790 protein-coding genes, 5 tRNA genes, 3 rRNA genes, 1 other RNA gene and 3 pseudogenes are annotated in these 922746 nt (G+C 38.0%); 420 read left to right on the forward strand and 382 right to left on the reverse strand.

The features are described from left to right. Nucleotides 1-695 precede the first annotated feature (695 nt). Nucleotides 696-1193: a hypothetical protein gene (locus ACZZZC_RS06200; protein ID WP_463485282.1), complete on the reverse strand. Its 498-nt coding sequence runs from the start codon at nucleotides 1191-1193 to the stop codon at nucleotides 696-698. Between the two features lie 5 nt (nucleotides 1194-1198). Further along, nucleotides 1199-4126, reverse strand: a complete 2928-nt coding sequence (locus ACZZZC_RS06205) for a hypothetical protein (protein ID WP_463486771.1) — start codon at nucleotides 4124-4126, stop codon at nucleotides 1199-1201. Between the two features lie 1318 nt (nucleotides 4127-5444). On the opposite strand from ACZZZC_RS06205, the gene ACZZZC_RS06210 reads away from it, so the two are divergent. Then, nucleotides 5445-5585, forward strand: a complete 141-nt coding sequence (locus ACZZZC_RS06210; protein WP_463485284.1) for a hypothetical protein — start codon at nucleotides 5445-5447, stop codon at nucleotides 5583-5585. Between the two features lie 129 nt (nucleotides 5586-5714). On the opposite strand, the gene ACZZZC_RS06215 is transcribed toward ACZZZC_RS06210, so the two are convergent. The 9 genes from ACZZZC_RS06215 to ACZZZC_RS06255 all read right to left on the reverse strand — a co-directional run bounded on the left by ACZZZC_RS06215 (nucleotide 5715) and on the right by ACZZZC_RS06255 (nucleotide 15007). Then, the gene (locus tag ACZZZC_RS06215; RefSeq protein ID WP_463485285.1) at nucleotides 5715-6611 is read right to left on the reverse strand and encodes a helix-turn-helix domain-containing protein; all 897 of its coding nucleotides are present in this window, start codon (nucleotides 6609-6611) and stop codon (nucleotides 5715-5717) included. Between the two features lie 214 nt (nucleotides 6612-6825). Beyond that, a complete protein-coding gene (locus ACZZZC_RS06220; protein WP_463485286.1) occupies nucleotides 6826-7710 on the reverse strand; it encodes an NmrA/HSCARG family protein in 885 nt (294 codons plus the stop codon). A gap of 497 nt (nucleotides 7711-8207) precedes the next feature. After that, nucleotides 8208-9458 (reverse strand): sensor histidine kinase, encoded by a 1251-nt coding sequence (locus ACZZZC_RS06225; protein WP_463485287.1) that lies wholly within the window; start codon nucleotides 9456-9458, stop codon nucleotides 8208-8210. Then, nucleotides 9455-10132 (reverse strand): response regulator transcription factor, encoded by a 678-nt coding sequence (locus ACZZZC_RS06230; RefSeq protein ID WP_463486772.1) that lies wholly within the window; start codon nucleotides 10130-10132, stop codon nucleotides 9455-9457. Before ACZZZC_RS06230 ends, ACZZZC_RS06225 begins: the two co-directional genes overlap by 4 nt. Nucleotides 10133-10168: 36 nt before the next feature. After that, nucleotides 10169-11359 (reverse strand): DUF3570 domain-containing protein, encoded by a 1191-nt coding sequence (locus tag ACZZZC_RS06235; RefSeq protein ID WP_463486773.1) that lies wholly within the window; start codon nucleotides 11357-11359, stop codon nucleotides 10169-10171. A gap of 12 nt (nucleotides 11360-11371) precedes the next feature. Next, nucleotides 11372-11605 carry a DUF4266 domain-containing protein gene (locus ACZZZC_RS06240; RefSeq protein ID WP_463486774.1) on the reverse strand — a complete coding sequence of 78 codons (234 nt, stop codon included), beginning with the start codon at nucleotides 11603-11605 and terminating at the stop codon, nucleotides 11372-11374. Further along, the gene (locus tag ACZZZC_RS06245; protein ID WP_463486775.1) at nucleotides 11602-12552 is read right to left on the reverse strand and encodes an FAD:protein FMN transferase; all 951 of its coding nucleotides are present in this window, start codon (nucleotides 12550-12552) and stop codon (nucleotides 11602-11604) included. The genes ACZZZC_RS06240 and ACZZZC_RS06245 overlap by 4 nt, the downstream gene beginning before the upstream one ends. After that, entirely contained in the window at nucleotides 12539-12976 is a 438-nt protein-coding gene (locus ACZZZC_RS06250) for a thioredoxin family protein (RefSeq protein WP_463486776.1), read from the reverse strand. Before ACZZZC_RS06250 ends, ACZZZC_RS06245 begins: the two co-directional genes overlap by 14 nt. Nucleotides 12977-13087: 111 nt before the next feature. Beyond that, nucleotides 13088-15007: an LTA synthase family protein gene (locus ACZZZC_RS06255; RefSeq protein ID WP_463486777.1), complete on the reverse strand. Its 1920-nt coding sequence runs from the start codon at nucleotides 15005-15007 to the stop codon at nucleotides 13088-13090. Nucleotides 15008-15458: 451 nt separating this feature from the next. On the opposite strand from ACZZZC_RS06255, the gene ACZZZC_RS06260 reads away from it, so the two are divergent. The 14 genes from ACZZZC_RS06260 to ACZZZC_RS06325 all read left to right on the forward strand — a co-directional run bounded on the left by ACZZZC_RS06260 (nucleotide 15459) and on the right by ACZZZC_RS06325 (nucleotide 36499). Next, the gene (locus tag ACZZZC_RS06260; RefSeq protein ID WP_463485294.1) at nucleotides 15459-16073 is read left to right on the forward strand and encodes an RNA polymerase sigma factor; all 615 of its coding nucleotides are present in this window, start codon (nucleotides 15459-15461) and stop codon (nucleotides 16071-16073) included. An 83-nt stretch (nucleotides 16074-16156) separates the two neighbouring features. Then, nucleotides 16157-17344, forward strand: coding sequence for a FecR family protein (locus ACZZZC_RS06265; protein ID WP_463486778.1), 1188 nt, complete (start codon nucleotides 16157-16159; stop codon nucleotides 17342-17344). 113 nt (nucleotides 17345-17457) lie between these two features. Continuing rightward, complete coding sequence (locus ACZZZC_RS06270; RefSeq protein ID WP_463486779.1) at nucleotides 17458-18489, forward strand: STN domain-containing protein; 1032 nt, start codon at nucleotides 17458-17460, stop codon at nucleotides 18487-18489. A gap of 2 nt (nucleotides 18490-18491) precedes the next feature. Next, nucleotides 18492-19688 (forward strand): TonB-dependent receptor, encoded by a 1197-nt coding sequence (locus ACZZZC_RS06275; protein ID WP_463486780.1) that lies wholly within the window; start codon nucleotides 18492-18494, stop codon nucleotides 19686-19688. Between the two features lie 46 nt (nucleotides 19689-19734). Beyond that, nucleotides 19735-20910, forward strand: a complete 1176-nt coding sequence (locus ACZZZC_RS06280; protein WP_463486781.1) for a SusC/RagA family TonB-linked outer membrane protein — start codon at nucleotides 19735-19737, stop codon at nucleotides 20908-20910. 17 nt (nucleotides 20911-20927) lie between these two features. Beyond that, nucleotides 20928-22367 (forward strand): SusD/RagB family nutrient-binding outer membrane lipoprotein, encoded by a 1440-nt coding sequence (locus ACZZZC_RS06285; protein WP_463486782.1) that lies wholly within the window; start codon nucleotides 20928-20930, stop codon nucleotides 22365-22367. A 153-nt stretch (nucleotides 22368-22520) separates the two neighbouring features. Next, nucleotides 22521-24029, forward strand: a complete 1509-nt coding sequence (locus tag ACZZZC_RS06290) for an endonuclease/exonuclease/phosphatase family protein (protein ID WP_463486783.1) — start codon at nucleotides 22521-22523, stop codon at nucleotides 24027-24029. A gap of 325 nt (nucleotides 24030-24354) precedes the next feature. Further along, nucleotides 24355-24930 (forward strand): hypothetical protein, encoded by a 576-nt coding sequence (locus ACZZZC_RS06295; RefSeq protein WP_463486784.1) that lies wholly within the window; start codon nucleotides 24355-24357, stop codon nucleotides 24928-24930. 320 nt (nucleotides 24931-25250) lie between these two features. Then, a complete protein-coding gene (locus tag ACZZZC_RS06300) occupies nucleotides 25251-25748 on the forward strand; it encodes a cupin domain-containing protein (protein ID WP_056848679.1) in 498 nt (165 codons plus the stop codon). 128 nt (nucleotides 25749-25876) lie between these two features. Then, nucleotides 25877-26605 (forward strand): acyl-CoA desaturase, encoded by a 729-nt coding sequence (locus ACZZZC_RS06305; RefSeq protein WP_463486785.1) that lies wholly within the window; start codon nucleotides 25877-25879, stop codon nucleotides 26603-26605. Nucleotides 26606-27017: 412 nt separating this feature from the next. Beyond that, entirely contained in the window at nucleotides 27018-29456 is a 2439-nt protein-coding gene (locus tag ACZZZC_RS06310) for a TonB-dependent receptor domain-containing protein (RefSeq protein ID WP_463486786.1), read from the forward strand. A 291-nt stretch (nucleotides 29457-29747) separates the two neighbouring features. Then, on the forward strand, nucleotides 29748-32879 hold the full coding sequence (locus tag ACZZZC_RS06315) for a SusC/RagA family TonB-linked outer membrane protein (protein ID WP_463486787.1): 3132 nt from the start codon (nucleotides 29748-29750) through the stop codon (nucleotides 32877-32879). Nucleotides 32880-32890: 11 nt separating this feature from the next. Further along, nucleotides 32891-34327 (forward strand): SusD/RagB family nutrient-binding outer membrane lipoprotein, encoded by a 1437-nt coding sequence (locus tag ACZZZC_RS06320; RefSeq protein WP_463486788.1) that lies wholly within the window; start codon nucleotides 32891-32893, stop codon nucleotides 34325-34327. A gap of 84 nt (nucleotides 34328-34411) precedes the next feature. Next, a complete protein-coding gene (locus tag ACZZZC_RS06325; protein WP_463486789.1) occupies nucleotides 34412-36499 on the forward strand; it encodes a S9 family peptidase in 2088 nt (695 codons plus the stop codon). Between the two features lie 5 nt (nucleotides 36500-36504). Here the strand turns inward: ACZZZC_RS06325 and ACZZZC_RS06330 are convergent, their stop codons facing one another. Further along, nucleotides 36505-38049: an ABC transporter substrate-binding protein gene (locus tag ACZZZC_RS06330; RefSeq protein WP_463486790.1), complete on the reverse strand. Its 1545-nt coding sequence runs from the start codon at nucleotides 38047-38049 to the stop codon at nucleotides 36505-36507. Between the two features lie 136 nt (nucleotides 38050-38185). On the opposite strand from ACZZZC_RS06330, the gene ACZZZC_RS06335 reads away from it, so the two are divergent. Then, nucleotides 38186-38638 carry a substrate-binding domain-containing protein gene (locus ACZZZC_RS06335; RefSeq protein WP_463485306.1) on the forward strand — a complete coding sequence of 151 codons (453 nt, stop codon included), beginning with the start codon at nucleotides 38186-38188 and terminating at the stop codon, nucleotides 38636-38638. An 80-nt stretch (nucleotides 38639-38718) separates the two neighbouring features. After that, nucleotides 38719-39792, forward strand: coding sequence for a DUF2891 domain-containing protein (locus ACZZZC_RS06340; protein WP_463485307.1), 1074 nt, complete (start codon nucleotides 38719-38721; stop codon nucleotides 39790-39792). 145 nt (nucleotides 39793-39937) lie between these two features. Here ACZZZC_RS06340 and ACZZZC_RS06345 read toward each other — a convergent pair whose 3' ends face one another. Further along, on the reverse strand, nucleotides 39938-40459 hold the full coding sequence (locus tag ACZZZC_RS06345; protein WP_463485308.1) for an NADPH-dependent FMN reductase: 522 nt from the start codon (nucleotides 40457-40459) through the stop codon (nucleotides 39938-39940). 181 nt (nucleotides 40460-40640) lie between these two features. Between ACZZZC_RS06345 and ACZZZC_RS06350 the strand changes: the two genes are divergently transcribed. The 12 genes from ACZZZC_RS06350 to ACZZZC_RS06405 all read left to right on the forward strand — a co-directional run bounded on the left by ACZZZC_RS06350 (nucleotide 40641) and on the right by ACZZZC_RS06405 (nucleotide 57866). After that, nucleotides 40641-41444 (forward strand): ParA family protein, encoded by an 804-nt coding sequence (locus ACZZZC_RS06350; RefSeq protein ID WP_056848688.1) that lies wholly within the window; start codon nucleotides 40641-40643, stop codon nucleotides 41442-41444. Between the two features lie 7 nt (nucleotides 41445-41451). Beyond that, entirely contained in the window at nucleotides 41452-42360 is a 909-nt protein-coding gene (locus ACZZZC_RS06355) for a ParB/RepB/Spo0J family partition protein (RefSeq protein ID WP_056848689.1), read from the forward strand. Beyond that, nucleotides 42360-43091: a DUF5683 domain-containing protein gene (locus ACZZZC_RS06360; RefSeq protein WP_463485309.1), complete on the forward strand. Its 732-nt coding sequence runs from the start codon at nucleotides 42360-42362 to the stop codon at nucleotides 43089-43091. The genes ACZZZC_RS06355 and ACZZZC_RS06360 overlap by 1 nt, the downstream gene beginning before the upstream one ends. A gap of 10 nt (nucleotides 43092-43101) precedes the next feature. Further along, nucleotides 43102-43836, forward strand: a complete 735-nt coding sequence (gene dapB / locus ACZZZC_RS06365; RefSeq protein WP_463485310.1) for a 4-hydroxy-tetrahydrodipicolinate reductase — start codon at nucleotides 43102-43104, stop codon at nucleotides 43834-43836. A 161-nt stretch (nucleotides 43837-43997) separates the two neighbouring features. Next, on the forward strand, nucleotides 43998-45191 hold the full coding sequence (gene lepB / locus ACZZZC_RS06370; protein WP_463485311.1) for a signal peptidase I: 1194 nt from the start codon (nucleotides 43998-44000) through the stop codon (nucleotides 45189-45191). A gap of 335 nt (nucleotides 45192-45526) precedes the next feature. Beyond that, the gene (locus ACZZZC_RS06375; protein ID WP_463486791.1) at nucleotides 45527-48808 is read left to right on the forward strand and encodes a SusC/RagA family TonB-linked outer membrane protein; all 3282 of its coding nucleotides are present in this window, start codon (nucleotides 45527-45529) and stop codon (nucleotides 48806-48808) included. Nucleotides 48809-48829: 21 nt separating this feature from the next. Continuing rightward, nucleotides 48830-50548 carry a SusD/RagB family nutrient-binding outer membrane lipoprotein gene (locus tag ACZZZC_RS06380; RefSeq protein ID WP_463485313.1) on the forward strand — a complete coding sequence of 573 codons (1719 nt, stop codon included), beginning with the start codon at nucleotides 48830-48832 and terminating at the stop codon, nucleotides 50546-50548. Between the two features lie 51 nt (nucleotides 50549-50599). After that, nucleotides 50600-51169 (forward strand): redoxin domain-containing protein, encoded by a 570-nt coding sequence (locus ACZZZC_RS06385; RefSeq protein ID WP_463485314.1) that lies wholly within the window; start codon nucleotides 50600-50602, stop codon nucleotides 51167-51169. Nucleotide 51170: 1 nt separating this feature from the next. Next, nucleotides 51171-52478: a monooxygenase gene (locus ACZZZC_RS06390; RefSeq protein WP_463485315.1), complete on the forward strand. Its 1308-nt coding sequence runs from the start codon at nucleotides 51171-51173 to the stop codon at nucleotides 52476-52478. A gap of 44 nt (nucleotides 52479-52522) precedes the next feature. After that, entirely contained in the window at nucleotides 52523-53713 is a 1191-nt protein-coding gene (locus ACZZZC_RS06395; protein WP_463485316.1) for an ROK family protein, read from the forward strand. 41 nt (nucleotides 53714-53754) lie between these two features. Continuing rightward, on the forward strand, nucleotides 53755-55179 hold the full coding sequence (locus tag ACZZZC_RS06400; RefSeq protein ID WP_463485317.1) for an alpha-L-fucosidase: 1425 nt from the start codon (nucleotides 53755-53757) through the stop codon (nucleotides 55177-55179). 11 nt (nucleotides 55180-55190) lie between these two features. Then, nucleotides 55191-57866: a glycoside hydrolase family 3 C-terminal domain-containing protein gene (locus ACZZZC_RS06405; RefSeq protein ID WP_463485318.1), complete on the forward strand. Its 2676-nt coding sequence runs from the start codon at nucleotides 55191-55193 to the stop codon at nucleotides 57864-57866. A gap of 107 nt (nucleotides 57867-57973) precedes the next feature. On the opposite strand, the gene ACZZZC_RS06410 is transcribed toward ACZZZC_RS06405, so the two are convergent. From ACZZZC_RS06410 to ACZZZC_RS06450, 9 genes are all read right to left on the reverse strand, one after another. Further along, entirely contained in the window at nucleotides 57974-59059 is a 1086-nt protein-coding gene (locus ACZZZC_RS06410) for an Ldh family oxidoreductase (protein WP_463485319.1), read from the reverse strand. Nucleotides 59060-59141: 82 nt separating this feature from the next. Beyond that, nucleotides 59142-60728 carry a bacillithiol biosynthesis cysteine-adding enzyme BshC gene (bshC, locus tag ACZZZC_RS06415; protein WP_463486792.1) on the reverse strand — a complete coding sequence of 529 codons (1587 nt, stop codon included), beginning with the start codon at nucleotides 60726-60728 and terminating at the stop codon, nucleotides 59142-59144. Between the two features lie 190 nt (nucleotides 60729-60918). Continuing rightward, nucleotides 60919-62433: a peroxidase family protein gene (locus ACZZZC_RS06420; RefSeq protein WP_463485321.1), complete on the reverse strand. Its 1515-nt coding sequence runs from the start codon at nucleotides 62431-62433 to the stop codon at nucleotides 60919-60921. A 128-nt stretch (nucleotides 62434-62561) separates the two neighbouring features. Then, nucleotides 62562-62759 carry a putative quinol monooxygenase gene (locus tag ACZZZC_RS06425; RefSeq protein WP_463485322.1) on the reverse strand — a complete coding sequence of 66 codons (198 nt, stop codon included), beginning with the start codon at nucleotides 62757-62759 and terminating at the stop codon, nucleotides 62562-62564. 12 nt (nucleotides 62760-62771) lie between these two features. Next, the gene (locus ACZZZC_RS06430; protein ID WP_463485323.1) at nucleotides 62772-63302 is read right to left on the reverse strand and encodes a GNAT family N-acetyltransferase; all 531 of its coding nucleotides are present in this window, start codon (nucleotides 63300-63302) and stop codon (nucleotides 62772-62774) included. Between the two features lie 141 nt (nucleotides 63303-63443). Further along, nucleotides 63444-64355 carry a helix-turn-helix domain-containing protein gene (locus tag ACZZZC_RS06435; protein ID WP_463485324.1) on the reverse strand — a complete coding sequence of 304 codons (912 nt, stop codon included), beginning with the start codon at nucleotides 64353-64355 and terminating at the stop codon, nucleotides 63444-63446. 346 nt (nucleotides 64356-64701) lie between these two features. Continuing rightward, nucleotides 64702-65616 (reverse strand): alpha/beta hydrolase, encoded by a 915-nt coding sequence (locus ACZZZC_RS06440; RefSeq protein WP_463485326.1) that lies wholly within the window; start codon nucleotides 65614-65616, stop codon nucleotides 64702-64704. 304 nt (nucleotides 65617-65920) lie between these two features. Further along, on the reverse strand, nucleotides 65921-67855 hold the full coding sequence (locus ACZZZC_RS06445; protein WP_056848702.1) for a DEAD/DEAH box helicase: 1935 nt from the start codon (nucleotides 67853-67855) through the stop codon (nucleotides 65921-65923). A 356-nt stretch (nucleotides 67856-68211) separates the two neighbouring features. After that, complete coding sequence (locus ACZZZC_RS06450) at nucleotides 68212-68679, reverse strand: DUF4293 domain-containing protein (protein ID WP_463485327.1); 468 nt, start codon at nucleotides 68677-68679, stop codon at nucleotides 68212-68214. Nucleotides 68680-68961: 282 nt separating this feature from the next. On the opposite strand from ACZZZC_RS06450, the gene ACZZZC_RS06455 reads away from it, so the two are divergent. The 12 genes from ACZZZC_RS06455 to rlmF all read left to right on the forward strand — a co-directional run bounded on the left by ACZZZC_RS06455 (nucleotide 68962) and on the right by rlmF (nucleotide 86886). Beyond that, nucleotides 68962-71454 (forward strand): alpha/beta hydrolase-fold protein, encoded by a 2493-nt coding sequence (locus ACZZZC_RS06455; RefSeq protein ID WP_463486793.1) that lies wholly within the window; start codon nucleotides 68962-68964, stop codon nucleotides 71452-71454. 27 nt (nucleotides 71455-71481) lie between these two features. After that, a complete protein-coding gene (truA, locus tag ACZZZC_RS06460) occupies nucleotides 71482-72276 on the forward strand; it encodes a tRNA pseudouridine(38-40) synthase TruA (protein ID WP_463486794.1) in 795 nt (264 codons plus the stop codon). A gap of 196 nt (nucleotides 72277-72472) precedes the next feature. Beyond that, nucleotides 72473-74245 (forward strand): ABC transporter ATP-binding protein, encoded by a 1773-nt coding sequence (locus tag ACZZZC_RS06465; RefSeq protein WP_463485329.1) that lies wholly within the window; start codon nucleotides 72473-72475, stop codon nucleotides 74243-74245. A gap of 36 nt (nucleotides 74246-74281) precedes the next feature. Further along, nucleotides 74282-74869, forward strand: coding sequence for an RNA polymerase sigma factor (locus ACZZZC_RS06470; protein WP_463485330.1), 588 nt, complete (start codon nucleotides 74282-74284; stop codon nucleotides 74867-74869). Nucleotides 74870-74959: 90 nt separating this feature from the next. Then, the gene (locus ACZZZC_RS06475) at nucleotides 74960-76135 is read left to right on the forward strand and encodes a FecR family protein (RefSeq protein WP_463485331.1); all 1176 of its coding nucleotides are present in this window, start codon (nucleotides 74960-74962) and stop codon (nucleotides 76133-76135) included. Nucleotides 76136-76298: 163 nt separating this feature from the next. Further along, on the forward strand, nucleotides 76299-79610 hold the full coding sequence (locus tag ACZZZC_RS06480) for a SusC/RagA family TonB-linked outer membrane protein (RefSeq protein WP_463486795.1): 3312 nt from the start codon (nucleotides 76299-76301) through the stop codon (nucleotides 79608-79610). 11 nt (nucleotides 79611-79621) lie between these two features. Then, nucleotides 79622-81016 (forward strand): RagB/SusD family nutrient uptake outer membrane protein, encoded by a 1395-nt coding sequence (locus ACZZZC_RS06485; protein ID WP_463486796.1) that lies wholly within the window; start codon nucleotides 79622-79624, stop codon nucleotides 81014-81016. Nucleotides 81017-81138: 122 nt separating this feature from the next. Further along, nucleotides 81139-82230, forward strand: coding sequence for a cyanophycinase (locus tag ACZZZC_RS06490; RefSeq protein WP_463485334.1), 1092 nt, complete (start codon nucleotides 81139-81141; stop codon nucleotides 82228-82230). Nucleotides 82231-82236: 6 nt separating this feature from the next. Then, on the forward strand, nucleotides 82237-83262 hold the full coding sequence (locus ACZZZC_RS06495) for an isoaspartyl peptidase/L-asparaginase family protein (RefSeq protein WP_463485335.1): 1026 nt from the start codon (nucleotides 82237-82239) through the stop codon (nucleotides 83260-83262). Then, nucleotides 83262-84104: a cyanophycinase gene (locus ACZZZC_RS06500; protein ID WP_463485336.1), complete on the forward strand. Its 843-nt coding sequence runs from the start codon at nucleotides 83262-83264 to the stop codon at nucleotides 84102-84104. The genes ACZZZC_RS06495 and ACZZZC_RS06500 overlap by 1 nt, the downstream gene beginning before the upstream one ends. 239 nt (nucleotides 84105-84343) lie before the next feature. Continuing rightward, nucleotides 84344-85612, forward strand: coding sequence for a C4-dicarboxylate transporter DctA (gene dctA / locus ACZZZC_RS06505; RefSeq protein WP_463485337.1), 1269 nt, complete (start codon nucleotides 84344-84346; stop codon nucleotides 85610-85612). Nucleotides 85613-85890: 278 nt separating this feature from the next. After that, nucleotides 85891-86886 carry a 23S rRNA (adenine(1618)-N(6))-methyltransferase RlmF gene (gene rlmF / locus ACZZZC_RS06510; RefSeq protein ID WP_463485338.1) on the forward strand — a complete coding sequence of 332 codons (996 nt, stop codon included), beginning with the start codon at nucleotides 85891-85893 and terminating at the stop codon, nucleotides 86884-86886. Between the two features lie 279 nt (nucleotides 86887-87165). Here rlmF and ACZZZC_RS06515 read toward each other — a convergent pair whose 3' ends face one another. Beyond that, nucleotides 87166-87588 carry a cupin domain-containing protein gene (locus ACZZZC_RS06515; RefSeq protein ID WP_463485339.1) on the reverse strand — a complete coding sequence of 141 codons (423 nt, stop codon included), beginning with the start codon at nucleotides 87586-87588 and terminating at the stop codon, nucleotides 87166-87168. Nucleotides 87589-87887: 299 nt separating this feature from the next. Between ACZZZC_RS06515 and sucD the strand changes: the two genes are divergently transcribed. The 13 genes from sucD to ACZZZC_RS06580 all read left to right on the forward strand — a co-directional run bounded on the left by sucD (nucleotide 87888) and on the right by ACZZZC_RS06580 (nucleotide 102533). Beyond that, complete coding sequence (gene sucD, locus ACZZZC_RS06520) at nucleotides 87888-88760, forward strand: succinate--CoA ligase subunit alpha (protein ID WP_056848721.1); 873 nt, start codon at nucleotides 87888-87890, stop codon at nucleotides 88758-88760. A gap of 334 nt (nucleotides 88761-89094) precedes the next feature. Then, a complete protein-coding gene (locus ACZZZC_RS06525) occupies nucleotides 89095-89487 on the forward strand; it encodes a GxxExxY protein (protein ID WP_463485340.1) in 393 nt (130 codons plus the stop codon). Between the two features lie 218 nt (nucleotides 89488-89705). Beyond that, a complete protein-coding gene (locus tag ACZZZC_RS06530) occupies nucleotides 89706-90206 on the forward strand; it encodes a methionine-R-sulfoxide reductase (protein WP_463485341.1) in 501 nt (166 codons plus the stop codon). A 144-nt stretch (nucleotides 90207-90350) separates the two neighbouring features. Continuing rightward, nucleotides 90351-90731 carry a septal ring lytic transglycosylase RlpA family protein gene (locus ACZZZC_RS06535; RefSeq protein WP_463485342.1) on the forward strand — a complete coding sequence of 127 codons (381 nt, stop codon included), beginning with the start codon at nucleotides 90351-90353 and terminating at the stop codon, nucleotides 90729-90731. 457 nt (nucleotides 90732-91188) lie between these two features. Beyond that, nucleotides 91189-92160 (forward strand): ribonucleoside-diphosphate reductase small subunit, encoded by a 972-nt coding sequence (locus ACZZZC_RS06540; protein ID WP_056848724.1) that lies wholly within the window; start codon nucleotides 91189-91191, stop codon nucleotides 92158-92160. Between the two features lie 147 nt (nucleotides 92161-92307). Then, nucleotides 92308-94692 carry a ribonucleoside-diphosphate reductase subunit alpha gene (locus ACZZZC_RS06545; protein ID WP_463485343.1) on the forward strand — a complete coding sequence of 795 codons (2385 nt, stop codon included), beginning with the start codon at nucleotides 92308-92310 and terminating at the stop codon, nucleotides 94690-94692. 242 nt (nucleotides 94693-94934) lie between these two features. Continuing rightward, nucleotides 94935-95153 (forward strand): cysteine-rich CWC family protein, encoded by a 219-nt coding sequence (locus tag ACZZZC_RS06550; RefSeq protein ID WP_463486305.1) that lies wholly within the window; start codon nucleotides 94935-94937, stop codon nucleotides 95151-95153. Between the two features lie 526 nt (nucleotides 95154-95679). Next, nucleotides 95680-97647: an SPFH domain-containing protein gene (locus ACZZZC_RS06555; protein WP_463485344.1), complete on the forward strand. Its 1968-nt coding sequence runs from the start codon at nucleotides 95680-95682 to the stop codon at nucleotides 97645-97647. A gap of 497 nt (nucleotides 97648-98144) precedes the next feature. Continuing rightward, complete coding sequence (locus ACZZZC_RS06560; RefSeq protein ID WP_463485345.1) at nucleotides 98145-99020, forward strand: carbon-nitrogen hydrolase; 876 nt, start codon at nucleotides 98145-98147, stop codon at nucleotides 99018-99020. A 120-nt stretch (nucleotides 99021-99140) separates the two neighbouring features. Beyond that, a complete protein-coding gene (locus ACZZZC_RS06565; RefSeq protein ID WP_463485346.1) occupies nucleotides 99141-100217 on the forward strand; it encodes an agmatine deiminase family protein in 1077 nt (358 codons plus the stop codon). Nucleotides 100218-100330: 113 nt separating this feature from the next. Continuing rightward, nucleotides 100331-101074 (forward strand): 3-oxoacyl-[acyl-carrier-protein] reductase, encoded by a 744-nt coding sequence (fabG, locus tag ACZZZC_RS06570; protein ID WP_265800122.1) that lies wholly within the window; start codon nucleotides 100331-100333, stop codon nucleotides 101072-101074. A 370-nt stretch (nucleotides 101075-101444) separates the two neighbouring features. Continuing rightward, the gene (locus tag ACZZZC_RS06575) at nucleotides 101445-101714 is read left to right on the forward strand and encodes a hypothetical protein (RefSeq protein WP_463486797.1); all 270 of its coding nucleotides are present in this window, start codon (nucleotides 101445-101447) and stop codon (nucleotides 101712-101714) included. 231 nt (nucleotides 101715-101945) lie between these two features. Beyond that, nucleotides 101946-102533, forward strand: coding sequence for a hypothetical protein (locus ACZZZC_RS06580; protein WP_463486798.1), 588 nt, complete (start codon nucleotides 101946-101948; stop codon nucleotides 102531-102533). On the opposite strand, the gene ACZZZC_RS06585 is transcribed toward ACZZZC_RS06580, so the two are convergent. After that, complete coding sequence (locus tag ACZZZC_RS06585; protein WP_463486799.1) at nucleotides 102520-103257, reverse strand: L,D-transpeptidase family protein; 738 nt, start codon at nucleotides 103255-103257, stop codon at nucleotides 102520-102522. The genes ACZZZC_RS06580 and ACZZZC_RS06585 overlap by 14 nt on opposite strands. A gap of 194 nt (nucleotides 103258-103451) precedes the next feature. Between ACZZZC_RS06585 and ACZZZC_RS06590 the strand changes: the two genes are divergently transcribed. Further along, nucleotides 103452-105536: a hypothetical protein gene (locus ACZZZC_RS06590; protein ID WP_463486800.1), complete on the forward strand. Its 2085-nt coding sequence runs from the start codon at nucleotides 103452-103454 to the stop codon at nucleotides 105534-105536. Nucleotides 105537-105707: 171 nt separating this feature from the next. On the opposite strand, the gene ACZZZC_RS06595 is transcribed toward ACZZZC_RS06590, so the two are convergent. From ACZZZC_RS06595 to ACZZZC_RS06620, 6 genes are all read right to left on the reverse strand, one after another. Continuing rightward, a complete protein-coding gene (locus tag ACZZZC_RS06595; RefSeq protein WP_463486801.1) occupies nucleotides 105708-106322 on the reverse strand; it encodes a trimeric intracellular cation channel family protein in 615 nt (204 codons plus the stop codon). A 48-nt stretch (nucleotides 106323-106370) separates the two neighbouring features. Beyond that, nucleotides 106371-106817, reverse strand: coding sequence for a hypothetical protein (locus ACZZZC_RS06600; RefSeq protein WP_463485351.1), 447 nt, complete (start codon nucleotides 106815-106817; stop codon nucleotides 106371-106373). Between the two features lie 15 nt (nucleotides 106818-106832). Then, nucleotides 106833-107132 carry an FtsB family cell division protein gene (locus tag ACZZZC_RS06605; protein WP_056870073.1) on the reverse strand — a complete coding sequence of 100 codons (300 nt, stop codon included), beginning with the start codon at nucleotides 107130-107132 and terminating at the stop codon, nucleotides 106833-106835. A 241-nt stretch (nucleotides 107133-107373) separates the two neighbouring features. Then, nucleotides 107374-108669, reverse strand: a complete 1296-nt coding sequence (eno, locus tag ACZZZC_RS06610; RefSeq protein WP_463485352.1) for a phosphopyruvate hydratase — start codon at nucleotides 108667-108669, stop codon at nucleotides 107374-107376. A 222-nt stretch (nucleotides 108670-108891) separates the two neighbouring features. Continuing rightward, entirely contained in the window at nucleotides 108892-111288 is a 2397-nt protein-coding gene (locus ACZZZC_RS06615; protein WP_463486802.1) for a TonB-dependent siderophore receptor, read from the reverse strand. 183 nt (nucleotides 111289-111471) lie between these two features. Continuing rightward, nucleotides 111472-112317: a hypothetical protein gene (locus ACZZZC_RS06620; protein ID WP_463485354.1), complete on the reverse strand. Its 846-nt coding sequence runs from the start codon at nucleotides 112315-112317 to the stop codon at nucleotides 111472-111474. 260 nt (nucleotides 112318-112577) lie between these two features. On the opposite strand from ACZZZC_RS06620, the gene ACZZZC_RS06625 reads away from it, so the two are divergent. Then, entirely contained in the window at nucleotides 112578-113822 is a 1245-nt protein-coding gene (locus ACZZZC_RS06625) for an NAD(P)/FAD-dependent oxidoreductase (protein ID WP_463485355.1), read from the forward strand. Nucleotides 113823-113824: 2 nt separating this feature from the next. After that, on the forward strand, nucleotides 113825-114097 hold the full coding sequence (locus ACZZZC_RS06630; protein ID WP_463485356.1) for a UBP-type zinc finger domain-containing protein: 273 nt from the start codon (nucleotides 113825-113827) through the stop codon (nucleotides 114095-114097). 147 nt (nucleotides 114098-114244) lie between these two features. Here the strand turns inward: ACZZZC_RS06630 and ACZZZC_RS06635 are convergent, their stop codons facing one another. Beyond that, nucleotides 114245-114379 carry a DUF2256 domain-containing protein gene (locus ACZZZC_RS06635; RefSeq protein ID WP_463485357.1) on the reverse strand — a complete coding sequence of 45 codons (135 nt, stop codon included), beginning with the start codon at nucleotides 114377-114379 and terminating at the stop codon, nucleotides 114245-114247. Between the two features lie 285 nt (nucleotides 114380-114664). Between ACZZZC_RS06635 and ACZZZC_RS06640 the strand changes: the two genes are divergently transcribed. The 6 genes from ACZZZC_RS06640 to ACZZZC_RS06665 all read left to right on the forward strand — a co-directional run bounded on the left by ACZZZC_RS06640 (nucleotide 114665) and on the right by ACZZZC_RS06665 (nucleotide 121186). After that, nucleotides 114665-114865, forward strand: coding sequence for a hypothetical protein (locus tag ACZZZC_RS06640; protein ID WP_463485358.1), 201 nt, complete (start codon nucleotides 114665-114667; stop codon nucleotides 114863-114865). 134 nt (nucleotides 114866-114999) lie between these two features. Beyond that, a complete protein-coding gene (locus ACZZZC_RS06645; RefSeq protein WP_463486803.1) occupies nucleotides 115000-115977 on the forward strand; it encodes a glycosyltransferase family 4 protein in 978 nt (325 codons plus the stop codon). A gap of 104 nt (nucleotides 115978-116081) precedes the next feature. Next, on the forward strand, nucleotides 116082-118013 hold the full coding sequence (locus ACZZZC_RS06650; RefSeq protein ID WP_463486804.1) for a glycosyltransferase: 1932 nt from the start codon (nucleotides 116082-116084) through the stop codon (nucleotides 118011-118013). Then, nucleotides 118003-118617 (forward strand): D-glycero-alpha-D-manno-heptose-1,7-bisphosphate 7-phosphatase, encoded by a 615-nt coding sequence (locus tag ACZZZC_RS06655; RefSeq protein WP_463486805.1) that lies wholly within the window; start codon nucleotides 118003-118005, stop codon nucleotides 118615-118617. Before ACZZZC_RS06650 ends, ACZZZC_RS06655 begins: the two co-directional genes overlap by 11 nt. A gap of 5 nt (nucleotides 118618-118622) precedes the next feature. Further along, a complete protein-coding gene (locus tag ACZZZC_RS06660; RefSeq protein WP_463486806.1) occupies nucleotides 118623-120116 on the forward strand; it encodes a PfkB family carbohydrate kinase in 1494 nt (497 codons plus the stop codon). Then, nucleotides 120116-121186 (forward strand): glycosyltransferase family 9 protein, encoded by a 1071-nt coding sequence (locus ACZZZC_RS06665; RefSeq protein ID WP_463486807.1) that lies wholly within the window; start codon nucleotides 120116-120118, stop codon nucleotides 121184-121186. The genes ACZZZC_RS06660 and ACZZZC_RS06665 overlap by 1 nt, the downstream gene beginning before the upstream one ends. Here the strand turns inward: ACZZZC_RS06665 and ACZZZC_RS06670 are convergent. The 11 genes from ACZZZC_RS06670 to ACZZZC_RS06720 form a co-directional block, all read right to left on the reverse strand. Beyond that, a complete protein-coding gene (locus tag ACZZZC_RS06670) occupies nucleotides 121113-122147 on the reverse strand; it encodes a glycosyltransferase family 9 protein (protein WP_463486808.1) in 1035 nt (344 codons plus the stop codon). The two genes, ACZZZC_RS06665 and ACZZZC_RS06670, sit on opposite strands and share 74 nt — an antisense overlap. Then, nucleotides 122147-123115 carry a glycosyltransferase family 2 protein gene (locus ACZZZC_RS06675; protein ID WP_463486809.1) on the reverse strand — a complete coding sequence of 323 codons (969 nt, stop codon included), beginning with the start codon at nucleotides 123113-123115 and terminating at the stop codon, nucleotides 122147-122149. The genes ACZZZC_RS06670 and ACZZZC_RS06675 overlap by 1 nt, the downstream gene beginning before the upstream one ends. Next, nucleotides 123054-124829 (reverse strand): carbamoyltransferase family protein, encoded by a 1776-nt coding sequence (locus ACZZZC_RS06680; RefSeq protein ID WP_463485366.1) that lies wholly within the window; start codon nucleotides 124827-124829, stop codon nucleotides 123054-123056. The genes ACZZZC_RS06675 and ACZZZC_RS06680 overlap by 62 nt, the downstream gene beginning before the upstream one ends. 344 nt (nucleotides 124830-125173) lie before the next feature. After that, a complete protein-coding gene (locus tag ACZZZC_RS06685; protein ID WP_463485367.1) occupies nucleotides 125174-125905 on the reverse strand; it encodes a DUF72 domain-containing protein in 732 nt (243 codons plus the stop codon). 180 nt (nucleotides 125906-126085) lie between these two features. Further along, entirely contained in the window at nucleotides 126086-126616 is a 531-nt protein-coding gene (locus tag ACZZZC_RS06690; protein WP_463485368.1) for an RNA polymerase sigma factor, read from the reverse strand. Nucleotides 126617-126867: 251 nt separating this feature from the next. After that, entirely contained in the window at nucleotides 126868-127518 is a 651-nt protein-coding gene (locus ACZZZC_RS06695) for a response regulator transcription factor (RefSeq protein WP_463485369.1), read from the reverse strand. Between the two features lie 8 nt (nucleotides 127519-127526). Continuing rightward, the gene (locus tag ACZZZC_RS06700; RefSeq protein ID WP_463485370.1) at nucleotides 127527-128525 is read right to left on the reverse strand and encodes a chemotaxis protein CheB; all 999 of its coding nucleotides are present in this window, start codon (nucleotides 128523-128525) and stop codon (nucleotides 127527-127529) included. A 12-nt stretch (nucleotides 128526-128537) separates the two neighbouring features. Then, nucleotides 128538-130136, reverse strand: a complete 1599-nt coding sequence (locus ACZZZC_RS06705) for a PAS domain-containing sensor histidine kinase (RefSeq protein WP_463486810.1) — start codon at nucleotides 130134-130136, stop codon at nucleotides 128538-128540. Nucleotide 130137: 1 nt separating this feature from the next. Then, complete coding sequence (locus ACZZZC_RS06710; protein ID WP_463485372.1) at nucleotides 130138-133092, reverse strand: CheR family methyltransferase; 2955 nt, start codon at nucleotides 133090-133092, stop codon at nucleotides 130138-130140. A gap of 438 nt (nucleotides 133093-133530) precedes the next feature. Continuing rightward, nucleotides 133531-133908 carry a response regulator gene (locus ACZZZC_RS06715; protein ID WP_463485373.1) on the reverse strand — a complete coding sequence of 126 codons (378 nt, stop codon included), beginning with the start codon at nucleotides 133906-133908 and terminating at the stop codon, nucleotides 133531-133533. Nucleotides 133909-134209: 301 nt separating this feature from the next. Beyond that, entirely contained in the window at nucleotides 134210-134476 is a 267-nt protein-coding gene (locus ACZZZC_RS06720) for a hypothetical protein (RefSeq protein ID WP_463485374.1), read from the reverse strand. Nucleotides 134477-134669: 193 nt separating this feature from the next. On the opposite strand from ACZZZC_RS06720, the gene ACZZZC_RS06725 reads away from it, so the two are divergent. Continuing rightward, entirely contained in the window at nucleotides 134670-135566 is an 897-nt protein-coding gene (locus tag ACZZZC_RS06725; RefSeq protein WP_463485375.1) for an SDR family oxidoreductase, read from the forward strand. Nucleotides 135567-135720: 154 nt separating this feature from the next. Here the strand turns inward: ACZZZC_RS06725 and ACZZZC_RS06730 are convergent, their stop codons facing one another. The 4 genes from ACZZZC_RS06730 to ACZZZC_RS06745 all read right to left on the reverse strand — a co-directional run bounded on the left by ACZZZC_RS06730 (nucleotide 135721) and on the right by ACZZZC_RS06745 (nucleotide 137985). Beyond that, nucleotides 135721-136425: a DUF421 domain-containing protein gene (locus tag ACZZZC_RS06730; RefSeq protein ID WP_463485376.1), complete on the reverse strand. Its 705-nt coding sequence runs from the start codon at nucleotides 136423-136425 to the stop codon at nucleotides 135721-135723. Nucleotide 136426: 1 nt separating this feature from the next. Further along, nucleotides 136427-137122, reverse strand: a complete 696-nt coding sequence (locus ACZZZC_RS06735) for a DUF421 domain-containing protein (protein WP_463485377.1) — start codon at nucleotides 137120-137122, stop codon at nucleotides 136427-136429. A gap of 17 nt (nucleotides 137123-137139) precedes the next feature. After that, entirely contained in the window at nucleotides 137140-137631 is a 492-nt protein-coding gene (locus ACZZZC_RS06740; protein WP_463485378.1) for a hypothetical protein, read from the reverse strand. A 150-nt stretch (nucleotides 137632-137781) separates the two neighbouring features. Continuing rightward, a complete protein-coding gene (locus tag ACZZZC_RS06745) occupies nucleotides 137782-137985 on the reverse strand; it encodes a hypothetical protein (protein ID WP_463485379.1) in 204 nt (67 codons plus the stop codon). A gap of 194 nt (nucleotides 137986-138179) precedes the next feature. Between ACZZZC_RS06745 and ACZZZC_RS06750 the strand changes: the two genes are divergently transcribed. Both ACZZZC_RS06750 and treZ read left to right on the forward strand, forming a co-directional pair. Beyond that, entirely contained in the window at nucleotides 138180-139781 is a 1602-nt protein-coding gene (locus ACZZZC_RS06750; RefSeq protein ID WP_463485380.1) for an alpha-amylase family glycosyl hydrolase, read from the forward strand. Between the two features lie 7 nt (nucleotides 139782-139788). After that, complete coding sequence (treZ, locus tag ACZZZC_RS06755) at nucleotides 139789-141633, forward strand: malto-oligosyltrehalose trehalohydrolase (protein WP_463486811.1); 1845 nt, start codon at nucleotides 139789-139791, stop codon at nucleotides 141631-141633. A gap of 24 nt (nucleotides 141634-141657) precedes the next feature. Here treZ and ACZZZC_RS06760 read toward each other — a convergent pair whose 3' ends face one another. From ACZZZC_RS06760 to ACZZZC_RS06780, 5 genes are all read right to left on the reverse strand, one after another. Further along, nucleotides 141658-141867, reverse strand: coding sequence for a hypothetical protein (locus ACZZZC_RS06760; protein WP_463486812.1), 210 nt, complete (start codon nucleotides 141865-141867; stop codon nucleotides 141658-141660). A 74-nt stretch (nucleotides 141868-141941) separates the two neighbouring features. Next, nucleotides 141942-142310: a response regulator gene (locus tag ACZZZC_RS06765; protein ID WP_463485383.1), complete on the reverse strand. Its 369-nt coding sequence runs from the start codon at nucleotides 142308-142310 to the stop codon at nucleotides 141942-141944. Between the two features lie 41 nt (nucleotides 142311-142351). Then, entirely contained in the window at nucleotides 142352-142786 is a 435-nt protein-coding gene (locus tag ACZZZC_RS06770; protein ID WP_463486813.1) for a hypothetical protein, read from the reverse strand. A 313-nt stretch (nucleotides 142787-143099) separates the two neighbouring features. After that, nucleotides 143100-143465 (reverse strand): SPW repeat domain-containing protein, encoded by a 366-nt coding sequence (locus ACZZZC_RS06775; RefSeq protein ID WP_463486814.1) that lies wholly within the window; start codon nucleotides 143463-143465, stop codon nucleotides 143100-143102. Nucleotides 143466-143591: 126 nt separating this feature from the next. Further along, nucleotides 143592-145112, reverse strand: coding sequence for an FAD-dependent oxidoreductase (locus ACZZZC_RS06780; protein ID WP_463486815.1), 1521 nt, complete (start codon nucleotides 145110-145112; stop codon nucleotides 143592-143594). 380 nt (nucleotides 145113-145492) lie between these two features. Here ACZZZC_RS06780 and ACZZZC_RS06785 point away from each other — a divergent pair, with 380 nt between their 5' ends. The 4 genes from ACZZZC_RS06785 (at nucleotide 145493) to ACZZZC_RS06800 (ending at nucleotide 148012) form a co-directional block, all read left to right on the forward strand. Then, nucleotides 145493-146371 (forward strand): manganese catalase family protein, encoded by an 879-nt coding sequence (locus ACZZZC_RS06785; RefSeq protein ID WP_463485387.1) that lies wholly within the window; start codon nucleotides 145493-145495, stop codon nucleotides 146369-146371. 62 nt (nucleotides 146372-146433) lie between these two features. Next, nucleotides 146434-146631, forward strand: coding sequence for a hypothetical protein (locus ACZZZC_RS06790; RefSeq protein WP_463486816.1), 198 nt, complete (start codon nucleotides 146434-146436; stop codon nucleotides 146629-146631). Next, the gene (locus ACZZZC_RS06795) at nucleotides 146609-147364 is read left to right on the forward strand and encodes a DUF2243 domain-containing protein (protein WP_463486817.1); all 756 of its coding nucleotides are present in this window, start codon (nucleotides 146609-146611) and stop codon (nucleotides 147362-147364) included. The genes ACZZZC_RS06790 and ACZZZC_RS06795 overlap by 23 nt, the downstream gene beginning before the upstream one ends. 117 nt (nucleotides 147365-147481) lie before the next feature. Continuing rightward, entirely contained in the window at nucleotides 147482-148012 is a 531-nt protein-coding gene (locus ACZZZC_RS06800) for a DUF4142 domain-containing protein (RefSeq protein ID WP_463486818.1), read from the forward strand. A 74-nt stretch (nucleotides 148013-148086) separates the two neighbouring features. Here the strand turns inward: ACZZZC_RS06800 and ACZZZC_RS06805 are convergent, their stop codons facing one another. Beyond that, nucleotides 148087-148305: a hypothetical protein gene (locus ACZZZC_RS06805; RefSeq protein ID WP_463486819.1), complete on the reverse strand. Its 219-nt coding sequence runs from the start codon at nucleotides 148303-148305 to the stop codon at nucleotides 148087-148089. 175 nt (nucleotides 148306-148480) lie between these two features. On the opposite strand from ACZZZC_RS06805, the gene ACZZZC_RS06810 reads away from it, so the two are divergent. Beyond that, nucleotides 148481-148702, forward strand: coding sequence for a hypothetical protein (locus tag ACZZZC_RS06810; protein WP_463486820.1), 222 nt, complete (start codon nucleotides 148481-148483; stop codon nucleotides 148700-148702). Nucleotides 148703-148829: 127 nt separating this feature from the next. Here the strand turns inward: ACZZZC_RS06810 and ACZZZC_RS06815 are convergent, their stop codons facing one another. From ACZZZC_RS06815 to ACZZZC_RS06830, 4 genes are all read right to left on the reverse strand, one after another. Beyond that, on the reverse strand, nucleotides 148830-149363 hold the full coding sequence (locus ACZZZC_RS06815) for a YciE/YciF ferroxidase family protein (RefSeq protein ID WP_463486821.1): 534 nt from the start codon (nucleotides 149361-149363) through the stop codon (nucleotides 148830-148832). 374 nt (nucleotides 149364-149737) lie between these two features. Continuing rightward, nucleotides 149738-150064, reverse strand: a complete 327-nt coding sequence (locus ACZZZC_RS06820) for a hypothetical protein (RefSeq protein ID WP_463486822.1) — start codon at nucleotides 150062-150064, stop codon at nucleotides 149738-149740. Between the two features lie 578 nt (nucleotides 150065-150642). Then, nucleotides 150643-152121, reverse strand: a complete 1479-nt coding sequence (locus ACZZZC_RS06825) for a sensor histidine kinase (RefSeq protein WP_463486823.1) — start codon at nucleotides 152119-152121, stop codon at nucleotides 150643-150645. A gap of 1 nt (nucleotide 152122) precedes the next feature. Next, entirely contained in the window at nucleotides 152123-152920 is a 798-nt protein-coding gene (locus ACZZZC_RS06830) for an alpha/beta fold hydrolase (RefSeq protein ID WP_463486824.1), read from the reverse strand. 570 nt (nucleotides 152921-153490) lie between these two features. On the opposite strand from ACZZZC_RS06830, the gene ACZZZC_RS06835 reads away from it, so the two are divergent. The 4 genes from ACZZZC_RS06835 to ACZZZC_RS06850 all read left to right on the forward strand — a co-directional run bounded on the left by ACZZZC_RS06835 (nucleotide 153491) and on the right by ACZZZC_RS06850 (nucleotide 160384). Further along, nucleotides 153491-156682 carry a SusC/RagA family TonB-linked outer membrane protein gene (locus ACZZZC_RS06835; protein ID WP_463486825.1) on the forward strand — a complete coding sequence of 1064 codons (3192 nt, stop codon included), beginning with the start codon at nucleotides 153491-153493 and terminating at the stop codon, nucleotides 156680-156682. A gap of 9 nt (nucleotides 156683-156691) precedes the next feature. Next, nucleotides 156692-158308: a RagB/SusD family nutrient uptake outer membrane protein gene (locus tag ACZZZC_RS06840; protein WP_463486826.1), complete on the forward strand. Its 1617-nt coding sequence runs from the start codon at nucleotides 156692-156694 to the stop codon at nucleotides 158306-158308. 14 nt (nucleotides 158309-158322) lie between these two features. After that, nucleotides 158323-159177 carry a hypothetical protein gene (locus ACZZZC_RS06845; RefSeq protein ID WP_463486827.1) on the forward strand — a complete coding sequence of 285 codons (855 nt, stop codon included), beginning with the start codon at nucleotides 158323-158325 and terminating at the stop codon, nucleotides 159175-159177. Between the two features lie 88 nt (nucleotides 159178-159265). Further along, on the forward strand, nucleotides 159266-160384 hold the full coding sequence (locus ACZZZC_RS06850) for an alginate lyase family protein (protein ID WP_463486828.1): 1119 nt from the start codon (nucleotides 159266-159268) through the stop codon (nucleotides 160382-160384). Nucleotides 160385-160387: 3 nt separating this feature from the next. Here ACZZZC_RS06850 and ACZZZC_RS06855 read toward each other — a convergent pair whose 3' ends face one another. Next, nucleotides 160388-161371 (reverse strand): LacI family DNA-binding transcriptional regulator, encoded by a 984-nt coding sequence (locus tag ACZZZC_RS06855; protein WP_463486829.1) that lies wholly within the window; start codon nucleotides 161369-161371, stop codon nucleotides 160388-160390. A 470-nt stretch (nucleotides 161372-161841) separates the two neighbouring features. Between ACZZZC_RS06855 and ACZZZC_RS06860 the strand changes: the two genes are divergently transcribed. From ACZZZC_RS06860 to ACZZZC_RS06930, 15 genes are all read left to right on the forward strand, one after another. Next, nucleotides 161842-165000 (forward strand): SusC/RagA family TonB-linked outer membrane protein, encoded by a 3159-nt coding sequence (locus tag ACZZZC_RS06860; RefSeq protein WP_463486830.1) that lies wholly within the window; start codon nucleotides 161842-161844, stop codon nucleotides 164998-165000. A 10-nt stretch (nucleotides 165001-165010) separates the two neighbouring features. Further along, complete coding sequence (locus ACZZZC_RS06865) at nucleotides 165011-166666, forward strand: RagB/SusD family nutrient uptake outer membrane protein (protein ID WP_463486831.1); 1656 nt, start codon at nucleotides 165011-165013, stop codon at nucleotides 166664-166666. 10 nt (nucleotides 166667-166676) lie between these two features. Then, complete coding sequence (locus ACZZZC_RS06870; RefSeq protein ID WP_463485406.1) at nucleotides 166677-167204, forward strand: hypothetical protein; 528 nt, start codon at nucleotides 166677-166679, stop codon at nucleotides 167202-167204. Nucleotides 167205-167330: 126 nt separating this feature from the next. After that, the gene (locus ACZZZC_RS06875; RefSeq protein ID WP_463485407.1) at nucleotides 167331-169970 is read left to right on the forward strand and encodes a glycoside hydrolase family 2 TIM barrel-domain containing protein; all 2640 of its coding nucleotides are present in this window, start codon (nucleotides 167331-167333) and stop codon (nucleotides 169968-169970) included. A gap of 7 nt (nucleotides 169971-169977) precedes the next feature. Further along, the gene (locus tag ACZZZC_RS06880) at nucleotides 169978-172440 is read left to right on the forward strand and encodes a glycoside hydrolase family 2 TIM barrel-domain containing protein (RefSeq protein ID WP_463486832.1); all 2463 of its coding nucleotides are present in this window, start codon (nucleotides 169978-169980) and stop codon (nucleotides 172438-172440) included. Then, nucleotides 172441-173637 carry an alginate lyase family protein gene (locus ACZZZC_RS06885; protein ID WP_463486833.1) on the forward strand — a complete coding sequence of 399 codons (1197 nt, stop codon included), beginning with the start codon at nucleotides 172441-172443 and terminating at the stop codon, nucleotides 173635-173637. Nucleotide 173638: 1 nt separating this feature from the next. Next, a complete protein-coding gene (locus tag ACZZZC_RS06890) occupies nucleotides 173639-174805 on the forward strand; it encodes a glycoside hydrolase family 88 protein (protein WP_463486834.1) in 1167 nt (388 codons plus the stop codon). An 84-nt stretch (nucleotides 174806-174889) separates the two neighbouring features. After that, the gene (locus tag ACZZZC_RS06895) at nucleotides 174890-175714 is read left to right on the forward strand and encodes an SDR family oxidoreductase (protein ID WP_463486835.1); all 825 of its coding nucleotides are present in this window, start codon (nucleotides 174890-174892) and stop codon (nucleotides 175712-175714) included. Between the two features lie 9 nt (nucleotides 175715-175723). After that, nucleotides 175724-176893 carry a mannonate dehydratase gene (gene uxuA / locus ACZZZC_RS06900; protein WP_463486836.1) on the forward strand — a complete coding sequence of 390 codons (1170 nt, stop codon included), beginning with the start codon at nucleotides 175724-175726 and terminating at the stop codon, nucleotides 176891-176893. A gap of 84 nt (nucleotides 176894-176977) precedes the next feature. Next, nucleotides 176978-177280, forward strand: a complete 303-nt coding sequence (locus ACZZZC_RS06905; RefSeq protein WP_463485412.1) for a GNAT family N-acetyltransferase — start codon at nucleotides 176978-176980, stop codon at nucleotides 177278-177280. A 485-nt stretch (nucleotides 177281-177765) separates the two neighbouring features. Next, nucleotides 177766-179085, forward strand: a complete 1320-nt coding sequence (locus ACZZZC_RS06910) for a hypothetical protein (RefSeq protein WP_463485413.1) — start codon at nucleotides 177766-177768, stop codon at nucleotides 179083-179085. A 239-nt stretch (nucleotides 179086-179324) separates the two neighbouring features. After that, nucleotides 179325-180677 (forward strand): Gfo/Idh/MocA family protein, encoded by a 1353-nt coding sequence (locus ACZZZC_RS06915; protein ID WP_463486837.1) that lies wholly within the window; start codon nucleotides 179325-179327, stop codon nucleotides 180675-180677. A gap of 50 nt (nucleotides 180678-180727) precedes the next feature. Next, complete coding sequence (locus ACZZZC_RS06920; protein WP_463486838.1) at nucleotides 180728-181831, forward strand: phosphotransferase enzyme family protein; 1104 nt, start codon at nucleotides 180728-180730, stop codon at nucleotides 181829-181831. A 55-nt stretch (nucleotides 181832-181886) separates the two neighbouring features. Then, nucleotides 181887-185039: a SusC/RagA family TonB-linked outer membrane protein gene (locus tag ACZZZC_RS06925; RefSeq protein ID WP_463486839.1), complete on the forward strand. Its 3153-nt coding sequence runs from the start codon at nucleotides 181887-181889 to the stop codon at nucleotides 185037-185039. A gap of 10 nt (nucleotides 185040-185049) precedes the next feature. Next, nucleotides 185050-186762, forward strand: a complete 1713-nt coding sequence (locus tag ACZZZC_RS06930; protein WP_463486840.1) for a RagB/SusD family nutrient uptake outer membrane protein — start codon at nucleotides 185050-185052, stop codon at nucleotides 186760-186762. 140 nt (nucleotides 186763-186902) lie between these two features. On the opposite strand, the gene ACZZZC_RS06935 is transcribed toward ACZZZC_RS06930, so the two are convergent. From ACZZZC_RS06935 to ACZZZC_RS07145, 43 genes are all read right to left on the reverse strand, one after another. Beyond that, a complete protein-coding gene (locus tag ACZZZC_RS06935; protein WP_056851915.1) occupies nucleotides 186903-187133 on the reverse strand; it encodes a response regulator transcription factor in 231 nt (76 codons plus the stop codon). Between the two features lie 285 nt (nucleotides 187134-187418). Continuing rightward, nucleotides 187419-188837: an MDR family MFS transporter gene (locus tag ACZZZC_RS06940; protein ID WP_463486841.1), complete on the reverse strand. Its 1419-nt coding sequence runs from the start codon at nucleotides 188835-188837 to the stop codon at nucleotides 187419-187421. 387 nt (nucleotides 188838-189224) lie between these two features. Beyond that, nucleotides 189225-189309: transfer RNA gene (locus tag ACZZZC_RS06945), tRNA-Ser, on the reverse strand. Nucleotides 189310-189436: 127 nt separating this feature from the next. Next, complete coding sequence (locus tag ACZZZC_RS06950; protein WP_463485419.1) at nucleotides 189437-189871, reverse strand: DoxX family protein; 435 nt, start codon at nucleotides 189869-189871, stop codon at nucleotides 189437-189439. A gap of 62 nt (nucleotides 189872-189933) precedes the next feature. Beyond that, the gene (gene pepE, locus ACZZZC_RS06955; protein WP_463486842.1) at nucleotides 189934-190626 is read right to left on the reverse strand and encodes a dipeptidase PepE; all 693 of its coding nucleotides are present in this window, start codon (nucleotides 190624-190626) and stop codon (nucleotides 189934-189936) included. Nucleotides 190627-190714: 88 nt separating this feature from the next. After that, nucleotides 190715-191335, reverse strand: coding sequence for a Crp/Fnr family transcriptional regulator (locus ACZZZC_RS06960; protein ID WP_463486843.1), 621 nt, complete (start codon nucleotides 191333-191335; stop codon nucleotides 190715-190717). 138 nt (nucleotides 191336-191473) lie between these two features. Next, on the reverse strand, nucleotides 191474-192568 hold the full coding sequence (locus tag ACZZZC_RS06965; protein WP_463486844.1) for a helix-turn-helix domain-containing protein: 1095 nt from the start codon (nucleotides 192566-192568) through the stop codon (nucleotides 191474-191476). A 316-nt stretch (nucleotides 192569-192884) separates the two neighbouring features. Further along, entirely contained in the window at nucleotides 192885-193436 is a 552-nt protein-coding gene (locus ACZZZC_RS06970) for a WcaF family extracellular polysaccharide biosynthesis acetyltransferase (protein WP_463486845.1), read from the reverse strand. 24 nt (nucleotides 193437-193460) lie between these two features. Further along, a complete protein-coding gene (gene xrtY / locus ACZZZC_RS06975; protein ID WP_463486846.1) occupies nucleotides 193461-194081 on the reverse strand; it encodes an exosortase Y in 621 nt (206 codons plus the stop codon). A gap of 74 nt (nucleotides 194082-194155) precedes the next feature. Beyond that, on the reverse strand, nucleotides 194156-195013 hold the full coding sequence (locus tag ACZZZC_RS06980; protein ID WP_463486847.1) for a glycosyltransferase family 2 protein: 858 nt from the start codon (nucleotides 195011-195013) through the stop codon (nucleotides 194156-194158). Then, nucleotides 195003-196196 carry an XrtY-associated glycosyltransferase XYAG1 gene (locus tag ACZZZC_RS06985; RefSeq protein ID WP_463486848.1) on the reverse strand — a complete coding sequence of 398 codons (1194 nt, stop codon included), beginning with the start codon at nucleotides 196194-196196 and terminating at the stop codon, nucleotides 195003-195005. Before ACZZZC_RS06985 ends, ACZZZC_RS06980 begins: the two co-directional genes overlap by 11 nt. A 15-nt stretch (nucleotides 196197-196211) precedes the next feature. Further along, nucleotides 196212-197624 carry an exosortase Y-associated Wzy-like protein gene (locus tag ACZZZC_RS06990; protein ID WP_463486849.1) on the reverse strand — a complete coding sequence of 471 codons (1413 nt, stop codon included), beginning with the start codon at nucleotides 197622-197624 and terminating at the stop codon, nucleotides 196212-196214. Further along, nucleotides 197611-198600 carry a glycosyltransferase family 4 protein gene (locus tag ACZZZC_RS06995; protein ID WP_463486850.1) on the reverse strand — a complete coding sequence of 330 codons (990 nt, stop codon included), beginning with the start codon at nucleotides 198598-198600 and terminating at the stop codon, nucleotides 197611-197613. Before ACZZZC_RS06995 ends, ACZZZC_RS06990 begins: the two co-directional genes overlap by 14 nt. Before the next feature lie 201 nt (nucleotides 198601-198801). Beyond that, nucleotides 198802-199635 (reverse strand): FkbM family methyltransferase, encoded by an 834-nt coding sequence (locus ACZZZC_RS07000; protein ID WP_463486851.1) that lies wholly within the window; start codon nucleotides 199633-199635, stop codon nucleotides 198802-198804. Further along, on the reverse strand, nucleotides 199632-200912 hold the full coding sequence (locus ACZZZC_RS07005; RefSeq protein ID WP_463485430.1) for a glycosyltransferase family protein: 1281 nt from the start codon (nucleotides 200910-200912) through the stop codon (nucleotides 199632-199634). The genes ACZZZC_RS07000 and ACZZZC_RS07005 overlap by 4 nt, the downstream gene beginning before the upstream one ends. Further along, nucleotides 200909-202144, reverse strand: a complete 1236-nt coding sequence (locus ACZZZC_RS07010) for a glycosyltransferase family protein (RefSeq protein ID WP_463485431.1) — start codon at nucleotides 202142-202144, stop codon at nucleotides 200909-200911. Before ACZZZC_RS07010 ends, ACZZZC_RS07005 begins: the two co-directional genes overlap by 4 nt. Nucleotides 202145-202165: 21 nt before the next feature. Next, nucleotides 202166-203164 (reverse strand): glycosyltransferase, encoded by a 999-nt coding sequence (locus ACZZZC_RS07015; protein WP_463485432.1) that lies wholly within the window; start codon nucleotides 203162-203164, stop codon nucleotides 202166-202168. A 19-nt stretch (nucleotides 203165-203183) separates the two neighbouring features. Beyond that, the gene (locus ACZZZC_RS07020) at nucleotides 203184-204203 is read right to left on the reverse strand and encodes a glycosyltransferase (RefSeq protein WP_463485433.1); all 1020 of its coding nucleotides are present in this window, start codon (nucleotides 204201-204203) and stop codon (nucleotides 203184-203186) included. Beyond that, entirely contained in the window at nucleotides 204181-205185 is a 1005-nt protein-coding gene (locus ACZZZC_RS07025; protein WP_463485434.1) for a glycosyltransferase, read from the reverse strand. Before ACZZZC_RS07025 ends, ACZZZC_RS07020 begins: the two co-directional genes overlap by 23 nt. Continuing rightward, complete coding sequence (locus ACZZZC_RS07030; RefSeq protein WP_463485435.1) at nucleotides 205178-206125, reverse strand: glycosyltransferase family 2 protein; 948 nt, start codon at nucleotides 206123-206125, stop codon at nucleotides 205178-205180. Before ACZZZC_RS07030 ends, ACZZZC_RS07025 begins: the two co-directional genes overlap by 8 nt. 17 nt (nucleotides 206126-206142) lie before the next feature. Next, nucleotides 206143-207108: a hypothetical protein gene (locus tag ACZZZC_RS07035; protein WP_463485436.1), complete on the reverse strand. Its 966-nt coding sequence runs from the start codon at nucleotides 207106-207108 to the stop codon at nucleotides 206143-206145. Nucleotides 207109-207326: 218 nt separating this feature from the next. Then, nucleotides 207327-207815: a class I SAM-dependent methyltransferase gene (locus ACZZZC_RS07040; RefSeq protein ID WP_463485437.1), complete on the reverse strand. Its 489-nt coding sequence runs from the start codon at nucleotides 207813-207815 to the stop codon at nucleotides 207327-207329. Between the two features lie 109 nt (nucleotides 207816-207924). Beyond that, the gene (locus tag ACZZZC_RS07045; protein WP_463485438.1) at nucleotides 207925-208884 is read right to left on the reverse strand and encodes a glycosyltransferase family 2 protein; all 960 of its coding nucleotides are present in this window, start codon (nucleotides 208882-208884) and stop codon (nucleotides 207925-207927) included. After that, on the reverse strand, nucleotides 208877-209815 hold the full coding sequence (locus ACZZZC_RS07050; protein ID WP_463485439.1) for a glycosyltransferase family 2 protein: 939 nt from the start codon (nucleotides 209813-209815) through the stop codon (nucleotides 208877-208879). The genes ACZZZC_RS07045 and ACZZZC_RS07050 overlap by 8 nt, the downstream gene beginning before the upstream one ends. Then, nucleotides 209812-211131: a glycosyltransferase family 4 protein gene (locus ACZZZC_RS07055; protein ID WP_463485440.1), complete on the reverse strand. Its 1320-nt coding sequence runs from the start codon at nucleotides 211129-211131 to the stop codon at nucleotides 209812-209814. The genes ACZZZC_RS07050 and ACZZZC_RS07055 overlap by 4 nt, the downstream gene beginning before the upstream one ends. A gap of 1 nt (nucleotide 211132) precedes the next feature. Beyond that, a complete protein-coding gene (locus tag ACZZZC_RS07060) occupies nucleotides 211133-212140 on the reverse strand; it encodes a class I SAM-dependent methyltransferase (protein WP_463485441.1) in 1008 nt (335 codons plus the stop codon). 2 nt (nucleotides 212141-212142) lie between these two features. After that, nucleotides 212143-212829: a glycosyltransferase family 25 protein gene (locus ACZZZC_RS07065; protein ID WP_463485442.1), complete on the reverse strand. Its 687-nt coding sequence runs from the start codon at nucleotides 212827-212829 to the stop codon at nucleotides 212143-212145. A gap of 5 nt (nucleotides 212830-212834) precedes the next feature. Further along, nucleotides 212835-213608: a glycosyltransferase gene (locus tag ACZZZC_RS07070; RefSeq protein WP_463485443.1), complete on the reverse strand. Its 774-nt coding sequence runs from the start codon at nucleotides 213606-213608 to the stop codon at nucleotides 212835-212837. After that, complete coding sequence (locus ACZZZC_RS07075; protein WP_463485444.1) at nucleotides 213586-214530, reverse strand: hypothetical protein; 945 nt, start codon at nucleotides 214528-214530, stop codon at nucleotides 213586-213588. The genes ACZZZC_RS07070 and ACZZZC_RS07075 overlap by 23 nt, the downstream gene beginning before the upstream one ends. Then, nucleotides 214523-215266, reverse strand: a complete 744-nt coding sequence (locus ACZZZC_RS07080) for a glycosyltransferase family 2 protein (RefSeq protein ID WP_463485445.1) — start codon at nucleotides 215264-215266, stop codon at nucleotides 214523-214525. Before ACZZZC_RS07080 ends, ACZZZC_RS07075 begins: the two co-directional genes overlap by 8 nt. Nucleotides 215267-215296: 30 nt before the next feature. Beyond that, complete coding sequence (locus ACZZZC_RS07085; protein WP_463485446.1) at nucleotides 215297-216283, reverse strand: glycosyltransferase; 987 nt, start codon at nucleotides 216281-216283, stop codon at nucleotides 215297-215299. Beyond that, a complete protein-coding gene (locus tag ACZZZC_RS07090) occupies nucleotides 216280-217005 on the reverse strand; it encodes a class I SAM-dependent methyltransferase (protein WP_463485447.1) in 726 nt (241 codons plus the stop codon). Before ACZZZC_RS07090 ends, ACZZZC_RS07085 begins: the two co-directional genes overlap by 4 nt. Further along, entirely contained in the window at nucleotides 216992-217714 is a 723-nt protein-coding gene (locus ACZZZC_RS07095) for a TylF/MycF/NovP-related O-methyltransferase (RefSeq protein WP_463485448.1), read from the reverse strand. The genes ACZZZC_RS07090 and ACZZZC_RS07095 overlap by 14 nt, the downstream gene beginning before the upstream one ends. A 4-nt stretch (nucleotides 217715-217718) precedes the next feature. Beyond that, a complete protein-coding gene (locus ACZZZC_RS07100; RefSeq protein WP_463485449.1) occupies nucleotides 217719-218963 on the reverse strand; it encodes an ABC transporter ATP-binding protein in 1245 nt (414 codons plus the stop codon). Nucleotides 218964-218991: 28 nt separating this feature from the next. Beyond that, the gene (locus ACZZZC_RS07105; RefSeq protein ID WP_463485450.1) at nucleotides 218992-219357 is read right to left on the reverse strand and encodes a four helix bundle protein; all 366 of its coding nucleotides are present in this window, start codon (nucleotides 219355-219357) and stop codon (nucleotides 218992-218994) included. Between the two features lie 146 nt (nucleotides 219358-219503). Continuing rightward, nucleotides 219504-220364 (reverse strand): ABC transporter permease, encoded by an 861-nt coding sequence (locus ACZZZC_RS07110; RefSeq protein ID WP_463485451.1) that lies wholly within the window; start codon nucleotides 220362-220364, stop codon nucleotides 219504-219506. Between the two features lie 137 nt (nucleotides 220365-220501). Beyond that, on the reverse strand, nucleotides 220502-221608 hold the full coding sequence (locus tag ACZZZC_RS07115) for a glycosyltransferase family 4 protein (protein ID WP_463485452.1): 1107 nt from the start codon (nucleotides 221606-221608) through the stop codon (nucleotides 220502-220504). Continuing rightward, on the reverse strand, nucleotides 221605-222060 hold the full coding sequence (locus ACZZZC_RS07120) for an asparagine synthase-related protein (RefSeq protein ID WP_463486852.1): 456 nt from the start codon (nucleotides 222058-222060) through the stop codon (nucleotides 221605-221607). Before ACZZZC_RS07120 ends, ACZZZC_RS07115 begins: the two co-directional genes overlap by 4 nt. A 65-nt stretch (nucleotides 222061-222125) precedes the next feature. Then, a complete protein-coding gene (gene asnB, locus ACZZZC_RS07125) occupies nucleotides 222126-223394 on the reverse strand; it encodes an asparagine synthase (glutamine-hydrolyzing) (RefSeq protein ID WP_463486853.1) in 1269 nt (422 codons plus the stop codon). A gap of 461 nt (nucleotides 223395-223855) precedes the next feature. Then, nucleotides 223856-224359: a UpxY family transcription antiterminator gene (locus ACZZZC_RS07130; protein WP_463485454.1), complete on the reverse strand. Its 504-nt coding sequence runs from the start codon at nucleotides 224357-224359 to the stop codon at nucleotides 223856-223858. 477 nt (nucleotides 224360-224836) lie between these two features. After that, nucleotides 224837-227236 carry a GumC family protein gene (locus ACZZZC_RS07135; RefSeq protein WP_463485455.1) on the reverse strand — a complete coding sequence of 800 codons (2400 nt, stop codon included), beginning with the start codon at nucleotides 227234-227236 and terminating at the stop codon, nucleotides 224837-224839. 325 nt (nucleotides 227237-227561) lie between these two features. Further along, entirely contained in the window at nucleotides 227562-228515 is a 954-nt protein-coding gene (gene trhO / locus ACZZZC_RS07140; protein WP_463485456.1) for an oxygen-dependent tRNA uridine(34) hydroxylase TrhO, read from the reverse strand. Nucleotides 228516-228640: 125 nt separating this feature from the next. Next, the gene (locus ACZZZC_RS07145) at nucleotides 228641-231088 is read right to left on the reverse strand and encodes a DUF5686 and carboxypeptidase regulatory-like domain-containing protein (RefSeq protein WP_463485457.1); all 2448 of its coding nucleotides are present in this window, start codon (nucleotides 231086-231088) and stop codon (nucleotides 228641-228643) included. 251 nt (nucleotides 231089-231339) lie between these two features. On the opposite strand from ACZZZC_RS07145, the gene kbl reads away from it, so the two are divergent. The 4 genes from kbl to ACZZZC_RS07165 all read left to right on the forward strand — a co-directional run bounded on the left by kbl (nucleotide 231340) and on the right by ACZZZC_RS07165 (nucleotide 234702). Beyond that, a complete protein-coding gene (kbl, locus tag ACZZZC_RS07150; protein WP_463485458.1) occupies nucleotides 231340-232527 on the forward strand; it encodes a glycine C-acetyltransferase in 1188 nt (395 codons plus the stop codon). A 149-nt stretch (nucleotides 232528-232676) separates the two neighbouring features. Continuing rightward, the gene (gene pheS, locus ACZZZC_RS07155) at nucleotides 232677-233717 is read left to right on the forward strand and encodes a phenylalanine--tRNA ligase subunit alpha (RefSeq protein WP_056851869.1); all 1041 of its coding nucleotides are present in this window, start codon (nucleotides 232677-232679) and stop codon (nucleotides 233715-233717) included. A 2-nt stretch (nucleotides 233718-233719) separates the two neighbouring features. Continuing rightward, nucleotides 233720-234127, forward strand: a complete 408-nt coding sequence (locus ACZZZC_RS07160) for a Rieske (2Fe-2S) protein (RefSeq protein WP_463485459.1) — start codon at nucleotides 233720-233722, stop codon at nucleotides 234125-234127. Next, nucleotides 234127-234702, forward strand: a complete 576-nt coding sequence (locus ACZZZC_RS07165) for a TetR/AcrR family transcriptional regulator (protein WP_056851867.1) — start codon at nucleotides 234127-234129, stop codon at nucleotides 234700-234702. Before ACZZZC_RS07160 ends, ACZZZC_RS07165 begins: the two co-directional genes overlap by 1 nt. Here the strand turns inward: ACZZZC_RS07165 and ACZZZC_RS07170 are convergent. Further along, complete coding sequence (locus tag ACZZZC_RS07170) at nucleotides 234699-235382, reverse strand: XAC2610-related protein (protein ID WP_463485460.1); 684 nt, start codon at nucleotides 235380-235382, stop codon at nucleotides 234699-234701. The genes ACZZZC_RS07165 and ACZZZC_RS07170 overlap by 4 nt on opposite strands. Before the next feature lie 55 nt (nucleotides 235383-235437). Beyond that, nucleotides 235438-236394 (reverse strand): Fic family protein, encoded by a 957-nt coding sequence (locus ACZZZC_RS07175; protein ID WP_463486854.1) that lies wholly within the window; start codon nucleotides 236392-236394, stop codon nucleotides 235438-235440. Between the two features lie 498 nt (nucleotides 236395-236892). On the opposite strand from ACZZZC_RS07175, the gene ACZZZC_RS07180 reads away from it, so the two are divergent. Next, nucleotides 236893-237723, forward strand: a complete 831-nt coding sequence (locus ACZZZC_RS07180) for a DUF3667 domain-containing protein (protein WP_463485462.1) — start codon at nucleotides 236893-236895, stop codon at nucleotides 237721-237723. Between the two features lie 3 nt (nucleotides 237724-237726). Here ACZZZC_RS07180 and ACZZZC_RS07185 read toward each other — a convergent pair whose 3' ends face one another. The 3 genes from ACZZZC_RS07185 to carA form a co-directional block, all read right to left on the reverse strand. Beyond that, nucleotides 237727-238803, reverse strand: coding sequence for an ABC transporter permease (locus ACZZZC_RS07185; protein ID WP_463485463.1), 1077 nt, complete (start codon nucleotides 238801-238803; stop codon nucleotides 237727-237729). Nucleotides 238804-238945: 142 nt separating this feature from the next. Next, on the reverse strand, nucleotides 238946-239710 hold the full coding sequence (locus ACZZZC_RS07190; RefSeq protein ID WP_056851864.1) for an ABC transporter ATP-binding protein: 765 nt from the start codon (nucleotides 239708-239710) through the stop codon (nucleotides 238946-238948). A gap of 201 nt (nucleotides 239711-239911) precedes the next feature. Beyond that, nucleotides 239912-241024, reverse strand: a complete 1113-nt coding sequence (carA, locus tag ACZZZC_RS07195; RefSeq protein WP_056851863.1) for a glutamine-hydrolyzing carbamoyl-phosphate synthase small subunit — start codon at nucleotides 241022-241024, stop codon at nucleotides 239912-239914. A 309-nt stretch (nucleotides 241025-241333) separates the two neighbouring features. Here carA and panB point away from each other — a divergent pair, with 309 nt between their 5' ends. From panB to ACZZZC_RS07210, 3 genes are all read left to right on the forward strand, one after another. After that, entirely contained in the window at nucleotides 241334-242149 is an 816-nt protein-coding gene (gene panB / locus ACZZZC_RS07200) for a 3-methyl-2-oxobutanoate hydroxymethyltransferase (protein WP_056851862.1), read from the forward strand. Nucleotides 242150-242219: 70 nt separating this feature from the next. Continuing rightward, a complete protein-coding gene (locus tag ACZZZC_RS07205) occupies nucleotides 242220-242906 on the forward strand; it encodes an RluA family pseudouridine synthase (RefSeq protein WP_463485464.1) in 687 nt (228 codons plus the stop codon). 152 nt (nucleotides 242907-243058) lie between these two features. Continuing rightward, nucleotides 243059-243475: a hypothetical protein gene (locus tag ACZZZC_RS07210; RefSeq protein WP_463485465.1), complete on the forward strand. Its 417-nt coding sequence runs from the start codon at nucleotides 243059-243061 to the stop codon at nucleotides 243473-243475. A 47-nt stretch (nucleotides 243476-243522) separates the two neighbouring features. On the opposite strand, the gene ACZZZC_RS07215 is transcribed toward ACZZZC_RS07210, so the two are convergent. The 17 genes from ACZZZC_RS07215 to ACZZZC_RS07295 all read right to left on the reverse strand — a co-directional run bounded on the left by ACZZZC_RS07215 (nucleotide 243523) and on the right by ACZZZC_RS07295 (nucleotide 263392). Beyond that, nucleotides 243523-243987: a hypothetical protein gene (locus tag ACZZZC_RS07215; RefSeq protein ID WP_463485466.1), complete on the reverse strand. Its 465-nt coding sequence runs from the start codon at nucleotides 243985-243987 to the stop codon at nucleotides 243523-243525. 120 nt (nucleotides 243988-244107) lie between these two features. Next, the gene (locus tag ACZZZC_RS07220) at nucleotides 244108-245550 is read right to left on the reverse strand and encodes a glycoside hydrolase family 30 protein (protein ID WP_463485467.1); all 1443 of its coding nucleotides are present in this window, start codon (nucleotides 245548-245550) and stop codon (nucleotides 244108-244110) included. 152 nt (nucleotides 245551-245702) lie between these two features. Further along, a complete protein-coding gene (locus tag ACZZZC_RS07225; RefSeq protein WP_463485468.1) occupies nucleotides 245703-247127 on the reverse strand; it encodes a RagB/SusD family nutrient uptake outer membrane protein in 1425 nt (474 codons plus the stop codon). Between the two features lie 11 nt (nucleotides 247128-247138). Continuing rightward, nucleotides 247139-250051 carry a SusC/RagA family TonB-linked outer membrane protein gene (locus ACZZZC_RS07230; RefSeq protein WP_463485469.1) on the reverse strand — a complete coding sequence of 971 codons (2913 nt, stop codon included), beginning with the start codon at nucleotides 250049-250051 and terminating at the stop codon, nucleotides 247139-247141. Between the two features lie 292 nt (nucleotides 250052-250343). Further along, nucleotides 250344-252245 carry a 7TM diverse intracellular signaling domain-containing protein gene (locus tag ACZZZC_RS07235; protein ID WP_463485470.1) on the reverse strand — a complete coding sequence of 634 codons (1902 nt, stop codon included), beginning with the start codon at nucleotides 252243-252245 and terminating at the stop codon, nucleotides 250344-250346. Nucleotides 252246-252306: 61 nt separating this feature from the next. Next, a complete protein-coding gene (locus ACZZZC_RS07240; RefSeq protein ID WP_463486855.1) occupies nucleotides 252307-253611 on the reverse strand; it encodes a sensor histidine kinase in 1305 nt (434 codons plus the stop codon). 110 nt (nucleotides 253612-253721) lie between these two features. Continuing rightward, nucleotides 253722-254399: a response regulator transcription factor gene (locus ACZZZC_RS07245; protein ID WP_265800950.1), complete on the reverse strand. Its 678-nt coding sequence runs from the start codon at nucleotides 254397-254399 to the stop codon at nucleotides 253722-253724. Nucleotides 254400-254515: 116 nt separating this feature from the next. Further along, entirely contained in the window at nucleotides 254516-255715 is a 1200-nt protein-coding gene (locus ACZZZC_RS07250; RefSeq protein ID WP_463485472.1) for an aspartate aminotransferase family protein, read from the reverse strand. Nucleotides 255716-255784: 69 nt separating this feature from the next. Then, entirely contained in the window at nucleotides 255785-256225 is a 441-nt protein-coding gene (locus tag ACZZZC_RS07255) for a hypothetical protein (protein ID WP_265800948.1), read from the reverse strand. A 6-nt stretch (nucleotides 256226-256231) separates the two neighbouring features. Continuing rightward, complete coding sequence (locus tag ACZZZC_RS07260) at nucleotides 256232-256882, reverse strand: hypothetical protein (protein ID WP_463486856.1); 651 nt, start codon at nucleotides 256880-256882, stop codon at nucleotides 256232-256234. A gap of 33 nt (nucleotides 256883-256915) precedes the next feature. Then, entirely contained in the window at nucleotides 256916-257476 is a 561-nt protein-coding gene (locus ACZZZC_RS07265) for an RNA polymerase sigma factor (protein ID WP_056851844.1), read from the reverse strand. A gap of 166 nt (nucleotides 257477-257642) precedes the next feature. Further along, nucleotides 257643-258602, reverse strand: a complete 960-nt coding sequence (locus ACZZZC_RS07270) for a transketolase family protein (RefSeq protein WP_463486857.1) — start codon at nucleotides 258600-258602, stop codon at nucleotides 257643-257645. Between the two features lie 130 nt (nucleotides 258603-258732). Then, nucleotides 258733-259578 (reverse strand): transketolase, encoded by an 846-nt coding sequence (locus ACZZZC_RS07275; protein WP_056851842.1) that lies wholly within the window; start codon nucleotides 259576-259578, stop codon nucleotides 258733-258735. 57 nt (nucleotides 259579-259635) lie between these two features. Next, a complete protein-coding gene (gene bcp / locus ACZZZC_RS07280; RefSeq protein ID WP_463485474.1) occupies nucleotides 259636-260100 on the reverse strand; it encodes a thioredoxin-dependent thiol peroxidase in 465 nt (154 codons plus the stop codon). Nucleotides 260101-260440: 340 nt separating this feature from the next. After that, a complete protein-coding gene (locus ACZZZC_RS07285; protein ID WP_463486858.1) occupies nucleotides 260441-262174 on the reverse strand; it encodes a M23 family metallopeptidase in 1734 nt (577 codons plus the stop codon). A 3-nt stretch (nucleotides 262175-262177) separates the two neighbouring features. Then, complete coding sequence (locus ACZZZC_RS07290) at nucleotides 262178-262789, reverse strand: fumarylacetoacetate hydrolase family protein (protein WP_463486859.1); 612 nt, start codon at nucleotides 262787-262789, stop codon at nucleotides 262178-262180. 72 nt (nucleotides 262790-262861) lie between these two features. Continuing rightward, nucleotides 262862-263392 (reverse strand): T9SS type A sorting domain-containing protein, encoded by a 531-nt coding sequence (locus ACZZZC_RS07295; RefSeq protein WP_463486860.1) that lies wholly within the window; start codon nucleotides 263390-263392, stop codon nucleotides 262862-262864. A 180-nt stretch (nucleotides 263393-263572) separates the two neighbouring features. Here ACZZZC_RS07295 and ACZZZC_RS07300 point away from each other — a divergent pair, with 180 nt between their 5' ends. Next, nucleotides 263573-265534: a KUP/HAK/KT family potassium transporter gene (locus ACZZZC_RS07300; RefSeq protein WP_265800939.1), complete on the forward strand. Its 1962-nt coding sequence runs from the start codon at nucleotides 263573-263575 to the stop codon at nucleotides 265532-265534. Nucleotides 265535-265537: 3 nt separating this feature from the next. Further along, nucleotides 265538-265696: a hypothetical protein gene (locus ACZZZC_RS07305; protein WP_157255801.1), complete on the forward strand. Its 159-nt coding sequence runs from the start codon at nucleotides 265538-265540 to the stop codon at nucleotides 265694-265696. Between the two features lie 62 nt (nucleotides 265697-265758). Here the strand turns inward: ACZZZC_RS07305 and ACZZZC_RS07310 are convergent, their stop codons facing one another. Next, a complete protein-coding gene (locus tag ACZZZC_RS07310) occupies nucleotides 265759-266307 on the reverse strand; it encodes a transposase (RefSeq protein ID WP_463486861.1) in 549 nt (182 codons plus the stop codon). Further along, nucleotides 266307-268253, reverse strand: coding sequence for an amino acid permease (locus tag ACZZZC_RS07315; protein ID WP_463486862.1), 1947 nt, complete (start codon nucleotides 268251-268253; stop codon nucleotides 266307-266309). The genes ACZZZC_RS07310 and ACZZZC_RS07315 overlap by 1 nt, the downstream gene beginning before the upstream one ends. 283 nt (nucleotides 268254-268536) lie before the next feature. Here ACZZZC_RS07315 and ACZZZC_RS07320 point away from each other — a divergent pair, with 283 nt between their 5' ends. After that, nucleotides 268537-269760, forward strand: a complete 1224-nt coding sequence (locus ACZZZC_RS07320) for an MFS transporter (RefSeq protein WP_463486863.1) — start codon at nucleotides 268537-268539, stop codon at nucleotides 269758-269760. 672 nt (nucleotides 269761-270432) lie between these two features. Here ACZZZC_RS07320 and ACZZZC_RS07325 read toward each other — a convergent pair. The 3 genes from ACZZZC_RS07325 to yihA all read right to left on the reverse strand — a co-directional run bounded on the left by ACZZZC_RS07325 (nucleotide 270433) and on the right by yihA (nucleotide 273773). Further along, on the reverse strand, nucleotides 270433-272139 hold the full coding sequence (locus ACZZZC_RS07325; protein WP_463486864.1) for a M3 family oligoendopeptidase: 1707 nt from the start codon (nucleotides 272137-272139) through the stop codon (nucleotides 270433-270435). A 91-nt stretch (nucleotides 272140-272230) separates the two neighbouring features. Further along, the gene (locus ACZZZC_RS07330; protein ID WP_463486865.1) at nucleotides 272231-273088 is read right to left on the reverse strand and encodes a UbiA-like polyprenyltransferase; all 858 of its coding nucleotides are present in this window, start codon (nucleotides 273086-273088) and stop codon (nucleotides 272231-272233) included. 61 nt (nucleotides 273089-273149) lie between these two features. After that, nucleotides 273150-273773: a ribosome biogenesis GTP-binding protein YihA/YsxC gene (gene yihA / locus ACZZZC_RS07335; RefSeq protein ID WP_056851831.1), complete on the reverse strand. Its 624-nt coding sequence runs from the start codon at nucleotides 273771-273773 to the stop codon at nucleotides 273150-273152. 250 nt (nucleotides 273774-274023) lie between these two features. On the opposite strand from yihA, the gene ubiE reads away from it, so the two are divergent. From ubiE to murI, 13 genes are all read left to right on the forward strand, one after another. After that, nucleotides 274024-274755 (forward strand): bifunctional demethylmenaquinone methyltransferase/2-methoxy-6-polyprenyl-1,4-benzoquinol methylase UbiE, encoded by a 732-nt coding sequence (gene ubiE, locus ACZZZC_RS07340; RefSeq protein WP_056851830.1) that lies wholly within the window; start codon nucleotides 274024-274026, stop codon nucleotides 274753-274755. Continuing rightward, entirely contained in the window at nucleotides 274752-275549 is a 798-nt protein-coding gene (gene porT / locus ACZZZC_RS07345; protein WP_463486866.1) for a type IX secretion/gliding motility protein PorT/SprT, read from the forward strand. Before ubiE ends, porT begins: the two co-directional genes overlap by 4 nt. 93 nt (nucleotides 275550-275642) lie before the next feature. Then, nucleotides 275643-276401 carry an SDR family oxidoreductase gene (locus ACZZZC_RS07350; protein ID WP_265800927.1) on the forward strand — a complete coding sequence of 253 codons (759 nt, stop codon included), beginning with the start codon at nucleotides 275643-275645 and terminating at the stop codon, nucleotides 276399-276401. A 120-nt stretch (nucleotides 276402-276521) separates the two neighbouring features. Then, a complete protein-coding gene (locus ACZZZC_RS07355; protein WP_463486867.1) occupies nucleotides 276522-276968 on the forward strand; it encodes a GatB/YqeY domain-containing protein in 447 nt (148 codons plus the stop codon). Nucleotides 276969-277163: 195 nt separating this feature from the next. Then, entirely contained in the window at nucleotides 277164-277928 is a 765-nt protein-coding gene (locus tag ACZZZC_RS07360; protein ID WP_463486868.1) for an alpha/beta fold hydrolase, read from the forward strand. Then, nucleotides 277928-278590: a CBS domain-containing protein gene (locus ACZZZC_RS07365; protein WP_463485489.1), complete on the forward strand. Its 663-nt coding sequence runs from the start codon at nucleotides 277928-277930 to the stop codon at nucleotides 278588-278590. Before ACZZZC_RS07360 ends, ACZZZC_RS07365 begins: the two co-directional genes overlap by 1 nt. A 7-nt stretch (nucleotides 278591-278597) precedes the next feature. Further along, on the forward strand, nucleotides 278598-279479 hold the full coding sequence (locus ACZZZC_RS07370) for an NAD kinase (RefSeq protein ID WP_463486869.1): 882 nt from the start codon (nucleotides 278598-278600) through the stop codon (nucleotides 279477-279479). A 2-nt stretch (nucleotides 279480-279481) separates the two neighbouring features. Continuing rightward, complete coding sequence (porG, locus tag ACZZZC_RS07375) at nucleotides 279482-280285, forward strand: type IX secretion system protein PorG (RefSeq protein WP_463486870.1); 804 nt, start codon at nucleotides 279482-279484, stop codon at nucleotides 280283-280285. 19 nt (nucleotides 280286-280304) lie between these two features. Continuing rightward, the gene (locus ACZZZC_RS07380) at nucleotides 280305-281045 is read left to right on the forward strand and encodes an isoprenyl transferase (protein WP_463486871.1); all 741 of its coding nucleotides are present in this window, start codon (nucleotides 280305-280307) and stop codon (nucleotides 281043-281045) included. A gap of 153 nt (nucleotides 281046-281198) precedes the next feature. Then, nucleotides 281199-283742, forward strand: a complete 2544-nt coding sequence (gene bamA, locus ACZZZC_RS07385; protein WP_463488229.1) for an outer membrane protein assembly factor BamA — start codon at nucleotides 281199-281201, stop codon at nucleotides 283740-283742. Nucleotides 283743-283841: 99 nt separating this feature from the next. Next, nucleotides 283842-284372, forward strand: a complete 531-nt coding sequence (locus tag ACZZZC_RS07390) for an OmpH/Skp family outer membrane protein (RefSeq protein WP_056851821.1) — start codon at nucleotides 283842-283844, stop codon at nucleotides 284370-284372. 61 nt (nucleotides 284373-284433) lie between these two features. After that, complete coding sequence (locus ACZZZC_RS07395) at nucleotides 284434-285012, forward strand: OmpH/Skp family outer membrane protein (RefSeq protein WP_056851820.1); 579 nt, start codon at nucleotides 284434-284436, stop codon at nucleotides 285010-285012. Between the two features lie 142 nt (nucleotides 285013-285154). Continuing rightward, nucleotides 285155-285973 carry a glutamate racemase gene (gene murI / locus ACZZZC_RS07400; protein WP_463486872.1) on the forward strand — a complete coding sequence of 273 codons (819 nt, stop codon included), beginning with the start codon at nucleotides 285155-285157 and terminating at the stop codon, nucleotides 285971-285973. A gap of 609 nt (nucleotides 285974-286582) precedes the next feature. On the opposite strand, the gene ACZZZC_RS07405 is transcribed toward murI, so the two are convergent. The 4 genes from ACZZZC_RS07405 to ACZZZC_RS07420 are packed head-to-tail and all read right to left on the reverse strand — an operon-like array spanning nucleotide 286583 to nucleotide 293416. Continuing rightward, nucleotides 286583-287722, reverse strand: a complete 1140-nt coding sequence (locus ACZZZC_RS07405; protein ID WP_463486873.1) for a cytochrome-c peroxidase — start codon at nucleotides 287720-287722, stop codon at nucleotides 286583-286585. Nucleotides 287723-287726: 4 nt separating this feature from the next. After that, a complete protein-coding gene (locus tag ACZZZC_RS07410) occupies nucleotides 287727-289283 on the reverse strand; it encodes a DUF6850 family outer membrane beta-barrel protein (protein WP_463486874.1) in 1557 nt (518 codons plus the stop codon). A gap of 20 nt (nucleotides 289284-289303) precedes the next feature. Further along, a complete protein-coding gene (locus ACZZZC_RS07415) occupies nucleotides 289304-290635 on the reverse strand; it encodes a DUF4876 domain-containing protein (RefSeq protein ID WP_463486875.1) in 1332 nt (443 codons plus the stop codon). 3 nt (nucleotides 290636-290638) lie between these two features. Continuing rightward, nucleotides 290639-293416 (reverse strand): TonB-dependent receptor domain-containing protein, encoded by a 2778-nt coding sequence (locus tag ACZZZC_RS07420; RefSeq protein WP_463486876.1) that lies wholly within the window; start codon nucleotides 293414-293416, stop codon nucleotides 290639-290641. A gap of 212 nt (nucleotides 293417-293628) precedes the next feature. Here ACZZZC_RS07420 and ACZZZC_RS07425 point away from each other — a divergent pair, with 212 nt between their 5' ends. Together ACZZZC_RS07425 and ACZZZC_RS07430 are read left to right on the forward strand one after the other, a co-directional pair. Then, nucleotides 293629-295530, forward strand: coding sequence for an amidophosphoribosyltransferase (locus tag ACZZZC_RS07425; protein ID WP_463485498.1), 1902 nt, complete (start codon nucleotides 293629-293631; stop codon nucleotides 295528-295530). 232 nt (nucleotides 295531-295762) lie between these two features. Then, nucleotides 295763-296326, forward strand: coding sequence for a hypothetical protein (locus ACZZZC_RS07430; protein ID WP_463485499.1), 564 nt, complete (start codon nucleotides 295763-295765; stop codon nucleotides 296324-296326). 8 nt (nucleotides 296327-296334) lie between these two features. Here ACZZZC_RS07430 and ACZZZC_RS07435 read toward each other — a convergent pair whose 3' ends face one another. Next, complete coding sequence (locus tag ACZZZC_RS07435) at nucleotides 296335-296961, reverse strand: LysE family translocator (protein ID WP_056849395.1); 627 nt, start codon at nucleotides 296959-296961, stop codon at nucleotides 296335-296337. A 144-nt stretch (nucleotides 296962-297105) separates the two neighbouring features. Between ACZZZC_RS07435 and ACZZZC_RS07440 the strand changes: the two genes are divergently transcribed. The 5 genes from ACZZZC_RS07440 (at nucleotide 297106) to ACZZZC_RS07460 (ending at nucleotide 303260) form a co-directional block, all read left to right on the forward strand. Beyond that, nucleotides 297106-298539, forward strand: a complete 1434-nt coding sequence (locus ACZZZC_RS07440) for an MFS transporter (protein WP_463485500.1) — start codon at nucleotides 297106-297108, stop codon at nucleotides 298537-298539. Between the two features lie 63 nt (nucleotides 298540-298602). Continuing rightward, nucleotides 298603-299061, forward strand: a complete 459-nt coding sequence (locus ACZZZC_RS07445; protein WP_463485501.1) for a deoxycytidylate deaminase — start codon at nucleotides 298603-298605, stop codon at nucleotides 299059-299061. Nucleotides 299062-299215: 154 nt separating this feature from the next. Beyond that, nucleotides 299216-300745, forward strand: a complete 1530-nt coding sequence (guaA, locus tag ACZZZC_RS07450) for a glutamine-hydrolyzing GMP synthase (protein ID WP_463485502.1) — start codon at nucleotides 299216-299218, stop codon at nucleotides 300743-300745. 111 nt (nucleotides 300746-300856) lie between these two features. After that, nucleotides 300857-302071, forward strand: coding sequence for an ABC transporter substrate-binding protein (locus tag ACZZZC_RS07455; RefSeq protein ID WP_463485503.1), 1215 nt, complete (start codon nucleotides 300857-300859; stop codon nucleotides 302069-302071). 22 nt (nucleotides 302072-302093) lie between these two features. After that, nucleotides 302094-303260 carry an RsmB/NOP family class I SAM-dependent RNA methyltransferase gene (locus ACZZZC_RS07460; RefSeq protein WP_463486877.1) on the forward strand — a complete coding sequence of 389 codons (1167 nt, stop codon included), beginning with the start codon at nucleotides 302094-302096 and terminating at the stop codon, nucleotides 303258-303260. A 422-nt stretch (nucleotides 303261-303682) separates the two neighbouring features. Here the strand turns inward: ACZZZC_RS07460 and ACZZZC_RS07465 are convergent, their stop codons facing one another. From ACZZZC_RS07465 to ACZZZC_RS07480, 4 genes are all read right to left on the reverse strand, one after another. Further along, nucleotides 303683-304264 carry a MarC family protein gene (locus ACZZZC_RS07465; protein WP_056849401.1) on the reverse strand — a complete coding sequence of 194 codons (582 nt, stop codon included), beginning with the start codon at nucleotides 304262-304264 and terminating at the stop codon, nucleotides 303683-303685. Nucleotides 304265-304322: 58 nt separating this feature from the next. Next, nucleotides 304323-305660 carry a porin gene (locus ACZZZC_RS07470; protein WP_463485505.1) on the reverse strand — a complete coding sequence of 446 codons (1338 nt, stop codon included), beginning with the start codon at nucleotides 305658-305660 and terminating at the stop codon, nucleotides 304323-304325. Between the two features lie 95 nt (nucleotides 305661-305755). Beyond that, nucleotides 305756-307213, reverse strand: coding sequence for an amino acid permease (locus ACZZZC_RS07475; protein ID WP_463485506.1), 1458 nt, complete (start codon nucleotides 307211-307213; stop codon nucleotides 305756-305758). 130 nt (nucleotides 307214-307343) lie between these two features. Next, complete coding sequence (locus tag ACZZZC_RS07480) at nucleotides 307344-309590, reverse strand: sodium-translocating pyrophosphatase (protein WP_463485507.1); 2247 nt, start codon at nucleotides 309588-309590, stop codon at nucleotides 307344-307346. Nucleotides 309591-309897: 307 nt separating this feature from the next. Here ACZZZC_RS07480 and ACZZZC_RS07485 point away from each other — a divergent pair, with 307 nt between their 5' ends. The 5 genes from ACZZZC_RS07485 to ACZZZC_RS07505 all read left to right on the forward strand — a co-directional run bounded on the left by ACZZZC_RS07485 (nucleotide 309898) and on the right by ACZZZC_RS07505 (nucleotide 316163). Continuing rightward, nucleotides 309898-311343, forward strand: coding sequence for an APC family permease (locus ACZZZC_RS07485; RefSeq protein WP_463486878.1), 1446 nt, complete (start codon nucleotides 309898-309900; stop codon nucleotides 311341-311343). A gap of 427 nt (nucleotides 311344-311770) precedes the next feature. Further along, entirely contained in the window at nucleotides 311771-312718 is a 948-nt protein-coding gene (gene mnmL, locus ACZZZC_RS07490) for a tRNA modification radical SAM protein MnmL/YtqA (protein WP_463485509.1), read from the forward strand. 344 nt (nucleotides 312719-313062) lie between these two features. Continuing rightward, nucleotides 313063-314451 (forward strand): ammonium transporter, encoded by a 1389-nt coding sequence (locus tag ACZZZC_RS07495; RefSeq protein ID WP_056849407.1) that lies wholly within the window; start codon nucleotides 313063-313065, stop codon nucleotides 314449-314451. A gap of 37 nt (nucleotides 314452-314488) precedes the next feature. After that, nucleotides 314489-315505, forward strand: a complete 1017-nt coding sequence (locus ACZZZC_RS07500) for a porin (protein ID WP_463485510.1) — start codon at nucleotides 314489-314491, stop codon at nucleotides 315503-315505. An 82-nt stretch (nucleotides 315506-315587) separates the two neighbouring features. After that, nucleotides 315588-316163, forward strand: a complete 576-nt coding sequence (locus tag ACZZZC_RS07505) for a DUF4468 domain-containing protein (protein ID WP_463485511.1) — start codon at nucleotides 315588-315590, stop codon at nucleotides 316161-316163. A gap of 1 nt (nucleotide 316164) precedes the next feature. On the opposite strand, the gene ACZZZC_RS07510 is transcribed toward ACZZZC_RS07505, so the two are convergent. From ACZZZC_RS07510 to ACZZZC_RS07520, 3 genes are read right to left on the reverse strand one after another with little or no spacing between them, the layout of a single operon-like run. Further along, nucleotides 316165-316632 (reverse strand): SRPBCC family protein, encoded by a 468-nt coding sequence (locus tag ACZZZC_RS07510; RefSeq protein ID WP_463485512.1) that lies wholly within the window; start codon nucleotides 316630-316632, stop codon nucleotides 316165-316167. Between the two features lie 31 nt (nucleotides 316633-316663). Further along, nucleotides 316664-317191 carry a TlpA family protein disulfide reductase gene (locus tag ACZZZC_RS07515; RefSeq protein ID WP_463485513.1) on the reverse strand — a complete coding sequence of 176 codons (528 nt, stop codon included), beginning with the start codon at nucleotides 317189-317191 and terminating at the stop codon, nucleotides 316664-316666. Between the two features lie 47 nt (nucleotides 317192-317238). Further along, on the reverse strand, nucleotides 317239-317712 hold the full coding sequence (locus tag ACZZZC_RS07520; protein ID WP_056849412.1) for a ribonuclease H-like YkuK family protein: 474 nt from the start codon (nucleotides 317710-317712) through the stop codon (nucleotides 317239-317241). Between the two features lie 242 nt (nucleotides 317713-317954). Between ACZZZC_RS07520 and ACZZZC_RS07525 the strand changes: the two genes are divergently transcribed. The 6 genes from ACZZZC_RS07525 to ACZZZC_RS07550 all read left to right on the forward strand — a co-directional run bounded on the left by ACZZZC_RS07525 (nucleotide 317955) and on the right by ACZZZC_RS07550 (nucleotide 321567). Then, nucleotides 317955-318173 (forward strand): hypothetical protein, encoded by a 219-nt coding sequence (locus ACZZZC_RS07525; protein WP_463485514.1) that lies wholly within the window; start codon nucleotides 317955-317957, stop codon nucleotides 318171-318173. Nucleotides 318174-318216: 43 nt separating this feature from the next. Then, entirely contained in the window at nucleotides 318217-319521 is a 1305-nt protein-coding gene (locus tag ACZZZC_RS07530; RefSeq protein WP_463485515.1) for a DEAD/DEAH box helicase, read from the forward strand. Nucleotides 319522-319655: 134 nt separating this feature from the next. Then, complete coding sequence (locus ACZZZC_RS07535) at nucleotides 319656-319886, forward strand: DUF1456 family protein (RefSeq protein ID WP_121948305.1); 231 nt, start codon at nucleotides 319656-319658, stop codon at nucleotides 319884-319886. A 24-nt stretch (nucleotides 319887-319910) separates the two neighbouring features. After that, nucleotides 319911-320633, forward strand: a complete 723-nt coding sequence (locus ACZZZC_RS07540; protein ID WP_463485516.1) for a GDSL-type esterase/lipase family protein — start codon at nucleotides 319911-319913, stop codon at nucleotides 320631-320633. Between the two features lie 175 nt (nucleotides 320634-320808). Continuing rightward, nucleotides 320809-321156 (forward strand): hypothetical protein, encoded by a 348-nt coding sequence (locus ACZZZC_RS07545; protein WP_463485517.1) that lies wholly within the window; start codon nucleotides 320809-320811, stop codon nucleotides 321154-321156. A gap of 18 nt (nucleotides 321157-321174) precedes the next feature. Beyond that, the gene (locus ACZZZC_RS07550) at nucleotides 321175-321567 is read left to right on the forward strand and encodes a hypothetical protein (protein ID WP_463485518.1); all 393 of its coding nucleotides are present in this window, start codon (nucleotides 321175-321177) and stop codon (nucleotides 321565-321567) included. 45 nt (nucleotides 321568-321612) lie between these two features. Here ACZZZC_RS07550 and ettA read toward each other — a convergent pair whose 3' ends face one another. From ettA to ACZZZC_RS07565, 3 genes are all read right to left on the reverse strand, one after another. After that, on the reverse strand, nucleotides 321613-323292 hold the full coding sequence (gene ettA / locus ACZZZC_RS07555) for an energy-dependent translational throttle protein EttA (protein WP_056849417.1): 1680 nt from the start codon (nucleotides 323290-323292) through the stop codon (nucleotides 321613-321615). A gap of 127 nt (nucleotides 323293-323419) precedes the next feature. Next, entirely contained in the window at nucleotides 323420-324943 is a 1524-nt protein-coding gene (locus ACZZZC_RS07560) for a DUF4394 domain-containing protein (RefSeq protein WP_463485519.1), read from the reverse strand. 52 nt (nucleotides 324944-324995) lie between these two features. Next, entirely contained in the window at nucleotides 324996-325313 is a 318-nt protein-coding gene (locus tag ACZZZC_RS07565) for a hypothetical protein (RefSeq protein WP_463485520.1), read from the reverse strand. A gap of 718 nt (nucleotides 325314-326031) precedes the next feature. Here ACZZZC_RS07565 and ACZZZC_RS07570 point away from each other — a divergent pair. Both ACZZZC_RS07570 and ACZZZC_RS07575 read left to right on the forward strand, forming a co-directional pair. After that, on the forward strand, nucleotides 326032-328584 hold the full coding sequence (locus tag ACZZZC_RS07570) for an ATP-dependent Clp protease ATP-binding subunit (RefSeq protein ID WP_463485521.1): 2553 nt from the start codon (nucleotides 326032-326034) through the stop codon (nucleotides 328582-328584). Between the two features lie 185 nt (nucleotides 328585-328769). Beyond that, entirely contained in the window at nucleotides 328770-329297 is a 528-nt protein-coding gene (locus ACZZZC_RS07575; protein WP_463485522.1) for a CAP domain-containing protein, read from the forward strand. A gap of 52 nt (nucleotides 329298-329349) precedes the next feature. On the opposite strand, the gene ACZZZC_RS07580 is transcribed toward ACZZZC_RS07575, so the two are convergent. Both ACZZZC_RS07580 and ACZZZC_RS07585 read right to left on the reverse strand, forming a co-directional pair. Continuing rightward, the gene (locus ACZZZC_RS07580; protein WP_463486879.1) at nucleotides 329350-330231 is read right to left on the reverse strand and encodes an ATP-grasp domain-containing protein; all 882 of its coding nucleotides are present in this window, start codon (nucleotides 330229-330231) and stop codon (nucleotides 329350-329352) included. A gap of 36 nt (nucleotides 330232-330267) precedes the next feature. After that, nucleotides 330268-331335: a PA0069 family radical SAM protein gene (locus tag ACZZZC_RS07585; RefSeq protein ID WP_463485524.1), complete on the reverse strand. Its 1068-nt coding sequence runs from the start codon at nucleotides 331333-331335 to the stop codon at nucleotides 330268-330270. Between the two features lie 121 nt (nucleotides 331336-331456). On the opposite strand from ACZZZC_RS07585, the gene ACZZZC_RS07590 reads away from it, so the two are divergent. The 7 genes from ACZZZC_RS07590 (at nucleotide 331457) to ACZZZC_RS07620 (ending at nucleotide 348105) form a co-directional block, all read left to right on the forward strand. After that, nucleotides 331457-332173 carry a LytR/AlgR family response regulator transcription factor gene (locus ACZZZC_RS07590; protein ID WP_463485525.1) on the forward strand — a complete coding sequence of 239 codons (717 nt, stop codon included), beginning with the start codon at nucleotides 331457-331459 and terminating at the stop codon, nucleotides 332171-332173. Nucleotides 332174-332195: 22 nt separating this feature from the next. Beyond that, a complete protein-coding gene (locus ACZZZC_RS07595; RefSeq protein WP_463485526.1) occupies nucleotides 332196-334346 on the forward strand; it encodes a tetratricopeptide repeat-containing sensor histidine kinase in 2151 nt (716 codons plus the stop codon). A gap of 88 nt (nucleotides 334347-334434) precedes the next feature. Beyond that, nucleotides 334435-335043, forward strand: coding sequence for a hypothetical protein (locus ACZZZC_RS07600; RefSeq protein ID WP_463485527.1), 609 nt, complete (start codon nucleotides 334435-334437; stop codon nucleotides 335041-335043). Between the two features lie 132 nt (nucleotides 335044-335175). Further along, a complete protein-coding gene (locus ACZZZC_RS07605; protein ID WP_463485528.1) occupies nucleotides 335176-336981 on the forward strand; it encodes a hypothetical protein in 1806 nt (601 codons plus the stop codon). Between the two features lie 66 nt (nucleotides 336982-337047). After that, entirely contained in the window at nucleotides 337048-338733 is a 1686-nt protein-coding gene (locus ACZZZC_RS07610; RefSeq protein ID WP_463486880.1) for a TonB-dependent receptor, read from the forward strand. 73 nt (nucleotides 338734-338806) lie between these two features. Further along, nucleotides 338807-346129, forward strand: a complete 7323-nt coding sequence (locus ACZZZC_RS07615; protein ID WP_463486881.1) for a hypothetical protein — start codon at nucleotides 338807-338809, stop codon at nucleotides 346127-346129. 17 nt (nucleotides 346130-346146) lie between these two features. Further along, nucleotides 346147-348105, forward strand: coding sequence for a fibronectin type III domain-containing protein (locus ACZZZC_RS07620; protein ID WP_463486882.1), 1959 nt, complete (start codon nucleotides 346147-346149; stop codon nucleotides 348103-348105). Nucleotides 348106-348109: 4 nt separating this feature from the next. Here ACZZZC_RS07620 and ACZZZC_RS07625 read toward each other — a convergent pair whose 3' ends face one another. From ACZZZC_RS07625 to ACZZZC_RS07665, 9 genes are all read right to left on the reverse strand, one after another. Beyond that, nucleotides 348110-349342 carry a carboxypeptidase-like regulatory domain-containing protein gene (locus ACZZZC_RS07625; RefSeq protein ID WP_463485532.1) on the reverse strand — a complete coding sequence of 411 codons (1233 nt, stop codon included), beginning with the start codon at nucleotides 349340-349342 and terminating at the stop codon, nucleotides 348110-348112. Between the two features lie 69 nt (nucleotides 349343-349411). Further along, nucleotides 349412-350644 (reverse strand): carboxypeptidase-like regulatory domain-containing protein, encoded by a 1233-nt coding sequence (locus ACZZZC_RS07630; RefSeq protein WP_463485533.1) that lies wholly within the window; start codon nucleotides 350642-350644, stop codon nucleotides 349412-349414. A 126-nt stretch (nucleotides 350645-350770) separates the two neighbouring features. Next, on the reverse strand, nucleotides 350771-352423 hold the full coding sequence (recN, locus tag ACZZZC_RS07635) for a DNA repair protein RecN (protein WP_463485534.1): 1653 nt from the start codon (nucleotides 352421-352423) through the stop codon (nucleotides 350771-350773). A 95-nt stretch (nucleotides 352424-352518) separates the two neighbouring features. After that, entirely contained in the window at nucleotides 352519-354300 is a 1782-nt protein-coding gene (locus tag ACZZZC_RS07640; protein ID WP_463485535.1) for a M56 family metallopeptidase, read from the reverse strand. Nucleotides 354301-354381: 81 nt separating this feature from the next. After that, nucleotides 354382-354753 (reverse strand): BlaI/MecI/CopY family transcriptional regulator, encoded by a 372-nt coding sequence (locus tag ACZZZC_RS07645; RefSeq protein ID WP_463485536.1) that lies wholly within the window; start codon nucleotides 354751-354753, stop codon nucleotides 354382-354384. Nucleotides 354754-355001: 248 nt separating this feature from the next. Then, on the reverse strand, nucleotides 355002-355895 hold the full coding sequence (porD, locus tag ACZZZC_RS07650) for a type IX secretion system protein PorD (RefSeq protein ID WP_463485537.1): 894 nt from the start codon (nucleotides 355893-355895) through the stop codon (nucleotides 355002-355004). Next, the gene (gene coaBC, locus ACZZZC_RS07655; protein WP_463486883.1) at nucleotides 355892-357088 is read right to left on the reverse strand and encodes a bifunctional phosphopantothenoylcysteine decarboxylase/phosphopantothenate--cysteine ligase CoaBC; all 1197 of its coding nucleotides are present in this window, start codon (nucleotides 357086-357088) and stop codon (nucleotides 355892-355894) included. Before coaBC ends, porD begins: the two co-directional genes overlap by 4 nt. Before the next feature lie 76 nt (nucleotides 357089-357164). Continuing rightward, entirely contained in the window at nucleotides 357165-357491 is a 327-nt protein-coding gene (locus ACZZZC_RS07660; RefSeq protein ID WP_025145617.1) for a DNA-directed RNA polymerase subunit omega, read from the reverse strand. Between the two features lie 7 nt (nucleotides 357492-357498). Then, entirely contained in the window at nucleotides 357499-358443 is a 945-nt protein-coding gene (locus tag ACZZZC_RS07665) for an outer membrane protein assembly factor BamD (protein ID WP_056849431.1), read from the reverse strand. Nucleotides 358444-359765: 1322 nt separating this feature from the next. Here ACZZZC_RS07665 and ACZZZC_RS07670 point away from each other — a divergent pair. The 6 genes from ACZZZC_RS07670 (at nucleotide 359766) to ACZZZC_RS07695 (ending at nucleotide 366805) form a co-directional block, all read left to right on the forward strand. After that, nucleotides 359766-361285: ribosomal RNA gene (locus ACZZZC_RS07670) — 16S ribosomal RNA — on the forward strand. Between the two features lie 185 nt (nucleotides 361286-361470). Further along, nucleotides 361471-361545, forward strand: a tRNA-Ile gene (locus tag ACZZZC_RS07675). A 13-nt stretch (nucleotides 361546-361558) separates the two neighbouring features. Next, nucleotides 361559-361632 (forward strand) — tRNA-Ala (locus tag ACZZZC_RS07680). Between the two features lie 390 nt (nucleotides 361633-362022). Continuing rightward, nucleotides 362023-364899, forward strand: a 23S ribosomal RNA gene (locus ACZZZC_RS07685). Nucleotides 364900-365035: 136 nt separating this feature from the next. After that, a 5S ribosomal RNA gene (gene rrf, locus ACZZZC_RS07690) occupies nucleotides 365036-365147 on the forward strand. The 16S, 23S and 5S rRNA genes sit together here with 2 tRNA genes alongside, the layout of an rRNA operon. Nucleotides 365148-365824: 677 nt before the next feature. Continuing rightward, complete coding sequence (locus ACZZZC_RS07695; protein WP_056851446.1) at nucleotides 365825-366805, forward strand: acyl-ACP desaturase; 981 nt, start codon at nucleotides 365825-365827, stop codon at nucleotides 366803-366805. Nucleotides 366806-366860: 55 nt separating this feature from the next. Here ACZZZC_RS07695 and ACZZZC_RS07700 read toward each other — a convergent pair whose 3' ends face one another. From ACZZZC_RS07700 to pyrR, 11 genes are all read right to left on the reverse strand, one after another. Next, nucleotides 366861-370232 carry a methylmalonyl-CoA mutase family protein gene (locus tag ACZZZC_RS07700; protein WP_463486884.1) on the reverse strand — a complete coding sequence of 1124 codons (3372 nt, stop codon included), beginning with the start codon at nucleotides 370230-370232 and terminating at the stop codon, nucleotides 366861-366863. 161 nt (nucleotides 370233-370393) lie between these two features. Beyond that, nucleotides 370394-372052, reverse strand: coding sequence for an alkaline phosphatase PafA (gene pafA, locus ACZZZC_RS07705; RefSeq protein WP_463485540.1), 1659 nt, complete (start codon nucleotides 372050-372052; stop codon nucleotides 370394-370396). A 69-nt stretch (nucleotides 372053-372121) separates the two neighbouring features. Further along, nucleotides 372122-373366: a bifunctional folylpolyglutamate synthase/dihydrofolate synthase gene (locus ACZZZC_RS07710; RefSeq protein WP_463485541.1), complete on the reverse strand. Its 1245-nt coding sequence runs from the start codon at nucleotides 373364-373366 to the stop codon at nucleotides 372122-372124. A gap of 75 nt (nucleotides 373367-373441) precedes the next feature. Then, complete coding sequence (locus ACZZZC_RS07715) at nucleotides 373442-374275, reverse strand: energy transducer TonB (protein WP_463485542.1); 834 nt, start codon at nucleotides 374273-374275, stop codon at nucleotides 373442-373444. Then, nucleotides 374275-374676, reverse strand: coding sequence for an ExbD/TolR family protein (locus ACZZZC_RS07720; protein ID WP_056851441.1), 402 nt, complete (start codon nucleotides 374674-374676; stop codon nucleotides 374275-374277). Before ACZZZC_RS07720 ends, ACZZZC_RS07715 begins: the two co-directional genes overlap by 1 nt. After that, entirely contained in the window at nucleotides 374676-375380 is a 705-nt protein-coding gene (locus ACZZZC_RS07725; protein WP_056851440.1) for a MotA/TolQ/ExbB proton channel family protein, read from the reverse strand. The genes ACZZZC_RS07720 and ACZZZC_RS07725 overlap by 1 nt, the downstream gene beginning before the upstream one ends. Next, nucleotides 375380-376852, reverse strand: a complete 1473-nt coding sequence (locus ACZZZC_RS07730) for an HU domain-containing protein (protein ID WP_463485543.1) — start codon at nucleotides 376850-376852, stop codon at nucleotides 375380-375382. Before ACZZZC_RS07730 ends, ACZZZC_RS07725 begins: the two co-directional genes overlap by 1 nt. A gap of 54 nt (nucleotides 376853-376906) precedes the next feature. Then, nucleotides 376907-378604 carry a hypothetical protein gene (locus tag ACZZZC_RS07735; protein WP_463485544.1) on the reverse strand — a complete coding sequence of 566 codons (1698 nt, stop codon included), beginning with the start codon at nucleotides 378602-378604 and terminating at the stop codon, nucleotides 376907-376909. 4 nt (nucleotides 378605-378608) lie between these two features. After that, nucleotides 378609-381632: a tetratricopeptide repeat protein gene (locus ACZZZC_RS07740; protein WP_463485545.1), complete on the reverse strand. Its 3024-nt coding sequence runs from the start codon at nucleotides 381630-381632 to the stop codon at nucleotides 378609-378611. 301 nt (nucleotides 381633-381933) lie between these two features. Continuing rightward, nucleotides 381934-382863, reverse strand: a complete 930-nt coding sequence (locus ACZZZC_RS07745) for an aspartate carbamoyltransferase catalytic subunit (protein ID WP_463485546.1) — start codon at nucleotides 382861-382863, stop codon at nucleotides 381934-381936. Between the two features lie 7 nt (nucleotides 382864-382870). Further along, on the reverse strand, nucleotides 382871-383416 hold the full coding sequence (gene pyrR, locus ACZZZC_RS07750; RefSeq protein WP_463485547.1) for a bifunctional pyr operon transcriptional regulator/uracil phosphoribosyltransferase PyrR: 546 nt from the start codon (nucleotides 383414-383416) through the stop codon (nucleotides 382871-382873). Between the two features lie 254 nt (nucleotides 383417-383670). Here pyrR and ACZZZC_RS07755 point away from each other — a divergent pair, with 254 nt between their 5' ends. After that, nucleotides 383671-384066 (forward strand): thiol-disulfide oxidoreductase DCC family protein, encoded by a 396-nt coding sequence (locus tag ACZZZC_RS07755; RefSeq protein ID WP_463485548.1) that lies wholly within the window; start codon nucleotides 383671-383673, stop codon nucleotides 384064-384066. On the opposite strand, the gene ACZZZC_RS07760 is transcribed toward ACZZZC_RS07755, so the two are convergent. From ACZZZC_RS07760 to ACZZZC_RS07805, 10 genes are all read right to left on the reverse strand, one after another. Next, nucleotides 384063-384263, reverse strand: coding sequence for a hypothetical protein (locus tag ACZZZC_RS07760; RefSeq protein WP_463485549.1), 201 nt, complete (start codon nucleotides 384261-384263; stop codon nucleotides 384063-384065). The genes ACZZZC_RS07755 and ACZZZC_RS07760 overlap by 4 nt on opposite strands. Nucleotides 384264-384353: 90 nt before the next feature. Further along, the gene (locus ACZZZC_RS07765) at nucleotides 384354-386021 is read right to left on the reverse strand and encodes a beta-N-acetylhexosaminidase (protein ID WP_463485550.1); all 1668 of its coding nucleotides are present in this window, start codon (nucleotides 386019-386021) and stop codon (nucleotides 384354-384356) included. Between the two features lie 656 nt (nucleotides 386022-386677). Next, a complete protein-coding gene (rpsA, locus tag ACZZZC_RS07770; protein WP_010600211.1) occupies nucleotides 386678-388612 on the reverse strand; it encodes a 30S ribosomal protein S1 in 1935 nt (644 codons plus the stop codon). A gap of 657 nt (nucleotides 388613-389269) precedes the next feature. Beyond that, a complete protein-coding gene (locus tag ACZZZC_RS07775; protein ID WP_463485551.1) occupies nucleotides 389270-389476 on the reverse strand; it encodes a hypothetical protein in 207 nt (68 codons plus the stop codon). 23 nt (nucleotides 389477-389499) lie between these two features. Further along, nucleotides 389500-390489, reverse strand: a complete 990-nt coding sequence (locus ACZZZC_RS07780) for an SH3 domain-containing protein (RefSeq protein WP_463485552.1) — start codon at nucleotides 390487-390489, stop codon at nucleotides 389500-389502. A 125-nt stretch (nucleotides 390490-390614) separates the two neighbouring features. Then, nucleotides 390615-392108 (reverse strand): TPM domain-containing protein, encoded by a 1494-nt coding sequence (locus ACZZZC_RS07785; protein WP_463485553.1) that lies wholly within the window; start codon nucleotides 392106-392108, stop codon nucleotides 390615-390617. Between the two features lie 65 nt (nucleotides 392109-392173). Then, nucleotides 392174-392635 carry a 3-keto-disaccharide hydrolase gene (locus ACZZZC_RS07790; RefSeq protein WP_463486885.1) on the reverse strand — a complete coding sequence of 154 codons (462 nt, stop codon included), beginning with the start codon at nucleotides 392633-392635 and terminating at the stop codon, nucleotides 392174-392176. Then, nucleotides 392580-393008, reverse strand: a complete 429-nt coding sequence (locus ACZZZC_RS07795; protein WP_463486886.1) for a 3-keto-alpha-glucoside-1,2-lyase-like domain-containing protein — start codon at nucleotides 393006-393008, stop codon at nucleotides 392580-392582. The genes ACZZZC_RS07790 and ACZZZC_RS07795 overlap by 56 nt, the downstream gene beginning before the upstream one ends. A gap of 157 nt (nucleotides 393009-393165) precedes the next feature. Beyond that, on the reverse strand, nucleotides 393166-393372 hold the full coding sequence (locus ACZZZC_RS07800) for a (d)CMP kinase (protein WP_463486887.1): 207 nt from the start codon (nucleotides 393370-393372) through the stop codon (nucleotides 393166-393168). Further along, nucleotides 393359-393640 carry a (d)CMP kinase gene (locus ACZZZC_RS07805; protein WP_463486888.1) on the reverse strand — a complete coding sequence of 94 codons (282 nt, stop codon included), beginning with the start codon at nucleotides 393638-393640 and terminating at the stop codon, nucleotides 393359-393361. Before ACZZZC_RS07805 ends, ACZZZC_RS07800 begins: the two co-directional genes overlap by 14 nt. 181 nt (nucleotides 393641-393821) lie before the next feature. Between ACZZZC_RS07805 and arfB the strand changes: the two genes are divergently transcribed. Then, a complete protein-coding gene (gene arfB / locus ACZZZC_RS07810; RefSeq protein WP_463485556.1) occupies nucleotides 393822-394235 on the forward strand; it encodes an alternative ribosome rescue aminoacyl-tRNA hydrolase ArfB in 414 nt (137 codons plus the stop codon). Here arfB and ACZZZC_RS07815 read toward each other — a convergent pair whose 3' ends face one another. From ACZZZC_RS07815 to lon, 3 genes are all read right to left on the reverse strand, one after another. Continuing rightward, the gene (locus ACZZZC_RS07815) at nucleotides 394236-394574 is read right to left on the reverse strand and encodes a lipid A-modifier LpxR family protein (protein ID WP_463488230.1); all 339 of its coding nucleotides are present in this window, start codon (nucleotides 394572-394574) and stop codon (nucleotides 394236-394238) included. It abuts the gene before it with no gap. Between the two features lie 152 nt (nucleotides 394575-394726). After that, complete coding sequence (locus ACZZZC_RS07820) at nucleotides 394727-395191, reverse strand: lipid A-modifier LpxR family protein (RefSeq protein WP_463486889.1); 465 nt, start codon at nucleotides 395189-395191, stop codon at nucleotides 394727-394729. Between the two features lie 82 nt (nucleotides 395192-395273). Then, the gene (gene lon / locus ACZZZC_RS07825; protein ID WP_463486890.1) at nucleotides 395274-397745 is read right to left on the reverse strand and encodes an endopeptidase La; all 2472 of its coding nucleotides are present in this window, start codon (nucleotides 397743-397745) and stop codon (nucleotides 395274-395276) included. A 394-nt stretch (nucleotides 397746-398139) separates the two neighbouring features. Here lon and ACZZZC_RS07830 point away from each other — a divergent pair, with 394 nt between their 5' ends. After that, nucleotides 398140-398676: a tetratricopeptide repeat protein gene (locus tag ACZZZC_RS07830; protein WP_463486891.1), complete on the forward strand. Its 537-nt coding sequence runs from the start codon at nucleotides 398140-398142 to the stop codon at nucleotides 398674-398676. 43 nt (nucleotides 398677-398719) lie between these two features. Here ACZZZC_RS07830 and ACZZZC_RS07835 read toward each other — a convergent pair whose 3' ends face one another. Then, a complete protein-coding gene (locus ACZZZC_RS07835) occupies nucleotides 398720-399250 on the reverse strand; it encodes a hypothetical protein (RefSeq protein ID WP_463485559.1) in 531 nt (176 codons plus the stop codon). Next, complete coding sequence (gpmI, locus tag ACZZZC_RS07840) at nucleotides 399250-400773, reverse strand: 2,3-bisphosphoglycerate-independent phosphoglycerate mutase (RefSeq protein ID WP_463485560.1); 1524 nt, start codon at nucleotides 400771-400773, stop codon at nucleotides 399250-399252. The genes ACZZZC_RS07835 and gpmI overlap by 1 nt, the downstream gene beginning before the upstream one ends. A gap of 185 nt (nucleotides 400774-400958) precedes the next feature. On the opposite strand from gpmI, the gene ACZZZC_RS07845 reads away from it, so the two are divergent. The 4 genes from ACZZZC_RS07845 (at nucleotide 400959) to ACZZZC_RS07860 (ending at nucleotide 403996) form a co-directional block, all read left to right on the forward strand. Continuing rightward, entirely contained in the window at nucleotides 400959-401345 is a 387-nt protein-coding gene (locus ACZZZC_RS07845) for a DUF4783 domain-containing protein (protein ID WP_463485561.1), read from the forward strand. A gap of 212 nt (nucleotides 401346-401557) precedes the next feature. After that, entirely contained in the window at nucleotides 401558-402400 is an 843-nt protein-coding gene (gene nadC / locus ACZZZC_RS07850; RefSeq protein ID WP_463485562.1) for a carboxylating nicotinate-nucleotide diphosphorylase, read from the forward strand. A gap of 48 nt (nucleotides 402401-402448) precedes the next feature. After that, a complete protein-coding gene (gene plsY, locus ACZZZC_RS07855) occupies nucleotides 402449-403096 on the forward strand; it encodes a glycerol-3-phosphate 1-O-acyltransferase PlsY (protein WP_463485563.1) in 648 nt (215 codons plus the stop codon). Between the two features lie 96 nt (nucleotides 403097-403192). Continuing rightward, the gene (locus ACZZZC_RS07860) at nucleotides 403193-403996 is read left to right on the forward strand and encodes a M48 family metallopeptidase (RefSeq protein WP_463485564.1); all 804 of its coding nucleotides are present in this window, start codon (nucleotides 403193-403195) and stop codon (nucleotides 403994-403996) included. 175 nt (nucleotides 403997-404171) lie between these two features. Here the strand turns inward: ACZZZC_RS07860 and ACZZZC_RS07865 are convergent, their stop codons facing one another. From ACZZZC_RS07865 to ACZZZC_RS07885, 5 genes are all read right to left on the reverse strand, one after another. Next, on the reverse strand, nucleotides 404172-405431 hold the full coding sequence (locus ACZZZC_RS07865) for an anthranilate synthase component I family protein (RefSeq protein WP_463485565.1): 1260 nt from the start codon (nucleotides 405429-405431) through the stop codon (nucleotides 404172-404174). Nucleotides 405432-405660: 229 nt separating this feature from the next. After that, complete coding sequence (locus ACZZZC_RS07870) at nucleotides 405661-406941, reverse strand: adenylosuccinate synthase (protein ID WP_463485566.1); 1281 nt, start codon at nucleotides 406939-406941, stop codon at nucleotides 405661-405663. Nucleotides 406942-406979: 38 nt separating this feature from the next. Continuing rightward, entirely contained in the window at nucleotides 406980-407474 is a 495-nt protein-coding gene (locus ACZZZC_RS07875) for a Fur family transcriptional regulator (protein WP_056851415.1), read from the reverse strand. A 147-nt stretch (nucleotides 407475-407621) separates the two neighbouring features. Next, nucleotides 407622-408308, reverse strand: coding sequence for a hypothetical protein (locus ACZZZC_RS07880; RefSeq protein ID WP_463485567.1), 687 nt, complete (start codon nucleotides 408306-408308; stop codon nucleotides 407622-407624). Between the two features lie 63 nt (nucleotides 408309-408371). Next, nucleotides 408372-410579, reverse strand: coding sequence for a RelA/SpoT family protein (locus ACZZZC_RS07885; protein WP_056851414.1), 2208 nt, complete (start codon nucleotides 410577-410579; stop codon nucleotides 408372-408374). Between the two features lie 110 nt (nucleotides 410580-410689). Between ACZZZC_RS07885 and ACZZZC_RS07890 the strand changes: the two genes are divergently transcribed. The 4 genes from ACZZZC_RS07890 (at nucleotide 410690) to ACZZZC_RS07905 (ending at nucleotide 414166) form a co-directional block, all read left to right on the forward strand. Further along, nucleotides 410690-411304, forward strand: coding sequence for a DUF4294 domain-containing protein (locus ACZZZC_RS07890; RefSeq protein ID WP_463485569.1), 615 nt, complete (start codon nucleotides 410690-410692; stop codon nucleotides 411302-411304). A gap of 4 nt (nucleotides 411305-411308) precedes the next feature. After that, nucleotides 411309-411827, forward strand: a complete 519-nt coding sequence (locus tag ACZZZC_RS07895; protein WP_463485570.1) for a glutathione peroxidase — start codon at nucleotides 411309-411311, stop codon at nucleotides 411825-411827. Continuing rightward, on the forward strand, nucleotides 411827-412543 hold the full coding sequence (gene bshB1 / locus ACZZZC_RS07900; RefSeq protein WP_463485571.1) for a bacillithiol biosynthesis deacetylase BshB1: 717 nt from the start codon (nucleotides 411827-411829) through the stop codon (nucleotides 412541-412543). Before ACZZZC_RS07895 ends, bshB1 begins: the two co-directional genes overlap by 1 nt. A 258-nt stretch (nucleotides 412544-412801) precedes the next feature. Continuing rightward, entirely contained in the window at nucleotides 412802-414166 is a 1365-nt protein-coding gene (locus ACZZZC_RS07905; protein WP_463486892.1) for an acyl-CoA dehydrogenase family protein, read from the forward strand. Between the two features lie 363 nt (nucleotides 414167-414529). On the opposite strand, the gene ACZZZC_RS07910 is transcribed toward ACZZZC_RS07905, so the two are convergent. The 3 genes from ACZZZC_RS07910 to ACZZZC_RS07920 form a co-directional block, all read right to left on the reverse strand. Then, a complete protein-coding gene (locus tag ACZZZC_RS07910) occupies nucleotides 414530-414931 on the reverse strand; it encodes a hypothetical protein (RefSeq protein WP_463486893.1) in 402 nt (133 codons plus the stop codon). 2 nt (nucleotides 414932-414933) lie between these two features. Next, complete coding sequence (lat, locus tag ACZZZC_RS07915; RefSeq protein WP_463486894.1) at nucleotides 414934-416265, reverse strand: L-lysine 6-transaminase; 1332 nt, start codon at nucleotides 416263-416265, stop codon at nucleotides 414934-414936. 247 nt (nucleotides 416266-416512) lie between these two features. Next, entirely contained in the window at nucleotides 416513-417382 is an 870-nt protein-coding gene (locus ACZZZC_RS07920) for a 1-aminocyclopropane-1-carboxylate deaminase/D-cysteine desulfhydrase (RefSeq protein ID WP_463486895.1), read from the reverse strand. Between the two features lie 365 nt (nucleotides 417383-417747). On the opposite strand from ACZZZC_RS07920, the gene ACZZZC_RS07925 reads away from it, so the two are divergent. Together ACZZZC_RS07925 and ACZZZC_RS07930 are read left to right on the forward strand one after the other, a co-directional pair. Next, nucleotides 417748-418776 carry an RluA family pseudouridine synthase gene (locus ACZZZC_RS07925; protein WP_463486896.1) on the forward strand — a complete coding sequence of 343 codons (1029 nt, stop codon included), beginning with the start codon at nucleotides 417748-417750 and terminating at the stop codon, nucleotides 418774-418776. Nucleotides 418777-418779: 3 nt separating this feature from the next. Beyond that, nucleotides 418780-419619, forward strand: coding sequence for an aminotransferase class IV (locus ACZZZC_RS07930; protein WP_463486897.1), 840 nt, complete (start codon nucleotides 418780-418782; stop codon nucleotides 419617-419619). Between the two features lie 23 nt (nucleotides 419620-419642). Here ACZZZC_RS07930 and fmt read toward each other — a convergent pair whose 3' ends face one another. After that, a complete protein-coding gene (gene fmt / locus ACZZZC_RS07935) occupies nucleotides 419643-420551 on the reverse strand; it encodes a methionyl-tRNA formyltransferase (protein WP_463485578.1) in 909 nt (302 codons plus the stop codon). Between the two features lie 89 nt (nucleotides 420552-420640). Here fmt and ACZZZC_RS07940 point away from each other — a divergent pair, with 89 nt between their 5' ends. After that, nucleotides 420641-421687 (forward strand): DNA topoisomerase IB, encoded by a 1047-nt coding sequence (locus ACZZZC_RS07940; RefSeq protein ID WP_463485579.1) that lies wholly within the window; start codon nucleotides 420641-420643, stop codon nucleotides 421685-421687. 23 nt (nucleotides 421688-421710) lie between these two features. Then, nucleotides 421711-423561, forward strand: a complete 1851-nt coding sequence (locus ACZZZC_RS07945; protein ID WP_463485580.1) for an ATP-binding protein — start codon at nucleotides 421711-421713, stop codon at nucleotides 423559-423561. 55 nt (nucleotides 423562-423616) lie between these two features. On the opposite strand, the gene ACZZZC_RS07950 is transcribed toward ACZZZC_RS07945, so the two are convergent. Both ACZZZC_RS07950 and ACZZZC_RS07955 read right to left on the reverse strand, forming a co-directional pair. After that, nucleotides 423617-423880: a hypothetical protein gene (locus ACZZZC_RS07950; RefSeq protein WP_463485581.1), complete on the reverse strand. Its 264-nt coding sequence runs from the start codon at nucleotides 423878-423880 to the stop codon at nucleotides 423617-423619. 87 nt (nucleotides 423881-423967) lie between these two features. After that, entirely contained in the window at nucleotides 423968-425239 is a 1272-nt protein-coding gene (locus tag ACZZZC_RS07955) for an exo-beta-N-acetylmuramidase NamZ family protein (protein ID WP_463485582.1), read from the reverse strand. A gap of 166 nt (nucleotides 425240-425405) precedes the next feature. On the opposite strand from ACZZZC_RS07955, the gene ACZZZC_RS07960 reads away from it, so the two are divergent. Then, entirely contained in the window at nucleotides 425406-426626 is a 1221-nt protein-coding gene (locus tag ACZZZC_RS07960; protein ID WP_463485583.1) for an ABC transporter permease, read from the forward strand. 185 nt (nucleotides 426627-426811) lie between these two features. Here ACZZZC_RS07960 and ACZZZC_RS07965 read toward each other — a convergent pair whose 3' ends face one another. The 8 genes from ACZZZC_RS07965 to mdh all read right to left on the reverse strand — a co-directional run bounded on the left by ACZZZC_RS07965 (nucleotide 426812) and on the right by mdh (nucleotide 433028). Further along, on the reverse strand, nucleotides 426812-427738 hold the full coding sequence (locus tag ACZZZC_RS07965; RefSeq protein WP_056851398.1) for a bestrophin family protein: 927 nt from the start codon (nucleotides 427736-427738) through the stop codon (nucleotides 426812-426814). Between the two features lie 25 nt (nucleotides 427739-427763). After that, the gene (locus ACZZZC_RS07970; protein ID WP_463485584.1) at nucleotides 427764-428261 is read right to left on the reverse strand and encodes a hypothetical protein; all 498 of its coding nucleotides are present in this window, start codon (nucleotides 428259-428261) and stop codon (nucleotides 427764-427766) included. A 196-nt stretch (nucleotides 428262-428457) separates the two neighbouring features. Further along, a complete protein-coding gene (locus ACZZZC_RS07975; RefSeq protein ID WP_463485585.1) occupies nucleotides 428458-429819 on the reverse strand; it encodes a sensor histidine kinase in 1362 nt (453 codons plus the stop codon). A 3-nt stretch (nucleotides 429820-429822) separates the two neighbouring features. Then, nucleotides 429823-430497, reverse strand: coding sequence for a response regulator transcription factor (locus ACZZZC_RS07980; RefSeq protein WP_463485586.1), 675 nt, complete (start codon nucleotides 430495-430497; stop codon nucleotides 429823-429825). Between the two features lie 170 nt (nucleotides 430498-430667). Continuing rightward, the gene (locus ACZZZC_RS07985; RefSeq protein WP_463485587.1) at nucleotides 430668-431207 is read right to left on the reverse strand and encodes an SRPBCC family protein; all 540 of its coding nucleotides are present in this window, start codon (nucleotides 431205-431207) and stop codon (nucleotides 430668-430670) included. A 56-nt stretch (nucleotides 431208-431263) separates the two neighbouring features. Continuing rightward, complete coding sequence (locus tag ACZZZC_RS07990; RefSeq protein ID WP_463485588.1) at nucleotides 431264-431659, reverse strand: group III truncated hemoglobin; 396 nt, start codon at nucleotides 431657-431659, stop codon at nucleotides 431264-431266. Continuing rightward, nucleotides 431640-432089 carry a retropepsin-like aspartic protease gene (locus ACZZZC_RS07995; protein WP_463485589.1) on the reverse strand — a complete coding sequence of 150 codons (450 nt, stop codon included), beginning with the start codon at nucleotides 432087-432089 and terminating at the stop codon, nucleotides 431640-431642. The genes ACZZZC_RS07990 and ACZZZC_RS07995 overlap by 20 nt, the downstream gene beginning before the upstream one ends. Beyond that, complete coding sequence (mdh, locus tag ACZZZC_RS08000) at nucleotides 432090-433028, reverse strand: malate dehydrogenase (RefSeq protein WP_463485590.1); 939 nt, start codon at nucleotides 433026-433028, stop codon at nucleotides 432090-432092. It lies immediately after the preceding gene. 355 nt (nucleotides 433029-433383) lie between these two features. Here mdh and dnaE point away from each other — a divergent pair, with 355 nt between their 5' ends. The 7 genes from dnaE (at nucleotide 433384) to ACZZZC_RS08035 (ending at nucleotide 444043) form a co-directional block, all read left to right on the forward strand. Further along, nucleotides 433384-437817: a DNA polymerase III subunit alpha gene (gene dnaE / locus ACZZZC_RS08005; protein WP_463485591.1), complete on the forward strand. Its 4434-nt coding sequence runs from the start codon at nucleotides 433384-433386 to the stop codon at nucleotides 437815-437817. A 157-nt stretch (nucleotides 437818-437974) separates the two neighbouring features. Further along, a complete protein-coding gene (trxA, locus tag ACZZZC_RS08010; protein WP_056851389.1) occupies nucleotides 437975-438295 on the forward strand; it encodes a thioredoxin in 321 nt (106 codons plus the stop codon). Nucleotides 438296-438446: 151 nt separating this feature from the next. Further along, nucleotides 438447-439655, forward strand: a complete 1209-nt coding sequence (locus ACZZZC_RS08015) for a PQQ-dependent sugar dehydrogenase (RefSeq protein ID WP_463486898.1) — start codon at nucleotides 438447-438449, stop codon at nucleotides 439653-439655. A gap of 384 nt (nucleotides 439656-440039) precedes the next feature. Then, nucleotides 440040-440957, forward strand: a complete 918-nt coding sequence (locus ACZZZC_RS08020; RefSeq protein WP_463485593.1) for a DUF58 domain-containing protein — start codon at nucleotides 440040-440042, stop codon at nucleotides 440955-440957. Nucleotides 440958-441029: 72 nt separating this feature from the next. Beyond that, a complete protein-coding gene (locus ACZZZC_RS08025; protein WP_463485594.1) occupies nucleotides 441030-441503 on the forward strand; it encodes a redoxin domain-containing protein in 474 nt (157 codons plus the stop codon). After that, nucleotides 441496-442014, forward strand: a complete 519-nt coding sequence (locus ACZZZC_RS08030; protein ID WP_463485595.1) for a DsbA family protein — start codon at nucleotides 441496-441498, stop codon at nucleotides 442012-442014. Before ACZZZC_RS08025 ends, ACZZZC_RS08030 begins: the two co-directional genes overlap by 8 nt. A gap of 292 nt (nucleotides 442015-442306) precedes the next feature. Next, nucleotides 442307-444043 (forward strand): thiamine pyrophosphate-dependent enzyme, encoded by a 1737-nt coding sequence (locus ACZZZC_RS08035; RefSeq protein ID WP_463485596.1) that lies wholly within the window; start codon nucleotides 442307-442309, stop codon nucleotides 444041-444043. Nucleotides 444044-444083: 40 nt separating this feature from the next. Here the strand turns inward: ACZZZC_RS08035 and ACZZZC_RS08040 are convergent, their stop codons facing one another. The 3 genes from ACZZZC_RS08040 to ACZZZC_RS08050 form a co-directional block, all read right to left on the reverse strand. Continuing rightward, nucleotides 444084-444545, reverse strand: coding sequence for a hypothetical protein (locus ACZZZC_RS08040; protein WP_463485597.1), 462 nt, complete (start codon nucleotides 444543-444545; stop codon nucleotides 444084-444086). Between the two features lie 141 nt (nucleotides 444546-444686). Further along, the gene (hppD, locus tag ACZZZC_RS08045) at nucleotides 444687-445817 is read right to left on the reverse strand and encodes a 4-hydroxyphenylpyruvate dioxygenase (protein ID WP_463485598.1); all 1131 of its coding nucleotides are present in this window, start codon (nucleotides 445815-445817) and stop codon (nucleotides 444687-444689) included. 169 nt (nucleotides 445818-445986) lie between these two features. Continuing rightward, a complete protein-coding gene (locus ACZZZC_RS08050; RefSeq protein ID WP_463486899.1) occupies nucleotides 445987-447153 on the reverse strand; it encodes a homogentisate 1,2-dioxygenase in 1167 nt (388 codons plus the stop codon). Between the two features lie 267 nt (nucleotides 447154-447420). Between ACZZZC_RS08050 and ACZZZC_RS08055 the strand changes: the two genes are divergently transcribed. The 4 genes from ACZZZC_RS08055 (at nucleotide 447421) to ACZZZC_RS08070 (ending at nucleotide 450965) form a co-directional block, all read left to right on the forward strand. Further along, nucleotides 447421-447876, forward strand: a complete 456-nt coding sequence (locus tag ACZZZC_RS08055) for a hypothetical protein (RefSeq protein ID WP_463485600.1) — start codon at nucleotides 447421-447423, stop codon at nucleotides 447874-447876. Nucleotides 447877-447940: 64 nt separating this feature from the next. Continuing rightward, complete coding sequence (locus tag ACZZZC_RS08060; protein ID WP_463485601.1) at nucleotides 447941-448936, forward strand: fumarylacetoacetate hydrolase family protein; 996 nt, start codon at nucleotides 447941-447943, stop codon at nucleotides 448934-448936. Between the two features lie 508 nt (nucleotides 448937-449444). Then, nucleotides 449445-450332 carry a flavin reductase family protein gene (locus ACZZZC_RS08065; protein WP_463485602.1) on the forward strand — a complete coding sequence of 296 codons (888 nt, stop codon included), beginning with the start codon at nucleotides 449445-449447 and terminating at the stop codon, nucleotides 450330-450332. 24 nt (nucleotides 450333-450356) lie between these two features. Further along, a complete protein-coding gene (locus ACZZZC_RS08070; RefSeq protein WP_463485603.1) occupies nucleotides 450357-450965 on the forward strand; it encodes a YdeI/OmpD-associated family protein in 609 nt (202 codons plus the stop codon). Between the two features lie 2 nt (nucleotides 450966-450967). Here ACZZZC_RS08070 and ACZZZC_RS08075 read toward each other — a convergent pair whose 3' ends face one another. From ACZZZC_RS08075 to ACZZZC_RS08110, 8 genes and pseudogenes are all read right to left on the reverse strand, one after another. Beyond that, nucleotides 450968-451513 (reverse strand): C40 family peptidase, encoded by a 546-nt coding sequence (locus tag ACZZZC_RS08075; protein WP_463485604.1) that lies wholly within the window; start codon nucleotides 451511-451513, stop codon nucleotides 450968-450970. 117 nt (nucleotides 451514-451630) lie between these two features. Next, nucleotides 451631-451993, reverse strand: coding sequence for a DUF4870 domain-containing protein (locus tag ACZZZC_RS08080; RefSeq protein ID WP_463485605.1), 363 nt, complete (start codon nucleotides 451991-451993; stop codon nucleotides 451631-451633). Nucleotides 451994-452108: 115 nt separating this feature from the next. Next, the gene (locus ACZZZC_RS08085) at nucleotides 452109-452810 is read right to left on the reverse strand and encodes an SDR family oxidoreductase (RefSeq protein ID WP_463486900.1); all 702 of its coding nucleotides are present in this window, start codon (nucleotides 452808-452810) and stop codon (nucleotides 452109-452111) included. A gap of 43 nt (nucleotides 452811-452853) precedes the next feature. After that, nucleotides 452854-453186: pseudogene (locus ACZZZC_RS08090) on the reverse strand (type II toxin-antitoxin system VapC family toxin); the annotation flags it as partial. Between the two features lie 16 nt (nucleotides 453187-453202). Then, nucleotides 453203-453370, reverse strand: a complete 168-nt coding sequence (locus ACZZZC_RS08095; RefSeq protein WP_157255777.1) for a hypothetical protein — start codon at nucleotides 453368-453370, stop codon at nucleotides 453203-453205. Between the two features lie 58 nt (nucleotides 453371-453428). Further along, nucleotides 453429-455207, reverse strand: coding sequence for an aromatic amino acid hydroxylase (locus ACZZZC_RS08100; RefSeq protein ID WP_463485608.1), 1779 nt, complete (start codon nucleotides 455205-455207; stop codon nucleotides 453429-453431). A gap of 440 nt (nucleotides 455208-455647) precedes the next feature. Further along, nucleotides 455648-456151, reverse strand: coding sequence for a GtrA family protein (locus ACZZZC_RS08105; RefSeq protein WP_056851371.1), 504 nt, complete (start codon nucleotides 456149-456151; stop codon nucleotides 455648-455650). Nucleotides 456152-456270: 119 nt separating this feature from the next. Next, nucleotides 456271-456960, reverse strand: a complete 690-nt coding sequence (locus ACZZZC_RS08110) for a CAP domain-containing protein (RefSeq protein WP_463486901.1) — start codon at nucleotides 456958-456960, stop codon at nucleotides 456271-456273. A 140-nt stretch (nucleotides 456961-457100) separates the two neighbouring features. On the opposite strand from ACZZZC_RS08110, the gene ACZZZC_RS08115 reads away from it, so the two are divergent. Then, a complete protein-coding gene (locus ACZZZC_RS08115) occupies nucleotides 457101-458297 on the forward strand; it encodes a C40 family peptidase (RefSeq protein WP_463486902.1) in 1197 nt (398 codons plus the stop codon). Between the two features lie 191 nt (nucleotides 458298-458488). On the opposite strand, the gene ACZZZC_RS08120 is transcribed toward ACZZZC_RS08115, so the two are convergent. Beyond that, nucleotides 458489-460132 carry a glycine--tRNA ligase gene (locus tag ACZZZC_RS08120; protein ID WP_463485611.1) on the reverse strand — a complete coding sequence of 548 codons (1644 nt, stop codon included), beginning with the start codon at nucleotides 460130-460132 and terminating at the stop codon, nucleotides 458489-458491. A gap of 412 nt (nucleotides 460133-460544) precedes the next feature. Here ACZZZC_RS08120 and ACZZZC_RS08125 point away from each other — a divergent pair, with 412 nt between their 5' ends. From ACZZZC_RS08125 to ACZZZC_RS08175, 11 genes are all read left to right on the forward strand, one after another. After that, on the forward strand, nucleotides 460545-461552 hold the full coding sequence (locus ACZZZC_RS08125; RefSeq protein WP_463485612.1) for an IS110 family RNA-guided transposase: 1008 nt from the start codon (nucleotides 460545-460547) through the stop codon (nucleotides 461550-461552). Between the two features lie 134 nt (nucleotides 461553-461686). Then, a complete protein-coding gene (locus tag ACZZZC_RS08130; protein WP_463485613.1) occupies nucleotides 461687-462607 on the forward strand; it encodes a glycerophosphodiester phosphodiesterase family protein in 921 nt (306 codons plus the stop codon). Between the two features lie 91 nt (nucleotides 462608-462698). Next, on the forward strand, nucleotides 462699-463406 hold the full coding sequence (locus tag ACZZZC_RS08135; RefSeq protein WP_463485614.1) for an ATP-binding cassette domain-containing protein: 708 nt from the start codon (nucleotides 462699-462701) through the stop codon (nucleotides 463404-463406). A 3-nt stretch (nucleotides 463407-463409) separates the two neighbouring features. Continuing rightward, nucleotides 463410-463946: a hypothetical protein gene (locus ACZZZC_RS08140; protein ID WP_463485615.1), complete on the forward strand. Its 537-nt coding sequence runs from the start codon at nucleotides 463410-463412 to the stop codon at nucleotides 463944-463946. 161 nt (nucleotides 463947-464107) lie between these two features. Further along, nucleotides 464108-464758, forward strand: coding sequence for a porin family protein (locus ACZZZC_RS08145; protein WP_463485616.1), 651 nt, complete (start codon nucleotides 464108-464110; stop codon nucleotides 464756-464758). Nucleotides 464759-465007: 249 nt separating this feature from the next. Further along, nucleotides 465008-465733, forward strand: a complete 726-nt coding sequence (gene gldF / locus ACZZZC_RS08150) for a gliding motility-associated ABC transporter permease subunit GldF (RefSeq protein ID WP_463486903.1) — start codon at nucleotides 465008-465010, stop codon at nucleotides 465731-465733. Beyond that, the gene (gldG, locus tag ACZZZC_RS08155) at nucleotides 465733-467418 is read left to right on the forward strand and encodes a gliding motility-associated ABC transporter substrate-binding protein GldG (RefSeq protein ID WP_463486904.1); all 1686 of its coding nucleotides are present in this window, start codon (nucleotides 465733-465735) and stop codon (nucleotides 467416-467418) included. Before gldF ends, gldG begins: the two co-directional genes overlap by 1 nt. A 33-nt stretch (nucleotides 467419-467451) precedes the next feature. Continuing rightward, a complete protein-coding gene (dnaN, locus tag ACZZZC_RS08160; RefSeq protein WP_056851361.1) occupies nucleotides 467452-468576 on the forward strand; it encodes a DNA polymerase III subunit beta in 1125 nt (374 codons plus the stop codon). Between the two features lie 83 nt (nucleotides 468577-468659). Continuing rightward, nucleotides 468660-469331 (forward strand): DUF4397 domain-containing protein, encoded by a 672-nt coding sequence (locus ACZZZC_RS08165; RefSeq protein ID WP_463486905.1) that lies wholly within the window; start codon nucleotides 468660-468662, stop codon nucleotides 469329-469331. A gap of 59 nt (nucleotides 469332-469390) precedes the next feature. Continuing rightward, a complete protein-coding gene (locus ACZZZC_RS08170; protein ID WP_463486906.1) occupies nucleotides 469391-470101 on the forward strand; it encodes a hypothetical protein in 711 nt (236 codons plus the stop codon). A 66-nt stretch (nucleotides 470102-470167) separates the two neighbouring features. After that, nucleotides 470168-470851 (forward strand): VTT domain-containing protein, encoded by a 684-nt coding sequence (locus tag ACZZZC_RS08175; RefSeq protein WP_463486907.1) that lies wholly within the window; start codon nucleotides 470168-470170, stop codon nucleotides 470849-470851. Between the two features lie 82 nt (nucleotides 470852-470933). Here the strand turns inward: ACZZZC_RS08175 and ACZZZC_RS08180 are convergent, their stop codons facing one another. The 4 genes from ACZZZC_RS08180 to ACZZZC_RS08195 form a co-directional block, all read right to left on the reverse strand. Continuing rightward, complete coding sequence (locus tag ACZZZC_RS08180) at nucleotides 470934-471890, reverse strand: zinc dependent phospholipase C family protein (protein WP_463486908.1); 957 nt, start codon at nucleotides 471888-471890, stop codon at nucleotides 470934-470936. 29 nt (nucleotides 471891-471919) lie between these two features. After that, nucleotides 471920-472372, reverse strand: coding sequence for a DUF1569 domain-containing protein (locus ACZZZC_RS08185; RefSeq protein WP_463485624.1), 453 nt, complete (start codon nucleotides 472370-472372; stop codon nucleotides 471920-471922). Between the two features lie 116 nt (nucleotides 472373-472488). Next, on the reverse strand, nucleotides 472489-473721 hold the full coding sequence (locus ACZZZC_RS08190; RefSeq protein WP_463485625.1) for a hypothetical protein: 1233 nt from the start codon (nucleotides 473719-473721) through the stop codon (nucleotides 472489-472491). Further along, nucleotides 473699-476047 carry a DUF2339 domain-containing protein gene (locus ACZZZC_RS08195; protein WP_463485626.1) on the reverse strand — a complete coding sequence of 783 codons (2349 nt, stop codon included), beginning with the start codon at nucleotides 476045-476047 and terminating at the stop codon, nucleotides 473699-473701. Before ACZZZC_RS08195 ends, ACZZZC_RS08190 begins: the two co-directional genes overlap by 23 nt. 142 nt (nucleotides 476048-476189) lie before the next feature. Here ACZZZC_RS08195 and ACZZZC_RS08200 point away from each other — a divergent pair, with 142 nt between their 5' ends. Further along, complete coding sequence (locus tag ACZZZC_RS08200) at nucleotides 476190-476633, forward strand: DUF4395 domain-containing protein (protein WP_463485627.1); 444 nt, start codon at nucleotides 476190-476192, stop codon at nucleotides 476631-476633. A 111-nt stretch (nucleotides 476634-476744) separates the two neighbouring features. Here the strand turns inward: ACZZZC_RS08200 and ACZZZC_RS08205 are convergent, their stop codons facing one another. The 4 genes from ACZZZC_RS08205 to ACZZZC_RS08220 form a co-directional block, all read right to left on the reverse strand. Continuing rightward, on the reverse strand, nucleotides 476745-477776 hold the full coding sequence (locus ACZZZC_RS08205) for an LLM class flavin-dependent oxidoreductase (RefSeq protein WP_463485628.1): 1032 nt from the start codon (nucleotides 477774-477776) through the stop codon (nucleotides 476745-476747). A gap of 79 nt (nucleotides 477777-477855) precedes the next feature. Then, a complete protein-coding gene (locus tag ACZZZC_RS08210) occupies nucleotides 477856-478542 on the reverse strand; it encodes a hypothetical protein (protein WP_463486909.1) in 687 nt (228 codons plus the stop codon). Between the two features lie 133 nt (nucleotides 478543-478675). Beyond that, nucleotides 478676-480532: a molecular chaperone DnaK gene (gene dnaK, locus ACZZZC_RS08215; protein ID WP_463485630.1), complete on the reverse strand. Its 1857-nt coding sequence runs from the start codon at nucleotides 480530-480532 to the stop codon at nucleotides 478676-478678. A gap of 437 nt (nucleotides 480533-480969) precedes the next feature. After that, nucleotides 480970-482199 carry a glycosyltransferase family 4 protein gene (locus ACZZZC_RS08220; RefSeq protein WP_463485631.1) on the reverse strand — a complete coding sequence of 410 codons (1230 nt, stop codon included), beginning with the start codon at nucleotides 482197-482199 and terminating at the stop codon, nucleotides 480970-480972. Between the two features lie 152 nt (nucleotides 482200-482351). On the opposite strand from ACZZZC_RS08220, the gene ACZZZC_RS08225 reads away from it, so the two are divergent. Further along, entirely contained in the window at nucleotides 482352-482933 is a 582-nt protein-coding gene (locus ACZZZC_RS08225) for a MiaE family protein (RefSeq protein WP_463485632.1), read from the forward strand. A 77-nt stretch (nucleotides 482934-483010) separates the two neighbouring features. Here ACZZZC_RS08225 and ACZZZC_RS08230 read toward each other — a convergent pair whose 3' ends face one another. Genes ACZZZC_RS08230 through ACZZZC_RS08245 form a run of 4 tightly spaced genes read right to left on the reverse strand, consistent with a single transcriptional unit; the run spans nucleotide 483011 to nucleotide 485909 of the window. After that, nucleotides 483011-484087 carry a DUF3810 domain-containing protein gene (locus ACZZZC_RS08230; protein ID WP_463485633.1) on the reverse strand — a complete coding sequence of 359 codons (1077 nt, stop codon included), beginning with the start codon at nucleotides 484085-484087 and terminating at the stop codon, nucleotides 483011-483013. Continuing rightward, the gene (locus tag ACZZZC_RS08235; protein ID WP_463485634.1) at nucleotides 484087-484353 is read right to left on the reverse strand and encodes a Txe/YoeB family addiction module toxin; all 267 of its coding nucleotides are present in this window, start codon (nucleotides 484351-484353) and stop codon (nucleotides 484087-484089) included. The genes ACZZZC_RS08230 and ACZZZC_RS08235 overlap by 1 nt, the downstream gene beginning before the upstream one ends. Next, nucleotides 484344-484541: a DUF2683 family protein gene (locus ACZZZC_RS08240; RefSeq protein WP_463485635.1), complete on the reverse strand. Its 198-nt coding sequence runs from the start codon at nucleotides 484539-484541 to the stop codon at nucleotides 484344-484346. Before ACZZZC_RS08240 ends, ACZZZC_RS08235 begins: the two co-directional genes overlap by 10 nt. A 33-nt stretch (nucleotides 484542-484574) precedes the next feature. Then, nucleotides 484575-485909 carry a dihydroorotase gene (locus tag ACZZZC_RS08245; RefSeq protein WP_463486910.1) on the reverse strand — a complete coding sequence of 445 codons (1335 nt, stop codon included), beginning with the start codon at nucleotides 485907-485909 and terminating at the stop codon, nucleotides 484575-484577. Between the two features lie 414 nt (nucleotides 485910-486323). On the opposite strand from ACZZZC_RS08245, the gene ACZZZC_RS08250 reads away from it, so the two are divergent. The 4 genes from ACZZZC_RS08250 to ACZZZC_RS08265 all read left to right on the forward strand — a co-directional run bounded on the left by ACZZZC_RS08250 (nucleotide 486324) and on the right by ACZZZC_RS08265 (nucleotide 489011). Next, nucleotides 486324-487670 (forward strand): DEAD/DEAH box helicase, encoded by a 1347-nt coding sequence (locus tag ACZZZC_RS08250; RefSeq protein WP_463486911.1) that lies wholly within the window; start codon nucleotides 486324-486326, stop codon nucleotides 487668-487670. A gap of 4 nt (nucleotides 487671-487674) precedes the next feature. Further along, on the forward strand, nucleotides 487675-487947 hold the full coding sequence (locus ACZZZC_RS08255; RefSeq protein ID WP_463486912.1) for a hypothetical protein: 273 nt from the start codon (nucleotides 487675-487677) through the stop codon (nucleotides 487945-487947). Nucleotides 487948-488073: 126 nt separating this feature from the next. Next, nucleotides 488074-488409 carry a gliding motility protein GldC gene (gldC, locus tag ACZZZC_RS08260; RefSeq protein WP_010602534.1) on the forward strand — a complete coding sequence of 112 codons (336 nt, stop codon included), beginning with the start codon at nucleotides 488074-488076 and terminating at the stop codon, nucleotides 488407-488409. A 188-nt stretch (nucleotides 488410-488597) separates the two neighbouring features. After that, a complete protein-coding gene (locus ACZZZC_RS08265; protein ID WP_463486913.1) occupies nucleotides 488598-489011 on the forward strand; it encodes a hypothetical protein in 414 nt (137 codons plus the stop codon). Between the two features lie 34 nt (nucleotides 489012-489045). On the opposite strand, the gene ACZZZC_RS08270 is transcribed toward ACZZZC_RS08265, so the two are convergent. Both ACZZZC_RS08270 and ACZZZC_RS08275 read right to left on the reverse strand, forming a co-directional pair. Further along, nucleotides 489046-489432 carry a cupin domain-containing protein gene (locus ACZZZC_RS08270; protein ID WP_463486914.1) on the reverse strand — a complete coding sequence of 129 codons (387 nt, stop codon included), beginning with the start codon at nucleotides 489430-489432 and terminating at the stop codon, nucleotides 489046-489048. A gap of 1 nt (nucleotide 489433) precedes the next feature. Continuing rightward, nucleotides 489434-489913, reverse strand: coding sequence for a methylated-DNA--[protein]-cysteine S-methyltransferase (locus ACZZZC_RS08275; protein WP_463486915.1), 480 nt, complete (start codon nucleotides 489911-489913; stop codon nucleotides 489434-489436). A 501-nt stretch (nucleotides 489914-490414) separates the two neighbouring features. Between ACZZZC_RS08275 and ACZZZC_RS08280 the strand changes: the two genes are divergently transcribed. The 4 genes from ACZZZC_RS08280 to ACZZZC_RS08295 all read left to right on the forward strand — a co-directional run bounded on the left by ACZZZC_RS08280 (nucleotide 490415) and on the right by ACZZZC_RS08295 (nucleotide 493710). Continuing rightward, entirely contained in the window at nucleotides 490415-491080 is a 666-nt protein-coding gene (locus ACZZZC_RS08280; RefSeq protein WP_463485641.1) for a heme exporter protein CcmB, read from the forward strand. A 121-nt stretch (nucleotides 491081-491201) separates the two neighbouring features. Beyond that, a complete protein-coding gene (gene ccsA, locus ACZZZC_RS08285; protein ID WP_265799829.1) occupies nucleotides 491202-491864 on the forward strand; it encodes a cytochrome c biogenesis protein CcsA in 663 nt (220 codons plus the stop codon). A 72-nt stretch (nucleotides 491865-491936) separates the two neighbouring features. Further along, nucleotides 491937-492155 carry a CcmD family protein gene (locus tag ACZZZC_RS08290; protein ID WP_463485643.1) on the forward strand — a complete coding sequence of 73 codons (219 nt, stop codon included), beginning with the start codon at nucleotides 491937-491939 and terminating at the stop codon, nucleotides 492153-492155. 133 nt (nucleotides 492156-492288) lie between these two features. After that, a complete protein-coding gene (locus ACZZZC_RS08295; protein ID WP_056851338.1) occupies nucleotides 492289-493710 on the forward strand; it encodes a Glu/Leu/Phe/Val family dehydrogenase in 1422 nt (473 codons plus the stop codon). A 278-nt stretch (nucleotides 493711-493988) separates the two neighbouring features. Here the strand turns inward: ACZZZC_RS08295 and ACZZZC_RS08300 are convergent, their stop codons facing one another. From ACZZZC_RS08300 to ACZZZC_RS08315, 4 genes are all read right to left on the reverse strand, one after another. Beyond that, on the reverse strand, nucleotides 493989-495599 hold the full coding sequence (locus ACZZZC_RS08300; RefSeq protein ID WP_463486916.1) for a Na+/H+ antiporter: 1611 nt from the start codon (nucleotides 495597-495599) through the stop codon (nucleotides 493989-493991). Nucleotides 495600-495654: 55 nt separating this feature from the next. Continuing rightward, the gene (locus ACZZZC_RS08305) at nucleotides 495655-497007 is read right to left on the reverse strand and encodes a hypothetical protein (protein WP_463486917.1); all 1353 of its coding nucleotides are present in this window, start codon (nucleotides 497005-497007) and stop codon (nucleotides 495655-495657) included. Between the two features lie 94 nt (nucleotides 497008-497101). Further along, a complete protein-coding gene (locus tag ACZZZC_RS08310) occupies nucleotides 497102-499195 on the reverse strand; it encodes a hypothetical protein (RefSeq protein WP_463486918.1) in 2094 nt (697 codons plus the stop codon). 2 nt (nucleotides 499196-499197) lie between these two features. Continuing rightward, nucleotides 499198-499878, reverse strand: coding sequence for a hypothetical protein (locus tag ACZZZC_RS08315; RefSeq protein ID WP_463486919.1), 681 nt, complete (start codon nucleotides 499876-499878; stop codon nucleotides 499198-499200). A 466-nt stretch (nucleotides 499879-500344) separates the two neighbouring features. Between ACZZZC_RS08315 and ACZZZC_RS08320 the strand changes: the two genes are divergently transcribed. The 9 genes from ACZZZC_RS08320 to ACZZZC_RS08360 all read left to right on the forward strand — a co-directional run bounded on the left by ACZZZC_RS08320 (nucleotide 500345) and on the right by ACZZZC_RS08360 (nucleotide 507391). Beyond that, the gene (locus tag ACZZZC_RS08320) at nucleotides 500345-500779 is read left to right on the forward strand and encodes a cytochrome c maturation protein CcmE domain-containing protein (protein ID WP_056851333.1); all 435 of its coding nucleotides are present in this window, start codon (nucleotides 500345-500347) and stop codon (nucleotides 500777-500779) included. A gap of 5 nt (nucleotides 500780-500784) precedes the next feature. Beyond that, nucleotides 500785-503250, forward strand: a complete 2466-nt coding sequence (locus ACZZZC_RS08325; RefSeq protein WP_463485648.1) for a heme lyase CcmF/NrfE family subunit — start codon at nucleotides 500785-500787, stop codon at nucleotides 503248-503250. Between the two features lie 4 nt (nucleotides 503251-503254). After that, complete coding sequence (locus ACZZZC_RS08330; RefSeq protein ID WP_463485649.1) at nucleotides 503255-504019, forward strand: Rossmann-like and DUF2520 domain-containing protein; 765 nt, start codon at nucleotides 503255-503257, stop codon at nucleotides 504017-504019. Between the two features lie 39 nt (nucleotides 504020-504058). Further along, nucleotides 504059-504391: a 2Fe-2S iron-sulfur cluster-binding protein gene (locus ACZZZC_RS08335; protein ID WP_056851330.1), complete on the forward strand. Its 333-nt coding sequence runs from the start codon at nucleotides 504059-504061 to the stop codon at nucleotides 504389-504391. A gap of 121 nt (nucleotides 504392-504512) precedes the next feature. Further along, complete coding sequence (gene iscX, locus ACZZZC_RS08340; protein ID WP_056851329.1) at nucleotides 504513-504758, forward strand: Fe-S cluster assembly protein IscX; 246 nt, start codon at nucleotides 504513-504515, stop codon at nucleotides 504756-504758. A 162-nt stretch (nucleotides 504759-504920) separates the two neighbouring features. Continuing rightward, a complete protein-coding gene (locus ACZZZC_RS08345) occupies nucleotides 504921-505448 on the forward strand; it encodes a KdsC family phosphatase (protein ID WP_463485650.1) in 528 nt (175 codons plus the stop codon). Between the two features lie 145 nt (nucleotides 505449-505593). Then, nucleotides 505594-505983: a hypothetical protein gene (locus tag ACZZZC_RS08350; protein WP_463485651.1), complete on the forward strand. Its 390-nt coding sequence runs from the start codon at nucleotides 505594-505596 to the stop codon at nucleotides 505981-505983. Nucleotides 505984-506056: 73 nt separating this feature from the next. Further along, entirely contained in the window at nucleotides 506057-506626 is a 570-nt protein-coding gene (locus ACZZZC_RS08355) for a Maf family protein (RefSeq protein WP_463485652.1), read from the forward strand. Between the two features lie 75 nt (nucleotides 506627-506701). Beyond that, entirely contained in the window at nucleotides 506702-507391 is a 690-nt protein-coding gene (locus tag ACZZZC_RS08360) for a carboxypeptidase-like regulatory domain-containing protein (RefSeq protein WP_463485653.1), read from the forward strand. Here the strand turns inward: ACZZZC_RS08360 and ACZZZC_RS08365 are convergent. From ACZZZC_RS08365 to ACZZZC_RS08390, 6 genes are all read right to left on the reverse strand, one after another. Then, entirely contained in the window at nucleotides 507386-508300 is a 915-nt protein-coding gene (locus ACZZZC_RS08365; protein ID WP_463486920.1) for a Ppx/GppA phosphatase family protein, read from the reverse strand. The two genes, ACZZZC_RS08360 and ACZZZC_RS08365, sit on opposite strands and share 6 nt — an antisense overlap. Nucleotides 508301-508485: 185 nt before the next feature. Then, nucleotides 508486-509016, reverse strand: coding sequence for a hypothetical protein (locus ACZZZC_RS08370; protein ID WP_056851322.1), 531 nt, complete (start codon nucleotides 509014-509016; stop codon nucleotides 508486-508488). Beyond that, nucleotides 509013-511304 carry a patatin-like phospholipase family protein gene (locus ACZZZC_RS08375; protein ID WP_463486921.1) on the reverse strand — a complete coding sequence of 764 codons (2292 nt, stop codon included), beginning with the start codon at nucleotides 511302-511304 and terminating at the stop codon, nucleotides 509013-509015. The genes ACZZZC_RS08370 and ACZZZC_RS08375 overlap by 4 nt, the downstream gene beginning before the upstream one ends. A 55-nt stretch (nucleotides 511305-511359) precedes the next feature. Then, complete coding sequence (locus tag ACZZZC_RS08380; RefSeq protein ID WP_463485656.1) at nucleotides 511360-511833, reverse strand: TspO/MBR family protein; 474 nt, start codon at nucleotides 511831-511833, stop codon at nucleotides 511360-511362. Between the two features lie 44 nt (nucleotides 511834-511877). After that, the gene (locus tag ACZZZC_RS08385) at nucleotides 511878-513227 is read right to left on the reverse strand and encodes a M28 family metallopeptidase (protein ID WP_463486922.1); all 1350 of its coding nucleotides are present in this window, start codon (nucleotides 513225-513227) and stop codon (nucleotides 511878-511880) included. 140 nt (nucleotides 513228-513367) lie between these two features. Beyond that, complete coding sequence (locus ACZZZC_RS08390; protein ID WP_463486923.1) at nucleotides 513368-513985, reverse strand: peptidase M16 family protein; 618 nt, start codon at nucleotides 513983-513985, stop codon at nucleotides 513368-513370. Nucleotides 513986-514222: 237 nt separating this feature from the next. Here ACZZZC_RS08390 and ACZZZC_RS08395 point away from each other — a divergent pair, with 237 nt between their 5' ends. Further along, complete coding sequence (locus ACZZZC_RS08395; protein WP_463486924.1) at nucleotides 514223-514918, forward strand: LytR/AlgR family response regulator transcription factor; 696 nt, start codon at nucleotides 514223-514225, stop codon at nucleotides 514916-514918. Nucleotides 514919-514935: 17 nt separating this feature from the next. Further along, the gene (locus ACZZZC_RS08400) at nucleotides 514936-515676 is read left to right on the forward strand and encodes a response regulator (protein WP_463486925.1); all 741 of its coding nucleotides are present in this window, start codon (nucleotides 514936-514938) and stop codon (nucleotides 515674-515676) included. A 1-nt stretch (nucleotide 515677) separates the two neighbouring features. Here ACZZZC_RS08400 and ACZZZC_RS08405 read toward each other — a convergent pair whose 3' ends face one another. Then, nucleotides 515678-516511, reverse strand: coding sequence for an alpha/beta fold hydrolase (locus ACZZZC_RS08405; protein ID WP_463486926.1), 834 nt, complete (start codon nucleotides 516509-516511; stop codon nucleotides 515678-515680). Nucleotides 516512-516708: 197 nt separating this feature from the next. Beyond that, on the reverse strand, nucleotides 516709-517239 hold the full coding sequence (locus tag ACZZZC_RS08410; RefSeq protein WP_463486927.1) for an OmpA family protein: 531 nt from the start codon (nucleotides 517237-517239) through the stop codon (nucleotides 516709-516711). Between the two features lie 203 nt (nucleotides 517240-517442). On the opposite strand from ACZZZC_RS08410, the gene ACZZZC_RS08415 reads away from it, so the two are divergent. The 3 genes from ACZZZC_RS08415 to ACZZZC_RS08425 all read left to right on the forward strand — a co-directional run bounded on the left by ACZZZC_RS08415 (nucleotide 517443) and on the right by ACZZZC_RS08425 (nucleotide 519748). Further along, a tRNA-Arg gene (locus ACZZZC_RS08415) sits at nucleotides 517443-517514 on the forward strand. Between the two features lie 236 nt (nucleotides 517515-517750). Beyond that, nucleotides 517751-519124, forward strand: coding sequence for a magnesium transporter (gene mgtE, locus ACZZZC_RS08420; protein WP_265799802.1), 1374 nt, complete (start codon nucleotides 517751-517753; stop codon nucleotides 519122-519124). 9 nt (nucleotides 519125-519133) lie between these two features. Beyond that, on the forward strand, nucleotides 519134-519748 hold the full coding sequence (locus ACZZZC_RS08425; RefSeq protein ID WP_463486928.1) for an HAD family hydrolase: 615 nt from the start codon (nucleotides 519134-519136) through the stop codon (nucleotides 519746-519748). Between the two features lie 313 nt (nucleotides 519749-520061). On the opposite strand, the gene ychF is transcribed toward ACZZZC_RS08425, so the two are convergent. Then, entirely contained in the window at nucleotides 520062-521162 is a 1101-nt protein-coding gene (ychF, locus tag ACZZZC_RS08430; RefSeq protein ID WP_463485664.1) for a redox-regulated ATPase YchF, read from the reverse strand. Nucleotides 521163-521351: 189 nt separating this feature from the next. Between ychF and ACZZZC_RS08435 the strand changes: the two genes are divergently transcribed. Then, the gene (locus ACZZZC_RS08435) at nucleotides 521352-521816 is read left to right on the forward strand and encodes a hypothetical protein (RefSeq protein ID WP_463485665.1); all 465 of its coding nucleotides are present in this window, start codon (nucleotides 521352-521354) and stop codon (nucleotides 521814-521816) included. Nucleotides 521817-521891: 75 nt separating this feature from the next. Here the strand turns inward: ACZZZC_RS08435 and ACZZZC_RS08440 are convergent, their stop codons facing one another. Both ACZZZC_RS08440 and ACZZZC_RS08445 read right to left on the reverse strand, forming a co-directional pair. Continuing rightward, nucleotides 521892-522215 (reverse strand): DUF3276 family protein, encoded by a 324-nt coding sequence (locus ACZZZC_RS08440; protein ID WP_231427662.1) that lies wholly within the window; start codon nucleotides 522213-522215, stop codon nucleotides 521892-521894. Nucleotides 522216-522294: 79 nt separating this feature from the next. Beyond that, the gene (locus tag ACZZZC_RS08445; protein WP_463486929.1) at nucleotides 522295-524085 is read right to left on the reverse strand and encodes an ABC transporter ATP-binding protein; all 1791 of its coding nucleotides are present in this window, start codon (nucleotides 524083-524085) and stop codon (nucleotides 522295-522297) included. A 418-nt stretch (nucleotides 524086-524503) separates the two neighbouring features. Between ACZZZC_RS08445 and ACZZZC_RS08450 the strand changes: the two genes are divergently transcribed. The 4 genes from ACZZZC_RS08450 (at nucleotide 524504) to yajC (ending at nucleotide 527422) form a co-directional block, all read left to right on the forward strand. Then, entirely contained in the window at nucleotides 524504-525592 is a 1089-nt protein-coding gene (locus ACZZZC_RS08450) for a Glu/Leu/Phe/Val family dehydrogenase (RefSeq protein WP_463485668.1), read from the forward strand. 46 nt (nucleotides 525593-525638) lie between these two features. After that, nucleotides 525639-526589 (forward strand): transcription antitermination factor NusB, encoded by a 951-nt coding sequence (gene nusB, locus ACZZZC_RS08455; protein ID WP_265799794.1) that lies wholly within the window; start codon nucleotides 525639-525641, stop codon nucleotides 526587-526589. Nucleotides 526590-526591: 2 nt separating this feature from the next. Next, nucleotides 526592-527035: a DUF1573 domain-containing protein gene (locus ACZZZC_RS08460; protein ID WP_463486930.1), complete on the forward strand. Its 444-nt coding sequence runs from the start codon at nucleotides 526592-526594 to the stop codon at nucleotides 527033-527035. Nucleotides 527036-527098: 63 nt separating this feature from the next. Next, complete coding sequence (gene yajC, locus ACZZZC_RS08465; protein WP_056851304.1) at nucleotides 527099-527422, forward strand: preprotein translocase subunit YajC; 324 nt, start codon at nucleotides 527099-527101, stop codon at nucleotides 527420-527422. A gap of 54 nt (nucleotides 527423-527476) precedes the next feature. Here yajC and ACZZZC_RS08470 read toward each other — a convergent pair whose 3' ends face one another. Beyond that, a complete protein-coding gene (locus ACZZZC_RS08470) occupies nucleotides 527477-528418 on the reverse strand; it encodes an energy transducer TonB (protein WP_463485670.1) in 942 nt (313 codons plus the stop codon). A 141-nt stretch (nucleotides 528419-528559) separates the two neighbouring features. Here ACZZZC_RS08470 and ACZZZC_RS08475 point away from each other — a divergent pair, with 141 nt between their 5' ends. The 4 genes from ACZZZC_RS08475 (at nucleotide 528560) to ACZZZC_RS08490 (ending at nucleotide 531384) form a co-directional block, all read left to right on the forward strand. Further along, nucleotides 528560-529507 carry a YbbR-like domain-containing protein gene (locus ACZZZC_RS08475; protein WP_265799791.1) on the forward strand — a complete coding sequence of 316 codons (948 nt, stop codon included), beginning with the start codon at nucleotides 528560-528562 and terminating at the stop codon, nucleotides 529505-529507. Further along, nucleotides 529507-530115, forward strand: coding sequence for a dephospho-CoA kinase (gene coaE, locus ACZZZC_RS08480; protein ID WP_463486931.1), 609 nt, complete (start codon nucleotides 529507-529509; stop codon nucleotides 530113-530115). The genes ACZZZC_RS08475 and coaE overlap by 1 nt, the downstream gene beginning before the upstream one ends. 93 nt (nucleotides 530116-530208) lie before the next feature. Next, nucleotides 530209-531150: an exonuclease gene (locus ACZZZC_RS08485; RefSeq protein ID WP_463486932.1), complete on the forward strand. Its 942-nt coding sequence runs from the start codon at nucleotides 530209-530211 to the stop codon at nucleotides 531148-531150. A gap of 90 nt (nucleotides 531151-531240) precedes the next feature. Beyond that, nucleotides 531241-531384 carry a DUF5522 domain-containing protein gene (locus ACZZZC_RS08490; RefSeq protein ID WP_162237770.1) on the forward strand — a complete coding sequence of 48 codons (144 nt, stop codon included), beginning with the start codon at nucleotides 531241-531243 and terminating at the stop codon, nucleotides 531382-531384. A gap of 35 nt (nucleotides 531385-531419) precedes the next feature. Here ACZZZC_RS08490 and ACZZZC_RS08495 read toward each other — a convergent pair whose 3' ends face one another. Genes ACZZZC_RS08495 through ACZZZC_RS08510 form a run of 4 tightly spaced genes read right to left on the reverse strand, consistent with a single transcriptional unit; the run spans nucleotide 531420 to nucleotide 534110 of the window. Continuing rightward, nucleotides 531420-532046 (reverse strand): Uma2 family endonuclease, encoded by a 627-nt coding sequence (locus ACZZZC_RS08495; RefSeq protein WP_463486933.1) that lies wholly within the window; start codon nucleotides 532044-532046, stop codon nucleotides 531420-531422. A gap of 50 nt (nucleotides 532047-532096) precedes the next feature. After that, nucleotides 532097-532819 (reverse strand): ZIP family metal transporter, encoded by a 723-nt coding sequence (locus ACZZZC_RS08500; RefSeq protein WP_056851298.1) that lies wholly within the window; start codon nucleotides 532817-532819, stop codon nucleotides 532097-532099. Further along, on the reverse strand, nucleotides 532819-533382 hold the full coding sequence (locus ACZZZC_RS08505; RefSeq protein WP_463485675.1) for a phosphatase PAP2 family protein: 564 nt from the start codon (nucleotides 533380-533382) through the stop codon (nucleotides 532819-532821). The genes ACZZZC_RS08500 and ACZZZC_RS08505 overlap by 1 nt, the downstream gene beginning before the upstream one ends. Continuing rightward, on the reverse strand, nucleotides 533379-534110 hold the full coding sequence (locus ACZZZC_RS08510; protein WP_463485676.1) for a class I SAM-dependent methyltransferase: 732 nt from the start codon (nucleotides 534108-534110) through the stop codon (nucleotides 533379-533381). Before ACZZZC_RS08510 ends, ACZZZC_RS08505 begins: the two co-directional genes overlap by 4 nt. Nucleotides 534111-534528: 418 nt before the next feature. Between ACZZZC_RS08510 and ACZZZC_RS08515 the strand changes: the two genes are divergently transcribed. The 7 genes from ACZZZC_RS08515 to ACZZZC_RS08545 all read left to right on the forward strand — a co-directional run bounded on the left by ACZZZC_RS08515 (nucleotide 534529) and on the right by ACZZZC_RS08545 (nucleotide 541951). Beyond that, nucleotides 534529-534687 (forward strand): hypothetical protein, encoded by a 159-nt coding sequence (locus tag ACZZZC_RS08515; RefSeq protein WP_463485677.1) that lies wholly within the window; start codon nucleotides 534529-534531, stop codon nucleotides 534685-534687. 159 nt (nucleotides 534688-534846) lie between these two features. Beyond that, nucleotides 534847-536235, forward strand: coding sequence for a phosphoglucosamine mutase (glmM, locus tag ACZZZC_RS08520; RefSeq protein WP_463485678.1), 1389 nt, complete (start codon nucleotides 534847-534849; stop codon nucleotides 536233-536235). 3 nt (nucleotides 536236-536238) lie between these two features. After that, a complete protein-coding gene (locus tag ACZZZC_RS08525; protein WP_463485679.1) occupies nucleotides 536239-537387 on the forward strand; it encodes a cysteine desulfurase family protein in 1149 nt (382 codons plus the stop codon). An 864-nt stretch (nucleotides 537388-538251) separates the two neighbouring features. Next, nucleotides 538252-538455, forward strand: coding sequence for a hypothetical protein (locus ACZZZC_RS08530; protein WP_056851293.1), 204 nt, complete (start codon nucleotides 538252-538254; stop codon nucleotides 538453-538455). Nucleotides 538456-538532: 77 nt separating this feature from the next. After that, nucleotides 538533-539432: an MBL fold metallo-hydrolase gene (locus tag ACZZZC_RS08535; protein ID WP_463485680.1), complete on the forward strand. Its 900-nt coding sequence runs from the start codon at nucleotides 538533-538535 to the stop codon at nucleotides 539430-539432. A 181-nt stretch (nucleotides 539433-539613) separates the two neighbouring features. Continuing rightward, entirely contained in the window at nucleotides 539614-540945 is a 1332-nt protein-coding gene (locus ACZZZC_RS08540; protein ID WP_463486934.1) for a cytochrome ubiquinol oxidase subunit I, read from the forward strand. A 1-nt stretch (nucleotide 540946) separates the two neighbouring features. Then, the gene (locus ACZZZC_RS08545) at nucleotides 540947-541951 is read left to right on the forward strand and encodes a cytochrome d ubiquinol oxidase subunit II (protein ID WP_463485682.1); all 1005 of its coding nucleotides are present in this window, start codon (nucleotides 540947-540949) and stop codon (nucleotides 541949-541951) included. A gap of 294 nt (nucleotides 541952-542245) precedes the next feature. Here the strand turns inward: ACZZZC_RS08545 and ACZZZC_RS08550 are convergent, their stop codons facing one another. The 5 genes from ACZZZC_RS08550 to accD all read right to left on the reverse strand — a co-directional run bounded on the left by ACZZZC_RS08550 (nucleotide 542246) and on the right by accD (nucleotide 548137). Next, the gene (locus tag ACZZZC_RS08550; protein WP_463485683.1) at nucleotides 542246-543793 is read right to left on the reverse strand and encodes a M20/M25/M40 family metallo-hydrolase; all 1548 of its coding nucleotides are present in this window, start codon (nucleotides 543791-543793) and stop codon (nucleotides 542246-542248) included. 193 nt (nucleotides 543794-543986) lie between these two features. Continuing rightward, nucleotides 543987-545147: an FAD-dependent oxidoreductase gene (locus ACZZZC_RS08555; RefSeq protein WP_463485684.1), complete on the reverse strand. Its 1161-nt coding sequence runs from the start codon at nucleotides 545145-545147 to the stop codon at nucleotides 543987-543989. Between the two features lie 23 nt (nucleotides 545148-545170). Continuing rightward, complete coding sequence (locus ACZZZC_RS08560) at nucleotides 545171-545923, reverse strand: helix-turn-helix domain-containing protein (RefSeq protein WP_463485685.1); 753 nt, start codon at nucleotides 545921-545923, stop codon at nucleotides 545171-545173. 18 nt (nucleotides 545924-545941) lie between these two features. Then, nucleotides 545942-546313: a YciI family protein gene (locus tag ACZZZC_RS08565; RefSeq protein WP_463485686.1), complete on the reverse strand. Its 372-nt coding sequence runs from the start codon at nucleotides 546311-546313 to the stop codon at nucleotides 545942-545944. A gap of 978 nt (nucleotides 546314-547291) precedes the next feature. Beyond that, the gene (gene accD, locus ACZZZC_RS08570; protein ID WP_056851287.1) at nucleotides 547292-548137 is read right to left on the reverse strand and encodes an acetyl-CoA carboxylase, carboxyltransferase subunit beta; all 846 of its coding nucleotides are present in this window, start codon (nucleotides 548135-548137) and stop codon (nucleotides 547292-547294) included. 347 nt (nucleotides 548138-548484) lie between these two features. Between accD and fbaA the strand changes: the two genes are divergently transcribed. The 3 genes from fbaA (at nucleotide 548485) to ACZZZC_RS08585 (ending at nucleotide 550611) form a co-directional block, all read left to right on the forward strand. After that, nucleotides 548485-549564 carry a class II fructose-bisphosphate aldolase gene (gene fbaA / locus ACZZZC_RS08575; protein WP_463485687.1) on the forward strand — a complete coding sequence of 360 codons (1080 nt, stop codon included), beginning with the start codon at nucleotides 548485-548487 and terminating at the stop codon, nucleotides 549562-549564. Nucleotides 549565-549706: 142 nt separating this feature from the next. After that, a complete protein-coding gene (locus ACZZZC_RS08580; protein WP_056851285.1) occupies nucleotides 549707-550189 on the forward strand; it encodes a low affinity iron permease family protein in 483 nt (160 codons plus the stop codon). Beyond that, the gene (locus tag ACZZZC_RS08585; protein ID WP_056851284.1) at nucleotides 550189-550611 is read left to right on the forward strand and encodes a GNAT family N-acetyltransferase; all 423 of its coding nucleotides are present in this window, start codon (nucleotides 550189-550191) and stop codon (nucleotides 550609-550611) included. The genes ACZZZC_RS08580 and ACZZZC_RS08585 overlap by 1 nt, the downstream gene beginning before the upstream one ends. A gap of 161 nt (nucleotides 550612-550772) precedes the next feature. On the opposite strand, the gene ACZZZC_RS08590 is transcribed toward ACZZZC_RS08585, so the two are convergent. The 5 genes from ACZZZC_RS08590 to ACZZZC_RS08610 all read right to left on the reverse strand — a co-directional run bounded on the left by ACZZZC_RS08590 (nucleotide 550773) and on the right by ACZZZC_RS08610 (nucleotide 558636). Continuing rightward, nucleotides 550773-551633 (reverse strand): hydroxymethylglutaryl-CoA lyase, encoded by an 861-nt coding sequence (locus tag ACZZZC_RS08590; RefSeq protein WP_463486935.1) that lies wholly within the window; start codon nucleotides 551631-551633, stop codon nucleotides 550773-550775. Between the two features lie 141 nt (nucleotides 551634-551774). Continuing rightward, nucleotides 551775-553100 (reverse strand): NAD(P)/FAD-dependent oxidoreductase, encoded by a 1326-nt coding sequence (locus ACZZZC_RS08595; protein WP_463485689.1) that lies wholly within the window; start codon nucleotides 553098-553100, stop codon nucleotides 551775-551777. Between the two features lie 652 nt (nucleotides 553101-553752). Further along, nucleotides 553753-556731, reverse strand: coding sequence for a protein translocase subunit SecDF (gene secDF / locus ACZZZC_RS08600; protein WP_463485690.1), 2979 nt, complete (start codon nucleotides 556729-556731; stop codon nucleotides 553753-553755). A 389-nt stretch (nucleotides 556732-557120) separates the two neighbouring features. Continuing rightward, nucleotides 557121-557630 carry a dihydrofolate reductase gene (locus ACZZZC_RS08605; protein WP_265799764.1) on the reverse strand — a complete coding sequence of 170 codons (510 nt, stop codon included), beginning with the start codon at nucleotides 557628-557630 and terminating at the stop codon, nucleotides 557121-557123. A 211-nt stretch (nucleotides 557631-557841) separates the two neighbouring features. Beyond that, on the reverse strand, nucleotides 557842-558636 hold the full coding sequence (locus ACZZZC_RS08610; protein ID WP_463486936.1) for a thymidylate synthase: 795 nt from the start codon (nucleotides 558634-558636) through the stop codon (nucleotides 557842-557844). Between the two features lie 198 nt (nucleotides 558637-558834). Here ACZZZC_RS08610 and ispE point away from each other — a divergent pair, with 198 nt between their 5' ends. The 5 genes from ispE to ACZZZC_RS08635 all read left to right on the forward strand — a co-directional run bounded on the left by ispE (nucleotide 558835) and on the right by ACZZZC_RS08635 (nucleotide 562722). Continuing rightward, the gene (gene ispE / locus ACZZZC_RS08615; protein WP_463486937.1) at nucleotides 558835-559638 is read left to right on the forward strand and encodes a 4-(cytidine 5'-diphospho)-2-C-methyl-D-erythritol kinase; all 804 of its coding nucleotides are present in this window, start codon (nucleotides 558835-558837) and stop codon (nucleotides 559636-559638) included. Nucleotides 559639-559716: 78 nt separating this feature from the next. Beyond that, nucleotides 559717-560136 (forward strand): OsmC family protein, encoded by a 420-nt coding sequence (locus ACZZZC_RS08620; protein ID WP_463486938.1) that lies wholly within the window; start codon nucleotides 559717-559719, stop codon nucleotides 560134-560136. A 70-nt stretch (nucleotides 560137-560206) separates the two neighbouring features. Next, on the forward strand, nucleotides 560207-561373 hold the full coding sequence (locus ACZZZC_RS08625; protein WP_463486939.1) for an O-succinylhomoserine sulfhydrylase: 1167 nt from the start codon (nucleotides 560207-560209) through the stop codon (nucleotides 561371-561373). A gap of 249 nt (nucleotides 561374-561622) precedes the next feature. Then, a complete protein-coding gene (locus ACZZZC_RS08630) occupies nucleotides 561623-562342 on the forward strand; it encodes a pirin family protein (protein WP_265799756.1) in 720 nt (239 codons plus the stop codon). A gap of 80 nt (nucleotides 562343-562422) precedes the next feature. Beyond that, nucleotides 562423-562722 (forward strand): response regulator, encoded by a 300-nt coding sequence (locus ACZZZC_RS08635; protein WP_463485695.1) that lies wholly within the window; start codon nucleotides 562423-562425, stop codon nucleotides 562720-562722. An 81-nt stretch (nucleotides 562723-562803) separates the two neighbouring features. Here the strand turns inward: ACZZZC_RS08635 and ACZZZC_RS08640 are convergent, their stop codons facing one another. The 7 genes from ACZZZC_RS08640 to tgt all read right to left on the reverse strand — a co-directional run bounded on the left by ACZZZC_RS08640 (nucleotide 562804) and on the right by tgt (nucleotide 571029). Continuing rightward, nucleotides 562804-563196, reverse strand: coding sequence for a GxxExxY protein (locus ACZZZC_RS08640; RefSeq protein WP_463485696.1), 393 nt, complete (start codon nucleotides 563194-563196; stop codon nucleotides 562804-562806). A 211-nt stretch (nucleotides 563197-563407) separates the two neighbouring features. Further along, nucleotides 563408-563689 carry a LapA family protein gene (locus tag ACZZZC_RS08645; protein WP_463485697.1) on the reverse strand — a complete coding sequence of 94 codons (282 nt, stop codon included), beginning with the start codon at nucleotides 563687-563689 and terminating at the stop codon, nucleotides 563408-563410. Nucleotides 563690-563828: 139 nt separating this feature from the next. Next, nucleotides 563829-564401, reverse strand: coding sequence for a hypothetical protein (locus ACZZZC_RS08650; RefSeq protein WP_463486940.1), 573 nt, complete (start codon nucleotides 564399-564401; stop codon nucleotides 563829-563831). An 8-nt stretch (nucleotides 564402-564409) separates the two neighbouring features. Then, the gene (locus tag ACZZZC_RS08655) at nucleotides 564410-566632 is read right to left on the reverse strand and encodes a TolB family protein (protein WP_463486941.1); all 2223 of its coding nucleotides are present in this window, start codon (nucleotides 566630-566632) and stop codon (nucleotides 564410-564412) included. 1280 nt (nucleotides 566633-567912) lie between these two features. Then, nucleotides 567913-568791 carry a DMT family transporter gene (locus ACZZZC_RS08660; protein ID WP_463486942.1) on the reverse strand — a complete coding sequence of 293 codons (879 nt, stop codon included), beginning with the start codon at nucleotides 568789-568791 and terminating at the stop codon, nucleotides 567913-567915. 2 nt (nucleotides 568792-568793) lie between these two features. Next, nucleotides 568794-569897, reverse strand: coding sequence for an LptF/LptG family permease (locus ACZZZC_RS08665; RefSeq protein ID WP_082455102.1), 1104 nt, complete (start codon nucleotides 569895-569897; stop codon nucleotides 568794-568796). 1 nt (nucleotide 569898) lies between these two features. Further along, nucleotides 569899-571029 (reverse strand): tRNA guanosine(34) transglycosylase Tgt, encoded by a 1131-nt coding sequence (tgt, locus tag ACZZZC_RS08670; protein ID WP_463485700.1) that lies wholly within the window; start codon nucleotides 571027-571029, stop codon nucleotides 569899-569901. 97 nt (nucleotides 571030-571126) lie between these two features. Between tgt and ACZZZC_RS08675 the strand changes: the two genes are divergently transcribed. Together ACZZZC_RS08675 and rsmG are read left to right on the forward strand one after the other, a co-directional pair. Beyond that, complete coding sequence (locus ACZZZC_RS08675) at nucleotides 571127-572338, forward strand: glycosyltransferase (protein WP_463485701.1); 1212 nt, start codon at nucleotides 571127-571129, stop codon at nucleotides 572336-572338. A 26-nt stretch (nucleotides 572339-572364) separates the two neighbouring features. After that, a complete protein-coding gene (gene rsmG / locus ACZZZC_RS08680; RefSeq protein WP_463485702.1) occupies nucleotides 572365-573000 on the forward strand; it encodes a 16S rRNA (guanine(527)-N(7))-methyltransferase RsmG in 636 nt (211 codons plus the stop codon). Here the strand turns inward: rsmG and ACZZZC_RS08685 are convergent, their stop codons facing one another. The 3 genes from ACZZZC_RS08685 to smc form a co-directional block, all read right to left on the reverse strand. Then, complete coding sequence (locus ACZZZC_RS08685) at nucleotides 573001-573975, reverse strand: M28 family peptidase (protein ID WP_463485703.1); 975 nt, start codon at nucleotides 573973-573975, stop codon at nucleotides 573001-573003. 48 nt (nucleotides 573976-574023) lie between these two features. After that, nucleotides 574024-574221, reverse strand: a complete 198-nt coding sequence (locus ACZZZC_RS08690) for a hypothetical protein (protein ID WP_463485704.1) — start codon at nucleotides 574219-574221, stop codon at nucleotides 574024-574026. A 99-nt stretch (nucleotides 574222-574320) separates the two neighbouring features. Next, complete coding sequence (gene smc / locus ACZZZC_RS08695; protein ID WP_463485705.1) at nucleotides 574321-577860, reverse strand: chromosome segregation protein SMC; 3540 nt, start codon at nucleotides 577858-577860, stop codon at nucleotides 574321-574323. Nucleotides 577861-578137: 277 nt separating this feature from the next. Here smc and ACZZZC_RS08700 point away from each other — a divergent pair, with 277 nt between their 5' ends. Continuing rightward, complete coding sequence (locus ACZZZC_RS08700; protein ID WP_463485706.1) at nucleotides 578138-579283, forward strand: LGFP repeat-containing protein; 1146 nt, start codon at nucleotides 578138-578140, stop codon at nucleotides 579281-579283. A 47-nt stretch (nucleotides 579284-579330) separates the two neighbouring features. On the opposite strand, the gene ACZZZC_RS08705 is transcribed toward ACZZZC_RS08700, so the two are convergent. Next, on the reverse strand, nucleotides 579331-581631 hold the full coding sequence (locus tag ACZZZC_RS08705; RefSeq protein WP_463486307.1) for an ATP-dependent helicase: 2301 nt from the start codon (nucleotides 581629-581631) through the stop codon (nucleotides 579331-579333). A 277-nt stretch (nucleotides 581632-581908) separates the two neighbouring features. On the opposite strand from ACZZZC_RS08705, the gene ACZZZC_RS08710 reads away from it, so the two are divergent. Then, a complete protein-coding gene (locus ACZZZC_RS08710) occupies nucleotides 581909-582232 on the forward strand; it encodes a DUF493 family protein (protein ID WP_463485707.1) in 324 nt (107 codons plus the stop codon). 181 nt (nucleotides 582233-582413) lie between these two features. Here ACZZZC_RS08710 and ACZZZC_RS08715 read toward each other — a convergent pair whose 3' ends face one another. The 3 genes from ACZZZC_RS08715 to ACZZZC_RS08725 are packed head-to-tail and all read right to left on the reverse strand — an operon-like array spanning nucleotide 582414 to nucleotide 585502. Then, nucleotides 582414-583922: a PH domain-containing protein gene (locus ACZZZC_RS08715; RefSeq protein WP_463485708.1), complete on the reverse strand. Its 1509-nt coding sequence runs from the start codon at nucleotides 583920-583922 to the stop codon at nucleotides 582414-582416. Then, entirely contained in the window at nucleotides 583915-584472 is a 558-nt protein-coding gene (locus tag ACZZZC_RS08720) for a PH domain-containing protein (protein ID WP_463485709.1), read from the reverse strand. The genes ACZZZC_RS08715 and ACZZZC_RS08720 overlap by 8 nt, the downstream gene beginning before the upstream one ends. Nucleotides 584473-584527: 55 nt before the next feature. Beyond that, a complete protein-coding gene (locus ACZZZC_RS08725; RefSeq protein WP_463485710.1) occupies nucleotides 584528-585502 on the reverse strand; it encodes a GDSL-type esterase/lipase family protein in 975 nt (324 codons plus the stop codon). Nucleotides 585503-585754: 252 nt separating this feature from the next. Between ACZZZC_RS08725 and ACZZZC_RS08730 the strand changes: the two genes are divergently transcribed. Further along, a complete protein-coding gene (locus tag ACZZZC_RS08730; protein ID WP_463485711.1) occupies nucleotides 585755-587125 on the forward strand; it encodes a dipeptidase in 1371 nt (456 codons plus the stop codon). A gap of 249 nt (nucleotides 587126-587374) precedes the next feature. On the opposite strand, the gene ACZZZC_RS08735 is transcribed toward ACZZZC_RS08730, so the two are convergent. Together ACZZZC_RS08735 and ACZZZC_RS08740 are read right to left on the reverse strand one after the other, a co-directional pair. After that, complete coding sequence (locus ACZZZC_RS08735; protein WP_463483753.1) at nucleotides 587375-588382, reverse strand: IS110 family RNA-guided transposase; 1008 nt, start codon at nucleotides 588380-588382, stop codon at nucleotides 587375-587377. 189 nt (nucleotides 588383-588571) lie between these two features. Then, a complete protein-coding gene (locus ACZZZC_RS08740; protein WP_463486943.1) occupies nucleotides 588572-588766 on the reverse strand; it encodes a hypothetical protein in 195 nt (64 codons plus the stop codon). Between the two features lie 21 nt (nucleotides 588767-588787). On the opposite strand from ACZZZC_RS08740, the gene ACZZZC_RS08745 reads away from it, so the two are divergent. Beyond that, nucleotides 588788-589768, forward strand: a complete 981-nt coding sequence (locus ACZZZC_RS08745; protein WP_463485713.1) for a glycoside hydrolase family 43 protein — start codon at nucleotides 588788-588790, stop codon at nucleotides 589766-589768. Between the two features lie 335 nt (nucleotides 589769-590103). Here ACZZZC_RS08745 and ACZZZC_RS08750 read toward each other — a convergent pair whose 3' ends face one another. After that, nucleotides 590104-591357 (reverse strand): MFS transporter, encoded by a 1254-nt coding sequence (locus tag ACZZZC_RS08750; RefSeq protein WP_463485714.1) that lies wholly within the window; start codon nucleotides 591355-591357, stop codon nucleotides 590104-590106. Nucleotides 591358-591506: 149 nt separating this feature from the next. Here ACZZZC_RS08750 and ACZZZC_RS08755 point away from each other — a divergent pair, with 149 nt between their 5' ends. Further along, nucleotides 591507-592373, forward strand: coding sequence for a glycoside hydrolase family 25 protein (locus ACZZZC_RS08755; RefSeq protein WP_463485715.1), 867 nt, complete (start codon nucleotides 591507-591509; stop codon nucleotides 592371-592373). 211 nt (nucleotides 592374-592584) lie between these two features. Here ACZZZC_RS08755 and ACZZZC_RS08760 read toward each other — a convergent pair whose 3' ends face one another. Then, nucleotides 592585-593682 (reverse strand): mandelate racemase/muconate lactonizing enzyme family protein, encoded by a 1098-nt coding sequence (locus ACZZZC_RS08760; protein WP_463485716.1) that lies wholly within the window; start codon nucleotides 593680-593682, stop codon nucleotides 592585-592587. A 107-nt stretch (nucleotides 593683-593789) separates the two neighbouring features. Between ACZZZC_RS08760 and ACZZZC_RS08765 the strand changes: the two genes are divergently transcribed. Both ACZZZC_RS08765 and ACZZZC_RS08770 read left to right on the forward strand, forming a co-directional pair. Then, on the forward strand, nucleotides 593790-595811 hold the full coding sequence (locus ACZZZC_RS08765) for a thioredoxin domain-containing protein (RefSeq protein ID WP_463486944.1): 2022 nt from the start codon (nucleotides 593790-593792) through the stop codon (nucleotides 595809-595811). A gap of 10 nt (nucleotides 595812-595821) precedes the next feature. Next, nucleotides 595822-596328 (forward strand): FKBP-type peptidyl-prolyl cis-trans isomerase, encoded by a 507-nt coding sequence (locus ACZZZC_RS08770; RefSeq protein WP_265801206.1) that lies wholly within the window; start codon nucleotides 595822-595824, stop codon nucleotides 596326-596328. A 51-nt stretch (nucleotides 596329-596379) separates the two neighbouring features. On the opposite strand, the gene ACZZZC_RS08775 is transcribed toward ACZZZC_RS08770, so the two are convergent. The 6 genes from ACZZZC_RS08775 to ACZZZC_RS08800 all read right to left on the reverse strand — a co-directional run bounded on the left by ACZZZC_RS08775 (nucleotide 596380) and on the right by ACZZZC_RS08800 (nucleotide 602012). Beyond that, nucleotides 596380-596829: a hypothetical protein gene (locus ACZZZC_RS08775; protein ID WP_056851450.1), complete on the reverse strand. Its 450-nt coding sequence runs from the start codon at nucleotides 596827-596829 to the stop codon at nucleotides 596380-596382. Nucleotides 596830-596892: 63 nt separating this feature from the next. Continuing rightward, on the reverse strand, nucleotides 596893-598158 hold the full coding sequence (locus ACZZZC_RS08780) for a hypothetical protein (protein ID WP_463485718.1): 1266 nt from the start codon (nucleotides 598156-598158) through the stop codon (nucleotides 596893-596895). Then, entirely contained in the window at nucleotides 598151-598735 is a 585-nt protein-coding gene (locus ACZZZC_RS08785) for an RNA polymerase sigma factor (RefSeq protein ID WP_082455101.1), read from the reverse strand. The genes ACZZZC_RS08780 and ACZZZC_RS08785 overlap by 8 nt, the downstream gene beginning before the upstream one ends. A 116-nt stretch (nucleotides 598736-598851) precedes the next feature. Further along, nucleotides 598852-599553 carry a DUF4397 domain-containing protein gene (locus ACZZZC_RS08790; protein ID WP_463485719.1) on the reverse strand — a complete coding sequence of 234 codons (702 nt, stop codon included), beginning with the start codon at nucleotides 599551-599553 and terminating at the stop codon, nucleotides 598852-598854. A gap of 102 nt (nucleotides 599554-599655) precedes the next feature. Beyond that, on the reverse strand, nucleotides 599656-600309 hold the full coding sequence (locus ACZZZC_RS08795; protein WP_463485720.1) for a hypothetical protein: 654 nt from the start codon (nucleotides 600307-600309) through the stop codon (nucleotides 599656-599658). Between the two features lie 80 nt (nucleotides 600310-600389). Continuing rightward, nucleotides 600390-602012, reverse strand: a complete 1623-nt coding sequence (locus ACZZZC_RS08800; protein WP_265801213.1) for an ABC-F family ATP-binding cassette domain-containing protein — start codon at nucleotides 602010-602012, stop codon at nucleotides 600390-600392. Between the two features lie 1136 nt (nucleotides 602013-603148). Between ACZZZC_RS08800 and ACZZZC_RS08805 the strand changes: the two genes are divergently transcribed. The 3 genes from ACZZZC_RS08805 to ACZZZC_RS08815 all read left to right on the forward strand — a co-directional run bounded on the left by ACZZZC_RS08805 (nucleotide 603149) and on the right by ACZZZC_RS08815 (nucleotide 604975). Beyond that, nucleotides 603149-603688: a hypothetical protein gene (locus tag ACZZZC_RS08805; protein WP_463485721.1), complete on the forward strand. Its 540-nt coding sequence runs from the start codon at nucleotides 603149-603151 to the stop codon at nucleotides 603686-603688. A 173-nt stretch (nucleotides 603689-603861) separates the two neighbouring features. Continuing rightward, entirely contained in the window at nucleotides 603862-604434 is a 573-nt protein-coding gene (locus ACZZZC_RS08810) for a nitroreductase family protein (RefSeq protein ID WP_463485722.1), read from the forward strand. 88 nt (nucleotides 604435-604522) lie between these two features. Next, nucleotides 604523-604975, forward strand: a complete 453-nt coding sequence (locus ACZZZC_RS08815) for a 3-oxoacyl-ACP synthase (protein WP_463485723.1) — start codon at nucleotides 604523-604525, stop codon at nucleotides 604973-604975. Between the two features lie 460 nt (nucleotides 604976-605435). Here the strand turns inward: ACZZZC_RS08815 and ACZZZC_RS08820 are convergent, their stop codons facing one another. From ACZZZC_RS08820 to ACZZZC_RS08830, 3 genes are all read right to left on the reverse strand, one after another. Continuing rightward, nucleotides 605436-606605 carry a DUF3298 and DUF4163 domain-containing protein gene (locus ACZZZC_RS08820; RefSeq protein ID WP_463485724.1) on the reverse strand — a complete coding sequence of 390 codons (1170 nt, stop codon included), beginning with the start codon at nucleotides 606603-606605 and terminating at the stop codon, nucleotides 605436-605438. A 67-nt stretch (nucleotides 606606-606672) separates the two neighbouring features. Beyond that, on the reverse strand, nucleotides 606673-607560 hold the full coding sequence (locus ACZZZC_RS08825) for a polysaccharide deacetylase family protein (RefSeq protein WP_463486945.1): 888 nt from the start codon (nucleotides 607558-607560) through the stop codon (nucleotides 606673-606675). A gap of 178 nt (nucleotides 607561-607738) precedes the next feature. Then, a complete protein-coding gene (locus tag ACZZZC_RS08830) occupies nucleotides 607739-608617 on the reverse strand; it encodes a polysaccharide deacetylase family protein (RefSeq protein WP_463485726.1) in 879 nt (292 codons plus the stop codon). A gap of 175 nt (nucleotides 608618-608792) precedes the next feature. On the opposite strand from ACZZZC_RS08830, the gene ACZZZC_RS08835 reads away from it, so the two are divergent. The 3 genes and pseudogenes from ACZZZC_RS08835 (at nucleotide 608793) to ACZZZC_RS08845 (ending at nucleotide 613803) form a co-directional block, all read left to right on the forward strand. Then, entirely contained in the window at nucleotides 608793-611300 is a 2508-nt protein-coding gene (locus ACZZZC_RS08835) for a S9 family peptidase (RefSeq protein ID WP_463486946.1), read from the forward strand. A gap of 122 nt (nucleotides 611301-611422) precedes the next feature. Further along, entirely contained in the window at nucleotides 611423-611866 is a 444-nt protein-coding gene (locus tag ACZZZC_RS08840) for a PepSY-like domain-containing protein (protein WP_463486947.1), read from the forward strand. 1019 nt (nucleotides 611867-612885) lie between these two features. Next, nucleotides 612886-613803: pseudogene (locus ACZZZC_RS08845) on the forward strand (IS3 family transposase). Nucleotides 613804-613845: 42 nt separating this feature from the next. Here ACZZZC_RS08845 and ACZZZC_RS08850 read toward each other — a convergent pair. The 5 genes from ACZZZC_RS08850 to ACZZZC_RS08870 all read right to left on the reverse strand — a co-directional run bounded on the left by ACZZZC_RS08850 (nucleotide 613846) and on the right by ACZZZC_RS08870 (nucleotide 617951). Then, nucleotides 613846-614586, reverse strand: coding sequence for a hypothetical protein (locus ACZZZC_RS08850; protein WP_463486948.1), 741 nt, complete (start codon nucleotides 614584-614586; stop codon nucleotides 613846-613848). A gap of 181 nt (nucleotides 614587-614767) precedes the next feature. After that, a complete protein-coding gene (locus ACZZZC_RS08855) occupies nucleotides 614768-615589 on the reverse strand; it encodes a hypothetical protein (protein ID WP_463485743.1) in 822 nt (273 codons plus the stop codon). A 198-nt stretch (nucleotides 615590-615787) separates the two neighbouring features. Next, the gene (locus ACZZZC_RS08860; RefSeq protein WP_463485744.1) at nucleotides 615788-616285 is read right to left on the reverse strand and encodes a hypothetical protein; all 498 of its coding nucleotides are present in this window, start codon (nucleotides 616283-616285) and stop codon (nucleotides 615788-615790) included. A 176-nt stretch (nucleotides 616286-616461) separates the two neighbouring features. After that, nucleotides 616462-617058 (reverse strand): hypothetical protein, encoded by a 597-nt coding sequence (locus tag ACZZZC_RS08865; RefSeq protein ID WP_463485745.1) that lies wholly within the window; start codon nucleotides 617056-617058, stop codon nucleotides 616462-616464. Between the two features lie 167 nt (nucleotides 617059-617225). Next, complete coding sequence (locus ACZZZC_RS08870; protein ID WP_463485746.1) at nucleotides 617226-617951, reverse strand: hypothetical protein; 726 nt, start codon at nucleotides 617949-617951, stop codon at nucleotides 617226-617228. Between the two features lie 447 nt (nucleotides 617952-618398). On the opposite strand from ACZZZC_RS08870, the gene ACZZZC_RS08875 reads away from it, so the two are divergent. After that, nucleotides 618399-620051: a M28 family metallopeptidase gene (locus ACZZZC_RS08875; protein WP_463486949.1), complete on the forward strand. Its 1653-nt coding sequence runs from the start codon at nucleotides 618399-618401 to the stop codon at nucleotides 620049-620051. A gap of 165 nt (nucleotides 620052-620216) precedes the next feature. Here ACZZZC_RS08875 and ACZZZC_RS08880 read toward each other — a convergent pair whose 3' ends face one another. Then, nucleotides 620217-620819 carry an outer membrane beta-barrel protein gene (locus tag ACZZZC_RS08880; protein WP_463486950.1) on the reverse strand — a complete coding sequence of 201 codons (603 nt, stop codon included), beginning with the start codon at nucleotides 620817-620819 and terminating at the stop codon, nucleotides 620217-620219. A 606-nt stretch (nucleotides 620820-621425) separates the two neighbouring features. Continuing rightward, entirely contained in the window at nucleotides 621426-621983 is a 558-nt protein-coding gene (locus ACZZZC_RS08885; RefSeq protein ID WP_463486951.1) for an NADPH-dependent FMN reductase, read from the reverse strand. Nucleotides 621984-622089: 106 nt separating this feature from the next. On the opposite strand from ACZZZC_RS08885, the gene ACZZZC_RS08890 reads away from it, so the two are divergent. Continuing rightward, on the forward strand, nucleotides 622090-623292 hold the full coding sequence (locus ACZZZC_RS08890) for an MFS transporter (protein WP_463485750.1): 1203 nt from the start codon (nucleotides 622090-622092) through the stop codon (nucleotides 623290-623292). 188 nt (nucleotides 623293-623480) lie between these two features. On the opposite strand, the gene ACZZZC_RS08895 is transcribed toward ACZZZC_RS08890, so the two are convergent. The 6 genes from ACZZZC_RS08895 to pyrE form a co-directional block, all read right to left on the reverse strand. After that, nucleotides 623481-623996, reverse strand: coding sequence for a DUF6646 family protein (locus tag ACZZZC_RS08895; RefSeq protein ID WP_463485751.1), 516 nt, complete (start codon nucleotides 623994-623996; stop codon nucleotides 623481-623483). Nucleotides 623997-624451: 455 nt separating this feature from the next. Further along, nucleotides 624452-624949, reverse strand: a complete 498-nt coding sequence (locus ACZZZC_RS08900; protein ID WP_463485752.1) for a hypothetical protein — start codon at nucleotides 624947-624949, stop codon at nucleotides 624452-624454. 10 nt (nucleotides 624950-624959) lie between these two features. After that, complete coding sequence (locus ACZZZC_RS08905; protein WP_463485753.1) at nucleotides 624960-625613, reverse strand: hypothetical protein; 654 nt, start codon at nucleotides 625611-625613, stop codon at nucleotides 624960-624962. Between the two features lie 277 nt (nucleotides 625614-625890). After that, the gene (gene clpB, locus ACZZZC_RS08910) at nucleotides 625891-628491 is read right to left on the reverse strand and encodes an ATP-dependent chaperone ClpB (protein WP_463486952.1); all 2601 of its coding nucleotides are present in this window, start codon (nucleotides 628489-628491) and stop codon (nucleotides 625891-625893) included. A 387-nt stretch (nucleotides 628492-628878) separates the two neighbouring features. Continuing rightward, on the reverse strand, nucleotides 628879-629277 hold the full coding sequence (locus tag ACZZZC_RS08915) for an SRPBCC family protein (protein WP_265801264.1): 399 nt from the start codon (nucleotides 629275-629277) through the stop codon (nucleotides 628879-628881). A gap of 45 nt (nucleotides 629278-629322) precedes the next feature. Next, nucleotides 629323-629982 carry an orotate phosphoribosyltransferase gene (pyrE, locus tag ACZZZC_RS08920; RefSeq protein ID WP_463485755.1) on the reverse strand — a complete coding sequence of 220 codons (660 nt, stop codon included), beginning with the start codon at nucleotides 629980-629982 and terminating at the stop codon, nucleotides 629323-629325. Between pyrE and ACZZZC_RS08925 the strand changes: the two genes are divergently transcribed. Further along, the gene (locus ACZZZC_RS08925; RefSeq protein ID WP_056851230.1) at nucleotides 629981-630592 is read left to right on the forward strand and encodes an NUDIX hydrolase; all 612 of its coding nucleotides are present in this window, start codon (nucleotides 629981-629983) and stop codon (nucleotides 630590-630592) included. The genes pyrE and ACZZZC_RS08925 overlap by 2 nt on opposite strands. Before the next feature lie 247 nt (nucleotides 630593-630839). Here the strand turns inward: ACZZZC_RS08925 and ACZZZC_RS08930 are convergent, their stop codons facing one another. From ACZZZC_RS08930 to ACZZZC_RS08950, 5 genes are all read right to left on the reverse strand, one after another. Beyond that, a complete protein-coding gene (locus ACZZZC_RS08930; protein ID WP_463485756.1) occupies nucleotides 630840-631445 on the reverse strand; it encodes a hypothetical protein in 606 nt (201 codons plus the stop codon). Then, the gene (locus ACZZZC_RS08935; RefSeq protein ID WP_463485757.1) at nucleotides 631435-631938 is read right to left on the reverse strand and encodes an RNA polymerase sigma factor; all 504 of its coding nucleotides are present in this window, start codon (nucleotides 631936-631938) and stop codon (nucleotides 631435-631437) included. Before ACZZZC_RS08935 ends, ACZZZC_RS08930 begins: the two co-directional genes overlap by 11 nt. 171 nt (nucleotides 631939-632109) lie before the next feature. After that, nucleotides 632110-632571: a pantetheine-phosphate adenylyltransferase gene (coaD, locus tag ACZZZC_RS08940; protein WP_056850396.1), complete on the reverse strand. Its 462-nt coding sequence runs from the start codon at nucleotides 632569-632571 to the stop codon at nucleotides 632110-632112. Between the two features lie 205 nt (nucleotides 632572-632776). Next, on the reverse strand, nucleotides 632777-633313 hold the full coding sequence (gene rsmD, locus ACZZZC_RS08945; protein ID WP_463485758.1) for a 16S rRNA (guanine(966)-N(2))-methyltransferase RsmD: 537 nt from the start codon (nucleotides 633311-633313) through the stop codon (nucleotides 632777-632779). Then, nucleotides 633304-634110, reverse strand: coding sequence for a DUF3822 family protein (locus ACZZZC_RS08950; RefSeq protein ID WP_463485759.1), 807 nt, complete (start codon nucleotides 634108-634110; stop codon nucleotides 633304-633306). The genes rsmD and ACZZZC_RS08950 overlap by 10 nt, the downstream gene beginning before the upstream one ends. Nucleotides 634111-634491: 381 nt before the next feature. Here ACZZZC_RS08950 and ACZZZC_RS08955 point away from each other — a divergent pair, with 381 nt between their 5' ends. Next, complete coding sequence (locus tag ACZZZC_RS08955) at nucleotides 634492-635631, forward strand: putative sensor domain DACNV-containing protein (RefSeq protein ID WP_463485760.1); 1140 nt, start codon at nucleotides 634492-634494, stop codon at nucleotides 635629-635631. Between the two features lie 70 nt (nucleotides 635632-635701). Here ACZZZC_RS08955 and ACZZZC_RS08960 read toward each other — a convergent pair whose 3' ends face one another. Then, on the reverse strand, nucleotides 635702-635899 hold the full coding sequence (locus ACZZZC_RS08960) for a hypothetical protein (protein WP_463485761.1): 198 nt from the start codon (nucleotides 635897-635899) through the stop codon (nucleotides 635702-635704). Nucleotides 635900-636047: 148 nt separating this feature from the next. Here ACZZZC_RS08960 and ACZZZC_RS08965 point away from each other — a divergent pair, with 148 nt between their 5' ends. Next, on the forward strand, nucleotides 636048-637481 hold the full coding sequence (locus ACZZZC_RS08965) for an ATP-dependent DNA helicase (RefSeq protein ID WP_463485762.1): 1434 nt from the start codon (nucleotides 636048-636050) through the stop codon (nucleotides 637479-637481). Nucleotides 637482-637694: 213 nt separating this feature from the next. Continuing rightward, nucleotides 637695-638363 (forward strand): MCP four helix bundle domain-containing protein, encoded by a 669-nt coding sequence (locus ACZZZC_RS08970; protein WP_463485763.1) that lies wholly within the window; start codon nucleotides 637695-637697, stop codon nucleotides 638361-638363. 75 nt (nucleotides 638364-638438) lie between these two features. On the opposite strand, the gene ACZZZC_RS08975 is transcribed toward ACZZZC_RS08970, so the two are convergent. Then, entirely contained in the window at nucleotides 638439-639284 is an 846-nt protein-coding gene (locus tag ACZZZC_RS08975) for a CvfB family protein (RefSeq protein WP_463485764.1), read from the reverse strand. A 391-nt stretch (nucleotides 639285-639675) separates the two neighbouring features. On the opposite strand from ACZZZC_RS08975, the gene ACZZZC_RS08980 reads away from it, so the two are divergent. The 6 genes from ACZZZC_RS08980 to ACZZZC_RS09005 all read left to right on the forward strand — a co-directional run bounded on the left by ACZZZC_RS08980 (nucleotide 639676) and on the right by ACZZZC_RS09005 (nucleotide 645674). Then, a complete protein-coding gene (locus ACZZZC_RS08980; RefSeq protein WP_463486953.1) occupies nucleotides 639676-641412 on the forward strand; it encodes an ABC transporter ATP-binding protein in 1737 nt (578 codons plus the stop codon). Next, the gene (locus ACZZZC_RS08985; protein WP_463486954.1) at nucleotides 641357-643156 is read left to right on the forward strand and encodes an ABC transporter ATP-binding protein; all 1800 of its coding nucleotides are present in this window, start codon (nucleotides 641357-641359) and stop codon (nucleotides 643154-643156) included. The genes ACZZZC_RS08980 and ACZZZC_RS08985 overlap by 56 nt, the downstream gene beginning before the upstream one ends. Nucleotides 643157-643333: 177 nt before the next feature. Then, a complete protein-coding gene (locus ACZZZC_RS08990) occupies nucleotides 643334-644221 on the forward strand; it encodes an SMP-30/gluconolactonase/LRE family protein (protein WP_463485767.1) in 888 nt (295 codons plus the stop codon). A gap of 109 nt (nucleotides 644222-644330) precedes the next feature. Next, nucleotides 644331-645233, forward strand: coding sequence for an SRPBCC family protein (locus ACZZZC_RS08995; RefSeq protein WP_463485768.1), 903 nt, complete (start codon nucleotides 644331-644333; stop codon nucleotides 645231-645233). Then, complete coding sequence (locus ACZZZC_RS09000; RefSeq protein WP_463488249.1) at nucleotides 645230-645481, forward strand: hypothetical protein; 252 nt, start codon at nucleotides 645230-645232, stop codon at nucleotides 645479-645481. The genes ACZZZC_RS08995 and ACZZZC_RS09000 overlap by 4 nt, the downstream gene beginning before the upstream one ends. After that, nucleotides 645417-645674 (forward strand): luciferase domain-containing protein, encoded by a 258-nt coding sequence (locus ACZZZC_RS09005; protein WP_463486955.1) that lies wholly within the window; start codon nucleotides 645417-645419, stop codon nucleotides 645672-645674. Before ACZZZC_RS09000 ends, ACZZZC_RS09005 begins: the two co-directional genes overlap by 65 nt. Before the next feature lie 134 nt (nucleotides 645675-645808). On the opposite strand, the gene ACZZZC_RS09010 is transcribed toward ACZZZC_RS09005, so the two are convergent. Both ACZZZC_RS09010 and ACZZZC_RS09015 read right to left on the reverse strand, forming a co-directional pair. Then, nucleotides 645809-646105: a hypothetical protein gene (locus ACZZZC_RS09010; RefSeq protein WP_463485770.1), complete on the reverse strand. Its 297-nt coding sequence runs from the start codon at nucleotides 646103-646105 to the stop codon at nucleotides 645809-645811. A 207-nt stretch (nucleotides 646106-646312) separates the two neighbouring features. Next, entirely contained in the window at nucleotides 646313-646522 is a 210-nt protein-coding gene (locus ACZZZC_RS09015; protein ID WP_463486956.1) for a hypothetical protein, read from the reverse strand. A gap of 236 nt (nucleotides 646523-646758) precedes the next feature. Here ACZZZC_RS09015 and ssrA point away from each other — a divergent pair. The 4 genes and pseudogenes from ssrA (at nucleotide 646759) to ACZZZC_RS09035 (ending at nucleotide 652942) form a co-directional block, all read left to right on the forward strand. Continuing rightward, nucleotides 646759-647125: a transfer-messenger RNA gene (gene ssrA / locus ACZZZC_RS09020) on the forward strand. 322 nt (nucleotides 647126-647447) lie between these two features. Beyond that, a pseudogene (locus ACZZZC_RS09025) lies at nucleotides 647448-648641 on the forward strand (phage integrase SAM-like domain-containing protein); the annotation flags it as partial. An 846-nt stretch (nucleotides 648642-649487) separates the two neighbouring features. Continuing rightward, nucleotides 649488-651692, forward strand: coding sequence for an nSTAND3 domain-containing NTPase (locus ACZZZC_RS09030; RefSeq protein WP_463486957.1), 2205 nt, complete (start codon nucleotides 649488-649490; stop codon nucleotides 651690-651692). A gap of 113 nt (nucleotides 651693-651805) precedes the next feature. After that, complete coding sequence (locus ACZZZC_RS09035; RefSeq protein WP_463486958.1) at nucleotides 651806-652942, forward strand: hypothetical protein; 1137 nt, start codon at nucleotides 651806-651808, stop codon at nucleotides 652940-652942. Nucleotides 652943-653595: 653 nt separating this feature from the next. Here the strand turns inward: ACZZZC_RS09035 and ACZZZC_RS09040 are convergent. Genes ACZZZC_RS09040 through ACZZZC_RS09050 form a run of 3 tightly spaced genes read right to left on the reverse strand, consistent with a single transcriptional unit; the run spans nucleotide 653596 to nucleotide 656689 of the window. After that, on the reverse strand, nucleotides 653596-655800 hold the full coding sequence (locus tag ACZZZC_RS09040) for a S8 family peptidase (RefSeq protein WP_463486959.1): 2205 nt from the start codon (nucleotides 655798-655800) through the stop codon (nucleotides 653596-653598). Between the two features lie 21 nt (nucleotides 655801-655821). Continuing rightward, nucleotides 655822-656376 carry an ImmA/IrrE family metallo-endopeptidase gene (locus tag ACZZZC_RS09045; RefSeq protein ID WP_231424675.1) on the reverse strand — a complete coding sequence of 185 codons (555 nt, stop codon included), beginning with the start codon at nucleotides 656374-656376 and terminating at the stop codon, nucleotides 655822-655824. 1 nt (nucleotide 656377) lies between these two features. Next, on the reverse strand, nucleotides 656378-656689 hold the full coding sequence (locus ACZZZC_RS09050) for a helix-turn-helix domain-containing protein (RefSeq protein WP_231424676.1): 312 nt from the start codon (nucleotides 656687-656689) through the stop codon (nucleotides 656378-656380). Nucleotides 656690-657154: 465 nt separating this feature from the next. On the opposite strand from ACZZZC_RS09050, the gene ACZZZC_RS09055 reads away from it, so the two are divergent. The 5 genes from ACZZZC_RS09055 (at nucleotide 657155) to ACZZZC_RS09075 (ending at nucleotide 660256) form a co-directional block, all read left to right on the forward strand. Beyond that, nucleotides 657155-657850 carry a multiubiquitin domain-containing protein gene (locus tag ACZZZC_RS09055; RefSeq protein WP_463486960.1) on the forward strand — a complete coding sequence of 232 codons (696 nt, stop codon included), beginning with the start codon at nucleotides 657155-657157 and terminating at the stop codon, nucleotides 657848-657850. Next, nucleotides 657825-659009, forward strand: a complete 1185-nt coding sequence (locus tag ACZZZC_RS09060) for a ThiF family adenylyltransferase (protein ID WP_463486961.1) — start codon at nucleotides 657825-657827, stop codon at nucleotides 659007-659009. The genes ACZZZC_RS09055 and ACZZZC_RS09060 overlap by 26 nt, the downstream gene beginning before the upstream one ends. Next, entirely contained in the window at nucleotides 658990-659460 is a 471-nt protein-coding gene (locus tag ACZZZC_RS09065) for a ubiquitination-like system serine protease family protein (RefSeq protein WP_463486962.1), read from the forward strand. The genes ACZZZC_RS09060 and ACZZZC_RS09065 overlap by 20 nt, the downstream gene beginning before the upstream one ends. A gap of 116 nt (nucleotides 659461-659576) precedes the next feature. Then, nucleotides 659577-659798 (forward strand): DUF2188 domain-containing protein, encoded by a 222-nt coding sequence (locus tag ACZZZC_RS09070; RefSeq protein WP_463486963.1) that lies wholly within the window; start codon nucleotides 659577-659579, stop codon nucleotides 659796-659798. 77 nt (nucleotides 659799-659875) lie between these two features. After that, the gene (locus tag ACZZZC_RS09075; RefSeq protein ID WP_463486964.1) at nucleotides 659876-660256 is read left to right on the forward strand and encodes a hypothetical protein; all 381 of its coding nucleotides are present in this window, start codon (nucleotides 659876-659878) and stop codon (nucleotides 660254-660256) included. Nucleotides 660257-660290: 34 nt separating this feature from the next. Here ACZZZC_RS09075 and ACZZZC_RS09080 read toward each other — a convergent pair whose 3' ends face one another. Next, nucleotides 660291-661112, reverse strand: coding sequence for a GNAT family N-acetyltransferase (locus tag ACZZZC_RS09080; RefSeq protein ID WP_463486965.1), 822 nt, complete (start codon nucleotides 661110-661112; stop codon nucleotides 660291-660293). A 363-nt stretch (nucleotides 661113-661475) separates the two neighbouring features. On the opposite strand from ACZZZC_RS09080, the gene ACZZZC_RS09085 reads away from it, so the two are divergent. From ACZZZC_RS09085 to mobC, 4 genes are all read left to right on the forward strand, one after another. After that, entirely contained in the window at nucleotides 661476-661985 is a 510-nt protein-coding gene (locus ACZZZC_RS09085; RefSeq protein ID WP_463486966.1) for a hypothetical protein, read from the forward strand. A gap of 552 nt (nucleotides 661986-662537) precedes the next feature. After that, nucleotides 662538-662948, forward strand: coding sequence for a mobilization protein (locus tag ACZZZC_RS09090; RefSeq protein ID WP_463486967.1), 411 nt, complete (start codon nucleotides 662538-662540; stop codon nucleotides 662946-662948). Continuing rightward, nucleotides 662930-664207, forward strand: a complete 1278-nt coding sequence (locus ACZZZC_RS09095) for a relaxase/mobilization nuclease domain-containing protein (protein ID WP_463486968.1) — start codon at nucleotides 662930-662932, stop codon at nucleotides 664205-664207. Before ACZZZC_RS09090 ends, ACZZZC_RS09095 begins: the two co-directional genes overlap by 19 nt. 4 nt (nucleotides 664208-664211) lie before the next feature. Continuing rightward, nucleotides 664212-666260, forward strand: coding sequence for a conjugal transfer protein MobC (gene mobC / locus ACZZZC_RS09100; protein WP_463486969.1), 2049 nt, complete (start codon nucleotides 664212-664214; stop codon nucleotides 666258-666260). 125 nt (nucleotides 666261-666385) lie between these two features. Here the strand turns inward: mobC and ACZZZC_RS09105 are convergent, their stop codons facing one another. From ACZZZC_RS09105 to ACZZZC_RS09115, 3 genes are all read right to left on the reverse strand, one after another. Next, on the reverse strand, nucleotides 666386-667093 hold the full coding sequence (locus ACZZZC_RS09105) for a hypothetical protein (protein ID WP_463486970.1): 708 nt from the start codon (nucleotides 667091-667093) through the stop codon (nucleotides 666386-666388). Continuing rightward, nucleotides 667090-668178: a sensor histidine kinase gene (locus ACZZZC_RS09110; protein WP_463486971.1), complete on the reverse strand. Its 1089-nt coding sequence runs from the start codon at nucleotides 668176-668178 to the stop codon at nucleotides 667090-667092. The genes ACZZZC_RS09105 and ACZZZC_RS09110 overlap by 4 nt, the downstream gene beginning before the upstream one ends. A gap of 212 nt (nucleotides 668179-668390) precedes the next feature. After that, on the reverse strand, nucleotides 668391-669107 hold the full coding sequence (locus ACZZZC_RS09115; RefSeq protein WP_047798032.1) for a LytR/AlgR family response regulator transcription factor: 717 nt from the start codon (nucleotides 669105-669107) through the stop codon (nucleotides 668391-668393). Nucleotides 669108-669427: 320 nt separating this feature from the next. On the opposite strand from ACZZZC_RS09115, the gene ACZZZC_RS09120 reads away from it, so the two are divergent. The 3 genes from ACZZZC_RS09120 to ACZZZC_RS09130 all read left to right on the forward strand — a co-directional run bounded on the left by ACZZZC_RS09120 (nucleotide 669428) and on the right by ACZZZC_RS09130 (nucleotide 671013). Beyond that, nucleotides 669428-670012: a Crp/Fnr family transcriptional regulator gene (locus tag ACZZZC_RS09120; protein WP_463486972.1), complete on the forward strand. Its 585-nt coding sequence runs from the start codon at nucleotides 669428-669430 to the stop codon at nucleotides 670010-670012. 186 nt (nucleotides 670013-670198) lie between these two features. Further along, nucleotides 670199-670690, forward strand: coding sequence for a MauE/DoxX family redox-associated membrane protein (locus ACZZZC_RS09125; RefSeq protein WP_463486973.1), 492 nt, complete (start codon nucleotides 670199-670201; stop codon nucleotides 670688-670690). A 35-nt stretch (nucleotides 670691-670725) separates the two neighbouring features. Next, complete coding sequence (locus ACZZZC_RS09130) at nucleotides 670726-671013, forward strand: hypothetical protein (protein ID WP_463486974.1); 288 nt, start codon at nucleotides 670726-670728, stop codon at nucleotides 671011-671013. A 29-nt stretch (nucleotides 671014-671042) separates the two neighbouring features. On the opposite strand, the gene ACZZZC_RS09135 is transcribed toward ACZZZC_RS09130, so the two are convergent. The 5 genes from ACZZZC_RS09135 to ACZZZC_RS09155 all read right to left on the reverse strand — a co-directional run bounded on the left by ACZZZC_RS09135 (nucleotide 671043) and on the right by ACZZZC_RS09155 (nucleotide 679320). Next, nucleotides 671043-672491: a TlpA family protein disulfide reductase gene (locus ACZZZC_RS09135; protein WP_463486975.1), complete on the reverse strand. Its 1449-nt coding sequence runs from the start codon at nucleotides 672489-672491 to the stop codon at nucleotides 671043-671045. Between the two features lie 8 nt (nucleotides 672492-672499). Beyond that, nucleotides 672500-673885: a RagB/SusD family nutrient uptake outer membrane protein gene (locus ACZZZC_RS09140; protein WP_463486976.1), complete on the reverse strand. Its 1386-nt coding sequence runs from the start codon at nucleotides 673883-673885 to the stop codon at nucleotides 672500-672502. Nucleotides 673886-673890: 5 nt separating this feature from the next. Further along, nucleotides 673891-677418 (reverse strand): SusC/RagA family TonB-linked outer membrane protein, encoded by a 3528-nt coding sequence (locus ACZZZC_RS09145; protein ID WP_463486977.1) that lies wholly within the window; start codon nucleotides 677416-677418, stop codon nucleotides 673891-673893. A 176-nt stretch (nucleotides 677419-677594) separates the two neighbouring features. After that, the gene (locus ACZZZC_RS09150) at nucleotides 677595-678686 is read right to left on the reverse strand and encodes a FecR family protein (RefSeq protein WP_463486978.1); all 1092 of its coding nucleotides are present in this window, start codon (nucleotides 678684-678686) and stop codon (nucleotides 677595-677597) included. Between the two features lie 67 nt (nucleotides 678687-678753). After that, nucleotides 678754-679320 (reverse strand): RNA polymerase sigma factor, encoded by a 567-nt coding sequence (locus tag ACZZZC_RS09155; RefSeq protein WP_463486979.1) that lies wholly within the window; start codon nucleotides 679318-679320, stop codon nucleotides 678754-678756. A gap of 498 nt (nucleotides 679321-679818) precedes the next feature. Here ACZZZC_RS09155 and ACZZZC_RS09160 point away from each other — a divergent pair, with 498 nt between their 5' ends. The 3 genes from ACZZZC_RS09160 to ACZZZC_RS09170 all read left to right on the forward strand — a co-directional run bounded on the left by ACZZZC_RS09160 (nucleotide 679819) and on the right by ACZZZC_RS09170 (nucleotide 680964). Further along, the gene (locus tag ACZZZC_RS09160) at nucleotides 679819-680238 is read left to right on the forward strand and encodes a hypothetical protein (protein WP_463486980.1); all 420 of its coding nucleotides are present in this window, start codon (nucleotides 679819-679821) and stop codon (nucleotides 680236-680238) included. 89 nt (nucleotides 680239-680327) lie between these two features. After that, nucleotides 680328-680489: a hypothetical protein gene (locus ACZZZC_RS09165; RefSeq protein ID WP_463486981.1), complete on the forward strand. Its 162-nt coding sequence runs from the start codon at nucleotides 680328-680330 to the stop codon at nucleotides 680487-680489. Then, nucleotides 680473-680964 (forward strand): DUF6169 family protein, encoded by a 492-nt coding sequence (locus ACZZZC_RS09170; RefSeq protein ID WP_463486982.1) that lies wholly within the window; start codon nucleotides 680473-680475, stop codon nucleotides 680962-680964. Before ACZZZC_RS09165 ends, ACZZZC_RS09170 begins: the two co-directional genes overlap by 17 nt. A gap of 61 nt (nucleotides 680965-681025) precedes the next feature. Here ACZZZC_RS09170 and ACZZZC_RS09175 read toward each other — a convergent pair whose 3' ends face one another. From ACZZZC_RS09175 to ACZZZC_RS09185, 3 genes are read right to left on the reverse strand one after another with little or no spacing between them, the layout of a single operon-like run. Further along, on the reverse strand, nucleotides 681026-681352 hold the full coding sequence (locus tag ACZZZC_RS09175) for a hypothetical protein (protein ID WP_463486983.1): 327 nt from the start codon (nucleotides 681350-681352) through the stop codon (nucleotides 681026-681028). 8 nt (nucleotides 681353-681360) lie between these two features. Then, nucleotides 681361-682773, reverse strand: coding sequence for a hypothetical protein (locus ACZZZC_RS09180; protein WP_463486984.1), 1413 nt, complete (start codon nucleotides 682771-682773; stop codon nucleotides 681361-681363). A 27-nt stretch (nucleotides 682774-682800) separates the two neighbouring features. Beyond that, nucleotides 682801-683427 carry a Crp/Fnr family transcriptional regulator gene (locus ACZZZC_RS09185; RefSeq protein ID WP_463486985.1) on the reverse strand — a complete coding sequence of 209 codons (627 nt, stop codon included), beginning with the start codon at nucleotides 683425-683427 and terminating at the stop codon, nucleotides 682801-682803. Nucleotides 683428-683609: 182 nt separating this feature from the next. Between ACZZZC_RS09185 and ACZZZC_RS09190 the strand changes: the two genes are divergently transcribed. From ACZZZC_RS09190 to arsB, 26 genes are all read left to right on the forward strand, one after another. Beyond that, on the forward strand, nucleotides 683610-684485 hold the full coding sequence (locus ACZZZC_RS09190; RefSeq protein ID WP_463486986.1) for an RteC domain-containing protein: 876 nt from the start codon (nucleotides 683610-683612) through the stop codon (nucleotides 684483-684485). Nucleotides 684486-684606: 121 nt separating this feature from the next. Beyond that, on the forward strand, nucleotides 684607-685140 hold the full coding sequence (locus ACZZZC_RS09195) for a hypothetical protein (protein ID WP_463486987.1): 534 nt from the start codon (nucleotides 684607-684609) through the stop codon (nucleotides 685138-685140). 85 nt (nucleotides 685141-685225) lie between these two features. Next, nucleotides 685226-685519: a DUF4134 domain-containing protein gene (locus ACZZZC_RS09200; RefSeq protein WP_047798098.1), complete on the forward strand. Its 294-nt coding sequence runs from the start codon at nucleotides 685226-685228 to the stop codon at nucleotides 685517-685519. Nucleotides 685520-685570: 51 nt separating this feature from the next. Beyond that, complete coding sequence (locus ACZZZC_RS09205; protein ID WP_463486988.1) at nucleotides 685571-685900, forward strand: DUF4133 domain-containing protein; 330 nt, start codon at nucleotides 685571-685573, stop codon at nucleotides 685898-685900. Nucleotides 685901-685908: 8 nt separating this feature from the next. Continuing rightward, nucleotides 685909-688380 (forward strand): TraG family conjugative transposon ATPase, encoded by a 2472-nt coding sequence (locus ACZZZC_RS09210; RefSeq protein WP_463486989.1) that lies wholly within the window; start codon nucleotides 685909-685911, stop codon nucleotides 688378-688380. 17 nt (nucleotides 688381-688397) lie between these two features. Continuing rightward, on the forward strand, nucleotides 688398-688766 hold the full coding sequence (locus ACZZZC_RS09215; protein ID WP_463486990.1) for a hypothetical protein: 369 nt from the start codon (nucleotides 688398-688400) through the stop codon (nucleotides 688764-688766). Nucleotides 688767-688777: 11 nt separating this feature from the next. Then, the gene (locus ACZZZC_RS09220) at nucleotides 688778-689563 is read left to right on the forward strand and encodes a conjugal transfer protein TraI (RefSeq protein ID WP_463486991.1); all 786 of its coding nucleotides are present in this window, start codon (nucleotides 688778-688780) and stop codon (nucleotides 689561-689563) included. Further along, the gene (locus ACZZZC_RS09225; protein WP_463486992.1) at nucleotides 689550-690194 is read left to right on the forward strand and encodes a hypothetical protein; all 645 of its coding nucleotides are present in this window, start codon (nucleotides 689550-689552) and stop codon (nucleotides 690192-690194) included. Before ACZZZC_RS09220 ends, ACZZZC_RS09225 begins: the two co-directional genes overlap by 14 nt. Further along, complete coding sequence (locus tag ACZZZC_RS09230) at nucleotides 690181-690822, forward strand: TerB family tellurite resistance protein (protein WP_463486993.1); 642 nt, start codon at nucleotides 690181-690183, stop codon at nucleotides 690820-690822. Before ACZZZC_RS09225 ends, ACZZZC_RS09230 begins: the two co-directional genes overlap by 14 nt. Nucleotides 690823-690833: 11 nt before the next feature. After that, nucleotides 690834-692045 (forward strand): conjugative transposon protein TraJ, encoded by a 1212-nt coding sequence (gene traJ / locus ACZZZC_RS09235; protein ID WP_463488231.1) that lies wholly within the window; start codon nucleotides 690834-690836, stop codon nucleotides 692043-692045. Between the two features lie 12 nt (nucleotides 692046-692057). After that, nucleotides 692058-692672 (forward strand): conjugative transposon protein TraK, encoded by a 615-nt coding sequence (gene traK / locus ACZZZC_RS09240; RefSeq protein ID WP_463486994.1) that lies wholly within the window; start codon nucleotides 692058-692060, stop codon nucleotides 692670-692672. 3 nt (nucleotides 692673-692675) lie between these two features. Continuing rightward, on the forward strand, nucleotides 692676-692885 hold the full coding sequence (locus ACZZZC_RS09245) for a hypothetical protein (RefSeq protein WP_463486995.1): 210 nt from the start codon (nucleotides 692676-692678) through the stop codon (nucleotides 692883-692885). 19 nt (nucleotides 692886-692904) lie between these two features. Then, a complete protein-coding gene (traM, locus tag ACZZZC_RS09250) occupies nucleotides 692905-693954 on the forward strand; it encodes a conjugative transposon protein TraM (protein WP_463486996.1) in 1050 nt (349 codons plus the stop codon). Between the two features lie 300 nt (nucleotides 693955-694254). Next, nucleotides 694255-695232 carry a hypothetical protein gene (locus tag ACZZZC_RS09255; protein WP_463486997.1) on the forward strand — a complete coding sequence of 326 codons (978 nt, stop codon included), beginning with the start codon at nucleotides 694255-694257 and terminating at the stop codon, nucleotides 695230-695232. 87 nt (nucleotides 695233-695319) lie between these two features. Next, the gene (locus ACZZZC_RS09260; RefSeq protein WP_463486998.1) at nucleotides 695320-695499 is read left to right on the forward strand and encodes a histone H1; all 180 of its coding nucleotides are present in this window, start codon (nucleotides 695320-695322) and stop codon (nucleotides 695497-695499) included. A gap of 149 nt (nucleotides 695500-695648) precedes the next feature. Continuing rightward, a complete protein-coding gene (locus ACZZZC_RS09265) occupies nucleotides 695649-695963 on the forward strand; it encodes a DUF6660 family protein (RefSeq protein ID WP_463486999.1) in 315 nt (104 codons plus the stop codon). Between the two features lie 66 nt (nucleotides 695964-696029). Then, on the forward strand, nucleotides 696030-700403 hold the full coding sequence (locus ACZZZC_RS09270) for a CusA/CzcA family heavy metal efflux RND transporter (RefSeq protein ID WP_463487000.1): 4374 nt from the start codon (nucleotides 696030-696032) through the stop codon (nucleotides 700401-700403). Between the two features lie 2 nt (nucleotides 700404-700405). After that, nucleotides 700406-701608, forward strand: coding sequence for an efflux RND transporter periplasmic adaptor subunit (locus ACZZZC_RS09275; RefSeq protein WP_463487001.1), 1203 nt, complete (start codon nucleotides 700406-700408; stop codon nucleotides 701606-701608). Between the two features lie 2 nt (nucleotides 701609-701610). Further along, nucleotides 701611-702024: a Fur family transcriptional regulator gene (locus tag ACZZZC_RS09280; RefSeq protein ID WP_463487002.1), complete on the forward strand. Its 414-nt coding sequence runs from the start codon at nucleotides 701611-701613 to the stop codon at nucleotides 702022-702024. A 51-nt stretch (nucleotides 702025-702075) separates the two neighbouring features. After that, complete coding sequence (locus tag ACZZZC_RS09285) at nucleotides 702076-702231, forward strand: hypothetical protein (RefSeq protein WP_463487003.1); 156 nt, start codon at nucleotides 702076-702078, stop codon at nucleotides 702229-702231. Between the two features lie 35 nt (nucleotides 702232-702266). Then, a complete protein-coding gene (locus ACZZZC_RS09290; RefSeq protein ID WP_463487004.1) occupies nucleotides 702267-704354 on the forward strand; it encodes a heavy metal translocating P-type ATPase in 2088 nt (695 codons plus the stop codon). 389 nt (nucleotides 704355-704743) lie between these two features. Then, complete coding sequence (locus ACZZZC_RS09295) at nucleotides 704744-705073, forward strand: ArsR/SmtB family transcription factor (protein WP_463487005.1); 330 nt, start codon at nucleotides 704744-704746, stop codon at nucleotides 705071-705073. A gap of 53 nt (nucleotides 705074-705126) precedes the next feature. Continuing rightward, nucleotides 705127-705594 carry a DUF6428 family protein gene (locus ACZZZC_RS09300; RefSeq protein WP_463487006.1) on the forward strand — a complete coding sequence of 156 codons (468 nt, stop codon included), beginning with the start codon at nucleotides 705127-705129 and terminating at the stop codon, nucleotides 705592-705594. Nucleotides 705595-705603: 9 nt separating this feature from the next. Next, nucleotides 705604-706089 (forward strand): N-acetyltransferase family protein, encoded by a 486-nt coding sequence (locus tag ACZZZC_RS09305; RefSeq protein WP_463487007.1) that lies wholly within the window; start codon nucleotides 705604-705606, stop codon nucleotides 706087-706089. An 11-nt stretch (nucleotides 706090-706100) separates the two neighbouring features. Further along, a complete protein-coding gene (locus ACZZZC_RS09310) occupies nucleotides 706101-706520 on the forward strand; it encodes an arsenate reductase ArsC (RefSeq protein WP_463487008.1) in 420 nt (139 codons plus the stop codon). Between the two features lies 1 nt (nucleotide 706521). Next, nucleotides 706522-707586, forward strand: coding sequence for an ACR3 family arsenite efflux transporter (arsB, locus tag ACZZZC_RS09315; RefSeq protein ID WP_463487009.1), 1065 nt, complete (start codon nucleotides 706522-706524; stop codon nucleotides 707584-707586). Between the two features lie 3 nt (nucleotides 707587-707589). Here arsB and ACZZZC_RS09320 read toward each other — a convergent pair whose 3' ends face one another. Then, nucleotides 707590-707922, reverse strand: coding sequence for a YnfA family protein (locus ACZZZC_RS09320; RefSeq protein WP_463487010.1), 333 nt, complete (start codon nucleotides 707920-707922; stop codon nucleotides 707590-707592). 633 nt (nucleotides 707923-708555) lie between these two features. Between ACZZZC_RS09320 and ACZZZC_RS09325 the strand changes: the two genes are divergently transcribed. The 5 genes from ACZZZC_RS09325 (at nucleotide 708556) to ACZZZC_RS09345 (ending at nucleotide 712804) form a co-directional block, all read left to right on the forward strand. Continuing rightward, nucleotides 708556-709158, forward strand: coding sequence for a hypothetical protein (locus ACZZZC_RS09325; RefSeq protein ID WP_463487011.1), 603 nt, complete (start codon nucleotides 708556-708558; stop codon nucleotides 709156-709158). Nucleotides 709159-709636: 478 nt separating this feature from the next. Then, nucleotides 709637-710092: a JAB domain-containing protein gene (locus ACZZZC_RS09330; RefSeq protein ID WP_463487012.1), complete on the forward strand. Its 456-nt coding sequence runs from the start codon at nucleotides 709637-709639 to the stop codon at nucleotides 710090-710092. A 685-nt stretch (nucleotides 710093-710777) separates the two neighbouring features. Then, the gene (locus tag ACZZZC_RS09335) at nucleotides 710778-711368 is read left to right on the forward strand and encodes a hypothetical protein (RefSeq protein ID WP_463487013.1); all 591 of its coding nucleotides are present in this window, start codon (nucleotides 710778-710780) and stop codon (nucleotides 711366-711368) included. A gap of 188 nt (nucleotides 711369-711556) precedes the next feature. Then, nucleotides 711557-711736 carry a hypothetical protein gene (locus tag ACZZZC_RS09340; protein WP_463487014.1) on the forward strand — a complete coding sequence of 60 codons (180 nt, stop codon included), beginning with the start codon at nucleotides 711557-711559 and terminating at the stop codon, nucleotides 711734-711736. A 3-nt stretch (nucleotides 711737-711739) separates the two neighbouring features. Beyond that, on the forward strand, nucleotides 711740-712804 hold the full coding sequence (locus ACZZZC_RS09345) for a DUF932 domain-containing protein (protein ID WP_463487015.1): 1065 nt from the start codon (nucleotides 711740-711742) through the stop codon (nucleotides 712802-712804). Between the two features lie 502 nt (nucleotides 712805-713306). On the opposite strand, the gene ACZZZC_RS09350 is transcribed toward ACZZZC_RS09345, so the two are convergent. Then, entirely contained in the window at nucleotides 713307-714041 is a 735-nt protein-coding gene (locus tag ACZZZC_RS09350) for a GntR family transcriptional regulator (RefSeq protein WP_463487016.1), read from the reverse strand. Between the two features lie 425 nt (nucleotides 714042-714466). Between ACZZZC_RS09350 and ACZZZC_RS09355 the strand changes: the two genes are divergently transcribed. The 10 genes from ACZZZC_RS09355 to ACZZZC_RS09400 all read left to right on the forward strand — a co-directional run bounded on the left by ACZZZC_RS09355 (nucleotide 714467) and on the right by ACZZZC_RS09400 (nucleotide 730698). Further along, complete coding sequence (locus ACZZZC_RS09355; RefSeq protein ID WP_463487017.1) at nucleotides 714467-716242, forward strand: class I mannose-6-phosphate isomerase; 1776 nt, start codon at nucleotides 714467-714469, stop codon at nucleotides 716240-716242. 5 nt (nucleotides 716243-716247) lie between these two features. Further along, nucleotides 716248-717666: a sugar porter family MFS transporter gene (locus ACZZZC_RS09360; RefSeq protein WP_463487018.1), complete on the forward strand. Its 1419-nt coding sequence runs from the start codon at nucleotides 716248-716250 to the stop codon at nucleotides 717664-717666. A 75-nt stretch (nucleotides 717667-717741) separates the two neighbouring features. Further along, on the forward strand, nucleotides 717742-720894 hold the full coding sequence (locus ACZZZC_RS09365) for a SusC/RagA family TonB-linked outer membrane protein (RefSeq protein WP_463487019.1): 3153 nt from the start codon (nucleotides 717742-717744) through the stop codon (nucleotides 720892-720894). Between the two features lie 24 nt (nucleotides 720895-720918). After that, nucleotides 720919-722541 carry a RagB/SusD family nutrient uptake outer membrane protein gene (locus ACZZZC_RS09370; RefSeq protein WP_463487020.1) on the forward strand — a complete coding sequence of 541 codons (1623 nt, stop codon included), beginning with the start codon at nucleotides 720919-720921 and terminating at the stop codon, nucleotides 722539-722541. A 13-nt stretch (nucleotides 722542-722554) separates the two neighbouring features. Continuing rightward, entirely contained in the window at nucleotides 722555-723682 is a 1128-nt protein-coding gene (locus ACZZZC_RS09375; protein ID WP_463487021.1) for a SusE domain-containing protein, read from the forward strand. A gap of 49 nt (nucleotides 723683-723731) precedes the next feature. After that, nucleotides 723732-724937, forward strand: a complete 1206-nt coding sequence (locus ACZZZC_RS09380; RefSeq protein WP_463487022.1) for a glycoside hydrolase family 76 protein — start codon at nucleotides 723732-723734, stop codon at nucleotides 724935-724937. A gap of 24 nt (nucleotides 724938-724961) precedes the next feature. Beyond that, entirely contained in the window at nucleotides 724962-727316 is a 2355-nt protein-coding gene (locus ACZZZC_RS09385) for a GH92 family glycosyl hydrolase (protein WP_463487023.1), read from the forward strand. A 27-nt stretch (nucleotides 727317-727343) separates the two neighbouring features. Further along, nucleotides 727344-728525: a glycoside hydrolase family 76 protein gene (locus tag ACZZZC_RS09390; RefSeq protein WP_463487024.1), complete on the forward strand. Its 1182-nt coding sequence runs from the start codon at nucleotides 727344-727346 to the stop codon at nucleotides 728523-728525. Between the two features lie 5 nt (nucleotides 728526-728530). Further along, nucleotides 728531-729400 (forward strand): ROK family protein, encoded by an 870-nt coding sequence (locus tag ACZZZC_RS09395; RefSeq protein ID WP_463487025.1) that lies wholly within the window; start codon nucleotides 728531-728533, stop codon nucleotides 729398-729400. 578 nt (nucleotides 729401-729978) lie between these two features. Then, nucleotides 729979-730698 carry a DJ-1/PfpI family protein gene (locus ACZZZC_RS09400; RefSeq protein WP_463487026.1) on the forward strand — a complete coding sequence of 240 codons (720 nt, stop codon included), beginning with the start codon at nucleotides 729979-729981 and terminating at the stop codon, nucleotides 730696-730698. Between the two features lie 5 nt (nucleotides 730699-730703). Here the strand turns inward: ACZZZC_RS09400 and ACZZZC_RS09405 are convergent, their stop codons facing one another. Beyond that, a complete protein-coding gene (locus ACZZZC_RS09405) occupies nucleotides 730704-731594 on the reverse strand; it encodes a helix-turn-helix domain-containing protein (RefSeq protein WP_463487027.1) in 891 nt (296 codons plus the stop codon). 203 nt (nucleotides 731595-731797) lie between these two features. Between ACZZZC_RS09405 and ACZZZC_RS09410 the strand changes: the two genes are divergently transcribed. Continuing rightward, complete coding sequence (locus ACZZZC_RS09410; protein ID WP_463487028.1) at nucleotides 731798-732007, forward strand: hypothetical protein; 210 nt, start codon at nucleotides 731798-731800, stop codon at nucleotides 732005-732007. Between the two features lie 155 nt (nucleotides 732008-732162). Here the strand turns inward: ACZZZC_RS09410 and ACZZZC_RS09415 are convergent, their stop codons facing one another. The 11 genes from ACZZZC_RS09415 to ACZZZC_RS09465 all read right to left on the reverse strand — a co-directional run bounded on the left by ACZZZC_RS09415 (nucleotide 732163) and on the right by ACZZZC_RS09465 (nucleotide 743308). Further along, complete coding sequence (locus tag ACZZZC_RS09415) at nucleotides 732163-732849, reverse strand: SCO family protein (protein ID WP_463487029.1); 687 nt, start codon at nucleotides 732847-732849, stop codon at nucleotides 732163-732165. After that, on the reverse strand, nucleotides 732836-733300 hold the full coding sequence (locus tag ACZZZC_RS09420; protein ID WP_463487030.1) for a hypothetical protein: 465 nt from the start codon (nucleotides 733298-733300) through the stop codon (nucleotides 732836-732838). Before ACZZZC_RS09420 ends, ACZZZC_RS09415 begins: the two co-directional genes overlap by 14 nt. Nucleotides 733301-733475: 175 nt before the next feature. Further along, a complete protein-coding gene (locus ACZZZC_RS09425) occupies nucleotides 733476-737849 on the reverse strand; it encodes an efflux RND transporter permease subunit (protein WP_463487031.1) in 4374 nt (1457 codons plus the stop codon). 1 nt (nucleotide 737850) lies between these two features. Continuing rightward, complete coding sequence (locus tag ACZZZC_RS09430) at nucleotides 737851-738888, reverse strand: efflux RND transporter periplasmic adaptor subunit (protein ID WP_463487032.1); 1038 nt, start codon at nucleotides 738886-738888, stop codon at nucleotides 737851-737853. 174 nt (nucleotides 738889-739062) lie between these two features. Beyond that, nucleotides 739063-739344, reverse strand: a complete 282-nt coding sequence (locus ACZZZC_RS09435; protein ID WP_463487033.1) for a PLC family EF-hand domain-containing protein — start codon at nucleotides 739342-739344, stop codon at nucleotides 739063-739065. After that, complete coding sequence (locus ACZZZC_RS09440) at nucleotides 739331-739705, reverse strand: rhodanese-like domain-containing protein (protein WP_463487034.1); 375 nt, start codon at nucleotides 739703-739705, stop codon at nucleotides 739331-739333. The genes ACZZZC_RS09435 and ACZZZC_RS09440 overlap by 14 nt, the downstream gene beginning before the upstream one ends. 108 nt (nucleotides 739706-739813) lie before the next feature. Further along, nucleotides 739814-740026: a hypothetical protein gene (locus ACZZZC_RS09445; protein WP_463487035.1), complete on the reverse strand. Its 213-nt coding sequence runs from the start codon at nucleotides 740024-740026 to the stop codon at nucleotides 739814-739816. Between the two features lie 300 nt (nucleotides 740027-740326). Further along, nucleotides 740327-741313 (reverse strand): hypothetical protein, encoded by a 987-nt coding sequence (locus ACZZZC_RS09450; protein WP_463487036.1) that lies wholly within the window; start codon nucleotides 741311-741313, stop codon nucleotides 740327-740329. Further along, nucleotides 741310-741651: a DUF3817 domain-containing protein gene (locus ACZZZC_RS09455; protein WP_463487037.1), complete on the reverse strand. Its 342-nt coding sequence runs from the start codon at nucleotides 741649-741651 to the stop codon at nucleotides 741310-741312. Before ACZZZC_RS09455 ends, ACZZZC_RS09450 begins: the two co-directional genes overlap by 4 nt. Nucleotides 741652-742162: 511 nt before the next feature. Continuing rightward, nucleotides 742163-742747, reverse strand: a complete 585-nt coding sequence (locus ACZZZC_RS09460) for a TetR family transcriptional regulator (RefSeq protein WP_463487038.1) — start codon at nucleotides 742745-742747, stop codon at nucleotides 742163-742165. A 108-nt stretch (nucleotides 742748-742855) separates the two neighbouring features. Beyond that, the gene (locus tag ACZZZC_RS09465; protein WP_463487039.1) at nucleotides 742856-743308 is read right to left on the reverse strand and encodes a DUF6010 family protein; all 453 of its coding nucleotides are present in this window, start codon (nucleotides 743306-743308) and stop codon (nucleotides 742856-742858) included. Nucleotides 743309-743592: 284 nt separating this feature from the next. Here ACZZZC_RS09465 and ACZZZC_RS09470 point away from each other — a divergent pair, with 284 nt between their 5' ends. The 7 genes from ACZZZC_RS09470 (at nucleotide 743593) to ACZZZC_RS09500 (ending at nucleotide 751223) form a co-directional block, all read left to right on the forward strand. After that, on the forward strand, nucleotides 743593-744438 hold the full coding sequence (locus ACZZZC_RS09470; RefSeq protein WP_463487040.1) for a helix-turn-helix domain-containing protein: 846 nt from the start codon (nucleotides 743593-743595) through the stop codon (nucleotides 744436-744438). 662 nt (nucleotides 744439-745100) lie between these two features. Continuing rightward, nucleotides 745101-747446 carry a TonB-dependent siderophore receptor gene (locus ACZZZC_RS09475; RefSeq protein WP_463487041.1) on the forward strand — a complete coding sequence of 782 codons (2346 nt, stop codon included), beginning with the start codon at nucleotides 745101-745103 and terminating at the stop codon, nucleotides 747444-747446. Between the two features lie 11 nt (nucleotides 747447-747457). Further along, nucleotides 747458-748102, forward strand: coding sequence for an SCO family protein (locus ACZZZC_RS09480; RefSeq protein ID WP_463487042.1), 645 nt, complete (start codon nucleotides 747458-747460; stop codon nucleotides 748100-748102). Between the two features lie 38 nt (nucleotides 748103-748140). Further along, nucleotides 748141-748938, forward strand: coding sequence for an MbnP family protein (locus tag ACZZZC_RS09485; RefSeq protein WP_463487043.1), 798 nt, complete (start codon nucleotides 748141-748143; stop codon nucleotides 748936-748938). A gap of 5 nt (nucleotides 748939-748943) precedes the next feature. Then, nucleotides 748944-749966 (forward strand): cytochrome-c peroxidase, encoded by a 1023-nt coding sequence (locus ACZZZC_RS09490; RefSeq protein WP_463487044.1) that lies wholly within the window; start codon nucleotides 748944-748946, stop codon nucleotides 749964-749966. A 7-nt stretch (nucleotides 749967-749973) separates the two neighbouring features. After that, the gene (locus tag ACZZZC_RS09495) at nucleotides 749974-750609 is read left to right on the forward strand and encodes a DUF2911 domain-containing protein (RefSeq protein ID WP_463487045.1); all 636 of its coding nucleotides are present in this window, start codon (nucleotides 749974-749976) and stop codon (nucleotides 750607-750609) included. 233 nt (nucleotides 750610-750842) lie between these two features. Further along, entirely contained in the window at nucleotides 750843-751223 is a 381-nt protein-coding gene (locus ACZZZC_RS09500) for a hypothetical protein (RefSeq protein ID WP_463487046.1), read from the forward strand. Nucleotides 751224-751312: 89 nt separating this feature from the next. On the opposite strand, the gene ACZZZC_RS09505 is transcribed toward ACZZZC_RS09500, so the two are convergent. Further along, nucleotides 751313-751780 carry an Lrp/AsnC family transcriptional regulator gene (locus tag ACZZZC_RS09505; protein ID WP_463487047.1) on the reverse strand — a complete coding sequence of 156 codons (468 nt, stop codon included), beginning with the start codon at nucleotides 751778-751780 and terminating at the stop codon, nucleotides 751313-751315. A 289-nt stretch (nucleotides 751781-752069) separates the two neighbouring features. Between ACZZZC_RS09505 and ACZZZC_RS09510 the strand changes: the two genes are divergently transcribed. The 4 genes from ACZZZC_RS09510 (at nucleotide 752070) to ACZZZC_RS09525 (ending at nucleotide 754132) form a co-directional block, all read left to right on the forward strand. Then, nucleotides 752070-753116 carry a PLP-dependent aminotransferase family protein gene (locus ACZZZC_RS09510; protein ID WP_463487048.1) on the forward strand — a complete coding sequence of 349 codons (1047 nt, stop codon included), beginning with the start codon at nucleotides 752070-752072 and terminating at the stop codon, nucleotides 753114-753116. Nucleotides 753117-753128: 12 nt separating this feature from the next. Continuing rightward, on the forward strand, nucleotides 753129-753257 hold the full coding sequence (locus tag ACZZZC_RS09515) for a hypothetical protein (RefSeq protein ID WP_463487049.1): 129 nt from the start codon (nucleotides 753129-753131) through the stop codon (nucleotides 753255-753257). A 210-nt stretch (nucleotides 753258-753467) separates the two neighbouring features. Continuing rightward, nucleotides 753468-753734 carry a helix-turn-helix domain-containing protein gene (locus ACZZZC_RS09520; RefSeq protein ID WP_463487050.1) on the forward strand — a complete coding sequence of 89 codons (267 nt, stop codon included), beginning with the start codon at nucleotides 753468-753470 and terminating at the stop codon, nucleotides 753732-753734. After that, entirely contained in the window at nucleotides 753731-754132 is a 402-nt protein-coding gene (locus ACZZZC_RS09525) for a hypothetical protein (RefSeq protein ID WP_463487051.1), read from the forward strand. Before ACZZZC_RS09520 ends, ACZZZC_RS09525 begins: the two co-directional genes overlap by 4 nt. A gap of 725 nt (nucleotides 754133-754857) precedes the next feature. Here the strand turns inward: ACZZZC_RS09525 and ACZZZC_RS09530 are convergent. After that, nucleotides 754858-755205 (reverse strand): winged helix-turn-helix transcriptional regulator, encoded by a 348-nt coding sequence (locus ACZZZC_RS09530; protein WP_463487052.1) that lies wholly within the window; start codon nucleotides 755203-755205, stop codon nucleotides 754858-754860. A gap of 101 nt (nucleotides 755206-755306) precedes the next feature. Here ACZZZC_RS09530 and ACZZZC_RS09535 point away from each other — a divergent pair, with 101 nt between their 5' ends. From ACZZZC_RS09535 to ACZZZC_RS09645, 23 genes are all read left to right on the forward strand, one after another. After that, nucleotides 755307-755651, forward strand: a complete 345-nt coding sequence (locus ACZZZC_RS09535; RefSeq protein WP_463487053.1) for an EthD domain-containing protein — start codon at nucleotides 755307-755309, stop codon at nucleotides 755649-755651. Nucleotides 755652-755737: 86 nt separating this feature from the next. Then, the gene (locus ACZZZC_RS09540) at nucleotides 755738-756847 is read left to right on the forward strand and encodes an NADH:flavin oxidoreductase/NADH oxidase (RefSeq protein WP_463487054.1); all 1110 of its coding nucleotides are present in this window, start codon (nucleotides 755738-755740) and stop codon (nucleotides 756845-756847) included. A 317-nt stretch (nucleotides 756848-757164) separates the two neighbouring features. Then, the gene (locus ACZZZC_RS09545) at nucleotides 757165-757614 is read left to right on the forward strand and encodes an AAA family ATPase (protein WP_463488232.1); all 450 of its coding nucleotides are present in this window, start codon (nucleotides 757165-757167) and stop codon (nucleotides 757612-757614) included. Then, on the forward strand, nucleotides 757611-758102 hold the full coding sequence (locus tag ACZZZC_RS09550) for a hypothetical protein (protein ID WP_463487055.1): 492 nt from the start codon (nucleotides 757611-757613) through the stop codon (nucleotides 758100-758102). Before ACZZZC_RS09545 ends, ACZZZC_RS09550 begins: the two co-directional genes overlap by 4 nt. Nucleotides 758103-758989: 887 nt before the next feature. Beyond that, the gene (locus ACZZZC_RS09555; RefSeq protein WP_463487056.1) at nucleotides 758990-761578 is read left to right on the forward strand and encodes a helix-turn-helix domain-containing protein; all 2589 of its coding nucleotides are present in this window, start codon (nucleotides 758990-758992) and stop codon (nucleotides 761576-761578) included. A 79-nt stretch (nucleotides 761579-761657) separates the two neighbouring features. Next, complete coding sequence (locus ACZZZC_RS09560) at nucleotides 761658-763997, forward strand: glycoside hydrolase family 31 protein (RefSeq protein ID WP_463487057.1); 2340 nt, start codon at nucleotides 761658-761660, stop codon at nucleotides 763995-763997. 398 nt (nucleotides 763998-764395) lie between these two features. Continuing rightward, nucleotides 764396-766060 (forward strand): alpha-L-fucosidase, encoded by a 1665-nt coding sequence (locus tag ACZZZC_RS09565; RefSeq protein WP_463487058.1) that lies wholly within the window; start codon nucleotides 764396-764398, stop codon nucleotides 766058-766060. 196 nt (nucleotides 766061-766256) lie between these two features. Continuing rightward, nucleotides 766257-766610 carry an L-rhamnose mutarotase gene (locus ACZZZC_RS09570; RefSeq protein ID WP_463487059.1) on the forward strand — a complete coding sequence of 118 codons (354 nt, stop codon included), beginning with the start codon at nucleotides 766257-766259 and terminating at the stop codon, nucleotides 766608-766610. Then, entirely contained in the window at nucleotides 766611-767654 is a 1044-nt protein-coding gene (locus ACZZZC_RS09575; RefSeq protein ID WP_463487060.1) for an aldo/keto reductase, read from the forward strand. It begins immediately after the preceding gene. A gap of 315 nt (nucleotides 767655-767969) precedes the next feature. After that, nucleotides 767970-772082: a hybrid sensor histidine kinase/response regulator gene (locus ACZZZC_RS09580; RefSeq protein WP_463487061.1), complete on the forward strand. Its 4113-nt coding sequence runs from the start codon at nucleotides 767970-767972 to the stop codon at nucleotides 772080-772082. A 551-nt stretch (nucleotides 772083-772633) separates the two neighbouring features. After that, nucleotides 772634-773218 (forward strand): helix-turn-helix domain-containing protein, encoded by a 585-nt coding sequence (locus tag ACZZZC_RS09585; RefSeq protein WP_463487062.1) that lies wholly within the window; start codon nucleotides 772634-772636, stop codon nucleotides 773216-773218. Between the two features lie 584 nt (nucleotides 773219-773802). After that, complete coding sequence (locus tag ACZZZC_RS09590; RefSeq protein ID WP_463487063.1) at nucleotides 773803-776808, forward strand: SusC/RagA family TonB-linked outer membrane protein; 3006 nt, start codon at nucleotides 773803-773805, stop codon at nucleotides 776806-776808. A gap of 98 nt (nucleotides 776809-776906) precedes the next feature. Beyond that, on the forward strand, nucleotides 776907-778562 hold the full coding sequence (locus ACZZZC_RS09595; RefSeq protein WP_463487064.1) for a RagB/SusD family nutrient uptake outer membrane protein: 1656 nt from the start codon (nucleotides 776907-776909) through the stop codon (nucleotides 778560-778562). A 688-nt stretch (nucleotides 778563-779250) separates the two neighbouring features. Then, entirely contained in the window at nucleotides 779251-782334 is a 3084-nt protein-coding gene (locus ACZZZC_RS09600) for a SusC/RagA family TonB-linked outer membrane protein (RefSeq protein ID WP_463487065.1), read from the forward strand. 33 nt (nucleotides 782335-782367) lie between these two features. Further along, complete coding sequence (locus ACZZZC_RS09605; RefSeq protein WP_463487066.1) at nucleotides 782368-783993, forward strand: RagB/SusD family nutrient uptake outer membrane protein; 1626 nt, start codon at nucleotides 782368-782370, stop codon at nucleotides 783991-783993. Between the two features lie 141 nt (nucleotides 783994-784134). Next, nucleotides 784135-784995, forward strand: a complete 861-nt coding sequence (locus ACZZZC_RS09610) for an AraC family transcriptional regulator (RefSeq protein ID WP_463487067.1) — start codon at nucleotides 784135-784137, stop codon at nucleotides 784993-784995. Nucleotides 784996-785145: 150 nt separating this feature from the next. Further along, the gene (gene fucP, locus ACZZZC_RS09615) at nucleotides 785146-786444 is read left to right on the forward strand and encodes an L-fucose:H+ symporter permease (protein WP_463487068.1); all 1299 of its coding nucleotides are present in this window, start codon (nucleotides 785146-785148) and stop codon (nucleotides 786442-786444) included. Nucleotides 786445-786446: 2 nt separating this feature from the next. Continuing rightward, nucleotides 786447-788087 carry a UxaA family hydrolase gene (locus ACZZZC_RS09620; RefSeq protein WP_463487069.1) on the forward strand — a complete coding sequence of 547 codons (1641 nt, stop codon included), beginning with the start codon at nucleotides 786447-786449 and terminating at the stop codon, nucleotides 788085-788087. Between the two features lie 127 nt (nucleotides 788088-788214). Continuing rightward, nucleotides 788215-790095, forward strand: coding sequence for a family 43 glycosylhydrolase (locus ACZZZC_RS09625; RefSeq protein ID WP_463487070.1), 1881 nt, complete (start codon nucleotides 788215-788217; stop codon nucleotides 790093-790095). Between the two features lie 10 nt (nucleotides 790096-790105). Then, a complete protein-coding gene (locus ACZZZC_RS09630) occupies nucleotides 790106-792592 on the forward strand; it encodes a sugar-binding domain-containing protein (protein WP_463487071.1) in 2487 nt (828 codons plus the stop codon). Between the two features lie 932 nt (nucleotides 792593-793524). Then, on the forward strand, nucleotides 793525-796476 hold the full coding sequence (locus ACZZZC_RS09635) for a SusC/RagA family TonB-linked outer membrane protein (protein ID WP_463487072.1): 2952 nt from the start codon (nucleotides 793525-793527) through the stop codon (nucleotides 796474-796476). A gap of 10 nt (nucleotides 796477-796486) precedes the next feature. Further along, nucleotides 796487-798016 carry a RagB/SusD family nutrient uptake outer membrane protein gene (locus ACZZZC_RS09640; protein ID WP_463487073.1) on the forward strand — a complete coding sequence of 510 codons (1530 nt, stop codon included), beginning with the start codon at nucleotides 796487-796489 and terminating at the stop codon, nucleotides 798014-798016. Nucleotides 798017-798104: 88 nt separating this feature from the next. Beyond that, a complete protein-coding gene (locus ACZZZC_RS09645; RefSeq protein ID WP_463487074.1) occupies nucleotides 798105-800627 on the forward strand; it encodes a glycoside hydrolase family 31 protein in 2523 nt (840 codons plus the stop codon). A 159-nt stretch (nucleotides 800628-800786) separates the two neighbouring features. Here the strand turns inward: ACZZZC_RS09645 and ACZZZC_RS09650 are convergent, their stop codons facing one another. Both ACZZZC_RS09650 and ACZZZC_RS09655 read right to left on the reverse strand, forming a co-directional pair. After that, complete coding sequence (locus ACZZZC_RS09650; protein ID WP_463487075.1) at nucleotides 800787-801047, reverse strand: sigma factor-like helix-turn-helix DNA-binding protein; 261 nt, start codon at nucleotides 801045-801047, stop codon at nucleotides 800787-800789. Then, a complete protein-coding gene (locus ACZZZC_RS09655; protein ID WP_463487076.1) occupies nucleotides 801044-801415 on the reverse strand; it encodes a sigma factor in 372 nt (123 codons plus the stop codon). The genes ACZZZC_RS09650 and ACZZZC_RS09655 overlap by 4 nt, the downstream gene beginning before the upstream one ends. A gap of 267 nt (nucleotides 801416-801682) precedes the next feature. On the opposite strand from ACZZZC_RS09655, the gene ACZZZC_RS09660 reads away from it, so the two are divergent. The 9 genes from ACZZZC_RS09660 (at nucleotide 801683) to ACZZZC_RS09700 (ending at nucleotide 817558) form a co-directional block, all read left to right on the forward strand. Next, nucleotides 801683-802708: a FecR family protein gene (locus tag ACZZZC_RS09660; protein ID WP_463487077.1), complete on the forward strand. Its 1026-nt coding sequence runs from the start codon at nucleotides 801683-801685 to the stop codon at nucleotides 802706-802708. 222 nt (nucleotides 802709-802930) lie between these two features. Continuing rightward, entirely contained in the window at nucleotides 802931-806137 is a 3207-nt protein-coding gene (locus ACZZZC_RS09665; protein ID WP_463487078.1) for a SusC/RagA family TonB-linked outer membrane protein, read from the forward strand. Nucleotides 806138-806153: 16 nt separating this feature from the next. Further along, nucleotides 806154-807848, forward strand: coding sequence for a RagB/SusD family nutrient uptake outer membrane protein (locus tag ACZZZC_RS09670; protein ID WP_463487079.1), 1695 nt, complete (start codon nucleotides 806154-806156; stop codon nucleotides 807846-807848). 179 nt (nucleotides 807849-808027) lie between these two features. Continuing rightward, the gene (locus ACZZZC_RS09675) at nucleotides 808028-809893 is read left to right on the forward strand and encodes a hypothetical protein (protein ID WP_463487080.1); all 1866 of its coding nucleotides are present in this window, start codon (nucleotides 808028-808030) and stop codon (nucleotides 809891-809893) included. Between the two features lie 32 nt (nucleotides 809894-809925). After that, entirely contained in the window at nucleotides 809926-810714 is a 789-nt protein-coding gene (locus ACZZZC_RS09680) for a family 43 glycosylhydrolase (protein WP_463487081.1), read from the forward strand. A 65-nt stretch (nucleotides 810715-810779) separates the two neighbouring features. Then, nucleotides 810780-811343 carry a hypothetical protein gene (locus tag ACZZZC_RS09685; RefSeq protein WP_463487082.1) on the forward strand — a complete coding sequence of 188 codons (564 nt, stop codon included), beginning with the start codon at nucleotides 810780-810782 and terminating at the stop codon, nucleotides 811341-811343. A 111-nt stretch (nucleotides 811344-811454) separates the two neighbouring features. Then, a complete protein-coding gene (locus ACZZZC_RS09690) occupies nucleotides 811455-814433 on the forward strand; it encodes a glycosyl hydrolase 115 family protein (RefSeq protein ID WP_463487083.1) in 2979 nt (992 codons plus the stop codon). A gap of 10 nt (nucleotides 814434-814443) precedes the next feature. After that, nucleotides 814444-816222 (forward strand): GH39 family glycosyl hydrolase, encoded by a 1779-nt coding sequence (locus ACZZZC_RS09695; RefSeq protein ID WP_463487084.1) that lies wholly within the window; start codon nucleotides 814444-814446, stop codon nucleotides 816220-816222. Between the two features lie 64 nt (nucleotides 816223-816286). Continuing rightward, nucleotides 816287-817558 carry a family 43 glycosylhydrolase gene (locus ACZZZC_RS09700; RefSeq protein ID WP_463487085.1) on the forward strand — a complete coding sequence of 424 codons (1272 nt, stop codon included), beginning with the start codon at nucleotides 816287-816289 and terminating at the stop codon, nucleotides 817556-817558. Nucleotides 817559-817834: 276 nt separating this feature from the next. Here ACZZZC_RS09700 and ACZZZC_RS09705 read toward each other — a convergent pair whose 3' ends face one another. The 3 genes from ACZZZC_RS09705 to ACZZZC_RS09715 form a co-directional block, all read right to left on the reverse strand. Further along, nucleotides 817835-818386 (reverse strand): cysteine hydrolase family protein, encoded by a 552-nt coding sequence (locus tag ACZZZC_RS09705; protein WP_463487086.1) that lies wholly within the window; start codon nucleotides 818384-818386, stop codon nucleotides 817835-817837. Nucleotides 818387-818464: 78 nt separating this feature from the next. Then, nucleotides 818465-819337 carry a helix-turn-helix domain-containing protein gene (locus ACZZZC_RS09710; RefSeq protein WP_463487087.1) on the reverse strand — a complete coding sequence of 291 codons (873 nt, stop codon included), beginning with the start codon at nucleotides 819335-819337 and terminating at the stop codon, nucleotides 818465-818467. Between the two features lie 39 nt (nucleotides 819338-819376). Beyond that, on the reverse strand, nucleotides 819377-819709 hold the full coding sequence (locus ACZZZC_RS09715; RefSeq protein WP_463487088.1) for a winged helix-turn-helix transcriptional regulator: 333 nt from the start codon (nucleotides 819707-819709) through the stop codon (nucleotides 819377-819379). A 115-nt stretch (nucleotides 819710-819824) separates the two neighbouring features. Here ACZZZC_RS09715 and ACZZZC_RS09720 point away from each other — a divergent pair, with 115 nt between their 5' ends. The 5 genes from ACZZZC_RS09720 to ACZZZC_RS09740 all read left to right on the forward strand — a co-directional run bounded on the left by ACZZZC_RS09720 (nucleotide 819825) and on the right by ACZZZC_RS09740 (nucleotide 824435). Then, complete coding sequence (locus ACZZZC_RS09720; protein WP_463487089.1) at nucleotides 819825-820721, forward strand: SDR family oxidoreductase; 897 nt, start codon at nucleotides 819825-819827, stop codon at nucleotides 820719-820721. Nucleotides 820722-820731: 10 nt separating this feature from the next. Then, nucleotides 820732-821121: a nuclear transport factor 2 family protein gene (locus ACZZZC_RS09725; RefSeq protein ID WP_463487090.1), complete on the forward strand. Its 390-nt coding sequence runs from the start codon at nucleotides 820732-820734 to the stop codon at nucleotides 821119-821121. Between the two features lie 115 nt (nucleotides 821122-821236). Continuing rightward, nucleotides 821237-821518, forward strand: coding sequence for a response regulator (locus ACZZZC_RS09730; RefSeq protein WP_463488233.1), 282 nt, complete (start codon nucleotides 821237-821239; stop codon nucleotides 821516-821518). 882 nt (nucleotides 821519-822400) lie between these two features. Continuing rightward, nucleotides 822401-823456 carry a nucleotidyltransferase family protein gene (locus ACZZZC_RS09735; protein WP_463487091.1) on the forward strand — a complete coding sequence of 352 codons (1056 nt, stop codon included), beginning with the start codon at nucleotides 822401-822403 and terminating at the stop codon, nucleotides 823454-823456. A gap of 1 nt (nucleotide 823457) precedes the next feature. After that, nucleotides 823458-824435: an STING domain-containing protein gene (locus ACZZZC_RS09740; RefSeq protein WP_463487092.1), complete on the forward strand. Its 978-nt coding sequence runs from the start codon at nucleotides 823458-823460 to the stop codon at nucleotides 824433-824435. 1006 nt (nucleotides 824436-825441) lie between these two features. On the opposite strand, the gene ACZZZC_RS09745 is transcribed toward ACZZZC_RS09740, so the two are convergent. Continuing rightward, entirely contained in the window at nucleotides 825442-825714 is a 273-nt protein-coding gene (locus ACZZZC_RS09745) for a helix-turn-helix domain-containing protein (RefSeq protein ID WP_463487093.1), read from the reverse strand. A gap of 880 nt (nucleotides 825715-826594) precedes the next feature. Between ACZZZC_RS09745 and ACZZZC_RS09750 the strand changes: the two genes are divergently transcribed. Next, complete coding sequence (locus ACZZZC_RS09750) at nucleotides 826595-827074, forward strand: SMI1/KNR4 family protein (protein ID WP_463487094.1); 480 nt, start codon at nucleotides 826595-826597, stop codon at nucleotides 827072-827074. 300 nt (nucleotides 827075-827374) lie between these two features. On the opposite strand, the gene ACZZZC_RS09755 is transcribed toward ACZZZC_RS09750, so the two are convergent. Then, a complete protein-coding gene (locus ACZZZC_RS09755; protein WP_056850382.1) occupies nucleotides 827375-828574 on the reverse strand; it encodes a pyridoxal phosphate-dependent aminotransferase in 1200 nt (399 codons plus the stop codon). Between the two features lie 60 nt (nucleotides 828575-828634). After that, on the reverse strand, nucleotides 828635-829027 hold the full coding sequence (locus ACZZZC_RS09760; RefSeq protein ID WP_056850381.1) for a DUF1573 domain-containing protein: 393 nt from the start codon (nucleotides 829025-829027) through the stop codon (nucleotides 828635-828637). Between the two features lie 166 nt (nucleotides 829028-829193). Between ACZZZC_RS09760 and ACZZZC_RS09765 the strand changes: the two genes are divergently transcribed. Next, entirely contained in the window at nucleotides 829194-831617 is a 2424-nt protein-coding gene (locus ACZZZC_RS09765) for an alpha-ketoacid dehydrogenase subunit alpha/beta (RefSeq protein ID WP_463487095.1), read from the forward strand. 230 nt (nucleotides 831618-831847) lie between these two features. Beyond that, nucleotides 831848-834169 (forward strand): tetratricopeptide repeat-containing sensor histidine kinase, encoded by a 2322-nt coding sequence (locus ACZZZC_RS09770; protein WP_463487096.1) that lies wholly within the window; start codon nucleotides 831848-831850, stop codon nucleotides 834167-834169. Between the two features lie 59 nt (nucleotides 834170-834228). On the opposite strand, the gene ACZZZC_RS09775 is transcribed toward ACZZZC_RS09770, so the two are convergent. The 9 genes from ACZZZC_RS09775 to ACZZZC_RS09815 form a co-directional block, all read right to left on the reverse strand. Then, nucleotides 834229-834981 carry a LytR/AlgR family response regulator transcription factor gene (locus ACZZZC_RS09775; protein ID WP_463485777.1) on the reverse strand — a complete coding sequence of 251 codons (753 nt, stop codon included), beginning with the start codon at nucleotides 834979-834981 and terminating at the stop codon, nucleotides 834229-834231. Between the two features lie 122 nt (nucleotides 834982-835103). Continuing rightward, nucleotides 835104-835715, reverse strand: a complete 612-nt coding sequence (locus ACZZZC_RS09780; RefSeq protein ID WP_463485778.1) for a DUF1684 domain-containing protein — start codon at nucleotides 835713-835715, stop codon at nucleotides 835104-835106. Between the two features lie 146 nt (nucleotides 835716-835861). Continuing rightward, nucleotides 835862-836959 carry a chorismate synthase gene (aroC, locus tag ACZZZC_RS09785; RefSeq protein ID WP_463485779.1) on the reverse strand — a complete coding sequence of 366 codons (1098 nt, stop codon included), beginning with the start codon at nucleotides 836957-836959 and terminating at the stop codon, nucleotides 835862-835864. 101 nt (nucleotides 836960-837060) lie between these two features. Next, on the reverse strand, nucleotides 837061-838329 hold the full coding sequence (aroA, locus tag ACZZZC_RS09790; RefSeq protein WP_463485780.1) for a 3-phosphoshikimate 1-carboxyvinyltransferase: 1269 nt from the start codon (nucleotides 838327-838329) through the stop codon (nucleotides 837061-837063). Between the two features lie 259 nt (nucleotides 838330-838588). After that, nucleotides 838589-839728, reverse strand: coding sequence for a chorismate mutase (locus ACZZZC_RS09795; protein WP_463485781.1), 1140 nt, complete (start codon nucleotides 839726-839728; stop codon nucleotides 838589-838591). A 107-nt stretch (nucleotides 839729-839835) separates the two neighbouring features. Beyond that, nucleotides 839836-840669, reverse strand: a complete 834-nt coding sequence (locus ACZZZC_RS09800; RefSeq protein WP_463485782.1) for a prephenate dehydratase — start codon at nucleotides 840667-840669, stop codon at nucleotides 839836-839838. A gap of 667 nt (nucleotides 840670-841336) precedes the next feature. Then, nucleotides 841337-842287, reverse strand: a complete 951-nt coding sequence (locus ACZZZC_RS09805) for a sterol desaturase family protein (protein WP_463487097.1) — start codon at nucleotides 842285-842287, stop codon at nucleotides 841337-841339. 1 nt (nucleotide 842288) lies between these two features. Next, the gene (gene aroB, locus ACZZZC_RS09810) at nucleotides 842289-843347 is read right to left on the reverse strand and encodes a 3-dehydroquinate synthase (protein ID WP_463487098.1); all 1059 of its coding nucleotides are present in this window, start codon (nucleotides 843345-843347) and stop codon (nucleotides 842289-842291) included. Next, nucleotides 843347-843553, reverse strand: a complete 207-nt coding sequence (locus ACZZZC_RS09815; RefSeq protein ID WP_056850370.1) for an RNA-binding S4 domain-containing protein — start codon at nucleotides 843551-843553, stop codon at nucleotides 843347-843349. The genes aroB and ACZZZC_RS09815 overlap by 1 nt, the downstream gene beginning before the upstream one ends. 92 nt (nucleotides 843554-843645) lie before the next feature. Here ACZZZC_RS09815 and ACZZZC_RS09820 point away from each other — a divergent pair, with 92 nt between their 5' ends. Beyond that, nucleotides 843646-844833: a proline dehydrogenase family protein gene (locus tag ACZZZC_RS09820; protein WP_463487099.1), complete on the forward strand. Its 1188-nt coding sequence runs from the start codon at nucleotides 843646-843648 to the stop codon at nucleotides 844831-844833. Nucleotides 844834-845105: 272 nt separating this feature from the next. On the opposite strand, the gene ACZZZC_RS09825 is transcribed toward ACZZZC_RS09820, so the two are convergent. The 4 genes from ACZZZC_RS09825 to ACZZZC_RS09840 all read right to left on the reverse strand — a co-directional run bounded on the left by ACZZZC_RS09825 (nucleotide 845106) and on the right by ACZZZC_RS09840 (nucleotide 846332). Next, nucleotides 845106-845426 carry an Mpo1-like protein gene (locus ACZZZC_RS09825; RefSeq protein WP_463487100.1) on the reverse strand — a complete coding sequence of 107 codons (321 nt, stop codon included), beginning with the start codon at nucleotides 845424-845426 and terminating at the stop codon, nucleotides 845106-845108. Nucleotides 845427-845433: 7 nt separating this feature from the next. Next, complete coding sequence (locus ACZZZC_RS09830; RefSeq protein WP_463488234.1) at nucleotides 845434-845811, reverse strand: HAD-IA family hydrolase; 378 nt, start codon at nucleotides 845809-845811, stop codon at nucleotides 845434-845436. Continuing rightward, nucleotides 845739-846068: an HAD family hydrolase gene (locus tag ACZZZC_RS09835; RefSeq protein WP_463487101.1), complete on the reverse strand. Its 330-nt coding sequence runs from the start codon at nucleotides 846066-846068 to the stop codon at nucleotides 845739-845741. Before ACZZZC_RS09835 ends, ACZZZC_RS09830 begins: the two co-directional genes overlap by 73 nt. An 81-nt stretch (nucleotides 846069-846149) precedes the next feature. Further along, nucleotides 846150-846332: a hypothetical protein gene (locus ACZZZC_RS09840; RefSeq protein ID WP_463485788.1), complete on the reverse strand. Its 183-nt coding sequence runs from the start codon at nucleotides 846330-846332 to the stop codon at nucleotides 846150-846152. A gap of 199 nt (nucleotides 846333-846531) precedes the next feature. On the opposite strand from ACZZZC_RS09840, the gene ACZZZC_RS09845 reads away from it, so the two are divergent. From ACZZZC_RS09845 to ACZZZC_RS09860, 4 genes are all read left to right on the forward strand, one after another. Continuing rightward, complete coding sequence (locus tag ACZZZC_RS09845) at nucleotides 846532-846741, forward strand: cold shock domain-containing protein (RefSeq protein ID WP_463485789.1); 210 nt, start codon at nucleotides 846532-846534, stop codon at nucleotides 846739-846741. A 409-nt stretch (nucleotides 846742-847150) separates the two neighbouring features. After that, entirely contained in the window at nucleotides 847151-847336 is a 186-nt protein-coding gene (locus ACZZZC_RS09850) for a cold-shock protein (protein WP_056850365.1), read from the forward strand. Nucleotides 847337-847339: 3 nt separating this feature from the next. Continuing rightward, nucleotides 847340-847537 carry a cold-shock protein gene (locus tag ACZZZC_RS09855; RefSeq protein ID WP_056850364.1) on the forward strand — a complete coding sequence of 66 codons (198 nt, stop codon included), beginning with the start codon at nucleotides 847340-847342 and terminating at the stop codon, nucleotides 847535-847537. Between the two features lie 300 nt (nucleotides 847538-847837). Beyond that, complete coding sequence (locus tag ACZZZC_RS09860; protein WP_463487102.1) at nucleotides 847838-848614, forward strand: helix-turn-helix domain-containing protein; 777 nt, start codon at nucleotides 847838-847840, stop codon at nucleotides 848612-848614. Nucleotides 848615-848842: 228 nt separating this feature from the next. On the opposite strand, the gene ACZZZC_RS09865 is transcribed toward ACZZZC_RS09860, so the two are convergent. Further along, nucleotides 848843-850111, reverse strand: coding sequence for an Hsp70 family protein (locus ACZZZC_RS09865; protein ID WP_463485792.1), 1269 nt, complete (start codon nucleotides 850109-850111; stop codon nucleotides 848843-848845). A gap of 318 nt (nucleotides 850112-850429) precedes the next feature. Between ACZZZC_RS09865 and ACZZZC_RS09870 the strand changes: the two genes are divergently transcribed. After that, nucleotides 850430-851512 carry a fatty acid desaturase family protein gene (locus ACZZZC_RS09870; RefSeq protein WP_463485793.1) on the forward strand — a complete coding sequence of 361 codons (1083 nt, stop codon included), beginning with the start codon at nucleotides 850430-850432 and terminating at the stop codon, nucleotides 851510-851512. Between the two features lie 105 nt (nucleotides 851513-851617). Continuing rightward, nucleotides 851618-852136, forward strand: a complete 519-nt coding sequence (locus tag ACZZZC_RS09875) for a DinB family protein (RefSeq protein ID WP_463485794.1) — start codon at nucleotides 851618-851620, stop codon at nucleotides 852134-852136. Here ACZZZC_RS09875 and ACZZZC_RS09880 read toward each other — a convergent pair. After that, on the reverse strand, nucleotides 852130-852849 hold the full coding sequence (locus tag ACZZZC_RS09880; protein WP_463485795.1) for a hypothetical protein: 720 nt from the start codon (nucleotides 852847-852849) through the stop codon (nucleotides 852130-852132). The two genes, ACZZZC_RS09875 and ACZZZC_RS09880, sit on opposite strands and share 7 nt — an antisense overlap. A gap of 546 nt (nucleotides 852850-853395) precedes the next feature. On the opposite strand from ACZZZC_RS09880, the gene ACZZZC_RS09885 reads away from it, so the two are divergent. The 6 genes from ACZZZC_RS09885 (at nucleotide 853396) to ACZZZC_RS09910 (ending at nucleotide 865487) form a co-directional block, all read left to right on the forward strand. Continuing rightward, nucleotides 853396-856563 (forward strand): SusC/RagA family TonB-linked outer membrane protein, encoded by a 3168-nt coding sequence (locus ACZZZC_RS09885; protein WP_463487103.1) that lies wholly within the window; start codon nucleotides 853396-853398, stop codon nucleotides 856561-856563. Nucleotides 856564-856579: 16 nt separating this feature from the next. Next, nucleotides 856580-858115 carry a RagB/SusD family nutrient uptake outer membrane protein gene (locus ACZZZC_RS09890; protein WP_463485797.1) on the forward strand — a complete coding sequence of 512 codons (1536 nt, stop codon included), beginning with the start codon at nucleotides 856580-856582 and terminating at the stop codon, nucleotides 858113-858115. A 49-nt stretch (nucleotides 858116-858164) separates the two neighbouring features. Further along, nucleotides 858165-859247, forward strand: a complete 1083-nt coding sequence (locus tag ACZZZC_RS09895) for a glycoside hydrolase family 43 protein (RefSeq protein WP_463485798.1) — start codon at nucleotides 858165-858167, stop codon at nucleotides 859245-859247. Between the two features lies 1 nt (nucleotide 859248). Beyond that, nucleotides 859249-860295, forward strand: coding sequence for a glycoside hydrolase family 43 protein (locus ACZZZC_RS09900; protein WP_463487104.1), 1047 nt, complete (start codon nucleotides 859249-859251; stop codon nucleotides 860293-860295). A 36-nt stretch (nucleotides 860296-860331) separates the two neighbouring features. Next, the gene (locus ACZZZC_RS09905) at nucleotides 860332-861408 is read left to right on the forward strand and encodes a glycoside hydrolase family 2 TIM barrel-domain containing protein (protein ID WP_463485800.1); all 1077 of its coding nucleotides are present in this window, start codon (nucleotides 860332-860334) and stop codon (nucleotides 861406-861408) included. 167 nt (nucleotides 861409-861575) lie between these two features. Further along, on the forward strand, nucleotides 861576-865487 hold the full coding sequence (locus tag ACZZZC_RS09910; RefSeq protein WP_463487105.1) for a hybrid sensor histidine kinase/response regulator: 3912 nt from the start codon (nucleotides 861576-861578) through the stop codon (nucleotides 865485-865487). A gap of 33 nt (nucleotides 865488-865520) precedes the next feature. Here ACZZZC_RS09910 and ACZZZC_RS09915 read toward each other — a convergent pair whose 3' ends face one another. The 4 genes from ACZZZC_RS09915 to ACZZZC_RS09930 form a co-directional block, all read right to left on the reverse strand. Continuing rightward, on the reverse strand, nucleotides 865521-866945 hold the full coding sequence (locus ACZZZC_RS09915) for a TolC family protein (RefSeq protein WP_463487106.1): 1425 nt from the start codon (nucleotides 866943-866945) through the stop codon (nucleotides 865521-865523). Nucleotides 866946-867003: 58 nt separating this feature from the next. Continuing rightward, on the reverse strand, nucleotides 867004-868368 hold the full coding sequence (locus ACZZZC_RS09920) for an HlyD family secretion protein (protein WP_463485803.1): 1365 nt from the start codon (nucleotides 868366-868368) through the stop codon (nucleotides 867004-867006). Further along, nucleotides 868361-869365 carry an ABC transporter transmembrane domain-containing protein gene (locus ACZZZC_RS09925; protein WP_056850351.1) on the reverse strand — a complete coding sequence of 335 codons (1005 nt, stop codon included), beginning with the start codon at nucleotides 869363-869365 and terminating at the stop codon, nucleotides 868361-868363. Before ACZZZC_RS09925 ends, ACZZZC_RS09920 begins: the two co-directional genes overlap by 8 nt. A gap of 115 nt (nucleotides 869366-869480) precedes the next feature. Further along, the gene (locus ACZZZC_RS09930; protein WP_463485804.1) at nucleotides 869481-869822 is read right to left on the reverse strand and encodes a hypothetical protein; all 342 of its coding nucleotides are present in this window, start codon (nucleotides 869820-869822) and stop codon (nucleotides 869481-869483) included. Nucleotides 869823-870108: 286 nt separating this feature from the next. On the opposite strand from ACZZZC_RS09930, the gene ACZZZC_RS09935 reads away from it, so the two are divergent. From ACZZZC_RS09935 to ACZZZC_RS09945, 3 genes are all read left to right on the forward strand, one after another. Continuing rightward, complete coding sequence (locus ACZZZC_RS09935; RefSeq protein WP_463485805.1) at nucleotides 870109-870711, forward strand: hypothetical protein; 603 nt, start codon at nucleotides 870109-870111, stop codon at nucleotides 870709-870711. A 38-nt stretch (nucleotides 870712-870749) separates the two neighbouring features. Continuing rightward, nucleotides 870750-871295: a 2'-5' RNA ligase family protein gene (locus tag ACZZZC_RS09940; protein WP_463485806.1), complete on the forward strand. Its 546-nt coding sequence runs from the start codon at nucleotides 870750-870752 to the stop codon at nucleotides 871293-871295. A 118-nt stretch (nucleotides 871296-871413) separates the two neighbouring features. Continuing rightward, nucleotides 871414-871487: transfer RNA gene (locus ACZZZC_RS09945), tRNA-Ile, on the forward strand. A gap of 76 nt (nucleotides 871488-871563) precedes the next feature. Here the strand turns inward: ACZZZC_RS09945 and ACZZZC_RS09950 are convergent. Beyond that, nucleotides 871564-871908: a hypothetical protein gene (locus tag ACZZZC_RS09950; protein WP_056850348.1), complete on the reverse strand. Its 345-nt coding sequence runs from the start codon at nucleotides 871906-871908 to the stop codon at nucleotides 871564-871566. A gap of 110 nt (nucleotides 871909-872018) precedes the next feature. Between ACZZZC_RS09950 and ACZZZC_RS09955 the strand changes: the two genes are divergently transcribed. From ACZZZC_RS09955 to ACZZZC_RS09965, 3 genes are all read left to right on the forward strand, one after another. Next, the gene (locus ACZZZC_RS09955) at nucleotides 872019-872795 is read left to right on the forward strand and encodes a DUF72 domain-containing protein (RefSeq protein WP_463485808.1); all 777 of its coding nucleotides are present in this window, start codon (nucleotides 872019-872021) and stop codon (nucleotides 872793-872795) included. Between the two features lie 12 nt (nucleotides 872796-872807). Then, on the forward strand, nucleotides 872808-873314 hold the full coding sequence (locus ACZZZC_RS09960) for a DUF4385 domain-containing protein (RefSeq protein ID WP_463485809.1): 507 nt from the start codon (nucleotides 872808-872810) through the stop codon (nucleotides 873312-873314). Between the two features lie 134 nt (nucleotides 873315-873448). Beyond that, nucleotides 873449-874066: a hypothetical protein gene (locus ACZZZC_RS09965; protein ID WP_463485810.1), complete on the forward strand. Its 618-nt coding sequence runs from the start codon at nucleotides 873449-873451 to the stop codon at nucleotides 874064-874066. A 59-nt stretch (nucleotides 874067-874125) separates the two neighbouring features. On the opposite strand, the gene ACZZZC_RS09970 is transcribed toward ACZZZC_RS09965, so the two are convergent. The 3 genes from ACZZZC_RS09970 to ACZZZC_RS09980 all read right to left on the reverse strand — a co-directional run bounded on the left by ACZZZC_RS09970 (nucleotide 874126) and on the right by ACZZZC_RS09980 (nucleotide 875052). Further along, nucleotides 874126-874470, reverse strand: a complete 345-nt coding sequence (locus tag ACZZZC_RS09970; protein WP_463485811.1) for a hypothetical protein — start codon at nucleotides 874468-874470, stop codon at nucleotides 874126-874128. A 68-nt stretch (nucleotides 874471-874538) separates the two neighbouring features. After that, the gene (locus ACZZZC_RS09975) at nucleotides 874539-874742 is read right to left on the reverse strand and encodes a hypothetical protein (protein WP_463485812.1); all 204 of its coding nucleotides are present in this window, start codon (nucleotides 874740-874742) and stop codon (nucleotides 874539-874541) included. Between the two features lie 25 nt (nucleotides 874743-874767). Next, entirely contained in the window at nucleotides 874768-875052 is a 285-nt protein-coding gene (locus ACZZZC_RS09980; protein ID WP_265800207.1) for a hypothetical protein, read from the reverse strand. Nucleotides 875053-875277: 225 nt separating this feature from the next. Here ACZZZC_RS09980 and ACZZZC_RS09985 point away from each other — a divergent pair, with 225 nt between their 5' ends. The 6 genes from ACZZZC_RS09985 to ACZZZC_RS10010 all read left to right on the forward strand — a co-directional run bounded on the left by ACZZZC_RS09985 (nucleotide 875278) and on the right by ACZZZC_RS10010 (nucleotide 887183). Continuing rightward, on the forward strand, nucleotides 875278-876606 hold the full coding sequence (locus tag ACZZZC_RS09985) for a putative sensor domain DACNV-containing protein (RefSeq protein ID WP_463485813.1): 1329 nt from the start codon (nucleotides 875278-875280) through the stop codon (nucleotides 876604-876606). 204 nt (nucleotides 876607-876810) lie between these two features. Next, a complete protein-coding gene (locus ACZZZC_RS09990) occupies nucleotides 876811-878028 on the forward strand; it encodes a Pycsar system effector family protein (protein ID WP_463487107.1) in 1218 nt (405 codons plus the stop codon). Next, entirely contained in the window at nucleotides 878028-880070 is a 2043-nt protein-coding gene (gene ppk1, locus ACZZZC_RS09995) for a polyphosphate kinase 1 (RefSeq protein WP_463487108.1), read from the forward strand. The genes ACZZZC_RS09990 and ppk1 overlap by 1 nt, the downstream gene beginning before the upstream one ends. Nucleotides 880071-880080: 10 nt before the next feature. Further along, complete coding sequence (locus ACZZZC_RS10000) at nucleotides 880081-880983, forward strand: SdiA-regulated domain-containing protein (RefSeq protein ID WP_463487109.1); 903 nt, start codon at nucleotides 880081-880083, stop codon at nucleotides 880981-880983. 39 nt (nucleotides 880984-881022) lie between these two features. Next, a complete protein-coding gene (locus ACZZZC_RS10005; RefSeq protein WP_463487110.1) occupies nucleotides 881023-884628 on the forward strand; it encodes a BamA/TamA family outer membrane protein in 3606 nt (1201 codons plus the stop codon). Between the two features lie 140 nt (nucleotides 884629-884768). Next, entirely contained in the window at nucleotides 884769-887183 is a 2415-nt protein-coding gene (locus ACZZZC_RS10010) for a GAF domain-containing protein (protein ID WP_463485818.1), read from the forward strand. Nucleotides 887184-887340: 157 nt separating this feature from the next. Here the strand turns inward: ACZZZC_RS10010 and ACZZZC_RS10015 are convergent, their stop codons facing one another. After that, the gene (locus tag ACZZZC_RS10015; protein WP_463485819.1) at nucleotides 887341-887943 is read right to left on the reverse strand and encodes a GIN domain-containing protein; all 603 of its coding nucleotides are present in this window, start codon (nucleotides 887941-887943) and stop codon (nucleotides 887341-887343) included. A gap of 315 nt (nucleotides 887944-888258) precedes the next feature. Here ACZZZC_RS10015 and ACZZZC_RS10020 point away from each other — a divergent pair, with 315 nt between their 5' ends. Both ACZZZC_RS10020 and ACZZZC_RS10025 read left to right on the forward strand, forming a co-directional pair. Further along, a complete protein-coding gene (locus ACZZZC_RS10020; protein WP_056850336.1) occupies nucleotides 888259-888615 on the forward strand; it encodes a response regulator in 357 nt (118 codons plus the stop codon). A 37-nt stretch (nucleotides 888616-888652) separates the two neighbouring features. Continuing rightward, on the forward strand, nucleotides 888653-888871 hold the full coding sequence (locus ACZZZC_RS10025; protein WP_463485820.1) for a hypothetical protein: 219 nt from the start codon (nucleotides 888653-888655) through the stop codon (nucleotides 888869-888871). 211 nt (nucleotides 888872-889082) lie between these two features. Here the strand turns inward: ACZZZC_RS10025 and ACZZZC_RS10030 are convergent, their stop codons facing one another. Together ACZZZC_RS10030 and ACZZZC_RS10035 are read right to left on the reverse strand one after the other, a co-directional pair. Next, entirely contained in the window at nucleotides 889083-890387 is a 1305-nt protein-coding gene (locus ACZZZC_RS10030) for an ABC1 kinase family protein (protein WP_463485821.1), read from the reverse strand. Between the two features lie 5 nt (nucleotides 890388-890392). After that, a complete protein-coding gene (locus ACZZZC_RS10035; RefSeq protein ID WP_463485822.1) occupies nucleotides 890393-891046 on the reverse strand; it encodes a TetR/AcrR family transcriptional regulator in 654 nt (217 codons plus the stop codon). A 215-nt stretch (nucleotides 891047-891261) separates the two neighbouring features. On the opposite strand from ACZZZC_RS10035, the gene ACZZZC_RS10040 reads away from it, so the two are divergent. From ACZZZC_RS10040 to ACZZZC_RS10050, 3 genes are all read left to right on the forward strand, one after another. Then, nucleotides 891262-892116: an HD domain-containing protein gene (locus ACZZZC_RS10040; RefSeq protein WP_463485823.1), complete on the forward strand. Its 855-nt coding sequence runs from the start codon at nucleotides 891262-891264 to the stop codon at nucleotides 892114-892116. 60 nt (nucleotides 892117-892176) lie between these two features. Continuing rightward, a complete protein-coding gene (tatA, locus tag ACZZZC_RS10045) occupies nucleotides 892177-892317 on the forward strand; it encodes a twin-arginine translocase TatA/TatE family subunit (protein ID WP_463485824.1) in 141 nt (46 codons plus the stop codon). An 89-nt stretch (nucleotides 892318-892406) separates the two neighbouring features. Beyond that, the gene (locus ACZZZC_RS10050; protein ID WP_463485825.1) at nucleotides 892407-892598 is read left to right on the forward strand and encodes a hypothetical protein; all 192 of its coding nucleotides are present in this window, start codon (nucleotides 892407-892409) and stop codon (nucleotides 892596-892598) included. 11 nt (nucleotides 892599-892609) lie between these two features. Here the strand turns inward: ACZZZC_RS10050 and ACZZZC_RS10055 are convergent, their stop codons facing one another. Further along, nucleotides 892610-893020, reverse strand: a complete 411-nt coding sequence (locus tag ACZZZC_RS10055) for a hypothetical protein (RefSeq protein WP_463485826.1) — start codon at nucleotides 893018-893020, stop codon at nucleotides 892610-892612. Between the two features lie 256 nt (nucleotides 893021-893276). Here ACZZZC_RS10055 and ACZZZC_RS10060 point away from each other — a divergent pair, with 256 nt between their 5' ends. Both ACZZZC_RS10060 and ACZZZC_RS10065 read left to right on the forward strand, forming a co-directional pair. Continuing rightward, complete coding sequence (locus ACZZZC_RS10060) at nucleotides 893277-896768, forward strand: PKD domain-containing protein (protein WP_463485827.1); 3492 nt, start codon at nucleotides 893277-893279, stop codon at nucleotides 896766-896768. A 3-nt stretch (nucleotides 896769-896771) separates the two neighbouring features. After that, nucleotides 896772-897782: a PorP/SprF family type IX secretion system membrane protein gene (locus tag ACZZZC_RS10065; protein ID WP_463485828.1), complete on the forward strand. Its 1011-nt coding sequence runs from the start codon at nucleotides 896772-896774 to the stop codon at nucleotides 897780-897782. A 95-nt stretch (nucleotides 897783-897877) separates the two neighbouring features. Here the strand turns inward: ACZZZC_RS10065 and rpoN are convergent, their stop codons facing one another. Then, nucleotides 897878-899350 (reverse strand): RNA polymerase factor sigma-54, encoded by a 1473-nt coding sequence (gene rpoN / locus ACZZZC_RS10070; RefSeq protein ID WP_056850328.1) that lies wholly within the window; start codon nucleotides 899348-899350, stop codon nucleotides 897878-897880. 161 nt (nucleotides 899351-899511) lie between these two features. Here rpoN and mscL point away from each other — a divergent pair, with 161 nt between their 5' ends. After that, on the forward strand, nucleotides 899512-899901 hold the full coding sequence (gene mscL / locus ACZZZC_RS10075) for a large-conductance mechanosensitive channel protein MscL (RefSeq protein WP_463485829.1): 390 nt from the start codon (nucleotides 899512-899514) through the stop codon (nucleotides 899899-899901). 35 nt (nucleotides 899902-899936) lie between these two features. Here mscL and ACZZZC_RS10080 read toward each other — a convergent pair whose 3' ends face one another. Then, nucleotides 899937-900809, reverse strand: a complete 873-nt coding sequence (locus ACZZZC_RS10080; protein WP_463485830.1) for a ChaN family lipoprotein — start codon at nucleotides 900807-900809, stop codon at nucleotides 899937-899939. A 131-nt stretch (nucleotides 900810-900940) separates the two neighbouring features. Between ACZZZC_RS10080 and ACZZZC_RS10085 the strand changes: the two genes are divergently transcribed. From ACZZZC_RS10085 to tsaB, 7 genes are all read left to right on the forward strand, one after another. Next, a complete protein-coding gene (locus tag ACZZZC_RS10085) occupies nucleotides 900941-901711 on the forward strand; it encodes a LiaF transmembrane domain-containing protein (protein ID WP_463485831.1) in 771 nt (256 codons plus the stop codon). A 76-nt stretch (nucleotides 901712-901787) separates the two neighbouring features. Continuing rightward, nucleotides 901788-902849, forward strand: coding sequence for a sensor histidine kinase (locus tag ACZZZC_RS10090; protein ID WP_463485832.1), 1062 nt, complete (start codon nucleotides 901788-901790; stop codon nucleotides 902847-902849). Beyond that, entirely contained in the window at nucleotides 902827-903561 is a 735-nt protein-coding gene (locus ACZZZC_RS10095) for a LytR/AlgR family response regulator transcription factor (RefSeq protein WP_463485833.1), read from the forward strand. The genes ACZZZC_RS10090 and ACZZZC_RS10095 overlap by 23 nt, the downstream gene beginning before the upstream one ends. Nucleotides 903562-904612: 1051 nt before the next feature. Beyond that, nucleotides 904613-904771, forward strand: coding sequence for a 50S ribosomal protein L34 (gene rpmH / locus ACZZZC_RS10100; protein ID WP_010601723.1), 159 nt, complete (start codon nucleotides 904613-904615; stop codon nucleotides 904769-904771). 65 nt (nucleotides 904772-904836) lie between these two features. Beyond that, nucleotides 904837-905232, forward strand: coding sequence for a ribonuclease P protein component (locus tag ACZZZC_RS10105; protein WP_463485834.1), 396 nt, complete (start codon nucleotides 904837-904839; stop codon nucleotides 905230-905232). Continuing rightward, nucleotides 905219-905449, forward strand: a complete 231-nt coding sequence (yidD, locus tag ACZZZC_RS10110; RefSeq protein ID WP_463485835.1) for a membrane protein insertion efficiency factor YidD — start codon at nucleotides 905219-905221, stop codon at nucleotides 905447-905449. The genes ACZZZC_RS10105 and yidD overlap by 14 nt, the downstream gene beginning before the upstream one ends. A 148-nt stretch (nucleotides 905450-905597) precedes the next feature. Beyond that, complete coding sequence (gene tsaB, locus ACZZZC_RS10115) at nucleotides 905598-906284, forward strand: tRNA (adenosine(37)-N6)-threonylcarbamoyltransferase complex dimerization subunit type 1 TsaB (protein WP_463485836.1); 687 nt, start codon at nucleotides 905598-905600, stop codon at nucleotides 906282-906284. A gap of 1 nt (nucleotide 906285) precedes the next feature. Here the strand turns inward: tsaB and ACZZZC_RS10120 are convergent, their stop codons facing one another. Both ACZZZC_RS10120 and ACZZZC_RS10125 read right to left on the reverse strand, forming a co-directional pair. Beyond that, nucleotides 906286-907698 (reverse strand): DUF5723 family protein, encoded by a 1413-nt coding sequence (locus ACZZZC_RS10120; protein ID WP_463485837.1) that lies wholly within the window; start codon nucleotides 907696-907698, stop codon nucleotides 906286-906288. Nucleotides 907699-907729: 31 nt separating this feature from the next. After that, nucleotides 907730-909298, reverse strand: a complete 1569-nt coding sequence (locus tag ACZZZC_RS10125; RefSeq protein WP_463485838.1) for a hypothetical protein — start codon at nucleotides 909296-909298, stop codon at nucleotides 907730-907732. 88 nt (nucleotides 909299-909386) lie between these two features. On the opposite strand from ACZZZC_RS10125, the gene ACZZZC_RS10130 reads away from it, so the two are divergent. Together ACZZZC_RS10130 and priA are read left to right on the forward strand one after the other, a co-directional pair. Beyond that, nucleotides 909387-909773 carry a DUF423 domain-containing protein gene (locus tag ACZZZC_RS10130; protein WP_463485839.1) on the forward strand — a complete coding sequence of 129 codons (387 nt, stop codon included), beginning with the start codon at nucleotides 909387-909389 and terminating at the stop codon, nucleotides 909771-909773. Next, nucleotides 909773-912253, forward strand: coding sequence for a replication restart helicase PriA (priA, locus tag ACZZZC_RS10135; RefSeq protein ID WP_463485840.1), 2481 nt, complete (start codon nucleotides 909773-909775; stop codon nucleotides 912251-912253). Before ACZZZC_RS10130 ends, priA begins: the two co-directional genes overlap by 1 nt. Here priA and ACZZZC_RS10140 read toward each other — a convergent pair. Then, nucleotides 912250-912936 carry a hypothetical protein gene (locus ACZZZC_RS10140; protein ID WP_463485841.1) on the reverse strand — a complete coding sequence of 229 codons (687 nt, stop codon included), beginning with the start codon at nucleotides 912934-912936 and terminating at the stop codon, nucleotides 912250-912252. The two genes, priA and ACZZZC_RS10140, sit on opposite strands and share 4 nt — an antisense overlap. A 179-nt stretch (nucleotides 912937-913115) precedes the next feature. Here ACZZZC_RS10140 and ACZZZC_RS10145 point away from each other — a divergent pair, with 179 nt between their 5' ends. Beyond that, a complete protein-coding gene (locus ACZZZC_RS10145) occupies nucleotides 913116-913772 on the forward strand; it encodes a protein-L-isoaspartate(D-aspartate) O-methyltransferase (protein WP_265800243.1) in 657 nt (218 codons plus the stop codon). A gap of 53 nt (nucleotides 913773-913825) precedes the next feature. On the opposite strand, the gene smpB is transcribed toward ACZZZC_RS10145, so the two are convergent. After that, nucleotides 913826-914275 (reverse strand): SsrA-binding protein, encoded by a 450-nt coding sequence (gene smpB, locus ACZZZC_RS10150; RefSeq protein ID WP_056850421.1) that lies wholly within the window; start codon nucleotides 914273-914275, stop codon nucleotides 913826-913828. 220 nt (nucleotides 914276-914495) lie between these two features. On the opposite strand from smpB, the gene ACZZZC_RS10155 reads away from it, so the two are divergent. Continuing rightward, nucleotides 914496-914975, forward strand: coding sequence for a TlpA family protein disulfide reductase (locus tag ACZZZC_RS10155; protein WP_463485842.1), 480 nt, complete (start codon nucleotides 914496-914498; stop codon nucleotides 914973-914975). Here ACZZZC_RS10155 and ACZZZC_RS10160 read toward each other — a convergent pair whose 3' ends face one another. Continuing rightward, a complete protein-coding gene (locus tag ACZZZC_RS10160) occupies nucleotides 914976-916838 on the reverse strand; it encodes an Nramp family divalent metal transporter (RefSeq protein ID WP_463485843.1) in 1863 nt (620 codons plus the stop codon). Continuing rightward, a complete protein-coding gene (locus ACZZZC_RS10165; protein WP_463487111.1) occupies nucleotides 916825-917487 on the reverse strand; it encodes a metal-dependent transcriptional regulator in 663 nt (220 codons plus the stop codon). Before ACZZZC_RS10165 ends, ACZZZC_RS10160 begins: the two co-directional genes overlap by 14 nt. A 126-nt stretch (nucleotides 917488-917613) precedes the next feature. On the opposite strand from ACZZZC_RS10165, the gene ACZZZC_RS10170 reads away from it, so the two are divergent. After that, nucleotides 917614-918084: an Lrp/AsnC family transcriptional regulator gene (locus ACZZZC_RS10170; protein WP_056850310.1), complete on the forward strand. Its 471-nt coding sequence runs from the start codon at nucleotides 917614-917616 to the stop codon at nucleotides 918082-918084. 71 nt (nucleotides 918085-918155) lie between these two features. Here the strand turns inward: ACZZZC_RS10170 and ACZZZC_RS10175 are convergent, their stop codons facing one another. The 3 genes from ACZZZC_RS10175 to ACZZZC_RS10185 form a co-directional block, all read right to left on the reverse strand. Continuing rightward, nucleotides 918156-918809, reverse strand: coding sequence for an alpha/beta hydrolase (locus ACZZZC_RS10175; protein ID WP_463487112.1), 654 nt, complete (start codon nucleotides 918807-918809; stop codon nucleotides 918156-918158). Then, nucleotides 918809-919489, reverse strand: a complete 681-nt coding sequence (gene ung / locus ACZZZC_RS10180; RefSeq protein WP_463485846.1) for a uracil-DNA glycosylase — start codon at nucleotides 919487-919489, stop codon at nucleotides 918809-918811. The genes ACZZZC_RS10175 and ung overlap by 1 nt, the downstream gene beginning before the upstream one ends. A 74-nt stretch (nucleotides 919490-919563) precedes the next feature. Then, complete coding sequence (locus ACZZZC_RS10185; RefSeq protein ID WP_463485847.1) at nucleotides 919564-920082, reverse strand: thioredoxin family protein; 519 nt, start codon at nucleotides 920080-920082, stop codon at nucleotides 919564-919566. A 115-nt stretch (nucleotides 920083-920197) separates the two neighbouring features. Here ACZZZC_RS10185 and ACZZZC_RS10190 point away from each other — a divergent pair, with 115 nt between their 5' ends. After that, the gene (locus ACZZZC_RS10190) at nucleotides 920198-920737 is read left to right on the forward strand and encodes a YgaP family membrane protein (protein ID WP_463486308.1); all 540 of its coding nucleotides are present in this window, start codon (nucleotides 920198-920200) and stop codon (nucleotides 920735-920737) included. A gap of 500 nt (nucleotides 920738-921237) precedes the next feature. Then, the gene (locus ACZZZC_RS10195; protein WP_056850306.1) at nucleotides 921238-921792 is read left to right on the forward strand and encodes a pyridoxamine 5'-phosphate oxidase family protein; all 555 of its coding nucleotides are present in this window, start codon (nucleotides 921238-921240) and stop codon (nucleotides 921790-921792) included. A gap of 88 nt (nucleotides 921793-921880) precedes the next feature. Here the strand turns inward: ACZZZC_RS10195 and ACZZZC_RS10200 are convergent, their stop codons facing one another. Both ACZZZC_RS10200 and ACZZZC_RS10205 read right to left on the reverse strand, forming a co-directional pair. Continuing rightward, nucleotides 921881-922093, reverse strand: a complete 213-nt coding sequence (locus tag ACZZZC_RS10200) for a hypothetical protein (protein ID WP_463485848.1) — start codon at nucleotides 922091-922093, stop codon at nucleotides 921881-921883. A gap of 165 nt (nucleotides 922094-922258) precedes the next feature. Beyond that, nucleotides 922259-922723 (reverse strand): hypothetical protein, encoded by a 465-nt coding sequence (locus tag ACZZZC_RS10205; RefSeq protein WP_463485849.1) that lies wholly within the window; start codon nucleotides 922721-922723, stop codon nucleotides 922259-922261. Between the last annotated feature and the right edge of the window lie 23 nt (nucleotides 922724-922746).

The raw sequence follows: 922746 nt of genomic DNA on the forward strand, positions 1-922746 counted from the left end.
TGTTAAAGGTGATAGCCAATTCTATACACAGTGGTCGGAATTTGATGATTTGCATTTCCAACTTCGATTCTGCCCTGTTCGTTTTTGTTGCTTGCGGAATCTGTTAGATTCCGCTTTTGTTGTTTAAAGAAATTTATCACGTATAGGTTGGTTTTGAGGTATTCACAAAATTAAATTCTTTTATATTCCTTATTTATCGGACATAAGTCTGAAGTAAAGGCTTTTCTGGTAGGGATAGAGTCAGGCTGTTAGTTTTGTATGTTTTATATTCACTCAATCCAGGTTCCCTTTCCTTAAATGGTTTATCAAATTGATATAGCGCCCTAAAGTGAAATTCCTAATGTCAATCAGGTGATTTTGGCAATCCAGCGGGATATTGAAAATAACATTCTGTTGCCTGGTTGGAGATTACGCCTTCGTTGATCAAGCGATTTCGTGTCGGATTGGCCAGTTTAAAAGACAATACGATCCATTTCTAACCTATTATTTATAAGTTTATTGGGGTGGTCAGTTTAGACAGAAACATACTGACCCTAAATTCCGAAACGATATGGTCAAAGCTACCAAAATCTCCACCTTGTAAAAAGATTAGAATACAAAGGAAGCGTCCAGGCAAAAAGGATAACGCCACTGAGCAGTCAGCGGCATTATCAAATTAATTACTGATAGGAGATGAGAATCTTGATTTCCTTAGATTATTTCCCGTAGGATACTCCGATTTCAATTTCTCCATTAGCCGTTAATTCTACAGCTTCCATAAAATTTGCTTTTAGAGAACCACCCAAGCCAATTTTTTGGTTGCAACTTAGACTTTGTATAGTGAAAGTATCTGTACCGATAACAATTGACTCAGGAACGGATTGAAATCCGGCAGTAATAAGGCTTTTCATGAACACCTGAAGAGAGGTTTTGAACCAGTTGTGAATCTCCCTCGCTTTTTGTTTGCCGTTATTTATGAACCCCTCAACCTTAGTGATGATCCGATCTATCTTTTCACGGGTGTATTCTTTTCCAAAAATGAAAGTTTCATGTATTGCTTTTGTGAAATTTTCCCATTCCTCTTCCATTTTACCGAAGATTTCTGCATCTAATATCCCATTTAACGTGTTTTCATTTTGTTTTTTATGAATGTCGTTTACTTTTTTGATAGCAATCTCAATTGCTTCATCATTTATAATTACTGTCGTATACATTTTGATTATATTGGTTTAAAAAAAGTTTGATTTTCAAATAATTCTACACTAACCTCTTCACTAGCTTTAGCACTTTCAAACAAGTACGTTACAATTTGTGTAACAGAGTTTTCATAGCTCGCTGCCACATCCAATCCCGAGTCAAACACCTTTTTCGCTAGCTGCATATCTGAGTAAACAAAATTCAACATTTCTAAACTAAGTCTATCGATAATTTCTGTATGATTTTCAAGATTAGCAGTACATAGCTCATTTACTTTTTCTGCCCATTCGGTAAGATCCATTTCTTGTCCACCTACATCAACAGCTGTCCAGACACTTCTTGTCAACCATTCCTGTGTTCTTATAGTGCAAGGTAGGCCTGAGCTGTTAATTAAATCCTTAAAATACAGGCCGTTATGCGAAGTAAATCTTGAGCGTATAATTGCCTCAACATCAGGCTCAATTGGATTGGAGTAGATTAATCCCGCACTTTGGATTTTAATCCAATCACCGAGTTTGTAAACCAGGTAATGATTGCTGCTGACTAATGATTTTTTTGCCCCTCCCAGAAATACAGCTCTGGTGACTTCAATATATGAGCTGCCATGTTTTTCTACATGCTCGGTTAAGTAGGTGAAATCTTCATTGCTGAGTGCGAATGAGGTTAGGTTATAGGAAGGATTGCCAGTTGTAGAATCCTTTTCCCGAGTTCTTATTAAACAGCAAAGCCGCTTACTCTCTGCCATCAACCAAAATGGCGTCTGTGTAAAGGCTAACGGCATGATTATATTGCGATTAACGAGATCCTCATTCGAAGCAGTTAGAACGAAAGATTTCGCGCTAGTTTTTTCCGCAAATTTTGCAATCTCTTTTGCCAGCTTCTGCGTTCTTTGATGCTTAAAGCGGTCAGAATTGTGGTTTTTACCAATGTAAGTAGATAGTAGTTCTCTGGATTTCTTTTTAATAAAATTTGCCTGTCTACTGCCCATTTTCGCAAGTTCATTCGGATCATGGATTAGTTTTCCATCCATCCAAGTAAATCCCTGCTGATTCGAGCTGTCTCCAGCTTCTATCAAAAATATCAAGTCCGCGGCATCAACATCTGAAATCATTTCCAACCATTTTAGGTGACTCTGGATCGCTACTTCTTTGAACTCATCAGCAGGTATAGAAAGATCCGGGATTAGCTCCTCTCCGGAATAGCGAGTCAGGTGAAGCAAAATCCGAAAAGCTTGGTCGCTCTTCATCAATCTCTTTCCAAGTTTCGAACGCCATTTTTTCACAACAGCTCTGACTGTGAAATATCCCGGAAGATATTGCTTATGGTAGCTGGTCAGGTAAGGTCGTAAAACATATCTCCCCGTCTCATTTAATGCCTTACTGTAACACCTCTCCAGCTTTTCTCGTTGAGCCTTGCCAGCATTCATAAAACTTGCCCGATCCTTAATAGCAGGATCAGGGATAAAATCTACAAGATTGCTCATTACCGAAGTCATTGGAGACTCGATTTCACTGTCTACCGTCGGGTCGTCAGTAAATTCACCATAAAGGGCAAGCCCCTCAAACCATGGGGTCCAGATCTGTTCATATGTCTTTATCTTACTTTCAATTACTGCTGAACGTTCAGTGAGTGCCAGAATATTCAAATCTGCACCCATCAATTCTGCTGGCCGTCCCTTAGCTATAAAAGCCTTGAAGAGTGAATCATTGTGTCCGGAATGCCCATAGGCAAGTAACAGTGACTCCAGGTCTACTAACGTCCATCTCATGATGTCAAGTGTTAATCCGACAGTTCCGAACAAACTGTAAACATGAACAAGCTCATGTTTTAGATTGAGCAGCATCGAGTCCAAATCTTCTTCTTTTAGGATCGATTGCCCGTGAGGTATTGAATTTAACATCTTAGAGTAATTGATTGCCCAAGAATTAAAGTTTACCATCAATTCTTTCCTTGTCGGTAACAAATTGAATCTAGCATCAGCCATCTCAGTGATGTATGGAATGGAAATTTCACTTATGTTCTTAAACCAGCTAGCTGACGCGCCTTCCCATATTGGAAAGATAAAGACCTGCAAATCTGGCAAATGTTTTGGTCTTTCGATACCAGGGATCCCAAAATATAAGTAGCCTAAACTTGACAGATATCCATATGTTTTTAGGAGGTAGAGTATATTATCCAAAAAGAATTCGCCTGCATTGTAGTCTTTATCTTTTTGATATTTTAATATGATATAACGCAATAAGCCCTCTAGGGAATCATAGGCAACAAGTTTTTGCTCTTCATCATCTTCTGCATATTCACACAATACATTAACAGTTTGGGCTAAAAGAACTGAAACATCTTCTTCGATATAACGATACGCCAGACCAATAGCATCTTCGCACAATTTTAGCGTAAATTTCTTATCATAATCTTTGCAAAATACTATCGCTGTAAGTAAGGTTCCTACCGCTTGCTCGCTTTCATAATCTTTATCGAGGTAACGAGCGATGTTCGCTAAAGTGGTACCAACTATCTTGGAGCATTTCTTGTTTAGCGTATTATTTGTATTCAGATCGAGCAGGGCGTTGAAACAATTGATTCCCTCAGTAAGTAAGTATGCATCTTTGCCGCTTCGATTTATCCAGAGTTCATCAATGAGAAATAACATGTCCTTCAACAATTTGACAAAACTGGCATTATCACTTGCCTTGTGAAAATGTGGCATCAGGTCCATAAGGACCTGATTGACAAGTTGTGTGTTTAGTGACTTGGTAACGGTAAATATATGGTAGACCACATTGGTATCGAGCAATGCAGCCTGAGCTATCCATTCATCGTAATTTTTCAATTCAGTCTCTGTTGGGCTAGCGATTAATGCAAGCGATTTATTTAACGTTTTGAGTGCATCTTTTTGAAGATAGTTAGCAAATTCCTCAATAGGAACACTGACAATTTGTGGTTTTTTCATATTTGGAGCGTTTATACCAGATAATTAGATTATAAGTAGAGTAAGTAATAGATATCGCTAATATAAAATATAATCAAATTAGTCCGAAACGGATCTTAAAAGCGACCATGTAAAATTTATTCAATTAAGCGGTTGCAAATTGTATTTGGGTGCACAAACCAATTCATTTGACCCCCTTTCGCCAATTCACTAAAATGCAGACAAACAAAATTTTACAACAATTTTATTTCAGGTGAGACGGGTCAATGTACTTAGGTTTATCCAGCCAATGACGCAAAATCTCAGTAGATAGCCCCATTTGTTGCTTAAACAGTACTTGCCACCAATGTATGCGCGAAGGAGTACCCCGGCTCCAATAATTGTCACTAGGGTCTTGATGAGAGGCCCCAATCGGTATTGCTCCCTTATAAAAACGAATTTACCCCTATGCTGAATAAACCAACTTATTTGACCCCTTTGCACCAATTGTTAATTATTTTTCAAATGCTCTAAAAATAGTGTGCTGTAATATACTTTTACTGGCGAGATGGGGGTCAGTCTACTACGATTTACCCAATGCGTGTCCGTTGAGTTTATTAGAGTTAGGTCGAATATACAGGTTATTCGCATTGATAAACTCATTGTCGCAAGTATAAGTTTAAAGGATCAGATATGACCTTTTACCTGCATTTGGGTTTTCTAATCTTAAGTTCCAAAATGACTTGATTAATCCTAGCGGAATCTCCAATAGAATTCATCGGTGCGTCCTTATCAATGAAAAAAGGCACAACTAATCTCATTCATATTTGCCAAATTTTTGTGTTTTATATTTTTAGTACAACGGTTGCCACTTTTCCGAAAAACTAGATTTTTATATAAATCCTTTGCTCTTTAAGTCATCGACAATTGGCCCAAGCACCTGTAAGAACGCACTTAAGTGTTCAAAGTATTCCTCCGAGAGGGCACAATCCCTAGACATTACAAAAGATTTTTGCAATTTTTATCTTGAAAGTTTAAAGTTATTGATGTAGATCAGAACCATTGGGAATTACAATCAGCTATTTCGTGAAGGGTATTAATTGTTTGATATGTAGACCTCGAATGCTGAAATTTTACTGTTGATTAATATATTCATTATCAGGTATTTATCTCATATATTTAACAGACGTTTAAAGTCTTTAGGTAAAAGTCTGACAGTTATGTCCTTTGGAACTCAAATCCTATGAGAATAAAAACCAGTTTCTCTTGCAATAAAGCTGGTTTTTTCTTAATTTTAAGATAGAAACCAAGGGTAAAAAGTCTGACAAAAGTCTGCCAAATACCTCTTAAAAGTAGCGAAATGAGAAAAGTAAAACCCCTCTCAGAGTATCAAAAAGGCATCTACGGAGAAATATTAGGCGAATTTTTCAATCCGATATTCTCCACTACATTAAATCAAACCCTTAAATTAAGTTTTAAGGGTTTTTCTTATTTAAATTAGTTTGTCAATACTTTCGCAAATTCAAAAACCCCGAATTATTATTTTTGAATAGGGAATAAATAGACGCTTTAATCAAACTCAGTTGGATCCAGTTGCCATGCTAACTGTCTGAGTATACTTTTTCCTCCGTTAATTCATAAACTGGTTCCGAAATTCGGATGGGGTAATCCCGACAGCTTTTTTAAATAGTCTAGAAAAATAGGGAGGGTTTTCAAAACCAAGTTGGAATGCAGTCTCTGATATGTTGATGTTTGTACTCATCAATATGTTTTTCGCTTCGAGGATTAACGCCAGGTGGATATGGTCTATGGCGGTCTTACCGGTTTCCTGTTTCAGTAAATCACTTAGATATCCTGCAGATAACGATAACCTGGAAGCCATATATTTTACAGTTGGCAGTCCATGGGCTTGCAGATTTCCGCTCTCAAAGTAAACTTTTAGTATATCTGTAAACTTAGAAATTATTGTGCCTGATAAAACAGTCCGATTCAAGAACTGCCGATTATAAAATCTCGATGAATATTTGAGAATCGACTCAACATAGCCTATCATTATTTCTCTACTGAGATTATCCTGGTTGTTGTAATATTCCTCACGTAATTTATTAAAGATAGCCCAAATGGTTTCTTCTTCTTTAGGAGACAGATGCAGTGCCTCATTGGCCTCATAATCGAAGTAGCCGTATTTTTTAATCGTAGCATAAAGCGGATGGTTGACCAGGTAATCTTCATCTATAAAGATGATGAATCCATTCTCTTCCAATTCAATGTTATTCATCTGTATGATTTGGTTGGGTTTCATAAAGAACATAGAACCGGTATCGCTATCATATTTTGTCTTTCCATACATTAGCGTACCAGACTTCACCTTTTTCAAAGCAATCTTATAAAAACCTAACGTGAATTCTGAGTAAACAAATGCGCAGTCTCTTATTTCTTTAAATGTTAATACCCCAAGCAATGGATTTTCTGGTGGAGGAAATCCATTTGTTTTGTATACTTCAGTTATAGTTTTGAAATGTTTCATGTATTGATGCAGAAGTTACGATTTATATCTAAATTAAGTTATCGGTCTTTGCTATTAAATAATATTTAAATAAATCCATGTGACTCCAATATTTGATAGCTCTAGACTAACCAGACAATGAGTTTTATTAGAACTATTGCCTGGATGTTTTAAGGCTTGCTTATTATTTGAGAAGCCTCTCAGTGTTATATGTTTTGGTATCTAACCTGTCTTCCTAACTATTTTGATTTATCCATTCCTCAAAACTTACATATTTACTAGTAGCTATTTCTTTGGCAAATTCTATTCGTGAAGCGGAACCCGGGCCCATATAGGTATATTTTTCACAAAACCCAAACATATCTGCTACCCCTTTTCCTCCTTCCATAAGAGTTGAAAATACTGCGCCTGAGAGCTGTGAATAGCTATACACTTTACCGTACTTTTTGTAAGTCGAGATAATATCGTTAAAACTGAACAATTCTGTTGCCAATGTAAGGTAATTGCCATTGCCTGCTTTTTCTGGCTGCGAAAATGCGCCTGCCACAATTTTCCCCATATCGTTGATGTCTGACCAATGTACTACTTCTTTTGTTGGATCTAGTGGTAGCGCCCAACCAATTGTGCCGTCTTGCTGCTGTTGTGGTGCAAGCCAAGATGCAAGATTTTGGAAATAGAATGGAGCTTCTACAAATGTTGAGTACCTAAATCCCGCATTTTTCACTGCATCATCTACCTTTGATTTGTTTGTAAAAAAAGGAACGTCGAATTCACCATTGCTAATTGATTCAACATCAGGAAGCGTGGACCAAACAAAATGCTCTATTCCCACTGCCTTTGCAGCTTCGACGGCATTTTTCCCCTGGCCAATTTCGTCTGCACCTCCCCAATAGTTGGTTACTACAAATACGCCGTAAGCATCATTTAAAGCTTCCTTTAATGACTGCAAATCGGTCAGGTCTGCATACACTGCTTCATGCGCCTTGCCAGAATAATTTTCTGGATTACGTGTTAGTGCTCTCACATTAAAAGAGCCTTCGTTTGCAAGAATTTTTACTACGCTTGAACCTTGTGAGCCTGTTGCTCCAATCACTGCTATTGTCTTTTTGCTATCTTTCATTATTCACACTTAAATTATGAAACAAAATTAGGATATGAGCTCTGCTTCAAATTATACAAATCAAGGAAGAAAGGATACATTTTAAGGATAAGTTATTGAATGCGAAATCAAAAATTTTCGGATTTTACTCTATCAGTAAAAAATAAATAGATTGGGCTGGAAACAAGGGACATCGTATAACGCAAAACAATAATCCCATATGAGGTGATTTTTTTAAAATTAAGATAAATCGTAAAGTGAGAAATAAGGGGGCATAGCCTTTAACCCTTTCAGATGGATTTGGTGGTTGAGAATTCAAAAAACTCAGCCGGACACTTAAATTGTGAATATAAAATCGCTTTTAGATATCGTTTGGAGACAACAATTTATGAGCTATCAAATGCCAATCTTATCAAATGTTAGCTACAATGTACCTACTTAGAGCCTGTTTATCATACTTTCCAAAAAAAGTAACAGTCAATAACTGGTGTCTTACCCTGATCTAGCTATAATTAGCTTTAAAAATCAAGACAGAAAGTATGTTTGCCATCCTGATGGCTGTACGAGATTTTAAATTTATGGAGCAAAGCAATCTGTTTCACAATGGCCAATCCAAGCCCCATTCCTTCAGACTGCATTCCCTTGTAAAAACGCTCAAATGCATGTTGCGGGTCAATAGCGGGAAGAGTGCTCGTGTTGGTAATCTTGAGCTTATCCTTAGTAAGCAATAGGTGGATATTACCGCCCACGTGGTTATGCCTGATTGCATTTCCAATAAGATTATCTATCAGCGTTTCGGCCAAAAATTTACTCATCAAAAGCGTTTTCTCATCCAGTTCAAGATTGAATGAAATCTTCTTGTTATGCAACAGTTCTTGAAAATAGCCTATCCTTTCCTCAATTACATTTTTTATATCAACTTCTTGCTGGTCTCTCAATAGGTTATTGTCAATTTTTACCAATAACAGCAACGATTGGTTCAGCTTAGTGAGCTTCGAAGTCGCCTTATAAAGTTCGTGTATATCTTTACCCTGCTGTTCGCTAAGCTCATCACTCTGGAGCATCATTTCAAGTTTAGAGTTGATTACCGCAATCGGTGTCATCATTTCATGTGAAGCATTTTCGGTAAAAAGCTTAATCTCTCTATATTCTGACCGGATGCGTTGAGAAATTTCTGCTATTGCATTATTTAGTTCTCTAAATTCTAAGATGGGAGTTTCAACTTGCCTAAAGTTATCCTGTTGATTGAGATTAAATGATTTTAGGTTAAGAAGGAGTTCATTAAATGGTTTCCAAAGTCTTGCTATCATCATGCGGTTTACCACTAAAAGAAGCACAAAAAGGGCAGCAACCGGAAGCATGATGCTTAAGAAAATGCCCTTTATTTGTTCGCTATGGGCAATTTTTGAAACAATAACCGTTACCCTAACTGGCTGCCCATTTAAAAGCAAATCTTCTTTGAGATACCTTGCTGATTCCCTGATTTGTTTTTTTGGGTTGAAAAAAGCAGTATCTGCAAAATGCTTTTTGATGGATATTCGTTGGATTTTTTGATAGTCTACTACCAGGTCTTTAAAAATTTCGTGTGCATTGTCGGAATTTATTGAACGGGCATTTTCCCTTACTTCCAACTGTTCCTCTTCAAGATAACGGTCTACCTGTTGATTAAGGTATCGACCCATTGTAAGGTAGAAGAGATAGCCAATCATGCAGAGACCAAAAAATGCCGTCGCTAAAAGAATTTGATTGTATCGGGAAAAAAGCTTCATTGATCGGTAAATTTATATCCTACGCCATAAACAGAATGAAAATAATCCTTTGCACCGGCATCTACTAGCTTTTTACGGATATTCTTGATGTGAGTGTAAATAAAGTCAAAACTGTCTGCCATATCTGCATGATCGCCCCATATGTGTTCCACTGCGGCAGACTTGGCGATTACTTTCGATCTGTTAGCTACAAAATATATCAATAAATCAAACTCTTTTCTGGTTAAACTGATGCCCTTACCGTTTACTTTAACTTCTTTGGCTTGAATATCAATGGTTAGCTCATTAAATACTACAAGATCACTTCCATTAAAGGTGCGCCTACGGATAACCGCCATGATCCTTGCGCTAAGTTCTGAAAGATGAAATGGCTTAATAAGATAATCATCCGCCCCCAGGCTAAGGCCTTCTATACGTTGATCAACCGAATTTCTTGCGGTAATAATGATGACGCCATCTTTCCGCTCCATCTTTTTAAAATCGGCCAGCAATTTTAGCCCATCACCATCTGGTAAGGTAAGATCCAACAAGATACAATCATAACTGTAAATGGCGGTTTTTTGCGCAGCCTCAGCAAAAGTTTTAGCTTGGTCGCATACGTTACCTTCTGCCATCAGGTATTCGATAATGTTTGTCCGTAACGTAGGCTCGTCCTCTATAACCAGTATTTTCATGTATGTTGAAATTGCTACAAGATAGCTAAAGTAGCCTTATTTGTATTTGATGTTCAATGAAATAATATCCGAACTCATGTTAATGTTTTTGGCATAATGCCCATATCTAATTTCGAGCATGCTGAAATGTTGCATACCCAATACGCCCTTCGGTGGAGCGAACCGAATACCTGCACCATAAAAATTACTGTTGAACTTAGATAAATCATAATTGCTGTTGTAATATTGATCTGCCGCAGTATGCGTTTGGAACGGAGCGAAATATTTGGCTGCCGTTTGAGTATAATATCTATAGAAAGGGCTAATGGAGAAGAAAGAATTGATTTTGATAGGCACTTCTATGTCCGCGGTGTGAGATTTAAGTCCCCAGTTATCGGTATAGTAACGGTAATATGTTTTAATGATCAGGTTATTGCCAATAAAGTAGTTTGCCCTAAAACCCAGCGGGATTTTAACCCTGCTGTCTGGAAGATTTTCCTGGTGCACAGTGTTATCTTTAAAATAAACCCTATGAAAAGGAAGACTAAGATAGCCATTCTGTTGCACCACATCGGCCAGCAACATCACCTGAAATCTTTCATTAATAATTTGTGAGTATGATAAAGAACCTGCAAATGTATTTCGTGCTGCCGATCCATACTGCTCATGGTCCATGGTATTTGTTCTCAGTTCAATCGGCTGAATTAAAGTAACCTGATCCAGGTAAGTTTGCAATTTAGCAGTAAACTCCCCACTTTTGTCCTTGGTTTTGGTAGAGAAACTCACGTTACCACCAAATGATTGGTAATCGAATTCTGTTGATGAAGAAAGACCGAATGCTAAAGTGGTTCCTTTCTTTTCATTTTCAATGTTCCAGCTTAACGAAGGATAAATTCTGGTATCGGCATGTGAGGCAGAAGAGTTTGCCTGAAGATCGATCATATCCGATGATGCGGAAGTATAATGATCGATCCCCACTTCAAGACCAAAAGTATGTTTGCGTGATTTAGCATCATATTTAACCATTTTCACATCAAATACGTTGGCAATATCAGTGAGTTTTTGTGAGCCGATACCGCCCGTAACAGCAGCATTGTTTCCATCTTGTGTATAATAACTCGAAACTAGATTTACCTCATCCAGTTTAAGTTTTCTGCTCTGAAAACCAGTACTGTCTTTTGGTGTTGTTTGGGCAAATGAATGCAACAATGCGAAAACAGCCGCTGCAGTTAAAAATATTTTTTTCATGTGTTTATCTTCTTAATTACATCCACAACCACCGCCGCTTTTTCCTGAGTTTGCGCCCGAAGCACCTTCCCGGTATCCTTGAAAGCTGAGCTCAGTCTTCTCAATCTTCCTATTCCCTAGAATCATTTCTGCATCGTTTAATCTGTTCTTTTGATATTCTTTAACTGTTGTGCAGGAAGGTACAAAGAGCAATACACCAAGTGCCATTGCTACCACGACCATTCGTTTGATCAATTTTGCTTTCATTTTAGGTTGATATTTTTACTGGTATAGATTTTATTATTGTCGTCTACAATGATGCAGCCCAGGTAATTAATTTGGTTGATCATATCCAAACCTGCTGAAATCCCCATTACGGTAACTGGAGTCGCCATGGCATCTGCTATTTCTGCATTTGGACTAATAATGGTTACGCTTTTTATGCCGGTAACTGGAAGGCCGGTTTTGGGATTAATGGTGTGCGAATACTTTTTGCCGCCAATGTTTACAAACTTTTCATAATTGCCAGATGTAGCAACTGCCATATCGGTTACGTTAAGATAAGAAAATGGGGTGTTTTTATGATCCGGATCAACAATACCAATTGTCCATGGCTCCCCATTGGGCTGTGTGCCCCAAGTGGTGAGGTCGCCAGAAGCATTTACAATTCCAGCGTCTACTCCTTCTTTTTTTAAAAGAGACTTTGCCATTTCGGCCGCATAACCTTTTCCTATTCCTCCAAATCCTATCCGCATTCCCTTTTCTTTAAGCATTACGGTATTATTTTTAGGATCAAGAATGATGTTTTTATAATTGATCAATCTCACCATTGATCTGGCCGTTTCGCTATCGGGAAGACGTGTCATAGTACTATCGAAGTTCCATAACTTCCTATCAATAGAGCCGTAAGTAAGATCGAATGCACCATCTGTAATTGCTGATATCCGTATGGAACGTTCTATCAGCTGATAAACTTCAGGATCAACTTTTACCCGCCCAATTCCAGCTTGACTATTAATTTGATTGGTTTGACTATTCTCATCAAACGTGGTGAATAGTTTTTCAATTCTTTTTATCTCATCAATTGCGAGCCTGATCTTTTGCATTGCCCAGTCTTCGCTGTTTGCAACAACGGTTAGCTCAAAAGTATTTCCCATCAAGCGCTCTGTAAGTTTGAAAGCTTTAGGGAGCTGTAATTCTCTATCTTTTTGCATCGCAGATTCTTTGAAGCTCGTTTGCAAATTCACCTGCAGTTTGATTTGGCAACCCATCATACGCTTTGAGTACTTTTCCATCCTGATCCAGAATTACTGTATAAGGAAATTTCCCCAGAGGGTTATATTTATCGGCCAACATTTCGTTCTGCTTCTTAATTGGTTCGGCAGGCTGTTTTTTCTTGTTTCTAGGAAAATCTGCATTAATCATCACCAGGTTTGCTGTTGCCATTTTTATAAATCCCTGATCAGCAAAAATTTCACTATGCATTCTAATACATGGACCGCACCAATCAGAGCCCGAAAAATTCAGGAGAATAAGCTTGTGCTGCTCCTTCGCATTTTTCTGGGCAGTTTCAAAGTTCTGTTCCCAAGGTATTGCCGATGAAATCGCAACGAGTGCAATAAATAGTAGATTTTTCATAATTGATTGTTAACGTAAGCTTTCTCCATAGGCTTTAACCAACATGTTTTGCAATGCCAAACGTAGTGACAAGTAGGGTTTTCTGTTGTTTTAAGGATATGTGAGATAGATTTATTGATGATATCCGCCACTTGAATACAAGTAAGACGCCAATTGGTAATTCGCAATGGCCTCATCTGTTAGCCAACTTTCAGAAGGGATTAATTTGGAAGCCCCGGTTTTGAAATCCGGCGTAAACGTGCTTACTTTCCTGTTTGGATCTAAAATGATAAGTTTGTTGTTCCTAATATATCCTAAGCTCTGATAGGTACTGATAAATGCCCTTTGCTGCTGGTCTTTCATTTTAAAAACATCCTGGCCAAAGAATTTACTTTGATAGCTAAAGTTGAGCAATCCTAATATTGAAGGACCAATATCGATCTGTGCCACAAGTTTTTCGAATTTGCCAGGCTTAATATGTGCTGGTGAATACATAATCATTGGAATATGGTATTTATCAACTGGAAGTTCAACCTTTCCGGCACTTGATGCGCAATGATCTGCAACGATGACGAAAAGCGTATTCTCAAACCAGGGTTTAAGTTTTGCTTCTCTGATAAATCTTCCAATCGCGTAATCGGTATATTTCACGGCGCCTTCTCGCCCGGTATGTGATGGAATATCAATGCGGCCTTCCGGATAAGTGTATGGCCTGTGGTTAGAAACCGTCATGATGTGCGCAAAGAAAGTTTTTTTGCTTTTGTAATCCTTGTCCAGTTCCCTGAGCGAAAGTGTAAAAAGGTCTTCATCGGCAACACCCCAGGTATTTTCATAATGGATTTCCTTTTCACTCAATGCATTTCGGTCAGTGACTTGATAACCATTTTGAGAAAAGAACTCGTTCATATTATCAAAGTAGCCATAACCGCCATAGATAAACCTGCTGCTGTAGCCTTTAGATTGAAATACACTGCCCAACGTAAAGAGATTTTTGTTGTTAGGGCGTTTAACGATAGATTGCCCTGGTGTTGGCGGAATGCAAAGTGATAATGCCTCCAGGCCACGAACCGTTCGAGTACCTGAAGCATATAAATTGGTGAACAGCAGACCCTCTTTTGCAAGTGAATCCAGATTGGGTGTGATGCCTTGCGTATTGCCATAACTCCCCAGGAATTCTGCACTCAAACTTTCTACGCTTATCAGGATGACGTTCATTCTCTTTTCAGCCGAATCAGCTTTGATATTCCTGATGGTGTTGCGGTCTCTTTCGTTAGCAGCCACAAAATCAAGATCTTTTCTGATGATAGACAATGCTTTTTCCAGTGGCATAGTCTTATAAAATGTATCGTAATCTAACTGGTTGTGCCAAAAGGCAAAGCCAAAATCGTACATGCCATTGCCCGAAAGTTCATTTACATATTGATTGCGACTGTGATTTTTCCAGTTATGGTTAACTAAAAAGTAGGTCGCAATCGGAGCGATAAGAAATAGCAATAGAAACTTTGAACGCTTTGCAAAACGCATTGGAATAAGGGTAGATTCCCACACTTTTTTCCTTAATAAGTAGGTGATAAATGCTGAAAGGACAAGAAGGATCGTTAAAATGGATGCAACAGGGTATGACTGCCTGATATTTCCGATAACTTCAGTAGTGTAAACCAGGTAATCGACCGCAATAAAGTTATAGCGCACCGAAAACTCTTCCCAGAAAATCCATTCGGAAATTGCATTAAAAATAAGCGTGAATATTACCACAAAAAAATAGGCAAGGATTAATATCTTACTTATTTTTTTGCTGTACCATCTCGATGGAAAAATCCACAGATAAAGAATAAGGGGGATTATTGCATAAGAAGCAGCTGCCAGATCATAGAATAGGCCAATCACAAATACCTTGATGAGATTTGTTGAACTCCACTCAAAAGATGCCGAGGAATAAACTAAGAGCGAAATCCTGGTCAGCAGCGAAGCGATGCATAGCAAAATCACAGCAAGTAATACAGGTCCAAATCTGTACTGAAATAAACTATTTAATTTTTTAAAGATGTTCATTGGTTTGATATTCATTCTGGCCGAAAGGCCAAAGCTATCATCGAATTCTGAAGAGATTCTGAAGTTTGTATGGTTTAGCACTGTTGCAGACTCCAGCGTACAACTTTAAACACCTTTATCTTGTGCGCCTAAAATTCCATATTGTAGTTTAAAGCAAGTTAATAGCCGAGCTTTTTTTTGTGGTAACAAACTAACGCCCTGTTAATCAAGTGTTAATTTTGTTGTTGGAAGAGTAACCTGGTGACGGAGGAGCTAGTCACTTATTCCTGTAGAGGATATTTCTTTAAATAGTTTTCATATAGTCTTAACACCCGCGATGTAACTTTGAATCTAAAATAATTTTTATAAATTTAATAATTGCCGCTAACTTGTAGAGTTAGATAGACTTATCTCATTTAATTTAATCTAGATGAAATAACGTCAAAAATTGTTGTCAGTATACTCTTTATTAATGGAAAAGTTGAACCAAAAGGTGCATGTTATTTCTGATTTTGATTTAGTGGAGAGGCTAAGGTTTGGCGATGAGGTGGCTTTTGAGATGTTGTATGATAGATACAAAACACAGATTGCCCAGAATTTATTGAGGTTATTGAAATCGGAGTCAATGGTGGAAGATCTCCTGCATGATCTTTTCCTCAAAATCTGGGAGAACCGTTCCCAGTTGGATCAGAATCTTTCATTCCGTGCCTATCTTTATCGTATAGCTCATAACATGGTAATCGATTTCTTTAGAAAGGCAGCGAAAATCAAATCTTTCGAGAAACATTTAGCGGTAAATCAGAATTTAAGTTACACCCATATCGAAGAAATATTCGACGATCACCAAAAAAGAGATTTTCTAAATAAGATACTGGAAAGTTTATCTCCACAAAGCCGGTTGGTTTTTAAGCTTTGTAAACTTGAAGGGAAATCATACGAAGAGATCAGTAACTTGTTAGGAATTTCTGTAAATACGATAAGTAATCATCTTGTAAAAGCAAATAAGCACATTCGGGCTCAACTTTCCGGCTCATCCTATTTCCAATGTTTGATCGCAATTTTGATTGCTTCAGCAGTTCGTTTTTAAGGCCAATAACAACCTTCTTAAAAAAAAATATTTTATACTAGTGACTTTTTTAGAGTTGTTCGTATTAGTATAAAATTAAGAAGTTGAAAAAAGATTCAAAAGTAATTCAGTTGTTTAATTCCTATTTGGAAGACCGTTATTCGGATAGCGATTTAAAAGAAATTTTAAGCTATTTTGAGAAAGACGTGGTTCCAGAGGATTTGACTATTCTGGTGAAGAATGAATTGGAAAAAACACTTGATTCTGGCGATAACGTAACTCTCATTGTCGATAACGTTAAAGAACGCTTGTTTTTAAGTATCAAAAGTAAAAGAGAAATCCCTTCAAAAAATGTCAGTTCAAGGCATCGGTTATTATGGATCGGTGGAATAGCGGCCACTATTTTGGTATGCCTGGCTTGTTGGAATTGGTTGAAACATACTGATACACAAATTATCCAAAGCAATGCTTATGGCTATGCTAATGATGTACTGCCCGTAGGTAAAAAAGCCACACTGATACTTTCTAATGGCCGTACTGTTGAATTGAATAATGATAAAACAGCACTGACTGAGTCTGACGGGACAACGATTGCCTATGAACACGGACAGTTAGTTTATCGCGACAGCGGAGAAGAGGAAAAAATTTTAACTAATACGTTAATTGTTCCAAAGGGAAGTAGTTACGAGCTTCTATTGCCAGATGGCTCGAAAGTCTGGCTAAATGCTTCCTCCTCACTGCGTTTTCCTACGCGATTCAACGGTGCAGAGCGTAGGGTTTATCTAACAGGTGAAGCCTATTTCCAGGTCGCTAAAAATCCAAAGATGCCCTTTATTGCCCAAACTGGTAATACTACTGTCAAAGCTTTGGGTACCGAATTTAACATAAATTCAGATCAGTTTTCTAATCTGAAGGCAACCTTGACTGAGGGTTCGGTAATGGTTTCAGCGCTTGGTCAATCTGTAAAGTTGATTCCAGGTAAACAGGCGATAGTTCGTAAAGCAGAGAAGAACATTCAAGTCCGAGATGCCGATCTAGAACAGACAACGGCTTGGAAAGACGGCTACTTTTATTTCAAAAATGACCGTTTGGAAAATATCATGAATGAGATTTCCAATTGGTATGATGTTGAGTTAAGCTATGAAGGAGTAGTGCCGAACGAACTTTACACTGGCAGCATAGATAGGAAAGCCAATCTTTCAGAGGTTTTAGAAATGCTAAAGCCCATTACATTAGCGAAATTTGAAATAAATAAGAAGAATTTAATAATCAAATTTAAACCAAATAAATAACTGTAACTATGAATGAAATAAACTACCAAACAAAATTTAAACGAGGGTGATTCCGGCACCCCCGTAAAAATGCAAAGCTGAACAACTGTAAACAACTCTAACTACTCAAAATTATGAATTATTTCCGCTACGGCAAAAAGCCGAATGGCAGTCCTGTGAACTATTCAAAATCGACTAAAATTATTATTGCCATGAAATTGACTGTGTTTCTGGTTCTTTTTTTCACAAGTGCTTTATTTGCTTCCGGTAATGCACAAGAGATTAATCTCTCAGTAAAAGATTACCCACTGGTTAAAGTGCTTTCAGAAATTGGAAAGCAAACAAAACTTAAGTTTTTTTATAATGATTTATTGCTAAAACAATCGCGACCAGTGACAATTGATGTTAAGCATGCTTCGCTCGATCAGGTATTAACTGAATTGCTGAGTTCGAGGAAAATGAGTTACAAGCAAATTGCCAGAACAATTATTATTAGCAGTATTGCTGATGATAAAAAGGCTGTCAATACCGGTCAACAAGATATTTCGATTTCCGGGACAGTCAGAGATTCAGTAGGAGTACTTTCAGGGGTATCGGTTGTGGTAAAAGATAGAACTAAAACCGCTACAGTAACAGATGCCAACGGGCAATTTGTTATTAAAGCACCTGAAAACGGAACCCTAATATTGAGCTATGTCGGATTTGAACAACAACAAATTGCAATAAACGGCAAAACCCGTATTGATGTAATTCTTAAATCATCTCAGATTTTAATGCAAGAGGTTGTTGTAACTGCGCTTGGTATTACTAAAGAGAAACGTCAGATTACCTATGCCGTTCAAGAAGTTAAAGGTGCAGCATTGCAGGTTGCTAGAGAAGCCAACGTAGCGACTAGTTTAGTAGGAAAAGTAGCTGGTTTGCAAGTTCAAACCAAAACTACCCTTTTTGAAAATCCTGGAATTACTTTAAGAGGAGCTGGTACAACAATCGTGATTGACGGAGTACCTGCGCCTGCAAATTTTGATATGTGGAGTCTTAATGCTGATGATATTGAAAATGTAACTGTACTCAAAGGAACGGCGTCCGCTGCGCTGTACGGCTCATTGGCTCAAAATGGCGCCATAATGATACCACCAAAAAAGGTAAGGGAGGTGCGCCAGGTTTAGAAATGGCCTATAACACAAGCACTCAATTCCAAGCTGGTTTTTTGCGTATCCCAGAAACCCAATCAGAGTATGGAATGGGATTTAATGGACAGTATTCTTTTGTAGATGGAAAGGGCGGGGGAATAAACGATGGTTATGGCTATGTATGGGGCCCAAAGCTTAATGTGCCAGATCCGACCACTAAAAGTGGTTTTGTCGAAATTGCGCAATACAATAGTCCGAGAGATCAGGCCACAGGAAAGCTTATTCCGTTACCTTGGATTACGAGAAGTGATGATAACCTAAAAAGTTTTTTAAATAACGGTTTGCTAACTACTCACAACATTAATTTTGCAGGCAGTACCGATCGTGCTGACTATAGAATATCGGCATCGCAGGTTTATCAACAAGGGCAGGTACCTGGAACAAAACTAAATTCTACTACTTTGAATTTAGCCGGTAGCCTTAAAATAAATGATAAATTAAGAGCAGAAGCAAGCCTATCCTACAACAAACAATATTCTCCAAACTATCCAACTTCGGGTTATTCCCCAGATAACTATTTATACAACATCGTGTTGTGGATGGGCCCAGAAGTAGATATCAATGACCTAAGAAATTATTGGAAACCAGGGCGTGAGGGTACAGAACAGTTTACTTATAATTACAGTTGGTACAATAATCCATGGTTTCTGGCAGGAGAGAAGGTTCGTAAGTACACAAATGATGTTGTGGTTGCACAGGCGAACATGACCTACGACTTTAATAAAGACCTGAAACTATTGGTTAGGGGAGGGATTACTAATAACCAGGCCAATAGCGATAGTAAAATTCCATACAGTTATATCAACTATGGAACAGATGCAGCGCCGTTTGGAAATTACAGTTTGAGTAAAAACAATACTTTACGTGTGGTTACTGATGTATTATTATCTTATAACAAAACGTTTTTAAAGGATTTTAATGTTTCTGCAAGAGCAGGAGCAAGTAGCCGCCTTGATCAGGCGAATGGGCTTGCCTCTAATACAGTTGGTGGTTTAGCAGTTCCGGAGTGGTATAACCTCGCAAACTCGAGAGATCCCCTTAAATCTTCCAATTCATTAACCGAAAAACTGGTATACAGCGCTTACGGTTCTGTCGATTTAAATTATAAAAGGATAGCAACCCTTAGCGTAACAGGTCGTAACGACTGGTCTTCAGCCTTACAATCTACCATATAATACCTATTTTTATCCCTCAGCTTCGTTGAGTTTAATCGTATCTGAAATGGTTAAACTACCAGAAGTAATATCAATGGTTAAATTAAGAGGGGCATTAGCAAATGCAAAAACTGATGTGAGTCCTTATAGTACCTTAACAAACTATACAGTTGGTTCACGTTGGGCTGGAAATCCATCATTAATTACGCCAGGCTCAATTCTTTTGCCAGGTTTAAAGCCAAATAAAACTGTTTCTCAGGAATATGGAGCTGAAGTACGGTTTTTAAGGAATAGAATTGGGTTAGACTTTACCTATTTTAATTATGACCTGGTAGATAATGTGGTATCCATCCCTTTATCTATTGCAACAGGTTTTACATCGGCCCAAACCAATGGAGATAAATATAGACGCCGTGGTATTGAACTTGTTCTAAGTGGTGAGCCTATAAGAACGAGAGATTTCAGCTGGAATATTACGGCCAATTATTCGAGATTACGCAGAACAGTTGAAGAATATTCTAACGGTGATTTAATACGAGGCGGTGTGGGAGTCGGAGACAGAACTGATGTTTTTCGTGGGTACGATTGGCAACGATCACCAGATGGTCAAATTGTTCACCAATCGGGAATTCCGCAATACATCAATCAAGTGATAAATCTTGGTTATACCGGCCCTGATTGGGAATTTGGAGTGATCAATGCATTTAGATACAAAAATTTCGGTTTGAGCTTCTCCATAGATGGACGTGTTGGTGGCGTAATGTTTAACGGCTTAGAGGCCAAAATGTATGAAGGCGGTATGCATCCTGCTACAGCAAATAGTTTCAGAGAAGATGCATATGCCAACAAAAAAACCTATAATAATGGTGGTGTAGTTCAAACCGGGGGAACAGTAACCTATGACCTAAAAGGAAATATAACCAGCGATACCCGTACGTTTGCCCCAAATACAACGTCAGTTAACTATGTAGATTTTGTATTTGCAAACTATGCAAACGGTGTAGAAGGTGCCAACTTATATGACCGGACTTTCGTAAAATTGAGAGAAATTATATTCAGCTATCAAATCCCTGCAGCGTTCCTGAAGAAAACACCTTTCAAAGGTTTAAGTGCATCAATTGTAGGGCGTAATCTTGCATTATGGTCTAAAGTTCCTTACATGGATCCTGATGGTTATACAGATTTTTCGTTAGCAGAACCAACCACCCGCAATATCGGGTTCAATTTAAATTTAAAGTTTTAGACACTAAAGATATTGTCATGAATATAAAGAAAATCACTGTTTTGTTTACAGTTTTACTATCGCTGGGCGCTTGTAAAAAATTCGATTATTATTTAGAAAACCCAAATTTACCTACTACAGCAACACCTGCACTGTTGCTAACAAATATTTGTAATTCGGTATTCAATGTTGATCCGATGGGTTCTGCTTATGCTGTACGGCACCTAACCTATTACGAACGCCCAAGCGAATATGTTAACTACAACTGGAGTCGCTCGTCTTTTGGTGCATATAATACTTTAAGGCAGGTAAAGAAAATGGAAGAACTTGCTCAGGGAAATACCAGTTATGCAGGTTTAGGCCATTTATTCAGAGCAATATTGTTTAGCCAATTAACGGATACCTTCGGCGATGTGCCTTATGCAGAAGCTTTAATGGTAGAAAGTGGAATTGAAAAACCAAAATATTCTACACAAGAAGATGTTTATGCAGGCATTTTAAACGAATTGGAATTGGCAAATTCGCAATTGGTAGAAGGTGGAACTGCCATTAGTGGCGATATTATTTACGGGGGAACTATTAAGCGATGGAAGCAATTGGCCAACGCTTACCGGTTGAGGATGTTAATCCATTTATCAAAACGCGAAGGCAATTCCAAGATTGATATCAAATCTCAGTTTAATTCCATTGTATCAAATCCATCCAAATATCCTTTGATGACAAGTATTGCCGATAATGCACAGATTGTTTATAACACTTCAGATATAAGCAATTATTACCCAACTGCAGGAAGCTTAAGTGTAGCTTCTTTAGTTTCTCCTGAATTATCGTTTGTGAATTTATTGAAAGCACGGAGAGATCCGAGAATATTTTCTTTTGCAGAACCCATAGCTGGGCAGACCGCAGGCATATTTTCAAGCTATAACGGAGTTGACGCTGGTTTAACGCCGGCCGCACAACAAAGTTCTGCCGCAAACGCTTCCTTACTCGCCAAACGGTATTCAAGTCTTGCCGCTCCTGCCAACGAGCCCATGATTTTACTTAGCTACGCAGAACAGGAATTTCTAATTGCAGAAGGTATTGTGAGAGGCTGGACGACTGGAAGTGCTGAAAGTCATTATAACAATGGTATACTCGCCTCACTTGCGTTCTATAAGATTACTGGCTCAACGGCCACTAATTATTTGAATGAAAATTTGGTTAAATATGATGCCAGCAATGGCTTAACCATGATACTTACGCAAAAATACATCTCATTCTTTATGAATTCTGGATGGGAACCATTTTATGATCAACGCAGAACGGGGATACCTTCTTTTAGTGTTGGCCCGGGAACGTTAAATGGTGGGAAAGTTCCAAAGCGATGGATTTATCCAACAGATGAATATCAAAATAATCCATCAAATGTTGCAGCTGCCGTTGCCAGTCAATATCCCGATGGAGATACGACTAACGGAGTGATGTGGACTGTAAAGTAGAGTAGTTAGAAACAAGATCATCGATTCACTATGCTTGACCATTTTCATAGAAAAGCTCAGGCATAGTAGATTGTTTTCAAAGCAATGCTTTTTAAAACTGAATGATCTCTAGAATTGTGGAACACTATCCATAGGTATTAAAAATAAGAATTAATGAAAGCGGTATTAGCAACAATACTTATCGTGACTACCTTTTTTGCTAAAGCACAGCATAAAATATTATTCGAAGAACATTTTAGTAAAACTGACTTAACTGGTTACCAAACTTCAAAAGGGATAAGCGGTGATTGTTTAGACCTTAGCGAAAGGGCTGCGTTTCGACAGCCGATTCAAAGGAAGTTGCCTCCGTCAATAGCTCACGGATCATATACCATTTCAGTTTGGGTGAAAGCTTCTATACAAGATGATGAAAGTTATGCTGTGCTAACAACCACTACGAAATTGCCTGATGGTTCGTCAAATGTTCTGGAATTGGGAAAGCAATCTAACGGGGCCTGGTATTGGAGCGGATTTAAAGGTAAGATCAGATACGATTACAAACCCACTTTTCAACGTCAGCCCATTACCGACGGGGATTGGCATCAGCTGGTCTATTCATTTGATCATCTAAAGAAAGAAGTTCGTTTATATTATGATGGTATTAATGTGGCTATTTATGCAACCCCACAATTGGCTGGATTAAATAAGGAATCTCAACTGAATATTGGAGGAGTAGCAAAAGGTGAGTTACTACAATGGGACACATTTAATGGAATGATTGATGAGGTTCTAGTTTTTGATGGAATATTAGATTCAAAACAAATACTCTCAGGTTATGAACCAGCGGCTGGCAAGCCAACCAAAAGTAAAACGAATTTTAATCCACAGAAAGTCAGCGTAATGAATTACAATATCTGGCATGGTGGAAATGAAACTGGTAAATATGTTGGTCCGATGCGAATTGTTGATGTGATTAGGTCATCAGGTGCTGATATCATTTCAATGCAGGAAACCTATGGGTCAGGGGCCCGAATTGCTGACGCGTTGGGTTATTATTTCTATTTGCGTAGCACTAATCTCTCCATCATGAGTCGATTTCCAATCGGGGATACGATAGAAGGTGAGGCGCCCTTCAATAATGGTGGTGCACATATCTACCTGGGTGATGGAAAGCAAATATGGTTTGTTACAAACTGGATTAACTACCCTTTCGATTATTGGGATGGTTTAGAGAAAAATGTAAAACTCGATAGCGCATCATGGATGAGTAAACAACAAAGGGTTAATGCAGCTAAGATGAATGATATTCTTAATGCAATGAAAAAAGAATTAAAACAAAATATACCTATTATCTTTTGCGGAGATTTTAATACTGGTTCTCACTTAGATTGGACAACTGCCACAAAACACTTAAATAAGGGACACGTTATGCCATTTCCAACTGGAATCTTATTAGAGAAGGCCGGCTTTAAAGATGCGTATCGAGTACTACATCCCGACCCATTAAAAGAAAGGGGCATCACATGGAGTCCTCAATTCCCGGAAGCATTTAGAGATAGAATTGATTATATTTATTTTAAAGGCGATGATATCATACCATTAATATCAAAGGTTCTGGAAAAGCATGATATAAAATATCCATCAGATCATGCAGCAGTACTCATTACATTTGAAGTGAAATAGTTTAACAACAAAGTTGAGGATAGTTAGATAAGACTAGAAAATCAACTCGGTTGACAAAATTGTACCAAGGCTGTGTAATTGCAATTAAAACTCAGGTATTACTTAAAAAATATTTTGGCCGTCTATTGCACACATTAGCCTAATATTCAATTCGACGTTTTCCGCAAGAAGCCGATTTATTAAGTTAAATCGGCTTTTTTTTGTGCTAAAAATTACTGCAAAATTAGCTATACAACTTTTAGTTGTTCAAGTGTAAAGTAAATTGTAAACTTTATTGTACATAATTTGAAAATTTTTGTGTTATTTTGAGAATCAAAAATTAAGCATGAAAAACATCTTCATTATCGCTATTCTCATCTTCAGTTTTATTTATCATGCTGATGCACAGAATATAAATCAGGCTATTGATGGTAACCAATATGTTAAGCAATTGGCTGATCAGCGATACCAATTCAATAAAAGCTTAATTAAACGGTTACGCATTTCGCTCCCAGTAGCCAAATCAATTTTTAACTCCAATTCATTAGTTGCCTTTGATGGCCATACCTATGTTTTAAAAAACAATGAAGTGGTAGAAATAAAAGGTTTTTTATTGTCGAAAAAAGCGTTAGAGGCTATTACAAACAAGTTGCTAATGTTGGATGCTTACCAGAAAAACTGTGCTGAAAATGTAAATAGGAGCTATAGTGAATCTGGTAGAGATTTACAATATGTAAAAAATAAGGATCGTCAATTCTTTGCCACACTTAAACAAATATTATCCGTTACAGCGTCTATCTCTGATCAATATCAAAAACCAAATGCCTCTGTTACTATTGAAATGGCCATGAATAAAATCAAAGCCCAAGAGCTTAGTGCAGAACAGGATTCACAAAATATAGCTTTCGCTAAAGTAAAATAACGTTGATATCGCTTCGTTTCCCCAAACTAAAAGTTGAAGCGCTTCCAAATGAATAACCTTCCAGTACCAAAGTTTTAACGACTATCCAATTTATACAGAAATATTTTTCTGATTCAACATCGAAGTTAATCTTTTCCTCTCGACAGCGGCAGATTAAACTTTTCGCTTTCTCCAGACTTTGAACGGCTCGAAAATATTACTAAAAAATGCAGCGGTAAAAAGGAGTTTTTAATTTATAAGCATTATTTTTGCCAAAACTGTAGATTGTGATCAACCAAAATTGTTTACAGTCTCTTTGCTTTAAAAAAACTTAATTAGTAATGACAAACGATAAAAAAGAAATATTTGACAGCGTTGCACAACGTTTAAAGATTGAAGGTTTTAATGTGGTAAACCGCGATGAAACACGTCCTTGGGGCGGTTTCTTTGTAATTGATGAGGCGCAGGCTCAACAATTCGCTGATACTTATTTTGATGGCTTAGATGTAGAGAGTTTAAAAATTGGCGGTAAGTTAAGTCCGAAAATATTGATCGTTGCTCCGAATACCCGTTTATCATGGCAATACCACCACCGCAGAGCTGAAATCTGGCAAGTGGTTACCGGCACAGTAGGCATTAAAACCAGCCAGACTGACGAAGAGGGTGAAGTAAAAACATACGCCCCAAAAGATCAAATTAAATTACAACAAGGTGAACGCCACCGTTTAATCGGTTTAGATGACTGGGGTGTTGTAGCTGAAATTTGGCAACATACGGATGCATCAAACCCATCTGATGAAAGTGATATCGTTCGCGTTCAGGATGATTTTGGCAGATAATATTTTTTTAGATCCTGCTCGTTTTAATCGGGCAGGATTATTATAACTCCTCCTTTCGATACCTTGGTTTTCTAACCGCCAAAAACTAAACGTAGATAAAATACGTTAATAAAGCATACACACAATACATGATTATCCTCCTTTTCTTTCTTTGCCATTGGTTCTTATCCTTATTTAGCCAAACCTTTTTCCTTCACCGTTATTCATCGCACAAAATGTTTAAGATGGAGCCTTTCTGGGAAAAATTCTTTTACTTAATTTTACTTATTTCTCAAGGTTCATCATTCTTAAATCCGAGGGCTTACGCTATTTTGCATCGTATGCACCATGCTTATAGTGATACGGAAAAGGATCCGCATTCCCCGCATTTTTTTAAAGATGTTTTCGGGATGATGATCGCTACAAAGAATATGTATATGAACTATTTACAGTTTAAGATACAGCCTGAGCCGGCTTTTCAGGGCAATTATCCTGAATGGCCAATTGTTGATAAGATTGGAAATTCTTGGTTATGGAGAATTGCTTGTGGTTTATTTTATATCGGTTTTTATATCATGTTTGCAAACCATTGGTGGTTGTTTATTTTATTGCCAATCCATTTTTTAATGGGGCCGTTACATGGCGCCATTGTTAACTGGTGCGGGCATAAATATGGTTATTCTAACCACGATAACGATGACCATAGCAAGAACTCTTTACCATGGGATTTCTTATTAATGGGCGAGTTGTTTCAGAATAATCACCATAAAAAACCTAATAGTCCAAACTTTGCTACTAAATGGTGGGAGTTTGATCCAACCTATCCGGTAATGAAGGTTTTACACTGGATGCGAATTATTAAAATAAGAAAAGTATAGTCAATTCTGTTGGCAGAATCCATTTTTCCCTGATAAAATCAATATGCGGTGGTTAGACAGTGCATATTGATTTTATCCTCTAATGTCTCTTACTTAAGCTACTTCGGTTCGTTCAATGCTTCAATGTTCTGGAAAAGATCTATTCTTTCTAAGGATATTTGCACTCCGTAGTCATATCGCTATCACTACCAAATGAAATTGAATGACGGATAAAAAGCATGTTTTTGTTGCTTCTTTGTAATCTGTTTTTCTTTCCTTTTACATTTCTAGTGGTCTATCATTTTTACGCTGTTATTGTCTGAAAAATTTGCACCTTTGCCGACTAAATTAACGAAGTCGCGAAAAAGTATTCTCCTGCATTGTAACAAATAGCCTCTTCCGCCGACTAATAACCAAAGATTAACTAACTAATATGAAAAGAATTTTACTCTTAATCCTATCGCTGGGAATATTTATCAACGCTCAGGCCCAATTTCCCGGTGGTTTAGGTGGAGGTGCAAAAAAACCAACCGTTTTTGGCCGCGTTACGGCAACCATTTTAGATTCTGTTACCAAACAGCCTATAGATTACGCAACAGTTTCGCTTATTAATACAAAGGATAATAGATCAGTAAACGGTGGGGTAACAGATCCGAAAGGAAAATTATCATTGCAAAATGTTGCGCCTGATTCTTATAAGTTGATGATCGGTTTTATGGGCTACAAAACCAAAACTATTTTGGTTAACACCACGCCGGCAAAACCCGATCAGAATTTAGGAACCATTTATATTTCTTCAACAGAAAATACGTTGGCTGATGTACAGGTTCAGGGAACAAAAGCAGTGATCGAAAATAAGATCGACAGAATGGTATATAATGCTGAAGCTGACGGAACTAATGCCGGTGGCGATGCTACAGATGTGATGCGTAAAGTGCCCATGTTATCGGTTGATGCGACGGGAAATGTACAGTTGCGTGGCGGGGCTGTTCGTGTGTTAATTAACGGTAAGCCTTCAGGAACAATGGCCAGCAGTGTAGCTGATGCCTTGAAAATGATTCCGGCAGAACAAATTAAAAGTGTTGAAGTGATTACCAGTCCCTCGGCAAAATACGATGCTGAAGGATCGGGAGGTATCATAAATATCATCACTAAAAAATCTACCGCACAAGGTGTTAGCGGAAGTGTTAATGCATCAGTTGGAACACGCCAGAACAATGGAGCGTTTAACTTAACTGCTAAAACTGGTCGCTTAAGTGTGAACACCAGTTTAGGTACTAACCTGGCTTATCCGCAAAAATCGCTTACAGAATTTATAACCAATACCACTTATTTGAACGGTACAACCAATAGCATTTCGCAAAATGGATTTTCTAAGTGGAGACGTGATGGCTACAACGGAAGCCTGGGTTTAGATTACGATTTTAATGCGTACAATAACATAAGTACAACAGCTAAAATCAATAGCTTTTCTAACGGAGGACCAAGTGAAACCAATTATATCATCAACAACATTGGTGCAGCAAATATTGGAGATATGGAAATGACCTTCAGGAATTTAGATTGGAACGTGGATTACCGTAAAACGAGTAAGAAGGAAGGAGAAGAATTTTCCATTTCTGCACAGCTTTCCGCAGGTAGAAATCCCACACGTTTCAGTAATACACTTACCTCTGCAGCTTTCCCGACAGGCTTAATTACCAATAGCAACAATACAGGTAAAAACAATGAGTATACTTTTCAAACGGATTACACCTATCCGTTTTCAAAAGCTACCGTTTTAGAGGTTGGTGCAAAAGCTATTTTGCGTGATATTAAAAGTCAGTTTGATATTGCTGCACAAGATTTCGATTATAACCAGAATGTAGGTGCCGCTTACGGTGTAATTGCTTTCGATTTATCAAAAAAATGGAAATTCAAAGGTGGTGTCAGAGCAGAATATACACAGATTGATTTTAATACTCAGAACAGCGGAATCCAGAAAAATGATTATTTGAACTTGTTTCCAAGTGCCATTCTTTCAAGAACTTTAAAAGGTGGGGCTACTTTGAAATTGAGCTATAATCGCCGTGTTCAAAGACCAACCCAGAATTATCTGAATCCTTTCCGTAACGAAAGCGACCAGTTTAATATCATGCAAGGTAACCCACAATTGGATCCTGAGTTAAGTCAGAATTTTGAATTGGGTTACAACACTTATATCAAAGGTTCAGTTATTACGGCTTCATTATTTTATCGTCGTACAGGTGGCGTAATAGAGCGTTCTATCTCACCTGTTACAGAAAATGGAATTAACAAAACCTTGAGTTCGTATATTAATGTGGGTACTGCAGAAACCTATGGCTTCAACTTGTTCGGTTCTTACAATCCTAAACCAAAATGGACATTGATGACCAATTTTGTTGGTAGTACTTACTCGGTAACGAATAACGAAACGAATGTTAATACTGGAACTTACTTCAATTTCAATTGGTTTGTACGTTCGGCTTACGGTTTCGGTAAAGGATATAATTTTGAACTATTCAATGTTATTACTTCGAGAGTGCGTACTTATCAAGGCGTTACAGATCCGTTTTATATTTACGGTGCTTCATTTAAAAAGGATTTATTTAAGAAAAAAGGAAGCATTGGTGTGAACGTGTTAAATCCATTTACAAAAGATCTTCATATTAAAACAGTAAATAATGCGATAAATGCTACAGGTACAATATATCAAAGCATGAATATCTACTATCCGCTTCGTTCTTTTGGAGTTAACTTCAGTTATAGTTTTGGTAAATTGAAATTCACAGAAAAGAAAAAAATTAAAAATGATGATGCTAAACAAGACCAACAACAAGGTGGTGGCGGAATGGGCGGCATTCAACAATAAAATTTAGAATCAAATATTAAAGCCTTCGATAAAAATCGAAGGCTTTTTTGTTAACGGTGTATAAAATACACTTAGTGCCTGAAAATTATCTTGTAACCCATTTGTTTAGCAAAGATTATGCATGTTTTTGCGGTATAATTTCAATATGTCTGATTCTTGTTGCAGGTTTTATGGCAATTTTCATTATTTATTTAAAGTTAACCAGTTTTTGCTCAGTTTTTATGCGGTTTTTTATTTATAAAAACTATATATTGCATCTAACTAACAAACCTTAACCTAAATAATAGAGATATGAGAAAAATCTTTACCTCACTATTTTTTTTGTGTGTTTTGCTAACGGGTCTTTCTTCTATGGCTCAGGTAAAAACAGTAACAGGAAAAATTACTTCTTCTGATGATTCTGGGCCATTACCTGGTGCCAGCGTTAAAATAAAAGGAAGCACTACCGGAACATCAACTGATAGTAATGGTAGTTTTACTATTCAGGTACCTTCTTCATCTGCAGTTTTAGTAGTCAGTTTAATCGGTTACAAAACACAGGAAGTTACCGTTGGTAACAGAACTACAATTGCTTTGGCATTGGCTTCAGATTCACAACAGCTTGAAGAAGTTACCGTTTCTACAGCTTTAGGGATTACCAGGCAGGCAAAGTCATTAGGTTATGCTGCACAAACGGTTAAATCGGAAGATTTAAACTATAACCATCAGCCCAATTTAGTTAATGCGTTACAGGGAAAAGTTGCTGGTGCTACTATTTCAAGTACTGGTGGCGGTCCTGGTCAGGGTGCAAGTATCAGGGTTAGGGGTGTAAACTCCATTGACCCAAACATTTCTGGCGATCCACTCTATGTTATAGATGGAGTACAGATTGATAACTCAACTTCAACTGTGGGTGCAAATCCAGGTGGTAATTCTTATGGCTCGAGAGGGGTAACCAATAGAGCTTCTGATGTAAATCCTGAAGATATTGAAACCATTAACATCTTGAAAGGTGGTGCAGCGACAGCTTTATATGGTTTAAGAGGGGCAAACGGCGTAGTGGTAATTACCACAAAAAGAGGTAAACAAAATGGAATTCAGGTAAATTTCAATAGTACTTATGGCTTCGAAAATGTGTTAATCAGTCCGAAAGTTCAAACAGAATATACACAAGGGGTTTTAGGTGTTTATACCAATCCTCCAGGTGGTATCGGACCAGCATGGGGGCCAACAATTGCTGAAGCAAAATTAATTGATCCAACCCATCCTGATAAGCTTTTTAATAATTATGATCAGGCTTTTGGCACTGGACAGCAGGTTAAAAATTCGGTTTCATTAACTGGTGGAAGTGATGCTATTAAATTTTTCTCCTCAATCTCGCAACTTTACCAAAAAGGGATGATGCCTAATACGGATAATAAAAACTTATCTGCAAGACTAAATACCGATCTCATTATCAGTCCTAAGTTTAAGGCTTCTGTTAACATGAACTTTACCAATTCTGGTGGTTATACTTATGCCGCCGATCGGTTTGGAGAAGGTTTAGCTTATTTTTCACCTCGATACGATGTTTCTGATTATGAAAATGCAGATGGTTCTCAAAAATATTTTGGAACAAATAATCCGATTTGGGGAACCGCTAATAATAAGCTTAAAGGCGATGTGAACCGCTTCATTGGTGGTGCAAGTTTAAGTTATGATCCAGCAAAATGGTTAAATCTATCGTACCGTTTTGGTATCGATACTTACAATGATAACAGGGTGAGAACAGCTCGTGGTCCAATGTATACCGGTGAAGCGATGTATGATAATGAGCAGGGCTTTTATGGTGAGTACAATACCAAATTTAGAACGTTGAACAGTACTTTAGTTGCTACTTTTACAACTAAATTAGGGGAAGACATCACAGGTACTTTAAGATTAGGGCAAGAACTTTACGACAGACGAATTAAAGAAATTGGAACCTTGGGCAGTATTTTAGGGATTTATAATTTCTTTAATCTTACTAATGCAGGGGTGGTAACGCTAAGCCAAAACCTCCGCGAAAAGCGTTTGGTGGGTTATTTTGGAGAGGCTACGTTTGATTATAAGAATTATCTGTTCTTAACCGTTACAGGAAGAAATGATATCACTTCAACTTTGCCAAAAGAAAACAGATCATTCTTTTATCCTTCTGCAAGTTTAAGCTATGTTTTCTCTGATCATTTAAAACTGCCATCAGTAATCAATCAGGCTAAATTAAGGTTATCTTATGCACGGATTGGTAAGGATGCTTCGGAATATTCTACTTTTACAGGCTATTCTCCTTACGGTAGTTTACCAACCGGTACAGGTGGTTTAACAATTGCTTCTAACCTGGGTAACCCTGATTTATTACCAGAGTTTACAAACACCTACGAGGCAGGTTTGGAAATGTCGTTTTTCAAAAACCGCTTGGGATTTGACTTCACTTACTATTATTCATTAAGTCAGGATCAAATTATTCAAACCCAGATTTCATCAGCTGTAGGCTATGTAACCAAATCAATTAATGCGGGCGATATTCGTAACCGAGGTGTAGAATTGGTAATTAATGGTAAACCAATTGTAGGTAAAGATTTCAACTGGAGCGTAAACCTTAACCTTTCGGCAAATAGAAACAAGGTGCTTAACATGCCTAATGGCATTAAAGAGATTGTGTATGGCGCTGCGAGAGGTTATGGAAATGCTGGGGTAACCATGAAACTGATAGAAGGCCAGCCTTACGGAAATATTTATGGAAGTTATTTCCAGAGATATTCTCCAAACCCTCAAGATCCAATCGTTTTAGATAAAAATCTTCCTTTGCTAATCGGAACAAATGGTTTTCCAATCATTTCTGGTGGCACACAAAGATTGTTAGGTAACTCTCAACCAGATTATATTATTGGTTTAGGAAACACGTTCAACTACAAAAACTTTAGCTTAAACGTGTTGTTTGATGCCCGTTTAGGTTTCGAGAAATATAACTGGTTAGAAGATTTTTATTCGGCATTTGGCTTGCCAGATTACACCACCGACAGAAGATCGTTTAAAACATTTGAAGGTGTACTTGCAAATGGAACGCCGAATACCAAACAGGTTTGGCTCGGTCAAACTACCGGACCCGATGGTGTGAATTACGGCGAGGGTTATTACCGGATTTATTACAGAAATGTATCAGAGCCATTTGTATCTGATGCTTCCTGGGTACGTTTACGTTCAGCGAGTTTGTCTTACCGTTTCCCAGCAAAATGGTTACCTGCAAAAGCAATTAAAAATGCTTCGCTGTCTGTTACTGGAAACAATTTGTGGTTATGGACAAAATATTACGGCGTAGATCCTGAATCAAGTTCTTATGATGCAGGAAGCAACAATGATGGCTCTGCAGGATTTACCTATCCATCTTCACGTCAGATTCTGTTCACGCTTAATGTTGGTTTTTAAAAAGAATTAAGATGCAAAAGATTATAAAATATACCTTGTTTTCGGCCATGATTGCAACATTAGGTTTGCAAGGCTGTAAGGATAGTTACTTTGATAAACTATCAGATAATCCAAACCAGGTTGCTAACCCAACCTTAAACGCCTTATTAGCAACATCTACTTATAAAGCGGGTTTAAATAACTATAATGTGGCGAGTATTATTTTGCCTTACGTGCAGTATACAGCCAATCCTGCTGCCAATGGCGCCGGCGATACTTACCAGGCCATAGATTTTAGCGGTACCTGGGATGCATTATATTTTGCTATGGCTGATGCTAATGAAATGAAAAAGCTAGCGATTGCTCAAAATTCAAGTGAATATAAGGGCGTTGCCGATGTGATCATTGCCTACAATTTGATCATGGTGAATGATTTATGGGGCGATGCTCCTTTTTCTGAAGCTTTCAATATTAATAATTTAGTTCCGAAGTATGATAAGCAACAAGATGTTTATGCATCTTCTATGGCTTTGATTGATGAGGCCATTGTGGAGTTGGCAAAAACAAACTCAGCGGTAAAATTAGCGGCAGCCAGCGATTTAATTTATGGCACTACTCCTGCAACTGAAAGAGCCAACTGGTTAAAGTTTGCTTACGCTTTGAAAGCCCGGCTATTGAATAAAGTAAGTAAAACTGCTAGCTACAATCCGGCTGCTGTTTTAGATGCTGTGAGCAAATCAATCGCTAATAACAATGAAGATGCAAGAATGCAGACTTTTAGAGAGCGTAATTTTTGGGCCGGAGTTGCGCTAAGCAATTCACAGCAATCTTTAGGTGGTTGGTTGTCTGAGCAATTGATAGACGCATTAAACGGAACATCATATCCTGGTCCGATTGATCCACGACTACCAAAAATTACTGACTTAACCGTTGATGGAAAATGGATTGGCACTGTAAACGGAGCAGGTAATCGACCTCCCGGAGCAAACACTTTGAAAAATGAAAACTATATTTCACAGAATTCTCCCTGGAGCGGAAACACTTCTCCAATTTTTCTGGTAACCTACGCAGAGCTAAAATTTATTGAAGCAGAAGCTGCTTTTGATACCGACAGAACGAGATCATATAACGCGTATTTGGCAGGAATTTCTGCGAACATGGATAAATTTCAGGTTGAAGCAACAGATAAGGCTGCTTATTTAGCAAGGCCTACGGTTTCTGTAGGTGCAGCTGCGCTTACTAAAGATTTAATCTTTAAAGAAAAATATATCGCCACCTACCTCAATCCAGAAGCCTGGAATGATGCTCGCCGTTTCGATTATAAATACAAAGATTTTACATTGCCAGTGAATAATGCATTGCCAACTTTCATTCGCCGTTTGGATTACACTCAGGGTGAAAGAAGTAAAAATGGAGCGAACGTTCCTGTTGATGTACCAAGAACCACAAGATTATGGTGGGATCAGTAACAATTTTATAAAAAACAATTTTCAAGCCCTTCCCATTTACTGGTTAGGGCTTTTTTTTGATAAATTATCCAGAAATTTCCTACAATGAAGAAAGCGCTTTTTACTTTACTGGTATTTGCTTCAATAGCCTCAGCTTTTGCGCAATCATTTTCCATTAAATCCGTACTTAGTTATCCTTTTCCATCGCAATTGGTAGCATCTCCAGTAGGTTCCAAAATTGCCTGGGCAGCTAATGAACAAGGTAAACGAAATATTTATACTGCCGAAGCTCCAGATTATAAAGCGGTAAAAATAACCAACTTCAATGAAGATGATGGACAGGAGCTGACCAGTCTTTCTATTTCTGCTGATGGCCAATGGATTGTTTTTGTAAAAGGTGGCGATCATGGTGGAAGAGACGGCGGTTCAGTAAATGCGGCTTCTTTACCAACCCCACCCAAGGTAGAAATTTTTACCGTTCCATTTTCGGGGGGTAAAATAAATTTAATTTCCGAAGGTGATTACCCTGTGTTTTCACCAAAAGGCAATCAGCTCCTCTTTGCAAAAGGAGGTCAGATTTATCTAAGCCCGGCAGATGGTGCTTCACCCGCAAAAAATATTATCAGCGTAAAAGGATCTAACACTTCCTATAAATGGTCGCCTGATGGGGAGAAGATCGCATTTGTAAGTAATCGTACCGATCATTCATTCATAGGGATTTATCAAGATCAAAAAACGCCAATTAAATGGTTGTTGCCATCATTTTCCAAAGATAATTCTCCTGTTTGGTCGCCCGATGGAGATGCTATTGCGTTTATCAGGACGCAAGGAGTTGGCGGAGAAACAGATTCTATATTAAAAGCCAAACACCAACCCTGGGCCATTTGGACAGTTGATCTTAAAACAGAAAAAGGCAAACAGATTTGGAAGGCCCAAGAAACATTACGTGGATCTTTTCCATCGATAGAAGGTGGGGCGAACTTAATGTGGGCCAATAACAGAATTGTTTTTGCTTCATATGAGGATGGTTGGCCACATTTGTATTCCATGAAAGCCGATGGCTCGCAAAAAATATTACTTACTCCTGGTAACTTCACCGTTGAAAACATCAAATTAAGTATCGATAAAAAAACTTTGGTGTTTGCATCCAACACCGGCAAGGACGTTCACGATTTAGACCGAAGACATATCTATACTGTTGATGTGGACAAAGCAAATATGAAACCTTTGAGTTTGGGTTTGGGTATCGAAGCTTATCCAGTATTTTCGGGTGATGCAAAACAGGTATTTTGTTTAAGTGCTACGGCACAGCGGCCCTTGTTGCCAGCGCTTTTGAAAGCAGGAGGGACCATAAATCTAATTGGTGAAGAATTGATTCCAAAAGATTTTCCGCTATCGGAAATGGTAACTCCAAAACATGTTAGTTTCAAAGCGGCTGATGGCAATACCGTTTATGGACAACTTTTTTCTCCTAGAAAAGCTGCTAAAAATCACCCGGCCATTGTTTATGTTCACGGCGGACCCCAACGCCAAATGTATTTAGGCTGGAGTCCGATGGATTATTACTCCATTGATTATGCTTTGAATCAGTACCTGGTGAGTATGGGTTTTACGGTGCTTTCTGTAAATTACCGTTTGGGTTTGGGTTATGGATATGATTTTCACAAGCCTAAAAATGCCGGAGCTCAAGGTGCTTCAGAATATCAGGATATAAAGGCTGCAGGGGAGTGGTTAGCGAATCAAGCCAATATCGATCCTAAACGGATAGGGATTTATGGCGGCTCTTATGGCGGTTACTTAACGGCTTTAGCCCTCGGGAAAGATTCTAAACTGTTTGCTGCAGGTGTAGATATCCATGGCGTAAACAGTCGATTTAGTAGTGTAGCGATCGAAGGGAAAACCCCTGCTCCCGATGCGGATTTGGCGGCGAAAATTGCAACCGAATCTTCACCAGTTACCTATGTTAAAACCTGGACTTCCCCGACCTTGATCATCCATGCTGATGATGATCGCAACGTAGCTTTTAATCAAAGTGTAGATTTAGCGAAACGCTTTGAAGATTTACAGATGGATTTTGAATTTCTGGCTATTCCTGATGACACCCACCATTGGATGAAGTTTTCTAATGGCGTAAAAGTGAGTGATGCCACGGCAGATTTTTTAAAACGCAAGCTGATGGATAGAGAAAAGTGAGGTTATTAATCCTTTTTAATGCCTTTCAAAATCATTAGGCTTAATGCGTTAAATGCATAGCCACTAATGTTATTTTGTAGCATCACTACAGATTGATCGTAAAATAATGGCACCACAGGTGAGTTGTCCATCACCAGCTGGTCCATTTTTCGGTACAGTGCAAAACGCTTTTCGTTATCGGTTTCGTAATAACTTTGTTCAAATAACCGATCAAATTCCTTATTGTAAAAGGCAAAGTAATTTGGGCCGAAGGGAACTTTGTTTTTGGAATAGAACATAGAAAGAAAATTTTCGCCATCTGCATAATCGGCTAGCCATGAACCACGGAAAAAATTCACACTGTTTTTGGACATTAAATCTCTCAAACTTGCGCTCGGACTCACATCGATTTTAACTTTGATGCCCACGTTTGTCAATTCTCCCTGGATAAACTCAATTAAGTCTTTATAAGTAGTGGTAGTATTCAAGGTGATTTCCGGCAAACCCTTTCCATCAGGGAAACCCGCTTCCTTTAACAGTTTGGCTGAAAGCTTTGGGTTGTAGGAGTAACCTCGAACGGCAACACTATCGAATCCAGGCATGCCTTTCGGTATGAACCCAGATGTTGCGGCGATGCCGATCCCATTGCGCAAATATCTAATCAACTTGTCGCGATCAATGGCGTAATTAATAGCTTGTCTGATTTTCCTAATTTTCAGTGGAGAGTTTTTTACCAGGGCTAAATTTGAATCAACCAAAATGCCGACGTATTCCGTACACAGATACGGGCTTTTGGTTAAGGTAAACTTACCTTTATATTTGGTGCTCATCTTACCACTTTTCGTCAGGATATCATCACGGTAGCTTCCATCAACGTTGTAATAAAAATCGAGGTCTTTCTTTAAAAAACTCATAAAACCACTTTGTTTGTCGGTGATAAAAGTAGCTTTAACAGCATCTAAATAAGGTAATTGTATTCCTGCCTTATCTTTTTCGAAATAATGTTCATTTTTTAATAGAACCAAAATTTCTCCCTCTTTCCAGTATTTAAATTTAAAAGGGCCTGTCCCCACCGGGTGACTTCGAAAATCTTTACCGTAATGCTCCACCACTTCTTTTGGCACCACCGAACAATATTGTGTAGTGAGTAAATTCATAAATGGTGGAAAAGGACGAACCAGCTGAATTTTAAAAGTACTGTCGTTTATTGCAATAAAACTCGATTGATCTTTGACTTTGTCACTAAAAATCCAACCGCCAGAGGAAGCTACTTTTGGATCGATTAACCTGTAGAATGAATAGGCAAAATCGCTGGCAACAACTTTTCTTCCCTTTCCGTTTTTAAAAATTTCATCATCCTGAAAGTAAACATCATTGCGTAAGTTGAACGTGTAGGTCATTGCGTCTGCAGAAACCGCCCAGCTTTTTGCAATACACGGAACAGTTTGCAACGATGAATCTATCTGCACCAGGCCGTTAAAAATTTGGTTGGTCATCCAAATTGCATTTTGGTTTCGGGCAAATGCTGGATCGAGAGAAGTCAGGCCTTGATCCAGATTGATATTGAACACTTTTTTGTCGCTGTTAATACTTTTTTGTTTGCAGGAAATGCAGATGATAAGACAAAAAATCCAAAATATATATCTAAATGAGCCTTGCATGCGGTAAGGAATGTTATTTTTGCACAAATTAATAAATTTAATGCAGATGTCTTTTTTAAACGATTTATTTATTGGCTTGGATGCTACAAAACGTGATGATTTACAGGAGCGTTTGGATATAGTTGAGCATAAAATTAAGTTTATGGATAAAATGCCGGTGGCTTTATTGGATGTAAACAATAATCCAAGTTATTTCCTTACAGAAGAGATTGCTTTAGCTGGAGGAATGATCGAGTCCGACGTGATGAGTGCTGCTTTTATTATTTATTACCAACCTGGAAAAACCCTTACCGATCTGATGAGAGAGGTTCCTTCTGTTTTAGATGCCGATTGGCAAGCAGTAAAAAACAACCGAATCATTTTGCTTAATGATGATGTTAACCGGGAAAGATCAGCGGAAAATGCTGTGTCGCTGATTGAAGATATGGCTGAAATGCTTCACCCTGGTTCTTTTATCTTCGGCCACGAAGGTGATAAATGGATCAGGTTTGGAGCTTAAAAACCGATGGTGTGAGAGATTTGAAATGGTTATGAGATCATTCCCTATGATAATTTAAATGGCTTATAATTAAATCAATCATGAAAAAAAGCTTTTCCTTTTGCATTCTTATATTCTCGTTCGTATTTGCTTCGGCACAGGTTGTACCCACTTTAACTGCTGATGTTGCAGAAAAGCTGGCTAAGATGCCGCTTGGATGCATTATTCAGGAATTTCCCAATAAAACTTCGCATGTGGCCAATACAGCAGTTGATGGAAGGCTGCTGCCAAGTGAACTGCATCCCGCTTTTTATGGTTGTTTAGATTGGCATAGTTCTGTCCACGGGCATTGGATGTTGCTGCGATTGCTAAAAACGGTTCCTGATCTTAAAAGCAAGACTGAAATTATTGCGGTTTTGGATAAAACCTTTTCACCTGATAAGATGAAAGCCGAGGCAGAGTATTTCACTAAATATCAGGTGGCCAGTACTTATGAGCGCACTTACGGCTGGGCCTGGTTATTAAAGCTTGATCAGGAATTGTACACCTGGGATAATCCGAATGCTAAAAAATGGCATGCCGCGTTGCAACCCTTAACGCAACAGATTTTAAAGCTATGGAAAGCCTATTTGCCAAAGCAGACTTACCCTAACAGAACAGGCGTACATCCTAATACGGCATTTGGTTTAGTGTTTGCCTTAGATTGGGCAAGAACTTTTAAAGATGTGGCATTCGAAAAACAGATTGAAGAAAAGGCAAAAGCTTTCTATTTAGATAACAAGGCAACTCCAGCTTACCTTGAGCCAGATGGATCTGATTTCTTTTCGCCAAGTTTAGAGATAGCCGATTTAATGAGGCGGGTTCTTCCAAAAAAAGACTTTGTAAACTGGCTAAATCAATTCTATGAAAAAAGAAGTATCGATAGGATTAGCGATCTGCCGATCATCAGCGATATAAACGATTATCAGGGCGTTCATTTAGTGGGTTTATCCTTCACACGGGCATGGTGCATGAAAGGAATTGCGAAAGAATTGCCAGAAAACCATAAATGGAAAAAACATTTTGAAAGCACAGCTAACAAATTTTTAGCTAATGCATTGCCTCTGGTTTTTGCCGGTAATTATGGTGGCGATCACTGGCTAGCTTCCTTTGCGGTTTACGCTTTAGAAAAATAGTGACTTGTGTTGTATCTATTGGAGACAAGTACAGGCACAGAATCGATTAAATCGATAAGCTATTTTGCACTCGTTAGAAACGAGCACAGGCATGCAACGAGTGAAGACATTGATCTTAAAATCTTTAAGTCCTTCAAGATCCTGGTTAAAAGTTGATGAATTTATCTATCTGTTCATTCGTAAATTTAACTGTGTCTTCTTGAAATAAACTCCCATTTGCATCCAGTTCTTGTTTGATGTTAGGGATATGTATCCTCAATGGAAGCACATTCAGATGAATATAATGGCACACCCCAGTGAAATGATCTACTCCACGAATGTTTCCATATTTGCCAGATGATAAACCAACCAGGGCTGCTTTTTTATCATAAAAACTTCCTGGGAAATCGGCGGCGTCAATCATTACCTTCAACACTCCGGGATAACTTCCATTGTATTCAGGCATCACAAAAATAAACTTGTCTGTCTCACTAATCAAATTCTGGATTTTTTGAAATGCTGGCGACCGCTTCCCGAACATATCCGTATTTAAAATATCTGCAGGCAAATCTTCTAAACTAAAAACGCCAGCCTCGTAGCCTTTTATTTTCAGTTGCGCCTGGTAATATTTAGCAATTTTTAGCGTGTTACTATTGGGTCGGTTGGTGGCAGCTATAATTGTGATCATGGATGAATTGTTAATAAGATGTTTAAAACCCGATAGACCTTCTTGCTAAAATTACCATATAGTTTGTATCTTAGCTGATTGATAAAAAGGGCGTAAATAACGCAAAAATAGAACTTTTTGCCGATTTAAAGGCATAAATAAACAGCGCCCAAATACGCATTATTAAATTTCGGATAGATAGATGAGCAAAATAATTGCATTAGCAAATCAAAAAGGTGGTGTTGGTAAAACAACTTCATCTATAAACCTTGCGGCGAGTTTAGCCGTTTTAGAATACAAAACTTTATTAGTAGATGCTGATCCTCAGGCGAATTCAACTTCAGGTATTGGTTTTGATCCCCGGAATATCAAGGACAGTATCTACGAGTGTATCATCAACGATATCGACCCTGCCCAGGCTATCCAAAAAACAGATACTCCGAATTTAGATTTGTTACCTGCGCATATTGATTTGGTTGGTGCCGAAATTGAAATGATCAATCTCAATAACCGTGAGTATAAAATGAAAGCGGTTTTAGAAAAAATTAAAGATCAGTACGATTTCATTATCATCGATTGTTCTCCTTCCTTAGGATTAATTACCATCAATGCTTTAACAGCGGCCGATTCGGTTATTATTCCGGTTCAATGCGAATATTTCGCGTTAGAGGGTTTGGGCAAATTGTTAAATACAATTAAAATTGTTCAAAACCGTTTAAACCCTGAATTGGAAATAGAAGGAATCTTATTAACCATGTACGATGTTCGTTTACGTTTATCAAACCAGGTGGTTGAAGAGGTTCGTACGCATTTCCATGAGTTGGTTTTTGATACCATTATTCAGCGAAATACCCGTTTAAGTGAGGCGCCAAGTTATGGCGTTTCGGTAATTATGCATGATGCCAATTGCAAAGGCGCAATTAATTACCTCAATCTTGCCCGAGAAATCGTGAAGAAAAACGGACTGTTAAAAGAAGAAGAAAATATAGATACAGCAACTTTATAAATTATAGATGACATCTTTTCAGCGAAAAACAGGTTTAGGAAGAGGGTTAAGTGCGCTTTTAGATGATAGCGAATCTTCTCATCCACCAAAACAGCAAGTAAATGCTGTAAGTGAAACCGAGCAGATTGGTAATATCAGTCATGTAAGTTTAACGGAAGTTGAAACCAATCCCTATCAACCACGTACCGAGTTTGATCAGGTAGCTTTAAATGAGCTAGCAGATTCCATCAAAGTGCAAGGGTTAATCCAGCCCATTACGGTAAGAAAAATCGGCGCAAACAAATACCAGTTAATTTCTGGTGAGCGTAGATTTAGGGCTTCAAAACTAGCAGGCTTAACACAAGTACCGGCATATATTCGCAGTGCTAACGACCAACAGATGTTGGAAATGGCATTGATCGAAAACATCCAAAGAGAAAACCTAAATGCCATTGAGGTGGCATTAAGTTTCCAGAGGATGATTGATGAAGTGGGTTTAAAACAAGAACAGTTGGGCGAAAGGGTTGGGAAAAACCGTACCACAGTGACCAACTATTTGCGTTTGTTGAAACTTCCACCAGCCATTCAAGCCTCCATCCGCGATCAAAGAATATCGATGGGGCATGCCCGTGCTTTGATTAATGTTGATGGTGTTGATAAACAATTATTTATCCATCAGGAGATTTTAGATAAAGGTTTGTCGGTGCGTAAAGTTGAAGAACTGGTTCGTAATTTACAGCATTCCCCACTTAAAATCGAAGAAAAGCCAGCAGTAAAGGGCGTTTCTTTTCAATATCAAAAACTGCAGGATGATCTGGCTTCTAAATTTGCTACCCGTGTAAAATTAAAGGTTTCGCAGAATGGCAAAGGCGCCATCGAGATTCCTTTTATGAGTGACGACGATTTGAACCGAATTTTAGAATTATTAGACTGGTAATGCATTTCAATAAGCTTTTAATACTGGTTGCTGCGGTTACGTTTTTTCTGGTAAACCAAGCTTCGGCTCAGGTAGAAGATACAGTATCAAAAGCAACTGATACGCTGAAAAGTCGTAACTATAGGCCTATGAAAGTAGATTCGCCTAAAGTAATGACGCAGCGTGATTCAGTTAAATCCAAATATGTAAACCCTGGTAAAGTTGCTGGGAGAAAAGCAGTTTTAAAATCATTAATATTGCCCGGACTTGGCCAGATTTACAATCTGCAATTATTGAATGATGGTTCCAGGGCGGGTAAAAATCTTACCTTTCAACGCATTTACACCATAGGTAAAATAGGTGCCATTTATGGTGGGTTCACCGTATTGACGCTGTCGTATATCGAGAGTAGTAAACAATATGATTTGTACCTGAAAGAATTACAGTATCGGAATAATAACGGCGGTAAGGCAGATCCTAATGGGCCATTTATCAAAGCGGATGGAAGTGAGTTTTCTACTTCGGGAATAACTACCGGTAAAGATACTTACAGGAGAAACAAGCAAATTGTACTTTTCTCATACGGTTTAGTTTACATCGCGAACGTGGTAGATGCTTACGTTGCGGCTCGTTTGCACTTCTTTAATATCGATGATAAATTATCCTTCAGAGCGGTTCCTACATTGATAAATTCAAACAGCATGTATAGCTTTAGAGCCATGCCAGCCTTAAAATTATCTCTAACTTTTTAAAAATAAATCCATGAAAATTGCGCTTTTAGGTTATGGCAAAATGGGACAGATTATAGAAAAATTTGCCCTTGAACGCGGTCATGAAATCGTGCTAAAAATATCCATTGATAACCAGGATGATTTAACCAGGCAGAACCTAAAATCGGCAGATGTGGCTATTGATTTTAGTACACCTGATTCGGTTTTAAATAACATTAGTGCGTGTTTCGATGCAAATGTTCCTGTCGTGGTAGGTACAACAGGTTGGTACGGCAAACTGCAGGAAGTTAAAAATGACTGTAATACGAGTAACAATACTTTGCTCTATGGGTCTAACTTCAGTATTGGCGTTAATTTGTTTTTTAAGTTAAATCAAACTTTAGCAAAGCTGATGAATAACTACCCGGCCTATGAGGTTCAAGTGGAAGAAATTCATCACACACAAAAATTAGATGCGCCAAGTGGTACAGCAATTACAATAGCGGAAGGTATCGTAGATAATTTAGAGAGAAAGACGGAGTGGTTAAATGAAGTTGTAGGAACAGATGTAGAAGCTTTCCCGAAAGCAGATCAACTGCTCATTGAATCGCATCGCATTGAAAACATACCAGGAACGCATACGGTGATTTACAGCAGCGAGGTAGACGACATAGAAATTAAACATACAGCACACAGCAGAGCAGGTTTTGCTTTAGGTGCTGTGGTTGCTGCAGAGTGGCTTAAAGACAAAAAAGGATTTTTCAGTATCACTGATATTTTTGAATAGGAGCGAGCAGGAAGAGTGAGGAGCAAGGATTAAGGAGCAAGGAATAAAGATTAAGGAGCAAATAACAAAGAGCAAGAAATAAAGAACAAAGATTTTAAGTCGCTTTGCGCTCCCTCCCTTTTGGGGAGGGTTGGTGTGGGGCTTTAATAGCATAAACTAATATGAATTATAAATTCTGGCAACGAAAAACAGATGCCACTAAAAAGAAAAAAACAAAAACAAGAGAATGGGTCGATGCCATTGTTTTTGCTGTAGTGGCAGCAACCATTATTCGTGTTTTCTTTATTGAGGCTTACACTATTCCATCTGGATCAATGGAGCGTTCTTTATTAATTGGCGACTTTCTTTTTGTGAGTAAAGTTAATTATGGAGCCCGCATCCCGATGACACCGGTTGCTTTCCCGTTTGCACACCACACGATGCCGTTAACAACATCAACAAAGGCCTATTGGGATGGCGTTCAATGGAAATATCACCGTTTGCCTGGCTTATCCGAAATAAAAAGAAATGACGTAGTGGTTTTCAATTTTCCGGAAGGTGATACCGTTGCCGTAGAAAATCAGTCAGATAGTTACTACAATATGGTTCGTAACATGGGTAGAGAGCAAGTTCGGAACAACTTTACGATTGTTGATCGGCCTGTTGATAAACGAGAAAACTTTATTAAGCGTTGCATCGCCATTTCTGGTGATGTAATTTCGATGGCTAACGGCGTTGCTGTTGTAAACGGAAAGCAAGAGCCATTGAAAAATACGGGCATGATGCCTTATAAAATCGTGTTTAAAACCATGGATTTTAATTACGCTGCGCTTGATGAATTTAAATTGGATTTGGGTAATAGTCCTGCAATTGCTGAAAATACCTATATCGTAAATGCTTCACCAGAAATAGCTGATAAATTAAAAGCTTTTGATTTTATCAGTTCGGTAACGCTAAGTCCTGATGCTGCCGGTCCCGAGCAGGGTGGAGTTTTCCCTCACGATCCAAATCGGGTTTGGAACCGGGATAACTTCGGGCCAATTAAAGTGCCCGCCAAAGGTTGGACTGTGAAAATAGATAGTGTGACAATGCCACTTTACTACAGAGCCATCAGAACTTATGAAGGAAATAAAGTAGAGAAAAAGGATGGCGTTTGGTACATCAATGATAAAGTGGCAACCACTTATACTTTTAAAATGAATTATTACTGGATGATGGGAGATAATCGCCATAATTCAGCAGATTCACGTTACTGGGGTTTCGTTCCCGAAGATCATATTGTAGGTAAAGCATTATTTATTTGGATGAGTTGGGATAGTGACGCATCTTTCTTTAGTAAAATAAGATGGAGCAGGTTATTTAGAGGAATTGACTAGTTTTTCCCGGAAAATCAAAACAAAAAAAGGCTTAGAGAGATCTAGGCCTTTTTTTGTTTTGCAACAAACTTTTAAAAAAAATTAATAAGTTTGTGATAAGTTTTAAATTTATTTATTAAGTTTGTTACAAACAACCAAGCTTTCACTTTTATCGCCTGATAACTACAGCGATAGAGTGCTTCAAATTTACGATTACATCGAGTACGTTAGCACAATACAGATTAACTATTAGTGGCAAGAATATTTTAAACCTAATCAAACTATTATTATTACAGAACAGAAACAATCTTCACAAAACCGACAACCAAACTATTTATTAACTAAATTCATTTGTAATGAAAAAAATCTACAAAGGGCTATTTACTGCATTCTTATTAACATTATTGTTTATAGGTGCGTATGCTCAAAAAACGGTTACTGGTACCGTTAAAGATGTAACCGGAAACCCCGTGCCTGGGGTTAGCGTTTCTGTAAAAGGAACGAAGCGGGCAACCCAAACTGATGCAAACGGAAAATATAGTCTTTCTCTAAATCCTGGAGAATCTATTGTTTTCTCAGCAATTGGATATTTAAGAACTGAAATACCAGTTGAAAATCGTTCATCAATAGACATCTCTCTGAAAGAAGATTCTAAAGCCCTCGATGAAGTAGTAGTAACAACAGGTTTTGGAGTGAAGCAACAAACCAGAAAGTTGAGTTATTCTATTCAAGATGTAAAAGGCGATGATTTGGTTCGTGCCAATGAACCAAACATTGTAAATGCTTTGCAGGGTAAAGTAGCTGGTGTTGTGATCAACCAGGGAACAGGCGGTCCGCAGTCATCATCAAGAATCAGAATCAGGGGGAACTCTTCATTAAGTCCGAATACTCAACCTTTAGTTGTGATTGATGGAGTTTTGATTCAGCCAGGTGTTTCAGGAGCTGACTCATATGGTAATGGTGCCCAGGATTTTGGTAACATCATGAAAAACTTAAATGCTGATGATTATGAAAGCATAACCGTATTGAAAGGTGCTGCTGCAAGTTCTTTATATGGTTCGAGAGCCCAGAATGGAGTGCTTTTGATCACCTCTAAAAAAGGTAAAGCTGGCCAGGGTTTAGGAATTTCATTTTCGCATACTCAAACAATCGAGGAGGCTTACCGGACTATGGATTTACAGAATGACTTCGGTGCAGGTATTAATCCAACATTTACGAAAGGTACCGATGGTATTCCACAGGTTGATGCCGCTAACTATTTTTGGAGCTTTGGTCCAAGATTCGACGGAAGTCAGGTTAAGGACATTGATGGTAGGATAATTACATGGGATGCAAAGCCAAATAATCTACTTGATGCCTATAAATTAGGAAACTACAGCAATTCAAATCTTGCATTCCAGGGTGCTAACGAAAACGGAACTTTCCGTCTTTCATATACTAAACTTTTCAGCACAGGTATTTTGCCAAATAATAAATTTGAGCGGGACGCTTTCGATTTTAGAGGTTCGCATAAATTTGCTAAACTATTCGAAATTAACGCCGGTGTAAATTATACCACTAGTAATAGTTTTAATCCGGTTAACCAGTCAAATAATAATAATCCTTTATTTGCCTTGGTTTACGCGAATCCAAGAAGCTATGATACCAACTATTGGAAAGACAAATATATTAGTCCAACAAATGGCGGTATCTTAACAGGTAGCGATGACCCATATGGTTTAGCCCCGCTTTGGTGGTCGATCTATAATACCAATGTTAGACAACGTGAAAACAATTTTAGAGGTAACCTTGATATTACAGCCAATATCAGACCATGGTTAAACGCAGTTTTACGTGGTACGTTAAACCAGATCAATACTTCACAGGAAACAAAAAATATTGGTACAGGTGTTGGCTTTACCGGAGGCGAATATGCTAAAAGCCAATCAGATCAAAGAAGTACAAGGTTCCAGTTTTTATTAAATGGAAACAAGCAAATTACAGATAATTTCAGCCTAAGCTTAAGTGTTGGTGCCGAAACCACTAAAGATTTTGGTAATAACTACACCCGTACTAGAACTGACGGAGGATTGAAAGATCCGGGTAAGTTCTTTATCGGAAACTCTGTAAATACAGCAGTTACTGACTTTTCGATAGATGGAAGCCAACGTACCGATGCAGTATATGCTTACGGAGATTTCTCTTATAAAAATATGCTTACGTTAAACTATAGTGTAAGAAACGATTGGTCTTCAACTTTAACTTATCCTGATGGTAGTGGCGATTATAGTTATCTATATCCTTCAGTAGGTTTATCTTACGTTTTTTCTGAATCTTTGAAAAATAACGATGATTTTGCATTTCTTTCATACGGTAAATTAAGAGCCAATTATGGTCACACCGGATTGGGAACGGCTCCGTACACAACGAGTAAAGGGAAATATTCGTTTTTAAGCACTTATATTGATGAAAATGGCGTTCAAATGCCTAGATATGGATATCCTGAATATACTTTAGGAAACTCACAATTGAAAAATGAGTTAACTAAGGAAATTGAATTGGGAGCAGAATTACGTTTCTTTAATGATCGATTTGGAATAGATTTCTCATTCTATAAAAAGAATACAACTAATCAGATTTTGTCATTGGCATTGCCGTCTGAGTCTGGAGTTCGTCAAAAACTATTTAATGCAGGAAACATTCAGAACAAGGGTATCGAAATACTATTGACTGGTACACCAATCAAGTCGAACAATCTTGAATGGAATACCACCTTGAACTTTGCTCGCAATCGCAATAAAATTATTGAATTAGCTCCAGGCGTGGATACTTACACTTTGGGCTATGCATTTGGAGCTGACATGAGTTCAGTTGCTGTTGCAGGGCAAGAATATGGAAGTATTTATACTGGTTATGGTTATGCTACTGATCCTAACAGCGGTCAAAAGCTTTTAAAAGCAAATGGAAGTTATTGGAGAAGTGGTGATTTAGGCCAGGGCAACAAAAATTTGGGTAGTATGATGGAAAAGTATAACGGAAGCTTAATCAATAATATCAGGTATAAAAACTTTAACGTTAATTTCCAAATTGATGCTAAAGTAGGTGGTTTAATAGCTTCTGGAACACATCAATATGGCACAAATTTCGGTGCATTTGAAAGCACGTTATTTGGCCGTTCTGCTGATTTAGGTGGTTTACCTAGAAAAGATGCACAAGGAAATATCATTGCAAATGATGGTATCATCCCTGAAGGTGTTTTTGCAGCAGGTACAACAATCAGTAATGTTAATGTTTCTGGTTTAACTTTCCAGGAAGCTGTTAACAGAGGGCTAATTCAGCCAGTAAGCGCCCGTGTTCATTATGCACGTTTAACACAATGGTCTACAGGTATTAGAGAATATTCTACATTCGAAAATAGCTGGGTTGCACTAAGAGAGGTTTCGGTAGGATATACTTTACCTAAAAAATTCACAGAAAAACTTAGTTTCAACCGAATTAACGTAAGTGTAATCGCAAGGAATTTAACTTACCTATACAACAGTTTACCAGATCATCTTAATCCTGAAGGTTTGTTCAATAATACTGCAGGAGCTTTTGCAGAATACGGAGGTATGCCTTACGTACGTACATTTGCATTCTCATTAAAAGGTTCTTTATAGTAATTTAAAAAAGAAATTGAAATGAAAACGATATATAAAATAGGTTTAACCTGTACAGCTTTAATTGGGCTGACCTTTACAGGCTGTAAAAAGGAGAAGTTTGTTGAACTTAACACCAATCCTCAGCTGATCGATGTAATTACTCCGGAACAACAATTTATGAATGCTGTTGCAAGTATTCAAGGAGACCGTTTCGAAGCTTATTATGATAACTTCAGAGGCATTATGCCTTGGATGCAAATGTTAACACCACTTGCTGGAAATAGTGTAACATTTATTTCAGAATCTGGCAGTTTAAGAAACGTTCGTTATGGCATTTTCTATCCTGCAGTAGGTGGTAACCTTACAGATGTAGAACAGCTGATTAGAAAAATGTCTGCAGAAGAACAGGCAAAAAGAGTACATGAAGTCGAAATTGCAAAAATAGTTAAGGCTTATTATGCCTTTTATGTTTCTGATATTAGTGGCAGCATTCCATACACAGATGCATTTATGGTGAGATATGGCGGTACTGAAACACCAAAATATAACACTCAGCCTGAATTATTTGATATTCTTGACGCTCAATTAAAAAGCGCAGTAACAACTTTAAGTGCAACGCAACCTGTTGCACAAACTTCTTTTGGTAAAAACGACCTGTTTTTTCAGGGTGACGTGGCCAAATGGATAAAAGTTGCGAACTCAACAAGATTGAGAATAGCGATGCGTTTAATGAAGAGAGATGCTGCTAAAATGAGAACTAAAGTATTGGATATTTTAGCCGCCCCAGGTGGTTTGATCGATAATGCGAATGAAAGTTGGATTTTTAGAGCCAATGCCAACTACGCAGATGGTGGAGACTGGTCGGCTGGGAACCTGCGTGCTCCTAGGCCAATTGTTGATTTCATGTATACCAATTCCGATCCTCGAATCAGGTTTTTCTATCAGGAGAATTTATTTAGTCAAACCAATTTCGATCTGGCTAAAGCACAAGGTAAAGTTCCAGCTTCTTCAACCTTCGATCCGAGAAGATATTATGGTGTTGCTACAAGTCCGGATGCTTCTGCTGCGCCAGACTTTGCTAAATTCCTTAATAACATCACTATCACGGTAAGGAATGCAAGTGGACAAAGTGTGCCTCAGGTGATGGATACCTTATCACTGATTCAACCACGCCTTTTTGCCGCTGGTGAAAATGGAGGTACAGGGATGAACGCATTTCCTTTGATTACTTATCCTGATGTTTGTTTTATGCGTGCTGAGTTAGCAGCAAGAGGCGTAACATCAGAAAGCGCTGAAAGCTGGTATAATAAAGGTGTAGAAGCATCTATCAGGTTATATGATGATCTTGCAAACAAAGCTAAAATTATTGATCGCACAGGTGCTGCTAATTATCAAGCCGTAACAGCGACGGAAATTAGCAACTATCTGGCTAAAACGCCAGTTAAGTATGATGCAGCCAAAGGTCTGGATCAAATTATTAGTCAGGCTTACCTTAACTTTTTTAAACAGCCTAACGAGGCCTGGGCAATTTTTAAAAGAACAGGTATGCCAAATACCACAACTGTTGTTGCGCTTGAAAGGATTATAGCCTCGGGTACCGAGCAATCTATTCCAAGAAGAGCTGCATTAAGCATCCCGTCAATTACAAATCTAAACTATCAGAATATTACAGATGCCTACAAAGCAATGCAGGCAGATCCTGATTTTGGTCAGGGACCAAGTGATATTACCGGAAGAGTTTGGTGGGATAAGAAATAAATTTTTTTCAAAAACTCCTGGTGAAAGCCGGGAGTTTTTTATATTAAGAGGATGTTTAGAATTTTCACCTATTTATTGCTAGTTAATTTAAGCATTTACGGAGCGAAGGCCCAAAGCAAAATTTCCGTTCAAAAGCTGCAAAAAATTCCGTTAAAGGCATTAAATGGAAAAACAGATCATATCATGGCTGGTAAGGCTACGGCTTTTGTTTTCCTGTCTCCAGAATGTCCGCTATGTCAAAATTATGTAGCGGAACTTAACGCATTAAAATTAAAATATCCAAACGTGGAAATACTGGGCTTAATTCCCGGAAATGCTTATAAACTGAAGGAAATATCTGCGTTCAAGGATGAATATAAGGTAGGTTTCCCTTTGTTAGTAGACGATTTGAAATTATTAACTTCAGCATTGAATGCCACCACTACTCCAGAAGTTATCTTAATCGATCAACAAGGCGCACTGAAATATCGTGGATTAATTGATAACTGGGCCGAGAGCCTTGGAGTTAAACGCAAAGTTATCACGTCGCATTACTTAAATGACGCCCTTGCAAACCTGACTACACCCAACTACCCTGTTAAAATTACTAAGCCAGTTGGCTGCTTAATTAACGACAAATAAAATGAAGAAAATTTTGTTATTACTTATTACCTTACTGGTGGTTAAATGGGGTTTTAGTCAGAAATTAACCTACTATGAGCATATTGCACCAATAATTAAAAATAAATGCACACCCTGCCACCGGCCAGGAGAAGCGGCACCTTTTGCATTATTAACCTATGAAGATGTTTCAAAAAGAGGAAGCTTTATAAAAAAAGTGACCCAATCTGGTTTTATGCCGCCCTGGAAGCCAGATAATCATTACCGAAGTTTTGAGAATGATCGGTCGTTAAGTGAAGCTGAAAAGAAAATGATTAGTGCCTGGGTTGACGATAAAATGCCTCAGGGTACAGTTAAGGCTAAAGGTAAATTGCAACAGGATTATATAGAAGGAACACAATACAGCCGTACGCCAGAACTGGTTTTAAAAACAATGAAGCCCTTCATCGTCAAATCAGATAGGGAAGAACGTTTCATCGTTTTCAAGATACCATTTGAGCTCGGCGAAGAAAAAAATGTAGAGGCGATTGAATTTTTCTCCTCAAATAAGAAACTTATTCATCATGCAAATTTCGCCATACATCCGGTAGCGGATGGTGTAGATATCAATAGTGCGGCCGACTATGTAAATTTAACAGATGGCGACCGATCTGCTTATGATCAATATATGCCCTTTAAAAAGGAAATGACCTACTATGGGGGTTGGATTCCGGGAACATCATTCGAATCCTATCCGGCTAATTTAGGTTGGGTAATGCCAAAAAGAGGCGTAATTCTACTTACCATTCATTATGGTCCATCAGCAAAGGAGGAAGAAAGCATTTCAGGGGTTAATTTTTTCTTTAAAAAGACACCAATAGAGAGGAAAATAGATGTAGTCAGTTTGGGTTCTGCTGGAGTTGGAGAAAATTCAATTGATCCTTACTTCATGATTCCTGCTGATTCTGTGAAGAAATTTAACTTAAAGATAGTTACACCGAAAGATCAGTCCTTATTATATATTTGGCCACATATGCATCTGTTGGGAAAAGATTTTAAAGCTTATGCAGTAACACCAGATGGAAAAACGATTAATTTAGTTTCTATTCCATCATGGGATTTTAGATGGCAAGAAATTTATCGTTTCAAGCAACTGATAAAAATTCCGAAGGGGTCCATTTTAACAATGGAGGCTACTTACGATAACTCGAAAAATAACCCTAACAACCCTAATAATCCTCCTAAAATGGTTTTTTCAGCTAATGATATGAAATCAAGTGATGAGATGATGACGATGTTAATGCTGTTTCTTCCATACAAAGAGGGCGATGAGAAGCTCTTATTAAAATAACCGAGCTTGCTTAGACTTATTATTATCATTAAAATTTAGTTCAGATGTCTGTTATCATCGAGAAAGGTCAGCGTTTAAAAGCTGATATTATCAAGCATCTCTATTATAAAATAGCGCTGTCATTAACCGATTTAAGTAAGCTCACCAAAAAGAGTTTACCATTGGTTACCTCTGTTGTCAACAATTTGATGGCTGAAGGTTATATTATAGAACAAGGATTAGCACCTTCTACTGGCGGTCGACGCCCTTCCATGTACCTGCTTAACCCAAATCATAATAAATTTATTGTGGCCATTGCCATGGATCAACTTATTACCAGACTTACCGTTTATGATATGTCTAGAAAGTTAATCGTACCCATGCAATATCTGGATTTCGACTTGTCTGATGACAAAAGCGATGTTTCTACACTGGTAAACTTTATTAATGAGAGTATTGATAGATCAAAAATAAAAAGAAAAGATATTTTAGGTATAGGGATTGGAATGCCAGGTTTTGTGAATGCAGAACTAGGTATAAACCTGTCCTATCTTCCAATTAATAATGGGTTAACATTACGCGAATTTATTTCTTCAGCAGTGAAACTTCCGGTTTTTATTGATAATGATTCAAGTTTAATCGCTTTGGCCGAACTCAATTTCGGTGAGGCAATGGATTTAAAAGAAGTAATGGTTGTAAATATTGGCTGGGGAACGGGGCTTGGTATGATTATCAACGGCCAACTTTACAGAGGAAGTACGGGCTATGCTGGTGAGTTTAGCCATATTCCCCTATCAGATAGTAACAATTTATGTTCTTGCGGAAAAAGGGGGTGTTTAGAGGTTGATACTTCATTGCTCGTGATGGCAGAAAAAGCTGAACAGGCTTTAGCAAATGGCGCCGAATCTAGTATGAAAGAGTTGTTTAAAGATAAAACTAAACATCAAAGAGATCATTTTTTGGATGCTGTAATCGCTCAAGATCCCTTAGCAGTTTCTATTTTATCTAAAGCCGGATTTCAGTTAGGAAAGGGGTTATCAACATTAATTCATATTCTTAACCCAGAATGCATCGTGTTAAGTGGAAGAGGAGCAAAGGCCGGAGAAATGTTGCTGCCCCCTATCCAACAAGCGATAAATGAATTCTGTATACCAAGAATTGCAGGCCAAACCAAAATCAAGATATCTACGCTAACTGATGAGGCAGAATTACTAGCAGCTGCCGGCCTAATAATCGAAAACAGTCAATTTGATTAATAGACTACAGATCAACGATAAAAAAAACTCACGACATTGATATGAAAAGATTAATATTTTCCTTTTATCTATTTTCACTTTCAATTGCTTTTTCCTCCGCTCAGGAACGCAATGATATCGTAAAACAATCTTCCACTTACGAGTGGCCAAAAGATCCTTTGGTTAAAGAGAAACTAGAGCAGTGGCAGGATAAAAAGTTTGGCATGATCATCCATTGGGGTTTGTATGCTGTTCCAGGAATTATCGAATCTTGGTCTATCTGCTCTGAAGATTGGATCGAAAGAGATTCTACCATTGCTTACGAAGACTATAAAAAATGGTATTGGGATTTTAGCAAGCAGTTCAATCCAACCAAATTCAACCCCGAGCAATGGTCGGCTGCGGGAAAAGCTGCAGGAATGAAATATCTCGTTTTTACTACCAAACACCATGATGGTTTTGCCATGTTTGATACCAAGCAAAGCGATTTCAGCATTGCCAAAGGACCTTTTGCCAATAACCCAAAGGCAGATGTTGCAAAATATGTTTTTGATGCTTTTAGAAAAGATGGCTTCATGATCGGTGCCTACTTTTCTAAACCTGATTGGCATTCGCAATATTATTGGTGGCAAAAGTATGCTACGGCAGATCGAAACAATAATTACGATATCAAAAAATATCCATGGCGTTGGAATAAATTCAAGGATTTTACCTACAAACAAATCGGAGAATTAATGAATAACTACGGCAGTGTAGATATTCTTTGGCTTGATGGGGGCTGGGTTCGTCCTTTGGAAACCGTGAATGAAGAGGTGCTGTCGTGGGGTGCAAATATCCCTAAATGGAGCCAGGATATTGATATGCCGAAAATTGCTGCAATGGCAAGGAAAGCACAGCCAGGGTTGTTAATGGTTGATAGAACTGTTCATGGTCCTTACGAAAACTACCAAACGCCTGAACAACGGATTCCGGAAAAACAATTGGATTATCCCTGGGAAAGTTGCATGACTTTAGGCGGTGCCTGGGGCTTTGTACCTAACGATCAATATAAATCTTCCACAGAAGTAGTTCATAAACTGGTAGAAATTGTCGCAAAAGGTGGCAGTTTATTACTTGGTGTTGGGCCCAAGCCAGATGGAACGCTCCCTGATGAGGTAACCAAACAGCTTAATGAAATTGGAAAGTGGACTTCTAAAAATGGAAAAGCAATTTATGGTACCCGCATCACAAAAGATTATCACGACAGACAAACCTGGTTTACTCAAAGTAAAGATTCCAAAAAGAGATTTGCAATTCATTGCTTAGCAGAGCAAACAATACCAGATATGGTGAAATGGAAAGGAAACGCACCCAAAAAAGGCACTGAAATCATTTTGCTTTCCACAGGTAACAAAGTAAAATGGAAAGGTGTTGATGGAGAAACCTGCGTTTCTATTCCTAAAGTTGATCGTACGGCAGCGCTTGCTTTTGAGTTTACAGCGCAATAAAATTAAACCCTATGAAGATAAAATGTTTTGTAGCCATTCTTGGGATAACTATTTTTTCTCTTGATGCAATAAATACATTTGCACAAAAGCAAACAACCCCTGTTTACAAAGATGCGAAGTCAAGCATCGATGATAGGGTAAAGGATTTGCTGGCGAGAATGACTCCGGAAGAAAAATTCTGGCAACTATTTATGATTCCCGGCGACCTTGATGGGGTTGATAAAAAGCGTTACCAGAATGGGATTTTTGGTTTACAGGTAAGTGCTGTATCTCAAGGTGGTGGTGGTGCCAATCAAATGATGACCTACAATACTTCAGAAAATGCGTTCACACTGGCTAAGAAAATTAACGCCATTCAGAAATTCTTTATGACTGAAACCCGGTTGGGCATTCCGATTATTCCTTTTGATGAAGCCCTTCATGGTTTGGTGCGCCAAGGTGCAACCGCTTTTCCTCAGGCAATCGGGCTGGCAGCGAGTTTTGATACCGAAAATATGGCTAATGTTGCTCGGGCAATAGCTGGAGAAACTAAAGTGAGAGGAATTAGAGATATTTTGACGCCGGTTGTAAACATCGCGTCAGATGTGCGTTGGGGCAGGACGGAAGAAACGTACGGTGAAGATCCCTTCCTTTCTTCGCAAATGGGTTTGGCTTTTGTCAGCGCATTCGAAAAGCAAAACATCATTACCACACCTAAACACTTTATTGCAAATGTGGGCGATGGCGGTCGCGACAGCTATCCTATCCATTTCAATGAGCGGATGATGAAGGAAATCTATTATCCACCTTTTGAAGTGGCGATAAAACAAGGCAAAAGCAGATCGCTGATGACGGCTTACAATTCTGTTGATGGAACTCCGGCAACGTCGAATTATCAATTGCTTACGCAAAAGTTAAAAAACGATTGGGCTTTCGGAGGTTTCGTAATCTCTGATGCAGGAGCCGTTGGTGGAGCCAGTGTATTGCATCATACCGCAACAGGCTATGCACAATCTACCATACAAGCCATTGAAGGCGGGTTAGATGTGATTTTTCAAACTGAATTTGATCACTATAAACTCTTCATCCCGCCTTTTTTGGATGGTTCAATTTCGAAAAGCCGAATCGATGATGCCGTTTCAAGGGTTTTGAAAGCAAAGTTTGAACTGGGTCTTTTCGAAAATCCATATGTATCAGAAAGGGATGCTGAAAAAGCTGTAAGCGATAAACGCAATAAATCTGTAGCAAAAGCAGCCGCCCAAAAGTCATTTGTGCTGTTAAAAAATGAGCAATCATTACTTCCTTTAAATGCTGACAAGAAGATTTTAGTACTGGGTGAAGATGCTACTGAAGCACGTCTAGGGGGGTATAGCGGTTCTGGAAACGGCAAAATCAGTATTCTGGAAGGAATCAGGAAAAGGGTGGGACAAGCAGCCAACGTGGTGTATGCAAAAGGAAGCAGTCGCGATCCTAAATTCTACCAAATTATCCCAGCTAATTTTTTACGTACCGATACAGCAAGGGGATTAAAGGCCGAATATTTTGATAATTTGAATTTCAGCGGCTTACCTGCGGTTACCAGAATCGACAAGAAAATCGATTTCATGTGGACCCTTTATGCTCCCGACCGCAAACTTGCAAAAGATCAATACTCGGTAAGGTGGACCGGAAATTTAGTCGCCCCACAAACCGGAGCATTCAAGATCGGCTTAGAAGGGAATGATGGTTTCAGGCTTTTTATCAACGATAAATTGTTGATCGATCAATGGGAGAAAACTTCTTATCATAGCCGCCTGATCTCTTTTAATTTTGAAAAAGATAAAAAATATGCCATCCGCATCGAATTTCAAGAAACGAAAGGCAATGCCTACATCAAATTCATTTCTGATTTTGAAGTGATTAATAATGTTGACAAGGAGCTTGCTGAAGCCGTTTCGCTTGCCAAACAAGCAGATGTTGTGGTGATTGCTGCCGGTATAAAAGAGGGTGAATTTCAAGATCGGGCCATGTTGAACTTGCCTGGAAATCAGGAACAGTTAATCAATGAAATGGTTAAAAGTGGTAAGCCCGTTGTGGTGCTATTGGTTGGTGGAAGTGCAATTACGATGAATAATTGGATCGATCATGTACCTGCGGTTTTAAATGTTTGGTATCCGGGGGAAGAAGGAGGAAACGCAATAGCGGAAACGCTTTTTGGCGATTATAATCCTGCAGGGCGATTGCCGATAACCTACCCGGTACATGAATCGCAATTGCCATTGGTGTATAATCATAAACCAACCGGGCGTGGCGATGATTACAATAACCTCAGTGGAGAACCGCTATTTCCATTTGGTTACGGCTTGAGTTATACAAAATTTGAATACAGTGAATTGGTTTTGAGTAAACGTGAAATTAATCAAAACGAGAAGGTTACAGCCACTTTTAAACTAAAAAATATCGGCAATCGGGCAGGTGAAGAAGTTGCTCAACTTTATATTCGGGATATGTTGGCTACCATTGTTAGGCCAGTATTGGAACTTAAAGGATTCAAGAGAATTGCATTGAAACCAGGAGAAAGTAAAGAGATTGTGTTTGAAATCGAGCCAGAAATGCTGAAAATGTTCAATGCAAAAATGAAATCTGTGATTGAACCAGGGGATTTTAGAATCATCATTGGCGCTTCGAGTAAAGCGTTATGGTTAAAGGAAACGCTTAAAGTATTATAACGCTGCCCCTCATTTTAGCCGAAAGATTTTGCCTTTTTATGGTAGGTTAACCATATGTACTTAGTTAGTTATCGCCGTGAGTGCTGGTTACACTCGCGGCTTTTTCTTTAATTTAAACCTCCAATTCCTAATTTTTCGGCTAACTCATTCAAATCTTTTACTACAACGTCGATCAAAGGTATTCCACTCAATTTTCTCTCTTGTTCAAACTCATGTTCCGGTTCGCCAGGTATAATTACTTTCTTATCAGGATCAATTGTTTTTGCAGTTTTAAAACGTTCCACCCAGTTATCCAGGTGATTTTTGAATTCTTCGGCAGGGCGGAAACCGTCGACACGCATTGCACCTAAGAAATGGCCTAAACCTTCACCAACCGGGTTTGCAGAGGGTTCTAAAAAAGCAACAAAAGGTGGTACCCATGGGCCATAGTTTGCACCTGAAAGCACAGCCGATAAAATATCAACTGTAGCACTCAATCCGTAACCTTTATGACTTCCATGATCCTTATCACTACCCAAAGGCAGGAGCGAACCCCCACTTTTCAATTCGTTAGGATCAATTGAATTTTTTCCGTTTTTATCCTGTACCCAACCTTCAGGGATAGGTTTGTTAGCCCTTTGTGCAATTTCTAATTTTCCATTTGCAGCAGCAGAGGTAGCCATATCTACAATTACCGGAGGATATTTCCCTGCCGGAAATGCGTAACACATTGGGTTGGTTCCAAGTAATCGCTCATTGGTGTATGTTGGCGCAACCAGCGGACTTGCATTGGTCATGCTGATGCCGATCATGTCTTTTTCTACCGCCATTAAAGCATGGTAGCCCGCAATCCCGAAATGGTTAGAGTTTTTTACTGAAACCCATCCGCTTCCGTATTTCTCTGCTTTTTCGATTGCTACTTTCATTGCGAAAGGTGCAACAACCAAACCCAAACCCGCATCGCCGTCAACGGTTGCAGTGGTCGGCGTTTCATGTACAATTCTAATGTTGGGTGTGGCATTGATTCTATTTTTCTCCCATAAACGAACATAGCCACTTAAACGGGCCACACCATGTGAATCAATTCCACGTAAATCAGAACGAATTAATACATCGGTAGCAAGCTCAGCGTGTTCATCAGAGCAGCCCATTTTTTTAAAAACGTTGTAGGTGAAGGCTCGGAGGTGTGATTCGGTAAAGGTTATAAAGTTCATTTTTGCATCAATTTGTCGTCATTGCGAGGTACGAAGCAATCTATTCAAAGGGATTGCTTCGTGCCTCGCAATGACGATTTGTTTAGGGTAAGAGTAGGGTAAAATCGCCGCCAAGTGGCTCGAAGTTTTCTATGCAGGATGAAAGAAAATCTTCCCCGTAGTTAACATACATTGGTGCGATATTCAAAGTTCTTTCTTGCATGGTACCATTAGGAAAAAGTCGCTTTTTAACATTTTCAATTTGTACCAACGCCATTTCATGCTTTCGTTTTTCAGCTCTAAAGAGTTTCTTTTCTAGGTTGGCTAGCAAGCGGTTTGTTTTCTGCTTTGCAGTATCGGTAGAAACGGAAAGGGTTTTATCAATTTTATAAGCATTTAACTTAATCTGGTCAAAAATACTATTGATAGCACGGGTTTCATCGGCTAGGCTAAGCTGGGCAGTCGAGTTTTTCTTTACCCACAGATTTTTCAACTCTTCAACCGGTAAAAAGATATCCTCCAGAGAAAAACCCAGACTGTATAAATTTTCGGCACTGCGTTTATCAATCAATAAAGCAGAATTACGGAGCAACAACACCGGAAAATCTACTTTATAAAAATCGAAATTGGCTTTTAGCTGCATCCAATAAGCTACTTCAGCGCCCCCGCCGATGTAAGCGATGTTTGGCAAAATTATTTCCTGGTACATTGGCCGCATCACCACATTCGGACTGAACCGTTCGGGGTTCGATGCGATTTCTGCCAACAGTTCATCCTCGGTAAAACTGATGTCAGTATGATTGACCAGGTATTTCCCATCTTCAAAAATTAAACGTTCCCGCAAATCATCTTTGAGATAAAAGAAATTGATATCCCTGCCGTTAACCTGGGTTTTGTAGCCTTTTTCCTCGAGCTGGTTAGAGGTAGAGTCGATATTTTTAGAACTGTTATGCTGCCTCACATCATCAGCTATTACGCTCGCGAAAATCTTTTTTAATGCCGCTTCATCTGCATTAACGATTACCAAACCGTATTTTTCAAATAATTTATTTACCAGATAACGTGTAGCATCAGCTAAATTATCATGTTCCAGGTAAGCTTTTTCTACCAGTTTAGCAATGTGCTTTCCATTTTTCGAAATACCCAAATAGCCTTTGTAAGCGGTTACTGCAGCAGCGACAGTTTTGGTACTTAACCTGCCGGTAGCACCATTGGTGGTTTGTATCCAACTGATGTTTTTTTCATCAACACTTACGTGATTAATTTCTTCAAAATCATGATCTTCTGTGGCCATCCAATAAACAGGCACAAAATTTTTATCAGGATGGGCCATCTTTAACTCGATCGCTAGATTTATTGCGGTAACGATCTTGTAAATAAAATATAAGGGGCCAGTAAAAAGATTAAGTTGATGGCCTGTAGTTACTGTAAAAGTATTTTCAGAAGCCAGAAGTTCGATGTTTTTTGTTACCGATTTATTGGTTTGAATGTGCTGGTATTGGCTTTTTAGAACATCAACCAAAATGTTTCGATCTCCGGAAAAATTCCTGTTTTCTATTGCCTGGGCTAAACCATCCATATCAGGACGATAACTGTAAAAAGGCCTTAACTGTTCTTCATCATTGATATAATCCAAAACCAGTTTTGAAAAAGAGCCAGTTTCCTGATAGGAAATATATTTTGCCTGCATAATTAGCGAAAGTAATGCAATTTAAGAATATTTGTAAAGCCGAACTACTATTTTACAATACTTAAATAAATTTTAACGATTGCATAGGTATTGAAAACAACGTAAAAAAAACCGCTCTAAAATTATAGAGCGGTTGAGAGAACCATGGATAGATAGCAATCGTTTGAACGAGATATTGATGCCTTCCTTTTTAAAATTCAATTGGCACTTTTCCTTCGGCAATTCTACATAGATCGGCCATGGTAAAATGCTTATTGCTACGATAAGCTTCCCAGCAAGGTAAGCTTGGTTTCCAGAATGGATTTTGGCTTATAAAGGAAGTATTATCACCTTCTAATAAACCTACAAATACTTCAGTTACAATTCTTCCTCCAACATCTCCGAGTTTTAAACCCATTTGTTGAACTTCTGCTTCTTTTAGTATATAAAACCACAATGGTGTGCTGTTTTCAAAATTGACTTTATAGTGCTTTAAGTCGTTGAATATTTCAGCTTCCATTGGCTTAAATCTCATTGCATGTGCAACACGTTGGCCCGATGGCATACTAAAGGTTAAACTTCTAAGTAAATTGCGAGATGCCAAAGAAATCACATCGCCAGATGCAAAACCTGGGAGTTGAAATAAGGGAGAAGATATTTTTGTATCTATCAGCTTATTCGGTCTCATACTTCCATCGCCCAAATTAAAGAAGGTATGCCAATCTATAAAGCGTCTATCAGCTCTCTTGCCGCCTCGTAAATCATTAGGGTCCGGACTATGATGGTCGGCAGCGAAATCGAAAATATCAGCAAAAAATGGCGTTGGGTTTGGCTTGTTTGCTGTTCCAAAATTCGCACGGTAGGACGGACGGATTTGGCTGTGTCCAAAACGATACGCTGCCACCGAAAATTCTACAGGAATGTAAGGCTGATTATGCCAGCCATAAAATTTTCGGCCGTTAGTGAGTACATCGTTTACTACATTTTCACCACATAGGAGCGGCAAAAACTCGTGAAGCAAAATCCATTGGTAATGCCAGCGAACAAGCTCTTGCGCCTCGTTAAAAACTACTGAAGGTGATTTTGTGGGCCATTTAACCCGAATCGCATCAACCAATTTATTATGAAATTGTAAAAAAAGTACTTGCAGCTGAGAAACTATTAAATTTTCATCGTTTCTCGGATCGCCTATTAATGCGGTATTTTGGGAATTTCGAGGTAAATCAAATTTATTTATTCCGTCTTTACCTTGGCTAGTTAGGGGATGAAGCAGCATTTTTATGCCCATGCCGTCAGATTGATCGTAAAGGTGCGGAGAAGCTCCAGGACCGCTGCCGTATACATTATCCAAAGCCAGGCTTGGTGTTCTGAAATTCTCTATAAATTCTGGATCCGATTGCCTTTCCAAACTGGAAGTTGGATCAAAAGTGATATCATGATCGATAAATTGGCCTAAGAAAGTCATACCCGCTCCCATAATCGGTGAGTTCGGATTGTTGACTTGTAGTGTAGGATCGGTAATTAAATTGATAGGATCTTGATTCATATCATCTTTAGCGTCCATGATGCCGCCTTTTTTGCCAATGTCTTTTAAAGCCTCCCTGACTTTAGTAGTGTCTGTTGCGAAAGGTGGCAGTGAGGGAAAAATTCTGCCGAATTTTCCTTTGTCGTAAAATCGAGATGTAAAAGGAACGATGTCCTGATAAAGTGCGCCATGTCTGCTCATAATTTTATATTTAGTTATTAGGTTATACTAAATATAATTACTAATGGTTTGATTATATGATGTTTGTCATCTATTTTGCATGCTTTGGGTGCGATATACGCTTTTTACGGTATGGTTTTGCTGTATTATTAATCAGGTTTCTTTCCACTACCAATGAGGTTAACATCAACAAGTTCTAACGATTTCACCATATCCTTAACCGTTTCTTTATACTTTTTAAAATGAGCGGTAGTGATGTGCGCTTCGTATGCAGCAGTATCAGCATAAATTTCGAGTATGGTAATGTCGGTCGGGCTGGATTTATCGGCAACCGCATCATAGGTCAATACATTCTGTTTTTAATTCAATCGAGCTAACTTGAAAATACTGATATCAGGGTTTTCAGTCAATAGATCTTCAGATTTAGAAAATTGAAGTGTCGTTAATAATTTGGTAGATTTCTGATTTCCTTTATGTGTAAATGCAATGATTTGGCAAAACTGCAAGGTTTCAAAAGTGTAATTTATAACTACCTCCAGTGCTTCTTTCATAATGCCCTGCCCTTGAAAGTTTGTTTTTAACTCGTAGCCGACTTCGCAACTATTATTTTTAGTGGAGAAATTGTAAAGGCAAATGGTGCCCACAAAAGTTTTAGTTTTTATTAGGGTAATTGCCCAGTAAATGGAGGTGTTATTTCTTATATTTTCATTAACGTTGTCTATAAATCGTAAGGCATCCTCAACTGTTGTGCTTGGTTTTCTATCGAGATATTTGTTTATTACTGCATCAGAACGCAAAGCGAAAATATTCAGCTGATCATCATGAGATAATTGTCTAAGTCTAAGCCTTTCGGTGGTTAAAATTGGGAATTTTTTGAATAGATCAATCATTAGGTATGTTTCTCTGTTTGTAGAGTGATTTTTATATTGATGGCAAGTAATTTGTTCACTAGCTTGGTTAAGAAATTACAAACGGCAAGAGTACTTTTGCTTTTTATTTTCTTGTTGTTAAAACAATTGGGAAGTGAAAATTTAATTAAACGATTGTCTGTACTTTAAGGGAGACATTTCAGTTTTCTTTTTGAAAAGTCGGTTGAAGGATTGCGATTGCTCAAAACCTAATTCATAAGCAATTTCGTTTACGGATAAGTTTGTCGTCAAAAGTTTTTCTTTTGCTTTTTCAATGAGTTTTTCGTGAATGTGCTGTTGGGCATTTTGTCCTGTTAGCAAACGCAACATATCGCTTAAATAATTTGCAGAAAAATGAAGTTGATTGGCTAAATATTCAACTGTCGGCAATCCATTTTTTAGCGTTTCCGTGTTATTAAAGTAATCGTTCAATAGATTTTCCATTTTAGAAAGTAAATCATTGTTTACAACTTTTCGGGTAATGAATTGACGTTCGTAAAAACGATTGCAATAGTTCAAAAGCAAATCAATTTGCGACAGAATAATATCTTGTGTATGCTTGTCAATATGCTGGTATTCTTTTTCTATTTTTTGAAATATCTCAATAACATTTTTTTCTTCTTGGTCAGAAAGATGCAGCGCTTCATTTATGGAATAGGAAAAGAAACCATAGTTTTTGATTGTGCTTTGCAATGGGTGTTTTTTCAAAAAATCAGAGTGAAAAAATAACACGTATCCTGTTCCAATCGTTTCGTTAAAAGCGTTGGTTTTCTCTAGTTTAACCGATTGGACTTGTTTAGGTGCAGTAAAAATCATTGTTCCCTTGTCAAAATCATAATATTGCTGTCCGTATTTTACTTTGGATTGGATATTGTTTTTTAGAGATATCGTATAAAAATCAGTAGAAAAATGTTTCCACAAATCAGAATCTACAGCGTGTATTTCAGAAACCAAAACCACACTAACCAACGGATGTGAAGGGGGAGGAATGGATAGTAAGCGATGAAATTCGGATAAAGAATTAATGGTCTGCATATCTAAATAAAATTCTAAAGATAATTAATGCAACAACTTCTATGGTTAGCCAAAGTAATTGTTTTGAAAAAAAACCGTCTAAAGCAAACCCCAACTAATCGGGCTATGATAATTCCTAAAGTTAGAAAAAACAATACTGCAAAAACGCTTAATTTCCAATTACTCCATTCATTGAAAAAAGTTAAGAAAATCCCTAATCCAATTAAAAATCCCCATTTAACCCGTATTTCAATCATTTGATATGGATTTTCGGGTAAGGGAATTTTGCTGATTATGTTTGGTTTGTATGTTAGAACGCAACCTGCAATGAGCAAGATTACTCCGGTTATTTTTAGAAAAAAAGTCATTATTTCTGCAAAAGGTTTTCCTGAAAGAATGGCACTAGTTCATCTAATGCTTCTGCTGTTGCTTCGGGTTTGTCGTATAAATCATAATGACCTGCACCATTTACGATATGGATTTTTTTGTTTTTAGAAACGGCTTTTTTGTATAAGTCAAAGCCATCTCTGTAAGAACCGAAAGAACCAACTTTGTCTCCAACGATAATCAATAAGGGTTGTGTCAATAAAAAATCAGCGAGGTGAAAAGCGTCAAACATGATTAAGTTCGCCGTACTTGCAAAAAGCAATTTATTGTTTGAAGTAGGGAATTCGCCTCTTGGCGTTCTGTAATAATCAATAGCCTCTAACATATCCAAATCGTTTATGCCTGCCTTTTTTGCTTCTTCGGAAGAATTGGGTGTCCAATTGGTAATCATCGGCTCTGCACCGTTGGCTTCCGCAGTTCGTTGCGTAGAAATAGATTCTAATGTTTCTAAAAAATTTGCTTCTCTGAATGCTCGGCCTATGTTTACTCCTGAAATTGTAGCCAAAGCTTTTATTCGCCTTTCTTTCAATGCTGCATTTGCAGCATAACCACCGCCTGCGCAAATACCCAATAAACCGATGTGGTTTTTATCTACAAAATATAATGTAGTAAGATAGTCTACGGCATAGCATAAGTCTTCTACACGACTGGTTGGGTCTTCAAAATATCTTGGCTCTCCACCGCTTTCGCCTTGAAAAGAAGCATCATAAGCCAAAGCAATAAACCCTTTTTGGGCAAGTTTTCCGGCATAAAAACCTGCGGTTTGTTCTTTTACGCTGCCTCCCGGATGAACGCAAACAATAGCGGGATAATTCTTTGTTTCATCAAAATTGTCGGGCAAATGAAGATTGGCTACTGTGTCCCAATTTCTGTTTTTAAATTTTACTTTTTGCATCGTTTTACATTTTAAGTTTTACAATGCAAAGTTCGTCTTCCTTTAAAGAGTAAATGTAACCAAATTGAGGTTGTTTGTACCCGAATCGGGGTTGAGATGTTATGTTGGTGTGGCATTTCCCATTACCGCTAACTAAAATAAAAACGAAAGCCTTTCATTTTTGGATATTTATAAGCGATCAAAACCTTTTAAATGAAAATTAATCACTTACAGCAATCAAATTTCATCTGTTCAAAAACCTTTATAATAAAAAAAGCCGTCCTGAATAGACAGGACGGCTTCTAAAATATTTGGTTTTAGTGATTTACCATTTTTTTCTGCGTTCGCCACTTCCGCCTTCTCTACTTCCACCTTCTCTGCGTCCGCTTCCACCTTCTCTACTTCCACCTTTTTCATCACGGCTACGTCCAGAGAAATCTCTGAAACCACCACCAGCGTTTCCACCTTCTCTGCTTCCGCCTTCTCTACGACCGCTACCGCCAGAACTTCTTCTGTCGCCACCGCCGCTGCCGCCACGGTAACCACCGCCACCGCCACTTCTGCGTTCACCGCCGAAACCACCGCTACGTCTTTCACCGCCACCGCGTCTTTCGCCAGCACCTTCGCCACGACCACCATCTCCGCTTTTCTCGATACGTACTGCACGACCGTTAAACTCAACAGATTTAAAGCCTTCGAAAACTTTATCAGCAACATCATCTTCCACCTCAAAGAAAGAGAAAACACCTTTCAAGTCGATTTTACCAACGCTTTTGCCAGCAATTTTTCCGTTGTTACAGATAAATGATAACATATCGCCACGGGTAAATTCATCTACCGAACCTAAGTTGATAAACAAACGGGTGTAACCTTCGCTACCACGTCCGCGTCTTTCCCCACGTTCACCTCTTTCGCCACGATCATCGCCAACAGCTGCATTTAAATCAGGTGCTTTAGAATAGTAGTCTAAGAAACGGTTAAATTCTAAAGAAGCAAAACGTTTGATTACATCCTCTTTAGATAAATCTTTAAATTCATCCATAATACGCGGAATGTATTGATCAATTTGCTCCACATTAACTTCTACATTATGTACTTTGTGTACCAATGAGAATAATTGTTTTTCACAAACATCAAATCCGGTAGGAAGCTCAGCTTTAGTAAATTGTTTACCAATAATGCGCTCCAACTGACGGATTTTACCAAGTTCTTTAGAGTTGATGATACAAATTGAAATACCAGTTTTACCAGCACGACCAGTACGGCCAGAACGGTGGGTATAACTCTCAATTTCATCAGGTAAAGAATAGTTAATTACGTGAGTTACATTGTTTACATCGATACCACGGGCAGCAACATCAGTAGCAATTAACAATTGCATGTTGCGCTCACGGAAACGTTGCATTACTTTATCACGTTGTTGTTGCGATAAATCGCCGTGTAAAGCATCAGCATTGTAACCATCTTTAATTAAGTGCTCAGCAACATCTTGTGTATCCAATTTGGTTTTACAAAATACTACGGCAAAAATTTCAGGGTTGAAATCTACAATACGTTTTAAGGCAGCGTATTTATCACGGGCACGAACAATATAATATTCGTGTTCGATGTTAACGTTACCAGTGTTTTTTGTGCCCATGGTTAACTCTACAGGCTCGTTCATGTATTTTTTAGCAATACGGCGAACTTCTGCCGGCATTGTAGCCGAGAATAACCAGGTTTTTTTGTCATCAGGAGTAGTTGATAAAATGTCGTTGATGTCATCCTGGAAACCCATGTTTAACATCTCGTCAGCTTCATCAAGCACAACATATTTAACGTTTGAAAAATCAATTGCCTTACGGCCAATGATATCCAACATACGGCCGGGCGTGGCCACTACGATTTGAACGCCTTGGCGTATTTCACGTAGTTGTTGCATAATGTTCGCGCCACCGTAAACGGCAACAACGTGGGCATTAGCAACGTTTTTAGAAAAGTTTTTAAGGTCGTTAGCGATCTGTAAGCATAACTCACGGGTAGGGCATAAAATTAATGCCTGTGGTTTATTAACTTTAAAATCGATTAGTTCTAACAGCGGCAAACCAAATGCGGCTGTTTTTCCTGTTCCTGTTTGGGCCAAACCAACAAAATCATTAGTGCCTTCTAACAGTACAGGAATACTTTGCTCCTGAATAGGCGTTGGAGTTTCAAATCCAAGGTCCTTTACGGCATTAACGACGTCATCACTTATCCCCAATAATTGAAATGGGTTTGTCATTCGTCTTTTATTTTTAATTGAGCCGCAAAGGTACGGTTAATATTCCGTATTTTATTGATAGTTAGTTAAATAGTTTTTTGAGCTAAATAATTGAAAATAAGCAAGAAAGAAATTAAGGGTAAGATGGTATTGGAAATAGAAAATAGACGAAGGTAAATTAGCAGCGAAATGTTTGTTAATAGCTGCAAAATTTGAAAATCAAATCCTGCTTTCTGTGGTTTAAATCAGTCCCGCTTTACACTGCAATCTTTTACCCCTAAATCCCCTGAAGGGGACTTTGCCTTAAGCCCCTTTAGGGGCTGGGGTAAAAAGTATTTTCGTTTCAATCGGGTTTAAAAGGCAAAAACAGCACAATATTAACGCAACCTTTCAGCAGAGCGAATTAACCTCTCATCTTTATTAATGCCAAAAATGGCTAAAATTATAAATAAGATTGCAAGAGCGGGTAGGTAGGCACCTACTCCAAAACTTGCGCCATCAATTCCTCCAGGAAGTTGTTTGGCGTAAACACTGCACCAAAAAGCAAAACCAATAATCAACACGATGTTTAGAATCGCTATTCTTTTTTGAACACTTCTTCGTTTGAAATTGAAGATGTTGGCAAAACTCATTAAAGCTACCGCGATATTGGTGATAAACAACGGAAGGAAGTCACTCACAGTTACTCCTGAACCGGACTTTCCTATAACCGCTTTATGTAAGCCATTCGTATAAATCTCAGCTACAGTTGGCCCTGTTTCTTTGAATGCAATTGGAAAGAAAATCATTAACGCCAATGTTAAAGCTGCTAGTAATAGCCAAATGGTTTGTATTCTTTGTATCATGTTAATTTAAAATAATAGGCAATTATAGGAATTCTATTTCATCCTTAAAAAAACATTTTCTTGCTCTGCTAATCAACTACTGTCAAATTTTTAAATTTATCACCGTAAGCTTATTTCATTAATGTAACAAATAGGTGAAAATGAGTGGTAGACCCTTTTTTTAATGATGATCTGAAATTTATAGCGGATATTAGTCAAAACCAATTGTTCAGATAAATTACGACGCCCTTCAGTTATAAAAACTAATTTAATTCAAACTCGCATCACTCAATAAAACGATTTATGTTAAAACACTTATTTACCTTAATTATTTTAATTGCGGCATCAAAAGCTTTTGCTCAAGATACCCTTAAATTTGAAAATGCACTTACGGTGGCCAGCGGAAGTCGCTATGGCCGTGAGGCAATATACACCGATCAGCTAGCCTATAAAATGGCAAACGGCACCTTACAAACGCCAAATGAAAGGGGCGAATTTACTAGCAGTGTGAACGGTGAAAAAATTCTTTGGAAAGCAATTAAAGCAGATGCAAATGGTCGTTTCAGTGTATTTACCAGAAGGTCGACGCAAACCACCAACAATCCTTTTTTAAATCCGGGAGGTATAGACAGAGGTTCCGATTACATCTACTTAAGCTATACTTCTCCAAAAGCGCAAACGGCCATTTTGAACGTAATTGGCGGTAATACACTGTTTTTTAATGGTACTCCACATATGGGCGATCCTTACGGGTCTGGTTATATGCACATCCCTGTGCAATTGAAAAAAGGAGTTAACGAACTTTTTGTTCGCGGTGCAAGCATTCTGCCAAGAATCATTGTAAATGTTAAACCGTTAATCATCCATACAGATGACCTCACGCTACCTCATATTGTAGTCAATGAAATAAACGGAATATTGAAAGGTGCCATAACCATTAGCAATTCTTCTTTAAATGATGAAGATTCTTTACAGATAAAAACAATTTTGAATGGCAGGCAGAAAGAAAAACGGATCGCGAAAATCTTAAAATTAAGTATGAGAAAGTCGATTTTCGAATTCGACGCCAGCGCAGTTAGAGCGGAAGGTAATTATAATCTGGAGATTCAGCTATTAAAAAATGGAAAAATTGCTGATCAGCAAACCTTGTCAGTTGAAGCCGTAAAGGGTTCATCAAGTTATAAGCAAACCTTTATCAGTAAAATAGATGGCAGTTTGCAATATTTTGCCGTAACTCCTCAACTAGGTGGTTGGAAGACTAATTCAGCCTTGTTTCTTTCTGTACACGGCGCTGGGGTAGAAGCAATAGGGCAGGCACGGGCTTACAAGTCAAAAGATTGGGGTACAGTTGCAGCTGCTACCAATCGCCGGCCACGCGGTTTTAACTGGGAAGATTGGGGGCGTCAGGATGCGCTTGAGGTTTTGGAACTGGTGAAAAAACAATTTAAACCGAATGAAAAGCAGATTTACCTTACTGGTCACTCTATGGGCGGACACGGTACCTGGTTTTTAGGTGCCACCTATCCCGATAAGTGGGCAGCCATTGCTCCGGCGGCTGGTTATGCTTCCTTAAAAGATTATGGCTCTGCGGATGGTAAAATTCCAGATAGCAGCAAAAATATGATCGAAAAGATGTTGCTGAGAGCGGGAAATCAAAGCGATGTGCCAAAATTAGCCACTAACTATAAACAGCTTGGGGTGTATATTTTGCATGGCGATGCAGATCGAGTTGTTCCTGTAAGTTACGCCCGACAAATGAAAAAAGTGCTGGCAGATTTTCATCCTGATTTTAGCTATTACGAATATCCAGGTGGCGAACATTGGTTTGGTGATCAAAGTGTAGATTGGCCGCCAATATTTAATTTTTTTAAATGGCATAACATCGAAGCTGATTCTGCTGTCAACCATATTGATTTCATTACCTCCAGTCCGGGTATTTCTGCAACTTATCGCTGGGCTACAATTCATCAGCAAATTCAGCCTTTACAATACAGCCGGATAATTTTGAACAGAGATAGGAAGTCTTCATCCATAACTGGTAGAACAGAAAATATTGAGATGTTGCGTTTAGCCTTAACAGAATTTGGCGTTAAAACTAGTGTTAAAATCACTTTGGATAGTTTAGCTGATATCAATTACATCACGCAAACCGATCACGATACACTAACACTGGAAAAGTATGATCAACAGTGGCAAATTGCAAAAGGAATTAATGTTCAAAATAAGAATCCGCTTAGATCTGGTAGGTTTAAAGAAGCCTTTAATTACAATATGATATTTGTTGTTGGCACCAAAGGCAATGCTTATGCCAATCAAGCTAACTTAAATAAAGCAAAATATGATGCGGAAAGCTGGTATTACTGTGGCAACGGAGCTGTGGATATCATTACGGACAAAGAATTTTTGGGTTCGAAATATGCAGGGAGAAATATCATTTTGTATGGTAATTCGGAAAATAACAGCGCATGGAAAGCACTCCTGAAAGATTGTCCGATTCAGGTAAGCAATACGCAAATAACGGCTGGAAAACATCAATGGAAAGGAGCTGACCTAGCTGCATATTATATTTGGCCTCAAAAAGATCCCAAGCTTTTAATTGGTGTTGTTGCTGGAACAGGTGCTGTAGGTACAAAAGTGGCTTATGCCAATCAATATTTTGCTGGTGGAAGTGGGTTTCCTGATTTTATGATTTTTTCATCCGATCTACCCAAACAAGGAAGCAAGGGTATAAAATTAACCGGATTCTACAACAATAAATGGCAACTTGATGAAAAGGGTGTCGCTAAATCTGAATAAGAATCATTTGAATGTAATTTGGAATGCTTGTCCTTTGAAGTAAAAGGAAAAAAGTATTTTTGCAGCGCTTTGAGTAAAAAAAGGTATTTCATACAAATTGCTTATGATGGCAGCTTATATCACGGTTGGCAAATTCAGCCCAATGCAATAACTGTGCAGGAGCTTTTGGATAAAGCAATGTCCACATTTTATCGTCAGCCAATAGAAACTTTGGGCTGCGGCCGGACGGATTCTGGGGTTCATGCTACGGAGTTCTTTGCGCATTTCGATGTGGAAGATCTGGAAGAATCGAAAGTGATACAGGCGGTAGCAGGAATAAATGCCATGCTGCCTTACCAAATTGCTGCGAAAAGAATTATTCCGGTTGAAGACAGCGCACATGCTCGTTTTGATGCCAGTGCGAGAGCCTATAAATATTATCTGCATTTCGAAAAAGATCCTTTTAAATTAAATCGATCTTGGTTGGTTAAAGATAGGCTTGATATAGCATTAATGAATCAGGCAGCTGCTATATTGATGGAGTACATCGATTTTTCTTGTTTCAGTAAATCAAATACCCAAACTTTTACTAATAATTGTAAAATTGTAGAAGCTAGCTTCGAAGCTCTAGAAGACGGTTTGGTTTTTACCATTCAAGCTGATCGCTTTTTAAGAAACATGGTTCGGGCAATAATGGGCACTTTGGTTAGAGTAGGAAAACATGAAATAACACTCGAAGAATTTAAAGGAATAATTGAAAGCAAAAATCGCAGCAAAGCTGGTCAGTCAGTTCCTGCATGCGGTTTATATTTAGTTAAAGTTGAATACCCGTATATAAAGTAAAATCAGTTAGCGGTTACCGGTTTTCAGTTAACAGTTACCGGTCGGGGTGCGAAAAAAAGGTTTTTAAAAAAAAATGTTAACAGTTACCGGTTATGGGTTACCGGTCGGGTGCAAAAAGAATTTTTAGGTTAATTAAACCTATAGCCGAAACAATTTCTAAACAGATAACAGATAACAGATAACAGACAACAGACAAATGGCAGTAACAGGCGAAGTATATAACACAGGATTGCTTAAACGTATTTTTCAATACGTGAAGCCTTATCGTGCTGTTTTTGTTTGGTCGGTTATTTTAACGGTTTTGCTGGCAGCCATTTCCCCAGTCCGGCCTTTTTTAATCAAATACACCCTCGATCATTATATCCTCTTGGGAAACTATTCTGGCCTGGTACAAATGACCATGCTGATGATTTTTATGTTGATCTTGCAAACGCTGATTCAATATAATCACACGCTGTTAACCAATACGCTGGGCCAATCTGTTATTCGCGATTTGCGGATAAAAGTTTTCAATCATATTACCAGTCTACGGTTGAAATATTTCGATAAAACGCCTATCGGACAGTTAATTACCAGGACAGTCTCTGATTTGGAAACCATCGCTGATATATTTTCGGAAGGTTTAATCTCGATGATTGGCGATTCGTTGCAAGTGGTGGTAATTGTTGGCGTAATGCTTTATACCGATTGGGAATTAAGTCTCGTGGTGCTATTGCCGATCCCTTTATTGATTGTAGCCACTAGAAAATTTCAGAAAGCCATTAAGGTGGCATTCCAGGAAATTAGAAATGAGGTTTCTAACCTGAACACTTTTTTGCAAGAACATATTACCGGGGTTTCTATCGTACAGTATTTTGCCCGTGAAAGGCAGGAATACAAAAAGTTTTATGCGATAAATAAACGCTATCGCGATGCCAATATCCGTTCCAACTGGTATTATTCTATCTTTTTTCCAGTTGTAGAACTGATTTCGGCAATGTCTTTAGGTTTGCTGGTTTGGTACGGCGCAAAAAGTATTTTAGCGAAACCGATTGACGTTACGCCAGGAACCATCACCCAATTTATTATGTATCTGGGGATGGTTTTTACGCCGATTCGCCAACTGGCGGATAAATTTAATACCCTACAGATGGGAATGGTTGGAGCAGAGCGGGTTTTTAAGGTTTTAGATACCAACGAAGTGACCGTTAACAATGGAACCGAAAAGCCAGCGAAACTGGATGGAAATATCGAGTTTAAAAACGTTTGGTTTGCTTATAACGACGAGCAGTACGTATTGAAAGATTTAACTTTCGAAGTGAAAGCTGGAGAAACTGTGGCCTTGGTGGGGGCTACTGGTGCGGGAAAATCATCTACCATTAACATCTTAAATCGCTTTTACGAAGTTAAAAAAGGCGAAATTACGGTCGACGGAATAAAAATTGAAGATTTTGAACTCGACTATCTGAGAAGAAATATTGCCACAGTTCTGCAGGACGTTTTCTTGTTTTCGGATACAATCCTAAATAACATCACCTTAAATAATGCTGAAATCACGATTGAGGAAGTGGTGAATGCAGCAAAAAAAGTAGGTGCTCATGAATTTATCGAGCGTTTGCCAGGCGGCTATCAATATAATGTGATGGAGAGAGGTGCTACACTTTCTGCAGGTCAGGCGCAATTAATTTCCTTCATCAGGGCTTTGGTGCACAATCCAGCCATTTTGGTTCTGGATGAGGCGACATCATCGGTAGATACAGAAACCGAATTATTGATTCAGAAGGCGATCGATAACCTGATGGAAGGAAGAACTTCCATCGTGATCGCACACCGTTTATCAACCATTCAGAAAGCCAATCAAATTATCGTACTTGATAAAGGCGAAATTAAAGAGAAGGGAACTCACCAACAATTGCTGAAGCTAAACGGTTATTACAAAAAGCTTTACGATTTGCAATTCTCGTCCGGAGGGATCGCCAAAAGTTCTTAAAAATGATTATGTTTGGGTTTCCTATAAACCTGATTATTGAACGCGTCGAGAAATAGTGAGCACGATAAGGTACTTTTTGACTTACTAAAGCAAGGAGACGAGGCAGCATTTGGAAAAATTTACAAACTTTATTGGGTAGAGCTTTATAACGCCGCTTATAAACGTTTGCCAGAAAAGGAAAAATGCCAGGATGTAATCCAAAATGTTTTCGCCGATCTTTGGAACAGACGAGAAATACTGGAATTGGAAAATCCACTGGCTTACCTGCATACCGCGGTAAAGTTTCAGGTGTTGAAACATATCTCCAGAACACCAAAAAATAGCTTTTTTACAGAATCTTTTGAAAACCAATTGATATCTCCATTGCAAGCAGATGGGGAATTGTTAGATCGGGAAGTAAAAGGTTTACTGGAATTATTTATCAAAGCACTCCCGGAAAAGCGTAGAAAAATCTTCTTGTTACACTATTTTGAAGGTTTATCTACTGCAAAAATTTCTGTCCAGCTAAATATATCGCAAAAAACGGTGCAAAATCAATTAACTACTGCCACCCATGCGCTAAAATTTCGATTAACACACCTATTTGTGTTTCTGGTCTCGTTTTATTTCGCTTTTTTCAATTAAAAAATTTTTTACCGACTTTTTTTGAAAAATATTTGAATTTATTTTGGGATATTTTTTCTTTTCTGGTACAGTATAAGAAAAGCCAGAAAAATGAGCGCCTTCAAACCCAAGAATGAGTTAAACGATATTATTAAACGCTATCTATCTGGCAAGGCAAGTGCTGAAGAGATTTCTTTTATTGACGAATATTATAATTTTCTTGGAAAAAGAGATATTTCCGGACAGGTGCCGAACGAAGAACTTCAATTCTTGGAAGATCAGAACTTCAAAGCTATTCAAAATAAAATCGCTGCTGATAAAAAATCTACTCTAATTTCATTTTATAAATACATTTCGATCGCCGCTTCATTGGTACTGGTTTGCGGAAGCATATTTTTCCTGAGAGATCAAAAAATAATATCCAGTTCAAGTACAACTAAAGCCAAGGTAGAAAATTTAGATGTACTTCCTGGTTTAGACAAGGCCATTTTAACATTAGCGAATGGGAAAAAAGTGGTTCTTGATGTCAATACAGCTGCAAACATCAGTAATACAAACGGAATTAGCATCTCGAAAACTGAAGATGGGAAATTGGTTTATACTGTTCTTAACCGTGAAAGTTTTGATAAATCAAGTGTTTCATTTAATACCATCGAAACCCCGAATGGTGGTCAATATCAAATTGTTTTGCCCGACGGGACGAAAGTTTGGCTAAACGCTGCTTCCTCATTAAGATACCCAGAAGTATTTGTTGGTAATGAGCGTTCGGTTCAATTAACAGGCGAAGCTTATTTTGAAGTGGCTAAAAATAAAACGAAACCATTCCACGTAAAAAGCAAAAACCAGGATGTGGAAGTATTGGGAACACATTTCAACATCAACAGTTATATGGATGACAAAACCATAAAAACCACACTGTTAGAGGGTAGTATCAAAATTAGTAATCAAAAATCTAATAAAATTTTAAAACCTGGCGAGCAGGCAATAGCGGGAATAGCAGAAAATGCTTTTATCCATGTATCAAATGATGTAGACCTTGATGACCAAGTGGCCTGGAAAAATGGACTATTCCGTTTTAACGATTCGGAGCTGCGGGATGTTTTGATTCAACTGGAGCGGTGGTACGATGTAAAAATCGACTATTCATCGCTTCCCAATAAAAGATACAATGGCATGGTGCCAAGAAAATCGAAGTTATCACAAGTTTTGGCCATGCTGGAGAAAACGGGTAACATCAAATTTCAACTCACCGAAGGGAAGCGACTAAAAGTGATCTCAAAAACATAATTAAGAATAACTACTGGCTTCAGAGCCGATCAAACAATAACTAATCAATTTAACCTTAAACCAAACTGAATGTATGAACTTTTACACTCGAAGTAGTAATCTCTTGTCAGAAAAAACAAAGGGCTTTACTGCAAACTATTTAAACCAAAAAATTATTAGAACTATGAAAATATTTGTTTTTCTAATGACTATTTTATGTGTTCAGGTAAGTGCGAATGCATTTTCTCAACGCATTAATATTAGCCAAAAGAATGTTCCATTGGTACGTGTTTTAAAAGAAATTAAACGCCAAACTGGTTATTTCTTTTTGTATGATACCGATTTAGTTCAGCAAAAATCAAAGCCTGTAACCATCGATCTAAAAAATGCAGAGCTAAGTGAAGTATTAACGCAAACGCTAAAATCACAACCATTTGGTTGGGAAATTAAAGACAATACCATTCTGATTTTTCCTAAATCATCCAATAACGAAAGCTTAAAAGCTATAGATGTAACCGGAAAAGTTGTTGATGAAAACGGAAACCCAATGCCAGGCGCTTCAGTACGGGTTAAAGGACAATCGGCTAGTACCGTAAGTGATAGCAACGGTAACTTTACCGTTAGAAATGTAGATGAAAACGCAGTTTTAGTGATTTCTTACATAGGATATACCGATAAAGAGATTGCTGCAAAATCGCAAATGGGTGCTGTTAAATTATCGCCATCTGCCGGAACATTGAGCGATGTAGTGGTAACCGGTTATACCAATTATACCAAAACACAATCTGCTGCGGCAAGTTCGTTGGTATCGGCCGATAAAATTAATACCGTTCCAGGATTAACTGTTGATCAAATTTTACAAGGCCGCGTTCCGGGAATGAGTGTAATTTCTACTTCCGGACAGCCAGGTCAGAGTGCATCAGTTGTCATTCGCGGTATTGGAAGTATAAATGGTTCATCTACGCCACTTTTTGTTTTAGATGGTGTACCAATTGAAGCAGGTTATTTTCAAACCATCAATCCAGAAGATATTGAATCTGCAACTGTGTTAAAAGATGCTTCTGCTAAAGCGCTTTATGGTTCAAGAGGATCGAATGGTGTTATTGTTTTGACCACTAAAAAAGGTAAGGCAGGCAGATTAGCGGTGAATTATACTTCCCAATATGGTTTTTCAAATTTGAGCAGACCAAATTTCGAAATGATGAACACCCAACAACGTTTGCAGTTTGAAGAGGAAATTGGGGCAAGTTTTGGCCGTAACATCGGTCCGGGTTGGACGTATTCGCCAAAAAATCCTACTTATGCTGCCGGAACACCTGCAACTCGTGCCCGTGCTGATTATATTATCGACAGTTTAAAACAAATCAATACCGATTGGCGGGATATTTTCTTTCAGCGAGGTAAATTTCAAGAACAACAGGTAAGTGTAAGCGGTGGTAATGACAAACTTCGTTTTTACAATTCCTTAAATTACTATAGCCAGGAAGGCGTTGCAAAACGTACAGGTCTTGACCGTTACTCGTTAAGAAGTAACCTTGATTTTAATGATGGCAAATTCAGCGGAAGCACAAATGTTGCCATTGGTTATTCTCAATCTAGCTTCACCGAAGGCGAGGGTGGTACAGGTGCTGGTACCGCAATGGCTTCTGTTTATTATGCCTTGCCTTACGAAAATCCATATGCATCTGATGGTACTCTGGTGCATCCGGGAAACAGATCTCAATATTTTATTTTAGATCAGCGTGAGGGTAGTCAGGCTTTAGAACGTTTATTGAATTCTTCAGATAAAACAGAACAATTTAAGTCTATTATCAGCACTAATTTCGCTTATCAGATTTTACCAGAGTTAAAAGTAACAACAAGAGCAGGTATTGATTATCGTCAGTCGACAGACCAACAGTTTATTAACCCAGATTCTTATTATGGATCGAGAAGTGTGGCCAATACATTGGGTGGGAGAGGAAGGTTAACTGACGCAAGCAGAAGAAACTTTAATATCATTTCTACCACTGGTTTAACTTACGCTAAGAAATTTAATGAAATACACGATTTTGAAGCTTCTGCATTCTACGAATATGTGTACAACAACTACAATTCGTTTGGCTTCAGTGCATACGGTATTGATGGCCGTTTGCCAGAAACGCCGGCAGGTGCAACAAATGGTAGTGCTACTTTTTTACCAAGTACCACTGGCGGAAAAACTAAAAATGCATTGGCATCTATCATGGGGGTAGCCAGGTATACGTATGATGATAAATATACCTTAACGGGAAGTTACCGTTATGATGGATCTACACGAGTTGCTCCACAAAACAAATGGCATGGCTTCTATTCATTTGGTGCAAATTGGAACGCTAAAGGAGAGGAATTTTTAAAAAATAACGAGCTCATCAATGATTTAAGAGTTAGAGGAAGCTACGGTATTACTGCAAGTCCTTTTGGAGGAGATTTCCTTTATTTACCAACTTATGCGGTTAACACTTCATACGGTGGCGCATCTGCAATTAGAGCCACAACTCCGGGTAACGATGCTTTCGATTGGGAGTATGTAAAAGAATTTAACACAGGTTTTGATTTGGCCATGTTTAAAAATAGGTTGCGTATTACGGTTGATTACTATAATCGTAAAACAACTAACATGTTTATTAATCAGCCGCTTTCTGCAACATCTGGTTTTAGCGAGTTAAATTTAAGTGCTGGTGTAATGAGAAACAGAGGTGTGGAATTTGATGTAAGTGGCGATGTAATCAAGAACCAGGAGTTTATCTGGACTGTGGGTGTAAATGCAGGTTACAATAAAAATAAAATCCTTCACGTTACCGATTTAGTAGATTCTTATCCTGATGGCGACTCAAGGATTTTGAAAGTAGGTTTGCCTTATGGAACGTATTATGCTCCAGATTGGGCCGGTGTAAATCCTCAAACCGGAGAGCCACAATACTACAATTTAGATGGATCAATTACGACAGCTTACAACGTTAATACACAAAGCACTACCAATTCTGGCAGTCTATACCCAACGTTTACTGGTGGTTTTAACACTTCACTAAGTTATAAAGGCATTACGGCATCGGCATTATTTTCTTTCGTGACTAACGTAATGCGTTGGAATAATGAAGATTTTTACAACGAGAATCAACGTTATGCAACCAGTAACCAAACGGTTAGGATGTTAGAAAACAGATGGCAGGTTCTTGGTGATGCCGGTGATGATGCGATTTTGCAGAAGTTCGATCTTCCAAGAAACTTTACTTCAAAAGATATTCAGGATGCATCTTTCTTAAGATTAAGAAACGTGAACATTGGTTACTCGCTGCCAAAAAGCTTATTAGAAAAAACCAAAATTATCAAAGGAGTTAAAATTTTTGTTCAAGGTCAGAACTTATTCACCTGGACCAAATGGAGAGGTTTAGATCCTGAAAATAATGCAGTATATGGTCGCTTCCAATATCCAAATACCAGAACTTATACAGCTGGTTTAAATGTTAACTTTTAAAATTTACAGCAATGATTAATAAAATATATCAAAAATACATCCTTATATTTTCTTTGTTGGTTCTTACGGCATCGTCATGCAAGAAATTAGATTTGGTTCCTACAGATACCATTTCTCCAGATAAGGCATACAGAAATATCAGTGATATTAATTTAGGTGTTTTAGGTGCCTATGCGCTTTTAGATGGAGGTACTATTGGTGTTACCTCAACCGTTTCTGATGAGGCTACTTTTCCAACGGAAAACACAGTTGGTAATAGTGATGCCTTTAGGTGGTTATATAACGCTGGGAGCGGTTCTGTTACTTCGCAATATTATACTTTTTACGTCGCTATTGATCGTGTAAACAGAACTTTAGCAGGACTGGATGCCCTTACGTTGACTGGAGCAGATGCAACAACTGCTGCTCGTTATCGTGGTGAGTTGTTGGCCTTAAGAGCTTATTTTCATTTCGAATTGCTTCGTAACTATGCTTCGGCATATCAAACAGGTGCGTTAGGTGTTCCTTATATGCAGTTCTCAACCATTAGTTATCCAGCGAGAGATAATTTCGAAGTAGTTGTTGCTAATGCAAAAGCAGATCTTATTGCAGCAAAACCGCTAATTCCAACAACATTTACGGATAAAACACGCATTACAAAAGCAGTTGTATCCGCTATTCAAGCAAGATTAGCTTTGTATGAGAAAAATTGGAGTGAAGCAATTGCCTATGCCAATGAAGCCATTGCTGCTTTTCCACTGGCCACTAAAGCGCAATTCCCAGGTATTTGGACTGATGCCAATGATAGTGAAGTGATTTGGAAGGCAAAACGTGTGGGAACAACCGATTCAAGACTAGGCGATTTTTATTTCCGCCAGGCTGGAGGAATTGTCTTGTATGCGCCAGCTCAGAAATTGATTAATACTTTTGATAAAGTGAATGATTTACGCTATTCAGCTTATATCAGATTTGATGCTACCAGAACCGGAACAAGATCACAGTACCTGGTTAATAAATATATTGGCGGTACATCAACAGCTCCGGGTTTAACAGATATTAAATTATTCCGTACAGGTGAGATGTATTTAATTAAAGCGGAAGCTGAAGCAGAATCTATTGGTGACGCCGCTGGAGATTTAAATGCTTTACGTAATGCCCGTATCAACGGATATGTAAATGCTACTTTCGCTGATAAGCCAACATTAATAGCGGCCATTATGGAAGAGCGTTACAAGGAATTAGCGTTTGAAGGTCATCGTTTTTTCGATTTAAAAAGAAGGAATTTGCCTGTCGTAAGACTGGCTGTTGATGCTGCAAATGCTTCAGGGGCAGTTACTTTGCCAACTACCCAGGCGCAATATTCGTTTCCAATTCCAGCAGCAGAAATTTCAGTAAACAAGCAAACGATTCAAAATCCTAATTATTAGGTAAATCATAAGTGAATATTGCATGAGTCTTGTCACGTTGAGCTTGTCGAAACGCAAATAGAGATATCTGTTAGCTTTCGACAAGCTTTGGGTGATCATCATTTAACCTAGTAAATTTTAAAATGAAACAATCTTTTCTTATCATTTTGGTGGCTTGCTGTTTTTCTGTAATGGGCTGCAGTAAAACAACTGAAAGTCCAAAACCTCAACCAACAGGTAGTGGTACGGCCACACCTGTGGCTAAACGCCGACCTGCCTCAATCGGTATTGTTGGCGATAGTTCCAACGTAGTAAAATCTACAAATGGTGGAATGGTTTTAATGGGGGGTGGGGCCGACGTTGATGCCGCTTTTAAATGGATGATAGAAAGAAGTGGAGGAGGAGATGTGGTAGTTTTACGTGCTACCGGAACTGATGCTTACAATCCATATATCAATGGTTTGGGTAGTGTAAATTCCGTTGAAACTTTGTTAATCAACACGAAAGAATTGGCTAATAATGATACCGTAGCTTACATCATCCGCAATGCTGAAATGGTTTTTATCGCCGGTGGCGATCAATCTGATTATATGAGAAACTGGAAAGGAACAAAAACCGAGCAGGCATTAAATTATCTGTTAAATAATAAAAAGGCACCAGTTGGTGGAACAAGTGCGGGTTGTGCCGTTTTGGGTGGCTTTTACTATAGCGGGGAAACGGGCGGCCTTACTTCTGCACAAGCTTTAGCAAATCCTTATGACGCCAACGCTACGCTTTACAACAACGACTTTTTGAAAGCGCCATATTTGCAGAATGTAATTACCGATCAGCATTATTTAACCCGCGATCGGGAGGGAAGATCGGTCGTGTTTTTAGGTAGGATAAATAAAGATTGGAAAACACCAGCCAAATGCATCGCTGCTGATGAGCGTACCGCGGTTTGCATTGATAAGGATGGAATGGCTAAAGTTTTTGGAGATTATTCGGTAACCAGACCTTACAGCTATGCTTATTTCATTTCTTCTGATGCTGGTAAACAACCCGAGCAATTGGAACCATTTAAAAAGGCAATCTGGAGCAATGGTGAAAAAGCGTTGGCAGTTTATGAAATTGCTGCCTCGGTTAATGGTGGTGGAAGCTTTAATGTTGCTAACTTTAAGGCAAGTGAAGCCACCGGTGGAAAATGGTATTGGTGGTGGATTGATAACGGAGTTTTAAATAAAAGAGATCAATAAAATAAAATGAAAACATTGAAATTACTTACGGTATTACTATTCTCTGTATTAGCATTGAATGTTTCTGCACAGCAGAAAAAATATGTAATGGTTATTCACGGCGGTGCCGGAACCATTTTAAAAAAGAATATGACACCTGAAAAGGAAGCTGCTTATATTGCCGTTTTAACGCAGGCTTTGCAGGCAGGTTATGAAAAAATTAAGTCGGGCAAAACCAGTTTAGATGCAGTGGAAGCAACCATTCATGTGTTAGAAAACGATCCGCATTTCAACGCTGGTAAAGGTGCGGTTTTTACCCACGATGGTAAAAACGAACTCGACGCCGCCATTATGGATGGAAAAACATTAATGGCCGGAGCCGTTGCCGGAGTAACCACAGTAAAAAACCCAATTTCTGCAGCAAGAGCGGTGATGGAAAAATCGGAGCATGTGATGATGGTTGGCGCCGGTGCGGATCTATTCGCAAAGGACGCTGGTTTAGAAATTGTTGATCCAAAATATTACTGGACTAAAGAGCGTTGGGATGGCTTGCAACAAGCGATTAAGGAAGATTCAACCAAAGCGGTTTTGGATCATGGAAGTAAAAAATCAGAATTATTAGGAAGTAAAAACCACGATTACAAATTCGGTACAGTAGGTTGCGTGGCCTTAGATAAAGCAGGTAATTTGGCTGCCGGTACTTCTACAGGTGGAATGACCAACAAAAAATATGGTCGCGTGGGCGATGCGCCAATTATTGGTTCTGGAACTTATTGTAATAATGAAACAGCTGGTGTTTCTTGCACTGGTTGGGGGGAGTTTTACATCCGTAATGTAGTAGCCAAAACCATTTCCGATTTAATGGAATACAAAGGTTTGTCTGTTGCCGTAGCATCTAAAATGGCACTAGACAAAGTTGGTAAAATGGGTGGCGATGGTGGCTTAATTGCTTTGGATAAAAAAGGAAATATTGCGATGCCTTTTAATACTGAAGGCATGTATCGCGGTGCAATTACTGCTGACGGAAAAATTGAAGTAAACATTTATAAATAATGAAAAAGTTATTTCTATTATTTGCTTTAGTTGGCTATTCCTTAATGCTGAATGCACAAAGTAAAGCTGCAAAAGGAAATCTCTTTATCATCGGCGGAGGCAATCGTTCTGATGAATTAATGAAGCAAATGCTTAATACTGCGGAATTAAAACCGAGTGATTACATTATTGTTTTGCCAATGGCCAGTGAAGTTCCAGATGTTGGTTTTGGCACACTTTCCACTCAGTTGCAAAAGCTTGATCCCAGGGTAGTTAAAAACTTCAATTTTGCAAAGCATGATGCAAATGATAAAAAATGGACTGATTCTTTAGCCGGAGCAAAGCTGATTTATATCCTGGGCGGCGATCAAAGCCGTTTTATGAACGTGGTTTTGAATACACCAGTTTACACCGCCATTCACAAAGCTTATCAAAACGGCGCTACCATTGCCGGAACAAGCGCTGGCGCTGCGGTAATGAGTAAATATATGATTACCGGAAAACAACTTTTAGATACCGTTTACAAAGAAACTTTTAACAAGCTTTGGGATAAAAACATTGAATTTTCGCCGGGAATGGGTTTGTTGGAAAATACCATTATTGATCAGCATTTTTTGAAAAGAAACCGCTATAACCGTTTAATTTCTGCCCTTGCGGCCCATCCTGATTTGGTTTGTGTCGGTATCGATGAAAGTACAGCAATTATTGTTCATGGCAATAAAGCTACGGTAGCTGGCGAAAGTCAGGTGATTAGATTGGCTAATCCAAAGGAGTCGAAAAAAACAGATAAAGGTTTACTAAAATTTAAGCAAGCCGAATTTGGAATTTTTACCGCGGGAGATGTAATTGATATTAAACCTTAAAGCGTTTCAAAAAGCTCAACGTGAGAAGGATATAGGAGGTATATCTCCACTTTGTCACCCTGAGCTTTTCTAAGGACTGGTTAAAACATATTTCACGCTTCTCGAAAAAAGCTCAACATAATAAGCCTATTTGAATTTTCTTCAAATAGGCTTACTTGTTTTAACGGTTGTAAGTTTTGAGTTTCAAACATTAACGGAAACAAAAAAATAAGTTATATTTCAATCCTCAAAACATAACAATGAAGGCAATCTTTTCTAATTTAACATTTCAGGTTATCGTCGCAATTATCATCGGGATTTTTGTTGGGACATACTTTCCTGAGTTCGCATCGACAGCCAAATTAATTAGTCAAGGTTTTATTAACCTGATTAGTATGCTCATTGCGCCTATTATTTTCTTCACCATTGTTTTGGGAATTGCCCACATGGGTGACATGAAAAAAGTGGGCCGAGTAGGAGGAAAGGCATTGTTGTATTTTGAAATCGTAAGTACCGTAGCCATAGCAGTCGGTTTGCTGGTTGCAAATGTGCTTAAACCCGGAGCAGGTGTAATTGCGAAAGCAGGCGACGCTTCAAAAATTTCGGGTTATGCGGAGCAGGCAAAAGACATGAATTGGGCTGAGTTTTTCTTGCATATTATTCCCCATAATGTGATCGCAGCTTTTGCTGAAGGAAATATTCTCCAAATTTTGCTTTTTGCCATTCTATTCGGATATGGTTTAAACAAACTAGGAGGCGAGGGTACTTCTGTGTTAAATGCCTTTGATAAGATTTCGAAAGTGCTATTTAAAATCATGAAAGTGATTATGCGTTTGGCGCCGATTGGTGCTTTCGGCGGCATGGCTTTTAGCATTGGTACACATGGTTTGCAGAGTATTTTTGGGATGGCTAAACTAATGGGTTCGGTTTATCTAACTTGTATTTTATTCATTTTTGTGGTGCTCAATGGCATCTGTAGGTATTATAAGTTCAGCTTGTGGGCTTATCTTAAATTTATCCGGCAGGAGATTTTGATTGTTTTGGGTACCTCTTCTTCTGAATCAGCTTTGCCTAGTATGATGCAAAAAATGGAAGCTATCGGTTGCGATAAATCTGTGGTGGGTTTAGTCATCCCAACAGGGTATTCTTTTAATTTAGATGGAACAGCAATTTACCTGGCCATGGCGGTTATTTTTCTTTGTCAGGTTTTTCATGTTGATTTATCTCTGGGTCAGCAGATTACTGTTTTAGGTGTATTGATGGTTACCTCAAAAGGTGCTGCGGGCGTTACAGGAAGCGGTTTTATCGTGTTGGTTTCTACGCTTACGGCTTTAAAAATAATGCCCATTGAGCATATTTCTATTTTAATTGGTGTCGATCGTTTTATGAGTGAAGCACGAGCCATTACCAACGTCATTGGAAACGGTGTGGCTACAATTGTAATTGCCAAAAGCGAAAATCAGTTTGATCAGGCAAAGTATTTAAAAGCAATCCAGCCAGCGGCGATTGAGAAAAATGAGGAAAGTTAGCTTGAAGTTGTGAGTTTGGAGTTAAGAATTCTGGGAGCAGGGTCTAGCAGTTTCAAACATTATGCGGAATGCTAAGAGTGAGCCTTTCTACTCCAGATTATAAACCCTCAACTCCAATCGATTTTCAACGCCTTGCTACCTCCAAAGTAAAAAAGTAAAACTTCGAGCTATGTTCAGGGCCTTGCTATCTTCAAACTCCAAACTCGCAACTCCGAACTATTTAACTTACCTTTGTGCCAGAAACATGCACACAGCATGTTTAGTTAAACCAGATCACATTGGCTCAAGAAGAACAAAATAACCGCAAAGAAAAAAGCGAGTTACATCCACGCAACAAACACCGTTCGCGTTACAATTTCAAACAACTTACTGCTGCATCAAAAGAATTGAAACGCTTCGTTTTTAAAAATGAGCATAACGATGATTCTATTGATTTTGCAGATCAAAATGCCGTTAAAGCACTTAACAGAGCATTACTAAAATATTTTTATAATATCTCTCAATGGGATATTCCTCAGGATTTTCTTTGTCCGCCGATACCAGGCAGGGCTGATTACATTCACTATGTTGCCGATCTTTTAGGGTCGAGCAACAAGGGTAAAAATCCCAAAGGAGCGAATATAAATGTACTTGATATCGGCGTGGGTGCAAATTGTATTTACCCAATTGTTGGTCATCAGGAATATGGTTGGAATTTCGTAGGTTCTGAAATTGATCCGCTTTCTGTCGATTCTGCTAAACGAATTATCGAAGCAAATAAGCCATTGCAGGGTGCGGTAGAAATCCGTCAGCAATCTTCTAAAATGGGTATTTTTAGAAATATTGTGGGTGCAAAAGAGCGTTTCGATGCTGTGGTTTGCAATCCGCCTTTTCATGCATCTTTAAAAGAAGCCGAGCAAGGCACCCGCCAGAAATGGCGTAACTTGGGTGGTAACGAAAAAGAAGTAAAACACGTTCTAAACTTCGGTGGAAACAAGGCTGAGCTTTGGTGCCCAGGAGGTGAACGAGCTTTCGTGGAGCAAATGATTATTCAAAGCGCACAGATTAAAAACCAGGTGTTATGGTTTACTTCATTGGTATCGAAAAGTGCTAACTTAAAAAGTATCTACAGCGCTTTGGTTAATGCAAATGCCTTCGAAGTGCGTACGGTGCAAATGAGCCAGGGACAAAAAATCAGCCGTTTTGTGGCTTGGACTTTTCAAGATGATGCTGCACAAGCAGAGTGGGCGAAAGGATGGAAATCTGAGACAAAGGCTGAGAAATCTAAAGCTTAGATCAAAATAATTAGAAAAGCAAAGCCGGATTAACCATTAAAGTTAGTCCGGCTTTTGGTTTCATCTCTTTTATAAATTTCTGTCATGCGGAGGAACGAAGTGTCGTTTCATAAGTTGCAGATGCTTCGTTCCTCAGCATGATAGCTCATTTAAGGTTATTGCAAAAAGAAAAGTATTTAAGCCGGTTTATTGCTGTTAGCTGTTTGGTATTTGTAATTGTGTTGGTCGGGATTTGTAATCCCGATTGGTGAATTGAGGGATTTTAATACTTTAACTAACCTATTTTTTCTCGTAAACAATCAGAATAGTTAAATCATTATCATCGTTTGGCTTAATGCCATGCGAACTCCCCGGACGCGTTAAAATCGCATCGCCAGGTTTAACGGGGAAAGTTTTGCCGTTCATTTGCATGGTTCCATTTCCACTGATAACATAATATATTTCATCTTCTTTTTGCAAATGATAGCCGATGGATGAACCGGGTTTCAAAATCCTTTTACGGAAAGCCGTTTTAAGATTTTTGGCATCACCAAAGAAATTGTATCCAATGGTTTCGCCACCACCCTTGTGTGTGCCGGGTTCTTTTTTAGCCACTTCGATATCGTTTTGTAATATGTATTTCGACGTGTCGTTACTTTGCGCTTTGGCGCCAAAAGCAATGGTTATCAATAATGTAAGAAGGATAAAAACCTTGTTTTTCATGTTACACTCTTTTTGGCTGTATTATTTTGCATCCTGCTTTTAGCTTTAGTCTTTCTACTTGCAGCTTTAGGCTTAAGTAAAATTAGGCGTTTTGCTTGGGGTTGCCAAAGGCGAAGAAATTTTGTTAAATAAACCTGATAGCAACGAACACGGAGTGCAACGGAGTAAAGTGAATAGCAGGACCACAGCTGCCATAGGCGAACTCCTTACATTTTCATGAAAAAATGGGCTAAATAATCTATTTTTAAGCTTGACTTTCCAGTCAATAATATTAGCTTTGCACAAAAAAATATTGATACATGAGCGTTTTAGTAAATAAAGATTCTAAGGTTATCGTTCAGGGTTTTACCGGAAACGAAGGAACATACCACGCAGAACAAATGTTGGCGTACGGTACAAACGTAGTTGGTGGTGTTACGCCTGGCAAAGGTGGGCAATTACATTTAGAAAAGCCTGTTTTTAATACTGTTAAAGATGCTGTTGATAAAACAGGAGCAAATGTATCTATCATTTTCGTTCCACCGGCTTTTGCTGCTGACGCGATTATGGAGGCTGCCGATGGTGGCATTAAAGTGATTGTTTGTATTACTGAAGGTATCCCAACTAAGGATATGATTCAGGTTAAAGAATATATTTCTGACCGTGATGTTACGCTTATTGGCCCTAACTGCCCAGGTGTAATTACTGCTGATGAAGCTAAAATTGGTATCATGCCAGGTTTTATCTTCAAAAAAGGTCATGTAGGTGTGGTTTCAAAATCAGGAACTTTAACTTACGAAGCGGTAGATCAGGTTGTTAAAGCTGGTTTAGGTATTACTACTGCTATTGGTATCGGTGGTGATCCGATTATTGGTACGCCAACAGTTGAAGCGGTAAAATTATTAATGAACGATCCTGAAACTCATGGTATCATCATGATTGGTGAAATTGGTGGTGGAATGGAAGCAGAGGCTGCTCGTTGGATTAAAGAAAACGGTACTAAGCCTGTTGTTGGTTTCATCGCTGGTCAAACTGCTCCTGCCGGACGTAGGATGGGTCACGCTGGCGCAATTGTAGGTGGTGCTGATGATACAGCTGCTGCTAAAATGAAAATCATGCGTGAGTGTGGTATTCGTGTAGTAGAAAGTCCTGCTGAAATTGGCGCTGCAATGGCGGAAGAATTAGCAAAGTAAGATTTTAAAATTTACATAAATGAAAGCGTTTCGATTAACTTCGGGACGCTTTTTTCGTATGCTTAGTTATTTGCCACGGAAACACGGAAGACACGGAAACTTAAAAAGGGAAAAAGAAAATGGAAGGGATTGGTGAAAAAATTTTTGTTGAAGGCGATCTTGATTGTTAAGGAATTAATAAAAGGGGTGAATATTATTTGCCACGGAAACACGGAAGACACGGAATTTAAAAAAGGTGAAAGAGAATGAAAAAATTTTTTTTTCAGAGTGTGGGAAAGCAAACGTTAAAAAAGAAAACAAAGAAATTTGATTAGATTAGTTAAAATTATCTTTTATGGATTATCAAATAAGGCAAGATAATCTTCCCTATAAAAATGAAACTAACTTAATTATTAATGCTGCAATCGAAGTTCATAAAGATTTAGGCTGCGGTTTTCTGGAGATCGTTTACAAAGATGCGCTTTGTATTGAATTGGAAAGTAGGGGCTACCATTACGAACGTGAAAAGCATTACCCGGTTTTTTATAAAGATATTTTGTTGCCACATAGTTTTTATGCTGATTTTATGGTTTTCGATTCGGTCATACTGGAAATAAAATCAAAAAGTGGAATTGCAAATGAAGATCTAGCGCAAACTATAAATTACTTGAAATGTGCTGATTGTAAAGTTGGTTTAGTATTGAATTTTGGCGGGCCAACGCTTGAAATACGACGAGTTGTTTTTTAAGCAATTTTAGTAGGTATCTACACTGATGTTTGTATCCAAGCAAATACTAATATGGGTTTTTGATATCAGTTCCGTGTATTCCGTGTTTCCGTGGCAATTCTTCTTTTATTTCCTGGTTAAGCAAGCTGTTAGGATGATGATTTATCATTCCTTTGTAAACACTAAGCCAAACCTTTAAACCCACAAACCAAAACAAAATTTGTAGCGTATATTGTAGTATGAAAACGATGTTAAATAAACTATTTTTGATCTCGGCTGTTGTTTTGATTGGAAGTCTTTCTGCTTGCGCACAAAAGCAAGAAAGGAAAGAAACAAAATCAGCGCAGTCATCAGAAAATATTATAAAAAAGAAAATGAACTGGAACACATTAACACCCGAAGAAGAAAGAGTAATTGTTAATAAAGGAACAGAATATCCTGGCACAGGGAAGTATGAGCATACCACAGATAAAGGAACATATACTTGTAAACGTTGCAATGCGGAGTTGTACCGTTCGGAAAGTAAGTTTGATGCCCGTTGTGGTTGGCCGGCTTTCGACGATGAAATTAAGGGTGCTGTAAAACGGATTCCTGACGCTGATGGATCGCGTACAGAAATAGTTTGTGCCAACTGTGGTGCACACTTAGGTCACGTTTTTACAGGAGAAGGATTTACTGCTAAAGACACTCGTCATTGCGTAAATTCTATCTCGATGAATTTTGTGCCAGATAAGAAATAAGGTGGATGTAGTGAGGTTAGGTAGAGGCGTACAGCGACAAGTTGTACGCCTTTTTTGTTGTTGAAAATCAGGCTGTTTTTCCACAAATTGTTGATTATAAACTAAATGCTTATATTTGCAGGCTCGATATAAAAATTTTAGCCTATGAAGTATCTTCTGTTATTAAGTTTTTGTTTCCTGTTTTTACAAGGTCAAGCAAAGCAATCCGGTCCCTCAAATGAACCAGACAGCGTTAGCAAAACAGTTCTTGCAACTTACTATCACAGAAAATTCGAAGGCCGCCGCACCACCAGCGGCGCCAAATACAGAGCCAAAAAATTCACCGCCGCTCACCGCACTTTGCCATTCGGCACAATGATCAAAGTAACCAATCCCGACAACGGAAAATCAGTAACGGTAAAGGTAAATGATCGCGGTCCTTTCTCTAAAAGATTGGCAATAGATCTATCAGAAAGCGCTGCTAAAGAGATTGGTATCTATCATAAAGGCATAGCTAAAGTAAATCTAAGTTACAGTCTGGAGTAATATTCCTTTTTGCTCTATTGTACACTTGCTATACACCTCAAATTTAAGTTATTAACACTTATTTTGGTTTGCTAAACCCTTGAAAAGAAACGATTAGCTTTTTTTTCGCTTGAAAATGATATTTAGCTGATCGTTTTCTCCACCAGATTCACCGTAGTGTTAACAACTTTGGTTCACAAAAAAGCCCCCCGGTGTATATATTTGTTATAACAAAGTTCTTTAACTTCTTGCGTTTGAAAACAAATATAAAAGCTTAGTTTTTAGTAATTTACAGGTGTATCACTCTGATAACAAATCTAAATTTTCCCGACTAAAGACTCTGTTGTTTGTCATTCGCCAAGGGTTAACACTTGCCTTAGAGTTTTAATACGAAACATTTCAATCACTATATAAAATTGGTGGATGCGTGGTTTTGTCGGCTCTAACTAAAATGGAATAAAATATTAAAGTATCAGATATGGAACAGGAATTATTACTACAAGAAAACAAAGATAGATTTGTGCTTTTGCCGATAAAATACCCGGCAATTTGGGAAATGTATAAAAAGACCGAAGCTAGTTTCTGGACAGCAGAAGAAATCGATCTTTCTGATGACCAAAAGCACTGGGATAGTTTAAATGATGGCGAAAGACATTTCATTTCTCACATCCTTGCTTTCTTTTCTGCTAGTGATGGTATTGTTAACGAAAACCTGGCGGTAAATTTCATGAGTGAAGTGCAGTTGCCAGAAGCTCGTTGTTTTTATGGTTTCCAGATTATGATGGAAAACATCCATGCCGAAACCTATGCTTTATTAATTGATACTTATATCAAAGATCCTGAAGAAAAAGATCGTTTATTCCACGCTATTGATACTGTTCCGGCAGTAAAAAGAAAGGCAGAATGGGCGCTTCGCTGGATTGAAAACGGAACTTTTGCTGAGCGTTTGGTAGCGTTTGCTGCTGTTGAAGGTATTTTCTTCAGCGGAAGTTTTTGTTCTATCTTCTGGTTGAAAAAACGTGGTTTAATGCCAGGATTAACTTTCAGTAACGAGTTAATTTCCAGAGATGAAGGTTCGCACTGCGAATTTGCTTGCTTGTTATATAGCATGTTAAGCAATAAATTGAGTGAAGAGCAAGTTCATTCTATCATCAGCGATGCGGTTGAGATTGAAAAAGAATTTATTACCGATGCATTACCGGTTGCTCTAATCGGAATGAACGCGAAGTTGATGAGCCAATACATCGAATTTGTGGCCGATAGATGGTTACAGGAATTGGGTTATAAGAAAATCTATAATGCAACCAATCCGTTCGATTTTATGGAAATGATTTCATTGCAGGGTAAAACTAATTTCTTTGAAAAACGCGTTGGCGATTACCAGAAAAGTGGTGTATTAACTTCTGCTGATAACAACAAACAAGCGTTTTCTTTAGACGAAGACTTCTAGTTAAAATTTTGAATTAATGAATGATAGAATGCTCTTTTATCATTCGGAAAAATAAATAAAACATTACGAGTTGGTTCGAAAGGTTGATAAGAAAATCACTCATTCAAAACTCACTCATTCAATCATTAAAGAAAAATCTCAAAAATTATGTTCGTACTAAAAAGAGATGGCCGCAAAGAGGCGGTGCAATTTGACAAAATCACAGCCAGAATTCAAAAACTGTGCTATGGTTTAAACGCAGAACTGGTAGACCCAATCGATGTTGCCAAAAAGGTAATCGAAGGTTTATATGATGGCGTAACCACTTCAGAGTTGGATAACCTTGCTGCAGAAACTGCTGCATCGTTAACTACGAAACATCCTGATTATGCTTTGTTAGCTTCGCGTATCGCGGTTTCTAACTTGCATAAGAACACTACCAAGTCATTCTCGGGTACGATGAAAATGTTGTACGAATATTTCGACCCGAAAGCGCAGAAAGCAGCACCGCTTATCGCTGATGATGTGTACGAAATCATCGAAAAAAACAAAGATATATTAGATAGTTCTATCATTTACGACCGTGATTTTGGTTTCGACTATTTCGGTTTCAAAACGTTAGAGAAATCTTACCTTTTAAAAGTGAACGGTAAAATTGTTGAGCGTCCGCAACACTTATTCATGCGTGTTTCTGTTGGTATCCACAAAGAGGATATCGAGAGTGCAATTAAAACGTATAACTTAATGAGCGAGCGTTGGTTTACCCATGCTACTCCGACTTTGTTCAACGCCGCTACACCTAAACCTCAAATGTCTTCATGTTTCTTATTAACTATGCAAGATGACAGCATTGAAGGGATTTATGATACATTAAAACAAACCGCTAAAATTTCTCAAAGTGCTGGTGGTATTGGTTTAAGCATCCACAACATCCGTGCAACGGGTTCGTATATTGGCGGTACAAACGGTACGAGTAACGGTATCATTCCAATGTTGCGTGTATTTAACGATACTGCCCGTTATGTAGATCAGGGCGGAGGCAAACGTAAAGGTGCTTTCGCTATTTATTTGGAACCATGGCATGCAGATGTTTTCGAATTCTTAGACTTACGTAAAAACCACGGTAAAGAAGAAATGCGTGCCCGTGATTTATTCTATGCGCTTTGGATTAACGATTTGTTTATGCAACGTGTTAAAGACAATGGCGATTGGACATTATTCTGCCCGCACGAAGCTCCAGGTTTAGCAGATTGTTTCGGTAAAGAATTTGAAGATCTTTATACGAAATATGAAGTTGAAGGCCGTGGACGTAAAACGATCAAAGCTCAAGAACTTTGGTTTGCTATTTTAGATTCTCAAATTGAGACAGGTACACCTTACATGTTATTTAAAGATGCAGCTAACAGCAAATCTAACCAACAAAACCTGGGTACAATCAAGTCTTCTAACTTATGTACGGAGATTATTGAGTACACTTCTAAAGATGAGGTTGCGGTTTGTAACCTGGCATCATTAGCTTTACCACGTTTTGTAATCAATGGCGCTTTCGATCACCAAAAATTATACGATGTAACTTATCAGGCTACTTTAAACCTGAATAAGATCATCGACCATAACTATTATCCGGTTCAGGAAGCTGAAAACTCAAACATGCGTCACCGTCCGGTTGGTTTAGGTGTTCAAGGTTTGGCCGATGCCTTTATTTTATTGCGCTTACCTTTCGAAAGTGATGAGGCAAAACGTTTAAACAAAGATATTTTCGAAACGATTTATTTCGCATCGATGACAGCTTCAAACGATTTAGCTGTGAAAAATGGTCCCTACCAAACGTTTAAAGGTTCGCCATTATCAAAAGGTAAATTCCAGTTTGATTTATGGAATGTAACACCAGATAGCGGAAGATGGGATTGGGATGCTTTACGTAAGAAAGTAGTTAAAGATGGTGTATACAACTCATTATTGGTTGCGCCAATGCCAACTGCATCTACCTCTCAAATTCTAGGTAACAACGAATGCTTCGAACCATATACCTCAAACATTTACACCCGTCGTGTATTAAGTGGAGAGTTCGTAGTAGTAAACAAACACTTATTAAAAGACTTAGTAGCATTAGGTTTGTGGAACAACGATATGAAAAACCAGATCATATTGGCTAACGGTTCAATCCAAGGTATTGCTGCAATTCCTGATTATATTAAAGAATTGTACAAAACTGTTTGGGAGATTAAGATGCGTAACATCATCGATATGGCTGCAGATCGTGGCGCATATATCTGTCAATCACAATCATTGAATTTGTTCGTAAATGCACCGAATACTTCAAAATTAACTTCAATGCACTTCTATGCATGGGAGAAAGGTTTGAAAACCGGTATGTATTACTTACGTACTCAAGCAGCATCTCAAGCGGTTAAATTTACTGTAGAAAACCAAGGTGGTAAGGCAATTGAAGCAGTTATTCCTGCTGAAATGACTCAAGACCAGGTTGCAGAAGAAATCGTTGACGGACCAGTTTGTTCAATGGAAGAAGGCTGCATTAGCTGTTCAGGTTAAACCCCTAAATTCCCTAAAGGGGACTTTTAAAACGATCGTCTTGCTGAATTTATTTCAGCATCTGTTCGAATAGTTCCTGAAACAAGTTCAGGATGACGAATCTAATAATATCGTAAGGTTTTGGGCAAACGCTCAAAACCTTATTTTTTGTCCTTACTTTTGGTTTTAGTTTAATAGTTCATCTGTCAATGGTTCATTACTGTAATGCGCCAAATACCAATGAACTACTGACCATTGAACCAATGAACACCCAAAAACATAGCAAACACGAAATCATTCCCTGCGAAAGATGCGGAACGGCTATTGAATGCAAGGCAAATTCATACACTAAATGTCAGTGTAGCGTGGTACAATTGAGCATTAACGAAGTTCAATACATTTCTGAGTTATACGATGGTTGTTTATGCGCTAAATGCCTTTTCGAGTTACAACAACAATACAGGGAAGAGATAGGAGTGTAATTAACTTGCAAAATCTTAAAAGCATCTCTATACTAAATTCAATCTGCTTCAATTTTTTTGAAAAGCAATGTTCTGCACTTTTGGGCTATATCAGCCCCGCTTTTCTTCCTGCCAATTAGAAAAAAATTGGCATCCATTCAATCGGGTTTATATTACTTAAGTAAGTGAATAAACACCAACAAAAACAAACCGTCTATTTTATTAGTCACATCTTAAGGTCCGAAATAGGACAGCTTAAAGTAAGAAAAATTTAAATTTTGCCAGGTTTTCGTTCGAACAAATCACTCCATATCTAAACCCTTAATTTTGACTCTTTTTCTTTTGTCTATTCGGTCATTCTCAGAAATGTCAAGTTCAGTTGGTATTTTATAAATGCGTTGTCTCAAATCAGATCTGAGCCCTTAAAATGGAAAGAAATATATATTCTTACCTTGAGTGTTTTTTGTAAATGGCGCATTCCTTTTGATAACAATATGCTAGCTGATAAATGGTTTATCAGCAGAAAAAATAGAAAATACATATTATTATGGAAGCGCTCATTTCTAATTACTGGTGGGTTTTAGTGGCACTGTTGTGCATGGTTTTATACAAATATATTTTACGCTTCTTATTTGGGATGGTCATTGTTCCCGAAGATAGAATCGGGTTAATTACCAAAAAATTCGTGCTCTTTGGTTCAGACAGAGAACTGCCCGACGGGCGTATCATTGCCGTAAAAGGCGAAGCGGGTTTCCAAGGTAAAACATTAGCGCCTGGATTATATTTTGGAATGTGGTTTTGGCAGTATAGCGTAACCATGGAACAATTTACCATCATTCCAGAAGGTAAAATTGGTTTAATCATGGCCAAAGATGGTTCGGAAATTCCCACCGGAAATATCCTCGGACAACGAGTAGAATCTGATAATTTTCAGGATGCTGTAAAGTTCCTGGAAAACGGAGGTCAGAGAGGCCGGCAGACCTCCTACATTACTTCAGGTTCGTATCGTATAAACACCATGCTTTTTCAAGTTTCCGTTACCGATATGATTCGTATTCAGGAAAGTATGGTGGGTATTGTAACAACCCTTGATGGTTTGCCGATTGAAGCCAACCAGATTGCTGGTAAATTGGTAGAAGGACATAACAATTTCCAGAACTTTGATAATTTTATCAAAGCTGGAGGAAATAGGGGATTACAGCCACAAGTAATTTTAGCAGGTTCTTACAACCTTAATCCTTGGGCTATTCAGTTGGAGGAAATTCCGATGACTGAAATCGCGATTGGCTATGTAGGCGTGGTGATCTCCTTTATTGGTACCGATGGAAACGATTTAACCGGTGCCGATTTTAAACATGGTAACATTGTTGGGAAAGGCTCGAAAGGGGTTTGGCTAGAACCACTTGGCCCCGGTAAATATCCAATTAACAAGTACATTATGAAAGTGGAATTAGTGCCTACAACAAACCTGGTTTTAAACTGGGCATCTGCAAGAAGTGAAGCACATAATTTGGATAAAAATTTATCTACCATTACAGTACGTTCCAAAGACGGTTTTCCTTTCAATTTGGATGTAGCTCAAATTATTCATGTTCCAACAACTGAAGCACCAAAAGTAATTGCCCGTTTTGGTAACATGGTAAACTTGGTTTCGCAGGTTTTGGAACCAACTATTGGTAACTATTTCCGTAACTCGGCACAGGGAAGCGATGTGATCGCTTTCTTAAGTACGCGTAAAGAACGTCAAGAATCTGCAAAAGAACATATCCGAAAAGTGCTTGATGAATATAATGTAAACGCAGTTGATACCTTGATTGGCGACATTGTTCCACCAGAATCGTTGATGAAAACCTTAACCGATCGTAAAATTGCAGAAGAGCAAAAAGTAACTTATGAAACCCAGAAACAAGCACAGGAAACACGTCAGGGAATGGAAAAAGAAACTGCTATTGCTGATATGCAAAAGGACATTGTTAAGGCACAACAAAGTGTGGAGATTGCCGAGCGTACCGCAAGTGCAACGGTAAAAAAATCGGAAGGTGATGCAGCCGGTGTGAAATTAGCTGTTGGTGCCGAAGCAGAAGCAACCAAAATGAGGGCACATGCAGAAGCCGAAGCAACAAAAGCAAGGGCACAAGCAGATTCTGAAGCGATTAAGTTAAGGGCTTCGGCAGAAGCTGAACAAATTTCTTTAACAGGTGGAGCCGAAGCTGGGAAAATTTTAGCTATCGGTAAATCTACGGCCGAAGCCTATGAATTAGCTGTTAAGGCTTTGGGTGGCGAAAACTTTACGCGTTATAAAATTACCGAAGAATTATCTAAAGGTAATGTTAAGCTAATTCCTGATGTGTTGATTGGTGGAAATGGGGGTAATAATGGCGGCACAGCAATGGATGGTTTATTAGGCTTGAAGTTAATGGAGCTAATGGACCCGCAACAACGAAAAGAGGTGATAGCGGTTGCCGAAATTGTAGAAACAAAACCAATACCTAAAAGGGATAACATTCATCCTTAATTTGATTTTAAATGTAAATGGCCTCGATGAAAATCGAGGCCTTTTTTAGTATCCGTTGGCTGAAGCCGAACGGCAATGAAATGCGATGTGTCTATTAGATTGGCTGTTCATTGCAGGCTGCTTTAGCTGCCTGAATAATGTAGAGTTTTTGAAGGCTTCAGCCAAATTTATACGCTTTGCAATCAAGAATAGTGGCAGAAGATTCGCCACCTAAACGGGATAGGAGTGATATCCTTTTTGTTGCACTTCGACAAGGTTAAAATGTAGCAATCACAAAAAGATTTAACGGATAGCCCGACTAACAATAATTTAAGTACTGCCATTGCTTTTCAAAAAACAATTACATAATTATGCCCTTCTACTTTTAAACAAAATAGTAACTTTGCAACCTAATTTAGAGTGAAAGAATTTTGTACCAAAGGCATCCCTTTGGGAAATGGTTGAATGCTTTACAAATTCATTCATTCTATCATTCTTTCATCCAATAATTTTAAGAAATGAAGAAAGTAAAAGTTGGCTTGGTACAAATGACTTGTACTAAAGATAAGCAGGAAAATTTAGATAAAGCAATTGTAAAAGTAAGAGAGGCAGCCGCGAAAGGTGCGCAAATCGTATGCTTGCAAGAGCTTTTTACTTCTTTATATTTCTGCGATGTAGAAGATTACGATAACTTCGATTTAGCTGAGAAAATTCCTGGGCCATCGACTGCTGCTTTACAGGAGGTAGCTAAGGAGCTTGGCGTTGTGGTAATCGCTTCTTTATTTGAGAAACGTGCTGAAGGCTTGTACCACAATACAACCGCTGTTTTGGATGCTGATGGTTCCTATTTAGGGAAATACCGTAAAATGCATATCCCTGATGATCCAGCTTACTATGAAAAATTCTATTTTACTCCGGGTGATTTAGGGTACAAGGTTTTCGAAACCAAGTTTGCCAAAATTGGTATCTTGATTTGTTGGGATCAGTGGTATCCGGAAGCATCACGGATTACCGCTTTGATGGGCGCTGATATTATGTTTTATCCAACTGCAATTGGTTGGGATACAACACAGGATGAAGAAACCAATAAAGACCAATATAATGCATGGCAAACCATTCAACGTTCGCATTCAGTAGCCAACGGCGTTCCGGTTGTAAGTGTAAATCGTGTGGGTTTTGAGCAGGAAGGAAGAATGAAATTCTGGGGAGGAAGTTTTGCAACCAACGCACAAGGTAAACTGCTTTATCTGGCTTCACACGATCAGGAAGAAACCGAAGTGGTAGAGCTGGATTTAGATCAAAGTGATTTCATGCGTAAGCACTGGCCGTTTTTGAGAGATAGAAGGATTGACTCTTACCAGCCGATTACGAAAAGATATATTGATAACGATTAAATCGAAAGGTTAAAGTAGAGAGTTTAAGCTATATTCCTAGGTGTCATCCTGAGCCTGTCGAAGAACTTAAAATTTCGCCAAGCTCAATGTGACACCTCTAAAATTATAAGACAAAATAAAATGTCAAATTTCCCACCCAAAGAACATTTAAATATCAATCAATTCGATTATTCTCCGAAAAAACAGGGCTATGTTTTCCCTGCTGAATGGGCGAAACATGAAGCCACTTGGTTAAGTTGGCCGCATAAAGAGGCGAGTTGGCCAGGAAAAATCGAAACGATTTACAAGCCATACTGTGAATTCATTAAAGCTGTTGCAGAAGGCGAAATAGTTCGTATAAATGTTAAGGACGAGGAAATGAAGGTTTTTGCTATCGCTGAATTAACAAAAGTTGGTGCTGATTTATCGCAGATTGAATTCTATTTCAATGAAACGAACGATGCCTGGTGCCGTGACCATGGCCCAGCGTTTGTGGTTAAGGGAAACGAAAAAGCGGTAGTAGATTGGGGTTACAATGCCTGGGGCGGAAAATATCCTCCTTTTGATTTGGATGATGTAGTGCCAACAAAAATTGCTCAACATTTTGATTTGCCTTTATTTATTCCTGATATCGTAATGGAAGGTGGTTCTGTAGAATTCAATGGTGCAGGAACCATTTTAACCACAACGGCTTGTTTGCTCAACGAAAATCGCAATCCGCATTTAACTAAAGAGCAGATAGAAAAATACCTGCTTGAGTATTATGGACAGGAGCAGGTTTTGTGGTTAGGTGATGGAATTGTAGGCGACGATACTGACGGTCATATTGATGATATCACACGTTTCGTGAATGAAGATACTGTTCTAACCGTTGTGGAAAGCAACCCGCTGGATGAAAACTATCTCCTGTTGCAGGAAAACCTGGAAGCTTTAAAGGCAATGAAACTGAAAGATGGTCGCTCGCTGAACATTGTGGAGCTGCCAATGCCATCGCCAGTAATTTTTGAAGATACTCGATTGCCTGCTTCTTATGCTAATTTTTATATTGCAAATGCAGCTGTAATTGTTCCCGTTTTCGATGATGTGAATGACCAAAAAGCATTGGATATTATTCAAGGTTGTTTCCCGGATAGAAGGGTAATTGGCATCAATTCAGTCGATATTATTTGGGGCTTAGGCAGTTTTCATTGCTTGAGCCAGCAGGAGCCAGCGGTTTAGGTCGTTAGTCTTAAGTCGAAAGTCATTAGTCAATTTCGTTTTAAGTATTAACTTTACAACAGTTTAAATTTTTATACATTATATAAAAGTCCCCTTTAGGGGATTTAGGGGTTATGAAATTACTAGAAGGAAAAACAGCATTAATTACAGGGGCATCTAAAGGTATTGGTCGTAAAATAGCTGAAAAATTTGCTGAGCAAGGCGCTAACGTTGCTTTTACATATTTATCATCAGTAGAAAAAGGCGAGGCTTTGGAGCAAGAATTGCAAAGCTTTGGCACAAAAGTTAAAGGTTACCGTTCTGACGCCTCAAAATTTGATCAGGCGGAACAATTAATCAATGATATTGTAGCCGAATTTGGAGCAATCGACATTGTTGTGAATAACGCCGGTATTACTAAAGATGGTTTGTTGATGCGCATGAGCGAAGAGAACTGGGATGATGTTATCAATATCAACTTAAAATCGATCTTCAATGTAACTAAAGCTGCTTCTAAAGTAATGATGAAAGCCCGTAAAGGTGTTTTTATCAATATGAGTTCTGTAGTTGGTATTACAGGCAACGCAGGTCAAGCGAACTATGCCGCATCAAAAGCCGGAATTATCGGTTTTACAAAATCAGTTGCTAAAGAATTAGGCTCAAGAAATATTCGTGCTAACGTCGTTGCTCCAGGTTTTATCCGTACAGAGATGACTGAGGTTTTAGACCCTGCGGTTGTTGCTGGCTGGGAAAAAGATATTCCATTAAAACGTGCTGGTGAAACGGAAGATATTGCAAATGTTTGTGTGTTCTTGGCATCGGATATGAGCGCTTACGTAACCGGGCAAACGCTTTCTGTTTGCGGCGGGATGCTGTAAAAGAAAGTCAAAAGGTTTAAATGTTTAAGGTGGGGGGGTTACTTCCACCTTTTACAGTTTATATGATGGCTATGAGAAAAAAAAATTTAATTAGTCTCGCTAGTCGGGATTATCGCTAGTCGGGATTTGCAATCCCGTCTTTTTAATCATTCAAAAATATGGATAACGAATCCATAATTCAATCGATCGAGATTACAAATCTCGACCAGCAAGCGTTTCTATGATGGCTATGAGAAAAAGAATTTTAACACGTATCGCTAGTCGGGATTTGCAATCCCTCTTTCTAATCATCTAAAAATATGGATTCCAAATCCACAATTCAATCGATCGAGCTTGTAAATTTCGACTAGCAAGCTTTTACATGATGGCTATGAGAAAAAGAATTTTAATTAGTGTTGGTGTTACGATACTCATATTTTTACTATCGTTTAGTTTTAATAGTGCATCTGATGGTAATAACTCGATGGGTTTCCCTTTCTCTTTTTATGAATATTCGGGAGGTAAAAGATATCCTGAACCAGAAACCAGACACAATTTTATTGTTTTAGCTTTTATAACTGATGTGTTAATAGTAGCTGGAACTACATTTGTCATAACCTATTTAATTCAACGAAGAAAAAAAGTTAAAGGAGGTTTCTAATTTTAAAACCTGGTTGTGAAAAGCGCAACACATTTTTTACTAAAAATTTCCCGTTCATTACTCACTAGTCGGAATTTGCAATCCCGTCTTTTTAATCGTCGAAGCATATGGATTACAAATCCATAAATCAATCGATCGAGATTATAAATCTCGACCAGCAATCAAGGTTTACTTTCTACCTTTTTTGTTCTAAGTAATTTTTATTTAGCTTAGTTCTATCAATTAAACTACATGAAACGCTTAATCTCAATATTGCTAATGTTATTTTTCTGTTCAATTGTTTTTGGCCAGCAAAATCAAAACGAGAGTCAAATAAAAATAACTATCATAGATTTCTTAAGGTGGTATAAAGAAAGTGAATCAAAATTGATGACATCTCCAATAGTCAATGGTTATAATGAAGATACTATTAAAAAAGACAGTGTATTAAGAGTTGATATGAAAAGTGTTGATGAGTATTTGTCTAATTTTAAGAAGTCTAATTATGTGTCTGATTCGTTCTTAGGTAATTTAAGAGCCTTATATAAAAGTATTTCAGATACATTAATAAAACACCCTATTGTCGATTATTTTGGGCCGGTTCCTGGATTGGAATGTGATTTGCTTTTTGGCTTTGAGCCGGAAGAAATTCTAGACCACATTGAAGAAGGCCACCTGTCAGAAATCTATTTGATTTACAATAAGGCACTGGTCAAATTCGATATTTCAAAATTTAATCAGCTGATTTTTTCTTTAACAAAGATTGATAATAAACGTTGGGTAATCGATAGTTTGGATTATGATGGGACTAATGCTGATAAAGCAATTAGTAAGAAATGACATACTTCCCCTTAACTTCCGTGATATTTACGGTAGTTTTATTTTTCTCAAAGGCCAAATAGCCTGGCTGTAAGGTTTTCCAAAAGCTAAGCTGTGCAGGAAATTGAGCTGAATACTTTTGCATATTGGCATTTGTCATTTTAAAGGGATAAATATTAACCGGAATTTTATCCTGTCCGTTATTTCTTGCCTCCACACCTAAAACATAAACTTCTTTAATTTTTTCATCCGTAAGGGGAATACAACCCACGGTTACGCAATTGCCATGGATGTAAATGTCGCCGCCAGTTTTTCTGTTTTTGCCTGTTCTGGCTAAGTCAACTGCATTTGGATAATTAACCCCGAGCGATAGATGAAAATTACTCATCGGATTAAAAACATTGATATAATAAAATCCTTCGGGTGTTTGCCCGTCGCCTTCTATAACTTTCGGACCAAGAGTACCAGAATGCGCACAGAAATCGTAAGTTCTGAATAAAGAATAGCTTTTGGCTGATTTAGATTTTAACCAGACTTCTAATTTTCCCTCGGCTTTATAGGCGTTAATGAGCATGGAAAAATCATTGCCAAAATCAGCAGCTTTCACGAATTTTTCTAAAGTTCCCCATTTCTCGTTGTAAGCTTTTTCTACTCGTTCGAATTTAATTTGGGTTGCTTTGAAATTGTTTTGGGCACTGGCCATTATACTGATGGATAAAAGAAACGTTAAAAAGATTAATTTCATGAAATTTGGTTTGGCTAAAGCTAAATATTTATATGTAAAGCATGGCACGGAAACACAGATTTACACGGAATGAAAACCATTTTTCCGTGCTTTCAGTGTTTCCGTTGCAAAATTTGCAAACATTAAAATCTCCATGGAAAAAGCTTCAATACCTTTCTTTGCGGTTAAATACAAAATTAGCATCTTTATAAAATATGAACAGTTTTTTTGCCGGTACTTCTATTTTGTATTTCATAGGTTGCCTCGCTTTGGGAATTTTATATGCCTGGCTGCTATATCGGAGCAATAAAAATCTTGATAAGAAACTGAAATATGGGTTAACTGCCATCAGAATTATTGCTGTTGCCGCTATTGCCTGGCTACTATTTGCGCCTTTAATCAAAACACTTAATTACCATTTAGATAAGCCTGTCATCATTATCGGCCAAGATAATTCACTGTCGGTCGGCCAGGCTAAAGCAGCTGGTTTCGACCAAAAATTATACGAACAAAACCTAAAGGCCCTCTACGATAGACTTTCAGACAAGTATGAGGTAAAAGCCTACAACTTTGGCGATTCTGTTGGCGACGGTTTCAATTTTAAGAACCAGGGGAAGCTAACCGATGCAAGTGCTTTTTTTCAAAAAATAAGAGATGAATATACCAACAGAAACGTTGGAGCAATCGTTCTGGCAACGGACGGGATCTTTAACCACGGCGGGAATCCTTTATACAGTATCAATCAGATCAATTCACCAGTATATACCATTGCTTTGGGCGATAGTGTTCCAAAGCGGGATATTTTAATTTCGAATGTAAACTATAACAATATCGTTTATTTAGACGATGATTTTACGATAGAAGTTCAGGTGCAGGCGTTCCAAAGCGACCGAGAAAATACGGCTTTAACGGTGAGTCAGAACGGTGCTAAAGTTGAGCAACAAAATATTGCAATTATTGGAAATTCATTTGTTAAAACGGTTTCTGTTAAATTACATGCTGGTAAAATTGGTGTGCAAAAGTATACCGTTCAGGTTGGTGCACTGTCTAATGAAATTACGACAAAAAATAATTCACAAACGTTCTATGTAGAAGTAATTGATGGCAGACAAAAGGTATTATTAGCTGCTGCAGCTCCGCATCCGGATCTGGGGGTTTTAAAAGAAGCGATTTCTCTCAACAAACATTACGAAGCTAAACTCGCATTGGCGGATGATTTGAATGCGATAGATCCATCGAAATTTGATTTGATTGTGTTGTACCAGTTGCCGGATGCGCAGAATATTTCTGCGTCATTTTTGCAAAAGGTGACGGCTTTAAAGAAGCCAATATGGTATATTTTAGGTGCACAAAGCAATGTGAATGCTTTCAACCAAATTCAGAATCAAGTTAATTTAAGTGCTGCTAACGGCTCTGTTCAAGAGGTTTATCCAGATTTTGCAAATGGATTTACCAGCTTCAATTTATCAGAGGAAGACAAAAAGCAGTTTTCGGGTCTCGATCCATTATTGATGCCTTTCGGTAGATTGACAGTAAATGCAAGTGCCAGCCCAGTTTTTAATCAGCGGATAGGCAAAGTGAGTACGCAACAACCCTTACTGTTTTTCACTAATGAAAATGGTTTAAAAGCCGGTTATTTAATGGGTGAGGGCCTGTGGCGATGGAAGTTATCAGCCGCTGAAAATGAGATTGAACAATCAAGTATAAATAACTTAATTTCTCAAACCGTTCAATATCTTTCGGTAAAGGATGATAAGAGAAGATTTAAAGTTTTTTCATCTAAATCTGCTTACGATGAAAATGAACCGGTTCAATTCAATGGAACGCTTTACAATGAAAGTTATCAGCCCGTAAACGAGCCTGAAGTGAACTTGCAAATAAAAAATGATGCCGGGAAACTTTTTAATTACGTTTTCTCGAAAACAGACAAAGGCTATCTACTCGATGCCGGAGAAATGCCTGCAGGGAATTATTCTTATGTAGCCAATACTTCTTTAGGTGGTCAAAAATTTACCGCTGCAGGAAGTTTTTATGTGAATGCGCTCATAGCAGAATATCAGCAAACAACCGCTAATCACCAATTGCTCAATACCATTTCTAAACAAAGCAATGGCAGGCTTTTTATGCCAGCAGATTTATTAAAAATAGCCGATGAAATCCTGAAAAACGAGAATATTAAAACTATCAGCTACGAAGACCGTAAGTATGACGAACTCATCAATCTTAAATGGTTATTTGGGTTGATCCTGATTTTGCTAAGCGTTGAGTGGTTTTTAAGGAAAAGAAATGGGGAACTATAAGGTTTGAATTAAGCGATTAAAGTTTTGGGTGCCTATTAACCGAAAAGAACACAAAGTAAAGGGCGCAGAGGGCACAAAGCTGGGTATCTAATTCATTCTTGTGCTGCTCTTGGTTTTGCCTAAAATTTAGGGGGGCTTGTTTTACATCAAAACTGACAACTACAAACTAAACTAGTGCCACTCCTCCTTATAAACAAATTTGGGCATGTGCCATTTATATTTTATCGAAAGTAGTCTGAGCGTTAAACCTATCACAGCAGCAAGGATGGTGGCTAGAATTTCACTTCCATGGAAATGTTCCACGCCGATATAAACTGCTCCAGTAACGATTGCCGCACTGGCATAAATTTCTTTCCTGAAAAGAAACGGAACTTCATTACAAAGCACATCTCTTAGCACACCGCCGGCACAGCCAGTGATCATTCCACTGAATAAAACGATTAGATAGGGCAAATGCATTTGCTGTGCAACCTGGCAACCGATAATTGTAAACACAACCAAGCCCATTGCATCGAGGTATAGAAATAGTTTTTTAAGTTTCGTCATTACAGAAGCGATGAATGCAGCGAGCAAAGCAGCGGCAGCGGTAATAACCAGGTATTCAGGATGTTCAACCCAACTCATCGGATAATGACCGAACAATACATTTCTAACTGTTCCACCGCCTAAGGCTGTAACCCAGGCAATAATACAAACACCAACCCAATCCATATCTCTTCTGCCAGCAGATAGCGCAGCGGTCATGGCTTCGGCAGTAATAGCGATGATGTATAAAATGTGGAGCATATCGGGAGAAATTTTAATTGCAATACCCCGTAGAAATTTTCTCGGAGATTATTGAAGAAAGGCGTCTGAATTAGTATTGAAGGCAATTATCTTAATCTGGTTCTTTTCCATTACCAACCTAAAAGATTCTTTGGCTTCGAATTTATCATATTTATTATCATATAACAAAGCATAATTTGACGAGGGATTGCTGCTCTCAATTCTTTTAGTTTCCCACTTAGCGAGTATTTTAGTATTAAGCTTGCCAAGTTTTTCTTTCTTCTTAATTAAGAGATTATGAAGTTTTTCTTTTGACGTAACTTTCCAAAATTCTGAGCTAAAGAGTGTATCCACAGCGTCATATTTGCCTTCGGCAACCCGATCGTAAAACTGATCTACAACCTTAACAGCCTCCTGTTTATCTTCCTCCCGATTCAAATAGGTTCGGCTAAAGTTACAACTGGCAGATAAAAAAATAAGGACAAGAGCGGAGGCAAGTAATTTAGAAGTGCGCATTGGTTGTTGTATAGGTTAATCCTTCTTTTCCTCATGAATAATAACAAAAACATCTTCGTTATCTTTTTTCATGAAATACTTTTCGCGAGCGAATTTTTCAGCGGTATTTAGATTGGTACTCAGTTCGTTTAGATCTTTTTTAACCTGAGCGGTTTCTTTTTCGAAATACTCCTTTTCTTCTTGTAATTTATTCGCCTGGCTCCGGTATTCGTATTGCGACATCATGTCATTTTTATCAAAAAACAGCATCCAAACCGCAAAAGCAGCCGTTGCAAGGAAATATTTATTACGGAAAAGGTCTATTAAACGTTTCATAATTCTCTCGAAAAAATCGTGATTGCGAGGTACGAAGCAATCTTAAAGCGATAGGTTTTTTAGCTTCGCTTTGGTAGTAAGATTGCTTCGTGCCTCGCAATAACGTAAATGTATAAAAAAACATCCGAAGATTTTAAATCTCCGGATGTTCTATAAATAAGTTTTTCAACTTGTTAACACCCCAAACCCCTAAAGGGGCTTTACGGCATTTCCTTAAGTCCCCTTTAGGGGATTTAGGGGTTTATTTCTTAGCGTATTTAAATTTAGAACCGATGAAACGAGCGTTTTCGCCTAACTCTTCTTCAATACGTAATAATTGATTGTATTTTGCAATCCTGTCTGAACGAGATGCAGAACCTGTTTTAATCTGTCCGCAGTTCAATGCAACAGCTAAATCAGCAATGGTAACATCTTCAGTTTCTCCAGAACGGTGACTCATTACTGAAGTATAACCGTTGTTTTGAGCCAAAGTTACTGCATTGATGGTTTCAGTTAGAGAACCAATTTGGTTAACTTTTACCAAGATTGAGTTTGCAGTGTCTTCATCGATACCACGTTGTAAACGCGTAACGTTTGTAACAAATAAATCATCACCAACCAATTGTACATGGTCGCCAATTTTATCTGTTAAGCTTTTCCAACCTGTCCAGTCATTTTCATCCATACCATCTTCAATAGAGATAATTGGATATTTTGCTGAAAGATCGGCTAAATATTGTGCTTGCTCTTCGCTTGAACGAATTACGCCGGTAGCGCCTTCAAATTTAGTGTAATCGTATTTACCATCTTTGTAAAACTCAGATGATGCACAATCTAATGCCAAACAAATTTGAGAACCTGGTTTGTAACCAGCCGTTTCAATCGCTTTTAAAACTGTTTCGATTGCATCTTCAGTACCATCAAAAGTAGGAGCGAAGCCACCTTCATCACCTACAGCAGTTGATAGACCTCTATCGTGAAGAATTTTCTTCAAGCTATGGAAAACTTCAGTTCCCCAACGTAAAGCTTCCGAGAAAGATGGTGCACCAACTGGCATAATCATAAACTCCTGGAATGCGATCGGGGCATCAGAGTGAGAACCACCATTAATGATATTCATCATCGGAATCGGTAAAGTATTTGCGTTAACGCCACCAATGTAGCGGTATAAAGGCTGACCAATTTCATCGGCAGCAGCTTTAGCAACAGCTAAAGAAACGCCTAAAATTGCATTAGCACCTAAATTACCTTTGTTTTCAGTACCATCAAGCTCCAACATTAATTTATCGATAGCGTTTTGCTCGAAAACATCAATACCTCGTAAAGCAGTGGCGATTTTAGTATTTACATTTTCAACAGCTTTTAAAACACCTTTTCCTAAATAGGTCGATTTATCTCCATCACGTAATTCAACAGCTTCATATTGCCCGGTAGATGCACCGCTTGGTACAGCTGCACGGCCAAAAGCGCCTGCTTCTGTAACTACTTCAACTTCTACTGTTGGATTGCCTCTCGAATCCAGGATTTGTCTGGCATGGACATTAACTATTATGCTCATTTCTATTTGATTTTTTGTTGATTTTTTAACCTGCTTAGTGTACAAAGTACAATTACTAAGCTTAAATCAAAGTTAGTATATTTTTTAAATAAATAAAGTGTTTCAGGCGTTAATGTTACGATCGTTGATCTGGCTAATTTGTCGCCATTTTTGATGAAAATTATTTAAATAAAAAACCCCAAAGCTTTTGGCTTTAGGGTTAGATTATGATTGTCGTTTTAACTAAAATTTATATGAAAGTGTGGTTAAGAACTGACGTGGTGCAATTGGGTTAACACTATAATTCTCATGAACGAAATAATTCAACTCGTTTGTGATGTTTGATATTTTAGCCAAAAGTGAGAATTTTTTCCAGCTGTATCCTGCTGAGAAATCTAAAGTAGTAAATGCGCTCAATGGAATAATACCCGATGATGAATTATTTTTTGTTGTGTTTCTTCCTCCATTTCTATCACCTGTATAAAATGCGGACGCACCGAGCTTTAAGCCTTTAAGATCTCCATTTTGAAAGGTATAAAACAATGTGGCGTTAGCTGTATTTTTTGTGGTACCTACTACACGTTCTCCCTCAACAATACCAGTTGCAATGGTAGAGGTATAACGCGTATAGTTGTAGCTATAACCTGCTAGAAAATTCAGTCCTGACACTATTGTTCCTGATAAATCCAGTTCTACACCATCGCTAGCTGTCGCTCCTGAAAACTCTCGTTTTGTTGGATCTGCAAGTGCAGTTTGAGCGAACTTATCATTCTTAATTCTGTATACTGTTAAATTTGCTGAGAGTTTTCCTCCGAGGAAATCGTTTTTAACGCCAGCTTCATACTGATCAATTATAGATGGACCCATCGGGCCATTTGTCTCTATATCAATTCCGGTATTAGATGTAAAGTTATTGGAGTAGCTAACATACACAGATGTGCTTTTTAACGGTTCGTAAATAATCCCGAATTTAGGAGAGAATGCTTTATCAATTTTATCTACTGCTGTACCTTTATTTACCCCTCCGCTGGCAATAGTCGTGATATCAGTAGTAGGCGTTTTTTGAAATGACCAACGGATACCTGCCAAAACTTTAAATTGCTCTGTAAGGCTTACCAAATCCTGAACAAAACCACCCATTCTAAATACAGATGCCTCTGTATTCGTTAATAAAGTAGTTGCAGGCATATTGTAGTTGCTTGGTTTGTCAAACGATAAAGGATCTAGTAAATTTACAGTGTCGTAATAGGTAGGGTTATTACCTGCAGGTAGTATTGCTGTTGGCGAAAAGCCTCCTGATTTAGTACTAGCCTGATCTGCATCGGCCCCAACAAGTAAGATATGTTTAATACTCCCTGTTTCAAAAGCGCCTGTCAAATTGATCTGTTGATTAAAGGTGAATTCTTCAATATCCGATCGAGTTAAGGCACGGTTCCAAATCCCTGTAGCGCTCGCTGCAGGACGTTCAGCGGAAAAGTAATCGCGATTGTAAGATTGTAATGAAGCACTGACATTCAATTTCCAGTCTGCATTAAATTTATGATTGATAGCCGCTTGTGCTGTTGCTGTGTTGGTTTTGTTATAAGCCCATGCGGTATTTATAAAAACATTTCTGCCTAAGGGCGATAATTTGTTGCCGATAGTCCCTATACCAAAATCGGGAGTAAAATTACTTTTTAGATAATCTCCTTGTACTATTACTTCAGTTTTATCATTTATTTTGTATAACAACGAAGGGTTAACATAAAATCTTTTCGACGATACATTATCCCTATAACTTCCAGCAGATTCGTAGGTACCGATAACTCTGAAGGCAATTTTATCAGAAATAGGTCCATACAGATCTACAATTGGCTTGTACAAATCATAACTACCTACACGCATAGAAACCTCACCTCCATATTCGAATTTAGGTTTTTTAGTCACCATGTTTACCACAGCACCACCACTCACGCCACCATACAATAAGGCAGCACTACCTTTTAAAACTTCAACTGATTCTAGTGTGCTGGCTTCAGGACTTCCACCAATGGTAGTTCTGGCACCGTTTTTAAAAACATTGTTCGAACCTAAACTATAACCTCTGGCATAAAAATTTTCTCCAACAGAGCCACGGTTGGCACCCAACGCCACTCCGTTAATATTCTTCATTACATCGCCCAAACTATTTACTTGTTGATCGGCAATAACTTGTGTGCCGATAATTTGAACTGCCTGCGGCAGATCTCTTGGCGCAATTGCAATTTTACCTAGGTTTACTGGTTTTGTATTAGGTGTTCTATATCCGTTAATGGCCACTTCTTTCAATTGCGAAGACGATTCTGCAATAGAAAAAGATACTGTTGCTGTTTCGCCAGCTGTAACTGAAACTTGCTTTTCTTGAGCTGATACGCCAACAGCAGATACTTTTAAAGTATAATTTCCAGGAGCTACATTTTTGATAGTGAAGTTTCCGCTTTCATCGCTTTGCGCTGTTTTCGATGTGTTTTTTAGACCAACACTTACGAAAGCCGCTGGATTTCCATCACTCGTTTTTACGGATCCAGATACCGATCCGTTTTTTGATTGGGCTAATACTGTTCCCCGTGTCAAGAAAACCAGTATTATCAAAGTAAAAAATAGGGTAAATTTTTTATACATCTTATTTAGATTAATTCTTAGTTGGCGCAAAAGAAAGAAATTAAAATGAGATTAGAAAATTATTTTTAATTATTCTAAATAAGAATTGGCTGAGATGCCAAAGGCGAAATATTTGAGTATTTTTGAGAAATAAAAAGGGTTTGTCCAGTTAAGAACAAACCCTTTGCAAAGATTTTTATGAATTTATTTTCTGTAAAGCGGACATCTTTTAAGCAAATATTCTAAGGGTGCGCCATAAGATCCGTCGGTGTTGCTAAAAAGCGCTTGATGGTTTGCATTATAAATACTAGCGTTATTATCCATATAAATTTGAAGGCTTACACGTACATCAAATCGCTGTGCGGCGTTGCTACTTGATGAGCCATAAGTCGAAACTTTCTTAATTTTATCATCATCATCTCTTTTCACACTTGTATTATCACTTGTCGATGTATAACTTGTTTGATAAGCTTTGTTCTGGGCTACTGTACCATCAATAATATATTCTACCCCTAAAACATCAGCCAAATTTTTCATGGTAAATCCAATCATTTTATCTTTGGTAATGCCAGCCTGCACAAGTTTCGCGTTTGTAGTCCGTGGATCAAGAATGGTGTAACCAGCAGCATGTTGGCTTAATAACGCATAAGTATCTTGTTGCGCTTTCATACCAATGGCATCAGCTCCGGGCTGGTTATCCATCAGAAATGTGAAGGGTAAAATGGCTATTTTGTTATGGTGATCTGCAGGGCTCGCAACCATGGTAATTTGGTCGTTCTGTCTGATTTGAGAGGATTGCACTTGCTGTGAAATAACTTCGGTGCGGCCACTGGAATGAAGAATTTGAGCGATATCTGATTTTTTTATGATGTATTCTGCGGTTTCTCCAGTGTAAACAAACGATACATCACTATCAGTTACACGAATAAGTCTTCCTTTAAGCTCATCACCGTTAATTTTTTTAATAATATCTTCCTTCTGTGATCCGGTTTGAGCGAGACTACAAAAAGCCATCATGGCACAAAGTAGCGTTAAATAAATTTTCTTCATAAGTCTGATTTTTTAATAAAATTAGTAAAAATAAAGGTAGGGCGCCTTAGAACGATGTGTTTTTTATTGATATTTAGATTTTTGGGGTTAATTATTTTGTTGATTTGGATAGCTTTTAATTTTTAGCTAATATTGATAGCGCCCTACATCATTTTATACATCAGATAGTTTGACACTGAGTTTAATAATAGAGGTTTAGTACAAAAATTGATATACAATTTAAATATTTTGAGAATTTATTTGAATGATTTGCTTAGCATATGAATAAACTGAAATTATACGGCATCCCCGATTCTCCTGAAATTTATCCGATACGAGATTTTTTAAAGCGAAGTGTGGTAGATTTCGATTGGTTTGATATTACCCATGATGATTTGGGGTGGGGGCAAGGCATTACCTCTTATAATAACCCACATAAATTGCCAGTAATTGAATTCCCTGATGGGAAGGTAATTGTCGATCCTACGCTGGAGCAAATTGCCTGTAATTTGGGCTGGATTACCCAACCGAAATATGCAGAGTATGATCTGTCAATTTATGGCGCTGGTCCTGCAGGCTTAAGTGCTGCAGTTTATGCGGCATCCGAAGGTTTAAAAACTATTTTAATCGAGCGTGAAGCTATTGGAGGTCAGGCGGGTACCAGTTCTTTGATTGAGAATTATCTCGGTTTTCCAGAAGGTATTTCGGGGGCAAACCTTGCCGAAAGGGCAAGGCAACAGGCATTGAAATTTGGCGTTGAAATTTTGCTGTTAAAGGAGGGTATTAAAGGGACTTTTTACGATAATAAAATTCATGTCGATTTTGCTTCTGGAGAAAAATTAGTGGCTAAAACCAATATTTGTGCAACGGGAGTAGAGTATGCAAGGTTAAACCTTCCCGATGAAAATCGTTTTTTCCATAAGGGGGTTTACTACGGGGCCGGTGCAAGTGAAGCCTTCTTTTGTCAGGATAAAGACCTTTATATTATCGGTGGTGGAAATTCTGCCGGACAAGCTGCAACCTATTTCTCTGGTTTCGCTAGGCGTGTTTTTATGGTGATAAGAAAAGGAAATCTTGCCGAAACCTTGTCAGATTATTTGATTCAGCGTATTGCCAGCATCAGTAATATTCATGTGTTGTACCATTCGCAAGTTACAGCGCTTGAAGGAGATGATTATCTGCAGCGCATTAAAATTGTAAACAGTGAACAAGGAACCGAAAACTGGCATGATACCTCCAAGCTTTTCATTTGTATAGGTGGCAAACCCAATACAGAATGGGCTGCTGAAACTGCGATTTGTAGAGATAAAAATGGTTATTTATACACTGGTAATGATGTTGTCAGCTTAGATCAATATAAAAATTGCTGGAATCAGGATCGATTACCTTATCATTTAGAAACCAGCGTACCAGGATCTTTTGCAGCGGGCGATGTCAGGGTAAATTCGGTCAAGAGAGTAGCATCGGCAGTAGGCGAAGGCGCTATGGCTGTTACTCAAGTTCATCAATACTTATCAAAACTTTAACTATGGAAAACAATGGAATTTGCCAACACATCAAGGCTATAAAAACGCTTAAAGTGGCTAAAGAATACGCTTGCGAAGAGTGCATCAAGATAGGAAGTGACTGGGTACATTTACGTACCTGCCAAACCTGTGGGGTTACTTTGTGCTGCGATTCTTCACCCATGCAACACATGTCGCACCACTGCAAAAAAGTAAGCCATCCTGTCGTAATTTCTTCAGAACCTGGAGAAAGGTGGCTATATTGTTATGTCGACGATGAAATGGATGGCTATTAAGCTCAGTACTTCATTGGTTTAATCTGTTTCGTCGCCTATTAAACCAATGAAATGTTTCTTTACATTTTATCGTTTCTCTAAAAACTAAATATCTCATCGCTCTACTTTCCTCTAGTGGAGCGTAAATATTAGCGTATTTCAGTATCTCTACTTTTTTTTGTGTGTTTTGCATTTCAAACTGCAATAAATAACATCATCCCAATTTAGCTTCCATTTTTTTCGCCAGGAAAATGGGCGTTCGCAAGTAGGGCAAATCTTTTCCGGGAAGTTCTCTTTTTTCAACTTAAGGTGTTTATTTCAGAACGTTGAACATCATTTTTTGTTTTTTCTTTATTAAAACTGCCGAGGAGAAACCCTTACCTGGCTCTGCGAAGGTTAAGTCATTCATCTTATTCTCAAGGGTTCTCAATCGTCAATTATTTTAATCATTTATCCAGTTTAGAAGGGCTTACGGAAACTACGGGTTACTTCCTCGGGAAATACTTGTTTTAGTAACGCTTACCGAAATGATAAAACTTTTGCAATTAAAAAAGGCTTTTTCATTAGTAACCCCTTAACAAAGAAACGATGAAAAACTACATTTTTTTATTAGGCACGCTAGCCATTTTAGCAGTGTCTTGTAACTCCGATTCAAAATCAAATAATGCAGATTCAGCAAGTGCTGATACTTCTATGAGTTCGATGGATGCAACTTCGCCAATGCAGGATACTACCACAACTGATAGTACCATGCAGGATACGACCAGCACAACTACCCCAATGCCGTAGTTTGCACTGCAAATTGATTTAAAAATTCAAGAAAAGGGACAGAGATGGTATTCTCTGGTTTATCCCCTTTGAAAACCTGATTTAAAAAGTTCCACGTCAGTTTCGTGGAGCTTTTTTGTTAACAAGAAAAAATAATGAAGAATATTTTTACTGAGCGACTAAGAATTTTCACCTGGCATATTCACGGTAGCTATTTGCTCTATCTTTCTCAAGGTGATTATGATATATACATTCCGATTAATAGCGATAGATCGACAGGTTATGTAGGCAGGGGAACTACTTATCCTTTTGGTGATAACGTGATTGAGGTTGATGCAACAGAGGTTAAAAACCTTGATTTTGATATCATTCTTTTTCAAACGGATGAAAATTATCTTAAAGATCAGTATGAAATATTATCCGAATCTCAGCAAACGTTACCCAAAATATATATTGAGCATGATCCTCCATGGGATCATCCTACAAATGCAAAACATCCTGTGACGCAGGACGACGTTTTGATTGTACACGTTACTCATTTTAATGCTTTAATGTGGGATTGCCGCGGCTTAAAAACACGGGTAATATCACATGGCGTATTACCACAACAACCCATTTACACAGGTAATATAGCAAAGGGAATTGTAGTGATTAACAATTTACCCACCCGTGGACGAATGCTTGGCCTGGATATATTTGAACAGGTAAGGGAGCGAATTCCTATTGATTTAGTAGGTATGGGCGCCGAAGATTACGGAATTGGAGAAGTGCTGCATCCACAACTGCCTGATTTTATAGCACAATACCGGTTTTTCTTTAACCCCATTAGGTATACCAGTTTAGGCCTGGCGGTATGCGAAGCGATGATGATTGGTTTGCCAATTGTGGGTTTGGCAACTACAGAAATGGCTGTGCAAATTAAAAATGGCTATTCTGGGTTTGTTTCAACCGATGTTTCGCAGATGATCGATTTTATGCAAATGCTGCTCGAACAGCCTGTAAAAGCAAAAGAGCTGGGTTTAAACGCCCATCAACATGCCAGAGAACATTTTGATATTAAACGTTTTGTAAACGATTGGCAATCAACTTTCCAGGATGTTGTACGGAATGTAAACACTTATCAAATTACCTAACATGAAATCATCCTGATTTTTCAAACCACAAAGTGGGATGACTAAATCTGATAGCGGCCTCCGATAGGCATGGCTTCATCACCATTAAAACTAATTATATACTGATGGAAAACAAAATTGCATTTATAAGCGAGCATGCCTCACCGCTGGCACTATTAGGCGGTACAGATAATGGTGGTCAAAATGTATACGTAGCAGAACTGGCGATACAATTGGCTAAAAAGGGTTATGAAGTTGATATTTTTACCAGAAGAGATAATCCTGGTGATCAGGAAATACACGAATTTGCACCGGGTGTTAGGGTTATTTTGGTTGCCGCCGGACCCGCTAAGGCAATAGCAAAGGAAGAACTTTTACCTTATATGCTTGATTTTCGCCGCGAAATGGAAAGATTTATAAGTGTAAATAAACTTAACTATGAACTGATCCACGCCAATTTCTTTATGTCGGGTTTGGTGGCTATGGAATTAAAGGAACGTTTGGATGTGCCTTTCGTCATTACCTTCCATGCTTTAGGTCATATCAGGTCTCTTCATCAAGGAACAATGGATAAATTTCCTGCAGAACGGATCGACCTTGAACGGTTAATTGTTAAAAATGCAGATAAAATTATTGCCGAGTGCCCGCAAGATCAATCTGATTTAATCAACTATTACCAGGCCGCCCCCGAAAAGATATTAACGATTCCTTGTGGTTTCAATCCTGAGCATTTTTTTCCAGTTTCAAAATCCGAATGCCGTTCGTTACTCAATTTAAAAGATGATGAACATATTGTGTTGCAATTGGGAAGGATGGTTAGGCGTAAAGGAATTGATCATGTAATAGAGGCTTTTGCCAAAATCGACCATCAAAAGCCTAGCCGCTTAATTATAGTAGGCGGAGAGCAAGCCGATATTGAAAATGATGAAGAAAGGAACAGGCTTTTGCAGTTGGCAATTGATTTGGGCATTTCAGATAAAGTGATTTTCGCCGGTAGAAAAAATCGGGATGAGCTAAAATACTATTACAGCGCAGCTGATGTTTTTCTCACCGTTCCCTGGTATGAACCATTTGGAATTACCCCGCTGGAATCGATGGCTTGTGGCACACCGGTAATCGGATCGAGAGTTGGAGGCATTAAACACACCGTAGTTGATGGCGTTACGGGTTATCTGGTAAATCCAAAAGATCCAGAAGCTTTAGCCAATACACTTAATGGACTTTTGTTCAATCAAGAGCTGATAGATGAGATGAGTAGAAACGCTATTCAGCATGTAAATCAGTATTTTACCTGGCAGCAGGTAGCCGATATGATGGCTGATTGTTACGAAAGTATCAGCACAAGGAAAATAGATATCCAGGAAACTGAACTAGGCATGATAGGCGCTGCTTTTGAGGAGGCTGCGGCAACCTTTCAAAAAACAGCAAAAACACTTTCATCAGAAATATCTTTAGCAGGATCAACAATAGCCAAAGCTTTAAAAGCTGGCAACAAAGTTCTGGTTTGCGGTAATGGTGGCAGTGCAGCCGAAAGTCAGCATTTTGTTGCTGAGTTGGTTGGGCGTTTTGAAGTGCCGCACCGCAAAGGTTTACCAGCCATTTCGCTCAATTCTGATACTGCAATAATTACTGCATGGGCAAACGATTTTGGCTATGACGATGTATTTGCAAGGCAGGTACAGGCATTTGGATGCGAGGGAGATATTCTGCTTTGTATGAGCACAAGTGGTAATTCGGACAACATTATAAAAGCCATGCAAATGGCCAGAAAAAAAGGAATGTTTTGCATTAATATGCTGGGCAAAAATGGTGGAAAATCAATTCATTTCGGGCACTTAAATCTTGTTGTTCCTTCAGATAGTACCCAAAGAATTCAAGAATTGCACCTTCATTTGGTTCATTTGCTGTGTACCATTATCGAAAATCGTTTGTTCAATGCACTTTATACCAATAAAACGGTGGCAAAAGAGCGGGCATTACCTGTAAATAGTCAGGATATAAGTACTGCAGGAACTTATTTAGTTAACGGCAGCAGACTTGGAAGTTATGGAAGCTAGCGCCGCAATTTTTTTGGATAAAGACGGAACACTGATCCCTGATATTCCCTATAATGTTGTGCCCGATAGGATTACTTTGAACGAACATGTTGCTGAAAGTTTATATGAATTACAAAAGAAATTTAAACTCATCGTCGTTTCAAATCAAGCTGGCGTGGCTAAAGGCTTATTTGAAATGGAAGACTTACAAGGCGTCCAAAACAAAATGATCAGCCTGTTACAGGAATATCAGGTTAAAATTGATGGTTTCTACTTTTGTCCACATTACCCAAGCGGTAAAATTGAACGTTATGCCAAAGTTTGTAATTGCCGAAAACCAAAACCCGGAATGCTGGTGGAAGCGGCAAGAACGCATAACATAGATTTATCACAAAGCTGGATGATTGGTGATATTTTGAATGATGTGCAGGCTGGGAAATCAGTGGGCTGCAAAGCGATTTTGATTGATAACGGAAACGAAACTGAATGGGATTTACAAAGTAGCGAACATCGTGTTCCAGATTATATTGCTGCTGATTTCGGTGCAGCAACAGCGTTCATCAATCGCTTCGAAAATGGTTTTCATCCACATAGTGATATAGAATTGAATAAAAATTTATTTTAAGCATCATGATTTCTGAAGATATAAATCTTATAAAAAAGTTCAAATCAAAAAAAGTTCTGGTAATTGGAGAGTTGATTATTGATGCCTATTTTAAGGGAAGCTGCAACCGGATTGCACCAGAAGCCAGCGTTCCGGTGATCGATATTCAGGAAAAGAAATACTGCCTTGGCGGCGCAGCAAATGTTGCGGCAAACCTATCTGCCTTAGGCGCCGAAGTGTTTTTTATAAGTGTTTGCGGCAATGATGAACATGCTGAAATGGCGTTTAAGCTATTAGCATCAGCAGAAATTAAATCAGATCTAATCATCAAATCAGAGAAAAGATCAACCTTGTTTAAAACCCGAATAAGCTCTGATAGTCAACTATTGGTTCGCTTTGATGAAGGCTCAACGGCGCTATTGGATAACGATACGGAACAACTGGTGATTCATAAGCTCAAAGGCATCTACTCTGAAATAGATGGAGTTATTATTGCCGATTATGGCAAAGGGATAATGGGCACAAATCTGATTGACGAGATTGGCAAGCTCAACACCACAGGTCGTAAAATTATCGCAATAGACAGCAAAAATACCCAACAATATCTTCATATCAAACCCAACCTACTGAAACCTAATTATCAGGAAGCAGCGGCTTTGATGGATTATAAAAGTTCAATCCGACCAAATCTTGAAGAGATGTACACCTGGGGAGAATCGCTCTACCGAAAAACTGCGGCTGAAACTATTTTTCTAACTTTAGATGAGCAAGGGGTTTGTGTGTTTGATCAAGGAAAATTTAAGTTTCACAAAGCTGTGCCAGCTGTCGCAAATCCTAGTGTAAGTGGTGCCGGCGATACATTTTTGGCAACAGCTATGATGGCTTTTACCAGCGGTGCCAATTTAACAATTGTAACAGATTTAGCCATTACCGCTGCTCACCAGGTGGTATCAAAACCTCAAACTGCTGTGTTAAATTTAACTGAATGGATGCAAGGATTTTCTTCCCGAAGCAAATTAATGCAAAACCAGAAATACATTCGTGAAGCCATAGCACTTTTGAAAATGCAAGGTAAAAAGATTGTATTTACTAATGGCTGTTTCGATATTCTTCATAGCGGACATGTAAGTTATTTGAAAGGAGCAAAAGCCCGCGGAGATGTGTTGATCGTTGGACTGAATAATGATGAAAGCATTAAAAGATTAAAAGGAGAAAGCCGGCCAATAAATAAACTTCAAGATAGGGTAGAGGTGCTTTCTGAGCTAAGCTGCATCGATTTTATTATCCCATTCGGAAAGGCAGGAGACGATACGCCAATATCACTGCTGAAGCTGGTAAAACCAAACACCTTTGTTAAAGGTGGCGATTATCAGGGTAAATATCTTCCTGAAGGAGAGATACTCAAAAAACTGGGTTGTGAAATAATTTTCCTTCCTATGGTGGCCGATCGCTCTACTACGAAAACCATTAGTAAAATAAGGGAAAGCAATGCCTTTGTTTCCGCCATAACCGTTAACTGATGAATTTTAGCGATTGCAAAAACGTGTTGGTCATTCGTCCTGATAATATGGGCGATTTGCTCATGTCTAGTCCAGCTATTCGAGCCTTAAAAAATGTTTCCAATTGCAAGATTACTGTGCTTTGTTCGGCTAAAGCTGCGGCTGTAGCTGGAATGATAGGAGAAATTGATGCCACTATCGTATTTGATCTTCCCTGGTTAAAATTCGAGACTCCGCAGAACGAAAATTTAACTGCTTTAATAGATCGCTTGAAGGAAAAATCTTTCGATGCCTGTGTGGTTTTCAACGTCTATAGTCAAAATCCGGCTCCTTGCCTCATGCTTGCTTATCTGGCAGAGATTCCGCTACGGGCGGCTTATGCGAAAGAGAATCTTTATGGCTTACTTACCCATTGGTTGCCCGATGATGAACCTTTTTTTACCATCCGTCATCAGGTTGAGCGGGATTTGAACCTGGCTGGCTTTTTAGGTGGAGAGATCACAAATAAACAGATCAGCATAAAAGAGCCATCAGTAGCAATACAGGCGCAGGTGATGAGTGATTTCAAATTATCTCCTGCTGGTTATTTTGTTTTACATGCAGGTGTATCCGAAAAAAAGCGGCAGTATCCTAAATCACATTGGATAGAAATTGGAAATATGCTTTATGAAAAATATCGCCTGCCTATTGTGCTTACCGGATCGAAGGAGGAGAATGAGTTTAATGATTCGCTTGCAAAACAAATAGCTGGCAAGGTATTAAATTTAGCTGGAAAGTTAGATTTAGCGGGCTTAGCTGCAATCATTAAACAGGCCAAGTGTATGGTTAGCGTTAACACAGGTCCCATGCATTTGGCCGTTGCGTATCAAAAAACGTTGATCGCTTTGTATGCGCAAAGCAATCCGCAACATAAACCCTATCACACTTTACACAGCGTTCTGGAATACTCTGTTCCTGTAACTTTACAAAGCTCCAATCAAATTATCCGTTTCGTCAACGATAAATTGTATCAGCAGTTTATCCCTTATCCGAGTCCGCAAGAGGTAATTGATGCGCTTGATTCGGTACTGCGAGAAGTAAGTGATCAATAACGGCTTGTTTTACGGTTTCAAAATTTGGAGACTTCGTCCAATCTATGGTGTAATGGATGGATCGGTCGGTGGGCGCCCATCGCTCTGGCTCTCCATCCATGCTAATAATTACACTTTTTACTTTGAGGCCTGCCGCGATATGTGATATGCCGGTGCAGTTGGCAACCAAACCTGATGAATTTTTGACCAAAACCCCTAATGTGCCTAAATCTGTTTTCCCTGTTAAATTAAGGGGCTTTTGTCGCATTTCGCAGCTAACGTTGAAGGCGAGTTCTGCCTCATCTTTCGTGCCTGTTAAAACAATTTGAAAGCCATGGGCAAAACACAAATCTGCAATTTGAGCAAAATAAGAAGCAGGCCATTGACGCCACGCCGCTCTCGAGCCAGGATGGATGCAAATATATTTCTCCGTAAGGGGAAATTGCTGTGCTTCAAACCTTTTATAATCATCATCAAAAAGTGGATATTCCATTTCGGTGTCATCTACTTTAAGTCCCAAAGCGGATATTAATTTAAGGTGGCGAGAGCTTTCATGCTCAAAATTGGGATAACGCATCATTAAAGGATTACTGATCAGCTCATCTTCATCGATAGAAAAACCAGCCAGATTTTTTGGCTCCAGTTTAGCTAGCATATCATTAACGATGGTGCCATTTCCCTGCATCTGAAGAATCAAATCATAATATTTATGGTGGATTTCTTCTGAAAACCTTTTAAATTCACTCTCGTCGAAATCCTGTTCAGGCAAACCTGGATAACCAGGAAATGGGATAAACTCATCAAAATAAGTAGAAAAACGTTCAATCAAGCTTTTGCTTCCGGGCAAACCAATGTAACTGATATGCGCTGCCGGAAAATTTAGGCGTAAATTTCTTAGAGCTGGAATACTGCATAAAATGTCACCCAGCTGTAGTGCCCTAAAAACTGCAATTTGTCTTATTTCGTTTCTGTTCGATAACATTAAAAAAGTAATTTTCTAAATTTTAACATGCCGTATCCTCTCCAGTAAACAGAAAGAAATGGAATCAGCAAAGAAGTAACCAGCATTTCTGATAGGTGCCCTGCTAACTTTTGAGTGTGCTTTATACGCCTGAGGAAAAAGCCACCCAGCGGTAAGAGCATTAAAATAATAGCCAGTTTAGCCAAGTTTTTATGTCCAGTGCTCAGTGCTATTATCGAAAGCAAAAAAAGTAAAATGATCAGGTAGTAATTCAATATTGATTGATGAATTTTCTGCTTGTATAGTTCAGGATACTTTTTGAAAAGCAGCACATCATACAACCCTTTTTTTTGTTCTTTTAAACTTACGCCCCATTTTGCCGATCGTACTGGGTGAACAACAACAGCAGCGTTGTTTCGCCAAATAGGAATTTTATTTTGAATCAGCTTAAATTCTAAATCAGAGTCTTCCCGCCACGCTAAACCAAAACGTTCATCAAAACCACCAACCTCTATTAATGCCTGTTTGGTGCATGCGCAGTTTGCCGTTATAAAGGCAGCTGTTTCTAAACCTGCCGTATTCATTTCAAAATCACTGGGCTGTTTGGGTAGCGGAACGACAGTTCTGCCAGTGTAGGCCACCATTTTTTCGAAGTGATAATTTTCCAGAATTTTCAATAACCAATTTTCATCGGGCAAGCAATCATCATCTGTAAAAGCAATTAACTCATGCTTGGCTTGCAACCATCCTAAGTTCCGGGCAGCAGCCGGGCCTTTTTTGGTGCTGGTATGTAGTAAAGACAGGTTTAGCCTGAGATTTTTTAACTCTAGTAATTCATCATCTGTTGCGGAGTAAGGCCCATCATGTACCACTAAAATCTCAAAGTCATCCGCGTTTAAGGTTTGTCTTTCTAACGCCGATAAACATTTAAGCAGTAATTTCGGCCTGTTGTAAGTTGGAATAACGACTGATATTTTTTTCTGCATCATTTTTCAAGATTAAAAAAGAACCCATAATTAAAGCATCGAATGGCGAACCCCAGAAACACTCCACTGCATCTCTAGGAGTGCATACAATGGGTTTTCCTAAAGTATTAAATGAAGTATTGACCAAAACCGGGACGCCAGTTTTCTCTTTGAAAGCTTTTAATAAAGCGTAGTAAGCCGGATGTTGATCCTGGTTGATGGTTTGAATTCTCGCCGTTCCGTCGGTATGCCTTACCGCTGGGATTTTATCTGCCGCTTCGGGCAATACATCGTGTACGAAAAGCATAAAGGGCGATTTTTGCGCATCTTTAAACCAAAGATGGGCCTCTTCTTCGAGCACTACGGGTGCCACTGGTCTAAAATCTTCACGATCTTTTACTTCATTTAACCGTGCCTGCATTTGTGGTGAAATGGGCGACGCAAGAATTGATCTGCTTCCTAACGCTCTCGGGCCAAACTCCATTCTCCCCTGGAACCAGCCAATAATCATATCTTTTGCAAGTAATTCGGCAGTCTCTTGTGCGGGATTTTCCATTTTTTGATAAGGTATTTTTGCAAGTTTCAAAAAGGCCTCGCTTTCATCATCAGAAAATGAAGGACCCCAATACACATGATCCATTATAAAATCGCGTTGCTTTGGTTTACGTTCCTGCAAATCAACATAGATCGCTGCGCCAAGCGCCGTTCCCGAATCGCCAGCTGCCGGCTGTACCCAAACCTGGTCGAAATTGCTTAGATCGCGGATCCGAGCATTGAGTACGCAATTGAGCGCAACGCCACCTGCCATCACTAAATTCTTACTTTTTGTGGTGCTCTGAAGATAATTAACCAGTTCTAACGCCGATTCTTCCAGCACATATTGTAGCGAACGGGCCAGATCAAAATGAAATGCCGTAAATGGCTCATGCCTTAAGCGTGCAGGACCAAACCTCGCGGTGAGGTTTTCATTTTCGATAGTATATTGTCCATTCTTTCCAAGTTGGATGATCTCTCTGAAATCCTTGATAAATTCTGGTTTTCCATACGAGGCCAAAGCCATCACTTTATATTCATCAGAAGAATGAAGGAAGCCCAAATGTGTCGTTAAATTTTCATAAAGTAGACCTAGCGAATGAGGTAGCGGCACTTCACTTATCCGCAGCATTTCGGTTCCAGTGCCAATTCCATAGGTTGTAGAGGTCGTTTCTCCACGTCCATCCAAAGTTAAAATGGCAGCCTCATTAAAAGGAGATGGGTAATAAGCGCTTGCAGCGTGAGCCGTATGATGCTCTACGAAATGCCACTGCCAATCGTTCACAGTGCTGCCGTAAAAACGCTTTTGCAAATGGTGAGGCCATCCATCAACCAACTGTGCGGGCGCATTTAAAATCAATGATAAGAATAAATTATCCCAGGGATTTGTATGGCTAGCCTGCTGAAATTTTTGTGGCGCAAAAGGGATTTTGCAGTAAGCATCCTGCGCTTGCCCTTCCGGAATTAATAAATAAGGGTCGAAAGAATATGCAATATGATCGACATCTTTTAAATGAATGCCGGCAACTTTAAGACAATAATCGATCGCGTGAAAAGGTAGCTCGTAGGTGCTAAATGGGATAGGGCGTTTGCCATGTTTAAAATGAGTAAAACGCTCTTCTTCTGCGGCAGCTAAGAGCTGGCCATTTTTTAATATACAAGCTGATGAATCGTGGAAAACAGCGTTGATGCCAAGTACATACATTAAATTAAAGTTTTGAGTGATTGAAAATGATTGACTAGAGTTTCTGAAATTGTACTATCATCAGAAACTATTTGGGAAATAAAACACTGTAAAATTCTTCCTTCATAACTTGAATCTAAGTTATAGAAGCAACACGATCTCAATTTGGAAAGTTTAGTTTGAACTCCTCTCAAAATCAAACCATTTAAATAAGTTTTTTTCGCAACCAGTTGTTGTACAGCGTTTTGTATGATTATTCAATTATCTGTTGCGATAAAAACAAGTATTTTTTAGGAAGATTTCAGTATAAAACACAAGGAGGTGTGTTCCATTCTACGGAGGCTTTACACACTAAAACAATGCAATTAGTCATTAATCATTTTTTGTAAATCGAGCGCATTCATTGCCGCATAAGCATCCTGATCATTATCGAAATAGAAATAAACCTGTTTTTTTTCTGCCAGCCATTTTTTAGCCAGCTGTGCCCATTCGGTCAGCTGTTTTTGATCATATTTCCCTTGATATTTATCTCCAGGGCCATGCAGCCTGACGTAAACAAAATTGGCAGTGGTTAAAATTGGCGATTGATGCCCTGCCAGATGGTATATGCAGAAGGCGCAGTTATGTTGCTCAAGCAGGTCGTAAACAGCAGGGGTATACCATGAACTTTCTCTAAACTCAAAAGTATATTGAAAACCTTTGGGTAGCATTTTCAGAAAAGAATCTAAGCGCTCGATATTTAGTTTCCATTTTGGAGGAAGCTGAAAAAGTATCGGACCCAGCTTTTCGCCCAATGCAGCACAGGCATCGAGGAAATTATTGACATCGACGGTTGTCACTTTCAGCTTTTTTAAATGGGTAAAATAGCGATTGGCTTTTACTGCAAAAATAAAATCATCGGGCACGCTATCTCGCCAGGCTTCGAAATTGGCCTTTTTTGGCTGGCGGTAAAAGGAATTATTTAGTTCAACTGTTTTAAACTTCGAAGTATAATATTCCAGCTGATCCTTTTTTTTAAGATCAGCCGGATAAAAAATATTCTCCCAATGCGGATAATGCCAGCCTGAGGTGCCAATGAAAGCTCTTTCTGGTTGCATATTATTAGGTTAAATAATCTTCAGGCCTGTAGAACTGAAATAATAAGCTTTAGTGGTTGGCACTCAGCAATTACTCATTTCCATTGAAATTAAACAGGCTCTTCATTGATACAACCGTCAAAAATTATTCTGGTTTTGGCAAATTGCAATTGAATAGGTCATTGGGTGGTTTATCAGCATTTAATTAAAATCGCCGCTAACGTTTCTGATATTGTAATTTTTAAGGTATTTCCTGAGCAGCGCCCGGGCCATGTGGATATGCGTTTTTATGGTTCCTAAAGGCAAATTAAGTTCTTCGGCTATTTCACTGTACTTATATCCTTCAACGTAGGCAATAAACGGCAATCTGTAGCTGTCGGGCAATAAACTGAGTGCCTTTTCGATATCTTGAATCATGAGTTTTCCTGCAGATTCATTGGCAACAGCGCCAAGCAACATGGAGGAGTCTGCTAAATCATCGCTACTACTCATTATCGCTCTTTTTTTAGCCACCTTCCGATAGGAATTGATGAATGTATTGCGCATAATCATGAATAGCCATCCTTTGAAATTGGTACCTTCTTCAAATTTTTTACTAAAACGAAAAGCTTTAATCAGGGTCTCTTGCACAAGGTCGTCTGCATCATCTAAATTCTTTGTAAATTTTAATGCATTTGACCTAAGCCTGCCCATTTGATTACTGATGTGATCTGAAAATTCTATAGCGTCCATGTGGTTCGATTTTAGCTAATCAGCCACAAAGGGTATTCCACAGAAATCAGAAAAAAGCTTCGGTGTAAATACCCTTTTGGCTATAAATGATGCTTATCGCTTACAAAACGCCATATTTCAGCCATTGCTTCAACTCCTAAAATATAACAAATCGGTATTTCGCTTAGCGCTACAAGTATTTCTACTTCTTAAAGTTGTATCAAAAATCTACACTAGTATATGAGCATTGTGTAATATATCGGCAGTTTAAATTAATTTAAAAAGCCATTTACTACGGCAAAGCGGATTAAGGCGGCAGTATTTTTCGAGCCTGTTTTATCGATGAGCATTTGCCTGTGCCCTTCAACTGTTCTTTTGCTTAAAAATAGTTTATCGGCCATTTCCTGATTGGTAAATCCCTCAGCAATTAGATGCAAAACTTCAATCTCCCGCATGGATAAATCAATGCGTTGGTTAGCCAGTTCTGATTGCTGCACCAGGTTTTGGGTAAAACGATCGAGTAATTTTTGCGACAGCTCTGTACAAAGATATTTGGTGCCATTATTCACTGTTTTTAGGGCAAAAAGCATTTCATCTTCATTTACATTTTTTAAAAGATAACCGCAGCTTCCTTCTAAAAATGCCTGAGCCACATATTTTTCATTATCGAGCATAGATAACACAATGGCTTTAACAGAAGGGAAATCTGTTTTAAGCTTTTTGATCAATTCAATTCCATCCATTTCTGGCATGTTGATATCGGTGAGTACAATATCCGGTTGCATGCCAGAATGGAGTAAATCAAGCACTTCCAATCCATTTCTCGCTTCGGCAATCACTTCCACTCCAGGCTGCGCTTCCAATAATAATTTAATGCCGTTCCTTACGATCACGTGATCTTCGGCAAGTATAATCTTTAACATAATTCCATCTATTCGATAGGTTTACTCACCAATTCGAGCATTCCTTTTAGTCTTTCTATGTGGTCTTTTAACTCTGAAGCTCTTCTGGTTTGATCTTGTGCCAAACTTACAGGTTGTTCCAGTTTTAAACGATTGGTGAGAATGAAATTGCGGCGTTCCTCCATCATTCTTATCGCCACCCACAGCGTTTCCTCTGTTTTTTCGATATACTTTTGCTGTAAAACATGATCAGTAAATGAATGTCCGGTAAAGCAGCGGTACCTGATGTTGGCCTGCTCCTCAATTTTGGTTAATACGCCACCACAATCCGGGCAGGTTAATGCCGTAGCTTCACCAAGTTCGCTGGTTTGTTCGTAACCACTTACCATCCGTATGGTTATTTCTGATTCTTTTTTTAGCTTTTCAGAAACTGAAGAAGGCTCGCAGGCTTCTCTTGTATAAATATCTGATAAAATAAAACCCATATCTACTAAAGGTACTCTATAGTCAACATCAATGTTATTGATTACGCTGGTTGGCATATCGGCAAATTCGGCCTCATCTGGTTCCTGTACAATACATTTTCCTCCAGCTTCTTTAATGGCGATCATGCCCGATGTACCATCATCTAATAAACCTGTAAGGATAATCCCGGTTACGCAAGAATCGTAAGCGGCGGCTGCGGTGCGGAAAAGAACATCGATAGCGGGGCGCCAATAGTTTTCCTTTGCTCCCTTTGTTATCGAAATGGTGCCTTTGGTAATCACCATATGTGCATCGATAGGAGCGAGGTAAGCTTTTCCTTTTGCTATAGGCGTATTATTTTCAGGGATTTGTACTGATACATTCGAATGTCGGTTTAATATCGAAAGTACCGTAAGCGGATTAGCGTCCCTGCTTAAATGAATAACGATAAATATCGCTGCATCTATATCATGAGGAAGTGTAGAGAGTAATTTGGATACTGCAGAGATTCCTCCGGCAGATGCGCCAATTACAATAATATTTCTGATTTCCTGTTTATCCATTGAATTTTAATTTTAATCTTTTGCTGGAAAGGAAATTGCGAAGTGTGCTCCTTTCTCATTTTTGATTTCTATTTTTCCGTTTAGTAATGAAACCCTGTTTTTAATTCCTCGTAAACCCGATCCTTGTTTAAAGGAGTCTTCCAGGTTGTGGGCAAAGCCTTGTCCTTCATCTTTAACAACAATATTTACCTCATCTTTTTCCATGCACAAATTCACGGTTGCACTATTGGTGCCGGAGTGTTTAATGCTATTGTTTAACAGTTCTTGTATAATGCGGAAAGTGTAGAGTTGCGTTTCTTTGCTTAATGAGTTACTTCGTTTATCTATGGTGGTATTTACTTTAAACCCGATCTGGTTAAGGCGTTGTACCATATCATTTATCCCTGCGGTAAAACCGAAATCTTTTAAGATAGATGGTGTGAGTTCTACAGATATTGTTCTGAGCTCGTTGATAGCTTCATTGAGCATGAAGTTAATGTTATCAAATTCGCCACCTATTACCTTTTGCTTGTTTAGGCGGCCAAGGTTAAAACGGATTCCATAAAGGGTTTGGCAAACGCTATCATGCAGGGCCGCACTTATTCTCGATCGTTCTTTTTCCTGTGCCTCAATAGCTGCCTTGCGCAACATTCGGCGGTTAAATTTTTCGTTTTCTTCGGCTATTTCCAGGTTTCGTACCCGATCTGTTATATCAGTTAAAATACCCGCAAAGTAGCTTTCGCCATAAAGCGGATGTACCGCCTTGCCTTTTACCAGAATAATTTTTGGTGTTTTTCTATGTTGCTTTAATCTGAGCTGAAGATCAATTTCAAGATTATCGACACAGTTGGAGAACAAAAAATCAAGCTTCGGTCGGTCTTCTTCAACAAATAAATGAGTAAGTGACAGTAAATCGGGTTGCTCAACGCCGTTGTTAATGTTCAGTATATCTTTGCTATACCCATCTAAAAAGATCGCTTTACCTCTTGCTTTAACCATCCAGGTGCCCGTAAGTGAGGCCTTTAAGGTCTGGTTAAGCCGCTCGGTGGTTTCCCACAAAGCCTGTTGCGATTTTTTGGTCTGTGTAACATCAGTGATCGTAACATAATAAGAATTGTAACCATATAAAGCTGATGTTCCTTTAATTCCATCGAGCTGCACATATTTGGTTAAGGTGTTCTTCGTTTTAATTCTAACCTCGCAACTTAAACGCTCCTGTGCTGTTGCTAAATCTGCAAAGAAAGCATTAAACGTATGGAGCGAATCTTTAACAATAAACGCTTCGAATTTTGTGCCGCTTATACTTCCCCGGGGGATATATAAAAGTGATGAACCCGTTTGGTTAATTTCCCGGATGAAACCATCTTCATCTAAAATAAGGTAACCAACGGGTGCTGCATTAAATAATTCTCCAAATTTCATTCGCTCAATTTCGAGCGATTGGTGTGACGCTTTTAATTCTTCGTTTTGTAATTGCAGCTCGAGTTCATAAAGCTCAAGCTCATTAAATAATCTAACCGACTCTTCTTCATTCCCATTGCCAATTGCCGAACTTTTTAACAACAGTTGTTCGGCCCTTGCTCTAAGCGCACCAGAAACCGTTTCGGTAGTTATGGTATCCTTATTTTTCAATTTATTTTTCCTTAAACTTAAGTATCAAAAGGTCCAGTCCATCTGCGTCAGCTGTAGTCCTTTGTATTGATATTTCTAAATTCAACAAGCCAATGCCGTTGAAATGATGTTGTTCATAAAATTTTTCTTCAACAGGTACTGGTACAGATAGTTTTTCTGCCAACAGTTCCATATTCCATTTATTACTAACAATTTCTAAAAAAGAAAGTTCTCTGATTTCTGAAACCATGAGGTGAAACAGGCTTGAAAAAGATTTATTGCAGGCCAATACTTTTCTTTCAGAATCTAAAATTACGGTAGCTTCAGAAAATTGATCAATTACACTTTGGGTATATTTTAATAAGCCCTGAATTTGCCCGGTTAATGATTTTAACGGTGTTATTTTAGTAAACGTAAGTACTGCACCACTAATAAAGTTATCCATTGTGCGGTAAGGCATAATGCGAAGATTATACCAGTCATTTTTTTTCGTTTTCACCTCCAGCTCGCGTCCATTTAAAGTAGAAATTACTTCGTTTATGGTTTTTTCGATGGCCGGATATTCGAAATTCGATACAATGTGGGTAATCGACCGGCCAACATCCGAAAGAATTACATTGAAGAGTTTGGTAACCTGGGGCGTAAAACGAAGGATATTCAGTTGATTATCTAAAAATATAGTACCTATCTCGATATTATCAAGCAGGTTTTTCATGTCGTTATTTAACTGCGTTAATTCTTCGGCCTTGGTTTGATATTGAAGATTGATCGTCATCAGCTCTTCATTAAGCGATTGCATTTCTTCTTTTGTGGTTAAAGCCTCTTCGTTGGTACTTTGTAATTCTTCATTGGTACTCTGGAGTTCCTCATTGGTTGATTTAAGCTCCTCCAGAGAGGTTTCCATTTGTTCTATAGTGGTGTGTAACTGTTGCTTGGTATAGCTTAATTCTTTTTCCAGTTCTTCTACTACAGCTTCGCTCACATTATGGGTTGGCTTAGTTTTACGCGTCGTTTTTTTTGCAACACTTTCGTGAAAAGTAACCAATAACATGCCCTGCAATGCCATTTCATGAATGTAATCGACCACAATACTGACTACCAGTTGTTTATCCTGATCTTTGAGTTTAAGATCGTTAACTTCTATCCGGCTTTTTCTTGCATGCGCCTGATGTATCGCATTGCCCAACACGTATTTCAATTCCTCCCGAATCATTCGGTGAATATTCATCACCGCTTCGCCGGGATGTAATTGGATAAACCTTTGGGTAGAACCATTGATATAAAGTATTTCGCCTTTATCGTTTAACAGCAGCGATGGGGGAGTATAATTATCGAGCAAAACCTTGTTGAAATGTTCTGCTATCGGGTGCTGCTTGCCACCTTTTGTGCTACTTTCTGATTTTACCAATTTATCCTGATTGGCAATATGAAACGGAAAATCGAGTAGCTTGCCCATGGATGGAACACCTTCTTTCCGTTCGAAAATTTTCCACTTCGAATCGATGTTATTAAAAAATTCCTGAAAACCACTCACCGATTCGGCAGGACCTAAAAATAAAAGTCCGTTCACATTTAGTGAATAGTGGAAGATGGGAATGATTTTCCGCTGCAGCTCGGTAGTGAGGTAAATCATCACATTGCGGCAGCAAAGTAGATCTAAACGGGTAAAAGGCGCATCTTTAATCAGGTTATGTTGTGCAAATACAATCATTTCCCTAATTTCTTTTTTCACTACATAGCCGTTGTTCTTTTTTATAAAAAAGCGCTCGAGGCGCTGCGGACTAAGCTCTGAAACAATGTTTGAAAAATAAAAGCCAGCTCTGGCCACTTCAATCGCATTGGAATCTAAATCTGTAGCAAAAATTTGCGCTTTGGGTTTACGCTTTAAATCAAGTGCATCCAGGTATTCGGTTAAAATAATGGCAATAGTGTAAGCTTCTTCTCCGGTTGAACATCCCGCAACCCATACCCGAATGGGCTCATCGGCATTTTTGCGTCTCAGCTGTGGGTAAATCTGATCGCGTAGCTGGTCGAACGCGTGCCTATCTCTAAAAAATTTAGTTACCCCGATTAAAAGCTCATTAAACAGCACATCAATCTCCAAAGGGTTTTCCCGTAAATAATTTACATAATGTTCATAATCTGCTAATTGATGAAAAGCAATGCGGCGCTCAATTCGCCTGGATATGGTGTTCTTTTTGTACAAACTAAAATCATGGCCCGTATGCGAGCGTAAAAGCATGATTATTTTTTGAATGTGAACTTTATTGCTTTTATCAAAATCGATATCTTCTAACGAAACGCCCAGGGCAGGGTGATTTAAGTATTTTATCAACTTGCCGGGCATTTCTTCCGGAAACAGAATGTAATCTGCCTGGTAGGTTTTAATGGAAGCCAGCGGCATACTTGCAAATTCAGCACTTTCGGGGTTCTGAATCATGGTCATGCCCAGTTTTTCTTTGATCATTCGCACCCCTGTTTCTCCATCGGCACCTAAGCCAGAGAAAACAATGCCGACGGCCATATTCCACTGATCTTCAGCTAAACTTTGAAAAAAGTGATCGATACACATGTGCGCACCTTTTTCTCGATTGGCCTGAAATAACAACAAATGGCGATCGTGGATGCCTATATCGTAATTGCATGGAGATAAATAAACGTTATTTGGCGCTACTTTTACCCCATCCACTGCTTCAGATACCTGCATATCTGTAAAAGATTGCAGTGCCCCGAGATAATCGAAGGGATCGTTCTCATCCTGATGGATTACAGCAACGAAAGCCATGCCCGAATCGAGAGGCATGTGTTTAAAAAACTGTTCAAATGCAGGCAATGATCCGCTTGCGCCGCCAAGACCTATGATGGGAAAAGCATCAACTTCAATTTTTGTCAAATCTCCTTCACCTTTTATCTGCAATCGCTCCAGGTTTATTGTACCTTGTTTTTTCATTTTTGAATGACTGTGTTTTCCCTTCATGGCGCTAATTTAATCCATTAAAATTAATCGCTGCGATTTTGTTGAAGGTTTTATACTTGGATTTTAATTTAAACTATGCCTTAATTATAACCAGGAACGCACATGTTTTTGATTAAAATCCCTTGATTGAGATAGCGTTTCATTACAGAGATTATTAGGAAAAAGATGGATGATTTTTTTTAAAAAAAGCAATGCGACAAGATAAATATTCCTTTAAAGAATAAAGTACTTGTTTTTTACTAGGTACTAAACGCAAGTATGTGCGGGTACAAATACGGGTGTAATATATTTTTCAATTTTGGTGTAAGCGAAAAAAGTTATTGAATAGGATGTTCTCATATTGAAGCTTTATTGATAAAGGGATAGATATTATAGATGATTAGATTTTCATTTGCTCAAGAGAGTAGATCAAGATCGTTTTTATTGTATTGAGATTCATTAGTTAGGTGCGTCCCTTCTTAGTACGATTAGCCTATCAACCATTCTGGTTAATTTATTATAATCGAAAGGCTTAAAAATGATACCATCTGCTTTACAGGAAATGTCGTCCACCTGCGATTCTAACAAAGCAGTAATTAACATAATCGGAATATGCCCGGTATCACGATTTCTTTTGACGAGGTTGCATAAATCTCTGCCATCAGCTACATCCAGAATAATATCCATCACAATTAAATCGGGCTTGAAATTTTCAATGGAGTCATTTAACAGATCAGCCTGATTAATATTTTTAACTTGATGGTTTTGTTCTTCCAATACCAGTTGTATTACGTCAGCATTGCCTAAATCGTTATCTAATACTAATATTTTCGACATTCACTTCTATTTGGAATATAAAAATAACGAATTATCCGCTAAATATATCCCTTGCGATAACATTCAGTATTCATCCTAAAAAATTGCGTATTTAAACTTAGTAGATGAGGCCTGAAAGTGAGATATTGAATTTTCGATCAACTTAAACGAGATGTTTTTATGGAATAGGAGCGTTAAGGAACTATTTCAAAAGCGTAATCGCTTACTGAACTGAATTTATTCCGCCGCAAAACGAAATTAAATCTCACCAGATTGAGAAAAAAAACTCTGCGTTTTTTGGAGGCAAGGGAAAACCAGCATTTTACCTCATAAACATTGGTTTGCCCGTTTGTTGTTGTAGGTGTTCATCAATTAATTCACCAATTTTAGCAATATCGGCAGGAAGGAAAATGTTGTTGTGACTAGATTTCCATATTTTGCCTGCTTTGTAAATGGTGCCAACATTCTGCCCTTGTTTTAATAGCACAAATAAATAATCATCTTCAGCATCTTGTTCGCAAACAATTCTTTCTGTTTTGCCCCAATTTTTATAGCGATAATCGATTCGTATTCTATTTAATTTGCTCATAGTTGTAATGCAAGATAACAATAGGTTATCATCAGAACAACCTGTAGTGCTAAAAGTTTTGGAAATCGCTTGTCTAATAACCGGATAAAATATGACTCAAATCAATTTTATAATGTGATATTTTTAAAACCTTTCTATTTTTTATCGGGTTTTTTAAACGATGTATAATCCGTTTATTAAATAATATAAGACGATGACAGAAGAAAATAAAAATGCGCAAGATCCATCCGATCAGTATCCGAAGCCACCATTTCCTAAACAAGATCAGCAGCCACCAGGAACAGAGTCTGATCTTGAACCGAAAGCCGATCATGGAGAAGAATCATATAAAGGCAGCGGTAAATTAACAGGTAAAAAAGCCATTATTACCGGTGGCGACTCAGGAATTGGCCGAGCGGTGGCGATTGCTTTTGCCCGCGAAGGTGCTGATGTGTTAATTAGTTATTTAGATGATAGTGAAGATGAAGATGCAAAAACTACGGCTAAATATGTGGAAGAGGCAGGGAGAAAAGCAGTTCTGGTTAAAGGAGATATTCAGGATGAATCGCATTGCCAATCGATTATTGATAGTGCCATCAGTGAATTGGGTGGCCTGGATATTTTGGTTAACAATGCCGCTTTTCAAATGGCCAGAAAATCATTAAGCGAAATTCCGAGTGAAGAGTGGGAGCGTACGTTTCGCACCAATATTACCGCGATGTTTTTTCTATGCAAGGCTGCAGAACCTCACCTTAAACCAGGTAGCAGTATCATCAATACTACTTCGGTAAATGCTTATTCGCCAAGCGAGCAACTTTTACCCTACGCGGCAACCAAGGGTGCCATTCAAAATTTTACCGCAAACCTCAGCCAGATTTTACTAATGAATGGAAAAGGAATCCGTGTAAACGCGGTGGCTCCAGGTCCAATTTGGACACCATTAATACCATCTACCATTCCTGAACATGAAGAATTTGGAAAAGATACACCAATGGAACGTGCCGGACAACCTGCAGAGGTAGCGCCAGCGTATGTATTCCTGGCATCCAATGATGCGAGTTATATTGCCGGAGCCACTATCCCGGTAACCGGTGGTAGAATAACGATTTAAATAAAGTGATTTAGTTATAATGAAAAAGAGGCCCTAAAAAGCCTCTTTTTTGTGTTAATCCTTTCTTAGTTGCAGGCCAGCAGCAATCTATCCGTCTGGAAAGATTAGGCCCTGCCTTCGCAATGGCGATCATTCTGCGATCACTTGATTTTAACTATGAATCAGTTTTGGTTACTGCCTGTACCCAGGTTTTATTTTTACAGTGCTTGCAGCCACCATTCCGGTTTAAATTTTCGTCAGTTTTAAAAGCACCACACTTATCACAAACCATTAAATCTGTTTTTTGGTGAGCCTGGATGGAGAAGGCTTCATCCCAAACAGGTATGACGGAAAGTCCCGGGCTTGGATCAGGATTTTCTACCAAGCTAAAAAAACCTCCTGCTTCAAAATATAAACGGCCAACCATACCCAAATGACTAATTCCTTCCGATCGGAGTTGTGCAAAAATGCGTTCGGTGCTTACTCTGGTAGCCAGCATGGTATCGAGCTCCAGAACGCCATCCTTTACTAAAGTATCGAATTTATCTTGTGTAATAGATTCAAATTTTCTGTTAACTGCGGCTTTCCATGCGATAAACATTTGGTAGCTAACAATGATAATGGCAATAACCACGGCAGGAAGCAAACCCCTATCTGGACTCATCAACGGAACACCAATTGCTGCCGCCAGCGAAGCCACCGCTGCCATTTCATTTCTGCTTAATTGAGATGACATTCTTTTGCCCATCATCCGCATAGAAAGCATTAATAAGATATAGATCACCGTTACCCGAATAATCACTTCGATAAAGAAATGATAGGGTACATCGCCAAATAAAATGCGATGAATATCAGTTATATTAATTTCGTACTCTTTCATGTTATTTGGCAATTACGGCGGTAACCCAATCTTTTGCGCCACAGTGATCGCAATTCTTATCTATATCACTTTTTGATTTTGCACTGTTCCCACAATTTAAACAGACTTTTTCATCCTGTTTAATTGCAAATTGATCCACATGGTCTTTTTCACCTGGTGGTAACAATAACAAACCTGGTTTGGGTGATGGATATTTAAATATGGAAAATAAGCCAGAAGCTTCCAGGTAAACCCGGTTAATTTCGCCCAGGTTGTAAATTTTCTGGCACCGCAATTCTGCCAGTAGCTGATCTCTGGAAATTTTCATGCTTGCCAAACGATCTACAGCAATTACGCCATCGGCAACCAAAAGGCTTTCACGCCCTTGAGTAATACGCTCAACAACCTTGCTTTTCAAAGCAAAATAATTCAGTCCTCTTTGAAAAATTACGGCACAAACCAATACCACTAATCCCTGCAACAAACCCCTGTCGGGCATCTGCATCGGTACAGAAATAATTGCCCCGAGTGTAAGCATTACCGCCAGTTCGGATATCGTTAACTGACCGCCCATGCGCTTACCCAATAAACGTAGCGTAACCAGTAACAGTAAATAAACAATCATGGTTCTAACGAGCACCTCGATTAAAAATGAGGGTGGTGCAATGCCAAAAAGCATGCGATGCCAATCTCCCCAATGAATTTCTTCTTGTTTCATGATTGAATGAATTTGAATTATTTAGAATAGCTGAAGGTTTTGTTTATTGAAATTCCATTTGGGTTGCGCTCCTGAATGGCATTGAAAACGTCGGTTACTGTTTGGGCCTTCAACTTTCCATAAACAGTAATGGTATTGCCTTTTAAATCAGCCCAGGCTTGCGGGTGTTTGGCCAATATACTGTCAGTTTGTTGTTTCAGGGAAAAATTATCGCTTATCAGCACCGGGCAAATCATAATGTGCTCATCAATGTTTTTAATTACGTGGATGCTCTTTAGCTTTTGCATCACCGCCAATTTTGATTTTGTAGTTGGGCAGTTCCCCCAAATGGTCAGCTTCCTTTCGTTTACTGTAAAATGAAGACCGGCGAAATTTACGTCCTCCTTTGCTTTCATGGTAATATCGGCCTTAATTTGCTGGTCTCTTTGATAAGAATTGCAGCCGGTAGCCATCATAAATATAGTCAGCGCAAGCAAAAGGCTTTGCTTGCAGGTAAGTTTTTGTCGCATACATTTAGGTATCTTGAAATATCTTGTTGGTAATGTTTTATAAACCAATGCTTTGTATAGAAAACAGCTTTAAAAGACCGCTGGTTTTGCGAAAAACAACGAAGTTTATACGCATAAAAAACAGCGGTTTTTCCGCTGTCTTGTAAGCACCTATAAAAGTCCTGCGATTCCATTTGTGGGTGCTTTCCATTTTAGCACTGAGATTTTTCCTCTCGAATCGCGACTATAAGTTGCATTTGCTGGAGCTTCCATTATACGGTCGATTTCTGCCGCCTGCACCATTGGCTCCAATTTGTCGTTTCTGTTTGCTATGGAGATTCTATCCCTTCGAGCATTTCTTTTCTGCTTTTCCATAATCTGTTATACTTTATAATTTAAAAACCATCAGATTTATTCTACTGTTTGGGATGTTTTTATTTCAGGTATTCTATTCATTTAAAAGGTTACGGGGCGGGTATTTTTTACATTTCAAATAAGTAGGTGTGGCGAAAACTACTTCTCAAAATAATGTGTTGTTTTAAGAGCAAGTTGTAAATACGAATCTCTAAATGAATAAACAACCTTCAGAACTGTGGTGGAAAGAAACCATCATTTATCAGATTTATCCCCGATCGTTTAAAGACACTAATAGCGATGGTATTGGAGACATTAACGGCATCATAGAAAAGTTAGATTACCTAACCTGGCTTGGAATAGAAAGTATCTGGATTTCTCCTATTTATCCATCACCTATGGCAGATTTTGGATATGATATTGCCGACTACCGAAATGTTGATCCCATATTTGGTAACCTTGAACATTTCGATCATTTGCTTCGTGAAGTCCATTCCAGAGGAATGAAGCTGATTCTGGATTTTGTGCCCAACCACACCTCCGATCAACATCCGTGGTTTTTAGCCTCAAAATCGTCAATAGATGATCCCAAACGTGATTGGTATATCTGGAAAGATGCCGCTTCAGAAGGTAATGTTCCAAATAATTGGCTGGCCATGTTTGGGGGAAGTGCCTGGGAATGGCATGAGCCTACAAAACAATATTATTATCATGGTTTTTTGGCCGAGCAACCCGATTTAAACTGGAGAAATGAGGCGGTAGTGGAAGCCATGTTAAACGAAATGAAATTTTGGCTGGATAAAGGCGTAGATGGGTTTCGCGTGGATGTGATTTGGCATATGATAAAAGATCTGTTGCTGAGAGATAACCCTGCTAACCCGGATTATACCCCCGATATGGCCACCTACAATAAGCTTTTGCCTGTTTTTTCTACCGATCAACCCGAGGTGCACCAGATTATTTCGAAAATGCGCCACCTGTTGAATAGCTATGAGGATAGGATGATGATTGGGGAGATTTACTTGCCGATTCAAAAATTAATGGCCTATTATGGCGCTGATGATGATGGTGCGCACATGCCATTTAATTTTCTATTATTGGATACACCCTGGAACCCTGAAGCCATTGGCCTGGCCATCGATCTTTATGAAGGTGCCTTGCCCGAAAATGGATGGCCAAACTGGGTACTGGGAAATCACGACCAGCGGAGAATATTAAGCAAAGTTGGCGCAGCCCAGGCAAGGGTGGCGGCAGTTTTACTGTTAACCCTGAGGGGAACGCCCACCATGTATTACGGAGATGAGATCGGAATGGAAGATGTGATGATCCCTAAAGAGGAGATAAAAGATCCGCAGGGATTAAATATGCCCGATAAAAATTTAAGCAGAGATCCGGCCCGTACGCCAATGCAATGGGATGATAGTGACAATGGAGGTTTTAGTGATACAAAACCATGGTTGCGTTTAGCTGGAAATTATCAGCTTATCAATGTAGAAGCACAAAAACAAGATGCTCAATCGATGCTAATGTTATACAAAAACCTCATCGCATTAAGGCAATCTACTCCGATTTTAAAATATGGAAATTACCGGCCTGTAATTAAAACAGCGCAACTTCTGGCCTACATCCGCGAAGTTGATGAAGAAAACGGCTACTTAGTCGTACTAAACTTTAGCCATTCGCCAGCGGAATTTAACACTGACAAATCTTATTCAGGCGAAGTTGTGCTTTCAACTGTAGAAGGTATTGCAAATAAATTTTTCAGTGCCGGTTATTTGCTAGGAGCTGATGAAGCTTTGATTATAAAATTGACTTGACATTTAGATGGAAACGGGATTATTGTATCGGGCAGGAACTTGTAGGTTTCGGGTTTGGGCTCCTGAAAAAGAAAATGTAAGCCTTCGGATTGTTTACCCCAATCAGACAGATTATCTGATGAAAGAGCTTGCTGATGGTTACCATGAAATTACCTTAGATCAAATATCATCGAATACAAAATATCTTTTTGGAATAGAGGGCGAGTTTTTTCCTGATCCTGCCTCACATGCTCAACCAAATGGCGTGCATGGGCCTTCCTGCGTAATTGACCATGAAGAATACCGCTGGAATGATCAGCTATGGAAGGGCATTCCGTTTGAGCAACTGGTTATTTACGAACTCCATGTAGGTACTTTCAGCGAAGCTGGAACTTTTGAAGCCGTTATCGCACACCTTGATTATTTGATAGCACTTGGCATAAATGCAATTGAATTAATGCCGGTAGCCCAGTTTCCGGGAAGCAGAAACTGGGGCTACGATGTGGTTTATCCTTATGCCCCGCAAAAAAATTACGGAGAACCAAATGCACTTAAAAAGTTAGTCGATAGCTGCCATAAGAAAGGGATTGCCGTTATTTTGGATGTAATTTACAATCATTTAGGTCCGGAAGGGAACTACTTCAAACAATATGGGCCGTATTTCAGCAAGAAATACACCACACCATGGGGAGAAGCTTTAAACCTTGACGGTGAATGGAGTGATGGGGTGCGGACTTTTATTCTTGATAACATGGAGTACTGGTTTAAACACTTCCATATTGATGGTTTAAGATGTGATGCCGTACATGAAATTTACGATTCGAGTGCCGTGCATATTTGGGATGAAGCTGCTGATCGGATTCAATCTATTGTTCAACGTACGGGTCGCCAGGTTTATCTCATTGCCGAAAGCGATACCAATAATCCAAAAGTAGTGATGCCTCGCTCACGAGGTGGATTTGGATTTAGAGCGCAATGGCTGGATGATTTTCAGCATGCCGTTTATGAGTTACTTAATCCTTGCGACAAGGAACGCTATGCTGGCTTTGGGAAAATAACTCACCTCGCAAAAGCTTTCGATCAAGGTTTTGTACATAGTGGCGAATTTGTGGAGGTGAGAAAAAAGAGGCATGGTGCTTGTTCAATAGGAATATCTCCTGATCATTTTGTGGTTTTTAATGATAACCACGATCAAACAGGGAATAGGCCAAACGGAGAGCGAACAGCTTCTTTTTTCGATTTTGATAGGCTGAAACTATCCTGTGTACCAAGTTTGCTATCACCATATATCCCTATGTTATTTATGGGAGAAGAGTTTGGAGCAAAGACACCCTTTCATTTTTTTGTAGATCATAGCGACCCTGACTTACTTGAAGCGGTTAAAAATGGACGCAAAAAGGAGTTTGAATCTTTTAATGGGATCTCAGAACCCGCAGATCCAGGCGCACTCAGCACCTTTATTGATTCAAAACTAAACTGGAATCAGCTTTCAGATCCAGAATCTGCCTGTTTATTGGCCTGGTATAAAAAGTTAATCGCCATCCGGCAATCATTTTCCGCGTTCCAAACCCGGGATAGACAGTTTGTAAAAACCAATATCCTTTCAGATAAAGTTTTGGAATTGGTACGAACGGATAGCGCTAAAACCCAGGTGGCAAAATGCTTATTCAATTTTGGTGATCAGGAAATGCTTTATCAAATTAGTGCAGATACCGACGAGGTAGAAAAAATTCTGGATTCAAACGACCCTGAATTCTGCATGCACAATATACCTCCAAAAGATAACAAACAGCAATTTTTAAAAGGGGAAACATTGCTGCTTCAACCCTTTAGTGTGGTTGTATTGGTTTGGAACAGCACAGTCAGTGAATAGTTTTATCACAAGTTCAGCTCCAAATTAATACCTTGCTTTAGCAACTTTATACATCCTAATGTTTCCTGCAATCAAACTTCCATTGCGAAAACTGATGGTGAAATATACTTCATTGCCACTGTATGGCCTCGTTTTACAATCCTCGATATAGAATTTAATCCGCTGGTTATTATCATCTTCAATTAAGCCTATTCCAGCTTTGCTATTGTAGGAGAGAATTTTACCTGTTCTCATTGATATAATAAATTTATGTGGTTAAATCTTCATTTAATCCTGCCCGTTATCTTCTGGGGACTAAATAAATTGGTTTAATGAATCAGTGTTGATACTTTTCGGTACAAACTCGAACAATCAAAAGGTTTAAAAATGATGGCATCTGCTCGGTTCGGAACTTTCAACGCCTGCGATTCGAGCATCGCTGTGATAAGCAAAACCGGAATATGAGCAGTTTGAAAGCCTACTTTGATTTGATTACAAAGCGTTCTGCCATCGGCCATGTCGAGCAAAATATCCATGATGATCAAATCGGGTTTAAATTTTTGAATAGACGACATCAGTTCATTTGAACTGCAGATGCTGGAAACCTCGAAAGATTGTTCTTCTAAAACCGCTTGTATGGCTTCCGCGTTACTTTGGTCGTCATCTAATACCAAAATTTTTGAATGATGCTTTCTCATAATGAATTGTTCTAGATGGCCAATATTTATACCATTAGTGTTTATGATGCTAAATACTTAGCATCTTCGAAACCGCTATTTATACTTTGCGTAAGTTGGTTCAGGTTAAATAAATGTTGATCTGCCCATTTGCTATATTGCTCCAACTCGTTTCGTTCACAATCTCTTATCAGGTTAATTGAAAGTTTAATAACCAGGTTACCGCCAAGTAGCAGGGTTTGATAACTAATAATAGACCTAACGGCGGTGTGTTTGTGATCTTCATACCTCAAAAAGCTTAAATATTTCCGGCTTTTGAATTGAAGTAATTTACCATGGAACCGCCTTCCCAAATGATCTATCCAAATGATAGGACTATTTGTTTTCCAATCGCATTCATAATGTCCTCCACGTTCAGCATAAAAGAGTGGTGAACTTAGTGCCTTCCAAAATGCCCAGCTTGAGCCATTAATTTTGATGATTTTTTCTATGATCATAAGCTTAAAACAAAAATCAAATGTATTAGCAAAAAGAGAGAAAAAATAGGCTCTGCCTTGCAAACAGGTACTTTACGGGCATTTTACGTATTTGGAGCAACGCGTTTTTTTAGTCCATCAAATTAAATTTCGAAGAGAATTCGGGTTGGTTTTTTGTTGAGGTAAATACGGGGAATAGGGGGAATAGGGGGAATGGGAAATAGGGAATAGGGAATGGGAAATGGGGATGGGGAATAGGTGAGGGAAAATAGGGGGATGGAGAATAGCGCACCTTCTTGTTTTTTAAAGGTGCGCTGTTAATTAAGTCTCAGAGTTACATTTGTACACCCTTATATAGCGATTTGGTTTCGGTTACTAAACCAGCGATGATGGCAAAAATTCCCATTAAAACATGTGGCAGATAAACTTCAGAATAGAAGCCAAAAAGCCAGGGTGAAACGGCTAAAACGAGCCCGAGTGTCATATCCATATCCAAATGAAAAGCCATTGGCAGGTTTCTTTTAAGTCCTAATTCGTAATTTGTAAATAAGGAAAGGATCAGCACTAGCGCTGCGGAAGCGAAAAATAAGGTTGCCGCGGGCCAATTGCCGATAAAACCAAATAGCCAGGGTGCTGCACACATAAATGCTACAGAAATATAATCGATTACGCCATGTGCCTTTCTTGAAAGTTTTCTCATTTTCTAACAGTTTTATTTATACAACATTTTTTATCGTCGCATGGCGATGCAATTTCTACCCGATTTTGATGTGGTAATTACTTTAAATAAATAGAAGCATTAACTATACGTGGTTTACATGTTGATTTATTTGCTCAGATCTATTTTCTCCAGGCCAATCGTTGGAGGACCAGTTAATACCGTGCCATCAGTAGAAAAGCGACCGCCATGGCAAGGACAATCCCACGATTTTTCTGACGTATTCCAATGCACAATACAGCCTGCATGCGTACAAACTGGCTTAAGTGCAGTAATCTTACCTGCCGGATCTTTGTAAATGGCTACTTTTTTGCCATCTAAAGTCACCACCTTACCTTCGTTAAAATGTATTTCTTTTGTAGAGGCAATGAGCTCTGTATTGAAACGATCTGCGATAAAGCGGTACGTAACATCGGCATTTTCCTTTACAAATTCACTGAAACCTGCAATAGGTTTCAATCGCGAAGGGCTTAGAATTTCTGACAGCGGATTCTTATTTCCCAGAATTAAATCGGTAATCATTTCCCCTGCTAAAGAACCAAAAATCATCCCGTTTCCGTTAAAGCCAGTGGCTAGAAAAGTGTTTTCGGCGCCTCCTGGTAGCTGGCCAATATAAGGCAGTCCATCAACAGGAACATAATATTGTGACGACCACCGGTAACGTACAGTGGAAATATCAAAATGATTAAAGGCATATTCTTCCAATGCTCTAAAGGCTGCTAAGGGATCATCATGGCCAGTTTTATGATCTTCGCCACCGATGATTAAGAATTTTTTCCCCTCAATTTCATGACTTCTGAAATAATGGTAAGGCTCTTTCATATCGTAGGATAAACAATCGGGATAATTTCCACTAGCCAATTCAGCGGCAATTGCATAACTTCGGTACGGCGCATTCCGGAGTGATAGCAGGTTAATCCCCGGCGGAATATGTGTAGCCCAAAAGACATTTTCAGCTAAACATTCCTCCTCTCCTGATTTGGCGTGATGAATTTTTCCTTCATAAGCCACCTCGGTAATGAAGGTGTTTTCGAGAAACTCGCCACCCAGCTTCAAAAACTCCTCAATTATTCCATTTACATATTTTACCGGATGGAACTGCGCCTGGTTAGCAAATTTTAATGCTTTCTTGAAAGGAATTTCCACGCCATTTTCGTTTGCGACTTCTACCTCCACGCCAGCCTGCTGTGACGATTCGAAGATTTCCTCAAGTTGGCCGGTTTCCTTTTCGTTCTGTGAAAAAAGATACCCATCCTTGTATTCGAAATCAGCTGCAATGCCAAGGCTTTCAACGTTCGTTTCAATTTGCTTGATGGTTCTCTTCGCCGCATCGGCAATTAATTTTGAAGTTTCCTTTCCAAAATCGCTATCAATTTCAGGATAGGTAGCATCTAAAAAGGTATTCAAATGTGCAGAGGTACCACCGGTTGTGCCAAAGGCGGCCTGGTGTCCATCAACCAACAAACAACGCTTTCCCTTTCGTTGCAAGTTTAATGCGGTAGTTGCACCAGTGATGCCCGCACCAATAATCAGTACATCAAATGTTTGGTTGTCAGTTGTAGTTTTTTCTTCAGATAGCTTCGTTTCCGCTTGCCAAAGGCTAGTTCTATTTCCATCGCGATTGTTCATAGTACTTATTTAAATTATTCAGAAATAAATAGATTGCTTTTTCTGCAATGCTTTGGCAGATTAGCGCCTGCCCGCCTTTAAAAAACAGTATAAAAGCGATCGATGTTTAGCTAAAAAGAAAATTCTGTTATCCCGCAGGTCCAGGAACTGAACCATTATTGAATTATTAAATGATATGCTGCTTGGTTTGGGTGATCAATTTCGATACTTATCGAAATTGAAACTTACCCGTACTTATCACTTTCCCTCTCGAGGATTTTAATTTCATAACCCGTATTTCGCTATCGAACTTTTGAAAATTTTACAGGTTTTTTAATTAGCTGGTACAAATCATAAGTACTGGCTCAGTTGCTAATTATTTTCAAACTAATAAGAAAACTATGTTTTATCACGACAGTAATTTACAGTACAAAGTACGAGTAGACAAGCCTAACCCGGCATTTGCGAAACTTTTACAACAAGCCATCGGCGGCATTGAAGGTGAGATTAGGGTATGCCTGCAATACCTTTTTCAAGCTTGGGGAAACCGTGGTCCGAGTAAATACCGGGATATGTTATTGGATACCGGTACAGAAGAAATTTCGCATATTGAAATGTTATGCACTGCAGTAGCGCTGAATTTAGATGGGGCTACAAATGAGTTAAAAGACAAAATTGCAGGTGAAAATCCTTTAGTCAGCGATATTCTTGGTGGCATGGACCCTCGTCAGGTACTTTCTTCCGGCCTTGCCGCAATGGCGGTTGATAGTAATGGTGTCCCGTTTAATGGCTCCTGGGTGGTAGGCAGTGGAAATATCGCTGCAGATATGTATGCCAATGTAATGGCCGAATCAACAGGCAGGGTGCTCGCTACCAGACTTTACGAACTCACCGATGATAGCGGTATGAAAGATATGCTTTCCTTTCTCATTACCAGGGATGCAATGCATCAGAACCAGTGGCTGGCTGTTTTGGAAGAACTTGGTGGACCTACCGTAAACTTGCCGATTCCGAATTCTTTTCCGACTGCATCACATGTTCCTGAGTACGATTACGCATTTGTAGGTACACATATCGATCAATCTGCCACTGCGCAGGGAAGATGGACTTCTGGTCCTTCGATAGATGGAAAAGGGACATTCACTGTGCTAAACGCAGTGCCCGATATTCCTATTCCGGATTTAGGCAAACCTGACCCAAAAGGTTATGCGCAAACCGAACAAATGGAAAAATTAGACAAGGGTATAATGGGCAACATTGCCGATTCGCTTTTACCATAAATTTTGATGATGCTCAAAAGAGCCGGATATGTAGGGTATTCGGCTCATCAAACCTATCTGCCATGCAAAAATTTCTCAACCAATTCTGCTTCATACTATTTTTCGTTCTCTTTTTAAGCTGTACATCTGGAAACAATAGCCCAGCAGATTCTCACCCCGGTAGTGGTTCTGTAAAGGCCGGAGACAAAGATCGCGACATCAAAAGTGAATCAGATACCACATCTAAAGATACCACTGATGGTAAAAGTAAAGCCAATTAATAAGGTGCGTGGATTAAAAAAGGTTGCAGTTTTTTGCTGGCTATCGCTTTTGTTTTCGCCATCTGCAAAGGCTTGTATCTCTTGTAATCGCTTAGTCCGGGAGGGAATTTATGGCAATCAATTTCGGATTCATCTCATTCAATTGCTTGCTGGTTTTGCGGTTATCATACTGTTATTAATCATCATAAACAAAGTTTGGAGAATACGGGAGAGAAGTAAGCAATTGCTTCTAGCAACTACGAAAAATGTGTTACTGGCACCTCTGGGCATGGCAGCTTTGGTTTTGGGCGTGGGCTTAGGAGGTTTTATAGATGGGATTTTATTTCACCAGATCCTGCAATGGCATGAAATGTTTTCAGCACAAATAGCCGCAACCGATTATGTAGGCAAGAGTATAAACATGTTTTGGGATGGGATTTTTCATTCCCTGTGTTTAATAACAGTAATTGCTGGGGTGGTCATGCTTTGGCGACTTCCTGTCCATCAAGCGGTAAACAGATCTGGAAGATTACTCGCTGGCGGTTTGCTAATGGGCTGGGCCATATTTAATATTTTGGAAGGTTTGCTTAATCACCTATGGCTTAACCTTCATCATGTTTATGAATATGCCCAACACAAAAACCAATATGATTTTGCCTTTTTAGGAGGATCTGCATTGGTTTTTCTATTAGGGTTTTGGATGATCCGAACCACAAACCAACCTGGTCAAGGCCAGGTAATTAGGGGTAAGTAGCCAACCAACCACGTTAAAATACTGGGTGTAAGTAGGCGAATTACCTGTTTTATTTTTTAGCTAAACAGCTGTATTTAGCGGGCTGTTGTAGCAATAAGATTAAAAAACACTTATACTATGAACAAGAAAAATGTAATGGCGATGATTTTATTCGTCGCAACTTTAGCGCTAGGCGCTTGTAAAGACAATGATCACGACAGAGATTATACTTTGAGTAATCAGGATTTTGTGAACAGGGCATCGAGCAGCAATAATTTTGAAATTGCCGCGGGAGCCATGGCGGTGACTAAAGGAGTTGATGCGGATGTGAAGCACTATGGGGAGCACATGGTTACCGACCACACTGCTGCCGGCGAGCAAATGAAAAATCTTGCAGCTGGAAAAGGCTGGAATGTTCCAGACGGGCTGCAGGCAAAAGAACAACAAAATTTGGAAAGATTATCAGCTTTGAGCGGTACCAATTTCGACAAAGAGTTTGTTAATATAATGGTTCAGTCTCACCAGGATGCTGTAAATCTTTTTAGAACTGCGGCAGATGAGTTTGGGGTACCTGATGCTGATTTGCGTTCAATGGCCGCTATGAAATTACCTACTTTAGAAGAACACCTTCGTGGTGCAACAACGCTAAAAAATAAAGTAAATCCATAAATTAATTGGTAGTTAATGGGATGCACTGGCCGTAGTGGTCAGTGCAATTTTTCTGCTAGGGCTTGCCGGTTTATTTATTCTCCTGATTTTGGCTCCCTGCCCTTGTTTGGAGGTGTACCAATTTCATGTGACTTCGTTGAATCTGCTGAATCTTTTTCAGCTTGCTTTTTCATCTGTTCCAATTGATCTTCTTGGTTGGCGCCTTCGATAATATTCTCAGCAGCATCTCTAACAGGTGTTTTGGGAGCATCAAATCCCCCTTCATTTATTTTATCATTCTGAGTGTGTTTCATAACCTTATTTTATTAATAGTTCATCATTGATTAGTTGAAAGCGTTTCAATTCGCTGTGATAAATCGAAAATTAAGCTGTTTGTTGCGATAACTTCTGTACAGTTCATAGTTAATGAGGTCGCTTTTTGTGAATTCACTCTTTTCGCTAACCTTTTATTAAACATTAAAATTTACCATGAAAAATAAAAAGCAAAAACCCGGTAAAAAACTGCATCAAAAACTTAAAAATCATCCTGAATCCGAACTCTCGACTGATAATGGAGAAAAAGAAATTTATGATGTTTTGGGTACAGTCGCCAGCCGAGATCTTACCAAAAGAAATTTTAAAGAGTCATCAGAAAATACAACTGGCGACAAGCCAGATGCTCCAGATGACTGGTCAGTTTCCTGGCCATAGCTTGATTTGAAATTTAAACCACTAATCTTCGCCTCTAGTTAATAGGGCATGAGTTGCATTTAATTCCAGTATTCGATTAACAAAAAAACAGCGATGAATCTCATCGCTGTCTCCTGGATAATATTATTTATTTTTCTTGATTTTGTTCCGCCCCGGCATTTGCCTCACTAATGGCAATTTCGGTAAGTAAAACATCTGTTTCCTTTTCTTCTTCAAGCGTTTGCCTTAAAAGCTCTTCGGCTTCTGTATGCTGCATTAAATTGGCATAAGTAACCAGACAACCATAACTTGCGATCTCATAATGCTCTACTTTCTGAGCTGCAGAAATCAAGGCTGCATCCAAAACTTCTGGCTGATCAGAGAAACTTTCGATAATCTCTTCAGCTTCTTCCAAAAGGCCAGCCATTGCTTTACATTTTTTTGCTCTGGCGGTTAAATCTATTGAACTGAAAACGTTTTTAAGTCGTTCAATTTGCCCTTCAGTTTGTTCGTAATGTGTATCAAACGCTTGTTTCAGTTTTTCACTTCCAGCGGCATCCGATAGTTTTTTCAGTCCTTTTAACAGTTGTTTTTCTGCGCCTAAAATATCTCTTAATTCATCTACAAATAATTCGTGCAAATGCCCGTTCGGCATCGTTGCACTGTTGCTTTGTTTTGCCATAGTATCGATTTTATTGTTATTATTATTTATTAGTTTTTAACTATTTAAATTTTATTGCTGGCTTGCCCGTTCCGTTACATTTTTCAGTTACATCAGCTATTTTACTAGCCCTGGGCTCCATATAAAAAACAATAAAAAATAATTGAAGTTTGGCGAAAACTACCCGCTTTGTATAGAAATAGTACGTAATTTACTACGGTATTTTTTGTCGGTTGATTTATCTTCTTGGTTAATAAATTATGATAAATAGGCTATATGGATCAAGAATTAGCAAGTGTCAGGTTTGCGATCTTGGCAGGCATCACCTGAAAAAGATGATGATGTATTGATCGCCTGAATTGAAAGGTGAGCCCCAGCGTTAGCCAGGATTGATGCTAAAAATTGCGCTTAGGATTATAAGCTGAATTATCCTTTTTGGCGTTACTTCTATAAGTTTCTAAGAAATGTTGTACGTTTTCAGGTGGATTAACATTTGCAATTAAACGCTTAACGTCTACGTCGTTACTCAATGCTTTGTTAAGCTGATGCTCCCAATCGATCAAGGCATCTTCAACGGAAATACCGCAACCATATATGCCTGTTTGAGCATCTTCGCCGTAGAGCACGCAAAAGTTATTTTCATATTTAAATATTGCTGGTGAAAGTTTTTTTGCGATTCCTTTTAATGGAACTTCAATTACCATATCTGGTGAAATTTTCATGTTTGGTATCAATTTATCGTTTTAAAATCTTTTTGTTTTTAAGAGATAGTCCTATATACATTGGAAAAAGAGGCAAGGATACCTTTTGGCATCCTGCCCACATTAACTGTAAACCTTATCCATCCGGACAATAATTTTAAGCAAACTAGCCAATTGATAGCAAAATAAAGTGCCAGATTCTTCATTCAGGTATTAATCAGATATATTTCGGTAGTATCCGCTAGTTTGAAGGTAATAAACAACTGACTCAAGTTTTCCACTACTTATCCCACCAAACAGGCTCGTAAATCAATGCCGTTCCCGGGAAATTCTGGTTGGTCGTAATTTCACTACTCGGGTATCAAAAATGTGAAGGCATTCTATTGGCCCCAAGCGTTTATAAAAACTCGGGGTAACCTGTTGGCAGTATATGCCTCAGGAGATAAGGCTGGTGATATCCTGTTGAAGTAGGTAAGGATGCATTGCTGATGAGCTGAGCATCCAAAGATTACAGTGGTAAGAAAGATTAAATCAGTTACTCAAAAAATCCGTTAAAAAAGGTCAATGGAGCAGGCTACTGCGGTTTGATTTGATGTTTTTTATGAAAGAGGTAAGGTAAACCAAAAAGAACTGCCGCTACCAACGGTGCTTTCTACGCCTATCTCTCCTCCATGTTGCTTTACAATTTCGGCGCATATAAACAGTCCTAAACCAAGGCCCGAATATTTCCCGCCAGTGGTATTAATCTGGTAGTAGCGGTCGAAAAGGTGTGGTGTTTTCTCTGCAGGTATTCCTGGTCCTTCATCACTTACCGTGATGCGCACAAAGCCTTCAATATTTTCAATATTGATTTTGATGAGATAACTTTCTGGAGCATATTTCATCGCATTAGTAATAAAGTTTGTTACCACTTGCTCTATCCGGCTTTCATCTGCATACACTGATATAGTTTTATCGCCTTCGGTGATGATTTTGTAATGGTCTTCAACCCGAATGTGATGTACACAGCTGCCAATCATTTCAACCACATTGAAATTGCTCTTGCTTAATCGCAATTGGCCATCATTCATCTGGCTGGTATTTAATAAATCCTCCACCATTTCAGTAACTCTAGAAATATTGTGATTGGCTTTTTCAATAAGGCTCAACATACGTTCGCTCGTTTCCCCCTTCATCCGTTGCATCAGTTGAAGGATGGCCTTTAAACTGGTAAGTGGTGTTTTTAATTCGTGACTGGCGATATTGATGAACTCGTCTTTCTTTTTTAACTGACTAATATGTTCTTCTACATTGGTACAAGAGCCGAACCAATTGATTTGTTCGCCGTGATTATCTACAAATAGTGAAGCTTTGATTTGATGCCATTCATAATTGCCTTCCTGATTAACTAACCTAATCGTTTCATTTAAATCTGAACCGCCTGTTTGGCAGGCATACCAACTCGTGAGTAATTTTCTTAAATCTAGTTGATGAATTTTTGAGAGGACGAACGAAGATCGGGTCTCATTTTTTGTACAATTGAAATATTTGCAGAACCGGGCATTAACATAACTTATCCGGCCAGTAGAAGATGCCGTCCAGATCATTTCTGGAGCAAGATCTGCCATAAATTCAAGCCGTTTCTGCTCATTTTCGGCTAAACTCTTTGCATTAAGCAGTTCTCTTTCGTAATTTTTGCGTTCTGTTACATCAACCACCACTACGTTAACCGCTTTAATGTCGCCGTTTTTATCACGGATGGTATTCGCGTTTAGTAATGTTGATAAGGAGTTGCCATCCTTTTTTAGCAGTCCGTAACTAAGTTCTTTTACTCCACCATCTATCTTTACCATAGGTAGAAAGAACATTTCAAAATGCATTTGGCCACCCTTTGGTAAAAGAGCGGCGAACTTTGTTCCTAATAATTCCTGTTCTGAAAAGCCCAACCAATGAAGTAGGGTATGGTTTATTTTGATAATTTCACCCTTCGTGGAGAGCGAAAAATAGCCACATGGCGCTGTATGATATAACTCATCTGAATTAATAAGGGTTTCTAGTAAATGATTTTTGCCGCTCATTGATTCGTCAGGATAGCTCATGTTAGGTAATGAACGTTTTAATAGCCCGAATTGTTTCTTCGGGTTCACTAATATGTGGGCAGTGGCCAGTCGCCTCTAAGAAAACGATCTCGTTTCCAGGGACATGCTGATAAACAAATTCGCCAGCACTATTAGGCGCTATAATATCGTCGGCACATTGCAGCGTCAAACTTTTAATTTTTAATTTCGACAGATCTGCCCGATTATCAGAGAAAAAAGTAACCCTGGCGAAGTCTCTGGCCACTTTTGGATCAGTAGAACAAAAACTCTCGGTTAAAAATCCTCCGAGTGCAGGTCGGTCAGGATTGCCCATGATGGCTGGAGCCATTTTACTTGACCAACCCAGGTAATTGCTATCCATAAAATCAAAAAGATTTTCCAGGTCAGCTTTTTCAAAGCCGCCGAAATAATCCCCTTCGTTTAGGTATCTGGCCGAGGGACCCACAAAAACTAACGTCGAAAAGTATTCAGGCTTTTGGTTGGCGGCTAGAAGTCCGATCATACAGCTCACAGAGTGCCCTACAAAAATAACGTCCTTTAATGCTAAGGCCTCGCAAATTTCAAGCACATCTTGTGCATAACCATCTAGCTTGCTGTATTTATAAGAGTCGTACTGTCCAATATCCGATTTACCCGAACCGGTATAATCGAATAGTACAACTTTATAATCTGCTGTAAAGCCATCTATAATAAATTGCCAGGCATTTTGATCGCAACCAAAACCATGTGCGAATAGCATAACCTGATTTCCTTTTCCAATAACATTTACATTGTTACGGATTAAGACTGACTGTTGCATGTAAAATAGGAATTGATTCGATAAAGATATGGAAAATATAGTATTTGCAAATAAACGGACAAGTATTTACACGGGTGTCGAGGTAAGTATAAAATGCTTGCGATTATTTCAAAATGTAACTGTATTTATAAGTCTAGCCGTAGATAATAGGCATGAAGTGACTAGAACTATTAACTCATGCTGATGCAGAACGCTTTCAATATTTACAAGTTAACTGCCTTTACAGTTGAATTTTCACAAGTGTTTTTTACCTTCGATTTTAACCGGTTGAAATATTATTCAATCGTTTGAAATTGTTTTCAGAGCAGTTTAAGCGATGTTTTTAGATTTCTTGAAATAAATTTTTTCTTTTTCATTGTACTTTTAATTCATAACTAACCAAATACATAAAAACACCAAAACTCATTAACATTTCTTTCGACAAAAAATACAACTAGATTTTTAAGCCGGAATTTTAATTTTTTACTGTAGAAAATGCGGTATGCTATAACAGCGATTTTGCCTGTGTGAAATTGCTATGCCCATCGTAATCTGCAGCATTTAATGCATAACTAACCAAAATAGATAATTATGAGAAAACCCTTTACCCATCACCATCATCGGACCTACCTCAGCCGTACTTTAACAGTTTTAATTCTTGTATTGATAGGAATCTGCATTACAGGTTTACAATCAGCCTATGCGCAGATTAAAATATCAGGTACAGTATCTGATAAAACTGCCGGATTACCAGGTGTAAGCGTTCAAGTAAAAAATACAAATACTGCAGCCAGCACAGATCCAAATGGCAAGTACACCATAACGGTGCCCAATGCACAGGCAATATTGGTATTCAGTTATGTGGGCTACGGTCAAAAGGAAATTCCTGTTGGCAATAGAACCGTTGTTAACGTAACGCTTGTCGAAAATGTGGGTGAGCTTGATGAAGTTGTAGTCACTGGCTATGGCGGAACTTCCAGAAAGAAAGACCTGGCTTCTTCAACTTCTACCATTACCGCTAAGGAGATTGAAGAAAGGCAGCCACTAAATTTGTTCGATGCTTTACAAGGCCAGGCCGCCGGAGTGCTGGTAGTTAATGATAACGGAGAGCCAGGGGCTGAAGGCTCTATTACCATTCGTGGTCCTTCTACCTTTTCCTCTGAAGGCCAGGGTACAGCGCCTCTATATGTAATAGATGGTGTAATTACGCCCAATGCGGCAGCCATCAATCCTAATGATATCCAAAATATCGAAGTACTTAAGGATGCAGCTTCTGCTTCCATTTATGGTTCGAGGGCAGCAAATGGAGTAATTTTGATTACAACTAAAAGAGGCTTGGAAGGGAGTCCACGAATAGATCTGCAGTATGTATTTACAATGGGCCGCATCGCTCATGAGATACAGCAGTCAAATTCTGCTGATATTCGGTATTATCGTCAATTGCAGGGTCAGTTAGCGGTTTTAACAGATTCATTAAACCCAGGCTTAAATTCTGCAAATGATCTGCAGAAATTATTACTCGGTAACCTGGCTAAAAAGCACGATGTCCGCCTGTCATTAAGCGGCGGGTCAAAAGGGCTTACCTATTCTACCAGCTTAAATTATCTCGACGATCAAGGGATTGCTTTAAATACCTACAACAAAAGAATACAGTCTAGAACGAATGTGGAATATCAGGCATCGAAAAAACTTAAGATTTCGACCAATATTTCTTTTTACAGGCAGACTGGAAATTATGCCAATATCGGAAACTCTATCCGGCCCGTTTTCGACCGACCCTCGAGTTATCTGATTTATTATCCCAATGGTACGCTAACCAGTTTCATCAATAACAAGAGAAACCCTATTGCCAATGCCTTATTGGAAGTGAATACCCGGGAGGATTACAAGGCTCAATTTGTAAGTACGCTAAACTACGATATCCTTAAAAACCTAAGGTTTACCGCCGCCTTAAATACGCAGCTGGATAATGGGCAACGCGTATTCTTTTCGCCACGGTATGTAACCAATCAAAATGGCGATAATAACGCCGCAACCAATGCTACAAGTAAGCGCTTCTATTACGAAGGACAAGCTTATTTAAACTATAACAAAAGTATCAAAGATCATAATTTCGCAGCAACATTGGGCGTATCAAGAGACCGGGTTCGGTTTGATGATATCACTTTAAGCGGTACCAATTTCGTACTGGAAAATGTGAACACAATCACTGGCTCAAATATCTCGGTATTGAGTGCTCAACGGGTTTCTGCATCAGCGGTTTCCACTGGTTCTTACTTTGCAAGAGCGAATTATAACTACAAAAGCCGGTACATTCTTCAGGGGGTATATCGCAATGATGCTTCATCAAGATTTGGGGTCGACAACAGGGCAGGGAATTTCCTTGCCGGTTCGGCAGCATGGCGCTTTAGTGATGAAAAAATCTTCTCTTCGCTCAAAAAGATTTTATACGACGGTAAGTTAAGATTCAGCTATGGCAGCTTGGGTAACGATGCAATTAGTCCTTATGAATCCATTCCAAGAGTAGAAATCGGAGGGAACAGTTACAATGGAGTGAGCGGAATTTCGACAACACCTACTTTTAGTAACACAGCACTAAAATGGGAAACAACAATTACCAAAAACCTGGGTCTTGATTTAAGTTTTTTGAAAGGCCGACTTTCATTAACTGTTGATGCATACCTCAGAGATACAAAAGACCTGTTGTACGACAGGCAAATGCCAAAAGAAACTGGCTATAATACCATCAAAGTAAACGTGGGCAATATTCAGAATAAAGGCCTTGAGTTTGCTGTTTCTGGGTCTCCCGTAGCTTCGAAAAACTTCAATTGGACGGTGAACGCCAATCTTTCAATAGAACGTGGCCGTATTAAATCACTTTACAACGGCGAACAATTTATAGCTGTAGGTTTGGGCGGAGTAAGTGGCGGTAACGCAAATTATCTGGTGAGAGAAGGTGGTAAGATTGGTGATTTTTATGGATGGAAAAATCTTGGTGTATATGAATATGACGCCTCGAATGCCTACACACCTGATGGACGAAGATTAACTCCCGTTGGTATAACCGTTAAATACCCTGTCCGCGGTACAGCTGCAGATCCTGTAGCATCGACCGCAAGTTATTATGAACTCGACGGGCAGCGTTACGCAGGTACAATTGTGCAGAAAAAAAACAGTGATGGAGCAGTACTGCTTGGAGGAGATACCGAATGGGAAGATACCAATAATGATGGCTTTATCAATGAGGGCGATCGGCATGTGATTGGAAATGCGCAACCAGATTTTTACCTGGGTTTTGTAAATAACTTTACCTACAAAAACCTGTCCCTTTCCTTCATCATCAACGCTACAATTGGTGGCCAGGTGTATAACCAGTTTAAACAAAATCTAACCAATTTTGCAAATAATGGCAATCCATCCTTACCAGAGGCGATTTATGGTGCCTGGACCAAACAGGGAGATCAATCTACTTATCCTTATTATCCAGATAAAAATATCAGGGGAAGCCAGCGATCTGGAGGAAACAGTTACTTTTTAGAAGATGCCAGTTTCATCAGGTTGTCTAACGCCAGATTTACCTACAGGCTTGATTCAAAAATCGCTAAAAAACTATTTACAAGAAGCCTTTCGGCCTATGTTTACGGTGTTAATTTGCTTACCTACACCAATTATACGGGTTATGATCCGGAATTTTCCGCATCCTCAGGTTTAACTCCCGGAGATGACACCGGCAAATATCCTAAGAGAAGAGAGTTGGGTTTTGGTATTAACATCGGATTTTAATTTTATACAATGAAAAAGATATTTACAATAACATTCTTAAGCTTATTATTGGCTTTTGGAGGATGTAAAAAAGCAATAGATGAGCAGCCAATTTCGGAGGGCACTTTGAGTACGTTCCTGAGAAGTTCACTCGAAGCAGATGCAGCTTTGGCGGGTATGTACGGCGAGTTTCAACAAACAATGATGGGCGACGGCCAATACCAAAACCGCCAGATGTGGTGGGGAGAATCCAGATCGGATAACTGGGAAAGGCGTGATACCTATAGCGTAAACTCCACAGATGAAATTCATTTAAACGGACTCACGGCATTGAATACCTGGGCTGACTGGACTTTTTTATACAGTACCATTTCCAGAGCCAATTTATTAATCAAAAAGATTCCAGAAGTTAAAAATTATGCACCCATTGGTACCATTGGCGCTTTAACACAGGCCAAAGAAGCCAGTTATATGGCGCAATCTTATGCCATGAGGGCACTTTGTTATTTCTGGATTGCCCGGGTTTGGGGCGATGCGCCATTACGTTTGGAGCCTTATGAAAAACTGGGCGACCAGGCCGAACAAGCAAAAGATCCGCAGGCAAAAATACTTGATCAATGTATTAAAGATTTAACAACCGCATACGACCTTACCCTTAAAAATCAAACCCCGGTTACCTGGTATTTGGGCGAAGGTGCAATATGTTCCATTATGGCCGACTTATACATGTGGAGAAAAGACTATGCCAATGCCAATATCTGGTTTAAACGTTTGTTCGCAGCTAAAGCGCCAACGGGCAAAGTTTATAATGTATCGGGTACCGGAGCGGATGGTTCTGGTGGGGCCTTGACAGATCTTCAGCCAGGAACTACATGGAACACACAATTCGTAAATCCTGCAACCAGCGTGGAAACGATCTTTTATATCAACTGGGATTTTCTTGCAAATGGATGCGCCTGTATGGCCGGAACATCAAGAACCGATAATGAGCCTTTCATCAGAATGGCCGACCCCTTGTGGACCGATTGGCCTCGTAAGTCAGTTCAACTCTATGGCACAGTTTCGGCCACGACAGATTTACGGGTAAAACAAACATATAATATTACTTCAGCAACAAACCAGCCGATCAGGGATAGGAGCGTTTGGAAGCTATACGCCGGAAATTATGTTGCCCCAACAGCAACAGCCGGATACAATTTTACACCAACAATTTATAACAGCAGTTTACCTGGCACCAGAGAAACGAATGTTTATGCACCAATGTACCGTTTGAGCGGAATGTATCTTCTTTATGCTGAGTCGCTTAATAAAATCGGTGATAGAGCAAATGCAGTGAAATACTTGAATTTAATAAAAGCCAGAGCTGGTGTGCCGCAGGTGGTAGCTACCTCTTTTACGGAAAGTACGCTCGAGATGGAAATTTTGCAGGAAAGACAGTATGAACTTTTTGGCGAAGGGGTACGTTGGTTTGATCTGGTTAGAACAGATCGCGTTAAAGAAGTAATGGATCCTATTTTAATTGCCCGTCAAAGCTCAAGAGGCAATCCGGCAGTAGGCTGGGGTAGCGATAAAAGAAGATATTACTGGCCATTGGCAACAAGGGTGCTGTATTCAAATAGTTTACTGGTTCAAAGCCAACCTTATTAATTAGAGAATTGAAAATGAAAAAGATAAATTTATTATTAATCGGTTTCTTAACCGTGGCCACCATCATTTCAGGATGTTCGATGTTTGGCCTTGATAAACAAGTAGATTATGAGTTTCAAAAAAATATACTTGATGCGCACATCAATAAATCGGCGAAACAGTATTTATTAGATCGGGGTAAAAATCCGGTTGTACCCAACGATACCATTTTTAAGTGGATGCAACTTGGTTTGGAGTACGCAGGTATTGATCTGGCCGAATACGAAAAACCCGGCCGTACCTTTGTTTTCTTAAAGAACGAAGCCATCCGAGTGTTGCCTACACGCACCACAAACGGAGTGGTAGTGACTACCAGTAATGTTCCAACTGCCGGCATGTGGTTTTCGTTTCCTTTAGTTAGTAAAAACACCGATGGTACTTTGAAATTAAAAACCGATGGTTCTGTAGATGGTGTTCCGGTTAAAAACTGGTCAGATTATCCTAAAGAAGATGTGAGAAATTTTTTCTTATCACTTATCGCAATCGAAAATTATGGGTTTGAAAACGGTACAACCACCAACTCTTCATTGCCTACACTTTTGCCCTCTGGCGCTAGTGCTACAGATAAGTCGCTGCTTGGATGGTACCTTGCCGGAACTACACCAAATTTAAATGTTTCCGGCGATCGGATACTCAACCGCGTAAATAGCTTAACACCAGGTCAGGTTTATGGTTTCGATCCGGAAAGCCGCCTGAATTTTAGAATCGTAAGCAGCGATTTTTCTCCATTAAGATATAACGATGCTACAAATGCAGCCACTGCCGGTTTACTCGCCACCAATGGCCAAATCCATGTATTCGGGGCGCTTATCTATCCGTGGAGATATTAATATGAATTTAAATTTGATGCCTGTTAAATCGGACAGGCATCAAATCTAAATCATCAGTTAACAAAATTCTTAAATTCATTTAGTGCTAATGATCAGATCGATTATTTTTCTCTTTGCAACTGTATTCTTGTTTTCATCAACAGCAACGGGACAAGAAAAATTTAAACTCTTAATTAATGATGAATCAACCTTGCAAGTTTTGAAAGAACAATTCATTTCAAAGTTAAGCAATGAACAAATTAGCCGGGCTGATCGTGCCCTACTAAAAGGGCCGTATTCAGTTACCTTCAAAAAAACTAAAATTGCGCCTTCTGGCGATATTCACGATTATTTAAGTCAGGCGCCTTATTGGTGGCCCGATCCAACAAAAGCTAACGGAGAGCCTTACATCAGAAAAGATGGACGTAGAAACCCGGAGATTTATAAACTCAATGATCGGGCACAAATTGGAGATTTGACTTCTACACTAAACGACCTGGCCCTGGGTTATTATCTTTCTGGTGAGGAGAAATATGCTAAAAGAGCCAATGAGTTGTTGGCCGTTTTTTTTGTTGATACCGCAACACGGATGAATCCCAGCCTTACCTTTGCACAATATGTTCCAGGATTAAATGACGGCCGTGGCATTGGCATTATCGAAACCCGCGGCTTGATAGATATTCCAGAAGCCATTGCGCTGTTGCAAAAGAGTAAATCCTTAAATCCGGAGACGGTAAGCGGCGTGAAGAACTGGTTCAGTGCTTATTTAAAGTGGTTAACCGATAGTGCCAATGGCAAAAGCGAAAGGTTGGAAAAAAATAATCATGGTACCAATTATGATTTGCAGGTAATCGATTTTGCCTTGTTTCTGGATAACAAAGAATTGGCTAAAAGAACGCTTACCTCCATCACCATTCCCAGACTTGATGTGCAATTTGATACCGATGGTCGCCAGCCTTTAGAAACTGCCCGGACTAACTCCTGGGATTATGTAAATATGAATCTTGATGCATGGATGAAGATAGCCAAGCTGGCTCAGCATGTTGGCGTAGACCTGTACCATACAAAAAACAAGAATAATGTTGGTTTGCAGAAAGCTGTAGAATGGCTCATCCCATATTTGGAAGAAAAGAAGAAATGGCCATATCAGCAGTTGAATAAGTTCAACAAAGATCAGGCATTGTCCATTGTTCAAAGAGCAACCAAAGTGTATCCTTCACTAAAATAATTGCTAATGAACAACTAACTTACAATCGACCAATATCTTCTGATAATCGTTTGTGTCAATATTTCTGTTTAAAAGCTGCAAAAGAAGTTTCATTGCATTTTCGCCTACAGATTCAGGATTTTCTTCAATAGAAGCAACCGGAGGCGAATTAAAATAGCTGATAAATGAGGTATTGCCAAAACCGATGCATTCCAATTGTTGAAAGTTTGGATGGTTAACCGAACGAAGATATTTCATCGCATCAAACAAAATCGGCTCTTTAAAGGCCACTAGTGCAGTGGGTATTTTATCTTCAGATGAAAACAAATTTTTGATTGCGGTAATAGTACTTTCTTTATCAAAATCAGTATAAGCCACGAGTTCTGCAGAAAAGGGAATGCCATGGTCTTTAAGCGCATGAATGTAACCATTAAATCTATCATGGGTAAAGCTGATCATTTTCGGTCCACCCAAATAGGCGATATTTTGATGCCCCCGCTCGATTAGAAATTTGGTAGCTTGATAGGCACCCTGAAAAGTATTGCACAAAACCTTGTGGCAACTGAGGTTAAAACTAGGATTCCGGGTGTAGTAAACCACAGGGGTGCCCATTTTTTCAAACTCGTTAAAATGAGAGAAATCTTGAGTGTGTTTGGAAATGGCTACAATTAATCCATCCACACGGGTTTGCAGCAACATGTTGGCAGATTGGATTTCTTTTTCTAAACTATCGTGCGACTGGCTGATAATTACGTTATATCCATGTTTTGAAGCAAATTGTTCCAGGCCATAAACACTTCTGGTAAAAAAGTGGTCAAGCAGATTTGGTAAAATAATACCAATAATTTTCGATCGTCCCTGTTTAAGGTTAATGGCCGATTTATTTGGCGTAAAGTGTAATTCAGTAGCCAGATCCTGAACACGCTTTTTAGTAAATTCGTTTATAGTAGGATAATTATTTAATGCCTTAGACACTGTCGATATTGACATCTTTAATTTTTCTGCCAAATATTTTAAGGTTACCGGGGGTATTCTGCATATAACTTAATAATAGGGTACTACATAGTTAAGCAAAAATCAGCTATTATTTCAAACGTTTGAAATATAGTTTAAACCCATTTTAAGCGTTTATTGTTAATCAGGCTTGAAAATTTCTTATTTGCTTCCATAAATTAGATTTATTAAAGAAAACTAACCAAATAAACATGAAAAAAAATTACTCTACTCAGCATCAGCTGTCGCCTTGCTTTTCTTTGAAATGCAAGAGTTTCAACAAAAAAAAGAGCATCAAAATCTCTGGTATATGCCATTCTAGTCATATCCATTCATTTTAAAAAGCAGACTATTTAGGCACAATTAAATAGCCTGAAGCTCATGCAATCAATTTATTCCACAAAAACTTATTAGGCTATTGCCATAGTAAGAGTGGCATTGGTATGCATTAGGTTTCACTAAACAGATTAATATCGATATAAATTATGAAGAGATTTTATTTTCTTTTGAGCGCTTTAGCAGCTAATATGATTAATCCTTTCCCAAAGGCAAAGATTATAGCTGTTATTGCATTTACGCTACTTATTAATAGTACAGCTTTTGCTCAAAGCACTGTGACAGGGACAGTTAGAGATGAAAAAGGCATCACCATGCCTGGTGTAAGCGTTAAAGTAAAGGGATCTCAAATTGGTGCGGTTACAGATGAAAGCGGGAGATATACCATTAGAACGACTTCCCCAGGTGCTGTGCTGGTATTCGCATACATTGGTTTCGCAAGCAAAGAAGTCGCCGTAGCAGGGAAAACCACAATTAATGTGAGCCTTGCTGATGATTCGCAAGGCCTAAATGATGTTGTGGTAATAGGTTATGGAACGCAGAAAAAAGTAAACTTAACCGGTGCAGTAGCACAGGTTGATGGAAAACAACTTCAAGATCGTCCGGTGCCAAATGCAATTGCGGCATTACAAGGGATATCGCCAGGAGTTACCATTACCCGGGGTAGTGGTAAACCTGGTGCTGAAGGATTGGGGATTAGAATCAGGGGCTTTTCTTCTGCAAATACTACAGCAGCACTAACCTTGGTTGATGGTGTGGAAATGGATCTGGCCTTAATCAATCCTGATGATATCGAGAATATTTCGGTGTTAAAAGATGCTGCTGCCGCCTCAATTTACGGCGCACGTGCGGCCGGTGGTGTAATTCTGGTGACCACAAAAAAGGGTGCAAGTGGCAAAACACGCATCAACTTTAGTAATAACTACAGTTTAAACATTACCGCAAGACAACCGCAAAGGCTTAACTCTTGGGATGAACAAACTTTAATTGATGAGGCACGGTTAAATGCAACTGGCGCCAGAGAGTTTACTCCTGAGCAAATTGAGTGGCTTAAAAATCCCAACTTTAATTATCGCGAAAACCAAACCGCCGATCGCTGGGATTACTACGATAATACCAACTGGATTAAAGAAGGTATGGATAAGGTTAATGCCTCACAGAAATATAATTTATCAATTGGAGGAGGAAAGCAAGAGTTAAATTACCTATTGTCTGGCAGTTATTTTAAAAGAGACGGTGTAATGCGTTTCGGTCCTGATGACAACTCTGTTAAAACAATGCGCCTTTCTGTAAACTCGGAGATCAACAAATATTTATCTGTTGGAGCGATTTTGAGTTATGCCGGATCTCAGGTAAACGAAAATTCTTACAGTACGGGCAATATTATCGATTTGCTTTACCGCGTACGTACCAGACAATCGCTGTATGTACCAAAAGAAGATGTAACAGGGAATATCTACAATGGTGATTTGCAATTAAACCCTGTTGATATTGAAAAAAATGCAGGTTTTCAAAGAAGTGACTTCGATAACTTCGTTGGAAAGATAAATATCACGGCCAAAAATTTCGTTAAAGGCCTTACTGTAGATTTAAACGCTTCACGTAATTACGGTTTCTATAATTATGAATCGAATAAAAGAACTTTAAACTGGTATGGAAGAAGTACCAACACCGTTCGTAATACGCTTAATGCGTTAAATCAGCTCGATTTGACCAAAAATAAAAGTTATCAGGATAATTTAACCGGCCAAATTTCGTACGATTTACAGCTTAACAAACACAGCTTTAAAATTTTAGGTGGTGCTTCTTTTGAACAGTATAAAAAAGACGAATTCTCTGCCAGTGCAACTGGAATGGTAACGAACGATTTCTTTAGTTTAAATTTTGGTGATGCTGCAACTAAAACCAATAAAGACAAAGTTGAAACCTGGGCTTTTGGTTCTGTTTTCGGCCGTTTCAATTACAATTACGATGAAAAATACTTATTTGAAGCCGTAGTTCGTTACGATGGAAGTTCGAGGTTAGCGCCTGAAAATCGTTTTCAGGTCTTCCCGGCATTCTCAGCTGGATGGAGAATCAGCGAAGAGCAATTCTTCAAGGATAATGTGCCTTTTGTAAGCAATTTAAAACTTAGAGGCTCCTGGGGACAGGTTGGTAACGGTGCTGTGTTAGGTTTCTACGACTATTTTCCTTTGATCACCAGCGGCATCGGGATTGACAACCAGAACAGAGTAATCTTTAACGGTTTGAAAACCCAGTATCTCTATCAAAACCAATTGGCTTCGGCTAATAAAACCTGGGAAACCGTTCAGTCGAGCAATATTGGGATTGATGCCGGCCTTTTCAAAAACAAGCTAACCTTAACAGCAGATTATTATGTAAAATATAATAAAGATATGTTGGCCGATTTATTTCTGCCAAGCACCATCGGTGTAAATGTGCCAAAATTAAATGTGGGCGAACTTAAAAGCTGGGGTTGGGAGCTTGAATTAAAATGGAGAGATACCTTTAAAAATGGTGATTATAGAATAGGATTTAACGTTGCTGATAATCAAAATGAAGTAACTAAATATGATGGCCGAAACTCAGTAGCGAATGCCGGTGTGGTAGAAATTTTACAGGGCTATCCGCTAAATACCGTTTGGGGTTATAAAACTGATGGATACTTTCAAACGCAAGCAGAAGCAGATGCTTACAAAGCAAGGGTGAGATATCCGTTCTTTGCCAATCCTGCTGCAGGTGATGTGAAATATCTGGATTTAGACGGCAACGGAGTGATTGATGCGGGTGGTGGTACGCCAACCAATTCAGGAGATTTGGTAAACCTTGGTACCACTAACGCCAGATATACTTTTGGCCTGGATTTAGGCGCATCCTGGAAAGGATTTGACATCACCGTATTTTTTCAGGGCGTTGCAAAAAGAGCTTTCTTGATCGATGAAAATACATTATCTCCGATTTTAGGAACTGCGAACATGCCATGGTCAATTCACCTGGATCGATGGTCGCCAGAAAACCCCAATGCGTTTTTTCCACGTATGTTTCAAACCAGTGCCCATAACTTCAGGCCATCAGATAAATGGGTGCAGAATGGAAATTATATCCGCCTGAAAAATCTAACACTAGGGTATAACTTCAAACCACAAAATAAAATTTTCCAAAACTTAAGGGTTTATGTAGCAGGGCAGGATTTGTTTGAGAAAACAGATGTGCTAAGTGTTTTCGATCCGGAAGTTGGAAATGATGTAAGTGCACAAGCATACCCTTTCTACCGTTCTGTATCGTTCGGATTAAATATTACCTTATAAAATGATTGATATGAAAACAACATATAAAGTATTTTTTGCAGCCATATTAATTGTGTCGACATTTAATGCATGCAATAAGCTAGATCGGTTACCGGAAACAGAATTAACAGATAATACCTTCTGGAACACCGAAAGTGATTTAATGAATGCCGCAAACCGGATGTATCAGCAATTGGCCGGATACACCATAGATAACCGGGCAGATGACAATGTTAACCAAGGCGGCCTTAACCAGGTGAGCAATGGAAACCGCGGCGTACCGGGTACTAGTGATGACTGGAGAGTACCTTACCAGCATATTTTTACGGCCAACAATATTTTAGAGAAAGGCACAAAAGCACAGGTTAGTGATGCCATTAAAAACCGTTATTTTGCCGAAGCCAGGTTTTTCAGAGCTTATGCTTATTTTAACCTTGTTCAAAAATATGGCAATGTGCCCTTAATTTTGAAAACACTTGGCGTTGATGCGCCAGAATTATCAATGCCAAGTACAGAACGTTTACTGGTTGTACAGGCGATGTATGATGATTTGGATTTCGCAGCAACCTGGTTGCCAACACGGGCCGCATTACCTGCATTACAATATGGCCGGGTGACCAAAAGCGCTGCCTGGGCCTTAAAAGCACGTATTGCTTTAAATGAAGGTACGCGTATGAAGTTCTTCGGAATTGCCGATTATCAAAAGCACCTTCAAATCGCAGTTGATGCCTCTACACAGGTAATGGGGCAGGGTCACCGTCTTTTTGCCAGCTATCAGGGCATGTTTACCCACGATGGTGAAGGCGCAGCCAATACTGAAAATGTTTTTGTAAAATTATACGGAGGTACATCGGCTATCGGTTTGGTGCATAACACTTCCCGCGATTTGGAAAACGGTAGAATTGCACCGACAAGAAACCTGATCCGCATGTTTTTATACCGAGATGGCTTGCCTGCTTTTAATACCGATAATTCTCCATCGGCATCCAGATCTCCATTGTTTGTTAATGAAGCAGCAGAAACATCATACAACACGATTTTGGATAATCGTGATCCCCGAATTACAACGTTGGTGTTCAGAAGTGGAGAACAAGCTTACCAGCGCCCATGGGTTCCGGGTACTTCCTTAGGCTCAAGATCGGCATTTGCCGCCAAAAAAGGGTTTAATGCTCAAGATTGGACCACCAATAATAATTCAACAGTACACAAACCACTTATCCGCTACGCGGAAGTTTTATTAACCTACGCAGAAGCTAAATATGAGTTAAATGAAACCATTTCTGATGCTGATCTGGATTTATCCATTAACCTGATCAGAACCAGGGCTGGTTTAAATGTACGCTTAACAAATGCTTTCGTTGCAGCAAACGGACTGAGTATGCGTGAAGAGATCAGAAGAGAAAGAACAGTCGAATTATCATTAGAAGGTTTTAGATATGGAGATTTAATCAGGTGGAAAACCGCAGAATCCGTGTTGCCAAAAGCTTTGCTCGGTGCCAAATACAATGCTGTTGAATGGGTAGGAACGCTTCCGGCAACCTTAGTTTTAAATGCCGATGGTGTTTTAGTAGTAGAAGCCGCCAACAACAGGGCATTTAACCCACTCAGAGATTATTTATATCCCGTTCCCTTACAGGAAATTAGTTTGAGTGGAAACAACATTAAGCAAAATCCAAACTGGAATTAAAAATATAATTATGAAATTATTACACATCAAGTTTTTGACAGCAATCTTGTTTAGCACTGCATTGTTTTCAAGTTGTGATAAATTAGAAACAGATCCTGTTGGCGTACCAGAATTAGAGAATTATTATTATGCAGGCTTTTTCTCTATCCCATGGAACAACACCGCTACAGCATCTGTACTTAGAAACCAAACTGCTCTGATCAAATTTCCGGTGAAGTTCCATTCTTCCTACCTGCGTGATTATGATCCTGCCGCACAATATGCACTTGTTACCACCGGAATTACCAACCCTGCTGTTGTAGGGCAAGATTTTGAAGTAGTTGATAGAAGCGGAAACAAAATTACTTCGCCTAACGGAGTTTATTCTTTGGTATTTCCAAAGGCCGAAACTAAGATTGACACGCTTTATTTTAAGGTGCTGAATAATCAGGCACCTGGTACACGAAGAATTGAAATTAATCTGGTTACCAACACCACACAACAATATACGGTTGGTACTTTCACTCAGGCATTCAAGCGATTTATTGAAATCCGTTAGTACTTTAAACAATTTAGAAGCTTATAATAATACCTCCCATGCCGGTTTCGGCAGGGAGGTAAATTAAATTTAGCGCAGACAATTTAAAACCATTCCCTTTCTATTGAAATCAATCCGATCCTGTTTATGCTAAAATTAAAATTTCTTTATTTACTTGCCTCATTGCTCTTTTTTGCTTCCTTTTCCTCTGCTCAAATGGGTGGAAGAAAACTAATAAGCCTGAATGATCAATGGCAATTTCGTAAAGATGAAGGGCCAAATCAAAATATAAACATTCCCCATACCTGGAATGTGCAAGATGTACTGGATGATGAGCCCGGTTATTACAGGGGATTGGGAATTTACACTAGAAATTTAAAATTTGACGAATCGGCGAAAGGGAAACAGATTTTTTTAATCTTCAATGGTGTTGGCCAGGAAGCAGAAGTATTAGTCAATGGAAAATCGGCAGGTAAGCATATCGGTAGCTACAACAGATTTGTTGTAGCCATTACAGGTTTCTTAAATTTTAAAAACGATTTGTTGGAAGTACGGGTTACCAACCGCTTCAACGAAGATATTCCGCCCCTCACTGCTGATTTTACCTTTTTTGGAGGGGTTTACAGGAATGTTAATCTGCTGATGACCGATGCAATACATTTTTCGCAAAGCGAGAGCGGTAGTTCCGGCGTTTTCATTAATACGCCGCAGGTAACTACCAACTCTGCAACCGTCAAAGTAAATACTTATGTTAAAAATGATGCTGCAACAGATAAAAAGATAAGGGTTTTACAACAACTTTACGATAATGAGGGTAGACTTATTACCAAAGAAGTAGTAGAGGTCAATTTAAAAAAAGGCGAGAATAAATCTATTGTTCAAAACCTGAAATCTATTAAAGGCCCTCTTTTGTGGTCTCCAGAAAAGCCATATCGCTACCGTTTGGTTTCCCAGATTTTAGATGCAAAAACAAAAAAACCGATTGATCAGGTTTCGAACCCGATTGGCTTTCGGTGGTTCAAGTTTGATGCCAACGAAGGATTCTTTTTGAATGGTAAACCGCTTAAGTTGATTGGGGCAAGTCGTCATCAGGATTACGAAAACCTGGGAAATGCTGTTCCCGATGCACTTCAAATCAGGGATGTGGAGTTACTAAAAGAAATGGGCGGAAATTTTTTGCGGGTGGCCCATTATCCACAAGACCCAGTTATTTTGGAGGCCTGCGATCGGCTTGGAATTCTCGCCTCTGTAGAAATTCCGGTAGTAAATACCATTACCGAATCAGCAGCCTTTACCAAGAACTGTCTGGATATGCAGCGGGAAATGATCAGTCAGAATTTTAACCACCCTAGCGTAATCATCTGGGCTTATATGAACGAAATTCTATTGCGGCCAAAGTTTGCAGATGATAAGCCTCGACAGCAAATCTATTTCGATCACATCAGAGAACTGGCCGAAAAGCTGGATAGTTTAACGCGTAAGCTCGATCCATCACGATATACGCTACTGGTAAATCACGGCGCCTGGGATCTTTACAATAAAGTTGGCCTTACCAAAATACCTATGATTGTCGGCTGGAATTTATATTCAGGATGGTACTCGGGTGTGCCGGCAGATTTTGCTAAATTTCTCGACCGTCATCATAAAGAATTGCCAAACACGCCTTTCATGGTAACTGAATATGGCGCTGATGCAGATCCAAGAATCAGATCGACAGATCCTGTCAGGTTCGACAAAAGTGTGGAGTATGCCATAAAATTCAATCAGGTTTATCTCAATGCCATGTTAAGCAGACCCTTCGTGGCCGGTGGAATGGCCTGGAATCTGGCTGATTTCAATTCGGAAACCCGTGAAGAAACCATGCCGCATATCAATAACAAGGGTTTGTTAACCATTGGAAGAAAACCGAAAGACACCTACTTTCTTTATCAGGCTTATCTTTCAAAAAAGCCATATTTAACAATAACATCGGCTCATTGGAAAGACCGTACTGCCCTTGCTGATTCTGGTAAAGCAGTGAGTACGCAGAATGTACAAGTCGCTACCAATTTAAAATCAGCTGAATTATTTTTGAATGGAGTAAGCCTTGGGATCAAAGAAGCTGTAGATCATATTATAGATTGGAAAGTTCCATTTGTTAACGGCCTGAATCAGGCACGGGTAGTTTCAGGTAATCTGAGCGATCAGGCGGAAATCAACTTTCAATTGCAACCTTATTCTTTTACGGATAAAATTTCTTTCCAGCAGATGAATGTGCTGTTAGGTTCGAAAAGAATTTATCTTGATGATCAGGAACACCAGGTTTGGATGCCAGATCAGCCTTATAGAAAAGGATCATGGGGATATATCGGTGGAGAAGCTTTTAAAGGAACCAATAACAGAATAAGTTATGGCAGCGACAAAAATGTTCTGGATACTAACGATGATCCGGTTTATCAAACCCAACAGGTTGGTATCAAAGAATTTAAGTTCGATGTGCCAGATGGGGAGTATGAACTCACAATCCACTTTGCAGAATTATTAGGAGGAGCAACAAAAGAAGCTTTAGCTTACAACCTGGATAATAACCACAAAAAAGAAATTGAAGAATATAGAACTTTTAACGTGCTGATTAATGGCGATATGTTTATGCCGCATGTAAATTTAGCAACCGATTATGGTTATGCTACTGCAGTTAAAAAGAAAACACGAATTTCAGTTCAAGGAAATAAGGGTATTACCATTAGTTTCAATGCCATCACGGGTAAAGCGGTTTTAAATGCTATTCAACTCAGAAAAATTTATTAATTATAAAATGTATAAGTACTTAAAATATTCAGTTGTCGTTGCTTTACTTTTATCTAGTAACATTACTTGGGCGCAAAAGTCAGTTCGCCTAAACCAAAACTGGGAATTTCTGAAACAAGATTTGGGTGGAATCTGGGAAGCCGTTCGCCCCGTAGGGGTAGGGAATCCTGAATCTGTTCCACTTTGGCAAAAAGTGAACTTACCACATTGCGTTAATGCAACCGATGCGGTTGACCCGGATGTGAATTACTATCAGGGCCCGGCATGGTATCGTACGCAGCTTTTAGTAGAAAATCCATACAAAAATGGCAGAACCATTCTGCATTTTGAAGGCGCTGGACAAAAGACTGATGTGTACGTACACACTACAAAAGTGGCTTCACATGTAGGTGGCTATGATGAGTGGACCGCTGATATTACCGATGCGGTTGCGGCTTTCAAAAAAAGTGAGGCCTATCAAAAGCAGTTTAAAGGGAAAATTCCGGTTTCTATTCGCACTGATAATTCCAGAGATCTGGAGATGATTCCGTCCGATCTATCTGATTTTAATATTTATGGCGGCATTTACCGCTACCTAAATCTGGTTTACACGCCTGCACTTTCCGTTGATAAAATGTTTGTCAAGGCAGAAACTGATGCACAGGGAAAAGTAGCAAAGCTGAATGTAAAAGGCAGATTTTACAATCCAACAGGCTTATCGGATGCAACCGTTCAACTAAAATTAATAAATCCACTGGGTAAAGTTATCGCAAAACAGGATAAGAAGTTGAATAACTTGGGTAGCGACCTCGATCTGTGGACTTTCCAGTTTAACAAACCTCAACTCTGGACTGTTGATGATCCACTTCAATACACCCTTAGCTACGAAATCACTTCTTCTGCCGGAACTTATAAGGGTGAAGAAAAGGTGGGTTTCAGGCATATTAATTTTGTGGAAAAGGGGCCTTTTCAATTAAACGGAAAGCGCTTGTTATTACGTGGAACCCATCGCCACGAAGATCATGCTGGTGTAGCTGCGGCGATGACGGAGGATATGATTCGCACTGAAATGCAAATGATGAAGGATATGGGCGTTAACTTTATCCGTTTGGGCCACTACCAGCAATCTAAAATTGTGCTTAATCTTTGCGATAGTCTTGGCATTTTAGTTTGGGAAGAGATCCCGTGGTGCAGAGGCGGTTTGGGTGGTGATGTTTACAAAAATCAAGCCCGAACGATGTTGAAAAACATGATCGAACAACACTCCAATCATCCTTCTATAATAATCTGGGGCTTGGGAAATGAAAATGACTGGCCAGGCGATTTTCCGGAATTCGACAAGGAAAAGATCAGAACATTTATGAAGGAACTTAATAACATTTCTCATGAAATGGACGCTTCCAGATATACCGCAATCAGAAGGTGCGACTTCTGTGCTGACATTGTAGATGTGTATTCGCCTTCTATCTGGGCGGGTTGGTATCGTGGCGTTTACACGGATTATAAGAAGGCATCTGAAGATGAATTTGCCAAAGTAAAACGCTTTTTACATGTAGAATGGGGCGGCGATAGTCATGCAGGGCGCCATTCGGAAAACCCGGATAAAGCGCTGAGCAAAATCAAAACCGGCGGCAAAGCTGATGAAAGGGCTGGCGATGCCTCTTTGTATGGTGGTGGCGCCAGAATTTCCAAGGATGGAGATTGGAGTGAATCGTACATCACTAACCTGATTGATTGGCATTTAAAAGAACAGGAAAATATGCCATGGCTTAGCGGTACTGCGTATTGGCCGTTCAAAGATTTTTCTACACCTGTCCGTCCTGAAAACCCTGTACCCTACATGAACCAAAAAGGGGTAGTGGAAAGAGATTTTACCAAAAAAGAGTCTTACTATGTTTTTCAGTCTTACTGGATCCAGAAACCGATGGCGCATATTTATGGCCATAGCTGGCCTGTACGTTGGGGCGATGAGGGCGAAGAAAAAATGGTGAAAGTATATTCAAACTGTAACGAAGCCGAAATTTTCCTCAATGGCAAAAGTTTTGGAATCAAAAAACGCAATAGTCAGGATTTCCCTGCGGCCGGTCTGCGGTGGAACCTCCCTTTTATCAAAGGAGAAAATACGGTAAAAGTAATCGCGAAAAAGGGTAACGTTACGGTAACGGATGAGATTAAATTCAATTATCAGACAGAAAAATGGAGTAAACCTGCAAAGATGACCCTCACAAAAATTAGTCAGCAAGATGATGTGGCTACTTTAGAAGTGAAGCTGTTTGATAGTAATGGGGTACAATGTCTGGATGCCATGAACTGGATTAATTTCGGCCTCACCGGCGATGGTAAATTACTTGATAACCTGGGCACATCTTCAGGCGCTAGAAAAGTGCAGGCCTATAACGGTAGAGCAACGATAAAAGTCAAATTAAATAAAGGGAAAAGTATTGCCTCTGTCGTTTCAGATGGTATTCCTACAGTTTTCCAAGAATTATAAATGATGAAGAAAATCTTTTTTATATTACTAATCGCCGTTTCTTCTGTTGTTGGAACGGCATTTTCTGGGGCTGATCAGCATTCGGAAAAGGGGCCTTCCGATCTGGCAAAACAAGCGGAACTATTATTAAAAAAACAAATTTTGGCAGAGTCTGCATGGGCATTGACTCAGGCTCCGATAACCATTACAGCTTCATCTTCTCCCCGAAGTGCTGGTGGGAAGCATGATTTCTTTTCAGAGGCGGATTATTGGTGGCCTGATCCCAAAAATCCAGACGGGCCATACATCAGTAAGGATGGCTTAACCAATCCGGATAACTTTGTGGAGCATCGCAAAATGATGATCAGATTCAGCAAAATTATTGGCGCTTTGGCATCAGCTTATAAAATTACGGGTGATGAAAAGTATGTTAAACAGGCCCTCAAACATTTTCAAGCCTGGTTTATTGATAGCAATACGTTAATGAATCCGAACCTACTTTTTGCTCAGGCAGTGAAAGGTAGGTTCACCGGCCGCAATTATGGTATTATCGATACTATCCACCTGATGGAAGTGGCCCAGGGTGCTTTGGTGATGCAAAAAGCGAAAGCTTTCGATAAAGCAACTTTGTCGGGTGTTAAGAAATGGTTTGCAGATTATACTCTTTGGCTCAATACCTCTGTTCCCGGAATCCAGGAAAAAACTGTCAAAAATAACCATGCTACATGTTGGGCCATGCAAGTGGCATCATTTGCAAAGTTATGTGGCGATGAAAATATGCTCGACTCTTTGCGGGTGAGATACAAAACTATCCTGCTGCCCAATCAAATGGGGAATGACGGAAGTTTTCCATTAGAAATTGCCAGAACTAAAGCCTATGGCTATTCCATTTTTAATCTGGATGCCATGACAATGATTTGTCAGATTTTATCAACGCCGAAAGACAATCTTTTTAACTTTGAAACTGCTGATGGAAAATCAATTAAAAAAGGTATTGAATATCTTTATCCGTTTATTGTTGATAAGAGCAAATGGCCTTTAAAACCCGATGTAATGTACTGGGAAAATTGGCCGGTTGCACAGCCGTTTTTATTGGTTGGTGCGGTTCGGTACAATCAATCATCGTGGTATTCAGCATGGAAGAAATTAGATCACAAACCGCAGGTAGAAGAGGTAATCCGAAACCTGCCTATCCGCAATCCTTTAATTTGGTTATAGTATGAAAATTAAGATGATGTTATTATGTGCTTTGTCATTCAATTTGGCAAAAGCTCAGAAAGTTAATGTGAAGCAGGCTTTCGCCTCTGCTGCAAAACAAACCGATATATTAATTAAAAATGTTGATTCGGCCCGCCTGATAAAACCAAACCTGGTTTCACCACGAACAGTGGAGAAAGGGCAATTCAAAATGGTGGTTTCCAGAGATTGGACAAGTGGATTTTTTCCTGCTGAATTATGGTATTTCTATCAGTATACGAAAGATAAAAAGTGGTTAAATCTGGCTAGAAAATATACGGAAGATATCAAAAAAGAACAATATAACCGGGGAACACATGATTTAGGATTTATGATTTATGGTCCCTTTGGAAATGGGTACCGCTTAACTGGCGATACTGCCTATAAAGCGGTAATCATTCAGGCTGCAAAATCGCTTTCCACCCGTTTTAACAAAACTGCCGGAGTGCTAAAATCATGGGATCACAATGGCGACAAGTGGAAATATCCAGTAATTATCGACAACATGATGAATCTGGAACTCCTTTTTGAAGCCACGAAAATAACTGGTGATTCCTCATTTTACAAAATCGCTGTATCTCATGCGGATCATACCATTAAAAATCATTTCCGCCCCGATTTTAGTTCTTATCACGTAATTGATTATGATACACTTAAAAGTGGAAATATTCTTCAAAAGCTGACTGCACAAGGTTACGCCAATGAGTCTGCCTGGGCTCGTGGACAAGCCTGGGCGCTATATGGATACACGCTTTGCTTTAGAGAAACCAAAAATAAGGCTTATCTGGCTCAGGCGGATGGAATCGCTGGTTTTATCCTCAATAGCAAAGTTACCCCAGCTGATGGTATTCCTTATTGGGATTATAATGATCCGAATATTCCAAATGTTTCCAGAGATGCTTCTGCGGCAGCTATAACAGCTTCTGCACTGTACGAATTGGCGAAATACAGTGGAAATGCAAAAAAATATAAAGCTGCAGCAGATAAAATTCTATATTCGCTGAGTACAAAATATACCAGTAAAATCGGCGACAACTATGGTTTTATTTTGGAGCATAGCACCGGGCATCGACCAGCTAAATCAGAAATCGATGTGCCGATTAATTATGCTGACTATTATTATTTAGAGGCACTTCTTAGAAGTAAATAGAGTTGTCGTATTTCAACTAATTACATACATAAATATCCAATTGATCTGGTCGGAATGAGGCCAGTGAAAATAAACGAATAAAGAATGGCAGAAAATATCGAGCACCTGTTTTCGCTCAAAAATAAAGTTGTGGTGGTAACCGGGGCAACCGGGGTTTTGGGCGAAGCATTTATAAACGGAATTGCCTCCGCCGGGGCAACCATTGCTATTATCGGCAGAAATGAGGAAGTTGCCCGTTTAAGGGCCGAAACGGTTACAAATGCTGGTGGCAAAGCAATCTACATCCTTGCCGATGTACTTAATGAGCAAAACCTGATCGATGCGAATGCAGAGATTATCAGCACCTTTGGTCGTATAGATGCGCTGGTGAATGGTGCAGGCGGTAATATTGCGGAAGCCGTAGTCCAGCCTGGCAGCGATGTCTTTAATTTGAACATCTCAGCTTTGAAACAGGCCTTCGATCTGAATCTTTTTGGAACACTGGTACCCACACAGATCTTTGGTAGAGAAATTGCCAAGAACGGCGGAAGCATCGTGAATATTTCATCCGTTTCGGCAACACAGGCGGTAACCAGGGTTTTGGGTTATTCACTGGCAAAATCATCGATAGACAGTTATACCAAATGGATGGCCGTAGAGCTGGCCAACCGATATGGCGACAAAGTAAGGATGAACGCCATTGTTCCGGGCTTTTTTATTACCAACCAGAACAGAGCCCTTTTAACCAATGAAGATGGTTCATTAACGGCCAGAGGTAATGCGATTCTTTCAAAAACACCTTTCAAAAGGTTTGGTGCGCCCGAGGAACTGATCGGGGCATTGATTTATCTTTTAAGTGATGCCTCAAGATTTGTAAATGGGGAAAACATCACCGTTGATGGTGGTTTTGGTGCTTTTTCGGGAGTTTAAATTATGGAGATGAAATATAAAAAACTGGAACAAACCTGGCGCTGGTATGGCCCTAACGACCCAGTGAGTTTGCAGGATGTTAAACAGGCCGGTGCCACCGGAATTGTAACTGCTTTGCACCACATTCCACATGGCGAGGTTTGGCCTTTGGAAGATATCAGGGAACGCAAAGCGATTATTGAAGCTGCAGGTTTAACCTGGGCGGTAGTGGAAAGCGTACCGGTTCACGAGGCGATCAAAACCCGCAGACATGATGCGGAACACTACCTGGAAAATTACCGGATTTCACTGCGCAACCTGTCGCAGTGCGGCATCAAAACGGTATGCTATAATTTTATGCCTGTTCTGGACTGGACACGTACCCAGCTCGATCTGGAAATGGCCGATGGATCAAAGGCACTTTATTTCGACTGGATCGATCTAGCCATCTTTGATCTGCATATTCTGAAGAGAGAAAATGCAGAGGCTGATTACAATTCATCCATCCTCAAAAGAGCAAACGAAAAATTCGCCACGCTTAACGAGGCGGAACTGCAGGATCTGCGCATCAATGTCCTGATGGGCATTCCCAACGAAAAAGAAATTGAACTGGAAACCCTGAGAGCCAGCATAAACGAATATGCAGCAATCGGTACGCAGGGACTGAAAGAAAACCTGAAATTTTTCCTTAACGCCATTGCCGGAGTTTGTACCGAAGAAGGGATAAAGATGACGATCCATCCTGATGACCCGCCTTATCCAATTTTAGGTCTGCCACGGATAGCGAGTACGCTGGAAGATTTTGAATATATCATCAACGAGGTAAACCAGGCTTTTAACGGCGTTTGTTTTTGTACCGGATCTTTGGGTGCGGGAATGAAAAACGACACCTTGGCGATTTTTAACGCAGTTAAAGAGCGGGTTTATTTTGCGCATCTGCGCAATGTTAAAAAAGATGATGACGGCAGTTTCTACGAGGCCGACCATTTGGGCGGCGATGTAAACATGTTCGAGATAATGAAAGCACTAACGGAAGAAAATGCGAAAAGAGAACAGCCGATTCCTTTCCGTCCGGATCACGGGCACCAGATGCTGGATGATCTTGCAAAGCACACCAACCCAGGTTATTCGGCCATTGGGCGTTTACGCGGCCTGGCAGAACTGAGAGGTTTGGAATTAGGAGTAACCGGAAACTATTAGTAGCAGTTAATGAATTTGGAACGCATTAATAGGAGTATTTAAACGAAGATTTACATAAATTATCTTTAAAATTAATTTAAAAAAATGGCAGAAGTAAAATTAAATATCCAGCAAGGCGAACCAAGTTCATTCGATATCTATGATGAGGATGGGAAGGTTGGGGAGATGATCTTCGATATTACCGGAAAAGACCTGACCGTTTATCACACAGAGGTTGAGCCAGAAAAAGAAGGAATGGGCTATGCCAAAATGTTGCTCGATGCAATGGTAGCCTATGTTAGGGAAAACGGATTGATGATTATCCCAATGTGCCCTTATGTGCATGCTCAGTTTAAACGACATGAAGATTTGTACAAGGATATCTGGAATAAAATTAAAGAAGAGTAAAATTAATCGAATAATAAAAACCGAAAGAAGCCCTAACTGGGCAAAAAGCCAGGATTAAATTCACGGCAGGGGCGGCAGCGTAGGGATATCCTCATCATGAGGATATCTTATTTTTCATAATTTATGGTGGTCGTCCCCAGGTTTATCAAAACGTCTTGCACATATTCTAATGCGAACCCGCATCAATCAATTCCATACCGTTAAAGGTGTTTTTGAAAAACAGACAAACGTTTGCGTTGATTTTCTTCAGATCTTTTTACCATCTTACAACAAGTTATTTCAAAAACCTAAATCATCCGCTTTTTCTCGATCAGCATTGTTGATTGGAGTGAAGCGTATTTATTTGAAATTTGCGGTAATCCCTAGCTTTGGCTTTTTGTAAACAGGTTTACTGGCGTCATTGAGCAGGTAAGTCGTTGGGTGCTGGTTTCAAATATTCAGACCCTATTAAGGTATTTGAAACAGCTTCAAATAAAACTTAAAAGATGACACCTATCCCTAAACAGGTTGACGACAAGCGTTTCTTCGAAGTCTTAGATTTATGCTGTAAGAAGATCGAAGAGAAAATGGGTTCAAAACCAATCGCAGATTGGCGATCTGCAGATTACAATAATTTAAATAGTCAGTTAGGCCGGCAAACCAAAGTTTACTTAAGCGAAAATACACTCAAAAGAATCTTCGGAAGGTTAAAAACACCAACACGGTACTATCCTCAAAAAGCCACTCGTGATGCCCTTGCACAATTTATTGGCTACAGAGATTGGCAGGAGTTTGAGCTGATTAATCGTTTCTCCCCGTTGGAAACGCCAGCAGCTAAGGCAACGCTTAACGTAGATACCAAGGCTGTTGAAGCCACATCGCATAACAAATTTACTACACAAAGATTTCGGTTTTATCTTAGCCTAGCTGTCCTGCTAACGGTATGTTTAACTATTGCTCTCCTATATTATACCAAAAGTGAGGAAATTAAACCTGGAGAGGTGAAGCTGTTTTGTGAAAATCCGAATGGAGAAGTACCGCATACGGCTGTGTTTAAATTATCGCATAAGGGAACATTAAGCGAGGATAACCAGTTTGCCATAGATTTTATGGATGAGGGACCCATCACGCCGATAAAAGTAAACCAAGAGGTGGTGCAGTTTTTCAAAAATCCCGGAGTCGTTCATGTGCGCCTTTTGCACCATAATAAAGCGATTGATACCATCACCGTTTCTATGCAAACTAAGGGTTGGGTGGCAAATTCGGGAAATGACTCGTTGAGTGCTTTTCCAATTGCCAAGCTCAGGCCGTTGCCGAAAGATAGTCTCTATGTTTCCACTAGCCAATTAGATTCTGCAGGCCTCAACCTTTCTAAACCATTTTTAATAGGTTTTAGTAATATTCATACCAGTGAAGTGGATGGCGATAACTTCTCCTTTAGTACCTATTTACGAACTGAAGAAAGCAGACCAGGCATAGCCTGTATGCAGACGAGCATTCTCATTCTTGGAAGTGAAGGCCGGCACAGGGTGTTAATGGTCAAACCCAGTTGTGCGGCTTTTTCTGAGTATCACTTTTCTGAAGTTAAAGCCATGGGGAGTTCTAAAAATCTGAATAAAATGACTTACGATTTTGCCAAAGGTGGAAATGTAAGGCTTTTAGTAAAAAATAAGAAAGTCTCGTTATTTATCAACAATAAGCTGATGCTCAACAGTGCTTATAATCAGTCAATTGGTAAAATACTCGGCATTAAAATTCTATTTAACGGGGTGGGAATCGCAAAGTCTCCACAATTGTTCGATCTCAAAACCGGTGTTTCTTATTAATTCATCTCCTGCTACAGACAAATTAGTTCCATTTAATCAATTTTTTCCATTTTAAGCTGATTGTTCGGTGTACATTTTATTAAATATGCTGAGGTAACTATTTGTTTTTAAACGGCTTATCTGTACATTCTTTTGTCCTAAGCTTTGTATGTTCACTTTCTAGCTTTTCGCTTCAATAGCTTCTAGTTTTATAAATACTTCACAGAGCAAGTATTTAAAATAACACATAACAAGAAAAAATGGAGCGTCGAGATTTTATTAAAAACAGCACTTTAACTGCCGCTGGGCTTACGATTTTACCAGGCGGAACACTTTTTGCAAAATCAGATAACAACAAGGTAAAGCTTGGTTACATTGGTGTAGGGGCCAGGGGAATGAGTCACATTTCTGAAGGACTTTTACGCGACGATGTAGAGATTGTAGCAATCTGCGATACACAGGAAAGCTCACTGAAAATATGTAGATCTGCAATTGCCAAAGCAGGCAGACCCGCAGCCAAAGAATTTACTGGCGGTGTTGATGCTTATAAAAAACTTCTAGAGATAAAAGATATCGATGCAGTCATTATTGCTACCCCTTGGCAGTTTCATAAAGACCAGGCTGTTGATGCGATGAAGACTGGTAAATATGTAGGTTGCGAGGTAATAGCAGGCCTAACAGTGCAAGACCATTGGGACATTGTAAATACATCAGAAAAAACAGGGATGCCATACATGACCTTGGAAAACGTGTGTTACAGGCGTGATGTAATGGCTGCTTTGAACATGGTTAGGCAGGGAATTTTTGGAGAACTGGTTCACCTAGAAGGGGGTTATCAACATAACCTTAGAAATGTGCTTTTCAATAATGGAAAAGACTATTATGGCGGTGGAGTGGAGTTTGGACCTAATGCCAGAAGTGAAGCCCAATGGCGTACCCAATTTAATATCGATCAGGATGGAGATCTCTATCCAACCCATGGCGCTGGTCCAATAATCCAGTATGCAGATATCAACCGCGGCAATCGCTTCACCAACCTGGTGTCATTCAGTTCAAAAGCCAGAGGTTTAGCTGCCTATGTTGAAGATATGTCTCCAGGACATCAAAACGCTAAAATCAATTACAAAAACGGAGATGTTACCACCACGCTCATCAACTGCGCCAATGGCGAAACCGTAATGCTTAGCCATGATGTGCACCTGCCTCGCCCATATTCGATCGGTTTTAGGGTACAGGGTACAGATGGAATTTGGATGGATGTGAACAAGTCCATCTATATAGAAAAAAACTCCAAAGGCGATCACAAATGGGAACCAGTGAAAGAATGGTTTGAAAAATATGATCATCCACTTTGGAAAAAATATGAGAAAGAAGCCGTTGGAGCTGGCCACGGAGGAATGGATTGGTTTGTGTTCAACGGATTTATTCAGGCGGTAAAACAAAAAAGGCAAACGCCAATTGATGTTTACGACTCTGTAACCATGAGCGTAATTACCCCACTTTCTACCAAATCTTTAAAAGAAGGTAATATGCCTCAAAAATTTCCTGATTTCACAAAAGGAAAATGGAAAGATCGTAAAAATGTTTTCGCATTAGATGATAGTGGTTTTTAGTCGCTTAAGCCGGTCTTTCAGTCAATAATAAAAAATCAGTAATACATAATATGATACTAGAAGTTCTCAAGGCGTTTGGTCTGGACGGATCTGAAACAAAGTACCGTCTGTTCGGCGGAGGTTTAATTAATAACACCTGGAAGGTTAGTACCGCTGATCGAGATTTTATTCTTCAGCAAATCAATACTGATATTTTTGCTGCACCCGAAAAAATCATCGATAATATCGTTCGTTTGCAGCATTATCTGGAAGAAAAGGCACCAGAATATTTATTCGTGGGGCCAGTTAAAACTACTTCAGGCCAATCTGTGCTGCATATTGATGGATTTGCTTTCAGGTGTTTCCCTTTCATTCAGAAGTCAATTACTATTGAGAAGGTGGAGCATCCTAAACAAGCCTATGAGGCAGCGAAGCAGTTTGGGAAATTTACCTGCCTGCTGAACGATTTTGATGCCTCGAGTTTGAGTGTCTCTCTTCCAGACTTCCATAATTTAAATCTACGGGTGAGTCAGTATCAAAAAGCTGTAGAACTTGCCGATGAGACAAGATTATCATTGGCAGCAGGTGCAATTGCAGAAATTAATAGGCACATGGATATTGCTAATCTATATAATAATATCCTAAAAGCTGATATTCTCAAAATCAGAACATTCCATCATGATACCAAAATAAGCAATGTATTGCTACACGAAGACACCGGACTTGGGATGTGCATTATCGATTTGGATACGCTAATGCCAGGCTATTTTATTAGCGATGTAGGAGATATGATGCGGACCTATCTTTCACCAGTAACCGAAGAGGAAACCGATTTTAAGCAGATCGCTGTTCGCGTTGACATTTTCGAAGCGATTTATAGTGGATACATGAGCGAAATGGGCACGGTATTAACGCCTTCAGAGCAGCAGTTATTCATCTATTCAGGTCAGTTTATGATTTTCATGCAGGCACTACGCTTCTTAACCGACTTCTTAAACGGGGATATTTATTATGGTGCCGATTATCCAAATCATAACCTGAACAGGGCACAAAACCAGATCCAGTTATTGAATCGATACATCGATAGCATCCCTCGGTTCGAAGAGATTATTCAAGATAAAAACCTTAGTCAGCAAAACATTAACGGAAATCATGATGAAGAAAATCAAACCTAAAAATGAAATGTAATCCTAAAAATTGATTAAACCATTCCAACAAAACCTTAACTAAATGAAACTAACAACTAACCAGAAACCAGACAAAACGCGATTTTTTGCCATAGTGGTGATACTGACCCTCTTTGAATTGGGTACGTCCATTACCGTTCATGCAGAAACGCCACTATCTGCAAAATTAAATCCAGCGAACATATCGCATCATTTTGCACTGCATAGGGAACCAAATGATTTAGAACATACCTTAACCAATTTCATTGAAACTTCAGCATTTGAAGCCATCACCGGAACGGTAAAAGATGCGAAAGGAGGCGTCATCCCAGGTGCAAGTATCACAGTAAAAGGAACAAACCGTGTAACCTCATCAAATAATTCAGGGGTTTTCAGTATCGAAGCAAAAGCTGGGGAAACGCTGGTAATCAGCTCAATTGGTTTTGCCAGCAAAGAAGTGATCATCAGCGGAACCACTGTTGGTGTAGTTACGCTTTCTGAATCTGCAGAAACACTTAGCGAGCTTGTAGTGGTAGGGTATAGCGTACAGAAACGCCAAAGTTTAACGGGCGCATTAAGTACCATCAGTGCCGACAAACTAAAAAATGTGACTTCTCCGAATGTACAAAACCTGTTGGCGGGGAAAACGCCTGGTTTATTTGTTGCACCAGGTTCTGGTAAGCCGGGAGCAACAGCTGCGGTAATTATTCGCGGTCAGGCCACCTTGAATGGAACAACCAATCCATTATGGGTACTCGATGGAGTTATTGTTGGCTCAAGCCCAGGAGAGCTTAACCCGGAAGATATCGAATCGATCACGGTTCTAAAAGATGCTGCGTCAACAGCCATTTATGGTTCTCAGGGCGCTAACGGCGTTATTGTTGTGACTACAAAAAGGGCTAAATCTGGTCAGATGACAGTTGATGTGAGTTCTCGAACAGGGGTAAACCAGTTAACCAACGGGAACCTGAAAATGATGGATGGTGCGGAACTGTATGATTATTTTGCCTCTTTCGCAAATGCGAATACCATCAGCTTTCCGCGATGGAAACCCGATTTGCGTGACAGTAATTTTGATTGGTGGGATTTAGCTACAAAGACCGGCTTCAACCAAAATCATAATGTTTCGCTTCAGGGCGGAACAGAAAAGCTGCAGTCGTTTTTGTCTGTAGGTTATTATGATGAATCTGGCGCAATCAGGGGTTACGATTATGAACGGTATAATTTCAGATTAAATACCACCTATATGCCTTTTTCATGGCTAACGGTAAAGCCATCTCTGGTAGGATCAAGACGTAGCGTTTCTGATCGGCAATATTCGGTAACCTCTATTTACTCGAATTTACCTTGGGATAGTGCTTTCGATGCTAATGGAAATTTAGTGCCTCACCGCTCACCGCTATGGGTAAACACTGCCAGCACAAACTATTTATACGATTTGCAATGGAATAAAGGTTCGAATGTAAATTATGAATTCATGGGGAATTTAGATTTCGATATCAAAATTACCAAGAACCTTACTTTTGCATCAGTTAATAATTACCGCTACAACAGTTATGCTGCCGCAGGTTATACCGATCCACGATCTAATGGTGGTTTAAGTGTAAACGGAAGGGTAACCGATTACCGTTCGGAATACACAAGAAGGTATACCAACCAGATTTTGCGTTACACCAATAACTGGGGAAAGCATAACCTAAATGCATTGGCAGGCTATGAGTTTAACGATTTCAGTAGTAAAACTTTGGATGCTTATGGTACAGGTATTGTTCCTGGATTTGAAGTGCTGGATGTAACCGCAAAACCAGAGCGAACCAGAGGAGGAATTAGTCAGTGGGCGGTACAGTCTATGTTGTTTAATTCCAATTATGATTATGATGGCAGGTATTTGGCACAGGTATCACTTCGTAGAGATGGTGCTTCAAATTTTGGAAAGAAATACGGCAATTTCTTCTCTGTAAGTGGTGGATGGAACATCAGCAGAGAGGAATGGTTCAAAGCGAAATACATCGACATGCTGAAAATTCGTGCTGCCTACGGCTCAGTGGGTAATCGTCCGGCCAGTTTGTATCCGCAGTTTGATTTGTATGCCGTAAATCCAGCAGCTGGTTATAATGGTATTCCCGGGTTGTTAATTAGTCAAATAGGTAATCAAAATTTAACCTGGGAAGAAACGTATACTAGTGGCCTGGGATTGGATGTGAATGCTTTTAACAATAGAGCTAGACTAACGGTAGATTACTACATCAAGAAAACAGACAACATTCTATATAATGTACCCATCTCTGGCTTGACAGGAATTACCAGTATCACACAGAATATTGGTAAAATGAGCAATAAAGGTATTGAAGTTGCCCTGGGAGGAGATATTTTCAGAACTAAAGATTTTACCTGGAGCTTGGATGTAAATCTTGGTCACAATAAAAACAAATTGACTGATATTTATAAAACCCGCAACGCAGATGGAAGCTATACCGCAAAACCGTTAATAGTGGGTGATGGTGCAGGTATTGCAGGTTCAGCAAACCGGGTAATTCAGATTGGCCTGCCAGTTGATACTTATTATATGAAAGAATGGGCGGGCGTAAATCCAGCTGATGGTAAGCCAACCTGGTATACAGTAACAAGAGATGCTCAAGGAAATGAGCTTTCCAGAACAACCACTTCAGATTATTCAAAAGCTACTGATGAAAAGTTGGATAAGGCTTCTCCTGATTTATTCGGAGGGATTACTACTTATCTGAAATATAAAAACTTTGATTTAAATGCAGTTTTTGGTTACTCATTGGGCGGTAAGGTTTATAACTATTCCCGTCAGGAATATGATGCTGATGGTACTTATACCGATAGAAACCAAATGGTTTTGATGGAAGGTTGGTCGAGATGGCAAAAACCGGGAGACATCGCCACACATCCGGTTGCCCGTTACAACAATCAGGATAAAGGAAATTTAGTGTCGTCAAGGTATATCGAAAGCAATGATTTTTTCAGAATGCGCTCGTTGGCTTTGGGTTATAATTTTGATTTGAAGAAGTACAAGATCAAAAATCTAAGAGCTTTTATTTCCGGAGAAAACCTGTTCGTCATCACAAAATATTCAGGTGTAGATCCGGAGATACCTGTTAGTGAATCTGACGGAAGCGTTTTGTTTACCGCGGGGCCTTCGGTGTACCCAATGACCAGGAAATTCATGTTTGGTATTAATGTTTCATTCTAATCATTATAAAATGAAAAAGATCATAATCATATTGTTGGCAGTGATTGCCATCTCATCCTGCAAAATCGATAGAGAACCTTTTGGTTCCTTGCAGTCAGAAAAGATAAATAATAATCCGGAAGAGTCGATAGATGCACTACTCAATGGAACCTATGCCCAGTTAAAGGCCTGGTCTGATCCGATGCATCGTTTAGGTGAATATGCTGGAGACAACATCATGATAAGGGGTTCTTCTACTGATCCTTTTTATGAATTTATCTCCTTTGCCAGAACGCCCAATAACGCAAGGTTATCCACTTTTTGGGATAGTGGATACAAAGCTATCGCCCAAGCTTCAAATATTATTAATATCATCCCTCAAGGCAAAAGCACAACTTTAGATAGTAAGCTAGGCGAATGTTATTTTATTCGGGGCATGGTATATTTTTACCTTGTGCGGGCTTATGGCCGACCATATTACCAAAATCCAGAAACCAACCTCGGGGTGCCAATTGTAAATGGAACGCCTCCGGATGTGATTAACTTAACTTTGCCCGACAGATCGACGGTTAAAGCTACTTACGAGCAGGTTATTGCAGATTTGAAAAAGGCAGAAGAACTGATCAATATCAATAAAGGATCTATTTTTGCTTCCAAAGAGGCTGCTCAGGCTTTGCTTTCCAGGGTTTATTTGTACATGAGTGGAACCTATCAAAGTCCCAATCAAACTTATGCACAATTGTCGGTAGATTATGCCACAAAAGTGATTAACGCGACCAGCCGATATAGCCTTTTGCCTAGAGCAGATTTTATGAAGTACAATACCTTTTTGCCAGAAAACAATAGAGAAACCATCTTCGCAATTAAAAGGGTAGCTTCTGAGTTTTCTGGATCAGACCATTACTATGGCATTGGCGGGATGTATGCCAATATTGGGGGTCAAGGTTGGGGCGAAATGTATGCCAGTGCAAAATATATCGATTTGTTAAATGAAACCGGTAGAAACGACTGGCGACCAACTAAATATAAAATTGTAGATGCCAGAGCAGCTTTTATTGAGCCCACTTATGCTACCAATACCTCAGGGGCTTATACAGAAGTTTTTAGATTTATCAAAGATGATGCGGCCAATACCTTAAATTATGTTCAGGCAAACATCACCCGAAACGGAAGCACCATTACCTGCACCGAAGGGACGGATGTATATACTTTAACACCAGTAGATGCTGCCCAGGAAATTTACAGTATCAATTATAAAAATGGTAAAACTTATACCGGAGTAATCGATTTCTTTATCAGCTTAAACCGGGTATATCCACAATTCTACATCGTAAAGGATTCTCGAGAGGGAGAAAATTCACACCTCCATTCGCCGGTGATTAGCCGGCTTGGAGAAATATATTTGAACCGGGCGGAAGCTTACGCTAAATTGCAGCGTTATAGTGATGCCCTTGTAGATTTAAATCTGATCAGAACGCGTTCGATTGTTAATGGTGGCTATAGTGCATTAACATCGGCCAACGCAGGCGATCTGATCGATAAAGAAAGACAACTTGAATTGGCATATCAAGCCGAAAGAAGCTTTGATGTATTTCGTAATGGTAAACCCTTGGTACGCAGATATCCAGGGCCTCAAAATCAGACGGTAGATGTACAGGCGAGCGATTTTAGAGTTGTTTATTATATCCCTCAAAGTGCAATCAACTCTTATCCTGGTAAGTTGACACAAAATCCTACGCAATAACGCGGATGATAAAAACATGCTTCGGTAGCAGCCGAAGCATGTTTAGCTGAATTTATTTATTAAACCCCAAAAGCCTGATATTTTATCGGGCTTTTGAGGTTTAAATACATATTGATGAGAAAAATTTGTGCAATTATTAATTACACTTTCAGCAGGCCGTATTTATAGGCAAATGAAATTAGCGAAGCACTGTTTCGGGATTTGGTTTTCGACAGCATTTCCAGTTTAATTTTTTCAACCGCTTTTTCCGACAGGGAGAGCTTATCTGCAATTTCTTTGTAGGAATAACCGAGAGCGATAAGTTCTAGTGTTTTATGATCTACCTGTGTCAGGCCCATAAAACTTGGTGCATAAACGTGATTCTTTTCCATAGAGATTATCAATAAAATTAGTTAAGAACTTTATCAATTGGAATGGTACAAAAGGGCTATTCTTGGATTCTGTATCTAACAAGAGCTTTCAGCGGGCTTGAACGATAGTTACTGCATCTCACATGGTGAGCTTTAAAAAGTCTTGAATATGGAACTGGAGGATATCCAAGCTTTCGAGAATTTCAATTCTTATTTACCGGAATAGGAGGATACTACTGCATTGTTTTCTAAAAATTTGGACATCAGTAATATCAATTTTCCTATAAATTGTGTCTATAAGCCAAGCTACCTCAAGCTCGTTAGCTTCACCGCAGTAAGCTTATCTACTTTATTTCTATTCGGTAGTTTTAAGGCCGGGATGATCGCGAATGCGATGATGACTGCAGAAATAAGAAATCCATCCTGCAATGCAAAATGCTCTGCAATTTCCGTAGTTCTACCGAGTTGTAAATAGTACTTATTGATATAAGTATGCATTATTCCACTAATGGCAATTCCGACAGAGCCCCCAACTTGCTGTAAGAGACTGTTTATTGATGTTGCCGTAGCCGTTTGCCCGGCATTTATAGAATTTAAAAGTGATGTTGAAACAGGTGAAACCAATAAACTCATGCCAAAGCCACGTACCGCCATTGCCAGTATGATAAACCAGATGTGGCTGTCCGAATTCATGAAAGCAAATTCAGCCATCGAAATTGCTATCATAACGATGCCCACTACCGAAGGATTTCTGATCACCCCTCTGTCGGCAAGTTTACCAGCGTATGGTCTCAATAAAAGCATCATCAATGCGTTTGGTAATAACAATAGGCCCGTTTCAATCTCCGAATAGCCCATCAATCCCTGTAAGAGAAATGGAAGAAAAAATAATCCGCCATATAATGCGAGTGAGCGGATCAGAATAATTACGGAACAATTGATGAATGTTGCGGACTTGAAAACGGTGAGGTCAATAAGAGGATTATCTTTTTTGGATGAACGGATAAATAAAAATAAAAATACGATGGAAACAGCCAGACCTACTCCATATTGCCATGGTGCGATATCAGGATCAGTGATCATGGTAAGGCTTAACTGTAACAATATGATAAATATGCCGAAATATGCATAGCCGCCCAGGTCGAATGAAGGTTTGAGCTTAGGTTGCTTTTTAAGAAATCCTAAAAAAAATACGCTCATGATTATGGTAATAATTCCGATTGGAATATTAATGTAGAATATCGATGGCCATTCGAAATAGTAAGTAAGTACACCACCCAACGTTGGACCAATCGCGGGTCCCATAACATTTCCTATGCCCCACCAGCCAATCGCAGAACCTCGCTGTTCTTTTGGAAAGCTATCGGTTAAAATGGCCAATGATGTTGGCGTGATTGCCCCACCTCCAATCGCTTGAAATATCCTTGCCGCGATTAAAAAAGATAAGTTGGTGGATAAACTACAAAGCAATGAACCGGTAGTAAATATGATAACGCTTGCGATGAAAAGATTATAATATCCGATTCTATTTTTCAGCCAGTTGGTTAAAGGAATAAAAAGGCAAAAAGATATCATATAACCCAGAATAACCCATTCTATGCCATTAATACTTGCTCCGAACTGTTTCTGGATAACAGGTAGCGAAACGTTGACAATGCTGCTATCGAGTGCAGCCATAGCTGTTCCAAGCATAAGGGTGATTAAGACGGCTATCCGATTTTTCATCTATATTAATTTTATGATCTGAGGATTTGCTTGTTTAATTCTTATTAAGATAGGAAATCATACAACTATTATCCTCATTGACATCCCAAATTTCCGACAGATATCACAATTCTGTTTGGAATGATCGTCAAACAGACCGATCGAATCGTTAGGAAGTGGATATATTTCGATAAAGGCTGGCTTCACATTTTTCTCTTAAGATAGACTTGGCGATAAATAACTTCAAAATTAACGGATTTGTTTAGCGCTAATAAATACACCTCATCTCGTTAAGAATTAAAAGACTATTTTTCTTTAAAATGCTGATGGTTGGATTGGGTTTTCTTTTGTCCCCGAATTGTCCTGAAACAACAAAAGGAGCCCCTAAGGACTCCTTTTGCGTTAATGCGGAGAGCGAGGGATTCGAACCCCCGGACCTGTTACAGTCAACAGTTTTCAAGACTGCCGCATTCGACCACTCTGCCAGCTCTCCGCTGCAAAAGTACGAACTTGGCGCTAATCTGCAAATGATTTTCGCTTTAATATTATAGTTTAAATATTAGCGCTTGTTAATCATTTAGTTAGCCTTATTTATATTTTCCATCAGCCTCAAAAATACCTTAACTCATGGCTCGTTCTCGCTCAACAGATAAGATTCCGTTGCCTTCAACAATGAAACAAATCAATCCAATTAGTACTAGAGAGGAGAACCAGAATTCTGAATAGGGTTTAAAAATTCCACCTGATATATTGATAAAAAATACCGCCCCAATAAGAATAGGCAGATTTAATAGGCAAAACAGCCTGGTATGGGTACCTAATGCAATGCAAATACCGCCTAAAATGTGCAATACGACAATCAAGTGGGCTAGCAAACTTATGCTTACTGCTGTTCCCAATACGGCGCCTCTCATTAAATAGCTAAAGGCTTCCATATCGGTATAGAACGAAATTCCTTTCCATACTAAAATGAGACCCAACAAAATTCTAAAATAATCTAACCATTTTGGATGATGCTGATCTCCCCAAGCTTGAATTTTCTGTAGTAGTTTCATAACTTCTATATTTTGGTTAATTCAATTTACAGAAAATAAGGGAATGATGCAACAATTTAACATTATAGCAAGCTGCCAGGAGCTAATTCATAAGGCGCTTTTCCTTGTTCGAAAATTCTGGTTTGTTCAGATCCTTCTACCGTGATTTTATCACCAAGCCTTCTAATCCAATTCCCTTCTCTCAGTCCGACTACTTTTTGTGTATTTTGAGTTAAAAACTCAGCAATTCTGGTTTCCCTGGTTTCGCCATTGTGCTTCGAATCAGGATTTGGATCAAGATAATGGGGGTTGATATTGAAAGGAACCAGACTCATGCAATCGAATGAAGATGGATAAACAATGGGCATGTCGTTGGTAGTTTTCATGTTAATTCCACCGATATTGCTGCCTGCGCTGCAACCTAAATAAGGTTTTCCGTTAACGATGTTTTCTTTTAATACCGGCATTAGCGCCAAATCGTGAAGCACTTTTACCAAGAGAAAGGTATTGCCGCCACCAGTGAAAAAACCTTGAGCATGATTTAGTGCCGCTTTTTTGTCGTCAAATTCATGCAAGCCGACAACTTTTATATTCAGTTCCGCGAAAAAGTCAAAGGCTTTCTGCGTATAATCGTCATGTGAAATTCCTCCTGGTCGGGCAAACGGAATAAAGACAATCTCGGTCACACCAGCATATAACCTGATTAGTTCGTACTTAAGATATTCTAAATAGTTACCTCCATATAGTGTTGAGGTTGATGCTAAGATAATGTTCATAAAAAATGATATGTGACACCAAAATCGGTTTAATTCCGCTAATTATCAACATTATTAACCAAAGTGTTTCAATTGTTCATGGGTTCCATCAAGCCGTATTGGACATTTTTATGTCAGTACATTTATTTTTGATTCTACTCAGTGTTTCCAAACGCATGCCGAGATAACTGGCTAGATAACGTTGTGGAACGCGAAGGGAGTCTAATTTAGTTCTTTCAATTTTTGCATATCGTCCTATCGCGGTAGGAATCCGTGCCAGCATAGATCGCTCGGCTGCATCGTGATATTGTTTTTGGAGAATTTTCCTCCCGATTAAATTGGCTTCTGGATAGCTCGAGTAAAGAAAGTCGCTCAGCTGATAGGGGATTCTGATAAGTTGGCAATCTTCAATGGCCTGCAAATATTCGACGGAATAATGAGATTGATCCATCGGATGTTTGATGGCTTCAATCAGTTCATTTTCAAAAGCAAATCTGGTACTGATGTCTTTGCCTTGCTCTTTAATGAACCCTCTTACACTTCCGTTTAGTAAGAAATACATGGCATTGTTAGTATCAATTGGAGAAAGAATATACTTGTTTTTTCTGATCTGAAGGAGCTGACATTCTCGTTCCAATTGGGAGATAAACTCTCGGGATAAGGAATTAAATTCCGTTAAATAATTAAAAAAAGGCTGTAGAAATTCACGGCTTACAGAAGTTGTGATCATTTGGTTCAGGACTAATAGGGATAGACAAATTGCGTAATCAACCATCAATAAACGATGGTTGATTACTTGTTCAAATGTATCTCCTCTGCAAGAAAGAAACCAGGTTTATGACCGTATTGATATCTAACGATTCAATCGTTAGGCTAAAAGATCACCTTCCATGTCTTTTTCCGAGGCTTTTTTCTGAAAGTAGGCTTTTGGCATCAGTCCTTTTTCCTTTTTGAACGCATTGTAAAATGTGGCTTGGTTTTTAAATCCTGATTCTTGAGCGATGGCTTCAATCGTCATTTTTTCCGATTGCAGCGGATAGTGCAGCAGGAAATGAGAAACGCGATACCCATTGATCCAATCGCGGAAGTTTTTGCCAATGTGTTTGTTCAGTACAAAGGAACAGTGGTGAACGGGGATGTTAATTTTATTGGCCACATCGATTATTTGTAGCTGGGAATTTAAATAGAGCTGTTCATTTTCTAATGCATCTTTCATCAGAACCGAATACAATGAAATTTGCTGCAGCGGTATATTATTTTTTCTATTTGAATGCAGCGTAATCTGCTTACCATCTACGGTGTCGTCATTCTGGAGAATAATAGCTTGATCGAGTATTGAATCAGTTTCGGATTCCGTTTTCCGCTGTTCACCATTTATGGCTATAAGCAAATACCCATAAAAAATCCGCGGGCGATGAAGCGCATAAATAAGGATGAGTAATAGTACCGAGCAATTTAAAGCGATAAAGAAATGGTTGTATAGCGGAATTTGCATCGATCTAAATAGGAGGGGAAGTAACCCGGCCGTCTGAAAAAAAGTAGCAGCGCTTAATAAAAACAAGAGCCAATCTTTTTCTTCTTTTTTAAGGTCGGGACTATGACTTTTCGTAGTCAATACAGCTCGCCAGCACAAACACATATAGACTATAATCAGTATTGGCCTAAGTAAATTGTGAAAATATGCTGGAAATAAACCGCTCCTTAATTGTAGGGAGAGGTAGCCGTTTTCGCCTAATTGATCGCCGATTGCTTTCCAGTTAAAGTTTGCCCCACCCTGCCATGGAATAACATGTATAATTGCCACAAGGGCGGGAATGAAATGAAGCCATTCCCATTTTTTTAAGCGACGCTTGCGACGTAAGAAACCGCTGATATACAGGTAAAAACATGCAGGAGCAGCGAAATATAATGGAGTGAAGCCCTGAAAAAATAATCTCAGAGCATTCGTTTGTCCCGAATTCATTAGTATGGCAGTAAAAATCTGGCCGAACCGGGCGAAAAATACCAGCGAAAGTAAGATGTTCTGTCTTCTAATCCCACTTTTTGCAAAGAACAGATTCAGCGAAAATAAAAGCAGAAAAAAGCAGGTAATGCTAACTAGTATGGTTAAGAGCTGCATATTCCCACCCAAGGTAAGGCTTTGTTTTTAATTTAGAATGAAGGCAATATGATTATTGTGTATTTTAAGATTGAGGTGATGGTGGCGGGCGTTTTATTGAGGATATTTTAGGCATAAAAAAAGCCACAGTAAGTGGCTAATTAAATGCTAATCTTTCCAACTAAATGATTATTCTATCTTTAATCTTTATCGCTGGATTACCTTGATAAATACCATAAGCAACTAAATTAGAAGTTGCTACGCTACCCATAGTTAGCACTGCATGGGATGATAATACTACACCCGGACAAACTTTCGCAGTTGCGCCAATCCAAACACCATTTTCCAATAGGATAGGCGAGGTAATCAGATCAAAAGTTTGGTTTTTATAGTTATGGTTGCCGGTAATCAAAACAGCTTGTTGCGATATGCAGCAGTTTTGTCCTATTTTTACCATTTCCAGATTTTCTATATAACAGTCTGCTAACCAGCTGTAATCACCAACCTCTAGTTTCCATGGGTATTTAATATGAATGCCTGGTTTGATGCGTACTTCTTTGCCAATTTTTGCCCCAAACAACCTCAACAACATCACAAGTATTCCGCTTACAGGTATTAACCTACTTTTGAAGAAAAAAACATCAATGTAATACCATAGAAACTGCTTCAGCTTGGAAGCACCAATCTTAAAATCACCAGTATTGAAGTTTTTACTTAATTGTGTTTCTGACAATGCTTATTGTGTATTTAATATTTTCTAACTCTTAGTTTCAATAATTGCCTTCTCATTCTTCTCGATTCCTTTCACCTTTGTATTTTTCCTGATCCAGATATAAAGCATAATGAAAATAACGATATATACCAGAACATTAAAAATCTCATGGTGATATTCGAAATAGTTTCTTTGACTTTGGAAAAAGCCAAACAGTAAACCCAGGCCGGCTATTCTGCCAATATTCAAAAGGTAGATTGATATAATTCCAATGATGAGCATTTTAAAGGTTGATTTCCAGGATGCGGGAAAAGCCAATACAAAAGCAGCTAGGAAACTCATTACGCCTAAACCTAAACAAGAATAATTAATTCGCAGATAGGGCCCATTCACCACCATGACGTCCATTTCGTTATGAATAGCGTAAAAACCGAACAATTTAATAATCCAAACAGCAGGTTTAATCAATGCTGTTTTTAATCCTTGAATGTAATCAAAATGCTCAGCAATGTAGGGGTTATAATAGCGACCAGTTGGCTTCATCACACTGTTCATAAAAATATTCCCCTGACTAAAAAGGATGTAAAGTACAAATAATGTAACTACGAACTTAATTGCTTTTTTGTCTGCTTGTTTCTTGGCTGTTCTAATCTGTATTTCGTCCATAAAGAAAAGTAAATTTAAATATAATGTTTAAGGTTGAGGTTAAGAATGAGGTTTAGAGTTTAATTAAATTGATATTATTCACTAGCATTAATCTTCTCCTTAATTTTCCGATCGACAAGCTTTCTAAACCATAATCCTTGTAGGTAATGAAAGTGACGAGCTGTTTTACTATCCAAAAAACCAAACTTGAAAACCATTCGATAGGTGTAGTACAAATATGGTCGTAAACCTAAAGGTAATCTCCACCATAAGCGTTTTAGCCAGGCCTTTTTTTCATCAGGATTTCCGAAAAGATTTGGTTTAATCGATTGAATCCTCAAGTTTTGCATTCTTTCTATCTCTTCCTGGGCAATTAAATCACTGTAGCGCTCGTGTTTTTTAAACCAAAAATCAATGTCGTTTTCTTTTAAGTTTTCTTCTATTAGATGTCCTGCTTTCCAAATCACTGTTTCGCCTGGAGCAATGAAGCGGTGATCCATATTTTCGTTAAGATCAGAATAACCAATCCCAGTCCTAAACATTTTCAGCAGGTAAATAGGGTAATAGCCCCCATAGCGAATCCAATCGCCTTGGAAATAGTTTTTGCGATTGAAATAAATGCTATTAATGTTTTTATATTTCTGATTGTCAAAACTTTCGAGCATTTGGTAAAGTTCCGGCGTTACGATCTGATCAGCATCTAAGCCAATAGTCCAAGGCGTTTCAATTCCAAAATTTTTTAATGCGAAATCCCATTGCTGCGGGTGATTAATAAACTCATTAACTTTAACCTCGGCCTGATATTGATCGGCTATTGCAATGGTATTATCTATGCTGCCGCTATCCAAGATAAAAATAGGCGCCTTCAATCCCCTAATTGATTCTAATAATCTGGGTAAATGAATTTCTTCGTTGAATGTGAGGATGATAAAGCTGAAGTTTTTATTTGCCATTTTTGTTTATAAGGCCTCTATACAACTCGAGGTATTTTTCTACCAATGTTTCATCGTTGAAGTCTTTCGCGACGATCGTAGGTGCAGAATTTCTAGTCCTTTCCCTTTTACTGGAATCTTCAAAAGCCTCAAGTAGATTATTCTTAATGCTTTCAGAAGTAAGGCTACACACCCAACCAAGCTCATTACTTTTTACGTAGTCAGCAAGTCCAACATTTTTACTCACGAGCACAGGTGTACCGACGCTTAAGCTTTCGACAACCACATTGGCGAAATTCTCATTATAAGATGTAAGCACAAGCAAGTCATGATCAGCCATTAATTCAAACTTATGCTCATTATCAACGTGGCCAATCCATTGGGTTTGATCACTCAGCTTTAAGCTTTCAACTTTTAACTTTAAACTTTCAACATAATTTTTGTCCCCACTACCTGCAATAGTTAGCATCCAAGGAATCTCTATAGAACTTAAAGCATCAAACAATAGCTCCAATCCTTTTTTTTCTTCAACGCGTGATAAGAAGATTAACTTGAGGAAATCACAGTCTTCGCTCTTGGCTTTTCGCTCTCTGCCCTCTGCGAGATTTACCAAATTTGGAATCACCGAAATACTTTTTGGTTGAACAATTTTTAAGATATCAGCCTGTTCCTGGTTGCTCGTAGCATGGATGTGGCAGTATTGCAGCAGTCGTTTTCCAAATGAGTTATGAATAATTTTTTTCGCAATGGCATTTCTGTTCGCTTGCGTGTAGGCAGTTAACATCCCTCTAGGAGATAAAATAACCGGAATCTGATACCATTTTGCAACCAAACAACTTAAAACCGAGACTAAATTCCACCAGGCATGTATATGAATCACTAGTTTATCATCCGGAGCGCAACGTAGAATTTCCCTTCGCAAGCGTCTCAACAGCGTTGATGAAAAATGGCTATGGTCTTTCGTCCAACGTTTAAAATAGGTAACATGTACACCTTCAACATTTTGTTGTTTTCCAGTTTCAACATTCAGTTCCCTATTACCGTTGGCAGTGGTGGTGAAAACTTGGAAACCATCTTTGCTCTTTGCTCCTTGTTCCTTGTTCTTGCAAAGTTCCTCACATAGCTTTCCAACGCTCTGAATCGGTCCACCATAAATATATGCGGGTTTATAAGAAGCGGTGATGTGTATAATTTTTAATGCCATTCCAATCAAAAAAAATTAATCCACTTGGTATAAAATTCCTCTTGCCTTAAAAATCATCTGGAATATAAACATCGTCACCAAACTCCAAAAGATTGCGTTAAATAAAAACTCCAAACTATTCCCTCGCCACAAAATTTGAAATAAGCCAGCAAACATTACTGCTGTGCCGAGGAAATAACCTCCAAACATTTTTTCAGCGAGATTGGATATCCATTGAGCACTATATCCATACAAAAACAAACCTATCCAAATACCAATGATCCCATAAGAAAGATAACAATCTACAATGAAGGCTGGCTTTGCCGATACGATCGACATCCGGTCAACCACTCCAGCAGTGTAAACTCTATTCATAACCATTTGCTCCACATCGGGTTTGCCCGACCAAAGAAAACGCGGTATGACTGTAAGAATACCATTTTGTACCAAAGTCGTTTTATAATAAGGCACAAAGTAGGGTGTTGATTGAGTATACTTTATAAACATATCAATCTCTGAGAAGCGGCCAACTAAAAATAACCAGTTGTCGTCACTCAAATCTTCCATCAGGTTATCACCGCTAACAATTCGGTCTAAGCTCTTATCTCTGGCGGTGATCACATCAGCTCCTTCAGAAACCATTTTTCTGAAATTTCCAATAAATGTAGGTAGAACAAAAAATAGGATCAGAAGGACAGAAAATAAAACCGGTAACACTTTTTTCCCATAAACAGGTAGAAGGAATATGCCCAAAAGCAAAACACAAATGATAATAGGTTCTTTAAAACCTGAACTTAAGGCGGCAAGAAGGTTCAATACAAACAATCCTCCGGCTGCCCATAAATTTACTCGCTTGTTTTCCCTTATGGCGAAAGCAAGTGCAATAGATCCAGCCACAAAGCTTAATCCACTTAGTTGAACGCTAAATTGACTTAGTGCGCCAATTTTAGAAAATAAATAACCTAATGGTAGGCATAAAAATGAAATCCCTAACAATAGATTACTCATAGAAGGTGCGTATATCTTATATTTTTTTTCTATAGGATAGTTCATGTTGGCAATTATGCCATGAGCCAAAGCGGCATGGCCTAGCACATAATATCGCTGACATTTTGCAATAGATTCGTAAATGTTGCCAGAGATGAGATGAGGATTGCCTACGTATGTTAAATACTCATAGCCCAGTGCATTTGCGTAATAAAATATGGAGGTACAGGCCATGTAGCCCGCAAATACAATCTGAAGGAAGAATATGGGTCTTAATAACTGTTCAAATAAGGGCAAGTCATCGGGTAATTTTTTGATCCAACCTTTATAGGAAACCAAGAAAATAAAAAATGATCCCAACCAAGCCATAAGATAAGAGGTGTGAGGTAATGACTGACATATCCAGGCCAGAATGAAAGGCAAATACAAAAGCAAATAAAAGATATGTTTAGTGGGTTTCATCAAGCAAATTTAAAATTTGTTTAGCCTGTTTCTCAAATGACCAATCTTGTATGAGTTTTCTACTTACTTTGCCCATCTCCATCAATTTTATTGGATCATTTACCATATAAAACAGCTTTTTTTTGAGATCATTTTCATTATTAGCCTGAAAGATTTCTCCATTGATACCTACTTGAACTAAGTCGGCAGCGCAACCTACTTTATCTGATATTAGTAGAGCTTTGCCACAAGCCATGGCTTCATTAACAGCTAAACCCCAAGTCTCACCTGGGCCTTGCGAAGGTAGAACAAAAAGGCCACAAGCCTGATAGACAACAGGCATTTGTGTCTGATTTTGAAAGTCTAGAAAATGAATGTTTTGATATTTGAGATTTGACACCTGAGATTTGAGACGCTTTTCGAGATGACCATTCCCTACAAATAGCAAATGCGCATCTTTCATGCTCAATTCAATAAAAGCCCTTAGCAAAAACTCAGGATTTTTCTTGGTCTCTAGCTTACCAGCAAATAAAATTAAAATCTCATTGGCAGCAATGTTAAATTTTTGTCGTAATTCTGATGCTTCTTGATTTCTATCCATAGCAAAGCGATCATTGTCTACAGCATGTGGCGCAAATACCAATTGCTCTTCCTTTAATCCGAATGCTTTGAAATAAGCTTTATTGGCCGAACCTACGTAAAAAGCCCTATCAACATGTCGATATACCCATTTGAGATAACTTTTTTTTAACCAACTTTTAACTCCTGTTTTTTCATCTAATAATGTAGAATCGCCCCTAAACCATATAGGAGTTTTGCCTTTAAAATGGCGCATCACTTTAAAATGACTATAGTAAATATAGCCATAAATTAAAATGGCATTTGGAGAGAATTTTTCAATTTTGTTAATAATATTTGGATTGATAATCCCTTTACCATGATGAGAACCTGGGTTTTTTGAAATGTTTTCTAGTATTTCATAATCATAATTCTCCAATAAGGGCAAATCCCACGCGATGGTTTTGCCAAACCCAGGGTCTTGCTTGGCCATTACTCCATCTTTTCCCCAAGTGTAAAATACTTTTAGCTGGCATTGTTTTGCTAATAGCTGTAGCACAGGCACATAGTATTGTATAGGGTGGGTAATGATGATGGCTAGTTTATTCAAAAAGATCGAGATTGAGAGCTAGGTTAAGCTTTAATTTATTGGTAAGGCCAAAATTTCTGAACTTTTAATTTCATCATCAACATGCAGTGACTTCAAGATGCCATAACCATCAATACAAAAAAACTGATAACGAAAATTTGCTAGAAAGTGAATGATTGCTTTAGGATCTTCATTTAGCTTAGCCTGATAGTTTTCATCGTATTCAAAAATAATAATGGGTTTGGAATTTTTAATTATTTTTATCAAACCTTTCAAAACCTCAAGTTCGAAGCCTTCAACATCAATTTTTATGAAATCAACATTATCAATCTTATATTCTGACAAGTAATCATCCCCTTTAACACATTCTATTTTAGTGTTTTTATCGCCTTCTTCGAATAAGTTAAATGCCCCAGGATTAATCGCATTTTCATCAATATGAAGATTTAAAAATGAATTCTCGCTACCAAGTGCTTTATTAACCGGCATAACCTGTGGCACATTATTTAGTGCTAAATTTTTTTGTAAAGCTTTAAAATTTACTGCGATAGGCTCAAACGCAATTACTTTACCGGTTTTTCCTGTCAATTCTGCAAAGTATAAAGTATGAAAGCCAATATTAGCACCCACATCCAAAACAACCATACCAGGTGTTATTAATTTAGTAAAATGCATTTTTAAATAGGGCTCATAATCACCGGTAAAATAAATGCAGGCATCAATGAAGTTTTTGATATCAACGTTGATGCGAAAATTGCCAATGATAGGTTTTGTATTGGTTTTTTTTCTCAGAAAAAAATTCTTTCTGAATAGCCATAAAAATAATCTAAACTGGCCTTTAAATAATTTCCTTCTTAAAATTAACCTCGCAATTAAATTCTTCAATTCACAATTTCATTAAATAATTCACATTGAGATTTAGTCATATTTCTAGCATCATAAACTTTAAATGCTTCCCAATCTGTATTTCTCACTTTCCCTTTGGTAATAAAGCTTAAAAGTTCGTTGTGAATTTGATCCATTGTGTTTTCTTCTTCAACGAGCGATACCGATTTACCAGAATTGCAAGTTTTAATAATTGTATTAACACTGCTGTTTGGATGTAAAATCGCTAAAAGTGGTTTGTCTGCTAAAATGTAGGGATAAAGTTTCGAGGCGGTATAATTGCAATCATCAGAACCTAAAATAACTAATGCATCAGCCTGAGTAAGACAATTGATACCCTCGTAGTAAGGTATGCGATCGGTTTGTTCATTCACAAATTCATCTAGCCCCATTTCATCCGCTATCGGTTTTATACTTGCGGATCCTTGACCTTTCGGAGCATAACTAGTGCCTATAAAATGAAACCGTAACCTTTCGAAATGTTTTGGATCAGAACTTAAACCTCTTCCAAATGCAGCAAATAGTAGACTAGCTGCCTTATGCATATCATGGCCTCCTCTACCAACATATACGATATCAATTAAACTGTATTGCTTTTGAAATGGCAAGTTGAATAGTTTTGTATTTGCATTGACAAAATCAAAATCTGGTTGAAAAGCACCAAAAGTAATAACCTTATTTGGTATATATTTCAAATGAGGATAGCTTGCTAGTAAAGTATCAATATATCCTTGTGAAACACTAATCAATCCGCTTACATTTCTCATCGCAATTGGTTCTAAATACTTATTAAGTTTGTATGAAAACCAATATTTTGGTGGCCTTTCTGATTTTGGTTTACCTTGGTAATACTCAGAATGCCATGGATCTTGCATGTCAATAACATAACTTATGTTAAACTTTTTTTTCCAATGATGACCCAGAATTAGCAAAGGGAATTGTGTGGTAGAGAAATAGATTAAATCAAAATGTTGCTTTTTTAATAATTGATCAACATACTTTTTATAATGCCAAAGCGATCTCATCGCAATACTGCCTAAACCAACTTTGCTGGTCAATGTTTTTGGTAAAGCTTTTACTTGATGGATTAATAAATTATCTGGCAGGTTTCGAGTTAAAAAATCGTCTTTATCGAACTCACTAAACTTTGGGTCAATAGTTACAACTTCTACCTCCCAGCCGTTTTCTGCAAAATACGGTAAGCTCATACGTACTCGATGCATATCTGCAGCATTAACAGGGGGGAAGTAAGGGGAAATGATGAGGAGTTTTTTCAATCCTTTAAAGTCATTTCAATAAGTTCGATGAATTTTTTACTTTCAATTTCCCAATTCATTTTTTCTTTGGCTAAAGTAGAAGAGGCTAATCTTGTTTGATATAATAAATCTCTGTCATTATCATATTGAGTGATTATCGAAGCCAACGCATTTATATCACCATTGGGATACGATTTGCCAATGTTCGGGTTTGCTATTATAAATTCTTTTTGAGCAGTTGTTTCTGAAGCGATTACTGCTAATCCAGAGGTAAGGTATGTATATATCTTATTAGATAATGCAATATTATTATTTAAACAAAAACCGGGCTCTAATGCTAAACCAATATCATAATTGTTAGCTAAATTGAAAATTGTATCTGGAGAAATTGGTTTTTTAAAAATTAATTGATCTTTTGATAGACCATGCTTTAATGCTAAATTATAAAAATATGATAGATGTACTGTATCAATATTCCCTAAGAGTGTTAAATTGATATGGCTTCGTTTTAAAGAGCCAATAGCCAGAATGGCATCTTCAATACCTCGACCCTTCCCAATAGTTTGTGAAAACCAAAACAATTTTAATTCATTGGTTTGTTTATTTTGATTAACATTTTGTAAAAAATCATTTGAGAAAACATTGTTTATCACAATTGGTTTTAAACTTCGATAAAGCTTTTGATATTCTGCTGCAATCAACGGACTAGCGGCAGTAAAGTAATCTACTTCACTAACATATTTGTCTTCAATAAATTTAGCAAGTTGAAATGGCTTCGAATTACTATCATCGTTTATTTCTTGCCTGTGGAAATCTTCAGCATCGAAACCACATTTGGCATTGTTTTTTTTTGCGGCTTTTACTGCTGAGGGTAAAGCACCTAAATTGTGTGCTATATATAAATCTACTTTAACTTTAGAGGCATTCTTCAATAAAAGATTAGAACAACGACCAATAGCATTCTCTCCAATATTAAATTTATAGTTGAATTTATTTGCTAAAAAGATGAAAAATTTAAAATTTAATCTAGTTAGCCAATAAATAGTTCTTTGTGTATTAGGGGAGCCTCCTATTCTTATTGCTTTCCATTTTTTATTTTTTAGGAGTTCTAAATCTAGTTCAGTTCCCCATTCGTTCCAATATTGGTACATGACAGCAACATAATATCCTTCATCCGCTAAGGCATCCGCTTCTTTTACTAAACGTGGATTTAAACTTGGCTGACCAGAAGAAATTAATAATAGTTTTTGCAAGAAATTATATAATATTTAAGTTTATTTTAATGCAAGATATTGTTTTGCAATTAATTTTGATGAAAACCTACTCTCAGCATCTTTCCTAACTTGGCTTCTATCTATTTTATTAATTTTAGATAAGGAGTAAATCATTTGATCTACTGTGTCACAACAATAACCATTTAAACCATCAATTACAACTTCTGGTACCGAACCTCGATTAAAGGCAATTACTGGAGTACCACAAGCCATAGCTTCTGCCATTACCATTCCAAAAGGCTCGTCCCATTCAATTGGAAAGAGTAGTGCTTTTGCTTGCCCTAAATACTTGTTTTTTTCATCATCATTTAAAGCACCTAAATAAATAATTTGTTTGTCATCAAATTGTGGTCTAAGTACTTCATCAAAATATGATAGATTGTCTTTGGTAGTTGGGATGTTTCCTCCAATTAAAAGTCTATTTCCTGTTTCTTTAGCTACTTGTATTGCCGTGTGCAAGCCTTTGATTTTATCTAATCTACCTAAAAATATTAATGGAGCCTTATCTGAAACTGTAATATTTACTTGATATTTAGAAAAATCTATTGCATTATAAACGGTTTTCCAATTACCAGCAATATTACCGGTTGATACACAGTAATTGCTACAAGCCGTATAAATTAGATTTTTATTTGGAAGCGCCATAATAATTTTGATACCTTTTTGATTTACAGCTCTACCATAAGTCATAATTTTAGTTGCATCAGAATTTAATATAGGTAATAAATAAGCTAAACGACCAAAGTTATGAATGAGATCAATTTTTTTTCTATTTTTAAAAAGAAAAAACCAAGTAAACAATAGTTCTTTAAATTTTTGCCATTTGTTTCTTTCTAGATCATTTTTCCCGAAAGAGAATACATTGCCTGATATTTTAGAATCAGGACCGGCCAGCAAAATAACTTCGTGGCCCAATTTGGTGTATTCTTCTGCAAACATATAAACCAAACGTTCATGTCCACCGTATAATGGAGGAGGTACCGGAATACCAGGATCCATAATCAGGAGTATTTTCAAATTACGTAACTTTTTGCTTATATAGTTCTAGATATTTTTTTGTCATAGTGGTTGAAGTGTATAAATCTTCGAAGTGTTTACGGCAATTGTTTCTGTTAATATCTTTTAGTCTAGGCAAAAATTCTACAAGTTCTTCAATGCTTTTTCCCATAAATCCATTAAATCCATTTACGATGAAAGTTGGGGCAAAATACCTATCAAAACTAATTACAGGACACCCACATGCATTTGCTTCCAAAAGTGTAAGATTGAATGCATCGGGAGTATTACTTAGCATAAGGAGAGCAGCAGCATTTTTTAAAAGTTCATTCTTTTGCTGGTCATCTACTGGTCCGATAAAACTTATTTTGTCATCGCATTCAGCCGCCACAGCTTGATTAAACCATTCAATCTCGTGCGGATAATCACCAACAATACCGGCAATAACAAGTTTTCTATTTCCTAACCTGGCTATCTCAATCGCATCGGTAACTCCTTTGGTTGGACCCATTCTGCAAATGATAACCAAGGGTAAATCATCAGTTATTTCTGAAGAGGAGAAAGTGTATTTTGCAAGTGGAAGACTATTGTTAACGTAGTTCCAGTTTCCTCCTATAGATTCATATTTGTCCTGTATCCATTTAGCACAAGGGGTGTAGGTCAAATTTGCAGGTTTTGCATCTATAAAATCCCGAAAGCTTTTTCCATCTAGTTCTGCTGTATGGAAAGTATGAAGTTTTCTAACGTGACTGTACATGATTGGTAGGAAATAAACTAATCGACCATGATTGTGTACAACATCATATTTATTCGTCAGCAGATGAAACCATATCTTTAAAATTGTTGTCTTCTTACTCAAATATGTGCCAATCGGTATAAACTTGATTCTCGAATCTGCTTGGGAGTCGTTATGTCCCATTAAGGTAATCTCATGTTTATTATTTAACAACTCTTCTATCAAATATTCAACAACTCTTTCTGTGCCACCAGAAGTTTGTACAGGAAAGGGGAGTGAGGGATTAACTATTTGCAATATCTTCATTAATGGAATTAATTATATTTAGATATTTTTGGGCAGAAATTTCAAGCGTTAAATTTTCTAAGATAAATTTTCGTGGCTTAAAGTTTCTATTCCCTAAATTTTTATAAAATAGTAGTAATGTGTAAGTGAAATCGTTAAAGTCTTTAAACTTCATTCCACAACGTTCATCCCAATATGGTACTGAGCTTACTGGTTGATATTTGACTTGATGGGGATAATAATAAGGATCTTGCCAAAATCCACCTCTGTCCCAAGCTAAAATCGGTGTGTTGGTTGCTAATATCTGTTGATAAGCAATACCTTGTGTTTCATGTTCGCAAAGGAAAATCACGGCTTTTGCCAAACTCAGTTCATTTATTAAATCACGATGATTGTATTCTCCATAATGGATAATACTGTAAGTTAAGCCATGTCTCTCCAATTTCTTAATTATTGGATTAATAATTTCTTTCTCGTAAAACTGACGTTCCCATCTAATTTTATCATAAATTAAAAAGTCTATGGTAAGCTCATTTTTTTTAATACTTGGAGACCATTTTTCAGTATTTATTCCAACTGGCCAAGATTCTACTTTATTACTGTAAAAAGGCTCACACATTTTGCGCATCCATTCACCAGGCACGAGCATTTTTTTTACATTAGGATATCTTAAAAAAAAATCAATGCAATCTACTGGGTGTGAGAATACTCCTGCTCCAAAAAGAATTGGATTTTTTAACCTTTTTTCAAATATAATATGTGGTTTTCCTATAACACAAACTAATTCACTTTCATTTGACTTTGCATACTTATAATCATTAAATCGATAAGGTATTTTTAACAGATCTAATCCTTTCATTAATTCCAGAGCAATCATCATTACTCCACCAGGCTTTGCTTTTCCTCTGATTATTCTTCTAATAATTTTTCTGGGATATTTGTCAAATTTGAACCATCGATCTAATTCTGGTTCTTCATAAAAAAGATTTAAAACTTTATCCATTTCGCAATAGCAATATTCTTCTTAATCGTAATAACTTTTCAGTTTTAATAAAACCTATTTTTCTGTAAAGAAAGCCTAAAATTCCTTTCTCTGGATTAGTAAAATTTGGGTTTAACTCAAATATCCAATTTACAACCTCTTTGGCTTCTTTTAAATCATATATTGCTATCCAATGTGCTAAAGGCCATAATACTGTGCAACTAGAATCTTTATAACATTGCTTAAGTTTGTTCGAATCATTTAACATTTTTAAGATTTTTTTGTAAATGCCTAAATGTTGCCAATTTACAACTTGCGCCTTTATTCCATAATAATTAGATTGCATTTGATTCTCATGCTTTACCCAATAACCTGCGCAACCAGGAACAAACGAAATCTTTGGGTCTAACAATCCATATTCCAATAAAAAGAGTCTATCTTCTCTAAATGCGAAGTCAGGCCTTCGAGGTGTTTTTTTAACTAATTCAGTTTTAAATAACATAGCCAGAAAATGGCTACCATAGCCGTTGCCAAGTTGTATGCTCATAAAATCTTTCCACTCTTTACTTGTGCTGTTATTTATTGTACTGTTGTCTTTATTAATATATATAGATACATCAGAATATACTAAATCAGCATTTTGCAGTTCTGCAGCTTCAAATTGTTTATCAATATATTCACTATTTAAAAAATCGTCACTATCTAAAAACCTAATGTATTTGCCTTCGGCAATATTAGTTCCTGCGTTGATGGCATAGGTTTGACCTTGGTTTTGTTGATACAAAATTTTTAGATCATTTTGTTGGTTAAGCCAATCCCAAGTCCCATCAGTACTTCCATCATCAACAATGATAATTTCAGTTATACACCTAGTATTTCGACAACTATTTATAGCTTTTGGTAAACACCATAACCTATTATATGTTGGAATCACAATAGATACATCAATATTACTTTTCAACTCTTTAATATTGGAATTCAATTTCTTTCAGATTTTTTTATTGCTCTAAGCCCAAATAGTTTTCTGTAAATAGGGCGGAATGTATTTTTCAGAAAAATTCTAAATTGATTAGAGTATTTCATTTTTAAGTTGATACTCAATATACTTAATGGACTAAGCTTTTTAGCTAGTGCTAGATTTAATTTATAACTTTCTAATTTATAAGGATAGTCTGACGTACAATCGCCTAAAAAATGGACTATTGAAGGAGAAACTCTCTCAAAGGGATACCACTTTTGATGTTTAGGGTTAGGGTATGGAGGGTTGTGTAGATTTGCTTTTCCATTGATAACATCCAATTTATATGGTCCTTGACAAGCTTGTAAATCACTCATAATACTTCCATCATCAACAATGGGTTTTTGGTCATTTAACTGCATTGATAAAGCCATTATTACTTCGTCATTGGGTTGGTTTCGTAATCTAATAAAGCCAATTTCATCATATCGTTTTTCAATCTTCCTAGCATCTTTATAGAGTTTTGTTGCTAAATCTCCTTTTTCTAAATAATAAATACCCCCGTTAAATTTTGGTAATTTGTCAATTTTGTTATTTGCACATATCTTTTTAATGTCTCCAAACCATTCGCCATCGAAAATATAACCACCTACTACTGATACAGAATGGCCTTTAAATTTTTCGAAGAGTGATTCTAAGGAGCCAAATATCAAGCAATCGCTATCAATAAATAAAGTCTGCCCATCTTTTGCAAATTTATCTAAATATAATTTAGTTGAAAAACCAATGCCATATTGGTTAACTTGAATTTGTATAATTTCTATTTTATTTATTATATCAGCCGGCAAATGCTGAGGTTGATCTGTAACAAGCTGGAAGCTTATTGAGGTATGAGGATGCCACCATAAAAAAGAACGAATAAGATTAACTGCCATGTCAATATAAATAGTTTTACCTGTAGCAATCGTTAAAATATTTTTTTTCATTCTTATCTTATAGTTTCAACAGCTAACGTAAATGGAATGGAAATACCTTTGTGTGACTCTATGTTGTTTAGTTCTTTAAACTTAGAAATTGTTGGTTTAACTTGTACAACCTTTGTGAATCCAACTTCAATTAAAAGGCTCATCAAGGTAATGCTGTCAAAAATAAATTTGTGCTCATAATTATAGAATAAATCATTTACAAAGAATGATATATTTTCCTAATGCATTGACGGCACATAATTTTTAGCATCATGAAAACCAGTTCTTATCCAGTTATCAGTTATATCCTTTGTATAAGGTTTTTTATATCCCTTGTCCTTAAAATAGCTTGATAAATAAGCTTTTAGATCAGGTGTGCATATTCTTAGAACCCCACCTTTTTTTAATACCCTAAATACTTCATGCAACATAAAACGAGCGTCTTTGTAGTGAATGTGTTCTATTTGATGCTCACTAAATACAAAATCAAAACTATCTGAAGGAATGGCAAAAGCTTTAGTTACATCTAAAAAGTATATCTGATTTCTAGGAAAATAATCCGTATTAAGCCAATCTAATAAATAATTTTGTCCAGTTCCTAATTGCAATTTGGATTTTTTTGCCTCATTTAAATATAATTTTATATACTTTCTTGTTGCTCGATTTAAAAAGTAATGCTTAATTTTTAAACCTGTTGTATAGATAAATGGGATGTTTTTGAGATACATTTCTAGTTAATTTTCAGCTATATAATTTAGATAAATAATTAGAACTTAAACTGCAAATTTGCATTTAATGTTAAATTTTGATATACTCAATTACTTACTAATAATTTTGTTAAAACAGTAAGTTACTCACTAATTTTTGATAGGTATGTCGAAAAATAGAGGCTATCTTCCAGCCAAATAAAGCACTTATTAATTTGGTTTTTCCAGCCGAGTAAAATTTTATATTAGACCCACCTAACTTATTGATTTTAATTTGAGTTTCGTAGCGAAGTGTTTTATACTCCGGATACATCGTATGTATATAAGCTTGATACATATTAGCAGAATAGAGTTTTACTCGTTTTGTATTTTCTTTATTCAAAAGAAGATCAGTGGATAGATCAATGGCCTTAATTGCGGAACGAAACGATTTTTTTGAACGCAAGCCTGATAAGGAATTCTCAGTTTGGCGGTAATATAAAATGGCTTCGGGAATAAATTTTATTTCTTTTGCTTTAAGACATAGCCTAGTGAAATATTCATAATCATTAATTAAACTTAATGATTCGTTCCATAAACCTCCATCATCAATAATTTTTTTAGGGATAATCCAACGCCCCCCTTGCCTCATATTACTTATTGGACTTAAAAGAAAATCAATTGGCTGCATTGTCTTCCAGAATTCATATTTGTATGGAACCGAATTACTTTTATTGAATGGACTATGAAAATCACTGCATCCGGAAAAATACATTAGTGTATTGTCAATGGTTTCGCTAAAGCATTTACTTATAAAATCATGATCTAAAATATCATCAGCATCTAAAAATTTTATAAAGTCTCCTTTTGATTTCAATATTCCAAAATTACTTGCAGAACATTGGCCTCTATTTTCATTGCGCCTGTATACTCGAATTACTTGTGATTCATAAGACATAGCTATTTCTAAAGAATTATCTGAGGAACAATCATCAATTATTATGATTTCTTTATTATTCCATGTTTGACTAATAGCGGATTCAATGCATTCCCTCAAGTATTTCTCAGCATTGTACACCGGGATAATTATTGAAACAAGCGGATTATCCATGATTTCTGATTTGTGGTTTGAAAAGTCTAATGAGCTTCTCCCTTAACCAAACTGCAAAAAAAGGATTAATTTTGGTTAAACTATTAAATAATTTACTGCCCGTTGTCGAACTAGGGTAATCTAGGTGTTTACTTATTGCCAATGCTTGTTTTATATAACCCCATTCTTCAAACATCGATAATGATGATATACATAACCAAAGTTGGTTTGATATTTCTTCAGCATATTGATTACCATGGCTTACGCTGATTTTTTTTAATACATGGTATCTAGCGATAGCACATTTTTGCGCATTATCTTGTGACATTGAATTTTTTACGTAATAATTAATTATGCTAAGTTCTGGCTCACTACAAAAAGATAATCCATTTATTGCAAGAGAAATATGCATAGCACAATCTTCATTGTATAACACTTTTGAATCGGTATCATAACCACCAGCATCCAGAAAGGCTCTCTTGTTGTATAAGCCACAGAATGGATTTATTTGTTCCATAATTGAATACTTAACTGCATCCTTTTCTAATAAAAAATTATCGAATTTTCTTATCCCTAACAGTTTATTAGTGTCATTATCTCTATATTCGTAGTCAAATAAGATAACATCGGGGCATTCCTGTTTATTTATCCATCTATGGGATAGGTTAGTGAAATTTGGCAAAAGTTCATCATCTGCATCATGGAAATGCAACCATTCAGATTTTGAAATCTTGGCTAGCTCATTTTTTCCAAACGAACATCCTTTATTTACAGTGCCGGATAAAACTATTGCTCCAAAACTTAATGCTATCTCAGAAGTATTATCGGTACTGCAATCATTGTAAACTAAAATCTCATCAAAAGGTATTGCTTGATTTAATGCAGACTTTAATAAACGAGGCAAGCACCACGCGGCATTATAAGCTGGAATACAAAGGGCAATTGTATTCATGAAATGTATTTGTACTTAATTCTTCTTATTAAATAACGTATAAGCTTCTTTAACGGCAGTTTGTTTAAAATAATATCAATAGAAAGGATTTCATCAGATGGCTCATAGATGGTATTTGTGTAAATATTCGATTTTTGTAGTGAAAAACAATCTATCACTTCATTATAGTGAAATAAATTTAATGCAATCAATTCTTCTGTGCAGAGTTCAGATTTTAATGTTTGATAGGCATTCTCAATAATTAAATTAGATGTTTTTTTATCAAGTGATAAAACTAGTTTAATACACTCTGCCAAATCCTTAGCATCATTTTTTGCGAATTTATATCCATTAACACCATGTACTATTAATTCAGAAATTCCTGCACCATCTGAGCATATTAAAATTGTACCAAAATTCATATATTCTAAGCCTGTAAAATTATAAACATCCCAAATTGAAGGTATTATAGCATAACTAGCTTTTTTTTGAATCTCAAAAATGCTACTATTTTCAATAGAACCCACCTCAATAATTTTTTTCCCCCAAATATTTGGATAATTTTTTCTCAAATTAGCTGATTTGGAAATTTTATCTTCAAATTTTGTGTCGCGGCCGCACCATTTTATTACTATATCATCTTCTAATTGTAACAATGCGTCGCACAAAATATCTGGACCTTTCCATTCTTGAACGCGTCCACAAACTATACCATAATTTTCTTTATTAACGTTTGAAGACTTGTTTTCGGCAGCTATAAAAACTGGTTTCAAAAAATATATTTTCTTATTAGGTAGTATTTGTTGCCAATAATTTAGATTAGTTTGGCTGTGAGTAATAAGTCTATCCGAAAAATTTAATAATGTTAACTCAGTATATCTATTTAAATCTCCCTCTAAACCTTGTTTTAGCTTAGGTTCATGCAAATCTATTTGCCCAGCACTACCATGTAGTCTTGTTATAACAGGTTTATTACGGTTTATTAACCACGGTATAAAACCTAACCCAAAATCGGTACATTCAATAATATCAAATCCTGCACCTTCATTTGATTGTTCCCACATCGCCCATGCTGAAGCTATATTACTTCTGTACTCTGGGAATAATTCATACTTTTGAAATTTTTGGAAATACAAATCATATATGTGAGGTTTTAAATATTCTACAGTTATTCCATTGTAGATATAATTTTCATTGATTTGTACATAACCGCTTCCCACAATTACTTTAATATTATGTATAGAATTTTTTAAAGCATTTAGATAATGTAAGTAATATGTAGAAATCCCAGCACCTGAATGTGGATAAAATTCTGGGAGGATAAAAAGAATATTCAATTTATAAACTAAGATTATTTTTATTCAAGTTCTTTTTAATCCAGATACTTCCAAAATTTCTACCGTACTTATCATTTGAGTCAGTAAGTTCTTTTTCCATAACTTTAAATTTCTCTGGCAAGTAATGCTTCAATGGTCCAAAAAAACAATAAGTTACATAATTTAAAAGCTGAAGCTCTTTATTAAATTTTTCAAGTGCTTTTATAGATATTCCTTTTTTATTAGAATATGGTAATCCTTCAACATGAATATCTGTTACACTCCACATTTCTCCAGGCTCTAATTTAGTATGGACAATATTTTGTTTTATTAATTCATTATTAACTTCTTCCATATAATGAATTGGATTGAAAAATGCCTTAATTCTTCTGAACAAACCTTTCCATATTTTTTTTACCGTATATGGTTCTTTAACAAAAACAGTATCACTAAGTAATTCACAGCGATTTTGGTATTTATTAGAGTTTACAGATTCAGACAAAGGATCTTGAAGTGTGATTAGTATACCATTTTCATTCAACTTTTCATTCAATTCATTAAAAAAAACTTCTAAGTTCGGAATGTGATGTAGAACGGAACTCACAATAATTAAATCGAATTTTTCATCTAATTCACTTAAATGACCACAAAATGCCTTAACATTTTTACCCCATTTTTTTGATCGTTTTATTGCTTGTTTAATCATGCCTGGTGACGTATCTAATAGCGTTACTTTACTTATGTAATTGCCTAGATTTGCTTCCAAGAGGATTGCAGTCGCTAAACCAGTACCACATCCAACATCTAATGCTGTTAGATTATTTCCAATAATTACATTATCTAGACTTTTTAGTAGAAGTGCTAATTGTTCAGGAAGATTTTTCCACATCCCTTGTTGAAGAGAATCATAATATTTAGATTCAATATTATGAAATACTAGGTTGATTTTAGAATGGAACTCTTCTATTGACAGCAAGTTTGATTTTTCTTTGAATAGAGGAAAAAGTGCTTTATATGGATTATGGGACATTTTTATTTACCGTTAATAAAGTTTAGTGCTTTAGCCAAATATCGAGTTAACCTTCGATTCTTATAGTCAATATATTTACCAATGTTATCGCTATATCCAAAGGAATGTTTTACTATAGATTTTCGAGGTGCATAAACATTCAATTCTATATGAAGGTCTGCCATAACAGAATCAACCCATCGAAGATCGTTTTTTAATTTGTAGATAATTCGTTCTAAGGATTTTGAGTTATAAACAATAGCCACTAGCCCTAATGTATTTTTTAATTTTAATATGTCATTACCAATATCTTCAGGAGCTAGGTAATGATTCTCTGCATATAAATACAGCATATCCCAATTAGTTGGTACCATTCTTAAAAAATCTGAAAATGCCAGTTTAAAATTTTTGGGTATAATAGCATCATCCTCGAAGATTATAAATTTATTAAATTTATTTCTTTGTGCATGTTCAAGAGTATAAATATGGCTCTCTCTTATCGCTAATTCACCTGCCGTTCCTGGCCAATTTAATAAATCAACATCTATTCCTTCAATGGCTTTTATTCTTAATATTTTCTCAATCCCTAAATACTTTGTTTTAGATTCAAATTTTGCACGCCGATCTGATCGATAATCTAGATTGATATAATATGCAGCATCAAATTCATAATTTAAATTGGTTTGCAATTTTTTATTTTTAAATTTCATTCAACTTATAAGTATTTTCTTTTTAATTGTTCAAAAAGACTGAATCTAGAATGTTTTCTATTTAACGATTTTAAGCTTTCGTTCCATAAATGAATAGCAAAACTGTTTTCACTTGGAAGTTCTATTATCTCCTGTTTCTTTAGTTTTTTATATAAATTTATTAAAGGTATCTGATACACAGAGACTGTGAAAATGTATCTACTTAATCTATAGCTAATTGGGTTAAACAATGAATGGTTAACTGTGAATTTCTTATTATTATTTATCTCAACTACACTTTTTACAAGGTCAACTCCAACTGCGTAATAAAGGTTATTAATGTTAAATTCTTCCCATTTATTCAAGCATTCTTTTATAAATGGGTGATTTGGAGGAAAGGATAAAACATTTATATTGGCATAGTCACCTTCCGGGATTTCTAAACTAGTAGTAATAATCTCTAGTGGAAGTGTATTAAAGTTTTTTAGGCAAATCACATCCATGTCAACCCACCATCCACCTTTTTTGTGTAAAAGATTTAGTCTAAAGATGTCTGAAAATGGAGCTTTGGAATTTGCCCCAAAGCCTTTTTTAATTTCATATTTATTACTTAAGGCCATGATATCACTTGCATTCATAACAATTGTTCCATCAGGTATACCAGCGACTTCTTCATAAGTATATAAATGAAACTCGTGCCCGTTTTTTAAAAATGATTTAATACATAGTTGTTCACTCACAGATAGTTTATTACCTATCCATAAAGACTGTATAGGTCTATTGTGTATATCTGCTTGCATTAATTCTTTCTAGTAAACCCACATTTAGTGTTTTTTCATCGCGATTAATATGGAACCATCTACGATAGTCATTTATACTTTTAAGTATATCATAGTCGTTCAGTTTCATTAATAAGTTGACTTGATCTTTGATAGGTTTATCTAAGGAAATCAATCCTGGCAATAGTTCTTTTGAAATATTTATGGAGCTAGCCAAATCACCAACTAAGCAGCAACCAGCATATGCACATTCCCGGAATTTTAACAATTCATAGTCAATTTTATTTGGTGTTACTAACATGAATCTGAACTGAGTTAAGTAATCAAGATAATTTTTTCCAATCATTGAGTGCTGTAACCTTTGACCAACATCAGGATATCCTGGATGCTTGAGATATTTAACTTTTCCATATGCCCACAACTTATGATAAGTGTTTATATGAAAATACCATCGAAGCGGATAAGCTTCAGGGGCAAGGCTTCCACTTATCAAAATCTTTTTTTTCCGATTAACAAAGTCAATCTCTGTCTCTTTATCTTTATTATAAGCATATGGAATTGTAAAAATTTTGTCATTACCATGTTTTTGTTTAAGTAGATATTGAACATAGTCTTCACTATAGGTGCTGTAGAAAAAGAGATTTTTATCTGGTTGCAGAGATAATAAATATTGGATGTTAGCATTGTCTATTGCTTCTTCCATACCATCTCCAACTCTAAATATGATTGTATGACAATTTAAATCGATTATTTTATTAAGCAGGGTAAAATCACTAGCTGATATTCTATTATCGACAATAAGAATTTTATCGACTGGGAGGTCAGTTTTAATGTGAGTGGTAGCCCAGTTACGGCTAGCGGCATAGCCTGGTCCAGCATCATCACAAATCATTTTAGAATAATTATAGTGGTTTGACAATAGGTAAAGAAAATTATTAAACATTATAATATGCTTTTAAAATTTTTCTTGAAAGATTATGAAGTTTATAACAAATATATTGTTGTATGCTTAGTTCAGAAACAATTCTTTTGCGATAATGGTTATATTCTGCTATGGTAATCTCCATGTTTTCATTGCTTTTTCCACTCGTACCAAATACTGCTACAGGTAAGTCAATATATTTAACTTTATGAGAAGATAGAAATACTTTTATGTTGAAAATCCAATCAGATATATATAGATACTCAACAGAATATATTCCTAGATCCTTAAACAAAACAGCTTTGTAGAATACAGCTTGGTGGCAAATAGTACCTCTAATTATATCATATTTTTTGATATTTAGTTTTTTAGTTATTAACTCACCCTGAAACTGAATATTTCCATAAATCAATTTATAATTTTTATTTTTTTTTGTAGTTTTAAAAATTTGATATAATATATCCCACAATAAATAGTCATCACTACCCATAAAATAAAGCCATTCTCCTTTTGCTAAAGCAATTCCTTTATTCATGGCATCATAAATGCCATTGTCAATTTCACTATGAATTTTAATTCTTGGATCATTATAAGCAATTGCGATATTTAATGTTTCATCTTTTGACAACCCATCAATTATCAGAATTTCAAAATCTTCAAACTTTTGAGTTAATATGCTTGCTAAACATTTATCTATAGTTTTTTCTGAGTTTAATGTGGGAATTATAATGGAGAAGAAAGTACTTTTTAATTCCATATTAGGCTTTAAAAATTTTATTCACAGAATTTAGCTTTTTAGTTTTATCAAATCTTTAATAGGTATAATGATATTATCAATTGGAAATAATCTAAACCCACTTATTATATATATCACATTCGCTTCATATTTAGTGTCCCATTTTTTTGACAAATTTGTTTTTGCCAACAAAAATTTTAAAAAACTTTTAATGAATACAATCAATCGAACTTTATTAGATATTAATGAGTAGCGTATTACAAGCATGTATTTACTTAAAATTTCTTGGCATTCATCAAATCCGATAAGCAATTTATCTCGATATTCCTCTGTTAATCTAGATTTAGGGATGAAATGAGTAAATTTTAAATCTGATGAATAATATAGTTCATAACCAAGCAATATAAATCTCATGCAAATTTCTGAATCGCCACCAGAACTCAGTAGTTTCCCCTTTCTATCTGATAGTAGTGAAGGCAAGTTTTTGAAAGCTTGTAAGTAAATTTTTTTTTTAAGTACTAAACCACTACCCCACAAAAAGTGCCTATTAGTTACAAAACCTGAACATTCTGCTTGTGATCCTATTGCATAACCACTTTTATAATTATCAAACCAGCTTGGCAACATATCAATATCTGAAACAAAATTACTCTGGCCACCTAATGCACCAATAGCACTATTAGTACTTATGATTTTGTATGCATTATTTAAGTAATCTTTATGTAACCAGTTATCATCATCACAAAAAAGAATGTATTCATATTTTGCTTCAATAACACCTTTGTTTCTTGCATTGCTTAACCCTGGTTGTTCTTCATTAATTATTCTAAAACTAACCGCAGAGATATTATTCCTTTCCCATTCATTTCTAGCTACAATTATTAGATTATCAGTAGAGGCATTATCTACTAGAATAATCTCCCATTGTATAGCTTTATCAACTTTCTGTAATGCCAAATGTTTTATGGTTTCGGGTAGACGTTCTGCGCTATTGTAGCAACACACGACAACAGAAATTCCTTTTAGATATTCAATCATCTTATCAATGATTTTAAAACCTTTTTAAGTGATGGAAGAAATTTTGGCTGTTTCTGTTCACGGATAATTGTTTCTTCTAACCCGTTAAGTTGATTTACTTTACTGTTAAAAAGTTCAGGATGAACGTAGGCGTTTACTGTGTTATTTTCATTCAAGCTAAATTGTTTTATTTTATCTCTTGTTGCATAGATTAACATATTTTGCTTATACCACCATTCCACATTCATATTATCCCAGAATATTGGCCTTAATAAATCTATTGGATAAAATTCTTTTTTCTCGAAAAGGTTTTTCCAATAGGCAGGCCATTGTTCATTAATATGATTTTGTCCTCCTTGATTTGGTATTGCGGCAGAAAACAATATAATGTCGCTGGCATTTGCTAAAGTTTGTACTATAGTTTCCGCTGCTTCTAAAGGTAAATGTTCTACTACTTCTAAAGAGATTGCTAAATCGTATTTTTGATTAAAACTAATTGGTAATGTTAGATCATGTAATCTGAATTCTTCTTCATTAATGAAGAGCTTATCCTGAGTTAAGTTTCCATCTAAACCTATAACTGTTGCACCTAAATCTTTAGCGACTGAAAGCCATGTTCCGGTACCGCAACCAATATCTATTACCGATTTACAATTAAAAAATTCAAAAAGAAAAGGTAAAACTTCTTCAGCAGCTTTGGTATTATGTATATCTGGTGTATGGATGTAATTAGGTTGTTCCATATCCATCATTTTTTATGATATAACAAATGCCTTGTGCGCTGGTATATATTCTGCTGGTTGATGAGATTGAAGATAAATAATCATGTACAGCTCTACTACATCCATCCCAAGCAAAATAATCATCTAAAATAATTACACCATGTGTATTTACTTTTGGATATAAATATTTAAGACAATCCATTGTTGATTCGTACCAGTCTCCATCTAGCCTTAATATCGCAATAGGCTCTTCCATTTTATAAGTAGGCAATGTTTCGTTAAACCAACCCTTAACTAGTTTGAACTCAACACCAGCTAAATTCATCGCTTCAGTGGCAAATTCAATTTCAGCGGTACAATTATTAAAGTAGTTTTCTCCGTTGATATTTCTTTGCCATTCTATTGCTGCTTTCCCATCAATTTCTTTTGCTTTTGGTAAGCCTTCAAAACTATCAAATAGATAATATTTTTTGTGCTTTCCAGCCATTTCAGCTAAGCCCGCCATCATTCCACCTCGCCAAACTCCACATTCTACAATATTGCCTTCAATTGATAAAAATTGATTGCACAGAACTAGATTTTCGGTATATAAATTTTCTGGAATCATGGTGTATGACTGGTATTTCGTATAAATTTTTTGAAATGATTGCACTAAATTGAATTGAACATCATTAATTCTGTGTATTGAGAAACCAAGTTTATTAATAAATTTTTTTGTCCATTTTTTCATTTCTTTAATTAATTATAGTACTATTGGCGATTATAGATCCATTGCTTGTGCTGTGAGGAAAAGTTCTTTTTGACTGGGGAGAATTTATTATTTCGAAAGAAACAATTTCTCTTTGCCAATCATAGGTATGGTCGTTGTGTGGGCCAATCCAAATTGACAGGCTATAATTGTCAGGTATCAAACCATTTAATTCAATTTCATAGGATTTTTTTTTATTTTTTTCATCAAAGTCTATAAAGGGGTCAAGTTTAGGTATTGCTTGTAAAATAGTTGTTCCAAATCCATTCTGAATGTCAAATGCAATAAATGCAGATGCAAAATTCCCGTCAGAACCAGTTGTAACATCCATTACAAGTTTATGATAAGGCTGGCTACCCAATAGCTGTATTTGAACTTCATATATATGTGGATTCTTTTTAATGGTTTCACTTTTCCAAATATTATTTGTTTCACTAATATAACTTTGAGAATATTTCTGAACTGCCCCGGTTACTTTACCTCTATAATTAACGAATCCGTTTTGTAAAACAATTGCAGATTTACATAGCTCAATAATACTTCCCATATTATGGCTCACAAATAACACCGTCCTCCCTTCGCCTTTGCTCACTTCACCCATCTTTCCCAAGCACTTTTTCTGAAACTCCGCATCACCGACTGCTAACACCTCGTCAACAATTAAAATTTCAGATTCTAGATGAGCCGCCACAGCAAAAGCCAGCCTTACATACATGCCAGATGAATATCTTTTAACGGGTGTATCTAAATAACGTTCGATGCCTGCGAAATCCACAATCTCCTCCAATTTGCGTTGGATCTCTTTTTTGCGCATGCCTAAAATGGCACCATTGAGAAAGATATTTTCTCGTCCAGAAAGTTCAGGATGGAAACCCGTTCCCACTTCCAGTAAACTGGCAATTCTACCTTTCCCAGAAATCCTTCCTGTAGTAGGAGCGGTAACCTTACTTAAAATTTTTAACAGTGTACTCTTGCCAGCTCCATTCCGACCAATAATCCCTACAGCATCACCTTGTTCGATTTCGAAGTTGATGTCTTTTAAACTCCAAACCACATCACTTTCACTTTTGGTATTCTGATTGTTGCTTTCACCAATCCTTAAAAATGGATCTTCTTTGCCCCGCATGCGGGCATACCAGCGCTCCAAATCACGACTGATCGTTCCAGTTCCAATCTGGCCCAGCTGATAAGCTTTGCTTAAATTTTCTACTTTTATTGCGATGTTTGACAAGGTTATGAGGTTGAGGTTAAGGACTAAATTAAGGATAAATAGTTCTTAAACTTTTAATCAGCTTGTTAAGTTCAAAATGTATTTGTTCATTAAGTACGATTAAACTGCTAACTTTTTGTACATCAAAATGCCCTACTTTTTGTCCATAAATAAGTTGGTTTTTTGATTCTAATAAAGATCCTCTAGACGTTACATAAAATCTTTTTTTATCGAGATTTGTCTCCCTTCCAAAACCTTCAGCTAAATTATCCGAAACTGAAACGGAAGATCTTCTGATTTGGGAAGTTAGTGCGTAATCTTCTTGCTTAGGTAGATCAACCGTTAATTTAAATATTTCAACAGCATACTCCATAGATAGTTTCCAAACAGGCATTTCAGTGAAATCGTAATACATTGAGGTTGAAGGTTAAGATTTAGACTAAGGCTTAGGTTAAGGTTAAGTTTAATGTTGCGGTGTAGGCTTTATGTTTACCAATCTTAAAATTTAATTTCAGCCTTGGTCTCAATCTCAATTAGGCCTCAACCTCGATCTCAACCTCATTAAACCGTATCCACAAAATTCCGTTCTACTTTATTAAATACCACAACACCTATTAGAAGCAATGCAAACGTAACTCCGCAAGCATAGCCTATACTCCCCCAGCTAAGACTTCCTTCTCCCAAAAAGCCATAGCGAAAAGTTTCGATGATGGGGGTCATGGGGTTATATTCTATAATCCATGCGTAGGCTGGGTATTTTTTAAAAGCTTCGGATAGGGGATAGATTACCGTCGTCGCATACATCAAGAGCTGTACTCCAAACGTAACTAAGAAAGCCAGATCACGGTATTTAGTGGTCATGGCGGAAATAATCATTCCTGCGCCTAAACCCAATAAAGCCATCAATGCTACAATGATGGGAAATAAGGAAATTGCCCAAGTCACATTGAATGCTGCACCTACAACAAAATGATAATAACCCATCATTAAAAGGAATAATAGCATTTGCACCCCAAAACGAACTAAGTTGCTTACCACAATACTGAGCGGCATAATGAGTCTTGGAAAGTATACTTTGCCAAATATCCCCGCATTATCTTTAAACACCGTAGATGTTTTGGTTAAGCAGTCTGCAAAGTAATTCCATGCCGTTATACCCGCCATGTAGAATAAAGGTTTGGGTAATCCATCTGTGGAGATACCAGCGAGGTTTCCAAAAATAAACGTGAAAATAATCGTGGTAAACAGCGGCTGGATAAAAAACCAAAGCGGGCCTAAAATGGTCTGTTTATAAAAAGAAACAAAATCTCTTCTTACCAATAGCCACAACAAATCTCGGTAAGCCCAAACCTCATTCAATTTCAAATCAAATAAAGAAGCTTTTGCTTCAATGGTCCAACTATGTTCTTCTTTATGATCCAAAATTAATATCTAATTCTATTTTTGTTTCCGTCGTCCTCTCGAACAACATTTTTTATGTTGGAGAGATCTCATTTTGCAATTTGTCTTTCAAAGATCTCTCCTGTGCCTCGTTCGAGATGACGGGTTTACCAATGAGTTTATGCAGGGGCTGAGGTCAGCAATTCCTCCACTTGCTCTACATACCTTTCAAAGCCAAAATGTGTTTCAACCATTTGCTGTCTTTGAGCAATCTCATCTTCAGTCAGTGGTTGTGCCAAAAGCTGAATTAATTCCTGATAAATTGCGTCGCTATCTTCAGGATCTACTAATAAGCCTAATTCTCCATCTAATAAAGCATCTCTGCTGCCATCTGCATTACCTGCTAAAACCTTACATCCACTGGCAATTGCTTCTAAATAAACCAACCCGAAGCCTTCACCCTTGCTCGGCATGGCAAAAACATCAGCCAGTTGATAGAGATCCTTTAATTCTTGATCATTTATATAGCCTGCTAAAATAACATGGTCTTGCAGTTTGCAATCTTGAATAAGCTGTAAAACTCTTTGTTTTTCTGTTTCATCGGCTTTGCCAGCAATAATGTATTTTACCTTTGGAGATGTTTTGATTACATCCTTTAAAGCCAATAAAACCATGTCATAGCCTTTGTATTGTTCCAATGATGATAATCTGCAAACGGTTAGCACCACTTGATCATCTGTGGAAATCCGATATCGATCCTGCGTATTGGCCTTTAAGCTTTCCGTCGAAGAATAAGAATAGCTCCGCGGTAAACTGTTATTCAAAATTTTGATGTCTTTATTTTGAACATGGTTTATTTTTTGAAGCTGTTCCGCTGTATATCGACTTACTGCCCAAATTTCAATTCCGTTTAAAAATTCCCGTTTCCATTTTGCTAAGGGTTTCCAAACTTCAATGCCATGCGCAAACAAAATAATCCGTTTTCTAGGGCTCAATTTTCTGATCAGCTTGGCAAAGGGTAGAAGGTGAACGTGACTTAATATAATGGTATCGGCGGTAAAAGCGTTTTTTAATATTGCTAATCCAAGTAAAAATTTGTTGCCGTTAAGGCCTTTATGATTGCTAACATTTTTTAAGTCGTGCAGTGATAAAGTCAAATGACCTTTGATTTTATGGATACTTTTCAGTTCCTCCATAACCTCGATAAATGTTCTGCAGACCTTTTCAATGCCACCTGTTAAACTATAGGTATACAAGCTTAAAAAAAGAATCTTTTCGTTTTTCAATTATTATCGCTTTTGGCTATCTGGTACAATGCAAAAGCTTTCGACCAATGCAATTTCCCTGCTTTGAATTTTCTGATCAATTGAAGGGTATGCCCATCATAACTTTTTTCATTTACAATTTTTTCGTTCTTTAAAAACCATTGTTGCAAAGGGAAAGTAAAACCCATTTTAGGTCGGTTCCAAATGGATTCTGGAAGTATATATTTAAAAGCATCGATCAACAATCCTTTTGGGCGGACTGGAAACCTTTGTTGATTTGCAATGTTGTGTATTGTTGCTAAAAAATCCTGATCTAAAAACGGTACCCGAACTTCTATGCCATGATGCATGCTCATAAAATCGGTGTCTTTTAAGAGTTGATTCTGCATAAATAGGTGGGCTTCCATCCACGCAATTCTTTCTTCTCCTTCCAATAAATCAATCGACTTGTTAATCGGGAAATCTTCCAACAACTGATCAATTCTTTTTTGATCAATATTTAATATTTTGGCAATGGCTTGAGGCGTGAAAAATCCCCTTAAAAAAGATACTCCCCAATTGGGTTTTGGTAACTTAAATAGGAAATTCGCTTGAGTTTATCATGAGGGATATATGCCGATAATCTCAAAAGAGAACGAGGGGTGCGTTTTAACCTTTTGATTAATTTCACTCTTTTGAAAGAAGGATATCCACCTAAAAGTTCATCCGCACCAATTCCAGAGAGCACCGCTTTTAAACCATCAGCTTTTGCATATTGCGTAACAAACCAGGAATTAATGCCGTCATTTGTCGGCTGATCCATGGCTTCCAAAATTTGATCAAAGTTTGCTGATAAATCTGCTTCCTTAACCTGGTAACTATGATGCGCTCCATTAATTTGATCGGCAATTATTTTTTGAAAACGTTCCTCCGAATAAGCTTCCTCTTCAAAATTAATAGACAAACTTTTTAAGTTTTTTCCAATGCTTTGATCTGCCAAAAGGGTGATAATACTGGAGTCAATTCCTCCGCTCAAAAATACACCAAGTGGCGCATCTGCAATCAAAGTTTGCTTTACAGCATGTTCCAATTTCTGTGCGATCAATTGGCTTGCTTTCTGCTGATCAAAAACCGTTTTCGGCTTGAGGTCTTCTTTAAATGAAGCTATAAAGAAGTTATTTCCTTGATGATCCCATTTTAAGAAATGTCCAGGATCTAGTGATTCCACTTCCTGCAGGGTAGTGAAGGGATGCGGGATGTGACCGAAAGCCAGGAAATAAATTTTCCAATCAGGGTTTTCTTCAAAAGGATAGGAGCATGCTTTGAATGCTTTTACTTCAGAGGCGAAAATTAAACGATTGTCAGCCGCTGTATAATAAAGTGGCTTGATCCCGATTTGATCTCTCACCAAAAAAGTGATTTGCTTAACTTTATCGTAAATGGCAAAAGCAAACATTCCAGCGAACTTTTTGAAGCTTTCCACTCCCCAAAATTGATATGCAGCCAGGATTACTTCTGTATCGCTTTGGGTATTGAAAATTAATCCCTCAGCGGTTAATTCCTTTTTTAATTCGAGATAGTTATAAATTTCCCCATTAAAAGTGATGGTTAAATTTTTATCCGGGTCACTCATCGGCTGATGGCCATTTGTGGTAAGGTCTATCAAGGCCAATCGTCGATGGCCAAACTGCAAACCCAATGCAGGCGCTGCAAAAAAACCTTCATCATCTGGCCCGCCATGTTTCATGCTGTCGCACATCAGCTGAACATCTCTAAAAAGTTGTTCAGGATTTTGGTTTTGATCAATTATACCAGCGATACGACACATTAAATTACGATGTACGAATGACGATTTTAGATTGAGTTAAGCTTATTCTTAAAACCACGAAAGATGATGGCCGAACACAGCTTCGCCCTCTCAGTCACATTTTTTTTTTGTAAAAAGGAACTGATTAAGCTAAGATGCTGTCTCACTTAAGCGCAACATCTTTTTATGTTTTCTAAAACCAAACAGTTTATGCTAACTGTTCAATTTATTGATTTTATATCTACTGCCCTGCGATGCCTTCCACTGTTTCTACTACGAATAATTCCATCAGCCTCGTCTGCATTTTACCTAACAGAAAGCCCTTCATTCTAGCTCCCTCTTTTTCAGGAGAGGACTGTCCCGACATTTCTTCGGGAGCGGGGGATGAGGTTTTTTTTCTTTCCCTCAAGGGTTATACGGCGTAAAAGACAGATTGCCGCGTCGTTCCTCCTCGCAATAACGACTTTTAACATTTTCTATACTTAAATCGGTTCCACAAATGCCATCGAGGTATTAATTTCAATGGAATATCCGATATTATCTAAACGTAAAATAATACGTTGTTTATTGTGTACTGAAACCATTTCTGCAATCATATCTTTAAAAGGTCCAGCTTTAATCAGCACTTTCTGCCCTGGTTTAATCTCATGGTCGAAAACTTCCAACTCTTCGTCGGTAGCCAATAATAACTTCAGTTGATCGATTTGCTGGTCGGGCATAGAAGCTATTTTTCCAGAAAAATAGAGAAACCTTGAAATCCCGTTCGTCATTAAAACTTCGCTATGCTCTTTAGTTGAGATATGGACGAAGAGATAGGATTTAATTAAAGGCTCTTCTATGATTTTTTTCCGGTCGCTCCATTGTTTTAATGTTTTTTTTAGTGGCAGATAAGCCTTAATGCCTTTGCGCAGCAATTCATCATAAGCTTTTTTCTCAGCTCTTGATCGCGTATAAACAGGAAACCATTTATAGTTTTGATCAATCATAAGCGAAATCTAGATTGAAAGTTCCGATCATCGTGGAGAGTTGATCCCGATTACTGGAAGCTACGATAAAAAAAACAGAATAGATCAAAGATTGTCCTTGTAAGAAAACTACAAGGGTTCTTAATTTGTAGATATAAGAAAAATTTAACCAAATGGGACGAGCAATCATCAATGAGATTGTGGTTTATAAATTTTAATTTGTCAGGAGCAATATAGAATCAAAACTACTCAATTCTAATGTTAAAACCGTTTTTTTTCTTCTTAAATTATTGCGAAATGTCAATTAATATTTCTGGATTGTTGATCGATTTCTTTAAAATCAAATGAAACGAATTTTAAAGAAATAGGGCTTGCTGAAAAAACGCCAATAGATCGGTGTGCATAGACAGTGCTTTGATGTCATTTATCTACCACGGAATGTTTTCTATTGTGCAATTCCAATTGGTCTGGTTGCCAAAATCTTCATTAGATCTCAAACTACTTTTTCTTCCAAAACATCCACCACTTTCTATTTTCGTCATCGTAATATCCAGAACCTGAATATCCAGAATAATCAGAATAATAGTAGGTACTGTTGCCGCCGCCACGAGAATAATCTGTTGTATAATAGTTAGCATAAAGCGCATCATCGCCGAATGCATTCAAAATGATCGCTAAATTACTCAATCCATATTCTCTCGATAAACGCTCGGGAATGTTAGCGGCTCTTTGTTGTGAAACTCCAGAACGAATCACAAACAAGTTAATATCAGAAGACCGGATTAATGGAATGGCATCAGAAACCAAACCAACTGGTGCGGTATCTACCAAAACATAATCATAATCGGCTTCCAGTTTTTTTAGTAAATCTTTCATCGCCGCAGTGTGCAGTAATTCTGAAGGATTTGGAGGAACAGGTCCGGAAGGGATAAAATCGATATGATGAACTTCATCATGAATCATCACCTCTTCTAAGCTAGCCTGACCGGAAAGCAATGAACTCAATCCTTTTTTATTGTCACTCCCAAAAGCCTTGTGCAATTTAGATTTACGCAAATCGGCTGCAACCAGGATCACTCTTTTCTCTATCAAGGCCAAAGTACTGGCAAGGTTAATCGTAACAAATGATTTCCCTTCTCCTGAAATTTCTGAAGTGATACAAATGACCTTGCTGGCCTTGTGGTTTGCCAGAAAACTTAAGTTCGTTCGAACTGATCTCACCGATTCTGCAAAAACAGATTTGGGTTTTGATAACGAAAGTGCTTGTCTGCTATCCTGGTCTATATAATCTGGAAATTTGCGGATCACACCAATGATAGGCGTATGCGTCAATCCTTCAACAGTTTCCTTATCGTAAATGTATGGGTTTAAAAAACGAACCAATAAAATCAAGCCAAAACCTGAGGCCAAACCTAGCATAAGTGCTGTGCTGTAAGCTTTGCTGCTGTTTGGAGAAATGGCATAGTAAGAAGGGTAGGCCGGGTTTACAATGGATGCACCCGGAACAATAGCTGCGGCGTTCATCTCCGCTTCGAGTTTCTTTTCTGATAAATATGATCTTACTTTATTGTTTACTTCGAAGTTGGTTTGCAGTTTCACAAAGTTTTGCTCCTTTACCGGGATAGTGCTCATGCTTTGGGTAACCCCTGCAATTTGATTATCGATGTAGCGGATAGTGGCCTCGTTATTTTTACGCATGCCCTGAATGCTGCTTCTAATGCCCGATTTTACATTAGCGATCTGTTGCTCCACCTGTTTAACGGGTTGCGATTCGGGGTTAAATTGATTAAGCTTTATTTCCCTATTAGCTAGTAATGTATTGAGCTGCGTAACCAGTGCGCCCAAGCCTGTACTTAAATCGCCTTCTAAATCAACCCCAATTTCTACTTTATTTCGGTTGTTGTTGATCTGTTCCTCCAACTGTTTAATGCCCAGCAATTTAAGATTGAGTTCTGTTTTCTGTTTTTCAAAGTCTGCAAGTTTCCCTACTGTCATCGCAGTAGAGGAACTCATGTCGACCATTTTATTTTGTGTTTTATAATTGGCTAGGGTACTGCCTGACTTTCCTGCCTCGGTATTGATAAAACCGAGTTGATTATCAATAAAATCTACCGTTTGCCTGGCCGATCTTCTTCGCTGAATCACATCATACTTCACGTATTCCTTCATGATCGCATTTAGAATATCTGCAGCAAAAACGGCATTGGCATCCGTTTGGCTCAAGCTCATTACGTTGGTAAAACGGGCAGCCTCACCTATGTTTAAGCCGCCCATTGCACGGCCTATAAAATCTTCTTTGCTATTAAATTTGAATTGGTAGGTGCTGTTAATCGGGATTTTGTCTTTAATCCGAAAGGTCATATTTCCCATATCTATGCTCTGTCCGTACTTTATGGTCGATTTGGCATCCTCATTATCAGCTGAAGAAATTTGAAAACTTTGATTGTCAATTCCTTTGACCGAATATAGTGATCTGCCAAAATTTACGCTGTCTTGCTTAATAATTTCGATAACGAAAGGCACATTTGGGTAAAGCTCCGTGGTTCTCACGCGGCCTTTTAAGTAATAGCTGATTTTATAATCAAGCGTTTTAACAGCATTTGCAATCACTTCATTACTGCGAATGGTAAAACTCTCTGCCTGAATTTTGTCGGTGTAGTTATAATTTTGCATGGCTGCCTGGCCACCTGTGCTAATAGCAGGATTGCTATCTTCTAATTTTAATGATGCACTGGTTTGATAAATGGGAGGGGTGTACCATAAATAAAGCCATGCGCCGCAAAGCGCAACGGTTACGGTAAAAGCAACCCAATACCAGCGACTTAAAAATACCCTGAAGATTTTATAGAAATCAATACTTTGGCTTACAGCCTTTTTCTCTGGCACTAACTCTGTCAATGTATACTGTTTTAGATTGTTTGGGACAAAAAGATAATGTGATAAAGATAAGCGGTATTTTTTAAAAGAAGTGATGTTGCTGCAAATTTAACAGCAAATTAAATTTGATATTGCGACAAGCGCAACGTCGTTTTGGGAGGTTGTATTATAAAATAATTTGCCACAGACATTGTCACGGTGAGCTTGTCGAAGCGCTATTGCAGGCAATTCAATGCGTCCTTCGACAGGTTCAGAATGACATATCTTACCTATGATAAAGCAAAAAAAAATGGAAACAAAGTTTATGATCGATTAATAATCAACTACAGAATAATGAACAGGTAAGCTATACAACTGATGTTTCCGCTGTCTTTCTAGCAACAGGCTGTGGCACTTTTACATAGTATCCGGTTCCATCATATGGGCGTTTACGCGGATTTGTAGTACAAGCTGTGGAACAGCATCCTTGTAACTCTTCGCCGCATTCATCGCATTGCGTAATGTGCTCATTACACTCTGGATTAGCACAGTTGATCATTTTAGGTGTGGTTTTTCCACAGTTATAACAAACTGAAACCACAGTTGGATTAACCTCATTAACGTCAACGGCAATACGGTTATCGAAAACATAACATTTGCCTTCAAAATCCTTTCCGCCAGCTTCTTTGCCATATTTGATAATGCCACCATGCAATTGATACACATCGTTAAAACCATGGTGAAGCAATAGCGCAGAAGCTTTTTCGCACTTAATACCGCCAGTGCAATAGGTTAAAATCTTCTTGTCTTTATATTGGGCGAGCTGGTTAATCTGCTCCGGAAAATCTCTGAAATTTTCAATATCAAGGGTGATGGCATTTTTAAACTTCCCTAAATTATGCTCATAATTTGAGCGAACATCTAGAATCACGACGTCTTCATCATCTTTCATTTTCATGAATTCTGTAGGCTCCAAATGTTTTCCTGTTTTCTCATTCGGATTGATGATTGAAGTATCCCGTAAGCCAGAATGAACAATCTCCGATTTATAACGGCAATGCATTTTCAGAAACGATGGTTCTTCCACCTCATCAATTTTAAATTCTGTTTTTGCAAAACGCTCATCTGCATGGATGGCTTTCATGTAAGCCTCACATGATTCGGGGCTACCAGAAACAGTGCCATTCAAACCTTCATCAGCCACTATAATACGGCCAACTAAATTCAATGATTTACAAAATTTTAGGTGATCGGCAGCAAATTGTTCTGCCTCTGCTATGTAACTATAGCAATAGTAAAGAAGTGTTTGATATTTTTTCATAACGCTATTGATACCGTTGCAAACGGCGTTTAAAGCGGGGCAAAGATAATAAAAAAAGGCAGAAGGTAAAAAGGCAAAAGATTGAAGGAAAACCATCAACCTTACTACTTTCAACCTTTTACCTTTTAAAAACCGTACGCTATTCTAAATCCTTGAGTCAATTTTGTTGGGCCATCATAAGCAAAACCATAACTCACTCTTAGTACCAATCGTTGTATACCGAAATAAAATTCCTTATAATTTCTTTTTTCAGGTGATGATAAATAGCCTCCACCAATAAATTCCTCAAGCTTCGCTTTGCGTAATAATGGTACTTTATTTAAGAAAAAGCCTGCAAAATTGTGCTCAACATGGGCCTCAAAATATTGTTGATTGGTGCTAAACTGATAGAAATCGAGGTACTGAAACTTCCTTAAGTTTGGTGGGAAGATAGTAGAAATGTTACCGGAAAAATGTTTGTATTCCGGGTAGTAAACCTTGTCATTATTTAGAAATTTTCCGGCACCAACAAGGAAGGAAGTATAACCCCATAAGCCTAAACCTATCCGGTCTTGCGCTATTTCAACTTTAGCAAAATCATAATCAATATCGCTACCCAAAACACCATTAAATCCTTTTTTATACAGCACTGTAATTTTAGGGAAGTTAGATTCGGTATAAAACTTTCCATCAGGGCGGGTAATGTATTTTTGCCCGATGGTATAGGTTAAACTTGCCGTTGCGCTAAATGATTTATAGGTAGGAAAAAGTGGTATTTCTGCATTTGGAGAGAATGGATTGTTTGAGGTAAACTCCCTGTCTTTCGCATCAAAAAACTTAAAATTTGTACTGTTGGTTAAGGTGTTGCTTTTACTATAATCTGCACTTAAACTGGCCTGCAAACCGCTGGCCAACTCTCTTGTGGTATATAAACTCACAAAGCTTTTTTCGTAAAATTTCGGGAAATTCTTTTCATAAAGTAAAGAGTTAATGGTATTTCCCAGAGGGGTCATCGAACCCAGGTTATTTAAATCAAAAATTCCATTACCGAAAGAGCCGCCAAAAGAGGCACGTTTCAATGGATCGTAATAATAATTTCCGGTTAAGCTTCCGGTTAACTTTTTGTTGGCAAAACCGTATCTCAGCTCCGGTCTGATGGAATAGGAGCGTCTATTTTCGAAATCCTGGCGATAAGTTACCCCATATTTAATGGCAAATCCCTCCACGGTATTATAAAAGATGGATTTTAAAACAGGATCAAAATTTAAATAGTGCTTATCGTAGCGATCGTTTTTACTATAGCCCCTGAGTAATAATTTAGTGATCTTAAACTCATTGTTCTCTTTCTCTAACGAATCCAAATAAACTTTCGACTCTTTCCGCTTAGCAATACTGTCTTTTTTGATATAGTTTAGCTGCTCATCCGGGGTCAAGGGAATAGGGCGATTATTGATCCAGTAAAGGGAATCTTTCTTATTCACCGCTTTGGTAATCTTCAATATTTCTCCATTGAAGCGGTCTTTAGGAAACTTAGGGTCGAGATCATAATTGCTGTAAACGCCGACAAAATAGCCCGCAAATTTAAACCCTAAAACGCTGCCGGCGAACTGAAAATTGATGTTCGTTGGCATATAAGTGTCTTTAACTTTCGTGAATTGCTGATTAATATTTAGCGTGTCAATAAAATTGATACCTGATTTCTCCGTCAGGTAAACATCCGTATTGTAAATTCTCCAGCTTTCATCTATAATATAAATGTAGCCTCTAAAAACAGGATCGTTTTCCCTTCGGGGAATCACTTGAATTTTATGAATCAATTCGCCGTTTTCTTTGGATTCGCCAACCAACTTATATTTGTAGTAAAAAAGGGCATTATCAGCAATAGGCGAAATAAAACCTCTTGCACTGAGCTTGTTTTCCAGTAGATAATTATCATAAAAATTGATAATTAAATCAGAAGCCTTATTAAAACTGAAAGCATTATTTCTTCCGGCCACTTTCGAAGAAATCATTTCTTCATGAACATCGTTAGGTCTGCGGAAACTAAATTTACTGTTTGATTCAGAAAGGTAAAGAATCCCTTGTCGGTTCGAATCCAATTCCATAACCTTTTGAATATCTCTGCCCATAAATTTCTTGGGTGCGCCTTTTAACCTTTGTACGCCCTTGATATAAACATCGCAGGTAAAGGCATTTACCTCTTCTAAATGTGTTTTGCGCTGCTTTATGGCTTTTCTAATAATCTCAAATGCAGGGTCTTCGGCATTGCCTTTAATGGTTACATTTTCAAGGGTATAACTTTCAGATGCCAGGATCACGTCGTGGTTAATGGTTTCCGATAACTTTACCTTATAATCCTGTTGTTTATAACCAACTGCCCGGTAGCTTATGATATGATCACCTTTTTCAAGTTTAATAGCGTATTTCCCATCAACATTTGCCGATGTTCCGGTAGTGGTATTTTTAATGTAAACTGATGCAAAAGGAACTGGTTGTCCGCCTGTATCCTTAATTGTTCCGCTAACCGTATATTGTTGTGCTATTGCCAGCTGGGTTAAACAACAAAGAAGGATGAGTGCGCAGAGTCGGGTCATGTTTATTAGTTAGTAAGCTATAAATATCGAATAAGTTTTAACACTATACACATAGTGGTGTGTTAAAGTTTGTTAAGTTGAATAAAAAATAAGCTTTTAGCCGTTTGATATCTTTTATAAAGGATTCAAAAGCGCATTTTGATAAAATATCAAACGTTTGCGCTTAAATAGTTACAAGCAATCAAGGTGGTTTTAAGTTGCCAAGAAGTTTTTTTTATAACTTTGGAAAAAGAAAAAATATTAAAAAAGCCATGTATAAAACACTTAAACCTGTTCTCCAAAAAGAACTTGAAGAAATAGAAAACGCTGGGTTATTTAAACGCGAACGCATAATCATAACACCACAAGGTGCAGATATTAAAGTAAGCGGCGGTGCAGAGGTGATCAATTTTTGTGCAAATAATTACCTGGGTCTTTCTTCGCATCCTAAAGTAATCGAGGCGGCAAAAAAAGCGATTGATGATCATGGCTATGGAATGTCTTCGGTTCGTTTTATCTGCGGAACGCAGGATGTTCATAAGGAATTGGAAGCGAAAATATCTCAATTTTTAGGTACGGAAGATACCATTTTATATGCTGCTGCCTTTGATGCCAATGGGGGCGTTTTTGAACCTTTGTTTAATGCTGAAGATGCAATTATTTCTGATGAATTAAACCACGCTTCTATTATTGATGGCGTTCGTTTGTGTAAAGCACAGCGTTTCCGTTATAAAAATGCCGATATGGAAGATTTGGAAAAGCAACTGATTGCTGCCAAAGATTGCAGACATAGGATCATTGTTACTGATGGTGCTTTTTCTATGGATGGATCAGTAGCGCCGCTTGACAAAATCGCTGACCTGGCTGATCAATATGAAGCGCTGATCATGATTGATGAATCGCACTGCTCTGGCTTTATTGGTAAAACGGGTAGAGGTACTCACGAGCATTTCAATGTAATGGATCGGATTGATATCATCACCGGTACCTTAGGAAAAGCATTGGGAGGCGCTTCTGGCGGTTTCACTTCTGGTAAAAAAGAAATTATCGATATGTTGCGTCAGCGTTCTCGTCCATATTTATTCTCCAATACTTTAGCGCCTGCTATCGCTGGAGCATCAATCGCGGTATTGGATATGTTGAGCGAAACTACATCGCTTAGGGATAAGCTGGAAAGCAACACCAAATATTTCCGTCAAAAAATGACTGAAGCTGGCTTTGATATCAAACCAGGCTTTCACCCAATTGTACCGGTAATGCTTTACGATGCTAAAATAGCGCAGGAGTTTGCGGCAAAAATGCTAGATGAAGGTATTTATGTGATCGGATTTTTCTATCCTGTAGTTCCGCAAGGTAAAGCCCGGATCCGTGTGCAGCTCTCAGCAGGTCATGAGCAACACCACTTGGATAAAGCCATTGCTGCTTTTACAAAAGTTGGTAAAGAATTAGGAGTGATTTAACTTCTATAAGTTTTATATGATTTAAGAAAGCTGCTTAATTGCGGCTTTTTTCGTTTTGAGTTCATTTTCTTTTATAATGATATTGTAAACTGATTATTTGAACCCGTTATCACTTAAAATTTTAGATTATTTGCCGTATATTTGAAGCCATGTTGCAGGATAAAATCACACAATACTCGGAAAAGATAAATGCTTTCGTAACAGAAAAAGCTGACGAACTGGAGCAATTCCGTATCAAATATTTAGGCAGTAAAGGAATTATCAAAGAAATTTTTGAAGAATTCAAAACTGTCTCAACTGAAGAAAAAAGATCATTAGGTAAAGTTTTAAATGAGTTTAAACAACTTGCCGAATCTAAATATCAAACCTTAAAAGAATCTACAGAAAGTAATAGCTCAAAAACTGAAGATGTTAGTCTTGATTTGACGTTACCAGGTGAAGGATTTGAAATCGGATCCCGTCACCCGCTGGCTTTGGTGCGTAGGGAGATTGTGGAGATTTTTGCTAAACTGGGTTTTACTGTTGCCGAGGGGCCGGAAATTGAGGATGACTGGCACAATTTCTCTGCCTTAAACTTCCCTGAGGAACACCCTGCGAGAGATATGCAGGATACATTCTTCATTAAAAAAGGCGGCGAAAAAGGTGATATCGCTTTGCGTACACATACTTCATCTGTTCAGGTACGTATGATGGAACAAGGGCAACCGCCTTTCCGTGCCATTATGCCGGGAAGAGTTTACCGCAACGAAGCCATTTCTGCAAGAGCACATTGCTTTTTTCACCAGATTGAAGGTTTGTATGTAGATGAGAATGTGTCGTTTGCGGATTTAAAGCAAACCTTATTTTATTTTGTTCAGGAATTGTACGGTGAAGGTACTCAGGTGCGTTTCCGTCCGTCATATTTCCCATTTACTGAGCCATCTGCCGAAATGGATATCTCTTGTACCATTTGTAAAGGTGCAGGTTGTAACATGTGTAAGTACAGCGGTTGGGTAGAAATTTTAGGTTGTGGAATGGTAGATCCAAATGTATTGGAAAACTGTGGCATCGACTCGAAAAAATACAGTGGTTTTGCCTTTGGTATGGGAATAGAAAGAATTACAAATCTTAAATATGTGATTAAAGATTTACGTCTTTTCTCAGAAAACGATGTTCGCTTTTTGAACCAGTATAAATCTGCCTTGATTTAATCATGAGGTATCTCTTTAGTATTCTGTTCGTGTGTTTTCTGTTTGTTAGCTGCGGCAAAGAAGAAAACTTTATTCCAGATGTACCGGTTAATTATAATGTTACCTTGGTAGAATTCGGAATAAAAGCGGTAAACAATGTATTATTGGTTCCAAATAATGGAATAGCAGGTTTGGTGATCGTTAGAACGCCACTTGGTGGTTTTGTAGCTTTCGATCGCTGCAGCACCGTGAATCCAGATAGCAAATGCAAAATTGTTCCCGATGATAGCGGTTTAACGGCTACAGATCCGTGTTCGGGTGCAAAATTTTCTCTTCTCGATGGTACGCCGCAGAAAGCACCTGCAGAAAGAACTTTAAAAACATATAGTGTGTCTTTACAAGGCAATACTACAATAAACGTCAGGAATTAATGGAAGCTGAAAAAATTAAAGAAACAGTAAAAAAAGCTGCCAAAGAACTTTTTAGAAAATATGGTTATCACAAAACAAGTGTTAACGAAATTGCAAAAAAAGCAAGGATAGCAAAAGCAACCATTTATAAATATTTTGAAAGTAAGGAACAGGTTTTAGATAGCATCTTAATGGATTATCTGGATCAGAACCTGCATGAAATAATTAACAATAAGGTAAGCTACGGCTCGGAGGAGGAGCATCTTAAAGCGTTGGTGATGAAAACCAGCAGACTTTCTTTCACTGCCTGTAATGAATTTATCGGTTGGGATTTTGTACGGGAAAATGCCAACTCACAAGAGTTTTTAAAACATTTATCTGATCAGCTTGAGGCACTTTTATTGGCAGCCTACCTGGAGCTCGAGACCTTTAAAAACAATCCCGCAAGGAGAGAAGGTTTGGCATTTCTACTTAAAGCCAGTAAAAGCATTGTTTTCTCTTTCGCTTTTACCTCGGTAAGCGATTCTGATGTTCGCAAAAACTTTGTTAGTTTTCAAAAAGAAATACTTCCGTTTTTGGTTAAGGCAGCGCTTTAGTTTTCTGAATAGTAATCCTTGGTCTTATATTTTTGCACAGTGCGTTGCGTTTTGCCATTCACCACTTTTGTTATAATCACGGTAACGTCATCGCCGATGCTGGAATCTTCAATTACCGACGAAACTTCAGCAAGAACATTCTTTTTATCAATGCGGTAACTGATCGTTTGCTGGTAGCAGCAACCGTTTTTCTGCTCAACGCTGAGTAGCTTATTTTTCTTATCAATACCAAACATCCCCAGGTTTTCACTTGCCAGCTTGGTTAATTCTTTACTTAACAAGAATTTGTTGTTGGTCGCCAGATAAATATCATAAGATGGACTCATGTACAGCCCTTTACTTCCATTTCGTATTGCTAAATCTTCAATGCCGTCGAAATTAAAATCACCAAAAATCAGCGGACTCTGATACTTTCCCAAATCGAGCCAGCCTATTTTTGCGTCTTGGTTGCCATTGAGGCTAAAATCTAAATCAGGAGAGTGGAATGTTTCCAATTCTTTATCTGATATTTTATCATATAGAATGATGGTTGCCTTACCTCCACACAAGCCATCTGCGCAATCGGCAACAAAAATTTTGACATTGTACTGGTTTGAACTATTGTTAGATAGAAATTTATATTGAGCTTTTGCCGAAAAAGTAAATGAAATAAGAATGCAGAAAATAGATAGATTTTTCATTAAATAATTTTCGTTAAAATTACCTTAATAACTAATCATCAAAAGTTAAAAAACGTTAACGATCACGTTTTCTGGCTTTTATATAGTTGTTAATGGCATCTCTAGTGGTTAACCAATTTCTGCCTTCTTTGTAGGCGTCAATTTTGCCTTGTCGAGCCAATAAACTTACATATTCTTGCCCATACTTAAACTCGGGCTCGGAAACGATTTGGGATATTGGTTCGTATTCACCATAAAGGCTATCAGGCATAGCATTAAGGTAAATATTTAATGAGCGTTCTGAAGCTTGTAGCATAAGCAAATAAAGTTTGTGATAACTACCTTTGTTTGCTTGGTTTAAAGCTTCGTAATATTTTTTTCTATCATTTTTTAAAATAATTGCCGGAGGAAAGCCATTTCGCATTAAAAGCAAGTTCATGGCGAGCCTAACGGTTCGGCCATTACCATCAAAAAATGGATGAATCCAAACTAATTTGTGGTGAAAAATTGTGGATAATAAAATGTCGTTTAAACCATCTTTATTTTCATTTACAAAATAGATAAGTTCATCTAATAAATCAGAAACTTTATTAGCATTTGGTGGTGTAAAATTAGCGCCAAGGATGCGAACACCACCATTTCTTATTCGACCAGCATAATCGTCTTCAATACTGCGAAGAACCAAGCCGTGAAGAGAAAGTATATCAATGCTTCTTAAGGTGTAATTTTTATTGACAAGGCTGTATAGATAATCAATCGCTTTTTCATGATTATGTGCTTCGAAATGTTCTACGAGTGATTTACCTTTTATTGTGATGCCTTCTTGCAAAACCATTCGGGTTTCCCTTAAACTTAGTGTATTACCCTCAATACTATTTGAGTTATATGTCCATTCTAAACTTAGATCATTTCTTATTCTAGTTAAGGCGCTATTAGGTAGCGGACGTGACTCATCCAGACGTCTTTTTTTTTCAAATAGCCTGTCAGCATGAGGTTTTAATTCCTCGAGATCTGTTAAATCAATATTCCACACACACAAAGATACTAATATCGTTTGTTATAAAAAATTAATCTATCCGATATTTATTGTTTTGTTCATTATGTATTTTAAAACAGCAGTAGCTAATCACATTGTTTCAAGCTGGCTTTAAAAGCCCTATTTAAATAATACAATATTATGTGCTTAATTATTGCAATTGCGTTTTCAAGTGTTCCCACGATTTACATCGCTAGCTATAACAATCCGCATCGTGAGCATTAACTAAGGTGGTAAAAGGCGAGCGGCTGATCGAGCCTAGCAATTGGGAAAATACCGGTTGTTCAGAAAATTTATATCTTTAAACATACTTTTTTGTGTATTAACTAACGGTTTAAAATAAGGGATGGCTTAGGTTATCTCGTTCTATTTTTATCAGACACTAATGTGTATAAATGTCTATTCTAATTTATTAACGATTATCAGCATTTTTCTTGATTTGAAGTTTGGATATAAATTTGCTAGTTTAGGTTATCAAACAAAACTAAACTGAAGATGAAGGTAAGCCATTGTTCCAATTGTAATGCCTTAGCTAGAACTGATGATAAGTATTGCAGTAAATGTGGGCAAGAAATTCATGTGCATCGGTTTACGTTGGGGCATATTTTCCATGAATTCTTTCATGCCTTTACCCATGCCGATAAGGGAATTTTTTATCTGTTGAAAGAGTTGCTGGTAAAACCCGGTACAGTAGCTAGAGAATATATTGGGGGTAAGCGAAAGAAATACTTTAATCCATTCACTTTCTTTTTAATTCTTGCTGGTCTTTTCGTTTTATCAAATACTTTTTTTAGTCCTGTAAGTGTTAGCCACAATCCTGAGATACCAGTCAGCGTTCAAAATATACCAGATCCAGTAAAAAAGGCTGAGGTAATAGAGATGATCAAAAGAGGTGCTAATGTTCGCTATTTTACTTCGAAGTACGGAAACATCCTCGCCATGATTGCGGTGCCGTTTTTTGCACTATTTTTCTGGCTTATTTACTATAAAAGGCAGTATAATTATGCAGAGCACTTTGTTGCAAATGTATTTTTCGTTAGTTTTTCGAACCTGGCTTTCACTTTCCTGGCTTTCCCGTTAGAAGCATTGGCTAAAAATACGCCTTGGTTACCTATTGTGCCCTCCATTGGTCTAGCTATTCAAATTATCTACTATACCTATGCTTACAAAGGTTTTATGCAACAAAGCGGAGTTGTTGGCACAACAAAAGTATTTCTTCAATCGTTTATAGCCGTAGTACTTTGGGTAGCTTTAACCATGATGGCGATGGCCATTTACATTTACCAAAACAGCCATTTTATTGAGTTCTTTAGCAGAATGAAATGATTGCTATTCCCACTTAAATACCTTCACTGCTATTGCATAAATTACAATTCCCCAAATAAAAAGAATCATAATCTGGAATTTCACATCCCAAAGACCAGCGCCTTCAAAAGCCACCTTTCTCATTGCATCATTCAGATATGTTAAAGGCAGCGCTCTGCTGATGGGTTGCAGCCATGTTGGGAAGGCTTCGATGGAAAAAAATGTTCCTGATAACAAAAATTGGGGAAGGGTGACAATGTTAGAAATAGGAGGGACCATGCTTTCGCTTTTGGCAATGCCTGAAATGATAAAACCAAAACCCATAAATACAATGATGCCCATGGTAGCCAATATGAGCATATTGACGACCGTGACCGCACCATGAACCAGGGTGAAGCCAAAAAAGAAATGGCCCAGTAGTATGATAAAAACTGCACCAATTAGCGCAAAACCTATCCTTGCAATCCCTTCGCCAATAACAATGCTCGATCTTTTTACCGGCGTAGCAAAGAAACGTTTAATTACAAGTGTTTGGCGTAAACTTAAAAACACAAACGCCGTTCCGAAAACTCCTGTGCTTAACAATGAAAAGCCTAACTGACCCGGCAAAATAAAATCGATGGTTTTATATTCACGCCCGGTGATGGTGCTTTCTTTTATTTCGGCAACGGTAGGCTTTAAAGTTTTATCATAAAAAACACTATTCAGTACCGATTTTAAAATGCCACCTTTATCTCTTGAAGCTGATGTATATACCACATTCACGGAGTATGCTGCGCTGTTCACTTTTCTGTGAACATCAATCATGGCATCGATATTTCCCTTCTCCAGTAATTTATCAAAATCTTCTTTCGATTTATCTTTCACCAATCTGATCATGCCCGTCTTTGCAAGCATTGCAATAACCGGATTATTTACGTCCGACCCTGGATTGACGCCGACATCTATTCTGGTTCCACCACCGCCTAAAAATCCAAATACCAAAATAAAAATTAAAGGGAAGGCAAGGGTAAAAACCACCGCAGATGGACTCCGCATAATAGAACGGAAACTTGCTTTTGCTAATGCTAAGGTGGCAGTAGTATTGCTGTATTTTTTCATTTACTATTTATGATTAATAGTGATTTTACTATTTTTCTTAAACCCGATTTAAGTGGCAGCTCCCGATGAAAATCCGGACTAAAACGTAAAGGGGTAGTAACATTAATTTGATTGCTGTAATTTCTTTACAAAAAAAATATTTTTATTCTCTCCATTCTTTTCCAGTCAGGTTGATAAAAACATCTTCCAGATTGGCTTTCTTAACTTCCTTTTTACGCTCAAAACCACTATTCACCAATTGGTCAATTAAATTATCTGGTGTATCCAAAGCGATTATCTGCCCTCGTTCTACAAAAGCCACACGATCGCAAAGTTGCTCGGCCTCATCCATATAATGGGTGGTGATGACTACTGTAGTTCCGGCATCTCTGATTTCCGTTATCAAATCCCAAAGATTTCTCCTGGCCTGCGGATCCAAGCCCGTGGTAGGCTCATCAAGAAAAATAATTTTTGGCTGATTGATCAGCGTTGTTGCAATGGAAAACCTTTGCTTTTGGCCACCGGATAAAGCTTTGTATTTTGCCTTTGCCTTATCCTGAAGGTTTACTTTTTCAAGCATTTCCATTGGTTTAATATTTGCGCCATACAAACCAGCAAAAAGCTCGATCAGCTCAATAAGGTTAAGATTTGGGTAATAACCTGCCGCCTGTAACTGCACACCAATAATCTGCTTTATTTCCTGTGGATTTTTATCAACTGAAAAGCCATCAACTACAATTTCTCCTGAGGTTTTAGGTCTTAAGGTTTCAATGATTTCCAGCGTTGTTGTTTTACCAGCACCGTTTGGTCCAAGCAAACCAAATATTTCGTTTTCATAAACTTCAAAACTTAATCCCTGAACGGCCACGAAATCATCATACTTTTTTACCAGGTCTGTGACCGTGATGATGGCTTTTTTTGTTTCCATGTTGCGAATGTAAGGAGCTTTAAATGAATTAGAAATGAATTTTTAAGAACTTTTTGTAAAATGTTTTCAGGATGATGGAACAACCCAATGCGGGATCCGTTAAAAGCAAATCTGCGAATCTTCAGCTTTGATTTGAGCCGCAGATTCGCAGATTTTTAATATTTCGCTCTAGTCTTTAAGCTTTTATCTTTCAGCTTGAAGCTACCAGGTTAACTCACCTTTCATTACGTTTACAAAATCATCAAATAAGTAGCGAGAATCATGTGGGCCTGGAGAAGATTCAGGGTGATATTGTACCGAAAATGCTTTCTTCCCTTTCACGCGAATACCCTCAATAGATTTATCGTTCAGGTTTACGTGTGTAATTTCTACTTTATCTGAGTTTCTCACTTCATCCGGAATTACACCGAAACCATGGTTTTGAGAAGTCACCTCGCAGTGATTTTTAATAATGTTTTTAACCGGGTGGTTTAAGCCACGGTGGCCGTTAAACATTTTCATGGTACCGATTCCGTTCGCTTCAGCCAGCAATTGGTGACCTAAACAAATGCCGAACAATGGTTTATCTTCTGTTAATATTTCCTGAATTGTTTCTACCGCATAAGGCATTACCGATGGATCGCCAGGGCCGTTTGAAATAAAATAACCATCCGGATTGAATTTTTCCATTTCAGCAAACTTAGTTTTAGCAGGGAAAACCTGAACATAAATATCACGGTTTTCGAAGCTGCGAAGAATGTTTTTCTTAATACCAAGATCAAGAGCAGCAACTTTTAAGCTGGCCTCTGGATTTCCGTAGAAGTATGGCTCTTTTGTACTTACCTGAGAGGAAAGCTCTAAACCTTCCATAGAAGGTACTTCCGATAATTTCTTTTTTAATTCATCAAGATCAGTAATTTCTGATGAGATGATGGCATTCATTGCACCTTTATCACGAATGTGGCGAACCAAAGCACGGGTGTCAATATCAGAAATAGCGACTAAATTGTCGTTCTGGAAATAATCCTGAATAGATTCTGTAGCTTGTTTACGACTGTAAACAATGTTATAGTTTTTACAAACCAAACCTGCTATTTTAATAGAGTCAGATTCAATTTCCTCTCTTTGGATGCCGTAATTACCAATGTGGGAATTAGTGGTTACCATGATCTGGCCAAAGTAACTTGGATCAGTAAAAATCTCCTGGTATCCTGTCATCCCGGTGTTAAAACAAATTTCGCCAGTAGTGGTGCCAATTTTTCCAGCAGCTTTGCCGTAAAAAACTGTGCCATCGGCCAGTAATAAAATCGCAGGTAACTTGGTGTAGTTAGTCATGGTAATTACAATATGGATTTTGATTTAAAAAAGAGTTGAAAAAAGGATGTCTCTCGGCAATTGAGCCGTATTTGCTTGGGGCAAAAAAAGATGAATAAATCCCTTTCATTTCGGGGTACAAAGATAGGGTTTAACATTGTAAATGTAAAGAAAAATATGAAATAGGTTTGAGGTATAAAGTTGAGAACGTAAAGCTTAAGGCAGAACTGCTGGCCAGCTTTCATTTCTCGCAGCTTTGGTCTTTTAGCTTTGCGCTTCGGCCTCTTTTTAAAGAAAAAACGATACTTTTGAAACAGCAAAATAAAACCAATGTCAGTACATAAAGAAATCAAAAGAATAACCACGCACATTTTGCAGGAAATGAAACAGCGTGGTGAAAAAATATCAATGCTTACGGCTTATGATTATTCCATGGCTACCATCTTAGATGATGCCGGATTGGACGTACTACTGGTTGGAGATTCTGCTTCTAATGTAATGGCCGGGCATGAAACAACTTTACCAATTACGTTAGATCAAATGATTTATCATGCTGCGTCGGTTATCAGGGCTGTTAAACGTGCTTTCGTAGTAGTCGATCTTCCTTTTGGCTCTTACCAGGGCAATTCTAAAGAAGCCTTAAATTCTGCGATCAGAATTATGAAAGAGTCGGGTGCACACGGTGTGAAGCTGGAAGGTGGCGAAGAAATTATCGAATCCGTTCAACGCATTATTACAGCCGGGATTCCGGTTATGGGGCACCTGGGTTTAACGCCTCAATCTATTTATAAATTCGGAACTTACACTGTTAGAGCCAAAGAAGAGGAGGAAGCAAACAAATTAAAATCTGATGTATTGGCGCTTCAAGCAGCTGGTTGTTTTAGTATTGTTTTAGAAAAAATTCCCGCTGCACTTGGTAAGGAGGTTTCTGAAAGTTTACATATTCCTACTATTGGTATTGGTGCAGGTTCGCATTGCGATGGCCAAGTTTTGGTCGTTAACGATATGATTGGTTTAACAAAAGGTTTTAAACCACGTTTCCTGCGTCAGTATCTAAATCTATACGAAGAAATTTTGGGTGCCGCCCAATCCTATATCCGTGATGTAAAAGCTAACGATTTCCCTAACGATAAAGAACAATACTAGTTACAGGTTATGGGTTGTAGGTTATGGGAACATGACTTATAACTTGAAACTTATAACTCACAACTGATTTATGCCAATCACTGAAAAAGACATACTTTTTGAAGATAACCATCTCATTGCCATTAATAAAAGAGCGGGAGATATCGTTCAGGTGGATGAAACCGGCGATGAACCTTTAGATGAACAGGTAAAGAAATACATTGCTAAAAAATATAATAAGCCGAACGGCGCCTTTTTAGGCGTGGTGCATCGTTTGGATAGACCGGTTAGCGGCGTAATCTTATTTGCCAAAACCAGTAAGGCTTTAGAGCGCATGAATGCTGCTTTTAAAAATCGCGAAGTAAAAAAAACTTATTGGGCCGTTGTAAGAAACAAACCCGAAAAGGAAGCTGCTACGCTAATTCACTGGCTAATTAAAAATCCGCAGAAAAATGTGGTTACTTATTATAAAAATGAAGTAGCCAATAGCCAAAGAGCAGAACTTTCTTACCGCTTAATTGGAAATTTAGATGGTTATTATCTTTTAGAAGTTGATCCAATTACGGGCCGATCGCACCAAATCAGGGTTCAGTTATCGTCGATGGACTGCCCGATTGTAGGGGATAATAAATACGGTTATCCACGAGGTAGTCGCAAAGGAAGCATCTGCCTTCATGCACGCAGGTTACAGTTTTTGCACCCTGTAAAAAAGGAGCCGGTAAACATTTTTGCCAAATTACCTATTGACGGATTTTGGGAGCGTTTCGAAAATATGTAATTCAGTATTGGTATTTTTTTTCCCCAATTAACGTCACCAAATCCCCATGATATTTTATTGTCATTGCCAATAGCTAGTCAAAGCTGCCTTAGGAAGTTTTAAATGTTTGGCATTGTTTTTTGCATAGGTTATGCAAAGCAAAACCAAATTTTATGAAAAAAACAATTTTATCAGTTGCGGCAGTGGGCCTATTAGCTGCTGCGCTTGTTTCATGCGAAAACACCACAAAAACAACGAAGAGCAGCGATACTACGATTGTTAGTGGAGATACAACAGTAAAAACAACAGTTAAGACTGAAGAAGTAAAATCTGATGTTCCATCCTTTTCGAGTGATGAAGTGAATAAGGGTTTAGCGGAATATGCGAAGCTGAAAGATGAATATCTTGCCGCATTAAAAAGCAAAAACGAAACCCAGGTTAAGGCTTTGACTACAAAATATTCTACCTGGGCTCAAACAGCATCTACTTGGGCAACCAAACTGAAACCCGATGAAGTTCAAAAATATACCGACTACATGACTAAAGTTAGCAAAGAATGGGGAGCTGCAGCACAAGAAGCAGTAAAATAAACGACTTTCCGAAATAAAAAATGGGCTTGTTTTTACAAGCCCATTTTTTATTTACAATCGATTTTATTAAAAACAAGAGACTTACCAAAGCCGAGTTTTCCTAAGTCTTTAAATTGAGTTTTTCCATCCACTTCTTCTACATCTCCAAAACCTTCAACTAACTGGTCATTTTGTTTTAACCATACCACCTGACGGGTAGAGGTAGTACCTTCAGATTGAAATGTATAATCCGCAATGATGGTATCACCTTTCACTATTCCAGAGATTACTCCGTTATTTTTATCCTTTTCGAATAGATTATATGATAGCGATCCGGTTACTTTTTCATCTTCCATATTTAAAGATAGATTTGCCGTATCTCTGTTTTTTATGGATTGATAACATTGCTTTGACTGGTCAATTTCTTTAGAATTGGCCGAAGTTGAATCTCCAGCATCGGAATCGGTATTTTTAGATTGGCAAGCCGCCATTAAACAAACAGCAATGCTGAGGGTAGGGATTAATTTTTTCATTTCTTAAGGATTGATGAACAAGTTAACGCAAACAGCCTGCCAAGATTTGATGAGAAATAAATATCCACTAAATAGAAAACCCCGCTTTAGCGGGGCCATCTAAACAATTAAACAAAATTTTTACCATTTATAAGTTCCAACGGCACCTTTATCCAAAGTACTCGTTACTATTTTTCCATCAAAACGAATATTAAAGTTTGTTTCGTTACTATTGTTATTACAAACGATCAAGACTTTTTTGCCATCTGGTGTTTTAAAGGCTACGTTTTGAAGGTTATTTGTAATGTTTGAAGCTATCCGAACAGAACCAGCCGGAACAAATTTAGCCGCATGAGCAATAACATAGTAAGCAACATTTCTGCTAATTGCAGGTGCAATGGTAATCGCCCCTAAACAAGATGTACAGCCGCCCTTATCGGTATGTGGATTGTAATTCGGATCGGCAGCCAAATTCCATTCTAAAACATTCCTGCTCCAGTTACGGGTAGCGCCGATTATTAAGGTTGAAACATGCCATTTCAAATCCTCTCCAAAATTACTTGGTCCACCAACCCATTGCTCTGTAAAATAAACATTCTTATCTGGATGCGCATTATGAACTTGTGTTAGCGCAGAGATTGGCCCCGCATATAAATGAAATGCCGAACCGTCGATATACTTCTTGGCCTCAGCATCGTTTAAAACAGTAATCGGGTATTCTGGCTTATCGGCATTGTGATCATAAATAATGATTTTTGTAGCAATACCACTGCTTTTGAATATCGGTCCTAAGGCTGTTTTAATAAAGCTGGCTTGCTCTTCTGCCGACATGTACATACTTGGGTTATTCCCAGGATGTAGGGGTTCATTTTGTGGCGTAATGGCATCAATTGTAATGCCTTCGGCTTTCATTGCCTGGATATATTTCACCAGATACTTCGCGTAAGCTTGATAGTATTCTGGTTTTAGATTACCTCCAATATAACTTTTATTGGTTTTCATCCAGGTAGGAGCAGTCCACGGAGAACCCAAAATCTTAATCTTCGGATTAATGGCTACAATTTTTTTCAAAACTGGAATTAAATCCGTTTGTTCTTTCGCAATGGTAAATTTTGCCAAGGCTTCGTCGGTTTCGCCATCACCCAAATCGTTATAGGTAAAAGGGTAGGCACTCAAATCGGATGCACCGATGCTTACCCGGATATAGTTTACAGAAATTGCATCATCAGCTGAGGCGAAAAGTTCATGTAGTAGTTTATCTTTCTCGGCTGCGGGCAATGCATTAATTAAAGTTGCACTTCCACCGGTTAAGGTATAGCCAAACCCATCAATTTCCTGGAAAGTTGTATTCTGATCTACTTCAATCGTGGGATTAGAATTTGTGGATTCGCTGAAGTTTAGCGCCACATTCTGTTTGCTCAAGAGCTGAGACTGGTCTCCCTTGGTCAGCCAAAAACCCACTTCGGTTTTAATGGGATCGGAATTGGTTGGCTTTTCTTGATTGGCTGTAGTGGTATTTTTTCTACAGGCACAAGCTGCGAAGAATAGACTTACAGCAAGGCTAATATTGTAGATAGATTTCATTAGCTTTTTCGGTTTTTATAAAATAGGGTAGGATGATATAAAGGAGCGAAGCTTTTATAAGCTCCGCCCTTTAAATTTGATTTGTGTGTGATAAAATTTTATGATCAACGCTTATCCGTAGGATTGAACTGATCAAATGCGTCACCTTTCGTCTAGCGAATATTCGGATTTCTATCCCATTCTGCCTGAGGGATCGGGAACAATAATTTTCCCGCAGTAACATTATAATTTAGGTTAGCGCCGCTGCCATTTTTTTGGTTGTTCATCACTGCAACCGCTCTATTTGTTCTTAATAAATCGAACCAGCGATGACCTTCAAAAGCTAATTCTAAACGTCTTTCTTTTTCGATTGCTAAACGCATATCAGCTTGATTTGCAGCTGGAGTAATACCTAACTTCACACGTCCGCGAATTTCATTTACAATTGGAGCTGCTGCTGACCATCCTGATGCGCTTAACTCATTTAAAGCTTCTGCCTTTAATAATTTAATGTCGGCCAAACGAATAATATAAGAGTTAGCCAAATCATCATTTCTGTATTTGTTAATGAAAGGATAATTGGACTTCGACCAATAATCATCAGACCATCCCTCTGTAGATACGTTTTTAAAACTAATACTCGTATTTTTACGGATCACATCACCTTCGGAATCAAACGCAGCCACTAAATCATTTGTTGGTGTACAAAAACGTTTCCATCCTGTGCCGACAATAACACCAGTCATCCAGTTACCACGACCAGAAGGACCACCCCAGCCATCGTACTGCATTTCCCATATCGATTCGCTATTGTTTTTATGTGCGCCATCAAACAGTTGATCAAAAGAACCAATTAATGAATAACCTCCATTGATGGTTGCATCAGCATATTGCTGCACCTTTGTCCAATCTGGATTAGGTTTTGAAGCGTAAACTTTAGCTAATAATGCGTTTACGATACCTTTTGTAATGATTCCTTTGTTTGGAGCGCTTGTGCGTACCAGTGGCAAGGCATATTCTAAATCTTTAATGATTTGAGCATACACTTCATCAACAGAAGAACGGGATTTTTGCATTTCTTCCAAAGTAGTTGGCGATTTTAGTACTAAAGGAACACCGCCCCATAAACGTACTAAATGGAAGTAAAAATAAGCCCGCAAGGTAGCTGCTTCTCCCAAAATCTGACCTCTTCTACCACTGGCATCTAAAGCTGGATCCTGAATGTTAGGTACATTTTCCAGTACCTCATTTGCATTTTTAATGTTCGAATATAATCCACTCCAATCCCGGCCAACGTTTCCATTAGTGGAGTTTGTGGTGAATAAATCTATTTGAATATTTGCAGGGTTATCGCCGCCTGCATAAGCATTATCAGAGGTTACGTCGCCATTTACCATGTAATCCCAAATATGGTAGTCATTATACATGCCTCCATAAGTACCCGAAATTAGTTTCTCTGCTCCAGCAGCTGTTGTAAACGCCACATCGCCAGTAACCTGGTTAAATGGTTGTTTATCAAGGAAATCTTTTTTGCAACCGCTTTGCATCGTAATAGTCAATACTGCTGCGGCTACTAATGAATATATTTTTAGTTTCATTTTCTTAATTCTTAAAATCCAATATTAACACCGAATAATATACTTCTAGATTGAGGATAAGTTCCAAAATCAACGCCCATGTTTGGACCATTTGCATCGCTCACATTTACCTCTGGATCTAGACCAGAATAGTTAGTGAAAGTAAGCAAGTTGTAACCTGTTGCAAACAAGGTAATTTTGCTCATTTTTAATTTTTCTAAAACTGACTGACCAAAGCTGTAAGAGAGCGTAGCCGTTTTTAAACGTAAGTAGGAGGCATCTTCTACAAAGCGGCTAGACGTTAATGAATTTTCTGAACTGCTTCTTAGCGCTTTTGGAATATTGGTAATCTGGCCTGGGGTAGTCCATCTGTTCAATACCACAGCAGATTGATTTTTAGAATCAAACATTCCCTCTAAGTCAATTCTGGTTGCATTAAACAATTGGCTTCCTTGAACACCCTGGAAAAAGATATTCAAATTCCAATTCCCGTAAGTTAAATTATTGGTCACTCCGTAGATAAACTTAGGCTGAGCAGAACCGATAAAAGTTCTATCACCTGGATCAGCAGAACCAGTTACACCATTGTTATTCGTGTCAGCATACATCGCCGCACCGGTAGCTGGATTAACACCAGTAAATTGATATCCGTAAAAGCTTCCTAATGGCATTCCTGTAACCACTCTTACAGCTGCATCACGCTCATAAATACCCGCAAAATCCAACGATTGTGTTGTAGAACCTAAATCGGTAACCTTGTTACGGTTAAGTGAGAAGTTTAAATCGGTAGTCCATTTGAATTTTTCACGATCGAAGTTTTTGGTGGATAAAGTAAACTCTAAACCCTTATTTTCCATTGAGCCAACGTTATAAGCCTGGCTTCCAAAACCCGACGATGGAGGCAGTTGGACGTTGATCAATAAATCATTTGTCTTTTTCAAGTAAGCATCAGCGCTGAAAGTAATTCTGCTTTTAAACATGGTTAAATCCAAACCAATATTGGTTTGGGTCGTTTTTTCCCAAGTTAATGCATTATTAGCCGGATTTTGAAGATTGTATTCGCCTTGTGCATTTACGCTGTATAGTTTTAAGTAAGCGTAATCTCCAATACCTTCATCGTTACCCACTTTACCCCAACTACCACGAAGTTTTAAATCATCAATGGTTTTGCTTTCTTTCATAAAGTTTTCGCCAGAAATTCTCCATCCAGCAGAAACTGAAGGGAAATAACCGAAACGGTTTTCTTTAGCAAATCTTGATGAACCATCGGCCCTAAAATTTGAACTGAACAAGTATTTACTATCGTAAGCATAAGTTACACGTGCCAAATAAGATTGCTTGCTCCATTGCGCACGTTGTGGAATAGTTAAGGCTACGGATGGTGCTGTTGGATTGCCTGCTGCATCATAAAAGCGGGTAGATTCATTGTTGTTGTATTTCCAATCTGATGATTGAATCGTATAACCACCTGTTGCTGTGAAAGCATTTTTGCCTACATTCTTAGTGTAGTTTAAGATGTTTTCATTCAACCAAACACCTTCTCTAGTCGTGTTATCACGTACAACACCTCTTTCCTGGCGACCATAAGTAGTCAGGAAATTATCTGTAAAATAACGGTAGAAGTTTCTGTTATTATTAGTGCTGATAGTAGATTTCAAATATAAATCTTTAGTGAAATTCAATTGTGCACCGAAAGCTCCAATAAATCTAAAGTTTCTATTTCTGTTATCAGAACCGAATGCTAAAGCCAGAGGATTGTCCCAACCACCTGCATTCGGAATAGTAGTGTATTGACCGTTAGGTGCAAAAATACCAATGGTAGGAGGGGTTGTTAATGCACCCAAGATAACACCACCACGAGAAACACTGCTATTATCGCCAACATCGATAGAGTTGCTGGATGTCAATACTGCATTTCCGGTTAATTTTAACCAGGGCGTAATGTTTTGCGTACCGTTGAAGTTAGCCGTCAAACGATCTAATTTCGCTGGTGCAACAACACCCTGATCTTGCTGGTAGCCAGTAGAGAAATAGTATTGACCACTTTTAGTACCGCCAGAAAGTGAAACCTGATATTGATTTTGTTTGCCCGTTCCAAAGGTTTCTTTTTGCCAATCGGTATTATTGGTGCCTCCAAAAGAGGTGTAACCTAATTCTCTCATTAAACCAACGTATTGATCGCTGTTTAACACTTCTTGTTCTTGCCAGAAGTTAGAAAAACCTGTAAAAGCATTGAACGCTACTTTTAATTTACCTGCAGAACCTTTTTTGGTGGTAATCAAAACCACACCATTTGCACCGCTTGAACCATAAATGGCTGCAGCAGATGCGTCTTTCAAAATCGTCATCGACTCAATGTCGTTTGCATTTACAAAACTTGCATCTCTTGAAGTTACTCCGTCAATAACATATAGCGGGCTATTGGATGCAGTAATTGAAGTATTTCCCCTGATGCTGATGGAAATTCCTGCACCGGGTTTACCAGACTGAGAACTTACCTGTACACCAGCCGCACGACCTTGAATGGCTTGCAACGGGTTGGTAATTGGCTGATTTTCGAGATCTTTTGATGATACCGAAACAACAGCGGTGGTTAAATCTTTCTTTGTAGTAGTACCATAACCAATTACTACAACTTCGTTTAATTGTTGGTTATCATCAGATAACGTCACATTAATTGTTGTACGGTTATTTACTGTTTCTTCAACGGCTTTAAAACCGATAAAAGAAAATTCTAATGTTGAATTTTGTGGAGCAGATATGGTGTATGTTCCATTATCTGCGGTTGAAGCACCTTGGTTAGTTCCTTTAACTTTTACAGAAACTCCAGGCAGGGGCAGACCTTTTTGATCTTTTACCAGCCCTTTTATAGTTACATTCTGTGCCATACTCAAAGAGATTCCGCATAGAATACATACCATAAGCAATGTAAACTTTTTTCTCATAATTTTTGCTCTTGTTAATTGTTATAGGATGTAAAGTTACTACTCATTTAATGTTAAAAACAAGTTTTTGATAGATTAAATTTGATGTAAGTTACTGATAATTAGTTCTTTGTGTTGTTTTTGATACGCTTAAGTACCACAGTTAAAATTTAGGTTTTTGCATTGATTATCAGCACTTAAGCAATTAAACTAAGCATGCTGCCAGTGGGAAAATGATACGCTTAAATACCTTAACTATTTGTTAAGATTTTGTTGCTAATCCAGCTTGAAAATAGCGGAATTCGATGTCGATTTACTCGATCACCAATTGGCTCCACCCATTTTTCCCACCTTTTTTTAGCGTTTTCTTACGGTCATCCATCACTTTTTTGATTCTGGTGCCAAACGTCCAGCAGGTGCTTTGCCTAATGGAAAGCAATTCGGAAAGCTTATGCGAGGAGATTTTTCCTTTTGAAGAATAGATCAGGAAGATCATGTAGAAGGCTTTATTGATCGGAATTCTTGTGTTGTGAAAAATGGTGTAAGTAGTAACCGATTCTTCATAGCCGCATTTGCTACAGCGGCGACTGTGTAAAATATGGCCGGAAAAATAATGGTCGTTACTGCATTTACGGCAATGATAGCCTTTGTTCCATTTCAGTTCCGCTAAAAATTGGTAACAGGTTTCCTTGTCAGGATAGATCTTGCTGAATTCCTCAAAGTCGACCTCGGTATTCATCACCCGATCACGCGTTACTTTCTCTACACTGGTTTGAAGTTCTTCATTATCCTGTTCCAGCAGTACGTTCATTCTCGAAATTTCTTCAGCCTGTTTTTGCAGTAAAGCGTTCGCTTCTTCTAAAGCCTGGTTTTTACTCTCGATAATGATCGATTTATGGTAAACCTCCCGCGTGCGTTCTTCTACTTTGGTTTCTAGTTCCTGGTTAACAGTGTCTTTCAACTTTGCATTAATTGCCATCTGTTTGATGATTTTCTGCTGTGCTTTATCTTTCTTTAGCTTCAGCAATCGAACTTTATCGCCAATGGCAAACGATAGAAAAACCATTTCCAATACGAAACAAAAGCTCAAACTATAATAGCTTACTACTCCAAAGTTCAGCCAGCTAAAACCTAGCATGATCAGAAATTTCATTGCAAAGCCAAGAAACAAAAAGGTATAGCCCAATACAAAAAAACGTGCTGGCTGATAACCATTTTTATAAATGTAGATACCAGTAAAAAATGCAACAGCCAATGGAATAGCCTCGATAAATTTGAAGCTGAAAAGCGTTTGGTCGAAGAGGTAACAGTAAGCAAAAAAGATTAACCGAACTACAATTACACCAACAATGAGCTGATTTAATTTCGGTGCTTTGGCTTTAACAAACAACAATTCTCGTGTAAATAATAAGGCAAAAATGCTGGTTGCACATAGTGCGAACGCATAAGCCACCTGATTCCACACCGGAGAATTTGGCCATAAGTACTGATAGGCAATGCCATCACTGCTCATTTCGAAAAAGCCAACACTTAAATTATAAAGAACATAATATAAATACTGTTTCTGCCGAATGGCGATAAACATAATGAGGTTATAAAAGCTAAAGACCAAAATCATCCCATAAAATATTCCAAAATAGAAATATTCATCCAGGGCATAAGATATAAACCATTCGGCTGATCTTAACACGATAATTACGTCCGCAATCTGGGAAGAACTGATCTTGAAATAATAAACTTGAGCGTCGTTACCCTCATTTTGAACGGGGATTTCAAAATTTTTATGGTGGATCAGGCGTTTATTAAAAGCGTTTGCATCACCAAGAATTTCGATTTTATAACGCTGATCGCTTTGAGGGATATATGCCGTAATCTGATCAATCGTTTGATCGAAAAATTCTAACAAAAATGGCTTCCTTGCCTTTTCATTGTTCTTGATTTTAATCCTGAACCAATAAGTTTTGTTTAGATTTTTAGTTTGTGGTGTGCTGGATATGCTTCCTTTGAATTTTTGATCGAAATTTTTACTTTTTATCTGTTCAAACGTAAACTCGTTTTTTGCATCTTCAAAAAATTCTATTTCGTTAAACGTGAATATATGCTGCGGAATGCTGTCATTTACCTCCACAATTTTTTGCGCTTTTAATCCGGAAATGGCCAGCAGCAAAGTGGTAAAGGATAATAAAAATATTTTCTTCAGAAACGATAATTGCATTAATACAAAGGTAACGATTTGCTTAAGCAGTTAGCAATAAGCGTATCAGTGCAATTTCATTTTAAAAAATAAGAGAAATGCTTGTGCATTTATTTTCTTCAGATTGAATTTCGACTTCAATATTGTGAAATTTGGCTATACTTTGTACAATTGCCAAGCCTAAGCCGAAACCATTCTCCTCCGTATTTCCCCGTTTAAAGCGGTCGAAGGCATTTGTCAATAGTTCTTTATTCATGCCCACGCCGCCATCACTTATGGTCAGTTTGTAATGATGCTGCACAGTTTGCCCTGTAATGTTGATGAAACTGCCGGCCACATTATATTTTATTGCATTATTAATTAGGTTGTTCAATAATATATGGATGAGTGCTTTATTCCCCAAAAACTTGAAATCTTTTGTAATGGATAAATCATAGCGGATGTTCTTATCTAAAATTCTATCTTCCAGATCTTCATAAATATCATTTATCTCTTGTTTCAGACTAATTTCTTCAGTTTTCAAATATTGATTATTCTCCACTTTGGATATCAATAGCAGACTGTTGATAATAACCTTTAATCTATTTAGCGTTTTCAGGGAAGCGTAAATTTTGTTTTCATGCTCTTCCGGAATATCTGGTGTATTTAGCATATTCTCGAAACGAGTGCTTAAAACAGAGATTGGGGTCAATAATTCATGAGAAACATTGGCTATAAACTGCTTTTCTAGTGCAAACAGCGTACTAATTTTTCTCATCAAAGAATTTATACTATTGTCTAAAATTTTAAAATCATCCGTGCTGGTTGGAATGTTATCGTAATTGTAATGAGCAGGGTCGTTAACGAGGTTTATCTTTTTATCGATAATGGTATAAAAAGGTTTCAGCAAATAATTGGAAAAGAAATAATCGGTCATTAAAGTGATGATTAACGCAGCGAACAAAACCATCAACATATAAAATCTAATGGTATTTTTAATCGACGAGAGCGCAGTCATCGATTCGCCGATCTCTAAATTGTACCAATTGGTGTGGTATGAAAATTTATAATTGAGAATTCTGTATACCTCAACATCGCCTTCAATTTCACGTTTTTCAGTAATAATTGTAGCTGAAGCTTTTTTTTGATTATCAGATATATCTGTTAAAACGATGAATTCTTCTTTTAAAATATTATAATCTGTAAACGATTGTTCTTTGTTTAGCAGGCTGTCAATCTCGTTTTCGTTGAGGTGCTCAATAATTCGATTCTTCTTTTTTACTAACCGGTTATCAAGTTGGTTAAAGGCAATGTTATCTAGGGAGAATAGTATAATCCCTCCCAATACCACAATGATTGCAATTTTAGTGATGGCATTATACAAAGAAAACTTAACCTGTAACTTCATTTGGTTGGTTCAAATAGTTCAATGACTCATTTGTTTCATTGGTGTACTTGTGGAATAGGCTTCAAATATGCTTCAAACTTCCTTCGTCGAATTTCACTCTTCCGACTTGATCAACAATTGATCCTATAACCGATACTTCTCACGGTTTCAAACCAATCTATCGGGCTAATCGCAGTCAGCTTTTTTCTTAGGTTTTTTACATGCACATCCACAAAGTTCGAATCAGAATTGACTTCTAAAATATCGCCCCAAACATGCTCAGTTAAACTCATCCTTGAAACTACCCGATTTTTATTTAGCACCAGATAATTGAAAATTTCGAATTCCTTTTTGGTGAGGTTTAGCCTTTCTTCGCCAAAAGAGACCGTTCTATTTTGAATATTCAGCAAGAAATCGTGAATGTTGATTTCATTTTTTTCTAACTTGTGCTTTCTCCGGGTAATGGCATGCATGCGGGCTAATAGCTCATTCAGCGAGAAGGGCTTTGGTAAATAATCATCTGCCCCTTCATCTAAACCTTTAATGCGGTCGTCTACTGCGCTTCTGGCGGTCAAAATTATCACTGCGTCATCACGGTCTTTTAACCCTTTTAACTGTTTTAAAACCTCAAAACCATCACCATCAGGCAAGCCTAAGTCAAGTAAAATGAAGTCATAATTGTTTACAAAAATCTTTTCCTCGGCGGAGGACTTTTTCCAGGCATGCTCTACAATGAAACCCTCTTTGCTTAGAAATTCATCCATTTCGAGCGCCAGGCCTTTTTCATCTTCAACTATGAGTACGTTCATATGAGTATTAAGTATTTAGTAGCAAGTATCAAGATTGGGTGTAAAGAATATATGTTTTATTGCTTTCGAATTTACAAGTCAGTTTTAAACCAAGTTTTTTCTTTGATCATTAAGCTTTAGTTTTTCAGCTCAACAACTAAGTTAATATTTTTTAAAATGATCTGGCAGGCTTCTTCTATTTCCTCTTTGGTGATGATCAAAGGAGGAGCGATGCGCATGGAGTTGCTGCAATGTAAAAACCAATCCGATAATATGCCATCTAAAATACAGGCATCTATAATTTTTTTGTTGATTTCGAAGCTTTCAAATTCTACCGCAAGCATTAAACCTTTGCCTCTTATTTCTTTAATAGCTTTATGTTTCAGCAACGACTTAAAAAGTTGACCCTTTTCTTCTACTGTCTCTACTATATTATTGTCTACCAATGTTCTTAAGGTAGCCAAGCCCGCTGCACAGCAAACCGGATGGCCGCCAAAGGTTGTCATGTGGCCTAATATTGGTGTGTGCGATAGTACCGACATGATTTCCAACGAACTGATGAATGCAGCAATGGGCATTCCCCCACCAATTCCTTTGGCTAAAAGTAAAACATCAGGAACAACATTATAATGTTCGAAAGCAAACATTTTTCCGCTTCTGCCAAAACCAGATTGAATTTCATCGAAAATCAACAGCGTTTTGGTTTCGGTACATTTTGCTCTTAATGCCAGCATGTAACTTAAATCGGCAACGCGAATTCCAGCCTCACCCTGAATGGGTTCTATAAAAACAGCGGCTATTTCTTCTGTTATTTTATCAAGATTAGCTAAGTTATTGTGTTCAATGAAACTTACATTTGGTAAAAACGGTCCATATCCTGAAGAGTAGAAATCGCTTTCCATTAAACTTTCAGCTCCTTGTGTACTGCCATGATAAGCATTTTTACAGGCAATAAATCCAGTCCTGCCCGTATAACGTTTAGCCAATTTCATGGCGCCCTCAACCGCTTCTGTTCCTGAATTTAAAAAGTAAGTACAGCTTAAACTTGGGGGTAAAATATCGGCTAATGCCTTTGCAAAATTTACCTGTGGCGTTTGTATATATTCTCCATACACCATTAAGTGCATATAGGTTTCGGCTTGCTTTTGTATGGCTTTAACCACCGCTGGATGGCAATGGCCCACATTACTTACGCCAATACCGGCAATAAGATCGAGGTGTTTTTTATCAGATGAATCGTAAATATACACGCCTTTAGCCCTTACAAATTCGAGCATTAAAGGTTCTGGAGAGGTTTGTGCATTGTGTTGTAAAAACAACTGACGTTGGGTAAGCATGGCACAAAAGTACGGATTTGCAGTAGGCTTTAGAACAAAAAAAGACTTGCATTTAAGCAAGTCTTTCAATTAGTTTCTCGGTCCGCCTTTAAAGCGATTGAGCAATTCTCGCTTGAAGCCTTCCTGAGCTCTGTAAAATTTTCCAACCACTTTGATCGGTAGATTAGACTTTAAACGGTTGTAGTATTTTTTATCAAGGTTAAGATCTCTTTGTTTAAAATCAAACTCGCTGGTAATTAAACTTTGTACCTGGGCGTCGCTTAAATTGTCAATTTCAGTAGTTTTCCTGTAAGAGATCATTTTTTGCATCCTTTCCTTACGTAAAGCATTTTGCTCTGCTTGCATATCGTTATAAATCGGCCAGAATATTTTAGCTTCTTCTGGCGATAAATCAAGTTTTTGGGTAAAAAAGGCAATTTTCAATGATTCTATCTCCTCATTTTTTGGCCTTTGTGCCAAAAGGGTAGTGGGTAATAAAAACATTAAAGCAACGAATAATAAATTCTTCATTTCTAATTAATTATTTAATTCATGAGTTAAATCACTCGAAGAGAAATTACTCAATATATAGTTTTCCATTTCTGTATCTGAGGCAGAAGTAGTTTTTGAAGCTGTCGTATTTTGTGCTTCTAAATGTTCAATAATTGTACTTTCATCTATGTCATACAACATTTGCTCGCTTGCAAAATCGGCCGGTTGGGTTTGAGCAACAGGAATAGAACTGCTGTTTTGATAAAAGTAAGCACCAAATGAAGCAATTAAAACGAAGCAGGCTGCACTTGCATATTTAACCAGGCTTCTTCTCCAAAGCGGAACAATTTTCGCAGTTTTTTGTGGTGCTTCAGCTGCAATTTTATCCGAAATTCTGTTTTGTAAAGTGTCAAAATAATTTTCGGGGACAGCGAAGGTGTTTGCTGCTTTGGGCAGTTCCGTTAATCTGATATTTGTTTCAATACGTTCCGTTAAATCTTCAAAGTAATCCTGCGGAACTGCAAAGTCGCGATTATTGGCCTTTTTTTTCAATCCATCTAAAAAAATGTTTGAATGCACTATCTCCTCTACACTGTCGAAATAATTATTCGGAACAGTAAAAGGATTGTTTTTGCCCATTGCTGCTAAGCTTGGTGCATCCTTTTTCCAATCGTTATCTTCTATATTTTCGTTCATCACAGATATATGATTGAATTAAGATGAAAAGGTTTAAAAATCAATTTCATCATTTGTGATAATTGCTTCAATTTTTTTTGCTGCGATATGAAATGATGCTTTTAAGGCGCCAACTGATGTGCCTAAAACTTCCGAAATTTCTTCATATTTCATATCATCAAAATATTTCATGTTGAAAATAATCCGTTGTTTTTCGGGAAGGGTAAGAATAGCTTTTTGTAGTTTAAGCTCCAGTTTATCGCCATTAAAGTAGGACGAGGCAACCAGGTTATCAGCCAATTCAGATGATACTTCATCCAATGGCGTGTTGTTTCTTTGCTTTTGCTTATTTAAAAATGTAATGGATTCATTGGTAGCGATGCGATAGATCCAGGTATAAAGTTGAGAATCACTTCTAAATTTATCGAGGTTTTTCCAAACCTTTACGAAAACTTCCTGTAATAGATCATCGCAATCATCGTGGTTGAGCACTAACCTGCGAATGTGCCAATAAATTTTCTGCTGATATTTTTTTAATAACAAGTTAAAAGCTTCATTTCGGGTTTTCTCGACGGCAAAAAGGGCAAGAATTTCTGAATCTTCAACTTGTTTCATCTATTTTTCTAGGAGAGGTTTTTTTTGAAGGAGGGTACGAATTGTATAAGAGGAAATGGTAAATAGGAAATAGAAGTAGGGAATAGGTGATCAGAAATTACGCTGCATTAGCAGATTCTCTATTTCCTCTTCCCCATTCTCTATTTCCATTTTTATACTAAAAATTTTATGCTTTTTTTCTTCCGATTACTTTTTGAACCGCTTCAACAATGTTTATAGCATCTAAGCCATATTTCGACATCAATTGATCTGGTGTTCCGCTCTCGCCAAAAGTATCGTTCGTAGCTACAAACTCCTGCGGTGTAGGCAATTCAGTAGTCAACAAGCGGGCAACACTTTCGCCCAAACCACCAAATTTATTATGCTCTTCACATGTAACCACACAACCAGTTTTCTTTACTGATTTTAAGATCGCTTCATCATCCAAAGGTTTAATGGTGTGGATATTGATAATTTCCGCATCGATACCTAATTCTGCTAATTTTTCACCAGCCTCGATTGCTTTCCAAACCATGTGGCCAGTTGCAATAATGGTTACATCTTTTCCTTCGTTAACCATCCAGGCTTTACCAATCTCAAATTTTTGATCAGGATCTGTAAATACCGGAATTACCGGGCGACCGAAACGCAAATAAACCGGACCTTCATACTCCGCGATGGCCATGGTTGCCGCTTTGGTTTGGTTATAATCGCAAGGATTGATTACTACCATGCCTGGCAACATTTTCATTAAACCGATATCTTCTAAAATCTGGTGTGTTGCACCATCTTCACCCAAAGTTAAACCAGCGTGAGATGCACAAATTTTAACGTTTTTATTTGAATAAGCTACCGATTGACGAATCTGATCGTAAACACGACCGGTAGAAAAGTTAGCGAAAGTTCCGGTAAAAGGAATTTTGCCACCAATCGTCATACCTGCTGCTATACCAATCATGTTTGCTTCGGCAATACCAACCTGAGTAAAACGCTCGGGAAAATCTTTGATAAAAGCATCCATTTTAAGCGATCCAACTAAATCAGCACACAATGCTACAACGTTTTCGTTCTTTTTTCCTGCCTCATGTAAGCCAGCACCAAATCCCGAACGTGTATCTTTTTTTTCTGTATAAGTGTATTTTTTCATACCCCAAACCCCTAAAGGGGCTTTATTTGTAGTTAAAATTAAAAGTTATTTACTCCTAGTTAGGAATTAGGATAATTATATTGTTTGTTTTTTATCCTGCTATTAGTTCCCCCTTCAGGGGGCTAGGGGGTTAATAATCCCCTAAAGTTTCTGGTAATTGCGCTAAAGCTGAAGCCAATTGCTCATCATTTGGAGCCGTACCATGCCATTTATGTGAGCCAACCATATAATCTACACCTGCACCCATTTGCGTGCTCATTAAATTTAAAATTGGTTTGCCTTTTCCGGTTAATGTTTTTGCATAATGTAAACCTTCAACAATCGCTTGCATATCGTTACCATCAGTATTAATTACATGCCATCCAAAAGCTTCGAATTTTGCTTGTAAATCATCTAAAGCCAAAACTTTACTTGTTGGTCCGTCAATTTGCTGGCCATTGTAATCTACCGAAGCAATTAAATGATCAACTTTGTTGAAAGGGGCAAACATCGCAGCTTCCCAGTTTTGTCCTTCTTGCAATTCGCCATCACCTAATAAAGCAAAAATGTGAGAATGATCACCGTTTAGTTTCTTAGCTAAGGCAGCGCCAATAGCCACTGATAAACCCTGACCTAATGAACCCGAAGCGATGCGGATTCCTGGTAGATGCTCATGTGTGGTTGGGTGACCTTGCAACCTTGAATCCAATTTACGGAAAGTAGCCAATTCACTTTTATCGAAATAACCAGCGTGTGCCAATGTACTGTACCAAACTGGTGAAATATGTCCGTTAGATAGGAAGAATAAATCTTCTCCTTTACCTTCCATCGTGAAGTCTGTTTTGTGGTTCAATACTTCAAAATATAAAGCGGTAAAAAAATCTGCACATCCTAGCGAAGCGCCCGGATGGCCAGATTGGCAGCCGTGAACCATTCTTACGATATCTCTTCTGATTTGCGAGGCAATATCTTCTAGCTCTTTTATTGTATGTTTCATTAAAATAAGAGGTTGTTGTTACATAGCAAAGTTAATATTTTAACTGCTATATCATAATTAGTTATTGATTAAATCGAGTACTTGCTGAGTAGCGTTTTTAGTGTCAACTTTTTTGATGATGTGGGTAATTTTGCCATCACCATCAATAATGAAAGTAGTGCGAACCGTACCCATGTATTTTTTGCCATACATGTTTTTTTCTGCCCAAACCCCATAATCAGTCACAATTTTTTGATCAGTATCTGCCAGTAAAGTAAAAGGCAGGTTGTGTTTAGTTACAAATTTCTGGTGCGATTTTTCGTCATCAACACTTACACCCAAAACCACAATTCCCTTAGCTTGCAAACCCTGGTAATTGTCTCTAAAATCGCAGGCTTCGGCTGTGCAGCCAGGTGTATCGTCTTTCGGATAAAAATACAGTACCACTGTTTTGCCTTGGTAATCGCTCAACGAAACCGCGGTTCCGTTTTGATCTTTGGATGTAATTGAAGGTGCTTGATCGCCTTCCTTTAATTCGGCCATATATAAATGATTTTAGATGTAAACTGACTATTTTGAGATTGCAATTTAAACAGTTTAACCTGTTATAGTGTTCAATGAATGTTAAAAGATGACATTATTAGGTTTCAGATTTTTGATTTAGCTGAAAATTCACTTATTAATTCTTTTTTTGGAGCGCAATTCTGTACGCTACACCTCCATTCTTCCCGTGTTGCGCTTGTACGCTTCGCATCGTCGGTGCCCTCCTTGCTGCAGTGTACCGCTGCACCCGGGGCTAAGTGGCTAAATAGATGCTATTTTGAATGCGTTAGGCCGCAAAATTGTATTGGTCAAACATAAGCGTCAAAGAAGATTGATACAACTATCTGAAAAATGAAATGGCATAACGCTTCACATTATCTTTGCCATCTGTTACCACCAACTCAAAAGTGTGTTTTCCAGAGCCTGTTCTATCATCAAAGCTGTGCCATAGGGTTGCTGTTTTTGTATCAAATTCCATTAAAACCCATTTGCCATCAATGTAGCCGCTAAAATTTTTTATTCCAGAAAGATTATCACTGATTTTGAAAGTCATTTTTGATAACCCCGCCATACTTTTTCCATCGGTAATATTAGTAGGGACAATTCTGGGCGCAATGGTATCAACAGCAATATAAAAACTGCCGAAATTCTTTGGTGTCGCCTTTAAGTACCCGTTATCGAACGAACCACCTTGTGATGAACCGCCTGTGCTTACTATCAAAGCTTTATCACGTAAACTTTCGGGAAGGGCATCGGCTTTTATCCATAAATTAAATCCAATATGTAGCGGAGTAAATCTATTATGAATTTGATGTATGGCAGAATATGCGTTTCCAGCTGGTTTAGGCAATTTTTTATACACAAAATTTAAGTCGTTATATAAAGTGCCTTGCGGAATAACCACTTTGATTTCATCGCTATTAAATTCACTGGCTTTGCTATAAGGAAAAATTAAACCCGCCGGGATAACAGGAGCAGCGAGAGAAGCTGTCCCAGCATTTACCGTAAAAGGCAATATTGATGCGTTTCCTTTTGAATCGGTTATGATATATCGAAGCTGGTGCGTTGCGCCATCATTAAAGTTAATTCTTCCGCTATTCACCAACCCGCTATAAATTTTCAGGGGATTTCCGGGATCGACAAAACTTTTTTGAATACTTCTTTTCGTGTTGATATAAGTTGGATAATCGATGTGTGAATTAATCGCTTTGCTGTTCTCAAAAGAAAAACGTTCTAAGGCAGACGTATAAATCATTTTGCCGTCAAGCTCCAGTTGGATAGAATAAACACCATTTGTACCAGATAAACCATTGTGCCTGTCCGTTACCACAACGCCAAAACCAACTTCGCCGGTTAAGCTAACCGGAGCAATTGCTTTGTAACTGCCTGCTGCACCACTAATGCCAATGGCTTGTTTCGGCGTAAATTCGTTAAAAGTTTTTCCATTTAAACGGTAAACATATAAACCATGAATTACCGGCGGGATATTATCAGGAATGTTAATGCCGAAAAATTGTGGGTTTATGGTTTCTTCTGTTTTGGTATCTCTAATTTCAAAATGTAAATGCGGCCCTCCAGAACTGCCCCGATTACCCGACCAGGCAATTACTTCGCCCTTACGAACAGGAATAAGTGTGGCTTCAGGAAACTCATCAATTTCGAATGATTTTTTTTCGTATTCCAAATCTTTTACAAGGGTTGCTATTTTTGGAGAAAAGCGTTGTAAGTGGCCATAAACAGTGGTAAATCCATTTGGATGATTGATGTAAAGTGCCAAGCCGAAGCCACTATTTTGAACCCTGAGGCGGGAAATGTACCCGTCTGCAACCGCATAAACCGGATACCCTTCGCGTTGATTTGTCCGGAAGTCGATCCCAGAGTGGAAATGGTTGCCGCGAATTTCTCCAAATGATCCCGCCAGGGCAGGAGGAGTAATATCTAAAGGCTGACGAAAATCGGTTATTGGGTATTTATTGGTGCTAAATATTTGTTGCGCCTGTGCGAAGTGAGCTAATAAAGAAAAACAAATAAGGAAAGAGGTCTTGAACAAGTTACGAATCGGGATTTTTATCATTCTTTATTTTACATCAAAATTCAACAGTTGCTTTTCTTCTAACCATGCTTCCAGTTTATCGCCCTGATTAATTTTCCCTACCCCCTCAGGTGTACCGGTAAAAATTAAATCGCCTTTTTTTAAGGTAATGTATTGTGAAACAAAACTGATTATCTTTTCAAACGAGAAGAGTAAATCTTTGGTATATCCTTTCTGACGAGTTTCGCCATTGATCTTCAACTCGAAGTTTAAATCATACAAATTTTCAAAATCAGATTTAGGCAAGAAGATACTGATGGGGGCAGAGCTATCGAAACTTTTTGCAAGTTCCCATGGCAAACCTTTTTCTTTGTGCTTACTTTGAATATCTCTCGCTGTGAAATCAATACCCAAACCAATTTCGTCATAATAATTTGCCGCAAACTTTTCAGCGATATGTTTGCCCTCTTTACAAATTTTCAACACCACTTCTAATTCATAATGAACATCGTTAGAAAATTCTGGCAAATAAAAAGGTTTATTATCCTTCAATAACGCCGTATCGGGTTTCATAAAAATTACGGGCGTTGTAGGAATGGGATTATTTAATTCTTTTGCATGTTCGGCATAATTGCGACCAATAGCGATGATTTTCATACTAAATTAATTTTATGAGGTATTTTTTAGGAAAAGGTTCCCGAAGAGTCAAAAATAGAAAAGAAATTGTGCTTATAAAACAGAGATGCGTTTTACCTGGCTTTCTGAACCCGCCATTACTCTTAAAAAGTAGATGCCAGCATTTAATCGGCTCGGGATATTAAAGGTTCTGGTTTGTTCACCTGCATTCAGCCTCTCGTTGGCAAGCGTAACCACTTCATTGCCCAATAAATCAATAATTTTAACCGTGGTCTGGGTGCCGTCTTTTCCTATCGATAAAATAATATTTAGCTGGTCTTCAACAGGGTTAGGATAAATTTTAACTATGGTAAGTAATTTATCTTTCGTTGCAGCAATATTTGTAGGCTTTGCGCTTCCAGAATAAGTGTTGAACATTCCTGAAGTACCTAAGGTTCCGAACAATGGTCGGTATGGCTGAATATTTGCTTTAATCTCCGGAACTCTACTTGTTTTTTTGACTCTGTTTTTTAAGCTAATATGAATACTATCAGCTTGTTGGGCCCAAGAATTAACATTGCACAACAAAGCGATGCATAAAATGCATGCAAGTTTTGTGAGCAACGTTAGTGGGTAGAGTTTCATCAAATTTGTTAAGCAAATGTATTAATTAAAAACAAAGAAATTAAACATTTTATGGTTCTGTTATAATTTAACACAATTTAACAATTAATTTTGTTTTTCATAGTGTGAAAATTACACAATATTATGGTTGTTAATTTGTTATAGTTAGTTTACTTTTGACGCACTAAAAATATCAACGAAGTGTCAGATCATAAAAATGTCAACGCGTTAACGGCCGGAGGAGTTCTGGTAAGTTTGGGAATTGTGTTCGGCGATATCGGTACATCACCATTGTACACGCTCAAAGCAATTTTTAAATCAGTATTTGATGCAGGGCAACCCATCAGTTCGGATGTCGTATTGGGTGCACTTTCATGCATCATCTGGACTTTGACGCTCCAGACCACCATAAAATATGTAATTATAACCTTAAGGGCTGATAATAGAGGTGAAGGCGGAATTTTCTCACTTTATTCTTTGGTTCGCAAAAAAGCTAAATGGTTGGTTATTCCTGCAATTATCGGAGGTGCCGCTTTGTTGGCAGATGGAATGATTACACCGAGTATTACGGTAACTTCGGCCATTGAAGGTTTAAAACTAAACTTCCCGACGGTTCCGGTATTGCCGATTGTAATCGGAATTATTACTTTACTGTTTGTTATTCAGCAATTTGGAACCAATTTGGTAGGGAAGCTTTTCGGACCTATCATGTTTTTTTGGTTTGCCGCATTGGGCATCACAGGTATATCTCATGTGATGGATGATCCATCTGTGTTTAAGGCACTAAATCCTTACTACGCTATTCATTTACTTGTTACCAACCCAAGTGCGTTGGTGATTTTGGGTGGTGTATTCCTATGTACCACAGGTGCTGAGGCACTTTATAGCGATTTAGGTCATTGTGGTAAAGATAATATTCGCATCAGTTGGATCTTTGTAAAACTAACCCTGATTTTGAATTATTTGGGTCAGGGAGCGTGGGTACTGAGCCACCCGAATTATAATCCTAGAAATCCGTTGGAAAATCCTTTCTTCCAATTGGTACCACAAAATCTCGTTATTTATATGGTTATTCTGGCTACCACTGCAGCTGTAATTGCCTCGCAAGCCATGATTTCTGGTTCATTTACCTTAATTTCTGAAGCAGTAAGGTTGAACCTTTGGCCAAAAGTTAAAATCAACTATCCTAGTGTTCAAAAAGGACAATTATATGTGCCATCTATCAACTGGTTACTTTGTATCGGCTGTATTTTAATTGTGCTTTATTTCAAAAGATCCGATGATATGGAAGGTGCTTATGGCTTAGCTATTAATCTTACCTTCTTGATGACAACGGTTTTAGTAGCCGTTTATATGCTGCGGAAAAAGTTTCCTAAATACTTGATCATTATTTTCGTTGGTGTTTACACTATTATTGAACTAACATTCCTAGTAGGTAACATGGCTAAGTTTGTTCATGGTGGATGGGTAACGCTGTTGATTAGTTGCGGTTTGTTAAGTGTAATGTGGACTTGGTACAACTCTCGCAAAATTAAAAACCGTTTTGTTAAATACGTAGAAATTGAAGATTACTACCAAATATTGAGTGAATTGAGTAATGATGAAACGGTTCCAAAGTACTCCTCACAATTGGTTTACCTCACCAGTGCAAATTTTAAAACAGAGATAGAATCAAAAATCATTTACTCTATCATTCAAAAGGAACCAAAACGTGCCGATGTTTATTGGTTGGTTCACGTAGATGTTATGGACGAGCCTTATACTTTAGATTATAAAGTGGAATTCTTGATTCCCGGAAAGCTTATTCGTATTGATTTCCGCTTAGGTTTCAGGATAGAGCAAAGGGTAAATTTGCTGTACCGTAAAGTGGTTGAAGAGCTGGTGAAAAATGGCGAGATTGATATTACGAGTCAATACAAATCTTTAAATAAGCATAAAATTGCGGGCGATTTTAGGTTCGTACTGTTGGAGAAACACCTTTCTAAGTTTACAAAATTGAGTTTTTACGAAAGACAAATCATGGACTATTATTTTCTGTTAAAGAAAATGAGTTTATCAGAAGAACGAAGTTTTGGTTTGGATAGCAGCTATGTAGATGTAGAGAAAGTGCCTTTAATTTTTGTTACTCCTGACGATATTGAACTCAACAGATTACCGGTTTAACCCATGAGAACTGCAATTTTAATACTCGGCATTTGTCTTTTTATCTCAGGTCCGGCTGCTAAAATCTACCACCTTAAGTCTGGTAATACTTTTATGATTGCCTCTGCATTAGGATTAGTGATGATTACGGCACTGGCTTTTATTAAGAAAAAAGAAAATTAGATTAACATTGATTCCTAATCAGGTCAGTAACCCATTTTATTCAAACGAATGAAATGGGTTTTTTATTGAAATGTGTCTTCATCCCATTTTTTAGGGTTGTTCAAAATATAATTGGAGATATTATTATAAGCATTTTCATTCCGGATTACATGTTCGTAGTAATTCCTCTGCCAGAATTTTCCCATAGTTTTGTTTTTTAGTTTGAACAGGTCTAAGCAAGAGTTAGAAACAATTGATTTATACGCTCCGACTATATCGGATATTGTCGGGGCAACCCTTGCGGTTGCCCTTGTGTCACTTTCTTCTTGGGCAACCGCAAGGGTTGCCCCGACAACTATTTCATCAGACAAAACTATTATTCCATGCATGTGATTCGGCATAATTTGAAAAACATCCAGCTCGAAATTCAAGAATCTTTCAGCTAAATTATGCCACTCATTGTATGCAATCATTCCGCAATCATTCAAAATCATCTCGCCGTCAGTTACTTTTCCAAATCTATGTAACCTATCTTCGCAACAAATTGTAATAAAATATGCTCCTGCGCTAGAATAATCAAATCCTTTTAACCTAATGGATCGGCGATGATGTAATAAAGGATCATAACCCATTAAACCTCTTGTGCCAACTTGCTATGCTTATATCCGTACGCGAAATAGACCACTAAGCCAACAACCAGCCAGATACCAAAACCAATCCAGTTGGAAATTCCCAATTCGCACATCATGTATAAGCAACTTATAAGGCCCAGAACCGGAATCAGAGAAAGATTATGTGTAATGCAGTAATAGCAGATAATCAGACAAATGATCAAGAAGATCCACATCGGTATTTTGTGTTTGAAAAGGCTCCAGCCACTCTCATACTTTTTTTCGACTGAAATTTTAGAAGCAGAGATAAATTGTTCGTAACGATCTCCAGGTAATGCGCTCAAATAAGACTCAGCGTCAACTTTATCGGCCAACATAATCTGTGGAGCCGCATTTTTTACAATTTCTTCTCTTACAATTTTTAATTCTTCTCCGTTTAAGGAAGTCACAAAATTAACCGTGGCGACTGTTTTAGGAGAGTTTAAAAGGAATGCTTTTGTTTCTTTGCCGTATTGGGTGAAAGCGAATACTACTGCTGCAATAAAAGCAATTGGAACGATAAATTTGCTATTTACATAAGGGATTTTAAACTTGCCACGTTGCACGTCTGGACGGTTTTGCAATACCAAAACCCCGGCACAAACCAATACAAAGGCAAACAAAGTTCCTATCGAACAAAGATCGGTTACGATGGTTAAGTTCATAAATAACGACGGAACAGCAACAACGAAGCCGACTACGATGGTCGCGAATGATGGTGTTTTGTATTTCGGGTGGATTTTTGAAAAAGACTTTGGTAACAATCCATCGCGACTCATGCTCATCCAAATACGTGGTTGCCCCATTTGAAACACTAACAGCACACTAGCCATTGCGAAAACAGCACTTACGGCAATGATGCCACTCATCAATTTTAAATTGATTTGATCAAAAACAAATGCCAGTGGATCGCCCACTGCAAGCGTATCAGATTTTACAATTCCAGTTAAAACCAGGGCAATAGCAACATATAAAATGGTACAAATGATAATAGCCCACATCATTCCACGGGGCAAATCACGTTGCGGATTTTTACATTCTTCCGCTGTTGTAGAAATTGCATCGAAACCGATATAAGCGAAAAAAACTGCAGAAACACCTTTCAAAACCCCCGAAACTCCGTTTGGCGCAAAAGGGTTCCAATTATTGGTATCAACATAAAATATACCAACCGCAAGCACCAATAAAATAACAGCCAGCTTCACCACAACCATTGCATTGCTGGCATTACGGCTTTCTTTCATTCCGCGGTAAATTAACCAAGTAATCAAAATAATAATTCCTAGGGCGGGAATGTCAGCAACCAAGTGGAAGCCTCCAATTTGTGGAGCGGTTAACCAAGCGTTATTCGCTAAAGCTGTAGCAGAATCCAAATCATTAAGATTTTTGCCTGCCGCCGATAAAGCTTCAGCAATTTTATGTCCGTTATAAGCACTCAAATAATCCATTGTTGCCCAGTCGGGAACATGGATTCCGTGAATGTCTAAAAATGGTATTTTAATAGAAGAGAGTAATCCGGTAAAGTAATCAGACCAAGAAATGGCTACCGTGATATTTCCTATCGAGTATTCCATGATGAGCGACCAGCCAATAATCCAGGCCACCAACTCGCCAAATGCTACGTAAGAATAAGTGTATGCACTGCCCGAAACCGGAACCATTGAAGCAAATTCTGCATAAGCAAAAGCCGCAAAACTACAAGCAACAGCGGTAAAAATGAACAAAAATATCACCGCCGGACCACCATCTGCACTGGCTTTACCAATGGTGCTAAAAATACCAGCACCAATAATGGCCGCAATACCAAACGCAGTTAAATCTCGTACCCCTAATGTTTTATGAAGCGTATTTTCATGATCGCCATAGCCGCTTGCTGCATCTTTTAAAATTTTGGAGATAGATTTCTTTCTAAATAGCTTTTCGAACATTTTTGCCTGGTTGTTGTATTCTTCAAACTTAAAAAAATATCGGTTAAAAACGTTTAAAGCAAGATATAAATTTCTCTACATTCATTTTCGAATGTTTTTTGAAGTAAAAGATGGTGCTTTAGTCTATAAAATCCTTCAACTATTCTGTTTCAAAAGTAAAAATACCACTCTTTTGTAATCTTGATGTGTTTATTGGCTTACTGATAAATGGGCATTGTGATAAAATACTACTTTTGCCGCATTATTTAGTGATGGTTTCAAATATCCATTCAATTCCTCAACAATGACATCTTCTATTACACATCGACCGGCGATAAAAGAAAAAAATCAAGGCATAGCCACAATTCTGGCATTCACCCTTATTCCACTCTCTGGTTTTGCCACAGATATTTACATTCCATCGCTACCTACAATGGCAGGCGAAATGAACATCAGTAGTGTTCAGGTTCAATTGACATTAAGTATTTTTCTGATCAGCTACGGCGTTGCTCAGCTCTTTGTAGGGAGTTTGCTGGATAGTTTTGGACGGTACAAAATTGGGTTATACAGCTTGTTGATATTTGCGGCGGCGAGTATAATTATTGCTATCACCCATAATATTTACCTTATTTATTTAATGAGGATTGTTCATGGTCTTTCTGTTGGTGCAGTAGTCGTGGCTAAAAGGGCATATTTTGTCGATTTGTTTACAGGCGATAAGTTAAAGCATTATTTGAGTCTGTTTTCCATTATTTGGTCTACCGGGCCAATTATAGCGCCTTTTGTAGGCGGTTATTTACAAACGTCTTTTGGTTGGGAATCTAACTTTTACTTCCTTGCAGGTTTCGCTTTAGTTTTTGCCTTGTTGGAATTTTTGTTTAGTGGAGAAACGCTGACACATTTTACAGATTTTCAACTGAAAAAGATTAGCAATATTTATTTAAGTATGGTAAAAACAACCAGTTTTACGCTTGGTATCGTGATGCTTGGCCTTGCCTACTGTATGGTAATGGTTTATAACATGACCGGGCCATTTATTATTGAACACGAACTGCATTATTCTCCAGTTGTCGCAGGTTATAGTTCTTTGGTTTTGGGCTTCGCCTGGATGGTTGGTGGTTTTATAGGAAAAGCAACCATCAATAAGCCTTTTTTTAGAAGATTAATGCTCAATTCGCTACTTCAGGTAGTGTTTGTAGCTTTAATGATCGTTAGCTTAAATTTTGTATCGAATTTATTTTCACTGATTTTTTTCGCTTTCATTATTCACATTGGAGCTGGTTTTACTTTCAATAATTATTTCACATTCTGCCTAAGCAAATTCCCTAAAAATGCAGGTATAGCAGGAGGTTTAACAGGCGGAATTACTTATGTAATCGTTTCCTTTCTAAGTTATGGCATCGTGAATTTGTTCCCGGCAAAAGATGAACGTAATTTGAGTTTCAGTTATTTAGTGATGATTGTGATTTCGGTAGCGATAATGGTTTTGATTATGAAAACCAGAAAGAAGGATGAGGTTACTGCTTAGCTAATTAGTATTGTCCTTGAATCGGCGGGAAGTTTATACGCTTTATTTTTCTCCCGCAGATTACGAGGAATTTCTGCAGATTTTTTGCTTTGGCAGAGATGATGTGCAACAATATGATTAAAGTTTGGCTATTAACAAGTTGCTCTGCGTCAATCTGTGAGATCAGCGGGATATCTATTTTACGTTTTCTATAGCGTTTTAGCGAAATGCTAGAACTATAATCAGCTTGCCATTCCTTGCGATGAATTTTTTCCCGCAGATTACGGAGATTTCGCAGATTTTTTGTTTTTGCAAAGCTTAAACGAACCGCTACGACTAAAATTTCGCTGTTAAAAATTTGCTCTGCGGAAATCTGTGAGATCAGCGGGAGATCTATTTTAGTTTGCTATAGCGTCTTAGTGAGACGCTAAAACTATAATCAGCTGGCCATTCCTTGCGATTAATTTTTTCCCGCAGATTACGGAGATTTCGCAGATTTTTGCCTTGAAGATTCGTAGCGAGACGCTACGACTAGAATCAGGATGGCGGTCGCTTAATCAACCAACATCAAAAAAATAGTCGCAGCAAACACTGCGACTTTCTTTTATTTAAAACTAATTTAGGTTTAAAGACCTGTCCCTAAACCCTAAACCCTAAACCCTAAACCCTAAACCCTAAACCCTAAACCTCAATCTATCCTAATTTCTCTAGCTCTTCTTTTACAAAAGCAGCCAACTCTTTAACATATTCTGCACTAAAATCGAACTTGATTCCTGCCGTTTCATAAATCTCATTCATTGGTTTGGTATAACCTAGAGAAAGTGCTGCCAAATACTGTTCTAGCGCTTTTTTAGGATTTTCCTTATAGTTTTTCCAAACTGCAATCGCACCTAACTGCGCAATAGCATATTCAATATAGTAAAACGGAACCTCAAATAAGTGCAACTGTTTCTGCCAAACATTACCAAATTGTTGATCCAGGTCTGTCCAATCGGCGAAGCCTGCACCAAAACGGTTGTATATTTGCTTGAAAGTCTCTTCACGATCAGCCGCAGTATGATTAGGGTTGGTGTAAATCCAATGCTGAAACTGATCGATTACCGCCACCCATGGCAATGTTTTTAAAACATCAGCCAATTGCTCCTTTTTGGCACGAATCAAATCTTCCTCATTATCGAAATAAACATTCCAATTATCCATTGAAATCAATTCCATACTCATTGATGCCAGTTCAGCAACTTCAGATGGGCAATGCTTAAAATCATTTAATTCTAAGTTTGCCGTTAGAAAAGTATGGATGGCGTGGCCACCTTCATGAACCATGGTGGTTAAATCGCGAAGCGAGTTAGCCGAATTCATAAAGATAAATGGTGCACCGGTTTCCGCCAAAGGATAGTTGTATCCACCTGGCGCTTTACCTTTTCTGCTTTCTACATCAAAAAGATTATTGGCTTTCATTGTAGCTAGCTTGGTGCCCAACTTTTCATCAATGGCGTTAAAACAGGCGATACTTTTATCAATCAATTCAGCGCCGTTGTTAAAAGGTTTCAATGCAGGTTTCCCGCTTACACTAACCTCCATATCCCAAGGTCTTAGCGTATCTAAACCCAAAGCCTCACGGCGTTTTTCGGCTTGTTCCTTTAAGATAGGAACGATTTCCTTTTCAATCGCATTGGCAAAATCGTAGCAATCTTGTGGTGTATAATCAAAACGGCCCAAAGCCTGAAACATATAATCGCGATAGTTTGCAAAGCCAGCATTCAAAGCAACCTGGTTACGCAATTTAATCAGTTCATCAAACAGGATGTTTAAATCGTCCTTATCGATTAACCGGCGCTGTTGAATGGTTTTCCATGCATTCTCCCGGACCTCGCGATTTAAATCCTTTATAAAAATGGAAGCCTGTTCCAGTGTATATTCCTGCCCATTAATTTCAACACTCATGGCACCAGTAATGCCTTGATATTTCTGTTGTTTAACTTGCAATTGAGTAAAAAGTTCGATGTTTTCCTCTCTATAAATTTCCAAAGCTTTTTTAATCGCTCTGCTATAAACGAAGAACTTTTCTTTGTCTAGATCATCCATAAAAGGACTATCGACAAACTTCTTATTCAATTCATTTGATAAAGGAGAAATTTTGGGTTCAATTTCCTCTGCGAAATACTGGAAGTTTTTAACTAACTCTTCATTTGCCGTATCACAACTCATCTTTATGTATCGCCAGGCGAAATCTTCTTCCAAAGCGGCCTCCAGTTCGGAGCGATCTTTTAACCACTGTTCCAACTCATCTACATTGTTAATTTCGCAGTTTTGTAGTTCGGTAAAAAGCGGTGCTAAGCTTTCCCAAGTGATGGCTAAATCCTGAGGAATATATGTTCTGATTTTTTTTTCTATAATCATATTTTAGTAATTATTGAATTTTGGATGAGTGATTGATAGTATATTGCAGAACATTCTATCATTCAAAACTCATTCATTCTATCATTTATTGTTATTTGGTCCTGATGTAAGCGTCGATTAAAAAGCAAATAGCAAACACCACTGATGCATATCCGTTTAAAGTTTGAAACGCTCTGTTTACTTTACTAATATCATTTGGTTTTACCAGCAGGTGCTGATAAATCAACATCGAACAGAAAAATATGATCCCAACATAATAAACCCAGCTAAATTCGGTAAAAAATACTGGTAGGATCACACAGATTGCAGAGAGTACATGCAATAAAACCGACACATTAAGTGCATTTTTTATGCCAAGTGCAGATGGAATAGAATGTAATTTTTCTTCACGGTCGAAATCTTCATCCTGTAAGGCATAAATAATATCAAATCCACTTACCCAAAACAGAACCGTCAAAGAGTATAACACCGGTACCAAAGCAAAATGCCCGGTTACTGCAATATAGGCGCCAATAGGGGCCAGCGATAAACCTAAGCCTAAAACAAGGTGACACAATGCGGTAAATCTTTTGGTGTAGCTGTAAAATAACACAACGAAAAGCGCCACAGGCGATAGATAGAAGCAAAGCGGATTGATAAAGTAGGTGGTAACGGCAAAAAATACGCAGTTTGCAATTACGAAAATTAATGCCTCGTTAGCAGACACTTTTCCCGCTGGAATATCCCGCATTTTGGTTCGTGGGTTTTTGGCATCAATGTTTCTATCCAAATAGCGGTTAAACGCCATTGCAGCATTTCTGGCGAAAACCATACAAAGCAGTACCAAAATTAATTTATACCAAGAAAAAGGATTTTCGGTAGTGGTAACGCCCAGGAAGAACCCAATCATTGCAAACGGTAAAGCAAAAACCGAGTGAGCGAATAATACGAGTGAAAAGTATTTTTTCATTTACTGATATACGAATATTGTTATGTTAAGATTTCAAGCTTCTTTGAAAACGACGAAATGCTTAAAACTTTTTATAGTCTGATGGAACCACAAAATCTTGATTCACCTCTGTGATGAAATTTAAAACTTCATCTTTTCCGTTTCCTTTTTCGGCTGACGTAATAAAGGTTGCAGGGATTTCTTCAAAAAATTCACCTAACTTTTTCTTAAAAGCAGCTACGTTTTTTTGAGTGGTGGTCATGCCTTGTTTATCTGCCTTAGTGAAAATCAACGAAAATGGAATTTGTTTTTCGCCCAACCAATAGCAAAACTCAATGTCAATCTGTTGTGGTTCTAGCCGGCTGTCTATCAATACGAAAACACACTGTAAGCTTTCTCTTTTGGTAATATATGCACGAATGAATTTCTCCCACTTTTCTCTACTGGTTTTAGAAACCTTTGCATAGCCGTAACCCGGCAAATCGACAATGTACCATTTCTCATTAATTAGAAAATGATTAATCAGTTGCGTTTTTCCTGGTCGCTGAGAGGTTTTTGCTAGTCCATGTTGATTAACCAACATGTTAATTAAAGAAGATTTGCCCACATTTGACCGGCCAATAAATGCATACTCTGGCATTGTTGGTATAGGTAAAGCCGAAATCTGGGTGTTGCTGCAAACAAATGTTGCCGTTTTGATAACCATATTGCAAAGGTAGGGTTTTGAGTCGGAAGTCCGAAGTCCGAAGCCTTTAGTCTAAATCTGCAATCTCTTGATATTGTAAAATTCGCTCAAGCATATAGTCTATCTGCTCTCCAAAACTGCATTTAAAGTCATCTGTAATCCACCTTTGGTTTAAATTTATCTTTTTATCGCTTTTGATATCTTTTGATACTTTGGACTTCCGACTATTGACTCCCGACTTCGGACTTTTTCCCTATCTTTGCCCCATACCATGAATCAGAATATCACTCCTTATCAAGTAGAAGACGCAACCAAGAAAGAGCAGGTTGCAACTATGTTTAACAATATTTCGGGTACCTACGATTTTTTGAACCATTTTCTTTCTTTAGGGATTGATGTACTGTGGCGTAAAAAAGCAATTAAAGAATTGGTATCCATTCAACCGAGAAATTTACTGGATGTAGCCACAGGAACGGGTGATTTTGCTTTCGAAGCAATTAAAAAACTTCATCCTGAGAAAGTGATTGGTGTAGATATTTCTGAGGGAATGCTAGATGTGGCTAAGAAAAAGATAAACGAGCGCAGCTTAAACGAAACTTTTACCGTTCAGTTAGGCGATTCGGAAGGCCTGCATTTTGAAGACAATACTTTCGATGCCATTACCTGCGCATACGGCGTTCGTAATTTCGAAAACCTCGAAAAAGGTTTAACAGATATGTACAGGGTTTTAAAACCCAACGGCAAAATGGTCATTTTAGAATTTTCAAAACCCCGTGTTTTTCCAGTAAAGCAACTGTATAATTTTTACTTCCTTCATGTTACACCCTTCTTCGGAAAGTTGTTTTCGAAAGATGCCAGAGCTTACACTTATTTACCCGAATCTGTAGCCGCTTTTCCTGATGGAAGTGATTTTACAACCCTTATGGAAAAAGTTGGTTTCAAAAGTACCAAACAAAGAATTTTAACGTTTGGAATAAGTTCAATCTACGTCGGTACTAAATGATAAAAAAATTAAGCCTCATCTTTTCGTTATTCACAATTTCTACAGCTTGCCTGGCTCAGAACTGGGGTGGGGGAATTGATGATGAGGATTGGAGCTTTGGGTTTAATTTTCAATATATTTCTGCAGAATACAAAATTCTTAAAAAAGAAAACTGGCGGGCGCCTTTTTACGAAGTGCCAAATTCTTTGGGCGTGTCTTATGATCCGAATTCGGGTTTGCCGGTTACAAATTCCTTAAATGCTATTTCAAGTCCACCTTCGCAGGGCTTTGGGTTAGGTTTTGTGATGAACAGGCGCTTGGCAGAGAATTTTGATATTCGTGCAACTCCATCATTGATTTTTAGTGATCGTGTGGTGACGTATGAGTACTTACCATTAGATCCCATTGATCTCGGCAATGGCCAAACGAAAAATTATCAAACCTTAATCGATAAGAAGGTTCAGGCAACCATGTTCGAGTTTCCGATAGGTATAAAAGTTAAATCGAACCGCATGAACAACTTTAGGGCTTACTGGTTGGGCGGTGCTAAATATTCGATTGATATTGCTTCGAAAAAGAAATTCTTCGATGAAGGCGAAACACCGATAAACAAGTTGCTGAAAAATCAACGCAATTATCTATCCTATGAAACTGGAATAGGTTTCGACTTGTATTTCGAGTACTTCAAAATGTCGCCCGAAATTAAGGTGGCCTACTCAACCAATGATTTGCTTCAGCACGACGATACTGCTTTTGCTAATCCGATTGATAAGTTAAAATTACGTCAATTAACGTTCAGTTTAATTTTTCAATAGCCGTACAATTCAAAAAAACTTACCTTTGCCTGCGTTAATAAAACCAATTGCAGCAATGCTCCTGGTTAAACTGAAGCTAAATTATTCGTAAACATGTCTAAAATTGCATTAATTACAGGCGCAACTTCTGGTATTGGCGAAGCTTGTGCGCACACCTTCGCCCAACAAGGTTATCACTTAATTTTACTTGCCCGTCGCGAAGATCGTTTGGCGAAACTTTCGCATCATTTGGCTGATAAATATGCCATCGAAATTAAGCAGGTTTTGGCTGATGTTCGTGACAAGGAAAGTTTATCAACCGTGTTGGAAAATTTACCTGCAGATTGGAAAAATGTTGATGTATTAGTTAACAATGCTGGTTTAAGCCAGGGCTTGGATCCGATTGATAAGGGAGATACCAATGATTGGGATACCATGATTGATACCAATGTTAAAGGATTGCTGTATGTTACCAAAATTGTTTCTAACTGGATGATTCCAAATCAATCAGGCCATATCATTAATATCGGTTCAATTGCTGGAAAGGAAGTTTATCCAAACGGAAACGTATATTGTGCCAGCAAACATGCTGTTGATGCATTAAGTAAAGGTATGCGGATCGATCTTTTGCCTCATGGAATTAAGGTGACTGAAATTAATCCAGGTATGGTGGAAACTGAATTTTCGGTGGTACGATTTAAAGGAGATGAAGACAGGGCTAAAAAAGTGTACGAAAACCTGGAACCACTTATCGCCGATGATATAGCAGATGCGATTTGGTACGTAGTAAGTCGCCCGAAACATGTAAATATAAACGATATGCTGATTATGCCAACTGTACAGGCTACGGCAACGATTATCAATAGAAATTAAAGTAGTGGGTTGCCAGTTACCGGTTGCGAGTTTGCAGTTTAGGTGTTTAAAAGGTAGCTCAAACAGGTAACCCACAACTCATTACCCATTACAGGTACCCCATAATTCATAACAGAAAAAATGATATCAAATACCATAGATCAAGAAATAAAAAAAGCCATGCTGGCTAAAGATAATGCTCAACTAAGAGGATTAAGGGCAATTAAAGCGGCTTTACTGTTGGCTAAAACCGAAAAAGGTTCGTCAGAAGAGATTACCGAAGAAACGGAACTGAAAATTCTTCAAAAGCTAATCAAGCAACGCCGTGAGTCGGCTGATATTTACAAGCAACAAAATCGTGAAGATTTGTTTCAGGTAGAGGAGGAAGAAATTGCGGTAATTAACCAATTTTTGCCACAGCAGTTAGATAGGGCTGAGGTTGCAGTGATTATCGAAAACGTGATCAAACAATCTGGTGCCACATCGGTTAAAGATATGGGGAGGGTGATGGGTTTGGCCAATAAAGAACTTGCAGGTAAGGCAGATGGTAAATTAATAGCTGAAATTGTAAAAGAGAAGCTCGCGTAGTTAAGCTTAACGACTAAAGGTAAAAGACAAAAGTAAAATGAATCTAGCAACCATCTTGATACTTGATAGTTGCATCTTTATACTTTAACGAAGGTTTTTATACCGTTATTGGTTTTATTTCAGAAAAATGGCATAGAAATGCGAAAATTTAATTTTACTCTACTAACTTAGTGCACAATACCACCTATAATATATATGACATACCAGATAATTGAAGAAGACGGATTTAAATACATTGAAGCTGGAAAAGGCGAAAAGTTGGTATTGCTGCATGGTTTAATGGGCGAATTGAGTAACTGGGAGCGTGTTATAGAGCAATTTAAAGATCGTTATCATGTAATTATTCCCATTCTACCTATTTACGATTTGCCAATTTTAACTTTAGGCGTTAAAGCACTTTCGAGGTACTTACATCGTTTTCTAAAATTTAAAGGATTAAATCAAGTGGTTTTGGTGGGTAATTCCTTAGGGGGTCACGTAGGTTTGGTTTTTACAGTGGCGCATCAGGAATTTGTTAAGGCTTTGGTTTTAACAGGTAGCTCTGGCTTATACGAAAACGCTTTCGGAGGTTCATTCCCACGTCGTGAAAGTTATGATTATATAAAAGAAAAGGTAGAATTTACTTTTTACGATCCAGCAACGGCAACAAAGGACCTGGTTGATGATGTGTTTAAAACCGTCAACGACCGATCTCGGGTGATTAGAATTTTAACCATGGCTAAGTCGGCAATTCGCCACAATATGGCCAAGGAACTTTCTAAAATAACCATCCCTGTTTCATTGATTTGGGGAAAGAATGATAAAGTTACACCGCCAGAAGTGGCAGAAGAATTCCATCAATTGTTGCCTAATTCTGAATTGAACTGGGTTGATAAGTGCGGTCATGCCCCTATGATGGAGCATCCGGAGATATTTAATGGTTATCTGGAGAAATTTTTAGATAGAATTTTACTTAAATAATGTTTGCTGAAGAAATCATATCGAATGCTATCCCATCATTAAGAGCTGATGACACGGTGCAAAAAGCTTTAGATCGTATGAACGAATTTAAAGTGAAGCACATGCCAGTTCTTAGCGAAGCTTCTTTATTGGGTTTAGTTTCCGAAGATGATTTATTAAACATCAGCAAGCACGATACAATTTTGACGGATTCTGGCGTTAATTTTTTAAACGTTTTTACCTTAAGCGACGCACACACTTATGATGTGATTCGTTTGATGAGCCAGCTAAAACTAACCGCTGTACCGGTTGTCGATCAGCAAAAAAACTACCTGGGCTTAATTTCTATTAACAACATGGTTGATGCCGTGGCTGAACAGTATGCTGTTAATGAGCCGGGCGGAATTATTGTGTTGGAAATCAGTAACCGGGATAATTCTTTGGCACATATCTCACAAATTGTCGAAGCTGATAATGCTCAGATCTTATCGTCTTATGTCAATACTTTTGATGATTCCACTCGTATGGAAGTCACTTTAAAAGTTAATAAAACAGAAATTACATCGCTTGTGGCTTCTTTTGAAAGGTACGATTACCTGGTGAAGGAAGTTTACAACAACACACAAATTGACGATGGTTCTCAGGAACGTTATGATTCTTTCATGAACTATCTAAACGTTTAAATATTTTATGAGGATCGCAATTTACGGGAGGGATTTTAACGATACAGTTTTACCCTATGTGCAAGAGGTTTTTAATTTTCTGGCCACTCATAATATTCAAGCCGTTTTATATTCTAAGTTTAAAACATCGCTTCACGGTAAAATTAAGTTGCCAGCCAATACGGTGATTTTTCATAATCATAAGGAACTTAAAGATCATGCAGATGTGCTTTTAAGTTTAGGTGGGGATGGAACTTTGCTTGATACCCTTTCGTTAATTCGCGACTCGAATATTCCTGTTATCGGGATCAATTTTGGTCGTTTGGGCTTTTTGGCCAGTATCAATAAAAACGAAATTGAATCGGCGCTTAACGCATTGGTAAATAAAGAATATAGCTTAGATACGCGTTCACTTTTGGTTTTAGAATCGGATAATGGATTATTTGGTGAAGAAAATTTTGCGCTGAACGACATCACCATCCACAGGCGAGACAATTCGGCTATGATGATTATTCATGCATCAATGAATGATGAATTTATCAATTCGTACTGGGCCGACGGTTTAATTATTGCCACTCCAACGGGTTCCACGGCATACTCGCTAAGCTGCGGTGGACCAATTATTTATCCAGATTCAGAAAATTTCGTGGTTACGCCTATTGCACCCCACAATCTAAATGTGCGGCCAGTAGTGCTTCCTGATGATAATAAATTGTCCTTTGAAGTGGAGGCCAGAGAATCTAAATTTTTGGTTTCGTGTGATAGTAGAACCGTAACGGTTGAGCGTTCAGTTAAAATATCCATAAAAAAAGCCGACTTTTGCATAAATCTTATTCGTCTTAACAATGAAACCTACTTAAACACGTTAAGGAATAAATTATTATGGGGCATAGATACCCGTAACTACTAAGTATGACGCTAAATAAACTCCTAATCATCATCTTATTTCTTATTACCGGAGGAAAAATATCTTTTGCTCAAGAGGGCAATTGGGAAATAGGGCTGATGGGCGGTGGCGCAGGATACATGGGTGATCTTAATCAGAACCATCCTTTAAAAGTGAGTGGTATTTCGGCCGGAGTTTATGGAAAGAAAAACTTCAATCAATACTTAGGAGTAAGATTAAACTATACTTATGGCCAAATTCAGGCTAAAGATTCACAATCAAACAATGCACAGTTCAGAGAAAGGAACTTAAGTTTTAATACTTCCTTAAACGAATTAAGTGCGCTGATCGATTTCAATTTTTTTAATTATAATTTGGGTGGTGGAACCCGTCAATTTACACCTTACTTATTTGCCGGTGCTGGTTTTGTGGTATTTAAACCAAAAGTTAAATACGACGGTGAAACCTATCGTTTGGATAGACTGGCTACGGAAGGACAGGAGAATGGATATAAAAATGCCGTTTTAACCATTCCTTATGGTGTGGGTTTACGATACAATTATAAAGATACCTGGAGTGTTTTCACCGAGTTAGGCTATAGAACGCCGTTGACTGACTATATTGACGACGTTAGTGGAAGGTATCCGGATAGCGATAAACAGGTATTTGTTGGTTCAGATGGAAACCGCATCAATTTATCCGATCCATCTATCGGTCAGATTGGTGTTGCAGGAACCCAAAGAGGAGATTTTAGAAAAAGGGACACTTATCTATTTGTTAGTGTTGGCATATCTTTTACCTTTGTATCCTCAAAATGCTACTCGTTTTAAGCTGATTTTGACTTAATTAATGGATTTTAAAGAACAAATAGACTATAGCCGCCTGCCAAAGCACATTGCCGTTATCATGGATGGGAATGGAAGATGGGCAAAAGGCCAGGGAAAGGTACGTGTTTTTGGGCATGAGCAAGGTGTACTTTCTGTAAAAGATATTGTAGAAGGCTGTGTTGAAGTAGGTATTGAATACTTAACTCTTTATGCTTTTTCTACTGAAAACTGGAATCGTCCGAAGGAAGAGGTTGATGCTTTGATGCAAATTCTGATCTCGACAATTAACAGAGAAACCGAAACGCTCAACAAAAATAAAGTTAAGCTTAATGCTATCGGCAACATATCATCACTACCACAAGAGTGTATTGATGATTTGAAAGAAGCAATGGATAAAACCGCCCACAACGAAAAATGTACCTTGACGCTGGCGCTTAGCTATAGTGCAAAATGGGAAATTGTTGAGGCGGCTAGAAAAATTGCTGAGGCCGTAAAAGATAATACAATCTCAATGGATGATATCGATGAGGATCTCTTTTCATCGAAACTTACAACCGTAAATATTCCTGACCCGGAGTTAATGATCAGAACAAGTGGCGAACATCGGATAAGTAATTATTTGCTTTGGCAAATGGCTTATACGGAGTTTTATTTCACTGATGTTTTGTGGCCAGATTTTAGAAGACAAGATCTCTTTGAGGCTATTGTTGACTATCAAAAACGCGAACGCCGTTTCGGAAAAATTAGCGAACAATTGAACTAATTTTTCTTTTAACACTTTTTAACAAGCGTTTAAACTAACTTAGCACCACTTTTATACGATAAATGAAACCATAATAAGGGAAACATGGCAAATGTAAATTTTGCTAAAAAAAACATTGTTACCTTCGTGGCCATTACTGAACAAATTATTTTAATGAAAAGAATATTTCAAGTTTTAATCCTAGTCATTTTAGCTGCTCCAGCCTTTGCGCAAATACGTCCGACAGGTAAGGCGCCAGCAACCCCATCTTTAAAAGTTGGAGGCTTAGATCTCGATTATTTTAGTCCAAAAGAATATATCATTGGTGGTACAACCGTTACAGGAACACAATATCTCGATAAAGATGTATTAATCACCTTATCAAAATTAACAAGGGGAGATAAAGTTACCCTTCCTGGTGAGGCTACTTCTGATGCCATTAAAACGCTTTGGGCGCAGGGATTGTTTGATGATGTTAAAATTAATATCGAAAAATTTGTTCAGGATTCTGTGTATTTCGAAATCGAAGTGGTTGAACGTCCTCGTTTAAGTTCAATCGATTTAAAGGGAATCAGTAAATCGCAAAAAACGGCTATTCAGGAAAAACTTAATGATAAAACCGGGAAAATTGTAAACGACAACTTATACAACACTACTTCGGCTATTGTAAAGAAGTACATGTTAGATAAAGGATATTTTTTCACTACAATAGATTACAAAACGCGTAAAGACCCAAATGCTGAAAATAGCGTGGTATTGGAAGCTAATATTAATAAAGGTAGCCGTGTAAAAGTTCAACGTATCGAATTTACCGGAAACAAAGATTTTAAAGCTGCTAAGCTTAGAAAGTACTTAAAAAATCCTAAGCAATTTGCATGGTGGCGTTTTTGGGGTTCAGGAAAATTCTCTAAAGAAAAATATGAAGAGAATAAAGTGAAGATGATTGGTAAGATGCATGAAAAAGGATACCGTGATGCTGAATTACTGAAAGATAGCATTTACCAATACAATAAGAAAAGGGTAAATATTAAAATGGATTTATATGAAGGAAAGAAATATTACTTCGGTAATATTACCTGGGCTGGAAATGCCATCTATCCTGATAGTATTTTAAATAAAGTTTTAACCATTGAGAAAGGTGATGTATTCAGTGAAGAAAGGTTAAACAAGAAATTAAACGGTGGTGGTGAAAATGGTGGCGACATCAACAGCATGTACACCGATAATGGCTATTTAACTTTCAATATTGATCCTGTACAAACCAAAATTTATGGCGATACGGTTGACGTAGAAATGCGTATGTATGAAGGGCCGCAATACACCAACAATAGAATCACTTTAAAAGGGAACACGATTACCAATGATAAGGTTGTGTTACGGGAGATTCGTACCAAGCCAGGGCAAAAATTTAATAAAAGTGATTTAATTCGTACCATTCGTGAGATTGGTCAGTTAGGTAACTTCGATGAATCGAAGACAGTTCCAACTCCTCGTCCGAATCCTGCAGATGGAACAGTTGATATTGAGTATGCAGTAGAGGAGAAACCTTCAGATCAGATTGAGTTATCAGGTGGTTTTGGTGGTGGACGTATTATCGGTACACTGGGTTTAACTTTCAATAACTTCTCATTAAGAAACTTGTTCAACCTGAAAGCTTATAAACCACTTCCAAAAGGAGATGGACAAAAACTAAGTTTACGTGGACAAACGAATGGTAAATACTATCAATCTTATAGCTTCTCTTTCTCTCAGCCATGGTTTGGTGGAGAAAAACCAGTAAGTTTTGGTGTAAGTGCTTTTACCTCACTACAGTCAAACGGTTTAAATTCAGACAACTCTCAATTCCAGAAAATCCGTTTAAATGGTGTTACCGTGAGTTTGGGTAGAAGATTAAACTGGCCGGATAATTATTTCCAGTTGAGCCATGCCGTTAACTTACAGCAGTATATTTTAAGTAACTACCCAGGTTATTTATTTACTTCGGGTACTTCTTACAATTTAAACTTATCTCAAGAAATCAGCCGTGACTCAAGAGATTCGCCAATTTTCCCTAAATCGGGTTCATTTATTCGTTTCACTATTCAGGCAACGCCTCCATATTCATTATTTAATAAAGTGAATTATGCAACCGCACCTGATAAAGAGAAATATCGCTTTACTGAATACCACAAGTGGAAATTTGATTCGCAATGGTACCAACGTGTTGCAGGTAATTTAGTAATTAAAGCACAGGCACAGTTCGGTTTCTTGGGCCAATACAACAGTGCAGTAGGTCAATCAGCGTTTGAGCGTTTCAAATTAGGTGGTGATGGTATGCAAGGATTTGATTTCTTACAAGGCTCAGAACTAATCGCGATGCGTGGTTATGCAAACAATACAGTTATTCCAGTAGGTTCAGATCCTCGTATTGCACAACAATCTGGTAGTCCGATTTACACCAAGTATGTTTTAGAGGCACGTTATCCAGTTATTGCAAGTCAACAAGCTACTGCTTTCGTATTGGCTTTTGCCGAAGGTGGTAACACCTGGAATAAGTTTAGTGATTTTAATCCTTTCAACGTGAGAAGATCAGTTGGTGTGGGTGCGAGAATCTTTCTACCGATATTTGGTTTATTGGGCATTGATTATGGTTACGGTTTTGATGCGATTCCAGGATTACCTGATTCGAACAAAGGCCAGTTCCACTTCAGTATCGCACAACAATTAGGTGGATTTTAATTGATAAAGTATAAAAATTTAACTAAATATGTAATAAAACGCCTTAAGTTGAGTTTATTAAAAGCTTAGGTTATAACGAATCATTAAATACACACACAAATGAAGAAGTATCTTTTTATCGCATTTTTATTATGCACAACCTTTGGCGCTTATGCCCAAAAGTTTGCTTATGTAGACACCGAGTATATTTTGAAACAGATGCCAGAATATAAGTCTGCATTAAGCCAATTAGAAGTAGCATCTAAACAATGGCAACAACAAGTTGACCAGAATTTTTCTGAAATCGACCGGATGTACAAAGCCTATCAGGCAGATCAGGTATTGTTAACTGATGATATGCGCAAACGCCGCGAAAACGAAATCATTGAGAAAGAAAAACAGGCGAAAGAGTTTCAGCGCCAAAAATTCGGACCAGATGGTGAGCTTTTTCAAAGCAGAGCAAAATTGATCAAGCCAATTCAAGAGAAAGTTTCTGATGTAATTAAACAGATTGCGAAGGCTAAATATCTTGATTTCATTTTTGACAAAAGCAGTGAAGCAACCATGATGATTTATGCAAGCAGCAGCTACGATGTTAGTAATGATGTAATTGTGAAATTAGGTTACAAGCCAGGGGCTGGAAAAAATTAGTATATTCGCCCCCTTAGATTTTAGAAAACAAACAAAAAAAATAAAAAAGTAAAATAGAACGATGAGAAAGTTAATTAACGTATTCTTTGTAGCAGCAGGGTTAATGTTTACAGCGAATATGGCAAGTGCGCAACAAAAATTAGGTCACATTAATTCAGAAGATGTGTTTGCAAATCTTCCTGAAGCTAAAGCGGCTCAAACTACCTTAGAAACTTTGGGTAAAACTAAACAAGCAGAAATTGATGCGATGATCAAAGAATATCAAACTCAATTGGCTGCAGCCCAAGCTAAAGAAAAAACTTTAAGCGAAGCAAATAAAGAATCAGTTGGTAAAGAATTACAAGCTGCTGGCCAAGCATTACAGGATTTAGAAAAACGCATTACTGATGCCCGTACTAAAGCATCTCAAGATGTTGGTACTAAACAAGGTGAGTTATTTCAACCTATTCAAGCTAAGGTAGCTACTGCAATTTCTGCTGTAGCGAAAGAAAAAGGTTTGGCTTACGTTTTCGATATCGCAAACGGACAAGGTGGAAATAACCTGGTTTTCTGGGAAGGTGGTGATGATATCACTTCAGCAGTTAAAACTAAATTAGGTATTTCTGCTACTGCAGCTAAAGCACCAGCTCCTAAGAAATAAGTCTTGAGTCATAAGTCTAGAGTCTCTAGGTTATGTGAAAAATATAAAGCGGAATCAAAGTAATTTGGTTCCGCTTTTTTTGGTCATCATCCAACTTTCCAACCTCCCAACTTTTCAACAATAAAATAATATCTTTACGGTGATGCAAAAAAGTTCGCCTATAGGTATTTTCGATTCAGGTTATGGTGGCTTAACTGTTTTTCGGTCGATAGCTGATCAATTGCCCGATTACAATTATATCTATCTAGGCGATAATGCCCGTTCTCCTTACGGTGATCATTCTTTTGATACGATTTACAAATATACCCTCGAATGTGTAGAATGGCTTTTCGCACAGGGCTGTGAATTGGTTATCCTGGCTTGTAATACTGCTTCTGCAAAAGCTTTAAGAACTATCCAACAAAAAGATTTACCTGTTAAGTATTCAGATAAAAGGGTTTTAGGTGTCATCAGGCCAACGGCGGAGGTTATTGGCAGCTTTACATCCAGCGGCCATGTTGGCGTAATGGGTACTCGCGGAACTGTAAATTCGCAATCCTATTTATTAGAGATTAATAAGTTTTTTCCAGAGGTTAAGGTATATCAGCAAAGTTGCCCGATGTGGGTGCCCTTAATAGAAAACAATGAGCATTTGCAATCTGGTGCTGATTTTTTTATCGACGAATATTGTAATCGGTTAATGGAACAGTCTGCTGAAATAGACTGCGTTCTTTTGGCTTGCACACATTATCCCTTACTTATGCCAAAGTTAAAAATGGTTTTGCCTGACTACATTAATATTCTAACTCAGGGAGAAATTGTAGCCAAAAGCTTGGTTGATTATTTAGGAAGACATCCTGAGATAGAAACGAAGTTAAGTAAAGACGGACTTAAGTCTTTTTACACCAGTGGCGATCCGCTGGCTTTTGATGCCCAGGCTTCTATTTTTTTTGGTGAGGAATTGAATTCAGGGCGCATGTAAATGCTATGCGTTAGATAGGTCATCACAAACCACCCATCATTCCCACTCAAATGGGAATCTTAAAGCGCTCACTGTTGAAATTAATTTTGACTGTTTTTGGCATTAGAATCCCCAGTCAAGCTGAGGATGACGACCGTTCGTTGTTGGTGGCTGTGTCTGGAGTTTAGCGAATTCTCTAACCATTCCGTCATTCCTACGCAGGTGGGAATCCTATTGCTTTGCTGTTAAAATTACGTTTGCTTGTTTTGCGGTTTAAGATCCCCAGTCAAGCTGAGGATGACGACCATTCATTGTTAGTGGCTGTGTCTGGAGTTTGGCCAATTCATTAAAACATTCCGTCATTCCCACGCAGGTGGGAATCCTAATGCGTTGCTGTTAAAATTACGTTTGCTTATTTTGCGGTTTAAGATCCCCAGTCAAGCTGAGGATGACGACCGTTCATTGTTGGTGGCTGTGTCTGGAGTTTAGCCAATTCACTAACCATTCCGTCATTCCCACGCAGGTGGGAATCCTAATACGCTCGCTAATGATTAATGCACTTTTTGTACGACTAGACTTGTAACTGATAACTCATAACTGGCAACCGGTAACTCAAAAACTCGAAACCGATTACTGCGGCAATTTCTCTACCCTAGTTAAAATTGTAGGCGAAGAGAGGGCCTCTAGAAAAGAAACCACCGCATCCTTTTCTGCTTTACTCAACATTAAGCCTTTTAACAACTTATCGTTCTTAGGCAATAGTGGGTCATTTGTTTGTTCTGCCCGAACCCTCTGAACGGGCATGCCCACATTGTACATGTTCATCACACCATCCATATCTGGGAATAAACCATTATGGAACCAAGGTGCGGTTTTCATTACATTTCTCAATCCAGGCGTTTTAAATTTACCTACATCTTCCGGTTTCTTGGTTACATTGTACAAGCCTAAGTCTTCATATTTACGTTTGAAATAAGTTAACCCATCGTTGTGGAACTCATTATCAGTAAATAACGGACCATTATGGCAATTAATACAACGGGCTTTGGTGCGGAATAAATGTAAACCCACTAACTGTTGATCGGTCAATGCCTTCTTATCTCTAGCCAGGAAACGATCGAATGGTGTTCTCCTGCTTACAATGCTGCGTTGAAAAGTGGCCAGACTTTCGAATATCCTTTTGTTGGTGATGGTCTTCGATCCAAAAGCATCAACGAAGAATGGTTGATATCCTTTTATTTTGCTCAACTTTTTGGATAAAGTTTTCATATCCTGGTGCATCTCATTATGTGCCGCCACCGGGCTTTCTGCCTGTTCTTCCAAACTCGCTGCTCGTCCATCCCAAAACAAACGTTTGTAAAACCATACGTTTTCTAAAGAGGGCGCATTACGGATGTTTGTTAAATGATCATGTCCAACAGAAACCTGACGGCCATCAGACCAATGTAAATCTGGTGCATGGCAGCTCGAGCAGGAAATTTGATTGGAACCGGATAAACGAGGATCGAAAAATAGGATTTTACCCAGTTCAACAACCTTTTTAACGGAATCATTTTTTAAATCGACGGGAGAGGGCGGAAGTTCTCCCAATTCTTGAAAAACAGCTCCTTTATCTACAGTCGGCTTTGGCCATTGATCTGTAGGTTTTGAATAAACTTTGCGCAAGCTATCTATGCTCAGTTCCTCATCATCGTTGAAATTTGTTGATTGAAATGATAGTAGGATTAATCCGGTAAAGATTAGGGCAAGCGTGAGGAAAACTTTATTCATAAGGCTAAAAATACAGATTTAAGCTGATATTGGAAGAAAAGCGGTCTTTGCCGGGGGCGCTTGCTAAGACACGTCCGAAATCTTTTAAATCATCCCTTTTCCAGTAACTAAGTCCCACCTTAATCCCAGTTTGGACTTGTCGAAACATGGGGATGCTATAGTCGGCGGTAAAATTTCCTCCAAATTTTGAGGTTGTGTTATAGGAATAGTCATGATAGATTACAGTTCTTGTGAAGATACCTTCATTGGCAAGCAGTACTTTAAAATCAGAATCAAGGTAATGATTATATAAAGCAGATATACTGATTCCCCAGTTATGATTGTTTTTACCATTGTGATTAAAGCCGTAGCTTAAAGCATAATTCAATTGATTAAAACGGATATCATTTCCGGCTAAGCCATCCTGTCTACGTTCTTCGTATTTATTTAAGCTTAAACCAATGTTGTGTATGAGGTTGTTTTTCTTGATGGTGTAAACTCCAGCAGCTGAGATGAGATTGTTGTTGAACAGGTAGCTGTTTGCCAAATAATTATTAAGATAGTTATCTCCTTTGTTAGTAATGTAATTTAAATCTACACTTATTCCGCCTTCAGATAGTTCTTTTAACCAAAACAGGCGATAACTTTCTTTTACCAGGTTAAAGTTTATGAAGCTTGTTATTCCATCAGAGGCTCTGTAATCAAATTGTTGTTTTTCTTTGGATGTTTGGTAGTTCAGGTTAAAGCTACCAATACTTGTTGATTCATAAGTTAGATATACATCAATTCCATTTCTGTTTTGATTATTTTGAACAGTTCTGGCTTCATTATATTCTCCAGCTTCTCCATAACCATTGATTAGGTAGTTGGTAAACTCTGGACTCACTCTTCCTTGATTAAGACTGGCATTTTTATATGCTACGTTTACTTTTTCAAGACCATACCCAAAGCGGTATGCAGCGCCAATAGATAGTGCTTTTGTGATATTGTAGCCAATCGTCCCAACTAAATTTAATTGGTAATCGTTTACATTCCCTCTTGGGTCGTTTGTTGAGTAATGATCGCCGATCCTATAATCAGCTCCTAGCCCAATATGTAGCTTATCATTCAATATATTTTTATTGGCGAAGGCCTTTAATTTGTAAATCGATCTCTGATAACTTACATTTTTTAAAGAGCCAAAATAATATGGATTAGCAATATTATTACGCGTTTGATGAGAAAAACGTGTGCTATCTTCTATGATTCTATTATAGGAAAATTGTCCCCAGACCGTGATAGAGTTTAGCTGTGAAACTCCTTCGGTACTCAAAAATGTGTTTGAAAGTTTAGTCGCATCCTGAGATTTCATTAAATGTCCTTGTTCAAAACCTTGACCAACAGTTAAAGTGTTAAAAGTTTTAGGCATTAGTTTTTTAATATAGAACGGACTTGACTTTGCAAATGTGTAACTGCTGAATAATGACGAGTCAACTGAAAATAATTTATTGCGCATGCCTACCATTATCGAATCCTGCTTTTGTCCAAACGCAGTAGATAAAGTGCCAAAAAATAAAAGTGCGTATAAAAAGGTGTTCTTCATTTCTTTTTTCTGTTAGCTGCTTATTTAAATTCACGAGGGATTGCGAGTGGGAAATAGTCAAAATCTTCAGCGGAGTTATTCGTGTCTTTTAAAATCCTTCTTCCATTTACTGTCGTCTCTGTTTTTCGTATAACGGATTGGGAAGAATAAGCACCATTAGGAGCATAAGTATAAAGCGCATCTATAGAAGCACCCAATTTTTTTGGAACCCTAGAAGCGGCGCTACTAGGCTGAATTTCGACCCCATCTATAATAAAGTCGATTGGAATTTGATAATATTTATCGGCATTGGCTTGTGGTGGCGCAATAGTTGGAAAAGAGTATTGAGGCAATTTCTTAATCTCAGTAGTTCCCTTGTTCTTGAAAATAACATATCCCATTCTTCCTGGATTGTCAAATATCAGATCCGTCCCGCTGTATGATAGTACATCGACATTCGGAACACTTGGATTATCTATATCCGAGGCTAAGGGTTTAGGTAAAAACGGGGCATAATAAGCTTCAAAATCTGCACCGCTCAAATCAATGGTTAGCGATGGATCTCTTGCTGTGATTGTTTTTCCGTCTGTCCCTGTAAAAGGAGCTTTGTGGTTTAAGGCAGTTTGTGCTAATACAATGCTTTCGCCAGGTTTAACAGGATATTGGCTACCATTCCCTGGGATCATTAAAAGTGCTCTTGTGTAGATGTATGAATTATTCGCGTCGATATCGCTTGGCATACCTTGTGCTTTTGACCAATCATACTGATTATTATTTTGCCTGTAAATGTTTGTTGAGGTGAAGTTTTGAATGCCTAGCGCTTCAGCGATGTACAAACTATCCGCAAAAAGAACTGAATCAGAATTGTTGTATATTTCTATAAATTGATCACGGAATGATGCTCCAGTAGTAGTATTCGAGCCAGCATAATAAATTTGCTTGATTACCCAGGGACCTGTAGATCCAGAAATTAATTTTAGTGATATATTTTGATTATCCTCTATAGTAATTGTTCTTGATTTTTCTGATGCATTAAATACAACTTCTTTGTCTACGCTTTCTCCAGTAAGTGCTGTATAATCGGTAGCAGATATTTTTATCATTGCTGAAATATCATAAACACCAGGAGAAATCGAATCTAACAGCACCGTACCATCGTTGCTGGTGGTATATTTTTGAAGTACATTGTTTTTTGTGTTTTTGATCGTTACTTCAATTTTTGATTTTGGCAATAATTTCCCTAAATCCTGCGAAGCATAAGAGGTAAGTATCTGAAATTTAACAGGATGAATTTCAGGAATATCGCCTTGGTATTTTTTGCATGCGATTAGCAGCAATGAGATACATGAAATAATAGTGATTATTTTTTTCATCTTTTAAAGTTTTATAGATAATTCGGCGCCAAATGTTGGTGTGCTATTTGGATATCGGTAGGTACCAGTTGGAGTGATGTAATAAGGACGGTGATTAAATACATTATACACATTGAAAGCAAACTTAAAACGCTTTTTTATCTCCTTTGCTATGCTTAAGTGGTAGTTGGATATAATCCTTGGAAGGTCGTTTTCCGACTGCTCTTGCGGAGTGATATAAAGATGGCCGTAAGAGGAATTGTTACGATCGAAGTTGCTGATAGCAATATATTGGTTGTATCTCTTATAGTAGCCTAGCGGGATTCTAGAACTTGCATTTGTTCTACTTTTGTCTAGAATATCAAACTCCGCGACAAATGAAACAACCAAACTCAGTTTAGGTATGTGAGTAACACTTGTGATTCTACCATTACTGAAATAAGATCTTTTATTTATTGGTTCATATACTCCGATATAGGCGTAATTTGGGTCAGTTGGAATTATACTTGGAAGCTTATTGCTTAAACTGTTAGAGGTACTCAAATACGAAGTCCGAAAAAGGCCGCCACTAATATTGAAGGTAGTTTTCAACTCCTTTATTTGAGGAGAATTTATGATCACTTCGAAACCTTGATTATTGGATGCTAGGTCGTTTTTAAAATAAGAATAACTAATTGCATAGGGTTGTACTCCTTTAGTTTGAATTGTCGGTTTAGCTCCAGGATTAATTGTTGCTGTATAGGTTGGAAGTTCAATGGTCTGTAAGTTTTGAACAGTGGATATTCCGTTTCTGGATTTTTTATTGAAAACAGAAAGCGACAAATTAAATTTGTCTATTTTAATTTGAGCCGAAAGCTCAATGCTTTCGCTTTTAGAAGGCTTCAAACCTGCACTTGTTGGCTCATATCTTTCAACGTATACTAGATAAGTACTTTCGTTAACTTTGCCATTGTAGGCATTCAATAGTGGGATTTCAAAAAACGTTGGTCCTGGATATCGCTGCGCTAAACCTGGAGATTTGTACGATAGACCATATGCCAATCCAAATCTTAAGTTTTTGTTCACCTCGTAATTAATATTTGTTCTTGGCGAAAGAGAAGCGTAGCCATTTTGAATATCCGAACGAATACCAGCTCTTATATTTAGTGGTTTACCCAGTACTGTTGCTGTAAAAACGTCTTCGATGTAAAAACCCAAATCTTTTTGCGAGAGCGCCAATCGAAAATCATAATAACGCTCTGAGCTTTTTGTTCCTAAGGATGTACTTGCAACTCGTGCTGTTCCTCTCGGTTCATTTGGGTCTATCGTTTGGCCAAGTCCTTTATTAGCGGCATAACTAAAACTCCCGCCAAAGGATAAATTGTGAATGAGATTTCCTGTTTCAAATCCTCCGGTGAAATCTAAAGATGCTGAGGCATTAATTGGCCGACCGTCGATAAGAGATTTTGCCGTATAAATGCCAGAGTCATAATATCCCTCGTGGATTCCGGTAGTGGTTGCGGTACTGTATAAAACGTAAGCATCATTTACCAATTCCTCTTTATAACTTACCTGATGGCCTTCTGCATACCTTAAATTTAAACCAATATTTTTCAGGAAACCTTTTTCCAAGCGATAATTGCTTCTATTCGCTACGCTAAAGTTCCAGCTATCAAATTTTGTCCTGGTACTTTTTTCATCATCAGGATCGTATTTAATCCCGTCTAAGTTTCTACCATAATCTAGACTAAAAGTGTTTTTCAGCTGCTTTGATTTTCCGAAGGAATTTGTCCACATCGCATTGCCATTAATACGTCTATAGGCTTTAAGTTTATCTCGATTATCTTGAAACGAATTCACATAATTAATCCCAACGTTTACTGAGCCATATTTCGGGCTGATTTCGAAACCTTTTGAAAAACCGTAAGAGGTCGCATTATCTCTTAATTGCATTCGTAAATAAGCTGGTGATTTACCTGCCTGGCGCTCAATGATGATTGCTCCATCGGTTAGATCGCCGTATTTAGCAGGGGCTACTCCTGCAATAACTTCGATGCTTTCAATATTATCTGCAGGGATTTGGCGTAAATCCGTCCCTCCGAAAGTGTAATCTCCGGTATAATTATTTCCGTCATTCCCTGTTCCTCTGATTCCATATGAGCCACTCGTCACAAAAGAAGATCCAACTCCACCAATTCGGCCCGGATTAAAACTTTGCATGTTGGCATTGTTACTTAGAGTGTTGCCATCCATTATGATGGCTATACCAAACGCATTATTTAATTCAAAACTTCCTTTTCCATTAGTCGTTGGTTCGTATGCAGCTCTCAGATTAATATTTTGTACATTTTGCAAAGACGGAGGTTGAATTTTTCTATTGGGGATTTGATTTAATAAATCATTCACACTTAGCGCCGGTGTTTGTTCAATTAAGTCTCTAGTAATAACTAATGATGAGTTGCTGGAACCCGAATAGTTCCGCTTCGCATTGATTTCAATGTTCTCCAAGCTTAAATCTAAAACCTTTAGGCTGATGTTTCCGAGATTGGTTTCTCCTGCTTTAACAGTAATTGGAAAGCTTAGTTTCTGATAACCAATATAGGAGAATTCGAGGGTTAGATTATTATTGGTTTCGGAGCCATTTATTCTAAAAACCCCAGCTTTATCAGTTATTGTATACTGATTGGTTTCAACAACTTTAATGTTTACAAGCTCTAGCGGCTTGTTTTCAGGGTCTACCACTTTTCCGGTAACAACGTTTTGCGCTTGCGCCATCCCGGCAAGACAAACCAAAACTAATAATGAAATGTAAAGTTTCTTCAATTTAGACTAAATCTTAATAATGGCGCAAACATAGAGATTTAACAGTTATCAACAAAACTATTTAGAACAATTCCAGATAATTTAGCATTATTTGGTTTACAACTAATTAAGGTCTATTGCATTCCAAATTAACCTCATTGTGACAAAAGAAAATACTTTTGTTTAGGTTGTGATTATTTAAAAGGATAACTTTGCGGCTTCAAACCCACACAATGAGTGATCAGATAAAACACGAATGCGGAATCGCTTTTATTCGCCTGTTAAAACCACTTTCTTACTACCAGCAAAAGTACGGTACAGCACTTTACGGCCTTAACAAATTATATCTTTTAATGGAAAAACAGCATAACCGGGGCCAGGATGGCGCAGGTATTGCCACCATTAAATTGGATATGAAACCTGGCAGTAGGTACATTAGCCGATACCGGAGCATGGCTTCGAATGCGGTAGCAGATATCTTCGAGTATGTTCAAAACAAATTCGTAGATATACAAGAAAACACCCCTGAATTAATGCAGGATACAGAGTGGCTCAAAAACAATGTTAGCTTTATCGGCGAGGTGTTATTGGGCCATTTGCGTTATGGTACACATGGTAAAAATAGTATTGAAAACTGCCACCCTTTCTTAAGGCAAAACAACTGGATGACCCGTAACCTGGTTATTGCAGGTAACTTCAACATGACGAATGTTGATGAGTTATTGGAGCAACTCTATGAGTTAGGTCAGCATCCAAAAGAAAAAGCCGATACCGTTACTGTTTTAGAAAAAATTGGTCACTTTTTGGATGATGAAAATCAAGAACTTTTCGATCAATATAAAAAAGAGGGACACGACAATGTGGCCATCACGCACAAAATTTCTGATCATTTAGATATCGCAAATATTCTTCGCCGCTCGGCTAAAACCTGGGATGGTGGCTATTCTATCTGCGGTATGGTGGGTAACGGCGATTCATTCATCATGCGTGATCCGGCAGGTATTCGTCCAGCCTATTACTATTATGATGATGAGATTGTAGTGGCTGCTTCTGAACGACCAGCACTACAAACTGCTTTCAACATCCAGTTTAAAGATGTTAAGGAGATCGATCCTGGTCATGCTTTAATTATCAAGAAAAACGGCGAGGTAAGCATGGAGCAGTTCCGTGAGCCTACCGAAAGATTATCTTGTTCGTTCGAACGCATCTATTTCTCAAAAGGAAGTGATGTAGAAATTTACCGCGAACGCAAGCAATTAGGTCGTTTATTGAGCGATAAAATTCTTCAGGCCGTTCACTACGATTTAAAAAACACCGTTTTCTCTTTTATACCAAACACTGCTGAAGTGGCTTTCTTTGGTATGGTTGATGGTGTGCAACAATATGTACGCAGGCATCAAAAAGATATTCTTCTACATAAAAAAGAGGAGTTATCTGATGAGCAGCTGGAGGAATTGTTATCTCTTGCACCCCGGGTTGAAAAGCTGGCTGTAAAAGATGTGAAACTGCGAACTTTTATTACGCAGGATGCGGATAGAAGTGAAATGGTGGCCCACGTTTATGATACCACTTATGGTATTATCAATAACCATCAGGATACTTTGGTAGCCTTGGATGATTCAATTGTTCGGGGTACTACTTTAAAACAAAGTATTATTAAAATCGTAGATCGTTTACATCCTAAGAAAATTATCATTGTTTCATCTGCACCTCAAATTCGTTACCCAGATTGTTACGGTATTGATATGAGCAGAATGGGGCAGTTTGTTGCTTTCGATGCTGCAATTCAGTTATTAACTGAGCGTGGCATGTGGCAGGTGATTGAAGATGTTTATGCAAAATGTAAAGCTTCATTATTACTTCCGAAAGAAGAAATCGTGAATCATGTAAAAGAGATTTACAAACCCTTCACTCCGGAAGAAATTTCCGCTAAAATTGCGCAGATTATCACACCTAAAGGCACTGTTGCCGAGGTAGAAGTAATTTATCAAAGTTTGGAGAACTTGCATGAAGCTTGTCCGAAAAACAAAGGTGACTGGTATTTCTCTGGTAATTATCCAACTCCAGGTGGCAATAAAGTAGTGAACAAAGCTTTCATTAACTGGAAAGAAGGGAATAATCAAAGGGCATATTAATCCTTAGATATTTTGAATTTGAATAGCCCGCATTTATGCGGGCTATTTTTTTTGTCCAAAAAATTTAAATTCATTTGTGTTTGATATTATATAGAAAGTGACACTCTTGCCACGTTATTGGAGATTATTAGCCTCATTTGGTAAACGTTTTATCATTCTTTGTTCTTGTAGATTGCACATCTTCTTTGACAGCGAAAAACATTTAGAAGGGTGTAAATGTTAATTCTCCACTATGAAAAACCTAATAAAATTTTGCCTGATATCTACCGTTTGTTTAGGCTTAAGCTGTTCTGAAAGTAATCAACAACAAGTTACAAACGCTATCGACAATACAAGCGATAGTATTTCAACCAAGCTTTCAGAATTGAATGATACCTTAAAAAATGTAAAGGAAGATATCAAGAGCCGTATTCCTAAAGTAGAAATAAACGTGAGCAAACGTGTTCCGATAAGTTTGCAATGGATCAGTTTTGAAAGTGAAAAGGGTTCGGCCGAAATCCTTAAAAAGGACAGTAAATGGTTCTCCATAAAGGGGGAGCAAACGAATACCGACAATGAATACCTTAAAATTGATGGACGTTTGAAAAGATTGGACGCCAACAGAATTTCCTTCGAAGGAACGATAATCACGTATATCAAAGATAACAACGGCGGTGTGCCTTGTGAAAAAACTGGTGCGCAGGTATTTTTTAAAAAAGGCAGCCGTTCCTATTATCGTTTGCAAAAAATGGAAAACTGCGCTGGTGGGAAGCTATTGGATTATGTTGATATTTATAATCTCGATGACGTACTTTAGTGAGTATTCTACGCATAAAACTGAACATACGTTTTGTAAATAAGCCAAAATGCAAATAGAATAATAATTACCCCTGCAATTTTATTAAGTGTTTTTAGGGCGTCTTCCTTTATTTTGTATCTGAGTTTACTTGAATAGAAACTCTTTGCTCCATCTATGCTCAGCTGAGTAACCATCGCGATAAAAAAGCAAACCAATTTTTCGTTCAGCATGTTATTCAGCTTAACAGATATTATTCCGCTTACAATAATCCAGAACATTAAGGTAGAAGGAGTGAGGATGCACATCAGAAATCCCTTTAAAACATAACCTCTTTTGCTGATCTTCTGGAGGGTTGCGGAATCGTAATTTACCTTCATTTTTGAAACCAGATAATATATTCCTACGGCGAGTAAGAAAATACCTCCAATGGTACCGACATATTTGTCGAAGCTAGCTTTATAATCGAAAAACTGACTTCCAAAAAGGACTAATGCGATTAATATAACATCACTAATTATAACCCCAATAGCTAAAGAAAACCCTGCCATAAAGCCTCTTTCTATACTGGTTTTAATCATTGCAAAAAATACCGGACCTGTTAAAAACGACGAAATAATCCCTGCCCCAATACCTAATAATATGGCTTCAAACATGTATTGTATTGTTTATAATATGCGAATATGCAATTTTATACCTAAAGATGGTGCATTTATTTTTGTTGCATAAGTTGCATAAAAGTTACTATTTTTTAATTTTTTTTTATCTAAGTTTAGCCCCACTAAAACTATATTTTAAACATGAGTTCAGAACAAACACAAACCAAGTGGGCCCAATTTATTCCCTTGGTAACCGTATTCTTTTTTTGGGGCTTTGTTGCCGCAAGTAATGATATTTTAATTCCGGTTTTCAAGAAAGCTTTTGATTTATCACAAGCTGAAAGTCAGTTGGTTTCACTGGCATTTTATATTGCCTACACCGTGGGTGCGCTTATCTATAACGGAATTTCGGTGCTAATCGGGCAAGACATTGTAAATAAACTAGGCTATAAAAACTCACTTGCGTTAGGTCTTGTGATTTCGGCTTTAGGTACACTATTATTTTATCCGGCGGCAAATTTGGCATCGTTCCCGCTAATGTTGTCCGGTTTATTTATCGTTGCATTAGGTTTTTCGCTACAACAAACCGTTGCCAACCCTTTAGCAATTGCCTTGGGTCCAATTAAAACGGGTTCACAGCGACTCACCCTTGCAGGCGGTATCAATAACTTCGGAACTACCATTGGACCACTTATTGTAAGTTTTGCCATTTTCGGTTCGGCAGCAAATGCAAGTTCAGATATTAGTATCGAAAGTGTTAAGATTCCTTATCTAATTCTAGGGGTTGCCTTCATTGCTGTCGCGATATTCTTAAAATTATCTTCTTTACCAGATAGACCAGCGTTGGTTGAAGCGAAAATAGAAGAAAAAGGTGCAAAAGGATCTGCCTTGAAGTTCCCACAATTGGTTTTGGGAATGATTGCAATTTTTGTTTATGTGGGTGTAGAAGTATCTACAGCAAGTAATTTACCTGCTTATATGGAGAAAGATTTAGGTTTCGCATTGCATGATATTGCACCTTATATTTCACTATACTGGGCAAGTATGATGATTGGTAGATGGACCGGAGCTGTAGAAGCTTTCACCGATAACATCCAGACTCAAAAAATATTAAGATTTGTTGCGCCATATTTAGCTTTTGGAATTTTCTTAGCGGTTAATGCCATTGCCGATCACGACTTGGCTCCATTCTACGTTTATGGATTAATCATTTTAGTATTGATTATTGCTGACATGGCGAGTAAAGGAAATCCGGCAAGAATGCTATTAATATTTTCTGCAATTGGCATACTTGCGTTACTTATCGGAATGTTTACCACTGGAATGGTTAGTGTTTATGCTATCACAAGCGTAGGTTTATTTTGTAGCACATTGTGGCCATGTATTTTCACTTTAGCAGTAAGTGGTTTAGGAAAGCACACCAGTCAGGGAAGTAGTTTCCTAATTATGATGATTATGGGCGGTGGAATTATCAGTTGGTTACAAGGGGCAGTATCGGAGTATACCGGTATTCAATACAGTTACATTGTTGGTATCTCGTGTTTCGCCTATCTTGCTTTCTACGCCTGGAGAGTAAGTGGAATTTTAAGATCACAAGGAATTAATTTTGATCAGAAAATTTCTGGCGGACATTAATTTTTAATAAAGTATTTTTACAGCCACGAAGTTAAACTGCTTCGTGGCTTTTTTATTTTAAGCATGACTAATAAACCAAGTTTCGATACCATATTTATGAATCTCGCTACTGATTTAGCGGAACGTTCGCATTGCGTACGTGCCCATGTCGGTGCGGTTTTAACAAAAGATACCAGAATCATCTCTATCGGCTATAATGGGCCGCCAGCAGGAACACATAATTGTGACGAAGAATGGCCAGAACACGGTTGTGCAAGAGACAGCAAGGGAAGCTGTTCGTTGGCGCTTCATGCAGAAGAAAATGCTATTCTATACGCTTCTAAAAATGGCTCCAAGATTGAAGGATGCACACTCTATACCACGTTATCACCCTGTATCGCCTGTGCCAGATTAATTTTGTCATCAGGAATTAAATTGGTTTATTATTCAAAATCTTACGCAGCATACAAAGGTTTGCCGAGTGATGAAGGTGTTGATTTCTTGAGGAAGTTTGGGGTAGAGGTAAAGTTAATGGAAAGCTAAAACTGTAAATTGATAATTGTTAGAATTTATAAATTATGGAAGGGTCCAGCTGCTGATAACAACTGGTAACTGAAAACCATTAACTAACAATAGATTTGATTATAAATAACTCTAAAACAATTTAACAATTCCCTTTCTTTATCTATCTTTGCGGATGCAAGAAAAAATCATTATCGTCGATTTTGGTTCGCAATTTACACAACTCATCGCTCGTAGAGTTCGCGAACTAAATATTTACTGTGAAATATATCCATTCAACAATCTTCCTGAAATTACCGAGGATGTAAAAGGTGTTATCTTTTCAGGTAGCCCATATTCAGTTCGTCAGGATGATGCTCCACAAATTGATCTATCAAACTATCATACCAAATATCCATTATTGGCTGTATGTTATGGTGCTCAATATATTGCGCAACAAACTGGTGGTCAGGTTCGTGCTTCTTCAACACGCGAATATGGTCGTGCTAACCTAAGCTTTGTTAACCAGGAAAATAAACTTTTTAAAGGCATCAATATCGATTCTCAGGTTTGGATGAGCCATGGCGATACCATTACAGATTTGCCAGAAAATGCAGAGTTAATTGCCAGCACAGAAAGCGTTAAGGTTGCAGCTTATCACATTAAAGATTCAAATACTTATGCGATACAATTTCACCCTGAAGTAACACACAGTATTGATGGAAAAGTTCTATTGGAAAACTTTTTGGTAGATATTTGTGGCTGTAGTCAGGATTGGACTTCAACAGCATTTATCGAAACTACTATTGCAGAATTGCAATCTACCTTGGGTAATGATAAAGTTGTTTTAGGCTTATCTGGCGGTGTTGATAGTAGTGTTGCTGCTGTTTTATTGCATAAAGCAATTGGTGCAAATTTACATTGCATCTTTGTTGATAATGGTTTGCTTCGTAAAGATGAATATGCCCAGGTATTGGAACAATACAAACACATGGGTTTAAACATCAAAGGGATCGATGCTAAAGATCGGTTTTTAAGTCAACTTGCTGGAGTTACTGATCCTGAATTGAAACGTAAAGCCATTGGTCGTGTTTTCATTGAGGTTTTTGATGACGCTGCACACGAGGTAACCGGAGTGAACTGGTTGGGTCAGGGTACTATTTATCCTGATGTAATCGAGTCAATCTCCGTTAATGGTCCATCTGCTACTATCAAATCACATCATAATGTAGGTGGTTTGCCCGATTTTATGAAGTTAAAAGTTGTGGAGCCATTAAAAACATTGTTTAAAGATGAGGTAAGAAGAGTGGGTAAAGCTTTAGGTATTGATGATGTGATATTAGGTCGCCATCCTTTCCCTGGGCCAGGTTTAGGAATCCGTATTTTGGGAGAAGTTACAGCAGAGAAAGTTGCCATTTTACAAGATGCAGACGCGATTTATATCAATGAACTTAAAGCTGCTGGTTTATACGATAAAGTTTGGCAGGCGGGTTCTATCTTTTTGCCGGTTCAATCGGTAGGGGTAATGGGTGATGAGCGTACTTACGAAAACGTAATTGCACTTAGAGCTGTTGAATCAGTGGATGGCATGACAGCCGACTGGTGCCATTTGCCTTATCCATTATTGGCGAAGATTTCCAATGAAATTATCAATAGGGTTAAAGGTATCAATAGGGTGGTGTACGATATCAGCTCGAAACCACCTGCAACTATTGAGTGGGAATAAAGATTTGAGAATCCTGATTTTTAAAATCTTAAGAATCATTTAAAACAAGTATTGAAGTATGCTAGCAAAGTGAATAAACTTTTGCTGGCATATTTTGTTAAAAAGATAGGTATGAATTTAAAAAACGGTTACTGGATATTACTGCTTTTCACTTTGGTTTTAGGTGCTTGTTCACCAAAAATAAGAACACCCAAACCACCAACCAGTAAACCTGTTGAAAAGGAAAAACCTGAAGAAAAGAAGAAACCTGTAAAGAAGTTTACTCAAGCTAGCATCTCGTTATTAGCACCATTTAGACTTGATGAAATCAATTTAAAAACCGCTACCAAGGCGGATGTAGAAAAGTATGCAATGCCGATTGATTTTTATCAGGGATTTAAGCTTGGAATTGATTCAGCGGCTGCATCCGGACTAAACTTTAAATTGAATGTTTTCGATACCCAGGATGATAATGCCCATATTTCGATGCTTTACAAAAATGAGCGTTTTAAACAAAGCAACTTAATTGTTGGGCCTGTTTTTCCTGATGGACAAAAATTTATTGCATCCTATTCCAAAGAAAATAATATCCCGGTAGTTTCGCCTTTAGCGGCTTCAAGTCCATCAGAATTCAATAATCCAAATCTGATTTCAATTGTGAACAATATCGATTTGCATGGCAAGAAAATAGCTACCTATATCACCAGGAATTTCAACCCTGCTAATACGATTGTGGTTTTAATCAACCCTAGAAAAAGTGAGGATGAGCAGTTCGCTGCTCCTTTGAGAACATATTTGCAAAGTAATCCTAAATTTATTGTGCAGGAGTATGCGTCGGCATATACCTTGGAAACCAAAATGATAAAAGGCAAACAATATGCAGTTATTGTTACTTCAGCGGATAGAGCCTTCGTTTTACCCACCATAGACAAACTGTATAAATTAAAAAATCTTCCTACAGGAGGTTATAACATAAACTTATTCGGTCATCCAAACTGGGTGAAACAAAATTATCCAACAGAAAAGGTACAGGCATTAAATACGATAGTGAGTTCATCTTATAAAATTGATTATAAAAGTACTGCGGTAACCTCATTTATAAAAAAATATCGGCGCCTATATGGCTTTGAGCCTGGAGAATATGCTTTTAAAGGATTCGATATTGGGGTTTATTTCGGTAAACTGTTAGATCAGTACGGTGAAAATTATTTGGAGTACATTACCAAAGAAAAGTACAAAGGTTTACACAACAATTTTTCTTTTATTCATGATGAAAAATTAGGCTATATTAATACCAGTTTAATGCTTTTGAAGTATAAAAACTTTGCCCTAAATATTATCGAATAATATCATTACTTCCCTTTTTTTTATGAGAGCTGATCATCAGTTACGTGCCTTTGAACAAATTTTAACCCATTACGATGGCAGTTTGCCACTGCATCGATTTTTGCCTGGTTATTTTAAGCAAAATAAACAAATGGGTTCTTCCGATAGGCGATGGGCAACACGGCATGTTTACAGCTTTTATAGATTGGGCAAAGCGCTTTTGCAATTGAATCAAGAGCAAAGGTTAAGCATTGCAGATTTTCTTTGCCATGACACGCTAAGTCCTATTGTAGAGAAAAACTTTCCAGAATTTACAGATCAGATACAACTTTCATTGCTGGAAAAGTTAGAAAAAGTCAAAGAGAAATTTCCAGCATTTGTATTAACAGATGTCTATCCTCACCAAGAAAAATTATCTGAAAGTTTAAATAAAAAAGATTTTTTAAGATCATTTTTTACACAACCTGATTTATTTATCAGGGTTGCGGAGGGTCAGGCAGAGCAGATTATTGATCAACTAAGAAGTGAAAATATTGACGTAAAGCAGGTATCAAAAACTGCATTAGCTCTACCAAATGGTACAAAGTTGGAAACCGTTTTAAAAGAAGGATCTTATCAGGTGCAGGATTTATCTTCACAATATACTGGAGAATATTTTTTACCCAATAAATGGGATAAATGGTGGGACTGTTGCGCCGCATCTGGTGGGAAAACCTTGCTTTTACACAGTTTGGAGCCCGTAATAGAATTGTTAGTAAGTGATTTACGAGAGTCAGTTCTATTGAATTTAGATGAACGATTTCGTTTTGCAGGCATAAGAAAATACCATAAAAAAGAACTCGATCTTTTGAGAAATAATGATCAGATACTTCATCATTATCAGTTCGATGGGATTATTTTAGATGCTCCATGCACAGGTTCGGGTACCTGGGGGAGAACGCCAGAAATGCTTACTTTTTTTGAGGAACGGAAGATAGATCAATTCGCAACGATACAAAAGGCCATTGCCACTAACGTGGTTAAATATCTTAAGCCTGGAAAGCCTTTGGTTTACATTACCTGCTCGGCTTTTGCTGCCGAAAATGAAGATGTTGTTAATCACCTCTTGGAAACTTTGCCGCTGACTTTAGAAAAAATGGAGCTTATTAAAGGTTATCAAAACAACGCTGATACGATGTTTGTGGCCAGATTGATTAAGCGCCAGGATTAATTAAGACTACTGGATTATTTCAAGAAAATTTGTGAACTTGTTTTAATGCACAGACTATACATGCTCAAACCATGATTTGAAATTCTTTTTAACGTACTTCACTGCTTCGATTAAAACAGCAATCGCCCCAATTATTAATGTATATTCCTCAAAGCTGTTCATTTTGGTTAGCTTTATGTCTAGATGAATATACGAAATTATTGTTACAGATTGATTTTAGGATTGTCATTTAATACAATGATTGTCATTGCGAGGCACGAAGCAATCCTACAACTATAGCAGGTAGCGATCGCATTAAGATTGCTTCGTCGTATCTCCTCGCAATGACGACTTAGCTTGTAATGAAAAACGAAGCTACATCATCTTTTTTGCGGTATTGAACCTTGAAATAAATGGAGGATGACGAATCTTTAAAATAATCCCTAAAGCCCCGTATTGTTCCTGAATAATTTAATTGCAATGGCTAATAAAATTACTCCAAACGCTTTGCGAAGGATATTTAATCCTGTTTTTCCAAATAATTTTTCCAATCTCTCCGTATTTTTTAAAACGAAGTAAACAAAAAGCATATTCAAAATAATGCCCACTAAAATGTTTTGCGTTTGATATTCAGTCTTCAGAGAGAGTAATGTTGTCATCGTTCCTGCACCTGCAATTAACGGGAAAGCCAGTGGTACGATTGAAACCGTTTCAGGGGCTTCTTCTTTAAAAATGGTCAAACCTAAAACCATTTCCATTGCAATGAAGAAAATTACAAATGAGCCTGCAATAGCAAATGATTCTACATCGAGACCGATTACCTTAAGAAGCGATTCTCCTAAGAAAAGAAATAAAATCATCAAGGCTGTAGCTACGATAGAAGCCTTTTCTGATTCGATATGACCTGCTTTTTTGCGTAGCTCTATCACTACCGGAATTGAACCTAAAATATCGATAATGGCAAAAATAACCATTGTGGTGGTTAAAATTTGGTTGAAGTCGAACTTTAAAAAATCGAATTTCATAGGGTGCAATTTTAATAAAGGTAAGTCAATTTGTATTAAATCCTTATCAACAAATTCTTTAGAAATAGAACTGGGTTCTTAAAGTAAACACATTGTCTTTTCTATCATCTGTATAATCTGGTATTTGGGTCGATTCATTCTTGATGATATCGTAGTATAAAACGGCTTTAAAGTGTGGATTAAAATGGTGCAAAAAGCCGAAGCCAAAGGTATCAAAGCGAACGTCAGCAGCAGTTAAGCCTTTGGTTGCCGAGATATCCATCCCTTTAACTTTCGAATTGGGATCGTACCAATCATATTTTAAGATAAGTTGGTTATCTGTGCTATTTAAGGTTTGCACAAAAGTGAAATAAGCACCATTAAAGTTTCTGGTATAATAGGGCAACGGAACAGATTTATTATCGACGGGGTAAGAGCCAGGCGTGGTCGAAGTTGTGGCCGTTGCAGATTGGAGCCCGGAAATCACCTCTGCTCTTAATTCCGATTTCCAGCTTTTGGTTGATGTTGCAAGCTGGATGTCCGCTCCATAATACTTCCTCGGAGCAACCTTATTGATAGTTGAAGCAGAAGAATCTTTAACCATGCTCATAATGCCATTTTGATTATCCATCTTATAACTCACAGGCAAGCGATGGTTTAGTCCGCCTTGCAAGGTACTTATTCCGCCAGCAATGGATAAACCCACGCTTTTTATTTTATAAGGTTTATGGCTTAACCTTGCAATTACGTCTTTACTGTTATCAAATTCTCCTGGACCAGCTAAACCTTGGCCATTGTAAACACCTAAATCGAGTACGAAATTTTTGAGCATAGCGTCTTTCCATCTTGGATTAAAGGTAAAAGTGACGCCCAAATCGCGTTCGGTCTTCATTAAAATCTGCGACATCCGGCCACGTTCTGGTGCTTCCCTTACTGAAGAGGAGAGTTGTAATTCATTTCCAAAAGGACGGCCGGAAAGCCCCAAAGTGATGTGGAGTAGCTTCCACTTGTTTTCATAATAACGGCCCCAAAAATCCCTGATATTAACGCCCTGCTCAGTTCCATCAAATTGCAAAACAAAATAAGTAGATGGACTTTGGTCATCATTCAATATCATATAATCGGCCCTTAGCCTGCCTCGTCTTAAACGAAAACGATTATTGGTGAACTCGCCAAAATTGCCACCCTGATATTCTGCTTGTGTACCGTTCGTTTGGGCCACCTGAAACTGAGGTTGCATATAACCGCTAAATGATAATGAACCATATTTCTTGGAGATGATTAACAGGTGATTCACCGTTGTAGAATCTATGATATCATTTATAGTGCGTTGTGCAAAAGCATTTGAAGAAATAACGAACAAAAATAAAATACCAATAATGTATTTACCAAATGCCGATAAAAATGGTTGGTTCATGTAGCTGATTTTCTGCAAAGGTATATCAATAAAATCTTTACCAAAATAAATGGCACAAAAAAGCCCCGATTTCTCGAGGCTTTAAATATTTAATTCTATAATTCTGGTTTTGGAGGATCAACTGGAGTAACCACTTTTCCTTTATTTCTGAGTACTGAATTTCCTTTTCCGTAGAAGAAGTAAATCGATACACCTAAAGCCATCCAGATTGCTAAACGAATCCATGCTTCTATTGGTAACGACGACATTAAATAAACACAAACAATTACGCCCATAATTGGCACAAATGGCACCAACGGTGTTCTAAATGGCCTTGCTCTATCTGGATCAGTTTTACGTAACAACATTACGCCGATGCAAACCAATGAGAAAGCGAATAAAGTTCCTATCGAAACCATGTGGCCTAAATCAGTTACCGGAACAAAACCAGCGAATATGCTCACAAAGAACATAAAGAAGATGTTGGTTTTAAATGGCGTTCTGAATTTAGAGTGAATGCTACTGAAGAATTTAGGCAATAAACCATCTTTAGACATGGTATAAAATACCCTTGATTGTCCCATTAACATTACCAGGATTACGGAAGTGTAACCTGCTAAAATGGCAATGATTAATCCCATTTGCAACCAACTATATCCTGTTACTTTAAATGCAGTAGCTGCTGGAGATGCATCACCTTTAAAGACAGAATAAGGAACTAATCCTGTCATTACGTGTGCAAACAATACATAAAGTATGGTACAAACTACTAGTGAGCCTAAGATACCGATCGGCATTCCTTTTTGAGGGTTTTTAGCTTCCTGAGCCGCTGTAGAAACAGCATCAAAACCAATAAATGCGAAGAATACTAAAGCGGCACCAGCGGCGATACCAGAGATACCAAATTCACCTTTAACACCAGTATTTTCTGGAATATATGGCGTGTGGTTAGCAGGATTGATAAATTTCCATCCAAGCGCAATAAATACAATTACAACAGTAACTTTTACAATTACCAAAATATTGTTAAGACTAGCTGATTCTTTGGTACCACGGATTAGCATGAGTGATAATAAGGAAACGATAACAACAGCAGGAAGGTTAATTCCGCCGCCATCTACTTCAGCAAAAGATTTTGTTAAATATAGCGGCATTTCCATTCCGAACTCGTGGAGGAGTTTATTAAAATAGCCAGACCAGGATACACCAACTGTGGCCGCTCCAAGTGCATATTCCAATACTAAATCCCAACCGATTACCCATGCCATAAATTCGCCCATGGTGGCGTAAGAGTAAGTATAAGCACTACCCGCAACCGGAATCATAGATGCAAATTCTGCATAACATAACCCAGCGAAAGCACAGCCTACAGCAGCCAATACAAATGATAAGGTTACAGCCGGACCAGCGTGGTCTGCAGCAGCGATACCAGTTAAAGAGAATAAACCTGCCCCAATAATAGCTCCAATACCCAATGCAACAAGGCTCGTACTGCTTAGCGTACGTTTGAGTGTGCCCTCTCCACTTTCAGCAGATTCTGCTATAAGCACATCAATAGGCTTTTTTAGATTCATAATTTGTTTAGTCTTTTATGTTTGTTGATTTTATGATAATAAGCGGTAAACCTAAATAAAAATTGCGAAAAACAAAAAGGGATTTTGCTAAAAACCCCTTTTAAGTCTTAATCTCTCTATGATTTTACAGTTAGTGCGTTAAAGTATCGGTACTATTGATCAAAGTATCGTTAATTATATTGCCAGATGCATCGATTTTCTGCTGAATCTTGATTTCTTTCCTAACTTCCTGTTGATGATTGCCAGGGATTGCCGTAACTGCGATGTATGGAGCAATAACCAATGAAACAATCGACATCAATTTGATTAAAATATTCATTGATGGGCCAGATGTATCTTTGAAAGGATCGCCAACGGTATCCCCGGTTACCGAAGCTTTATGTGGTTCTGACTTTTTATAAAACATTTCGCCATTGATCATTACACCTTGCTCAAAAGATTTTTTGGCATTGTCCCAGGCACCACCAGCGTTACTTTGAAAAATTCCCATCAATACGCCCGTTACGGTAACCCCAGCTAACAAACCACCTAAAACTTCTGGCCCGAAAGCAAACCCAATAATAATAGGTGTAATAAGTGCAATGGCACCAGGAAGCATCATTTCTCTGATTGAAGCCTTTGTTGAAATGGCTACGCATTTTTCATATTCAGGCTTTGCTTTATACTCCATAATGCCTGGAATTTCACGAAACTGCCTGCGAACTTCCTGAACCATATCCATCGCAGCCTTTCCAACCGCCTGAATACATAGAGCCGAGAAAATAAAAGGAATCATTCCACCCACAAACAAGCCTGCTAAAACCGGTGCTTTGTAAATATCGATAGCACTAATGCCAGCAATTCCAACAAATGCAGCAAACAAAGCCAATGAGGTTAAAGCAGCAGAGGCAATAGCAAATCCTTTTCCAGTAGCTGCAGTAGTATTTCCAACTGCATCTAAATTATCTGTTCTTTCTCTAACCTCTGGAGGGAGCTGGCTCATCTCTGCGATACCACCAGCATTATCTGCAATCGGACCAAAAGCATCAATGGCCAATTGCATAGCGGTAGTTGCCATCATTCCGGCAGCAGCAATAGCTACTCCGTATAGCCCGGCAAAGTAATAAGACGACATGATCCCGCCAGCTAATACCAAAATAGGAATAACCGTCGATTTCATTCCTACAGATAAACCAGCAATGATATTCGTAGCATGACCTGTAGACGATTGTTGAATAATTGAGTTTACAGGACCTTTGCCCATAGCGGTGTAGTACTCGGTAACGATACTCATTATGGTACCCACTACTAAACCGACCATGATGGCATAGAAAACGTTTATGCTAGAAAACTGATATCCACGTAAATTCAAAGTTTCAGGCAACATCCATTTTACGATGAAGAATGAGGCAACTGCGGTGATGATAATTGAAGACCAATTTCCCAGGTTCAGCGCATTTTGAACATTTGATTTTTCATCTTTAATGGTAACGAACCACGTTCCGATAATAGAGAAGATAATACCCAGGCCGCAAATAACCATAGGTAAAAGGATTGGAGACATCCCGCCAAAATTATCTTTCACATCTATTTCCTGGCCTAAAACCATCGTTGCTAAAATTGTCGCCACGTATGAACCGAATAAATCGGCGCCCATTCCGGCAACGTCACCCACATTATCACCCACATTATCGGCAATTGTTGCCGGGTTACGTACATCATCTTCAGGAATACCCGCTTCTACTTTACCCACTAAATCGGCCCCTACATCGGCAGCTTTTGTGTAAATACCGCCGCCTACGCGGGCAAATAAAGCAATTGATTCAGCTCCTAACGAAAACCCGGTTAATACTTCGATAGCGGTTTTCATCTCTACGCTATTAACCGATACTACATTAAAATATTTTAAAAAGACGATGAATAAACCACCTAGTCCCAATACGGCTAATCCAGCTACCCCTAAGCCCATCACCGTTCCGCCGGTAAACGAAACTTTTAGCGCTTGTTTTAAGCTAGTCCTTGCAGCTTGTGTAGTTCTTACGTTAGCTTTAGTCGCCGATTTCATTCCGATATAACCAGCGCTTGCAGAAAAGAATGCGCCGATAAGAAATGAAATCGAGATAATCCAGCTAGAATGCATGGGAACACCATTGATTTCGGTAATGGTTCCTGAATAAGCAAGCAAAGCCGCTGTAAATACAGCAAAAATGCTCAAAACTTTCCATTCAGCTTTTAAAAAAGCCATTGCACCATCGGCAATATAGCCAGCAAGTTCCTGCATGTTTTTATCGCCTGCATCTTGCTTGTTTACCCAGGCGCTTTTAATCATCATCACAATTATTCCAACTAGGCCCAACGCCGGAATAGTGTAAATTAAGTTGTCTTGTAAAAAATTCATAGTTAATATTTGGTTATTGGTTTGTTGATATCAAGTTCATAAAATTACCCTCATAAGTAAAGAACATTGATTTTAGCATTTTGGTTATTAGTTTAGCAATATAATAATTTTATTTCCTTGTGGTTAAATAAAATAATAGAGAATGAAGGAATGACTGAAGTGCGGAATTTCCAACGCATTCTTAAGGCTAAATGTCATTCAGGCATTTCATCTTCATTAAAATAATACAAAGCAAGAAGTTGCTTTCTGTATTTTTATAAATAAATTAGCCGCTAACTACAACTAAAAACCAAACTAAAAATTTAAAATGGAAAATCTTCAGGAAAAGGGATCTACGAAAAGAAAATTAGGTCTTTTTGATGCTGCGATGTTGGTAATGGGATCAATGATTGGTAGCGGAATCTTCATTGTCAGCGCCGATATCATGAGAAACCTCGGCTCTGGCTACTGGTTAATTGTAGTTTGGGTAATTACGGGGGTAATGACGGTTGCTGCTGCAATTAGTTATGGAGAGTTATCTGCAATGTTTCCAAAAGCAGGAGGTCAATACACTTACCTCAAAGAAATTTTTGGTAAAATGATGGGCTTCCTTTATGGCTGGGGACTTTTTACAGTAATCCAAACGGGTACCATTGCAGCTGTTGCGGTAGCCTTCGGAAAATTTACCGCCTATTTAATACCCGCTTTAAGCGATGCCGCTCCGATTTTTCAAAGTGGTGGATATAAAATTACCTGGATCCAGATTTTAGCGATCGGTGTAATCTTATTGCTCACTTATATCAACACGAAAGGGGTAGAAAGCGGGAAAATATTGCAAAATATCTTTACAGGATCTAAAATTGTGGCTTTAATCGGCTTAATTATCTTAGGTTTCCTGTTGGTGAAGAGCAATTTCTGGTCTGAAAATATGAGTTTCGGTTGGGATGCGTTTAATAATCTTAAAACAGATTCGGCTGGTAATTTGACCAAATCGGGCTGGGAATCTATTTCCGGAATGACTATTATGGGCGGTATTGCCGCTGCAATGGTGGGCTCGGTTTTTTCCAGTGTAGCATGGGAAAATGTAACCTTCGTTTCGGGAGAAATTGAAAATCCAAAGAAAAATGTTGTCCGATCGATGGTTTTGGGCACTTCGGCAGTAATGATTCTTTATCTATTGGTTAACTTCATTTATCTGAATACCTTAGGTAGAGATAGCATTGCTTTTGCTGCTAATGATCGGGTTGCTGTTGCTGCATCCGAACAAATTTTTGGAAGTGGGATCGGAACAATTGTAATGGCTGTTCTGGTAATGGTTTCTACTTTCGGCTGTGTAAATGGTATCGTGCTAGCAGGAGCAAGGGTTTTTCAAACCATGGCACAAGACGGAATGTTTTTCAAAGCTGCTCTCGAAAACAATAAAAACGGCGTGCCTGAAAAATCACTTTGGATGCAAGGAATCTGGGCCTCGGTTTTATGTTTGAGCGGCCAATACGGCAACTTATTAGATATGATTTCTTTTGTTATCGTGCTATTTTATATGATCACCGTTTTTGGCGTTATATATTTAAGATTGAAGCAACCCAATTTAGAAAGGCCATATAAAACCTGGTTATATCCAATAACGCCAATTATCTACTTATTAATTGGTGCTGCATTTTGCATCTTGCTTTTGATATATAAACAACAATATACCTGGCCTGGGCTTATCATTGTTTTACTTGGTGTTCCGGTATATTTCTTTATCAATAGAAAAAAAGAAGGTTCAGTTTAAAATTGATATTAGAAAGTTGACATTGTAAGGGAGCAGATTTATTTGCTCCTTTTTTGTGTAATAATGTCTGTAGCCTAATTTTCTATTCGAAAAGCAGGTTTCTGTGTCCATCGGTTTCCGAAGTCCCGCCTTCACTCCAATCTTTTTATTTAAACCTTATAGGTTTTCAAACGGCTACGCCGAAACCTACAAGGTTTATAAAAAGGATTTCCGCAACAGTCGGGTTTAGTTAATTTCAACAATTGCATGAAACTCAATCCGTAAACCCCACAGCCATAAAATACTTTTAGAGATTACCCGTTGCGGTAGCCACCTAAAAAGCCACATTCAAATGGAATACTGTTTTGATTTTTTAAAAATTATGATCGATATGTAAACTTAAAAGCTAAAAACTTATACTTAAATCTATTTGTGTATTTTTGCGGCAATGGGAACACAGGTTGATTTAGGTATAAAGGGATATAAAAATTATGGCACACATCTACGTGAAAAATATAACGGCCAGCGTGTATTTAAAGTAATTGTAGATGGTGGTTTTACCTGCCCTAACAGAGATGGTAGTAAGGGTTTTGGTGGTTGCACTTATTGTAACGTAGATTCTTTTACGCCCGAGCCGTCACGCAAGATGCCTACCATCAGAGAGCAATTGGAGGAGGGGATTAAACGGGCGAGAACCAGTTATAAAGCTGATAAGTTTATCGTTTACTTCCAGCCAAATACCAATACTTATGCGCCAACGCATTATTTAAAGATGATGTATGATGAAGCACTATCAGTAAATACAGAAGATATTGTTGGTTTTTCGGTAGGAACTCGTCCTGATTGTATCGACGCAGAAAAGGTGGCTTTGCTGGAAAGTTACGCCGATCGTTTCGACGTTGATTTGGAAATGGGAATGGAATCCATTTATGATGAAACGTTAGAACAGATTAACAGAGGCTGCAGCCATGGAGAATTTGTAGCCGCGGTTAAGCTTCTGGAAAATAGTAAACTCGATCTTTGTGTGCACACCATCTTTGGTTTCCCCTGGGAAACTAAGGAAATGATGCATGGCTATATTCATGAAATCAACCGTTTCCCTCAAATTAAGTTTGTTAAATTTCACCATCTTCATATTGTAGAAGGCTCTATAATGGGTGCGAAGTATAAAAAAGAACCCTTTAAGCTTTTTACCCTAGAAGAATATACAGATTTGCTCTGCGAACTTATTCCGATGCTACGGCCAGATATTGTAATTCAGCGTTTATTTGGAATTTCTGATTGGGATTTGCTAATTGCGCCAAATTGGGGGTTAAATAAATCGGCAATTCAAACATATATAGATAAAGCACTTGAAAAAAGAGAGGTTGTTCAAGGCTCTCTTTATTTAGGCTAATTATTTACTTTTTATTAAATTTTTTACCAAATCCTGCGAATTATCGCAGGATTTTTTTGTTTTACATCTTTAATGTGATAATATTCTTCAAAAAATTGATAAAAACTTGTTATTCTTTCAAAATACGCGATTTTGTTTTTGTTAAAATGCGCCTATAAAAAGTGTCGTTTTTTGTTATCGTTTCATTTTTAGCCCTTTTTTTTGCTTTGTTTTACAAAAATCTGCTGTTTTTGTTATAATTATTTAATTAAATGGTGTAAAAATTACAATATGTCGTATTTTTATCGAAATAATTATTGAATTATTAAGAGATTTATTAAAACAAACAAATTAAACTAAAAAACATGAGTAAATTTTCCCTCAAACAGTATGCGCCCTTCGCAGTCTTAATGATTGTGGCAATTGCAGCACTATTTATTCCTTTACTTCCAAATTTTGACGACGGAAAATACAGTGCACCTGATATTGCCTTCGTTTTAATTTCGGCAGCTTTGGTGTTTTTAATGACTCCTGGTCTTGCATTTTTCTATGGTGGTATGGTTCACCGTAAAAATGTACTATCAACTATGATTAAAAGTGTAGTTGCGGCGGGGGTTATTACTGTTCTTTGGACAGTTGTAGGTTTCAGTCTTGCATTTGGAGAATCAATAGGTGGATTTATTGGAAATCCTTCAACTTATTTGTTCTTTCAAGGTGTAAACTCTGGACCAGCTTGGGGTACTATTCCTTTATCGCTTTTCGCTGTGTTCCAACTTATGTTCGCCATCATCACTCCAGGTTTGGTTGTTGGTGCTGTAGCTGAACGTATCAAATTTACTTCATACATTTTGTTTATTGTATTGTTTGCCATTTTCGTTTATTCGCCATTGGCACACTGGACATGGTCGCCAGAAGGATTCTTATTAAAAATGGGTGTTCTTGATTTTGCTGGTGGTACAGTTGTTCACATTTCAGCTGGTATGGCTGCTTTAGCGGGAGCGTTGGTGTTAAAACGTAGAAAATCTCACTTAGAGCATAAAGAAGTTCCGCCTGCAAATATTCCTTACGTATTAATTGGTACAGGTTTACTTTGGTTCGGTTGGTTCGGCTTTAACGCAGGTTCGGCTTTAGGAGCAAACTCTTTAGCAGTTTCAGCTTTTTTAACCACGAATACTGCGGCAGGTGCGGCAGGTTTATCATGGATGTTCTTTGATGTAGCGAGAGGCAAAAAACCATCCGTTCTAGGTTTCTGTATTGGAGCGGTAGTTGGTTTAGTGGCTATTACTCCAGGTGCTGGTTTTGTAAGTATTCCTTCAAGTATCTTTATTGGTGTTATTGCATCAGTAATCTCTAACCTGGTTGTTTCATGGAAACAAAAAACAAGCTTAGATGATACTTTGGATGTATTCCCTTGCCATGGTGTTGGTGGTATTGTTGGGATGATTTTAACAGGTGTTTTCGCAACTAAAACGGTAAACAGCATTGGTGCTGATGGTTTATTGTATGGTGGTACTGAGTTTTTCTTTACTCAGGTTAAAGGTGCCGTAATCGTAATCATCTTCAGTTTTGTGGTGTCTTTCATCATCTTTAAATTCATCAACTTAATTCAACCAATTCGTGTATCAGAAGAGGAAGAAGAAATGGGACTTGATGAATCGCAACATAATGAAAAGTATTCTCAAGGTACATTGTTAGTGGAAGAGAGAGCTATCTACATTGAAAAAAATAGCCCTTTAACAGAACCAATAGCCTAACCTTTTAATAATATCTAAACCCAAATAAAGCTCAAACATGAAGAAATTTTTAACTGCTATTTTCGCAATGGCCAGCGCTAGCTGCGCCCTCGCTCAAGAAACGCCAACATCTCCACTCGAAATTTCGGGCTCGGTTGATACCTATTTTAAGTACGATTTTGCTAAACAACCCAATATCGGAACTTCATTTGCATCAGATCATAATTCAGTATCATTAGGGATGATTGATTTGGTTTTGAAGAAAAAAACCGGAAAAGCATCATTCGTAGGTGAACTTTCATTCGGACCAAGAGGCCAAACCCAATCAATTTTAGATGCTTCTGATGATGGATCATCTTTCCATATTCAAAACTTATACGTCAACTACGATTTTACAGATCAGTTTTCTATGACGGCAGGTTACATGGGAACATTTATTGGTTATGAAGTAATATCTCCGGTAGGAAATTTTAACTACTCTACTTCGTACTTATTCACCAATGGCCCTTTTCAAAATGCGGGAATTAAAGCAACCTATAAGTTCTCTGATAAAGTAAGTTTAATGGCTGGTTTGTTCAACGATTGGAATGTTTATACGGCAACTCGTGGCGTATCAAGTATTGGTGGCCAGTTAATGGTTTCTCCTGTTGAAGGCTGGACTGCATATTTGAACGTATTATCTGGTGCTGGTGGTGGTGGTTATGGTACAATTGCTGATTTAACTACTGCTTATCAAATTACAGATAAGTTCAAGTTGGGTTTAAACGCAGCCAACTATGATATCAATCATGATGCTGGCGGCTATGCTGGTGCAGCACTATATCCTCAATATGCATTTACCGACGCTGTTGCGTTGGGTTTAAGAGGTGAGTATTTTAAATACAAAAATGTAGGTGGTATTGAGGGTGAAAAGTATACTTCAGTTACGCTAACAGCAAACATAAAATCGGGAGGCTTAACTTTCATTCCCGAAGTTAGATTAGATCATAGCGGAACCAAACCATTTGCAAAGGAAAATGGAATGGCTGCTCCAAATGCCGGGCAGTTTTCATTAGCAGCAGTTTACGCTTTCTAAAAGCAATCAATATTTACCAAGCCGCCAGTCCATCTAAACTGGCGGCTTTTTTTTAACTTAGGTTCCGATTAACACCATTAATATGAAATATACACTCGCAATTTTTCTCTTACTTTTAACAATTGAGCTCTCGGCTCAGGAAAAGCAATTTCCTAAAGATGAAAATGGTAAGTATATTTATTATAAAGTTGTTGATTCTCAAAGCCTTGATAAGTCGGTCTTGATAGATCGGGCAACAGAATTTTTTACCACTAACAAAAAATCATTAAAAATAACAGAACGCACAGATACTTCTATTTTAGCTACAGGAAAATTAATAATCGATAAAACTGTTCTAGTTGTTGGTCATCCTAGCGGCGAACTAAACTATAATCTTTCTTTCCAGGTTAAGCAAGGGAAGTATCGCTATTGGTTAACTGATTTTACCTACATTCCTTATCAACGAGATCGCTATGGTAATTTCGTAGCCAAAACAAACGTTGCAACGCCACTCGAAAAACAAGCAGATAAATTAAATGCAGGGTCTTGGAGAGATGTTCAAGCCGGAGCCTATGCAAAAGTTGCAAAATTAAGTGATACGTTTAAAAAGTATTTGGCTACAGATAAAAAAGCACCAGTACCTGCAAAAGAAAAAACCATTTCTACCAATAAGTGGTAGGCTATGGTTTTCCAAAAAGCTCTTCTACCTTTTGGTAACGAAAATCAAATATACCTTTGATTTTGTTCTTCACCACAACTGCGTTTGCTACATTACCGATTGGTCCCCAGCCTACGCTGTAATGCAAAATATCATGCATTAACACACCGCTATCTATTGGTTTAAACTGGTGCTGATGATGCCAAAAGGCAAATGGTCCAAAGCGCTGCTCATCTATAAAATATTCCTGATCTTTTACGTGGGTAATTTCCGTAACCCAATCGAGCTTTATTCCCAGAAGTGGTGATACCTTATAAGTGATAATCAAACCGGGATACATTTTTGTGTTCTCCATATTAGGTGAAGTAACATCGAAAGTCATATCAGCTGGCGTAATTTCTGCCAGATTTAACGGCGAAGAGAAAAAATCCCAGGCTTTTTCTATGCTAATGGGAAGTTTTTGAGTGAATTCTGTCCTATGTAATTTCAAATCAGATTTTTATACATAAACACATTTACCGTTATTTTGTGTTAGCTGCAGCATTTAATTTATCATCGATCAATTTTACCAGGAGCTGAAATTCTTTTTCTTCATAGCCAATAGATTGATAAATGATCTTCCCATTTTGATCAATCAAAATGTTTCGAGGGATAGATTGTTTTGCGAATTTGCTGAAAATACTTCTGTCTACATCAGGAAGAATAGGAAATGTAAAACCTCGTTTAGTTTTATAGGGTATTAATTTGTCCCATCCTTCCTCTCTTCCAAATACAAAAAATTGAAAGTTTTTGTCGTTTTTATGCTTATCCCAAATTTGTTTTTGCACCAGTGGCAACTCGGTATTGCAGGGTGGGCACCAGGTGGCAAAAAGGTTAATTAAAATTAATTTACCCTTAAAATCGGCTAAATCTACAATTTTGCCTTTTTCGATTTCGAATGTAAAAGTAGGCGCTGTATCACCAACTTTTGTGTACGAGCCTTCATCGCTTGTCTGCGCAAATGTGTTAATCGAAAAAGCCAGAGATAATAAAAGAAATATCTTCTTCATACAAATGATTTATTTTAAAGATACTCTTATAAATTTTCTTTGCAAAACTAGTGTACCATTTTATCTGCGCAGGTAGAGCTGGCAAATGCTTCAGGTTTGGCCTTGAAAATAAAACCCATACTCAAAATATATCCCATGGCATCGTTTAGTGCCTTGTTCGATTTGAATGAAGGATTGGTGTTAATATCTGCATGAACTTCTAAAGCAACATCATAAATATCCAGCAAATCGCAAATAGAATAAGCAGTTTCGATTGATTTTTGAACCTCCATCAACATTCTTTCTTTTATACCCACTTGTTGAGTGCTTTTTTCCTGATGGATGTACATGAAGCCACCATGATGCTCTCTTAGCAGTACGATAACCGTTGCAAAATCGGTTGTCAGTCCCTTAACTTGCGAATCGGTTCCGATACAGACTTTCAGTTTGTAGCCATTTTCTGTTTCTCGGATAATGGCTTGCTCTACTTCTTCAAGGATAGAAGATTGGATGATTTCTCCGCTAAATTTTTTCCAGGTCATACACTAAATTGTTTTTTAAGGTTAATTCCAAAGGAATCTCTTTGGCACAAATGGTACTTGGGTTTATATAAAAATAGGAGCTAGAAATTAAATTGATGTTAAGTTAGGTTGTTTATTTGTTAACAAAAACTTAGTTTTCAACAAGTTAAGTGTTTTAAATGTAATTAATATCAATTGATTCATATTAATTACAACTTAACGGACGTTTTATTGGTTACATTTCATATTAAAATTCGATGATTATGAGAGCAGAATTAATTCAAGAACTTCAGCTTTTGCAAAACAGCAGAGCCAATAAATTTGCGGATGATTTAACTGATAGATTAAAATCATCTGTTGATCTTGTAACAGAAAAAGTTAACTCCTCAATGGCCAAACGTGGTAGCATGTTAATGTTATTGGAAAAACGTTTCAGCTTTTCTGCCATTAGAAAACTTAAATCAAGGCTGTTTAAGTTCTAATTGAATTTTATAAGGGCCAATCGAAATGCTTATCTTTGGCGAAATGATAGAGGACGCCTTAAAAAGATTAAATATTACCAAGCTTAATGAGATGCAGGAGGCTGCTTTAAAGGCAGTAAAATCCGGCAACGATGTATTGCTGATTGCGCCAACCGGATCTGGCAAGACCTTGGCTTTTCTATTGCCCTTACTGCAAAAATTAAAACCCGAAGTTAAAGGTGTTCAAGCCATGATTTTGGTGCCTTCAAGAGAACTTGCTTTGCAAATTGAACAGGTTTTTAAACAAATGGGAACTCCATTTAAGGTTAATTGTTGCTATGGAGGACATGCCGTTCGGGTAGAAAAAAATAATCTTACTCATCCGCCTGCTGTATTAATTGGTACGCCAGGTCGGATTGCTTATCATTTGGAACACCAGAATTTTGATGAATCTTTCGTTGAAAATTTAATTCTTGATGAGTTTGATAAATCTTTGGAGTTTGGTTTCGAATCGGATATGTCTTACATCATCGGCAAGCTTTTATCTTTGAAGCAACGAATTCTTACTTCGGCTACAAAAATGGAAGAGATTCCTGCCTTTGTGAAATTGAAAAATCCTGTGGATATCGATTTTTCAAAAAACTTGAAAGCCAAGCCAGATTTAGTACTAAAAAAGGTAACGGCGCCAGCGGCAGATAAGTTGGAAACCGTATTTAGGTTATTGAGTAAGATAGGGAACAAAAATACGCTAGTGTTCTGTAATCACCGTGAAACGGTAGATCGAATTAGTGATATTTTGTTTGAGCATGGTTTAGGACACGATGTTTTTCATGGCGGAATGGAGCAGATTGATAGGGAGAAAGCACTATTGAAATTCAGAAACGGCAGTCACAAAATTTTAATTACAACAGATTTGGCCGCCCGTGGGCTCGATATCCCTGAAATTGAATACATCGTTCACTATCAGCTGCCCTATACTGAAGATGCCTATATTCATCGAAATGGACGTACAGCCAGGATGCATGCAAAGGGAACTGCTTATGCTGTAATTACCCCTGAAGAAAATTATAAGTACATTCCGGAAAATATAGAAGAGGAAGAGCTTAAAGACAATTATGCTGTTCCAGAAGCCAGTGAGTGGGTAACCTTGTATTTGGCTCACGGAAAGAAAGATAAAATTAATAAAATAGATATAGTAGGTTTATTCTTGCAAAAAGGTGGACTTGCCAAAGAGGAGTTGGGATTGATAGAAGTGAAAGATACCACCAGCTATGTAGCTGTAAAGCGAGCAAAAGCTGATCAATTGATGCGCACATTGGCTGGCGAGAAAATTAAAGGAAAGAAATTGAAACTGGAGATAGCGAGTTAGGAGTTGAAGGTTGAAGGTTGAAAGATTGGGCAGTAAAGTGACGAGCATTATTCAATCATTCACTCATTCAGAATTCAATAATTAACATCAATCCCTAATTCACTCAATCAAAATTCAATAATTAAAAACAAAACATGAGCAATAACGATATATTAAAAAAATTAAGAGTCGCACTGTCATTAAAAACAGATGATATAATTACCATTTGCGATTTAGTAGGATTTAAAGTTACAAAAGCTGAATTGGGCGATATTTTTAGGAATGAAGACCATGAAAATTTCAAACCCTGTGGAGATCAGATTTTGCGTAATTTTTTAAATGGTTTGGTAATCTATAAAAGAGGCCCGAGAGAAGAGAAAAAGTAAATTGATTAACAACATCCCATGTTAATGAAAATTAAGATATTAATATTCCTATTTGCCTTAAGCTCTGTAACCTTATTTGCCCAACAACCCGATTCAAATAAAAAAGAAGATTTTTCCGACGATTGGGCGGCGCTTTCCAAATATAAGCGAGAAAGCGAATTGTTGGCCCCGGCAGCAAAGGGCGAGAAAAGAGTAGTGTTTTTAGGTAGTTCAATATTCGAATTCTGGAAACAGAAAGATCCCGAATATTTTAAGCGCAACCCTTATATAGATAGAGGAATAAGCGGACAAATCTCTCCCCAATTATTAATTAGGTTTAGGCAGGATGTTATTAACCTGAAACCGAAAGCAGTTATCATTTTAGCAGGTAGCAATGATTTGGCTGGAAACAAAGGCCACGTAAGCAACGAAACGGTTTTAAACAACATCAAATCAATGACAGAATTGGCGAAGAAAAATCATATTAAGGTTATTCTCTGCAAATATTTGCCCATTTACGAGTACCCCTGGAATAAAAATTTAAAAGGCGTGGCAGATCAGATTATTTCGCTTAATGATGAAATTGTTGCCTATGCAAAAGCCAACCGTTTTACTATTTTGGATTATTGGACACCATTGGTAGACGAAAGAAATGGACAAAAAGCCGAATATACTGAAGACGGAGTACATCCAAATTTTGCTGGTTACAAGGTAATGGAAACCGTAACAGAACAAGCCATAGATAAAATCTTAAGAAGAAGAAAATAAAATAAATCCATGGCTAACGGGCATGGGTTTATTTTTTTATTTAAACTTTCAATAATATTTGAAAATACAGAAAATAGTGTTTACATTTACTTCATCAAAATGAAAGTATGTGGATTTAATGCTACTGAATTTTGACTGGATAGGATGGGGTTGATGATTATTAAAAACTGGTAAAATGAATTACAATTTATTAGGTTACGGCATCTTCATTTCAGTAATTGTTTTTATCATCGTGATAGTGGGAAAAATTTGCTATCGAAACGGTAATATTTTTGTCGCTGCGCTGATTCCTGATCATTTGGAATTGTGCCAACAAATTAACAAATCGCTTTTGGTTTGTTACTATTTGGTTAATATCGGCTATTGCGCTATGACGCTGATAGGTTGGGAAACCATTAACAACTCACTGCAACTCGCAGAAGTTTTGGCTAGCAAAGTGGCCATAATCATCTGCATACTTTCAGTATTACATTATTCGAATATTTTTTTGCTTACCAATACCATTCATAAATTAATTAAATAACAATCTAAAAATTTAGTCATGGAAACTACCAAAATTTTAATCGGTTATGCTGTCTATTTACCAGTAGCACTTTTCTTAACTTTTTATGTTTCAAAAACATTATTTAAAAATAGTAAGATTTACATGCTCGATATTTTTAAAGGAAGAGAGGAGATTGCAAATGCAACAAATAAACTTTTCGAAACAGGATTTTATTTATTGAATGTTGGTTTTGCGCTTTTAATCATGAAAATAACTATCTATTCTAATAGCTACCAGGATTTAGTTGAAGCCCTAAGTTCTAAAATCGGAGGATTTTCTATTTACCTGGGAATTATGCTGTTTCTTAATCTTTATTTCTTTTTTAGAGGAAAGCGAAAAGCTAAAGAAAGTCAGCAACCGAATGGTCCGTTTATTACAAGTTCACATTAAATTGATAAAACAAGAAGTCCCGATTTTACTCGGGACTTTTTGTTACTAGTTTAGTTTTTTATATCTAATTCGTTTCGGAGCTACATCTCCCAAGCGTTTCTTTCTATTTTCCTCGTAATCAGAATAATTTCCTTCGAAGAAATAAACTTCAGAATTGCCTTCAAAAGCTAAAATGTGTGTACAAATCCTGTCTAAAAACCACCTATCGTGACTAATAACCACGGCACAACCACCGAAGTTTTCTAAAGCTTCTTCTAATGCCCGTAAAGTGTTCACATCAATATCATTCGTCGGCTCATCGAGCAAAAGTACGTTTGCACCTTTCTTTAAAGTGATAGCCAAGTGAACTCGATTACGTTCTCCACCCGATAAAATACCTACTTTTTTCTGTTGATCGCCCCCGTTGAAGTTGAATTTAGAAACATAAGCACGGCCATTTACTGCTTTGGTTCCCAATTGAATGTTATCCAAACCATCAGTAATGTTTTCGTAAACGGTTTTATCTGCATCCAAATCATTATGCATTTGATCTACATAACCCAGCTCGACAGTTTCACCCACACGGAAGGTTCCATTATCTGGTTCTTCCTGTCCGGTAATTAAGCGGAATAAAGTTGTTTTACCTGCACCATTTGGACCAATAATGCCGACAATACCGGCCGGTGGCAACGAAAAGTTTAAGTTATCAAACAAAACTTTATCGCCATAAGCTTTAGTTACATTCGTTGCTTCGATTACCACGTTCCCCAAGCGAGGACCCGCAGGGATAAAAAGCTCCAATTTATCTTCTCTTTCTTTTCCATCCTCAGATGCCAGCTTGTCGTAATTTGCTAAACGAGCCTTAGATTTTGCATGACGGGCTTTTGGTGCCATGCGTACCCATTCCAATTCACGCTCCAAAGCTTTTTGACGTTTACTTTCTGTTTTATCTTCTTGTGCCAAACGTTTGGCCTTCTGATCTAGCCATGAGGAATAATTGCCTTTCCAGGGAATACCTTCACCGCGATCCAGCTCCAAAATCCATCCGGCTACATTGTCTAAGAAATACCTATCGTGGGTTACGGCGATAACGGTTCCTTCGTAGTTTTGTAAGAATTGCTCTAACCAATCGATACTTTCTGCATCCAAGTGGTTAGTTGGCTCATCCAATAATAAAACATCGGGTTTTTGAAGCAACAAGCGGCACATGGCCACGCGGCGGCGTTCACCACCTGAAAGTACGCCAATTTTAGTTTCCGGATCAGGGCAGCGCAAAGCATCCATTGCTCTTTCTAATCTCGAATCAATCTCCCAGGCACCTAAAGCATCGATTTTATCTTGTAGTTCGCCCTGGCGAGCCATTAATTTATCCATCTTATCGGCGTCAGAATAATTTTCTTCCAAGCCGAAAGCTTCATTTACTTCTTCGTATTCTTTTAAAATAGCAGTTACTTCGGCAACACCTTCTTCAACCACTTCCCGTACTGTTTTCTCAGGATCAAGAATTGGTTCCTGCGCAAGATAACCTACAGAGTAACCTGGCGAAAACACTACTTCGCCCTGTATGGATTTATCTAAGCCGGCAATTATTTTTAGTAAAGATGATTTACCAGAACCGTTTAAACCAACAACGCCAATTTTAGCACCGTAGAAAAATGATAAGTAAATATTTTTTAAAACCTGTTTTTGTGGTGGATAGATTTTACTCACTCCAGCCATTGAAAAGATTATTTTTTCGTCAGACATAATGGAATTTTATTTCTGCAAAGATGCTTATTTTGAAACAAAAATCTAAGTGATAGCCAGAATTAGTATGCCAAAAAAAATGACCGCAGTAATTATACTGCAGCCATTCATCAATAAAATATAGTAATTAAAAACCTAAGCCTAAAGCAAAACCTCTAGAAGCATTAGTTACTGTTGCACCAGCAGTAGCTGCTCCAGTAGTTAAGTTTACGCTGTAAACTCTCTGAGTTGTACCCACAGTAAATAAACCATAAGCTAAGCCACTAGTGCCGCCGATATCAAAGCCGTTGCTTGCCTCAACATTAACACCTAAAGCACCTACGTCAACCAACAATCCACCGTTTGGATTATCTTGTTTTACCAACTTATCGCTATTTGAATCAATATCAAATAAAACTGTTGTAGTTGCGCCAAAAAAGTTATTGGTATAAGCTGCACCAGTGATTCCGGTAGTTGCTGGATTTAACGTTCCATCTACAATTACACTTCCATCCAATGGGTTGAACCTTAAGTTCTGGCCAGCATTACTTACAATCCTGATGCGATCGACAGTTGGATTGAAATCGAAGCCGAATTGTGTGCCACTTAACAAAGTGCTAAATGGAGTTGTACCTACAGATGTAGCTGCGCCAGAAGAAGTGTTAATGGTATAGATTCTGCTGCTGCTGCCTAAAGCATACAGTTGTCCGTTTAATGGACGGAAATCTATACCTAAAATTTGTTCGCCAGTTTGAATGCCAGCAATCGTTTTAACCGCAACTGTTGGTGTTGCAGCCATTGGATTGAAAATTAATAACTCATTATTGTTAGAAACTGCATAAGCAACAGGCTCAGTTGGAATAGCTAAACCTGTAATATTTGCAGGAAGGTTTCCAATTTTTGATGCTTTACCAGTATTGGTATCAATAGTGAAAAGAGATGAAGTTCCTGCAACCGATAGTGCTGCAATAGCCACAGTTCCATCAGGATTAATATCGAAACCACCAGCTTCTTCAACATCGAAACCTAAGCTTCCAACTTCAACTAGTTTTCCATCATTCGGTGGATCTTGTTTATAAAGTTTATCCGTAGCTGCATCAATATCAAAAAGAACGGTTGCTGTGGCACCGGCTTTATTTTGTGTATAAGCTACCGAAGTAACTTTTGCATTTGTAACACCGTTGATGGCGCCATCTACAATCATTACTGTACCCGTTTCTGGGTTTAAACGAAGGTTTTGACCATTATTGGTTACCACACGAATACGATCTACCGTTGGATTGAAATCGAAACCTACTGATGTACCAGATAATAATGTAGTAAAAGGGGCGGCAGAAATGGATCTTGCTGCACCTGTTTTCTGATCGATAACATATAAGCGGCTAGTGCTGCCAATGCCATAAAGCTGTCCGGTAGCAGGGCGGAAATCTATCCCTAAAAGCGTTTCACCTTGTTGTAAGCCAGAAATGCTTACTGTCGACGTTGCAGAAGAAGGGTTTTTAGCGTTGATCATCAACAATTTGCTGTCGGATGTTAAGGCGTAAAAATTTAAATCCGGGCCCGGAACAAGTGTTTCCATCGGATTATTTCTGTCTTTTTTGCAGGCAGAAAATAAAATTGGGGTCATAAGGGCAAAAAGTGCCATTATGAAGAAATGTCTAGATTTCATCATGATTGTAGTTTTAGTAATTATTTAATTGAAAAAATAGGAGCTAGGTAGGCTACTATTTCGGGGGTTGTTCAGGTACCTGAAGATGGCAATAAGCTAAAATGAAATTGCCGGAGAATGAAAGCTGATTTGCACTGTTGAGATTGGAAAATTCAAAATTTAGAATATTGTTCAAATCAAGATCTGTTAGTTTCACTTTTTCTTCCAGTTGGTTTTGTTTTTCTGAAGATGACTTATCAGTTTCATCAGTCGAATTTTTCTTGATCACTTCTTTGGCTACCTGCGTAACCGGAATTGCATATACCACTATTCTGCCGGCAAAAGCAAGCAGCAAAAAAAGTATAATAAAAAACCGTTGGTAGCGAGGTGCCATATTAATTGTCAAAATCAGTTACATATACGTTAGTTATTTGGGCTTAGATTTTTTTGGAATAAATTATTTTTGACTACTGATGCGATGGCTTTTCAAACCGCAGAAAATTCGTTCTGCCCCTTGAATAGTCTACGTTGATAGATGTATTTTATTTGTTAATTAAACCCGATATTAGCGGAAAGCCCGGATTGTGTTTTTTCTACACAAACGGACTTGTAGTGTTAGCGGGGCTTGCCCAAACAGCAGCTAACGGCCTGCCTTTTCCAGAAAACAAAATCATTTGTAAAAGGTTAATTCATTAGTGATTAAGCAGAATCTTTATTTGCCCGCCATTAAGTTTTGTAGTTTAGTTGATAAATGATGTCAATATCTTTTTATTTACTGTCAAAACTTGTAAATTGCTTATGTAAAAGGTTACAATTTGTCAGTATGAGTTGGTGTGAATTTCCTTACAAAAAACCGACAATATTTAAAGCGGCATTAAGGTTAGTACTAAAAATCTGCCTTAAAACTTATAAAACACTTATTACGTAGATATATATAAAGTAATTTAATATTATCTTAACGAAATTCTTACGTTGATTTCTGGAAGATTAAGGTTACAAAAGCCTGTTTCTCCACCTTGATGGCGCAATTGTTGATAAAATAAAGAAAACAGCAGGTACTCTTTTTATAATATATTTTATAGTTTAGGGACGTAGCTGTTAAGAAAGGTATTATGGAAGCAAAATTTTCACCACAGGTTAAAGATGTAATCTCTTTTAGTAGGGAGGAAGCGCTCCGTTTAGGGCATGATTACATTGGAACCGAGCATTTATTATTAGGCCTGATTCGCGAAGGCGATGGCATGGCCATAAAAATTTTACGATCGTTAGGAGTTGATACCGGTAAATTGCGCCGCTCAATTGAAGATGCTGTTCGCGGCACTTCGAGTGTTACAGTTAACTTGGGTAATATTCCGTTAACTAAACAGGCAGAAAAAGTTTTAAAAATTACTTACTTAGAAGCTAAAATATTTAAAAGCGATTTAATTGGTACTGAACATTTATTGTTGTCGGTTTTAAGGGATGATGATAACATCGCCTCGCAAATTCTACTACAATATGGTGTTACTTATGATGTTTTTAAACAGGAGGTTGAAGTGAATAAAAATGGTTTCAGAGACGATATTTCAAACAGCGCATCAACTGGTGGCGATGATGATTATCGTGAGGAAGAGAGCTTTAGTACACCTAAAAAGGTTTCGGATATTAAATCAAAAACTCCGGTTTTAGATAACTTCGGTCGTGATTTAACAAAGGCTGCGGAAGAAGGTCGTTTAGATCCGATCGTTGGCCGTGAGAAAGAAATCGAGCGTGTATCGCAGATTTTGTCTCGTAGAAAAAAGAACAATCCAATTTTGATTGGAGAGCCTGGAGTAGGTAAATCGGCAATTGCTGAAGGTTTAGCCTTACGTATTGTTCAACGCAAAGTTTCGCGTGTGCTGTTTGGCAAGCGTGTAGTTACATTGGATTTAGCATCACTAGTGGCCGGTACAAAATACCGTGGACAGTTTGAGGAGCGTATGAAAGCCGTAATGAACGAGCTTGAAAAATCTACTGATGTAATTTTATTTATTGATGAAATTCACACCATTGTTGGAGCAGGTGGCGCATCGGGTTCTCTTGATGCTTCGAACATGTTTAAACCGGCTTTGGCAAGGGGAGAAATTCAATGTATTGGTGCAACTACTTTAGACGAATACCGTCAGTATATTGAAAAAGATGGTGCTTTAGATCGTCGTTTCCAAAAAGTGATGGTTGAACCGGCTACGCCAGACGAAACTGTTGAAATTTTAACCCGAATTAAAGATAAGTACGAAGAGCACCATGGTGTAACTTACACTGATGAAGCGATTCAGGCCTGTGTAACTTTAACTTCTCGTTATATTTCTGACCGTTTCTTGCCAGATAAAGCGATTGATGCTTTAGATGAAGCAGGTTCGAGAGTTCACTTGACGAACATTCATGTTCCGCAAAACATTATTGATATCGAGGCTAAAATCGAAGATATTAAGTTAGAGAAAAATAAAGTTGTTCGCAGTCAGAAATATGAAGAAGCTGCTAAACTTCGGGATACAGAGAAGAATTTAATTGAAGAATTAGATAAAGCTAAAGCGGAGTGGGAAGCGGAAACTAAAACTAAACGTTACGAAGTATCGGAAGATAACGTAGCGGAAGTGGTTGCAATGATGACTGGTATTCCGGTGCAACGTGTTGGGCAAACTGATAGCCAGAAGCTATTGAACATGTACGATAAAGTGGCCGAAAAAATTATTGGTCAGGATGATGCAATTAAGAAATTGACTAAAGCCATCCAACGTACAAGAGCTGGATTGAAAGATCCTAAAAAACCAATCGGTTCATTTATCTTCTTAGGCCCTACAGGTGTTGGTAAAACAGAATTAGCAAAAGAGTTGGCTCGTTTCATGTTTGATAGTGATGATTCACTAATTCAAATTGATATGAGTGAATACATGGAGAAATTTGCGGTATCACGTTTGGTGGGAGCGCCTCCAGGATACGTAGGTTACGAAGAAGGTGGCCAGTTAACTGAAAAAGTTAGAAGAAAACCTTATGCTGTAATCTTATTGGATGAGATTGAAAAAGCGCACCCAGATGTATTCAATATTTTATTACAGGTTTTAGATGAAGGACAATTAACCGATAGTTTAGGTAGAAAAGTTGATTTTAGAAATACAATCATCATTATGACATCAAACATTGGTGCCCGTCAGCTAAAAGATTTTGGTCAAGGTGTTGGTTTTTCTACTTCTGCTAAAACCAATCAGGCCGATTCCCACAGCCGCGGTGTAATTGAAAGTGCATTGAAACGTGCTTTTGCTCCTGAGTTTTTAAATCGTGTTGATGATGTAGTGGTATTCAATAGCTTAGGTAAAGATGAAATTTTCAGAATCATTGATATTGAATTAAAAGCTTTATTCGGTCGTGTACATACTTTAGGTTACGAAATTGCACTAACTGAAAATGCGAAGGACTATATTGCAGATAAAGGCTTCGACAGTAATTTTGGCGCACGTCCATTAAAACGTGCCATTCAGAAGTATTTAGAAGATCCAATTGCAGAAGAAATTCTTAAAGGTGAATTAACTGAAGGCGATGTTTTAGAAATCGATTACGATAAGGAAACAGAATTGATTTCAGTCAATCACAAAAAAGGCGAAGCGAAAAAAGAAGAGCCTAAAAAAGAAGAAGATTCTTCAAGTAAATAAAATGAAACTCCCAATGAAAATTGGGAGTTTTTTGTTTTACAAAGTTTTTTGAGTACTGTATTTGTAGGATTACAAAATGCATCGATAATGCTTTGAATAGGTTGAATGGCAATAAAATATTGAAAATTTAAATTTTTTGTTGTTTGATTTCGCTGTATATTTCGCTCAGAAATCAATCCTATCTAATGAAATCATTTGTCCCGATGATGTGTTTAGCAATGATTTGCCTGGCTACATCCTGTAAGAAAAACATCAATATTGCTAATGATGAAAATCAGACACCTCAAGCGAAAACGGAAAGTGCTGCCCAGACTAACTTAAACAATGATTTAATGTTGAAATTAGTAAATGATACACGCTTGGCGGGTTGCAATTGTGGCACTACAAAAATGCCACCCGTTGCTGGTGTAACATGGAATGCTAATTTGACGCTGGCTGCGATTACGCAAAGCAAATACATGCTGTCTATCAATAAAATGCAGCACGAATCTGCAGATGGAACTAGCGTTGGCAATCGGGTAACGGCCACAGGTTATATTTGGAAAGTCGTTGGAGAAAATATAGCCTCAGGTCAAACTACCGAGATACAGGTTTTTAACGACTGGCTGAAAAGTGAGGGACATTGCAAAAACATGATGAATGCAAATTTCAAAGAGATGGGAGCTGCCAGATCGGGAACTTTCTGGACCCAGGTGTTTGCAGCAAAAATGTAACCAGCCAAAACGTATCAACTTCGTGGATATTGATTCGAGGATAATTATTCCATTATAAATCTTCTGTTAGTTCAGTTAATGCTTTATAATAGCGCTCATAATTTTGTTGATCGTTATTTAGAAAAAGAAACGGCTCAATTAATTCCAGTTCCATCAATAAAAAATCACCATCTACGAAAACACCATCCACTCTGGCATAAAGACAATTTTTTGCAAATTGGCGAACGTATCTGGCTGCGGTTTCAATTAATTTTTGATCGGGATTTTGAGGATGTACTGAACCGCCGTGTGCCGGCTGAACCCTAAAATCTCCACGTTTGGCTTGCTTAATTAGAGCGTGACTGTAGACGCCGTTAAAAAAAATGAAAGACCATTCGCCGCTCTCCAAAATTTCTGGCAGAAAAGGCTGAATAATAAAGTCTTCTGTTTTGATCAAATCTGTTAACTTCTCTTCAATTTCTTTTACATTCGTTGCAGTAACCTTGAAGGTATTTTTGGCGCCGCCGCTTACACAGGGTTTTACAATCAGTTTTTTGGTTTGGAACTTTTCGAAAAATATATTGAAGTCAATTTTTTCATCTCTTTCAAGAAAAATGCTTGGTGTAATCTTTAACCCAGCTTGCTGAATTTCCTTTAAGTAGTGTTTATGGGTATTCCACCTCACCACATCAATTGGATTGAGCAGTTTTACTTTTTTATCTTCGAGCAGGCTGAGCCACTGGTGAAACTGCTCAATTAAATCAAAATAATCCCACGGCGATTTTAAAATGGCAAGTTGATAATTTTCCCAGTTGGTATTTGGATCATTCCATATTACTTTTTGAATGTTTAATCCTTTCGCCTGCAGAAAGTCTAAGAGTCTATCATCTTCGCTTTCAACGGTATCTGAATCATATTTCCCCTGATCTAAATAAGTCACTAATGCAATATTCATGGTTTAAAACTATGTTTTATCATTTAAACAAACAAATTAAAAGAGTGACATTTGATCGTTAGGCACTTTAAAAAGTGAATGGTTTAAGATAATTTCCTTTTTATTCAAGCCGTTCAGTCTGGCATGCAATCTAAAACTATCGCTGATCATCTTTGCTATATTTCCCTCTCCACGCATTCTGTCGCCAAAACGACTGTCGTTTACCGTTCCGCCATGGCAACTTTGAATCATGTGCCAAACCTTATCAAACCGATCAGGAAAATTTTTCCTTAACCAATCTTCAAAAATTTGGCCAATAGCCCCGTTTAGCCGTACTATGGTATATCCTGATTTTATAGCTCCAGCATTTGCAACTGCTTTTAATATCGTAGGGATTTCGTGGTCGCTCAAACCCGGTACAAGCGGGGCCACCATTACGCCCATTGGTATTCCAGCTTTGCTTAACTCTTCTACAATTTTTAGTCGTTGTTTTGAAGTGGTTGTTCTCGGCTCCATCACTTGTCGCAAATCTTCGTTCAAGCTGTTGATGGATACATAGACCATGCATAAATTGAGTTTTGCCATTTCTTGCAAAATGTCACTGTCGCGAAGAATCAGCGAATTTTTGGTTATCATCCCGATAGGTTGTTTATATTCTAAAGCAATTTCTAGCAATTGCCTGGTCAGTTTAAACTTCCTTTCGGCGGGCTGATAGCAATCGGTATTTCCTGATAAGGAGATGGTAGCAGCATCCCATCCTTTTTTCTCCAGAAACTTTTTGAAAAGTAAGGGAGCATCCTTTTTTACAATAATTTTCCTTTCGAACTCCAGCCCAGCGCTGTATCCCCAATATTGATGTGAATTGCGGGCATAACAATAGGTGCAACCATGTTCGCAACCCTGATATGGATTTAAGGAATAAGCCATTCCAACATCTGGACTATCCACTTTGTTGACAATAGATTTTGAATTTTCAAAAATAAAGGATGTTTTTCGATCGGATTCTTCCCAATCATCAATGCCTTCATCGTGTTCCTTTACATAAACATCTTTTAAGAATTTGTTATGAGGATTAACTTGTGCACCTCTTCCTTTAAAATATGTTTTCTCTTCTTCGCTAATCATTAGAATAAAATTACTAATTTTTTTAGCAAACAGATGTCGGTGTTGATAATTTTTATTTAATTTCACCTGATAGATAAATGTATTATTTTTGTTAAGTTTAGGCTACCAAAATCCTGCATAAATGAACGCTCCTTTGTCATGCATTGTTATAGATGATTGCGATCTAGATCGGCAATCGGTTGAGAATGAAATCAATAATTCAGCAGGTTTACAGCTTACTGGTAGTTTTGGCAACTGCATTGAAGCTTTGAATACTTTCCATCTTAAGCCCGATATTTTATTTATTGATATAGATATGCCAGAGATTAATGGCTTGGATTTTATCAGAACTATCAAGAATTTCAATACCATAAATATCATCATTTCTTCCCATCCAGAATATGCTTTAGAGGGTTTTCAACTTAAAGTTTTTGATTACATTTTAAAGCCATTAGAGAGCGATCGTTTTGAAAATACAGTAAAAAGATTGTTGGATTTTAAACAACTTAAAAATAAGGCTGAAGCCTATGATGTACTATTCGAAAGGGAAAATGTTGTTTTTAAAGATGGTATAACCACTAAAAGTGTAAATGTTAACGACATTTTATATTTAGAAGCTTTTGGCGATTATACTAAAATTGTAACAGAAACTAAGGTTCATTTAACACTTGCCACCTTAACGAGGTTTATCGATTCATTGCCTTCTGGTAAATTTATGAGGATCCATAGAAGTTACGCAGTGCTTAAAGATAAGATAAGCACCATCGGGCACAAAGAAGTTTGTATAGCGGGCAAAATATTACCCATTGGGAAAACCTATTACAAAAATACCAAATTAGAATTATCGCTACGTTTATGAAGTTTTAAGGTTCATAATCAATATGTTTAGGTACTATCGTTTCTTTTTATTGATCGTTTTGTCAATTTTATGGCAAAGCATATTCGCTCAGAAACCTCCTGAACCAAATTTCCAAAAATATAAAGTAGCGAGGAAAAAAGCAGAAGCATATAATCAGTACTGTTATTCCCTTTTCAATTATATTTCCGCCAGCGGCAAATTTATCGACTTTTCTGATTTAATAAAGGTTTGTAAACGCGGTTTGAATGCTACTCAACGTAGCGATTTTAAGAATTTGTATCGACTGGAATATTTAACAGGATTAACCTATAAAATTCAGCTCAATTACGATAGCGCTTTTTTCTATCTAAAGAAGAGTATTGGTAGTGCACAAAGGGGAAATGATATTGGAAATGAGGTTGCCGCCATACGGCAAATTAATTATCTGTATCGTTATACAGGAAGATTTGCTGAAATGAATCGCTATAATAAACGGTTAATAGAGTTGCAGACTACAGTTAAAGATATTGCTATCAAAGATGAATTGTTATCGGCCTTGAGCGAATACTATTTATACAATGGCGATTACGAACAAGCTATTGAAACATCTTTGAATTCGTTATCAACTAAAGAATATTTCTATCAAAAGAAAAAGGATCATAAATCTCAAATTGATTTAGGTTTAGCCCTCTCAAATTTGGGGAGTTTATATTTAGACTTGAATCAAAATCAAAGTGCCATAAATTATTTAAAAAGATCAGAACCCTATTTTGCGCAATATACAGGCGGCAGAGTGCGTATGTCCATCAACTTGGAGAAAGCCTATTTAAATATTGATAAAACCGATAGCGCCATGTTTTATTATCGAAAGGTATATAAGGCTATGGTGAAAGATTATTTTTATGAAACTGCACCTCTAAGTGCTGCAAATCGGCTCTTTGGTGAATATCACCTCAAAAAGAAGGAAATGAATTTAGCAAATAAGTATACAATGGATGCTTATAGCCTGGCCATCACTTCTGAAAGTAAGGAAACTATTTTACTGGCAACAACCTTAATGGGCCATCTATTATACGAACAGAAAAAACATGCCAAATCAGTCTATTATTTAGAGCAGGCTTTGCCAAACTCTTACAATTTTAATAAGGATATTTTTGCCGGAATATTACTCAAGTTGGCACAGAATTATCAGCAGTTAAATAATCATCAAAAAGCCTATCAATTTTTTAATAAATACAATTTAATTCGCGATAGTATATACTTTGCGAAAAGTAGAGAAGGTATTAATGCAATTGAATTTAAATATAAAAATGCCGAAAAAGAGCAAAGGATTAAATTTTTGAATGCGCAAAGCGATGCGCAAAATAAAGAAATTAAGCAGCAAAGGCAATATCAAACTATTCTTATCATTTGTGTTTTTCTGGCATTGCTCATTTCCATACTTTTTTATCGGATTTATATAAATAAGAAAAAGGCTAATTTGCTTTTAGATAAGAAAAATCAACAGTTGGATATCATCAACAACCAATTGGATCAAGCAAATCAAACGAAAACGAAGCTCTTCAGTATTATCTCTCATGATTTAAGAAGTCCTGTAAGTCAACTTTTTACCTTTTTAAGGTTGCAACAAATCACAGTTAATATTTCAATAGACGAGAAGGAAAAAAATCAAGAAAAATTGATGCAATCTTCTAAAAATTTGTTAGCTACCATGGAAGATTTACTGTTATGGTCTAAGAGCCAAATGGAAAATTTCCAGCTTGAAATTGATGCTATAGACATAACCTTACTTTTCGAACAATCTATTGCTTTGATGACGAGCCAAGCTGATGCAAAGAATTTAACTCTGGAAATAGCCAAAACACGATTTGGAACTATTGAAAGTGATGAAAACTTTCTGATCATTATTATTCGTAATCTATTACAAAACGCCATCAATCATTCTCATCAAAATGGCAATATTGGTTTAAATGCAGGCTTTGATGGCGAAGGGAAAAAATATTTATCCATAAGCAATAACGGCGATGAGATACCGCTAACTAAAATAGCTGAATTATTAAATCAAAATGACGTTGGCAGTAAATCATCAGGTTATGGCCTGTTAATTGTGAGAGAACTCAGCCTAAAACTTAATGCAAAAGTGGGCATTGTGAGCACTCCAAAAATCACCGAAGTTTCGATTACCTTCCAATAGCTGTTTAACGATTATTTATATCCCTTTATAGATTTTAATAACCAAATTTTCACTGATATAAATAGGTTTATGTGCTAAATAAACCGAAATGAAAATTAATCTAAATGTTAAGAAAACCATTTGCTCGTGCTTCTGGTTGCTAACGCTTTCTGTATGCATTTCCTGCAATTCTACCCAAACCAAATCAGATTCATCACCTGCCCAATCAGAGATTAAACAAGCTGATGAATACTTTTCTGTGAAAATAAAGGGAAAATTGTGGGAAGCATTTCCCTCAAAAGAATTTAAGGAATACAATGTGAGCTATAAACAATTGGGACATCAATTTTCTATTTATGCCGAAGCCGAAGACGGCTCGAGGGTTGATGTATCTTTTCACTCTGCTAAAGAATTAGCGGTAGGCAATTATCCGTCAACCAGAAATGATAATGGAATGTTGAGCGGGGTATTTTATTTTCCTGAGGCAAAAAGTTCTGATAAGGAATTGGCTAGCGTTACGCCAGAGGTTCCAATTCAGGAAAATACTGTTCAAATTACCAAAATAGATAAATCCAACAAAGAAGCTTATGTTATTGAGGGAACATTTTCACCAACAATGTATGCCGTTTACGAAACCAACCCCGAGCGAAGCGTAAAGTTTACAGAAGGGAAATTCAAGGTGATTTATCGGCCAAATTCAATGGATCCGGCGTTTTAAAAAATCCAAAATGCTTTGGTGATTCCTTTGCCGATTATACCGATACGTTCGTCGATAATAAAATAGTGATGGCCTGATCTACAGTTATCTTCAATAAGTAATCTCTAAACAGACAATCTTAACTCTACTATTATGAAAAAAAGTTACCTATTCGGCTTAATTTTTTTACTTACAGCGATAATTAGTTCTTGTACCAAAGATGGTTTAACTGGACCAGAAGGTCCGGCAGGACCAATTGGCCCAGCCGGCCCAGTTGGGGCGGTTGGTGCAGCAGGTGCAGATGGAAGCATCATCTACAGTGGAAATACTGCGCCGTCGATCGCTGTTGGTAAACCGGGTGATTACTATTTAAATATTACAAATGCCCAATTATACGGACCAAAACTTGCCACAGGTTGGGGCTCACCATTAACTTTGATGGGTGCTACAGGAGCCACCGGTGCTACCGGTGCTACCGGCGCAACTGGTGCTACCGGTGCCACGGGTGCAACTGGCTCATCAGGAACTAACGGAACTAATGGCACGAACGGGACAAACGGTACTAATGGCACAAATGGAAGTACAACTTTAAGTGGAACAGGTTCACCTGCAGCTGCTTTGGGTACCAATGGCGATTTCTATCTCGATAAAACTAACTTCTTACTTTACGGACCCAAAACTGCTGCTATCGGTTGGGGAATTCCAATTTTATTAAGAGGTGCAGATGGTGCACAAGGCCCAACTGGTGCTGCAGGTAAAGACGGTAGTATTATTTATAGTGGTTCAGGAACGCCGGTTGTAACAATTGGTGTTAATGGAGACTATTATCTTGATAAAAATACGGGGAATTTATATGGACCAAAAACGGTTGCTGGATGGGGAACGCCACTCGTTTTAAGAGGTACGAACGGCACAAATGGTACAAATGGAGCCAATGGCACAAACGGAGCTAACGGTACAAATGGAACCAATGGAACGAATGGCAGTGTGACCTATAGCGGTATAACACCTCCCGATTCTACAATTGGGGCGAACGGTGATTACTATCTGGATAAAAGAAGTTATTTACTATACGGGCCAAAAAATGCTGACGGATGGGGAATTCCAATATTGCTAAGAGGTGCCGATGGTGCGCAAGGTCCAACAGGTCCGGCTGGAGCAGATGGAACAGTTATTTACGGTGGAGATTATTTTCCTGATCCTGTATTAGGCAAAATAGGCGATTACTTTATTGGTAGGTTTACGGTAATGCTTTACGGACCAAAAACGGCAGCAGGTTGGGGTGCTGGTATTTCATTAAGGGGTGCAAACGGTACTAATGGCACTAACGGTAGCACCATTCTTAATGGCGTTGGTGCACCAAATGGAGGAGTAGGATTGACCGGCGATTTCTATATCGACATTAGTACCTATACCATTTATGGTCCGAAAAATAATGGTGTTTGGGGCTCTGGAACATCGCTAAAAGGGAATGACGGAAATGCGAATGTAATTGCATTGGAAACTGCCGATAATGTAGCATTTAGCTGGGTTTTACAAGTTGATAATTATGTTTTAAGAAAACAAGGTGTGGCCGTGAATGATACATCCACTGTTTTTAACATCCCTGCGGCCAATTATACATCGGCAAAAAATGGTGTAGTAATGGTTTACATTCGCAAAAATTCAGGTGGTGGAAGTTATAGCTGGCAACAATTAAACTATACCGAAAAAACACCTGGCTATACAGTAACTTATGTATCCAATCTGCGCATCAATCCAACCGATGCAAAGGTAAGAATATCATATGGAAACCCATTTGCCACCCACCAATCTTATGCGGTAGATAAGGTTAGGATAGTAATTATCCCGCCTAGTTCAATTGGGACGCTAGGTACAATAAATCCAAATCAATCGCCTATGCTTCAGGCCATGCAAAAGCTCAATTTAAGCGATAAAGATTTCAGAAAAATACAATGATAACGCTTTTATCAGCAGGTTCATCACCTGCTGATTTTTTTAACGCATCCTTAAAATCAATGTATTATGAAACGCTTATCAATTTTAATTGCAGGATTTTCGCTTGTATTTATATGCTCCCTAGCCGTTAGCGCCCAAGATATAGGTAACATCGGTAAACAAAAACCCATCACAATAAATGGCTCAATAGGATTGGGTTTCGGTACCTATAACGTTAACGGAATACCAGCAAGGCAAAGAGCATTTTCTTATATTTTTAATGGCGCACCATCACTTTCTTTGTACGGTGTGTCTTTTCCTTTTACAGTTGTAGTTAGCGATCAGCAGAGAAGCTACACCCAGCCATTTAACCAATACGGCATTAGCCCAACCTATAAATGGGCAACCGTCCATGCAGGTTGGCGCAGTTTGGAGTTTTCTCCATTTACCTTGGCAGGGCATAATTTTTTGGGTGGAGGAGTTGAGTTAAATCCAGGCAAACTACGTTTCGGTTTTATTTATGGCAGATTTAACAAGGCCATTGAAGAAGATTTGAATCAGCCTTTAGCTTTAGCGCAACAACCTGCATATAAACGTACTGCCTACAGCGTTAAACTTGGCTTAGGAACAGACCGAAACCACTTTGATATTATCTTTTTAAATGGTAAAGATGATATTAATTCATTAGCCATTAAGCCGACTTCGATTCTTTTAACACCATCAGAAAATATGGTATTGGGTTTCTCCTCCAAGTTCAGTTTTTTAAAACGCTTTGTTTTTGATATGGATTTTTCAGGGAGTATTTTCACCAGAAATGTGCTCTCGGATACCGTTGAAAATATTCAGCTAGATAGAATAAGTTTTATAAAGAAATTAGTGACTCTTAACTCGTCTACCCAATTACTCACAGCAGCACAAACCAGCTTAGGCTATAATGCAAACTTTTATAGTGTAAAACTGAAGTATCGAAGAGTTGATCCCGATTATAAAAGTATGGGTGCTTATTACTTTGAAACTGATGTGCAAAATTATACGGTAGAAACTGCCTTTAGATTATTTAAAAATCAATTGCAGGTTGGCGGTAGTTTCGGTTTGCAGAACGATAACCTGTTGCGAGATAAGTCTTTTCGCTCTAACCGAAAAATCGGTTCAGCCAATATCTCCTTCAATAAACCTGCCTACGGGATTGATTTACGGTATACCAATTTTGGTATTACGCAAGATCGCGGCTTAAACCCAGTTTTGGATGTACTTCGAATTGCCAGAACGAACCATAATCTGAGCTCTGTTTTTCGATACAATATCAATCGCGAAGCGGTAGCTCACGGATTTATTTTGGTTGCCAATATTCAATCGCTGGTTGATCTTAATGAGTTTACTGCCCCAAACAGCAAATCGGATAGTAAAACGCTTAATTTTTCCTACCAGTTTGGCTTACCGAAAAAATCTTTTGGTGCCAATGCCAATATTAATTATACCATTGCAAATGTTGCCTTTGGTAAATCCATTTTTTATGGACCAACCTTGGGCTTGTCCAAAAGTATCGATAAAGGTAAGGTAGGCTTAAACCTGTCGGCAAGTTATCAGCTTCAGCGAAATAACGATTTGGATGCCGGAACCGTTTTTAATACCAATTTAAATGGTTCATACCGTTTGGGCAAACGCGATGCTGCCAATATTTCGCTCAACTATTTAAAAAGTAATTCAAAAGATATTACACTGCCAACATTTAATGAGTTACGTACAAATGTTGGTTTAGTACACTCATTTTAACACTCAAGCTATGATCAATTTTAGACGATTTCTTAAGTTTTCCAAAGGAATATTCATATTAATATTAGGGCTGATGTTATCATTCTGTGCTAAAGATGCAGATGCTCAATCGGTAAATGTGAATGTTACTATTGTACCGCCATACTCTCCATACTACGCTGATTATTCAGGCTCAAATGCATCAAAAGTATTATTGATCGTTCAGAATTTAACTTCTACAGCGAGAAGTATAAAATTAACGGGCCAGCTTGAGGGTGATAATGGGATCAAAATCACCACAAAATCCAATTATGTTCCTTTACAACCTATTACTTTAAATCCAAATGAAACCAAGCAGTTAAACGGGTTGGCATTAAAGGATATTTTCGACTTAAATACCTTAAATGTTTATGGAATAGATAAAAGCAGGTTAATTTATACCTCCAGATTGCCTGAAGGAAATTATACCTTTTGTATTCAGGCGGTTGACATTCAAAGCAATCAAGTGCTTTCATCTGCTGCTCCATTAGGCTGTACAACCATTTCAATAGCTTACCCAGACGCACCGGTATTGGTTGGTCCGAGTGTTAATGAGTCGGTTCCGGCAATCAAACCTCAATCAGTTGTTTTCAATTGGATTAATCCTGGTTTTACACCTGTTGGGACACAATATCTTTTGCAGATTGCAGAAATGCCATTGGTTAAGTCTGATCCTAATCAGATTTTAAACGCAACATCATTTCCATTGATCAATAAAAATATAATTACCACTTCATATACTTTAAATCCATCTGATCAGCCATTGGTAGTTGGAAAAACTTATGCCTGGCGGGTTCAGGCAATAGACCCATCAGGAAAAACAATTTTTAAAAATGATGGTAAAAGCGGCGCTAACGTTTTTACGTTTGGAACGGTTGCACAAGTAGAACAAGCTACAATAAAAAACATTGAAATTCTGCTTCCAAACCCATCAAATTTTGGTAAGCCTATTGCTGTGAATAATAAATTCCCACTTTACATCCGTTGGAAACTCATTAACAGAGATGAAGATAAAACTTCGGAAAAAGCTATTGATTATGGTTATGTTGATGGTATAAATAAGCCTGATGACAAGACGCTTAGGTACAACATAGAAATTAAAGATAAAATTAAGAATACCATTGTAGCCAGTCAAAATGGGTTTGATAGTTTCTCATTTACTGATTTAGGTAGTGGAACTTTCGTAGATAAGCGTTCGTATGAATTTAAAATTAAAGCCTACCGCAAGAAAGGTGTGGGAGAGCTTGACCTTCCGGCTGGTTTTCAATCAAATGCTTTTTCAAAAAGTTTGATGTTGTCATATAATGAATTGGCTGGCGAAAGTGTGACAGGTAGTTTCATTTATCAAAAAATCGCCGATACGCTTGCGAAACCAGTAATATTAACCTTAAAAGGAAAAGTACAATACCATTTCGAAAATGATCAAACCTATCCTATATATGGTACCATAAGGTTAAATAAGTTTTTTAAAACGGTTGATCAATCTGGCAAAACCATTAAAGATAATATTAGTGTTGCCAGCGTTAATCCCCAAGAGCCATCATCTTATTTAGTAAAAACCAGTAGCGATGGTAGGTTTACCGCAAAAGTTACCGAAACCGTAAAGGCTTTATCAGGGAATTTAGTAGCTTATTATACAATTGATTTTCCAACTAATAATTATTACGGAGAACCAGATCGTACTGTTGAACTAAATGGAACCGGACAAGAATTTAACGTGGGAGATTTTACTTCGCTGGTTAAATCCTATCAGTTAAATTTACATATCACTAAGGCTTACATTCAAAAAGCCTACATGCAGAAAGAAACTAAAGATGTGGTTCGCGTTCGCGAAGCATTAAATGATTTGCAGGTAACCATTTACCGTTTAAGTAAGGATGGAGGAATCCCGATATATGAAGGGCAAGGATTGCCATCTAACAAATCAACCCTTTATAGGAAATTAGGTAGCATTACTGGGCAGGTGCCAGAGATGGTTTATAAAACATCAACAGATTTAACCAAAATAAACGCTAGTGCCACATTACCTGAAGCCGTAGTAAGTTTTGCCAAACTAATTTGTAAAGGGAATACCGATGATACCTATTATATTAATGTTTTGGACCCTAAAACTAAAGCCGTTATTATAGATGAGCCATTTGCATTTCAGAATACGATATTGATCCCTGGCAAAAAATCAAACAAAAATTACGATAGTTTCAAAGCCGTAGGAACAGCAAGTTTTGAAGTAGAAAAAACCTTGAATTGGACAACTGAGCAAGCACCTATTGCCAACATTAAGGGCCGATTATTATATAGATATTCTGACGGAGTTGGCGGCGCCATGCCAATGCAAAATGCCAAAGTGCATTTGGAACCGTTTTTGGTTTTTACAGAACAAGCCGGTGGAAAATCTTATGCGTTGCCTACCAGCATTCTGAATAATCAATTTGTAGGTATCCAAGTTAGTGGGGTAAATGCAAATGGATCGGATAGAAGTACTAAAGAAGATGCAAAATTTTATGAATACGTAGATAACGTTAAAAAAAGCCTTAAACCGACTACCACCACGAGTGATGGCTCATTTAATTTTGTCGATATTCCAATATGGGATTCTGTAACGGTTTCTAAAAATTTGTTTTCATTTGTTGTAAAGGCTCCACCAATACCAACACCGCCACAAACAAACCCGGCAGCAACGACATTGAAAGATATTTGGCAATCGCAATTTACCGGGATGGGCGATGCAAACGCATTAAAAAATCAATTTATAAACCAGGTAATGGCTGATGCCACAAATCCACTTTTGGATCCGTTTACGCAAAGCCCTGTAAAAGATGCGCTTTCGCAGATGGGGAATGGTATTACAACAATGGCCGGAGGCAAAGTAATCACGGCAGTTAGTACTGTTACTACCGGCGGATTATCAAACTCTTACGATGTAAGTTCATCAGTTAAAGTTAAACAAGTGCAGGCTAAAAAGTTTACGCTTTTAAATGGTGCATTCGGTTTTTATGATGATAATGAATTATTGGCCAGTAGAGCTTCAGGACCAGCGCCTCTTTTGCCAGATTATACCGTTGTGAAATCATTTAATGTTGGCTCTAACGGTCCGTGTACTTTAAAAATGGTTTACCGTTTAGTGGTAGATGATATGGATTTGTTTTGCAGCCCGGATAATAACATCGAGATAAACCCGCTACAAACCTTAGATGTGGGTTCGCTGTATGCTTTTGTGCGATCGGCAAAAGTTAACATCAGCCTTTATAAAAAAGAAAAATACGATAAGAAGTTAGGTTTGGATAATGAACATATCACGAGTGTTCCTATCGAACTCCGCAGATCGAACCACAGTGGATTATTGGCAGAAGGTAGAAAATTTAACAACGTTTTGTTTGAGGAAAAGCTGCCTACCGATCCAAACCTGGTAGATTATGGCTCGAGCAAAAAAGGAGGCTTGACCTTTAATCACGTACTGCAAAGTAGAGGTTATACTTTCGTGCCGATTTTTAAGGATGAAGCCAATATTGCGAGCTCATACAAGCCAAATACTACAAATTTTTACCTACACGATGCTGATATTGATCGAACAGTGTTCTTAGGAAAAACATTTCTCTTTAATAATGAATTTGTAGAACCAACTTTTAATCAAGATACTCAACTTGAACGCGATAATCCAATTGTTGCCGGGAGGTTAATAAACAGCATTAGTGGCGAAGGGATTGGTGCAAATAAAGAAAAAGTTACCGCGAGAATTAACGTGGGCGGAATATTCTACTTTCTTCCAATTGATAGTTACGGGTATTTTAGTTTCAAATCGGTGGCGCTAATAGGAATAACAGCAAAAATTTCAATTCAAATTGATGGCTATGTTACCCACGATTCAACCGGTAAAGAATCACCAAAGGAAAAATGGTATTATGAGATTAACAATATGCAGCTTGGGCAAAAGGTTTTCAATAATTTATACTATAAACCTTCAGCATCTGTTACCGGCCATATCGTAAATGCCAAAGGAGAGCCCATACCTGCGCTATATAAAATCACCGGTAGCAGTTTCATTCAAGAAACAGAATCGGAATGTGTAACCAAAAAAATTGGTAATAATTCTGGCTCTACTGGAACAACTACTTTTGGAGGAGTTAAAGTTAATACCACCTTTACAAATACCTTTATCAGCGATTGTAAACAAACCTTCAATGCTTACATCGCCCCAAATAAGTCGGCCTACATTGAAATTATTCCAAATGATTTAAAATATTTTAACGAAACCAAAAGCATCGCCGTTTCATCAAAAGGAAATACCGAGATGGGTGCAATAGTTTTGACCACAAGAGAGCACAGAATCAAATTTGTAGTCACCAATTCTTCGGGCGAACCTGTGCCAAATGCCAATATTAAATTACTGGAATACACTTATGTTACAGATAGTAAAGGTATTGTGTATGTTAATTTTATGAATATTGCAGAGAAGAATTTTGTAGTAAAAATTGTTCCTCCTGCCTCTTCAGGTTATATTGGCAAAGAGTTCTCGCTAACAAATTTAGAAACGCCTTATTTTAAGGAGGAAAAAATTATTCTTGATAAAGGCTTTACCATTTCGGGAGTCGTAACCGTTAATAAATTAAAGTTACCTAATGCAACAGTTTATGTTGATAATGGCATTGGCGCATCTACTATTCAAACCACTACTAAACCGGATGGTTCTTATGAATTAAAAGGCTTAGCTGGATATGGCACTAAAATAAAATTGACTGCTTACGGACCGGAAATTAACGATGGTACCATTATCGGTCAAACGATTACGCTTGCGGCATCTCAATTAAAAGCCAATTTTGATTTAACTAAGGTTGATTTTGAAGGAGATAAGTTGTTGGGTTATCATGTTAACCTTAAAGAAGCTAGCGCTATGGCATCTGGAAACTACAAACTGTCGGGAGATCTAGATGTAAAACAAACCAGTAGTGATTTTAAGTTGGCAGATGAAAGTAAGAAAATCATTTTTAATAAGGTTGAAGTTAAAATCACTGCAGATGCATCGGGTAAAAAAATAGCGGTTCCGGTAGGCGATATTTTACTAGATGCAAAACAATTAAAAACAAGATTTAGACAAAGTTATTATGCTGATGTGTTGGCTAATGGCAGCCAAATACTGGTAAAAAAGGTAACGGATAACACAGGTACATTCCAGGCAAAAGTTAAAATAACGGATAACTCTTTTAACTATCCAAGCAGCTTTTTAAAATTTGATAATACAAGCTTTTATTTTGCAACGAAAAAAAACGGGGTATTGAATAACACCATTAATTTACTTGCCACTGGATCTCCAAACGCCACCACGCCTAAATACTATTTTTCTGAAGCCAACGGAGGTGATATTAAATTTAAACTTTTGGAATTTGATGCGCACACCTCAGCAGATTCAACTTACTTTATTGATGGCAAAATTAGGTTATTACCAACCATTACGGCTACAAAAGTAAGTACGCTTGGCGACGTAATTACCTTAAAACTTCCTGAATTGAAAATTGATCAGAATAGTGTCGGAACGATTTCAAGCGCATCACCATTGAATTTAACCATGGAGAAATGGACGATTACCATCCCACAATGGAAGTTTTCTACCGATGAAGGAGGTATTGTAGCATTAGCGAGCAGCAATAACATGATCAAAACTGGAGTGTTAAATATCCCTTTCAAAAAATTTAGGCTCCGCAACGATGCTCTCTTGATTAGTGAAGTAAACGTGAAGAAATTAAGCTTAGGTGGCATTGTTGATGTAAATGTTGCTGCGGATGTTGAGCCAACTTTTGGTCTCGATCCAAAAATAGGTGATGACTTAAAAGCACATTACATATTAAGAATGTTGGGGAAAAATGGTAAGGAAGCCGGTAGCATTCAGCCTTTGCCAGGAATTCCACAAGGTATTGGTATTACCGCGGCTACTTTAGTGAGTTCTGGAGAACAATATGTCGATTTCTCGCCAAACTCAAAATCAGTAACTGCCTTTAATCAAATTGATTTTAAACCCATAATGATTGAATCATCACAAAATGATTTTACAATACTTGGGGATGTGAATTTAAAAATACCAAGGTTACAGAAATTTTATGGCGGCTTTAAATACAGCAAAGTTAATGGCAAACTAGAATCGAAACCTGCATTTGAAGAAGTTAAATTTGATATTGGCAAAGGCTACGTAGTGTTCAATTCCAAAACGGCAGATTTTACTGATAAATTTGGAAACAAGATTAGCACTGCTAAAACCTTGGCAGATAATGTGATCAATTTATATGGAACAGTTTATGAACCAAACCAGTTGCCAGAAATTCCGGTGCTGCTTAACAAAACGGGTGATAATATTTCCATTAAAATGGTTAACACGTCTACTGATTTACCAAAGATTGCATTCGGATCAAACACCAATTTAATTATCTCGAGCGCAAGCACATCGGTTAAAAATAACGATTGGGATTATTTAAGTTTTACCGGTTCGCTAAAACAGAAAGACAATACACCAATTAAAGGTTTTGCTGATCCAAACCCGCTAACTTTTAAAGTCTTTGGCGAAGTTGCTTACGATTCTGGTACCATTAAAGTAAGCGGGGCAAATACACCATTTGGCAAAATGAATATGGTTTTCGATTGGCCCGAAAAACGTATTCTTGGTAACCTGCAAATGGAAAAGGTTGACATTGGCGCTGCAAGTGCATCCGGCGAAGCCGAAATAATGATTGATAAAAATGGTTTTTACACATTTATAGCGGCAAGCGTAACTGTTCCGGTTCCGATAATAAGCCCATTTAAGGCAGGGTTTTTAGTTGGAAATTACAGTTCACTCCCTCAAAATGTAGTGGATAGGGTAACCCAGTTTAATCACCATAAATTACCCGATTGCGGGAAATTTGATTTAACGGGATTCATTGTAGCCGGGCGTAAAGATTTATTTGAACCTTACAAACTGAAAATAGATTTACCTCCGGTAATCCCTCTGGTTTCTATTGGTTTAGTAGCCGAATGCGGTGTAGATGCACTCTTACAAATGAATTTTGCTAATGTGCCTAATTTTACACTTCAAGCTGGCGCATTCGGTTCAGTGAGGGTTTCAATGGCTTCTATTACGGGCACTAGCGCATCAGGTGGGATAGAAGTTGATTTAACCGCAAGGCTGAAATATGCGCTAAAAGAACAAGCAAAGTTTGATTTCTGTAATAGCGTAAAATTAAATTACGAGGTAAAACAAAGCATTTTTGGACTGGCTGATATCAGTAAAAGTGGTTCTATTGCGATGGCTGCGAGGGGTAGCCTGGCTGTAGGTGGCGGTCAAAGCACTAACATATCGTTTAATCTGACATCAGATACTTGTGCTGACAATAATAAGTGCCAAACCAATAAATAAATTTTAAAAGAGATCATATGAAAAAGCTCATCGTCCTTTTTACAACAGTAAGTTTATTTTTTGCTTGGAATGCAAATGCCCAGAGTGTGAGCAGTGCAGCTGCTGGAAACTTCATCGATCTCGGTAAAGAAATTCCAAGGTCGACATATTTTAAAATCAGCAGGAAATCGCCAAGAGAAGACTGGAAGGAATTATCAACATTGCATTTTGAACAAGATTCGGCCCTTTTTCTGGCCGATTTGAATACTGCAGCCCGCCATTACGAAGTTTTCAGTATGCCTGATAAAAGATTATTTCCTCGAATTTGGGATATGATTTCTAGAGCCGTCACTTTAGATTCTGTTGCATTTTATGGCTATACACCGGCATACCGGGAAGCTTTAAAAACGGCATATTATGATGATTCTGCCCTGCCGAATATCAAATACGAATATAAAATTACCAACATTACCGTCAGCGGACAACGAACCCTTAGCGAAAAAATAATTTCAGGTAGTTTTCCAGCGGTTAGAAAACCAGACTTTTTTTTAAGTACAATGCATATCGAACCATTTAACGATAAAATGGTGCTGAAATACTTTTCTCAAAACACAAATATGCCTGCTGGGATAAAAGTTTTTCGCAGCACTTATATGCAAACAAAATTTCAACCAGTTGGTAGCTTAACCGGATCAGTTCGCCAAGGTGATACTCTGGTGTTCCTTAGTGTTGATACACTACTAGAGAAAGGGAAAACCTATCAGTATTTTGCTGTACCATTTGATGAACTTGGAAATGAAGGGTTAACCTCTGACACGGTAAGAGTTGCAAACATTGCTCACAATAATGCCCCAAGTTTTAACAAAATTAACACGGTAAGTTTAGAAAAAGAAAATGCGATAAAATTGAGTTGGCAATTGGATGGAACACCAAATATGAATGCGATTTACATTTATCGAGCGGACAGTTACGATAGTGCAGACTATAAATTGATCGGATCTGCTTCACCACAAGACACCATTTTCTTTGATAAAAAAATACATCCGGTAAAAAATTATTTTTACATGTTAGTGCCCGTTACACAATATGGAAATGGTTATCCAAGCGCCCGCATAAAGGGAATGCTAAAAGCCAATAAAAAAGCGCTTGCTCCAGCAACAATAGATGCTGTTCAAAATAATGGTAAAATTCACCTTAGCTGGACAAGGCCCGAGTTTTATACAAGAGGTTATTATGTGTACAGAGGCAGTGAATTAGATACTTTAACCCAAATAACAGACTTAATTTTAAGTGATAGTTTGACTGTTACTTTTGATGATGTTTTGCCTAACGGATATAAAGGAAAAACTTTAACGTATGGCGTAAAAGCTGTAAATACCTCGTATGATATCAGCCCCTTATCCGCGATTATTAATGTTGTTTCCCCAAGCGTTATTTCTGTAGCAACACCTATAAATGTTATGGCAAAACGGTTGGGCAACAACGTGTTAATTTATTGGAACAATAAAGTTGATGAAAACATTTTAGGATTCAATCTTTGGCGCAAAATTGTCGGAGAAGAAAAATTCGCAAAAATGAGTACAGACCCTTTAATCTCAGCAACCAATAGTTTTATAGACAGTACAGCTAATGCTAGCACAAGCTATGAATATGCATTACAAGCCATTGGAAATAACTATGCTAGCGATTTAAAGGTAAATGCAACCATCAATGCGCTAAAGTTCAAAGTTTTACCTGTTTATAATCTTAACTCAAATGAAATAGACGGTAAAATTTCCATTTCGTGGGATAAAACAATGCAAGAGGGTATAACGGGTTATAGAGTGTATAGAATTGATAACAAAAATAAAATTTTATTAGGCGATGTAGGTAAGGATACTACAAGATTTGAAGATGCTAAACCCAACAAAGATGCCTTGAATACTTATGCTATTACTGTGGTTCAAAATGAAATAGAAAGTGCCCTAAGCGATTATATTAGTTTGAGGATTAAATAAATGCTTACTTTGAAAGTGGTACGTAATCCATCGGGACCATATCTGCCACTTTCTCGTAAGCCCAAAATCCCTCATATAAAAGCGCTCTGGAATCATGAATACCACCATTCTCGTAAAATCGTACACCTGGGCCTGTTAAGTTTGCAACTGATATTTCATTTTCTGGAACATCTAATGGTCTGAAAATCCAAAAACCGGTATTGGAATAAGCCAGCGATTCTTTTTCTTTTGTATACTGAATAATTAGGGCATCGGTATAACTAAGGTATTTCATGTTTTCATTAAAATCATGCACTAAAGTATCGGGCAAAACATCGCCTCTTGAAAACTTATCAATGGTTCGGGGCATTGCCTGTTGCTTGGTCCAGAAGTTAAGCAAGGCAGTATCAATTTTGCCAGCAGTTTTTCTTATGCCTGTTTTTCCTGGAAGGGTTTTTATCTTCTCAAGTGTACTATTAATCACGTATTCTGGATACCGATTTGGGTTGGGAATTTTAATCATTTTGTTAATGATAAACCCTTCTTCCTTACTTTTTCCAGCATACAGCGATCTGAAAAAATGTTGAGAGGAACCATAATACGCGGTTTCACGAGCAGCAATATATTTTTTCTTTTTTGCTGCCGAAGCTTTTAGCTCTTCGAAAAATGGGTGGCCAGAATAATAAATGATGTGCGTTCTGGAGTTATACTCAAAATGATCAAGCATATACTTTAGTCGATAGCCGAGCGCCTTGTTTTCAACTATAAGAAACTCAGTTGTGGTTACTGTTAAAGTACTTTTAGTAATGTCAAAATCTACATTAAGTACCTGGGGGTTTAGTATTTTGCACTGAAGCGCATTTGGCGATTTGCCAATAAAAAACTCTTTAAACTGGTTGATATATTTTTGACGATTTGGATCTGCCCGAACAACCACTTCGTCTAATTGTGCTACATTTTCTTTTAAAACCAGATCAACAACCACTGATTTATCCGAAATAATAACGCTTTTGGAGTAGGGGAGATAACCCACAATCTGAACAAGCAGATCATAACTGCCGGGCTTCAAGTTTGGGAGTTTAAATTTCCCGTCATTATCTGCTACAGTTGCAATTTTATAACCACTTAGATAAATACTTGCCCCAGGCAATCCATCTTTATTATCTCTAACAATTCCGCTAATGGTAAATGTATTTTGAGCAATGGCACAGGTACCAATAAAAATGAAAAATAACGATGCCAACAGGCTTTTAATCATGAGAGCGAATGTAACCAAAAGCCGTAATATTACGAATTCAGAAAATTATTTTAAAATTTTAACATTAGTTTAGCGCTTATTCATTGGGATATAATCCATCGGAACACTATCAGCAATTTTTTCCCAAGCCCAATAACCAGAATATAACATCGATCGAGGATTGTAAACTCCTCCATTCTCATAAAAATAAACAGGAGCCACCTGTAAATCGATTGTCGAAATCTGATAGTTTGGCATGTCTAAAGGTCTGGAAATAGATTGTCCAAGGCGATCTGTAAAAAGTGGGCTTTCGGTATCTTTTGTATAAATTACATAAAGCTTATCGGTGAAATTGACGGCCTTAATGTTCGCATTAAAGGTTTTAACGAGTGTGTCTTGCAAAATCGGAGCCCGATTTAAAATGGAAATTCCTTTACTTAATTTTTTTTTGTTCATCCAATAGTTCAAAGAATCATCCTTACTACCACCAATGACAATTTTGCCCGTTATGCTCATTTGCATTTTAGTTAAACGTTTCAAATTGGCATTGATTAAACTATCCGAAGGTCTGTCTGGGTTAACTTTTGTGATTATTTTGTTGATGATGAATCCTTCCTCCGTTGCTTTATTTTGATAAAGAGATTTAAAGAAGTGCTGCGGTGAACCCAAATAAGCAGCTAAACGTTTCTTTGTCCAAATCTTTTGTTTTCTTTCCGAACCTTTCAAATCTTCATAATATGGAAAGCCCTCATAGTAGATCACCCTTGTTTTACTATCCCATTCAAACTGTTTAATTAAATACTTAATGTTATAGCCTAAAGCCTTGTTTTCTATAATCAAAAATTCATTGGTTTTTACGCTAAGCCGATTTAACTCCTTATCGTAATCAATAAGCAACACATTCGGATTCATTATTTTACAATCAGCAGCGTTTTCTGTTGTGCCGATAAAAAAATCACGAAACATGCCTATATAGTAAGTTCGGTTTGGATCTGGTTTAATCGTTACCTCTGATAATTGGGTAATGCTTTCTTCTAAAAAGACATCCAACTTTATAGGCTTATCCGATATAATTACATTTTTACTTACGGCTTTATAACCAATTAACTGAAATAAAATATCATAATTACCCGGTTTAAGTGGTAACTGATATTCCCCATTATTATCAGCAACCGTAGCGATCTTGTAGCCGCTCACAAAAATTCCGGTACCAGGTAAGGCTTCACCACGTTTATCTTTTATGGAGCCAGATAATGTAAATTGTTGGGCAGAGCAGAAATGAATGGTGAAAAATAGGAGGAATAAAAGTGAAGCTGATCTCATAAATATAAATATCAACTAAGTTAATAGTTAATTTGGATTAATGCGAATTTTGCAATGCAGCCACTGAAATTTTATGTGCTCTTTTTCCGAATTAATCTTCACTTGGCAACCTCCGAGGAGATGAATCTATCCCAAAAGTTCCTTTGCATTCTCAATTGCCGATGCGCCTGGGGTTTTACCACTTAACATTTCCGCTATAACCGCTACTCTTTCTTCCTGTTTTAGTTTACGAATGCCAGTGGTGGTTTTTCCTCCAGCTTCATTTTTATGCACAAAATAGTGAGATTTACCTTTGGCCGCAATTTGCGGTAGGTGAGTAATAGAAATTACCTGCATATTTCCTCCAAGGGCTGATATTACTTCGCCCACCTTTAGTGCCGTTTCTCCGGAAATTCCCGTATCAATTTCATCAAAAATTATGGTCGGTAATGAAGTATGTTGAGCAAGCAAAGCTTTAATGGCCAGCATCAACCTTGATAATTCTCCTCCAGATGCTACTTTATTTACCGGAGCAGGGGCTTGACCAGCATTTGCAGAAAATAGTAAGGAGATTTCGTCGAGGCCATCTTTGCCTAATTCTATTTGTTGTTGTTGCTTTAAAACCAATTTGGCATTCGGCATACCCACTTTTTTCAAAGTATTGCTCGTTTGATCTTCAACTGTTCTAATTGCCTTTTTTCTGTTTGAACTCAGCTGATTTGCCTGCTTCGTAAGATCAATTTTAAGCTGCTCAATTTCCTTTTGAAGTTTTTCAATGTTTTCATCAGAACTTAACAACTGATTTAAATTATTTTCTAATTGGCTTTGAATAGCCAATAACTCATTATTGTTAGTTACGCGATGTTTTTGCTGCAAAGAATAAAATGAATCTAGTCGTTGATTGATGATTTCTAAACGATCAGCGCTGTGTACAGTGTTTTCTTCCAAGCTCGAAACTTCATCTGCAATGTCTTTAATTTCGATTATTGATGATTTTAAACGCTCGAAAAGTATATTGATAGCGGGATCGAACTTTTCTATACTTTGTAGCTGCAGCTGGGCTTCCTTTAATATCTGCATTGCCGAAGGTTCACTTTCATTTAGTAAAGCACTGGAATTGAGTAAAGCCCTTTTTATCGTTTCGGCATGGGTAAGTTTCTCCAGCTCTAGTTCTAAATCTTCTTGCTCGCCTTCTTTTAAGTTAGCTTGCTCTAACTCGTTAAACAAAAACTGTTCGTAATCTTGTTTGCTTCGGGCCTCGTCAGCATCACTAATTAATTTTTTTAAACGGCTGCTATCTTGCTTTAATTTTTTAAAATGATTTCGGTATTCAAATAATAAAGCTTTATGATTAGCCAACGAATCTACAATGAGCAATTGAAAATCGGCATCATTAATTTCTTGGGTAGCATGTTGTGAATGAATATCGATTAACTTTTCGCCAATTTGCTTCAAAATGGACAGGTTAACTGGTGTATCATTTATAAACGACCTTGTTTTTCCATCAATCGAAATCTCTCTCCTTAAAATGGTCTCATTAGAAAAGTCTAAGTCGTTTTCTTCAAAAATTTCTCTCAAGAGTTCATCAGCCAATGCAAAAACACCTTCAATAACGCATTTTTTATCTTGGTTAAAAAAGTATTTGCTCTCTGCCCGCTGACCCAGTATCAATGACAGCGCACCTAGAATGATCGATTTACCAGCACCTGTTTCACCAGTGATAATATTTAAACCTTTATCAAATTCGATATCCAAACTATCGATTAATGCGTAATTACGAATAGAAAGTTTTTGTAGCATACTGAGTACGAAATTAAAAAAAGTTATTTTAACAAATGCCTAAAAACAAAAACGGCGAAGAATAATCTTCGCCGTTTAATATTTGCATGTTTGGTTTAGTTCTCTTTTCTTTCCTTACGCTCTGCCTTTTCCATTTTTTCTTTAAGCTCTTTTACTTCATTGTCGAATTTTTGCTTCAATTTTTGATACTCTCTTGTTTGTTTAACCTTATTAGTATTATTACTTGAGTTTTGATTCATATAAATCGATGTTCCATCCATTCCAAATGCAATATTGTCATTCATATTGATAAATAATGAGTCTGAATTAATTCTTGCTAGCTCAGCTAATTTAGTACGATCAATCCCTTTTAAGCTTTTAATCCGAGCATGATCGAGTTGTGCCCTAAACTCAGGATTGTTCATTTTAGCAATCATATCGTCACTTAGCTTTCTCCATTTAGCTTGTGCCTCTGGAGAGTTATATTCTTTTGCGATATCTTCACCGAATTTCTTCCATTTTGCCTGTGCCTCCGGCGAGTTGTACTGTTTGGCTACATCTTCACCAAATTTTTTCCATTTCGCTTGCGCCTCTGGCGAATTGAATTTTTTATAAAGTTTAGCTTGAAACAATGAATCTTTAAATCCAAATCCGGAATCAATGTTCATCCTAAAAACCCTATTTCCTGAGAAAACTTCATCCTTATAAAAATCTCTCCTTAAACTGTCCGGCATTTCTTTTACGGAGTTATATTCCGTTTTTTTACCATTGGCATCTATCGTTACTATCTTAATCTTGCGCTTCTTAGTCGTATCAAGGCAAACAATAGTTTTTAAATTTTTCCGATCATGAGAAGTAGCAATCATTTGTTGCCTAACCATGGTTTTATTTACCTTTTTCGTTGTTGCAGGATTAATCCATGCGATAGAAAATAAGCATGCCACCCCTAAAGTTAGCGCAGCCATCTGCTGTTTGACATTTAAATAATTCGTTTTCATATTCGTGATTCTTTTTATACGTTGATATAAATTTTGTGTCTTTCCGGTTGCTGCTAAAGCATAAGCCGGACTGCTTTTATCTTTTAAAAGTTCTAACTTAAGTAATGCATGAGCATAATTTAGAGGCTTCCCAGTCAGCTTCAATACCAGATCATCGCAAGCATGTTCGCGTTCGATATGGATAAATCTCCCCGCCATCCACACAAAGGGATTGTAGAACAACAACGTTTCGATTCCAGTTTTAATTAGGTTAAGTAAGTAATCATTTCTTCTGATATGGGATAATTCATGGATAAGAATAGCCTCAACCTGATCATTATCCAACTGATTTACCAGTGCCACCGGAAATAAAACTACCGGCTTTAAATAGCCAATTACTAACGGAACATTCACAATTGACGACAGCTGGAATTTGACCGCTTTATTAATTTGAAGTTTCAGGGTAACTTCGTCAAATATTATTTTCCAACTTACAGGGATAGCGCTTAAGCTATCTTTCTTAAATTTAGCAAGCTGGTGATAACCTTTGCTAATTACAAAAAGTTGTAAAAAGATTCCGATAATGTAGAAAGCCGCAACCATAGGGAAGTACTGCTCTGCCTTGCTACTAAAGCTGAGAGGGAGGTTATTGAAATATTGGTGAAGCTGTACTGCTTCAACATTACTGATGATTGCTTCTTTCGGAGTATTAAATGTGATCTTGCTCAAAAAATTGTACACAAAGCCGGTGAACATTAATACGATAGACCCGAAAGCCAAATTGTGTTTATATCTTGCAGCCATTTTTGGCACACTTAGTAGGATGATAAACAAAACTCCGTAAATAAGGGCGCTTTGCCAGAGCGAATTTAAAATGCTCCAGCCAAATGCTTTGATAAATTGTTGTAATAAAGTTTCCATAATGGTGGTTTTATTTCTTATTGATTTTTTGCTGATAAATTTTAGGGATCTAAACCCTAAACCGTCCCCTTCAACTTTGCCTTACTTAAGGCCATCTAAATATTTTTTAATTTCATCAAGCTCATCGGCGCTAGCGCTGTGGTTACCTAAAGCCTGCATGACTAACCGAGCTGCCGAACCATTAAATACATTATCAATCATCTTGCTCACCATTTGTTTCTCAGTTTTATCTTTGCTCACAATAGCTTTGTAGATGTGCGTCTTTTGGTTGGTATCCCTTTCTACCAGGCCTTTCTCATGCATAATTTGCATTAATTTCAAAGTGGTGGTATAACCAGAATCTTTTTTATTCAAAGCCTCATATACCTCTCTTACTGTAGCCAAGCCTTTTTGCCAAAGTACTTGTAAAATTTCCATTTCGCCTTCTGTGGGTTTGATGTTGCTATGCGTCATATGTTACCGTTCTACGAATTATTTCGTAATCGAATGTACGAAGATATTCGTATATTCAAAATATTTTAATATTTTTTTTTAGAATAGGGGAATAACCGGAAAGCTAGAAGCCTCTCCTGGAGATAAGACGCAGGCAAGTTTAAAGTGTTGCATCTTTAGTTAAAATTCGATCAAGAACACAATGCTGATGTGCACCAAAGCTTGTACAAATATTACTCAACTAAAGATTTGAGAAGATGAAAAAAGTATTAATTTTTTTTCAAGCCTTCGTATTTACCAATATTTGCTGGATCTATTTCAGCAAGCATGTTATAAGCCTTCATACGTTCTTGGGTATTCAACTTTGATAATACATTGGTCACTTCTTCAGCTTTAGAAGCAAAATAAACGTTTGGAAAGATGGATCCCAACTTCTGTTTATCCATTTGCTGTAAAGCTGGTAGTGCAGAGACAATCTGTGTTAAGCCTTTATCGTTATCTGTAAGTTGATCTAAACCATTTAAGTGATAGGTATAAATAAAGGCTCTCAATTCGCTGAAAACTGGATTCAATACGTTTTCATTAAACCAAAAACGATTACGCAACCCATCTGCCGCCTTCCATCCGGTATTACCTGATGCTTGAGCAAGATTGATAATATTCTGTGCTTTTTTGAAGTAGTTATTGCCTCCCATTCTTGCAAAGCTGTCTTTATCTAAACCGATAATAGTATAGGCATAATAGGAGAGAAGTGCACTAATGTTAGAGATATAATTCTGATCGGAAAAATCAATCGTAGAGCCATCATTGTAACTGAAATCAAAATTTTTGTCACTCATGTTCAATAAAGTACTGTTATACGAGCTGTTGAAAACCGGTCTGCTACTTTGAATTTGTGCCTCGGCTATGTATCCAGAACCACCGTCCCAAGAGTTAATTGTAATTACGAAGCTACAATCAATTCGTTCTTGTGGTTTATAACTTTCGCTACTAAATTTATTATTGTTTAAAAAATCACGAATTGTTCTTTGCAACGCTTCCAGGGTGGGCTTACTCATATTTGAAACCTGAGGAGCCAAAACTGTTACTCTCGCATTTAGTTCTTGTGCTTGCACTTTCCCCAAACCCATCAATAGCAATATCCAAACAATTTTTTTTATCATCTTGAAATCTTTAAAATAGCAGCACAAATGTCTTTAGCTACATCTGTTTTCGACTTCATTTCGTAAACAGATCGCTCTAATGCTTTGTTAAAAATAGTAATTTTATTCGTATCCGATTTAAATCCTGCACCTTTATCATTTAAGGAATTTAGAACCACTAAATCTAGATTTTTCTTTTCCAACTTACCTTTAGCATAGTTTTCTTCATCATTGGTTTCCAATGCAAATCCAACTAAAATCTGACTGTCTTTTTTGTTCTTTCCTAAAGTCGCCAAAATATCAACGGTCTTTTCCAGTTCTAAAGTCAATTCAGATTCTTGCTTTTTAATTTTTTGGGTAGCAACCACTTTTGGACGATAATCTGCAACAGCTGCACACATCACTATAATATCCATAGCTGGAGAAATTGACATACAGGCGTTCAGCATTTCTTCTGCACTTACTACATCCAGCCTTTTTAAATCTGTTGATGATATTTGTGCGGTTGGTCCGGCAACTAGTGTTACTTCGGCGCCGAGGTTCGTCAATTCATCAGCCAAAGCAAAACCCATCTTTCCCGACGAATGGTTCCCGATAAATCTAACAGGGTCAATAGCTTCATAAGTTGGGCCGGCGGTAACCATTACTTTTTTACCATGTAAAGGCTGCAAGGCTTTAATCGATTCATCAAGAAAAGAAATAATCTCCTCCGGTTCCGCCATTCTTCCCTCACCGTGAAGTCCACTGGCTAATTCGCCACTACTAGGAGAAATAACCGTATTGCCAAAGCTATAAATTTTTGAAATGTTGGTTTGTGTACTTTCATGTTTCCACATATCTAAATCCATTGCAGGTGCAACATAAACATCACATTTTGCAGAAAGATATACGGCAGTTAGCAAATTATCACAAATACCTGAAGCAAGTTTAGCCAGCGTATTCGCACTAATCGGTGCAATAATAATTAAATCGGCCCATAAACCAAGTTCAACATGGTTGCTCCAAACACCGGTTTCCTCTTCGAAGTATCGGGTATAAACAGGATTTTTAGAAAGCGTAGCAAGGGTAAGTGGCGTAATGAAATTTGCGCCATCGGGGGTCAGGATAACCTTAACGTTTGCACCAGCTTTAATCAGTAATCGAACCAGAATAGCCGACTTATAAGCTGCAATGCTGCCGCAAACGCCAAGGATAATATTTTTATTTTTTAGCATGAACTGTTTGGCATAAAGCTAGACTTAGAGCACTAAACATGCTTAAGAAAGCGCTATGCCCCTTGCTCTTCGCTAATTATTTTTGTTCTTTAGCAGGATTTCTGTGATAAATTTTCTCGTTTAAAAATTCATCAATTGCAACCAAAACAGGCTTTGGCATACGCTCATAGTGCTTGCTGATTTCAATTTGCTCACGGTTTTCAAAAATCTCTTCTAAGTTATCGTTGCTCGATGCAAATTCTGCCAATTTACCGTGAAGCTCTTCTTTCACGTTGTTAGAAATCTGATTTGCTCTTTTGGCAATTACAACTAAAGATTCATATAAGTTATCTGTAGTTTTATCTAAATCGTGAACGTTTCTAGTCACTGTAGTGTTCGGTACAGCAGGTTTGTTAGTATTCATGTATTGATTAATTTTTAATATTCGTGTTATCGGCAGTAGTTGGTTTTAAAGAAACGGTATCTTTTAATCTACCAGTCCTAATCAACATCTGCTTATATTTTTCTTGGTCAGCCGCATATAAAGCCAGCTCTTGTTTGGTAGTAGCAATGCCATCCTCAACATCTTGTTTAAGTTGCTTAGCTTCTTTAGTAAACTTGCTTTCAGGATGGTTTTCTGTAAATTCTGTATATAGTTCTATGGCTTCATTATAACGATCTTCCTGGCGAATAATGTAGCTGTTTTTTGCGTACAGATACTGAGCTTTTATCATGAGATAATCCATCTCTTCTGCATATTTGATATCTGGATAATCTCGTTGTGCATTTTTTAAAGCAATAACAGCAGCTCTGTAATTATCAACATTACTTGGACCAGTAGTCAGGTACATTTTGGCATTCTCAAAAGCCTTATCTTCCAACTTGCCTCGCAATGTCGCAATGTATTTACCTGCAGCAGCGGCACGATCACTCGTTGGGTATAAGTTGATAAATAATTGCAATGCATCAATAGCCTTATAAGTGTTTTCTTGATCTAACGAAAAAGCAGGTGATTCCAGGTAATAGCAATAAGCGCCCATATAGCGAGCCTCTTCAGCATTTTTACTAGCCGGATAAGTATCTGCAAAGCTTTTAAACTGATATCTGGCCGTTGTATAATCGCTTAATCTATATAAAGTGTAAGCATAATAATAGTTTAAATCTTCAGCTTCTGCACGCCCACGATATTTCTGCGAAAGATCTTCAAAAAGTACCAATGCTTTACTGTAATCTCTCTTATTATACAAACGAAGTGCCTCTTGATATTTTTTCGCAACGTCGTTACTCGCCCTCAATTTCTCAAAACGACTTTTACAACCCGCAATACCCAATGCGGCAACAAATACTAAAATAATTAAGTGTTTAACTTTAAACATTCTGCAAAGATAATTAATAATACGATAACATCAATAAAAACAATTCGCCGCTAAGCTATGCAATACAACCCACTACATATATATAGTTAACAATTTTTAACATACACATTAGTTCTACTCCTATAATATATATGCTATACATATTTATTTTTGAAAGCACTGTTCCCAATTACTAGAATTTTAATCTTGTTCCGCGTTTAAATTGATTTCTTTAAAAATTAGGTGCGTCCCTGTTGCAGGCATCAAATATGGATTTTTCTACTTTGATCGGCTTACGTGGCGCAGCTTTTGGGAGAAACAAACCCTATCCTATCCAATAAACCTAAAACAATTACACCGAAACCCTTACTATTCCGGCTTAGTAGCTAAGCTACCAATATACCGTCCAATCTATATGTCCTATATTTCTATCTGGTTCATAAAACAAAAAGCTCATGGCCGAAGGCCAAAATCACGGCGGCCGCTGAAGCCAAAACGACCTCTGCGCTTTAAAACCTATATTTTCTATATCTCTATATGGTTCAAAAACCCAAGAAAGCTCACATTTTGCATCATCAGTCCATCCTATGTTTTCCTGCTCCCGATAGCTCGACCAGGGTCCTTTGGGTGTGATTTTCCGAAGCGTACACCCGATCGCCCTATTTGTTTTGCTGTTATCGAATAATTTTCCGCTTGAAAAACAGGCTTTTACAATAAAGATCAAAAAAAAGGGAGTGGAGTATTTGGTGGGAGCGGAATTTTTTCTACTTTTGCATCCCGCTTCGGAGGAAACGGTTGCAGTGAAAAGATGGATCTGGGGAATGTGAGAGGGGAGAAAGGCCAATAATTTATTTCAAAATAAATTTGCGGAAAAGAAAAAGATCGCTACCTTTGCAGCCCGGTTCGGAAGGAACGGGAAGCCGCCTGAAAAAGCGGAAAATTGAAAAGCAGAAAGAAAACGGGGAACGAAAAAATAAAAATTATTTTATTTGGAAGTCCGAAAAAGTTTTCTACCTTTGCACTCCCAACCGAAAGGAAAGGGAAAAAGTCGAGCGGCGGATGTCGCGGAAGACCAGAAACAAAAAGATTGAAACGAGCGGAAACAGGGAAGAGACGATCAAGACTCATGCCCAACTGAAGCGAGCAGATATATAAAGACAAGCCGTGAGGCGATTGTCGATAAGTTCTTAAAAGAGATGTCAATGATGCGTAGTGGGGTAATGAAGTACGAATTCAAGTACAGAGTTCCTTATTACATTTTAAAGTCAATGTCCAACGGACAAAACAAAAGAAGACTATTTTTAACGATAGTTAAAACTGGTCAGAATCTTACAACACATTTTACAATGGAGAGTTTGATCCTGGCTCAGGATGAACGCTAGCGGCAGGCCTAATACATGCAAGTCGAGGGGTAGAAGAGGCTTGCTTCTTTGAGACCGGCGCACGGGTGCGTAACGCGTATGCAACCTACCTTCATCTGGGGGATAGCCCGGAGAAATCCGGATTAATACCGCATAAAATCACAGGATGGCATTATCCAATGATCAAACATTTATGGGATGGAGATGGGCATGCGTGTCATTAGCTAGTTGGCGGGGTAACGGCCCACCAAGGCGACGATGACTAGGGGATCTGAGAGGATGGCCCCCCACACTGGTACTGAGACACGGACCAGACTCCTACGGGAGGCAGCAGTAAGGAATATTGGTCAATGGAGGCAACTCTGAACCAGCCATGCCGCGTGCAGGAAGACTGCCCTATGGGTTGTAAACTGCTTTTATTCGGGAATAAACCTATTTACGTGTAAATAGCTGAATGTACCGAAGGAATAAGGATCGGCTAACTCCGTGCCAGCAGCCGCGGTAATACGGAGGATCCAAGCGTTATCCGGATTTATTGGGTTTAAAGGGTGCGTAGGCGGCCTGTTAAGTCAGGGGTGAAAGACGGTAGCTCAACTATCGCAGTGCCCTTGATACTGATGGGCTTGAATGGACTAGAGGTAGGCGGAATGAGACAAGTAGCGGTGAAATGCATAGATATGTCTCAGAACACCGATTGCGAAGGCAGCTTACTATGGTCTTATTGACGCTGAGGCACGAAAGCGTGGGGATCAAACAGGATTAGATACCCTGGTAGTCCACGCCCTAAACGATGAACACTCGCTGTTGGCGATACACAGTCAGCGGCTAAGCGAAAGCGTTAAGTGTTCCACCTGGGGAGTACGCTCGCAAGAGTGAAACTCAAAGGAATTGACGGGGGCCCGCACAAGCGGAGGAGCATGTGGTTTAATTCGATGATACGCGAGGAACCTTACCCGGGCTTGAAAGTTAGTGAATGATCCAGAGATGGATCAGTGAGCAATCACACGAAACTAGGTGCTGCATGGCTGTCGTCAGCTCGTGCCGTGAGGTGTTGGGTTAAGTCCCGCAACGAGCGCAACCCCTATGTTTAGTTGCCAGCACGTTATGGTGGGGACTCTAAACAGACTGCCTGTGCAAACAGAGAGGAAGGAGGGGACGACGTCAAGTCATCATGGCCCTTACGTCCGGGGCTACACACGTGCTACAATGGATGGTACAGAGGGCAGCTACATAGCAATATGATGCGAATCTCACAAAGCCATTCACAGTTCGGATTGGGGTCTGCAACTCGACCCCATGAAGTTGGATTCGCTAGTAATCGCGTATCAGCAATGACGCGGTGAATACGTTCCCGGGCCTTGTACACACCGCCCGTCAAGCCATGGAAGTTGGGGGTACCTAAAGTATGTAACCGAAAGGAGCGTCCTAGGGTAAAACCGATAACTGGGGCTAAGTCGTAACAAGGTAGCCGTACCGGAAGGTGCGGCTGGAATACCTCCTTTCTGGAGTGGAGTTGACTACTCACTGCGCAACATGATATTTCAAAACAAGAGAAACAAAAAAGAAAACACCCAGAAGAAATGACGGTTGTCTGGTAACCAAAAGACATCGGAACGAAAGCTAGGTAAAGCAAATGGAGCGGTAGCGGTAATATACTAACCGCAAAGAATGCCACACCGAAAAGCACAGTCCCGTAGCTCAGCCTGGTTAGAGCACTACACTGATAATGTAGGGGTCTCCAGTTCAAATCTGGACGGGACTACTTTAATAATCCTGGGGGATTAGCTCAGCTGGCTAGAGCGCCTGCCTTGCACGCAGGAGGTCAACGGTTCGACTCCGTTATTCTCCACAGTAAGAAAACACATCACCGGGATCGGTGGTCATCATTGACAGATTGAAAGAAAGAAAAGAAACGCCATGGGGCACTTGTGATAATCTAAGTACTATATACTGAGTACTAAGGACTACAAGAAACGGTTCGAGACCGCAGTTTTTGACTAACGAAGCTGAAACGGAGCTTAGGTATAGGACGATGAAATCCTAAACCTTTATACCTTCGATCTTCAGCCTTGGTAAAGTTCTTTGACATATTGGAAGAAGTTAAAAAAGAAGAGCAAACAACAATAGGCGACTGTTGTGTTTGTGCTCGCTTAAAGGAATCGCAAGAGACCGCTAAGCATGAGACATCATAACAAGAGCAAAAAAAGCATACCATATGGCGCAAAAGGCATATGAGTAGAAGAAAGTAATAAAGAGTACACGGGGGATGCCTTGGCTCTCAGAGGCGATGAAGGACGTGATAAGCTGCGATAAGCTTCGGGTATTTGCAAATAGGAATTGATCCGAAGATTTCCGAATGGGGCAACCCGGCTGGTTGAAGACCAGTCACATATAATGAGCAAACCTGCCGAACTGAAACATCTAAGTAAGCAGAGGAAGAGAAAATAACAATGATTTCCTGAGTAGTGGCGAGCGAAAGGGAAAGAGCCCAAACCATCCATGTTACGGCATAGGTGGGGTTGTAGGACTGCGACATGGCATTAGCAAACAGAAGTGGAATGGGATGGGAAGCCCAGCGATACACGGTGATAGCCCGGTACACGTATAGAATGCTAGTCTAGCAGTATCCTGAGTACCGCGAGGTCGGAGACGCCTTGTGGGAATCTGCCGGCACCATCCGGTAAGGCTAAATACTCCTGAGAGACCGATAGTGAACCAGTACCGTGAGGGAAAGGTGAAAAGAACCCCGAACAGGGGAGTGAAATAGAACCTGAAACCGTGTACTTACAAGCGGTCGGAGCATCCAAGTGGTGTGACGGCGTGCCTTTTGCATAATGAGCCTACGAGTTACTCCTCTCTGGCAAGGTTAAGTGCTTCAGGCACGGATCCGAAGCGAAAGCGAGTCTGAATAGGGCGTATAGTCAGAGGGGGTAGACGCGAAACCTTGTGATCTACCCATGGACAGGTTGAAGGTGCGGTAACACGTACTGGAGGACCGAACCGATAAACGTTGAAAAGTTTCCGGATGATCTGTGGGTAGGGGTGAAAGGCTAATCAAACTGGGAAATAGCTCGTACTCCCCGAAATGTTTTTAGGAACAGCGTGGATATTAAGTTTCATAGAGGTAGAGCTACTGATTGGGTGCGGGGGAGTCAAATCCTACCAAATCCAGACAAACTCCGAATGCTATGAAATATGATCTGCAGTGAGGCGCGGGGTGCTAAGGTCACGCGCCGAGAGGGAAAGAACCCAGACCATCAGCTAAGGTCCCCAAGTTACAGTTAAGTTGAACTAACGAGGTCCGATTGCACAGACAGCTAGGATGTTGGCTTGGAAGCAGCCATTCATTTAAAGAGTGCGTAACAGCTCACTAGTCGAGCGATCGGGCATGGATAATAAACGGGCATTAAATTGTACACCGAAGCTATGGGATTGAAATATATCGGTAGGGGAGCATTCTAGCGGCAGCGAAGGTATCTGGTAATGGGTGCTGGAGCTTCTAGAAAAGCAAATGTAGGCATAAGTAACGATAAGGCGGGAGAGAAACCCGCCCACCGAAAGGATAAGGTTTCCTGATCAACGCTAATCGGATCAGGGTCAGTCGGGACCTAAGGAGAACCCGAAGGGGAAATTCGATGGACAACTGGTTAATATTCCAGTACTTTTTATAACTGCGATGTGGGGACGGAGTAGTGACACTGCCGCGATCTGACGGAATAGATCGTTAAAGACAGTAGGTAATGGAACGGTAGGCAAATCCGCCGATCTAGCTGAAAGTCGATAGTACCGCAAGCCTTCGGGTGAGTGGATAGCGCAGGTAATCAGACTTCCAAGAAAAACCGCTAAGCTTCAGGTTATAAAAACCCGTACCGCAAACCGACACAGGTATCCGGGAAGAGGATTCTAAGGTGCTCGAGTGAATCATGGCTAAGGAACTCGGCAAAATGGCCCTGTAACTTCGGGAGAAGGGGCGCTGGCAGCAATGTCAGCCGCAGTGAAAAGGCCCAGGCGACTGTTTAACAAAAACACATGGCTTTGCAAAATCGAAAGATGAGGTATAAGGCCTGACACCTGCCCGGTGCTGGAAGGTTAAGAGGGGATGTCATCCGCAAGGAGAAGCATTGAATCGAAGCCCCAGTAAACGGCGGCCGTAACTATAACGGTCCTAAGGTAGCGAAATTCCTTGTCGGGTAAGTTCCGACCTGCACGAATGGTGTAACGATCTGGGCGCTGTCTCAGCCATGAGCTCGGTGAAATTGTGGTCCCGGTGAAGACGCCGGGTACCCGCAACGGGACGGAAAGACCCCATGCACCTTCACTACAATTTAACATTGACATTGGATACAGGATGTGTAGGATAGGTGGGAGGCTTTGAAGCGGCGTCGCTAGGCGTCGTGGAGCCAACGTTGAAATACCACCCTTTCTGTATTCGGTGTCTAATCCCGCCTAGCGGGAGACATTGTTTGATGGGTAGTTTGACTGGGGTGGTCGCCTCCAAAAAGGTAACGGAGGCTTTCAAAGGTAAGCTCAGTACGCTTGGTAACCGTACGCGGAGTGCAATAGCATAAGCTTGCTTGACTGTGAGACATACAGGTCGATCAGGGTCGAAAGACGGATATAGTGATCCGGTGGTTCTGCATGGAAGGGCCATCGCTCAAAGGATAAAAGGTACGCTGGGGATAACAGGCTGATCTCCCCCAAGAGCTCATATCGACGGGGAGGTTTGGCACCTCGATGTCGGCTCGTCACATCCTGGGGCTGGAGAAGGTCCCAAGGGTTCGGCTGTTCGCCGATTAAAGTGGCACGCGAGCTGGGTTCAGAACGTCGCGAGACAGTTCGGTCCCTATCTGTTGTGGGCGTAGGAATTTTGAGTGGGGCTGACCTTAGTACGAGAGGACCGGGTTGGACTAGCCTCTAGTGAATCTGTTGTTCCGCCAGGGGCATTGCAGAGTAGCTACGCTGGGAATAGATAAGCGCTGAAAGCATCTAAGTGCGAAACTAGCCACGAGATGAGAATTCCATATAGGACCGTAGAAGACTACTACGTTGATAGGCTACAGATGTAAAGCTGGCGACAGCACAGTCGAGTAGTACTAATCATCCGAAGCTTTCAAAGCAAACAGACTGTTGTTTGTTCTTCTAACATAACTTCTTTCAATAATATGTCATTTAGTAGTTGGTACTGGGTACTTGGTAGATAGATTAGATGTCTAAATACCAACGACTAAATACTATATACTATTTAAAAACATTTAGGTGCCTATATCGGTGGTGTCCACCTCTTCCCATTCCGAACAGAGAAGTTAAGCCCACCAGAGCCGATGGTACTGCGGTAACACGTGGGAGAGTAGGTCGGTGCCAAATCTTAAAGCCCCAAAAGGGCATTAGCGAGAACCCCGTCAGCAACAGCTGATGGGGTTTCTTCGTTTAAAACGGTTCTGTAATTCAAGGGGAGAAAAGAATAAAGGGCAGGGAACAGAGAGTAACTTTCCTTAAGAAATGCTCCTATTGCTTTCATGGCTACATTAATCTAGATCTGTCTGGAGTTGTTGAACCATATAGGGGATATAGGTCATATAGCTGGATGGATCCGGTTTTTAAGACTTTCTCTGTTTATCAGATAGCAAGGCTCTCGGCATAAAACAGCAGTGTTCATTGCGTTCATGGGTAGATAATCACAGATCTGCCTTGAGTTGTTGAACCATATAGGAATATAGGTCATATAGCTGGGTGGACCCGGTTTTGCATACCTGCGGGAAAGCAGGCCCGAACGATAAAACACCCCCCTGGGTCTGATAAACCTGATGGTACGAAAATCCTTTTTGTACCGCTGCCGCTCAAAGCCAATATACCTTAAACAAAAAGATTGAAGGGACAGCGGGACTGAAGAAGAAATGAAACGGTGATGTTCTTTTCCAAAAACAACTTATCGGCACTTATTTGGAACGATTTTGAAACTGAATCGTTGTAAATGTGTTATTAACATGTAGTTTGCCATAATATTTGGTTATCTTTGACACAACAATATATAAACACAAATAATGAGTTTTTTTGCAGATAAAAGAAGGGAAGTAATGGTGCATATTGAAAAATATATGCTTGATATGATGGAAACCTATCTTAAACCAATTGACACCAATTGGCAACCATCAGATTTTCTTCCTGATTCTACGAGTGAAAACTTTTATCAGGACATCAGGATTTTAAGGGAGAATGCCAAAGATTTATCTTACGATTTAGTTGCAGTTTTAGTTGGTGATACTATCACCGAGGAAGCTTTACCTACTTATGAATCGTGGTTAGCTATGGTTCAGGGGCCAAGTATGAAAGAAGATGGCGGATGGATGAAATGGAACAGACACTGGACCGCTGAAGAAAACCGTCATGGTGACTTATTGAATAAGTATTTGTATTTGTCGGGCAGGGTGGATATGCGCCAGATGGAGATATCTACTCAATATCTGATTGCAGATGGTTTTGATATTGGTACAGGACATGACCCTTATCGTAATTTCATTTATACTTCGTTTCAGGAGTTAGCTACTAATATATCACACAGACGTGTGGCATCTTTGGCTAAAAAAGATGGTGACACTTTGCTTTCTAAGATGTGTGGAACCATTGCATCTGATGAAGCGAGACATGCTAAGGCTTATAAAGACTTCATGAATCGTATTTTTGAAGTTGATCCGAATGAAGCTATGATTGCGTTTGAAGATATGATGCGGAAAAAGATTGTAATGCCAGCTCACTTTTTACGTGAGGTTGGTTTAAAAATTGGACAAACCTTCGGTCATTTTACTGACGCAGCGCAACGTTTAGGTGTTTATACGGCTGTTGACTACGTTGAAATCATGCAATCGCTGATTGAAGATTGGAAAATAGAAGGGATGCGTGATTTAAATGATGCGGGTGAAAAGGCTCGTGATTATATTATGGCTCTACCTTCTCGTTTGTTACGTGTTGCTGAGCGTATGAAAAATCCAACTATGGACTATAAGTTTACCTGGATTGCAGGCTAAACGATATAAATATATTTTTGAAAGGGTTCTTTATTAAGAAGAACCCTTTTTTGTTCTACATGTTTCTGCGGTATTGACCGCCTACTTCATAGAGCGCATTGCTAATTTGACCTAACGAACAAACCTTACATACCTCCATCAGTTGCTCAAAAATGTTCTCTCCTGCAATTGCTGATTTTTGTAACTGTCTAAGCAGCGACGAAGATTTATTTTCGTTTCGATCCTGAAATTTTTGAAGTGCCGCAATTTGATATTGCTTTTCTTCTTCGGTAGCTCTAATTACTTCTCCAGGAACAATAGTAGGAGAACCATTTTTATTCAAAAAAGTATTTACCCCAACTATTGGAAATTCTCCAGTGTGTTTCAAGGTTTCATAGTACAAGCTTTCTTCCTGGATCTTACCACGTTGATACATGGTTTCCATGGCTCCTAAAACTCCGCCACGATCATTAATTCTTTTAAATTCTTGAAGCACGGCATTTTCGACAAGGTCGGTGAGTTCTTCGATAATAAAGGCTCCCTGCAGCGGATTTTCATTTTTTGCCAAGCCCAATTCTCTGTTGATGATGAGCTGAATTGCCATGGCTCTGCGTACTGATTCTTCGGTAGGGGTAGTGATGGCTTCGTCATAAGCATTAGTGTGGAGCGAATTGCAGTTATCGTAAATTGCATAAAGTGCTTGCAAGGTAGTTCTGATATCATTAAAATCGATCTCCTGTGCATGTAATGATCTGCCTGATGTTTGGATATGGTATTTGAGTTTCTGCGACCGATCGTTTCCTTTGTATTTGTTTTTAATCGCTTTCGCCCAGATTCGTCTGGCTACCCTGCCAATAACCGCGTACTCGGGATCGATTCCATTAGAGAAAAAGAAAGATAAGTTCGGCGCAAATTCATCGATATGCATGCCTCTGCTCAAATAATATTCAACAAATGTAAAACCATTACTTAAGGTAAAAGCAAGCTGTGAAATTGGATTTGCTCCAGCTTCGGCAATATGATAACCTGAAATTGACACGGAATAAAAATTTCTTACCTTTTCATCAATGAAATATTTTTGAATGTCTCCCATCATTCTCAAAGCGAATTCGGTAGAAAATATGCAGGTATTTTGAGCCTGATCTTCTTTAAGGATATCAGCCTGTACAGTTCCACGCACAGCACTGATGGCCTTTGCTTTAATTTGTGCATAAACGTCAGCTGGCAATACTTCATCGCCAGTTACACCAAGTAGCATTAAGCCAAGACCATTGTTACCCGTTGGTAAGTCGCTGTTATACTTTGGTCTTTCTGAATTACTATTTTTAAAGATTTCCTGTATTTTTTGTTCTACTTCAGCTTCCAAACCGTTTTCGATAATGTATTTTTCACATTGCTGATCTATCGCAGCGTTCATGAAAAATCCTAATAACATGGGGGCAGGGCCATTGATTGTCATTGAAACCGATGTAGACGGTGCACAAAGGTCGAAACCTGAATACAGTTTCTTGGCATCGTCTATGGTTGCGATACTTACACCTGAATTACCAATTTTGCCATAAATATCTGGTCTAATATGAGGATCCTCACCATATAAAGTTACAGAATCGAATGCTGTAGACAAGCGATGAGCCGGTTGTCCGAGTGATACATAATGAAAACGTTTGTTGGTTCTTTCAGGACCACCCTCGCCGGCGAACATTCTTGTCGGGTCTTCGCCTTCACGTTTAAGCGGAAATACGCCTGCGGCATAAGGAAATTCACCTGGAAGATTCTCTGTTAACAGCCATCTTAACACGTCTCCCCAATCCTCATAACGCGGAAGTGAAACCTTTGGGATTTGTAATTTAGACAGGGACTCATAAAACAGGGGCTGCCTAATTTCTTTATCACGAACTTTATAAATAAAATACTCCTCTTTATAAGCTCGTTTGGTATCAGGCCATTGACGCAACAGCCGTTTACAATCACCGTCTAACTGTTCTTCAAAAAAAGTATAAGCATTTTCTAAACCGCTGCCCAGCCCTAAAGATTCATTTTCAACAGCCAAATCGATTACGCCTTTAAGCTGATACATCTTTCTTGCTATACCAACCTGTTTATCAACCCACTCGTTATACATTTGGCTTGATTCTGCTATTTCTGCTAAATAACGGATCCGATCAGGTGGAATGATGTAGATTTTCTCCGACTGATCTGAAGTTAATTCCATTTTTGCCTTGAAATCTGTATATGTTTTGACTCTAATTTTGTCCATCAAGGCCACAAATAAGTTGTTCATCCCAGGGTCGTTGAATTGGGAAGCCATGGTTCCGTAAACGGGAATCTCTTCATCCTTCGCATCAAAAATATTGTGGTTGCGTTTATATTGTTTTCTTACATCGCGAAGTGCATCCAAGGCACCACGTTTATCGAATTTATTGATGGCAACGAGGTCAGCAAAATCGAGCATATCGATTTTTTCGAGCTGTGTAGCTGCACCAAATTCAGGTGTCATCACATATAGAGAAACATCACAGTGTTCTGTAATTTCTGTATCAGACTGGCCAATTCCGGAAGTCTCTACAATAATAAGGTCGTAACCAGCAGCTTTGCAAATGTCTATACTTTCCTGTACATTTATTGATAATGCAAGGTTTGCTTGTCGGGTTGCAAGCGACCTCATATAAACTCTCGGATTATTGATTGCATTCATTCGGATACGATCTCCGAGAAGGGCACCACCGGTTTTCCTTTTCGAAGGATCAACGGAAATAATCGCAAGGGTTTTATCTGGCACTTCAACCAAAAATCTACGTACCAGTTCATCTACCAGCGACGACTTTCCAGCACCACCCGTTCCGGTTATTCCGAGAATAGGAGCATTGTTGTTTAGCGATAATTTTTTTAGTTCGTTAACAAATTCCTGAGCCCCTTCGGGATCATTTTCGGCTACGGTTATTGCTCCAGCAATTGCTGTGATCTCTTTATTCGGAATCGTTTTTAGTTCATCTGTGATTTCTGCCTTGGTTACAAAGTCTGTTTTGATCAACATATCATTGATCATTCCCTGCAATCCCATCTTTCTTCCATCATCAGGCGAATAGATTTTAGAGATTCCATAGGATTCCAATTCTTCAATTTCTGTGGGTAAGATTACCCCACCTCCGCCTGCAAATATCTTGATATGACCAGATCCACGTTCCTGCAACAGATCATACATATATTTAAAATATTCGATATGCCCGCCTTGATACGATGTCATTGCAATTCCCTGAACGTCTTCTTGAATAGCACAGTTTACCACTTCATCAACTGAGCGATTATGACCAAGGTGAATTACTTCGGCCCCGGATGACTGTAAAATTCGACGCATGATATTTATGGTTGCATCATGACCATCAAAAAGGGAAGCGGCAGTGACAAAACGAATTTTATTTTTTGGCTTGTATATTTCTACTTGTTGCATACTATAGGATTTAAGATCTCACAAAATGAAATTCTGCAATGCTTATTGAGACTATATTTGGATGAACAAATGTAGCAAATCCTTGCAATTTGATGCTTGTATAATGGTATTGATACTCTTTATAAACAACGAAGCCAACTAAATCTAGTTGGCTTCGTTGTTTATTTATTGGTGATTTCTGTGATGGGTTCACCTACGGTGCCATTTGGCATTTGAATATGGAGCAACGCAGCTAAGGTCGGTGCTATATCTGTCATGTAATGGGTTTTATTCGTTGCGCCAGGTTTAATTCCCCAGCCCATAAATACCAAGGGAATGTGCGCATCGTAAGGATTCCAATTGCCGTGAGTTGTACCTGTGCTGCTTCCATTAAACCAGTTTGGATTTAAAATATAGTATAAATCGCCACTTCTGCGAGCATTATAACCATTTGTGATCATTCTTTTCTGAACTTCAGGTAGCGTTGCTAAGGAAACTCTTGAAACATCAACTACGTTTGCAAAACCCTCCAATCGTTTCAAAAATTCGATTGAAGCGGCTTTAATCACATCGAAACTCACATTTCCATTATCGGTTTTATCGTGATCGAAATGGATTTGATTATTCATTGATTTTAAAACTACATTGTTAACCTTGAATTTTTCATTTAGAAAAGCATTCAATTTAAAAACAATATCTCTATCACTTACGATACCTGCCGGAAGTTTATTTTCTTTCATAAAGGCTGGAACGTGTGCAACCGCATGATCGGCACTTAAAAATAGGGTGTAATTCCCTTTACCCACTTTTTTATCTAAATAATTGAAAAAGTCTTCAAAATCTTTGTCTAAACGTAAATAGGTATCTTCAAGTTCTACAGAATTTGGTCCGTAAGCATGGCCAACATAATCTGTTGATGAACAACTTACCGCAAGGAAATCAGTAATATTATCTTGTCCCAAATCTTCTGATAAAATTGCAAGTTTTGCTAGATCTAAAGTAATGGTGTTACCGTATGGGGTACTTCTAATAGCATCAAAGTTTTTATCAATGTTTTGAGTTAAGAGATGTGGAAACACACTGCTTTTGCCTTCGTAAGCTTTTTCATCAGCTGTGCTGTTTGTGTAGGTGTTAATTGGATATAATGTTTCCCAATTTTTTGCATAAAATTTATTTGCAAGCTTCATCTTATTATAATCAGCAATCCACATCGGAACCTCCTTCATATAATAACTGCTTGTAATCCAGTTGCCAGTGCTACCCTGATACCAATAAGCTGCATTTGCTGCATGACCAGCTGGTAGGATCGAACCTCTATCTTTTAAAGAGATCCCTATAACTTTTCCTTTGAAGTTTGTTGCTAATCTTAATTCATCAGTTATGGTTGTGGTAAGCATGTTTTTAGGTGACATGTTACCTTCAGGAGAAGGGCTGCTTCCAACGGTTACAACCGTAGAATCTTCGGTACAATACACGTTTTTCTTAGTTTCTGAATCGTACCAATCATTACCGATAATTCCATGAACTGCTGGAACTGAACCGGTATAAATGGTGGTATGACCAACAGCGGTGTAAGTTGGTGTGTATGGAATCAGCGTATTTTCAACCGAAAAACCTTCGTTTATTAGTCTTTTAAAACCACCATTTGAATAACGATTATAAAAGCGATATAAATAATCCCATCTCATTTGATCGACCACTAAACCCACCACTAATTTTGGGCGAGCAATTTCGCTAGGGAAAGCTTTAGCTGTATTGGCCGTGGCTTTTTTTGCCTGAGCATTTGCTGTTGTAAAGGAAAAAATAGATAGGGAAATAAGTAAATAAGAAATTTTCTTCATTCTGTTTTTAGTTAAAAGACTAAAGTAACACTTTTCAAATGAAGAAATTTTGAAGATTATGTAAAGATTTTATAACGCTTCGGCAACAACGAATGTGCTACCGCCAATAAACACCAAATCGTTTTTTTTAGCATTTTTGACAGCTGTTTCCTTAGCTTGAACAACCGATGGATAATCATTTCCAATTAGTGAATAAGTTAGTGCTTGCGCTTTAAGTTCAGTAGCATTCATAGCCCTTTCCAGATCGGGTTTGCAAAAGTAATAGGTTGCATTTTTTGGCATCATGGAAAGTACCTTTGAAATATCCTTGTCTTTTACCATGCCGAAAACAATGTGTAAATTTTCGAATGGTGTTTGGTTAATGTTCTTTATCACTTCAGCAATTCCAGCTTCGTTGTGGCCGGTATCGCAAATAACCAATGGGTTTTTAGATAGAGTTTGCCAGCGGCCCTGTAAAGCTGTTAACTTTTTAACTTGCTTTAATCCATTATAAATACTCTTATCAGATATTTTGAAAGTAGATAACTCATTCAGAATTTCAATGGCTTGTAAAACAGTTAAAATATTTTTTTGTTGATAAGTGCCCGTTAAATCCGTTATCAAATTCTTAAATCTGATCTGATGATTTTGATCAATATTTAGCGATAATTTCGTGTTTACGATCTTAAAATCCTTAACAACCATTTGTGCATCGGCGAAAACAATTGATGCATTCATTTCCTTTGCTTTTTGTTGGAAAACAACTGCAGACTTCGGCTGGGTTTCGCCAATAATTACCGGCGTATTCCTTTTGATAATGCCAGCTTTTTCTCCAGCAATCTCTTCTATGGTATTGCCCAGCATATTGGTGTGGTCCATGCTGATGTTGGTAATAACCGAAAGCTCTGGTTGAATGATGTTGGTTGAGTCCAACCTGCCCCCCAAACCAACCTCAATAACCGCAATATCTACTTTATGTTTTGCAAAATGATCAAAAGCCAGTGCAACAGTGACTTCGAAAAAAGATGGTTCTACTTCGTTTATCAACTTTTGTTGATTTTTTACGAAGGAAACCACTTCCGTTTTACTAATCATTTTTCCATTGATGCGGATACGCTCGCGAAAATCTTTTAAATGAGGGGAGGTATACAAACCAGTTTTATAACCTTCGGCTTGTAAAATTGCCGCAAGCATGTGCGAGGTAGACCCTTTTCCGTTTGTACCGGCAACATGTATGCTCTTGAATTTATCCTGCGGATTATCAAGAGCATTGCAAAATATGATGGTATTAGTGAGGTCTTTTTTAAAAGCAGAAGCCCCCACACGTGTAAACATTGGGAGTTTGCTATATAAATAATCAAGCGTTTGCTGGTAATTCACCTCAGATGCTGAATTATAGTAATAGTTGTTTTAGTTAACTTTAAAGTTGAAGACCACCACTCCGGTTTGATTATCTCCGCCTACGCCAGAACTTGTTAAAGATGAGTTTTTTACCGCTTGAACACATTTCTCAACCAGTTCTCTATCGGTTATAGTAGACCCTTTCAGTTCTTGTCTGGCATCTGTAATTCTTCCAGATTTATTGAAATAGATCCTAATAGCAATCCTCCCTCTCACTTGTCCATCATCTTTCGGAATGACCAGGTTTGAAAAACGTCGAAGTTCAATAGGCTTGTTTCCATAACCAGATCCTCCTTCACCATAATTCGGTGCTAAGGGATCACCATTAACTGATCCCTGGTTTCCAGCTGTGCTGCCGGTTCCATCTCCCTGACCCTGACCCGTATTTTTTTTGCCCTTATAAAGCGCATTTTGATTGATAACTGGTTTCGAAGGTTTATCTTCTGTAACGGTAGTCGGCGCTGTGTTGGTTGTTTTTGTAGGTTTTGTATTTACCGCAATAGCATCTTCCGTATTCTGAGTTTGAACTTCCTTATCAGAATTTTCTGTAGTTGTTGTCGGAGTAACTTTTTCTTCGGGTGTTACTTTATCTGGTGCTTTTCCATTTGCATTTGGATCAGCGGAAGGCTCCTCGATGCTCGTGTAATCATCGCCCATCCCCTCGGCAGAAGTACCATAGTTAACCACCATACCACCCATGCCTAAATCTTCAGGTGGTTGAAAGGAATTAATTACAATAAAAAAGCTAATCAACAATAAAAACCCCATTATCCCACTGGCAATAGCTACAGCCTTCGGATAATTGTTTTCTTCGTTATTTATATTTTGTGCTTTGTAATCCATTATTTTTTAGGCTCAACAGCCACAACAAGCTTCAATTTTAACTTATTTGCTATATCATTAACAACAAAACCATCTTGATAAGTAACGTTACGAGATACATATAAAAGGATGGTCATATCTGGAGCCAGTTTTTGGTAAGCGGCTAAAGTTGGCTCCAATTGCTCCATTGTAACTGGTTTCTTATCAACGGAATATTTTAAATTTTCGTCTATAGTAACTGTAACTGCTTTTTTAGCAGTAGATTGCTGCCCGCTTGACGACTGCGGCAACAACAATTTTACTACAGTTGGGTTAACCACTGCAGATGCCAAAAGGAAGAACAGCATCAGGAAGAACATAATATCGTTCAACGCTGAAGTGTGTACTTCTACTGACCCTTTTGTTCTTTTGCGTAAGTTCATTATTTACCTGGCTCTTCTAATAAATCAATAAAGTCAATTGCATCCGTTTCCATTTTTAGGATGATTTTTTCTACCATGATATTTAGAATATGGTAAAGTACGTAAGCGATAATACCAATGATTAAACCTGTTGCTGAAGTGATCATTTTAGTATACAAACCACCAGAAATAGTTCCAATTTCAATAGCACCTTTAATGGATACCTGATGGAAAATTGTAATTACCCCAACAATGGTACCTACGAAACCCAACATCGGAGCGATACCTGCAACAATACCTAGGATACTGATATTTTTTTCAAGTTTAGCAACCTCTAGTTTACCAACATTTTCAATAGCACCTTCGATTTCTTTAATTGGGCGGCCAATGCGTTTTAAGCCTTTTTGCAACATGCGACTAAGAGGGGAGTTGTTGTTTCTTAACAGCGACATTGCCCCATCTAAATTTCCAGATTGAATATATGATCTGATTTGTCCCATTAAATTCGACTCATCTTTCGTGGCCTTTTTGATGGTTAAATAACGTTCAACAAATATGATTAAGGCTAAAAAGGCTAATAATGCCAAAGGCAGCATCACCCATCCACCTTTAAAAAGCAGATCGATGAAATGTAATTCTGGCTCTGGTTGCGTTAGTGCCTGGTTAACTGCATTCGCTGTATCTTGAAGTGCTTGTGTGGTGTCTTGAATTAATAAAGTTATCATTATGGTTGTGTGTTGTTTTTTATTTCTTTAACGTAAAATCCTGTTCCTTTTAATCGTTTTTGTAGAATTTCTTTTTGCTTTTCTGCCTCCTCTTTAGTGGGGAAACTCGCAATACTTACCTTTTTTCTTCTGCCTTCCATTTTTGCGATAGTTGCATTAAGGCCAATTTTTTTTACTTTTTCAATGTATCTTAATGCTGCTGCTTCTGTTTCGTAAGAAACCGCTATTACATGAAACATTGATTTCTCTGTAGCCAACGGAGCATTGGATGGAGTAGGACCCACTTTTTTTAGCGCTGAAGAATCAACTTTTGGCGTAGCAATTTGATTCGCTTTTAAAGTACTGTCTGTTTTAGCTATCGAATCTTGTTTTGCCTTTGCAGTATCTATTTGTGTTTTTGGTGAATCTGGCACAACTGCAGGTGTGGTAGTTTGTAACGCAGCCTGCTGTTTAAACAAATCTGGTTTGGCAAAATAGATGATCACTCCAATCAACAGAATTCCGAAAATGATGAGGAGCACTTTTAGCCAAATAGATCTTTTTTCTTCCTCGAATGTTTCTTGAACAATCGGATCGTGACCAAATCGGTTTGGATGCTCGGCATGTTGCTCTTTAATAAACTCAGGCGCTTCAATTACAGGCTCATCTTTTGCAGTTTCATCTTCCAGATTGATATAAGTTTTTTCCTCTTCGCTTTCTGGAGTGTGCCCGAAACGGTTTGGATGTTCTTCATGTTGTTGAACAATACTTTCCGGCACTTCGATTTCCTCGGGTGTCAAAGCCCTTACGGCCTCCTCATTTTCTGGCGTATGGCCAAATCTGTTTGGATGTTCGGTATGCTGTTCTTTTATAAAATCTGGCGCATCAGTAACTTCTTCGCCTGATTTTGTAGTGTGCTTTAAAGTATTGCGCAAATCATCTTCTACTTCATCCAATTTTACATTTTCAATAATAGGATGTATATGGGCTGTTTCTTTAGGCTGAACAGGTGCATTTGGTGCTTCGGCTATTTCATCATATACCTCATCATCTTTGTCAGTGGCATCCGTTTGCTGTTGATCTGAAATGATTTCAGGCAATGCGGGTAGACCATAAAATTCTGATCCGTAGTTTATATTTTTAGCCGCATCAAAGCTTAGACCTTCGTGCTCTGTGAAATATAATCGACCCAAATTCTCAAGATCAGCCTCATGTTCTACTTCCAGTTTTTGGTTCACTTCATCTACAAATTGCGAAATGTAATAAGATGAACTCTCGGCTGAAATATTTCTTTCAGAAGCAATAAAATTGGTTAGGGCCTCATCATTTTTTACATCAGATGTAAATGCCAGAGCATAACTTGGTGGTAAAAATGATTGTTTTTCCTTATCGTACCTGCCTGGAAACTTCTTTTTATAGAAGGTGCCCAAGCCGGTAATGCCAACTTCTTTGCGCTGTTGCAAAAGTTCCAAAAGGTATGATAAGATATCCATTCCGGTAAAATTAAGCGTTTTTTCTAAACCTACGCAATAATTAATCTAATGTATTTAAAATGAATAAGTTAGTCCGCCGAAAACATTTAACCCGTTAACCTGATAATATAAAAAGCGGTTATATTTCGAATTCAACAGGTTATTGGCTTTTGCAAAAACAGAAAATTTGTTGTTGATGCGATAATCTGCACCGATGCCCAAATCTACAAATCCTTTAACTGTTTCTATACGTTCGATGCTGGTATTTGGCACCAAATACTGTAGTGGATTTACTGGTTGTTGAACATTAACTTTCGCTTTTACATCATCTTGCATTACCACAGCTGCATTAAAACTCAGCTTTTTATTATAAGTATAAACGAAGTTTGAGCTAACCTTTAATCCTGGTTTAAACCACGAATAAGTTTCTTGAGCAGGCTTCCAATCATCAATATTTAACTTTCCAGTCCACTTTAATGCATCGCTTACCTGGATTGAGATTTCACCTTCTAAGCCAGTCAATTTCGTTTTGCCAAAATCATAAATGACATCAAACTTGTTAAAATTATCGAAGTTATTAATGAATAAAGGAAGATCGTCAAACTGCTTCATATAAAAACGGGCCTTGTAGCCAAAGCCTGGTCCACCAGTTCCTTTAATTCCCGCACTAATGCTTAACTTTTCAACCGTATTTTTAATCAAGATATTGCTATTCAACCATGGATTTTCATCTGTTAAGCCTTTCATTGAGTTTCTGTTTACATCACCCTTAACTTCTCCGAAAACCTGTAAGTAATCAGGTACGAGGGTGAAATCAGCAGTTACTGCCGGGAAAATTCTTGAACTGCTGAATGCACCGAATTCCTGAACGAAATTAATTCCTGCCGTAACTTTTGCTCCTTTAACCTGCAAACGGATATAAGGATTTAGGCGGAGTAAGTTATTTCCTACGCTTGTTAGTGCGTCTTTGGTATTCCCAAATTCTGTAGATGCTGCCAAACCTAAATTAAATGAACTGATTCTTTTGTTTAGGTATCCATTTAGTGAAAGATAACTTTCTTTGGCGCTAAAACGGTCATTCCATAAATAAGCATTAGCTTTCACCGCATAACTCAATGCGTCCTCATCTTCGGTGAAGTTTTTAACCAACTCACCCTCTAATTCTAAAAGCGTTAAAGCTTGTTTGTCAGGGTTTGGATTTAAGGTTGGGTTTGCATTATCCAAGCCGTAAAAGTAGGTGCCATTTCTTTCAAAATTTAAACGTCCACTTACTGTATTTTCCTCTAAAATACTACGGCCAAAAATGCTTAATTGTTGTTGACTGCTGTTCTGTTTGTTTAATTTACCTTCCTGGCTAAAATGTTTGAAATAACCGCCAAGCTGTAAACCTTCATCTTTTCCAGTATTAAAGTAAGCTTCGCCTAATAATGTAGAAAGTGAACCAAATGCGCCTTTTACATAGTTATTTACTAAAATACTTGCCTTCTCTTCTGCAAGCTGCTGCGCTTGTAATTTTTGAATATCGCTGTTTAGCTCTAACTTTTTGTCTGTTACGCTGTAATTTAATTTCGCTTTATAAGTTTTTACGTCATCCAAATTCGGACTTCTTCTCAGTTTAACGGCTTCAGCCAAAATAGGTTTGTAAGGGCGAACAACTTCAATTTCCTCACTCACTACGGCCTTTTCTTCAGCTTTCTTTTCCTGTGCCTGGACAGTTGTTAAACCAGCAGCAGCAAAAAACAGCAAACTATATATATATTTAATCGACTTCATAATTCTACTTCTTCTGGTTTAGTTTTTCTAGTTTCTCTTTGGCTGTCGGAATGATATCATCCTTGCCTTCGTAATTATCAATTATACTTAGAAGTGTACTTTTTGCTTGCAAGTTATCTTTCAGGGCAACATAATTATCAGATAACAAGATAAAGGCTTTAGCTACCCAATAATCATGTGAAGCCATGTTGTTCACAATATCAAAACAAGTTTTAGTTGATGTTTTGAAATCGCCTTTGTTGTATTCGATAAGTGCAAGGTTGTATTTTGCCTCGGCAGCGGCAGCCGTTTTGGTTTTAGCCACAACGTTTTTAAATTCTTTAACCGCAGTTGTGGTATCTCCTTTTAGCAAATAAGCTTTACCAGAAAACAAGCCAGAACTATTCTTTTCTTCTTCCGAAGCTTTTTCAGATTCATTTGTCAGCTTAGCGTATTTCAACATATCATCAGGCATATTTAAAGCTGTATATGCTTTTAATAAGTTGTTGATGGCAAAACTGTAATGTGCTTTATAATCTGTTGTAGTTTCTAATCTTTTCAAATAAACAATTGCTTCATTATATTTTTTCTGGTTGAGGAACAATTGAGAAATGCTCACCAATGATCGTTCGGTATAGTCGCTTGTCCAATCATTTAATATAAATTCATAATCAGGTATTGCTTCATCAGGGCGACCTAGTTTAACCAAAGATTCTGCCCTGATAAATTTCGCTTCTTTTTCGTGGTTAGCTTTAGGGAATTTATCAAAATAAGCATTAACCGCCTGGAAAGCGCCGTTGGCATCGCCCTTTAAGTAAAGGTTATTCGCCGCCGCAAAAATGATGTTGTCTTGCTCGTTATCTGAATAGTTGCCAAGCGGAGTGGTGTTGGCATATTGGATAAATCCATTTGCATCACCTTTATCTACATAAATGTTTTTAATAGATTCCATCGCTTGTTTAGCCTCTTCAGATGTAGGATAATCGCGGATTACTTTTTTGAATGATTCTAAAGCTACATCGTCCTGATCTTGGTTGTATTGAACCAATCCAATAGTCACTAATGCTTTTGGAACATAACTGCTACGTGGGTATTTTGCCACCAAAGCAACAAGATCTGACTTCGATTTATCGAAATCGCCTTTGTTAAAATAAGTATAGGCTGTTTCAAAACCCGCATCATCTGCATAATTAGAGTTAGGGAATTTTGACAACAACGTTTGCATGGTCGCAATTTTCGCATCGTATTGGTTTTCCAAACCCTGGATCATTCCTTTTTGAAAAGTGGCGTAATCTTCAGATGTAGTATGCCTGTCAATGATTCTGTTGTAATTGGTCATCGCGTTTCCGTAAGTTTTATTTACGAAATAAGAATCGGCCAAACGAATAGTTGCATCATCAATGGTTTTTTGATCTTTATCATTTCCCTGGAGAAATTTCTCGAAATAGGTTGCTGACTTAGCATATTTCTCATCCTCAAATGCAGAATAGGCGAGGGCGTAATTGGCAAAGTTATAAACGCCGGTTTTATCGGCATCAGGCATTTTCAAAAACTTTTCGAATGTAGAAACGGCTTCGCCATATTTCCGTAGTTCGTACATTGCTTCGGCTTTCCAATAAGTATTTAAAGCGTGGATCTCATTGTCTTCCGGAAATTTATCAGAACGTAAAAACATTGATAAGGCATTCGGAAAAGCTCTTTCATTATAAAATTCTAACCCACGGAAATAAGTAACCTTTTGGTAGGCTTCTTTAGCCTCAAGGGTTTTATCCGGAATCGGTTCCAAAATATCAACTGCCGCCTGATAGTTTTTAGTGGTTAAAAGTACTTCTCCTAACAAGGTTTTAGCTTCGTTAATTTTACGAGATTTTGGAAAAGTTTTCAAAAATCCTTGTGTTGCTTCTAAAGCTTGTTGATGGAAATCTAACTCATAGCTTAACTTGGCATAACTTAACCAGGCTTCTTCTTGAATGGTTTTATCAAAATCTAAACGTGAAGCTCTGAAAAATGCACTTTGTGCTTTTTGTTTGTTGCCCAATTGGATAAATGCCTTACCCAAAGTATGCATTCCGTTTTGGAGATAAATGTCATCGTTGTTTAACTTTTCTAAAATGGCAACAGATTCTTTATACTTTTTATTCTGGAACAACGAATATCCATATTGGTAAATGAATAAGTTGTTTTTGGTTTCGCTTTTATCTTTAGCATAAAACTCTGCAAAATACTTTTCAGCGTTCTTAAATTCCGATTTCGCAAAGTAAGAAGCAGCAACTAAACTCAACATTTCAGGTTCGAACTGTTGTTTGGTTTTTTGAATAGATTCTAGTGCATAGCTGATTACATCATCGTAGCGTTCATCCAAATAATACATTGAGGTGATGTAGTATGGATAACTTGCTTCATAGGTTGGTGATCCTTTCAGCTTTTCAAAATTAGCTAATGCAGTTTTGTATTCTTTATTTAGGTAGTTGATGTAAGCAAAATAGTAAGTCGCACTTTCTTGGAAATCGCCTTCCTCTTTTTTTACTTTCTCGAATAGTGGTTCTGCTTTTTCATAGTCTTGCAGCTCAAAATAGGAGTAACCCTGCTTAAATTGATATTCGTTACGTTGTTTGGCTGATAGGGTAGACGGATCAGTTTTTTCGAACCATTCTAGCGCTTTCTTGTAATTTTTTTGACCAAAATAAGTTTTTCCTACATAAAAATAGGCCAGTTTTGTATTGGGATTTAAAGGATAATCACGGATAAAAGCTTGAAATAAACTTTCTGCATCACTATTAGTTAATTCTAACGCACAAACGGCTGCATAAAATTTTGCATTCTCTTTAAGTAGAGATAGTTCAGCATTGCTTTCGGTTTGCGTAGACGGTTTATAGCGTTGTTGTTCAACAAGTTTAAACTGCTGTGCAGCAGCGGTATATTTTTCTTTGTCTAATAATTCTAAGCCAGTCTGGTAGTTTTTATTGAGGTTTTGCACTGCGCTAACTTGCGCATAAGTGGTAAAACTTCCTGCCATGAATAGCGGAATTAGTAAGTATTTTTTCTGCATCGGTTTCAAATATGGTTGGTACTAAATTAGAAATAGTATCATTGTTTATCAACATAAGTAATTAACATCTGTTAATAACACAAATAAACGAAGGGTTTTCAAAATTGGTATAGAAGAAAGTTGAATGTTGAAAATTAGACTGAGTCAGTCGTTCAATAGTCATTAGTTCATTGGTGAAATGAGCCAAAATTATGGAAACTCTCGATTGTGTAGTAGGTAACTATTAGTCGGAGTTTAATTCACTAGAATTTTTCGCCCGCTAGTAAAAAATGACTGATGAACCAATGACTATTGAACTAACTTACCCTTGGCTTGCTAGTAAATAAAGTACAGCCATTCTAATAGCCACACCGTTTTCTACCTGTTCTAAAATGATGGATTGTTTACTGTCGGCAACATCACTTGTAATCTCCACACCACGATTAATCGGGCCCGGGTGCATGACGATTATTTCCTTATCGAGGTTATCGAGAATCTGTTTATTTAGGCCATACATCATGGCGTATTCTCTCAAAGATGGAAAATATTTAATATCCTGACGCTCCAGTTGAATGCGAAGCATGTTCGCTACATCGCACCAATTCAGTGCTTTAATTAAGTTATGTTCAACTTTTACTCCAAGTTGATGGATGTGTTTGGGAATTAAAGTGGTTGGTCCGCAAACCATCACTTCCGCACCTAAACGCTGTAGACAAAGGATGTTAGAGATTGCTACCCGAGAGTGCAAAATATCTCCAACAATAACCACTTTCTTCCCACTCACATCGCCTAATTTCTGGCGGATGGAGAAAGCATCAAGTAAAGCCTGGGTTGGGTGTTCATGAGCCCCGTCGCCAGCATTTACAATTTGCGCTTTTACATGTTTGCTCAAAAACTGACCTGCTCCTGCATAGGGATGACGCATCACCACCATGTCGACTTTCATCGATAGAATGTTGTTAACCGTATCAATCAATGTTTCTCCTTTGCTCACTGATGATGATGATGCAGCGAAGTTTACCACATCTGCTGATAACCTCTTTTCAGCAAGTTCAAAAGAAAGTTTTGTGCGGGTAGAATTTTCAAAGAAAATATTGGCAATGGTAATGTCCCGAAGTGAAGGAACCTTTTTAATGGGCCTATTAATTACTTCTTTGAAATTATCTGCAGTTTCGAAAATCAATTCGATATCATTCCGGTTAATATCTTTAATGCCTAAAAGATGTCGGGTTGATAGTTTGTCTGCTGCCATTTTTATATTATTGTTTTTCGGATAATAAAATCACTTTGTCTTCACTTCCTTCACTTGCCCAGGTTACTTTCACTTGCTGTGAATTTAAGCTATCCACCTGATGACCAATGTAATCGGGTTCGATAGGTAAATGTCTACTAAACCTGCGATCAATCAGCACCAACAGTTCTACTTTCTCTGGTCGGCCATAAGCGAGTAACGCATCAAGTGCAGCTCTAATGGTTCTTCCGGTCCAAAGTACATCATCAATGAGGATCACTTTTTTGCCCTCAATAATGAAATCAATGGAATTGCTACTTGCTGTTACCAATCCATCTTTACGCCTAAAATCATCCCTAAAAAAAGTAATGTCGAGGTTTCCCTTTAAAATTTTTTTGTTTTTTAGAATGGTTTCGAGCTCTTGATGAATGCGATCGGCAAGAAAGATACCGCGTGGCTGGATGCCAATTAAAACGGTATTCGCGAAATCATCGTGGTTTTCAATTAATTGATGGCAAAGCCTCTTAATTGTAATCTGAATTTTTTGTCCGTCAAGAAGTGTTTTCTTTTGCATTGAAGAAGGATTGGGCAAATATAGGGAAAAAGTAGAAAGTTGAAAGCAGAAAGTTGAAAGTTCTCAAGGCAAATTACCAAAGTGTTTGATTGTTAATTTGTTGAATTTTGATTATATGCGTAAATAGGCATTTATCACAACAAATGATCTTCTATTCAACTAAATAGGCCGTGCTTTGAATTCCTCTAACATTAAATGACATTCATAAGCATTCATTGAAAATATAATAAGCGCTGAAGTTTTTATATTTGTAAATGGAACGGGTAATTTTTTTCGATGGTGTTTGTAACCTGTGTAATGCTTCAGTCCAATTTGCGATTGAACGTGATAAAAAAAATCTATTTAAGTTTACCGCTTTGCAAGGCGAATACGCCAAAGCTGTCTTACCCAAATTCAATGTCGATCTAAATCAGCTTAATTCTATTATTCTACTTGAAGATGGTCAGCTTTATACAAAATCAGCAGCTGCGTTAAAGATTGCCAGAAAATTGAACGGCTTATGGCCAACACTTTATGTGTTTATCCTCGTTCCAAAATTTATTCGTGATTGGTTTTATGATATTATCGCCAAAAACCGCTATAAGTGGTGGGGAAGGCAGGAGAGTTGCTGGCTACCGACACCAGAACTAAAGCAGCGCTTTATCGATTAATCCTGTTCCTGATTATTTCTAGGTTTCCACAGCCAAAGCGTTAAAATCACCATAGGGATTGAAATACTCAGGGCGATTACGATAAATATGCTTCGCTGTTTAACAATATCTGCTTCGTCGGTAATGAAAATATTTATCGTTTCTTTAAGTACAAATAGTGTAATCAAGGTGCAAATAACTGCAAAGACTTTACGCATAGTTTAATTTTGAGGCAAAGATTGGAATAATTATTAGAAGGAACTGTATTGAGATTAAAACAGTTATTTATGAAGTGTAAGGTTGGATAATCAATTTTCAAGATACTTTTTTGAATATTCTATCCCTATCAAATCGTATCGTTTAAATTGTGTTTTCAAACGTTTTTGAAAATCAGCATAATTTTTCTTTTCTTTTGGGCTCCACAAGATTTCGCTCAAAGCATCTAATCTAGGAAATAGCTGGTATTGTACTTTTGCCGGATTAGTGATATACTCACTCCATAAACAGCCTTGGCCACCCCAGATGTACTTCGCCTGCTCTGCATCAAGTTCTGCAGGAATAGGCTCATAATTGTAAACATCAGCCAAAAGTGAAGGTTTACCAGCGGTTAAGCTATCTTCCTTAACAAATTGCGCATGGTTAAAATACAATTTATTTTCAGGGGTCATGATGGCTTTATGGTTTTGTTTCGCTGCTTCAATGCCGCCTTTTTCACCTTGCCAACTCATTACTACTGCATTTGGTGCTAAGCCACCCTGCAAAATTTCATTCCAGCCAATGATGGTTTTGCCTTTGCTATTTACAAATTTCTCAATCCTGCGGATGAAGTAACTTTGTAATTCGCTTTCCGATTTTAAATTATTCGCCTTCATAATTTGTTGAGAAACAGGAGACTGTTTCCACCAAACTTTAGAGGCTTCATCGCCACCGATATGGATATATTGCGATGGAAACAAATCCATTATTTCTGTGAGTACATTTTCTAAAAATTTGAATGTGGTGTCTGAGGCTTGCAAAACGTTATTGTATTTGTTCATCATTCCCCAGGTTTCGGCAACGGTATATTTTTTATTCGGTTCTGTTCCTAATTCTGGGTAAGCAGCCAGAACAGCCATACTGTGGGCTGGCATTTCAATTTCTGGAATTATAGTAATGTAGCGTTTAGCCGCATATTCCACCACTTCTTTTATTTGCTCTTGCGTATAAAACCCACCATGTTTAATCCCATCAGTTTTGATCACAGCATCTTTTGGAGTAATATTAATTGCTGTGGGCAAAACCTGATATTTAATGTTTTCATTGCCTTTTCCTGGCCATAAACCGATGATGCTACCGTAACGCCAGGCACCAATTTCGGTGAGCTTCGGGTACTTTTTAATCTCGATTCTCCAGCCGTGGTCATCGGTTAAATGCCAATGAAAATAGTTCATTTTGTGCAGGGCCAGGTAATCAATGTATTGCTTAACAAATTCCACGTCAAAAAAATGGCGACTTACATCTAAGTGCATTCCGCGGTAATCGAAGCGGGGATAATCGGTTATGGATACTGATGGAATAATTAATTGTTCTGTTTTTACTTGAGGTAATAATTGAATCAATGTTTGTACACCATAAAAAAGTCCATTTTCTGAATTGGCATAAATTACTATTTGCTCGTAGTTGCTTATCAGTTCGTATTCGTTTGAACTTTTTAGTAATCGAGTAACTATTTCTAGTTTGATTATGTTTTTTTTAGCTGTTGAATTAGGGTTAATCCGAACTTTGAGATCGTAATATTTTTGAATATAATTTTGTAGAAATAATGCTGAGTTGGATAATGAATCATTCGAAATAATTTCAGTGTTTTTATCGATTATAAATTTTTCTGTGCTTAAGCCAGTTTTAATACTTACAGGCTGTGGAATGATGTTTACTTCCTGGGCAGAAAGATGGTAGCAAAAAGCAAATGATAAAAACAAAAAAATAATCTTCTTCATACTAGAATGGTTTCCTTTTTCAAAAGTAATAATTCTAAACGGATGAAAGGAAAGGTTTTGGTTAACGAAGTACTGATGTTACCTAAACCCGATGGGAGTGAAATCCTTTTTGTTAAACCTATAAGGTCTCAAAGACCTTATAGGTTTGGAAAATATTGAATGAATAGCGGGCCAGGAGTTACCGATTGGTACTTGCTTTCGTTTTCAAAAACCTCACCCTATTGAAGTTAGAAGTAGAACTTGCTTGCTACTGTCCCTCTCCTTGAAGAGAGGGATTTTATGGACAATGGAAAGCAAGGTTATAACGCCCTTCATCGTTTCCCGTTTTAGCCAAAGCGATTTTGTAGATACTGGGAGTGAAGTACGTTAAAACCACTTTCCATGGTTTCTCTTTCTTTAAGGAAAGATTGTTAATAAAAAACCTCACCCTATTAAAGTTAGAAGTAGAACTCGGTAGCTACTGTCCCTATCCTTGAAGAGAGGAATTTTGCGGGCAGTGGAAAGCTAAAATAGGTTAAAACCGCCTTCCATTGTTTCCCTCTCTTTTAGGAGAGGGACTGCATTGAAACAACAAAAACTTCTGCCTTTCATAGGGCGAGGTAAAAAAAATCCCGATAACTTTCGCTATCGGGATTAATATATTCAGTTAAAAAGAACTAGCCTTTTTTAGCTTTGCTTTCTTCGCCTTCTAATTGCGATTTCAATTGAGCCAATACGTCTAAATCTCCTAAAGTAGATTTCTCTACAGAATCTTTAACTTTCTTAACTGCAGTTACAGCAGCTTTAGCTTCTTTTTTCTTAGCATTTCTTTCTTCTGCTACAGCTTCAGCTTTAACTTCTTCCCAAATACGAGCGTGAGAAACAACGATGCGTTTAGCTTCTTTGTTAAACTCGATGATTTTGAAATCGTTAGTTTCTTCTGCTTTAACTGAAGTACCATCTTCTTTAACCATGTGTTTAGTTGGTACGAAACCTTCTACACCGTATGGTAAAGCAATAACAGCACCTTTATCAGTTACTTTAACAACTGTTCCTTGGTGAACCGAATCTAAAGTAAAGATCGTTTCGAAAGTATCCCAAGGGTTTTCTTCCAATTGTTTGTGACCAAGGCTTAATTTACGGTTATCAACATCAAGTTCTAAAACAACAACGTCTAATACATCACCAACTTTAGTGAATTCATTAGGGTGGTTTACTTTTTTAGACCAAGATAAATCAGAGATGTGGATTAAACCATCAATACCTTCTTCGATTTCAACAAAAACACCGAAGTTAGTCATGTTTTTAACAGTTGCTTTGTGCTTGCTTCCAACTGGGAATTTAGCAGCAACTTCTTGCCATGGATCGTTAGATAATTGTTTAATACCTAAGCTCATTTTGCGCTCGTCTCTATCTAAAGTTAAAACTTCAGCTTCGATCTCATCACCAACTTTTAAGAATTCTTGTGGATTTCTTAAGTTTTGTGACCAGCTCATTTCAGAAACGTGGATTAAACCTTCAACACCTGGGATGATTTCTAAGAAAGCACCGTAATCTGCAACAGTTACGATTTTTCCTTTTACTTTAGAACCAACTTGAATGTCAGTACTTAAGTTTTCCCAAGGGTGTGGAGTTAATTGTTTTAAGCCTAAAGCGATACGTTTTTTCTCATCATCGAAATCTAAAACAACCACGTTGATTTTTTCATCTAATGATAATACTTCTTTTGGATGCTCTATGCGGCCCCAAGAAATATCAGTAATGTGAAGTAAACCATCAACACCACCTAAATCGATGAACACACCGAAATCAGTAATGTTTTTAACAGTACCTTCTAATACCTGTCCTTTTTCTAATTTAGAAACGATTTCTACTTTTTGTGATTCTAAATCGTCTTCAATTAACACTTTATGAGAAACTACTACGTTTTTAAACTCATGGTTAATTTTAACAACTTTGAATTCCATTGTTTTACCAACGTAAACATCGTAATCACGGATAGGTTTAATATCAATTTGAGAACCTGGTAAGAAAGCTTCAACGCCCATGATATCAACAATTAAACCACCTTTAGTACGGCTCTTAACGAAACCGTTGATGATTCTATCATTTTCAAGAGCCTCGTTAATAGCTTCCCAAGATCTTTGAGTTTTTGCTCTTTTGCGAGAAAGGATCAATTGACCATTAGCATCTTCTGGTGCTTCAACGAAAACGTCAACTGAATCGCCGATTTTTAAATCAGGTGTATCACGGAATTCTGAAGTAGAAACTAAACCGTCTGATTTAAAACCAACGTTTAATACTACGTCTTTGTTGTTAATTGAAACAACGATACCGCTAATGATTTCACCTTTAGTGATCTGATTGAATGTTCCAGCATACATATCTTCAAACTTTTTACGGTCTGCATCATTGTAATTACCGAAAACTTTTTCATCTGCATCCCAATCGAAATCTTCGGTTGGTGTTGCTAATGATGATTTGATCGATTCGATCGAAACTGAATCAGCTTCTGATTCAATAGTTTCTTTTTCAGTCAGGCGTCCGCCTTCTCCCTGAAGCTCAGCTGTTTTAGCTGCTAATTCTTTTTCTGCTACTTGTTTTTTAGCCATTAATTAATTATCTCCTTTTTTCCCTATTTAGGGAGAGCAAAGGTAAAAATATTTTAATTAATAGAAAAGATTTTTTTAATAAATGTTGCTGATTTTAAGGTTATTATAATTCTGCCAATCGTCATGCTAAATTTATTTGAGCATCTAGATCGTAAAATTCAAATAATTTTGATGTGATTTATATTAGGATTTGAAAATGAGCATTCAGTAATTCTTCGGTTGCTCTAGTCCCGTCATTCGCTGTAGCCCCCATGAAAAATCGGGGGCCGCCGCCGCTACCGGGTTTAGAAACAAAGATTGTGTAAGAAACAACATAAAGCTATAAACAATGTTATCTGCTATTCAGAAATCTCATTTAATAGCTCAACAAGCTCCCTATCTGAAATACTATCCTTTTCAGATTTATCATAAATCGAAAGTAAATATACTGTTGAATCAGTTACAATGAAGTTTGTTATAATTCGAGCTCCGCCAGATTTTCCTTTGCCTTTTGATGAAATTGCAATTCAGATTTTATAGCAGTTTTTTCCAATAGGAGTGCCGATTGTCGGATTTTCTTCAAGACTGTGGAATAAAGATGATATTTCATCTTTTAAAGAATTGTATTTTTTCGCAAGTCTTTTTAGTTCTTTCCTAAAGCTTGGAACTGCTATTATACTATAACTCATTAAGCAATTGTTCTGCAGATATTCCCTTCAACTTTCCTTGTCGTATCAAGTTCAATTCTTTAACTGCTTCTTTTATTTCTGCTTTTAAAATCTCTTTAGGTTCAATAATGGTTTTTGTTTTAACATAAGGAATGCTATTCAATACTTCCATTAATGAAGACGCCTTATTGTCAGGTATTTCGAGTAACACTTTCATATATCAAATATACAATTTATAGTCTACTTCTTTGTAAAGGTTCCTCTTGTAAATCCTTCTCCAACCAACGTGTTTTCATCTCTTATTAACAGGAGAATCATGTTTTGTTGGTCGTACATTTTAATCATATCACCTTCGATAACATATTTCGTAGCAAAGGTAGAATCTGTATAAGTATCTTTTACAATAACAGAGTCTTTTGTACCGAAATCGAACGTTTTATATTGGGTTTCGCTATCGCTTATAAATGTGCCTGAAACTTTTTTAGGTTGAATAAAAGTAACGAAGCAAAAATAAATCACTACCAAAACTACAATGGCTGAAATACCAATCAGAATTTTATTTTGGTTTGAGTATTTGAAAATGAAATACAAAATAGTACCCATTACCAAAGCAACAACCACGAAGAAGATAATGTTAGAATAATCCTTATCAATTGAAGGAATCTCAATGGAAGTAGTATGCTTTTTAATTGGAGCCTTAACTGGCGAAACCCTTACCAAAAATTCTTTACTTACCCAGCCTTCGCCATTGGTAACCTTAATTTTGAAATAACTGGCGTCAGCTGAATCGATAACCGCAACATTTTCATTTTCGGGTAGATAACCAATGACTTTACTTTTTGGATCGGCTTTTTGTCTAACTCTTAAGTTATCAGTAGTTACGCGATAAATAACATCTGCTGTGCTATCAGCTGGATTGTTTTGCACCGTTGTGGTTTGTGGAGTTGTTGCTGGCGGCGTTGAGGCAGGAGTAGTGGAAGGAACTTTTTCGATGAAATCTTTACTTACCCAGCCTTCACCATTCTTGATTTTTATTTTATAAAATTTTGCATCACTTGCATCCAAAACAGTAATATTCTCGTTTTGCATTAGGTTAGCTACCACTTTGCTTTTAGGATCACTGCTCGCTCTCACTCGCAACTTGTCTGCCTTTACCCGATAAGTTTCTTGGGCATGAACAAAGTTGGATATTAAAAAAAGAGCAGTTATCAAAAAGAAAATTCTAATCATGTTTCTGGGATTTTAGCAATAGCAATTAATAAAAATATGGAAACTCGAATAAGCAAACATCGTGCTAACGCAGGCAAAATTAAAAAATACTTTCATAAGCTTCACATTATCTTGCTATAATCCGTTTACCAACTTCCCCCCGAACCACCGCCGCTACTGCTGCCACCGCCCCAACTGCTTGATGAAGATGACGAGCTGCTGCTGCTTGATGACGAGCTGGAAGAAGATTTGGATTCTACCAACATTGGCAATACAATCCATTTTATAAATTCGACATTTTTACAGCAACTACATTCATTAATAAGCTTAGCCTGCCCATCATGACTGTAAGTTGCAGCTGTTACCGTAACTTTTTTATTTAGTTTATAAGTTCTAAAACTGCATTTTGGGCATTCAGTTAAATCATTATATTCTTCAGCTGGCCATTGTTTAATAATATGCTCTTTATGGTCAGCACTTTCCCAGATATCGTAATCATAAGATTTTGCTATTTCTTCCGCCCGCTGTCCGCCAGTTAAAAAAGGTTTGCCCTCAATGTTAATGTCTCTATCTAAACGAATCATTTCTCGTTTTTGGCTATCAAGAACAGGCTTAAATCTATCGATGTTCTTCGTACGTTTAAATAGATAATTTATCAGTGCAAATAATATCAGCGGAGAAAAAATGACCATCCAAAAATTCTTTTTATTGAAATCAGTTACCGCGTTAAAGAAATTCTTATCATCATAATATGTTTTTCTCAATGTAGAGATATGGTATAGATATCTAAAAAAGAGGCCTATCGCTAAAACGCCGTATAAAATGAAAGGTATATGGGATAATTTGATCTTCGAAAATAAACCAAACCCATCAAAAAATACGAGTGCAAAAATACTGATGAAAACAAACATGAAAAGTCCGGCACAGCCGTTGGTAATTGATTTTTCTAGATCAGATTTGCCTTTAGCTTGTATGGTATTTGTTTTTTTAGTTTGTCTGTTTACCAATTTAAACACTCCGAAGAAGGCTACTATGATAACAACAATAGGTATCCAAAACTTTTCAAGGTTGTTGTTATCTTCTTTTTGAGTAAAGAATTGGTTAAGTTCCGATTTGTTGTCTGGGTTTAGGATGATCACGCCAATTGCATTGATGGTATTGATTATCCCTGTTCCGAAATCATTTTCTCTAAAAGCCGGAATTAGGTTTTGTTCTGCAATGTGTTTCAGTTTTACATCGGGTAGAACCCCCTCAGTTCCTGTGCCCGTAATAAAACGATACTTCCTCCGATCTTTAGCAATAAATAAAAGCAAGCCATTGTTACTGCTTTTTTGCCCAATTCCCCAAGTGTTAAAAAGCTCATAAGCAAAATCAAAGTCTTCCTGATTAGTATCGAAATTATTTACAATTACAACCGCTACCTGAACATTGGTTTCTTTTTCGAACCTTGAAATTGAGCTGTTAACATTGGCAACATCATCAGCGGTGAGGATTCCATCCGGATTACTCACCCAACCGCCACCATTATTTTTAGGGTCTGGAATTTCATTAACTTTGTAAGCTTTCTGTGCAAATGTTAATGTTGTGCAAAAGAAAAATAGTAAAAAGGTAAGCTTCTTAATTGAATGAGTTTTGAGCATCAGATCATTTAGTAACGGTTAGCAATAGCATTTCAATCATTCATAACAATAGGGGATAAGTGTTGTTATTCTTTAAGGATTTTATCAATTAATTGATCAAGTTTTGCCTGGTTTTTAGCGTATGGAGCTAAATCGAAAAGTTTCACTGTTTTAAATTCAATCGGATGGCTTTCGCTTTGAAGGGAAATGTAACCAGATTTTAATGGGGTGCCATCTATCTTAACTTTAGGATCGAAGTTAGTTACACTTCCGCCTCCCACTTGTGGTTTTGTATATTCCAATACAACTTCTCCAGCTATAATGTGTTTAACTACTGAATCGCCAAGTACTAAAAAATCTGCGGTTACCCACTGGTCTCCAGCATAAGTTTTCGATTTAGAATCCATGCAATGGCCTGTAAACAATTTGCCATCGTAATTTATTAGGGTTCCGGGCGTGCACACATTGCTGGTGTGGCGTGTATGTTCTCCATCACCACCTAAAATCTGTGCTTCTATAGAAATAGGAAAATCCTGATCTTTTAACATCGTAGCTGGATCCTGACAATGCAGCATGGCACCGCTGTTTCTCTGTTGCCCAGCCCTCACCACCTTTGGCTTGATCGCCAACAAAACGGTAGGTAACCCTTAATAAGTAGTAGGAAAATGGTTTTTTGTAAAAAATGTGACCGTACTGTTTGTCAAATTCTTTGTAGCCTTCATAACCTACGGTCATTAAGCCATTTTTTACCCGAAATGTATTTGCATAATTATCCTTGTAATCGTGTTTGGCAATTTTAATGTTCCAATCTTTTAAATCTTTTCCATTGAAAAGGTTAATCCAGCCCTTTTGTGCAGAAGCATTAAAAGAGATGACAGCAAACAGGAAAAATAGTACAGAAGAATATTGTTTTAATTTCATAGTAGCTTAATGGTTAGCAGCTAAAAATATGAAATTTAAACCAACTGAATAAATTTAATATCAATTAGGAAGCAATGGTTCAACTTTTTCCAGTGCAAAAGCCAATTGTTCTTCTTGTGTTAAATTGGTATTGTCTAAAATTATAGCGTCATCGGCCCTAACCAGGGGGCTTTCCTTTGCGTGTGGTATCAGCATAATCTCGATGTGCAAGGTTTTCAAACACTTCTTCTAAAGTGGTTTGATTATTGCCCTTGCTTTCCAGTTCTTTAAACCTGCGCTCTGCTCTAATTTTGGGATCAGCTGTCATGAAGAACTTTAAGGGTGCGTTTGGAAAAACGGTGGTACCGATATCACGCCCGTCCATTACAATATTTTTCGATTTGCCCAGTGCGTTGTTGTTGCTTAACCATTTCATGGCGAACAATTTTATGAGCAGAAACTTCGCTCACATTTTCAGAAACAGGCATCAAACGAATCTCATCAGAAACTTCTTCTCCGTTCAGAGATAATGTGTGATTCATAATCACGAGATGGAAATTTAATTCGATGTGTTGTAGCGCATCAGTAACGGCTTCGTCATTATAAATATCAATTTCATTCCTTCCGAAATACAGCGTTACAGCCCGATACATCGCACCACTATCTACATAAATAAAACCTAATTTTTAGCCAATGCTTTTGCTAAAGTGCTTTTTCCGCAAGATGAGTAGCCATCAATAGCTATAACCAAGTTCTTTTTCATTCTGTTTGCAAAGGTAAAAAAAGCGGTGGATTTAGTTGCTTTTTTTAGATTACTATTCTTTATACTTTTGCATGATGTTACCCACACGAGAAGAAATTTTAAAGTCAGTTACCTTCAAAACCTCCAGAAGTGGGGGAAAGGGTGGGCAAAACGTTAATAAAGTTTCCAGTAAAGTCGAATTAATCTTTGATTTGGAAAATGCCACTTTTTTTAATGAAGAGGAAAAGGTGCTTTTAAAATCGCGACTTGATAACCGAATGGACAATGATGGCTTATTGCATATTGTTTCGCAAGAAGACCGAAGTCAGCTGCTTAATAAAGAGAAAACCATTGCTAAACTGATCGATCTGCTTAAACGGTCTCTTCAAATTCAGAAAAAAAGAAAGCCTACGAAAATTCCAAAGGCAGTTATCCAAAAGCGATTGAAAAATAAATCGGTAAATGGTGATAAAAAACAATTAAGAAAAAAGCCAAATTTTGAGTAATTAAATCTTCCCAAATCTATAATACAAACTTAAGCCGCCATAATTTTGTGCTTTGGCTATACTTTTAACTTCTTTGGTTTTAAAGATGATATTAAAATCAATGGTGAATCTTTTTGAACTATAATTTACGCCAAATTGTTGTTCAAAAACTATTGGTTTTACTCCAAATGTTAAAGGACTATCGTCATTAAATAAACTTCCTTGTATGGTTGCATCGTAAGCAACTACATTTAACTGTGGCTTTAAGTAGAAGAAAAACTCTGATTTATTTAAAGCCGCAGTTTTTGAATTTCCAATTACTGCATTGTGGTAAGCACTGTTCGAAGAGCTCGGTTTAATCTGCCCGCTCTAAACAAGACTGAAGCACCCAGGCCAGAAAAAGTTGTTCCCAGGTTTTGCATAGCCGGTTCCGCTTAAATCTACCACATTATCATTAGATCGAATTAGAAGTTTACTATAGTTGGCTGCTAAATTAACCGCTAATTACATTTTTAATTTGATATTCCCATCCAGTCGGCCGAATAAAAGCCTACTGTTTTATGCAAGAATTCTTGTGCTTCTTTGGCCAGAAAGTTTGGTCCAACGGCACCGAGTTCTAGGCTCGTTTCCAATACACTTTCATTTTTATAAAAGATTGAATAAGTGCCTCCAGCGTATAAATAGCCAGCAAAAGGTCTATCTTGATCTTCCTTCTTAGCTACCTGACCCCAGTAAGGGGTATACATTTTTTGTCCGGCTGAAATTTCATAGGTTTTCTTCTCCACTTTTTCAGAAAACTTAGCAGGATCTATCGCTCTGCGAAAATAGATGAACAGGCCATTGGTATAGTAACGATCATTTAGAGTGGCTAAATACGCATCATTTTCAGTTTTAAAACCAAACTCATTTTTAAATGATTGTGCAAAACAGCCTAAAGAAATTAAACCAAGAAGTAGGGTGGTGAAAAGTGATTTCATAAAAAAGCCCCGATACTTTATCGGGGCTATAAATGTATTTATAGTTATTGGATTATTGATCAATCAGCTAAAAGATTACAATTTAGTTGACTATTGGAGCTACTTTAATGCTCAAATCCAATGGCTTTTTAACTTTGTTTTTTGTTAGCGCCAATTCAATCACCTCACTCATTTCTGTTACGTAATGAAATTTAAGGTCTTTGATATAGCTTTCCTTGATTTCTAAAATATCTTTACGGTTGCTTTTACAAAGAATAATTTCTTTGATATTCGCCCTTTTTGCCGCAAGGATTTTCTCTTTAATTCCGCCAACCGGAAGTACTTTACCACGTAGGGTAATCTCTCCGGTCATGGCTAAATGTTGCTTAACCTTTCTTTGTGTAAATGCCGATGTTAAAGCAGTAAGCATGGTAATGCCAGCTGATGGGCCATCTTTTGGCGTAGCACCGGCGGGTACGTGAACGTGAACATCCCAGTTATCAAATAAAGTGTAATCGATGCCAAATTCTGCAGCATGAGCACGTAAATAGGCTAGTGCAATCACTGCTGATTCTTTCATCACATCGCCTAAATTACCGGTTAAAGTTAACTTGCCTTTACCAGGACTCAAGCTCGATTCGATAAATAAAATATCGCCACCAACACTTGTCCAGGCCAAGCCTGTAACTACACCAGCAACTTCATTGCCTTCGTATAAATCTTTATCGTAAATAGGTGCGCCTAAAATACGTTCAACGTCGTCATTCGTTAGCGTAACATTATACTCTTCTTCCATTGCAAGCTTGGTAGCTACACCACGAACCAGGGAGCCAATTTTTTTCTCCAAACCACGTACTCCAGATTCACGAGTATAATCTTCAATTACTTTTTCAATCAAAGCAGGTTTTAGATTAATATCCTTGTTTTGCAAACCGTGGTTTTCCTTTTGCTTAGGCAAAAGGTATTTTTTGGCAATCTCAATTTTTTCTTCAATCGTGTAGCCATTCACCTCGATAATCTCCATACGATCTAGCAAAGCTGGCTGTATAGTACTTAGTGAGTTTGCGGTAGCGATGAATAAAATATTTGATAAATCGTAATCTACCTCAACGTAATGGTCATAGAAAGCGTTATTCTGTTCTGGATCCAACACTTCCAGCAAAGCTGATGATGGATCGCCACGGTGGTCAGTTCCAACCTTATCAATCTCATCCAATACAAACACAGGGTTATCTGCGCCCGCTTTTTTGATTGATGAAATAATACGCCCTGGCATGGCACCGATGTAAGTTTTGCGGTGACCACGAATTTCAGCTTCATCGCGAATACCGCCCAAAGCCATACGAACATATTTACGCCCCAATGCTTTGGCAATTGATTTTCCTAAAGATGTTTTACCAACTCCCGGAGGGCCAACTAAACAAAGGATCGGCGCTTTCATATCGCGTTTTAGCTTCAAAACTGCTAAATATTCAACAATACGTTGCTTTACTTTTTCCAGACCGAAATGATCTTTATCTAAAATCCGTTGGGCACGTTTTAAATCGAAATTGTCTTTGGTAAATTCACTCCAAGGTAAATCTAAAAGCAATTCCAGGTAATTGAGCTGAACAGAATAATCTGGCGCTGCCGGATTCATTCTTCCCAGTTTATCTAATTCTTTATCGAAATGATCAGCAACAGGTTGTCCCCATTTTTTCTTTTTGGCTTTTTCCTGAAGGGCATCAAATTCTAAATCGGCAGAGTTTCCACCTAATTCTTCCTGAATTGTTTTTAGCTGTTGATTTAAGAAGTAATCGCGTTGTTGTTTGTCAAGATCAGTACGGACTTTGGATTGAATTTGGTTTCTCAATTCCAACATCTGTAGTTCTACCATCAAAAGCTCCATTACTTTCTGCGCCCGTTCCTGCAATTTGTCCATTTCAAGGATTTTTTGCTTATCGGCCATTTCGGCATTCATATTTGAAGAAATGAAATTGATCAAAAATGAATTGCTTTCGATGTTTTTAAGTGCGATACTCGCCTCACTTGGAATATTTGGCGACAGCTGAATAATTTGAGCTGACATTTCGCGAATAGAAGCAATTAAGGTTTTAAACTCCTTATCGGCTTTGTGTTTTTGCTCTTCGAATTTTTTAACTATAGCCTTAATATAAGGTTCGTTTTGCACCTCTTCAATTAGGCTAAAACGCTGCTTACCCTGGATAATTACGGTGGTATTGCCATCAGGCATTTGCAGTAACTTTATAATGTTTGCTACTGTACCAACGGTGTTAAGTTGCTCAAAAGTTGGATCTTCTATCGAAACATCCTTTTGAGAAACTACTCCAATAATCTTGTTTCCTTTGTAAGCTTCTTTAATTAATTTTATTGATTTGTCTCTTCCAACGGTAATCGGAATTACCACTCCAGGGAATAAAACAGTATTTCTCAATGGCAAAATCGCCAGGGTTTCAGGTGTTTCCTCGTTGTTCATTTCCTCCTCGTCTTGTTGAGACATTAAGGGAAAAAACTCTGTATCCTCATTTATTATCGGCATGGCATTATGGAAATCAAATATATCTTCTTTACTCATTATCACTTTTCCTCTAACGACAAACTGGCAGTTCAATCGTCTTCACTTTGTTTATTTATGTTATTCAACTAATATTTCCAACTCTTGTGCCAAAGTAGAAATACCATTAATCTTATGTTAAAAAGGCAGAGTAATATATTGTTTCGGCCAATATCATATTATGAAGTTTTTAACGTTTAAGCTATTGTTTAATATAGAACTTTTTTATTTCCAAAAATTAAAAAACTTTTAAATTATCAGAATAGGATTATATTGCAACAAATTTCGTCTTTTTTGGCGGTAGAATTACAAAAACATATTATTCGTTACATGAACTATTTTAGACACGCAATTTTCAGGATTAATCATATTATCATCTACCAGCAGTTTTGCACAAAACAATTACGAGCGGAGCATGCAGGCAATGATTAAAGGAGATTATAAAACTGCCGTTACCCAACTGGAGAAAGCCGATGCTAAAACGCCAGAGAATGCTAAAATTTTGCAGATGTTAGGCTATTCATATTTTCAAAATGCTCAATATGAAAAATGTATTGAAACATACAGTCGTTTAATTACAGTAAAACCATCAGAAGTTTCTGCATACTACTATCGTGGAAAAGCAAGGTTAAATATAGCGAACGACCCAAAGGAATCATTAAACACCATGCGTGAAAATTTTTATACCGCTGCAATTAAAGATTTTACCAAGGCCATTGAAATTAATGGCGATGAGGATACGCAAATGTTTCAAAATCGTGCTTTAGCTTATAAAGACTATGCAATTTTTAGATCGTATAAGGCAAAACGGAAAGATGAGAAAACTGCATGTGTTGCGCTGTTTAACAATTCAATTGCAGATTTTCAAAAAGTGCTAACTATGCAGCCGCTACGGAAGGATATCATTGATTGGGTTGCCTATGATAAAGCGCAAATTGCTTCATTAAAATAAAGACAAAAAAAAACAGGCTTTGAAATTTCAAAGCCTGTTTTTTTTATTTCAATTTCCCAATAATTTGATAAATCTTAGTGTTCAACAGCTTTATTTTTTGCTGTTTTTTGATCGCGTACAAGCTATCAGGATAATAGCGTAAAGTATCGTTAGATTGAAAAAGGATGTTTTTATTAGCGATGATAACTTCTATTAGACCTGCTCTCTCACCGTTCCATTTGATTGCAACCCTCTTGATCGGTATTTTCTTACTATCTGAAGTATAATAGTCTACGCCATTTTGCTCGCTAATATCAAAACTTCCCCTCCAAGAAGCTTTGTTAATATCAGCATTAATAAACACAGCAAATTCTTTCTTCCAGTCTGCTATCTTAATTTTTTTACTTTCTTGCTTGCCGTTAACTGATACTGTTTTGTTCACTACCGGATTAAGTTTCTGCAAACGAACAGCCTCTTTTTCGAAATATCCTTTCAAATCAAAGTACATCAAATTTGTATTTGCTTTAGATTTTTTCTCTTCATTGCAAGAAACAAAGGCAACAGCAAGGAGTAAAATATAAATTCTTCTATTCATTATACTAACACATTTCCTGTCATTTCTTCAGGAATTGGAACACCTAAAATTTTCAAAACAGTAGGAGCAATATCGCCTAATTTACCATCAGCAATGGTGTTATAGTCGCTGTCGATTAAAATACAAGGAACAAGATTGGTGGTGTGGGCAGTATTAACAGAACCGTCGCCATTTACCATATATTCTGAATTTCCATGATCTGCTAACAAGATGAAGGAGTAGCCATTTTCCATTCCTTTGCGCACTACAATTTCTGCGCACTTGTCGGCAGTTTCAACCGCTTTTACTACGGCATCGAAAACACCTGTATGGCCTACCATGTCAGGGTTGGCGAAGTTTAAGCAAATAAAGTCTGGCCAACCTGTTTCCATCTCGGCATTAATGGCTTCGGTAATTCCTGCAGCACTCATCTCCGGTTGTAAATCGTAAGTTGCTACTTTTGGAGAAGGTATTAAAATACGTTTTTCGTTAGCGAATTCAGTTTCTCTTCCTCCAGAGAAAAAGAAAGTTACGTGAGGATATTTTTCAGTTTCAGCAATGCGAATTTGATTTTTATTGTTTTCGGCTAAAACTTCACCGATCGTTTTCGTCAAATCGTCTTTTGTAAAAATAACATTTACTTTTTCAAAGCTTTCATCATAGGTAGTCATCGTAACATAATACAATGGCAATTTATGCATGTGTTGCTCCGGAAAATCTTTTTGCGTTAGCGCAGTTGTAATTTCTCTTCCTCTATCTGTACGGAAATTGAAGCAAATTACCACATCATCATTCTTAATGGTGGCCACTGGCTCGCCATTATCCTGGGTAAGTACAACTGGTTGCAAAAACTCATCTGTTACACCATTCTGATAAGATTTTTTAATCGTAGCCAAAGCATCTTGCGTTCTTTCGCCAATACCGTTAACGATTACATCATAAGCTTGTTTCACACGTTCCCAACGATTATCGCGGTCCATTGCATAGTAGCGACCAACCATGGTAGCTAATTTAGCCGATGTGTTTTCGATGTGATTTTGAAGATCGCTAATAAAACCTAAACCAGAATTTGGGTCTGTATCCCTTCCGTCTAAGAAAGCATGGACAAAAGTTTTTTCAACATGTGCTTCATTTGCGGCATCACACAAAGCTTTTAAGTGTTCGATATGGGCATGAACTCCGCCATTTGAAACCAGTCCAATGAAATGCACAGCTTTATTATTTTGCTTTGCATAATCAAAAGCAGCTAATAAAATCGGGTTAACATGTAATTCCCTATCTGCGATGGATTTATTAATTCTTCCAAGTTCTTGATAAACTACTCTGCCTGCGCCTAAATTCATGTGGCCTACTTCCGAATTTCCCATTTGTCCGGCTGGCAGACCCACCGCTTCACCAGAAGCTTCAAGTTTTGAGTTGGGATAATTTTTAATTAATGAATCGAAAAAAGGAGTATTGGCAGCATAGGCAGCATCCGAATTATCTTTTCTTCCGTAACCCCAGCCATCTAAAATTATAAGCGCAAGTTTTTTATTAGTTATCATATTAATTTTAAAATTTAATTGAACACTGATAAAACATTTTCATTTAAAACATGTTTTAGTGTTTTGATATCAGGGCAAATATAACTTTATTGAAGCTTATACAAATTATGTAATCCATTTTTTGATAAGCTAATGGCATAATTTTAGCTATACCGAGATTATAAAATACAGAAATGATCCGGAGCTTGTTTTTTCTAATTATTAGTTTATCATCATTATTTAGTCCTAAAGCCTTTCAGGCTGATATTATTGATGATTTATCTTCGTATTTTAAATCTAGTAACGCTAAAGAAATTGCAAAAAATTTCGCATCAACTATCGAACTTATCATTATTGATGATGAAGATGTATACTCAAAAGCACAGGGAGAACAAATATTACGAGATTTTTTCATCAAACATCCGCCAGTAAAAACAAGTATTTTCCACAAAATTAATACTAATCCTAATTACCGTTTCGGTGTTATTCTTTTAAGCACTTCAAAAGAAACTTTTAGAGTTTCAGTAACCATGAAGAAATTAAATAATAGCTTCTTAATTACCGAATTACGAATCGAACCTGCTAAGGATTAATCAATTCTTTAGCTTCCTTTTAAAACAAGGCTTTTTATTTATCCCGACAATCACTATTTCGTTTTAGACTGAACTTTATAAAATGCCTTATAGCTAATGAAGAGCTATTGATGATTTTCGATACTGATTAATAAATTCAGCTTCGGTTTAAATCTGTCAGTAAATTGTCTGCTAAAAAATAATTCTTATTTTTGCCCCTTAAAATCTGTATTTTGGATATTCAACTTATACACCAGTTCATAAAAAATGCATTAGCTGAGGATGTTGGCGATGGCGATCATACTTCATTATCAACTATTCCAGCCGGAACATTAGGAAAGGCCAAATTGATTATCAAAGAAGATGGCATTTTAGCGGGTATGGAACTAGCAGTAGAAATTTTTAAAGAGGTAGATGCCGATTTAAAGGTTGATGTATTGATCAATGATGGAGCAAGTGTTAAATTCGGAGATATTGGTCTAACGGTAGCAGGAAGTACACATTCCATTCTCATTGCAGAACGCTTGGTATTAAATTGCATGCAAAGAATGAGCGGGATAGCAACTAAAACCAATCGCATTGTTTCGCTTTTAAAAGGGACGAAGACTCAAATATTAGATACACGTAAAACGACACCTGGTTTGCGTTATCTGGAGAAATGGGCCGTAAGGATTGGTGGAGGTGTAAACCATAGAATTGGTTTGTACGACATGATTTTGATTAAGGATAACCATGTGGATTATGCTGGCGGAATTTCAAATGCAATTGGAGCTGCTCAACAATATCTTAAAGACAACCAAAAATCGCTACAAATCGAGATCGAAGTGAGGAATATTGAGGAATTGTCTGCAGTATTGGCCATTGGTGGTGTTGATCGTATCATGTTGGATAATTTTAGCTTTGATAATTTAAGAGCTGCCATAAAACTCATAGATGGTAAGTTTATCACCGAAGCATCGGGTGGAATTACAGAAGAGAACGTTGCTGAATATGCAGCCTGTGGTGTAGATTTTATATCAATAGGTGCACTTACGCATTCTGTTAAAAGTTTAGACATTAGTTTAAAGGCATACTAAATGATTTGCTATAAAATGGAAGGCTTATTTTTTGTATCATTGTAGGCTATGGTTACGGTTTATTCTCTCAGTGCATTATTAGTTGCCTATCTTTTTGGATCAATACCAACTGCTGTATGGCTCGGTCAGGCGTTTTATGGCGTTGATGTAAGGGAATATGGAAGTGGAAATGCAGGTGCTACCAACACATTCAGGGTGTTGGGTAAGAAAGCTGGTATAGCCGTAATGATTATTGATATTGCTAAAGGCTACACCGCTACCAATTTAGCTTATCTCATAGGTATGTCCGTTACTGGTCCAGAGACCTCCGTTGTATTTATCAATTACAAACTTGCCCTAGGCGTTACAGCCGTGATGGGGCATTTATTTCCTGTTTTCGCCGGTTTCCGTGGGGGCAAAGGCGTTGCTACTCTTTTTGGAATGATTTTGGCAGTTAACTTCGAAGCATCTATGCTTTGTGTTCTGGTTTTTGTGGTTGTGCTATTATTAACGAAATATGTATCCTTAAGCTCCATTTGTGCAGGTTTTACATTTCCATTAAGTGTCGTTTTTTTGTTTCAGGTTTCTATAAAATCTGAAGTGTTATATGGAATGGTTGTATGTATTTTGATTTTAGTTACCCACCAAAAAAATCTCGAGAGATTGCTTAAAGGCAAAGAATCAAAAGTGTATTTGTTTAAGAAAAAAACTGGTTAATTAACAAAAACACATTCACTCAAAACATATTTGTTGTCTTGCTGTTTACTAATTCAGCTTGCAAAACAAGTATCACTGATCATTTAAATTCTCAATATGAAAAAGTTATTTTTAACAGCAAGTGTTGCTGGTATTCTATTATTTAATTCATGTTCTACAGTTCCATTAACTGGTAGAAGCAGACTTAGTTTGGTAGACGATAGTTCATTGCAACAACAAGCTGCAATAGGATATCAACAATTGTTAAGTGATCCTCAAACTAAAGTAGTTGCATCTAACAACAGCAACGCCGCTATGGTAAAGCGTGTTGGGCAAAAAATTGCTGCTGCCGTAACTCAATATATGAACCAGAATGGTTATGGCGAACAGATTAAAAATTATAAATGGGAATATAATTTAATCGATAGTAAAGAAATAAATGCCTGGTGTATGCCAGGGGGAAAAATTGCTGTTTACACAGGTATTTTACCTGTAACGAAAGATGAAGCGGGTTTGGCTACCGTAATGGGTCATGAAGTTGCACATGCTATTGCTCAACATTCGGCCGAGCGGGCTTCGCAAATGCAGGCAGCACAAGTAGGAGGTGCATTAGTCGGCGCTGCATCTTCTAACTCAAAATACGCAGATTATATTAACCAGGCTTATGGTATAGGTGGACAATTGACTATTTTAAAATACGGTAGAAATCAAGAGTTGGAAGCAGATAAAATGGGTTTATCATTTATGGCAATGGCCGGTTATAATCCTAGTACAGCGATCGGTTTTTGGCAGAGAATGGCACAAGCAAGTGCAGGTTCGCAAAAACCACCAGCATTTTTAAGTACTCACCCTACAGATCAATCTCGTATTGCACAAATACAAAGGGATTTGCCAGAGGCAATGAAGTATTACAAGAAATAGAGTATAAAGTGTAAAGTAAAAAGTATAAAGTAAAAAGTTAAAGGTGGAAAGATTTGCTCAGCAAAATTTCCACCTTTTTTATTGAGGTGAAAACAAGTTATTTGGCCTGCTGTTTTTGACTAACGACTAACGACTAACGACTAACGACTAACGACTAACGACTAACGACTAACGACTAACGACGGCCTAGTACTTTCAAAATTGCACTAGCCTTAAGTAAACATTCTTCGTATTCTTTCTCAGGATCGCATTGGTAAGTTATTGCTCCGCCAACCTGAAATGATAAGTATTTGTTAGCTGCATTATACAGAATACTTCTAATCACTACATTAAAGTCGAAATCTCCATTAGGGCTGATACAGCCAAATGAGCCTGAGTAAACTCCTCTTTTTGTTTTCTCGTATTGTTCGATCAGTTGCATGGCTTTAACTTTGGGTGCACCAGTCATTGAGCCCATTGGGAAAGCATTTCGGATGGCATCGATAAAATGAACCTCAGGATCGAGCTGACAACTTATAGTCGAAACCATTTGATGTACCTGTGGGAAACTGTAGATGCCGAACAGCTCTTCCACTCTTACTGAACCTTTAACCGCTGATTTGGTTAAATCGTTGCGAACCAAATCTACAATCATCACATTTTCTGACTGTTCCTTCACGTCGTTTCTGAGTTGGATTTTGATATTCTCGTCTTCACTTGGATTATCACTTCTCCTCGCCGTACCTTTAATGGGTTGCGAAATTAACTTTGGTCCCCGTTTGCAAAGAAAACGCTCTGGTGTAGCTGATAAGATATATTGATTGTACACTTTGAAATATCCGGCAAAAGGAGTAGGAGAAATCTCATTTAAAAGGCTGAAAGTTTCCACAGGGTTAATTTCTGCATTCTCAGCAAAAAACTCCTGACAGAAATTGACTTCGTAGATGTCGCCACGAAGAATGTGGTTTTTGAGTTTTTCGACGCTTTCTGTATATTGATTTCGGCTAATTCTTTGGTTAATGTTTACCTGCTGTTTTATAACCTTTTCTGTTAGATTAAAATTATTGATTTCATCTAACAGTGAATCGGATCCAATTAGAACATTCGCTTTACCGTCTCTACAGGCAATTAAATACTTTGGGATAAAAAAGTATAAATCTGGGAAATTTAAGTGATCGATGTTATTCGATTGAAGGTCTTCAATTTCATTTTTAAGGTCGTAGCTGAAGAAACCCAACATCCATTGTTTGTCTTTTTCATAAAACACTTTCAATGCTTCAAAAGCATTTTTGCTAGAATGTTGTAACTCTTTTTGAACACCAGCAGCGATAATAAAATCGTATGCCGAATAAGTATCTAAATATTGGTTTGAATCTAAAAAGCAGCAAACTTCGAATTGGTTTGCCCAATGCAAAGCTTTTTGTTTAAAATCAGATTTGGTTTGTGAGGTTTTCAAGCTGCGGCAAAGGTAACTAAACCCGACATAAGAGGAAAGCTCCCGCTGCACATTCTTTCAATTTCCAATCAGCTTTCAATCGGGACTTGAAACATTGGCGGGAGTAACGTTAATAGTAGTGGTTGCTGAGCTTTCCAAATAAAAAAAGCAACCCAAAATGGATTGCTTTAATGTTTTTATGGTTAGCTAATGAAACGATCTCTCCGTTACACTCGAGATGAGTAGCCTACTAGCGTAATTCTAAAGTTTGTGCTCTATCTGGTCCTACTGAAAGGAACTTAATTGGCACTTCTAATTCTTTTTCCAAGAATGCGATGTAATCGTTCAATTTCGCTGGAATTTCTTCAACAGAAGTAATTTTAGTTACATCTGTAGCCCAACCTTCAATTGCTTTCAACACCGGTTTTGGTTCAATTGAAATGATATCGTAAGGCATGTAATCGATGGTTTCACCATTATATTCGTAATGGGTACAAGCGTAAATTGTATCGAAAGTGTCCAATACATCGGCTTTCATCATAATTAATTCGGTAACACCGTTCAGCATGATCGCATACTTTAATGCAGGAAGATCGATCCAGCCACAACGACGGGCACGGCCTGTAGTTGCACCAAATTCGTGACCTAAAGCACGAAGGTTTTCACCCACTTCGTTATCTAATTCGGTTGGGAAAGGACCGCCGCCAACACGCGTACAATATGCTTTGAAAATACCGTAAACTGCACCAACTTTGTTTGGCGCAATGCCTAAACCTGTACAAGCACCTGCAGTGGTAGTATTGCTCGAAGTTACGAACGGATATGAACCGAAATCAACATCTAACAAGGTACCTTGCGCACCTTCGGCCAAAACCGCTTTTCCTTCTCTTAGGTATCCATTAACAAAATGCTCGCTATCTACATGAGGTATACTTTTCAAGAATTCAATTGCTTCAAAGAAAGAGGCTTCTTTTTCAGTCAAATCATATTCAAAACCTTCATAATGCGAAAGGATTTCAGTATGTTTCTCTACCAACTTGGTATAACGCTCTTTAAAATCAGGAAGAGTGGTATCACCAACGCGTAAACCGTTACGGCCGGTTTTATCCATATAAGTTGGACCGATGCCTTTTAATGTCGAGCCGATTTTATTCTTGCCCATCCGAGCCTCGTTAGCGGCATCCAATAATTGGTGGGTTGGTAAAATTAAGTGTGCTTTACGGGCAATCACCAATTTGCCTTCAGCAACTGGATCATGACCAGCTTTTTTTAAATTATCTAGCTCTCTTTTTAAAATGATTGGATCGATAACTACGCCATTACCAATAAGGTTCATGGTTTTTTCGTTGAAAATTCCTGATGGGATAGTATTTAAAACGAATTTCTTGCCATCGAACTCTAAAGTATGTCCGGCATTTGGGCCACCCTGAAAACGGGCAATAAGATCATATTTTGGACTGAGTACATCAACGATTTTTCCCTTTCCTTCGTCGCCCCATTGTAGGCCGAGAAGTACATCTACTTGCGTCATTATTAAAAATTTAATCTGGTTTTATTTTGTGGATTGATTTAATTTGCTTCAAGTTTTGCCGCTCCGGCGGTTTCATTTACTTTTCTGGCCATGCTGCAATCTGAGCAAAAGCCATAAAGGTTTAACGAATGGTGTTTTACGTCAAATTTTAAAAGATCACCCACCATCGTTTGAATTTGGTGAATACGGGGATCGCAAAATTCTACTACCTTTCCGCACTCAATACAAATCACGTGATCGTGTTGACGATAGCCATAAGATTTTTCGAATTGCGCCATGTTTTTACCAAACTGGTGTTTGGTAACCAGGTCACACGAAACCAATAATTCCAGCGTGTTATAAACCGTAGCACGGCTTACGCGATACTTCTGATTTTTCATGTGGATGTACAGGGTTTCAACATCAAAGTGATCGTTTCGGGAATATATTTCTTCCAGGATAGCGAAACGCTCAGGTGTTTTGCGTAGATTTTTGTTCTCTAAATAAGCCTCAAAAATCTTGCGAACGAGCTCATTTGTATTTTGTTCAGACATAGTTTTTAAACTCCGTTCAAAGGTAGTTAAATTGTTTGACTGTTTAATTTTTAGATTGTTGAAATGTTGTAAGAATAGTTTGGCTGATCTAAGCTTAAGTGTTTTAAGGATATAAAACGACCCACTAACTAAGCGCAAGTATTAAAATTAATACCGACAAATCATATTCCCTTTAACCAATACCAAAACATAAGTGTTGTTTTTTATTTTTTTTAATTTGAAAGAACATTTGTAAGTGCAGTTCTCGCCTTCCTTATTTCTATAGTAATCTTCCGAGGTAATATTTTTGTATTTGTCTAATAACAGCCCATTCTCATTTCTAAATTCCAGGTCTCGTTTTTTAAAAGATCCTATATCTTCAGCTAAATGCCTTATTTTGCTTTCATCGACCAAGTTTGCTTTACCAGCGGCTAAATCCAGTGCATAAAGTTTGCCCCGAAAATGACCGTGACTATGCGTAGAAGTGAGGTAAACAAAAGGGTGATTTACTAGATGTACCAACTTTATATCTCCCGCATGGTAACCATCGTAATCATAAGTAAACAAAACCAGTTTTTTGTTACCATTCTCCATGTAGATCGTTGCATTCCCATCGCCATAATCATAAGTAGTGCGGTCAAAAATAATTGATTTACCATTGAGATTCCCTAACAGAATATCTTTCTCTTCAATAACTTTGGTTTCATCATTCCATGATTGTACCGTTTTTACCTTCGTATTTTTTTCAGAAGTGTTTAAAATCGAGGAAGTTTTATTTTGCTGAGAAGATTTGTTAAGTGCTTTTTCCTTACACCCAAGTGCAACTAATAGGAGCAGAAACATTAGTGTTTTCATTTACCTTAATGTTTTAAAATAGCTAAAGCATTCTTCAGTCCTTTCAACTTTAATCTCAATTGGCTATGCATCAAACCGGGTTACTCCTGTAACGCCTTTCACTTTTAACAAGTTCCGAATAAGGTTCTCCAAATGTTCGGTATCATTTACAAAAATCATAATAGAACCGTCAAAAATTCCTTCGTTGGTATCAACCGTAATTGATCTCATGTTAACCTTAAAATCTGTTGAAATTACCCTGGTGATGTTATTGATCAATCCCACATCATCAATTCCAACAATACGCAAGCCCGTTAAGAAAGTTAATTCCTGCTGTTTATTCCACTTCGCTTTTACCACGCGGTAGCCGTAATTAGCCATCAGTTGTGCCGCATTCGGGCAATTTGTCCTGTGGATTTTTATGCCATCACTAACCGTAATAAAGCCAAAAACGTCATCACCAGGGATGGGATTGCAACATGCAGCAAGAGTATAATCAATACGCTGCATGTCTTCGCCAATCAAAAGAATATCAGAATCACCGCCTTTAATTTTATTCTTGATCCCATCAACAGATAGGTTTTCAGGGCGTTCTGGTGCACGGCTCTCTACTTCTTTCTCCGTATTTAAATACTCCTTAATGTCTTTAAGCTCAATTTTACCTAAAGCCACATTAACAAAAAGCTCTTGTGTTGATGGCAGTTTAAAGAAATAACTCAGTTTCTGCAAGTTGTCAGTATTGTAAGTAATCTTCAACGATTTCAGTTTACGTTCTAAAATCTCCTTACCGTTATCAGCAATTTTGCGTTTTTCTTCTTTTAAAGATGATTTAATTTTTGACTTTGCCTTCGCCGTAACCACAATATTCAGCCAGTCTTCTTTCGGTGTCTGCTTACTGGAAGTGATAATCTCTACCTGATCTCCATTTTGGAGCTTGTAAGAAATTGGCACTAATTTATGGTTAACCTTCGCTCCAATACATGTAGCGCCCACGCCGGTATGAATTTCAAAGGCAAAATCTAAAGCTGTAGCACCCAAAGGCAATTGAATTAATGCTCCTTTTGGTGTAAAGATGAAAATCTCATCCGAAAACAGATTCATTTTAAAATCATCAAGAAAATCCAAAGCATTGGCTTCAGGATTATTGAGCATTTCTCTAACTTTTTGAATCCATTGATCCAAACCGTTATCATTGCTCGATTCTTTGTATTTCCAGTGAGCTGCAAAACCTTTTTCGGCAATTTCATTCATCCGTTGCGTACGGATTTGAACTTCTACCCATTGCCCACGAGGCCCCATTACGGTGGTGTGCAAACTTTCATAACCATTTCCTTTAGGAGAAGAAACCCAATCGCGTAAACGATCGGGATTAGGGCGGTATAAATCTGTAACAATCGAATAAGCTTTCCAACAATCGGCTTTTTCGTTTTCATAAGCGCTATCCAAAATAATTCTAATGGCAAAAAGATCATAAACTTCCTCGAAAGGAATGTTTTTCTTTTTCATCTTATTCCAGATCGAATGAATAGATTTTGGGCGGCCATACACATCAGCTACCAAACCCTGTTCGTGAACAATTTCATCAATTGGCTCAACAAATTTTTTGATGAATAATGCCCGTTCTGCCTTTTTCTCGTTTAGTTTTTTAGCAATAAATTTATAGGTATCAGGATCAAGATATTTCATCGAAAGATCTTCCAATTCTGATTTTATAGCGTATAAACCTAGTCGATGGGCGAGTGGCGCATATAAATAAATCGTTTCCGAAGCGATTTTAAGTTGCTTATGGCGAGGCATAAAATCCATGGTGCGCATGTTATGCAAACGATCTGCAAGTTTGATCAAAATCACACGAACATCATCCGCCAGCGTAAGCAACATTTTACGGAAATTCTCTGCCTGCAAAGAACTATTAGTATCGAAAACGCCTGAAATTTTGGTTAATCCATCAATAATTTTCGCGGTTTTCTTGCCAAATTCACGCTCAATATCTTCTAAAGTAATGTCAGTATCTTCTACCACATCGTGAAGCAGGGCACAAACAATTGAAGTAGTACCTAAGCCAATTTCTTCTGCAGCAATTTGAGCCACAGCAATTGGATGGTAAATATAGGGCTCGCCAGATTTACGACGCATGTCTTTATGGCTTTCCAATGCCATATCAAAAGCTTTTCGAATCTCTTTTTTATCTCCTTTTTGCAAGGTAGATTTGCTTGCCCTCAGTAATGCCCTATATCTTTTAAGAATCTCTTGCTTTTCCGCCTCTAAATCAATCACTAACTCTGTTTTCATTTGTTTTTTTTGCGTAAAAATTTTCGTCTTATCTGTTAATAAAACTTATATTAGTTCTGTTGAACGACTAATATATGAAATAACACCTAACTTTGTGAAGGTATAAATTTATGAAATTTAAAGGGCTAATCATTCTGTTTATTGTCATGATTTTTAGTGAAAAGCTAAAAGCTCAAGACCCTGTCCAACCGGTTTTTCCAAAACTGGGTAAAGCAGATACCATTCGTGTAGCATCAACAAATGATAATGGTGTGATGATACCCTGGATGCAGTTGTTGGATGTGAGCATTTATGGAAACAGGATATGGAAATCGCCTGCAGAGAAAGCAGCCTATAATCGCTTGCGCTACAACGTTTTAAAAGTAATGCCTTATGCTAAATTCGCGAAGCGGAGATATGAGCAATTAGAAGAGGAAATAGCAAGAACACCTGAAAAAAGAGAACAAAAGAAATTGGTTAAACAGTGTGATAAGGAAATTAAAGACATGTTTAACCGTGAAATAAAGGAGTTAACCATTACGCAGGGACAAATACTTACTAAGCTTATTGACAGGGAAGTTGGCCGAACCACTTATGATATTGTTAAGCAAACCAAGGGTGGGTTCGCTGCGTTCTCTTATCAGATTGTGGCCAGAGTAGTGGGGCATAATTTAAAAAGCACCTATAATCCTAACGAAGATAGAGATATAGAATCGATCATTCGTACTTCTGGATTTTATCAATAATCTAATGCAAAAAAGCATTCCCAATATTTATTCCTTTAAAGTTAAGAAGATCAGTGGTGAAGATCAGCCTTTATCGGCTTATCGAAATAAAGTTGTTTTGATTGTAAACACTGCGTCTGAATGTGGCTTCACGCCGCAGTTGAAAGAGCTGCAGCAATTGAAGGACGAAATCGATCATCCTGACTTCGAGATTTTGGGTTTCCCTACGAATGATTTTGGCAAACAAGAACCGCTAGATGGATCAGATATAGTCAGTTTTTGCGAAGTTAATCATGGCGTAAAATTTCCGGTTTTCGATAAAATTATGGTCCGTGGCGCAAATGCGCATCCACTTTATCTCTTTTTAAGTGAGAAGAAGCAGAATGGTAAGCTAAACGCTAAACCCCGGTGGAATTTTCATAAATATCTTTTGAATAGAAAAGGAGAGTTGGTTGATTTTTATTTTCCATTCACTAAACCTTTGAGTTCAAAAATCAAAAAGAAAGTCCATCAACTATTGAATGAAAATTCCAATCATAAATAATGAAGTTAGATATTTTAGTAATAGCCGTTCATCCTGATGATGCAGAACTTTGCTGCTCAGGAACTATTTTAAAGCACATTGCCTTAGGTAAAAAAGTTGGAATTGTAGATTTGACACGTGGTGAATTAGGAACCCGTGGAACCGCAGAAACCAGAGATGAAGAAGCCGCAGATTCTGCTAAAATTCTAGGCTTGCACGCCCGCGAAAATCTTCGGCTTCGCGACGGATTTTTTCAAAACGATGAGTCTCATAGGCTCGAAGTGATCAAAATGATCAGAAAATATCAGCCTGAAATTATTTTAAGCAATGCACTCGAAGATCGTCACCCAGATCATGGTAGGGCAGGAGATTTGGTGTACGATTCTGTTTTTTTATCAGGACTTCCTAAAATAGAAACTGTGTTAAATGGTGTAAACCAGTCGGCTCACCGACCAAGATTGCTATTGCAATATATCCAAGATCGTTATTTAAAGCCAGATATTATCGTTGATATTTCTGATCACATGGATAAAAAAATTGAATCCATTAAAGCTTTCAAAACGCAATTCTATAATCCTGATGTAGACGGCTTGCAAACCTATATTTCTTCGCCAGAGTTTTTTGAAACCGTAATTGGTCGGTCGAGGGAGTTTGGTAAAAGCATTGGCGCTACTTTTGGCGAGGGTTTTACTTCAAGAAAGTTGTTGGGTGTTGAGAATTTATTTGACTTGAGGTAAATTTCATTATTTTCCAACATACTTTTAAAGATTTGAGGTTTTTTATCTATTCAGTTTATTAGACGGTCGTCATGCTGAATTTATTTCAGCAACTTAAAGCGATAGGTTCAGCTAACTGTCGATTAAATAATTCAGCGAAATTCTGCAAGTTGTTATTACTGCTTCCTGCATGTAGCTGGATTCATCGTTCCTCATGATAACGAAATAGGATAATCCAACAAAAGCGTCACTCATTTGTTATTCTCAAAACGAATAATAATGGCGAATATATTCTCTTCACTTAAAAATGCATACAATCTCTTCAAACACGTAGATTTTGCTAAGTTAGATGCTTTATCGAAAAAAGTTGACTTGCCTAAAATGGTCGAAACCATTTCAAATCTTGATGATAAGCAAATATCGGGAATGATGAAAATGATGGGTGGAGGCTCTGGTAAAAAGAAAGAATTACCACCAATTGAAGGTGATTTTTATCACTTGGGAGATGAGGCCTTGAAGGATGAAGACAGGGCTTTGCAATTAAAGGTGAGGGCTTTTTTAGAAAAAGAAGTTAAGCCAATTGTAAATCACTACTGGAATAAGGCAGAATTCCCCTTCGAAATTATCCCCAAACTCGCTGAGCTAAACATCTGTGGCTTAACTTATCAAGGTTATGGCTGTCCCGGAAAATCGAATTTAATGGAGGGCATTTTGGCTATGGAAATGGCCAGAATCGATACTTCGATATCTACCTTTTTTGGGGTTCAAAGTGGTTTAGCCATGGGTTCTATTTACTTATGCGGCTCGGAAGAACAAAAACAACAATGGCTGCCACTTATGCAGCAATTTAAAATTATAGGCGCCTTTGGTTTAACAGAGCCTGAAGTAGGCTCAGCTGCTGCAGGCGGTTTGACAACAACCTGCAGAAATGTAGGCGGTAAATGGATTTTAAATGGACAAAAGAAGTGGATCGGTAATGCAACTTTTGCCGATATTTTAATCATCTGGGCTCGTGATGAAGCCGACAATGAAGTAAAAGGCTTTATCGTAAAAAAGGACAATCCAGGTTTTGCAGTAGAAAAGATGCAGGACAAAATGGCCCTTCGCATCGTTCAGAACGGAATCATTACGTTAACCAACTGTGAAGTGATGGAGGTTGATCGCTTACAAAATGCCAATTCATTTAAGGATACAGCAAAGGTTTTACAAATGACAAGAGCAGGTGTTGCCTGGCAAGCCGTTGGCTGTGCCCGTGGTGCCTACGAAAATGCGCTGGAATATACCAGAACTCGAAAACAATTCGGGAAACCCATTGCGTCGTTTCAGTTAATCCAGAATCATCTGGTAGAAATGTTATCGAATTTAACTGCGATGCAAACGCTGTGCTTTCGGCTGTCGCAATTGCAAGATCAAGGCCTGTTGAAAGACGAACATGCCTCGCTAGCGAAGGTTTTCTGCTCCTTACGTACCCGTGATGTAGTGAGCAAAGCCCGCGAAGTAATGGGCGGGAATGGAATTTTATTGGAATATAATGTGGCTCGCTTTGTGGCCGATGCAGAAGCCATTTACTCGTATGAAGGTACTAAAGAGATTAATACACTAATTGTAGGTAGAGCGATTACCGGCTTTTCGGCATTTGTATAAGGCACGATGAATTTGTTACTTGGTGTTTGATTTGGAAATGAAAGTCAGTCTTTCATAGATCCTTTAGTCCCGCCATTCGCTGTACTCCCGATGAAAAATCGGGAGCTGCCGCTTCTGTCTGGTTTATTTAATGTAGTTCTGTTTTTCAAACGGTGGGTATATTTACCCAAAAGCATCAAACTTTATTTATAAACACGGGTGGACGGATGCCGATTTTCATCGGCAGGAGGGAAAACGGGACTGAAAATGCCAAAAGCTTCAAACCGCTCATTTCCAAATAACTAACCCATTATTTTTCTGTTTGTGAAGACACCTACTGAGGGAAAAAGAATTAGTATTTCCACCTGCGTGGGAAAAATGATTTTAAAATGGATACTTATTAAATACCACCTGGCTCATTGCACTTTTCTCGTATAAGGCGATGCATGAGTTATTAAATTGAGGATCAAAGTTTACTTCTCCTGGCTGCAGTGTTTGAGGCACATTTGCGCTTTCCATAAAGAAGTAAACTTTGGTATTTCCATATTTGGTGTGTGGCATTAAATTACCATAATCCTCCATTTCTTTCCAAATGGAATCTTTAACTGTAACTGCGTAAATACGCTGTACTGGGCCAGTATTATTCGCATTTCTATACTTCACTATCTCTTTAAATCCAGCTTTCATCTCTTCAATTCCAGGCTGGTTAAAAGTATCTTTTACCATAAGGAAGACTAAAATTACAACCGCTGCGGAAATTAAATAAATAAGTGATTTTCGACTCATGGCTACAATAAAGGCAATATTTTTTCCATAACCGTCAGGCCTTCGTCAATATGTTTTTGTTCTATGCAAAGTGCTGGGCGGAAACGAATTGTTTTCTCCCCACAACCCAAAAACATCACGTTTTGTGCAAGTCCTTTGCTAATAAAATCATTCCGCATTTCTTTATTTGGAAAGTCGAAAGAGCAGAGTAATCCCCGGCCGCGAACGTTGCTCATTTTATCGAATTTCTGGGCAAACTTGGAGAGGTTGTCTTTAAGGTATGCTCCAACCTGAGCCGCGTTTTCGCATAATTTATCTTCTTCAACTATCTGAAGGATTTGAGATGAGCGAACCATATCTACCAAATTTCCGCCCCATGTAGAGTTGATTCTGCTTGGAACTTTAAATACGTTGGTTTCAATCTGATCTACCTTGTTCCCAACTAAAATACCGCAAACCTGCATTTTCTTACCAAATGCAACAATATCTGGTCGAGCTTTTTCGCTGAAATACTGGTGACACCAAAATTTTCCTGTTAAGCCGACTCCGGTTTGAACTTCATCAAAAATCAAGAAAGCATCATTTTCATCAGCCAGTGTTTTGAGTTGAATTAAAAATTCCTCACGCAAGTGATTATCGCCGCCTTCAGATTGAATTGGCTCGATGATAATAGCACATATATCATCCTTATTCTCAGCAAAGGCTTTTTTAATTTGTGCAATAGAATCCTCTTCGGTTTGGATAGCACGATCTAAATTGCTGTCTGAGAGGGGAAATTTAACATCGGGAATAGAAACTCTGGGCCAGTCGAATTTGGCAAACCATTTGGTTTTATCTGGTAGTGTATTTGTTAAGCTTAAGGTATAGCCAGACCTGCCATGAAAAGCTCTTTCGAAGTGCAAAACTTTAAAGCCTTTTTCTTCGGTATAACCCTTGGCAAAATTTTTCTGCACTTTCCAGTCCATGGCTACCTTAATTGCATTTTCAACGGCCAATGCTCCACCGGCAATAAAAAAAGCGTGGGGCAAATGATCCGGAATGCCAACTCTTGAAAAAGTTTCTAAAAACTGGGCGTATTGTTGTGTGTATACATCAGAATTTGATGGGTTTGCCATAGCAGCCAATAACAAGTTTTTCTTAAAGCTTTCGTCGTTAACCATTTTTGGATGATTATAGCCCAAAGGGACTGATGCAAAGCAGGTAAAAAAATCAAGTAGTGTTCTATTGTATTTTGAGTCGTATATGTATGCACCATGGCTTTTCTCCATATCATAGGTCAGGTCGAAACCATCGGCCAAAATGTGTTTACTAAGAGACTCGTTAACGCGATCGGCAGGTACTGTTAATTGGTACATAAATTTGATGTTGGTATAAATCAAATTTAGTTAAATGTGCCTAAAATCAAAATTTAAGCACTTTTTGTACCATCAATGCAAAAAATAGGTTTAAACAGTTTAAAGTATGATTATAGACAAAAACAGGTGCTGGACTTCTTTAATGTGGAAAACTTTTTTGGGAGAAACGACATGATTCCGCTAAAATATGGTGCTTTGAAATGAAAAATTATTTTTTGCTGCAGCAGAATTTCCCTTTACGCAATAGCTAAAACTTATCCTTCATTCCCAAGATTCCTAGTAAACCACCGGTATGGATGGCTAATATTTTATCCGTTGCTTTAATTTCACCTTTCTTCTGAAGATCAAAGATGGAATAAAACATTTTTGCCGTGTAAACTGGATCGATTAATATTCCGGTTTGAGCGGTGAAGCTTTTAATGAATGCTATTAATTCAGGTTGCGTTTTGGCATAACCACCAAAATGATATGTGGTATGCAGGTTGAGATTTTCGGAGATTTCAGTGTATTTAGAAATTTCGTCTCGGATAAACTCTCCGCCTTTTAACACGGGTATAACATGGAGTTGAGTATTCAGGCTATTATTTTGTATCGCTTTTAACAGGCCAGCAGCTGTAGTTCCTGTTCCTGCTGCAACAAAGATGTGATCGTAGGTTTCTGTTAGCTCATCAATAATTTCTGTGCAACCCAGAACGGCTTCTGTTGATGCGCCACCTTCATCAATAAAATAAGCGTTTTTATCCTGGCCAAATTTTTTCTCGAACAATAACGATTTATCCTTGTAACCTTCCCGATCAGTAAAAATGAGTTTCATTCCATAAAGGGAACAAAGTAAAAGCATTTCGTTTTTAACTTCTTCCCCACGAACAAATGCTGTAGAGTGAAAGCCAAATTTTGCTGCTGCCGCTGCGGTGGCTACCAAATGATTGGAATATGCGCCTCCGAAGGTAACCAGGTGGTTTTTATTCTGCTGTATGGCATTTTCTAAAATATATTTTAGTTTACGCCATTTGTTCCCAGAAATGTAAGGATCAATTAAATCATCTCGTTTAACAAATAGATTGCTAAATGGATTAATTTTTAATTTTTGGACAGGACTGTAGATATTTTGAAACACCTGTAAAAATAAAAAACACCTGTTGAATGCAAGTGTTTTTTTAGCGTTTTTTTTAGATTTACTCTACTTAAAGTATATTTTCCTAACTAAGTAAGGAAAAAAATTAAGCACAATCTTAACGTTTTGAGTAAAATTTTTCATAATTGTTATCGATTAGATCATCACAACTACAAAAAATAAGCCAATATTGTTTTATTGACAAATAAATTAATTTCTTAACATGAATTTAACTTGCTGTCCATCAATAGGGATACGTTTGTTTTTATTTTTAGCAGTGGTTGTATACTTTATAAATCAATAGAACTAATTTTAGTAAAACTTAATTACAGTAAAAAATCTTGGGCTCAAAAGGTTATTTTTGCACCATGGAAAATGAGGTAGAGTTGCAGGAATCGGAAGAGCAGGAATTATATGAACATTTAAAAATCATTGTAGACAAAGGGCAATCTTTGTTGCGCATTGATAAATTTTTAATGGTTCGTGTGGAGAATGCTTCTCGGAATCGGATTCAAAATGCAATTGATGCGGGCAATGTTTTGGTTAATCAAAAGCAGATAAAGGCAAGTTATAAGGTGAAGCCTTTTGATGAAATTTCAATTGTTTTGCCTCATCCTCCTCGCGACACTGAAGTTTATCCCGAAGATATTCCACTTGATATTATTTACGAGGATAGCGATTTGCTGGTGGTCAATAAAGTGGCTGGAATGGTTGTTCACCCAGGTTTTAATAATTATACAGGAACTTTAGTTAACGCTTTGGCTTTCCATTTTGAACAATTGCCTCAACTACCAGGCAACGATGGACGGCCTGGGCTGGTCCATAGAATTGATAAAGACACCTCGGGACTACTTCTTATCAGTAAAAACGAGAAATCGATTACGCATTTAGCAAGGCAGTTTTTTGATCACAGCATAACCAGAAAGTACATTGCCTTAGTATGGGGCGATGTAGAAAACGATGGAACGGTTACCGGTTATATTGGTAGAAGTGTGAAAGATAGGCGGGTGATGGATATTTACGATGAGGAAGCAAAAGGGAAATGGTCGGTAACCCATTATAAAGTTTTGAAGCGTTTAGGCTATGTTACGCTCATCAGTTGCGAATTGGAAACTGGTCGTACCCATCAAATTAGAGCTCACATGCAGCACATCGGGCATCCGCTATTTAGCGATGCAATGTATGGAGGCGATAAGATTTTGAAAGGAACTACGTTTAATAAATACAAGCAATTTGTAGATAACTGTTTTAAGTTGCTACCCAGGCAGGCTTTACATGCACAAAGTTTAGGTTTTATTCATCCAACAACAAAGGAATATATGCATTTTGAATCACCTCTACCTAGCGATTTTAAAGCTGCATTGAATAAATGGGAAAATTATATTGCTGTATCATAAAATATGTCTCAACAGTACCTTCTTTTTAACGATGAATTTCATGCGGTTGATGTTCCCATCCTGACAGCTTCTAACAGAAGTTTCAAATTTGGCGACGGGCTGTTTGAAAGCATGCGGATGATTGACAATAAATTGCAGTTTGCAGATTTTCATGCAGACCGTTTAGTTGGCGGAATGAAGGCACTGAAAATGGATGGACATGCTTTAATGGATGATTATTTTCTTCGCCAAAAAACAGCCGATCTCGCTAAAAAGAATAGATGGAATGGTAATGTTCGGTTCCGATTATCGGTTTATCGTCAGGGAGCTGGAGTTTACACACCCGAAATTAATAAGGCCGGATATGTGTTGGAAGGCATACCGCTGCAAAGCAATCGATACGAACTGAATAATAAAGGGTTAATTATTGATGTTTACGACGAAATTACGAAGCCAATAAACAAGCTGTCAAACTTCAAAACATCCAACTCATTGCCTTACGTGATGGCGGGAATTTTCAAGAGCCAAAACCGTTTGGATGAAGCCATGATTTTAAATCAAAATGGTTTTTTGTGCGAAAGCATTAGCGCAAATGTATTTATTGTTTATAACGATCAAATTTACACACCAGCTTTAACCGAAGGATGTATTAGCGGAGTAATGCGGAGCGCTGTGATGCAGTTGTGTAGAATGAATGATCTAACTCTGACTGAGGCTCAAATAAACCCTGAAATTTTGAAAGAAGCGGAAGAAGTTTTCATCACTAATGCAACTCAAGGTATTCAATGGGTAATGGGCTACGGCAGGAAGCGTTATTTTAATGAGGTTTCGAAGTTTTTAGTTGATAAGCTGAATAATCTTTAAAATTGAATTATTACTAACAAGAATTACAACCTCATTCCTCGGAGAAAATCTTCAATTAACATTCGTTTTTTACCTTCATATTGAATATCAATCAGTTTGATAAAGCCGTCTTTCGCAGCAAATTTCAGGTAAGTTTTTCCATCCGTTAAAAAGCCACCTGCTGCAATTCCTGGCTCTTTACTTTCCAGTTCCGCTTTAAACACTTTTAGGGTTTTATCATTTAAAAATGTGAATGCTGTTGGATAAGGGCTCAGGCCGCGAACGAGATTATAGACCTGTTGTGCAGGCTGATTCCAATCTATTTTGCAATCTTCTTTAAAAATTTTTGGTGCATGTTTCAATACCTCGCTCTGTGGTTGAGGCTGTTCCTGGTAATTATCCTCCTTAATCGCTTTAACCGTTTTAACCAATAGCTCTGCGCCAATCTGCATTAGTTTATCATGAAGTTCACCGGCAGTTTCATCATCAGCTATAGGGGTAGTGGCGCTTTGAATAATATCGCCTGTGTCAATTTCATGGGTTAAGAAAAAAGTGGTTACGCCGCTTTCCTTTTCCCCATTAATAATAGCGTGGTTAATTGGAGCAGCCCCCCGATATTGTGGCAGAAGCGATCCATGTAGATTTATAGTTCCCTTCTTTGGCATGTTCCAAACCACCTCGGGTAACATTCTAAAAGCTACAACCACTTGTAAATCTGCATCAAATGATTTTAGTTGGTCTAAAAACTCGGGGTTTTTTAATTTTTCGGGCTGTAAAACCGGAATTTCATGCTCAACAGCATATTTTTTTACTGCACTTTCATTTAGTTTTTGTCCGCGACCAGCTGGTTTGTCAGGAGCTGTTATAACTGCTACAATATCAAAATCGGCTTTAACCAAAGCATCCAACGAGGCCACTGCAAAATCGGGCGTACCCATAAAAACTATTTTCATACGAAAGTGTTGTGTTTCTAAATCAACGTAAATATTTACATTAAGTTTTTTGCAAAATAACTAAAAATAAATCATCCTTATAGGTTAAAATGGTACAAGGGAAAGATGTGGTTAAAGCTAGCGGATTGGTTTACGTAACCGATTCCATGCCTGGTATTTATCGTAAAGGTAAACCCGGTAAATTTCATTATGAAGACAAGGATGGCCAACAAATAAAGGATGAAAAACATCTCGACCGAATCAAATCTTTAGTTATTCCGCCAGCCTGGCAAAAAGTATGGATAGCCAACAAGCCAAATGCTTATCTGCAGGTTACGGGAATCGACGCTGCGGGGAGAAAACAGTATAAATACCATCCAAAGTGGACAAGCCGTCGCTCTGATGATAAATATTTTAGATTATATGAGTTCGGTAAAGCCTTACCCGAAGCAAGAAAAAAACTGGCTAAGGATTTAAAACGTAAAGAATTGGATGAGCGGAAAGTGCTTGCAATTTCTGTTGATGTTCTTCAAAAAACTTTAATTCGGGTTGGCAATGAAAGTTATAAGCAACTTTATGGCTCTTTCGGACTCACGACATTGAGAGACAAGCATGTTAAAATAAATGGGAGTAAAATTCATATCGATTTTATTGGTAAAAAAGGAGTCAAGCAAAATGTGGTACTCAACGACAGAAGCCTGGCTAAACTTGTAAAAAAATGCCGCGATATTCCTGGCCAGGATTTATTCCAATATTATACAAATGGTAAGGAGCATAGAGGGATCGACTCTGGAAAAATTAATAACTACATTAAAGAAATAACAGGTAATGATTTTACCGCAAAGGATTTTAGAACCTGGGGAGGAACGCTTGAAGCCTTACGTCAGTTTTCTAAATGTGCGGCAGACAAAGATTGGGAACTTAATACCAAGAAAACGGTAGTTAGTGTTTTAGATTGTGTGGCTAAAAAATTGGGTAATACCCGGGCAGTTTGTAAAAGTTCTTACGTATATCCAATTTTAATTACCGCTTACGAGAACAATGAACTTGAAAAGTATTTGAAGAAAATGAATAACCATAAAACCATCGGAAAAGTAGGTTTAGAGCATGATGAAAAAGTGCTTTTATCTTTTTTAAAAGCTACAGGCAGTAAGTAGATTGATTAACTTTGTTTAATAGTATGCGAATAAATTTACAAGACAAAGCTTCTTTATTTTCTATCATAACTGAAGAATCGGCGATGCCTATTGGTTTGTACGTAGGAGAACAACTCATCATCGAGATTGCCAATAAAGCGATTTTGAAAGCTTGGGGAAAAGATGAGTCTGTAATTGGAATGCCTTTAGATGTTGCTTTGCCAGAATTAAATGGTCAACCATTTATCCAGATATTAAAAAATGTTTTTGAAACCGGTATTGCCTACGAGGCAAAGGAAGATAAAGTTGAGTTGATTAATAATGGTATTCTTCAAACGTTTTACTTTGATTTTATTTACAAACCTTTAAAAGACGAAAATGGTAAAGTTTGGGCAATTTTAAATAATGCTACAGATGTTACAGAATTGGTAAACGCTAAGTTGAAGTGTAAAGAAAGTGAAGAGCTTTTTAGGCAAATGATTTACGATGCACCGGTTGCCATTGGGATACTTCGAGGTAATGATTTTGTAGTTGAAGATGCGAATGATGAGCTTCTTAAAATTTGGGGAAAAGACAAAAGTATCTTGGGGCAAAAAATAATCGATGCCTTACCTGAAATCAAAAATCAGCCTTTTCCTAAATTATTGCAGGATGTTTATCAAAACGGTGTAGCACATTATGGTTATGAAACTTTTGCAAAACTGGAATTTAATGGTGTACTAGAAGATTGCTATTTCAACTTTGTTTATGATCCCATTCGTGATAAAGACAAAAATATAACAGGGGTAATGGTGGTTGCTAATGACGTAAGCATCCAGGTAAAATCTCGTCTGGCTTTTGAAGAAAGTGAACGGCGCTTTAAAAATTTGGTGCTTGATACGCCCATGGCCACAGCTTATTATGAAACAGAAGATATTATCGTATCTATCGTGAATGATGAAATGCTCAAGTTTTGGGGCAAAGATAAAAGCATTATTGGTTTGCCATTCGAAGAGGCAATTCCAGAACTGAAAGGCCAACCCTTTATCAACTTATTGAAAGAGGTTTATCGTACAGGTGTACCTTACCATGCAGATCAGCAGATGGCATTTTTGCCTGTAGATGGGGAGATGAAGCCTCAATGGTTTAACTTTACCTATAAGCCTTTGCACAATGCGGAAGGGGAAGTTTATGCCATTTTGCACTGCGCTACTGATGTTACGAAACTGGTTCAGCTTCAAAAACAGAAAGATGAGTTTTTAGGCATTGCCAGTCACGAATTGAAGACGCCTGTAACCAGTATTAAGGCTTACACACAGGTGCTTGAAAAGATGATTCGCAAAGAAGGCGATGAAAAGAAAGCCAATATGGTTCATAAGATGGACATACAACTTAACAGGTTAACCGGATTAATTGGCGATTTGCTCGACGTTACTAAAATTCAATCAGGAAAGATGACATTTAATCCCGTTGATTTTGAGTTTGATGCGCTGGTGAATGAAATGGTCGATGAAATACAGCATACCACCTCACAACATCGGATCGAATTAGATGTGAATAGCAATGCTTCAGTTTATGCCGATAAGGAGCGAATAGGGCAGGTAATTGTTAATTTTCTTTCAAACGCAATTAAATATTCCAACGATGCCGAAAGTATTTTCGTAGCAAGTTATTTGGATGATGATGAAGTAATTTTGAGCGTTCGAGATTACGGAATTGGTATTTCCAGAGACTTACAACATTTGGTTTTTGATCAGTTTTACCGGGTAGGTGGAAATCTTCAGCATACTTATCCAGGCTTGGGGCTCGGGCTATACATCTCTTCAGAAATTGTCAAAAATGAAGGTGGCAGAATATGGGTTGAAAGTGAAGAAGGGGAAGGGTCGACATTCTATTTCGCTTTGAAAGTAAAGTAGTTGTCAAAATAAAAGCCAAGTTCAAAAACTTGGCTTTCATATAAATCTATTTAAATTATTCTTTGGGAGCCTTTTTGATTGGGTTTATCGGCTGTTCTTCATTTTCCCGCTGCTTAGCTGGATTTTCTGTTTTTGGCGGTTTATTTGGCAAGCTGTCATTCGGTTTTCTCACCGTTTTATGATCTTCCGGCTCCCTGCCTTTAGGTACTTCTTCCTGATAATTACTTCCTGGATTATTATTTTCTTTTTTTGGACCGCTCATAATGTAAATGATTGATTTTTGTGTTAGACTATGATGAATACCATTATCTCTTTTCAAAACAACGTTTTTAGCAGTATTGTTTCAATTATTGGTTCTGATCACTCACTCAATCATTCACTCATTCCATCTTCACTCATTGCCTCATTATTTATAAAGCAGATATTTTAATCTCATTTTTTTGTAGGCACTCAATCCCGGCTCCCAACTTGCTCTAATTTCCTGTTCGCTTTTCCCATCAATTACTTGTTGCCTAAAATCGCCAACGCCTACTAGTTTTTCAATCGTTCCCATTTCTTTACTCAACTTATTGTTAAAAAAATCTTCTTTCTTCGGCGAGGCATTATATAATTCAATCAACCAGGAAATATTAACCTGTTTTGTTTTGCGAAGTTCAGCAGTATCATATTTCCTTAAATCCAAACCGTAGCAAACCTGATCTTGAAACAATGGCGTTTCTGACATGCCTTTGATGCTTTTTGGTGTAAAACTGAAATCGAATTTCCCTTTCAGGTACGGTGCGCCCACAATGGTAAAAGGAAACATTGTACCACGACCGTGATTTAAATATGTTCCTTCGAATAAACAGGTAGATGGGTATAGCAATATAGATTGCGCAGTATTTAAATTTGGCGATGGTTTTACTGGCAACACGTATTCCATATCATGGTTATAGTTTGCATTTTTAATTACTGTGATTTTGCATTTTACCTTGTCTTTTAGCCACCCTTCGCCGTTAAGCATTTGCGCATATTCGCCAACAGTTAGTCCGTGTGCAATTGGAATAGGTTGAATACCGATACCAGATTTAAATTTAGGATCCAGTATTGGGCCATCAATTAAATAACCATTAGGATTTGGACGATCCAATATCAAGAGCTCTTTTTTATTGAGAGCACAAGCTTCCATAACATGTTGCAAAGTGTTAATGTAGGTGTAAAAACGCACACCAACATCCTGAATATCAAATATCATCACATCAATATCAGCCAAGTCTTCTGTAGTTGGGGTACTGTGCTTTCCGTAAAGTGAAACAGCTTTAATTCCGGTTTTGGCATCAATCGCATCATCTATTTTAACCCCCGCACTTGCATCGCCTCTAAAACCATGCTCCGGGCCAAATATTTTTTGAATTTTAACACCGAGTTTCAATAAGCTATCAACCGATGTTTGCGTACCGATAATTGATGTCGGATTAACAACCATCCCTACACGTTTTCCTTTTAAAAGCGGCAAGTATTTTTCGGTTTGTTCCGCTCCAGTTTTAATAGTTGTTTCTACAGGAATATTAGTTTTTCTAATAACTGTTTTTTTATTTGGAATGCCTTTTCCAACTTCTTGCTCTAAAGTTTTCGGTCCCTGCCCACAAGCAGAAAGGGCAATTAGTGAGGTTAGTGCAAAACTGATGTATTTCTTCATTTGGGATAAATTTTACGATTTGGTTTTGGATGTTAATCAACAAAACAATTTAGCTACTTATTTGATTATTGTTATTTGGATGTTGTTTAAAGTTGACCAATATATTCCAAATATATACCATTTTTAAAAAGGATTTAAGCATTTTTGCTGTTACAAAATAATCAAATTGAATTTCGAATACTTTATAGCCGGCCGTATCGCTATTAAATCTGAGCGACCATTTTCCAAACTCATCGTTCGCATAGCCATTGCAGGTGTAATGCTTAGCCTTGCCGTAATGATTCTGACTATCGCCATCATTAAAGGCTTTAAAACCGAAATTCAAGATAAAGTTCGGGGTTATCTGGGCGATGTGCAAATAACTCGTTATGATTTAAATAACTCTTTTGAACATTCTCCATTTGTGCTGGATAGCGAAACCAGAAAGAAGCTAACCAATAATCCGGATGTAGAATATTTCTATCCTTTTGCTACCAAGCCAGCTATTTTATCGGCCAATGATGAAATTGAAGGCATTAATTTTAAGGGTGTCGACAAAACCTACAACTGGGATTACATTAAACAGCACATTATAAGCGGAACTATTATCGATTTTACAGATAGCACTGCTGCCATGCAGGAATTGCTGGTTTCCAATTATACAGCCAATCGGTTGAAGCTTAAAACTGGAGACGATTTCATTATGTATTTTGTTCAAAACCAGTTGCGCCCACGTAAATTTAAAATTGTGGGGATTTATGATATTGGGGTGGAAGATATCGACAAAAGCTTTGTGCTTGGGAACTTAAATATCATTAAACGCTTAAACAACTGGAAGCCAGATCAAATTGGTGGGATAGAAATCCGGATAAAAAGCTTCAAAGCTATTAATAAAGTTTCGGCAGATATTTTTGAAAGTTTACCCCAAAATCTGCGTTCGTTTTCCATTATCGAAAACTTTCCAAATATATTTACCTGGTTGGGTTTACTAGATGTAAACACAAGGGTTTTATTAATTTTAATGCTTATTGTTGGGGTAATTAATATGGTTACTGCATTGTTAATTATGATTTTAGAGCGTACAAATATGATTGGAATGCTTAAATCATTCGGGGCGAGCAACTGGAGCATTATGAAAATTTTCTTGTACAATGCTGCCTATCTCGTAGGGATTGGCTTACTGCTTGGAAATATTTTAGGCCTCGGCTTAGGGTTCTTTCAACAGGCAACACATATTTTTAAACTGAACCAATCATCGTATTTTTTGGCTTATGCACCAATAGAATTTCATTTTTTAGATGTATTAGGTTTAAACGTTTTAACCGTTCTGGTTTGTTTAATCGTATTAATTATTCCCTCTCTGCTCATCAGCAAAGTTTCGCCATTAAAAGCAATTAGGTTCAAATAAATTAAAAGAGGTTTTTAAAGCTAGATATGCTGCTTAGGTTTATTCCTCACCTGAGGAAAAAGCTTTGAACGTGTAGATGTTATAGCATGGCACAAAAATAAATAGGCTTTTCCCCATCCAGGGAAAAGACCTATCGTTTTTAACTAACCTATTCCAAACCTGGAATAGAACTAAGAATTAAGATTTTATAAGATGTAATATGAGCCAACCTGAGCTAATTCAGTTTGTGGCTTATCTTCCAGTATTTTGTTGTCATCAATCATTTGGCAAAGATCACGCTCAATTGTTCTACAAATAGTAGTGGTGGGTGTATCGGTTGGTTTGTTTTCGAACGGATCTTGCAGGTGAACAGCCATTTTCTCTACCAAAAGGAAAAAGGCAGCAATAGCAACAACCAATGGAACTTCCATGTAACCGAAATATTCAATCAAGCCAAACGGCAATAAAACAATGAATAAATGAATCGACATGTTGATATATTTACTATAAGTTACCGGAAAAACGGTGTTCTTAATCCGTTCACAGCCTCCCATATGGTTACACAAAGCGGTAAGCGTTTTGTCGATTTCAATTTGTTGATATTTGTTAATCCAGCCTTCATTCAAAGCTTTCTTCAAATCCATCGCATGTAATTCCAACAGGGTGGCAGTAACATTTTTACGTCTTTTAATGAACTCCATTTCATCAGCAGATAAATATTGTTCTAGGCCTTTGCGTGGATTAAATCCTCTTAAAGCTTGACTTAGTGCATAAGTCCAGGCAATTTGCCTTTTGATGAATTTTTCTTTGAAACGTTCAATCTCATCAGAACCATATGGGTTTTCTACAAAAGAAAGGATCTGTCTGGAAAGTGATCTGGAATCGTTAACAATGGCACCCCATAAAATCCTAGCTTCCCACCATCTATCGTAAGCTTGGTTCGATCTGAACGCTAGCAACAGAGAAATAATGGTACCCAGCAAAGCTGGCACTGTAATGGGAATTGAGATTCGGGTAACATGAAAGTTTTGATAAAGAATGACGATTCCAACTGAATAAGCAATTACAAAAAGCAATTCTTTTTTAATCTTTCCAAATATATAGGTGAGGGGAATATTATTTCGTAACAGCATGGTCTTAAGTTTATTTCGTTAATAATTAGGCGTTTGCCGCTTTTAATTCGTTTTCATGAATTTTAGTTTCGATTAAATTTTCTTGATTATGAAGCGTCATGATATTTAATTCCAACACTTCGCGGCCACAACGGGCGGTTAGAACTTTTGGATCGATACTATACTTGTTGATTTGCTTAAAGTTATAATCTTTAGGATAGGCAATAAAGTCTACCTCAAAAGCTTCGATGAAATTTTTGAAAGCAGCAACTGTGCTACCATAGAAATACTCTATACCAATGGTATCTATTTGATTAGTAAACTTCGCCTTGTAATTATTCAAAGTCTGGTAAAACTCGTCGCTAATGTTTTCGTAATCTCTGCTTCTTCGGCTTAACATTAACATATCAGTAATAGAGTCTGATAACTTAAATGCGTGGACAAAAATTATATTGAAGGTTTCGTTGGGTTGAGTCTGCGTTAAACCATCAATGATTTTTGTACTCTCTAAATTGAAATCTGTTGGTACTAATACTGTTTTCATGGCTTTATCTTGTTAAATGAATAAATATTTATACAAGTTTACAGCCATAAGATTACAGCGAAATAAGAATAAGATTAGAACGGGATTAGAATTAATAAAACCCAGAGATGCAGGTTGTAGAAATGTTCAATTATCTAGTAATTGTAGGCAAAATTAGAAATTTTATGGAATTTAAGAAAGAGATTTAACCAATAGCTTAGTAAATACTGGTAAGCGGTAGTAAAACTTTAATTTCTGTACCTATTCCTTCCTGCGATTTAATAGCAATGCTGCCGCGATGTAATCTAATGATGTTCAATGATAGAGGTAGCCCTATTCCGTAGCCTTTAAAGTCATTTGTGTTTGAAGCCCTGTAAAATGGTTCAAAAATATGTTGAATATCTGTTTGTGGAATTCCAATACCTTGGTCGGTAACTGCGATTGAAAGCGAATTAGCACTTGTTTCGATGGCAACGTTTACCAATTTATCATTCGAATATTTACATGCATTGCTTACAATATTGGTAAGGGCAAGTTTAATCAGGTTTTTATTGATTTTCAAACTCAATAATTCATCGTCATCGGGGAGTTTAGAAAAGTCTATTTCTATTTTACTTTCTGGATGAACCTGATTTACTGAAGCTTTAATTTCCCAAAGCAACTCATCCATCCTAACCAGTTCCCAGGGTTGGTTTTTTCCATTAAAGCCAGATTGTGCCAGACCTAACAAACTGGTTAAAATATGTTCCAATCTTTCGGCCTCACCTTTAATTTTTTCTAAAGCTAACTGCTGCTTCTGTGGATCGGTATTGGCCCGCATGGCCAGTTCTACCTCTCCACTAATTACTGTTAATGGTGTTCGAAGTTCGTGGGAAGCATTACTGATAAAATTGTTCTGCGTTTCAAAAGCAGTTTCTAACCGGTTTAGCATGTTGTTAAATGTTTGCGCCAATTGCGACATCTCATCGCTGCCACTTTTTACTTCTAACCGCATATGCAGGTTTTCTGCTTTTATCTTTTTAACACTTTTAATGATGTTCCGCAAAGGCATCAACATATAATTGGAAAATTTCCATCCAACCACAAAGGAGAGTAGAACAGAGAGGAAAAAACCAATAAGAAGGATCCGCTGAAGATCTTTCAATTCCCTAAAACCCACCGGATCATTTGCAGAAACAATAACCAGATAATCTTTATTGTTTATTTTGAAGGCTTTGCCTGCATAAAAGTGATTTTCTGACCGATAACGCGACATAGAGCCCGCATTTATTTTCTTATAAAAGCTTTGTGGCAAAACACTGTCAATTCGATGTTTACTGATGTCTTTAGCTTCAAAAATAAATGCCTTTTCCGATGGTAAACGTTCCAGATACCGGTTACGCATTTTGGCGTAGGCAGGGTTATTGGCATCTTCATAAAGCTTAATTTGCGCAGAAATATTTACCCTGGCTTCTAAGCGTTTATAAAAATCTTCAAAAGCAAATTCATTAGAAAAATACCAAACAAATCCACTTAATAATGAAATAATTACTGCTGAAAGTATGGCAAATAATAGGGTGATCTTTTTGGCAATGTTCATTTGTTAACCTTTTAAAACATAGCCTAAACCTACCGCTGTATGAATCAGTTTTTGATCAGCATGTTTATCTATTTTTTTACGGAGGTAGTTTACATATACATCAACCACGTTGGTGCCCAAATTAAAATCAATATCCCAAACGCTTTCCAAAATATCTATTCGAGATAAAATTTTAGACTTATTTTTCGCCATAAACTCCAGTAAACGGTATTCTGTAGCCGTTAATATAATTTCTTGATTATTGCGCTTAACCGTTTTTGCAGTCAGATTAATCTGCAGATCTACGATGTTAATAATCTGATCTAGATTGGCAGCACCATTATATCTACGAAGCAGCATTCGAATACGGGCAAAAAGCTCAGCAAATTTAAATGGCTTTATTAGGTAATCATCAGCACCGTTATCTAAACCATTAACCACATTTTCTGTAGTGCCTAAAGCGGTGAGCATAATAACAGGAACGTTTGGCGTTTCTGATTTGATGATTTTGCAAAGTTCCAATCCATTTATACCTGGAAGCATGATGTCAAGTATAATTAAATCGAATTGATTGTCTGCCGCGAGCTGCTTTCCGATCAATCCGTCAGGCGCAACACTCACTGTAAAACCTTCATCACTTAAACCTCTTGAAATTACAGAAACCACGTTTGGCTCGTCTTCTACTAATAATATATTCATTCGTTGGTTAATAATCTAAAATTAGGAAATAAGAAAATCTACTGATCGTAAATTATAAGATTATTGATTTTTAACGCAATAACGGCATAAATGTTTGTTTGTCAAAAAATAACCAAAAAACAAAGCCTCTTAATTATGAAAACTAAGAGGCTTGCAAGACTTAAATCCGATTAATTCCCTTTCTCTGATTTTTCTTTCAGGCTTGCCAATCCGCTTTCAAAATCTTTACCGATCATTTTATCCATTCCACCCATTACTAAACACATCCATTTGCTAATGATGTTGTTTTCTCCGCTCATCGTCCAGGTTACCTTGTTAGCAGTTCCTTCTGGCATAATATCAAATTCTGTATCAGCCAAGCTTTCAAATGGCTCAATAAACATTAAATCGATGTTGATGTTTTTGTTGGGATTTACGGAAGTGATTTTCATATAACCAGCTCCGGTTTCTTTCCCTTTCCAGTTATATTGATGACCTGGATTGCCTGGCGTTCCTGTAAATGATACCTCAGCGCTCGGCTCCATTTTTGCCCATGGATTCCATTTGTAGAATTCCTTAAAATCAGCAATGTTTTTATAAATAATGCTATCTGGTGCATTAATTACTGTCGACCTGGAAACTGAGTAATTTTTTGGCAGAAGTAAACCACCCACTAAAATAATGATTGCTAATAAGACAATGATGCCTAGCAGTACTTTTAAAAATTTCATGATTAATTTATTTGGTTATCTAAATTTAGTAAGAAACCATCAAAAATGAAACAATACTAAACGATATTGATGTTGGATTTTGGTGAATTTAATTTAAAGTGCATTAAATCTGCTATAGATTGGGCTTTTTGCTTAATTACTGTAGCGTTTTCTCCGTCGAATAATTCATCAACGGTATTAAAAAAGATGTTTTTCCAGGTGTCAAATTCTTCGTTTTTTAAAGATGCTTTTTTGTTAATATCGAAATGGGTGAGCATGGGATTTCCCTTGTATATTGCTTTTCCGAATAAGATGCTTTCCCAAAAGTCGTACATTTTAGGGAGGTGATGGGCCCAATCTACTTGCATTACCTGGGTAAATATCGGACCAATGCGCTCATTTTGCTGAACTTTTTGATAAAATGAATCCACCAATAAGACAATATCATTTCGATCAATAATATCTTTTTTCACTGGGATTATTTGTAAGTCTAAGTGTCGATTTTTCGTAATTGATAACCGCTTTATATTGCATCAAAATATCACCACCAATAATTCCGATAATTGGTGGATGGCCGAATTGCTGATAGGTATCAGTAACAGACTGCAGATCAAAAGCAACAGTTTCGTAGTTTTTAATCTTCAGCCTTCCTATCTTAACTTCGGGAATAGTAGCCTGAATAGTACTTGTTGTGGTAAATAATGTTGCGGCATTTATTTCTTCTGAAACCTGCAAAGTTTCAGCCAGATGTTGCTCAATTAGTTTTTTATCGAACACACTTCTTGATGCACCGGTATCTAAAACGGCAAAATGCTTTTCCTTAAAAACAACAACTTCCACCAAAAGGTGGAAGCCATCGTCTTGTAAGTTTATTAATTTTAATGGGATGGAAATTGAACTCATTTAAACTAGTTTCATCTCCGCTAAAACGCTGTTCATATTTCTAACTGCATCAGCACTTTTATTAAATGCCGCTTGTTCGTCATCAGTTAATTTAAAATCGATGATCTTCTCCCAGCCACTGCGACCAATAATTACAGGCACGCCCAGGCATATATCTTCTTGTCCGTATTCTCCTTCCAGAGAAACACAGCAGGTAAATAATTTTTTTTCATCGCGAAGAATAGCTTCTACTAGAGCGGCTCCCGCTGCACCCGGTGCATACCAGGCAGAAGTTCCGATTAGTCCGGTTAAAGTTGCGCCGCCAACCATCGTATCAGCAGCTACTTTATCAAGCGTATCTTTATCTAACAAATTGCTTACCGGTAAACTTTGATAGGTAGCTAAACGAGTGAGCGGAATCATAGTGGTATCGCCATGGCCGCCAATAACAAAACCCTGTAAATCATTTGGATTGCAATCTAGTGCCTGCGATAAATAGAATTTAAAGCGAGAACTATCAAGCGTTCCACCCATACCGATAATTCGGTTTTTTGGTAATCCTAAAGATTTTAAAGCCAAATAGGTCATGGTATCCATCGGGTTACTAATCACAATAATGATCGCTTCTGGAGAGAACTTTAAAATATTTTCTGCAACACCTTTAACAATTCCAGCATTGATGCCAATAAGCTCTTCACGGGTCATGCCGGGTTTACGCGGTAAGCCTGAAGTAATTACAACAACATCAGATCCTGCTGTTTTACTATAATCGTTGGTTACACCAGTAATTTTTGTGTCGAAGCCCAAAAGCGTAGTAGTTTGCATCATATCAATGGCTTTACCTTCGGCAAAACCTTCTTTAATATCTAACAAAACAAGTTCATTCGCTAATTCTTTTCTGGCAATATTATCTGCACAAGTAGCGCCAACTGCGCCCGCACCTACAACCGTTACTTTCATATATTTAATTTTAAGGTTTGCTGTTAATTATCTATCGAAGATAAAAACAAATACGAGCTTATGAAACGCTTTTATCAACTTTATGTTTGCTGCTGTAATTTCGTCAGCCTTGAGAAACTGATCTCATTTAAACTCATTTAGGTGAGCATTGACAGACGGTATTTGTATCCATTAGATATAAAAGTTTTGGATTTCAAATTTATATATCACCTATAGCCGAGATTATAAATTTCGGTGGACAGAGCGCATCAACACTTTATTCTTTTGTTGATAAAATTTGACAAATCCGCTGGCCAAATTGTCTATTTTTGATGAACCGTTTATATTCTACAACGGCTAATTCTTTACAAATAATATGTACTTAATTTTTGATACTGAAACCACGGGTTTGCCACGTAATTACAATGCTCCAATTACCGATACGGATAATTGGCCGCGTTGTATTCAAATTGCCTGGCAATTGCATGATGAGATGGGGAGGATGGTTGAGCATCAGGATTATTTGGTTCGTCCAGAGGGGTTTAATATCCCTTACGATGCGGAGCGAATCCATGGCATTTCTACTGAACTTGCAGCCGAGCAGGGCATTTCATTAGCTGAGGTTTTAGAAAAATTTAATGCTGTTTTATCAAAAGCGAAATTCATTGTAGGTCAAAATGTAGGCTTTGATGTAAACATTATGGGATGTGAGTTTCACCGTTTTGGGGTTGAAAACCGCATGGCAGAAATGCCTGTTTTAGATACCTGTACGGAAGTAACTGCAGAGCTTTTAAAACTTCCGGGAGGTAGAGGCGGTAGATTTAAATTGCCCACATTAACGGAATTACACTCATATCTATTTGGCGTTCCGTTTAATGAAGCCCATAACGCCACTGCCGATGTTGAAGCCACAACGCGTTGTTTTCTGGAGTTAATTAAAAAAGAGGTTTTCAAAAAAGAAGAACTTTTAGTTGATGCAGAATATTTTCCGCGTTTTCGGGAATATAATGCTGGTTCCATTCCAGACTTCGGAATCCCGCATGTTAACCTAAAGGCCGCTTCTGATGAGATTCGTAAACGCCTTCAAAAGGCTGAAGGTGGAGGGGTTTCTAAGCAAGAGCTTGCAGAAAATAAACAAGAGCTTGCTGCGGCAACTTTTGTGCATTTACATAATCACACGCAATTTTCGGTATTACAAAGTACAATCAGTATTCCTGCTCTTATAAAAGCAGCTGCAGCACAAAAAATGCCTGCTGTAGCCATGACGGATCATGCCAATATGATGGGTGCTTTTCACTTTGTAAATGCAGTTTTAAACCACAATAAAGCAGCTGAAGCTAAGAATGCAGAAGCCATTGAAGCTGGAGAACGGCCAACTGAAGTGGTAATGACACCAATTATTGGGGTAGAGTTTTTTGTTTGCGATGATCACTTAAATAGAACGGTGAAGGATAATGGTTACCAAATGGTGCTGTTAGCGAAGAACAAAAAAGGCTATCACAATTTAGCCAAAATGTCTTCTATTGCTTATACAAAAGGGTTTTATTACGTTCCACGTATTGATAGAAATGTAATTGAGCAGTATAAAGATGATATTATTGTGTTATCTGGAAACCTTTCGGGAGAGATTTCGAATAAGCTTTTAAATATGGGTGAAAACCAGGCTGAAGAAGCTTTGGTTTGGTGGAAAGAAAAATTCGGCGAAGATTTCTATGTAGAAGTGATGCGCCACAATCAGGAAGATGAAGACCGCGTTAATGCTTCGCTTGTTGCGCTGGCCCGCAAGCATGAAGTGAAGCTGATTGCGACCAATAACACCTATTACATCAATAAAAAGGATGCGAATGCGCATGATATTCTCCTTTGTGTAAAAGATGGTGAAAAGCAAGCCACGCCAATTGGTCGCGGCCGCGGTTACCGATATGGTTTGCCGAACCAGGAATACTACTTTAAATCGGGTGAGGAAATGAAAGCGCTTTTTGCTGATTTGCCCGAAGCCATTTTAAATATACAAGAGGTTGTAGATAAGATAGAAACCTACAAGCTTGCTCGTGAAGTACTCTTGCCGAAATTTGATATCCCTGAAGAATTTTTGGTTGCTGAAGATGAAAATGATGGAGGAAAACGTGGAGAAAATAAATTTTTACGACATTTAACCTACGAGGGAGCAAAAAAACGATATGGCGTATTAACACCAGAGGTTACCGAACGATTAGATTTTGAGCTGGCTACCATCGAGAAAACGGGCTACCCGGGTTACTTTTTGATTGTGCAGGATTTTATTGCTGAAGCCCGTCGCAGAGATGTGTCTGTTGGTCCGGGCCGTGGTTCAGCTGCAGGCTCTGTAGTAGCTTATTGCCTTTGGATTACCAACATCGACCCAATAAAGTACGATCTCCTTTTTGAGCGTTTCTTAAATCCGGATCGTGTTTCCATGCCCGATATCGATATTGACTTTGACGATGAGGGTCGTGGTAGAGTAATGGAATACGTAATTAATAAATACGGCTCCAGTCAGGTTGCCCAAATTATTACCTACGGTACCATGGCAGCGAAATCTTCCATCCGTGATACTGCCAGGGTTTTAGATTTGCCTTTATTCGAGGCAGATAAAATAGCGAAGCTGATTCCAAATATGAAGCTCGCAAAAATCTTCAACCTGGATGAGAAAGCACTGAAAGATGCGCTTCGCCCGGATGAATACGAGCGTGTTCAGGAGTTAAAAGCGATGGGGCTTTTAAAAGACCTAAGTGCAGAAACTATTCAGCAAGCACAAGTTTTAGAGGGTTCATTAAGAAATACAGGTATCCATGCCTGCGGGGTAATTATTACGCCAAGCGATATCACCAACTTCGTTCCGGTGGCTACCGCAAAGGATTCTGATTTATATGTTACGCAATTTGATAACTCCGTTGTAGAAAGTGCTGGTCTCTTAAAAATGGACTTTTTGGGTTTAAAAACCCTTACGTTAATAAAAGATACCGTTAAACTGGTAAAGAAAAGGCATGGCATTAATCTCGATCCGGATACGTTCCCAATTGATGATGTAATGACTTATGAGCTTTTCCAGCGTGGTGAAACGATTGGGATTTTCCAGTATGAGAGTCCGGGTATGCAAAAGTATATGAAGGAACTGAAGCCTACGGTTTTTGACGATTTAATTGCCATGAATGCGCTTTATCGCCCAGGACCGATGGAATATATTCCAAGTTTTGTTAGGCGGAAAAATGGCGAAGAAGAAATACAATATGATTTAGATGCTTGCGAAGAATACCTGAAGGAAACTTATGGTATCACTGTTTATCAGGAGCAGGTGATGCTTTTATCCCAAAAATTAGCAGGTTTTACCAAAGGTGAGGCCGACGTTTTGCGGAAGGCGATGGGTAAAAAGCAGAAAGACGTTTTGGATAAAATGAAGCCTAAATTTGTAAAACAGGCGGCAGAAAAAGGTCATGATGCTACAACGCTCGAAAAAATCTGGAAAGATTGGGAAGCATTTGCCTCTTACGCGTTTAACAAATCGCACTCTACTTGTTACGCTTGGATTGCTTACCAAACGGCGTATTTGAAGGCGCATTACCCGGCAGAATATATGGCTGCGGTACTTTCCAATAATATGAGCGATATTAAACAGGTAGCTTTCTTTATGGAAGAATGTAGACAGATGGGCGTGACGGTTTTAGGCCCTGATGTTAACGAATCTGATTTAAAGTTCTCTGTAAATGTTAGGGGCGAGGTGCGTTTCGGTATGTCGGCGGTTAAAGGAGTAGGCGAGAAAGCAGTAGAAAGTATTATCGAAGAGCGATTGGGAAATGGTCCTTATGCTTCTGTTTACGATTTCGCAAAGCGATCTAATACCCGTATTGTAAATAAAAAGGCATATGAAAGTTTCGTTTATAGCGGTGCTTTTGATGCGTTTGGCGGCCATCGGGCACAGTATTTTTATATAGGTCCGAACGATAAAATGAATGGGATCGAAAAAATCATCAAGTTTGCTAACGACTTTCAAAATAATGAAAGTACTTCGCAAGGGTCATTATTTGGTGGTTCAAAGGCCGATTTAATATTAGAACCCACTTTACCGGTTTCTCCTGAATGGGCTTTGATGGATCGATTGAAGTATGAAAAAGATGCAATTGGGATTTTCCTTTCAGGCCATCCACTGGATAATTATAAATTGGAACTCGATAAGTTTTGTACCCATGGCGTAAGGCAACTTAGCATCATCAATAAAGTAAGGATGGGCGATACCAATGAAGAAGTATTAGCTGAATTTGCTAAACTTCAAAACCGTGAACTTTGTGTGGGTGGTTTGGTCGTAGCGGCATCTCAAAGAATTACGAAGACTGGTAAGCCTTTCGGGACATTTGTATTTGAAGATTATGAGGATGCTTGCGAAATGGCGCTATTCGGAGAAGATTTTCTGAAATTCAAATCTTTTTTAACCGAAGGTTACTTTTTACAAATCAGAGGTAGAGTGGGTGAACGCTTTGGTAAAGCAGGTGATTGGGAGTTTAAAATAACGGCCATAAATTTAATGTCTGAATTGAGGGATAAGCTGGCTAAGAGTTTAACCATCCAAGTGCCGATTGAACGTGTGAATGAAGAGTTGATGCGGGAAATTGAACTTATTTTAGCGGACAATAAGGCAAATTCAGAGCAGCAAAACTGCCAACTTAACTTCGCTGTTTTCGATACTGAGAAGCAAATTATGTTGGATCTGCCTTCGAAGAATTTGAAAATCAATCCTAACAATAAGTTCTTAGAACAATTGGTCGGGCTCAATGTTGTAAACTATAAGTTAAATTAAGTTTCTGGCGTTTAAGAGTAAAAATCTAGATTAGAAAGATTGCTTACTTACTCTTAATAAGTGTTAAATGAAACAAACCACAACAATGTCAAATTGACATTACACTATAGTTGGCATTACAATTGAATACCTATATTTGAACATAAAAAAAATAATTATGGCATTAGAAATCACAGATGCAAACTTCGAGGAGCTTGTATTAAAATCAGATAAACCCGTATTAGTAGATTTTTGGGCAGAATGGTGTGGCCCTTGTCGCATGGTTGGTCCTGTAGTAGAAGAAATTGCGAAAGAATACGATGGTAAAGCAGTTGTTGGAAAAGTGAACGTTGATAATAACCCTCAAATTTCGACACAATTCGGTATCCGCAATATTCCAGCTTTATTATACTTTAAAGACGGTCAGGTTGTTGACAAACAAGTTGGTGCAGTTCCAAAATCAGTATTAGCTGAAAAATTAAACAAGCAATTGGCTTAAGAAAAAAGCTGAAGTTTTAAGCTAGGACAATTATCAGTCTGAGCATTTAGCTTAAGCTTGTAACATATTTAAAACCCGGGTTCTTTAAAAGGATACGGGTTTTTTTATGAAGAAATATTTTCGTTTCTTTAAATTAAAAATCCATATCCCCATGAAATTAATTAACAACAAGGTATTAGGTATATTCATCGCTGCAGTAGCTGTAAATTGTTTTAGCGTTACAGATGTAGCTGCCCAAAGTCCTGTAGAATCCGGCAAACCAACTGCCGATTATAAACCAGCTTTCACTGGTCAAACCCGTATTGCTGGCATAAAAACTTCCACTCCGTTAGAAATATCGATCATCAACGGTAAGCTTGAAAATCCATGGGCAATTTCGGTTTTACCCAATGGCGGATTTCTGATTACGCAAAAGCAAGGAACCATGGTGGTGCTTACTGCTGATGGAAAATCAAGCAAGAAAATCACAGGCCTGCCAAAGGTAGATGCCTCTGGTCAGGGTGGTTTGTTGGATGTCACGCTTGATCCTAATTTCGCAAAAAATAGAATGGTCTATTTTGCGTATTCAGAACCACAAACTACAGGGGTTGTGCTTGCAATAGCAAAAGGAAAACTGTCTGCTGATGAGACGAAGATTGAAAATCAAAAAGTAATTTATCGTGCCACACCGGCCCATACGGGTAAATTGCAGTACGGGTCGAGAATTGTTTTCGATAAAAACGGAGATATGTTTGTGAGCACCGGAGAACGTTCGGATAGAGAAATAAGAATTCAGGCACAACATTTAAACTCTTCTTTGGGCAAAATTCTTCATTTAACAACAGAAGGTAAAGCTGTACCTAATGGACCTTTTGCTGGAAAAGCAGATGCACGGCCTGAAATTTATGCTTATGGCTTGCGTAATCCAGATGGTTTGGCCATTAATCCACAAACTGGCGATTTATGGGAAGCGGAATTCGGTCCACGTGGTGGCGATGAGCTAAACTTAATTAAACCCGGCAAAAATTACGGCTGGCCAATTATCACCTATGGTATTGAATATAGTGGAAAGGCAGTTGGAGAAGGCATTCAACAAAAGGAGGGTATGGAGCAACCGGTTTACTATTGGAACCCTGTAATTTCTCCAGGCTCGATTGCTTTTTACAATAGCAGCATAATACCCGAGTGGAAAGGGAATTTGTTTGTCGGCGGATTAAGTGGCTCACATATTATTCGGTTAGTAATCAAAGAAAACAAGGTTGTTGGCGAGGAGCATTTATTGGAAGGTAAAGGCGAGCGCTTTAGAGATCTGGTAGAAAAGGATGGAGTACTTTACGCAGTGACTGATAATGGCAACTTATATAAGATAGCCAAAAAGTAGATAATTTCGGCTGGTGGAGACACCAGCCGATAGATAGGCTTGCAATCATCGTACTAATGGTTGGTGTCCTCACCAACCATCTCTTGAGGGCTCGGCTGGTGGAGACACCAGCCGATAGAATGTAGTTGGTTAGTAGTTGAGTACATCAAAAGATAGACAAATAGGCCTGCAATCCTCGCCTTAATAGTTGGTGTCCTCACCAACCATCTTTTGAGGTTTCGGCAGGTGAAAACACCATCCGATAGCGGAAATCCTTCCATCTAAACCTCGTGTCAACCAAAACCGTTTTCAAAAAAATCTCATCTCTGCTGTTTCTGAAATATTATGTCGTTATGAATGCTAAAAACCTATTTTAATTCATAAATCTTTTATTAGCTTTACGATATGCAGACGGTAAAGTATGAAAATGAAACCAGTTTTGGCAATCTGGAATTATTAGCAAAGCAAGTAGTTGAAGGCTTTATCACCGGGCTGCATAAAAGTCCTTTTCATGGATTTTCGGTGGAGTTTGCTGAACATCGCCAATACAATAATGGCGATAACGTAAAAAATATCGACTGGAAGCTCTACGCTAAAACTGATAAGCTTTATAGCAAGCGCTTTGAAGAGGAAACCAATTTACGCTGCCAGTTTGTAATTGATGTTTCCTCTTCGATGTATTTTCCGGAACCGAAAAAAAATAAGCTTACCTTCGCCATCGAGGCCAGTGCTTCACTCATGTATTTGTTAAAAAGGCAGCGTGATGCCTTTGGTTTAAGCCTTTTTGCTGACGAGGTATTGCTGAATTCTCCGGCAAAATCTACAACCGCCCATCAAAAATTTTTGTTTGCTCAGCTGGAAGATCTCTTGGAGAACCCAAAGTTGAATGCCCATACAAACTTAAGTGGCGCTTTACACCAGGTGGCAGAATTGATTCACAAACGGTCTCTCGTAATTATTTTCAGTGACTTGTTTAGTACTCAAATCAACAACCAAGCAACCGACGATTTTTTTGATGCTTTACAGCATTTGAAATTTAATAAACACGAAGTTGTGGTATTCAACGTGGTTGATAAAGCAAAAGAAGTGGACTTTGATTTTGAAAACCGCCCATATCAGTTTGTGGATATGGAAACAGGAGCCACTATTAAAGTTCATGCGAACCAGGTGAAAGAAAATTACAAAGCTTCAGTCTCTGCTTATAGACAAGAGCTTGCTTTGAAATGCGCTCAAAACAAAATTGACTTGGTAGATGCAGATATCAACGATGGATTTTATCCGATTCTGCAGGCTTACCTCATCAAACGGCAGAAGCTCGGTTAGCAATTACCTCAACTAAAAACAACATCTACTTACTCGTGTTGGTTATATATTTGAATTCTTAAACCCCATAACATGTTAGAAAAAGGAACCAAGGCACCAGATTTTGAATTGAATGCCACTCCCGATCAAAAAATTAAGTTAAAAGATTTTTTAGGTAAAAATGTGATCTTGGCATTTTACCCGGCAGACTGGAGTCCGGTTTGCAGCGACCAGATGGCGCTTTACAATGAAATGCTGAAGTATTTTAGTAAACACGATGCTCAAATTTTTGGAATTTCTGTGGATAGTGTTTGGTGCCACCTGGCTTTTGAAAAGGACCGAAATCTGCATTTCCCGCTCCTGGCAGATTTTGAGCCAAAAGGAGCCGTATCTAAGGTTTATGGCGTATATGATGAAAAGGTTGGAGAAAGTAAGCGGGCACTTTTTGTTATTGATAAAGAGGGAAAAATTGCCTGGAGCTATTTATCGCCTACGGCAGTAAACCCAGGGGCTGATGGAATTTTGGATGCATTAGAAGCATTAGATAAAAATAGAAACTATGAGTAAGCTAAAACCGGAAGTTACGGAGAAAGATCATGCACAGGGAAAACAAGATGCACCAATTACCATTGTAGAATATGGCGATTATCAATGTCCTTACTGTGGGGATGCTTATCCAATTGTAAAAGAAATTGAAGAAACTTTTGGGGATCAGATCAACTTCGTATTTAGGAATTTTCCACTACAGGAAGCACATCCATTCGCTTTTCCAGCTGCAATAGCTGCTGAAGCAGCAGCCTTGCAAGGTAAGTTTTGGGAGATGCATGATGCACTTTACGAAAACCAATATCGTTTGGATGAAGATTTATTTGATGAATTAGCAGAAACGATTGGTTTGGATATTGAAAAATTTCAAGCGGATAGTACCAATGCTGATGTGAAACAAAAGGTAGAAGATGATTTTGAGAGCGGCGTGAGAAGTGGCGTAAATGGTACGCCTTCATTTTATGTTAACGGAAACAAGTTTGATGGCGCAGCTACTGATTTATATCAGATGCTTAAAGAAAGTACAGAATAAAAAAACCTCATGTGTTTTGCAACACATGAGGTATCAGATAAGGGTAACCGGAAAACTAAAAAACTAATTATGAGTTTTTAGAATTTAACAAAACAGAAATCGCTTCGTATTTTGTTATTCAAAGGTGCATTTCATTTATGAAGTTTTAGTGAAGAAGATAATCTCGGTCGGATTCCCAGTCTGTAAACAGTCAGATTCGATTATTTCTTTTTCTGGCTGCAAACAATTGTAAGCAAGAGAATATTTATAACCTGTCATCATCATAGTGATGTTGATCATAATCTAAAATTGTATGGCCAAAAATGTTGCTGAGCAACTTGTAGAAATGCTTGTTGAAGCTGGTGTGAAAAGGGTTTATGCCGTTACTGGCGATAGTCTGAATTATTTCAATGATGCAGTAAGGCGAAATGGTAAAATTAAATGGATTCATGTCCGGAATGAAGAAGCGGGTGCTTTTGCAGCAGCAGCTGAAGCTGAGCTAGACGGAATAGCATGTTGCGCAGGAAGTTGCGGTCCGGGGCATGTTCACTTAATAAATGGCCTTTACGATGCGCACCGATCTCATGTGCCGGTGATTGCCATTGCATCTACTATTCCTACCGGCGAATTTGGAACTGAATTTTTTCAGGAAACCAACACCATAAAACTTTTTGACGATTGTAGTTACTATAATCAGTTGGCTACCACTGCCGAACAAGCTCCACGTATGTTTCAAACGGCTATTCAAACCGCTATCCATAAAAAAGGCGTTTCGGTTTTTGGCTTACCCGGTGATGTGGCCGAAATGGATGCCGTGGAAAGTGTTACTGCGATGCAAATATTCCGCAACAAGCCTGTCATTCGTCCTTCAGATGAAGAATTAGCTGCATTGGCTGAGCTGCTGAACGAGGAAAAGAAAGTGATGATTTATTGCGGTATTGGTGCATCAGAGGCGCATGATGAAGTGGTAGAACTGGCTTCAAAGTTAAAAGCACCAATTGGCTTTTCATTCAGGGGGAAAATGGGTATTCAATATGATAACCCATATTCGGTAGGGATGACTGGTCTTTTAGGGCAACCCTCTGGTTATCATGCCATGCATGAGGCAGATTTGGTGCTTCTATTGGGAACCGATTTTCCTTACGTGAACTTCATGCCGGTGAAGAACAAAATAATTCAGATAGATGAAAGACCAGAACGACTTGGAAGAAGAGCGAAATTAACCATGGGTTTGTGTGGCGATGTAGCTGATTCTTTGAAAGCACTTCTTCCGCTATTGAAGGATAAAACAGATGATAAATTTTTGAAAGCCCAACTTGAATTTTACGAAAAGGTAAAGGAAAACCAACAGGTTTATGTAAAGGATCAAGGCGAGGAAAATAAAATTCAACCTGAATTTGTGGCTGAAACCATAAATCGTTTGGCTGCTCATGATGCGATTTTTACGGTTGATACCGGAATGTGTTGCGTGTGGGGAGCCCGGTTTATTGATGGTACAGGTAAACGCAAAATGTTAGGCTCGTTTAACCACGGTTCTATGGCTAATGCAATGCCTATGGCAATTGGCGCTGCTCTTGCACATCCGGAACAGCCAGTAATTGCCTTATGCGGAGATGGCGGTTTATCAATGTTACTTGGTGATTTGGCTACGATTAAACAGTACAACCTTCCTATAAAATTGGTTGTTTTTAATAACAGGGCACTTGGAATGGTGAAACTTGAAATGGAAGTTGATGGCTTGCCAGATAATGAAACCGATATGATTAACCCTGACTTTGCACTAGTAGCACAAGCCATGGGTTTCAAAGGTATAACAGTTTCAAAGCCTGATGAAGTAGAAACCGCTATTGCTAACGCATTAACCGAAAGCGGACCGGTGCTGCTAAATATTATGACAAATCCTAATGCGCTGGCCATGCCGCCAAAAATAGAGTGGGCGCAAATAAAAGGAATGACAGAATCGATGGCGAAGTTAATGCTGGGTGGAAAAATGACGGAGGTTTTCGATACCATCAAATCCAATTATAAACACTTCGGCGAAGTGCTTTAAATGAAAACAAAAAGCCAGGTCATCTGGCTTTTTGTTTAAGTTATTTTTTTGAATACAGGTTTTGTAGGTGTAACAGAGAGGCAATCAGTTTGTCCTCATTTCCAGCCAAACAATAGTATTTAATTCCATTTTTATCGTTCTCTGGTTCGCCATCTCTTTTCTCGAAAATTGGATAGATCGTTTTCAACGTTGTGTTGTTAGTTGACGGATGAACCTTAAAGCCTTTCCAATCGCTGATCATCGTCATACCGTCTTTTTTAATTGATTCATTTTCGCTCTCGAGTTTGATTATAAAGTGACCGCTTTTGCCGTCATCATCAACTTTAAAAGCATTTTCTGTAATTTTCAACTGAGTAATCTGCCCTTTAATTAAGATACTGTCAGTACCGCCAATAGCACTAGCTAATAGTTGATTGATGGTTTGAATGGTTTCAGATTTGTTTTGTGAAAATCCTTTGAATGTGATCATCAAAAGGATCAGCAAGGTTAATTTTGTTCTCATAATTATTTGGTTTTTTTGTGTGTACCTAAAACTAATCAAATAATTTGAAAAAGCAAATACCTATAAATCAGTAAGTAACGAAGCAATCTCAGTTTAAAGAGATTGCTTCGTATCTCGCAACGACGGTTTCTTTTGCAAAACCTACAAATTTCCCCTTAACTCTTGTTCACGTTCTAAAGATTCGAATAATGCTTTGAAATTTCCTGCACCGAAACTTTGAGCACCCTTACGTTGGATAATTTCGAAAAATAGTGTCGGGCGATCTTCTACCGGTTTGGTAAAAATCTGGAGTAAATAGCCTTCTTCATCACAATCAACTAAAATCCCTAAACTTTCCAGCAACGAAATTTCTTCATCAATTTTGCCTACCCGTTGTGGCATCATATCATAATAAGCTTCAGGTGGCGCACTCAAAAATTCAACTCCACGAGATTTAAGTTCTCTCACTGTGTGAACAATGTCTTTCGTAGCTACTGCAATATGTTGTACGCCTTCACCTTCATAGTATTCTAAGTACTCCTCAATTTGCGATTTCTTTTTACCTTCTGCGGGCTCATTAATAGGGAATTTTGAGAAACCATTACCATTACTCATTACCTTGCTCATCAAAGCTGAATATTCCGTATTGATTTGTTTGTCATCAAAAGACAGGATATTTACAAAGCCCATTACGTCTTCGTACCACTGTACTGCTTCATTCATCCTGTTCCAACCTACATTGCCCACACAATGATCGATGTATAAAAGCCCGGCATCTGCAGGTTTATAGTCACTTTCCCAAACCCGATAACCTGGCATAAAAGTGCCAGAATAGTTTTTTCTTTCGATAAACATGTGCACCGTTTCTCCATAGGTGTAAATACCGCTCATTTTAACCTCACCATTTTCATCAGTTAATGTTTTAGGTTCCATGTAGGGTTTTGCGCCGCGTTTCGTCGTTTCTTCGAATGCACTATAAGCATCATCAACCCAAAGGGCAAGCACTTTAACGCCGTCGCCATGTTTTTTAACATGTTCTGCAATTGGATGGTCAGATTTCAAGGCCGTGGTTAGGATTAACCTGATTTTTCCCTGTTGTAAAACATAAGAGGCTCTATCGCGAACACCAGTTTCCGGACCGGCATAAGCCAAGCTTTGGAAGCCAAAAGCGGTTTTGTAATAATGAGCAGCTTGTTTTGCATTGCCCACGTAAAATTCTATATAATCTGTTCCATTAATAGGCAGAAAATCCTGTGCCTTAGCTATTTTCTCTGCGAATGTTAGTGTTTCCATATTTTTTTTGATAGTCCGGAATCCGATTTAGATATCCGAGGATTTAAATTTTTACTAAGTCCGAAGTCGGGCGGCCGAGATCGGATGATTTTATTTTGATAAGCCTAAAGTCGATTTTAATTGCTGTGTAACTACGCTCTATAGCATTGGACTTCCTTATCCCAACCACCTATTCTATATTAATCTGCCAGCTTTTGTGGTAATTTTCATCTTCTATATCAATTGCATCTTGCGTAAGCATCAGCGGTTTGAAAGGATCAATCATTACGGCTAGCTCATCTGTTTTTTCTTTTCCAATGGATTTTTCCACTGTTCCTGGATGCGGACCATGTGGAATACCGCCGGGATGGAGCGTAATTTGTCCTTTAACCACGCTTTTTCGACTCATAAAATCGCCATCGACATAATAAAGCACTTCATCGCTGTCTACATTGCTGTGGTTATAAGGTGCCGGGATAGAATCTGGATGGTAGTCGTATTTTCGTGGAACGAAAGAGCAAATCACAAAATTATGCCCTTCAAATGTTTGATGTACCGGAGGCGGTTGATGCAGACGGCCAGTTATCGGCTCGAAATCGTGGATCGAGAATGCGTAAGGATAATGATATCCATCCCAGCCTACATAGTCAAAAGGATGTGTACCGTAAGTGTAAGGGTAGATTAAGCCTTGTTTTTTAATGAGTACCTTGAAATCGCCGTATTCATCATGCGTTTGCAAATTCTCAGGTAACCTTAAATCTCTTTCACAGTATGGCGAATGCTCCATTAACTGTCCATACTGGTTTAAGTATCGTTTTGGAGGCCTGATCGGACTAAAACTTTCAACAATGAACAATCTATTTACCTCATTGTCAAATTCCATTTGATAAATTGTTCCCCTTGGAATGATCAGATAATCTCCGTAAGCAAATTTAATTTCCCCGAAACCCGTTTTCAGTTTACCCGAACCCTCATGAATGAAGATCATTTCATCAGCCTGGCTGTTTTTATAGAAATAATCAGTCATTGATTTTTTCGGAGCGGCCAATACGATATGTAAATCGCTATTCACCAAAACGGGTTTTCTGCTTTTTAAAAAATCATCTTCAGGCTTGATATTGAAACCGATTAGGCTGGTATGTTTGAGGTGCTTTTCACGAGCAATTTTTGGTTCCACGCTGTAAGGTTCACCTAAATGTTTCACAATGGTAGGCGGATGGCAGTGGTAAACCAACGAATATAAACTCGAAAAACCTTCGGTAGAAACCAGTTCTTCGGCGTATAAATTTCCATCGGGCTTACGGAAAACCGTATGACGTTTTGCTGGTATCTGCCCCAATTTATGATAAACAAGCATAATGATATAAGTTAGGTTAGAAATAAGATCTAAAAGAATAAACAATCAAAACGCAGCGGCGTTTCAATTTATAGGGAAAGGTGATGAGAATTACAGAGAATATTGAGCCATGATTAATTTAGATAGCATTTTATAGCGACGGGCAGCAATGGCGTCGTTCACTAAATTGATATGTAATGCTTTTAAAATCATGGTTTTGATGATGCTAAAGTAATGATTTTATTTTTAAGATGAAATTTCTTTATCTTTAATTCTAACCAAAATTCGATGAAAATATTCTTAACGCTCCTCATCTGCTTCCTGACTTGCTTCACCGTATCGGCTCAAAAAAAATGGAAATATAAAATTAAGGTTGTTGAGCACTCTGGCAAGCGATACCGTGGTTTTTTCTATTCCGCAGAAAATAAACAACTTATTTTGGTGAAAAATAATGGTGATACCAGCATACTGAAAGCGGAAAATATTGACAAGCTATTTATTCACAGGCGTGGAGTAGTGGCGCCATTTGCAATTGCAGGCGCCCTTGTTTTTCTTGCCCTCTCGGTAGAAAGCTCAAATGTACTGGAATCGGTAGTTTTGATCATAGTTGGTATTCCTGTTGGCGTTTCATTGGGTCTGTTAACAGGTGAACTTTTTGCGAACAAACGATATTATAAAAGGTTGGAGGAGAAAGATTTTCCATTAATTAAAAAAGATTTGCAAAAATATACTGAACTTAAATAGTGCAGGCATTTTTCTTTTCCTGTCGTAAATTATTAGCTTTACCACGTACTTTAACCAAATTTATATGAAATTAGTAAGTTATAAAACTGAAGATAGAGAGCACCTTGGCCTGTTTATAGATGGCCACATCTATAATTTAAACAGTTGTGATAAGCTGCTTCCTGATACAATGAATGAATTTTTGCAAGGCGGAGAAGTACTGATGGAACGGGCAAAAAAAATTGATTTACAAATTAATGATGGATCGTTATTGGCGAAAGAGGAAATCTTTTATGAAATTTTGGCTCCGGTTCCTCACCCAACCAGTTGTAGAGATGGTTATGCTTTTAGGCAACATGTTGCAGCAGCACGAAGAAACCGCAAAGTTGATATGATTCCTCAATTTGATGAGTATCCTATATTTTATTTTACAAACCATAATGCTATTCAAGGTACGGGAGAAATTGAGTGTATGCCAGATCACTTCGATAAACTCGATTTCGAACTTGAGCTGGCAATTGTGATTGGTAAAAAAGGTAGAAATATTAAAGCAGCAGAGGCTGATGATTACATCGCTGGGTATATGGTGATGAATGACATGAGTGCCCGCACCCTACAAATGGAAGAAATGCTGCTCAATCTTGGTCCGGCGAAAGGGAAAGACTTTTCTACGGTGATTGGACCGTGGTTGGTTACGCCAGATGAAATTGAAAAATATAAAGTACCAGCAAAGGAAGGCCATGTGGGGAATGCTTACGATTTGAAAATGACTTGTCGTGTAAACGGTATTGAGGTATCTCAGGGAAATGCTGCGGATATGGATTGGACTTTTGCCGAGATCATTGAGCGTTGTGCTTATGGGGTCGACATTCTGCCAGGCGACGTAATTGGGTCGGGAACGGTGGGTACGGGCTGCTTTCTCGAGCTGAACGGAACCGGTTTATTAAATGATCCGAATTATAAAACACAATGGTTGCAACCCGGCGATGTGGTAGAAATGGAAATCACAGGTTTAGGTGCGCTAACCAATAACATTACAAAAGCAGATACCGATTTTTCGATCTTGGCTTTGAAGAAATAAAACAATTTGAAAAGCAGGGTTCACCTCATTTCTGTTGCTGCAGCCCTGCCATTCTTGCCCGTCCGGCAGGCGGGCGCTTTACTCAATTGTAGTTCGTTTTCGCTGTTGTTAGGTTTGATTTACTTAAGTTTACCTTAAACAATAAAACAACAGTGGCGAAACTTTTTTTGATGCAGTAACGTAGAATGTCCCTGTCATGCTCGGGGTTAAATTTATTTCATAAAAACCAATATAAGTGGTGTTAAGAACGGTCGTCATTGCCTGCCTGCGGAAGGCAGGCGAGGTACGAAGCAATCTCATTCTTGGTAGCGTGCTATCAAATGAGATTGCTTCTCCCGATAAAATCGGGATCGCAATGACGAAGGCATGATTAATAAAGATGTATAATATAGTGGGGCTAATTTTATAAATAGCGTTTTCCTTGATTTTCAACTTTCCAACATTAAAAACATTCCAACTTTCACGCTTTCCAATGTTAAAACATTTCACCAACTAAAACATTCCAACTTTGTTAACCCTAAAAACTGAAGATTTAAGTGCTGTTCAATTGCAGGATTATCTGCAATATGCTATTGCACCTCGTCCAATTTGCTTTGCCTCGACTATTGATGCTGACGGAAATATTAATTTAAGTCCCTTTAGCTTTTTCAATATGTTTAGCACAAAGCCGCCCATTTGTATCTTTTCGCCAGCAAGAAGGGTTCGCGATAATACCACAAAACACACATTGGAGAACGTATTACAGGTAAAAGAATGCGTTATTAATATTGTAAATTACGATATGGTACAGCAAATGAGTTTAGCCAGTACCGAATATGCAAAAGGCGTGAATGAGTTTGAAAAAGCAGGATTTACAATGCTAGCATCTGATTTAGTTACTCCACCAAGGGTTTCAGAAGCACCAGTTCAGTTTGAATGTGTGGTTAATCAGGTAATCCCTTTAGGCGATAACCATGGTGCTGGTAATTTAATACTCGCTGAAATAAAGTTAATCCACATCAATGAAGATATTTTGGATAACAGTGGGAAAATCGATCAAAAGAAAATTGATTTGGTAGCCCGCTTGGGTGGCGATTGGTACTGCCGGGTTACTGAAAACAATTTGTTTAAAGTGGCCAAACCTTTGGCTAAGCTCGGAATAGGGGTGGATGCTTTGCCTAAAGCAGTTCGTTTATCTAAAGTGTTAACCGGGAATGATTTGGGGATGTTAGGGAATGTTGAAGTGCTGCCAGATGAGCAGGAAGTTGACTTGGTAAGCTCGCATCCTGAGGTGAAGGAAATTTTGGATGCCACAATAGGTGATGCTACCAATAGGGAGCGAGAGCTGCACGAACTCGCCAAAACCTTCCTTGAGAGCGGGGAGGTAACACTTGCTTTAAAAGTCGTTTTACTTTAAATTTAATTTCTAAAACCCAACATCATGCACACCATTGTTCAGGTTGATCAGTACATTATAAATTCTGCTGAATTCGCCATTCCAATTTTGGATCATTTGAGAAATCTAGTTCACAAAGCAGATGCCCGGATAGAAGAAAAGATGAAATGGAGCATGCCATTTTTTGAGCTCAAGGGTCCGGTTTGCCATATGGCTTCATTCAAAAATCATTGTGCTTTTGGTTTTTGGAAAGGCTCATTAATGACAGACGAGCTCAATCTTTTTAAAGATCGAACGAACGCTATGGGTGCACTCGGGAAAATCAGGACGTTTGCAGATTTACCACCAGACGAAGTGCTGATGGCTTATATTCAACAGGCAATACAGCTTAATGAAGCAGGTATTAAACTTCCGCCGAAACCAAAAAGTGCTGAAAAGCCGCCGTTAATTGTGCCTCAGTTTCTTGTTGATGCTTTACAGAACGATCCGGTTGCGTTACGTGTTTTTCAGAATTTTAGCGAATCAAATAAAAGAGAGTATGTGATTTGGCTAGAAGAGGCAAAAACTGAAGCTACTAAACAAAAGCGTTTAGAAACCGCTTTGGAATGGCTTGGCGAAGGAAAGCCGAGAATGTGGAAGTACCTAAAGAAATAACGCTATAAAATACTTACAATCTTCATGAAGCGGTTTCTGTAATGTCCGTTAAGCTCGGTGATGGTTACGCTATGAGCCTTGCCTGAAGAGGCGTGAATAAACTTTATTCCGTTTTCATCGATAGAATAAACGATGCCTACATGACCGATACGTCTTACCTTTGAATTACTGCCTGTAAAAATTAAAACATCACCAACTTTTGCATTTTCCAGGTTAGTTTCTTTACCTGCGCCACTAAATTCACGTGATGAACGCGGCACCTTAAAACCAAAATTGCTAAAAACATAACTTACAAAACCAGAACAATCAAAACCTAATTTCGGATTGCTTGTAGCATAACGGTAGCGAATACCTAACATGCTTTTAGCAAAATCGATAAGTGTTTCAGACTTTGTTTCTTGATTACCTGATGGAGCCTTAGCTTCTTTTGGTAGATTAGCAACCAGTTTTTTAACCATTTCCTGGTATTGTGCTGGTATGATGGTTTGAGCTTTTCCTGCGGTTGCAGACAAAATGAAAAACAGAATTGGAATGATTAATTTCTTCATATGTTGGAGCCAAAGATAGAAAAATAATCTAAGGGAGCTCAAAATGTGGAAAACCAGTTAAAACAAAAGAAGCCCAAGTTTACTTGAGCTTCTTTTGTTTTTATAATAAACATCGATTTAAATGCTTGAAAACACTTCTTGAGCTTTATTTCCAAATATAGGTAAAGGTTTCTGTTCTTGATTGCTGGCACTTATTGCACCTAAAATCATTAATATAAGATAACCGACATATACTACCCAGCTTACGTATACCAAAATAATAGTTGGGATAATCATAATTATAATAGAAAGCGCAATGTTAAGGACAATCATACTCAAGTGAAGAAGAAGTGATTGACGTAAATGATATGTAGATAAGGCTGTTTTATTTTCCTTATACATGCCAAAATAGGAAATTAACCATCCTATTAGTGTGATGTAACTAACAATTGCGGCAGTTTTGCCATTATCAGGTGTTCCGAAGTTTTTGTTTGTTTCCATTAATTTAGATTTAGTTTTAAGTATAATTTATTACAGGACTTATGATTACATTTAATTTAGGAAAAGTAATCAAATCTTTTAAACAAAAAGATAAATTACCATTATAAAATTGTTATTAGGGTGTAGTTACCGCAACTGGCAATACTTTTCCATTAAAAAATTTGTGCCCGGTTTTAGCGAAATCAGCAATATATTTACCCATCTCAAAGGCCATAACCGGACTTTGATATCCCGGAAACGCTGCCTCCAGCATTTCAGTTTGAGCAGAGCCTAAGGCCAAACAGTTTACTTTAATTCCGGTTTCAGCCAATTCAAAAGCCAGGCATTCCGTCAGTGTGTGCAAAGCCGATTTACTGGCAGAATATGCTGCCAATCCAGGAAATTTAACACTGCCCTGAAAACCGCCCATACTGCCAATGTTTACAATGTGTCCGCCAGTTTGCATCAGTTGTAGAATTTGTTGGGTCATCCTGAAATGAGAGATCACATTGCTTTGGAGCATTTCAGCAAGATCTGCTTCTGTAGTTTGTAAAAAAGGTTTATTAATTAACGCACCGGCATTGTTAATCAAAATATCTACATGCCCCAATCGCTCTTTCAAAAATGGAATAAGCGCTGCATAATCGTCATTTACGATGTCAAACTCTACAGGTAATAATGTACAATCAGGGTTAATTCCCTTCGCAATTTCTAGTAGCTTCCGCAATTTATCTGCAGTACGGGCTATGGCAACAATTTTGTTTTCTTTTTGTAAACTGAATTCTAAAGCTGTTTCGAAACCAATTCCGCTGCTTGCCCCGGTAATTATGATATTCATTTTATTCTTTTGATTGATATCAGCTTGAAAGTGCTGTTGTTTGCTAAATTAAAATTAGTTCGATATCAACTATCGACTTAAAACCTTTATCGGAGGTAACTAGTGGGATTTGCAAAAATTTTGAAGTGGCAGCGATTATCGCATCGGGAGTTTTTACTCGATATTGCTGACGAATTGAGATCGCAATATTTTTTATTTCAGAATTCAATTCAATTATTACACAATCTTCTAATAAAGATTTTAGTCCTAATCTCTCGTTCTCCTTAAGCAAATGCCAGCCTAATAATTCAATTTCAGATATTACTGAAACGATTGCAGTTCCATCTAGAAAGGGTTCGGTTTTTTCTAAACCCTCGTGAACATTAATGAGAAAGTTTGTATCAGCAACAAAACTAAATGAACTCGTTTCTTATTTTTTGTTGATAATCAACGCCATCAAGTCCACGCTGAAGTTTGCCGAAGTGCTTACGTAAGCTTTTTTTTGCAGCTCCTTCCGAAACTTTTTTTATTGCTTCTTGTACTTTTTCTTTAGTAACGGGTTGCTGAATTTCAATTATCATAATCAAATTTAATCAATTAAAATCAATTTTTGGCAGGCTTAAATTATTTGCATTTCGACTATTCCGCAACTAACTGGCTCACCGGATATTTAATCACATGCAAACCATCATTAATCAATTTCCGATGATCGGCTTCTCTGGCTGCCTTAAGCTCAAGGTAAATCAAAACGTCCCTTTCCAATTGATGGTAGATTTTCTTATGGTAAACAAGTTCTAGAATTTCCAAGACACAAAGCCAGTCTTGCCTGTGGTTGGTTCTAAGTTGATCAAATATATCAGGTAGCTGCGCTAAGTGATCACCGCTTTCCCTAATCTCCCGAACGCTTTTATATAGTTGATGAAGTTTTAAGGTCTTATCATCGTAAGCGATTTGCTGAGTTTTCTCCAAGCTAACCAAGGTAATTTCTTCGAAAGCATCTTTATCTGCAGCTCCATTAAATACAGATGCAATTTTATCGCCAACGGCCATGTCGTAAACTCCCCATTCGGGTTTAAATAAAATGTTTCCATTGCCTTCGGTAACGGTACATTCCTCAAAGGTGATTAATATTGTTTTGTCTGCTCTTTTTAAAATATTATTCACCTTGCCCGCTACAGTAATGCCACTTTCAAAGGTCAAATTGGTGTTATTGCCGAGGTAAAGCCCAGCCATTTCCATTTCTTCATCACTATAATTTTCGAGGGCCCTTAGCGAAGTTTTGAGTCTTCCAACGGGAGAGGAAAACCCATCTTTGTGATAATCTTTGCCGTGATTTTGCAGCTGCTTTCCTGCGAAAGCCAATGCCGAAACGCCGGTTGTTTTAATAAATGTTACTTCATCATCAGCGTTTAGGCCAATATCAGTAAATACGCCGCTGACCTGCAAACCCGAGCTATACACTGCGGTAGCAACGTTCTTGCAAGCAATAGCTTTCATCACACTTTCTGCACCTCCAACTCTAAAGGCCATGGTATTTGCAAAGGTTTCTAAAACATCAATTAAATTCTGGAAAGTTTCTGTCACAAATAATTGCGGCTGTGGCTTAGTAATGTCGTAAGCATAATTAATGGTATCCATGTTATACCAAATTTTTTCAACATCTCTTTGCATGCAACTCGCACTTTCACCGATGGAAGAAAGTAATCCGGCACCATAAATTTTTGGGTTCTCCAAAGTTCCGATTAAGCCATATTCCACTGTCCACCAATGCAGCCGACCCAGCAAAGCCATTTCAGATGGTTCGCCCATATTCTCATTAATGTACCGAAGTTCTTTTTCTGCTTTGGCGATTTCACTTTCGTTGGCATCAACAGCTTCCTTCAAAATAGAGAGCTTTCTAATCGCTTCATAAAGTTCAAAATCTTTGGCAGAGAACATCGCTTTTGCGCCAATAGAACCGAAGTAACTGAGGTAATTGTTATAGTCAGTATCTGCAATGATCGGCGCATGCCCAGCGCTTTCGTGAATAATATCTGGAGCAGGCGTATATTCAATGTGGTTAATTTGCCTGATATCAGCGGCAATAACCAAAACCCGGTAAGCCTGATATTCCATAAAGGCTGCAGGCGGAATAAAACCATCAACAGTAACGGCACCCCAACCAATCTTACCCAAATTGTCATTCATGGTTTGCAAATCAGGAATATGTTCTATACTCAAACCCGCTCTTTGTAAACCCTTTATGTATGGATAATAAGCCACGTTTTTTAGGTAGCTATAATTTTGTCGCATCACATACCGCCAAACCGCCTGATCTATAGGCGTATATTTCTCGTAGTTTTGGTCAACAATAAACTGTTTTAAATGCTTGGGTAGTTTGGCTACCTGGGCATTATTAAAGTCATTAAAATGGCTCATGGTTTATGAAAATAAGTTGGTCGGGAGCTAATATATGGTGTTGCCTTTATGTTAACAAATAAGCGACTGCTTAAATTAACAGCACAGCGTAATAAAGGTTTGAGGCAATAAATGCTAATTTTAATAAATAGATTAATCATTTGAAAAGCCAAACCTGCCTTTCATTTCAATGGGTAGCCGGGCTGTTCGCTAAATCTTTTACGCATTACAAATGCGTAAAAAGGATACCGCTTCCATCCCGTTTAATCACACCAGACCGTGCTCATCAACATGGTTTTTTTGGGAATGTGCTCTCAACCATAAACAGAACCACGACCAAGGCTAGCTAAACCCGACTTAATGAAAAACACGCAATCCCGATTTTTCATCGGGAGCGGATTTGAAATGAGGGCGGGGCCGGATTAACCTAAATGCTGCTGAACCTGCTTTTCAAAAAGAAATTAGTGCTTTTTGGCAACTTTCTTATCCCCAATTTTTTTAACACTGAAGGTAAAGTAATGTTGGTAGAGATAACTAAATCCGGCAATGCCAACTGATACAACCAACCGCGAAATGGTCGGATAGATTCCCAGCATTTCTACAAAAAATTTCAATAACACATAGTTTAACAACATGTTAATGAACTGTAGATTTATAAATCTAAATAATTGAGTACGCGATTTAACTTCGCTATGCGTAAAAATCACATATTTATTCAGTAAAAAGCTGTAAGGAATCACAATTGCAAACTCAACAATTAAAGCCATCGTATTCCGTTTCAGCGTCATAGCTAAAACTTTAACTTCTTCTGTTAAAAACAAATAATTATAAGCCAGATAGAAGACAACCAAGCCGAGTACAAAAGTACTTCCGCCGGTAGCTAAATACCTGAAATTATGTAAGGAAATAAATCTTTTAAACGGTGGATAAAAAAAGTCGATAAAAGATAAAATGGCTTTACGCATTATGGAATTATTTGGCCAAAAATAGAAAGATTTGGCACAATTGTTAAATAAAATGCAAAATGATGCTGGCGAAAGCCACTTTGAATGAGTTTACATAAACTAATTAGAAGGCCCAGTATTTATTTCGCGTTGTTTTGGTAGGCGGGCTGTGCAACAAAATCGATTACCGCACACCAGGTGTATGTTGGGTGACCTTGAATGCTAATACCAACTGTGTTGAGTTTGTTCTTTTGATCGATAATGTTAAATCGATGCCCTAGCTCGGGCACCCCGCAATCCAGAAGCAAATGGCAAACAATGTCTAGGCTTTTTGAATAGCCAAAATCAATATTTTCGCTTTTGGTGAGGTTGGGGAAAAACTTTGAAAGACGTCTTGTGAATGAATTGCCATTACTGCTTTCATGCGAACTTAAGCTGTATTTTTTTAAATCTAAGGCATGGCTCTTACTCAATGCACTCAATTTCTCATCAGGATAAAACATCGGCAAATTTTTAATGCCGCGTAAATGCTTAAGCAGGGAGATGTAGTAAGGGTTATCTTGGGTGATACGCAATTGATTATAGTTGCGATATTTTCGAACTTTAGCATTGTAGCTATAGATGTAATCATCCAGAAAAGTATAATAGAATTTTTCTCCATCCATGCGGATTAAATTCATGTACATCACAATATCTTTTTCTTCATTAGTTAAATAGGAGGCATTTGCTGCCGTATTGGCTCTGCGAAATTCGGCGTCCGTCCAGGTTTGCGCATTAGCCTGCCTGCCGATAACGATAAGAAATGAAAAGGCTAAAAATAGTTTGTTCATCAAAGTGACGGTATTCATCAATAACGCCGTTAAAAATCATTTATTTTTAGAGGTAAAAATTAAACCAAAATCTGTCCAGGTAAGTGATTAGTTACAACTTATTGAATGCTGAGATAATGGATTATTACTAATTTTAGAACATGATACGAATGTTTATTCTGGCTCTGCTGCTTGGGACAACAATAGCTGTAAAAGCACAGGTTGATACCGCCGCTTACCGGGTAATTGCTAACGCTGTAAAAAAAGAATTTGCGCCAGATAAGCGATCAGTTTACTTTAACGTTGGTTTTAAAGGCGATACCATTTATGCAGAAAGCACTTCTGAAAAAGCATTACAAAGTTTAGCTGCTAAGTTGAGCCAGGTAACCGGACTTGTAAAAATTAGCGAGCTTTTACCATCGAAATCACTTAATGGTTTGGAGTTTGGTTTGGCTAATCTTTCGGTTTGCAACAATAGGGCAGCGCCCCAAAACGCGGCAGAAATGATGACACAAATGACTTTGGGCACTCCTGTGCAAGTATTAAAAAAACAGGGCGGATATTATTTGGTTAAAACACCAGACGGCTATATCTCCTATACGGATGGAGCAGCGGTTAGCCTGATGAATCGACAAAGCTTTGAACGTTGGAAAAATGCGAAGCGGATGATTTATTTGGCCGATTATGGTCACGCTTACAGCAAAGCTGATGAAAAATCTCTTCGGGTTTCTGACTTGGTGAAAGGGAACATTTTGGAAGTAACAGCTGAAGTGAAAAACTTCTATCAGGTGGTATTTCCTGACAAGAGAATAGGGTATATTAAAAAAGCCGAAGGAACTTCGTTTTCAACCTGGCAGAAACAAACCAACCCGACTGCGGATGGCATTTTAAGCAGTGCCAAAACACTTTTGGGCGTTCCGTATCTATGGGGAGGCACATCAGTTAAAGGCGTTGATTGCAGCGGCTTTACCAAAACCAGCTATTTTCTAAACGGGATTGTAATTCCTAGAGATGCCTCGCAGCAGGCGTTGATTGGTGAGGAGATTGAGGTGCTGGAAAATGATTCTACTAGCATTGATAAGTGCCTGAAGAATTTAAAAGCGGGAGATTTACTGTTTTTCGCAGCCGCGAAACTGAGGGGTGACTTCAAGGGGCGAATAACGCATACGGCCATTTATATGAGCGATGGGGAGTTTATCCAATCAGCAGGAATGGTTAGAATTAATAGCTTAAAGCCTGGAGCAACCAACTTCGATGAGCGGGAATATAAAACGCTGGTAGGTGCCAGAAGGTATCTCAATCAAATCGGAAAGCCAGAGATTACTAGGGTAGAAAACCACGAATGGTACGGGAATTAGAAGGTTTTGTATTTCTCAATGTGCTTTTAAAGCAAATTTTGCTTTTGTAACTTCTGTTTAAAACTGATGATTGATAACGTTTATGACTGTTTTAAACAAAAAAAGTCGCAGGCTTTTAAACCTGCGACTATATATGATGTGATGCTGTGCTAAATTCAATTCCAAAATTGACTTAGCGCATTTCGATTTTATTATGCCAAAAGAGTTCTCCAGCTTACCGCTTTGCCCACAATGTCCGCTAAGTCTGCAATCGCAACACGTTCCTGATCCATGCTATCGCGGTGGCGAATGGTCACGGTATTGTCTTCTAAACTTTGGTGATCAACTGTTATACAAAATGGGGTGCCAACAGCATCCTGACGGCGGTAGCGCTTTCCAATGGCATCTTTTTCTTCATAAATACAGTTGAAATCAAATTTCAGAGTATCCATAATTTCCCTAGCCTTTTCTGGTAAACCATCCTTTTTAGTTAAAGGGAAAACAGCCACTTTGTAAGGTGCCAAAGCAGGGTGTAAGCGCAATAACGTACGGCTATCTTGTTTTTCTTCGGTGCTTAAATCTTGTTCTTCGAAAGCATTAATCATCGTTAACAAGAACATGCGGTCTAAACCGATAGATGTTTCGATTACGTAAGGAACATAATTTCCATAAGGTTTGCCATCTTCATTTAAATCGTTGTCGAAATACTGCATTTTCTTGCCAGAAAACTCCTGGTGTTGGGTTAAATCGAAATCCGTTCTGCTGTGAATACCCTCCACTTCTTTAAATCCGAAAGGGAATTCGAACTCAATATCAGTTGCCGCATTTGCGTAGTGTGCTAATTTAACGTGGTCGTGGTAGCGGTATTTTTCTGATGAAGTTCCCAAAGCTTTGTGCCATTTTAAACGAGCCTCTTTCCAATACTCAAACCATTTTTTGTCTTCTCCCGGGCGCACAAAGAATTGCATTTCCATTTGCTCAAACTCTCGCATGCGCATAATAAACTGACGGGCAATTACTTCATTTCTAAAAGCTTTTCCAATTTGTGCAATACCAAAAGGAATTTTCATTCTTCCTGATTTTTGAACGTTCAAAAAGTTTACGAAAATACCTTGAGCAGTCTCCGGGCGAAGATAAACTTCATCACTGCCTTCTGCCATAGCTCCAAATTGAGTGCTAAACATCAGGTTAAATTGGCGAACATCTGTCCAGTTAGATGTTTTTGAGATCGGGCAGATTACCTTATAATCAACAATTAAATCTTTCAGCTGTGCTAAATTTTCAGCTTTAAGGGCGAGGTTCATTTCTACCTCAAGGGCTAAGCCTTTTTTAACAAATCTCCAGCTTGCTTCATCAATAAAAGGATATTTTTCGCTATCTAAAATTCCTTCCTCATCTTTAAAACTCGGTACCCAGCTTGCTTGGCCTTCATCGCTTAAATTTAAAATCTCCTGCTGAAATTCTGCAAATTTAACTTTGTTTTCAGCACTGAAATTGGCAAGTTCAGTATATAGTTCATCAATTTTATTCTCTAATAATTGATCGGCACGATAACGTTTTTTCGAATCCTTGTTGTCAATCATCGGGTCGTTGAAACCATCAACGTGTCCGCTTGCTTTCCAAACTTTCGGGTGCATAAAAATCGCAGAATCAATGCCCACAATGTTTTCATGCATTTGTACCATGGCTTTCCACCAGTACGTTTTAATGTTATTTTTTAACTCGGCACCCAATTGGCCATAGTCGTAAACGGCGCTTAAGCCATCATATATTTCGCTGCTTTGGAATACGAAACCGTATTCTTTAGCGTGTGAGATTACATTTTTAAATTGTTCGTCGTTATTCTTTTGAGCCATAATGCAGGCAAAGATAATTATTTTGAGCTGAAAGACTAAAGCTGAAAAATTAAAGTAAAAACCCCTGCTTTGATGTTTCTAAATGCCTTAAATGCTTCAAAAATTTTTCGAAAAGCAAATACAGTGCTTATCAGTTTATTTCAGTCCCGCTTTGCACTTTACTTCGTTGCACTACGTGTTCGCTGCAATCCCTTAGGTTTGAATATTCTTAGAAATATTTGAGATTTGAATAAAAACCTTAACGGCAGTGCTGCACTTTGGCTCGATCTAGGTTAAAGACCTAAAACCCGTATTAGAGCACTGCCGTTTGTTGAACAAGAACCATATAGAATTTTAGTCTTCGCTGGACCGTTAAGGGATTTAGTTTTATTCAACATTAAGGTTTGTTTTTTCCACTTAACAACCCAAAGTTATGAATTACAGATTATTTGCGGGCATCGATGTTTCAAAAATGAAAACAGATGTAGTGTTTTTTCTTACTGAAAATCCTGATGAGCAGTTTCATGGCACCTTTAGCAACAATGAGGAAGGCTGTAAGGAAATGGTGGCCTGGATGCAGGAGCTTACCGGCCTTTCGATTGCTGAGATGCTTTTTTGCGCAGAGGATACCGGACTCTACACACTTCCTATCTGTACCTTTTTTGACGGACAGGGCGGAAATCTCTGGGTTGAGAACGCCCTGAGGCTTAAGCGCTCCCTTGGTCTAAAACGTGGCAAATCTGATAAGGCAGATGCTGCCGAAATAGCCAACTATGGTTTTTTACATAGGCGCAAAGCTGTTCTTTTTAAACTTCCGAGCAAAACCATAAGCAAGCTAAAGCATTTATTGAGCTGTAGAAAGCAGCTTGTGAAGCAACAGACGGCATTAAAAAACGCAAGTGGAGAGCTGGAAGCTTTCGATGGAGATTCAGCAGATTTTACATTGGAGATCAGGAAGTCACTGATCAAAGAATATGACAAGAAAATTGACATGATTGAAGCGGAACTTATAAGATGTGTAAAAGCGGACAAACTACTTGAAAAGCAATATCGTCTGGTCAACTCCGTATACTGTATAGGGCCTCAGACAGCGATGTTTATCGTGGTCCTTACGCAAGGATTCAGTCTGTTCGAGGATCCCAGGAAGTTTGCCTGTTATTGTGGTATTGCCCCTTTCGGAAATACCTCTGGAACAACACTAAAGGGGAAGCCAAAGGTTAGCCACCTGGCAAATAAAAGAATAAAAACACTACTTACCATGTGTGCGCTCAACACAATCAAAAAGGATAATGAGTTCAAAAGGTATTATGACAGAAAGATACAAGAAGGAAAGCATCATTCAGCTGTTCTAAACGTATTGAGAAACAAACTGGTCAGCAGAGCTTTTGCAGCAGTATTGAAAAACAGACCCTATAAGAAAGATCTTTATAATGCTGCCTAAATATTTTAAAATTTATTTGCAAAAACCATAGAATACGGGTTTAAGGTGGCTAAAGTTGCTAATCTATTCACGTGTAAAAAGCACAACGCCAAGAATTCCATTTTACATCATCCATTTTTTCCTATTTTTGAAACATGAAATTTCACTATCTACTTTTCTTTGCTGCAATCTCAGTTTTTACTGCCTGCAAACAAGAAGGAAAAGTTCATCATTATATTAAATTCAATAAAACCGAAGAATTATATCAGTTCTTACAATGGTCGCCTGAGAAACGCTTTCCATTAATTAGCGCTCACCGCGGCGGACCAATGCCCGGATTTCCTGAAAATTGTATTGAAACTTTCGAAAACGCCACCACGTATAATCCGATGGTGATCGAATTTGATATTGCTTATAGCAAAGATTCGGTAATGGTGATTATGCATGATGATAAACTGGATAGAACTTCGACAGGCAAAGGGGCTATTGGAAATTACACTTACAAAGAACTCCAAGCTTTTAACCTGAAAGATGACGATGGAAAAGAAACCAGTTTCAAAATTCCAACTTTGGATAGCGTATTGAGCTGGAGTAAAGGCAAGGTTTTGCTCACTATCGATTTAAAACGTGGAGTGAGTTATGCCAAAGTAATTGAGAAAGTGAAGCAGTATAAAGTTGAAAGCAACTCAATCATCATCACTTATACAGCGAATCAGGCACAGGAAGTGCATCAATTGGCGCCCGACTTAATGATTTCTGCATCAGTACAAAAAAAATCTGAACTGAAGCGATTAAACAATTTGGGCATCCCAAATAATAGAATTGTAGCTTTTGTGGGGGTAAGTGCACCTGATAAAGAACTGTACAGTTATCTACATGAAAAAGGTATCACAACCATTCTCGGTACAATGGGAAATATCGATAAAAGCTCGATTGCCAATCCTGCCAAAAATGTATATTATCATTTGGTAAATAATGGAGCAGATATCTTGTCATCGGATAATATTGCCCAAGCTGCCGAACAATTGGATAAATTCCGGTATAATAAGAAACTGAGTTCAGCCAATATTAACTAATATTACTGTCATAGCGATGTACAAAGCAATCTATATTGCCAGAGAGATTGCTTCGTGCCTCGCAATGACGACTGATTTATAAAAAAACAAAATGAGTATTTTAGTAAAAAATCTGTCCAAACACTATCATAACCAAAAGGCGGTAGATGTGATTAGTTTTGAAGCCAAACCAGGACGGATTTTGGGTTTCCTGGGGCCGAATGGTGCAGGGAAATCAACTACAATGCGCATGCTTACCGGTTATTTGGAACCCACTTCTGGCGATGCTGAAATTGCCGGCAAAAATATTTTAACAGAAGCCATTGAAGCAAAAAAGCATATTGGCTACCTGCCAGAAAACACACCGCTTTATACCGACATGTACATTAAGGAATTTTTGAATTTTGTAGGCCAAACCTATGAAATGAAAAATTTAGCTCACCGTATTGATGAAGTAATTAAAATGGTTGGCTTAACACCTGAGCAACATAAAAAAATAGGAATGTTATCTAAAGGTTATCGCCAGAGAGTTGGTTTGGCTCAAGCGATCATTCACAATCCTGATGTTTTAATCTTAGATGAACCTACGTCTGGCTTAGATCCAAATCAATTGGTGGATATAAGAGCACTGATCAAAGAACTTGGCAAAAACAAAACCGTAATTATCTCCACGCACATCATGCAGGAAGTTGAGGCCATTTGCGATGATATCATCATCATAAATAAAGGCAAAATTGTAGCTAACGATTCACTCGAAGGAATAAAGAAATCAAATAATAACAGCTCATTAGAAGCTATTTTTAGAAAACTCACTGCCTGATCTATGTTTAAAGTACGTTTCTTGGCTCTCCTTGCTATCCTTTTTTTATGCCTAAATGCGAAAGCACAAACTTCTTCTAATATCAGCATCGGTGCCGAATTTGGACTTCCATCTGGAAATTTTCTCAGTTTATCTGGAATAGGTTTGGGCGCATCTGCAAAGGCAGAATTTCCAGTGTCATCACAATTAGCGCTAACCGTTAATGCAGGTTTTATGAATTTCTTCGGAAAACGCAACCAATTAATTAATCTACGCGATTTAACCTTTATCCCACTTAAAGGCGGGGTTAAATACCAAAACCAAAGTTTTTATGCTGAAGCTCAGGTAGGAGCAGGGTTGTCCATTAACAGCCAACGAAATGTATTTATCTGGTCGCCCGGAATAGGGAACCAATTCAAATTGTCTGGCAGCAATAAACTGGATATTGGCATCCGTTACGAAGCTTGGGCAGGTAAAAATGAAACCAACATTTTGGGTATTAACAATTCTAGCTCAAAAGGATTTGCAGGTATTCGGGTTGCCTATGTTTTTGGCCTGTAGAGTAATAAATAGAATTGGCACTATTAAATTAATTTTTTTGATTTGATATTATTGTTTCTGATAATCAGGTAGATATAATTTTTTTCGACCGATTTGCGTAACTATTTGATGATAATTAACGTCTATTGCATCAACTAAATATACGTTTAATCAAAAATCAAATGAAAAAAACATTATTATCTTTATTAATGCTTGCTGGCATGGGCTATGCAGCATCAGCTCAAACAAGTAAACCTGTAACCTTTGGCGTAAAAGCGGGTGTTGCTTTCCCAAGCATGAGTATTTCTGCTGGAGGTACATCAATCGGTTTCGATTCAAAAACATCATTTTATGTTGGTGGAACAGCAGAATTTGCATTGTCAGACATTATTTCCATTCAACCGGGCTTAAGTTTTATTGGAAAGGGAAGCAAACTGGGCGGCGAAACCTTCGATTTCGAAGAATCAGATTTAACTAATGAGTCAGCTACTTTAAACTTAAATTATCTGGAGTTGCCAGTAAACGTTCTTGCAAATTTTAAAGTGAATAATGCAGGGAAAGTATTCATTGGCGCAGGCCCTTATTTTGCTTATGCTTTAAGTGGAAACGTTAAATATGGTTCTGAAAAGGAAAAAATCGAATTCGATTCAAATGATGGTATCAAACGCGGAGAATTTGGATTAAACTTTTTAGCTGGTTTTCAATTCAATAATAAATTAAATATCCATGCTGGTTATGGATTAGGTTTAAGTAGCGTTATTGATGAGCCAAGTGAAGTAGATGTTAAATTCAAAAATAAAGTATTTTCAGTAGGCCTGGGTTATTCTTTCTAAGTAATACCATCATATTTAGAAGCTTCTTGATTAATTTCAAGAAGCTTTTTTTGTTTAAAATGAATAATTACAACCCTGTTGTTGATCATTTCGTTTTATAACTTCGGATCAGGACCATCCGGGCATTGGTTTTATAAAACCGAGTTACGAAAGTATTACTAATGTTAGGGAATTATTTAAGGCTTATTTACTTCGAAATCATCTTTAATATGCTCAAATAAATGGTTAACTTCGACGTTTTATTAGCACATGTACGCAGTTTTTAGACGCGAGTTATTCAGTTTTTTAAGTTCGATGGTTGCTTACATCACCATCGGCATTTTTTTATTGGTTTCTGGTCTTTTGCTTTGGTTTTTTCCTGATACCTCCATTCTTGATTATGGATATGCTGATTTAGGTGGCTTCTTCAGCCTGGTTCCCTATTTATTTATGTTTCTTATTCCTGCAATTACCATGCGATCTTTTGCTGAAGAAAGACGTGAAGGGACCTACGAATTGCTTATTACCCGGCCAATTACCATTTGGCAGATCATTATCGCAAAATACTTAGCCAGCTTAGTATTGATATTATTTTCATTGATCCCGACTTTAATATATGCTTATTCGTTATTCAAACTGGGATTTCCGGAAGGCAATGTAGATTCTGGAGCGATAATCGGATCTTATATAGGCTTGTTTTTATTAGGTGCAACCTTTACATCAATTGGCTTATTTTCTTCAGCGTTAACGAAAAATCAGGTTGTTGCTTTCGTAATCTGTGCGGCCTTATGTGCTTTCGCTTTCTTGGGTTTCGATTACAGCAGTCAACTTATTTCGCTTCAAAACATAGAAGGTTTTATTACCAAGTTAGGAATCAATCAACATTATAACTCCATTAGTAGAGGTGTGTTAGATACCAGAGATTTAATCTATTTCATCACAGCCTCTTGCCTGTTTTTATTTTTTACCAAGTTAGTGATAGGAGGGAAACGATAATGGCTAAAAATAAAAAATGGACAAACTCAGTTGTATTTATTACAGCCTTAGTTTTGCTAAATGTAGCAGGTAATTATTTTTTTCATCGCTTCGATTTTACTGCAGATAAACGCTTCACTTTAAGCGAAAAAACGAAAACACTTTTAACCAATAACCGAAAACCAATTACGATTACCGTGTTTTTAGATGGTCAGCTTCCACCAGCTTTTAAACGGTTGCAAGCAGGAGTTAAAGATTTACTTTCTGATTTTAAAGCTTATTCCACTGCTGAAGTGAAACTGGTTTATATAGATCCTTTAGCTGGGTTAACAGTTGAAGAGCAAGATACCGTAATTTACAATATGGCCCAGGATGGGATTGAGGCTACAAGAACAGCGTTAAAAACCGAGAGCGGTACCACCGAAAAAATTGTTGTTCCGGCAGCTGTAATTGAGGTTGATGGGAAACAAATGCCGGTTAAACTGCTGCAAAACTTTAATGTTGCAGGTGGCTATGAAGAAAATATTAATCGATCGATAGAAAATTTAGAATATACCTTTACTTCTAATTTAAAAAAGGTGCTCAACGGTTACAATCCGCGAATTGGTTTTACGGAATCTAACGACGAATTGACCGATTTAGAGTTGGAGGATGCAAGAGTCACCTTAGCCAATAATTACATTGTAGGCCGTGTCAATTTAAATACGATCACTAAAGAAGGTTTGGATAAGCTGAACATGATGATCATCGCGAAGCCAAAAAAACCTTTTACAGAAACTGAGAAATATAAAATAAATTATTTTGTAATGAATGGCGGTCGTGTGCTTTGGAGCATCGATCAAAATAATGCCGATTTAGAAAATTTAAGGACTCAAAACGGGCAGCTGGCAACGGCAAGAGACTTGAATTTAGATGATATGCTGTTTATGTATGGCGCCAGGGTAAATTACAATATCATCGCCGATCCCGCGAACAATGTTGAAATTCCGGTTTCAACCGGAGCAGTTGGCGGCCAAAGTCAAATGCAGTTGATGCATTGGATTTATTATCCAATTCTACTTCCCGATACCACTCACAGCGTGGTAAAGAAATTAGACGGAATTAAATCTGAATTTCCAAGTACAGTAGATACAATTGGCGTAAAAGGTGTTCAAAAATCTTATATTTTAACTACTTCGCCATATAACAAGATCTATAATTTGCCTAAACCTTTTAGTTTGCAGATGATTGCAGAGCAACTAGATCCGCGTGAGTTTCAAAGTTCGCCACAGCATGTTGGTTTGATGTTAGAGGGCAGTTTCCCATCAGTTTTTGCAGGCAGGCCACTACCTGCGGGGATTGATCAGCCTTACACAAATGTCGCCAACAGTAAATCTTCAAAAATGATTGTGTTAGGAGATGGTGACATTTTTAAAAATCAGGTTTCAGAAAAAGATGGTTCTGCATTTCCCCTAGGTTTCGATCGTTATTCGCAGCGCACATTCGGTAATAAAGCCCTTTTATTAAATATAGTAGATTATTTTACCGATGATGATAACTTAATTAGCTTACGCGATAAAGAAGTTAAAATAAGGTTGTTGGATAAAGCGAAAATTAAACTCGAAAAAACCAAATGGCAGTTTATAAATGTAGTTGCGCCAATGCTATTGTTAATATTCTTTGCAATTTTTCAACATTATTACCGCAAATACAAGTACGCTAAATAATTTTTATATTTTTGAAGAAGACTAAATGATATCATGAGATTTATTGTATCCACATCAACTTTATTAAAACACTTGCAAACTGTAAATGGTGCGTCAAGCAGCAGTACGGTTTTACCAATACTAGAAAATTTTCTTTTCGAAATTAAAGACGGAAACTTAACGATCTCTGCAACCGATTTACAAACGAGCATGACAACTGCTTTGGCTGTAGAATCAAAGGAGGAGGGAAAGGTTGCGGTTCCATCTAAAATCTTATTAGATACACTTAAAACGTTACCGGATCAGCCAATTGCTTTTAATATTGATGATACTTCTTTCGCAATAGAAATTAGTGCTGGCGACGGAAAATATAAACTAAGTGGTGAAAATGGTGATGATTTTCCGAAAATCCCTGTGGTTGAAAATGCATCATCCGTTAATTTGCCTGCATCAGTTTTAACTGAAGCCATTACCAAAACGATATTTGCAGTGAGTAACGATGAGTTACGCCCGGCAATGACTGGTGTATTCTGCCAGTTATCTCCTCAGCATATTACTTTTGTGGCAACTGATGCACATAAATTAGTTCGCTACCGCAGAATGGATAGTAAAGCTGATAAAGCAACATCATTTATTTTGCCCAAAAAAGCTTTAACACTTTTGAAGGCAGCTTTGCCATCAACAGATATCAATGTGTCAGTTGATTATAATGCTACAAGTGCATTCTTTAAGTTCGAAAATATCAACTTAGTGTGTCGTTTAATAGACGAACGTTATCCTGATTATGAAGCAGTAATTCCTCAAAACAATCCTAATAAACTGGTTATAGACAGGGGATTATTTCTAAATACTCTACGCCGCGTAGTTATTTTCGCTAATAAAACTACCCACCAGGTAAGACTAAAAATTAACGGTAGCGAGTTGAATATCTCTTCAGAAGATTTGGATTTTGCTAACGAAGCACATGAGCGTTTAAGCTGCCAATACGATGGCGAAGATCTTGAAATTGGTTTTAATGCCCGTTTCTTAATCGAAATGTTGAGCAATTTGAGTGGGGATGAGGTTACTTTGGAATTATCTACACCAAATAGAGCGGGACTTTTGATTCCTCAAACCAACGATGAAAATGAAGATGTATTGATGTTGGTAATGCCTGTAATGCTTAACAACAGTTATTAAAATATAGTTTCAAAAGTTAGAATATTAAAGGTGGCTTGGTTTTTGACCGAGCCATCTTTGTTTACCGACCAAATAATCTAACTATGAAAATCTTTACCAAACGCTCCCTCTTTCTATGCTTCGTCCTATTTGTTAACTGCATCATAGCCTGTAAAAAACCAGATCCCAATGTAGTAGTAAAGGGAGAGGCTAAAGTTAAATTCATAAATGCTACCTTAACAGAAGCCAATCAAGATATTTACGTAGATGGCCAAAAGAATTCTACTACTGCAATTGCCTTTACTGAATCAACTGATTATTTAAAAATTGTTTCAGGAAGCAGAAGTGTTAAATTCATGGGTTCAGCAAATCTCCCAACAGAATCAGTCTTTAATTTTACTCCATCTTTAACTTACTCTACATTTTTAGTTGGTAATCGTACCGGAGCGAGAGAAATTATAACTTTTGAGGATAATTTAAGCAATACCGAAGCGGGCAAAGCGAAAATTAAACTCATTAACTTAACCCCTTTTTTTTTAACGGGCATAAATGTCAGCGTTCAAGCGGGCACTCAATTTGTTAACGGTTTACTCTACAAAGAAGCATCTACTTACTTTCAGGTGGATGCTGGAATGAGCCTTAGGTATAATGTTGTAGGCTCGGGAAGTATTAAAACCATCGATGGAACCTTACTTGAAGCAGGAAAAATTTACACCATCTGGTTTAGTGGAAGCACAGCCACAGCTTTAGAAGCCCACATTATAACTGATAATTAATTCATAAGTTTATATGCTTTCCATTATCTTTACGTTTTATAACAACAGTATTCCTTTTTATGAAAAGACGTAATTTTTTGACTTCTTCAAAGCTGATAATTTTAATTTTTACCGTTGTTTTATTTAGTGCTTGTATTAAAAACGATAATTCAATTGTTGGAGATGCGAAGGTGAGGATATTTAACACAGTCATTTCTGATACCTCTCAAAATTTTTATTTCAATCAAGCTTTATTTAATAGTGTTACTGGCGTTTCGGCTTTGGCAACAAGTACCAATACTTCGTATTTTGTTGTAGAAGGTGATAAAGAATATCTAATTGATTCAAGAAATAGCGTTACCGGCGTTACGAACAGTTCTGTGAAACAAAGTTTTGCGTTAGGTAAAAATTATTCAATTTATTACACGATAAAAAACACTTTGCCTACCACAAAACCAGAAATGATTATTTATCAAGATACCGTTAGGCAAAATAATAACGTAGCACAGATCATGTTTATTAATTTAGGCCACACATTAGGCTCTAAAGTAGATATTAAAGATAAAAGTGGAAAGATTGTAGAAAGCATTGGTTATGGAGAAAAAACAAGCTATAAACAAATTTCTGATGTAGGCAAGAGTAACACTTCGATCCTACTAAATCTGGTTGACTCTGCAGGCGTGCAGGATTCGATTTCATACACCAACTTTGCAAAAGGCAAAGTCTACACTGTAATTATTGAGGGTGCCAAAAATGGAAAGCTTAAAGAGCGATTAGTGGCAAATAATTAATTCCTATAACAGTTCTCCATTATCCCTTCGATATTCATACTTTTGACAAATTAAAATTAACATCACTTGGAATTTTTCGACTTACTTATACAATTACTCACTAATACAAAAGAAACGTTAGAAGTAATTATGCAGGAATATAAAACCTGGACTTACCTGATTCTTTTCATTATTATTTTCGCTGAAACTGGCTTTGTGGTTACCCCGTTTTTACCGGGTGATTCCATGTTATTTGCTGTAGGTGCTTTGGTGGCTGGCGATGGAACTGGCTTAAACATTTGGTTTATGCTTTTTATTTTAATTGCTGCTGCTATTTTAGGCAACTCCGTTAACTATCAACTTGGTAAATATTTTGGAATCAAAGTATTTAAAGAAAATAACAAAATTCTCAAGTTGAAATATTACCACCAATCGCATGAGTATTTTGAAAAACACGGTGCTAAAGCCATTATTTTTAGCCGTTTTTTACCAATCATCAGAACTATTGCGCCATTTGTGGCTGGAGCAGCAAGAATGTCGTTCGGTAAATTTACTTATTACAATATTTTAGGGGGTATTGCCTGGATTGCGAGTTTATTGTTTGCAGGTTATCTGCTGGGTAAAATTCCCTTTGTAGAAAAGAATTTTGAAGTTTTGGTGCTAATCATTGCAGTTGGAACTTTCTTACCTGTAATTTATGGTGCTTTGAAGTCAATTTTTTCAAAGAAAAAAGTTGAAGAGATTATCGAAGAAGAAATTAAAGAAGACTAAAATATTAGTTTGATACTTTAGGCCGCAAATAAGCAGATTTACCTGTTTATTTGCGGCTTTTTCATTTATGCTTACGCCTAAGTTAAAGTTCTCTCCCAATCACGGTGCCTTGCAGAAATTTCTTTTCCCCCTCTTCGGCTGCTTGTTTTTCGGCGGGGTCAAGCTCTAGCTTCACCAGGTTCTTAAGCTCCGGTTGTCCTGCATCTACCCAGGCCGAATACCAAAATGATCCAATTTCTATAATAGCAGATCGCATTTGTCGCTCAACCATCTTATTCATTTGATCATGATACCTCTTTGAGTACTCAACGGAATACTGTTTTAAAACGGTATTGTTTCGTTCAGAAAAGCTATATTTTTTATCGGAAGGAAAAGCTGCTGCCAAGTTTGATTCTAAAGTCAAAACCGTATCTACCAAGCTATGGGTATGTTTAACGATCTTCCAGGCATCTTTTAAAGGATTTTCAATGTATTTCGCTTTGCCGACAACAAAGTTATAATTCGAAGCAAATAGCTCCGGTAATCTACTCTCCCAAAAAGCATGAATGCCAACTTGATTTGTTAATTGGCCGTTGTGATTTGCAGTAGTATGCAACGGTACGTGAGCGTCGCCGATATAATGACCTAAATCTGCAGAGTATTTTAAGATTTTTATCGAATCACGACTAGCAAATGCTTTTACCAGACTAAAATAGGTACGCTGGATTTGCCATGGCACTATCCCATTTGTATTGAGATGTTTTTGACCATATTTCGCTAATGCATCGTTCCATTTTTCAGGAATACTATCGATATCTTTCTCATAGTTTTCTACATCAAGATAGTGCCTGGGTGCTTCCAGGGTATCAGCATATCTTCGTTTATCAGGGTCTACTGCATGTTCAGTGATAAACTTTATATTTTTCTTGTAAAATACGATCATGCCTTGCGGAAGGGTGAAAATTGCAAGGTTGTTAATTCTTTGGTGCGCAAAGAAACCCCAGGAAGTGCATAGAATGAAAGGGATGATTAACATAATTAAAATCGTTAATCTTTTCATACTATGAATTTACATAAATTAATCAAATTCTAAGCGCCAAATTGATTTAAGTGATGGTCTAAGTGCTTGTAAAACATATTGTTCCATTCTGTCTTGGTTAGCTTTCCAAAAGAGTGTGATTCTTTTCCGTCGAAATGATTTTCGCCTAACTCTTGCGTTTGATTGATGTAAGAAATTAAGCGATTTTTTTCTTTCTCAAATTCCTTTTCATCAGTAACTACGAACGATGGCGCAGTTTGGCTATTTCTTTTATAAGGTTTTTCACTTACGACAATGTTCTTTACAAAAGCTTTCATGATGAATTTCATAAATGGATTAGGCTTTGCATGTTTGGTATCATACACCAATTCGTAACTTACATTGCAATGTGCCAGCATTTGAGAAACGTTCATTTTACCCCAAAGCTGTGAAGTATTTGGGCTTAATTTGTTAATTCTTTCAATAACTTCTTTAGTTACTGCGGGTTGAAAAATATTCTTCATGTTTTTAATCTATCAAATGATCTCTGTATTTGTCTCTATATATTTAATACGAAATATCAAACTTCTTAGCATATCGAGTTTTCTATGTTATGCTTAACTTTCTTTTTAATACGATCTTAATTCCTCAACATTTTAAATGAAAACCAACCTAACAATGCTATAATAACTGCCATTAAAACCCATAACCAAGCCTTGTTTTCAAATAATGGTTTCTCAATTTTTTCAGCATACGCTGGATTTTGCTGCTCTTTGCCGATGGTTAAAGCAGCTAAAACAGAAGGGATTTTACTTTCAAATTTTTCAATTTCATAATTTGGGGCAGCAACTGTATTATTTCCATAGTATAAAGCGTACTGGAGAGTTGGGTTATCGAAACGAGCAACCAGTTCGAAGATATTTCCTTTCAGTTCTAGGCCGCTTATGCTTAAAGGTCTGTTGTCGTTATTTTGGATGGTTATTTTTAGTCTCGAGGCAATGGTATTTGGAAAATTAAATGTTGAGGGCTCAAGGGAACTCAAAGTCCCGTTATATAACTCAGCATAATTATATTGCATGCCCTTTTCTGTTTTGACACTGTCAGTTGCGTATTCGATTTTAAAAGATCGATAAAAGTCAAAGTCGTTGTTAACATTAAGCTTTAAATTTGATACTGGCATTAGACGAGTTAAATCAACGGTTATAACTGTCTCCTTAGCTTTTGCATCATTATATAAATTATAAGCCTTATATTTTACATCCTGATAAGTGCCATTTATAGTATCGGTTTTAAAAATTTTTGCTTCTAATAATTCAGGTTGAACCGGGCTTTTCAAGGCCATTCTGAAATACTGATATTTTGAATCGGGAAAACTCAATTTAGTAAACTGATAATCAGTATCATTATTTTTAATTGAAAGAATGCGGTAATCTTTCAAAATAGAAAACCATTTTAAGTCATCGTTACTGCCTTCCAAAGTAGCCTGCCAATCAAAATTACTTTGTTTGAATGATAAATTAATCTGATTAATTGTAGTCGCAGCATTGGCTTGAAATGTGAAATAATAGAGGCCTAAATCCGAACTTTTATTAATTATTTTAAAGTCTACTTCCTTCGAAATAAATTGATCTACCCGCTGCTTTAGTAAATAAGGAACTTCAGTGGTATCTTTTCCATTCACACCAAAAATTCTTAAGTCTTGGAAGCCCTTATTTTCGGCTGCATACAGTTGTTCGGGTAGTTTTATGCTATGCCAAATTGAATTAACACCGCTAATATCTCTTTTAAATTTATAGCTGCTGGTTTGAGCTTGAGCAATTCCATGACCAAGCAAAAACACTAAAAGAATACTAATTTTCAGTTTTAACATCATCAATAATTAAATGTTTGTATTTGTTGTAGAGAAAAGAAATTATAAGTAAAAGCACTCCCAACGAGACAAAAACCACAGTTTTAGCGATTGTACTCAACGAATAAATATCATAAAAGAAAAGTTTAATTAGCGTTATGCCGAATAATACTATTGCCCCAATCCTTAAATGTTTTTTGTTTTTTGCAATTCCCATTCCGATGAGGAATAAGGAGTAAATCCCCCAAAGAATACTCAAACCAAGTTTGTAACTCTTATCTGTTCCAGATAGCTCCAAAATGTTAATCAACTCACTGCTAATAACCCATAAAATTGAAATGTAAAGCAGGTACTCGAACATAGTTTTGAAGTTCTTTTTAAGCAGCCCTGAGTTTTGCAAATAATAACATTGAGCAATAAGGAGTGCAAAAAATGCTATCGATATATATCGGATAACAATATTAAATGAACTGATATTAAAATATTCGTTTTCGGTTGATAAATAGTTATCACGCAGTTCACTAAGCGTGTATAATCCATTAGTTAGGAAAAGTAAAATCATCATCAGGTTGATGATAAGATTTGCAATGGCTAGTTCGTTTTTCTGAATTTTTTTAATATTTAGAAAGGTTAGCGCAGCGGCAAAAAACATAGAATAGATATAAAGCCAGGCCGCTGTAAGGGTTTCATAATTATAATTAAAAGCATGGCTTGCATCGTCAAAACCATTTCTTTGACGGAGTGTAACTTTTGTTGACTCTAATAAACCACTGAAATAACGAACTATTTCTATTCGGAAAGTAATGTAAACAGTTAGAACCAGAATTGATGGAAGCGCATAATTCAAAATGCTTCTTATCCAGAGCCAATCGCCAGATTTTTCGGTTTCCTTAGTATTGATGTTCAGCATCCAGGCAAAACTACCAATGAAGATACAGGCAGTTAAAAAGCTGACATTTAAAAATGGAAGTACATGTGGTGCATTTCCATAATTTATGTCGTTAAACCTTGCCCAATCTTCTAAAAGGCTAAAGAACGCTAAAAATATTAATGGAAATGATAGCTTTTCGTAGATAGCAATGCCTTTAACCCTTGCCAAATAGAAGAGTACAGCGGCCTCAACTGCCCAGAAAATAGTTACCCAACCGCCATTAAGTTGCACCGGAACAGCCATCGTAATAAAAGTGATCACCATGGCTAAAATCAAATAGAATAGGTTTCTGTCAGCAAGCTGCTTCTTGTAAATAATTAAGCTTACTATAAAGTGGATCACGGCGTTTGCGAGCGTAAAAAGCCCTAGTAATTCAACACTATTTTTGTTAGCAGCTAAAATAAAATATCCGATTCCGTAGTAAATGAAAGAATTCAAAAGCAAAATAACGACATCACTAAAGCCAAAGATTTCCTTTTTTGACACCTTGTAAGCTAAATTGGTAATGTAAAAAATGATGAAAAACACTGAAGAAAATAAAAGCGATATGGCGAAATGATCTTCTTCACCTCTTAAATTTAATCGCCAGGAAAGAAATATGATCCAGGTTAAACTGAAAGATGCATAAAAAAGTGGCTTCCAATACTTTTTAAAGCTCAAAATCAGGATGCCGATGTTGATGATAGCCATATAGGTAAACAATACGCCAATCTTTCCTGAACCATCGCTGAGCAAAAATGGAACAGCATAAGCACCAACCAAACCAATATGGGCAATAACCTGCTTGTTGTATTTTATGGCAGCTACAACAGTAAAAGAAGTGAAGACAACCATCAACAGAAATGCTAATGCTTGCGGAATAAGCGAATAGAAATCATAAGCTGCATAAGTAATAAAATACATGATGGCGATGGCACCACTGACTAATACAGCCGAAAAGTTTTCATATTTCTCTTTCAGTTTAATTGCGAAAGCCATTAATCCGGCTCCGACCGCATAGCCCAAAACAATCCGGGTGAGCGGGCTGATCATATCATGATCTATAGCGTATTTTGCCCCGATGCACACGCCAAGAATTAATATGAGAATACCAATTTTGCTGATCAGATTTTCTCCGATGAACTTCTCAAAATCCGATTTAACCATGTTTTCACGTGTAAACCGATCTGCGAAATTACTTTGCGGTTGATTTACGGGCGGTTGGAATGGACTTGGAGCAGCTTGTGGTGCAGGGTTATTTTGATTTACCGTACTTGGTGGAGTATTTCTAGGCGGAGGTGAAAGAATAGGTTCGGCAACTGGTGTTAAGGGTTGAACATTAGCAGCGCCTGGCGATTGTAAAGCCCTTACTTCTTGTTTTAAAGCTTCTATTTCTGCCTCAAAACCTTGTTGCCTAAGCAATAAATTTTCGAGCTTCATTAAAAGGAAGTTTAATCTCTCTGAATTATCCATTCTATATTTTCGGTAGTCGTTAATTTATTAAATATAGGAATGAATTTTACAAGGTTAAGGAAAATATTCGATTGGTGTATTTAAATTGGTAGGTTTGAAAAAAAGATAAATGGAAATATCCTGTCCCATCTCAGCAGAAAGAGTAAATGAAAATGTGGTTAGATTGATTGCATTTATGGTTGCATGCATTGCAATTGGCTGTGTTATATTCTCAAATTATTGGGTTATGTTTTTCCTAACTATAGATTTTGCTTTACGGGCCTTTAGTTCTGGAAAATTTAGTCCGATGAAGTTCATAGCCATTAATTTAGCTAAGGCTTTGAGCTTAAAGCCAAAAATGACTGATTTAGCGCCTAAGAAATTCGCGGCAACCATGGGCTTTGTTTTCTGCCTATTGATTACCGCGACATTTATACTGAATTTTTCAACAGTGGCCTTAACGCTAACTGCAATAATGATAATTTTTGCCTTGCTCGAAAGCTTACTAGGCGTTTGTATAGGTTGTTATGTTTATACTTTCGTCAATCTGATTTCGAAAGACAATAAATATTAAGCGTTTATTACATGCTTTCTTTGAGCCAAGCCAAGGATTTTTAAAAACCAGTGTTTGCCATTTCAAAGATTTCTCAATCGCGAAAGCTCATTTCGAAAGGACGATCTGAGACTATTTCGACAAAGCTTTTCTCACTTCCGGGGCGATTTTGTTTCCGAAGATTTCTATCGATTTCATCATTGCCGCATGTGATGGTCCGCCGACGTCCATGTGTGCTGAGAAACGGGTTAAGCCAAAGGTTTCTTCCATAGCAAGAATTTTATCAACAGATTCAGCGGCATCGCCAATAATCAAAGCGCCGTTAGCACTTCTGCCAGCTTCAAATTGATTTCTTTGGAACGGAGGCCAACCACGGCTTTTTCCAACTCTATTCATCTGAGCGGAGTATAAAGGATAATAATAATCTGCTGTTTCCTGACTATCCTCGCCAAATAGTGAGTGCATATGTACACCAACTTCAAATTTACTCATATCGTGCCCGTAAGCCTGATAAACTTTTTTGTAGTAATCAAATAGCGGTTTAAATTGCGAAGGCTGCCCACCAATAATCGCAAACATCACGGGTAAACCCAATCGTCCGGCACGTTCAACCGATTCCGGTGTACCGCCAACGGCCACCCAAATCTTTAAATGATCATTAACAGCCCGTGGTAAAACCTGCTGGTTAACCAGCTCGGGCCTGAATTTTCCCTTCCAGGTTATTTTTGGTTCTTCATTAATTTTTAAAAGCAGCGCTAATTTCTCTTCATAAAGTTCATCATAATCCTGAAGATTGTACCCGAATAATGGAAAAGATTCGATAAAACTCCCGCGACCAGCCATTAATTCGGCTCTGCCGTTTGAAATTAAATCAATAGTAGCAAAATTTTGGTAGAGCTTTACTGGATCTGAAGAACTCAAAACCGATACTGCACTACTTAACTTAATATTTTTGGTAACTGTTGCGGCTGCAGCCAAAATAATCTCCGGACTCGAAACTGCATAATCAGGACGATGGTGTTCACCGATGCCGTAGAAATCTAATCCTACTTCATCCATCAATTTAATTTCTTCTATAATTTCTTGAAGTCTTTGTTGGGCGGGTTGAATTTCTCCCTTTGCATTAACTTGCAAATCGCCGAACATGCCGATACCTAATTCCATAATTGCTAAAATTTATATAGCAAAGTTAATAGGTTAGGGGCAGAGAAGTTTTGATGTATGGTAAGAAAATTCATTGTCATTAAGCAATCCAAGTATTTACAATTTCATCGATTATCCATTTATCGCTTACTTTTTTAATAAAGATGGTAAACCCTTCTCCACATCTCGTTCCACAGAAATAACCAACAGTTAGAACTCCAAAATTCCTTTCCATGTCAAAATAAATTCTAGAGATAGAAAACGAACCGGAAAAACTTGAACCATAATTGCTAAAAACACCATTGGCCTTATTAATTTTTGGCATTTTTGAAGAAATTTGAAGTTTAAATTTCTTTTTGGTTTTGATGTTTTGGTAAGGAATTGTTAGCGTTTCATTTCTTGGCCTTTCTTTTTCCTCTTTAATTTTGAAGTGATAAAATAATTCCTGTTTGTATTTTTCATCAACATCTTTTAATATAGGATTAAACTGCACATATAAGGTACTCGTGTCTTTATTTAAAGAATCTAGTCTTCCTTTATAGATGATTGAATCTTTTGCTAAATTAGAATAATCAAATCTGATAAACTTATTATTTTTATCATAAACTGATTTAGGTACAGGTAGTCGAAATTCGTATATCCTCAAATCCATGCAGGTTGAGTCAATTATTGCAGGAAGAAGTGCGGTAATGATGGTTTCTTCTTCTTCTTCATTGTTTTTCTTTTTGTTACTGCAATTTGATAGAATTAACAAACTGAAAATAATACAAAACAAATTCCTCAGCATTGGTTTTTAATTGAATGATGAATTTAGATTTGTTTTTCCATATAGCGCAAATGATTATGAAACAAGCTCAAAGTGAAATGCTTTAAATGAATTAGAATTAATATCATCGGACTTCCAACTCCCAACCTCGGACTTACTCTATCTTCTTACCTTTCATCGCTGTGGAAATCGCCGCGTCCATTACACGTTCAGCAAACGGACGAGTGAACTCATTCAACTCATCGGCTTTTTTCAAAATCGTATCTTTTTCCTGTGTGGCTAAAGCAGTTTTCAAAGCTTCGATATGAACTTTTGTTTCGGCAATTTCTGCGTCTGTTAAATGTTCAGCATGCTTTTCAATAAAACGCTCTGCAGTGTAAAGGAGTTGCTCGCCCTCACTTCGAGCCTCAATCAACATGCGTTGCTCCACATCGCTTTGCGCAAATTCAATGCTATCCAACAACATTTTTTCAACTGTATCATCACTTAACCCATAACTTGGTGTAATCTCGATTTCCTGCTTCACACCCGAACGGAGTTCAATAGCTTGTACCGTTAAAATTCCATCAGCATTTAGCAAAAAGTTGATATCTACTTTCGGCAAACCTGCAGGCATCGCCGGAATCCCTTTCAAATCAAATTCCGCTAGTTTACGATTCTCCTTTACCAAATCGCGTTCACCCTGGTAAACAGAAATTTTTATATTTACCTGCCCATCAATCGAAGTGGTGTATTGGCGACCGGCTTTGGTAGGCACTTTGCTGTTACGGGAGATAATTACATCCATTAAACCACCCATCGTTTCGATACCAAGCGAAAGAGGAGTAACATCAAGCAATAAAATATCAGAACGATTTCCAGCCAAAACATCAGCCTGGATAGCAGCACCCAAGGCCACAACTTCATCAGGATTAATATTATCCTGCGGTTTTTTGCCAAAGAAATTCTCTACCGCCTGCTTTACAAATGGCGTACGGGTAGAACCGCCCACTAAAATTACTTCATCAATATCTGCTGAAGTTAAATCTGCATCTTTCAAAGCATTTTTACAAGCAGTGATGGTTTCATCCACCTTTGCGGTAATCAGTTGCTCGAAAGTTTTCTTATCCAAAGTACACCAGATTTCGCCAACCTGCTCGTTGTATAAATTTTGCGTAGAAAGCGCTTTTTTAGCTGCTTCAGCCTTTAAACGCAAGGTTTGCATTAAAATATTATCCGCAGCAACCGCTGCAAAATCAATTTTATTTTTTTCAATCCAATAGTTTAAAATCGCCCGGTCGAAATCATCGCCGCCAAGGTAAGTGTTGCCATTGGTAGCCAAAACTTCGAAAATTCCATTTTGAATTTGGAGGATAGAAACATCAAAAGTTCCACCACCTAAATCGTAAACGGCAATGGTTTTTTGCTCAGTCGGATCAAGCCCAATTCCGTAAGCCAAACTTGCCGCGGTTGGTTCGTTAACAATCCGCATGACGTCAAGGCCGGCAAGTTTTCCAGCATCCCTTGTAGCCTGTCGCTGACTATCATTAAAGTATGCCGGAACAGTTATAACAGCCCGATTCACAGGTGTTTTTAAAGCATGTTCTGCTCTCGCTTTCAGTTCTTTTAAAATTTCAGCAGATAATTCAATCGGCGTATAAAAACGATCTCCTGCCTGAATTTTTACCAAAGCATCTGTGTCATCATCAATCACTTTGTAAGAAAATATATCTTTGTGTTCAGCAACATCTTTGTAAGAGCGGCCAAGTAATCGCTTCACCGAGAAAATGGTGTTAGCAGGATCTGTAGTTAAGAATTCTTTCGCCTCATTACCCACAATTGCTTCGTTTTGGCTGTTGAAATATACCACCGAAGGAACCAAAATTCCCTTACCAGCATCGTTAATTACCTGCGGATTTTTATCAGGATTGATAAAAGCAACCAGACTGTTTGTGGTGCCTAAATCTATGCCTACTATAATTTCTTCCTTCTGAAACGAACCTGTAGCAAGGTTAATTGAAATTTTTGCCATGCTGCGAATTTACGCAGATTGTTGCAATGTTTAGAGATTGAAATGTTTTAATGTTGTAAAGAAAGCCGGTAAGTCCGAGGGCGGAAAGTCCGAAAATTAAAGCCGTAAGTTCTGTTTCATCTTTCAATCCTAAAATCCTGGTCCGTAATCCTTTCTTATCCTGAAAATCTCAAAATCTGATTGGAAATGAATGGATCTGTAATCCTTCGCGAAAAGCAGCCCTGCTTTTGGTACAAGCCAAACAGAAAAAAGTTTGGGCTTTCCCCGTCAATCAGGTTTATGGACAGATGTAAAACGCTTTTGGGAAGCAAACCACCCCCAACCCCTCCTTGGAAAATAAGGGAGGGGAGCTGGACACTGCTATTAAACAGGTAAAAACACTCGGCTTTGTACATTTTTATCAAGAAAAAGTGGGAAGCCTGTCTGGCTAAGACAAACTACTTTCTATTCTTCTCTTCAATCCACAAAGACATATACTTTGTGCTCTGCAAAGTATGATGATTCAAAATCTGACCAATAAAATTATGCTGACGATGTTTCTGGATATCCAGATTTTCTAAAACACTTATAAATGAGTCAGCAAAATGCGTAGAAGAATATCGTTCATTGATAATCTTAATTCCATTTTTTTGAGCTAAAGACCAAGCGGTTTCATCATTATAAAGCAAAGCCGCTTTTTCGATAAAACTTTCTAAGTCGTCTTTAATAAAACCATTCCACTCCAGCGAACCTTTCATGGCCTCGGCACCAATTGAAGTGGTAATAGATGGCGTTCCAACTTGCATGGCATCGATAAATTTTCCTTTAACACCCGCACCAAACTGGATAGGAGCCAGTAAAATTCTATGCGTTGAAATTGTTTGTCTTGCATCAGTGGCTCTTCCACGAATAAAAAATTTTTCGTTTTTATTCTCCAATTGTAATACTTTTTGAGAAGCATAAGAACCGTATATATTCATATTTATGCCAGGTAGTTTCTTCCTTAATGCTGGCCAGATTTTGGTTTTCAAAATCTGAACAGTGTTCCAATTCGGTTCATGTAGAAAATTGCCAATGAAAACAAAACCTGCCCTTTCTTCAAAAGGAGTCCAGCTTTTAATGGATTCCTCTGTAATTTCATTTTCAAGAAACGGGAGGTAGTAGAGTAACGAAAGATCAATTTTAAAAGTTTCTTCCATAATTTTCATTTCCACCTCAGAAATAATTAGGGAAAGATCGCAACGTAGAATAGAAGCAATCTCTCTTTTTGCTGTATCAGAAAATAAATCGATTTTCGATTGCTTTTTATCACTTTGCTGTCTTGCACTTCGCAGGCTATGTAAATCTTCAGTGTCCAAAATCCGAAGCGCATCGGGGCATTCCTGCTGAACCCGCCAACCATACTGTTCCTCAACCATAAAGCGATCGAAGAGTACAATATCGGGGTTTAACTTTTGAAGAAATAAATTGAAACTCTCATCATTTAGTTTTATTGGCTCCTCAATTACTGAAGTGGGTGAGAAATCAAAACTGAAATCACTTTTCGATGCCGCGGAGGCAAAAGTGACCTGATAACCTTTCTGCAAAAACAAATCAACCAATTGAATCATTCTTGTTCCCGCTGCCGATGAAGTAGGCTCAGGCCAAACCAATCCAATGATTAATATTTTTTTTGCGCTTCTACTCATTTTCTACAAAATAAGCTCTTTTTTTTTGCTCCCGCAGATAAATGTGATTTTCGCAGATTAAAAACCCAGATCTGCGTTTATCTTCTAAATCTGCGGGAGATATTAAACGTATCTTAAATATTCTTAATTTTGCAGCTCAATTACACCACCACATGTTAGGATTAAAATTGTTAACAGACCCACGTTGGGCAAATATTGCTGAATCGAATTTAGAGGAAATTTTATCTGACCATGCCTGGTGCGAACAAAAAGCAGCATCAAACGCTATCACCTTGATCACTCAAAACTCTGAGCATCAAGATTTGGTTGATGAATTAACAGCCATTGCAATTGAAGAAATGCAGCATTTTCAAATGGTAATTGAAATTATTAAACAACGCGGTTATACTTTAAGCAGAGAAAGGAAAGATGATTACGTTGGCCGTTTAGTCAAGTTCAGTAAAAAAGACGGTAGCAGAAACCAGGCTTTTGTTGATCGACTGTTGTTTGCTGCAATGATTGAGGCCAGAAGTTGCGAGCGTTTTCGAGTGCTTTCGCTTAATATAAAAGATGAAGAATTAGCGAAATTCTACCACGAGCTTATGGTTTCGGAGGCTGGTCATTACACTACTTTTCTAAATTTCGCCCGTAAATATTCTACAGATGTTGATGTTGATAAACGCTGGAAAGACTGGTTGGAATTTGAAGGGGAGTTAATCCAAAGTTTCGGAACGAGAGAGGCGATACATGGATAGAAGTTGAAAGTTGTATGTTATAGGTTGTATGTTCTGGGCGTAAATACCATTCAAATTGCACTGTCAACCTGGAACTTTTAACTTTTAACTTTCAACTCTTTTTTATGAATATTCCACAGCCAAATCACAATATCCTGATAGCTATCGATTCCTTTAGGTTGGTTATTGAGCTTTAAGAAACTATCGAAAGCGGCATCCATGTATCCGAACATGTCGCCGTTGTATTTTCGCCAAAATTCTTTCTCCGTTTTAAAATCATCTAAAACCTTTTCTGATAATTTATCATGAAGTATTTTGTAATCATCAGGAGATTTCATTCTAATTTCAAACAAAATATACCTTAACATTTCATAATTGGCCGAATATTGGTAATTCACATCGGGACTATTACTTGCAGTTAAATAGCCTAGCAAATTAGCTTCATCTTCGTACGAAATGCCTAGTTGATGAGCAATTTCATGGCAAGAAACATAAGGTTTTACAAAATCAGGCAAGGCCATATTCATGTTTGCCTCTCCGGTTAACGGCGCATAGTAACCTTCTATTCCTGCTTTGCTCACTAAATAAGGACTTAAAACAGATTTTAAACAGGGGTTTTTATAGCGAAATAACGAATTCCTTTTCTCCATTAAGTGATAAGCTTTTGATGAGCCAATTTCCAAGTCCTTGATAGAGTAAGCGGGAATTCCCGTCTGCTTTAACTTTAAATCATTTGTTTTTTTTACAAAATATTCGCCCAAAAGAAGCAACTCTTTTACGCTATACTTTTCACTTCCAATACCTAGCGCTTCACTAACACTCGTTCGACTGTAATTTAAGCCCCAAACCAATTTGAAAATGATGTAAAGAATTAAACAAAAGTTTAAAACTTGCAGCGGAATTATAATTCTGTGTACTCTCTGTAAAGATTTTCTTTTTTTGAAAAACCTGATGATTCTGTAAACGACAAAACCAATAATTAATGCGTAAACAATATCACCAATGGCAAACGGGAAAATGGAGGATGAAAATCTTAAACCCGATGAAATGTATGGATAAAAGCCTGCTGAATAATATTTTTGAACAAGGCTTGGGAATAGGCCGAAGATGTAAATCAGTATAGTTAAACTGATTGAAACCAAAAATATTTTATATACCGAATGCTTATATACCATTAATAATGGCCTTTTAAAGATTGAATTTCCAAGATAATAATTCCGTTATCGTGAATTTCATAAACAATTCTGTGTTCTTCATTAATTCTTCTAGACCAAGAACCGGACAATTCATATTTTAGTGGTTCAGGCTTTCCAATACCCTCAAATGGATTTTCTTGAATAGCTAAAATTAATTGCTGAATTTTTTTCTGAATAGCCTTGTTGCCAGATTTTTTCCAGTAGTTTAAATGCTCAATAGCTTTTGGAGCATATATTACTTCCATAAATCTTCAACGGCAATTTTTACACCTTTGCCATTCTTAATATCTTCACGGGCTTGCAAAATATCTTTTACAAATTCTGGGTTATATGGGCTCTTTTTGGTCTCAAAATCAATTTTCAAAGCTTTCATTACCGCTTTTAAAGCTGTGGCTTGTTCTTCGTTTTTGGGATGTGCAATTAAAGTTTCCATTTTGATGTTGCTTAATAAACAAATATAACAAATCTATCTCGCAAAAGTTAGTCGCTTGCCAATCTGGTCGGTAGTGAATCTGCCTTTCTGGTAGGCCAAATTTCCTGACACAAAAGTGTGTGTAACGCTGGCTTGGAAAGTATCTCCATCAAAAGGACTCCAACCACATTTGTAGAAATTATTCAACTTGGTTACTTTCCACGAGTCTTTTAAATCAACCAAAACTAGATCTGCCCAATAGCCCTCGCGAATGAAGCCACGTTTTTCAATATCAAAACAAATAGCCAGGTTATGTGCCGTTTTCTCCACTATTTTCTCTAATGAAATTTTGCCTTGTAAATGCATTTCCAATAAAGCAGGCAGAGCATGTTGAACCAATGGTCCGCCTGATGGCGCTTGTGAATAAGGCTGTTGTTTTTCTTCCAAGGTATGTGGCGCATGGTCGGTGGCGATCACATCAATATTATCATTTAAGACACCTTGAAGAATACCATTCTGATCTTCTTCCGTTTTAACAGCAGGATTCCATTTGATGAAGTTTCCTTTAGTTGCGTAATCCTGATCATTAAACCAAAGGTGATGAACGCAAGCCTCTGCAGTTATTTTTTTATCTTTCAGTGGGATGCTATTATCGAAAAGTGCAATTTCTTTCGCCGTTGAAATGTGAAGAATGTGCAAACGCGTTTGGTAGGCTTTTGCCAGCTCAACCGCTAAAGAAGAAGATTTATAACAAGCTTCAGCACTACGAATCAGCGGATGCATTTCTATCGTTAAATCGTCACCGTATTTTACCTTAAATTCTGCTAAATTATGGCGGATAGTGGCCTCATCTTCGCAATGCGTAGCTACCAAAATTGGCGCTTTGCTAAAAATATTTTCCAATGTTTTTTCATTGTCAACCAACATATTACCCGTTGACGAACCCATGAAAACTTTAATGCCACACACATTTTTTCGGTCGGTTTTTAAAACTTCTTCAATGTTATCATTGCTGGCACCCATATAAAATGAGTAATTGGCTAATGAAGTTTCTGCAGCAATAGCATATTTATCAGCAAGTAAATCTTGCGTTAAGGTATTTGGAACCGTGTTTGGCATTTCCATGAAAGACGTAATTCCACCTGCCACGGCTGCCATGCTTTCCGTAAAAATATCTGCTTTATGTGTTAAACCTGGCTCGCGAAAATGCACTTGATCATCAATCATTCCTGGTAAAAGGTACTGTCCCTCAGCATTAATTTCGGTTGCATTATGTGCAGATAAATTTTGACCGATTTTGGTAATAAATCCATCTTTAATTAATATGTCGGCAACAAATTTCTGCCCTTCGTTTACAATTGTTGCGGCTTTTATCAGGTAAGCATTCATGGTTTCAAAGGTAGTGTTTTAGTAGAAAGTGGGAAGTATAAAGTATAAAGTAAAAAGTATAAAGTAGCCAGATTGGGCGGATGAAAGGTGTAAATTAAGTTTGATGTTGCTGTTTTGATTTAAATAAACGAGATAAAGTGTAAATACTTTTTTGATTCGCAGCAACCCCGAAAATACTTGTCGTGCTGAGGTACGAAGCATCTGCAACCGATGAAAGAGATTCTTAGTGCCTCAGAATGACAGGAGTTAAAAAAAGCTTGAAATGATAGCAGGACTACCGTAATTAAAGAAAATGCTGGAATTGCTTTCCCATAAATCTCTTAAGTGATTTTGGCTTTATGGACTAACGGCTCACGACTCCGAACTTCACACTAGTTTAAGCCTTTCGGCTTAAAAAGCCTATCTTTGTGCGCTATGGCAAAATCGTTCGAAGAATTTAAGTTAAACAGGCAAATTTTAAATGCAGTTGCCGATGCGGGTTATACCGTTGCCACCCCGATACAGGAAAAAGCAATTGCACCGGTGCTATCCGGACAAGATATTTTTGGTATCGCCGAAACCGGAACTGGAAAAACTGCGGCTTTCGTTTTGCCCATTTTAATGCAGTTAAAATATGCTCAGGGTGAAAATCCGAGGGCTTTAATTTTATCTCCGACACGTGAACTGGCCATGCAAATTGCTGAGCAGGTGAAGCTGTTCTCTACCTATACAGACCTGCGCTCGCTGGTAATTTTTGGCGGAATTGGTCCGAAAACGCAGAAAGAGCAAATAGCAAAAGGCGTTGATATTTTAATTGCTACGCCTGGAAGATTTCTGGATTTATATTTAGATGGCGATATTAATACGCAAAGCTTAAAATTTTTGGTACTTGATGAGGCCGATAAAATGATGGATATGGGCTTTATTGGTTCGATACATCGGATTTTAGAAATCGTTCCACGCAAACGCCAAAACCTGTTGTTCTCTGCAACAATGAGCGATTTAGTTCAAAAAATTGCTGGAGATTTCTTAAATAACCCTTTGGTAATTGAGGCATCTGCACAGGCTACACCTGCTGCTAATGTAACGCAAACCTTATATTACGTTCCAAATTTCAAAACAAAAATCAATCTGTTACAACATCTTTTAAAAAATGATGAGGCGTTTACCAGGTTGATTATTTTTTGTAAAACTAAAACAGTAGCAGATAATATCTTCAGTTTTATTGAACGAAGATACGGTGCCGACAATGTTCGGGTGATTCATGCTAATAAAGGACAAAATACCAGAATTAACTCGATAAATAGTTTCAAAGAAGGTAACATCCGCGTATTGGTGGCCACTGATGTAGCCAGTAGGGGAATCGATGTGAGCGATGTAAGTCATGTTATAAATTTTGATGTACCTATTATTATTGAAGATTATGTGCACAGAATTGGCAGAACAGGTAGAGCCTTTGCCAAGGGTGATGCCATAACTTTTGCTACCGATGCTGAAAAATACTACATCCGTAAAATTGAAAAGCTAATCCGCCAATATATTCCTGTAGCTGAAATCCCGGAAGGTGTTTACATTGATGAAACGCCTTATGAGGAACGTCAGCATATTGCCAAGGAAATTGACATGCAAAAACGCAAGGAAGATCCTGATTTTAAAGGTGCTTTCCATGAGAAAAAACATGCTGCCGCGATCGATAAGAAGGCAAGAGAAAAAGCTAAAGCTAAGGCTGGAAAAGAAGTGAAAAGTTTTAAAAAAGGTAAACGTTTCGATAAGAAGAAGTAGTGAAATGAAACTGAGGATTACCCCTTTAAACATTATCGGAGCCGCTGGTTTAGGCTTAGCGGTTTTTAATCTATTAACTGCGAAAGATACTGCACCAAGACAGATCGATATGAGTGGTTTTTATCTGCTTATTTTAGGATGCCTGATCTTGGTTACTTTTGTAACCGATTTAATTTTCCGTTTCACACTAAAAGATTTGAAGAAGATTTGGCTTGTAGAATCTATCTTTATCGTTATCACCCTCATCCTGATCATTATCATCAGAAAAATAGCGTAATTCAAGGGTAAAAAAAACTTTCTAATTCATTCATCAGTGCAATCAAATCAAAAAATAAGCATCTTTGCAACCGAAAAAATAAACTGATAAACGGCGTACTTTTTATCGTATAATCGATTTTAAAAAATGAAGACAGCAGAAATAAAACTAACAGTTGAGTTAGACGAGGCAAATAATCCTGATAACATTCTATGGGAAAGTACTGATTCTGGTAATGCGGATAAAGTACCAGCTAAAGCAATGTTTTTATCCGTTTGGGATCATAACTATAAAAATACTTTAAAAATAGATCTTTGGACAAAAGATATGCCTGTTGATGAAATGAAACGGTTTTTCTACGAAACGCTGCAAACCATGGGCGATAGCTTTTTAAAGGCTACAAACGAAACCTTAATTGTGGAAGATTTACGTGATTACTGTGCGCATTTCGCGGAAAAGATGGGGATTATTGAAGGGCAGTAATTGAGTCATTAGTCATTAGTCATTAGTCATTAGTCATTAGTCATTAGTCATTAGTCATTAGTCATTAAAAATTGCGAAACAAATTAGTGATAAGATATGATCTAATAGCAAAATCAATTATTGAAATCTGTGAAATCTTTAAATCAGTGTAATCAACCCGCAGGAAAAAATTAAAATCTTGAATCAAAATGTTAATTCTAAATAAATTCAGAGCCTGGTTAGGCATTTTGTTATGTGTAGTGTCAGGTTTTTGTCCGATGTTAAAGGTGCCGATAAAAGGAAATTGGAACTTATATCAGTCTGATGCCCGTCTATTTTTTATTACCTATGCAATCATTGCAATTTCTGTTCTTTTCCTTTTTATCAGAAAAGCTGGTGCCTTTCGATTTATGAGTTTCGTAATGGCTATTTGGTATGTGCTGGCAGTTATTGCAGTTTATTTTACAGCCAATAATTATACTAAATATGGTTTTGCCAATAAGTTAATTGGTAAGGTAGTGCATTTTCAATGGGGGTGGATTGTACTTTTAGTGGGGGTGATTTTTATGCTTTTCAGTGCTAAAAAGGGAGAAAAATTAAGTAACCCAGGTACTTTGAAGTAATTTGAAATGGGACACAATATTGCTCTATTTGTATCTATTCAGCTGTAAAATGGTCATCAGCACCATCTTCCAGCGGAATATAAATCCTTTCCCATTCTTCTCCATCTAAAATTTCCCAGGTATGTCCTTCACCAAATGTATCTGCAGCTATTAAAATAATTCCGGGTTCAAGAATGAAGGATTGACCGTTACTAACCGTAAATTTTAATTTCCCTTTCAGCGTAATAACGTATTGCCTGCGTGGTGCTGCATGAGGACTGTATTGCAAGGAAACATCCGTTTGAGCGAAGAAGTAATTAGCATTAATATGCTGTCTGATTGGTATTGTTCCTGATTCAAAATCACACTTCCCGTCTACAATATTGATTAAACGAATAGCTTTTATATTTTTGGTATCGGCTTTATCTGATAATTTATCCATGCTAAAATTTTAATTCTGTTTGACCTTTCTGTGAAACCTCTCTCTCGTGTTGCAGCAACCATTGTTTTCGCCATAAGCCACCGGCATAACCTACCAATTTTCCGCCACTACCAATTACTCGATGGCAAGGAATCACTATAGCAATATTGTTTTTGCCATTAGCAGAAGCTATTGCCCGAATGGCTAAGGGTTGATGTGCCGAAAACTTAGCATACGAGCTAGTTTCGCCATAAGGGATGCTAAGTAAGTTTTGCCAAACCCCTTGCTGAAATTCAGTTCCTTTTTGTTTTATTGGAAAATCGAAAGCTTTTAAATCACCTTTAAAATAATCTTCAAGTTGCTTTGCCACCATTTTGGTCAACTCATTTTCCCTTAACTTATCAATATCTTGCTCTGAAAAAGTGATGGCGTAAACAAAATCATCATCAGCTAAGATGGTTATTTTTCCAATTGGCGAGTCTAAAACTGATGCGTAGTCCATATTTTTTATCACAGATGTTCGCAGCTAAATACAGAATTTGGCTTACAATAATAATCAAATAAGTTATCCGTGTTTATCCTTTTCATCTGTGGCTAATATTTTTAGTGTATTCTGTGTTTCCGTGGCTGAGTCTCTTTTCTAACTAGCTTCGTCTTTCGTTATAGTCCATAAAGTTATTTTTGCCACGGAAGCAGGGAGTTCACGGAATAAAAAATTATTATTTACTTTTTAAGTAATTTAGTTTTCCGTGTATTCTGTGTTTCCGTGGCTAATTCTTTTTTTTAGCTAGCTTCGTTTTTTCTTATAATCCATAAAATATTTTTGCCACGGAAGCACGGAGTTCACGGAATAAAAAATTATTATCTACTTTTTAAGTAATCTAGTTTTCCGTGTATTCTGTGTTTCCGTGGCTAATATTTAACAGCTAAAACTTTAAACAATATTACAACAATCCAACAAATTACCCTTACAATATTTATCAATAAAAGTATCTTTGCGGTTATGCAATTGGCCAATGAGGTTAAATATTTAATCCACAAGGAAGTACTGTTAGAGTGGCGCTCCAAATATACCATCAACGGTGTATTATTGTATGTAGTTTCCACCATTTTTACCTGCTATTTATCTTTTGTCAGTTTGGGCGATAAGCTTGCCTGGAATGCATTGTTCTGGATAATTATCTTGTTTGCATCTATCAACGGGGTTTCTAAAAGTTTTTTGCAGGAAACTAAAGGACAACAGTTATATAGTTACGTTTTAGCAAGCCCGGCTGCGGTTTTAATATCGAAAACAGTTTATAACGTTTTGCTAATGTTGGTATTAACTACCATCGCATTGGGCTTTTATACTTTGGTATTCGATTCGTTTACACCGCCCGATTTGCTTTTATATTACGTAGCCGTAGTGATGGGTAGCATCAGTTTTTCAACGGTTTTTACTATGGTTTCAGCAATTGCAAGTAAAGCCGGTAACGGTGGAATGCTGATGGCAATTTTAAGCTTCCCGATTATTATTCCGGTACTCATACTTTTAATAAAATTAGCAAAAAATGCAGTTGATGGCTTGCCCTGGGAGAATAGTTACGATGAAATTGGAATGTTGTTGGTTGTAAATGTGCTTACCGTTGCCACCTCATTATTGTTATTTCCTTACCTTTGGCGAGACTAAAAATGATTGAATTATAGAATGAATGATTGAGAGAATGTGAATTTTCTATCGCTTAAAATTATTGAATAATAGCGGCAATATTCACTCATTCAAAAATCACTCCTTCAAAATTAATATATGTATGAATAAAACTTGGTGGAAAATTTTAGGTTCAGTGCTGGTAGTTTATACTGCAATTGCAGGTTTGTTGCTTGGCGTGCCTCGTTTGCCTATTTTAAATGAATCAATCAGGAATCTATATTTCCATGTACCGATGTGGTTTGCCATGATTGTATTGTTCTCCATTTCTGTCTTTTACAGCATTAAATCTCTTAGCTCCAAAAGTGAAATTGATGATATGAAAGCTGTAGAAAGCGTAAACGCAGGGATCATTTTTGGTCTGTTAGGATTAGTAACAGGTGCCATCTGGGCAAAATATACCTGGGGCCAGTTTTGGAGTTTTGATCCTAAACAAAACTTTGCAGCCATTTCCGTTTTACTCTATTTTGCTTACTTAATTCTTCGCAATGCGATAGATGAGGAACAAAAAAGAGCTAAAATTTCTGCCATTTATAACATCTTCGCCTTCCCGATGATGGTGGTTCTGCTATTCGTTTTACCACGACTAAAAGATTCATTACATCCTGGTAATGGTGGTAACCCGGGTTTTAACAGCTACGATTTAGATAGCCGAATGCGGATGGTATTTTATCCGGCATGCTTAGGCTGGATATTAATTGGTTACTGGGTTTACACCATTAAATTCAGATTACGCTCCCTAGAAAACAAACAACAAGCAAATTAGATTAAAGAGCAAGGACAAAGGATTAAAGACTAGCCATCCAAAATTAAAACACCAAAAAATTTAAAAACTAACATGAAAAAGATATTGTTCTCCTTAATATTAATGCTTGTTACGATCCAGCTATTTGCGCAAGATAACGGCGTAGAAATGGCGGATAAGTTGCGTAGCGATGGTAAAATTTACGTTGTTGTTGCCTGCATAGTGATCATTTTGCTTGGATTATTGGCTTACCTTTTCTCTATCGATAAAAGATTAAAAAAAATCGAAAAAGAAAACTCACCTAAAAACTAAGTTTAAACAGTTTGAAGCTGTCTTTCTCTTCAGTTTTGATTGGTGTTGGCTTTACACTAAGTATTTTTTCATTTGGATATATGCGTTTTTTTTAGGCAATTTTGCGGCATACTTAATTCATAAAAAAGAAATAATGGCTAATCTAGCAGACGAGAACAAGTTTTTTGCTGATGTATGCAAGAACTTTGACAGTGCGGCTCAATTCACCAACCATCCTGAAGGTTTATTGAACCAGATTAAAGCGTGTAATAGTGTTTATCGTTTCCAATTTCCAATTCGCCGTGGAAATGGTTTCGAAGTAATTGATGCTTGGCGTGTGGAGCACTCGCATCACATGAGTCCGACAAAAGGTGGTATTCGCTACAGCGAAATGGTTAACGAAGATGAGGTAATGGCGCTTGCAGCCCTTATGACTTACAAGTGTGCCATCGTAAATGTTCCATTTGGTGGTGCTAAAGGTGGTATCAAAATCAACACTAAACAATATAGTGTTGCCGAGTTAGAAACCATCACTCGTCGTTATACAACAGAGTTAATCAAGAAAAATTTTATTGGTCCTGGTATCGACGTTCCTGCTCCTGATTATGGATCGGGTGAACGCGAAATGAGTTGGATTGCAGATACTTATATGACCATGAATCCGGGTCAGCTAGATGCGTTAGGTTGTGTTACGGGTAAGCCAATTGCGCTCCACGGTATCCGCGGACGTAAAGAAGCTACTGGCCGTGGTGTTGCATATGCCGTTCGTGAATGCGTAGATGTTGCAGAAGATATGGCTAAACTTGGCTTCAAAGCTGGTTTAGGAGATAAAAGAGTAATTGTTCAGGGTTTGGGTAACGTGGGTTATCACTCTGCTAAATTCCTGGCCGAATTTGGAGCGACAATCGTAGGTTTATGTGAGTACGAAGGAGCAATCTACAATCCTAACGGCTTAAATGTAGACGAAGTTTTTGCACACCGCAAAAATACGGGTTCAATCCTTGGTTTCCCAGGTGCTACAGATTTCAAAAATTCGATGGACGGCTTAGAGCAGGATTGTGATATCCTTGTTCCTGCAGCTTTAGAAAACCAATTTACCGAGCATAACATCCGCAACGTTAAAGCCAAAATTATTGCCGAAGGCGCTAACGGACCTACAACTCCAGAAGCTGAGGCTATTTTCACAGAAATGGGCGGAATAATTATTCCAGATATGTATTGCAATGCCGGTGGTGTTACGGTTTCTTATTTTGAGTGGTTAAAAAATCTTTCTCACGTAGCTTTTGGCCGCATGGAAAACCGTTATGCAGCTAACTCAAATGCTAACCTGATTAATACTCTAGAAAATTTAACAGGTAAAACTATCCTTCCAGAACACCGCTTAATGATTGTTAAAGGTGCATCTGAGATCGAATTGGTGAACTCTGGTTTGGAAGATACAATGATTCATTCTTACCACGAGATCCGTGAGACTTTGGTAAATAAACCAGCGACCCAAACATTAAGAACTGCGGCATTTGTTAATTCGATTGATAAAATTGCTGTTTCTTATATGAATTTAGGTGTTTGGCCATAGCCTATAACTGTAATTGCGAATCTCGATCTTATCAAGATTCGCAATCTTATTACAAATCCTTGTAGATATAAAATTTGCAAGGATTTTTTTTGGAAATTTTAGTTCTGTGCTTTGAACAGTCGTCCTTGCGAGGTACGAAGCAATCTTATGATAAAATAATACCACAAATGAGATTGTGCCAAAGGCATTCCTTGGGAACTTCAATCGATGAGAAATCGATTTCGCCTGCCTGCCGCAGGCAAGCAAAGACGGAAAGTTAAAACCTAAATGGTAAATTCTTATTCAGAGGAAGTGATACTCAACTCTTCCAAATCCAAACGCCATTCTTCTTTTCTGATAATATCATCGTCGTAGTTTTTGTTGCTTTTCAAATGATGTAGTTCATCCCTTTGAACCTGAATCAAAGCCAGCACAATTTCATGATATGCTTTCAAATCTACCTGATCAATCTGTCCAGCTTTAAAGGCTTTCAGAGTATCTTTCTTTTCAATTAACGAGTGTTGAAGTTCGGCTTTTAAATTTACCATTAACTCATTGTGGGTACATTGATATTGATAATCAGCTTTTAGTTTATCTAATGAGAGATCAATTAATTTAAGTTTAATCTGGCTGGTCTGTTCCTGTTCAGATAATTTATGTTTCGGAGCTGGAATATTTAGCCACTTGATAAAAAACGGTAACGTTAAACCCTGTACCACCAGCGTTACGAATATAACCACGAAGGTGATAAATAAGATCAGGTTCCTTAATGGAAATGGAATCTGATCGGAAATCATTACCGGAATAGATAATGCTGCGGCCAAAGAAACTACGCCCCGCATTCCGGCATAAACAATTACTAACGAAGAATGCCAGGTCATGTCTTGGTAGCGCACTCTCGTTTTTTTGTTAAAGATCCTGGTGATCCTGGCAGTGGAGAAGAGCCAGATAAAGCGGACTACCAAAGCAAGTACACTTATTCCCACTCCGTAGCCTATTGCTCTACCTATCGGGTAATCTGGGCCAAGCCCTGCTACAATATCTGGCAATGCCAAACCTATTAGAATAAAAACTACACCATTTAAAAGGAATATCAAGGCAGACCAAACCGAAACGGTTTTAATTCGCGAGCTTGAAGTTAAAATAATATGCGATTGACTGGAGAGTAGTAGACCTCCAGAAACTACTGCCATTACACCCGAACCCTCAAAATGTTCTGCTACGATATACATAAAATAGGGCGTAATCAACGTAAGCACAGTATCAATGTTTTCAGTTGTTGGAAGCCATCTATGTATAGCGTAAAAGATACCACCAACGGCCAATCCAACCAAAATACCACAACCAGCTACGGAAACAAAATCTATCGCTGCATCATGCAGAACGAAAGTTCCGGCGGTAACAGCGACCAGTGCGAATTTAAACACGATTAAACTGGAAGCATCGTTTACCAAACTTTCGCCCTCTAGTAAAGCACTTACCGTTTTGGGAATTTTTAATCCTTTAAGTACTGCGGCTGCAGCAACGGCATCTGGCGGCGAAATAATTCCACCCAATAAAAATCCTAATGCCAAAGTGAAGCCCGGTATAAATGCAACGGAAGCATAAGCTACAGCCATTGATGTAATAATTACCAAACCTACCGCCATTAAAAAGATTCCACCTTTGTATTCCCAAAAATCTTTCCACGAGGTAAACCATGCAGCTTCATAAAGGAGTGGAGGTAAGAAGAGCAGGAAGACAATATCAGGATCGATTTTTACATGAGGGATACCAGGAATAAATCCGATAATTAATCCTGCTAATACTAAAAAAATAGGGTATGAAATCTTTAATTTCTGACCAACCATCACCAGTAATGTCACGCCGAGTAACAAAATGAGGATTAAAATAAGATTGTCGTGGAGCATATTTGCTATTAGTTTGTTGCAATAAATTTATTAAGAATATTGGAATGATAAAATTCTACAGGGTTTTCAAAAGTTGATAAAGTGCGTTGATGTTTTGATTGTTCATTTTTAAGTTGCCTTGTAAGGCGATTTTCTTGTCGCCAGTAGCTTGAGCTGTCACGGTTAAATATTTCAAGCTTTCCAGATATCTGGAGATTATTGGCAAGCTAACTTGTCGGTTTAATTGTTTAAAATTGACATTCAAGGCAAGGAGGTTATTGGATTTTTGCGAATATTGATGAAGAGAAGGTGATTTCTTTGTGCTGAAGATAAGTTGCTTGCTATTTCCCCCAACAAATATTTGGTGAAGAGGAAAAACCGATTTGTTAACTACGCCGCTATCAGGATGAATAAAGTTTTGACGGGCCAGGTAGTTTTTTAACGGCAAAGCATCAGCAGAAATATTGATCAGGACATTTGGAACATCTTTTTGCTGAAGCGTTACTTTCTGCACCTTTTCGAAATCATCGTTGTATTCATAAGTAATAATCGAATCCGTTTGCTTCATGGTATTTGTCCATTCCATATCAATGTGCCCCTGATAATATTTTACCAGGCTATCTTGCTCAATAACCACATTCTTTAGCTTAAATTCTTTTTTCGTGTTTCGTTCGAAATCTGCATTCAGCCAAAAGTTCATTACATTGTTTGTATTGGCCGGCTGGTGGCTGTAAAGCCCGCTCTTAATTTTCATTCCTTCTGGCGTATTAAAAATTCCATTGAAACTGATTTCGCCCCTTTTAAAATCAAGCTCCGCAAACTGAGCATTTTCTTGAAAAGCGATGTGACTGCTAGATTTGATCAGTTGGCTAAATTCACCATCGCTCATTTCTTTAAAGTCTTTTTCATTCAAAACATCTTTCAAGGCTGCATCAAAATTTGCAATCTGACTTGAAAAAACTACTGCAGCACTATTTTCATCGTAACAGATTGCTACGTTACCCAATACAGATTTTGCATAGTTAAACTTATTGCTACCCTTTTTAATTTTAAAACCTACGGCCTTGCTTAAAAAATCTTCAAAATTTTTGAGGTTTCTGATTTTAAATCTGGCAAAAAACGAGGTACTCGGTTGATCCTTTATGGTATACAAATATAGGTTTGCAGGAATGCTTAATCCATGGTCTAAGCGCTTAAAAGAACGCCCAACATTTTTCCCTGTATCTGATTTAAAGTAACGAACGGGGTTTGAGATGGCATTGAGCGCCAATGTTTTTAAAATTTCATCAACACTTATCTTTACTAAAGAAGTGGTGTTTTTTGGAATAGCTATTTGATTGGCACTGTAATTCCTGTACTTGAGCGTACCAATAAAAAAAATCAGCAGCGATATTAAAATCACTGCTGCTATTTTTAGAAATTTCTTCATACGTCATTTTTTGCCGCAGATTTTCATAAATGAACACAGATTTTTAACAAGTTAAATTCGTGTTCGTCATTTTTACCTGTGGTTAATTGTTGAATTATTTCGAAGCATTTTCAATTAACGAAAACAGATATTTTAAAGCATTCTCATGTCCATTAGGTATTTCAGCACTTATGTCGGCAGAAACTACGTTCCCTTTAATTGGATTCGATTTCATATAAATATTGCCCATTTTACCCAAAGTTTCATTGAATTTCTTTGCCGTTTCTTCGCCTCCAATTTCTTCCGTTGGTACTTTGCCTACCAGGTTTTTCGCATTGAATAAGAAACTAAAATTGTTTTTTGCCAAAAGCGTTTTATGCGATTTACTAATGGCCGGAACGAAAGTATTGTTGTTGATACTTTCCATTTCAGTTAATGAATTGCCAAAGAAAACGATACCATCTTTTATCATAAAGTAGATATCAACTGGGCTTTTCTTCTCCTCAATTTTATAAATGTTGTTGTTAACCGTAACATAGTTTTTATTCATGCCATACTTAATCAGCTTGTTCATCAATCGATGATCTTCTGATGAAAACATAAACAAGAAATCAGGCAAAGTTTCTTTTTTGGTTTTTGTTACTTCTTTTCGGTTATAATCATCATCATAATCGTAAGTGGTGTAGGTAACATCTTTGGTATTTAAGCCATTAATTACAAACATGGCATCGCCTTTAACTACCATGCTTACCGCTTCTTCATCTAACAAAAGCGAAAATAAATCGGTTCCCAATTCAATTTCTTCTTCCATGTTTTTGCCTAAAAACGAACCATAAGTCTGTTTCATTAATTTAGGAAACTCTTCTAAATAGGCTTTTGTATCAATAGAATAACCCATAAAGCCAATTGCTTTATCACTATTAACATACTTCAGGAACTTTTTATTCAGTTTCCTGTTCATTATTTTTTCGTAGGCATCGGCTTGATCTTTGGCTAATTCTAATCCTGTAGAAATGCGGAAACTTTTTTCATCCATAAAAAGCTTTGCATTTAAACTGCCATAACCTTTCATTAAACCCGATTTTCCGTAAGTACCAAATTCGGGAGCAATGGAATTGTAAGCATCCTGTAGGCTAGAAACCCAAAGTTCGGCAATGGCTTTGCTATCTAAACTAGAAGTATAAGATTTATTTTTCTCAATGGATTCATAATTCGCGGTGAATATTTTATTGGCTTCTGCTGTCATCCAAACCATAGCCAGCTCTTTTTTCAAGCTGTCTTGTTCTTCTCTTTCCTTTTGATATTCATCATACCGGTCGTCAGCATCGCCGGCTTCAGTCATTACTGCGGTGCTATCGGTTGTGTATCCTTCTTCCATGTAAGGTGAATCCACGACCTCAATCATTGGTTCCTTTATTTCTATAACTTTTTTTGATTTTTTAGCAATCGTTTTAGGCTTGCTTCTTGCGCCCTTCTTTTTTTCTTTTGATTTGTTTGTAGCACTTTTCTTTTTTTGTGTCGGCTGCTTCTTTTTTACTACCTCACGGCTTTCCATTTGAGGATATGATTCGCCAATGGTGGGCGGTGCAGGAACGTCGACAACTACAACATCACTGGCAACAGCTGCCGTACTATCTACAGTTGTAGTACTTTCTAGCGCAGCAACATCTCCATAATTAGTTTGATATTTAATGTCCTTAATGCCGTAGCGGGCAGAATTTGCCGAATCGGCAAAGAAAGAACTTCGGATACTCCCTGTAATGAAATACAACATATCCTTGTTCCATTTGATAATAACGCCTCCGTTATCGGGCATTTTCAATGTTCTTACATCGCCATCAACTATGATTTTTTTGTCTTTATCTTTAATCAGGCTTTCAAATTTCGTAGCATCTTTAAGGGGAATCAAAAAACAATTGTAGGTAATACTATCGCTTAATTGGTTGAAATAGTACATGTTTTTTTCCAGGTTCACACCAAAATCTTCAATACTATTTAGATTTTGATCAAGAGATTTTGAAGTTTCTGTTAATAATTTTTTGCCGAGAAACGACTCATTAAAATCTTTTACAAACATCAGTTTAAATACATTGTCGCCTTTGATGGTAGCAACAGTAAAAGCGTTTGAAGGGATTTTTTTAACTAGATCTTGAGCATAATTTAATTTAGCGAGAAATAGAATGGAGACCGCAATTAGAATTTTTTTCATTTTTATTTAGATAGTTGTATTTGATTGGAAACGTTAATTTTTCCATTTATTAAATCCGTTACACTTGCTTTAAGCATCACCGCTTTTTTTGATTTTGATAGATTGGAGGCGGAATTGGTAGTACTGGTAACTGGAGACTCAAAGCGGTAAATGCTGGTATACATTGCGCCGTTAAACACCGCTTTATCTTTACTTTTAAGTTTATTGTACTCGGTTTTTGCTGATGCAACCGTTTGATATTTCCGGTTAAAAGTTTTGGTTGTTTTATTATAAGTGTATGAAGAGGTATTTGTTGCTTTGATTTTCTGCTGCGCAAGGATGTTTTTGGTAATGTTGTTGATATTCGAAACATCCTTGAAAGAAAAACTTATGGTAGCGATATAGTTATTAAAATCGCTGGTGGTTTTAACATTGGTGATGCCTTCACTTTTGCGCAAATAGGCTGCTGCCTCATTTAGTTCCTTTTGAATTTTTTGCTTACTGGGCACTTTATATCCTTGAACACTATCCAACAGCATTACTGATGCCACTTTAGTTTTACTCTGGCTTAAATTAATGGTTAACATTACATCGCCAGTGCCGTCGTTTCGCATGGTAATCTCTTCAACAACCTGAAAACATGAACTCAATATGGGTATGATAAATGCAACTGCAACTAAAATGTAGAACTGTCTTAGGTTCATAAAAATTCTTTAAATAAATGGGACGCAATTGAGGAATAATCTGAAGCTTCAAACTTAATCATTAAAGGCGAAATTTTAATCGATTTTCATTTCCAATTTGAAAGCACTTCGGATTTTGGAAGGTGAGGACAGTATAGGATAGGGAATTTTAAGTGATGTTCGTTTCCATGCGGTTAACCTTGGTTAATAAACCCGACAAAAAGCGGTAGCCCCGAAAGCCAATTTTTCATTGGATAAGGGCTAAAGCAAATGGCGGGACTGATTACCGCTAAGAATTGCTGTTTGCTCATTTTCTAATATTATTTAATGAATTTTTTTAACAGTAATCGATTTATAAAATCTTAACCAAAATTTGGTTTCCGTATTAATCAGCTAATTGTCAATATAAAGACAAGAAAATTGTTAACTGGCGTTCGCTATGGCTATTTTTCTATCTTTGTTGCCAGCTTTTACAATAACATACAAAATGAAAAAAAGTGCAATCATCGGTTTGATTACCATTGCTATTTCGGTGGGAATCTTATTTAGCTTAAACGCCAATACAGATACTTATTCAAATTTCAAAGAAGCGGCTTCTTCACAAAAAGAGGAGCACGTAATGGGTTATTGGGAAAAATCAAAAGGAATGTATTACGATGCTGTGAAAGATGCTAATCATTTTGCATTCCATATGAAAGATGAAAAAGGAGAAGTTCGTGAGGTGATTTATAATGGCACAAAACCTCAGGATTTTGAAAAATCTGAGAAATTAGTTCTTATCGGAAAAATGGATAAGGACAAATTCTACGCGTCGAAAATTTTAATGAAATGCCCATCTAAATACAACGATAATCTTGTTGAAGTGAATAAAGATGGTAAGGTGGATACAGTTGGTAAGTACGGCGAAAAAAAATATAATTAATTTTAATGGATATTCAGTTTGTAGGCGAAAACCTGTTGCCGGGTAAAATCGGGCAGTTTTTTATTGTGTTGGCTTTTAGTGCATCGTTACTTTCAACAATTGCATATTTTTTTGCCAGTCGCAAAGAAAATTTAGAAGATAAATCTTGGCGTAACCTTGGTAGAATAGGTTTTTTGGTTAACTGGGCGAGTATAATTGGCATCGGCGTGGTGCTTTTTTACCTGATCCTTGGCCATTACAACGAGTATAACTATGTTTATTTCCACTCTTCGAAAGAACTTCCGATTTACTATATCGTTTCTGCGTTTTGGGAGGGACAGGAAGGAAGTTTTTGGCTTTGGGCTTTTTGGCAATCATTTTTAGGTGCGCTTTTAATTTGGAAAGCCAAAACCTGGGAACGACCTGTAATGACCGTTGTGGCATTTTCGCAAGTGTTTTTAACCTCAATGATGTTAGGTGTAGAAATTTTTGGCGAACGTATTGGTAGTTCTCCATTTATTTTATTGAGAGATGCTGTTGATTTGAAAGCGATGGCTCCTGTAGTTTTCGCAAATCCTGAAAACTTTGCGAAATACTTAACATTTATAACCGACGGAAGAGGTTTAAATCCACTATTGCAAAATTACTGGATGGTTATTCACCCGCCAACCCTGTTTTTGGGTTTTGCAAGTATGGTGGTACCTTTTGCCTACGGAATTGCTGCTTTGTGGCAAAAACGTTATAAAGACTGGATTAAACCTGCAATGCCATGGACGCTTTTTGCGGTGATGGTTTTGGGTACTGGTATTATCATGGGTTCGTTCTGGGCTTACGAAGCGCTAAACTTTGGAGGTTTCTGGGCCTGGGACCCGGTTGAAAATGCTTCGCTGATTCCATGGTTAACCTTAATCGGTGCAGTACACGTAATGATTGCTTACAAAAACACAGGTCATGCTTACTTTACCGCAATTGCTCTGGTTTTCTTAAGTTTCTTATTGGTATTGTATGCTTCATTCTTAACCCGAAGCGGAATTTTAGGTGATACATCTGTTCACTCATTTACCGATATGGGCATGTTTGGTCACTTGATTTTATACAACGTGGTGTTTGCTGCCCTTGCTATATTTTTGGTGGTTAAAAGGTGGAAAGAATTACCAATTACTACTAAAGATGAGGAAACCTATTCGCGTGAATTTTGGATGTTTATTGGTGCGTTAGTGGTAACTGTTGCTTGTATTCAGGTTATTTTTTCTACCTCGGTTCCTGTATTTAATAAAGCATTCGGCACTAACTTTTCTCCTCCAATTGATGCAGTTAAATATTACAACAAGTGGCAAGCGCCTTTTGCGGTTTTGGTAACATTAATTTCAGGATTCTCCCAATATTTAAAATACAAAAGAACTGATCCGAGAAAATTTTACAGCAGTTTAATCTCAGTGATATTGTTTTCACTGGTTTTGACCGCTGGTTTAGTATACGTTGCCGATATCTATACCAATACCATGTACATCCTGATAACTTTCAGTTGTATTTTTGCAGTACTTTCCAATGCTGCAATTCTATATCAAGCTTTCGGAGGCAAGGTAAAACTAGCTGGTTCAGCAATAGCACACATTGGTTTTGCATTCTTAATTTTGGGTGCTTTAATTTCAGCAGCTACGAATAAACCACTTTCTATCAACGCAAATAATTTCATTCCTGTAAAGGATTTCGAGAAGACTGAAAAGCCGGGTGAAAACATCATGTTATATAAAAACGAGCCCAAACAGATGGGTAAGTATACGGTAACTTATGTTTCTGACACTACACAATTACCAAACACTATTTATACTCTAAATTTTAAGGTTGTAGATAAAGAAGGTAAAGTGAAAGAGGATTTCAATTTACATCCTCATGTACAGGATAATGAAAAGATGGGATTAATTGCTTCACCAGATACCAAGCACTATTTAACTTACGATGTGTATACGCACATTACAAGTGCTGCGGTAAAACAGGAGTCGCATGAAGATCACGAAGGTCATTCGGACGATGAAAATTATAAAGCACCAAGAATTGTTAAGGTTTCAGTAGGGGATACCATTCATACTTCTAGTGGAATTGTAACCGTAAAAGCATTAAATAACAAGCCGGTTGCTAAAGACTTAATATTGGCGCAAGGCGATTATGCTGTTGGCTTACCTTTAGAAATTAATGCCGCCGGTAAAGTTTATACTGCCGAGCCAATGTTTTTAATCAAAGGGAATAACACATTCGATTTTGCTCGTAAAGTGGATGAGTTGGATTTGAAATTTCGTTTTGCGCAGGTTTTGCCTGACGAGAAAAAGGTTGAACTTCAAATTTTTGAGAAACCTCAACAAGCAAAAGACTGGGTAGTTTTTAAAGCCATTGAGTTTCCTTTCATTAACTTATACTGGGCAGGTACAATTATTATGGTCATAGGCTTCTTGCTATCTATTTTTAGAAGACGAAAAGAAGCTAAAGTAGCATAAGTAGATGAACATTGTTTTAATAGGATCTGGAAATGTAGCCACACACTTAGCTAAGGCATTATTTGCCAAAGCAGAAAATGTGGTGCAGGTTTATAGCCAGAATCCGTTAAATGCCAGTTCACTTGCGGAACAAGTAAATGCCGAAGCCATAAATCAGTTATCCGAAGTGGATCAAACTGCTGATTTATATATCATTTCAGTTAAGGATGATGCTATTGAGCACGTTGCTTCAGCTTTAAAAAATGTTGAGGGGCTTGTAGTTCATAGTTCAGGTACAACCGATATTTCTGCGATTAAAAATTACACAGCAAGAGCCGGAGTTTTTTATCCCCTACAAACTTTCTCTAAAGTGAAGGAAGTTTCTTTTGATCATATACCGCTTTGCATCGAAGCGAGTAACATCAATGATCTGGAGATTTTGAAACAACTTGCTGAAAAGCTAAGTGATCAGGTTTACGAAATTGATGGAGAAAAGAGAAAAGCACTTCACCTTGCCGCTGTTTTTGCCTGCAATTTTCCTAATCATCTTTATGCTTTAGCGAATCAAGTTCTTGTAGAAAATGGCCTTGATTTCAACATCATCAGGCCATTAATTGCCGAAACAGCAGATAAGGTGATGGTTAATTTACCAGAGAAAGTGCAAACTGGTCCCGCTGTGCGTGGAGATGAAAGCACTATGAATAAGCACTTAGGTTTGTTAGAAAGCCAACCTGAATTGCAGAACATTTATCAAACTTTAAGCAAGAGCATAAAATTAATGCCTAAATAGCATTTTTACGGCTTTTGCTTCTTACTTTTGCAAAATATTATGAGCATTTTTAAACTAAAAATAAATTTCGAAGAAGCAGATCATGCACCTGTAGAATTACCTATAGCAGCTGGCGAGTCTGTTTTAGATGTTTGTCTGGATAATGGCATCGAACTTCAACACAACTGCGGCGGTGTTTGCGGATGCAGTACATGCCATGTTTATGTTACCCAGGGAATGGATAACATTGAAGAAATTTCTGATAAAGAAGAAGATTTTATTGACAGGGCGGTAAGGCCTCGAATAACCTCACGTTTGGGCTGCCAGTGTGTAGTGATTAATGGCGATATTGAAGTTACCATTCCTGATCAATCTGGATTTATGGGACATTAGGCTTCTTTAATATGAAGTTTTCAGTCTAGAATCCGAAGCTCTGAAGCTCCAAACTGGTAGCTTTATAACCCTTAAACCTTCTAACAAAAATTACCCAACATTACAACCTAAAAATAAAAACATGAACAACGATAAATTTGCCTTACCCTTTTACTGGAACGATTATGAAGATATTGCAATGTCTTTATATGAGAAATTTGGAGATGAGTTTGGCGAAACCAAGATTTACCGCATCCGTTTTACCGATTTGTTAGAGTGGGTTTTGGAATTACCTAACTTCAAGGGCACCCGTGAAGAAAGCAGCGAAGGCCATTTAGAGCAAATTCAATCTGCCTGGGTTTACGAGTGGAGAGATAATCAAGATTAGTAATGAGTTACCAGTTATGAGTTAAAAGTTAAAGGTTTGAAATTATTATTTTAATGCTCTAACTTGTAATATAACCCAGCAAATTTGGTGCGATTTAAGGTTTTAACTACTATGTTTACAAACCCTGACTTATAACTTGTAACTCTCAACCCACAACGCTGCATGTTTCTCCAAAAATTAAAAGAAATTACAACCTTCATTTTTGATGTTGATGGTGTGCTTACAGATGGCTCTGTTCAGGTAACTGATAACGGCCAATCATTGCGTACTTTCAATATCAAAGATGGTTATGCCATGCAACTGGCGGTTAAAAAAGGTTATAACTTATGCATTATTTCAGGAGGAGATGGTATTGCGATGGGAAAACGCTTTTTCAACCTAGGAATAACTGATGTGTTTTTGGGGTCTGGCGATAAGGTTTCCATTTTTAAACAATATCTTTCCGATAAAAAAATCACGGCAGGAGAAGTGCTTTACATGGGTGATGATATTCCTGATTTGCATGTGATGAAATTAGTCGGATTAGCTACTTGTCCCGCTGATGCTGTGGAGGAAATCAAAGCCGTTTCTGCCTTCATTTCTCCATACCCAGGCGGGAAAACCGCTGTTCGCGATATTATTGAAAAGGTGATGAAAGTGCAAGGTAAGTGGTATGATGAACATCCTAACGCTGCTGATTCAAGTAAATAATTATATTTTCTAAAACTTAGGCTGCTGTCCATACTCTATTGGCAATCGAAGAGCCAGTTCGATTTGCAACAGCGAAGTTACACTCTTCCTTTAAACTTTTGATTTCAGATTTACTCCAACAAGTCTAAATTTCAAAACAAAAAACATGAAAAAATTAATGATGATTTGTGCATTGTTATTCTCAGTAATAACTTATGCAAATGCGCAGCAAGGTGGCGGTCGTGGTGGTATGATGATGAAACCAGAAGATCGTGTAAAACAACTTGATGAAAAGTTGAAGCTAAGCGCTGATCAAAAAACAAAGCTGACCACTGTGTTTACCGAGCAAGCTGATGCAATGAAAAAAATGCGTGAGGAAGCTCAAGGTGGAGACAGAGAGGCGATGAGAGAGAAAATGCAAAAATTTCGTGCTGATGGAGATGTTAAAGTGAATGCCGTTTTAACTGAAGACCAAAAAAAGCTTTATAAAACATGGCAAGATGAACAACGTGCTGAAATGCAGAAACGTATGCAGGAACGTGGTGGAAATAACTAAGTTTTAATTAAAATGATAATAACAAAAGCGGCATTTCTGTCGCTTTTGTTATTTTAGCGCTTTCCAAAAAATTATGTTGAATAAAATTCCCGTTATACTCGCTTCAAAATCTCCACGCAGGCAAGAGCTGCTTAAGCTTATGGGCCTAAACTTCAAAGTCGAACTTAGGGATGTTGATGAAAGTTACCCTGAACATTTAAGTGCTGCAGAAATAGCCGTTTATATTTCGGAGCAAAAAGCAAAAGCCTTTGAAGCAGGCAATGAAGTAGTGATTACTGCCGATACCATTGTCGCCCTGAATGGAGAAATATTGGGAAAACCAAGAGATAAAAATCATGCACAGGAAATGCTTGCTAAGCTATCAGGAAATAAGCATGAGGTTTATACTGGTGTAACGCTTGTTAAAGGCAACAAAATGTTTTCTTTTTATGATCGAACCGAAGTTTATTGTAAAGCTGTTACAAGTGAGGAAATCGACTTTTATATCGACAACTATAAACCATTTGATAAAGCCGGGAGTTATGGTGTTCAAGATTGGTGGGGCCTTGTAGTAGTAGAACGCATTGAAGGATCTTACACCAACGTAATGGGTTTACCAACGGAGAAACTGTATCGAGAACTAGAAAAATTCATGATTTTTTAAACACTTCGTTTTTTTTTTATTTCCATCTGTGGAATTCTAAATCATTTTTCATCATGTAGGCAAATACACCGAAAGATGAAAAATTCAAACGCACTAGTGACCATTGCTGAACCTTGCACTCAAAACTGGGAGGAGATGGATCAAAAGGATGGATTTAATTTTTGCCAGGCTTGCAATAAATGTGTGGTAGATTTTACCGGATATAGTAACGCTGATATTATTAAAACATTAGCCAATGCTTCGTCAGAAGTTTGCGGAAGGTTAACCGAGACTCAACTCAACCAACTTAATTACCATCTGGTAGTGGCGCCTGCCAATAGAAACTGGATGAAATATATTGGGGTTTTAGCCATAGGCGTAAGTATTTTTGCACAAAACGTTAATGCGTCGATACTTGCGGAAAAGCCAGAAACGCAGATCGTCGAAAAACTGCGTAGCCATGCAGACGAGAAGAAACCAATTAACATAAAAAAGATTAGCGGCAGAATTTTAGATGAGAATAAAAAACCGCTGACAGGAGTTAGAGTGGTTATTCTGAATACCAAATATTATGCTTCTACTGATAAAAATGGTAATTACGAGATAAAATTTACCAGTGGAATCAGTAAGGAAAACAAAATCCTTGCTGTTCAAAGCGCTCGGTTCTCTGCCAACATGACCTTAAATTACGCTGTAGAAAAGCAAGTTGATTTGCTCTTAAGAATGGAACCGATGATTGTAGGAAAAATAATGTATGTTCCGAAAAAGGGAAATACAATCTTATAAAAAGCCTGCAAGCGAACCCATCTTCAAATCGTAAGTGGAGAGGATAATTTCATTAATTTTTGCTCTGCCCAGTACGTAGTTTGTAATTAGGGTGGCCATCACAATCATATCTACCCGAAGCGGAATCATACCTTTCATGGCTGCTCGTTCCGAATGATTGCGATTTAAAAGTTCAATAGCGGTTTCGATGTATTCATCGTAGTTAAATGCGTAGGTTTTGGCTGTGGCAATATCTATAGGATAATTCTTTCTCTTGATGATCAATTCAGCAAAGGTTTCAAATGCACCTGCAGATCCAATTAGGATTTTGGGTTCGTACTGTTCACACTTCTCAAATAGCGCTGCTAATTCGGTTTGAATATGATATAAAAGTGCATTTTTGTCTTCATCATTTATAGGATCGGATTTGAAAAACTGTTGCGCTAAACGGGCGGCACCGATATTATAACTCTTTTTCCAAAGCAATTTTTCGGTATCACACAGGATAAACTCTACACTTCCGCCTCCAATATCCATAATTAAAGATGATTGTTTGATCGCACCACTCAGCTTTACACCTTGATAAATCAGCTCTGCCTCATCATCGCCGCTAATCACTTCAATTGAAATTCCGCAGGTTTGTAAAACAGCTTCAACGAAATCCTTGCCATTTTTGGCACTTCGCACAGCCGAAGTTGCCGTGGCCTTAACCTGGTCTACCTTAAATTCTTTGATGGTTTCTGCAAAGTTTTCTAAACAGGCTATACCACGATTGAAAGCTGTCGGTATAATCATGTTCTCGTTAATCCTTCCTTCGCCAAGTTTAACAGGTACGTTAGTTTTGTACAGTACTTCAAACTGCTGATGTATAACCTCGGCAATAAGCAAATTAAATGTATTCGTTCCTAAGTCTATTACTGCAATACGCATTTTAGTGTGGTAATTTTAAAACGGTGGAAGGGCGAACTTTCATAGTAGCATTGTATTAATTTAATAAACCGGATTGAAGCGATATCTCCCGATGGCTGTGCCGAACAGTTGGCACTGAAATAGCATCGGGAATTTAGCAAAAAGCCGGACTTGCGTTAAACAGGTCATTGCTTTTGCTTTCCAAATCAGAATAAATTCTTCAAACCATCAAAAATACTTTCGAAAAAGGTGCCAATATTCAAACCGCTACTGTGGTTAAAATAAACAAATATTAAAAAGGCTATCACAACGAAAATGATGAGTTTCCTGAATGCAAAAGCAATAATTACCAGCGCAATAGGAATAATAAAAAGCCATAAGCTGCTAATAGCATACGGGGTGAGATCAGCATCTTTTTTATACACGTAAACCAGCTTGCTATGGGTGCCCGTATCGTTTTGATGTTTGATATATACAAATGTCGATTTATCGATAGGAAGGGGGAGCACCGCAATTCCATCGTTAAATTTTAATACTTGCGTAAAGCCGCTAACGCTAAAGGTATAGGTGCCATTAATATTTTCGTTTGGAACATTTAATGAATCGGCAGCTATGATGGCCAGCTTATTATTTTTAAGCAAATTTTCTTTTACGAGAAAATTATTGATGGCTGCAGTTTGTGCCGAGCTAAAAAAACCGATTAAACACAGGGATAATAGTAAAATGATTCGCTTCATTCGATAGAACGTTTATTGTAAATTAGATAACCGATATGTAATAATACACCATTTCTTTTAATTGCATCATTATATAAATTGTAGCTTAAGCTTACGGGGCCCACAGGCGTATGATAAACTACGCCAGCTGTAGCCGCATAGCGTATTTTGCTTATGGCTTTCGCATAATCTACATCCTGAAAATTATTTAATTCGAACTCTTTATGTGGCAAAAATAAGTAACCTTCCAATCTAAAATCCAAATTTTTTCTAAAGTTATATATGTTTTTTATTCCTCCTGCTGCATATGTGGTGGCTCTAAACTTATCTAAAAAGAGCGATCGGCTATCTTGTATCGGGTAAAATGCCGGAGAAACCAAAAGAGTAGAATAATAATTACTAAACAGGGGTTGGTTCGAAATTACACCTTCTACAATATAGCCTAAAGTGTATTTATTGAGGTGTAAAAAATAGTTTTCTTGGGTGAGTTTGATACTTCCCCATTGCCGTAACCTGCTTATGCCAATTGGTTTTGAAAAACCAGGGATATTACGTGATATGTTACCTGGATTATAATTTTCGCGACCGGTTGTATAATTTACACTGAGAGAAAAACTTTGACCATTAGTGGCATATTGTTTTCTGTTTAATGAATTTTTCTCCAGATTTAACGACCCTCTAAAACCGTTGAAAATCGTTTGATCCAATAAATCGCCTACAGAAAAAGTATTATTGGGACTGTAGCGGTCGTTATTATTGATGAAATTAGCATGTAAAACTACCTTTGTATTGTAGTTCAATGGTACACCCATCATCAAATCTATTTTTCTATCCGATTGCTCTATATAAATGGGACGGGGGTTTTCGATAAAAATTTTACTCGTATTGTAGAAATTCCAGTGGTTATAAGTAAGCTCAGCCGCTAAAAAAATGGGCAGTTTTGTGGGGTAATCTATCCGGCCATTAACCTGAACCGATTCGTAAAATCTACCTGAATAAAAGCTGGTGCCAAAAGTATAAGCTTTTCTATTGAGGTAATTATATTCTGCACCTAAAAAAACGTTGCTTATTGGCCTGGTCGAAATGTTGCCACCTAAATCGAGCTTGAAGCTTTTTTTTGGTTGTGCAACCACCTCAAAAGTATAATTGTCAGTAACGGCCTGGTATGATATTTTAGGGTAAATGGTTTCAAAAGTTTGATCGGCCACTAGTTTATAGTAACCCCGTTTGATATCTTCTAAATTAAAGGTGGCCTTGTCACTTTTAAAAAGCCGCTCTACATATTTTTTTTGCTGACTATTTACCCCGGAAACAATGATATTACTGAAATTTAAATCGGGTTTACGCGAATTAAATGCTACCCTTTTCCGTTCCAGCTCCTGTGGGTCGACTCTTTTCGTGATCAGGGCTTTAATTCGAGGCATGTCAGCCATGGTGGCATCATATCCTTTTTTAATTAAATCCTCTACGGGTGTAAAATTGGTTACACTATAGGTGCCTAAATCCGGCTGGATATAAATGCCGTTTTTGCCAATCATGGTAGAATCGGATTTAGATAGAAACATGTAAACCAAAAAGCGGTTCATCAACCTGTCATCAATATTTTTTGGATATTCGTTATAAGTTTTCGAAGAAACATTTGCGCCAATTACATAATCGGGTTTAAACTCTTTTTCCATTACATCCGCTGGAAAGTTATTATACAAACCTCCATCGAAAACATATTTACCATCTAATTTAATTGGCCTGTAAACAATGGGAACGGTCATTGTAGCCCTTACTGCTTCCGCTAAACTCCCTTTACTTACGGTGATGCTTTTCTGCGAAAGTACATCGGCAACCATACAACGATAAGGCACAAAGAGGTTATCAAAATTATCTTTCGAAACTGCCGATGCTTGAGAAAAGAGTTCTAAAAAAGCAAAATTAAGTGGAATATCATTAATGATATTGGAGCGAAAGCTAAAGTGGAAACCAGTATCAATGGCCACTTTGGCTGTTAACATCGATGCATTTGGTGCGTTTTTTTGAAAGTAATAGGTATAATCGCTCGTGTATCTTCCGTTTACCCAGTTTTGAAATTCTTTACTTATCGCAATTTGTTCAATTTGCTTAGGTGAATAGCCTGCGGCGTACATTGCACCAACAATCCCGCCCATTGATGTTCCGGTAATATAATCTATCGGAATTTGGTTTTCCTCTAATGCCTTAAGTGTACCAATGTGAGCAAGTCCTTTGGCACCACCACCACTAAATACAAGGCCTACTTTTTGTGCATGTAGCTTAGCACAGCACAAAATGAAGAGCATCAGCAAAAATCTTTTAAAAGCTACCACTCCTCTAAAATAGTGTTTTCTTTTAAAATTAATTCAACATGAAAATGCTATAAGTTAAAAATGATGCAAAACTTACCCAAAGAATATAAGGTATGAATAAATAGCCAGCCCATTTATCGATCTTGTAAAATGCAATTGCATTAACCACAATCACGATGAGTAAGATGATAATTTCGAATAATGCGAAGCCTATTTCATGAAGGGAGAAAAAGATAAATGACCAGCATAAATTTAAGATTAATTGGATAAAATAGATTGCTAAAACCCTTGGAAAATGGGCGATTTTATCTCGTTTTATCCAAACTAAATATGCCGCAATTCCAATTAATATGTAAAGGCTCGTCCAAACCGGCGCAAACAACCAGTTTGGTGGGTTAAAAGAGGGTTTATTTAATGTAGGATACCATGTTTTAACCGATTCAGAAGTTGCCAAACCTCCTAAAGCGCCAATACCCAAGGTGATGACAATATTTATTAAAAAAGCTACAGGTTTAAATTTCATCCTAATTTTTGGAAATTAAACAACTACAAATCTTAAAAGTTTCATTAGCGGCCAATTCCTGGAACCACAGGCAAACTCTCGCTATCATCTTTACCAACACTTTGTACCGCAAATAGATAGTTGTCTTTGCTGTAAGGAACTTTCAATTCGGTTGCTGTGGTAAAAAATTTCTTTTCCCAAACTGGGCTGCTCGTTTCACGCATCAGCACATAATAACCTTTCACCAGGCCATTTGTTGGGGCTTTCCAATACAAAGATGATGAATTGCTCAGATTCTTTACGTCGATTTTTACCTCTACAGGGCTCGATGGGGCTTTTGCCAGATTGGCCAAAACAGAAATGTTTACAGCAGTATTTTTCCTAAGATATTCAAAATCCATAAACTCCTGTAAATCGCCATAACGAATGCCGTTTTCGGTTCTTAAATCCTGATGCTGATGGTCAAAATTTTCGTTCATTTCTGTAATCCGCACCGCTGGAAACCCATTTTCAACAAAGGGTGTATGGTCGCCACCACGCAAAAAACGGTCATTTCTGTAAATAAGCTTCACTTCGAGTTGATCCACGTATCTTTCGCCAACTTCTTTTACATATCGAGCCAATTGCCGGCTTTTCCCATCATTTTCTAGCCCAAACTGACGAATGGCTTTTGCATTCTTATCCAACTCGTAACTCGGTAAGCCTTCGCTAAAAACCCTCAGTCGGGTGTTGTCGATAATTTGCGTTTCGCTGCTATTGTTACTGCCAATCATATCATTGTTGAGCATTGCATCAATATTCCAACCTTCTTTTTTGGCTTTGGCTGCCATAAATCCAGATCCTAATAATGATTGCTCTTCGCCACTTACCGCAACAAAAATAATGGTGGCAGAAAATTTATATTTACTCATGATACGGGTGGCTTCAATCACACCGGCAACCCCACTACCATCATCATTAGCACCAGGCGCATCGCTGGTTCGGTTCATTACGTCGGTTACTCGACTATCTAAATGACCACTAACAACATAAACCCGTTTATCATTTGTATCAGTTCCTTTTAAAATAGCTACCGCATTGCCCAACAAAGTTGCTTTATCAATTCGTTTTCCGTCTGGTTGAAAAGTTGTAGTGTCTAAAAAGGCTGTTAATCTTCCATCGCCTTGCTTTGCAAATTGATTAAACTTAGCAACTACCCAATTTCTTGCTGCGCCAATTCCCCTGGTTTTACTTTTTATATCACTTAAAGTACTTCTTGTGCCAAAATTAACCATGGTCGAAATATACTGCTTAAGCGAATCCTTATTCACAGATTTTACCATCGATTCGATATCCGGATTTCGATTAACAATGGTTTGAGCTTGGGCATAAGTGCCAAAAGCAATCAGGAAAATAGTAGTGTAAATTTTATTCATCTTGAGAAATAAATTATTAGGCTAATATATCGAATGATTGCTGAATGTTAACAGCGATTAAAACAAAAATCTGTAACATTTAAGCATAAAAAAGCCCTTTGAAGTTTAATCAAAGGGCAAAATAACTAAACTAAAAAATACTATTTTGAAGTTACTTGGTTTTGATACACTTTATTGGTGTTCCATAAACCGAAGGCCTTTTTCACTGAAGCTTTAGCTGAAACTGTGTTTACATTACCAGCAATCGTTAAAAATGTTTTATCCGGAGAAATTTCGTTGTAAAAATTCAAGACATCGTTGTATGTTAAATTTGCTATTGAAGTTTCATTAACGCTTTGATCGTAATCATAATCATGCAACTTTAGGCTCATTAATAGTTTTGCCTTTCCTGTATTAAATGTTTTCTCAGTAATGTTTGCACTTTGCAAAAGAGAAGCCATACTTGAAAGTTCTTTATCGAAAGTATCTGCTGAAGCAGCTAATTTGCCACTCTTATCTTTAAAAGATAAATTATCGCTTGTAATGCTTTCGTTCAAAACTGTGTTTAGCATTTCAACTATACCATCTTTGCTGCCAGCGAATGCTTTTTTATCTAAAGTAAAACTTGCATAAGCTTTTGGTGAGCGATCATTTTCTGAAATGATGATGTTCATTCCGTTTTTAAGTTTGTAAGCAACAGGTTCTTTGAACGATTGTGCATGTAGGGAGATGGATACTAAGCTTAAAAGCGAAAGTGTAATTGTTTTAATTGTGTTCATGAGATTATTCTAATTTTTTTAAATGATTTTCTGTCGTCAAAAGTATTTCTAAAAGCTTATCCGGTAAACATTCTGTCGATAGAAAGGCACTTTTGCAAGTTGAATGGGCTTATATACGTGTTGAAAATTTTATTGGTTTTTAGTTTGGTAAGTAATTATTCATTTCATTCATTTTAATTACGTTCGATTGACTTTTCAAGTAATTGGTTAGTTTTAGTGCTCCGCTAACCCTATAAAATGAACTGTCTGATTATTGATGATAATGCAATAGCGAGAAGTGTCCTCAAAAATTTATTCAAAATTGAGGACTCTTTAAAGCTAATTGCAGAATGTGAGAACGCTGCAGATGCTTACAAGATATTAGCAAATAATAAAATTGACTTACTGCTTCTTGATGTTGAAATGCCGGGTATTACTGGTATCGAACTTGTTAAAGCTTTAGGAGATAAAAGGCCGTTGATTGTTTTTATAAGCTCGAAAAGAGATTATGCATCTGATGCCTACGATCTAAATGTGGTTGACTTTATTGCCAAACCCATAACGCCCGATCGGTTTTTAAAAGCGATTATCAAGGCGAAAGAAATTTACAAGAATCAAAATTTGTTTATGCCTTCCAAAAAGGATGAGTTTATATTTATTAGGGATTCTAATATTATCAGAAGAATAAAACTTGCAGACATCAATTATTTGGAAGCTAAAGGCGACTATGTAAAAATTTACCTGGATGAAAAAAATTACGCAATTCATTCTTCATTGAAGTCAGTAGAAGACAAGTTGCCGATGGATGTGTTTTCTCGGGTACACCGTTCTTTCATTGTAAATATTAGTAAAATAGATACCATTGAGGGCGGAACGCTGATTATTCAGCAACATTTTGTTCCAGTTTCTGATGCCTATAAATCATCACTAAACAAGCGGATGCAAATTCTTTAATGTGTGAATAGATGTTTATGAAAGAACAAATTGATGTTTTAATAGTAGAAGATAACTTAATCGACCAAAAGCTAATAGCCAACTATCTACGAGAATACGATTTTAGTTTCAAAATTGCCAGCGACGGACACGAAGCGCAAGTTTTGCTTGAATCGCACTCATTTTTTTTAATCTTGCTTGATCTCATGATGCCTAAAATAGATGGTTTTGAACTGACTAAAATCATTCGTCAAAAACTTAGGCTAGAGATACCTATCGTAGCAATAACTGCTTTTAATATTAATGAAGTTAAGGACAAATGCTTTGCCGCTGGCATGAATGGATGTTTCAGTAAGCCAATCCAGAAGATTGAACTGGTGGGGATGCTTACCCAGTTTTTACCAAAAGAGAAGCTAAAATCTGGGGATCAATATGTCTATGAAGTTATTGATTTAAGCTATTTAAAAGAGGTTAGCTTAGGCGATGAGGAATATGAGATCGAAGTAATCGAGAAATTTATCGAAACGATTGACCAGGACTTGTTAGAATTACAACAAAGTTTTGCAGAAAAAAGAGGAGAAGAGATCAAGATGATTGCTCATCGTACGCTCTCAACAATTTATATTGTGGGCTTAAGGTCTAAATTGGAGACTGGTTTACGTTCATTGGAAAATATGGATGTATCCGAGATGGGGTCACGATTGGATTGTATTCACGCCATATGCAATAAAGCAAAAGCGGAAGCCCAACATTTTATAGATTCAGTAAAACAGAAATAAGCTAGGCATAGAGCTCATCACGTGTTGTGTGAATATTTTCATGAGCAATAAAATCCTTAATCTCCCTTATGGTTTCCTCAGGTTCACTAATGTGTGGAAAATGCCCGGTCGCTTTCATCACAACAAAGAAGTTATTTCTTGTGTTTTGATGAATGTATTCACCAGCAGAGAAGGGTGCCATGATATCATTGCTACTTTGCAGCGTTAAACTCGGAATATCAAACTTCTTTAAATGATCGCGGTAATCTGCTTTAAATGTTGCCATGGCGAAGGCCAGTGCAATGCTTGGCTCTGTTTCTTCAAAACAACCTTGCAGAAAACCAGCTAATTCTGGTTCTTCAGCTTTATTCATCACTATTGGAGCGATCGCTTTAGTCCAGCTAATATAATCTTCGGCAATTTGTGTGAAAATGGTTTCAATATCAGCAGCTTCAAAACCGCCAATATAATCCCTATCGTTAAGGTATCTAGGAGAAGGGCCAATAAAAATAAGTTTCTTAAAAGCTTCTGGTTTTTGCAAAGCGGCAATCATCCCAATCATACTACTTACCGAATGGCCAACGAAAATGATGTCTTTAAGTCCAAGAGCTTCGATAATATCAAGGACATCACAGGCATAACCCTCTAAAGTGGAGTATTTGTGGTAATCGTATTGCGTTTTATCCGAACTGCCAGAACCAACGTAATCAAAGAGTATCACTTTGAAATCATCTAGAAATGCATCTGTCATGTACTTCCAAGAGCTCTGTGCGCACCCAAAACCATGTGCAAATACAATAACTTGATTACCTTGACCGAGTATTTTTACATTATTCCTGATGAGTATAGGATGCACGATACAGATGTTTAGATGAAAGAGATAATAAGCAGTTTGTGAAAGTTAGAAAAATCAGCGAATATTTTCAAATAAATTTTATAATGAACAGAAAAGCCTCATTTAGAGGCTTTAAACTGGTTTTTTATTTGTTTGGATGTGACTCAAACGGCTTGTTCATTTTTTTAAATCCGTTTGAGCGCAGCAAGAAACGAGATCTAATTCTGAACCTTAATTTCAGTTCTTCGGTTCACAGCTCTTCCTTCTTCACTTGCATTTGACGTAATTGGCTCCTTTTCACCGTGACCCACAATTGTGAAAATTGAACCATCCAAGCCGGCGTTAACAAAATATGATTTTACCGCATTCGCCCGATCAATTGAAAGCGACATGTTATGTTCTGGAGTACCTTCTGCAGATGAATGGCCATGGAGAACAAATTTAGTATTTGGCGCTTTCTTCATTTCAGCTACAGCTTTATCTAAGATGCCAAACGAAGACGTTTTTAACACAAACGAATTAAACTCAAATTGAATATTATCTAAATTGAAGTTTGGTTTTTCAACAACTGCAACTTCCTCTTTCGCTGGTGGAGCTGCAATGGGTTTCTTTTCTTCAACCGGTGGGGTAGGTTTTGAAACAGGAGCAGGATCTGGTTTGGTTATTAATTTCTTGCTCTTGCAAGAGTACATTGTTACAGTAGAAAGGCCAATAATTGCAGTAAAAAAAAGATTTTTGGTAATGTTCATGTTAAAATTTTTGTTTTAGGTTTAATTTGTGTTTCAATCAAAACTACAAATAACGATTAAACCTATAACGGAATTTTTTCAAAGAACTTGTATTGAATTCTTTTTAATCAGGAACATCAACCTCAAATTTTATTCAAATAATGTTGATTTTACCTTCAATAATACAAAAAACTAACATTTTGATTTTCTATATTTGCAGCCTTGCTCCCGTAGTTCAATGGATAGAATTATGGTTTCCGGTACCATCGATATGAGTTCGAATCTCGTCGGGAGCACACCTTTAACCACCATAATTATTTTATGGTGGTTTTTTGTTGGAACTAATCTCAGTCTATCTTTTACCGATGCCTTTCTAAGTTGTTAATAGTCTAGGGATTGTGTTAGTTTAATTGTGTGGGAAGTCAAAATTTAACATGCTGTTAACGTCTAAATTGGCATTTCTAAAAATAAAAATGCACCTTTGCGAACCGTTAATAAAGGTTTAGGCATGTAAAGAATAAAAGAATTGTTTATGGAAGAATTGGTTGTAGAAGAGGTTCAGCAATTGCTTGAAAAAGAGAATGATAAGGCGTTAAAGCGTTATCTTGATGAACTGAATATCTCGGATGTAGAAGAGTTAATTGACGAGCTTCCACAACATGCAGCCAAATTTATCGAAACGATATCTTCAAACAGAGCTGTTAACGTTTTCCGAATTCTCGATTTTCCAACTCAGGAAAGAATTATCAAGAAACTTACGGGAAATAAACTAAATCAGATTATTAAAGATCTGCCTCCGGATGATCGTACCGCACTTTTTAGCGAGCTGAAGGGTGATGTAGTTAAGAAAATGATTACCCTTTTGCCTCCTGAAGAAAGAAAAGAATCTCTTGCACTTCTAGGTTACAAAGAGGATAGTATCGGTCGTTTAATGACGCCCGATTACATCGCTGTGAAACCCGAGTGGTCCATTACCCGAGTTTTAGCACACATCAGACGGTATGGTAAAAATTCGGAAACCATCGATGTGGTGTATGTAATTGATAAAGATGGAGTTTTGCTTGATGATATTCGAATCCGTGAAGTTTTACTGGCCGATCCTGAAGCGATAATAGGGGAGTTAACCGATAAACGTTTTATCGCGTTGAAAGCGAATGATCCGCAGGAAGACGCCATCAGCATTTTCAGAATGAATAATCGGGTGGCTTTGCCTGTTGTTGACGAGAATAATATTCTTTTGGGTATTGTAACCGTTGATGATATTCTCTGGATCGCAAACGAAGAATATACAGAAGATATTCATAAAATAGGGGGTTCTCAAGCCTTGGATGAACCTTATTTGGATGTCCCTGTTTTTGAATTATATAAAAAGCGGGTGGTTTGGTTAATCGTTTTGTTTTTCGGAGAGCTGCTTACCATCGCTGCGATGTCGAATTTCGAGAATCAAATTGCTCAGGTTGTAATTTTGGCAACATTTATTCCTTTAATCATTTCAAGCGGTGGCAATAGTGGTTCGCAGGCTGCAACTTTAATTATTCAAGCTATGGCTCTCGGCGAAGTTACCGTTAGAGATTGGTGGAATGTAATGCGACGAGAAATTTTTTCTGGCATATTATTAGGTTGTACTTTATGTTTGTTAAGCTTCGCAGTTATCGCCTCATGGCAGTTATTTTGGCCTGGTTTTACCGATCATTATATCAGAATTGGGCTGGTGGTAGGCTGCTCTTTAATAGGTGTTGTACTTTGGGGAACCTTAATGGGTTCTATGCTGCCTTTGCTTCTTAAAAAAGTAGGCGCCGATCCGGCAGTGTCTTCTACGCCTTTTGTGGCTACGTTGGTCGATGTTACCGGTTTAATCATTTACTTCTCTTTTGCCATATTGTTTTTAAGTGGAATCTTACTTTAATTTTTAAAAATGCAAACGAAAATTACTACGCTTTTCACCGATATTGGTGGCGTATTGTTAACAAACGGATGGGATAGGCAAGCAAGAGGCGAAGCTGCGGTATTATTTAATCTGGATTCTGTTGATCTGGAAGAACGCCATCACCTTACATTTGATACTTATGAGGTGGGGAAACTTACTTTGGATGAATATTTAGAACGCATTGTTTTCTTTCAAGAACGGTCGTTTAGTTATGATGACTTCAAAGCATTCATGTTTAGTAAATCCCTAGACTATCCTGAAATGGTTGCATTAGTTTGCGATTTGAAGAAAAAGTATCATTTAAAAGTTGCAGTAATCAGTAACGAAGGGCGAGAGTTAAATCAATATCGAATCAGCACTTTTAAATTGAACGAATTTGTTGATTTTTTCGTGTCATCGAGTTTCGTTCATTTCCGCAAACCCGATGCCGATATATTCAAAGTGGCGATAGATATTTCGCAGAGCGATGTAGAAACCAGTTTATATATAGACGATAGAATGCTTTTTGTTCAGGTTGCCGAAGGTCTAGGACTGAAAGGCATTCATCATACCAGTTATGAGGATACGAAAGCGCAACTGGCAGCTTATGGTTTAGAAATTTAATTTGTTCATGCCGGTTTGAAAAGAGACCGTAAGATCGAACTTTAGACTGTCTCAATTATTTGGAAAGCAAAGACAGCATCTTTTTTTATTGTCTGTTCCCGCTTTCCGTTATATCCCTAATGAAAAATCAGGGGATGTCACTTCAATCGGGTTTAAGAAACTAAGATCGGTCAACTATTTAAGTTTTGCAGAGTTGGCCTTTCAATACGGCAATTCAAGCCTAATTCAATGTTTTCTGGCAAAATAAATCCAAAAAAAAGCCACTCTCTCGAGTGGCTCTATACCTTTAAATTTCCTTTAGACAATTTACGGGCTATACATTGAACCTAAAGTGCATAATGTCGCCATCCTCTACTACATAGGTTTTTCCTTCTACGCCTAATTTACCTGCATCTTTACAAGCATTTTCCGAACCCAGTGTTACGAAGTCATTATACTTAATTACTTCGGCACGGATAAATCCTTTTTCAAAATCGGTGTGAATCACACCAGCTGCTTGTGGTGCCGTAAAGCCTTTTGTTATGGTCCAGGCTCTAACTTCCTGTACTCCTGCCGTGAAATAGGTATATAAATTTAATAATTTATAAGCTGCACGAATTAATTTGTTTACACCAGATTCATCTAAGCCTAAATCTGCCAAAAACTCCTGGCGCTCCTCATAACTTTCCAGTTCGGCAATTTCCGATTCGATTTTTGCTGAAATAACCAAAACTTCAGCTTTTTCATCTGCAACATTTGCTTTGACTAAATCCACATATTTATTTCCGGTTACTACCGATGCTTCATCAACGTTACAGACATACATTACTGGTTTTTGAGTCAATAAGCCTAAATCTTCGATAAAATCAAAGTCTTCCTGAGGCAGTGCTGCGGTACGGATAGATTTTCCGTTTTCTAAATGAGATTTAACAACCGTTAAAATTTCATAAGTACGTTTAGCATCTTTATCGCCACCCGTTTTTGCCATCTTTTCCACCTTTTGAATACGTTTGTCAACAGTATCCAAATCCTTTAATTGCAACTCTGTATCAATTATTTCTTTATCGCGAATGGGATCAACAGAACCATCAACATGGATCACATTGCCATCATCGAAGCAACGTAAAACATGGATAATTGCATTCGTAGCACGAATGTTTCCTAAAAACTGGTTGCCTAAACCTTCACCCTTCGAAGCGCCCTTTACCAAACCCGCGATATCAACAATTTCAATCGTATTAGGTTGTACCTTGTTTGGCTTAACCAGTTCAGCAAGTTTGGTCAATCTATCATCAGGCACAGTAATTACGCCAACGTTTGGCTCAATTGTACAAAACGGAAAGTTAGCAGCTTGTGCCTTTGCATTTGATAAACAGTTAAAAAGAGTCGATTTTCCAACATTTGGTAAACCCACAATACCACATTGTAATGCCATTTATATTTTTTAATTTACGATTTACGATTTGACTTCTCACTTCTCACTTCTCACTTCTCACTTCTCACTTCTCACTTCTCACTTCTCACCTTTTTCAGGCGGCAAAGATAAGCTTTTAAACCTTTATTTAGAGATTCGAATTTGTAGCGTCAGTATATTTTATCTAAGTTTATCGAAAATTAAAACAAGATGATAGAAGAATTTGAGGAGCAGAAACCGGCTGAAGTGAAATTAGTAGTAACAGAAGATATACGCAGTTATCTTTATGATATTACTAAATGGGCAAAATTTCTTTCCGTAGTTGGTTTTGTTGTTTCAATTTTTGTAATTATTGCGGCCTTTAGCATACCTGCATTAATTAATAGTAATCCTGCTGTGGCCACTCAAATGGGGCAATTGGGTTCAAGTGGAACAACCATAGTAACGGTAATTTATTTCGTACTGGGTTTGCTTCTGTTTTATCCAAGCATTTTGCTTAATAAAATAGCTAATAAAGGTAAACAGGGCGTCTTATTCGGTGATCAGGAAAGCTTAAATTCTGCGATACTAAGTTTAAAATCCTTATTTAAATTTTGGGGATCGATTACCATTGCCATAATAGCCTTTTACTTTTTATTAATATTCATGGTCGGTGCTGGCATGGCCGTCGCATAATACAGTAAAAAAACTCAGACACATAAAAAGCCCTTGTTGATGAGACAAGGGCTTTTATTTCGAAATTATAATTTATTAAAAAGAAAAATCATCATTTGTTTTTGCGCTATGTTCTCCGTTTTCAGAGTATTCATAACGTTTCTCCACAACATCCTGGTGAGTTTTAATATAGTCAACAGTTTCGTTTAATCCTTCAGCAAATTTTTCGAAATCTTCTTTATATAAAAAGATTTTATGCTTTACGAATACACCGTCTTCTAATCTTTTCTTGCTCTCGGTAACGGTTAAATAATAATCACCTGAGCGAGTAGCCTTCACGTCGAAGAAATAAGTTCTCTTACCTGCTCTTACTTTCTTTGAAAAAACTTCTTCTCTTTCCTTGTTGTCGAATTCTCCCATGGTTGGTATTGATGTTGGTTTTTGGTTTCGGTAAATATAAAGCAAATATTTAAAGTACAAAATACAATTTTGATACAATTTAAATTGTTCTTGTTTCCTCTTCCAATAATTGGTTATGATAAAGCTCAGTATAACTTCCGTTAAGGTTAAGCAATTCATCATGTGTACCTTGTTCTATTATTTTACCATCGTCCAGTACCAAAATCTTATCGGCATTTTTTATGGTTGAAATCCGGTGCGCAATTAAGATACTGGTTCTATCTTTCATGATTTTACCCAAATTCTGGAGAATTTCCTCCTCTGTTTTGGTGTCAACCGCAGATAAACAATCGTCGAATATCAAAATTTTTGGAGATTTAATTAATGCCCTCGCAATGGATACACGTTGTTTTTGTCCCCCGGAAAGTGTGATTCCTCTTTCGCCCAACATCGTTTCGAACTTTTCATCAAAATCAATGATGTTATGATAAACCGAAGCATTTTTAGCAGCATCGTATACTGCTTCATCCGTAACTTTATCTAAACCAAAAGCAATATTGTTTTTGATCGTATCAGAGAATAGAAAAACCTCTTGTGGCACGAAGCCAATTTGGTTGCGGTAATATTTAAGGTTTAACGATTTTAAATTTTCCCCATCAACACTAATAGCTCCTTGCTCCACATCATACATCCGCATAATTAAGTTTGCTAATGTTGATTTTCCAGAACCTGTTTTTCCAATAATTGCCACAAACTCACCGCTCTTAATTTCAAAACTTAAATTTTGAAGTGCTAGTATTCCGGTATCAGGATAAACGAAGCTAACATTCTCAAATTTGATGTTGCCTTGAATTTCTTTCTCTTCATTGTTTGTTGATTGAATATCGGAAGGAATGTCTAAAAATTCGTTAATTCTTTTTTGAGAAGCCGCCGCCCGCTGTATTAAAGAGGTTACCCAACCCAGCATAGTTACCGGGAAAGTTAACTGATTGATATAAATGATGAACTCAGCAATATTTCCTGCTGTAATACTGCCATTCATTACCTGGTTACCGCCCACATAAATAGTTAAAATGGTACTCAAGCCAATTAACAAAAGCATAGTAGGGTAAAAAAGGGCAGAAACCTTTACCAAACTCATCGAATCTTTTTTATACTCATTGCTTTGAATCTCAAAAATGTTGCGGGTATAATCTTCGCGTACATAAGATTTAATAATTCTGATACCTGAAAAACGTTCTTGCACAAAGCTTGATAGATCTGATAAACGTTCCTGGATTTTTCCGCTTTTTTTGAAAATCAAAGTGTTTACGTAATAGATAATGATGACTAAAAAGGGAAGGGGCAACAGGCAATATATGGCCAATTTCGAGTTTACATCAAACATAGACCAGATGATCAGCACAGATAAAACAAATGTATTAATGGTATACATAATGGCTGGTCCGACATACATCCTCACGCGATTCACATCTTCAGTTGCCCGGTTCATCAAATCGCCGGTATTGTTGCGGCGGTAAAAACCCAGACTTAATTTTTGATAATGCTGATAGATATCGTTTTTCATATCAAACTCAATGTGCCGAGACATGAGAATGATGGTTTGCCTCATGAAAAATAGAAACAAACCCCTCAATACGTACAATGCCACTACCAATAATCCAAAAAATAATAGGTTACTGCTAAAAATATCGTAAATGATTTCCTGACGATTAAAACCTCCAAATAGATTATAAACCTGAACATTTTCAGTAATCAAATCTACCGCATAGCCGATTACCTGAGCTGGCACCACGCCAAAAATATTGGAGATGACCACGAAAATACTGCCCGGAATAATCCACCACTTATATTTTAAAAAGTATTTGTTTAATCTGCTTAGATGTTTCATGCAATACAAACTTAGATAAATTTGTTATTTCGTGCCGCATATTTATGTTTCAATAGCTAAGCTTTGAAAAAAATAATGACATTATTGAGTTTTTGAAAGGTTAAGCATAATGAGATTGAGAAGGTTGTTTGTTATAGAGCGGCGGTAACGAATTATCAATAACAGGATAATTTAATAACACAGTGCCTAAACAATACCTTTTATTAAGAAACTTTCTAGCCAACACTAAAAATATTATAGCGCAAACCCGTCAAAATTCTATCAATCGAGAGATTGTATTTGCAGAAATACAGCAGAAATTGCTTTTGAGAAAACCATCTAAATATTTGTTTCTAGTAGCAGCGCAAATAGTTTATTTATATAAGTGTATTAATCGTTTTTTATTTTAATTTTGCAGCAGATTAGCCGAACGTTCAATATGCCAGCAAATTCTTCGTCAGATTTTTCCATTTTAGAGCAATTGAGTGCTTACGGGCATAAAAAATTGGTTTTTTGTAATGATCCTGATACGGGCTTAAAGGCAATTATCGCGATACATGATACTACCTTGGGTCCGGCTTTAGGCGGAACGAGGATGTGGAGCTATGCAACTGAGGGCGAAGCTTTGGAAGATGCCTTGCGTTTATCGCGTGGAATGACCTATAAATCGGCAATTACCGGATTAAATTTAGGTGGCGGAAAAGGCGTAATTATTGGCGATTCTCGTAAAGATAAAACCGAAACTTTAATGCGTAGCTATGGTAGGTTTATTAAAAACCTTAATGGCGAGTTTATTACAGCTGAAGAAATGGGGACCAATACTCGGGATATGGAGTATATCCGCATGGAAACCAATTATGTAACCGGCGTTCCCGAATCAATTGGAGGGGCAGGAAATCCAGCTCCATTTACGGCACAGGGGGTTTATTTAGGTATTAAAGCTAGTGTGAAAGAGGTTTTTGGAACCGACATGCTTGCGGGCAGGACAATTGTAGTACAAGGAATTGGCAATGTGGGCGAACATTTGGTTGCTTTGCTTAGAAAAGAAAATGCAGAGGTTTTAATAAGTGATATTAACCAGGAGCAATTGACTTATGTTGCCCGAAAATATAAAGCAAAACCCATTGAGGCTGATAAAATTTTTGGTTGCGATGCCGATGTTTATGCGCCATGTGCGATGGGAGCAACGGTTAATAATAAAACCATTGCAAAAATGAAGTTTGCAATTATTGCAGGTTCGGCCAATAATCAGTTAAAAGATGAGGTTTTAGACAGCGAATTGCTTTTGAAAAAAGGCATTTTATTTGCGCCAGATTATTTAATTAATGCTGGTGGCTTAATTGCTTGTTACTCTGAATGGACTGGTTTTGGAAAAAAACGTACAGTCCAACTTACCGAAAATATTTACGAGGCTACACGTAACGTAATCAAGTTGAGTAAAGCAGAGAAAATATCAACAAATATTGCTGCAAACAGAATTGCTGAAAAGCGTATTGCAGATGTTAAAAAAATTAAATCATCATATTAAATAATTATTAAAATAGGTTTTATAAACCGCACTCGTTCTTACATTCATGTTAAATAGAAGGCACTTAAGAATCAAAGCTTTGCAAAATATTTTTGCTTGGCACATGGCAGACAAAAAAGACATTAAAGGAGATTTGAAAACTTTAATGCAAAGTATTGATAGCGTGTACGAAATGTACATCTGGATGTTATCATTGATGGTTGAAGTTACAGAGTTTACAGCAAACGATGCTGCAGAACGTGCTAACAAATACCTTAAAACTGCTGAGGATTTAAATCCAAATATGAAACTGCTACACAACAAGTTTAGCGTTTTAATGCAGCAAAACCCCGAATATGTTTCTGCGGTAAAAAAATACAAAGTAGATTGGGGCTTCGATCCAGAAATTCGTAAAACAGTTTATAATTCTTTAAAAGCATCTCAGGAGTATGCCGATTATCTTGCGGATCCAAACGAAAGTTTAGAATCGTCAAAAGATATTATCAAATATATTTTCAGAAAAATTATTTTAAAAAACCAGGGTATTATCCAGGTTTTCGAGGAGAAATTTATCAATTGGCAGGTAGATCACGAGGTGATGAAAGGAATGGTTGCAAAAACGTTGAAGAACTTTACGTCTGACGATCCTTTCAAAAATAAACTTACCGAAATAAGCGCTGATTGGGTAGAAGACAGCAAATTTGTGCAAGATTTATTTGTACACACCTTGCAGAATGACGCTAAATACCAGGAATTGATTGCGGAGCGTACAAAAAATTGGGAGTCGGAACGGATTGCTTTAATGGATACCATTTTGATGAAGATGGCCATCTGCGAGCTTTTAAACTTTCCATCTATTCCTGTAAAAGTAACCATTAACGAATATTTGGAGCTATCAAAAGATTACAGTACGCCGAAAAGTAATTCGTTTATTAACGGTATTTTAGACAAAATTTTAGGCGACCTTAAGAAGACAAATACGATTAAAAAAATCGGTCGCGGATTAATTGAAGACTAATAATGAAAAAAATATTCATCCTTGCTATTGCAGCAATCTCTTTCACAGCTTGTCGAAATGCAAACAATTCTACAGATCACGTTGCAGGAAATGATTCGTTAGCAGCAGCTACAATTGCCTCACCTGATGCACCAATAATCGTTTTTGAGAAAGATATTTTTGATTTCGAAAAAATTAACCAAGGTGAAAGTGTAGAACACCAATTCAAATTCAAAAATACAGGTAAAAGCCCTTTAATTATTTCTAATGCTACAGCCACTTGTGGTTGTACAGTTCCAGAAGTGCCGAAAGAACCTATTTTACCGGGAAAAGAAGGTGTAATTAAAGTTGTGTTTAATAGTACAGGGAAAGAAGGAATGCAGGATAAAGTGGTAACAGTAACTTCGAATGCGAACCCAACAGTTTCAACGGTACACTTGGTAGGCGAGGTGCTTACAAAAAAATAAAATGGTATGGTTTGGTTTTGTACCTATACCCTTACTTACAATCAATAATCAAATAAATAAGAAATGACATCAACAGTAATTTTACAAGCAGCAGGTGGATTTGGCCAATACGGACAATTAATTATGTTAGGTGCTATCGCGGTAGTATTCTATTTTTTCATGATCCGTCCACAGGTTAAAAAAGCTAAAGACCATAAAAAATTAATAGAAGGATTAAAAAAAGGTGATAAGATTATCACTACTGCAGGTATTCACGGCCGTATCGCTGATATGAACGATACTACTTTCTTAATCGAAGTAGAAGGTGGAGTGAAAATTCGCTTCGATAAATCGGCGGTTTCTTTAGATGCAACCAAAGCAGTTGTTCCTCCTGTAGCAAAAGCATAATCAATGCATTTAGCATTAAAAAGGGTTCCGAATTTCGGAACCCTTTTTTGTTTGTTATTGTTGCGCCAGGTTTATATTGATATTGTAAGACACCTTTACTGGAATGCCATGTTGTAACCCCGGGTTCCAATTGCGGCACTCGTTCAAAACACGGATGGCTTCTTCCCTGGTTCCATAACCCAGGTCGTTTTTAAACTTATAATTAGATAACTTCCCGTCTTTTTCGACAACAAAACTGATAAATAATTTCCCAGAGATCTTATTTCTTAGGGCTTCAGATGGGTATTTAAAATTTCTGGATAAATACCTGTAGAATTCAGTTATTCCACCTGGATAATCTGGCTTTTCTTCTTCGGTTTTATACTTTTTTGTCTCTCCGTTTTCAAATGTTGCAATGCCGTCAATAAAATATCCATTATTATACTTTTCAACATAGCTATCTTTACCTATTTTACCTTTCCACTCGCCATCTTTGTAACCATTCACATAATCTCCTTCTTCACGTTTATTCATATTTAAGTGTCCGTTGCCATCTTTTATAAATTGATTTCCCAAAGAATCGAAACCCGAAATCACTTTGAAAGCAGAACGTTTCTGTTTATCAGATTTATCCGCATCATCGTATAGAATAACTCTTGCCAATTGCCCATTGGCATAATATGATGATGATTCGCCAATTGGCTTGCCATTCAGATAATTGGTTTTTTCAATTAAAATTCCTTTTTTATTAAAGCGTTTAAGCTCTCCCTCATAAACCAGATTAGGTTCAAAGTTAGATAGCTTGCCAATCGTTTTATCCGTATTATCTGCATAAAACTCGTAAAGGTTATAAAATTTCGATCCAGAGTCTGGTTCTTGAATAACCCTTCGGTAATCGGCTGATTCATTATTTTTTACAGGAACTCCATCTTTAAAATAATAAACGTTTGACCGTTTTTGGCTAAATGCATAACATGATAAGGCGGAGACAAGCAGTAATAAGATGATTTTTTTCATAATTCAGATTGATGGTGCTAATATAGAAAACCTCTTTTCAAAATCCGTTTTCTTTTATTACATAGGAATTAATAAATTGTTACATTTGGAAGAATTGCTTTATCGAGCACAAATGATGCGGTAAGTTGTTTAATTTATAATATGCCCTTTATTAGATTAACTAAAATTGAAAGACGACGTGTTTTAACACTATTAGCCTGTTTATTTTTGGCTATAGCGGCTTGGCTTTTCATGGCATTGAATAACAAATACAATTACATAGCGAAAACGGTTATTGTATTCAAAAATAAACCTGCTAAAAGAGCTTTTTATCCTTTACAAACTGATACTTTAGATTTAGAGGTGGAAGGCACAGGTTGGCAACTTGTTTTTGCCCGATTGAGGATAAGTCCGCCATCAATTTCAGTTAATTTGAGTCAACTAAACGCAAGAGACTTTGTAGTTCTATCCGATCAGCTTTATAATATCAACAAACAGGTAGGAAGTGCACAAAAGGTAATCTCAGTTAAACCAGATACCTTGTATTTCGATTTCACAAAACAAATCATTAAAAAGGTAAACATAAAATTGGTAAGTCAGTTGGCATTTCATAAACAGTATGGATTGGCAAGTGAGGTATTACTTAACCCAAAAACAGTCACTGTAGCCGGTCCACAAGAAGAATTGAGCAAAATTATTGCTTGGCCTACAGATACTTTAAAAATAAATAATTTACAGAACAGCACCACAGCTCGAATCGGTCTCCAACATAGTATTCATAAAAACGTAAGCATTTATCCGTCATCAACAGAAGTAAAACTTTCAGTTGATGAGTTTACCGAGAAGACTGTTGAGGTGCCGTTGAAGATATTAAATAACAGAAATTACAACAGCATTAAGCTTTATCCAAAGAAAGTTAAGGTAACATTTTTGGTTGCCTTGGGCAGTTATGCACAAGTTGATGCAAATTTCATAACGGCAACCATTGATGTTGATGAATGGAAAAACCTAAACCATCGCCAGTTTGCTGTAAAGATTACGGAGTTTCCGGATTATTGCAAACTGATTAGTGTAAGCCCATCGAAAATAGATTTTGTAGTAGAAAAATAATGTATAAAGTTGGGATAACAGGCGGAATTGGTAGTGGCAAAACAACAGTTTGTAAGGTTTTCGAGGTTCTGGGTATTCCAATCTTTTATGCCGATACTGAAGCCAAGAATATGATGGTTGAAGATGAATTGCTTATTGAAGCTATAAAATCAACCTTTGGTGAGGAAAGTTATTTCGAAGAAGGAAAGCTAAACAATAAACACATCGCAGGTATTGTGTTTAATAATGAAGCCGAATTAGCGAAATTAAATGCCTTAGTTCATCCCGCAGTTTTTAGGGCTTTTGATAGGTGGGAAGCCAATGTGAATCCTAATGCTCCTTACACGTTAAAAGAGGCTGCCTTGCTTTTTGAAAGTGGTTCCTACAAAATGTGCGATACAACAATTCTGGTTACTGCGCCAACGGATGTGAAAATAAACCGTGTGATGCAACGCGACAATAGTACTGCAGAACAAGTTAAAGCAAGGATGGACAAGCAGATGAGTGATTACGAAAAAACTAAAATGGCCAATCATTTTATCATGAATGATGAAGCACATTCTATTATCGAGCAAGTTCTTGCCCTACACAAAGAGTTTTTAAACCTGGCCGCCAATACGCTTAGTTAATACTCATCTCAAATATTTTATCAAATCATTTTTTACTAATATGTCTAATAGCCTAAAATCCTGCCTTATCCTTAAATCCAACAGAACCTAGACATGATTTTAGACGATTTTATCACCATTACGCCAACAGGTTTATATTGTGTTTATGGCGATTTTTATTTAGACCCACAACAATCTGTAAATGATGCCGTGGTTTCTCATGCACACGGCGACCACGCTATCGGTGGAAGTCAGAATGTTTACTGCACTGCTGCAACAGAAAGCTTTATGAAACACCGTTACCGTAAATTTGCGGCGGTAGATTTTCATCTTAAAAAATACCATGAAACGTTTAAAATTAAGGATGTAGCCATCACGTTTTATTCTGCAGGGCATATTTTAGGTTCGGCGCAGGTTTTAATGGAATATCAAAATGTAAAATACCTTTACACAGGAGATTATAAGATAGAGCCAGATGCTACTTGCGAGCCTTTCGAGTTTGTGAAAGCAGATGTTTTAATTACCGAAAGCACGTTCGCCAACCCCGAAACGAAGCACCCTTCTCCAATTGATGAGATTAAGAAACTGAACGAAACTTCAGCCAATATTATGCTGGGCGCCTATGCTTTAGGTAAAAGTCAGCGTATTATTCAGTTGTTAAGTGAACATTGTCCTACAAAAAATGTGATGGTCCACCACAGCATTATGCCCTTTGTTAAAATTTACGAAGACTTCGGGATGAAAATTGGCAACTATAAAATGTATGATAGAAAGGTGATGAAGAATAATCATGAGCACCAGGTTTATATTGTTCCGCCGATGGTGTTTCACAGTTACCACAAAGCGATAAATGTTGTTCGGGCTTTTGCATCGGGTTGGAAGAATCTGCAACAACAAAATGGAATTTCTCTTTACATCTCCGATCATGCAGATTGGGATGCGATTTTAGAAACTATTGAAAAAGTTCGACCGAAACAAGTTTGGACGTTGCATGGCGATGGCAATCAATTAAAAGAATATTTTGAAGGTAAGCTGGAGGTAAAAATACTAAACTAATGAACAGGATTTTTAGTATCTAAGGATTTTCAAAATACTGATGATTGCAAACATTCACTCATTCAAAATTCAATCATTCACTCATTAATTATGAAAGAGGGCGAAGACTTTTATTTTAACGAAGACGGATTAATGGTTTTTACAGCGGCATACCATTTAAAACGTGGATATTGTTGTAAAAATAAATGCAAGCATTGTCCCTGGGGTTATGGGAAAAAGAAAGAGAAGAAGTAATTCAATTGGCGGTCTTCAATTTTCAGTTCCAACTTTTAGAGACGTACATGCTTATAAATATCACTCAAAGCTACTTCGAATCCCATCGAAACAAAATTTATTGAGTTGTTAATTTCCTTGTATTCTATAAGTTCCCAATTTTGCTTTTCGTTGAGGTAAAATGCTTCAACTAATATTGATTCAGTATCAATTAAAATATATTCCTTTAATGTTGGAATATCCCTGTAAAGTCGAAATTTGTTTCCTCTATCATAATCTTTAGTTGATGGAGAAAGAATTTCAATAATAATAGTTGGTTCTAAAACGGTATCCTTATCATCAGTAGAATGCTTAATTCCATTACAATAGACAGAAATATCAGGATAGGTGAATAGCGTATTTTCTGGTATGTTCATTCGCATGTCGCTACCAAAGGGAATACATTTGGAACCTGCAAGCTTCGTTGAAAGAAATCCGAAGAGGCTAGAGAAAATAAGATTATGATTAAAGCTAGCACCTGACATTGATTTTACTCCATCACTTTGGTCTCGGTGTAAAGGAAATATTTCGCCCTGAAAATACTCATGCTTTTCTTGCGATGCCTTTTCCATCTCCAGATATTCAGTAACAGTAAAATGCCTTTTTTTGTATTCTACATTAGGCTCATTTACAATCTCTTCCATGTTCTAATATACTGAATGTTTTAAGATAAAACCTTGCCCAATTGGAAATACTAATGAGAATGCCCGGCAAAGAAACCAATTAAAGCCACGCCAATTCCAAGTAGAACAGCAATCATTTTTCGGGTATTAATTTTATGGTCTGCGCTCGATTCAAATAAAATTGTAGTGGAAATGTGTAGGAAAATACCAATTACAATTCCCATAATTTTGTTGAAATAAGCATCGATACCTCCAATGGTTCCGTTACTTAAACCAACACTTACATAAAAGCCAAGCGGGGCCATTACCGCGAAAATTATCAAATACATGATGATGCTTCCTTTTTTGAAATGGTTTTGCATTAAAATGCTTGCCAAAGCAAATGCCGCTGGAATGTGGTGCAATGAGATTCCAAAAATAAGTTCGTTATGCTGATCTTTGGCAAGTGGCATCCCCTCTAAAAAAGCATGCAGGCAAAGGCTAATCATAATCCCGAATGGAAAAACATTTCCATCGTGGTGCTTATGGATATGCCCATGTTCTACACCTTCAGAAAACTGCTCCAAAAAAACCTGCAATAAGAAACCTACCAATATAAAAATACCAATTTCGCCTTTGTCGGGCCCGCTATAGGCGTCGGGTATCAGGTGCAGAACCGTAATGGCAAATAGGTAAGAGCCACTGAAAGAAAGGATTAATTTCAGTAGTTTTGATTTATCACTTTTGACCAAAAAAATGGCCGAGCCGCCTAAAAAAGCGCAGAAAAAAAGTACGGCAAATTTCCAAGCTTCCATTAAAATTCGGGTTGTAATTTTTTAAATATTCTCGAACAGATAAAACCAATCAAAATTCCCAATATTGCACCTGTAGTTACATCTATCGGGTAATGAACGCCCACGTAAACTTGCGCAAAGCTAATTATTGCTGCCCAAAATAGCCCAAGAGGCAAAATAGGCTTCCAGCGACCGTAAAATACGCAAATTAAAAACACAGCAATAGCAAAATGGTTGGTAGCATGGGCTGAGGGAAAACTTAATCCACTGCCGCATGGCACCCGGTGAATAATATCATTTGCCAAACTGAAATCATTGCAAGGCCTTACCCGGGCCACAAACGGTTTTATTAAACGAGATGCGATCAAATCGCCTGTGGCGAAGGTAAAAAGTACCATTCCAATAATATAGTATCCTTGTTTTTTATACTGCTTAATGCAGAAAACAATAATAAAAATATACAGCGGCGACCAAAAAAAACGATTGCGCATTAAAGGCATCAGCCAATCGAAAAAGCCATTAGAAAGTCCACGATGGATTTTCAAAAAAAGCTCAACATCAAATTGCTGTATGCTTTCTATCATGCCTTTTTACAAATTAAAATTAAACGATCGGAGTTGCATGCATCGAAATTGTCGAGCGCATAACTGCCGAAAGCTTTTTGAACCATCAGGCCTGCTTTGGTTAACATACGCTCAAAATCTTCAAAACTAAAAGCCTGAACCCGTTCTTCGAAATTGTATGTTTTGCCCTTATCATCGAAATTTATTTTTTTGATAATCTTCCCTTCCACTACATTTTTAGTGATATTAAAGGCAATGCCATCAAGCGATTTAACTTCGCAATGATTTAAATTTCTGACGATTTTTTCAGAATTAAAATAATCTATAACCAGGGTTCCATTGGTTTTTAAACATTTTCTAAACGTTTTAAGCGCATTCACGTGGTCTTTCTCGGTATCAAAATAACCAAAACTGGTAAATAAGTTTAACGCCACATCAAAATAGTTGATATAAAACAATTTCCGCATATCATGCACCAAAAAATGCAGTTTATTGTTTTCGAATTGCCTGGCGTATTTTATGCTTTGTTCTGATAGATCGATTCCTGTAACATCAAAGCCTTTTTTATTGAGATAAATAGAATGCCTACCTTTCCCGCAAGCAATATCAAGCATTTTCGAATCGGCCGCCGGACTAAGGTATTCTGTTAACTTATCGATGAAAAATTCGGCTTCTGCATCGTTTCTTTGTTGATAAAGAATATGATAATATGGCGAATTAAACCAATATTGAAACCACTTACGTTGCATATAAAAAGCCTTTTTGTTTTGGAATTTGCAAACTTAGATAAAATTGAGATAAACAAAGTACATTAATTTCACAGCGAAGCAATTTATAATTGTTAAAATGATTTTTGTTTTGGAAATCAACGTTCAGTTTATCATTGGGCAATATAGCCGTGCCATTCGCTGTAGCCCTCGTAGAAAAACTCGGGGCTGCCGCTGTTGTCAGGTTTAGAAAGAAAGGTTTGTTTTAGATCAATCGTCATTGCGAGGCACGAAGCAATCTTAAAGCTTTGGGTTAAACGAAGACAAAGTTCAAGTAGTAAGATTGCTTCTTGCTTCGCAATGACGGCAGCAATTATTAGTTTTCCCTCACAATCTTGATTGCTCCAAACCCGACAGTAATGGAAATACTTTTTTATTGCAGCAACCTTAATATACTGTCATGCTGAGGCACGAAGCATCTACAACCGATGAAACACCTGCCTGCGGTAGGCAGGGATTCTTCGTGCCTCAGAATGACAGAGGTTTGAAAAAGACTGTAATGAATGGCGGGACTGCAGAAACCGATGCACTATTGCTCTGGCTTTCCAGAAAAAAATAAAAACCAATCACACGTTTGACTAAAACCTTAACCGAATTTCTATTAAATATATCGTATAAATAGATATAAAAACAATGTAAATTAACAAGCCGAGGCAGCCTAAAATAGCTGCTATCTTGTTTTTTTTCTTATTTTTGAACTTTAAATAAAACCCACAAAGTGACTTTAATAAAATCGATTTCAGGAATACGAGGAACCATTGGCGGACAAGCTGGAAACGGCTTAACACCGATAGATATAGTGAAATTTACAGCGGCTTTTGGTAGCTGGGTAGTACAAAAAACAGGAAACAAACGAATCGTATTAGGTCGCGATGCACGTATTTCAGGCGAAATGGTGAACAATTTGGTTATTGGAACCCTCCAAGGATTAGGGATTGAGGTAATCGATTTAGGCCTTTCAACAACACCAACAGTAGAAGTTGCAGTTCCGGATGAACAAGCAGGAGGAGGAATTATTTTAACCGCCAGCCATAACCCGAAACAATGGAATGCCTTGAAGTTGCTAAACGCAGATGGAGAATTTATCAGCGATTTAGATGGAAAAGAAGTGCTCGACTTAGCCGAGAGTGCAAGTTTCGAATTTGCTGAGGTGGATCAATTAGGTAAGGTTATACAAAATGATACTTACCTACAGAAACATATAGATAAGGTTTTAGCATTGCCATTAGTTGATGTGGATGCCATAAAAAAAGCCGATTTTAAGGTTGTTATTGATTGTGTAAACTCGACCGGCGGAATTTTTATTCCTGCTTTGTTGAAAGCCTTGGGCGTAACAAGAGTTACCGAATTATATTGCGATCCTAACGGTCACTTTCCACATAACCCTGAGCCGCTTCCCGAAAATTTAACTGAAATTTCAAAAGAGGTACAAAAGCAAAATGCCGATTTAGGGATCGTGGTTGATCCAGATGTGGACCGTTTATGTTTTGTAAATGAAGATGGAAGCATGTTTGGCGAGGAATATACCTTAGTCGCCGTTGCCGATTATGTGTTAAAAAATACGCCAGGAAATACCGTTTCTAATCTTTCTTCAACACGGGCTTTACGAGATGTTACTGAAAAAGCTGGTTCGGAATATAACGCATCAGCGGTTGGCGAAGTGAATGTAGTTAACAAAATGAAAGAAACCAATGCAATTATTGGCGGCGAAGGTAATGGCGGCATTATCTATCCAGAATCGCATTACGGCAGAGATGCTTTGGTTGGTATTGCATTATTTTTAACCCATTTAGCCAGATTTGGAAAATCAATTTCATTGTTAAGAAGCAGCTACCCACAATACCATATTTCAAAAAATAAAATTACCCTTACACCAGAAATGGATATCGATAATTTGTTAAAACAGGTTGAGGAAAAGTACAAAAACCAACCTTACAGCACTATCGATGGGTTAAAAATCGAATTCGATAAAACCTGGGTTCATTTGCGCAGATCTAATACCGAGCCAATTATCCGTATTTATAGCGAAGCAGAAAACGAAGCCACTGCAGAAAATTTAGCGAACAAAATTATTTCGGACATCAAAGAAATACTTAAATTAAACTAGTACATGAAAAGAGTTTATTTAGATAATGCAGCTACAACGCCATTGGATAAAGACGTAATTGCTGAAATGACCAATGTAATGGAAAACCATTTTGGCAATCCATCTGCTATTCATGCACTAGGGAGAGAGGTTAGAACGCTGGTAGAGAAAGCTCGTAAAACGGTTTCTGGCCTTTTAGGTGCCTCACCATCCGAAATATTCTTCACCTCTGGAGGTACCGAAGCAGATAATACTGCTATCCGGTGTGGCATTTCTGCTTATGGAATTAAGCATGCCATCACTTCTAAAATTGAGCATCACGCGGTAGAACATACCTTAAATACGATGCTCAAAAATGGCGAAATTGATAAATTAAGTTTCGTCAATATTGATGAAAAAGGTAATGTAGATTATGCCCATCTGGAAGAGTTATTGCAAAACAACGATCGCACTTTTGTCTCGCTAATGCATGCAAATAACGAATTGGGTACTTTAACCGATATGATTAAAGTTGGCGATATCTGCGAAAAATATAACGCCATATATCATGCCGATACGGTGCAAACCATGGGGCATTACGTACACAATGTGCGTGAATTAAGAGCGCATTTCATTGTTTGTGCGGCACATAAGCTACATGGTCCGAAAGGGGTGGGTTTCTTGTATGTAAATAGCAACATCAAAATTCCACCGATGATTTATGGGGGTGCACAAGAGCGTAACATGCGTGGTGGTACCGAAAATGTTTACGGCATTGTTGGGCTGGCCAAAGCGTTGGAAATTGCCTATGCAGAAATGGCCGAACATCAAAGCCACATTCAGGGGTTAAAAGATTATCTAAAAGAACAATTGATTGCCGAGATTCCGGGAATTGGCTTCAACGGAGAAACAGATGCAGACAAAAGTCTTTACACCGTATTAAATGTGTCGTTTCCAGAAATGGACATGGCCGATATGTTGTTGTTTAATTTGGATATCAATGGCATTTGTGCCTCTGGCGGTAGCGCTTGTTCTTCAGGCTCGAACATTGGTTCTCACGTTTTAAATGGCATCAAAGCCGACCCAAATCGTCCATCAGTTCGCTTTTCTTTTAGTAAATATACTACTAAAGAGGAACTGGATTACGTAATTGATAAAGTTAAAATGGTGATAAAGCAAAATGCTTTAGCCTAAAAATATCAGTAACCAAATAGGAAAAAGTCTCGGAGCAATTCGAGACTTTTTTTTGCGATTTTTTTGGAAAGCAAGTGCAGCTCATTGATTAAGGTTAGTCCTGCTTTCTATTCCAACCAAAGCAGAAAAAGCTTTTGGTTTCCACGGCAATCAGGTTTATTTAATATAGGTTTGAGTGCTTGGGAAAGGTATTAAATTTTTAAATCCGTCTGCTGAAGCAGGGACGGCAATGATATTAATAGCTTCAGTTCGAAGTTAGTTGCATTTCATTACTGTTGACGTCAGTCACCGGCAATTTTTAAATCCCTTGCAAATCTCAAAAGAAAAACTTATATTTAATTAAGATAAAGGCTATCCAAAAGCCAAGACACATGAGTTCCTCAACGAAACCTTATCAAATATCTCTTTAGGATAAGGTTAAGCAATTATAAAACAGCTTTGCAAAATTTTCTTGAATAGAGAAAAAAACGAATTTTTCGAAAATTTAATTCACCCTCAAAAGCAGCCAATGCTTTTATAAATTTATCGTTATTGAAAATCAAAAAACTAATGCTCAGGTAGCAAGCACCGAGAATCTGAACTCATCAGACAGCAGAAAGCATATTTACAAATTCATTTTATCACCGTTTTCGTTTGAGTCATCGCATCATTTTAACAGAATTCATAAACGGAAATTCAATTCTTTTGGTTGTATTCACGAGTTGAGAAAGCTCTCAGGCTCAATGCTATAAGTTCAAATTTAAGGCAAATGAGACTTTTCCATGGAAACGAGTGGGTATATTGCGTCAAAATGATTCCTTAAAGAACTAAAAAAAACAATATTCCATTTTCGCTTGTTGCATTAGTACATCAATTTGAAATACTATGGAAACTAATAAAGAAAAGGGAAAAGTTATTCAGAATGACTTACTAGATAAAGAAGTTGAAGATGTAAGAGAGCATGATTCTCTTGATAATAATAAATCTTCTAAACAGGCTACGAATTTATTCGAAAAGGATAAAAACCGAAAGAACAATGCATTTGGACCAGGTCACGAGCCAGGCACTACACCAGGTTCTGGCATTTAGCGCATTGGTATTTAGCGTATAAATTTTTAAATTTAAGCCACAGCATTTTGTTGTGGCTTTTTATGTTGATTGAAAAAATGGAAAGAAGAAATTTTATTACAAATTCTGCATTGGCAATGGCCTTGCTCTCAATTTATAAAACAGATGTTTTTGCTCAGCAAGAAATGTTGCGGGCGTATAACTTCAAGCCATTGAGAAACAACGTCGGTATTTTCACTGAGCAGGGTGGAACTATCGGCTGGTTAAATTCATCAAATGGCTTTGTTGTTGTTGATGCACAGTTTCCAACATCGGCACCGCATGTTATTGAAGAATTGAAAAAACTTGGCGAAAAACCTTTTAAATATTTAATCAACACGCACCATCATGGCGACCATACCGCGGGTAACATCGCTTTCAAAGGTTTGGCGGAAAAAGTAGTGGCGCATCAAAATTCGCTTGTTAATCAGAAAAGAGGGGCAGAGAAGGCAAATAGTTTAGATAAACAATTGTTGCCAGATACTACATTCGGTACCGGTTGGAAAGCACCTGTTGGCGATGAAAAGATTAGTGCTTACTACTATGGTTCTGCCCATACAAATGGCGACGCTGTTTACCATTTTGAAAATGCAAACATCGTTCATGTCGGCGACCTGGTTTCCAATAGAAAATATCCTTATATCGATAGAGAAAATGGTGCTCATATCGGCAATTGGGTTACCGCTTTAGAAAAAATACATAACCAGTTTGACAATGATACCTTATTTATCTTTGGCCATAGCCGTGAGCCAGAAAAAGTTACTGGAAACAAAGCTGATATCAAGGCATTTCAAAATTATCTTCAAAATCTACTGAGTTTTGTCGGTGCTGAAATAAAGGCAGGTAAATCAAAAGAAGATATATTAAAAGCAACTGCAATACCAAATGCTCCGGAATGGCAAGGCGAAGGTATTCAAAGGAGTTTAACAGCTGCTTATGATGAACTAAAAGGCGTTTAAATTTCTGCCGTAGATTTTGAGATGTTTTAAAATTCACTTGCAAATCTGCGGCTTTATTTTGCCAAATCTTTTTTCAATTTATAAACATTCTATATTTGAAAAATAAGGAGATAGCCATTTGTTAACTACATAAAGCTACCTCTTATCTGTTATATTTGTCTATACAAATCCAATATCAGATATGGATGATTTTTTAGCGGCACGTTCGCAAATGGCTCTTTCCCTGGGCTTTCATATTATTTTTTCTTGTATCGGAATGGTGATGCCATTTTTTATGGCGGTTTCTCACTATAAGTGGCTACGAACCAATCAGGAAGTCTATAAAAACCTCACAAAAGCCTGGAGTAAGGGGGTTGCCATTTTTTTTGCCACGGGTGCCGTGTCTGGCACTATGTTATCATTTGAGCTGGGCTTGTTATGGCCAAGGTTTATGGAACATGCAGGGCCTATTTTCGGGATGCCCTTCTCTCTGGAAGGTACGGCATTTTTTATCGAAGCCATTGCGTTAGGCTTTTTTCTTTATGGCTGGAACAAGCTAAACAAATGGTTTCATTGGTTTACGGGCGTAGTTGTTGGTGTTAGCGGCTTGGCTTCAGGGATATTGGTCGTAGCTGCAAATGCCTGGATGAACAGCCCGGCAGGATTCGATTTTGTAAACGGCAGATACTTCAATATCGACCCAATACAAGCTATGTTTAACAAGGCATGGTTTTCGCAAGCGCTGCATATGTGTTTGGCGGCTTTTACGGCTACTGGCTTTGCGGTAGCCGGTGTGCACGCACTTATGATTTTGCGGAATAAAAACAGAGATTTTCACTTTAAAGCATTTAAAATTGCGGCTGTTTTTGCTTGTATTGGAGCCATACTGCAACCTTTGAGTGGAGATATTTCTGCAAAAGATGTAGCTGAAAGACAGCCTGCAAAACTTGCCGCAATGGAAGCGCTTTATAAAACAGAGAAACCAGCGCCGCTATTAATCGGGGGAATTGTTAACGAAAAAGATAAAACTGTAAAGGGAGCAATAAAGATACCTGGTGCACTCAGTTTCCTTGCTCATGGCGATTTTCATGCCGAGGTTAAGGGCTTAGATCAAATTCCTGAAAATGAACATCCACCGGTCGCGATTACGCATTATGCCTTTCAAGTTATGGTGGGTATCGGTACGCTCTTGGCTCTTATTTCATTGATTTTCTTTATCAATATCATCAGAAAGCGATCAGTAATAGATAAGCGCTGGCTGCTTAAACTCTTTGTAGCATCCATTCCTTTGGGCTACATCGCCTTAGAAGCTGGCTGGGTGGTAACTGAAGTAGGAAGACAACCATGGATTATTTATGGGATAATGCGAACGAAAGATGCCGTTACACCTATGCCCGGTATTGCTTATTCATTTTACATTTTCTCAGCAATTTATATCTCGTTAAGCATTGTAGTTACTTTTCTCCTTTACAGGCAGATTAAAATGGTGCCCGTTGTTTACGATAAATCCGATAGCCACGATTTGAAATCATAATATGGAATATGTTGTAGTTACTTTCTTATGTCTGGCTATTTTGCTTTACTTCTTATTGGGAGGTGCTGATTTTGGCGCCGGGATTATCGAGCTCTTTACTTCTACGAAGAATAGAAGCCGAACCAGGAAAACAATGTATCAGGCCATTGGTCCCGTTTGGGAGGCAAATCACATGTGGCTGATCATCGCAATTGTAATTCTCTTTGTCGGTTTTCCATACATTTATACCACCATGTCTGTGCATCTCCATATTCCATTGTTAATCATGCTCATTGGAATTATTGCCCGTGGTACGGCCTTTGTATTCCGTCATTACGATGCGATTAAGGATGACATGCAATGGCTTTACAATCGAATTTTCAGGTACTCCAGTTTCATCACGCCTTTATTTTTAGGAATTATAGCAGGCAGTTTAATTTCTGGCCACATTGATCTTGATGCTAAAGATTTTTTAACAGCCTACGTTTGGAGTTGGTTAAATTGGTTCTCTATATCCGTCGGCTTATTTACTGTGGCCTTATGCGGATTCCTTGCAGCCATTTACCTGATTGGCGAAACTGGTGATGAACAAGATAAGCGAAGGTTTATTAAAAAAGCAGAGTACATGAATATTGCTGCCGTTGTATTTGGGGCAATGGTTTTCATTGCAGCCCATTTTGATGGTATTCCACTAATCGATTGGGTTTTCAAAAATGCGGTTGGTCTTGCTTCTATCATTTTGGCAAGTCTGTCACTCATTTTATTATGGTATCTTCTAGTAAAAGGAGAAACAAAAACGTTGAGAATTTTAGCTGGCTTTCAGGTAACAATGATTTTGTTGGCCATTAGTTATGCACACTTTCCGAATTTTATACTCTTGAAAAATGGTGACGCCATTTCGTTGTTTGAGGCGATTGGCCCGCCAAAAACAATTTATAGTTTGGGCGTAGCCTTATTGTTAGGTAGCATTTTAATTTTGCCGTTTCTGGGTTATTTGTTTTATAAATTTAAGAAAAAAGAAGAGTAGTGGTTGTCTCTCCATTACTACGTATAAACCTTTTTCTAATGATTTAATTTGGAAAGCACTCTTAGTAGTTCTTCGGTTCCGAAAGTCCCGCTATCGTTTCAATCTTTTTTAACTTCTGTCAGTTTGCAACTATTCGTTAATGCTACGGGAGAAAGACGAAGCAATAGTTGGAGTACGGGCTACAAAAAAGTATTTACACTTTATCGGGTTTATGCTTAACGGCAATGCATTAACACATCCATATCAAACAAAAAAGAGCATCCATTTCTGAATGCTCTCTTGATCTATTATTTGCTACAAACCGCCTTTTCTGGTAGCTTTTCTTGCTTCGGGCCAGGTAACTTGTTTGCCTGTACGCTCGTTTACTGGTAAATCTGTTGCTTTCTCTGTCGAAGTTTTTTCAGGATCTTCACAAGCCATATAAACCATAATCGCAGCTAAAATTACATTGCTTCGAATTTCGTCGAAAACCAATTTATCGTAGCTATCGCGATTGGTATGCCAGGTGTAAGTTCCATAATCCCAGCTTGTAGAGCTTAGCGAATAACCTAATGCTCCTGCAGCTACAAAAGATGCGAAATCAGAACCACCTGCTCCAGGCATCCCAGGGAAACTGGTTTTAATCTGATTTTTAATAGTATCCGGTACAGCCGCTAACCAACGGGTAATGTAATCTTTTGATTTTGCAAAACCTTGGCCACCTATGTTAACCACACGTCCTGTGCCGTTATCCTGATTAAATAGAGCCTGCAAATTACCAACAACTTCCGGATGATCTTCTACAAAAGCTCTCGAGCCATTTAATCCTTGTTCTTCACTTCCCCAATGGCCAACCAAAATGGTGCGTTTCGGATTTGGATAAAATTTCTTTAAAATGCGCATCGCTTCCATCATCATAATTGTTCCAGAACCGTTATCAGTTGCACCGCTGGCACCATCCCATGAATCGAAGTGGGCCGATAGCATCACATATTCCTTCGGCTTTTGCTTTCCTTTAATTTCTGCAATGGTGTTGAATGTTGGTACTACACCATGTTCCTTCGATTCAGACTCAATTTTTAACATGGGCTTATTCCCGCTTTGTGCTAAACGGTAAACTAAACCATAATCCTCAACAGATAAATCTAAAGTCGGGATTTTTGTAGTATTGGCACCAAAAATTTTATCTACACCAAAACCTTGCGACCAATTATTGATGATAATTCCTGCAGCCCCTGCATTTTCGATGGCAAGTGCCAGTGCTTTTGCATTTAGCCCTGTTTTAGCTATACCTGCTGCAAATGCCTTTAAAGCGTCTGCTTTTTCCTTTTTATATTTCTCGAATAAATCTTTTGTTGCAAATTCTTCCCAGTTTTTCTCAGGTCTGCCAGAAATTTGATTCATAGAAATGAGAACCAATTTGCCTTTTACGTTTGGTAACCATTTTTGAAAGGAAACAGAATCAGTAATTGCAGGCAGAATAATGGCTTCGGCATTGATCGCCTTTCCATTGGTAGATGGACTCCAGGCCAATTGCGTGCCTTCTAGAGTTCTTAACCGAGGGCTTACCAAATCGATATGCGTAACACCTCTTTCCCATCCACGCCATTCTCCCCATTTTTCATTTTTGGCAGAGATTCCCCAATCGCTGTATTTCTTTACCGCCCAATCATTTGCTTGTTTCATTTGCGGTGAACCCACTAAACGCGGCCCAACTACATCTAAAAGCTCATGCGCTAATTTTTCTAATTGTGAGTTCTCATTTACTTCTTTTACGATGTTGTCGATTAACTTTTTGTCTTGTGCAAAAGCAAAAGAGGAAGTGAAGAGGAGTAATGTTGGCAAAAGTAGTTTTTTATTCATCTGTATATATTTATTTTTTAGGTTGTCAGATGGAGTTACCATAATTTGTTGTTATGGTAGGTTCATTTGTAAGCTTATTCTATTGAATAATTGACTCCTAAATTAGGTAATAAGTCGGTTTTGAAGCTTTTTTAATAGAAATGTTGCAAAGGTTAATGTCACTTGTGTAAGTCTGCTATCTTATGTTTGGGTATTAATGTGCTGCAAAGAAACTTAACATATCATTTAGGGCGTTTTCAGCATGCATCAAATTACCATTCTCAAGTGATTCCGTCGACACAATAGCAGCTCGTTTAAGCATGTTACTTTCATAGGTAGAAATAGCTTCAAGTAAAGTTTGATGCTGGTTAGACGTTAAATTTTCACTTAATTCGAGCGCATCAAGCATGGCCATATTAACGCCTTCTCCAGCGAATGGAGGCATTACATGTGCTGCATCTCCAACTAGCGTTAAATTAGATAGCGACTTCCATTTTTGATCTAAAGGGATGCAATAAATTGGCCGGGGAATGAATGGTACTGTTGTAATTTCAAACAATTCGTTCCAAATATTACTCCATCCGGGATAGTTTGCTTTAAACCAATCTAACATCTGGGCTTTATCGCTATAATCAAGTCCATTATTCTTAGCCCAGTTTTCATCAGTTTTAAAACTAGCATAAAAGCCAATTTCTCCATTGCCTTTTTGACCCATTAATATGTTTTGCTCATTTCCAAAAGCCATGATTTTTCCACCTCTTAATAGCTTAAAAATATTTGGAGCTGCTTTTTCCGCATTGTAAATATTTCCTTCGAGCATAGTGATACCAGAATAAAATGGTTTGATATCTGTAACGTAAGGACGGATTTTTGAATTGGCTCCGTCAGCAGCAATTACAATGTCAGCATATATAGATTCCTTGTCTTTAAAATGTAGCATCCAACCATCGTTCTTTTGTTCCATAGCAATAAAGTGGCTATTCCAAATGATATGAGAAGGATCTATAGACGCTAACAAAATTTTTCTTAGCGCACCGCGATCTATCTCTGGACGGAAATGTTCGTTTTCGAAATTTTCTTCGATTTTATAATCATGATCGCTAAAAAGTATTTCAGCATGCTCATTCATAATGAGTTTTTTGTCGGCTCCTGGAAGAAAATTATTTTTAAACTCTTCTAATAGATTTGCTTTGCGAAGCGCCGCCAAACCAGAGTCGTCGTGCAGATCAAGCGGAGAACCTTGTACTCGTGCATTTTTATCGAAATCTCTTTCGTAAACTTTAACATCTGCACCTTTAAGTGCTAAGAGTTTGGCTAGTGTCAGTCCACCGGGACCGCCGCCGATAATGGCAATTGATTTATTTTGTAGTAACATAACTTAAAATTTATGTTACAAAATTATTTTTTGTCGTAAACTAAAAATTGTAAAAAACGGTCGTTTTCATTTTTAAATAACTCTTTCGGAGAAACGCCGGAAAGCTTTTTTATTTCTTTGATAAAGTGCGATTGATCGGTAAAGTTCAGCTGCGGAGAAAGTTGGCCGTCTTTAATATGTGGAAGTGAGGCTTGAAAACGCAGGATGTTACAGTAGGCTTTTAATGAAATTCCTAGTTGCTGGTTAAAATAGCGATTGATTTGTCGTTCGCTCCAAGCTACTTTTTCAGAAAGCTCTTTGATGCTCATTTCGCCATTATTGGCAAAAATTAGTTGAAATAGCTTTCGCTTGCGTTCATCTACTTCTTTAGATATGATTGATTTTATTTTATGCGATGCTTTTTCACAAAATTTGCCAAAATCATCGAGATCATTTAAGCCAAAATCCCAAAAGTTGGTTGCTAATATTTTGCCGCTGTTTAATATGTCGGCAATGGGCTGATGTAAGATGTATTCTATAGCAAGAGGCGTGAAACTGATGGAAAAAAATGATGAAACATTGAGTTTCGGTATCAATTTTGGCTTGGTTTCTAAGCCCATTAAGGTGATTTGAAAATGATTGTCTGCAGTTTTAGAGAACAATAAATCAATCCTCCCATTTGGAATAATGATGCCATTGTTTGCGTCAGATAGATTTTCAAGTGAAGAAAAGCGATCCACAAAATCGGCAATTGACCCTTCTGGTTTAATGTATTTGTAGCTTGGATTAATACTCATGAGGTACAAGTTGTGGGATTAAGGACGTCCTTTCTGCACTTTATCATGAAATGGGAGATATTCTGCCAATGCTGCAGAACCGTACCAGTTGAAAATATCGAAGTCTAACAATTTTGAATTGATGGCGGGGTCGGTTGCTAACCAGGTTTTTGCCTCTTCAATAGATTTTGTATTAAGGATAAAAATACCGCGGTATTGCTTATCATTTTTAGCCATAGGACCTGCCACAATTAGCTTATTTTCCTTAATAAGAATTCCCATGTTGCTCATGTGCCCCGTACACAAGCTGTCGGTTTCTTTTTTTGTAGCGGTGGTGTTTGATCCAGTTTTGAGCATTACCAGAACATATGTTTTCATGCCATAATTATCTGCACCTAGTTTTTTAGCCAATGCTTCATCATATTTTGGTTTTCTTGCGCTTGGCTTAGTAAAGCGAAGCTGATGAATAGGAGGGATAATGTTATTATTTTCATGGTTGGTTGGCTTAGCTAATTCTAACTATCATAAGCTATATTGTGTCCGATAAAAGCACTTCCCTATCGCATAGCACTAAAGTAACTAAAAATAATAAGTATTTGAGAACCAAGAAGACCTGGCGTAATTTAAATTTAACAGCAGTAGTTCATTTGTTACGTTTAACTGCGCCCTTCTGAAATTAATAGTTTTTTATATTCGTCTTGAATTAACCCTGCATTCAAGAACTTGATTTCATTTAACTTGGATATGTCATGTATAAATTCTATAACGAGGTTAATACTGTCGAAAGTATGAGTCTCAAAACCCATATCTGGGTCGAAGGATGAAAAGGAATATAAATCAACAAATTCTAAACCCCCTTCGTCAAATAGTTCATAATGATTAATCTCAAATTCGCCCGATTCCGTTCTCTTTAGGTCAATGTAACTGATTACCTCTTTGTCTTCCGAAATTCTTCCTAGAAAAAACCTCCATAGTCTTTCCTAAATTTAAATATGACTGAACTGTTGTTAGGTCGAGATAGTTATTCATTGTTTTTCGTGGCGGGATGTCGGGTAGACGTTAATTTTTTAACATATCTGCTGATTCATAAATATACGGAATAAACTCAACCATATGCAATGAAATAGAGAAGCTTCATGTAGGGGGAGACAAAATGAAATGCTACCTCTCTTCGTTATCTAAACCTGATTGCCGCGGTAGCTCCCGATCTTTTCAATCGGGACTACAAGCAAAAAGCAGGACTGAAATAACCGAAGTTATTCAAGCCCTGCTTTTCATATCTTTTTTAAAATCAATTAGTCAGTTTGCACCAGTGAACAAATGACAAATGAACCAATGACTAATGAACCAATGTCCAGTGAACTATTAACCAATGGCTATTGAACCAAACTAATTATTCATCATCTTAATAAAAGCGCCTATTTTAGCTTTCATAGCTCTTCTATCCACAATAAAATCAAGGAAACCATGTTCTAAAACAAATTCTGAAGTTTGGAATCCTTTCGGCAAGTCTTTTTTAATGGTTTCTTTAATCACCCTTGGGCCAGCGAAACCGATTAATGCGCCCGGTTCTGCAATGTTAATGTCGCCAAGCATGGCATAAGATGCTGTAACGCCACCGGTCGTAGGGTCGGTAAGTAAAGAGATGTATGGAATTTTAGCCTGACTTAACAGCGCCAATTTCGCAGATGTTTTAGCCATTTGCATTAATGAAAATGCAGCTTCCATCATACGAGCACCGCCTGATTTAGAAATCATCAGAAACGGAATTTTGTGTTTGATGCTATAATCGATTGAACGAGCGATTTTTTCGCCAACAACCGAACCCATTGAACCACCAATAAAAGCAAAATCCATACAGGCAATCACTAAATCCTGTCCTTCAATTTTTCCTACACCAGCACGGATAGCGTCTTTTAAGCCGGTTTTAGCCTGACTTTCGATAATTCTATCGGTATAAGGTTTGTTATCGTTAAAATTTAAAGGATCGCCAGAGGTTAAATTCGGGAAAAGCTCTTTAAACTCGTTATTATCGAATAAAACTTCAAAATATTCTTTAGAACCTACTCTCAAGTGATAGTTGCAGTAATGGCAAACGTATTTGTTTTCCTGTAACTCTGCCTGATGTAGCGGTTTTTTGCAATTCGGACACTTATTCCACACGCCATCTGGTGCCTCTTTCTTCTCTTCGGTTGTGGTAATGATACCTTTATTTTCTCTCTTAAACCAAGCCATATAATTTTTTAAAGAATTGGATTGCAAAGAAACGAAAAATATATGCAAGTTTGATGTTAACCAATAATCAAATTTAAATTATCAAATTAATAAAGTAACGCTGATAAACTATTTTTATCGACAGACTCTTTTAAGCGTTACTGATGCGCTATTTCAACTTAATTCAAAGTAAGAGCCTGTGGATAAAAAAAACTATTAGTGTTAAGAGTGTGAATTTTACACTAAGGATAATGTTATTTTTACACTAAACTTGCCTTATATGCTTGTAAGGCAAATAATTCTGTTGTTACAAAAGCTTGGATTGTAATTTTTTTTTATAACTTCGAACTTAATAAAATTAACAAGAGATGAGTTTAAAAGGCTACAAAGGCGTAATTTACGGAGATGCCGTTCAAGAATTATTTGAGCAGGCTAAGAAACATCAGTTTGCTTTACCAGCAGTTAACGTAACCGGTACAAACACGGTTAATGCGGTAATGGAAACTGCAAAGGCAGTAAATTCGCCAGTTATGATTCAGTTATCAAATGGAGGAGCGCAGTTTTATGCAGGTAAATCTTTAGATAACGAAAAATTGCAAGCATGTATTTTAGGTGCTGTATCGGCAGCTAAACATGTGCATTTATTGGCAGAACATTATGGTGTTGCTGTGGTTTTACATACCGACCACGCCGCTAAAAAATTGTTGCCTTGGATTGATGGCCTTTTAGACCACGGTGAAAAATTCTTCGCTGAAACTGGAAAACCTTTGTTTTCATCACATATGTTAGATCTTTCGGAGGAGCCGATTGAAGAAAATATGGAGATTTCTGCAAAATATTTTGCACGCATGGCCAAGATGAACATGACCATCGAAATCGAACTTGGTGTTACAGGTGGTGAAGAAGATGGTGTAGACAATAGCGATGTAGATAGCTCGAAATTATATACCCAACCAAGCGAAGTTGCTTATGCTTACGAAGAATTAAGCAAAGTTTCTCCTCGTTTTACTGTTGCTGCTGCGTTTGGAAACGTACATGGCGTTTACAAGCCTGGTAATGTAAAATTACAACCGGTTATTTTGAAAAATTCTCAAGACTTTATCAAAGAGAAATTCAACCTGAGCGCTGAAAAACCAATTAACTTTGTTTTTCATGGTGGTTCTGGTTCTTCTCAGGAAGAAATCAGAGAAGCAATTTCTTATGGTGCTATTAAAATGAATATCGATACAGATATGCAATGGGCATTCTGGGATGGTATTTTAGAATATTACAAAAAGAATGAGGCTTATCTTCAAGGTCAAATCGGTAACCCTGAGGGTGATGATAAACCAAATAAGAAATACTACGATCCACGTGTTTGGTTACGTAAAGCTGAAGAAGCTTTTGTTAAACGTTTAACCATTGCTTTCGAAGATTTGAATTGCATCAATGCGAACGATAAATTATAAGTTGAATTGAATTTTTTAAGCTGAAATAGTTAATCAGTCATTCAAAAATCATCATTCGATATTTAGATGGAGGCGCCATAGGTTTAAAAACTTATGGCGCTTTTGTTTGTTTTTATTTTTACATTTAAGCAAACATATTGCGATGATAAATAGAACTAACGAGCCAGTAAATAATAACCTTTTTGAACGTTTCGCTAACGCCGCTACCAAGTTTACGGGTAGCTCTGCTGCGTTTATTGCAGCCACAGCAATTGTTGTAATCTGGGCAGTTACAGGGCCGGTTTTTCATTATTCTGAAACCTGGCAACTGGTTATTAATACTGGTACTACGATTATAACTTTCCTAATGGTTTTCCTGATCCAAAAGGCACAGAATAAAGATGGAAAAGCTATCCAGCTAAAATTGAACGAGCTTATTGCTGCGCAACAGGGAGCGAGTAACCGGATGGTTGATATCGAGGATTTAAGTGAAAAAGAATTAGATCAGTTACATCACTTTTATGTAACCATTGCTGCACTTGCAAAGAAAGAGGCTGATATTCGCTGCTCACATTCTATAGATGTGGCTAAAGAATTAAATGAGGAAAAATTGAAATTGAATAAACACTTTAAAAAAGAAAAATAATGAGCTTACAAGTTCAAAAGGTGATTCACCCCGAAGATTTAGATAAAGTATTTGCCATTAGAAAAATTGTATTTGTTGATGAGCAAAACTGCCCACCAGAATTGGAATGGGAGCATGAAGATGAATCTATTCATTTTCTGGCTACGCATAATGGCCAACCCTGTGGCGCATGCCGTTGGCGCAAAACGGATTTAGGCTACAAACTAGAGCGCTTTGCGGTGTTGCAAGATTTTAGGGGTCAGGGTGTAGGGAGAGCACTAATTGCAGAAGCGCTTTCTGACTTGCCTGAAGACGCACATTACATTTACTTAAATTCCCAATTAGATGCGATGAGTTTATATGCTAAGTTCGGTTTTGTTGCCGAAGGAGAACAATTTGAAGAGGCTGGAATTCAGCATTTCAAGATGGTAAAGAAAGTGTAGTTGTTAACTAGTCGTCATTGCGAGGTACGAAGCAATCTTAATGCTTTTGCTATAGATTAAAAGGCTTTTGATGTAAATCTTAAGCTTACATTCTCACCTTCAGTAGTAGAATTGCTTTGTGCCTCAAAATGACGACCATCTGAAAAGCACAATAAATTAACCTACCCAAATATCTTTCCTGACAAAGCCATCGCTTCATTCCATTTATCCATATTAAGATGGAGCGCTTCACCTTTCGAGTTTAAAAAGCTTATCACATCCTCAGTAGCTATATTGCCAGTTAAATCATCAGCAGCCATAGGGCAACCGCCAAAACCTTTTAAGGCAGAATCTATCCGTTTTACCCCAGAGTGGTATGCGGCTTCAATCTTTTCATATCGTTCTACAGGGGTAGAGTGCAAATGAATACCAATTTCAGTTTTGTTGAATTTTGTAATCAGTTTTGGAAGGATGGATGTGATTTTTTCGGGAGTCGAAACCCCAACCGTATCTGCTAATGAAAGAATTTTAACGCCTTTGGCAACTAAAACGTCAGCCCATTTTTCTACAATCTCGTAATTCCATTCATCTCCGTAAGGATTTCCAAACCCCATGGAGAGATAAATAACAGCAGTTTTGTTGTTTTGATCACAAAGAGATAACATTTCTTCAACTGTATTTAACGATTGCGAAATGCTCGAATTTGTATTGCGTTGCTGAAATGTTTCCGATATGGAAAATGGAAAACCTAAATAATTGATTTGCTCTTGTTTTATAGCTTCTTCTACACCCCTCAAATTCGCTACAATTGCTAATAGCTTTGTTGACGTTTGAGTTAAATCTAAATGGTCCAATACTTGAGCAGTATCTGCCATTTGCGGAATAGCCTTTGGCGATACAAAACTTCCAAAATCGAGCGTGTCGAAACCTACCTGAAGGAGAAGGTTTAGATATTCTGATTTTAAATCCGTTGGGACGAAATCATGTAAACCCTGCATGGCATCACGTGGACATTCTACAAGTTTGAATTTTTGATTACTCATTTGGCTCAGTCGTTATTAACCGCAAAGTGCGCAAAGTTTTTCGCAAAGAAAAGAAGATTAGAGAAAACTGTGATCATCAAATCGAGTTTACTTTAATGACCAATGACCAATGACCAATGACCAATGACCAATGACTAATGACTAATGAACTTCCTTCACGCTGGGTACTTCGGCTCTGTAGTCAACGCTCCGGTCTTTAGCAAACGTTCTGATAATCAATCTCGTTCCTCTATCATAACTAAAATAACTCCAAACCCAATTTACAAATACAATAATTTTATTTCTAAATCCAACAAGGGTCATTAAGTGAACGAACATCCAGGTAAACCAAGCAAAAACCCCTTGGAAACGAATTTTGCCAATATCAACAACAGCTTTGTTCCGGCCAACTGTTGCCATAGAACCTTTATCGAAATACTTGAATTTTTCTAACGGTTTATTTTCTTTGATGTTGATTAAGTTTTTAGCTAGATGATGTCCCTGCTGGATAGCCGCTGGAGCTACTCCGGGATGTCCGTTTGGAGTGGCCTCATCAATTATCGCCGCAACATCGCCAATGGCATAGATATTTTGATAACCGACAACCAGATTTTGGGTATCAGTTTTTAATCTACCACCACGAACCACTTCTGCTTTGTCTAGGCCCGGCAATACCACGCCTTTTACGCCAGCGCTCCAAATTACTGTCGAACTTAATATTGGCGCCTTATCTTGTAACGAAAGGGTATGACCATCGTAACCTAAAACACGAGTATCGTTCATTACCTGAACACCCATCTTAATTAAAAATTCTTTAGATTTTTGTTGTGCCTGTGGCGACATTGGCCCTAAAAGCTCAGGGGAATTTTCAATCAGATAAATGTTCACTTTACTCACATCCATTTCTGGATAATCGTTAGGAATAACATGTCTTTTCAGTTCTGAAATTGCTCCAGCAGTTTCCACACCTGTTGGGCCTCCACCCACTACCACGAAGTTTAATAGAGCGCTTTTCTTATCTAAATCCTTTTCAATTAACGATTTTTCGAAATTTTGCAGAATCAAACTTCTTAAATCTAAAGCCTCTGGAATAGATTTCATCGGCATTGAATTCGCCTCGATTTCTTGGTTGCCGAAGAAATTACTGGTCGAACCAGTGGCAATTACTAAATAATCATAACTCACTTTTCCAATATCTGTCATCAAACAGTTTTCAGCAGCATTTACTTCCGTCACTTTAGTTACCCTAAAGATTAGGTTTTTTTGCCCTTTAAAAATCTTTCTCAAGGGAAATGCAATGGAATCAGCTTCCAATCCGCCTGTTGCTACCTGGTAAAGTAAAGGTTGAAAAGTATGATAATTATGTTTATCAAGCATGACTACTTGAAAAGGTTTATTCTTTAATCGTTTAGCTAGTTCTATCCCGCCAAATCCACCGCCAACTATAACTACTCTTGGGTATTCACTTTTAGGAAGTTGTAAATCCATTTTAAAACGCTTTATCTGTTACTAATGTAACAAAAAGATAGCCAAAAGGTTTAAGAATTAAAGTTTTGAACCGTTTCTTAAGCGCTTCTATAGAGATATAACTTTGATATGACCGAGTTGGTTTTCGCTGGTTTTCAGCAGTGTTCTGGCTAAAATAAACCTGATGGAAACGAGCATGGAGCGCAGCGAAATAAAGTGGACAGCAGGGCTGAAGTTGCCGAAGAAATTCGGGTTTTGCTTTTCAAAAACCTCACTGTATTATTGTCTATAGTATTGGTTATCTAGTGCACGTCAATCGTAGAAAGCCTCACCCTATCAACGTTTGTGGTTATGGGAAGTTAGTGCAAATCCCTCTCTGGAAGAGAGGGAAACAAAATGATGTGGTTTGAACCGATGGGTTTAAATCACAGTCTTCCAAAACCCTCTCTTCAGGATATGAAAAGTTAGTGCAAATCCCTCTCCAGGAGAGAAGGAAATAAAATGATGTGGTTCGAACCGATGGGTTTAGATCACAGTCTGCCAAAACCCTCTCTTCCGGAGAGGGCGGCTGGAAAACTTTTCATACCACGAACTTCCCAAGGGTGAGGCTGTAAAAAAAAATGCCTTCCCGATTGATCAGGAAGGCGTTTAATATATTCTCAGAATCTAGATCTTATTTTTTCTTTTCTTCCGAGCTACCCAAATCGATTACGATAGGAGTAGAGATACATAATGATGAATACGTACCGATAACACGGCCGATTAATAAGGCGAAGATAAATCCGCGGATGCTATCGCCACCAAAGATGAAGATCACCAATAATACGAAGAATACGGTTAACGAAGTCAAAATCGTACGACTTAAAGTACTGTTCAATGCGAAGTTGATCAATTGGTTACGTTCTTCACCATGTAAATCTTCTTTACCAGCTTCTTTTAATTTTTCACGAATACGGTCAAACACAACAACAGTTTCTGTCATGGTGTAACCCATTACTGTTAAAATTGCTGCAATAAAATCCTGACCAATTTCTAATGAGAATGGTAAAACACCATCTAAAATGGTATAGAAAGAAAGTACCATTAAAACGTCGTGGGCTAATGCCAATACAGCACCTAAACCATATTGCCATTTTTTAAATCGCACTACGATGTAGATAAACATGAAGATACATGAAATCAATACTGCGTAAAAAGCTCCATTAACAATATCGCTGGCGATAATTGGCGTCACTTTTTGCGAACTTACAATTTCATATTTCGAACCTGCTAATCCTTTGTTTAAAGCATCTTCAACCACTTTATCAGTTTTCACATCTTGATCTTCGATGTGGAAAGTAGTGGTAATTTTAACCTGACTGTTTTCTCCTGCTGTTTTAACCTCAGGCGTTTCATTACCGAAAACAGGAGTTAACTGAGATTTGATATCTTCAGTGTTAACCGCTTTATCGAAGTGTACAAGGTAAGTTCTACCACCTTTAAAATCTACGCCAAGGTTTAAACCACCATGTTTGAAATACATGCCAATACCAGCTAAGATGATCACTGTAGAAATGATGTAATAGATTTTACGACGACCAACAAAGTTGAAAGCTAAATTTTTAAATGCATTACGTGTAAACTGATTATCAAAGCTAATTTCCATTTTACGATCTAACATCGCTTCGAAAACTAATCTTGAAATTAATACAGCAGCAAATAATGAAGAAAGGATACCGATACACAAGGTAGTTGCAAAACCTTGAACCGGACCGCTACCGAAAGCGTAAAGAATAGCACCTAAAATAAATACGGTAATGTTTGCATCTAAGATAGATGGCATTGCATGTTTAAAACCTTCTTTAATTGCAGTAGGAATGTTTTTGCCCAAGGCAAGCTCTTCACGTACACGTTCGAAAATTAGAATGTTCGCATCTACGGATAGACCAATGGTAAGCACGATACCGGCAATACCAGGCAATGTTAACACCGCACCAAGCGATACCAAAATACCGATGATGAAAAACAAGTTAACCAATAAGGCAAAGTTTGCAACCCAACCAGCACGGTGATAATACAATGCCATGAAGATCAGGATCACGATAAACGCAATCACGAATGAAATTAAACCATCATGGATAGCTTGTGCACCTAAAGTTGGACCAACGATATAACTACCAGCAATACGAGCAGGAGCAGGTAATTTACCAGCTTTTAAGATGTTTGATAAATCCTTAGTATCTGCCTGTGTGAAATTACCGGTAATTGATGAAACACCACCACCAATTTCATTCTGAACAGTAGGAGCAGAATAAACCATGTTATCTAACACAATAGCGATAGATTTTTTATTGTTAGGATCAGCGGCAGCTTCAGCAGTAATTTTTTTCCATTTCGCAGCACCTTCGCTGGTCATGTACATGGTTACCTCTGGTTTACCTTTTTGATCAAAGTCAGCACGCGAATCGCTGATTGCTTCACCACCTAAATCTGGTTTGCCATCAGCACTGGTAACTTTTATAGCATAAAGTTCAAACACTTTAGATCCTTCTCTAGGTTTAACGCTCCACATAAATTTCATCGTAGATGGAATTGCTGCGGCAACCTCAGGAAGTTTTAAGTAGTTATTAACCTTTGCAGTATCTTTTTGTAACGACATACCAACAACTGCACCTGGCATTAATTGTTGTTGTCCGTTTTCTCCTTGATAAATAGGAAGACTTAAAACTGCGTATAATGGATTTGATTTTGCTAATTCAGCTCTTACTGCGGTAGAATCTTTTTTACCTAAGCCAGCTAATTTGCCACCTTTTGCAGTGGAGTCTTTAGCAGCATTCTCTAAGCCGGCTAATTTGCCGCCAGCTTTAGTAGCCGTATCTGTAGTAGCGGCAGGAGTTTCAGTTTTTAAAGTTGCAGCTAAAGTTTTGTTAATGTTTTCTAACAAAGGTGCTACTTCCTGTACCTGGTATACTTGCCAGAATTGTAATTCGGCAGAGCCTTGTAAAAGTTTAGCAATACGTTCTTTATCCTGCACACCTGGCATCTCAATTAAGATGCGGTTACTACCTTCTTGTTTTTGCATGTTCGGACTCACAACACCGAAACCATCAATACGAGAACGTAAAACAGTAAATGAGCGATCGATAGCACTTGTAGCCTCTTTCTCTAAGAAAGATTCAACTTCGCCATTGCTTGCACTTGGTTTTAATTGCGATGCATTGTCTTGATTAGAAAAATAGTCAGCAAGTTTTACACCCGGACTTAATTTTTCAAATTCATCGACAAAAATTTTGATATAATCTTTACCGCCAGCATTTAGCTGAATTTGTGCGTTCTGAACTGCTTTGTTAAAGTTAGCATCAGTAGGGTTGCCCGCTAAAGATTTAACCAATTCCGCTAACGATATCTCCATCGTTACGTTCATACCGCCTTTTAAGTCTAGACCTAAATTAATCTCTTTCGATTTAACTTCGCCGTAAGTGAACCCAACAAGCGGGTAAACTTTCTCGGTACTCATCGAATCTAAGTAAGCCTTTTCTTTGGCTGCATCACCTTTCGCATAGTTTTTTGCGTCTTTCTCTACTTTGGATGCTACCAAAGTAAAGGAAAGTGCATACGCACAAACGATAGCCAATACTATCGCTATAAACTTTATAAAACCTTTTCCTTGCATTGTTTGTTTAAAATAATTTGTCTTTCGCTGTTTTTTAACAAGTCGGCAAATCTAATTAAATTTTTAAATTATAGAACCCCTTAGTTGATAATTTATTAAGATTAATTTTTACCAGATAATTATACCCATGCATTCGATACGCACATATTGTTTTTGCGCCAAAATTAAGGTTTGATTTATTTGGAAAGCAATTGCAGTGGCATTTTGCTTTTGTTCGGTCCTGCCAACTGCTGTAGCTCCGATCAAAAAAATCGGAGGCTGTCGCTATTGTCAGGTTTAAGTGGCAACTAGGCTATCGTCATTGCGAGGCACGAAGCAATCTTAATGCGTTTGCTAAAAACCCATAGTAGTAAAATTGCTTCGAGGCTCTGAATTACGACTTTCTCTGATTATTTCCTTTTAAGCACTTCAAAAGTATAATCGTATTTGTTTTTCTCATCAGCTTTATGCGGATCGCTGCTCACCACTTCCCAATCATTTCTGTCGATCTCTGGGAAAAATGTATCAGCGTCAAAAGTATGATGAATTGTAGTTAGGTAAAGTAGGTCTGTTTTCGGTAAAGCCTGGCGATAAATTTCCGCACCACCAACAACAAAAACAGGTTTTTCTTCTGCTTTAGTAATTTCTAATGCTTCATCAAGACTATTCACAATCTCAACGCCATCAATTTTTAACGATGAATCTCTCGTGATGACAATGTTTCTGCGATTTGGTAAGGGTTTACCAACAGAATCGAAGGTCTTACGGCCCATTACCACGGTGTGGCCCGAAGTGGTTTGTTTAAAAAACTTTAAATCAGCTGGCATGTGCCACAAAAGCTGGTTGTTTTTTCCTATCGCGAAGTTTTCACCTACCGCTACTGCTATAGCAAGGGAAGGGTTTTTTAGTTCATTGGTCATTAGTTCAATAGTTTATTAGTGATGCAACAACTTTCTTAAAGCTGCATGAGTGCTTACGGAATGAGATTGCTTCGTCGTGCCTCCTCGCAATGACGACCATGGGAGCGCATTGTGCCGAAAATCGAGAGTTTGCGAGCGGAGTGAAGCGCCCTGTTTTTATATGCTTTAATTTTCAACTTGCCTTCAGCTACACTTTCAGGGGGGCGAGGTGTTATACTGCTACGATACCTTTAATATGCGGATGAGCCTCATAATTCTCTAGTGTAAAATCCTCGAATTTAAAATCGAAAATGCTTTTTACTTCAGGATTGATTTTCATGGTTGGAAGCGGTTTCGGCTCTCTGCTTAATTGCAAGTGTGCCTGTTCGATATGGTTATTGTACAAATGCGCATCGCCTAAAGTGTGAACAAAGTCACCAGCTTCTAAACCACAAACTTGTGCCACCATCATGGTTAATAAGGCATAAGAAGCAATATTAAAAGGCACGCCCAAGAAAATATCGGCACTACGCTGATAGAGTTGGCAGCTTAATTTTCCATCGGCTACGTAGAACTGGAAGAAAGCGTGGCAAGGAGGCAAAGCCATATTCTCGATTTCTGCTACGTTCCATGCAGAAACAATAATTCTTCGCGAATCTGGATTGTTTTTAATCGTGTTAATGAGGTTGGTAATCTGATCGATGTGTTGTCCATCTGGCGTTGGCCAACTTCTCCATTGCGAACCATAAACTGGGCCGAGGTTTCCCTCTTCGTCTGCCCATTCATCCCAAATGCGAACGCCATTATCTTTTAAGTATTTAATGTTTGTATCGCCAGTCAAGAACCAGATTAATTCATGTATGATAGATTTTAAATGCAGTTTCTTCGTGGTAACCATCGGAAAGCCCTCCTTCAAATTGACACGCATTTGATAGCCGAAAACGCTAATTGTTCCTGTTCCCGTGCGGTCGTGTTTTTGAGCGCCGTGATCCAGCACATGTTGCATTAAATCTAAATATTGTTTCATAACTCCGAACCCTAAAGGGCTTCCAAATCTTAAATAAATTATTAATTACAAATATGTAAAAAATCTTAATCACGAAATCTTTTAGTTTTCTACATTAACGGATTTTTAAACAAGCCTGACTTTTGTATGTTTGCATCAGCACTGTATTTGACTTTGAGGGGGAAATCTCAAATCTCAAATCTCAAATCTCAAATCCGAATGTTATCTTTTCCAAACGCAAAAATAAACCTGGGCTTAAATATTACTGAGAAACGCAACGATGGTTATCACAACCTCGAAACCGTTTTTTATCCTATTAATATCAAAGATTCAGTTGAAATTACCGATGCTGATTTCACCTCCTGCAAAATTCATGGCATTGATATTCCTGGTGATGCTAATGATAATCTGTGTATAAAAGCTTATCATCTCGTTAAACAAGATTTTGAAATTCCTGCGCAGCAGATTAATTTATTGAAAAACATTCCGGTAGGAGCAGGTTTGGGAGGTGGTTCGGCAGATTGCGCTTTCCTTATAAAATTGTTAAATGATAAATTCAAGTTGGGCCTATCAATTACAGACATGGAGAATTACGCCCGTAAGCTTGGTGCAGATTGTGCTTTTTTTATCGAAAACGCACCTGTTTACGCCTTTAACATTGGCGATGAATTTGAAAAGTGCGAAGTAGATTTGTCAGCCTGGTTTAAAGTTTTAGTGAAACCGCCTGTACACGTGAGTACAGCGGATGCTTATGCGCTTGTAAAACCTCAAAAGCCTTTGCAATCCTTAAAAGAAATCATACATTTGTCGCCAACAACATGGAAGAATAAGGTTATCAACGATTTCGAGCCATCGGTATTCGCAAAATATCCCCAAATTCATCAAATAAAAACCAGTTTATACGATGCAGGCGCAACATTCGCTTTAATGAGTGGTAGCGGGTCGTCTGTTTTTGCAATTTTTAACGCACCTGTTAAACTGCCCGAACTGGAAAAAGACAATTTAGTTTATTATAATATTTAAAAAGAGCTGAAAGGTAAAAGCTGAAAGACTAAAGCAAAATCGTCTTGATACTTGATACTAAATACTCGATACTACAATATGAATATAAATCTCATCCGCAAAAGCGGAAAATTTAATTTCGAAGCAGTAAATGAAGGCGGTTTTACCGTCGAATTAGATGCGAAAGCTGCTATTGGTGGTGAAGGCAAAGGTTTCAGACCTATGGAAATGCTTTTGGTTGGACTTGGTGGTTGTAGTGGAATAGACATGGTAAATGTGTTAACCAAACAGAAAGAACCACTTGAAGATATTAAAATCGCCATCAATGCTACCCGCAAGGATGAAGAGATGCCGCCTATTTTCGACGAAATTGAAATTCACTTCGATTTATCAGGCGATTTAAATCCAGCAAAAGTGGAAAGGGCTTTGGCTATGACCTTCGATAAATATTGTTCCGTATCCAACATTTTAGGTCGCTCTGCAAAAATTAATTTTACATACAACATAAATAAGGTTTAGGGTAAAAGGTTTATGGCTTAAGGTCTGGAATCTCGTATCACCAATCTCAATACTCATATTACAAAACAAAATGAAATCCGAAAATTTTGAAACTATAGCTATACGCACTCAAACCGAACGCAGTTCGCACAAAGAACACTCTGCACCAATTTATCTCACTTCGAGTTATAAGTTTGATGATGCTGAAGAAATGCGGGCTTTATTTGCAAACGAGAAAGAGGGAAATGTTTATAGCCGTTATTCAAACCCAAATACCTCAGAGTTTATAGAGAAGATGTGCTTGTTAGAAGGTGCTGAAGATGGTTTTGCAACTGCAACGGGAATGGCTGCTATTTTCACCACATTTGGAGCCTTTTTAAAAGCCGGTGACCATATCGTTTCCAGTCGTTCAGTTTTTGGCTCGACACATCAGTTATTAACCAATGTTTTCTCTAAATGGGGTGTAACTTTTGACTATGCTGATTTGGATAAACCGGAAGATTGGGAAGCTTTGATTAAGCCGAATACAAAAATGATTTTTGTTGAAACGCCATCAAATCCTGGTATTGATATTATAGATTTAGCTTTCCTTGGAGATTTAGCCAAAAAACATCATCAGCTTTTAGTAGTTGATAACTGTTTTGCAACGCCATATTTGCAGCAGCCGATTAAATTAGGTGCGCATCTTTCTATCCATTCGGCTACCAAATACATCGATGGACAAGGAAGAGTTCTAGGTGGAATTGTTTTAGGTACGAAGGAATTAATTACTGAAGTTGTCGCATTTGCCCGTCATAGTGGCCCGGCTTTGTCGCCATTTAACGCCTGGATTTTATCTAAAAGTTTAGAAACCCTGGCTGTTCGTATGGACCGCCACTGCGAGAGTGCTTTAAAAGTGGCCGAATATTTAGAGAAACATCCAAAAATTAAATTGGTTAAATATCCGTTTCTTCCTTCTCACCCTCAGTATGAAATAGCTAAAAAGCAGATGAGGCAGGGTGGTGGTATCGTCACTATTGTGGTTGAAGGTGGCGTTGAAGGCGCCCGCAAATTTATGGATGGCCTGAAAATGTTCTCCATCTCTGCAAATTTGGCCGATACACGTTCAATCGCTACGCACCCGGCAACAAGCACGCACAGCAAACTTACAGAAGAGGAGCGCAATATTGTGGGTATTGAGCAAGGCTCTATCCGTTTGTCAATCGGTTTGGAGCATGTTGATGATATTTTAGCAGATATTGAACAGGCACTTTCGTAATTACGACTTTAGAATTACGAATTACAATTTTTAGAAAAATAATTGCAGTGGGGCGTCGGTTACGATAGCCCCATTTTTTTTGATGGCTTGCAGGCCCTTATCGGTGATCAATTCCAACAAAGCGATATGAATGACCCCTAACTTCGAACCACTAGCTCGAAACTCAAAACCCCAAACTTTCTTACCCTACATCAATGCACAGGTTTCAAACCTGCAGTAAATTTGTATCATAAACAAGAAAGGAAATTTATGTCACAGTTTATTTTGCACAAAGAAAACACCAGAGGCCATGCAAACCATGGTTGGTTAAATGCTCACCACTCATTCAGTTTTGCTAACTACTACAATCCTGAAAGAATGCACTTTGGAGTTTTACGGGTTTTAAATGATGACTTGATTGATGGTGGAATGGGTTTTGGAACTCACCCACACGATAATATGGAAATCATTACGATTCCATTGGCAGGTGCCATTGCACACAAGGATAGCATGGGAAATTCGGCAGTAATTAAAAGCGGAGAAATCCAGGTAATGAGCGCCGGAACCGGGGTTAGCCATAGTGAATTTAACGCTTTGGCAGACGAACAGTTAAATTTATTACAAATCTGGCTGTTCCCTAACAAGAAAAATGTTACGCCACGTTACGACCAGCAAACTTTAGATGTTGAAGCTCGTCACAACAATTTTCAGCAGATTTTATCACCAAACCAAGATGATGCTGGAGTTTGGATTCATCAGGATGCCTGGTTCTCATTGGGTAAATTTGATGAAGGCTTCGAAACCGAATACAAAATTAAAAAAGCTGGAAACGGTGTGTACGCCTTTGTGATTAATGGAGAAGTTACCATTAACGGCCAAACATTAAACAAAAGAGATGGTTTAGGGATTTGGGATACGGACAGCATCAGCTTTAAAGCAAACTCTGCAGACGCAGAAGTGTTATTAATGGATGTTCCGATGGAATTATAATTCAGTTACGTGTTAAAAGTTGCGGGTGATAGGGCTAAAGCTCTTACTCGCAACTTTTTACGTTTAAATTAAACGAAAATATGATGCAAAATACTATACTTTATATCGGTCGAGACACAGAAATTACTATCGTAATGAACAGATTGCTTAACGCCCGACCTGAATGGAAAGGCATTTGTGTTTGTACAGACGAGGAAGCAATGTCTGTTTTAGAAACGCAGGATGTTGATTTGGTGCTTTTAGGTAACGGAATTGATCTTGAGTGTGAACAGGTGCTTAGAAAGCGTATAAACGAGCTCAAACCTAATGTGAAGATTATTCAGCATTACGGTGGCGGAAGTGGATTGCTTTACGGCGAAATTATGACTGCGCTATGCTAATAGTCTTTGACTAGGATTTTTAAGATTAAAGGATTTCAAGAATTTGGTTTCCGAGGTCGAATCGTAAGGGTCTTTATCTCATTAAACTGGTCTTTTTTTTTCAGGATGATTGGTGTTATACACTCTTTTAAAAATTAAGCTCTTGCTACCAAAATTTATAAGCAAACCAACAGGAAGATTGTAAGCCTCTAAGTAATTTATGGCTTGATTTAAGTGTGCATCAGTTAATTCAGATACTGCTTTGAGTTCAAGCATGATCATATCTTCAACAAAAAAGTCTACTCTTCTTATACCAATCTGAATGTTATCGTAAAAGATGGTCATTTCCATTTCTCTGCTAAAACTTAAATTTTGTTTTTGCATTTCTATAGAGAGTGCTCGTTGATAAATCACTTCCTGAAAGCCCGAACCCAAAGTGCAATGTACTTTTATAGCACAGCCGATGATTTTTCCCGTTAAATCGCCATATTTCATTTTGGTAGAATTAAATTTTACTTTCTAGAAATAGGGATGATCTAATATCCATCAAATTTTTAATCCATTACAATTCCTCGGCAAATTATTTTCAAACCTAACAAATCCCAGAACTAGTAAATTAGTTTAGTTCTGATCCTTTCAATTAAATTGATCTAGTATTGCAAATCCTAAAATCATTCAATCCTTGAAATCTTGGTAACTTCTGCTTTTAACTGATATAATCCCTGTCCTCATCACTTAATTCCTTTTTATTGCTTACTGGCTGATTTTTCTCAATTTCAGTATCGTAACTACTCACTGTTTTTCTAGGTCGACCTGCAACGAAGCCGATAATAAAACCAATCACTACACAAACTCCGATTACGATCAGTTTAGAAACAAAAACACCATCCACAATAATGAAATTGAATGCTACTTCATCACTGTTTAGGAATAAAAAAGCAGTTAGTAATGCCGTAAGGATGATGATGAATATGGTTTTTCCACTCATAAGTCTGGTATTTGTTAAAACTGATTGATAAACAACAAATTGTATTATTGGTTTGCTTCTTTGTTCAAGTAGGGTGAAAATACTCTTTTTTTTGATTCTGATGAAAGAAAAATCTTAACAAGAATATGTTTTGCTTTACTTAAAATGAATAATTGAAAGAAAATTCTAATATTGGGTTTTGATCGTAAATTTTGTTAACGAAAACCAATCTCGCCCCAACATCAACTACGGGTTGGTATCTTAAAAGATTTAAACTACTGTTTAGTTCTACGCCATAGGTTTTAGGTTGGCCAATGTTGCTGTCTACACCTATGTTTTCATAATGACAAAACAAACCCGCTCTAACATTTCGCACATAGACTAAAGAGCTCAATTCCCAATCTGGAAAAGCAAATGGAAAACGATAATTGAAAAGCATGCTGTTTTGCAACTTGCTTTTTGCGAGGATATTGTTGTAGCCGTAAACCGTTGCAATTTCTGTAGCATACTGATTGGCGCCGCTTGCTTTTTGGTAGTTGAAACTCGCCAGGAAAGAATGGTTTTTCGCCAGGCCTGGGAAGTACAAGAAACTTTCCAGCGCAAGGATTTCGCCGGTTAAATTTTTATCAAATGGTTGGTGGTTATAAGTTGCCCTTAAAATCTGTGCCCATCTTGGCGCAATGTCTCGTTCGGTGGTTCGCACACTGTGGTTAAAAGTAAAATTATATTCCATTGGAAATTTCAACTCTCGAATGAAATTAGTCGGCATATTCTCTGCAAGGTATCGCTGTGTAAAACTGGTTGCCGCATTGAGTGTGAAAGAGTAGTTTTGATTCCTTGCATTAAATGATAGCGGTACCGATGCGTTAAGTTTGATGAAGTTCTCTCTCCAATCTCCTTGCTGAATCGCGTTTTTAGCTCGATAGAACGTTCGTTTTGGTCGATTGCGATATAGAACACTAAAACAGGGTAAAGCGCCTTATAGCTAATATCTGCCGTATACTCAAAACGTTTTAAGTCCCGATGGTATTTTGCGCCGGTATAGAAGTCCATCGTATTAAGCAAATTGTTAGATTGCAGCTCAAGGCCGAAAACATATTCATTGTCGATTACCGGAATCACACTATGAAAACTGAACAGGTTTAAGTCTTGACGAAAGCGCTTGGTCTGGAAAGTGCTGTCGGAAATATTTTCGAAAATATTACCCGCACGTTCTTGCTTTTCTGCTGCTGAAGAAAAATCTACAAAGGTGTTTTCTCCAACTGGATTTTCCGTTATTGCTTTCTCTGCAATTTCATAACCGTTGATGTTATAATCGTTAAAAGTGATTTTTTCATGATCAGTTTCGGTCGCATTGAATGCGCCATATTTTGAATTGCTCAAAGCATTTATTTTTTTAGAATTGATATCAATATTGTAGATGTTATCGATGCCATTAAAGTGTGCGTTGAAAACAATTTTGTCGCCGATAAAAATTGGCCGACTGAGCTGTTGTCTGCTGTTAGAAATGAGTGGTGTTTTTTTCTCGTCCTCTAGCAGCCATAAGTTTTTTCCATTCTCGCTTACGCTGATGTAAGCAATACGATTTCCGGTTTCGTCGAAACTCGGTGTTTGTAAAATTTCGTTTTCAGCGTTGGGGTAAGTTTTCAAGATCTTACCAGATGAGGCATCAATTTCTACAAGGTTAAACTGGTTGTTGAGTTCAACTTTTGCAGCGATTATTTTTTTGCCATCACTCGAAAGGCTAGGGGAGAAGAGTCGGCTTTGACTGCTGAGCTTTTTGAATTTTTTTGTATTAAAATTGTATGAGCAAATTACACTGTAACTTCGCTGCTTGTACCTGGGGTCGTAGCGAATTTCATCCCAAACCAAAACGTTATTTTTGTAACTGAACCAGGGCTGTTCCTGGTTACCAATTCCAAACAATTTTCGTTCACTTTTATCTTCATTTATGATCACAAAATAACGGGCATCTTGCTTGCTTTCTTTGAGCGCTAAAATCTGGGTTTTATTTAAACGAACTGGGAGAAAATAGTTCGTTGCCAGTGATGTTTCTTTATTTAAATTTTCATACTTATCTTTTGAAGTTTCTTCATCCTGTTTTTTCCAATTTTCGGTTAGCTTTTCTTGTGTGGAAAGGAAATATTTTTTTGTGTTTTTTCCGGTGATTTTTTTCAGGCTTTGCGAAAAAGGATAAAGCCTTAATGGTCTTCTTCTGATGTCGCCCAGTAAGCTGTCGGAAATGAACTGTCCATGCCTTTCTCTCATGTCGGCAACCATTAAGTATCCGGTTTGATAGTAGCCTGGCGTTACATCTTTGTTAGATCCGAAATAAGCTTTGCTGTACGAGAATTTTTTGCCTTCTAAAACCGATGTCCGAAAAGGCATGATCCAATTGGGCTGCCGCCCTCGTCCTGATTGGGTGAGTGCAGTTTCATTCACCACAGCATCACCCTCGAAAAACCAGGTTGGTAAGCCGGCGCCAAAATAGGCGAAGTAAACCAGCTCTGGAAAGGGACGTCTTTGTGATCCTGTCAACTTGTCAAACTGAGCAATGTGTCGAAGTTCATGGACTGCGAGGTTATTCAGCCAATCTTGACTATCAAAATATTGTGGTGGTGTGGTGTAGAATTCAGACTTCTTCGGGCCTAACTGAACGAAGCCATTTGCTATGGTTCCGCGGTTCTGTAAGAGGAGTGGGATGGAGGTATTTTGTTGCCTCAAGCCTAAGCCGATTTTAGGGTAGATGAAGGGTAGTGTATTCGCCATTCTTTGTGCTTCTTTCTCCATCTCTTGAGGATAAATAATTTTGAAGCCTCCAGACTGGATATAGTTCCATCTTACACTAAGTGGGTTCTGGGCTGCGCTGAAAATCTGCCCAAAAACAGATAGTGAAACAAAGCTTAATATAATAGTCGTTAAATGCTTGATAAATAGTATGATGTTAGTGTTATTTGAATGCATTTGAGTTGATTGCTAAAATATTTAGTTTTAATTGTTTTTTGACTTTTAATTTTCGTGCAATTTTTCTTGATATAAAAATATATAAGTTATTGATTTTAAAAATTATATGTAAATTAAGTAAATTTAGATGTTACCGCTTTTTATATAACAATTTAATCAATAATTGAGATTTAGTGGGATGATTTTATAATTTTTATAATCTTTCCAAATCTGCCATTAATGTACACTTATTAATCGATTTTCTTCAAAATTTTTTGCTCAATGCTGCGGAGGGTGTTACGGATTTAAATTTATTTTTTCCGACTTTTATAGAAATTTTCGATGTGAATTGCTCTTAATTAACACCGCTTTTAAGTAAATTCTGTAACGTTTGATGACATTTTTTTTCTCTTGGATTCTGGTTTTGTTTATCGATTTTTCAGTGGTAGACCTGGTTTTTTGTTATCATAATTTGCCTCATGATCGCTAAAGTTATCTGGTGATTGTAGCTTGTAGGAAAAGTTTAATCGTTTAAACTAAACACTCCATATTTTAAGTACGATGACAATATGTCATTAAATAAACTCGGCTGGTATCTTTGAGAGAAGCTCGTTTCCAAAGTTTTTTTAAGAGAATTTAGTTTAACGGTTTTGGGTATTAGGCTCTTTCGAATCTATAAAAAGTATTAATTAACAATTTTTATACTTTGAAAATCGATCGTTTTTTTTGGTATTTCGGACTTAACTTTTCTAAATAACGTATATTTTAAGGTGAGATTTAGGTATCAAAAATGCCTGATTTGCCTTTTTAAATTGCAATTCCTTGCAATATTCGCCGATAAATAAAAAAATATAAGCTATAATGAAAAACTTATTTTGCGGCTTAATCTACTGTTTATGAGCTGCTTATAACGGTTTCGAATAAGTGATCAATTTTTATATCACAAGCGGGGAATTTTGTTAAATATTCACTTTCAGTTCGCACTAAAGCTCAAATAGACAGCGAAAATTTAAATAGCACACCATTAAAATTTAGCTGTCTATTTGAGAAATTTGCTGTTAGAATGCTTGATGATGTTTACTGAAAATTCGCAATTTTCCACCTATAATTGCTAGTTGTTGAGTTGGAAATTTAAATAAAATCTGGTTCTAAGGAGACGTGGATTTATACCGTTTCACCCTATGAATTTGCATTGTTTCCATTGTCTCAAATCGACAACAAATACCATACGAATTTCAGTTCATTCGTGCATAGATCAAGCTAATTGAATAGGAAATTATAGCATGAATTGCAACCTTGAATTATCTCTTATTATACCTCTTTTTATAAACCGGATAAAGAAATATAGCACCTAAAATAATCATTGCTCCAATGTAAAAACCACCGGTCATTTGCTCTTTATCTTTAAAGAAAAAGTAAGCGAGTATGATGCCATAAACGGGTTCTAAATTGGTTACTAACGCTACGCGAAAAGCCGATAAAGTTCTCATTACTGATACGCCTGCAACATAGGCAACGGAGGTGCAAAGTGTACCGAGAATGCCAATATAAATCCAGTTATTTACACTTAAATTAAAGCTCATATTTTGGAATGAGCCATCATAAATACGGTATATGGTAATCCAGAATAATCCACCAACCAATTCATAAAATCCAATAATGGAGGGCTCACTTTTTTGAACGAGCGTAGAATTTATAGTAGAAAAAAGACTGGAGGCGACTGCTGCTAAAAGTCCGAAAATAATCCCCAAAGTATATTGGCCTTCGAATTTGAAGATCATATAAATCCCCAGAATTATTAGTAACCCGATTAGCACATCACCCATTTGAATGGATTGTTTTTTGATCAGCGGTTCTAAAATGGCTGTGAATAATGTAAAAGAGGAGAGGCATACCAGCGTTACCGAAACGGTAGAAACCTTAATTGCATGAAAGAAAAATATCCAGTGAATGGCTACAATTCCGCCCGTTAAAAAGAACTGTATAAACTGCAGTTTTGTGATTTTTATATTCTTTTTAGTAGCGATAAACCAAAGGAAAAGAGTTGAGGTTGCAATCAAAACACGATACCAAACTAATGGTACTGCATCTATCGAAATTACTTTCCCGAGTACTCCGGTAAAACCCCAAATTAAAACCGTTAAATGAAGAATAATTAAATTCTTTTTATTGATGTCCATCTCTATTTTGGAGCTTTTCGGAGAAGGTAAATACCTAACATGCCGAATACGATTGTAGGTAAGATCACTGCTAAAAATGGAGGCAACCCACCTTTTGTAGAAAACATTTGTGTGAATTGATTAAACACGATATAGGCAAAGCTAATAAAGATGCCTATTCCCAATGATACCCCAACTCCACCGCGAACTTTTCGGGAGGATAAAGCAACACCAATCAACGTTAAAATGTAGGCAGATAATGGATGTAAATAGCGTTTGAATTTCTCAAATTCGAGATCGTTCATGATACCCGTTCCGCGAATTTTCTCCTTTCTGATCTTCTCTGAAAGTTCCTTTGTAGATAGATTTTGAACTACATTATCATAGGCAGAAAAATCATCAGGACGCATGTCTAAAATGGTATCTTTTACTTTACCACTTCCATAAATCATGCTTTCTTTCAGCCCATCAATTTTTCTAATAGAATAGTTACTCAACTGCCATTTTCTCTTTAACGAATCCCATTTGATGTTATCTGCAACGATTTTTTTTACCATCACATCTCCATTAAAATTGTCTAGTGTGAAGCGATATCCATAGTTGGTTTTATTATCAAAACTCTCAATATAAATGTAAGTTTTGTTATCCAGTTTCATGTGGATATTTGATTTGGTCGAAGGGTCGTTTCGTTTTACAAAGGTATTTTCGAAGCTGTTTTTTAAGGTGTTGGTATAGGGTAAAATGTAAAGGTTAGAAACCAAATTTGCTGAAAATATGATCGTAGCCGATACGAAATAAGGGAACAAGAATCTATTGAAACTTACACCACCACTTAAAATGGGAACAATTTCGGTTTGATCAGCCATCTTCGCGGTAAAAAAAATTACGGCAATAAAGTTGATGAGTGGAGAGAGCATGTTTACGTAAAAAGGGATGGAGCCTGCGTAGTATTTGGTGAGTACACCCCAGAAGCTAAGCCCGCTTTTCATGAAATCATCCATCTTTTCTGATAAATCAAAAACAACAATAATAATCACGAAAATAGCCAGGGTATATACGAAAGTACCCAGGTATTTACCAATAATATATTGATCGATAATTTTAATTCTCCCTTTTATCAGACTCATTTTATAGTTTATTGCCTAAAATTTTGACCATTTTGTTTTTCCATTCGTAAAATTCGCCAGCAATTATTTTTTCGCGGGCTTGCTTCACTAACCACAGATAGAAGTGTAAATTATGCAATGTTGCAATTTGTGCGCCAAGCATCTCTTTGCTATGAACCAGATGTCTGAGGTAAGCCTTGCTGGTCACCTGGTCGGCGTGTAAGTCACTTTCTGCATCTAAAGGAGAAAAATCATTTTCCCACTTCTTATTTCTGATATTGATTATTCCATTTCGGGTAAAAAGCATTCCGTTACGGGCATTTCTTGTAGGCATTACACAATCGAACATATCTACACCAAGCGCAATGTTTTCCAGAATATTAATTGGTGTTCCAACACCCATTAAATAACGGGGTTTTTCGTAAGGTAATATATCGCAAACCACTTCCGTCATGGCATACATTTCCTCAGCAGGTTCTCCAACAGATAAACCTCCAATGGCGTTCCCTTCACGGTTCATGCTGGCAATAAATTCAGCAGATTTTATCCGCAGATCTTTATAAACCGACCCTTGTACAATAGGGAACAACGTCTGGTCGAAGCCATATTTTGGTTCTGTATTATCAAAATGAGTGCAGCATCGCTTCAACCAGCGATGGGTCATTTTAATTGATTCAGCTGCATAGGTATAATCGCAAGGATATGGCGTACATTCATCGAATGCCATGATAATATCAGCGCCAATAGTCCGCTGAATGTCCATAGCATATTCTGGTGTAAACAAATGTTTTGAGCCATCAATGTGCGAATGAAACGTTACGCCTTCTTCTTTTATCTTTCGAACTTTACTTAACGAGTATACTTGATAGCCTCCGCTATCTGTTAAAATCGGACGATCCCAGCCTATAAATTTATGCAAACCTCCAGCACCTTCTAAAATATCCAACCCTGGTCTTAAATATAAATGGTAGGTATTTCCCAGTATAATTTGTGCTTCAATATCTTCCTTTAGCTCTCGCTGATGCACAGCCTTCACAGTTCCTGCGGTGCCAACAGGCATAAAAATTGGCGTTTGTATCTCTCCGTGGGCGGTTGTAACCGTTCCTGCTCTGGCTTTTGATAAAGGATCGTTAGCCTGTAAAGTAAATTTCATATAGGTTGCAAAAGTAACAAATTTAGCGCACCTGTAGGTAATCTTCTAGCGTTTAGTGCCTAAAGCTAATGGATAGAATGATCCCCAAAATTTAATTATGTGTTTATGCGACCTATTTTTTTCAACATCAGGCGTATTGCAGATTAAAAATGTGAAATTTGCGCCTATTTATTTTAACATCGTGATATTAACCCTGCTTGAAAATATTTTGCTCTCTTTATTGGCGTTTTGCTTACTTGTGCAACTTTACTATGTTCTATTCGTTCATTTGAAACTCGCCAATACCAATATTGAAGAAGTACCCAAAATAGCTCAGAAGCCAGTAAGTGTAATCATCTGTGCGAGAAATGAGATCAAAAATCTCGAACAATATCTTCCCTCAGTACTCAATCAGAATTACCCGAATTTTGAAGTTGTAGTGGTTAACGACCGCTCTTGGGATGGTACAGAAGAATTTTTGGAGGCCTGGGAGAAAAAGTATTCCAACCTGAAAGTAGTGAAGATTTTAGATAATGATAAATTCCTCGCGGGTAAAAAGTTTGCTGTAACTATGGGAATTAAGGCTGCAAAATACGATTGGTTGGTTTTTACTGATGCCGATTGTACGCCTGCTTCTGATAGTTGGTTAATGGATATGCAACAGCCACGCGATGAAAATGTAGAAATTGTTTTGGGCTACTCACCTTATTTAAAACGAAGAGGCCTATTAAATGCCTTAATTCGTTTTGAAACCTTTTTTACAGCGGTAAATTATCTGGGTTTTGCTATAAAAGGGATGCCTTACATGGGAGTAGGTAGAAACATGGCCTATAAAAAATCGCTTTTTTTTAAGCACAAAGGTTTTGCCGCTCACATGCATATCCCTTCGGGGGATGATGATTTATTTGTTAACGCACATGCCAACAAGCACAATACCGAAATTAGAATGAATCAAGAAAGTCATGTTTGGAGTGAGCCGAACCATACTTGGGCCGGCTATCTGCGCCAAAAAAAGCGTCATTTCGGTGCGGGTAAAATGTATAAGTCGAAACATAAATTCATTTTAAGTCTGCAGATCATTATCCAATTTCTATTTTATGGATTCTTTGCAGGATGTATGTTTTTAAGCCGGGAAGCCCAGTATATTGCTGGTGGAATATTGCTGCTGAGTATCGTGATCCGTTGTTTCGTTTATCCGAAATTGCTGAAACGTTTAAACTATGGTGATTTACGTTGGTGGTTCCCGATTTTAGATATACTTTTGTTTTTCTTTTTAACCCTTAACGGCTTTCTTGCCCTATTTGGAAAGAAAAAAGTGAATTGGAAATAAGTAAAAAAACCTTTAAGAATTACCGCATGGCTGATGTAAAACCTGATATCATTCTAAAATATTTTCCTGATTTAACTGCGCAACAAATCGATCAGTTTACGCAACTGTTTGAATTATACGTTTTTTGGAATGCTCAAATCAATGTAATTTCCAGAAAAGACATTGAAGAATTATACGAACGCCATGTACTGCATTCGCTTGGTATAGCAAAGATCTGTACTTTCAAAGCCGGTGAATCGGTTTTAGATGTGGGTACAGGCGGAGGTTTTCCTGGCATTCCATTAGCTATTTTGTTTCCAGAGACCCAGTTTCAATTGGTCGATTCAATTGGAAAAAAAATAAAAGTGGTTAAGGAAGTGGCTTCTGCTTTGGGATTGAATAATTTAAAAGCCGATCATTTAAGGGCAGAACAGGTTAAAGAAAAATTCAACTTTGTTGTCTCCAGAGCAGTTACTCGTTTAGGCGAATTTTATCCCTGGATTCAAGGTAAATTCAAAAAAGACGCCATTAATGCCATTCCAAATGGTATTTTATATTTGAAAGGTGGCGATTTAGAGGAAGAAATAAAGGAATCAAAACTGAAAGCAGAATTGTATCCGCTTTCAGAATTTTTTGAGGAAGATTTTTTTGAAACTAAATATGTAGTGTACGTTCCGCAGTAGCTAAAACTTATTTACCTTCTGCGGATTATCCATCATCCTCATTTTGTCTTTTAATAATTGTTGCAAACCAGTTTGTTTATCTACTGCTTTAACAACCTCTAGAACAGCATTCGCGGCATCGCTAAAAAATGGTTTAGTGATTGTAGAATACTCATCTGTTGCTTTATGATAATCTTTATGGTCTTCAACGCCAAAATATAGGAAAGGAATATTTTTAGCATTGAATGCGCCCTGATCGCTTTGGTTTGTCCAATCATCATGCCCCATTTTCGGATCATCATGGCCTAAAATAACTTTGATTTCTTTTCTGTTGGTATCAATATATTTCTTTAACTCTGGATATTTGAATGTACCAGCTACGTACAGTTCACCTTTGTCGCTATGGCTAATCATATCCATATTTATGTTTACTGCGATGGTATTGATATTTACAGGTGGATTAGCCACAAATGCTTTTGCGCCCTGTAAACCCATTTCTTCTGCATCAAATGAGGCGAAGATGATCGTATTGTTAGGCTTGTTCTTAGCAAAGTAGGCAGCAATTTTAAGTAAGCCTGCCGTACCTGATGCATTGTCATCGGCACCATTAAATACCTGATCCTTAACGACTCCCAGGTGGTCATAATGAGCTGAAACTACAATCACATCTGTTCCTTTGCCAGGAATGTAGCCAATGATATTTGTGCCGTTTACTTTTGCTCCACCTCTGGCATTAAATGTAAATTCTTGTGCGTAGTTAACATTTTGAGGATAAGATTTTAGACCAAGTTTTTGAAAACGCTCAATAATGTAAGCTCTCGCCATTTCAGCACCTTTTGTGCCGGTTTTTCTCCCCTGATAGGCGTCGGAAGATAAAACTTCCACATCTTTTAAAAGTTGGGTATCTAGTTTGCCTGAGCCAGCGGAAGTTTGATTTTTAACTGATGAACAGCAACTTAGCATCATGGCTAAGGGGATAATATAAAGGATTTTCATGTTGTTTTTTTTCGTCATTGCGAGGCACGAAGCAATCCTAAAACTTAATTAGAAATTAAAGAACATGCTTCGCAATGACGTGATGATTAAATTATGTTTAAAGATATTAATTATTGAGACATTGAAATGGAAATATAGTTTTTTATGCTGTTGTGGAGTTGTGGTTTTGTCATCCTGAGGCACGAAGTATCCCTGCCTACCGCAGGCAGGTGTTTCATCGGCTGCAGATGCTTCGTGCCTCAGCATGACAGCGTTTATAAGAACTTCACCAGAATTTGAATTTACCAATGTTACGGAAAGCATTTTTAGATATTAGTATTCTGCTTTAGCCGCTAAGCTCTCAGCTTAAGCTGCAACTTCTCTTAAATCAACCGCTACAACTCTAGAGACACCTTGTTCTACCATCGTAACGCCATAAATAATGTCGGTACTGGCAATAGTTCTTTTATTATGAGACACTATAATAAACTGTGATTGATCGGAAAATTTTCTAATAATATTGTTAAACTTATCGATGTTAGTATCATCCAAAGGGGCATCAACCTCATCAAATATACAGAACGGAGCTGGTTTCAGCAGATAAAGCGAGAACAGTAAAGCAGTGGCAGTAAGTGTTTTTTCACCTCCAGATAATTGGTTGATCGATAGCGGTCTTTTACCTTTAGGCCTCGCAACGATGTCGATATCTGCCTCTAAAGGATTGTTGACATCAGATAAGATCAAATCACAGCTGTCTTCCTCGTTAAAAAGAGACCGGAAAACCACAATGAAATGTTCCCGTGCCTGTGTAAAAGCCTGCATGAATTTTTCTTTTGCAGTATCATCAATCTCTTTTATCGTTTGCAAAAGGTCGGTTTTGGCTGCGTTAAGATCCTTTTTCTGATTTTGGATAAAAATGTAACGCTCTTCCATTTCCTTAAACGCTTCCATCGCCATGGAGTTAATGGCACCAAACTCATCCAGTTGGCGCTTCATTTTTTCTACTTTCTGACGAATCTCAAACTCACTTTCAGATGCTTCTACTTCGCTTTCGGTATCAAGAAGATCGTTAATGTCGATATTGAATTCTACTGCCAATCGCTCTTTTAGGGAGTTCAGGTCGATTTTAAGTGTATTTTTTTTATCCTTTATCTCGGTTAAAAGGAAATCCGTTTCCTCCCGGCTCTTGCGAATATTGGTCAGGTTATTCTCCAACTCATTAATATTGCCTTTGCCTTCAAAGTACTCTTTTTCAACATCAGCAAGACCTTTTTCCATTTCTTCACGCTGTTGATACATTTCCAAAAGCGTGTCATCGCTCAAATCGGTATGTTGTAAAGTTGCTGTAATTTGCGTTAAAGTGTCCTGAAGTTCTTTGTCGTTCTGGGCAATGCGCTTGTTCAAAGCTTCTTCCTGTACAAATCGGTAGTCTAAATCTTTCTCCAGGCTCGATAGTTTGTTTTGTTGTTGATGGAAGCGGATATTGTCCTGGTTATACTTACCAGCTGAGTCATTTACCTGGTCGGCCAGCTCCTGATAATTGATTTGTTGTTCCTGAAGATTCAAATGGTCTTGCTGCTGCTTTTTCTGTAAATTAACCAAGGCAGGCAATTTTTCCGATAGAGATTTCTCTATGGAAACGATTTTCTGGGCTATATCGGTTTTGCGATTTTCACTGGTTGTAATAAATTCCTGGTATTGATCGCGACGTGTTTGAACAGAAATTTGTTCGTTAATGAAACGATTCAACTCTTGTTGCAAAGCATTAATCTGGTTTACTTTTGATGCTTCTTTTAGATTAAAAATATTATCGGTTTCAGCGGTAATTGCTGTAGTGTACTGGTTAATCAGCGATTCTGAAGCTTTAATTTCCTTTGCTAAATTCTCCAGGTTTTTAGCACGACCGATTCTTTTACCCTCAAACAATCCTACTGAACCACCTGCCAAAGTGAACTTCGTCTGTGCATATTTTCCATTTTTTGCCAGAATGGTTGCGGTTTCGGTTGATTTGGTTCTGAAAAAATTTTCCTGCTCTTCAACAGCGATATATACATTTTGCAAAAGTAAGTTGCAGAGATGCTGGTACTTTTTATCTACCTCGATAACAGATAAGGCTGAAATTAAGCCTTCATGTGTGTTCAACGTTGGGTTTTTATCAGGGATATTTTCCAAAATGAAAAAATTCGCCCGCCCACGACTGGCATCCGTTAATAAGTTAATTGCCTGAACGGCATCAGAATAATGATCAACCACATAATGGTTCATTACCGGTTCCAGATAATTCTCAATAGCAATCCGGTAGTCTTCATTACAGAATAAAATATCCGATAGGAGCAAAGCACTTTTTGCAAAAGCATTGTTCTTTTTTAAGAAACGGATAGATTCTGGGAAGCCCTCCAAACTGTCTACAAGCGATTTTGTAAGGTTGTATTCATTCTGCTTGGCATCTTTCTTACGGTTTTCGGCGGTAAGTTTTTCCTTGTTAGTGCTTAAGTTAATTTCCGATTGAGCTAATTTTTCCTTTAAGATTTCTTCAGCCTCTTTTAGCTGTTTAATCTGGCTTTGCTTTTCCGTAACCTGAATATCCAATTCAGCCAAAGCATGATCAAAAGCTTTGAGTTCTGATGTTTTCGTTTCAGTATCATCAACATTTCTGTTGGTTTCCTGCACCAGGGCATCCTTTTGGATGTTTAAAATGTCTATCTCCTTTTGCGATTGATAAACCTGGTTTTGTAATTCATTAACGGATTTTATTAGGTTATCAACTCTGTTTTTTTCTGTCTGCTGTTGTTCGCGTAGCGTATCCAGAGAAGATTTTAGGAGCTTTAAGTCAGATTCTAGTTTGTTGAAAACTTCTGTTTCAGTTAAAACCTCTTCATTTAAACGCTTGATATTGTATTTGATGTGGTTAACTTGGTTTTTATCTTTCTCCAGCTCTCCCGATAAACGCGTTTCTTTTTCTTGCAAAAAACGCATTTGTTCATTTTTTACTTTCTTCTCGCTTTCGTAAGCACGAATTTTTGAAACCAGTTCGTTAGTTGCTTTTTGCTGAATGGAAAGGTTTTTTTCTTGATTTATACTGCCCAGTTTGAGCTTTTGCAGTTCAGCTTCATGAGTATCAATTTTGGTGCTGAGTTCAGTTCTTAGTACCTGCTGGTTTTGCTCCTGGCTCTCCAATGCATTTAAATCAGTACGGAAAAAGGCAATTCGATGGGTTGCCAATTGAACACTTAGCTCACGATATTGCTCCTTTAATTTATAATAGCGTTCGGCTTTGCGAGCTTGATTTTCGAGGGTTTTTAAGTTTTTTTCGATTTCAAAAAGCAAATCTTCCACACGCTCAAGGTCGGCTTCAGTGTCTTTTAATTTACTGAAAGTTTGTTTCTTGCGGAGTTTGTATTTCGATATTCCTGAGGCTTCCTCAAACAAAGATCGTCGGCTATGTTCTTTATTTGTGATAATTTCATCGACCATTTTAAGTTCGATAATGGAGTAACTATCAGAGCCAATTCCGGTGTCTAGAAATAGGTCGGTAATATCTTTCAAACGGCATTGAACATCATTCAAACGGTATTCGCTATCGCCATTCCGATAGAGTTTACGGGTTACTGTAACCTGAGAGTAAGCTGTTGGGAGAATGTTTTTGGTATTATCAAAGCTTAAGGAAACCTCTGCTAATTGGGCTTGTTTACGGTTTTTTGTGCCATTAAAGATGATGTTTTCCATCTTTTCAGAACGCAAGGCTTTTGTACTTTGCTCACCCAGCACCCATCTCATGGCATCAATTACATTCGATTTTCCGCAACCGTTCGGGCCAACAATCGCTGTAACACCTTCATTAAAATTGATGGTCACCTTGTCGCCAAAGCTTTTAAATCCTTTAATTTCTAATCGGGTGAGTTGCATGGTGTTTCAACGAGAGAACGGAATCCAATATTAAGGAAATTTTGGGGTTTTTCAAGTGTTTCTTGTCCACGAAATAAATAAATTACAACACATCAGCTAATTCTTAACACCAATATCAAATTCTTACTCATTGATACTGGCAATTCGCTAGCCAATAGCCGCGATTTGCTCATTTATCTGATTAACAGCTGTTTAATTTTACAACTTCGTATCAGCTTAATCGATTTAAGTGATGTAGTTAAAGAATTATTTACCTCTTATTTAAACTATAAATGTTATGTCAAAGTTATCATCATTAAAAGTTTCTGTAGAAGCTTTAAAAGATTACAAGTTTCCTAAGAAACTAGAAACCGCGGTAATCTCAAGTATTGAGTCGAAGTTAAAAAAGCGCTTCGATGAACTGGGTGGAAGTAAGTTTCTTGGTCAGCTTTTAAGGAAAGATGGGATTGCCTGGTACGGCGAATTGGCCTGTGTTTGTTACAATAGCAATACTAGATCTGTATTGGAAATCCATGGTGCCATTTACCAAAAGTGGGTTGCTTTAGGCGGCGTAAATTGGGGCATACCCAATACCGATGAATCTCCTTGCTGGGATGGAACAGGGCGATTCAATCACTTCAACGGCGATCAGGCCACCATTATGTGGTCGCCACAGACTGGAGCTCAAGCAATTTGGGGCGACATTCGCAGGAGATGGGCAGAATTGGGTTGGGAAAGATCGTATTTAGGTTATCCAACCTCTGATGAAAGTAACTTTCCGGATGGTGGAAGGGTTAATTCCTTTCAACACGGCGGTATTTACTGGTGGCCAGATACCGGTGCATTGGATTTAAATGATGTTGTGCTCCACTATACCGGCTTAATTTGTTTGAGAGAAACAGGCGAAACATCTGGCGCAGACGAGCCATATGTATTGATGGGAGTGGTCTCACCATTTTCTGGTGCCGCCTTTAGATCGCAAACCTATAGCAAAGTAGATTCTGATACATCAAGACCTGACTTGATTGAAATTTACAGAGGCAAACCCAATGGTTTGATTCTTGAAATCACGTTAATGGAGAATGATCATGGTGATCCAGAAAAATTTAGAAAGGAAATTCAGACCGCTATGACAGCAGCACATGGTTTAGGAACTGCCGCTTTGGGACTTATTCCTGTTGTTGGCGGTGCAATTGCAGCGGTGGTAGGCCCCTTGATTCAAAAATTTATTCCGGAGGTGGCGAAAGCGGTAAATAATTTATTTGGCTTTGGCGATGATAAGATTGGAAGCGAAAGGATTGTACTCACCGGTAAAGACCTTATCCTCCTGGCCAGACGAACCAACAATTCAAATTATAAAAATGTAGGTTACAAGTTTTCTACCAATAACCTTCGCGGCCACAATGCAAATTACAAAGTATATTTTGGTATAGTGCCGGCTTAAATGCGCTTGTACTGATATTGTGTAAGGCAGCTAAGCCTTATACAATATCAATTTTTCACAATCATCAGCTTTGCAAATTTCAATAACAACTGCTTGTTGCCCAAACCCTGGAAAAATACGGTTGCCTTAACATCAGGTAAATTTCCTTCCAGACTAATAATCTTTCCAAAGCCAAATTTTTCGTGTTCTACTTCCATGCCACCTTGAAATTCGTGTGGTTGTGAGGGGGCGAAACCAGGGGTTGGAACGTGTGCCTTTGCCAATAGCGAAGTTGTTTTCGGACGAGGAGGTGGGGCAGAAGTAGTGCTCGCAGGTTTTGGTTTGCTAAAGAAATCACGAGGTTGAGAAGTCCAGGTTTTGCGTTCATCATCAAAGTTGCCTTCAAAAACGTTGCTTTTAGCAGGTTTCACATCCAACTCTAAAAATCTGGGATTAATTTCGTTGATAAAACGGCTTGGTTCACAGTTAGTTAATGTTCCCCAACGGTAACGAGAAGTAGCGTAAGTTATGGTTAGCTTAATTTCAGCACGTGTAATGGCCACATAAAATAAACGGCGTTCTTCTTCCAAATCGGAACGGGAATTAACCGACATTTGCGATGGAAAAAGGTTCTCCTCCAGGCCGACAATAAATACGTTTTTAAACTCCAAACCTTTGGCAGAGTGAATCGTCATCAACGAAACCGTATCCTTGTTTTTGTCGCCGTCCTTATCATCATTGGTTAAAAGCGCTACATCCTGCATAAAAATATCCAGGCCTTTTTCTTCGATATCTTCACGCTCCGCAAACTCTTTTATACCATTTAATAACTCCTGAATGTTTTCGTATCTTGCCCTACCTTCAACGCTATCATCGGTATAAAGTTCCTTCAATATGCCTGCGTGTTGTGCAATAAACAAAGCTGAATCGTAAGCATCAAGCTTTTTAGCCTCTGCTTGAAAACTCTGAACCATCATCGAAAAGTCGTTCAGTTGGTTAGCCAATCGACCATCAACGTATTGATGCGCATTCGAAATTACATCCCACATGGTGATATTATTTTGATCGGCAGCTACGATGATTTTATCGATGGAAGTGTCTCCAATTCCACGTTTTGGATAATTGATTACCCTTTTAATGGCTTCTTCATCCTTCGGATTAAAAGTTAAACGGAAGTAAGCAATTAAATCCTTAATCTCTTTCCTTTGATAGAAAGAAGTACCACCATATATTTTATAAGGAACATTCAGCTTGCGTAGGCCTTCCTCCATTGCTCTGCTTTGCGCATTGGTACGGTATAGAATGGCAAAATCGTGGTATTGGTAACCTTTCAAACCGCGTTCCTGAATAATTGATTCGGCTACCAATTTACCCTCTTCATTATCAGTAAAAGCACGGGAAACCTTGATTCTATCGCCCTCTACATTTTCTGAGAAAACATTTTTTTCCAACTGATTTTTGTTGTTGGCGATAATGCTACTGGCGGCATCAACGATATTTTGGGTAGAGCGGTAGTTTTGCTCCAGTTTATAAACCTTCAAATCAGGGTAATCGCGTTCGAAGTTTAAGATGTTTTGAATATTGGCTCCACGAAAGGCGTAGATACTTTGTGCATCATCACCAACCACGCAAATGTTCTGGTAAGCAGCGGCCAGTTTTTTCACAATGGTATATTGCGAAAAGTTGGTATCCTGGTACTCATCCACCATTAAATACCTAAATTTCTGTTGATATTTATTCAACACCTCAGGGTGTTCTTTTAGCAGAATATTGGTTTTAAACAGTAAATCGTCAAAATCCATGGCACCAGCCCTGAAACAACGTTTGGCATATTGCTCATAAATCTGGCCAATTAAAGGACGCTTGTTTTGAATGTCTTCTGCCTGAATCTGATCGTTTGACTGATATTCACCCCAGGAAATAAGATTATTTTTTGCCGAAGAGATACGTCCAAAAACAAAGTTTGCGGCGTATAACTTATCGTCTAACTGCATTTCCTTTAAAATGGCACGGATAACACTCTTACTATCATCGGTATCGTAAATGGTAAAGTTGTTTGGATAGCCAATTTTCTCTGCCTCTACCCGTAAAATCTTCGCGAAAACAGAGTGAAAAGTACCCATCCAAATGTTTTTAGCCTCAGCACCAACCACTTTCGAAATACGCTCACGCATATCTTTACTCGCTTTGTTGGTAAAGGTTAAAACCAGAATATTAAAAGGGTCGGTTCCTGTTTGAATGAGGTGCGCAACGCGATAAGTAATTACACGGGTTTTGCCCGAACCAGCACCTGCAACAATCATTACCGGTCCTTTTGTATTCTCTACTGCTGCTCTTTGTTGTGGGTTTAATCCTTCTAAATAGTCCAAATCGGCTCCTGTTTTTTTGAGGTTCAAAAATAACAATTCAAAAGTTTTTTATTGAATTTGTGGAGAAATAGAGGCCCGTTTTTTTTGAAAAGGAAAAGTCGGGTATAATATAAACTTCCCAATGGTGATCACTAATCAAATCACGAATAGGAGAACTGCAATCTATGTTGAAGGTAATCTCACTGGCTAAACTAGTTCGTAAATTAACAATCACTGATTTTTTTCTGCCAAAATTTCACCTTATCCATTTGGGAATAAAATTTGATATGTCGTAGTTATGGAAGAGAAAAAAATAAACAAGGACATAGAATTCACTAATATCCCAGAGGGAAACAGTACAGATATTTACGCTAACTTAAAAGAGAAGCTGGAAAGTGTAGAAAAGTTTCCAGGCATCTACAACTTCAAATTTATCTTGACGGGCGGTGTAGAGAAAATCGAAGATCTTCGTGCTGTTTTGCCAAATGATGAATTTTTAGAACAACCTTCTAAAACAGGCAAATATGTTTCGATAACAGTAAAGAAACAAATGCAAAGTGCTGATGAAGTAATTGCGATTTATAAACAGACAGCAAATATTAAAGGTATAATGACGCTATAATTTATCCCGCAGATCAAAGATGGTTTTGGTAAAAAAACTGCGAAAATCTGTGTTATCTGCGGGAAAAATTTGCCACCTATTTCAGTATTTTGAATCTTTTTAGACCTGCAGACTAAAGATGATTTCTGCAAAAAAAAAATAGGGTTAACCTAAATGATCTGTTGCAACAAGCTCTAAACTATTACATCCAATTTTCATTACCACTCTCCACCTGGTAAAGCCAATAGTTCACTAAAGTTTTGATCTCGCTGTAATTCCCATATTTGAAATGAATTTGTCCAGCTGCAGTATGTAGGCACAAATGTCCCACATCTACGCTTTTGTGCCATGGATATTGTGAAGCCGTTATTGCCTGGATTTTGTGTGGAACGATCACTTCATTTGAAACATCCCAAATTCCACTTTTCTTGATAATAAACTGCTGATTTACGGAGATACGGTGCCTTCGGTAACTGATGTAAATCATCAGAATTCCGACAATGAAATAGGCTGCTGCGAAGCCCAGAAAGGGTTTCACTTCTGGAACATTTAAAGCAACAATCGTAAAGATCGTCACTGGCAAAATCAGTTTAAAGAAAATAGGCAAATTCAAAAAGCGCCAATCGGGAACGAAAGTTTTCCCTATAATTGGGACCTGTCCAAGTATCATCTTCAATAGTTCATCCCTTTCGAAAGTGTCACATCCTACAATTTCAAGCGTATTGCCCTGCATTTCTTTACCCTTTTTACTTTCGCCAAAGTGTGCTTGCTTTAAACTGATGTTGAGGAGATTAAGTTTCTTTTGAAAGTAGTTTTGGCTATGTTTCGTAATCTGAACTTTGGTAGGGTTAATTAAGGTATTTTTTTTCGCAATCAGGCCAGACGATAATAGCAGGGAGTTTTTATGCTGACTTACCTCCAGTTGGAAATACCTGTAAAAAGTTCTGATAAGGTTGATTGACAATAGCACAATCAAAAAAATAACCACAATTACGGCAACAGAAAATAAGGTGGCTAAACCTAAAACAGTGCTTTGCACAGCTCCTTTATCGAGGCCGAAAATGTCCATAATATGCCTTGCTTCCTGAACGGTGTACATGAAGAATACGAGGATTACGGTTAAACTTTGCCCATAATTTGAGGTTAGCCCAACCTTAAACAGTGTCCAGGTACTTACTCTCAAAAAAGGAACCTCATCGATTATTGGTAGCTCATCTGTTAATATATTGGCGTGTTCGGTAGCTTCAGTTTTGCCTTTTAATAAATGCTCCTTTAAATTATAAGCAGAAACCTCGTCAATGGCTTTGATACTTACTTCTTCTCCACTTGCCCCGGCGGTATCTATTTTGAGGCCATAAACGCCAATCATTTTCTGTAAGATATTTTGGTTTATATTAACCTGCTGAATCTTGTCTAACTGAATAATTACCTGATCGCGATTTAAGATACCCTTGTTAACTACGAATTCCTGCTTTTCCTTATCTAGAAAAAAAGTAAAGTTTAGATACCATAAATAAGAAAAAACTACACAAAGCAAAATAATTACACCAACACCAAGAAGTACATATGCGGTGTAGGCTGCACTCATTTTTACAAAGGCATAAATAACCAGGAAAAATGTTGCCTTACCAATTTTAAACGCAGTATGGGCTGCCATTACGATTATTCCGAAAGCAGACTCTCGTTGGGGCTTACTGAAATCGCTATTCATTAACTTTCAGTTTAGTTTCAATTTCAGGTGTCTCAAGCAATTCGAGTTTATTCAATAGCAAATCTCTTATGCTCTTTGCTTCATCAATTGGTATGCCCGCAATATGGAGGTGACCTGTTTGGCCACCTGCAGTAAAAATTTGCAGCGAACCCAAATTAAACATTCTCGAAAAAAAACCTTCATTCAGTTCGATATGCTGAATTCTATTTAGCGGCACAATCGTAGTTGATTCGGCAATGATGCCACTCTTGTAAATTACATCCTTGGTTCTGATGGCATATCCACGTTTCTTAAAACTAACATAGAAAAGCAAAACGGTAACAATGGCAACTACTACATAAATGCTAACGATGATTGATGCATGTGGCTGTATTTTCTCATTGAAAAAAATCAGTAAAGCAGCAGTAATGCCAATAACTAGAAAAGTGATGATTAAATTAATGCAAATGATTTTCCAATAATTGGAGTGGGGTTTTTTCAGAGAAATTTCTTCGTATTTTGGTAACGAATTAATATCAATTGCTTCGTTTGTAAAAGTGTCAGTAGGCATTTTTAAAGATATAAAACTAATTAATCTGTTTTAAGACTAAAGCAGTAATCTTTTGTTACCTCGCAACAATAAACTTTTTTGCAGCATTGTACTGCCCTGAATCGGAAGTGAGTTTGAAGAAATAGATCCCCGGGACAAAAGTAGAGGTATTTATTTCCAGAGTATGCTTACCAGTATTAATATATTCGTTCAAAACAGTTTTTACCAATCTGCCCATCATATCATAAACCTGTATGGTAAGTTTATCTGTTTCTGGCAAAACCACATCAAGGTAAGTTTGTGTTCCGGCTGGATTTGGATAGTTCTGTGAAACCACAAACATTAAAAACTTATCAAAAATCGCTTTGTTAATGGCATCGAAAATAACATAGCTGATTAATCTATAACCTCTGGCGTTTGGATGAAAAGCATCTTGATACAAGGTGAAATCTCTCCGCATCGCTGCATTCACATCTGCTAAATATATTTTATATTCAATGGCCAAACGCCTATAAACAACATTTAAAGCCCTGATGTTTACGTTTGCCTGAGCCAACGGAGTGCTGTTTCTATCGTCTACATTTTGTAGTGTACAAAGAATTGGAACCAGGTTTTGCTTTAAACTGATGCTAATCAAAGAACGCATGTTGGCCTCCGTTTCGGCCACGCTTCCTTTACCGTTAACCATTGCCAACGCATCATTAATGCCCATCGAAATTACAATAAAACCTGTGCGGTCTTTTATCGCATTATCTATTCGTAACAAGCCTTGAAAAGTAGTTTGGCCGCCAATACCATGGTTAGTAATGTCAACAACTTTGTTTTGATAGCAATTCAAAAAGTTGTTTCTCAGCATAGTTTGAAAACCAGCTCCATTAACTCCTTCAACTGTACTTGCACCAAAAGTTACAATATTAATACTGTCTCTAGCGTAAAACTGAGCTGCTTCAGGGCAACTTACCCGAGGTGGGCTTGTTGTTTGCGTAAAACCAGAAATGGTGATGGAAAATAGCAATACTAAAAAAGTACTGAACTTTATGCTAATTTTCATTGTGAAGAATCATTTCTTGGCTTTTTGGATAATTTTAAAAGTGCAATTTACGAAAAAATGGTTTAAAAAATATTTCGTAAGGTTGAATTTTATTTAAAAACAACAATTACTTAACAAACTAAGTGTCTTGTCAAATTTAAGTGATATCAACCAATTTCTTCCTCAAAAAACACACGTTATAAAAGTAAAATACAAACGATAAATCAAGGGCTTTTATGGTAAAATCATATATTTGCTCAAATTCATTTTGTTATGCAAGAGATTAAAAATTACGTAGAAACGCACAAACAACGCTTTTTAGACGAGTTGTTCGAACTATTGCGTTTTCCATCAGTGAGTGCCGACCCAAAATATAAAGCTGATGTTTTAAAAACAGCTGACTATGTGGCGCAAAAACTAAAAGATGCCGGTGCAGATCACGTTGAAATATGTCCAACAGCTGGTTATCCAATTGTTTACGGTGAAAAAATAATAGACAGTGCTTTACCAACTGTTTTAATTTATGGTCACTACGATGTGCAACCTGCAGATCCCCTGGAATTATGGCACACACCGCCGTTTGAGCCGACCGTACGCGATGGAAAAATCTACGCTCGTGGTGCTTGTGATGATAAGGGACAGTTTTACATGCATGTGAAGGCGTTCGAATTGATGATGCAAACCAATACTTTGGCTTGTAACGTTAAGTTTATGATAGAAGGCGAGGAGGAAGTTGGTTCTGCAAATCTTGGCATTTTTGTGAAAGACAATGCAGAACGTTTGAAAGCCGATGTGGTTTTAATTTCTGATACTTCGATGATCAGCATGGAGCATCCTTCAATAGAAACGGGCTTACGCGGCCTGGCTTATATGGAAGTGGAAGTTGTTGGTCCGAACCGCGATTTACATTCGGGTGTTTATGGCGGTGCAGTAGCTAACCCGGCTACAATATTGTGCAAAATGATTGCTTCTCTACACGATGAAAATAACCACATTACCATTCCTGCATTTTACGATAAAGTGGTTGAATTGAGTGATGAAGAGAAGAAAGCTTTAAATGCTGCTCCTTATGATGAAACTGAATATAAGCAAGATTTAGCGATTGATGAGGTTTGGGGCGAAAAAGGTTACTCTACTTTAGAGCGTACAGGAACCCGCCCGACTTTGGAGGTTAATGGAATTTGGAGTGGTTATATTGGTGAAGGCGCTAAAACCGTTTTACCAAGCAAAGCGAATGCGAAAATTTCGATGCGTTTGGTACCAAATCAAAGTTCTGAGGAAATCTCAGAAATTTTTACCAAACATTTTGAAAGCATTGCCCCTAAAAATGTAAAGGTAAAAGTAACGCCTCATCACGGTGGCGAACCGGTGGTTACGCCAACCGATAGCATTGCCTATCAGGCTGCCGAAAAAGCGATTGAAGATAGCTTCGGTAAAAAAGCCATTCCAACACGTGGAGGAGGAAGTATTCCAATCGTAGCCTTATTCGAAGATGTTTTGGGTATAAAATCTGTGCTTTTTGGCTTTGGATTAGATAGCGATGCCTTGCATTCACCAAACGAGAAATACGACATTTACAATTACTATAAAGGAATTGAAACTTTGCCTTTGTTCCATAAATATTTTGCAGAACTAAGTAAATAAGTCGTTTTTTATAATTCTAAGTTAAAATCCCTGTTTGTTTGTTCAGACAGGGATTTTTTTTGAAAATGAAAGGCAGATTTTCATTGGTACTGTAGTCCTGCCATTGCTTATAGTCCTCATTTAGCTGCGCTTCATTCCGGGCTATTTAGCGCTGTCAGGTTTATAGTTAACGGTTTTAATTTCATAGCACCACCATAATGGCCGCCTAAACCCGTATTCTATGGTTTTTGCAAATAAATTTTAAAATATTTAGGCAGCATTATAAAGATCTTTCTTATAGGGTCTGTCTTTCAATACTGCTGCAAAAGCTCTGCTGACCAGTTTGTTTCTCAATACGTTTAGAACAGCTGAATGATGCTTTCCTTCTTGTATCTTTCTGTCATAATACCTTTTGAACTCATTATCCTTTTTGATTGTGTTGAGCGCACACATGGTAAGTAGTGTTTTTATTCTTTTATTTGCCAGGTGGCTAACCTTTGGTTTCCCCTTTAGTGTTGTTCCAGAGGTATTTCCGAAAGGGGCAATACCACAATAACAGGCAAACTTCCTGGGATCCTCGAACAGACTGAATCCTTGCGTAAGGACCACGATAAACATCGCTGTCTGAGGCCCTATACAGTATACGGAGTTGACCAGACGATATTGCTTTTCAAGTAGTTTGTCCGCTTTTACACATCTTATAAGTTCCGCTTCAATCATGTCAATTTTCTTGTCATATTCTTTGATCAGTGACTTCCTGATCTCCAATGTAAAATCCGCTGAATCTCCATCGAAAGCTTCCAGCTCTCCACTTGCGTTTTTTAATGCCGTCTGTTGCTTCACAAGCTGCTTTCTACAGCTCAATAAATGCTTTAGCTTGCTTATGGTTTTGCTCGGAAGTTTAAAAAGAACAGCTTTGCGCCTATGTAAAAAACCATAGTTGGCTATTTCGGCAGCATCTGCCTTATCAGATTTGCCACGTTTTAGACCAAGGGAGCGCTTAAGCCTCAGGGCGTTCTCAACCCAGAGATTTCCGCCCTGTCCGTCAAAATAGGTGCAGATAGGAAGTGTGTAGAGTCCGGTATCCTCTGCGCAAAAAAGCATCTCAGCAATCGAAAGGCCGGTAAGCTCCTGCATCCAGGCCACCATTTCCTTACAGCCTTCCTCATTGTTGCTAAAGGTGCCATGAAACTGCTCATCAGGATTTTCAGTAAGAAAAAACACTACATCTGTTTTCATTTTTGAAACATCGATGCCCGCAAATAATCTGTAATTCATAACTTTGGGTTGTTAAGTGGAAAAAACAAACCTTAATGTTGAATAAAACTAAATCCCTTAACGGTCCAGCGAAGACTAAAATTCTATATGGTTCTTGTTCAACAAACGGCAGTGCTCTGATACGGGTTTTAGGTCTTTAACCTAGATCGAGCCAAAGTGCAGCACTGCCGTTAAGGTTTTATTCAAATCTCAAATATTTCTAAGAATATTCAAACCTAAGGGATCAAAGTGGATGCTCCCGATTTGAGCATCTGCATTTATTTTTTTTTGAATGCTTGCCTGTTGCACAGGTTTCATCGGAGCAGAAACGGGAGCGGGGCTGAAGAAACCGATGGTAACGAGATCTTTGCTTTTCCCAAAATCATATTCAATTTTATAATTCATATTTTTTCATAAATTGTGCACATGAAATACATATTCTCATCTCTTTTACTTTTAGCAGGACTTAGTTCTTTTGCTCAAAGTACTAAAACGATTAATCAATCAGGAAATCCCATATTTCAAGGTTGGTATGCAGATCCGGAAGCGGCGATTTTCAACAACAAATATTGGGTTTATCCCACCTATTCGGCAAGGTATAAAGAGCAGGTTTTTCTGGATGCTTTCTCCTCTGATGACTTGGTTACATGGAAAAAACATCCCCGTGTTTTAGATACTGCTGCGGTGAAGTGGGCGAATAAAGCGATGTGGGCCCCGGCGATTGTTCAAAAAGATAAAAAGTATTACTTGTTCTTCGGAGCAAACGACATTCAAAGCGACAACGAAGTAGGTGGAATTGGAGTTGCCGTTGCTGATAAGCCTGAAGGGCCATACAAAGATCATTTAGGAAAGCCTTTGGTTGATAAATTTCATAATGGTGCACAGCCCATTGATCAATTCGTTTTTAAAGATAAGGATGGTCAGTACTATTTAATTTACGGAGGTTGGAAGCATTGTAACATTGCCAAGTTGAACAAAGATTTTACCGGTTTTGTCCCGTTTGAAGATGGAACTACTTTCAAAGAAATTACCCCGGAAAACTATGTTGAAGGTCCTTACATGTTTATTAAAGATGGGAAATATTACTTTATGTGGAGCGAAGGCGGCTGGACTGGCCCGGATTATTCTGTAGCCTATGCCATTGCAGATTCGCCGTTTGGTCCGTTTAAAAGGGTTGATAAAATTTTGAAGCAAGACCCGGAAGTGGCAAGAGGGGCGGGGCACCACTCCTTATTGATTAACGAGAAAAAAGGTACTTATCACATTGTTTATCACCGCAGGCCATTAAGTGAAACGGATGGTAACCATCGGGTTACCTGCATTGATGAAATGAAATTTGATGCCGATGGAAAGATCCTACCTGTAAAAATCACAAATGAAGGCGTAAAAGCACAAAAGGTGAAGTAGATTTTCAAATAACAAAACGGCGATTTGATAGTCGACCTTTACCCAGATATTGTATAAAAAGTTCAAAGCGGAGCAAATTTAAATCCCGCTTTGAACTTTTTTTAGTTATAGGTTCCTTGTTACAGGCTATAAATTAGAAGTACAAGATGGTAGGTAATGATGGTAAGTTTAATAACTAGCCAATGCCGTTTAAAATAGGAAGTTCCTACTCAACTTTGAACCCTGAACTTTCATCCATGAACTTTGAACTTTAAACTCTCAACCTTGAAATTTCAACTTTTAACCTTGAACTTTCAACTTTCAACATTCAACTTTCAACCTTAAACTTTCAACGTTCAACCTTGAACTTTCAACTCTGAACCCTCAACTCCCAACTCCAAACTTTCAGTCTTCACCTTTCCAAGCCTGTTAAATCCCCAGGCGCAGCACAATAACATGCAGGCAAGGCCGAACCAAAGCCAGTTGTAGCCCATGTTTTTAGCAATAAAAAAACCAGCCAAAGGGCCGATTACCTGAGCGCAAGACCAGCTTAAGGTATAACCAGCAGCATATAAGCCTCTATTATGCTCGTTACTTCGGCTAATAACGATTGTGTTGATAAAAGGAAGCGAGAACATTTCCCCGCCGGTAAATATTATGATTACCAAAACTGCCCCAACCAAATGGAAGCCAATTGGTGCGCTAAGCATTAGGTAAGAGACTGCGAAGAAAATCGCTCCGATGATGATAAAGAACATTGGCGGTCGTTTAGCCTCGATTTTATTGATCATAATCATCTCAAACAAAGCGATTACTGCTCCATTTATTCCAATAATAATCCCAATGGCAAACTCATCAATGTGCCATTGTTCTTTAAAGAAAACCGGAACTACCCTAAACATCAGGAAAGCACAGGTAATAAATATGGTGGTTAATAAGATGAATTTCACATAAAATATATCTTTCCAGGGTTTCATAATTACCATATTCAAGGCATTCTCTTTAGCCTTTTTTATGAATCCTTTTACCTGTGGAAGGAAAGATAAAATGAGCAAACCTACGATGATACTTACACCACCTTCAACGATAAAAAGTAATTTATAATTGAATGAGGCAATGATGCCAGCTAAACTGATGCCAACCGACCAGCCAATATTTACTGCCAACCTGTTTAATGAATAAGACCTCGTGATGGTTCCTGCGGTGGCATAATGTGCAACCGCCGTAAAATTCGCCGGTCGAAAGGCTTCCGAAAAAAAGCTGATCACCACTGCCAGTATACACAAGCTAGTAAAATGTGTAATGGTGGAAAATAAAATGAATAAAATGCCACCGATAATAGAGGAAAGGATTTGTACTGGGCGAAAACCGATCATATCCGTTAATTTTCCGCCAGTCGCCGAACCCAGGATGGAACCCACGCCGAATAACGTGATAATTAGGCCGGCATCCATTTCGGAGCGGTGCAAACTTTGCGTAACATATAAACCCATAAATGGAACGGCCATACTTCCGCATCTGTTAAACATCATCACAATGCTTAGAAGCCAGGTTTCTCGGCTTAATCCGCTGAAAGACGTTTTATAGGTGTTGAGTATGAGCTTGAACATGATTTATCTGGTGCGCAAAAGTAATGAACTTTTTGTTTAACTATTGGATTTAATTCCAGTCGGACAAAGTCATAATCCTGTCGAAGTATGCAGCAAATCCTTTTTTATTTGTTCTTCATTTTCCTCAACTTAGCGGCTTCAAATAAACTATGCCGCCAGAGAAGAGAAAACCCGTTACGAGAAAACCTGTTACCAGAAAACCTGCGGTACGTAAAAAGAAATCTAAGCCTTTTCCTACGCAGTGGAAGGTGGTTATTGCTGGTTTATTGCTGATTCTATTTTCCCCATTTTATTACGGATATATCCTGAATGGCTTTGTGGCCACCTGGCGATGGATAAAAGATTGGGGACAAGATCCCAACTACCGCACCTATGAAAGTTTCAACATTAAAATTCCGAAAAAATATACCATACATGGAATTGATGTGTCTTATTATCAGGGAAAAATAAACTGGCAAAAAGTGAAAGATATGGAAGATGATGGGGTGAAAGTCAAATTTGCATTTATTAAGGCGACAGAAGGCCTTTTACAAGTGGATCCTTATTTTCAAAGAAACTGGCGTGAAGCCCCGAAAGTGGGGATTGTATGTGGTGCTTATCATTTCTTCAGACCAAAGCGAGATGGAAAAACCCAGGCGAAGTTTTTTCTACAGGTGGTGAATATTGAAAAGGGCGATTTGCCGCCAGTGGTCGATATTGAAAGTTTAGACGGCGTTTCTCCAGTTAAAATGAGAGCCGAGTTGGCCGATTTTCTCAACTATGTGGAAGTTAAAACCAAAGTAAGGCCTATTATTTATTCGGGCTTAAAGTTCTATGAGGATTATCTGGAAGAACATTTCGATGAATATCCCTTATGGATTGCGCATTACTACCAACCAAAATTAAGGATGGATAAAAGTCGGTGGAAGTTTTGGCAGCATTCTGATAAAGCCAAAATTAATGGCATTGGTCACGCAGTGGATTTTAATGCGTTTAATGGCGATAGTTTGGCATTGGATAAACTATTAGTTCATTAGTCATTGGTTCACTGGTCATTATTTCATTAGGAGTGATGCATAACCGTTTTCGTCATTGCAAGAACTCTTTTTTCAGCCGACAAAGCAATCTATTATTAGGTTTAATTGGTTATCAATCATTGATTAGTCACCAAATTCGCTAACGAATAGTTTCCTTTCTAAAGGCGCATACAGGAAAACCAATGAACGAATGAACGAATGAACAACTGTACTAAATCGTCCAGCTTTCACATTTCTCCAGGAAAAATTCATCAGCTTCTGCGCCTATTCCAATTTCTTCAGGAACATCAAGAAAATAACCATTGTAGGTTAAACCCCCAACGCATGGATCGGCTAAATGACCTAACAACGCTGTATCTAAATCAAAAAATTCGACATTAGGACTGGCCAGTGCAAAATGAAGGTTGGCAGTCAAGGCTATTCTGCTTTCCAGCATGCTTCCTATCATACATTTTACGCCAGTTTGTAGCGCTTCTTCGTGAATTTTTTGCGCTTCTAAAATTCCACCTGATTTTGAAAATTTGATATTTAAATAGGTTGTCGATTGGCTATTAATCAATTTCCGGGCATCATGATGGTTGTAGCAACTCTCATCAGCCATTAATTTAATCGGGGAATTGACATTTAACTCCGGCAATTTATCATCGTACCAGGTTCTCATGGGTTGTTCACAAAACTCAATGTTGTATTTCTCCAGTGCACCAAGGGCGAATAAAGCATCGTCAAAGCTCCAGCCTTGATTCGCATCTAAACGTAAAATGATATCGTTTCCAACAGCTTCTCTAATGCATCTTACTCTTTCAATATCATCGCTCACTTTTTTACCCAGCTTGATCTTAATGATTCTGCAACCCTTTTGTACATAACTTAGCGCCGTGGCTGCCATTCCATCAGGCGTATCAATACCAACGGTCATATCTGTTTCGATGGTTCTTCTTGTTCCGCCTAAAAACTGGTAGAGTGGCAAGCCCGCATGTTTTGCTGCAATATCAAATAATGCCATGTCAAAAGCGCTCTTTATGGTATTATTATGATCTGCGTAACCCAGCAAGTCGTTCATCCGCTCAGGAATTTCCAGAGGATCTTTTCCTTTCAAAATAGCAGCAAAGTCTTTCGCCATTGCTATACAAGTTTCCTGGGTTTCACCCACAATCATCGGAAAAGCCGAGCATTCGCCTATTCCATGAATTCCGGCATCAGTGTAAATTCTGATGAGCACATTTTGTGCAAAATGCATGGTGCCCGTGGCAATTACAAAGGGCTCCATCGGGATGCTGAAGCGGTAGATTTCGGTATGGGTGATTTTCATTTGATGATCAAGTAGATTTCCAACTAAAGTATAAAAACAAAAACTAAATCGAAACAGGCTTGTAGATAATTTATAGATTTACATTTTTTAAATTGATCCAAACCGCTATGTCAAATACACATTCTGAGCCCAATAGTTTAATTAATGCATCCTCACCATATCTGTTGCAACATGCTTACAATCCTGTTCATTGGTATGAATGGGGAACAGAGGCGTTAGAGAAAGCAAAAGTTGAAAATAAACTCATTTTGGTCAGTATTGGTTATTCTGCCTGCCATTGGTGCCATGTGATGGAGCGGGAGAGTTTTGAAAATCATGAAGTTGCTGAAGTGATGAACCAGCATTTTGTTTGTATCAAAGTCGACCGGGAAGAGCGGCCGGATATTGATCAAATCTATATGTATGCCATCCAACTGATGACCGGGAGCGGTGGCTGGCCATTAAACTGTGTTTGTTTACCCGATCAACGCCCAATTTACGGGGGGACTTATTTCAGGAAAAATGATTGGATCAATATTCTGGAAAACGTTGCCGCATTGTGGACAAACGAACCTGATAAAGCCATTCAGTATGCTGATAGATTAACATCTGGCATCAAGGATAGCGAGAAAATCATCCCATCTCCCAAAGAGGAAGAATATATAGAGCAGCATTTAACTGAAATTATCGAACCCTGGAAAAGGCATTTTGATATCGGCTTCGGAGGATATAATCGTGCTCCAAAGTTTCCGCTTCCCAACAACTGGGCTTTTCTTTTACGCTACGGATTTTTAAAAGATGATGAATCAGTGTTTACGGCCGTTTGCCATACACTAGAAGAGATGAGCCGCGGAGGAATTTATGATCAAATTGGAGGTGGTTTTTCCCGTTACTCTGTTGATGATAAATGGCATGTTCCCCATTTTGAAAAAATGCTTTATGATAATGCCCAGCTGATCAGCTTATATATTGAGGCCTACCAATGCACTAAATTCGATTCATTTAAGCAAACTGCCGTCGAATCAATCGATTGGGTATTTAAAGAAATGACCTCGCCCGATGGTTTGTTTTATTCTGCTTTAGATGCAGATAGTGAAGGTGTTGAGGGGAAATTTTATGTGTGGGATAGACAAGAGTTTGATTCCATATTAGGTGATGACGCAAAATTGTTGGCAGACTATTACAATGTTACACCAGACGGAAACTGGGAAGAGGAGCAAACCAATATTCTGCGCAAAACAATTGATGATGATGATCTCATAGAAAAATATGGAACTGATGCTGCAACGCTGTATGATAAAGTTCAATCTGCAAAAGCAAAACTCATCGAAGTAAGAGATAAGCGAATAAGACCTGGTTTAGATGATAAATGCCTTACGGCCTGGAATGGGATGATGATCAAGGCATTAGCAGATGCAGCAACAGTGTTAAACCATGAATTTTACTATTCCAAAGCTGCGGCTGCGGCGAAATTCATTCTGACAAATGTAAAAACCAAAAACGGTGGATTGTACCGGAATTTTAAAAATGGCAAAGCATCCATCACTGGATTTCTGGATGATTACGCATTTTTAATTGAAGCGCTTATTGGTTTATATGAATATGATTTTGAGGAGTATTGGCTGACTGAAGCAAAGGCGCTAGCCGATTATGTGATTACTAACTTCAGTGATCCAGATTCGCCAATGTTTTTCTATACTTCTGCTGAAAGCGAGAGTCTGATTGCCCGGAAACATGAGATTATGGATAATGTGATTCCTGCTTCAAATTCTACAATGGCTCAAAATTTAAAAAAACTCGGTTTACTTTTCGATGTAGAAGCATATATTAACCAGACTGAGGAAATGCTAGCAGCAATTTTTCCAAAAATAAAAACCTACGGATCGGCCTATTCCAACTGGGCCATTCAATTGGTCAATGAGATACAGGGAATAAATGAGATTGCTATTGTTGGTTTAGAAACCGATGCTATTAAATTGGAGTTAAGCAATCATTATATTCCAAATAAAATTACATTGGGTGGAACAAAAAGTAACTTGCCGCTGTTAAAAGGTAAGCAAAGCAATGAAACAAAAGTTTATATTTGCCGAAATAAAGTATGCCAGTTACCGGTTAAAACTGTTGAGGAAGCATTAGCGTATTTACATTAAAACAATTTAAATGAATATTTCACCGAACACAGTAGTCGCAGTAACTTACGATTTGCACACTACTAACGAAGAAGGACAACAAGTTTTTGTTGAAAAAGCTGATGAGCAAAATCCTTTAGTATTTTTATATGGCGTTGGCATGATGTTGCCTAAATTTGAAGAACATTTAGCAGGCTTAAAAACTGGCGATGAATATGGCTTCGAATTATCTGCTGCTGATGGTTATGGAGAAATTGATCCAGGTGCTTTTGCAGATTTGCCTAAAACGATGTTTACAGAAGCAGGTGGCGAAGTTCCAGCGGTTGGAGATGTGATTCCTTTACAGGATAACAACGGAAATCAATTTAGAGCTGGTGTTACTGCCGTTCATGATGAAACTGTTGCAGTTGATTTGAACCATCCAATGGCTGGAAAAAATCTTTTATTTGCGGGAACCATTTTAAACGTTCGCGAAGCAACTCAAGATGAATTAGCACACGGTCATGCTCATGGAGCTGACGGTCATTCTGGTCACTAGTATCAGATAATTTATAAAGAAAAATCCCGACTAATGATCGGGATTTTTTGTTTAAAGCAATTTCGAAGTGGATAAAAGCACTGGTGGATTATCCATCGTATTGGCATTACTCAATTTCAGCACCCCTTTAACCGTGATGGGTTGATAAGTAAATTTTATAGGTTCGGCCATTTCTACCAAAACCATAATCGGGATTCCATTTTTGCCACAATAAAAACATTGGTTGATAGGAAGGGTAGAGAGCATAAACTTAGTTTGCTTCATCCCATCTTTTATCGGAACAATATAGCCTGAAAGCTCAAAAGGCTTATTTTCGAATTTTTTAATCTTCGCATTGTAAACCGCGTATTTCTCTGTCGGTTTAACGGTTTTGAAACTGATGCCTCCAATGACATCCCAGTTTGGAGAATCCATCTGATCGCTCGGATCATGTTGTGCTTTCGCACTAAAACCAATAAAAAGTAAGAATATAAATCCCAGCTGTTGCAGCTTTGCGCTCATCTTAATCATCTACAAATATAATAAAGATGTATAATGGCAATTGTAACTCGTTTATAACAATCGTTAAAAATCGATTTTCAACCTCAAACCACCGTTTGTAAGGTTAAGGTTATCATTGGAAAACGTTTTCATCGGAAGCCTTAAAAATGGTTCGATGGCGAAATCGGTTTTCTTCGAAATTTTTTGTTTGTAACCTAATGAAAAGTTATAAAAGCCAATATACTTATCAGTAACCTGCAACGATTGCGGCTGAGTTTCTGAAACACGTTCGGTAACGATGAGCATTTTCTGCTCTGCAACGCCGGCCGTATTAGCCACGGTAATATTTCTGCCAGTGCTTACCAAATAATTATTGTCTTGTTTGTTGTTTAAAATAGCCAAGGCTGAAACCCCAACACCAGTGTAAAACTTCTTGCTAATATTATATTTCAATTCCAGTGGAATATTAATGCCCCTAACACTGGCATTAACGGATTCTAAACTTCTAGAATTGCTTGAATAAGAGTTTATTGGACTCGAATTCGGCACAGAACTCGCTACAGCATCACTTGCGGCTCCAATTTGGGTTGATGGATTGCTGGTAGAACTCAATGATGAATAGGCAATTCCCGAACTTATAGAAAGTTTATCGGCTACGTTATACGAAAGTGAAAAACCATAATTCATGTTCACTTTGTTATCATTTCCCATTGCAGGTGCCACGTAAATTCCAGGTTCCCATTTAGAATTAATTGGGGCTTTTGTTGTGCCTTTTAACGCACTCAACTTACTATCTTGCGCCAACAAATCCTCAAAAGTTGGCTTTTTGAATGTTTTTTCTTGTTTGGTTCCTCCTTTAATTTCAAATTTTCTGTTGCTGGATGAGGTTAGCGGAATGGAAGATAATGTATTGGCTAGCGTATTGTGAATGCTTTTTATAATAGGAGTGGTATTAGCGGGAACAGCCTCCTCAATTGGATTCACCGTTAATCTGGTTACCTCTATTGCTCTGTTTTGAGTTTGTGTATTGTCTGCTAAAGGTGTATTTAAATGGCTTTTAGGCGTAATATTCGGTTCTTTCGTTTTAGGTACACGATTATCTTCAACTCTTTTCTGTTCAATTTTTTTTGGCTTGATAACCGCTAAATCGCCTTGGTGATTTTGACTATTAAATACCAGGAACGTACCTCCAACAACCAATAGTAAAGCAGCAGCAACCCACATCGGCCACAAAACGAAACGGCTTCGCTTATCTTTCTTTTCAGAAAAACGCTCCCATGCACCTGGAACGTATTGTTCCTCGTGCTGTTGAAGTTGTTTGGCGATATGATCAATTAATTCTTTATCCATTTTTCTTGTATGATCCAACCATTGTATTTTGATAAAGTGTGCGAAGTTTATTTTTAGATCTCGTGAGATAAACCCGACTGGAACTTTCTGGGATGTTTAGCATTTTCGAAATTTCTTCATGTGCAAAGCCTTCAATCTCATATAGGTTAAAAACCAACCTTTGTGTATCAGGTAAGTGATTGAGCAAATTTAAAATGTCATTTACATGCAGTTCTGATGCAATAGAAACCTGCGTTACAGGATGTTCGTCTTCACCCAAATCATCAACGTAAAATTGTGCCTTTGTACTTCTGATTTTATCTATCGCTGTTCTGGATGCGATTTGTGCAATCCAACCTTTAAAGGAGCGTTGTAATTCTTCAGGATTTTTTGGAGATTTAAAATTAGCAACGTGTTTAAATATTTTAATAAAGCTGTCGTTCACAAGTTCCTCACTATCCGAAACATTCTTTGTGTATCTTAAAATAATACCCATTAAGTAGCCATAGAAAGATTTATACATCATTTCTTTACAGCTATTGTCGTTTTTTACGCAGCCTTTTAAAATTTCCTCAAAACTGAGTATCTTTTTTATCACTCCTGGGAAGGACTATTTTTACTTTGATTAGTATGCTTGTTTTTAACTTTTCCGGTTGCAAAATTAACGAAATAACACCATTCCAATTTAGAACGATGTTATTTCATTGGTAGGTTTTACTTGTTAGTCATTACAGCCAAACCAAATTTGGTACTGTCGGTAGTGCTGCTAAGTCCTTTTGCCCAAATGGTATAAATTTTTCCCTTTTCGATTTTTACAGCTGGTAAGCTTGCTTTAACCGTTGCCGAACCGGCTTCTTTTACCTGAAAGGTGTAGCTATCTGAAGGATTAACGGAACTGAAAGTAGAATATTCTTTGAAAGCTTTTGCTGTAAACAAGGCAGTAGCATTACCTTCAACTGCTAAATCTAACTTACCAGAACCTGGACTTAAGTTAATAAAACGCACTTTGGCTTTGTCAGTTTCAGGAGCTTTCAAATCATCTTCGACCAATAAAATTTTGGTCGATTTCAATGTGTCGACTACAAAAGCCGAATAGAAAGATCCGCCTTTTAAAGTTGCTGTACCACTTGTCAAATATTTCAATGAGTCTTTCTTTGCTACACCGATAATCCTGGTGCCTGGGTAAGCTGCGTAGTAACCCCTATCGTTAGTGTAAGTAAAATTGCCGATTTTAGAGTTGTCTAAAACAAAATCAAGCGATCCGGTGCCTGGCGATGCATGAACATATCCAATACCAGCGGCTTCAATTGGGGTATCATCCCAATCTTTTTTACAGGCAGAAAATATAGTGGTTATAACGAGAAGAGAGAGTGCAATTTTTGTAGTTAAGCTAAAGTTTTTCAAATGAGTTTTCATGTTTTAAATCAATTTCTAAATAAAATTGGTTAATGGCCATTAACACTTTTTATCATAAAACGATTAACGGGATGAAAACGCTACAGCTGTAAGTAGATATTTTTAATCGACGGTAATTTTGCTTTCATAAATAATTTTGCTGGCAACGCGTCTGCCATTTACTATTGCAGGTGAAAATTCAAAATCTTCCTCTCTAAGTCTATTTAGATTTATTGTATCTATTTTTTCGTTGCCCGCCGATAAGATTCTAGTTTCGTATTTTATCAACCTGCCATTATCGTCCAAATGGAAAATATAAAATAATTCATGTACTCCACGAAAACTTCTAATATTTGAGGGTATCTTAAAAAAATCGAGAAGGTAGTACATAGCATACGTAAAGCCTCCAATTTTAGCTGGATATACTAGCTTGTCGCCTGTTTTCAGGGAATCAATTACACAGTTCAGGTTTTTAGTTGATGCATTATATTCTACTTTTTTTGTTGTGTAGTTATAAATTTGTTCAAGGCTATCTTTGCGATCGAAAAACCTCCATCTGCCATAACGCTTGTCATCTTTATAGATGCCCGATGCGATAACTTTTCTGCCAGATTTTATTTCAGCTTCTCCATTTCTGATGTACTTTTTGGATTTTAGTTCTGTAGCGTGTTCAATCGTTCCCCGAATAATTCTGTAATAAGTTCTTGTAGAATCACTTTTTTGCGCAAAGGTTGCGAGGCTTGAGCTTATGATGAGGAGAGTAACGAGCGTTTTCATAAAACTTGATTAATTTATAAAGAAAAAGCGTTTTGATTTAATATCAAAACGCTTTTCAAAATATATTTTAGCAGTAACTATTATGCGTACATTTCCTCACGCAGTTTTGCAACATCAGGGCTGTTAATATACTCATCGTAAGTCATCAACTTATCAATAGTACCTTTTGGCGTAATCTCAATAATTCTGTTTGCCACCGTTTCCGTTAACTGGTGATCTCGTGAAGTAAACAAAATGGTTCCTTTGAAATCTTTCATACCATTGTTCAACGCTTCGATTGATTCTAAATCCAAGTGGTTGGTTGGCTCATCAAACATCAAAAGATTGGCTTGTTGCAACATCATTCTGGAGAACATGCAACGCATTTTTTCTCCTCCCGAAAGTACTTTTACGTTTTTTAATACCTCTTCGCCAGAGAATAACATCCGTCCTAAAAAGCTGCGTACAAACTGCTCATCGGCATCTGTTCCAGAGTATTCACGTAACCAATCGACAAGGTTTTCATCTTTTCCATCAAAATATTCAGAGTTATCATTCGGAATATCAGCTGTGCTGATGGTAACACCCCATTTAAATTCGCCTTTATCTGCTGGCGTTCTTCCTGTTAAAACATCGTAAAATGCTGCGGTAGCTAAACTGTTTTGCGATAACACAGCAATTTTATCGCCTTTATTTACCATGAAGGTTACTTTATCGAACAGTACACCGTCATTTCCTGATTTGCCTAAAGCATCAACCTGTAAAATCTGGTCACCCGCTTCACGGCCGGTATTGTTAAAAATAATAGCCGGATATTTACGACTTGAAGCCTTAATTTCAGTAATATCTATTTTATCTAAAGCTTTTTTACGCGAGGTAGCCTGCTTCGACTTTGATGCATTGGCACTAAACCTGCGGATAAATTCCTGCAGCTCCTTTACCTTATCCTCCATCTTCTTGTTCTGGTCGCTACGTTGTTTTAACGCCAACTGACTCGATTCGTACCAGAAAGTATAGTTACCCGTATAGATGCTCATCTTCGCGAAATCGATATCCACAATATGCGTACAAACGGCATCTAAAAAGTGCCTGTCGTGACTTACCACCAGTACAATATTCTGGTAATCTGCCAAAAAGTTTTCCAACCACGCAATTGTTTCGATGTCCAAATCGTTGGTAGGTTCATCGAGTAATAAAATATCTGGGTTACCAAATAATGCCTGAGCCAATAATACCCGTACTTTTTGCGTATTATCCAGCTCTTTTAGCAATTTATAGTGGTTATCTTCCGTAATACCAAGGTTGCTCAACATGGTTGCTGCGTTGCTTTCCATGTTCCAACCATCCATTTCAGCAAAGATATTTTCCAACTCTCCTGCACGTTCGCCATCCTTTTCGGTAAAATCTTCTTTCATGTAAATGGCATCTTTTTCTTTCATGATGGCATACAGTTCTTTGTGGCCAATCATCACCGTTTCCAATACCGAAACCTCATCAAATTCGTAGTGATTTTGCTTTAAAACCGCCATTCTTTCGCCTGGAGTAAAGGCAACGCTACCCGAAGTCTGGTTTACTTCACCCGATAAAATTTTCAAGAAAGTAGATTTACCTGCGCCGTTAGCTCCAATTACACCGTAGCAGTTGCCCTGGGTAAACTTTAAGTTAACATCTTCAAATAGTGTGCGTTTGCCGTATCGTAATGATAAATTAGAAACTGAAATCATAATAAATAGAAATAAGCCGCAAAGATAGGGTTTATAGTCCGAAGAGAAAAGGCAATAGTGGGGTAGTGTTTGCTTTTATTTGAAAATCAGTGTTCAGTCTTTCATCTCAATTGCAGTCCCGCTTTCCCTCCAATCTTTTTGTTTTTGTCGGAAAAATATGTTAAAATTCTACAACAAAAAGTATTTCCGTTCAATCTGGTTTATTAAACAAAGTAAGGGGCTTCGAATGGAAAAATGGCCCAAATCCTCAGATTCAATTTTTACGAATTCGGAAATTAAAAATCATCTTCCCGAACTTTTTTCGGCAGACAGTTAATGATTCAATAACTTAACCGTAGTTAAAAGATTTCTCCGCTTCGATAGAAAGGACGATAATTGCAACGCAAACCGCTAATAAATAACCACCCCCGAATCCCTCCTTGAAAATGAGGAGAAGAGCTGGAAACTACTCATTCTAATCTTTAAGGGGTATAATGAAGTTGGTGGGTTTACAGTACCAAACCCGAATTTGCGTAAAAACATCACCTTACTACCAGCAAATTCCCCTCCTAAGTTAGGAGGGGTTAGGGGTGGTAAATGTGTTCATCTATCCTGCTAAAATGCAAGGTTCAGAAGGTGGTTTTGTTAAATTGGAATCTACAGGTAGTGAAAATAAGAAGGAGAGCTGGAAAGGACGATAAGTGCAACGCAAATCGCTAATAAATAACCACCCCCGAACCCCTCCTTGAAAATAAGGAGGGGAGCTGGAAACTACTCATTTTAATTTTTAAGGGTATGATGAAGTAAGTGGGTTTATCAGTACCAAACCCAAATTTGCATAAATATATAACCTTACTACTAGCAATTCCCCTCCTAAGTTAGGAGGGGTTAGGGGTGGTAAAGGTGTTTATCTATCCTATTAAAATTCAAGGGTTCAGAAGGTGGTTTTGTTAAATTGGACTCTACAGGTAGTTTGTTTGAACAAAGTATTCAACAACCTTCGGCCACTTATAGGTAAATGATTCAGGATCATAATTATTTAGTATAATTCATCATTTTGTTTCTTTGAAACCATAAGCAGTGATGTTGCATTTTTCTTGTTCATTGCCTTCGGCTTCAGCCGTAAGAACTAAAAAATTACCTAATTTTAGGGTGCGATGCAAAATTTATTAGCTGTCATAAGCCGTCCTGTTGGAAAGGTGGAAGTTGAGGCATTGGCCGCAATGGAAGATTTTTCTGCTAAAGATCTAATTGATTTAAGTTTTCAACATCATGAACAAATCTCTTTTAGGGCGGCTTGGATTTTAGAGCGTGTTTACTCCAATCATCAGGAACGCTTTTTGCCCTTCGCATATTATTTTCTCGAAAAACTCCCTTCACAACAAAATTTATCTTCACTTCGGCATTATGTCAAAATTTTGGCTTTTATGACGCACAAAAAAGCCACCAGGGAAGTGCAAGAACTAATAGTGAACTATTATACTGATTGCATTGTTGAGGTGGTTTTTGCCTGGCTGATTGACGAAAAGATACCTGTCGCGGTAAAATCGCACTGCTTGAATATTCTGGCCAATTTAATTCCCAAACATCCATGGGTTAGAAACGAATTAAATGAAACAATGGAATTTTTAGTCGATCTGGAGAGTATCGCTTTTTTTGCTAAAGTGAAACAGATTAGGAAACAACTACAAAAGTAGAAAGTGAAAAGTAGAAAGTTGAGAGTAGAAAGTTGAGAGTGAAAATTTGAGAGTGAAAAGTAGAAAGTGGAAAGTGAAATTTTCGAGACAGTGGAAAGTAAAAAGTTTCAGGTTTTAACACATTTGATATATGCTTTCGCTGTAATCTTTTTGCTTTTAACTATTTTTACCAAATGACCAATTACGAAATTGTATCTCAAATTATAAAAGAACGTCGGAGTATTTTTCCAGCGAGTTATATCAAAAAAGAAATCTCGGTTGAGGTGATCAATCAGATTTTAGAAAGTGCCAATTATGCGCCCACACATAAATTAACCCAACCCTGGCGCTTTACCGTAATCAGAAAAGCCGGTCTAAAAAAATTAGGGGAGGAGCTTGGAAGACTTTATCAGTCACATGTTTCTCCGCAACAATTTCTTCAAAAAAAATATGATAGTTTTGCCGAAAAAACCGGTCAGGCAGCTTGTATCATTGCAATCCAAATGGCATTAAGTGGTAAAATACCCGAATGGGAAGAGTTAGCTGCGGTTTCTTGTGCTGTTCAAAATATGGCTCTAACCGCCGAAAGTTTAAAAGTTGGTGCTTATTGGAGCTCGCCACCATTAATCGATCATCTAGGAGGATTTTTAAGTTTAGACGAAAATGAAAAATGTATCGGACTTTTCTATATGGGGTATCATAACGAAAAACCATGGATGCCAAACCGCAGTTCAATGGAAGAAAAAGTAAAGTGGATTGAAGAATAAGTCTGGAGTTATTAGGCGTAAGTCGCAAGTCTCTTTGCTAGTTTCCATCACTTATTTTTCAATATTCATTTAATATTTTTCCCTAAATATGTCAACATTAAAATCTCAACTTTATCAGTTGTGCTTAACTTTTATTCAAAATAGAATAGAAAATATTGAGTATTCCATGCTGCAAGCCAGGCAGGCATCAAACGACGATACGAAAAGTAGTGCCGGCGATAAATACGAAACTACGCGTGAAATGATGCAGCAGGAAATGGATAGAAACAGCAAATTGCTATATGAGGCGGGTCAGCAAAAAATCGCTTTGCAGCAAATTGAAAATGTTGATACAGCCAAAGAAGTAAAAAATGGTAGTTTGGTTTTAACTTCTGAGGGCAATTTTTACATCAGCATTAGTGCTGGCGAATTAAACCTTGAGAATCAGAAATTTATCGCTGTTTCTCAAGCGGCACCCATCGGAAGAGCGTTCATTGGACGTAAAGTAGGCGATGAAATCAGCTTTAATGGAAATAAGTACTTGATCAAAGAAATTCTTTAGGTTTTCTTCGGTGGAGATTTTACAAATTCGTTATTGGTTTGTGGATTTTTAAATCCACAGTGCTGGGGTCTGGATTGCAAATCCAGACCAGCGATACTCGTATTGTAACCACAGATAGTCGAGATTTGCAATCTCGTCTTAAAATTGATTTTAAATTCACGGTTTTGGTGTTTGGATTACAAATACAGACCAGCGTGTATATAAAATGACGTTAAGAACGTTCGTCATTGCGAGGTACGAAGCAATCTCATTCGATAGCACAATACCGCGAATGAGATTGCTTCTCCCGATGAAGAATCGGGAGAAGCAAAGACGGAAAGTTAAAAACGTCAATGGTAGCCTGTCGAAGGAGTTGCGGAATATGTCTTTTGAGGCGTTTCGACAAGCTCAACGTGACAAGATTCGTAGATAAATTGATTATGAGACAGCCCAGCGAGCCATCAAAACTTTATCAGCACCATTAACTTATTCCAAGTCTTTTTGCGAAATCAGGTATTAAATAGGTTTTTAACTCGCTGAAGGGAATAAATACTACAATCTGACCTTGAGCGTAACTGGCAACTTCATAAGGATTATACATAAACGCCAGCCCATTTTTATTGAAGTAGAAGTTATTGTTTGGTTTTAAGAAATTATCGAATAAAACCGTACTGATTTGATCTTGAGGCTTAATATTATATTGCTTGCGAAGGTTTTTTTCCAGCAAACCCTGAAGTGAGTTGGAATCAATTTTAACAATATCACTTAATGCCATCTGTTTTTTATTCACAACATCAAGGCAAAACATCGTGCTGCCGTAGTTACCATGCGCACCGCCTGTGTATGCATCCGTTAAGAAATCAATAACCACAAAACCATTTTGATTATAAGAGATAGATTGCTGGCTATTGCTCGAGTAGTTCATCCACAGCTCATATCCACGATCGGAACCAGATTTTTTTTCCGCTCCAATTTCTTTTTTATAATCTTCCAGGTACGTACTAGCAATTTTTTTGAAACCTGTTGCTCTATCCGCAGTTCCTTTGTCGATTCCCGAAATTAGCTTAAGCTGGTCATCTAGCCATTTTCCAGCACCATCATTATTAACTGCCTTTAAATATTCGAATCCGATACTGGCATGGGGCGATTTATCATTACCTGCAAAAGCTTTAACAGAATCGGCATATGATCCGGTTATAAACTGATAACTCCCCTCTGGGTACTTTTCTGCAAGAAAAACCGGGAAAGTTTTACTTCCGCTACCGTCAGACCAAGTACCTTTGAAACCATTACCGGTCCATTTTAATCCCAAATGGTTTTGTTTTGCATCTTTATCAAAATAATAATCGTAAAAGCTATTCTCAAAAAGTACTACACTATCTTTACCTATCAGGGTATCGATAGATAGGTTTAACCAAGAGCCCTCGTAAAAATAATTGCCTTCAATCTCGCCAGTTAATCTTTGCAGGTTCATCACGACTGGTTTTCCTGCAATTGTTCCTTCAAGCCTTTTGTAAAAATTTTCTTCAAGTTCAGTTTTTACAGTAGCCTCTTTGCCAGAATCATCTGTAGCAGCTTTATCGTTTTTGGAACTGTTGCAAGCAAATAAGAGTGCAGCGCTTAGGAGCAACAAAAGGAAATTATTTTTCATCTGTATCAATAAATTTTTTTGAGGGATAAAAAGGTTTTATCTTAATCTACATCAGTTACAGATAGAACTAGCTTTTTGTTTTATTAAAGCTTTTATTAATGCTATAATACAGGTTTTTAGCTGAATACCTCCCCGGATCTATGATGCGGCGGATGGTGTAAAGTGGATAATTCTCATCCCTTGCTGTAGATAAAATAAAAGCCGCTTTAAATCCATGCTCTTTCAGTTTATGCAAATTTGCCGCTTTGAAAACGCCATAAGGATAGGCGAAATATTCGACCTTTTTCCCGGTTATCTCCTCAAGTTTTTTTGTGGGTTCGTCTATCTGGGTTTCCCAATCCTCTTCGGTAAACTGTGCAAAGTTTTTATGATCGTAGGTATGACTGGCAATTGTATTTCCCTCATCAGCTAATTGCTTAATGTTTTCTTTGGTCATATAACTGATGCGGCCTTTTCTTCCGATAGAAACAGTCATGATGAAATAAACCCCTTTAAAACCATATTTTTTAAGGGTAGAATTTCCAACTGTAAACTGATCCATGTCCGTATCATCAAAAGTGATCATGATTGGCTTTTCAGGCAGTTTAGTTCCATAAACCAAATAATTATAAAGTTTATCAGGAAGCACCGTGTGGTAACCGCTATCGGCGAGCATTTTAATGTGTTGTTTAAATTTATCAGGAGAAATGATATCATCACCAGCTCGTTTGCTATCGCTGGCTAAGGCGTTTCTAATTTGATGATAGCATAAAACCGGTACTTCTCGTCGGGCCAGGATCGTTTTTGCATCAGCAGGTTTTACGTCGGCCTTTGTGGTGTCGTTTACAGCTGCAAATGCATTATTTTTTTGTTCAGATTTTTCTTCAGCGCTATTGCTGTTGCAAGAAGCTAATGCTAATCCAATAGATGTGATCAGCAGAAGGCGTTGAGCAGTTTGTTTGAGATTCGAGATCAATTTTTGATGTATTTATTTGATCAAAGATACTGCGTTTTCAGATAAAATAAATTCTTTTTCAAAGGCATCCCATTCTTTATTACTAATGCCAGATTTTAAAGCAAGGACCTTTAAATCAAATTCAATTGAACTTCATTTATAAAACAAAACCCCGACTTTCGCCGAGGTTTATTGATCTTTAAAAACTATTTTTAATGCTGTTGCTTAATGTTTTAGGGCTCCAATAACCACTTGCTATAATTCTGCGAATGGTAAATAATGGATCCTTTTCATCACGTTTGGTAGATAGTTGGTAAGCCATTCTGAAACCACGTTTTTTCAGTTCAGGAATTCCTTCGGCATTCCATAATCCAAACGGATAAGCAAACTCGGTCATTTTTTTACCCGTAATTTCTTCTAAACGTTTTGTTGGTTTATCTAACTGCTCCTCCCAATCTTTACCGGCGTATTTTTTAAAGTTTTTATGGTCATAGGTATGAGAACCAATCACGTTTCCTTCATCAGAAAGTTGCTTAATCTGGTCGCTGCTCATGTAATCAACAAATTTTCCCTTTTTGCCAATGGAAACAGTCATGATGAAATAGACAGCTTTATAGCCCAGTTTCTTTAAAGTTGGATTTACGATGGTAAACTGATCTAAATCTGTGTCATCAAAAGTTAACATTATGGGCTTGCTCGGTAGCGCAGCACCCGTATTTAAGTAGGCATAAAGCTGATCGGGCAAAATGGTGTGGTAGCCACTGTCGGCTAACATCTTCATTTGGTCTTTGAAGTTTTGAATCTCTACAATATAATCTTTACCTACCTTTCCATCAGTTGGTTTCCAGTTTCTTACCTGGTGATAACACAAAATAGGAACTTGTTTTCTGGCTAGAATTGTTTTTGCATCTGCTACTTTTATCTTCGATACATCAACAGCAGTTTCCGTATTTTCTACCGATGTAGATGCTTGCGCTGTAGAATCCTTGCCATCAGCATCGCTGGTTTGAGATTTAGATTGACAGCTTGTAAATAATATTATTCCAGCTGATATAATCGTTAATAATTTGTATTTCATATTTATGTATATGTCTACAAAACTATAAATTCTGCTAAGTTATTATACAGGTAAACAACCGTTGTTGATAAATATTTTCCCAATGAGAAAATAAAGCTAGCTAACTGTTTTATTACAATCTGCGGGGATATAATCAGCTTTTATTAAATAATTTAGCGGCTCATAACCAACTTTGATGAACAAACTTTACAAACTCGTTCTTTGTGCGCAGTTTTTATCGCTAACGGTAGCGGCACAAAACAAAACTTTTACTTTAACAGAAAATAATCCGGCTCAGCCTAAGGCAAATTATCAACTCGCTTCGCGATTTTCACCAAATAAGTTGAAGAAAATGGTATATTCTACCTCAGTCGACCCGCATTGGCTAAAATTGAGTAATCGTTTTTGGTACACTTTCGAAAGTCCGAAAGGAAAATTCTGGTATTTAGTAGATCCGGCCGCTAGAAGCAAAAAATTAATGTTTGATAACGCCAAAATTGCTGCAGACATTACGCTAATTGTACGCGATCCCTTTGATGCGGAACACCTGCCTTTGGAAAATCTGAAATTTGCTGCCGATGAGAAAAGTATTTCTTTTGAGGTTAAAAGCTCTATCGATGAGTTAAAGCCCGATCGTAAAGATAAAAAAGCGGCCGATTCGTTACAGAAGAAAATCTATTCATTTAAATATGATCTGGCTACGGCTAAACTCACGGAGGTTGCAAACTTCAGCAAACCAAAACCAAAACCAAGTTGGGGAGCTGTTGCGCCAGATTCATCGGCAATTATCTTTTCCCGGAACTACAACCTTTATTGGATGGATAAGGATAACTATAAAAAAGCCGTTAAAAACGAAGAGGATAGTACCATTGTCGAACATCAGCTTACAAAAGATGGGGTTAAATTTTATTCTTATGGAAGTGATGGAGATGGTGAAAACAATGTAGAAAACGAAAAAAACAATAAAAAACGTAGGGGTGCTTATGTACTTTGGTCACCAAATGCTAAATATTTCATCCTAAATCGTACCGATTCCCGCAAGGTTAAAGATTTGTGGGTAATCAATAGCGTTACACCTGGTCGCCCCACTTTAGAAACTTATAAATACCAAATGCCGGGCGAAGCTGAGGCACCTCAAGACGAGATTTTGTTGTTCGATTTTGAAGCGAAATCCTTCAAGAAATTAAATGTTTCAGCTTTTAAAGATCAAAGTGTCTCAGTTTGGAGCAAACCTTCTTCGGCAAAAGATCGTGACAACGAATTTCGTCCTTCCATCTGGTTAGGTGATGACAGCAGATTTTATTTTTCACGTACCAGCCGCGATTTAAAACGCATTGATATTGGAACAATTGATATCGCCACAAGCAAAGTTACGCCATTGATTGATGAGCGATTTAATACTTACGTAGAGGTTAATCGCCCTGGTTTGGTAAACAATGGCAAAGAATTAATCCACTGGAGTGAACGCGATGGTTGGGCACATTTTTACCTTTTCGATGGAAATGGAAAGCTAAAGAATCAAATCACCAAAGGTTCATTTCACTGTGAAAGCATTGTAAATATCGATGAGAAAAATCGCGTACTTTATTTTACAGCCAATGGGAGAGAGGCTAAAGAGGATCCATATTATTTGCATTTGTACAGCATCAATTTTGATGGTTCCAACCTTAAATTGTTAAATGCTGGCGATTTCGATCACGCTATCAGTATGAATGATAATAACACCTTTTTTGTTGATAATTATTCGAGAGTAAACACGGCGCCGAAATCTACTTTAAATGATAAAAACGGTAGAAAGGTAATGGATCTGGAAGTTGCTGATTTATCGCTCTTAATGGTTGCAGGCTATAAATTTCCTGAACCTTTTACTGTTAAGGCTGATGATGGTATTACCGACCTCTATGGTGTAATGTACAAACCATTTGATTTTGATCCGAATAAGAAATATCCAATTATTGAATATGTTTATCCTGGGCCACAAACAGAAGCGGTGAATAAAGCTTTCAGTAAATCAATGGATCGCACTGAACGCCTGGCGCAATTTGGTTATATCGTGATTACAGTTGGTAACCGTGGCGGAAATCCTTCACGATCGAAATGGTATCACACTTATGGTTACGGAAACCTTCGCGATTATGGTTTGGCAGATAAGAAAACTGCAATTGAACAACTCGCCGCTAAATACAACTATATAGATGATACAAAAGTAGGCATCACCGGTCATTCAGGTGGTGGATTTATGTCTACCGCTGCCATGTTGGTTTATCCTAACTTTTTCAAAGCAGCAGTTTCTAATGCGGGTAACCACGACAATAGTATTTACAACCGTTGGTGGAGTGAAAAGCACCATGGCGTAAAGGAAATTGTATCTCTAAAAGGTGATACTTCATTTAAATATAGCATCGATAAAAACCCTGATCTGGCAAAGAATTTAAAAGGTCATTTATTATTGATGCATGGCGATGTAGATAACAATGTACATCCGGCAAACTCCATTCGGGTTGCTAACGCCTTAATGAAAGCTGGTAAACGCTTCGATTTTCTAATCGTCCCTGGTCAGCGCCATGGCTTCGGCGATATGACAGAATATGCCTTCTGGAAATTAGCAGATCATTTTAACAAGTATCTGATTGGTGATTTTTCTGATCCCGCCGAAGTTGATTTGGTAGAGATGGATCGGGATGTGGAGAAAACCGGAAAGTAATTTAAAAACTTTCTGTTCAGTATAAAATGGCTTACGATTTCGTAAGCCATTTTTGTTAATGGCCAACAAATATCACTTGAAGCACTATTCAAACATTTTTTGTGCCCTAATGTTATTTTAATATGAATTACAAAAGCACCATTTTGGCAGCATTCTTCCTGGTGGGAGGAGTGGCCAGCAGCAATGCTCAAGATATAGACAAAAGCAAAGTACCTGCAGCGGTAAAAAATGCTTTTATGAAGGCTTTTCCAAAAGCTACTGATATAGATTGGGAAATGAAGGGTGGAAACTATGAAGCTGACTTCGATTTAGCAAAAGTTGATCACAAAGTAACTTATACAAGTGTTGGAAAAGTTGTATCGCAGGAAAAAGACATCCCCAATAATCAGTTGCCTGCTTCAATAGCAAAAAGTATTAAAGCCAAATATCCAAAAGGACGAATTGAAGATGTAGACTGGATAAATACTGGTGGAAAAATTACTTATAAGGTAGATATTGAAGGCACACCCGATGTGAATGTTTGGTATAATGCAGAAGGTAAATTTATTAAAGAATTAGCCGATTAAAAATAAACCCATCGAGGAATCGATGGGTTTGTTGCATTTAAATGGCATGGGTACTTGTGTTCTTTAACCTTACTCTTTTCTCAATAACTCTTTACCTCATTAAAATCCTGTCTGTTTATTTTTCTTCTGAATAACAAGAATTGTAGAGTGGTAAACAGTAGATAGGCTATCGAGAAGGTTAATAGATTTCTAAATATAGTAACTTCATCGTGTTCTAAAAGCTTTTCAGTTATCATTACTCCTGCGATAAACATGACACCGCATACTGGTAATCCTAGAAATGTTAAAAAAGAGAGGTAAACATTATTTCTTATTTTATCAATCAAGTTAAGGAAAATCGCTGATGAACAAATCGCCATTGCGATTAGGTATATAAACGAATAGGCTAAGTTTAGCAGTATATCTAAAATCTGTAAAAGCCACGTCCAAAAATCTCCGTCCTCATGATTTGTTTCCGATATCACAATTCTAAAGATGATATATAGAGCTATACCTGCTGCGAGATTAGTTAACCAAAATCTAAATATTACTTTATTCATGTATTGTTGTCAGGAGCGAAATCACACTTTATTGGGAATCGAAAGATGCAACTACGGACAATTTTAAAGAAAAAAGGTTGATAGTTTACAATATGTTTTGTTAATATGAGTATTCTGTTGTAGCTGAGCAAATTACCACTACTGTTTATTAATTGCTTCAATATACATTTTCACATCCGCTTTGCTTTTGGTAAGGTGCTGTTATATGCCTGATTTCTTTCTACATTCGTCTACTAACGTGGTTGTCAATGAGTCAAACCGTTGTTGAAATTTGAGTTCTTCTCTTTCGTCTCTTAGTGCTTTTCTATTTGTTTCATAGACCTATTGTTCTGCAGTGGTTAAGGTTTTATTTTTTTGTCCAAATGATTGAATAGAAAATGCCAGAACTGTGCACTTCCCCAAATTCAGACCAGTTAAAAGTAGAATTCTAGACCGAGCGCAGCGAGGCTATTAGAAAAACTATTAATTTTAATTGGCAATATGAAAAGAATCAAGTTTACGGAATCCCAGATTGTAAAAGCAATCAAGGAACATGAGAATGGCAAGAATGTGCACGATCTCTGCAGAGAGTTAGGAATAAGTACAGCAGCCTTTTACAAATGGCGCCAGAGATATGGCGGAATGGAAGTAAAAGAGTTGTCAAAACTTAAGGCATTGGAGGAAGAAAATGCACGTTTAAAGAAAATGTATGCGAATCTTAGCCTCGTGCATGAAGTTTTCAAGGAGGCTGTAGAAAAAAAGCTTTAACGCCTGACGAAAAAAGGGATTTAGTGGATGAAATGGTAAAAAGGATAAGCCATCGTCAGGCCTGTAAATGCGTTGGATTGAACCGCAGCAAACATTATTATCAACATAAACGACGGGATGATAGTGAAGTAGTTGATGCGCTTTCACTTCTTGTTGAAAAGCACGTCTCCATAGGCTTCTGGCAGTGTTACTACCGATTGCGTCGAAAAGGGCTTAAATGGAACCATAAAAAGATTTATAGGATTTATACATCAATGAGGCTTAATATCCGCCGCAGGGCAAAAAAGAGGCTGCTAGAAAGAGTCAAGAAGCCTTTGTCTGTACCAGAAACTATAAATGAGGTATGGTCCATGGATTTTATGAGCGATGCGCTTTGGAATGGAAGGAAATTTAGGTTGTTGAACATCGCTGATGATTACAACAGAGAGATGCTAGCTATTGAGATAGATTATTCACTGCCGTCCTTGCGGGTTATCAGAGCGTTGGAGATTGAATGGAAGCATCAGAAGAGAATTGTTAAATGCATACATATTTCACTCCCTGGATGATGTAAGGGAGAAAGTAGAGGAATGGATGATGGATTACAATTACCATCGACCACATCAAGCATTGAACTTCAAATCTCCTGTAGATTTATTACAGGAAATTTGAGGACAAAATTATACTTTTGAATGGTCTGAAAAACAGGGGAGCTTACAAGTTGTCAAGCATTCCACCGATTAAAAAATTAATGCAATTTCGTAGTTCGTAACCACCTGTCGAAACTGAGGAAATGAAAAGTTTATTATAGTCAGTTTTAGAGGTTTCAATTAGTTTCAAACTTCTTTCTTTATCTACTTTTTCTTTTTCAAGTTGAGTTAAAGCAAGGTTTTTAAGACGGTCAAATTCTGCTTCATTTGTCAGAAAATGGTTTATTATATTTTCGTCTAATTCAAGTGTTAGTTTTGTATTTCCTAACTGAAAATGGTAATCTTCTCTTGATTTAAACATTTCAAAGTCGTCATTTTTATTCTTTTTTGACTTTTCAATCATTTCGCCCACTTGTTGTGGCGTCATTTTTTCAAGTTCAATTTTCATCTGCTCAATCATTCCTGTCATTGCTAATGCCCTGAATGCAGTCATTTTCCAAGACGTATCTTTTTCAAAGTGCAAATACGTATCAAGTCCTTTTCCAATTGAGTCCAATACAGTCATTCCAACAACTGCTGTTTTGTCTGTTTGTCCGAGTAAGGCAAATTTCGTAATTGAACCGTTTTGTAAATCTTTTCCGTTTGGTTTGCCTTCATATTCGCCAGAAACATAATTCTCGATGTTTGGTAAAGTCTCTTTCGAAAATATTTTTTTTGCTAAATCTAATGGTTCGTAAGTCTGTCCATAAACTGTCGTAAATGTCAGAAGTAATGTCGTGAATATTGTCGTTATACGTGTCTTCATAAAATTGGTGCTAACGTTTTGGGGCTTTGCGATGGTGGGGCAATCGAAGCACAAATCTTCAATTTTGCACAAAAGTTCAAACGAAGAACAACTGTTGAACTTTGTGCCAAAGGCATCACTTTATGACAGTTTCGCCCCACTATTGTAAAACCCTTGTTGTGCGATTGTGCTTTTTAGTCTATCAAGAATATTCTATTTTTCCCATAGCAGACAGAAAATCCAATCGAAATTTCGTAGCGTCAAAATTTCCTAATTTCTTTTGTTTTTCAACTAAAATTTGAGTTGAATGATATAACAATTCAAATACATAGGCGCAAATTTCTTTATCCGTTGATAATTTCTTCAATCTTTCGTAATCGGGATGAATACTATAATGACCAACATTATAGGTAAAGAAGTCTGTGTATGAGGAAGGCTGACTAACTCTTTTCTGATAACGGAATGGATGAGATTTGTAATGTGCTACCAACTCCAAATCTATCCAAAGATATTCCATAATACCTCCATAATCATTATGTAGTGCTTTTTCAAAGTGTTCAAAATGCTTGCGAATAGCTTTGGCAACTATAGTAGTGCTTTCATCCATAATGTTTGCAAAAAATTCTACTCTTAAAAGATGTCCGTCAGGTCTTGACTGACTTTCAGAAAATTCTCTGATAATTCCACTTTTAAATGTGCCATATGAATTAAAGAACAGCATTTTCGTAAATGATTTATCCATAATGCCAATTTCCTTTTTATGTAGAATTTTTGCAATTTCTGTGACAGCGTCTGATTTAGAAACCAAAGAACTTTTATTTGATGAAATACACAAATAGATATCCTCATCACTAAAAGTCTCGTTGATTTTTTGACTGACAAATTCAAATTTGAAATCTTTGTCTACTCCACAATAACTATATTTTACTTCGCCTTCACTTCCTGCTAAAACATTATTTTCGTTAAGCCAATTTGTTGAGTAAAATTTACTATTAAAAAGTCTGAATAATTGTTTTGTATCCATTTGGATTAAATCTTTGTTCGTTAGTTTGCACAATGTCGGTTTAGCATATCGCACAACGTTCCGGGTATTGCCGAAGGCGGGGATTTTTAGCACGAAAGTTCAATAGAATTACCACTGTTGAACCTTGCATAAATGCTCAATCGAAGCACTTCAGCCCCGCTTTTGGCAATACCCTGTTGTGTGCTGTTTTTATCATCCTCACTCATCAATTTCAACCTTCACTGGGAATTTATTTAAACAAGTTTTAAAATTCTGTAGATTGTTAAACTCTGTAGTTTGTGTAGCATTCAATTGATAACTTATTTGTGTCTTGTCAATTGAACAGATTGTCAAATATTTTACATCAAAGTCTTTTTGCAAAATAATTTTCTCGATTTCAGTCCAATTGATCAATCGGTCGACATAATACTTTATTCCAATTTTATTAAGGGTAAATATTGGCTTCTCTTTATAAATATAAACTAAATTTTTTGTGCATTTATATGTTCCTATCAGAAATATGAGTCCTAAAAAAGCAAGACCCACACTAAAAAAAATGTCCTCTGTATGAATATCATAATAGCTTTCTACCCATATCATAGTTGCCCAAAGTGTTGAGCCGACGAATAAACAAAAGAACGTCAATGTCCAAAATAGAAAATAACCAAACATTGGCGTGTTTCTATAAATTATTGTATTGCCGTCTACTAATTTCATTTTTTTCTATTGCGTTTACATAATGGTCGGAATAAAATAGCACATAACGTTTCGGGCTTTGCGTTCGGGCGGGAAATCGAAGCACAAAAGCTGATATTATTACTAATTTCAATTGAAAAACTGCTGGTGAGTTTTGCAATTCAGCCCGCCTGACGCAAAACCAGTGTTAGTGGTGGTTATTTTAATTCGAATTGTTCTATATTTTGTTTTATATAATTAATTCTTAATTCATCGTTTTGAATTTCTAACTGTTCAATTATGTCACTAATTTTGTCAAAATCTTTTTGTCGTTTTGCTTTTTTTCCATCGTCTATTAGTGAAATCATTTTTTGATTTTTCATTTCTACATAATAGTTGATGAGTTCATTAAAATAATTGTCTCTTTGAGATTTTTCTAAATTGTCCTCATAGTAAAACTCTTTGTCTGCATCTCCAAGTGAAAGAAGTCCTTCAAATTCATTAGTAAAATATACAGCTTTAAGTGGAAAAGATAAAGTCCTAATAGCTTCATCATTAACTCCATTTATATCAAGTTTGGTCGGTTTTACTTTAAACGCTAATTCTATTATTTTCAGGTCAATTTTCTGCAATAGCTCAAACGAATTAGTTGCATTGGCATTTAAAATATCGTCTTTGGAGATGTGAAAAATAGGTTCGTTTAATTGAATTTTAGCAAGAGTTGAAGTTCTCAAATTTTCACTTAATGAATTTTCTGTTAATTCTCTTTCTCGTTCTTTTTCTTTCCAAATTCTCAGTTGTTCTTTTTTGTCCATTTCGTGTTCGTCATAATTACCGCTAACGTTTTGCCGCTTTGCGAAGGCGGGGTTTTTCAGCACTAAACTTCATTAGATGCACAAAGCTTGAATTTAGCACTTCACTTTCATAGAACCACGAAACCCCCGCTTTTGCAAAACGGCTGTTACCTGCTGGCTTTCTTTCGTTAGTCAAGTTGTATCTCAATTTTATTTCGTTTAGTGTCAATGTCAAACCAATTTTGTTTGTCTGGGTTTGGCAAACATTCTTTAATGTCCAAGTTTCTTGAATATCTGCTCAATGCCTTGTCACCAAATTTCAAAGTCAATTCGTATTCTGTTTGTCCGTCTTTGCCGATAAATGCTTTCAATTTTACGTGTCTATTGTCGTTTACAAATTTTTGGGAGTAAAGACTGACGGGTTGGTTTAATAAAATTCCGTCACACCAAAAGCCTTTGATTTGGTCATTGTCTGAATGCTCAAATGCTTTACAAATTTCATATTCTAAACACTCGCAAAAATCTCGGTCAATAATTTTTTCTTGTCTGTTGTCTGATTGTTTAAATGAACTTGAACTGTAATGATTTAAAAAGTTTTCAACGATTTTGTCAAAGTCTGATTGGTTGCAAAACTTTGTTGAAATGTCTATTAAGTCAGCAATGGAACTTCCTGCTTCAATTTGCCAAGCATTCTGTCCGTCAAACTTTTTCGCTGAAATTTTCTCAATCGTCAAAGGATTACCAAAGTAGTCCTTGAGTTCTTTTACAAAGTCGGAAATTTCCTTTTGATTATAGGTCGGCCAATCGTTCATTGCATTTAAAAACAATGTCGCAATGTCTTTTTGCTTATGGTCTATTGTGTCAATGTCAACCAAGTCGAATAGTGCTGAGTATGTCGTGATTTTGTTGTCCATTGTCGTTGTTTAAGCTTGCAGGTAACATCTAAATTTACGCATTTCGCAAAGCCGAATTAAATAACATTCGTAAAGCCATAACAAATTGGTGGCTTTACGAATCTTTTATCAAATAAATCGCTTTTGATATCTAGTGCTAAGTAGATGGCATATAAAACACGTTGATCCTACTAAAATAAAAAATATTTGAACGATCGCAATAGGGGGAAACCGTAAAACGTTTCGCATCTGGAGCCTTAATATTTTTACTGTTTTCGCCATCTAGCCCCGATAGTAATGATTAAGGTTTAATTTGTAATTACTTTCCTATCGCCAGCTTATCGATGTTTAAAACTTAATATGGATAGCGGGAAGCTAAATCAAAAAAATGCTTCTGTTGGTGCGCTCCAGATCCTTAAAACATCGAATCGCTATTTTTTCTTAAATTACCAGCTTAAAATATCCTCAATGAACAAAATCTTATATTACGGGATGGCAATTGCCTTGTTTGCTCACTCCTGCAAGCAGGCAAAAGAAAATAGTATTAACAACGGCCCAGATTCGCTGGCCATCAAAGCCATCAACGATTCGAGCTTAACTCATTATTTATCAGCAATTGCTGCTGACAGCCTGGAAGGGAGAAAACCCTTTACCGGTGGCGAAACTAAGACCATCAATTATTTGAAACGAGAATTTCAAAATTTAGGTTTGGAGCCCGGCAATGGCGATAGCTTTTTCCAGGAAGTGCCTATGGTGGAGATTAAATCGGTACCGGAAAGTAAGATGGTGATTCAAGGGAAATCAGGGAGTTTAAGTCTGGATTATTTAACGGATTTCGTTGCAGGATCACGCCGTGTACAAGATGATGTGAACATAAAAAATTCGCCTTTGGTTTTTGCGGGTTATGGCATTGTGGCTCCAGAATATGGCTGGGATGATTATAAAAATTTGGATGTGAAAGGTAAAACGGTCGTGGTTATGATCAACGATCCGGGCTTTTCGGATTCGACTTTATTTAAGGGCAAAAACATGACTTATTACGGTCGCTGGACTTATAAATTCGAGGAAGCCTCGAGGCAAGGTGCAGCTGCAGTATTAATTATTCACGATACTGAACCTGCAGCTTACCCTTGGACGGTGGTGCGCAGTGGCTGGTCGAAATCGAAACTGAATTTGCAATCGGCAGATAACGGCATGAACCGAACGGTTATTGAGGGCTGGATTTCTTTGGATAAGGCCAAGGCACTTTTCAAAATGGCTGGTCAGAGTGATGCCTTATTTTCGGCTGCCAGGAGCAAAAGTTTTAAGGCAGTAGATTTAAATGCAACCACTTCCTTAGCCGTAAAGAATACGATCAAAAAATCGGTTACTTATAACGTTTTGGCAAAAATACCGGGCACTACCCGAAAAAATGAAGCTATTATTTATTCGGCTCACTGGGATCATTTAGGTATTGGTGAGAAGATTCAGGGAGACTCTATTTATAATGGTGCGGTTGATAACGCAACTGGTGTAGCGTCATTGTTCGAACTCGCTTCGGCATTTAAGAAGTTGCCAAAAGCCCCAAACAGAACTATTCTGTTTATTTCCTACACTGCGGAGGAGCAGGGTTTACTAGGATCAGAATACTATGCCAAACATCCTTCTTTTCCTCTGGATAAAACGGTTGCCAATATCAATATGGATATGATGGGGATTGCTGGCAAAACCAAAGATATTGTAGTTTATGGCTTCGGTCAGTCTGAGTTAGAAGATTACGCTTCTGCTTCTGCTAAAAAGCAGGGTAGGGTTGTGGTTCCAGATCCTGTTCCTTCTTCTGGTTTATACTACCGCTCTGATCATTTTAACCTCGCGAAAGTTGGCGTACCATCGCTATTTACGGGTTCTGGAGTTGATAATGTCAAGAATGGCCGGGAGTGGGGTTTAAAACAAGTATCTGATTTTACCAAATTCAGATATCATTCACCGCAAGATAATTTTGATGCAAAAACCTGGGATTTATCTGGAATTGTAGAAGATGTGAGATTGGTTTTTGATATGGGTTACCGTTTAAGTAATGAAGATGTTTATCCGAAGTGGAAAGATGGATCGGAATTTAAAGCGATAAGAGAAAAGAAATAAGAATCAGTCATTCATTGATTTTTTTCACCCGTTCGGCCTCCTGAATTTATTTAAGGGTGTTACTCATTTTTTAAAGATTTCTCCACTTCGGTCGAAATGACGAAAGCAAAAAAAAGGCCTCAGAATCTGCGAATCTGAGGCCTTTTTTAAAACAAAACGTTCCGATTAAAAGTGGAACTGAACGCCCAATTTTGGAGCGAAAGTATTTGCTTCTAAACCGAATGAGTTTGAAGAAACTTCGCCTCCAGTGATCTCATTTTTAACATTTAGGTTATTGTATCCTAAACCATTAACTGATACTTCGATACCAATTCTTTTGGTAGGGAAAAAAGCAAAACCAGGTGCAATGTTTACACCAATGCTGGTTGTAGAGGCTACTTTAGCACCAGTATCGCCATTGTCGTTCACTATTTTATTGTTTCCAAACGCCATCGGAACTGATAATTGTCCGAAGAATTTAAATTGATCTGACAAACCAACATAGTAACGGCCGAAAGGTGCTACTACGAATGCCTGGTTTAAGGTATTTTCACTTACTTGTTTGTTGTAATTGTAACCTACGCCGGTACCAATTGCGAAATTATTGTCAACAAAATAACCAACACTTGGTACTATGCTGAAGCTAACATCAGATTTTGCTGCATCTTCTACTTTTGTAGAATTGAAGCCCACATTACCACCTAAAATTACTTTTCCTTTTTCTGTTTGTGCATTTGCTCCATACACTAAACCTGCAACTGCTACTACTGATAATAATAGTTTTTTCATCTTTTTTTATTATTTATTTGTTTAAAAAAAACAGTCAGTTTTACTTTTTTAATTTCTGACTATATTTGGTTAAAAGTCAATGTCAGTGCCAAAAAATGCTGTCAGCGTCATTAAAAAATCAGTTTTTAGCCAATTGCCTAATAGCGAATCAGATATAAAATGCATGTTAATTCTTTATTATTTTTGTGTGACTAAAACTTAATCGAGTGATTAATTTTTGGTAGGTGCCAAATTGACAATTTAGTTTTATTTCCGATTCTTGTCAGCTTTTTCGGAAGCTTTGACATCTTTTAGGAATATCACCGAAACTAATTTTTCAGTTGTAGTGGAGGATATCGAAGCTGAGCCTTCAATATGATTTAACATTTGCAGTCATGCTGCGGGTCAATTTAATCAAACATAAAATCGCGACTGTGAAAAGCAATTTTGTTTAACTTACAAAGCGAGAAGGCTGTATCATAAAGACCATTTTGCCTAGATGCTGTCCTGTTTAGCCTGTCGAAACACCTTAACCATATTTAATCAAGTGTTTCGACAAGCTACCCAACCTCAACGGATAGTAATCATCATTTCAAGCGAAGAGCTTGTAATCTTTTGTAGAATGCCTTAAACCTTGGAGGCAACAATCAGGTTCTCAATCTTTCTTTTGATCAAACTGATGGTTTTCTCGTCAGTTAGATTTCCCTCCTCGTCAAATTTATCTTGTGCTTGCGCAATTAAAACTTCCGGCTGTAAAACGGGGTTCATATTCAAAAAAGTAAAAATTGGAAGAAATGCAGTTTGCATTCTAACTGTACCCCACATGCCTTGAGTAGCACCTAGTAGCGCAACGGGCTTGTGCATTAATGGCGCATCTTTTCCTCTACTGGCCCAATCAATTGCATTTTTCAATCCTCCGGGAACAGAATAATTGTACTCTGGAGAGGCAATAATAAAAGCATCTGCCTGAGCCAAAGCTTCTCTAAATTTAACTACGCTTGATGGTCTTTCTGGCATTTCAGGTGTATCGTAATCGGCGTTATAAACCGGAACATCATCATAAGAAACGATTTCAAATTCTGTACCCTCTGGTACTAACGTTCCGGCAAATTTAAGCAACATCGCGTTGTAAGAGCCTTTTCTAAGACTTCCACAAAGGCCCACAATTTTTCTGTTTTTTTCCATAAGGATTAAACCACATCTCGGTAAAAATGTTTGAGAGTCACGCTGTAGCGCTTAATTAAGTTAGAAATTTTTATCGCTACTTTTGCCATCATATTTATTCCCTTTTATGAACGAGCAGAATCCTTCAAAAGCCATTATCGAAAAAACCGTATTCCCGATATTGTTTGCCTTAAGTTTTTCACATTTATTAAATGATACTATTCAATCCCTTATTCCGGCGATTTATCCTATCATTAAAACAAATTACAAACTCAGTTTCTCTCAAATTGGCTTAATTACGCTAACCTTCCAGCTGGCCGCCTCTTTATTGCAGCCATTTGTAGGGATGTATACCGATAAAAAACCGCAACCTTATTCATTGGCGGTCGGCATGGGTTTCACTTTAATCGGCTTAATTACCTTGTCGCAATCCACCCATTTTTACACCATGTTAATTTCGGTGGCGCTAATCGGTGTTGGCTCATCTATATTTCACCCTGAAGCATCCCGAATGGCGCATGCCGCATCTGGAGGGAAAAGAGGTTTGGCACAATCGGTTTTCCAATTGGGTGGAAATGCAGGGAGCTCTTTAGGGCCGCTGTTAGCTGCATGGATTATTGTACCCTATGGCCAATTTAGTGTGGTTTGGTTTTCTATTATCGCATTATTGGCCATCGTGATTTTGAGTTATGTAGGTAATTGGTACAAAGGTTTTGTCCTTTCCAGAAGCAAAAAAGCTGCTGTTGCTACTGTCGCCAATCAGTTTTCGAGAAATAAAATTGTTTTTTCGGTGGTTATTCTGTTGTTGCTTATTTTTTCGAAATACTTCTACATGGCCAGTCTAACCAGCTATTTTACTTTTTACCTCATCAATAAATTTGACGTTTCTGTACAAACCTCGCAGATTTACTTATTTGTATTCCTGTTTTCAGTAGCTGCAGGAACTTTATTAGGTGGTCCAATTGGCGATAAAATTGGGCGTAAATATGTGATTTGGGCTTCAATTTTAGGCACAGCACCGTTTGCCCTTTTATTACCTCATGCCAATTTATTTTGGATAGGTATTTTAATCGTTCCTATCGGGATGATTTTGGCTTCAGCCTTTTCTGCCATCCTGGTTTATGCACAAGAATTGATTCCCGGGAAGGTTGGCTTAGTAGCTGGACTGTTTTTCGGTTTTGCTTTTGGAATGGGAGGGATAGGTTCTGCACTGTTAGGCAAACTTGCAGATTCTACCAGTATTGAATATGTTTTTAATATCTGTGCCTTTTTGCCCCTGATAGGATTACTAACCGGATTTTTGCCAAATATTGAAAGCAATAAAAAATAAATGATTGGTTAATCTTCAAAATGCAACATCGAAATTAGCCTGACCAAATTATAACACAAAAAAAATTAAGAACTAGCTTTTTAGGTGGTTTAAAAAAAGATAAAACTTCATGAAATGAAAAAGCATCGGCTCAAATGCCGATGCTTTTAAACGGTTGAATTTAACTGAAAACTGCGATTTTTAGGGTACTATTTCCCTAAATCGAAGGCAACCCCAATGTTAAAGGAGAATTGGTTGTTCAATCGCTCGTAGCCAATTGCATCAGCATTATATTTTGCGATCGGAAATTGTGCTTCTGTAAAAAGTCCGAAGCCTTTATCAAAGAAAACTCTTCCGCCAACATGAGCTCCAAAGTTTTTAAGGCCCAGGTTTAATCCAGGGTATAAATCTACATTAGCGGGCAAACCAATCACACTTCCTAAATTTGCATTAAATCTAGCTTTGAGATCAAAACGATCGCCAAAGCCTGGTTTTTCAATCCCATCGAAAGATTTTACACCAAGTAGATAGCCGGCCTGTGCGCCAATGGAGAAGCTTTGGCCTAAGCCATAATCAAGCGTAGTAACAATTCCGGTACCCCATTTTTGGAGACTTGCGCCAACCTGAAATCGTAAATCATCTTTTCCTTTGTAGGCATCACTTTGTGCATTTGCCTGTGTGTAAGCAATAACCAGTAAAAATAAGCTAGTAATAATTCTTTTCATTTTAAACAATTGATTTTATGGGTAATTAATAAATTCTGGTTTTCATTCTCTTCCTTTATTCCAAAAACTAACGTCAAGCGTAGGTTCGAAATCATTTATCCCGATAGGAGATAACCGTTTACAAAGAAAATTTAAATTTAAAGCAGCTTAAATAAAGCTGGTATTACAGGATGTAATTGCTATAAGGATATTTAGCAAGCCGATTTGGCGATGCAAATATATAAGAAAAGATTTTTTAAGGAAATTATAACGGAATAAATTCTGTCGGCTTATGGTTTCAATGGGTTTTCAGTGGATATTGAATAAAAAAGAGGATGTATCATAAATACGAAATGACAACCCGAAATTATCGTAAAAACTTGCTCAAAAGCTTTAAAGCAGTTTCGAAAAGCTCAACGCGACAACGTTCGGGGATATTGATTTATGATACATCCTATAAACTTCTAAATTTTAAATTATTGGCGATTCAATCGTTCAATTAAATAGTAATTGTCTAATGCATCTTCAGAATCCAGATCGTCACCGTCATTCTGAATAGATTTTACCTTGCCATCACTTTTTGGAGAATTAGTAAAATTGTATTCGAATTTAATGGAACCGATGGATTTTATTTTACCGGTAATTCCGGGTAAGGCAGATAAATAATATTCTACGTTTTTATTGCCAATAGATTTTATTTTACCATTAAACTCTGGTATGGCACTGAGGTAATATTCCACTGAAATATTTCCAATGGCTTTAACTTTTCCATTAAATTCAGAAAGTGCACTGAGATAATATTCAATCTGTACATCATCAATGGATTTAATTTTTCCATCAAATTCAGATAGTGCACTACTGTAATAATCTATTTTCCCACGGAATCTTTGTGCATTTGCCTGCATGGTAATGAATAGCAGAATAACGACTACGGAACTTCTTAAGCCCATAACTTGGTTAAACAAATTTTTCATAAGAGAATCTTTAGAAGTGAAAGTTTATGGTAAAAGTGGGTGTGAAGTTATCAAGTGCTAATCTTAAATTGTTCTTTTTATCGAAATTGTACAGCGACTCTTCAGCATAATAATTTTGGTGGAAAAAGCTTAAGATTGGGAATGAAAAATCGAGGCTCGAATCATCAGATAATAGATAGGTGAAGCCAGGAGCTAAGCTAGCACCCCAACCTTTTGCTCGTGCATCTGTTCGAATCAGATAACCTGCATCATCTACTCGATTGAATGTGTTAATTTGGAGTAGCAGATTCGCCTGAACGAAAAATTTAAATCGTTCTTTAACATCTATATACTTGCGAATGAAAGGCGAGAGTCCGAAACTAAATTCTTTCGGACCATAACGGTCTTCGTAGCGCCCATCTTCCTCATCCCATGTAATGTAACTTTCCCCGCGAAGCTTTGAAAGATTTAAAGGAATTTCAAGCCCGATAGCGAGATTATTTGCAATAAAATAGCCGCCCCTAGGCGTTGCCGTAAAGGTGTTGATACTGGCTATAGCATCATTTTGTTTCGAGGTTCCGAAGCTCAGGCTTATTCCGGCGAAGCCAGAACCCTTTTCAGTTTGCGCATGGCTACGCCAACTAATGGCGCATAGAAGCACCAAGATGATTAATTTAGGTTTCATTTGTGTTGTGTTTTTGTGTGTAATCAATAATAATCATTATCAAAACAAAAAACAATAGCCTAAAATAAACGTATTGCATTGTAAAATCAATTTTACAGCTGCAGGTTTTCTGACGTAAAAGGTGTTTAAATGCCAACTATAAACGGCCGTCATTCTCAGCTTGGCTGGGGAGCTTAAAGCTGCAGGACTTAAATGAAAATGAAATATCCATCAAAAAATAAATGAAAAAAAATCCCGCATAAATTAATCTGCGGGATTTCATTTATCGAGATGATATTTAATCTTGTTTTTGGTTCAGGAACACAAAATTGTGATCAAACATATCTAACTTAATTTTACTGTCTTTATCGATCTTGCCGGCTAATATTTCCTTCGATAATTCATTCAAGATTCTTTTTTGAATAACTCTTTTCAGTGGTCGGGCACCAAACTGTGGATCGTAACCAAGCTGTGCCAACCAATCAAGTGCTTCCTCACTTGCATCCATTTCAATTCCCATTTCCGCAAGTGTTTGCTGTACATGTCTAAATTGCAAAGCCACAATATCTCTAAGTTCATTGCGATTTAACGGCGTAAACATGATTAATTCATCAATTCGATTTAGAAACTCTGGTCTGATGGTTTGTTTCAATACCTCGAATAATTCATTTTTAGTTTTTGCAATTACCTCATCCCGGTTTTCATCACTTAGATTTTTGAAATTATCCTGAATTAAGTGCGCTCCAATATTCGATGTCATGATGATGATTGTATTTTTAAAATTCACCGTTCTGCCTTTATTATCAGTTAAACGGCCATCATCTAATACCTGCAACAAAATGTTAAACACATCCGGATGCGCTTTTTCAATCTCATCAAGCAATACAACCGAATAAGGTTTACGCCGAACGGCTTCTGTTAATTGCCCACCTTCATCGTAGCCTACATATCCTGGAGGCGCACCAATTAAGCGGGAAACAGCATGGCGCTCCTGGTATTCACTCATGTCGATCCGGGTTAAGGCATTTTCATCGTTAAATAAAAATTCTGCCAAGGCCTTTGCCAACTCTGTTTTACCTACCCCGGTTGTACCCAGGAAAATAAACGAACCAATTGGTTTGCGCTTGTCTTGTAAACCTGCACGCGAGCGGCGAATAGCATCAGAAATGGCTTCTATAGCCTCATCCTGTCCAGCTACACGCTGGTGTAATTCGTGTTCAAGGTTCAGCAATTTCTCCCTTTCGCTGGCAATTAATTTGGTAACCGGAATGCCTGTCCATCTACCTACCACGCCTGCAATATCATCGGCGGTTACTTCCTCTTTTAGCATTCGGCTATCTGTTTGCTGGTTTTCTAAATCAGCTTTCAGCTTTTCTACCTGATCCTGCGCTTCTTTAATTTTTCCGTAACGGATTTCGGCAACTTTGCCATAGTCTCCGGCACGTTCGGCCTGTTCAGCCTCTAATTTATAATGCTCAATCTGTTCCAGTTGATTATTTACCGCATCAACAAGGTCTTTTTCTCCCTGCCATTTTGCTTTCAGCTCATCGCGTTCAGCAGATAAATTGGCAATTTCTTCTGATAGATCCTGAACTTTACGGTCATCTTTTTCGCGTTTGATCGCCTCACGTTCAATTTCAAGTCGCATAATTTCGCGATCCAAAGCATCTACATTTTCTGGAACACTGTCCATTTCCATGCGCAATTTTGAAGCCGCTTCATCCATTAAATCGATGGCTTTATCTGGCAAGAAACGATCAGAAATATAACGCTGACTCATTTCTATGGCAGCGATAATTGCTTCATCTTTAATCCGCACTTTGTGGTGGGTTTCATAGCGTTCTTTCAAACCACGAAGAATAGAAATTGCATCCTGTGTATCAGGTTCCTCTACCATCACCTTTTGAAAACGGCGTTCCAAGGCTTTATCTTTCTCTAAATATTTTTGATATTCATCCAAAGTGGTGGCACCAATTGCCCTTAATTCGCCACGAGCTAACGCAGGTTTTAAGATGTTAGCAGCGTCCATAGCACCTTCGCCTCCGCCTGCACCAACGAGGGTGTGAATTTCGTCGATAAACAAAATGATATCGCCATCGCTTTGCGTTACCTCTTTCACTACCGCTTTCAATCGCTCTTCAAATTCACCTTTGTATTTTGCTCCAGCAATTAATGCGCCCATATCAAGGGAATAAACGGTTTTGCTTTTCAAATTTTCAGGCACATCGCCTTTTATAATTCTGAAAGCAATTCCTTCGGCAATAGCCGTTTTACCCACACCTGGCTCGCCAATTAAAATCGGATTATTCTTTGTTCTTCGAGATAATATTTGAATTACCCGACGGATTTCTTCATCACGGCCAATTACCGGATCGAGCTTTCCGCTTTCGGCATACTCATTTAAATTACGGGCATATTTGCCCAAAGCCTGATAAGTAGCTTCAGCATTTTGGTCGGTTACACGGTTATCGCCACGGAGTTCAGTAATGGCTTTTTTAAGGTCTTTTTCGTTAGCACCTTGCTCTTTTAATAATTTGGATGTACTGTCATTCACAGCCAAAATTCCTAACAGGAGGTGCTCTACCGATACAAATTCATCTTTAAATTCTTTTAAAAATGTTTGTGCCTTTTGCAAAACACTATTTGTATTTGATGACAGATAGACATTGCTTCCGCTAACTTTCGGGAATCTTGCAATCTCTGCATCTAGATTTTGGTTGAGTAAATTAAGGTTCACGTTTAGTTTCTTCAAAACATAAGAAACCACGTTTTCATCAACAGTAAGCAAACCTTTAAGCAGGTGTGCCGTTTCAATAGCCTGTTGCTGGTTGCCTTGGGCTATTTCAGAAGCCTGTTGAATTGCTTCCTGGGCTTTTATTGTAAAGTTGTTGAAGTTCATATAACCGTTTTAATCAAAACAAATGCCACAGCAAATTTGATTTTACAATCGGAAATTTTGTCGGTTCGGTATAAATTATAGTGACTAATTTGCTGATTATTAAAGATTTGTGCTGAAATTTTGTCTTGTTAAATAGTTGAAATGATTTGGAAACATAAGTAACTGGTTCTTGGCAATTGTAGCCCTTCTTTCCATTACAAGTCCCGAAGAAAAATCGGGTGCTTTCCATTTCAATAAGGTTTAGGTGGCTAGAATACTGCATCTATCAAGAAAACCTAAACGCACAAAAAAAAGCATCTGCGTTTTTGGTGAACAGATGCTTTTCGATATGTTTTGGCCTATTAATGTTTTTAGGCTCATTTAACTAGTTTGGCAATTAGCGATATTTTACCCCAAAATTTCTTTTAATTTCTGTGTCTGATGATCGACTAATTTTTGGAGTGGACCAGAAGCCAACATTTTCATCATCATATTCAAATCTGCAGAGATGATGTGTTTTGCAGTGGTAGTGCCATTTCCATTATCGGCAACTGTCCATTTTAATTCCACCTCAAAAGGTGCTTTTTCAGTGGGAATTGCTGTTAATTCTTGGTTTTCAACACGATTAGATATGGCGATCGCTAATTTTGCCATGTTTTGAATGGTGAAACGAGCTTCGTCTTCTGTAGATTCCCAGTTATAGATATTTTCGGGCATCAATTGTTGATGGTTATTCATGTTTGAGAGAAAAGCATAAACTTCCGCAACGGGCTTACTTACCTCTACAGCGCTTTCAATAATCGTCATTATATATTTTTATAGGTTAATTTTAAAATACTGCGAACTCTGGATTTAAGACTCAGGACTGATAACTTGTCCCCATTCTGATGGGTTTAAGCGCCATTTTCCTAATAACTCCATGTCGCTTTTGGCGATGATGCTGTGCTCGGCAGCATAATCAATTAAGGCAGCATAGTTAGATAAAGTTAGGTAGCGACACTTAGCGGCTGCAAAATTTTCATCTGCTTTTTCAAATCCGTATGTGAAAATTGCAGCTAAACCAGCAACTGATAAACCTGCGCTTCTCAATGCATCCACGGCTTGTAAACTGCTTTTTCCTGTAGAAATAAGATCTTCAATCACCACTACTCGTTGCCCTTCTACCACTTCACCTTCAATTAAGCTTCCCGTACCGTGTTCTTTTGCTTTAGCTCTTACATAAATAAAAGGTAATCCCAACTCTTGAGCTACTAAAACGCCTTGTGGAATTCCAGCGGTTGCTACTCCAGCAATAACATCTACCGAACCAAATTCTTCTTGGATGGCCTGTGCTAGTTTCTGGCGTATGTACGTTCTCACCTGTGGATGAGATAACGTAATTCGGTTATCGCAATAAATTGGCGACTTCCAACCAGATGCCCAGGTAAAAGGATTATTAGGTTGTAATTTAATTGCCTTTATTTGTAATAAAAATTCCGCTACCTTTAGTTCAATATCACTTTTATTATACATGGCCCAAAAATACAGAATTTATATTAACGATAACACCCTCTTTATATCAGATGTTTTACCGGAACAAAAAGAAAAAATTCAACAGCTTGAATTTCAGGATTTTGATTTGCAGACATTTTACAAAAAATTAAAAAATGGGTCTAAAAAAAGCTACATCTTCTTAACCAAAAACCCTCAGGAAACATTCAGGAAGCTGAAAAAGAACTGTGAGATTATTAAAGCAGCCGGCGGGTTGGTAGAAAGCGTTAATGGAAATTATCTCTTTATTTTTAGGAATAAAAAGTGGGATTTGCCAAAAGGAAAGCTGGAGGAGGGTGAAAATATGAAGGAAACAGCGGTAAGGGAAGTGGAGGAAGAATGCGGGATTAAAGTGGCTAAACGAGAAGAAAAGCTTTGTAAAACTTACCATGTTTATCCTTATGGTTCAAAAATGGTGATCAAGAAAACCAACTGGTATCGGATGACTGTAAAAGGTGAGCCAAAGTTGGTTCCTCAAAAGGAAGAGGGGATAGACGAGGCCGTTTGGCTTGATAAAAACCATCTTGGCCCGGTAGTGAAAAATACTTTTCCTTCCATTATGGACGTGTTAAGGGCTGGAGGGATTTTGTAATTAGCGATTAAATCGCTTTGCTATTTATGCGCTCGTTAGAAACGAGCGCAGGCTCACATTTTGCGTCACTCTGAATTCATTTCAGGGTCTCAGTAGCAAGAAAGATGCTGAAATAAATTCAGCATGAAATTCATAGTTAGCGATTAAATCGCTGTGTTATTTATGCGCTTGTTAGAAACGAGCGCAGGAGTAAATTCAGCATGACGATCGGTTAAAGAAAACGACCAATAGTCATTTAAACTAATATTTACTCAAAATCCAGCTCATCAACTATCGCTTTAACGCGTTTTAAATACCTTCCATAATAATACCATGCCCATAGTTCGGTAATTACGCCAATAATTAAGATGGTAATAAAGCAATTCAACACAATATACGTTGAAGAAATTTTTGCAAAAACATTGTCTATTGCCCATGTTTTTGCAATTAATAGATAAACTGCCAGAAAGCCTACCCAAATAAAAACAATAATGTAGGTCAATGCCTTATAAAGTTCAACGTTTAATTTCATTTCGTAAAAAAACCACATGATGTTTTTACGGCTATCTAAACTCAGATCGTAAGAATTTTTATAGAAGGTGTAGAATTTCCAAAAGTAGTAAGTTGTAAATCCGCAAGTGATGCCAAAAAACACCATGTAAATAAATTTCATATTATCGGCGAAGCCGAAGAGAAAAGGGACGGTCCCCATGAATATTAAAGCCATCATCTGATAAAAAAACTCAATTTTCATTTTCCTTCTAATGATGTCGATCAGTGTGTGTGCTTCGTTCATTTTAAGCATATCTTCAGAGATGTTGTTTTCTTCAGCTCCATCTGCATTCCAGTCGTTTTTCAAATCGTCAAAATTCATAGCCATTCTTCTTTATGATGAATTGTAATTTTTCTTTGGTTCTATTGAGCTTTACCCTCGCATTAACTTCTGTTATTCCAAGATTTTCGGCAATTTCTCTGTGTGATTGGTTTTCAAGGAAAAGAAAAATCAAAGCCTTTTCTACAGCATTTAATTCTTGAACTGCCTTATATAAGTAGGCCAGTTTTTCTTCTTTTATTTCACTTTCATTCACATCAACAATGTCGATGTTTTCATCAAGAGGTGTTTTATCTACTTTTCGATTGTCCTTTTTAAAGTAAACCAAAGCCGTGTTTAATGCAACACGATACATCCAGGTGGAAAATTTGCTGTTCCCTTTAAAAGATGGGTAAGCTTTCCACAGCTGCATTACTATTTCTTGAAAAAGATCGCGTTGCAGCTCTACATCGTTCATATACATTTTCGAAACTTTATGTATAATCGCTTTATGCTGATTAATCAGGGTCAGAAATGTCGTTTCAGTTTCCTTCATCAATGGCATTCGGTTTTTACTAAATGAACGGAATTAGTGAGGAATTCAAGAAACTTTTCATCATCTGAAAATATACCAATCGAGTTTTCATTTATATTTATTTACTCCATTGGTAACGGTTTTTCGAAAACGTTACATTTTTTTTATCGGAAAATTAATTTGTCAGAACGACTATAAAAACCCTAAAGCCTCTTTGGGTACGAATGGACTTACATCGCCATGATTCCTTAAAATATCGCGGACGATGGTTGAGCTAATGGCTGAGTATTCTGGTTTACTCAAAAGTAGAATGGTTTCTACTTCGGGCATCATGGTTTGATTAATTTGAGCAATCGCTCTTTCGTATTCAAAATCTGAAGCCGAGCGAATACCACGAACCATATAAGTTGCATTTATTTTGCGGCAAAAATCTACAGTTAAACCTTCGTAAGTTTGAATTTCGATGTTTTGATAACCCGCAAAAACTGTTTCTAAAATTTGAAGTCGCTGCTCAGCAGTAAGAAAATTTTGCTTGGAACTATTTAAACCAATGCCGATTACAATCTTATCAAAAAGGGGAGTAGCACGTTGCAAAATGTTAACGTGAGCGATGGTAATGGGGTCAAAGGAACCTGGAAATAGCGCTATCTTCATATTTCAAATATAGATTTTTAAGCGGAAAGGAAAAAGGGTAGAGCACAAACCTTTTCATAATCACGTCATTGCGAGGCACGAAGCAATCTTAATCCGGATATATACATTCCTAAAAAAAGATTGCTTCGTGCCTCGCAATGACGACTATTTAAGTAATCAGTTAAAACCTTCATACTTTTTACGAAATACTTAGTGTTTTTTGCGGTTAACTAAACTCAAAAAAACTGAAAGAAGAATTTCCATATTTTCTGGTTTCGGTGTAGCCAGGCTGGCTATTTAGTTTCATATTACTTTGATGTTCCACAACCAAAAGTCCATCAGGCTTAAGTAGCTTTTGCGATGCAACTAACACAGGTATTTGGGGAATGTTCGGCATGTTGTACGGTGGATCAGCAAAAATGATATCGTACGAACCCGTCATTTGATTCAACAATTTGAAAACATCTGCTTTGCGTACTTCAATTTGATTGAATTCGTACTTCTTCGCAGTAGTTTTTACCCAGTTTACGCAACCGTAATCCATGTCGATTGCTAAAATTTTTTCTGCATTGCGGGAAGCAAATTCAAATGTCAGGTTTCCCGTACCGCTGAATAAATCCAAAACGGTACAGCTTTCAAAATCAAACTGATTATTTAAAATATTGAAAAGCGCCTCTTTGGCCATATCTGTTGTTGGGCGAACGGGTAAATTTGCAGGAGGCTGCAAACGAATTCCCTTTAGTTTGCCTCCAATTATTCGCATAAATCTAAAGCAAGTAATCCGCTAAAATAGTGTTTAGGCATATCAGCCAACAATTCACTGTTTTGTTTTCCTGCGGGAAGAAAAAAGTAAAGGTTGTTGAAATATTTTAGAAGCGTGTTGTAAAAATCGTCGTCTTCGTTGATGATGCCCTGCAAGTAAACCGGAATAGCATCCGTTAAACCCAATTGCTCTATAATCAATAATAAAAAGTAGTTAAACTCTTCTGGATTCTCCGCTTCGTAATGGTTTTGAAAATTGACCTTCTTGTTTTTTACAAGAAGCACGTTGAACGAAGATGCCGTAAAATCAATCAATAAAGCATCAGCTGATAAATGACTAAACAAAGCTAATAAGGGTGAAGACTGAGGATAAAACTTCGTGTTTTCAGGAAGTTTTTTCTCCATTTTTTCATCCAATGAGAAAAGTGTATTGAAGCCTAATTCATCATGGTGTTTGGTGTAAATTTTTCCGTCGCCACCTAAAAATTTGGAGTAAACGGATAGATCAGCAGCATCAAACCATTCGTCAGGAATAAAAATGAAATTTGAGGTATGAATAGCAGCCTTTATTTCACCATAGTTTCGAGTTAGATAGACATCAGTTTCGAAGGCAGATTTCAAATCTTCTTCCAAATCTTCGCAGCCTTGTTTATCAAAAATAATACTAACCTCATCAGAATCTTTGTTAATCACCGCATAAGAAAAGCTGTCATTCGTTATTTTTAACAATAAATGGCAGTTTACCGAGGCATCAGTTTTAATATTCGGATCGACTAATAAGAGACTGTTTTTACTCATTGAAACAAAAATAGAGTTTTTTAAGGATTAACCGCAAAGCTCGCTAAGTTTTTCGCAAAGGGCGCAAAGTTGCTGGGTTTTTAGGCGGTCGTTATTTCTAAATTTATTTCGGTATGACATGATGCTTAGTTTTGCCACGAAAACACAGATTTACGCGAAAATTTACTTTATGTTTTCCTTTCCATGACTTCAGTGTTTCTGCGGCAAATGCTTTACTCAAAATTTTTACCTTATACTCCGCACCCAACTTCGTGCTCTTTGCGGATTATGTGGTTAACAAAATCTTTGTGCTCTTTGCGGTTAAGATCATCGTAAATCTTTTTACCAAAATCAAACCTTTCGCTTATTTAGAATCTGAAATATTCAACCTAAATTCGGAACATGAGTTACAAGCCTACTTATAAAGCCGCCAATACTGTTTCGGCTAAAATTGAGCAACATTTTGTTAAACTGCATGCAAATGCAGCTGCCCAAGGTGAACTTGATCTGGCCACCCAGCCTAATCGAAAAATCATTGAGGCACTGATTGATGTCGCTTTTTGGAGTAGCTTAAGAAAAGAAGAAGGACATTCGCCACGTATTTCTATTGCTTTTTTACCCCCATCGCAAACCTCCAAACCTTTAAAATTTGCTAAGCCACTACCACTTAACGCAAATACCATAACTAAAGTTGCGCCTGGTGTAGAACGTTCGGGTATCCACCTTGGGGTGTGGGAGGAAGATGGAGAACTTTATATTTGGGGAACAACTTTAAATATACCCAATTTCTGTTTCGTTGTTGATGTTTCGGAGCCCGGACTTATTGTGATTAAGCACCGCAGAATTTACGGAATAGGCAAGTACACCAATGTTGCTGTTTTGAAAGGCGAGCAGATTAGAATTGTAGATGATACTTCCTGTTCTAACCGGGATTGTCCACCGATTTTGAAAGCTTTGCTTGACTTGACCGTATTGGCTAGTTGGAACGATCCGATTAATATCCTGATTCAATTCTCGGTTTCGATGCGGAGCCACGGAAGGGGCGGCGCACTATTAATTGTGCCTAAAAATGATACCAAGTGGCAGGAGTCGATTATTCATCCTATACAATATCTGGTAGAACCACCATTTTGTGGTCTATCAAATCTGGCTAAACAAGGTGGAAATCAAACGGAAATTTTTTCTCAAGGCGCTTTGCGTCGGGAAGTGGAACATTTAGCTGGGTTAACCGCGGTTGATGGTGCTACTATCATTAACGAGGATTTCGATTTGATTGCTTTCGGCGCAAAGATTGGCCGGGCGAAGGGTAAACCCACCGTAGAACAAATTGCTTTTTCGGAACCGATTGTTGGGGGTGAAGATGCAATTTTGTATCCAGGGCAATTGGGGGGGACCCGGCATTTTTCGGTCGCACAGTTCGTTAATGATCAACCGCAGGCAATTGGTTTAGTGGCCTCGCAGGATGGACATTTTACTATTTTTAGCTGGAGTAAGCAACAGAATATGGTGATGGCACATCGCATTGAAACGTTATTGTTGTAAGTGAAAAGTCGTCGTTGAGAGGAACGAAGCAATCTTAATTCGATCTAGTTCAAGCCGACAATTTTTCTATTTAAGTTAATGTTTTGGCTTTTTCCATTTCGCCGGGACTAACATTAAAAATACCTCTATATTTGCCACCTAAACCGTATTGCAGCGGCATCTTATTAAATTTCAGCAAATCGTTTACATTGTCATTCTGAGGCACGAAGAATCTGCAAACGATGAAACACCTGCCTGCGGTAGGCAGGGATGCTTCGTGCCTCAGCATGACATCAGTTTTTAAAGATACAGCGCCCGCCTGCCAGACGGGCAGGGAAAGACGGACTGCAGCAACTGATTAGCAAAACTATTGCTTTCCAAATTATTAAAACAAACGCTGCTTAAAACAATTTTAAAGTAGAACCATTCAACAATCCATGTACCTCGATAAAAGTGAACTCATTGCCCAAGCTTATGCACACACGCCGACAAAAGAACAGTTGCTTTTTTGCGAGCGGATGTCGAAATTTCTACAGGAGGACGATGAATACAGGTGTTTTGTGTTGAAAGGGTATGCCGGAACCGGTAAAACGACCTCCGTGGCAGCGTTGGTAAAAGTGTTGGCGAAGTTTAATTTGAGGAGCGAATTATTGGCTCCAACCGGGCGGGCAGCCAAAGTAATGAGCCAGTATTCTTATCGCAAAGCCTTAACCATCCATAAAAGAATTTACAGAAAACGTTCAGCAGCATCACCCGAAATGCAGTTTCAATTGGCGCCAAATCTCTCAGAGAATACTCTTTTTATTATTGATGAGGCCTCAATGATCGCTGATGAATTCAATGAAACTGGTTCTTCAATTTTGAGGGATTTACTTGAGTTTGTGTACAATACCAAAAACTGTTTCCTGCTTTTTGTGGGTGATACGGCACAATTGCCCCCTGTTGGAAGTTTGGAAAGTCCTGCTTTAAACGAGCAATATTTGAAAGATAAATTTGCATTGACGGTCACTTCTGTGGAATTAAAGGAGGTGGTTCGGCAGGAAAAAAAATCAGGCATTTTAGCCAATGCAACCATGTTGAGGAATCAGATTTCTAAAAATCCTGAAAATCCTTTGCCAAAATTTTTAACAAAGAATTATAAAGATATTTACAACATGGCAGGCGCCCGGTTGGTTGAAGGCCTGGAATATGCTTACCGAAAATTTGGGATAGAAAATACACTGGTGGTTTGCCGCTCTAATAAATCTGCTAATGTTTATAATCAGCAAATCAGGGCCAGGTTGTTGTATCGCGAAGAGGAATTGACCGGTGGTGACCAGATTATGGTGGTTAAAAACAATTATTTCTGGCTCCCTGAAAACGAGGAGACAGCTTTTATTGCCAACGGCGACATGGCCAAAGTAATTAGAGTAAGGGGAGAAGAAGAGCGTTACGGTTTTCGCTTTGCCGATGCCACGTTAGAATTTATGGATTTCCCTGCTGCCGGGCAGATTAGTTGCAAAGTGATGCTGGACACTTTGAATCTTGAGTCGGCAAATCTACCTTACGAACAGAATAAAAAGCTTTTTGATGGTTTGAATGAAGATTATGAACATATAGCAAATAAAAGGGAGCGGATGCTGGCTATCAAGGCCGATCCGTTTTATAACGCTTTGCAGATTAAGTTTGCCTATGCGGTTACTTGTCATAAAGCTCAGGGCGGCCAATGGGATGCTGTTTTTGCCGACCAGGGCTATTTGACAGAAGAAATGATTGATTTGGATTTCCTGCGTTGGTTATATACGGCAGTTACCAGGGCCAAAAAGGAGTTGTATCTGGTTAATTTTGCTCCACAGCTTTTCGCGAAAACTGCACAGGAAGATTATTTTTAGATGATGATTGCACAGATTTACTTGCCCTAATAAAATATCAACCACGGATGGACAAGATAAGCACAGATAGAATTGCCTTTATAGCAGATTAGAATATTAGCATAAGATACATTTAAGAACATGTTAGATTAATTGTTCTTAGGGTTAGAAATGATATCTTTTGCAGTTATTACGCTTTAATTCTTACCTTGACTCGCTAACCAAATCTACACTATGAAATTCGCATTTAGCCTTAAAAACAAACTGAAGATAGCTTTCTTATTGTTTTGCATTATGTGCTGCACTTTGCTCATTCGTTTTTTGGAAGACAAAAGTGTAAATAAAATTAATGAATCTTTCATCTCAATGTATAACGATAGATTGGTGCCAGCGACCGATTTATACTTTGTTGCGGAAAATCTTTATCATAAAAACACCATTCTCCAGGATGCTTTGGTAAACAATGAAAGTCAATCCTTAAATAGCCAGTTACAGATTAAAAAACACAATCAAAAAATCGATTCCGTTATTAATAAATACGAATTAACCTTACTGGTAAAACAAGAAAAAGCTTTTCTTAAAGATTTAAAAATTGCGCTAAATATTCAAGAGCAATTGGAAAGTAAGATACTTGCGCTTACAGGTAGTGAACGAAAACAAATCTACGAGTCAATTGGGAGAAGTGCTACTGCTCAAACGCTAACAAAACTTTCGGCCCTAATTAAAATTCAGTCGAAAGTGGGGGATGAGCTGATTAGGGATTCTAAAATCTTTGTTTCAGGAACGAAAATCTATTCAACCTTTCAAGGTATTCTGGCCGTTTTTATCGGAATTATGATTGTGTCGATTATCTCGGCATCAAACATGGTAAAAATCCAGAATGATAAGTTTAATTTGAATTAAACTTCGCCGCAGATTCGCGGATTATCTCAATTGATGAAGAAAATATAATCTGCAAATCTGTGGCGAAAAGTCTACTTATTCTGCATCATCATCAGTGAGTAACCGAATCGAATCATCAGAAAGTACAATTAAACGCTCTTTATAAAGTGAACCAATCGTTTTCTTAAAAGCGCTTTTGCTGATCTGGAAACGATGGTAAATTTCTTCAGGAGAACTCTTATCGCCCAGTTCAATGATGCCGCCACTTTTCTTTAATTCGGCTAAAATCATTTCTTTCGAATCCAGAATATGACCATATCCGCTCGGTTGTAAAGTCAAATCTATTTTGCCCTCGACACGGATCTTTTTGATCCAGCCTTTACGCTGCTCTCCAACCTGAATATTATCAAAAACTTCATTATGGTACAGCAAGCCAATGTAAGTGTTATTAATAATCGCGTTGAAACCCAAATCTGTTTCTTCAGTAATTAACAAACTCACTTCATCGCCCTCTTCGAAATCGAAATCTTCCTCCTCAACAAAATCGTATAATTTTGACGAAGCCAAAAGGCGTTCGTTATTTTCATCCAGATACAAATAAACCACATATTTATAGCCTTTTTGCATCGGCCGTTTTTGTTCTTTGGTCGGCACATAAACATCCTTATCAATGCCTAAATCGATATAAGTGCCATCTTCTCCATCCGAAACAACTTTTAGAAAAGCAAAATCGCCTACTTCGGCATAAGCTTTTTGGGTAGTTCCTGTAAGGCGACCATCCTTTTGGATATAAACAAAAACGTTTACATTGTCGCCAATTTCCAAGCCTTTTGGTACATATTGGTAAGGCAGAATGACCAATTTATCGCCGTCTGATAGGTTTAAACCAGCCTCTGTTTTGCTTAAAACCCTTAATTCGTTATATTTTCCTATTTCAATCATAATATGGAAACCATTTTCTTCAATGGTTGTGCTGTAAAGGTAGCAATGTTTGAGTGGATTATGTTTTAAAAATTATTTGAAAAGGTGCTGAAGTATTTCATAGGGTTTGCAGCCGGGCTGTTCGCTAAATCTTTTTGTAAAAAGAGTTTTGACAACTTTCTTTCTACAGCGCTATTAAAGTTGTCAACTCTCAAAAAGTATATCGCTGCCATCCCGTTTAGGAACAAAGGATGGAGCAAAGTGGTGCCTATCTGCCTTACCAAGATTCCTGCATTTGCGAGAATGAAGGTAGATTGGGTTACCAGGTATTACTTCAATAATTTAAATTAAACATAACATCTATTCAGATAATTGGGTTAAATTTGAATTTTACAAAAGTTCGTATCCCAACATGGCAAAACCCAAAGAGGCTAAAAAACCCAGTGTTTTTAGTTTGCTTGCATCATATAAAAGCTTAATTTTTCTGCTGATCTTATTCGCATTGTTAAGTAATGGAATTAATTTATTGCTACCGAAAATTATCGCTCAAGGAATCGATTCTTACACCAACAACACGTTTAATTTAAATTCGATATTACTTCAATTTGCCCTGGCAATTATGTTGGTTTTTATCTTCACTTACTTACAAAGTATTGTACAAACTTATGCCTCCGAGAAGGTGGCAAGAGATCTGAGAACTAAACTTTCCGACCAGATTTCGCGTCAGAGTCATGCTTATATTCTTCAGGCAAATCCGTCAAAATTGCTTACAAACCTCACTTCCGATGCCGATTCGATCAAGATGTTTGTTTCTCAGGCCATTGTTTCGCTTGCCTCATCGATATTTTTAATTGTTGGTGCCAGTATTTTACTGCTGATGATAAATTGGAAGCTGGCCCTTTGTGTTATTGCGATTGTACCTATTATTGGCGGCGCTTTCTTTTTTGTACTAAAAAAGGTGAGGGTATTGTTTATCAAGAGTCGCGAGGTAATCGATTGGCTAAACAAGGTCATTAGCGAAAGTATTTTAGGCTCGGCGCTAATTCGGGTAATCAATTCGCAGCAACTTGAGTACAATAAATTTCTCGATGCAAATGCGAAAGCCAGAGACTTAGGCTTATCCATTCTTCGTTTATTTGCAGGTTTACTTCCTATTATCGTTTTCGTTGCGAACTTATCAGGCTTGACAATTTTAGTGCTGGGTGGGCATTTTGTGATTGACAATAGCATTAGTTTGGGTGAGTTTGCAGCCTTTAACAGCTATTTAGCGCTCATCATTTTCCCGATTTTGGTAATTGGTTTTATGAGTAATGTAATTGCTCAGGCAACAGCTTCTTATCAACGAATTGAAAGTGTTTTAAATGCGCCAGAAATTAATCATCCCGGCCTGTTAACAGCACCGATTATCGGTAATGTAGAAGCCAAAAACATTTCGCTAACCATCGGACAAAAACCAATCCTGAAATCGATTTCATTCAGTGCGAAAGCAGGTTCGAGAATTGCTATAATAGGGCCGACAGCTGCAGGGAAAACGCAATTGCTTTACATTTTAACAGGATTAATTAGTCCAAACTCTGGCGAAATACTGTTTGATGACAAGGAGCTGAATCAATATGATCAGGAGAATTTCCATAAACAGGTTGGTTTTGTCTTTCAGGACAGTATTATGTTTAATATGAGTATTCGCGAAAATATTGCTTTCAGCGATACGGTAACCGACGAATCTTTGGCGAAAGCAATTCAAACTGCCGAATTGAAAGATTTTATAGAAAGTCTTCCAGAGAAGTTAAATACCATCGTTTCTGAGCGTGGCAATAGCCTTTCTGGTGGGCAAAAGCAGCGTATCATGTTAGCCAGGGCATTGGCGGTAAATCCGAAGATTTTATTGCTTGATGATTTTACTGCAAGGGTAGATACCAACACCGAAAAACGGATTTTAGAAAATATCCAACAAAATTATCCCGGTATAACCTTGTTATCGGTTACTCAAAAGATAGCCTCTGTCGAAAATTACGATCAAGTTATTTTGCTGATGCAAGGCGAAATTATTGCGTCAGGAACCCATCAGGAACTGCTAAAAACTAGTCCTGAGTATGTTCAAATTTATAATTCACAACAGAGCACCAGTAATTATGAAATACAATCTTAACCAGCTGCAATCACAGCAGGAAAAGCAATCCACCTACCAGGCGCTTAAAAGATTGCTCCAATTCATTTCTGGCGAGCATAAAAATCTTTGGTTGGCTTTAATTGCCATTTTGGTAAACTCAGGATTGTTACTGCTCGGACCGCTTTTGGTTGGACATACCATCGATGCCTACATCAGGACCAAGCAATTTCATGGTGTGTTGGTTTTTGGTGGAATTTTATTGGTAATGTATCTTATTGCCATGGTTACCGGCTATACGCAGACGAAATTAATGGGTGGAATTGGGCAAAGAATGCTATTTACGCTGCGTAATGCAATTTTTAATAAACTCCAGGAATTACCTGTTTCGTTTTTTAATGAGAACAAGGCTGGCGATTTAATTTCGAGGGTTAACAGCGATACCGACAAGCTTAATCAGTTTTTCTCGCAATCGTTAATGCAGTTTGTAAGCAGCATTATCACCATGATTGGTGCCGGTGTTTTTCTTTTGTCCATTCATTTTGAACTGGGTGCTGCGGCGCTTTCGCCAGCAGTTCTTATCGTTATTTTTACTATGGCTTTGTCTCCATGGGTGAAAAATAAAAATGCCAAAAACTTAAAAAGTGTTGGCGGTTTAAGTGCCGAAATTCAGGAAAGCTTAAATAATTTTAAGGTTATTATTGCTTTTAACCGTCGCGATTATTTTAGAAAACGTTTTGACGAGGCAAATAGAGAAAATTACAAAACAGCTATTGGAGCAGGATTAGCCAATAATATTTTTGTTCCGGTTTATGGTTTACTCTCTAGCTCGGCACAATTAATTGTTTTGCTATTCGGTATTTTTTTAATTTCTATTGGTCATTTTTCCTTGGGTTTGCTGGTAAGTTACCTCTCTTACTGCACAAACTTTTATAACCCTTTAAGGCAGTTAGCCGCACTTTGGACTAGTTTTCAGGTAGCGATGGCAAGTTGGGACAGGGTTTCGCAAATCCTGTTTTTACAAACAAATTTGGATCAGGTTGAAGATTCAAAAGCCACTACATCTGATGCTTTGTTGGAATTTAAGAATGTTCATTTCTCTTACGATGATTCGAAAGAGATTTTGCATAACATCAATTTGAAATTCGAGAAAGGTAAAACTTATGCTTTAATCGGACCCACAGGAGGTGGAAAAACAACTACTGCTTCATTAATTTCACGCTTATACGATGCCACAAAGGGAACAGTGCTACTCAATGGCAAAGATATTCGTTCGTTTACTGCAGAAGAACGAACAAAAAAAATAGGTTTCATATTGCAGGAGCCGTTTTTGTTCACCGGAACCGTGAAAGACAATATCCTTTATGGCAATAGCCAATACCAACACGTGAGTGATGATGAACTGAAAAAAATTATTCATGATGCAAACCTAGACGCCCTTTTGGCTATTTTTGATGAAGGATTAAATACCCCAATTGCTTCTGGCGCTGATAGTATTAGTTTAGGACAAAAACAATTGATTGCCTTTATGAGGGCAGTTTTACGCAACCCCGAATTGTTAATTTTAGACGAAGCCACTGCGAATATCGATACCATAACCGAACAACTGTTGGGGAGCATTTTAGCAAAATTATCAAAGGAAACTACGTTAGTAATCATTGCACACCGCTTAAATACTATCGAAAACGCCGATGAAATTTACTTTGTAAACGAAGGCGAAGTGCAGAAGGCTGGAACCCTTAATGATGCGCTTGATATGTTACTCAAAGGAAAACGAGTGAGTTAACTGCTCATCGTTATTTTATTACACTCGTCATTGCGAGGCACGAAGCAATCTTACTACTATGGTTTTTTAAGCTAGCACATACAGATTGCTTCGTGCAAAGAAGATAAAATCTAACACAACATTTTTACTTGCATCGCAAGAGATAAATCGGCATTTTGCCCAACCAAATATTAACCCATGAAAAAGTATTTTTCCCTTTCTTGTCTAATCTTGGTCTCCTTATTTTCATATGCACAATCTCCAAAGCCAATCTTTTTTCAAGATAGCCTAAAGCTTATATCTTCTCAGTTCAAATTTACCGAGGGTGCCTCAGTAGATAAACAAGGAAATGTTTTTTTTACCGATCAGCCTAATGATAAGATATGGAAATATGATACGAATGGAAAGCTGAGTTTATTTATGGATAAATCGGGGAGAGCTAACGGCACTTATTTTGATAAAAAAGGAAACCTGATTGTTTGTGCTGATGAAAATAATGAAATCTGGTCTATCGATAAAAACAAAAAAATAACGCTTTTATTTTCCGATTTTGAGGGTAAAAAAGTTAACGGACCGAATGATATTTGGCTGGATAACAAGGGAGGAATTTACTTTACCGATCCCTATTATCAACGCAATTACTGGAAAAGGCAAAAACCGGAGCTTGAAAAACAACGCGTTTATTACCTTCCAAAAGGCAAGAAAACGGCCATCATTGTTGCAGATGATTTACAAAAACCAAATGGAATAGTTGGAACACCCGATGGGAAATTCCTATACGTTGCTGATATGGCTGCCAATAAAACCTATCGATATAAAATTAATGGTGATGCATCTTTAAGTAATAGAGAAGTTATCCTCAATCAAAATTCTGATGGTATGACTTTAGATAGCAACGGAAATATCTATGTAACAGGAAAAGGCGTGAATATCTACAAGCCAACTGGCGAACAGATTGGTCATATTAACATCCCCGAAGAATGGTGTGGTAATCTTTGTTTTGGAGGAAAAAACAAAAATATCTTATTTATCACCGCATCAAAATCCCTTTACAAGATAGAGACTACGGTAAAAGGCATTGAGTAAGTGCGCAAATAGTTATTGCTTTTCTTGAATTAGTTGTAATTGATATTTTATTTTCAGTATATTTTGAAAGTTTGAGATATTAATTTATGTTTGTTTAAAGATTAACGCAATGGATCAATCAAACAAAAAGATTTTAGGTTTCATCATTCCAAACCTGATCATCCTATCTATCATCGGTAATAATAAGATGCTTAACCCATCCAGTGGGGGTGTATTGGTATTTTCCGAATTTGTTATTCTACCAATGCTAATGGGAATTATGAGCGCCTGGTTTTGGAAAGACTATAAATTATCTAACAAAACCTTGATATGGAATTCTATTTTAAATGGTTTTATCGCAATATTGCTAAGCTATTTTTTTCTGGGAGAAGGTACAATTTGTTTATTAATTGTATCTCCATTGATATTTGCATTTGTAGTTACCGGAGCATTTATTGGAAAGGTGATGTTTAAAAGGCGTGACCAGAAAATGAACATCAGCTTTGTTTCCCTTCTTTTATTAATCTTTATTGCTGATTCGGTATCCGACCACCAATATGAGAATATGGTATCGGACGAGATCATCATTAAAGCAACGCCAGATAAAATTTGGAAAAATGTTATTGCATTTGAAAAAATTAAGCAGCCAAATCAATATTGGTTATTCAAGCTAGGCATGCCAAGCCCGATGCAAACCACAGTTACAGCAAATAAACTTGGCGCCGGTAGAAAATGTATTTTTAGCAATGGATACACTTTCGACGAGAAAATAGTTGCTTTTGAAGTGAATAAAAACCTAACTTTTGATATTGTCAATCAACCTCAAGATCCAGAGATTATGGGGCATATCGATATTGATAAAGGACAATTTATTTTAAAAGACAATGGCGATGGAACCACAACACTTATCGGGAATAGTTGGTATAAACTTCATGTCTTTCCAATATGGTATTATGATATTTGGGCAGAAAGCATTACCAGAAATGTTCATTTAAGAGTAATGGATCATATCAAACTATTGAGCGAGAAATGATATTTCGCTTTGTTGTGAAATATTTAGGTTTTTTAAAATCTATCCCGTTCTTCGGTTTGATTTACGATAGTTTAATAAAAATATGGATATGCATTTCAAATCCGCAAATGCTTTCTTGGTTCGACGAAATCGAAGAAGAAGTATTGAATTGGGACGGTACGTCTATCTCTTTACACAAATTTGGTGGCACGCAATTTAACTATCAACAGAAAGAATTCAGGGCATTTGCACAGCAATGGTATCCTTGACATACGTTTTAGTGTACAGACAAAAAAGGCACTTATTGCCGATGGAATTGCACGAGAGCATCACATTTTTGTAAAATCGGGTTGGGTAAGTCTATATATTAAAAACCAAACTGATGTAGAAAATGCGCTTTCCTTGTTAAGTCTAGCTTATAGTAGGAGGCAGAAACTCCAAATCATTTCAATAGATAAATAATTCTGTTCAGTTTATTCATACCTCAAAATTATTAATCATGTTAGTTAATTTTGTTCTTCCTAGAATATAGGGATAGACAACAAAAAAAGCCCTTTCAGGATTGAGGGGCTTTTTTATTTTTAAAAAAATCAGCATTAACTAGGCTGTTTAAAATAATCTTCAATTAAATGATGGGTATCCTCTGACAGAGGATGATGAGTATAATTAACTAATTTATGTTGAGATGAGTTGTATTTCTCAATAAAAGTTGCTTCGGTGTTACTAAATTTCAAATAACCCTGCTCAAAAAATCTTTCCTCTATTTCTGCCGATGAATCCATCGACCTAAACCATAATTTAACCATTGAAGAGGTTAGCTTATCCAGGTAGAGCCAATGATAAACTTGTGCGATATCAGTACCTTCAGGTAGATCAGTACGCTTAACTTCCATGATCAGGGTTTCAGCGTTTTCAAAAAGATATAGTATTTTATAGTTGGACAACATTATAGGCAAAAGTAATACATCCTTGATTACTTATGGGATGATGTTTTCAACAATTAAACAAACTTATGATATAAATAATGGCTCATCTATGGATTTCGGGGATGAAAACTAAAATCTTTCATATGTTAATAATTCTATCTTAATTTTAAGGCATTAATAGAATGACTGAATATGGTAAATTCCATCTTCTTTAATTACCTCCAAATATCCATTGGTATATTGAGAAAAATCTATCCCCATAACTGTTTCGCCCAATGCAAAACTTTGTCCGGGATTTAAACCAGAGCCATTATAGGTTACTGGCACCTTTGGATTGATGTTACCTTCTACAACATCAAATATTTCTGAAAAGCTTACCTTCATAATTATTCTTTTAATAATTAACCAAAAAAGTAACTGAAGGTTTTGACTGAAATTACTGCTTAGGTTTTATTGAAGTAATATTTGATGAATAAATTTAGGGTAGCTCTGAGATAAAAAGATTTTCTTCAGCTATCTTATGTATCTATTTGGCTTGCTTTTTGTATATTTGCAGTCCTGTTTACAGTTTGTTTGATGTTATGTTAAATAATTGAGAACTACAAACTGAAAACTGAACTGGGGCCGTTCTTGGATTTGACAGGGTGGCGAAGGTTATGTTAGCATGCAGTGCGTTGTACGGAGAGCACTTAAAAGAGAACGTTCACATTTTAGTTGGCGAAAATACTTACGCCTTAGCTGCTTAGTTTAGAACTAATTAGCTTTTGTCCCTCTAACTGCTGCATTGTTGGGTTAGAATCTGGGGCATCGAAACAACAAAGCTGGCTTCAAAGAGATGCGATTTGAAGTGAGATAAAGCGTCTAAGGATTTAAATAAGGTCGGTTTTCAGCCCGTTTATTTCCCGAAAATCAATTGAAAAATAAGCATGTAGAAGGTATAAGTTATCTCACAACTGGACAAGGGTTCGACTCCCTTCGGCTCCACTGGAATTAGTTCAAAATTCACCAAAAAAAAGTTAAAACCCTGCAGATCATTGATTTGCAGGGTTTTCTTTTTGTGTTTAGTGGCTTTTTAGCCGAAATATCACATAAGTGAGGTGGCCAAAAAGGTTCCTCAGTGAAATCATAAAAAGGAGGAACCTTTTTTTTATGCAATCAATTGATATAGAGTTAGTTCAATCATTGAACATCTTGACTTTTTTTATTGCAAATCTTAAATTTATTCACGTTTTAAGAGCAATTTTATGAAAAGAAATTTCAATTTAATCTTTTTCCTAAAAAAGAGAAATGACACTCAAATTGATGGATTATCAATTTATTTACGAATAACAGTTTCTAAGAAAAGAGCAGAAACTGCAACAGGGAAAAAATGTTTAGAAAATGAATGGGGCAATGGACAACTTAAAGGTAACTCATTGAAATCTAAAACGCTAAACGCCTATTTAAAACAACTAGAATTACGAGTACATGATGCTCACCGTATTCTTTTGACATTAGGTATAGAAGTTACTGCTGACTCACTGATGAATGAGTATCTTGGTAAAACAGAAAAAAGAAGGACCTTAAAGGAGGTCTTTGAAGATCATAATCATGAAATGGCTGTGCTTGTAGGTAAGGATTTTTCTAAAATGACATTGTTGCGCTATCAAACAGCACTTAGGCATATCGAACAGTTCATGAGAGAGAAGTACAATATCTCTGATATAGATGTTAAAAAAATCGATCATAAATTTCTGACTGATTACGACTTTTTTTAAGATCTGTACGCAAATGCTCAAACAATTCAGCTGTGAAATACATTAAAAACCTAAAGAAGATTATCAAGATTTGTATTGCAAATGGCTGGATTATCAAAGACCCATTCGCAAATTTTAAAGCTACAGTTAAAGAAATAGATCGGGTTTGTCTGACTGATTCAGAAGTCAATCGGTTAGAACAAACAAATTTTGCCAATGAGCGTCTACAACGGGTAAAGGACATATTTTTATTTAGTTGTTACACCGGACTGGCATATATCGATATCTACCAATTAAAAATTGACGAGGTCATTTTAGGTAGGAAGGACGAGCGGTGGATTATATCAAACAGGCAGAAAACCGGGACGCCAACCAGAATCCCTTTGTTACCAAAGGCAGTATCCCTTTTGGAAAAATATGCAGACCATCCTCTGCGATCTAATTCAGAGAAGCTCTTTCCAGTTAGCTCGAATCAAAAGATGAATGCTTATCTAAAAGAAATTGCAGATGTGTGTAGTATAAAAACTATTCTAACTTTCCATTTGGCTAGGCATACATTTGCCACGACGATCACTTTGATGAACGATGTGCCAATTGAAACTGTAAGTAAAATGCTCGGGCATAAGAATATCAAAACCACGCAACATTATGCAAAAATTATGGATAAGAAGGTAGATGAGGATATGGCTAAACTTACCATCAAACTTGAGGAGTTCAAACAACAAAAAACAGTTGCAATCACTACCTATAATTATATGATCACAAAATAGAAATAAAAGGCACCTTTTTTAATAATTGGCTAGACATAGGGATAATTCCCAACTGAGAATGTTGAATTCTTAGAACACCTTTCTGGCTTTTTAGAGGTGTTAAAAAGGATTTTGGAGAAAAATAAGGTGTAGGAAGCGGTTGTAAATCTTAAGAAAAAGTAGAATTTTGGGTTCTAAAAATCTTTCAGTCTCATGGTTGGTGCGATTTTTAGAACACTAGCTTTTTTGGACAATGGCTATATTTATTCCTAATAATATTGAAGTCAATGGGATTTATGGCGTAGCTTGGTCAGCAAAAAAAATATCCGATCTAATGGAATAAGCTGATCGTTGTAATGAAAAGGAGAATGACATTTTTTTTAAAGATTAATATCAGTTTAGCCGAAATATTCAATATATCTAGATTGAATTTTTGGCCCTAAAACGCGAATTTATTAATCTCAATAATTTCTGAAGATGAACTGATCATGGCTTTTATGTTTTTGATGAGGTAGGATCAACGAACTCTACTTTGTCAAATAAAACTTTACAAACTAATGGGCCTTGAAGAGGAAGTAGGAGATAAATAATACTGATAAAACTTACACCTACGAAAAAAAATAAGTTCAGGATATCAAATGTTTGGAAGATATGCATTATATCTTCTCCTTTTTAAAACATTCACTTAAGCTAGTGATTGGATTAATTCATCTTTCTCATTAATTTTGCTTATGTGTATTGGGAAGCTTTTTTTATCACACCAGTTTGTCAAAAATATCCAATCCATTGCCGCTACAAACTGCAAAGTGCGTTTTTTATTATGAAAATAATAACTTAGCAGTTTAAAACTAAGTATTCTAAATAATGCCTTCATACGACTTCTCAACGCTTAGCTCTTCCGATTTGGAAGACCTTGTATGCGACCTGCTAAATGCCAAAGAACCACCTAAATCGGTTATTCGCTATAAAACCTTTAAGGATGGCCGTGACCAGGGAATCGATTTGCTATATTCCACCCCAGCCAATGAACATGAACACGTTGGCCAGGTCAAACATTATTACAGGACAGGATTCCCCGGCATGCTGAGGGATCTGAAATCCACCGAAATTGATAAGGTCAAAAAACTCAACCCCAACCGGTACATTTTTGCGACATCCGTTGACCTCACCGTTGGAGAAACAAAAGAGCTTAGCGATAATTTTCAACCCTACATCAAAGATCTTAATGACATTTATGGTAAGAAAAACCTCAACACGCTAATCGGCGATCACAACGAGGTGCTGACCAAACATTTTAAACTTTGGTTCTCTGATTCCTCGGTCTTAAACAAAGTGTTAACTTCCGACCTGCTGTTCAGATCTGGTGACTTTGTTAAAGATGAACTGACAAAAAGGATTAGGTTGTACGTTCAGACCCCGTTGCTCCAGACTGTAAATGAAGGGCTAGATAAAAATAATTTCGTCATCATCACCGGCGAGCCCGGAGTGGGCAAAACTACCCTGGCAGAGATGTTGACCTATGAGTACCTCAAAGAAGACTACGAACTTCTTTATATATCTTCGGATATCAAAGATGCGGAGCGTTTTCTGAGAAATGATGAATCAAAACAACTGATCTACTTCGATGATTTTCTTGGGGAAAATGCAGTAGAAATCAATAAAGCTCAGGGAAACGAAAGTGCCTTGGCATCGGTTATACGCAGAATCAAAAACAAGACCAATAAAAAACTGATCTTTACCACCCGCACATTCATCCTCAATACCGTATTGGAAGAATCCGAAAAGCTTAAAAGGCTCAATATCAGTGCGGACCAGACCGTCTTCAACCTAGATGAATATTCATTGGAGATAAAAAAACAATTGCTGCTTAACCATCTCGAGGAATCCGATCTGGACGACAAACTCAAAAAAGTTATCCTTGAAGAAAAAATGTTTCAATTTATCATCGGACATAAAAATTTTACACCGCGTTCTATTGAATTTATAATCACTGCACACAACATTGGTAACCTGGAGCCTGAGGAGTTTGAGCAGTTTATCAGAAAGGAATTTACCAGCCCTGCGGAAATATGGAAGCATGCATACCAGTACCAGATCGATACCTTCAGCAGGTATTTGCTCAATACACTGTTTTCCTTTGACGGTAAGGTTGAATTAAAAGTGCTGGAAGATGCATTTCATAAGAGAATCGCCGAAATGCCCACACCAGTACCGATTCCGGTCAATGTGTTCAGGACCACCATGAACAAATTGAACAATGGTTTCGTATATATCCGTAACAATAAAGTCGATTTTATCAATCCATCGTTGAAGGATTTTTTAAAGAACTTTATCAAGACAGACCCCATCGAAATCGGGCAGATTCTGGAACATGCAAAATTTATCGGTCAGTTATCAGATTTAATACTGGATCTGGCCTTCCAGCACCGGATAAGGTTACCGGAAAAGCTCCAGACCAATCTACTGGAACATTATGAGGATTACGCGAGGAGTAGACACTATGAATATGATTTGATCAGGCTGGCCACCATTATCCAGCAACACGTTTCGGGACCTGAAAAATCAGATGTAGTCGTTGAGATTTTGAAGAACGTGGGTGACTGGGAAGCTATAAGCAGTGATTACTCACTGAACCAGGAATTTTTGAATTTTGTTAGTTCCACCCAAGACGATGCTAAGGTTCAGGCTGTTCTAAGGGAACGCACTGAGGAGATCGTAAATGACCTGGTATTGGGCGAAAAGGATCTGCAACGTTCAGTCAAGATGCTGGAAAAACTCTCAGACAGTTTTAAAATTGATTTTGAGGAATTTAACAGTATTAAATTGATACAGCATTTTGACGCACTATTTATGGAAGAGGTCTCTAATGCGGCGGATGACCTCATGGAGTGGGCAACAGATATCAGTTACGTCAATGAAAGGATTGACGAATTTTCGGAACTGAACCAGCGGCTTATTGATGTTGGTTTTATCTATGAGGCGGATCTGACTGATCTAGATGGAATGGACTGGGATGAAATATTTATGGACAATGAGATCCGCAGATTAATGGAAAATGACAGGGATTGATAAATTATATCCTAAACTGTTATTTCCCTCGGTGTTTAAGTTTTTCCATTAACAGCTGAGGTTCCTTTTGGGAATATCCAATAATCTTACTTTAAATACCTAACCTTTAGCATATGGACTTCGATTTCGGATTTTCACTCTATTTTCTTGACCCTCCAAAACTGGAGCCGCTTGAAAGCTTCTTTGTACAGGTGCAGGGCAAGATTTCTATACATCAAAAACATGCAGCAAGGACAATCGGCCTGTATCATACCGAAGCGACTGCTAAATTGAAGGAACTCCATGACGAGCATGCAAAAGTCGCGGCCGAAGCAAAGATTGCGTACGCAAAACATTATGATGAAGTTGAAGGCTGTGAGGATGACAAACATGGCTGGGCTACACATGCTTCCGGAGCTATGGAAATTGAACACCATTATACAAATGCAGACGAGGACATGAAAGCTGATTTCACCGAAATGGCGGACCACTTTAACAAATCTTCACTCGTTACGCTCTATGCATTACTTGAGGCCGAGCTACGCCGCCTTTGCGGTCATTTACAAAGCTTTTTCAAGTTAAAGTTCAGCGTCGAGCGTTTCGAGAAAAGCGATTACCTAAAATCCATCATGGAATATATTTCCTTGGTTGCGGAGTTGGATATAAGCCCCGTTGAGTCTAAGATGAACAAACTTCAGGAACTACAATTTCTCAGGAACAAAATTATGCATAATGGCGCAGAATTCAGTCTGGAGAAAAACGAATCGCTGGATGAATTGGCCAAAAACAGTGATCAAGGATTGTACTGGGAAACCGTGGAAGAAGAACAAATACGAATCCTCCGTATCCGTTCTAAATTTATTTTACCATATTACAGCATCATCAGTGACTTTCTCTTCGAGTTGTTTAAGTCACTGGATGTGAAATTAGGGTATGAGTTATTATCAAAAAGGATGCACTTTCTGTTTGGCTTTCTTTCAGAAGAAATCAGTATCCAGTACCTATCCCAGCGAGATATTTCTGCTGGAAAACAGTTTGTGTTTTTGGTAGAGTCCAATGAGTTTTGGAATCTTTTCAAGTTCAATTGCAAAATGAGCATCACTACTGCCAATTCCGACCAGCTCATCATCACCAACCAGCTTGATCAAATCAACAAAATGGAAAGATGGATTGCCCAGATGGAAGCAAATCCGGCGGTTATCAGACAGGCATTAGCCGGGTTCTTAAGATCAAACAGTACACACAAAATTGAACTGATGCTATACAATTAGGGAGAAATTATGCCGGATACATCGTGTCTATTTTAAAAATTGGAAAGATAGGGCATAAATTTTCACAATAGCCGCTATAGTGGATAAACCAGAGTACATTGACCCCGTCTCGCCGAAAATATATTTGATGTAAGTTTTGCTTGTCTGCATTTTAGAGAATTGGCGAAAAGGGGTCAGTAGAATTGGTTTATGCAATTTACTATCATAATTCGCATTTAAACCTAAATATAAATCACTTAATCAGTAATAGCTATCACGTAGGTTATATATAACTTAAAATGTTTACCAATAGGAGGATATCCTCGCTTTAAGGGGCGGGGAATCATGTTAGTGTCGTCGGAACAGCAAAATGTGTTACTCTAGTTAAAACCCACTAAATGGATCATAAGATTTCTTTTCCAACTGGTGTGGGTTCGTTATTTTTAAGGCCTACATGCCTCCTCCCCGAAGCCCGACTTGGCAGGTATTAAGAAAGCCAGTGTATCTTGGTGAAACCCTGTGGAGCGGATGCCGCAATGTTAAAACTGAAAGCTGAAGCTTCGGATGATCTTGTATCTAGAAGATAGATTAATTGAAATTGGGACTACTGGTAAGTGTACAGTTTGGATTGAAAGCCGGTCACTAAGATTTGTACATCACCCTTTTTTACTAAGTTAAGCGGCAAGTCTAAGTTTAAATCTTTTATAAATTGAGCCAAATTCATGAATAATATCTGAATAAACATCTACCTTCTTTTCTGTATCGACGATCTCAATTGTTATAGCATAGTCTTGTTTATAGCTGGTCGGTATCTCGCCTCTCGTATATAGACGCAATCTTACTTCCCATGCTCCACTTAAATATGATCTTGTGAAAGACTTTTCGAAATGAATTATAGGATTCCATGGTATGGCGTAAGTACTCTCATCTGAAATTCCAATTTCTTTCATGCCTCCAGAGGTTGGCTTGCAAAGCGATGCTGATATGCGAGATTGCGAATATTCGTTGTCATTGTTAATATTTACAGTGGGATCATAAGTAATAGTTATCTTTACTTTCAATTTTGAATCCTTATTATTTTCAGATAATGTTTTAGGTATATGAAATTTGACAAACTGATAGTTATCCTGATCTAGCTTGCCTTCATAAATAAAAGCTCCACTGTTTGCAGTGGCAAATTCTGCCCTTTCTATAATTGGTTCTCCAAAGCCGACATAATGCTTATGGTTAGCTGTGACTGTCTTGGGCACATTTCTAGGTTCACAAAAGTGATATAGAAGTGACTTAATAAGATTAGGATTGCTTTTTGGGTAGAGGTCAAATAATCTTTGTGCGAATTGGGAAATCAACGGAGCAGAAAAACTAGTACCGTTATCAACACATAATCCATTTCCATCACCAGAAATACCATAGGTTCCAAGCCTAGGAGAATGAGCATATGTAGATTGTAAGTTCCCTCCATGTGCTACCAATTCAGGTTTAATACCTCCGTCAACTCCGGGACCAACCCTTGAAAATGGCGATATCTCATGATGCTGTGCTAGTGATGTGTCATTAAAAAATTTAGCGATAGAACCAACGCTAATCGCAAGCAAAGATTCTGCCGGTGAATTTATCCTTGAAAATGGATTTGAAAAATGGTTAAGGGGGTAAGGAGGGCTGAGTGAGCGAATGTTTCCACAAGCAACAACGAAAAGAACCTTATACTTTTTAGTTAAGTAATCAAGGAGTTTAGCGAAATTTGAATATACACCATGACCAACGGATGCGTCGTTTCCGATCGATAAGTTATAAACTCTTATTTTCTTGTGGTTTTCAATAACAACGTCCTCAATTATACCCATCAAAGTTGAAATATCATGTCCAATTACAACCCCACCTAGTGTTTTTCCGAAAACCTGTACATTCATTATCTTACAGTATGGTGTTAACTTCCCTGTGCTCAAACAGTCATCTAAGTTATCTCCGAAAATACATCTACTTGCAACAAAAGTGCCATGGTCATACGCATGATACTTACTGCCTGAAGGCAAGAATGTCTCAATTTTGGTTACCAATCCATCAAATACATTTGTATGTCGATTAATGCTGGAGTCTATGATGCATATAGATGAATTTGATGTTGGTTTGGAAACTTTTATTGCGGACGGGAGTGTGTATAGGGGGGGCATTGCATTAGTAATTATGCTAGTCGAATTATATTTTACTTCACATATGCTGCTAAATTGACTTACTAAATTAACAATCTCTTTATTTTGAGCTTTACATGTTATGATACAAAGTCCATTTCCGAAAATTCGATATTTTGCCTCAGTCGAAATAGCAGTTAATGAATTTACTAGTTTCGCAGACACTCTTTCTTTCTCAATAAATGGAAGTGTTGTGAAAAGGGAAAACACTAATGAAACAATTTTTTCGGTTGCAACGTCTATCTCGACAATTTTTTGGTTTGTTTCAATTGATGAGACATTCTCAATTATTGAAATATTGCTTTTTCCCCTGTTGTCTTGAGAATCTTTATAAGTCTCGATTTTTCCAATCAGACTATCATAAGATTCTTTTTTTATTGACGCAGTACCGATCGATGAATTTTTTTCTGAGTAGTTAATAAGAGTAATCCCCAGGCTTTGGAGTTTGAATTTTTCGTTTTTGATCTCTCTGTCAGTTGGTACTTCAATATTGAAAAATATTTGAGAGGTCAAATCGTAATCGCTTTTTTTTGATTCGTTCAATAAAAGTTTATCATATTGATCTAGTAGCCTCTCACCGTGCTCAGAATAGTTGCTTCTTGTAAAGCTTACACCAAAACCAGTTTTCTTATACTTTTCGATTCTGATATTATCTTTTGGAATGTGAAAGTGGAATTTGCCTTCATTCATAATGAGAGAGTTATTGAAGCACTAATAAAACATTTGAAGATTTGCTAGTCGATAGGTCATCGCTGGTTCACTAACCTTAAACTTTGATGCTAGCTTTTGTATAATATTAGTTTCTTTTAATTTTTGGTATTCGACTTTGTTTAATTCTTTCTCGATAAAATGCTTTGGCATTAGGATTGCGGCGGCAAATGCATTCGCTTGCTGTTCAATCCTAACCTCCTCCTGATTATACTCATTTAACGTATTTCTAAATTTCATAAACAGATCCTTGTCAACAAAAACCTCCTGATTGGATTTCGCTTGCGGTTTCCAGTGTAAGGTGTGGTGTGCAAATTCATGCGCTATAGTAAAGCGAATTCGTTCTTTCGAATTAGCCTTATTATACCCGATTGTGGCAATATTATCCTTTATAACTAGAACACCCGAAATTTCGTCGTCAAAATCATAGGGCATGAGATTAATGTTGTTGCCCTTAACTATTTGCTCAATGGGCACAAAAGGTTCATGGATGTTGAATTCTATTAAAAATAAGGATGCCTTATTTTCAATTTCGTCAATTGAAATTGATTTTTTCATGCTATTTATTAATACTAGAAAATGTTGCTCTCACAAAGTCCTGAACAGAGTTCGCTTTTAACTCATCTGTGAATTTTTTATTAATCTTCGTAATGACATCGTCATTCAGCTTCGGGGCATCTTGTTGATTTGGGATTAAAGATCCAATGTTAACGTTTAAAAAATTGGCCGCTTCGACCAGATTATGGACCATTACTTTCTGCCTGCCCTTTTCAATATTTACAACCGTAACACGGCTAAGTCCCATACTTTTTGCGAGTGCCTCTTGGCTTTTTTCAGATTTAATCCTCGCCTCCTTAAGGTTTTCGCCCAATTTTTGATAAAAGTCCAAATTGTTGTTGTCTTTATTTTACACAATATACAAAGATATAATTAAATTTCCAAATAGTGTTGCTCTAACAAACATGTTGTTTGTGATACAAACTATAGTTATAGTGTTGAAAACTTTTTTATAAAAATGTTTTGTATTGTTAACTACTAATTTTACATTTGTTACCAGATAATAGGACATAAAAAAATACCAGAAGGGTTAGCCGCTGGTATTGTAATTTGAAAATTCCGTCCCAGCAATTGCGTAGCTGGAAGAAATTATATTTGTTTTCGCACTTCAAATGTAGTAAAATTTTCAAATCTGCAATATTTAAGCGTAAAAAAGTTAACTCCATCTGGTGCTAAATTGATCAGCACGCAGAAACATACTTGAGTCCACTATTCAGGACAAGCACCTACTGGTGCTTATGATTAGGAGTATATTTTTTTACCATTAAATATTTTAACAATGCAAATTGAAAATAAAGAAACGAGCTCGCACGAGCCAAAAGTTCCGCTAGAATTTTTCATCGAGGGCAAAAAGTATGAGACCTTTGATCAATACAAGACTGGGGCAGAATTAAAACAACTTGGCGGAATTCCATTGGAAACCGAATTGTTTTTGTCGATCAATAAGCCATACAAAGATGAGCTAATCGAAAATATAACTAAGGTCAACTTGGCAAGGCCAGACAAAGAATACTTTTTTGTTAAACGTAAGGTAGACTTTACCATAAACAAGGTTCCATTTGTTTGGTACAAGCAGTATATCAGAGGTGTTCAGATTAGAGAACTTGGTAAGATTAGCCCTGATGAAGATCTCTTTTTAGATTTAAAAGGAGATTATCAAGATGATTTTATTGACGATGATGAAATTGTCGATTTGGCAAGAGATGGAAAGGAACATTTTGTATCGGTTCCAAAATTGGTTGAGTACACCATTATAGTCAATGCTGAGCCTAAACAATGGCAACTAAGGAAAATTTCCTTCGAGCAGGTTGTGGTTCTTGCTTTTGGGTCGTTCGATGATAATCCACGCAGGGGCTATACCGTTACTTATAGTCGTGGAGTTGAGCCAAAGCCTGAGGGCACAATGGTTAAAGGTTCTATAATTAGGGTTAAAAATAAGATGATCTTCGATGTCACAGCAACTGATCAATCTTAGTCCTGACCTTAAGCGTCTTAGAGACGAAGGTTATGAAATAGGTTTACAAGGTGGATATTTACTTATCCACCATGTACCTTATTTAAATCAAAAAAAGGAGATTTGTTATGGTACATTAGTAAGCACTCTAACGCTTAGTAGTAGTACACAGACGGGATGTCCTGAAACTCATGTGATAAATTTTATTGGGGAAAATCCCTGTAATGCTGATGGCACTATAATTTCGTCAATTCAACATGGAAATAATACCATGCAGCTTTGCGAAGGTTTAACGATAAATCATTCTTTTTCAAATAAGCCGCCAAATGGTTATCCAAATTATTATGAAAAGGTTAAAAGGTATGCGGATATTATTTCAGCTCCCGCAAAATTTCTTGATGAAACGGTTACGGAAAAGACATTCAAGCTAATTGCATCAACGGAAGATGGCGGAGTATTTCAATATATCGATACAAATTCAAGCAGAGCTAATATCGAAATGCTGAATGGCAAGTTTGCAGGACAAAAAATCGCTATAATAGGATTGGGTGGTACTGGTGCATATGCTCTAGACCTTATTTCCAAAACTCCGGTTAGAGAGATTCACCTTTTTGATGGAGATAATTTTGACCAGCATAATGCGTTTCGTGCTCCAGGAGCGGCATCAATTTCTGATCTTGAGAAAAATCAAAAAAAAGCAGACTTCTTGTGTGGTATTTATTCAAATATGCACAGAGGGATTGTTTCGCATAACTACTACATCACCAAAGTAAATATCCACGAATTAGATAGCATGAGCTATGTTTTTATATGTATTGATAAAAACCTTGTCAGAAAATTCATCACTGATTATCTGGTTTCAAAAGGAGTTTCATTTATCGATGTAGGTCTAGGAGTGAACATTGTAAACGGCAAATTAACAGGCGCAACAAGGGTAACTTCTGGAACTAAGGAAAAACACGATCATCTAGTTAATCGAATATTTGAGGATGATAATGAAGATAATGAGTACGCTTCAAATATTCAGATTGCCGACCTCAACCTTATTAATGCAGGTTTTGCAGTTTTGAAGTGGAAAAAATTTAGTGGATTCTATGTAGACCTCGAACAAGAACATCATAGCTCTTATTCAATAGGTGTCTCTAAAATTTTCAACGAAGATGGGACAGCTACTATATAGGTTTGTTGAGTTTATGCCTCCTGTTCTTGAAAATGGCATTCTTTACATTTCAATGGAATATTGTACAGCCATACACCTATGTGTGTGTGGCTGTAACAATAAGGTCGTAACTCCACTATCACCAACAGGCTGGAAAATGATTTTCGATGGACGCTCAATTTCCTTAACTCCTTCTATAGGTAATTGGAATTTTGATTGTCAGTCGCATTATTTTATTACAAAAAATAAAATAGAATGGTCTGGCAAATGGAGTCAAGAAAAAATTCAACATGGTAGAATGCATTCAAAAGACTTGAAAGAAGAGTTTTTCAAAGAAAAGCTAGTTGAAAAGGAAATTGATGTGCCAATAAAAGAGTTTAATAGTAGTGTGAAGGGATTTGGCTTGAATTCCATTGCTAGATTTTTCAAGAGGATTTTTAATAAGGGGTATGGGGAGATTAAAAATGAGTAAGATAACAGTGAAAGTAAATAAAGCGCAATTACTGGCAGATTTGTGTCAAATGCACAAGTAGAGCCTAGCCCAAAAACAACATAGGTTCAAACAGTTAAAAAAATCGAAAAGAAAAAATGAGTAAAAATCAACATGTAGTACCGCACAACGGGAGTTGGGCAGTACGCGGTGCGGGGAATGAAAGAGTTACCAGAACAGCCGCAACACAATCTCAAGCACAAGAAATAGCTAGAGGTATTGCAATTAATCAAAGGTCTGAAGTTATAATCCATCGACCAAATGGACAGATTAGAGACCGTAATTCATATGGTAATGATCCTTATCCACCAAAAGGATAGTTTATGATTTTGATTACTTAAGCCATGACGAAATATTTCATCATGGCTTTTAGTTTCATATAGATAATTTTATCGTTATGAATGACCCAAATAAAGAAGCGCAAAAGGGAGATATTCTTTGGAGCGACAACAACTTAAATAAAAGTGGTAGAAGAGCTCATTATATGGTTTTTATTAAGCCATATGATACTCATTATTTTGTAGGAGCAATGATAACACATGCTAAAGGGTTTAATAATATTCAATTGGAGGAAAAACATTTTGAAAAAGCTGATGAGAATGGAAAGAATTACAAGGTTTACTTTGATAGAAGCCTTATTGTAGGGAATCCACTTTTTAAGAACGTTGAATGGCGACCTTTTGAAAAAGTTGGACAGCTAACAGAGGAAGGAATAGTATTTGTAGAAAATGAAATTTTGAAACTCTCTCCCGCATTTTATGCGGATAATGCAAATTAATGTTATAGAATATTTTAGAGGTTAGTGTTTGTAACTATTTAATTAGCACTGATAGGTGATCGTAGACGGGAACGTATCCAACTCTCTCAAATATTTTGATCGTCATAGGATTTGATCTGTCAGCGAGGAGACCTACCTTGCTGTGACCCTTAGCTAATAGGTGTGAACTGAGCTGAGTTAATAGTGAATAGCCATATCCTTTGCCACGAAATTGAGATTTGGTGAAAAATTGCCCAATAAGAGGAAAAAATTTCTCTTCACTCATAACTTGAGCAATGCTACAAATATTTCCATCAATTGTCAGTTTATATATATTCCCATTTTTGATGCCTGACTTTGTAATATCATGGAAATATTCTGCTGTTCTGGGGCCTTTACCCTGATATTCTTCCATATAATATTGATAGGACATTTCAGCTATTTCCGATTTATCTTCTAAAACAGCCTTTTGTATTTGCTGATTTTGGAATGCTTGTGGACTTACACTTTCAATGGAATATACGATACGGTCTTTGATCACTTCGTAAGGAACATCATTATACTCCAAAAGATCTGTGATTACAATTCGCTGTCCTGAAAGCGTGTATCCTGATAAGGTGGGGAAATCAACATCTCCTTCAATTGCTTCCAACGTTTCATCCGTCCAGCCAAAAGAGTGTACTACAATATTCTTATCGAACCACATACAGTAAGCGGTTGCTTGCCCACAATCATATATGCCCCATAGCTGAAATAATTGCTTTGATGATAGCATGTTCATAAGACTACTATAAAAAGCAAAGTAATTCTTATCAATTATTTTTGCATTTGCCTTTAGAAACTCCTGACTAGTGCTAAAATACTTTTTTCTAATCATACATGGTTTTGTAATTTATATGAAAGTTACGTACGGGTATAAATTTAGTTAAAAACATCATTCAACGAAAATCCTTAACAAAGTACTACCTCTCGAGATCTACGAATGGTTATTAAATGCTAATATATTATTCTAAATCATTGAATAGCTCAGTCTCTCCTTAATTTTGGTTGATACTTTTATGCCGAAATGCGGGTATTTGTCAGTTTCGTATTCTGTGTTCTCAAACAATAAGTTTTTATCAATGCAAAATATACCTGGCAATTTCTTACCCGTAAGGGTATATAAACAACCTGATCGGTTGCCCTTGATGGGTATCCGCCAGCTATGATTTTCTGCATTAAAAAACTAATTTTTATTGTTATGGAAACAAATGTCAGTTTACTTACAAAAGACACACTAACCTACCATGTAGAAAATCACAATCTAATTGGATATGAAAGATTGTTAGTTGCAGAAATCTCTTCAGCAATTGATCAAAAGGATAGCGCCTCAATTGAATGGTTTGTCCAGTTCGGCAATACCTTAACAAAAATTCTCTTCAATGTTCATGCTTACCGCATGGGTTTAAGGTTTGGTTTTGACTACATTAAATTTGATGAATATGACTGGTTGAGGCGACCATCATTTCAGGATATGGAAGAATTGTTGTTCGGACTGCCTGATAAAAGTAGGTATGGTACTTACAGTGCAATCACATTAGGGCATGGACCGAATCAGATCTGGACTTATGGACTATCATGTTCATATGGTACCGCGGGATCGTCATCCGGAATCTGCGTATATGATCAAACCTTTGCCAATAGGGAGGAAGCACTTAAAGCTGCAACTGCCAAACTCAAAAAGATAATGCTAGACAAAGGTTGGCGATAAAGACACTAACAATTATAACCCAAAAATAATTGCTGCAACGCTTGACGATATTGACAAACTGGAAATATCCTCAGTACAGTTGACACTGTTCTAGGCTAACTGTACTTTTCGTTATCTATCACAAGGGTGGACTGATCCGCGCCATCGGATATCGTTATAAAATAACGCTACTACGTTCGGAAGTACCACTTTCCCATTTCTTAACCTATCACTTTTGCTTTTTAAATCTTTGATTATGATCAGACAAAAAAAAGCATTTGCCCTAAGACCAAGGCCCAAGCCTGGCTCACCTGTTTATTACCGGGCGTTAAGACTGAATCTGCGAAAGACAATTGCCAATATCCCCTTACTGGAAAGTGCAATCGAAAAGCCTGGTTCCTCGGTGCACCAACAAAAGTAAATACCCACAAATCAGAGCAATCTACAGGAATACTTTAACCACTCGGGTGTTTTGCAAGATGTATTTTTGTATACACAAAAAAATCTTGCGCCCTTGAGGTCGGGCATTTTTCTCGGAACTCGAAAATGCTGAAGCCAATTAGAAACAAGATTATGCCAAGGAAGAAAACCAAAAATCCAGAGCAGCTGCTGACTCATCCGATTATTCTTAGGGTCAATGAAGATACCTATAAGCGGTTGGAGAAAATCCTGCTCCATAGCAATTGTCAATCGATAGGGGAGGTTGCAAGAAATATTCTGGCAAAGGAAAAAATCCTGATGCTAACCAGGGATGTAACGATGAATGCGCCAATGGAGGAACTTGCATCCATACGTAAAGAACTTCGGTCAATTGGGATAAATATCAATCAGCAAACCCGGCATTTCCACACCTCGGAAAATGAGGCGCAACGGTCATTCTATTTCATGCGCACCAGCGACCTGTATAAAAATGTTGGTCAAAAGGTAGACAGGTTATTGGAACTGGTAACTAAAATGTCAATGAAATGGTTGCGAGGATATTAACTGGGAGTAGTATCCGTGGACTTATCAATTACAATGAATCCAAGGTTACTTTGGGAACTGCAACACCAATCCTTGCCAATAGATTTGGTTTAGATATTGAGCAACTAGAACTCCGGCATAAGGTGGCCAGGTTCGAACATTTAACTAAACTTAATAGCAGAGTGAAAACTAATGCAGTTCACATTATGCTCAACTTCGACCCAGCCGAAATCCTGCCAACAGAAAAATTGCAAATTATCGCTGTTGACTACATGAATGGGGTTGGATTTGGTGAGCAACCATTTCTGGTGTATCAGCATGAGGATGCGAACCATCCGCACATTCATATTGTCACTACTAACATCAAAGCGGATTCGACCAAGATTGATCTACACAATATTGGTAAATTACTTTCAGAAAAGACCCGAAAGGAGCTCGAGTTGAAATATAATCTTGTTAAGGCTGAGGGCCGTGGCAAAGAACAGCAAATTGCACCAGTCAATATTGATATGGCACATTATGGAGAGAAACAAACCAAGAGATCAATTTATAATGTAGTCACGGCAGTCTTGAGAAGTTATAAGTTCGCCTCGTTTTCAGAATATAATGCAGTGCTAAAGAGTTTTAATGTCATTGCTGACCGAGGACCGGAAGATTCCGTGATGTTTGCAAAAAAGGGACTTGTCTATTCTGTTTTGGATGATAAAGGGATCCGTATCGGTATACCATTCAAGGCCAGTTCGTTTGCAGGCAATCCGGTATTGATGAAAGTTGAAGGGAAGTTCAAATTAAACCTGGAAAGAAGGAAAGCGCATGCTGAAACATTGCAACGGATTATCCTTGAGCAACTTACAAATGAAAATGGGTTGACCAAAAGACAATTGGTCGACAGGTTGGGGAAAAAGGGAGTTTCACTGATATACAGACAAAATAACGAAGGTAGAATATATGGACTGACCTATGTTGACCACAATACCCGGTGCGTATTTAATGGAAGTGATCTTGGCAAAGCTTTCAGTGCAAAAGCAGTCCTGGAAATATTGAAAAAACCTGAAGCTCAATTATCTGACCCTACAAACCGAAATACCAAAACCAGAACTAATCAATCTCCAGATTCCTCATTTTTGGGAGATGATCATGATAAATCATCGGGAGATGGGCTTTTAAACTTTTTGTTTGAGAAACCGGTCTCGGATCCAGGCTCGCCATTGATGCGCATTAGAAAGAAGAAGAAGAAAAAAGCAGTTTCAAAAAATAGGGATTTATCAAATAACATATAAAATTATGAATACTGGTGAAGATACTCAGGGGCTTAGAAAAATACTCGACTTAAGCAGAATGATCAGTGTTTTTCTATTGGCTATGCATTTTTACATCCGGTTTTTCCAGATGTTTAAAAGCTGGGAATGGAATTCAGAGATTACAGATCGGATAGTGGGCCAGCTGGCTAGGCTTGCAATTTTTGATGGCTGGTGGCTCGCTAAGTTTGCTGCACTCTTGTTTCTTGCTATATCATTGCTTGGTGTAAAGGGAAGGAAAGATGAAAACATATCCTTTAAAAAGATCTATCTCTATATAGGGGCAGGGCTATTGCTATATTTCTGTAGCATCTTTTTTTTGTATTTACATTGGTCGGATTCATTATTGATTGGACTTTATTGTCTGGTAACCATCATCGGCTTTCTTTTGATTTTGGCTGCAGGTACCTGGATTTCAAGAAGAATTAAGCAAAGTTTGGTAAAAGACATATTCAATTCGGAAAATGAAACCTTTCCCCAGGAAGAAAGGCTACTCGAAAACGAATATTCTGTAAACCTCCCCGCTAAATATAATTATAAGGGAGAGATACGTGACAGCTGGATTAATCTCATTAATCTATTCAGGGGATTGTTGGTCGCAGGAACACCGGGGGCTGGAAAATCTTACTTCGTGATCCGTCACCTGATCGACCAGCTAATGGGAAAGGGGTTCAGCATGTTTATTTATGACTTTAAGTACGATGACCTTTCCGTAATTGCATATAATTGCCTGCTCAAATATATTGGCAGGTATAAGGTTAAGCCTAAGTTTTTCGTGATAAATTTTGATGACCTCAACCGTACCCATCGGTGCAATCCACTCGATCCTGCTGCTATGACTGACATTACCGATGCAACCGAGGCGAGCAGGACTATTATGATGGGCCTCAATCGTGACTGGATCAAAAAACAGGGAGACTTCTTTGTAGAAAGCCCTATAAATTTCCTGACAGCAATAATCTGGTACCTGAAAAAATATAAAGATGGAAAATATTGTACCCTGCCACACGTGATTGAGCTAATGCAGGCTGACTACGAACAGCTTTTTAATGTCCTGCAGCAGGAAGAGGAAATAAAGGTGTTGATCAATCCATTTATCAGTGCTTACCGTAATGAAGCGATGGCACAACTGGAGGGTCAGATTGCATCTGCAAAGATTGGCCTCGCAAGGCTTTCTTCGCCGCAATTGTATTATGTTTTGAGCGGTAATGATTTCACCCTTGATGTGAATAATCCTGAAGAGCCGAAGATTATATGTGTAGGTAATAATCCACAGAAGCTACAGGTCTATGGAGCCGTACTTTCGCTTTATATATCCAGGATGATTAAACTGGTCAACCAAAAAGACAAATTGAAAAGCGCACTGATTTTTGATGAGTTCCCTACAATATTTTTCAATAATATGGATAGCCTTATTGCAACTGCCCGCAGTAATAGGGTGGCCACGGCTTTAGCCGTGCAGGACTTTAGTCAGTTAAAAAAGGACTATGGTGCGGAGCAATCTGAAGTCATCACCGGAATCGTTGGGAACATTATAGCAGGTCAAGTGACTGGAAGTACCGCCAAAACACTGAGTGAGACTTTCGGAAAAATTATGCAGGATAGGCAGTCGAAAAGTATAAACAGTAGCGATATATCTATTTCCCAATCCACTCAACTGGATTACGCCATTCCGGCTTCTAAGATCGCCTCGCTTTCTTCTGGAGAATTTGTTGGAATGGTTGCAGACAATCCCGAAAAAAAAATCGCTTTAAAGATGTTTCACTGTGAGATTCAGAATGATCATGATGCAATTGCAAAGGAGGAAAAGCAACATAAACCAATACCTATTATTAGACAGGTAAGTATAGATGAGATTAAAGCGAATTATGAAAATATAAAGTCTCACATTGCAGACCTGCTAAAATCAGAATCCGCAACAAGTGAAAATAATGAAGATACTAGGCCAAAACGAAAAGCGACCGATTCAATAAAATCCAAGAAAAAGGAAGCTGTAAAAAACAAGGAACAACCTAAGACCACAATGTCACTTTAAATACTTTTAAGCAACGCTTTTCCTCTGCAAAGCTATGGCCTGTCCCAAATAGAAAAGTGTTTGTTCAAAAGTTTAGTTAATTCAAAAATGTTGCGACAACATGAATGCGTGTTTTTGAAAATTTATCATTTATGATTTAAACACTGCGCCATCGACATAGCAATATGGAGTTCTTTATATTGTACACCAAGTTGTAATATAGTGATCAAATAATCACTTTTCATTCCCATTATTGCTCGTTTGAACTGGGTTTCCAAAGATTCAGGTAGATCCATTTCCCTAATCAATTCCAAGAAGGCAACTTCTTGGAAAGCGTTACTAATTACCTCTTTTAAATCTTTCTCAAAGTGCCAATTTTGGCAAGCTACTTTCATTTCGCCGAATGTTGAATACGGACTTATATTAATGTCGGTTTCGCAAATGATGTGGTTAGCCAATGTTTCATTGTCAGCATTATTTGAAATATTTAAGATGACGGTGATAAAGCTTAAATAACGTTCCATGCTTGCTTTCCAGTTGATTTTCCAAAAATCAAAATGAAAAAGTCTCTCCACAAAATCATCATCCCAGACTAGCCTTGAACGAATGCCGTCTAGTGCGTTGCTGATTGCTATCTTGCAGGAGTACGGTTCTTTAATCTTAAATAGTGCCATCAAAGTTGGTATAGCATACCAACTTCCTGAGCGCTCGACACCTTTGCATATTTCTATAATTTCTGAAGGTTTGTCAGCTATCCTTAGCTCTTGAATGACAATTGATTCTTTTGCCCCATCTTCGTCTTCAAAATTACCATTGATCATCATTGTAACTAAATTTCTTGCTTCGATAGTCATATTGCTATAGATTTTTTTTGGTATTCCCTTAGGTTAATCCTAAGATCAACCAAAAATAGGTTGTGGTGTAATGAATGTGTGAAAGTGAAGTTGTCCTGATAGGATGTTTTGAGCCTCTCTCTGATGTTACTTAAACCCAATTTGCTGGTTTCCTCGGCATTTGGATGATCTGAAAGATTGGAGGATTGAAAGATTATTGTACTTGAATCACTGGTAATCATAATCTTAGTCGGGCAATCACGAGAAAGTACATTTCCATGCTTGAAAATATTTTCAACCAAAGTAAGAAGTATGATAGGAATAATTTTGATATTCCCGTCTTGAATATCTGTAGTGTATTCCAGATTAAGGTAATTTTCAAAACGCAGACGATTCAATTTGATCATATTGCCAATTTGTTCAACTTCACTGGCTAAGTCTACAAATCCATCTTTGCTTTCTTTAAGTGCATATCTCATTATATCCGCTAGACATGATATTGCTTCCCTTGCGTTCCCAGGATCATGCTTGGCTGCGGTACGTATAAATGTAAGTGTGTTGAATAAAAGATGAGGATTGATCTGAGCTCGCAAAAACTCCTTTTCGGAGATCAACAACTTGCTTTTTAGTTTTTCAATTTCGAGTTCCGATCTGAGCTCAGTTTCTTTCTGTATCAGGTTTCTTTTTAGCAGATAGTATGCAGTAGCAAATAACAAGAAATAAATGCCCCTCCACAAAGTTGGAATTAAAAATTTATAATGCAGACTCGCCTTAACGAAGCTATCAACAGTGAAGTTTCCAAGGATTTTTGATATTCCAGAGGCTAATAAAAAGTATATAGCCAATTCTAATAGAACAAACACTACGTATTTCCATTTCATTCCAGTTTTACCGGTGCCAAAATGATAAAGTAACCACCAGATGTGAAAATATACCAAAGAAATATTAAGGAAATAATATAACACATAATGCAGGATCGGTCTATTTGCATCAATAATGGAAGTGGCAACAATGACTTCCCCTAAGATGAAAATTACCCAGAATACGATATGGAACACAGGCTCCAGATACATCTTTTTAGTGCTGTTATATAATAAATGGTACATGATATATAATATAAATGTTAGCCATAAATCCCTAAAGTACAATTGGACTTTACTTAAAACCTAAAGTCATGAAAAATCACAAACACCCCGTATTAATCAAGCGTACTGTATTTAAATTTATGAAATCCAATAACGTCGACAAAAAGAATTCGACTGACCCGACAACTTCTGTTTTTACCACGGTAACTGTATCTACAAACGCTATACGTTAGTTAGTTTAGCCTATTTTTTTTAATGAATTCCCTTATGGCTGGCCGGTAAACCTTACCAATATTAAAGTACATCCCATCAGTCATAAGGGCTCTATAGCCCTCTATCTTTTCTAAAAAATTAACAGATATGATGGTTGACTTTGCCACCCTAAAAAAAGTTTCTTTCTTGAGCAGCTTTTGCTCAAGGCCTTTGAGTTGTATATAGGTTATCTTTTCTCCTTTTGTTGTATGGATATTGATGTAATTTTCCAATGCTTCAATGTAAATAATATCGTCATAAAAAATTTTGAGCATACTATTCTTATCATCACCCTTAACAAAAAGAACTTTTTCATCTTTCCCAAATTGTTCATCTTCCTTCGCTTTGCTAAGAACCTTTATCTGTCTAACAAATTTATCATATCTCACCGGCTTCATTAAATAGCCTGAAGCATCAGCTTCATATGTTTCGGGACCATGGAATCTATGTGCGGTTACATAGACTAGGAAATCACAATATTCATTTAACAACGGCGCCGCTTCCAGTCCTCCAACAATAGGCATGCTTATATCGCAAAAAATAACATTAACCTTACCTGTTTCCCTTAAGAAGAGAATTGCATCGCTGACATTTGTGAATGTTTTTTCGACGAATACATCTGGTGTTACTTCGATGATCTCATTTAAATCGGTAATGGCATGAGGCTCATCATCAATAATAATACTGCTAAGTTCCATAAAGTTAAGTGCTTGATGAGAATCACAATATCGCAAATGTCTTCTAAATTAGCAAGCGATACTCCGAAATGGAGACAATGGTCAGGTTTTCAGAAAGTCAAAAAACTGACTGTTTTGGTACCTGTTATATAAAATTTGATACCTGTTATATAAAATTTTTGATTTGAAGATCATCTCACTTTAGATTGCCGATTAGAAATTATCAATTAACAGATCATTTCGACTTTAGTTCTTTACCTCGCCGTCGGAAGCAAGGACACAACGAAAGGGGCAATGCCCCCTTTCATTGTATTGACGAGTCGAAAGAAAATTTTATTTTTATGGTACGGGAAGAACATTATCAAGCTCTTACGTGCGCCCTAGCCGAAATACATGACCTCTCAGACGCTCTTATTAATGCGCTAAGACCCTTGGCAAATGAGCGATCGTATAGAAAAAATCAACAGATTTTGAATGTTGGAGATGAGCAGCAGTCAATCTACTTCATCATCTCTGGATATGCTCGGGAAGTGACTCCAAATGTAGAGCAGAGCCATGGGCAGACTACCTGGTTTTGGTTCACAGGCGATTTCGTGTTTCATAATGGTTTTTTTAGCAAGCAGTCTTCGGAAATTGATGTAGAAATATATCACGATACCACATTGGTTGAAATCAGTTATGAAAATTTACTCATTCTAAGATCGAAGTTTCCCGAATTATTCACAATAGGAGAAAATTTGAGAATTTATTATGACCGCTTGCGAAAACAACATACTTCTGATTTGGTAAGCTTAAGAAGATGGGAGCATTTCGAATTATTCTATTCACGCTATAAATTGCTTTTTAATATTGCTAAACATAGAGACATCGCGTCTTTTCTGGGGATCAGAAACCATGGACTTAACAGATATTTCAAAAACCAATAACTGCAATGAATTGGTTACAATGGTTCCATTAATCGGTAACAATGGTATAGTATTCTTTTCAGGAATACAGCCGAAATTTGATTAGCATAACAATTAAGTGTGCATCAATCAGAAAGGAGTGCTGTGACAAAGACTGAAATTATGTAATGGGAGCTACGCGTTCTCGGTGGTGGATACCACATTTCGATGAATAGTCAATCAAAATATTATAAAAAATTGAAAATTAAAACCATTCCATTTAGGCTTAATCCAAAGACAAGGGAATTCTTATTATTACTCATCAATATCATTCTCGCCTCGCTTTTCGCCTATACGGCATACGAAAAGATTATGGACCATGAACGGTTTATGAATGGTATTGCAAAAGTTGAACTAATAGGAAAATTTGCCTTTTTCATTAGTTGGGCAGTCCCAATTGTCGAGCTTCTGATTGCGGTGCTGATATTAATACCAGAAACTGCAAAGATTGGACTTTGGTGCTTTTTAGGAGTGATGATAATTTTTACAATGTATATTTTGATCGCATTGATCTGGGCGAGTAAGCTTCCATGTCATTGCGGGGGTGTCATCGAAACATTAACATGGACGGAACATCTTTGGTTTAACATTGGATTTATCCTTTTGTCAACCATGTCCCTTCGTCTAAACAATACCTCAAATAAAGAATCACAAAATTAAAATTTAAAGTTATGAACAAAGTTCAAAAAATGATCATGAGCTTCGCAGCAGTTGCAATGATTGTAGGTTTTAGTGCTTTTAGAAGTGAATCAAAAAAAGTAAAAGTAGATGCCTGGTACTACACACTCAACTCTAATGGTACAATATACACCCGCATCGGGACAGCGCCGGTATCTGAACCAAATCCGGACGATTGTCTCTCTGGACCATCTAAAAAATGTTACGTTGCCTTTGGGGATGATGAAGGAGCAACAATTGATGCGACCAGTGCTTTGCCCGCACCAACAGTTGATGAATCCGATAGTAATGGCTATCGTCCATAGTCGTTGAAATCTGTAGCCATTATGAATGGCTACAGATTTTGCTCAATAATAGCGATAAACGCTTTGCTATCTGATTCAGAGATGGGCCTGGGGGGGGTACCTGATATTAATTTCCCGTCTTTCCCGACAATAAGTAAATTAGGATAAGAGATATAATTATAATATCTCAACATAGGATGATTCTGCCCCAGCCCATTAGTATAAGTATAGAGTGATTTTTCGCTCCCATACTTGCCACTTTTTACCCCTACCTGAAATTTTCGACGATCAGCATCGACATTGACACTCAAGAATACCACATCTTTCCCTTCAAAATACTCCACAATTGGTTCCATTTTTTTAGTCAGCAAGATACAATTACCGCAACCGTAAAACCAGGTATCAATCACGATGACTTTTCCTTTTAGCATGTTCAATGAAATGTTGCGGCCATGAATATCCTCAAATGAAAAATCATACACAGGAGTACCCACATCCCTTGATGATAAAATAGCTTTCAGCCGTTCTTTACATTTCCGATCCTGGACCGATTCAATTGCCTCGAGTAGTAATGCGGTAGAATATTTATTTTTGTTGATATGCTTTAGAAAATGGTTTTTCAGTAATTCGTCATGTAATAAGCCCTCATAATTTAACCGTATTGCTGAGAATACAAATTCGAACGGACTTTGACTTCCCGATTGATTTGAGACCAATTGATAGAGTTCATTCAGATGCAACATATATTCATGATAGATATGGCTTTTGCGTAAGCTGAAACTAAATGGGACCGCAAAACTGTTCTGCTCGACAAAAAGCCTTCGGACTTCATTGGTTAAAGCTTTCCTATAGGTGGAATCTAGTCCTATTCCCGGAAGCGGCTCAATAGCGGCTAAAAAGTAATCATTTATGGCCGAGAATGCATTCAACTTGATGAGCTCAAAGGTGTCATTTTTCCAGTCTTTTTTATATTGGTTCAAACTGGACATGACGAGATTACTCTTTTCGACTTTTCGTTTCTGATTATCAATGATCCGGTTTGGGTCATTACTGTCTTCGATTTTTTGGAATTTGTGGATTTCCATTCCCATCGTATGTTGAAAATTTAACTTCGATGAACCCTTCCCTGTGAAGATTACATCTTTTGGGTTTTTATAATCAATATGAACAGAATCGCCAGCTTCAATCACAAAATGATTACCATTTAAGGAGAACATTTGTAACCACCACAGTTCGAAATACCCAACTGAGGAAGAAGGATATATCTTGATTTTAAAGTTGTTGTTTTTAACGCTAACTTTATAAATTTGCCTTCCTTCCCAGGGTTGTCGTGACTGGTATTTGCTATAATACCTGATTTCTTCAGGCAGTTTTACATAATTTAAAAATTCTGCACTGATGGTGCCTGAGATGATAATTGGCTTGTATTCTCTTTTTGCCAATGTTACGCCACAAAAGATTAGTCCGAGCAATGTTGTTAACAATAGTTTTTTCATCATGGTAACTTTTATCTTATATTTTGTTGGATGCCGCTCAGCGCGATTTCGTCATCAGGAATTGGAAATACATATTTTGTGGAGTTAGGAGAAAGGGTATAAATTGTCCCACCAAGGTTTCGTTCCAGTGTAATACTGGAACCATCCCGATTGAGTCGTTTTAAGTCTGACCACCTTAATGCTCTCCAAACCAGTTCTTTCCGCCGCTCACTTAAAACCAAATTCAGCGCTTTATCGCTGGAAAGATTTGACACAGGTGCAAAAGTTCCTTTCCGATATCTGTTAACAAGCAAATTGTTTAACAAAGCTGCAGTGATGTCTGGTCTGCCACTTCTTGCGGCACATTCTGCTTTAATCAATAAAACCTCATCTGTTGCAAGTCCGGAGAAGGCGTAAAATCCACCGCCTACATATCCTCTTTTCACGTTTATATTACCCAATGCATTTTTAACATAAAAGATATTCAACCTCAAATCGTTGGATTCATAAAGAGCAATTAAAGTCGGATCAATCTTGATTGCTGTGTTTACAGTTGTGTAGGCTGTTGTCTGTGAATAAGCTACTACTTGCGTGCTGTAGAAAATGGTCTCATCCGTGGAATATGAGAATGGAATGTCGCTCGTCTGGCTGACATTGTTGTAGTCAATTAATTTGCTGTATTTTGCCATGCATTTATCTGCATTTTCTTCAGCATCTTTATACCTACCCATATAAAGATATATTCTCGCGAGCAACGCATATACACTCGCCTTTGATGGCCTGTTTTTATTAAATGCTTGGTAATCGTCTTTCAAAAGCGAAACAGACTGAACCAAATCAGATATAATAAAACTGAAAGTATCCTCTAGGTTTGATCTTTTTTCGATGATATCTATTCCTGCTGATTTCCGTAATGGAAGTCCCGGGTCATTAACAGCCTGCGATGAAGCATACACGGAACAAAAATTTCTGGCTAGGTCGAAATACGCGAAAGCTCGATAAAACAATGCAGCCCCTTTTAGATTATCCGATTGTGCAGTATTGGATGGTAGTCGCTCAATTTTCTCCACGCCGTCCAGTGCATTATTAGCATAAAAGATGGCACTATAAAGTTGGTTCCAATCCGGAATGTTTACCTCACCCGAATAAATATCGCTCTGCCAGAGGTATGCATTTTTCAGGGTTTGTGCGCTGAAGGCGTCAAAATCAATTTTGTTTACGATGCTGTATTCATCTGAAGAAATCATTGCAAGTGCACCTGTCTTATTTAGAATATTGCTGTTATCTAATAACGATTGAAATTCACTTATGGATGTCGGATTCACAATTGAAGCACTAGGCTTTGCTTCTAGAAAATCTTTTTTACAGCCATAAAAAAAACAGCAGATAAGGATATAAAAAATGTAATTACTTTTCATGGTTTTTAAAGATTGGTACTAATTCCTATTGAAAAACTGAATGGGTTTCGATAAAGGCCAGAACCTATATCTGGATCTATGTTTTGCTTGGTCGCTTTCCAGATGATTCCCAGGTTTTGGGCGTAAGCATAGAATTTTAAATTTTTGAAGATTTGCTTTTTGTTACTATTGTTTGGTTGAAAGCTTAATCTAAAATCCTGAAGCCGGATGTGATCGGCTTTCTCGACACTGATCTCAGAGTATTGTACAAACGAATTTTGAGCAGTGTTTGCAGGGTAAGAAAGGGCAGGTATGTTGGTTATTGATTCGTCGCCCGGTTTCTGCCATCTTTTTTCAAAATCAACATTGGTGTAGGCATAGCTACTACCACCAAATAAGCCCGAACGGCGAAAAACATAATTTAATTTATATCCAATGTTGAATGAAAGTTCGAAATTTCTGAATGAAAAGTCGTTGCGGAAGTAACCATAAAAGGTGGGTATAGCAGAACCATTGTAGACAAGTTCGGCGGCGTTATTGGAATTAATGATTCCACTGTAATTTTGGTTTTGCAAACCGTTTATTCTGCCGATGGGTTTCCCTTGGCCATCTAGTCCTAAATACGCGAAGCTGAAAATTGCAGTATAAGGATAGCCCTCTAGTGGATTACTAAAGTTTGATTGAGCAATGTTCAGGTTACTGCTTTGCTTGACTTTATAATTTGTTATTAACTCTCTATTGTAGCTGAACAACAGTGAGCTTAACCACCTGAAATTATCATTTCCATAATTTTTGGTAATCACAACGTCCCATCCTGAGGTTTTGGTATCTGCTGCGTTTCCTTTGAACTGTACCACACCTGTCTGAGGTGCAGTGGGACTATTGGCGATTAAATTTTGGCCTCGTTTCTCAAAATATTCAACACTCCCTGAAAAAAGATTGCCTTTAGTTGTAAAATCAATACCAAAGTTTGCATTTTGCACTTTTTCCCAGCCTAAAGATGGATTCGGTGGATTTGCAACTTCTAGAGATGGGATATTCCAGTTGTTTATGATACTACTTCTCGCTGTTAAATATGCAGATGTGGAACGATCAACATTGCCATTGTAGCCAAAAGTTGCTCGGATTTTGACTGACTTCAGCAATGGAAAGCTGTAGAAGGCCTCATTACTCAGATTCCATGCAATTCCTGCAGACCATAGCGGAACACCTTTCTGATTGGCGCTTACGCCAAAGATGTTGGATTCATCTTTTCTTGCACTGCCGCTAATGATGTACCTATTGTCGTAAGCATAAGAAAAGTTCACAAAACTTGACCTAAATCTGTCTATCGTATAGTCAATTGACGAACCTAAAGGAATTTTTGCTGTAGCCGTTGAAAAATATTGAGTGAAATTGGTGATGAAATCCACAGGGGTAAAGGTGGCATTCGCTGCATTAAACCCGTATTGTTGAGCGGAAAGTAGCGAGGATTTGTAATCTTTAATTTCAAATCCTGCAAGTGCCGAAATGCTATGTAGATTGAAGCTCCTGTTGAAATCAGCCTGAATTCGTCCGTAGTTTGAAATATATTCTGTGTTCCGGTTTGTATTGATAGAGCCTAAGGGGATTGGTCTTATTGCTGCCAGTGTCGTTTGATTGAGCTTAGTATAAGAATTAATCAAATTGCGGGTAAAGAATGATTCCTCTGGACTTAACTGATTAAAGTTGCTTGTGCCTTTTTGATACTGGAAATTCATTCCAACAAACAGGCCTTTAAGCAACCTATATTTTGCATCTCCATTAAGTTTATAATCTGTAAGCTTCGTTTTATTATTGCTGTAGTTTTCGTCCAATGGGCGATAGTTCCAGTCTAACAATCCGCCTCTACCAGCCGTGTCAGTGTATTGCTTTCTTAATCCTCCCTCTGTAACCACAGGTAATGGGTTGCCTGATGAGTCTGCAAGTTGAAGATAAGGCACAAAAGGGCTCGAAAAGGAGTTGCCATTTCCTTTGGATTTGCTCGTGGCGAGTAATATTGCTGCTGAAATCTGCAACCTCTGATCAAAGAGGGAATAAGTATTTCTAATATTGAGATTAAATCGTTCATATTGGTTGACAACAAGGCTTGGTTTAACTATATCGTAACCTCCCGAGATATAAAAGGTATTGTTTTTTCCTCCCCCATCCACACTTAAGGAATATTGCTGATTATAAGAGGGCCTATATAGGTATTTTTCCATATCATCCCGAATATCGAATGACCTTAAAGAATTTAACGATTCATCCTGTTGAGCAGTCGTGATGACTCCACTACGATTTTTAAAAAGAATATCCACTACCGGTGAAATGGTGCGATATCCACTATTAATCGTGGAGTTATAAAAACCTTTATCGAAAAGATACTTCTCTAAATCAATGTATTCCGATGAGGTCATTTGTTGTCGGTAATGTAAATCTGGACGGGAAATCAACGTGGCATTTATATTAGCAGTAATGCGAACATTGTCTCTTGCCATGCCTTTCTTAGAAGTTAGCACGATCACTCCGTTACCTGCTTTTACACCCCAAATGCTTGCAGCTGCGGCATCTTTCAGTATCGAAATTGATTCTATATCATTTGGATTGATATTGTCTAAACTTCCCTCATAGGGGAAATTATCCAATACGATTAATGGAGAAGGGTTCGCGAACAAAGTGCTTCTTCCACGGACCGAAATGTTTGAGGTAATACCGCCACCTTGATTTTTGTTGAATATTACACCACTTGCAATCCCATCTAACCGGTCTAGTATGTTAGCTCCGACTCTACGATTTATAGTGTTGCTGTCAACCAGCACAAAACTTCCTGTCGCTCTCTCCTTCGGTAGATTTTGGTAACCCGTTGAAACGATTTGAACATCCTCGAGTGTATTTTGTTCTGCTTCTAAAACAATTTTTAAAGACCTCTTATCAGATGAAAACGAGGTTTCAGTTAGTGCAAAACCCAGTGAGCTCACTATCAAAATTCCTTCATTTCCCAGGTTTGTTATCTTAAACCTTCCAGAATCGTTTGCTATAGTTATGACATCTGTATTTTTGATTTTTATGGTTGCGTTCGGGATAGGCTTTCCTTCACGATCGATAACAACCCCTTCAAGATCTATCTTGGATTTGTTGGATTTATCCTGATCTTTGATTATTGTTGGCTTCAAGAAAATGGTTTTGTCTACAATCTCAAAGCTTATCTTTCTCGGCAGGAGAATGTATTTTAATACCTCATTTAATGATTGGTCTTTAAAATCAGTGCTGATTTTTTCAAATTCGTTTATTGTTCCCTTATTGTACCAAAAATCGTAACCACTCTGTTGCTCTATCTTGTTCAGTACTGACCGGAGTGTAGTTTGGTTTGTTTTAAGGGTAATGTTCTGTGCATTTGCATTGGATGAGAAGATCCCGGTAATTAAAAAAAATAGCGGAATTGTTTTTAAAAATAGCCTATTTAAATATCGCCAGTTTAAGGCCTTAAATAAAGTTTTTGGCGGTGGGTAGGGATGTTTTTGGTCACAGTTGCCCCTCAGTTGATAAAAAATCATACTTTTGTTTAGTTTGGTTATAAAATGTTAGGTTAGTGCTTGATGTTAATTCACCAGACTTTGCCGGTGGTGTTCTTCGAAAACACCTCCGGCTTTTTTATCTGGAATCATTAACTAAAATTAAATTTCAAATTTCTACATAGGCTATCAGGGTTAAAGTGGACTTTTATTGTGTGTTAAGATTTTATTATCAAGGTTTTAGTTCCTTTTTTTTCGTTCAACGAAAAATTTACTCCGCTCATCTTTAACAACTTTAGCAATGTTGATAGATCTGATTTCCTTGAGATTCCACCCGTCAAATGCATGTTTGGAATGTTATTTTCGTACTCGACTTTGATATCGTACCATCGTTCTGCCTCATTTAAGATCGATTTTAAATCTGCATCCCTAAACTTTATCTTGCCATTTTTCCAGGCCATATTCAACTCCAGATCGCCATCAGTTTTTTTAAAACTTGCGCCATCTGCTGTGGATTGCTCTCCTGGCTTTAATATGATGGAAGCAAACTCATTTTTAGTTTCCAGTTTAACTGAACCTTCTAAAAGAGTAGTGCTAACATTTTTCTCATAGGTATTAATATTGAAATGAGTTCCAAGAACTGTGAGATTTTGATTTTTGGAAGAAACAATAAATGGGTGGTTTTTGTCTTTGGCTACTTCAAAGTAAGCCTCGCCGCTGACCAATTTTACCCTACGTTCAGTCCGCTCTCTAAAACTGGTAGGATATTGTAAAACAGTAGCGGCGTTTAGCCATACTTTGGTGCCGTCGGACAACACTATCTTATATTCTCCACCTTTAGGGGTAGAGATGGTTTGCGATTCCACCAAGGAATTCATTTTTATTTTTTTTCCATCGCTATAGCTTAATCCAGAGTCGCTTATATTTAACTCATTATGATGTTGATCAAGCTCAATAGTTTTTCCATTTGATAGCGTGATCAATGCTGTATTTCCTTTTGGGAAAATTTGTTCTGCTATACGCAGACTTCTGTTTATACTATTCTCTGGTTGGGGGTTAAACATATAGATTGCGAAAGCAATGACAGCTGCGGCAGTCGAAATAGTGATAACAACTTTTAAAGAACGTGATTTGGATATAGGTAACCCGTTGGAAACTTGTTTTTTGATTGCTTTAATTTTTTTTTGGGAAATTTCAACTGATTGTTCATTGAATGCAAAGAATGATTTCTCAATCAATGCCTTTTCAGGTTCAGTGCATTGACCCGAATTGTACTTCCTTAAAAGTTCCCTTGCTTGTTCGTTGTCCATTTCAGCGAGTTGATTTGGATGTAGTACGATTTGCAAATGTTGATCTTAGAATTTTTTCTTAATAAAATTAAAATAATAATGGGAGTATATTTCCAAGCTTAATTCGGAAGATTTTTAATGCATTAGATAGATGCTGAGAGACGTTGTTTTCAGTGATTTCTAATCTCTCGGCAATTTCGGTATGACTTAAATTTTCTTTTCTGCTTAGTTCAAAAACTTGCCTCATTTTTCTGGGAAGCCTTTGGATTTCTTTTTCAATATATTTGCTCAGTTCTTTCTCTCTTATCAGATGATCCGTTTGCTCATTTATCTTAATCTGATAATTTTTTAAGAAGTCCAGGTATTTAGTTTGTACTTTTTGATGGGCAAAATAATCAAGAATTCTGCTCCTGATAGATATGTATAGGTAAGACGAGAGTTTCCCGCTTTCGGAAAGTGATTCTCTTTTGTTCCATAAGTTTATAAAAAGTTCTTGAACAAAGTCTTTTGCAAGTTCTTCATCCCTAAGCTTCTTGTAAGCGAAAGTGAACATTAAATAAAAGTAGCGGTTGTAAATTTCGGTGTACGCAGAATGGTTTCCGTTTTTTAATTGGATTAATAGTTCTGAATCTAAAATTTTTTGAACCTTTGTCATCGCTCATCATATTTTGATGAGCCCCAAGGAGGAGAAGAGCGTGTCTATTTTATGGCAATAGGGCACGGCAACTTACTATCCTCTACTACATGGCTCTGGTGGGCCGGCCAACCTTTCGGAAGGCTCCAAGTAAAAAATAAGCAAGCACCGTACCCTATAGCCTGTATAAGGTTTCGATGCAGTACTTACTTCGCTTGGATAAATTTACCAGATTTAGTAACGAAGCTCGTTTGGCAGTCCTAATTGTATATTTAGAACTGCAAAGTTATTAAAAAATATTGTCCTTTAAATTTAGTCTTCAGACTTTCTAAATAGGACATATAGTTGTAAAAAACAATTAAAATCATCGAATATCATGTATAATCCGATGTAATAAGACGTATTATGATGTAAATATATTAATATATGACGTAAAATTATATAAAATTCAATATTTTATTTCAGTTGTAACTCTGGTTATCTTGAATTGTTCAATAGCATTTTCAATACTATTCTTGCATGTCAACAAAACACAGAGGAAAAATTTTAGCGGAAGTAGCAAAGCGTCATCATCTAACCATAACGAAAATTGCTAAATTAGCGGGTTATACCCAGTCAACATTTTACAAGCATAAATTGCAGTCCGAATTAGATTTTGACGTCCTATACAAATATGCAAAGGTTTTAGATTACTATTTTCAGAATGAATTTCCAGAATTTTCTCAGTATTTAGAGGATAACAATTTAGGGCAAGTTGAAAATAGAAGACTGAGTTATAATGATCTGGTTCAAATTATTGAAAAACATAAGGTCAGAGAGGCTGAGGATGCTAAAACTATACTTTCTCATCTCAACGAGTTAAAGGATTGTTATAAAGAATTAAAAGAAAAACAGATTGAAATTGAGTCTCTAAGAAGAGAATTGCAACTATTAAAATAGATGGAGACACTATTTAAGGATTTTTGTAATAGTTTATTATTAGCATGATATTTGTGTTAGTAATAATATATAATTATATTTGTATAATAATGTCACGCAATATAAACATAGTTGAGGGTAAAGATGTTCAAAAATCTATGCCAAATCCTTTGATCAAAATGATTGAAGATAAGAAACGTGTTATCAATGCAATTCGTGAGGGTAAAGATTTGTCTAAATTAAAAGGCATCAATTTTGTCAGCCCTATATAAACTCACCAAATCTGACTCTGGTTCTTATCTTTTTACAACTGACGGTGGGCTAGACTATACAGTGTTTTTTATTGAATGCCCAGTTACTGATATAGAAGGAAATAATCATACTGTTTACAGCTTCGGTTTTGAAAGGGCAGGAAACTTTGAGACTGGAAAATTCTCGAGTTCATTCGATGAGAAGATCAAAGCGACCATCATTCATATTATAAAAGTATTTTTTGATAAAAACGGAGAAAAAGCTATCCTATATTTTTGTTATGATGATGATGGTTTTGCAAGACATAGAAGTATAATATTTAGTCTCTGGCACCGAGAGCTTGCGGGAACTATTCTGCACATTAAAAAGAATACCGAAGTTAAGGGCGGGATTTTATATGGAGGCATATTAGTAGCAGAGAATAATCCATTATTGCCTCTTTTAGAGGGAGCAGTTGATGCTTATATAGAAGAAGTTAATAATCAAAAGCATTAACTTCATCTATATAAGGGTGTTGCACTCAGGAGTCATTTATCTAGAGCTACTATTTTATTTATTAACTGTCCTTGGGATAATATGGCAAAGTAAACCGCTCATGATTAAATATCATTTGCCACCATTCCCAAAATCTCCAAGGTTTAATGATGAAAGTTCTATAGAGGGTTTTATTGGGGTTTGAGGGATTGTCGGTTTTGAATGCTTCAAATCTGCGCTTCGTTACATCAAAACCTTGTGTTGGTCCACCTTGTTCAGTAAATTCAAAACTACCATCTCGATTTTGGTAATGGTAACTTTCCCGAAAGAAATATTGAATGGGAGGAGTATTACTTAAGGTTATAATTACAGCAACTGTAATTATAATTATCCTGTTGCGTTTTTTCATAGTATTATTTAGTTACACGGTCCGTTACTTTTTGGGATATTTCCGCCTCCTTGATTGATGTCTGAATTTGGATTACTTGCTTTTTGTTCTCTTAAGGCATTTGCCATACCTGCAGGTGTTTTTGCATATCCTGCACCACCTGGTCCACTGATTCCTATCATTGTTGTAGGATCTGGGATCGGAATACCACCTGCCTGACCGGCTCCAAATACAAAAGCCGAGCAATTAAAATCCGTAAAATGGTATTGTTGTGGTGGGTTGCTCACATAATTGATAACCTTTTCAAAGCTTTCACTATTAACGTAATAGGTTGCGCTTATGTTATATTCATCATACCCATTGTCAATAATTTGAGATTTTGAGTCAAGTTTATCTAATCCGGAACCAGTTGGATAGAATCCTAATGTTTGGGTAATCGTGGTACTTCCACTTGTTTTGCTCAGGGATATCGCAACATGACCAAAACTATTTGCACCAACATTAAAAGAAGTTCCTGGCTGAGGTTCTACAACGTAAACCCTGACCACAAAAGCGGCGTTTGGATTTGTGATTTGTGAAAAGCATTCCATCATTTTTTTTGGATCAACTTTATTATTGTTTTCTCCGGGTAGGTTGGATGGGGCGGGAGCGGGAGGTGTTGGATTGGTAGAAGGGGCACCTCCGCCGCCACCGCTACTACTTCCTCCTGAACTTTCTCCACCATAGGAATCTCCGCCACCGCCTCCCCAGAAACTCATCCCGTCATCATAAAAGGAATAACTACAAATTCTTTCGGAATGAACTGTGAATTCGCCACTGGCATCCACATAGCTGTCTTGATACCAGGCGCAACTTTCAATGACCTGCATCTTCATCAGTTTGCCCTGAGCACCCTTTAGTGGGTTCAGATCCCCAAGTACGCCCTGTTTTTGCAGCTCAAAGTTTTCTTTTGGTCCGATTTCTCCTATTTGCTTACCATCACTATATAGTTGACCGCCTGTTAGTTTATACGCTAGGTCATACTCGAATACCCGGCCCGTAAAATTAGAATTTCGGACGTTTCCTTTCTGAAGATATATCGCGTCTGGTAATACTTCTACAATTCGGGCTTCAATTTCGTTGGTTTTACTGTTTCTTTTTATGGCTAGTTGCCTGTAACCCTGTTCAACGCCTTGGTAAATTGGCCGTCCAGCAAGGGTTAATTTCCAGATGTTGCCATCCTTTAATATGGTGTTTGTTGCAGTCTGCCAATCTAATTGCAAATCATTTATTACGGATTTATCGACAGTTTGGTGAGTTTGCGCTATGAAAGCCTTGGCATCTGCCAATGTCAGGGTGATGTTTGTAGGAGAGGGAGCAGGGCTATATTGTTCTTGGCTATCTTTCTTACAGGCGGAAAGAGTAAACATAAAGAGGATGAAAATTTTAAGTTTTGTTTTCATAACGGAATTTTGAGGTTTAAAACAATACTAAATTTGGGTGCCGTTTTGTGTCACGTGACACAATCCCAGTTTTTTTCGATGAATTCTGGACAAGGTTTCCCGGCTTATTCCCAGATAAGAAGCGATATTGCTTTGAGTGGTTTGTTGTTCGATATCAGGGTATTTTTCAATCAGCATCTCGTAACGGTTTTCCGGGGTTTGGGTACGCAGGAAAAGCGCCCGTTCTTCGCTTAGCAAATAGTACTTCTGGGTCACAATACGACCGAGCAGATTGCCCTCATCAAAATCGGCATAATAACTGTTCAACTGGTTCCAGGTTAGTGATTGAAGTTTACAGTCTTCAAGTACCTCTATGTACTCATAAGCGGGTTTTTGGGTAAAAAAACTATACACCGAGATCATCAGATCGCCCTTTCCCATGAACCAGGTGGTGCACTCTTTACCATTGCTGTCAATGAAATAGGCGCGCAGGAACCCATACCTGATAAAGTATAACTTTCGGGCAGTTTCACCAGGCTTGAGCAACAGGTGTTTTCGTTTAAATGTCTCAGTGATGACCTCCTCGTTTACGCGCTTCTGAAAGGGTGCGGGTAGCGGAATTATAAAGCCCAGTGTCTCTAATAGATCGGCCTCATTTTTAGAATAATTTTTCATGCAGTGTCGATTGTGTCACAAATCAACTTTTCATTGCATTTACCTGAATAATATTGTCCTGTCGGAAGGAGATACTTTTTTAACGGAATTTTTTCGCTTTTGTTTTAGCAGGTTCCTTAAAAATTTCTTTTTTCAATTTCTGATTGACTGCTGCTCAAATCGTTAACATAAAAAGTATGATCATGAACCTAAAGAAACTATCAGAAAAACTGTATGCGGAAGTCTCGCTTCAAGTTGAAGAAACTACTTCCATTGAAAATTCCCTGGAGAAATTCAGGAGTGGTTTAGCGCTCGTTCAAAAAGCGCTGGCGCAGTTGAAGATCGAGCTCACAAACTCCGGGTTCGCCAATAAAGAAGAAGAAATCTATTTTTTTAAGAGGGGAAAGCCTCAGATCTATTCGTTATTGATTTTGATCACCGAACGATACGCGATTGAGACCAGCATGCCACTTCTGGGTAAGGACAAGCAGATCGCCCATCTGGAATCCCAGCTCTATTTTATTGACCGGTTTTTCAGGCAGAATGAGTTTATCTATCAATACTACCGCCTTGGGGCTGTTGATCTGGACGACCGGTATTTTACCAGAAATGGAGGCAGCCAGCTGGTAGGTTTTGCCGAAGTTCCCGATGTGGACCCCTCGTTTTCAACGGTGGCGGATTACCTTTTTTCTAAGTTCATCGCCTACGAAAAGCTCCAGGAATCGCTCAAACAAGAAATAGAAATGCGAAGAGGTGGAGAGGAGGCGATGCATAAGAATGCTTTCAAAGATCTCAAGTGGACAGGAGAGGCGGTCAATATGGTGGAATTGGTTTACGGGGTATATGAAACGGGTCAGGTTAATGGAGGTAAGATCAGCCTTTCAGAACTGATGGAGTTTTTTGGTCAAGTTTTTCAGGTAAACATCTCGGGCTACTTCAAGCGTTTCGCCGATATCAAAAGGCGTAAGTCGATGAGCAAGACCCGTTACCTCGATGAGATGCAACAACTGGTATCGAAACGCATAGAGGATAGCGATGCCTGGATTCCGGAGGATCAAAGAAGCCGTTACGGCTTCTAATGCTTGTTTTTTAAAAATCGTTGGGTAGTACCTGCGGTAGTACTGAATCAAAAATTTGCCACTTCCCAACATTTGTACCAACAAAGGCCGGCAATGGTGCAGGCCGGAAAATCTCAAATTTATGTTACAACAATTTTCCTGGACAACTTTCCTCATTTTCTTCGCCGTGTTAAGCGCACTCTGGTATCTCGCGCTCCTGCTTACCGTCTTTCGTAAAGATGCGATTGCCTTTCTCTCTGGTTCGCCCGCTGAATCCCCTATAATTTCATTAGGTGATGCGGGATCTGCTGAAAAACAAGATGATCTGGCAGAGCAGGAAATTATGGGCAAATCCAAAATGCCCGAAGGACTGGAAGTGGTGAGCATGGGCGCATTGAGTTTTTCTGTTGGTGATCATTCCGCTTACAATGATGAAGATCTAAAATCAGATCAACTGGGGCTGGTGCCTGATGTGATTCAGGAGCTGAAAGAAATATTTGGGATCCTCGAAAAAGAGGATGGCACCAAGCAGGACTTTTTCTCCCTGGCCGCGATGATCAGTGAAAAATACGGACGCATCGGATCTAATCCCAACATCGGCAGAATCAATGAGTTTATCCGTGACCGTGCCCCTTTTGCATTCACTCTGGAAGAACTGGAATACCTCTGGGATTAATCAACTGATTTTTTACTTAACGAATTTTATCATGGAAAATAACTCATTCAAAGAAGCCAAAAAACTAGCTCTACTAAAAACCGCCATGTTCTCCGTTGCTTGGCTGACACTCAATTATATCTTTTCAGTTTCCTGCTTCGCCCAGGATGGAAATGCCGGAATTCAGGAAGCAACCAATAAGGTTAAAGGGTATTTCGATACCGGGTGCGATCTGATGTATGCCATCGGTGCGGTCGTGGGTATCATCGGTGCCATTAAAGTATTTAACAAGTGGAACGCCGGAGAATCCGATACCAATAAGGTCGCCGCGGCCTGGTTTGGTAGCTGCATATTTCTGGTCGTGGTGGCCACCGTCCTCAAATCCTTCTTCGGGATATAGCCGGGTTAAAGGTTTTTGAATTTAAAAATCAACACTAAAAAGCTTAAAATTATGGCAACCATTTATCAGATCAATAAGGGCGTATCCAAGCCGATTGTCTTTAAGGGACTAAAGGCACAATATATTGCTTATCTCGCCGTCGGGCTCGTGCTGCTGCTGTTGTCCTTTGCAATCCTATACATCTCGGGCCTTAGTCTGCTGATCGTTCTGCCATTGATTGCCTTGTTAGGAGGTGCTTTATTCATGACCACCTTTCGCCTCAGCCACCGCTTTGGTGAACATGGGCTCATGAAGTACATCGCCAAAAAAGGCCTTCCCAAATATATCCGATTCTCTTCAAGGAGAATCTTCACCGGACTGAAATATCCCAATCATCAATAACTAAGCTTATGAAAGAGGCCATTAACATACTGCCCGTTTATAAAATAGAACACAGCTGCATCCTTTCTCATAGCGGGGACATTACCATTGGATTTAAAGCAACATTGCCTGAGATTTTTTCTCTTTCCGACCGGGACTATGAAGCCTATCATCAGGCGTGGGTTAAAGCGATCAAAGTGTTGCCCGCAGATAGCATATTCCATAAACAGGACTGGTTTTTAACTGAAAGTTTCCATGCAGATTTTGAAAAAAATGGACTGGCCTTCTTTTCCCGCTCCAGTGAACGGTTCTTCAATGAGCGCCCTTTTACGCAGCATACCTGCTATGTTTTTTTGACCAAAAAACCTGCCGGAAGAAAACCTTCCAGCTCCGCGGTGAGCAACATATTGCGTAGATCAATAGTTCCCACACAGACGATCAATTCGGTTCTGGTAGCTGATTTTTTAGATAAAGCCGGACAGTTTGAGCGTATCCTGCATGATTCCGGGTTTGTTAGCTTTCAAAGGTTATCCGATGACGATCTTGCCGGAACCGCCAATAAGGCTGGCATTATAGAACGGTATTGTTTTTTGTTAGGGGAAGGCGATATGCCGATTATCCGCGACATCAATTTGCAGGGCGGGATTGCTGTAGGGGAGAAGAAAATGGAAATTTATACTCTGGCCGACACCGAGGACTTACCACCATTCTGCGGCAGCCGGATCAATTATGAGCCGTACTCGACAGACCGCTCCAAATTTAGCGTCGGCTTTGCCAGTCCGCTGGGCCAGCTTTTAAAAGGCAATCATATCCTCAATCAATATGTGTTCATTGGGGATAGCCAAAAAACCATTAAACGCCTGGAAGCTAAAAAGCTTCGCCTGCAATCCCTTTCCAGCTATTCAAGGGAAAATTCTATTTCCAGGGACGCGGTCAACGACTTTTTAAATGAAGCGGTCGCACTGGGCAGGATGCCTGTAAAATCACACATCAACATCATGGCCTGGTCAGATGATCCCATGGATCAAAAGGAGATCAAAAACCGGGTGTCGTCTGCCATGGCTGCCATTGAAGCGGTCGCCAAACGCGAAACTGATGGCCAGGCGCAGATCTGGTTTGCGGGATTTCCCGGCAATCAGGCGGACTTTCCGATGAATGATAGCTTTGATACTTTTTTGGAGCAAGCCACCTGCATGTTTAATATGGAAAGCCATTACCGGGATTCTAGATCTACTTTCGGGGTTCGTCTGGGCGAAAGGCTGTCAGGCCGTCCGGTCCATGTGGATATTTCTGATGAGCCCATTACCAGGGGATTTACCACCAATCGAAACAAGTTTATTCTCGGCCCATCTGGGTCCGGTAAGTCCTTTTTCACCAACCACTTGGTGCGCAGCTATTACGAGCAAGGTACCCATGTGCTTTTAGTTGACGTGGGGCATAGCTATAAAGGGCTTTGTGATCTGGTCGGTGGATATTATTTCAGCTATAGCGAAGCAAGTCCCATCGCCTTCAATCCATTTTACTTAAGCGAAGGGGATGTACTGGATACCGAAAAAAAGGAAAGCATTAAAACACTTTTGCTCGCGCTTTCCAAAAAGGAAGGCGAAACCTTTACCCGTTCTGAATATGTTGGGTTTTCAAACGGCTTGACCCTTTACTTTAAACACCTGGATGCTCATCCCGATATCTTTCCATGCTTCAATTCATTCTATGAATTTTTGGCCGGAGATTATCTTTTGGTGCTCGAGGAAAACAAGGTTCGTGAGCAGTATTTTGATATCAACAGTTTCCTCTATGTGCTAAAGCCTTATTACCGGGGTGGAGAATTTGATTACCTGCTCAATGCAACCGCGCAACTAGATCTGCTCTCTGAACGCTTCATCGTATTTGAACTTGATGCCATAAAAGATCATCCCATTCTTTTTCCGGCAGTGACGCTGATCATCATGGAGGTATTTATTTCCAAGATGCGCAAGCTCAAAGGTGTCCGCAAGATGATTCTGATTGAAGAATGCTGGAAGGCCATCGCTAAAGAGGGAATGGCGGAGTATATCAAATATCTGTTTAAAACGGTCAGAAAATTCTTTGGGGAGGCTGTAGTGGTTACCCAGGAGGTGGAAGATATCATTTCTTCTCCGGTCGTGAAGCAGGCCATTATCAATAATTCGGACTGTAAAATCCTGCTTGATCAGAGCAAGTATCAGAATAAGTTCAACGATATCCAGGAATTGCTGGGCCTCACTGAAAAGGAAAAATCCCAAATTTTGTCCATGAACCGGAACAATGATCCAACCAAAAAATACAAGGAGGTGTTCATCTCGCTGGGTGGCCAGCACAGTCAGGTCTATCGGACAGAGGTAAGTCTGGAAGAATATCTCTGCTATACCACTGAAGAAAAGGAAAAGCTTTTGGTTCAGCAATATGCGGATAAGCTTGGGAGTGTGCAAAAAGGTATCGCAAGTCTCGCCACCGATATCAGAAACAAATCCATTAACCTATAAAAAAAAACAAATTGATTATGAAAAATTACCGATTGATTTTAGCTGCGGTTTGCCTCATTCAGCTCATGGGCTGCCAGAACGATGAGTCCAGGTCATTTCTGGCTGGAATATTCATCAATTCCGCCGGGGGTGAATTTAGCAAGGCTGATGATACCCTCGCTATTAAAGCCGGCGAGGGCAACACTTTCCTGATCCATCGCCGAACAGGATTTAACCTGATCGAAAATGGTAAAGCTGGCAAAAGGCAATATGAGCAGGAAGAATGGAAAGCCCTTTATGATGAGGGAACCAAATCCTTAACCGTAGTGAAAAGAGGAAAGCTCATCACCATCCATCCTGATTCTGGCTATCTGCTGGTAGGGAAAAGAAAATACATTAAAAAATAAGCCCAAAAAACATGAGATCTCTAACAAACGGTGCGTGGCCACGCACCAAAATCAGAAACAGCTTAAGCAGTCCGCGGAAGATCCTGGGCCTGCTGGTGAGCAAAATCAAAAAGACTATGAAAAACTATATGGTAATCCTGCCGGTCAGTGCGATGACCATCTGCGTGAGCCTTCCAAAAGGAGCGAACGCGCAGATCGCGGTACTGGAAGTGATCAAGGCAGGGGTAAAAAAAGTCATCCGCGCAGTGGATCTGAAAGTTCAGCGCCTCCAGAACGAAACCATTTGGCTACAGAATGCGCAAAAGGTCCTTGAAAACCAGCTGTCAAAGCTTAAGCTCACCGAAATTGCCGACTGGACAGAAAGACAAAAGGAGCTCTACAGTGAATATTATACCTCGCTGTGGAAAGTCAAGACCGCAATCACGTATTATAAACGGGTGAAAGATCTCACCCAGCGGCAGATCGCCATCGTGGATGAATACAAGTGGTCCTGGGGTCTTTTTCAAAAGGACAGACATTTTACCGTGGACGAACTGGATCAGATGCAAAAGACCTATCTCGGGATCCTGGAAGAAAGTGTCAAGAACCTTGATCAGGTATTATTGGTCGTCAATTCCTTTAAGACTCAGATGAGTGATGGAAAACGGCTGGAAATCATCAATAATGCAGCGGCGAAAATGGAAGAAAATTATACGGACCTCAGGACTTTTAATTCCGGCAATATTGACTTAAGCATCAAAAGGTCAGTATCGCTTGAGGAAGCCGCTAAATTAAAGGAGCTATATGGAATCGATTAAAAGAAAATTTTCCGCGCTGATGATACTGGCATTATTGGTTTCCGGGACAGTAAAGGCGCAGACCTGGTCGGAATGGTTTTCCCAGAAAAAGACGCAACAAAAGTATCTGCTCGAACAGGTTGCTGCCCTGAAACTTTACGCCGGGTATTTAAAGAAAGGATATGAGATCGGCCATTCCGGACTCACTTTTATTAAAGATGCCAGCAAGGGAGAATTTGATCTGCACGGCGCATTTTTTAGTTCGCTAAAAGCGGTAAGTCCGGAAATCAGAAATAATGTAAAGGTAGCGGAGATCATCCAGATGCAAATTGATGTATCAAAAGCTTTCAATGCCTTGCGCAGCGCTAATGGCATGACCGCTCAACATATCTCTTATTTTGCTCTGGTCAGAAGCAATCTGCTGGATGAATGTCTGGGGGATATGGAAGAGCTGCTGCTCATCATCACTTCCGGAAGGGCAGAATTGACAGATGATGAAAGGCTGCTTCGCATAGATCGTTTGCATATTCAAATGCAGGAGAAAAGAAGCTTTGCGCTTAGCTTCTCCAATACCTTCCGGCAGCTTGGTGCCGAACGGACAAGAGAACTGGAAACGATAAAAAAAATGGAGGAATGGTATGAAAACAAGTAAGACAACTATGGTTGCTTTATTCGGTGTGCTCAGCTTTTTGTTTTGTGCCCGAAGTTTTGGTCAATCTACTGAAGCCCAACAGTTGCTGTTGAATGTCGAAAAACTGAGCCAGCTTAAAAATATCCTGAGCGATATGAAAAAAGGCTACACCATTATTTCCACTGGATACAATGCGGTGAAAAATATCTCACAGGGAAATTTTTCCCTTCACGAAACCTTTCTGGATGGGCTCCTCTTAGTCTCGCCTGAAGTGCGCAAGTATGCCCGGGTTGCGGACATCATCACTGCTCAAAAGGATATCGTTTCAGAATACAAGCGTGCACTGAAAAACTTCAATGCTTCCGGTCTGATGAACAGTGGTGAGCTGGATTATATTTCCAAGGTATATTCTGTTCTGTTTGATCAAAGCAAGAACAACCTCGAAGAACTGACCCTGGTGCTCACTGCAGGTTCGCTTCGCATGAGTGATGAGGAAAGGCTTTCCGCCATTGACCGGATTTTCAAGGATACTTCCGATAAATTGGTGTTTTTGAGAACATTCAACCAGGAAGCTGGCCTGTTATTCCTACAGCGGAAGGGTGCGCTGGGTGATGTTCAAGGCGCAAAAGAGCTGTTTAAAGTCAACTAAAATTTAAGATGATGAAAAAATTATTTAATCTCCCTTTTAAAGGAGCATGGGTTGGCCTTGTCCTTTTTATTTTTCCCTTCGCTGGTTTTGCTCAGGGGATATCCGGTGAACTTTCAGGGATGCAGGCGGTACTGGACCATGTGTATGAAGAGATGATTCCCTTAAGCTCTCGTTTGATAGACGTGGCCAGGGGGATAGCGGGATTCGGTGCCCTTTGGTATATCGCCAGCCGCGTGTGGCGGCAGATTGCAGCTGCGGAGCCTATCGATTTTTATCCCTTGCTTCGCCCGTTCGCCCTGGGCCTATGCATCATGATGTTCCCGGCGGTGCTCGGGATTATGAATGGTGTGCTCAAGCCAACCGTTTCTGCTACCGGTGCAATGGTCAGCGACAGCAACGAAGCGATTGAGCGTCTGCTAAAACTTAAAGAAGCGGCCATCAAAAAATCAAAGAACTGGCAGATGTACGTCGGGGAAAGTGGTCAGGGAGATAGTGATAAATGGTATAAATATACCCATCCAAAAGATCCGGGCCGGGATGACGAAACTTTTTTGGATGGGCTGGGAAACTCGATGCAGTTTTGGATGGAAAAACAGAGCTATAACCTGCGCAATTCGATTAAATCCTGGCTTAAGGAAGTTTTGGAAGTGCTTTATGCTGCAGCTTCACTCTGCATCAATACCATCCGGATATTCTTTCTGATCATACTGGCTATTCTGGGACCGCTGGTATTTGGGTTTGCCGTCTTTGACGGTTTTCAGCAAACGCTGACCGTCTGGCTCGCCAGGTATGTCAATATCTTTTTATGGCTGCCCATTGCCAACATCTTTGGAAGCATACTGGGTAAGATTCAGGAAAACATGATCAAGGTGGATCTGTCCCAGATCGAGGCCCAAGGGGATACCTTCTTTTCTTCCACCGATACGGCTTACCTGGTCTTTCTCATCATCGGAATTGTAGGCTATTTCTCGGTGCCCAATGTGGCCAATTACGTCGTTCACGCAGGTGGGGGAAATGCAATACTAACCAAAGTCAATTCTTTGGTCGTTGCTGCACCAAGGTCCGGGATGAGTGCTGCCGCAGGAGCAGGGGGCATGGTCGCCGATGTGCTTGGGGATAAGGCCCGAGTTCCATCTCAAGGTTATGCTTCCGCTGCCCAAGGCGACTACTTTCCTGATCAGGGAAGTTATCAAAAAGACAAAATTTCTGGTAAAAATACTTAAACCTTATCGCTTATGTTCACGCAATTCAAAAATATCGATACTGCTTTTCAGCACATCAAGCGCTTCAGCCTTTTTCTGATTATCGCCTGTATTTGCATTTCCGGGTTCGCAATTTACAAGGGATTTAGCCTAGCCAACCGTGCCCAGCAGCGGGTTTACATCCTTGCCAATGGCAAGGTGCTGGAAGCAGTATCCGGGGAGCGGAAGGATAATATCGCAGTGGAACTCCGTGATCACATTAAAATGTTCCACCACTACTTTTTTACCCTCGATCCGGATGAAAAGGTCATTCAGTCCAATATCTCGTCCGCTTTAAATTTGGCGGATGAAAGTGCTAAGCGGGCCTATGATAACCTCAAGGAAAAAGGGTATTTCAATAACCTGATCTCAGCAAATATCTCTCAGGAAATCGTGGTCGACAGTACTTCGCTCAATCTTGCGGAGTACCCTTACCGCTTCAGGTGCTATGCCACACAAAAATTGATTCGGGCAACTTCAACGGTGACCCGAAAGCTCATTACTGCCGGAACCCTGAGAAATGTTTCCCGCTCGGATAATAATCCTCACGGATTTTTGATTCAGCGCTGGGAGACCCTTGACAACCACGATGAACCCATAAACCCCTAGCAAATGGAAAAGGAATTAAATATTAAGGAAGGCAAGTCCACGGGGATGTCCGGGCTTAATCAGAAAATACTTTCCGGTCAAAAAAGATTGGCAGATCATCTCAATCTTAAATGCCGGAACATTTCATCAAAAGGGCGTTTGTTAGTGCTGGTCAGCTTTATTGTCATCATTGGTGCCGTCTTGCTGAAGCTCATCATCGGTGCCATTCATTAACCATTTAAACAATAAAAACATGAAAAATCAAAAAATCAGTGACAAAAGAAAAATTCTGCTCGTCCTGCCAATACTGATCCTGCCATTTCTTTCCCTGGCCTTCTATGCCATGGGCGGCGGAAAGATGGTAGAGGGTGAAGGTATCGAAAATGCAGGCATCAACGCTTCCCTTCCTAATGCCAGCTTTGGTAAGGAAAAACCGGCGGGCAAAATGGGGATTTATCAGGAAACCCAGCGGGACTCATCGAAAACGAGTTCCGGGCATTTGGAAGAGGTTGCGGGCAGATTTGGCTTCAGCACTTCGCAGGCAACAGATCCGACAAAGGATATTGATCTTAAACTACAGCAATTGAATGCCCAAATTAATGCACCGACCGAAACTAAGGTCATGCCCTCATCTCGTGAGCGCAATATAAAAGTGCCCGGGATGAGCACCGATGTTGACAGGCTGGAAAAGCTTATGTCATCCATGCAGGGTAATTCGGGTGAAGACCAGGAAATGAAACAACTTTCCGGCATGCTAGAAAAGGTATTGGATATTCAACATCCCGAGCGTGTGCGAGATGCCTACATTAAACAAGTCAATGCCGCACCCGAAGAAAGATTTGCTGCCATTCCAGCCGAGGTAGCGGCAAAACAAAGCCTTGTTCAGGGCGCTGTGCTCAAACTGGTGCTTTCAGATACTGTGACCATCAATGGTACCTCGATTCCGAAGGGGCATGAAATTTTCGGACTTTGTAATCTGACCAACCAACGGTTATTGGTGGACATCAAAACCATTCGAATTGATAAGAATATCATCCCGGTGGACCTCTCCATCTACAGCCTGGATGGGATTAAGGGAATTGCAGCGCCAGATGCAATAGTGGACAACGCGTTATCTGGGGGTGCAGATGATGCGGTCAGAAGCCTGCAGCTCCTGAGCATGGACCAGTCAATAGGAACCCAGGTAGCCGGTGCTGGTATTGACGCCGCTAAAGGACTTTTTTCAAAAAAAGTGAGGCGGGTAAAAATGAAAGTGAAAGCAGGGTATCCGGTCTTGCTTCGGGATAACCAGACCAGAAAATAGTCAAGGCTATTTATGTGGCTGGAGACCAACCATGCGCAGCCAATGATCGTCATTTTGGAAAATGCAAAAAGACTAGCAGAGATGCACGTGGTATTTGAAATGCAGCCGCAAAGTTGGGGCTGTAACCCCATTAGGTGTTGATATTCAAGACCTTGAATGAGGCAATGGAAGAGTTCGAGAAAAAGATGGACGTGGCTATCTGCCAGGTCGAGGAGAAGATTTTTCCATTTATTATCGAGAGGCCGATGAATTAACAAAGAGTTAAAAATAGCAAATCAGTTAACCATTAACACAATTAGTATGAACTTAAACAATTTAGAAAATCTCAAGTCTGAGATGAAAGCGCTGGGCTTCAGCGCGGCGCTCCAGGAGAAAATGGAAGAAAGCATGAAATCCAATCTTCCTGAGTTTATTTTAAAGGACCAGATCAACGGACATAAGGGACAGATTGATCTTAATCTTCACTTCAAACAATCCGGCCAGTCCGAAAATTACTATTTGAATAAGTATGACTTAGCACTCAATGAGGGTAAGCCATTGGAAGCGGGTCAAAAGTACTTGGTTATTTCTCCGAGTGAAACCGCTGGAAAAAATAATGTCTTCAAAAGAGAAAATGTCGCCGAGGCCATTGAGGTATTCAAGAAGCATACCGGAAATGCCGAACTTGCTGTTGGAAAAGATGCCGCCCATAAGACCAAGCTGGCTACGATGGAAGAAGGTAAGATCAATTACGTCGATAAGGAATTCGGCAGGACTTTCCGTAATCCGCCATTGCCGCAGACCATCTGGGTGGAAAGGGGCAAAGGATTTACTGCCTCCCAATCCGTGAATTTGATTGAAGGCAGGGCAGTTTATCGTGAGGATATGCTGACTCAAGGCGGTTTGCCATATAAGGCTTGGATGAAACTGGATCTTGATGGGCCACGAGACAGGCACATGAACTTCAATATGAACCAATATCATGACCCATCTTATGGATTCAACCTTAAAGAAGTGCTTGATAAATTCAATATCAAAGAGTTAGAGAATCCAAAGGAAAGAGAAAAACTGGAAGCTCAATTAAAAAATGGTGACCGTCCCATTATTACCGTAGAAAAAAATGGCGAACAGGTGAAGTTGCAGGTGGAAGCCGTGCCACGTTATTCACAGCTGAATATGTTTGCCGCCAACGGCAGAGCAGAAAAAAGAGAGCAATTCTTAAAAGAGCCATCCTTAAATAAAGCTGTAACAAAATCGAAGGGAAAAGAGGTTTCTGCCAGTCAGGGATTGGGCATTTAAGCGCTTTTTGTATTTTAGCGGCTCGTTTTTTGTAAACGAATACTAAATTTTATAATCGCTGACCGTTTGTCGGCAAAAGAAACAATTATGGAAAAGTTTGAAAAAGTAAAAGAACTGGTATCAGCGATTGAAGCAGATGCAACTAAATTTTATGATGGTGGTAACGCGGCAGCGGGTACACGAGTTCGTAAAGCGATGCAAGATCTTAAAGTTTTAGCTCAGGAAATCAGAGCTGAGGTAACAGAAAAGAAAAATAGCGACAAATAACCCCATCGCTGTTTTGGGATAGTGAGGCTCCTTTTAACAAAGAGGAGCCTCATTTTTTCTTAGGCATAATGGTAATTGTGTTAGTGTATGGGGAGGAAGACTACTTATTAAATTAGGCTTTACTGGAAAATTTTTTACATTTGCACTAGATGAAATATTTTGCCATCATATTGTGTTTTTATATGACTGCGCTAACCCTGATGCCTTGTCAGGATAGGGAGGATTCTTCTGCCCATATTTCTCTACCTAATTTCCAAAAGGCTTCTAAGGCAAATGATCATCCACAAAAAGAAACCTGTACGCCATTCTGCACCTGTTCATGCTGTTCAGTATCAAGAGATTTTATCCAGCCAAGAACCTTTTTTAGTATCATAGAAATTTCTCCTTCTCAATATTCTCGTTATAGAACCCCTGCACTAGCTGAGCAGTTCATCGAGATCTACCAGCCTCCTCAAATAGTTTAATACATCTTTTGTTTTTTTGCTGCCAAGATCTGGCATGCAAACTCGTATGTATTAAATCCAAATTTCATGTTTGATAAAATAATATTGTTCTCCATAAAGAACAAATTGACTATTGGGCTTGCGACATTCGGGCTGATCTTAGTCGGAATATATGCTGCCTACCATTTGCCTATCGATGCCCAGCCGGATATAACCAATAATCAGGTACAAATCATTACGCAGGCACCAAGCCTCGGTGCACAGGAAATCGAGCAGTTCATTACTGCACCAATTGAGCTTTCAATGGCCAATATTTCCGGGATAGTGGAAAGACGCTCAATTTCCCGGTCCGGCATTTCGGTTATTACAATTGTTTTTCACGATGACACTGATATCTATTGGGCGAGAACCCAAGTCAACGCGCAATTGAAAGAGGCAGAAAGCTCCATTCCAAAAGGTATGGCGGAACCCATGCTGGCTCCTATAAGCACAGGGTTAGGGGAAATCTATCAATACGTCATACATCCTAAAAAGGGGTATGAAGACAAATATACACCAACAGACCTGCGTACCCTTCAGGACTGGCTTGTACGTACCCAGCTGGCCGGAACCGTTGGCGTCGCAGAAGTCAGCGGGTGGGGCGGCTATGTAAAGCAATATGAAATAGCGCTTGACAACGATAAGCTGAATTCCTTGGGGCTTACCATTCCGGAAATTTATGAAGCTCTTGAAAAGAATAACGAGAATACCGGTGGTTCTTACATCGAGCAGCAGCAGAATGCCTACTTTATTCGAGGCCTGGGCCAGGTTCAAAATCTTAATGATATCAGGAAGATCGTGGTCAAAAACCGGAATGGTTCACCTATCCTCGTCCGAGATGTAGCAGTCGTGCAATTTGGAAGTGCAACTAGATATGGCGCGGTGACCCGAAATGGTGAAGGTGAGGTGGTTGCTGGCGTAACCCTAATGCTAAAGGGAGAAAACTTTAGCGAGGTCATCCAGAACGTAAAAGAAAGGATGACGCAAATCCAAAAGTCATTGCCGGAAGGTGTTGTGATCGAACCTTTTATCGATCGCACCGAACTGGTTGGCCGGGCAATCAGTACCGTTAGGCAAAACCTCCTGGAAGGTGCTTTGATCGTAATCCTCGTACTTGTCTTATTACTTGGAAATTGGCGGGCGGGCCTAGTGGTTGCTTCTGTGATTCCACTTGCAATGCTGTTCGCTTTTACCATGATGAAGATATTCGGTGTTTCGGGAAATCTAATGAGCCTTGGCGCCATCGATTTCGGGCTGATCGTTGACGGAGCGGTAATCATTGTTGAGGCGATCATATTTCGTCTTACCGAAAATAATCTCTTTCCGGGGATCAAGAAACTCAACAGAGATCAAATGGCTGATGCGGTGTATGAGGCATCGTCAAAGATCAGGAGCAGCGCTGCTTTTGGTGAAATCATTATTCTTATTGTTTATCTGCCGTTACTGGCCCTTGTAGGAATTGAGGGCAAGATGTTTAAGCCAATGGCGCAAACCGTGGTATTTGCCATAATCGGCGCCTTTATTCTTTCCCTTACTTATGTCCCGATGGCCAGCGCACTTTTCCTTTCCAAAAGTACCGAGCATAAAACAACTTTTTCAGATCGGATGATCGCCTATTTTCAGCGGGGCTATAAAACACTGCTTGTGTTTATACTGAGATGGAAGAGGGTAACGGTCGCCATAGTTGTAGTACTTTTTGTCTTTTCGATCTGGGCTTTTAAAAATATGGGCGGAGAATTCATTCCCACACTTGAAGAGGGCGACTTAACGGTTGAAATCTCCATGATGCAAGGTACCTCCCTGTCAGAAGTGGTGAAGACTTTCGGGAAAGCCGAAAAACTGCTAAAAAATAAGTTTCCGGAAATCAAACAAGCGGTAACACGGATCGGAAGCTCCGAAATACCCACTGACCCCATGCCCATGGAAAAAGGTGATATGATGCTTTCAATGAAGCCAAAGGAAGAATGGACATCAGCCAAGACCAAGGAAGAACTTATGGAGCAGATGGAAGCGGAACTGGCTCTCATACCGGGAATCAGTGTCGAAATATCGCAACCCATGCAGATGCGTTTTAATGAACTGATGACGGGAATCAGGCAGGATGTGGCTATCAAAATTTATGGGAGTGATCTGGACATTCTTGCCCAGCAGGCGCAAAAAATTGCTAAACTCATCTCGCCCGTGAAGGGCGTTGAAGAACCTTACATAGAAAAGGTCAACGGCCTGCCACAGATACAGGTTGCATACAACCGCGACAAGATGGCCCAATATGGCCTTAATATACAGCATGTCAACTCCATTCTGAAGACTGCATTTGCCGGCAGCGTTGCAGGCGTGGTATTCGAGGGCGAAAAAAGATTCGATATGGTCGTCAGGCTAAACAGAGATCTTCGGGAGAATATTTCCGGGGTGGAAAATCTGCTTATACCCATACCATCGGGAAGCAAGGTGCCCCTCAACCAGGTGGCCGACATTGAGTTTAAGGACGCGCCAGCCCAGGTATCCCGCGAGGATGGAAATAGGAGGATATATGTTGGATTCAACGTGAAAGGACGCGATGTGGAGTCAACAGTGAAAGAAATACAGGAAAAACTTGAACGGGAGCTGAAGCTTCCGAGTGGGTATTACACCACTTACGGTGGGCAGTTCCAGAACCTGGAGGCAGCTAAAGAGCGTCTGTCAATAGCTGTTCCAGCAGCTTTGGTTCTTATTTTGTTGTTGCTTTACATTACATTCCGGTCCGTAAAGGACAGCCTTTTGATTTTTACGGCGGTTCCACTTGCTTCAATGGGAGGTATTGCGGCATTGCTCTTTCGTGGCATGCCTTTCAGTATTTCCGCCGGAGTTGGCTTCATTGCCCTTTTCGGGGTAGCTGTTCTTAATGGAATTGTTCTAATTGGGTACTTTAATCAACTCCGTGACGAGGGAATAGACGATATTTATGAACGGGTGATGCTTGGGACTAAAACTCGGCTACGACCGGTACTGATGACCGCCTCTGTGGCCTCATTAGGATTTCTTCCTATGGCCCTTTCTTCCAGCGCAGGCGCAGAAGTGCAGAAACCCTTGGCCACAGTTGTGATCGGCGGACTGATCACCGCCACGTTACTGACCCTGTTTGTGCTGCCTTGTCTCTACCTTTTATTTAATAAGATTGGTAATATCAAAAAAAGCCTAACTAAGCCCCTGTTGACATTACTGTTATTCATAGGTATTTTTTTCTTCCTGCCTGTAGCAATAAAGGCACAACAGTCTACTCCGCTTACTCTCGATAGTGCTATTAGTATGGCCTTGAAAAATAATCTCCAGATCAGAACATCGAGACTTTCGATAGATCAGGCAAGGGCATTGCAAAAATCGGGATCGGATATCCCCAAAACTGAACTTCTGCTTACCCAGGATCCCACCAGTGGTGGCAACATGGACAATTCTCTGGGCATTACACAGAATATTGCCTGGCCGGGGCTTTATCGGAATAATAAAAAACTCCTCAAAGAGCAGGCGGTGCTGGCAGAACAAGGTAGCCGATCATTAGAAACTGAGATTATCCGTAATGTACGCAATGCTTGGTATAGCCATCAACTGAACCGGGAAACCCTGAGGATACTCAGCGTTCAGGATAGTTTATATGCCAGGTTTGTAAAAAAAGCTGAAGTGAGATGGAAGACCGGTGAAACTTCCAAACTGGAACTGATCAGCGCCCAGACCAAATTTCAGGAAGTACAGACGATTAGGATAAACAGCCAGGCAGAACTGAACAACAGCGAGGCGCTGCTGCGCCAGCTGATCAATATCAAAGGACCAATCCTGGTTGCTGTTAGCGATCTCATGATTCAAGGTGAACCTACAGGTTTGAACGGTGATCTTTCATCTAACCCCCAGGCCCGAATCGAAATGCAGAACATCGAGGTTGCAAACGCGAGGCTAGCCGTAGAAAAATCCCGGTTGCTACCTGATTTTTCAGTTGGTTATAGCCAGCAAATGCTGGTTTCAGGATTCAATCCCGCAGGTATATCCAGGACCTATTCACCGGGTACAAGAATTGCCGGATTTCAGATAGGCCTCGCCGTTCCAATCTTTAATGGAGCGGGCCGCTCCAGGGTTAGTGCAGAAAAACTTGCTATTCAAGTGGCCAGGTCAAATTACGAAAGCATACAATCACAAGTAAGCCTTGCTTTCATCCAGGAGACCCAGCGATACGAGTCTTTTAAAAAACAAGTTGATTTCTACAGATCAACAGGTCTTAAACTTGCCGAGGAACAGACCAGGATTGCACAAGTGTCTTTCGATCTTGGCGAAATTGGCTATCTGGAATACACACAGCACATATCAGGAGCCGTGCAGACAAAGCTTGCCTACCTAGAAGCACTGAGCAGGCTCAATCAATCGGCCATCCAATTACAGTATCTTAAAGGAAACTAATTATGTATATCCACAAAATAAAAAATATAGCGCTGATTTCCATGATCAGTATTGGTCTGTTATCAGCCTGTTCCGGTGACATTAAAAAAGATGAACCTGCAGACACGGTAAAACAGGAGAATAAGGAAGAAGAGGTAGGTCTGTTGGAATTGACTCCGGCCCAGATGAAGACGGTTGGAATTGAGGTCGGTTACATGGAGAACCGGAACCTGGCCTCTGTCGTAAAAGCCAATGGACAGCTGGAAGTGCCACCCCAGAACAAGGCAGATGTGAGCATTCTTTCCGGGGGTATTATCGTGCGTATCAACGTTCTCGAAGGGCAGCAGGTGAAAAAGGGCCAAGTGTTAGCTGTCATCAATAATCAGGATCTGATCAAAATACAGCAGGATTATCTTTCTGCTAAGAACAACTTTACCTATATCCAGGCAGAATATGAACGTCAGAGAAAACTTCAGGAAGCGGGAGCAGGAACAGGAAAATCCTTCCAATCTTCTGAGGCCACCTATAACGCCGAAAAGTCGAAGCTCCGTGCCTATGAAAGCCAGCTCAATCAACTCGGGGTTTCTGCAGTGAGCATCGCAAAAGGCAGGATAATTTCACAGTTTCCGGTAACTTCACCAATTAAGGGCACTGTCGGGCAGATCATAGAAAATACCGGCGCTTTTGTACAGCCGGGAACCTCGATCATGGAGGTGGTGGACAATTCAAAGATACACTGTGACCTGACCGTTTTTGAGAAGGACCTGATGTCAGTCAAGATTGGCCAAAGAGTAAACTTTCAGTTGACCAACCAAGGCAATCAAGTGATTACCGGAAGCATCAACGGAATCAATAAATCCTTTCAGAATGAAAGCAAGGGCGTTATTGTGCATGCGGTAATTGATAACGCTTCAGGCAAGAACCTGATACCAGGGATGTATGTGACAGCGCTGATCAGCACAGGGAACCAGTTAATGCCATCGCTACCTGTTGAGGCAGTAGTGCGCTCAGCGGGCAAGCAATATATTTTTATTGCCGAGTCTGGTAAAGGTGATTCCAAAACACAGGCGCTGCAGTTTACGAAGGTCGAGGTAAAAACCGGGGTTTCCGAACTTGGGTTTGTTCAGGTAACGCCTTTAGTAGAACTGGAAAAGAATACCAGGGTGGTAACAAAAGGAGCATTTTATCTTCAGTCCAAAGGTTCCGGTGGCGAAGAGGAGGAATAGCGATGGCAGATCTAGAAAAAATATTGATAGAGAAACAGATCAAGCCAACGGCTATGCGGATTTTGATCCTGGATTTCCTGTTCGTCCAATCCTCGGCGCAGAGCTTAACCGATATGGAACTGAATATGGACCATACAGACCGGGTGACACTTTATCGAACGATCAGGACCTTTGAGGAAAATGGCCTGGTACATCGGATTGATGATGGAAGCGGTGTGACCAAGTTCGCTATATGTTCCCCGGAATGTAGTGTTGCGGGCCATCAGGATCTGCATGTGCATTTTTATTGCACCGTATGTCAGGAAACGCATTGCTTGCCTAAAATTTCTGTTCCGGAAGTGTCGTTGCCATCCTTCTACAGTGCCAAAGAAACACAGCTAATCATCAAGGGGATATGTGGCAATTGCAGGGCTTGAACAATGCAATACGATTGCATGTTAACCATAGCTACATTTACGTAAAATTATATGGAAAACGGGCTTAAGGATTTCGATCTTCAATTATCTGAGTTAAAGCCCAAGGTCCGGGAGAAGGCCCTGGAAATCGCTGCAGTATGGGTTTGCGAAAAAGATATGGCAAAAGATGCAGCGCTCAAAAAAGGAATAGAACAGGCAGAAAACTGATTTGTGGATGCCGAAGGATAAGAATGACCATGAAAATGAAAAAGCAACAAAAAAAAATATTGGATAAGGAACTAGCTTCTAAAGAAGGTGGAAATTCTAAAAATCACAAGCATTCCAAAGAGAACTTGCAGGAGCATGATCATGAACATGAACATGGGGGCATATTCGGAAAAAATACCGAACTGATTTTCGCTGGAATCTGTGGAATAGCACTTGGAGCCGGCTTTGGCCTGTCTTTTGTAAATGGCATTCCCGAATGGGCGAGCCTTTCACTCTATGTTGTTGCCTATTTCTTTGGCGGTTTCTTCACCGCAAAAGAAGCTGTTGAAACGATCATGAAAGGCGGGTTTGAAATTGATTTTCTAATGCTGGTTGCAGCTATTGGAGCGGCGGTCCTTGGTGCATGGGTGGAAGGAGCATTATTGCTGTTTCTTTTCAGCCTTGGACATTCCCTTGAGCATTATGCTATGGGTAAGGCCAGAAAATCTATTGAGGCACTGACAAGCCTCGCTCCCCCTGTTGCCATTGTGGTAAGGGACGGAAAACAGCTCGAAGTTCGTATTGAAGAATTAAAGGTTGGCGAAATCATTATCATAAAACCAAATAGCAAAATCCCAGCCGATGGAGTGGTCGTCAAGGGCGAAGGAAGCGTAAATCAGGCGCCAATTACCGGAGAAAGCATTCCTGTCGAAAAATACCCCGTTCCGGATGCCGATAAGGATTATTCAAACGAGAAAAATATAAAAAACAGTTTTAGAGTGTTTGCCGGAACCATCAACGGCTCCTCTGCACTGGAGGTGAAAGTCATTAAAGAAGCCAAGGACTCTACGATATCCAGACTCGTAAAAATGGTTAATGAAGCGCAAAAACAAAAGTCGCCGACCCAGCTGTTTACAGACAAGTTCGAAAAGTATTTTGTCCCTGCTGTGCTGATATTGGTGACACTACTTTGTTTTGCGTTTCTCATCATCGATGAACCTTTTGCCAAAAGCTTTTACAGGGCCATGGCCGTTCTGGTTGCATCCAGCCCCTGTGCGCTTGCCATTTCTACGCCCAGCGCAGTACTGAGTGGTGTGGCACGTGCCGCCAGAGCGGGCGTATTGATAAAAGGTGGAAGGCCACTTGAAGACCTTGGTTCATTAAATGCAATTGCATTTGACAAAACCGGTACGCTAACGGAAGGAAAACCTGCACTGATTAATGTGATTCCACTTAATGGAATCAGTGAGGAAGATCTTTTGAGTATTGTAGTTGCGGTGGAAAAACTAAGTGATCATCCGCTTGCGGAGGCTATTGTAAAGGGTGCAATGGAGAAATTTAAGAACATTAAAATTCCTGAGGCCACAAATGTTAAAGGAATTGTTGGCAGGGGAGTTCAGGCAAATGTCGGAACAAAAAAGATATTCATTGGCAATAAGGCCTTATTTGAGAAAGATATGGTTCCTCAGGAAATTCTTTCCCAGATAGAGGGGCTGGAGAAAGACGGTCATACTTCTATGTTGGTAAAAATGGAAAACGATTTTATTGGCGTTCTTTCGCTAATGGACGTTCCACGTAAAGAAGCTAAGCGAGCGCTTGCTGACCTCACTTTTCTAGGTATTAAAAAGATGGTTATGCTAACCGGGGATAACCAACAAGTGGCAGATGCGGTTGCAAAACAAATTGGCGTAACTGAAAGCTGGGGAGACCTTATGCCTGAAGACAAGGTGAAAGCTATACAGAAATTAGTGAAGTCGGAAAAAATGGTTGCTATGGTCGGGGATGGGGTGAATGATGCGCCGGCAATGGCGAAAAGCACCGTAGGTATTGCAATGGGTGCTGCTGGATCGGATGTCGCATTGGAGACCGCTGAGATTGCCCTGATGGGGGATCGCTTAGAGAGCCTGCCATTTGCGATTGGTCTCAGCCGGAAAGCCCGAGGTATTATCAAGCAGAATCTATGGATTTCGCTGGGTGTTGTAGCAGCATTGATTCCCTTGACTATTTTGGGCATCGCCTCAATTGGTCCGGCGGTAATTGCGCACGAGGGTTCTACCTTAATTGTTGTGTTCAATGCACTAAGGCTGCTTGGATATGATAGCACACATAAAAATTCGAAAAAGGCCAGAGAGAGAGCAGCTTGAGGAAGATGGATAGGTAGGAAACACGCAGACTATTATGGGTAAACCTAATCAACCAAAGAATAAAACAGCCTCCGCATATAAGAGAAAAACATCGCAGCAATTTCCTAAAAAAACTTTAATGGTGGTTGTTTATTGGATACTGATTTTGCTTTTCTTGTTTGCTGCCTTTTTGAAATTAAGGCATTTCTACTTTTCACATATGAATTGATGGAAAACTTTCCTGTCGAAATTTTAAGAGGGATGAGTTCTTAGAGCCACTAGACTCATTGTACTAAACGGCTGGAACTTTAGTTCCGCTTTTATGTGCTTTACCCCTTCAAAAAAAAGATTTTCATTTATGCAAAAATTTTATTTTTAAATTTCTTATCGTAATATTGCGATATAAAATTATGGGACTTACCAAAACAGAAATTTTTACTAAGGAACAGAACGAGCTTTCAATGCTTTTGAAAGCGATTGCACATCCTGCCCGCATTGCGATATTGCAGCAGATCATATCTTCGAATGCCTGTATATGCGGAGACCTTGTAGAAGAGCTTGGTCTTGCACAGGCAACGATCTCACAGCATCTGAAAGAGCTCAAAAATGCGGGTATCATCCAGGGAACGATCGATGGGGTGAAGGTATGCTATTGCATAGAGCCGAAAACATGGAGCCTTTTACAAAATCTTTTTGGAGACTTTATGGGTTCTTATGTAGATCCTAAAGGCTGTTGCTAACCCTTTTTTTGAGCAAATCTATCGCAAAATTACGATACATAAATAGAGAATATATGAAACTATCAGAAATCAAAACCATCTTGGCAACCGCTGAAGCAGTTAACTTTAGGGTCGAGAACGGTGAAGCTGTACCAGAGCACTTTCACGTTACAGAAGTGGGAATCATTACCAAAGACTTTATCGATTGTGGAGGCAAGGTACGCCATGAAAAAGTCGCGAACTTCCAGCTTTGGGATGCCGATGACTATGAGCACCGCTTAAAAGCAGGCAAACTGTTGAATATTATTTCCCTTTCAGAAAAGGTGTTGGGCATGGAAGACCTGGAAATAGAAGTGGAATACCAATCTGGAACCATTGGGAAATATGATCTTGACTATGACGGTACAAACTTTTTGCTGCTTGCCAAGCAGACAGCTTGCCTTGCAAGGGAAGCTTGTGGTGTTGAAGAAACACCAAAAAAAGCAATGGTTAACCTAGCAGGGGCGGCGAATAGCTGTACTCCTGGAGGTGGTTGCTGTTAATCCGTTGTTATGGAAATAAGAAACTTATTACCAAGGGATTGGGGTTCGGTGAAATCAATATACGAAAAAGGCATTGCTACAGGCAACGCCACTTTCCAAACGAGCGCACCATCTTGGGAAGAATGGGACACTTCACATCTTGGCACTTGCAGAATTGTTGCTGAAGAAAATGGAAGTTTGGTCGGATGGGCAGCATTGACCCCTGTTTCTTCACGTTGCGTATATGCCGGGGTAGCCAAAGTCAGCGTATATATTGACCCCAAACAATCTGGAAACGGAATTGGGCTTGCACTTTTAGAAGAACTTGTTGCTTTGAGTGAGACAGTAGGAATATGGACATTACAGGCAGGTATATTTCCAGAGAACATCGGTAGCCTTCGCATCCATGAAAAGGCAGGTTTCAGAACGCTTGGAATTAGAGAGAAGATTGGAAAGCAGAACGGGGTTTGGAGGGACACGGTGCTGCTGGAAAGAAGAAGTAAAACTATCATTTAACAATAAAATTTATGAAGAAAATATTAGTGCTCTGCACGGGAAACAGTTGCAGGAGCCAGATTGCAGAAGGCTATTTAAGACATTTTGCCAGAGATAAAGCGGAAATCTACAGTGCGGGAATTGAAACCCATGGAGTTAATCCAAAGGCCATTGAGATCATGAAAAGGGATGGAATAGACATTTCTGGACATACTTCAAACAATATTGATGAATACATGGGTATCAATTTTGACTACGTGATCACCGTTTGCGATAATGCAAAGGAAAGCTGTCCCTATTTCCCCACCAATGCGGTAAAGTTCCATTATAACTTTCCAGATCCTGCAAAAGCAACTGGCACCGAAGAAGAAGTGATGGAACAGTTCCGTGAAGTAAGGGAAATGATCCGCAAATATGCGCAGAACTTTGTTAACGAGAACTTAAAACGTTAAGATGTCAGCGAACAAATGTGCGCCTGCCGTTGCGCGTAAAAAACTGGGTTTCCTTGACCGTTACCTCACGCTTTGGATATTCACGGCGATGGCTATTGGAGTGGGAATAGGCTATTTTATTCCTTCTTCGTCGAAGGTGATCAATTCCTTTTCAAGTGGAACAACGAACATACCACTGGCTATTGGACTGATTCTGATGATGTACCCGCCACTTGCAAAGGTGAGATATGAGAAGATGGGTGAGGTGTTCAAGGATATAAGGGTTCTGACCGTTTCACTAGTGTTGAACTGGGTCATCGGTCCACTGTTGATGTTCTTTTTGGCCATAACTTTTTTAAGGGATTATCCCGAATATATGGTTGGCCTTATCCTTATCGGACTTGCCCGTTGTATTGCCATGGTGGTAGTTTGGAATGAGCTGGCAGAGGGAAATCGCGAATACGCGGCAGGTCTAATTGCATTGAATAGTATCTTTCAGGTATTGTTATACAGCGTTTTTGCCTATGTTTTCATTACCGTATTGCCACCATACCTCGGCCTGAAAAGCTTGGAAGTAAATATTACGATTTTTGAAATAGCCAAAAGTGTCGGCATATATCTCGGTCTGCCATTTGCCATGGGGATTATTAGTAGATACTCTTTAATCAAAGTGAAGGGTGAAGATTGGTTCCGGGATAAGTTTGTTCCGATGATATCCCCCATTACCTTAATTGCTTTGCTTTTTACCATTGTGATCATGTTCAGTATAAAGGGTAACCTGATTGTACAGATTCCAATGGATGTCGTGCGTATTGCGATTCCACTTGTGATCTACTTTTCAATCATGTTCGTGGTTAGCTTTTTTGCCGGAAAATACTTTGGTGCGGATTATTCAAGAAGCGCCTCTATTGCTTTTACTGCAACCGGAAACAACTTTGAGCTGGCGATTGCCGTTGCCATTGGGGTTTTTGGGATCAACTCAGGACAAGCGTTTGCAGGAGTGATCGGGCCATTGGTAGAAGTACCTGCATTGATTGCGCTAGTCAATCTCGCATTCTGGTTTCGTAAGAAGTACTATACCCGCTAATTTCTATGCGGGTCTTGGTGCATAGATTATAATGCAGACACCGATTAGTGCGACTGTGGCACCAATAACATCGTATTTATCTGGCTTGAACCCGTCGACTTTCCATGCCCACACCAATGCCATTATAATGAATACACCACCATAAGTAGCATATACCCTACCAAAGTTTGCAGACTGCCAAGTTGCGACTACGCCATAAGCAACCAGTATAATAGCTCCAATAATCCCGTACCATAATGGTTTGCCTTCTTTAAGCCATAGCCATATAAGGTAGCCACCGCCAATTTCACATAGCCCAGCCAAAACGAATATTGATAATGATTTTATAATCTCCATACATCAAATATAGGATTAACGGAAGATTGTAAAACAAAAAAATCGACTGCAGAAACCGTCGATTTTCACTATATGTCTTCTTTTGAGCTAGTATTGAGTTGTCCAACGGCCACGTTCGTAACGCAAAACCTTAAAGTTTTAGCTCACCATATCATAACAAAGTTACAGAACAGAAGAATAGCGACAAATAAACACCTCTGTTTGGTGCCAATCATTTTCGGCAATCAATTGACTCACATGAAGTTTAGAAAGCACAACGTAGTTTTTATCAAATTTTTCCTCAACGCCTCTTTCCCCTTTAGTGTCTGTTCACAAAAAAAAATCCCAAATGGTATCTTCCCGTATAAAGCCTAGAAATCTCTCGTGATCCCCAGCGGGAATAGAGTCATATACTTCAAAAATATATTTTTTTACACGTTTTTCAATTTGAAGATACTTTTGAAACCCTCAAGCCATCTGACTTGTTTTCTGCGACGTTTTGAAACAGATGTATTTTTTCAATCTCCTTTATTTTCTAATCTGCAAAGCTATCGCTGAGCTGCTATTATCGTTCAAGGGTGTATAAACGGCTGCGCCGACCTTGAGCAGATAAGCAGTCCGCGAGCGGAATGAGCAATAAAAATAAATATTGTTATGGAAAAACCATCAGAATTGCTAAATGATCGCAGTGTAACTCAGTATCTCAATGATCATAATCATATCAATTATGAAAGAGATCTCCTCAACGAAATCCTGCAAGCCATTCATAGAAAGGATATTAAACAACTCGCCTGGTTTGCACAGTTTGGAGACAGGCTTAGATCCATCATCTTTAACGTTTATGCTTATCGCAAGGGATTGCAGTTTGGCTTTACCAATATTACATTAGATGAATACGGTTGGCTGGTTAGACCGTCATTCATGGAGCAGGAGGAACTTCGTTTTGGCTTAACTGAAAATGACCGTTACGGAAGTTACAGCACCATTACCCTGGGTCGCGGACCAAATCAAATGTGGACTTACGGGATAAGTGTATCTTATGGAACTGCTGGATCCTCCTCAGGTATCTGTGTGTACGATCCCATTTTCAGATCCAGAGAAGAGGCATTAACCCACGCCGTGGGAAAACTCAAAAATATGATTTCGGAAAAAGTGGGCAATAGTGACGCAACAAACTATAACCAGAAAATTATTCTTGCAACATTAAAAAGTATCGCGAGTTTGGAAATATCAAAGGTTCAGCTTAGCCTTTTCTGACATCTTTGATTTCATTTGAATGTGATATTCCAGGTGGCCCGCCCCGGAATATCAGATTCTGCTTTGTTGCGAGTTTGCCTTACTAATACACGGCCGAATCTCATCAAGCAAACTTAAAGTTTTCAACAGCAGGATTTAGAAGGAGTATTCCTGGTCAGGGCCTTTTGAGAATCACTCCGGTTATCCCCATAAATCCGGACCCTGGGCAATAGTGTAAGTTACGGATAAACAGCCTGAATATATTTGATTGTATGTGCCTGCTAACTCCCAGGGATAGGGCATAAATTTTTGACATCATTTACGTCAAGGGGGTGCATTTAATCAGGGTACCAATTTAGGTTATGAGGGTTGGCACGCAAAAAGAAATTCCGGCATAAACCCTCCTGTGGCCCTTGCACTCCTTTCCATTTATTCCGTTGCTTCTTTTGCTTTGGCAACCCTAAAACCTTTGCTTGTACCATAATTACTTCAAAATATTATGGAAAACTCGTTTTATCAGCTTGCTGAAATCGAAATCAGCTATAAGCCACAATTTAAATCTATAGAGCGACCACAGATCGATAGTGCAAACAAAGCTTACCAGGTACTGATCAGTAATTGGGACCTCAACAAAATTGAACTTGTGGAGGAATTTAAAATCATTTTGCTCAACCGCAGAAACAGGGTGCTTGGTATTGTCAATATATCTCAGGGCGGAATGTCCGGCACAATTGCCGATCCCAAAATCATCTTCGCTGTCGCACTAAAAGCCTGCGCCAGTGGTATCATTCTTTCTCATAGCCATCCTTCAGGAGAATCAAGCCCGAGCGAGGCCGATATCAAATTGACCAAAAAGCTCGCCGAGGCTGGTAAATTGCTTGATCTTCAGATACTCGACCATATTATTGTTTGCAGCGATGGATATTACAGTTTTATGGATGAGGGAATGATGTAAATTTCAAAGCTTCTGCAGCATTGTTTGCAGAAGCTTATTTTTTATTCATGTTATAATTATACCTGCTGCCCGCGGATTCTTCTTTCAAAGCATACTTATAGCGCCCATCATGAATAGACATCTGTGCAAGAGATCTAAACCAAAAAACGGAAATACAGCCATGGCCATAAATCCGTTTATCTAAATTAACGCTCTCAAGGACTAAGTTAATCACACAAAGCATCTCACGCAATTTTTTTTAAATACTTCCTACTCCTTTAGCTTTGCCTTATTTTTTCTACACCCATCATCAGATCTTCCCCTTCATCTGTTTAAGATTTCCACTACAATAAAGTACCTGTAGGCATTTTGAGTAGCAAATTTCTGAACAATCCGCTTGCCGGAAAGACCGGTCCCTAAAGGGTTTGCCGAAAAAAAAGTCTTCCTTTCTCGCTGCGCTCCAAAGCGTATTTGTTTTTCGCAAAGTCTTGCCTTGCAATCTGGATTGTTTCAAGGAGAGGTGGCTTAACAAAAAGCCAGGAGGCTCCTGCCGACTGACTTTGAACAAAAAATAATTAAGCCATGGACCCATTAAAAGACAGAAGCCCACCAACCCAAACCCCGCGCCACTCGGAGCGCACAGGAAACATTGCCCCGAATAGGGAGATCATTAATCAATTTATTTTCAATATTAAAATCAGAAATCATGAAAAATCAAAGTATCAATAACGCCAACGGAAAAGCCGAATTTTTAGATATCAAAACCGCAAAGAATCCATTCTATCAACCCTTGGCAGGCAAAGCAAATCTAAACACTGATAATAGGATACCTATAAAAGATGAACCAAAAAAAGAGGAAATCGCAGGCGATTCGAAAACCGAGAATACAAAGGCAAATATCCAAGAGCAAAATTCCCAGGGTGCAGTCGTTCAGTTCTCACAGGCTAAGGAAGATAAGACCGAACCAAAAATAGCTGATGGGAAAACTGAAAAAACGGCGTTGAACTTGGAAGGTACATTAAAATTGGTCGAAGAATTACACCGCCGAATGGTGCAAAGGGGTAGACTCGTGCACACTATTGACAACCTCGATAAGTTTGAGATTGAGCAAAAGCAAGAAGCCGAAGATACCACCTCAAATTATTATCAAGGCTGTGAACTTGAAATCACAGACGATAAACGCAACAAGTTTTCAACGAAAAACCCCGTAATCATTAAAGCGGTAGCGCTATTTGTCCGTGATTTATGTACAAATCGTCTCGCTGAAATTGAAGCTGAAATCACAATTCCTGCTTAATTCCCTTTTCCCCTGCCCGGTTAGGGCGGGGGTTTAATAAATCCTCAAAAACCATGTATGCCGCATTTTTTGAACTACTCGATCAATTGTACTGGAAAGGATATGCTGAAAACCTGCAGGAAGAAAATCCAATATCCTTTAACCTCCAATACAATCAATTTCTTAATCAGTACCAAAACTAAAATATCATGAAAACAGAAGAGCTATTTTTTATCGTCCGCATCGAAGTGCAAACAGCGCATGAAAATGTAAATCATTCATTAGAAGAAATGGAAAAGCAGTCAAGATTTCTAATGACCGATACACCAAACGTAAAGGTGATTAATTCGGAAATCCTAACCACAAAAACCATAAACCTAAAAGACTAAACCATGGCGCATAACCTATATTACAACGAGCGGACGCAGAAACACAGTTTCTTCTCCGTAAAAGAAAAAGCTTGGCATAGTCTGGGTACAATCATTGAAGACTATCCGACCAGTGCCGAAGCTTTACAATTTGCAGGGCTAAACTATTCTGTGGAAAAACGCCCGCTTTTTACCCTTGACAATACAAACTTTGACTTGCTTAATGCGCTTGCAGATGGAATTGAGCCTACTGTAAACGTCCCTAATTACTACGCCAATGTCCGAACGGACACGGAAGAGGTACTCGGGGTCGTGGGTAAAGATTATCAAATCGTGCAAAATATCGAAGCCTTTTCTTTCTTTGACAATATTGTGGGGAGTGATGATGGCATAAAATACGAAACCGCAGGTGCTTTAGGAAAAGGAGAACGGGTCTTTATTACCGCAAAACTTCCCGACTATATCAGGGTTGGCAGGGATGATCTGATTGAGCAGTATCTATTCCTAACCACTTCCCATGATGGTTTTGGAAGTATTACAGCAGCGTTTACGCCAGTGAGGGTCGTTTGTCAAAACACCTTAAATGCAGCTATGAAAAATCAGTACAATACCATCAAAATCAGGCACACTTCCAGCGCAAATGAAAGGCTCAATCAAGCACATCAATTGATGGGGATCAGTAGCCGCCTGGGGCAGGAGATGGAAGACCTTTATAACTACTGGGCAAAAATCCGTATTAATGATAAGGATATAAAGCAACTGATCGAAGTTGCCTTGGCGCCAAGCAAAGAAGTGCTCGCCAGTCTACAGGAAGATAAAAGATATACCCTATCCAGTCATTACCTAAATATTGTGGAGAATGTTTATGAATTTGCCCTTAGTGCACCCTCACAAATGGAAAAGACCACCAAAGGAACTTTGTTTGGGGCATACAACGCGGTAACTGGCTACTTCCAAAATGTCAGAAATTTTCAGAATGAGGAGCAAAAATTTAAAAGCATTATGCACGGAACAGGTCTGCAGCGCTCGCAAAAAGCATTTGATTTATGCACCGATTATGCGACACTTGGAACATTCCAGCTTAGTTAATCAGGTGGCTTATTAAGCCACTTGATTAACTATTCGAATTTGCCAGGCGCGCTCCGCGCCTGAAGTCATATCATTCCTCATCAATGTGTTTCAGTAAAGATCTCAACTTATAACCATTTAAAATTAATAGCTTTCTCCGATGAAGTGCCGTGATAATCTTTAGCCGGATGCTTTCGGAAAGCTTCTTGGCATTAAGCCTGAAAAAATATTCACTGTACTTTGAGTACCTGTTTTCTGGAGCTTTCTATTAGCGGATATACATGAACATGTTTTTGCCGTCTTACGGAAATAAATATGTTGTAAATATTTTACCTACCTATAGTAAATTGGCGAGAAGGAGTCGGGTGGATTGGTTTCTCCACATTATGCTGGTTGGACCAATAAAATAAGCGCCACCAGCTCCGAATTGGTTTCTTGGGTCTGACTAGCAAAATGTGTTGGCTTATGACGAAAACGATTGATTTTTCCTTTTTTGGTTCAAATTGCCCAGGATTACTAAAAATTACTCGCGCCGGCTTTCGACTGTGTAAATAAAGCTGTCTGCTTTATAATACCCCAGATTATACTCGATAGGTCGTTCATTGTTGTCGTAGACAAATCTTTTTCGGAACAAAACAGCAGTGCCCACTTCTGTTTCAAGTTTTTCAGCGATAAACTCATCAGCCAGTAATGCACTGATTTCTTCTTTGGAAACCATTGCGATGATTCCGTGTGCATTTTCAAGCATTTCGTATAAAGGGGCTTTGTAATCCTCTTCCCCTGTTAGGCCAACCATGGGGTGAAAGTAGGATTCGAAATAAACGAAAGGCCCCTCTGGTCGCCCCCTGAGTCTGACCAACTTTAATATCTTTTTATCTTCTTTTATGCCGAAGAAGCTCGCAATCCTCTTTTCAGGATGCACCCAGCTCACATGCAGCTCGAAATTTCTGATTGGAATACCTCTGGCACTCATTTCCTGCGAAAAGCTCATCCAATTTTTGGATTTCGAGCTTAATGATTTGGATTCAACCACTCTGGTGCCAACACCTTTTTTTCGGCTAAGCAGACCATCATAGACCAGTTTATTAATGGACTGTCGAAGTGTTGTGCGGGAAATGCTCAAAATTTTGGAGAGCTCAACTTCGTTCGGTAACAATTTTCCATCAATATACTCCGGTGATTCAATTAATCTTCTAAGCAGTTCTTCTGCTTGTACGTGTAAAGGGATTTGGCTTTTATGATCGATTTTAAGTTTCATAATCATCACAATGATAAAAAAAATATACCTCATTCACGCATGTCTATACATAATACTTCATCGTGAGTTCTCGGAATTCGTTAGTGCGCGCGATGGAAATAAATAATTTAAAAAAAAAAGTCAAATTACTAGGAGATCAAATTATAAATAATACATTTGTATATACATACTATAGAATGTATGGTTTAGCCAAATTTATTGAAAAATCTTATTTATGAGGATGATTTTGTTAAAAAACATTTAATTAACTTATATAGAGGTCTTTATCGAAGTGTATTTAATTCTTAGCTATTCCGTATTTATTTGGTTTACAATTATCATGACAAGCTAAATGCAATAGCAATTGTGATAATTTTGATATTATGTATATACAAAATGTTGTAAAAAAACAAATTAATCAAACACCTATCATTTTTTAAATATTTATGTCGATAGAAGAGCCCATGAGAAAAACCGAACAGGAAATAATGCCTGATCGGATTATTGAAATCAATCAACCGCAGGGTTATGATATTTATCCCTATTATCCACTTGGAGGCAACAAAATATTCAATGGCTATTCATCGCTTTGCGATTACATAGTAGAACAAAAAACTATAGTAATTGACGGGTATGTCGGCGTGTATTGGACTAGGTTGATTTGTGCTTTAAAGGAGGAATTAAGTGCTAGGGGTTTAAATTTAAACCTCATTGAAAGTAGCGCTTATTTAAAATCCGAACTGGAGTTAAATGATATGGTTGCGCCTTTTTTGGGGGCAGATGATTCGGTATGGGGTAAAAAGACAACATTAGCACTGTCAGATTATTTCAATATCCATGCCTTAAGTGAACTTGATGAAGATTCCTCCGCTGATATCAATATAATCGCTGGCTGCGGTGCTTCTCTATCCAATTGGAATGCCGCTGTAATTTATGTTGACCTTCCAAAAAATGAACTTCAACATCGAATGAGTGCCGGTTCTGTCTGCAATTTAGGAATGGATCAGCCTGGTGAGCAGATGGAGATGTATAAGCGTTTTTATTTTGTTGATTGGGTAGTCCTCAACCAGCATAAAAAGGCGCTGATTGATCAAATTGATGTTTTTGTCGATGCACAATGGGAGGAAATCATTAACTGGGCCTACGGGAAGGATATCCGTGATGGCCTGACCAAAATGTCATCCTCTGTTTTTAGAGCTCGCCCATGGTTTGCGCCGGGAGCCTGGGGTGGACAATGGATGAAAAATCATATGCCCCAGTTGGATAGAAATGAGGTTAATTACGCCTGGTCTTTTGAGCTCATCGTTCCTGAAAATGGGATCGTTTTTGAAAGCGAGGGCCTTCTTTTAGAAGTCTCTTTTGATGCGCTCATGTTTACGCATAATGAAAACGTTTTGGGCCATCACGCCGCGAAGTTTGGAGATGAATTTCCTATACGGTTTGATTTTCTGGATACTTTTGATGGTGGAAATCTTTCTATCCAATGCCATCCCAGCCTGAAATATATTCAGCGTGAATTTGGTGAAAATATTACTCAGGATGAAACCTATTACATCCTGGATTGTAAAGAAAATGCTTCGGTATATCTTGGTTTTCAGGATGATATTGACCCTGCTGAATTCAGGGAAATATTAGAAAAAAGTAATTCCGAGAATCAAGAAATTGATATTGAAAAATATGTTCAGGTTCACCAGGCAAAAAAGCACGATCTGTTTTTGATTCCCAACGGCACAGTTCACAGTGCAGGAGCAGAAAACCTAGTGCTAGAAATTAGTGCAACGCCTTACATTTTTACTTTTAAAATGTATGATTGGGTAAGATTGGATTTAAACGGAAAACCTCGTCCTATCAATATCGACCATGCATTTAAAAACCTTGACTTTAGCAGAAAAGGGGATAAAGTTAAACAAGAATTAATCTCCAAGCCTTCAATTCTTTTCGAACGTGATGGTTTTATGTGTTACCATCTACCAACTCATCCCGATCATTTCTATGATGTTCATCGATTAGAGTTTGACACCGAAATAGAAGTACAAACCAATAATGTTTGCCATGTGCTTATGCTGGTTGAAGGAACTGCCATTGCAGTTGAGTCCGCCGATGGCACCATCATGACTTTTCCATTTGCTGAAACATTCGTGATTCCAGCAGCTGCCGGCACTTACAAAATCACAAACAAGGGTAATCAACGGGCAAAAGTGATTAAAGCATTCTTAAAATAAGCAGTATGAATAGCACCGAAAACACGGCTGTTAAAAACAGCAAAACATATTTGTACCTGATATGCCTGGTTGCTGCCCTTGGCGGATTCCTTTTTGGTTTTGATACTGCAGTAATTTCAGGTACCATTAGTCTGGTAAAAGGAGACTTTGGACTTGATGCAGTAAGTGAGGGTTGGTTTGTGAGTTGTGCGCTTTTGGGCTGCATAATCGGCGTCAGTATATCAGGTAAACTGAGCGATCATTATGGACGAAAAATAGTGATGATTTTATCCGCACTTCTTTTTTTGATTTCTGCCATAGGCTGTATGTTTGCCACAAATTTTTCCGCTTTAATAGTTTTCAGGCTGGTAGGCGGCATCGGAATTGGCGTCGCCTCTATGGTATCTCCACTTTATATATCCGAATTTGCCCCCTCGCGCCTTCGTGGTACTATGGTTTCCCTTTATCAACTGGCGTTAACGATCGGAATTGTAGCTGCATATTTTAGCAATGCCTATTTGGCCAATCACGCAGCTGACCACTTTAATGGCAGCCAATCTACGCGTATATTTTCTGAAGAAGTGTGGAGAGCCATGCTTGGTCTGGGCGGAGTACCGGCATTGATATTTTTAATTTCACTTTTTCTGGTTCCAGAATCCCCGAGATGGCTGTTAACAAAAGGACGTACTGATTTAGCGACCAAAATTTTAATCAAAATTGATGGGGAAAAGGCCGCTCAAAGCGAAGTTAAAGCCTTCTTATCACAAAACGAAAATGAAGAGGATGGTTCGCTTAAAACGCTTTTTAAACCGGTATACCGAAAAGCACTTTGGATTGGATTACTATTGCCTTTCCTCTCTCAGGTTTGCGGAATCAATGCCGTTATCTATTATGGGCCAAGGATTCTAGAACAGGCAGGTTTTACTTTAAACAATGCTTTGGGTGGACAGGTTACTATTGGCTTAGTCAATGTGATCTTCACCTTTGTAGCCATCTTTACAGTAGATAAATGGGGGAGGAAACCCCTGCTCTACATTGGCGTAGGCGGCGCAGTCGTATCTTTAATCATCATTGGAATTCTTTTTCAGGCAGGTATCATTTCCGGTCCCTGGATTCTGATTTTCATTTTAGCCTTTATTGCCTGTTTCGCGTTTTCTTTTGGCCCTGTTTGTTGGGTGGTAATCGGGGAGATTTTTCCCAATGGAATTAGGGGCAAAGCCATGTCCTTGGCTACCCTTACGCTATGGATAGGGAACTTTTTTGTTGGCCAACTCACTCCGATAATGTTAGAGGGACTTGGTTCAGCATGGACATTCTGGATTTTTGCCATCTGTTGCTCACCCGCATTATACCTTACCTGGAAACTCATCCCTGAAACCAAAGGCCGCTCACTCGAGGAGATTGATGCACATTGGCAATCCACTTATAAGAAAGAAATTAAATAATCTTATTACCAGCTCTAAAATATCTAACCTAATATCTACGATGCACACGAAAGCATCTTAACAAATCTAAATGTTATGAGACCTAAATTTTACCCAATTGACAAACTTAAGCGATTGCCCCACTGGCAATTTGCATTAATGGCAATCTTTTTGATTCCGTTTTTACCAAATCATTCATTGGCTTTAACGAAACCCGCCTCGATAAATAAAATTGAAAGGATTATCCTTACCATCAAGGGAAAGGTAGTTGACGAAAAAGGAATCGGGCTTCCCGGGGTCAGCGTCCAAATTAAAGGTACTGCGATAGGTGCCGTGACAGATGCCAACGGACTATACACCATTTCGGTTCCGGATAACCTCGGATCAAGCAGTCTGACCTATTCCTATTTAGGTTACCTAAGTCAGGATGTGGCAATCGGCGGGCGTACAACGATAAATATTTCCATGAAAACAGACGCCAATAATTCATTGGAAGATGTAGTTGTGGTTGGCTATGGAGTACAAAAAAGGGTTTCGGTAACCGGAGCAATCAATACCATAGATGCCAAAAGCATAGAAAATAAACCAGTTTTAAATGTTTATCAGGCACTTCAGGGCGAATCGCCAAACTTGATTATTCAACAAAGTTCTTTAAATCCAGGTAGCAATGTAACGGTGAATATCCGTGGCGTAGGTACCCTGGGTGACAACACCCCGCTCGTTGTGGTTGATGGAATTGTTGGGGGAAATCTTAATACCCTTAATCCAAATGATATTGCTAGTGTAACGGTTCTGAAAGATGCTGGTTCCGCGGCCATTTATGGTTCCAGAGCGGCTAATGGTGTAATCTTAGTCACGACCAAAAGTGGGAAATTAAATCAAAAAACAACAGTCTCTTACAATGGAAGTTATGGGATTCAGGATGCAAATGTGCTGGTGAAAAAAGTTCCGGCATGGGAAAATGCCTATTTCAAGAATGAATCCTTAGTGAATTCTGGCCTTAGTCCAGCTTACACGCCTGATCAGATACAACAACTTAAGGATCAGGGTAACGGGACCTGGGATATCGAACACCTTTTACGTACTGCCCCACAGCAATCGCATAATTTCAGCATGGTAGGCGGAGGCGAGAAAAGTTCGTTTTACGTTTCCGCTGGCTTTCAGGATCAGGGAAGTAATTTTATTGGCAATGGTGGTGAAGGAGCAGATTTTGGTTATCAGAAATACAACTTACGTTTAAACCAGAGCAATGTGGTTGGGAAATTTAAAACGAATTTCATTCTCCTATATACCAAAACCCGAAACAAAACCAACAGCGTTGGAGACAATAATATTTTTGCAGATGCTAACCGTGTGCCACTGAATTATAGCTGGCAGGATGAGAATGGTAATTATTTAACCAATCCTGTCGCTTCACAATATAATGAATATGGTGTTTTAGAAAAAGGTGGTTTTAATCAAGCCGACAATGACGAAATTTTTGGTGCATTCAATGGTCAGTTTAACATTACCAATGATTTAAAAGTTACGGGTGAGTTCGGTGGAACCTTGCAAAATAATGGCACATTCTTTCGTCGTACTCAGGTTAATTATTTACCATCAGGTGTGTATGGCGACGATCGCTCTGTGTTGGATGGAAATAGTAAATCACAACTTTTTAATACCAAGGTATATTTAGAATATGGTAAAAAAATAGCAGCACATGATTTCAAGGTTCAGCTTGGTGCATCTAGTGAGAATTATTCGCAACGCGGATTTCAACTTCAAAAAACATTAACTGATCAGTTACTGGGTACACCAACTACCGGAACTTTGGTTGATCCAATTAATTCAAGTAATAGCCTGGCCATAAATTCAAATAGCCTGCTTTCTTTATTTGGAAGAGCGAATTATTCGTATAAGGACAAATATTTATTAGAAGCTACAGCAAGATATGATGCTTCTTCGAAGTTTGCCAAAGGCAACCGGGGTAGCTTTTTTCCTTCGGTAAGTGCCGGCTGGATTATTACACAGGAATCTTTTATGCAATCCATGAAAAATACGGTGAGCAATTTAAAACTTCGTGCAACCTATGGCGTGCTGGGCAACCAGAATGTTGGAAATTTCCAGTATCAGACCACCTATTTTAACTACGCAAGTGCTTATGGCTTTAACAATGTGCCTGTTGGAGGTGCGGGTACGCTTTTGTCAAATAGAGATCTGACATGGGAGAAAGCATCCGCATTAAATGTTGGAATCGATGCTGGTTTCTTTGAAAATCGTTTAACCGCTTCTTTCGATTATTTTAATAAAGTAACCAGAGATATCTTACAACCGAGACAAGATATTCCGGCTATTTTTGGAGCAGCCACCCCCGATTTTAATGTGGCTAAAGTAAGAAGTAAAGGATGGGAAGCTTCTTTAACTTATAATTTACGTGGTGAAAATGTAACCCAAAGTTTCAGCGTAAATGTTGCTGATAATCAAAATAAGTTGCTTCAGTTATCAGGAGGCGCAACCGAGCAAATTATTAATCAGGATGTTTTTCAATTGTTAAGAAGAATTGGCGAGCCAATTACGCAATATTATGGCTATCAAACCAATGGCTTTTTTCAAAATCAGGCCGATGTAACCAATTCACCCAAAATTGCCGGTAATCCTGTAGTGCCTGGTGATGTAAAATTTAAAGACCTGAACAATGATGGTATTATTGATGCCAAGGATAGAACAGTTTTAGGCAATCCATTTCCAAGGTACACTTTCGGTTTCACCTACCGCCTGGCGGTAAAGGGATTTGATTTACAGTTGTTTATTCAAGGTGTTGGTAAACGCGAAACTTTCTTGCGTGGTGAATTGGTTGAGCCATTCCATTATGGATATGGTGCAACAGTATATGAGCACATGACCAATTACTGGACGCCCAATAATCCTGATGCCCGTTACCCAATTTTTGCAAATATCGGCTCGCCGTCAAATACCAATAACTGGCGTACTGGATCAGATCTTTACAAGTACGATGCGGCTTATGCCCGTTTAAAAAATGTTAACATAGGTTATACCTTACCAGAAGCATTTACCAATAAGATCGGTATCAAGCGTTTCAGGGTATCACTGATTGGACAAAATCTCTTTACGCTTTCCAAACTTAAATTTATTGATCCGGAAACCTCTGAATTCGGCAACAACTTAAGCCTGGGCTCCGGCTCCAATAGTGCCCGTGCATATCCGCTTCCTATATTTTACGGCGCGGGACTGGACATAACTTTTTAATGATAACGGTTAGAATTAACAAACATGAAATACCTACATAAAGCCTTCCTTACAGCCGCTGCAATTATTGCATTAGCAGGTTGTAGAAAACTGGATATTGCACCAACCGATCGATTTTCAGATTTAACTTTCTGGACAGTTGATGTAAATGTCAACAATGCGTTGAATAATAATTATAGTCTGCTTTATAATAGTTCATTATACTTTGAGCCTGAAGCACTTTCTGATAACGCCTATTCGCCATCTGGTGACCTGAATTTGATTGCCAGTGGCAATGCAAACGCATTGACCGGGAAATTTCAGGGCGATTGGGCCAGTTATTATCGTACGATAAAATCTGTAAATATTTTTCTGGAAAATATAGATCAGAACAAGACCCTCCCAGCCGCTACCATTGCCCGGATGAAAGCCGAAAATCAATTTATGAGGGCTTTTGCACTTTTTAATTTGACCAAATGGTATGGCGATGTTCCGCTTCCTGATCATGATCTAACTCCTGAAGAGGCGCAAACCATTCCGCGTAGTTCAAAAACCGCGGTAAACGCCTTCATTGTAAGTCAATTGGAAAGTGCTATACCCAATCTTCCAAGTAAAGACCAGCTACCTGCTAGTGAAAACGGCAGAATTACAAAAGGCGCTGCATTGGCCTTACAAATGAGAACTTTGTTATACGAAGGAAATAAAACTGCAGAGGTGATCGCAGTCTGTGAGAAACTGATCAACAATCAGCAAACCTACGGTACCTACTCACTTGCGCCAAATTACAGCGCATTGTTTAGTGATCCTGCTACAAATAAAACCAATAACGAAAGTATATTATCACTGCAATATGTGCCAACCATCAGAACGTGGCAAAACTTTTGGGATTTTGCTCCAAGAACCGTAGGAGGAAGGGTAAGTAACATGGCGCCTACACAAGAGTTAGTGGATGATTATGTAATGCTGAATGGTAGAGGAATTAAGGAAACAGGTTCTGGCTATGTGGAAAGCAATCCATATATCAACCGCGATCCCAGACTGACTGCTACCGTAGTTTATGATAGGTATACCTGGGTAAATCCAAATAACAGTACCAAAACCATTTATATCAAACCAGGCACCGATCCCGTTCAACCTGGGCTTGATGAGTATTCACCGGGTTCGCAGAGTGCATCGGCTACAGGCTATTATTGGCGGAAATATTTTGACCCAAGTGCCTTGTCGAGTTTTGTTTCCGGTAATAATCTGCATTTGTTCAGATATGCCGAAGTGCTGCTAACCTACGCCGAAGCCAAAAATAGTTTAGGACAAATGGATGCTACTATTTGGGCAAAAACAATCGGAGCACTTCGCGCAAGAGCCGGTTTTACCGATGCGGCTGCATTAAATTTTCCTAGTGCAGATTTAACTAACGTCATCCGCAGGGAACGCCGGGCAGAAATGGCAATGGAAGGATTAAGAGTAGATGATTTGAGAAGGTGGAAAGTGGCCGAATTAACAATGAACGGCTTTGCTCATGGTGCGAAATTCGCCGCAGATCAAAATATCGATAATGGATACATCCGCACGCAACAACGTAAATTCAATGCCCAAAGAGATTATTTATGGGCAGTTCCATCAAGTGAAATTAGCCTAAACAAAAATTTAACTCAAAACCCAGGTTACTAAATTTAAAAACGACATGAAAAAAATAAAATCAATATTCGTTTTACTGGCAGTATCATTGCTCGCCATTACATCCTGTAAAAAGGATGAAAAAGAGCTCAATGAGAATATTAATCCCATTGGAAGTTTGAGCCTTCCTCAAAATCTTCAAAGTATTAAATTAACGCCCTCTAATGCATTGGCCACTCAACAATTTAAGTGGACAGCTGCGAGTGCAGAGGATGGTGGGCTTATTCTATACGAGGTTGCCTTTGATAAGGAAAGCGGTGACTTCTCTAAACCTGTATATAAAGTGGTTTCGGATGGTGCAGGTGTACAGTCTCAGGTTACTATTTCACACAAAGACCTGACCAAAGTGGCGGCATTATGTGGCATTAATTCTTCAAGTACCGGAAATATCAAATGGACGGTGATCGCATCTAAAGCATCCAATAGAAAGCCTGGTCAGGAAAGTAGGATTTTGCAACTGGAGCGGCCGGCAGGTTTTGCCGAAGTGCCAACTGATCTTTACCTTACAGGTTCTGCTACGGAAGTGGGTGATGATATTAGCAAAGCCATAAAATTGAAAAAACTCGAAGAGGGTGTCTTCGAAGTTTATACGACACTTAAACCTGGCAGCTATCAATTGGTTGATAAAACGACTCCGGCGGGTAGAAAATTCTATACGGAAGGTTCGCTGGTAAAAGAAGGAACATCTTCTATCACAGTTACTGGTTCCCCTAAAGTGTTTTATCTGAAATATGATTTCAACGTGGCAACTGTTGTTGATGCTGTTGAAGTACAAAGCCTGGGTTTATATATGTCAGCATACGGGAATGAAATTGGTCAGTTAACTTACACCTCAAACGGTATATGGCAATCGGGAAATATTCCTGTTGTATTTTATCAGTTTTCATGGGGAAGAGATGAACGCTATAAGTTTGCCATGCACACCTCAGCAGGCATTCGTTATTTAGGAAGCAGTAACGTGAATAATGTTAGTCCTGTTGGGCAAGGCGCATCTTATTTTTATCTTAATGCAGTTACTAACGATCAGTGGAATAATACCTATAAATTTAATCCCTCAGCTGATAATAAAAGTGTGAAGGTTGTAGCAAATTTAAATGCTAACGAACCTTATAGTCATACGGTTACCACACAATAATTTACTTAACACCTCCATCGGTTCAGGCCGATGGATCAAAATTCTAACCATGAAAAAGTTATTTATTAATTCCTTTTTGATTTTGTCTGTCATTTTTTGGACGGCTTGTAAAAAGAATCCGACAGTAGATCCGGTTACCCCTCCACCTGTAGTGCCGCCCACAGGACCAGGAGTTAAAATAGATTACCTAAAGCTTGCGCAAGAAACTCACAATTTTACTACAAGTAATTTACTGACAGCGAGTTACAGTTATCGGGCAAACACCACAAACCATGCTAACAATAGTTATGAGTGGTATAATGTAAGCCAGATTTATGCAGATGCGGCCATGGTAGGAGTGGGCCAGAGCAAACACCTGTCTTACATGAACAATACCTTTAAATTCATGGAAAACATGTGGGATAAAAAAGATTTGCGTGGTGGATATTTTGCTGCGGTAAATTTAGATGGGACGGGCGCAGGTGGTGATAAATATGTGGATGATAATGCGCTCAGTGGTATGGTTTACCTGGAGGCTTATGAGGTTACCACAGGAGCAGACAAACAAGCTTATCTGGCGAAGGCCAAAGCCTGTGGTGATTGGTTAATCAATAGCGGGTTGTGGGACAATGTTTACGGTGGCGGTTTTTACTGGAATACATTGAAACCTGAGAAACCTACCCAAACCAATGGACTGACCCTTCAGTTGTTTTTAAAACTTTATAGCTTAACTGGTGAAAGCATTTATCGTGATTGGGCGAAACAGGTAAATGACTGGTTAAATGCCAAAATGTATGATCCCATCAGCGGTTTATATATTTGGAAAATTGATGGTCCAGGGGATGGGAAAAAACATACAGATAAGTTTACGTATGATAATGCTATCATGGTTGAAGCTTTTATCTTATACAGCACTATTATGAATGACCCATCTTATTTAACCCGAGCGCAAAATATTGGTAAGGCCATGAACATTACCCTTTGGAATGCTGTATGGAAGGGTTATATTTTTAATACCAATGAAACCCGGATTAACCCAGCATGGTGCGCATGGGGATCACAGGCAATGATTCGGTTATATGAGGCAGACAAAAATGAAAACTGGCTGGTGTACGCTAAAGAAAATATTAACCGGTTAAATATTGCAAACAGAAACCAAACAACCAATGGTTATTATTTCTTTGCAGGCTTCGATGGTCAGAACCGATCACCGGAAATAGAAACAGTTGACCAAGCCTGGATGCAACGTATCCAAGCCTTATTATCTAAATATTAACCCAGTTTTTAAGTCACATTCCTTATGAAATCGGCCAATCAATCAATCTTAATTTTAATGCTTTCTCTTTTCGTGGTGCCGTGTACCCTCGCACAGGATATATTAAAGTATGTAAATCCAAATATCGGTACAGCACATAGCAGATGGTTTTTTTATACGCCTGCAGCTGTGCCTTATGGAATGGCTAAACTTGCCCCTTCAACCAATGGAAGTTATGGGAATAATCAAGGCTGGGAAGCTGTCGGTTATGATACCCGTCATAATTCTATTGAAGGCTTTGTTCATTTTCACGAATGGCAGGTAGGGGGCGTTAGTTTTATGCCAACCGCGGGCGAACTAAAAACGGTTCCTGGCTTGCTGGATAAAACTGGAAGTGGTTATCGTTCTGCTTTTGATCGAAAAAATGAAATCGCCCAACCTGGATATTACTCGGTGCTGCTTGATGCTTTCAATATTAAAGCAGAGCTTACCGCTACAAAAAGAGTGGGTTTCCACCGCTACACCTTCCCCAAAAATGATAACTCCAGAATCATTTTGTCCATTGGAAATGTGCAGGGCGAAAGTGGCCCGGTGACCGATGCATCAATAAAAATGATTGATGATACCCATTTCGAAGGCTTCGTAATTACCTATCCGAAATATGTTAAAACGTACGATGAAGGTGGGAGAGTAGCGATGTATATTTATGGAATTCTTAATAAAAAACCAAGCACCGTTGGCGCTTTCAACCAGAAAGAAACTAATTTGAATACTAAAACAGCTTCGGGTATTGGCGCTGGATTATTTTTAGGGTATCAAACCAAGCAGGATGAAAGCGTGGAGATTAAAGTAGGCTTGTCATACACTTCTGTAGCCAATGCTAAACTTAATTTGCAAACAGAAGCTGCTGATCTCGATTTCGAGGGAGCAAAAAAGGCCGCCCAATCTGAATGGCAAAATGAGCTAGGTAAGATGAAAGTCTCGACTAAAAATAATGCTGATCTGGTTAAATTCTACACCGGTTTGTATCATGCCCTGCTTGGACGAGGTGTAGCAAGCGATGTTAATGGCAATTTTCCACGACACGATGGTTCAATCGGACAACTGCCTAAAGATCAAAATGGGAAATTCAGTTATAATTTTATGAACACCGATGCCATTTGGGGCGGTTTTTGGAACATTACCCAATTATGGGCTTTATCCTATCCTTCACACTATAACGACTTTGTACATACACAATTGGAAATTTATAAGGAGCGGGGCTGGTTTGGAGATGGAATCGCCAATAGCAATTTTGTTTCAGGAGTAGGAACCAATTTTGTCGGGCTCGCCATAGCGGGTGCCTACCAATCAGGAATACGGGATTACGATTTAAATTTAGCCTACAAAGCGGTATTGGGCAATGAGCTCAATTACAGGAATAGATTGGTAGGATCAGGGAAAACTGATACCAAAAGCTTTGTGCAGAAGGGCTTTGTACCTTATTTAGATGCGGATAAGACCGACTCAACTGGCTCGCATTTTTCAGGTTCGCATACCATGGAATATAGCTATAGTGCCTTTGCTGCCGCTCAACTCGCAAAAAGTATGGGAAAAGTTGATGATTATAAAAAACTGTTGGATTTATCAAATGGATGGCGGTTATTATTCGATCGGGAATTAAAACTCATCAGGCCAAAAACTGGAGACGGAAAATTTATAAATAATTTCAATCCCTTGGAGGCCTGGAGAGGTTTTCAGGAAGGAAATGCCACGCAATACACATTTTATGTGCCTCAGAATCCAAAGGCATTAATTGCAGAGATAGGTAATAAAGCATTTAATGCGCGATTGGATGATATTTTCCAAACTTCGCAGAAGAATGGCTTCGGTGGAGGAAAAACTATTGATGCTTTTGCAGGCATACAGTCGCTTTATAATCATGGTAATCAGCCTAATCTACACATTAGCTGGCTTTTTAATTACTCCTCATCTCCTTGGTTAACACAAAAATGGACAAGGGCGATATGTGATGAATTTTACGGAACAGAAAGCATACACGGATACGGTTATGGCCAGGACGAAGATCAAGGTCAGTTGGGCTCCTGGTATGTGATGTCCTCAATAGGTTTATTTGATGTAAAAGGCCTGGCCGATGCGCGCCCGGCGATTCAAATCGGAAGTCCCCTGTTTGATCAGTCAGAAATACGACTGGGTAACGGGAAAAAACTATTGATTAAAGCCAGCAATAATTCTAAACAAAATGTATATGTGCAATCTGCCATGTGGAATGGGAAAGTGCTCAATAATGCGTGGATATATCGCGAGGAAATTATGAAAGGTGGAACCCTCACTCTGAAAATGGGCAGCAAACCCAATCAAAACTGGGGCGTGAAAACACCACCACCTTCAGCGCAGTAAGTAGCTAAACCACTATCAAAAATTCACATGATGAAATATCCATTAATGCTTATCTGCCTGATATCGTGTATAGAAGGGTTTAGCCAGAAAATAAAACAGAACACCTTGTACAAAGACAGGGCAGAAGCCATGTTTGATAAAATTTGGACGCACTATGGGGTAAAACAATATCCTGGATTGTTTACCGAAAATTATCCCACTGGAAAAAAGGTTTCACTGGATTATTTTCAGGGCGAGAACGTTGATGAAAAGAAGGTAAGTTTCCTTTGGCCCTTTTCAGGGATGTATTCTGCCGCAAACGTTTTGGTCCGATATCCGGATTTGAAGCAGAAATATAATAAATATCTGGATACATTGTCTATCGGCGTTTGGACCTATCGAGACACGACAAGAAGCCCGGTTGGTTACCAGGCATACCCAGCGATGCTGGAAAAATCAGATCGGTATTATGATGATAATGCGCTGGTTTGTATTGATTACCTCGAAGCTCATTTAAATACAAAAGACCCCAAATATATCTTAAAAGCAAAAGAGGCCTTCAATTTTATTCTTAGCGGATGGGATGAGCAGCTTGATGGAGGTGTGTATTGGGTAGAAGGACATAAAGATCAAAAACCTGCTTGTAGCAATGGAATGTCTACGCTCGCTGCATTGAAACTTTATCAATGTACAAATGATACGCTTTACCTGAACTGGGGAAAAAGATTTTATAACTGGATGTATAATAGACTTAGAAACCCGGATGGGATTTATTACAACGATGTAAAAATGGATGGTAAGCCCAATAAGGTTTATTATACCTACAATACGGGTTCGATGCTCGAATCATCCGTCTTACTATATGAGTTTACCAAAGAATCAAAGTATTTAAAGGAAGCCGAAACGGTGGCCGAAAGTTCTTATCGTTTTTTTTCAAACAAAAATGAGGGAAAGGACAAGTATTTTAATATTGATCTGCCATGGTTTGTTACTGTTTTATTTCGTGGTTATGAAGCACTTTATCATGTAAATGGCAATCCAATTTACATTCGTGCAGTTGCATCTGATTTAAATAAAGCGTGGGAGAAATCTTCTGATCAGTATGGCTTCTTAACGGCTAAATGGGCATCGGATGATGTGTCAAAAAAGAAACCAAAATGGTTGCTTGATGAAGCCTGTATTGCAGAGCTATATGCCAGAATGGGTTTGTTAAATATAGAGCGTAAATAACTGATATGAAAAAAAATATAATTTTAGGAGTCGATATTGGTGGATCTCACATTACTTCTGCTCTCGTAAATGTCACCAACGGAATAATTATTGAAGGTTCATTGCAAAGGGCAAAAGTCAATTCTCAAGGAAGTGTGAATGAAATTGTTGACGCCTGGAGTTCGGTAATGCAGAAAAGTCTCCAATTTACGGCACATTCGGGAAAGGTAGCCATCGCGATGCCAGGTCCATTTGACTATGCCAGCGGTATATCTTACATGAAAGGAATGGGAAAATTTGATGCCCTTTATCAATTAGATGTAAGGTCTCTTATCTTGAAATCGCTTGCAGGTTCAGTGCAGGAAATTTCATTTGTAAATGATGCGAGCTGCTTTTTGCAAGGTGAACTTTCACATGGATTAGCGGCAGATTATCATCATGTAATGGGTTTCACTTTAGGAACAGGTTTTGGATCTGCAAGAGGAAAAGATGGCATTGCTCTTGATGCCGAGTATTGGCAATATCCGTTTATGGGAGGTATTTGTGAGGATTTCTTTTCTTCTAAATGGCTGGTTTCCAGATACAACGGTTATTCCGGAAAATCCGTTCCCAATGTTAAAGAATTGATAGAAGAGGTTGAGAAGGGAGATCCTTTATTTCAGGTTTTTGATGAATTCAGCATAAATCTGGGTACGTTTTTTGCTAAATTAATTAAGATTCAGACCATTGATTGTATCGTTATTGGAGGCAATATTGCCAGGGCATCCGCTCTGTTTTTACCTCAGTTAAAGTATTATTTAAATACCAGGTCAGTTAACGTTCCAATATTGATCTCGGAAAAAGGCGAGAACGCAGCATTGATTGGTGCTGCATGTACCGTTCAAACCCTAAAGTAGCACCAAATCATCCTGCAGGTAAAATCTGATATGCCATTCCGGAGATCATCATCATTTCTTCGTTCGTTCAAAAGATCTGAGAGGCAGCAATTGTTTCGCTACCTTTTTGAGCTTTGGAATATTCCTACCTAAAGCATCTGGCTCGCAGTCATGCTCTTCATCCCAATGACCATTTCTGAAATAGGTATCCAAAGCATACCCAATCAGGTTCCATACAGCTTCGTGAATGGTTTGTCAACGCTTTCGAAAACCAAGCCATTTGCCTTAAATCAAGCTAGGCTGTTAATATATAAATGTCGCTGCAGATTGTCCCGCTAAACAATTCTTTTCGGCGCAAGTCTAATCAGGCTTTAAATAATTTGCAATTCAGAATTGTAGAATGAGTTTTGAAGATAATAACCACTACATCATTTGTTGAATATCAAACCCATCAACCTGGTGATGAAGTAAAAGTGAAAGAATTTATAGCAAAAGTATAATCAAAGCCAATTGGTGCGTAATTATCTTTGCTTATGTGAAAGGCTTGCCGGCAATACAAAATGATCGCATATTAACTTTTTTTAACAAGAGATATTTAAATGAAAAAAATCGGATTTTTATTAACTATAATAATGGTAGGGATAGTGTTTTGCCAGAATGGCCATGCCCAAGAACAGGCGAAAACAAATTTCAAGTTTCCAAAAGACAAAAAAATAAATGTTGGTGTATTAGTATATGACGGTGTTGAGATTGTAGATACCGGCGGACCAATTGACGTATTTATCAAAGCAAAGAATTGGCACGGCAACTACAATATCTACACGGTTTCCGCGACCAAGAATAAAAATGTCATCATGGACGCCAACGTATTTGACCTGGTTTCCAAGTACAATATATATGACGCGCCTCAGGCAGATATATTAATCATTCCCGGTACGTCTCCTGAAATCGTCGCGAAAGTGTCAGCCGACAAAAAAATGATGGACTGGATAATTAAGCAAAATGAAGCTACGCAGATGACAATGTCGGTGTGCACGGGAGGGTTGATTTTGGCCAATACAGGCCTGCTTGACGGACGGTCAGCTACTACACACCATTGGTCGCTTGATGAACTGCGATCGCACAGTAAGATTAATGTAAAGGAGAAAAAACGTTTTGTTGTCGACGGAAAATTTCTTACCGGTGCTGGTGTGACCTCTGGCATTGATGTGGCGCTTCAAGCCATAGAGTTGATACACGGAAAGGATATTGCAGATGACATTGCACATGGAATGGTATACAACCGTTACGGTACAATGGAGTTCTTGCCCAGAAAGTAAGATTTTCACGACTGGTGTTCCACCCGTTCATCAGTCGTGCCTTTAAAATGTTTGATCGAAGCTGCACTTTTCTGAAATTCACCCGGCGTGATGCCAGTATATTTTTTAAAGAAACGGCTGAAATAACTATCTGTTTCAAAGCCCAGTTTCCATGAAAGTTCTTTGCTTGTAATCTCAGACCAATACAATATTCGCTTAGCCTCGAGGAGCAGGTACTCATCGATAAGCTGTTTAGGTGTTTTTGATGTCGCCTGTTTGATCGCCTGGGTTAATACACTTGCGCTGATATTAAGGCGGTCGGCGTAAAAAGTTACCTCATGGTGCTGAGCGTGATTTTGCTTTAATTGAGTCTTGAAATTGGTATAAATGTCACCCGCCTTTTTTTCCAAATCTGGATGGTGATCCGATAGGATGGCACAATAAGTTACCAGTGCATCCAGTAGTGCACTGATCAATTCCATCTCCGCCTTGTTGTTGGCATCCCGAGTTTCGATGAGTTGAATAATTTTATCAAGGCGGTTTATCTCATGTATCGATACTGGAATACAGGACCGGGAGAATATCTTATTTAACTTTTCAAAAAAACTCGGCCCCCGGTCTGCAATGAATTTTGGTGTAAATCCCATTGATTTCATCTTACAGTCGCTAACGATGGGGTGGGTATGTATCTGATCAATATCTAGCAATAATATAGCTGGAGCCATGATACGTTCGTTTTCAAAATCGGCCAAATGAAGAATAGAGCCACCGAATAGAAAACTCAAAATATAGTAGTTATGAGAATGGGGCTCCTGATTGTGTGACATGAACTTAGCGAACGCATCACCCTGATAAAAGTTAAAGTCACCTTCGCCTATTCTGGATTCCAGATCGCATTTCATTAAAATTTCACTCATAAATAGGCTCAGTCAATGTGATGGAACTCAGTTATTCGAGTGAATATATATATTAAAATGAATACTGGCAAGGAAAAATCAACATTGCAGCAGCCTAAGCCCATTCTATAATCGATTTATACTGTTGGTTCATTCTTGCCTTCATGAATTAGTGCCATTAACCGCTCCATATCCGCTACTAAAAAAACAATTTTGTAAACATTATGCAACGATTAGGTAAAGTAACCAATATAAACCCAAGACTTGGATTGGGAGAAATAACAGACAAGCAAGATGAGCAAATATTATTTGATCTCTTTGAAGCGATCCACGAAATAAAACTGGATTGCCAGGTTTTATTTGAAATCGAATTGAAGCCGGAAGGATTGCGTGCGGTGCGTGTTCAAGCCTTTCCTTCTGACAGGCAATCATAAATAAGTGTAGCCTTATGGCTATGAGATTATATCAGGCGGAAAATAATTATTTTTCCGCTTTTGAACAAAAAGCTGCCTCAGCGATCTGAGACAGCATCTGTTAAAGATTGGATTTTTTTAGTAAATCGGAATGATTATCACTGGTGTTTTGGTTATCACTTCTGATCTGGTTCTTCCATTAGAGCATTCATATCCTCGATCAGCAGATCTACCTCTACCTCTTTAGTTCCATCATAAGCTCCCCTTACGCGTTTCTGCTTATCTACCAGAACCAAATATCCCTGATGGACAAAGCCTCCTGGCTCGGTAGCATCTTCCATTACCGAAACCAGATAATCCTTTTGTGCGAGGCCATATACCTTTTCCTTGGTTCCGTGAATGAATTGCCACTGTGGCGCGGATACGCCAAGTTTATCGGCATAAGACTTTAATACATGCGGAACGTCATATTTGAAGTCTATACTATGGGACAAAAACATAACATCTTTACTTCCCTTAAACTTATTGTACACCTTCAGCAGGTTTCGGTGCATCGTGGGGCAGATGGTAGGGCAGGTGGTGAAAAAAAAATCGGCCACATAAATTTTTCCATCAAACAGCCGGTCATTTATCATCAGGCTATCCTGATTTAAAAAACTGAATTCCGGGATTGTTTTGTACAAAGTATCGGTGACCATCTGGCCATTAACTTTTTTTTGAACTGCTGACCGCTCCCCGTATATGGGTAGCGTACGCGGCTTTGTATTGCATGCGGCAAGCGCCATAAGCGCCAGCGCTGCGATGAATATGGAATTTTTCATGCTATTTTCTTTAGGACTATGTGCCCAATTAATGTTTCTCATTTGTGGAAGGTTTTAGATTAAATCGTTTCAGATAAAGATCTGCTGCTTCGATATTCCTTTTATATAAGCTATCCAACTTTTGAATTTTTGCTTTCTCAACGGTAAAATAGGTAACTGCATCTTCGTCCGCACCTTCACTAAAGTCAGCATCAAAATTGTGCATCCAGTCCGACATCTGATCGTCCGCATCACCAAGAGAGTTGCTCAATGTTACAATTTTGCTTCTTTCCGCTACGGTATCCAGTTTAGGTTGTAAGACTTTTAATTGGCCAAGATCCAATGTATCCAGGGTAATCTTGAGATTGATTGCCCGTTCACCAACCATCATCAGCTGGTCATGCTGGTCTAAAACCTGCTGGCGGATAGTTTGATGATCGGGTTTATTTGTGCAGGACTGCAGAATCCTCAATGTGAAGATGATGCAGGTAAAGGTAACAACGTATTTTCTCATTATTATAATCAATTTTAATTATCATTTATTCAAAGTGGAACCGGGCTTTTCCTGTGAAATTTAATTCTTAATGCCCCAGCGCATTTGTTTAGCTAGGAAATTGTCATCCTTTTACTGCACTATTCTAAGGATGTAAAAGGATGACTTCCATTTCCAGATATTGTTTTTGTCGATTCTAACGGTAAGCACCAATTGCTTTTTTTAATTTGGCCTCACTAATCTTTAGTTCGATTTTGGCATCGATAACTTTTAAGTAAGCCTGCTGCCAGAGTGCCTGGGCTTCTAGCACATCTTTTCCCGTAATTGTACCTGCTTTAAGCCGGTTGTTAAACAACTTGAGATTTTCATCCGCCTGCTGCCCGGATGCTCTGGATAACAGGATTCTCTGCTCGCTTTGTTTGACCTGAAGTCTGGCGTCTTCAACTTCCAGGTTAATCAGTTCTGATTTTTGCGTCAAGTCATGTTTTTTTGCTGCAATTCTATGGGCCTGCTCTCTAATTTTTCCCTTACGAGCGCCCCAGTCAAATATGGGTACCGTTAAGTTTAGCATTCCATAGTAGCTGGCAAATAAACGGTCGCTACCAGTGGGGTTAATCCCTTTAACACCGGCTGATCCAAGACCATTTATGCCTAACGCGATCATCGGTCGTGTGTCCGCAATCAAAAGCCTTTTCTGATCCTCCTCTATGGCAATATTGGTTTTATAGAGTTCAATTTCAGGTCGGTCAAATCCGGTATTCGCCATATCGACCATACCTGAAGATAGAACGGTATCCTGTACGGAGAAATCAGCAGTTGCCGGCATGCCTATAATCTGTGCAAAACGCAGCTTGGAAATCAGAAGGGCATCAGTTGCCGAGCGAAGCTCCAACAGGGCTTCATTTAACTGAACCTCTGCTTTCAGTACGTCGTTTTTGTAGGTCAAGCCTGCTTTGTATGAATTATTCAGCTCATTAAGCAAACCCCGGATCATCTCTAGATATTTATTTAGGAATTTTATACGTTCCGTATTCTTGATGATTCCCCAGTAGGCCAGCTCCGTGTTAAACAACACATCCGTTTTCACCAGCACTTCCTGTGTTTCCATCAAATGGTTCTGATTGCCTGCAATAGAAACACCCGTTCTAACTTTTCCACCTGCATAGATTAACTGGTTGACCGTTGCTGTTGCACTTAAACCGTATTCGGGCAGCAACTGATTTAGCGGCTGGCCAAAATAGAACCCTGTGCCACTGCCATCCAGTTTCGGTCTGGCTGCCAATTTCGAACTCGATAATGCGCTCTTTGATGCTTCCACATATTCACGGGCACTTTGCAGATCAAGATTTTTAGCGACAGCCATCTTTGATGCCTGCTCAAGGGTAATCACTTCCTGCGTAAATCCCTGAAAAGGCACAGCCATTGCCAATAAAAAAAGTGTCAGCAAAACCGGCTTAAGCTTGACGTGCTCGGCAACATTAGGCTGCCCGGGATGATCTTCAACTTTTTTTGGTTTGATAAACTTATAGTACAATATCGGTACTACGTGTAAGGTCATGATCATCGATACAATCAAACCTACCGCAAGTACACTCCCCAGTGGTGACCAGAATGGATCTTTTCCTATTATCATGGGCGCAAGTCCAACTGCCGCGGCAAATGAAGTTAAAAATACCGGGCGCATTCTTCGTTTTGCAGAGGACATGGCCGCATCTCTTATTGTGTAACCATGTTCCAGCACAAGTTCATCTGCGTAATCAACCAGGATGATCCCGTTACGAACCACAATACCCATCAAACTGATAATTCCCATGAAACCTGGAAAGCCCATTGGATTCCCTGTAAGCTTAAGGCCTAAAAATGCTCCGAGGATACTCAATGGAAAGGTAGCCAATACAATAAGTACTTTTCCAAGGTTTTTAAACTGGAAAAGAAGCGTTAAAAAGATCAGAATGAAACTGGTCATCAGCGATTTGCCCATGCCCGGTCCCGATTCCAGCGCACTTTCCGCCTCTCCTCCATAGGCGATCCTGATGCCGTCAGGGAGTTTGATTTTTGCTATCTCAGGCTCGATTGCGGCCTGAATGACCGTGGCTTTGATGCCCAGTTGGGTTTCGGCCTTAACCGTAAGGGTTCTCAATCCGTTTCGATGCGCCACCACTCCTGTATGCCAGGAAGGTGTAAAATCAACCACCTCTTTCAAAGAGATCTTGTTTCCGCTTTGCGAGCTTACATGTATATTCGCCAGATCTGAAAAATCCGAACGGTTTTGCTGATCCAACCTCAGCATAATATCTACGGGCTTGTCGCCTTCCCAAAGCGTCGAAACCGGGTATCCTTTAAGCCCCGCTCCAAGGGTCTGACCAATCGCTGATGTGCTTACGCCCAGCCTGCTTGCATCATCCTCCTTTATCGTCGCCTTAATTCCAAAATATTCATCCTGATAATCGTTCCTCACCCAATTGGTACCGCTGGCAGCTTTTAATATTTCGGCAACTTTTAATGCCACTTTTTTCTGGTCGCTTAAGCTTTCTCCAATAACCCTTACCTCAATTGGTGATGGGGATTCCTTGAATGAAAGCTGGCGCACGTGTATATGCCCATCAGGGAGAAAACCGTTAAACTTTTTAAGATATTCTTTTGCCAGTTCTTCTGTGGCTTCGCCACTTATGGTATTAATGAAAATCTGCGCATAGTTTTCTTTTGGTGTTTCCGGCGAATAATTACTGTGAAACCTTGGCGAGCTACTTCCGATGAAACTGGCTGTATTGAGGATCCTCTTGTCTTTACTAATCTCTGCTTCAACTCTGTTCACCGTCCGCTCGGTTTCTTCTAGGGAAGTTCCATTAGGCAACCAGACTTCGAGATTGAACTGTTTGCTGACCGAGTTGGGAAAAAACTCCTGGTCAACCTGGCCCGCAACCGCCACCGCAAGAAATATAGACAATACGCCCCCAATCAATGTAGTCTTTGGCCACCTGAAACAAAATTCTATAGATTTTTGGAAGGCATCCTGTAGGTAGTCCAGAAAATTTCTCTTCTTTGGACGGTCGCTTTCCTGATGTTTGATTCCCTTTTTCAAAAATATATAGCATAGGTAAGGGGTAATCAAAATGGCAACCAAAAAAGAAGCAATTAAAGCAACCGCAATGGTGATGGGCAGCGATAACATAAACTCCTTGCCCACACCGGTTAACATTATACTCAATGGCATAAAGGCGAAAACGATGGCAATCGTTGCCGTAAATATAGGCACCATGAGCTGGGTAGCACTTTGCCAGGCCGCTTTCCACCGGGGCGTCCCTTCATCTAATTTTTCAATGTAATTGTCAACCACTACAATGGCATCATCAACCACCATTCCAAGTACGATGATCAGCGCGGCTAAGGTTACCTGGTGAAGTTCAATCCCGATAATATTCAGCACTCCAAAAGTGATGGCAATAGAAACCGGCGCTGCGATAGCGGATATGGCCGCCATTCTAAAAGGAAGTAACAGCATCACGACGATGATAACAGCCAGAATAGCCACTAAAAACTCGATCATGAAGTGGGTAATACTTTCTTTAACCACTTCAGGCTGATCGACAATTACATTGATTTTTACATCAGAAGGTAGTTTCTGTTTTAGCGCTTCAATTTTCTTTGCCAAGGTTTTACCCAGGTCAACGATATTATTGCCCGGTTGCATTTCTACTGAAAGCATGGTCACAGGCTCTGTTCCGACTTTGATCAGGCTTTTTGGATCCTCATATCTTCGCTCTATTTTTGCAACATCCTTTAACCTTACAATCCTTCCGTTAACATCATTGGATACAATCTGATTCCCTAGGTCAATTTCATTTTTGTAGCGCTGACCAGTAAAAATCGGTAGATTATTTGCATTCAGGGTAATATCGCCAGTGAAATTCAAATCGTTTTCGGATTTAATTACCGAGGCGATTTGACTAACATCCAGTCCGAACTGTTTTAACTTCTGATCTTGTATAGTCAGGTAGATCTGTGGTTTTTGTTCGCCATAACGTTTAATCTTAGATACTTCTGGAATTGTTTTAATGTCGTCTTCCATTTTATCCAGATATTTCTCCAGATCGGCATAGCTTCGCCCCGGAGCCGCAATGGTGATCATCTGCGCAACAACATCACCAAAATCACTGTTTACAATCGGGCCCGTTACGCCACTGGGAAGCACGCCTCTCATATTCATGTTCAGTCCATGCTGAAGGGTGCTCCAGAACTTTTTTGGATCCTTAACATTTTCGTTCAGCTCAGCTGTAATCACCGTCTGGCCATCTTTTGTCTCAGATTTTGTCTTACCCTTTCTAATTTCCTCGAAAGAAAAAAGGTATTGTTCAATTTTATTGGTTACCTGCTTTTCCATCTGCAGCTCGTCGGCTCCGGGATAAAAAGCCATCACCAATCCCTGGCGTACGGTAATGTGTGGGTTTTCACTTCTCGGCATGGTCAGCAGGGCAAAAATACCAGCGAGCACCAGTACTCCGGTAATAATCTGGGTAACCTGGCGGTATTTCATTGCCGCCTCTATGATGTTTACTCTCTTCTTCTCCATTTTAAGCCCCGGTGATTGTTAATGCCTGCCCGTCCTTGATATTTTTCTGCCCAGATATAACCACTCTGTCATTGATCTCCAGCCCACTGCTGATCACAACCTGATCTCCATCCAGATCTCCGGAAATAATTCGTCTTCGAACAGCTTTATTCTGATTATTCACGATGAAAACGTAGGTCAAATCATCCTCATCTCTTACAATCGCCGTTACGGGAATCGCAATTCGCTGGCCTTTTCTTCCTGTTGCAACCTGCACATCGGACAGCATGCCCGGTAACAACTTTCTGCCCGCATTATTTAGTAAGATTTTAACTTTATAGGTCTTCGTCTGTGTGTCTGCCTGGGGATTGATCAGCGAAATTTTTCCCCTTAATGTGTCTTGAAGCGTAGGGACAAATACACTCGCAGCCTGCCCATTTGCGATATGCCCGATTTCGGCTTCAGGAACGGTAAACTGAGCATAAACCTGATCGGTCTTAATGATATCGAACGCGGGCAAACCAGGACTTGCGCTACTGCCAGCCTCAATTGCCTTTCCTGTGATATATCCTGACATTGGCGCATATAAACGGCAGTCATGGATTCTTTTGGTATTGATATTTTTCGAGGCCTTCGCCTGTGCCAGCTTTGTTTTGATATCAATAAAGTCCTTTTCAGGCAAGCTCTCTTTTTCAAAAAGATCTTTCAAACGCCCATAAAGATCTTCAGTCTGACTCAAGGCTGCATCTGCGATCAAAAGCGAGTTGCGGTACTCCGTATCATCAATTGTGGCCAACAACTGACCTTTCTCTACAAATTGACCTTCATCAACATAAACTTTATTGATGATGCCTGGAATAGCAAATCCGATTTTTACCGTATTGTCCGGCTCTATACTTCCAGAATAGTTCAGCTTAGCCAGGTTACTCTGTGCAGAAATTTTTAAAATGGAAACTTTGGCATTTTCCTGTTTCAGTGAACCCACTTTATTGTCTTTATTTGCGCAACTGTTTAAAAGAAGCGGTGTAAGACACAATAAAAGGTATTTGTTAATTTTCATGTTATTTATTTATAGTGTATTGTTAAATTATTTTCTCAATCTGTATCCCGATTTCTATTGCTTTAAAAAAGTACCATATGGTATGTTTTAGGTCAAATTTTTTATTTTCCAGGCAATTTTTTTGCTCATGTGGTTGGGGGTGATTTTCGGATTCAGCTACCACTTGGCACTCTATTACTGTTGACCCTGCTTCATTTTTTTATATAATGCCACTAAAATAGCGCCCAGTCGATTGTTGGGATCCTCGTCATATTTTTGGTCAATATTGAGATTGTCTGCAATCATTTTTTTCAGTTTCTCCTCGTCCGTAGAGCCGAAATGAAGAAATAACAAATCCAATTCTGATCGTGTGCATTTATTGTCCAGAAACTTTCGAAAAAGCTGTGGAAGTTGGTTTTCCATGGTCAATTGATTCATGTTCATAAAATCTTTTATCGTTTGATCATTTTCTTCCACTTGTACTTTTGATCTTCTCTTCCAGATCTACCCAGGCACCACCGTTAGAGACATGTTGAAATCCACGCTCCTTAAGCAGCTGCTCTACTTTTATACTTCGTAATCCGTGTGAACAGGTTGTGATGTAGGTTTTTGAAGGATTGAGTTCCTTGTACCGCTCCCTAATCTGACCCAAAGGAATATTGATAGAACCTTCAATGTGTCCGGATTCATATTCCATTGTGGTCCTGACATCCAGAATGATTGCACCGCTTGATACCTGTTCGTCGATGTTTTTGTCGATGGTCAGGATACGGAAAGTTCGATAGCCCAGATAGGCCAGTAATAGCACGGCCGATACGATTAATAGTGTTTTAGTCATCTTGTGAAATATGTTTTAATTTGAATGTATTGATTAAAGAAAGTTATGTCAGCCAGGTGCTGAGATAAGCTAACTGGTGGCTTAAAATAAAATTGCAGCTTGAATGATTTACCTCATATAAGGGCGTTTGATGAACGGAGAAAATGGCCATGGCACCGATAGTAATATGATAATTAGCCCGATCGAAAAATAAATGATAATCTTATTGTACTGTTTCCCGTTTGGACTCAACTTTCTGGTGGGGATTACTGCTGTAAACATGATCGCCGTGGCTAGCGTCATCAATACGCTGTGAATTACACTGAAGAAAAATCCTTCCATATCATTGAAATATAATTGATCCCGCCAAAAATTTCCAGTGATGTGACTTCTCCTATAGATCAGTACCCCAATAGCGAGTTGTATTAATGTCAGACCGACCGAGCACCTGAAGACCTGGACTGGATAACCCGAAAAAGATAACCCAGTGATTTTTGATTGGTACGCAAGACAAATGCTGTAAAGAATCGACATCAAAACCAACCAGTTGAATATCGAATGGTAAACGGATAATAATTGATACATAAATTTAGTGTGTAGTAACAGTCATCGTGAAAAAGTTGATGGAATAGAAAAGTATGCTCAATCCAATGTTTCCAAATAATCCTTTATAAGCTGTAAGCCAGCAGTATCAATCATCGTAGTCCCAAGCTTTGGCATGTGAAAATCGCCCATTTCAGACATCCTCATCAAAATATTATTCCTGTGCAAGCGTATTCCTGTTTTGTCCAGCTTCGTACCGTAGTCTAAATTCAACGTTGTCTGACCTGCAAATCCCCCTTGCTGATGGCAATGCGCGCAGTTGATTTCCAAGTATCCTCTTGCCCTTTCATGGATCGCAACCTTTGTATCCTTATAGGGAGGAAGTTTTTCAATTTTGTCTAGTTTCTCAGCACTCATCAATCCTTTGTCCATCAGATATTGAAGCTGGTTGATTCTTGAATGCTCACGCACGACCTCAACATTAAGATTACGTGCCTTCGGCCCAATCGGCAATATGGTATCATTCGAATGATGACAACTGACACATTCATTGTTTGCAGGGATATGGTATCCAATAGCCATCATTTTACCGTTAGAATCCAATCTTTTAACCGGAACAACATCGCCATCAGTAATCAGAAAAGCCTCTGTCTGCTCCTTGTTCCATTTATATACAGCAACATTCCATTTGCCACTCTCCAACAAAAGCAATCTGGTCTCCATTATCTGTAATTTCCCACCCGGGCTTAAAGGATAGTAAAATGTTTTTGCGATCAGCGTTCCTTCAGGAAAATCCAGAAGCCCGTTCCCGGTTAACTTCATTTTTTTTCCTGGGGGAAGTTTGATCAGACGCTGCTTTTCCGCATAATCAGTGAACAGTGTTGATGATAATTCGAGCACTTCTACATTAGGAGCAGGAATGAGTTCAGATGGCTTACCCTGAAAAAGCTTGTAAAAGGAAAGGCGTTCCTCGAATCCGGCATCATGATCAATCTTTGGCCTGGGTTTAACATTGCAGCATGTCACATATATCGCTGGTATGATCAAAATTAAGATCATCACTATATACTTTTTCCTATTGCTCATTTCTCCTGTTCAACGCTCAATTCGCCCTCTAAAACGGATTCAGGGTAAAGTATATACCGATCAATATAAAATGTTCCAAATGGAATCAGACAGGCCAACAGTACTTTCCAGGTGATTTTCGAGAATTTCCATTTGTAAGAGGTGGCAACGCCAAAAGTGGTGATCAAAAAAAGGCAGAAAAGAAGTCCATGGATGGGGCCAATGATTTTCACAAAGACCGGTATATCGCCGATGTATTTAAAAGGTACCGCAATAAAAACAAGGAAGATAAGGGATATGCCTTCCAGAAACCCGATGATCCTAAGTCTTCCAATAGGATATTTAAGTAGTTTTATCATAATTGAATTTTAAAATGTTCTAAACATGGGACGGTTAGCCAGAGGAGAGAATGGCCATGGGATGGCAATGAGAATGATCAACAAGGAAATTGTGTACCAAATCATCATTGTTCTGAACTTTAACCGATCCGTTCCCATCCTTTTGGTTTTTGCGGATCCGATCGTCAGCACGATCACCGCGACCACCATCAATAAAATATGGACATATCTGAAAAATACATGCTCATCCATCACTCCATCGACGCTCGGTAGACCAGAAGTGAACTTTACAATTGGACTCATTGTATACAGGTACAGCCCGAGCAAAAGCTGAATGTGAGCTATCGTGGCTGTGAGATGTCTGACCAGATTATCAGACTTACCGAACGGGCTGTGGCCAACTAAGCCTTTCACTGATAGAAAAATGGTATATAATAGAGAAATAAGTACCAACCATCTGTTGATCGAATGGAGGGTTAACAAAATCTGGTGCATAAAAGATACTATATGGTATGTTATGGGTTAAAAAAAATTATAATGAACTGAGGTATTCTTTGAGGCTGATCAGGTAGGTTTTATACACACTTCTGCCCATTATCTTACCGAGCATCCTGATTCCTGAATATCCGGAGATAACCATTACAGCCACTTGCTCAGGAGATTCCTTGGTGCCGATCGTGCCTGCTTCCTGGGCACTTCGTATCGAAGAAGCAATTGCATTATGCCAGGCAAGCGTCAATTTTGCAAGCGCCTTCCTAAATGACTCATTTACCGGAGCCATCTCGTCTATAAGGTTGATTGCAGGGCATCCATGGGTAACGTTGAAGAAAACAGTATCGTTAAGCAGCGATTCCATCATAGCATATATATCCTTTGCCGGATCTGTGCTTTCTTTTAACGGGCTTACCATTCTGGTATAAAGATTTGGATAAAGTAGTTCCGATATCAATCCAAGGCCCATCTGTTCTTTGTTTTTAAAATGGTAAAAGAAGGCCCCCTTAGTCACATTTGTCGTACTGATAATATCATCTATACTGGTGGACTGATATCCTCTTTGATAAATAAGATCAAAAGATTTTCTGATGATCAAATCTCTGGTTGAAGCTGCTTTTGACATGGATAATTTAACTATTGTTTTAAAATTAATTATTACTTTGAATGTATCAATTAATATCGCTTTCGAGTAATATTTTGCAATATCCGAAAACTTCGGTGGTAAAATTGCCTAATCTGTTTTTACAGATAACTTTAGAAATTTTCTCTTTTTGAAAAATTCAAACACAGAAGGTGCGCCCATAAAAAACCAGATGGCCAATATCGGGTCACATACCGCACATCCTGCCGAAGAGGAAGGTTCCAAATAAACAATTGGGTTGCCGTATAGATGGTGAAGGATGTCCCATGTCGTATGCAGTAACCAGCCGATGCCTATAAAATAATAATGCTTCATTCCTTTATAGGCCACAAAAAGCATAACCGTTCCAAACATGAACTCCCACACGCCTAAACCTCCGCTCCAGTAAACAGCGCCTGCGCCTGCGATCAAAAGTGCATTTATTTTTTGCCTGTGCGGTTCTTTAACCAACGACATCAGGGTAATGAATGTAATTGCTATTGCAATTGCTGCAAGCACTACGTTCACTGTAAAATCTGGGGTAGGGTGAGTTTGTGTCTCCATTTTATTTTTTTTTGATGCAAATCTAAATTAAAAACATACTAACTAGTATGTTTTTAATGTAAAATTATATCTTTGACTTTTCCGGGATTCTTGGCGTTATGAAGTTTTGAAGCAGGTTGCTAATTGGACGATACCGAGCTCATCAAACGGATTAAAATGCATTCCTGTGCTAGAGTCAATTTTTGATTTAGAAACGTGGCTATATCAGATAATTTGCCCAATTCTGCTAGGAGTAACATAAGTATTGCAAGCCGCCTGAATTATAAAATTATTAATTGCAAAAAATGGAGAAGGTAATACCTAAATATAATATAGATTTCAAAAAAGAGGGTCAGGACCAGTTCTTTTTGTACGTAAAAGATCGGACAGATGATTCAGGTAAAGTTTATACTGAACCACATAGTCATAATTATTATTGTCTTATTTTTCTGTATAAAGGTAAAATGAGGCATTATGCGGATTTGGATAACAGGGAGATTTTTGCACCCGCAATATTAATGCTGGATGTCGATCAGGTTCATATTCATTCAGATCTAACAGACTGTAAAGTGATCTCCATGGCTTTTTCAGCTAATTTCCTTCATGGCCAAAACAAAAAATTAACAGATCATATTGAATCCGTCTTTTCTAAAACACATCTGGACCTTTCTACTAATCAATTACATGAATTGGATAGATATATCCAGTTGATTTGTCTAGAAAATACCAGAGGGGACAACAAAGATAAAGACATCATCAAATGTTTATTGAACGTCCTATTAATCTATTGTGCAAAGATTACCAGTGAGCCTGCTAAAGATTTTGGTGATAAAAATACCCTTTCTGAGAACTTTAGAAGCGCGTTAAGAAAGCATTATAAAAGTAACCATCAAGTCAAATTTTACGCCGAGGAATTAAATATAACAACTGAACTACTTACTCAGGTCATGAAGAGCGCAAGTAGCAAAACACCTAAGCAAGTTATAGACGATCTTTTGATCAAGGAGGCTAAAAGGTTACTTTATTGGTCGGATTTAACCGTCAGGGAAGTGGCCTGGGAATTGGGATTTAAGACAGACGGTTATTTCAATCGTTTTTTCAAAAAGTTTGAGGGCATAACTCCAAAAGAATTTCAAAAAGCGGCACATTAATCTGGATTAAATTAGAAATAAATCAAAGCTGGTAACTAAAATGTTTCCGTTTTTTTTTCAAATCCTGCATAAGTGTAATTAAAGGCGGCAAAAGTACAATCTAAAATACTTACTGTCCATGTAGATTTGCACCAATGTTTAAGAAGCTCGTTTCTGTATTACTTCTTCTTGCCTTGATCAGTTCAAACTTTTCGAGCTATATTGTGCTCGCCGGGTTTCAACTCAATAGGCAGTACATAGCGGATAAGCTTTGCGAAAACAGAACGAGACCACAATTTCACTGTATGGGAAAATGTTATCTGGCAAAAAATCTTAAACAAGCTGATGACACTCAGAAAAAACAGGTAGAGAAAAATGAATTAAAGAATATTGAAATCTGCCAATCAATAAAATCCCTGCAGCTATCTTTCGCAATTCCTGCTTCGCAAGCAACTGCATCAAAACCATCTACACTTTATCGTTTTAGCTATGTGAGCCACCACATCAGCAGCATCTTTCGACCGCCTCGAATAATCGCATAAGCATACCACATTATTTATTACGGGACAATTCTTATATACAGGATGAATCCCTTTTTTCAACTTTTGCGAAGGCATTCACGCCAGTCGTAAGACGCCTTATGACTAAATAAAATTATGCGATTTCTTTATATTTTAATCATAATGCTTATTTCCGTGCCTGTGCTGGCACAGAAAATAAGCGGAACTATCGTTTCAGAAAACGGTAGACCATTGTATGGTATCAATGTTAGTCTCGATGGCACGAATCATCATACCCAGACTAACCAGAAGGGTTTGTTCACCTTTCTGAATGTTTCTAACGGAGTTCACAAGATTACGGCATCTTCGATATCTTATGCTGTAGCTGAGCAGAACATCGTCATCGCAAATAAAAACGTATTCGTTTACTTGAAATTGGTAAAGGCTGACAGCATACTGCAGGAAGTTTCTGTCATTTCATTCAGAAATGTCCCAAGAGATCAGGCCAGCACCTATGCAGCAAAGCTAGCTCTTAAAAACATTGAAAATCCCCAGGTTACAAATTTGGTGCCTGAACAAATCATCACCGAACAGGCAGTACTTGATTATAATTCAGCCCTCAAAAATGTGCCTGGAATAACCAAAGGCTGGGCTTCAGCAAATGGTATTTATACCAGCAGAGGCTTCAATACCCGTAACTATATCAGAAATGGAGTTTCAGCCTTCTCAACCGCCGATCTGGATGTTGCAAATATGGAACAGATTCAGGTAGTCAAAGGGCCCTCCGGTACCTTGTTCGGAAGCGCATTGATCTCATTTGGAGGCCTTATAAACCGAATTACTAAAAAACCATTTGATTCAACCCGTGTAGAAGTAGGATATCAGGGAGGTAGTTACAGCTTGAGCAGAGCTACCCTAGATCTCAATGCCCCGCTTAAAAAGGACAAAAGTGTATTGTTTCGGTTAAACGCCTCTCATCATTACTCAGGCAGTTTTCAGGATGCAGGTTTTCTCAAGGGGACATTTGTCGCCCCAAGCCTGTTTTATCAGGTAAACAAACGACTGATTTTCAGTTTGGATGCTGAAATATATGATAGCGAATCAACTTCCCACCAACAGATCGTCCCAATAGGTCCAGGAATAGATGGAAAGGGAGGTAGTCGCCCATCTGAACTACCGATTGACTACAAACGCTCTTACAGCAACAATAACATAAATATTAAATACTCCAACCAGAGCTATTATGGGCAGATAAAATACAAAATATCTGACAAGTGGACATCCGAGACGAATCTGATACGAACAAAATCGGGCAATACAGGTAACTATTTAACATTTAATCTTTTAAAGGGCGATAGCTTATTGGTGCGTAATATCCTCCAACTCCCTACAACCTCATATACTATCAGTCAAATACAACAAAACTTTACAGGTGACTTCCAGATCGGCAGAATGAGGAACAAGGTTTTGCTGGGCATCGACTATTATCAAAATTCCTCTATTTCCGCCTCAAATGCGCTGAGCGGTAGGGGAGGCAGACCGTCGTTCGATACCCTCAACGTCAAAGGTAGTATGCCAAATTATGCGATGTTGACACCACATTTGATCGATAAAAAGCTCGAAAAATATCCCGCTGTTTATAATACTATGAACCTGATTACCTATGCTGCCTATCTCTCTGATGTAATAGAGGTAACTGATAGATTTTCAGCTATGCTTAGTCTGAGGGTGGATAGATCAATTAATGAAGGAACAACCAACGTAGCAACAAACCTGACCAATGGGAATTATAACCAAACGGCGGTTTCGCCAAAGTTAGGGTTGGTCTATCAGCTGTTGAAAGATCGGGTATCCCTGTTCGGAAACTATATGAACGGATTCCAGAATGTGGCACCGGTTACCCAGCCTGATGGTAGTATTTCTACATTTAAACCACAATATGCCAATCAACTTGAATTTGGGATCAAGACTGAGCTTGCAAAGGATTTACTTAGTGCCACAATTAGCTACTATGATATTCAGGTACAGAATACCTTAAGAGCTGAGGTTGACAGACCAACCTTTCAGATCCAGGAAGGCACGCAATTCAGCAAAGGGATTGACATTGATATATTCTCCAGGCCATTTGCCGGACTGATGCTGAATGCTGGATTTGCCTATAACCATAGCAAGCTTACCTCAGGAAACGACGCGGTGGATGGTCTGCGTACCGCCAATTCAGGACCAGAAAAAACAGTAAATTTTTACGCGAGCTATAGTTTCCCCATAACTAGTCTCAAAGGAGTGGGAATCGGATTCGGTGGAACTTATTATGATGATAACTTGATCATTAACAATAAGACTGTCGGCCAGTTCTACCTCGATTCTTACATGATGCTAAATGCCGGTGTTTTTTACAACAAAGAGCGTTACCGCTTTAGTGTTAATATTGATAACCTCGCAAATCATCAATTTTATACCGGTGGTTCAGGAACTTTTACTCCGGGAATGCTGCGCAGGTGTGTGGTGGGTTTAAATGTTCGTTTCTAGCAGTAAGGAATATGATGAGGCACTTAGATAAAATCAGTTTTTTATTGTTGTTTATAACCCTAATATACGGCTGTGAATTGGGTCCGGGCAGTCTGCCTATCTACGGAACTAAGGTAACAAAACAAAAGGTTGTTAATGGTAAAAAAGTAGTTGATACCATTTACCAAACGATTCCAGATTTCAAATTTCTGAACCAGGACAGTACCTACATAACAAACAGAATGTTCGATGGAAAAATCTACGTTGCCGACTTCTTTTTTACTTCATGCCCTACAATTTGCCCCATCATGCATCGCAATATGCTTAGAATCTATAGAAAGTTCAAAGATGACAACCGCATTCTCTACTTATCGCATAGTATCGATTTTAAAAGTGATGTACCCCATGTGCTAAAAGCATATGCCAATAAATTGGGCGTCAGTGATTCTAGATGGCAGTTCTTACATGGAAGCAAAGATAAGATCTATCCATTGGCTGAAAATAACTATTTATCAGCCGTCGCTACCGATCCGGATACACCTGGTGGCTTTGCCCACTCCGGGTACCTGATATTGGTGGATGAGCATAGAAGGATAAGAGGGGTATATCTCGGAACTGAAGATTCAGAAGTAGCCCAACTAATCAAGGATATGCAAATCCTGTTGCAAAAAGAATAAAATAACACAATTAATTAATAACCTAATTGACAAAGAAAATGAAAATTCAAATAATAATAGTGATGGGTTTGGTTACAACCTTCCTGAATAATTTTTCATCGCTCGCTCAAACCTCTGAAAATAATGGGTTTACCTTGGAGTTCAGGAATTTCGTTGGTGATAAGCCTTTGAAACTCCATGCTCAAACCTACTCAAATCAAACAGGAGAGCAATTCAATATCACAACGTTCAATTACTTTATCAGCAATATAAAATTGCTAGAAAAAGGTGGCGCAGAATATGTAATCCCACAGGACAGCAGTTATTTTCTGGTTAAAGAAAATGATCCTTCCAGCAAACAAATCAAATTGAATGTTCCTCCGGGAAAATATACCGCAATAACCTTCACCATAGGCGTAGACAGTACAAGAAGTACAATGGATATCAGCCAGCGAACAGGAGCACTTGATATTTCAGGAGGCATGTTGGAAGGAATGTACTGGGCATGGAACAGCGGTTACATCTTTATGAAGTTGGAAGGGGAATCTCAGCAAGCAGCATTAGACAGGACTGGACAGCGAAAATTCCGCTATCACATCGGCGGATTTGGTGGATACAACAAACCATCTGTAAATAATATTCGCACGGTTACCGTTGACCTTTCCAAAAAAGGATCAGTTAACGCAAAAAAAAATCATACCAGCCGTATCGTATTAAAAACGGATGCTCTGCAAATCTTTAATGGAAAAACTAAAGTCAGTATAGCAAGCCATTCAGCAGTCATGTTCGGTGAGTTTAGTAGACTAATTGCAGAAAATTATACAGAGATGTTCAGTCATGCTTCAACTAAAAATTGATAGTTATGCTAAACAAAATTTATGTGTTAGTACTGCTATTTTCATTTGTAGTCTTCGCATCTTTCAGCGAATCCATTTTTGATGGCTTCATAAGACCGGAAAATTTTCCGGATCCTGTATATGACGTTTCAAAAAATCCTGTAACCAAGGAAAGCTTCGAGCTTGGCCGAAAATTGTTCTATGAAACTGCACTATCACGGGACAACTCCATTTCATGCGGTTCCTGCCATGTACAGTCATCGGCTTTTACCCAACATGGGCATGACGTCAGTCATGGAATTGAAGATCGTCTGGGAAATAGAAATTCCCCGCCAATCATGAATCTTGCCTGGAACAAAGCGTTCTTCTGGGACGGTGGCGTATTTCATTTGGATTTGTTTTCAATCTCACCCATTACCAACCCTGTAGAAATGGATGAAAATATGGAAAATGTTTTAGCGAAAATTCGTTCAAAAAAGGATTATCGCGACAGGTTCAAAACGGTGTATGGATCGGATGAGATTACCGGAAACCAGGTTTTTAAAGCACTCTCCAATTTTATGATCATGTGTATCAGTAGCAATTCAAAATACGATAGCGTAATGCGTAAAACCGGAGTTCGTTTTACAGAGAAAGAAAGCAAAGGGTATCAGATATTTGTTAATAATTGTGGCAGCTGCCATCAAGAACCGCTATTTACTGATGGGTCATTTAGGAACAATGGATTGGACAATAAGTTCAATCCTGATACGGGTAGGCAAGCCATTACTCTTGATCCAAAGGACAGGCTTAAATTTAAAGTCCCTTCATTGAGAAACTTAACTTTCACAGCGCCATACATGCATGATGGGAGATTTGAAAAAATTGATGAAGTTATAGACCATTATACTATGGGAGTACAAGACCATCATACCCTTGATCCGCTCCTAAAGAAAAATGGGCGACTTGGCTTTCCGTTAACTGCTGATGAAAGGATGAATCTGAAAGCCTTTCTTAAAACTTTAGATGATAAACATTTTATCACACGCAGGGATTTATCCGAACAATAAAAATATCATGAAAAAAACGACAACAATAATAGCATTCATTTTTGTGGCAGTGGGCATATTATCCTGTACCAATAAGGATAATAAGAGTGTTGAGAAGTCCTCGGAGCACCATCATCATGCTTCTGGCGGAAATGGAGAACGGTATTCGACTAAAGTTAATACCGGAATAATTAAGACTGATACCCTCAAAGGTAGTCCTCACCGTACTGCCATGGGGAATGTTGATGGCCGCCACATCCACATCACCTATAGTTCCCCCGGAACAAAGGGAAGGGTAATATGGGGTGGACTAGTTCCCCTTAATGAATTATGGGTGGCAGGTGCCCATGATGCGACCAAAATAAGATTTAGTAAAAATGTGAAAATTAATGGAAATCGGATAAAAGCAGGTGAGTACGCATTCTTTGCAATCCCAGGGAAAAAAAGCTGGACGCTCATTTTCAATACCAATTTTGATCAACACCTCACTGATGATTATAAACAAAGTGAGGATGTTCTCCGTATTCAGGCAACCCCTGAAAAGCTATCCTCCCCAATTAAAAGGTTAACTTATAAAGTTAATAGAATACCTGAAGGTGGCGGGATGGTGAGTATGGAATGGGATTATTTAAAGATATCTTTTTCGGTTATTGGTACTCCATAATATATACCATTATTAATTTTAAGAGCATGTTGAGAATTATTTAACATGCTCTTAGATACCAAGAATAAAACATGTTAGCAAAAACCTGCTATCGAAAATATTGGCTTAAAACGCGGCTATCAACATTGTGCCTTCGAAGGAAATCAGGTGGATTGAATAGCTCGGATTTCTTGCTTATAACTTCCAAATAACCCCTAAATTGATTAATTTTGTTATAAAAACCGCACAATTATATGATGATAAAGGAACTTAAAATCGCTACAGTAAAAAACACCTTCAAACCCGATACAGAATATATAGAGCTGGTTGCGAAAATGGATGTAGATCTAAATGAATTTGCAATTCTGGACAGAACCTTCTCAGAAGGAAAATTATCTAACGTTCACAGACATTTTTACCAGCTTCCAGCAACTAAGTTGAAAAAAGGTGAATACATTAGGATATATACCGGTACTGGTCAAGACAAAACTGGAAAAGGCACTATTGATAGCGGAAAAACTACAGTTGTAATTTATTATAGATATTGGAACATGAATAGTTGTATCTGGAATGATGATGCTCAAGATAGGGCTACAATCATCAGGTACTCAGTGGTCGACGGACAGTTTTCTTAAAATAGAGAATTTTTACCAAACTCAAATTTCTATACAAGATAGGTGTTGAGATAGATAAGCTTCTAACCAAGTAACTCATAATACCACAGCTAAAGCAGGTAAGCAGTTTCCTTTTTGCTTTGTGATAACACCATGAAGCTCTGAATTTTGCCCACCAACGGATTTGTTGCAATGCTTTCCCTTAGAAAATCATTGTAAGCAATCATATCAGAAGTGACTATTTTTAACATAAAATCAAAATTACCGGTCACATGATAACATTCCATGACCTGAGGATATCCAGTCATCTGCTGCTTGAAAATATCGATCGAATCCTGTCCATGGTTATTTAACTGAACAATGGGGAAAGCAGTGAATATATTTCTGATTTTTTGAATGTTGATCAGTACAACGCTTTTTTCAATATATCCCTCAGTCTTTAAATTTTTAATGCGTTGAACAATATTGGACTTACTTCTTCTAAGTTTTCCCGATATTTCCTTGTAAGTGAGATCGCCGTCCCTTTGCAGCAGATTCAAGATGCCGCTGTCGGTTTCATCCAATACATATTCTGACATACTTATCTGTTTTAATTTGGTCGGGCGAAGATATTTAAAAATCAGGATTTTTGGAAGATAAAAAGTAATGAATTTTATTGTAATCAATTGATAGTGTATTAATTACAATTACTCCCTGCATTTTTGTTAACCATATAAAATTAAATTTTAATTTGGCTCTAGCTTTTAGTAGGCATCAAAATATAATTAGGTGTCCTTATCGCCAAAAAGTATTTTAGACCATTTTTTTGCTGCGGTTTCCGTTACCCAGCTATCGTATTGAAATTTGCCCTGTCATCAGCAGAATACTATGGAAGAGCAGAATCAAAATAATTCGTATCCAGGCTACAATAAACTTAAAAAAATAACAGTAAAGTCATCCATTGACGGTGGGAGTTTGAACAACGTAGCTGACCCCAGATTACAACTAAAAGTAGACAAAGTAGAGGCTTTGCTCCGCGAATTATTGCAAATCCCACAGGATTATCATGTGTTGGTGTTAAATAGTGGAAAAATAGAGCAAACAAGTATTTTCTCCATTTTGAATTTTTCGAAAGAAATACGGGGCGGATTTCTGGATACAGGAAGCCGCTCGTCTGCAGCAATCATTGCTGCAAGAAAATATTTCGATGTAGAAATAATAGGTTCCTCCCGAGAATCATACTATTCATACGTCCCTCAGTGCGACTGGCTGCCACAAAATATTTCCTTTTTGCACCTAACCTCGACGAATGATTTACAGGGCAACCGAGTGTCAGAATTCCCAAAGATTTCAGTCCCGATGATATGTGACCGGTCAGCTGATTTATTCAACGCCGAAATTTCCTTTGATTTTTTTGACTTGGTGTATGCTCAAGGAGGAGAGGGTATAATACCGGAAAATCTGTCCGTTATATTTATCCGGGATTCACTTTTGGAAAAATCCAGGTCTACACTCTTCACTGAACCTTTTATAAAAAATTGGATAAACCAGGCAGTTGAATCAAGTTTTAAGGATATATTTTTATTCCATCGCCACCTTATGGATTTTAAAGCAAATGGAGGTCTGCAAGGAAATATTTACCGCTTATGCGGCTGGTCTCTTTCATTGTACCGCGAAATTGAACGAAATACAAAGTTCCGGGCTATAGTTAATTCAAAAGACCGTTCAGTGCACGCCCTTAGATTTTTTCTTGCAAACCCGGAAGATGAATTCAGGTTCATTCTTCAACTGGATAAAGAAAATTTAAACATAGTCAATCGACTACCTCAGGGAGATTTTTCGGTCAATTTGGAAAAATGCAAAGAGGACGAAATTTTTCAACTGATCAATTCTATGCAGTGTTTGGAGATGGATTATAACAAAGAAAATAAATAAACTGAATTGGATATGGAATCAAGAGAAATTTTAGCATTGATTTTACTCTCCCTTTATATGCTTTCCTATGTATTAAATCGAATTGTGTTGAAGCGACAAAAGCAAGAGCGGGAAGAAGGTAGCGACGGTAAATGGATCTAATCCGATAAAAATTATTTTAAGGAACTTTATAAAAGAAGGTTAAATAGTTTAGTTAATGATAAAATCGGTCGGTGGATGCCGGCCGGTTTAATAAATGCCGCTGGCATTTGGAGATCAGTATACTGAAATTTTTTCCCTTCGTGGTTTCCAAGCTAAAGCTGGACCACTAAATCATTGAATGACCAACATGCAAAATATTATCTAAATAAAATGAATATAGACCTAATTACAAAAGAAGATCTGAAGGAGTTTAGAACTTCGCTTATTGCTGAGCTAAAAGAGATACTTAAACCTGAAATGAAAGAACATAAAAAGTGGCTAAGAAGCCCAGAAGTACGCGAGGTTCTCAATATCTCTCCAGGGACCTTGCAAAACCTGAGAATAAATGGCACACTCGCTTTCACAAAGGTCGGTAGTATTTTTTATTATGCCCTTAGCGATATCCAAAGCTTACTACATAACGGGGGGAAAAGGTGAAAAGTAATATTAATCAACTGAACCAGTTTCTATTATTTGCAAATAAAAGTAACTTCTCTCCATTCTTTATAAGCCTTTATCTGGCAATTGTCGTGACAGCATGGGAGCAAAAAAATCTTGACAATGTCAAAGTTTCAAGAAGGAAATTAATGGGTTTGGCATCAGTTAAATCCATTGCAACTTACCACCAATGCATCAATAATTTGGTGTCATCGGGCATCATTAAATACGCACCGTCTTACCATCCCAAGTTAGGTAGTGAAACTTCCATTTTGAGTATTTTAATGCAGAAACGAAAATACATTAGCATCATTTTCATTGCCAAACGCTTTCAGCCTGGAAGATCAAAGCTAAGGTTCTTGTATTTCTTTCATCGGCTTTCAGATTATCGCGACTAACCCTGTGAATTTCTGAGAAATTCCTTCTTATTAATTTCCTACTTCTTTTGTCCGCTAAAATCATTTTTTAAGTATAAGAAAATTCAATAATCCAGTAGATTTAATTTCAGCTCCTATTTTGAATTCCGCTCGAAAGTTCAATATCTCAGTAAATCCAATAGCTGCAACCTCACAATATATTGAACAAGAAATTATCAATGCGATAAATGATGCAATAATCGCAAACTCATATATACGGATAAAATATAAAAACCGCAACGATAAGGTCACCCATAGAACAATAGTTAAGTACGAGATCATTTCGATCTAAGAAACTGGGCTAAAGGTTAATTATCTCGTTGGCTACTGCTTGTTAAGGCCTGATAAAAGGAGTTTAGGTTAGATCGGCTCCAAAATTTCGAACAACTGAACTTAAATTCAAATAACCTTTTAATCTTAGTAGATAAGATCATTTATACTTTCCTTAAGCGCTAAATATCGAAGGGATCAAGCTAGGCAAGACAAGATCCCTGTTGATTTTACAATCAATTTACATTTAGAAAGTTCTTCTTATAACTTGGAACTATAGATTGGAATATGGATTGTATTCGCGTAATCTATTATCATTATTCCACCTATATTTAATAATTCGTTTAACTAAAACCCGATTAGTTTTAGAACCCCCATTGGTGGTTCGTTGTTCACTACTTATTAGTGCAATTAAAAAAATGGCATTTATAATTCAGTTATTGTTCACTTATGGCTTTCTCTAAAATAGCTCTATTTTTTTCGCCCCAGCTTTCCAGACTGATTATCAAAGGCAAGAGACTAAATCCTAGAGCTGTTAACTGATATTCAACTTTGAGGATTTTGGTGTCAAATGAGACTTTATCTACAAACCCATCTTTCACCAATTCATCTAATTGTTTGGTCAGTACTCGCCTATCTGCAGCAATTTTTTTCTGCAAAGCGCCTGGCCTCTTTATCCCATCTGAAATGTAATAGATCAGCATCAGTTTCCACTTTCCATTCAAAAGTTCCTTAAATACGTGTAGTCCACAATCCGTCCTAATTGGAATTTTCTTTTTGTACATCGCTTGTCAATCAATTGTCATAGCAAATAAGCACAAATTTGTGCGTACTTGCGGCATTATATGTAATGAAATAAGTTTGTCTCAAATTATAAATAAAGACAATGATCAAATTTACATTTTTAGTAAACAAACTACCACACCTGAGCTTTGAAGAATTTGTGGATTATCACAAAAATCACCACGCTCCCTTATTCATTTCCATTCCTGAGGCAGAACTTTACGTTAGAAAGTATGTAGTTAACCACCCTATGGTAGCTGAAGGTTTTCCTAAGCCTATATACGATGCGCTAGTAGAAATCTCGTTTGACTCATTTGAGGATTTCAATAGCTTCTTCAATTCAGAAAATTACCTGACAAAGATCCATCCTGATGAGCCTACATTTTTTGATACTCAAAACTATGTTGCAATGGCAACCAATGAAACAATCGTTAAAGCTGGTGCATAATTAATAACCTTATCATTAACGCCGATCTAACCCATCAAGTGGATGGGCGTTATTGATTTACAGGATGACGAAAGAATAGAAAAGAAATGAAAGATAACACCTTACCAAAGTTATTTACCCCTTTCAAGTTAAAAAATGTAGAACTCCGTAATAGAATTGCCGTTCCACCAATGTGCCAGTATGTGGCAACGGAAGGCATTCCTAACGATTGGCATATTACCCACTACGCACAGTTTGCCCGTGGAGGTGCTGGACTGGTAATTGTAGAAGCTACAGCTGTATCCCCAGAGGGACGTATTACACCTGGATGCCTGGGGATTTGGAATGATGAACAAATGGAAAAGCACAAAGATATAGCCCAGGGAATTAGAAAAGCAGGAGCAATTCCTGGCATTCAGATTGCTCACGCTGGACGGAAAGCAAGTACAAATATCCCCTGGGAGGGCGGGGATCATATTCCGGATGGAAATGCAAACAGTTGGGGAACCATTGCTCCATCAGCTATTCCCTTTGGTGGAGCCCTTCCTAAAGTTCCCAAAGAAATGTCAATCAACGATATACAGCGTGTTAAAGGTGATTTTACAAGTTCTGCTAAACGCGCCCTTGATGCAGGATATGAGTGGCTGGAACTACATTTTGCACATGGTTATTTGGCGCAAAGTTTCTTTTCATCCCATTCTAATACCCGCACGGACGAGTATGGTGTTGATGCAAAGGGACGTGGAAGGTTTATATTAGAAACCCTGGCGGCTGTTCGTGAAGTTTGGCCTGATCATTTGCCATTAACGGCAAGATTTGGGGTGCTCGAATTTGACGGTAATGATGAGCAGACCATGATGGAAGCCATTGAGTTAATCAAAGACATGAAAATTATTGGATTAGATCTTTTGAATGTGAGTGTAGGATTTACTATTGTAGGAACAAATATTCCATGGGGTCCAGCTTTTATGGCACCAATAGCTGAACGTATCCGCAAAGAAACCGGACTGCCTGTAGCATCTGCATGGGGATTTGGTGAACCGGATTTAGCCGAAAATGCTGTACAGCGTGAAGAACTAGATATCGTTATGATTGGCCACGCGCATTTAGCCAATCCAAATTGGGCATACTATGCTGCCGTAAAGCTAGGCTTGGATAGGCCATCATGGGTATTGCCTACCTCAGATGCTTATTGGTTAGAGAAATATAAAGGTTAGGCAATAATAACACCTAATAGTCCTTAATGTGATAGCATACTATTTAATCTGAGTGCATTTTGTTCTGAAAATCATAATCCGAACGTAAAGTGATAGTACAAGAGGGCAGAGAAATACCTGACTGGAGATTTCGGCTTCATTGACCAGGTATTTCCGGAGCGGATTTACCAGTCCAAGAAAACACATGACTCATTTGTAGAATATTAATTATCAATTAGTTGAAGTGGTCAGTTTAGACCTAATGAGACTTGACTTAAATTCCGAAATGAGTTGATCACCCCTAGCGAAATCTCCAACTTACCGATGAACAAAGAAGAATTGCATTATCTGCGCTTTCAAATAGGTTTAATAAGACGTCCTTTATCAATATAGTGGAAGAACCAGAGCAAAACTTATTTCCAGAATCTCAGTGGGAGGTGCTTAAAGAGCTACTGACATTTAATAATTATAATGCTCAAAATAAATTAATAATAACTACACACAGTCCATATATTATCAATTATATCACGCTAGCCATTCAAATTAGGTTGCTATATGGCAAGATTAGTTCGCAAGCTAATTTACTTGATCGTTTGAATCACCTTATGGATTTAAAGGCATCTGTAGATCCAGATGATGTTGCGATCTATCAAATGACTGGGGATGGCAGCGTAGAGCTGCTGCCTGACTATCATGGTATCCCGACGGATAAAAATTACCTGAATCTTTCTCTAGTTAAAGGTAATGAACTCTTTGATGAATTATTGGCGATCGAGGAAGAGTTATGAGGATAAATTTTTTTGCGACCGAGTGCCAAGAGCTGGAGCGTAATGATGTTGTTTTTGGTATTTGTGATAATGAGGATGGGAGCAAAGCTTATACCAGGACGGATGCGCGCTCGGATTGGAATGCCGAGATTTTAAACCCTAACGGACTTCAGGTTAGATTTTCAGCCATTGATGCTTGTGTGCAGATTTTTAGAGATAATCAGCAAATGGAGAGGAGTTGTGATGGTATGTTATTATACGCTGATAACTTGGTATTAGTGGAGCTGAAAAACGTTCGTACGGCTTGGATAGAAAATGGTTTAGACCAATTGGTAAGTACATTAAATGTATTTAGTGAGCACCATGATTTAAGTGCTATAAGGCATAAAAGAGCTTTTTTATGTAACCGTCGGCATCGTGCTTTTGAGGTATTAAACTTAGAGCAGAAAAGGCGTTTTTTTGATCGATACCGTGTACGTTTAAATGTTTCAGGAACAATTAAAATTTAAAAAGAATTACGGTTCATTTGTTTCAGGAGTAAAAAATATAAGCTGGTTCGAACCAGCTTATATTTTCGTTTTTGAATAAATTTTAGATTGTCATGTGTAATCCTAGGTCAAGGAATTGAGAATTTAGGATTATCAGTTTTTTCAAAAAAAATGCTTTCTCAATAAACTGTTTTATCAGTTGGGATTATTCCAAAAGTGGCCCAGGTTTCCGGGTAAGGTGGCCACTTTATTTCGCTCCAAAATGTGCACCGATTACCTTATAAAGTGTATTACGCTTATTTTAAGTGGTTTTAAGGTCGGCTTTTAATCTTCTGTATACCATCATCGCTTTGGCTTTCAAAATCGATTCAGAGGTTTAAAACTGCGTTATAACGGCTAATAAATTCGTTGATTATTGCTTGCTTCTTCAAGATCCATTTTGATCGCAGCAGATTGGTACTGTAGACGTTTTGGAACTTAATTTTGGACTCAAGATTGATTTGATCTGTTCAGGATAAGAATCGAGACGCATAATCCAGGCCTGGCGGTCTGAAGGGATTTTCTTTATCTCAGCTGTCGACTGATCTGCAAATTCCCCAACTCAGGGAACAAAACCCGGTTGCACACTTTGGACCGGAATCCAGAGTCTACTATCCCTGAAATCCCCAACCAATGCCTATTACATAGCCTTCGGTTCCTTCCTATATAATAATTTATATGTTAAAATATTTAGGATGTAAATATCTTTCAGCTATACTCTAACTTATCTCGTTTGATCTGATGATATTTTCAAGAATTTATCAACCGAGTTTTCATCCATTGATTGTGCAATTAGTTAGTTTCTTTTTATTAGGAATCACTAAATTGCACTTTTCTATTTAATACCCTCTAACCATTCACATATATAGATGAAGCAAATCATTAGCTTGACTTTCATTTCTTTTTTTATTTTTTCCAAAATAGCTGCACAGGACTTTGTTTTTTCTCCTATAAATGTAATGCATGGATTAAGCGATAACCAGGTTAGATATATTATTCAGCTGCCTGATGGGAGGATGGTGTTCAAAACAAGTGGCAATATCAATATTTATGACGGAGCAAGATTTAGGTATATTCATCGGAAAATCGGCAATAATTTCCCACTAAAAAATTATGAAGGACACTATCGCATTTATCAGAGTGTGGATTCAACGCTTTGGATAAAGGACAGACATCAGCTGATGTGCGTGGACTTACGCAAAGAAAGTTATATTACTAATCTGAATCAATATTTTGAAAATGCAGGTTTTCATTCAAGAGTTGATGATATATTTTTCGATCAAAACCAACAGATGTGGTTGCTAATCAATAACCAACTGATATCAAAAAACCACAAAAGTAAAATTAGCCTTGCGCCACAGTTGGGGGTTCTACAAGATATCAGTTCAGACGGGGAACATCTTTTTCTTTTTTACAATACTGGTGCTATAGTTTGTCATGATCTTAAAACTAGAAAAAACAAATATACCATCTACGCTTATCCTGCATCAGAACAAATGCATTTCAATCGGACATCGCTCGTAGTCAAAGCTGCCAATGGATTTTATCAACTGCGAAATGGAAATCTAGGTGGTTTTTTTTTCTTTGATCTGCTAAAATTGAAGTGGAGGAAGTTACTGCAGACCGATTACACCCTTAACACTTTATTCGTGGATGAGAAAGGATTGGCAACGATTAGTTGTTCCAATGGCATATTGATGATTGATTGCGAAAGTGGCAGGTCAAAATATTTACCGAGTATCGAAAAAGTAGACGGCAGTAAATTGAACACAGAAATAAGCACCGTTTTTTATGATAGGCAAGGGGGGGTATGGTTGGGAACGGTAAACCAGGGTTTGCTCTATCATCATCAGGAAAGGTATATGTTCACTGCCGTTAGACGATCAGCTTTTGAGGTTAAATCCAACAAGGATATTTTGGTTCAAGCCTTTAGTGAAGACGAGGCGGGGAACATCTACATTAAATCTCGGTCTGAATTTTACCAATATCATCCAAAATTTGGCACTCGTCCACAACTCAGACTGCTCCAATCTTTTTCTCTTCCCGCCAAAGAATTGCAAAAACTAAATACTGCAACAAGTAAATACAAAAATGATCAAGCAACCCAGCTAACTGATCATCGCGGTTGGATTTGGACCGGAACAGCTGATGGATTGAAGGTTTTGGATAATGTTACGGGCAAAGAAAAAATATATTACACCAAGGATGGCCTGTCTAATAATTTCATACAGTCAATTTTTCAGGATCATGATCGGGATATATGGATTTTAACAAGCTACGGAATCAATAAGGTTCAAATAAATCCTAAAACAAAAGAGATTCGCTTCATTAAATTCGATGCGAATGCAGGCGTATTGGAGGGTGAATACTTAAAAGGATCAGCCTATGAGAGTGAAGACAGTACGCTTTACTTTGGAGGTGTTAACGGATTCACAATTCTAAACCGTAAGCATCTTCAGTTTTCCGGATTAGCGTTTAAACCTGTGTTTACCTCGTTAATTCTCCATGGTCAGCGGATAGAAATTGGTAAATATTATGACGGACGTATTTTGTTAGAAAAGGCTGCACCTTACACGCATGACATTGAGCTTTCCCACCATCAAAATTTCCTCACTTTTGAATTTACTGCCTTAAACTATTCCAATCCTGCCCAAACTTACTACCGTTATCAGCTTGATGGTATAGACCGACAGTGGAGAGAAACTTTCAGCCATCAGGAAAATGCGCTATATACCGAAAAAGGTATGTTGCAGGTTTCTTATACTAATCTTCCCCCAGGAAAGTATAAACTTAAAGTTAAAGCTTCCAATGATAATCTGAAATGGGACACTCCGGTTTCTATCCTAACTTTCACCATCAAAGCACCCTGGTGGAAAACCCCTTTAGCCTACATGCTATACATATTTTTTTTCCTGGTATTGGCGCTGGCCATCATTTACTTGTACTTGCGTAGCGAACGGAAAAAGGCAGAAAGGACCAGGAGGGAAGATATCTTGTTGCTAAGAATTCGAAACCTGATTGATCAGCAGAATTTTATTCAGGAGCAGAACGAGCGTACCGATTCTAATATGTTAAGCTCCGGTGGTGAGGCTGATCCCATTTCGCCCTTGAGCGAATTAGAATCTTCTTTTTTAACAAATGCGATTTCATTGGTCAAAACAAATCTCGATGTTCCTGATTATTCGGTAGAACAGCTCAGTCGAGATTTAAATATGGATAGAACGGGGTTGTATCGGAAGCTTATCACTTTGCTGGATAAATCGCCCTCTATATTCATACGGAACATCAGACTCGAGAAAGCTGCAGAACTCTTAATACAAGGACAGCTGAATATTTCTCAAATCGCCGATCGTGTTGGTTTCAGCAGCTCGAGCTATTTAAGTAAATGTTTTCAGGATATGTACGGCTGCAAGCCTTCGGAGTATGCTGATAGCATTAAAAATCAACATAAGTCTTAAAAGATTCAACATGATTGTTGTCTTGAATTTTGTCTTCTCATTAGTTTTGCACTCAACTATACCAAATATCAAGATAAATATGAAAACCCATCAAATTTCAATGATCCTTTTGGCAGTCCTGACATTATTTTTTGGCAATGTTCTGAGTGCTCAAACTGTTAGAAAAACAGCCCAGGGAATCAATTTTTCTGCTCAGCAGCTGGACATCAGCGTTGAATTTTATTCTTCAAACACTGTAAGGATTTATAAGACGCCGAAAGGAAGACCCTATGTTAAAACAAGTCTTGCCGTAATAGCAAAGCCTGAAAAGACTGCACTCATATTTGCGCAGAATGGGAAAAATTATATGATTAAAAGCAAAGAAATCCAGGTTGAAGTAAATACGGAAACAGGTGGGGTTTATTTTTCAGATCTTTCAGGCAAACAATTACTTCATGATAAAGACTATGGCACGCAGTTCTCCGCGTTGAATGATGGCGGAACACCATCGTTTAAAGTTCGGACTGGATTTTTACTGGATAAAGACGAGGCCATTTTTGGGGTCGGACAAATCCTTGATAATAAATTCAACCGTCGAAATTCCGCTCATCATCTTCAAAATGAAAACATGTCCACCTATTCCCCGTTTTTCCACTCCATTAAAGGATATGCGGTGTTCTGGGACAACTACTCTATATCGGAATTTAATGATAATCCACAAGAACTCTCTTTTGAAAGTTTAGGCCAATGCTCTGATTATTACTTTATGTACGGTGGTAATGCTGATGGAGTAATCTCGAAAATAAGAGCACTAACCGGAAAAGCGCCAATGTTACCTTTATGGGCTTATGGTTTTTTTCAGAGTAAGGAACGCTATAATACCCAGGAAGAAAGTCTGGACGTGATCAAGAAATATCGGGAGTTGCAGGTTCCTTTGGACGTCATCATTCAAGATTGGCGTTACTGGCCGGAATTCAACAAAACAGATAGTGCGTGGAATTCCCAATCTTTCGATCAATTGCGTTTCCCAAATCCAAAAAAATGGGTGGATGATATTCATCAGTTAAACGCCAAACTACTGATTGTAACCTGGCCAGGCTTCGGGCCAAAGACGGCACAACGCAAAGAATTCGATAGTAAGAATATGATTATTAATTTTGATACCTGGCCTCCAAACAGCGGTGCTCGACCTTACGATGTATTCAATCCACAGGCACTGAACATATACTGGAAATATCTTGATAAAGGTATCTTCAGCTATATTGGTAATGATGGTTGGTGGCTGGACTCAACAGAACCTGATCACATTAATAAAAAAGACAGTGATTTTAATCTTCCAACCAACCTTGGCAGTTACCGAAGCGTTAAAAATGGTTTCAGTTTAATGCACAATAAAGGCATTGCTACCCATCAGCGTGAGGTAAATGACCGAAAACGGGTTGTTATTCTAACCCGATCAGGATTTGTAGGCCAGCAATTGTATGGCTCAAATACATGGAGTGGAGATGTTAATTCCACTTGGGATATGCTGGAAAAACAAATCCCTGCAGCATTAAATTATACCTTGATGGGAATACCCAATTGGAACAGTGATATCGGAGGCTTTTTTGCCGGTCGTTGGCGCAAAGGTGGTGGTAATAAAAATCCGGAATTTCAGGAGCTTTATGTCAGGTGGATGCAGTTTGGAACTTTTAGTCCTATGATGCGTTCGCATGGAACTGATCTTCCTAGGGAAATATGGAACTTCGGCGAAAAGGGAAGCTGGTGTTTCGATGCGCAGGAAAAAATGATCAAACTTCGCTATCGTCTTCTCCCTTACATCTACAGTACTTCATGGGATGTATCCAGAAATGATGGAACATTTATGCGTCCCTTGATGATGGATTTCGCCAAAGATAAAAAAACGCATGATCTAGGAAATCAGTATTTATTTGGCAGATCCTTAATGGTTACACCTGTAACCAAATACCAGGTAAAAAAATGGCCCGTTTACCTACCAAAAACAACCGGATGGTACAATTTTTGGACAAATCAATTTATTGAAGGCGGAAAAACTATCGATACTGATTCGCCAATCGAAATTGTTCCGCTCTATGTTAAGGCTGGATCGGTTATTCCCCTTGGACCTGATGTGCAGTACGCTTCAGAAAAAAAATGGGATAGTCTTGATATTAGCATTTATGCAGGAGCAGATGGTAAGTTCATACTTTACGAGGATGAGGGTGATAATTACAATTATGAAAAAGGTGCTTTTTCAGAAATTACTTTTTTGTGGAGTGATGATACCAAGACCTTAAATATCAACAACAGAAAAGGGAGTTTCAAAGGAATGCTTAATACTAGGAAGTTTAACTTAAGACTGATTTCAAAGTCGGTCAATGCTCAGGAGCAAACCCGCTCAATCGCATACAATGGAAGCCAAATATCAATTAAATTTTAAGCGCTCATTTCTGCTGATATAGCAAGAAAAAACCAGCTGATTTCTGATGACTTATTTAATCGTTAGAAATCAGCTTTGAAAAATTTACATCTGGGAAAATAAATTGTGACAAATCCAGACAAACTCAAATTATTAGCAATACCCTGTTAAACAGAAGGTGCTTTCTAGGTCAATTACACTTATTCTTTTTAAATCATTTTATCTCGTTTCGCTCATTGTAATTTCATTAGAATTCCTGATCAAAATAAATTTTTTTAATGGTGCGGGCGCATCTTTAATGATGTATTATTTTGGTTAGATGTCGGATTTGTATAAAAAAAGGTCTTTAAATTATAAAGATAAGTAACGGTACACTGATATTTTTGTTTAAAGATCAAGATAAGCTAACCAAATACAATATGAACCGTAGAAAATTGATTCAAAGCCTTGCAATAGGTTTACCAACCCTTTTATTCTCTGACAAACTCTTCGCCTTAACGTTGAAAGATGACCATGTTAAAGATTTTGTAGAGAAAATTTTAGCTGGTCCCTTTTCGCCTACCTGGGAATCCCTATCAAAGTATCAAACGCCAGATTGGTTCAGGGATGCTAAATTCGGGATGTGGGCACATTGGGGTCCACAGTGTCAGCCGGAAGCCGGGGACTGGTATGCCAGGGAAATGTATATGGAAGGCAACAGAAAATATAAATATCATGTTGAAAAATATGGTCACCCATCAAAATTCGGTTTCAAGGATGTGATCAATACCTGGAAAGCAGAAAAGTGGGATCCAGAGGCGCTGGTTAAGCTTTATAAAAGCGTTGGGGCAAAGTATTTTATGGCACTAGCCAATCACCATGATAACCTGGACTTATATGATAGCAAGTATCAGAAAAACTGGAACTCCATCAAGCAAGGGCCAAAAAAAGACATTATTGGCGGATGGGCGGCTGCGGCAAAAAAGAACGACTTACCATTTGCCGTAAGTGTTCATGCTGCGCATGCCTGGAGTTGGTTTGAGACTGCCCAAAGAGCAGATAAAACAGGGCCTTTCGCCGGAATTCCCTATGATGGAAAACTGACGAAAAAAGATGGCAAGGGAAAATGGTGGGATGGTTTGGATCCTCAGGAACTCTATGCACAAGACCATGTACTTAGCAAAAATAGTCAGGATAATGGCATGATTCATCAACAGTGGCATTGGGGTAATGGTGTTACCCCGCCAACTCAGGCGTATATTGACAAATTCTATAACAGAACTGTTGATCTGATCAATAAATATAGTCCAGATATGATATATTTTGATGATTCACAGTTCCCGATGTGGCCGATCAGCGATGCAGGTCTGAAAATTGCGGCACACATGTACAATAAAAGCATTAAAGATAAAGGAAAGCTCAGTGCGGTGATAACCGGTAAAATACTTGATAGTGAGCAGAAAAAGGCAATGGTTTGGGACATAGAACGTGGCCAGAGCAACAATATTGAGCCACTTCCATGGCAATCTTGTACCTGCATTGGTGATTGGCATTATAACCGCGATATTTACAACCGAAAAGCCTACAAAAGCCCAAAAGCGGTTATTCACACGCTGGTAGATGTAGTCAGCAAAAACGGCAACCTCATGCTCAGCATCCCGGTTCGCGGAGATGGTTCTATCGATGAGTTGGAGAGAAAAGTTGTTGAAGACATTGGTGTCTGGATGAAAGCAAATGGGGAGAGTATTTACGGTACCAGACCCTGGAAGATATTTGGTGAAGGACCTGCACAACAACAGGCTGCAGCATTGAGCGCACAAGGGTTTAACGAGGGCAAGGGCAAACCTTTCACTGAAGAGGATATCCGTTTTGTTACTAAGGGAAAGACACTTTTCGCAACAGTAATGGCATGGCCGGCAAATGGATCAGCAATGATTACAAGCCTAAAAAATGGGAGTGAACATTATCCGGGAACAATCAAGAGCGTTCAGCTTGTAGCCACTGGTCAGGAACTGAAATTTGAAAGAACCTCAGAGGGGCTTAAAGTATTTTTCCCAAATGATGCACCTTTAGCATCTTATGCCAATCCGCTGAGGATCGTTTAAAAACATTTATCTCATGGAATCAGTGTAAGCTCATGGGGACATTGATCGTGATATTCATGTATAAATAAGCTCGAAATTATTTAGAGTTCTTATTTATTGGTTTTTGTTATGTTGTTAGCTTTATTTCCGGTCATAATCTGATCATACTTAAGGCGAGTGTTTTATCCACTATTAATTATTATTGAAAATATTACCTATGAAGAAGTATGCCCTTGCATTAGATCTCAAAGATGACGCAAAACTTATTGCAGAATATGAAGACTATCACAAGAAAGGCTGGCCGGAAATTAATGAAAGTATAATTGACGCCGGAATTTTAAAAATGGAAATATTCCGCGTCGCCAACCGGCTTTTTATGGTTATCGAAACCACTGATGATTTCACTTTTTCACGTAAGGAAATAATGGATCAAAACAATGAGATGGTTCAACAATGGGAATCCCTGATGTGGAAGTTTCAGCAACCTTTGCCTTTCGCAGCAGAGGGTGAAAAATGGATGCAGATGGACAGGATTTTTGAATTGGACAGCTCCACTAGACAACGGGTATAAATGATTGACAAAGAAAACAAAACTATGGTAAATATCCCACCTTTTGTATTCGGAACAAGTGGTCTTGGGAATATTTATAAAGCAGAAACCTTCGAGAATAAGAAAAAGATTGTAGAGGCTATTTTATTGTGTTCTCCAAAAACAACTTTTTTTGATACCGCGGGAAAATATGGAGCCGGACTTTCACTCGAGGTAATAGGTTCATGTTTGAAAGATTTAAGGGTGGACAGATCTAAGGTGATCATATCAAATAAACTCGGTTGGTTTAGAACCGAGCTTGTAGGAACTGAGCCCACATTTGAACCAGGGGTTTGGAAAGACCTAAAATATGACGCTGAACAGCGCATCAGCTACAAAGGAATTCTGGAGTGCTACGAGCAGGGAAATCAGTTGCTTGGCGACTATCGTTCAGATTATGTTTCCGTACATGATCCTGACGAATATCTTTTCGCTGCAAAAAATGATGAGGACTACCAAAAACGGTACCAGGATATTCTTGATGCCTACAAAGCTCTTTTAGAACTCAAAGATCAAGGGAAGGTCTCCTCTGTTGGTGTTGGTGCTAAAGACTGGAAAATCATACGCAACATTTGCAAAGATGTTAATCTTGATTGGGTAATGATTGCAAACAGCCTCACAGTAATCAGTCATCCAGCTGACTTAATTGATTTTCTCGCCGAACTGGAACGGTCGGATATTCCTGTAATCAATTCAGCAATATTCAATGGCGGATTTTTGATCGGAAGTGATTATTATAATTATCGTTTACTTGATGAAAGTAGCGAGGAAGACAGAAACTTGATTCAATGGCGGTCTAATTTTTATAAAATTTGCGATCAATTTGGATTGTCTCCTGCGGTAGTTTGTTTCCATTACGCAAGGAATTTCCCAGGAATCAAAAGTATTGCCATGAGTACATCCAAAGCAGAAAAAGTAGCACTCAATATCGAGATGGCCAATCAAAGTATACCCAGATCTTTCTGGGAAAATATGGTTGCACGCGGCTTAATCGACCGGGGGAGCATTCCCTGGTTGCAGTCATAATCCGAAATTCATTATTGGGAACAATTAAGGATTCGAAAAGGATAATGGCGATCAGCTACATTTATGTAGGAAGCTTTTGATCATCGGCATCCCATATTAAACGGACAGTTTGTTAAATATCCTCAAAGCATTCCTAATTAAAAACCTCATAAAAACAACATTATGCTAACTGAGCTCATATTATTTAATCGGTGGGATTGGTTGTAAGTGAGTCATTTCGTATACCGCTATTTTATTGATCATTAGATTATATAATTTGTATAGATACATACTATATTCGTAATCTATTTCAAATTTCTAACCAATATTTTTTCAATGATTATACTTACCAGAATGTTTTTTTCATTTTGCCTGTTCATAATCAGCTCTCAATATTCAGTAGCTCAGATTGCCAGTACCAACTTTGACAACCCAAGATGGGCTACGATCAAAAGTTATTCAATAGCCGATGGACTTCCCGCAAAGAATACCACCGCTACACTTCAGGATAAAAGGGGTTTTATCTGGGTTGGAACACAAAATGGACTATGCCGCTTCGATGGCTTTAGTTTCAAAATTTATTCGAGTACGATCGGAGATCAGAATTCCCTTACCAATAACTATATCAATGCATTGTGTGAAGATAAACAAGGTATGATATGGGTGGCGACAATGGATGGTCTTAACCGCTTTGATCCGCTGTCGGAAACTTTTGAGCGATTTTATCATTTTGAAAAAAAATCAGGCTCACTAAGTAATAACAAGGTATGGTCGTTACTTTGTGACAGTAAAGGTATTGTTTGGATAGGTACTGATGATGGATTCAACAGGTATTTACCGCAACATAAAAAATTCCGCATCTACAGACAAGATCAATCCAAAAAAAACGGTATGGTTGGGAAATCGGTCAATGCAATTATTGAAGATAAACATTATAACCTTTGGCTAGGTAACTGGAGTGCAGGATTGAATAAATTCAATCCTCAAGCCGAGTCATTCATCAACTTTCCTCAGCCTCATCGAGAGGGCGAAAAAAACCCGAACGATATTTGGTCACTGTGCCTGGCACCAAACGGAACGATCTGGGTGGGCACTTATTGGAGTGGGCTGTTTAATTTTGATTTGAAAACCGAAAAATTTTCCAAGGTATCCTCCCCAACTTCAAGCAAGAATGCTGTATACAGTATTTCAATAGTGGATAAATCATCAGTCTTAGTAGGGGAAACTAGCGGTTTTTACCTTTATGATCTCATTCTGAAAAGATGGAATAGGGTTGGCAAACTAGAAAATTATGCTAACGGACGTTCCTATAAAGACCACAAAGGTAATATCTGGATCAATGCTGTGGACGGACTGTACTTCACTAGCGATCAACCCCAGAGATTTGTTCTGAATCCCCTGCCTTCATACACAGGAAGCGTCAATAGTATTATCACTGATCATATTACTACCTGGATAGGAACTGAAAATGGCCTGATCTGCGTGGATGAAAAAACAGGTCGTGGGAAAATGTTCACAAAGGAACTAGACAATATTGGGTTGAGCCGCCATAACATCACAAAAGTTTACAGGGACAGTGATGAAATACTTTGGATATTAACAGAGAAAGGTTTCTACAGCTACAATGAAAAGACAAATCATATTACCAATCATCATCATCGCTCTCTTCTTGGGAATCTCTTTAATGAAGATGTCTTCAGGGATATTCTTGAAATTGATAAAGGCATTTATATCCTCGCAACCGATGCAGGAATAAAGATTTATAACCGAAATACGGGACAGTACGATCATTTTTACAACGTGTCTGGAAATCCATCTTCAATAAATAATAATCACACCTATAAATTGTGCGAATCTGCTGATGGCAAAATTTGGATAGGTACGTACGGTGGAGGTGTAAATATCCTGGATAGAAAAACCCGAAAATTTAGTTCCATCACAACTGAAAATGGATTAAGCAGTAACGTGATCAATGATATCCTGATAGATTCAAAAAAAAATATTTGGATTAGTACGACAGATGGTTTAAATCAATACGATCATAACAAACGACTGCTCCGTACTTACTCCAAAAAAGACGGTTTTGCCTCCAATGTATTCAAAGATTTGGAAGAAGATCATTTGGGTATGCTATGGGTGATTACCGAGAATGGCATATCCAATCTTGATCCATCTTCAGGCTTGGTAAGGAATTATGATCAGATAGATGGTTTTTCAGTTCCATCCGCACTGACACGTTGGAAAAATCTAATCATCGCCGCAGGAAGTAAGGGTTATTTTTCTTTTGATCCAAGACAGATCCATTCAAACCAGACTGATCCAACGGTTTTTCTAACAGACTTTCAGATCCTTAACAAATCAGTTTCGCCTGACAAATCAGGGCCTTTAAAGGATAATATACTTATTGCAAAAGAAATAGTTTTAGAATATGATCAAAGCATTTTCTCGCTGGATTTCGTCGCACCTGAATACAGAAACCCCAATAAGATAAATTACGCTTATAGATTAATTGGATTTGATGAGAGGTGGAACAAGGTAGGTAATCAGCGAAAAGCTACATATACCAACCTCAACCCGGGTACTTACCGTTTTGAAGTAAAGGCGAGCAGAGACGATAGGTTTTCCGGTAACCACACAACTACATTGATCATTCGAATCAAATCGCCCTGGTATCTTACATGGTGGGCCTATGCCTGCTATCTGCTTACGGCTTTATTTCTTTGCTATCTGTATATCAATCACCGTAGGCGTCAGGAACAACTAAAATATCAGATTCAGCTTGCGCATTTGGAAAGCGAAAAAGAGAAAGAAATGAGTGAAAGAAAGTCAACTTTTTTTACCAATATCTCTCATGAATTTAGAACGCCACTAACCCTGATTATAAACCCTGTTAAAGATTTGCTTGATCAGAACAATGAGCAGGTTCAAAATCATAGTTTGGGAATTGTATATCGCAATGCAAAACGGCTCTTAGGCCTCGTTGATCAATTGATGCAATACAATCGCACTGATGCTGAAAAAATGCAATTAAACATATCAAAATTCGATATCGTTGAATTTGCAAAGGAAATATTTTTCTGCTTCGATCATCAGGCAAAAACGAATCGAATCAATTATCAGGTTGAAACACCACCATCTCCCATACCAGTTTATGCAGATATGGAAAAAATGGAGGTGATTATATTTAATTTACTATCAAATGCCTTTAAGTTTACCCCAAACGGAGGAAGCATAAAACTTGAAATCAAAGTTGGCGTACACTATATTAGTTTGTTTATCTCAGATTCAGGTTGCGGAATACCCCAGGAATCACAGGATAAAATTTTTAACAGGTTTTATCAGGAATCCTCCAAAACCGGGGTTTTTGAGGGTGGATTTGGAATTGGACTTTATTTGGTTAAGCAGTTTGTCGAAATGAATAAGGGCCAGGTGAGTTGTTCCAGTGACGGCCAAAATGGAACAACCTTTCAAGTCGACATCTTAAAAGGCGATGCACACCTAGATTCATTATCTGTTGTAACAGAACAACTGGTAGATTTTAATTTGCCATCAGACGATAATATGTTGACGGCAGGAAATCCCTCCACAGAAAATCGAGATATTACACCTGCCGACTCTTTCGCTGAAGAAAGAAAGACAATTCTTATTATTGATGATAATGAAGAGATAGCCAGCTATTTAGGCGATATTTTTGCTAATCGATATCATGTTTTGCAAGCCTGGAATGGTGAAAGTGGGCTGACAATGATCCAGGAACTGCTTCCTGACATTGTGATCAGCGATGTGATGATGGGAAAAATGGGCGGGATTGAGCTCTGTCAGGCAGTAAAAAAAGATGAATCGATTTCTCATATCCCCATCGTTTTACTCACTGCAAATAAATCAGAAGAACTTAGGCTTAAAGGTATAGAAAGTGGTGCCGATGATCTTTTCAATAAACCCTTCGACAAAAATTTATTGATTGCCAAAGTAGAAAGTATTCTAAAAAGCAAGAATAATTTACAAAGGTATTTTTTCAGTGAAATCACGCTCAATCCCAATAGTTCTAAAATCTCTTCCTCATACAAAGATTTTTTAGCGAATTGCATCTTAACTGTTGAAAAGCACATGGAGAATCCTGGATTTAATATCAATGTTCTAGCCGAAGAAATAGGAATGTCCAGAGAAAACCTTTTCAAAAAGATCAAATCCATCTCAGGGCATTCACCAACTAGTTTCATTAGATTTATCAGGCTCCGCAAAGCGGCGGAAATTTTCATTACCACCAACAACACAATCAGGGAGACTATGTTTGTTGTAGGAATTAATGATGTCAAATACTTCAGGGAACAGTTCAGAAAAGTTTTTGATATGAATCCCTCCGAATATATCCATAAATACAGGAAGAGGTTTTCCAATAACCTAATAGTGAGCAAAGAATTCAAACGTGATAAGCCTGCTAGATCTTAATTGATTAAAGCATATCTCTTTCCCTTTTTTTTGCTAAAACATTTCTATAACGAAAAACAAGGTATCTAATACCAAATTTTCCATTTACCCCCTTTCATTTTACCTGCTAGCCCCCCTGTCATTTATTTACATTAACTGAATTTAGCAATGGTAATCAATGTACAGCCTGACAGTAATGTCTTGACCTGTTCATTTTTGATGACCAAAAGTAATTCAATTCAGTTAATCAAAGACATCAGTGCATGACGATGAACAAAAAGCTTATCAAACATTCTTTCCAATTATTGAATGTTGATTATGTGAAGCTGGGGAATAAATGGAATTTTAGAAATGTAATCAGTCCTTATTATCGGCTATACTATATCGACGAAGGATGTGGCATAATTTCAGGGCCAAATGGGGCCGTTAACCTGCGGCCTGGCTTTTTGTATCTGATTCCCAGCTTCACGCTTTGTGACCTGTACTGCGATTCTTTTTTAAGTCAGTATTTCGTCCAGTTTTTTGAAGAATCAGCTGATGGGATATCATTGTTTTCCAGCTACAGGGAAACCATGGAGATTGAAGCAAACGATGTGGATATCGCTCATTTTAAAAGATTGATTACCATAAATCCAGGGCGTGGGATTAACCGATCTCATGATCCAATGGTTTACGAAAAAGATATTTATTACAAAGAGTATACAGAATTAAACAACCTTCAAAGTATTTCGGCACAATATGAAACGCAGGGTCTGATTCTGCTGTTGATATCAAAATTCCTGAAACCTGAGGTATTTCATAAAGATAAGCTGGTTCTTAATCCACCAGCAGTTATGGATGCAATAGGATATATTCAAATCAATCTAAAAGCACCATTAAGAATAAGCCAGCTCGCAGACCGGGCTAATCTAAATACAGACTACTTTTCAAGGCTCTTCCATCGTTATACGGGGCAAAGTCCGGTAAATTATATCCTCCAAAAGAGAATTGAGCGAGCACAATATCTGATCATTACAACAAAGAAGCAGCAAGAGGAAATAGCAGAACTGACTGGTTTTGATAATGTTCATTACTTTTCAAAAGTATTTAAAAAGATTACTGGACTCACACCAGGTGCATATAAAACACAAAATAAAACATTGAATTTTATTGATTGAGATGATCATTGAAACAGCATATCGACAATCGGAAACAGTCCTCTAGCGACACTTTTAGAAACGTTATTAGTTCATATAATAAAAAGATTTTCAAATGCAAGAGCTAGAGGAACATGGCTTCTCTGATGGTTCTAATATCCAATTTTATCTCTAGCTGTGCTTGAATCGATTGCTCGAATTAAGGTCGGAAAAATATAAAAAGATGTCTGATTACAATAAATGCAGCGTCCCAACTGCAAATTATATTTGAATACAATCCTGCTTCCGATAAGAAGGATATTTAACCAAATATTTGAGTCATTGTAAAAATTTTAGTTGGGAATAAATGGAATCTTTCTTTATGAAAACTGGAGAGAATCAATATTGACTTTTTTTTTATTGCATGAAATCACCAATAATTATGATACGCCTATGAACATAATAAGAACTTAATCTTTCCCATTAATTAGCCTTTTATTTAAGGCTATTATTATGCAAATTATCAGATGAAGGTTTTTGATTACTTTCTCTTGATCATCGATTACAATAAAACCAACTAACCAAATATGGAAATGATTCCAAAGTCGCCCAAATACAGGCGCAAAATGTTAACTTTGTTAACTTTCGGCTGGATACTTTCAGCAACTCCTATTGCTGAAGCGTCATCCATTACAAGCTTTAGCCTATTAAATGGGGTAACTAATGTGCTTCACATCAATAAAAAATTCGATATTATTATTAACGGTAAAGTGACTGATGCAAGTGGTAAAACCATTTCAGGCGTTGTTGTTAAACACAAAGAATCAGGCAAAGTGACCCAAACCGATGCTCAGGGTAATTATTCACTAAGCATTCCAGAGAATAAAGGCACACTTGTTTTTAGTTTTATTGGTTTCGGAACCAAAGAAGTTGCTGTAGGTCGGCAAACAAATATCAATGTTCAGCTGGCTGATGAGAATAGAAAGCTTGACGATGTTGTCATTATTAGTACAGGATACGGTACCATTGACAAGAAGGAGGTTTCAAGCGCAATCACTCACGTATCCGCAAAAGAATTACTGGTGGTAGGTGGAAACGGGGCGTTAATGTCTTTGCAGGGTAAAGTTCCAGGATTATCCATTACCAATACTGCTACCGCCGATCCTAATTCAGGTCCAAATATTCAGCTACGGGGAGCCTCGTCGAGAAATGCAGGGCTTGGTCCGTTGTATGTTATTAATGGTGTCCCAGGTGGAAATATTGATAATATTAACCAAAATGATATAGAATCAATAGATGTACTAAAGGGTGGGGCAGCATCAGCAATTTATGGCACAAGAGGAAGCAATGGAGTAATCGTAATTACCACCAAAAAAGGAACTTCACAATCACGATTGTTCTATGATGGATATGCTGGTTTTGACTATGCAACCAACAGATTAGAAGTATTGGACAGGCAGACATTCCTAGATAATAAGCGAGGAGTAGATCTGGGTGGCGACACCGATTGGTTAAGGTCAGTGAGCAGAAACCCTGCTGAGTCACAAAAGCATACATTGCAGTTTTCTGGGGGTGGAAACAGAACTAATTATATGACTTCAATCGACTACAGGAATGCAGAAGGAATTGATTTGAGATCATCGAAAAAAGAGTATGGTGGCCGGGTAAGCATTAATCATACTTCGGAAAGCAATGTTTATTCTGCAACATTTACTGTAGCACCACGATACGCAAAAACAAGTCTTGCTGATTACAGTAATTTTAATCATGCGCTGATGATAAATCCAACCACACCGGTCACAGATCCTAATGGGAAATACAGATATATTAGCACAGGTTTCTTTGCCAATAATCCTGTTGAGGTTGCCAATGTAATCAGCTCAGAGCAGGAAATTAAATATCTTGATCTAAATGGATCATTTAAAGTAAATATATTGCCAAATTTAAGTTCTCAGGTTACACTTGGCCAAGTAACTTCTTCGTTCAGGAATTACGGTTTTACCCCATCTACTTACACCAGGGTACTTTCCACTAACGGTGGAAGTGGAAGAAACTCTGCCTCACAATCATTGGATGAAAATGATCAGAAAAGTTTAGAATTGATCACAAATTATTCCTTAGTGAAAGGAAAACATTCTTTAAAAATGCTTGGCGGTTATTCTTATCAATTATTTACTGCTTCTGGTTTATCGGGGTCTAATCAACAATTTCCATCAGATGTATTAACTTATAATAACTTGGGGGCAGGATTATGGAATTTGCAGCTCGGTCAGAACAATGTTGGATCATACAAAAACAGTTCACAGTTAATTGCGCTTTTTGGCAGAGTGAACTATGATTATGATCAGAAATATTTTGTTTCTGCAAGTTTAAGGAGAGAGGGGTCGAGTAAGTTTGGTATAAACAACCAATGGGGTAATTTTCCGGCGGTTTCCGCCGCTTGGAGAATGACTGAAGAACCTTTTTTAAAAAATATTCCATGGCTAAATGACTTGAAACTCCGTGCGGATTACGGCGAGACAGGAAATCAGGATTTTGGGAATTACTTATCTTTAGCTACCTACAGTGGATATGGTTACTATTTATTTAATGGGATTAATTATCAGGTTTGGGGTCCTAGTCAGAATACCAACTATGATTTACACTGGGAACGTGCCCTCAATACTAACATTGGCCTAGACTTTGAATTATTTAATCATAGGCTAAGCGGAAGTTTAAACTATTACATCAGAACCAACAAAGATTTATTGGGTTTTTACGCTGTGCCAAACCCTCCAAATATTCAAAGCACCACCTATGCTAACGTAGGCACAATGAAAAATTCTGGTTTGGAAATACAGCTTAATGCTACCGTAGTCAAAAATGATAACTTTAGTTATACCTTATCATTCAATGGTGCGACTAATGATAATAAATTCGTTTCATTTTCAAACGAGCTATTTCAAGGGCAGAGTTTTATTGATGTGGTTGGCATGCCAGCACCAGGTACGCCCGGTAATATTCAGCGCTTACAGGAAGGTCAGCGTATAGGTAGTTTTTACACTTTAAAATCAGCAGGTGTAGATGCCAGCGGAACACTTCTCGTTTATAATAAAAACGGAGAAATAATCACCGCAAACAAGGCAAATAATGATGACAGACAATTTGTTGGAAACGGACTCCCTCGATTCATGGCGAGTTTAGGCCAGTCACTTACATATAAAAAATGGGATCTATCAGTGTTTTTAAGGGGAACTTTTGGCTATAAAATTTTTAATACCAATGCATTCTACATCGGAACACCTGCCACACAAACCAACACAAATCTGCTTACTTCAGCATTTGATGGAAGCAAATATTCCGAATTAAAAAACCCCAATACGGTTTCCGTGCTCTCTGATTATTTTCTGGAATCCGGATCATTTGTGAAAATCGATAATATCTTATTGGGCTACACCCAAAAGGTAAAATCAAAGTTCGTAGACTCCTTTAGATTTTATGCAGTTGGAAGAAATATCTACACATTTACGAAATACACAGGAGGAGACCCGGAAAAAGTTCAGGTTAATGGACTTTATCCAGGAGTAAATAACTCTTTATCGTATTACCCGTCTACCACTCAACTTTTGTTGGGACTACAGGTTAATTTTTAACTTTCAAGATAATAACCATGAGATTAAATATCAATACATTATATATAAGAAGGGCAGCGATAGTCCTTAGTTTAATAATACTCGGGAGCTGCACTAAATTGGACGAAAAACCATATGACCGAATCACTGCCGAGAATTTTTTGCAGACACGTGACGATGTTTACAGGGATTTTCTGAGGGCTTTTGAACATGCTTACTGGACGATCCAAAGTAACCAGACTTTTATGGTTCAGGAAAATACTACTGATGAATTGATGACGATCAATAGACAGGGTGATTGGTTTGACGGTGGGCAGTATCAGCGTGCACATTATCATACTTGGACGCCGCAAGATGGTTTTACCAGTCAACCATGGCAAGCTCTGTATCAGGGTGTAAACCTTGCAACCAATTCATTAGAAGATTTACAGGGAATATCGGATCCATCAAAGTTTGATATGAGCGCATCAGAATTAAATGGCCTTATCGCAGAGCTGAGAACATTAAGGTCATGGTTCAACCTAAGATTACTTGATTTTTACAGAAATATTGTCATCGTAGAAAAAGTAAAGGGAGAATCTCAGGGTCCTCCACAGGTAACGCCACAACAAGCGTTCAATTTTATTGAAAAAGAACTCAGAGAAGCTATAGTCAATTTACCAACCAGAGAATCTTTAGGTAAAAATGCAGTGGGAAGATGGACAAAGGGGGCAGCTGCAGCATTGCTAGTAAGATTATACCTTAATTCCAAGGTATATACCGGAGTGGATAAATTTACAGATTGTGCTACCGTATGCCAGGATATTATTGACAATAAATATGGAAATTATCAATTGGAAAGCAGGTGGGACGCACCATTTGACTACAACAATGCACAGTCGGCTGAAGTAATGTTTGGTTTTCCGGGTAGTTTCAGTCTTACGCATTGGCAATATGCTGAAGATTATTCAGGCGGAATGTATTGGCTAATGCTTCCACATGAAGCACCAAGATATTTCTCATTTAGCGATTATGGGCAAGGTAACCCTAAATATGCGCTACAACCAGGGCGTGATGTGGATGGCAATGAATATGCGCATACGCTAGGAAAACCTTATTTGAAGTTTCAGCGTTACCCTGATGATTATCGATTGAAAGTTTACAAGAACCTTGGCAACAGTACTAGAGAAGGGATGTTTCTGCAAGGGTATTTAACCTATAACAATGCTGGAAAGGCGGATACTGTTAGGGGGAATAAGGGGCCTTATGCGCTATATTTTAGAGATGCAGTAGGAATGTTCTTGAATGCAAAACCAGGAACTGTTATCGCCGATAAAGAATCAAACATGAATCATGGTGATAATAACTCCGGTATTCCAGCGGTAAAATACCCTTTCTATCCCAGTACGGATTTAAACAAAATTTCTTCTGCATACGCCGAAATTCGATTTGCTGAAATATTTTATTCACTAGCAGAGTGCAAGTATAGAGCGAATGATAGGGCTGGAGCAGCCGTATTGTTAAATCGAGTAAGGGCAAGAAATTATCCTTCCGGTTCATCAAGTTTGTATAGAAACGATGGATCTCAATTAACAGATCAGGAAATGCTTGATGAATGGGGTAGAGAGTTTTTGGTTGAGGGCAGAAGGCGAACAGATATGATCAGGTGGGGCGTTTTTAACACCGGTACGTGGTGGGATAAAAAGCCGGATGCAGATAAACACACAGAAATTTTACCGATTGGACGCGATGTATTGAACTCTTCAAAACAATTAAAGCAAAACCCAGGCTATTAGTGGAGTCTTGGGTTCAGAGGCAGCTATATCCCGGTATTAATATAAACTTATATGGTTAGTTAAGTAGGCGTCATTTCTTCGGAAATGGCGTTTTTTTTAATCCTAATATAAGTTGTCCTGTATTTCATTTTTTTGTAAAGGAAATCTATAAAAAATCATTCATAGTCGTCAAGCAAGATATCAGTCGTTTCGATTAAATAATAGACGCTCACTATATTGATTTTGTGCTGACAAAAATTTATCAAAAGAATGATCTTTCAGTTAGTTCATTTTTGTTGATGTCAAAAATCAGATATGCAACATGAGTTTTTTTATTAAAAGTCGGAAAAATATAAAAAGATGTCTGATTACAATAAATACAGGGGGCTACGTGCAGTTTATATTTGAATGTATTCCTTTTTCCAATAAGAGGGGTATTTAACCAAGTATTTGAGTCATCATAAATGTGTTTTAGTAGAGAGGTAATAGAGTCTTCCTGTTTGGAAATGATAATAACCACTACCTACGCTTTTATTGATGATTGGACAATCGCTGATAATTATAATACGCTTATGGAAAGAAAAAGAACTTAATCTTCGCTATTCGTTAGCCTCATACTCAAGGCTGATATGATTAATCGAAATTATCAGAAGAAGGTTTCTAAATACTTTTTCCTGATTGTCAATAACAATAAACCAACTAACCAAATATGGAAATGATTCCAAAGTCGCCAGAACACTGGCGCAAACTGTTAACCTTGTTAACCATTGGCTCAATACTTTCAGCACCGACATTAGCTAAAGCATCAGCCAGCACAAGCATCAGCCTCATAAAAAGAGAAAATACTGTGCTTTACAGCAACAAAAAGTTCGATGTTACCATCACTGGTAAAGTAACCGACATAAGTGGCAAAGCCATTCCAGGCGTAGTTATTAAACATAAGGAATCTGGTAAAGTTACCCAAAGTGATGCCCAGGGTAATTATTCATTAAGCATTCCAGAGAATAAAGGCACACTTGTTTTCAGTTTTATTGGCTTCGGAACCAAAGAAGTTGCTGTAGGCCAGCAAACGCAGATCAACGTTCAGTTGGCCGATGACAATAAAAAACTTGATGAGGTGGTAATTGTGGGTTACGGTACACAAAAGAAAGTTAATCTGACGGGTTCAGTAAGTACTGTGTCTTCAAGAGATTTAGACAATCGGCCAATTACCCAGGCATCGCAGGCACTATCTGGTTTATCACCTGGTGTACAGGTACAGCAAGGCGGTGGTCGTCCGGGTAGCGATGGGGCAAGAGTAATCATTAGAGGGGTAGGTACTTTTAATTCGGGAAGTAGTCCTTTGATTCTTATTGATGGAATTGCTGGTTCATTGGATGATGTCGCGCCAGACAATATTGCCAGCATGACGGTATTAAAAGATGCGGCATCAGCGGCAATTTATGGAAACCGTGCCGCAAATGGCGTTATTCTAATCACGACCAAGCGTGGCCAAAAAGGAAAAACAATCATTAGTTATAACAATTATTTTGGATGGGAAAAGATAACCAGCCTACCACAATTTGTTGATTCATGGACCTATGCAGAACTAACAGGAGCAAGCGCAGACGTGGTGGCGAAATATAGAAGTGGGGCCGATCCGGATAATTTCCCCAACGTTCCCCATTTGAAGAATTTACTCAACACAGGTTCAGGATTTCAACAATACCACAATGTTAATGTATCAGGTGGCGAAGGCAATAATGTGTATTATTTATCAGGCAGTTTTCGCGATCACAATGGATTAACGGCAGAAACCAACAATAAACGATACGATATTCAAGCCAACATCGATACCCGTATTAAGGATAATTTGAGCCTTAAAACCAGTATATTGGGCTTTTCTCAAGTTCAGGCGCAACCGCAGTCCAATGCAGCAGGAATAGGAGGGATTATCGGTTTTGCGGTGCGTGAACCAAATACCATCGCAGGCTTAAGATCGGATGGAACCTATGGTCGCCAGGATTTTTTCGCACCTGAAGCTTGGCTGGCCAGTGAAGGTTTTAATAACCTTCGTGCTAAAAACTTCTATGGAAATACCACCCTCTCGTGGGACATCATACCTGGCTTAAATTTAAGTGGAACGGCCGGTTATCATTACTATACCAGTGTTAATACGACCTATATTGCGGATATTAATATCGATAAAACAACCTATGTAGGCCCAAACAGTTTAAATGTAGCAAATACTGATGGAAATGAAGTTACACTTAATTTGCTTGCAAAATATGTTAAGAGTTTTGGAAAGAACAATTTTTCTATCTTAGGTGGATACCAGCAGGAAGCGCATCGCGATGATAATTCAAGGGCTTTTCGCGACAGATTTCCTAATAATTTACTTTATCAACTGGATGCCGGAGCGACTACCAACCAACAAACTTCAGGTAGCGCCAATGAATACGCCTTCCGGTCTTACTTTGCCCGTTTTAATTATGATTTTGGTGGCAAATATCTTTTTGAGGCCAATGTGCGTTACGATGGTTCATCAAGATTTGCCCCTGATAATCGCTATGGTGTCTTTCCTGCGGTTTCAGCAGGATGGAGACTTTCAGAAGAATCCTTTATCAAAGACAATATCAGCTGGATCAATGAGTTGAAAATCAGGGCATCTTATGGTTCTTTAGGGAATGCAAACATTGCGAACTATCCGTATCAATACAATATTAGTACGAACACCCGATATAATTTTGGAGGCGTGATTGCTCCGGGAGCCGCCGTCACTGCAGCGGCGAACCGCGATATTAAATGGGAAACAACCACAACAGCCAATCTAGGTCTAGATTTTACCTTCTTTAAAAATACACTAAGCGGAACGGTCGATATTTATGATAGAACAGCTAAAGATATCTTGTATCAGGTTCCGGTCTCATCGACTTTAGGGTTAAGTGCACCTATTCAGAATGCAGGTTCCATTCAAAATAGAGGTATAGAAGTAAGTTTAACTTATAATACGAAAGTTGGCAATGTTAACTTTGCCGTATCGCCTAATTTCTCTTACAACAATCAAAAAGTAATCAAAATTGCAGGCGATATTCAAAGTGTGATTCCTAACTTCTTTTTGGGGCAGGCTTTAAATCCAATTTACGGATTCGTTGCTGACGGATTGTTCGTTGACGCTGCGGACGTATCCAGTTATCCTACCCAGCCAAATGGCGGGGCACCTGGTAACATCAGGTTTAAAGATATAAGTGGTCCAAACGGGGTTCCGGATGGAAAGGTTGATGCTACTTATGACAGACAGATTTTGGGAAATACCAATCCAAAAATATCCTATGGCTTAAATTTAAATGCGAGCTACAAAGGCTTTGATGCTTCGGTTTTATTTTCAGGTCTTGGGGATTATACTGTTCAAATGGGTTCATACCAGGCTTATGCTTTATATAATGGCGGAAATGTTCAGAAATGGCAGTATGAAAATGCATGGACACCTCAGAATCCTGATCGTAATGCGATTTACCCACGCATCACTAACTTGAGCCAAGGGAGTGCGAATGTTCAAAGAAATTCATATTGGAACAGATCTGGAACATTCGTGCGGTTAAAAAATGCACAGATTGGTTACACTATACCTGGCAACCTGATCAAAAAGATTGGTCTGGAAAAATTAAGAGTATTTGCAGGCGGACAGAACCTTTTTACACTTAACGATTTTTATGAAGGATGGGATCCTGAAAACGGACAGGGCTCTGGAGATAATCCAAACTTCTACCCACTCACTGCCATCTATACTTTTGGTATCAATGTGAAATTATAATCTGATGTAGTTAGGATAATTAAATAAAACAAAATGAAAAATTATATATATAAATTGACAGTTGTGGTGGGATGTTCCTTACTGAGTGTAATTGCAGGATGTAAAAAAGATATTTTAGATACCCAACCCCTTTCTTCTATTTCTGATGCTACATTCTGGAAAACGGCCAATGATGCAACCCTTGCATTAAATGGCGTTTATGATAGTGGAGCAGGATTTACCGGGTATAATTTCTGGGCAGGAACATCTATGGTTAACCTGGATCTGATGGCAGGTAACGGATCGGAAAAAGAACTAATTCCTGATAATTTTACGAATGGTACTTTAAACCCTACCTATGGATTTGTTGGGTCTTATTATTCGCAAGCCTATGGTCAGATTACCAGGTGCAATAATTTTTTAGCTAACATTGGCTTGGTTACAATGGATGCTGCACAAAAAGCAGTCATGATTGGGGAGGTAAAAACCATCAGGGCATATAACTATTTTAATCTTGCGCTGTATTTTGGCGATGTTCCGCTGGTACAGAAATTACTCACGGTAGAAGAGGCAAATTCAGTAAAGCGTACATCAAAAACAGATGTATGGGCGTTTTGTGAAAGTGAATTAAAAGCCGCAGCGGCAGCGCTTCCGGTTTCGGTTAGCAATGACCGCCTGGGACATATGACCTCAGCATCTGCACTGGCAATTTTGGGTCGCTTACAACTTGCCCAGAAAAAATGGGCAGATGCTGCCACAACCTATAAAACCATCATCGATTATAACTATTATATCATCGATCCAAGATATCGTGAATTGTTTTTGAATGCTGGTGAAACCAGTCGTGAGATTATTATGTCTATGCAGTACATCAGAGATACCTATAACCATGCCTTATTGCAATATCTAACCCCCGAAACCTGGGGTGGATGGCATCAGTATTCGCCATTTAATGAATTGGTGGAAGCTTATGAATGTAAGGATGGAAAAACAATTGCAGAATCTCCCTTATTCGATAAAAATAATCCCTACAACAACCGCGATCCAAGAATGGACTTCAATATCATGATTTCTGACCGTACCAGCTTTCGCGGCAGAGTTTATTCCGCGAAACCGGGAACGACACTTCCTGATCGTCTAAATCAGTATCCTGGTGTTTGGAGCGGCTATGCAATTTATAAATTCCTGGAGGATGATCCGGCGGTAGCTACAACCAACAATACAGGAAACAATTTTCCTTTGATCAGATTTGCAGAAGTCTTATTAGGCTATTTAGAAGCGAAATTAGAAAGTGGAAGCGGTGTAGATCAAGCGCTTTTAGATGCCACCATTAACAAAGTGAGAGGAAGGGCCGCAGTTGCAATGCCAGCGGTTACCACTATCGATCCAACTGTTCTGAGAACCATCATTCGTAGAGAACGTCGTGTTGAATTTGCTTTTGAAGGCATCAGATATTTTGATTGTCTTAGATGGGGCATCATCGGCGCAGAAAACAACCAGCAATTTACAGGAATGAAACTGACCAACGATCCAGCCAATTACAAGGATTACCCTGTGAATACAAACGGATATTATATTTTCAAGAAACGTAATTTCATCGTTGGTAAAAATGAGCTTTGGCCAATTCCACAATCTGAAAGGGATCTCAATAAAAATCTGACCCAAAATCCAGGTTATTAAACGCTAAATGAATTTCTTAGATTACATAAACACACACGGTTAGTAAAGTTAGCGTCATTCCCTAGGGAATGGCGTTTTTTAAATGCTTTGATCATTGCTTTCTATTGCCGTCCTTAAATTTATTTCTATTTAAATAGAACCATGAAACCTCAAGCTATACAAATTCCAAAAGATTTGTTTCATTCGTTTGTCTCCAGAGTTGATACCAAACCAGATGTGAATAATTACCTGCATTTCCACACCGAACATGAATTGATTTATTTTAAGAAGGGTTGTGGTGTACAATATATAGGTGATAGCATGACGCCTTTCACAGATGGTAATATTGTGTTGATAGGAAGTAATATACCGCATTATTATAAACTTTCTCCAAAGCATTTTAATACTACTGTCAGTAATGTGGAGATATATGTGATTCATTTTAATATAGAATTATTCAGCAATGCTTTTTTTTGCTTACCTGAATTCCAGGGTGTAAGAAATGCGCTCGCGCTTTGCACAAAAGGCATTCAGATCTCTAATACCGATGCGCCTGTACTTGGGATGCTAATTAAGCGTATTGTGAGGTCTATTGGAGCCAGAAGGCTCTCCATCCTGATTGATTGCCTATCAGAGATTGGCAATTGCAGGGGCTTGCAAACACTCCATTCTCATAATTTCCACCTGAAGTCGTCAACACGCGATAAAGCTAGATTGGGTGCCATTTATGATCATACCATCAATAATTATAAGCGAAAAATTGATCTCAAAGAAATTGCCGCAACAGCTAATGTTAGCCCAACTTCTTTTTGCAGATTTTTCAAAGCCACTTTCAAAAAAACCTATACCAGGTTTTTGAATGAAATAAGGGTAGGACAAGCCTGCAAGATGCTGAGTGAAAATAACCTGAGCATTAAAGAAGTTTGCTATGAAAGTGGCTATTCCTGTTTTACAAGCTTTTACAAACATTTTCGAGACATTACCGGTAAAACCCCATTGGTTTATCAGAAAGAATTCGGTTAAGTTTTACTTTTCAGTGCTACCAGATCTACTTGCTGTTGATATAAACGATGATTTGTCAGCGTCTGTGAATTGACGTTATTCATTGTGAGATCTTCTCCCAATATATTCTCTATTAAAATCTTTTCATGTAAATAACTTACCGAATTATCAATGAATCCCATCACACAAAAATCTACTTATAATAAAGGCATCAATAGAAAAGGCGAGAAGAATCTAATTGCCCTTATTCTTATTACCAGTCTCTTTTTTTTCTGGGGTTTTGTGCATAATCTTGATCCAGTTTTAATTCCTCATTTAAAAAGGGCTTTTTTCCTTTCAGATCTTGAAACGGCGCTAATCGATTTTTCTGTATTTATTGCTTACTTCATTATGGCACTTCCGGCAGGTTTTCTAATGAAAAAGTATGGATATAAATTCGGGATCATACTTGGGTTGATCCTCTTTGCAGTTGGTTCATTCTTATTTATACCGGCAGCAAATACTGGTGTGTATATCTTTTTTCTAGGGGCGTTATTTGTTTTAGCGTGTGGTCTGACCTTTCTGGAAACAGCAGCAAACCCTTATGTAATTGCTTTGGGCGATGCTGATACGGCCTCGCAGCGGTTAAATTTTGCTCAATCTTTTAACGGTCTGGCTGCGTTTTTGGCTCCGGTAATTGGCGGGAAATTTATATTAAGTGAAAGTACACTTACCGACAAAGAGCTTGCCCTTATGCTTCCCTTGGCAAAAAAACAATTTTTAATGAGCGAGGCTGCAACTGTAAAGGGGCCATATGCCATTTTGGGTGCGCTAATCCTGCTAATTGCGGTAGTGTTCATATTCATCAAATTACCGGATATAAAAGATACGGAGTCAAAGGATGAAAAAACCTCTTTTATCAAAGCATTTCTGCATCGGCACCTCACATTCGCCATTATTGCCCAGTTTTTCTATGTGGGTGCACAAGTATGCGTTTTGAGTTTTTTTATACGCTTTGCCACCTCGGCAGCAGGCCTAACTTCTTCTACGGCCAGTTGGTACGCCGGAGGAGCTGGTCTCGCATTTATGATCGGCAGGTTTGTTGGAACTTTTTTCATGCGCCTAACAGCACCCAACGTATTACTCTTCATATATGCATTGTTCAGTATTCTATTGACACTTATCGCTATTTTTTCTCAGGGAATCATCACCGTATATGCACTTATCGGCGTTTCGTTTTTTATGTCTATCATGTTTCCCACTATATTCTCACTAGGAATTGCCGGGCTTGAAAAGGATACCAAAATAGGTTCCTCGTTAATTGTAATGTCAATTGTTGGCGGTGCGGTACTGCCTTTATCATTGGGCTATATTTCTGATCTAACAGGTAGCATTCAATATGGTTTTCTGGTTCCTGTTCTTTGTTTTTTTATCGTGTTCCTCTTTGGCTTGAAATTCTGGAAGCCTGTAAATAATAATATTGTTAAATAAAAATGAATAAAATAACCCTTCAGATCGACAAAAAGGATAATGTTTTGGTCGCCTTAACAGATTTAGCCGCAGGCACCATCATCATAGATGCTTCCAGGGAGATTCGTTTATTGGAAGACATTCCTGCAAAACATAAATTTTTCATTGAAGACCTCAAGGCTGGGGAAAAAGTGATGATGTATGGTGTCGTTGTCGGACTATTAAATCATGATGTCCTTCAGGGCGAAAGGATGTCCATAGAAAACACTTCTCATGCAACCGATCCGTTTTCGATCAAGGAAACTATGCAAGACTGGCAAAAGCCGGATATGACCAGGTTTACCAACCGTACATTTAACGGTTATCACCGCAGTGATGGTCGGGTGGGTACCGCTAATTACTGGCTGTTTATTCCCACCGTATTCTGTGAAAACAGAAATCTGGATGTGATAAAAAGTGCCCTTAACCATGCGCTCGGTTACACCGTTGATGATAAATATTTTTACTATGCGCAAAGTCTTGTTGATGCATTTGAGTTTGGAGAAGATCTGCTTCACGTTGATTTTCAGCCCGAGACTAACGATAAAATAAAGAGAGTTTTCAAAAATATTGATGGCATAAAATTTCTCAATCATTCCGGCGGATGTGGCGGTACCCGACAAGATGCAGCAACGCTGAGCAGGTTACTCGCTGCCTATGCTGACCATCCAAATGTTGCCGGCGTTACGCTGCTGAGCCTGGGATGTCAGCATCTGCAGGTAGGCGACCTAAAGGCTGATTTATATGAACGCAACCCTGCTTTTGACAAGCCATTTCTTGTTTTTGAGCAGCAGAAAGCCTTAAGTGAAGAATTGATGATCCAGAAGGCTATTTTGCAAACATTCAAAGCATTGATTCTAGTCAACAGACAATCGCGTCAGCCTGCTTCACTCGACAAACTTTGCATCGGTGTAAAATGTGGTGCAAGTGATGGGTTCAGTGGTATTTCAGCGAACCCAGCTGTGGGTTACTGTGCTGATCTTCTGGTTGGACTGGGGGGAAAGGTTTTATTGGCAGAATTTCCAGAGTTGTGTGGCGCAGAGCAACAAATCCTTGATAGAATGATTGATCGCTCAGCTGCTGAAAAATTTGTCAAACTGATGACCGATTACAATGATCTGGCGCATCAGGCTGGTTCAGGTTTTCATATGAATCCATCCCCTGGAAATATTAAAGATGGTCTGATTACGGATGCCATAAAATCAACGGGTGCCGCGAAAAAAGGCGGTACCTCACTTATTGTTGATGTCTTGGACTATACAGAAGTGGTTACCAAACCGGGGCTGAGCCTAGTGTGTACGCCAGGCAATGATGTGGAAGCCACAACCGGACAAACCGCATCAGGAGCAACCATTATTCTTTTTACAACAGGCTTGGGTACGCCTACCGGTAATCCGGTCTGCCCGACGGTAAAAATATCATCAAACACATCACTTGCCAAAAAGATGAATGACATTATCGACCTTGATACCGGTAGCATCATCAGTGGAGAAAAAACGATTGACCAGGTTGGTGAAGAAATATTGGAGCATTGTATCAAAGTGGCTAGTGGAGAATCTATTCCCAAAGCCGTTTTGCTTCAGCAGGATGACTTTATTCCCTGGAAGAGGGGCGTTTCCCTGTAAGCATTCAGATCGTTAACAATATTTTATACACAAGGGAACAATAGAATCTACAATGAACACAGGAATAAAAAAGATGATGCAATTGAATTTTACACACCTCAGGTGTATGATCGTAATCTTTATTGTTATGCTACAACTATGTAGCACCATGCGCACCTCCGGCCAGGAATATAAAGCCGGACCTGCAGAAAAAGACTATGCCGGTTATTTATTTGCTTATTTTAAGGGAAATGCAGTATCCGATGAAGCACTTTGTTTTGCCATCAGTACAGATGGATATAATTACCGGGCGTTAAATCATAACAAGCCCATTCTGGATTCAAAAATAATCAGTTCTACAGGTGGTATACGGGATCCTCACATTCTTCGCGGTATTGATGGTCAATCCTATTACATGGTTCTCACTGATATGACTTCCTCAAAAGGATGGGATTCAAACCGGGCGATGGTATTAATGAAATCCACAGATCTGATCAACTGGAAACATACTGTTGTTAACATACAAAAACAGTATAAAGGGAATGAGGATCTAAAGCGGGTATGGGCACCACAAACCATTTTTGATCCTGCAAAAGGGAAATACATGGTGTACTGGTCAATGAAGCATGGTGATGGTGCAGATATCATATACTATGCTTACGCCAATGAAGACTTTACCGGCTTTATTGCAGCGCCAGAAGTTTTGTTCAGACCAAATAATGGCAAATCCTGTATTGATGGGGACATCATCAATAAAAACGGATTGTTTTATCTGTTTTATAAAACAGAAGGGCATGGAAATGGAATTAAGCTGGCGATTACAGATTCGTTGACCAGCACGAAATGGATTGAACAACCTGGATACAAGCAGCAAACCAAAGATGCGGTGGAAGGATCGGGAGTGTTCAAGCTTAGCAACACAGAAAAATACATTCTCATGTATGATGTGTATGGAAAAGGTAAATATCAGTTTTGCGAGAGCTACGATCTTGATAAATTTAAAGTCATTGATCATGAGGTAAAAATGGATTTTCATCCCCGTCACGGTTCCATCATTCCATTATCACGCAAGGAATTAATCAACCTGACCAACCAGTGGGGGATTCCGGATGGTATGGAATTTTCATTCAGAAAAAATCCTGTTCTTGAAGGGTATTACGCTGACCCAGATGTATTGTATTCCAATAAAACCAAAAAATACTATATCTATCCCACAAGCGACGGCTTCGATGGATGGGGAGGGGCTTATTTTAAAACTTTCTCTTCATCTGATCTTAAAAGCTGGAATGATGAAGGAGTAATTCTGGACCTTAAAAAAGAGGTGAGTTGGGCGAACCGGAATGCATGGGCGCCTGCCATCACCGAGAAAAAGGTTAAAGGCAAATACAAATATTACTATTACTTTACTGCGGCCCAAAAAATCGGTGTTGCTGTATCCGATCTTCCAACGGGGCCTTTCGTTGATTCGGGTAAACCGCTTATAAGTGCTAAACCAGAAGGTGTTAAACATGGACAGGAAATTGATCCAGCTGTATTTACTGACCCCAAAACCGCAAAAAGTTACATTTATTGGGGAAATGGCTACCTGGCTTCAGCAGAACTTAATGAGGATATGATTTCATTAAAAGAAAATACAGCAAAAACTTTGAAAACGGATAAGACTTTTAGAGAAGGAACTTATGTGTTCTACCGTAAGGGAATATACTATTTTCTTTGGTCGGAAGATGATACGCGAAGTGAAAATTATCGCGTAAGGTACGGTACTTCTTCTTCGCCAAACGGTCCCATCAATATTCCAGAGAACAATCTAATTCTTCAGAAAGATCCATCGAATGGTATTTATGGCACAGGTCATAATTCCGTACTGCAAATGCATGGAAAAGATGAATGGTACGTGATTTACCATCGGTTCAGTTATCCGGATGGCATTAAAATGGGCGATGCAGCAGGATTTCACCGTGAAGTCTGCATGGATCGGATGTATTTCGACGATAAAGGAAATATCTTGCCTATAAAACCCACACTTTAACTTTAACAGAATGAGCAACTTAAAATACTTGGTTCTTACACTTGGCAGCATCCTACTGAATTCTTCACTGCTCCTTGCGCAGCCTGGCTTCGGACAGGCTGAAAAAATTAATTTGGACTGGAGATTTCACCTGGGCGAAACAGATGGGACAATGAAGACAGAAAAAAGCGACAAATCGTGGAGAGATGTACAGCTCCCTCATGACTGGAGTGTGAAACAGAATCTTAATCCCGCTTCTGCGAGTGCCTCAGGGTATCTTCCAGGTGGTATCGGTTGGTACCAGAAAAAATTAAATGTTCGTGATGAAGAAAAAGGCAAGAAATTATACCTTTATTTTGAGGGTGTGTATAACCGCAGTGAAGTGTTTGTAAACGGGCAATCAGTCGGTAAGCGTCCAAACGGTTATATTTCATTCTCATATGATATTACTCCTTTTGTTAAGTATGGGGAAGAAAACCTGATTTCTGTTCGAGTCGATCACAGTAAGGATCCAGATTCGAGATGGTACACAGGCTCTGGCATTTATCGTGATATTTGGCTGGTGAAATCAAACCCGGTTCATCTGGATCAGTGGGGTGTTTATGCTTACCCTGTAGTCGAGGGTGAAAAAGGTACTTTACATGTATCGACAGAGATTAAGAATGATTCAAAGATTGGTGCAGACTTAACCATACTTCACGAGCTCATTGATCAGAATGGGGCCGTGGTTGTTAAAAAATTAGGTAACTCCACCCTTCAGCCGGGGCGCAAAAGACAGGTGAATTCTGTCTTGGTATTAATGAATCCAAAACTTTGGAGCCTGAATTCGCCCACCGGTTATAAACTTCGCACCACAGTCAAACAAGGTAATTTGATTAAAGATCAATCTATTGTGGTCACCGGTTTCCGTACATTTACTTTCCATGCGGATAAAGGTTTTGCATTGAATGGAGAACGGATGAAAGTTAAAGGCGTCTGTTTGCATCATGACGCTGGTGTACTTGGTGCTGAATTTTATCCAGAAGTATGGCGTCGCCGTCTGCTTAATTTGAAATCACTGGGCGTTAATGCCATCCGTACCAGCCATAACCCGCAGGCGTCATCCTTATATTCACTTTGTGATGAACTCGGTTTACTGGTGATGGATGAAGCTTTCGATGAATGGGAATATCCAAAGCGCAAGTGGTTACAAGGGTGGAATGTGGGTACACCGGGTTATCAGGGGACCTCCGATTTCTTTAAGCAATGGGGTGAACAGGATTTGGCAGATATGGTCAAACGCGACCGAAACCACCTTTCCATATTCGCATGGAGTATCGGTAACGAAGTTGATTATCCAAATGATCCATATTCACACCCGGTATTGGCTGGTAATAAGGAAGGTGGATTTACCCAGCCAATTTTTGGAGGCTATAAAAAGGATGCTCCCGACGCTGAGCGCTTGGGAGAGATTGCTATCAAACTGGCATCAATAGTGAAAGCTTATGATAAAAGCCGTCCGGTAACCGCTGGACTTGCTGGCGTTGCGATGTCAAACGAGACGGCATACCCAGGCGCTTTGGATATTGCAGGCTACAATTACACGGAGAGCCGATACCAGTCAGATCATAAAAAGTACCCTAAGCGCATAATCTTTGGCAGTGAGAACCGTCATGATCTTGATGCGTGGAAAGCGGTGCGTGACAATGAACACATTTTTGGGCAGTTTTTATGGACAGGAATCGACTACCTGGGGGAATCAGGAAAATGGCCTTCAAGGGGGTTTTACTCAGGCTTGCTGGATTTCGCAGGCTTCATTAAACCAAGAGGGTACTTCCGTCAATCATTGTGGTCAGATAAACCAATGGCTTATCTGGGCAGCTATCCGCTTAACGGAGGAGGCAAGGCAACTGATGCCTGGTCTTTGCTTGAATCAGAGCAGGGAAACCGGAAAAATGATGTTCCATCTATGGACGCATGGCCGATATGGAACTACCAAAAGGATCAGATGATCAGAGTGGTATGTTATACCAATGCCATACAAGCTCAGCTGCAACTTAATGGGAAAGTAGTTGGCAACATTAAAGCAAAAGATGATAAAACAGGTATCGTTTTTTGGGATATTCCCTACGAACCGGGGAAATTAGAGGTTGTCGGTCTTGATAAAAATGGAACAGAAACCGTTAAGCACCAGCTGACATCAGCTAAGCAGCCTCATGCTATCAAGGTGCATCAAGTACAAAAACTTAAGACTGATGCTAAAAATGGACTCGTTCAGATTAGCCTACAGATAATTGATGAAGATGGTATTCCGGTAGAACTTTCTAATGATGAAATCACTTGTAGTATATCAGGTAAAGCTAAGTTATTGGGTATGGAAGCAGGAAATAATGAAGACATGGAAGATTATACAGATAATAAACAGCATGTATTTCATGGAAAGATGATAGCCTATATTCAGTATGAAGCAAAACTTAAAAAAGATGTTGTGATTCGATTTAGCTCGCCAGCGTTGAAAAAAGCAGAGATAAGGTTATAAATCTTAGAAACTTCTTTTACGACCCTAATTAAATTACCTTTAATGAGTGTATCAGGCATATGCCAACTGCACTTATCAATCTTTAACTGGAATTTTATAATACTGAGCAATAAGGCTTATTAGCCGTTTACTAAAAATTTTATGAAAGTAACCTAATTTCGCCAGATAGATAGTGGTGTTTGGCTATGCCATTAGACGGCATTATCGCATAATAAATAAAATTCGCTCAGATTGGAACATTTACCGGATACGCTATTGCCCGAACAAATTTATTCTTAGCTTGATTTTAACCTTAGTTTTCTAATTGTATGCGGTATTTTTTTGGATAAGGGGTAATGATTTTAATATAATAAAGTCGGATTATTATAAAAATATATCGCTTCCATGCAAAAAAAATCAGTCCACTACTTTATAGATTTGTTCTACAGTCACCCCTAACCAAGTATATCATAACGCATAACATTTTTCCATAAGGTTTTGTCTTTGCGTTTTTTTAAATGTATTAGAAGAAAGAATATTTTTTTCGCGAAAAGAGAACTGGCAAGTTAGTTATAAAGGCAAGTATTGTATCTACAATATTTCAACAGACAAAAAATGTTATCGAAGAGCTGGATCGGCCATAGATAGCTTCTGATAAAGCTAAACTCAGAATGAAACACTTACAAAGGTTAAGGACAGCACATTGCTGGACATAAGTATAAAATTTTAGGTGATGGAGCGAGTATAAAAACTTACACATCATTACAAGGATTAATTTCGAAACCAACCAAATATTTTTAAAGTTAAAACAGATTATGAGTCTAAAACTAAAGTATAGCTGTATAAAACTGCTATTATGCAATAAAGGCGTGGCCGTGACTAAAATAACGGGTCTTATATTACTACTTTCACTAGGTCGTGTATCTGCACGAAATTTACCTCTTAACATATCGATGATCAGTGATATGTCGATGATTAATGCGCCGTTAAATAAATCAGTAAATAATAACTTCATTGCTAAACAAAAGCTTAGTGGTAAAGTGACTGATGAGACCGGAAGTCCTATTCCTGGGGTTTCTGTAAAGATTAGAGGAACAAATGTGGGTACAGTTACTGATAATCAAGGTAGATATTCACTTGATACAAACATTAGCGAGGGTACTTTGGAATTTAGTTTTATCGGGTACGATACTCAAACCGTAAAATTAGGTGGTAATGCTGAAATCAATATTCGCCTGAAGTCTTCCCAGTCAGCACTGGAGGATGTTGTGGTCATTGGTTATGGAAGTGCGAGAAAGAGCGATCTTACTGGTGCGGTAGGTAGTGTAAAGGCCAAAGATTTTAATAAAGGTATCACCACCTCTCCGGAACAATTAATACAAGGCAAACTGGCTGGTGTACAAATAGGATCTAATAATGGTGCCCCTGCCGCGGAAATGACAGTAAGAATTAGAGGAGCAAATTCTCTTAGAGCTGGTAATCAGCCACTTTTTGTTGTTGATGGAATTCCGCTTGATGGGAGAAATACTCAACCATCTGCCAATGCATCAACTTTAGGTTCAACAGCTGGTAGCAATCCTTTGAGTTTTATTAACTCCAATGATATTGAATCAATCGATGTGTTAAAGGATGCATCCGCCACTGCGATTTATGGCTCCAGAGGAGCAAATGGTGTGGTCATTATCACAACAAAAAAAGGAAAATCAGGTGCAGCAGAATTGCAAATCTCCAGTTCTGTAGGAATCGCGAACCTCATGCGGTCCAATGTTCAGATGAACAGTGATGAATTCACACAAGCATTGACCAATAGGAATCTAATGCAGTTTAACGGCAAAAATGCTACAGATGCACTGGATGCAATTACCAGAACCGCTATCAGCCAAAATCACAACATAGCTATCTCAAGTGGAAACGAAAAAGGCAATTACAGGATTTCTCTAGGATACACTGACCAGCAAGGTATTGTTCGTAAATCAGACTTTAAAAAATATGTAGCCAATATCTCTGGTGGCCACAGCTTTCTCAAAAATGACCGCATACGTCTGGATTTCAATATCATTGCCGCAAAAACTAAAAATGTTGGGGTTCCTATTGGTAACAACAGTAATCTTTACGGTAGTCTCATTGGCAATGCCCTGGAATGGAACCCAACCGTCCCGTTAAAATATCCAGATGGAAGATTTGTACAACAAAATTACACCGATGGAACTACTACTATCCCAGGATTTGGGACTAACCCATTGGCTCTGATCGAATATTATAACGACAAATCGGAAGTAACAAATGTTTTAGCGAACGTATCTCCAAGCATCAAGATTATTGATGGATTGGTGTATAAATTAACTTTGGGCTTAAATAATGTTGTTGGTAACCGTACTACTGATATTTCAGGAAATCTTTTCCTGAATAATATCACAAACATAGGTTATGCAGGTGTAGCTAACAATCAGCTAAATACTACAACGGTAACCAATACGCTGAACTATACAAAACAACTATCCACTAATTTAAATTTGAATGCCTTATTGGGATATGAGTTTATCGACTTCAAAAGATCATCTTATGGTGTATCAGGGACAGGGTTTACTAGCTTTGATGTACTCGGAAGTAGTATTCTCCAAAATCCTGCTCGTGGCAATATTGGAACATCATCATTTGTAGATCCTACAAACCAATTACAGTCCTATTTCTCAAGGATTAATTTGAATTATGATGGACGATACTTACTAACCGCAACAATGAGGGCAGACGGTTCCACGAAATTTGGTTCAAATAACAAATATGGATACTTTCCATCCCTTGCCGCTGCCTGGGTGTTGACAGAGGAAGGGTTTTTGCCAGAAAAATTAAGTAGCTTAAAATTGAGATTGGGTTATGGTAAAACAGGTAATCAGGAATTTCCAGCTGGTTCAGCTCAAGACCGATATTCTTTTGGTTTGCAAAGTATTTCCCAGGCCAATTATGGCAACCCAAACCTAAAATGGGAAACAACAGACAGCTACAATGCAGGAATAGATTTCGGCCTTTTCAACAATCGCATTACCGGTACGGTAGAATATTTTAACAAACAAACCAAAGATTTACTTTTTCAGCTTGCTTTGGTACAGCCTGGTCCCGCAGTAAATTACTTTAGCAATTTGCCAGCAGTGCTTAAAAATTATGGAATGGAAGCGGCATTGAATTTTGTTTTATTTGAAAAAACAGATTTTAGATGGAATCTTGGCTTAAATGCAACTTTTCAAAAAAATCTTTTTACCAATTATACAGGTCCCGTGGTCCTTACTGGTAATATCAACGGCAGCGGTCTGGCCAGTGGAATACCTGCTCAGCAGATTGCAAATGATCAACCGCTTTTCGTATATAACATGGTCCGGTATCTGGGTTTAGACGGCAATGGCGTGGCACAATACAGTACCGATAAACAATATGTTGGAGATCCCAATCCGAAAACGTTAGTAGGTGCATCTACTTCATTGTCCTATAAAAAATTCTCTTTCGAGATGTCATGGAACGGTTCTTTTGGTCAAAAGATTTACAATAATACAAGAATGGTAAACCTTGCTCCAAGCGGCTTGGCTATTGGCCGAAATACAACAGCAGAAATCGGACTAGGTAATGAGCGCCTGACAAATGCAAATATTGTATCTACCCGTTTTCTCGAAAACGGAAATTTTATCAGGCTTAACAACGCAACATTAAATTATGATCTGGGAAGCATCGGAGAATTTAAAACAGCCAGAGTTTTTCTAACAGGACAAAATTTACTGTTGATAACGAACTATTCCGGATTCGATCCCGAAGTGAGTACTGATAAATCAGTGGGTGGGGTTCCTTCGTTCGGTATTGATTATGGAGCATACCCATCGGCAAGATCATTCTTAATCGGATTTAATTTAAGCTTTTAATTTGGAAATCATGAAATCAACTCAACTAAAACATAATATCGTAACCCTTATCTTCGCCTCAATATTCCTAGTATCATCTTGTAAAAAACTAGATGAAAATTTAAGTTCAGAACTAAACCGCGAACAGGCAAAAGCATTGGCCAGTAAAACAACCACTTTTGCTTCATTATTACAAACTGTTTATCTGGATATGACGGTGCCTTATACAGACTATTCTCATCATTTTGGTCTTCAGGAAGCAACTACAGATGAACTTGTTGTGCCTTCACGTCCTAGTGGATGGGATGATGATGGCGTTTGGAGGAAATTATATCTTCACAGCTGGGATGCCACCCATCCTTACTTATTGGCAACATATAATTCATTAAACAAATGTGTATATGATTCAGGGAATATTCTAACTTTCAGCCCCCCTGCAGATGTTGCTGCACAGGCTAGGTTTTTAAGGGCGTACAGCATGTACAGCATCTTGGATTTGTTTGGTAAATTTCCATATCGAGAACCAGGTTCAGACTTGATTCTGTTACCAAAAGTTTACGCTGGTGTAGAAGGTATAAATTTCATCATCGCTGAAATAGAAGCTTCATTACCAGATTTACCCGCGACTGGCGCGGCATATGTTCCAACAAAACAAGCAGCATATGGATTTTTAGCAAGGCTGTATCTTAATAAAGGTGTTTACCCTGATCGGGCACGACCAACATTTGATAAAGTCAATATGGATAAGGTTATTGCAAATGCTGATAACATCGTTGGTAAGTCAATAGATTTTTACTGGAATAATTTTCAGCCATCCAACGGAGAATTATCCAAAGAGCAGATATTTACACTTCAGGGTATTGGAGGCAGTCGAGGTCTACTCACTCAATACTGGTGGTATGCCTCATTAATCGGATCGATGACTTTGCCTCAGGGCGGAGGATGGAATGGCTTTGCGACAACCCCGGATTTTTATGCTTCATTCTCTGATGGTGATATCAGGAAGAGTTATGTTGATCCTGTCGTAAAAACCAAAGGTGGTTTTAATGTTGGCTTTTTAGTAGGACAACAGTTTGGGCCAAATGGAGCACCTCTTGCAAATACCATCATCACACCAAATCTCACTACATTGCAGGGGGAGGGTCTCTATTCGGGCGTTCGCGTGATTAAGTATGTTCCCGATTATACCAATGTCGGTAATCCCGATAATGATTTTATGTTCATCAGGTATGCTGATGTTCAGCTCATGAAAGCTGAGGCATTGTTTAGAAATGGAAATGTCAGTGCCGCTTTAACAATAGTAAACCTAATCAGATCATCAAGATCTGCTACCCCAGGTTCTTTGGCGCCACTTAGTACGCTCACGTTGGATGACTTGCTTGCAGAGCGAGGACGTGAACTGTATTGGGAAGGTACAAGAAGACCTGATTTGATCAGATTTGGAAAATTTTTGAATGCGCGCTTACTCAAACCCGCATCATCAGAGAAATATTTGTTATTTGCCATTCCTCAGACCGCGCTTTTGGCAAACGCAAACCTAACCCAAAATCCAGGCTACTAAATGGTATTAAATAAGTAGATCAAATGAAAATTCTTCTTATTTATTTTTAAAGCACTATAAATATAATTCCGATAAGAACTTAAAAAACATGCCAACTAAATTTTTATTGATACTGATCAGTTTATCCTTGACTTTGAAATCTGTTAATGCGCAAGTTGTACCAGCGAAAGGTATAACTAAAAAAATATTTCAGGGTAAAAAGGAACCTTCAGGTGTGGTGTTCACTAAAGGTACTGAAAAATTAAGAGTAACTTTTATAAACCCTCAATTGGTGCGTATTCAATACGTACCTCTAAATGATTTCAATGGTAATGAAACCGATATTTGTATTCCCCGCAGAGAAAATCAAGTCGCTTTTACTTTCAAGCAGAGCGCATATGATTATATTCTGAGTTCAAAAAGCTTAAATGTAAAGATCAATAAATCAACCGGATCGATAACCTATCTCCAAAATAACGGGAAAGTAATCCTGGAGGAAGCTCTAAAAAACCCTCGATCTGCTGAAAAAATTGATATTGAAAAGGTTGGCTTCGATGATAGTAAAAACGAAGTAGAAAAAACAGCCAATGGAGATTTAGTCATTGCTCAGATTGGTTCAAAAGCAATAGTTGGACAGGCATGGAAAATGATATCCCGATTTCAATGGCAAAAAGGGGAAGCGCTCTATGGACTCGGGTCTCATGAGGAAGGGGATATGAACCTTCGTGGCAAAATTCAATACCTGTATCAGCATAACCTAAAAAAAAGTGTTCCGGTATTGATGAGCTCATCGGGTTATGGACTGCTTTTTGACGTGGGGTCCACAATGGTTTTTTCCGACCAAGCGGCTGATAATCGTATTCAGCTCGATGCGGTAAATCAACTTGATTATTATTTTATGTATGGACCTGAATTAGATCAGGTTGTGAGACATTATCGTGGACTTACAGGCAAAGTTCCACTCTCACCAAAATATGCATTTGGGTATATCCAGTCAAAGGAAAGATATACCAATTCCAATGAGATTGATAGCGTAGTTACGCGATTCCGCTCCAGTAAAATTCCACTTGATGTAATCGTTCAGGACTGGAACTATTGGGCCAACGGTCTATGGGGACATAAAAAGTTCGACACAAAATTTTATCCGGATCCCAAGTTGATGATCCAAAAGATTCACGATAAACACGTTAGGTTCATGCTCTCGATTTGGCCCAACGTAGCAGGAAACGAGACCGTAGAAATGGGTGCGAAAAATTATGTACTTGGCAGATCTGTTTATGATGCCTTCAATACTTCGGCCCGGAAAATGTATTGGAGCAATTATGTTAACAAAAACCTGTTTTCGAATGGAGTTGATGCCTGGTGGTGTGATTCATCGGAACCAGTGGACGGCGATTGGAATGATAAAGCCAATAATATTGCTCAGGATCCGAAAGCCAGATATAATCTTAATGCTAATGGTTTAAATCAACTGCTTGGACCCTTACGGGCTAATCTATATTCGCTCAATCACGCAAAAGGTATTTATGATAACCAGCGTCTGGCGACAGACCAGAAAAGAGTTTTAAACCTGACCCGATCTGGCTTTGCCGGTATTCATCGTTACGGAACATTTATTTGGAATGGAGATACCAAAGCAACCTGGGCTGATTTTGCCAAATGGATTCCATCCGGTTTGAATTACATGGCGACAGGCAATCCTTATTGGACCATTGATGCCGGTGCATTTTTTGTAAAATCAAAATCGCAATGGTTTTGGAAAGGAGATTTTGATACAGGAACTTTAGATCCTGGGTATCGTGAATTTTATGTAAGAACCCTACAATTTGCCACCTGGTTGCCAATGATGAGAAGCCATGGTACTGACTTCGCCAGAGAACCCTGGAAATTTGGCGATGTCAATGATCCATTTTACAAGAGTATTATTGGTCAGATCAATCTAAGATACCAACTGCTGCCATATATTTATTCGGTCGCCGCCATGGTTTCAAACGAAAGTTATACCATGACTCGCCCCCTTATTTTTGATTTTAGAAAGGATGTCTCCGTATATGACATAAAGGATCAGTTTATGTTCGGCCCTTCGTTTATGGTGTGTCCTGTAACTTCTCCGATGTACTTTGCACCAGGTAATAAACAAGTTGACAGTGTAAAAACAAGAAATGTTTATTTGCCAAAAGACAGAAATTGGTATGACTTTTACACGGGTAAAATCTACAAAGGCGGACAAACAATTACCGCAAGCGCAACAATTGATAAAATCCCGGTATTTGTAAGGGAGGGATCTATTGTTCCATTCGGTGCCGCACAACAGTATACCTCCGAACTCCCTTCTGCACCAATTGAAATCAGGATATATCCTGGTAAAGATGCATCATTTACCATTTATCAGGACGAAGGAGACAATTACAATTATGAAAAGGGAAAGTTTTCAACCGTGACATTGAATTGGGCAGAAAGAACAAAAACTTTCACTATCGGAGCAAGGAAAGGAAGTTTTCCTAATATGGTCCGCAATCAGGTATTTAATGTGACCATCGTTAGAAAGGGCGAAAAAGGTAAAACTTTAATTCATTCTTCTTCCAGAAAAAATATCACTTATTCAGGTCAACGTGTAAGCGTTAATATGTAAGAGAAATAATGGACTCGTGCTTTTAAATTTCGAAAATTATAAGTGGACATCCACTATTTCAAGAAGAATTCTTTTCTAGCGACTTTTGGTGGCTGATGTATCTGGACTAAAACATATGATGACAAATTTACCATCCTTTTCCATAAAAGTTTAGACCAATTAGAGCGAATGAAATTGAATAAATAAGATCGTGGCGGAAGCTAACTTAATGATCAGCTCTTGAAAATTGGAAACTTTTCTGTATTGATGCATTTCTTTACATAGTCTGTTCATCGCATTATAAACATGGGTATGAACCGTTCGGACTGATATATTAAGTATTTCAGCAACTTCAGCGGACTTTAATCCTTCCTCTTTTACCAGTTTAAAGGCAAGCTTGGTTTGTAGCGGAAGACCATCAATAGCAACATCCAGCTTCATCCGGAGTTCTTTTTTTCCAGATCCAGATCTGGTCGATAAACACTGGATAGCTCCCCCTGAACATCGTCAATGTTTACAACACGCATCTGTGCTGATTTTTTCCAATGATTGATGGCTTTATTTTTAATCAGGGTGAGCAAATACACTTCGGGTTTGTTAATATGGTTTAATGCGGCCCTGTTAACCCAGCACTGCACAAACACATCAGATACAATCTCTTCGGCTTCTTCACGACTAGCTCCATACTGCGTGCAAAAACGGATAAATCTACGTTGAGTCAAATGAAAAAGCCGCTCAAAAGCTTTCGCATCATTTCTGTACCGGATCTCATCCCAGCACGCAAGAATATTTTCCTGTTTCTCCGCCATTATTTAACTCATCATTGGAATTCTCAAGAAGATCCCCACGTTCCGGCAAGATCGTAGTGGGTTGATATCTGGTTATAATTTTCTCTAATGTATGCATTTTTTATTACAATGATCACTCTCTTGCATGCTATGATAAATTTAAGCTGCACATCACTTTATATCCCCACTAGAAATTGAGCGCTAAAGAAAAAGATAAAAAAAATTAGAAAGTGTATACGTAAATCGGGTTTGAAAATTGTCTATACCATAATCCATTCTAACCAAATTATGACCAGCGAAGAATTTGTCCGTTTGATCACTGCAGAATTTCTTGAGGAAATTTCTCAGGCTGATAGGGAAAAACTAGATAGTTTACTTTCTCAGGACCCACAACTTTTGCAGGAGTATCATTCAATAAGGAATTACTTGCTTTCAGCTCAGATAGAAGAACAGGAGAATATTGCTTTATACAGAAAAGTACAGTCTAAGATCGCCACCATTGAGCGGGGCTACCAGATGGAGAAAAAAAGAAAATTCAACTGGCTTCTGCGAATTGCAGCTTTGATTCTAATAACACTAGGAACCTCTTATTTTCTCTGGAATGAATACCGTCCTGTTGTTGCCAGTAATCCTTTGGTATTCAGTACAGCAAAAGGGATCAAAAAATCACTGCTCCTGAGCGACGGAACCCGTGTAATTCTTAATGTGGACAGCAAGATAAAACTAGCCAATACATTTGGTCCAAATCATAGAGAAATTTATCTTTCTGGAGAGGGTTATTTTAATGTACATCATGACAGCGACCATCCATTTATCATTCATACAGATAAAGCTGATATAAAGGTTCTCGGTACGGTTTTCAATCTGAAAGCCTATCCAAGGGACAAGATGAGTGAGACAACGTTGATCACAGGAAAGGTTCAGGTTACACTTCCTGACAGGCCAAATGACGTGATCACCCTTAAACCTTCAGAAAAGCTTATCGTTCGATATCAAGATCGGGTTTCTGGTAAAGTTCAGAAGAGTTATTCGTCTCTTCCTGAACTCACTTACCTAAATAAGGAAGATACTGCTGTGGTAGAAGCCCTCTGGAGATACCATACGATTGTATTCAGGGGAAAGACTTTTGGTGATCTATCAAAAGAAATGGAGCGCGTGTATGACGTTAGCTTTGAGTTTCGAAGTGCAAAGACAAGAGATGCAAGTTTCTCGGGTACCTTTGACCAAACCGAGATTCGGGATGTACTTGATGCATTAGCGCTGATTGAACCCTTTTCGTATTCAATCGACAACAAAAAAATCACCATATACTAATCAAATAATTAACCTTTAATAGCCAAATATGAACCAGCAATAGTGAACCAAAAAAAACGGGGATAAATATATCCCCGAATGTACCAAAGACGATTAATTAAGATAGGCTACTGTCCAAGGGAGCCTGATTTCTTTCACCTTTAACAAAGTAAAGTTATGAATTTTTTTACGCACTACACGTGTGTTAGGCAATCCTATTGCCTAAATAAATTACTATTGATTATGAAATTGACCCTCCTGCTGATTGTGGCGTTTAATTTTCAGTTGTTTGCAACCGGATATGCACAGTCCAGAGTAAGCCTTGATCTGAAGTCAGTAGATTTCAAAAGAGTGGCCTCAGAAGTTGAGAAAAAAACCAAATACAGGTTTCTATTTGGGGAATTTAAAATTCCTACCAAAAGATTTGAAGTAGTCAATGCGCAAAATGAAGAAGTTTTGAGTTTGGTTACCAGACTTCTGGAAGGTACTTCATTTACATATAGACATCTGGAAAATGATTTGATTGTCATTGTTCCAAAGGTTACGGAAAACCTCAGAGCGCTGATCACAGGAAAAGTGCTCGATGAAACCGGTCAACCCATGATCGGAGTCACTATTAAAATCAAAGGTGTGGAAAAGGGGGGAAGCATTACGGATGCCAATGGGGCTTTCCGAATCGATGCACCTGGTAATGCGGTGTTGACCATCGCTTATATCGGTTATATCACTCAAGAGATTGTAGTGGGTGGTGAGGAAACGCTGACTATTCGTTTGAAGCCATCTGCGGGCAATTTGACAGATGTAGTCGTTGTGGGTTATGGCACGCAGCGAAAATCTGATGTTACCGGGGCAATTTCTTCTGTCAATTCCAGCGTAATTACCAGGGCAGCAACAACCGATGCAACTGGGGCACTACAGGGACAGACACCAGGGGCGGTCGTGGTCAAAAATGTCGGAAAACCCGGGTCCGGATACAGTGTGAGTATAAGGGGAACAAGTTCCTTCACAGGAGCCAATTCTCCCCTTTTGGTTATTGATGGCATACCCACAACTTCAGGGCTGAATGATATTAATCCTGCTGATATTGAAAAAATGGATGTATTAAAAGATGCCTCGGCGACGGCAATCTATGGCTCCCGCGGTGCAAAAGGGGTCGTCATCATCACCACGAAAAGAGGCAAGGCAGGTAAAACCACGATTACCTATGATGGCTATCTGGGTAGTCGTAGACCTAATAATCTGCCTGAATTTTTTGACGCGACTGAGTATCGTACTTTTCTGGAAGAACAATATTTAAGGGGCAGAGGAGCAACGGCCACCGTTTTGAATGCGCTTCCATCATACGCCAGTTCCAACACATTTACAGACTGGCCGGGTTTAGTGCAGCAAAATGGTTTGCAGATGAACCATAACCTTGCGGTGAGTGGGGGGGATGATAAAACGCGTTTTTCTTTTGGTGCAGGGTTACTCAGGGAAGAAGGAAATGTTTCTCCGGAAGATTTTAAACGATATTCTTTCAGGGGAAGCATCGACCGGACCATCAACAATACCTTCAAGGCAGGAATTAGCTTTTACGCCAACCAAAACCTTCAAAATTTGGGCAGCTCGGAGGCTTTGCGTTCTGCATATCGTCTACCGGCGACTATTTCACCTAATGATGCAGCGGGAAATCCAGTATTTAGGGTTTTGGGTGCCGATGGTGTCACAAACCCACTCTTTGATCAGTTAAATGACCTTCGGGAAAATCGCAACTACCGGATGTTCGGAAATTTGTATCTACAGGTTGATCCTTTAAAATATATTTCTTTTAGGACCAGTTTGTCTCCTAATTTTTACCGATCAAGAAACGGGACGTTTTTTGATATTGAATCCAAAGAAGGTGCTGGAAACGGAAGCTATCGCGCCGGAACCTATACAACAGGTGAACAGCTTACTTTGGTATGGACCAATCAGCTTACCTATGAGCGGACTTTTAATAATGTGCACAAAATAACAGCAACCGCAGTAAGCAGTGTTCAGAATGATCGCTCAGAGACTGGCTCAATATCAGCATACAACCTTCCGTTTCGATCTTTATGGTATAACTTAGGTTCTGCAACCAATACCGATCCAAATGGAACTTTCAGGGGGCCAACGGTAACCTCGAATTATGTTAGATTCAATCTTGTTTCAAACGTTGCAAGAGTGAACTATTCGTTCAGGGATAAATATTTATTAACGGTTTCCGGAACAGCAGACGGGTCATCCAGATTATCCGAAGGCAATAAATGGGGTTTTTTTCCATCTGCCTCATTAGCATGGAGAGCGTCGGAAGAGACATTTATCAAGAATATCTCTGCCATCAGCAACTTGAAATTCCGTCTGAGTTACGGAAAATCCGGTAATGATAGGGTTAATCCATATGATACACAGGCCACCCTGGGATCCAGTAGCTATTACTTTGGAAGTATTTTAGCATTAGGTTACTCACCAAATCGTCTGGCCAATCAAAATCTTACCTGGGAAACCACTAAAGAGATCAACTTTGGTATAGATTTTGGATTTTTCAATAACCGGATCTCCGGAAGCGTTGATATGTATGACCGTAAAATAGACAATATTATCGGTAACCGTCCGCTTCCACCACCTGCTGGTTTTTCGTCAGTACTGGATAATCTAGGCAAATTACGAAATAGGGGACTCGAAGTTGGGCTGAATACCATCAACTTAAAGCTGGGCAAATTTACCTGGATGTCTGATTTTGTTCTGGACATCAATTCCAATAAAGTGCTGGAAACGGCAAATGGGCAGAAAGATGATTTGGGTAGCCTGCTCTTCATCGGACATCCCGTGCTGGTGAATTATGATTATGAATTTGAGGGAATATGGCAGACAAATGAGGCTGCACTGGCTGCAAGTTATGGTCAGCGTCCCGGTCAGGTTCGAGTTAAAGATCGTGACGGAAACGGGGTAATCAATACCAACGACAGGCAGATTATTGGTAAGCGCATTCCAAGTTGGACGGGCTCATTTGGAAATACATTCAAATATGGTAATCTGGACCTATATGTTTTACTTTACACCCGTCAGGGGGAACAGTTCAATAGCAGTTTTGATGGGGGTTTCAAAAATTACAATCAAGTGTATAATCAGTTGAAAGTTGATTACTGGACAGCAACCAACCCTTCACAGACAAATTTTCAACCCGGGAATCCAGGGCCTTTTGTAAATGCAATTTACTATCAGAAAACTAATTTTCTCCGCGTGAACAATATCACCCTTGGCTACACCTTTCCTAAAAAGTTAGTGGAAAAGGTTCGCTTAAGCAGTGTCCGGATCTATGCTACGGCGAACAACCCACTGCTGTTCACGGATTATCAGGGATTTGATCCTGAGTGGGCTTCTCAGAACACATACGGTACAGCGATTAGTACATCAACATATTTATTCGGATTGAATATCGGTATTTAAACATTGACTCATTATTATGAAAAAGATATTTTATTTATTGATCACACTTCTGGTGATCAGTACTACCTCATGTAAAAAATACCTTCAGGAAGAAAACCTGAGCGGTATCACCGCTCAAAACTATTATAAGGACGCAAAAGGTTTCGAATCATTGGTTAATGCTTGTTATGCATCTTTGAAACCAATCTATAGTACAAATCCTGCGCTATTTGAATGGGGAACAGATTTAATTACCCGTGGGGAAAGCGAGCTGGTCAGCGGTGTTTCCAATGAGCCTCCAGCAATTCAGATTAATGAGTATAGGGCGCTTACCGCTGACAACTCCTACATCAGCAACTTCTTTACCCGCTCCTACAGTGGTATTCAGATCTGTAATACCGCAATAAACACTGCCGGAAGCATTCCGGATCTGACGCAGGCTCAGAAAGATCGCAGGATAGCGGAAGTGAAATTTATTCGCGCCTATTTTTACTATCTTCTGGTGGAAAATTTTGGCGCCATACCCTTGGTCCAAGAGCAGTTCACTGCTCCGGTTACACGCTTTGAACCAAGTACAGAGCAGCAGATATATGAGTTCATGATTTCTGAAATCAATGCCGCGCTTCCCAACCTATCCGTAAATCCGACCCAGGTAGAAACTGGCCGGGTAACGCAGGCTGCCGCAAAGCACTTTCTTTCTTTATTGCACCTGACCAGGGGGTATAAGACATTTGCAGTAAGCACAGACTTTGAAAAATCAGCCCTGTTGGCTGAAGAAGTGATCGCAAATACATCCTATGCCCTACAGCCAACATTTGCCGAAGTTTTTAGAACGGGCAATGAACGCAACCGTGAGATTGTTTTTGCTGTTCAGTATGAGCCACTACCAGGCGGAGCCGGAAATGGGCAAAATATTCTTTTTGGCTGGAGATTATGGCGTGAAAAAGGCTTTGATGAAACTTCATCGCTAAAAGACTATAATCGCCGTAGCTCTGAATTCATGCCTACACAATTTTTATATACGTTATTCAATACTACTGCAGATGCCCGTTATGATGTAACCTTTTTGAGCCGTTTTTTTGCGACCAAAGCAGACGTATTAGGAACCACTGCCGTTAAAGTCGGCGATTTAAGATTCTTCTTTCCCTATCCCGATCAGCTATTCAGTGCTGCGGATGAAGCAGCGCTAAAAGTGGCTAACCCAAATGTGCAGGTAATCAGGTTTGACCAATGGAAACAGGCATTTGCTGGCATTGGTGGAGCAGAGAAATTTCCGATGATTAATAAATTCTATGATCCCACTGCCGCCCTTCCGGGAAGTAGTAGTGAAAACCTATACACCGGTTCAAAAGACGTCTTTCTGTTTCGTTTAGCCGAAACCTATCTGATTGCTGCAGAGGCTTATTTTAAAAGCGGTCAGCTGAGCAAGTCGGCAGATAAGCTCAACGCAGTCAGACAGCGCGCAGCAAAATCAGGTCAATCACTGTCCATTACGGCAGCTGAGGTTAACATCGATTTTATTCTGGACGAGCGTGCTCGCGAGCTGGCCGGTGAATACAAAAGATGGTTTGACTTAAAACGTACCCGTAGACTGGAACGTGCATTTAGCCAGAATATTCTGACCAAGAATGCCAATCCCGCTGGCGTTTTGGATAAATACTATCTCCGCCCGATTCCCCAGATATTTATTGACCGGAACACAGGTGGCTATCCACAGAATAATGGATATTGAGAAATTTAATTTTTTAAAAAATATAATCGGCGCTATACGTGCAATCCATACAGTCTTGACTTTGTGACGCCTCAAGAAGTCCATGCGTTGGTTGATGCAATTTAGCATTCACTGACGCACCGGGCTTCAACGCTGCTTTTTTCTACTTGCTGATCGCTTATAAAAGATACTTGAGCACTATGATGTACTTCCCGAAATATATAAATCACTCAGCCAAAGCGCTGATAATATGGTTTTTAATGATTCCACCAGCGCTTGCGCAGTTAAAACATGCTGCGCAAATTATTGACCCTACCGAGCTAAAAACCGGGCAGCGATTAACCCTGATTGATGCTGATGCAAAAGTTGTCAAATTAGCAGGAAAATCAGCAATGCGGCTTTTTCTTGGGCACAAGGCCGAGCGGGCAAAAGCAGAGTTCTCCTTTCCGCCAGTCGACTTGTCTCAATCGATCGGTATATCCATTACCCTGAAGAACTTCGGGGCAATTCCAGTTGCCATTGAGGCACAGTGTTCAGATGCTAATAATCATAGACTTACTTTGGCAGATGGCGCCAAATTTTACTATCGGAGCATGATCATACTTGAGCCGGGAGAGACAGATACATTGTTGATTACCTTAAGCCGATCGGCTGACAGTCTGCCTTCATATATTGGTCGGTACTTTAATGGAATGTACGGTCTGCCGGGGGGATACGTACGGCGAAAAGAAAATTTAAACCTAAAAAGAATTACCAATATCAGCATCTTTAAAACCCGTTCCCAACAGGATTGCGATATTGGCATCATAGCTATACGTGCCTCAGGAAATTACAGTCTTCCATCAGCGTTGGTGCTCAGCGACTCTTATTTCCCTTTCTTAGACGAATTTGGGCAGTATCGTTATAACGAGTGGTCTGGGAAGGTCAAATCCGTCAAAAATATATACGATCAGAAATATACCGAATCAGCGGAATTGCTGCAAAAGCCATCACCACACGGGTGGGATAAGTATGGGGGCTGGGGCGATGGTCCCACATTGCATGCCTCGGGACATTTCCGGGTTGAAAAATACCATGGCAAATGGTGGCTTGTAGATCCATTAGGCAAGCTCTTTTGGTCCAATGGAATTAATATTGTCAGTCCTTCGCAGCGGACCCCTACTGTCCAGCGGGAGCATTATTTTGAGCACATCCCCCCAGATGGCGATTTTTTGCGGGCCAATCTCATGCGTAAATATGCTCAACCATGGTCAGATCAGCTTCGTGACACCATTGCTATGGTCGCTCATCAAAGGTTGAGAAGCTGGGGAGTAAATACTCTGGCCGCTAATTCAGATCCCTATCTGTATCATTTTAATAAAACTCCCTATACCATTGAAATTAGATCCGGCATCTCCAATCCGCTCCCTGACAATATTGATCGGCAGGAACTGCGCAGGGTATTTGCTCAAAAACTCAGTCGCCAGGACATTGCCCTTGCCGTCAATGATCCATGGTGTATTGGATTTTTTGTCGACAACGAAATCGGGTGGCCGATAAAAAATGCGGAGAAAGCGGTAAATGATTATTTCAGTACGATACAGCAAGTGCTTGATTCGGTGGCTCCCAATAAGCTTTATCTAGGCTGCCGGACCAATAGTCCAAACTTCAGCCTAATCGCTTTCAAAGCTGCAGCAAAGTATTGCGATGTGATCAGTATCAACCATTACGACTATAATGTTTCAGATTTTAATCAAACCGATGGAATGGATCGGCCGATTATCATCGGGGAATACCATTTCGGTGCGCTCGATAGGGGATTACCCCATCCAGGACTGCGTGCAGTATCCAACCAGACCCAACGCGGTAGAGTATATGCGCACTTTCTTAATCAGGCTATTAAAGATCCCCGGTTTGTCGGCGCACACTGGTTTCAATATAGTGATCAGGTGTATTCTGCCAGAAATGATGGAGAAAATTACCAGATTGGTTTTGTGGATATCTGCGATCGGCCATATCCAGAAATGATAAATGCCGCAAGAGATATATCAGCCATGATGTATAACCGTCGGTTAAAGGAGTATTAATCATAAATATTTTTTGATCTATAGCAGAAAAAATGAAAAGTAATATCAATAGAATAATGCGGGTGATTTTAATACTTGCCCTGTGGTTTCCTTTTACTTCCAGCGCACAGCCGCGTTACAAATATCAGGCGATCCATTCAGGTGTTCCACTCGTTGATGATAAGGGCAACACGTTGAGCGCACACGGCGCCTGTATCATAAAAGAGGGTAGAAGGTATTATCTATTTGGAGAGAAACATTCAGACACCAGCAATGCTTTTGAAGGTTTTAACTGCTATTCTTCTGCTGATCTGATCAGCTGGAAATTCGAGCGTCTGGCACTTCCCAGGCAAACATCAGGAAAACTCGGCCCTAAGCGAATCGGCGAACGCGCTAAAGTCATGAAGAGCCCGGAAACGGGAGAATATGTGATGTTCATGCATGTAGATACTTTGGGTTATACCGATCAGTTTATCGGCTATGCCACATCATCATCCATTACAGGGCCTTACCGGTTTCGGGGTCCGTTGATGTTTAACGGACAGGCGATTCGCAAATGGGATATGGGAACTTTTCAGGACCATGACGGCTCAGGGTATCTGCTGATTCATGGAGGAGAGATATATAAACTCAGTTCGGACTATAAAAGTATTGTTAAAAAGGTCAACGGGAACATGGCGCCGGGATTTGAATCGCCCGCCATGTTAAAAAAGGACAATGTCTATTATTTTTTAGGCTCAGATTTGACCAGCTGGGAACGGAACGACAATTACTATTATACATCAAATAAACTCAGCGGTCCATGGATCAAAAAAGGGTTTTTCTCCCCCCCGGAACCCTAACCTGGAATTCCCAGACCACTTTCGTTTTACCGATCATAAGCACCAAAGATACTACGTTTATGTTCATGGGTGACAGATGGTCCTATCCGAAGCAGGCCAGTGCAGCTACTTATGTCTGGCAACCTTTAAGTTTTTTCGATACAAACCTGTCGATGTCCGAATGGTATGATAGCTGGAGAATAAGCCCTAACGGCAAGTTTGTTCCAGATAATATCATCGGAGACACGATTGTTAATAATGATCATCACCGCATCCGATATAAGGGGGAATGGCAGCTGACTAATGATCGTATTCCATTAAGTACTGCAGCGGTCAAAGGCAACTCCTTTACAGTTAGCTTTGAAGGTAGACAAGCTGCCCTTTATGGCTTATCCAGTCCTTCCGGAGGGTACGTTAACATTGAGCTCATTGATGCAAAAGGGAAAGTACTGCTATCAAATCTCGTGGATAATTATAGTAAGTATCCAAATTCGTCACTTAAATACATCACTCCTTTGCTCAAAAAGGGAAAATACACATTGTCTGCAATGATCACAGGAGAGAAAAGTAATTGGTCAGACAAAAGAAAAAATCTATATGGAAGTACCGGTACATCTTTCTCTTTCGATAAGCTTATCATTAAGCGCTGAAAAAGAAATATTCGGTATTGCTGTTTTTAAAAGACCTGATTTTTCAGTGTAATTAATTTTAAGCACATCAAATATTGGTGGATTAGCGCATACAGAAAATAACAATGAACCATGCTAAAGAAAAAAAATAAAATGATGAAATGCTATAACACACGATCCACATCGATCTTATACAGCGTTGATACGATATCTTTTTTCGTCGCTGAACCTATTCAATGTGAGTTTAAATCATGCATCCAAATTTTAGCTTTGATATTTTTTCTTTTCACATCACAAGTTGCCCTGGCCCAAAAGTTTGAATTTAAGAGTAAGCAAAATGATCTTTCAATCGTGTATGCACCTGATGATCCTAAACTTAACTCCATTAGTGCCAACCTGCTTGCAAATGATATACATGCCGTGTTCGGATATCGGCCAAAGGTTTATGATAACCTGAACAGCGCAAAAGGAAAAGTCATTATAATCGGTACGGCTAATTCCATACTAATTAAGGGATTGAAAACAGAACTTTCATCCCTGCACGGTAAATGGGAATCCTATAAGTTGGAAATTCTCAGCAATCCGGTAAAAGGTATTAATCAGGCGATGGTGATAACAGGAAGTGATGTCAGGGGAACCGCTTACGGAGTATTTTCGATTTCAGAAAAAATTGGAGTGTCGCCATGGTATTGGTGGGCGGATGTCACTCCGGTAAGAAAAAAAAAGCTGCTCATGGATGTCCCGTCTCTCACTTCAGCAGAACCGACAGTAAAATATCGAGGGATTTTTATAAATGATGAAGATTGGGGATTACAACCCTGGGCGGCCAAAACATTTGAACCTGAAACCGGCGACATCGGTCCAAAAACTTATCAAAAGGTTTTTGAGCTCCTCCTTCGTCTCAAAGCAAATCTGATCTGGCCGGCGATGCATCCCAGTACAAAGGCTTTTTACACCTATCCTGGCAATATTGCCATGGCCAGGGACTTTCAAATCATTGTAGGCTCCTCACATGCCGAACCAATGTTGAGAAACAATGTCGGCGAGTGGGATGAAAAAACGATGGGGCATTTCAATTACCTGTCCAACAGGCAAAAAGTGTACGAATATTGGGAGAGCAGGATCAAACAGAGTAAATCCAACAATGTCATCTATACCATGGGCATGAGGGGCATTCACGACGGCGCTATGGAGGGCGTGGAAAGCCCAGAGCAGGCCGTTCCCGTGCTGGAGAATATTTTTAAAGACCAACGGACGCTGTTGTCCAGACATGTGAATCCTGATGCTGATCAGGTACCGCAGGTATTGACGATTTATAAAGAAGTGTTGGACAATTACGAGGCCGGGCTGAAAGTGCCTGAAGATATCACACTGGTGTGGCCGGATGATAATTATGGATATATTCAAAGACTCAGCAATGAAGATGAACAAAAACGCAAAGGAGGGTCGGGCGTTTACTATCATGCATCTTACTGGGGTCGTCCGCATGATTACCTTTGGTTATCCAGCACGCATCCTGGATTGATCAGAGAAGAAATGACTAAAGCTTACCTCTTAGGCGCACGTAACTTATGGGTGATCAATATCGGGGATATCAAACCAGCGGAATATGACCTGCAGTTATTTACTGACATGGCCTACGATATCACGCCCTTTATAAAAGCTAATGATGTAAGGGTGCACCAGCAAAAGTGGCTTGGTCAGATATTTGGAGCTGAACTGGCTCCACAGCTGAATGAATTGATGTGGAAATATTATCAACTTGCATTTGAGCGCAGGCCGGAATTTATGGGCTGGAGTCAGACGGAGCCCACCACCCCAACCAAACAGAGCGGTTATAACCTCACCGCCTTTGGAGATCAGGGGCAGCAAAGAGTTGATGCTTATCTATCGCTGGAGGCGCAGGCCAGGAAATTAAGTGAACATGTACCTTCAAATCGCAAGGATGCCTGGTATGAACTCATTGAATATCCACTTACTGGCGCATCCCTGATCAACCAAAAGTTTTTGTATGCTGATAAGGCAAATTTATACGCCAGGCAGGGTAGAAAAATCACTGGTTATTTCGAAAACCTATCGCGAGGCGCCTATGAGCGGATACTAAAACTCACTGAAAAATATAACGATACCCTGGCAAATGGAAAATGGAGGCATATGATGTCTATGAACCCCAGAAACCTTCCAGCATATGACCTTCCCAAATTTAGGCCAATCGCCCAACAGCCTGGATTATGGGGCGTTTTACCCGAAGGGGCAACTGAGGTAAAACACAAGTCCATGCTTCCCCGCTTCGACCGAAAGAATAAGCAAAAATATTTTATAGACATATTTCTGTTGCAGTCACCCTCCGCTAAAATCAGCATCACTCCCTCTGCGGACTGGATTATTCCGGAGCATAAAAAAGTCGAACTGTACGGCAAGGGGCAATTTAGTCAACAAAGGTTGTGGGTAAGTGTTGACTTTTCAAAGGTTCCCAAGCTTTCCACTGAAGGTATTATAGAAATAAGTGACGGTGCTGTGAAATATCTGATCAATGTGACATTAAGTTATGGTCAGGATATATCAAAATTAAACAAACGCCTGATTTTCGCAAACAATCATCATGTTAGCCTACCTGCTGCAGCCTATGCTCGCATTTCTGCGGGGGAAAATGGAACATGGTCACTACTTAATGATTTGGGGTCTACCGGTTCATCTCTGCAGGCGCTGCCACTTGAACCTTTCCCGCAGAAGGCCACTGAGGATGGTGATGATTTTAATAGCGCTGCATTCATTGAGTATGAATTCCAGACATTTCAGGATACCTCTGCGGTTGTATCTGTTTTTACGTTGCCTACCCATCCCATAAACAAAGCCTTGGGCATGCGCTATGGCTTAAGTATAGATAATGGGCGAACTCAGATTATGAATTTTGAAACGGTAGGAAGGAGCGAGGAATGGAAAGAAAATGTACTGTCCAATTCTGCCATTAGACAATCACCAAAGATCTGGATGAAAGCGGGAAAACATACCTTAAAAATTTACAAAATTGACCCAGGCGTAATTCTAGACAGAATTTTCGTTGATCTGGGTTCGCCTGGACTTTACGGCGTGCCCAATCAGCGGCATTGATTTTTAGCTCATGATATTAGCGCCAACTTTCTTATTTCCTAGCCTGACCGCATGCGCCAGTAATATTAAAAAACCTTTTCAAACCATGATAAGCAATAAAAGAACTCAATACATCCTGATTTTTTTCCTCTCTGTAATGGTATTGCCTGAGTCATTTGCTCAGGACAACAGGCCTAATCCAGCTCGAGTTGCCGTTGACTTTTCCAGACCAGTAGGGCAGATGAGTCCTGTCTGGTCATGGTTTGGTTACGATGAGCCAAATTATACTTACATGAAGGATGGAAAGAAACTGCTCTCAGAACTTTCCATACTAAGTGATGTGCCGGTATATGTTCGTACACATAATCTTTTGACCACCGGTAACGGACAACCTGCGCTAAAATGGGGATCCACGAATGCATATACAGAGGATGCCAAAGGGAATCCTGTCTACAACTGGGCAATCATTGACCGGATCTTTGACAGTTATGTGCAAAGAGGGATGAAACCCCTTGTCCAGATTGGTTTTATGCCGGAGGCGATGTCCACCAAGCCAACGCCCTATCAGCACGATTGGAAGCCTGGTGATCCTTTTCGTAAGCTCATCACAGGATGGGCTTACCCACCCAAAGATTATCATAAATGGGCTGAACTAATTTTTCAGTGGGTAAATCACAGCGTTGTCCGATATGGTAAAAAGGAAGTGGAAAGCTGGTATTGGCAGCTTTGGAATGAACCCTCGGGATATTGGCGCGGAACGATGGAAGAATATTTTAAGCTTTATGATTATACTGCCGATGCAGTAAAACGCGCTTTGCCCACTGCAAAAATAGGTGGATTGAATATTGCCCAGACGCGCAAAGAAGGTTCCCGAAAATGGATGAAGGCCTTTCTGGAGCATTGTCAAAACGGTGCTAACCATGCAACAGGAGAAAAAGGAGCACCCTTGGATTTATTTCTTTTTCACGCAAAAGGAGAACCCAGGTTGAAAAATGGGGTGGTTGAAATGGATATGTCTACACAACTTCAGGACATATCCAGTGGATTTGAAATGCTTTCCTCATTTCCTGAATTTAAAAATATACCTATTGTTATTGGAGAGAGTGATCCGGAAGGATGTGCGGCATGTGGAATTGCAACTGATCCGCAGAATGCTTATCGAAACGGAACCATGTTCAGTAGTTATACCGCGGCATCTTTTGCCAGGAAATATCTGCTTGCAGATCAATACGGCATTAATTTCTTAGGGGCAGTGAGCTGGTCATTCGAGTTTGAAGACCAGCCCTGGTTTGCAGGGCTTCGAGACCTGTCAACCAACGGAGTGGATAAACCTGTGCTAAATGTTTTTCGCATGTTTGGCAAAATGTCCGGTCAACGTGTTTGGGTGGATGCAAGTCGAATGAGATCGCTGAGCATTGTCGTGGACAGCAGTGTTCGCACAGGAACCACAGAAATTGGAGCCTTAGCTTCAAAAGATGATAAATCAGCCGGCATCTTGCTTTGGAACTATCATGACTTGGATATTCCCGGAGCGGCGGAGAAAGTTAAAGTTTACCTCAAGGGAATTGAGGTAAAAAGAATGACCGTAACTTCATACCTGATCGATAGTAAACACAGTAATTCCTATGCACTATGGAAAAAAATGGGTTCCCCACAGAATCCCAGTACCGCACAGATCAGGGCACTTCAAAAATCAGGTCAACTCGCCCAGTCAGCAGCACCGAAAGCGATGAATGTCGGGAATGGACAACTGGAGATCGAAATCAATTTGGAAAGGCAGGCAGTAGCATTGCTTCATTTTAAGTGGTGACCATTATCTTTATTTTTTATATTCACTTGCCTCCGATAGCTGAGGCGTTTTTCCGAAAAATTCCATGAAAATTATTTTTACAATTGCCATCGCAATCTTACTCTCCCGGAATTGTGCAGCCCAACAGGAACAGTTTCGGACAGACTCTGCTCTGTTCGAGCTTTTTTACACTTCCAGGGCGAAAGGAGTAAAATTGAATAACATTGATATCGATACGGTCAATTCAGTCATCACCATCCCGGTTCATCCGGATCTTAACCTTGATAAATTTGACTTTAAAATCACTCCAACTGCGAAGGTTAGCTTTTCGCGTGGAAAAGGAAGCTTTAATACTGGACCCGTTTTATACAGGATGTCAATCCAGGGCAAAGGCGAAAAAGAATGGAAGGTTTTTATCAAAAAGTGGGGAAACCCTGTGCTCTCAGGTCTATTCGCTGATCCGGACATCATCTATTCACAAAAGACAAAAAGATATCATATTTATCCCACCAGTGATGGTTTCACCAATTGGTCTGGAACTTATTTTAAATCCTTCTCTTCCCCTGACCTGGCCAATTGGAGGGATGATGGGGAGGTCTTGAATTTGAAGGATGTCAGCTGGGCAAAAGGTAACGCCTGGGCGCCTGCTATTATCGAACGAAAAATTTCAGGTAAATACCGCTATTTCTATTATTATTGCGCCGATAAGAAAATTGGGGTTGCAGTAGGAGACCATCCCATGGGCCCTTTCAAAGATACCGGTAAAGCATTATTGGATACCAGACCAGAAGGATTTTTAAAAAAAGGTCAAACCATTGACCCTGATGTTTTTGAGGATCCCAAAACGGGTAAATTTTATCTGTTCTGGGGAAATGGCTTCATGGCTGGTGCAGAACTCAATGACGACATGATCTCAATTAAAAAAGAGACGATAAAGGAACTCACACCAAAATCCTATACTGAGGGCACACATGTTTTTTATCGGGACGGGCGCTACTATTTCCTTTGGTCCGAGAACGACACCAGGGATCCAAATTATAGAGTAAGATATGGCGTTTCCACTTCACCGCTTTCGGGCATCATATCGCCGAAAGATAATATTATCTTGAGTAGGATCGATGAGCACGGGATATATGCGACTGGCCATAATTCAACTATCAAAGTGAAAGGGAAAAATGAGTGGTACATGATCTATCACAGGTTCAGTTTCCCCCATGGAATCCATATGGGCAGAGAGGCTGGTTATAATCGCGAAGTCTGTATTGACAGAATGGAATTTGAGGACGATGGAGCCATCAAAATCATTACGCCGACCCATCAAGGAATCAAACCGGTTAGCAGTAAATCTAAAAAATGATGAAATAAGGAAGAGTATAACTTAGATTGGCTTAACTGTAACCGCTATGGAACCAATAAACTATTGATCATCCGAGGATTTAAACTCTCTCTATATTGACTTGAGCCATGTCGCAGTAAATAGCTGGCTTACTTGATCCTTTCGTTTTTAGAGATCATTCATATAGTCTGTGATACTTTTCAATATTTTACTAACTATCAGCTGAAGGGTACGTAAACCAAGAAAGCATCAAATTGAACAATAGTTCAGTTTGGTGCTTTAATATCTACTTTAACTTTATGCCGACAGAAGCGCTTCAGCACTTTTTATCTCTGCATAGATGAATGCTAGTGCAGCTAAAAATGCATGATGCACATCATCCGCTTTCACTGTTTTTCCATTAATTTCCAAGTCCCTCGAAGCACAGGCATCACTGATGACAGTACATTTATAACCAAAGTCAAATGCAGCACGTGTTGTCGCATCTACACACATGTGCGTCATCATTCCGGTAATGATCACTTCTGATACTTCGTTTTCTTTTAAATAGTCTAAAAGACCTGTATCTCTAAAACTGTTTGGATAAAACTTTTGAAAAACATTTTCTCCATCAAGTGGTTTCACATTTTCGTGGATTTTTATCCCTTTTGTTCCCTCCACAAAGACCGGCATGGCTTCTGGGTTAGCCGAAACATGTTGTATGTGGGCAATTGGTAAATTATTCGCTCTAAAATGTGCTAATATTTTACCAGCGTTCAAACTTGCTGCCAAGGGATTTACCAATTCAAGGGCGCCATTTTCAAAATAATCATTCTGAATGTCTATAATTATTAATGCTTTTTTGCTCATAGCTTTTATATTTTACTTGTTTCAAACATTGATGAGACAAAGCTAAGTAAGTGTTATACGAGGCCTAATACCAAAACACTATGAATTGCTACCATTTTGATATTCATTTAAAAATTCAGTTGTGGTAATGCCAGTTTGGTTTTTGAAAAAGCGCATTAAATGGTTAGGTTCAGAAAAGTTAAGCTCAAAAGCAATTTCACCAACTGTAAGTTTAGAATGTATCAGATAACCCTTAATGGACACAAGCAAACGTTGTTTTATTAATTGAGATGCTGTAACATTAAATTGCGCTTTGACAGATTTATTCAAGGCAATGCGGTTTATGTTCAGTAGTTCGGCATACTCAGTAATTCGTTGTTTTTCTTTAATGTGAGTCTCTATCAATTGCTTGAATAGAAAAGCTTCGTTATTTTTATTTTTTTCGATTGCCAGATGATGTTTTTCAGCATATTCACGGTTAAGTTTTTGGAGCAGATAATAAATCAGTGATCGGATGATGTGAACACTGTCGGCTTTAGTTTTGACCAGTTCCAATTTAACTTCAGCAAGAAGAGAATAATACCTCTCAATGAGCGCATCATCAACCTTTAGATTTAATGGATATTCTAATTGATAAAAGTATAAAAGGCGATAGGTAAATAATTTGTCAGAAAAAAAATCATTCAAAAAATCTTCCTGAAAAACCAAAACTGTAAACTCCAGATCATCAGGATTCAGGCTCCACTGTCGTTTTTGGAAAGGTGAAATGAATATAATACAGTTGTCGGTAATGTTTATTTTATCGTGATTCAACATCAGATGACCGACGCCCTTTTTAAAAAAAACGATTTCCAGATAATCGGTATCATAAATTTCCTTGTTAAGATAGCTCTCTTTGATTTCAACAGATGGCAAGATGTTAATCAGAAAATCTACCCCGCATTCTGTTTTATGAAATTTCTGGGTTCTCATGTTTTTAACATTTATTATTCTAGTTTTTTAAATGAGGTATTAAACTAAATTCTCCAGTCCAAACGCAGCCAGCTGATCCACAATAGGCAAAGTTTTCAATCCCAATTCAGTTAAAGTGTATTCTACTTTAGGAGGAATTTCTGGATAAACTTTTTTACTGACTAATTTATTTTCTATCAGCATGTTCAATTCCTGTATCAGCATTTTTTCACTGATTCCGGTAACAGCCCTTTTCAGCTCACCATATCGAACTACATTTCCATTGATCTGGAACAATATCATCAATGTCCATTTTCCACTAAGCAGTGACAGCGACGCCCTTACAGGGCACCTGTCGTCGCAGGGCGGATTTATTTGTATATTTTTTTTCATTGATTATCAATAATTCTAACTTTTTGGTTAGTACCCAACTGATAGGTAAGTACTTGTACAAAAGTACGTACTAATGTATTTTTGTGCAAGTGTTACTGGAAAAAATAAATATAAAATGAAAATATTAGTATTCGGAGCCACAGGCTCACAACAATTTAACGTAATAGGCGAAGCAAAGAAAAAAGGTGCCGAAGTGGTTGCTGCCACAAGCTCAGAAAAAAGTTTTGATAAATTATCTCACGCAGGAGCAATACCGGTTTTAGCAAATTTAGCGGATGCGGACAAAATCAATGAGATTACTAAAGGCATCGATGCAATTGCCTTCATGATTCCTGTTTCGCTGCCGAATCCTTTTGACGGTTTACAATATGCTAAAAATGTAATCGATGCTGCTAAAGCAAATGGAGTAAATAAAATCGTTTGGAATACCAGCGGCTGGTTGGAATCTCAAAAAGTTGGTTCGCCAGTTGATGATATAAAATTGGATGTTCAGGATTATTTGAAAGCTAGCGGAGTTGATTACGTGATTCTCGAACCAACTATCTATATGGAAAATATGATGGGGCCATTTTGCGCACCTTTTATTAGTAATGATAAAAAACTAGCATATCCCACACCAGAGGCCATGCCCATTGGATGGATTGCATCCAGAGATGTCAGTGCCTTTGTAGTTGAAGCTATTTACAATGAAAACTTAAAAGCAGATAATTTCAAAATAAGTGGTTTGGAGAATCTAAAAGGAAATCAATTAGCGGCGGCATTTTCCAATGGTGTCGGTGAAGAAATTGTTTATTATCCGCAAAAACCTCAGGAATTCGGTAATATACTAAAACCTATGGTAGGAGAGGCAGGAGCAAACAGCGTTGCAGCTTATTATGAAAATCTTCAAAATGCAACAGAATACCCTTCCAAATTTAACCCCGACATGAACGAAGTTTTGGAAAAACTTCCTGTTGAAATGACTTCCTTGTCTCAATGGGCGAGCGAGAACAAAGGTTATTTCATTAAATAGATTCAATTATATGGAAGCCAAAGAAGTTGTAGCTGCATATTTTGAAGCATTGGCTAAAGGTGAAATGGAAAAGGCATTTTCAAATTTTTCCCCAGAAACCAAATGGTATCAGCCAGGAAATAATAAATTTTCTGGTTTAAAAAATAATTTAGCTGAGATTTTCCAAATGTTTGATGGCATTATAACGGATACATCAGGAAAGATGCTTGTGAAACCTACAGGGGCAATGCTGGAAAGTGGGGATATGGTATCAGTTCCCGTTTGGTTTACTGCCAAAAAAGACTCAAATGTGATGGATTTGGGTGGGATGGATTTATTTCAAGTCAAGGCAGGTAAAATCGTTCATGTTTGGACATTTTCAGATGACCAGACGGTGGACGATGAGTTTTTTGGAAGATAAGCATACTAATAGCTTTCGGTAATGTATATTCGAGAATCACAATTCAAACAGTCAGCGATAGTATAAAAGTTTAATAGCATTCAGACGGATTGAATTTCGTTCTTCAGTCCGTCTGATATCTGACACAAAATCCTTGTGGAACAGCATAATCCAGAATGCAATTTTAATAGGCAAACCAGATCTCATCATTTTAGATATCTTACTCGAAGATGAGGACGGAAGAAAAATTTGTGATGAAATTAAAAATGGCTTTGACACTGCACATATTCCAATCATTTTGATCACCGGCTTATCTCATAAAGAAATTAGCGAATTCGAATGTAGTGCAAATGCGATTATCGGGAAGCCTTACAATGGAAATACATTACTCCAAACCGTTGCAGATTTGATAGTGTAAAGTATAAGTCTTTTTTAAAAGTTGCATAGCGTAAAAAAAAATACGTTTTCATCAATAAATATTAAGATCTGCTAGCACTTTATTAAATATACCTTACATCCTTTCGCAGGAGAAAGAAATAAGAAGAAAGCGATGGCTAACATCAAGCCTCCAAAATGAACTGACATCAAACCTTAAGCGTCTTGGTATTTATACCACCAACTTCCACTGAAAAAATTCAAAACATATCATCTAATGCATCTCATAAAAATAAGCCCAGTAAGCATCGGAATGAGTTTAAGTTTCCTAAGAGAGCTAAAGAACTCAACTTTGTTACTGTCATTCTGACATTTAATCATAGCCATCTTAAACGATTTAAGCATTTTTTATAGATGTTGATAATTATCAATAAAAAGAAGTATTTAGGCTATTCGGGCTTATTATAAAAGTACATCCTACCTCTTTGCGGAATGTTTTATTTGTGAATGTGGAAAATTCGTAGAATAAATACTACGTTTTATTATTTTTTTGGCACGATGGATGAGTGATTAAGCATGGCAAATAAAAAAGCCTGTCAGACCTCGGAAATCTAACAGGCAGCTTTTGTTTCGCAGTTGAGATATGGGTCTCGCAGTGCAATGTTTACTTCTTGTTATTAAACCGCGCAAAGATATAAAAGTTTAGGACTAAACAAATATCTGTCGTGGAGCCATCTGGCACGAGCATATTGCAACGCATTTCCATATCTATCTACTGTTTTTACCCAAATGCCACGGGTTGACCTCCACTGCCGTGTTGGCAGTGGAAACTAAATGTATTATTTTATGAAAAAGCAAAATGCGGTTTGGACAGCACCTAAAATGTCTCAGCAGGCTATCGCGAATCTGAAAAAGGAGGTCGCTTATGGCTATTGATTACAAACAATTGGCAGCTCAGGTCAGGGCGAGGCAAAACCCTGACAATGTTTCGCTATCCCAAAATTTCGCCACAGAACTTGCAGGCGTAGCCTACAGCGATGTATTGACATACCTCAAACTGGCCATGAATGCCGTCGAACCGGCCTATACCGCAAAAAGCCGGGAAGCTGGAGAACGTGTAAAGGATCACCTGATTGCAGGTGGATTGAAAAATGTGGCGTTTGAATATCAGGGATCCGTCATGACCGATACCCACATTAAGGGTCATAGTGATATCGACCTGCTGGCTATTTCTGAAAAATTCTACCACATTGATGCAGTTGAAGTAAATGCCATTTTGAATGATGTTACGCGTAAAAGCCATTATTATCCTTCGCAAGTTAACAGCCTGACAGCGGAGTATAACCATCCTCGATATCCTGGGGATACAACAGCGGAGCTGCATCTGCTGAGGAGCGAAAGTGAAAGGATTTTACACCAAGTGTATGATGTTTGCGAGATAAAAAAGCCTAAGTCGGTAAAAATTTATAATGGCAACCTGCGTAGAGAAGTCGACATTGTGATTGCCAGCTGGTATGATGATACCCGCTCAATCATTAGCGGAAAGGGCTACCATCGTGGGATCAAAATTTACAACAAAGAGACCCGGACCACCGGAACAGCAGATTACCCATTCCTAAGCATTACCCGTATCAATGAAAGAAGTGCGCTGACAGCAGGGCGCCTGAAAAAGATGATTAGGTTTCTGAAAAACGTAAAAGCCAAGTCGCCCTTGAATATTGAGTTGAACAGTTTTGAGTTCAATGCCATCTGCTACGATATCAGTGTGGCGAAATATAAGGATTTGCCATATTACGGTTTGGTTTACGTGCTTTTGCAGCAGTTGGTTTCCCTGGCTACCAGTACTGCGTTAGCTGAACAGCTAAGATCTGTTGATGGTAGTGAATGGGTTTTCCGAGATAAACCTGATCGTTTACAAAGCCTTCGCAACCTAGTGAGTGAACTTCAGGCTGTTTATGATGACCTTAAACACGTAATCTGATATGCTAAAACGACTTTTTATCGGTTCATCAGCGGAGCAGATTCCGCTGATGAAAGAAGTGGTGGGGTTGATTGGTGATGCAGCGATATGCGTTCCCTGGACAAATGCCTTTGCACTTAATAAAAGCGCTTTGGACAGTCTGATCAAGCAAACCCGGCTATCGGATTATGCGATATTGATCGCGACCAAGGATGATTTGACCCGAAAAAGAGATGCAGATGTATCCACCCCGCGTGACAATGTGGTGCTGGAGTACGGGCTATTTTTAGGTGCGACCAGTCCAGAACGTAGTTATCTGCTGGCCGAGGAAGATGCAGAACTGCCCTCGGACCTTCATGGCATCAATGTTTCTAAGTTCAGCCGTGAGGCAGGAAAGTATAATTCCTTGAGCAAAGTGGTCGCGGAAATCAAAAAAGAAGTCGGGCGTACCATGGAGGTCAGCGAACTCGGACTTTTGCCATCTACAGCATTAGCCATTGGATATTTTAACGGCTTTTTAAAAAAGGTTTGCACAGATTTAAATAAAAATCGTTGCATTGCTATTGAAGGAAAGAAAGTTAGGATTAAGGATTTTCGCTTTCAAGTTGTGATACCAGATGATCTCGATGATGATGGTGTGGACAGTTTTATAGAACTCTACAATGAACACCATACCCTGCTTAAGGCAAGCACATATGTCGAAGTTTCTGGCAATCAGGCAAAAGGAAGGGGATATCCCTTCAGTTTCAAAGTAGAGGCTGACGGGGATGAACTAGAAAATCAGGTCGTTCACATTTCAGATGTACCTAACACCATCGGAACTATCGTGGATGCCCTCAAGCTTTATTTGCCCTCTAAAGCAGTAGGGGCTGATGAGGACCGTGAATTTCTGGAAAAACGTGAGCTGGCTAATTTTGCCAAAGTACTAAAACACCTTATTAGTAAAAATTCATACACCAGGAATAAAGTAACCGTGAATACAAATGTTGTGATCGATTAAGTTTGCAAAAAAAAGACACTGTCGGGATCAATGAACCTGGCAGTGTTTTTGACTAGCTTTTGTTAATTCGAAGTAATGTAAACTTGCTTACAGAATCATATCATCGCCATTCGACTTAATTGTTATGATTATTTTGCACCCACACCTCTAGGAGTTGTGAACAATTTTTAATGGTTTATCGATCCGGAAATCCACCTCAATGTACACTGCCGCTGTGCTGTTCAGACAAAAAATCCGGTCAGCCAGGCTTTGGACAATGTGAAATGGTACGTTGGCTAATTAATGTTGATGCCACTTCTAGGCACCAAATCGATTGGGTGCTTATAGTCTGAGCGGACAACTTTAAGCTGCTAAGCAATATTTAATCTGTTCCAGGAATAATTTAGGAGGTAATATGGATTGAGTAACGTAGTTCTATTGTTTTTTTCAATTAAGTTCTGCCGATAATGCCTCAAATTCTTTATGCAAATATTTTAATAATATGGGTTCGGCGAATCGAAAAAGTTGTATGTGCAACGCATGTTGAATCGCAAGAAATACAGACTGTAAATGCAAATATTGACTATCAATTAAGAAATTCAGAGCGCTCATTAATAGATATTTAGGGCATTGCATTTATTTATTTTGAGATTGACTAAAGTAAAAAGCAATTATCATTCAAAGCTTTAAATGCAGACGAAATGTTCTCATCTATCTTTTATTAAAAAGTTTGTGAATTTGACCAAACTACCTATAGGATTGAATGATGGTTTATACTGTAAATAGCCAGCTTGTACTAAATCTGATAAACATTTATGGTATGTTGCTATAGATTTGATTCTAGAATACCGCATGAGTTTTTTCCTGCTAACGTGAAATTCTGCATAAGGATCCTCATTACTGTGGTAAAATATCGCATTGAAAAGTGAAATATGAGTTGGGAAAAGCCGGCTGTCTACAGCTGCTTTTTTTAAGAAATTGTCTAATGGAAATGAAAGTTTCATGATATCAATTTTACTGTAGACAACTATTTAAGATTAGTTTCCAAAAGGTTCATGATATCTTGACGTCTATAATAAAGGGTTTTACCTATTGTACTGTAACCTATAGTTCCATTTATCCGAAGATTTTGTAAAGTCCCCTGTGAGATATTTAAAAGTTCTCTAACCTCAACACTTCTAAGCCATTCAGATTTTTCACTTGAGTGGCTGATACCTTTGAGTATTTCTTTTATTTCTGTAATAAGATTTTCCTTAAATAACTCTAAATCTTCTGTTGTGATTAAATCTAGCTTCATCATCTTGAATTTATATTTGCAACTATTTATTTAATGCAAGTTGGTGTATAAGATTGATGCTTCTTAGGTATCCGGACCGTAATACCTATTGATTTATTTTACGATGTTATAGATTGTAGGTTCACAAATGTTAACAATCAGTTTAGGTTGGATTATACTTTCAAAGGTTAAGCCCTTATTCGTTTATAAGTTTTTTTAAATTTTACGGAAATCGATAATTATACTTAACTTTAATTAAGATTTGCAATCAAAAGAAAAGCGAGGTGAGTTTATGGAATTAAATTTTTAAAAACTTACTTAAGACATTGAATTACAACAGTTTAATTCGTTAGGTTCTACTCCCTTCGGCTCCACCGAAAAAAGACTCACATATTAAGTTATGTGGGTCTTTTGTGTTTAAAATGCTATTTTTAGTTAAATAATTTAGATTATTAGATGCAATTTTAGGCACTAAAAAAGTAACTAATCGTTTACCTAGCCATAAAAGTGGGATTGAGATTTTAAATGCACACGCGACATGCGTGCGCCAGCGAGGGCAGATTTTTACTTACAAAACCAGCCGATGGATCAACAGTTTAAAATGGAACCAAATACATAGCTGGCCATATTAATTAACTTTAAAATAATAATATGTCAAAATTAGATAAATATACTTTGCCCCATCGCTGGCGCACGCGTGCCGCTTAAATAAATAGTAAAAATGAAAATACAATGAGCGGCAAATACAAATTGATAATAAAAAGGGCGTATACCAAACTGTAGAGGCTATTTAGCATACCTAAACTACTAGCAAAAGAGAAGGAAAACTCTTGGAAATCCAAATACTTTCACATCCTAATGCCGAAACAATAGCAGACTCAAATCAATTATTAAATAAATAATTATGGAAATACAATATTTAAAATATTTAAGGGATAACCCGGTAATAAATGGTCCTAAATACATTTATAAGAGATTACCTATCAAACCAATTTCGTTGGAAGAAATTGCTCAATTGGAACAACTTTATAACAATAGGAACTCATTTCCTAGGGCATTAAAAGAATTCCTTTTTTTAGCAGGAGGAGGGTGCGATGTAGTTGATATGGGAACAAGTAAAACACAACAAGAGATGCAAGAGCATGTAAGGAGATGTTTAGTCCGTTATGGAAAGGCAATTAACAGACCTTTTTATGCCATAGATGTTTATAATCCGGGGGATCAAATGTTGTTTGTGTATTTAGATGAGGGTGAGAATCCTATTTTATGGGGTGCAGTTTATGGAGAACCTCTTGATGAATGGTTGTTATCAACAAATAGAACAATACCTCAAATGATACACGGTAAAATAGATAGAGTGAAGGCAGGGTATAATCCTTTTTAACAATTTCGAGTGTGAGCAATAACCATTTGTGTCTCACGATCTGACATTCAGATATTTGATATTAGTTATTTATGGTTGGTGTTGAGATTTTAAATGCATACGCGACACGCGTGCGCCAGCGAGGGGAATATACTGGCTCCACAAAAAAGAGGTTGTATCATAGACGGAAAATGTCATCCTGAGCCTGTCGAAGGACTCGTTAAAATTGGTTTAAATAGCGTTTCGATAAACTCAACGTGACAATATCCAGGGAAAAATTGATTTATGATACAACCCCTTTTTAGTTTAATCTAGCTTATATTATATTTTCCTTCCTGGATATTGTTGTAACGCAACTTCCAAACAATCCATTGCTGTATTTAAATCAGCAGTATTCAACACGTAGGCCATGCGAACTTCGTTTTTGCCAGAACCGGGTGTAGAATAAAAGCCAGTAGCTGGCGCCATCATCACGGTTTGGTTTTCATAGCTGAAATCTTCTAAAATCCACTGACAAAATTTGTCGGCATCATCAATCGGAAATTTTGCAACCACATAAAATGCACCCCCTGGATTAGGGCAAAAAACACCTTCAATGTTATTTAAACGGTTAACTAAGGTATCTCTACGTAAAGTATATTCAGTATTTACTTTTTCAAAATAACTATCAGGTGTATCAACAGCTGCTGCACCAGCAATCTGTTCAACCATACCCGGACTTAATCTCGCTTGCGCAAACTTCAATCCCGAAGCAATAACATCTTTGTTTTTAGTAATTAAACAGCCTAACCGAGCACCGCAAGCGCTATAACGTTTCGACACGGTATCCATAATCACCACATTCTCATCTAATCCATCCAAATGCATAGGCGAGATAAATTCCCTGCCATCATAGCAAAATTCGCGGTAAGCTTCGTCAGAGAATAAAAACAAATCATATTTTACACACAATGTTTTTAAAGCTTCTAATTCTTCTCTCGAATATAAATAGCCTGTTGGATTGTTAGGATTACAGATAATAATCGCCTTAGTCTTCTCGGTAATTAGCTTCTCAAATTCGGCAATTGGGGGCAATGCAAAACCATTTTCGATATATGATAAAATTGGTTTTACAACCACATTACTCATGCAGGCAAAACCATTGTAATTTGCATAAAAGGGTTCAGGAATAATGATTTCATCACCCTCGTTAACGCAAGTTTGCATGGCTATGGTAATGGCTTCTGAGCCACCAACAGTTACCAAGATATTTTCTGGCGTAATATTGTAGCCTAGCTTATTGTAATATTCTGTTAATTTTAAACGATAAGCCAATGTACCTTCTGAGGGGGTATATGCCCAAACATTAAAATCGATGTTTTTTATAGCATTTAACATTCCTTCAGGCGTTTCGATATCTGGCTGGCCTATATTGAGGTGAAAAACTTTTTTTCCATCCTGTTTTGCTCTATCCGCGAATGGAGTTAATTTTCTGATTGGCGAAGCAGGCATCTGCAGGCCTTTTTGTGAAATTTTTGGCATGGCACAAAAATAAAAAAGTCCCGATGAAATCGGGACTTTAACTATAATTTAAATTAAATATTATTTAGATGTAGCTGCAACAGTTTCGCCTTTAATGTAAAGCACTTTAATAGGTGTTTTAGCATTTGATGAAATCGTTACTGCTTTTGAAAACGGTGATGGACCTGCAGCTGCGTTAAAAGTAACTGAGATTACACCTGATTCGCCTTTTTTAATAGGTGTAGTTGTGTATTTTGGAACTGTGCAACCACAGCTTGCTTCTGCTTTTGAAATAATTAACGGCTCTTCACCCACGTTTGTGTATTTGAAATCAAAGGTAACAGGCTTATTTAAAGCGATTTTTCCGAAATCGTGAGTTTCAGATTCAAATTTAAATTCAGCTGGTTTGGCCTGAGCATTTGCCGCGATACCAAAACCTAAAACAAAAGCGAATAATACTAAGATCTTTTTCATGTTATGTTGAAATTATTTTTCAATTTTTATTAAAACAAATTTAATGTTTTCAGTTTAAAACAAAAACTATTCCAATTATATTTTCCCCTCCCATATATAATTTTACAATTCAAGATAAAGGCAAACTTTTAATTTTGTATATATTTGCCGCAACCAATATTTGATTATGATGCAGAATGAAAAATTTATAACCAACTCTATTGACCGTTCCGAATTAAGTTTTAACGATTTCAAAAGTATCGTTATCAATGATTATAAAATCGCCTTTGAAAGCAGACAAGCTAGTGTTTTAGGGCGTAGGGAAGTGTTAACAGGGAAGGCTAAATTTGGCATTTTTGGCGATGGTAAAGAAGTGCCGCAGGTGGCAATGGCTAAAGCTTTTAAAAACGGCGATTGGCGTTCCGGGTATTACCGCGATCAAACATTTGCATTTGCTACGGGTATATCTACCATCAAGCAATTCTTTGCCCAGTTATACGCAAATCCAACTGATGGGGCAGATCCATTTTCTGGCGGAAGACAAATGAATTGTCACTTTGCTACCAAATCTATCAATGAAGATGGAAGCTGGAATGATTTAACTCAAATAAAAAATTGCTCATCTGATATTTCTCCAACTGGTGGTCAAATGGCCCGACTGGTAGGTTTGGCTTATGCGTCTAAACTTTTTAGGAATAACAAGGAGCTCGACTATCTTAAAAATTTCTCTGTAAATGGAAATGAGGTGGCTTTTGGTACAATAGGCAATGCCTCAACATCAGAAGGTGTATTTTTTGAAGCCATAAATGCTGCAGGAGTGTTACAAATTCCTATGGCTATTTCAATTTGGGATGATGCTTATGGCATTTCAGTTCCGGCTAAATACCAAACCACAAAGGAAGATATTTCTGAAGTTTTAAAAGGTTTTCAAAGAGATGCAAAACAACCAGGTTACGAAATTTTTAAAGTAAAAGGATGGGATTATCCGGCTTTATGCGAAGTTTACGAGAAAGCTATTGCCGTTTGTAGAGAGGAGCATGTACCTGTTTTAATCCATGTTACCGAGCTTACGCAGCCCCAAGGACATTCTACTTCTGGTTCTCACGAAAGATACAAATCCAAAGATCGATTGACTTGGGAAAATGAGCATGATTGCATATTAAAAATGCGTGAATGGATGCTTGATTCGGCTGTGGCATCGGAAGAAGAAATTTCGGAAATAGAAAAAAATGCAAAAATATTCGTTCGCAATGCACAAAAAGAAGCATGGAACGAATTTTTGGATAGTATAAAACCAGAGCAAAAAAAGGTTGTCGATCTTATAAATGGAATGGTTCAACACCAACCAGAATTGGCAAAAATCGCTGCTCAATTGGCGGCAACGGCAGATGCGCAACGCCGAGAAGTGTTTACTTCTGCTAGGAAGGCTATTCGCTTATCAACAAAGTTTCCATCAGCAGAAAGAAATGAACTGCTAAAATGGTATAAGGCGCAAGAGGTCTTGAACCAAGAGAGATACAATTCCAAACTTCATACAGATGGTAAAGAAAGTCCCGACCAAATTGAAATTATAAATCCAATTTACGATGATCAATCTAAAATGGTTGATGGCAGGGAAGTGCTGAATGCTTGTTTCAATGAAAATTTTGCTCGCGATCAGCGACTGGTTGCGTTTGGGGAAGATTTAGGAAACATTGGTGATGTAAATCAAGGTTTTGCTGGCTTACAAGCCAAATATGGTGAATTGAGAATTACCGACACCGGTATTCGCGAAATGACTATCATGGGGCAGGGAATAGGTTTGGCCATGAGGGGATTAAAACCCATCGCTGAGATTCAATACCTGGATTATTTAATATTTGCACTGAATGTATTAAGTGATGATTTAGCATCATTATCTTACCGAACAAAAGGAATTCAAAAAGCACCAGTGATTGTACGTACCCGTGGACATCGTTTAGAAGGGGTTTGGCATTCCGGTTCGCCAATAAGCATGCTGTTAGGTTCTTTAAGAGGAATGCATCTGTGTGTTCCTCGTAACATGACTCAGGCTGCGGGGATGTATAACACGCTTTTCAGGGCTGATGAACCGGCAGTGGTTATCGAGTGCCTTAATGGTTATCGCTTAAAAGAAAACCTGCCCAATAATGTGGGCGAATTTACCATTCCGCTTGGCATTGCCGAAGTTTTAGAAGAAGGAACAGATATCACCGTAATCTCCTACGGTTCATCCTTAAGATTGGTTCAGGAAGCGGCAGAAGAATTGGCAACGATGGGTATCTCGGTCGAAATCATTGATCCACAAACATTATTGCCTTTTGATAAAACCAATATTTGTGCAAGCTCATTAGCGAAAACAAACAAGTTATTAATTGTAGATGAGGACGTGCCAGGTGGTGCATCAGCTTATATTTTACAGAAGATATTGGAGGGTCAGAAAGGGTATTTTAGCCTGGATGGCCAACCTAAAACATTGACGGCAAAGGCTCACAGGCCGCCATTTGGTTCAGATGGAGATTATTTTAGTAAACCTTCGGTTGATGATATTATTGAAACAATATATGAGATGATGCATGATGCCAACCCATCAAAATATCCTTCGATCTACTAACTTTCGTTAAAAAAAATGTAATATCCGCAGATTCGGAAAGAAATTATAGAATATTATTGATAAATCGGTTACTTTTGTAATAAAACAGTTATATTACGTAGTTAAAAGTCTATCATCCCTATACTATGCTTCCTATTTTTCAACTGCGCATCATTGATGCTATAAATTCTTCCTACACTTATCTTTCTTAAGGTATCAATATTTTGAGGAAGTTAACAACATATTCCAGCGTGAGTCGATTTTGTACGCCTACAGGTAGCAAGTTTTTGCTATTTACGTTGACCCTTTGTACACTCTTGTTCCCGTTGTTTTCGATAGGGCAAACTGCAGATCAGTACAAGAGACTGGATAGCTTACTGGCTAAAAATCAGAATTATAATCAGTTCGACAGCACTAAGGTTAAAATACTTACTGAAGTGTACCGACAATACATGCGCATGAAAGATGTAGATCGCATGGAAGATTATGCCGATCGTACGATACAGCTGGCACAGCAATTAAAACTTAGAAAGTTTGTTGCCATTACCTATTATCGAAGAGGTTTGTTTTATCATGGTCGAGCCAATTATGGTAAAGCTGAATCAAATTATCTTTCCGCGATAGCTGAATATAATCAGCTCAAAAATTTAGATATGATCGCGGGTACCTACTTAAACTTAGGAGCCATGTATGCCGGGATACCAGATTACGCCAAATCACTCGAGGTAAACCAAAAAGCGATAGCCATTTATGAAAAAATGGGCAACGAATCAGATATGGCGAGCTGTTACACCAACATCGCCAGTATATATCAGAATCTTGGAAAAGCCAGTCAATCGCTAATTTATCTCCAAATGGCGCTTAAGGTTTTTATGAAAGATGATGAAAGTGCGAGAGGTGTTTCTGTGGTCTATAATTTAATGGGTTCTGCCTATTTCGATGCTTCCAAGGAGGAATTAAACAAGATGGGCAACACAGATAAAGAACGTTTGCAAATTGCTCTTTTCAACTTTGAAAAATCTCTGGCCCTCGCCGAATCATTAAAAGATAATGGACTAATCGCATCAAATAAACGCAACATCGGCAACGTTTACAATGAAATGGGTGAAAATGATCTGGCCTTAAAATCTTATCAGAAAGCTATTCAAATAAGTCAGGTTGGTGACGATAAGAGTATGCATGCAGAGTGTCTATATGCGCTAGGCCACTTTTACCGCAAGCAGAAAGATTTTGATAATGCAATAGTGCTTTATTCGAGCAGCTTCGCGATAGCGAAAGAAAATAATTTTTTAGAGACAAAGAAGAACGCGGCGCTAGGTTTAAGTGATGTTTATGAAGTTTTGAATAATTACGATGAATCTTTGGCATTTTATAAGGAATATGTTTTAGTAAGGGATCAAATTTTTAACAGGGAAAAGGAACGGGAAATTACCCGTAGGCAAATGCAGATCGATTTCGGATTTAAAGAAAAGGACTATCAATTTAAACAAAAGATAACGGACATTGAGCTACAAAAACAGGTTTTATTAGCCAGGCAGCAGCAACAAGAGCTATTTTTAAGAAAACAGCAATTGATTTTGAGTGATAAGGAAAAAACACTACAGCGCTTTACCTTTTTGAAGAAACAAGCTGATCTGGAGATGGATCGGCAATTGCAAAAGAACAAGTTTGAAAGAGCAAAGCTGCAATCAAAGTATGAAACTTCGCTACGCGATAAACAAATAATCAAGCAGGAACAGCAAATCAATTTTGATTGGCGGGTAAAAATATTTCTTACAGCTGCAATTACGCTGGTGCTTCTGACTGCATTTCTTATCTTTTTAAATCAAAGGAAGACCACTCGGTTAAATATTATAATTAATACCCAAAAAAGGCAGTTAGAACAATTAAATAGAGTAAAAGATCGGATATTCAGTGTGGTGAGTCATGATATGCGAACACCTATAAATTCACTCATATCATTTATACAACTCCTGGAAGGTGGAAATATCGAACAAGAGAAATTAACAAAATATGCTTCATCTTTAAAAAATAACTTAAGTTATACTTCAACGATGATGGAAAATTTATTGAATTGGGCAGCCAGCCAAATGCAAGGCTTTAATCCACATTTGGAGGTGCTCAAACTTCAAGAGTTAGTGGTTGACGTGATAAAATCAATGCAAGATCATGCTCAGCAAAAAAATATTTCCATAACAAATCATATAAACGAGCAAGTAGAGTGTAAAGCAGATGCAAATATGCTGGCGCTCGTCATCCGGAACCTTCTAACAAATGCGGTTAAATTTACACCTCAAGGTGGTGAAATTACATTGAGTTCAATATCAAATGCGAATAATATTGAAATAAAAGTTGCCGATAGTGGTGTTGGACTAAGTTCTGGCCAAATCAATCATTTCAACAAATCAGAGTATTTGGCGACTGGTGAAAGTAGTTTAGGCACCAACAATGAGAAGGGGACTGGGCTGGGATTAATGCTCTGCCGAACATTTATAACCTTAATGGAAGGCCAAATAAGGGTAGAGCCAAATGAGGGCAGAGGAACTACATTTACAATAACCTTACCTAAATAATTATATTGGCTGCTAGTTAAATCTTAACTTCTTTCTGCTCACCAGAAGGAATCAGCAACTTATTTAGTAAATCTGGATAGTATCTTCTTATCTATTGAATTTTCCATCAATTCTTGTCTATTTGCCGAACTGATTGGAACTACAAAATTGAAATCTAAATGAACCTCATGGTTAGTTAATGTGGCAATATGGTTTATATTGATAATATATTGCTTGTGCACACGTGCGAAAATTTCTTTCGGAAGCTGTTTTTCCAGATTTTTTAAGCTAACCAAGATGATGTGTTTATCGCTGCTGGTAAACAGTTTGGAAAAGTCTCCCATACTTTCGATATAGATTACATCATCATATTTTAGCTTGCTTATGCCTTTGGTTTCCTTAAAATAAAAGAAATCTTTTTGATCATTTTTAGATTGGCTATGATCGGTTCCATCATTAATAAATTGCTTTTTTAACTCAAGGTATTCGATTGCTTTGTTTGTGGCTTTTAAAACTCTTTCAAATGTGGCTGGTTTCACTACAAAATCAATCGCATCTAAATCGTAGCTTTCTACCGCATATTCGCTATGCGAGGTAATGAAAATAAATAAGGGCTTTTGTTTAATAATCTTTAACAGGGCGGTTCCAGAGAGATCAGGCATGTCAATGTCAGAGAACACAATGTCGATATCAGTATTGGATAATATGCTAGCTGCTTCAATAGCGTTTGTACAAACCTTTACGATTTCTAATGATGGAATTTTTTTGAGGTGCATTTCGAGCGCATCTCGCTCAATTTCATTATCGTCAACGATAATACATTTATACAACATTGTTGGATTTATTAAATTTATAATAGTACAGGCTTAACACCGTATTGTTTTAAATATACTTCAAAATAATGTCGATTGATATAAAAATTTTTTAATAACCCTATTCGTTATTATTACTAATCTTATTTCTTATGTTTCTTTTCTCCTGTAAATTTTTTTTCTCCTGCTTTTATGGCTAATTCCAGATTATTTTCTTCTGGAGGGACCGGGCAGCGATAACCATCGCTGTAAGCACAATAAGGATTGTACGCTTTATTAAAGTCTACTTCTATCTTGTTATCGCTAATTTCTTTCGAACTCAGGTCGATATATCGGCCGCCACCGTAAGTTTCTACATTATTCGTTTCGTCGGTAAAGGGCAGAAAGAGTAAATCCTTATAAGCTGGGTTACTGGCCAAAGCAATGCTTTTATATAAAGTCATCGTTATGGCTTTACCATTTAAATTGAAATTAATTTTTGCATAGCGATAAAATTCCTTGCTCGTTCCATCGTATGTCGGCATTTTGAAAACCTTCTCATTTTTTAGAATCTCCACATCGGCTGAAATTTTATAACTGCTGTCTGCATCATAAAAGTGAAGATTTTGCAAATCGTTTTCTTTTAAGGGGGAATTGGATTCTTTTATAAAATCTTGTTTATATTTTTCGCGGTGTGTGCTAATTTGCTCCGAATAGGATTGAGCGAAAGAGTTTAAACCAAAGAAAAGAAATAAGATAGGAAGGAGTTTTATCATGATCTATCGTCAATATATGTTGTCAGTCTGAGCTTGTCGAAGACTTTTTAAGTGCTTTCAGGTTGAGTGTTAAGAAAGGAAGAAATCCTGGAATCAAGTTTATTATCCAAAGATTTCTCCACTGCGTTCGAAATGACGGCTTAAATCTAGATCACACTAACTTTATTTCTCAAAAACTGGTCTGCCAATACTAATGCTGCCATGGCTTCAACAATTACAACCGCTCTTGGTACCACACAAGGATCGTGGCGACCTTTGCCTTTAATTTCAGAAACCTCACCGGCTGCATTTATGGTTTGCTGATTGTGCATAATGGTAGCAACAGGTTTAAAAGCCACTTTGAAAGTAATATCCATTCCGTTGGAAATACCTCCCAGAATGCCACCAGCGAAATTTGTAGTCGTTTTAAATACTTTTGAATCAGCGGCTTTTGCTTGAGGAATATCGTTGTGTTGAGAGCCTCTTAATTCACTTCCGGCGAAGCCAGATCCATATTCGAAACCATGTACGGCATTGATGCTTAACATCGCTTTGCCTAAATCGGCATGTAGCTTGTCAAAAACAGGTTCACCTAAACCAGCCGGACAACCTTTAATCACACAGCCTATTTTACCACCAACGGTGTCACCATCTTTTCTAACGGAGTCGATAAATTCAATCATTTCATGAGCCGTAGCCGGATCTGCACAACGAACGATGTTTTCTTCCCGAATCTTAAGCAAAGCTGATAAATCGTTGCTTTCTAAATTTGGAGCCTCTATGGTTCCAACTGAAGTTACATGGGCGAAAATTTCGATCCCTTGTTGCTTTAAAAACAATTTAGCAATTGCACCTGCAGCAACTCGGGCAGCAGTTTCACGGGCTGATGAACGTCCTCCACCACGATGGTCGCGGATGCCATATTTTGCATCATACACATAATCTGCATGGCTCGGACGATAAACATCAACATTATGGCCATAATCTTTCGACCGTTGATCTTCATTTGGAATTAACAAAGCAATCGGCGTTCCTGTACTTTTCCCTTCGAAAATACCTGATAGAATTTGAACGGTATCACTTTCTTTTCTTTGCGTAGTAATTTTCGATTGACCTGGCCTGCGTTTATCCAGTTCAGATTGGATAAAATCCATGTCGATATCCAATTGCGCCGGGCAGCCATCAATAATTACCCCAATAGCAACGCCATGAGATTCGCCAAAGGTGGTAATGCGAAATAGTTGTCCGAATGAGTTGCCTGCCATTTTGTAAGTATAAAGTAGTTAGTATTTAGTCGTTAGGTTGATCTTTCTTAGTAAAAATGATTTTAAGTTGCGATTTTTGCATCCAGTCTTGATACTTTATACTAAATACTTTTAACTAAAAATCCAGCTTTTTTCAAATCCTCCCAAAAATAAGGATAAGATTTTTCTACAACTTGCATTTCTTCAATTTCTACTTCATCAATCAACAATGCAAGAGGTGCAAAAGCCATCGCCATTCTATGGTCTTCATAAGTTGCAATAGTAATCTTATTAGGAAAATGAAGTTCGTCGGTATTAAGTGTGTAAACCAGGTTGTTTTCAGTAAGCGTAACACCGATTTTAGCAAGCTCATTTTGTAATGCCGCAATGCGATCAGTTTCCTTAATCTTTAAGGTTTCCAAACCTGTAAACGACATATTTTTGCCTAAGGCTGCTGCGATGACAATAATCGTTTGCGCTAAATCAGGGCAGGTTTTTAAATCTAGAACCTGCGTTGTTTCCAACGATAAGCCTAAGTTGCTGATGGAAATTCCCTTTTCAGTTTTATCGGTAGCAATCCCGAAAATTTTCATTATTTTCTGAATTTGACTATCGCCCTGTAAACTTTTTTCTTTTAGGGCAGGCAAATCGATTTTAGCTTCATCAGCCAAAGCCGCAATGCTATACCAATAAGAGGCTGCACTCCAGTCTGGTTCAACAACCAATGTTCCTGGTTTAAATGATTGTGGTTTTATCGTAATAGAATTGCCATTCCAGGAGTGCTCAATACCAACTTCAGCCAACATATCCAAGGTCATATCAACATATGGCTTCGAAGTAAGTTCACCTTCTATTTCCAAAGTTAAACCCTGAGGCAGAATAGGAGCAATCATCAATAAAGCCGAAATATATTGGCTACTGATATCACCTTTAATCTTTACCTCTGCTGTCTTTTGATTCAAAGGACCAACAATGTTTAATGGCGGAAAGCCGTCGTTTTCTGCATAGGAAATATCCGCCCCTAAAGTTTTCAAAGCTTCTGCTAAGATTCCAATTGGGCGTTGTTTCATACGCTCGGTTCCGGTTAATAAAAAGTTTCCATTCTTGGCAGAAAGATAAGCCGAAAGAAAACGCATCGCTGTTCCCGCAGGACCAACATCTACTGTTTTAGATTCCTGGATTTCTACTTCTAACTCTTCTTCAAGATTATTAAGGATACCATTAAGTGTTACTGTATCAGCTGCGTTTGATAAGTTTTCTACCTTAACCAATTTTTTGCTTAAAGCGCTTATAATCAAGGCTCTGTTGCATTCGCTTTTCGAGCCTGTTAACTGGATTTCCGTATTAATATTCTTGGTTCCCTTAAAAGAAACTAAGGCATTTCTAGACATTTTATTCTGGTTTTATTCTCGATGCGTTATTTTTTTTGCTTGTCATGTTGAGCCCGTCGAAACACTATTAAAAGTTCTTCGACAAGCTCAGAATGACACTTCTTAAATACAACATCATTGTATTTTGTAATTGTAATTATGAGGATAAATGAATTCTAATGTTTTGAGCATTAAGATTGCTTCGTGCCTCGCAATGACGGATTGTAGAGGAATTAACGGTTAAGTATTTAGTTTTAACCTTTAAACCTAAGCCTCTACCTTATTTCGAAACTTCAGTATGTTGCTCAGCAGCGATTCCTTTTGCAGCTTTGCCAGCATTCATGATTTCAGTTTGTTTACGGATTGATTCACCGTGCATCAATTCTAAAAATTTCTCTGTAAAGTTTAAATCTAATTTCAAAGCCTTTGCAAAAGCATGACCTTTTTTAATGATGGCATCCCAACGGTTAACCTGTAAGATAGTTACTTGATTATCGCGTTTGTATTCACCAATTTTCTCTACAATAGCCATACGTTCAGCTAGTTTTTGCAATAGGATGTCATCAATTTTGTCGATGTTTTTACGCAGATCGGCAAGTTTATCAGCGAAAGCTTCATTTGGTGCTTCTGGCTCCCGAACAGTTAAACGATCAACCAATTCAGATAATGCTGCTGGCGTAACTTGTTGTTTAGCATCTGTCCAGGCTACTGATGGATCAACATGCGACTCAATCATCAAGCCTTGCATATCCAAATCCAACGCTTTTTGTGAGATGTATGGGATTAATTCACGGTTCCCGCAAATGTGACTTGGATCATTGATGATCGGTAAATCCGGGCATAAAGTTTTTAATTGAATAGCCAGTTCCCACATTGGTTCGTTACGAAAAGAACTTTTTTCGAATGAAGAGAAACCACGGTGGATTGCTCCAATTTTGGTAATGCCAGCTCCGTTAATTCGCTCGATAGCACCAATCCATAGTTGTAAATCAGGGTTTACCGGATTTTTAATTAACACCGGAACATCGTGACCTTTCAAAGCATCGGCAATTTCCTGAACCGTGAAAGGATTTACTGTAGAACGTGCTCCAATCCAAAGAATATCAACACCAGCTGCCAAAGCTTCTTCAACGTGTTTTGCATTGGCAACTTCAACAGCGGTTGGTAAACCTGTTTCGGCTTTAGCACGTTTCAACCACTCTAAACCAATGCTTCCAATACCTTCAAATTCTCCCGGGCGTGTACGTGGTTTCCAGATACCAGCTCTTAAAACGGATACTTTGCCAGTTGCAGCCAACAAGTGTGCTGTGGTGAGTAATTGTTCTTCAGTTTCTGCACTGCATGGTCCCGAGATGATTAATGGTTCGTTGTTAACGTTTAACCAAGTGTTTAATGGCTGGATGTTTAAATTAAGTTTCATGATTTATGGGTTGTTTTTTAGTCCGGATTCTGAAGTCCGAAGATATATTTTGATAGTTTTTTAATTTTTTTTTAATCGTAATTCGTAAATCTAAAATCGTTACTCTTCTACACTTTATCGTTTTTTTGATATTCGCCTAGAATATTAAAGTTTGAAGTATATTTTAATACTTTCCGAACTGCTTTGTCGTATTTTTCAGTGCTGGGCCATTCTAAATCAACGTAAAAATAGTATTCGTTTCTTTTCCCCAACACCGGCATAGATTGTATTTTTGTTAAGCTTACCTCTTGTTCTGCAAAGATGTTTAATACGGTTGCCAATGAGCCAGCTTTGTGGCCAACCTGAAAACAGATAGATGCTTTGTTTATTTTTTTGCCCTCATCGGTTTTGTCTTTCTTAAGAATCAGAAAACGGGTATAATTTTTTTTGTTTGATTCAACCCTTCGTTCTAAAATATTAAGGCCATATAACTCTGCTGCTAAACTATTTGCAATAGCCATTGTATCTGTTAATTTCTCCTCCTGGATACGTTTTGCGCAAGCTGCGGTGTCATTACTTTCAACGATTTTAATGTGTGGATAATCGTAAAAGAAATCAATGCATTGGCGGATGGCGATAGGGTGTGAAGTGACGATTTTAATATCTTCGAATTTTACCCCAGGCAAGGCCATTAAATGTAATTGGATAGGCAAATAAACTTCCCCAACTACTGAGAAGCCATAATCTCTGATTAAAGTGTAGTTTGGTAAAAGACTGCCAGCAATTGAGTTTTCGATAGCCATCACTACGAAGTCGGCATCATTTTTCTCTAATTTATCACAAGTTTCTTTAAAGGAATTGCATTCTACCGTTTCAATGTTTTTACCAAAGAACTTGTAGGCTGCTTCTTCATGAAAAGATGCTTTAATACCTTGAATTGCTACTCGTTTTGTCGTTTCCATTTTTGCGTAAAACAAAAAAGTCCCGGCTGTTTGCCGGGACTTTTTTATACATTTTAATATTGTTATCTATCATTTTGCATATTAGCCCCGGCTCTTACTAAAATAGTAAAAGTAACCAAAGTAATATGTGTTGAATAATTTCATTTTCGTTTTTGAATGAGCCAAATGTAATAACAAAATTTAATTTGTCAATAGGAAAGTTAAAATATTTTCAATAAAATTTAATTTCTTTTGATTTAGACTGTTTTAGAGATGGGTATGAAATCGTTGATTCTGGGATTTTAATTGTAGTCGCCGTTACTTGAAAGCAACGGTAAGATATAAGTTGTTTGGAAAATACTCAGTTCGGGATCGGTAATTGTTGCCATGCTGAGAGTATTTTTGGCTGTTGATTATCGAAATAAAAGGATTTTACTTCGATTACAATATAAAATTTGCTTGTAATCTTTTACATTGCAGCAACCCTGAATGTTCTGTCATTCTGAGGCACGAAGAATCTGCAACCTATGAAACAGATACCTGCGGAACACTGACTTTTGTCGTGCTAAGAATGATAAGTTTTTTAAACAATTGAACAACAGCACTCAATAAGCCAAAAGTACCGAGCATTCATTTCCAAAATCTCCTTAAACAAAAAACGATCTGTCAAATACAGATTGTTAGAATATTATCCTGTTGAACTTAGCGTTCGCTGTTTTTCATCAAAACCTTTAATATTATTGGTTGCTAAAGCTTCGGCTTCGTGTAATTCTTGCTGCATAATTTTCGCAATCTTCGTGCTTCCATCGTGGCTCCAACCTGGAGGATTAAAAATATATTTTACCTTATCCATAAAAGTAGGAGCCTTTTTAACATCAGCAGAAAGGGCAATAAACTCGTGGAAAATAATATTAACTGGGCCAGTATCTGTTGGCTGAGTGGTTAAGCCATATTTGATTTTATCTTCAGGCAATTCGGCTTGGAAAGTGCCAAACATTCTATCCCAAAGGATTAAAACCATTCCCATGTTTTTATCCAGGTAGCGCACATTACTGGCATGATGAACACGGTGATGTGATGGCGTTACAAAAATGTATTCGTACCATTTGGGGAAATTAATTTTATACTGCGTGTGAACCAGGTTTCCGTAAATCTGCGTTACCAGATAAGCGAAAAGGATATCCATTGCTGTAAAGCCCATAAATGCCAACGGCAAATAGAAGAATACCCTATAAAGCGGCTCAAAAACCGTAGACCTGAAACCTGTAGTTAAATTAAAATGCTCTGACGAGTGATGCGTAACATGCATTGCCCAAAAGAAGCGGACATAATGGCCAACGGTATGCAGAAACCAATAAAGAAAATCCTGCGCCAAAATAAGGACTAACCAATAGATCCAAATGTTAGAGATTTCAAAAAGACGGAACTGATAGCAATATTCCAGGAGGAAAAATGTTGCTGTTTTCATGCCGAGGTTAATCACCACGGCAACAATCATCAGATAAATATTTGTCCAGGTATCGCGTTTAGTGTATAGCTTTTTATCGTGAGCGTAGCTGAAATACATCTCCACCAGGGTGAGTACAATCACAAAGCCAAACAAACCTCCAACCGATACGTCGCTTCCGGTAAACTTCATTTTATAAACTATTATAGTACGCTAAACTGCTTAAAATATCGGCTGTGTTTACACGGCAGTTGAACGTGCATTTGCCTGTTGTTTCTAAAAGGGAGAATAAAATATTTCCATCCTCATTCTTTTTGTCGCTTTTCATTAGCTCTAAAAGCGTTTCGAAACTTTTATTTTTGATCTGATATTTAGGATATAACGATAAAATATAATCGCTGATATCTTTCAATTCTTCCTTTGCTAACCCGCTGTTTTTAACAGATAAGGCGGCCTCACAAACGAAACCAATAGCAATTGCTTCCCCATGAGTTAAAGGATTTTCGTCATTAGCCAGTGAATAACTTTCTACGGCATGCCCAATAGTATGACCGAAATTTAGGATCTTCCGCAGATTTTTTTCGTGGGGATCAATCGTTACCACTTCGTTTTTAATTTCAACTGACCGATAGATATCTTCGGCTGATGGTGTTAAATAATCGGTGGTTTTTAATTTCTCGTAATAAGGTTTGTCGTAGATTAAACCGTGTTTTATCATTTCGGCAAAGCCAGATAGCAATTCGCGTTTGGGCAGGGTTTTTAAAAATTCAGCTTCGATAAAAACCATTTGAGGTAGGGTGAAGGTACCTACCATGTTTTTTACATTGTCGATATCAATACCGGTTTTACCACCAACGGAGGCATCAACCTGAGAAAGTAGGGTAGTGGGAACGTTGATGAAATCAATGCCGCGTTTGTAGGTTGAGGCAATAAAACCGCCCATATCCGTAATTACGCCACCACCTAAATTTATCATCAAACTTTTACGGTCGGCTTCAAAATCCAAAAGCGTTTTCCAGATACCAATACAGAAATCGATGTTTTTGTTTTCTTCTCCTGCAGAAGTTTCAATCAAGTCGAACTCCGCGAAATCATCCATCATCGATTGAAAAACGGGTAAGCAAATTTCGCTGGTATGTTCATCAGCAAGAATAAAAACCTTACTGTATTTATTACTTTCAAGAAGTGTTTTTAAGGCATTTAAATTACTTTCGAAGTAAAGCGAATGACCTGCGCTAGTTAAAGTTTCCATTATATTACCTCAATTTTATCTTGTTCAAAAGAGATGATATCGCCAACTCTCACTTTGTATCGCTTGCGAAATTCTACTTCTCCATTGCACTTTACCAGGCCATCCATCACAGCTGCCTGAGCGTCGCCACCAGTGCCAACCAATCCGGTCGCCTTTAACAATTGGATAAGTGGAATAAATTCGCCTTCTAATTTAAATTGTATCATTTTGCTGCAAAAATACGATTATTTCGAGGTTTTACGTTCGTAGAATGGATGCTTTTTATAATTTTGCATCTATCTGACTTATTATATAACAAATGATTGAATCATCACCCAATAAACAACCCAATTTCGACAATACAGAAGTAGCCTTTCGTCAAAAAAGCAATGCCGAACTAAAAAAAGCGTTTTGGTTGTTTAAAATGATTGGGAGCAACTTTCTAACTAAAGTTGGCCCACCGATTACTAATTTCTTTCTTAATATCGGTTTACCTATCCAGGGTGCCATTAAAGCCACTATTTTTCAACAGTTTTGTGGAGGAGAAACCATTGCCGAATGCGATAAAGCCATTGAACAACTGGCGAAGGGTGGTGTTGGAACGATCTTGGATTATTCGGTTGAAGGTGAGGAAGAAGAGGTGGTTTTTGATGAAACATGCCAGGAAATTATTCGTACTATCTTGCGTGCTGATGGCGATAAAAATATCCCGATAACGGTTTTCAAAATTACAGGAATTGGTCGCTTTGCTGTGTTAGAGAAATTAGATGCGAAACAGGCTTTAACTGCAGATGAAAATGCAGAATTCGACAAGGTGAAATTACGTTGTGAAATGATTTGTCGCACCGCTTTTGATAAAGGCGTGCCGGTAATGATTGATGCAGAGGAAACCTGGATTCAGAATACGATTGATGAATTAGCGCTGGATATGATGCGTAAATTTAATAAGGAACGCATAATTGTTTACAATACTTACCAAATGTATCGCCATGATAAACTTGCAGATATGAAGGCAGATCACTTAATTGCTAAAGCTGCTGGCTTCATTTTGGGGGTAAAAATGGTTCGTGGTGCCTACATGGAAAAAGAACGAAAACGTGCTGCAGAGATGGGTTATCCTTCTCCAATTCAGCCAGATAAAGCTTCTTCAGATAGAGATTACAATGAGTCTTTACGTTATTGTATAGATCATATTGAGGAAATTGCCATCGTTTGCGGAACGCATAATGAGGATAGCAGTCGGCTATTAACTTATCTTTTAGATGAGAAGAAGATAGCGCATAATCATCACCATGTTTATTTTGCACAGCTTTTAGGGATGAGTGATAACTTGAGCTTTAATCTTGCCGATGCCAACTATAATGTAGCTAAATACGTCCCTTACGGACCGATAAAAGCAGTGATGCCCTATTTATTTAGAAGAGCGCAGGAAAATACTGCTGTTGCCGGACAAACGGGTAGGGAATTAGGTTTAATAGAAAGGGAATTGAAGAGGAGAAAGCTTTAATTGTTTTTCGAGGATGCCTTTGATGATTTGGAAATGAGCGTTCTGTAGTTTTTCGGAAAATTCAGTCCCGCTTTTTGCTTCAATCTTTTTGTTATTGTCAGCCTAAGTTTGTTGAAGATGTGCACCAAAAAGTATTTACGCTGCAATCGGGTTTAAAGACCTTAAGTTAGTTTAATAATCGGCAATTATCCATTTTTCCGTGTATTCTGTGTTTCCGTGGCAACCGTTTGGCTATGGATAAGATCCTGGATGAAATTGAGAAGAGGACTCTACTATTTCTTCGCCACAAACCCCTGTTTTCCTGTTAGCAAATCATAAAAAAGAATAAAATCGCTGGCTAAACTATAACCTGGATATTGGAATGTAGCAGGTTTGTTTTTCTCGAAAAAGAAATGCCCCACCCAGGCAAAGCCATAACCCAAAACCGGCATTGCTAAGAAGAAACGCCAATCGTGGAATAAAAAGCCTGTAAAAAACGCCAGCACTACAAGGCCAGTTCCAACAAAATGAAGTATCCTGGATGTTGTGTTGGTATGTTCACTTAAATAGTAAGGATAAAATTCTTTAAGTGATTTGAATTTCTGTTCTATCATTTTTCAATTACAAAATGCCATTTTTCCTCAAGAAATCCTCAAGTTGAGCGGGTTTTTCGGTCATCAACAGGGTGTTTAATCCCACCTTTTTCGCACCTTCAATATGTTGAGGACTGTCATCGATAAACAAAGTCTCGGTTGGATCCAAACTATTTTCTTTCAAAACCTGTTCAAAAACGTTTGTATTTGGCTTGCGCAATTTCATGTGTTGAGAAAAGTAAGCTCTCTCAAAATAGTCATCGTAATTATTTAGTTCAAAGGTAGTTTTTAAGTAATTGATGATCCAATCGTAGTGAATTTCATTATTATTACTTAATAAAAATGTACGGTATTTTTTTTTACTTCCAGCAATAAAGCATGGTTTTCCTGGATTGTTCCGACTAATAAACTATTCCAGGCTTCATCAATTTGTGCATCGGTTAGGTCTGGTTTATTTGCAGCATTTCTGATACCGGCTCTAAACTCGGCTGGAGAAATTGCGCCTGTTTCAAAATCATCAAACAATTGATTATGTGCTTTATGCGCAAAGAAATTTTCTATATCAGTTATGCCAAGCCTTTGAAACGAAGCTTGAGCGATTTTGAAATCAATGTCGAAAATTACGTTGCCGTAATCAAAAATGATGTTTTTAATATTTTGCATGAGTAGTTAAACTTTTTGCAAATATCTCCAAATATTTAATAATGTAGGCAGAAAACTGAAAAACACTGTTTCGATTCGAAATTATTTAATAACTAGAATCGTTCCATCATCTTTGATTTTATAATAGTATTGTTTCTCTTTTTTTCGATTAAGTATTTCAATTTGTTCAACTTCACCTTTTTTTCCAGTATCATCTTTAATCAGATCTCCTTCTTTAACATCATCAAGCACTTTCGATGACGTTTTTTTATTTACATTTTTCATGATAGGAACATTTTTTTGTTATATAGTATTAAACATTTCTTAACGATTATAAGTTTTTTTAGGTGCCAAAGCTTGTTGTCTTTACGTAATCAACTCTTAATCATTTAATATCGATTATTTACGATTGCATATCTACTACACCGCATTCATTAATTCTCATTTAATAGTTTTGTTAAACAAACGCTCAATTAACTAAACTATGAACGGTGTAATTACAGCTTACAACAAGCAGAGAGGTTTTGGCTTAATCTCCCAGGAATTAGTAATACAAAGTATCTATTTTGATATCGTAGATTGTAAAGCAAAAGGTCTCTTCATTGGGAGCGCTGTAGAATTCGACCTTGCTATAACTAAAAAAGGAACAGTTGCCAAAAACATTATGGGCGTTTCGAAAAAGATTGGAGTATAAACAAGTTATGGACATTCCATGAGGGATGGCTAAACTCTTCCGCCAATTGATGATTTTATAAAAACCAAAACTATAGGTTGTATTTAACATAAATCATTTCAATGTCATCGAAAATGTTGTAGCTTACATAGATGGACGACAAATTGAACTTTATCTTAGGCCTTGTATTTATTTTGAGCGGAATTTCTGTGTTTTGGGTAATTTTTGCAAGTAAGAAAATATAGCTAAACCAGCCATAAATATCCCACACTTAAAAGATTGAAATCATCATAAGCCTCCATGATTTTGGTGTTAGCCAACTAAACTTCTGATTTAGCAGGTTTCTCTATTTAATTCCTTTTCCAATCTATTAAGTTTTTCAAACTTTATCTATTTTGATATGTTTATTAATCTAAAACGTTCAAAATAAATGCAAGGCACAGTTAAATTTTATAATGAATCAAAAGGTTTTGGTTTCATTAAAGCTGAAAACGGAGAAGAAATCTTCGTTCACATTACTGGATTGGTTGATAAAATCAACCAAGATGATCAGGTAGAGTTCGAGGTCACTCAAGGAAAAAAAGGATTGAATGCTGTTAACGTTAAATTAGTTTAAGTGATGCGGTTAGGAACAGTAAAATTTTATGATGATGAAAAGGGATTCGGCTTAATAACGCCTTCAAACGGTGGGAAAGATTTGGTTGTTTCTGCTCAAGGATTGGTTGATAAAATTAAAACAAAAAATATTGTGGTTTTTGATTTGAATTTTTCTAATAGCAACGTTGAGGTGATCAAAGTTTCAGTATTAAAATCTTAAGTCATCATCTATTAATAATATGTAAAAAGCGAACTAATACTAGTTTGCTTTTTTTTTGAGTAAAATTTGGCGTCTGGATGCATCGATATGCTATATAGCTTGCGTTTAAAATTAAAGACCATTTGGTAAAAAGGCAGCGCTAACTCTTATATATATTGCGGTTTAGAAGATATATTCTAAAAATTTAATGCATGGCGAAGACGCTAAAATTATAAAAACTTAATATATTGTAACCTAATATCTAAATCACTGTCTCATATATAATGCGAACGAAATCCTTTAAAAAAGCTTAATACCTCTATGATACAGCTGGAGGTGATCACTGGACATTACAAAAGTGAAATGGCGTTGCCAGCCAATTACCCAATGAGAATATTGGTTGTAAAAGAGGCTCGCGGATGTTTGCGCATGAATTCTGGAGATTATGATCTGTTAAATGGAAGAATATTTTTTATCCCTGAGGAAGGTTTAGTTCGGTTGGATGGAGAAGTAATAACAAGCTATTGGTTAACTTTTAGTAGTGTTTTATATGCCGAATTCCTCCTTCAACACCTCGATCCGTTGGCAAAAAATCTTTTTCTTAAACTCTCATACCAGGATTTAGATGAGAACGGTTCGAAAAAGACTTTTAGTTTGCTCAAACAACTTCAAAAAGAGATTGATGCGCAAAAAGATGCTGCATACCTTTCACAATATTTGTCGTTATTTTTAGGTTACACCGCAAATTTAGATGGCTATCTGGCTGCACTAAGTTTAGATGAACTTCAACAAGTTTTACGCTTTAGGGCAATTTTAGAGCAATTTTATAAGCAAGAACGTTCTATTAAATTTTACGCGGAAGGCATGGGGATAAGTCCAAGGAGACTGAATTTATTTTTGGACCATGTTTTAGGCAAAAGTCTATCAGCACTGATTAAAGATAGAATAATGAGAGAGGCAGAAGAACTTCTGTTACATTCTGATTATTCGGTAGATGAAATTGCAGCTATTTTAGGTTTTGAAAGAACTTCTAACTTTACAACAAACTTTAGAAGATACAAGGGTATTTCGGTAAATCAATTTACGCTTCAGGAATAAAAAATTAATGCTGCTGTTAAGAAATAGATCTATTTAGATTTAATTTCTTGCAAGAAACAGGTTTTATTACCTCACCACATATCTTGCCTCGGCGCCATACGCGTAAAGTAGTCTGGCTGTTTCTATTCAGCCGCATTAATTTAAAGCTAAATTAAAAATTCTATTCTAAAAAGAAGAAATTTTAATTCAAATTAAATGTCAATAATGAGCTACAGGTAAGGGTCTATGCTAATCTTCAAAGAGATATCCGCTATAAGCTAAGCCCTTGGCCACACTTTTAAAGTTATCACCAGAATTTAGCGGAATATGGGGGAATTTAGTTTTAAATAGATTTTGTATCGCAGAAACCATCGATGTTCCTCCAGTTAAAAATAAACAATCGATCTCATTGGCGTTTATTTTATAAGTCTCCATAAATTGATTGAGGTAAACTTCTATCTTATTTACATCCTTTTCGATGATGCTATTGTATTGATTTAATGAAATATTTTCATCAATTTCTATATCCATGTTAGAATACTTAAAGTCGGAAGCAGGAAGGTCAGACAGCTCTATTTTTGTTTTTTCGATCGATCTAAATAACGAGTAGCCGAGGTTATTTTCTATCAGTGTAATTAAATTTTTAAACTTCGGATCATTTCCTGAGTAATAATAATACTCCTCAATCTCTTTTTGAATCTTTAAACCATTAAAGAAATTCATTTTATCCCAAGTACAAATGTTAGCAAATAGCGATTTAGGAACATTTAATATTTTACCTGGTGTCGCTTCATAGGTAGTATTTTTTCCAAAGTATGATGTTCCTCTATCCCACATAAAAGCCGAATCTAAACTATCGCCACCGATGTAAATGCCTCCCGAAGCGATCATATCATTCTTCCTGTCTTTGCTGCCAACTTTTTGAGGATCTAGAATCAAATAGGTAAAATCTGTTGTTCCTCCACCTAAGTCGGCTACCAACACCCTTTCTTTCTTAGTAATCGTTTTTTCATAGGCAAAGGCGGCGCCGATCGGTTCAAATTGGAAACGGACATCTGTAAAGCCCGCATTTTCTGCGGCTTTCTTTAATCGGCTCTGCGCCAGACTATCTTTTTGTGTATTATCATCATCAAAAAACACCGGCCGCCCGATTATTGCCTTTTTGCATTCTCCACCAATAATTTTATCAGCTTTTGCCTTTAAATCTTGCAAAATCAACGTTACTAAATCGGCTGCAGTGTATCTTTTATTATGGATCCTGGTTTCGGTAAAGGTTGTTCTTGATAGAATTTGCTTAATAGATTTGATAAATCTGCCTTTCATTCCATCATTCAAATAGGCTTCGATTGCCTTTTCGCCAACAATATGACTTTCGCCATTTACAAAGCTTTTCGCTTCTGTAAAATAAATTAAAGAGGGTATGGAGATGGTTTCCACAATCACTTTTTTTTCTTCATCATATATAGATAGCGCCGAATTGGTTGTCCCAAAGTCGATACCGTACAGGAACTTACTCATGGTTAACGAATTTTTGTATGTGTTTAAGAAATCCTTATTTTAAGCAGGACCTATATTCAGCTATGCTGAAATGATATGATAAAACTGATTAAGCAAAAGCTGAAAACTACTTTTTCGAAATAATTTAAGGCGCAAATGTTGCAAAAAATTGCTTAATAAATAACAATATTGAAATTTATTTTAAAGCGATAAAATAAGCGCCTGAAAACCAAAGTATATCATATTACGTTCATATCTTTACACGTCATCCAATTGAGGATGTCATCTTGATGAACTCGGAGTATCGCCCCTGTACAGCGGGTAGGTAAAACGAGAAAAATGAAAATCATCACCAAATTTCCTTCAGCGGGTTGTAACAGTTTTTATGCAGAAGTTAGGCAAAGGGTAAATCAAGGTTTTATAAATCGCGGTTTAACGATTAATGCTAATGGATTTATGTGGCTGAAAACGATTATATTTCTAAGCATTTTCTGCATCCTGTATTTTACGATTTTATTTTCGGATGTAAAGTTTATTTATTTAACGCTGCTCACTCTGAGCCTGGGCGTCACTTGTGCATTTATAGGCTTTAATGTTTGCCATGATGCCATTCATGGTTCATTTTCTGCAAATAAAAAGGTAAATAAAGCATTAGGAATGATCTTCCACTTGCTTGGCGCAAGTCCGTATGTTTGGAATATTACACACAATGTGGTTCACCATACTTACACTAATATTCCCGGTCATGATGAAGATATTGAAATTGCGCCAGGACTAATTCGAATTTGTAAGGAAGATGAACTAAAGCCGCATCAACGTTTTCAACAGTGGTACGCTTTTCCGTTATACGGCTTGGCCTCGATCTCATGGGTGTTGCGAAAAGATTATAAAAAATTCTTTCAGAAGCGGGTTGGTGCGAGGGAAAATGTTCATCCAAAAATCGAATATTTTAACCTGTTTTTTTATAAGTTTCTATATTATTTTTTATTTATTGCGGTTCCAATTCTGGTGATGGATGCTGCCTGGTGGCAGGTGTTAATTGGTTTTGTGATCCTGCATATTGCGCAAGGGGTAACCATGGGGTTGGTTTTTCAATTGGCACACGTAGTTGAGGGAACGGCCTTTCCAGTTCCTGATGCCGTTGGTAATATGGAAGAAGTTTGGGCTGAACATCAAATGCATACCACAGCAAATTTCGCTACAAATAGTCCTGCTGCTGCCTTTTTTCTTGGCGGATTAAACAGGCAAATTGAACATCACCTCTTTCCGAAAATATGCCATGTTCATTATGGCTGGATATCAGGAATAGTAAAAGCAACAGCATCCGAGTTCGGATTGCCTTATCATGAAAACCCTACTTTCTTAAAAGCTTTGGCTTCCCATTATCGCATGCTTAAAAAAATGGGTACCAACGAAGTTTAATTTCTATAAGAGTCGGTTTACCATTTATTGACTTTTAAAAATGATCATCTAGGAAGATCAAACTTGCACTATTTGTTATAAATTGGCATTTCTTAAAATTTATTTATGGCAAAATTAGAAGTTTGGCAGAGAGGACCATTACAGGACCTCGAACCTCTGTTACAGCCTGTTGGTCATGCGATTTTACAGGCGCAAGAAGAATTACATGAATATCTGCTCGATTTTCCTACTGCACTTTTGTGGCAAAAGCCTGCTGGTATGGCATCTGTAGGCTTTCATCTGCAACATCTTTCAGGCGTGCTGGACCGTGTTTTTACTTACGCCAGAAACGAAAGTTTAACACCAGTTCAGTTTAAGCAACTGGAAGAAGAGGGGTTTGATAGTAAAACCGGATACACTGTTCAATCATTGATGGAGAGGTTTGATGGGCAAATTATTATCGCCATGAAGCAACTTAGAGAAACTGAGGTAAATACCCTGACTGAATTTAGAGGAATCGGTAGAGCGGGTTTACCTTCTACCGTAATGGGTTTACTTTTTCATGGAGCCGAGCATACCATGAGGCATTTAGGGCAATTAATGGTTACAGCGGCTGTGATAAAGGTAAACTATACAAATCAATAGTTCATATCTAATGCAACTATATCTTCGACTTTGATTCCATGCTTGTTCTCTATTTGCCTTTTGGCTTTGTCAAGTTGATTTACCTCATCAGAAATTTGTTTTAAAAACACATCTGCTTGCTTATTGGCCAAATAATTTCCTATTTTTTGAATGATGGTATCTGCGAAAAATATTTGGATACCCAAAAAGGAAACTAAAAATATATAATGAGAAAAAATAATTTGTTTTGTCCCATTTAAGCCTAATCGATAAGCCAAATAATCTAAAATAATTGGAATAATTAGAATGGGAACAAAAGAATAAAGCTTGGATTGGAACTGTATCTTTTTCTCAGTTTCTTCCACCTGTAATAGTTCTCTTTCTAATTTCGCTTTTAAAGGCAAATCTCGATTGGATCTTGATTGGTCGATTTCTGCTAATTGTTTCCCAAACGCAACGTCTATTTGGCTCATGCTTTCCAGCAGTGAAAGCTCATCATCATTTAATTTTTCCTGATCGGCAACAATCGCTTCCTGCTCGGTAATTAAACGCTCCATTTCATCCAGGTCTTCTGGAATCCCTAAATACAGTTTCTGTTCAACAACCAAAATCCTATCGTCTATCGTTTGTCTGATATCTTTAAGTTTTTGGTGCTGCTTCCTTAATGCTTCTTTTTGTAAATCATAATTGCCTTGAACCTGCAATAAATTTACGGCAAATTCCAATTTTTCCAATTCGGTTTCATTAACAGATACACGTTTGTAAATTTCTCTGATTAATTCAAATTTATCTTTGGTTGAGGATAATTGTACAAGCTGCTTATCGAAGTTTGAAAGGTCTTTTGGCGAAAGAGAAAGGATTGGCATTAATAATTAATGTTAGGCAGTAAAATTATAAAATTTATTTAACGACACGTGTTTAAATAACGCCATATTTCATGATATGGTTTTTTTAGTTTCAGCTGTTTAGATGAAAAAAAGATTGCTCAAATTTTTGGACTACCGAACGATGAGTTTTAGTAAAACTCCATTTCTGCTCCTCTGGCACATATATTTTAAAGCAGAAGCTACATTTGTTATAGATTTAGAAACAATTTTTATACCGCTTTATTGTGCAAAGCATTAACATTGCTATTGTTAAATCTCTTTTGATTTGACAAACTAACCGATATAAACTTATTTCTAAATGATGAAAAAAAGCCGAACATCTTTGCTTAAAATCTGTCGTATAACAGACGGATATCTACTTCTCTCCACAAAAAAAAACCAAATGTAAACATTATGAAAAAAAGAAATTTACTCGATCTATTTCATGTTCATCAGGTTGGTAACTTCATGCGCTTAGTTGCTTTGCCCTTAGTAATGGCAGCGATCATTACGCCGGGGTATGCCTCATCAACAAATAAAAATGCTTTAGAAATTAAAGCTTTTAAAGCCGACATTCAAATTTCAGGAACGGTAAAAGATGCCAGCGGTGAAACGCTGCCTGGAGTTTCTGTTAGCGTTAAAGGCGGTGGTAAAACAGTTGTTACTGATGCAATGGGAAAGTACAGCATTACCGTACCGGAAAATGCTACGTTAGTTTTTAATTACATTGGCTTCAGCGCAAAAGAAGTTGTTGTCGGGTCAAATCCTGTAATTAATGTAACCTTAGAATCGTCTAATACTGCTTTAGATGATGTGGTGGTCATCGGTTACCAAACCATCAGAAGAAAAGATTTAACCGGTGCAACGGGTTCTGTGAATACAGGAAATACTGAAAAATTAGTGTCCCGCTCACTTCCCGAAGCACTACAGGGTCAAACACCTGGTGTTTCTGTTCGGAACGGTGGAGCACCAGGACAAGAAGCTGTAGTTAATATTCGTGGTTTAGCCACGTTCGGTAATGCAAGTCCGCTTTATGTTATTGATGGAATGATTGCAGACCCGAATACTACCGTTAATCCAAATGATGTAGAAGACATTCAAATTTTGAAAGATGCATCTGCAGCTGCCATTTATGGTTCAAGAGCAGGTAATGGAGTTATCTTAATCACTACGAAAAAAGGTAAAGAAGGGCCAGCCAAAATCAGCATTGCAACCAGATATAGCATTTCTCAGGTTCCAAAAACTTACGATATGATGGATGCTGCGGAATATGCAGCAACAAACACCCGTGCTTATCAGGCATCAGGAATGGCTATTCAACCTGGTGTTGCTAATTACAATGGCAGAATTAATACCGATTGGGTGGATGAAACATTAAGAACAGGTTCTGTTCAGGATTATAATGCCAGTATCTCTGGTGGTGGTAATGGTTCAAAATACCTTATTTCTGGTGGTTATTTCAAAGATAAAGGGGTATTAATTGCCCGTGAATTCGAACGTGCATCCTTCCGTGTTAATACCGAAACAACTAAAGGTCGCTTCAAATTTGGTGAAAACCTTGCTTTCTCTTCTTCTACTTCGAAAGCGCCGTTTCAAGGTGGCGCCTTTGCTGGCAACCCATGGTACGACATGTTTTCAAGTGTTCCATTAATTCCGGTTCAGGACAATGCTTTAATCAGTACTGCAAATCCAGGAGGGTGGGGTTATGGTTCAAATGCGAACATCAACACTTTTTCGCGTAATCAGGTTGCCATTGCCAACATTACTTCTGTTAGATCTAATTTTGCAAAGTTAATCGGTAACGCTTACGTCGATTTCAAAATTATCGAAGGCTTAAATTACAAGTTTAATGCAGGTATAGAAACCAGTTTTGATAAAAGTAAATCAGTGAGGAAAGACGGTTCTTGGTATCAAAATCAATCACCAGAACTTAGTCAGCTAGGCGAACGTCGCTCTCAATTTTTAAGTTATTTGTTAGAGCACACGTTAAATTACAATTACAACATCGGTAAACACAGCATTAATGGTGTTGTAGGTTACACGCAGCAAACTACACAAACCGACTTTGTTTCGGGTAATGCCAATAACCTTACTCAACTTAATGGCGAATATTTTACTACGCTTGTTTCTAGTCCAACGGCCAGCAGAACATCTTCTGGTGACTTGTATAAAAGTTTATTGGATTCTTATTTAGGCAGATTAAACTATACTTATGATGAAAAATACCTAGCCACTTTTACCTTTAGAGCCGATAAGGATTCTCGTTTCTCTCCTCAATTTAGAACGGGTTATTTCCCATCTGGTGCTTTGGGTTGGAGAATTTCTAAAGAAGATTTCTTTAAAGTTGATTGGGTTTCTGATTTGAAATTACGTGGTTCTTATGGTGTGCTGGGTGTCAATACGTTAAGTCCGTTTCAATTTATCGGTTTCTTAAACCAGGCGCCAGATGTAGTTTTAGGGCCAAACCAGGTAACTACAGCAGGTGCGATACAAGCAAAACTTGCTTCTGGAGATTTAAGATGGGAAAAGAAAAAAACAACCAATTTAGGTTTTGATGCCTCTCTTTTTAAAGATCAGTTCACTATCAACTTTGATTTGTTTAGATCAGTTTCTGAAGATGTATTGCTAAGCCAGCCGTTGCCAAGATATTTGGGTAATTTACAAGGTGATCCAATCGTAAATATTGGTTCGATTCAAAATAAGGGGGTAGAACTTAATTTAGGTTATCGTCCAAAATCAGATGGTGCGTTTAAATGGGACATTGCTGGTAACATCAGTATCGTAAGAAACAAAGTATTGTCATTGGGTAATTTGGGTATTGATACCGAAACAGGTTTACCGAAAGATTATATCCAGTCTGGCAATACGAGAACGCAGGTTGGTCGATCGATTGGAGAATACTTCGTTTTAAAAACTGATGGCATTTTCCAGAATCAGGCAGAAATTAATGCACACCGGGCACAAAGTGCTTATGCAAAACCAGGCGACATTCGCTATCAAAATACTGTGGATGGTGGAACAAATGATGATATAAATGATAAAGACCGTGTTTATGCAGGATCAGCATTTCCGAAATTTACAAGCGGTTTGCAATTCAATTCCAGATATAAAGATTTCACCCTTTCTATCCAGTTGTATGGCGCTTTCGGACAGAAATTATATAACGATGTATTGAGAGATTTGGACAGCTACGGTAACTCAAACTACAGAAGAGATATCAATCCATGGACACCAAGTAACACCGATACGACTTTCCCTAGATTGGGTTATCAATTTGCTGCAAACGATAGAGGAATCAACGAAAACGCAAGAGGAAATAGCGATAGATGGGTTGAAGATGGTTCATTCTTAAGATTACGCAATGTAGAATTGGGTTATAGTTTCCCGCAGAAATTAATCTCTAAAGCCAACATTAGCAGTGCAAGATTATATGTGAGTGGACAAAACATGTTCACCATTACGAAATATAGCGGTTTAGATCCTGATGTTGTAGGTGCAAATCCAAACCTTGAGCCAGGAGTAGATAACGGAAATTATCCATCCTCAAGAATCATTTCATTTGGTTTAAGCGTAGGTTTTTAATTTTAATAAATAGATCATGAAAAAATATATAGTCATATTAACTGTTACGATTATTGCTTTAGCAGGCTGTAAGAGAGATTTTGATGCAGTTAACCCAAATGCACCAACAATTGCAAGTTTCTGGAAAAACGAAACCGATGCGACAAAAGGAATTAATGCAGTTTATGGTACTTTTTACCGTACGGCGAGTTTATATTCCCGATGGATTTATTACCATGGAATTTTAAAATCTGATGAAGGTTTTGGATCGGGTGGAGATGGTGGATTGAACAATCTAATGCGTTTCAATCAAACTAATTATAATGATGGGCTTACAGCCGATACCTGGCAAACACTCTATGTTGGTGTTTTCAGAGCCAATCAAGTGATTGCAAATGTGCCTAACATTACAATGAATGAAACGACAAAGAAACGAATTATTGCTGAGGCAAAATTTTTAAGGGCTTTATTCTATTTCAATTTAACACTTTATTATGGTCGCCCGCCGTTAATGTTGGCGCCTTCGCAACCGAAAGATGTTCCAAGAAATGCCACTACAACTGAAGCTTATGCTCAGGTGGCAAAAGATTTAACTGAAGCCATTGTGGATTTACCGGTAAGTTATCCGGCAGTTGATTTAGGCAGGGCCACAAGAGGTGCAGCTTATGCACTTTTAGGTAAAACTTATCTTCAGCAAAAAATGTATCAGCAAGCAGCAGATGCCTTTGCGTACTTAATTACTGGTGCAGGTGCTTCAACTTACACTTTAACAGCCGATTATCGCGACAATTTTATCATCACGAAAGAAAACAACAGCGAATCTATTTTTGAGATTCAGTTTAACGAAAATGTAAATGAGAATACAGATGATGATGTAAATGAGGGTGCGATTAACAATACCGGTACTTCTATTGCACAATTTTTTGCGCCTCCGGGTGTAGGTTTTTCTGATGGTGGTGCCCGCAGATGGGTAGTTGACGAGTTTTTGCAGGAAAGAACCGTAGCCAATGCGCAAGATCCACGTTTAGCAGCATCGTTCATTTTTAATAACGCAAATCCAGCTGGCCCAACTGCAACAATCGTTTATGGCCAAACATTTCAAAGTCGTTATGGCAACGGACCTGATGCAAATGGCGTTTGGTTTCGTAAATTGTTAAATGATCACTGGAAAAATCAGGAAGGTTTCCGTTCTCCTAACAACTATCGTTTAATTCGCTATGCGGATGTTTTGCTGATGTATGCAGAAGCACTAAATGGCTTAAACAGAACGGCTGAGGCTTACCCTTATGTAGACAGAGTTCGCCAGAGAGCTGGATTAGCCACCTTAACAGTAGCAAAACCAGGTTTAAACCAGGCTCAGTTTTTAACACAATTGAAACATGAGCGTGTAACGGAATTGGCTGGAGAAGGCTGGCGCTGGGCAGATTTGCAACGTTGGGGTGATTTAAGTCCGGCGTTAGCAACCAGAGATGCTGATTTTACCGGATTTATTGTTGGCAAACACGAAGTTTATCCAATACCACAGAGTGATATTGATTTGAATTCTAATTTGACGCAAAATCCTAAATATTAATTATACTAAGGTTAGCGGTATAGCTGCTAACCTTTTTAACATCACCTATATGAATATTTCAACATCAAAAGGATTAAAAATTCACCTGCTTTGGTTGGGGATTGCGGTCTCAATGGGCTTATCCTGCGGAAAAACAAGTAATCCAACACCCATCGACCCTGAACCACCGGTGGCGGCTAGCACATTCTCCAATCCTTTAATGAACGGTGCGGATCCATCGGTATTTCAAAAGGATGGTGTGTATTATTATCTGCAAACCAATGGCGTTTCCATCAATTTATGGAGCACCACGGCAATGTCTAAACTAAGTTCGGCTGTACCAAAAACCGTATTTACTCCAGTTGCTGGTGCTGCAAACTCTAGAAATGTGTGGGCACCAGAATTGTTCTTCTTCGATGGTAAATGGTACATCTATTATACTGCAGGTAGTGGTGATGATAAAACTCAGCGCACTTGGGTTTTGGAGAATAGCAGTCCTGATCCAACAACCGGAACCTGGGTAGATAAAGGGAAAATTTTCAGTCCAAGTGCTGATTTTTGGGCAATTGACGGTTCTGTTCTTCAAGTTAATGGCAACAGGTACTTCATTTGGTGCGGGCGTCCCGATGTAACGAATGTGAATTTGACACAAAATATTTACATCGCTAAAATGACCAATCCTTTTACCCTAGAAGGTACGGCAACAAAGTTAACCGAGCCAGAATTTGCCTGGGAAAAAAATGGATTTGGGGTTAATGAAGGGCCGCAGGCACTAATAGGGCCAGATAACAAAGCCTTTATCATTTATTCTGCCAGCTATTGCGGAACGGACGATTATGCGTTGGGTCAGCTCAGTTTAAAAGCGGGAGGAAATCCTTTGGTAAAAGCCGACTGGACAAAATCTACCACTCCGGTTTTTAGTAAACAACCCGGCAGCAATGCATTTGGCCCAGGGCATAATTCGTTTTTCAAATCTCCGGATGGGAAGGAAAACTGGCTCATTTATCATGCTAACTCTGCAACCAATCAGGGTTGTGCTGATTTAAGAAATGTGCGGATGCAAAAATTTACGTTTAAAGCAGATGGAAGTCCGGATTTCGGTACTCCTGTAGCAACAGGATTACAAATTGCCAGACCATCAGGAGAAAAGTAATATGAATAAAAAAAATAAAATCTATAAGGTTGCGCTCACAGTTTGTATCCTTCTGGTTGCAAAGTTGGGTTTGGCGCAAACCTTCACCAATCCTTTGCTGCCTTCTGGTGCTGATCCGTGGAGTATTTACAAAGATGGCTATTATTATTATACCCATTCTATGCAGAATAAACTGGTGATTTGGAAAACCAAAAATCTGGCTGATTTAAAAACGGCCGAAAAGAAAACCATCTTTATTCCACCGCCAAATACGGCCTATTCTAAAGAACTTTGGGCACCAGAGATTCATTTTATTGCGGGTAAATGGTATGTGTATTTCGCTGCTGATGATGGCAATAACAAAAACCACCGAATGTATGTGCTTGAAAACTCGTCAAAAGATCCGCTAAAAGGAGGATGGGTTTTTAAAGGAAAAGTGGGCGATGCAACCAATAAGTGGGCTATCGATGGTTCTGTTTTTACCTACAAAAAACAGTTGTATATGGTTTGGGCTGGCTGGGAAGGAGACATCAACCAGAAACAGGAAATATACATTGCAAAAATGAAAAACCCCTGGACAATTGATGGCGCAAGACATAAAATTTCTACACCACAATTTGAATGGGAAAAACACGGTGATTTAAACGATCCAGGCAATCCGCCACATGTTGATGTAAATGAAGGACCGCAAATTTTGTTCAACAAAGGCAAGGTTTTCTTAATTTATTCGGCGAGCGGCTGTTGGACTGATTTTTATGCTTTGGGAATGCTCACATTGAAAGGAAAGGATCTCTTGGATGTTTCATCCTGGGAAAAAAGCCAGCAACCAGTGTTCAAGCAATCACCAGAAAATGGCGTTTACGCTCCGGGGCATAACTCGTTTTTTAAATCTCCTGATGGGAAAGAAGATTGGATTTTATATCATGCAAACTCGGCACCCGGACAAGGCTGCGGCGGACAACGATCGCCACGAGCACAAAAGTTTACCTGGAATGCCGATGGTTCTCCAAATTTTGGGGTTCCTGTAAAAAGCGGTCAGGAGTTGCAAATTCCATCACAAACTAAATAATTAATAGGGCTTAAAAGCCCTGCTAAAATTTACATCATGAAAAAATATTTCAGTTACTTATTAATAATTTTTTTGGGTCTCAGCACTTTGGCTCATGCTCAGGAAACTACACCGGTTGTTGGAAAGGTATGGTCGATAGAAAAGGCAAATGCCTGGTACAAACAATATAAATGGATTAACGGAGCGGATTTTTTGCCAAGCACAGCCATCAATCAGTTGGAAATGTGGCAGGCAGATACTTTCGATGCGGCAACCATCGATAAGGAATTGGGTTGGGCAGAAAGCATCGGGTTTAATACCATGAGGGTATATTTACATAGCCTGGCCTGGAAACAAGATAAAGAAGGCTTCAAAAAGCGAATGGATCAATATCTCAGCATTGCTGATAAACACAAGATCAAAACCATTTTTGTGTTTTTTGATGATTGCTGGAACAAGCAAGCGAAAATCGGCAAGCAACCTGCCCCAAAACCGGGTATTCACAATTCGGGATGGGTTCAGGATCCAGGCGACCCAGATTCAAAAAATGAGGCAAACTTTCCGGCTTTAGAGAAATATGTAAAAGATGTAATGAGCCGTTTTAAAACTGATAAACGCATTTTGCTATGGGATTTGTACAACGAGCCAGGAAACTCTGGTAAGCTGACCACCTCATATCCCTTACTAAAGGCGGTGTTTACATGGGCACGAGCGGTAAATCCAGAGCAGCCAATTAGTGCCGGACTTTGGGCCTGGGATTACAGAGAGCTGAACGCCTTCCAGGCCTTAAATTCTGATGTAATTACTTACCACGACTATGAAGAACCACAATGGCATCAACGCGTTATCGATATGTTAAAATCTCATGGCAGGCCGATGATTTGTACCGAATACATGGCTCGTACCAGGGGCAGCCGCTTTGAAACGGTGATGCCAATTTTGAAAAAGGAAAATATCGGCGCCATTAACTGGGGTTTGGTGGATGGAAAATCAAATACCAAATATGCCTGGGATACGCCACTTCCAAATGGCGAAGAACCTAAAGAATGGTTTCATGAAGTTTTTAGAAAAGATGGAACACCTTACAAAAAGGAAGAGGTTGAAGTAATCAAAAAACTTAATGATATAAAATAGTGGTGCTGCACAGCAAAGATCGCTATATTGTGTGCTCTATCTAGCCATTATATGAAATTCGAAAAACTAAGCAGGGCGATAGCCCTGCTACTTTTTTTAGTTTTTTTCTGACCGAAAATGGATCTGCCCAAAAGATTTTTTTTCGGCATTATACCGTTAGTGATGGATTGTGTGCCAATACAATCTGGGATATTGAGCAAGATGATCAGGGTTATATGTGGTTTGGAACCAAATATGGTTTAAGCAGGTTTGATGGTTACGATTTCAAGTCTTTTCAATACCAAAAAGGGATTCCGGGCACGATAGGCAATAACTTCATCAGAAAAATTTTCAAATATGATTCAAAAACATTTTGGATTGGAACAGATGAAGGTATTTATGTTTTCAATTTAGAGACTGAGAAATTTACGCTCTTTAAACCGCTCAAAAATTTTTTCATAAACGATATCATGCGATCCAAAGATGGGAAAATTTGGATTGCGACCAAGGAGAAGGGCATTTACTGTTATGCGCCGAAAACACAGGGATTACTCAATTTCTCCACTTCCTCGGGTATTAAAATTTCATCGAACGAAGTGCCAAAAATTTTGCAGGACAATACCGGCGACATTTGGCTGGGGACTTACGGAAAGGGGATCGATGTTTTGAACCCCAGAACACTCCAAGTTCGCCATTACACCACCTCCTCAACATCAAAGTTATCCAGCAACGTAATTCTTGATTTGTATAAAGATGCCAACGGCGATATCTGGATCGGTACGATGGCAGGCGGTCTAAACCTATGGAATCATCAAACCAATCAGTTTACCATTTATCAAAAATCTGCCGGAAACTCGATAAGCGACAATATTGTTCGCACGATTTATGAACCCAAACCTGGCTACATTTGCCTGGGCACCGAAAAAGGCCTAAACATCTTCGACCGGAAAAATAATCGCTTTACTGTTTATCAAAACAAAAATAACGATCTTTTCAGTATTAACGACGATGCCGTTTACAACGTTTTTAAAGATAAAGAAGGTGGTATTTGGGTGGGAACCTATTTTGGTGGATTGAATTATTACCACGAGGGAAGCTCAGGTTTTGAATTCTATTATCCATCGGGAGTTAAAAATTCGCTGTCTGGAAATGCGGTAAGTGCATTTTTAGAAACTAAACCCGGCCAGATGTGGATCGGAACTGAAGATGGTGGCTTGAACTTTTTTAACAGTGCTGATAAAACTTTTAAGAAATTCCCGTTTTCGGCAGGGCAAGACAGTCTTTCATACCACAATATTCATGCACTTTACAAAAGCAAATCTGGAAATATCTGGATTGGGATGTACACAGGAGGTTTAAATGTCTTAAATCCATCAACGGGGAAGATAAAAAGATACAAAAGCGATCCGAATAATGCCAATACCTTAAGTGACAACAGTGTTTATTCGATAGAAGAAGATCGGCAGGGTAGAATCTGGGTGTCCACCATTTCAGGTTTGAATCTTTATGATGAAAAAAATGACAGATTCATCAGAATAAAAGGAAAGAACCTGGAAAAGAGCTGTATTTATCAGGTTTATCAAGATACAGACAATATTATATGGATTGCCACTTACGACAATGGATTGATTCGGATGGATCCGAATAATCAACTTAAGCAATATGCTTACTCGAAAAATCCAGGCGCTATAAGTTCGAACAAGGTAATTTGTATACTCGATGATGGAGAAGGCAATCTTTGGTTGGGAACTGATGGAAGCGGCCTTAATGTACTGAACAAGAAAACAGGTAAGTTTAAATCGTACGATGATGAAAACTGGATAAAAAGTGCTGTAATTTATGGTATCGTAAAAGACAATTTCGGTAAAATGTGGTTTTCTACCAATAACGGGGTGTTTGAATTTGATCCTAAAACGAAGGCAAAAAAGAGCTTTGGTAAATGGGATAATCTTCAAAGTCAGCAATATAATTACAAGGCGTATTACAAAGATTCATCGGGCAAATTATACTTCGGCGGTATAAATGGTTTTAATGCTTTTTATCCCAACCAGGTTCAAAGCAGTACAACAACCCCGAAAGTCTCTCTTACCAACTTTCAGTTATTTAACAAAGATTTAGATCTGAATGATGAAAACAGTCCATTAAAACGTTCCATTAATTATACGGATGAGGTGGTGTTAAACCACAATCAATCGGTTTTGAGTATCGAATATGCCTCTTTGAGTTTCATAGCGCCTAACAAATTGCAATACGCATTTAAAATGGAAGGTTTTGATAAGGGCTGGAATAACGTGGGAAGTCAGCGTAAGGCAACTTATACCAATCTTCCAGCGGGTGAATATAGCTTTCAGGTGAAAGTAATTGATGATTTAGGCGCAGATACGGGAAAGATTTCCAGCATTAAAATTACCATTCTGCCACCATTTTATAAAACCATACCGGCTTACATTTTTTATTTTCTGATACTTGTTTCGGGTGCTTTTTGGCTGCGAAGATATGTTTATACGAAAGCACGTAAGCGCAATGAAATTAAGCTTGAGCGACTTAAAAATAAAAATGAGCAGGATTTTTACAAACAAAAAATAGAGTTTTTTACGGCTATGGCGCATGAAATCCGTACGCCATTATCGTTGATTATCGCTCCGCTAGAAAGGCTCTTATCCCGAAAGGAGAAAGATGCGGAAAGCTTGAGCCAGTTACAGGTGATGGAAGAAAATTCAGATCGGTTGCTCACTCTGGTTAATCAACTATTGGATTTCAGGCGTATTGAAAGTGATATTTTCGAAATCCACCCAGAACCCATTGAACTTATTTATTTAATAAACAGCATCCGCGATCGCTTTGCGCCAATTGCTACCAAACGCGAATTAGCGTTTTCTGTACAAAGCCATTTCAAAACATTAGAAGTAAACGCCGACCCTGAGGCCTTAATGAAGATATTGAGCAATTTATTAATCAATGCGTTTAAATTTGCAAGAGAGAAACTGGAAATAAAAGTTAACGATTTGTACACGAGTGAAAACGGCGTACAAATGATTTCCATTAGCGTGGAGGATGATGGAATTGGGATTCCAAAAGCACAATTGGACTCGATTTTCAAGAAATTTTTCAAGGTTTCTACAGAAGAACATCAATATACAAACTTAGGCGGAACAGGGATTGGCCTTGCTTTGGCAAAATCATTAACGGAAAAGCATGGCGGCAGGTTAGAAGTGCAAAGCTCCGAGGGTGTAAAAACAACTTTCACCGTTTTGATTCCGTTTATTCAAAACGAAATAAGCATCACCGATGACTTGGACACTTTAAATGACGATCGGGAGGGCAGACAAACGGTTTTGGTAGTAGAAGATGATCCATCATTGTTAGATTTTCTGGTGAAAAGTTTTATTGCTGAAGGTTATCATACTTTAAAAGCAAAAAATGGAAAAGAGGGGCTAAAACAACTGGATAATCATCAGGTCGATTTAGTTATTTCTGACGTGATGATGCCAGTGATGGACGGGATTGAGCTCTGTAAAATCATAAAAAATGATATTGATTACAGCCATTTGCCCGTAGTGCTGCTTACGGCTAAAACCAATACCGATGCAGAAATACAGGGTTTGGAAAGTGGGGCAGATGCTTATATCTCAAAACCATTCAAGTGGAAACAGCTTTCGTTAGTCATCAAGAATCTGTTGGAGCTGCAATCGAATTTGAGGCAACGCTTTGCTCAAAGCCCCTTGGAAGGAACTGAAATTTTAATCAGTGGCAATAGGGATAAAAAATTCCTGGAAAAAATTACTCAGATAATCGAAGCCAGGATTTCCGACCCACAATTATCAGTAGAAGATTTAGGTAGGGAAGTGGGTTTAAGCCGATCGAGTTTATACAAGAAAATTAAAGCTAAAACCGGCCACGTACCGAATGAGTTTGTCCGATTGATTAGGCTAAAAACAGCTGCAAAGTTACTGGTAGAACAAGAATACACGATCTCAGAAATTGGTTACATGGTAGGTTTCAACTCTCATTCGTATTTTAGCAAATGCTTTTTTACGCAATTTGAACTCACGCCAACAGAGTTTGCTGAAAAATATAAACGGGATATTCCTGTAGATTAACTATTGGAATATCCCGAAATAAACTTGTTTGTTTTAATTTTGTAGCTGTCTTGTACCCGCTTTGTAGTAAAGCTCAGCTATCGTCTTTTGGTAACTAGAAATCATACTTTCTTGTTTAATTTTCATGTCGATTAACTTTGTTTCCCTACTGTTAATTAAAAACAAGTTACTTTCCCCGAGTGTAAATTTTTGGTTTTCGCCGTTAACCAAAACTTGCTGATTCTCTATACTTTTTTGTTGAAGAGCCAATTGAGCGGAGTAGGCAGCAACGTCATTGTATGATGCTACGATGTTATTTCTAATTTCCCTTCCAAATTGCTGCAGCTCAAAATTTAGCTCTTGCTGTTTTATTTTTACTTCTCTAAGCTTACCACGTTCAGATCGTAAAAATAACGGGAAGGCAAATTCAATCCCTAACTTGTAATTGCTCCAGTTAAAATCATAGTAACCCGGAATATTACTATTAAAACTGGTTCTATTCGAAATTAAATTACCAATAACATTTAGTTTAGGTTTCAGTAATTCCTGGCGGTAACTTCGTTCAATGGCTAATTGAGCACCTTTTGTACGCAACTTTACCAACTCTGGGTGTTGGTTTGCCGATTGACCCAATAGCGAATCCAAAATTAAAGGGTTTAGTTTAGCAGGGGTTTCGGTTGCATTTTGCGGAATAGCGTCGGCAGGTAATTCCAATGGATTTCCATCTTCATTCCAAAGGTGGTTTGACAAAACCAATCGAGCATTTTGCAGCTCTATTGCTGATTTAGCCCGCTGGATCATTCTTTCTTGCACGGTGATATAAGCTTCTACCGAATCAATAGCAGGTTTATCTCCCAATATGGTTTGCGTACTTAATGCCTTAAACCGTCGGTCGGCCAAATCAAGTCCTTCTTCAATTAACTCATATTGCTTATAAGCATAATACCAGTTCCAATAATCTTTGGCCACGCCATACCAAACACTGTTTATTTGTTTTAGTTGATCGGCTTCTGCATATTCCACCATAATTTTCGATTGGCGCAAGGTGTTCCTACGGGCATCAATAATTAGACCCTGACCCAATGGAATGCTGATGCCAATTGCCGAAAGACCCTGTGAATTGGTTTGACTCTCTGGATTAACGTAAGTTCCAACGTTTCGGTCGTAACCCACTTTTAAATCTGCACCGGCCAACCATAAAGGAATTTTTAGCTCGCTATCCCATTTATTATAATACTCAGTGTTTCCAAATAATTTTCTGGCGAAGCCTGCTTTTAGTGTGGGGTCGAAATAGCCCAGCGACTGCAAAACATTAGCCCGTGCAGCTTCGCTTAATAATGCCGCTTGTTTAATAATTGGATGATATTTAAAAACCAGCATTTGTAAATCTTCCAAAGAAAAAACCCGGACGGTATCGTAACTTTTTTTAACAACCGTATTCGGCTTTAGCTGTGCAACACCAATTTGGCTTATTAACAAAAACCATATTAAGCAGACAGAAAAGCTTTTCAATTTCATGTTCATTTTCAATGCTTCTTTATTTTGTATCTGTCAAACTTTTTGGAGGTTCTCTTTCTAAACTTGGAGGGAAACCATTAAGTTGCCGCCAGATTTCATACCATAATGGAACAGACCTAAGAATGATGCGACCGAAAACACCAGACCCCTGACGTAACTGCGGTGGCCAAGGTTCATCATTTTTAGGTACAGGATTGGTTTGGCTAATTAAAACGCGATATTTTCCATCAGGACTGCTTACTTTATCAATAGAGAATATTTGGCCAGCGAAGGTACCCACTGCAACAGATGGCCAGCCCGAAAATTGAACAGATGGCCAACCTTCAAATTGCAAACGCACATTGCTGGTATCCAGAATTAGCGGAACGTCCATGGCGCTAACGTATAATTCAGCTGCTACCATAGGCGATTTTGGTTGCAAGGTGGCTACTGATTCTCCTTCTTTTATATTTTCGCCAATACCAGCCTTAAGCGTTTTTACAACGTATCCGTTTTGTGGTGCACGAACAACGTACAAACTTCTCCTTACATTAATGTTGGAAATATCGTTTCTCAATTTGGCGATTTCGCCTTGCGCACTTGCCCTGCTAGAAATGGCCGAACTCATATCAGACTGCGCTTTTGCTAATGATTCTTGATACTTCGCCCTGATGTTATCCAGTTCGATAATCGAATTCAATAGATTTTGGCGGGAGTTACCTAACTTATTTTGCTGGCTGATGACTTTTGCATTGTCTTCCTGTAATTTTAATCGACGGGTTTCGATGTCTGTTAAAGAGAACAGGCCGTTTTTGTAACCTGCTTCATATCGTTCTAAACGAGCTTTTGCAGTTTCATAAAATTTTTGAACAGCTAAAAGATCTGCACTATCTATGCTTAAGTAATTTCTGGCCTGAAGAACCTTGTTTTCTGCAGCCTTCATTTGGAAACGCAAGCCATCGCTTAATGCATCAATTTGAGATCTGGTGGCATCCATTTTTTGTGCCGCTGCGGTTTCGCTTCCGCGTTTTGCGTCTAATTGCTCATTTAATCGGGTGGGTAGTTCTGGGTCGAAATACGACTGGCTCGTTTCCGAAATCACTAAAATGGTATCTCCTTTTTTTACTTCCTGACCTTCTCTAACTGCCCAATGTTCAATTCTTCCTCCAATTTGATTCTGTACAGTTTGAGGTCTATCTTCAGGCCTCAAAGCAGTAACTGTACCTCGGCCAGGGATAGTTTGGCGGTATGGAAGAAATAGGAGGATGATGAAGAAAACAAGGACAAATAGTGCAACTTTCCCTAAGCGTTTCGAACCTTTGGCATCAATAATTCTGCTATTTGCATGCGTTGAAAGCTCTTCCCAATTTTTAATCTGAGCCAAATTGTTGCTAATTTTACCCATGGTTCAAGTCTCCTTCCTCTAATTCTAAATCAGTTACAACGGCTAATTTTTCACTTCCGGTAACCATATCAAACACTGTATTTAAATTGGTCATCAACTTCTCAATGGCATAACTAATTTGTACGATAATCACTTCTGCTGCCACAAACTGGCCAAAAGTGATTTGTCTTTCTACTACAAAATAAGATCCCATTAGCAGTAGTGCACCCATTAACACGGTACGCAATGCCACTGCACTCATAAAAAAGTTTCTTAACACGGTGAAATGATCGTTACGGGCTTGGATATAATTTGCGGTAATTTCATCAGTGCGATCTATAATTTCCTTTCTTTTCGAACTGCTTTGGCGATAAGTGTCTAAATCTCCGGCAATCTCTTCCAAATAAGCTACCACCTCATATTTATAGCTCGATTCTTCCATGCTGGTTTGTACACCACGACGATAATATAGCACCAACACCAAAACAATTACAAACAATACAAATGTTCCGAAGGCCATAAAAACAGGATGATAGAACGATAACAAAATTACGCTGAAAAATATCTGGACTCCAGCCGCAATAATGTCCACCAGTAATTTTGTTAAGCCTTTTTGAATGGTTAAAATATCGAAGAAACGGTTAATTAATTCGGAGGGGTTCTCACCTTCCAGCGCTTTCTTTTTTATCCTAGGTAAACGAAATGCAAATTCTAATGCCGCCTTCGTAAAAATCTTTTGCTCTAAAAATTCGACCAACGTAAGTTGACCAATTAATAAAATTCCACCGATTACAATGCCCACCAGGATTACTGCGATAAGAATATAGGTTGAACTATAAACAGCTCCATTAGATAGTAGGTTAAAAACTGCACTTGTTCCCAGAGGTAGAGATAATCCAATTAAGCCTATTAGTAACGCATATACATAGATGTAATTGATGGTTTTTCGCTCCAAATGGAGCATGCGTACTAGGCGTTGCCAGGGCGTTGGTGCACCGGCAATATGTTGATTTTTCATTTATATTAACGATTAAAAATAGTTTAAATGCTTTGCAGAAAACTCAAGGAGATAGCAGGATGTAACAGGAGACCTAATCACGTCCATCGATTCTCTTTGAAATAAATCAAATAGATTATATCAAAAAGTCGGGAGGCGGTGTTGGAACATTTCGGGGCGGAAAAATATGCAGCTTCGTTTTTTGCATTTGAGCGGGAAGTAACATCCGGTTAATGTAATGCAAATTTTCCTTATGAGTTGCTGAAGATTCGTAAAGCTGAAGTTTCTTTTTTGCTTTCTCAAAAGACTCCTCATCTTTATCTTGATTATCTTCTGTGCCTTTTTCGGTTGAATATGAACTATTCGATGATGCGAATGTAGAAATAGAATAAGAAAAGAATTTTAACATCAGCATGCTCAGCAGCAAAAAGCCAAAGGTGCTTTTGGTAAAATTATTTCTCAGGTGCTTCATCATCATCGCTTATATACAAAGATAGGGGCGAAAATGTTTGTATCGGATGTTAAGCTTCATGCAAAAGTCAATTTCATAAAGCTTGAGGGTTTGATAACTTAAATGTTATACTAGTATTAAAACAGGATTAGAAAAAGGAGTGAATGGAAATTATAGACTAGCTATAGCTGCTCAATGTTGACAAATTTGTCCTGAAAATCCGCGAATAATAATTGGATGAGATTTTTAATGTAGGAGGTTGTTATTTTTAACGACAGAAATTTTAAACTTATTCATTATAAAATTAAATGATATGGCAGAGCATACAGCAGCACCATCCAAAAAACTAACCACCGGCGGAATTTTAGTTCTCTTATTCGTGGTTCTGGCTTTTGTTGGCTACGGCTATTACGAGTTGGTTTGGAAAGCAAAAATCAACGGTTCTACTTTAATTGATAATCCTACAAACAAAGCTTTAGTAGTTAACATCGACGATCAGCAGTATGAAGTTCCAGCAAATACGTTTTTAAAAGTCGATTTAGAAATGGGTCATCATAAAATTGACTGTAAAGATTATAACATAGTTGCAGCAGATTTATATTTAGATCCGACAGAATACGGTGTAATAAATCCAACAAAGTCAAAGTATGTAATTTATAATATCATCTACACCAAAAAAGATTTAAGAAGTCAGTTTAAAGCTTATGCAATAGAAGACCGGGAAATTTATTCGCTTTTAGGCAAACCTGAAGTGACCACCGATTTATTTATTCCTGACAGAACAATGGGCAAAGGTAATATCGACGATGAAGAGCCGGATTTTGAAAATTATAATCGCGTTAATCAAGATTATTCTTACCTCACAAAAATTTTCAGATTGAACGACTTTTTCAAGTTTTATGATAAAAACAATTAATAGAATTCTCTTTATTCTTTAGCTAACTGAAAAACATCTTGAGGCACCAGCTGTTAGCAGTATATAAATTACTTGTTATCGATGATGCTTTTTTAATGCCAGTTTACATCCTTACACTCAGAATAGATCAAAAAAGCCAAGATTTTTTTGATCAGCAACGCAAAGCCTATTTTCCTAAAGAAAGAAATTTACTTAATGCTCACCTAACGCTTTTCCACCATTTGGTTAATTACGATGACATTGTGAATTTTTTGAAAAGCCTGGTTGTCAAACAATTTGATTTGGAAGTAAACTCCCTGCGTTTTTTAGGCAATGGGGTAGCTTATAAAATTGAAAGTGAAGAATTAAAGACCCTTAGATCAAAAATTGCGCAACATTTTTGGGATAACTTAACGGCACAAGACAGGCAAGGTTATCGGCCTCATGTTACTGTTCAAAATAAAGTTAAGGCAGAAGTGGCAAAAGAACTTTACCGTAAACTATCCGAAAATTTTGTTCCATTCACTTGCTGTGCCTTAGGTTTGGATCTGTGGGAGTACCTTGGCGGACCTTGGAAGCACGTTGATTATTTTCCACTTGCTTAAAATTTATTGCTGAAATACAATGTTTTGAATATTTAGCCGATAATTTTTTTCAAAAAGATTTGCCAATATTCGAAGCAAATTTGTAACATTGCACTCTCAAAAAAAACGAAAGTTTTTCGGGCCTATAGCTCAGCTGGTTAGAGTAGAAGACTCATAATCTTTTGGTCCCTGGTTCGAGCCCAGGTGGGCCCACATACAAAAAGTCGCCCTTCAGTTTATTCTGAAGGGCTTTTTTGTAATTTGTTATTACCAGCATTTCAATTTGAGATTACTCAATCTCCTCAACTGTAACCGCTCCATCTACACAATAAATTAATGCTTTAGTATCATCACGTTTATCATTTACCAAAACTTTGGTATTAATAATGCACAATTTGGCGGCAAGTTCATCAGATATTTCCGACCATTCCTGGCTTACTCTTTCTAAGTGCGCCATTTTACGCTCCCTTTCTGCGTAATTGGTCACATATTTTTCTGCTTCATCCGCAGAGATATAATCTTCTTCGGAAAGATCTTTCAATGGCGTTTCATCAATATTTTTCTTCGCTAATTCAACCTCCAATATAATATCTTGGTATTGATCGAAAAGTTGTTGTATGCTTAGTCCATTCATGATGATATAACCAATTAAAGTTTATTAGGTTTTAATTTTAGCAATCAATTGTTTAGCAAAGTGCTAATGGTAACAACAATTACCTCGAAATAGATGTTGAATAGTAGCTTATGAACAACATCAACACTGAAAAATATTATCTCGGAACAAGTGGTTTGCTTTTGCCAGTACCAAATAAATCTTTCTATCCGGTAGAATTTCAGGACAAATCCAGGCTGGTTTATTATAGCAGTTTAATGAATAGCATAGAAATTAACAGTTCTTTTTATAAAATTCCGCAACCATCAACAGTAAGCAAATGGCGGGAAGAAGTTGGAGAAAGCTTTAAGTTTACTTTTAAACTGTTTAAGGGAATTACCCATAAAAAAAAACTGGCGTTTGATCCTGCAGAAATCTCACAATTTTTCAACGTAATAAACCGTGTTGAGGATAAAAAAGGTTGCCTGTTGGTTCAGCTACCGCCGAGTATTCGCCTTGGCGATTTCTCGCAGCTGCGAAGCTTGATGGAGAATTTACACAGTTACAATATCGGTAACAAATGGAAGATTGCGGTAGAGTTACGGCACCCATCTCTTTATGTTGAAGAAATTAGCGAATTGTTAACCGAATTTAGTTTCGCTTCTGTTATTCACGATAAGTCCTTCAGTGCTAGTCCGATGGAGTTTAATGATGTTTCATTTGTGTACTTGCGGTTTCATGGACCTGATGGAAATTATAAAGGGAGTTATGAAGAGGCGTTTCTTTCTGAATATGCTAGCTATATAAAAGACTGGATGATGGAAGGAAAGAAAGTTTTTATTTACTTCAACAACACAATGGGAAATGCACATGAAAATATCAGCACACTTCAATCGATGATTGAAGAAAGCAATATCGGCGAATACTAAAACCAGATGTACGTGAAAGATCATCCAGCAAAAGAAAAATTATCCACGCCGTCCTATCTCGACTTTGACGTTTCTAAATATGCCTGGAAGCCAGATATTGATTATAGGGAAAATCCAGAAAAGTATAAGGTTGGAAAAGGTGAACAAGGCGTTTTAATCTGCGAGCCTTATAAATCAGAAATCGGTCCTCTTTGGAGATTTAAAAATCAGGAAATCGCAAAGGAAAGCGCTGAAAAAATCTATCAATTATTTGAAACTTATTTATCGAATAACGAATTTGTTGGTGCTGATCTCGCCAGGAAATACCTGCAAATGGGTTATACCCGGGCAAGGAGATATGCAAATTATAAAGGCGGCAAAAAGTACGATGCGAAGAACGGTTACTCGCCTCTGGAGCGTGGCACTGGTGAGGAGGAGAAGGCAAAAGCTGCCGATATATTTTATGGGTTTTGGAAAAGGGCAGAGAATGATCCGGATTATCGAAGTCAGAAACAGCAATGGAAAATTAAATTAGGTTAGCTTAAATATAAGTTTCATTGGGCGGATTAATTTCTTAGCATCGACGGTATAAAACTTAATTTGATAAAACAAAGCCTCTAAATAAATGATTGTGTTATTAATTGGATAGTTAAAAACTGATAACATTTATCGCAATGGAAAGAGAAATTATCGGAAAAGATCATGTTCCAGTACATCAAAGTGGAGCTGAAACAGATGCAGTAGAAAATGTTGAATTCGACAGTGAACAAGAAGCTACCGCATTTTATCAAGTTGTTAAGCATCGGTTATCGGATGTAAATAATTGGGGTTCGTTATCCAGTATTCCATTATCATCTTTCAAACTTTTTGATCATGCTGGCCGTGCCTGCGATCGTGAAGTGGAGGAGGGCGACTACATCCGAATTGATATTCCCGGACCAGGAACGCGATTAGGAAAGGGTTACGACTGGGTGCATGTAGAAGCAGTTTTTTCTGAAGTAGATTTCGATCAGGACATTTTTACTATTAGAGTTCGTCCATCAGCACATCCACTGGAGCCAGATGGAAAAATCGCTCACTTTTTAACGTCGCGAGCCACTTCTACATTTCAAATTAAACGAATCAAAAACTTCGTGTATGCAGAGGAACATGCTCGCAACGAATCGCCAAATTTTGAAACTGGTAATGGATTAGATAACTTTCGAAATGCTATAGTAGGCACAGCCGCGAGAATCGGCTTCTCTTATCCACAATGGAAAAGCCTTGTTAAAGGCTTGCTAAAAAGGAGTTAGGAAATTAATATTACAGAGAGGATAAATAGATAACTATTTTATCCTCTCTGTTTCAATATTTATCCCTCATTAATATGGCGGTGCAGATATTCTTCAACGTTAATTAAATCGTGATCAACTTGCTCTTTCGCTGTTGCCGAATCGTAATGTAAAGAGTCCTCGGCAAATTCGCTCAGTAAGGTGATTTTTAAATCTTTTTCCTCATCTGATGCATGCAATTCATTACTGCGGCCTACTACAGTGAATATTCCTTCTACATTATCATGTAAAAAACTATATTTCACTTCAAACCGATCGCTATCTTCGGTTGGCACTTCTGCAATTTCGGTGTATTCACGTTCTTCAACCGTTTCTAACCCTTGCTTTAACAATTTTATTGCTTGTTGTTTTTTTTCTTCAGTCATAATATCGAATATTTTTAAAACAAACACTTCTTCCTCCACAAGGTTTTACCAGGTCTTATATTATCTACCTAATGGTTAGCATCTGCGGGAGCATTTGTTGTAGAATCTGCCATGTTGTTTGCGTTAGTACTATCTTTTGTTGTCGTATCCAAAGATGTTGAATCAGTATATTGATTCATTTTATCAGCATTTTCCTGATCGGCTTGTTTGCCATTACAGGCTGCAAACGAAGCACAAATAGCTAAGCCAATTATTAATAATTTCGTTTTCATAATAGATATATTTTAAATAATGTATTTACCCAGCGGCTGAAACCGATTCACTCAAAGCGCCAACATATTCAAATGTGGCAAAAGCATTTCCATGTTTTGTACGAACAATTCCTCTAAAGCTTGATGGGTAATCTCCAACAGATTCCCAAACCAGTTTTGCCGCATTGGCATAAACAACCAAATCGGTATCATCTTTCACAATAAAGGTCATCGTGTTGTCTCCTTCAATGCCGCCTCGAAAACTATCTATAAATTGGGTTCTGTAATAATCGTTGGGAATCAATAACCCCTCATCACTTATTTTCATCATAAAATTTTAAATGTATTAAGCGCAACCGAACTGAATTGGCCTAATAACTTAACATGATCTTTTCAAATAAGTTTGGAAAATTGATTTATTGAAATGAAAAATCACTATTTAATTCATTTTATTGGATCATCATGATATTCGAAAGATTGTTAGCTATCCCACAACTTTAATGTTTGTAAACAAACTTTAGAGGTCTCATTTTGTTTATTTGATAAACCATTCACTTTGGAAAATTCTCGCCCAATTGATCTTGCTTTATTAGTTCAGCACAAACTTCGTCTTACCAGGAGTAAACAATTGCTTCCAGAATTGGCCGTGTTAGAAAATTTGTTCGATTGTCTCTTTTACTCTAGTATGTGTAAAGAGGAAAGTGATTTGACCCGAGTTACAGTTACGTTAATCAATCCCGATAATCCCGATCCTGCTCCGCCAGCAAACTTAGTTCCAGAGCGCTGGAGTTGCATTGCTTTCGATCGACGAATCCCCATGACGACCAAATCATTGGCCAAACTATCGAAAGCGGCCGACCCTGCGAGCACATCTTTGGCAGTATATTTTGACGATAAAGGGCGCCTTTATGTTTGGGGAATGATTGATCAGGCCATGCACTATCAAAATTTTCTCAACTACGAGTCTGATATGTACTCTGAACAACCAGGATTATTTCAGGTTGCTGTGAGCGACATTGGTACACTACATGTGTTTTTTGATTACGAACTTTTAGCTACACTTAAACAAAATGTTCTGGTTAAAAGGTACCTGGACGTACTAACTATTGGACCAATATCTAAAATGATTAAGAAAAATGCTGACTTTTTGAAAGTTGCATTAAGAACATATATCGATCAGGTTCATCCAACGGAACAATACACAGAGTGGGAAGAGTTTTTGGATGGTTTATGGATTCAAACCTTTTCACGACTGTTGTTGAAAATTCAAAACTATCAGCACGGTGGCGCAATTTTAATCGCTCCGGACACAATTGATTTAGATGTTAAATACAAAATACACTACGATCGGCTTGCACAGGCCTTGATTGCACATGCAAAAGCATCCATAGACCAGTATGTAGTTGAAAATAGAATTTATAGTGATTTTAAAAAAGGAAGAAGATCGGTTGCCCGAAATACCTATCAAAAAGAAACAGAGCTGTTCTTCCATAAAAAAGGCACAGCCGATGAAATTAAAGGCGCTATTAGTTTTATAGCATCGCAAAGTTGCGTAGATGGAGTGATATTATTTAATGAAAGCATGGTTGCAAATGGTTTTGGAGCGGTTTTAAGATCGAAGAAAATGCCTCGAAAAATCTTTGTTTCCAATACTTCTACAGCTACTCCGAAATCGCTTGTACCGCATGATCCTAAACATTACGGAACCAGACACAGATCTATGATTTCCTACTGTTGGAATCATCCTTCGGCGCTTGGTTTTGTGATTTCGCAAGATGGAGAAATTAGAGCCTTTTCTAAAATTGAAGATAAATTAATTATGTGGGAGAATATAAAAACACAGCAGTATAAAACCAGCCGCTCGGGCAGGCGAAACCAACAGTAGATATTTCAGATATTTTAAATCGTTCACAATCAATAATAGAATTGTAAAATATAAAGCTTAATACAAGTCTGAACCTTCCTGCATCACTTTTGCAAAATTTAGCGTAATTTTATATTTAATATTGGCAAACAATTTTAGCCTTAAAGTATTTAAAGAAAATGCATTTCTCCCGAACAAATAAATTAGTACAATTAGAATCTATTCATGAGCTATAAACAATTGCAGGAAAACGTAGAAAAGTACGTAAGCGATTATTTTCGCAACCACAGCGATCCGCGATTGGTTTATCATAATTTTGAGCATACTGAAGAGGTAGTAAAGGCCGCTCAGCAAATCGCTAACCACTATCAGCTTAGTGATCAGGATTTTTTTACGGTCACTGTTGCCGCCTACTTCCACGATACGGGTTATTACGATGATGCTTTAAATCATGAAGTTAAAGGGGCAGAGCTTGCAGATAAATTTTTGGTTGAGCAAAATGTGGAAACCGAAATCAGAGACCAGGTAAAAAGTGCTATTATGGCTACAAAAATACCTCAATCTCCAAAAAATCAAATCGATAAAATTGTTTGTGATGCCGATTTGTTTCACCTTGGATTACCTGATTTTCGCAAGAAGGGAAAGCTCATGCACAAGGAGGCCGAGCTCATCCAAAAAAAAGACATTAGTAAGTTGGAATGGCGAAAAAAAGATATTCAGTTTATGGAATCTCACCGCTATCAAACTGATTATGCCATTCTTTTACTTAACGACCAGAAGCAAGCCAATATTAGCAAGCTGAAAAGCAAGTTAACGCCTCAGGAGGTCATTAATACCGAATTGCAAGAGCCGAAAAACTTTGCGCCGGCAATAGATTTGTCAAAGGTTAAAAAGAAAGGTAAAGATGATCGTCCAGACAAAGGTATTGAGACCATGTTTAGGATTACAGCAACGAATAACCAGCGTTTAAGTGATATGGCTGATAATAAAGCCCACATTCTGATTACCGTAAATTCTATTATGCTTTCCTTAATTGTGAGTTTATTGCTGAGAAGGTTAGAAGATCATGGAAACTTAATTATTCCAACATTTATTTTGCTTATTGTTAGTTTAACCTGTGTGGTGGTTTCTATTTTATCAACTAGGCCGTCCATCCCTAAAGGAGAATTTACGCAGCAAGATATGGATGATAAGAAGGTTAATTTACTTTTCTTTGGTAATTTCTATAAAATGAGCTTGCCTAGTTATACCGAGGGGATGATCAAAGTAATGAACGACAAAGATTTTCTTTATGGAACCTTGATAACCGATGTTTATTCGCAAGGTGTAGTATTGGGGAGGAAATATAAACTAATTCGTTTAGCCTACAATATTTTTATGTGGGGGTTAATTGCTGCGGTTTTTGCATTTGTAATCGCTTATGCGGCTTACGGTAAACTTTAATGGCTGCAATGATCGAAACTTCTTTTTTTAACCGCGATTTAAGCTGGCTGAAATTTAATGAACGTGTGCTAATGGAAGCCGAACGCGAATCGGTTCCATTACTTGAGAGAATTAAATTTTTATCAATTTTTTCATCTAATCTTGATGAGTTTTATCGGGTACGCATGCCTGTACTTTTAGCTTTGGAAAAATTGAGCAGCAGAGAGGATAACGATATCCATATCGAAGAAGATCTGTTAAAAAGAGCCAATCAATTAATTTCTGATCAGCAACAGCGCTTCGGGAAAATATTAAAAAGCAGTATTATTCCAGCGCTTAAATCAAATAAAATAAATCTCGTTTATGGGGAGGTTTATCCAGCAGAAATTCAAAAATCAATCACCCAATATTTTTTAAGTCAGGTTTTAGCTTTTTTGCAGCCAGTTTTTATTGATGAGAAAACCCAATTCTTTCCAGCTAATAATGAGCTTTACTTCTTAATTACACTTAAAAAAGATTCAGATACTAAGGCTGTTATTTTAAATATTCCCTCAAATGAATTGCTTCGTTTTTATAAAGTAGAATCGGAGAATGAAACCTTTGTTGTTTTTTTGGATGATATTATCCGTTTTCATTTAAATCGCATTTTTCCGAATGATGAAATTACGGGATGTTTTAGTTTTAAAATAACGAGAGACGCGGAGATTGACCTCAAGGATGAATACTCCGGAAGTTTGTCGGAGCAGTTAGAGAAGCAATTGCAAAAACGCGATTTAGGTTTAGCTACCCGTTTTCTCCACCAGCCTGGAATTCCAATTAATGTATTGGTTTTAGTGAAGAAAATCTTCAATCTAAAAAAAGCCAACAATATAGAAGGAGGTCAATACCACAACCTGAAAGATTTGATGTTTTTTCCTGTAAAATCGGATAAGCTTTCCAATGATTCCTGGCCGAAAATATGTAATACCGATCTTATTGATGGTTCTTTAACCGAGGCTATTTACAAAAACGATATCATTGTACATACCCCTTACCAGAGTTACGATAGTGTTTTACGTTTCTTTAATGAAGCGGCTATTGACGAAACTGTACAGGAGATTTATGTTACACTCTATCGCGTAGCAAGCGATTCGAAAATTGTAAATGCCTTAATCAGCGCTGCAAAAAACGGGAAAAAAGTAACTGTTTTAGTAGAGCTTAAGGCCCGTTTCGATGAAGCAAACAATATTAAATGGGCAAAAAAAATGAAAGCGGTTGGGGTAGATATCATCTACAGTGTTACCGCTTTAAAAGTACATGCAAAAGTTGCCTTGGTTAAGCGCAAAGTTGAGGGTAGAATGCGGTACGTAGGTTTATTTGCCACTGGTAACTTCAATGAAACTACCGCCGGTTTTTATACAGATCACATTTTGATGACTGCAAATAAAGAAATGTTACGAGAAGTAGAACTGCTTTTTATTTTTCTAGCCAAACGTGTTAAACCAAGCGCAAATAATTTTATCGAATTTGATGAGTTATTGGTAGCGCAGTTTAATTTGCAACAAACATTTATTTCGCTTATTGAGCGTGAAATTCAATATGCAAAACAAGGAAAATCTGCCGCGATTACCATAAAAATGAATAACCTCGAAGAAAAGGTTTTAATTAACAAATTATATGAAGCCTCTGTTGCGGGTGTGCAAATTGATATGATTATTCGTGGCATTTGCAGGCTGATCCCAGGCGTAGCGGGCATGAGTGAAAATATTAAGGTAATCCGAATCGTCGACCGTTATTTAGAACATGGTCGGGTTTTTGTTTTTCATAATCTTGGCTCTGAAGAGGTTTATATGGGCTCGGCCGATTGGATGAACCGGAACATTTACCGTAGGATAGAGGTTTGCTTTCCCATCTATGATCAAAAAATAAAGCAAGAATTATTAGATATTATCAACCTTCAAAAACAGGATAATGTGCAAGCTGTTTTTATAAATGAAAACATGGATAATGTATCAATTAAAAACGATCAAATCCAGGTTTCATCACAGCATGCTATTTATCAATACTTAAAAAATAAAAATTAATTTTCTTCCCATGAATAAAATAGGTTCTAAGACAGCAATGTCTATTGCATTAATGGCTATCGCTTTTATTGGTGTTTCTTGTGTAAACGAAAAACGCGACGATAATTCGAAAACGACTGAAACTTCTCAAAATAGCGAGGCAAAATCCAATCTGCCTTATGATTTAGAAAACCCCGTTAAATACAATATGCCACAAAATCTTTTTGAAATTTCTGGTATTGTCTTTCACAAAGGAGACCCAAGTAAGGTTTTTGCTATTCAGGATGAAGATGGAGATTTGTTCTATTTGGGCTTGAGTGATAAGGAATCAAAGTTTACCAAATTTGGAGGAAAAGGCGATTATGAAGACGTAGCGATTGTAAAGGATTATGTGATCGTGTTAAAAAGTAATGGCGAACTGCATACTTTTCCCATTTCAGAAATTAATAAACCTGAAGTAGCAAACGTGGAGAAAACGAAAGACTTGGTTCCAAAAGCAGAATATGAAGGCTTAGCAGCCGATGAAAGTAATGGAATGGTATATGTTTTAACTAAAGAGGTTAAAAAAGAAAAGAAAGAAGCAACTGATATTTTCGCTTTTAAATTCGACGGAGGCAAATTTACCCCCGCTGGAACTTTCTCCTTACCATATAAAGAAATTGCTGATTTGGCAGGTGAGTCAAAACTGAAATTCCGTCCTTCAGCCTTGGAAAAAAATAGCTCAACAGGCGAGTGGTATGTTCTTTCTTCGGTTAATAAGCTATTGGTAATTACGGATGCTGATTTTAAAGTGAAGGCAACTTATCCATTAAAAGGTACTTCATTCAATCAGCCGGAAGGAATCGCTTTTGATCGGGACAACAATCTTTATATCTCAAACGAAGGTGGTGACTTATCTGCCGGAAATATTTTAATGTTTAAGCTGAAAAAGTAAGCAGTTTAAATTATCCTATCTTTATACAAACGCCTGGCTATGATTAAAAGATTTACCCTTTTAGCAATCTTATTTTTAACCCAACTTATTGCCTTTGCGCAAAGCGATGTAAAATATCGTGTTATTCTTTTCGGCGATGCCGGCGAGATGAATACCGCTCAAATGCAGGATTTAAAAAATGCTGCAAAACAAATCATCCCTAAAAAAACCACCGTAGTTTACTTAGGCGATAACATTTATCCAACGGGTATGGGTTTGCCAGGAAGTTTGGAAGAGGAAGATACCAAGAAAATTTTGCGTTCTCAGTTTGAGCCTATGCGCTCAATGGGTGCTACGGTTTATTTTATTCCCGGCAATCACGATTGGGATAAATCCGGACCAAAAGGCTTGGCAAAAATTAAAGCGCAAGATGATTTTTTAAAGGCTCAGGGCGATCCGCTTTTAAAATTAATTCCTGATAATGGTTGCCCTGATCCGGTAGCTATTAAATTGACAGATAAATTAACCATTATTGCCTATGATAGCGAATGGTGGCTGTTTCCTTACAACAAAGCCAATGCGGCCAGTGAGTGCGATTGCAATACAAAGGATGAGGTTTTAGTGAGAATGGAAGAACTGTTGGAGCAAAATAAAGACAAAGTAATTTTGTTGGCTTCGCACCATCCGTTTCAAAGTTACGGCCCTCATGGTGGTTACTTTAATCTAAGAAATCACCTTTTCCCTTTAACTTCTCTAAACAAAAATCTTTATATCCCAATGCCGGTGTTAGGTTCTGTTTATCCTTTCTTAAGGTCAACGCTTTTAAGCCCTGAAGATCTAAATCATCCAGCGTATAAAGATATGATCAGATCGGTAAACGGAGTATTTGGCGATTATCCAAATGTAACTTATGTAGCTGGTCATGAACATGGTTTACAGTTAATCAAAGGAAAGCAACTTCAGATTGTGAGTGGTTCAGGTTCAAAAACCTCTCCAAATAAACAAGGTAAAACCTCTCTTTTTCATGCGATGGAGCAAGGTTATGTTGTTGCCGATCAGTTGATGAATAACGATATGCGTTACGAGTATTATGTTTATTCTGATACCAGTGTGAAAAAAGTATATAGCTATATTAAGAAGTTCGAAACCATTCCTTCAAAGGTTCGTAACCGCGATAAACCAATTACCGCTGATAGTATTTTTGTGAAAATTAAACCTGAATACGATAGTGTTGGGCGTTTTCATCGCTATGTTTTTGGCGAAAATTACAGAAAGGAATATGCTGAGCGAACCAAAGTTCCGGTACTTCATGTTTCAAAAATGATGGGAGGCTTAAAAGCCACTCAGCGTGGAGGTGGTAATCAATCACGCTCTTTACGTTTAGAAGATAAAAACGGAAAAGAATATGTTCTACGCAGTGTAGAAAAATTTCCCGAAGTATTGCTGCCGGAAGGCTTAAGAAATACTTTTGCGAAAGACATTATTAAGGATAACATGTCTGCACAGCATCCATTTTCTGCATTGGTAGTGCCAGAATTGGCTAAAGCGGCAAACATACCACATTCAAATCCGATAATAGGCTGGGTTTCACCCGATGATGGTTTAGGTGAGTTTGAATCTGCTTTTGCCAATACATTATGCTTGTTCGAAGAGCGTGAACCTGTTGGAGAATCAGACAGTTCACCAAAAATGGATAAGAAATTAACTGAAGATAATGATAACAAATTAGATGGTCCGGCGTGGGTGAAAGCAAGAGCATTGGATGTTTTACTTGGCGATTGGGACAGGCATGAAGACCAATGGCGTTGGAAGGAAACAAAAACAAAAGAGGGCTCAACCTATTCGCCGGTTCCCCGCGATCGGGATCAGGTTTTCTTTCGTGGCGATGGAAAATTACAACGCTTTACGCAATCCTCTTCATTATTGCCTATGATGCAAGGCTACGAACGGCCAATTCAAAATATCAATTGGTTTTTATGGGAAGGAAGAGAAATTAGCAGTCGTTGGACGGCCAATATTGACGAGGAGGAATTTAATAAGATTGTTAAAGATTTTTGCGCAAACTATAATGATGAAGTTTTTGAAAAAGCATTAAAGAAACTGCCAGAACCTAGTTATTCCCTTCATCACGATGCATTTTTAACCACACTGCGTGAGCGTGTAGCAAACTTGCCAAAAATGATGAATGATTATTATCATTTCTTCAATCGCATTGTCGATATTGAAATGACCGATAAACACGAACTTATTAAAGTTACCGATGCCGAGAACGATGGTTTAAGGGTTAAAATTAATAAGATATCAAAAGAAGGAAATATCAAAGATGAGCTGTTTGATCGCAAGTTCGATCCTAACGTAACAAAGGAGCTCAGGATTTACATGCACAATGGTAACGATAGTTTGCTTTTGGATAATAAAAATTCTAAGATTAAAATTCGCATCATCGGGGGTAAGGGAAATAAGTTTTATGATTTCGCCAATAGCAACAGCACTGTAAGGTTGTACGGAAGAACCGATAAAGCAATTTATCAAGGAGAATCTCAAGATAAAATCAAAAAAATAATTTCTAATGATACGGCCAATTTTAGCTACATCCCAAAAGATATGTACGTTAGAAGATCGTACAATCTCAATGCAGGTTACAACAGAGATGATGGAATTTTATTGGGCTTGGTTTACAAACAAACTAACCCTGGCTTTAGGAAACAACCTTGGGGAAACTCGCAGACTGTTTCGTTTTTGCATTCATTTTCTACCAAAGCATTCCGTTTTAATTACAAAGGGGAGTGGCTAAAGGCTTTGGGTAAAGGCGATTTGCTGGTTAATGCCAATGCTTATGCTCCGAACAATACGCAAAACTTTTTCGGTTTAGGTAATGACACCCGTTTTGATGAACATGGAGATGATATCAGGTATTATCGTGCTCGATTTAATCTTTACCAGGTTGATGCTGCCATTCGTTGGAGAAGACCGAAGTCGACTCTTTCTATTGGTCCATCTTATCAATATTATAAATTTAACAAAGAGGACAACGATGGGCGTTTTATTTTAAATCCTGGTCAGCTCCATTCAGCTGACAGTTTGACGGTTAGAAATGAAAAAATGTTTGCTGGGGCGATTGTAAATTTTGTAAACAATACACGTGATAATGATTTGCTTCCAACTTTAGGAAGTTATGTAGATTTCAAATTGCTTGCGTATAAGGGTGTAAACAAGTATTCCAATTCTATTGGTCAGCTTACCGCCAGTGTATCGTTGTACAAAAACTTAGATGGAAGAAAAAATTTCATCTTGGCTGATCGATTCGGGGGAGGAGTAACGGTAGGACAACCTGCTTTTTACCAGGCTTTATATCTTGGAGGACAAGGCAACCTTCAAGGTTATCGCCAGTTCAGATTCGCTGGAGAGCACATTTTTTATAACAACTTAGAGTTAAGAGCAAGACTTGGTGATTTAGTCAGTTATGTTTTACCCGGACAAGTTGGCTTACTTGGCTTTTATGATGTGGGTAGGGTTTGGAAACGCAATGAAATTTCAACAACATGGCACCATGGCGTTGGTGGAGGCGTTTACTTCGCTCCGGCATCACTCACGGTTGTAAGATTTGTGATGGGACATTCGTCTGATGGCTGGTATCCATACCTATCATTAAATTTTAGGTACTAAATTTGTGTAACATCCTTATAGATACTAAACCCAAGTATTACGTTTCAAAGACGATTTTGCTTTAACCAGTGCTTACCTTTGCAACGGATTAATAATTAATTAGATAACTATAAAATTTACACTATAGAAAAACTTATACAATGAATACCAACGTAATAAAAATACATAAAAACGAATGTATAGGTTGCCAGGTAGAATCTTCTCTGTCTTTCCGCCCCCTCGTGGAGTACTTAAAAGATAGATTAAAAACAGAAAAATCAGTTAAATCTGAATTTTACAGATTTTTACTCGAAAAAATTGAAAAAGATAAAGTGCTTTTAACAAGCATCAGCGCTGAAGAATTATCTAAATACAAAGATACATTAGAGTTAATTTTTACCATCCTTACCCCGTTAATGGGTGATGAAGATGATTTGTTCTGGGCGCTAAGTACACCAATACCCGATCAGATTTTCTTTAGTACTAACGCCTTTTATAAATTTTTCAAAGATCACGATCCTAAAAATAAAGTTACAAAAGATAGTGAGCCGGTTGAAAAGAAACAGCTTAAGTTTATTTATAATATCATTTTAAGCCGTTTTTATAACTTCACTTACGTACTTAAAAATGAAATTATTTACGGACATGTTAACGAAGAATCGAAGCTTACACAGTATTATAATATTCAAACTGATACCAAATTTGTAGATATCAAACACAAAGGCGACCTGCCTAAAATTAATTTTGAGGAATTAGGTCGTTATTTTCAGGAAGATAATGAGCTGGAATATTTGATTACTCATTTGCCATTGCAAAACTTCTGCTTCGAAGGTTTTAGTATCATCTCCATTACCGATGTTACTTTGCAAAACTCAATTGATGGTATTCGTGATGCTCTGGTAAATCACAACTATCAAACCGAGGCTTATACCCACGTTATCCAGGCTTTAAAAAGTTTAAGTGGTAATGGGGATTTAGAATTTGGGCTGATGCCGTTTCTAACGGTAAATAACAAACTGGTTTTCGATAATAAAGAGTTTTCTCAAAGTATGCTGATCAATTCGGCAAAGGCGGCAAATCTCGAAGAGGAAGTATTCTATTCATTAGTTGATAAATACAAGGAAAATCCAAAGGCGATATTTGTAAGCGCCATTAATGATGATCAAATTTCGAAAGATCCATTTTTAAGGGTATTAAAAGCAGCTGGAGTTTGTTCTTATTCTGTTTTACCGGTATACTACAATAACCAGCTTGCTGGTGTATTAGAAGTTTATTCTAACCATGAAGTATTAGTTGATGATAAATTGCTTTCAAGATTACGTCCGGCAATGCCGTTAATTGGCCAGCTTTTTCAATATAGCATTGAAGAGTTTGATGCGAAAATGGATGAGGTACTAATGGATAAGTTTACTGCCTTGCAACCATCAGTTCAATGGAAATTCAATGAAGCGGTATGGCATTTTCTTCAAAGTCAGAATACCAATAGTAAAGTAAAAGAAATAGAAACTGTTACTTTCAAGCATATGTACCCATTGTTTGGTGCAATTGATATTAGAAATTCGACAACAGAACGCAACAAGGCACTTAAAGATGATTTAAACGTACTATTAAATCATTTAATGGATGCACTAAAAGCCATAAAAAAAACAGTTAAACTTGATCTGATTGACAAGCTTTTATTTAATTGTAAAGATTGGATTAAACAGATTGGAAGTTTTGCTTCATCGAATGAAGAAAATCGTTTAAGAGAATTTTTAGAGATGGAAGTTTATCCATTCTTATCTATTATCAAAACAAATCACCCAGAAACTGCAGAAATTGTTAATGAGTATTTTACTGTAATTGTGCCCGAAACCGGAGCTGCCTATGCAAATCGCCGGCAGTTGGAAATTTCGATGCAGTTAATCAATACGGAAGTAAGTCAATACTTAGAAAAATCGCAGGCTAATTTGCAGGCATCGTATCCTTGCTATTTTGCCAAGTTTAGAACAGATGGGGTAGAATATGATATTTATATCGGACAGGAAATTGCTCCAGAGAAGCCATTCGATATTTTATACTTAAAAAATATCCGATTATGGCAATTGACTTCGATGGTTGATATTGCCCGTTTATCGAAAAGCCTAATTGGCGAAATGCCACGGCCTTTAGAAACAACACAATTGATATTTATCCATTCAAACGCCATTGATATTAGTTTCAGAAATGACGAACGACGCTTCGATGTAGAGGGCGCTTATAATATCCGCTATGAAGTTGTTAAAAAGCGAATAGATAAGGTTTTGATTAAGGGTACCAGCGAACGTTTGACGCAACCACATAAAATTTCGATGGTTTATTTTAACCAGGAAGAAGCTAAGGAATATCTTGAATACATCAAATACATGCAGGTTCAAGGCTATTTAACTAACGATGTTGAGTTACTCGATTTAGATGAATTACAAGGTGTTTCAGGATTAAAAGCGCTGCGTGTAGGCGTGAAGTATTTAGATGACAAACGCGATGCTGCAAAGAAGCTAAAGCCAAGAGAACTCAAATCGATTGAAAAAGAGATAGCTAAAATGCTCCAGAATTAGCATTATAAAATATTTGATCTCCTAATTAAGTGATCGTGTTGAAGATTGTAAAGAAATGTATAGATTTTAGATGATCTTCAACAGTATTTTAGCGATAAATTAAAAAGGGCTTTCTGATCATCTCAGAAAGCCCTTCGTTTTATTTGTGTGTGAATTTTTAGTTTATTGAAGCAATTTCCTTTTCGATAGCAACTGTTTCCACCGAGCTCATGTTCGTTTTCAAAGCTGCAAATTTATCGATAGTTAGTTTTTGATTCTTGCCCATTACCAGTGTGTGGCTGTCGGTAGAACCGCTTAATTTCAAATCGGCATTATCTTTAATTACCGTGTATAAACCTTCAGTGCTGGTGTTGATATCTGCGTGTGCGTTGCCATTCAAGAAAATTTGTAAAAATTTGGTAGTCAATTTGCCCTCAGTTTTAACAATGGCATTTTCCGATGCTTCTATCCTAAAAATATCATTAACATAAACGATTACTTTGGTTAGTTCCTTATCCGATGATGAGATCTTTAAGTTATCTCCATCCTGAAAAACTTTTGCACTTCCAATATTATCATCTGCATAGGTTACTCCAGCTTTTGATCTTTGAATTAAAGTAATTTCAACATTTCCTTTAACCGAAATTCTTTTAAAATCACTAACTCTCGAAACTTTTACTGGTGCAACTTCGGTAGCCGAAATGCTGGAAGAAAATAGAGTTGTAGATAAAACGATTGCTGCAAATGAAGATGTGATTAGGGTTTTGATTGAGGTTTTCATAATGTTTTTTATTTGATAATTAAATGTTAATTAATTGTTATTGAATTGTTTAGGTAATTTTGTTTTTGTTTTGTAGATAAGACGCTCCCAAATCGAAAACGTTGCAAGCGTTCTGTCTGTATTATACCAGTCTCATGTAATTCTCGACGAACGGGCATAAATTCAAGACGAAAACATGAAACTTTCTAGAAGTTTTTGAACCACGTTAATTTGAAACTTCAAGCGTACACTGTTGTTGACACGTAAAAAAAATAATAGTATATCTTGCAACTATTCTTTTTGCTATATTTATGGATTAATATTCCTATTTAGTTTATGAAGAAAAAGGTTGTACTTGTTCAGGATAATAAAGATATTCTTGATATAATGGACCAAGTGTTAGATGAGGAGGGTTTTGATGTTACACCATCTTTAACCACCGAACCTATCGAGAATATAGAAGAAATTGATCCTGATTTAGTGATAGTCGATGACCATATCAAGGGAAAAGTTAAAGGATCTGAGATTATAAAGGCATTAAAATCTGATCCGGAGACGGAGGACGTTTCTGCAGTACTCACATCAACTTCTGCCGATTTGCCAAAAACTGCGGAAGAGTGTAAAGCTGACGATTACATTGAAAAGCCATTTGATATAGATCATATGGTTGACGTAGTAAAGAAAAACGCTTAACATTAAGCCGCTATTTGAATTTCTCATGCTAATTCTGATGAAAAATATTCCTTATCGAATCTTAATTTCCGTGATGATTTTGCTCCTTATTTCTTGTAAAAAAGATCAGCCAATAGGAAAATGGAAAGATAATATTAAATTATCTCAGAAAGCGGCGACATTAAACGCCAATTTAAATTCGATAACCATTAATACCGAATCAACTAGTTGGTGGCTAAATAACATCATGCTTAACAAAGTTGATGTTGATTTATAGACAGTAAAAAAGACAGATAAAAATTTCGTTGTCAATCATACTGATTTCAAAGTGGGAAGAATAAATGGCAATACAATAGTTATAACCATAAATCGAAATACGAGCGGCTTTGATAGATTGCTAACCATAGGTTTGCAAAACGGAAATTATTTCGATGGAATAGCAATCACGCAGCAAAAGTAAAATCTAAATTTGGTAGGAAAGTCTGTAACTACCTATTCAGCGTTGGCTCGTAAGTATCCGTGCTAACCGTAGCCTGCAGCTCATGCAGAATTTGATAAAGCCCAAAATTCGTTCTGTTTACATAGATAAAATGCTTTACGCCTCTAGCTTGTTTAAATTCAGGCATTCTAGATATTTTTTCGCCATAAGCATATAGTTGATCAAAAAATTCAGGTTTGCTAAAGTCAAATATCTTATTGATATAGGGCTTAGCAAAAAGGCTGATCATTTCTTTATAGGCTTTATAATAAAATTCGACTTGATTTTCCGTATCATCATTGTGAATCATATCAAGCTTTCTAAAAGCATCAATGGTTTTTTGTTTATCGTTGATTACATCAGTAGAAATTAATGAGAAAAATGGATAGTAGAAATCATTTGGCAATTCTTTAATACAGCCAAAATCAATTACACCTAAATCTTCATTTGGCGTAATCATAAAATTTCCTGGGTGTGGGTCGGCATGTACAGCTCTTAACTCATGCTGTTGGAAATTATAAAAATCCCACAAAGCCTGCCCAATCTTATTTTTTAGCTCCTGTGATGGATTAGTTTTTAAAAACTCTTTTAAATGCAACCCCTCAAGCCAATCCATCGTGATAATACGCTTACCGGAAAGTTCGGGATAGTACTTTGGGAAAACAACATGATCCAAGTTCTGGCAATCTTCTGAAAATTGAATAGATCTCTTAACTTCCAATTCATAATCGGTTTCTTCCAATAGCCTTTCCTCAACTTCTTTAATATAGATGTTAAGTTCTCTTTCTGACATGCCCAATAACCGAAATGCAAAAGGTTTAACCAGTTTTAAGTCAGATGAGATACTGTCTCCAACACCAGGATATTGAATTTTTACAGCGAGTTTTTTGCCATTTAAAGTGGCTTGATGCACTTGGCCGATTGAAGCAGCATTGCTTGAGTTAAGGTTAAAGGTGTCGAAAATCTGATCAGGCGTTTTGCCGAAGTTTTTGGTGAAAGTTCTTACAATGAGTGGCCCGGAAAGGGGAGGAGCATTATATTGTGATTGCGTAAACTTATCTACGTAAGATTTAGGCATGATATTCTTATCCATACTCAGCATCTGAGCAATTTTCAATGCACTGCCCTTTAGCTCACTTAACGATTTGTAAATATCGGTGGCATTATCTTCGTTAAGTTGCTCTTTATCCATATCAGGATTGAACAATTTTTTCGAATAGTGTTTGATGTAATTACCTCCAATTTGAAAACCTGTTTTAACAAATTTTGCTGAACGTTCTACTTTTGTTGTCGGAATACTGTCTTGTGCCTTCATCAATTCTAAAATCCCATCTTTTCTTTAAACTTTCCGTTACGCGATAAAAACTTTCCATAATCAATCAAATTATCTATAGGAGAATGTTGAAAGAGATCGAAAGTTACATTAATGCCTTTTTCAATGGCTTCGTCACTTTTTTCAAAGCCATCGCTATCATCATTGATCCAAAAATTAACTATAAATGCAAATTGAACCCAGAGCGCATCTTTATATCTTTTAGTTAAAAATTTGCGCTCCGCTAATTCACCGCTATCGAGCCCTTCATCAATAATTTCTTGAGCAAAGTTTTCAAAAATAGGTTTCACTCCTGCCAAAACATTAGGTGTAGAAAATTTACCCTGATAATTTTTAAGGCTATAAATTACAAAGCTACGTTCGCTTTTTAAGTTCTCCAGGTAGCTGTAGAAAAAGGATAACATTTTCTCTCTGGATGTATATTGGTGCCAAACTTCCTGATCTTTAATTTTACTAATCGTTTCAAAGGTAAGATCAAACCAGATGGTCTTCTCAATGCTTTCAAATGAGGAATAGAACTGATAAAATTCTGCCTCAGTAATTTTTAATTTTTTAGCAAAACTATATACCGTTTTTGGTTTCTCATTGTTGGTTAAAACAAAATCAATATATGCAGTTCTTATTTGTTGAGCGGTGGCCATATTATTCCTTTTTTACAATGATAACGTTAAATATCAACCCTTGTTTTCTGATGGGAGTAATTGTTAATCACGCAATTGTAATAATAGCTTTCAAAATAATTGAAAGTTGGTTTTTTGCCTAGTAAATTTAGTAATTACAATATCATTGTGGAAATAAAAAGTTTTGTAAAACTAAAAATATTAGTAATATTGAGCTCAATTTAATCTTTATTAATATGATCCAGCTAAACGACTTTTTATATGGTAAAATGGAGTTTCCACAAGTATTTTCTGACCTGTTAAATACTGAAGCTTTAAAACGTTTAGCTGGAATTCACCAAAGCGGTGCTATTTTTTTGGTAAATCCCGACATTTGCCATTCACGACTGGAGCATGCAATAGGGGTAACCATGCTAATCAAAAAGTTAGGAGGTTCGGAACTGGAGCAAATAACTGGTTTATTACATGACGTTTCGCATACCGCTTTTTCTCACGTTGGCGATTATGTGTTTGAGCACCTGGATGAAGATTACCACGAAAAGGTTTTTGCTGAGGTAATTTATAAGTCGGAAATTCCAGATGTTCTGTTGAACTATGGTTATGATGTTAATCAAATTCTTTACGGAAAGTTTAACATTTTAGAACAACCATTGCCATCTCTTTGTGCGGATAGATTAGATTACACTTTAAGGGATGGTGTACACGGAGGGATCATATCACGGCAAAGGGCTCGTGAGTTTCTTAGTGCCATAGTGATCAATGGAGGTAAAATTGCTGTGAATGATAATGCTCAGGTAAATTGGATAAATGAAGTTTTTGAAAAATTGAATAGTGAGTTTTTTAAGCTTCCGCTACACTTATATGCTAACGGCAAAATGGCCGAGTTAATAAGAAGTTTCATAATTAAAGGTGTTTTAAGAGAGAGTGATATGTTTAAAACCGATACGCTACTGCTAAATAAAATTAGAACTACCTATGAAGGTTACGAAGCAATTAAATCCATTAAGCAGCTTCGTGGGTTTGCAGAATATATTCGACATGGAGATTTGCCTAAAATAAAGCCCAGAACCTTGAAAGCTTTGCTTGTTTAATTAAATTGAAAATAGAAACAATGATATTTCTTTGCTGTATATTAGACAAAATTGTGTGATATGTCTGTAATAGAAATTATTTTAATAGGTGTAGTTGTAGTATTAATTTTTGGTGGCAAGAAACTGCCAGAGTTAATGCGTGGAATTGGAAAAAGCGTTAAAGAATTTAAAAGTGCAAAGGAGGAAGGTTCAAGTAAATAATTTTTATTTATCATTAATACCTTTCCAATAATGAGATCACGATTCAAACTTTAAGTTAACTTTTGTGTTTTCTTTTAAACGCAGAAAACATGGAAAATCAGAATCAAGAAAAATCAAAGAAAAATACGAGTGAAATAATTGAGAAAGATTCTTCTAAGGGTTTGAATGATTGGAACGATCGTTTAGATAAAAATCTTGAACCAGAAGATCGTAATGATACTGACGCCGACGTTAAAGCGAAGGAATACTCTGAGAAGTTTGATGGTAAAGCGAATCAATGAATATATATAGTTTAAGCACTTTGAGTCAATTTTCCATAGTGATCATCATTTAATGGAGTGTCCAAATCGTATGAGGAAAATATCATGTTGCTGTAAGACACAATTTCCTCTATTTCTTTAATATCATATAAAGCGCCATCCAGCTTTTTAATAGTTGCTTCCAGTTGATTCTTATCGGTATCGTCTAACTGATTTTTGATTAAGCCAAAACCATCTTTTATTGCATTATTAATATTTCTCTTAAAAAAGAAAAATGCATTTCTATAGTTCAAAAATAGAGATTCATCTTTTTTGGAAGCATGTTCTAGTCTAAAATGCGCTTTTTCTACTTCTTTGTACAGTTCCAAATCTGCCCCGTCGTTCACTCTCGCAGGATAAATTTTTTTTATTAAGTAATGGTAGGAATTAATTAGCTTTTCCATCTTTTACAATCTTAAGTTGATAAATGGGATGAATGCTGTTGTATTAGGGGATACTTATTTGGAACGGCTTAGAACGTGATTTGTTATTTTTATATGTTTTTTTTACATCAACCCCTTAAATTATTACACGAAATGGTTATTTTGCCCAGTTAAAAATTTATAAATCTTTATAACCTATTCTTCTTATATTGTATAAATAGTATATTGCATCTCTATAACTTTCCAAATGAATTACCTTTCTAATTAGCTAATACCAATGAAGCGAGCTGGATTATTAGCTTTACTAATATTTTTATTGGTTTCAATGCGCTCTCGTGCTCAAAACGTTTCCAACGAAGGGACAGACTTTTGGGCAGTTTTCCCCACGCATGTACCTAGCCAAAATAGCTTAGCTAACATTGCGGTTTTTGTAACTTCCAAATTCAATACAGAGGTTACGGTTAGTTGCGGAACATGGTCGTTAAAAAAAACAATCCCAGCCAACCAAGCTATACGATTTGATGTACCTAGAGCGTCGGCGTATATAGAAGAATCAGAATCAAATACAGTTTTATTAGATAGGGCAATACGTATCCGCGTAACCGATGGTTTACCCAAAGTTTCTGCATACACTCACATTTACGGAAGAGCAAGATCAGCAGCTTCGTTGATACTTCCATTCGAAACACTTGGCCAAACCTATTATTCCATGAACTACACTCAATCTGCAGGGGGAAGAAATTACTTGGCCATCGTAGCTGCAGAAGATAATACAAGTGTTATTATTCATGAGAAAGGTGGCAGTACTTTACCAGTTACTTTGGCCAAAGCAGGCGATGTATACGAATACATCGCAGGTACTGGTGATCTAACCGGAGTTTATGTAGAAACAGATAAAACAAAATCATCTTGCAAAAGATTTGCTGCTTTTTCTGGCTCATCTGTAATTGTAATAGGCCCATGTACTGGTTCTCAAGATCCACTATATCAACAACTTTATCCAACAGTAAGCTGGGGAAGAAACTATGGCGTTGTCCCATTCAAAGATAGGCGGTACATCTTAAGAATTTTGGCTCAAGAAGATAATACAAAATTCACTTTAGATGGTACTTCTATTACTTTAAATAAAGGCGAATTCTATGAAAGCAGCATTTTAACCCAATCTACATTTATCTCTGCTGATAAATTAATTAGTGTTGCACAATATTCACTTACTCAAAATTGTTCTTCAGCTTTGGGTAACGCTATTATTGGCGATCCGGAAATGGTTATTCTTAATCCAGTTGAATTCAGCATTAAAACCGTTACCGTGTTTTCATCTGATTTGGAATCAATAGTGGATAAGTATATCAACGTTCTAATTAGAACAAATAAAGTAAACAGCTTTAAAATTAATGGGGTAGCTCCTACAGCATCATGGAGTACACTTATTGGCAATTCTACTTATTCGTTTGCCCAGATTTCTGTTACAGCAAGCAGTTTAACGTTGACAGCTGATGATGGATTTAATGCAATTGCGTACGGATTTGGTAATGCCGAATCATATTCCTATTCAGCCGGGACCAATTTATCATCAAACAATTATTTAACGGTTATTGATGAAACCCGAAACGAGGAAAGTCCTAATGGTTGTATTGGACAAACTGTTGATTTTAAAGTCAATTTGCCTTATGAACCAGATCGGATCACCTGGACTTTGGAAGGTGGGGTGCCAGAACCAGTTCCAAACCCGGTACCTGAAAAGAAAATTGTAAACGGACAAACTATTTATGTCTACCGATATCCTGTAAATAAAACCTATACTCAAACCGGTGAATACCATTTAGAAGTGGTTGCGCATGTGCCAACGAATGCGAATAATTGTATTACAGGCGACATTACAACCAACTATGTTTTTAATATCTACGATTTGCCCATTACCGATTTTGAAGCCAAGTTGACAGGTTGTGCCAATACTGAAGTTCAGTTTACAGATAAAAGTGATTCTAAAACAACCGATTTTGCAATTACAAATTGGCTTTGGGATTTTAGAGATGGCACGACATCAGCCGATCAAAACCCAAAACATGCTTTTTTAAAAGAAGGTAAATACAAAGTTTTATTAACGGTAAAATCTGGAACAGGCTGTTATTCTGAACCTGTTGAAAAAGAAATAGAAATTTACCCACAGCCAGTTTCAAATTTTAAAGCTCCTGCTGAAACTTGCACCAATACCGAATTTACAATTCAAGACTTATCAGCTATAAGCAATGATATATCTGTAAATACCATTAAAAGCTGGGCTTGGAATTTTGATGACGGAACAGCAATTTCAACTGATCAAAATCCAAAACATAGCTATACTAAAACTGGAAAGTATACTATTTCACTGGTAACCACGTCGTCGAATAATTGCGTAAGCGAAGCAAAGAAATGGGAAATCAATGTTACAGAGCTACCAAAAGCAGGTTTTGAAATGCCCGATATCTGCTTGAAAGATGCTGTTGCTAATTTCACCAATACAGCAGTAAATGTAGACGGTACGGCTGACGGATTAACTTATAAATGGGATTTTGGAGACAAATATTTATCGGCCGCTGATTTGGTAAAAAACACATCAAATGCGAAAGATGGTTCACATACTTACACCGTAGCCGATAATTACGATGTTACCCTGACCATTACTAACACAAACGGATGTACAGATATTGTTAAACAACAGTTTACCGTCAACGGATCTGTTCCTAAGGCTAACTTTGAACCCTTGACTACCAATAATTATTGCAGCAACACGGTAATCTCAATTAAAAATACATCGACGGTAGATTTTGGAAAGGTAACAAAGATTGAAGTCTATAAAGATTTAGATAACCAGCCGGAGAGCATGGAAACTTTTAATTTTCCAATACCAGATCAAATAGATTTGAATTATGCACCTTTTGGTTCCCCGCTAACTAAAGATGTTCAGATTAAAGTAGTTGCCTATTCAGGAGGCCAATGCTCTGATTTTATCATTAAAACCATTACATTGAACGCATCTCCAACAATAACAGTTGATGAAATTTTGCCTGTGTGTGAGAATGATGGTAATGTTGTTATCAATCAATTTCATGAAACCAACGGAATTTCAGGCGTTGGAGTTTATAGCAGTGATGGAAGCGGTTTGAAACCTGATGGAACGTTTAATCCGAAACTGGCCGGGCTCGGGCCTCATAACATCACCTATACTTTCACAGCAGATAATGGTTGTAGTGCTACGGTTACAAAATCAATTTTTGTAAATAAATCACCAGTGGTTGATGGCGGCTCAATTATTTATATCTTAGCAGGAGGAGAAATACAAGTTCCTGCTGTAGCAACAGGAGAAGGATTGAAATATGAGTGGTTACCGGCTACAGGGTTGGATAATAACAAAGTCTTGAATCCAATTGCCTCACCGGAAGATGATACTGACTACACCTTAACTGTAACTACCAGTCCGGAGCAATGTACTGCAGTACTACGGGTATCGGTTAAGGTTTTACAGGCTGTTAATCCTCCAAGTAGTTTCACTCCAAATGGTGATGGAATTAATGATGTATGGAATATCAAGTATTTGGAAAGTTATCCAAAGGCAACTGTAGAAGTCTTTAACCGGAATGGGAGCCGAATATTTTTTAGTGCTGGATATACAACCCCATTTGATGGGAATTATCAAAATGAACAACTTCCGGTTGGTGTTTATTACTACATCATAAATCCACGAAATGGAAGGAAAAACGTTACCGGACCGCTCACAATAATCAGATAAATTTTGAAAAAGTATATCCTTATATTTGCCTTACTTGTTTCTATCAAAGCTTTTTCTCAGCAAAAGCCACAATACACCCAGTATATTTTTAATCAATATTTGCTTAACCCGGCGCTTTCTGGGATAGAAAATTATATTGATTTTAAAGCAGGTTATCGGAAACAATGGGCTGGAATTAATGATGCGCCACAAACCTCTTTCGTGTCAGCACATTGGGCATTGGGCGATAATCAGTTGTGGAGTAATGCGCTCACTTCATTTCCCGAAGAAACGGGCAATCCAATGGATCGGAATTACATGCAGAATTATACTTCATCACCACCACATCATGGCATGGGTGTTACCGCAGTTTTGGATAAAACAGGCCCGATAAAAAGATTGGATGCCAATGTAACTTACGCCTATCATTTGCAATTGAGCAATAATTTTAATTTATCTGCAGGTGTTGCAGCAGGTTTATCTAGTATTTCATTAGATATAAATGCATTGACATTCGAAAATCCTTATGAACCATCACTTAATAGAGCAATTACCAACCAATTACGTCCAGATTTAAGCGTTGGTGTTTGGTTATACGGTGCAAGAATGTTTGCAGGAGTATCGGCTCAACAGATATTATCTCAAAAATTAAGTTTTTCGGGAGATGAAGCCTATAATCAAGGAAAAGCAGTTCCGCATTTCTTTGGTACAGCGGGATATAAATTTTTTCTTGATGATGAAATTGCAGCAATTCCTTCCGTTATGGTTAAATATGTGCAGCCAGCGCCAGTATCGGTAGATCTAAATATGAAAATAGCTTTTAGAGATAAGTTATGGCTTGGGGGAAGTTATCGCAAGGATGATTCATTTTCGGCAATGGCCGGTTTCAATATTGGTAAGATGTTAAATCTAACCTACTCTTACGATTTTACCACTTCAGATTTGAATCAGGTAAGCAATGGTAGCCATGAAATTGTTTTGGGATTACTACTCAACAACATTTATAAAGTACCTTCGTATATCCGAATGTGGTAACGAACTAAAGATAGGCTAATTCAGTTCAAACGCACATCCAAATAAACCAAAAAATACGGCTTGATACCAACTGAAAACAAAAAATTGCCCTAGGACTAAAGTTCCTTTCTTAACCTCGCCACCGGAATATTCATTTGCTCTCTGTATTTAGCAACAGTTCTACGGGCAATGTTATAACCTCTTTCTTTTAAAATATCGGTCAATTTCTCGTCGGCAAGAGGCTTGCGTTTATCCTCATTTCCAATACAATCTTCGAGTATTTTTTTTACTTCTTTGTTCGATACCTCTTCTCCATTTTCTGTCTGAATGGCTTCTGAGAAGAAAGATTTTAACAGAAAGGTACCAAATTCAGTTTGCACATACTTCGAATTGGCTACACGAGATACGGTAGAAATATCCATGTCGATTTTATCAGCAATATCTTTTAAAATCATTGGACGCATTTTGCGTTCATCCGCCGTCAAAAAATACTCGTACTGATAATGCATAATTGCATTCATTGTTTTCAACAAAGTTTGTTGCCTTTGTTTAATGGCATCGATAAACCACTTAGCCGAATCTAATTTTTGCTTCACAAACTGAACAGCTTCTTTAAGCTTTTTATCTTTTGATGAAGCCTTATCGTAATGCTCAAACATTTCCTGGTAAGAGCGGCTTACCTTTAGTTCAGGTGCATTTTTAGAGTTCAGTGTTAAAATTAAAATCCCATCATTATTACTAATATGAAAATCCGGAATGATTTGCATTTGTTTGGTCGTTACCTGATTTGCATCACCTGGTTTTGGATTTAAGCGCAAAATCTCGTTGACTACCTCTTTAAGTTCTTCGCTATCTAGGCCTAAGCTTTTTTCGAGTTTGTCGTAATGTTTTCTTGTAAATTCATCCAGATAGTTTTCTACAACATTCATTGCTTTAACTATTATCGGATTATTGGGGTCTTTTCTTTTTAATTGAATCAATAAACATTCTTTCAAGTCTCTTGCGCCAATGCCTGGAGGATCGAAACTTTGAATCAGTTTTAACATTTCCAATACATCTTCTTCCTCAACCATTACATTTTGAGAAAAAGCCAAATCGTCAATCATAGAACCCAAAGGGCGGCGTAAATAGCCATCATCATCCAAACTTCCGATAATTTGCTTACCGATAATAAAATCCTGGTCTGATAGAGGAATAAGATCTAATTGCTCTTGTAAACTTTCAAAGAAGGTGCTTTCAATAGCGATTGGAGTTTCTTTTTTCTCTTCGTCATCATCACCATTGTTGTAATTCGTACTATAATCGTTGGTATTGTCGTCTTGCAGATAATCGTCTACATTAAACTCATCCATGCTGGTATCTTCAGATGGTCCATCGAAGTCTTCAGGGCTATCGTTTAAATCATCATATTCGCTTTTAGGCTCATCCTGTGTCATCAAACTAGGATCTTCTAAAGCAGGATTATCTTCCAATTCCTCTTTTACACGCGTATCTAAAGCAACCGTTGGCACCTGTAACAACTTTATAAACTGAATTTGTTGGGGTGATAACTTTTGTAATAATTTTTGTTGTAGATGTTGCTTTAGCATATTTTGTATTCAGGATTGCAGCAAAAATAAACAAATCATTTCAGATATTCTTTCGAATTAACGTAAATGCTTTTGAATGTTTGGTTTAATTGTCTGCTAAACATTTGGATTCAGTTGAATGTTTGCTATTTTCGTATATAAATCATCTAAGCTTAAAAATTATGGGTTTTGTTAAAGAATTTAAAGACTTCGCGGTTAAAGGGAACGTTCTCGACCTAGCTGTCGGTGTTATCATCGGTGCTGCATTTGGAAAAATTGTAAGCTCACTAGTGGAGGATATTATTACGCCAGCAGTGCTGGGTCCGGCATTAAAAGCAGCCGGATTAGAAGATTTAAGCCAACTCACTATTGCGGGAACAGCAATAAAGTACGGCAATTTTCTATCGCAAGTAATTACATTTATTATTGTGGCTTTGGTGTTATTTGTGATTATTAAAGGTGCCAATAACCTTAAGAAAAAGGAAGTTGCGGCTCCTGCAGCTCCAGCACCACCAACAAAAGAAGAAGTTCTTTTAGCAGAAATACGAGATTTGCTTAAAGCAAAAGCATAAAAAACAAAGATCTGCTCAAGGGCAGATCTTTGTTTTTAAAAACTCCTTTTCACTTTCGGATCTGTTATTATAATATAATCACCAAGGTTTCGATGTTTTTCCCAGTTCGGATTCTCAAAATTTTCATCACTAAATGATGAAATATTAAGAATTTTTAGTGTTGGAGCATATTTTTGAAGTTTGGCCAATGTTCCAAGCTTTTCATCGCTATGAAATCGGCCATTTAGTTGTAGAATTTTAATTCGTTTATTTGCTTTCGCAAACTTAGCGATTGACCAAGCCATGGTAGCATCCCAAAAATTTTGAGTCTGATAGACTTTCATCGAACCCATGCTATGTCCTCCCAATAGTTCGGTAAATTTTTCCAGGTATCTTCCGGTAGCGGTATCAATAGGGAGAGGTGGCAAAATGTTTAGTGATGATTTAGGAAAGCCACTTAAAACAGTCAACCCATTTTTGGTCACTGCATTGCTATAGCGAGTGGCGGCGTTGCCAGCAATTACAGCAAGCTTATTCATTTTAGCATATTCAATTAAGGGTTTATAGTCCTTGTAATTTGACCACGCCCTTCCTTCTTTGATAAAATTCTTTTCTGATATCAAGTCGGCTAGATATTCATCTACCACGGGTTGAATATCGGTATGGAACATTTCTAAACTAAGAGCGGTTTTTTTAGGGAATTGTTCAGTTAATTTTTTGAAAATAGTAAATTCCAAAATATGCCCTATAGAATCGTTATGCTCTTCTCCAAAAAATAAAACATCAGCCTTATGCATGTCGGTAATTACTTCATCTAAAGAAATTACTTTGTCCTTTTTAACATCATAAACTTTATAGTGTGATGCTAAATCTTGGGCAAATACATCAAAATTGAAAACAACGAAGCATATAAATAATAAATATTTCATGTGCTCAAAATAAGAAAATATTTTTCGCCGATGAAATGATACCACTTACCGCCATTCTGCCCATGCTGAAGAAAACAACAGTTGTTAACTTTTAATTTATAAATACTTTTGGATATTAAATAAATGAACACATGGAAAATGTAAATGAAAATAATCACATCAAAAACTCGGGTAGAGTTTGGAGTGGTTCCATCATATTAATTATTGGGCTAGCATTTTTATTAGATAATTTGGGATTAAATATTCCAGGTTGGGTATTTAGCTTTTGGACATTTCTAATTGCGCTTGGGGTGTTTGTTGGTGTAAGAAAAAATTTTAAAGGCGTTTGGTGGCTTATTCTTATTTTATTTGGCGTATACCAAACGATAGATGATATGGGCTTCGATTTTGATATATCTAAATACGCCCTGGGAATAGGTCTTGTAATTGTTGGTGGATTTTTGATTTTTAAACCAAAGGATACTTTCAAAAGGAGGAAGTCATTTAAAGGTGCACTTAGGAACGAGTTCGGTGTAAATGAAGAGATAGACCTTGATGACGAAGCAGATAAGAAAGCAAATAGAAATGACATCATTGATGTTGCAGCCGTTTTTGGGGGATCAAATCAAACCGTTTATTCTAAAAATTTTAAAGGAGGAGATGTCACTGCAGTTTTCGGCGGATCGGATATCATAATGACGCAAGCTGACTTTACGGATTCTGCGGTGATTGATGTTACTGCAGTTTTTGGAGGTATCAAATTAATTGTGCCACCAAATTGGGCAATACAATCTAATGTTACAGCAATATTTGGTAGTGTAGAAGACAAGAGGGGCCACATGTTGCCGATAGATCAAATGCAGAAAACCTTAGTTTTAGATGGAACCGTACTTTTCGGGGGAATCGAAATCAAAAGTTTTTAAAACCATAATCAAAAGTAAATGATCAGAGATTTTCTGGTCGTTTACTTCGTTTATCATTACCTAAACAAACAACGCTTTGACAACTAGACCGCTATCCATTCCGCAAATTCAAAAAACCTCTGCAGCTATAGCTATTGCTTGGTTTATTCTATGTGCCGTTGGCCTACATTATGTGGTGAATTTTTCTTGGCTAATTTCATTTGCAGATAGTTTTTTGAGTAATTTCTTACTGGTGATGGCCTGCATTGCCATAAGTAATATGCTGGGCTACTATCAGCCAAAAAACGAACGAATATTGTATGTGCTCATCATTACATTGGCGCTTACGTTCGTAATTATTTATGCTGCAAAATATGCGATGCTATACATATTTTCAGATTTTAAGGAGTATTTAGATTTCTATAATTTCTCTTTTGCCTTCCGTGGTTTAATTTCCTTTATGTGCTTGGCTTGGTGTGCATTGGCCAATATTTTATGGTACAGACTGGAGGAACAATCGGAAACACACGAAAGGCTTTCGGCGGCAAAAAGTTTGGCAAAAGAAGCGGAGCTAAATAAGCTTCGTCACCAATTGCAACCCCATTTTTTGTTCAATAGCTTAAATTCGGTATTTGCGCTTACAATGGTAAACCCCAAAGAGGCAGGCGTAATGATTACCAAGTTGGCTTCCTTTCTTCGCGGAACCTTAAAACGCGATGACGAATTGTGGGTTTCTGTAGAAGAAGAAATGGAATATATCCAGCTTTATCTTGATATTGAAAAGGTTCGTTTTAGCCATCGCTTAAATATTGAGGTAAATGTAGCCGACGATACTTTGAATTTATGTTTGCCAGGAACTTTATTGCAGCCGATTGTAGAAAATGCTATTAAGTTTGGCTTGTACAACACATCTGCTGGTATAACTATTAAGGTTGATGTAACAGTTGATCGTAATATTCTGGAGTTGCGGGTGCAAAATCCTTTCGATCCGGAAATGAAAGCCGCGGGAGGAACCGGATTCGGTTTAACGGCTATTAAACGTAGATTATATTTGTTATTTGCAAATCCGCATTTGCTGCAAACCGAAATTGAGGCAAATAATTTATATATTACCACTCTAAAAATCCCACAGAAAAATGATCAGAACGATATTAATTGATGATGAACCTTTAGCGAGAGATATTGTTAAATTTTATCTTACCGATCATCCTGAAATTGAAGTTGTTGCTGAATGTTGCGATGGTTTCGAGGGATTAAAAGCCATCACTTTACATAAGCCCGATTTGATATTTCTAGATATTCAAATGCCAAAAATTAGTGGATTTGAAATGCTGGAATTGGTTGAAGATAAGCCCGCTGTAATTTTTACAACTGCTTTTGATGAGTATGCCATTAAAGCTTTTGAAGTTAATGCCGTTGATTATTTGCTCAAACCAATAGATAAGGCACGTTTCGATGCTGCCATCAAAAAGCTGCCTTCCAGATTAAATCAAACAGAAAATACCGAAGCTGTTTTGGATGCCGCTGCTTTGAGTCCGGCACAAAATAATAGGGTAGTAGTTAAAAAGGATGGCGTAATTAAAATTATTCCAACCGGAGATATCAATTACCTTGAGGCTGATGATGATTATGTTAAATTAAGTACAGCAGATGGTATTTTCTATAAAAATAAAACCATGGCTTACTTTGAGCAAACTCTTGATCCCGGCCAATTTATCCGTATTCATCGCTCTTATATCATTAACCTTGCTCAGGTTACAAAAATCGAATTAAAAGAGAAAGATAGTTACGTGGTGCTGCTGAAATCAGATATCTGGCTGCCCGTGAGTAAAACAGGATACATAAAATTGAAAGCAGCGTTGGGCTTGTAATCAGTAATATTTTTGTGTTTATCGCTGTGGTAATTTTCAGGCTGGATAAACAATAGTTTTTGGAAAGCAATCACATCGTAACACTTATCGTTAGTCCTGTTTTTTGTCTCAATTTTTTTGAGAATGGCAGCGTAGAATAGGTTTTCGGGTGCGCCAAAAAGGATTTCCACTACAACCAGGTTTAGTTGGCATGGCTTATAGTTCTATTTACGGTTGTTTCAGATGAACGATATACAAGAAACGTTCCTATGGAACGAAAAAACAAACCTTCATATATTCTTTCTACCGGTGAGTCGTCCCTACGGGACGGTAAAAAACTTTTCTTGCGGTGTTGAGCTAGGCTGTGTTTTAGAATGAAACCTCGAATGCTTTGTTTCAATTTGGTTGATTTTTGTTGCGCTTAAGATTGTCGATTTTGCACAAAAAACCTTCCTTAGGAACGAAAAATAAAACGTTTCATAGATTTTTTCTAGGGGTGAGCCGTTGCTACGTTACGGGGAAGAACTTTTCTTACCGTTAAGCTAGGCCGTGTTTTAGAACAAAACCTCGAATGCATTTTTTTTAATTTGGTCGATCTTTGTTGCGTCTAAGATTGTCAATTTTCCATAGAAACGTTCCTATGGTACGGAAAAACCGTTCATAGATTTTTTCTATCGATGATTTGTTCCAATGAGATGAGAGATAATTTTCTTGAAGTGTTTTGAAAAATAATATTCATATACCGAGAGCTAATTTACTACCGTCCCGTAGGGACGACTTCTCGGTAGCAAAAATTGTTTTGCAATCGTTTCGTTCCGTAGGAACGTTTTATGAATTATTCGCATGCAGGACTTCCTTACCTAATTGTAGTGGCCATTATGAAATAAACCCGACTGAAGCGAGATGCTGGCTTTTTTTGCCAGCAGAAGCGGGGGCGGGACTGAATTTTAAAAAGAATTACTACATTTGCTTTTCAAATAAAAAATAAAACTAAACAGACTTGCATTTATAGAGAAATCGCTTTATATTTGCACCTCTTAATTTTGAAATTATAATAAGATAATATACAGTCATGAAAAGAACATACCAACCTTCGCAAAGAAAGAGAAGAAACAAACACGGCTTCCGCGAAAGAATGGCAACAGCTAACGGCAGACGAGTATTAGCATCACGTCGTGCTAAAGGAAGAAAAAGATTAACAGTTTCTGACGAACGCAAGCATAAAGCATAATTTTTGATTGCTTTTCCGATTAATCGGAATCGGCAGATCAAATCTGCAATTATCAATCAAAATATATGTACACATTCAGAAAAGAAGAACGGTTATGCAGCAGAAAACATTTAGATCTGCTGTTTAAAAACGGTTCTTCTTTTTTATTATATCCTTTTCGTATTTCTTATCTGTTTATTGATGAAGCTGCTCATGTTCCAGCGCAGGTAGTAATTAATGTTCCTAAAAAGAGATATAAACGAGCTGTAGATCGCAACCTACTCAAGCGCCGCATTCGCGAAGCTTACCGACTAAATAAACAAGAAGAGTTTTACAGTCAATTACCTGATGATAGAGGATTATTGCTTTTTTCCATCCAATTTGTGGGGAAGGAGAAGTATGAATTTACTTTTATTCAAAAAAAAATGGTGTCAACTTTTAAGCGCTTTAAAACTTTAATTCAGCCAAATGAAGTTCATTAATAAGATATTTGGTTCGCTTTTTTTAGGGTTGATAAAGATTTACCAATATGCCATTTCGCCTATGCTTGGCGCAAATTGTAGGTTTACCCCAACTTGCTCGCAATACGGAATCGAAGCTATTCGGAAATTTGGACCATTTAAAGGTGGTTGGATGGCATTAAAGCGTATAGGTCGCTGCCATCCATGGGGCGCACATGGACACGATCCTGTTCCGTAACTTTTAGTTATCAACTGCGACTTACCAGTTTGGATGCAAAAATTATTGAGACGTGGATTTTGATGCAGAAAAAAACAAAAAAATCAACTTATTAAACCTTCGGATAAAACAATTATAAACCCAATCCATAACCTATAACTCAAGTAAAATGGCTAAAATACTTCAAATAGAAACAGCTACACAGGTTTGTTCTGTAGCTTTATCAATTGATGGGGAAACAGTTTATACCAAAGAAGAGATCGGTCAAAACTTGCACGCCAGTAACCTTACTTTATTTATAGATGAAGTGATTAAGTCTTCTCACTTCACTTACAATGATTTAGACGCCATTGCGGTTAGCAAAGGACCAGGATCTTATACGGGCTTGAGGATAGGCGTATCTACAGCAAAAGGACTCTGTTATGCACTAGAAAAGCCATTGATTGCTGTTGATACGCTAGAAATGATGGCTAATGGTTTTATGACGGAAAATCCGACATACGCTGTACTCATTTGCCCTATGATTGACGCCCGAAGAATGGAGGTTTACAGCGCTGTTTTTGATAGCAATTTGAATGTTTTGGAGCCAACCTCTGCTAAAATAATCGATGAAAATAGTTATGTAGAATTGCTTCAGAAAAATGAAATCACTTTTTTAGGAGATGGAGCTGCAAAATGTAAGGATACTCTAAATCACCAAAATGCGCTTTTCAACGATAAGAATTTTAACTCTGCAAAGTATATTTCAGGTTTAGCATACCAGGCATTTCAGGTGCGAAATTTTGAAGACGTAGCCTATTTCGAACCTTTTTATTTAAAAGATTTTGTAGTTACGCAACCAAAAAAGAAAGTTTAGGTTATTTTCGTTTAAAGATCGAAAATAGATTTTTAAAGAAACTGCCCCCCTCATTGTCATTTATACCAGGCATTACATCGCTAAACTGGGGGTGGTTGACAACATTTCCAAATTTAATCCCTATACCCATATATACTGAAGCGCCGACTCCGTTAGTAGAAGATCCGGTACTTCCATTGCTGGATATTATGCCCTTTGTAGTATAGGCAGTAGAAACTAAATTGTCTGATCCAAGGAAAATTTCAAAGTTTGGCGTTTGATATTTACCTTGTAAACCAACCATGAAAATATTGTTAAGGTTGTAAAGCGGAGTAACACTTCCAGAGAAATTTTTATAATTAAAGGTGTTAACCAAAGCAATATCTCCTCCCTTGTAAAAAAGATTTTTCGACACAATAAACGAAGGTTTGTAGAAGCCATAAAATTTTGAAACATATAGATCAATCTTTGCGTTTGTTGGTGCAAGGAATTTTTTGCTTTCCTGAGCTTCAGTAAATATATCGGTAATGCTATTATTAATGTTGTTTCGATTTGCGAACGTATTTATCGTAATATTCGATGAGTTGACAATTGTTTCTTGAGTACTTTTTCTCCACCAAATAAAACCCAAATCTTTAATGTTTGCCATCAACATTAAACCTTTTTTTGTGATATAATTCGTTCCAAAGCTCAATGATAGTCCAGGATTTTTGAATGGAAGTAATGTTTTTTTTCTGAGTTCTCTTCCCTCTGTAAAATTACTTCTATAGTTGGCTGCCAACCCTAAACTGAGGGTGTTTGATTCTGGGTCTGAATATAGATACGAATCAGTGATATCGATTTTATTGTACAAAATACCGCTTAATAAGCTGGCTTTCAAACCAAACGCTAATCGCTTATTGTAATTTTCGCGGTAGCTTATACTAAATTGATGATAGGATTGTTGGTATCCGGATGAGTTGAAAATTCCACGTAACGGAGTATTGATTGGAAATTTATTGGGAGAATCAAAAATTGCAAGCGTTTCATTGGTGTAATCAATTTGCGCATCAGAACGAATTTGCCACGCAAGACCAATTTCTTTTTGGTATTTGTATGAATGAAACAACCTAAAAGTGGCAACATAAATATTACTGTTTTGGTAGAAGTGGTTTACATCACCATTTAATAGGGGTAAGCCTTCCGTATCAAGATATCCGGTTTGAGCAAGTCTCCTAATTACGTTATTTGCTTCACCCTTGTTTGCCGCATTAATGCCGAAATAGGGCAAGAAAAAATTAGAGGAGAATTTGCGAGAGGAATCTAATGTGAACGATTTCTGAGAAGGGTTCTCGAAAGCATCGAACATAGTTCTCGTGCCAAAAAGGGCGTATTGCTGAGCGTTGGCAGCCTTAAAACTAGCAACTATAAGTAAAGCAAGTAAAAGTTTCTTCATAAATCTATTGGTTTTCAGGCTGGTTTTCTTATTAACGGATACTAAGTGAATCTGGTATTGGTTGTTGTACATATTTGTTTAATAGTACATTAGAGATGAATTTATTTTTATCGGCTATGAGTTGGTAGCAGAAAGTATCGAAAGTTTTAAGGCCACTATCTGCCCTAAAATGTTTGTAGTATTTTGATGAAATATTATCTCTAAAAATATTCTGAGATTTTTGAAGATCTACATAATAGCTAATATTCGAAGTGGTAGAGATTTGATTCATGGCATCCATGTAAATAGGATTTTGAATCATTAACCTATTGTTTTTATAACTGTTTAAAAAGGATGCTACTGTGCTTGCATTGTTAGCCACAATTAAATAATTATCTATGATGGCATAAAATGGTTTGCTAAAATTTTTAAAAGCCTCTCCAAAATATACTTGGAGAATGTTTGCCGACTTAAAAACTTTAATCTCATCACTATAGTCTGTACTCACGTCAAATAATAATTGTTTCACTTTCTCTCCATTAGTAAGTTGTATCGCCCCCAGTTTTTCGCTAGTACTTAATTGAAATGTTGCAAATTGATTTTTAGCATACAATGGAAATACTAAATTTAAATCTGTTCTATAATCATTTTTAATTGAACTAATCGTTTGGTCTGCCTGAGAAATTTGATTGGCTTTAGTTTGTAGAGTCTTCAGGCTTTTAAACCAGGTTTTATAATCATCAAATGCGTAGATCGCATAATTTGCTGTGTTATCAGGTAAGATGTTTTGAATATTTGTAATCTGTGCTGCGCTTTGTTCAAATAATTTAAGATAGCTAAAATCATCTTTTAACGTTGTGCTGCCGTTAAAAAGAATACGCTCTTTGCTAAAATTATAACTTAAAGAGGCAAATGCATTTTGCTTGTTTAAAACTTCAATACTTCCATTTAATTTGCCAGCCAAAATGTTCTTTAGCACCGGTGGTACATGATTAAAGTTGATATAGATTTGTGCCAGGGCACTTCTGCTAACAGCATTATTCTCTTTTATATAATCAGTGAAAGGATTTTCAGCTAATCGAATAGCAGCATCATTAATAAGTTTTAGCGATGTTGACAGGGTTATTACTCTATCATTGAGATTTGCGTAAGCAGAAACACTATCGTTGAGCTTTAAAGAATATTGCCCGTTCTTTAAAGGGGTGATGTAGTTTTTCGATTTGATTACCTGATTAAATTTATTCAGCTCTTCATCTGCCTTAAGTTGAACAGTGATTAAAAAATTAAGGGTTTTATTGGTGTCTGGAAGTACGCTTATATAAATATATTGATCTTGAATGAATTTATTTAGCGCATTATCGTTAATAATTAAATCCTTAAGCTGAATCAGTAATTGAATTTTATCTTCGCCTAATACCTGCTGAATAAGGTTTTGCGCTTTAATAATTTCATAAAATCCCTTATCATTTTGAAATGAAAATACTATTGCAGCATTATTCGTTGCAGATTGCAATGCTAAATCTTTTGCGTTATTTTCATTGCCCAATTTTGAGAAATACAGATATGCCATCCCTGCAATACCCAAAAATAATGCAATAGTTAAAATGATAATTTTCTTCATGTGCGTGCAACAAATTTAATTTATTACATTGATTACAGCGAAGTTCTATGTCATTTTATTAATTTAGCAATTGCTTCAAGCAATAACTATGAATAAACGAATTATACTTACTGCTTCTTTTTTTGGCGTGGTGGCTGTTTTACTTGGCGCTTTCGGTGCTCATGGTTTAAAGGCCGTAATAGATCAACCCTCAATAGATATTTGGCAGAAAGGGGTAGAATATCAATTTTATCACACTTTTGCGCTTTTGTACCTTTCAACTTTTGCCAGATATAGAAACAAGTTAATCAACATTGCCTATTTCTGCTTTACATTCGGAATTGTTCTCTTCTCGGGATCATTGTACTTGTTGGCGACCCGAAGCATATTAAAGTTGGATTTTATCAATCTAATTGGTCCAATTACGCCAATTGGTGGTCTTTTGTTTGTTTTAGGTTGGATAATGCTGTTCTTCGCTGCATTTAAGGATAAATAATGGATAGCTTTGGAAACGATATTTTTGCAGAAAGAGAAACACTTTTTGTCGAAGTTATCTTGCCTTTGTCTTTGGCAATAAACTATACCTATAGGGTACCATTTGATTTAAATGATGAGGTTGCGATTGGGAAAAGAGTTGTTGTTCAGTTTGGCAAGCATAAAATCTACACCGCTTTAATTAGTGCCATTTCCAAGAATCCTCCTGGAGTTTATGAGGCGAAATATATTATCGATATAATTGACAGTGAGCCGGTAGTAACCCCCACGCAACTAAAGTTCTGGAGTTGGATGACGAATTACTATATGTGTAATGAAGGAGATGTGATGTCTGCGGCGTTACCCGCTAGTTTGAAACTTGCCAGCGAAACCATACTCGTTCTCCGTGATGATTTTACGGATGAGATTGTACTTACCGAAAAAGAGGAGATCATTATTTCAGCGCTAAAAAAGCAAGAAAAACTGACAGTAAATGATGTTTCAAAATTGTTAGGTCAAAAAACAATTTATCCAATCATCAATCATTTATTAGAAAAGGAGCTAATTCTGGTGGCAGAAGAAGTGGTGCAAAAATATAAGCCCCTTTTAAAATCGTTCGTCACCTTGAATGATTTTTACACCGATGAAGAAAATTTAAAGCAACTTTTTAACGTTCTGGAGAAAGCACCAAAACAACTTGATGCTTTGCTTGTCTATCTAAAACTGCAAAAATTAAATCTTCCCATTTCTAAAGAACAGCTTTTAGAAGAGAGCAACTGTGGTATAAGTGCCCTAAAATCACTAACAGATAAAGAGATTTTTATAGTGATGAAACGTCCTGTAAGTAGGTTAGCTAATCATGATGAAGAATTTAGTATCAATTTTCAATTAAATACCGGACAACAGACCGCTTTAAATCTGATCAATCAATCGTTCGAAGAAAAAGATGTTGTTTTACTTCACGGAGTAACTGCTTCTGGTAAAACACAGGTTTATATTAAATTAATTGAAGAAATTATTCAAAACACTGATGGGCAAGTTCTATTCTTATTACCTGAAATTGCCTTAACTACTCAAATTGTTGAACGTATTAAGCATTATTTTGGAAATGCAATTGGCGTTTATCATTCGAAATTTAATAATAACGAAAGGGTTGAAATTTGGAATAAGGTAAGAACAGGCGCTTATAAGGTAATACTTGGGGCAAGGTCGGCCGTATTTCTACCATTTCAACACTTAAAATTAATTGTGGTAGATGAAGAACATGAGCCATCTTACAAACAATATGATCCCGCTCCTAGATATCAAGCAAGAGATGCCTCGATTTATCTCGCTCATTTGCATCAGGCTAAAGTTATTTTGGGCTCTGCAACTCCATCACTAGAAAGTTACTATAATGCGCTGCAAGGAAAGTATGGGTTAGTTGAGATGAAAGAGCGCTTTGGGGGTGTGCAATTACCCAACCAACAGGTTGTGAGTATTGCTGAGGAAACCAAACAGAAAACCATGGTTTCTTATTTCTCTAGCGTATTAATTAAAGATATCGACCTTGCCTTATCAAAAAAGGAGCAAGTTGTTCTTTTTCAAAATCGAAGAGGCTATGCAACCATTTTAATTTGCGCTACTTGTGGCTATACTCCAAAATGTGTGAATTGCGATGTAAGCTTAACCTATCATAAAAGTAGTGGTAAACTGCATTGCCACTATTGCGGTTTTCAACAAAGCAGCGTTAATATTTGTCCGGCATGTGGCTCTGTTCACGTAGAGCAGAAAGGCTTTGGAACGGAGCGTATTGAAGAGGAGCTAAAACTTTTGTATCCAGACATTACTATTGCCCGTTTGGATATGGACAGCACCCGGACAAAAAATGGTTTGCAACAAATTTTAACCGATTTCCAGGAAAAGAAAACGGACATCCTAATCGGTACACAGATGGTTGCTAAAGGCTTAGATTTCGATAACTTAAATTTGATTGGCGTTATTAACGCAGATACCTTGTTGGGTTATCCTGATTTTAGGGCTTATGAACGTAGTTTTCAGCTGTTAGCGCAGGTTGCTGGAAGGGCTGGGAGACGAGCTGACCAAGGAAATGTTTGCATTCAAACTTACGATGCTGATAATCGGATTATTAAACAAGTTGTTAATAACGATTACGAAGGCATGTACAATGATGAAATAGCAGAGCGTGAAAAATTTCTGTATCCGCCATTTTCTCGGATGATATTTCTTTATGTCAAACATAAAGATTCTCATGTATTAGATCATGCCGCACTTACATTGGCAAATATTCTTAAGGCTAAATTCGGTAAACGTGTATTGGGGCCGGAGCAACCATTAATCAGCCGTGTACGTAATCTGTATATCAAACAAATTATCATTAAAGCCGATAAGCATACTGCCATTCAGAAAGTTAAAGATGCACTTCGTGAAACACTAACACAATTCAATGCCACTAAAGATTTTAAAGGCGTTTTCACCCAAATTGATGTAGATCCGTACTAATTTTTACTATTAAAATTAAATTGAATACCTGCAGAAACGGGGTTCAATAAAAACTCCCATTTGTTATAAGTATTTACCGTTCTGGCGGTAAGATTCGGTTGGGTAATATCTTGCTTTTCATACGAATAGTTGAAATCCAGGCTGCTTTCAGCAAATATTGCTAAGTTGGGAATGATGTTGATTTTGAAGCCTAACGTTGGAGACATTACCAAACCATTCTTACTCGCATCAGCCGACTGATTTGTTGAGCCAACCAATGCATTTTGTGGTGATATAACACCTGTAAATTTATTAGAGCGGTATCCAATATCAAAAGCGAAATAAGGTTGAACTCTTGAGTAATTGAAGTTTTTTTCAAAACCTATCTTGAAAGAGTAATCTGTTACTTTTCCGCTAGCCATTTCACAGGTTTCGCAAGTGTTTTGAAATCGAACATCATTATTGCGGAAATAATTTCCACTGATTCGGTAACTTATCTGATTGTCGTTGAACTTCAGAATAACTCCATTACCATACATCTTTGTATAATCTTGGGTATTTGTTTGATTTAATATTTTCGGTAGTTGCATCATGCTAAAACCTCTTGCTGCAATTGAATAATTATAATCAGCACTGGTTTGTGCAAGTATATTAAATGTGATGCAAGTGCATAATATGAATATGCTTATTAGTCCTTTTTTCATGTAAGAGTAGACAGTTGAGGTAATTTATATAAGTCTTCAAAAGTAGAAATAATTCCTTAATACACACAATTAATGTTTTACACTAACGAAAATCCCATTATTTTGATTTACTGTAAGTTATATAAATGTTGATTTCTTTATCTTGTATCACCGCTTGAAAAAGCTAATTTTGAGACTTCATGGCCTATAAATTTGTTGATAATTACCGAGAGCGTGGTGCGAGAAAGAAGTTGGTTGAACTCCTAAAATCTCGCGGAATTGAAGATGAAAATGTACTAAAAGCAATTGGCAAAGTACCACGTCATTTCTTTTTTGATGAGACTTTCTGGAATCAGGCTTACAAAGATATTGCCTTCCCAATTGGTGATGGACAGACCATTTCGCAGCCCTACACTGTTGCCTATCAAAGTGAGTTATTACACATTAAAAAAGGCGATAAAGTTTTAGAAATTGGAACAGGTTCCGGATATCAAACTTGTATTTTAATGGAACTTGGTGCAAATGTTTTTACCATCGAAAGACAAGAGAACATTTATAACCGAACCATTCAAGTATTGCCTGGTATGGGCTACAGACCTACATTTTACTGTGGAGATGGTTCAAAGGGAATTGCAAAACATGCTCCTTACGATAAAATAATTGTTACCGCTGGTGCCCCGCTTGTTCCAGAGATTTTATTGAAACAATTAAAAATTGGAGGTATTTTGGTTATTCCAGTTGGAGATGAAAGCACGCAAAAAATGGTTACCGTTATTAGAGTAAGCGAAACTGATTACGATAAAATAATATTAGATACGTTTAGATTTGTGCCTTTAGTTGGCGATCAGGCATGGTAAACAAGCTGGGAGTTGAGAGTACTAAAACTCCAAACCCTCAATTCCTAACTCAGTTATCTCTTCAGCGCTCTATCCAATTCACGTTTAGTATCTCTATCCTTAATGCTATCACGTTTATCAAATTCTTTTTTACCTTGTGCCAATGCAATTTCCATTTTAGCGAAACCTCTTTCATTGATAAAAATCCTTAAAGGCACTATTGTATAACCCTTTTCTTCACCCTTAAGACGAAGTTTTCTGATTTCTTTTTTCTGAAGTAGTAATGCTCTATCTCTTTTTATATCATGATGATAAAAGGAGCTATGGCTATATTCAGAAACATGAAGATTTCGGACATACAAAATTCCGCCTATGAACATACAAAATGCATCCGTCATATTGGCTTTACCTTGTCTAATGGCTTTTATTTCTGTTCCCAAAAGTGCGATACCTGCCACATATTTATCAAGTAAATTATAGTCAAAGTATGCTCTTTTGTTTTTTATATTAATATCGTTTTTCAAAGTTAATTTGTATTTCTAGGTAGATCTGCTTCTACATTTAAAAAAACAGCAAAATGCTGGGTTGCAAATATCTTAAAATTTGAGGGTATAATTTCGTTTTTATTTATTTCGTTCTCAGCTATTAATAACACTCCTTTATATTCATCTGTTTGTAAAAGCTGAAGGATATATCTATTGCTAACGAAATTTATTATTTATGTTTGATTTTTAAAAGCTATTTATGAAATTCAGAATCCTTTTTTTAGCATTATCTTTTTTCTTTTTCTCTCATCTGCAAGCGCAGCAACCTACAATTTTACCACAATTCACGTTTTTTAAATTGGATGGTAAAGCATTTTCGAATAAAAATCTTGTTCCGGGCAAACAGAATCTGTTTATGCTTTTCGATGTTACCTGCGAGCATTGCCAACGAGAAACTAAACTACTGGGTGCTAATTATGCACAATTTAAAAACGTAAATATCTACATGATTACCTTAGATGAGGCTTATATCATTCCACAGTTTTTTAATACTTACGCTAAAGGTTTGAATACAAAACCAAACGTTACCATTCTTCAAGATAAAAATAAACTTTTCATTCCGTTGTTTTTGCCAAAAATGTATCCTGCTATGTATTTGTATTCTCCAGCAGGAAAACTTATCATTCATAATTCGGGTGATGGAGGAATTAAAAAGTTAATGAAAGTGGTTAAAAATTAGCTATCTAATAATTAATACTGGAATATTCACTTTGTGCCTCACCGAATCAACCGTCGTTCCAAAAATCAAATCTTTAAGTCCTTTGTGACCATGAGCGCCCATTACTAAAAGTTCCAGTTCGTTTTTATTACTAATATCTGCAATTTCTTTAGCAGTGCTTCCAAAACCTATAAATGCCGTTGAATCATAACCCAGGTCTTCTAAATTAGCTTTGTATTTTTCAAGGTTTTCGCGGTCACTTTGTGTTTCATGGTCCATAACTTCTTGGCCGTGATATCTGGCGGCTGCAGTTTCTACTACGTGGATGAGGTAATAGTGAGCATCTTTTCCACCTTGAATAAGTGCGTGTCGGATGGTATTCCGGTCATTTTTAGAAAAATCTACTGCAATACCAATTCTGGAATAGCTAATCTTATCAATTTTCCCAATGTCCAAAGCATTGCCATGCGGAACCATTTGCCTGTTTCTATTTTTTTCTTCAATCATCGGATGAAAGAATACATAAAGTAGTAGAAACACAATAAATATTAAGGCGGGAACGATAATTACATAAATCCACCAGGTATTGGCCTCTTTGGTCCATCCGCTTATTTCTTCAACTACCAGTTTGACATTTAAGGCGATGATAGCGAATGCACTGGCCCATGCTAATACTTTAACCCATGTTTTTATCGCAAAATCTTTCATCAGTTTTTTATCTGATGTAAAATGGATTAAGGGTATAATCGCAAAGCCCAGCTGCAAACTCAACACCACCTGACTCAGAACCAAAAGCCCCCCCAGAGCATCATCACCATAATGAAGAATAGTAAAAAATGCGGGAATGATTGCCAATAATCGGGTAATCAATCTTCGTAGCCAGGGCTGGATTCTTAGATTAATATGTCCCTCCATGATAATCTGACCAGCCAATGTACCCGTAACAGTAGAACTTTGTCCTGCGGCAATTAAAGCTATTGCGAAAAGAGCTGGCGCAACATCACCAAAAATATTTGATAATAATTTATGAGCGTCTTGAATTTCTGCTACTTCGTGTAATCCATTTTTATAAAAAGCAGCTGCAGCCAATATCAGAATCGCCGCATTTACGAAAAAAGCCAGGTTCAGTGCAACTGTAGTATCGATTAAATTAAATTTCAGTGCTTCTTTTATTCCTTTATTTGTCCGTTCGATTTTTCTGGTTTGAACCAATGAAGAGTGTAAATACAAGTTGTGTGGCATTACCGTAGCGCCAATAATGCCAATAGCAATATATAAAGCATCGCCGCCTAAAATAGAAGGTTCAAAACCTCTAACAACTTCTTTTAATGAGGGTTCAACAATAAACATTTCCACTAGAAACGATATTCCAACAATGAACACCATTGAAACTATAAAACCTTCCATTGCTCGCATTCCTTTGTTAAGAAGAAATAGAAGCAATATGGTATCAAATATGGTAATGGAGATTCCCCAAATTAATGGTAAACCAAAAAGTAACTGTAAACCGATTGCCATTCCAATTATTTCAGCTAGATCGCAGGCAATAATTGCGGTCTGCGCTAATCCAAATAAAGGAATATTTGCCCAGCGGGGATAAGCATGTTTAGAGGCTTGTGCCAAATCTAATCCTCTAACAATGCCTAAACGTGCACTTAACGATTGAAGTAAAAGCGCTATTAGGTTTGACATGAGCAATACCCATATCAGTTGATAGCCAAATTTACTACCACCTGCTAAATCTGTGGCCCAGTTTCCTGGGTCCATATAGCCAACGCTTATTAAATAAGCTGGGCCAATAAAAGCTAAAATGCGACGCCAACCTTTTCTTTTGTCTGTGCTTACACTTTGGTGTACCTCACTAAGCGATTCAGTTTTTGCCATTACTGCTAATTAAAATATGCTTTGCCACTTCTCTACTAATATTAATTTGTTTGTCTGAAATCACAATTTCTACAGAACCATCGAAATCGGTAACATCATTAATTTGAATTTGTTTGCCTAACGTTAATCCCAGTTTTTCAAGGTGTTTTAGAAATGCTGAACTGTGTTGACTAACGCCAGTGATTGTTCCTGAATCGCCAATTTTCAGTTCGATCAGTTTTGTAAACTGAGTTTTTGCAAACCTTCCATTTTTATCTGGAATAGGGTCGCCATGAGGATCTGATTTCGGGAAACCAAGAAATTCATCTAACCGTTCGATTAACGCAGTTGATTTGATATGTTCTAATTCCTCGGCAACATCGTGTACTTCATCCCATTTGAAATTAAGTTTATCAACTAAGAAAACCTCCCAAAGCCGGTGCTTTCGCACAATATCTATAGCGGCATTCCTTCCTTTTTCGGTCATGGTAACGCCTTGATATTTCACATAATCTACAAACCCTTTGTCGGCAAGTTTCTTAATCATATCCGTTACGGATGCCGGTTTAGTCTGCATTTGCTCGGCAATGGCATTGGTTTGTACGTTATTAGTATTTTCTGCTAAATGATAAATTATTTTAAGATAATTCTCTTCAGTAAAACTTTGCATTTATATCTATCTAATTAAATTTTTAGGTAAATCTAAAAAAAATAGTTTAAAATATATTAGATAAATTTTGTTAAAATTTAGAATATAATTTGGTTATGTTTGTGTTCTCAATACCTTTGAACTAATATGGCATCAGAATTAGATAAGATCGATTTTAAAATTTTAAGAATCTTACAAGAAAACGGTAGAATTACCAACTTGCTTTTATCACAAGAAATTGGTTTATCGCCAGCACCAACTTTGGAGCGTGTTCGTAAATTGGAAATGGCTGGTTTTATTAAAAGCTACCATGCTTTAGTTGACGAAGAAAAATTGGGTTTAGGGATTAAGACTTTTATTCAAATTCAACTTGATTTCCATAAAAACAATACCATTCAGATTTTTCTTGATGAAGTAAACCAAATTAAAGAAATTACTGAGTGTCACCACGTAACAGGCCAGGCAGATTTCCTTTTAAAAGTTTATGTTAAAGACATTAAATCTTATGAACGATTGATTATGGAAAAAATCAGCAAAATTTCTGTGGTTAAAACTTTTCAAACCATGATGATTATGTCGACAACAAAGAAAGAGCCTATTGTCCCTTTGGAATATTAATGTCAAAACCTGGAGGATTTTTTCTAGCCATTGCCATCACTATTTTCGATTTTCGTCTGAACGGGGCAATCTTATGCGTTAATGATTAATTTATTAATGATCTCCGAAATCTCGGCTGCATTTTGATAAACCATGAAGTGGGTTCCGTTTTCAATTACAAAATCGGGTTTAGATTTTTTTGAATACAAAATTTTATCTTTCGTGCCGTGAATGTGGTATAATCGTTCAGGTATTAAATCGTTTCTCCAGCTTAAAATACTTCCAATTGCCCATTTTAGGAATCGTCGATCGGTATCGTTAATAATCTTTGTTAGTAGTTTTTTTTCAGCATTTGATTGCGTACCAAAAAAGAAGTTTTGGGTAAGCCTATTTGACGACTTCATCAACCATGACGGAATTATTTCAACCAACTTTAGCTTACCTGCAAATTGATAAAGCGGAGGTAGTGTATTACTTTGAACAGTACTCGAGATTACAATTGTAAGAATCGGATTTAGAATTTTAGCGATCTCAACCGCAATCATTCCGCCAAAGGAAACGCCAATCAACACAAATTTTTCCGAAGTATCTATTACTTCGCTTAACCTTTTGGCATATTCAGACAGCGATTCTTTCCTTAATGGATCGATCCATTCAACATGGATGATGTTAATGTTTCTGTGTAATTTTAAACGAGAAAATATACGTTTATCGGCACCTAATCCGCTAATGAAATAAGTATTCATTAAGCGGGCAAATTCCAGTCGATTGGTTTCAGATTATTCTGAATCAACAGCAGGTTTGTTTTTGAGAACGGCCGGGAACCCAAAAAGCCAGTATGTGCTGAAAAAGGAGAGGGGTGAGCAGAAGTTAAAACATAATGTTTTTTTTGATCAATTAGAGTTGCCTTTTGTTGCGCATATTTCCCCCAGAGTAAGAAAACCACATGTTCTAGTTTCTGAGAAATGGCCTTGATAATTTCATCTGTAAAAATTTCCCATCCACGATTCTGGTGTGATCCAGGTGTAGATGCTCTGACAGTTAATGTCGCATTCAATAACAAAACACCCTGTTCGGCCCAGTGCGTTAAATGACCATGATTAGGAGCTTTGAACCCTTCGATATCGCTTTCCAATTCCTTGTAAATATTTTTTAAAGATGGAGGAACAGCCACGCCACGCTGAACAGAAAATGATAAACCATGAGCCTGGCCTGCTCCGTGATACGGATCCTGACCCAGGATCACCACCTTTACCTTATCGAACGGAGTGGTGTTCAGCGCATTAAAAATATCTGCGTTTTTAGGATAGATGTTAACGCCCTCGTCCTTTTCAGCTTTGAGGAAAGACTTAAGATTGATCATATAATCTTTTTCAAACTCCTGCTCTAAAACAGATAACCAACCAGGTTCGAGTGCTGCAGACATGTATTTATTATTATATTTTTAAGAGTTAGTAGTTATTTTGTTGGAGATAAAACCAAAACCCGCACCTAAAAGTTTTATGATTTCTTTTTATAGATTTCTAGCAAATCTGCTTCAAGTGTTGCTTTAGGATGTTCAACTATTCTACCCAATTCTTTTCCTTTTTTATCAAAAACGATAAACGTAGGTACTCTTTGGATATCTAAGCCGTCAATAATGCCGTTTTCTGCTTTCTTGTTTCCATCAACAGCAATAATTTCTACATTCTTTTCCTTGAAGTGAAGCGCATCTAAAACTTTGAAAAAATTAGGAACATTCACTTTGCTATCTCCGCACCAGGTACCAAAAACAATTTTGATCTTCTCGTTTTTAACCAGCTTTTTTAATTCAATCAGTGTAGCCGCGTCAGGAACATAAGCCGCATAAATTGGATCGTACATTTCCTTAAATTCTGGGAATGTGGTAATACCTTCCCTTGTACACACGTTTATTAATACATCTTTATTTCTAGCTTGGTCGTGAATTTTTTTGTTAATATCTTGAGCTGAAACGTTCATGGCAAGTACGATTAGGGTTATAGATAAGAGAATTTTCATATTAATTTGATGAATTGTTTAGACTGTGAAATTTTTAATGAAATTATTGTTTTAAAATCTAAATTATGCCATTTAAAAACGATATTTGCAAAAAAAAATAATTAGAATAAATTTTATGCCAAATATTATCAGATTAATTGCGGGGGTTGCTTTACTGGGTGGCGCAGTAGCTTTATTTATTTTCGGTTTTTGGCCATGGGGAATTGTGGCTATTTTATTAGGGCTAATTATATTAGTAACCTTCTTTTTTAACGAAAACATGCTTTTAGCGCAGTGGTTTTTAAGAAAAGACAATATGCCAAAGGCAAAAGCTTACTTAGATAGAATTACAAATTATGAAAAGCAGTTGATTAGGGTGCAACATGGTTATTATAACTTACTTGTTGGTTTAATTGAAAGCAGAACTGCTCCTTTAAAATCAGAAAAATATTTTAAAACTGCTTTGAACCTGGGTATGCAGATGGAACATAATGTTGCCTTGGCAAAGTTAAGTTTAGCAGGAATCGCAATGGCTAAACGCAATAAACGTGAAGCAACGATGTATTTATCAGAGGCTAAGAAAGCCGATAAAAATAAATTATTAGCTGATCAGATAAAACAAATGAAAGATCAGATGGGGATGATGGACAAACAACAGCAAGTTCGTTATAGATAAATTCCCGATATTGAAATAAATTAAAGCCGATGCAAATCGGCTTTTTTTGTGCTTAAAAATACAGCATGTAAAGTCATAATCTAAAAAGTAATTTAGGTTAGTCGAAGTTATTTGATATTTTGGAGAGAGTATTATCAAATGGATGAAGGCCCTTACAAGCCGCTATTGGTAGGGATAACTTACTTTGCTGTGTTCTTTTTTATTATTGTACAGGGCTTAATAGTAGATAAACTGGCTAAGAAAGTACTTTCAGTCGATGAATTTTAGCATACGTTTGAAGGCCTGCTTTCAGAAATTTGAGTGACTAAATTCAGGTTGATGTTTGCTAAACCTGATAGAACGGTTATACTTTTTGTTGCACAAGTTTTAAATAAACGATAGCCGCTAGCAAAAAGATATTAGTGATAGCAGGGCGAACGTAGATACTAGCAATAACATTGCTTTTCAAAATTTAAAACTAAACTCGCATTCTTATTGTAGTAAAGAGAAAATTCTATACTATGGCAACATCACAAGAAGGAAGTACTAACAATACTCAGGAAGAAGATAACATTAAAGATTTAGGTGGCAAAGAAGCGGTTGAAAAATTACGCAGCCTTGCTGAAAAGGCAGAAAGCTGCTTTTTTTGTACCAATATTAAAACCGGAGTTCCATTATCGGTAAGGCCAATGGCTATTCAGCAGGTTGATGATGAAGGAAATATTTGGTTTATGAGTATGAAAGACAGTCATAAAAATGACGAAATAGCTACCGATCCCTTTACACACTTACTATTCCAAGCTGGTGCACATTCTGGCTTTGTAAACATTTACGGCATTTCTGAAATTAGCAGAGATCAAGCCAAGATTGATGAGCTGTGGAGTCCATTTATTAAAACCTGGTTTCAGGGTGGGAAAGAAGATCCAAATATCACGTTGATAAAGGTAATCCCATCTGAAGGTTATTATTGGGATACTAAAAACGGAACAGCCGTTGCATTTTTAAAGATGGCAGCCTCTGTTATTACCGGCAAAACCATGGATGATTCGGTGGAAGGTACGTTGGATATTGATTAGTAGGGTTAAAAATTGAAGGTTAAAAGTTGAAAGTGTATGACGCCATTAATAACGCATAACCTGTAACTCGTAACAGGTAAATGATCAGCTATTTATCATCCAAACTGTCGTATCCTTCCAATTCTTCTCGTTGAGATCTCTTGCTTAGGATATCATCTTCTTCATTTTGAACTTTAGAGAAGAATAATGCTTCGGCTTGTATTCTTTTAATTAATTGGCGAACAAGGGTTAAATCAAATGCATCTTTACTCAGCTTAATGCAGTATTCTCTTTCGTTGATTTCTAAGCTTGAAGTATTCATAAGGCAATCTTTTTCTATTGATTGCTGTAAATATAGAGAAGGCTTGCTAAACAATTGTTAGCAAGCCTTTTAAGTTTTTGTTATGTTTATGTTAAGATCCTAAGCAGAAAATAGGGATGTCGCAATTTTATAATTAAAACAATTGGAATCTCTGAACGGTGGTTTTTAATCAAAATCTGATTTATTGTTTGTATAAAATGAATAGCTAATTTGAGTGAAAAAAGAAAAAATGATTGCAATAAACCAAAAATCCTTTCTGCCAGCTAATATAAAAAATAGTATTATACCTGTGAAAAGAAGTAATAATGCAATCCAGATTTGGACTGCTATTTTGTTTAAATTAAAAAACAATACTGTTAATATAGCTGCTATAAACAATATGGGAAGATAAAATAAGTCATTTGCACCTTCACTATACAGGATATAAATACTTGCTAAAAAAAAGATTTGCCCTAAAATACATAACCTGAACAGCCATGAGTTTCTTACCTCAGATTTTTTTCTATAGAAATGAGAAATATTATTTGCAATTTCTTTTTTCGAAAAACCCTTTTTTTCTAAATAAACTTTAGCCTCTTTAGAAGTATAATTATTTTCTTTCAAAGATTCTAATTCTTCAAAAATCTCCATATTATCTCGATAAAAATATTATG

It is taken from the genome of Pedobacter sp. AC212, from assembly GCF_979258625.1.

Excerpts from the sequence above, each read along its gene's own strand:
- ACZZZC_RS06200 (WP_463485282.1), bottom strand. The coding sequence starts at position 1,193 with ATGTATACGACAGTAATTATAAATGATGAAGCAATTGAGATTGCTATC.
- ACZZZC_RS06205 (WP_463486771.1), bottom strand. The coding sequence starts at position 4,126 with ATGAAAAAACCACAAATTGTCAGTGTTCCTATTGAGGAATTTGCTAAC.
- ACZZZC_RS06210 (WP_463485284.1), top strand. The coding sequence starts at position 5,445 with ATGAGAAAAGTAAAACCCCTCTCAGAGTATCAAAAAGGCATCTACGGA.
- ACZZZC_RS06215 (WP_463485285.1), bottom strand. The coding sequence starts at position 6,611 with ATGAAACATTTCAAAACTATAACTGAAGTATACAAAACAAATGGATTT.
- ACZZZC_RS06220 (WP_463485286.1), bottom strand. The coding sequence starts at position 7,710 with ATGAAAGATAGCAAAAAGACAATAGCAGTGATTGGAGCAACAGGCTCA.
- ACZZZC_RS06225 (WP_463485287.1), bottom strand. The coding sequence starts at position 9,458 with ATGAAGCTTTTTTCCCGATACAATCAAATTCTTTTAGCGACGGCATTT.
- ACZZZC_RS06230 (WP_463486772.1), bottom strand. The coding sequence starts at position 10,132 with ATGAAAATACTGGTTATAGAGGACGAGCCTACGTTACGGACAAACATT.
- ACZZZC_RS06235 (WP_463486773.1), bottom strand. The coding sequence starts at position 11,359 with ATGAAAAAAATATTTTTAACTGCAGCGGCTGTTTTCGCATTGTTGCAT.
- ACZZZC_RS06240 (WP_463486774.1), bottom strand. The coding sequence starts at position 11,605 with ATGAAAGCAAAATTGATCAAACGAATGGTCGTGGTAGCAATGGCACTT.
- ACZZZC_RS06245 (WP_463486775.1), bottom strand. The coding sequence starts at position 12,552 with ATGCAAAAAGATAGAGAATTACAGCTCCCTAAAGCTTTCAAACTTACA.
- ACZZZC_RS06250 (WP_463486776.1), bottom strand. The coding sequence starts at position 12,976 with ATGAAAAATCTACTATTTATTGCACTCGTTGCGATTTCATCGGCAATA.
- ACZZZC_RS06255 (WP_463486777.1), bottom strand. The coding sequence starts at position 15,007 with ATGAACATCTTTAAAAAATTAAATAGTTTATTTCAGTACAGATTTGGA.
- ACZZZC_RS06260 (WP_463485294.1), top strand. The coding sequence starts at position 15,459 with ATGGAAAAGTTGAACCAAAAGGTGCATGTTATTTCTGATTTTGATTTA.
- ACZZZC_RS06270 (WP_463486779.1), top strand. The coding sequence starts at position 17,458 with ATGAATTATTTCCGCTACGGCAAAAAGCCGAATGGCAGTCCTGTGAAC.
- ACZZZC_RS06275 (WP_463486780.1), top strand. The coding sequence starts at position 18,492 with ATGGCCTATAACACAAGCACTCAATTCCAAGCTGGTTTTTTGCGTATC.
- ACZZZC_RS06280 (WP_463486781.1), top strand. The coding sequence starts at position 19,735 with ATGGTTAAACTACCAGAAGTAATATCAATGGTTAAATTAAGAGGGGCA.
- ACZZZC_RS06285 (WP_463486782.1), top strand. The coding sequence starts at position 20,928 with ATGAATATAAAGAAAATCACTGTTTTGTTTACAGTTTTACTATCGCTG.
- ACZZZC_RS06290 (WP_463486783.1), top strand. The coding sequence starts at position 22,521 with ATGAAAGCGGTATTAGCAACAATACTTATCGTGACTACCTTTTTTGCT.
- ACZZZC_RS06295 (WP_463486784.1), top strand. The coding sequence starts at position 24,355 with ATGAAAAACATCTTCATTATCGCTATTCTCATCTTCAGTTTTATTTAT.
- ACZZZC_RS06300 (WP_056848679.1), top strand. The coding sequence starts at position 25,251 with ATGACAAACGATAAAAAAGAAATATTTGACAGCGTTGCACAACGTTTA.
- ACZZZC_RS06305 (WP_463486785.1), top strand. The coding sequence starts at position 25,877 with ATGATTATCCTCCTTTTCTTTCTTTGCCATTGGTTCTTATCCTTATTT.
- ACZZZC_RS06310 (WP_463486786.1), top strand. The coding sequence starts at position 27,018 with ATGAAAAGAATTTTACTCTTAATCCTATCGCTGGGAATATTTATCAAC.
- ACZZZC_RS06315 (WP_463486787.1), top strand. The coding sequence starts at position 29,748 with ATGAGAAAAATCTTTACCTCACTATTTTTTTTGTGTGTTTTGCTAACG.
- ACZZZC_RS06320 (WP_463486788.1), top strand. The coding sequence starts at position 32,891 with ATGCAAAAGATTATAAAATATACCTTGTTTTCGGCCATGATTGCAACA.
- ACZZZC_RS06325 (WP_463486789.1), top strand. The coding sequence starts at position 34,412 with ATGAAGAAAGCGCTTTTTACTTTACTGGTATTTGCTTCAATAGCCTCA.
- ACZZZC_RS06335 (WP_463485306.1), top strand. The coding sequence starts at position 38,186 with ATGTCTTTTTTAAACGATTTATTTATTGGCTTGGATGCTACAAAACGT.
- ACZZZC_RS06340 (WP_463485307.1), top strand. The coding sequence starts at position 38,719 with ATGAAAAAAAGCTTTTCCTTTTGCATTCTTATATTCTCGTTCGTATTT.
- ACZZZC_RS06345 (WP_463485308.1), bottom strand. The coding sequence starts at position 40,459 with ATGATCACAATTATAGCTGCCACCAACCGACCCAATAGTAACACGCTA.
- ACZZZC_RS06350 (WP_056848688.1), top strand. The coding sequence starts at position 40,641 with ATGAGCAAAATAATTGCATTAGCAAATCAAAAAGGTGGTGTTGGTAAA.
- ACZZZC_RS06355 (WP_056848689.1), top strand. The coding sequence starts at position 41,452 with ATGACATCTTTTCAGCGAAAAACAGGTTTAGGAAGAGGGTTAAGTGCG.
- ACZZZC_RS06360 (WP_463485309.1), top strand. The coding sequence starts at position 42,360 with ATGCATTTCAATAAGCTTTTAATACTGGTTGCTGCGGTTACGTTTTTT.
- dapB (WP_463485310.1), top strand. The coding sequence starts at position 43,102 with ATGAAAATTGCGCTTTTAGGTTATGGCAAAATGGGACAGATTATAGAA.
- lepB (WP_463485311.1), top strand. The coding sequence starts at position 43,998 with ATGAATTATAAATTCTGGCAACGAAAAACAGATGCCACTAAAAAGAAA.
- ACZZZC_RS06375 (WP_463486791.1), top strand. The coding sequence starts at position 45,527 with ATGAAAAAAATCTACAAAGGGCTATTTACTGCATTCTTATTAACATTA.
- ACZZZC_RS06380 (WP_463485313.1), top strand. The coding sequence starts at position 48,830 with ATGAAAACGATATATAAAATAGGTTTAACCTGTACAGCTTTAATTGGG.
- ACZZZC_RS06385 (WP_463485314.1), top strand. The coding sequence starts at position 50,600 with ATGTTTAGAATTTTCACCTATTTATTGCTAGTTAATTTAAGCATTTAC.
- ACZZZC_RS06390 (WP_463485315.1), top strand. The coding sequence starts at position 51,171 with ATGAAGAAAATTTTGTTATTACTTATTACCTTACTGGTGGTTAAATGG.
- ACZZZC_RS06395 (WP_463485316.1), top strand. The coding sequence starts at position 52,523 with ATGTCTGTTATCATCGAGAAAGGTCAGCGTTTAAAAGCTGATATTATC.
- ACZZZC_RS06400 (WP_463485317.1), top strand. The coding sequence starts at position 53,755 with ATGAAAAGATTAATATTTTCCTTTTATCTATTTTCACTTTCAATTGCT.
- ACZZZC_RS06405 (WP_463485318.1), top strand. The coding sequence starts at position 55,191 with ATGAAGATAAAATGTTTTGTAGCCATTCTTGGGATAACTATTTTTTCT.
- ACZZZC_RS06410 (WP_463485319.1), bottom strand. The coding sequence starts at position 59,059 with ATGAACTTTATAACCTTTACCGAATCACACCTCCGAGCCTTCACCTAC.
- bshC (WP_463486792.1), bottom strand. The coding sequence starts at position 60,728 with ATGCAGGCAAAATATATTTCCTATCAGGAAACTGGCTCTTTTTCAAAA.
- ACZZZC_RS06420 (WP_463485321.1), bottom strand. The coding sequence starts at position 62,433 with ATGAGCAGACATGGCGCACTTTATCAGGACATCGTTCCTTTTACATCT.
- ACZZZC_RS06430 (WP_463485323.1), bottom strand. The coding sequence starts at position 63,302 with ATGATTGATCTATTCAAAAAATTCCCAATTTTAACCACCGAAAGGCTT.
- ACZZZC_RS06435 (WP_463485324.1), bottom strand. The coding sequence starts at position 64,355 with ATGCAGACCATTAATTCTTTATCCGAATTTCATCGCTTACTATCCATT.
- ACZZZC_RS06440 (WP_463485326.1), bottom strand. The coding sequence starts at position 65,616 with ATGCAAAAAGTAAAATTTAAAAACAGAAATTGGGACACAGTAGCCAAT.
- ACZZZC_RS06445 (WP_056848702.1), bottom strand. The coding sequence starts at position 67,855 with ATGACAAACCCATTTCAATTATTGGGGATAAGTGATGACGTCGTTAAT.
- ACZZZC_RS06450 (WP_463485327.1), bottom strand. The coding sequence starts at position 68,679 with ATGATACAAAGAATACAAACCATTTGGCTATTACTAGCAGCTTTAACA.
- ACZZZC_RS06455 (WP_463486793.1), top strand. The coding sequence starts at position 68,962 with ATGTTAAAACACTTATTTACCTTAATTATTTTAATTGCGGCATCAAAA.
- ACZZZC_RS06465 (WP_463485329.1), top strand. The coding sequence starts at position 72,473 with ATGGCAGTAACAGGCGAAGTATATAACACAGGATTGCTTAAACGTATT.
- ACZZZC_RS06475 (WP_463485331.1), top strand. The coding sequence starts at position 74,960 with ATGAGCGCCTTCAAACCCAAGAATGAGTTAAACGATATTATTAAACGC.
- ACZZZC_RS06480 (WP_463486795.1), top strand. The coding sequence starts at position 76,299 with ATGAAAATATTTGTTTTTCTAATGACTATTTTATGTGTTCAGGTAAGT.
- ACZZZC_RS06485 (WP_463486796.1), top strand. The coding sequence starts at position 79,622 with ATGATTAATAAAATATATCAAAAATACATCCTTATATTTTCTTTGTTG.
- ACZZZC_RS06490 (WP_463485334.1), top strand. The coding sequence starts at position 81,139 with ATGAAACAATCTTTTCTTATCATTTTGGTGGCTTGCTGTTTTTCTGTA.
- ACZZZC_RS06495 (WP_463485335.1), top strand. The coding sequence starts at position 82,237 with ATGAAAACATTGAAATTACTTACGGTATTACTATTCTCTGTATTAGCA.
- ACZZZC_RS06500 (WP_463485336.1), top strand. The coding sequence starts at position 83,262 with ATGAAAAAGTTATTTCTATTATTTGCTTTAGTTGGCTATTCCTTAATG.
- dctA (WP_463485337.1), top strand. The coding sequence starts at position 84,344 with ATGAAGGCAATCTTTTCTAATTTAACATTTCAGGTTATCGTCGCAATT.
- ACZZZC_RS06515 (WP_463485339.1), bottom strand. The coding sequence starts at position 87,588 with ATGAAAAACAAGGTTTTTATCCTTCTTACATTATTGATAACCATTGCT.
- sucD (WP_056848721.1), top strand. The coding sequence starts at position 87,888 with ATGAGCGTTTTAGTAAATAAAGATTCTAAGGTTATCGTTCAGGGTTTT.
- ACZZZC_RS06525 (WP_463485340.1), top strand. The coding sequence starts at position 89,095 with ATGGATTATCAAATAAGGCAAGATAATCTTCCCTATAAAAATGAAACT.
- ACZZZC_RS06530 (WP_463485341.1), top strand. The coding sequence starts at position 89,706 with ATGAAAACGATGTTAAATAAACTATTTTTGATCTCGGCTGTTGTTTTG.
- ACZZZC_RS06535 (WP_463485342.1), top strand. The coding sequence starts at position 90,351 with ATGAAGTATCTTCTGTTATTAAGTTTTTGTTTCCTGTTTTTACAAGGT.
- ACZZZC_RS06540 (WP_056848724.1), top strand. The coding sequence starts at position 91,189 with ATGGAACAGGAATTATTACTACAAGAAAACAAAGATAGATTTGTGCTT.
- ACZZZC_RS06545 (WP_463485343.1), top strand. The coding sequence starts at position 92,308 with ATGTTCGTACTAAAAAGAGATGGCCGCAAAGAGGCGGTGCAATTTGAC.
- ACZZZC_RS06550 (WP_463486305.1), top strand. The coding sequence starts at position 94,935 with ATGAACACCCAAAAACATAGCAAACACGAAATCATTCCCTGCGAAAGA.
- ACZZZC_RS06555 (WP_463485344.1), top strand. The coding sequence starts at position 95,680 with ATGGAAGCGCTCATTTCTAATTACTGGTGGGTTTTAGTGGCACTGTTG.
- ACZZZC_RS06560 (WP_463485345.1), top strand. The coding sequence starts at position 98,145 with ATGAAGAAAGTAAAAGTTGGCTTGGTACAAATGACTTGTACTAAAGAT.
- ACZZZC_RS06565 (WP_463485346.1), top strand. The coding sequence starts at position 99,141 with ATGTCAAATTTCCCACCCAAAGAACATTTAAATATCAATCAATTCGAT.
- fabG (WP_265800122.1), top strand. The coding sequence starts at position 100,331 with ATGAAATTACTAGAAGGAAAAACAGCATTAATTACAGGGGCATCTAAA.
- ACZZZC_RS06575 (WP_463486797.1), top strand. The coding sequence starts at position 101,445 with ATGAGAAAAAGAATTTTAATTAGTGTTGGTGTTACGATACTCATATTT.
- ACZZZC_RS06580 (WP_463486798.1), top strand. The coding sequence starts at position 101,946 with ATGAAACGCTTAATCTCAATATTGCTAATGTTATTTTTCTGTTCAATT.
- ACZZZC_RS06585 (WP_463486799.1), bottom strand. The coding sequence starts at position 103,257 with ATGAAATTAATCTTTTTAACGTTTCTTTTATCCATCAGTATAATGGCC.
- ACZZZC_RS06590 (WP_463486800.1), top strand. The coding sequence starts at position 103,452 with ATGAACAGTTTTTTTGCCGGTACTTCTATTTTGTATTTCATAGGTTGC.
- ACZZZC_RS06595 (WP_463486801.1), bottom strand. The coding sequence starts at position 106,322 with ATGCTCCACATTTTATACATCATCGCTATTACTGCCGAAGCCATGACC.
- ACZZZC_RS06600 (WP_463485351.1), bottom strand. The coding sequence starts at position 106,817 with ATGCGCACTTCTAAATTACTTGCCTCCGCTCTTGTCCTTATTTTTTTA.
- ACZZZC_RS06605 (WP_056870073.1), bottom strand. The coding sequence starts at position 107,132 with ATGAAACGTTTAATAGACCTTTTCCGTAATAAATATTTCCTTGCAACG.
- eno (WP_463485352.1), bottom strand. The coding sequence starts at position 108,669 with ATGAGCATAATAGTTAATGTCCATGCCAGACAAATCCTGGATTCGAGA.
- ACZZZC_RS06615 (WP_463486802.1), bottom strand. The coding sequence starts at position 111,288 with ATGTATAAAAAATTTACCCTATTTTTTACTTTGATAATACTGGTTTTC.
- ACZZZC_RS06620 (WP_463485354.1), bottom strand. The coding sequence starts at position 112,317 with ATGAAGAAAATTTATTTAACGCTACTTTGTGCCATGATGGCTTTTTGT.
- ACZZZC_RS06625 (WP_463485355.1), top strand. The coding sequence starts at position 112,578 with ATGAATAAACTGAAATTATACGGCATCCCCGATTCTCCTGAAATTTAT.
- ACZZZC_RS06630 (WP_463485356.1), top strand. The coding sequence starts at position 113,825 with ATGGAAAACAATGGAATTTGCCAACACATCAAGGCTATAAAAACGCTT.
- ACZZZC_RS06640 (WP_463485358.1), top strand. The coding sequence starts at position 114,665 with ATGAAAAACTACATTTTTTTATTAGGCACGCTAGCCATTTTAGCAGTG.
- ACZZZC_RS06645 (WP_463486803.1), top strand. The coding sequence starts at position 115,000 with ATGAAGAATATTTTTACTGAGCGACTAAGAATTTTCACCTGGCATATT.
- ACZZZC_RS06650 (WP_463486804.1), top strand. The coding sequence starts at position 116,082 with ATGGAAAACAAAATTGCATTTATAAGCGAGCATGCCTCACCGCTGGCA.
- ACZZZC_RS06655 (WP_463486805.1), top strand. The coding sequence starts at position 118,003 with ATGGAAGCTAGCGCCGCAATTTTTTTGGATAAAGACGGAACACTGATC.
- ACZZZC_RS06660 (WP_463486806.1), top strand. The coding sequence starts at position 118,623 with ATGATTTCTGAAGATATAAATCTTATAAAAAAGTTCAAATCAAAAAAA.
- ACZZZC_RS06665 (WP_463486807.1), top strand. The coding sequence starts at position 120,116 with ATGAATTTTAGCGATTGCAAAAACGTGTTGGTCATTCGTCCTGATAAT.
- ACZZZC_RS06670 (WP_463486808.1), bottom strand. The coding sequence starts at position 122,147 with ATGTTATCGAACAGAAACGAAATAAGACAAATTGCAGTTTTTAGGGCA.
- ACZZZC_RS06675 (WP_463486809.1), bottom strand. The coding sequence starts at position 123,115 with ATGATGCAGAAAAAAATATCAGTCGTTATTCCAACTTACAACAGGCCG.
- ACZZZC_RS06680 (WP_463485366.1), bottom strand. The coding sequence starts at position 124,829 with ATGTATGTACTTGGCATCAACGCTGTTTTCCACGATTCATCAGCTTGT.
- ACZZZC_RS06685 (WP_463485367.1), bottom strand. The coding sequence starts at position 125,905 with ATGCAACCAGAAAGAGCTTTCATTGGCACCTCAGGCTGGCATTATCCG.
- ACZZZC_RS06690 (WP_463485368.1), bottom strand. The coding sequence starts at position 126,616 with ATGGACGCTATAGAATTTTCAGATCACATCAGTAATCAAATGGGCAGG.
- ACZZZC_RS06695 (WP_463485369.1), bottom strand. The coding sequence starts at position 127,518 with ATGTTAAAGATTATACTTGCCGAAGATCACGTGATCGTAAGGAACGGC.
- ACZZZC_RS06700 (WP_463485370.1), bottom strand. The coding sequence starts at position 128,525 with ATGGATAAACAGGAAATCAGAAATATTATTGTAATTGGCGCATCTGCC.
- ACZZZC_RS06710 (WP_463485372.1), bottom strand. The coding sequence starts at position 133,092 with ATGAAGGGAAAACACAGTCATTCAAAAATGAAAAAACAAGGTACAATA.
- ACZZZC_RS06715 (WP_463485373.1), bottom strand. The coding sequence starts at position 133,908 with ATGTCGAAAATATTAGTATTAGATAACGATTTAGGCAATGCTGACGTA.
- ACZZZC_RS06720 (WP_463485374.1), bottom strand. The coding sequence starts at position 134,476 with ATGAGCAAATTAAATAGAATACGAATCGATTATCGCTATAAAAATTGG.
- ACZZZC_RS06725 (WP_463485375.1), top strand. The coding sequence starts at position 134,670 with ATGACAGAAGAAAATAAAAATGCGCAAGATCCATCCGATCAGTATCCG.
- ACZZZC_RS06730 (WP_463485376.1), bottom strand. The coding sequence starts at position 136,425 with ATGAAAGAGTACGAAATTAATATAACTGATATTCATCGCATTTTATTT.
- ACZZZC_RS06735 (WP_463485377.1), bottom strand. The coding sequence starts at position 137,122 with ATGAAACAAGAAGAAATTCATTGGGGAGATTGGCATCGCATGCTTTTT.
- ACZZZC_RS06740 (WP_463485378.1), bottom strand. The coding sequence starts at position 137,631 with ATGCGACAAAAACTTACCTGCAAGCAAAGCCTTTTGCTTGCGCTGACT.
- ACZZZC_RS06745 (WP_463485379.1), bottom strand. The coding sequence starts at position 137,985 with ATGGAAAAGCAGAAAAGAAATGCTCGAAGGGATAGAATCTCCATAGCA.
- ACZZZC_RS06750 (WP_463485380.1), top strand. The coding sequence starts at position 138,180 with ATGAATAAACAACCTTCAGAACTGTGGTGGAAAGAAACCATCATTTAT.
- treZ (WP_463486811.1), top strand. The coding sequence starts at position 139,789 with ATGGAAACGGGATTATTGTATCGGGCAGGAACTTGTAGGTTTCGGGTT.
- ACZZZC_RS06760 (WP_463486812.1), bottom strand. The coding sequence starts at position 141,867 with ATGAGAACAGGTAAAATTCTCTCCTACAATAGCAAAGCTGGAATAGGC.
- ACZZZC_RS06765 (WP_463485383.1), bottom strand. The coding sequence starts at position 142,310 with ATGAGAAAGCATCATTCAAAAATTTTGGTATTAGATGACGACCAAAGT.
- ACZZZC_RS06770 (WP_463486813.1), bottom strand. The coding sequence starts at position 142,786 with ATGATCATAGAAAAAATCATCAAAATTAATGGCTCAAGCTGGGCATTT.
- ACZZZC_RS06775 (WP_463486814.1), bottom strand. The coding sequence starts at position 143,465 with ATGAGAAAACTTTCAAGAAAGGCACATGGCGTAATCGATTATATTTCT.
- ACZZZC_RS06780 (WP_463486815.1), bottom strand. The coding sequence starts at position 145,112 with ATGAACAATCGCGATGGAAATAGAACTAGCCTTTGGCAAGCGGAAACG.
- ACZZZC_RS06785 (WP_463485387.1), top strand. The coding sequence starts at position 145,493 with ATGTTTTATCACGACAGTAATTTACAGTACAAAGTACGAGTAGACAAG.
- ACZZZC_RS06790 (WP_463486816.1), top strand. The coding sequence starts at position 146,434 with ATGCAAAAATTTCTCAACCAATTCTGCTTCATACTATTTTTCGTTCTC.
- ACZZZC_RS06795 (WP_463486817.1), top strand. The coding sequence starts at position 146,609 with ATGGTAAAAGTAAAGCCAATTAATAAGGTGCGTGGATTAAAAAAGGTT.
- ACZZZC_RS06800 (WP_463486818.1), top strand. The coding sequence starts at position 147,482 with ATGAACAAGAAAAATGTAATGGCGATGATTTTATTCGTCGCAACTTTA.
- ACZZZC_RS06805 (WP_463486819.1), bottom strand. The coding sequence starts at position 148,305 with ATGAAACACACTCAGAATGATAAAATAAATGAAGGGGGATTTGATGCT.
- ACZZZC_RS06810 (WP_463486820.1), top strand. The coding sequence starts at position 148,481 with ATGAAAAATAAAAAGCAAAAACCCGGTAAAAAACTGCATCAAAAACTT.
- ACZZZC_RS06815 (WP_463486821.1), bottom strand. The coding sequence starts at position 149,363 with ATGGCAAAACAAAGCAACAGTGCAACGATGCCGAACGGGCATTTGCAC.
- ACZZZC_RS06820 (WP_463486822.1), bottom strand. The coding sequence starts at position 150,064 with ATGAAAATTTCACCAGATATGGTAATTGAAGTTCCATTAAAAGGAATC.
- ACZZZC_RS06825 (WP_463486823.1), bottom strand. The coding sequence starts at position 152,121 with ATGAGCTATCCTGACGAATCAATGAGCGGCAAAAATCATTTACTAGAA.
- ACZZZC_RS06830 (WP_463486824.1), bottom strand. The coding sequence starts at position 152,920 with ATGCAACAGTCAGTCTTAATCCGTAACAATGTAAATGTTATTGGAAAA.
- ACZZZC_RS06835 (WP_463486825.1), top strand. The coding sequence starts at position 153,491 with ATGAGAAAACCCTTTACCCATCACCATCATCGGACCTACCTCAGCCGT.
- ACZZZC_RS06840 (WP_463486826.1), top strand. The coding sequence starts at position 156,692 with ATGAAAAAGATATTTACAATAACATTCTTAAGCTTATTATTGGCTTTT.
- ACZZZC_RS06845 (WP_463486827.1), top strand. The coding sequence starts at position 158,323 with ATGAAAAAGATAAATTTATTATTAATCGGTTTCTTAACCGTGGCCACC.
- ACZZZC_RS06850 (WP_463486828.1), top strand. The coding sequence starts at position 159,266 with ATGATCAGATCGATTATTTTTCTCTTTGCAACTGTATTCTTGTTTTCA.
- ACZZZC_RS06860 (WP_463486830.1), top strand. The coding sequence starts at position 161,842 with ATGAAGAGATTTTATTTTCTTTTGAGCGCTTTAGCAGCTAATATGATT.
- ACZZZC_RS06865 (WP_463486831.1), top strand. The coding sequence starts at position 165,011 with ATGAAAACAACATATAAAGTATTTTTTGCAGCCATATTAATTGTGTCG.
- ACZZZC_RS06870 (WP_463485406.1), top strand. The coding sequence starts at position 166,677 with ATGAAATTATTACACATCAAGTTTTTGACAGCAATCTTGTTTAGCACT.
- ACZZZC_RS06875 (WP_463485407.1), top strand. The coding sequence starts at position 167,331 with ATGCTAAAATTAAAATTTCTTTATTTACTTGCCTCATTGCTCTTTTTT.
- ACZZZC_RS06880 (WP_463486832.1), top strand. The coding sequence starts at position 169,978 with ATGTATAAGTACTTAAAATATTCAGTTGTCGTTGCTTTACTTTTATCT.
- ACZZZC_RS06885 (WP_463486833.1), top strand. The coding sequence starts at position 172,441 with ATGATGAAGAAAATCTTTTTTATATTACTAATCGCCGTTTCTTCTGTT.
- ACZZZC_RS06890 (WP_463486834.1), top strand. The coding sequence starts at position 173,639 with ATGAAAATTAAGATGATGTTATTATGTGCTTTGTCATTCAATTTGGCA.
- ACZZZC_RS06895 (WP_463486835.1), top strand. The coding sequence starts at position 174,890 with ATGGCAGAAAATATCGAGCACCTGTTTTCGCTCAAAAATAAAGTTGTG.
- uxuA (WP_463486836.1), top strand. The coding sequence starts at position 175,724 with ATGAAATATAAAAAACTGGAACAAACCTGGCGCTGGTATGGCCCTAAC.
- ACZZZC_RS06905 (WP_463485412.1), top strand. The coding sequence starts at position 176,978 with ATGGCAGAAGTAAAATTAAATATCCAGCAAGGCGAACCAAGTTCATTC.
- ACZZZC_RS06910 (WP_463485413.1), top strand. The coding sequence starts at position 177,766 with ATGACACCTATCCCTAAACAGGTTGACGACAAGCGTTTCTTCGAAGTC.
- ACZZZC_RS06915 (WP_463486837.1), top strand. The coding sequence starts at position 179,325 with ATGGAGCGTCGAGATTTTATTAAAAACAGCACTTTAACTGCCGCTGGG.
- ACZZZC_RS06920 (WP_463486838.1), top strand. The coding sequence starts at position 180,728 with ATGATACTAGAAGTTCTCAAGGCGTTTGGTCTGGACGGATCTGAAACA.
- ACZZZC_RS06925 (WP_463486839.1), top strand. The coding sequence starts at position 181,887 with ATGAAACTAACAACTAACCAGAAACCAGACAAAACGCGATTTTTTGCC.
- ACZZZC_RS06930 (WP_463486840.1), top strand. The coding sequence starts at position 185,050 with ATGAAAAAGATCATAATCATATTGTTGGCAGTGATTGCCATCTCATCC.
- ACZZZC_RS06935 (WP_056851915.1), bottom strand. The coding sequence starts at position 187,133 with ATGGAAAAGAATCACGTTTATGCACCAAGTTTTATGGGCCTGACACAG.
- ACZZZC_RS06940 (WP_463486841.1), bottom strand. The coding sequence starts at position 188,837 with ATGAAAAATCGGATAGCCGTCTTAATCACCCTTATGCTTGGAACAGCT.
- ACZZZC_RS06950 (WP_463485419.1), bottom strand. The coding sequence starts at position 189,871 with ATGAAACTACTACAGAAAATTCAAGCTTGGGGAGATCAGCATCATCCA.
- pepE (WP_463486842.1), bottom strand. The coding sequence starts at position 190,626 with ATGAACATTATCTTAGCATCAACCTCAACACTATATGGAGGTAACTAT.
- ACZZZC_RS06960 (WP_463486843.1), bottom strand. The coding sequence starts at position 191,335 with ATGATCACAACTTCTGTAAGCCGTGAATTTCTACAGCCTTTTTTTAAT.
- ACZZZC_RS06965 (WP_463486844.1), bottom strand. The coding sequence starts at position 192,568 with ATGAATTCGGGACAAACGAATGCTCTGAGATTATTTTTTCAGGGCTTC.
- xrtY (WP_463486846.1), bottom strand. The coding sequence starts at position 194,081 with ATGGACGAAATACAGATTAGAACAGCCAAGAAACAAGCAGACAAAAAA.
- ACZZZC_RS06980 (WP_463486847.1), bottom strand. The coding sequence starts at position 195,013 with ATGGCAAATAAAAACTTCAGCTTTATCATCCTCACATTCAACGAAGAA.
- ACZZZC_RS06985 (WP_463486848.1), bottom strand. The coding sequence starts at position 196,196 with ATGGCATTAAAAATTATACACATCACCGCTTCTTATAAACCCGCATAT.
- ACZZZC_RS06990 (WP_463486849.1), bottom strand. The coding sequence starts at position 197,624 with ATGAAACCCACTAAACATATCTTTTATTTGCTTTTGTATTTGCCTTTC.
- ACZZZC_RS07015 (WP_463485432.1), bottom strand. The coding sequence starts at position 203,164 with ATGGATCCTGGTATTCCGGTACCTCCTCCATTATACGGTGGACATGAA.
- ACZZZC_RS07020 (WP_463485433.1), bottom strand. The coding sequence starts at position 204,203 with ATGAAGATATTGCAAATAGTTAATCCCTCACTCCCCTTTCCTGTACAA.
- ACZZZC_RS07025 (WP_463485434.1), bottom strand. The coding sequence starts at position 205,185 with ATGGATAAAGTTTTAAATCTTTTTTATGAAGAACCAGAATTAGATCGA.
- ACZZZC_RS07035 (WP_463485436.1), bottom strand. The coding sequence starts at position 207,108 with ATGAAAAAAAATATTTTAACGATTGCTACAGGTAAAACTATTTATATT.
- ACZZZC_RS07040 (WP_463485437.1), bottom strand. The coding sequence starts at position 207,815 with ATGTATCTCAAAAACATCCCATTTATCTATACAACAGGTTTAAAAATT.
- ACZZZC_RS07045 (WP_463485438.1), bottom strand. The coding sequence starts at position 208,884 with ATGGATAATCCGCTTGTTTCAATAATTATCCCGGTGTACAATGCTGAG.
- ACZZZC_RS07050 (WP_463485439.1), bottom strand. The coding sequence starts at position 209,815 with ATGAATACAATTGCCCTTTGTATTCCAGCTTATAATGCCGCGTGGTGC.
- ACZZZC_RS07060 (WP_463485441.1), bottom strand. The coding sequence starts at position 212,140 with ATGTCCCATAATCCATATAAAGCACTTTTTCCTCTATTCAAAGAAAAA.
- ACZZZC_RS07065 (WP_463485442.1), bottom strand. The coding sequence starts at position 212,829 with ATGAAATTTAAAAATAAAAAATTGCAAACCAATTTAAATTATGAATTT.
- ACZZZC_RS07070 (WP_463485443.1), bottom strand. The coding sequence starts at position 213,608 with ATGCAAGCAGATATACACAATAGACCTATACAGTCTTTATGGATAGGT.
- ACZZZC_RS07075 (WP_463485444.1), bottom strand. The coding sequence starts at position 214,530 with ATGTTTAATAATTTTCTTTACCTATTGTCAAACCACTATAATTATTCT.
- ACZZZC_RS07080 (WP_463485445.1), bottom strand. The coding sequence starts at position 215,266 with ATGGAATTAAAAAGTACTTTCTTCTCCATTATAATTCCCACATTAAAC.
- ACZZZC_RS07085 (WP_463485446.1), bottom strand. The coding sequence starts at position 216,283 with ATGATTGAATATCTAAAAGGAATTTCTGTTGTCGTGTGTTGCTACAAT.
- ACZZZC_RS07090 (WP_463485447.1), bottom strand. The coding sequence starts at position 217,005 with ATGGAACAACCTAATTACATCCATACACCAGATATACATAATACCAAA.
- ACZZZC_RS07095 (WP_463485448.1), bottom strand. The coding sequence starts at position 217,714 with ATGAAAAAATGGACAAAAAAATTTATTAATAAACTTGGTTTCTCAATA.
- ACZZZC_RS07105 (WP_463485450.1), bottom strand. The coding sequence starts at position 219,357 with ATGTATTACGATTTCACTGAAATGCCTGTTTGGAAACTATCTATGGAG.
- asnB (WP_463486853.1), bottom strand. The coding sequence starts at position 223,394 with ATGTGTCGTATCGCTGGTATAATTGATCAAAACCAAAATCCTGAACAA.
- ACZZZC_RS07130 (WP_463485454.1), bottom strand. The coding sequence starts at position 224,359 with ATGATTGATCAAAACTATAAATGGTTTCCTGTTTATACGCGATCAAGA.
- trhO (WP_463485456.1), bottom strand. The coding sequence starts at position 228,515 with ATGAAAAAATATCAAACACTTCTTTACTATTGCTATAGTTACATAGCA.
- ACZZZC_RS07145 (WP_463485457.1), bottom strand. The coding sequence starts at position 231,088 with ATGACCCGACTCTGCGCACTCATCCTTCTTTGTTGTTTAACCCAGCTG.
- kbl (WP_463485458.1), top strand. The coding sequence starts at position 231,340 with ATGTATAAAACACTTAAACCTGTTCTCCAAAAAGAACTTGAAGAAATA.
- pheS (WP_056851869.1), top strand. The coding sequence starts at position 232,677 with ATGTTGCAGGATAAAATCACACAATACTCGGAAAAGATAAATGCTTTC.
- ACZZZC_RS07160 (WP_463485459.1), top strand. The coding sequence starts at position 233,720 with ATGAGGTATCTCTTTAGTATTCTGTTCGTGTGTTTTCTGTTTGTTAGC.
- ACZZZC_RS07165 (WP_056851867.1), top strand. The coding sequence starts at position 234,127 with ATGGAAGCTGAAAAAATTAAAGAAACAGTAAAAAAAGCTGCCAAAGAA.
- ACZZZC_RS07170 (WP_463485460.1), bottom strand. The coding sequence starts at position 235,382 with ATGAAAAATCTATCTATTTTCTGCATTCTTATTTCATTTACTTTTTCG.
- ACZZZC_RS07180 (WP_463485462.1), top strand. The coding sequence starts at position 236,893 with ATGAAGGTAAGCCATTGTTCCAATTGTAATGCCTTAGCTAGAACTGAT.
- ACZZZC_RS07185 (WP_463485463.1), bottom strand. The coding sequence starts at position 238,803 with ATGAAAAAATACAGCAATACTACTGCCACCTTAGCATTAGCAAAAGCA.
- ACZZZC_RS07190 (WP_056851864.1), bottom strand. The coding sequence starts at position 239,710 with ATGGAAACAAAAAAAGCCATCATCACGGTCACAGACCTGGTAAAAAAG.
- carA (WP_056851863.1), bottom strand. The coding sequence starts at position 241,024 with ATGACTAACTACACCAAGTTACCTGCGATTTTATTACTGGCCGATGGC.
- panB (WP_056851862.1), top strand. The coding sequence starts at position 241,334 with ATGTCAGTACATAAAGAAATCAAAAGAATAACCACGCACATTTTGCAG.
- ACZZZC_RS07205 (WP_463485464.1), top strand. The coding sequence starts at position 242,220 with ATGCCAATCACTGAAAAAGACATACTTTTTGAAGATAACCATCTCATT.
- ACZZZC_RS07210 (WP_463485465.1), top strand. The coding sequence starts at position 243,059 with ATGAAAAAAACAATTTTATCAGTTGCGGCAGTGGGCCTATTAGCTGCT.
- ACZZZC_RS07215 (WP_463485466.1), bottom strand. The coding sequence starts at position 243,987 with ATGAAAAAATTAATCCCTACCCTCAGCATTGCTGTTTGTTTAATGGCG.
- ACZZZC_RS07220 (WP_463485467.1), bottom strand. The coding sequence starts at position 245,550 with ATGAAATCTATCTACAATATTAGCCTTGCTGTAAGTCTATTCTTCGCA.
- ACZZZC_RS07225 (WP_463485468.1), bottom strand. The coding sequence starts at position 247,127 with ATGAAACTAAAAATATATTCATTAGTAGCCGCAGCAGTATTGACTATT.
- ACZZZC_RS07230 (WP_463485469.1), bottom strand. The coding sequence starts at position 250,051 with ATGAGAAAAAAGTTTACATTGCTTATGGTATGTATTCTATGCGGAATC.
- ACZZZC_RS07235 (WP_463485470.1), bottom strand. The coding sequence starts at position 252,245 with ATGCAATTATCGTTTCTGAAGAAAATATTTTTATTATCCTTTACCACT.
- ACZZZC_RS07240 (WP_463486855.1), bottom strand. The coding sequence starts at position 253,611 with ATGAAGTTACAGGTTAAGTTTTCTTTGTATAATGCCATCACTAAAATT.
- ACZZZC_RS07245 (WP_265800950.1), bottom strand. The coding sequence starts at position 254,399 with ATGAACGTACTCATAGTTGAAGATGAAAAAGGCCTGGCGCTCGAAATG.
- ACZZZC_RS07250 (WP_463485472.1), bottom strand. The coding sequence starts at position 255,715 with ATGCTTACCCAACGTCAGTTGTTTTTACAACACAATGCACAAACCTCT.
- ACZZZC_RS07255 (WP_265800948.1), bottom strand. The coding sequence starts at position 256,225 with ATGAAGAATTTATTATTCGTTGCTTTAATGTTTTTATTACCCACTACC.
- ACZZZC_RS07260 (WP_463486856.1), bottom strand. The coding sequence starts at position 256,882 with ATGAACGAAAATATAGAAGATAACGATTGGAAAAAGGATGCACCAAGC.
- ACZZZC_RS07265 (WP_056851844.1), bottom strand. The coding sequence starts at position 257,476 with ATGAAACAAGTTGAAGATTCAGAAATTCTTGCCCTTTTTGCCGTCGAG.
- ACZZZC_RS07270 (WP_463486857.1), bottom strand. The coding sequence starts at position 258,602 with ATGAAAAAATACACTTATACAGAAAAAAAAGATACACGTTCGGGATTT.
- ACZZZC_RS07275 (WP_056851842.1), bottom strand. The coding sequence starts at position 259,578 with ATGAAACATACAATAAAAGAGCTAGAAGATATTGCCTCGCAAATCAGA.
- bcp (WP_463485474.1), bottom strand. The coding sequence starts at position 260,100 with ATGGCCGAATTAAAGGAAGGCGATCAAGCACCTTCAATTACATCCAAA.
- ACZZZC_RS07285 (WP_463486858.1), bottom strand. The coding sequence starts at position 262,174 with ATGATAAAAATCCCGATTCGTAACTTGTTCAAGACCTCTTTCCTTATT.
- ACZZZC_RS07290 (WP_463486859.1), bottom strand. The coding sequence starts at position 262,789 with ATGAAAATCATCGCTATTGGTCGCAATTATGCCGAACATGCAAAAGAA.
- ACZZZC_RS07295 (WP_463486860.1), bottom strand. The coding sequence starts at position 263,392 with ATGAAACTCTACCCACTAACGTTGCTCACAAAACTTGCATGCATTTTA.
- ACZZZC_RS07305 (WP_157255801.1), top strand. The coding sequence starts at position 265,538 with ATGAGAACTGCAATTTTAATACTCGGCATTTGTCTTTTTATCTCAGGT.
- ACZZZC_RS07310 (WP_463486861.1), bottom strand. The coding sequence starts at position 266,307 with ATGGGTTATGATCCTTTATTACATCATCGCCGATCCATTAGGTTAAAA.
- ACZZZC_RS07315 (WP_463486862.1), bottom strand. The coding sequence starts at position 268,253 with ATGTTCGAAAAGCTATTTAGAAAGAAATCTATCTCCAAAATTTTAAAA.
- ACZZZC_RS07320 (WP_463486863.1), top strand. The coding sequence starts at position 268,537 with ATGACATCTTCTATTACACATCGACCGGCGATAAAAGAAAAAAATCAA.
- ACZZZC_RS07325 (WP_463486864.1), bottom strand. The coding sequence starts at position 272,139 with ATGATTATAGAAAAAAAAATCAGAACATATATTCCTCAGGATTTAGCC.
- ACZZZC_RS07330 (WP_463486865.1), bottom strand. The coding sequence starts at position 273,088 with ATGAAAAAATACTTTTCACTCGTATTATTCGCTCACTCGGTTTTTGCT.
- yihA (WP_056851831.1), bottom strand. The coding sequence starts at position 273,773 with ATGGTTATCAAAACGGCAACATTTGTTTGCAGCAACACCCAGATTTCG.
- ubiE (WP_056851830.1), top strand. The coding sequence starts at position 274,024 with ATGAATCAGAATATCACTCCTTATCAAGTAGAAGACGCAACCAAGAAA.
- porT (WP_463486866.1), top strand. The coding sequence starts at position 274,752 with ATGATAAAAAAATTAAGCCTCATCTTTTCGTTATTCACAATTTCTACA.
- ACZZZC_RS07350 (WP_265800927.1), top strand. The coding sequence starts at position 275,643 with ATGTCTAAAATTGCATTAATTACAGGCGCAACTTCTGGTATTGGCGAA.
- ACZZZC_RS07355 (WP_463486867.1), top strand. The coding sequence starts at position 276,522 with ATGATATCAAATACCATAGATCAAGAAATAAAAAAAGCCATGCTGGCT.
- ACZZZC_RS07360 (WP_463486868.1), top strand. The coding sequence starts at position 277,164 with ATGACATACCAGATAATTGAAGAAGACGGATTTAAATACATTGAAGCT.
- ACZZZC_RS07365 (WP_463485489.1), top strand. The coding sequence starts at position 277,928 with ATGTTTGCTGAAGAAATCATATCGAATGCTATCCCATCATTAAGAGCT.
- ACZZZC_RS07370 (WP_463486869.1), top strand. The coding sequence starts at position 278,598 with ATGAGGATCGCAATTTACGGGAGGGATTTTAACGATACAGTTTTACCC.
- porG (WP_463486870.1), top strand. The coding sequence starts at position 279,482 with ATGACGCTAAATAAACTCCTAATCATCATCTTATTTCTTATTACCGGA.
- ACZZZC_RS07380 (WP_463486871.1), top strand. The coding sequence starts at position 280,305 with ATGGATTTTAAAGAACAAATAGACTATAGCCGCCTGCCAAAGCACATT.
- bamA (WP_463488229.1), top strand. The coding sequence starts at position 281,199 with ATGAAAAGAATATTTCAAGTTTTAATCCTAGTCATTTTAGCTGCTCCA.
- ACZZZC_RS07390 (WP_056851821.1), top strand. The coding sequence starts at position 283,842 with ATGAAGAAGTATCTTTTTATCGCATTTTTATTATGCACAACCTTTGGC.
- ACZZZC_RS07395 (WP_056851820.1), top strand. The coding sequence starts at position 284,434 with ATGAGAAAGTTAATTAACGTATTCTTTGTAGCAGCAGGGTTAATGTTT.
- murI (WP_463486872.1), top strand. The coding sequence starts at position 285,155 with ATGCAAAAAAGTTCGCCTATAGGTATTTTCGATTCAGGTTATGGTGGC.
- ACZZZC_RS07405 (WP_463486873.1), bottom strand. The coding sequence starts at position 287,722 with ATGAATAAAGTTTTCCTCACGCTTGCCCTAATCTTTACCGGATTAATC.
- ACZZZC_RS07410 (WP_463486874.1), bottom strand. The coding sequence starts at position 289,283 with ATGAAGAACACCTTTTTATACGCACTTTTATTTTTTGGCACTTTATCT.
- ACZZZC_RS07415 (WP_463486875.1), bottom strand. The coding sequence starts at position 290,635 with ATGAAAAAAATAATCACTATTATTTCATGTATCTCATTGCTGCTAATC.
- ACZZZC_RS07425 (WP_463485498.1), top strand. The coding sequence starts at position 293,629 with ATGAGTGATCAGATAAAACACGAATGCGGAATCGCTTTTATTCGCCTG.
- ACZZZC_RS07430 (WP_463485499.1), top strand. The coding sequence starts at position 295,763 with ATGAAAAACCTAATAAAATTTTGCCTGATATCTACCGTTTGTTTAGGC.
- ACZZZC_RS07435 (WP_056849395.1), bottom strand. The coding sequence starts at position 296,961 with ATGTTTGAAGCCATATTATTAGGTATTGGGGCAGGGATTATTTCGTCG.
- ACZZZC_RS07440 (WP_463485500.1), top strand. The coding sequence starts at position 297,106 with ATGAGTTCAGAACAAACACAAACCAAGTGGGCCCAATTTATTCCCTTG.
- ACZZZC_RS07445 (WP_463485501.1), top strand. The coding sequence starts at position 298,603 with ATGACTAATAAACCAAGTTTCGATACCATATTTATGAATCTCGCTACT.
- guaA (WP_463485502.1), top strand. The coding sequence starts at position 299,216 with ATGCAAGAAAAAATCATTATCGTCGATTTTGGTTCGCAATTTACACAA.
- ACZZZC_RS07455 (WP_463485503.1), top strand. The coding sequence starts at position 300,857 with ATGAATTTAAAAAACGGTTACTGGATATTACTGCTTTTCACTTTGGTT.
- ACZZZC_RS07460 (WP_463486877.1), top strand. The coding sequence starts at position 302,094 with ATGAGAGCTGATCATCAGTTACGTGCCTTTGAACAAATTTTAACCCAT.
- ACZZZC_RS07465 (WP_056849401.1), bottom strand. The coding sequence starts at position 304,264 with ATGAAATTCGATTTTTTAAAGTTCGACTTCAACCAAATTTTAACCACC.
- ACZZZC_RS07470 (WP_463485505.1), bottom strand. The coding sequence starts at position 305,660 with ATGAACCAACCATTTTTATCGGCATTTGGTAAATACATTATTGGTATT.
- ACZZZC_RS07475 (WP_463485506.1), bottom strand. The coding sequence starts at position 307,213 with ATGAATCTAAAAAAGCCTATTGATGTGCTTATAGCAGAATCTGCTGAA.
- ACZZZC_RS07480 (WP_463485507.1), bottom strand. The coding sequence starts at position 309,590 with ATGAATTTTTTACAAGACAACTTAATTTACACTATTCCGGCGTTGGGC.
- ACZZZC_RS07485 (WP_463486878.1), top strand. The coding sequence starts at position 309,898 with ATGGAAAATCTTCAGGAAAAGGGATCTACGAAAAGAAAATTAGGTCTT.
- mnmL (WP_463485509.1), top strand. The coding sequence starts at position 311,771 with ATGGGAACACAGGTTGATTTAGGTATAAAGGGATATAAAAATTATGGC.
- ACZZZC_RS07495 (WP_056849407.1), top strand. The coding sequence starts at position 313,063 with ATGAGTAAATTTTCCCTCAAACAGTATGCGCCCTTCGCAGTCTTAATG.
- ACZZZC_RS07500 (WP_463485510.1), top strand. The coding sequence starts at position 314,489 with ATGAAGAAATTTTTAACTGCTATTTTCGCAATGGCCAGCGCTAGCTGC.
- ACZZZC_RS07505 (WP_463485511.1), top strand. The coding sequence starts at position 315,588 with ATGAAATATACACTCGCAATTTTTCTCTTACTTTTAACAATTGAGCTC.
- ACZZZC_RS07515 (WP_463485513.1), bottom strand. The coding sequence starts at position 317,191 with ATGAAGAAGATATTTCTTTTATTATCTCTGGCTTTTTCGATTAACACA.
- ACZZZC_RS07520 (WP_056849412.1), bottom strand. The coding sequence starts at position 317,712 with ATGACCTGGAAAAAATTTAGCGGAGAAATCATCCAATCTTCTATCCTT.
- ACZZZC_RS07525 (WP_463485514.1), top strand. The coding sequence starts at position 317,955 with ATGAGAGCAGAATTAATTCAAGAACTTCAGCTTTTGCAAAACAGCAGA.
- ACZZZC_RS07530 (WP_463485515.1), top strand. The coding sequence starts at position 318,217 with ATGATAGAGGACGCCTTAAAAAGATTAAATATTACCAAGCTTAATGAG.
- ACZZZC_RS07535 (WP_121948305.1), top strand. The coding sequence starts at position 319,656 with ATGAGCAATAACGATATATTAAAAAAATTAAGAGTCGCACTGTCATTA.
- ACZZZC_RS07540 (WP_463485516.1), top strand. The coding sequence starts at position 319,911 with ATGAAAATTAAGATATTAATATTCCTATTTGCCTTAAGCTCTGTAACC.
- ACZZZC_RS07545 (WP_463485517.1), top strand. The coding sequence starts at position 320,809 with ATGAATTACAATTTATTAGGTTACGGCATCTTCATTTCAGTAATTGTT.
- ACZZZC_RS07550 (WP_463485518.1), top strand. The coding sequence starts at position 321,175 with ATGGAAACTACCAAAATTTTAATCGGTTATGCTGTCTATTTACCAGTA.
- ettA (WP_056849417.1), bottom strand. The coding sequence starts at position 323,292 with ATGTCTGACGAAAAAATAATCTTTTCAATGGCTGGAGTGAGTAAAATC.
- ACZZZC_RS07560 (WP_463485519.1), bottom strand. The coding sequence starts at position 324,943 with ATGATGAAATCTAGACATTTCTTCATAATGGCACTTTTTGCCCTTATG.
- ACZZZC_RS07565 (WP_463485520.1), bottom strand. The coding sequence starts at position 325,313 with ATGGCACCTCGCTACCAACGGTTTTTTATTATACTTTTTTTGCTGCTT.
- ACZZZC_RS07570 (WP_463485521.1), top strand. The coding sequence starts at position 326,032 with ATGGAAGCAAAATTTTCACCACAGGTTAAAGATGTAATCTCTTTTAGT.
- ACZZZC_RS07575 (WP_463485522.1), top strand. The coding sequence starts at position 328,770 with ATGAAATCATTTGTCCCGATGATGTGTTTAGCAATGATTTGCCTGGCT.
- ACZZZC_RS07580 (WP_463486879.1), bottom strand. The coding sequence starts at position 330,231 with ATGAATATTGCATTAGTGACTTATTTAGATCAGGGGAAATATGATTCA.
- ACZZZC_RS07585 (WP_463485524.1), bottom strand. The coding sequence starts at position 331,335 with ATGATTAGCGAAGAAGAGAAAACATATTTTAAAGGAAGAGGTGCACAA.
- ACZZZC_RS07590 (WP_463485525.1), top strand. The coding sequence starts at position 331,457 with ATGAACGCTCCTTTGTCATGCATTGTTATAGATGATTGCGATCTAGAT.
- ACZZZC_RS07595 (WP_463485526.1), top strand. The coding sequence starts at position 332,196 with ATGTTTAGGTACTATCGTTTCTTTTTATTGATCGTTTTGTCAATTTTA.
- ACZZZC_RS07600 (WP_463485527.1), top strand. The coding sequence starts at position 334,435 with ATGAAAATTAATCTAAATGTTAAGAAAACCATTTGCTCGTGCTTCTGG.
- ACZZZC_RS07605 (WP_463485528.1), top strand. The coding sequence starts at position 335,176 with ATGAAAAAAAGTTACCTATTCGGCTTAATTTTTTTACTTACAGCGATA.
- ACZZZC_RS07610 (WP_463486880.1), top strand. The coding sequence starts at position 337,048 with ATGAAACGCTTATCAATTTTAATTGCAGGATTTTCGCTTGTATTTATA.
- ACZZZC_RS07615 (WP_463486881.1), top strand. The coding sequence starts at position 338,807 with ATGTTATCATTCTGTGCTAAAGATGCAGATGCTCAATCGGTAAATGTG.
- ACZZZC_RS07620 (WP_463486882.1), top strand. The coding sequence starts at position 346,147 with ATGAAAAAGCTCATCGTCCTTTTTACAACAGTAAGTTTATTTTTTGCT.
- ACZZZC_RS07625 (WP_463485532.1), bottom strand. The coding sequence starts at position 349,342 with ATGATTAAAAGCCTGTTGGCATCGTTATTTTTCATTTTTATTGGTACC.
- ACZZZC_RS07630 (WP_463485533.1), bottom strand. The coding sequence starts at position 350,644 with ATGAGATCAGCTTCACTTTTATTCCTCCTATTTTTCACCATTCATTTC.
- recN (WP_463485534.1), bottom strand. The coding sequence starts at position 352,423 with ATGCTACAAAAACTTTCTATTCGTAATTACGCATTAATCGATAGTTTG.
- ACZZZC_RS07640 (WP_463485535.1), bottom strand. The coding sequence starts at position 354,300 with ATGGAAACTTTATTACAACAATTTATCAAAGCATTTGGCTGGAGCATT.
- ACZZZC_RS07645 (WP_463485536.1), bottom strand. The coding sequence starts at position 354,753 with ATGACGCATAGCAACATCAAACCCACAGAAGGCGAAATGGAAATTTTA.
- porD (WP_463485537.1), bottom strand. The coding sequence starts at position 355,895 with ATGATAAAAAAAATTGTTTGGATATTGCTATTGATGGGTTTGGGGAAA.
- coaBC (WP_463486883.1), bottom strand. The coding sequence starts at position 357,088 with ATGCTAAAAAATAAAAATATTATCCTTGGCGTTTGCGGCAGCATTGCA.
- ACZZZC_RS07660 (WP_025145617.1), bottom strand. The coding sequence starts at position 357,491 with ATGAATACTAACAAACCTGCTGTACCGAACACTACAGTGACTAGAAAC.
- ACZZZC_RS07665 (WP_056849431.1), bottom strand. The coding sequence starts at position 358,443 with ATGTTTAAAGTTAAACACTTAATTATTTTAGTATTTGTTGCCGCATTG.
- ACZZZC_RS07695 (WP_056851446.1), top strand. The coding sequence starts at position 365,825 with ATGAGTTTTTTTGCAGATAAAAGAAGGGAAGTAATGGTGCATATTGAA.
- ACZZZC_RS07700 (WP_463486884.1), bottom strand. The coding sequence starts at position 370,232 with ATGCAACAAGTAGAAATATACAAGCCAAAAAATAAAATTCGTTTTGTC.
- pafA (WP_463485540.1), bottom strand. The coding sequence starts at position 372,052 with ATGAAGAAAATTTCTTATTTACTTATTTCCCTATCTATTTTTTCCTTT.
- ACZZZC_RS07710 (WP_463485541.1), bottom strand. The coding sequence starts at position 373,366 with ATGTTTACACGTGTGGGGGCTTCTGCTTTTAAAAAAGACCTCACTAAT.
- ACZZZC_RS07715 (WP_463485542.1), bottom strand. The coding sequence starts at position 374,275 with ATGGATTACAAAGCACAAAATATAAATAACGAAGAAAACAATTATCCG.
- ACZZZC_RS07720 (WP_056851441.1), bottom strand. The coding sequence starts at position 374,676 with ATGAACTTACGCAAAAGAACAAAAGGGTCAGTAGAAGTACACACTTCA.
- ACZZZC_RS07725 (WP_056851440.1), bottom strand. The coding sequence starts at position 375,380 with ATGATAACTTTATTAATTCAAGACACCACACAAGCACTTCAAGATACA.
- ACZZZC_RS07730 (WP_463485543.1), bottom strand. The coding sequence starts at position 376,852 with ATGGATATCTTATCATACCTTTTGGAACTTTTGCAACAGCGCAAAGAA.
- ACZZZC_RS07735 (WP_463485544.1), bottom strand. The coding sequence starts at position 378,604 with ATGAAGTCGATTAAATATATATATAGTTTGCTGTTTTTTGCTGCTGCT.
- ACZZZC_RS07740 (WP_463485545.1), bottom strand. The coding sequence starts at position 381,632 with ATGCAGAAAAAATACTTACTAATTCCGCTATTCATGGCAGGAAGTTTT.
- ACZZZC_RS07745 (WP_463485546.1), bottom strand. The coding sequence starts at position 382,863 with ATGGCAGCAGACAAACTATCAACCCGACATCTTTTAGGCATTAAAGAT.
- pyrR (WP_463485547.1), bottom strand. The coding sequence starts at position 383,416 with ATGCAAAAGAAAACACTTCTTGACGGACAAAAAATTCAGATTACAATT.
- ACZZZC_RS07755 (WP_463485548.1), top strand. The coding sequence starts at position 383,671 with ATGGAACGGGTAATTTTTTTCGATGGTGTTTGTAACCTGTGTAATGCT.
- ACZZZC_RS07760 (WP_463485549.1), bottom strand. The coding sequence starts at position 384,263 with ATGCGTAAAGTCTTTGCAGTTATTTGCACCTTGATTACACTATTTGTA.
- ACZZZC_RS07765 (WP_463485550.1), bottom strand. The coding sequence starts at position 386,021 with ATGAAGAAGATTATTTTTTTGTTTTTATCATTTGCTTTTTGCTACCAT.
- rpsA (WP_010600211.1), bottom strand. The coding sequence starts at position 388,612 with ATGGCTAAAAAACAAGTAGCAGAAAAAGAATTAGCAGCTAAAACAGCT.
- ACZZZC_RS07775 (WP_463485551.1), bottom strand. The coding sequence starts at position 389,476 with ATGAAAGTGTTACTCGAAATACCTGACAATAAGGCGTCTTCATTAATG.
- ACZZZC_RS07780 (WP_463485552.1), bottom strand. The coding sequence starts at position 390,489 with ATGATTAGAATTTTCTTTTTGATAACTGCTCTTTTTTTAATATCCAAC.
- ACZZZC_RS07785 (WP_463485553.1), bottom strand. The coding sequence starts at position 392,108 with ATGCTCAAAACTCATTCAATTAAGAAGCTTACCTTTTTACTATTTTTC.
- ACZZZC_RS07790 (WP_463486885.1), bottom strand. The coding sequence starts at position 392,635 with ATGTTAAAAGATCAGGATTTTCCTATTTCTATAGAAGCACAGATTTTA.
- ACZZZC_RS07795 (WP_463486886.1), bottom strand. The coding sequence starts at position 393,008 with ATGAAATTAAAACAATATTCTTCTGTACTATTTTTCCTGTTTGCTGTC.
- ACZZZC_RS07800 (WP_463486887.1), bottom strand. The coding sequence starts at position 393,372 with ATGGACGGGCGTGATATCGGTACCACCGTTTTTCCAAACGCACCCTTA.
- ACZZZC_RS07805 (WP_463486888.1), bottom strand. The coding sequence starts at position 393,640 with ATGTATCGGGCTGTAACGCTGTATTTCGGAAGGAATGAAATTGATATT.
- arfB (WP_463485556.1), top strand. The coding sequence starts at position 393,822 with ATGATGTTACCCACACGAGAAGAAATTTTAAAGTCAGTTACCTTCAAA.
- ACZZZC_RS07820 (WP_463486889.1), bottom strand. The coding sequence starts at position 395,191 with ATGAAATCACTTTTCACCACCCTACTTCTTGGTTTAATTTCTTTAGGC.
- lon (WP_463486890.1), bottom strand. The coding sequence starts at position 397,745 with ATGAGTAAAGAAGATATATTTGATTTCCATAATGCCATGCCGATAATA.
- ACZZZC_RS07830 (WP_463486891.1), top strand. The coding sequence starts at position 398,140 with ATGCAGGCAATGATTAAAGGAGATTATAAAACTGCCGTTACCCAACTG.
- ACZZZC_RS07835 (WP_463485559.1), bottom strand. The coding sequence starts at position 399,250 with ATGAATAGAAGAATTTATATTTTACTCCTTGCTGTTGCCTTTGTTTCT.
- gpmI (WP_463485560.1), bottom strand. The coding sequence starts at position 400,773 with ATGATAACTAATAAAAAACTTGCGCTTATAATTTTAGATGGCTGGGGT.
- plsY (WP_463485563.1), top strand. The coding sequence starts at position 402,449 with ATGGTTACGGTTTATTCTCTCAGTGCATTATTAGTTGCCTATCTTTTT.
- ACZZZC_RS07860 (WP_463485564.1), top strand. The coding sequence starts at position 403,193 with ATGAAAAAGTTATTTTTAACAGCAAGTGTTGCTGGTATTCTATTATTT.
- ACZZZC_RS07870 (WP_463485566.1), bottom strand. The coding sequence starts at position 406,941 with ATGACGCAAGTAGATGTACTTCTCGGCCTACAATGGGGCGACGAAGGA.
- ACZZZC_RS07875 (WP_056851415.1), bottom strand. The coding sequence starts at position 407,474 with ATGTCTGAACAAAATACAAATGAGCTCGTTCGCAAGATTTTTGAGGCT.
- ACZZZC_RS07880 (WP_463485567.1), bottom strand. The coding sequence starts at position 408,308 with ATGAAAACACTAATGTTTCTGCTCCTATTAGTTGCACTTGGGTGTAAG.
- ACZZZC_RS07885 (WP_056851414.1), bottom strand. The coding sequence starts at position 410,579 with ATGAAAACAGAGTTAGTGATTGATTTAGAGGCGGAAAAGCAAGAGATT.
- ACZZZC_RS07890 (WP_463485569.1), top strand. The coding sequence starts at position 410,690 with ATGAAATTTAAAGGGCTAATCATTCTGTTTATTGTCATGATTTTTAGT.
- ACZZZC_RS07895 (WP_463485570.1), top strand. The coding sequence starts at position 411,309 with ATGCAAAAAAGCATTCCCAATATTTATTCCTTTAAAGTTAAGAAGATC.
- bshB1 (WP_463485571.1), top strand. The coding sequence starts at position 411,827 with ATGAAGTTAGATATTTTAGTAATAGCCGTTCATCCTGATGATGCAGAA.
- ACZZZC_RS07905 (WP_463486892.1), top strand. The coding sequence starts at position 412,802 with ATGGCGAATATATTCTCTTCACTTAAAAATGCATACAATCTCTTCAAA.
- ACZZZC_RS07910 (WP_463486893.1), bottom strand. The coding sequence starts at position 414,931 with ATGAGTCGAAAATCACTTATTTATTTAATTTCCGCAGCGGTTGTAATT.
- lat (WP_463486894.1), bottom strand. The coding sequence starts at position 416,265 with ATGTACCAATTAACAGTACCTGCCGATCGCGTTAACGAGTCTCTTAGT.
- ACZZZC_RS07925 (WP_463486896.1), top strand. The coding sequence starts at position 417,748 with ATGGAAAATGAGGTAGAGTTGCAGGAATCGGAAGAGCAGGAATTATAT.
- ACZZZC_RS07930 (WP_463486897.1), top strand. The coding sequence starts at position 418,780 with ATGTCTCAACAGTACCTTCTTTTTAACGATGAATTTCATGCGGTTGAT.
- fmt (WP_463485578.1), bottom strand. The coding sequence starts at position 420,551 with ATGAAAATAGTTTTTATGGGTACGCCCGATTTTGCAGTGGCCTCGTTG.
- ACZZZC_RS07940 (WP_463485579.1), top strand. The coding sequence starts at position 420,641 with ATGGTACAAGGGAAAGATGTGGTTAAAGCTAGCGGATTGGTTTACGTA.
- ACZZZC_RS07945 (WP_463485580.1), top strand. The coding sequence starts at position 421,711 with ATGCGAATAAATTTACAAGACAAAGCTTCTTTATTTTCTATCATAACT.
- ACZZZC_RS07955 (WP_463485582.1), bottom strand. The coding sequence starts at position 425,239 with ATGAAGAAATACATCAGTTTTGCACTAACCTCACTAATTGCCCTTTCT.
- ACZZZC_RS07965 (WP_056851398.1), bottom strand. The coding sequence starts at position 427,738 with ATGCTGTTACGAAATAATATTCCCCTCACCTATATATTTGGAAAGATT.
- ACZZZC_RS07970 (WP_463485584.1), bottom strand. The coding sequence starts at position 428,261 with ATGAAAACAGTATTAGTACCAACAGATTTCAATTTAGAGAGTACAAAA.
- ACZZZC_RS07975 (WP_463485585.1), bottom strand. The coding sequence starts at position 429,819 with ATGAACATTGCCAAAAAGATCACCCTATTATTTGCCATACTTTCAGCA.
- ACZZZC_RS07980 (WP_463485586.1), bottom strand. The coding sequence starts at position 430,497 with ATGAATATATTATTAGTAGAAGACGAGCCAAACGTGGTTTCTGTAATT.
- ACZZZC_RS07985 (WP_463485587.1), bottom strand. The coding sequence starts at position 431,207 with ATGAAATTTTTAAAAGTACTGCTAGGCATCATTGTCTTATTAGCAATC.
- ACZZZC_RS07995 (WP_463485589.1), bottom strand. The coding sequence starts at position 432,089 with ATGAGTTCAATTTCCATCCCATTAAAATTAATAAACTTACAAGACGAT.
- mdh (WP_463485590.1), bottom strand. The coding sequence starts at position 433,028 with ATGAAAGTAACGGTTGTAGGTGCGGGCGCAGTTGGCGCTACTTGTGCA.
- dnaE (WP_463485591.1), top strand. The coding sequence starts at position 433,384 with ATGTACTTAATTTTTGATACTGAAACCACGGGTTTGCCACGTAATTAC.
- trxA (WP_056851389.1), top strand. The coding sequence starts at position 437,975 with ATGGCATTAGAAATCACAGATGCAAACTTCGAGGAGCTTGTATTAAAA.
- ACZZZC_RS08015 (WP_463486898.1), top strand. The coding sequence starts at position 438,447 with ATGAAATTAATTAACAACAAGGTATTAGGTATATTCATCGCTGCAGTA.
- ACZZZC_RS08020 (WP_463485593.1), top strand. The coding sequence starts at position 440,040 with ATGCAGACGGTAAAGTATGAAAATGAAACCAGTTTTGGCAATCTGGAA.
- ACZZZC_RS08025 (WP_463485594.1), top strand. The coding sequence starts at position 441,030 with ATGTTAGAAAAAGGAACCAAGGCACCAGATTTTGAATTGAATGCCACT.
- ACZZZC_RS08030 (WP_463485595.1), top strand. The coding sequence starts at position 441,496 with ATGAGTAAGCTAAAACCGGAAGTTACGGAGAAAGATCATGCACAGGGA.
- ACZZZC_RS08035 (WP_463485596.1), top strand. The coding sequence starts at position 442,307 with ATGGCCAAAAATGTTGCTGAGCAACTTGTAGAAATGCTTGTTGAAGCT.
- ACZZZC_RS08040 (WP_463485597.1), bottom strand. The coding sequence starts at position 444,545 with ATGAGAACAAAATTAACCTTGCTGATCCTTTTGATGATCACATTCAAA.
- hppD (WP_463485598.1), bottom strand. The coding sequence starts at position 445,817 with ATGGAAACACTAACATTCGCAGAGAAAATAGCTAAGGCACAGGATTTT.
- ACZZZC_RS08050 (WP_463486899.1), bottom strand. The coding sequence starts at position 447,153 with ATGCTTGTTTATCATAAATTGGGGCAGATACCAGCAAAACGTCATACG.
- ACZZZC_RS08055 (WP_463485600.1), top strand. The coding sequence starts at position 447,421 with ATGAAAATATTCTTAACGCTCCTCATCTGCTTCCTGACTTGCTTCACC.
- ACZZZC_RS08060 (WP_463485601.1), top strand. The coding sequence starts at position 447,941 with ATGAAATTAGTAAGTTATAAAACTGAAGATAGAGAGCACCTTGGCCTG.
- ACZZZC_RS08070 (WP_463485603.1), top strand. The coding sequence starts at position 450,357 with ATGCACACCATTGTTCAGGTTGATCAGTACATTATAAATTCTGCTGAA.
- ACZZZC_RS08075 (WP_463485604.1), bottom strand. The coding sequence starts at position 451,513 with ATGAAGAAATTAATCATTCCAATTCTGTTTTTCATTTTGTCTGCAACC.
- ACZZZC_RS08080 (WP_463485605.1), bottom strand. The coding sequence starts at position 451,993 with ATGGAAACAAACAAAAACTTCGGAACACCTGATAATGGCAAAACTGCC.
- ACZZZC_RS08085 (WP_463486900.1), bottom strand. The coding sequence starts at position 452,810 with ATGAATATCATAATTACCGGGGCAAGCAGCGGAATTGGTTTCGAAACA.
- ACZZZC_RS08095 (WP_157255777.1), bottom strand. The coding sequence starts at position 453,370 with ATGATAATTGAAATTCAGCAACCCGTTACTAAAGAAAAAGTACAAGAA.
- ACZZZC_RS08100 (WP_463485608.1), bottom strand. The coding sequence starts at position 455,207 with ATGAGCCATTTTAATGACTTTAATAATGCCCAGGTAGCCAAACTACCC.
- ACZZZC_RS08105 (WP_056851371.1), bottom strand. The coding sequence starts at position 456,151 with ATGCGTAAAGCCATTTTATCTTTTATCGACTTTTTTTATCCACCGTTT.
- ACZZZC_RS08110 (WP_463486901.1), bottom strand. The coding sequence starts at position 456,960 with ATGAACAAACTATTTTTAGCCTTTTCATTTCTTATCGTTATCGGCAGG.
- ACZZZC_RS08115 (WP_463486902.1), top strand. The coding sequence starts at position 457,101 with ATGATACGAATGTTTATTCTGGCTCTGCTGCTTGGGACAACAATAGCT.
- ACZZZC_RS08120 (WP_463485611.1), bottom strand. The coding sequence starts at position 460,132 with ATGGCTCAAAAGAATAACGACGAACAATTTAAAAATGTAATCTCACAC.
- ACZZZC_RS08125 (WP_463485612.1), top strand. The coding sequence starts at position 460,545 with ATGAATTACAGATTATTTGCGGGCATCGATGTTTCAAAAATGAAAACA.
- ACZZZC_RS08130 (WP_463485613.1), top strand. The coding sequence starts at position 461,687 with ATGAAATTTCACTATCTACTTTTCTTTGCTGCAATCTCAGTTTTTACT.
- ACZZZC_RS08135 (WP_463485614.1), top strand. The coding sequence starts at position 462,699 with ATGAGTATTTTAGTAAAAAATCTGTCCAAACACTATCATAACCAAAAG.
- ACZZZC_RS08140 (WP_463485615.1), top strand. The coding sequence starts at position 463,410 with ATGTTTAAAGTACGTTTCTTGGCTCTCCTTGCTATCCTTTTTTTATGC.
- ACZZZC_RS08145 (WP_463485616.1), top strand. The coding sequence starts at position 464,108 with ATGAAAAAAACATTATTATCTTTATTAATGCTTGCTGGCATGGGCTAT.
- gldF (WP_463486903.1), top strand. The coding sequence starts at position 465,008 with ATGTACGCAGTTTTTAGACGCGAGTTATTCAGTTTTTTAAGTTCGATG.
- gldG (WP_463486904.1), top strand. The coding sequence starts at position 465,733 with ATGGCTAAAAATAAAAAATGGACAAACTCAGTTGTATTTATTACAGCC.
- dnaN (WP_056851361.1), top strand. The coding sequence starts at position 467,452 with ATGAGATTTATTGTATCCACATCAACTTTATTAAAACACTTGCAAACT.
- ACZZZC_RS08165 (WP_463486905.1), top strand. The coding sequence starts at position 468,660 with ATGAAAATCTTTACCAAACGCTCCCTCTTTCTATGCTTCGTCCTATTT.
- ACZZZC_RS08170 (WP_463486906.1), top strand. The coding sequence starts at position 469,391 with ATGAAAAGACGTAATTTTTTGACTTCTTCAAAGCTGATAATTTTAATT.
- ACZZZC_RS08180 (WP_463486908.1), bottom strand. The coding sequence starts at position 471,890 with ATGAAAAGATTAACGATTTTAATTATGTTAATCATCCCTTTCATTCTA.
- ACZZZC_RS08185 (WP_463485624.1), bottom strand. The coding sequence starts at position 472,372 with ATGAAGAATATTTTTCAACCCGCAGTAACTAAAGAAGTTATTGAAAGA.
- ACZZZC_RS08190 (WP_463485625.1), bottom strand. The coding sequence starts at position 473,721 with ATGATGTTAAAACTGAAAATTAGTATTCTTTTAGTGTTTTTGCTTGGT.
- ACZZZC_RS08195 (WP_463485626.1), bottom strand. The coding sequence starts at position 476,047 with ATGAAGCTCGAAAATTTATTGCTTAGGCAACAAGGTTTTGAGGCAGAA.
- ACZZZC_RS08200 (WP_463485627.1), top strand. The coding sequence starts at position 476,190 with ATGGAAATATCCTGTCCCATCTCAGCAGAAAGAGTAAATGAAAATGTG.
- ACZZZC_RS08205 (WP_463485628.1), bottom strand. The coding sequence starts at position 477,776 with ATGGAATTAGGTATCGGCATGTTCGGCGATTTGCAAGTTAATGCAAAG.
- ACZZZC_RS08210 (WP_463486909.1), bottom strand. The coding sequence starts at position 478,542 with ATGCTGAGGAATTTGTTTTGTATTATTTTCAGTTTGTTAATTCTATCA.
- dnaK (WP_463485630.1), bottom strand. The coding sequence starts at position 480,532 with ATGGCAAAAATTTCAATTAACCTTGCTACAGGTTCGTTTCAGAAGGAA.
- ACZZZC_RS08220 (WP_463485631.1), bottom strand. The coding sequence starts at position 482,199 with ATGAGTAGAAGCGCAAAAAAAATATTAATCATTGGATTGGTTTGGCCT.
- ACZZZC_RS08225 (WP_463485632.1), top strand. The coding sequence starts at position 482,352 with ATGTTAGGATTAAAATTGTTAACAGACCCACGTTGGGCAAATATTGCT.
- ACZZZC_RS08230 (WP_463485633.1), bottom strand. The coding sequence starts at position 484,087 with ATGGTATATAAGCATTCGGTATATAAAATATTTTTGGTTTCAATCAGT.
- ACZZZC_RS08235 (WP_463485634.1), bottom strand. The coding sequence starts at position 484,353 with ATGGAAGTAATATATGCTCCAAAAGCTATTGAGCATTTAAACTACTGG.
- ACZZZC_RS08240 (WP_463485635.1), bottom strand. The coding sequence starts at position 484,541 with ATGGAAACTTTAATTGCACATCCCAAAAACGAAGAACAAGCCACAGCT.
- ACZZZC_RS08245 (WP_463486910.1), bottom strand. The coding sequence starts at position 485,909 with ATGAATGCTTACCTGATAAAAGCCGCAACAATTGTAAACGAAGGGCAG.
- ACZZZC_RS08250 (WP_463486911.1), top strand. The coding sequence starts at position 486,324 with ATGGCAAAATCGTTCGAAGAATTTAAGTTAAACAGGCAAATTTTAAAT.
- ACZZZC_RS08255 (WP_463486912.1), top strand. The coding sequence starts at position 487,675 with ATGAAACTGAGGATTACCCCTTTAAACATTATCGGAGCCGCTGGTTTA.
- gldC (WP_010602534.1), top strand. The coding sequence starts at position 488,074 with ATGAAGACAGCAGAAATAAAACTAACAGTTGAGTTAGACGAGGCAAAT.
- ACZZZC_RS08265 (WP_463486913.1), top strand. The coding sequence starts at position 488,598 with ATGTTAATTCTAAATAAATTCAGAGCCTGGTTAGGCATTTTGTTATGT.
- ACZZZC_RS08270 (WP_463486914.1), bottom strand. The coding sequence starts at position 489,432 with ATGGATAAATTATCAGATAAAGCCGATACCAAAAATATAAAAGCTATT.
- ACZZZC_RS08275 (WP_463486915.1), bottom strand. The coding sequence starts at position 489,913 with ATGGACTACGCATCAGTTTTAGACTCGCCAATTGGAAAAATAACCATC.
- ACZZZC_RS08280 (WP_463485641.1), top strand. The coding sequence starts at position 490,415 with ATGCAATTGGCCAATGAGGTTAAATATTTAATCCACAAGGAAGTACTG.
- ccsA (WP_265799829.1), top strand. The coding sequence starts at position 491,202 with ATGAATAAAACTTGGTGGAAAATTTTAGGTTCAGTGCTGGTAGTTTAT.
- ACZZZC_RS08290 (WP_463485643.1), top strand. The coding sequence starts at position 491,937 with ATGAAAAAGATATTGTTCTCCTTAATATTAATGCTTGTTACGATCCAG.
- ACZZZC_RS08295 (WP_056851338.1), top strand. The coding sequence starts at position 492,289 with ATGGCTAATCTAGCAGACGAGAACAAGTTTTTTGCTGATGTATGCAAG.
- ACZZZC_RS08300 (WP_463486916.1), bottom strand. The coding sequence starts at position 495,599 with ATGCTCCACGACAATCTTATTTTAATCCTCATTTTGTTACTCGGCGTG.
- ACZZZC_RS08305 (WP_463486917.1), bottom strand. The coding sequence starts at position 497,007 with ATGAAGAAATTTCTAAAAATAGCAGCAGTGATTTTAATATCGCTGCTG.
- ACZZZC_RS08310 (WP_463486918.1), bottom strand. The coding sequence starts at position 499,195 with ATGAAAAAAATTCTAATTGCGGTCTCCATTCTATTTCTCGCTAAATTA.
- ACZZZC_RS08315 (WP_463486919.1), bottom strand. The coding sequence starts at position 499,878 with ATGAACCTAAGACAGTTCTACATTTTAGTTGCAGTTGCATTTATCATA.
- ACZZZC_RS08320 (WP_056851333.1), top strand. The coding sequence starts at position 500,345 with ATGAAAAAAAGTGCAATCATCGGTTTGATTACCATTGCTATTTCGGTG.
- ACZZZC_RS08325 (WP_463485648.1), top strand. The coding sequence starts at position 500,785 with ATGGATATTCAGTTTGTAGGCGAAAACCTGTTGCCGGGTAAAATCGGG.
- ACZZZC_RS08330 (WP_463485649.1), top strand. The coding sequence starts at position 503,255 with ATGAACATTGTTTTAATAGGATCTGGAAATGTAGCCACACACTTAGCT.
- ACZZZC_RS08335 (WP_056851330.1), top strand. The coding sequence starts at position 504,059 with ATGAGCATTTTTAAACTAAAAATAAATTTCGAAGAAGCAGATCATGCA.
- iscX (WP_056851329.1), top strand. The coding sequence starts at position 504,513 with ATGAACAACGATAAATTTGCCTTACCCTTTTACTGGAACGATTATGAA.
- ACZZZC_RS08345 (WP_463485650.1), top strand. The coding sequence starts at position 504,921 with ATGTTTCTCCAAAAATTAAAAGAAATTACAACCTTCATTTTTGATGTT.
- ACZZZC_RS08350 (WP_463485651.1), top strand. The coding sequence starts at position 505,594 with ATGAAAAAATTAATGATGATTTGTGCATTGTTATTCTCAGTAATAACT.
- ACZZZC_RS08355 (WP_463485652.1), top strand. The coding sequence starts at position 506,057 with ATGTTGAATAAAATTCCCGTTATACTCGCTTCAAAATCTCCACGCAGG.
- ACZZZC_RS08360 (WP_463485653.1), top strand. The coding sequence starts at position 506,702 with ATGAAAAATTCAAACGCACTAGTGACCATTGCTGAACCTTGCACTCAA.
- ACZZZC_RS08365 (WP_463486920.1), bottom strand. The coding sequence starts at position 508,300 with ATGCGTATTGCAGTAATAGACTTAGGAACGAATACATTTAATTTGCTT.
- ACZZZC_RS08370 (WP_056851322.1), bottom strand. The coding sequence starts at position 509,016 with ATGAAGCGAATCATTTTACTATTATCCCTGTGTTTAATCGGTTTTTTT.
- ACZZZC_RS08375 (WP_463486921.1), bottom strand. The coding sequence starts at position 511,304 with ATGCTCTTCATTTTGTGCTGTGCTAAGCTACATGCACAAAAAGTAGGC.
- ACZZZC_RS08380 (WP_463485656.1), bottom strand. The coding sequence starts at position 511,833 with ATGAAATTTAAACCTGTAGCTTTTTTAATAAATATTGTCATCACCTTG.
- ACZZZC_RS08385 (WP_463486922.1), bottom strand. The coding sequence starts at position 513,227 with ATGAATAAAATTTACACTACTATTTTCCTGATTGCTTTTGGCACTTAT.
- ACZZZC_RS08390 (WP_463486923.1), bottom strand. The coding sequence starts at position 513,985 with ATGAACACAATTAAAACAATTACACTTTCGCTTTTAAGCTTAGTATCC.
- ACZZZC_RS08395 (WP_463486924.1), top strand. The coding sequence starts at position 514,223 with ATGAACTGTCTGATTATTGATGATAATGCAATAGCGAGAAGTGTCCTC.
- ACZZZC_RS08400 (WP_463486925.1), top strand. The coding sequence starts at position 514,936 with ATGAAAGAACAAATTGATGTTTTAATAGTAGAAGATAACTTAATCGAC.
- ACZZZC_RS08410 (WP_463486927.1), bottom strand. The coding sequence starts at position 517,239 with ATGAACATTACCAAAAATCTTTTTTTTACTGCAATTATTGGCCTTTCT.
- mgtE (WP_265799802.1), top strand. The coding sequence starts at position 517,751 with ATGGAAGAATTGGTTGTAGAAGAGGTTCAGCAATTGCTTGAAAAAGAG.
- ACZZZC_RS08425 (WP_463486928.1), top strand. The coding sequence starts at position 519,134 with ATGCAAACGAAAATTACTACGCTTTTCACCGATATTGGTGGCGTATTG.
- ychF (WP_463485664.1), bottom strand. The coding sequence starts at position 521,162 with ATGGCATTACAATGTGGTATTGTGGGTTTACCAAATGTTGGAAAATCG.
- ACZZZC_RS08435 (WP_463485665.1), top strand. The coding sequence starts at position 521,352 with ATGATAGAAGAATTTGAGGAGCAGAAACCGGCTGAAGTGAAATTAGTA.
- ACZZZC_RS08440 (WP_231427662.1), bottom strand. The coding sequence starts at position 522,215 with ATGGGAGAATTCGACAACAAGGAAAGAGAAGAAGTTTTTTCAAAGAAA.
- ACZZZC_RS08445 (WP_463486929.1), bottom strand. The coding sequence starts at position 524,085 with ATGAAACATCTAAGCAGATTAAACAAATACTTTTTAAAATATAAGTGG.
- ACZZZC_RS08450 (WP_463485668.1), top strand. The coding sequence starts at position 524,504 with ATGCCAGCAAATTCTTCGTCAGATTTTTCCATTTTAGAGCAATTGAGT.
- nusB (WP_265799794.1), top strand. The coding sequence starts at position 525,639 with ATGTTAAATAGAAGGCACTTAAGAATCAAAGCTTTGCAAAATATTTTT.
- ACZZZC_RS08460 (WP_463486930.1), top strand. The coding sequence starts at position 526,592 with ATGAAAAAAATATTCATCCTTGCTATTGCAGCAATCTCTTTCACAGCT.
- yajC (WP_056851304.1), top strand. The coding sequence starts at position 527,099 with ATGACATCAACAGTAATTTTACAAGCAGCAGGTGGATTTGGCCAATAC.
- ACZZZC_RS08470 (WP_463485670.1), bottom strand. The coding sequence starts at position 528,418 with ATGAAAAAAATCATCTTATTACTGCTTGTCTCCGCCTTATCATGTTAT.
- ACZZZC_RS08475 (WP_265799791.1), top strand. The coding sequence starts at position 528,560 with ATGCCCTTTATTAGATTAACTAAAATTGAAAGACGACGTGTTTTAACA.
- coaE (WP_463486931.1), top strand. The coding sequence starts at position 529,507 with ATGTATAAAGTTGGGATAACAGGCGGAATTGGTAGTGGCAAAACAACA.
- ACZZZC_RS08485 (WP_463486932.1), top strand. The coding sequence starts at position 530,209 with ATGATTTTAGACGATTTTATCACCATTACGCCAACAGGTTTATATTGT.
- ACZZZC_RS08490 (WP_162237770.1), top strand. The coding sequence starts at position 531,241 with ATGAAAGAGGGCGAAGACTTTTATTTTAACGAAGACGGATTAATGGTT.
- ACZZZC_RS08495 (WP_463486933.1), bottom strand. The coding sequence starts at position 532,046 with ATGGAAGAGATTGTAAATGAGCCTAATGTAGAATACAAAAAAAGGCAT.
- ACZZZC_RS08500 (WP_056851298.1), bottom strand. The coding sequence starts at position 532,819 with ATGGAAGCTTGGAAATTTGCCGTACTTTTTTTCTGCGCTTTTTTAGGC.
- ACZZZC_RS08505 (WP_463485675.1), bottom strand. The coding sequence starts at position 533,382 with ATGATAGAAAGCATACAGCAATTTGATGTTGAGCTTTTTTTGAAAATC.
- ACZZZC_RS08510 (WP_463485676.1), bottom strand. The coding sequence starts at position 534,110 with ATGCAACGTAAGTGGTTTCAATATTGGTTTAATTCGCCATATTATCAT.
- ACZZZC_RS08515 (WP_463485677.1), top strand. The coding sequence starts at position 534,529 with ATGCTGAGGCACGAAGCATCTACAACCGATGAAACACCTGCCTGCGGT.
- ACZZZC_RS08525 (WP_463485679.1), top strand. The coding sequence starts at position 536,239 with ATGAAAAGAGTTTATTTAGATAATGCAGCTACAACGCCATTGGATAAA.
- ACZZZC_RS08530 (WP_056851293.1), top strand. The coding sequence starts at position 538,252 with ATGGAAACTAATAAAGAAAAGGGAAAAGTTATTCAGAATGACTTACTA.
- ACZZZC_RS08535 (WP_463485680.1), top strand. The coding sequence starts at position 538,533 with ATGGAAAGAAGAAATTTTATTACAAATTCTGCATTGGCAATGGCCTTG.
- ACZZZC_RS08540 (WP_463486934.1), top strand. The coding sequence starts at position 539,614 with ATGGATGATTTTTTAGCGGCACGTTCGCAAATGGCTCTTTCCCTGGGC.
- ACZZZC_RS08545 (WP_463485682.1), top strand. The coding sequence starts at position 540,947 with ATGGAATATGTTGTAGTTACTTTCTTATGTCTGGCTATTTTGCTTTAC.
- ACZZZC_RS08550 (WP_463485683.1), bottom strand. The coding sequence starts at position 543,793 with ATGAATAAAAAACTACTTTTGCCAACATTACTCCTCTTCACTTCCTCT.
- ACZZZC_RS08555 (WP_463485684.1), bottom strand. The coding sequence starts at position 545,147 with ATGTTACTACAAAATAAATCAATTGCCATTATCGGCGGCGGTCCCGGT.
- ACZZZC_RS08560 (WP_463485685.1), bottom strand. The coding sequence starts at position 545,923 with ATGAGTATTAATCCAAGCTACAAATACATTAAACCAGAAGGGTCAATT.
- accD (WP_056851287.1), bottom strand. The coding sequence starts at position 548,137 with ATGGCTTGGTTTAAGAGAGAAAATAAAGGTATCATTACCACAACCGAA.
- fbaA (WP_463485687.1), top strand. The coding sequence starts at position 548,485 with ATGAGTTTAAAAGGCTACAAAGGCGTAATTTACGGAGATGCCGTTCAA.
- ACZZZC_RS08580 (WP_056851285.1), top strand. The coding sequence starts at position 549,707 with ATGATAAATAGAACTAACGAGCCAGTAAATAATAACCTTTTTGAACGT.
- ACZZZC_RS08585 (WP_056851284.1), top strand. The coding sequence starts at position 550,189 with ATGAGCTTACAAGTTCAAAAGGTGATTCACCCCGAAGATTTAGATAAA.
- ACZZZC_RS08590 (WP_463486935.1), bottom strand. The coding sequence starts at position 551,633 with ATGAGTAATCAAAAATTCAAACTTGTAGAATGTCCACGTGATGCCATG.
- ACZZZC_RS08595 (WP_463485689.1), bottom strand. The coding sequence starts at position 553,100 with ATGGATTTACAACTTCCTAAAAGTGAATACCCAAGAGTAGTTATAGTT.
- secDF (WP_463485690.1), bottom strand. The coding sequence starts at position 556,731 with ATGCAAGGAAAAGGTTTTATAAAGTTTATAGCGATAGTATTGGCTATC.
- ACZZZC_RS08605 (WP_265799764.1), bottom strand. The coding sequence starts at position 557,630 with ATGACCAATGAACTAAAAAACCCTTCCCTTGCTATAGCAGTAGCGGTA.
- ACZZZC_RS08610 (WP_463486936.1), bottom strand. The coding sequence starts at position 558,636 with ATGAAACAATATTTAGATTTAATGCAACATGTGCTGGATCACGGCGCT.
- ispE (WP_463486937.1), top strand. The coding sequence starts at position 558,835 with ATGTTATCTTTTCCAAACGCAAAAATAAACCTGGGCTTAAATATTACT.
- ACZZZC_RS08620 (WP_463486938.1), top strand. The coding sequence starts at position 559,717 with ATGAATATAAATCTCATCCGCAAAAGCGGAAAATTTAATTTCGAAGCA.
- ACZZZC_RS08625 (WP_463486939.1), top strand. The coding sequence starts at position 560,207 with ATGAAATCCGAAAATTTTGAAACTATAGCTATACGCACTCAAACCGAA.
- ACZZZC_RS08630 (WP_265799756.1), top strand. The coding sequence starts at position 561,623 with ATGTCACAGTTTATTTTGCACAAAGAAAACACCAGAGGCCATGCAAAC.
- ACZZZC_RS08635 (WP_463485695.1), top strand. The coding sequence starts at position 562,423 with ATGATGCAAAATACTATACTTTATATCGGTCGAGACACAGAAATTACT.
- ACZZZC_RS08640 (WP_463485696.1), bottom strand. The coding sequence starts at position 563,196 with ATGAAATATGGCGATTTAACGGGAAAAATCATCGGCTGTGCTATAAAA.
- ACZZZC_RS08645 (WP_463485697.1), bottom strand. The coding sequence starts at position 563,689 with ATGAGTGGAAAAACCATATTCATCATCATCCTTACGGCATTACTAACT.
- ACZZZC_RS08650 (WP_463486940.1), bottom strand. The coding sequence starts at position 564,401 with ATGGAATATAATTTTACTTTTAACCACAGTGTGCGAACCACCGAACGA.
- ACZZZC_RS08655 (WP_463486941.1), bottom strand. The coding sequence starts at position 566,632 with ATGCATTCAAATAACACTAACATCATACTATTTATCAAGCATTTAACG.
- ACZZZC_RS08660 (WP_463486942.1), bottom strand. The coding sequence starts at position 568,791 with ATGGACATCAATAAAAAGAATTTAATTATTCTTCATTTAACGGTTTTA.
- ACZZZC_RS08665 (WP_082455102.1), bottom strand. The coding sequence starts at position 569,897 with ATGAGTCTGATAAAAGGGAGAATTAAAATTATCGATCAATATATTATT.
- tgt (WP_463485700.1), bottom strand. The coding sequence starts at position 571,029 with ATGAAATTTACTTTACAGGCTAACGATCCTTTATCAAAAGCCAGAGCA.
- ACZZZC_RS08675 (WP_463485701.1), top strand. The coding sequence starts at position 571,127 with ATGTGTTTATGCGACCTATTTTTTTCAACATCAGGCGTATTGCAGATT.
- rsmG (WP_463485702.1), top strand. The coding sequence starts at position 572,365 with ATGGCTGATGTAAAACCTGATATCATTCTAAAATATTTTCCTGATTTA.
- ACZZZC_RS08685 (WP_463485703.1), bottom strand. The coding sequence starts at position 573,975 with ATGAAAATCCTTTATATTATCCCCTTAGCCATGATGCTAAGTTGCTGT.
- ACZZZC_RS08690 (WP_463485704.1), bottom strand. The coding sequence starts at position 574,221 with ATGCTGAGGCACGAAGCATCTGCAGCCGATGAAACACCTGCCTGCGGT.
- smc (WP_463485705.1), bottom strand. The coding sequence starts at position 577,860 with ATGCAACTCACCCGATTAGAAATTAAAGGATTTAAAAGCTTTGGCGAC.
- ACZZZC_RS08700 (WP_463485706.1), top strand. The coding sequence starts at position 578,138 with ATGTCAAAGTTATCATCATTAAAAGTTTCTGTAGAAGCTTTAAAAGAT.
- ACZZZC_RS08710 (WP_463485707.1), top strand. The coding sequence starts at position 581,909 with ATGGAAGAGAAAAAAATAAACAAGGACATAGAATTCACTAATATCCCA.
- ACZZZC_RS08715 (WP_463485708.1), bottom strand. The coding sequence starts at position 583,922 with ATGAATAGCGATTTCAGTAAGCCCCAACGAGAGTCTGCTTTCGGAATA.
- ACZZZC_RS08720 (WP_463485709.1), bottom strand. The coding sequence starts at position 584,472 with ATGCCTACTGACACTTTTACAAACGAAGCAATTGATATTAATTCGTTA.
- ACZZZC_RS08725 (WP_463485710.1), bottom strand. The coding sequence starts at position 585,502 with ATGAAAATTAGCATAAAGTTCAGTACTTTTTTAGTATTGCTATTTTCC.
- ACZZZC_RS08730 (WP_463485711.1), top strand. The coding sequence starts at position 585,755 with ATGCAAGAGATTAAAAATTACGTAGAAACGCACAAACAACGCTTTTTA.
- ACZZZC_RS08735 (WP_463483753.1), bottom strand. The coding sequence starts at position 588,382 with ATGAATTACAGATTATTTGCGGGCATCGATGTTTCAAAAATGAAAACA.
- ACZZZC_RS08740 (WP_463486943.1), bottom strand. The coding sequence starts at position 588,766 with ATGAATTATAAAATTGAATATGATTTTGGGAAAAGCAAAGATCTCGTT.
- ACZZZC_RS08745 (WP_463485713.1), top strand. The coding sequence starts at position 588,788 with ATGAAATACATATTCTCATCTCTTTTACTTTTAGCAGGACTTAGTTCT.
- ACZZZC_RS08750 (WP_463485714.1), bottom strand. The coding sequence starts at position 591,357 with ATGTTCAAGCTCATACTCAACACCTATAAAACGTCTTTCAGCGGATTA.
- ACZZZC_RS08755 (WP_463485715.1), top strand. The coding sequence starts at position 591,507 with ATGCCGCCAGAGAAGAGAAAACCCGTTACGAGAAAACCTGTTACCAGA.
- ACZZZC_RS08760 (WP_463485716.1), bottom strand. The coding sequence starts at position 593,682 with ATGAAAATCACCCATACCGAAATCTACCGCTTCAGCATCCCGATGGAG.
- ACZZZC_RS08765 (WP_463486944.1), top strand. The coding sequence starts at position 593,790 with ATGTCAAATACACATTCTGAGCCCAATAGTTTAATTAATGCATCCTCA.
- ACZZZC_RS08770 (WP_265801206.1), top strand. The coding sequence starts at position 595,822 with ATGAATATTTCACCGAACACAGTAGTCGCAGTAACTTACGATTTGCAC.
- ACZZZC_RS08775 (WP_056851450.1), bottom strand. The coding sequence starts at position 596,829 with ATGAGCGCAAAGCTGCAACAGCTGGGATTTATATTCTTACTTTTTATT.
- ACZZZC_RS08780 (WP_463485718.1), bottom strand. The coding sequence starts at position 598,158 with ATGGATAAAGAATTAATTGATCATATCGCCAAACAACTTCAACAGCAC.
- ACZZZC_RS08790 (WP_463485719.1), bottom strand. The coding sequence starts at position 599,553 with ATGAAAACTCATTTGAAAAACTTTAGCTTAACTACAAAAATTGCACTC.
- ACZZZC_RS08795 (WP_463485720.1), bottom strand. The coding sequence starts at position 600,309 with ATGAAAACGCTCGTTACTCTCCTCATCATAAGCTCAAGCCTCGCAACC.
- ACZZZC_RS08800 (WP_265801213.1), bottom strand. The coding sequence starts at position 602,012 with ATGATTTCAGTTTCTAATTTATCATTACGATACGGCAAACGCACACTA.
- ACZZZC_RS08805 (WP_463485721.1), top strand. The coding sequence starts at position 603,149 with ATGCAAAATTTATTAGCTGTCATAAGCCGTCCTGTTGGAAAGGTGGAA.
- ACZZZC_RS08810 (WP_463485722.1), top strand. The coding sequence starts at position 603,862 with ATGACCAATTACGAAATTGTATCTCAAATTATAAAAGAACGTCGGAGT.
- ACZZZC_RS08815 (WP_463485723.1), top strand. The coding sequence starts at position 604,523 with ATGTCAACATTAAAATCTCAACTTTATCAGTTGTGCTTAACTTTTATT.
- ACZZZC_RS08820 (WP_463485724.1), bottom strand. The coding sequence starts at position 606,605 with ATGAAAAATAATTTCCTTTTGTTGCTCCTAAGCGCTGCACTCTTATTT.
- ACZZZC_RS08830 (WP_463485726.1), bottom strand. The coding sequence starts at position 608,617 with ATGAAATACAAATTATTAACGATTATATCAGCTGGAATAATATTATTT.
- ACZZZC_RS08835 (WP_463486946.1), top strand. The coding sequence starts at position 608,793 with ATGAACAAACTTTACAAACTCGTTCTTTGTGCGCAGTTTTTATCGCTA.
- ACZZZC_RS08840 (WP_463486947.1), top strand. The coding sequence starts at position 611,423 with ATGAATTACAAAAGCACCATTTTGGCAGCATTCTTCCTGGTGGGAGGA.
- ACZZZC_RS08850 (WP_463486948.1), bottom strand. The coding sequence starts at position 614,586 with ATGAAGACACGTATAACGACAATATTCACGACATTACTTCTGACATTT.
- ACZZZC_RS08855 (WP_463485743.1), bottom strand. The coding sequence starts at position 615,589 with ATGGATACAAAACAATTATTCAGACTTTTTAATAGTAAATTTTACTCA.
- ACZZZC_RS08860 (WP_463485744.1), bottom strand. The coding sequence starts at position 616,285 with ATGAAATTAGTAGACGGCAATACAATAATTTATAGAAACACGCCAATG.
- ACZZZC_RS08865 (WP_463485745.1), bottom strand. The coding sequence starts at position 617,058 with ATGGACAAAAAAGAACAACTGAGAATTTGGAAAGAAAAAGAACGAGAA.
- ACZZZC_RS08870 (WP_463485746.1), bottom strand. The coding sequence starts at position 617,951 with ATGGACAACAAAATCACGACATACTCAGCACTATTCGACTTGGTTGAC.
- ACZZZC_RS08875 (WP_463486949.1), top strand. The coding sequence starts at position 618,399 with ATGAACAAAATCTTATATTACGGGATGGCAATTGCCTTGTTTGCTCAC.
- ACZZZC_RS08880 (WP_463486950.1), bottom strand. The coding sequence starts at position 620,819 with ATGAAAAAACTATTATTATCAGTAGTAGCAGTTGCAGGTTTAGTGTAT.
- ACZZZC_RS08885 (WP_463486951.1), bottom strand. The coding sequence starts at position 621,983 with ATGGAAAAAAACAGAAAAATTGTGGGCCTTTGTGGAAGTCTTAGAAAA.
- ACZZZC_RS08890 (WP_463485750.1), top strand. The coding sequence starts at position 622,090 with ATGAACGAGCAGAATCCTTCAAAAGCCATTATCGAAAAAACCGTATTC.
- ACZZZC_RS08895 (WP_463485751.1), bottom strand. The coding sequence starts at position 623,996 with ATGAAAAGAATTATTACTAGCTTATTTTTACTGGTTATTGCTTACACA.
- ACZZZC_RS08900 (WP_463485752.1), bottom strand. The coding sequence starts at position 624,949 with ATGAAAAATTTGTTTAACCAAGTTATGGGCTTAAGAAGTTCCGTAGTC.
- ACZZZC_RS08905 (WP_463485753.1), bottom strand. The coding sequence starts at position 625,613 with ATGAAACCTAAATTAATCATCTTGGTGCTTCTATGCGCCATTAGTTGG.
- clpB (WP_463486952.1), bottom strand. The coding sequence starts at position 628,491 with ATGAACTTCAACAACTTTACAATAAAAGCCCAGGAAGCAATTCAACAG.
- ACZZZC_RS08915 (WP_265801264.1), bottom strand. The coding sequence starts at position 629,277 with ATGACGATTATTGAAAGCGCTGTAGAGGTAAGTAAGCCCGTTGCGGAA.
- ACZZZC_RS08925 (WP_056851230.1), top strand. The coding sequence starts at position 629,981 with ATGGCCCAAAAATACAGAATTTATATTAACGATAACACCCTCTTTATA.
- pyrE (WP_463485755.1), bottom strand. The coding sequence starts at position 629,982 with ATGTATAATAAAAGTGATATTGAACTAAAGGTAGCGGAATTTTTATTA.
- ACZZZC_RS08930 (WP_463485756.1), bottom strand. The coding sequence starts at position 631,445 with ATGAATTTTGACGATTTGAAAAACGACTGGAATGCAGATGGAGCTGAA.
- ACZZZC_RS08935 (WP_463485757.1), bottom strand. The coding sequence starts at position 631,938 with ATGAAGGAAACTGAAACGACATTTCTGACCCTGATTAATCAGCATAAA.
- coaD (WP_056850396.1), bottom strand. The coding sequence starts at position 632,571 with ATGAAGATAGCGCTATTTCCAGGTTCCTTTGACCCCATTACCATCGCT.
- rsmD (WP_463485758.1), bottom strand. The coding sequence starts at position 633,313 with ATGCGAATAATTGGAGGCAAACTAAAGGGAATTCGTTTGCAGCCTCCT.
- ACZZZC_RS08950 (WP_463485759.1), bottom strand. The coding sequence starts at position 634,110 with ATGAGTAAAAACAGTCTCTTATTAGTCGATCCGAATATTAAAACTGAT.
- ACZZZC_RS08955 (WP_463485760.1), top strand. The coding sequence starts at position 634,492 with ATGAGTTACAAGCCTACTTATAAAGCCGCCAATACTGTTTCGGCTAAA.
- ACZZZC_RS08960 (WP_463485761.1), bottom strand. The coding sequence starts at position 635,899 with ATGCTGAGGCACGAAGCATCCCTGCCTACCGCAGGCAGGTGTTTCATC.
- ACZZZC_RS08965 (WP_463485762.1), top strand. The coding sequence starts at position 636,048 with ATGTACCTCGATAAAAGTGAACTCATTGCCCAAGCTTATGCACACACG.
- ACZZZC_RS08970 (WP_463485763.1), top strand. The coding sequence starts at position 637,695 with ATGAAATTCGCATTTAGCCTTAAAAACAAACTGAAGATAGCTTTCTTA.
- ACZZZC_RS08975 (WP_463485764.1), bottom strand. The coding sequence starts at position 639,284 with ATGATTGAAATAGGAAAATATAACGAATTAAGGGTTTTAAGCAAAACA.
- ACZZZC_RS08980 (WP_463486953.1), top strand. The coding sequence starts at position 639,676 with ATGGCAAAACCCAAAGAGGCTAAAAAACCCAGTGTTTTTAGTTTGCTT.
- ACZZZC_RS08985 (WP_463486954.1), top strand. The coding sequence starts at position 641,357 with ATGTTCAAATTTATAATTCACAACAGAGCACCAGTAATTATGAAATAC.
- ACZZZC_RS08990 (WP_463485767.1), top strand. The coding sequence starts at position 643,334 with ATGAAAAAGTATTTTTCCCTTTCTTGTCTAATCTTGGTCTCCTTATTT.
- ACZZZC_RS08995 (WP_463485768.1), top strand. The coding sequence starts at position 644,331 with ATGGATCAATCAAACAAAAAGATTTTAGGTTTCATCATTCCAAACCTG.
- ACZZZC_RS09000 (WP_463488249.1), top strand. The coding sequence starts at position 645,230 with ATGATATTTCGCTTTGTTGTGAAATATTTAGGTTTTTTAAAATCTATC.
- ACZZZC_RS09010 (WP_463485770.1), bottom strand. The coding sequence starts at position 646,105 with ATGGAAGTTAAGCGTACTGATCTACCTGAAGGTACTGATATCGCACAA.
- ACZZZC_RS09015 (WP_463486956.1), bottom strand. The coding sequence starts at position 646,522 with ATGAAGGTAAGCTTTTCAGAAATATTTGATGTTGTAGAAGGTAACATC.
- ACZZZC_RS09030 (WP_463486957.1), top strand. The coding sequence starts at position 649,488 with ATGCCTTCATACGACTTCTCAACGCTTAGCTCTTCCGATTTGGAAGAC.
- ACZZZC_RS09035 (WP_463486958.1), top strand. The coding sequence starts at position 651,806 with ATGGACTTCGATTTCGGATTTTCACTCTATTTTCTTGACCCTCCAAAA.
- ACZZZC_RS09040 (WP_463486959.1), bottom strand. The coding sequence starts at position 655,800 with ATGAATGAAGGCAAATTCCACTTTCACATTCCAAAAGATAATATCAGA.
- ACZZZC_RS09045 (WP_231424675.1), bottom strand. The coding sequence starts at position 656,376 with ATGAAAAAATCAATTTCAATTGACGAAATTGAAAATAAGGCATCCTTA.
- ACZZZC_RS09055 (WP_463486960.1), top strand. The coding sequence starts at position 657,155 with ATGCAAATTGAAAATAAAGAAACGAGCTCGCACGAGCCAAAAGTTCCG.
- ACZZZC_RS09060 (WP_463486961.1), top strand. The coding sequence starts at position 657,825 with ATGTCACAGCAACTGATCAATCTTAGTCCTGACCTTAAGCGTCTTAGA.
- ACZZZC_RS09065 (WP_463486962.1), top strand. The coding sequence starts at position 658,990 with ATGGGACAGCTACTATATAGGTTTGTTGAGTTTATGCCTCCTGTTCTT.
- ACZZZC_RS09070 (WP_463486963.1), top strand. The coding sequence starts at position 659,577 with ATGAGTAAAAATCAACATGTAGTACCGCACAACGGGAGTTGGGCAGTA.
- ACZZZC_RS09075 (WP_463486964.1), top strand. The coding sequence starts at position 659,876 with ATGAATGACCCAAATAAAGAAGCGCAAAAGGGAGATATTCTTTGGAGC.
- ACZZZC_RS09080 (WP_463486965.1), bottom strand. The coding sequence starts at position 661,112 with ATGATTAGAAAAAAGTATTTTAGCACTAGTCAGGAGTTTCTAAAGGCA.
- ACZZZC_RS09085 (WP_463486966.1), top strand. The coding sequence starts at position 661,476 with ATGGAAACAAATGTCAGTTTACTTACAAAAGACACACTAACCTACCAT.
- ACZZZC_RS09090 (WP_463486967.1), top strand. The coding sequence starts at position 662,538 with ATGCCAAGGAAGAAAACCAAAAATCCAGAGCAGCTGCTGACTCATCCG.
- ACZZZC_RS09095 (WP_463486968.1), top strand. The coding sequence starts at position 662,930 with ATGGTTGCGAGGATATTAACTGGGAGTAGTATCCGTGGACTTATCAAT.
- mobC (WP_463486969.1), top strand. The coding sequence starts at position 664,212 with ATGAATACTGGTGAAGATACTCAGGGGCTTAGAAAAATACTCGACTTA.
- ACZZZC_RS09105 (WP_463486970.1), bottom strand. The coding sequence starts at position 667,093 with ATGACTATCGAAGCAAGAAATTTAGTTACAATGATGATCAATGGTAAT.
- ACZZZC_RS09110 (WP_463486971.1), bottom strand. The coding sequence starts at position 668,178 with ATGTACCATTTATTATATAACAGCACTAAAAAGATGTATCTGGAGCCT.
- ACZZZC_RS09115 (WP_047798032.1), bottom strand. The coding sequence starts at position 669,107 with ATGGAACTTAGCAGTATTATTATTGATGATGAGCCTCATGCCATTACC.
- ACZZZC_RS09120 (WP_463486972.1), top strand. The coding sequence starts at position 669,428 with ATGGTACGGGAAGAACATTATCAAGCTCTTACGTGCGCCCTAGCCGAA.
- ACZZZC_RS09125 (WP_463486973.1), top strand. The coding sequence starts at position 670,199 with ATGAATAGTCAATCAAAATATTATAAAAAATTGAAAATTAAAACCATT.
- ACZZZC_RS09130 (WP_463486974.1), top strand. The coding sequence starts at position 670,726 with ATGAGCTTCGCAGCAGTTGCAATGATTGTAGGTTTTAGTGCTTTTAGA.
- ACZZZC_RS09135 (WP_463486975.1), bottom strand. The coding sequence starts at position 672,491 with ATGATGAAAAAACTATTGTTAACAACATTGCTCGGACTAATCTTTTGT.
- ACZZZC_RS09140 (WP_463486976.1), bottom strand. The coding sequence starts at position 673,885 with ATGAAAAGTAATTACATTTTTTATATCCTTATCTGCTGTTTTTTTTAT.
- ACZZZC_RS09145 (WP_463486977.1), bottom strand. The coding sequence starts at position 677,418 with ATGATTTTTTATCAACTGAGGGGCAACTGTGACCAAAAACATCCCTAC.
- ACZZZC_RS09150 (WP_463486978.1), bottom strand. The coding sequence starts at position 678,686 with ATGGACAACGAACAAGCAAGGGAACTTTTAAGGAAGTACAATTCGGGT.
- ACZZZC_RS09155 (WP_463486979.1), bottom strand. The coding sequence starts at position 679,320 with ATGACAAAGGTTCAAAAAATTTTAGATTCAGAACTATTAATCCAATTA.
- ACZZZC_RS09160 (WP_463486980.1), top strand. The coding sequence starts at position 679,819 with ATGTCAACAAAACACAGAGGAAAAATTTTAGCGGAAGTAGCAAAGCGT.
- ACZZZC_RS09165 (WP_463486981.1), top strand. The coding sequence starts at position 680,328 with ATGTCACGCAATATAAACATAGTTGAGGGTAAAGATGTTCAAAAATCT.
- ACZZZC_RS09175 (WP_463486983.1), bottom strand. The coding sequence starts at position 681,352 with ATGAAAAAACGCAACAGGATAATTATAATTACAGTTGCTGTAATTATA.
- ACZZZC_RS09180 (WP_463486984.1), bottom strand. The coding sequence starts at position 682,773 with ATGAAAACAAAACTTAAAATTTTCATCCTCTTTATGTTTACTCTTTCC.
- ACZZZC_RS09185 (WP_463486985.1), bottom strand. The coding sequence starts at position 683,427 with ATGAAAAATTATTCTAAAAATGAGGCCGATCTATTAGAGACACTGGGC.
- ACZZZC_RS09190 (WP_463486986.1), top strand. The coding sequence starts at position 683,610 with ATGAACCTAAAGAAACTATCAGAAAAACTGTATGCGGAAGTCTCGCTT.
- ACZZZC_RS09195 (WP_463486987.1), top strand. The coding sequence starts at position 684,607 with ATGTTACAACAATTTTCCTGGACAACTTTCCTCATTTTCTTCGCCGTG.
- ACZZZC_RS09200 (WP_047798098.1), top strand. The coding sequence starts at position 685,226 with ATGTTCTCCGTTGCTTGGCTGACACTCAATTATATCTTTTCAGTTTCC.
- ACZZZC_RS09205 (WP_463486988.1), top strand. The coding sequence starts at position 685,571 with ATGGCAACCATTTATCAGATCAATAAGGGCGTATCCAAGCCGATTGTC.
- ACZZZC_RS09210 (WP_463486989.1), top strand. The coding sequence starts at position 685,909 with ATGAAAGAGGCCATTAACATACTGCCCGTTTATAAAATAGAACACAGC.
- ACZZZC_RS09215 (WP_463486990.1), top strand. The coding sequence starts at position 688,398 with ATGAAAAATTACCGATTGATTTTAGCTGCGGTTTGCCTCATTCAGCTC.
- ACZZZC_RS09220 (WP_463486991.1), top strand. The coding sequence starts at position 688,778 with ATGAGATCTCTAACAAACGGTGCGTGGCCACGCACCAAAATCAGAAAC.
- ACZZZC_RS09225 (WP_463486992.1), top strand. The coding sequence starts at position 689,550 with ATGGAATCGATTAAAAGAAAATTTTCCGCGCTGATGATACTGGCATTA.
- ACZZZC_RS09230 (WP_463486993.1), top strand. The coding sequence starts at position 690,181 with ATGAAAACAAGTAAGACAACTATGGTTGCTTTATTCGGTGTGCTCAGC.
- traJ (WP_463488231.1), top strand. The coding sequence starts at position 690,834 with ATGAAAAAATTATTTAATCTCCCTTTTAAAGGAGCATGGGTTGGCCTT.
- traK (WP_463486994.1), top strand. The coding sequence starts at position 692,058 with ATGTTCACGCAATTCAAAAATATCGATACTGCTTTTCAGCACATCAAG.
- ACZZZC_RS09245 (WP_463486995.1), top strand. The coding sequence starts at position 692,676 with ATGGAAAAGGAATTAAATATTAAGGAAGGCAAGTCCACGGGGATGTCC.
- traM (WP_463486996.1), top strand. The coding sequence starts at position 692,905 with ATGAAAAATCAAAAAATCAGTGACAAAAGAAAAATTCTGCTCGTCCTG.
- ACZZZC_RS09255 (WP_463486997.1), top strand. The coding sequence starts at position 694,255 with ATGAACTTAAACAATTTAGAAAATCTCAAGTCTGAGATGAAAGCGCTG.
- ACZZZC_RS09260 (WP_463486998.1), top strand. The coding sequence starts at position 695,320 with ATGGAAAAGTTTGAAAAAGTAAAAGAACTGGTATCAGCGATTGAAGCA.
- ACZZZC_RS09265 (WP_463486999.1), top strand. The coding sequence starts at position 695,649 with ATGAAATATTTTGCCATCATATTGTGTTTTTATATGACTGCGCTAACC.
- ACZZZC_RS09270 (WP_463487000.1), top strand. The coding sequence starts at position 696,030 with ATGTTTGATAAAATAATATTGTTCTCCATAAAGAACAAATTGACTATT.
- ACZZZC_RS09275 (WP_463487001.1), top strand. The coding sequence starts at position 700,406 with ATGTATATCCACAAAATAAAAAATATAGCGCTGATTTCCATGATCAGT.
- ACZZZC_RS09280 (WP_463487002.1), top strand. The coding sequence starts at position 701,611 with ATGGCAGATCTAGAAAAAATATTGATAGAGAAACAGATCAAGCCAACG.
- ACZZZC_RS09285 (WP_463487003.1), top strand. The coding sequence starts at position 702,076 with ATGGAAAACGGGCTTAAGGATTTCGATCTTCAATTATCTGAGTTAAAG.
- ACZZZC_RS09290 (WP_463487004.1), top strand. The coding sequence starts at position 702,267 with ATGAAAAAGCAACAAAAAAAAATATTGGATAAGGAACTAGCTTCTAAA.
- ACZZZC_RS09295 (WP_463487005.1), top strand. The coding sequence starts at position 704,744 with ATGGGACTTACCAAAACAGAAATTTTTACTAAGGAACAGAACGAGCTT.
- ACZZZC_RS09300 (WP_463487006.1), top strand. The coding sequence starts at position 705,127 with ATGAAACTATCAGAAATCAAAACCATCTTGGCAACCGCTGAAGCAGTT.
- ACZZZC_RS09305 (WP_463487007.1), top strand. The coding sequence starts at position 705,604 with ATGGAAATAAGAAACTTATTACCAAGGGATTGGGGTTCGGTGAAATCA.
- ACZZZC_RS09310 (WP_463487008.1), top strand. The coding sequence starts at position 706,101 with ATGAAGAAAATATTAGTGCTCTGCACGGGAAACAGTTGCAGGAGCCAG.
- arsB (WP_463487009.1), top strand. The coding sequence starts at position 706,522 with ATGTCAGCGAACAAATGTGCGCCTGCCGTTGCGCGTAAAAAACTGGGT.
- ACZZZC_RS09320 (WP_463487010.1), bottom strand. The coding sequence starts at position 707,922 with ATGGAGATTATAAAATCATTATCAATATTCGTTTTGGCTGGGCTATGT.
- ACZZZC_RS09325 (WP_463487011.1), top strand. The coding sequence starts at position 708,556 with ATGGAAAAACCATCAGAATTGCTAAATGATCGCAGTGTAACTCAGTAT.
- ACZZZC_RS09330 (WP_463487012.1), top strand. The coding sequence starts at position 709,637 with ATGGAAAACTCGTTTTATCAGCTTGCTGAAATCGAAATCAGCTATAAG.
- ACZZZC_RS09335 (WP_463487013.1), top strand. The coding sequence starts at position 710,778 with ATGAAAAATCAAAGTATCAATAACGCCAACGGAAAAGCCGAATTTTTA.
- ACZZZC_RS09340 (WP_463487014.1), top strand. The coding sequence starts at position 711,557 with ATGAAAACAGAAGAGCTATTTTTTATCGTCCGCATCGAAGTGCAAACA.
- ACZZZC_RS09345 (WP_463487015.1), top strand. The coding sequence starts at position 711,740 with ATGGCGCATAACCTATATTACAACGAGCGGACGCAGAAACACAGTTTC.
- ACZZZC_RS09350 (WP_463487016.1), bottom strand. The coding sequence starts at position 714,041 with ATGAAACTTAAAATCGATCATAAAAGCCAAATCCCTTTACACGTACAA.
- ACZZZC_RS09355 (WP_463487017.1), top strand. The coding sequence starts at position 714,467 with ATGTCGATAGAAGAGCCCATGAGAAAAACCGAACAGGAAATAATGCCT.
- ACZZZC_RS09360 (WP_463487018.1), top strand. The coding sequence starts at position 716,248 with ATGAATAGCACCGAAAACACGGCTGTTAAAAACAGCAAAACATATTTG.
- ACZZZC_RS09365 (WP_463487019.1), top strand. The coding sequence starts at position 717,742 with ATGAGACCTAAATTTTACCCAATTGACAAACTTAAGCGATTGCCCCAC.
- ACZZZC_RS09370 (WP_463487020.1), top strand. The coding sequence starts at position 720,919 with ATGAAATACCTACATAAAGCCTTCCTTACAGCCGCTGCAATTATTGCA.
- ACZZZC_RS09375 (WP_463487021.1), top strand. The coding sequence starts at position 722,555 with ATGAAAAAAATAAAATCAATATTCGTTTTACTGGCAGTATCATTGCTC.
- ACZZZC_RS09380 (WP_463487022.1), top strand. The coding sequence starts at position 723,732 with ATGAAAAAGTTATTTATTAATTCCTTTTTGATTTTGTCTGTCATTTTT.
- ACZZZC_RS09385 (WP_463487023.1), top strand. The coding sequence starts at position 724,962 with ATGAAATCGGCCAATCAATCAATCTTAATTTTAATGCTTTCTCTTTTC.
- ACZZZC_RS09390 (WP_463487024.1), top strand. The coding sequence starts at position 727,344 with ATGATGAAATATCCATTAATGCTTATCTGCCTGATATCGTGTATAGAA.
- ACZZZC_RS09395 (WP_463487025.1), top strand. The coding sequence starts at position 728,531 with ATGAAAAAAAATATAATTTTAGGAGTCGATATTGGTGGATCTCACATT.
- ACZZZC_RS09400 (WP_463487026.1), top strand. The coding sequence starts at position 729,979 with ATGAAAAAAATCGGATTTTTATTAACTATAATAATGGTAGGGATAGTG.
- ACZZZC_RS09405 (WP_463487027.1), bottom strand. The coding sequence starts at position 731,594 with ATGAGTGAAATTTTAATGAAATGCGATCTGGAATCCAGAATAGGCGAA.
- ACZZZC_RS09410 (WP_463487028.1), top strand. The coding sequence starts at position 731,798 with ATGCAACGATTAGGTAAAGTAACCAATATAAACCCAAGACTTGGATTG.
- ACZZZC_RS09415 (WP_463487029.1), bottom strand. The coding sequence starts at position 732,849 with ATGAGAAACATTAATTGGGCACATAGTCCTAAAGAAAATAGCATGAAA.
- ACZZZC_RS09420 (WP_463487030.1), bottom strand. The coding sequence starts at position 733,300 with ATGAGAAAATACGTTGTTACCTTTACCTGCATCATCTTCACATTGAGG.
- ACZZZC_RS09425 (WP_463487031.1), bottom strand. The coding sequence starts at position 737,849 with ATGGAGAAGAAGAGAGTAAACATCATAGAGGCGGCAATGAAATACCGC.
- ACZZZC_RS09430 (WP_463487032.1), bottom strand. The coding sequence starts at position 738,888 with ATGAAAATTAACAAATACCTTTTATTGTGTCTTACACCGCTTCTTTTA.
- ACZZZC_RS09440 (WP_463487034.1), bottom strand. The coding sequence starts at position 739,705 with ATGACTAAAACACTATTAATCGTATCGGCCGTGCTATTACTGGCCTAT.
- ACZZZC_RS09445 (WP_463487035.1), bottom strand. The coding sequence starts at position 740,026 with ATGGAAGGATTTTTCTTCAGTGTAATTCACAGCGTATTGATGACGCTA.
- ACZZZC_RS09450 (WP_463487036.1), bottom strand. The coding sequence starts at position 741,313 with ATGAGCAATAGGAAAAAGTATATAGTGATGATCTTAATTTTGATCATA.
- ACZZZC_RS09455 (WP_463487037.1), bottom strand. The coding sequence starts at position 741,651 with ATGATAAAACTACTTAAATATCCTATTGGAAGACTTAGGATCATCGGG.
- ACZZZC_RS09460 (WP_463487038.1), bottom strand. The coding sequence starts at position 742,747 with ATGTCAAAAGCAGCTTCAACCAGAGATTTGATCATCAGAAAATCTTTT.
- ACZZZC_RS09465 (WP_463487039.1), bottom strand. The coding sequence starts at position 743,308 with ATGGAGACACAAACTCACCCTACCCCAGATTTTACAGTGAACGTAGTG.
- ACZZZC_RS09470 (WP_463487040.1), top strand. The coding sequence starts at position 743,593 with ATGGAGAAGGTAATACCTAAATATAATATAGATTTCAAAAAAGAGGGT.
- ACZZZC_RS09475 (WP_463487041.1), top strand. The coding sequence starts at position 745,101 with ATGCTTATTTCCGTGCCTGTGCTGGCACAGAAAATAAGCGGAACTATC.
- ACZZZC_RS09480 (WP_463487042.1), top strand. The coding sequence starts at position 747,458 with ATGATGAGGCACTTAGATAAAATCAGTTTTTTATTGTTGTTTATAACC.
- ACZZZC_RS09485 (WP_463487043.1), top strand. The coding sequence starts at position 748,141 with ATGAAAATTCAAATAATAATAGTGATGGGTTTGGTTACAACCTTCCTG.
- ACZZZC_RS09490 (WP_463487044.1), top strand. The coding sequence starts at position 748,944 with ATGCTAAACAAAATTTATGTGTTAGTACTGCTATTTTCATTTGTAGTC.
- ACZZZC_RS09495 (WP_463487045.1), top strand. The coding sequence starts at position 749,974 with ATGAAAAAAACGACAACAATAATAGCATTCATTTTTGTGGCAGTGGGC.
- ACZZZC_RS09500 (WP_463487046.1), top strand. The coding sequence starts at position 750,843 with ATGATGATAAAGGAACTTAAAATCGCTACAGTAAAAAACACCTTCAAA.
- ACZZZC_RS09505 (WP_463487047.1), bottom strand. The coding sequence starts at position 751,780 with ATGTCAGAATATGTATTGGATGAAACCGACAGCGGCATCTTGAATCTG.
- ACZZZC_RS09510 (WP_463487048.1), top strand. The coding sequence starts at position 752,070 with ATGGAAGAGCAGAATCAAAATAATTCGTATCCAGGCTACAATAAACTT.
- ACZZZC_RS09515 (WP_463487049.1), top strand. The coding sequence starts at position 753,129 with ATGGAATCAAGAGAAATTTTAGCATTGATTTTACTCTCCCTTTATATG.
- ACZZZC_RS09520 (WP_463487050.1), top strand. The coding sequence starts at position 753,468 with ATGAATATAGACCTAATTACAAAAGAAGATCTGAAGGAGTTTAGAACT.
- ACZZZC_RS09530 (WP_463487052.1), bottom strand. The coding sequence starts at position 755,205 with ATGTACAAAAAGAAAATTCCAATTAGGACGGATTGTGGACTACACGTA.
- ACZZZC_RS09535 (WP_463487053.1), top strand. The coding sequence starts at position 755,307 with ATGATCAAATTTACATTTTTAGTAAACAAACTACCACACCTGAGCTTT.
- ACZZZC_RS09540 (WP_463487054.1), top strand. The coding sequence starts at position 755,738 with ATGAAAGATAACACCTTACCAAAGTTATTTACCCCTTTCAAGTTAAAA.
- ACZZZC_RS09550 (WP_463487055.1), top strand. The coding sequence starts at position 757,611 with ATGAGGATAAATTTTTTTGCGACCGAGTGCCAAGAGCTGGAGCGTAAT.
- ACZZZC_RS09555 (WP_463487056.1), top strand. The coding sequence starts at position 758,990 with ATGAAGCAAATCATTAGCTTGACTTTCATTTCTTTTTTTATTTTTTCC.
- ACZZZC_RS09560 (WP_463487057.1), top strand. The coding sequence starts at position 761,658 with ATGAAAACCCATCAAATTTCAATGATCCTTTTGGCAGTCCTGACATTA.
- ACZZZC_RS09565 (WP_463487058.1), top strand. The coding sequence starts at position 764,396 with ATGAACCGTAGAAAATTGATTCAAAGCCTTGCAATAGGTTTACCAACC.
- ACZZZC_RS09570 (WP_463487059.1), top strand. The coding sequence starts at position 766,257 with ATGAAGAAGTATGCCCTTGCATTAGATCTCAAAGATGACGCAAAACTT.
- ACZZZC_RS09575 (WP_463487060.1), top strand. The coding sequence starts at position 766,611 with ATGATTGACAAAGAAAACAAAACTATGGTAAATATCCCACCTTTTGTA.
- ACZZZC_RS09580 (WP_463487061.1), top strand. The coding sequence starts at position 767,970 with ATGATTATACTTACCAGAATGTTTTTTTCATTTTGCCTGTTCATAATC.
- ACZZZC_RS09585 (WP_463487062.1), top strand. The coding sequence starts at position 772,634 with ATGGAGATTGAAGCAAACGATGTGGATATCGCTCATTTTAAAAGATTG.
- ACZZZC_RS09590 (WP_463487063.1), top strand. The coding sequence starts at position 773,803 with ATGTTAACTTTGTTAACTTTCGGCTGGATACTTTCAGCAACTCCTATT.
- ACZZZC_RS09600 (WP_463487065.1), top strand. The coding sequence starts at position 779,251 with ATGGAAATGATTCCAAAGTCGCCAGAACACTGGCGCAAACTGTTAACC.
- ACZZZC_RS09605 (WP_463487066.1), top strand. The coding sequence starts at position 782,368 with ATGAAAAATTATATATATAAATTGACAGTTGTGGTGGGATGTTCCTTA.
- ACZZZC_RS09610 (WP_463487067.1), top strand. The coding sequence starts at position 784,135 with ATGAAACCTCAAGCTATACAAATTCCAAAAGATTTGTTTCATTCGTTT.
- fucP (WP_463487068.1), top strand. The coding sequence starts at position 785,146 with ATGAATCCCATCACACAAAAATCTACTTATAATAAAGGCATCAATAGA.
- ACZZZC_RS09620 (WP_463487069.1), top strand. The coding sequence starts at position 786,447 with ATGAATAAAATAACCCTTCAGATCGACAAAAAGGATAATGTTTTGGTC.
- ACZZZC_RS09625 (WP_463487070.1), top strand. The coding sequence starts at position 788,215 with ATGCTACAACTATGTAGCACCATGCGCACCTCCGGCCAGGAATATAAA.
- ACZZZC_RS09630 (WP_463487071.1), top strand. The coding sequence starts at position 790,106 with ATGAGCAACTTAAAATACTTGGTTCTTACACTTGGCAGCATCCTACTG.
- ACZZZC_RS09635 (WP_463487072.1), top strand. The coding sequence starts at position 793,525 with ATGATCAGTGATATGTCGATGATTAATGCGCCGTTAAATAAATCAGTA.
- ACZZZC_RS09640 (WP_463487073.1), top strand. The coding sequence starts at position 796,487 with ATGAAATCAACTCAACTAAAACATAATATCGTAACCCTTATCTTCGCC.
- ACZZZC_RS09645 (WP_463487074.1), top strand. The coding sequence starts at position 798,105 with ATGCCAACTAAATTTTTATTGATACTGATCAGTTTATCCTTGACTTTG.
- ACZZZC_RS09650 (WP_463487075.1), bottom strand. The coding sequence starts at position 801,047 with ATGAAGCTGGATGTTGCTATTGATGGTCTTCCGCTACAAACCAAGCTT.
- ACZZZC_RS09655 (WP_463487076.1), bottom strand. The coding sequence starts at position 801,415 with ATGGCGGAGAAACAGGAAAATATTCTTGCGTGCTGGGATGAGATCCGG.
- ACZZZC_RS09660 (WP_463487077.1), top strand. The coding sequence starts at position 801,683 with ATGACCAGCGAAGAATTTGTCCGTTTGATCACTGCAGAATTTCTTGAG.
- ACZZZC_RS09665 (WP_463487078.1), top strand. The coding sequence starts at position 802,931 with ATGAAATTGACCCTCCTGCTGATTGTGGCGTTTAATTTTCAGTTGTTT.
- ACZZZC_RS09670 (WP_463487079.1), top strand. The coding sequence starts at position 806,154 with ATGAAAAAGATATTTTATTTATTGATCACACTTCTGGTGATCAGTACT.
- ACZZZC_RS09675 (WP_463487080.1), top strand. The coding sequence starts at position 808,028 with ATGATGTACTTCCCGAAATATATAAATCACTCAGCCAAAGCGCTGATA.
- ACZZZC_RS09680 (WP_463487081.1), top strand. The coding sequence starts at position 809,926 with ATGAAAAGTAATATCAATAGAATAATGCGGGTGATTTTAATACTTGCC.
- ACZZZC_RS09685 (WP_463487082.1), top strand. The coding sequence starts at position 810,780 with ATGGGTGACAGATGGTCCTATCCGAAGCAGGCCAGTGCAGCTACTTAT.
- ACZZZC_RS09690 (WP_463487083.1), top strand. The coding sequence starts at position 811,455 with ATGCTAAAGAAAAAAAATAAAATGATGAAATGCTATAACACACGATCC.
- ACZZZC_RS09695 (WP_463487084.1), top strand. The coding sequence starts at position 814,444 with ATGATATTAGCGCCAACTTTCTTATTTCCTAGCCTGACCGCATGCGCC.
- ACZZZC_RS09700 (WP_463487085.1), top strand. The coding sequence starts at position 816,287 with ATGAAAATTATTTTTACAATTGCCATCGCAATCTTACTCTCCCGGAAT.
- ACZZZC_RS09705 (WP_463487086.1), bottom strand. The coding sequence starts at position 818,386 with ATGAGCAAAAAAGCATTAATAATTATAGACATTCAGAATGATTATTTT.
- ACZZZC_RS09710 (WP_463487087.1), bottom strand. The coding sequence starts at position 819,337 with ATGAGAACCCAGAAATTTCATAAAACAGAATGCGGGGTAGATTTTCTG.
- ACZZZC_RS09715 (WP_463487088.1), bottom strand. The coding sequence starts at position 819,709 with ATGAAAAAAAATATACAAATAAATCCGCCCTGCGACGACAGGTGCCCT.
- ACZZZC_RS09720 (WP_463487089.1), top strand. The coding sequence starts at position 819,825 with ATGAAAATATTAGTATTCGGAGCCACAGGCTCACAACAATTTAACGTA.
- ACZZZC_RS09725 (WP_463487090.1), top strand. The coding sequence starts at position 820,732 with ATGGAAGCCAAAGAAGTTGTAGCTGCATATTTTGAAGCATTGGCTAAA.
- ACZZZC_RS09735 (WP_463487091.1), top strand. The coding sequence starts at position 822,401 with ATGGCTATTGATTACAAACAATTGGCAGCTCAGGTCAGGGCGAGGCAA.
- ACZZZC_RS09740 (WP_463487092.1), top strand. The coding sequence starts at position 823,458 with ATGCTAAAACGACTTTTTATCGGTTCATCAGCGGAGCAGATTCCGCTG.
- ACZZZC_RS09745 (WP_463487093.1), bottom strand. The coding sequence starts at position 825,714 with ATGATGAAGCTAGATTTAATCACAACAGAAGATTTAGAGTTATTTAAG.
- ACZZZC_RS09750 (WP_463487094.1), top strand. The coding sequence starts at position 826,595 with ATGGAAATACAATATTTAAAATATTTAAGGGATAACCCGGTAATAAAT.
- ACZZZC_RS09755 (WP_056850382.1), bottom strand. The coding sequence starts at position 828,574 with ATGCCAAAAATTTCACAAAAAGGCCTGCAGATGCCTGCTTCGCCAATC.
- ACZZZC_RS09760 (WP_056850381.1), bottom strand. The coding sequence starts at position 829,027 with ATGAAAAAGATCTTAGTATTATTCGCTTTTGTTTTAGGTTTTGGTATC.
- ACZZZC_RS09765 (WP_463487095.1), top strand. The coding sequence starts at position 829,194 with ATGATGCAGAATGAAAAATTTATAACCAACTCTATTGACCGTTCCGAA.
- ACZZZC_RS09775 (WP_463485777.1), bottom strand. The coding sequence starts at position 834,981 with ATGTTGTATAAATGTATTATCGTTGACGATAATGAAATTGAGCGAGAT.
- ACZZZC_RS09780 (WP_463485778.1), bottom strand. The coding sequence starts at position 835,715 with ATGATAAAACTCCTTCCTATCTTATTTCTTTTCTTTGGTTTAAACTCT.
- aroC (WP_463485779.1), bottom strand. The coding sequence starts at position 836,959 with ATGGCAGGCAACTCATTCGGACAACTATTTCGCATTACCACCTTTGGC.
- aroA (WP_463485780.1), bottom strand. The coding sequence starts at position 838,329 with ATGTCTAGAAATGCCTTAGTTTCTTTTAAGGGAACCAAGAATATTAAT.
- ACZZZC_RS09795 (WP_463485781.1), bottom strand. The coding sequence starts at position 839,728 with ATGAAACTTAATTTAAACATCCAGCCATTAAACACTTGGTTAAACGTT.
- ACZZZC_RS09800 (WP_463485782.1), bottom strand. The coding sequence starts at position 840,669 with ATGGAAACGACAAAACGAGTAGCAATTCAAGGTATTAAAGCATCTTTT.
- ACZZZC_RS09805 (WP_463487097.1), bottom strand. The coding sequence starts at position 842,287 with ATGAAGTTTACCGGAAGCGACGTATCGGTTGGAGGTTTGTTTGGCTTT.
- aroB (WP_463487098.1), bottom strand. The coding sequence starts at position 843,347 with ATGGAAACTTTAACTAGCGCAGGTCATTCGCTTTACTTCGAAAGTAAT.
- ACZZZC_RS09815 (WP_056850370.1), bottom strand. The coding sequence starts at position 843,553 with ATGATACAATTTAAATTAGAAGGCGAATTTATTCCACTTATCCAATTG.
- ACZZZC_RS09820 (WP_463487099.1), top strand. The coding sequence starts at position 843,646 with ATGATTGAATCATCACCCAATAAACAACCCAATTTCGACAATACAGAA.
- ACZZZC_RS09825 (WP_463487100.1), bottom strand. The coding sequence starts at position 845,426 with ATGATAGAACAGAAATTCAAATCACTTAAAGAATTTTATCCTTACTAT.
- ACZZZC_RS09835 (WP_463487101.1), bottom strand. The coding sequence starts at position 846,068 with ATGCAAAATATTAAAAACATCATTTTTGATTACGGCAACGTAATTTTC.
- ACZZZC_RS09840 (WP_463485788.1), bottom strand. The coding sequence starts at position 846,332 with ATGAAAAATGTAAATAAAAAAACGTCATCGAAAGTGCTTGATGATGTT.
- ACZZZC_RS09845 (WP_463485789.1), top strand. The coding sequence starts at position 846,532 with ATGAACGGTGTAATTACAGCTTACAACAAGCAGAGAGGTTTTGGCTTA.
- ACZZZC_RS09850 (WP_056850365.1), top strand. The coding sequence starts at position 847,151 with ATGCAAGGCACAGTTAAATTTTATAATGAATCAAAAGGTTTTGGTTTC.
- ACZZZC_RS09855 (WP_056850364.1), top strand. The coding sequence starts at position 847,340 with ATGCGGTTAGGAACAGTAAAATTTTATGATGATGAAAAGGGATTCGGC.
- ACZZZC_RS09860 (WP_463487102.1), top strand. The coding sequence starts at position 847,838 with ATGATACAGCTGGAGGTGATCACTGGACATTACAAAAGTGAAATGGCG.
- ACZZZC_RS09865 (WP_463485792.1), bottom strand. The coding sequence starts at position 850,111 with ATGAGTAAGTTCCTGTACGGTATCGACTTTGGGACAACCAATTCGGCG.
- ACZZZC_RS09870 (WP_463485793.1), top strand. The coding sequence starts at position 850,430 with ATGAAAATCATCACCAAATTTCCTTCAGCGGGTTGTAACAGTTTTTAT.
- ACZZZC_RS09875 (WP_463485794.1), top strand. The coding sequence starts at position 851,618 with ATGGCAAAATTAGAAGTTTGGCAGAGAGGACCATTACAGGACCTCGAA.
- ACZZZC_RS09885 (WP_463487103.1), top strand. The coding sequence starts at position 853,396 with ATGAAAAAAAGAAATTTACTCGATCTATTTCATGTTCATCAGGTTGGT.
- ACZZZC_RS09890 (WP_463485797.1), top strand. The coding sequence starts at position 856,580 with ATGAAAAAATATATAGTCATATTAACTGTTACGATTATTGCTTTAGCA.
- ACZZZC_RS09895 (WP_463485798.1), top strand. The coding sequence starts at position 858,165 with ATGAATATTTCAACATCAAAAGGATTAAAAATTCACCTGCTTTGGTTG.
- ACZZZC_RS09900 (WP_463487104.1), top strand. The coding sequence starts at position 859,249 with ATGAATAAAAAAAATAAAATCTATAAGGTTGCGCTCACAGTTTGTATC.
- ACZZZC_RS09905 (WP_463485800.1), top strand. The coding sequence starts at position 860,332 with ATGAAAAAATATTTCAGTTACTTATTAATAATTTTTTTGGGTCTCAGC.
- ACZZZC_RS09920 (WP_463485803.1), bottom strand. The coding sequence starts at position 868,368 with ATGGGTAAAATTAGCAACAATTTGGCTCAGATTAAAAATTGGGAAGAG.
- ACZZZC_RS09925 (WP_056850351.1), bottom strand. The coding sequence starts at position 869,365 with ATGAAAAATCAACATATTGCCGGTGCACCAACGCCCTGGCAACGCCTA.
- ACZZZC_RS09930 (WP_463485804.1), bottom strand. The coding sequence starts at position 869,822 with ATGATGATGAAGCACCTGAGAAATAATTTTACCAAAAGCACCTTTGGC.
- ACZZZC_RS09935 (WP_463485805.1), top strand. The coding sequence starts at position 870,109 with ATGGCAGAGCATACAGCAGCACCATCCAAAAAACTAACCACCGGCGGA.
- ACZZZC_RS09950 (WP_056850348.1), bottom strand. The coding sequence starts at position 871,908 with ATGAATGGACTAAGCATACAACAACTTTTCGATCAATACCAAGATATT.
- ACZZZC_RS09955 (WP_463485808.1), top strand. The coding sequence starts at position 872,019 with ATGAACAACATCAACACTGAAAAATATTATCTCGGAACAAGTGGTTTG.
- ACZZZC_RS09965 (WP_463485810.1), top strand. The coding sequence starts at position 873,449 with ATGGAAAGAGAAATTATCGGAAAAGATCATGTTCCAGTACATCAAAGT.
- ACZZZC_RS09970 (WP_463485811.1), bottom strand. The coding sequence starts at position 874,470 with ATGACTGAAGAAAAAAAACAACAAGCAATAAAATTGTTAAAGCAAGGG.
- ACZZZC_RS09975 (WP_463485812.1), bottom strand. The coding sequence starts at position 874,742 with ATGAAAACGAAATTATTAATAATTGGCTTAGCTATTTGTGCTTCGTTT.
- ACZZZC_RS09980 (WP_265800207.1), bottom strand. The coding sequence starts at position 875,052 with ATGATGAAAATAAGTGATGAGGGGTTATTGATTCCCAACGATTATTAC.
- ACZZZC_RS09990 (WP_463487107.1), top strand. The coding sequence starts at position 876,811 with ATGAGCTATAAACAATTGCAGGAAAACGTAGAAAAGTACGTAAGCGAT.
- ppk1 (WP_463487108.1), top strand. The coding sequence starts at position 878,028 with ATGGCTGCAATGATCGAAACTTCTTTTTTTAACCGCGATTTAAGCTGG.
- ACZZZC_RS10000 (WP_463487109.1), top strand. The coding sequence starts at position 880,081 with ATGAATAAAATAGGTTCTAAGACAGCAATGTCTATTGCATTAATGGCT.
- ACZZZC_RS10005 (WP_463487110.1), top strand. The coding sequence starts at position 881,023 with ATGATTAAAAGATTTACCCTTTTAGCAATCTTATTTTTAACCCAACTT.
- ACZZZC_RS10010 (WP_463485818.1), top strand. The coding sequence starts at position 884,769 with ATGAATACCAACGTAATAAAAATACATAAAAACGAATGTATAGGTTGC.
- ACZZZC_RS10015 (WP_463485819.1), bottom strand. The coding sequence starts at position 887,943 with ATGAAAACCTCAATCAAAACCCTAATCACATCTTCATTTGCAGCAATC.
- ACZZZC_RS10020 (WP_056850336.1), top strand. The coding sequence starts at position 888,259 with ATGAAGAAAAAGGTTGTACTTGTTCAGGATAATAAAGATATTCTTGAT.
- ACZZZC_RS10025 (WP_463485820.1), top strand. The coding sequence starts at position 888,653 with ATGAAAAATATTCCTTATCGAATCTTAATTTCCGTGATGATTTTGCTC.
- ACZZZC_RS10030 (WP_463485821.1), bottom strand. The coding sequence starts at position 890,387 with ATGAAGGCACAAGACAGTATTCCGACAACAAAAGTAGAACGTTCAGCA.
- ACZZZC_RS10035 (WP_463485822.1), bottom strand. The coding sequence starts at position 891,046 with ATGGCCACCGCTCAACAAATAAGAACTGCATATATTGATTTTGTTTTA.
- ACZZZC_RS10040 (WP_463485823.1), top strand. The coding sequence starts at position 891,262 with ATGATCCAGCTAAACGACTTTTTATATGGTAAAATGGAGTTTCCACAA.
- tatA (WP_463485824.1), top strand. The coding sequence starts at position 892,177 with ATGTCTGTAATAGAAATTATTTTAATAGGTGTAGTTGTAGTATTAATT.
- ACZZZC_RS10050 (WP_463485825.1), top strand. The coding sequence starts at position 892,407 with ATGGAAAATCAGAATCAAGAAAAATCAAAGAAAAATACGAGTGAAATA.
- ACZZZC_RS10055 (WP_463485826.1), bottom strand. The coding sequence starts at position 893,020 with ATGGAAAAGCTAATTAATTCCTACCATTACTTAATAAAAAAAATTTAT.
- ACZZZC_RS10060 (WP_463485827.1), top strand. The coding sequence starts at position 893,277 with ATGAAGCGAGCTGGATTATTAGCTTTACTAATATTTTTATTGGTTTCA.
- rpoN (WP_056850328.1), bottom strand. The coding sequence starts at position 899,350 with ATGCTAAAGCAACATCTACAACAAAAATTATTACAAAAGTTATCACCC.
- mscL (WP_463485829.1), top strand. The coding sequence starts at position 899,512 with ATGGGTTTTGTTAAAGAATTTAAAGACTTCGCGGTTAAAGGGAACGTT.
- ACZZZC_RS10080 (WP_463485830.1), bottom strand. The coding sequence starts at position 900,809 with ATGAAATATTTATTATTTATATGCTTCGTTGTTTTCAATTTTGATGTA.
- ACZZZC_RS10085 (WP_463485831.1), top strand. The coding sequence starts at position 900,941 with ATGGAAAATGTAAATGAAAATAATCACATCAAAAACTCGGGTAGAGTT.
- ACZZZC_RS10095 (WP_463485833.1), top strand. The coding sequence starts at position 902,827 with ATGATCAGAACGATATTAATTGATGATGAACCTTTAGCGAGAGATATT.
- rpmH (WP_010601723.1), top strand. The coding sequence starts at position 904,613 with ATGAAAAGAACATACCAACCTTCGCAAAGAAAGAGAAGAAACAAACAC.
- ACZZZC_RS10105 (WP_463485834.1), top strand. The coding sequence starts at position 904,837 with ATGTACACATTCAGAAAAGAAGAACGGTTATGCAGCAGAAAACATTTA.
- yidD (WP_463485835.1), top strand. The coding sequence starts at position 905,219 with ATGAAGTTCATTAATAAGATATTTGGTTCGCTTTTTTTAGGGTTGATA.
- tsaB (WP_463485836.1), top strand. The coding sequence starts at position 905,598 with ATGGCTAAAATACTTCAAATAGAAACAGCTACACAGGTTTGTTCTGTA.
- ACZZZC_RS10120 (WP_463485837.1), bottom strand. The coding sequence starts at position 907,698 with ATGAAGAAACTTTTACTTGCTTTACTTATAGTTGCTAGTTTTAAGGCT.
- ACZZZC_RS10125 (WP_463485838.1), bottom strand. The coding sequence starts at position 909,298 with ATGAAGAAAATTATCATTTTAACTATTGCATTATTTTTGGGTATTGCA.
- ACZZZC_RS10130 (WP_463485839.1), top strand. The coding sequence starts at position 909,387 with ATGAATAAACGAATTATACTTACTGCTTCTTTTTTTGGCGTGGTGGCT.
- priA (WP_463485840.1), top strand. The coding sequence starts at position 909,773 with ATGGATAGCTTTGGAAACGATATTTTTGCAGAAAGAGAAACACTTTTT.
- ACZZZC_RS10140 (WP_463485841.1), bottom strand. The coding sequence starts at position 912,936 with ATGAAAAAAGGACTAATAAGCATATTCATATTATGCACTTGCATCACA.
- ACZZZC_RS10145 (WP_265800243.1), top strand. The coding sequence starts at position 913,116 with ATGGCCTATAAATTTGTTGATAATTACCGAGAGCGTGGTGCGAGAAAG.
- ACZZZC_RS10155 (WP_463485842.1), top strand. The coding sequence starts at position 914,496 with ATGAAATTCAGAATCCTTTTTTTAGCATTATCTTTTTTCTTTTTCTCT.
- ACZZZC_RS10160 (WP_463485843.1), bottom strand. The coding sequence starts at position 916,838 with ATGGCAAAAACTGAATCGCTTAGTGAGGTACACCAAAGTGTAAGCACA.
- ACZZZC_RS10165 (WP_463487111.1), bottom strand. The coding sequence starts at position 917,487 with ATGCAAAGTTTTACTGAAGAGAATTATCTTAAAATAATTTATCATTTA.
- ACZZZC_RS10170 (WP_056850310.1), top strand. The coding sequence starts at position 917,614 with ATGGCATCAGAATTAGATAAGATCGATTTTAAAATTTTAAGAATCTTA.
- ACZZZC_RS10175 (WP_463487112.1), bottom strand. The coding sequence starts at position 918,809 with ATGAATACTTATTTCATTAGCGGATTAGGTGCCGATAAACGTATATTT.
- ung (WP_463485846.1), bottom strand. The coding sequence starts at position 919,489 with ATGTCTGCAGCACTCGAACCTGGTTGGTTATCTGTTTTAGAGCAGGAG.
- ACZZZC_RS10185 (WP_463485847.1), bottom strand. The coding sequence starts at position 920,082 with ATGAAAATTCTCTTATCTATAACCCTAATCGTACTTGCCATGAACGTT.
- ACZZZC_RS10190 (WP_463486308.1), top strand. The coding sequence starts at position 920,198 with ATGCCAAATATTATCAGATTAATTGCGGGGGTTGCTTTACTGGGTGGC.
- ACZZZC_RS10195 (WP_056850306.1), top strand. The coding sequence starts at position 921,238 with ATGGCAACATCACAAGAAGGAAGTACTAACAATACTCAGGAAGAAGAT.
- ACZZZC_RS10200 (WP_463485848.1), bottom strand. The coding sequence starts at position 922,093 with ATGAATACTTCAAGCTTAGAAATCAACGAAAGAGAATACTGCATTAAG.
- ACZZZC_RS10205 (WP_463485849.1), bottom strand. The coding sequence starts at position 922,723 with ATGGAGATTTTTGAAGAATTAGAATCTTTGAAAGAAAATAATTATACT.